The 905,106-nt window shown below is 70.6% G+C and carries 882 protein-coding genes, 16 tRNA genes, 3 rRNA genes, 1 other RNA gene, 4 pseudogenes and 1 riboswitch (1 of these 907 running past the window's edge); of the genes and pseudogenes, 437 read left to right on the top strand and 469 right to left on the bottom strand.

What is annotated here, in order from left to right; genetic code table 11:
* The first annotated feature begins 72 nt into the window (after window positions 1-72).
* Window positions 73-1,119 carry a DNA polymerase III subunit delta gene (gene holA, locus NNL39_RS12985; protein WP_407665176.1) on the top strand — a complete coding sequence of 349 codons (1,047 nt, stop codon included), beginning with the start codon at window positions 73-75 and terminating at the stop codon, window positions 1,117-1,119.
* Window positions 1,120-1,197: 78 nt separating this feature from the next.
* Here the strand turns inward: holA and rpsT are convergent, their stop codons facing one another.
* The gene (gene rpsT, locus NNL39_RS12980) at window positions 1,198-1,458 is read right to left on the bottom strand and encodes a 30S ribosomal protein S20 (protein ID WP_255159687.1); all 261 of its coding nucleotides are present in this window, start codon (window positions 1,456-1,458) and stop codon (window positions 1,198-1,200) included.
* Window positions 1,459-1,674: 216 nt separating this feature from the next.
* Here rpsT and lepA point away from each other — a divergent pair, with 216 nt between their 5' ends.
* The 3 genes from lepA to NNL39_RS12965 all read left to right on the top strand — a co-directional run bounded on the left by lepA (window position 1,675) and on the right by NNL39_RS12965 (window position 6,090).
* Complete coding sequence (gene lepA, locus NNL39_RS12975; protein ID WP_255159686.1) at window positions 1,675-3,546, top strand: translation elongation factor 4; 1,872 nt, start codon at window positions 1,675-1,677, stop codon at window positions 3,544-3,546.
* A complete protein-coding gene (locus NNL39_RS12970) occupies window positions 3,543-5,156 on the top strand; it encodes a recombinase family protein (RefSeq protein WP_255159685.1) in 1,614 nt (537 codons plus the stop codon). Before lepA ends, NNL39_RS12970 begins: the two co-directional genes overlap by 4 nt.
* 589 nt (window positions 5,157-5,745) lie before the next feature.
* Window positions 5,746-6,090 carry a histone-like nucleoid-structuring protein Lsr2 gene (locus NNL39_RS12965; protein WP_255159684.1) on the top strand — a complete coding sequence of 115 codons (345 nt, stop codon included), beginning with the start codon at window positions 5,746-5,748 and terminating at the stop codon, window positions 6,088-6,090.
* Between the two features lie 65 nt (window positions 6,091-6,155).
* Here NNL39_RS12965 and NNL39_RS12960 read toward each other — a convergent pair whose 3' ends face one another.
* On the bottom strand, window positions 6,156-8,162 hold the full coding sequence (locus NNL39_RS12960; RefSeq protein WP_255159688.1) for an AAA family ATPase: 2,007 nt from the start codon (window positions 8,160-8,162) through the stop codon (window positions 6,156-6,158).
* Between the two features lie 872 nt (window positions 8,163-9,034).
* Here NNL39_RS12960 and NNL39_RS12955 point away from each other — a divergent pair.
* The gene (locus NNL39_RS12955) at window positions 9,035-9,646 is read left to right on the top strand and encodes a vWA domain-containing protein (protein WP_255159683.1); all 612 of its coding nucleotides are present in this window, start codon (window positions 9,035-9,037) and stop codon (window positions 9,644-9,646) included.
* 143 nt (window positions 9,647-9,789) lie between these two features.
* On the opposite strand, the gene NNL39_RS12950 is transcribed toward NNL39_RS12955, so the two are convergent.
* From NNL39_RS12950 to NNL39_RS12940, 3 genes are all read right to left on the bottom strand, one after another.
* Window positions 9,790-10,341: an AAA family ATPase gene (locus tag NNL39_RS12950; protein ID WP_255159682.1), complete on the bottom strand. Its 552-nt coding sequence runs from the start codon at window positions 10,339-10,341 to the stop codon at window positions 9,790-9,792.
* A gap of 279 nt (window positions 10,342-10,620) precedes the next feature.
* A complete protein-coding gene (locus NNL39_RS12945; protein ID WP_255159681.1) occupies window positions 10,621-11,103 on the bottom strand; it encodes a type II toxin-antitoxin system VapC family toxin in 483 nt (160 codons plus the stop codon).
* The gene (locus NNL39_RS12940) at window positions 11,093-11,899 is read right to left on the bottom strand and encodes a hypothetical protein (RefSeq protein WP_255159680.1); all 807 of its coding nucleotides are present in this window, start codon (window positions 11,897-11,899) and stop codon (window positions 11,093-11,095) included. The genes NNL39_RS12945 and NNL39_RS12940 overlap by 11 nt, the downstream gene beginning before the upstream one ends.
* A gap of 310 nt (window positions 11,900-12,209) precedes the next feature.
* Between NNL39_RS12940 and NNL39_RS12935 the strand changes: the two genes are divergently transcribed.
* On the top strand, window positions 12,210-12,752 hold the full coding sequence (locus NNL39_RS12935) for a GrpB family protein (RefSeq protein ID WP_255159679.1): 543 nt from the start codon (window positions 12,210-12,212) through the stop codon (window positions 12,750-12,752).
* Window positions 12,753-12,936: 184 nt separating this feature from the next.
* Here the strand turns inward: NNL39_RS12935 and NNL39_RS12930 are convergent, their stop codons facing one another.
* A complete protein-coding gene (locus tag NNL39_RS12930; protein WP_255159678.1) occupies window positions 12,937-13,686 on the bottom strand; it encodes an SDR family oxidoreductase in 750 nt (249 codons plus the stop codon).
* A 186-nt stretch (window positions 13,687-13,872) separates the two neighbouring features.
* Here NNL39_RS12930 and NNL39_RS12925 point away from each other — a divergent pair, with 186 nt between their 5' ends.
* Window positions 13,873-14,388 (top strand): GNAT family N-acetyltransferase, encoded by a 516-nt coding sequence (locus NNL39_RS12925; RefSeq protein ID WP_255159677.1) that lies wholly within the window; start codon window positions 13,873-13,875, stop codon window positions 14,386-14,388.
* On the top strand, window positions 14,385-15,239 hold the full coding sequence (locus NNL39_RS12920) for a PHP domain-containing protein (protein ID WP_255159676.1): 855 nt from the start codon (window positions 14,385-14,387) through the stop codon (window positions 15,237-15,239). The genes NNL39_RS12925 and NNL39_RS12920 overlap by 4 nt, the downstream gene beginning before the upstream one ends.
* Before the next feature lie 104 nt (window positions 15,240-15,343).
* On the opposite strand, the gene NNL39_RS12915 is transcribed toward NNL39_RS12920, so the two are convergent.
* The 3 genes from NNL39_RS12915 to NNL39_RS12905 all read right to left on the bottom strand — a co-directional run bounded on the left by NNL39_RS12915 (window position 15,344) and on the right by NNL39_RS12905 (window position 17,700).
* The gene (locus tag NNL39_RS12915) at window positions 15,344-16,102 is read right to left on the bottom strand and encodes a class I SAM-dependent methyltransferase (RefSeq protein ID WP_255159675.1); all 759 of its coding nucleotides are present in this window, start codon (window positions 16,100-16,102) and stop codon (window positions 15,344-15,346) included.
* Between the two features lie 227 nt (window positions 16,103-16,329).
* Window positions 16,330-17,106, bottom strand: coding sequence for an aminoglycoside 3'-phosphotransferase (locus tag NNL39_RS12910; RefSeq protein ID WP_255159674.1), 777 nt, complete (start codon window positions 17,104-17,106; stop codon window positions 16,330-16,332).
* A gap of 129 nt (window positions 17,107-17,235) precedes the next feature.
* Entirely contained in the window at window positions 17,236-17,700 is a 465-nt protein-coding gene (locus NNL39_RS12905; RefSeq protein ID WP_255160959.1) for a GNAT family N-acetyltransferase, read from the bottom strand.
* 232 nt (window positions 17,701-17,932) lie between these two features.
* Between NNL39_RS12905 and NNL39_RS12900 the strand changes: the two genes are divergently transcribed.
* From NNL39_RS12900 to NNL39_RS12880, 5 genes are all read left to right on the top strand, one after another.
* The gene (locus NNL39_RS12900) at window positions 17,933-18,496 is read left to right on the top strand and encodes a recombinase family protein (RefSeq protein ID WP_255159673.1); all 564 of its coding nucleotides are present in this window, start codon (window positions 17,933-17,935) and stop codon (window positions 18,494-18,496) included.
* Between the two features lie 94 nt (window positions 18,497-18,590).
* Window positions 18,591-19,040, top strand: a complete 450-nt coding sequence (locus NNL39_RS12895; RefSeq protein WP_255160958.1) for a T6SS immunity protein Tdi1 domain-containing protein — start codon at window positions 18,591-18,593, stop codon at window positions 19,038-19,040.
* Window positions 19,041-19,167: 127 nt separating this feature from the next.
* On the top strand, window positions 19,168-19,497 hold the full coding sequence (locus NNL39_RS12890; RefSeq protein ID WP_255159672.1) for a hypothetical protein: 330 nt from the start codon (window positions 19,168-19,170) through the stop codon (window positions 19,495-19,497).
* 69 nt (window positions 19,498-19,566) lie between these two features.
* On the top strand, window positions 19,567-20,091 hold the full coding sequence (locus NNL39_RS12885) for a DUF1990 family protein (protein ID WP_255159671.1): 525 nt from the start codon (window positions 19,567-19,569) through the stop codon (window positions 20,089-20,091).
* 4 nt (window positions 20,092-20,095) lie between these two features.
* Complete coding sequence (locus tag NNL39_RS12880) at window positions 20,096-20,596, top strand: heme-degrading domain-containing protein (protein ID WP_255159670.1); 501 nt, start codon at window positions 20,096-20,098, stop codon at window positions 20,594-20,596.
* Between the two features lie 222 nt (window positions 20,597-20,818).
* On the opposite strand, the gene NNL39_RS12875 is transcribed toward NNL39_RS12880, so the two are convergent.
* A complete protein-coding gene (locus NNL39_RS12875) occupies window positions 20,819-20,995 on the bottom strand; it encodes a hypothetical protein (protein WP_255159669.1) in 177 nt (58 codons plus the stop codon).
* Between the two features lie 80 nt (window positions 20,996-21,075).
* On the opposite strand from NNL39_RS12875, the gene NNL39_RS12870 reads away from it, so the two are divergent.
* From NNL39_RS12870 to NNL39_RS12855, 4 genes are read left to right on the top strand one after another with little or no spacing between them, the layout of a single operon-like run.
* The gene (locus tag NNL39_RS12870; protein WP_255159668.1) at window positions 21,076-21,759 is read left to right on the top strand and encodes a DUF1990 family protein; all 684 of its coding nucleotides are present in this window, start codon (window positions 21,076-21,078) and stop codon (window positions 21,757-21,759) included.
* A gap of 15 nt (window positions 21,760-21,774) precedes the next feature.
* A complete protein-coding gene (locus NNL39_RS12865; protein ID WP_255159667.1) occupies window positions 21,775-22,203 on the top strand; it encodes a hypothetical protein in 429 nt (142 codons plus the stop codon).
* Complete coding sequence (locus tag NNL39_RS12860) at window positions 22,200-23,144, top strand: bifunctional riboflavin kinase/FAD synthetase (RefSeq protein ID WP_255159666.1); 945 nt, start codon at window positions 22,200-22,202, stop codon at window positions 23,142-23,144. The genes NNL39_RS12865 and NNL39_RS12860 overlap by 4 nt, the downstream gene beginning before the upstream one ends.
* Window positions 23,141-24,520, top strand: a complete 1,380-nt coding sequence (locus tag NNL39_RS12855) for a flavin monoamine oxidase family protein (protein ID WP_255159665.1) — start codon at window positions 23,141-23,143, stop codon at window positions 24,518-24,520. Before NNL39_RS12860 ends, NNL39_RS12855 begins: the two co-directional genes overlap by 4 nt.
* Before the next feature lie 7 nt (window positions 24,521-24,527).
* On the opposite strand, the gene NNL39_RS12850 is transcribed toward NNL39_RS12855, so the two are convergent.
* Window positions 24,528-24,800, bottom strand: a complete 273-nt coding sequence (locus NNL39_RS12850; RefSeq protein WP_255159664.1) for a hypothetical protein — start codon at window positions 24,798-24,800, stop codon at window positions 24,528-24,530.
* A gap of 53 nt (window positions 24,801-24,853) precedes the next feature.
* Complete coding sequence (locus NNL39_RS12845) at window positions 24,854-25,510, bottom strand: hypothetical protein (protein WP_255159663.1); 657 nt, start codon at window positions 25,508-25,510, stop codon at window positions 24,854-24,856.
* A gap of 62 nt (window positions 25,511-25,572) precedes the next feature.
* On the opposite strand from NNL39_RS12845, the gene NNL39_RS12840 reads away from it, so the two are divergent.
* The gene (locus tag NNL39_RS12840) at window positions 25,573-26,835 is read left to right on the top strand and encodes an MFS transporter (RefSeq protein ID WP_255159662.1); all 1,263 of its coding nucleotides are present in this window, start codon (window positions 25,573-25,575) and stop codon (window positions 26,833-26,835) included.
* Here the strand turns inward: NNL39_RS12840 and NNL39_RS12835 are convergent.
* Window positions 26,832-27,761 (bottom strand): ROK family protein, encoded by a 930-nt coding sequence (locus NNL39_RS12835; RefSeq protein WP_255159661.1) that lies wholly within the window; start codon window positions 27,759-27,761, stop codon window positions 26,832-26,834. The genes NNL39_RS12840 and NNL39_RS12835 overlap by 4 nt on opposite strands.
* Before the next feature lie 206 nt (window positions 27,762-27,967).
* Between NNL39_RS12835 and NNL39_RS12830 the strand changes: the two genes are divergently transcribed.
* From NNL39_RS12830 to NNL39_RS12815, 4 genes are read left to right on the top strand one after another with little or no spacing between them, the layout of a single operon-like run.
* A complete protein-coding gene (locus NNL39_RS12830; RefSeq protein ID WP_255159660.1) occupies window positions 27,968-28,978 on the top strand; it encodes a sugar-binding transcriptional regulator in 1,011 nt (336 codons plus the stop codon).
* Window positions 28,975-29,988, top strand: a complete 1,014-nt coding sequence (gene deoC, locus NNL39_RS12825; protein WP_255159659.1) for a deoxyribose-phosphate aldolase — start codon at window positions 28,975-28,977, stop codon at window positions 29,986-29,988. The genes NNL39_RS12830 and deoC overlap by 4 nt, the downstream gene beginning before the upstream one ends.
* 3 nt (window positions 29,989-29,991) lie before the next feature.
* Complete coding sequence (locus NNL39_RS12820) at window positions 29,992-31,530, top strand: aldehyde dehydrogenase family protein (protein ID WP_255159658.1); 1,539 nt, start codon at window positions 29,992-29,994, stop codon at window positions 31,528-31,530.
* Window positions 31,527-32,408, top strand: coding sequence for an aldehyde dehydrogenase family protein (locus NNL39_RS12815; RefSeq protein ID WP_255159657.1), 882 nt, complete (start codon window positions 31,527-31,529; stop codon window positions 32,406-32,408). The genes NNL39_RS12820 and NNL39_RS12815 overlap by 4 nt, the downstream gene beginning before the upstream one ends.
* A 140-nt stretch (window positions 32,409-32,548) precedes the next feature.
* Here NNL39_RS12815 and NNL39_RS12810 read toward each other — a convergent pair whose 3' ends face one another.
* Complete coding sequence (locus tag NNL39_RS12810) at window positions 32,549-33,544, bottom strand: ketopantoate reductase family protein (RefSeq protein WP_255159656.1); 996 nt, start codon at window positions 33,542-33,544, stop codon at window positions 32,549-32,551.
* A 63-nt stretch (window positions 33,545-33,607) separates the two neighbouring features.
* Between NNL39_RS12810 and truB the strand changes: the two genes are divergently transcribed.
* The 3 genes from truB to NNL39_RS12795 are packed head-to-tail and all read left to right on the top strand — an operon-like array spanning window position 33,608 to window position 35,634.
* Window positions 33,608-34,534: a tRNA pseudouridine(55) synthase TruB gene (gene truB, locus NNL39_RS12805; RefSeq protein WP_255159655.1), complete on the top strand. Its 927-nt coding sequence runs from the start codon at window positions 33,608-33,610 to the stop codon at window positions 34,532-34,534.
* Window positions 34,531-34,911 (top strand): hypothetical protein, encoded by a 381-nt coding sequence (locus NNL39_RS12800; RefSeq protein ID WP_255159654.1) that lies wholly within the window; start codon window positions 34,531-34,533, stop codon window positions 34,909-34,911. The genes truB and NNL39_RS12800 overlap by 4 nt, the downstream gene beginning before the upstream one ends.
* A gap of 42 nt (window positions 34,912-34,953) precedes the next feature.
* Window positions 34,954-35,634: a hypothetical protein gene (locus NNL39_RS12795; protein ID WP_255159653.1), complete on the top strand. Its 681-nt coding sequence runs from the start codon at window positions 34,954-34,956 to the stop codon at window positions 35,632-35,634.
* A gap of 5 nt (window positions 35,635-35,639) precedes the next feature.
* On the opposite strand, the gene NNL39_RS12790 is transcribed toward NNL39_RS12795, so the two are convergent.
* A complete protein-coding gene (locus tag NNL39_RS12790) occupies window positions 35,640-36,311 on the bottom strand; it encodes an HAD family hydrolase (RefSeq protein ID WP_255159652.1) in 672 nt (223 codons plus the stop codon).
* A 163-nt stretch (window positions 36,312-36,474) separates the two neighbouring features.
* On the opposite strand from NNL39_RS12790, the gene hemW reads away from it, so the two are divergent.
* Window positions 36,475-37,701, top strand: coding sequence for a radical SAM family heme chaperone HemW (gene hemW / locus NNL39_RS12785; protein WP_255159651.1), 1,227 nt, complete (start codon window positions 36,475-36,477; stop codon window positions 37,699-37,701).
* A 4-nt stretch (window positions 37,702-37,705) separates the two neighbouring features.
* Here hemW and NNL39_RS12780 read toward each other — a convergent pair whose 3' ends face one another.
* Both NNL39_RS12780 and NNL39_RS12775 read right to left on the bottom strand, forming a co-directional pair.
* Window positions 37,706-38,077 carry a DUF4870 domain-containing protein gene (locus tag NNL39_RS12780; protein ID WP_255159650.1) on the bottom strand — a complete coding sequence of 124 codons (372 nt, stop codon included), beginning with the start codon at window positions 38,075-38,077 and terminating at the stop codon, window positions 37,706-37,708.
* 67 nt (window positions 38,078-38,144) lie between these two features.
* A complete protein-coding gene (locus NNL39_RS12775; protein ID WP_255159649.1) occupies window positions 38,145-38,534 on the bottom strand; it encodes a DUF4870 domain-containing protein in 390 nt (129 codons plus the stop codon).
* Window positions 38,535-38,720: 186 nt separating this feature from the next.
* On the opposite strand from NNL39_RS12775, the gene hrcA reads away from it, so the two are divergent.
* The 8 genes from hrcA (at window position 38,721) to era (ending at window position 45,877) form a co-directional block, all read left to right on the top strand.
* Window positions 38,721-39,740 (top strand): heat-inducible transcriptional repressor HrcA, encoded by a 1,020-nt coding sequence (hrcA, locus tag NNL39_RS12770; protein ID WP_255159648.1) that lies wholly within the window; start codon window positions 38,721-38,723, stop codon window positions 39,738-39,740.
* On the top strand, window positions 39,741-40,844 hold the full coding sequence (gene dnaJ / locus NNL39_RS12765) for a molecular chaperone DnaJ (protein ID WP_255159647.1): 1,104 nt from the start codon (window positions 39,741-39,743) through the stop codon (window positions 40,842-40,844).
* Between the two features lie 2 nt (window positions 40,845-40,846).
* On the top strand, window positions 40,847-41,605 hold the full coding sequence (locus NNL39_RS12760) for a 16S rRNA (uracil(1498)-N(3))-methyltransferase (protein WP_255159646.1): 759 nt from the start codon (window positions 40,847-40,849) through the stop codon (window positions 41,603-41,605).
* Window positions 41,606-41,718: 113 nt separating this feature from the next.
* On the top strand, window positions 41,719-42,072 hold the full coding sequence (locus NNL39_RS12755; protein WP_255159645.1) for a histidine triad nucleotide-binding protein: 354 nt from the start codon (window positions 41,719-41,721) through the stop codon (window positions 42,070-42,072).
* Between the two features lie 55 nt (window positions 42,073-42,127).
* Window positions 42,128-43,168, top strand: coding sequence for a PhoH family protein (locus NNL39_RS12750; RefSeq protein ID WP_255160957.1), 1,041 nt, complete (start codon window positions 42,128-42,130; stop codon window positions 43,166-43,168).
* A gap of 2 nt (window positions 43,169-43,170) precedes the next feature.
* Window positions 43,171-43,638: an rRNA maturation RNase YbeY gene (gene ybeY / locus NNL39_RS12745; RefSeq protein WP_255159644.1), complete on the top strand. Its 468-nt coding sequence runs from the start codon at window positions 43,171-43,173 to the stop codon at window positions 43,636-43,638.
* Window positions 43,635-44,948 carry a hemolysin family protein gene (locus tag NNL39_RS12740; RefSeq protein ID WP_255159643.1) on the top strand — a complete coding sequence of 438 codons (1,314 nt, stop codon included), beginning with the start codon at window positions 43,635-43,637 and terminating at the stop codon, window positions 44,946-44,948. Before ybeY ends, NNL39_RS12740 begins: the two co-directional genes overlap by 4 nt.
* The gene (era, locus tag NNL39_RS12735) at window positions 44,945-45,877 is read left to right on the top strand and encodes a GTPase Era (protein WP_255159642.1); all 933 of its coding nucleotides are present in this window, start codon (window positions 44,945-44,947) and stop codon (window positions 45,875-45,877) included. Before NNL39_RS12740 ends, era begins: the two co-directional genes overlap by 4 nt.
* 16 nt (window positions 45,878-45,893) lie before the next feature.
* Here the strand turns inward: era and NNL39_RS12730 are convergent, their stop codons facing one another.
* Both NNL39_RS12730 and NNL39_RS12725 read right to left on the bottom strand, forming a co-directional pair.
* Window positions 45,894-46,535 (bottom strand): LuxR C-terminal-related transcriptional regulator, encoded by a 642-nt coding sequence (locus tag NNL39_RS12730; RefSeq protein WP_407665175.1) that lies wholly within the window; start codon window positions 46,533-46,535, stop codon window positions 45,894-45,896.
* A 157-nt stretch (window positions 46,536-46,692) separates the two neighbouring features.
* The gene (locus NNL39_RS12725) at window positions 46,693-47,952 is read right to left on the bottom strand and encodes a sensor histidine kinase (protein ID WP_255159640.1); all 1,260 of its coding nucleotides are present in this window, start codon (window positions 47,950-47,952) and stop codon (window positions 46,693-46,695) included.
* A 261-nt stretch (window positions 47,953-48,213) separates the two neighbouring features.
* Between NNL39_RS12725 and leuA the strand changes: the two genes are divergently transcribed.
* Window positions 48,214-49,974 (top strand): 2-isopropylmalate synthase, encoded by a 1,761-nt coding sequence (gene leuA, locus NNL39_RS12720; RefSeq protein WP_255159639.1) that lies wholly within the window; start codon window positions 48,214-48,216, stop codon window positions 49,972-49,974.
* Between the two features lie 184 nt (window positions 49,975-50,158).
* On the opposite strand, the gene NNL39_RS12715 is transcribed toward leuA, so the two are convergent.
* From NNL39_RS12715 to NNL39_RS12700, 4 genes and pseudogenes are all read right to left on the bottom strand, one after another.
* A complete protein-coding gene (locus NNL39_RS12715; RefSeq protein ID WP_255159638.1) occupies window positions 50,159-51,919 on the bottom strand; it encodes a hypothetical protein in 1,761 nt (586 codons plus the stop codon).
* 66 nt (window positions 51,920-51,985) lie between these two features.
* A complete protein-coding gene (locus tag NNL39_RS12710; protein WP_255159637.1) occupies window positions 51,986-52,738 on the bottom strand; it encodes an SDR family oxidoreductase in 753 nt (250 codons plus the stop codon).
* A 35-nt stretch (window positions 52,739-52,773) separates the two neighbouring features.
* Window positions 52,774-53,670, bottom strand: a complete 897-nt coding sequence (gene sigJ, locus NNL39_RS12705) for an RNA polymerase sigma factor SigJ (RefSeq protein ID WP_255159636.1) — start codon at window positions 53,668-53,670, stop codon at window positions 52,774-52,776.
* Window positions 53,671-53,875: 205 nt separating this feature from the next.
* Window positions 53,876-54,517, bottom strand: a pseudogene (locus NNL39_RS12700) (trimeric intracellular cation channel family protein); the annotation flags it as partial.
* Between the two features lie 135 nt (window positions 54,518-54,652).
* Between NNL39_RS12700 and NNL39_RS12695 the strand changes: the two are divergent.
* The 11 genes from NNL39_RS12695 to NNL39_RS12645 all read left to right on the top strand — a co-directional run bounded on the left by NNL39_RS12695 (window position 54,653) and on the right by NNL39_RS12645 (window position 65,661).
* Window positions 54,653-55,375, top strand: a complete 723-nt coding sequence (locus NNL39_RS12695) for an NUDIX hydrolase (protein WP_255159634.1) — start codon at window positions 54,653-54,655, stop codon at window positions 55,373-55,375.
* Window positions 55,372-56,658, top strand: coding sequence for a quinolinate synthase NadA (nadA, locus tag NNL39_RS12690; protein ID WP_255159633.1), 1,287 nt, complete (start codon window positions 55,372-55,374; stop codon window positions 56,656-56,658). Before NNL39_RS12695 ends, nadA begins: the two co-directional genes overlap by 4 nt.
* A gap of 3 nt (window positions 56,659-56,661) precedes the next feature.
* Entirely contained in the window at window positions 56,662-58,320 is a 1,659-nt protein-coding gene (gene nadB, locus NNL39_RS12685) for an L-aspartate oxidase (RefSeq protein ID WP_255159632.1), read from the top strand.
* Window positions 58,317-59,237 (top strand): carboxylating nicotinate-nucleotide diphosphorylase, encoded by a 921-nt coding sequence (gene nadC, locus NNL39_RS12680; protein WP_255159631.1) that lies wholly within the window; start codon window positions 58,317-58,319, stop codon window positions 59,235-59,237. Before nadB ends, nadC begins: the two co-directional genes overlap by 4 nt.
* Before the next feature lie 9 nt (window positions 59,238-59,246).
* A complete protein-coding gene (locus NNL39_RS12675; RefSeq protein WP_255159630.1) occupies window positions 59,247-60,401 on the top strand; it encodes a cysteine desulfurase family protein in 1,155 nt (384 codons plus the stop codon).
* Between the two features lie 101 nt (window positions 60,402-60,502).
* Window positions 60,503-61,324 carry a DNA repair protein RecO gene (gene recO, locus NNL39_RS12670; RefSeq protein ID WP_255159629.1) on the top strand — a complete coding sequence of 274 codons (822 nt, stop codon included), beginning with the start codon at window positions 60,503-60,505 and terminating at the stop codon, window positions 61,322-61,324.
* The gene (locus NNL39_RS12665; protein WP_255159628.1) at window positions 61,321-62,115 is read left to right on the top strand and encodes an isoprenyl transferase; all 795 of its coding nucleotides are present in this window, start codon (window positions 61,321-61,323) and stop codon (window positions 62,113-62,115) included. The genes recO and NNL39_RS12665 overlap by 4 nt, the downstream gene beginning before the upstream one ends.
* 100 nt (window positions 62,116-62,215) lie before the next feature.
* On the top strand, window positions 62,216-63,601 hold the full coding sequence (locus NNL39_RS12660; protein WP_255159627.1) for a glycine--tRNA ligase: 1,386 nt from the start codon (window positions 62,216-62,218) through the stop codon (window positions 63,599-63,601).
* A 244-nt stretch (window positions 63,602-63,845) separates the two neighbouring features.
* Window positions 63,846-64,832, top strand: coding sequence for a hypothetical protein (locus tag NNL39_RS12655; RefSeq protein ID WP_255159626.1), 987 nt, complete (start codon window positions 63,846-63,848; stop codon window positions 64,830-64,832).
* A gap of 38 nt (window positions 64,833-64,870) precedes the next feature.
* Window positions 64,871-65,536 (top strand): DsbA family oxidoreductase, encoded by a 666-nt coding sequence (locus NNL39_RS12650; protein ID WP_255159625.1) that lies wholly within the window; start codon window positions 64,871-64,873, stop codon window positions 65,534-65,536.
* Window positions 65,533-65,661, top strand: a complete 129-nt coding sequence (locus NNL39_RS12645) for a hypothetical protein (protein WP_255159624.1) — start codon at window positions 65,533-65,535, stop codon at window positions 65,659-65,661. Before NNL39_RS12650 ends, NNL39_RS12645 begins: the two co-directional genes overlap by 4 nt.
* A gap of 91 nt (window positions 65,662-65,752) precedes the next feature.
* On the opposite strand, the gene NNL39_RS12640 is transcribed toward NNL39_RS12645, so the two are convergent.
* Complete coding sequence (locus NNL39_RS12640) at window positions 65,753-66,235, bottom strand: aminoacyl-tRNA deacylase (protein WP_255159623.1); 483 nt, start codon at window positions 66,233-66,235, stop codon at window positions 65,753-65,755.
* A gap of 31 nt (window positions 66,236-66,266) precedes the next feature.
* Here NNL39_RS12640 and NNL39_RS12635 point away from each other — a divergent pair, with 31 nt between their 5' ends.
* From NNL39_RS12635 to NNL39_RS12590, 10 genes are all read left to right on the top strand, one after another.
* The gene (locus NNL39_RS12635) at window positions 66,267-67,313 is read left to right on the top strand and encodes a Gfo/Idh/MocA family oxidoreductase (protein ID WP_255159622.1); all 1,047 of its coding nucleotides are present in this window, start codon (window positions 66,267-66,269) and stop codon (window positions 67,311-67,313) included.
* Window positions 67,314-67,370: 57 nt separating this feature from the next.
* Window positions 67,371-68,534 (top strand): tRNA dihydrouridine synthase DusB, encoded by a 1,164-nt coding sequence (dusB, locus tag NNL39_RS12630; RefSeq protein WP_255159621.1) that lies wholly within the window; start codon window positions 67,371-67,373, stop codon window positions 68,532-68,534.
* A 2-nt stretch (window positions 68,535-68,536) separates the two neighbouring features.
* Window positions 68,537-69,793 (top strand): deoxyguanosinetriphosphate triphosphohydrolase, encoded by a 1,257-nt coding sequence (locus tag NNL39_RS12625; protein WP_255159620.1) that lies wholly within the window; start codon window positions 68,537-68,539, stop codon window positions 69,791-69,793.
* A gap of 52 nt (window positions 69,794-69,845) precedes the next feature.
* Complete coding sequence (dnaG, locus tag NNL39_RS12620) at window positions 69,846-71,777, top strand: DNA primase (protein WP_255159619.1); 1,932 nt, start codon at window positions 69,846-69,848, stop codon at window positions 71,775-71,777.
* A gap of 10 nt (window positions 71,778-71,787) precedes the next feature.
* On the top strand, window positions 71,788-72,591 hold the full coding sequence (locus NNL39_RS12615; RefSeq protein ID WP_255159618.1) for an ATP-binding cassette domain-containing protein: 804 nt from the start codon (window positions 71,788-71,790) through the stop codon (window positions 72,589-72,591).
* Between the two features lie 57 nt (window positions 72,592-72,648).
* A complete protein-coding gene (locus NNL39_RS12610; RefSeq protein WP_255159617.1) occupies window positions 72,649-73,680 on the top strand; it encodes an NAD(P)-dependent oxidoreductase in 1,032 nt (343 codons plus the stop codon).
* Between the two features lie 52 nt (window positions 73,681-73,732).
* Window positions 73,733-73,808 (top strand) — tRNA-Asn (locus NNL39_RS12605).
* Window positions 73,809-73,876: 68 nt separating this feature from the next.
* Window positions 73,877-74,803 (top strand): sensor histidine kinase, encoded by a 927-nt coding sequence (locus NNL39_RS12600; protein WP_255159616.1) that lies wholly within the window; start codon window positions 73,877-73,879, stop codon window positions 74,801-74,803.
* Between the two features lie 45 nt (window positions 74,804-74,848).
* Window positions 74,849-75,553, top strand: a complete 705-nt coding sequence (locus NNL39_RS12595) for an AzlC family ABC transporter permease (RefSeq protein ID WP_255159615.1) — start codon at window positions 74,849-74,851, stop codon at window positions 75,551-75,553.
* A complete protein-coding gene (locus tag NNL39_RS12590) occupies window positions 75,550-75,861 on the top strand; it encodes an AzlD domain-containing protein (protein ID WP_255159614.1) in 312 nt (103 codons plus the stop codon). Before NNL39_RS12595 ends, NNL39_RS12590 begins: the two co-directional genes overlap by 4 nt.
* A 7-nt stretch (window positions 75,862-75,868) precedes the next feature.
* On the opposite strand, the gene def is transcribed toward NNL39_RS12590, so the two are convergent.
* The gene (gene def / locus NNL39_RS12585; RefSeq protein ID WP_255159613.1) at window positions 75,869-76,435 is read right to left on the bottom strand and encodes a peptide deformylase; all 567 of its coding nucleotides are present in this window, start codon (window positions 76,433-76,435) and stop codon (window positions 75,869-75,871) included.
* Window positions 76,436-76,475: 40 nt separating this feature from the next.
* Here def and NNL39_RS12580 point away from each other — a divergent pair, with 40 nt between their 5' ends.
* From NNL39_RS12580 to NNL39_RS12555, 6 genes are all read left to right on the top strand, one after another.
* On the top strand, window positions 76,476-77,393 hold the full coding sequence (locus NNL39_RS12580) for a DMT family transporter (RefSeq protein WP_255159612.1): 918 nt from the start codon (window positions 76,476-76,478) through the stop codon (window positions 77,391-77,393).
* 147 nt (window positions 77,394-77,540) lie between these two features.
* Window positions 77,541-78,776, top strand: a complete 1,236-nt coding sequence (locus NNL39_RS12575; RefSeq protein WP_255159611.1) for a glycosyltransferase — start codon at window positions 77,541-77,543, stop codon at window positions 78,774-78,776.
* Window positions 78,777-78,829: 53 nt separating this feature from the next.
* Window positions 78,830-78,906: transfer RNA gene (locus NNL39_RS12570), tRNA-Ile, on the top strand.
* Window positions 78,907-78,959: 53 nt separating this feature from the next.
* Window positions 78,960-79,685, top strand: coding sequence for a hypothetical protein (locus NNL39_RS12565; protein ID WP_255159610.1), 726 nt, complete (start codon window positions 78,960-78,962; stop codon window positions 79,683-79,685).
* A gap of 91 nt (window positions 79,686-79,776) precedes the next feature.
* Window positions 79,777-80,604 carry a DUF1684 domain-containing protein gene (locus tag NNL39_RS12560; RefSeq protein ID WP_255159609.1) on the top strand — a complete coding sequence of 276 codons (828 nt, stop codon included), beginning with the start codon at window positions 79,777-79,779 and terminating at the stop codon, window positions 80,602-80,604.
* A 173-nt stretch (window positions 80,605-80,777) separates the two neighbouring features.
* The gene (locus tag NNL39_RS12555; protein WP_255159608.1) at window positions 80,778-82,400 is read left to right on the top strand and encodes a bifunctional 3'-5' exonuclease/DNA polymerase; all 1,623 of its coding nucleotides are present in this window, start codon (window positions 80,778-80,780) and stop codon (window positions 82,398-82,400) included.
* A gap of 61 nt (window positions 82,401-82,461) precedes the next feature.
* Here NNL39_RS12555 and NNL39_RS12550 read toward each other — a convergent pair whose 3' ends face one another.
* Window positions 82,462-83,016 (bottom strand): PadR family transcriptional regulator, encoded by a 555-nt coding sequence (locus tag NNL39_RS12550; RefSeq protein WP_255159607.1) that lies wholly within the window; start codon window positions 83,014-83,016, stop codon window positions 82,462-82,464.
* 217 nt (window positions 83,017-83,233) lie between these two features.
* On the opposite strand from NNL39_RS12550, the gene NNL39_RS12545 reads away from it, so the two are divergent.
* Complete coding sequence (locus tag NNL39_RS12545; protein ID WP_255159606.1) at window positions 83,234-83,746, top strand: DUF3145 domain-containing protein; 513 nt, start codon at window positions 83,234-83,236, stop codon at window positions 83,744-83,746.
* Between the two features lie 134 nt (window positions 83,747-83,880).
* Here NNL39_RS12545 and NNL39_RS12540 read toward each other — a convergent pair whose 3' ends face one another.
* From NNL39_RS12540 to aceE, 6 genes are all read right to left on the bottom strand, one after another.
* Window positions 83,881-85,116 carry a beta-ketoacyl-[acyl-carrier-protein] synthase family protein gene (locus tag NNL39_RS12540; RefSeq protein WP_255159605.1) on the bottom strand — a complete coding sequence of 412 codons (1,236 nt, stop codon included), beginning with the start codon at window positions 85,114-85,116 and terminating at the stop codon, window positions 83,881-83,883.
* A 96-nt stretch (window positions 85,117-85,212) separates the two neighbouring features.
* Window positions 85,213-85,461, bottom strand: coding sequence for an acyl carrier protein (locus tag NNL39_RS12535; protein WP_255159604.1), 249 nt, complete (start codon window positions 85,459-85,461; stop codon window positions 85,213-85,215).
* Between the two features lie 88 nt (window positions 85,462-85,549).
* Window positions 85,550-86,557: a beta-ketoacyl-ACP synthase III gene (locus NNL39_RS12530; protein ID WP_255159603.1), complete on the bottom strand. Its 1,008-nt coding sequence runs from the start codon at window positions 86,555-86,557 to the stop codon at window positions 85,550-85,552.
* Window positions 86,554-87,468 carry an ACP S-malonyltransferase gene (locus NNL39_RS12525; RefSeq protein WP_255159602.1) on the bottom strand — a complete coding sequence of 305 codons (915 nt, stop codon included), beginning with the start codon at window positions 87,466-87,468 and terminating at the stop codon, window positions 86,554-86,556. The genes NNL39_RS12530 and NNL39_RS12525 overlap by 4 nt, the downstream gene beginning before the upstream one ends.
* A gap of 85 nt (window positions 87,469-87,553) precedes the next feature.
* Entirely contained in the window at window positions 87,554-88,735 is a 1,182-nt protein-coding gene (locus NNL39_RS12520; protein ID WP_255160956.1) for a PucR family transcriptional regulator, read from the bottom strand.
* Between the two features lie 69 nt (window positions 88,736-88,804).
* Entirely contained in the window at window positions 88,805-91,537 is a 2,733-nt protein-coding gene (gene aceE, locus NNL39_RS12515; protein WP_255159601.1) for a pyruvate dehydrogenase (acetyl-transferring), homodimeric type, read from the bottom strand.
* Window positions 91,538-91,684: 147 nt separating this feature from the next.
* On the opposite strand from aceE, the gene NNL39_RS12510 reads away from it, so the two are divergent.
* From NNL39_RS12510 to NNL39_RS12495, 4 genes are all read left to right on the top strand, one after another.
* Window positions 91,685-92,155, top strand: coding sequence for a peroxiredoxin (locus NNL39_RS12510; RefSeq protein ID WP_255159600.1), 471 nt, complete (start codon window positions 91,685-91,687; stop codon window positions 92,153-92,155).
* Window positions 92,156-92,183: 28 nt separating this feature from the next.
* Window positions 92,184-92,256 (top strand) — tRNA-Val (locus NNL39_RS12505).
* A gap of 42 nt (window positions 92,257-92,298) precedes the next feature.
* Entirely contained in the window at window positions 92,299-93,213 is a 915-nt protein-coding gene (locus NNL39_RS12500; protein ID WP_255159599.1) for a zinc-ribbon domain-containing protein, read from the top strand.
* A 34-nt stretch (window positions 93,214-93,247) separates the two neighbouring features.
* Window positions 93,248-93,667, top strand: coding sequence for a hypothetical protein (locus NNL39_RS12495; protein WP_255159598.1), 420 nt, complete (start codon window positions 93,248-93,250; stop codon window positions 93,665-93,667).
* 13 nt (window positions 93,668-93,680) lie between these two features.
* On the opposite strand, the gene NNL39_RS12490 is transcribed toward NNL39_RS12495, so the two are convergent.
* Window positions 93,681-94,052, bottom strand: coding sequence for a hypothetical protein (locus NNL39_RS12490; RefSeq protein WP_255159597.1), 372 nt, complete (start codon window positions 94,050-94,052; stop codon window positions 93,681-93,683).
* Between the two features lie 53 nt (window positions 94,053-94,105).
* Between NNL39_RS12490 and NNL39_RS12485 the strand changes: the two genes are divergently transcribed.
* The 5 genes from NNL39_RS12485 (at window position 94,106) to NNL39_RS12465 (ending at window position 99,898) form a co-directional block, all read left to right on the top strand.
* Window positions 94,106-94,996, top strand: coding sequence for a DMT family transporter (locus NNL39_RS12485; RefSeq protein WP_255159596.1), 891 nt, complete (start codon window positions 94,106-94,108; stop codon window positions 94,994-94,996).
* Between the two features lie 18 nt (window positions 94,997-95,014).
* On the top strand, window positions 95,015-97,864 hold the full coding sequence (locus NNL39_RS12480) for a purine-cytosine permease family protein (RefSeq protein ID WP_255159595.1): 2,850 nt from the start codon (window positions 95,015-95,017) through the stop codon (window positions 97,862-97,864).
* Complete coding sequence (locus NNL39_RS12475) at window positions 97,861-98,673, top strand: Nif3-like dinuclear metal center hexameric protein (RefSeq protein WP_255159594.1); 813 nt, start codon at window positions 97,861-97,863, stop codon at window positions 98,671-98,673. Before NNL39_RS12480 ends, NNL39_RS12475 begins: the two co-directional genes overlap by 4 nt.
* Window positions 98,674-98,738: 65 nt before the next feature.
* Complete coding sequence (locus NNL39_RS12470; protein ID WP_255159593.1) at window positions 98,739-99,479, top strand: zinc ribbon domain-containing protein; 741 nt, start codon at window positions 98,739-98,741, stop codon at window positions 99,477-99,479.
* Window positions 99,476-99,898 carry a reverse transcriptase-like protein gene (locus tag NNL39_RS12465; protein WP_255159592.1) on the top strand — a complete coding sequence of 141 codons (423 nt, stop codon included), beginning with the start codon at window positions 99,476-99,478 and terminating at the stop codon, window positions 99,896-99,898. The genes NNL39_RS12470 and NNL39_RS12465 overlap by 4 nt, the downstream gene beginning before the upstream one ends.
* An 11-nt stretch (window positions 99,899-99,909) precedes the next feature.
* On the opposite strand, the gene NNL39_RS12460 is transcribed toward NNL39_RS12465, so the two are convergent.
* Window positions 99,910-100,521 (bottom strand): GAF and ANTAR domain-containing protein, encoded by a 612-nt coding sequence (locus NNL39_RS12460; RefSeq protein ID WP_255159591.1) that lies wholly within the window; start codon window positions 100,519-100,521, stop codon window positions 99,910-99,912.
* Between the two features lie 283 nt (window positions 100,522-100,804).
* On the opposite strand from NNL39_RS12460, the gene NNL39_RS12455 reads away from it, so the two are divergent.
* The 3 genes from NNL39_RS12455 to rnpB all read left to right on the top strand — a co-directional run bounded on the left by NNL39_RS12455 (window position 100,805) and on the right by rnpB (window position 102,308).
* On the top strand, window positions 100,805-101,584 hold the full coding sequence (locus tag NNL39_RS12455) for a GAF and ANTAR domain-containing protein (protein ID WP_255159590.1): 780 nt from the start codon (window positions 100,805-100,807) through the stop codon (window positions 101,582-101,584).
* Window positions 101,585-101,683: 99 nt separating this feature from the next.
* A complete protein-coding gene (locus NNL39_RS12450) occupies window positions 101,684-101,893 on the top strand; it encodes a hypothetical protein (protein ID WP_255159589.1) in 210 nt (69 codons plus the stop codon).
* Between the two features lie 31 nt (window positions 101,894-101,924).
* Window positions 101,925-102,308, top strand: an RNA gene (gene rnpB, locus NNL39_RS12445) — RNase P RNA component class A.
* Between the two features lie 25 nt (window positions 102,309-102,333).
* On the opposite strand, the gene NNL39_RS12440 is transcribed toward rnpB, so the two are convergent.
* Window positions 102,334-103,815 (bottom strand): SDR family NAD(P)-dependent oxidoreductase, encoded by a 1,482-nt coding sequence (locus tag NNL39_RS12440; RefSeq protein ID WP_255159588.1) that lies wholly within the window; start codon window positions 103,813-103,815, stop codon window positions 102,334-102,336.
* A gap of 42 nt (window positions 103,816-103,857) precedes the next feature.
* Complete coding sequence (locus NNL39_RS12435; RefSeq protein WP_255159587.1) at window positions 103,858-104,598, bottom strand: VIT1/CCC1 transporter family protein; 741 nt, start codon at window positions 104,596-104,598, stop codon at window positions 103,858-103,860.
* Window positions 104,599-104,770: 172 nt separating this feature from the next.
* On the opposite strand from NNL39_RS12435, the gene NNL39_RS12430 reads away from it, so the two are divergent.
* Window positions 104,771-105,889, top strand: a complete 1,119-nt coding sequence (locus NNL39_RS12430) for a fatty acid desaturase family protein (RefSeq protein WP_255159586.1) — start codon at window positions 104,771-104,773, stop codon at window positions 105,887-105,889.
* Window positions 105,890-106,002: 113 nt separating this feature from the next.
* Here the strand turns inward: NNL39_RS12430 and ppgK are convergent, their stop codons facing one another.
* Both ppgK and map (NNL39_RS12420) read right to left on the bottom strand, forming a co-directional pair.
* Window positions 106,003-106,752 carry a polyphosphate--glucose phosphotransferase gene (ppgK, locus tag NNL39_RS12425; protein WP_255159585.1) on the bottom strand — a complete coding sequence of 250 codons (750 nt, stop codon included), beginning with the start codon at window positions 106,750-106,752 and terminating at the stop codon, window positions 106,003-106,005.
* Window positions 106,753-106,792: 40 nt separating this feature from the next.
* Window positions 106,793-107,659 carry a type I methionyl aminopeptidase gene (gene map / locus NNL39_RS12420; protein ID WP_255159584.1) on the bottom strand — a complete coding sequence of 289 codons (867 nt, stop codon included), beginning with the start codon at window positions 107,657-107,659 and terminating at the stop codon, window positions 106,793-106,795.
* Between the two features lie 54 nt (window positions 107,660-107,713).
* Here map (NNL39_RS12420) and NNL39_RS12415 point away from each other — a divergent pair, with 54 nt between their 5' ends.
* Entirely contained in the window at window positions 107,714-107,893 is a 180-nt protein-coding gene (locus NNL39_RS12415) for a methionine aminopeptidase (protein WP_255159583.1), read from the top strand.
* Window positions 107,894-107,895: 2 nt separating this feature from the next.
* The gene (locus NNL39_RS12410; RefSeq protein ID WP_255159582.1) at window positions 107,896-108,207 is read left to right on the top strand and encodes a hypothetical protein; all 312 of its coding nucleotides are present in this window, start codon (window positions 107,896-107,898) and stop codon (window positions 108,205-108,207) included.
* 10 nt (window positions 108,208-108,217) lie between these two features.
* Here the strand turns inward: NNL39_RS12410 and panB are convergent, their stop codons facing one another.
* From panB to NNL39_RS12395, 3 genes are read right to left on the bottom strand one after another with little or no spacing between them, the layout of a single operon-like run.
* Complete coding sequence (gene panB / locus NNL39_RS12405; RefSeq protein WP_153981214.1) at window positions 108,218-109,066, bottom strand: 3-methyl-2-oxobutanoate hydroxymethyltransferase; 849 nt, start codon at window positions 109,064-109,066, stop codon at window positions 108,218-108,220.
* A gap of 10 nt (window positions 109,067-109,076) precedes the next feature.
* Window positions 109,077-109,616 (bottom strand): hypothetical protein, encoded by a 540-nt coding sequence (locus tag NNL39_RS12400; RefSeq protein ID WP_255159581.1) that lies wholly within the window; start codon window positions 109,614-109,616, stop codon window positions 109,077-109,079.
* A gap of 13 nt (window positions 109,617-109,629) precedes the next feature.
* Window positions 109,630-111,363: an NAD+ synthase gene (locus NNL39_RS12395; protein WP_255159580.1), complete on the bottom strand. Its 1,734-nt coding sequence runs from the start codon at window positions 111,361-111,363 to the stop codon at window positions 109,630-109,632.
* Window positions 111,364-111,430: 67 nt separating this feature from the next.
* Here NNL39_RS12395 and NNL39_RS12390 point away from each other — a divergent pair, with 67 nt between their 5' ends.
* Complete coding sequence (locus tag NNL39_RS12390; protein ID WP_255160955.1) at window positions 111,431-112,768, top strand: glutamine synthetase family protein; 1,338 nt, start codon at window positions 111,431-111,433, stop codon at window positions 112,766-112,768.
* Between the two features lie 18 nt (window positions 112,769-112,786).
* A complete protein-coding gene (locus NNL39_RS12385) occupies window positions 112,787-115,714 on the top strand; it encodes a bifunctional [glutamine synthetase] adenylyltransferase/[glutamine synthetase]-adenylyl-L-tyrosine phosphorylase (RefSeq protein ID WP_255159579.1) in 2,928 nt (975 codons plus the stop codon).
* A gap of 94 nt (window positions 115,715-115,808) precedes the next feature.
* Here NNL39_RS12385 and glnA read toward each other — a convergent pair whose 3' ends face one another.
* The 3 genes from glnA to lipB form a co-directional block, all read right to left on the bottom strand.
* Entirely contained in the window at window positions 115,809-117,233 is a 1,425-nt protein-coding gene (gene glnA, locus NNL39_RS12380; protein ID WP_255159578.1) for a type I glutamate--ammonia ligase, read from the bottom strand.
* A gap of 145 nt (window positions 117,234-117,378) precedes the next feature.
* Window positions 117,379-118,383, bottom strand: a complete 1,005-nt coding sequence (gene lipA / locus NNL39_RS12375) for a lipoyl synthase (RefSeq protein ID WP_255159577.1) — start codon at window positions 118,381-118,383, stop codon at window positions 117,379-117,381.
* On the bottom strand, window positions 118,380-119,045 hold the full coding sequence (lipB, locus tag NNL39_RS12370; protein ID WP_255159576.1) for a lipoyl(octanoyl) transferase LipB: 666 nt from the start codon (window positions 119,043-119,045) through the stop codon (window positions 118,380-118,382). The genes lipA and lipB overlap by 4 nt, the downstream gene beginning before the upstream one ends.
* Before the next feature lie 41 nt (window positions 119,046-119,086).
* Between lipB and NNL39_RS12365 the strand changes: the two genes are divergently transcribed.
* Window positions 119,087-119,494, top strand: coding sequence for an RDD family protein (locus NNL39_RS12365; RefSeq protein ID WP_255159575.1), 408 nt, complete (start codon window positions 119,087-119,089; stop codon window positions 119,492-119,494).
* 13 nt (window positions 119,495-119,507) lie between these two features.
* On the opposite strand, the gene NNL39_RS12360 is transcribed toward NNL39_RS12365, so the two are convergent.
* Complete coding sequence (locus NNL39_RS12360) at window positions 119,508-120,221, bottom strand: DUF4191 domain-containing protein (RefSeq protein ID WP_255159574.1); 714 nt, start codon at window positions 120,219-120,221, stop codon at window positions 119,508-119,510.
* A gap of 115 nt (window positions 120,222-120,336) precedes the next feature.
* Between NNL39_RS12360 and NNL39_RS12355 the strand changes: the two genes are divergently transcribed.
* The gene (locus NNL39_RS12355) at window positions 120,337-121,959 is read left to right on the top strand and encodes a hypothetical protein (RefSeq protein ID WP_255159573.1); all 1,623 of its coding nucleotides are present in this window, start codon (window positions 120,337-120,339) and stop codon (window positions 121,957-121,959) included.
* Here NNL39_RS12355 and sucB read toward each other — a convergent pair.
* From sucB to NNL39_RS12340, 3 genes are all read right to left on the bottom strand, one after another.
* Window positions 121,956-123,359: a 2-oxoglutarate dehydrogenase, E2 component, dihydrolipoamide succinyltransferase gene (gene sucB / locus NNL39_RS12350; protein ID WP_255159572.1), complete on the bottom strand. Its 1,404-nt coding sequence runs from the start codon at window positions 123,357-123,359 to the stop codon at window positions 121,956-121,958. The two genes, NNL39_RS12355 and sucB, sit on opposite strands and share 4 nt — an antisense overlap.
* Before the next feature lie 62 nt (window positions 123,360-123,421).
* The gene (gene lpdA / locus NNL39_RS12345; RefSeq protein WP_255159571.1) at window positions 123,422-124,795 is read right to left on the bottom strand and encodes a dihydrolipoyl dehydrogenase; all 1,374 of its coding nucleotides are present in this window, start codon (window positions 124,793-124,795) and stop codon (window positions 123,422-123,424) included.
* Window positions 124,796-124,904: 109 nt separating this feature from the next.
* On the bottom strand, window positions 124,905-126,401 hold the full coding sequence (locus NNL39_RS12340; RefSeq protein WP_255159570.1) for a leucyl aminopeptidase: 1,497 nt from the start codon (window positions 126,399-126,401) through the stop codon (window positions 124,905-124,907).
* 129 nt (window positions 126,402-126,530) lie between these two features.
* Between NNL39_RS12340 and NNL39_RS12335 the strand changes: the two genes are divergently transcribed.
* From NNL39_RS12335 to NNL39_RS12315, 5 genes are all read left to right on the top strand, one after another.
* Entirely contained in the window at window positions 126,531-127,454 is a 924-nt protein-coding gene (locus NNL39_RS12335) for a proteasome assembly chaperone family protein (protein WP_255159569.1), read from the top strand.
* Between the two features lie 40 nt (window positions 127,455-127,494).
* Window positions 127,495-128,694: an MFS transporter gene (locus tag NNL39_RS12330; RefSeq protein WP_255159568.1), complete on the top strand. Its 1,200-nt coding sequence runs from the start codon at window positions 127,495-127,497 to the stop codon at window positions 128,692-128,694.
* A gap of 139 nt (window positions 128,695-128,833) precedes the next feature.
* Entirely contained in the window at window positions 128,834-130,306 is a 1,473-nt protein-coding gene (locus tag NNL39_RS12325) for an RNA polymerase sigma factor (protein WP_255159567.1), read from the top strand.
* Window positions 130,307-130,315: 9 nt separating this feature from the next.
* Window positions 130,316-131,596, top strand: a complete 1,281-nt coding sequence (locus NNL39_RS12320) for a MurT ligase domain-containing protein (protein WP_255159566.1) — start codon at window positions 130,316-130,318, stop codon at window positions 131,594-131,596.
* Complete coding sequence (locus tag NNL39_RS12315; RefSeq protein ID WP_255159565.1) at window positions 131,593-132,348, top strand: type 1 glutamine amidotransferase; 756 nt, start codon at window positions 131,593-131,595, stop codon at window positions 132,346-132,348. The genes NNL39_RS12320 and NNL39_RS12315 overlap by 4 nt, the downstream gene beginning before the upstream one ends.
* A 24-nt stretch (window positions 132,349-132,372) precedes the next feature.
* Here NNL39_RS12315 and NNL39_RS12310 read toward each other — a convergent pair whose 3' ends face one another.
* Genes NNL39_RS12310 through NNL39_RS12300 form a run of 3 tightly spaced genes read right to left on the bottom strand, consistent with a single transcriptional unit; the run spans window position 132,373 to window position 134,271 of the window.
* Window positions 132,373-133,416, bottom strand: coding sequence for an alanine racemase (locus NNL39_RS12310; protein ID WP_255159564.1), 1,044 nt, complete (start codon window positions 133,414-133,416; stop codon window positions 132,373-132,375).
* Window positions 133,413-134,063: an alanine racemase gene (locus tag NNL39_RS12305; RefSeq protein ID WP_255159563.1), complete on the bottom strand. Its 651-nt coding sequence runs from the start codon at window positions 134,061-134,063 to the stop codon at window positions 133,413-133,415. Before NNL39_RS12305 ends, NNL39_RS12310 begins: the two co-directional genes overlap by 4 nt.
* Window positions 134,047-134,271 (bottom strand): DUF7455 domain-containing protein, encoded by a 225-nt coding sequence (locus NNL39_RS12300; protein ID WP_255159562.1) that lies wholly within the window; start codon window positions 134,269-134,271, stop codon window positions 134,047-134,049. Before NNL39_RS12300 ends, NNL39_RS12305 begins: the two co-directional genes overlap by 17 nt.
* Before the next feature lie 195 nt (window positions 134,272-134,466).
* On the opposite strand from NNL39_RS12300, the gene NNL39_RS12295 reads away from it, so the two are divergent.
* The gene (locus NNL39_RS12295) at window positions 134,467-136,548 is read left to right on the top strand and encodes a DNA gyrase/topoisomerase IV subunit B (protein WP_255159561.1); all 2,082 of its coding nucleotides are present in this window, start codon (window positions 134,467-134,469) and stop codon (window positions 136,546-136,548) included.
* Between the two features lie 18 nt (window positions 136,549-136,566).
* Here NNL39_RS12295 and NNL39_RS12290 read toward each other — a convergent pair whose 3' ends face one another.
* On the bottom strand, window positions 136,567-139,038 hold the full coding sequence (locus NNL39_RS12290) for a DNA gyrase/topoisomerase IV subunit A (RefSeq protein ID WP_255159560.1): 2,472 nt from the start codon (window positions 139,036-139,038) through the stop codon (window positions 136,567-136,569).
* A gap of 11 nt (window positions 139,039-139,049) precedes the next feature.
* On the opposite strand from NNL39_RS12290, the gene NNL39_RS12285 reads away from it, so the two are divergent.
* Window positions 139,050-140,180, top strand: a complete 1,131-nt coding sequence (locus tag NNL39_RS12285) for an alkaline phosphatase family protein (RefSeq protein ID WP_255159559.1) — start codon at window positions 139,050-139,052, stop codon at window positions 140,178-140,180.
* Window positions 140,181-140,190: 10 nt separating this feature from the next.
* Here NNL39_RS12285 and sepH read toward each other — a convergent pair whose 3' ends face one another.
* A complete protein-coding gene (gene sepH, locus NNL39_RS12280; RefSeq protein WP_255159558.1) occupies window positions 140,191-141,258 on the bottom strand; it encodes a septation protein SepH in 1,068 nt (355 codons plus the stop codon).
* A 206-nt stretch (window positions 141,259-141,464) separates the two neighbouring features.
* Between sepH and NNL39_RS12275 the strand changes: the two genes are divergently transcribed.
* Complete coding sequence (locus NNL39_RS12275; protein ID WP_255159557.1) at window positions 141,465-141,755, top strand: DUF4193 domain-containing protein; 291 nt, start codon at window positions 141,465-141,467, stop codon at window positions 141,753-141,755.
* Here NNL39_RS12275 and NNL39_RS12270 read toward each other — a convergent pair.
* Window positions 141,752-142,198 carry a DUF3093 domain-containing protein gene (locus NNL39_RS12270; RefSeq protein WP_255159556.1) on the bottom strand — a complete coding sequence of 149 codons (447 nt, stop codon included), beginning with the start codon at window positions 142,196-142,198 and terminating at the stop codon, window positions 141,752-141,754. The two genes, NNL39_RS12275 and NNL39_RS12270, sit on opposite strands and share 4 nt — an antisense overlap.
* Window positions 142,199-142,230: 32 nt before the next feature.
* On the opposite strand from NNL39_RS12270, the gene dut reads away from it, so the two are divergent.
* The 5 genes from dut (at window position 142,231) to dxs (ending at window position 148,857) form a co-directional block, all read left to right on the top strand.
* A complete protein-coding gene (gene dut, locus NNL39_RS12265; RefSeq protein WP_255159555.1) occupies window positions 142,231-142,692 on the top strand; it encodes a dUTP diphosphatase in 462 nt (153 codons plus the stop codon).
* Complete coding sequence (locus NNL39_RS12260; protein ID WP_255159554.1) at window positions 142,689-143,324, top strand: DUF3710 domain-containing protein; 636 nt, start codon at window positions 142,689-142,691, stop codon at window positions 143,322-143,324. The genes dut and NNL39_RS12260 overlap by 4 nt, the downstream gene beginning before the upstream one ends.
* Window positions 143,321-144,031, top strand: coding sequence for a DUF3159 domain-containing protein (locus NNL39_RS12255; protein WP_255159553.1), 711 nt, complete (start codon window positions 143,321-143,323; stop codon window positions 144,029-144,031). Before NNL39_RS12260 ends, NNL39_RS12255 begins: the two co-directional genes overlap by 4 nt.
* 109 nt (window positions 144,032-144,140) lie before the next feature.
* Window positions 144,141-146,825 (top strand): aconitate hydratase AcnA, encoded by a 2,685-nt coding sequence (gene acnA / locus NNL39_RS12250; protein WP_255159552.1) that lies wholly within the window; start codon window positions 144,141-144,143, stop codon window positions 146,823-146,825.
* Between the two features lie 85 nt (window positions 146,826-146,910).
* Window positions 146,911-148,857, top strand: a complete 1,947-nt coding sequence (gene dxs, locus NNL39_RS12245; protein ID WP_255159551.1) for a 1-deoxy-D-xylulose-5-phosphate synthase — start codon at window positions 146,911-146,913, stop codon at window positions 148,855-148,857.
* Here the strand turns inward: dxs and NNL39_RS12240 are convergent.
* From NNL39_RS12240 to NNL39_RS12220, 5 genes are all read right to left on the bottom strand, one after another.
* A complete protein-coding gene (locus NNL39_RS12240; protein ID WP_255159550.1) occupies window positions 148,836-149,381 on the bottom strand; it encodes a dihydrofolate reductase family protein in 546 nt (181 codons plus the stop codon). The genes dxs and NNL39_RS12240 overlap by 22 nt on opposite strands.
* A 48-nt stretch (window positions 149,382-149,429) precedes the next feature.
* Window positions 149,430-151,595: a 3-hydroxyacyl-CoA dehydrogenase NAD-binding domain-containing protein gene (locus tag NNL39_RS12235; RefSeq protein ID WP_255159549.1), complete on the bottom strand. Its 2,166-nt coding sequence runs from the start codon at window positions 151,593-151,595 to the stop codon at window positions 149,430-149,432.
* 2 nt (window positions 151,596-151,597) lie between these two features.
* Entirely contained in the window at window positions 151,598-152,797 is a 1,200-nt protein-coding gene (locus NNL39_RS12230) for a thiolase family protein (protein ID WP_255159548.1), read from the bottom strand.
* An 80-nt stretch (window positions 152,798-152,877) separates the two neighbouring features.
* Complete coding sequence (locus NNL39_RS12225) at window positions 152,878-154,092, bottom strand: HRDC domain-containing protein (protein WP_255160954.1); 1,215 nt, start codon at window positions 154,090-154,092, stop codon at window positions 152,878-152,880.
* Window positions 154,093-154,252: 160 nt separating this feature from the next.
* On the bottom strand, window positions 154,253-154,852 hold the full coding sequence (locus NNL39_RS12220) for a DUF3000 domain-containing protein (protein WP_255159547.1): 600 nt from the start codon (window positions 154,850-154,852) through the stop codon (window positions 154,253-154,255).
* Between the two features lie 79 nt (window positions 154,853-154,931).
* Here NNL39_RS12220 and NNL39_RS12215 point away from each other — a divergent pair, with 79 nt between their 5' ends.
* The gene (locus NNL39_RS12215) at window positions 154,932-156,176 is read left to right on the top strand and encodes an alpha/beta hydrolase family protein (RefSeq protein ID WP_255159546.1); all 1,245 of its coding nucleotides are present in this window, start codon (window positions 154,932-154,934) and stop codon (window positions 156,174-156,176) included.
* Here NNL39_RS12215 and NNL39_RS12210 read toward each other — a convergent pair.
* Genes NNL39_RS12210 through NNL39_RS12200 form a run of 3 tightly spaced genes read right to left on the bottom strand, consistent with a single transcriptional unit; the run spans window position 156,100 to window position 158,156 of the window.
* Entirely contained in the window at window positions 156,100-156,816 is a 717-nt protein-coding gene (locus NNL39_RS12210) for a dihydrofolate reductase family protein (RefSeq protein ID WP_255159545.1), read from the bottom strand. The genes NNL39_RS12215 and NNL39_RS12210 overlap by 77 nt on opposite strands.
* Window positions 156,813-157,247 (bottom strand): SufE family protein, encoded by a 435-nt coding sequence (locus NNL39_RS12205; RefSeq protein WP_255159544.1) that lies wholly within the window; start codon window positions 157,245-157,247, stop codon window positions 156,813-156,815. Before NNL39_RS12205 ends, NNL39_RS12210 begins: the two co-directional genes overlap by 4 nt.
* A gap of 9 nt (window positions 157,248-157,256) precedes the next feature.
* Window positions 157,257-158,156, bottom strand: a complete 900-nt coding sequence (locus NNL39_RS12200; protein ID WP_255159543.1) for a sulfurtransferase — start codon at window positions 158,154-158,156, stop codon at window positions 157,257-157,259.
* 113 nt (window positions 158,157-158,269) lie between these two features.
* Here NNL39_RS12200 and zapE point away from each other — a divergent pair, with 113 nt between their 5' ends.
* The 4 genes from zapE to NNL39_RS12180 all read left to right on the top strand — a co-directional run bounded on the left by zapE (window position 158,270) and on the right by NNL39_RS12180 (window position 163,412).
* Window positions 158,270-159,295 (top strand): cell division protein ZapE, encoded by a 1,026-nt coding sequence (zapE, locus tag NNL39_RS12195; RefSeq protein ID WP_255159542.1) that lies wholly within the window; start codon window positions 158,270-158,272, stop codon window positions 159,293-159,295.
* Between the two features lie 95 nt (window positions 159,296-159,390).
* Window positions 159,391-160,761, top strand: a complete 1,371-nt coding sequence (nhaA, locus tag NNL39_RS12190; RefSeq protein ID WP_255159541.1) for a Na+/H+ antiporter NhaA — start codon at window positions 159,391-159,393, stop codon at window positions 160,759-160,761.
* 193 nt (window positions 160,762-160,954) lie between these two features.
* Window positions 160,955-162,223 carry an ammonium transporter gene (locus tag NNL39_RS12185; protein WP_255159540.1) on the top strand — a complete coding sequence of 423 codons (1,269 nt, stop codon included), beginning with the start codon at window positions 160,955-160,957 and terminating at the stop codon, window positions 162,221-162,223.
* Between the two features lie 97 nt (window positions 162,224-162,320).
* The gene (locus NNL39_RS12180) at window positions 162,321-163,412 is read left to right on the top strand and encodes a hypothetical protein (protein WP_255159539.1); all 1,092 of its coding nucleotides are present in this window, start codon (window positions 162,321-162,323) and stop codon (window positions 163,410-163,412) included.
* Here NNL39_RS12180 and NNL39_RS12175 read toward each other — a convergent pair.
* Window positions 163,413-163,488 (bottom strand) — tRNA-Val (locus tag NNL39_RS12175). It lies immediately after the preceding gene.
* A 140-nt stretch (window positions 163,489-163,628) separates the two neighbouring features.
* Here NNL39_RS12175 and NNL39_RS12170 point away from each other — a divergent pair.
* The 8 genes from NNL39_RS12170 to NNL39_RS12135 all read left to right on the top strand — a co-directional run bounded on the left by NNL39_RS12170 (window position 163,629) and on the right by NNL39_RS12135 (window position 170,261).
* Window positions 163,629-163,700 (top strand) — tRNA-Gly (locus NNL39_RS12170).
* A gap of 37 nt (window positions 163,701-163,737) precedes the next feature.
* Window positions 163,738-163,808, top strand: a tRNA-Cys gene (locus NNL39_RS12165).
* A 31-nt stretch (window positions 163,809-163,839) separates the two neighbouring features.
* Window positions 163,840-163,914: transfer RNA gene (locus NNL39_RS12160), tRNA-Val, on the top strand.
* Between the two features lie 113 nt (window positions 163,915-164,027).
* The gene (locus NNL39_RS12155) at window positions 164,028-164,465 is read left to right on the top strand and encodes a VanZ family protein (protein WP_255159538.1); all 438 of its coding nucleotides are present in this window, start codon (window positions 164,028-164,030) and stop codon (window positions 164,463-164,465) included.
* 63 nt (window positions 164,466-164,528) lie between these two features.
* Window positions 164,529-166,409 (top strand): glycosyltransferase family 2 protein, encoded by a 1,881-nt coding sequence (locus tag NNL39_RS12150; RefSeq protein WP_255159537.1) that lies wholly within the window; start codon window positions 164,529-164,531, stop codon window positions 166,407-166,409.
* The gene (locus tag NNL39_RS12145) at window positions 166,393-167,574 is read left to right on the top strand and encodes a hypothetical protein (RefSeq protein WP_255159536.1); all 1,182 of its coding nucleotides are present in this window, start codon (window positions 166,393-166,395) and stop codon (window positions 167,572-167,574) included. The genes NNL39_RS12150 and NNL39_RS12145 overlap by 17 nt, the downstream gene beginning before the upstream one ends.
* Before the next feature lie 197 nt (window positions 167,575-167,771).
* Window positions 167,772-169,679 carry a threonine--tRNA ligase gene (gene thrS / locus NNL39_RS12140; RefSeq protein WP_255160953.1) on the top strand — a complete coding sequence of 636 codons (1,908 nt, stop codon included), beginning with the start codon at window positions 167,772-167,774 and terminating at the stop codon, window positions 169,677-169,679.
* Window positions 169,680-169,688: 9 nt separating this feature from the next.
* On the top strand, window positions 169,689-170,261 hold the full coding sequence (locus tag NNL39_RS12135; protein ID WP_255159535.1) for an HIT family protein: 573 nt from the start codon (window positions 169,689-169,691) through the stop codon (window positions 170,259-170,261).
* 24 nt (window positions 170,262-170,285) lie between these two features.
* On the opposite strand, the gene pdxY is transcribed toward NNL39_RS12135, so the two are convergent.
* Both pdxY and NNL39_RS12125 read right to left on the bottom strand, forming a co-directional pair.
* Window positions 170,286-171,137 (bottom strand): pyridoxal kinase PdxY, encoded by an 852-nt coding sequence (gene pdxY / locus NNL39_RS12130; protein WP_255159534.1) that lies wholly within the window; start codon window positions 171,135-171,137, stop codon window positions 170,286-170,288.
* A 7-nt stretch (window positions 171,138-171,144) separates the two neighbouring features.
* Window positions 171,145-172,485, bottom strand: coding sequence for an aminotransferase class I/II-fold pyridoxal phosphate-dependent enzyme (locus tag NNL39_RS12125; protein ID WP_255159533.1), 1,341 nt, complete (start codon window positions 172,483-172,485; stop codon window positions 171,145-171,147).
* A 121-nt stretch (window positions 172,486-172,606) separates the two neighbouring features.
* On the opposite strand from NNL39_RS12125, the gene pdxS reads away from it, so the two are divergent.
* From pdxS to NNL39_RS12070, 11 genes are all read left to right on the top strand, one after another.
* Window positions 172,607-173,497 (top strand): pyridoxal 5'-phosphate synthase lyase subunit PdxS, encoded by an 891-nt coding sequence (gene pdxS / locus NNL39_RS12120; protein WP_255159532.1) that lies wholly within the window; start codon window positions 172,607-172,609, stop codon window positions 173,495-173,497.
* Window positions 173,487-174,089, top strand: a complete 603-nt coding sequence (pdxT, locus tag NNL39_RS12115; protein WP_255159531.1) for a pyridoxal 5'-phosphate synthase glutaminase subunit PdxT — start codon at window positions 173,487-173,489, stop codon at window positions 174,087-174,089. Before pdxS ends, pdxT begins: the two co-directional genes overlap by 11 nt.
* A 25-nt stretch (window positions 174,090-174,114) precedes the next feature.
* Window positions 174,115-174,726, top strand: a complete 612-nt coding sequence (locus NNL39_RS12110) for a hypothetical protein (RefSeq protein ID WP_255159530.1) — start codon at window positions 174,115-174,117, stop codon at window positions 174,724-174,726.
* Window positions 174,727-174,760: 34 nt separating this feature from the next.
* Complete coding sequence (locus tag NNL39_RS12105) at window positions 174,761-175,522, top strand: YebC/PmpR family DNA-binding transcriptional regulator (RefSeq protein ID WP_255159529.1); 762 nt, start codon at window positions 174,761-174,763, stop codon at window positions 175,520-175,522.
* A gap of 7 nt (window positions 175,523-175,529) precedes the next feature.
* Window positions 175,530-176,117: a crossover junction endodeoxyribonuclease RuvC gene (gene ruvC / locus NNL39_RS12100; RefSeq protein ID WP_255160952.1), complete on the top strand. Its 588-nt coding sequence runs from the start codon at window positions 175,530-175,532 to the stop codon at window positions 176,115-176,117.
* Complete coding sequence (gene ruvA / locus NNL39_RS12095) at window positions 176,114-176,749, top strand: Holliday junction branch migration protein RuvA (protein ID WP_255159528.1); 636 nt, start codon at window positions 176,114-176,116, stop codon at window positions 176,747-176,749. Before ruvC ends, ruvA begins: the two co-directional genes overlap by 4 nt.
* On the top strand, window positions 176,746-177,762 hold the full coding sequence (gene ruvB / locus NNL39_RS12090) for a Holliday junction branch migration DNA helicase RuvB (RefSeq protein WP_255159527.1): 1,017 nt from the start codon (window positions 176,746-176,748) through the stop codon (window positions 177,760-177,762). Before ruvA ends, ruvB begins: the two co-directional genes overlap by 4 nt.
* Window positions 177,763-177,861: 99 nt before the next feature.
* On the top strand, window positions 177,862-178,242 hold the full coding sequence (locus NNL39_RS12085; protein WP_255159526.1) for a preprotein translocase subunit YajC: 381 nt from the start codon (window positions 177,862-177,864) through the stop codon (window positions 178,240-178,242).
* Between the two features lie 74 nt (window positions 178,243-178,316).
* Window positions 178,317-180,062: a protein translocase subunit SecD gene (gene secD / locus NNL39_RS12080; protein ID WP_255159525.1), complete on the top strand. Its 1,746-nt coding sequence runs from the start codon at window positions 178,317-178,319 to the stop codon at window positions 180,060-180,062.
* Complete coding sequence (gene secF / locus NNL39_RS12075; protein WP_255159524.1) at window positions 180,059-181,069, top strand: protein translocase subunit SecF; 1,011 nt, start codon at window positions 180,059-180,061, stop codon at window positions 181,067-181,069. The genes secD and secF overlap by 4 nt, the downstream gene beginning before the upstream one ends.
* A 72-nt stretch (window positions 181,070-181,141) precedes the next feature.
* On the top strand, window positions 181,142-183,397 hold the full coding sequence (locus tag NNL39_RS12070; RefSeq protein ID WP_255159523.1) for a RelA/SpoT family protein: 2,256 nt from the start codon (window positions 181,142-181,144) through the stop codon (window positions 183,395-183,397).
* Here the strand turns inward: NNL39_RS12070 and NNL39_RS12065 are convergent.
* From NNL39_RS12065 to NNL39_RS12055, 3 genes are all read right to left on the bottom strand, one after another.
* Window positions 183,376-183,945, bottom strand: a complete 570-nt coding sequence (locus NNL39_RS12065) for a hypothetical protein (RefSeq protein ID WP_255159522.1) — start codon at window positions 183,943-183,945, stop codon at window positions 183,376-183,378. The genes NNL39_RS12070 and NNL39_RS12065 overlap by 22 nt on opposite strands.
* A gap of 198 nt (window positions 183,946-184,143) precedes the next feature.
* The gene (locus NNL39_RS12060) at window positions 184,144-185,376 is read right to left on the bottom strand and encodes a DUF349 domain-containing protein (protein WP_255159521.1); all 1,233 of its coding nucleotides are present in this window, start codon (window positions 185,374-185,376) and stop codon (window positions 184,144-184,146) included.
* Between the two features lie 112 nt (window positions 185,377-185,488).
* Window positions 185,489-186,259, bottom strand: a complete 771-nt coding sequence (locus NNL39_RS12055) for a peptidylprolyl isomerase (protein WP_255159520.1) — start codon at window positions 186,257-186,259, stop codon at window positions 185,489-185,491.
* Between the two features lie 120 nt (window positions 186,260-186,379).
* Between NNL39_RS12055 and NNL39_RS12050 the strand changes: the two genes are divergently transcribed.
* The 46 genes from NNL39_RS12050 (at window position 186,380) to pyk (ending at window position 235,605) form a co-directional block, all read left to right on the top strand.
* Window positions 186,380-187,726, top strand: a complete 1,347-nt coding sequence (locus NNL39_RS12050) for a replication-associated recombination protein A (protein WP_255159519.1) — start codon at window positions 186,380-186,382, stop codon at window positions 187,724-187,726.
* A 163-nt stretch (window positions 187,727-187,889) separates the two neighbouring features.
* Window positions 187,890-188,519, top strand: coding sequence for a 30S ribosomal protein S4 (rpsD, locus tag NNL39_RS12045; RefSeq protein WP_255159518.1), 630 nt, complete (start codon window positions 187,890-187,892; stop codon window positions 188,517-188,519).
* Between the two features lie 113 nt (window positions 188,520-188,632).
* Window positions 188,633-188,860: a hypothetical protein gene (locus NNL39_RS12040; RefSeq protein WP_255159517.1), complete on the top strand. Its 228-nt coding sequence runs from the start codon at window positions 188,633-188,635 to the stop codon at window positions 188,858-188,860.
* 53 nt (window positions 188,861-188,913) lie between these two features.
* Window positions 188,914-191,571, top strand: a complete 2,658-nt coding sequence (alaS, locus tag NNL39_RS12035) for an alanine--tRNA ligase (RefSeq protein WP_255159516.1) — start codon at window positions 188,914-188,916, stop codon at window positions 191,569-191,571.
* 2 nt (window positions 191,572-191,573) lie between these two features.
* Window positions 191,574-192,044 (top strand): Holliday junction resolvase RuvX, encoded by a 471-nt coding sequence (gene ruvX / locus NNL39_RS12030; RefSeq protein ID WP_255159515.1) that lies wholly within the window; start codon window positions 191,574-191,576, stop codon window positions 192,042-192,044.
* Complete coding sequence (mltG, locus tag NNL39_RS12025) at window positions 192,041-193,309, top strand: endolytic transglycosylase MltG (protein WP_255159514.1); 1,269 nt, start codon at window positions 192,041-192,043, stop codon at window positions 193,307-193,309. Before ruvX ends, mltG begins: the two co-directional genes overlap by 4 nt.
* Before the next feature lie 10 nt (window positions 193,310-193,319).
* A complete protein-coding gene (locus tag NNL39_RS12020) occupies window positions 193,320-194,138 on the top strand; it encodes a shikimate dehydrogenase (RefSeq protein WP_255159513.1) in 819 nt (272 codons plus the stop codon).
* 47 nt (window positions 194,139-194,185) lie between these two features.
* A complete protein-coding gene (gene aroC, locus NNL39_RS12015) occupies window positions 194,186-195,391 on the top strand; it encodes a chorismate synthase (RefSeq protein WP_255159512.1) in 1,206 nt (401 codons plus the stop codon).
* Entirely contained in the window at window positions 195,384-195,932 is a 549-nt protein-coding gene (locus tag NNL39_RS12010; RefSeq protein WP_255159511.1) for a shikimate kinase, read from the top strand. Before aroC ends, NNL39_RS12010 begins: the two co-directional genes overlap by 8 nt.
* Window positions 195,929-197,005 carry a 3-dehydroquinate synthase gene (gene aroB / locus NNL39_RS12005; RefSeq protein WP_255159510.1) on the top strand — a complete coding sequence of 359 codons (1,077 nt, stop codon included), beginning with the start codon at window positions 195,929-195,931 and terminating at the stop codon, window positions 197,003-197,005. Before NNL39_RS12010 ends, aroB begins: the two co-directional genes overlap by 4 nt.
* A gap of 25 nt (window positions 197,006-197,030) precedes the next feature.
* Window positions 197,031-197,474, top strand: a complete 444-nt coding sequence (gene aroQ, locus NNL39_RS12000; RefSeq protein WP_255159509.1) for a type II 3-dehydroquinate dehydratase — start codon at window positions 197,031-197,033, stop codon at window positions 197,472-197,474.
* 94 nt (window positions 197,475-197,568) lie between these two features.
* The gene (gene efp / locus NNL39_RS11995) at window positions 197,569-198,132 is read left to right on the top strand and encodes an elongation factor P (protein ID WP_255159508.1); all 564 of its coding nucleotides are present in this window, start codon (window positions 197,569-197,571) and stop codon (window positions 198,130-198,132) included.
* Window positions 198,132-198,548, top strand: a complete 417-nt coding sequence (gene nusB, locus NNL39_RS11990) for a transcription antitermination factor NusB (protein ID WP_255159507.1) — start codon at window positions 198,132-198,134, stop codon at window positions 198,546-198,548. Before efp ends, nusB begins: the two co-directional genes overlap by 1 nt.
* 103 nt (window positions 198,549-198,651) lie before the next feature.
* Window positions 198,652-199,467, top strand: coding sequence for an ABC transporter ATP-binding protein (locus NNL39_RS11985; protein ID WP_255159506.1), 816 nt, complete (start codon window positions 198,652-198,654; stop codon window positions 199,465-199,467).
* A 72-nt stretch (window positions 199,468-199,539) separates the two neighbouring features.
* Window positions 199,540-200,568, top strand: coding sequence for an aliphatic sulfonate ABC transporter substrate-binding protein (locus NNL39_RS11980; protein ID WP_255159505.1), 1,029 nt, complete (start codon window positions 199,540-199,542; stop codon window positions 200,566-200,568).
* A gap of 2 nt (window positions 200,569-200,570) precedes the next feature.
* Window positions 200,571-201,461 carry an ABC transporter permease gene (locus NNL39_RS11975; RefSeq protein ID WP_255159504.1) on the top strand — a complete coding sequence of 297 codons (891 nt, stop codon included), beginning with the start codon at window positions 200,571-200,573 and terminating at the stop codon, window positions 201,459-201,461.
* A gap of 67 nt (window positions 201,462-201,528) precedes the next feature.
* Window positions 201,529-202,059, top strand: a complete 531-nt coding sequence (gene pyrR / locus NNL39_RS11970; protein WP_255159503.1) for a bifunctional pyr operon transcriptional regulator/uracil phosphoribosyltransferase PyrR — start codon at window positions 201,529-201,531, stop codon at window positions 202,057-202,059.
* Entirely contained in the window at window positions 202,056-203,027 is a 972-nt protein-coding gene (locus NNL39_RS11965; RefSeq protein WP_255159502.1) for an aspartate carbamoyltransferase catalytic subunit, read from the top strand. Before pyrR ends, NNL39_RS11965 begins: the two co-directional genes overlap by 4 nt.
* Complete coding sequence (locus tag NNL39_RS11960) at window positions 203,024-204,355, top strand: dihydroorotase (protein WP_255159501.1); 1,332 nt, start codon at window positions 203,024-203,026, stop codon at window positions 204,353-204,355. Before NNL39_RS11965 ends, NNL39_RS11960 begins: the two co-directional genes overlap by 4 nt.
* Window positions 204,348-204,869, top strand: a complete 522-nt coding sequence (locus tag NNL39_RS11955) for a PH-like domain-containing protein (protein WP_255159500.1) — start codon at window positions 204,348-204,350, stop codon at window positions 204,867-204,869. Before NNL39_RS11960 ends, NNL39_RS11955 begins: the two co-directional genes overlap by 8 nt.
* Window positions 204,866-206,014, top strand: a complete 1,149-nt coding sequence (gene carA / locus NNL39_RS11950; protein WP_255159499.1) for a glutamine-hydrolyzing carbamoyl-phosphate synthase small subunit — start codon at window positions 204,866-204,868, stop codon at window positions 206,012-206,014. Before NNL39_RS11955 ends, carA begins: the two co-directional genes overlap by 4 nt.
* Window positions 206,014-209,298 carry a carbamoyl-phosphate synthase large subunit gene (gene carB / locus NNL39_RS11945; RefSeq protein WP_255159498.1) on the top strand — a complete coding sequence of 1,095 codons (3,285 nt, stop codon included), beginning with the start codon at window positions 206,014-206,016 and terminating at the stop codon, window positions 209,296-209,298. The genes carA and carB overlap by 1 nt, the downstream gene beginning before the upstream one ends.
* Complete coding sequence (gene pyrF, locus NNL39_RS11940) at window positions 209,295-210,119, top strand: orotidine-5'-phosphate decarboxylase (RefSeq protein ID WP_255159497.1); 825 nt, start codon at window positions 209,295-209,297, stop codon at window positions 210,117-210,119. The genes carB and pyrF overlap by 4 nt, the downstream gene beginning before the upstream one ends.
* An 8-nt stretch (window positions 210,120-210,127) precedes the next feature.
* The gene (gene gmk / locus NNL39_RS11935; protein ID WP_255160951.1) at window positions 210,128-211,042 is read left to right on the top strand and encodes a guanylate kinase; all 915 of its coding nucleotides are present in this window, start codon (window positions 210,128-210,130) and stop codon (window positions 211,040-211,042) included.
* Between the two features lie 62 nt (window positions 211,043-211,104).
* Window positions 211,105-211,362 (top strand): DNA-directed RNA polymerase subunit omega, encoded by a 258-nt coding sequence (gene rpoZ, locus NNL39_RS11930; protein WP_255159496.1) that lies wholly within the window; start codon window positions 211,105-211,107, stop codon window positions 211,360-211,362.
* Between the two features lie 44 nt (window positions 211,363-211,406).
* The gene (gene coaBC, locus NNL39_RS11925) at window positions 211,407-212,585 is read left to right on the top strand and encodes a bifunctional phosphopantothenoylcysteine decarboxylase/phosphopantothenate--cysteine ligase CoaBC (RefSeq protein WP_255160950.1); all 1,179 of its coding nucleotides are present in this window, start codon (window positions 211,407-211,409) and stop codon (window positions 212,583-212,585) included.
* Window positions 212,586-212,651: 66 nt separating this feature from the next.
* Window positions 212,652-213,845 (top strand): methionine adenosyltransferase, encoded by a 1,194-nt coding sequence (gene metK, locus NNL39_RS11920; RefSeq protein WP_255159495.1) that lies wholly within the window; start codon window positions 212,652-212,654, stop codon window positions 213,843-213,845.
* Between the two features lies 1 nt (window position 213,846).
* On the top strand, window positions 213,847-215,907 hold the full coding sequence (locus NNL39_RS11915) for a primosomal protein N' family DNA-binding protein (RefSeq protein WP_255159494.1): 2,061 nt from the start codon (window positions 213,847-213,849) through the stop codon (window positions 215,905-215,907).
* Window positions 215,908-215,956: 49 nt separating this feature from the next.
* The gene (gene fmt, locus NNL39_RS11910) at window positions 215,957-216,874 is read left to right on the top strand and encodes a methionyl-tRNA formyltransferase (protein ID WP_255160949.1); all 918 of its coding nucleotides are present in this window, start codon (window positions 215,957-215,959) and stop codon (window positions 216,872-216,874) included.
* Window positions 216,871-218,289, top strand: a complete 1,419-nt coding sequence (locus NNL39_RS11905) for an RsmB/NOP family class I SAM-dependent RNA methyltransferase (RefSeq protein WP_255159493.1) — start codon at window positions 216,871-216,873, stop codon at window positions 218,287-218,289. The genes fmt and NNL39_RS11905 overlap by 4 nt, the downstream gene beginning before the upstream one ends.
* Window positions 218,286-218,966 (top strand): ribulose-phosphate 3-epimerase, encoded by a 681-nt coding sequence (gene rpe / locus NNL39_RS11900; protein WP_255159492.1) that lies wholly within the window; start codon window positions 218,286-218,288, stop codon window positions 218,964-218,966. The genes NNL39_RS11905 and rpe overlap by 4 nt, the downstream gene beginning before the upstream one ends.
* A 12-nt stretch (window positions 218,967-218,978) precedes the next feature.
* Window positions 218,979-219,347, top strand: a complete 369-nt coding sequence (locus NNL39_RS11895; RefSeq protein WP_255159491.1) for an FKBP-type peptidyl-prolyl cis-trans isomerase — start codon at window positions 218,979-218,981, stop codon at window positions 219,345-219,347.
* Between the two features lie 39 nt (window positions 219,348-219,386).
* Window positions 219,387-219,650, top strand: a complete 264-nt coding sequence (locus NNL39_RS11890; RefSeq protein ID WP_255159490.1) for a phosphoribosyl-ATP diphosphatase — start codon at window positions 219,387-219,389, stop codon at window positions 219,648-219,650.
* A gap of 48 nt (window positions 219,651-219,698) precedes the next feature.
* Window positions 219,699-220,538 carry an ATP phosphoribosyltransferase gene (gene hisG, locus NNL39_RS11885; protein WP_255159489.1) on the top strand — a complete coding sequence of 280 codons (840 nt, stop codon included), beginning with the start codon at window positions 219,699-219,701 and terminating at the stop codon, window positions 220,536-220,538.
* Window positions 220,538-221,299 (top strand): imidazole glycerol phosphate synthase subunit HisF, encoded by a 762-nt coding sequence (hisF, locus tag NNL39_RS11880; protein WP_255159488.1) that lies wholly within the window; start codon window positions 220,538-220,540, stop codon window positions 221,297-221,299. Before hisG ends, hisF begins: the two co-directional genes overlap by 1 nt.
* Complete coding sequence (gene hisI, locus NNL39_RS11875) at window positions 221,296-221,658, top strand: phosphoribosyl-AMP cyclohydrolase (RefSeq protein ID WP_255159487.1); 363 nt, start codon at window positions 221,296-221,298, stop codon at window positions 221,656-221,658. The genes hisF and hisI overlap by 4 nt, the downstream gene beginning before the upstream one ends.
* Window positions 221,655-223,175, top strand: a complete 1,521-nt coding sequence (locus tag NNL39_RS11870) for an anthranilate synthase component I (protein WP_255159486.1) — start codon at window positions 221,655-221,657, stop codon at window positions 223,173-223,175. Before hisI ends, NNL39_RS11870 begins: the two co-directional genes overlap by 4 nt.
* Window positions 223,172-223,801, top strand: coding sequence for a Trp biosynthesis-associated membrane protein (locus tag NNL39_RS11865; protein ID WP_255159485.1), 630 nt, complete (start codon window positions 223,172-223,174; stop codon window positions 223,799-223,801). The genes NNL39_RS11870 and NNL39_RS11865 overlap by 4 nt, the downstream gene beginning before the upstream one ends.
* Before the next feature lie 34 nt (window positions 223,802-223,835).
* Window positions 223,836-224,069 carry a DUF6704 family protein gene (locus tag NNL39_RS11860; protein ID WP_322972917.1) on the top strand — a complete coding sequence of 78 codons (234 nt, stop codon included), beginning with the start codon at window positions 223,836-223,838 and terminating at the stop codon, window positions 224,067-224,069.
* Window positions 224,070-224,846, top strand: coding sequence for an indole-3-glycerol phosphate synthase TrpC (trpC, locus tag NNL39_RS11855; RefSeq protein WP_255159483.1), 777 nt, complete (start codon window positions 224,070-224,072; stop codon window positions 224,844-224,846).
* Entirely contained in the window at window positions 224,843-226,060 is a 1,218-nt protein-coding gene (gene trpB / locus NNL39_RS11850) for a tryptophan synthase subunit beta (RefSeq protein WP_255159482.1), read from the top strand. The genes trpC and trpB overlap by 4 nt, the downstream gene beginning before the upstream one ends.
* On the top strand, window positions 226,057-226,839 hold the full coding sequence (gene trpA / locus NNL39_RS11845; protein WP_255159481.1) for a tryptophan synthase subunit alpha: 783 nt from the start codon (window positions 226,057-226,059) through the stop codon (window positions 226,837-226,839). The genes trpB and trpA overlap by 4 nt, the downstream gene beginning before the upstream one ends.
* Window positions 226,840-226,892: 53 nt before the next feature.
* Window positions 226,893-227,909, top strand: coding sequence for a prolipoprotein diacylglyceryl transferase (gene lgt, locus NNL39_RS11840; protein WP_255159480.1), 1,017 nt, complete (start codon window positions 226,893-226,895; stop codon window positions 227,907-227,909).
* A gap of 151 nt (window positions 227,910-228,060) precedes the next feature.
* The gene (gltB, locus tag NNL39_RS11835; RefSeq protein WP_255159479.1) at window positions 228,061-232,638 is read left to right on the top strand and encodes a glutamate synthase large subunit; all 4,578 of its coding nucleotides are present in this window, start codon (window positions 228,061-228,063) and stop codon (window positions 232,636-232,638) included.
* Complete coding sequence (locus tag NNL39_RS11830; protein ID WP_255159478.1) at window positions 232,631-234,088, top strand: glutamate synthase subunit beta; 1,458 nt, start codon at window positions 232,631-232,633, stop codon at window positions 234,086-234,088. The genes gltB and NNL39_RS11830 overlap by 8 nt, the downstream gene beginning before the upstream one ends.
* A 59-nt stretch (window positions 234,089-234,147) precedes the next feature.
* Window positions 234,148-235,605 (top strand): pyruvate kinase, encoded by a 1,458-nt coding sequence (gene pyk, locus NNL39_RS11825; protein ID WP_255159477.1) that lies wholly within the window; start codon window positions 234,148-234,150, stop codon window positions 235,603-235,605.
* Between the two features lie 56 nt (window positions 235,606-235,661).
* Here pyk and NNL39_RS11820 read toward each other — a convergent pair.
* Window positions 235,662-235,744, bottom strand: a tRNA-Leu gene (locus NNL39_RS11820).
* Between the two features lie 49 nt (window positions 235,745-235,793).
* Between NNL39_RS11820 and NNL39_RS11815 the strand changes: the two genes are divergently transcribed.
* A complete protein-coding gene (locus NNL39_RS11815; RefSeq protein ID WP_255159476.1) occupies window positions 235,794-236,450 on the top strand; it encodes an ANTAR domain-containing response regulator in 657 nt (218 codons plus the stop codon).
* A gap of 22 nt (window positions 236,451-236,472) precedes the next feature.
* Here NNL39_RS11815 and NNL39_RS11810 read toward each other — a convergent pair whose 3' ends face one another.
* A complete protein-coding gene (locus tag NNL39_RS11810; RefSeq protein ID WP_255159475.1) occupies window positions 236,473-236,898 on the bottom strand; it encodes a hotdog fold thioesterase in 426 nt (141 codons plus the stop codon).
* A 68-nt stretch (window positions 236,899-236,966) separates the two neighbouring features.
* Between NNL39_RS11810 and polA the strand changes: the two genes are divergently transcribed.
* The 3 genes from polA to rpsA all read left to right on the top strand — a co-directional run bounded on the left by polA (window position 236,967) and on the right by rpsA (window position 242,913).
* A complete protein-coding gene (gene polA, locus NNL39_RS11805) occupies window positions 236,967-239,621 on the top strand; it encodes a DNA polymerase I (protein WP_255159474.1) in 2,655 nt (884 codons plus the stop codon).
* 10 nt (window positions 239,622-239,631) lie between these two features.
* The gene (locus NNL39_RS11800; RefSeq protein WP_255159473.1) at window positions 239,632-241,311 is read left to right on the top strand and encodes a DUF885 domain-containing protein; all 1,680 of its coding nucleotides are present in this window, start codon (window positions 239,632-239,634) and stop codon (window positions 241,309-241,311) included.
* 150 nt (window positions 241,312-241,461) lie between these two features.
* Entirely contained in the window at window positions 241,462-242,913 is a 1,452-nt protein-coding gene (gene rpsA / locus NNL39_RS11795; RefSeq protein WP_255159472.1) for a 30S ribosomal protein S1, read from the top strand.
* 86 nt (window positions 242,914-242,999) lie between these two features.
* Here rpsA and NNL39_RS11790 read toward each other — a convergent pair whose 3' ends face one another.
* On the bottom strand, window positions 243,000-243,596 hold the full coding sequence (locus NNL39_RS11790) for a DUF4126 domain-containing protein (RefSeq protein ID WP_255159471.1): 597 nt from the start codon (window positions 243,594-243,596) through the stop codon (window positions 243,000-243,002).
* A 73-nt stretch (window positions 243,597-243,669) separates the two neighbouring features.
* Here NNL39_RS11790 and coaE point away from each other — a divergent pair, with 73 nt between their 5' ends.
* The 12 genes from coaE (at window position 243,670) to NNL39_RS11730 (ending at window position 257,773) form a co-directional block, all read left to right on the top strand.
* Window positions 243,670-244,305 (top strand): dephospho-CoA kinase, encoded by a 636-nt coding sequence (gene coaE, locus NNL39_RS11785; protein ID WP_255159470.1) that lies wholly within the window; start codon window positions 243,670-243,672, stop codon window positions 244,303-244,305.
* Window positions 244,306-244,314: 9 nt separating this feature from the next.
* A complete protein-coding gene (gene uvrB / locus NNL39_RS11780; RefSeq protein WP_255159469.1) occupies window positions 244,315-246,396 on the top strand; it encodes an excinuclease ABC subunit UvrB in 2,082 nt (693 codons plus the stop codon).
* Window positions 246,397-246,434: 38 nt separating this feature from the next.
* On the top strand, window positions 246,435-249,353 hold the full coding sequence (uvrA, locus tag NNL39_RS11775; protein WP_255159468.1) for an excinuclease ABC subunit UvrA: 2,919 nt from the start codon (window positions 246,435-246,437) through the stop codon (window positions 249,351-249,353).
* Window position 249,354: 1 nt separating this feature from the next.
* Complete coding sequence (uvrC, locus tag NNL39_RS11770; RefSeq protein WP_255159467.1) at window positions 249,355-251,256, top strand: excinuclease ABC subunit UvrC; 1,902 nt, start codon at window positions 249,355-249,357, stop codon at window positions 251,254-251,256.
* A gap of 34 nt (window positions 251,257-251,290) precedes the next feature.
* Complete coding sequence (gene rapZ / locus NNL39_RS11765) at window positions 251,291-252,163, top strand: RNase adapter RapZ (RefSeq protein WP_255159466.1); 873 nt, start codon at window positions 251,291-251,293, stop codon at window positions 252,161-252,163.
* 49 nt (window positions 252,164-252,212) lie between these two features.
* Window positions 252,213-253,193: a DNA-binding protein WhiA gene (gene whiA / locus NNL39_RS11760; RefSeq protein WP_255159465.1), complete on the top strand. Its 981-nt coding sequence runs from the start codon at window positions 252,213-252,215 to the stop codon at window positions 253,191-253,193.
* A gap of 124 nt (window positions 253,194-253,317) precedes the next feature.
* Window positions 253,318-253,944, top strand: a complete 627-nt coding sequence (locus tag NNL39_RS11755; RefSeq protein ID WP_255159464.1) for a superoxide dismutase — start codon at window positions 253,318-253,320, stop codon at window positions 253,942-253,944.
* Between the two features lie 113 nt (window positions 253,945-254,057).
* Window positions 254,058-255,068: a type I glyceraldehyde-3-phosphate dehydrogenase gene (gap, locus tag NNL39_RS11750; protein ID WP_255159463.1), complete on the top strand. Its 1,011-nt coding sequence runs from the start codon at window positions 254,058-254,060 to the stop codon at window positions 255,066-255,068.
* 28 nt (window positions 255,069-255,096) lie between these two features.
* Complete coding sequence (locus tag NNL39_RS11745; RefSeq protein ID WP_255159462.1) at window positions 255,097-256,311, top strand: phosphoglycerate kinase; 1,215 nt, start codon at window positions 255,097-255,099, stop codon at window positions 256,309-256,311.
* A complete protein-coding gene (tpiA, locus tag NNL39_RS11740; RefSeq protein ID WP_255159461.1) occupies window positions 256,302-257,093 on the top strand; it encodes a triose-phosphate isomerase in 792 nt (263 codons plus the stop codon). Before NNL39_RS11745 ends, tpiA begins: the two co-directional genes overlap by 10 nt.
* Window positions 257,094-257,157: 64 nt before the next feature.
* Window positions 257,158-257,406: a preprotein translocase subunit SecG gene (gene secG, locus NNL39_RS11735; RefSeq protein WP_255159460.1), complete on the top strand. Its 249-nt coding sequence runs from the start codon at window positions 257,158-257,160 to the stop codon at window positions 257,404-257,406.
* 10 nt (window positions 257,407-257,416) lie between these two features.
* Window positions 257,417-257,773 carry an RNA polymerase-binding protein RbpA gene (locus NNL39_RS11730; protein WP_255159459.1) on the top strand — a complete coding sequence of 119 codons (357 nt, stop codon included), beginning with the start codon at window positions 257,417-257,419 and terminating at the stop codon, window positions 257,771-257,773.
* A 10-nt stretch (window positions 257,774-257,783) separates the two neighbouring features.
* Here the strand turns inward: NNL39_RS11730 and pgl are convergent, their stop codons facing one another.
* Genes pgl through tkt form a run of 6 tightly spaced genes read right to left on the bottom strand, consistent with a single transcriptional unit; the run spans window position 257,784 to window position 265,980 of the window.
* Complete coding sequence (gene pgl, locus NNL39_RS11725) at window positions 257,784-258,596, bottom strand: 6-phosphogluconolactonase (RefSeq protein ID WP_255159458.1); 813 nt, start codon at window positions 258,594-258,596, stop codon at window positions 257,784-257,786.
* A gap of 45 nt (window positions 258,597-258,641) precedes the next feature.
* On the bottom strand, window positions 258,642-259,568 hold the full coding sequence (locus tag NNL39_RS11720) for a glucose-6-phosphate dehydrogenase assembly protein OpcA (protein ID WP_255159457.1): 927 nt from the start codon (window positions 259,566-259,568) through the stop codon (window positions 258,642-258,644).
* Entirely contained in the window at window positions 259,565-261,106 is a 1,542-nt protein-coding gene (zwf, locus tag NNL39_RS11715; RefSeq protein ID WP_255159456.1) for a glucose-6-phosphate dehydrogenase, read from the bottom strand. Before zwf ends, NNL39_RS11720 begins: the two co-directional genes overlap by 4 nt.
* Before the next feature lie 26 nt (window positions 261,107-261,132).
* The gene (locus NNL39_RS11710) at window positions 261,133-262,728 is read right to left on the bottom strand and encodes a glucose-6-phosphate isomerase (protein WP_255159455.1); all 1,596 of its coding nucleotides are present in this window, start codon (window positions 262,726-262,728) and stop codon (window positions 261,133-261,135) included.
* Window positions 262,725-263,834 carry a transaldolase gene (gene tal, locus NNL39_RS11705; protein WP_255159454.1) on the bottom strand — a complete coding sequence of 370 codons (1,110 nt, stop codon included), beginning with the start codon at window positions 263,832-263,834 and terminating at the stop codon, window positions 262,725-262,727. Before tal ends, NNL39_RS11710 begins: the two co-directional genes overlap by 4 nt.
* 55 nt (window positions 263,835-263,889) lie before the next feature.
* The gene (gene tkt, locus NNL39_RS11700; protein WP_255159453.1) at window positions 263,890-265,980 is read right to left on the bottom strand and encodes a transketolase; all 2,091 of its coding nucleotides are present in this window, start codon (window positions 265,978-265,980) and stop codon (window positions 263,890-263,892) included.
* Window positions 265,981-266,169: 189 nt separating this feature from the next.
* On the opposite strand from tkt, the gene NNL39_RS11695 reads away from it, so the two are divergent.
* Window positions 266,170-267,090: a heme o synthase gene (locus NNL39_RS11695; RefSeq protein WP_255159452.1), complete on the top strand. Its 921-nt coding sequence runs from the start codon at window positions 266,170-266,172 to the stop codon at window positions 267,088-267,090.
* Here NNL39_RS11695 and NNL39_RS11690 read toward each other — a convergent pair.
* Window positions 267,087-268,043, bottom strand: coding sequence for a COX15/CtaA family protein (locus NNL39_RS11690; protein ID WP_407665174.1), 957 nt, complete (start codon window positions 268,041-268,043; stop codon window positions 267,087-267,089). The genes NNL39_RS11695 and NNL39_RS11690 overlap by 4 nt on opposite strands.
* A 259-nt stretch (window positions 268,044-268,302) precedes the next feature.
* Here NNL39_RS11690 and sufB point away from each other — a divergent pair, with 259 nt between their 5' ends.
* Genes sufB through NNL39_RS11665 form a run of 5 tightly spaced genes read left to right on the top strand, consistent with a single transcriptional unit; the run spans window position 268,303 to window position 272,377 of the window.
* Complete coding sequence (sufB, locus tag NNL39_RS11685; RefSeq protein WP_255159451.1) at window positions 268,303-269,721, top strand: Fe-S cluster assembly protein SufB; 1,419 nt, start codon at window positions 268,303-268,305, stop codon at window positions 269,719-269,721.
* Window positions 269,722-270,921, top strand: coding sequence for a Fe-S cluster assembly protein SufD (gene sufD / locus NNL39_RS11680; RefSeq protein ID WP_255159450.1), 1,200 nt, complete (start codon window positions 269,722-269,724; stop codon window positions 270,919-270,921). It abuts the gene before it with no gap.
* A 1-nt stretch (window position 270,922) separates the two neighbouring features.
* Window positions 270,923-271,270, top strand: a complete 348-nt coding sequence (locus tag NNL39_RS11675) for a non-heme iron oxygenase ferredoxin subunit (RefSeq protein WP_255159449.1) — start codon at window positions 270,923-270,925, stop codon at window positions 271,268-271,270.
* An 8-nt stretch (window positions 271,271-271,278) separates the two neighbouring features.
* A complete protein-coding gene (gene sufC / locus NNL39_RS11670; protein WP_255159448.1) occupies window positions 271,279-272,043 on the top strand; it encodes a Fe-S cluster assembly ATPase SufC in 765 nt (254 codons plus the stop codon).
* Between the two features lie 4 nt (window positions 272,044-272,047).
* Window positions 272,048-272,377: a metal-sulfur cluster assembly factor gene (locus tag NNL39_RS11665; RefSeq protein WP_255159447.1), complete on the top strand. Its 330-nt coding sequence runs from the start codon at window positions 272,048-272,050 to the stop codon at window positions 272,375-272,377.
* 64 nt (window positions 272,378-272,441) lie between these two features.
* Here the strand turns inward: NNL39_RS11665 and NNL39_RS11660 are convergent, their stop codons facing one another.
* Window positions 272,442-273,071 (bottom strand): biotin transporter BioY, encoded by a 630-nt coding sequence (locus NNL39_RS11660; RefSeq protein WP_255159446.1) that lies wholly within the window; start codon window positions 273,069-273,071, stop codon window positions 272,442-272,444.
* A gap of 106 nt (window positions 273,072-273,177) precedes the next feature.
* Between NNL39_RS11660 and NNL39_RS11655 the strand changes: the two genes are divergently transcribed.
* Window positions 273,178-274,776 (top strand): ABC-F family ATP-binding cassette domain-containing protein, encoded by a 1,599-nt coding sequence (locus NNL39_RS11655; protein ID WP_255159445.1) that lies wholly within the window; start codon window positions 273,178-273,180, stop codon window positions 274,774-274,776.
* Here NNL39_RS11655 and NNL39_RS11650 read toward each other — a convergent pair.
* Genes NNL39_RS11650 through NNL39_RS11640 form a run of 3 tightly spaced genes read right to left on the bottom strand, consistent with a single transcriptional unit; the run spans window position 274,749 to window position 276,202 of the window.
* Window positions 274,749-275,618, bottom strand: a complete 870-nt coding sequence (locus tag NNL39_RS11650; RefSeq protein WP_255159444.1) for an SURF1 family cytochrome oxidase biogenesis protein — start codon at window positions 275,616-275,618, stop codon at window positions 274,749-274,751. The genes NNL39_RS11655 and NNL39_RS11650 overlap by 28 nt on opposite strands.
* A 6-nt stretch (window positions 275,619-275,624) precedes the next feature.
* Complete coding sequence (locus NNL39_RS11645) at window positions 275,625-275,867, bottom strand: hypothetical protein (protein WP_255159443.1); 243 nt, start codon at window positions 275,865-275,867, stop codon at window positions 275,625-275,627.
* Window positions 275,864-276,202 (bottom strand): DUF3099 domain-containing protein, encoded by a 339-nt coding sequence (locus tag NNL39_RS11640; RefSeq protein ID WP_255159442.1) that lies wholly within the window; start codon window positions 276,200-276,202, stop codon window positions 275,864-275,866. Before NNL39_RS11640 ends, NNL39_RS11645 begins: the two co-directional genes overlap by 4 nt.
* Between NNL39_RS11640 and fabG the strand changes: the two genes are divergently transcribed.
* Window positions 276,201-276,911, top strand: coding sequence for a 3-oxoacyl-ACP reductase FabG (fabG, locus tag NNL39_RS11635; protein WP_255159441.1), 711 nt, complete (start codon window positions 276,201-276,203; stop codon window positions 276,909-276,911). The two genes, NNL39_RS11640 and fabG, sit on opposite strands and share 2 nt — an antisense overlap.
* Here fabG and serB read toward each other — a convergent pair.
* On the bottom strand, window positions 276,908-277,546 hold the full coding sequence (gene serB, locus NNL39_RS11630) for a phosphoserine phosphatase SerB (RefSeq protein WP_255159440.1): 639 nt from the start codon (window positions 277,544-277,546) through the stop codon (window positions 276,908-276,910). The genes fabG and serB overlap by 4 nt on opposite strands.
* 42 nt (window positions 277,547-277,588) lie before the next feature.
* A complete protein-coding gene (locus NNL39_RS11625; RefSeq protein ID WP_255159439.1) occupies window positions 277,589-278,824 on the bottom strand; it encodes a glucose-1-phosphate adenylyltransferase in 1,236 nt (411 codons plus the stop codon).
* Between the two features lie 63 nt (window positions 278,825-278,887).
* Between NNL39_RS11625 and glgA the strand changes: the two genes are divergently transcribed.
* The 4 genes from glgA to NNL39_RS11605 all read left to right on the top strand — a co-directional run bounded on the left by glgA (window position 278,888) and on the right by NNL39_RS11605 (window position 281,668).
* A complete protein-coding gene (gene glgA / locus NNL39_RS11620) occupies window positions 278,888-280,072 on the top strand; it encodes a glycogen synthase (RefSeq protein WP_255160947.1) in 1,185 nt (394 codons plus the stop codon).
* Window positions 280,073-280,107: 35 nt separating this feature from the next.
* Window positions 280,108-280,890, top strand: a complete 783-nt coding sequence (locus tag NNL39_RS11615) for an ABC transporter ATP-binding protein (protein ID WP_255159438.1) — start codon at window positions 280,108-280,110, stop codon at window positions 280,888-280,890.
* A gap of 107 nt (window positions 280,891-280,997) precedes the next feature.
* Entirely contained in the window at window positions 280,998-281,246 is a 249-nt protein-coding gene (locus NNL39_RS11610) for a type B 50S ribosomal protein L31 (protein WP_255159437.1), read from the top strand.
* Window positions 281,247-281,356: 110 nt separating this feature from the next.
* Entirely contained in the window at window positions 281,357-281,668 is a 312-nt protein-coding gene (locus tag NNL39_RS11605; RefSeq protein ID WP_255159436.1) for a hypothetical protein, read from the top strand.
* An 86-nt stretch (window positions 281,669-281,754) separates the two neighbouring features.
* On the opposite strand, the gene NNL39_RS11600 is transcribed toward NNL39_RS11605, so the two are convergent.
* Genes NNL39_RS11600 through treS form a run of 4 tightly spaced genes read right to left on the bottom strand, consistent with a single transcriptional unit; the run spans window position 281,755 to window position 286,020 of the window.
* Complete coding sequence (locus NNL39_RS11600) at window positions 281,755-282,633, bottom strand: ABC transporter permease (protein WP_255159435.1); 879 nt, start codon at window positions 282,631-282,633, stop codon at window positions 281,755-281,757.
* Window positions 282,633-283,562 (bottom strand): ABC transporter ATP-binding protein, encoded by a 930-nt coding sequence (locus tag NNL39_RS11595; RefSeq protein WP_255159434.1) that lies wholly within the window; start codon window positions 283,560-283,562, stop codon window positions 282,633-282,635. Before NNL39_RS11595 ends, NNL39_RS11600 begins: the two co-directional genes overlap by 1 nt.
* 33 nt (window positions 283,563-283,595) lie before the next feature.
* Window positions 283,596-284,285: a 3'-5' exonuclease gene (locus NNL39_RS11590; RefSeq protein ID WP_255159433.1), complete on the bottom strand. Its 690-nt coding sequence runs from the start codon at window positions 284,283-284,285 to the stop codon at window positions 283,596-283,598.
* 10 nt (window positions 284,286-284,295) lie between these two features.
* Complete coding sequence (gene treS / locus NNL39_RS11585; protein WP_255159432.1) at window positions 284,296-286,020, bottom strand: maltose alpha-D-glucosyltransferase; 1,725 nt, start codon at window positions 286,018-286,020, stop codon at window positions 284,296-284,298.
* Window positions 286,021-286,038: 18 nt separating this feature from the next.
* On the opposite strand from treS, the gene NNL39_RS11580 reads away from it, so the two are divergent.
* Both NNL39_RS11580 and NNL39_RS11575 read left to right on the top strand, forming a co-directional pair.
* A complete protein-coding gene (locus tag NNL39_RS11580) occupies window positions 286,039-286,923 on the top strand; it encodes an alpha/beta fold hydrolase (protein ID WP_255159431.1) in 885 nt (294 codons plus the stop codon).
* A gap of 3 nt (window positions 286,924-286,926) precedes the next feature.
* Complete coding sequence (locus NNL39_RS11575; RefSeq protein ID WP_255159430.1) at window positions 286,927-288,021, top strand: glycosyltransferase family 4 protein; 1,095 nt, start codon at window positions 286,927-286,929, stop codon at window positions 288,019-288,021.
* Window positions 288,022-288,088: 67 nt separating this feature from the next.
* On the opposite strand, the gene NNL39_RS11570 is transcribed toward NNL39_RS11575, so the two are convergent.
* The 4 genes from NNL39_RS11570 to NNL39_RS11555 form a co-directional block, all read right to left on the bottom strand.
* A complete protein-coding gene (locus tag NNL39_RS11570) occupies window positions 288,089-288,565 on the bottom strand; it encodes a YbaK/EbsC family protein (protein ID WP_255159429.1) in 477 nt (158 codons plus the stop codon).
* Complete coding sequence (locus NNL39_RS11565) at window positions 288,565-289,200, bottom strand: histidine phosphatase family protein (RefSeq protein WP_255159428.1); 636 nt, start codon at window positions 289,198-289,200, stop codon at window positions 288,565-288,567. The genes NNL39_RS11570 and NNL39_RS11565 overlap by 1 nt, the downstream gene beginning before the upstream one ends.
* A 64-nt stretch (window positions 289,201-289,264) precedes the next feature.
* On the bottom strand, window positions 289,265-289,732 hold the full coding sequence (locus tag NNL39_RS11560) for a hypothetical protein (RefSeq protein ID WP_255159427.1): 468 nt from the start codon (window positions 289,730-289,732) through the stop codon (window positions 289,265-289,267).
* Between the two features lie 36 nt (window positions 289,733-289,768).
* Entirely contained in the window at window positions 289,769-290,620 is an 852-nt protein-coding gene (locus NNL39_RS11555) for a Sir2 family NAD-dependent protein deacetylase (RefSeq protein ID WP_255159426.1), read from the bottom strand.
* Window positions 290,621-290,726: 106 nt separating this feature from the next.
* Between NNL39_RS11555 and NNL39_RS11550 the strand changes: the two genes are divergently transcribed.
* Window positions 290,727-291,533: a TrmH family RNA methyltransferase gene (locus tag NNL39_RS11550; protein WP_255159425.1), complete on the top strand. Its 807-nt coding sequence runs from the start codon at window positions 290,727-290,729 to the stop codon at window positions 291,531-291,533.
* Window positions 291,534-291,579: 46 nt separating this feature from the next.
* Here the strand turns inward: NNL39_RS11550 and NNL39_RS11545 are convergent, their stop codons facing one another.
* From NNL39_RS11545 to NNL39_RS11525, 5 genes are all read right to left on the bottom strand, one after another.
* On the bottom strand, window positions 291,580-293,661 hold the full coding sequence (locus tag NNL39_RS11545) for an alpha-galactosidase (RefSeq protein WP_255159424.1): 2,082 nt from the start codon (window positions 293,659-293,661) through the stop codon (window positions 291,580-291,582).
* Between the two features lie 41 nt (window positions 293,662-293,702).
* The gene (locus tag NNL39_RS11540; protein WP_255159423.1) at window positions 293,703-295,031 is read right to left on the bottom strand and encodes an ABC transporter substrate-binding protein; all 1,329 of its coding nucleotides are present in this window, start codon (window positions 295,029-295,031) and stop codon (window positions 293,703-293,705) included.
* Window positions 295,032-295,105: 74 nt separating this feature from the next.
* Window positions 295,106-296,014, bottom strand: coding sequence for a carbohydrate ABC transporter permease (locus tag NNL39_RS11535; RefSeq protein ID WP_255159422.1), 909 nt, complete (start codon window positions 296,012-296,014; stop codon window positions 295,106-295,108).
* Complete coding sequence (locus tag NNL39_RS11530; protein WP_407665173.1) at window positions 296,011-296,910, bottom strand: carbohydrate ABC transporter permease; 900 nt, start codon at window positions 296,908-296,910, stop codon at window positions 296,011-296,013. Before NNL39_RS11530 ends, NNL39_RS11535 begins: the two co-directional genes overlap by 4 nt.
* The gene (locus NNL39_RS11525; RefSeq protein WP_255159420.1) at window positions 296,897-298,936 is read right to left on the bottom strand and encodes a beta-galactosidase; all 2,040 of its coding nucleotides are present in this window, start codon (window positions 298,934-298,936) and stop codon (window positions 296,897-296,899) included. Before NNL39_RS11525 ends, NNL39_RS11530 begins: the two co-directional genes overlap by 14 nt.
* A 191-nt stretch (window positions 298,937-299,127) precedes the next feature.
* On the opposite strand from NNL39_RS11525, the gene NNL39_RS11520 reads away from it, so the two are divergent.
* Entirely contained in the window at window positions 299,128-300,150 is a 1,023-nt protein-coding gene (locus NNL39_RS11520; protein ID WP_255159419.1) for a LacI family DNA-binding transcriptional regulator, read from the top strand.
* A complete protein-coding gene (locus NNL39_RS11515; protein WP_255159418.1) occupies window positions 300,147-301,379 on the top strand; it encodes a D-alanyl-D-alanine carboxypeptidase family protein in 1,233 nt (410 codons plus the stop codon). The genes NNL39_RS11520 and NNL39_RS11515 overlap by 4 nt, the downstream gene beginning before the upstream one ends.
* Window positions 301,380-301,386: 7 nt before the next feature.
* Here the strand turns inward: NNL39_RS11515 and NNL39_RS11510 are convergent, their stop codons facing one another.
* Window positions 301,387-302,160, bottom strand: a complete 774-nt coding sequence (locus NNL39_RS11510) for an SGNH/GDSL hydrolase family protein (RefSeq protein ID WP_255159417.1) — start codon at window positions 302,158-302,160, stop codon at window positions 301,387-301,389.
* A gap of 170 nt (window positions 302,161-302,330) precedes the next feature.
* Here NNL39_RS11510 and NNL39_RS11505 point away from each other — a divergent pair, with 170 nt between their 5' ends.
* The 4 genes from NNL39_RS11505 (at window position 302,331) to NNL39_RS11490 (ending at window position 306,834) form a co-directional block, all read left to right on the top strand.
* Complete coding sequence (locus NNL39_RS11505) at window positions 302,331-302,588, top strand: GlsB/YeaQ/YmgE family stress response membrane protein (protein WP_255159416.1); 258 nt, start codon at window positions 302,331-302,333, stop codon at window positions 302,586-302,588.
* 83 nt (window positions 302,589-302,671) lie between these two features.
* Complete coding sequence (locus NNL39_RS11500; RefSeq protein ID WP_255159415.1) at window positions 302,672-303,922, top strand: DNA polymerase IV; 1,251 nt, start codon at window positions 302,672-302,674, stop codon at window positions 303,920-303,922.
* A gap of 36 nt (window positions 303,923-303,958) precedes the next feature.
* Window positions 303,959-305,740, top strand: coding sequence for a DEAD/DEAH box helicase (locus NNL39_RS11495; RefSeq protein ID WP_255159414.1), 1,782 nt, complete (start codon window positions 303,959-303,961; stop codon window positions 305,738-305,740).
* A 20-nt stretch (window positions 305,741-305,760) separates the two neighbouring features.
* The gene (locus NNL39_RS11490) at window positions 305,761-306,834 is read left to right on the top strand and encodes an alanine racemase (protein WP_255159413.1); all 1,074 of its coding nucleotides are present in this window, start codon (window positions 305,761-305,763) and stop codon (window positions 306,832-306,834) included.
* A gap of 6 nt (window positions 306,835-306,840) precedes the next feature.
* Here the strand turns inward: NNL39_RS11490 and NNL39_RS11485 are convergent, their stop codons facing one another.
* The 8 genes from NNL39_RS11485 to NNL39_RS11450 form a co-directional block, all read right to left on the bottom strand.
* Complete coding sequence (locus NNL39_RS11485) at window positions 306,841-307,710, bottom strand: DUF1206 domain-containing protein (protein WP_255159412.1); 870 nt, start codon at window positions 307,708-307,710, stop codon at window positions 306,841-306,843.
* A gap of 61 nt (window positions 307,711-307,771) precedes the next feature.
* A complete protein-coding gene (locus tag NNL39_RS11480; RefSeq protein ID WP_255159411.1) occupies window positions 307,772-311,323 on the bottom strand; it encodes an error-prone DNA polymerase in 3,552 nt (1,183 codons plus the stop codon).
* Window positions 311,324-311,365: 42 nt separating this feature from the next.
* Window positions 311,366-312,967 carry a DNA polymerase Y family protein gene (locus NNL39_RS11475; RefSeq protein ID WP_255159410.1) on the bottom strand — a complete coding sequence of 534 codons (1,602 nt, stop codon included), beginning with the start codon at window positions 312,965-312,967 and terminating at the stop codon, window positions 311,366-311,368.
* Entirely contained in the window at window positions 312,967-313,770 is an 804-nt protein-coding gene (locus NNL39_RS11470; RefSeq protein WP_255159409.1) for a hypothetical protein, read from the bottom strand. The genes NNL39_RS11475 and NNL39_RS11470 overlap by 1 nt, the downstream gene beginning before the upstream one ends.
* Window positions 313,771-313,968: 198 nt before the next feature.
* Entirely contained in the window at window positions 313,969-314,784 is an 816-nt protein-coding gene (locus tag NNL39_RS11465) for a hypothetical protein (RefSeq protein ID WP_255159408.1), read from the bottom strand.
* On the bottom strand, window positions 314,774-315,352 hold the full coding sequence (locus tag NNL39_RS11460; RefSeq protein ID WP_255159407.1) for an RNA polymerase sigma factor: 579 nt from the start codon (window positions 315,350-315,352) through the stop codon (window positions 314,774-314,776). The genes NNL39_RS11465 and NNL39_RS11460 overlap by 11 nt, the downstream gene beginning before the upstream one ends.
* A gap of 48 nt (window positions 315,353-315,400) precedes the next feature.
* On the bottom strand, window positions 315,401-316,225 hold the full coding sequence (locus NNL39_RS11455; protein WP_255159406.1) for a Cof-type HAD-IIB family hydrolase: 825 nt from the start codon (window positions 316,223-316,225) through the stop codon (window positions 315,401-315,403).
* Window positions 316,226-316,239: 14 nt separating this feature from the next.
* Window positions 316,240-317,514 carry a folylpolyglutamate synthase/dihydrofolate synthase family protein gene (locus NNL39_RS11450; protein ID WP_255159405.1) on the bottom strand — a complete coding sequence of 425 codons (1,275 nt, stop codon included), beginning with the start codon at window positions 317,512-317,514 and terminating at the stop codon, window positions 316,240-316,242.
* Window positions 317,515-317,523: 9 nt separating this feature from the next.
* Here NNL39_RS11450 and NNL39_RS11445 point away from each other — a divergent pair, with 9 nt between their 5' ends.
* Window positions 317,524-317,883 carry a DUF2834 domain-containing protein gene (locus tag NNL39_RS11445; protein ID WP_255159404.1) on the top strand — a complete coding sequence of 120 codons (360 nt, stop codon included), beginning with the start codon at window positions 317,524-317,526 and terminating at the stop codon, window positions 317,881-317,883.
* Window positions 317,884-317,889: 6 nt separating this feature from the next.
* Here the strand turns inward: NNL39_RS11445 and NNL39_RS11440 are convergent, their stop codons facing one another.
* Entirely contained in the window at window positions 317,890-319,170 is a 1,281-nt protein-coding gene (locus tag NNL39_RS11440; RefSeq protein ID WP_255159403.1) for a hemolysin family protein, read from the bottom strand.
* Between the two features lie 195 nt (window positions 319,171-319,365).
* Window positions 319,366-319,449, bottom strand: a tRNA-Leu gene (locus NNL39_RS11435).
* 115 nt (window positions 319,450-319,564) lie between these two features.
* Here NNL39_RS11435 and NNL39_RS11430 point away from each other — a divergent pair.
* Both NNL39_RS11430 and NNL39_RS11425 read left to right on the top strand, forming a co-directional pair.
* Window positions 319,565-320,899, top strand: coding sequence for a M20/M25/M40 family metallo-hydrolase (locus tag NNL39_RS11430; protein WP_255159402.1), 1,335 nt, complete (start codon window positions 319,565-319,567; stop codon window positions 320,897-320,899).
* Between the two features lie 11 nt (window positions 320,900-320,910).
* Entirely contained in the window at window positions 320,911-321,777 is an 867-nt protein-coding gene (locus NNL39_RS11425; protein ID WP_255159401.1) for an undecaprenyl-diphosphate phosphatase, read from the top strand.
* A gap of 264 nt (window positions 321,778-322,041) precedes the next feature.
* On the opposite strand, the gene NNL39_RS11420 is transcribed toward NNL39_RS11425, so the two are convergent.
* Entirely contained in the window at window positions 322,042-322,962 is a 921-nt protein-coding gene (locus tag NNL39_RS11420; protein ID WP_255159400.1) for a PAC2 family protein, read from the bottom strand.
* A gap of 75 nt (window positions 322,963-323,037) precedes the next feature.
* On the opposite strand from NNL39_RS11420, the gene NNL39_RS11415 reads away from it, so the two are divergent.
* From NNL39_RS11415 to NNL39_RS11370, 10 genes are read left to right on the top strand one after another with little or no spacing between them, the layout of a single operon-like run.
* Entirely contained in the window at window positions 323,038-323,718 is a 681-nt protein-coding gene (locus NNL39_RS11415; RefSeq protein WP_255159399.1) for an HAD family hydrolase, read from the top strand.
* A gap of 3 nt (window positions 323,719-323,721) precedes the next feature.
* On the top strand, window positions 323,722-324,708 hold the full coding sequence (locus NNL39_RS11410; RefSeq protein ID WP_255159398.1) for a tRNA (adenine-N1)-methyltransferase: 987 nt from the start codon (window positions 323,722-323,724) through the stop codon (window positions 324,706-324,708).
* 5 nt (window positions 324,709-324,713) lie between these two features.
* The gene (locus NNL39_RS11405; protein WP_255159397.1) at window positions 324,714-325,706 is read left to right on the top strand and encodes an FKBP-type peptidyl-prolyl cis-trans isomerase; all 993 of its coding nucleotides are present in this window, start codon (window positions 324,714-324,716) and stop codon (window positions 325,704-325,706) included.
* Between the two features lie 7 nt (window positions 325,707-325,713).
* The gene (locus NNL39_RS11400) at window positions 325,714-326,703 is read left to right on the top strand and encodes a helix-turn-helix transcriptional regulator (RefSeq protein WP_255159396.1); all 990 of its coding nucleotides are present in this window, start codon (window positions 325,714-325,716) and stop codon (window positions 326,701-326,703) included.
* A complete protein-coding gene (locus NNL39_RS11395) occupies window positions 326,696-327,697 on the top strand; it encodes a helix-turn-helix transcriptional regulator (RefSeq protein WP_255159395.1) in 1,002 nt (333 codons plus the stop codon). The genes NNL39_RS11400 and NNL39_RS11395 overlap by 8 nt, the downstream gene beginning before the upstream one ends.
* A 39-nt stretch (window positions 327,698-327,736) precedes the next feature.
* Complete coding sequence (locus NNL39_RS11390; protein WP_255159394.1) at window positions 327,737-327,958, top strand: twin-arginine translocase TatA/TatE family subunit; 222 nt, start codon at window positions 327,737-327,739, stop codon at window positions 327,956-327,958.
* Window positions 327,959-327,961: 3 nt separating this feature from the next.
* Complete coding sequence (tatC, locus tag NNL39_RS11385) at window positions 327,962-328,768, top strand: twin-arginine translocase subunit TatC (RefSeq protein WP_255159393.1); 807 nt, start codon at window positions 327,962-327,964, stop codon at window positions 328,766-328,768.
* Window positions 328,761-331,208, top strand: a complete 2,448-nt coding sequence (locus NNL39_RS11380) for a DEAD/DEAH box helicase (protein WP_255159392.1) — start codon at window positions 328,761-328,763, stop codon at window positions 331,206-331,208. The genes tatC and NNL39_RS11380 overlap by 8 nt, the downstream gene beginning before the upstream one ends.
* Before the next feature lie 37 nt (window positions 331,209-331,245).
* A complete protein-coding gene (gene lnt / locus NNL39_RS11375) occupies window positions 331,246-332,835 on the top strand; it encodes an apolipoprotein N-acyltransferase (protein ID WP_255159391.1) in 1,590 nt (529 codons plus the stop codon).
* On the top strand, window positions 332,832-333,575 hold the full coding sequence (locus NNL39_RS11370; protein ID WP_322972916.1) for a polyprenol monophosphomannose synthase: 744 nt from the start codon (window positions 332,832-332,834) through the stop codon (window positions 333,573-333,575). The genes lnt and NNL39_RS11370 overlap by 4 nt, the downstream gene beginning before the upstream one ends.
* Here the strand turns inward: NNL39_RS11370 and NNL39_RS11365 are convergent.
* The 4 genes from NNL39_RS11365 to NNL39_RS11350 all read right to left on the bottom strand — a co-directional run bounded on the left by NNL39_RS11365 (window position 333,572) and on the right by NNL39_RS11350 (window position 336,248).
* The gene (locus NNL39_RS11365) at window positions 333,572-333,940 is read right to left on the bottom strand and encodes an RNA polymerase-binding protein RbpA (protein WP_255159390.1); all 369 of its coding nucleotides are present in this window, start codon (window positions 333,938-333,940) and stop codon (window positions 333,572-333,574) included. The two genes, NNL39_RS11370 and NNL39_RS11365, sit on opposite strands and share 4 nt — an antisense overlap.
* Before the next feature lie 126 nt (window positions 333,941-334,066).
* Window positions 334,067-334,831: a glycerophosphodiester phosphodiesterase family protein gene (locus NNL39_RS11360; protein ID WP_255159389.1), complete on the bottom strand. Its 765-nt coding sequence runs from the start codon at window positions 334,829-334,831 to the stop codon at window positions 334,067-334,069.
* Between the two features lie 11 nt (window positions 334,832-334,842).
* Window positions 334,843-335,775, bottom strand: a complete 933-nt coding sequence (locus NNL39_RS11355; protein ID WP_255159388.1) for an SPFH domain-containing protein — start codon at window positions 335,773-335,775, stop codon at window positions 334,843-334,845.
* On the bottom strand, window positions 335,772-336,248 hold the full coding sequence (locus tag NNL39_RS11350) for an NfeD family protein (protein WP_255159387.1): 477 nt from the start codon (window positions 336,246-336,248) through the stop codon (window positions 335,772-335,774). The genes NNL39_RS11355 and NNL39_RS11350 overlap by 4 nt, the downstream gene beginning before the upstream one ends.
* Before the next feature lie 92 nt (window positions 336,249-336,340).
* Between NNL39_RS11350 and NNL39_RS11345 the strand changes: the two genes are divergently transcribed.
* From NNL39_RS11345 to NNL39_RS11330, 4 genes are read left to right on the top strand one after another with little or no spacing between them, the layout of a single operon-like run.
* Window positions 336,341-337,126 (top strand): SDR family oxidoreductase, encoded by a 786-nt coding sequence (locus tag NNL39_RS11345; protein ID WP_255159386.1) that lies wholly within the window; start codon window positions 336,341-336,343, stop codon window positions 337,124-337,126.
* Between the two features lie 4 nt (window positions 337,127-337,130).
* Window positions 337,131-337,589, top strand: coding sequence for an NUDIX hydrolase (locus NNL39_RS11340; protein WP_255159385.1), 459 nt, complete (start codon window positions 337,131-337,133; stop codon window positions 337,587-337,589).
* Window positions 337,590-337,601: 12 nt separating this feature from the next.
* Complete coding sequence (locus NNL39_RS11335) at window positions 337,602-337,811, top strand: PLDc N-terminal domain-containing protein (protein ID WP_255159384.1); 210 nt, start codon at window positions 337,602-337,604, stop codon at window positions 337,809-337,811.
* A complete protein-coding gene (locus tag NNL39_RS11330; RefSeq protein WP_255159383.1) occupies window positions 337,808-338,044 on the top strand; it encodes a PLDc N-terminal domain-containing protein in 237 nt (78 codons plus the stop codon). Before NNL39_RS11335 ends, NNL39_RS11330 begins: the two co-directional genes overlap by 4 nt.
* A gap of 58 nt (window positions 338,045-338,102) precedes the next feature.
* Here NNL39_RS11330 and NNL39_RS11325 read toward each other — a convergent pair whose 3' ends face one another.
* The gene (locus NNL39_RS11325) at window positions 338,103-339,212 is read right to left on the bottom strand and encodes a TerC family protein (protein WP_255159382.1); all 1,110 of its coding nucleotides are present in this window, start codon (window positions 339,210-339,212) and stop codon (window positions 338,103-338,105) included.
* 275 nt (window positions 339,213-339,487) lie between these two features.
* Window positions 339,488-340,126 (bottom strand): dihydrofolate reductase family protein, encoded by a 639-nt coding sequence (locus NNL39_RS11320; protein ID WP_322972915.1) that lies wholly within the window; start codon window positions 340,124-340,126, stop codon window positions 339,488-339,490.
* 22 nt (window positions 340,127-340,148) lie between these two features.
* On the opposite strand from NNL39_RS11320, the gene NNL39_RS11315 reads away from it, so the two are divergent.
* Window positions 340,149-340,526, top strand: a complete 378-nt coding sequence (locus NNL39_RS11315; RefSeq protein WP_255159381.1) for a nuclear transport factor 2 family protein — start codon at window positions 340,149-340,151, stop codon at window positions 340,524-340,526.
* Window positions 340,523-341,038 carry a DUF2087 domain-containing protein gene (locus NNL39_RS11310; protein WP_255159380.1) on the top strand — a complete coding sequence of 172 codons (516 nt, stop codon included), beginning with the start codon at window positions 340,523-340,525 and terminating at the stop codon, window positions 341,036-341,038. The genes NNL39_RS11315 and NNL39_RS11310 overlap by 4 nt, the downstream gene beginning before the upstream one ends.
* Here NNL39_RS11310 and NNL39_RS11305 read toward each other — a convergent pair.
* Window positions 341,027-341,362, bottom strand: coding sequence for a YciI family protein (locus tag NNL39_RS11305; RefSeq protein ID WP_255160944.1), 336 nt, complete (start codon window positions 341,360-341,362; stop codon window positions 341,027-341,029). The two genes, NNL39_RS11310 and NNL39_RS11305, sit on opposite strands and share 12 nt — an antisense overlap.
* 99 nt (window positions 341,363-341,461) lie before the next feature.
* Here NNL39_RS11305 and NNL39_RS11300 point away from each other — a divergent pair, with 99 nt between their 5' ends.
* Genes NNL39_RS11300 through NNL39_RS11290 form a run of 3 tightly spaced genes read left to right on the top strand, consistent with a single transcriptional unit; the run spans window position 341,462 to window position 342,565 of the window.
* On the top strand, window positions 341,462-341,821 hold the full coding sequence (locus NNL39_RS11300) for a bleomycin resistance protein (protein ID WP_255159379.1): 360 nt from the start codon (window positions 341,462-341,464) through the stop codon (window positions 341,819-341,821).
* A gap of 2 nt (window positions 341,822-341,823) precedes the next feature.
* Window positions 341,824-342,186, top strand: coding sequence for a DUF2200 domain-containing protein (locus tag NNL39_RS11295; RefSeq protein ID WP_255159378.1), 363 nt, complete (start codon window positions 341,824-341,826; stop codon window positions 342,184-342,186).
* Between the two features lie 4 nt (window positions 342,187-342,190).
* Window positions 342,191-342,565 carry a YchJ family protein gene (locus NNL39_RS11290; RefSeq protein ID WP_255159377.1) on the top strand — a complete coding sequence of 125 codons (375 nt, stop codon included), beginning with the start codon at window positions 342,191-342,193 and terminating at the stop codon, window positions 342,563-342,565.
* Here the strand turns inward: NNL39_RS11290 and NNL39_RS11285 are convergent.
* Window positions 342,547-343,785, bottom strand: coding sequence for a trans-sulfuration enzyme family protein (locus NNL39_RS11285; protein ID WP_255159376.1), 1,239 nt, complete (start codon window positions 343,783-343,785; stop codon window positions 342,547-342,549). The genes NNL39_RS11290 and NNL39_RS11285 overlap by 19 nt on opposite strands.
* Window positions 343,786-343,880: 95 nt before the next feature.
* Here NNL39_RS11285 and NNL39_RS11280 point away from each other — a divergent pair, with 95 nt between their 5' ends.
* Window positions 343,881-344,396 carry an Lrp/AsnC family transcriptional regulator gene (locus tag NNL39_RS11280; protein WP_255159375.1) on the top strand — a complete coding sequence of 172 codons (516 nt, stop codon included), beginning with the start codon at window positions 343,881-343,883 and terminating at the stop codon, window positions 344,394-344,396.
* Here the strand turns inward: NNL39_RS11280 and trpD are convergent.
* Entirely contained in the window at window positions 344,393-345,448 is a 1,056-nt protein-coding gene (gene trpD, locus NNL39_RS11275; protein ID WP_255159374.1) for an anthranilate phosphoribosyltransferase, read from the bottom strand. The two genes, NNL39_RS11280 and trpD, sit on opposite strands and share 4 nt — an antisense overlap.
* Before the next feature lie 78 nt (window positions 345,449-345,526).
* Between trpD and ctaE the strand changes: the two genes are divergently transcribed.
* From ctaE to qcrB, 4 genes are all read left to right on the top strand, one after another.
* Entirely contained in the window at window positions 345,527-346,156 is a 630-nt protein-coding gene (gene ctaE / locus NNL39_RS11270) for an aa3-type cytochrome oxidase subunit III (protein ID WP_255159373.1), read from the top strand.
* 26 nt (window positions 346,157-346,182) lie between these two features.
* Window positions 346,183-346,983 carry a cytochrome bc1 complex diheme cytochrome c subunit gene (gene qcrC / locus NNL39_RS11265; protein WP_255159372.1) on the top strand — a complete coding sequence of 267 codons (801 nt, stop codon included), beginning with the start codon at window positions 346,183-346,185 and terminating at the stop codon, window positions 346,981-346,983.
* A gap of 69 nt (window positions 346,984-347,052) precedes the next feature.
* Complete coding sequence (qcrA, locus tag NNL39_RS11260; RefSeq protein WP_456085691.1) at window positions 347,053-348,096, top strand: cytochrome bc1 complex Rieske iron-sulfur subunit; 1,044 nt, start codon at window positions 347,053-347,055, stop codon at window positions 348,094-348,096.
* A 53-nt stretch (window positions 348,097-348,149) separates the two neighbouring features.
* Window positions 348,150-349,715, top strand: coding sequence for a cytochrome bc1 complex cytochrome b subunit (qcrB, locus tag NNL39_RS11255; RefSeq protein WP_255160942.1), 1,566 nt, complete (start codon window positions 348,150-348,152; stop codon window positions 349,713-349,715).
* A gap of 98 nt (window positions 349,716-349,813) precedes the next feature.
* On the opposite strand, the gene NNL39_RS11250 is transcribed toward qcrB, so the two are convergent.
* The 8 genes from NNL39_RS11250 to NNL39_RS11215 all read right to left on the bottom strand — a co-directional run bounded on the left by NNL39_RS11250 (window position 349,814) and on the right by NNL39_RS11215 (window position 356,615).
* A complete protein-coding gene (locus NNL39_RS11250) occupies window positions 349,814-350,452 on the bottom strand; it encodes a formylglycine-generating enzyme family protein (protein ID WP_255159371.1) in 639 nt (212 codons plus the stop codon).
* Between the two features lie 98 nt (window positions 350,453-350,550).
* Window positions 350,551-351,105 carry a GNAT family N-acetyltransferase gene (locus tag NNL39_RS11245; RefSeq protein WP_255159370.1) on the bottom strand — a complete coding sequence of 185 codons (555 nt, stop codon included), beginning with the start codon at window positions 351,103-351,105 and terminating at the stop codon, window positions 350,551-350,553.
* A gap of 16 nt (window positions 351,106-351,121) precedes the next feature.
* Window positions 351,122-351,556, bottom strand: coding sequence for a GNAT family N-acetyltransferase (locus tag NNL39_RS11240; protein WP_255159369.1), 435 nt, complete (start codon window positions 351,554-351,556; stop codon window positions 351,122-351,124).
* A 1-nt stretch (window position 351,557) separates the two neighbouring features.
* The gene (locus NNL39_RS11235; protein ID WP_255159368.1) at window positions 351,558-351,974 is read right to left on the bottom strand and encodes a cytochrome c oxidase subunit 4; all 417 of its coding nucleotides are present in this window, start codon (window positions 351,972-351,974) and stop codon (window positions 351,558-351,560) included.
* A gap of 8 nt (window positions 351,975-351,982) precedes the next feature.
* A complete protein-coding gene (ctaD, locus tag NNL39_RS11230; protein ID WP_255159367.1) occupies window positions 351,983-353,719 on the bottom strand; it encodes an aa3-type cytochrome oxidase subunit I in 1,737 nt (578 codons plus the stop codon).
* 7 nt (window positions 353,720-353,726) lie between these two features.
* A complete protein-coding gene (ctaC, locus tag NNL39_RS11225; protein ID WP_255159366.1) occupies window positions 353,727-354,590 on the bottom strand; it encodes an aa3-type cytochrome oxidase subunit II in 864 nt (287 codons plus the stop codon).
* 191 nt (window positions 354,591-354,781) lie between these two features.
* Entirely contained in the window at window positions 354,782-355,147 is a 366-nt protein-coding gene (locus NNL39_RS11220) for a HesB/IscA family protein (RefSeq protein ID WP_255159365.1), read from the bottom strand.
* 31 nt (window positions 355,148-355,178) lie between these two features.
* The gene (locus NNL39_RS11215; protein ID WP_255159364.1) at window positions 355,179-356,615 is read right to left on the bottom strand and encodes a dipeptidase; all 1,437 of its coding nucleotides are present in this window, start codon (window positions 356,613-356,615) and stop codon (window positions 355,179-355,181) included.
* A gap of 44 nt (window positions 356,616-356,659) precedes the next feature.
* On the opposite strand from NNL39_RS11215, the gene NNL39_RS11210 reads away from it, so the two are divergent.
* Entirely contained in the window at window positions 356,660-357,259 is a 600-nt protein-coding gene (locus NNL39_RS11210) for a DUF3043 domain-containing protein (protein WP_255159363.1), read from the top strand.
* A gap of 34 nt (window positions 357,260-357,293) precedes the next feature.
* Here NNL39_RS11210 and NNL39_RS11205 read toward each other — a convergent pair whose 3' ends face one another.
* From NNL39_RS11205 to hisD, 3 genes are read right to left on the bottom strand one after another with little or no spacing between them, the layout of a single operon-like run.
* A complete protein-coding gene (locus tag NNL39_RS11205; protein ID WP_255159362.1) occupies window positions 357,294-358,325 on the bottom strand; it encodes a quinone-dependent dihydroorotate dehydrogenase in 1,032 nt (343 codons plus the stop codon).
* Window positions 358,326-358,333: 8 nt separating this feature from the next.
* On the bottom strand, window positions 358,334-358,813 hold the full coding sequence (gene nrdR, locus NNL39_RS11200; RefSeq protein WP_255159361.1) for a transcriptional regulator NrdR: 480 nt from the start codon (window positions 358,811-358,813) through the stop codon (window positions 358,334-358,336).
* A 12-nt stretch (window positions 358,814-358,825) separates the two neighbouring features.
* The gene (gene hisD, locus NNL39_RS11195) at window positions 358,826-360,130 is read right to left on the bottom strand and encodes a histidinol dehydrogenase (protein WP_255159360.1); all 1,305 of its coding nucleotides are present in this window, start codon (window positions 360,128-360,130) and stop codon (window positions 358,826-358,828) included.
* A 68-nt stretch (window positions 360,131-360,198) separates the two neighbouring features.
* On the opposite strand from hisD, the gene NNL39_RS11190 reads away from it, so the two are divergent.
* Window positions 360,199-360,699 carry a flavin reductase family protein gene (locus NNL39_RS11190; protein WP_255159359.1) on the top strand — a complete coding sequence of 167 codons (501 nt, stop codon included), beginning with the start codon at window positions 360,199-360,201 and terminating at the stop codon, window positions 360,697-360,699.
* On the opposite strand, the gene dnaE is transcribed toward NNL39_RS11190, so the two are convergent.
* The 20 genes from dnaE to NNL39_RS11090 form a co-directional block, all read right to left on the bottom strand.
* Window positions 360,696-364,157, bottom strand: coding sequence for a DNA polymerase III subunit alpha (dnaE, locus tag NNL39_RS11185; protein ID WP_407665172.1), 3,462 nt, complete (start codon window positions 364,155-364,157; stop codon window positions 360,696-360,698). The two genes, NNL39_RS11190 and dnaE, sit on opposite strands and share 4 nt — an antisense overlap.
* 130 nt (window positions 364,158-364,287) lie before the next feature.
* Window positions 364,288-365,211, bottom strand: a complete 924-nt coding sequence (locus NNL39_RS11180; protein ID WP_255159357.1) for an RluA family pseudouridine synthase — start codon at window positions 365,209-365,211, stop codon at window positions 364,288-364,290.
* A 55-nt stretch (window positions 365,212-365,266) separates the two neighbouring features.
* A complete protein-coding gene (locus NNL39_RS11175; protein ID WP_255159356.1) occupies window positions 365,267-366,079 on the bottom strand; it encodes a DivIVA domain-containing protein in 813 nt (270 codons plus the stop codon).
* A 133-nt stretch (window positions 366,080-366,212) separates the two neighbouring features.
* A complete protein-coding gene (locus tag NNL39_RS11170) occupies window positions 366,213-366,509 on the bottom strand; it encodes a YggT family protein (protein WP_255159355.1) in 297 nt (98 codons plus the stop codon).
* Window positions 366,510-366,563: 54 nt separating this feature from the next.
* Window positions 366,564-367,022, bottom strand: coding sequence for a cell division protein SepF (locus tag NNL39_RS11165; RefSeq protein ID WP_255159354.1), 459 nt, complete (start codon window positions 367,020-367,022; stop codon window positions 366,564-366,566).
* Window positions 367,023-367,057: 35 nt separating this feature from the next.
* The gene (locus NNL39_RS11160) at window positions 367,058-367,780 is read right to left on the bottom strand and encodes a YggS family pyridoxal phosphate-dependent enzyme (RefSeq protein WP_255159353.1); all 723 of its coding nucleotides are present in this window, start codon (window positions 367,778-367,780) and stop codon (window positions 367,058-367,060) included.
* Entirely contained in the window at window positions 367,740-368,897 is a 1,158-nt protein-coding gene (gene ftsZ / locus NNL39_RS11155) for a cell division protein FtsZ (protein ID WP_255159352.1), read from the bottom strand. Before ftsZ ends, NNL39_RS11160 begins: the two co-directional genes overlap by 41 nt.
* A gap of 153 nt (window positions 368,898-369,050) precedes the next feature.
* Window positions 369,051-369,761, bottom strand: a complete 711-nt coding sequence (locus tag NNL39_RS11150; protein ID WP_255159351.1) for an FtsQ-type POTRA domain-containing protein — start codon at window positions 369,759-369,761, stop codon at window positions 369,051-369,053.
* Between the two features lie 296 nt (window positions 369,762-370,057).
* Window positions 370,058-371,491, bottom strand: a complete 1,434-nt coding sequence (murC, locus tag NNL39_RS11145; protein WP_255159350.1) for a UDP-N-acetylmuramate--L-alanine ligase — start codon at window positions 371,489-371,491, stop codon at window positions 370,058-370,060.
* Window positions 371,492-371,497: 6 nt separating this feature from the next.
* The gene (gene murG, locus NNL39_RS11140) at window positions 371,498-372,586 is read right to left on the bottom strand and encodes an undecaprenyldiphospho-muramoylpentapeptide beta-N-acetylglucosaminyltransferase (protein ID WP_255159349.1); all 1,089 of its coding nucleotides are present in this window, start codon (window positions 372,584-372,586) and stop codon (window positions 371,498-371,500) included.
* On the bottom strand, window positions 372,583-373,812 hold the full coding sequence (gene ftsW / locus NNL39_RS11135) for a putative lipid II flippase FtsW (protein ID WP_255159348.1): 1,230 nt from the start codon (window positions 373,810-373,812) through the stop codon (window positions 372,583-372,585). Before ftsW ends, murG begins: the two co-directional genes overlap by 4 nt.
* Window positions 373,772-375,295: a UDP-N-acetylmuramoyl-L-alanine--D-glutamate ligase gene (murD, locus tag NNL39_RS11130; protein ID WP_255159347.1), complete on the bottom strand. Its 1,524-nt coding sequence runs from the start codon at window positions 375,293-375,295 to the stop codon at window positions 373,772-373,774. Before murD ends, ftsW begins: the two co-directional genes overlap by 41 nt.
* Before the next feature lie 2 nt (window positions 375,296-375,297).
* Window positions 375,298-376,395 carry a phospho-N-acetylmuramoyl-pentapeptide-transferase gene (mraY, locus tag NNL39_RS11125; RefSeq protein WP_255159346.1) on the bottom strand — a complete coding sequence of 366 codons (1,098 nt, stop codon included), beginning with the start codon at window positions 376,393-376,395 and terminating at the stop codon, window positions 375,298-375,300.
* Window positions 376,392-377,039 carry a UDP-N-acetylmuramoyl-tripeptide--D-alanyl-D-alanine ligase gene (locus NNL39_RS11120; RefSeq protein ID WP_255159345.1) on the bottom strand — a complete coding sequence of 216 codons (648 nt, stop codon included), beginning with the start codon at window positions 377,037-377,039 and terminating at the stop codon, window positions 376,392-376,394. Before NNL39_RS11120 ends, mraY begins: the two co-directional genes overlap by 4 nt.
* 6 nt (window positions 377,040-377,045) lie before the next feature.
* A complete protein-coding gene (locus NNL39_RS11115) occupies window positions 377,046-378,581 on the bottom strand; it encodes a Mur ligase family protein (RefSeq protein ID WP_255159344.1) in 1,536 nt (511 codons plus the stop codon).
* A 25-nt stretch (window positions 378,582-378,606) separates the two neighbouring features.
* Window positions 378,607-380,382, bottom strand: a complete 1,776-nt coding sequence (locus NNL39_RS11110) for a peptidoglycan D,D-transpeptidase FtsI family protein (RefSeq protein ID WP_255159343.1) — start codon at window positions 380,380-380,382, stop codon at window positions 378,607-378,609.
* A gap of 22 nt (window positions 380,383-380,404) precedes the next feature.
* On the bottom strand, window positions 380,405-381,007 hold the full coding sequence (locus NNL39_RS11105; protein ID WP_255159342.1) for a hypothetical protein: 603 nt from the start codon (window positions 381,005-381,007) through the stop codon (window positions 380,405-380,407).
* Window positions 381,004-381,957: a 16S rRNA (cytosine(1402)-N(4))-methyltransferase RsmH gene (gene rsmH / locus NNL39_RS11100; RefSeq protein ID WP_407665121.1), complete on the bottom strand. Its 954-nt coding sequence runs from the start codon at window positions 381,955-381,957 to the stop codon at window positions 381,004-381,006. The genes NNL39_RS11105 and rsmH overlap by 4 nt, the downstream gene beginning before the upstream one ends.
* A 104-nt stretch (window positions 381,958-382,061) precedes the next feature.
* Window positions 382,062-382,493: a division/cell wall cluster transcriptional repressor MraZ gene (mraZ, locus tag NNL39_RS11095; protein WP_255159340.1), complete on the bottom strand. Its 432-nt coding sequence runs from the start codon at window positions 382,491-382,493 to the stop codon at window positions 382,062-382,064.
* Between the two features lie 272 nt (window positions 382,494-382,765).
* Window positions 382,766-383,140 carry a DUF3040 domain-containing protein gene (locus NNL39_RS11090; protein ID WP_255159339.1) on the bottom strand — a complete coding sequence of 125 codons (375 nt, stop codon included), beginning with the start codon at window positions 383,138-383,140 and terminating at the stop codon, window positions 382,766-382,768.
* Window positions 383,141-383,220: 80 nt separating this feature from the next.
* Between NNL39_RS11090 and NNL39_RS11085 the strand changes: the two genes are divergently transcribed.
* Complete coding sequence (locus NNL39_RS11085) at window positions 383,221-384,342, top strand: polyprenyl synthetase family protein (RefSeq protein WP_255159338.1); 1,122 nt, start codon at window positions 383,221-383,223, stop codon at window positions 384,340-384,342.
* Between the two features lie 24 nt (window positions 384,343-384,366).
* Here NNL39_RS11085 and NNL39_RS11080 read toward each other — a convergent pair whose 3' ends face one another.
* Entirely contained in the window at window positions 384,367-384,705 is a 339-nt protein-coding gene (locus NNL39_RS11080) for an Rv2175c family DNA-binding protein (RefSeq protein ID WP_322972913.1), read from the bottom strand.
* Window positions 384,706-384,882: 177 nt separating this feature from the next.
* On the opposite strand from NNL39_RS11080, the gene NNL39_RS11075 reads away from it, so the two are divergent.
* A complete protein-coding gene (locus NNL39_RS11075) occupies window positions 384,883-386,283 on the top strand; it encodes a LysM peptidoglycan-binding domain-containing protein (RefSeq protein ID WP_255159337.1) in 1,401 nt (466 codons plus the stop codon).
* Between the two features lie 60 nt (window positions 386,284-386,343).
* On the top strand, window positions 386,344-388,272 hold the full coding sequence (pknB, locus tag NNL39_RS11070) for a Stk1 family PASTA domain-containing Ser/Thr kinase (protein ID WP_255159336.1): 1,929 nt from the start codon (window positions 386,344-386,346) through the stop codon (window positions 388,270-388,272).
* On the opposite strand, the gene NNL39_RS11065 is transcribed toward pknB, so the two are convergent.
* From NNL39_RS11065 to NNL39_RS11055, 3 genes are all read right to left on the bottom strand, one after another.
* Window positions 388,269-389,639, bottom strand: coding sequence for a class II 3-deoxy-7-phosphoheptulonate synthase (locus tag NNL39_RS11065; RefSeq protein WP_255159335.1), 1,371 nt, complete (start codon window positions 389,637-389,639; stop codon window positions 388,269-388,271). The two genes, pknB and NNL39_RS11065, sit on opposite strands and share 4 nt — an antisense overlap.
* Before the next feature lie 67 nt (window positions 389,640-389,706).
* Window positions 389,707-390,396 carry a lysophospholipid acyltransferase family protein gene (locus NNL39_RS11060; protein WP_255159334.1) on the bottom strand — a complete coding sequence of 230 codons (690 nt, stop codon included), beginning with the start codon at window positions 390,394-390,396 and terminating at the stop codon, window positions 389,707-389,709.
* Between the two features lie 73 nt (window positions 390,397-390,469).
* Window positions 390,470-391,423, bottom strand: coding sequence for an ROK family glucokinase (locus NNL39_RS11055; RefSeq protein WP_255159333.1), 954 nt, complete (start codon window positions 391,421-391,423; stop codon window positions 390,470-390,472).
* Between the two features lie 102 nt (window positions 391,424-391,525).
* On the opposite strand from NNL39_RS11055, the gene NNL39_RS11050 reads away from it, so the two are divergent.
* Window positions 391,526-393,349: an AMP-dependent synthetase/ligase gene (locus NNL39_RS11050; protein WP_255159332.1), complete on the top strand. Its 1,824-nt coding sequence runs from the start codon at window positions 391,526-391,528 to the stop codon at window positions 393,347-393,349.
* A gap of 118 nt (window positions 393,350-393,467) precedes the next feature.
* Here the strand turns inward: NNL39_RS11050 and NNL39_RS11045 are convergent, their stop codons facing one another.
* From NNL39_RS11045 to NNL39_RS11035, 3 genes are all read right to left on the bottom strand, one after another.
* Window positions 393,468-393,968, bottom strand: a complete 501-nt coding sequence (locus NNL39_RS11045) for a peptide deformylase (RefSeq protein WP_255159331.1) — start codon at window positions 393,966-393,968, stop codon at window positions 393,468-393,470.
* Window positions 393,969-393,975: 7 nt separating this feature from the next.
* Window positions 393,976-395,310 (bottom strand): MinD/ParA family ATP-binding protein, encoded by a 1,335-nt coding sequence (locus NNL39_RS11040; protein WP_255159330.1) that lies wholly within the window; start codon window positions 395,308-395,310, stop codon window positions 393,976-393,978.
* Between the two features lie 87 nt (window positions 395,311-395,397).
* Window positions 395,398-398,796 carry a pyruvate carboxylase gene (locus NNL39_RS11035; RefSeq protein WP_255159329.1) on the bottom strand — a complete coding sequence of 1,133 codons (3,399 nt, stop codon included), beginning with the start codon at window positions 398,794-398,796 and terminating at the stop codon, window positions 395,398-395,400.
* Between the two features lie 112 nt (window positions 398,797-398,908).
* On the opposite strand from NNL39_RS11035, the gene NNL39_RS11030 reads away from it, so the two are divergent.
* On the top strand, window positions 398,909-399,712 hold the full coding sequence (locus NNL39_RS11030) for a ParA family protein (RefSeq protein WP_255159328.1): 804 nt from the start codon (window positions 398,909-398,911) through the stop codon (window positions 399,710-399,712).
* A gap of 87 nt (window positions 399,713-399,799) precedes the next feature.
* On the opposite strand, the gene NNL39_RS11025 is transcribed toward NNL39_RS11030, so the two are convergent.
* The 4 genes from NNL39_RS11025 to NNL39_RS11010 all read right to left on the bottom strand — a co-directional run bounded on the left by NNL39_RS11025 (window position 399,800) and on the right by NNL39_RS11010 (window position 402,295).
* Window positions 399,800-400,345 carry a MerR family transcriptional regulator gene (locus NNL39_RS11025; protein WP_255159327.1) on the bottom strand — a complete coding sequence of 182 codons (546 nt, stop codon included), beginning with the start codon at window positions 400,343-400,345 and terminating at the stop codon, window positions 399,800-399,802.
* Between the two features lie 117 nt (window positions 400,346-400,462).
* Entirely contained in the window at window positions 400,463-401,170 is a 708-nt protein-coding gene (gene ftsR / locus NNL39_RS11020; protein ID WP_255159326.1) for a transcriptional regulator FtsR, read from the bottom strand.
* The gene (locus tag NNL39_RS11015; protein ID WP_255159325.1) at window positions 401,170-401,649 is read right to left on the bottom strand and encodes an FHA domain-containing protein; all 480 of its coding nucleotides are present in this window, start codon (window positions 401,647-401,649) and stop codon (window positions 401,170-401,172) included. The genes ftsR and NNL39_RS11015 overlap by 1 nt, the downstream gene beginning before the upstream one ends.
* Window positions 401,642-402,295, bottom strand: coding sequence for a CDP-alcohol phosphatidyltransferase family protein (locus NNL39_RS11010; protein WP_255159324.1), 654 nt, complete (start codon window positions 402,293-402,295; stop codon window positions 401,642-401,644). The genes NNL39_RS11015 and NNL39_RS11010 overlap by 8 nt, the downstream gene beginning before the upstream one ends.
* A 62-nt stretch (window positions 402,296-402,357) precedes the next feature.
* On the opposite strand from NNL39_RS11010, the gene NNL39_RS11005 reads away from it, so the two are divergent.
* Window positions 402,358-403,191, top strand: coding sequence for a DUF1295 domain-containing protein (locus tag NNL39_RS11005; protein ID WP_255159323.1), 834 nt, complete (start codon window positions 402,358-402,360; stop codon window positions 403,189-403,191).
* 14 nt (window positions 403,192-403,205) lie between these two features.
* Window positions 403,206-403,688 (top strand): hypothetical protein, encoded by a 483-nt coding sequence (locus tag NNL39_RS11000; RefSeq protein ID WP_255159322.1) that lies wholly within the window; start codon window positions 403,206-403,208, stop codon window positions 403,686-403,688.
* Here NNL39_RS11000 and NNL39_RS10995 read toward each other — a convergent pair.
* The gene (locus NNL39_RS10995) at window positions 403,685-404,443 is read right to left on the bottom strand and encodes an SDR family NAD(P)-dependent oxidoreductase (RefSeq protein WP_255159321.1); all 759 of its coding nucleotides are present in this window, start codon (window positions 404,441-404,443) and stop codon (window positions 403,685-403,687) included. The two genes, NNL39_RS11000 and NNL39_RS10995, sit on opposite strands and share 4 nt — an antisense overlap.
* 46 nt (window positions 404,444-404,489) lie before the next feature.
* On the opposite strand from NNL39_RS10995, the gene NNL39_RS10990 reads away from it, so the two are divergent.
* Window positions 404,490-404,894, top strand: a complete 405-nt coding sequence (locus tag NNL39_RS10990; RefSeq protein ID WP_255159320.1) for an RNA-binding S4 domain-containing protein — start codon at window positions 404,490-404,492, stop codon at window positions 404,892-404,894.
* Between the two features lie 21 nt (window positions 404,895-404,915).
* Here NNL39_RS10990 and NNL39_RS10985 read toward each other — a convergent pair whose 3' ends face one another.
* Window positions 404,916-405,872 carry an L-lactate dehydrogenase gene (locus NNL39_RS10985; protein WP_255159319.1) on the bottom strand — a complete coding sequence of 319 codons (957 nt, stop codon included), beginning with the start codon at window positions 405,870-405,872 and terminating at the stop codon, window positions 404,916-404,918.
* 160 nt (window positions 405,873-406,032) lie between these two features.
* Between NNL39_RS10985 and NNL39_RS10980 the strand changes: the two genes are divergently transcribed.
* The 4 genes from NNL39_RS10980 to NNL39_RS10965 are packed head-to-tail and all read left to right on the top strand — an operon-like array spanning window position 406,033 to window position 411,586.
* Window positions 406,033-408,537, top strand: coding sequence for an FAD-dependent oxidoreductase (locus tag NNL39_RS10980; protein WP_255159318.1), 2,505 nt, complete (start codon window positions 406,033-406,035; stop codon window positions 408,535-408,537).
* 49 nt (window positions 408,538-408,586) lie between these two features.
* Window positions 408,587-409,252: a hypothetical protein gene (locus NNL39_RS10975; protein WP_255159317.1), complete on the top strand. Its 666-nt coding sequence runs from the start codon at window positions 408,587-408,589 to the stop codon at window positions 409,250-409,252.
* The gene (locus NNL39_RS10970) at window positions 409,249-410,223 is read left to right on the top strand and encodes a nucleoside hydrolase (RefSeq protein ID WP_255159316.1); all 975 of its coding nucleotides are present in this window, start codon (window positions 409,249-409,251) and stop codon (window positions 410,221-410,223) included. Before NNL39_RS10975 ends, NNL39_RS10970 begins: the two co-directional genes overlap by 4 nt.
* A 7-nt stretch (window positions 410,224-410,230) precedes the next feature.
* Entirely contained in the window at window positions 410,231-411,586 is a 1,356-nt protein-coding gene (locus NNL39_RS10965; protein WP_255159315.1) for an FAD-binding oxidoreductase, read from the top strand.
* On the opposite strand, the gene NNL39_RS10960 is transcribed toward NNL39_RS10965, so the two are convergent.
* From NNL39_RS10960 to NNL39_RS10950, 3 genes are read right to left on the bottom strand one after another with little or no spacing between them, the layout of a single operon-like run.
* Window positions 411,583-412,302 (bottom strand): spermidine synthase, encoded by a 720-nt coding sequence (locus NNL39_RS10960; protein ID WP_255159314.1) that lies wholly within the window; start codon window positions 412,300-412,302, stop codon window positions 411,583-411,585. The two genes, NNL39_RS10965 and NNL39_RS10960, sit on opposite strands and share 4 nt — an antisense overlap.
* Entirely contained in the window at window positions 412,302-412,682 is a 381-nt protein-coding gene (locus tag NNL39_RS10955) for a cupin domain-containing protein (RefSeq protein WP_255159313.1), read from the bottom strand. Before NNL39_RS10955 ends, NNL39_RS10960 begins: the two co-directional genes overlap by 1 nt.
* Before the next feature lie 4 nt (window positions 412,683-412,686).
* A complete protein-coding gene (locus tag NNL39_RS10950) occupies window positions 412,687-414,057 on the bottom strand; it encodes an NAD-dependent succinate-semialdehyde dehydrogenase (protein ID WP_255159312.1) in 1,371 nt (456 codons plus the stop codon).
* Between the two features lie 177 nt (window positions 414,058-414,234).
* Between NNL39_RS10950 and NNL39_RS10945 the strand changes: the two genes are divergently transcribed.
* Window positions 414,235-415,062 carry an EI24 domain-containing protein gene (locus tag NNL39_RS10945; RefSeq protein ID WP_255159311.1) on the top strand — a complete coding sequence of 276 codons (828 nt, stop codon included), beginning with the start codon at window positions 414,235-414,237 and terminating at the stop codon, window positions 415,060-415,062.
* On the opposite strand, the gene NNL39_RS10940 is transcribed toward NNL39_RS10945, so the two are convergent.
* Entirely contained in the window at window positions 415,059-416,204 is a 1,146-nt protein-coding gene (locus NNL39_RS10940; RefSeq protein WP_255159310.1) for a CaiB/BaiF CoA transferase family protein, read from the bottom strand. The genes NNL39_RS10945 and NNL39_RS10940 overlap by 4 nt on opposite strands.
* A gap of 69 nt (window positions 416,205-416,273) precedes the next feature.
* On the opposite strand from NNL39_RS10940, the gene NNL39_RS10935 reads away from it, so the two are divergent.
* Window positions 416,274-417,437 (top strand): acyl-CoA dehydrogenase family protein, encoded by a 1,164-nt coding sequence (locus tag NNL39_RS10935; protein ID WP_255159309.1) that lies wholly within the window; start codon window positions 416,274-416,276, stop codon window positions 417,435-417,437.
* A 6-nt stretch (window positions 417,438-417,443) separates the two neighbouring features.
* On the opposite strand, the gene NNL39_RS10930 is transcribed toward NNL39_RS10935, so the two are convergent.
* Both NNL39_RS10930 and NNL39_RS10925 read right to left on the bottom strand, forming a co-directional pair.
* Window positions 417,444-418,892 (bottom strand): glyceraldehyde-3-phosphate dehydrogenase, encoded by a 1,449-nt coding sequence (locus NNL39_RS10930; protein ID WP_255159308.1) that lies wholly within the window; start codon window positions 418,890-418,892, stop codon window positions 417,444-417,446.
* Between the two features lie 59 nt (window positions 418,893-418,951).
* Window positions 418,952-420,487, bottom strand: coding sequence for an SPFH domain-containing protein (locus NNL39_RS10925; RefSeq protein WP_255159307.1), 1,536 nt, complete (start codon window positions 420,485-420,487; stop codon window positions 418,952-418,954).
* 91 nt (window positions 420,488-420,578) lie between these two features.
* Here NNL39_RS10925 and NNL39_RS10920 point away from each other — a divergent pair, with 91 nt between their 5' ends.
* The gene (locus NNL39_RS10920) at window positions 420,579-421,160 is read left to right on the top strand and encodes a hypothetical protein (RefSeq protein WP_255159306.1); all 582 of its coding nucleotides are present in this window, start codon (window positions 420,579-420,581) and stop codon (window positions 421,158-421,160) included.
* A gap of 3 nt (window positions 421,161-421,163) precedes the next feature.
* Here NNL39_RS10920 and rlmN read toward each other — a convergent pair whose 3' ends face one another.
* Window positions 421,164-422,420: a 23S rRNA (adenine(2503)-C(2))-methyltransferase RlmN gene (rlmN, locus tag NNL39_RS10915; protein WP_255159305.1), complete on the bottom strand. Its 1,257-nt coding sequence runs from the start codon at window positions 422,418-422,420 to the stop codon at window positions 421,164-421,166.
* Between the two features lie 124 nt (window positions 422,421-422,544).
* Between rlmN and NNL39_RS10910 the strand changes: the two genes are divergently transcribed.
* Complete coding sequence (locus tag NNL39_RS10910) at window positions 422,545-422,979, top strand: YciI family protein (protein ID WP_255159304.1); 435 nt, start codon at window positions 422,545-422,547, stop codon at window positions 422,977-422,979.
* Window positions 422,979-424,256: an RNA polymerase sigma factor gene (locus tag NNL39_RS10905; protein WP_255159303.1), complete on the top strand. Its 1,278-nt coding sequence runs from the start codon at window positions 422,979-422,981 to the stop codon at window positions 424,254-424,256. Before NNL39_RS10910 ends, NNL39_RS10905 begins: the two co-directional genes overlap by 1 nt.
* On the opposite strand, the gene NNL39_RS10900 is transcribed toward NNL39_RS10905, so the two are convergent.
* Both NNL39_RS10900 and NNL39_RS10895 read right to left on the bottom strand, forming a co-directional pair.
* On the bottom strand, window positions 424,257-424,745 hold the full coding sequence (locus NNL39_RS10900; RefSeq protein ID WP_255159302.1) for an SRPBCC family protein: 489 nt from the start codon (window positions 424,743-424,745) through the stop codon (window positions 424,257-424,259).
* Window positions 424,746-424,755: 10 nt separating this feature from the next.
* Window positions 424,756-425,103: an ArsR/SmtB family transcription factor gene (locus NNL39_RS10895; protein ID WP_255159301.1), complete on the bottom strand. Its 348-nt coding sequence runs from the start codon at window positions 425,101-425,103 to the stop codon at window positions 424,756-424,758.
* Between the two features lie 117 nt (window positions 425,104-425,220).
* On the opposite strand from NNL39_RS10895, the gene NNL39_RS10890 reads away from it, so the two are divergent.
* Window positions 425,221-426,288 (top strand): VanZ family protein, encoded by a 1,068-nt coding sequence (locus NNL39_RS10890; RefSeq protein ID WP_255159300.1) that lies wholly within the window; start codon window positions 425,221-425,223, stop codon window positions 426,286-426,288.
* Between the two features lie 46 nt (window positions 426,289-426,334).
* Here the strand turns inward: NNL39_RS10890 and NNL39_RS10885 are convergent, their stop codons facing one another.
* Window positions 426,335-427,006, bottom strand: coding sequence for a response regulator (locus NNL39_RS10885; RefSeq protein ID WP_255159299.1), 672 nt, complete (start codon window positions 427,004-427,006; stop codon window positions 426,335-426,337).
* Window positions 427,003-428,238, bottom strand: a complete 1,236-nt coding sequence (locus tag NNL39_RS10880) for a sensor histidine kinase (protein ID WP_255159298.1) — start codon at window positions 428,236-428,238, stop codon at window positions 427,003-427,005. The genes NNL39_RS10885 and NNL39_RS10880 overlap by 4 nt, the downstream gene beginning before the upstream one ends.
* A 150-nt stretch (window positions 428,239-428,388) precedes the next feature.
* Between NNL39_RS10880 and NNL39_RS10875 the strand changes: the two genes are divergently transcribed.
* Together NNL39_RS10875 and NNL39_RS10870 are read left to right on the top strand one after the other, a co-directional pair.
* Complete coding sequence (locus NNL39_RS10875) at window positions 428,389-429,186, top strand: ABC transporter ATP-binding protein (RefSeq protein ID WP_255159297.1); 798 nt, start codon at window positions 428,389-428,391, stop codon at window positions 429,184-429,186.
* Entirely contained in the window at window positions 429,183-430,571 is a 1,389-nt protein-coding gene (locus NNL39_RS10870; protein ID WP_255159296.1) for an FtsX-like permease family protein, read from the top strand. The genes NNL39_RS10875 and NNL39_RS10870 overlap by 4 nt, the downstream gene beginning before the upstream one ends.
* A 10-nt stretch (window positions 430,572-430,581) precedes the next feature.
* On the opposite strand, the gene NNL39_RS10865 is transcribed toward NNL39_RS10870, so the two are convergent.
* Window positions 430,582-431,472, bottom strand: coding sequence for an alpha/beta hydrolase (locus tag NNL39_RS10865; protein WP_255159295.1), 891 nt, complete (start codon window positions 431,470-431,472; stop codon window positions 430,582-430,584).
* Window positions 431,469-431,831, bottom strand: a complete 363-nt coding sequence (locus tag NNL39_RS10860) for a hypothetical protein (RefSeq protein ID WP_255159294.1) — start codon at window positions 431,829-431,831, stop codon at window positions 431,469-431,471. Before NNL39_RS10860 ends, NNL39_RS10865 begins: the two co-directional genes overlap by 4 nt.
* A gap of 83 nt (window positions 431,832-431,914) precedes the next feature.
* On the opposite strand from NNL39_RS10860, the gene NNL39_RS10855 reads away from it, so the two are divergent.
* Entirely contained in the window at window positions 431,915-432,439 is a 525-nt protein-coding gene (locus tag NNL39_RS10855; RefSeq protein ID WP_255159293.1) for a helix-turn-helix domain-containing protein, read from the top strand.
* A 37-nt stretch (window positions 432,440-432,476) separates the two neighbouring features.
* On the opposite strand, the gene argG is transcribed toward NNL39_RS10855, so the two are convergent.
* A complete protein-coding gene (gene argG, locus NNL39_RS10850; RefSeq protein ID WP_255159292.1) occupies window positions 432,477-433,919 on the bottom strand; it encodes an argininosuccinate synthase in 1,443 nt (480 codons plus the stop codon).
* A 53-nt stretch (window positions 433,920-433,972) separates the two neighbouring features.
* Here argG and NNL39_RS10845 point away from each other — a divergent pair, with 53 nt between their 5' ends.
* Entirely contained in the window at window positions 433,973-434,578 is a 606-nt protein-coding gene (locus NNL39_RS10845) for a GNAT family N-acetyltransferase (protein WP_255159291.1), read from the top strand.
* A gap of 11 nt (window positions 434,579-434,589) precedes the next feature.
* On the opposite strand, the gene NNL39_RS10840 is transcribed toward NNL39_RS10845, so the two are convergent.
* Window positions 434,590-435,426 carry an NADH:ubiquinone oxidoreductase subunit 4 (chain M) gene (locus NNL39_RS10840; RefSeq protein WP_255159290.1) on the bottom strand — a complete coding sequence of 279 codons (837 nt, stop codon included), beginning with the start codon at window positions 435,424-435,426 and terminating at the stop codon, window positions 434,590-434,592.
* 59 nt (window positions 435,427-435,485) lie between these two features.
* On the opposite strand from NNL39_RS10840, the gene NNL39_RS10835 reads away from it, so the two are divergent.
* Window positions 435,486-435,746 carry an AbrB/MazE/SpoVT family DNA-binding domain-containing protein gene (locus NNL39_RS10835; protein ID WP_255159289.1) on the top strand — a complete coding sequence of 87 codons (261 nt, stop codon included), beginning with the start codon at window positions 435,486-435,488 and terminating at the stop codon, window positions 435,744-435,746.
* A 2-nt stretch (window positions 435,747-435,748) separates the two neighbouring features.
* Window positions 435,749-436,105, top strand: a complete 357-nt coding sequence (locus NNL39_RS10830) for a PIN domain-containing protein (RefSeq protein ID WP_255159288.1) — start codon at window positions 435,749-435,751, stop codon at window positions 436,103-436,105.
* Here the strand turns inward: NNL39_RS10830 and NNL39_RS10825 are convergent.
* Window positions 435,989-436,447 carry an HNH endonuclease gene (locus tag NNL39_RS10825; protein WP_255159287.1) on the bottom strand — a complete coding sequence of 153 codons (459 nt, stop codon included), beginning with the start codon at window positions 436,445-436,447 and terminating at the stop codon, window positions 435,989-435,991. The genes NNL39_RS10830 and NNL39_RS10825 overlap by 117 nt on opposite strands.
* Window positions 436,448-436,515: 68 nt before the next feature.
* Between NNL39_RS10825 and NNL39_RS10820 the strand changes: the two genes are divergently transcribed.
* The 7 genes from NNL39_RS10820 to NNL39_RS10790 all read left to right on the top strand — a co-directional run bounded on the left by NNL39_RS10820 (window position 436,516) and on the right by NNL39_RS10790 (window position 440,937).
* Window positions 436,516-437,439: a DMT family transporter gene (locus NNL39_RS10820; protein ID WP_255159286.1), complete on the top strand. Its 924-nt coding sequence runs from the start codon at window positions 436,516-436,518 to the stop codon at window positions 437,437-437,439.
* A gap of 120 nt (window positions 437,440-437,559) precedes the next feature.
* Window positions 437,560-438,015 carry a peptide-methionine (R)-S-oxide reductase MsrB gene (msrB, locus tag NNL39_RS10815; RefSeq protein ID WP_255159285.1) on the top strand — a complete coding sequence of 152 codons (456 nt, stop codon included), beginning with the start codon at window positions 437,560-437,562 and terminating at the stop codon, window positions 438,013-438,015.
* Window positions 438,012-438,572, top strand: a complete 561-nt coding sequence (gene msrA / locus NNL39_RS10810; RefSeq protein ID WP_255159284.1) for a peptide-methionine (S)-S-oxide reductase MsrA — start codon at window positions 438,012-438,014, stop codon at window positions 438,570-438,572. Before msrB ends, msrA begins: the two co-directional genes overlap by 4 nt.
* Window positions 438,573-438,576: 4 nt before the next feature.
* Window positions 438,577-439,323: a CDP-alcohol phosphatidyltransferase family protein gene (locus NNL39_RS10805; RefSeq protein ID WP_255159283.1), complete on the top strand. Its 747-nt coding sequence runs from the start codon at window positions 438,577-438,579 to the stop codon at window positions 439,321-439,323.
* Window positions 439,305-440,258, top strand: a complete 954-nt coding sequence (locus tag NNL39_RS10800) for a lysylphosphatidylglycerol synthase transmembrane domain-containing protein (protein WP_255159282.1) — start codon at window positions 439,305-439,307, stop codon at window positions 440,256-440,258. The genes NNL39_RS10805 and NNL39_RS10800 overlap by 19 nt, the downstream gene beginning before the upstream one ends.
* Window positions 440,259-440,305: 47 nt before the next feature.
* On the top strand, window positions 440,306-440,536 hold the full coding sequence (vapB, locus tag NNL39_RS10795; protein ID WP_255159281.1) for a type II toxin-antitoxin system VapB family antitoxin: 231 nt from the start codon (window positions 440,306-440,308) through the stop codon (window positions 440,534-440,536).
* Window positions 440,527-440,937: a PIN domain nuclease gene (locus NNL39_RS10790; RefSeq protein ID WP_255159280.1), complete on the top strand. Its 411-nt coding sequence runs from the start codon at window positions 440,527-440,529 to the stop codon at window positions 440,935-440,937. Before vapB ends, NNL39_RS10790 begins: the two co-directional genes overlap by 10 nt.
* Before the next feature lie 53 nt (window positions 440,938-440,990).
* Here NNL39_RS10790 and NNL39_RS10785 read toward each other — a convergent pair whose 3' ends face one another.
* Window positions 440,991-442,226, bottom strand: a complete 1,236-nt coding sequence (locus tag NNL39_RS10785; RefSeq protein ID WP_255159279.1) for an amidohydrolase — start codon at window positions 442,224-442,226, stop codon at window positions 440,991-440,993.
* Window positions 442,227-442,299: 73 nt separating this feature from the next.
* Here NNL39_RS10785 and NNL39_RS10780 point away from each other — a divergent pair, with 73 nt between their 5' ends.
* Window positions 442,300-443,274, top strand: coding sequence for an FUSC family protein (locus tag NNL39_RS10780; protein WP_255159278.1), 975 nt, complete (start codon window positions 442,300-442,302; stop codon window positions 443,272-443,274).
* Here the strand turns inward: NNL39_RS10780 and NNL39_RS10775 are convergent.
* Complete coding sequence (locus tag NNL39_RS10775; protein ID WP_255159277.1) at window positions 443,271-443,732, bottom strand: DUF5997 family protein; 462 nt, start codon at window positions 443,730-443,732, stop codon at window positions 443,271-443,273. The two genes, NNL39_RS10780 and NNL39_RS10775, sit on opposite strands and share 4 nt — an antisense overlap.
* A gap of 54 nt (window positions 443,733-443,786) precedes the next feature.
* On the opposite strand from NNL39_RS10775, the gene NNL39_RS10770 reads away from it, so the two are divergent.
* On the top strand, window positions 443,787-444,353 hold the full coding sequence (locus tag NNL39_RS10770; protein ID WP_255159276.1) for a LysR substrate-binding domain-containing protein: 567 nt from the start codon (window positions 443,787-443,789) through the stop codon (window positions 444,351-444,353).
* Between the two features lie 37 nt (window positions 444,354-444,390).
* Here the strand turns inward: NNL39_RS10770 and NNL39_RS10765 are convergent, their stop codons facing one another.
* Window positions 444,391-445,044 carry a hypothetical protein gene (locus NNL39_RS10765; RefSeq protein ID WP_255159275.1) on the bottom strand — a complete coding sequence of 218 codons (654 nt, stop codon included), beginning with the start codon at window positions 445,042-445,044 and terminating at the stop codon, window positions 444,391-444,393.
* Between the two features lie 87 nt (window positions 445,045-445,131).
* Between NNL39_RS10765 and NNL39_RS10760 the strand changes: the two genes are divergently transcribed.
* Window positions 445,132-445,758, top strand: coding sequence for a TetR/AcrR family transcriptional regulator (locus tag NNL39_RS10760; protein WP_255159274.1), 627 nt, complete (start codon window positions 445,132-445,134; stop codon window positions 445,756-445,758).
* A 58-nt stretch (window positions 445,759-445,816) separates the two neighbouring features.
* On the top strand, window positions 445,817-446,497 hold the full coding sequence (locus tag NNL39_RS10755; protein WP_255159273.1) for a Type 1 glutamine amidotransferase-like domain-containing protein: 681 nt from the start codon (window positions 445,817-445,819) through the stop codon (window positions 446,495-446,497).
* A 33-nt stretch (window positions 446,498-446,530) separates the two neighbouring features.
* Here the strand turns inward: NNL39_RS10755 and NNL39_RS10750 are convergent, their stop codons facing one another.
* The 3 genes from NNL39_RS10750 to NNL39_RS10740 form a co-directional block, all read right to left on the bottom strand.
* On the bottom strand, window positions 446,531-446,788 hold the full coding sequence (locus tag NNL39_RS10750; RefSeq protein ID WP_255159272.1) for a hypothetical protein: 258 nt from the start codon (window positions 446,786-446,788) through the stop codon (window positions 446,531-446,533).
* 53 nt (window positions 446,789-446,841) lie between these two features.
* Complete coding sequence (locus NNL39_RS10745; RefSeq protein WP_255159271.1) at window positions 446,842-447,051, bottom strand: hypothetical protein; 210 nt, start codon at window positions 447,049-447,051, stop codon at window positions 446,842-446,844.
* A 304-nt stretch (window positions 447,052-447,355) separates the two neighbouring features.
* Complete coding sequence (locus NNL39_RS10740) at window positions 447,356-447,877, bottom strand: hypothetical protein (RefSeq protein ID WP_255159270.1); 522 nt, start codon at window positions 447,875-447,877, stop codon at window positions 447,356-447,358.
* Window positions 447,878-448,272: 395 nt separating this feature from the next.
* On the opposite strand from NNL39_RS10740, the gene NNL39_RS10735 reads away from it, so the two are divergent.
* From NNL39_RS10735 to NNL39_RS10725, 3 genes are all read left to right on the top strand, one after another.
* The gene (locus tag NNL39_RS10735) at window positions 448,273-448,590 is read left to right on the top strand and encodes a nucleotide pyrophosphohydrolase (RefSeq protein WP_255159269.1); all 318 of its coding nucleotides are present in this window, start codon (window positions 448,273-448,275) and stop codon (window positions 448,588-448,590) included.
* Window positions 448,577-450,343, top strand: a complete 1,767-nt coding sequence (locus NNL39_RS10730) for a DNA/RNA helicase domain-containing protein (protein WP_255159268.1) — start codon at window positions 448,577-448,579, stop codon at window positions 450,341-450,343. The genes NNL39_RS10735 and NNL39_RS10730 overlap by 14 nt, the downstream gene beginning before the upstream one ends.
* A gap of 190 nt (window positions 450,344-450,533) precedes the next feature.
* Entirely contained in the window at window positions 450,534-452,477 is a 1,944-nt protein-coding gene (locus NNL39_RS10725; RefSeq protein WP_255159267.1) for an AAA family ATPase, read from the top strand.
* Between the two features lie 216 nt (window positions 452,478-452,693).
* Here the strand turns inward: NNL39_RS10725 and NNL39_RS10720 are convergent, their stop codons facing one another.
* Genes NNL39_RS10720 through NNL39_RS10710 form a run of 3 tightly spaced genes read right to left on the bottom strand, consistent with a single transcriptional unit; the run spans window position 452,694 to window position 454,727 of the window.
* Window positions 452,694-454,007, bottom strand: coding sequence for an RNA polymerase sigma factor (locus tag NNL39_RS10720; protein ID WP_255159266.1), 1,314 nt, complete (start codon window positions 454,005-454,007; stop codon window positions 452,694-452,696).
* A 31-nt stretch (window positions 454,008-454,038) separates the two neighbouring features.
* Window positions 454,039-454,380 carry a YciI family protein gene (locus NNL39_RS10715; RefSeq protein ID WP_255159265.1) on the bottom strand — a complete coding sequence of 114 codons (342 nt, stop codon included), beginning with the start codon at window positions 454,378-454,380 and terminating at the stop codon, window positions 454,039-454,041.
* Entirely contained in the window at window positions 454,380-454,727 is a 348-nt protein-coding gene (locus tag NNL39_RS10710) for a YciI family protein (RefSeq protein WP_255160940.1), read from the bottom strand. The genes NNL39_RS10715 and NNL39_RS10710 overlap by 1 nt, the downstream gene beginning before the upstream one ends.
* 321 nt (window positions 454,728-455,048) lie before the next feature.
* Between NNL39_RS10710 and NNL39_RS10705 the strand changes: the two genes are divergently transcribed.
* Complete coding sequence (locus NNL39_RS10705; protein WP_255160939.1) at window positions 455,049-455,582, top strand: helix-turn-helix domain-containing protein; 534 nt, start codon at window positions 455,049-455,051, stop codon at window positions 455,580-455,582.
* Window positions 455,583-455,606: 24 nt separating this feature from the next.
* Window positions 455,607-456,179 (top strand): PIN domain-containing protein, encoded by a 573-nt coding sequence (locus NNL39_RS10700; RefSeq protein ID WP_255159264.1) that lies wholly within the window; start codon window positions 455,607-455,609, stop codon window positions 456,177-456,179.
* 201 nt (window positions 456,180-456,380) lie between these two features.
* Here NNL39_RS10700 and NNL39_RS10695 read toward each other — a convergent pair.
* Window positions 456,381-456,454: transfer RNA gene (locus NNL39_RS10695), tRNA-Pro, on the bottom strand.
* Between the two features lie 30 nt (window positions 456,455-456,484).
* Complete coding sequence (locus tag NNL39_RS10690; protein ID WP_255159263.1) at window positions 456,485-458,041, bottom strand: MFS transporter; 1,557 nt, start codon at window positions 458,039-458,041, stop codon at window positions 456,485-456,487.
* Window positions 458,042-458,091: 50 nt separating this feature from the next.
* Between NNL39_RS10690 and NNL39_RS10685 the strand changes: the two genes are divergently transcribed.
* From NNL39_RS10685 to NNL39_RS10655, 7 genes are all read left to right on the top strand, one after another.
* Window positions 458,092-458,472, top strand: coding sequence for a hypothetical protein (locus NNL39_RS10685; RefSeq protein ID WP_255159262.1), 381 nt, complete (start codon window positions 458,092-458,094; stop codon window positions 458,470-458,472).
* Between the two features lie 95 nt (window positions 458,473-458,567).
* Window positions 458,568-460,211, top strand: coding sequence for an HNH endonuclease signature motif containing protein (locus NNL39_RS10680; RefSeq protein ID WP_255160938.1), 1,644 nt, complete (start codon window positions 458,568-458,570; stop codon window positions 460,209-460,211).
* Between the two features lie 129 nt (window positions 460,212-460,340).
* On the top strand, window positions 460,341-461,033 hold the full coding sequence (pcp, locus tag NNL39_RS10675; RefSeq protein ID WP_255159261.1) for a pyroglutamyl-peptidase I: 693 nt from the start codon (window positions 460,341-460,343) through the stop codon (window positions 461,031-461,033).
* 63 nt (window positions 461,034-461,096) lie between these two features.
* Window positions 461,097-461,495 carry an NUDIX hydrolase gene (locus NNL39_RS10670; protein ID WP_255159260.1) on the top strand — a complete coding sequence of 133 codons (399 nt, stop codon included), beginning with the start codon at window positions 461,097-461,099 and terminating at the stop codon, window positions 461,493-461,495.
* A 78-nt stretch (window positions 461,496-461,573) separates the two neighbouring features.
* On the top strand, window positions 461,574-463,256 hold the full coding sequence (locus NNL39_RS10665) for a cation:proton antiporter (protein ID WP_255159259.1): 1,683 nt from the start codon (window positions 461,574-461,576) through the stop codon (window positions 463,254-463,256).
* 29 nt (window positions 463,257-463,285) lie between these two features.
* On the top strand, window positions 463,286-463,639 hold the full coding sequence (locus NNL39_RS10660) for a hypothetical protein (protein WP_255159258.1): 354 nt from the start codon (window positions 463,286-463,288) through the stop codon (window positions 463,637-463,639).
* A gap of 84 nt (window positions 463,640-463,723) precedes the next feature.
* Entirely contained in the window at window positions 463,724-464,113 is a 390-nt protein-coding gene (locus tag NNL39_RS10655; protein WP_255159257.1) for a hypothetical protein, read from the top strand.
* 64 nt (window positions 464,114-464,177) lie between these two features.
* Here the strand turns inward: NNL39_RS10655 and NNL39_RS10650 are convergent, their stop codons facing one another.
* A complete protein-coding gene (locus NNL39_RS10650; RefSeq protein ID WP_255159256.1) occupies window positions 464,178-464,684 on the bottom strand; it encodes an NUDIX domain-containing protein in 507 nt (168 codons plus the stop codon).
* A gap of 36 nt (window positions 464,685-464,720) precedes the next feature.
* Here NNL39_RS10650 and NNL39_RS10645 point away from each other — a divergent pair, with 36 nt between their 5' ends.
* The gene (locus NNL39_RS10645) at window positions 464,721-465,455 is read left to right on the top strand and encodes a YqjF family protein (protein ID WP_255160937.1); all 735 of its coding nucleotides are present in this window, start codon (window positions 464,721-464,723) and stop codon (window positions 465,453-465,455) included.
* 113 nt (window positions 465,456-465,568) lie between these two features.
* Here the strand turns inward: NNL39_RS10645 and der are convergent, their stop codons facing one another.
* The 8 genes from der to NNL39_RS10605 all read right to left on the bottom strand — a co-directional run bounded on the left by der (window position 465,569) and on the right by NNL39_RS10605 (window position 473,080).
* Complete coding sequence (der, locus tag NNL39_RS10640) at window positions 465,569-467,113, bottom strand: ribosome biogenesis GTPase Der (protein WP_255159255.1); 1,545 nt, start codon at window positions 467,111-467,113, stop codon at window positions 465,569-465,571.
* 61 nt (window positions 467,114-467,174) lie between these two features.
* A complete protein-coding gene (cmk, locus tag NNL39_RS10635) occupies window positions 467,175-467,837 on the bottom strand; it encodes a (d)CMP kinase (RefSeq protein ID WP_255159254.1) in 663 nt (220 codons plus the stop codon).
* Window positions 467,838-467,927: 90 nt separating this feature from the next.
* On the bottom strand, window positions 467,928-469,016 hold the full coding sequence (locus tag NNL39_RS10630; RefSeq protein WP_255159253.1) for a prephenate dehydrogenase: 1,089 nt from the start codon (window positions 469,014-469,016) through the stop codon (window positions 467,928-467,930).
* The gene (locus NNL39_RS10625; protein WP_255159252.1) at window positions 469,013-469,915 is read right to left on the bottom strand and encodes a pseudouridine synthase; all 903 of its coding nucleotides are present in this window, start codon (window positions 469,913-469,915) and stop codon (window positions 469,013-469,015) included. Before NNL39_RS10625 ends, NNL39_RS10630 begins: the two co-directional genes overlap by 4 nt.
* Entirely contained in the window at window positions 469,905-470,585 is a 681-nt protein-coding gene (gene scpB, locus NNL39_RS10620; protein ID WP_255159251.1) for an SMC-Scp complex subunit ScpB, read from the bottom strand. The genes NNL39_RS10625 and scpB overlap by 11 nt, the downstream gene beginning before the upstream one ends.
* A gap of 7 nt (window positions 470,586-470,592) precedes the next feature.
* Window positions 470,593-471,468 carry a segregation and condensation protein A gene (locus tag NNL39_RS10615; RefSeq protein ID WP_407665119.1) on the bottom strand — a complete coding sequence of 292 codons (876 nt, stop codon included), beginning with the start codon at window positions 471,466-471,468 and terminating at the stop codon, window positions 470,593-470,595.
* On the bottom strand, window positions 471,452-472,339 hold the full coding sequence (locus tag NNL39_RS10610; RefSeq protein WP_255159250.1) for a ParA family protein: 888 nt from the start codon (window positions 472,337-472,339) through the stop codon (window positions 471,452-471,454). Before NNL39_RS10610 ends, NNL39_RS10615 begins: the two co-directional genes overlap by 17 nt.
* A 78-nt stretch (window positions 472,340-472,417) precedes the next feature.
* Entirely contained in the window at window positions 472,418-473,080 is a 663-nt protein-coding gene (locus tag NNL39_RS10605; RefSeq protein WP_255159249.1) for a TetR/AcrR family transcriptional regulator, read from the bottom strand.
* A 100-nt stretch (window positions 473,081-473,180) separates the two neighbouring features.
* On the opposite strand from NNL39_RS10605, the gene NNL39_RS10600 reads away from it, so the two are divergent.
* The 4 genes from NNL39_RS10600 (at window position 473,181) to NNL39_RS10585 (ending at window position 477,850) form a co-directional block, all read left to right on the top strand.
* Entirely contained in the window at window positions 473,181-474,119 is a 939-nt protein-coding gene (locus NNL39_RS10600) for a Rossmann-fold NAD(P)-binding domain-containing protein (protein WP_255159248.1), read from the top strand.
* Between the two features lie 64 nt (window positions 474,120-474,183).
* Entirely contained in the window at window positions 474,184-475,287 is a 1,104-nt protein-coding gene (locus NNL39_RS10595) for a hypothetical protein (RefSeq protein ID WP_255159247.1), read from the top strand.
* A 40-nt stretch (window positions 475,288-475,327) separates the two neighbouring features.
* Window positions 475,328-476,572: a hypothetical protein gene (locus NNL39_RS10590; RefSeq protein WP_255159246.1), complete on the top strand. Its 1,245-nt coding sequence runs from the start codon at window positions 475,328-475,330 to the stop codon at window positions 476,570-476,572.
* A gap of 54 nt (window positions 476,573-476,626) precedes the next feature.
* Complete coding sequence (locus tag NNL39_RS10585; protein WP_255159245.1) at window positions 476,627-477,850, top strand: hypothetical protein; 1,224 nt, start codon at window positions 476,627-476,629, stop codon at window positions 477,848-477,850.
* A 16-nt stretch (window positions 477,851-477,866) separates the two neighbouring features.
* On the opposite strand, the gene xerD is transcribed toward NNL39_RS10585, so the two are convergent.
* The 3 genes from xerD to NNL39_RS10570 are packed head-to-tail and all read right to left on the bottom strand — an operon-like array spanning window position 477,867 to window position 481,201.
* On the bottom strand, window positions 477,867-478,862 hold the full coding sequence (gene xerD, locus NNL39_RS10580) for a site-specific tyrosine recombinase XerD (protein ID WP_255159244.1): 996 nt from the start codon (window positions 478,860-478,862) through the stop codon (window positions 477,867-477,869).
* Window positions 478,863-478,865: 3 nt separating this feature from the next.
* On the bottom strand, window positions 478,866-479,462 hold the full coding sequence (locus NNL39_RS10575) for an NUDIX domain-containing protein (protein ID WP_255159243.1): 597 nt from the start codon (window positions 479,460-479,462) through the stop codon (window positions 478,866-478,868).
* Window positions 479,459-481,201 (bottom strand): CTP synthase, encoded by a 1,743-nt coding sequence (locus NNL39_RS10570; protein ID WP_407665118.1) that lies wholly within the window; start codon window positions 481,199-481,201, stop codon window positions 479,459-479,461. Before NNL39_RS10570 ends, NNL39_RS10575 begins: the two co-directional genes overlap by 4 nt.
* A 74-nt stretch (window positions 481,202-481,275) precedes the next feature.
* Here NNL39_RS10570 and NNL39_RS10565 point away from each other — a divergent pair, with 74 nt between their 5' ends.
* Window positions 481,276-482,148 (top strand): hypothetical protein, encoded by an 873-nt coding sequence (locus NNL39_RS10565; protein ID WP_255159242.1) that lies wholly within the window; start codon window positions 481,276-481,278, stop codon window positions 482,146-482,148.
* An 86-nt stretch (window positions 482,149-482,234) separates the two neighbouring features.
* On the opposite strand, the gene recN is transcribed toward NNL39_RS10565, so the two are convergent.
* From recN to tyrS, 10 genes are all read right to left on the bottom strand, one after another.
* Window positions 482,235-483,932: a DNA repair protein RecN gene (recN, locus tag NNL39_RS10560; RefSeq protein WP_255159241.1), complete on the bottom strand. Its 1,698-nt coding sequence runs from the start codon at window positions 483,930-483,932 to the stop codon at window positions 482,235-482,237.
* Complete coding sequence (locus tag NNL39_RS10555) at window positions 483,929-484,849, bottom strand: NAD kinase (protein ID WP_407665117.1); 921 nt, start codon at window positions 484,847-484,849, stop codon at window positions 483,929-483,931. Before NNL39_RS10555 ends, recN begins: the two co-directional genes overlap by 4 nt.
* Window positions 484,846-485,742, bottom strand: coding sequence for a TlyA family RNA methyltransferase (locus NNL39_RS10550; RefSeq protein ID WP_255160933.1), 897 nt, complete (start codon window positions 485,740-485,742; stop codon window positions 484,846-484,848). Before NNL39_RS10550 ends, NNL39_RS10555 begins: the two co-directional genes overlap by 4 nt.
* Window positions 485,742-485,909: a hypothetical protein gene (locus tag NNL39_RS10545; protein WP_255159240.1), complete on the bottom strand. Its 168-nt coding sequence runs from the start codon at window positions 485,907-485,909 to the stop codon at window positions 485,742-485,744. The genes NNL39_RS10550 and NNL39_RS10545 overlap by 1 nt, the downstream gene beginning before the upstream one ends.
* Window positions 485,910-485,911: 2 nt before the next feature.
* Window positions 485,912-486,964: an HAD-IIA family hydrolase gene (locus NNL39_RS10540; RefSeq protein WP_407665116.1), complete on the bottom strand. Its 1,053-nt coding sequence runs from the start codon at window positions 486,962-486,964 to the stop codon at window positions 485,912-485,914.
* Window positions 486,927-487,997 carry a hypothetical protein gene (locus NNL39_RS10535; protein ID WP_255159238.1) on the bottom strand — a complete coding sequence of 357 codons (1,071 nt, stop codon included), beginning with the start codon at window positions 487,995-487,997 and terminating at the stop codon, window positions 486,927-486,929. The genes NNL39_RS10540 and NNL39_RS10535 overlap by 38 nt, the downstream gene beginning before the upstream one ends.
* 78 nt (window positions 487,998-488,075) lie before the next feature.
* Window positions 488,076-488,192, bottom strand: a 5S ribosomal RNA gene (rrf, locus tag NNL39_RS10530).
* 142 nt (window positions 488,193-488,334) lie between these two features.
* Window positions 488,335-491,448, bottom strand: a 23S ribosomal RNA gene (locus NNL39_RS10525).
* 463 nt (window positions 491,449-491,911) lie between these two features.
* A 16S ribosomal RNA gene (locus NNL39_RS10520) occupies window positions 491,912-493,432 on the bottom strand.
* Together the 16S, 23S and 5S rRNA genes form the textbook arrangement of a ribosomal RNA operon.
* A 562-nt stretch (window positions 493,433-493,994) precedes the next feature.
* Window positions 493,995-495,314: a tyrosine--tRNA ligase gene (gene tyrS / locus NNL39_RS10515; RefSeq protein ID WP_255159237.1), complete on the bottom strand. Its 1,320-nt coding sequence runs from the start codon at window positions 495,312-495,314 to the stop codon at window positions 493,995-493,997.
* A gap of 99 nt (window positions 495,315-495,413) precedes the next feature.
* Here tyrS and NNL39_RS10510 point away from each other — a divergent pair, with 99 nt between their 5' ends.
* Window positions 495,414-496,046, top strand: coding sequence for a DNA-binding protein (locus NNL39_RS10510; RefSeq protein ID WP_255159236.1), 633 nt, complete (start codon window positions 495,414-495,416; stop codon window positions 496,044-496,046).
* Complete coding sequence (locus tag NNL39_RS10505; protein ID WP_255159235.1) at window positions 496,046-496,651, top strand: hypothetical protein; 606 nt, start codon at window positions 496,046-496,048, stop codon at window positions 496,649-496,651. Before NNL39_RS10510 ends, NNL39_RS10505 begins: the two co-directional genes overlap by 1 nt.
* Here the strand turns inward: NNL39_RS10505 and NNL39_RS10500 are convergent.
* The 7 genes from NNL39_RS10500 to argC are packed head-to-tail and all read right to left on the bottom strand — an operon-like array spanning window position 496,635 to window position 503,996.
* Window positions 496,635-497,291 (bottom strand): DNA-3-methyladenine glycosylase, encoded by a 657-nt coding sequence (locus tag NNL39_RS10500; protein ID WP_255159234.1) that lies wholly within the window; start codon window positions 497,289-497,291, stop codon window positions 496,635-496,637. The genes NNL39_RS10505 and NNL39_RS10500 overlap by 17 nt on opposite strands.
* A gap of 4 nt (window positions 497,292-497,295) precedes the next feature.
* Window positions 497,296-498,699: an argininosuccinate lyase gene (gene argH / locus NNL39_RS10495; protein WP_255159233.1), complete on the bottom strand. Its 1,404-nt coding sequence runs from the start codon at window positions 498,697-498,699 to the stop codon at window positions 497,296-497,298.
* A complete protein-coding gene (argF, locus tag NNL39_RS10490; RefSeq protein ID WP_255159232.1) occupies window positions 498,696-499,649 on the bottom strand; it encodes an ornithine carbamoyltransferase in 954 nt (317 codons plus the stop codon). The genes argH and argF overlap by 4 nt, the downstream gene beginning before the upstream one ends.
* Window positions 499,646-500,872 carry an acetylornithine transaminase gene (locus NNL39_RS10485; RefSeq protein ID WP_255159231.1) on the bottom strand — a complete coding sequence of 409 codons (1,227 nt, stop codon included), beginning with the start codon at window positions 500,870-500,872 and terminating at the stop codon, window positions 499,646-499,648. The genes argF and NNL39_RS10485 overlap by 4 nt, the downstream gene beginning before the upstream one ends.
* Window positions 500,869-501,798 (bottom strand): acetylglutamate kinase, encoded by a 930-nt coding sequence (gene argB, locus NNL39_RS10480; protein ID WP_255159230.1) that lies wholly within the window; start codon window positions 501,796-501,798, stop codon window positions 500,869-500,871. The genes NNL39_RS10485 and argB overlap by 4 nt, the downstream gene beginning before the upstream one ends.
* 6 nt (window positions 501,799-501,804) lie before the next feature.
* Window positions 501,805-502,953: a bifunctional glutamate N-acetyltransferase/amino-acid acetyltransferase ArgJ gene (gene argJ, locus NNL39_RS10475; protein WP_255159229.1), complete on the bottom strand. Its 1,149-nt coding sequence runs from the start codon at window positions 502,951-502,953 to the stop codon at window positions 501,805-501,807.
* The gene (gene argC, locus NNL39_RS10470) at window positions 502,950-503,996 is read right to left on the bottom strand and encodes an N-acetyl-gamma-glutamyl-phosphate reductase (RefSeq protein WP_255159228.1); all 1,047 of its coding nucleotides are present in this window, start codon (window positions 503,994-503,996) and stop codon (window positions 502,950-502,952) included. Before argC ends, argJ begins: the two co-directional genes overlap by 4 nt.
* A gap of 82 nt (window positions 503,997-504,078) precedes the next feature.
* Here argC and NNL39_RS10465 point away from each other — a divergent pair, with 82 nt between their 5' ends.
* Window positions 504,079-504,630, top strand: a complete 552-nt coding sequence (locus tag NNL39_RS10465; protein ID WP_255159227.1) for a DUF937 domain-containing protein — start codon at window positions 504,079-504,081, stop codon at window positions 504,628-504,630.
* A gap of 28 nt (window positions 504,631-504,658) precedes the next feature.
* On the opposite strand, the gene pheT is transcribed toward NNL39_RS10465, so the two are convergent.
* From pheT to infC, 6 genes are all read right to left on the bottom strand, one after another.
* Window positions 504,659-507,151, bottom strand: coding sequence for a phenylalanine--tRNA ligase subunit beta (gene pheT, locus NNL39_RS10460; protein WP_255159226.1), 2,493 nt, complete (start codon window positions 507,149-507,151; stop codon window positions 504,659-504,661).
* Window positions 507,151-508,224 carry a phenylalanine--tRNA ligase subunit alpha gene (gene pheS / locus NNL39_RS10455; RefSeq protein WP_255159225.1) on the bottom strand — a complete coding sequence of 358 codons (1,074 nt, stop codon included), beginning with the start codon at window positions 508,222-508,224 and terminating at the stop codon, window positions 507,151-507,153. Before pheS ends, pheT begins: the two co-directional genes overlap by 1 nt.
* Before the next feature lie 11 nt (window positions 508,225-508,235).
* Window positions 508,236-509,057: a TrmH family RNA methyltransferase gene (locus tag NNL39_RS10450; protein WP_255159224.1), complete on the bottom strand. Its 822-nt coding sequence runs from the start codon at window positions 509,055-509,057 to the stop codon at window positions 508,236-508,238.
* Window positions 509,058-509,160: 103 nt separating this feature from the next.
* Window positions 509,161-509,550 carry a 50S ribosomal protein L20 gene (rplT, locus tag NNL39_RS10445; protein ID WP_255159223.1) on the bottom strand — a complete coding sequence of 130 codons (390 nt, stop codon included), beginning with the start codon at window positions 509,548-509,550 and terminating at the stop codon, window positions 509,161-509,163.
* Window positions 509,551-509,581: 31 nt separating this feature from the next.
* Window positions 509,582-509,779 carry a 50S ribosomal protein L35 gene (rpmI, locus tag NNL39_RS10440; protein WP_255159222.1) on the bottom strand — a complete coding sequence of 66 codons (198 nt, stop codon included), beginning with the start codon at window positions 509,777-509,779 and terminating at the stop codon, window positions 509,582-509,584.
* A 39-nt stretch (window positions 509,780-509,818) separates the two neighbouring features.
* On the bottom strand, window positions 509,819-510,787 hold the full coding sequence (gene infC, locus NNL39_RS10435; RefSeq protein WP_255159221.1) for a translation initiation factor IF-3: 969 nt from the start codon (window positions 510,785-510,787) through the stop codon (window positions 509,819-509,821).
* A 220-nt stretch (window positions 510,788-511,007) separates the two neighbouring features.
* Here infC and NNL39_RS10430 point away from each other — a divergent pair, with 220 nt between their 5' ends.
* A complete protein-coding gene (locus NNL39_RS10430) occupies window positions 511,008-511,349 on the top strand; it encodes a DUF1844 domain-containing protein (protein ID WP_255159220.1) in 342 nt (113 codons plus the stop codon).
* 12 nt (window positions 511,350-511,361) lie between these two features.
* Here NNL39_RS10430 and NNL39_RS10425 read toward each other — a convergent pair whose 3' ends face one another.
* The 6 genes from NNL39_RS10425 to NNL39_RS10400 all read right to left on the bottom strand — a co-directional run bounded on the left by NNL39_RS10425 (window position 511,362) and on the right by NNL39_RS10400 (window position 515,702).
* Window positions 511,362-512,138, bottom strand: a complete 777-nt coding sequence (locus NNL39_RS10425) for an SseB family protein (RefSeq protein ID WP_255159219.1) — start codon at window positions 512,136-512,138, stop codon at window positions 511,362-511,364.
* Window positions 512,122-512,871 carry a bifunctional 1-(5-phosphoribosyl)-5-((5-phosphoribosylamino)methylideneamino)imidazole-4-carboxamide isomerase/phosphoribosylanthranilate isomerase PriA gene (gene priA / locus NNL39_RS10420; protein WP_255159218.1) on the bottom strand — a complete coding sequence of 250 codons (750 nt, stop codon included), beginning with the start codon at window positions 512,869-512,871 and terminating at the stop codon, window positions 512,122-512,124. The genes NNL39_RS10425 and priA overlap by 17 nt, the downstream gene beginning before the upstream one ends.
* A gap of 100 nt (window positions 512,872-512,971) precedes the next feature.
* Window positions 512,972-513,604: an imidazole glycerol phosphate synthase subunit HisH gene (gene hisH / locus NNL39_RS10415; protein ID WP_255159217.1), complete on the bottom strand. Its 633-nt coding sequence runs from the start codon at window positions 513,602-513,604 to the stop codon at window positions 512,972-512,974.
* Between the two features lie 2 nt (window positions 513,605-513,606).
* Window positions 513,607-514,212 (bottom strand): imidazoleglycerol-phosphate dehydratase HisB, encoded by a 606-nt coding sequence (gene hisB / locus NNL39_RS10410; RefSeq protein WP_255159216.1) that lies wholly within the window; start codon window positions 514,210-514,212, stop codon window positions 513,607-513,609.
* Window positions 514,209-515,306 carry a histidinol-phosphate transaminase gene (locus NNL39_RS10405; protein WP_255159215.1) on the bottom strand — a complete coding sequence of 366 codons (1,098 nt, stop codon included), beginning with the start codon at window positions 515,304-515,306 and terminating at the stop codon, window positions 514,209-514,211. The genes hisB and NNL39_RS10405 overlap by 4 nt, the downstream gene beginning before the upstream one ends.
* A 42-nt stretch (window positions 515,307-515,348) precedes the next feature.
* Window positions 515,349-515,702: a LysM peptidoglycan-binding domain-containing protein gene (locus NNL39_RS10400; protein WP_255159214.1), complete on the bottom strand. Its 354-nt coding sequence runs from the start codon at window positions 515,700-515,702 to the stop codon at window positions 515,349-515,351.
* Between the two features lie 292 nt (window positions 515,703-515,994).
* Here NNL39_RS10400 and lexA point away from each other — a divergent pair, with 292 nt between their 5' ends.
* Window positions 515,995-516,708 (top strand): transcriptional repressor LexA, encoded by a 714-nt coding sequence (lexA, locus tag NNL39_RS10395; protein WP_255159213.1) that lies wholly within the window; start codon window positions 515,995-515,997, stop codon window positions 516,706-516,708.
* A gap of 42 nt (window positions 516,709-516,750) precedes the next feature.
* Here the strand turns inward: lexA and hflX are convergent, their stop codons facing one another.
* Window positions 516,751-518,301, bottom strand: coding sequence for a GTPase HflX (gene hflX, locus NNL39_RS10390; RefSeq protein WP_255159212.1), 1,551 nt, complete (start codon window positions 518,299-518,301; stop codon window positions 516,751-516,753).
* 43 nt (window positions 518,302-518,344) lie between these two features.
* Here hflX and NNL39_RS10385 point away from each other — a divergent pair, with 43 nt between their 5' ends.
* Window positions 518,345-518,998: a class I SAM-dependent methyltransferase gene (locus NNL39_RS10385; RefSeq protein WP_255159211.1), complete on the top strand. Its 654-nt coding sequence runs from the start codon at window positions 518,345-518,347 to the stop codon at window positions 518,996-518,998.
* On the opposite strand, the gene dapF is transcribed toward NNL39_RS10385, so the two are convergent.
* The 15 genes from dapF to thyX form a co-directional block, all read right to left on the bottom strand.
* On the bottom strand, window positions 518,995-519,870 hold the full coding sequence (dapF, locus tag NNL39_RS10380; RefSeq protein WP_255159210.1) for a diaminopimelate epimerase: 876 nt from the start codon (window positions 519,868-519,870) through the stop codon (window positions 518,995-518,997). The two genes, NNL39_RS10385 and dapF, sit on opposite strands and share 4 nt — an antisense overlap.
* Entirely contained in the window at window positions 519,867-520,802 is a 936-nt protein-coding gene (miaA, locus tag NNL39_RS10375; RefSeq protein WP_255159209.1) for a tRNA (adenosine(37)-N6)-dimethylallyltransferase MiaA, read from the bottom strand. The genes dapF and miaA overlap by 4 nt, the downstream gene beginning before the upstream one ends.
* Before the next feature lie 34 nt (window positions 520,803-520,836).
* Window positions 520,837-522,381, bottom strand: coding sequence for a tRNA (N6-isopentenyl adenosine(37)-C2)-methylthiotransferase MiaB (gene miaB / locus NNL39_RS10370; RefSeq protein WP_255159208.1), 1,545 nt, complete (start codon window positions 522,379-522,381; stop codon window positions 520,837-520,839).
* Between the two features lie 58 nt (window positions 522,382-522,439).
* Window positions 522,440-523,129: a regulatory protein RecX gene (locus NNL39_RS10365; RefSeq protein ID WP_255159207.1), complete on the bottom strand. Its 690-nt coding sequence runs from the start codon at window positions 523,127-523,129 to the stop codon at window positions 522,440-522,442.
* Window positions 523,129-524,268, bottom strand: a complete 1,140-nt coding sequence (recA, locus tag NNL39_RS10360) for a recombinase RecA (RefSeq protein ID WP_255159206.1) — start codon at window positions 524,266-524,268, stop codon at window positions 523,129-523,131. Before recA ends, NNL39_RS10365 begins: the two co-directional genes overlap by 1 nt.
* 255 nt (window positions 524,269-524,523) lie before the next feature.
* Window positions 524,524-524,751 carry a DUF3046 domain-containing protein gene (locus tag NNL39_RS10355; protein ID WP_255159205.1) on the bottom strand — a complete coding sequence of 76 codons (228 nt, stop codon included), beginning with the start codon at window positions 524,749-524,751 and terminating at the stop codon, window positions 524,524-524,526.
* A gap of 31 nt (window positions 524,752-524,782) precedes the next feature.
* On the bottom strand, window positions 524,783-525,091 hold the full coding sequence (locus NNL39_RS10350) for a helix-turn-helix domain-containing protein (protein WP_255159204.1): 309 nt from the start codon (window positions 525,089-525,091) through the stop codon (window positions 524,783-524,785).
* Between the two features lie 157 nt (window positions 525,092-525,248).
* Window positions 525,249-525,746 carry a CinA family protein gene (locus tag NNL39_RS10345; protein WP_255159203.1) on the bottom strand — a complete coding sequence of 166 codons (498 nt, stop codon included), beginning with the start codon at window positions 525,744-525,746 and terminating at the stop codon, window positions 525,249-525,251.
* Complete coding sequence (pgsA, locus tag NNL39_RS10340) at window positions 525,743-526,378, bottom strand: CDP-diacylglycerol--glycerol-3-phosphate 3-phosphatidyltransferase (RefSeq protein WP_407665114.1); 636 nt, start codon at window positions 526,376-526,378, stop codon at window positions 525,743-525,745. Before pgsA ends, NNL39_RS10345 begins: the two co-directional genes overlap by 4 nt.
* A gap of 43 nt (window positions 526,379-526,421) precedes the next feature.
* Window positions 526,422-529,094 (bottom strand): DNA translocase FtsK, encoded by a 2,673-nt coding sequence (locus NNL39_RS10335; protein ID WP_255159202.1) that lies wholly within the window; start codon window positions 529,092-529,094, stop codon window positions 526,422-526,424.
* 69 nt (window positions 529,095-529,163) lie between these two features.
* Window positions 529,164-529,865 carry a hypothetical protein gene (locus NNL39_RS10330; RefSeq protein WP_255159201.1) on the bottom strand — a complete coding sequence of 234 codons (702 nt, stop codon included), beginning with the start codon at window positions 529,863-529,865 and terminating at the stop codon, window positions 529,164-529,166.
* 110 nt (window positions 529,866-529,975) lie between these two features.
* Window positions 529,976-531,652, bottom strand: coding sequence for a ribonuclease J (locus NNL39_RS10325; protein WP_255159200.1), 1,677 nt, complete (start codon window positions 531,650-531,652; stop codon window positions 529,976-529,978).
* A 54-nt stretch (window positions 531,653-531,706) separates the two neighbouring features.
* Complete coding sequence (dapA, locus tag NNL39_RS10320; RefSeq protein WP_255159199.1) at window positions 531,707-532,681, bottom strand: 4-hydroxy-tetrahydrodipicolinate synthase; 975 nt, start codon at window positions 532,679-532,681, stop codon at window positions 531,707-531,709.
* A gap of 165 nt (window positions 532,682-532,846) precedes the next feature.
* Window positions 532,847-533,719 carry a type IV toxin-antitoxin system AbiEi family antitoxin domain-containing protein gene (locus tag NNL39_RS10315; RefSeq protein ID WP_255159198.1) on the bottom strand — a complete coding sequence of 291 codons (873 nt, stop codon included), beginning with the start codon at window positions 533,717-533,719 and terminating at the stop codon, window positions 532,847-532,849.
* Between the two features lie 285 nt (window positions 533,720-534,004).
* On the bottom strand, window positions 534,005-534,739 hold the full coding sequence (gene thyX, locus NNL39_RS10310) for an FAD-dependent thymidylate synthase (RefSeq protein WP_255159197.1): 735 nt from the start codon (window positions 534,737-534,739) through the stop codon (window positions 534,005-534,007).
* Between the two features lie 84 nt (window positions 534,740-534,823).
* Between thyX and NNL39_RS10305 the strand changes: the two genes are divergently transcribed.
* Genes NNL39_RS10305 through NNL39_RS10290 form a run of 4 tightly spaced genes read left to right on the top strand, consistent with a single transcriptional unit; the run spans window position 534,824 to window position 537,161 of the window.
* Window positions 534,824-535,246, top strand: a complete 423-nt coding sequence (locus NNL39_RS10305; RefSeq protein WP_255159196.1) for a thioredoxin family protein — start codon at window positions 534,824-534,826, stop codon at window positions 535,244-535,246.
* The gene (locus tag NNL39_RS10300) at window positions 535,243-535,764 is read left to right on the top strand and encodes a DUF4395 domain-containing protein (protein ID WP_255159195.1); all 522 of its coding nucleotides are present in this window, start codon (window positions 535,243-535,245) and stop codon (window positions 535,762-535,764) included. The genes NNL39_RS10305 and NNL39_RS10300 overlap by 4 nt, the downstream gene beginning before the upstream one ends.
* Before the next feature lie 42 nt (window positions 535,765-535,806).
* Entirely contained in the window at window positions 535,807-536,232 is a 426-nt protein-coding gene (locus NNL39_RS10295) for an OsmC family peroxiredoxin (protein ID WP_255159194.1), read from the top strand.
* On the top strand, window positions 536,232-537,161 hold the full coding sequence (locus tag NNL39_RS10290) for a TIGR01777 family oxidoreductase (RefSeq protein ID WP_322972912.1): 930 nt from the start codon (window positions 536,232-536,234) through the stop codon (window positions 537,159-537,161). Before NNL39_RS10295 ends, NNL39_RS10290 begins: the two co-directional genes overlap by 1 nt.
* On the opposite strand, the gene NNL39_RS10285 is transcribed toward NNL39_RS10290, so the two are convergent.
* Window positions 537,158-537,634 (bottom strand): hypothetical protein, encoded by a 477-nt coding sequence (locus tag NNL39_RS10285; protein WP_255159193.1) that lies wholly within the window; start codon window positions 537,632-537,634, stop codon window positions 537,158-537,160. The genes NNL39_RS10290 and NNL39_RS10285 overlap by 4 nt on opposite strands.
* Window positions 537,631-538,440 carry a 4-hydroxy-tetrahydrodipicolinate reductase gene (gene dapB / locus NNL39_RS10280; RefSeq protein WP_255159192.1) on the bottom strand — a complete coding sequence of 270 codons (810 nt, stop codon included), beginning with the start codon at window positions 538,438-538,440 and terminating at the stop codon, window positions 537,631-537,633. The genes NNL39_RS10285 and dapB overlap by 4 nt, the downstream gene beginning before the upstream one ends.
* A gap of 44 nt (window positions 538,441-538,484) precedes the next feature.
* Here dapB and NNL39_RS10275 point away from each other — a divergent pair, with 44 nt between their 5' ends.
* Window positions 538,485-538,970: a GNAT family N-acetyltransferase gene (locus NNL39_RS10275; protein WP_255159191.1), complete on the top strand. Its 486-nt coding sequence runs from the start codon at window positions 538,485-538,487 to the stop codon at window positions 538,968-538,970.
* A gap of 10 nt (window positions 538,971-538,980) precedes the next feature.
* Here the strand turns inward: NNL39_RS10275 and NNL39_RS10270 are convergent, their stop codons facing one another.
* From NNL39_RS10270 to NNL39_RS10255, 4 genes are read right to left on the bottom strand one after another with little or no spacing between them, the layout of a single operon-like run.
* Complete coding sequence (locus NNL39_RS10270; protein ID WP_255159190.1) at window positions 538,981-539,316, bottom strand: hypothetical protein; 336 nt, start codon at window positions 539,314-539,316, stop codon at window positions 538,981-538,983.
* A gap of 50 nt (window positions 539,317-539,366) precedes the next feature.
* A complete protein-coding gene (locus tag NNL39_RS10265) occupies window positions 539,367-539,636 on the bottom strand; it encodes a metal-sensitive transcriptional regulator (protein WP_255159189.1) in 270 nt (89 codons plus the stop codon).
* On the bottom strand, window positions 539,633-539,950 hold the full coding sequence (locus NNL39_RS10260; RefSeq protein ID WP_255159188.1) for a rhodanese-like domain-containing protein: 318 nt from the start codon (window positions 539,948-539,950) through the stop codon (window positions 539,633-539,635). Before NNL39_RS10260 ends, NNL39_RS10265 begins: the two co-directional genes overlap by 4 nt.
* Window positions 539,951-539,982: 32 nt before the next feature.
* On the bottom strand, window positions 539,983-541,632 hold the full coding sequence (locus tag NNL39_RS10255; protein ID WP_255159187.1) for an FAD-dependent oxidoreductase: 1,650 nt from the start codon (window positions 541,630-541,632) through the stop codon (window positions 539,983-539,985).
* Window positions 541,633-541,721: 89 nt separating this feature from the next.
* Here NNL39_RS10255 and NNL39_RS10250 point away from each other — a divergent pair, with 89 nt between their 5' ends.
* The gene (locus NNL39_RS10250) at window positions 541,722-542,630 is read left to right on the top strand and encodes an oxygenase MpaB family protein (RefSeq protein ID WP_255159186.1); all 909 of its coding nucleotides are present in this window, start codon (window positions 541,722-541,724) and stop codon (window positions 542,628-542,630) included.
* Here NNL39_RS10250 and NNL39_RS10245 read toward each other — a convergent pair.
* Window positions 542,627-543,229 (bottom strand): histidine phosphatase family protein, encoded by a 603-nt coding sequence (locus NNL39_RS10245; protein ID WP_255159185.1) that lies wholly within the window; start codon window positions 543,227-543,229, stop codon window positions 542,627-542,629. The two genes, NNL39_RS10250 and NNL39_RS10245, sit on opposite strands and share 4 nt — an antisense overlap.
* 174 nt (window positions 543,230-543,403) lie before the next feature.
* Between NNL39_RS10245 and NNL39_RS10240 the strand changes: the two genes are divergently transcribed.
* Window positions 543,404-544,003 carry a TetR/AcrR family transcriptional regulator gene (locus NNL39_RS10240; RefSeq protein WP_255159184.1) on the top strand — a complete coding sequence of 200 codons (600 nt, stop codon included), beginning with the start codon at window positions 543,404-543,406 and terminating at the stop codon, window positions 544,001-544,003.
* 27 nt (window positions 544,004-544,030) lie between these two features.
* Here the strand turns inward: NNL39_RS10240 and NNL39_RS10235 are convergent, their stop codons facing one another.
* Both NNL39_RS10235 and NNL39_RS10230 read right to left on the bottom strand, forming a co-directional pair.
* Window positions 544,031-545,029 carry an aldo/keto reductase gene (locus NNL39_RS10235; protein WP_255159183.1) on the bottom strand — a complete coding sequence of 333 codons (999 nt, stop codon included), beginning with the start codon at window positions 545,027-545,029 and terminating at the stop codon, window positions 544,031-544,033.
* 207 nt (window positions 545,030-545,236) lie between these two features.
* A complete protein-coding gene (locus NNL39_RS10230) occupies window positions 545,237-546,262 on the bottom strand; it encodes a bacteriorhodopsin (protein ID WP_322972911.1) in 1,026 nt (341 codons plus the stop codon).
* Here NNL39_RS10230 and NNL39_RS10225 point away from each other — a divergent pair.
* From NNL39_RS10225 to NNL39_RS10215, 3 genes are read left to right on the top strand one after another with little or no spacing between them, the layout of a single operon-like run.
* Window positions 546,222-546,950, top strand: a complete 729-nt coding sequence (locus NNL39_RS10225; protein ID WP_255159181.1) for a TetR/AcrR family transcriptional regulator — start codon at window positions 546,222-546,224, stop codon at window positions 546,948-546,950. The two genes, NNL39_RS10230 and NNL39_RS10225, sit on opposite strands and share 41 nt — an antisense overlap.
* A gap of 41 nt (window positions 546,951-546,991) precedes the next feature.
* A complete protein-coding gene (locus NNL39_RS10220) occupies window positions 546,992-547,933 on the top strand; it encodes an ABC transporter ATP-binding protein (protein WP_255159180.1) in 942 nt (313 codons plus the stop codon).
* On the top strand, window positions 547,930-548,757 hold the full coding sequence (locus NNL39_RS10215) for an ABC transporter permease subunit (RefSeq protein WP_255159179.1): 828 nt from the start codon (window positions 547,930-547,932) through the stop codon (window positions 548,755-548,757). Before NNL39_RS10220 ends, NNL39_RS10215 begins: the two co-directional genes overlap by 4 nt.
* 94 nt (window positions 548,758-548,851) lie before the next feature.
* Here the strand turns inward: NNL39_RS10215 and NNL39_RS10210 are convergent, their stop codons facing one another.
* The 8 genes from NNL39_RS10210 to NNL39_RS10175 form a co-directional block, all read right to left on the bottom strand.
* The gene (locus tag NNL39_RS10210; protein WP_255159178.1) at window positions 548,852-551,119 is read right to left on the bottom strand and encodes a polyribonucleotide nucleotidyltransferase; all 2,268 of its coding nucleotides are present in this window, start codon (window positions 551,117-551,119) and stop codon (window positions 548,852-548,854) included.
* A 270-nt stretch (window positions 551,120-551,389) separates the two neighbouring features.
* Window positions 551,390-551,899 carry a hypothetical protein gene (locus NNL39_RS10205; protein ID WP_255159177.1) on the bottom strand — a complete coding sequence of 170 codons (510 nt, stop codon included), beginning with the start codon at window positions 551,897-551,899 and terminating at the stop codon, window positions 551,390-551,392.
* Window positions 551,896-552,594 carry a hypothetical protein gene (locus NNL39_RS10200; protein WP_255159176.1) on the bottom strand — a complete coding sequence of 233 codons (699 nt, stop codon included), beginning with the start codon at window positions 552,592-552,594 and terminating at the stop codon, window positions 551,896-551,898. Before NNL39_RS10200 ends, NNL39_RS10205 begins: the two co-directional genes overlap by 4 nt.
* Window positions 552,591-553,343, bottom strand: a complete 753-nt coding sequence (locus tag NNL39_RS10195) for a hypothetical protein (protein WP_255159175.1) — start codon at window positions 553,341-553,343, stop codon at window positions 552,591-552,593. The genes NNL39_RS10200 and NNL39_RS10195 overlap by 4 nt, the downstream gene beginning before the upstream one ends.
* Window positions 553,340-554,077 (bottom strand): hypothetical protein, encoded by a 738-nt coding sequence (locus NNL39_RS10190; RefSeq protein ID WP_255159174.1) that lies wholly within the window; start codon window positions 554,075-554,077, stop codon window positions 553,340-553,342. Before NNL39_RS10190 ends, NNL39_RS10195 begins: the two co-directional genes overlap by 4 nt.
* Window positions 554,074-554,760: a hypothetical protein gene (locus NNL39_RS10185; protein ID WP_255159173.1), complete on the bottom strand. Its 687-nt coding sequence runs from the start codon at window positions 554,758-554,760 to the stop codon at window positions 554,074-554,076. The genes NNL39_RS10190 and NNL39_RS10185 overlap by 4 nt, the downstream gene beginning before the upstream one ends.
* A 141-nt stretch (window positions 554,761-554,901) precedes the next feature.
* Window positions 554,902-555,171 carry a 30S ribosomal protein S15 gene (gene rpsO / locus NNL39_RS10180; protein ID WP_255159172.1) on the bottom strand — a complete coding sequence of 90 codons (270 nt, stop codon included), beginning with the start codon at window positions 555,169-555,171 and terminating at the stop codon, window positions 554,902-554,904.
* 86 nt (window positions 555,172-555,257) lie between these two features.
* Window positions 555,258-555,977 carry a lysoplasmalogenase gene (locus tag NNL39_RS10175; protein ID WP_255159171.1) on the bottom strand — a complete coding sequence of 240 codons (720 nt, stop codon included), beginning with the start codon at window positions 555,975-555,977 and terminating at the stop codon, window positions 555,258-555,260.
* An 89-nt stretch (window positions 555,978-556,066) separates the two neighbouring features.
* On the opposite strand from NNL39_RS10175, the gene NNL39_RS10170 reads away from it, so the two are divergent.
* A complete protein-coding gene (locus NNL39_RS10170) occupies window positions 556,067-556,459 on the top strand; it encodes an HsmA family protein (RefSeq protein ID WP_255159170.1) in 393 nt (130 codons plus the stop codon).
* Entirely contained in the window at window positions 556,456-556,884 is a 429-nt protein-coding gene (locus NNL39_RS10165) for an OsmC family protein (protein WP_255159169.1), read from the top strand. The genes NNL39_RS10170 and NNL39_RS10165 overlap by 4 nt, the downstream gene beginning before the upstream one ends.
* On the opposite strand, the gene NNL39_RS10160 is transcribed toward NNL39_RS10165, so the two are convergent.
* Window positions 556,885-557,808, bottom strand: coding sequence for an NADP-dependent oxidoreductase (locus NNL39_RS10160; protein WP_255159168.1), 924 nt, complete (start codon window positions 557,806-557,808; stop codon window positions 556,885-556,887).
* A gap of 86 nt (window positions 557,809-557,894) precedes the next feature.
* Between NNL39_RS10160 and NNL39_RS10155 the strand changes: the two genes are divergently transcribed.
* Both NNL39_RS10155 and NNL39_RS10150 read left to right on the top strand, forming a co-directional pair.
* A complete protein-coding gene (locus NNL39_RS10155; RefSeq protein WP_255159167.1) occupies window positions 557,895-558,320 on the top strand; it encodes a pyridoxamine 5'-phosphate oxidase family protein in 426 nt (141 codons plus the stop codon).
* A 60-nt stretch (window positions 558,321-558,380) separates the two neighbouring features.
* The gene (locus tag NNL39_RS10150) at window positions 558,381-558,962 is read left to right on the top strand and encodes an HdeD family acid-resistance protein (protein ID WP_255159166.1); all 582 of its coding nucleotides are present in this window, start codon (window positions 558,381-558,383) and stop codon (window positions 558,960-558,962) included.
* Window positions 558,963-558,977: 15 nt separating this feature from the next.
* Here the strand turns inward: NNL39_RS10150 and NNL39_RS10145 are convergent, their stop codons facing one another.
* The 5 genes from NNL39_RS10145 to NNL39_RS10125 all read right to left on the bottom strand — a co-directional run bounded on the left by NNL39_RS10145 (window position 558,978) and on the right by NNL39_RS10125 (window position 562,705).
* Window positions 558,978-559,769 carry an anti-sigma factor gene (locus NNL39_RS10145; RefSeq protein WP_255159165.1) on the bottom strand — a complete coding sequence of 264 codons (792 nt, stop codon included), beginning with the start codon at window positions 559,767-559,769 and terminating at the stop codon, window positions 558,978-558,980.
* Window positions 559,756-560,313: an RNA polymerase sigma factor gene (locus tag NNL39_RS10140; RefSeq protein WP_255159164.1), complete on the bottom strand. Its 558-nt coding sequence runs from the start codon at window positions 560,311-560,313 to the stop codon at window positions 559,756-559,758. Before NNL39_RS10140 ends, NNL39_RS10145 begins: the two co-directional genes overlap by 14 nt.
* Window positions 560,314-560,390: 77 nt before the next feature.
* Window positions 560,391-561,038 (bottom strand): class F sortase, encoded by a 648-nt coding sequence (locus NNL39_RS10135; RefSeq protein ID WP_255159163.1) that lies wholly within the window; start codon window positions 561,036-561,038, stop codon window positions 560,391-560,393.
* Between the two features lie 22 nt (window positions 561,039-561,060).
* On the bottom strand, window positions 561,061-561,918 hold the full coding sequence (locus NNL39_RS10130) for a DUF4397 domain-containing protein (protein ID WP_255159162.1): 858 nt from the start codon (window positions 561,916-561,918) through the stop codon (window positions 561,061-561,063).
* 157 nt (window positions 561,919-562,075) lie between these two features.
* Window positions 562,076-562,705 (bottom strand): zinc-ribbon domain-containing protein, encoded by a 630-nt coding sequence (locus tag NNL39_RS10125; RefSeq protein WP_255159161.1) that lies wholly within the window; start codon window positions 562,703-562,705, stop codon window positions 562,076-562,078.
* A gap of 230 nt (window positions 562,706-562,935) precedes the next feature.
* Between NNL39_RS10125 and NNL39_RS10120 the strand changes: the two genes are divergently transcribed.
* On the top strand, window positions 562,936-564,000 hold the full coding sequence (locus NNL39_RS10120; protein WP_255159160.1) for a hypothetical protein: 1,065 nt from the start codon (window positions 562,936-562,938) through the stop codon (window positions 563,998-564,000).
* Window positions 564,001-564,009: 9 nt separating this feature from the next.
* Here NNL39_RS10120 and NNL39_RS10115 read toward each other — a convergent pair whose 3' ends face one another.
* A complete protein-coding gene (locus tag NNL39_RS10115) occupies window positions 564,010-565,266 on the bottom strand; it encodes a PrsW family intramembrane metalloprotease (protein WP_255159159.1) in 1,257 nt (418 codons plus the stop codon).
* Window positions 565,267-565,363: 97 nt separating this feature from the next.
* Here NNL39_RS10115 and NNL39_RS10110 point away from each other — a divergent pair, with 97 nt between their 5' ends.
* Window positions 565,364-566,935, top strand: coding sequence for a DNA-3-methyladenine glycosylase 2 family protein (locus NNL39_RS10110; RefSeq protein ID WP_255159158.1), 1,572 nt, complete (start codon window positions 565,364-565,366; stop codon window positions 566,933-566,935).
* Window positions 566,936-566,939: 4 nt separating this feature from the next.
* Here NNL39_RS10110 and NNL39_RS10105 read toward each other — a convergent pair whose 3' ends face one another.
* The 5 genes from NNL39_RS10105 to NNL39_RS10085 form a co-directional block, all read right to left on the bottom strand.
* On the bottom strand, window positions 566,940-568,370 hold the full coding sequence (locus NNL39_RS10105) for an aspartate ammonia-lyase (protein ID WP_255160930.1): 1,431 nt from the start codon (window positions 568,368-568,370) through the stop codon (window positions 566,940-566,942).
* Window positions 568,371-568,526: 156 nt separating this feature from the next.
* Entirely contained in the window at window positions 568,527-570,185 is a 1,659-nt protein-coding gene (gene cydC, locus NNL39_RS10100; RefSeq protein WP_255159157.1) for a thiol reductant ABC exporter subunit CydC, read from the bottom strand.
* Window positions 570,182-571,792, bottom strand: a complete 1,611-nt coding sequence (gene cydD, locus NNL39_RS10095) for a thiol reductant ABC exporter subunit CydD (protein ID WP_255160929.1) — start codon at window positions 571,790-571,792, stop codon at window positions 570,182-570,184. The genes cydC and cydD overlap by 4 nt, the downstream gene beginning before the upstream one ends.
* 50 nt (window positions 571,793-571,842) lie before the next feature.
* Window positions 571,843-572,859, bottom strand: coding sequence for a cytochrome d ubiquinol oxidase subunit II (gene cydB, locus NNL39_RS10090; RefSeq protein ID WP_255159156.1), 1,017 nt, complete (start codon window positions 572,857-572,859; stop codon window positions 571,843-571,845).
* A gap of 21 nt (window positions 572,860-572,880) precedes the next feature.
* Window positions 572,881-574,311 (bottom strand): cytochrome ubiquinol oxidase subunit I, encoded by a 1,431-nt coding sequence (locus tag NNL39_RS10085; protein WP_255159155.1) that lies wholly within the window; start codon window positions 574,309-574,311, stop codon window positions 572,881-572,883.
* Between the two features lie 145 nt (window positions 574,312-574,456).
* On the opposite strand from NNL39_RS10085, the gene NNL39_RS10080 reads away from it, so the two are divergent.
* Window positions 574,457-575,128: a DedA family protein gene (locus NNL39_RS10080; protein WP_255159154.1), complete on the top strand. Its 672-nt coding sequence runs from the start codon at window positions 574,457-574,459 to the stop codon at window positions 575,126-575,128.
* Window positions 575,129-575,206: 78 nt separating this feature from the next.
* Here the strand turns inward: NNL39_RS10080 and NNL39_RS10075 are convergent, their stop codons facing one another.
* The 5 genes from NNL39_RS10075 to NNL39_RS10055 all read right to left on the bottom strand — a co-directional run bounded on the left by NNL39_RS10075 (window position 575,207) and on the right by NNL39_RS10055 (window position 579,215).
* A complete protein-coding gene (locus tag NNL39_RS10075; RefSeq protein ID WP_255159153.1) occupies window positions 575,207-576,118 on the bottom strand; it encodes an ABC transporter substrate-binding protein in 912 nt (303 codons plus the stop codon).
* Between the two features lie 17 nt (window positions 576,119-576,135).
* Window positions 576,136-576,873, bottom strand: a complete 738-nt coding sequence (locus NNL39_RS10070; RefSeq protein WP_255159152.1) for an ABC transporter permease — start codon at window positions 576,871-576,873, stop codon at window positions 576,136-576,138.
* Window positions 576,870-577,616: an ABC transporter permease gene (locus NNL39_RS10065; RefSeq protein WP_255159151.1), complete on the bottom strand. Its 747-nt coding sequence runs from the start codon at window positions 577,614-577,616 to the stop codon at window positions 576,870-576,872. The genes NNL39_RS10070 and NNL39_RS10065 overlap by 4 nt, the downstream gene beginning before the upstream one ends.
* Window positions 577,613-578,437, bottom strand: coding sequence for an ABC transporter ATP-binding protein (locus NNL39_RS10060; protein ID WP_255159150.1), 825 nt, complete (start codon window positions 578,435-578,437; stop codon window positions 577,613-577,615). The genes NNL39_RS10065 and NNL39_RS10060 overlap by 4 nt, the downstream gene beginning before the upstream one ends.
* A 136-nt stretch (window positions 578,438-578,573) precedes the next feature.
* The gene (locus tag NNL39_RS10055) at window positions 578,574-579,215 is read right to left on the bottom strand and encodes a TetR/AcrR family transcriptional regulator (protein WP_255159149.1); all 642 of its coding nucleotides are present in this window, start codon (window positions 579,213-579,215) and stop codon (window positions 578,574-578,576) included.
* 310 nt (window positions 579,216-579,525) lie between these two features.
* Here NNL39_RS10055 and NNL39_RS10050 point away from each other — a divergent pair, with 310 nt between their 5' ends.
* The 4 genes from NNL39_RS10050 to NNL39_RS10035 all read left to right on the top strand — a co-directional run bounded on the left by NNL39_RS10050 (window position 579,526) and on the right by NNL39_RS10035 (window position 583,271).
* Complete coding sequence (locus NNL39_RS10050) at window positions 579,526-580,518, top strand: App1 family protein (RefSeq protein WP_255159148.1); 993 nt, start codon at window positions 579,526-579,528, stop codon at window positions 580,516-580,518.
* A 90-nt stretch (window positions 580,519-580,608) separates the two neighbouring features.
* A complete protein-coding gene (locus tag NNL39_RS10045; RefSeq protein WP_255159147.1) occupies window positions 580,609-581,052 on the top strand; it encodes a hypothetical protein in 444 nt (147 codons plus the stop codon).
* Between the two features lie 51 nt (window positions 581,053-581,103).
* Entirely contained in the window at window positions 581,104-582,612 is a 1,509-nt protein-coding gene (locus NNL39_RS10040; protein ID WP_255159146.1) for a sensor histidine kinase, read from the top strand.
* Window positions 582,609-583,271 (top strand): response regulator transcription factor, encoded by a 663-nt coding sequence (locus tag NNL39_RS10035; protein WP_255159145.1) that lies wholly within the window; start codon window positions 582,609-582,611, stop codon window positions 583,269-583,271. Before NNL39_RS10040 ends, NNL39_RS10035 begins: the two co-directional genes overlap by 4 nt.
* Before the next feature lie 52 nt (window positions 583,272-583,323).
* Here NNL39_RS10035 and NNL39_RS10030 read toward each other — a convergent pair whose 3' ends face one another.
* The 3 genes from NNL39_RS10030 to NNL39_RS10020 form a co-directional block, all read right to left on the bottom strand.
* Window positions 583,324-583,692, bottom strand: a complete 369-nt coding sequence (locus tag NNL39_RS10030; RefSeq protein ID WP_255159144.1) for a hypothetical protein — start codon at window positions 583,690-583,692, stop codon at window positions 583,324-583,326.
* Between the two features lie 134 nt (window positions 583,693-583,826).
* Window positions 583,827-584,249, bottom strand: a complete 423-nt coding sequence (locus NNL39_RS10025; protein ID WP_255159143.1) for a hypothetical protein — start codon at window positions 584,247-584,249, stop codon at window positions 583,827-583,829.
* Window positions 584,250-584,317: 68 nt separating this feature from the next.
* Window positions 584,318-585,550 carry a phosphotransferase family protein gene (locus NNL39_RS10020; protein WP_255159142.1) on the bottom strand — a complete coding sequence of 411 codons (1,233 nt, stop codon included), beginning with the start codon at window positions 585,548-585,550 and terminating at the stop codon, window positions 584,318-584,320.
* Window positions 585,551-585,829: 279 nt separating this feature from the next.
* Here NNL39_RS10020 and NNL39_RS10015 point away from each other — a divergent pair, with 279 nt between their 5' ends.
* On the top strand, window positions 585,830-586,081 hold the full coding sequence (locus tag NNL39_RS10015) for a hypothetical protein (RefSeq protein ID WP_255159141.1): 252 nt from the start codon (window positions 585,830-585,832) through the stop codon (window positions 586,079-586,081).
* Here the strand turns inward: NNL39_RS10015 and NNL39_RS10010 are convergent.
* Window positions 586,078-587,334, bottom strand: coding sequence for a glycoside hydrolase family 3 N-terminal domain-containing protein (locus NNL39_RS10010; protein ID WP_255159140.1), 1,257 nt, complete (start codon window positions 587,332-587,334; stop codon window positions 586,078-586,080). The genes NNL39_RS10015 and NNL39_RS10010 overlap by 4 nt on opposite strands.
* A 47-nt stretch (window positions 587,335-587,381) precedes the next feature.
* Here NNL39_RS10010 and NNL39_RS10005 point away from each other — a divergent pair, with 47 nt between their 5' ends.
* The gene (locus NNL39_RS10005) at window positions 587,382-588,212 is read left to right on the top strand and encodes a UbiA family prenyltransferase (RefSeq protein ID WP_255159139.1); all 831 of its coding nucleotides are present in this window, start codon (window positions 587,382-587,384) and stop codon (window positions 588,210-588,212) included.
* On the opposite strand, the gene NNL39_RS10000 is transcribed toward NNL39_RS10005, so the two are convergent.
* The gene (locus tag NNL39_RS10000; protein WP_255159138.1) at window positions 588,209-589,585 is read right to left on the bottom strand and encodes a DHA2 family efflux MFS transporter permease subunit; all 1,377 of its coding nucleotides are present in this window, start codon (window positions 589,583-589,585) and stop codon (window positions 588,209-588,211) included. The two genes, NNL39_RS10005 and NNL39_RS10000, sit on opposite strands and share 4 nt — an antisense overlap.
* Before the next feature lie 101 nt (window positions 589,586-589,686).
* Here NNL39_RS10000 and NNL39_RS09995 point away from each other — a divergent pair, with 101 nt between their 5' ends.
* Window positions 589,687-590,055 (top strand): rhodanese-like domain-containing protein, encoded by a 369-nt coding sequence (locus NNL39_RS09995; protein WP_255159137.1) that lies wholly within the window; start codon window positions 589,687-589,689, stop codon window positions 590,053-590,055.
* Between the two features lie 25 nt (window positions 590,056-590,080).
* Here NNL39_RS09995 and NNL39_RS09990 read toward each other — a convergent pair whose 3' ends face one another.
* The 16 genes from NNL39_RS09990 to rplU form a co-directional block, all read right to left on the bottom strand.
* Complete coding sequence (locus NNL39_RS09990) at window positions 590,081-591,142, bottom strand: LLM class flavin-dependent oxidoreductase (RefSeq protein ID WP_407665171.1); 1,062 nt, start codon at window positions 591,140-591,142, stop codon at window positions 590,081-590,083.
* 80 nt (window positions 591,143-591,222) lie between these two features.
* On the bottom strand, window positions 591,223-591,894 hold the full coding sequence (gene pdxH / locus NNL39_RS09985; RefSeq protein WP_255159135.1) for a pyridoxamine 5'-phosphate oxidase: 672 nt from the start codon (window positions 591,892-591,894) through the stop codon (window positions 591,223-591,225).
* Window positions 591,891-593,732 carry a hypothetical protein gene (locus NNL39_RS09980; protein ID WP_255159134.1) on the bottom strand — a complete coding sequence of 614 codons (1,842 nt, stop codon included), beginning with the start codon at window positions 593,730-593,732 and terminating at the stop codon, window positions 591,891-591,893. The genes pdxH and NNL39_RS09980 overlap by 4 nt, the downstream gene beginning before the upstream one ends.
* Window positions 593,729-595,639, bottom strand: a complete 1,911-nt coding sequence (locus tag NNL39_RS09975) for an outer membrane protein assembly factor BamB family protein (RefSeq protein WP_255159133.1) — start codon at window positions 595,637-595,639, stop codon at window positions 593,729-593,731. Before NNL39_RS09975 ends, NNL39_RS09980 begins: the two co-directional genes overlap by 4 nt.
* Before the next feature lie 28 nt (window positions 595,640-595,667).
* On the bottom strand, window positions 595,668-597,071 hold the full coding sequence (locus tag NNL39_RS09970; protein WP_255159132.1) for a pyridoxal phosphate-dependent decarboxylase family protein: 1,404 nt from the start codon (window positions 597,069-597,071) through the stop codon (window positions 595,668-595,670).
* 125 nt (window positions 597,072-597,196) lie between these two features.
* A tRNA-Ala gene (locus NNL39_RS09965) sits at window positions 597,197-597,269 on the bottom strand.
* Between the two features lie 89 nt (window positions 597,270-597,358).
* Window positions 597,359-597,718 (bottom strand): TFIIB-type zinc ribbon-containing protein, encoded by a 360-nt coding sequence (locus NNL39_RS09960; RefSeq protein ID WP_255159131.1) that lies wholly within the window; start codon window positions 597,716-597,718, stop codon window positions 597,359-597,361.
* A 24-nt stretch (window positions 597,719-597,742) separates the two neighbouring features.
* Window positions 597,743-598,120 (bottom strand): ribosome silencing factor, encoded by a 378-nt coding sequence (rsfS, locus tag NNL39_RS09955; RefSeq protein ID WP_255159130.1) that lies wholly within the window; start codon window positions 598,118-598,120, stop codon window positions 597,743-597,745.
* 35 nt (window positions 598,121-598,155) lie between these two features.
* The gene (locus tag NNL39_RS09950; protein ID WP_255159129.1) at window positions 598,156-599,478 is read right to left on the bottom strand and encodes a hypothetical protein; all 1,323 of its coding nucleotides are present in this window, start codon (window positions 599,476-599,478) and stop codon (window positions 598,156-598,158) included.
* Window positions 599,475-600,095 carry a nicotinate-nucleotide adenylyltransferase gene (nadD, locus tag NNL39_RS09945; protein ID WP_255160928.1) on the bottom strand — a complete coding sequence of 207 codons (621 nt, stop codon included), beginning with the start codon at window positions 600,093-600,095 and terminating at the stop codon, window positions 599,475-599,477. The genes NNL39_RS09950 and nadD overlap by 4 nt, the downstream gene beginning before the upstream one ends.
* A 23-nt stretch (window positions 600,096-600,118) precedes the next feature.
* On the bottom strand, window positions 600,119-600,319 hold the full coding sequence (locus NNL39_RS09940) for a hypothetical protein (protein ID WP_255159128.1): 201 nt from the start codon (window positions 600,317-600,319) through the stop codon (window positions 600,119-600,121).
* A gap of 65 nt (window positions 600,320-600,384) precedes the next feature.
* Window positions 600,385-601,671, bottom strand: coding sequence for a glutamate-5-semialdehyde dehydrogenase (locus NNL39_RS09935; protein ID WP_255159127.1), 1,287 nt, complete (start codon window positions 601,669-601,671; stop codon window positions 600,385-600,387).
* A gap of 4 nt (window positions 601,672-601,675) precedes the next feature.
* Entirely contained in the window at window positions 601,676-602,464 is a 789-nt protein-coding gene (gene proB, locus NNL39_RS09930) for a glutamate 5-kinase (protein ID WP_255159126.1), read from the bottom strand.
* The gene (gene obgE / locus NNL39_RS09925; RefSeq protein ID WP_255159125.1) at window positions 602,457-603,983 is read right to left on the bottom strand and encodes a GTPase ObgE; all 1,527 of its coding nucleotides are present in this window, start codon (window positions 603,981-603,983) and stop codon (window positions 602,457-602,459) included. Before obgE ends, proB begins: the two co-directional genes overlap by 8 nt.
* Before the next feature lie 130 nt (window positions 603,984-604,113).
* Entirely contained in the window at window positions 604,114-604,365 is a 252-nt protein-coding gene (gene rpmA, locus NNL39_RS09920) for a 50S ribosomal protein L27 (RefSeq protein ID WP_255159124.1), read from the bottom strand.
* Window positions 604,366-604,380: 15 nt separating this feature from the next.
* Entirely contained in the window at window positions 604,381-604,689 is a 309-nt protein-coding gene (gene rplU, locus NNL39_RS09915; RefSeq protein ID WP_255159123.1) for a 50S ribosomal protein L21, read from the bottom strand.
* Between the two features lie 190 nt (window positions 604,690-604,879).
* On the opposite strand from rplU, the gene NNL39_RS09910 reads away from it, so the two are divergent.
* Window positions 604,880-605,152, top strand: a complete 273-nt coding sequence (locus NNL39_RS09910; RefSeq protein WP_255159122.1) for a DUF4031 domain-containing protein — start codon at window positions 604,880-604,882, stop codon at window positions 605,150-605,152.
* A 48-nt stretch (window positions 605,153-605,200) separates the two neighbouring features.
* Here NNL39_RS09910 and NNL39_RS09905 read toward each other — a convergent pair whose 3' ends face one another.
* Genes NNL39_RS09905 through NNL39_RS09890 form a run of 4 tightly spaced genes read right to left on the bottom strand, consistent with a single transcriptional unit; the run spans window position 605,201 to window position 611,066 of the window.
* Entirely contained in the window at window positions 605,201-606,676 is a 1,476-nt protein-coding gene (locus NNL39_RS09905; RefSeq protein WP_255159121.1) for a hypothetical protein, read from the bottom strand.
* A complete protein-coding gene (locus NNL39_RS09900; RefSeq protein ID WP_255159120.1) occupies window positions 606,657-607,433 on the bottom strand; it encodes a TIGR03943 family putative permease subunit in 777 nt (258 codons plus the stop codon). Before NNL39_RS09900 ends, NNL39_RS09905 begins: the two co-directional genes overlap by 20 nt.
* A complete protein-coding gene (locus tag NNL39_RS09895) occupies window positions 607,426-608,481 on the bottom strand; it encodes a permease (RefSeq protein ID WP_407665113.1) in 1,056 nt (351 codons plus the stop codon). The genes NNL39_RS09900 and NNL39_RS09895 overlap by 8 nt, the downstream gene beginning before the upstream one ends.
* A 35-nt stretch (window positions 608,482-608,516) precedes the next feature.
* Window positions 608,517-611,066, bottom strand: a complete 2,550-nt coding sequence (locus NNL39_RS09890) for an Rne/Rng family ribonuclease (RefSeq protein WP_255159119.1) — start codon at window positions 611,064-611,066, stop codon at window positions 608,517-608,519.
* A 385-nt stretch (window positions 611,067-611,451) separates the two neighbouring features.
* Between NNL39_RS09890 and NNL39_RS09885 the strand changes: the two genes are divergently transcribed.
* Entirely contained in the window at window positions 611,452-612,084 is a 633-nt protein-coding gene (locus NNL39_RS09885) for a vitamin K epoxide reductase family protein (RefSeq protein ID WP_255159118.1), read from the top strand.
* Window positions 612,085-612,102: 18 nt separating this feature from the next.
* On the opposite strand, the gene NNL39_RS09880 is transcribed toward NNL39_RS09885, so the two are convergent.
* The 7 genes from NNL39_RS09880 to ileS are packed head-to-tail and all read right to left on the bottom strand — an operon-like array spanning window position 612,103 to window position 620,174.
* Window positions 612,103-612,528 carry a hypothetical protein gene (locus NNL39_RS09880; protein ID WP_255159117.1) on the bottom strand — a complete coding sequence of 142 codons (426 nt, stop codon included), beginning with the start codon at window positions 612,526-612,528 and terminating at the stop codon, window positions 612,103-612,105.
* A 23-nt stretch (window positions 612,529-612,551) separates the two neighbouring features.
* The gene (locus NNL39_RS09875) at window positions 612,552-613,451 is read right to left on the bottom strand and encodes a glycosyltransferase family protein (RefSeq protein WP_255159116.1); all 900 of its coding nucleotides are present in this window, start codon (window positions 613,449-613,451) and stop codon (window positions 612,552-612,554) included.
* 7 nt (window positions 613,452-613,458) lie between these two features.
* Window positions 613,459-614,721, bottom strand: coding sequence for an NDP-hexose 2,3-dehydratase family protein (locus NNL39_RS09870; RefSeq protein ID WP_255159115.1), 1,263 nt, complete (start codon window positions 614,719-614,721; stop codon window positions 613,459-613,461).
* A 13-nt stretch (window positions 614,722-614,734) separates the two neighbouring features.
* Entirely contained in the window at window positions 614,735-615,157 is a 423-nt protein-coding gene (ndk, locus tag NNL39_RS09865) for a nucleoside-diphosphate kinase (RefSeq protein ID WP_255159114.1), read from the bottom strand.
* Between the two features lie 39 nt (window positions 615,158-615,196).
* On the bottom strand, window positions 615,197-615,583 hold the full coding sequence (locus NNL39_RS09860) for a DUF4233 domain-containing protein (protein ID WP_255159113.1): 387 nt from the start codon (window positions 615,581-615,583) through the stop codon (window positions 615,197-615,199).
* A complete protein-coding gene (locus tag NNL39_RS09855) occupies window positions 615,580-616,959 on the bottom strand; it encodes a bifunctional folylpolyglutamate synthase/dihydrofolate synthase (protein WP_255159112.1) in 1,380 nt (459 codons plus the stop codon). The genes NNL39_RS09860 and NNL39_RS09855 overlap by 4 nt, the downstream gene beginning before the upstream one ends.
* Window positions 616,956-620,174 (bottom strand): isoleucine--tRNA ligase, encoded by a 3,219-nt coding sequence (gene ileS, locus NNL39_RS09850; RefSeq protein ID WP_255159111.1) that lies wholly within the window; start codon window positions 620,172-620,174, stop codon window positions 616,956-616,958. The genes NNL39_RS09855 and ileS overlap by 4 nt, the downstream gene beginning before the upstream one ends.
* Window positions 620,175-620,463: 289 nt before the next feature.
* On the opposite strand from ileS, the gene NNL39_RS09845 reads away from it, so the two are divergent.
* Both NNL39_RS09845 and NNL39_RS09840 read left to right on the top strand, forming a co-directional pair.
* Entirely contained in the window at window positions 620,464-621,801 is a 1,338-nt protein-coding gene (locus NNL39_RS09845) for an MFS transporter (protein WP_255159110.1), read from the top strand.
* 60 nt (window positions 621,802-621,861) lie between these two features.
* On the top strand, window positions 621,862-622,488 hold the full coding sequence (locus NNL39_RS09840; protein ID WP_255159109.1) for a hypothetical protein: 627 nt from the start codon (window positions 621,862-621,864) through the stop codon (window positions 622,486-622,488).
* Window positions 622,489-622,506: 18 nt separating this feature from the next.
* On the opposite strand, the gene NNL39_RS09835 is transcribed toward NNL39_RS09840, so the two are convergent.
* Together NNL39_RS09835 and NNL39_RS09830 are read right to left on the bottom strand one after the other, a co-directional pair.
* On the bottom strand, window positions 622,507-624,342 hold the full coding sequence (locus tag NNL39_RS09835) for a fibronectin type III domain-containing protein (protein WP_255159108.1): 1,836 nt from the start codon (window positions 624,340-624,342) through the stop codon (window positions 622,507-622,509).
* Complete coding sequence (locus tag NNL39_RS09830) at window positions 624,342-627,755, bottom strand: fibronectin type III domain-containing protein (RefSeq protein ID WP_255159107.1); 3,414 nt, start codon at window positions 627,753-627,755, stop codon at window positions 624,342-624,344. Before NNL39_RS09830 ends, NNL39_RS09835 begins: the two co-directional genes overlap by 1 nt.
* Before the next feature lie 199 nt (window positions 627,756-627,954).
* On the opposite strand from NNL39_RS09830, the gene valS reads away from it, so the two are divergent.
* Both valS and NNL39_RS09820 read left to right on the top strand, forming a co-directional pair.
* Complete coding sequence (valS, locus tag NNL39_RS09825) at window positions 627,955-630,543, top strand: valine--tRNA ligase (protein ID WP_255159106.1); 2,589 nt, start codon at window positions 627,955-627,957, stop codon at window positions 630,541-630,543.
* Between the two features lie 2 nt (window positions 630,544-630,545).
* Complete coding sequence (locus NNL39_RS09820; protein ID WP_255159105.1) at window positions 630,546-631,007, top strand: GNAT family N-acetyltransferase; 462 nt, start codon at window positions 630,546-630,548, stop codon at window positions 631,005-631,007.
* On the opposite strand, the gene NNL39_RS09815 is transcribed toward NNL39_RS09820, so the two are convergent.
* Complete coding sequence (locus NNL39_RS09815) at window positions 630,974-631,630, bottom strand: NAD(P)H-dependent oxidoreductase (protein ID WP_255159104.1); 657 nt, start codon at window positions 631,628-631,630, stop codon at window positions 630,974-630,976. The genes NNL39_RS09820 and NNL39_RS09815 overlap by 34 nt on opposite strands.
* A 105-nt stretch (window positions 631,631-631,735) precedes the next feature.
* On the opposite strand from NNL39_RS09815, the gene NNL39_RS09810 reads away from it, so the two are divergent.
* The gene (locus NNL39_RS09810; RefSeq protein ID WP_255159103.1) at window positions 631,736-632,167 is read left to right on the top strand and encodes a MarR family winged helix-turn-helix transcriptional regulator; all 432 of its coding nucleotides are present in this window, start codon (window positions 631,736-631,738) and stop codon (window positions 632,165-632,167) included.
* Window positions 632,168-632,226: 59 nt separating this feature from the next.
* Window positions 632,227-632,463, top strand: a complete 237-nt coding sequence (locus NNL39_RS09805; RefSeq protein WP_255159102.1) for a hypothetical protein — start codon at window positions 632,227-632,229, stop codon at window positions 632,461-632,463.
* A 112-nt stretch (window positions 632,464-632,575) separates the two neighbouring features.
* On the opposite strand, the gene NNL39_RS09800 is transcribed toward NNL39_RS09805, so the two are convergent.
* Both NNL39_RS09800 and NNL39_RS09795 read right to left on the bottom strand, forming a co-directional pair.
* Window positions 632,576-632,785: a hypothetical protein gene (locus NNL39_RS09800; protein ID WP_255159101.1), complete on the bottom strand. Its 210-nt coding sequence runs from the start codon at window positions 632,783-632,785 to the stop codon at window positions 632,576-632,578.
* Window positions 632,782-633,429, bottom strand: a complete 648-nt coding sequence (locus NNL39_RS09795; protein ID WP_255159100.1) for a winged helix-turn-helix domain-containing protein — start codon at window positions 633,427-633,429, stop codon at window positions 632,782-632,784. The genes NNL39_RS09800 and NNL39_RS09795 overlap by 4 nt, the downstream gene beginning before the upstream one ends.
* Before the next feature lie 98 nt (window positions 633,430-633,527).
* On the opposite strand from NNL39_RS09795, the gene NNL39_RS09790 reads away from it, so the two are divergent.
* The gene (locus NNL39_RS09790; RefSeq protein ID WP_255159099.1) at window positions 633,528-635,558 is read left to right on the top strand and encodes a M3 family metallopeptidase; all 2,031 of its coding nucleotides are present in this window, start codon (window positions 633,528-633,530) and stop codon (window positions 635,556-635,558) included.
* A gap of 37 nt (window positions 635,559-635,595) precedes the next feature.
* Here NNL39_RS09790 and NNL39_RS09785 read toward each other — a convergent pair whose 3' ends face one another.
* On the bottom strand, window positions 635,596-636,177 hold the full coding sequence (locus NNL39_RS09785; RefSeq protein WP_255159098.1) for a dihydrofolate reductase family protein: 582 nt from the start codon (window positions 636,175-636,177) through the stop codon (window positions 635,596-635,598).
* A 70-nt stretch (window positions 636,178-636,247) separates the two neighbouring features.
* Between NNL39_RS09785 and NNL39_RS09780 the strand changes: the two genes are divergently transcribed.
* Window positions 636,248-636,826, top strand: a complete 579-nt coding sequence (locus NNL39_RS09780; protein WP_255159097.1) for a TetR/AcrR family transcriptional regulator — start codon at window positions 636,248-636,250, stop codon at window positions 636,824-636,826.
* Here NNL39_RS09780 and NNL39_RS09775 read toward each other — a convergent pair.
* From NNL39_RS09775 to clpX, 12 genes are all read right to left on the bottom strand, one after another.
* On the bottom strand, window positions 636,823-638,160 hold the full coding sequence (locus tag NNL39_RS09775) for a GNAT family N-acetyltransferase (RefSeq protein WP_255159096.1): 1,338 nt from the start codon (window positions 638,158-638,160) through the stop codon (window positions 636,823-636,825). The two genes, NNL39_RS09780 and NNL39_RS09775, sit on opposite strands and share 4 nt — an antisense overlap.
* Before the next feature lie 22 nt (window positions 638,161-638,182).
* Window positions 638,183-639,007, bottom strand: a complete 825-nt coding sequence (locus NNL39_RS09770; RefSeq protein WP_255159095.1) for a hypothetical protein — start codon at window positions 639,005-639,007, stop codon at window positions 638,183-638,185.
* Window positions 639,008-639,038: 31 nt separating this feature from the next.
* Window positions 639,039-640,226, bottom strand: coding sequence for a benzoate/H(+) symporter BenE family transporter (locus NNL39_RS09765; RefSeq protein ID WP_255159094.1), 1,188 nt, complete (start codon window positions 640,224-640,226; stop codon window positions 639,039-639,041).
* Between the two features lie 9 nt (window positions 640,227-640,235).
* Window positions 640,236-642,482 carry a glycoside hydrolase family 31 protein gene (locus NNL39_RS09760; RefSeq protein WP_255159093.1) on the bottom strand — a complete coding sequence of 749 codons (2,247 nt, stop codon included), beginning with the start codon at window positions 642,480-642,482 and terminating at the stop codon, window positions 640,236-640,238.
* The gene (locus NNL39_RS09755; protein ID WP_255159092.1) at window positions 642,479-643,609 is read right to left on the bottom strand and encodes a glycoside hydrolase family 15 protein; all 1,131 of its coding nucleotides are present in this window, start codon (window positions 643,607-643,609) and stop codon (window positions 642,479-642,481) included. Before NNL39_RS09755 ends, NNL39_RS09760 begins: the two co-directional genes overlap by 4 nt.
* An 84-nt stretch (window positions 643,610-643,693) precedes the next feature.
* Complete coding sequence (locus NNL39_RS09750) at window positions 643,694-644,938, bottom strand: ABC transporter substrate-binding protein (protein ID WP_255159091.1); 1,245 nt, start codon at window positions 644,936-644,938, stop codon at window positions 643,694-643,696.
* Window positions 644,939-645,006: 68 nt separating this feature from the next.
* A complete protein-coding gene (locus NNL39_RS09745) occupies window positions 645,007-645,834 on the bottom strand; it encodes a carbohydrate ABC transporter permease (RefSeq protein WP_255159090.1) in 828 nt (275 codons plus the stop codon).
* Window positions 645,827-646,780 carry a carbohydrate ABC transporter permease gene (locus NNL39_RS09740; RefSeq protein WP_255159089.1) on the bottom strand — a complete coding sequence of 318 codons (954 nt, stop codon included), beginning with the start codon at window positions 646,778-646,780 and terminating at the stop codon, window positions 645,827-645,829. The genes NNL39_RS09745 and NNL39_RS09740 overlap by 8 nt, the downstream gene beginning before the upstream one ends.
* Window positions 646,777-647,997 carry an ROK family transcriptional regulator gene (locus tag NNL39_RS09735; RefSeq protein ID WP_255159088.1) on the bottom strand — a complete coding sequence of 407 codons (1,221 nt, stop codon included), beginning with the start codon at window positions 647,995-647,997 and terminating at the stop codon, window positions 646,777-646,779. Before NNL39_RS09735 ends, NNL39_RS09740 begins: the two co-directional genes overlap by 4 nt.
* Window positions 647,998-648,266: 269 nt before the next feature.
* Complete coding sequence (locus NNL39_RS09730) at window positions 648,267-648,791, bottom strand: pyridoxamine 5'-phosphate oxidase family protein (protein WP_255159087.1); 525 nt, start codon at window positions 648,789-648,791, stop codon at window positions 648,267-648,269.
* Between the two features lie 18 nt (window positions 648,792-648,809).
* Entirely contained in the window at window positions 648,810-649,892 is a 1,083-nt protein-coding gene (locus NNL39_RS09725) for an ATP-binding protein (RefSeq protein ID WP_255159086.1), read from the bottom strand.
* Window positions 649,893-649,902: 10 nt separating this feature from the next.
* Entirely contained in the window at window positions 649,903-651,183 is a 1,281-nt protein-coding gene (gene clpX, locus NNL39_RS09720; RefSeq protein ID WP_255159085.1) for an ATP-dependent Clp protease ATP-binding subunit ClpX, read from the bottom strand.
* Between the two features lie 185 nt (window positions 651,184-651,368).
* On the opposite strand from clpX, the gene NNL39_RS09715 reads away from it, so the two are divergent.
* The 3 genes from NNL39_RS09715 to NNL39_RS09705 all read left to right on the top strand — a co-directional run bounded on the left by NNL39_RS09715 (window position 651,369) and on the right by NNL39_RS09705 (window position 653,510).
* The gene (locus NNL39_RS09715; protein ID WP_255159084.1) at window positions 651,369-652,001 is read left to right on the top strand and encodes a hypothetical protein; all 633 of its coding nucleotides are present in this window, start codon (window positions 651,369-651,371) and stop codon (window positions 651,999-652,001) included.
* A 120-nt stretch (window positions 652,002-652,121) separates the two neighbouring features.
* On the top strand, window positions 652,122-652,817 hold the full coding sequence (locus NNL39_RS09710; RefSeq protein WP_255159083.1) for a YcnI family copper-binding membrane protein: 696 nt from the start codon (window positions 652,122-652,124) through the stop codon (window positions 652,815-652,817).
* Window positions 652,818-652,829: 12 nt separating this feature from the next.
* Window positions 652,830-653,510, top strand: a complete 681-nt coding sequence (locus tag NNL39_RS09705; RefSeq protein WP_255159082.1) for a copper resistance CopC family protein — start codon at window positions 652,830-652,832, stop codon at window positions 653,508-653,510.
* 75 nt (window positions 653,511-653,585) lie between these two features.
* On the opposite strand, the gene NNL39_RS09700 is transcribed toward NNL39_RS09705, so the two are convergent.
* From NNL39_RS09700 to NNL39_RS09690, 3 genes are all read right to left on the bottom strand, one after another.
* On the bottom strand, window positions 653,586-654,248 hold the full coding sequence (locus tag NNL39_RS09700; protein WP_255159081.1) for an ATP-dependent Clp protease proteolytic subunit: 663 nt from the start codon (window positions 654,246-654,248) through the stop codon (window positions 653,586-653,588).
* A 27-nt stretch (window positions 654,249-654,275) separates the two neighbouring features.
* Window positions 654,276-654,863: an ATP-dependent Clp protease proteolytic subunit gene (locus NNL39_RS09695; protein ID WP_255159080.1), complete on the bottom strand. Its 588-nt coding sequence runs from the start codon at window positions 654,861-654,863 to the stop codon at window positions 654,276-654,278.
* A 120-nt stretch (window positions 654,864-654,983) separates the two neighbouring features.
* Window positions 654,984-655,565, bottom strand: coding sequence for a hypothetical protein (locus tag NNL39_RS09690; RefSeq protein WP_255159079.1), 582 nt, complete (start codon window positions 655,563-655,565; stop codon window positions 654,984-654,986).
* A 68-nt stretch (window positions 655,566-655,633) separates the two neighbouring features.
* Here NNL39_RS09690 and NNL39_RS09685 point away from each other — a divergent pair, with 68 nt between their 5' ends.
* Window positions 655,634-656,233 carry a GNAT family N-acetyltransferase gene (locus NNL39_RS09685; RefSeq protein ID WP_255159078.1) on the top strand — a complete coding sequence of 200 codons (600 nt, stop codon included), beginning with the start codon at window positions 655,634-655,636 and terminating at the stop codon, window positions 656,231-656,233.
* 57 nt (window positions 656,234-656,290) lie between these two features.
* On the opposite strand, the gene tig is transcribed toward NNL39_RS09685, so the two are convergent.
* Together tig and NNL39_RS09675 are read right to left on the bottom strand one after the other, a co-directional pair.
* Window positions 656,291-657,664, bottom strand: coding sequence for a trigger factor (gene tig, locus NNL39_RS09680; protein WP_322972910.1), 1,374 nt, complete (start codon window positions 657,662-657,664; stop codon window positions 656,291-656,293).
* Between the two features lie 45 nt (window positions 657,665-657,709).
* Window positions 657,710-657,786 (bottom strand) — tRNA-Pro (locus tag NNL39_RS09675).
* A 149-nt stretch (window positions 657,787-657,935) separates the two neighbouring features.
* Between NNL39_RS09675 and NNL39_RS09670 the strand changes: the two genes are divergently transcribed.
* Window positions 657,936-658,009, top strand: a tRNA-Gly gene (locus NNL39_RS09670).
* Between the two features lie 193 nt (window positions 658,010-658,202).
* On the opposite strand, the gene NNL39_RS09665 is transcribed toward NNL39_RS09670, so the two are convergent.
* The 3 genes from NNL39_RS09665 to NNL39_RS09655 all read right to left on the bottom strand — a co-directional run bounded on the left by NNL39_RS09665 (window position 658,203) and on the right by NNL39_RS09655 (window position 660,883).
* Window positions 658,203-658,586: a ribonuclease E inhibitor RraB gene (locus NNL39_RS09665; protein ID WP_255159077.1), complete on the bottom strand. Its 384-nt coding sequence runs from the start codon at window positions 658,584-658,586 to the stop codon at window positions 658,203-658,205.
* 277 nt (window positions 658,587-658,863) lie between these two features.
* Complete coding sequence (locus NNL39_RS09660; protein WP_255159076.1) at window positions 658,864-660,354, bottom strand: hypothetical protein; 1,491 nt, start codon at window positions 660,352-660,354, stop codon at window positions 658,864-658,866.
* Between the two features lie 7 nt (window positions 660,355-660,361).
* On the bottom strand, window positions 660,362-660,883 hold the full coding sequence (locus NNL39_RS09655) for an RNA polymerase sigma factor (RefSeq protein WP_255159075.1): 522 nt from the start codon (window positions 660,881-660,883) through the stop codon (window positions 660,362-660,364).
* A gap of 82 nt (window positions 660,884-660,965) precedes the next feature.
* Between NNL39_RS09655 and NNL39_RS09650 the strand changes: the two genes are divergently transcribed.
* Both NNL39_RS09650 and NNL39_RS09645 read left to right on the top strand, forming a co-directional pair.
* Window positions 660,966-664,592 (top strand): SCO7613 C-terminal domain-containing membrane protein, encoded by a 3,627-nt coding sequence (locus NNL39_RS09650; RefSeq protein ID WP_255159074.1) that lies wholly within the window; start codon window positions 660,966-660,968, stop codon window positions 664,590-664,592.
* Window positions 664,593-664,673: 81 nt separating this feature from the next.
* Window positions 664,674-665,159, top strand: coding sequence for a Dps family protein (locus tag NNL39_RS09645; RefSeq protein WP_255159073.1), 486 nt, complete (start codon window positions 664,674-664,676; stop codon window positions 665,157-665,159).
* Between the two features lie 56 nt (window positions 665,160-665,215).
* On the opposite strand, the gene NNL39_RS09640 is transcribed toward NNL39_RS09645, so the two are convergent.
* Genes NNL39_RS09640 through NNL39_RS09625 form a run of 4 tightly spaced genes read right to left on the bottom strand, consistent with a single transcriptional unit; the run spans window position 665,216 to window position 668,837 of the window.
* Window positions 665,216-666,706 (bottom strand): amidohydrolase, encoded by a 1,491-nt coding sequence (locus NNL39_RS09640; RefSeq protein WP_255159072.1) that lies wholly within the window; start codon window positions 666,704-666,706, stop codon window positions 665,216-665,218.
* Window positions 666,687-667,322 (bottom strand): FMN-binding negative transcriptional regulator, encoded by a 636-nt coding sequence (locus NNL39_RS09635; protein WP_255159071.1) that lies wholly within the window; start codon window positions 667,320-667,322, stop codon window positions 666,687-666,689. The genes NNL39_RS09640 and NNL39_RS09635 overlap by 20 nt, the downstream gene beginning before the upstream one ends.
* Window positions 667,323-667,335: 13 nt before the next feature.
* Window positions 667,336-668,349 (bottom strand): Fpg/Nei family DNA glycosylase, encoded by a 1,014-nt coding sequence (locus tag NNL39_RS09630; RefSeq protein WP_255159070.1) that lies wholly within the window; start codon window positions 668,347-668,349, stop codon window positions 667,336-667,338.
* Window positions 668,350-668,351: 2 nt separating this feature from the next.
* On the bottom strand, window positions 668,352-668,837 hold the full coding sequence (locus NNL39_RS09625) for a ribose-5-phosphate isomerase (protein ID WP_255159069.1): 486 nt from the start codon (window positions 668,835-668,837) through the stop codon (window positions 668,352-668,354).
* A 91-nt stretch (window positions 668,838-668,928) separates the two neighbouring features.
* On the opposite strand from NNL39_RS09625, the gene NNL39_RS09620 reads away from it, so the two are divergent.
* A complete protein-coding gene (locus NNL39_RS09620) occupies window positions 668,929-669,705 on the top strand; it encodes an SDR family oxidoreductase (RefSeq protein ID WP_255159068.1) in 777 nt (258 codons plus the stop codon).
* A gap of 3 nt (window positions 669,706-669,708) precedes the next feature.
* On the opposite strand, the gene NNL39_RS09615 is transcribed toward NNL39_RS09620, so the two are convergent.
* Both NNL39_RS09615 and NNL39_RS09610 read right to left on the bottom strand, forming a co-directional pair.
* Window positions 669,709-670,053, bottom strand: coding sequence for a cupin domain-containing protein (locus tag NNL39_RS09615; RefSeq protein ID WP_255159067.1), 345 nt, complete (start codon window positions 670,051-670,053; stop codon window positions 669,709-669,711).
* On the bottom strand, window positions 670,050-671,471 hold the full coding sequence (locus NNL39_RS09610) for an NAD(P)/FAD-dependent oxidoreductase (protein ID WP_255159066.1): 1,422 nt from the start codon (window positions 671,469-671,471) through the stop codon (window positions 670,050-670,052). The genes NNL39_RS09615 and NNL39_RS09610 overlap by 4 nt, the downstream gene beginning before the upstream one ends.
* Window positions 671,472-671,583: 112 nt before the next feature.
* On the opposite strand from NNL39_RS09610, the gene NNL39_RS09605 reads away from it, so the two are divergent.
* From NNL39_RS09605 to pepN, 4 genes are all read left to right on the top strand, one after another.
* Window positions 671,584-673,488, top strand: coding sequence for an alpha-amylase family protein (locus NNL39_RS09605; RefSeq protein ID WP_255160926.1), 1,905 nt, complete (start codon window positions 671,584-671,586; stop codon window positions 673,486-673,488).
* Window positions 673,489-673,607: 119 nt separating this feature from the next.
* Window positions 673,608-673,958, top strand: a complete 351-nt coding sequence (locus NNL39_RS09600) for a hypothetical protein (RefSeq protein ID WP_255159065.1) — start codon at window positions 673,608-673,610, stop codon at window positions 673,956-673,958.
* Window positions 673,945-676,728: a glycosyltransferase gene (locus tag NNL39_RS09595; RefSeq protein ID WP_255159064.1), complete on the top strand. Its 2,784-nt coding sequence runs from the start codon at window positions 673,945-673,947 to the stop codon at window positions 676,726-676,728. Before NNL39_RS09600 ends, NNL39_RS09595 begins: the two co-directional genes overlap by 14 nt.
* Window positions 676,729-676,845: 117 nt before the next feature.
* Window positions 676,846-679,389 (top strand): aminopeptidase N, encoded by a 2,544-nt coding sequence (gene pepN / locus NNL39_RS09590; RefSeq protein WP_255159063.1) that lies wholly within the window; start codon window positions 676,846-676,848, stop codon window positions 679,387-679,389.
* A gap of 28 nt (window positions 679,390-679,417) precedes the next feature.
* Here pepN and NNL39_RS09585 read toward each other — a convergent pair whose 3' ends face one another.
* The gene (locus tag NNL39_RS09585) at window positions 679,418-680,197 is read right to left on the bottom strand and encodes a hypothetical protein (RefSeq protein ID WP_255159062.1); all 780 of its coding nucleotides are present in this window, start codon (window positions 680,195-680,197) and stop codon (window positions 679,418-679,420) included.
* 104 nt (window positions 680,198-680,301) lie between these two features.
* Between NNL39_RS09585 and NNL39_RS09580 the strand changes: the two genes are divergently transcribed.
* The 3 genes from NNL39_RS09580 to NNL39_RS09570 are packed head-to-tail and all read left to right on the top strand — an operon-like array spanning window position 680,302 to window position 682,312.
* Window positions 680,302-681,282, top strand: coding sequence for a mechanosensitive ion channel family protein (locus NNL39_RS09580; RefSeq protein ID WP_255159061.1), 981 nt, complete (start codon window positions 680,302-680,304; stop codon window positions 681,280-681,282).
* Entirely contained in the window at window positions 681,279-681,683 is a 405-nt protein-coding gene (locus NNL39_RS09575; protein WP_255159060.1) for a globin, read from the top strand. The genes NNL39_RS09580 and NNL39_RS09575 overlap by 4 nt, the downstream gene beginning before the upstream one ends.
* Complete coding sequence (locus NNL39_RS09570) at window positions 681,680-682,312, top strand: DUF2510 domain-containing protein (RefSeq protein WP_255159059.1); 633 nt, start codon at window positions 681,680-681,682, stop codon at window positions 682,310-682,312. Before NNL39_RS09575 ends, NNL39_RS09570 begins: the two co-directional genes overlap by 4 nt.
* Before the next feature lie 16 nt (window positions 682,313-682,328).
* Here NNL39_RS09570 and NNL39_RS09565 read toward each other — a convergent pair whose 3' ends face one another.
* Window positions 682,329-683,189 (bottom strand): SDR family oxidoreductase, encoded by an 861-nt coding sequence (locus tag NNL39_RS09565; protein ID WP_255159058.1) that lies wholly within the window; start codon window positions 683,187-683,189, stop codon window positions 682,329-682,331.
* Between the two features lie 126 nt (window positions 683,190-683,315).
* On the opposite strand from NNL39_RS09565, the gene NNL39_RS09560 reads away from it, so the two are divergent.
* The 3 genes from NNL39_RS09560 (at window position 683,316) to NNL39_RS09550 (ending at window position 685,992) form a co-directional block, all read left to right on the top strand.
* Window positions 683,316-683,684, top strand: coding sequence for a winged helix-turn-helix transcriptional regulator (locus NNL39_RS09560; protein WP_255159057.1), 369 nt, complete (start codon window positions 683,316-683,318; stop codon window positions 683,682-683,684).
* Between the two features lie 93 nt (window positions 683,685-683,777).
* Window positions 683,778-684,332 (top strand): hypothetical protein, encoded by a 555-nt coding sequence (locus NNL39_RS09555; protein WP_255159056.1) that lies wholly within the window; start codon window positions 683,778-683,780, stop codon window positions 684,330-684,332.
* A gap of 4 nt (window positions 684,333-684,336) precedes the next feature.
* Window positions 684,337-685,992 (top strand): FAD-binding dehydrogenase, encoded by a 1,656-nt coding sequence (locus tag NNL39_RS09550; protein ID WP_255159055.1) that lies wholly within the window; start codon window positions 684,337-684,339, stop codon window positions 685,990-685,992.
* Here the strand turns inward: NNL39_RS09550 and NNL39_RS09545 are convergent.
* Window positions 685,989-686,672, bottom strand: coding sequence for a hypothetical protein (locus NNL39_RS09545; RefSeq protein WP_255159054.1), 684 nt, complete (start codon window positions 686,670-686,672; stop codon window positions 685,989-685,991). The two genes, NNL39_RS09550 and NNL39_RS09545, sit on opposite strands and share 4 nt — an antisense overlap.
* Window positions 686,673-686,724: 52 nt before the next feature.
* Here NNL39_RS09545 and NNL39_RS09540 point away from each other — a divergent pair, with 52 nt between their 5' ends.
* Complete coding sequence (locus tag NNL39_RS09540; RefSeq protein WP_255160925.1) at window positions 686,725-687,573, top strand: acyl-CoA thioesterase; 849 nt, start codon at window positions 686,725-686,727, stop codon at window positions 687,571-687,573.
* 32 nt (window positions 687,574-687,605) lie between these two features.
* Window positions 687,606-688,415, top strand: a complete 810-nt coding sequence (locus NNL39_RS09535) for a glycoside hydrolase family 16 protein (RefSeq protein ID WP_255159053.1) — start codon at window positions 687,606-687,608, stop codon at window positions 688,413-688,415.
* Here NNL39_RS09535 and NNL39_RS09530 read toward each other — a convergent pair whose 3' ends face one another.
* The 3 genes from NNL39_RS09530 to NNL39_RS09520 are packed head-to-tail and all read right to left on the bottom strand — an operon-like array spanning window position 688,416 to window position 691,073.
* Entirely contained in the window at window positions 688,416-688,880 is a 465-nt protein-coding gene (locus NNL39_RS09530; protein WP_255159052.1) for an acyl-CoA thioesterase, read from the bottom strand. It abuts the gene before it with no gap.
* A 16-nt stretch (window positions 688,881-688,896) separates the two neighbouring features.
* A complete protein-coding gene (gene ettA / locus NNL39_RS09525; protein ID WP_255159051.1) occupies window positions 688,897-690,579 on the bottom strand; it encodes an energy-dependent translational throttle protein EttA in 1,683 nt (560 codons plus the stop codon).
* Between the two features lie 5 nt (window positions 690,580-690,584).
* Window positions 690,585-691,073 (bottom strand): DUF6993 domain-containing protein, encoded by a 489-nt coding sequence (locus tag NNL39_RS09520; protein ID WP_255159050.1) that lies wholly within the window; start codon window positions 691,071-691,073, stop codon window positions 690,585-690,587.
* Between the two features lie 366 nt (window positions 691,074-691,439).
* Between NNL39_RS09520 and NNL39_RS09515 the strand changes: the two genes are divergently transcribed.
* From NNL39_RS09515 to NNL39_RS09500, 4 genes are all read left to right on the top strand, one after another.
* Window positions 691,440-692,819, top strand: a complete 1,380-nt coding sequence (locus NNL39_RS09515; RefSeq protein ID WP_255159049.1) for a hypothetical protein — start codon at window positions 691,440-691,442, stop codon at window positions 692,817-692,819.
* A 63-nt stretch (window positions 692,820-692,882) separates the two neighbouring features.
* Window positions 692,883-693,269 (top strand): response regulator, encoded by a 387-nt coding sequence (locus tag NNL39_RS09510; protein ID WP_255159048.1) that lies wholly within the window; start codon window positions 692,883-692,885, stop codon window positions 693,267-693,269.
* The gene (locus tag NNL39_RS09505) at window positions 693,266-695,944 is read left to right on the top strand and encodes a PAS domain-containing protein (protein WP_255159047.1); all 2,679 of its coding nucleotides are present in this window, start codon (window positions 693,266-693,268) and stop codon (window positions 695,942-695,944) included. Before NNL39_RS09510 ends, NNL39_RS09505 begins: the two co-directional genes overlap by 4 nt.
* Window positions 695,941-696,600, top strand: a complete 660-nt coding sequence (locus NNL39_RS09500; protein WP_255159046.1) for a response regulator — start codon at window positions 695,941-695,943, stop codon at window positions 696,598-696,600. The genes NNL39_RS09505 and NNL39_RS09500 overlap by 4 nt, the downstream gene beginning before the upstream one ends.
* 27 nt (window positions 696,601-696,627) lie before the next feature.
* Here the strand turns inward: NNL39_RS09500 and NNL39_RS09495 are convergent, their stop codons facing one another.
* Both NNL39_RS09495 and NNL39_RS09490 read right to left on the bottom strand, forming a co-directional pair.
* Complete coding sequence (locus NNL39_RS09495) at window positions 696,628-697,131, bottom strand: single-stranded DNA-binding protein (protein ID WP_255159045.1); 504 nt, start codon at window positions 697,129-697,131, stop codon at window positions 696,628-696,630.
* A 180-nt stretch (window positions 697,132-697,311) separates the two neighbouring features.
* Complete coding sequence (locus NNL39_RS09490) at window positions 697,312-698,043, bottom strand: TetR/AcrR family transcriptional regulator (RefSeq protein WP_255159044.1); 732 nt, start codon at window positions 698,041-698,043, stop codon at window positions 697,312-697,314.
* A gap of 82 nt (window positions 698,044-698,125) precedes the next feature.
* Here NNL39_RS09490 and NNL39_RS09485 point away from each other — a divergent pair, with 82 nt between their 5' ends.
* From NNL39_RS09485 to NNL39_RS09470, 4 genes are all read left to right on the top strand, one after another.
* A complete protein-coding gene (locus tag NNL39_RS09485) occupies window positions 698,126-698,794 on the top strand; it encodes a DUF4386 domain-containing protein (protein ID WP_255159043.1) in 669 nt (222 codons plus the stop codon).
* A 101-nt stretch (window positions 698,795-698,895) separates the two neighbouring features.
* Window positions 698,896-699,918 carry an aldo/keto reductase gene (locus NNL39_RS09480; protein ID WP_255159042.1) on the top strand — a complete coding sequence of 341 codons (1,023 nt, stop codon included), beginning with the start codon at window positions 698,896-698,898 and terminating at the stop codon, window positions 699,916-699,918.
* A 10-nt stretch (window positions 699,919-699,928) separates the two neighbouring features.
* Window positions 699,929-700,903: an EamA family transporter gene (locus tag NNL39_RS09475; RefSeq protein WP_255159041.1), complete on the top strand. Its 975-nt coding sequence runs from the start codon at window positions 699,929-699,931 to the stop codon at window positions 700,901-700,903.
* A gap of 87 nt (window positions 700,904-700,990) precedes the next feature.
* A complete protein-coding gene (locus tag NNL39_RS09470) occupies window positions 700,991-701,644 on the top strand; it encodes a hypothetical protein (RefSeq protein WP_255159040.1) in 654 nt (217 codons plus the stop codon).
* Window positions 701,645-701,652: 8 nt separating this feature from the next.
* Here the strand turns inward: NNL39_RS09470 and NNL39_RS09465 are convergent, their stop codons facing one another.
* From NNL39_RS09465 to NNL39_RS09455, 3 genes are all read right to left on the bottom strand, one after another.
* Entirely contained in the window at window positions 701,653-703,047 is a 1,395-nt protein-coding gene (locus NNL39_RS09465; RefSeq protein ID WP_255159039.1) for a pyridoxal phosphate-dependent decarboxylase family protein, read from the bottom strand.
* Window positions 703,048-703,082: 35 nt separating this feature from the next.
* Complete coding sequence (locus tag NNL39_RS09460) at window positions 703,083-703,580, bottom strand: YqhA family protein (protein ID WP_255159038.1); 498 nt, start codon at window positions 703,578-703,580, stop codon at window positions 703,083-703,085.
* Between the two features lie 195 nt (window positions 703,581-703,775).
* Window positions 703,776-703,848, bottom strand: a tRNA-Arg gene (locus NNL39_RS09455).
* A 51-nt stretch (window positions 703,849-703,899) separates the two neighbouring features.
* Between NNL39_RS09455 and NNL39_RS09450 the strand changes: the two genes are divergently transcribed.
* Window positions 703,900-705,114, top strand: coding sequence for a PLP-dependent transferase (locus tag NNL39_RS09450; RefSeq protein ID WP_255159037.1), 1,215 nt, complete (start codon window positions 703,900-703,902; stop codon window positions 705,112-705,114).
* A gap of 40 nt (window positions 705,115-705,154) precedes the next feature.
* The gene (locus NNL39_RS09445) at window positions 705,155-706,591 is read left to right on the top strand and encodes a rhodanese-like domain-containing protein (protein ID WP_255159036.1); all 1,437 of its coding nucleotides are present in this window, start codon (window positions 705,155-705,157) and stop codon (window positions 706,589-706,591) included.
* On the opposite strand, the gene NNL39_RS09440 is transcribed toward NNL39_RS09445, so the two are convergent.
* Complete coding sequence (locus NNL39_RS09440; RefSeq protein ID WP_255159035.1) at window positions 706,588-706,851, bottom strand: thioredoxin family protein; 264 nt, start codon at window positions 706,849-706,851, stop codon at window positions 706,588-706,590. The genes NNL39_RS09445 and NNL39_RS09440 overlap by 4 nt on opposite strands.
* A gap of 65 nt (window positions 706,852-706,916) precedes the next feature.
* Here NNL39_RS09440 and orn point away from each other — a divergent pair, with 65 nt between their 5' ends.
* From orn to NNL39_RS09405, 7 genes are all read left to right on the top strand, one after another.
* Window positions 706,917-707,537: an oligoribonuclease gene (orn, locus tag NNL39_RS09435; RefSeq protein ID WP_255159034.1), complete on the top strand. Its 621-nt coding sequence runs from the start codon at window positions 706,917-706,919 to the stop codon at window positions 707,535-707,537.
* A gap of 38 nt (window positions 707,538-707,575) precedes the next feature.
* A tRNA-His gene (locus NNL39_RS09430) sits at window positions 707,576-707,651 on the top strand.
* Window positions 707,652-707,738: 87 nt separating this feature from the next.
* Window positions 707,739-708,149, top strand: a complete 411-nt coding sequence (locus tag NNL39_RS09425) for an SHOCT domain-containing protein (RefSeq protein ID WP_255159033.1) — start codon at window positions 707,739-707,741, stop codon at window positions 708,147-708,149.
* A gap of 59 nt (window positions 708,150-708,208) precedes the next feature.
* Window positions 708,209-708,526 (top strand): ATP-dependent Clp protease adapter ClpS, encoded by a 318-nt coding sequence (gene clpS / locus NNL39_RS09420; RefSeq protein ID WP_255159032.1) that lies wholly within the window; start codon window positions 708,209-708,211, stop codon window positions 708,524-708,526.
* Window positions 708,527-708,539: 13 nt separating this feature from the next.
* Window positions 708,540-709,076: a DUF2017 family protein gene (locus tag NNL39_RS09415; RefSeq protein WP_255159031.1), complete on the top strand. Its 537-nt coding sequence runs from the start codon at window positions 708,540-708,542 to the stop codon at window positions 709,074-709,076.
* Between the two features lie 89 nt (window positions 709,077-709,165).
* Window positions 709,166-709,450, top strand: a complete 285-nt coding sequence (locus NNL39_RS09410) for a metallopeptidase family protein (RefSeq protein WP_322972931.1) — start codon at window positions 709,166-709,168, stop codon at window positions 709,448-709,450.
* Window positions 709,447-710,661 carry a D-alanyl-D-alanine carboxypeptidase family protein gene (locus NNL39_RS09405; protein ID WP_255159029.1) on the top strand — a complete coding sequence of 405 codons (1,215 nt, stop codon included), beginning with the start codon at window positions 709,447-709,449 and terminating at the stop codon, window positions 710,659-710,661. The genes NNL39_RS09410 and NNL39_RS09405 overlap by 4 nt, the downstream gene beginning before the upstream one ends.
* Here the strand turns inward: NNL39_RS09405 and NNL39_RS09400 are convergent.
* The 3 genes from NNL39_RS09400 to NNL39_RS09385 are packed head-to-tail and all read right to left on the bottom strand — an operon-like array spanning window position 710,633 to window position 714,151.
* Window positions 710,633-711,163, bottom strand: coding sequence for a nucleoside/nucleotide kinase family protein (locus NNL39_RS09400; protein ID WP_255159028.1), 531 nt, complete (start codon window positions 711,161-711,163; stop codon window positions 710,633-710,635). The genes NNL39_RS09405 and NNL39_RS09400 overlap by 29 nt on opposite strands.
* Window positions 711,150-713,462, bottom strand: coding sequence for an ATP-binding cassette domain-containing protein (locus tag NNL39_RS13020; RefSeq protein WP_322972909.1), 2,313 nt, complete (start codon window positions 713,460-713,462; stop codon window positions 711,150-711,152). The genes NNL39_RS09400 and NNL39_RS13020 overlap by 14 nt, the downstream gene beginning before the upstream one ends.
* Window positions 713,459-714,151, bottom strand: a complete 693-nt coding sequence (locus tag NNL39_RS09385; protein ID WP_255159027.1) for an ECF transporter S component — start codon at window positions 714,149-714,151, stop codon at window positions 713,459-713,461. Before NNL39_RS09385 ends, NNL39_RS13020 begins: the two co-directional genes overlap by 4 nt.
* Before the next feature lie 57 nt (window positions 714,152-714,208).
* Window positions 714,209-714,319: riboswitch (TPP riboswitch) on the bottom strand.
* Between the two features lie 34 nt (window positions 714,320-714,353).
* Here NNL39_RS09385 and NNL39_RS09380 point away from each other — a divergent pair.
* From NNL39_RS09380 to NNL39_RS09365, 4 genes are read left to right on the top strand one after another with little or no spacing between them, the layout of a single operon-like run.
* Window positions 714,354-715,166: a nucleotidyltransferase domain-containing protein gene (locus tag NNL39_RS09380; protein ID WP_255159026.1), complete on the top strand. Its 813-nt coding sequence runs from the start codon at window positions 714,354-714,356 to the stop codon at window positions 715,164-715,166.
* A 9-nt stretch (window positions 715,167-715,175) separates the two neighbouring features.
* The gene (locus tag NNL39_RS09375; RefSeq protein WP_255159025.1) at window positions 715,176-716,030 is read left to right on the top strand and encodes a TerC family protein; all 855 of its coding nucleotides are present in this window, start codon (window positions 715,176-715,178) and stop codon (window positions 716,028-716,030) included.
* Entirely contained in the window at window positions 716,027-717,481 is a 1,455-nt protein-coding gene (locus NNL39_RS09370) for a GAF domain-containing sensor histidine kinase (protein WP_255159024.1), read from the top strand. The genes NNL39_RS09375 and NNL39_RS09370 overlap by 4 nt, the downstream gene beginning before the upstream one ends.
* The gene (locus NNL39_RS09365) at window positions 717,478-718,131 is read left to right on the top strand and encodes a LuxR C-terminal-related transcriptional regulator (RefSeq protein WP_255159023.1); all 654 of its coding nucleotides are present in this window, start codon (window positions 717,478-717,480) and stop codon (window positions 718,129-718,131) included. The genes NNL39_RS09370 and NNL39_RS09365 overlap by 4 nt, the downstream gene beginning before the upstream one ends.
* A 9-nt stretch (window positions 718,132-718,140) precedes the next feature.
* Here the strand turns inward: NNL39_RS09365 and NNL39_RS09360 are convergent, their stop codons facing one another.
* Complete coding sequence (locus tag NNL39_RS09360; RefSeq protein ID WP_255159022.1) at window positions 718,141-718,983, bottom strand: glycosyltransferase; 843 nt, start codon at window positions 718,981-718,983, stop codon at window positions 718,141-718,143.
* Window positions 718,980-720,161: a GNAT family N-acetyltransferase gene (locus NNL39_RS09355; RefSeq protein WP_255159021.1), complete on the bottom strand. Its 1,182-nt coding sequence runs from the start codon at window positions 720,159-720,161 to the stop codon at window positions 718,980-718,982. Before NNL39_RS09355 ends, NNL39_RS09360 begins: the two co-directional genes overlap by 4 nt.
* A 102-nt stretch (window positions 720,162-720,263) precedes the next feature.
* Between NNL39_RS09355 and NNL39_RS09350 the strand changes: the two genes are divergently transcribed.
* Complete coding sequence (locus tag NNL39_RS09350; RefSeq protein WP_255159020.1) at window positions 720,264-721,730, top strand: dihydrolipoyl dehydrogenase family protein; 1,467 nt, start codon at window positions 720,264-720,266, stop codon at window positions 721,728-721,730.
* Between the two features lie 10 nt (window positions 721,731-721,740).
* Here NNL39_RS09350 and NNL39_RS09345 read toward each other — a convergent pair whose 3' ends face one another.
* Both NNL39_RS09345 and NNL39_RS09340 read right to left on the bottom strand, forming a co-directional pair.
* Entirely contained in the window at window positions 721,741-722,373 is a 633-nt protein-coding gene (locus NNL39_RS09345) for a CDP-alcohol phosphatidyltransferase family protein (RefSeq protein ID WP_255159019.1), read from the bottom strand.
* Window positions 722,373-723,092: a TVP38/TMEM64 family protein gene (locus NNL39_RS09340; RefSeq protein WP_255159018.1), complete on the bottom strand. Its 720-nt coding sequence runs from the start codon at window positions 723,090-723,092 to the stop codon at window positions 722,373-722,375. Before NNL39_RS09340 ends, NNL39_RS09345 begins: the two co-directional genes overlap by 1 nt.
* Window positions 723,093-723,170: 78 nt before the next feature.
* Between NNL39_RS09340 and NNL39_RS09335 the strand changes: the two genes are divergently transcribed.
* The 4 genes from NNL39_RS09335 (at window position 723,171) to NNL39_RS09320 (ending at window position 727,309) form a co-directional block, all read left to right on the top strand.
* Window positions 723,171-724,415 carry an ABC transporter substrate-binding protein gene (locus NNL39_RS09335; RefSeq protein ID WP_255159017.1) on the top strand — a complete coding sequence of 415 codons (1,245 nt, stop codon included), beginning with the start codon at window positions 723,171-723,173 and terminating at the stop codon, window positions 724,413-724,415.
* Between the two features lie 83 nt (window positions 724,416-724,498).
* Window positions 724,499-725,308, top strand: coding sequence for an ABC transporter permease (locus NNL39_RS09330; protein ID WP_255159016.1), 810 nt, complete (start codon window positions 724,499-724,501; stop codon window positions 725,306-725,308).
* Between the two features lie 7 nt (window positions 725,309-725,315).
* Window positions 725,316-726,224, top strand: coding sequence for an ABC transporter permease (locus NNL39_RS09325; RefSeq protein ID WP_255159015.1), 909 nt, complete (start codon window positions 725,316-725,318; stop codon window positions 726,222-726,224).
* Window positions 726,221-727,309, top strand: coding sequence for an ABC transporter ATP-binding protein (locus tag NNL39_RS09320; RefSeq protein WP_255159014.1), 1,089 nt, complete (start codon window positions 726,221-726,223; stop codon window positions 727,307-727,309). Before NNL39_RS09325 ends, NNL39_RS09320 begins: the two co-directional genes overlap by 4 nt.
* An 18-nt stretch (window positions 727,310-727,327) precedes the next feature.
* Here the strand turns inward: NNL39_RS09320 and NNL39_RS09315 are convergent, their stop codons facing one another.
* From NNL39_RS09315 to NNL39_RS09295, 5 genes are all read right to left on the bottom strand, one after another.
* Entirely contained in the window at window positions 727,328-728,794 is a 1,467-nt protein-coding gene (locus tag NNL39_RS09315) for a hypothetical protein (protein ID WP_255159013.1), read from the bottom strand.
* A gap of 128 nt (window positions 728,795-728,922) precedes the next feature.
* Window positions 728,923-729,717: a M23 family metallopeptidase gene (locus NNL39_RS09310; RefSeq protein WP_255159012.1), complete on the bottom strand. Its 795-nt coding sequence runs from the start codon at window positions 729,715-729,717 to the stop codon at window positions 728,923-728,925.
* Between the two features lie 233 nt (window positions 729,718-729,950).
* Window positions 729,951-731,033, bottom strand: a complete 1,083-nt coding sequence (locus NNL39_RS09305) for a VIT1/CCC1 transporter family protein (protein WP_255159011.1) — start codon at window positions 731,031-731,033, stop codon at window positions 729,951-729,953.
* A gap of 87 nt (window positions 731,034-731,120) precedes the next feature.
* Window positions 731,121-731,618, bottom strand: a complete 498-nt coding sequence (locus NNL39_RS09300) for a DUF427 domain-containing protein (RefSeq protein ID WP_255159010.1) — start codon at window positions 731,616-731,618, stop codon at window positions 731,121-731,123.
* Window positions 731,619-731,627: 9 nt separating this feature from the next.
* Window positions 731,628-732,200 carry a hypothetical protein gene (locus NNL39_RS09295; RefSeq protein WP_255159009.1) on the bottom strand — a complete coding sequence of 191 codons (573 nt, stop codon included), beginning with the start codon at window positions 732,198-732,200 and terminating at the stop codon, window positions 731,628-731,630.
* A 257-nt stretch (window positions 732,201-732,457) separates the two neighbouring features.
* On the opposite strand from NNL39_RS09295, the gene cspE reads away from it, so the two are divergent.
* Window positions 732,458-732,661 (top strand): transcription antiterminator/RNA stability regulator CspE, encoded by a 204-nt coding sequence (gene cspE, locus NNL39_RS09290; RefSeq protein ID WP_055860048.1) that lies wholly within the window; start codon window positions 732,458-732,460, stop codon window positions 732,659-732,661.
* A gap of 90 nt (window positions 732,662-732,751) precedes the next feature.
* Here the strand turns inward: cspE and NNL39_RS09285 are convergent, their stop codons facing one another.
* Window positions 732,752-733,609 carry a DUF3097 family protein gene (locus NNL39_RS09285; RefSeq protein ID WP_255159008.1) on the bottom strand — a complete coding sequence of 286 codons (858 nt, stop codon included), beginning with the start codon at window positions 733,607-733,609 and terminating at the stop codon, window positions 732,752-732,754.
* 65 nt (window positions 733,610-733,674) lie between these two features.
* On the opposite strand from NNL39_RS09285, the gene NNL39_RS09280 reads away from it, so the two are divergent.
* The 4 genes from NNL39_RS09280 to NNL39_RS09265 all read left to right on the top strand — a co-directional run bounded on the left by NNL39_RS09280 (window position 733,675) and on the right by NNL39_RS09265 (window position 736,639).
* Entirely contained in the window at window positions 733,675-734,511 is an 837-nt protein-coding gene (locus tag NNL39_RS09280) for a hypothetical protein (RefSeq protein WP_255159007.1), read from the top strand.
* A gap of 120 nt (window positions 734,512-734,631) precedes the next feature.
* Window positions 734,632-734,985, top strand: a complete 354-nt coding sequence (locus NNL39_RS09275; protein ID WP_255159006.1) for a GntR family transcriptional regulator — start codon at window positions 734,632-734,634, stop codon at window positions 734,983-734,985.
* Window positions 734,982-735,875 (top strand): ABC transporter ATP-binding protein, encoded by an 894-nt coding sequence (locus NNL39_RS09270; RefSeq protein WP_255159005.1) that lies wholly within the window; start codon window positions 734,982-734,984, stop codon window positions 735,873-735,875. Before NNL39_RS09275 ends, NNL39_RS09270 begins: the two co-directional genes overlap by 4 nt.
* On the top strand, window positions 735,872-736,639 hold the full coding sequence (locus NNL39_RS09265; protein WP_255159004.1) for a hypothetical protein: 768 nt from the start codon (window positions 735,872-735,874) through the stop codon (window positions 736,637-736,639). The genes NNL39_RS09270 and NNL39_RS09265 overlap by 4 nt, the downstream gene beginning before the upstream one ends.
* Here the strand turns inward: NNL39_RS09265 and NNL39_RS09260 are convergent.
* Window positions 736,605-738,215, bottom strand: a complete 1,611-nt coding sequence (locus NNL39_RS09260; protein WP_407665111.1) for a DUF7059 domain-containing protein — start codon at window positions 738,213-738,215, stop codon at window positions 736,605-736,607. The two genes, NNL39_RS09265 and NNL39_RS09260, sit on opposite strands and share 35 nt — an antisense overlap.
* Window positions 738,216-738,321: 106 nt before the next feature.
* Between NNL39_RS09260 and NNL39_RS09255 the strand changes: the two genes are divergently transcribed.
* Window positions 738,322-738,885: a YceI family protein gene (locus NNL39_RS09255; protein WP_255159002.1), complete on the top strand. Its 564-nt coding sequence runs from the start codon at window positions 738,322-738,324 to the stop codon at window positions 738,883-738,885.
* A 112-nt stretch (window positions 738,886-738,997) separates the two neighbouring features.
* On the opposite strand, the gene NNL39_RS09250 is transcribed toward NNL39_RS09255, so the two are convergent.
* On the bottom strand, window positions 738,998-739,396 hold the full coding sequence (locus NNL39_RS09250) for a fasciclin domain-containing protein (protein ID WP_255159001.1): 399 nt from the start codon (window positions 739,394-739,396) through the stop codon (window positions 738,998-739,000).
* A gap of 179 nt (window positions 739,397-739,575) precedes the next feature.
* Entirely contained in the window at window positions 739,576-740,970 is a 1,395-nt protein-coding gene (locus tag NNL39_RS09245; RefSeq protein ID WP_255159000.1) for an MFS transporter, read from the bottom strand.
* Window positions 740,971-741,022: 52 nt separating this feature from the next.
* Here NNL39_RS09245 and NNL39_RS09240 point away from each other — a divergent pair, with 52 nt between their 5' ends.
* Window positions 741,023-741,517, top strand: coding sequence for an FBP domain-containing protein (locus NNL39_RS09240; RefSeq protein ID WP_255158999.1), 495 nt, complete (start codon window positions 741,023-741,025; stop codon window positions 741,515-741,517).
* Window positions 741,518-741,559: 42 nt separating this feature from the next.
* On the opposite strand, the gene NNL39_RS09235 is transcribed toward NNL39_RS09240, so the two are convergent.
* A complete protein-coding gene (locus tag NNL39_RS09235) occupies window positions 741,560-741,736 on the bottom strand; it encodes a hypothetical protein (protein ID WP_255158998.1) in 177 nt (58 codons plus the stop codon).
* Window positions 741,737-741,776: 40 nt separating this feature from the next.
* Between NNL39_RS09235 and NNL39_RS09230 the strand changes: the two genes are divergently transcribed.
* Window positions 741,777-742,565: an alpha/beta hydrolase gene (locus NNL39_RS09230; protein WP_255158997.1), complete on the top strand. Its 789-nt coding sequence runs from the start codon at window positions 741,777-741,779 to the stop codon at window positions 742,563-742,565.
* Here NNL39_RS09230 and NNL39_RS09225 read toward each other — a convergent pair.
* Complete coding sequence (locus NNL39_RS09225) at window positions 742,562-743,161, bottom strand: hypothetical protein (protein WP_255158996.1); 600 nt, start codon at window positions 743,159-743,161, stop codon at window positions 742,562-742,564. The genes NNL39_RS09230 and NNL39_RS09225 overlap by 4 nt on opposite strands.
* Before the next feature lie 52 nt (window positions 743,162-743,213).
* Here NNL39_RS09225 and NNL39_RS09220 point away from each other — a divergent pair, with 52 nt between their 5' ends.
* Window positions 743,214-744,248 carry an NAD-dependent epimerase/dehydratase family protein gene (locus NNL39_RS09220; RefSeq protein WP_255158995.1) on the top strand — a complete coding sequence of 345 codons (1,035 nt, stop codon included), beginning with the start codon at window positions 743,214-743,216 and terminating at the stop codon, window positions 744,246-744,248.
* Here NNL39_RS09220 and NNL39_RS09215 read toward each other — a convergent pair.
* Complete coding sequence (locus NNL39_RS09215) at window positions 744,215-744,916, bottom strand: potassium channel family protein (RefSeq protein WP_255158994.1); 702 nt, start codon at window positions 744,914-744,916, stop codon at window positions 744,215-744,217. The two genes, NNL39_RS09220 and NNL39_RS09215, sit on opposite strands and share 34 nt — an antisense overlap.
* Before the next feature lie 89 nt (window positions 744,917-745,005).
* Here NNL39_RS09215 and NNL39_RS09210 point away from each other — a divergent pair, with 89 nt between their 5' ends.
* From NNL39_RS09210 to NNL39_RS09190, 5 genes are all read left to right on the top strand, one after another.
* Window positions 745,006-745,953, top strand: a complete 948-nt coding sequence (locus tag NNL39_RS09210; RefSeq protein WP_255158993.1) for an SDR family oxidoreductase — start codon at window positions 745,006-745,008, stop codon at window positions 745,951-745,953.
* A gap of 28 nt (window positions 745,954-745,981) precedes the next feature.
* The gene (locus tag NNL39_RS09205) at window positions 745,982-747,295 is read left to right on the top strand and encodes an MFS transporter (protein WP_255158992.1); all 1,314 of its coding nucleotides are present in this window, start codon (window positions 745,982-745,984) and stop codon (window positions 747,293-747,295) included.
* A 68-nt stretch (window positions 747,296-747,363) separates the two neighbouring features.
* A complete protein-coding gene (locus NNL39_RS09200) occupies window positions 747,364-748,356 on the top strand; it encodes an NYN domain-containing protein (protein WP_255158991.1) in 993 nt (330 codons plus the stop codon).
* A gap of 89 nt (window positions 748,357-748,445) precedes the next feature.
* Window positions 748,446-749,402, top strand: coding sequence for a homocysteine S-methyltransferase family protein (locus NNL39_RS09195; protein ID WP_255158990.1), 957 nt, complete (start codon window positions 748,446-748,448; stop codon window positions 749,400-749,402).
* 50 nt (window positions 749,403-749,452) lie between these two features.
* Window positions 749,453-750,076 (top strand): hypothetical protein, encoded by a 624-nt coding sequence (locus NNL39_RS09190; RefSeq protein ID WP_255158989.1) that lies wholly within the window; start codon window positions 749,453-749,455, stop codon window positions 750,074-750,076.
* A gap of 70 nt (window positions 750,077-750,146) precedes the next feature.
* Here NNL39_RS09190 and NNL39_RS09185 read toward each other — a convergent pair whose 3' ends face one another.
* The 4 genes and pseudogenes from NNL39_RS09185 to NNL39_RS09170 form a co-directional block, all read right to left on the bottom strand.
* Entirely contained in the window at window positions 750,147-751,328 is a 1,182-nt protein-coding gene (locus NNL39_RS09185) for an RtcB family protein (protein ID WP_255158988.1), read from the bottom strand.
* A 396-nt stretch (window positions 751,329-751,724) separates the two neighbouring features.
* Complete coding sequence (locus NNL39_RS09180; RefSeq protein ID WP_255158987.1) at window positions 751,725-752,264, bottom strand: DUF1697 domain-containing protein; 540 nt, start codon at window positions 752,262-752,264, stop codon at window positions 751,725-751,727.
* Window positions 752,261-752,584, bottom strand: coding sequence for a DUF1905 domain-containing protein (locus NNL39_RS09175; RefSeq protein WP_255158986.1), 324 nt, complete (start codon window positions 752,582-752,584; stop codon window positions 752,261-752,263). Before NNL39_RS09175 ends, NNL39_RS09180 begins: the two co-directional genes overlap by 4 nt.
* An 87-nt stretch (window positions 752,585-752,671) precedes the next feature.
* Window positions 752,672-752,974: pseudogene (locus tag NNL39_RS09170) on the bottom strand (Asp-tRNA(Asn)/Glu-tRNA(Gln) amidotransferase subunit GatB); the annotation flags it as partial.
* A gap of 134 nt (window positions 752,975-753,108) precedes the next feature.
* Between NNL39_RS09170 and NNL39_RS09165 the strand changes: the two are divergent.
* Window positions 753,109-753,447, top strand: coding sequence for a hypothetical protein (locus NNL39_RS09165; protein WP_255158985.1), 339 nt, complete (start codon window positions 753,109-753,111; stop codon window positions 753,445-753,447).
* A gap of 30 nt (window positions 753,448-753,477) precedes the next feature.
* On the opposite strand, the gene NNL39_RS09160 is transcribed toward NNL39_RS09165, so the two are convergent.
* From NNL39_RS09160 to NNL39_RS09145, 4 genes are read right to left on the bottom strand one after another with little or no spacing between them, the layout of a single operon-like run.
* Window positions 753,478-754,149: a hypothetical protein gene (locus NNL39_RS09160; protein ID WP_255158984.1), complete on the bottom strand. Its 672-nt coding sequence runs from the start codon at window positions 754,147-754,149 to the stop codon at window positions 753,478-753,480.
* On the bottom strand, window positions 754,139-754,579 hold the full coding sequence (locus NNL39_RS09155; protein WP_255158983.1) for a DUF4279 domain-containing protein: 441 nt from the start codon (window positions 754,577-754,579) through the stop codon (window positions 754,139-754,141). Before NNL39_RS09155 ends, NNL39_RS09160 begins: the two co-directional genes overlap by 11 nt.
* A gap of 8 nt (window positions 754,580-754,587) precedes the next feature.
* Window positions 754,588-756,102, bottom strand: coding sequence for an Asp-tRNA(Asn)/Glu-tRNA(Gln) amidotransferase subunit GatB (gene gatB, locus NNL39_RS09150; protein ID WP_255158982.1), 1,515 nt, complete (start codon window positions 756,100-756,102; stop codon window positions 754,588-754,590).
* 30 nt (window positions 756,103-756,132) lie between these two features.
* The gene (locus NNL39_RS09145; RefSeq protein ID WP_255158981.1) at window positions 756,133-756,768 is read right to left on the bottom strand and encodes a DUF6498-containing protein; all 636 of its coding nucleotides are present in this window, start codon (window positions 756,766-756,768) and stop codon (window positions 756,133-756,135) included.
* 440 nt (window positions 756,769-757,208) lie between these two features.
* Between NNL39_RS09145 and NNL39_RS09140 the strand changes: the two genes are divergently transcribed.
* The gene (locus NNL39_RS09140; protein WP_255158980.1) at window positions 757,209-758,648 is read left to right on the top strand and encodes an HNH endonuclease signature motif containing protein; all 1,440 of its coding nucleotides are present in this window, start codon (window positions 757,209-757,211) and stop codon (window positions 758,646-758,648) included.
* Between the two features lie 89 nt (window positions 758,649-758,737).
* Here NNL39_RS09140 and gatA read toward each other — a convergent pair whose 3' ends face one another.
* A complete protein-coding gene (gene gatA, locus NNL39_RS09135) occupies window positions 758,738-760,285 on the bottom strand; it encodes an Asp-tRNA(Asn)/Glu-tRNA(Gln) amidotransferase subunit GatA (RefSeq protein ID WP_255158979.1) in 1,548 nt (515 codons plus the stop codon).
* A complete protein-coding gene (gene gatC / locus NNL39_RS09130) occupies window positions 760,282-760,581 on the bottom strand; it encodes an Asp-tRNA(Asn)/Glu-tRNA(Gln) amidotransferase subunit GatC (protein ID WP_255158978.1) in 300 nt (99 codons plus the stop codon). The genes gatA and gatC overlap by 4 nt, the downstream gene beginning before the upstream one ends.
* Before the next feature lie 143 nt (window positions 760,582-760,724).
* Between gatC and NNL39_RS09125 the strand changes: the two genes are divergently transcribed.
* The gene (locus tag NNL39_RS09125; RefSeq protein ID WP_255158977.1) at window positions 760,725-761,297 is read left to right on the top strand and encodes an META domain-containing protein; all 573 of its coding nucleotides are present in this window, start codon (window positions 760,725-760,727) and stop codon (window positions 761,295-761,297) included.
* 96 nt (window positions 761,298-761,393) lie between these two features.
* Here the strand turns inward: NNL39_RS09125 and NNL39_RS09120 are convergent, their stop codons facing one another.
* The 7 genes from NNL39_RS09120 to NNL39_RS09090 form a co-directional block, all read right to left on the bottom strand.
* Window positions 761,394-761,834: a hypothetical protein gene (locus tag NNL39_RS09120; protein WP_255158976.1), complete on the bottom strand. Its 441-nt coding sequence runs from the start codon at window positions 761,832-761,834 to the stop codon at window positions 761,394-761,396.
* 141 nt (window positions 761,835-761,975) lie between these two features.
* Window positions 761,976-763,355 carry an alpha/beta hydrolase gene (locus NNL39_RS09115; protein ID WP_255158975.1) on the bottom strand — a complete coding sequence of 460 codons (1,380 nt, stop codon included), beginning with the start codon at window positions 763,353-763,355 and terminating at the stop codon, window positions 761,976-761,978.
* A gap of 255 nt (window positions 763,356-763,610) precedes the next feature.
* On the bottom strand, window positions 763,611-765,887 hold the full coding sequence (gene ligA / locus NNL39_RS09110) for an NAD-dependent DNA ligase LigA (protein ID WP_407665170.1): 2,277 nt from the start codon (window positions 765,885-765,887) through the stop codon (window positions 763,611-763,613).
* Between the two features lie 73 nt (window positions 765,888-765,960).
* On the bottom strand, window positions 765,961-767,310 hold the full coding sequence (locus NNL39_RS09105) for a D-arabinono-1,4-lactone oxidase (RefSeq protein WP_255160922.1): 1,350 nt from the start codon (window positions 767,308-767,310) through the stop codon (window positions 765,961-765,963).
* Window positions 767,311-767,330: 20 nt separating this feature from the next.
* Window positions 767,331-768,605 (bottom strand): alanine racemase, encoded by a 1,275-nt coding sequence (locus tag NNL39_RS09100; RefSeq protein ID WP_255158974.1) that lies wholly within the window; start codon window positions 768,603-768,605, stop codon window positions 767,331-767,333.
* A gap of 9 nt (window positions 768,606-768,614) precedes the next feature.
* The gene (gene mnmA / locus NNL39_RS09095; protein WP_255158973.1) at window positions 768,615-769,829 is read right to left on the bottom strand and encodes a tRNA 2-thiouridine(34) synthase MnmA; all 1,215 of its coding nucleotides are present in this window, start codon (window positions 769,827-769,829) and stop codon (window positions 768,615-768,617) included.
* A 106-nt stretch (window positions 769,830-769,935) separates the two neighbouring features.
* On the bottom strand, window positions 769,936-771,177 hold the full coding sequence (locus NNL39_RS09090) for a cysteine desulfurase family protein (RefSeq protein WP_255158972.1): 1,242 nt from the start codon (window positions 771,175-771,177) through the stop codon (window positions 769,936-769,938).
* Window positions 771,178-771,254: 77 nt separating this feature from the next.
* On the opposite strand from NNL39_RS09090, the gene glgX reads away from it, so the two are divergent.
* Together glgX and ybaK are read left to right on the top strand one after the other, a co-directional pair.
* On the top strand, window positions 771,255-773,303 hold the full coding sequence (gene glgX, locus NNL39_RS09085; protein ID WP_255158971.1) for a glycogen debranching protein GlgX: 2,049 nt from the start codon (window positions 771,255-771,257) through the stop codon (window positions 773,301-773,303).
* A 15-nt stretch (window positions 773,304-773,318) separates the two neighbouring features.
* Window positions 773,319-773,825, top strand: coding sequence for a Cys-tRNA(Pro) deacylase (gene ybaK, locus NNL39_RS09080; RefSeq protein WP_255158970.1), 507 nt, complete (start codon window positions 773,319-773,321; stop codon window positions 773,823-773,825).
* Window positions 773,826-773,879: 54 nt separating this feature from the next.
* Here the strand turns inward: ybaK and glgP are convergent, their stop codons facing one another.
* Window positions 773,880-776,432 (bottom strand): alpha-glucan family phosphorylase, encoded by a 2,553-nt coding sequence (glgP, locus tag NNL39_RS09075; protein WP_255158969.1) that lies wholly within the window; start codon window positions 776,430-776,432, stop codon window positions 773,880-773,882.
* A 446-nt stretch (window positions 776,433-776,878) separates the two neighbouring features.
* Between glgP and NNL39_RS09070 the strand changes: the two genes are divergently transcribed.
* Both NNL39_RS09070 and glgB read left to right on the top strand, forming a co-directional pair.
* Window positions 776,879-778,900, top strand: coding sequence for an alpha-1,4-glucan--maltose-1-phosphate maltosyltransferase (locus NNL39_RS09070; protein ID WP_407665110.1), 2,022 nt, complete (start codon window positions 776,879-776,881; stop codon window positions 778,898-778,900).
* A complete protein-coding gene (gene glgB, locus NNL39_RS09065; protein WP_407665108.1) occupies window positions 778,900-781,083 on the top strand; it encodes a 1,4-alpha-glucan branching protein GlgB in 2,184 nt (727 codons plus the stop codon). Before NNL39_RS09070 ends, glgB begins: the two co-directional genes overlap by 1 nt.
* 10 nt (window positions 781,084-781,093) lie before the next feature.
* Here glgB and NNL39_RS09060 read toward each other — a convergent pair whose 3' ends face one another.
* Together NNL39_RS09060 and NNL39_RS09055 are read right to left on the bottom strand one after the other, a co-directional pair.
* Window positions 781,094-782,005 carry a tetratricopeptide repeat protein gene (locus NNL39_RS09060; protein ID WP_255158967.1) on the bottom strand — a complete coding sequence of 304 codons (912 nt, stop codon included), beginning with the start codon at window positions 782,003-782,005 and terminating at the stop codon, window positions 781,094-781,096.
* Window positions 782,002-783,870: a hypothetical protein gene (locus NNL39_RS09055; protein WP_255158966.1), complete on the bottom strand. Its 1,869-nt coding sequence runs from the start codon at window positions 783,868-783,870 to the stop codon at window positions 782,002-782,004. Before NNL39_RS09055 ends, NNL39_RS09060 begins: the two co-directional genes overlap by 4 nt.
* Window positions 783,871-784,172: 302 nt before the next feature.
* On the opposite strand from NNL39_RS09055, the gene NNL39_RS09050 reads away from it, so the two are divergent.
* A complete protein-coding gene (locus tag NNL39_RS09050; RefSeq protein WP_255158965.1) occupies window positions 784,173-785,831 on the top strand; it encodes a coiled-coil domain-containing protein in 1,659 nt (552 codons plus the stop codon).
* A 29-nt stretch (window positions 785,832-785,860) separates the two neighbouring features.
* A complete protein-coding gene (locus NNL39_RS09045; RefSeq protein ID WP_255158964.1) occupies window positions 785,861-786,922 on the top strand; it encodes an AI-2E family transporter in 1,062 nt (353 codons plus the stop codon).
* Window positions 786,923-786,959: 37 nt separating this feature from the next.
* On the opposite strand, the gene NNL39_RS09040 is transcribed toward NNL39_RS09045, so the two are convergent.
* The 9 genes from NNL39_RS09040 to pyrH form a co-directional block, all read right to left on the bottom strand.
* A complete protein-coding gene (locus NNL39_RS09040; protein WP_255158963.1) occupies window positions 786,960-787,673 on the bottom strand; it encodes an alpha/beta hydrolase in 714 nt (237 codons plus the stop codon).
* Entirely contained in the window at window positions 787,670-787,972 is a 303-nt protein-coding gene (locus tag NNL39_RS09035) for a hypothetical protein (RefSeq protein ID WP_255158962.1), read from the bottom strand. The genes NNL39_RS09040 and NNL39_RS09035 overlap by 4 nt, the downstream gene beginning before the upstream one ends.
* Before the next feature lie 12 nt (window positions 787,973-787,984).
* Entirely contained in the window at window positions 787,985-788,623 is a 639-nt protein-coding gene (locus tag NNL39_RS09030) for an aggregation-promoting factor C-terminal-like domain-containing protein (RefSeq protein ID WP_255158961.1), read from the bottom strand.
* Between the two features lie 35 nt (window positions 788,624-788,658).
* Entirely contained in the window at window positions 788,659-789,213 is a 555-nt protein-coding gene (locus NNL39_RS09025; protein ID WP_255158960.1) for a DivIVA domain-containing protein, read from the bottom strand.
* A 59-nt stretch (window positions 789,214-789,272) separates the two neighbouring features.
* Window positions 789,273-790,286: a phosphatidate cytidylyltransferase gene (locus NNL39_RS09020; protein ID WP_255158959.1), complete on the bottom strand. Its 1,014-nt coding sequence runs from the start codon at window positions 790,284-790,286 to the stop codon at window positions 789,273-789,275.
* Window positions 790,287-790,841: a ribosome recycling factor gene (gene frr, locus NNL39_RS09015; protein ID WP_255158958.1), complete on the bottom strand. Its 555-nt coding sequence runs from the start codon at window positions 790,839-790,841 to the stop codon at window positions 790,287-790,289.
* Window positions 790,842-790,900: 59 nt separating this feature from the next.
* On the bottom strand, window positions 790,901-791,773 hold the full coding sequence (locus NNL39_RS09010; protein ID WP_255158957.1) for a DMT family transporter: 873 nt from the start codon (window positions 791,771-791,773) through the stop codon (window positions 790,901-790,903).
* Between the two features lie 74 nt (window positions 791,774-791,847).
* Window positions 791,848-793,104, bottom strand: coding sequence for a hypothetical protein (locus tag NNL39_RS09005; protein ID WP_255158956.1), 1,257 nt, complete (start codon window positions 793,102-793,104; stop codon window positions 791,848-791,850).
* A gap of 77 nt (window positions 793,105-793,181) precedes the next feature.
* The gene (pyrH, locus tag NNL39_RS09000; RefSeq protein WP_255158955.1) at window positions 793,182-793,892 is read right to left on the bottom strand and encodes a UMP kinase; all 711 of its coding nucleotides are present in this window, start codon (window positions 793,890-793,892) and stop codon (window positions 793,182-793,184) included.
* 115 nt (window positions 793,893-794,007) lie between these two features.
* Between pyrH and NNL39_RS08995 the strand changes: the two genes are divergently transcribed.
* Both NNL39_RS08995 and NNL39_RS08990 read left to right on the top strand, forming a co-directional pair.
* On the top strand, window positions 794,008-794,223 hold the full coding sequence (locus NNL39_RS08995) for an RNA polymerase subunit sigma-70 (protein ID WP_255158954.1): 216 nt from the start codon (window positions 794,008-794,010) through the stop codon (window positions 794,221-794,223).
* Window positions 794,224-794,329: 106 nt separating this feature from the next.
* Window positions 794,330-794,815 (top strand): Clp protease N-terminal domain-containing protein, encoded by a 486-nt coding sequence (locus NNL39_RS08990; RefSeq protein WP_255158953.1) that lies wholly within the window; start codon window positions 794,330-794,332, stop codon window positions 794,813-794,815.
* Window positions 794,816-795,030: 215 nt separating this feature from the next.
* Here the strand turns inward: NNL39_RS08990 and tsf are convergent, their stop codons facing one another.
* On the bottom strand, window positions 795,031-795,858 hold the full coding sequence (gene tsf / locus NNL39_RS08985) for a translation elongation factor Ts (protein WP_255158952.1): 828 nt from the start codon (window positions 795,856-795,858) through the stop codon (window positions 795,031-795,033).
* Window positions 795,859-795,868: 10 nt separating this feature from the next.
* Window positions 795,869-796,921 (bottom strand): 30S ribosomal protein S2, encoded by a 1,053-nt coding sequence (gene rpsB / locus NNL39_RS08980; RefSeq protein WP_255158951.1) that lies wholly within the window; start codon window positions 796,919-796,921, stop codon window positions 795,869-795,871.
* Window positions 796,922-797,238: 317 nt separating this feature from the next.
* Between rpsB and NNL39_RS08975 the strand changes: the two genes are divergently transcribed.
* Window positions 797,239-797,748, top strand: coding sequence for a peptidoglycan DD-metalloendopeptidase family protein (locus tag NNL39_RS08975; protein ID WP_255158950.1), 510 nt, complete (start codon window positions 797,239-797,241; stop codon window positions 797,746-797,748).
* 8 nt (window positions 797,749-797,756) lie between these two features.
* Here the strand turns inward: NNL39_RS08975 and NNL39_RS08970 are convergent, their stop codons facing one another.
* Together NNL39_RS08970 and NNL39_RS08965 are read right to left on the bottom strand one after the other, a co-directional pair.
* The gene (locus NNL39_RS08970) at window positions 797,757-798,680 is read right to left on the bottom strand and encodes a tyrosine recombinase XerC (protein WP_255158949.1); all 924 of its coding nucleotides are present in this window, start codon (window positions 798,678-798,680) and stop codon (window positions 797,757-797,759) included.
* A 104-nt stretch (window positions 798,681-798,784) separates the two neighbouring features.
* Window positions 798,785-800,896, bottom strand: a complete 2,112-nt coding sequence (locus NNL39_RS08965) for an MMPL family transporter (RefSeq protein ID WP_255158948.1) — start codon at window positions 800,894-800,896, stop codon at window positions 798,785-798,787.
* Between the two features lie 140 nt (window positions 800,897-801,036).
* Here NNL39_RS08965 and NNL39_RS08960 point away from each other — a divergent pair, with 140 nt between their 5' ends.
* Complete coding sequence (locus NNL39_RS08960; RefSeq protein ID WP_255158947.1) at window positions 801,037-801,543, top strand: MarR family winged helix-turn-helix transcriptional regulator; 507 nt, start codon at window positions 801,037-801,039, stop codon at window positions 801,541-801,543.
* Here the strand turns inward: NNL39_RS08960 and NNL39_RS08955 are convergent.
* From NNL39_RS08955 to rplS, 10 genes are all read right to left on the bottom strand, one after another.
* Window positions 801,540-802,475 carry a phosphodiesterase gene (locus NNL39_RS08955; RefSeq protein WP_322972907.1) on the bottom strand — a complete coding sequence of 312 codons (936 nt, stop codon included), beginning with the start codon at window positions 802,473-802,475 and terminating at the stop codon, window positions 801,540-801,542. The two genes, NNL39_RS08960 and NNL39_RS08955, sit on opposite strands and share 4 nt — an antisense overlap.
* A gap of 32 nt (window positions 802,476-802,507) precedes the next feature.
* Window positions 802,508-803,734 (bottom strand): DNA-processing protein DprA, encoded by a 1,227-nt coding sequence (dprA, locus tag NNL39_RS08950; RefSeq protein ID WP_255158946.1) that lies wholly within the window; start codon window positions 803,732-803,734, stop codon window positions 802,508-802,510.
* Between the two features lie 24 nt (window positions 803,735-803,758).
* Window positions 803,759-803,998 carry a hypothetical protein gene (locus NNL39_RS08945; protein ID WP_255158945.1) on the bottom strand — a complete coding sequence of 80 codons (240 nt, stop codon included), beginning with the start codon at window positions 803,996-803,998 and terminating at the stop codon, window positions 803,759-803,761.
* Window positions 803,999-805,519, bottom strand: coding sequence for a YifB family Mg chelatase-like AAA ATPase (locus NNL39_RS08940; protein WP_255158944.1), 1,521 nt, complete (start codon window positions 805,517-805,519; stop codon window positions 803,999-804,001).
* A complete protein-coding gene (locus NNL39_RS08935) occupies window positions 805,519-805,872 on the bottom strand; it encodes a YraN family protein (protein WP_255158943.1) in 354 nt (117 codons plus the stop codon). The genes NNL39_RS08940 and NNL39_RS08935 overlap by 1 nt, the downstream gene beginning before the upstream one ends.
* Before the next feature lie 105 nt (window positions 805,873-805,977).
* Entirely contained in the window at window positions 805,978-808,701 is a 2,724-nt protein-coding gene (locus NNL39_RS08930; RefSeq protein ID WP_255158942.1) for a hypothetical protein, read from the bottom strand.
* Between the two features lie 97 nt (window positions 808,702-808,798).
* A complete protein-coding gene (locus NNL39_RS08925) occupies window positions 808,799-809,122 on the bottom strand; it encodes a DUF2469 domain-containing protein (RefSeq protein WP_255158941.1) in 324 nt (107 codons plus the stop codon).
* Window positions 809,123-809,134: 12 nt separating this feature from the next.
* Complete coding sequence (locus tag NNL39_RS08920; RefSeq protein WP_255158940.1) at window positions 809,135-809,815, bottom strand: ribonuclease HII; 681 nt, start codon at window positions 809,813-809,815, stop codon at window positions 809,135-809,137.
* Window positions 809,816-809,839: 24 nt separating this feature from the next.
* Window positions 809,840-810,580 carry a signal peptidase I gene (lepB, locus tag NNL39_RS08915; protein ID WP_255158939.1) on the bottom strand — a complete coding sequence of 247 codons (741 nt, stop codon included), beginning with the start codon at window positions 810,578-810,580 and terminating at the stop codon, window positions 809,840-809,842.
* A 121-nt stretch (window positions 810,581-810,701) separates the two neighbouring features.
* Entirely contained in the window at window positions 810,702-811,049 is a 348-nt protein-coding gene (gene rplS / locus NNL39_RS08910; RefSeq protein WP_255158938.1) for a 50S ribosomal protein L19, read from the bottom strand.
* A gap of 252 nt (window positions 811,050-811,301) precedes the next feature.
* Between rplS and NNL39_RS08905 the strand changes: the two genes are divergently transcribed.
* Entirely contained in the window at window positions 811,302-811,907 is a 606-nt protein-coding gene (locus NNL39_RS08905; RefSeq protein ID WP_255158937.1) for a TetR family transcriptional regulator, read from the top strand.
* Window positions 811,908-812,675: a type I methionyl aminopeptidase gene (gene map, locus NNL39_RS08900; RefSeq protein WP_255158936.1), complete on the top strand. Its 768-nt coding sequence runs from the start codon at window positions 811,908-811,910 to the stop codon at window positions 812,673-812,675.
* On the opposite strand, the gene NNL39_RS08895 is transcribed toward map (NNL39_RS08900), so the two are convergent.
* From NNL39_RS08895 to ffh, 9 genes and pseudogenes are all read right to left on the bottom strand, one after another.
* The gene (locus NNL39_RS08895) at window positions 812,672-813,310 is read right to left on the bottom strand and encodes a hypothetical protein (protein WP_255158935.1); all 639 of its coding nucleotides are present in this window, start codon (window positions 813,308-813,310) and stop codon (window positions 812,672-812,674) included. The two genes, map (NNL39_RS08900) and NNL39_RS08895, sit on opposite strands and share 4 nt — an antisense overlap.
* A complete protein-coding gene (locus NNL39_RS08890) occupies window positions 813,276-813,728 on the bottom strand; it encodes a hypothetical protein (RefSeq protein ID WP_255158934.1) in 453 nt (150 codons plus the stop codon). Before NNL39_RS08890 ends, NNL39_RS08895 begins: the two co-directional genes overlap by 35 nt.
* On the bottom strand, window positions 813,725-814,408 hold the full coding sequence (trmD, locus tag NNL39_RS08885) for a tRNA (guanosine(37)-N1)-methyltransferase TrmD (protein WP_255158933.1): 684 nt from the start codon (window positions 814,406-814,408) through the stop codon (window positions 813,725-813,727). Before trmD ends, NNL39_RS08890 begins: the two co-directional genes overlap by 4 nt.
* A 10-nt stretch (window positions 814,409-814,418) precedes the next feature.
* Window positions 814,419-815,021 (bottom strand): ribosome maturation factor RimM, encoded by a 603-nt coding sequence (gene rimM / locus NNL39_RS08880; RefSeq protein WP_255158932.1) that lies wholly within the window; start codon window positions 815,019-815,021, stop codon window positions 814,419-814,421.
* The gene (locus NNL39_RS08875; RefSeq protein WP_255158931.1) at window positions 815,018-815,257 is read right to left on the bottom strand and encodes an RNA-binding protein; all 240 of its coding nucleotides are present in this window, start codon (window positions 815,255-815,257) and stop codon (window positions 815,018-815,020) included. Before NNL39_RS08875 ends, rimM begins: the two co-directional genes overlap by 4 nt.
* A gap of 143 nt (window positions 815,258-815,400) precedes the next feature.
* A pseudogene (gene rpsP, locus NNL39_RS08870) lies at window positions 815,401-815,811 on the bottom strand (30S ribosomal protein S16); the annotation flags it as partial.
* A 175-nt stretch (window positions 815,812-815,986) separates the two neighbouring features.
* Window positions 815,987-816,775, bottom strand: a complete 789-nt coding sequence (locus NNL39_RS08865; RefSeq protein WP_255158929.1) for an LLM class F420-dependent oxidoreductase — start codon at window positions 816,773-816,775, stop codon at window positions 815,987-815,989.
* A gap of 5 nt (window positions 816,776-816,780) precedes the next feature.
* Window positions 816,781-818,178: an amidase gene (locus NNL39_RS08860; RefSeq protein ID WP_255158928.1), complete on the bottom strand. Its 1,398-nt coding sequence runs from the start codon at window positions 818,176-818,178 to the stop codon at window positions 816,781-816,783.
* Window positions 818,179-818,216: 38 nt separating this feature from the next.
* Window positions 818,217-819,806 carry a signal recognition particle protein gene (gene ffh / locus NNL39_RS08855; RefSeq protein WP_255158927.1) on the bottom strand — a complete coding sequence of 530 codons (1,590 nt, stop codon included), beginning with the start codon at window positions 819,804-819,806 and terminating at the stop codon, window positions 818,217-818,219.
* 62 nt (window positions 819,807-819,868) lie between these two features.
* On the opposite strand from ffh, the gene NNL39_RS08850 reads away from it, so the two are divergent.
* Window positions 819,869-820,381: a gamma carbonic anhydrase family protein gene (locus tag NNL39_RS08850; RefSeq protein ID WP_255158926.1), complete on the top strand. Its 513-nt coding sequence runs from the start codon at window positions 819,869-819,871 to the stop codon at window positions 820,379-820,381.
* Here the strand turns inward: NNL39_RS08850 and ftsY are convergent.
* From ftsY to NNL39_RS08830, 4 genes are all read right to left on the bottom strand, one after another.
* A complete protein-coding gene (gene ftsY, locus NNL39_RS08845) occupies window positions 820,378-821,250 on the bottom strand; it encodes a signal recognition particle-docking protein FtsY (protein ID WP_255158925.1) in 873 nt (290 codons plus the stop codon). The genes NNL39_RS08850 and ftsY overlap by 4 nt on opposite strands.
* On the bottom strand, window positions 821,251-821,529 hold the full coding sequence (locus tag NNL39_RS08840; protein ID WP_255158924.1) for a DUF3039 domain-containing protein: 279 nt from the start codon (window positions 821,527-821,529) through the stop codon (window positions 821,251-821,253). It lies immediately after the preceding gene.
* A 67-nt stretch (window positions 821,530-821,596) separates the two neighbouring features.
* A complete protein-coding gene (locus NNL39_RS08835) occupies window positions 821,597-823,144 on the bottom strand; it encodes an ABC transporter permease (protein WP_255158923.1) in 1,548 nt (515 codons plus the stop codon).
* Window positions 823,120-823,902, bottom strand: a complete 783-nt coding sequence (locus NNL39_RS08830) for an ABC transporter ATP-binding protein (RefSeq protein ID WP_255158922.1) — start codon at window positions 823,900-823,902, stop codon at window positions 823,120-823,122. Before NNL39_RS08830 ends, NNL39_RS08835 begins: the two co-directional genes overlap by 25 nt.
* A gap of 279 nt (window positions 823,903-824,181) precedes the next feature.
* Here NNL39_RS08830 and NNL39_RS08825 point away from each other — a divergent pair, with 279 nt between their 5' ends.
* The 4 genes from NNL39_RS08825 to NNL39_RS08810 all read left to right on the top strand — a co-directional run bounded on the left by NNL39_RS08825 (window position 824,182) and on the right by NNL39_RS08810 (window position 827,421).
* Window positions 824,182-824,874, top strand: coding sequence for a phosphocholine cytidylyltransferase family protein (locus NNL39_RS08825; protein WP_255158921.1), 693 nt, complete (start codon window positions 824,182-824,184; stop codon window positions 824,872-824,874).
* A gap of 73 nt (window positions 824,875-824,947) precedes the next feature.
* Complete coding sequence (locus NNL39_RS08820) at window positions 824,948-825,745, top strand: ABC transporter permease (RefSeq protein WP_255158920.1); 798 nt, start codon at window positions 824,948-824,950, stop codon at window positions 825,743-825,745.
* Window positions 825,745-826,494: an ABC transporter ATP-binding protein gene (locus NNL39_RS08815; RefSeq protein WP_255158919.1), complete on the top strand. Its 750-nt coding sequence runs from the start codon at window positions 825,745-825,747 to the stop codon at window positions 826,492-826,494. The genes NNL39_RS08820 and NNL39_RS08815 overlap by 1 nt, the downstream gene beginning before the upstream one ends.
* Window positions 826,495-826,569: 75 nt before the next feature.
* On the top strand, window positions 826,570-827,421 hold the full coding sequence (locus NNL39_RS08810; RefSeq protein ID WP_255158918.1) for a hypothetical protein: 852 nt from the start codon (window positions 826,570-826,572) through the stop codon (window positions 827,419-827,421).
* Here NNL39_RS08810 and NNL39_RS08805 read toward each other — a convergent pair.
* Window positions 827,357-828,655 carry a CDP-glycerol glycerophosphotransferase family protein gene (locus NNL39_RS08805; protein WP_255158917.1) on the bottom strand — a complete coding sequence of 433 codons (1,299 nt, stop codon included), beginning with the start codon at window positions 828,653-828,655 and terminating at the stop codon, window positions 827,357-827,359. The genes NNL39_RS08810 and NNL39_RS08805 overlap by 65 nt on opposite strands.
* A 101-nt stretch (window positions 828,656-828,756) precedes the next feature.
* Between NNL39_RS08805 and NNL39_RS08800 the strand changes: the two genes are divergently transcribed.
* Window positions 828,757-831,579, top strand: coding sequence for a CDP-glycerol glycerophosphotransferase family protein (locus NNL39_RS08800; RefSeq protein ID WP_255158916.1), 2,823 nt, complete (start codon window positions 828,757-828,759; stop codon window positions 831,577-831,579).
* Window positions 831,580-831,585: 6 nt separating this feature from the next.
* Here NNL39_RS08800 and NNL39_RS08795 read toward each other — a convergent pair whose 3' ends face one another.
* From NNL39_RS08795 to NNL39_RS08780, 4 genes are all read right to left on the bottom strand, one after another.
* Window positions 831,586-832,635: a glycosyltransferase family 2 protein gene (locus NNL39_RS08795; protein WP_255158915.1), complete on the bottom strand. Its 1,050-nt coding sequence runs from the start codon at window positions 832,633-832,635 to the stop codon at window positions 831,586-831,588.
* 70 nt (window positions 832,636-832,705) lie between these two features.
* Window positions 832,706-834,097 (bottom strand): S1C family serine protease, encoded by a 1,392-nt coding sequence (locus tag NNL39_RS08790; protein ID WP_255158914.1) that lies wholly within the window; start codon window positions 834,095-834,097, stop codon window positions 832,706-832,708.
* A gap of 121 nt (window positions 834,098-834,218) precedes the next feature.
* Window positions 834,219-835,022, bottom strand: a complete 804-nt coding sequence (locus tag NNL39_RS08785) for a PKD domain-containing protein (RefSeq protein ID WP_255158913.1) — start codon at window positions 835,020-835,022, stop codon at window positions 834,219-834,221.
* Window positions 835,016-835,564 carry a hypothetical protein gene (locus NNL39_RS08780; protein ID WP_255158912.1) on the bottom strand — a complete coding sequence of 183 codons (549 nt, stop codon included), beginning with the start codon at window positions 835,562-835,564 and terminating at the stop codon, window positions 835,016-835,018. The genes NNL39_RS08785 and NNL39_RS08780 overlap by 7 nt, the downstream gene beginning before the upstream one ends.
* A gap of 151 nt (window positions 835,565-835,715) precedes the next feature.
* On the opposite strand from NNL39_RS08780, the gene NNL39_RS08775 reads away from it, so the two are divergent.
* Entirely contained in the window at window positions 835,716-836,363 is a 648-nt protein-coding gene (locus NNL39_RS08775; RefSeq protein WP_255158911.1) for a TetR/AcrR family transcriptional regulator, read from the top strand.
* A gap of 29 nt (window positions 836,364-836,392) precedes the next feature.
* Here the strand turns inward: NNL39_RS08775 and NNL39_RS08770 are convergent, their stop codons facing one another.
* Window positions 836,393-836,782 (bottom strand): response regulator, encoded by a 390-nt coding sequence (locus tag NNL39_RS08770; protein ID WP_255158910.1) that lies wholly within the window; start codon window positions 836,780-836,782, stop codon window positions 836,393-836,395.
* A 74-nt stretch (window positions 836,783-836,856) separates the two neighbouring features.
* Here NNL39_RS08770 and NNL39_RS08765 point away from each other — a divergent pair, with 74 nt between their 5' ends.
* Window positions 836,857-838,110, top strand: coding sequence for an aminotransferase class I/II-fold pyridoxal phosphate-dependent enzyme (locus NNL39_RS08765; RefSeq protein WP_407665107.1), 1,254 nt, complete (start codon window positions 836,857-836,859; stop codon window positions 838,108-838,110).
* Here NNL39_RS08765 and NNL39_RS08760 read toward each other — a convergent pair.
* Both NNL39_RS08760 and NNL39_RS08755 read right to left on the bottom strand, forming a co-directional pair.
* On the bottom strand, window positions 838,107-838,922 hold the full coding sequence (locus tag NNL39_RS08760) for a carbon-nitrogen hydrolase family protein (RefSeq protein ID WP_322972906.1): 816 nt from the start codon (window positions 838,920-838,922) through the stop codon (window positions 838,107-838,109). The genes NNL39_RS08765 and NNL39_RS08760 overlap by 4 nt on opposite strands.
* A 66-nt stretch (window positions 838,923-838,988) precedes the next feature.
* On the bottom strand, window positions 838,989-839,459 hold the full coding sequence (locus tag NNL39_RS08755) for a hypothetical protein (RefSeq protein ID WP_255158908.1): 471 nt from the start codon (window positions 839,457-839,459) through the stop codon (window positions 838,989-838,991).
* 151 nt (window positions 839,460-839,610) lie between these two features.
* Here NNL39_RS08755 and NNL39_RS08750 point away from each other — a divergent pair, with 151 nt between their 5' ends.
* Window positions 839,611-840,087, top strand: a complete 477-nt coding sequence (locus NNL39_RS08750; RefSeq protein WP_255158907.1) for a DoxX family protein — start codon at window positions 839,611-839,613, stop codon at window positions 840,085-840,087.
* On the top strand, window positions 840,084-840,977 hold the full coding sequence (locus NNL39_RS08745; RefSeq protein WP_255158906.1) for a ribokinase: 894 nt from the start codon (window positions 840,084-840,086) through the stop codon (window positions 840,975-840,977). The genes NNL39_RS08750 and NNL39_RS08745 overlap by 4 nt, the downstream gene beginning before the upstream one ends.
* On the opposite strand, the gene NNL39_RS08740 is transcribed toward NNL39_RS08745, so the two are convergent.
* A complete protein-coding gene (locus tag NNL39_RS08740; RefSeq protein ID WP_255158905.1) occupies window positions 840,974-841,594 on the bottom strand; it encodes a DUF998 domain-containing protein in 621 nt (206 codons plus the stop codon). The two genes, NNL39_RS08745 and NNL39_RS08740, sit on opposite strands and share 4 nt — an antisense overlap.
* A gap of 37 nt (window positions 841,595-841,631) precedes the next feature.
* On the opposite strand from NNL39_RS08740, the gene heR reads away from it, so the two are divergent.
* Complete coding sequence (heR, locus tag NNL39_RS08735) at window positions 841,632-842,471, top strand: heliorhodopsin HeR (RefSeq protein ID WP_255158904.1); 840 nt, start codon at window positions 841,632-841,634, stop codon at window positions 842,469-842,471.
* Window positions 842,472-842,763: 292 nt separating this feature from the next.
* Here heR and NNL39_RS08730 read toward each other — a convergent pair.
* The 5 genes from NNL39_RS08730 to NNL39_RS08710 form a co-directional block, all read right to left on the bottom strand.
* Window positions 842,764-842,840 (bottom strand) — tRNA-Met (locus tag NNL39_RS08730).
* A gap of 77 nt (window positions 842,841-842,917) precedes the next feature.
* Window positions 842,918-844,303 (bottom strand): GAF domain-containing protein, encoded by a 1,386-nt coding sequence (locus NNL39_RS08725; RefSeq protein WP_255158903.1) that lies wholly within the window; start codon window positions 844,301-844,303, stop codon window positions 842,918-842,920.
* Window positions 844,304-844,429: 126 nt separating this feature from the next.
* Window positions 844,430-845,314 (bottom strand): class I SAM-dependent methyltransferase, encoded by an 885-nt coding sequence (locus NNL39_RS08720; protein WP_255158902.1) that lies wholly within the window; start codon window positions 845,312-845,314, stop codon window positions 844,430-844,432.
* Window positions 845,315-845,318: 4 nt separating this feature from the next.
* The gene (locus tag NNL39_RS08715) at window positions 845,319-848,213 is read right to left on the bottom strand and encodes a UPF0182 family membrane protein (protein WP_255158901.1); all 2,895 of its coding nucleotides are present in this window, start codon (window positions 848,211-848,213) and stop codon (window positions 845,319-845,321) included.
* 86 nt (window positions 848,214-848,299) lie between these two features.
* Entirely contained in the window at window positions 848,300-849,439 is a 1,140-nt protein-coding gene (locus NNL39_RS08710; RefSeq protein WP_255158900.1) for a YlbL family protein, read from the bottom strand.
* A gap of 133 nt (window positions 849,440-849,572) precedes the next feature.
* On the opposite strand from NNL39_RS08710, the gene NNL39_RS08705 reads away from it, so the two are divergent.
* Both NNL39_RS08705 and NNL39_RS08700 read left to right on the top strand, forming a co-directional pair.
* Window positions 849,573-850,976, top strand: coding sequence for a zinc-dependent metalloprotease (locus tag NNL39_RS08705; RefSeq protein ID WP_255158899.1), 1,404 nt, complete (start codon window positions 849,573-849,575; stop codon window positions 850,974-850,976).
* 78 nt (window positions 850,977-851,054) lie between these two features.
* A complete protein-coding gene (locus tag NNL39_RS08700; RefSeq protein WP_255158898.1) occupies window positions 851,055-851,954 on the top strand; it encodes a hypothetical protein in 900 nt (299 codons plus the stop codon).
* Here NNL39_RS08700 and NNL39_RS08695 read toward each other — a convergent pair.
* Both NNL39_RS08695 and nudC read right to left on the bottom strand, forming a co-directional pair.
* Entirely contained in the window at window positions 851,839-853,551 is a 1,713-nt protein-coding gene (locus tag NNL39_RS08695) for an ATP-dependent helicase (RefSeq protein ID WP_255158897.1), read from the bottom strand. The two genes, NNL39_RS08700 and NNL39_RS08695, sit on opposite strands and share 116 nt — an antisense overlap.
* A complete protein-coding gene (nudC, locus tag NNL39_RS08690; protein WP_255158895.1) occupies window positions 853,548-854,501 on the bottom strand; it encodes an NAD(+) diphosphatase in 954 nt (317 codons plus the stop codon). The genes NNL39_RS08695 and nudC overlap by 4 nt, the downstream gene beginning before the upstream one ends.
* Window positions 854,502-854,599: 98 nt before the next feature.
* On the opposite strand from nudC, the gene NNL39_RS08685 reads away from it, so the two are divergent.
* Complete coding sequence (locus tag NNL39_RS08685) at window positions 854,600-855,607, top strand: phosphotransferase (RefSeq protein WP_255158893.1); 1,008 nt, start codon at window positions 854,600-854,602, stop codon at window positions 855,605-855,607.
* On the opposite strand, the gene NNL39_RS08680 is transcribed toward NNL39_RS08685, so the two are convergent.
* The 3 genes from NNL39_RS08680 to NNL39_RS08670 form a co-directional block, all read right to left on the bottom strand.
* Entirely contained in the window at window positions 855,604-856,308 is a 705-nt protein-coding gene (locus NNL39_RS08680) for a gamma-glutamyl-gamma-aminobutyrate hydrolase family protein (RefSeq protein WP_255158891.1), read from the bottom strand. The genes NNL39_RS08685 and NNL39_RS08680 overlap by 4 nt on opposite strands.
* Complete coding sequence (locus NNL39_RS08675) at window positions 856,305-856,586, bottom strand: hypothetical protein (protein WP_255158890.1); 282 nt, start codon at window positions 856,584-856,586, stop codon at window positions 856,305-856,307. The genes NNL39_RS08680 and NNL39_RS08675 overlap by 4 nt, the downstream gene beginning before the upstream one ends.
* Before the next feature lie 76 nt (window positions 856,587-856,662).
* Window positions 856,663-858,165 carry an APC family permease gene (locus NNL39_RS08670; RefSeq protein WP_255158888.1) on the bottom strand — a complete coding sequence of 501 codons (1,503 nt, stop codon included), beginning with the start codon at window positions 858,163-858,165 and terminating at the stop codon, window positions 856,663-856,665.
* A 195-nt stretch (window positions 858,166-858,360) separates the two neighbouring features.
* Between NNL39_RS08670 and NNL39_RS08665 the strand changes: the two genes are divergently transcribed.
* The gene (locus NNL39_RS08665; RefSeq protein ID WP_255158886.1) at window positions 858,361-859,173 is read left to right on the top strand and encodes an acetoacetate decarboxylase family protein; all 813 of its coding nucleotides are present in this window, start codon (window positions 858,361-858,363) and stop codon (window positions 859,171-859,173) included.
* A 101-nt stretch (window positions 859,174-859,274) separates the two neighbouring features.
* Here NNL39_RS08665 and NNL39_RS08660 read toward each other — a convergent pair whose 3' ends face one another.
* Window positions 859,275-860,624 (bottom strand): glutamine synthetase family protein, encoded by a 1,350-nt coding sequence (locus tag NNL39_RS08660; RefSeq protein ID WP_255158885.1) that lies wholly within the window; start codon window positions 860,622-860,624, stop codon window positions 859,275-859,277.
* Between the two features lie 95 nt (window positions 860,625-860,719).
* Between NNL39_RS08660 and NNL39_RS08655 the strand changes: the two genes are divergently transcribed.
* Entirely contained in the window at window positions 860,720-861,436 is a 717-nt protein-coding gene (locus tag NNL39_RS08655; protein WP_255158883.1) for a type 1 glutamine amidotransferase, read from the top strand.
* 119 nt (window positions 861,437-861,555) lie between these two features.
* On the opposite strand, the gene NNL39_RS08650 is transcribed toward NNL39_RS08655, so the two are convergent.
* A complete protein-coding gene (locus tag NNL39_RS08650; protein WP_255158881.1) occupies window positions 861,556-862,797 on the bottom strand; it encodes a cytochrome P450 in 1,242 nt (413 codons plus the stop codon).
* Between the two features lie 134 nt (window positions 862,798-862,931).
* On the opposite strand from NNL39_RS08650, the gene NNL39_RS08645 reads away from it, so the two are divergent.
* The 6 genes from NNL39_RS08645 (at window position 862,932) to NNL39_RS08620 (ending at window position 868,248) form a co-directional block, all read left to right on the top strand.
* Window positions 862,932-863,432 (top strand): MarR family winged helix-turn-helix transcriptional regulator, encoded by a 501-nt coding sequence (locus tag NNL39_RS08645; RefSeq protein ID WP_255158879.1) that lies wholly within the window; start codon window positions 862,932-862,934, stop codon window positions 863,430-863,432.
* A 90-nt stretch (window positions 863,433-863,522) separates the two neighbouring features.
* Window positions 863,523-864,986, top strand: a complete 1,464-nt coding sequence (locus NNL39_RS08640; protein WP_255158877.1) for an aldehyde dehydrogenase — start codon at window positions 863,523-863,525, stop codon at window positions 864,984-864,986.
* Between the two features lie 3 nt (window positions 864,987-864,989).
* Window positions 864,990-865,940: a DODA-type extradiol aromatic ring-opening family dioxygenase gene (locus NNL39_RS08635; protein WP_255158876.1), complete on the top strand. Its 951-nt coding sequence runs from the start codon at window positions 864,990-864,992 to the stop codon at window positions 865,938-865,940.
* Window positions 865,937-866,809 carry a fumarylacetoacetate hydrolase family protein gene (locus NNL39_RS08630; protein WP_255158874.1) on the top strand — a complete coding sequence of 291 codons (873 nt, stop codon included), beginning with the start codon at window positions 865,937-865,939 and terminating at the stop codon, window positions 866,807-866,809. The genes NNL39_RS08635 and NNL39_RS08630 overlap by 4 nt, the downstream gene beginning before the upstream one ends.
* Window positions 866,810-866,819: 10 nt before the next feature.
* Window positions 866,820-867,014, top strand: coding sequence for a ferredoxin (locus NNL39_RS08625; protein WP_255158873.1), 195 nt, complete (start codon window positions 866,820-866,822; stop codon window positions 867,012-867,014).
* A gap of 4 nt (window positions 867,015-867,018) precedes the next feature.
* Window positions 867,019-868,248, top strand: a complete 1,230-nt coding sequence (locus tag NNL39_RS08620) for an NAD(P)/FAD-dependent oxidoreductase (RefSeq protein ID WP_255158872.1) — start codon at window positions 867,019-867,021, stop codon at window positions 868,246-868,248.
* A 314-nt stretch (window positions 868,249-868,562) separates the two neighbouring features.
* Here NNL39_RS08620 and NNL39_RS08615 read toward each other — a convergent pair whose 3' ends face one another.
* Both NNL39_RS08615 and NNL39_RS08610 read right to left on the bottom strand, forming a co-directional pair.
* On the bottom strand, window positions 868,563-871,901 hold the full coding sequence (locus NNL39_RS08615) for an ATP-dependent DNA helicase (protein ID WP_255158870.1): 3,339 nt from the start codon (window positions 871,899-871,901) through the stop codon (window positions 868,563-868,565).
* Between the two features lie 4 nt (window positions 871,902-871,905).
* Window positions 871,906-875,226, bottom strand: coding sequence for a UrvD/REP family ATP-dependent DNA helicase (locus NNL39_RS08610; protein ID WP_255158868.1), 3,321 nt, complete (start codon window positions 875,224-875,226; stop codon window positions 871,906-871,908).
* A gap of 113 nt (window positions 875,227-875,339) precedes the next feature.
* Here NNL39_RS08610 and NNL39_RS08605 point away from each other — a divergent pair, with 113 nt between their 5' ends.
* A complete protein-coding gene (locus NNL39_RS08605; protein WP_255158866.1) occupies window positions 875,340-875,564 on the top strand; it encodes a DUF3107 domain-containing protein in 225 nt (74 codons plus the stop codon).
* Window positions 875,565-875,599: 35 nt separating this feature from the next.
* Window positions 875,600-875,908 (top strand): hypothetical protein, encoded by a 309-nt coding sequence (locus tag NNL39_RS08600; protein WP_255158864.1) that lies wholly within the window; start codon window positions 875,600-875,602, stop codon window positions 875,906-875,908.
* Between the two features lie 23 nt (window positions 875,909-875,931).
* On the opposite strand, the gene NNL39_RS08595 is transcribed toward NNL39_RS08600, so the two are convergent.
* Both NNL39_RS08595 and NNL39_RS08590 read right to left on the bottom strand, forming a co-directional pair.
* Window positions 875,932-876,249, bottom strand: coding sequence for a hypothetical protein (locus NNL39_RS08595; RefSeq protein ID WP_255158862.1), 318 nt, complete (start codon window positions 876,247-876,249; stop codon window positions 875,932-875,934).
* 8 nt (window positions 876,250-876,257) lie between these two features.
* On the bottom strand, window positions 876,258-876,974 hold the full coding sequence (locus NNL39_RS08590) for a ferritin-like fold-containing protein (protein ID WP_255158861.1): 717 nt from the start codon (window positions 876,972-876,974) through the stop codon (window positions 876,258-876,260).
* An 88-nt stretch (window positions 876,975-877,062) separates the two neighbouring features.
* Here NNL39_RS08590 and NNL39_RS08585 point away from each other — a divergent pair, with 88 nt between their 5' ends.
* The 4 genes from NNL39_RS08585 to NNL39_RS08570 all read left to right on the top strand — a co-directional run bounded on the left by NNL39_RS08585 (window position 877,063) and on the right by NNL39_RS08570 (window position 882,016).
* Window positions 877,063-878,631: a DEAD/DEAH box helicase gene (locus tag NNL39_RS08585; protein ID WP_255158859.1), complete on the top strand. Its 1,569-nt coding sequence runs from the start codon at window positions 877,063-877,065 to the stop codon at window positions 878,629-878,631.
* An 88-nt stretch (window positions 878,632-878,719) separates the two neighbouring features.
* Complete coding sequence (locus NNL39_RS08580; protein WP_255158857.1) at window positions 878,720-879,325, top strand: hypothetical protein; 606 nt, start codon at window positions 878,720-878,722, stop codon at window positions 879,323-879,325.
* A 56-nt stretch (window positions 879,326-879,381) separates the two neighbouring features.
* Window positions 879,382-880,875: a DHA2 family efflux MFS transporter permease subunit gene (locus tag NNL39_RS08575; protein ID WP_255158855.1), complete on the top strand. Its 1,494-nt coding sequence runs from the start codon at window positions 879,382-879,384 to the stop codon at window positions 880,873-880,875.
* 4 nt (window positions 880,876-880,879) lie between these two features.
* Window positions 880,880-882,016, top strand: coding sequence for a serine hydrolase domain-containing protein (locus NNL39_RS08570; RefSeq protein ID WP_255158853.1), 1,137 nt, complete (start codon window positions 880,880-880,882; stop codon window positions 882,014-882,016).
* Here NNL39_RS08570 and NNL39_RS08565 read toward each other — a convergent pair.
* Entirely contained in the window at window positions 882,013-882,864 is an 852-nt protein-coding gene (locus NNL39_RS08565) for a PHP domain-containing protein (protein WP_255158852.1), read from the bottom strand. The genes NNL39_RS08570 and NNL39_RS08565 overlap by 4 nt on opposite strands.
* A gap of 102 nt (window positions 882,865-882,966) precedes the next feature.
* Here NNL39_RS08565 and NNL39_RS08560 point away from each other — a divergent pair, with 102 nt between their 5' ends.
* The 3 genes and pseudogenes from NNL39_RS08560 to NNL39_RS08550 form a co-directional block, all read left to right on the top strand.
* Window positions 882,967-883,986: an endonuclease/exonuclease/phosphatase family protein gene (locus NNL39_RS08560; protein WP_255158851.1), complete on the top strand. Its 1,020-nt coding sequence runs from the start codon at window positions 882,967-882,969 to the stop codon at window positions 883,984-883,986.
* Window positions 883,987-884,023: 37 nt separating this feature from the next.
* Window positions 884,024-885,511: an aminopeptidase P family protein gene (locus NNL39_RS08555; RefSeq protein ID WP_255158849.1), complete on the top strand. Its 1,488-nt coding sequence runs from the start codon at window positions 884,024-884,026 to the stop codon at window positions 885,509-885,511.
* Window positions 885,512-885,763: 252 nt separating this feature from the next.
* Window positions 885,764-887,047: pseudogene (locus NNL39_RS08550) on the top strand (DUF222 domain-containing protein); the annotation flags it as partial.
* Here the strand turns inward: NNL39_RS08550 and NNL39_RS08545 are convergent.
* Complete coding sequence (locus NNL39_RS08545) at window positions 887,044-887,676, bottom strand: general stress protein (RefSeq protein ID WP_255158847.1); 633 nt, start codon at window positions 887,674-887,676, stop codon at window positions 887,044-887,046. The pseudogene NNL39_RS08550 and the gene NNL39_RS08545 overlap by 4 nt on opposite strands.
* A gap of 36 nt (window positions 887,677-887,712) precedes the next feature.
* Here NNL39_RS08545 and NNL39_RS08540 point away from each other — a divergent pair, with 36 nt between their 5' ends.
* The 4 genes from NNL39_RS08540 to NNL39_RS08525 all read left to right on the top strand — a co-directional run bounded on the left by NNL39_RS08540 (window position 887,713) and on the right by NNL39_RS08525 (window position 892,102).
* The gene (locus NNL39_RS08540) at window positions 887,713-889,035 is read left to right on the top strand and encodes a magnesium transporter MgtE N-terminal domain-containing protein (RefSeq protein ID WP_255158845.1); all 1,323 of its coding nucleotides are present in this window, start codon (window positions 887,713-887,715) and stop codon (window positions 889,033-889,035) included.
* On the top strand, window positions 889,022-889,606 hold the full coding sequence (locus tag NNL39_RS08535) for a DUF1003 domain-containing protein (RefSeq protein WP_255158843.1): 585 nt from the start codon (window positions 889,022-889,024) through the stop codon (window positions 889,604-889,606). Before NNL39_RS08540 ends, NNL39_RS08535 begins: the two co-directional genes overlap by 14 nt.
* Before the next feature lie 149 nt (window positions 889,607-889,755).
* Window positions 889,756-890,832 (top strand): Mrp/NBP35 family ATP-binding protein, encoded by a 1,077-nt coding sequence (locus NNL39_RS08530; RefSeq protein WP_255160919.1) that lies wholly within the window; start codon window positions 889,756-889,758, stop codon window positions 890,830-890,832.
* Between the two features lie 343 nt (window positions 890,833-891,175).
* Window positions 891,176-892,102: a LysR family transcriptional regulator gene (locus tag NNL39_RS08525; protein ID WP_255158841.1), complete on the top strand. Its 927-nt coding sequence runs from the start codon at window positions 891,176-891,178 to the stop codon at window positions 892,100-892,102.
* Window positions 892,103-892,240: 138 nt separating this feature from the next.
* On the opposite strand, the gene NNL39_RS08520 is transcribed toward NNL39_RS08525, so the two are convergent.
* Complete coding sequence (locus NNL39_RS08520) at window positions 892,241-892,630, bottom strand: twin-arginine translocase TatA/TatE family subunit (protein ID WP_255158840.1); 390 nt, start codon at window positions 892,628-892,630, stop codon at window positions 892,241-892,243.
* A gap of 62 nt (window positions 892,631-892,692) precedes the next feature.
* On the opposite strand from NNL39_RS08520, the gene NNL39_RS08515 reads away from it, so the two are divergent.
* Window positions 892,693-893,322: an O-methyltransferase gene (locus tag NNL39_RS08515; protein ID WP_255158839.1), complete on the top strand. Its 630-nt coding sequence runs from the start codon at window positions 892,693-892,695 to the stop codon at window positions 893,320-893,322.
* A gap of 55 nt (window positions 893,323-893,377) precedes the next feature.
* Here the strand turns inward: NNL39_RS08515 and NNL39_RS08510 are convergent, their stop codons facing one another.
* The 3 genes from NNL39_RS08510 to dapE all read right to left on the bottom strand — a co-directional run bounded on the left by NNL39_RS08510 (window position 893,378) and on the right by dapE (window position 896,069).
* Entirely contained in the window at window positions 893,378-893,545 is a 168-nt protein-coding gene (locus NNL39_RS08510) for a DUF3117 domain-containing protein (protein WP_255158837.1), read from the bottom strand.
* Window positions 893,546-893,655: 110 nt separating this feature from the next.
* Complete coding sequence (locus NNL39_RS08505; protein WP_255158835.1) at window positions 893,656-895,044, bottom strand: hypothetical protein; 1,389 nt, start codon at window positions 895,042-895,044, stop codon at window positions 893,656-893,658.
* Window positions 895,026-896,069 carry a succinyl-diaminopimelate desuccinylase gene (gene dapE / locus NNL39_RS08500; protein WP_255160918.1) on the bottom strand — a complete coding sequence of 348 codons (1,044 nt, stop codon included), beginning with the start codon at window positions 896,067-896,069 and terminating at the stop codon, window positions 895,026-895,028. The genes NNL39_RS08505 and dapE overlap by 19 nt, the downstream gene beginning before the upstream one ends.
* A 117-nt stretch (window positions 896,070-896,186) precedes the next feature.
* On the opposite strand from dapE, the gene dapD reads away from it, so the two are divergent.
* On the top strand, window positions 896,187-897,200 hold the full coding sequence (gene dapD, locus NNL39_RS08495) for a 2,3,4,5-tetrahydropyridine-2,6-dicarboxylate N-succinyltransferase (RefSeq protein ID WP_255158833.1): 1,014 nt from the start codon (window positions 896,187-896,189) through the stop codon (window positions 897,198-897,200).
* A 66-nt stretch (window positions 897,201-897,266) separates the two neighbouring features.
* On the opposite strand, the gene NNL39_RS08490 is transcribed toward dapD, so the two are convergent.
* The 6 genes from NNL39_RS08490 to NNL39_RS08465 form a co-directional block, all read right to left on the bottom strand.
* A complete protein-coding gene (locus NNL39_RS08490) occupies window positions 897,267-898,583 on the bottom strand; it encodes a citrate synthase (RefSeq protein WP_255160917.1) in 1,317 nt (438 codons plus the stop codon).
* Window positions 898,584-898,749: 166 nt separating this feature from the next.
* Complete coding sequence (dapC, locus tag NNL39_RS08485) at window positions 898,750-899,922, bottom strand: succinyldiaminopimelate transaminase (protein ID WP_255158832.1); 1,173 nt, start codon at window positions 899,920-899,922, stop codon at window positions 898,750-898,752.
* A 10-nt stretch (window positions 899,923-899,932) separates the two neighbouring features.
* Window positions 899,933-900,250, bottom strand: coding sequence for a ferredoxin (fdxA, locus tag NNL39_RS08480; protein ID WP_255158831.1), 318 nt, complete (start codon window positions 900,248-900,250; stop codon window positions 899,933-899,935).
* On the bottom strand, window positions 900,247-900,702 hold the full coding sequence (locus NNL39_RS08475; RefSeq protein ID WP_255158830.1) for a hypothetical protein: 456 nt from the start codon (window positions 900,700-900,702) through the stop codon (window positions 900,247-900,249). The genes fdxA and NNL39_RS08475 overlap by 4 nt, the downstream gene beginning before the upstream one ends.
* Before the next feature lie 19 nt (window positions 900,703-900,721).
* Entirely contained in the window at window positions 900,722-901,834 is a 1,113-nt protein-coding gene (locus NNL39_RS08470) for a branched-chain amino acid aminotransferase (protein ID WP_255158829.1), read from the bottom strand.
* A 170-nt stretch (window positions 901,835-902,004) separates the two neighbouring features.
* A complete protein-coding gene (locus NNL39_RS08465) occupies window positions 902,005-903,051 on the bottom strand; it encodes a 3-isopropylmalate dehydrogenase (protein ID WP_255158828.1) in 1,047 nt (348 codons plus the stop codon).
* Between the two features lie 151 nt (window positions 903,052-903,202).
* On the opposite strand from NNL39_RS08465, the gene NNL39_RS08460 reads away from it, so the two are divergent.
* Window positions 903,203-903,469: a DUF6458 family protein gene (locus NNL39_RS08460; RefSeq protein ID WP_255158827.1), complete on the top strand. Its 267-nt coding sequence runs from the start codon at window positions 903,203-903,205 to the stop codon at window positions 903,467-903,469.
* A 114-nt stretch (window positions 903,470-903,583) separates the two neighbouring features.
* On the opposite strand, the gene serA is transcribed toward NNL39_RS08460, so the two are convergent.
* A protein-coding gene (gene serA / locus NNL39_RS08455) for a phosphoglycerate dehydrogenase (protein ID WP_255158826.1) crosses the window boundary here: on the bottom strand, window positions 903,584-905,106 show its 3' portion. The gene runs 70 nt beyond the window's last position; 1,523 of the gene's 1,593 nt are visible here — the last part of the coding sequence; its start codon lies off the right edge, out of view; it ends in the stop codon at window positions 903,584-903,586.

The following is a 905,106-nucleotide window of genomic DNA, read 5'->3' as shown; positions in this document are numbered from 1 at the left end:
GCTGCGGCTCTGGGTGGAACGGGGCGCGGTCGAGAGGGGCGCACTCGAGGGCGGCGACGTCGGCCCGCCTCGATAGGGGCTGGCGGGCATGGCCGCGCGAAGAAACCCGCCGGATCCGCGCGGGTCGCGGCGAGCATCCCGCAGCTCGCGTGGCACCAGATCCGCGCGGCGCCGGTGATCCTCGTGAGCGGCCCGGAAGACTTCCTCGCCGAGCGCGCCAGCCGTCAGTTGCGGGATGCCCTGCGCGAGCAGGACCCGAGCCTCGAGGTGCACGACCTGCGAGCCGACGCCTACGCTCCCGGCGAGCTCATCACCCTCGCGAGCCCGTCGCTCTTCGGCGAACCGCGGCTGATCCGCGTCGACGCGGCCGCGACCATGAACGACGCCTTCCTCGAGGAGGCCCTCGAGTACATCGCCGCGCCCGCCGACGAGGTCGTCGTGCTCATTCGCCACGGCGGGGGAGTGCGCGGCAAGAAGCTGCTCGACGCCATCCGGCAGGGCACGGGCGGCGGTATCGAGGTCGTGTGCGCCGCGCTCACGCGCGACAACGACCGCGCCGACTTCGCGGCCGCCGAGTTTCGGCACGCCGGCCGCCCGATCGCTCCCGGAGCGCTGCGTTCTCTCGTGAGCGCCTTCACCGACGACCTCGCCGAGCTCGCCGGCGCATGCCAGCAGCTGCTCGCCGACACCGACGGCGAGATCACCGAGCAGACGGTCGAGAAGTACTACGGCGGTCGCGTCGAGGTCAACGCGTTCGCCGTCGCCGATGCCGCCATCGCGGGCCGGCATGGCGAGGCTCTGGGGCTGCTGCGGCACGCGCTCGCGACCGGCGCCGACCCCGTGCCGATGGTCGCCGCCTTCGCGATGAAGCTGCGCACCATGGCGAAGGTCGGCGGCACACGCGGCTCGGGCGGCCAGGTGGCCTCGCAGCTCGGACTCGCGCCCTGGCAGGTCGATCGTGCTCGGCGCGACTTGCAGGGCTGGACGGAGGAGGGGCTCGGCCGCGCGATTCTCATGGCGGCCGAGACCGATGCCGCCGTCAAGGGCGCGGGGCGCGATCCGGTTTACGCGGTCGAGTCGCTCGTGCGCGTCGTGGCCGACCGCGGCCTCGAGCTGTAACGCGCCGTCGTTCGGCCCCGCACAGCACGACACCCCCGCCGGCGAACCGGCGAGGGCGTCGAGAAGTGCGGGGTGGGGCTAGAGCGCCGCGACCTTCTTCGAGATCGACGACTTGCGGTTCGCCGCCTGGTTCTCGTGGATGACGCCCTTGCTCACGGCCTTGTCGAGCTTCTTGGTCGCCGTCTTGAGGGCGGCCTCGGCGGCGGCCTTGTCGCCCGAGGCGACAGCCTCGTTGGTGCGACGGATGGCGGTCTTGAGCTCGCTCTTGACGGCCTTGTTGCGCTCCTGCGCCTTGAGGTTGGTCTTGATGCGCTTGATCTGCGACTTGATGTTTGCCACGTGGGTGCTTTCTTCGAGATGAACGGTGTGTTTGTGCGGCCGGGGTGGGGTGCCGGTGCGATGCGAGCATCGCGGCGAAATTCCCAGCCGCATTCCGTGTCGAAAGAGAGAGGGCTTTCTGACACGCAAGCCAACCGCTTACGTTACCAGGTGCTCTGCGCTGTCGGCCACTCGACTGTCTGCCAGCCGCCCAGCCTCATGGGAGAATGGCACCAAATGTCTCCTCGCGCCCTCACGCCGCTCGCCCCTGCCGCGACCGACCCGACGCTGATCCGCAACTTCTGCATCATCGCGCACATCGACCACGGCAAGTCGACCCTCGCCGACCGCATGCTCGGCATCACGGGTGTCGTCAGCGACCGCGATATGCGCGCGCAGTACCTCGACCGCATGGATATCGAGCGCGAGCGCGGCATCACGATCAAGAGCCAGGCGGTGCGCATGCCCTGGGCGCTTGCTCCCGCCGAGGGTGGCAAGCCCGTCACGTACGCGCTCAACATGATCGACACCCCTGGGCACGTCGACTTCACCTACGAGGTGAGCCGCTCGCTCGCCGCGTGCGAGGGCGCCATCCTGCTCGTCGATGCGGCGCAGGGCATCGAGGCCCAGACGCTGGCGAACCTCTACCTGGCGCTTGAGAATGATCTGACGATCATCCCGGTGCTCAACAAGATCGACCTGCCGGCGGCCGACCCCGACAAGTACGCGAAAGAGCTCGCGGGGCTCATCGGCGGCGACCCCGATCAGGTGCTGCGTGTGAGCGGCAAGACCGGCATGGGCGTCGAGGGGCTGCTCGACGAGGTTGTGCGGCAGATTCCTGCACCGACGGGCGACCCGAATGCCCCCGCCCGCGCAATGATCTTCGATTCGGTGTACGACTCGTACCGCGGCGTCGTCACCTATGTGCGCATGGTGGATGGCCGGCTGAGCCCGCGGGAACGCATCCAGATGATGTCAACGCGGGCAACGCATGAGCTGCTCGAAATCGGCGTCAGCGCGCCCGAGCCGACCCCCAGCAAGGGACTCGGCGTCGGCGAGGTCGGCTACTTGATCACGGGCGTGAAGGATGTGCGCCAGTCGAAGGTCGGCGACACCGTCACGAACGCGCAGAAGCCGGCGGCGACGGCGCTCGCGGGCTACACCGACCCGAAGCCCATGGTCTTCTCGGGGCTGTATCCGATCGACGGCAGCGACTACCCGGTGCTGCGCGAGGCGCTCGACAAGCTCAAGCTCTCGGACGCCTCGCTCAACTACGAGCCCGAGACCTCGGTCGCGCTGGGCTTCGGCTTCCGCTGCGGGTTCTTGGGGCTGCTGCACCTCGAGATCGTGACCGAGCGCCTCGAGCGCGAGTTCGGCCTCGACCTGATCTCGACGGCGCCGAGCGTGACCTACGAGGTGACGACCGACGACAAGAAGCAGTTCACGGTCACGAACCCGAGCGAGTTCCCGACCGGCGCGAAGATCGCCGCGGTGAGCGAGCCCATGGTGCGCGCGGCGATTCTGGCCCCGAAAGACTATGTCGGCACGATCATGGAGTTGTGCCAGAGCCGCCGCGGCTCGCTCATCGGCATGGACTACCTCGGTGAGGATCGCGTCGAGATCAAGTACACGATGCCCCTCGGTGAGATCGTGTTCGACTTCTTCGATCAGCTGAAGAGCAAGACGGCCGGCTACGCGAGCCTCGACTACGAGCCCGCGGGCGATCAGGAGGCCGACCTCGTCAAGGTCGACATTCTGCTGCAGGGCGAGGCGGTCGACGCGTTCAGCGCGATCGTGCACCGCGAGAAGGCGTACGCCTACGGCGTGCTCATGACGGAGCGCCTCAAGAAGCTCATCCCGCGCCAGCAGTTCGAGGTGCCGATTCAGGCCGCCATCGGGGCCCGCATCATCGCGCGCGAGTCGATCAGCGCGATGCGCAAAGACGTTCTGGCCAAGTGCTATGGCGGTGACATCACCCGCAAGCGCAAGCTGCTCGAGAAGCAGAAAGAGGGCAAGAAGCGCATGAAGATGGTGGGCCGCGTCGAGGTGCCGCAAGAGGCGTTCATCGCGGCGCTCTCGGGCGATGTCGAGACTAAAAAGGGGCAATGAAAACACCTCGTGCTGCCCTGTACGCGCGTATCTCCCAAGAGGACGCAAACATTCCGTCTGTCGAGAATCAGCTAGAGAACCTGCGGGCTCTCGCTGCCAAGCTTGGCGCTGAAATCGTTGCTGAGCACTCAGACAACGACATATCTGGCTACTCCGGAAAACAACGCCCCGGCTTTCGTGACCTGCTGCTGACCATCGAAGACGGACGCACAGACCTTGTGCTTGCAGTAGCTGTGGACCGACTCGCACGCAACGACGTGGAAAGCTTCGCAATCCGCCGCGCAAGCATCCAAGCCAAGGTCCGCTGGCACACCCTGGCCACCGGAGAAATCGACCCGACCACTGCAACCGGCGCATTCAACGCAGCTCTGTTCGCAGCCCTTGCAGAGCTGGAGTCCGGTCTGAAGGCTGAGCGCGCTCGACGCAGCGTCAACGACCGACTCAACCTGGGTCTGCCGCTCGTAGGCAACCGCGTCTTTGGCTTCGAGACCGACAGGCTCACGCTCCGCACAGACGAAGCTGAGCTAATCAGAACCGCCTACAGCCGCATGCTCGACGCACCCGACACCCTGTCACCGGAAGACCGTCAGCAGGCCCCCTGGACGCTCTACAAGGTTGCTCGGGACTGGAACGCACGCGGGCACAAAACGACGGACGCAGGCCGCTCCAGCAAGAAGCGGGGGACCGGTGGCCGGGAACGAGTCGAACATGACGGCATGTTCACCACAGAAGCAATCAAGCGCATCCTCACCAACCCCCGCATGGCTGGCATCCTCACGCACAAAGGTGAAGAGCTTGCCTCCGATGGACTCCCCGCAATCGTCAGCCGTGAACGGCTCGACGCAATGGAGGCATTCCTAGCGAACCCTGCCCGGAAGCAGAAGCCCGGACAGAAAGCCACCAACCTTCTCTCCGGTGTCATGCTCTGCCCCTGCGGGAACCCGCTGAGCGCGGGCTCTGTCGGTGCCAAGAGCACGGTCAAGGGGAAGGTCTACAAGTACAGCTACCACGTCTACCGGTGCCGCAAATCGAACACCCCCGGCAACACCAGCGGGCACGCTACGGTGCGCGTCACAGAGGCAGACGAATGGGTGACCAACGAAGCCCTGAAAGCCATTGCAGAAGAGCGCGTGACCGTATCCGGTGGCGGGTACGACCGGGAAAGAATCACCGCAATCTACGCAGCCCTGGGAGAGAAGTTCCGTCAGATTGAGCATGTTCAGGCACTGCTTGCAGACCCTGACTTAGTGGACGAGCAGACCGCTTTCAAAGCTCGGCTGAAGGTCTTGAAGGGGGAGCGGGAAGCGCTCGAAATCGAACGAGACCGACTCACCGCGCTCAGTGCTGAGGGTGGTGCGCTCTCTGAATTCCTGGCCTACATGCAGGGTCTGCCGAACTACGACGACATCGAAGCCTCCATTGCTGAGGGATCCACGGCTGAGCAGCGGGCTGCTTTCTGGAAGCCCGCTATTGGGTGGGCAAAGGGTTACGAAGCTTGGGAAGGAACTCCCGTTGAGAAGAGGCGGGAGATTCTCCGTGGCTCGTTCATCGTGAAGCTGTCAACGGGACGCGGGGCAATCGACACCCGCATTTCGGTCGAAGCTCGGTAGCTGGGAACGGAGAGGCCCCCGGTCAGTTTCAACCGGGGGCTTCCGTTCGCCGCTAGGCCGCTGTCAGCCTTTCGAGCTGCCAGCATGACCCTTCAATGGCGCGGGGCAGGGGCTCGAAACGGGACAGCTTGACCGACAGGTCAAGCAGCTCACCGTTCTCAGTGACCGCCCGGTAGACCCCGGTGAAAGGGGCAGGAGTGCCTTCAACCAACTTCATCTTTTTGCTCCGTTGCTCGAAGACGACTGGTGCTAAATCCAGGATGCCGCGCTAGTGTTGTCTGGTTCCGCCAAGAACGTGACCCCGCTAGACCGCACCCCGGTCAGCGGGGTCGTCTTGTTTTGCACCCGAACCGTGTGGCCCGAATCTCCTTCGAAATTCGAAGACAGCACCATTCTAGGCGGGGCCCCTGACGCAACTGAGCCTAGACAAATCGGTCTGCCCTTTGCCCACACGCGCTTGTTTCCGCCCATTTCCGCCCATTTAAGGGTGTGTAATCCGGTTCATCCACAAGGTTCAACCTAGTTATCCCCATATTTTCCACAGGGCGTTAGCATGGCGCGTTTCGATTGGCGTGGATATTGTGAGTTCATGGCGAAGAAGAAGATTGAAACCACCCTCATCACCGATGACTTCACTGGAGAGGAAATCTCTGGCGGAGCCGTAGAGGTCTCACTCAGCTACAAGGGGAAGACCTACAACCTCGACCTGTCTGAGAAGAGCGCAACGGCTCTTGATGACGCAATCACCCCGTTTATTGCGAACGCGGAACCTGAGCCCGCCAAAGGCACGACGGCGCCTATCCGCTCTGCCTCTGACTTGGATGCCGCAGCAGTGCGGGAATGGGCACGAATCAACAACATCCCTGCCAATCCACGCGGAAGACTTTCCAAATCTCTCACGAACGCCTACAGAATGGCTCCAGAGAACCGTTAACCAGCAATGCAAAGACCCCCGGACCTAGGTAAGTAGGCCGGGGGTCTTCTCTTTGCATTGGACAACTAGCCTGCTTCGTCGTTTTTGGGCACAGGCACTGAAGCGACCAGCGCAAGGTGGTTGCCTACTGGACGCTTCACCATGAAGGTGGCTGGCTTACGACCCTCCCGCTCGCTCGAGACCTCCAGCACTCCAGCTTCTACCGCCTCCTCAATATCAAGACGCGCACTTTCTTCACTAAGACCTGTTTCGTCACGGTATTCAGCCCGAGTCATCACACCGGAAAGCTTCTCCCGCACACGACGCACACGCTTAGAAAGTCCTTCACCGGCAACCTGACGCATCACCGCATTCTCTGAAACCTCATTCAAGTAGAGACCTCTGATGGTCTCCGTGCGGGCGGAACGGTTCTTGCCCGCGTGGTCTTCCTCAGTGGAGACCGCTAGCCACTCCTGCTTTGAACCGCTGGTAGGACTGAAGCTCTTGTCTCGGTACATAGTGAGCACAACGTCCGCTCTACCATCGAGCGCTCCCGAGCCTCTGGCAATTGGAGCATCTGTGTCCTGGTCACTCCTACGCGGGTGGTGAATGAACCAAGTGGTGGCCTCAGCACGAATCGCAACAGCCGCCTCCAACGTCATGCTGTTCAAGGCAGCGTCATTCTCGTCAGTCCCACCGCTCGTGTTGGCGAACGTGTCAAAGATGATGAGACCCACCTCTTCAGCGTTGGCCTTCTCACGCAGAAGCTCAAGAGACGTCTCGTTATTCAGATTCGCTCCGCGTACCGGAATGACCCACTTCTTCAGCTCTTCGAAGTCCTCCCCGTGAGCTTCACACCACGCCTTCAGACGGTCAACGTAGCCGTTGAATCCCTCACCGATGACCACCATGGTTTTGGTCTGCTTGGTCTCTTTACCCAGCCAGCGCATCCCGAAAGCCATGGAGCAAATAGCGTCAATGTAGAGGAACGTCTTTCCAATGTTGCGCTTGGCAATGAGGAAGACCATGCCCTGTTCAGGCACGAGGTCCTCAATGAGGAAGGTCTGAGAAGCAGCTTCCATCTCTTCCCAGCTCGGGAATTCGGTACCGGTGAAATTCTCGGAAGCAAGCCGACGCTTAGCCTTCTGTTGAGCCTTGAGCTTTATGTAGTAGTCGTTAGCCAACTCGTCAGTCATGGCCTCAACAACCTCAGGAGAGTCAGGCTCACCAGTTCCCCCGAATTTGCGCACGGCTCCAGCTAGAGACCGGTCAAAGTCATCCGCATACTCAGGCGTATTGAACTCACCCTGAAGCCAACGGGCACGCAACAGGTCCAAAGCCCCAGCTACTCCACCCTTCCCCTCAGCAGCGAGACGCACCAACTCAGCCTGACGCTGAATCATCTCGTCATGACCGAACTCTCCCCTAGGGAATCGAACCTTGGCAGCACTGACCTCGTATGAAGTGACGGGACGCAGAGTCCTAACCCAGTCGGCAATAGAGCCGTGGAAGGGAGACTCAGACATCGAGCTTGACGGCACGCACAACCACTCTGGAGCTGGAGCCAGCTCGTCTAGTGATGTCGGCACCGAGTCACCCCAGGCAATGAAGTAAGAACGTCCCGCTCGACGGTCCACGTCCGTCAACACCTCACCAGTAGAGATGACCACAGGAGCCGCAGGACCCAACTCCACATCGTGAGGGTGACGGTAAACGTGATGCTCACCGCCTGAGCTGGTCTTGTAGCTGAAAGTGTCGGGCAACTCAGACAGGTCCGCCTCAACCAGGCTGTTCCATCCGTCCTTGCCCTTTTCAGCGTTCATGTCGATATCGAGGACACAGACGGTGCTGTCAGCTACGACGCCCACTAGAGCGTCAGGCTGTGCCGCCCACCAAGCCCGGATGCCTTCCGGGTTCGTGATGGCATCCGTCAGACCCCGAGTCAGATACGGAGTCTTTCGCTCGAAGAGCTTGTCTCCGCTCCACGAGTCCTTCTCTCGGACAGGGTGTACCCGCAATCCGAGTGCAGCCCAAGCAAGGGCTTTGTCTACTCCCTGGAGGTGCTCTCCAGGGCTATCTAGTCGGTCCGACATTTGTTTCTCCAACGAGTAAACCCCCCTGAACGTGTGACCTTGCAAGCCACGTTCAGAGGGGAACTTTTGATAATCAATAATGATTGCAAGGTCATCTGAAGTCAATTATGACATATTACTGAGAAGTGCTCTCTTTGTAGCATATTATTGGTTTTGTCCATGTTTGACGGCCTCAACCCCAACGAATCTCAACCCCAATTGGGCTTGAACGAAAAGTGGGGTTTAGATGGGCCGAAAACCCGCATAACTACGCGGAATCTCAAGCTCAATCCCAATTCCCCAATAACTTATAGTCTCATAAGAGACGGGAAAACTAAGGGTTGTGCTGAGATAAATAGCCCCGAAACTGGGGAAGGTTCCCAGTGCATGAAGCCCGGCGCAGCCAAAAAGAATGCGAGCTGTAAGCCAGTCGGATGAATCGAAACGATGTGGCTACGCTTGCTAGCTCTCTGGCCGGATCGAAGGAATAGCGCGCTTAGTCGGGCAAATTCTCAAGACGAAGAAGGACCCCCACGCAACCATCATTCCACCCAGTCAAGACCACTATTCGAACAGAGACTGACGTCTGACAGTCCGCCCCATAATGCAAACCCAGCAAGCCCGCGGGTTTCCAGGGGACACGTTGAGCTCCGAAAAGTGATTCGATTTTTGGACCCCCTGAGCAGCACTACGAGGCCAGACAGTCGATCGTGAAATTCCGGCCGGCATCTATCGGGACATGGAAACATTTGGGGGTCTTTTTCCATGTACAGAAATGGGCTCTCAGCCGTCAAGTGGTCCTAGAGGTCAAAGTCCGAATCAGGTGGCCAATGTACGAAAGACAGGTGTCGCTGTTAAAATTGACCCCTTAACCATTGAAGCGAGGTCTAGTTTTGAGCGACCAGAAATACACAGCCCTTCTTCTCGTGATCGATCGATCCGGGTCCATGGCACCGATCGCTGAAGCGATGAGTGACGCAGTCTCGAAGCTACTGAGGGAACAAGCACACCTTCCCGGGCTGAGCACTGTAGACGTGGTGCTGTTTGACCATGAAGCAAAGCGCACACATCATCTGGCAGATCCGGCGCAGGTGCAGCTCAAGCTTGAGCCGCGAGGAGGCACCGCGCTGTTCGATACCCTCGGCGCAGCACTATTTGACTTCCATCGGCATCTTCAGTCGCAGCCTGAGCATGCGCGGCCGGCTGTCGTTCAGGTCGTGATCGTCACTGACGGGCAGGATACTTCCAGCTCCGAGTACACCGCGAGTGCGATTCGCCAGATCGTTCGAGCTCGCGAGGCGGATGGTTGGCAGTTCACGTTCCTCGGCGGTGAGATCGACGCAGAAAACGCCGCCGAGCAGGTCGGCATCTCACGCTCGGACGCAATTCGATTCGAGCGCAACCACGAGTCGGTGCGTCTCTCCATGCAGCGATCGAGTCAACGAATGGCGCAAGGTCGCTCCCCGAGGGCAGACAATTCGGGGGCTTCGAGTACAGGGAGGTAACGCTCAAACTGGTCCTGACGAGGGGAAGCCTGAGTAGCCGATCTGTCTGTCGAGCCTGAACTTGGACCTGGAAGTTGTGTCGCCGCGCACTGCCAGGCAGGCGCGCTCGACCCGTCCGTGAAAATTCGACCCCACCGACCCGATCAAAGTCGGGTGTGTGCTTCGCTGATGATTCGCTCGGCCGTCTCCGAGGGGCCAAGTTGTGCCGTGTCAAACCACCATGCGGAGTCGCGAAAGTTATCGAGCATCTCCGCTTCGAGTGCTTCATAGCCATCGAACTCCCACCGTTGATCGTTCGCGCGAGTGGCGTTCCTGGCTCGACAAACTTCGATTCCAGGCGAGAGAACAATCAGCAGGACGTCACAGGCCAGCGATGAGGTAAGGGCGTCAAACTCGGCGCGATCCGGAAGCACAGTCTCAATTACAGCCGTGAATCCCGCCTCGGTCGCGTTCCTGGCGAGCGCTGCCAAGTTCCTGTTGATCAACTCGATTTGGGCCAAAGCTTCGTGACGAGGCGAGCCGAGCGCCCACACTCGACCACCCACGATCATGGCCGCAACAGCGTCACCGCTGAGCATCATCGACCTCGGCAGGCCCATGGCAACAAGTTCGGCGACCGTCGACTTACCGGCGCCAGGCATGCCCGTGATCACGATACATACCGGCCCCAACTCAGCCAGAGACTTGCTTGCCATTAGTCGAGTATGGCGCGTCAGGTTTGTTGACCGCGATGCCCACTGAGGTTCTCTTCATTCCACGCCCGCTACAGCAGGACGAGGCCAATTACGCGCGTGAACCCGACCAGGCCGCCGCCGCGACCGCAGGGAGGCTGCCGGACTTCGACCACACACCTCACCCTCGCGAAGCCGCAGAGGGTGGCTGCGAAGTCAAGTCGCCCCGTACTCGAGTTCGCCCATCGACACCGGACCGTCAAATCGGCATCGTCGGCCGATGATGCCCCCATACGCTACGCGCTACGCGACCAGCCCATCTTCGAGTGTGGGCTGCCATACGACCGCGGGCCGAAGCACTGTCGTTCGGCCGATGGTGGTACCGAAAGGGAACTTCTCGTCGTAAGACATGAAGTAGTTCACGTTTCGTCGCAGTGCGGTTGCTAGATGAACTGCGTCGCTTGATCGGAGTTTGTAGTCCCAGGCGAGCTGCTGCGCTTCACGAGCCGTTATGAGATCAAGTTCGACCCACTCGGTGTCGACAAGGTCGAGGTAGTCCGCTATCAGCGCGTTGGCTCGTTCAATGCCCGGGCGTTCAGAACTGTCGGCGAGGTACCCGTGACCGCCTACTTCGACCATCAGAAGCCGCGAAGCCACGAGGCGGATGTCCTTACGCTTGGCCGCCTCGAGGACAGCGGCGCAAATGTCAGCATGCTCCTGGTTGAGCAACACGTGCAGGAAAACGTCGGCATCGGCGTATACGCGCGGAGTGTTATCAACGGCCACGTTGCCACTCCAAGTACTCCGCAACGCTCATGCCCGACGGATTCGGGAGCGCACCTCGAAGGGCCTCTACGTCAACGCTGCTCGGCAGCTGTTGCAGTTCGAGCGAATCCGCCTCTATGCGGATGATCTGCCCACTGACGTTCCGCTTCAGAATTCCTGCGACGAGAACTTTGCTGTTGAACAGATGCAAGTAAACCTCGGGGTCAATCTTGTCGACCATGCATGTGACCGGTGGCCCGTAGCCCGTCACAAGCCCGATACGCGTCCTGGCGGTGCGGGCACTGATCACGTCGAGTTTGCCCACAACGGAGCCATACGCCAGGGACGCTTGCGCGACGGCAAGTTTGGCGTTGTTGTCAACACGCTCATCGATTCGAGTAGAAGTGTTGTCGTGGTCGAGTTCGGCGACCTCGATCGTCTGAATGCCGGAAGCATGTCGATGTGTCAGCGCACCAACCTCCGCCATTCGCTTGACGGTGCGCTCGCTGAAGTCGTCGGGGATCTTCGGTGAGGTATGCAGGCTCGTGATCCCGGCGAGTAACGCGCGACCCGGACGGTAAAGGTCTTCCGTGGAGCGATGCGCTCCCTGCAAATCAGGCCTTAGCTGGATCGTCGGTCCGCTTTCGTACCAATCGGTCCGCTCAACGAACCAAGCGACTCGAGACTTCGGGTCCGGCTCCACGACACGATCGAGCTCTTCCAGACTCAGGGTGATCTCGTTGACGGCAGACGTGTAGGCGCGAGGTGCCAACGCGCCTCGCGTGACGCCTAAACGCAGTTCCAGCACGCCGGGCATGGGCACAGCTTAGCCACCCTCAATTCTCGAAGGCTGCCCCAATTTGGGGCCACAATGCTCACAGCCATGCGAAGCGCTGGATGATCGTGAATCCCTTGTGATCCGTATCGTTGCGGCGATCATGCGCCGCGCCCCATCACGGCCATCCACCCCACGACCCGCACCTCCCCAAGTGCCACCGAGGGCAGAGGCTTGACCGGCGGCGTCGTTCTCGGGATGCAGTGCGTCGTCACTACCCTTCAAAGCATCTGGCGAGCATTTGAGCTCGTCTGTCCACGCTGACTGACCCTCGTTGTGCAACAATTCCGCCGTGTCGGTTGACGTCGTGCCCTACTCCGTGGATTGGCCCGCCCAGTTCGGGGCCGTTGCAAACGAACTGCAACGAGCCCTCGAAGCGGTTCCCTTTTTGTCGATCGAACACGTGGGCTCCACAGCTGTACCCGGGCTAGCGGCAAAGCCCGTCCTCGACATCGATATCGTCGTGGAGCGGCAACACGTTGGCCTGGCGATCGCAGCACTCGCTCAAGCCGGCTACGTGCACCGTGGCGACCTGGGCATTACAGATCGAGAAGCAATGGATGCGCCCGACAGCCAACCGCGTCGAAACGTCTATATCTGCGTGGAGGGAACACTGCATCTCCGGAACCACTTGGCAGTCCGGGAAGTGCTCCGCCAGCGATCCGATCTGCGCGACAGGTACGGCGCGGTGAAAACAGCGTTGTCCCGCGTCCCCGATATGGACATCACGACCTATATCGCCGGGAAGTCGGGGGTGCTACAAGACGTGCTCGCACTGTCTGATCTGACCGAGAACGAGAAGGCGCTGATCCTTCAGTTGAACACTCAACCCTGAGTGGTCGTGCTCCGCGGCCCAAGTTCTCGAACAAAGGCGTTGCGAGGGCAGTGATCGAACCAGTGAGGAACCAGACACAACGATGCGCGTGCTCGCCCTTGCAAGGCCAGAGCCTTCCAGCGTGTGACGTGCGCTCGAGCCCGGGGTTCCGCGAACCTACTACTCTCTCGCAGGGTCGTCGCAGTCAAATTGAGAAGCCGCCATCGCTCTTTAGCAGTTGCCCTGTCACCCAGCCGCCTTCGTCGGAGAGCAGGAATCGGACGAGGTTGGCGGTGTCGGCCGGGCTGCCAAGGCGGCCCGTGGGCTGCCGATCCGTCAAGGCAGCACGGATGTCGTCTGTCATCCAGCCCGTGTCGATCGGGCCCGGATTGATGAGATTGGCAGTGATTCCCTGTGAACCGAGCTCTCCGGCAGCCGCGAGAATAATGCGGTCCAAAGCACCTTTGCTCGCGCCGTAGGGAACGTTGTGAACCACGGCATCGCTTGTGAGAGCGACAATGCGCCCCCACTCTTGCCCGAGTTCTGCGAAAGCTTTGATGAGCAACCATGCTGCGCGAGAGTTGACGGCGAAGTGTCTATCAAAGCTTTCCAGACTGGTATCGAGGATTGATGAGTCCACGCTGTGGGAGTGGGAGAGGACGAGGGCGTCTAGACCGTCGAGGGCTCGGGCGGCGCGGGCAACAACTTCCGCCGGTGCCGCCGGGTCGCTGAGGTCCGCTTCAATGCGCACGACGAGTGCGCCCGCTCTAGTCAGGCTCGCTTCGAGCTCGTCGACGTCGCTCGCGCCGCCACCGAAGTCCGCTCCGAGGTCATACGGCGACCAGGTGGTGAGAGCAAGATTCCAACCGTCGTCGGCGAGCGTCTTCGCGATTCCATGGGCGATGCTCGACGCTCGCCCCGCACCGGTAAGTAGTGCCGATTTTCGACGGGTCACTCCAGAATGCTAGCGACACAGGCAAACAGGCCGATGTGGTCTTTGTGATGGCAGGAACAACTACGTCGAGGAGCTGACGGGTGCAACCCAGCTCGCCCAGATGGGAGAACCGGCATGACACGACGCCACACGCCCAGCGGGACAGATATCCGATCCCGCAGCAAACACGCCCAGTAGCCTCGTGTGATGGGTAGCGTGAATAGCCACCGGGTGCGCGACGCGGTGGCTTCTGATGCCGAGAAAATTGCTCGGGTGCACGTCGACGCATGGCGGGAGACCTACTCGGGCGTGCTCGAAGCTCGTCAGTTCTCTGAGGAAGTTTTTCGCAAACGTGAGCAGTTTTGGACTAGTTACCTATCCATTGATCCGCGTCCGGGGCGCATGGTGGTCGCGGAACATGCTGGAGTTCTGGTGGGCTTCGCGAACTCTGGCGAGGCGCGCGGACCTGACGCCGAGCATGGGTTCCCACCCGTTCGATCGCTGCACTTGTTCTCGATCTACATGCTGGTAGGTGCCCACGGCAGCGGCCTCGGTCAATTGATGCTCGACGCGGTACTCGGCGACCATCCGGCGCAACTTTGGGTCCTTCGTGGCAATCATCGAGCGATCGCGTTTTACCAGCGCAACGGGTTCGTGGTCGATGGCACGGAGTTCATCGATCCATCGGAACCGAACCTCGTTGAACTACGGATGGTGCGATGACCACGCTCACGGCCGACGCTCACGTCCACAGCGAGTGGTCGTGGGACTACGCATCGGATCCGGCGTCGCAAGGCTCGATGGCTCGAACCTGTGAACGGGCGATTCGGATTGGACTGCCGGCGATCGTGTTCACTGAGCACCTTGACTTCGCGGACGACTGGCGGGTCGGTGAAGGCGACATCGGGGAGCACGCGCAGAAGTACGTGGATTCCACCGGCCGCGTGATACTTCCGCCCTTCGATGCCGACGGGTACCTCGAAGCGATTGACCGGTGCCGTCACGACTACCCTGAACTTCGCATACTCACCGGTGTCGAGTTCGGGCAGCCGCACCTGTGGGACGCGCGAGCTGCCTCATTGCTATCCAGTGGCGCGATCGACCGCGTCAACGGATCGCTCCACATGCTCCCGTTCGAAGACGGCGAGTGCACGGAGCCAACGACGTTGTACCGCTACCGGCCAGCGGATGAGGTCATGTGGGCGTATCTGGAGGAGATCCCGCGAATGGTCGCGGAGTCGGACACGTTCGAGGTGTTCACCCACATCGACTATGCCGTGCGCTCGTGGCCGATCGCCGTCGCCGGGCCCTTCAACCCCCGCCAGTTCGAGGAAGGCTTTAGGGCGGCGATGCGAGCGATCGCGCGCTCCGGGCGCGCGTTGGAGATGAACACTCGGCGCCTGGAGGCGTGGATTCCGCAGTGGTGGGCGGAGGAGGGCGGGCGCGCGGTGTCCTTCGGTAGCGATGCCCACGGACCGGACGCGCTCGCCGCGAACTTTCCTAACGCGATTGCGATGGCCGAGTCCTTCGGCTTCGGTCCGGGATCTCGGCCTGAAGACCTGTGGTCCCGTTGAACTCAGCGGCGAGACCCCTTTTCGTGGCACTGTCCGTGCTTTGAGCAACACCAGCTGGTAAGCACCGCTGACCGTTTTCGCCCTAGACGGCGGGTTGAACGCACTTATCGGGCGACGGAGAGCTCCACAAACAAGGAGTGCTGCTCGAAGCTGCGGGTTTCGCTGATGAGTTCGCCAAGGGTGCGCTCTACGGCGCGACGCACTTCCGGGCTGGCATCGTTCAGCGCGGTCCGACCGAATGGTGCGATCTGGTTCACCATCTCCGCCGCGTCGGGCGCCTGCGCCAGATAACTCCATCGGTTGCAGCGAAGAATTCGCAGGTCGGCACCTTTAGCGATGCCCTCGAGCTCGGCCAGGGAGCCGGTCGCCGCGTTTGGATCTTGAAGTGCGATTCCATGCTCTTGGGCGGCTGTGCGCAGGAGCACGGCGGAGGGAATGCCGTCCGTCTCCCAGGCAGTGATCACGATCCGACCCGCGGGACGGATCAACCGCCGCCACTCCGCGAAGGATGCGAGCGGGTCCAAGTAGGGCATCGCCGAGACGCACGTCACGAGGTCGAAGCTCGCATCCGCAAAGGGCAACTGCGACGCTTCTGCGCGGCGGAAGCTCGCGGCCGGTAGGTGAGCCACCGCTTCGTCGAGCATTCGTTGGGATATGTCGGTGCCACTAAACCGGAGCCCGTCAGGAGGAAGAGCACGAAGGAGTAAGCCTGTACCGGTCGCGACGTCGAGGACGTCGCGGACGCCATCTAGGTCCACGAAGGAAGCAACCGACTCGGCTAGTCGTCGATGCATTTCGCCCAAGTCGTACGTGTGCGCACGACCGTCAAACGCCCGCTCGACCACGGCGCGATCGATGACCATATTGGCGATCGTAGCGATTAGATGTGTCGTACCCGATTACGCACTATGTGCGAGAACTGCGGTCAGAGCGACCATTGAGGGGGAAGCGCCTTACCTTTTCGGCGGAATGTCCACTCTTCAAAGCCGTCACAATCCAGGCAGACACTTCAGGCTGCTACAGCGATTTCAGGCGAGCTCGCTGCTGTACGGCAAGTGCCTGAGGAGAGCGCTGCTGCCAGGGCCGGAATTCATCCCCAGCTCATCGCATCCAGGAGAAGGTAGAACACGAGCCGCTCGTCATCGGCGTCGTCTAGCCCATACATCGTCAGGAAACTGACTGAACTGGGCGACCATCCATGGTTGACGACCTGCGCCGCGGTCAGCGCCAGGTCGGAGTATCGATCTGCTACGCCGAGGTGCCCCACGTCAACGGCACCGGTGAACGCCAACGTTTGAGGATCGAACAGAAAGTTCGCCAGAGTGGCATCACCATGGCACACCACGAGGTCTTGAACGGCAGGCACCGAGGTTTGCAGACGTGACAGCAGCTCCGCCGGTGGTACCTGTTGCCATTCGAGGCTGAGGAAGTCGGGGTTTACTGCTCCGCGCCGGACAACGTCCTCTACCTGTCCGAGGACATCCTCCAGTCGGCGTTCGAAGGGACATCCCTCGACGGGCAGCTCGTGAAACGAGCGAAGCGCAGCGGCTAGATTCCCCATCAGCGTCGGAGAGCAGGGGAGCTGCCAACCCGGAACTCCAGACACAGCCGAGGTCACCAGGACGGCGCCATGTTGGCTGTCTATCCAATCGAGGACCCTGGCGCCCGGGAAGTCCGTTTCAGCAAGCCATCGGACCCGGTCGCGCTCTTCCGCCAGGCCCACCGTCCCATCGGCGGCACACACCTTCGCGTACACAGCGTCGCGTCGATAGACGTCGGTGTCAGATTCCCCGGACGCAACCTTTTCCCACCCGCTCCCCGGGAGCAACCGAGCCGCATCCTCAGGATTCTTCCGCGTCGGTGCCACAGTTCAGCTTAACGAAGGAGACTACGCAAAGTAGGGGTAACGGTCTGGGTCTGATGACCGCAGAAATACCGCCTGGGTTTCGGGAGTGCTCCTTAGTGACAGACTCGACCAGGCAGCGTGGTGGATTCTTTAGCGAAGCAGACTACGTTCCATCAAGAGCACGCTGGGGCGCTCTGGATCGGGCAAGCCAGTTGCGAAACCTGCGCGAAGATACGTGCGGATTGCCGGTTCGTTCGTCGCAATGACACGCAGTCGAACAGCGTCTGCGCCCAGCTCTTGGGCCTGCACGAGAGCGGCATTGACCACTTCGATCGCCAGTCCGCGGCCCTGGAATTCCGGCTTCACTGCAACCCTGCCCAACCAAGCCACTCGCTCATCCACTCTGAGATCAAAATGCCCGACGAGCCGGTCTGCTGAGCCGACGACAACGAAAGGAGAGAGCCCTTCCGTGTGCGTCAAGTTCTCCAGCTGAATGGACGTGAGCGGCCACTGCAGACGCGCACCGGAGAAAGAGTAGAGAACCTTTGCACTTGCGATCCAACTGACCACCTCAAGCACATCAGCAGGCCTACGGGGCCTAACCACCAAACTCATATCAGTCTCCATGAGCCGAGGGTAACCGCGCTGCTAGCTCCACGATCACCCAACTAGACGCAGGAACTCATCCCTAACCTCTCCGGAGCGACGGAGAACCTCGAGGCAGATGTCTCGAAAAGGATGGTCCAGTGAGAGACACGCGACTCAAGACATCAGATACCGAAAGGACTCTCAAAACTATATCGCAATTCCCCTCGATATGAGAGTTGAGTTATGCGATACTAGAGCGATGACAACCTTCGCGTACATCCGCACCAGCACCAACGACCAGAATGCGGCCCTTCAGCGTGATGCGCTCGCCGCTGCTGGCATTGCTGAGAAGTACGTTTATGCCGATGAAGGTGTTTCTGGCACTCTCGCCAGCCGCCCGCGTCTGGACGCTCTCCTCGACCGTCTGGACGAGGGCGACGAAGTCGTGGTCTGGAAGCTCGATCGACTCGGGCGCAACACTCGCAACGTGCTCGATCTCATCGCCACCATCAAGGCGAAAGGCGCAACCTTTCGAAGCCTCACCGAGGGCATCAGCACCTCCGGTCCCATGGGCGAGGCAATGTTGACCATCATGACCGCCTTCGCCCAACTTGAGCGCGACACAATTGTGGAGCGCACTCGCGCTGGCCTCCTTGCTGCGAAAGCCAAGGGCAGGGTCGGCGGTCGACCTTCGAAGATCGATGACAAGACACAGGAGCGCATACGTAAGCTGGTAGCCAGTGGTGACTACACGCGCGCCGAGGTCGCTGAGATGGTGAAGGTCAGCCCGGCGACGCTGTACCGAGCGCTCCAGAGGCTTTGACCACTACACCTCGTTCATTGCCCCATTTGACTCTCAGGGGACACGGAGTCCGCAAAAAAGGATAAGAAGTAAGTATCCTCAACTCGTGGAGTTGATGCGACGGTTCACCGGGGAGCAGTACGCACGTGCGCTCGAATCATGGGCGTTTCTCGACCTGGCGGGGAAGAAGCCTTCCTTGAGTTCTCCGTTTGGTGACATCTTCTTTGAGTCAGAGGACGGATGGTGGTTCCTCGACATTGTGGGCGGGAACCTTACTCGCGACTGGTCCTCAGGTGCGGAGCTTCAGGCCGCCCTCAACACTCGGGATGGACAAGACAATTACTTGATGGTTGAGCTGGCCACCGCCGCAACCGGTCTCAACCTCCATCCCGGTGAAGACGAGATTCTGTCTTTCACTGTGCCGCCAATGCTCGGGGGCCCGCTTTCCGCTGACAACGTGGAGGTGTCCGACATGGTTGTGTCAGTGAACCTCTACGGACAAATTCACGAGCAGACCCGGAATCTGCCGCCCGGCACGCCGATTGCTGGAATCAACATCACATGACGGGTTGTCGCGACTTTCATAGCCTCAATTTGACTTCAGGCGACACGGAGTCGGCCAAGAAGGACAAAAAGTAGCGCTGCTGGTATCTGGCATGCTCTGCCCTATGTGGATTTCGTCAGACGGAGTTGTGCATACCGTGTCGGTGCCGCCTGATTCAATTCCCGGGCTTGAGTCTGCTGTCGCGTTCATGGAACAGTGCTCGCCTGCAGAGCAAGAACTGTGGATAGAGGCCCTTCGCCAGGTCGAAGACGCAGAGTTTGAGCGCATCACCTCGCGAGACCCGGACATTGACGTGGAGCGGGAGTTCGAGGGACTTGGTCTTCCCAGCGATGTCTTGAGCAGCCTCGACTGGCCCTCGTTGCTCGACCCGTCAACGGTCGGGCAAACCCTCAATCTGATTGACGAACGATGGCGGATGGACGTGTGGTTCCTGCTCGATGAACATGTCGCGCCGTGACTGTTCATAGCCTCAACTTGACTTCAGGCGACGTCGAGAAGTCGAAAGAGAAGAAGTAGGGCCGAGGCGGTGGATGCTGTGGCGCGACCCGCGCTGACCTACGCGCCGCACGGCGGCAGCCTGAACCTCGAGCCGCACCGTGTGCCCGCGGGGTTCCGAGTGTTTCGACACGAGGCCGTGATCGGCGCGGGAGCCGAGCGGTGGGCGTCGGCCTCGGCCGAGGTGCTCGAGTGGGGGATGCAGCGCGGGGCGGGCATCCGTGTCAACACGCCGCGGGTTGTTGTCGGCGATGACGTGACGCTGACGATTCCGCTGCTCGGCATCGTGCCGGTGACGGCGCGCACGCGCGTTCTCGCGATCGTCGACGAGCCGTCGCGGCGGGGGTTCGTCTACGGAACCCTGCCCGGGCATCCGGAGCGCGGAGAAGAAGCGTTTCTCGTGACGATCGACAACGCCGGCGTGGTGCGCGCCGCGGTGCACGGTTTTTCGAGGCCGGCTCCCGGCATCTGGATGCTCGGGGCACCGGTGCTGCGCCTCGTGCAGGCGATCTACACGCGCCGGTACCTGCGCGCCCTCGCGCGTGGGGCACACTGAGCGCATGACGACAGACCTCTCGCCCGCCGACCGTGCCGCGCTCGACGCCCTCATCGCCGAGGTCGTCGCGCAGGAGGAGCGCCTGCAGTTCACCGAGTTCACGCACGAGCACGCGTGGATGCTCGGCGCACGCCTGCGCGAGCGCGCCCTCGAGCGGGGCCAGGCGATCACGATCGACATCGCGCTGGGCGAGCAGCGGCTGTTCCACTGCGCCCTGCCCGGCACCTCGGCGCACAACGACGTGTGGATCGAGCGCAAGAAGCGCACGGTGCGGGAGTTCGGTGCGTCGAGCTACCTCGTCGGCCTCCGCTTTCCCATTCTCGACAACCACACGCTTGAGGCGGCCCCCTGGATGGACCCGATGCAGTTCTCCGGACACGGCGGCGGGTTCCCGCTCGCCATCCGCGGCGTCGGCGTCGTCGGCACGATCGCCGTGTCGGGCCTGCCGCACGAGATCGACCACGCGCTCATCGTCGAAGCGCTGAGCGAGCACCTCGGCGTCTAGCGGGCGACAGCTCGACGCTGCGCTCGTGAGTCGCCGCTCGACGGCACCGTACAGCGCCATCCCGGGCGGCAATCGAGGGGTGCTTCGCCCGAAACGTTCCCGAAGTGAAGGAGTTCCGGTCGACTCTGCTCCTCACCTTCCTTCCATTCGGGAGTCGGGGGGCGGTGGTCCCGCTCGGCACGGCGAATTCCTCGATGGGTCGACGGTGACGTCAGCCGCGGATCATGGTTCGCGGGTGCTCGCCACGGGCTCGGCGGTCATCACCCAGCCGGAGATCTCAGCCAGGCCTGGGGGGAAGAAGGCCAACCGGCCCTGCGACACGCAGTCGAGCTCGGTCAGGCGTCCGTTTCGCACGCTCAGCACGGCGGAGAGCAGACGATGTGGCTCGCGAGCGACCATGTCGACATCGTCGACGTCAGCGCTACGGGGCTGATGTCTCGGGGCATTTCCCCACGGTACTGCGCCGTACGCTGGGATGCGTGACCGCCGACTCCTCTCGCGACCGCGACCGCCAGCAGCAGCCGGTGACGTACGCGGCCGTCGGGGCGACGCAGGCGCCTGACCTGCTGCAGTACCCGCCGCAGGGGTACCGCCCGCTCGAGCAGCGCGGCCGCATCGGCCACGGCGACGAGCGCTGGCACTACGCGGTCGACGAGCTGCTCACCGGTGGGGTCTACCGCGGCGCCGGCATGGGCGTGCGCATCACCCCCGTGACGGCAGGGGATGCGGAGCTCACCTACCACCACGTCGAGTACGACACGGCGGGCGAACCGGTCGAGGCCGCGCAGGTGGGGGCAGCTGACGAGGTCTACACCTCCAGCGGCGCGCGGCACCTGCGCCCCGGAGACATCGTCGTCGTGGGGCTCGAGGTCGGCGAGTCCCTGTGGCTGCCGTTGCCCTGTCGCGTCGTGCTGCTCGAGCAGGCCGCGCAGCGCGTCATGTACGCGGTCGGCACCCTGCCCGGGCATCCGTTCTCGGGCGAAGAGGCGTTCACGCTCGAGCAGACGGACGACGGCTCCGTGTGGCTCACGGTGCGCAGCTTCGCGCGGCCCGCCGCCTGGTGGGGATGGCCCCTGCTGCCCGGGCTGCTGCTTGCGCGCATCCTCATCGCCCGCCGGTTTCTGCGCGCCCTCATGGGCGCGATTCCCACCCAGCAAGCCTGACTTAGGCTGAGCACGATGAGCGACGAACCCCGCCCGACGAGTGCCGGCATCGGCCGCGTGCTGATCGCCGTGTACGGCATTCTTGCCCTGGCCGCGATCGGCCGATCGGCGTACCAGATCGCCACCAAGTTCGACGAGGCCCCCGTTGCGTATGCGCTCTCGGCGATCGCCGCGGCCGTCTACGTGCTCGCGACTGTCGCGCTCGTCGCCCGCGGAGCCGTGTGGTTCCGCGTCGCCGTCATCGCCATCGCCTTCGAGCTCGCGGGTGTACTCATCGTCGGCACCCTCAGCATCATCGACCCCGCCCTGTTCCCCGACGACACCGTCTGGAGCCAGTTCGGCCGCGGCTACGCCTTCATCCCCCTCGTGCTTCCCGTGCTCGGGCTGCTGTGGCTGCGCCGCGTCAGCCAGGCACGGTCTGCAGCGCCGGAGGTGCTCGCGTGACCGGCTCCGTCGTACACGGCCTCGAGAACCTGCCGCACGATGCACGGCCGAGCGCCGTCACGATCGGCAAGTTCGACGGCGTGCACCGCGGCCATCGGGCCGTGCTCGAGCAGCTCACCGCCGAGGCGGAGGGCCGCCGCACCGTCGTCGTGACCTTCGACCGGCACCCGGCCGCCGTGCTGCACCCGGAGAGTGCGCCCGAAACGCTGCTGAGCGTCGCCCAGAAGACCGAAGCCCTTGTCGACGCCGGGGTCGACCTCGTCGTCGTGCTGCCCTTCACGCCCGACTTCGCCGCCCTCACCGCCGACGAGTTCGTCGACCGAGTGCTCGTGCGCGGCCTGCACGCCGAGCGCGTACTCGTCGGCAGCGACTTCCGCTACGGCGCGCGCGGTGCCGGCACGGTCGAGAGCCTGCGGGCCGCGGGTGAGCGCGCGGGCTTCGGCGTCGCGCTCGTCGACGATGTCTGCGAGCAGGACGGCACGCGCGTGTCGTCCACGGGCATCCGCACCCTGCTCGAGACCGGCCGCCTCGACGAGGCGACCGAGGCGCTCGGCCGGCCGCACCGCATCCGCTCGCTCGTTGTTCCCGGCCACCAGCGCGGCCGCGAGCTCGGCTACCCGACCGCGAACCTCGCGCGCGACGCCGAAGGATGCATCCCCGCCGACGGCGTCTACGCCTGCTGGCTGCACGTCGACGGCCAGCGTTACGGCGCCGCCGTCTCGATCGGCAACAACCCGACGTTCGGCGACGTGCCCGAGAAGACCGTCGAGGCCCACGCGATCGACGTGCACCTCGACCTCTACGGAAAGACCGTCGAGCTCGAGTTCGTCGCCTACATCCGCTCGATGCACAAGTTCGCGTCGGCGGATGCCCTGGCCGAGCAGATGGGCCGCGACGAGCTGCGCATCCGCGAGATTCTGGGCCTGCCCGCACCGGTGTGAGCGGACTCACTCGCCGTCAGTTCGGGGCCGTGGCCGTGGGTTCGACCGCCGCGGCCGCTCTCGCCGCGTGCACGCCGTTCGGCGGGGCGTCGAGCACCCGCGGCGAGGGCCTCACCGTCGTCGTGGTGGGGGCGGGCGTGGCGGGGCTCGCGGCCGCCCGGGATCTGCACCGCGCGGGCGCCGAGGTCATCGTGCTCGACGCGCGCGACCGTATTGGCGGCCGGACCGCCACACTCGTGCGCGAGGGTTTCGCGCTCGACCTCGGAGCCTCCTGGATCCACGGCGTCGACGGCAACCCCGTCGCCGAGCTCGTCGACGAGGCGGGTCTGGGGCTCATCGAGACCGACGTCGCCTCGTCGATCGGGTTCGATGCCGCGACCGCGAGCGGGCTCGTCGACGACGCCGCGCTCTCGCGCGCCGGGGCACGGCTCGATGCCGCCGTCGAGGCGGGCTATGACGCCGACGTGGACCAGCCGCTGCGGCTCGTCGTCGACGATGCCGTGCGCGGAGCGGCCGCGGACGAGGCCCGGCTCATTCGCTATCTCGCCGCGAGCGCGATCGAGAACGAGTACGCGGGGTCGATCGATCAGCTGTCGGCGTGGTGGTTCGACGACGCCGGAGAGTACGGCGGAGGCGACGTCATGATCGAGGGCGGCTACGCGCAGGTGCCCGAACTGCTCGCCGACGGTCTCGATGTTCGGCTGAGCACCGTCGTCACGGCCGTGAGGTGGGGCGCCGACGGGGTTGCCGTCGAGACCACCGCCGAGACGGTCGAGGCCGACGCGGTCGTCATCACCGTGCCGCTCGGCGTGCTGCAGGCGGGCGCGATCGTCGTCGACCCGCCCCTGCCCGAATCTCACCAGACTGCGATCGACGCCCTCGGCATGGGCGTGCTCAACAAGGTCTTTCTCCAGTTCGACGAGGTGTTCTGGGACGACTCGGTCGACTGGATCGGCATCGTGCCGCCCGAGGGCGCCGACCCGTGGGTCGACTGGGTCACGGTCGGCCGTGCCGGGGGCGTGCCCGTGCTGCTCGGCTTCGCGGCAGGCGATCTGGGTCGGCGCGTCGACGTGATGACGGACGAGCAGGCCCTGGCGAGCGCCCTCCGCACCCTGCGCAGCGCCTACCCGGGCGCGCCCGACCCCGTCGATGCGCTCGTCACGCGCTGGGGGGCGGACGAGTTCGCGCGCGGCTCCTACTCGTTCGCCGCGGTGGGCTCCGACCCGGCGATGCGCGATGACCTCGCGGCACCCGTCGGCGGCCGCCTGCACCTTGCGGGCGAGGCGACCTCGCGTGAGCATCCGTCGACGGTGCACGGTGCCCTCTTGTCGGGCCGCCGGGCCGCCGAGAACGTTCTCGGCGACCTCGGCGCCTGACCGCGCCTCAGCCCTGCAGCAGGTTCTTGAGCGGCACCTTGGCGCCGTCCTTGAGGTCGTCGATCGTCGAGTCGGGAATGTCTTTGATGAGCGGAAGGTCGAGGTCTTTCGCCCAGCCGCCGACGGTGTCGAGAATCTGATCGGTGTCGAGACCCTTCAGGGTCGGCTGAATCTGCTCCCAGAGGGGCTGCAGCGCGGCGAGGTCGAAGCCCTTGCCGCTGATCAGGTCGCCGACCACGTCACCGATGTCGCCGAGATCGAAACCGTCGTTCTGCGCCATGCGCGCTCTCCCTTGACTCTGCCGCCGGGCCGTGTGCCCGCGATGTGCTCAGCCTAGGTCGACGAATCGTCGAGCGGCAGAGCCGGCGTCGACTCGGGCGGCACATCCGCGCGCCCGGCGAGGAAGAGCACGATCGCCGCGCCCGGAGCCGGCAGCTCGGGCCCGCGACCGACGCGCCAATCGGCGTCGGTCGCGACGAGCGAGCGGGCCGTGACGACCGCCCGCTCGGGCAGCCGCGAGCGCAGGGCGAGGTCGAGCGCGACGGCGCCGCACAGCAACGGGTCGACGACGATCGCGGCACCGTGCGCGGCGTTCAGCTCGAGGGCGAGCACGACAGCGGTGCGCAGATCGTGGATGCTCGCCCGGCGCTCGGGCCCCGCCAGGTCCGCCGCCCGCGTGCGCAGAACGCTCACGAGGGCTCCGCTTGCGAGCGCCGCGACCTCGGGGCGGGGCGACTCGAGCGCACCGACTCCTCGAGCCCAGCGGCGCCACCACGGCGCGCCGAGCTCGCTCAGCAGCTCGCGCACGGCCGCCTCGACCGTGACCTCGGGGCGCAGTGTGGGGGCGGTGAGCAGCTCGGGTCGGGCATCCAGCACCGCGGCGATCGCCGTGAGCAGGCCCGCCACAGCGGGGGAGCGGTCGCGGCTGACGCCCGCATCGTCGGCGCGGTCGCGGCTGCTCAACGGCAGGAAGCGGGCCCAGTCGGTCACGGGGTCAGCCTAGGTCGCCGCGCGCCGGCTGTCAGCGCGCGGGTGCGACCTAGGATGGCCGAGTGACCGACGACCCCTCGAGACGCCGATCGCAGCTCGTGCTCGGGGTCGTCGCCATCGTGCTGATCGCCGCCACGATGCGCCTACCGGTCGCCGCGCTCTCGCCGCTCGCGGGGCGCATCGACGTCGACATTCCGCTCAGTGCGCTCGCGCTCGGCGCCCTCGGAACGGCTCCGCCCATCGCGTTCGCCCTCGCGGGCGTGCTCGCGCCCCGGCTCGCCCGCCGACTGCAACTCGAGCCGACGCTGCTGCTCGCGATGATCGCCATGATCGCCGGGCACCTCGTGCGTGCTGCGGCCGTCGACTACACGATGCTGCTCATCGGCACGCTCGTGCTGCTGCTCGGCGCCGGGTTCGGCAACGTGCTGCTGCCCGCCGCCGTGAAGAAGGTCACGCCGAACCGCATCGGAACCATGACCGCGGCCTACGCGATGATCATGTCGATCGGTGCCGCCGTGCCGCCCCTCGTCGCCGTGCCGCTCGCCGAGCTCGGCGACTGGCGGCTCTCGCTCGCCATCTGGGCGGCGTTCGTCGGCATCGCCGTGCTGCCGTGGATCGCGCTGGCGGTCGGCGCAGTACGCGCGCGCCGAGCGGCGATCGCCCGCGACGACGGCATTCCGGTGCCGACCGCCCGCGTGTCTCGAACCGCTCTGCTGCGGTCGCCGACGGTGTGGGGCATCGCCATCCCGTTCACGATCTCGAGCATCTCGGCCTACGCCGGGTACGCCCTGCTGCCCCCGATGCTGCGCGAGATCGCGGGGGTCGGCGAGGCGGAGGCGGGCGCCCTGCTCGCCCTGCTCGGATTCCTCGGCCTGCCACTCGCGGCACTCGGGCCGGTGCTCGTCGCGCGCCTGCGCACGCCGACGCCGCTGCTCGTCGCCTCGACGGCGCTCTTCGGCACGGCCTACGCGGGCCTGCTGCTGGCTCCGCAGTCGGCGACGCTGTTCTGGATGATCGCGCTCGGCCTCGGCTACATCACGTTCCCGATGTGCCTGGCGCTGTTCGCGCTGCGCACGCGCACGCCCGCGATGGCCAGCACGGTCAGCGGTGCGGTGCAGACGGTCGGTTATGCGATCGCCGCGATCGCCCCCCTGCTGCTCGGCGCCCTGCGCGATACGACGGGCTCGTGGACGCTCGCGCTCGCGGTGCTGCTCGTGCTCGCGTTCGGCAACCTCGTCGCCGTGCCGCTGCTCGGCCGCCGCGGCATGGTCGACGACGAACTGGGTCGTGAGCCTGCCTCGGTCGTCGGGCGAGCAGAGCCCTAGCCGAGCAGCTCGGCGCGGTGCACGAGCGCGGCGGCCCCGACGAGCGGGCCCTCGCCGCTGAGCCCCGAGGCGACGACGCGCGTCTTCGTGACGAAGCCGAAGTCGCTGTGGCCCGCGACCGCCGCCCCGACGAGGGCGATGTAGTCGTCGCTCACGTGGCTGAAGCCGCCGCCGATCGCGACGACATCGAGGTCGACGAGCGCGCTCGCGCTCGCGATAGCCCGGCCGACCGCGGTGGCGGAGCGCTCGATCGCCGCGCGCGCGGTAGCGTCGCCCCCCGCGGCGGCCGCGGCGAGCTGCTCGCCGGTCTCGCCCCCGAAGCCGTGGTCGCGCGCCCAGGCGACCGTGCGCGGGCCCGAGGCGATCGCTTCGAGGCAGCCGCGCGCCCCGCATGCGCAGGGGTCGTCGAACCCGGCGACGGCGACGTGGCCGATGTGCCCGGCGTTGCCGGAGGGGCCCGCGATGACGCGGCCCCCGAGAATGAGACCGCCGCCGACACCCGTCGACACGATCATGCCCATGACGTTGCTCTCGCCCTGGGCGGCGCCCAGCCACACCTCGGCGAGGGCGATGCAGATGCCGTCCATGCGCAGGGTGACGGGCAGGTCGGGCACCTGCTGCCCCACGAGATCGCCGAGGGGGTAGTTGCGCCAGGCTCCGAGGTTCAGGGGCGAGACGTCGCCCGTCGTACCCGCGATCGGGCCCGCGCTGCCGATGCCCGCGCCGAGCAGGGTCGCGCCCTCGGGGAGCGCCGCGAGGGCATCCTGCACCGCTGCGGTCACGGCGGCGGCGAGCTGCTCGCTCGTCGACGATGCACCGGTGGGGCGGCGGTGGCGCGAGCCGTCGAGCAGCGTGCCGCTCGAATCGACGAGGGCCGCTTCGACCTTGGTGCCGCCGAGGTCGACGGCGAGGGCGTAGTCGGTCACGGGAGTCCTTCCGCGAGAAGCCGGCGGAGCCGGAGCGTGGTGGGCGACCGCTCGGCGGTCATGCCCAGCGTACCCACGCGCGCGAGCAGCATCCTGCCGCGCTGTGCTCATGTGAGCAGATGCGCCAACAAATGTTGGTGAGTGCGCGCCCACGCGCCTAGCCTGGGGGCAGCAGCCCTGCACGCCGACCCGGAAGGACGAGCCCCATGGCGCCCGCCGATACCGCCGCAGCCACCGAGCTGCTCGCCGTGCGCGCCGCCGAGCTCTACTACGAAGAGAACAAGACGCAAGACGAGATCGGCGCGATCCTGCGCGTCACGCGCTGGAAAGTCGGCCGGCTGCTCGCCCAGGCCCGCGAGCGGGGCATCATCCGCATCGAGATCGTGCACCCGCGCGCTCGTCGCCTCGCCCTGGAGCGCGACCTGACCGCCCGCTTCGGCCTCAAAGACGCCGTCGTCGTGCCCGCTCCGGGCGATGACGCCGAGCTGCAGGCGCGCGTGAGCGAGGCCGCCGCCGACTACCTCGTGAGCCATCGCCCGGTGCCGCGCCTGCTCGGCGTCAGCTGGGGTCGCACGCTGCACCAGGTCGCCGAAGCCCTGCCCGCCGGCTGGGCCACCGCGGTGAACGTCGTGCAGATCAATGGCGGCGTCAGCCTCAGCAAGCGCCCCGGCACGGCCGCCGCGACCGCCGTCATGATCGCCCAGAAGGCGGGCGGCCAGGCGACGCTGCTGCCGAGCCCGGCGATTCTCGAGCGCCTCGAGACCAAGAAGGCCATCGAGGGCGACCGCACGGTCGGCGGCGTGCTCGGCATGGCACGCGGCGCCTCGGCCTACCTCTACAGCGCGGGAGTCGCCGACACGAGCTCGGTGCACGTCGACAGCGGCTACCTCACCTCGACCGACATCGCCGGGCTCGTCGAGCGCGGTGCCGTGGGCGATGTGATCGGCCGGTACATCACGGCCGACGGCACGATCGCCGACCCTGAACTGGATGCTCGCACGCTCGGCCTCGGACTCGAAGAGCTGCGCGCCGCGACCACGAGCATTCTCGTCATCGGCGGTGAGCCCAAGCACGCCGTCGCCCGCGCCATCGTCACCCACGGACTCTGCTCGGTGCTCGTCACCGACGAGCACACGGCGCGCGCCCTGCTCGCCGAGCTCGACCACGACCACGACCTCGATTCCGCCACCACAGCATCCCGAGAGGACGCCTCATGACCATCACCCATCCCGTCGGCATCGCGCCGGCGGAGCGCGCCGTGCGCCTGCTCGGCGGCGACCTCACCGAGACGGCTCTGCGTCTGCACCTCGACGGGCTCACGGGGGTCGACGCCGTCGGTCTCGAGCAGCGCGCTGCGGGCCTGAGCACCCGTTCGATCAAGACGAGCTCGAAGGCCTGGGCGCTCGACACCATCATCCGCACGTGCGACCTGACGACGCTCGAGGGCGCCGACACTCCCGGCAAGGTGCGCTCGCTCGTCGCGAAGGCGATCACGCCCGACGCGAGCGACCCGACGACGCCGAGCGTCGCCGCCGTCTGCGTCTACGGCGACATGGTGCCCTACGCGGTCGAGGCGCTCGGCAGCCGGCACGCCGCGGGCGGCACCGAGGGCATCCAGGTCGCCGCGGTCGCGACGGCCTTCCCCTCGGGGCGCGCGAGCCTCGCCATCAAGCTCGCCGACACGCGCGAGGCGGTCGCGGCGGGCGCCGACGAGATCGACATGGTCATCGACCGCGGGGCGTTCCTCAGCGGGCAGTACGGGGTCGTCTTCGACCAGATCGTCGCCGTGCGCGAGGCCTGCATCCGCCCCGACGGCAGCCACGCGCACCTCAAGGTGATCCTCGAGACGGGCGAGCTGCAGACGTACGACAACGTCAAGCGCGCCTCCTGGCTCGCGATTCTCGCCGGAGCCGACTTCATCAAGACCTCGACGGGCAAGGTGAGCCCCGCGGCCACGCTGCCCGTCACCCTGCTCATGCTCGAGGTCATCCGCGACTGGCACCGCCTGACCGGCGAGAAGATCGGCATGAAGCCCGCCGGCGGCATCCGCGCCTCGAAGGACGCCGTGCGCTACCTCGTCACGGTCGCCGAGACCGTGGGCGAAGAGTGGCTCACCCCCCAGCTGTGGCGCTTCGGCGCCTCGAGCCTCGTCAACGACGTGCTGCTGCAGCGCCAGAAGATGCGAACCGGTCACTACAGTGGCCCCGACTACGTGACGGTGGACTAGATCATGGCCTTTCTCGAATACGCAGCGGCGCCGGAGTCGGCGTCGATCCTGAACCTCAAGGCCCAGTACGGCCTCTTCATCGATGGCGAGTTCGTCGACGGGCACGGCGACGTGTTCGACACGATCTCGCCCGCGACGGAGGAGGTTATCGCGAGCATCGCGCAGGCCACCGCCGGTGATGTGGATGTCGCGGTCGCGGCGGCGCGTCGCGCCTACGACCGCGTGTGGTCGCGCATGTCGGGCAGCGACCGCGGCAAGTACCTGTTCCGCATCGCGCGGCTCGTGCAGGAGCGCTCGCGCGAGCTCGCCGTGGCCGAGAGCCTCGACAACGGCAAGCCGATTCGCGAGACGCGCGATGTCGACGTGCCGCTCGTCGCCGCGTGGTTCTTCTACTACGCCGGCTGGGCCGACAAGCTCGAGCACGCCGGCCTCGGTCCGAACCCGCGCGCGCTTGGTGTGGCCGCGCAGGTGATTCCGTGGAACTTCCCGCTGCTCATGCTCGCGTGGAAGATCGCCCCGGCATTGGCCGCCGGCAACACCGTCGTCATCAAGCCCGCCGAGACCACGTCGCTCACGGCCATGCTGTTCGCCGAGATCCTGCAGCAGGCCGACCTGCCCGCGGGCGTCGTCAACATCGTCACGGGCCCCGGCCCGACCGGCCAGGCGCTCGTGACGCACGCCGACGTCAACAAGGTCGCCTTCACGGGCTCGACGAACGTCGGCCGCATGATCGCGCGCCAAGTCGCCGGAACCCAGAAGCGCCTCACGCTCGAGCTCGGCGGCAAGGCCGCCAACATCGTCTTCGACGATGCGCCGATGGATCAGGCGATCGAAGGCATCGTCAACGGCATCTTCTTCAACCAGGGCCACGTGTGCTGCGCGGGCTCGCGCCTGCTCGTGCAGGAGAACGTGCACGACGAGGTCATCGATCGCCTCAAGCAGCGGCTCTCGACGCTGCGCATGGGCGACCCGCTCGACAAGAACACCGACATCGGAGCGATCAACTCGGCCGCGCAGCTCGAACGCATCCGCACGCTCAGCGACACGGGCGAGAACGAGGGCGCCGAGCGCTGGACGGCCGACTGCCGCATCCCCGACAAGGGCTTCTGGTTCGCGCCGACGATCTTCACCAAGGTGAGCGCCGCGCACGCGATCGCGCGGGAAGAGATCTTCGGCCCCGTGCTCTCGGTGCTGACGTTCCGCACGCCCGCCGAGGCGATCACGAAGGCGAACAACACGCCCTACGGCCTCTCGGCCGGAATCTGGACCGAGAAGGGCAGCCGCATGCTCGCCCTCGTCGACCAGCTGCGCGCGGGCGTCGTGTGGGCGAACACGTTCAACCGCTTCGACCCCGCGTCGCCGTTCGGCGGCTACAAGGAGTCGGGCTACGGCCGCGAGGGCGGCCGCCACGGGCTCGCCGCCTACCTCGAGGCGAGCGGGTGGGATGCTCCGGCATCGTTGAGCGCAGCATCCAGTGCCCCGACCGACGGCGCGCGCGCCGCCCGAAAGCCCGCGAAGACCCGGAAGGCGGTCGCGAAGTGAGCCGGCTCACCGTGCCCAAGACGTACAAGCTCTACATCGGCGGCACGTTTCCGCGCAGCGAGAGCGGCCGCACCTACGAGGTCGTCGCGGCCGATGGGGCGTTCCTCGCGAACGCCGCGCAGGCCTCGCGCAAGGACGCCCGCGATGCCGTAGTCGCCGCGCGCGCCGCGGTCGGCGGCTGGGTCGGCGCCACGGCCTACAACCGCGGCCAGGTGATCTACCGCATCGCCGAGCTGCTCGAGGGGCGTCGCGCGCAGTTCGTCGACGAGATCCAGTCGTCGGAGGGTGTCACCGCCGCCGAGGCGGGCGCGCAGGTCGATCTCGCGATCGACGTGTGGGTCTGGTACGCGGGCTGGGCCGACAAGTACGCGCAGGTGGCCGGCAACGCCAACCCGGTGTCGGGCCCCTACTTCAACCTCTCGGTGCCCGAGCCGACGGGCGTTGTCGCCGCGGTCGCGCCGCAGGGCGTGACGGGCGGCTCGCTGCTCGGCCTCGTGTCGGTGCTCGCGCCGATCGTCGTGAGCGGCAACACCGTCGTGGTCGTGGCCGACGAGCGCGCGCCGCTCTCGGCGATCTCGCTCAGCGAGGTGCTCGCGACCTCGGACGTGCCCGGGGGCGTTATCAACATGCTCACCGGCTCGCCGGCGGAGATCATGCCGTGGCTGGCATCGCACGCCGACGTCAACGCGCTCGACCTCACCGGGGCCGGCTCGATCGACGGGGCGAAGGGCGAGACTTGGGTCGACCTGCAGCTGGCGGCGGCCGAGACGCTCAAGCGCGTCGTGGCACCCGTGGCGGGCATCCCGCGCCCGGCGCTCGAGCGCATCACGGCCTTCGTCGAGACGAAGACGGTCTGGCACACCAAGTCGATGCTCTAGCCGCTCGACACTCAGCCGCCCCGCCGCCCCGCGCCGTCGGTCTCCACAATTCAGGAGATCGCGACGCGGGGCGCGGTCGTGGAGCGCTCCCACGGCGTGTCGGGGGGCTGTTCGCGTTCGCGACTCCTGAATTGTGGAGATCAGGAGGGCGCCGGGATGCGCGCGAGCGCTTGGGCGGGCGTCAGCGGTGGATCTCCCGACTGCGCCTTGCGCACGAGACCCACGAGGGCGGCGTTGACCGGTGCGGCCACGCCGAGCGAGGTGCCGTAGTCGACGACGACGCCGTTGATCGCGTCGACCTCGGTCATGCGTCCGCGGCGGATGCTCTGCAGCATCGACGCGGGGTTGGGCACGTCGCCCATTCCGGCGGCGAGGTGCTCGGCGAGCTCGGCGGCCGCCGCCGCTCCACCGGCGCGCACGCGAGCGATGGCCTCGGCATCCACCGCCCCGATGCGGCCCCAGCGGGCGCCGACCGCGGTGCCGACCGCCACGGTTTCGACCATGGCGCGGGCGATCACGCCGCGCAGTCCGGGGTGTGCGATCGTCTGCTGCACGCTGAGGCCCGTAATGGCGGGCAGGGCGTTGACCTGATTGATGAGCAGCTTCGTCCACTGGGCGCCGCGGATGTTCTCGGCCAGCACGATGTCGGCCGGGAGAGCTTCGCGCAACAGGGGCTCGGCGACCGCGACCGCGGCGGAGTCGCCGCCGAGAGTGAGGCCGTTGGGGCCCGTGACGGTGATGTGGCCGGGGCCCGTGAGGCTCACGGCGAAGAGCGCGAGGCCGATCGCGATGGGGGAGCGCGGCAGGGCATCCCGTACCGCATCCTCGCCGCCGAGGCCGTTCTGCAGCACGAGCACGGGGGTGCCGTCGTGGGTCGCCCAGGGGGCGATCGCCTGGGCCGAGTCGTGCGCCTTCGTTGCCAGAATGAGCAGATCGATGGGGCGGTTCGGGATGCTCTCGACGAGCTCGACCGCGGCCACCCACTCGCCCCAGCCGCCGTCGACGAGCAGCCCCGCCGCAGCGATCGAGGCAGCATGCTCGCCGCGCGCGGTCACGAGCACCTCGTGCCCCGCACGCGCGGCCAGTGCGGCCACGAGGCCGCCGACCGCGCCCGCTCCGATGACCGCGATGCGCATGCCCGCCAGCCTAAGCCGGGCAGCCGCACGACCGCCGCCGCGCGCGCCCGCTACCGTGGAGTCGTGCCCACCGGACTCCTGCTCGTTGACAAGCCGCAGGGTCTCACGAGCCACGACGTCGTCGCCCGTGCGCGCCGCGCCCTCGGCACCCGCAAGGTCGGTCATGCCGGCACCCTCGACCCGATGGCGACGGGCCTGCTCACGCTGGGAGCCGGCCCGGCCACGCGCCTGCTCACCTACCTGGTGGGCCTCGACAAGACCTACGAGACGACCATGCGGCTCGGTGCCGCGACGACCACGGACGACGCCGAGGGCGAGGTCGTCAGCACGGCCGATGTCGCGGCGATCGCGGCGGTGACCGACGAACACCTGGGGGAGGGCATCCGCGCCCTCACGGGCGAGATCGACCAGCGGCCGAGCTCGGTGAGCGCGATCAAGGTCGACGGCAAACGCGCCTACGATCGCGTGCGCGCGGGTGAAGCGGTCGAGCTCGCGTCGCGCCGCGTCACGATCAGCGCCTTCGAGGTACTGGCGGTTCGGCGAACACCCGACGCGATCGAGGTGGATGCCCGCATCGACTGCAGCTCGGGCACCTACATCCGCGCGCTCGCGCGCGACCTCGGCTCGGCCCTCGGTGTCGGCGGGCACCTCACGGCACTGCGGCGCACGCGCGTGGGCCCGTTCGACGTGGCCGACGCCGTGAGCCTCGAGGCGCTGGCCGAGGGCGGCGTGAGCCTGCTCGCGAGCCCGGCGGAGGTCGCCGCGCGGCTCTTCGTCGCGCTCGAGGTCGACCCCGCGCAGTCGCGCGACCTCGGGCACGGCAAGCTGCTCGCCCTGCCGCAGCACCCCGACGCCGAGCCGGTCGCCGCGATCGAGCGGGGAACAGGCGGCGAGCATCCCGACCGCCTCGTCGCTCTCATCAGCGTGCGTCAGGGGCGCGGCCGTACGCTGGTCGGGTTCCCGATCGAGCAGCAGGAGGCAGCAGAGTGATCGAGTGGTTCACCACGATCGCCATCATCGTGAGCGTCGTCGCGGGACTGGCCGCCCTCGTGCTCGGCGGCATCGGCCGGAAGCCCGACGACTACAGCGTGCTGCCCACGGCGGCCGTGGCGCTCGTGCTGCTCGTGCAGATCGTGATCGGCATCGTGGCGCCCTTCGTCGGCAACGAGCCGACCGGCGACATCGTCGAGTGGTGGATCTACCTCGTCGTCGCCCTCGTGCTGCCCGTCGCGGCGATCGTGTGGGCGCTCGTCGACCGCACGCGCTGGGCGACCGTCGTCATGGGCGTGGCGAGCCTCGCGGTCGCGGTCATGGTGTTCCGCATGCACCAGATCTGGTTCGTGCAGGGTGTCGCGCTCGTCAGCTAGAGCGTGTAGGCACGGATGTTCGGACCGCGATAGCTTGCGTGCATGCCCCTGACGATCGAGCGCGACGGCGTCTTCCTTGGGCGCCGCGACAACCATCAGGCCTGGTACATCGTCGACCCGTCACTGGGCGGCAGCGTCGAAGAGGTAGTGCTTGCCTGGCGCACTCATTACGCCCCGACGAACAGGCCCGCGTGGCAACGCGCTCTGCGTGGCGTCATCTTCTTCGTCACATGGGGCGTGGTCACGGTCGCGGCCGCAGCCGGCGTGCCACTGATCCCGGTCTTGAGCACTGTTGCTCAGGTCTCCGCGGTCGTCGGTATCTCAATCGCCGGGTTGGTGCTGGCTGGCGTCCTGCTGCTGTGGGTCTTGCCGTATCGAGCGGTGAAGCCGCTCGGAGACCTGTCCGTGGTCGGTGTTCCGTCGCCCGTTGTTGAGTGGGCGGATGACAACACCCCTGTCGATGATCTCTGGAGACTCGTCACTGCTTGCCGCGACGTCGAGGATGTCCAGGCACTGATTGATCTGATCGGTGTCGAGTGGTGGCTTGCCACGGGAATGCCACGACCAGACACTGCGATCGAAAAGCTGATTGAACCGATCCTTCGCGAGGAGTGGGAGAAGCGCCGGCGTCACCTGATGGAGGTTGGGGCCGAACTCGGTTTTGAACCCCCGGCAGACATGCTTGCGGACCCCCGGCCGATGATCGAGAACAGAGAGAGCTAGAGGGTCTAGCGCAGGCCCTCGATCGTCGCGAGCACCTCGTCGAGCGACCCGGCGAGATCGGCCACGACGAGCACCGCGCCCGTCTCGCGCAGATCCTCGACCGTGAACACGCCCGTCGCGACGCCGATGAACGGCATGCCCGCGGCCGCCGCGGCCTCGTCGTCGCGCGGGGTATCGCCGATGATCACGAGGGTCTCGCCCGGCAGCGCCTCGCGCGCCGCGCGGGTGATCTCGCTGCGCTCGCGCGCCGTCGCGCCGAAGAATGAGCGGTCCCAGTCGAACCACTCCGGCCCGAGCCCGGCACCCTCGAGCTTGACGCGGGCGCGCACGAGCGAGTTGCCCGTCAGCAGCGCGTTGTGCCAGCCGCGGGCGGCGACCGCGGTGAGAGCATCCACGACACCGGGGGCGGGCTCGCGCCGATCACCCGCCTGCGCGCGCTCGATCGAGAGCTCGTCGAGCACGGCGCGGGCACGCTCGTGCCAGCTGTCGTCGAAGCCGAAGTGGGCGAGGATCTCGCTGAGGATGAGCCCGTCGGGCTTGCCGTGCGTGCGCGGCATCGGCGGGTGCAGCTCGCGGCCCACGGTGCGCTCGACGGCTGTGTGGTACAGCTCGCCGCCCCCGCCGAACGAGTTGAGCAGCAGGGTTCCGTCGACGTCCCAGAGGATGGTGGTGGTCACTCGACAACCCTGCCAGACACCGAGCGGCCCGGCCGCCGGCGCGTCTCCACAATTCAGGAGTTCGGGATGCTGAGCCCTCGCGACACGCCCGGCAGAGCATCCACAGCCCCCGTCGTCGGGCCCGACTCCTGAATTGTGGAGACGCGGCTGGGAGGATGGGGGCGTGCCTAGCGCCCTGCCCCTCGCCGATCCGGCCCCCGACGACGGGATGCTGCCGCCGAGCGTGCTCGCCGGCGCCGAGCAGCGCGACCTGGGTGTGTACCTGCACGTGCCGTTCTGCCGCGTGCGCTGCGGGTACTGCGACTTCAACACCTACACGGCCGACGAGGTGCGCGGGGTCAAGCAGAGCGACTTCGCCGACCAGGCGATCGCCGAGGTCGAGTTCGCCGCGTGCGTGCTGCGCGAGAGCGGCCTGCCGCCGCGCCCCGCCCGCACCGTGTTCTTCGGGGGCGGCACGCCGACCCTGCTGCCCGCCGGCGACCTGGCGCGCATGCTCGACGCCGTGCGCGAGCGCATCGGCGTGGCCGACGACGCCGAGATCACGACCGAGGCGAACCCCGACTCGATCGACGCCGCGGGGCTCGAGCGCCTCGCCGCCGCGGGTTTCACGCGCGTGAGCGTCGGCATGCAGTCGGCGGTGCCGCACGTGCTCGCGGTGCTCGAGCGCACGCACGACCCCGAGAACGTGCCGCGCGTCGTCGCCGCCGCGAAGGCCTCCGGTCTCGCCGTGAGCCTCGACCTCATCTACGGCACGCCGGGTGAGACCGAGGCCGACTGGCAGCGCAGCCTCGACGCCGCCCTCGCGGCCGAGCCCGACCACTTGAGCGCGTACGCCCTCATCGTCGAGCCGGGCACGAAGCTCGCCCGTCAGGTGCTGCACGGGCAGGTGCCGCCCGTGGACGACGACCTGCACGCGGTCTTCTACGAGGCGCTGGATGCCCGGCTCGCCGACGCTGGCTACGACTGGTACGAGGTCAGCAACTGGGCGCGCACCCCCGACCAGCGCTCCCGCCACAACCGCGCCTACTGGACGGGGCAGGACTGGTGGGGCGTCGGCCCCGGCGCGCACAGCCACGTCGGCGGCGTGCGCTGGTGGAACGTCAAGCACCCCGCTGCCTACGCCGACCGACTGGCGCACGGGCTGAGCCCGGCGGCGGGTCGCGAGACTCTCGATGCCGAGACGCGGCGCGTCGAGCGCGTGCTGCTCGAGGTTCGCCTGCGCGAGGGCCTGTCGACGGATGCTCTCACCCCGCTCGGCCGCCGTGCGGTCGCCGGGCTCATCGCCGACGAGCTCGTCGAGCCGGGGCCCGCGCTGCGCGGCACGATCGTGCTCACGCTGCGCGGGCGCCTGCTCGCCGACGGCGTCGTGCGCCGCCTGCTGCCCGACTGACGCCCTACGAGATGAAGGGGATCGTCAGCGGGTAGGTGTAGGCCTCGCCGCGGTTGGCCGCGAGGGCCGCGATGATCGAGAAGACCAGGATGAGCACGCTCACCGCGATGAGCACGAAGATGCCGATGATGAGCCACGAGGTGATCGCGCCGATCGCGCCCGCGATGATCATCGTCAGCTGGAAGTTCAGCGCCGTGGCGGTGTGGCCGCGCACGAAGGGCCCGCGGTTGCCGAGCACGAGGAACCCGATGAGCGCCGGTACGAAGCCGAAGAAGATGCCGCCGACGTGCACGAGGGTCGCCCACAGTTTCTCGTCGGCGGGGCTCATGGGCTGGGGAGTGGTCGCGTACGGGTTCACGGGGGGCTGATCAGTCATGGCGACATTAAACACCCGCGGGCCCCGACCGCATCGGTCGGGGCCCGCAGAGGCAGCAGTCGCGGGACTACTTGATGAGGCGCACCGCGAAGGGGTAGCGGTAGGCGATGCCGTCCTTCGCCTTCGTGAAGCCGATGATCGAGAAGATCACGCCGGCGAGCCACGCGGCCCAGGCGACCAAGTAGAACAGGAAGCCGATGAGGATCACGGCGAGGATCGAGCCCACGATGTAGGCGATGATCTGCAGGCCGACGATCGTGATCTGGAAGTTCAGCGCCTCCTTGGACTCTTCCCGCGTGAACGCTCCGCGGTCCTTGAAGACCAGGAAGATGATGAGCGAGGGGAGGAGGCCGATGATGCCGCCCAGGTGGGCGAACGACGCCCACTGGCGGTCCTCCGCCTCCGAGAGCGGGGCGGCGGGCTGCGGAGCGGCGGGGGGAGGGGTCTGGTCGGTCATGGGTACTGCCTTTCGATGATCCTGCGGCGAACATGGGTCCCGGGGTGGAGCACGAGGCAAACCTAGCGCCCGCGCATCCGCCAGGCAATGATGCGACGCCCGCGTGGCGGGGTAGAATTGGCAGTCCGCGGGAGCGAGTGCCAGGCACTCGAGACCCGCGAGAGATGTCGGAGGGGGAGGAGCGCCATGGTTTCGGAGCGCGCCCTGCACGTGCTGCGCGCGATCGTGCACGACTACGTCGCCTCACGCGAGCCCGTCGGTTCGAAGGCGATCGTCGACCGACACCAGTTCGGGGTCTCAGCAGCGACCATCCGCAACGACATGGCGCTGCTGGAGGAGGAGGAGCTCATCGCGGCCCCGCACACCTCCTCGGGACGCGTGCCCACGGACAAGGGCTACCGCGTCTTCGTCGACCAGTTCGCCGACCTGCGCCCGCTGAGTGCCGCGCAGCGCCAGGCCATCTCAGCCTTCCTCGACCAGTCGGTCGACCTCGACGACGTGTTCGCGCGCACCGTGCGGCTGCTCTCGCACCTCACCAATCAGGTGGCGCTCGTGCAGTATCCGACCCTGGGCAACGCGCGAGTTCGTCATGTCGAGCTCGTGCCGATGAGCGCGACGCGGCTCATGACGGTCTTTATCACCGACGGCGGCCGCGTCGACCAGCGCATCATCGAGCTGCCCGCCGAGGCTGACGAGGCCTTCGTGGGCGAACTGCGCGCCAAGCTCAACGCGGCGCTCGCCGACCAACCGCTCAACGATGTGGCGAGCGTGGCTGCCTCGCTGCCCGAGCGCTTCGCGCCCGATCGTCGCGCCGCCGTCGGCGTCGTCGCCGAGGCCCTCCTGGGCCACGTGGATGCGCACCGCACCGACCGGCTCGTCATGGCGGGCGCGGCGAACCTCGTGCGCACCGAGGGCGACTTCGCGGGCAGCGTGTATCCCGTGCTCGAGGCCCTGGAGGAGCAGGTCACGCTGCTCAAGCTCTTCAGCGAGATGCAGGTCGACGAGAACGGCGTGACGGCCCGCATCGGCCGCGAGAACGCCGAAGCTCTCAAGGAGACGGCGGTCGTGACGAGCGCGTACCGGGTCGGCTCGGACAGCTCGGCCAAGCTCGGGGTGCTCGGCCCCACTCGCATGGACTACTCGAACAACATGGCAGCAGTGCGCGCCGTAGCACGCTACGTCTCGCGACTGCTCGGTGAGGAATAAGTGGCAGACCACTACGAGGTGCTCGGCATCGACCGACAGGCAAGCGCCGACGACATCAAGAAGGCCTACCGCCGCCTGGCGCGCGAACTGCATCCGGACGTGAATCCGAGTGCGGACGCCGCAGAGCGGTTCAAGCAGGTCACGCACGCCTACGACGTGCTGAGCGACCCGCAGCAGCGGCAGCAGTACGACCTCGGTGGGTCGGGTGGCTTCGGCGGCGCATCCGGATTCGGGGGCTTCGGCGACATCTTCGAGACCTTCTTCGGCGGGGGCCAGCAGCAGCGCGGGCCCCGCAGTCGGCGCGAGCGCGGGCAGGACGCCCTGCTGCGCGTCGAGGTCGAGCTCGATGAGATCGTGTTCGGCACGACGCGCCAGCTCGAGGTCGACACCGCGATTCTGTGCTCGACGTGCGAGGGCAGCTGCTGCTCGCCCGGCACGAGCCCGCAGACCTGCGACATCTGCCGCGGCTCCGGTCAGATCCAGCGCACCGTGCGCAGCCTGCTCGGCAACGTGCTCACCTCGAGCCCCTGCGGCACCTGCCGCGGCTACGGCACCGTCATCCCCAGCCCGTGCCCGACCTGCGCGGGACAGGGCCGCGTGCGCGCCCGCCGCGCGATCCCCGTCGACATCCCGGCCGGCGTCGACACGGGCGTGCGCATCCAGCTCACCGGGCAGGGCGAGGTCGGCCCCGCCGGCGGCCCCAACGGCGACCTCTACCTCGAGATCAAGGTCAAGACGCACGAGACGTTCAGCCGCAACGGCGACGACCTCCTGGCGACCGTCGAAGTGCAGATGACCGACGCCATTCTCGGCACGATGGTGACCCTGCCCGGCCTCGACGGCGACGTCATGGTCGAGATCAAGCCCGGCACGCAGAGCGCTGAGATCATCACCGTGAAAGAGCGCGGCATCACGCGCCTGCGCGGCTCGGGCCGCGGCGACCTCAAACTCGGGGTGCAGGTCGTCACGCCCGTGCGCCTCAACAGCAAAGAGACCGAGCTGATCCGGCAGTTCGCCTCGAGCCGCCGTCCTGTGCCGCCGCAGTTCGCGACCTTCCAGCAGGGCATCTTCGCCAAGCTGCGCGACCGCTTCCTCAACCTGTAGCTGTGGCCCACTTCTACCTCGACGACTCGCTCGCCGCCCAGGTCGAGAGCGTCGACGGCGGGGAGGGTGCCGCGGTCGTGCACCTGCGCGGCGCCGACGCGCGGCATGCCGCGACCGTGTCGCGCGTGCGCGTCGGCGAGCAGCTGCGGCTGGGCGACGGCGCGGGGCTCGTCGTGCACGGGGTCGTCGCCGCGGTCGAGCCGGGTGACGTCGCGCTCGAGGTCGACCGGGTCGAACGGTACGAGCGGGCGGTGCCGGGCATCCATCTCGTGCAGGCGCTCGCGAAGGGCGACCGCGACGAGCTCGCCGTGCAGGCCGCGACCGAGCTCGGCGTCGACGGCGTCATCCCGTGGCAGGCCGCCCGCAGCGTCTCGCGCTGGGATTCCGCGAAGGCGGTCAAGAACCGGGAGCGCTGGCAGACGATCGCGCGCGAGGCCACGAAGCAATCGATGCGAGCCTGGATGCCCGTGGTCGAGCCCGTCGCCACGACCGAGCAGCTCGCGGCGCGCGCGAGCGGGTCGACCGTGCTCGTGCTCGATCCCACGGGTGACCACGCCCTCACGACGCTGACGCCGAACGACCTCGGTCACCGCGACATCCTCATCGTCGTCGGCCCGGAGGGCGGGATCGCCCCGGAGGAGAGGGATGCCCTGGTCGCCGCGGGCGCGCGCTGCGTGCGCCTCGGCGCGAGCGTGCTGCGCACCTCGACCGCGGGCCCCGCCGCGATCGCCGTGCTCTCGGCGACGCTCGGACGCTGGTGAGGGCTGCGGTGCGACGCGGGCACAGCCTCAGGGCTGCGTCAGCACCCCGGCGCAGCCTCACGGCCGCGTCAGCACCCCGGCGCAGCCTCAGGGCTGCGCTCTAGACTGGGCGCATGAGCAGCGCGCAGCCGACGATCTTCGAGCGCATCATCGCGCGCGAGATTCCCGCCGACATCGTGCACGAGACCGACACGGTCATCGCGTTCCGCGACATCGCGCCGAAGGCTCCCGTGCACCTGCTCGTCGTGCCCAAGACGCCGCGCTACCGCGACGTCGCGGAGCTTGCCGCGGGTGACCCCGCGCTACTCGCCGAGGTCGTCGCAACGGCCCACCTGCTCGCGAACGAGCACGCCGACGGGCACTTCCGGCTCGTCTTCAACACCGGCGCGAACGCCGGGCAGACCGTCTTCCACGTGCACGCCCATGTGCTCGCGGGGGGCCTGACCGAGGGATCCCTTGCCCACTGACGATTCCGCGCGCGATGAGCGCGCCCGCGAGCAGCTCGACGTCGACGGCGTCGCCATGGTGCGGCTGCTCGGCCCCCAGGACCGCCTGCTGTCGACGGTCGAGAAGCAGTACCCGCTCGTCGACGTGCACGTGCGCGGCAACCAGATCACCCTCGAGGGCGACCCCGCCCAGGTGGCGGCAGCGCGTCGACTCGTCGACGAGCTGCTCGTCATGGTGCGCGGTGGCCACGAGCTCGGCGAGGTCGAGGTCGCGAGCTCGGCGCGCATCCTCGAACAGGGCGCCGGCAGCCCCGCCGAGGTGCTCAGCCAGGCGATCCTGACGAGCCGCGGCAAGAGCATCCGTCCGAAGACGCTCGGGCAGAAGGCCTATGTCGACGCGATCGACCAGCACACGATCGTGTTCGGCATCGGCCCCGCCGGCACGGGCAAGACCTACCTCGCCATGGCGAAGGCCGTGCAGGCGCTCACGCGCAAAGAGGTCGACCGCATCATCCTCACGCGGCCGGCGGTCGAGGCGGGCGAGCGCCTGGGCTTCCTGCCCGGCACCCTCACCGACAAGATCGACCCGTACCTGCGCCCGCTCTACGACGCGCTCAACGAGATGATGGACCCGGAGCTCGTGCCGAAGCTGCTCGCGAGCGGCGTCGTCGAGGTCGCCCCGCTGGCCTACATGCGCGGCCGCACGCTCAACAACGCGTTCATCGTGCTCGATGAGGCGCAGAACACGAGCCCCGAGCAGATGAAGATGTTCCTCACGCGTCTCGGCTTCGGCTCGAAGATCGTCGTCACGGGCGACATCACGCAGATCGACCTGCCGACCGGCGCGAGCGGACTGCAGCTCGTCACGCGCGTGCTCGATGACATCGACGACATCCACTTCGCGCGTCTCACGTCGGAGGACGTCGTGCGGCACTCGCTCGTCGGGCGCATCGTGGATGCGTACACGAAGTACGACGCCGAGAAGCAGGCGCGGCAGTACGCGCGCGAGAACGGCCTGCCCGACCCCGTCGAGGGTGCCAACCGCGAGGAGCGTCGCCGCGGGCTGCCGCGCGACCGAGCGACCCGTCGCCCGCGACCCGGAGCGGGAGGCCGCTGAGCATGGCCGTCGAGATCAACAACGAGTCGGGCATCCCCGTCGAGGAGGACTCGCTGCAGCGCCTCGCGCTGCACGCCTTCGAGTTCCTCAACGTGCACCGCGACGCCGAGCTCGCGATCGTGCTCGTCGACGAGGCCGCGATCGAGCAGCTGCATGTGCAGTGGATGGACGAGCCCGGCCCCACCGACGTGCTGAGCTTCCCGATGGACGAGCTGCGGCCGGGCAGCGACGACGAGCCGACGCCCCCCGGGCTGCTCGGCGACATCGTGCTGTGCCCCCAGGTGGCGATTCAGCAGGCCGAGGCCGCCGGGCACTCCACGCAGGACGAGCTGCTGCTCCTGACCACTCACGGAATCCTGCACCTGCTGGGCTTCGACCACGCCGAGCCGGAGGAGGAGAAGGAGATGTTCGGCATCCAGCGCGACATCCTCGTGAGCTTCACCCTGGCCGAGCGGGGTCGTCGCCGATGACCGCGACGCTGCTGTTCTTCGTCGCCGCCGGCCTGCTCGTCGCGATCGGCGGCCTGCTCGCCTCGATCGACGCGGCGCTCGGTGTCGTCAGCCGGATCGAGCTCGTCGACATCGCCTCCGATCGCGCTCGGCCCGCGCGCCTGCACGCCGTCGCCGCCGATGTCGGCGCGCACGTCAACGCCCTCAACTTCCTCCGCATCGTCGCCGAGACGATCGCCGCCGTGCTCGTCACGATCGGCTTCGCCACGCTCATCGACGAGTGGTGGTGGGTGCTGCTCATCAGCGCCGGCATCATGATCGGCGTCTCGTTCATCCTCGTCGGGTCGAGCCCGCGCTCGGTCGGCCGCGCGCACCCGCGCGCGATGCTCGGCACCTTCGACTGGCTCATCCGCGGCGTGCGCCTGCTCACGGGCCCGCTCGCCGACGCGCTCGTCGTGCTCGGCAACCGCGTCACGCCCGGGCGCCCGTCGAGCGCGAGCTTCTCGAGCGAGGAGCAGCTGCTCAACATGGTCGACGAGGCCACCGAGCTCGACGTGCTCGAAGAGGAGGATCGCGAGCTCATCCACTCGATCTTCGAGTTCAACGACACGATCGTGCGCGAGGTCATGGTGCCGCGCACCGACATGATCGTGCTCGAGCAGGGCGCCACCGTCGCCGAGGCGATGTCCTTGTTCCTCAGCCGCGGCGTCTCGCGCGTGCCCGTCGTCGGCGAGAGCGCCGATGAGGTGCTGGGCGTGGTGTACCTGCGCGACGCATCCCGCCTCACGTTCGAAAAGCCGAAGCAGGCGGCCACCGCGCTCGTCGACGAGCTCGTGAAGCCCGCCCTGTTCCTGCCAGAGTCGAAGAAGGCCGACGACGCCCTGCGGCAGCTGCAGCTGGAGTCGAACCACCTCGCGCTCGTCGTCGACGAGTACGGCGGTATCGCGGGTCTCGTCACCATGGAGGACCTCATCGAGGAGCTCGTGGGCGAGATCGTCGACGAGTACGACCGTGAATCGGCCGACAGCGAGCGGCTGGGCGAGAACCAGTTCCGGGTGAGCGCGCGCATGCCCATCGACGAGCTCGGCGACCTGTTCGGCATCGAGCTCGACGACGACGAGGTCGACTCGGTCGGCGGCCTGCTCGCGAAGCACCTCGGGCGCCTGCCCGTCGCCGGGTCGACCGTCACGATCGACGGTCTGCACCTCACCGCCGAGCGCACCGAGGGCCGTCGTAAGCGCGTCGTCACGGTGCTCGTCGAGGCCGATCAGGCGCTCCTGGATGCCCGCATCGCCTTCGCGGGCGACCGCGACCGGGAGGAGGCCGAGTGAGCGCCCGCAAGCCCCGCGGGGGCACGGCCGCGTCGCCCGAGCCCACGTTCCGGGCCGGATTCGTCACCTTCGTCGGCCGCCCCAACGTCGGCAAGTCGACTCTCACGAACGCGCTCGTCGGCGAGAAGGTCGCCATCACCAGCTCGAAGCCGCAGACCACGCGGCGGGCGATCCGCGGCATCGTGCACCGCGCATCCGGGCAGTTGATCGTCGTCGACACGCCCGGCATGCACCGCCCGCGCACCCTGCTCGGCGAGCGCCTCAACGCGGTCGTGCAGGACACCCTCGGCGACGTCGACGTGATCGGCTTCTGCGTGCCCGCCAACGAGCCGATCGGGCCGGGCGACAAGTTCATCAACGAGCAGCTCGAGAGCTTCCCGCGCACGCGCAAGGTCGCGATCGTCACGAAGACCGACGCCGCGGGTGGCACCCGTGTCGCCGAGCAGCTGCTCGCGGTGTCGCAGCTGCGCGAGTGGGACCTCATCATCCCGCTCTCGGCCGTCACGGGAGACCAGGTCAACTTGCTCGCCGAGCAGCTCATCGCCCTCATGCCCGAGTCGCCCGCGCTCTACGACGACGATGCCGTGACCGACGAGTCGACCGATGACCGTGTCGCCGAGCTCATCCGCGAGGCAGCGCTCGAAGGTGTGAGCGACGAGCTGCCGCACTCGCTCGCCGTCACGGTCGACGAGATGACCGAGCGGTCGCCCGGCGGCGTGCTCGACATCTTCGCCAACGTCTGGGTCGAGCGCGACAGCCAGAAGGGCATCATCATCGGGCACAAGGGGTCGCGCCTGACCGAGGTCGGCACACGCGCGCGCCTCGAGATCGAGCAGCTCATGGGCCGCCGCGTCTTCCTCAAGCTGCACGTCAAGGTTGCGAAAGAGTGGCAGCGCGACCCCAAGCAGCTCGGCAAGCTCGGGTTCTAGGGCCGCGCAGCGCAGCTCAGCGGCGCGGTAGCAGCCCGTGGTCGTGGGCGTAGAGCACCACCTGCACGCGGTCGCGCAGGCCGAGCTTGGCGAGAATCCTGCCGACGTGCGACTTCACGGTCGCCTCGGCCACGAACTCGCGCGCCGCGATCTCGGCATTGCTGAGGCCCTCGGCGACGGCGGTGAAGATCTCGCGCTCGCGCTTGCTGAGCGAGGGCAGCGCCGCGTCGTGCGCCGCGGAGAGGTCGGCGGGTGACTGCGTGCGGAGAGCATCCGGAGCGGTACCGACGTGCGCGAGCAGGTCGCTGATCGCGCCGGGCGCGACGACGGCGTGGCCACCGTGCACCGCGCGGATGGCGGCGAGCAGGAACTCGGGCTCGGCGTCCTTCAGCAGGAAGCCGCTCGCGCCCGCGCGGATCGCCCGCAGCGCCGCGTCGTCGAGGTCGAAGGTCGTGAGCACGATGATGCGCGGCGGTGTGCGCCCCGCCTCGGTGGCTGATCGCAGGATGCCCGCCGTGCCCGCGATGCCGTCGGCGCGCGGCATCCGGATGTCCATGAGCACGACGTCGGGCAGCGCCTCGCCGGCGGCGACGACGGCCTCGCCGCCGTCGCCGGCCTCGCCGACGACGGCGAGGTCGGGCTGCGAGTCGATGAGCATGCGCACCCCGCGCCGGAACAGCGGCTGGTCGTCGACGAGCAGCACGCGGATCGGGCTCACGGCGTGCCCCACGGCAGCGCGGCGGGGTCGAGCGGCCGGCGCGGCACCGTGACGAGGCTCACGAGCACGACCAGCGGCGGGGGAGCGGCGGGCGCGGTCACGCCGGGACTCCCGCGTTGATGAGCTCCTCGGTCGGCGCGGGCTCAGCCGGCACCTCCGTGCGCGCCTCGAGCGGCAGGCGCGCCCGCACGCGGAACACCGCGCCCTCGTGCACGCTCAGCTCGCCACCGGCGAGGGATGCGCGCTCGCGCATCCCGTCGATGCCGTGCCCGCGATCGCTCTCGGTAGCCGCACCACTCGCGGTGTTCGTCACCACGAGGTCGACGGCCTGTTCACCCCACTCGAGCTCGAGGGTCGCGGCCCCGTCGCCATGCCGCAGCGCGTTCGTGAGCGACTCCTGCACGATGCGGTAGAGCGCGAGCTCGCGCGACTCGGTCAGGCGCCCGCGGTCGCCGAACTCCCGCACCTCGAGTGCGAGGCCGGAGTCGCGCATCGCGCCGAGCAGCGCGTCGAGGTCGGCGAGCCCCGGCTGCGGCCCGGCCTCCTGCGTGTGCCGCAGCTCGGTGAGCAGCACGCGCACGTCGGCGAGGGCATCCCGCGCGGTCTGCGCGATCGTCTCGAAGGCGTCGGCCGCCGCGGGGGAGTCGCCCGCCGTCGCGTACCGTGCCCCATCGGCCTGCGCGATGACGACCGTGAGCGAGTGGGCGACGATGTCGTGCACGTCGCGCGCGACCCGCGTGCGCTCGGCCTCGAGGTCGGCGCGCGTGAGGGCCGCGTCGCGCTGCGTGCTGACGGTCGCGACGGTCGCGCTCAGCTGGCGCCGATTCCGGATGCTGCGCACGAGCTCGCCGAGCACCCACGGCAGCAGCGCAACTAGCGCCGACGCTAGAAGCCACAGTCCCTGGTTCACCACGAACCCGATTCCAGCCGTGTAGTTGGCTCCGACGAAAGCGACGATCGTTACGACGACTGTCGCAGCTGCAAATGCGGAGAGTGCCAGGCCGACCAGCCGAATTGCCGGGGAACCGTAGGCAGCGGTGCCGAAGAGAACGAGAGCCGCCGCGAGGAATGCGAAGCCATTGTTCGGTCCTGCGCCGACCAGGAACGTCAAAACGAACGCAAGGCCTCCCGTGACGAGCGCGATGACCGCCAGCGCTGGGCGCACCCTGTGCGTGATCACCGCAAAGCCAAAAGCGGCCGCAAGGATCGCGTTGAGCGTGCCCAGCACCACCCCGCCCCACCACTGCTGATTGAGCAGAATGGCGAGCGCGAGCCACGCGCCGAGCGCTATCTCGACGGGAAAGAGGATGCGCGCACGGCGCTCGGGCGTGAACCACGTGATGAGTCGATCGAACATGTCCGCCACGGTACGGGCCGCGCGGCCCGCATCCGAGCGAAACTCGCGCGGCTCACCCGAGCGGATGACCCTTTTCATCCGAAAGGCTGACGGCACAGCATCCCGAACCGCATTCGCGTGTGCGCAGAACGCGGGTGTACCCTGAAAGCGTGTTCGGCCAGCTCCTTCTTCGCTGCCGCGACGAGGCTTAGACCCGTAGCCTTCCTCGTCGCGGAGTTCGTCGTCGGCTGACAACCCCACAACGACCAGCAGGAGCACCTCATGCAGAACCGTCAGCAGCCCTCGGGCATGCCGATCCACAAGTACCAGCCGTACCACGAGCAGCTCGCGATCGATCTGCCCGACCGCACCTGGCCCGCGCAGCGCATCACGCAGGCGCCCCGCTGGTGCGCGGTCGACCTGCGCGACGGCAACCAGGCCCTCATCGACCCGATGAGCCCTGAGCGCAAGCGCATCATGTTCGACCTGCTCGTGCGCATGGGCTTCAAGGAGATCGAGGTCGGGTTCCCGAGCGCGAGCCAGACCGACTTCGACTTCGTGCGCAGCCTCATCGAGCAGGACCTGATTCCCGACGACGTCACCATCCAGGTGCTGACGCAGGCGCGCGAGCACCTCATCGCCCGCACCTACGAATCCATCAAGGGCGCCAAGCGCGCGATCGTGCACTTCTACAACTCGACGAGCGTGCTGCAGCGCGAGGTCGTGTTTCGCACCGACGTCGAGGGTGTGAAGGAGATCGCGCTGCAGGGCGCGCGCTGGTGCCAGCAGTACGAGGCGACCGTGCCGGGCACCGAGATCTTCTACGAGTACAGCCCCGAGAGCTACACGGGCACCGAGCTCGAGACGGCGCTCGACATCTGCAACGCGGTCATCGAGCAGATCGCGCCGACGCCCGACCGCAAGATCATCATCAACCTGCCGGCCACGGTCGAGATGGCCTCGCCCAACGTGTACGCCGACTCGATCGAGTGGATGCACCGTCACCTCGCCCGACGCGACTCGGTCATCCTGAGCCTGCACCCGCACAACGACCGCGGCACGGCCGTCGCCGCCGCCGAGCTCGGCTACATGGCGGGCGCCGACCGCATCGAGGGCTGCCTTTTCGGCAACGGCGAGCGCACCGGCAACGTCGACCTCGTCGCGCTCGGCATCAACCTGTTCACGCAGGGCATCGACCCGCACCTCGACTTCAGCGACCTCGACGAGATCAAGCGCACCGCCGAGTACTGCAACCAGTTGAAGGTGCACGAGCGCAGCCCCTGGGCCGGCGACCTCGTCTACACGGCCTTCAGCGGCAGCCACCAGGACGCCATCAAGAAGGGCTTCGAGGCGATGGATGCCCGGGCCGCTGCTTCTGGCGTGAGCGTCGACGACCTCGTCTGGGGGGTTCCGTACCTGCCCGTCGACCCGAAAGACCTCGGCCGCACGTACGAGGCCGTCATCCGCGTCAACTCGCAGTCGGGCAAGGGCGGAGTCGCCTACCTGCTCAAGACCGACCACGCGCTCGACCTTCCGCGCAAGCTGCAGATCGAGTTCAGCGGCGTCGTGCAGGCCAAGACCGACGCCGAGGGCGGCGAGGTGACGAGCGAGCAGATCTGGGAGATCTTCCAGGACGAGTACCTGCCCTCGCCCGACCCCGACGCCAAGTGGGGCCGCTTCGAGCTGCTCTCGACGCGCACCGCGAGCGACATGACGGGAACGGTGTCGCTGAGCGCGACCCTGCGCGACGGAGACGAGATCTCCGCCGTCGAGTCGACCGGCAACGGTCCGGTCGCAGCGTTCCTCAGCATGATGGAGCGCCAGGGCATCGCGATCCGGCTCTTCGACTACGTCGAGCACGCCCTCAGTGCCGGTGGTGACGCCCACGCGGCGGCCTACGTCGAGCTCGAGGTCAACGGCCGCACGCTCTGGGGTGTCGGCATCGACCCCGACATCTCGACCGCGTCGCTCAAGGCCGTCGTCTCTGCGGTCAACCGGGCGATCCGGCTCGAGACCCCCGACCGCGAGCTCGTCAGCGCGTAGGGCCGGAGCCGCACGGCGGGCACCCGAGGTGCCCGCCGCATCCGTCGCGATCTCCACAATTCAGGAGACTCGGCATCAAGAAAAAGCCCTGCGCCCGTGTTCAGGCGTGTCGCGGCTCCTTCCTGTCGCGATCTCCTGAATTGTGGAGACGCCGATGGTGGGCGTGGGCTACGGGTAGCGCGCTCTACTCGACGAGCTCGGCTGCGGGGGATTCGGCGGGGGCGAGCGGCTGCGGCTCAGTATCCCGTTTCCAGGGTTGCGTGACTGCGAGCCAGAGCGCGACCGCGACGCCCGCGTAGATCAGGTAGCCGGTGACCCAGGTGGCGAGCGCGGCTTCGACGCCCGCCCACGCGAACGGCATCGGCATGAGCACCAGGAAGAACGACAGCAGACCGACGGCGTAGAGGCCCGCCCACAGAGGCTTCGACCACAGCCAGACCTCATGGCCCGTGAGCCCGCGCGCGGGCACGAGCGCGACCGGCAAGGCCGCGATGCCTGCCATCGTCATGGCCGCCAGAGCTTCGCGCAGCAGCACGAGGCCGAGCGGGGGAAGCCCGTCGGTGCTCGCTGCAGCGGCATCGAGCACGGCGGGCTCGAGGGCCGCGTAGGTGACCCACGCGAGGAGGGCGAGGCCGTAGCCCCAGCCGAGGCTTGCGAGCGCGACTCGCACGCGCGCGGCGGTCGCGAGGGTTGCGCCGACCGCGACTCCGGCGACGAGGCCGAACACGATGCCGGGCTCGAACCCGGTGAGGCGGGTGACGATCACGGCACCGAGCACGATCAGCAGCGTCGCGGGGCGAACGTCGAGGCGAGCATCCACGCCGGCGATGAGGCGTGGCAGCAGGACCAGCATCGCGACCCAGCCGAGCAGCACCTCGAGGGTGAAGCCCAGCACGATCGACAGCAGCACGCGTGGAGTGCTCGCACCAGCGCCGAAGTCGGGATCGACGAATCCGCTCATGATGGCGGCGACCAGCAGGGTCGCGACGGCGAGCGGCAGTCCGCGCTTCGCCGTGGATGCTCGAGCCCACCACGCACGCGCCTTCTCGCCGGTCTGGCGCAGGCCAGTGGGCAGTCCGCTGCCGAGCGCCGCGCGCCGGGCAGCGATGCTTGCACGCCACGCCGCAACCTTCCCGGCGCCGGTGCTCGACGCGCTGTTGAGCAGCGCAGTCGGCAGCGCGAGCAGAATCACGAGCACGAGAGTCAGCAGCACTGCGGTGATGACCTGCTGCGGCGCGAGGGTGTCGGCGGGCGTGTGTAGCTCGCTGAACACGCTGGGCGTGCTCGGTGCGACCGGGGCGTCGACCGGAATGGCGACGTCGACAGCTCGCGACTCGGGGCACACCGCCTCGTCGAGCACGCACGGGTCGCCGCTCACGCGGGTGGCGTCGAGCACCAGGTCGCTGCCCCAGCGCGTCACGCGTCGAGTATCGCTGCACTCGATCCAGTCGCTCGGTGCTTCTCGCCCGGTGGCGGTCAGTGCTTCGGCGGTGAGCGTCGCGATCCCCTCGGTCTGGTTCTCGTAGTAGTCGGGCGAGTCGTCCGCAGCGCACGGAGTGCCTGATGCGGGCTGCGACCAGGAGACGACGATCGCCGAGTCGACGATCGTGCCCTCGGTGACGAGTCGAAGCCAGTAGGGAACGCCCTCGAACGTGCACGCGAAGTCGACACAGGTGACGGTGATGGTCACCGAGTCGGTGAGCGAGTCTTGCGTCTCACCATCGATCGAGAAGGAATCGCGCGCCGATGTGCCCTCGAAGACGAGTTGCCCGGTTCCGTGCACCGAGGACCCGGCCTCGGAGGGCTCTGCCGGGTCGGGGTCGAGCCCCGATGCGAGCGCCCACGCCGACGGAACCATCAGGCCGGCACCGATCATCGACGTCCCGAGCACGCTCAGCGCGACCCGCAGGGCGGCGCGACGACGAAACTCTGCCCGTTGGCGCACGGTGCCTCCTTGAGCGGATTTCGGGTCTCCGCTGCGCTGATGGTAGCCCTGGCGCCAGCATCGGGGCTACTGTCGGGCGGTCGTCACGGCCCAGTCGGCGAAGCGGATGCCCGGCCCGGGCACCCCGGTCGTGTGCAGCCCTGCACGGTAGGCGCCGACGAGCTTGCCGGGCGCGTGCCACTCGACGACCCGTGGCTCGGCGGCCTCGGGTGCCGAGCCACGCGCCACGAGCCATTGCCGGGCGAGCTCGGCCATCGGCAGCACCGCACGCCCGCCGAGGTCGTCGACGCGCCCGTCCGCCGGCGCCGCGCCGACGAGCGACACGAGCCGGTCGGCGACCGCCGCGGTGCTGATCGGCTGGAACGGCACGTCGAGCGCGATGACCCGGGGCAGCCGTCGCTGCGCGCGAAAGGCCCCCGCCACGAAGTCGTGGAACTGCGTCGCGCGCAGGATCGTGAACGGCACGCCCGACCCGGCGACGAGCTCTTCGCACGCGAGCTTCGAGCGGTAGTACCCGAGCGGCACGGCGTCGACGCCGACGATCGACAGGTACACGAGGTGCTGCACGCCCGCGGAACGGGCGGCCTGCAGGAGGTGCTGGGTTGCGCGAGCATCCGACCGCCGGTTGGTCGCGAGGTGCAGCACGGTGTCGACGCCCGCGAGCGCCTCGGGTACGCCGGCACCCGACTGGAGGTCGGCGACGACGTGGGCGGGGCCTGGGCGGCGGCTCAGGATGCGCGGCTCGATCCCGCCCGCGCGCAGCGCCTCGACGGTGGGGCGGCCCAGGGTTCCGGTGCCGCCGGTGATCAGCAGGGTCATGGTGCTCCTCTCGTGGGCGCGCGCATCGCGCCCTCTCAGAGTCGACCGGGCGGGCCGTCGATCTGTGACAGAGCGGCGGCTGCGAAGCGCGCGAGCTTGTCGGGCGCCCGCACGATGAGCACCCCGCGCACCCCCTCGTCGCCGATGTCGAGCGCCCACAGCGCGACGGGCTCGACGCCCTCCGGCCCCTCCGCGATGGCGAGGAAGGCGGTCTCGCCGTTCGCCTGCACCGGGATGCTGCGCACACCCTGCCCGAACTTCTCGAGCACGCCCAGCACGAAGCGCGCGACCTGCTCGGCGCCGTGCACGGGCCGGCGCGCGGCGCTCACGACTCCACCGCCGTCGCTGATCGCCACGGCGTCGTCGACGAGCACGGCTTCGAGCGCGGCCAGGTCGCCGCCTTGGGCGGCCGCGACAAAGGCCGCGAGCAGCTGGCCCCGCTGGGCCTCATCGACCCGTTGCCGCCGCTGGCCCTCGAGGGCCCGGCGCCCGCGCGAGACGAGCTGCCGCGCGGCGGCCTCGCTCGTGCCGAGCACCTCGGCGAGGCACGCGTAGTCGTACGCGAACGCCTCGCGCAGCACGAGCGCGGCGCGCTCGGGCCCGCTCAGCCGCTCGAGCAGCAGCAGGGTCGCGAGGTCGAGGTCCTCGGCCGTCTCGGCACCGAGAGCGGGGTCGGCCCGCGTGTCGACGGGTTCGGGCAGCCACGGGCCGACGTACTGCTCGCGGCGCACGCGCGCCGAGTCGAGCGCGGTGAGGGCGAGCCGGGTGACCATGGTGGTCAAGTAGGCATCCGGGTTGGCGATGCCCGGTCCCGCGACGGCCGCCCACTTCGGCCACGCATCCTGAACGACGTCCTCCGCCTCGGCCCAGGATCCGAGCAGCCGGTAGGCGAGGCCGGTCAGCCGGGGCCGCGCCGCCTCGAACGCGGACACCGCCGTCGCCGTCACTGTCTCACCCGCGCCGCTGGCTCGCGCCGGGGATGGGGGAGCGGCGACGCGCCCGCGGCTCGGAGCCGACGATGGGGATTGACGAGGTCGTCGGGTGCAGGTGGATCACCCCGGTGGCCGTCGTCACCGTGCGCCCGCGCTCAGCCGCGGCATCCTCGTCGCGCCGGGCGCGCTTCGGCAGGGCGGGCAACTTCGGCAGGCGAGTGATCGCGCGCTGCTCGGGCAGGCTCCAGCCGAACAGCACGGAGGCGACGCGCACCCCGAACGTGATCGCGACCCCGATGGCGCCGGCGAGCAGCACGTCGACGTCGAGCGCGAGCAGCACGGCGATCGTGCCCGAGCCGGCGGCCGCGGCGACGGCGTAGAGCGACCCGACGTGCATGAGGGCGATCGGCAGGTTCAGCAGCAGGTCGCGCAAGATCGACCCGCCGACGGCGGCGAGCACGCCGACGAACACGGCCGCGACCTCCGGCAGGCCGAGCGCGAGCGCCTTGGTCGTGCCGATCGCGCCGAAGAGGCCGATCGTGAGGGCATCCAGCACGGTGATGAAGCGATTGAGGCGCCGGAACACCCGCTCGAGCAGCATGCCGAGCAGGGCCGCGCCCGTGGCGACGACGACGTACCAGTTCGACTGCAGGGGCGCGAGCGGCACATCGAGCAGCAGGTCGCGCAGCAGACCGCCGCCGAAGCCGACGACGATGCCGATGATCGCGACGCCGAGCCAGTCGAGCCGGCGGTCGCGGAACTGCGCCGCGAAGAGCGCGCCCTGCAGTGCGCCGATGCCGACGGCGAGCAGGTCGACCCAGAGGGGGATCACGAAGAGGTCGTCCACAGGCCCATTCTGGTGGGTGGATGCTCGGCTCGCGCGCCGCGGAACCCTCGTGTTCGTGTCACGCACACCCGAAGTGCTAGACTCTGTTCAGGTCAGCATGACTGTTACACGGGGTTGCGAGCGGAAGGAGCATCCATGACCACGACGATCGGCCTGGGGCTCGCCGTCTCGACCGTCATCTTCGCGCTGCGGGCCGACGCGACCGGCGCGCCGAGCGTCTGGCTGCCGCTCGTGCGCCGCACGCGCGACCCCTACCTCGACCGCTGGGCGCTGCCCGGCGGCATGGTGCGCGTCGACGAGAGCCTCGAGGGCGCGGCGCGCCGCAACCTCGGCGAGACGACGCGCCTCGAGCCCACCTACCTCGAGCAGCTCTACGCCTTCGGCGACGTCGACCGCTCGCCCGACCAGCGCTTGGTCTCGATCGTCTACTGGGCGCTCGTGCGTCCCGACGAGGCCGAGCGGGTAACCCTCGGCGAGAACGTGCGGTGGTTCGCCGCCGACGAGCTGCCCGACCTCGCCTTCGACCACAACCTCATCGTCGACTACGCCCTCTGGCGCCTGCGCACGAAGATGGAGTACTCCCGCATCGCCCACGCCTTCCTCGGCCCGCGGTTCACCCTCGCCGAGCTGCGCGAGGTGTATGAGGCCGTGCTGCGCAAGCCTCTCGATCCCGCGAACTTCCGGCGCCAGATGGAGACGAGCGGCGTCATCGAGCCCACGGGCGAGGTCGTCACGGGCGGCCGCCACCGCCCTCCGCGCCTCTACCGCTACACCGGCGCCGTCGACCTGGTCGACGCCGGCCCCCTGAGCCGCCGCGCCACGGGCGCGGTCCGGCCCGACCTGAGGAACTCCGCATGACCGCCATCGACGCCTCCGTCGCCACGACCATCCGCCTGATCACGAACGGCCAGGCGCCGGGCGAGACCTGCACCCCCGAGCTCGACCAGGGCCCGTGGGCCTTCGACTCCGTGCCCGGCTACGGCCCCGGCTCGTCGATGCACGACGTCATCCCCACCGGGTCACCGCGCCAGGGCGCCCTGCCGCGGGAGTACCAAGACGCCTCGAACGACGAGCTGCACGCGCGCATCCGTGCCGCGAAAGAGGCGCTCGGCGACCGCCTCGTGATCCTCGGCCACTTCTACCAGCGCGACGAGGTCGTGCAGCACGCCGACTTCCTCGGCGACTCGTTCCAGCTCGCCAACGCCGCCCTCACGAAGCCCGACGCCGAGTACATCGTGTTCTGCGGCGTGCATTTCATGGCCGAGACGGCCGACATCCTTGCGCGCGATTCGCAGCGCGTCATCCTGCCGAATCTGGCCGCGGGATGCTCGATGGCCGATATGGCCGACATCGACTCGGTGCAAGCGGCGTGGGACGAGCTGCTCTCGGTCTACGGTTCGGAGCCCGACGCCGAGGGCCGCGCGCCGATCATCCCCGTGACGTACATGAACTCCTCCGCCGCGCTCAAGGCGTTCTGCGGCGCGAACGGCGGCATCGTGTGCACGTCCTCGAACGCCAAGACCGTGCTCGAGTGGGCCTTCGAGCGCGGGCAGCGCGTGCTGTTCTTCCCCGACCAGCACCTCGGTCGCAACACCGCCAAGGCCATGGGCGTGCCGCTCGAGCAGATGCCCATGTGGAACCCGCGCAAGCCGCTCGGCGGCTCGACCGCTCAGCAGTTGCTCGACGCCCGCGTCGTGCTGTGGCACGGCTTCTGCAGCGTGCACAAGCGCTTCACGGTCGGGCAGGTCGAGAAGGCGCGCGCAGAGCACCCCGGCGTGCGGGTCGTCGTGCACCCGGAATGCCCCATGGAGGTCGTGGATGCGGCCGACGAGGCGGGCTCGACCGATTACATCCGGCGCGCCGTCGCGGGCGCCACGTCGCCGACCACGTTCGCCATCGGCACCGAGGTCAACATGGTCAACCGGCTCGCGGCCGAATACCCGCAGCACACGATCTTCTGCCTCGACCCCGTCATCTGCCCGTGCTCGACGATGTACCGCATCCACCCCGGCTACCTCGCCTGGGTGCTCGAGGAGCTCGTGGCCGGCCGCGTCGTCAACGAGATCGTCGTCGACGCGGGCGTGCAAGCCGACGCCAAGCTCGCCCTCGAGCGCATGCTCGCCGCGAAGCCGCGGGACTGAGCCATGGCCCACATCCTCGTCATCGGCAGCGGCATGGCCGGCCTCGTGGCCGCGCTGCGCGCCGCGCGCCGACACGACGTCACGATCGTCACGAAAGACGTGCTCACGGCCGGCTCGACCGCCTGGGCGCAGGGCGGCATCGCGGCCGCCGTGTTCCCCGACGACTCGGCCGCGCTGCACGCGCACGACACGCTCATCGCCGGGGCCGGGCTGAGCGATCCCGCGGCCGTCGATATCCTCTGCACCGAGGGGCCCGCCCGGGTGCACGACCTCGTCGCCCTCGGGGTGGCCTTCGACCCGGCGGCGGGCGCCGTTGCGCCCTTCGACGACGTGAGCGGCTGGGCCCGCGGGCTCGAGGCCGCCCACTCCGTTGCGCGCGTGCTGCACGCGGGCGGAGATGCCACCGGGCGCGTGATCGAGACGGCTCTGGCCGCCGCGGTGCGCGAGGGGCGCATCCGGGCTCGAGAATTCGCTCGCGCGACCTCGCTCATCGTGCGCGACGGGGCGATCGCCGGGGCGGTCGTAGAGGGGCCTGATGGGGTCGAGCACGTCGCGGCCGATGCCGTCGTGCTCGCGACGGGCGGCAACGGGCGGCTCTACCGGCACACGACCAACCCGCCCGTGTCGACCGGTGATGGCGTGATCCTCGCCTACGCGGCGGGCGCGGCGATCGCCGACCTCGAGTTCGTGCAGTTCCACCCGACCGTGCTGGCCGGGGGAGGCCTCGTCTCCGAAGCCGTGCGCGGCGAGGGCGCGACGCTGCTCGACGCCGAGGGCCGCCGCTTCATGCTCGAGGTCGACCCGCGAGCCGAGCTCGCGCCGCGCGACATCGTGGCGCGCGCGATCGCCCGCCAGATGCGGGCGCAGGATGGCCAGCCGGTGCTGCTCGACGCGACGATGCTCGGCGCCGCCGTGCTCGCCGAGCGCTTCCCGACGATCGACGCGCTCGTGCGCGCGACCGGCGTCGACTGGGCGCGTCAGCCCGTGCCCGTCACGCCCGCCGCGCACTACGCGATGGGCGGCGCGCTCACCGACATGGATGGCCGCACGACGGTTCCCGGCCTGTTCGCTGTGGGCGAAACCGGGTCGACGGGCGTGCACGGTGCCAACCGCCTCGCCTCCAACTCGCTGCTCGAGGCCCTCGTCGTCGGGTGGCGCGCGGGTGACGCCGTCGGCCCCGCGGGCTCGGTGCCGGCGCTGCCCCTGCCCGCCCTCGCGGCCGCGCCGCCCGCCCCGGCCGCCGCGCGCGTCTCCACAATTCAGGAGTCGTTGCCGACCGATCAGCTCGACACCCCGGTGCCGGTGAGCCGTGCGATGGCACCCGATGCCCTGCTCGCCGGAGGAGTCCCTTGGACGGCCGACCGCATCCGCGACCGCGCTTGGCAGGCCCTCGGTCTCGAGCGCACGGGCGACGAAATGGCCGATTTTGCCCGAGAACTCGGGGATGCCCGGCCCGCCGACGACGAGGCCCGCTCGCTGCTGCCGCTCGCGCGCCTGACCGCCGCGGCCGCGCTCGCGCGCACCGAATCGCGCGGCGCCCACTGGCGCCACGACTTCCCGTCGACCGACCCCGCGCAGCGCGTGCGGCGTGTCGTCGTGCGCCCCGATGCCGATTCTCCTGAATTGTGGAGATCGGATGCTCGCACGGAGGTGCCGGCATGAGCGACGAGCTCAGCGGCGCGACCCTCGCGGCCGTCACGGCGATCGTCGATCGCGCGCTCGACGAGGATGCGCCCTGGGGCGACGCCACGAGCGAGGCCGCGATCCCCGCGGGCGCGACGGCCACCGCGCGCATCGTCAGCCGCGTCGACGGCGTGCTCGCCGGCGGCCTGGCGCTCGAACTCGCGTTCACGCGCGTCGATCCGACCCTTGTCGTCGAGCGGCACCTCGCCGACGGCGACCCGCTGACGCCGGGCGCGGTTGTTGCCACGATCACGGGCCCCGCGCGGGGAATCCTGCGCGGTGAGCGGGTCGCCCTCAACCTCGCGCAACGGCTGAGCGGCGTCGCGACCCTCACGCGCCGCTACGTCGACGCGGTCGCGGGCGCGGCCTCCGCATCCGGCGAACCGGTGCGCCTCGTCGACACGCGCAAGACCACGCCGGGGCTTCGCGTGCTCGAGAAGGCGGCCGTGCGCGCCGGCGGCGGCCACAACCACCGCTTCTCGCTGAGCGACGCCGTGATGCTAAAAGACAACCACCTCGCCGTGCTGATGGCGGAGGGACTCGATCTCACTCAAGCGATCCGCGCCGTGCGCTCGCGCATCCCGCACACCATGCACCTCGAGGTCGAGGTCGATCGGCTCGATCAGCTGCCCGCCGTGATCGCGGCCGACCCCGACACGATCATGCTCGACAACTTCGCGCTCGACGACCTGCGCGCGGGTGTCGCGCTCATCGCGGGCCGCGCGATCGTCGAGGCGAGCGGCGGCGTGAGCCTCGACAGCGTGCGCGCGATCGCCGAGACGGGTGTCGACGTCATCTCGGTCGGCGCGCTCACGCACAGCGCCCCGGCGCTCGACCTGGGGCTCGACATCGAGATCACTCCCGGATCGGGTGGCGATGCGGGCGGCGCGCGCTAGCGAGCATCCATGACCCTCATCGATCTCGACCAGGCGGCGACGACCGCGACCCGCCGCGAGGTGCTCGAGGCGATGTGGCCGTGGCTCACGGGGGATCACGGCAACCCCTCGTCGACGCACGCGCTCGGCCGCCGCGCCGCCGACGCCCTCGCGGATGCCCGCTCGCGCATCGCCCGACTCGCCGGCGTGCGCCCGGCGCAGGTCGTCTTCACGAGCGGCGGCACCGAATCCGACAACCTCGCCGTCATCGGCCTCACGCTCGCGGCCATCGCGCGCGGACGCGACCGGCACGTGCTCGTCAGCGCGATCGAGCACGAGGCCGTGCTCGAGTCGGCGGCGTACCTCGAGCGGTGGCACGGCGTGGAGGTCGGGCGCATCCCGGTTGACGCCGACGGCGTCGTGGATGCTGATGCCGCGATCGCCGCCCTCCGACCCGGCACGGCGCTCGTGAGCGTGCAGGCCGCCAACAACGAGGTGGGAACCCTCCAGCCGCTCGACGCGGTGCTCGCGGCCGCGCGCGCCGTGGGCGCCCTCGTGCACACCGACGCCGTGCAGTACGCCGGCTGGTATCCGCTGGCCGGGCTCGCCGCGCTCGACGCCGTCACGATCTCGGGGCACAAGCTCGGCGCCCCGAAGGGGGTCGGCGCGCTGCTGCTGCCGACGGGCGCGGCGATCGAGCCGCTCATCCACGGCGGGGGGCAGGAGCGCGACCGCCGCTCGGGCACGGAGAACGTGGCCGGAGCCGTGGGACTCGCCGTCGCGCTGGAACTCGCGGAGGCCGAGCGCGAGGCGCATCCGCTCGCCGCCCTCGAGGCGCGGCGCGACGCCTTCATCGCGCAGGTGCTCGCGACCGTGCCGGGCGCGCGCCTCACCGGCCACCCGTCCCGCCGCCTGCCATGCCACGCCTCGTTCGTCGTGCCGGGCATCGGCGGCGAGCCGCTGCTCATCGCGCTCGACGACCGCGGCATCCTCGCCTCGAGCGGCTCGGCGTGCGCGGCCGGCCGCGACGAGCCCTCACCCGTGCTGCTCGCGATGGACTACGACCCCGACACCGCCCGCACCGCGGTGCGCTTCAGCTGGGGCTTCTCCACAATTCAGGAGTCGCTCGACACCGCGGTGCGTGAGCTCGCCGAATCAGCGGCCTCGTTGCGCGGGTTGGGCTGAGCATCCGCCGATTCTCCTGAATTGTGGAGAAGAGCGCGCGAATCGCGGATGCCCGCCGCGCCGTCGGGCCCGTTCGCACCCGCGCGCGGGATACTGGAGCGGTGCCGACCTACCGTGACGAGATCGTCGTGCTGCGTACCCACAAGCTGGGCGAAGCCGACCGCATCGTCACGATGCTCAGCCGCAATCACGGCAAGATCCGCGCGGTGGCCAAAGGGGTGCGGCGCACGGCGAGCAAGTTCGGCGCGCGCCTCGAGCCGTTCATGGTCGCCGACGTGCAGCTCTACGCCGGCCGCAGCCTCGACATCGTGCAGCAGGCCGAGAGCCTCGGGTCATATGGCGCCGAGATTTCGGCCGACTACGGCAGCTACACGGCCGCCAACGTCATGGTCGAGACGGCCGACCGCGTCACGGGCGACGACGGCGGGGGAGTGCAGCAGTACCTGCTGCTGGTCGGCGCGCTGCGGTCGCTGGCCCGAGGCGATCATCCGCCCGGCCTGACGCTCGACAGCTACCTGCTGCGGTCGCTGTCGATCGCGGGATGGGCGCCGACCTTCGGCGACTGCGCCGTCACCGGCGCGCCCGGCCCCCACAGCGCATTCGTAGTGCAGCTGGGAGGCATGGTGGCCGACGAGGTCGCCCCGCCCGGCGCCCCAAGACTCAGCACCGAGACGCGCGAGCTGCTCGCCGCCCTGCTCACGGGTGACTGGGCCACCGCGGAGGCTGCCTCCGAGCGCGCGCGGGCCCAGGCCAACGGCATCGTCGCGGCCTACGCGCAGTTCCACCTCGAGCGCGGGTTGCGGTCGCTGCCGCACGTCGACCGCCACGACGCGCGGTACGACGCGCGCGAGGCGGAGCGCGAGGCCGACCGCGACCTGGCCCACGCCGCCGCGGCGGCCTCCACAATTCAGGAGTCGGCGTGAGCAGGGAGCCGCGACACGCCGAACCGCTGCGCCCGATTGACTGGACGGGCGAGCAGCCTCCTGAATTGCGGAGAGAACTCGTGCCGCAGCACGTCGCCATCGTCATGGACGGCAACGGCCGCTGGGCCAACCGCCAGGGCCTCACGCGCGTCGAGGGCCATCGCGCGGGCGAGGCGAGCCTGCTCGATGTCGTTGCCGGTGCCGTGCAGATCGGCGTGCAGCACCTGAGCGTCTACGCCTTCAGCACTGAGAATTGGAGCCGCAGCCCCGACGAGGTGCGCTTCCTCATGGGCTTCAACCGCGAGGTGCTGCGCCGCCGCCGTGACCAGCTTGATGCCTGGAACGTGCGCATCCGCTGGGCCGGCCGCCGCCCGCGCCTGTGGCGCAGCGTCATCAGCGAGCTCGAAGAGGCCCAGGCCCGCACGGCTGGCAACACGGGCCTCACCCTGACGATGTGCGTTAACTACGGCGGCCGCATCGAACTCGTGGATGCCGTACGCGCCCTCGCCGCCGACGTCACGGCCGGTCGCATCGACCCCGCGCGCATCACCGAGCGCTCGATCGCGAAGCACCTCTACGAGCCCGACCAGCCGGACGTCGACCTCTTCGTGCGATCCAGCGGCGAGCAGCGCACGAGCAACTTCATGCTCTGGCAGAGCGCCTACGCCGAGATGGTCTTCCTCAACACGCTCTGGCCCGACTTCCGGCGGCGGCACCTGTGGGATGCCATCGAGGACTACGCGCGCCGCGACCGCCGCTTCGGCGGGGCGGTGGATGCTCCTTCCGCGTAGCCCGCGAGCGCGCGGCTACACGACCCGTGATCAGTAGACTTCTCGGCATTGCGTTACTCGGCGCCGGGCATCCAGCTCGGCCGGAATTGGAGACCTCCCCGTGGCTGCCCCCTCTCGGCTCGACAACGTCATCGCGCTCGCCAAGCGGCGCGGCTTCGTCTTCCAGGCCGGTGAGATCTACGGCGGTTCGCGCTCGGCGTGGGACTACGGGCCCCTCGGCGTCGAGCTGAAGGAGAACATCAAGCGCCAGTGGTGGCGCGCGATGGTGACGCGCCGCGACGACGTGGTCGGGCTCGACTCGAGCGTCATCCTGCCCCGCCGTGTGTGGGAGGCCTCCGGCCACGTCGAGGTCTTCAGCGACCCGCTCGTCGAGTGCCTCAGCTGCCACAAGCGCTACCGGGCTGATCACCTCGAGGAGGAGTACGAGGAGAAGAAGGGCCGCGCGCCTGAGAACGGCCTGGCCGACATCGTCTGCGTCAACTGCGGCACGCGCGGCCAGTGGACCGAGCCCAAGGAGTTCTCGGGGCTGCTCAAGACGTACCTCGGCCCGGTCGAAGAAGAATCCGGGATGCACTACCTGCGCCCCGAGACCGCCCAGGGCATCTTCGTCAACTTCGTCAACGTGCTCAACGCGGCCCGCATGAAGCCCCCGTTCGGCATCGGCCAGATCGGAAAGTCGTTCCGCAACGAGATCACGCCCGGCAACTTCATCTTCCGCACGCGCGAGTTCGAGCAGATGGAGATGGAGTTCTTCGTCGAGCCCGGCACCGACGAGGAATGGCACCAGTACTGGATCGACACCCGCCTCGCCTGGTACACCGATCTCGGCATCAAGCCGGAGAACCTGCGGCTGTACGAGCACGCGCAGGAGAAGCTCTCGCACTACTCGAAGCGCACGGTCGACATCGAGTACCGCTTCGGCTTCACGGGCTCGGAGTTCGGCGAGCTCGAGGGCATCGCCAACCGCACCGACTTCGACCTGAAGACCCACAGCGAGCACTCCGGGGTCGACCTCTCGTACTTCGACCAGAGCAAGGAAGAGCGCTGGGTGCCGTACGTCATCGAACCCGCGGCGGGGCTCACGCGCTCGCTCATGGCCTTCCTCGTCGACGCCTACTCCGAAGACGAAGCGCCCAACACGAAGGGCGGTGTCGACAAGCGCACGGTGCTGCGCCTCGACCGACGCCTCGCGCCCATCAAGGCGGCGGTGCTGCCGCTGTCGCGCAACGAGCAGCTCTCGCCCGTCGCGCGCGAGCTCGCCGACCGCCTGCGCCAGCACTGGAACGTCGACTTCGACGACGCGGGCGCGATCGGCCGCCGCTACCGCCGGCAGGACGAGATCGGCACGCCGTTCTGTGTCACGGTCGACTTCGACACCCTCGACGACCAGGCCGTCACGGTGCGCGAGCGCGACACCATGGCGCAAGAGCGCATCCCGCTCGAGAAGCTCGAGGCGTACCTGGCCGGCGAGCTGCTCGGCTCTTAACCCGCGCGGCCTGCGCCGCCCGACCCCCGACCCGCGCCGGTCTCCACAATTCAGGAGTCGCGGCGCTCGGGAGGGCATCCGCGGGCCCTGGTCGGCGTGTCGGGCGCACTCACCGTCGCCGTCTCCTGAATTGTGGAAGCGCACCGGGGTCGGGGCGTCCCTCACACGGGGCGGGTCGCGCTGCCGCACGTGCGGGAGCAGAGCTGGCGGTCGGCAGGGTGCGCGCGCCGGGCATCCTGCGGCCATGGATGCTGCGCACCTCGTCGCCCGCCACGGCGGCGCTCTCGACCGACGCCGGCTGCACGAGCTCGGCGCTACCGACCACGATCTGCGCCGAGCGCTGAGGGCCGGATCGCTCAACCGCCCCCGTCGGGGCTGGTACTCCAGCTGGGGTGAGCGCGATCCGCGTTTCCGGGCCATGCGTGTCGGCGGGCGTCTCACGGGCATGAGCGCGGTGGCCGCGCTCGGCGGCTGGGTGCTCGGCCGCCGCCCGCTGCACGTCGCCGTGCCCGTCAACGCCGCACGGCTGCGCAGCCAGTGGCGCCGCGACATCCGGCGGGCGGATGCTCACGACGACGGTGCCGTCGTGCACTGGGTGGCGCCGGTGCACGATCGGGGTTCCACGACCGGCATCGTCGACCTCCCCGAGGCGATCGAGCTCGTCTGCCGCACCGAGCCCGCCGACCAGGCGATCGCCGTGCTCGACTGGGCGCGCCGCACCGGCCGGCTTGATCGCATCGAGCTCGCCGCACTGCGCGAACGGCTGGGGCCTCTTCGGTGGCTCGTTGACGCGAGCGTCGAGAACTGCGACTCGTTGCCCGAGAGCCTGGCGCGCACGCGACTGCGCGCCGCGGGCGTGCAGGTCAGCACGCAGGTCGGGTTCACCGACGGGCTCGAGACGATCGATCTCGTGCTCGAGGGCACGGTCGCCGTCGAGGTCGATGGCGAGGAGCATCACCGCGATCGGTTCGAAGACGATCGTGCGCGCGACCTCGCCATCACGCAGGTCGGGCTGCACGCGGTGCGGCCGAGCGCCCGGCAGGTCTTCACCCGCTGGCCCGAGGTGCAGGCGGCTCTCGTGCGCGCGCTGCGCGAGCGCGGCATCCTCGTCGATCTCCACAATTCAGGACTCGCGCAGGTCGGGAGGCCCGCGACACGCCGTGAGAGCGCTCCGCCGGGGCTGCACCCGCGCGTGACTCCTGAATTGTGGAGACCCGCCCGCGCGGGGTGAGGTGGGAATACCCCCGGGCGGGCCGCGTTGACCTCAGCATGAGCAACCCCATCGACGTGCAGATCTGGTCCGACGTGCAGTGCCCCTGGTGCTACATCGGCAAGCGCAAGTTCGAGGCCGCCGTCGAGCAGTTCGAGGGCGACGTCACGGTCACGTACCGCAGCTTCGAGCTCGCGCCCGATACGCCGGTCGACTTCGAGGGCTCGCCCGTCGACTACCTCAGTCAGCGCAAGGGCATCAGCCCCGAGCAAGCGCAGCAGATGGTCGACCGCGTGAGCGGCATCGCCGAGTCGGTGGGCCTCGACTACCACTACGACCGCATCCACCAGACCAACACGGTGCTCGCGCACGAGTTGCTGCACTTCGCCAAGGCGCACGGCAAGCAGGTCGAGCTGAAGGAGCGCCTGCTGCGCGCCTACTTCACCGAGGGCGGTCACATCGGTCGCGCCGCTGACTTGGCCGAGTTCGCCGCCGAGGTGGGGCTCGACCGCGATGCCGCAGCAACCGCGCTCGCCGAGCACACCTACCTGCCCGATGTGAAGGCCGACATGGCGCAGGCGGTGGCGTACGGCATCCAGGGCGTGCCGTTCTTCGTCATCGACGAGAAGTACGGCATCTCGGGTGCCCAGGAGAGCGCGACCTTCTTGGCCGCGCTGCAGAAGGCCGCGGCCGAGCGCGAGTCGACCCCCGTCGAGGCATCATGACGATGGATGCTGCGCCGAAGCCCTTCGCCATGCTCGGCGACCCCGCCGCCGAGGCCTGCGAGGGCGACGCCTGCCTGCTCCCCGCACCCCAGGCGCCCTCGGGCGTCTCCACAATTCAGGAGTAGCAGCAGCCCCAGCCGCCCGACACGCCGTGCGAGGGCTCCCACGCGGCAGTTCGCGCGTCCGTCTCCTGAATTGTGGAGACGAGCGCGGAACTCAGCGGGGCGCGAGCGGCTCGCTGATGTCGGCGACGACGGCACCGAGGGCGACGAGCAGCTCGTCGGCCTCGACGAAGAGCGAGTAGCCGTGCTCGCCCGCGCCCATCGACACACGCCGCCCCACCATGCCGGCATCGGCATACACCGGCCAGGCGGTCGTCGAACCGAGTGGCGTGATCGTGCCGCGCTCGTACCCCGTCGCTGACAGCGCGAGCTCCGGCGAGGGCAGTTGCAGCTTGTTGACGCCCACGGTGGCCCGCAGCTTCGGCCACGAGATCTGGCGGTCGCCGGGGATCAGCGCGAAGAGGGACGTGCCGTCGCTGCGCTTCACGACGAGCGATTTGACGATGTCGGCCGGGGTGATGCCGAGCAACGACGCGGCCTCCTCGAGCGACGAGGCCCGCATCCGCTCGATGAATTCGACCGTCAGCCCGCGCGCCGCCGCGTCGGCCGCCACGCGCTCGCGTCCGCCCACTGTCATCGTCCCGCCTCCCGCGTTCTAGGCTGAGCCCATGAGCAACGGCGCACCCCTGAGAGCGGGCATCATCGGCTTCGGACTCGCGGGTCGAGTCTTCCACGCCCCCTTCCTCGCTACGAATCCGGCGTTCACGATCGCGGCCATCGCGACGAGCGACGAAGACCGGGCGGCGCAGGCGCGCACCGCGCATCCGGGCGCGCAGATCATGTCGACGGATGCCCTGCTCGCGCAGGCCGCCGACCTCGACCTCGTCGTGCTCGCCTCGCCGCCGCACGTGCACCGCGAGCAGGCCGTCGCCGCCCTCGAGGCCGGGGCGGCCGTCGTCATCGACAAGCCCTTCGTGCCGACCGTCGCCGACGCGGAGGCGATCATCGCCGCAGCGGAGACGGCCGGGCGCCCGCTCACGGTGTTCCAGAACCGGCGGTGGGACGGCGACTTCCGCACCGTCACCAAGTTGGTGAACACCGGCGCCCTCGGCACCGTGCACCGCTTCGAGTCGACGTTCGAGCGCTTCGGCGCGCCCAAGCGCGACCAGTGGCAGGGTCAGATCAGCCCGGCGCAGGGCGGCGGAATCCTCTTCGACCTCGGCAGCCACCTCATCGATCAGGCGCTCACGCTCTTCGGCCCCGCGACACTCGAGGTCGCCGAGCTGCGCGCGGTGCGCGAGGGCCTCGGCAGTGAAGACGACGCGTTCGTCTCGCTCCGCCACGACAGCGGCGTGCGCAGCCACCTCACGATGAGCCGGGTCGCGGCGCAGAGCGGGCCGCGGTTCCGCGTGCTCGGCGACACGAGCGGCTACAGCGTCTACGGCCTCGACGGGCAGGAGCCCGACCTCAAGGTCGGCCGCTGGCCCGGCAGCGAGGGTTACGGCGAGACCCCGAAGGCCGAGTGGGGGCTGCTCGGCATCGACAACGGCGAGCAGCCGCTCGTCGCCGTGCCCACCGAGGCCGGCGGCTACCCCGACTTCTACGCGCAGGTGGCGGCGAGCATCCGCGACGGCGCCCCGGTGCCGGTGGATGCTCGCCACGCCCTCGAGACCGTGCGCATCATCGAGCAGGCCCACGCGATGGCGGCCCGCTGACGTCGGTTTGCCGCCCTGACCGCGCATCCCGGCGCGACCTGGGAGAATAGAACCCTCATGTCCACCGCCACTCTGCCCGCGCCCGCCGCGAAGCCGCTCAGCATCGGCCCGATCCCGCTGAGCGTGCCCGTCGTGCTCGCGCCCATGGCGGGCATCACGAACACGGCGTTCCGGCGGCTGTGCCGCGAGTACGGCGCGGGGCTGTACGTGAGCGAGATGATCACGAGCCGCGCGCTCGTCGAGCGCACGCCCGAGAGCCTGCGCCTGATCACGCACCACGAAAGCGAGACGGTGCGCAGCATCCAGCTCTACAGCGTCGACCCGACGACGGCGGGCGAGGCGGCTGCGTTTCTCGCGGGCGAGGGGCTCGCCGACCACATCGACATGAATTTTGGATGCCCTGTTCCCAAGGTCACCAAGAAGGGCGGGGGAGCCGCCCTGCCCTGGAAGCTGAACCACTTCCGTCGCATCGTCGAGGCGACCGTCAAGGCCGCGGGCGACATCCCCGTCACGGTGAAGATGCGCAAGGGCATCGACGCCGACCACCTCACCTACCTCGAGGCCGCGAAGGCCGCCGAGGGGGCGGGGGTCGCCGCCGTCGCTCTGCACGCGCGCACGGCCGCCGACTTCTACTCCGGCAACGCCGACTGGGACGCCATCGGCACGCTCAAGGAGACCATCACGAGCATTCCCGTGCTCGGCAACGGCGACATCTGGTCGGCGCAGGATGCCCTGCGCATGGTCGAGCAGTCGGGCTGCGACGGCATCGTGGTCGGGCGCGGCTGCCTGGGGCGTCCGTGGCTCTTCGGCGACCTCTCGGCGGCGTTCCGCGGCGAGGAGCACAAGGCCATGCCGGGTCTCGGCGAGGTCGCCGACGCCTTCCGTCGCCACGCCGAGCTGCTCGTCGAGTTCTTCGACGACGAGGCCAAGGCCTGCCGCGACATCCGCAAGCACGTGGCCTGGTACTTCAAGGGCTACGCGGTCGGCGGCGAGCTGCGCGCGCGCCTCGCCGCGGTCGAGAGCCTGCAGCACATGGACGACCTGCTCGGCGAGCTCGACCGCGACGCGCCCTACCCGGGCGAGGCCGCCGAGGGCCAGCGCGGCCGCGCCGGCACCCCGAAGAAGCCCGCCCTGCCCGATCGCTGGCTCGAGAGCCGCGAGCTCACGGGCGCGAGCCGTGCCGAGGTCACCGCCGCCGAGCTGCACCACTCGGGCGGCTGAGCGTGCACGACGACCTCACGCCGGGCTACGGCCCGGCCGACGCCGAGCGCTGGCTGCCGGAAGAGCACGGCGGAAGTCGCCGCAGCGACTTCGCGCGCGACCGCGGCCGCCTGCTGCACTCGAGCGCCCTGCGCCGCCTGGCCGCGAAGACCCAGGTGCTGAGCCCCACGGCGGGCCTCGACTTCGCGCGCAACCGACTGACGCACTCGCTCGAGGTCGCCCAGGTCGGCCGCGAGCTCGCGACGAGCCTCGGTCTCGACCCGGATGTCGTCGACACGGCGTGCCTCGCCCACGACCTCGGGCATCCGCCCTTCGGGCACAACGGCGAGCGCGCCCTCAACGACTGGGCGGCCGACTTCGGCGGCTTCGAGGGCAACGCGCAGACCCTGCGCCTGCTCACGCGCATCGAGCCGAAGGTGCTCGGGCCCGACGGCCGCAGCTACGGACTCAACCTCACGCGCGCGAGCCTCGACGCGAGCACGAAGTACCCGTGGCCCCAGTCGCAGGGAATCCCCGACCCGAGCGGTCGCAGCAAGTTCGGCTTCTACGACGACGACGCGGCCGCCTTCGAGTGGATGCGCGGCGGCTCGCCCGACCGCGTGCGCTGCATCGAGGCGCAGGTCATGGACTTGAGCGACGACATCGCCTACAGCGTGCACGACTTCGAAGACGCCATCGTGAGCGGGTACCTCGATGTGCCCGCGCTCAGCGCTCGCGTCGACCACGACGCCCTCGTCGACGCGATGTTCGAGTGGATCGGCGGCGAGATCAGCCACGACGAGCTCATCGCGGCCTTCGACCGGCTCGACCACCTCGACGCGTGGATCGAGACGTGGGACGGCTCCCGTCGCGACCTCGCCCGCCTCAAGAACCTCACGAGCCAGCTGATCGGGCGGTTCGCGCACGAGGCCGTGCACGCGACGCGCGAGGCACATCCTCAGGGCGCGCTCGCCCGATTCGGCGCCGACGTCGTGGTGCCGCGCGAGACGCAGGCCGAGATCGCCGTGCTCAAGGGCATCGTCGCCGCCAACGTCATGTCGACGAACGCCCGCCAGCCCATCTACGCCCGCCAGCGCGCGCTGCTCGTCGAGCTCGCCGACGCCCTCTGGGCGGCGGGTCCGGATGCGCTCGATCGCGCGTTCGCCGACGACTTCCGGGCGGCCGGCGATGACGACGCCCGCCGCCGCGTCATCGTCGACCAGGTCGCCTCGCTCACCGACCAGAGCGCGATGAGCTGGCACGAGCGGCTCGTTCCCTGAGCCTGTCGGCGGCCGGAACGGCGCTCAGCACCCCGGGCCTAGAATCGGCGCTGTGGCAGGCCTGATCCGACGCAGCGATATCGACGAGGTCCGGTCGCGCACGAATCTGGCCGACATCGTCGGCGACTACGTCACCCTCAAGAGCGCGGGCGTCGGCTCGATGAAGGGCCTGTGCCCCTTCCACGACGAGCGCAGCCCGAGCTTCCACGTGCGCCCGCAGGTCGGCTTCTACCACTGCTTCGGCTGCGGCGAGGGCGGCGATGTCTTCACCTTCCTGCAGAAGATGGACCACGTCACCTTCAGTGAGGCCGTCGAGCGCCTCGCCGGACGCCTCGGCTACGCGCTGCACTACGAAGACGGCGGCCCCGCAGCCGACCAGGGCAACCGCAGCCGACTGCTGTCCGCGAACGCGGCCGCCGAGCAGTTCTTCCGCGACCAGCTCGGCACGCCCGCGGCCGAGCCCGCTCGGCGCTTCCTCGGTGAGCGGGGCTTCGACGCGATCGCCGCCGAGCGCTTCTCGATCGGCTTCGCCCCGAACTCGTACGAGGCCCTCGGCGACCACCTGCGCGGCCTCGGTTTCACGGCGGAGGAGCTGCTGGCCTCGGGCCTGCAGGGCCAGGGCGACCGCAAGCCCTACGACCGGTTCCGCGGTCGGCTCATCTGGCCGATCAAAGACGTCACGGGGCAGACGCTCGGCTTCGGCGCCCGCAAGCTGCTCGACACCGACAACGGCCCCAAGTACCTCAACACGCCCGAGACGCCGGTGTACAGCAAGTCGAAGGTGCTCTACGGGCTCGACCTTGCCAAGCGCGACATTGCGCGCGGCAAGCAGGTCGTCGTCGTCGAGGGCTACACCGACGTCATGGCGTGCCACCTCGCGGGCATCACCACGGCGGTCGCCACGTGCGGCACCGCCTTCGGCAGCGACCACATCACGATCATCCGTCGCGTGATGGGCGACGTCGACAACCGCGACGCGCACGGCCTCGGCGAGGTCGTGTTCACGTTCGACCCCGATGAAGCGGGTCAGAAGGCCGCGAGCCGCGCGTTCGCCGACGAACAGCGGTTCGCGGCCCAGACCTATGTCGCAGTCGCGCCCGACGGGCTCGACCCGTGCGATCTGCGGCTGCAGCGGGGCGACGACGCCGTTCGGCTGCTCATCCAGGGCCGCAAGCCCATGTACGAGTTCATGGTGCGGCGGCAGCTCGACTCGTACGACCTCGAGACCGTCGAGGGCCGCGTCGCGGCGCTGCGGGCGACCGCACCGATCGTGGCGGGTATTCGCGACGAGTCGCTGTCGGTGGGCTACACCCGCACGCTCGCGGGATGGATCGGCATGGATCCGACCGAGGTCGCGCAGGCCGTGCGCGCGGCGCGACGCGCCCCGGCCCGCACCGCGCCGAGCCGCGCCGGCACCGCGGCGGGGCCGGGCACCTCGGGGGCGGCGGAGCCCGCAGCGCGCATCCCGGTCGGCGATGCCGCCGCCGCGATGGCCGACGCCATCGCGCCGACGATCGGGATCGCCCAGCTGCCGACCGACCCGGTCACGCGGCTCGAGCGCGAGCTGCTCATGGCGCTGCTGCAGCATCCCGACGAGATCCCGCTCGAGACCGCGCGGCGCGCGCTGCACACGACGTTCAGCCAGCCCGCGCTCGCGACGGTGCGCGACGCGCTGCTCGCCGCGATCGACGCCTACGGCACGAGCGAGTGGGCGCGCCGGGTCGCCGACGAGTCTCCCCAGGCGTTCAGCCCGCTCGTCACCCAGCTCGCGATCGCCCCGCTCCCCATTCGCGAGGGGTTCGCGGCCGAGTACTGCCGAGGCGTCACGACGTCGCTCATCGAGCGCGACCTGTTGCGGCGCAAGACCGAGCTGCTCGGGGCCCTGCAGCGCACCGATGCGACCGCCGAGCCCGAGCGGCACCGCGCCCTCCAGCGCGAGCTCGTCGAGCTCGAGGCCGAACGTCGCCGCGTGCGCGGAGACTAGGATCGCTCGCGTGACAGAACCCGCCGTGCGCGCCCGCGACCTCACCCTGCGCTATCGCTCTGGGGTCGCACGACGGCCGGTCGCCGCCGTCACCGGCCTGAGCCTCGACATCGCCCCGGGCGAGACCCTCGCGGTCATCGGCGATGCCGGCAGCGGCAAGAGCACGCTCGCGCGCGCGATCGCCGGCTACACCTCGCGCAGCGTCGACCGCGGCGTCGAGATCGCGGGCGGATCGCTCGAGGTGCTCGGCATCGACGTGCGCCGGCTGCGCCGCCACGGCGACGACGAACTGGCCCTGCGCGTCGGCTATGTGCCGCAAGACGCGGGCACCGTGCTCGATCCGCACCTCACGGTCGGCGAGAACGTCGCCGTGCCGCTCTTCCAGCGCGACAAGGCCTTCCCCAAGAAGCGCGCGGGCGGCATCGTCGCCGAGGCGATCGACGCGATGCACCTGACGCTCGCAACGATCCCGAAATACCCGCACGAGCTCAGCCGCGGTCAGCGGCAGCGCGTCGCGATCGCCCGGGCGCTCGTGCTCGATCCCGACCTGCTCGTGGCGGACGAGGCCACGGCGGGCATCGACGCGACGGTGCGCGGCACCATCCTCAGCCACCTCGCCGAAGTGCAGCGGCGCCGCGGCTTCGCCGCGTTCATCGTGAGCAGCGAGATCGGCGAGGTGCGTCGGCTCTCGCGCCGCCTCGCCGTGCTGCACCGCGGCACGATCGTGGGCATGGGGAGCATCGACGACGTGCTCGACGACCCCTCCCACCCGTATGTTGACCGCCTCGCCCAGCTCGCGCGCGCTCGAGCGTGACGCGCAGTGCTGGGCCGAGCAGGAGAGGCGCGATGCCCCGTGACCCCGAGTGACCGCATGACCGCCTCGGCCACGTTCGCCGCCGACGCCGCCTTCCTGCTCACCGAGCAGCACCGCGACCCCGTGGCCGGGCAGGGGCGCGTGCCCGAGCGGCTTCCGGTCGCGGGCGAGATCGCCGTGCTGCCCCACGCCTCCGAGTTCTTCGCCGAGGCCGTGCTCGCGGGGGGCGGTGCGATCGGCGAGCTGTCGTCCGCCACGCGGGGGCTCGTCTGGCTGAGCGAGCAGCGGGCGGAGGAGCTCACCGAGATTCTGCAGGCGCATCCAGGAATCGGCTGGGTGCAGCTGCCGTGGGCGGGTGTCGACGGCTTCGCGGCGGTGCTCGCGCGCTACGCCGACGGCTCCGGCCCGCTCTTCACGAGCGCGAAGGGCGCGTACTCCGAGCCCGTTGCTGAGCACGCTGTGGCCCTCGCGCACGCGGTGCTGCGCGAGTTCGCCCCGAAGGCGCGGGTCGCCCAGTGGGCTCCCGTGCGCACCGGGCTCTCGCTCTACGGCCGGCACGTCGTCATCGTTGGCGCGGGCGGCATCGCGACCGAGATCATCCGGTTGCTGCAGCCCTATCGCGTGCGCATCACGGTCGTGCGTCGCACCGCGAGCCCGATGCCGGGGGCCGACCGCACCGTCACGACAGACTCCCTGCACGAGGTGCTGCCGAGCGCCGAGGTGCTCATCCTCGCCGCGGCCGCGACCGACGAGACCCGTGCGCTCATCGGCGCCGCAGAGCTCGCGCTGCTCGCCCCGACGACCGCCCTCGTCAACATCGCGCGCGGGGCTCTCATCGACCAGGATGCGGTGGCCGAAGCCCTGCGCGAGAAGCGCCTGCTCGGCGCCGGCCTCGACGTCACGACGCCCGAGCCTCTGCCTGCCGAGCACGCGCTCTGGTCGCAACCGCGCTGCCTCATCACCTCGCACTCCGCCGACACCCCGGAGATGACGGCACCGCTGCTCGCGCGCCGCATCACCGAGAACGTGCGGGCGTTCCTCGGCGACAGCCGCTTCGTCGGCATCGTCGACCCGGCCGCGGGGTACTGAGCGCACAACGGGCCCTCGTGATTCTGCTAGATTGGCAGGGCTGTTTCAGCGATCCTCGATAGCTCAATTGGCAGAGCAGCCGGCTGTTAACCGGCAGGTTCTTGGTTCGAGTCCAAGTCGGGGAGCCACGTCTCCTCATCCACGCACCACGGCGTTATCGTGGTGAAGCACCGTCTTCCGTTCGAAGGAGCCCGCGATGCTCGCGACGACGCCCCTCGACGCGGTGGCGACCGACGCGACGATGCTCGCGATGGTGCTCACGGCATCCACCGCCCTGCTGCTCGTGCTCGGCATCGTGCTGCTCGTCGCATGGCTGCGGGCCCGCGGTCGTGCCCGGCGCACCGCGTTCGACCGCGCGGCTGCCGAGCGCCAGCGCATCGACCTCGAACTCGGTCTGGCCGAGCAGACCGGGCGGTTGCGCATCATCCGCGAAGTGCACGAGGTCTCGGTGCTCGCCCTCACGGGCATCATCAGCCAGGCCGACGGGGCCCGCTACGCCGCGAGCGCCGATCCGTCGGCCGCCGCGCGGGCCGCAGAGTCGATCGGCGAGGCCGCGCGCACGACGCTCGGCGACCTGCGCCGCGTGATCGGCCTCGCGAGCGAGGGAGAGGCGAGCGCGGCGCCGCAGCCGCGGCTCACCTCGACGAGCGAGCTCTTCGACGCCATGCGCGAGAGCGGTCTCGAGGTCGTCTTCGAGGAGTCGGGCGAACCCTTCGACCTGCAGCCGGGGGCCGAGCTCGCGATCTACCGCATCCTGCAGGAGGCGCTCGCCAACGCCCTGAGCTACGGCGGGCCGGGCACGGCGGCGCGCGTGAGCTTCACGTGGGGCACCGAGGGCCTGCACGTGAAGGTCGACGACGACGGCATCCGGTCCTCGGCGCGCCGTGCGGGACTCGACCCCAACGACGCGAGCGCGGTCGGGTACACGATCGACGACGACCTCAAGGCGCTGACCGACGAGCCGAGCGGGCGCGGAATCCACGAGATGCGTTCGCGCGCCGAGCTCTACGGCGGCATCCTCACGGCGTCCACTGTTCCCGGTGTCGGCTTCTCACTGTCCGTCGTCTTCCCCGCCCTCCGCTTCCACAACGGCGTGCACGGGGTGAAGCTGGACCGCTCGTGACGACTCGCGCCACCGGCTCGCGGGGTGCCGAGGCACTCGCGGCCGATGTCCGCCGCGACTGAGCGCCGGGCCGCCTGGCGCGCATCCCTCGCGGTCGGCCTCGCGGTCTCGGCGTACGGCGTCTCGTTCGGTGCGCTCGCGGTCGCGTCGGGACTCGACATCTGGCAGGCCTGCGTGCTGAGCCTCGTCATGTTCTCGGGCGGTTCGCAGTTCGCCCTCATCGGAGTGCTGGCCTCGGGCGGCACCGCGGCCGGCCCCGCCGCGATCGCGGGCGCCACCCTGCTCGGCTTGCGCAACGGTCTGTACGCCATCCGGGTCTCGCCGATCATCGGCCCGGGCTGGGCCAAGCGCCTGCTCGCCGGCCACCTCACGATCGACGAGTCGACGGCGGTCGCCACGGCGCAGCCGACGCTCGAGAGCCAGCGCATCGGGTTCTGGGCGACCGGGGCCATCATCTACGTCGGGTGGAACCTCATGACGCTCCTCGGCGCCGTGCTGGGCGACCTGCTCGGCGATGTGCGCCAGTTCGGGCTGGATGCGGCCGCCGGGGCGGCCTTCCTCGGCCTCGTGTGGCCCCGCCTGACAGCGCTGCAGCCCCTCGTCGTGGCCGGAGGAGCCGCCGTCGTCGCCGCCGTGCTGCTGCCCGCGCTGCCGCAGGGCGTGCCGGTGCTCGTCGCCGCCCTCGTGGCGGTCGCGGTCGGCGTGCCCAACCTGTTCGCTCGCCGGGCCGAGACGGGGGAGGGCGCATGACGGTCTGGCAGATCATCCTGCTCGCGTCGATCCTCGTGCTCGCGACGAAGCTTCTGGGCTCGCTCGTGCCGCCCCGCGTGCTCGCGGCGCCGACGGCGGCGCGCACGGCCGATCTCACGACCGTCGCGCTGCTCTCGGCGCTCATCGTCGTGCAGACGATCGGGGCGGGGCAGGGCATCGCGATCGACGCCCGCCTGCCCGCCCTCGCGGTCGCGGCGGGCCTCTTCGCGCTGCGCGTGCCGTTCATCGTCGTGATCGTCGCGGCGGCGGCGACGGCAGCGGGGCTGCGCGCGCTCGGCTGGGGCTAGGCGCCCCTCAGTCCTCGAGGTGGTCGCGGCCCGGCAGCCAGTTCTGCCCGGGTGACCCCCACGAGCGCTTGCGGATGGCCTTCGCGGCCGCGCGGTCGTAGGGGTGAGCGAGCCGGTCGACGTACAGCACACCGTCGAGGTGGTCGTACTCGTGCTGGAAGATGCGGGCGAGCCAGCCCGTCGCGTCGATCTCGTAGGGCTCGCCGTCGAGGTCGATCGCGCGCAGCAGCGCCCGCTCCGAGCGCAGCAGCGGGAACCGCTCGCCGGGCACCGAGAGGCAGCCCTCCGAGTCGGATTCCTCGTCGGCCTCGCCGACCGGGGCGGGGCTCACGAGCAGCTCGGGGTTGATGGCGACACCGCGCCACCGCACGGCGTCGTCGTCGGTCCAGTCGAAGACGAAGAGGCGAGCATCCACGCCCACCTGCGGAGCCGCGAGACCGACGCCGGGCGCCGCCTCCATCGTCGCGAACATGTCGGCGACGAGCTCGCGCAGGGCGTCGTCGATCACCTCGACCTCGGCGGCGACGGAATGGAGCACCGGTTCGCCGGTGATGCAGATCGGAAGCGCGGCCATTCCTCCAGAATATCGGCGGCCTGACCGGTAGATTGACCGGGTGCCGCCCGAGCTGAGTGACCTGACCGAGCAGATCACCCTCACCCCGTACCAGTCGATCGGCATCCCGATCGCGCTCGTCGGCGCCGTCTTCCTGTCGCTCGGGGCGCAGTTCCAGCACCGGGGTGTCACGCGGGTCGAGGAGAGCCACGGCGACGGGGCCAAGGCGGGCCTCAGCATCCGGCAGCTCATGCACCTGCTCGCCCGGCCGTCATGGGTCATCGGCACCCTCATGCTGGGCCTCGCCATCCTGTTCCAGCTCACGAGCCTCGGCTTCGCGCCCCTCATCGTCGTGCAGCCGCTCGGCGTTGTCGCCCTCGTCATCACCGCGGTGCTCAACGCGCGAGTGTCGAAGATCAAGCTCGACCGGAACGCCATCCGGGCCATCGCCATGTGCGTCAGCGGCGTCGGCATCTTCGTCGCCATCGCGGCGGTGTACGCGATCGAGAACGAGATCACCGAGGTGCAACTGCTCATCGTGCTCGGAATCCTCGGCCTCGTGCTCGCGGCGTTCGGTGCCGCCTTCGCCTTCGCGCGACGCAGCGTCGGCGCGATGTTCTACATCGTCGGGGCGGGGGTGCTGTTCGGCTTCGTGGCGACGCTCGCGAAGGTCGTCATCAACCGCATCCTCAACAACAACTTCGAGTGGCTCACGGTGCTCGCGATCGTCGCCCTGCTGGCGTCGGCGGCACTCGGCAGCTACTTCGTGCAGACCGCGTACTCGGTCGGCTCTCCCGACCTCGTCATCGCGGGGCTCACGGTCGTCGACCCGCTCGTCGCGGTGCTCATCGGCGTCGTCGTGCTCGGTGAGGCCGCGCTCATCCCGCCCGCCTTCGCGATCGTCGCTGTCGTCGCGGGAGCGGTCGCCATCTTCGGCGTGCTGCAGCTCGCGAAGCACCACCCGCAGACCCACCGCTGAACCGTCGTCGATCCGGGGGGATGCCCTCCCGCGCGGGCAGGGCGCCCTGCGGTAGCGTAGGGCGACGGTTCTCCTCTTGTCCCCGGCGCTCGCTCGCGTACGCGTTCGAGCGGCGCCCACCACCGAGAAGCAAGGATCACCACCACTGTGCCTGATGTTCCGCATGACGGCGGCTCTGCGAACCGCCCCCTCCGCGTACTGATCGGCGGCGACACCTTCGGCCCCGATGTCAACGGCGCCGCGAAGTTCGCCGAGCGCCTCGCCGCCGGCCTGGTCGAGCGCGGCCACGAGGTGCACATCGTCGCGCCCGGTGCCGAGGGCGGCCCCAACGTGACCCGCACCGAGGTGCACGAAGACCAGCCCATGACGGTGCACCGGCTGCGCTCCTGGCGCTGGTACCCGCACCCCTGGCTCCGGTACGCACTGCCCTGGCGCATCGAGCAGAACGCCGCGCGCATCCTCGACACCGTCAAGCCCGACGTCGTGCACTTCCAGTCGCACATCGTCGTCGGCCGGGGTCTCGCGCGCGAGGCCGTCAAGCGCGGCATCCGCGTCATCGGCACGAACCACTTCATGCCCGAGAACGGCCTGCAGTTCACCCCCTTCGTCGGCGCCCTACGCGAACCCGCCATCCGCGCGGCCTGGAAGGCCGCGGGCCGCACTTTCGGGCTCGCCGAGGCCGTCACGACACCGACCCGCAAAGCCGCCGACTACCTCGAGAAGTACACCGAGCTCACCGAGGTGCACCCGATCAGCTGCGGACTGCACATCGACCACTACACGCCGAATCTCGAGCCGCGCACCGAGAACGTCGTGCTGTTCCTCGGCCGCGTCGAGGCCGAGAAGCACATCGAAGAGCTGCTGCGCGCCGCCGCGAAGCTCGACCCCGCGCTCGACGTGAAGGTCGAGATCATCGGCGACGGCGAGCAGCGTCCGGCGCTCGAACGGCTCGCCGCGCAACTCGGCATCTCGCACCGCGTGCACTTCGCGGGCCACGCGCCCGAGTCGTACCTGCGCCAGCAGCTCACCCGGGCATCCGTCTTCGCGATGCCCTCGCGCGCCGAGCTGCAGTCGATCGCGACGATGGAGGCCATGGCCTCGGGCCTGCCGGTCATCGGGGCGAACGCGATGGCGCTGCCCCACCTCATCCACGACGGGGAGAACGGGTTCCTCTACGAGCCCGGTGATGTCGACCAGTTCGCCGCGCTGCTGACGAAGGTCTTCACGATGCCGCACGCCGAGCTGCTCGAACTCAAGCGCGAAAGTCTGCGCATCGTGCAGGGCCACGACATCAACCGCACCCTCGACACCTTCGAGGCGCTCTACCGTGGCGAGCCCGTCGTCGACCCGGTGGCCGACGACCTCGACGCCGTCGCTCCCTGAACCCGGCGGTCCCGCTCGGTAGAGTGGGCGTGCGCCGCCCGCACGCGGTGCGCGGGGCGGTAGCTCAGCTGGTCAGAGCAGTGGACTCATAATCCATCGGTCACGGGTTCAAGTCCCGTCCGCCCTACCACCGCCGTTGGGCCGCCGGAAGGAGCCTCCGTGTCATCGAGTCGGACCGTGGTCATGATCAGCTCCCGAACGCTGCACGCGGTGTCGGCCGCGGCGCATCTCCTCGTGGCGATCGCCCTCGGGGCCCTGGCGGCCGCGCAGGCCTCGATCCTGCTGCCCGTCGCCCTGTCGGTGCCGGCTGCCGCCAGCATCGGGGTGTTCGCCTCCGTCGACTTCGCCGCAGCTGCGGCGATCGTCCTGCTCATCGGCGCGGCAGTGCACGCGGTGCTCGCTCTCGGGCTCGGGCTCGTGCGCGATAGCGGTGGTCGGGCGCCGCGGTCGCTGCAGCTCGTGGCGTTCGCCCAGTCGTCGGGCATCACGCTCTTCCTCGTCGCGCAGCTCAACGGCGTGACGGAGGTGGGAGCGTTGATTCTCGTGTACGCCTTCGGCGGGGGAGCAGCGGGGCTGCTCTGGTTGCAGGCCCGCGAGTCCGACGATCGGCTGCGGGCCCGGTGGCCGTTCAGTTTCGGCGCCGGCCTCGCCGTGGTGCCGTGGGGCATCGTCGCGCTCTACCAGGTCGTCGGTCTCGTCGCGGGAGACCCCCCGGCGCCGATCGTGCGCGTGCTGACCGTGCTCATCCTGATCGTCGTGGCGCTCGCCTGGTGGACCGAGCGGCGATGGCAGCTCGGGCTCACGACCGCGCATCGCGCGTCGGTGCTGCATGCCGCCCTCTCGCTGGCCAACGGCGTGGCGCTGCTCGTGCTCGCGGTCGGGCTCGCGCGCCCGTCGGCGCTGCTGTAGCGATGCGCCGAGCGTCGCGCCGGGCATCCCGCATAGGGAATCGCCGCGTCTGCGCCCCGGTTGCACCGAACAGACCGACAGGATGGACACCATGACCGACGCCGCCCCCGCCACGCCCGCCGAGCGGTACGCCGTCTTCCGCGAGCGCCGCGCCCTCGCCGCCGTGCAGCCGCAGGGGCCGCTTGCGCTGACCAACACGCAGTGGATCGCCGAGGAGCAGACGGTGTGGGGCGTGCCCGGCCGCTGGGCCCCGGCGCCCGCGGGACAGGGCGGCCTCGTCGTGACGGCGGACGCTGCGGCGGGCATCCATGTCGATGGTGTTCTCGTCGACGGCACCGTGCACGCGCGGGGCAAGGACGACGCGAACCCGAGCGCGATCGAGTTCGACGATCACACGACGGGCTTCGTGATCGCGGGCGACGACGGCCTCTACGCCCTGCGGGTGTGGGACGCGCAGAGCGAGGGCATTCAGAACTTCGGTGGCATCGACGCGTTCGACTACGCGCCCGAGTGGGTCGTGACGGGCACCTTCCGCGAGATCGAGGGGGGCACGGTCGTCGGCTTCGAGCATCTCAAGGACGACGGCAAGACCCGCGGCGAGGTCGTGCCCGGCGAGATCCGCTTCACGCACGACGGGGTCGAGTACGACATCGCCGCCTTCAAGTCGGGGCGCGCGCTGCAGCTCGTCTTCGCCGACGCGACGAACGGCGACGACACCTACAGCGTCGGACGCTTCCTCTTCCTCGCCCCGAACCCGGACGGCACGATCACGCTCGACTTCAACACGGCGATCCTGCCGCCGTGCGCGTTCAGCTACGCCTTCAACTGCCCGCTGCCGCCGAAGCAGAACCGGTTCCCCTTCCGCGTCGAGGCCGGCGAGAAGAACGTGCTCGCCGCCGACGGCTCGCTCCTGCACTGACCCGGCACGCGCGCCCGCCCACCCGCGCGCGCGTCTCCACAATTCAGGAGTCGGCGGTGTGCAGTTCGCCGTTAGACCCTGTCGTCGGCGTGTCGGCCGCTCCAGCGCGCAACGGCTCCTGAATTGTGGAGGCCGCGGGGGGCGGTGTCGTCGCGCGGCGGCAGACTGGGGGCATGCACATCGTCGTCGACCGGCGCCCCGAGGGGGTCGCGCTCATCGACGACGACGGCGCCACGGCGCTCGTGCCGGAGCCGCAGTTCGCTGCGGCGGTGGCCGAGCGCGAGGCGGAGCATCCACGGTGGGTCTGGACGGACACCGCGCAGTGGTACCCGCCGCTGCTCGCGGCGGGCGTGCGCGTGGAACGCTGCCACGATCTGCGACTCGTCGACGCGATCATCGCGGGCATCGCCGGCCGACCCGCTCGGCGATCGTGGGGGAGCGCCCCCGAGCCCGCGCGCGCCGACACGCTGTTCGACCTCGATGGGGCGACGGATGCGGCGCCCGCGATCGCGGCGCCGCTCGCCTGGCAGCAGCAGCGCGCCGCGATCGCCGCGCACGCTGATCCCGCCCGACTGACCCTGCTCGCCGCAGCCGAGTCGGCTGGCGCCCTCGCCGCGGCCGAGATGCAGCACACGGGCCTGCCCTGGAGCGCTGCCGCGCACGACGCACTGCTCGCCGAGGCGCTGGGGCCGCGACCGGCGCCGGGTCGCCGCCCCGCGCGGCTCGACGAGCTCGCGACGCAGGTCGAGGCGCTGCTCGGGGTCGGCCCGGTGCCGATCGACTCGCCGCCCGAGCTCGTGAAGGCGCTGCGGCGCGCCGGGCTCGACGTCGCGACGACGCGCTCGGCCGAGCTCACGCGGCTCGATCACCCGGCGATCGCCCCGCTGCTGCAGTACAAGACGCTCAGCCGCCTGCACACCGCGAACGGCTGGAACTGGCTCGACGAGTGGGTGCACGACGGGCGGTTCCGCCCCACGTTCGTGCCCGGCGGTGTCGTCACCGGTCGCTGGGCATCCGACGGCGGGGGCGCGCTGCAGTTGCCCAAGCAGGTGCGCGGCGCCGTGCAGGCCGATGCGGGCTGGGCGCTCGTCGTGGCCGACGCGGCGCAGCTCGAGCCCCGCATCCTCGCCGCCCTCTCGGGCGACGCCGCGATGGCGCGGGCTGGCGCGGGGGTCGACCTCTACGCGGGCATCGTCGCGAGCGGCGCGGTCGCCTCGCGCGAGCACGCGAAGGTCGGCATGCTCGGGGCGATGTACGGCGGGACGACGGGCGTGAGCGCCCAGGTGCTGCCGCGGCTCGCGCGCTCGTTCCCGCAGGCCATCGGCTACGTCGAAGCGGCGGCACGGGCGGGGGAACGCGGCGAACGAGTGACGACGCGGCTCGGGCGCACGTCGCCCGCGCCGTCCGCGGCGTGGCGCGAGCGCCAGGGCGCCGCGGGCGCGGAGGGCGCCGACGAGTCGGCGGGCCGCGCCGCCCGCTCGGCCGCCCGCTCGTGGGGACGATTCACCCGCAACTTCGTGGTGCAGGGCACCGCGGCGGAGTGGGCGCTCGCGTGGATGGCGGGTGTGCGTCGACGCCTGTGGACCACGGGGGCGGGGCCGCTCGCGACGCAGCCGCACCTCGTGTTCTTCGTGCACGACGAGCTCATCGTGCACAGCCCGCTCGATCGGGTCGCCGAGGTCGAACAGGTGCTGCGGGAGGCCGCGGTCGAGGCCGGGCGCATCGTATTCGGGGCGACTCCCGTGAGCTTTCCGGTGACGGTGGCCGCCGTGCAGCGCTACAGCGACGCCAAGTAGTCGCGATCCGGGCGCGGCGCGCTGTGGGAGGCGTGGCGCGGCGTCGCCGCGAATGAGATCGTCAGGCGGGCGGATGCACGGCTTCGGCCGCGCGCCGGCCGCGTCGGCGCCGATCGGTGCGCAGGCCCCACGGCTCGACCTCGGGCAACGAATCGAGCCACGCGAGCGCCGAGGCCTGCAGCAGGCGCGCCGCGTGCTGGGCGGCGGCCTGTGCGGCCCCGCCCGTGGGGTCGGCGACTTCGTCGCTCGCCCCGCGCCGCGGCGCCCAGAGCCGGCGGTAGTTGCGCACGAGCACCTCGACGTGATCGCCCGGCAGCGAGAGCGCGAGCAGCACCCGCTCCACCATCTCGTGCCAATCGGCAAGATCGGGCTCGGTCAGGTGCATGCGCGCCTCGATGGCGCCCGCGTCGGTGAGCGCGTAGAGCGGCAGGTTGTCGGGAGTGTTGCCCGCATCCTCGATCAGTCCGTCGCGCCGTAACCGATCGAGGGTCGAGTAGACCTGCCCGACATTGAGCGGGGCATCACGTCGCGTGCGCTCCACGACCTCCGCGTGCAACTGGTAGCCGTAGGCCGGCCCGAGGGTCAGGACCGCGAGGAGGGAGTGCCGCAGCGTCATAGCCCAACACTATTCGGCGTATGCATGCGGAGTGACTATCGATCCACAATTCGTGCGCGACGCATCCCGAGAATCACAGGCCTGTGATTCCAGCCTTGTCATTCCGTCGACTTCTGCGTCATACTGCTGGCAGGCGGGAAACCGTCACAACTGAACACCACGCACTCCGTGCACCAGGTCGATGGGGAAGTCGCACCTGAACGAAACGGAGTGAACAGTGGCTGACAACACCGTGGCAACGGCCCGCGGAGTGCTCTACGTGCACTCCGCTCCTCGTGCGCTCTGCCCGCACATCGAGTGGGCGGCCGGGCGCGCCATCGATCGCGCCGTGAACTTCGACTGGGTCGACCAGCCCGTGCTCAAGGGCACCCAGCGGGCCGAGTTCGTCTGGGAGGGCGAGCGCGGCACGGGCGCCAAGATCGCGAGCGCCCTGCGCGGCTGGGAGCACCTTCGGTACGAGGTGACCGAGGACGCCGGCCTCGGTACCGACGGCGGTCGCTGGATGCACACGCCTGACCTGGGCATCTTCTACGCGCAGACCGACACGGCGGGAAACACGGTCGTGCCCGAGGACCGCATCCGCTACGCGATCGAGGTCGCCGGTTCGAACACGCTCGAGCTGCATCGCGAACTGCGCCTCGCGCTCGGACAGGCTTGGGATGACGAGCTCGAGCCGTTCCGGCACGCCGGCGATGGCGCGCGCGTGGTCTGGCTGCACCGCGCGGGCTGAGCCCGCATCCACCTCGCACCCGCCGCTCGTCTCCACAATTCAGGAGCCGCCGGCGCCACCCGGCACGAAACAGCCCCGCGACGGCGTGTCGCGGGGCTGTTCGCGTCGGAACTCCTGAGTTGTGGAGGCGCGCGCTAGTCGACCGTGCGGAAGGCGACGACCGAGTTGTGGCCGCCGAAGCCGAACGAGTTCGAGATGGCGAGCAGCGGTCCGTCGCCGAGCGGCCGTGGCGAGGTGACGACGTCGAGCGGAATCGCCTCGTCCTGGTTGTCGAGGTTGATCGTCGGCGGTGCCGTGCGCTCGTGCAGCGCGAGGATCGTGAAGACGGCCTCGAGCGCGCCCGTGCCACCGAGCAGGTGGCCGGTCGACGCCTTCGTGGCCGACACCGGGATGCTCTTCACCCGCTCGCCGAAGACCCGGTAGAGCGCGTTGTACTCGGCGATGTCGCCGACCGGGGTCGAGGTCGCGTGCGCGTTGATGTGCGAGACCTCGTCGGGGGTCGCGCCGGCCTGCGCGAGCGCCGCGAGCACGGCGCGCGCGGCCCCCGAGCCCTCGGGGTCGGGAGCGGTGATGTGGTACGAGTCGCTCGTGACCGATCCGCCCGCGAGCTCGGCGTAGATGCGGGCACCGCGTGCGAGCGCGTGCTCCTTGGTCTCGAGCACGATCGCTGCCGCGCCCTCGCCGAGCACGAAGCCGTCGCGGTCGACGTCGTAGGGCCGCGAGGCGGCGGCGGGGTCGTCGTTGCGCTTCGAGAGCGCCTGCATCGAAGCGAAGGCGGCGATGGGCAGCGGATGCACGACCGCCTCGGTGCCGCCGGCGACGACGATGTCGGCAAGGCCCAGCTGCAAGTGCTCGTAGGCGTTGGCGATGGCCTCGGTGCCCGAGGCGCAGGCGGAGACGACGGTGCGGGCACCGGCGCGGGCGCCGAGTCCCATGCTGATGGCGGCCGCCGCGGCGTTGGGCATGAGCATGGGGATCGTCATCGGGAGGACGCGACGCGGGCCCTTCTCCTTGAGCACGTCCCACGCGTCGAGGAGGGTCCAGAGGCCGCCGATGCCCGTGGCGTAGTCGACGAGGATGCGCTCGGGAGCAATGTCGGGCGAGCCGGCGTCGGCCCAGGCCTCGCGGGCGGCGATGAGGGCGAACTGCGCCGAGGGGTCGAGGCGCTTGATCTCCTGGCGCTCGAGCACCTCCTCGGGCCGCACCTTGGCTTCAGCGGCGAACGTGACGGGCAGCTCGTGCTGGGCGACCCAGTCGTGGGTCAGCGAGCGCGTGCCCGACTCGCCCCGCAGCAGAGCATCCCAGCTCTCGCGTGCGGTTCCGCCGATGGGGGAGGTGGCACCGATTCCGGTGACGACGATGGTGGTCATAACGTCAACTCTCTGCAGGGGTGGTGGTTCGACCGCTCAGCGCCGGGACCGGTCGGTTGACCGGTCCCGGCCGCTGCGCGGCATCGTGCGGCGGCTCTACGCCGCGGCGTTCACGATGAAGGTGACGGCGTCGCCGACGGTGGTGAGGTTCTTGACCTCGTCGTCGGGGATCTTCACGTCGAACTTCTCCTCGGCGTTGACGACGATCGTCATCATCGAGATCGAGTCGATGTCGAGGTCGTCGGTGAACGACTTGTCGAGCGCGACCGAGTCGGTGGCGATGCCCGTCTCGTCGTTGATGAGCTCGGCGAGGCCGGCGAGAACTTCTTCGGTGGACAGTGCCATGTGTTTTCTCCTTGGGGTGTCGTATGACCGTCCCCAATCCTAGAGCGGCGGTGCGCCGTGCGGGGGAGGCCACGAGGGAACGGGCGGTCTAGGGCAGGCGCACCACCTGGGCGCCGAAGACGAGCCCGGCACCGAAGCCGATCTGCAGAGCGAGGCCGCCGCTCAGCTCGGGGTGCTCCTCGAGCAGCCGGTGCGTCGCGAGCGGGATCGATGCTGCCGAGGTGTTGCCCGTCGTCGCGATGTCGCGGGCGATCACGACGCTCTCGGGCAGCTTCAGTTGCTTCGCGAACTCGTCGATGATCCGCATGTTCGCCTGGTGCGGGATGAACGCCGCGAGCTGGTCGGAGGTCACGCCCGCGGCATCCAGAGCCTGCTGCGCGACCTTCGCCATCTCCCACACGGCCCAGCGGAAGACCGTCTGGCCCTCCTGCCGCAACGTGGGGAAGCCGCCCTCGGGGTCGTCGAAGGCCTCTTTCAGGGGGCGGTCCATGCCGACGGCGTCCCACTTCGAGCCGTCGGAGCCCCAGACGGTCGCGGCGATGCCGGGCGTGTCGCTCGGGCCGACGATTGCCGCGCCCGCGCCGTCACCGAGCAGGAACGAGATGGTGCGGTCAGTGGGATTGGCGAAGTCGCTGAGCTTCTCAGCGCCCACGACGAGCACGTAGGTCGCGAGGCCCGCCCGCACGAAGGCGTCGGCCTGCGCGATGCCGTAGGTGTAGCCCGCGCATGCCGCCGACACGTCGTAGGCGGGCGCGGGTGTCGCACCGATGCGGTCGGCGAGCAGCGCCGCGAGCGAGGGGGTCTGCACGCTGTTGCTGATGGTCGAGACGATGACGGCGCCGATCTGGTCGGGCGTGATGCCCGCTTTCGCGATCGCTTCGCGTGAGGCTGCCTCGGCGAGGTCGATCGCGTTCACCTCGCTCGAGGCGCGTCTGCGGGTGATGACCCCCGTGCGCTGCCGGATCCACTCGTCGCTCGAGTCGATCGGCCCGGCGATGTCGTCGTTCGTCACGGTGAGGTCGCCGCGCGCGGCGCCGACGGCGTAGATGCGCGTGAACGGCACGCCGACGGACTGGTGCAGGGTGGGCTCGGTCATGCGCTCTCCAGAAGGTCGACGGCGGCCGCGAGGTCGTCGGGGGTCTTGACGGCCACGGTGGGCACGCCCTTGAGGGCGCGCTTGGCGAGGCCCACGAGGGCTCCCGCCGGAAGCAGCTCGATGATGCCCGTGACGCCGTCGGCCGCGAACGACTGCATGCAGAGATCCCACCGCACGGGCGATGAGACCTGGCCGACGAGCAGCTCGACGGCCGTCGCGCCCGACGTCACGGCGGTGCCGTCGCGGTTCGTGTACAGCCGGATGCTCGGATCGTGGGCGTCGACGCCCGCCACCGCGCTGCGCAGCCGCTCGACCGCCGGGCTCATGTACGCCGTGTGGAACGCGCCCGCGACCTGCAAGGGGATGACCCGGGAGCCGGCCACCGGCTCGGCCGCGAGCGCTGCGAGCGCGGGCAGCTCGCCGGCGACGACGGTCTGCCCGCCGCCGTTCATGTTGGCGGGCGAGAGGCCGAGCTCAGCGAGGCGAGCCATCAGGGCATCCTCATCGCCGCCGAGCACCGCGCTCATGCCGGTAGGCACGGCCGCGGCGGCCTCGGCCATCGCGAGGCCGCGCTCGCGCACGAGGCGCAGGGCGTCGTCGTCGCTCAGCACGCCGGCGATCGCGGCGGCGGCGAACTCGCCGACCGAGTGCCCGGCGACGGCTCCGACGCGGTCACGTCGGCCGTCGAGCAGGGCGGCAGCGCTCAGCAGCGAGGCGGCGACGATGAGCGGCTGGGCGACGGCGGTGTCCCGAATGGTGTCGGCGTCCGACACCGTGCCGTGCGCGACGAGATCAAGCCCCGCTGCCTGCGAGTAGCGCTCGAGGCGCTCGCGGTGCGCGGGTTCCGCGATCCACGGCTCGAGGAAGCCGGGGGACTGCGACCCTTGGCCGGGGGCGACGACGACGATCATGAATTTCATCCTCCCAAGGGGTGGTGCGGGGTGGCGGTGGGGATGTCGTGCACAAACGTACAACGACCTTGTCGTGGTTCTACAGTCAGCGGCGGGCTGGGCTCTCGGGTTCGGCGATCGACCCGACGATGAGGGCGCACTGCAGGATGAGCGCCTCGCGCGCCCCGGTCGCGTCCCAGCCGATCACTTCGCTGATCCGCTTGAGGCGGTAGCGCACGGTGTTCGGATGCACGAAGAGTTCGCGCGCCGTGGCTTCGAGGCTTCGGCCGTTGTCGAGGTAGGCCCACAGCGTGAGCAGCAGCTCGGGGTTGTGGGCTTTCAGCGGCCGGTAGATGCGGTTGATGAGCGTGCCGCGCGCGATCGGGTCGCCCGCGAGCGAGCGCTCGGGCAGCAGGTCGTCGGCGAGTGTCGGCCGCGGGGCGTTGCGCCACGAGCGGGCGACCGCGAAGCCCGCGAGCGCGGCCTTGGCGCTCTTACCGGCCTCGACCACGTCGGGCACCTCGGGACCGAGCACAAGATTTCCCGCGCCGAAGCTCGGCTCGAGGGCCTCGGCGATCTGCGGGAACGTGTGGCTCGGTTCGGGCTGCGGCGTCTCGTCGTCGGTGCGCGGGGTCGCGCGCCCGATCACGACCACGAGGCGGTTGCCCTGCACGCCGATGAGCACGTCGGCCTCGACGTGGCGCGCCGTGCGGCGGATCTGGTCGACGTCGACGATGCGCGGCGTCGTGCCGACGAGCACGCACACTTCGCCGTGGCCGTTCCAGCCGAGGGCTGCGATGCGGCTCGGCAGCTCGTTGTCGTACTCGCCGCTGAGGATGCTGTCGACGACGAGGGCCTCGAGGCGAGCATCCCAGAGCCCTCGGGCTTCGGCGGCGCGCGCGTAGACATCGGCGGCCGCGAAGGCGATCTCGCGGCTGTAGAGCAGAATCCCGTGCCGCAGGTTCTCATCGCGGTCTTTCACGCGATCCTCGACGACCTCCACGACGACGCGGATGAGCTGCAGGGTCTGCTGCAGGCTCACCGAGCGCAGCAACTCACGCGGAGCCGCACCGAACACGTCGGCCGCGATCCACGGCTGCGAGGTGGGGTCGTCGTACCAGCTGATGAACGAGGTGATGCCCGCCTGCGCCACGAGCCCGACGGCCGAGCGACGGCTCGGCGGCATCGTGCCGTACCAGGGCAGGGTGTCGTCGAGCCGCTTGAGGGTCGCCGTCGCCAACTCGCCCGAGATGTTGCGCAGCCATTGCAGCGTCTGCGCCTTCGTCAGCTCTGCCACCGTGCTCCTTCGGTGAAGCAAGGGGGCGGCACCTGTCGGCGCGCGCCCCCTCCTCCGGTGCTAGGACTCGCCGCCGGCCGAGCCGGTGGTGCCGGCCGTCACGTCGTAGAGCCGGTACTTCTCGATCGCGGCGGGCACCGCGCTGGGGTCGACCGCGCCGCGGCGCGCGAGCTGCTGCAGCGTGCGCACGACGATCGACGGGCCGTCGATCGTGAAGAAGCGCCGAGCCGCCGGTCGCGTGTCGCTGAATCCGAAGCCGTCAGCGCCGAGCGTGGCGTAGTCGCCGGGCACGAACGGCCGGATCTGGTCGGGCACCGCGTGCATGAAGTCGGTGACGCCGATGAACGGCCCCTCCGCACCCTCGAGCTTGCGCGTCACGTAGGGGATCTTCGGCTCTTCGGTCGGTCGCAGGAAGTTGTGCTCGTCGACGGCGAGCCCGTCGCGGCGCAGCTCGTTCCACGACGTGACGCTCCACACGTCGGCCGAGACGTTCCAGTCGTCCGCGAGCAGCTGCTGCGCCTCGAGCGCCCACGGCACCGCGACGCCCGACGAGAGGATCTGCGCCTTCGGGCCGAGCGTGCTGCCCGCCTTGAGCAAGTAGATGCCCCGCAGCAGGCCCTCGACGTCGAGGTTCTCGGGCTCGGCGGGCTGCACGTGCGGCTCGTTGTAGACCGTGATGTAGTACATGACGTTGGGGTCGGGATGCGCCCCGCCGTACATGCGCTCGAGTCCGGCGCGCATGATGTGGCCGATCTCGTAGCCGAACGCCGGGTCGTATGTGACGACCGCGGGGTTCGTGCTCGCGAGCAGCGGCGAGTGGCCGTCGGCGTGCTGCAGGCCCTCGCCCGTGAGCGTCGTGCGGCCCGCCGTCGCACCGATGATGAAGCCGCGGGTCATCTGGTCGCCCGCAGCCCAGAATGCGTCGCCCGTGCGCTGGAACCCGAACATCGAGTAGAAGACGTAGACGGGGATGAGCGGTTCGCCGTGCGTGGCATAGCTGGATCCGACCGCCGTGAAGGCCGCCACCGCGCCCGCCTCGTTGATGCCCGTGTGGATGATCTGACCCTGCGGGCTCTCCTTGTAGGCGAGCAGCAGTTCGCGGTCGACGCTCGTGTAGTGCTGACCGTTGGGGTTGTAGATCTTCGACGTCGGGAAGTAGGCGTCCATGCCGAAGGTGCGCGCCTCATCCGGGATGATCGGCACGATGCGGTGCCCGAAGTCCTTCGAGCGCAGCAGGTCCTTCAGCAGGCGCGCGAAGGCCATCGTCGTGGCGACCTCCTGCTTGCCCGAGCCCTTCTTCGCGATGTCGTAGGTCGCGGCATCGGGCAGCGAGACCTGCGTGTACTTCGACCGGCGCTCGGGCACATAGCCGCCGAGCTCGCGCCGGCGCTCCTGCAGGTACTGGATCGCCGGGTCGTTCTCGCCCGGGTGGTAGTAGGGCGGCTGGTACGGGTCGGCCTCGAGCTGAGCATCCGTGATCGGGATGCGCATCTCATCGCGGAACTGCTTGAGGTTGTCGAGCGTGAGCTTCTTCATCTGGTGGGTCGCATTGCGGCCCTCGAAGCTCGGGCCGAGGCCGTAGCCCTTGACCGTCTTGGCGAGGATGACCGTCGGCTGGCCGGTGTGCTCGCTCGCGGCCTTGAACGCCGCGTAGACCTTGCGGTAGTCGTGGCCGCCGCGCTTGAGGCCCCAGATCTGGTCGTCGGTGTAGTCGGCGACCATCGCGGCCGTGCGCGGGTCGCGGCCGAAGAAGTGCTCGCGGATGAACGCGCCCGACTCGGCCTTGTAGGTCTGGTAGTCGCCGTCGGGAGTGCGGTTCATGAGGTCGCGCAGGGCGCCCTCGTGGTCCTGCTCGAGCAGGGCATCCCACTCGCGGCCCCAGATGACCTTGATGACGTTCCAGCCCGCGCCGCGGAAGAAGCTCTCGAGCTCCTGGATGATCTTGCCGTTGCCGCGCACCGGGCCGTCGAGCCGCTGCAGGTTGCAGTTGATGACGAAGTTGAGGTTGTCGAGTCCGTCGTTGGCGGCGAGCTGCAGCGCGCCGCGGCTCTCGACCTCGTCCATCTCGCCGTCGCCGAGGAACGCCCACACCTGGGTGTCGTCGGCCTGCGCGATGCCGCGGTTGCTCACGTACTTGTTGAGCTGCGCCTGGTAGATCGCGTTGATCGGTCCGAGGCCCATCGAGACGGTGGGGAACTGCCAGAAGTCGGGCATGAGCCGCGGGTGCGGGTAGCTCGAGAGGCCGCCGCCGGCGCCGGCGTGCGACTTCTCCTGCCGGAAGCCGTCGAGCTGATCGGTCGTCAGTCGGCCCTCGAGGTAGGCGCGGGCGTACATGCCGGGGGAGGCGTGGCCCTGGTAGAAGATCTGGTCGCCGCCGGTCGGGTGGTCGGCGCCGCGGAAGAAGTGGTTGTGGCCGACCTCGTAGAGCGCGGCGCTCGAGGCGTAGGTCGAGATGTGGCCGCCGACGGCGATGCCGGGGCGCTGCGCGCGGTGCACCGTGATCGCGGCGTTCCAGCGGATCCACGCGCGGTAGCGGCGCTCGATCTCCTCATCGCCGGGGAACGCGGGCTCGTTCTCGGGCGCGATCGTGTTGAGGTAGTCGGTCGTCGGCACCATCGGCACGCCGAGGTGCAGCTCTTTCGAGCGCTTCAGCAGGCTGAGCATGATGTCGCGGCCGCGCTCCGCTCCCCGCTCGTGCACGACCGCGTCGAGAGACGCGTTCCATTCGGCGGTCTCCTCCGGGTCGGAGTCCACGTGGCTGACCGAATACGGATCCTGGTCGTTGACCGTCACCCTTGACCTCTTCCTGGTGGTAGACAGAGTGTGTCGGCACGAACGCCCGCGCCGGGTCACGGCGCAGTGCATCGCACGAGCGCTGTCGAGTCTAGTCACCCGCTCCGCACCGCTCGGTGCGAGCCCGATGAGCGCGAGGAGCCGTCTGTGCCGCATCCCGCCCTTCCCCCCGTCGGCAGCATCGCGCCCGACTTCTCGCTGCGCGACCAGTTCGGCCAGACGGTCACCCTGAGCGGGTTCCGCGGCGGCTCTGCCGTGGCGCTCGTGTTCTTCCCGCTCGCGTTCACGGGCACCTGCACGGGCGAGCTGTGCGAGCTGCGCGACAACATCGCGATGTTCCGCTCGGCGGGCGTGCAGCTGCTCGGCATCTCCGTCGACTCCACGGCGACGCTGCGCGAGTTCGCCGAGCGCGAGAGCTACGACTTCCCGCTGCTGGCCGACTTCTGGCCCCACGGCGAGGTGGCCCGCCGGTACGGCGCCTTCCTCGACGACAAGGGCTACGCCACCCGCGTGACCGTGCTCGTGGATGCGGAGGGCATCGTGCGGGCATCCTTCGCCGTCGGCCCGAGCGAGGCGCGACCGCTCGCCGCCTACCGCGAGGCGATCGCCGCGCTCTGACGGCGAGCGCGGGTAGCCTGGGGGGCACGGGCTCTTAGCTCAGCTGGTAGAGCGCCTCGTTTACACCGAGGATGTCGGGGGTTCGAGTCCCTCAGGGCCCACTCATCGTGCAGCGTGTCGGCGGTCGTGTCTAGCGTCGAGTCGTGCCGTGGAGCGTCGAACAGTGGTGGCGCCGTCGCCAGCGCATCACGGGGCTCGCGGTTCCGAGCCCCATCGGCCGGTACCGCGATGCCTGGGCGCCGTTCACGGCACTCGTCGAGCAGTACCGGCCCGAGCGCAACCACGACCTCGTGCTCTCGCAGATTCCGCCGGCCGCCGACGTGTACCTCGTGTGGGTGTGCACGGTCGGCCATGAGTTCGTCGCGACTCCCGCCGAGCAACGCGCCCGCCCCGGCCGCACGCGATCGTCGCGCTCGTGGTGCCCCGTCTGCTCGACCCCGTCGCTGCTGCCGGCCACGCCCCGCTGGCCGCGTCTCCACAATTCAGGAGACGCGGTGGTCGATGGCGCTGTTCGGATGCCCGCCCGGCGTGTTGCGCCCCGCCACAGTCCGCCGACTCCTGAATTGCGGAGATCAGCGGCCGAGGTGCAGCCGGGGGAGGCGTTTCGCAGCGAGCGGGCGCCGCGAGCGACCTCCGCGGCGGAGGGACGGCTGCGCGCGCTGCTCGCCGAGCGGCTCGACGTCGACCTCGGCATGACGGCCGTGCGGGTGCGCACGCCCTTCTTCGGACGCCTCGAGGTGTGGCCCGACGTGATCGTGCCGGAGCTCGCGATCGCCGTCGAACTCGACACCGTGGGGCGCAACGGCGACGAGCACGTGGGTCGCCGCGAGCGCGCCGATCGGCGCAAAGACCAGGTGCTCACGGAGGTCGGCTGGCACGTCGTGCGCCTGCGGTGCCGCCCGTTGCGCGCGCTCGGCGCCGATGACCTCGTCGTTGCGGGCGTCTCGCAGTCGGCGGTCGATGCGCTCGTCGAGCGCATGGGAGAGGTGCGTGGCCACCTCCTGGTGCAGGCGTACGCACGCGCGACACAGCTCGGGCGTGTCGGTGGTCGCGCGTAGCGTCAGACGCACCGGGGTCGAGAGGAGCAAGCGCATGCCGACCGTATCCGTGAGCCGCTCGACGGTTCCGGCCGACCTCGAGTACACGGCGGATGCGCTCGTCGGCGCCTACGCTCCCGTGCGCTCGTGGGCGCACCTCGACGCGCTCGCGGGCCGGGTCGATTCGCTCGACTGGCGGTGGGTCGTGGTGCAGCGGCGTGATGACCTCGGCCAACGCTTCGCGCAGTGCCTGCGGGCCGGTGAAGGGTTCATCGTCGAAGTCGGAGCGCTCGCGCCCTCGCGGGGCCGGCACACCGTCTGGCGCCTGCACGCTGGCGCCGCCGGGCGCGCACCCGCTCCCGCGCAGTTCCTCGACATCGCGCTTGACTGGCTCGTGCTCGGGGTCGTACCCGGCTACGCCGCGACGACCCTGCCGCTCGACGGCGGCGACGCCGGCTTCGCCGAGCCGTTCTGATCAGCCGCGGGCGCTACAGGTACAGCGCCCACAGCAGAGCGGCGAAGGTCGCCACGAAGATCGCGGGGCCGACGAACCGCACGATGTCGACACCGCGGGCGCTCGCGATGATGCGGCGTCCGATCGCGGAGACACCGGGCACCGTCTTCAGCTCTTCGATGACGGCAAGCCCCTCCTGAGCGGCGGCGAACTGCGCGGCCGCACCGAGCACGCCCGACGCCAGCAGAATGCCGGTCGCGGCGAGCCGCACGGGCAGCGCGGTCTCGGCGAGGCCCTCGACGAGCATCCACACGGTCACGGCCAACAGGAAGGTCGGTGCCAATTGCGACACAATGATGTGCCAGCGCGCGCGGGTCCAGAGGGCGATCAACTCGTTCTCGGTCATGCGCACCACTGTACGTCGCCGCATCGCGACGTGCCCGTCCACCGGAGAACCGTATGACCCCTGCCGTCTGGGCGCTCGTCGCCTCGTGTGTGCTGTGGGGCACGACGGGCACGGCGGCCTCGTTCCTGCCCGAAGCGGTGAGCCCGCTCGCCGTCGGTGCGAGCACGATGACGCTCGGTGGGGCCCTGCTGTTCGCGGTCAGCCACCGGGCGGCGCTCGGGGTCATCCGCGATCGAGCGGTTCGCGGGTGGCTCATCGCGGCGGCACTCGGCATGGTGGCGTACCCGCTGTCGTTCTACGCCTCGATGGATCTCGCGGGCGTCGCGATCGGCAACGTCGTCTCGCTCGGCTCAGGCCCGCTCTTCGCAGCGCTGCTCGAATGGCGGGTTTCCGGCAGCCGCCTGACGCGGCGGTGGATGCTGAGCGCGGGAATCGCCCTCACCGGCATGACCCTGCTCGTCGTGGGCGGGCACGGCGATGATTCGCCCGTCGATGCGGCGAGCATCCCCGCCGGTGTCGCCCTCGGCCTCGTCGCGGGAGCCGGGTACGCGCTCTTCACCTTCGCGTCGGGCATTGTGATCCGACGCGGCCACTCCGGCCGCGGCACGATGGGGGCGGCGTTCGGTCTCGCGGCGCTGCCGCTCGCGCTCGTGCTGATCGTGGTGGGGGCGCCGTTGCTCGCGAGTGCCAGCAGCGTCGCCATCGCCGTGTATCTGGCCGTCGGGCCGATGTTCCTCGCGTACCTGTTCTTCGCGGTCGGCGTGCGCGCCCTCGCCTCGAGCACTGTCACCGTCATCACGCTGCTCGAGCCCCTCGTCGCGACGCTCCTGGCCGTGCTCATCGTCGGCGAGCGACTGGAGCCTCTCGGCTGGATCGGGCTCGTGCTCATCCTCGCCGGCGTCACCGTGCTTTCCTCGGCTCGGCAACCGCGTTCGCGCGCCTGACCGTCCTATCATCGGGGCATGGTCGACGACGCAGTGCCGCCGAACGAGGAAGCCGACCCGGTGATGCCGCCCGGGCCCCGCCGCTCGACGTACACGCCGCCCCCCGCGGGCGCAGCAGGCCGGCTGCTCGGTGGCGCCGACGACGGCTCCACCGATGACGACGCGCTCGCGGGCGCGCTCGCCCAGGAGTACCAGCGCTGGGCACCGCCCACGTCGCCCATCCGCGTGCCGGTCGCGGAACCGGTCGCCGTGCCGGTCGCGGAACCGGCCGCCGTGCCGGTCGCGGAACCGGCCGCGGAGCCGGCCGCGCTGCCGGACCCCGCACCCATGCCGATGCCCGAGCCCATGCCGGCTCCCATGCCGCAGCCGATGCCGCAGCCCGTGCCGCCGCCCGTGCCGCAGCCGGTGCCGAACGAGGTCGGCACGCCCGCCGAGGCGGTGGCGCCCACCGTCCCGCCCACCGTGCCGGTATCCCGCGCCGAGCCCGCGCCACCTGCCGAGGCGGCGTCCGTCGCCGAGTCGCCGATTCCGGGCGCGATCCCGCCGCCCCCGCAGCGCATCTCGCTGACCGACGCCGAGCTTCTCGCGGCGGCCGACCTCGACGCGCCTGATCACGACACCGCGGCGCTGCTCGACCTCGTCGAGCGCGAGCTCGACCTGCGCCGCGCCGAGGCTCGCCGCGTGCAGGAGTGGGAGGCCGTGGTGCGGGCGGCCGCCGTTCCGCAGGCCGACGACCTCGTCTCCCAGGTGCGCGCGCAGTTCTCCGACGTCGTGCCCGTCGCCGCCCCCCTTGGGTCGCCGGATTCGTCGTCCCCCGACTCCGAGAGCGCGCCGAGCCCGTCGAGCCCGGACAGCCCGTCGAGCCCGGACAGCCCGGACAGTCCGCCGAGCCCGCCCGCCCCGCGCCTCGATCTCGCGCTTGCCGATGCGCCCCCGCCGTACGGATTGGTGCCCTCGGCGGTCGCCCCGCCGCCGTCGGCGCCCGACCTCGCGGACTTCGCGCCGCCGCCGGTGGCGCCGCAGCCGCTCGTCGAGCCGAGCATCCCGCCCCCCGTCTCGTCGCCGACCGTGCCACCCCTCACGGGGCCGACCTCGATCGAGCAGCTGCTCGGCGCTCCGACGCCGGGCGACCCTTCCGATGGGGACCCGGCCGCCAGCGTCGTCCCCGCGGCTGCCGCCGCACCCGCAGCGGTGTCGGTCTTCGACGATCTGCTGCGCGAACCTGAGTCGCAGCCCGAACTGCAGCCCGAACCGCAGCCCGACTCGCAGCTCGAACCGCACCGTGCTGCTGCCGATGTGCCGAGCGACACCCGTGCGACGGAGGCGGTGACCGCCGACGCCGTGGCGACGGTCGTCGTTCCGAGCGCGGGTCGCATCGAGGTCAGCGCCCTCGAGCCCACGCCGGCCGAGCAGCGCGCCGGCCGTTCGGTGCGACTGTTCTGGCTGTGGTTCGCCGTCAACGCCTCGGTGGTCAGCCTCGCCCTCGGCGCCGTCATCCTCGGACTCGGGGTCAGTCTGCGCCAGGCGGTGCTCGCGGCGCTCATCGGTGTCGCGGTCTCGTTCCTGCCCCTCGGCCTCGGCACGCTCGCGGGCAAGTGGAGCGGGCAGCCGACCATGGTCGTCTCGCGCGCCACGTTCGGCACCGCCGGCAATCTGCTGCCGTCGTTGCTCGCGGTCGTCACACGAGTCGCGTGGGCTGCGGCGCTGCTCTGGACGCTGGGCACGGGCGTCGCCGTGGTGCTCGTCGGCTCCGGCCTCGTGTCGGGCGTCGGGCGGCTCGAGCTCGGCATCGCGGTCGCCGCTGCGGCTCTCGTACTCGCGGCGGTCATCGCCGGGTTCGGCTTCGCGATGATCGCGGTCGTGAGCGCAGTCGTCAGCGTGCTCTCGGCCGTGCTCGTGGTCGGCCTCATCGTGCTGACACTCCCGGCGGTCGACCTCGCCGTGGCACTCTCGGTGCCTGACGGCGATTGGATGCTGCTGCTGAGCGGTGCCGTGCTCGTCTTCAGCGTCGTGGGTCTTGCCTGGGCGAACAGCAGCGGCGACATCGCGCGCTACCAGGCCAAGGGCACCTACGGTTCGTCGGCGGTGCTGTGGACGGCGTTCGGGGCCACGATCCCGGCCTTCCTGCTCATCAGCTGGGGTGCCGTGCTCGCCGCCTCGAATCCCGTCATCAGCGACGGGCTGCAGTCGAACCCCGTCGACCTCATCTCGCGCCTGCTGCCGCTGTGGTACCCGGCGCCGCTCATCGCCGGGGTCGCCCTGAGCCTCCTGTGCGCCGCCGCGCTCGCGCTCTACTCGGGCGGGTTCGCGGTGCTCGCGAGCGGGCTGCGGGCTCCGCGCACGGGCAGCGTGCTCATCGCCGCCGTGCTCACGGGAGCCGTGCTGGCCGTGCTGCTGGTGCTCGTGCCCGACGTGGCGGCTCTGTTCCGCGACGTCGTGACGACGCTCGCCGTGCCCGTCGCGGCCTGGGCCGGCATCTTCGGCGCCGAGACCATGATCCGCACGCGTCGCGTGCACTCGCCGTCGCTGCTGCGCTCGGGCGGCGTCTACCCGGCCGTTCGCTGGGTCAACCTCGTGATGCTCATCCTCATCACCGCGCTCGGGTGGGGATTCAGCACGGCGTCCCTCGCGGGGCTGCAGTGGCAGGGCTACCTGTTCGCCCTGCTCGGCGTCGATGCCTCGGCGTCGCTCGCGCAGAGCGACCCGGGGGTGCTGCTCGCGATGCTGCTCGGTCTGCTCGTGCCGCTCGTCGCGGGCATCCCGGCGCTGCGCCGACTGCAGGCGGCCGAGCGCGCCGCGACGGAGGCGGAGGGGAGCCCGGTGAAGCTGGCCGAGGAACCAGCACCTCTCGGCGCGGTCGCCCCGTGACGACACTGGCCGAGGTCGCGGTCGTCGTCGAGCGACTCTGGCCGCGCGCGGGGGCCGAGTCGTGGGATGCTCCCGGCCTGCTGAGCGGCGACCCCGCTGCCGCTGTCGGGCGCGTGGTGCTCGCCGTTGATGCCGTGGCCGCGACCGTCGACGAGGCCATCGAGCTCGACGCCGACCTGCTGCTCGTGCACCACCCTCTGCTGCTGCGCGGCGTCACGACGGTGGCCGAGTCGACCGCGAAGGGTGCGCTGCTCGCGCGGCTCATCCGCGGCCGGTGCGCGCTCATCGCGGCCCACACGAACGCCGACATCGTCGCGACCGGAACGAGCGCCCGGCTCGCCGACCTCCTGGGGCTGCAGGATGCGGTGCCCATTGTGGAGACCGCGCCCGGGCTCGGCCTGGGCCGGGTCGGCGCGCTGCCCGTGCCGACCACGCTCGGAGCCCTCGCGCGGCGGCTCGCGAGCATCCTGCCCGCCACGGCAACCGGCGTGCGCGTGGCCGGAGAATTCGACCGGCCCGTGCAGACGATCGCCGTCTGCGGGGGAGCGGGCGACTCGCTGCTCAGCGAGCCGGCGGTGCTCGGCGCCGACGTCTACGTGACCGCCGACCTGCGCCACCACCCCGCGAGCGAGTCTGTCGAATCGGCGCGCGTCGCGGGCGGACCGGCCCTCATCGACGTCTCACACTGGGCGAGCGAGTGGCTGTGGCTCGAGACCGCCGCCGGCGAACTGCGCGCGGCGCTGCCGGGCGTGGAGGTCGTCGTGAGCGAGCTGCGCACCGACCCGTGGGACTTCGTGGTCGTACAGTAGGGGCGCACCCACCGGCGATCCCGCCCCCGAACCGCAGCGACCTCGAGAGACCAGGTGAGCCCCGCATGGCCCTGACCGCCAGCCCCGACGCCCAGCGCATCCTGCTCGACGTGCAGGCGCTCGACACGACCCTGCAGCAGCTCGCCCACCGCGAGCGCTCGCTGCCCGAGCGCGCGGTGGTCGACGCGCTCACCGCCGAGGCCGACGTCATGCGCGAGTTCGTCATCCAGCGGCGCGGCGAACTCGAGGATGCGCGCATCGAGCTCGGACGCGTCGAGAGCGATGTTGCCATCGTCGAGGCGCGGATCGCGCGCGACGGCGACCGCCTGCAGGCGAGCTCGTCGGTCAAGGACATCGCCGGGCTCGAGCACGAGCTCGAGTCGCTGCGCGGTCGACTGGGCGATCTCGAAGAGATCGAGCTGTCGGTCATGGAGAAGGTCGAGGCGCTCGAGTCCGAGCTCGCGTCGGCGACGGCCTCGCTCGAGGCGCACCAGCAGCAGCTCGCCGATGCCGAGGCCGCGCGTGATGCCGGCCTCGCCTCGATCGCGGCCGAGGTCGCGGCGGCGCGCTCGCAGCGTGCCGCGATCGTCGCGACGGTGCCCGACGACCTCCTGGCGCTCTACGAGAAGCAGCGCGAGCGCTACGGCGTCGGCGCATCGCACTTGCGCGCCCGGGTGTCGAGCGCGAGCGGCGTCGAGCTCACCGGCAGCGATCTCGCCGTCGTGCGCGCCGCGGCACCCGACGCGGTGCTGCTGTGCCCCGATTCCAATGCGATCCTCGTGCGCACCGACGAGAGCGGCCTGTGAGCCGCGAGCTGCTCGTGGAGGCCGACGGCGGGTCGCGGGGCAACCCCGGGCCGGCGGCCGGCGGCGCGGTCGTCATCGATCCGGCCTCGGGCGAGGTGCTCGCCGAGGTGGGTGTGTGGGTCGGCACCGCGACGAACAACGTCGCCGAGTACAGCGGCATGCTCGCGGGCGTTCGGCGTGCGCTCGAGCTCGATCCCGACGCCCACCTCACGATCCGCATGGATTCGAAGCTCGTGGTCGAGCAGATGATGGGCCGCTGGAAGATCAAGCACCCGGCCATGGCCGAGCTCGCTGCCGAGGCGCGCCAGGTGCTGACCGGCACACCCGTGCGGTTCGAGTGGGTGCCACGGTTGCAGAACTCGCGCGCCGACAAGTGCGCGAACGACGCGATGGATGCCCGCGCCTCGTTCTCGCGCTAGCCCGAACGCGCTCAGTCGAGATCGAGGAAGTCGATCGTGCGCGCGACGACGTCGAACGACACCGCCGTGATCGAACGGTCCATGGCGATCGCGTAGGCGCGGAGCCGGGCGAACGCCTCGGTCGTCGAGACGTCGAGCTGCGCGCTGATCATGCCCGTGGCCTGGTGCACCTCGCGTCGAATCCCGGGGCCGGTGTCAGCGGGATCCGCGGTGCCCTCCGCGGCCGCCATCGCGAGCGCAGCGCGCACCGCGGGAATCGTGACCGAGCGCGCGAGACCGAGGGCCGTGCCGACCGCGGTCGCCGTCAGCGGGCCGGGAGTGGAGCGATACAGCCCCGCGACGCCCACGATGGCCGCGCCCATGACGAGCGGGAAGGTGAACGCAGCGCGGACGCCCAGCTGCTCGAGGTGCGCGCCGATGACCGGGTTGATGGCGCTCGTTGACACGTCCGGAATGAGCTGGGGGGCGCTGTCACGAGCTGCATCCCGCAGCGGGCCCGCGCCGAGCTCGAGCTCGAGCTCGTCCCACCGCGCGGCGACCGGGTCGGTCGCCGTGACCGTGGCGCGGTGACCGTGCCGGTCGACGATCGAGAGGAGGGCGCCCGAGATGGGCAACTGGTGCATGAATGCGGCGCAGAGACCCCACGGATCGGGTCGTCGATAATGAGCGCCGGTGGGCGGATGCCGCTCGTCCATGGGGCTCCCGCCTCGGTCGGCCGTCGGAACGCCACCAGGAGAGGGAGTGAGAGCGTCGGTGGGCACAGTGTAGGCCCCGAGGCCGAGGATCCGGCCGAGGGGCGTAGACTCTGCCGTGTCGGTCCCGGCTCCCGAGCGCGGAGCGGCACCCGTGCTCTGATCGTCGCCTGGCCCAGGCGGGGCTGTGCATCCTTCATTCATAGGAAGTCGCATGATCGAGAAGTCCCGGGATCAGCGCGTGGCCGATGCCTTCGTCGCCGTCGCCGATACGCTCATCGCCGACTTCGACATCATCGACCTGCTGCACACGCTCATCAACGAGTGCGTCGAGCTGCTCGATGTCGATGCGGGTGGGCTCGTGCTCGCCGACGAGCAGGGCGACCTGCAGCTTGTCGCCTCCAGCAGCGAGCAAGCCCACCTCGTCGAGATCATGCAGTTGAATGCTGGCGCCGGTCCGTGCGTGGACGCCTTCACGAAAGGCCACGCGGTCACGGTCGGCGACATCGAGCTCGACGGCGACACCTGGCCCGCTTTTCAGGCTGCGGCCCTGGCGCAGGGCTTCCACGCCGTCTTCGCCACCCCGATGCGCCTCCGTGGCCAGGTGCTCGGCGCCCTCAACCTGTTCAGCACCGCCCCCGGAGGTCCGACGGAGCAGGATGCGGTGATCGCCCAGGCGCTCGCGGACATCGCGACGATCGGCATCCTGCAAGAGCGCAGCATCCGCGAGAGCCACATTCTCAACGAGCAACTGCAGCGCGCGCTCGAGAGCCGCGTGCTCATCGAGCAGGCGAAGGGTGTGCTCGCCGCCGTGCATGAGCTCGACATGGATCAGGCTTTCCGCGCGCTGCGCGACTACGCGCGGGCGAATCGCCTGACGCTTCGCACCGTGGCCGAGCAGGTCGCCGAGCGGTCGGTCGAGGGGTTGCTCGATGCCGTGCTCGCGGCCTCCCGCACCCCCTCGGAGCGCGTGCGATCGACACCCGGATCGTGACCTGAGTGCCGGTGCTCGGCCCTCAGCGAGGTGTGCCGTGAGCATGACGCCCGAGTCCCCGGCGGATCAGAGATCCGATACGGGAGGGGTCGTTCCACCATGTCGATGCCCCTCGACGATGCCGCAGAGCCACCACCCGTCGCGGCCTTCGCGACCGACCAGTACGACGTGGCGCGCGATCAGTTCGACGGCGTCATGCGGCAGTGGCTCTCGAGTATCCGGCCCACCTATCGGCGCGCGGTGCGCGGCCGAACGGAGCGGGCCGACGCCGTGCTGGGGTTGATGCGGGGCCGTCACCGGGCGACGTGAGCCGGCCCGGGGCGTATCCTGTGAGGGCAAGTGGGCCGGCCAGACGGTCGCGTCGAGCGCACGCCCCGCAAGGGGGACGGCCTCGCCGAGGAACGTCCGGGCTCCGCAGAGCAGGGCGGTGGGTAACACCCACCCGGAGAAATCCGCGAGAACAGTGCAACAGAGAGCAGACCGCCTCCGGCATCACGCCGGCGGTAAGGGTGAAACGGTGGTGTAAGAGACCACCAGGGGCCCGAGTGATCGGGCTCGCTGGGTAAACCTCGCCCGGAGCAAGGTCAGACAGACACCGTTGACGCGGCTCGCCGAGGTGTCGGGTAGACCGCTAGAGGGCGGCGGCAACGTCGTCCCGAGAGAGATGGCCGTCGAAGGGAAGCGATTCCTGGAACAGAACCCGGCGTATCGGCCGACCCACTTGCCTCACTCGGTTCGGGATGTCGGGCTCACCACTGCGACGGCCGGTAGTCCTTCAAGAACACACCGAACAGCTCGTCGCCCGCCTCGCCGCGCACGATCGGGTCGTACACGCGCGCGGCCCCGTCGACGAGATCGAGCGGGGCGTGGAAGCCCTCCTCGGCGAGCCGCAGCTTCGTGGGGTGCGGGCGCTCGTCGGTGATCCAGCCGGTGTCGACGCTCGTCATGAGGATGCCGTCGGTCTCGAACATCTCGCGCGCGCTCGTGCGCGTGAGCATGTTCATCGCCGCCTTGGCCATGTTCGTGTGCGGATGCCCGGGGCCCTTGTAGCCCCGCCCGAAGACGCCTTCCATCGCGCTCACGTTGACGACGTAGGTGCGCGCGAACGACGAGGCCGCGAGCGACGGTCGCAACCGGTCGACGAGGATGAACGGCGCGACCGAGTTCGCGAGCTGCACCTCGAGCATCTCGAGGGGCTCGACGTCGCCGACGGCCTGCGTCCAGCTATTGACGTCGTGCAGGTCAGGCACGAGCCCGCCGGCATCGATCGCGGTGCCGTCGCGGTGCTTGGCGAGGGATGCGCTGCCGGCCGTCATGGCCGCCTGCGTCAGCTGCTCGGCCTTCGCGGCGGCCGCCGAGAGAATCGGGTGGGCGGCGACCGACTCGGCCAAGGCCAAGGGGTGCGGATCCATCGTGTGGCCGAACGTCACCAACTCCGGAAGCGGCCCGTCGGGCAGGGGGGCGAGCTCCGCCTCGATGAGCGGCTGGTAGGCGCCGGGGGAGCGCCGCACGGTCTGCGCGGCGTTGTTGATGATGATGTCGAGGGGGCCGGCCGCCGCGACGGACTCGGCGAGGCCGATGACCTGGGCCGGGTCGCGCAGGTCGATGCCGACGATGCGCAGCCGGTCGATCCAGTCGGCCGCGTCGGGGAGGGCGGAGAAGCGGCGCACGGCATCCCGCGGAAACCGCGTCGTGATGGTCGTGTGGGCGCCGTCGCGCAGGAGGCGCAGGGCGATGTACATGCCGATCTTGGCGCGGCCGCCGGTGAGCAGGGCGCGGCGTCCGGTGAGGTCGGTGCGGGCATCCCGTTTCGCATGATTGAGGCGCGCGCAGTCGGGGCACAGCTGGTGGTAGAAGGCGTCGACGAGGGTGTACGGCTGCTTGCAGATGTAGCACGACTGCGGGCGCGTGAGCTCGCCCGCGAAGGGCGCCTCGGTCGACGAGCTGATGTCGACGCCGCGGGTCTCGTCGTCGATGCGATCGGGTGAACCCGTCGCGGTGGCTTCGATGACGGCCTTGTCGGCGGCGAGCACCTCGGCGCGCTTCGTCAGGCGCCGATGCACTTTGACGGCGCGGAACATGTGCGCGGTCGCGTGGCGCACCGCGATGAAGTCGGGATGCTCGTGGTCGAGCTCGTGCAGCGTGCTCAGCACCCGCAGCGTCGTCGCCAGGTCGTCGGGGTCGATGCCCGCGGGGCGATCGTCGGGCAGCTCGGGGTGGTCGGAAGGCACACGCCAGGATACCGGCCGGTTCGGCCGGGGCGCCGCCGGGGGCTAGGCGATCTGAGTGCCGAGCAGCGCGCCGATTCCGAACGTGACCGCGAGCGCCAGCGCGCCCCCGACGAGCACCCGCACCGTCGGCCGCAGCCACGGGCTCTTGCCGAGCACGGCTCCGAGGGCGCCCGTGATGCCGAGCGCGGCGAGGGTCGCGATGAAGGTGATGGGGATGCGCAGCTCGGGCGGGGGCAGCAGGATGGCGAGCATCGGCAGCACGGCGCCCGCGAGGAAGGCGAGCCCCGAGGCCACCGCGGCTTGCCACGGCTTGAGCACCTCGTGCTCGTCGATGTGCAGCTCGGCCTCGAGGTGCGCGCCGAGAGCGTCGTGCGCGGTGAGCTCCTCCGCGACGCGCTGCGCGGTCTCGGGCGTAAGCCCCTTGGCCTGGTAGATGCTCGCGAGCTCGGCGAGCTCCTGCTCGGGCATCTCGGCGAGTTCGCGCTTCTCCTTGGCGATGAGCGCCGTCTGGCTGTCGCGCGCGCTCGCGACCGACACGTACTCGCCGAGCGCCATCGAGATCGCACCACCGACGACCGCCGCCGCGCCCGCCGTGAGGATCGGCGCGAGCGCGCTCGTCGCGCCCGCGACGCCGACGACGACCGCGGCGACCGAGACGATGCCGTCGTTGGCGCCGAGCACGCCCGCGCGCAGCTTGTTGAGGCCATCGCTGAACGCTCCGCGGTCGTGGGGCTCGGCATCGTGCGGCGTGTGCTCGGCCGCGTCGTTCTGCTGCTCGCTCATGCCCCCAGTCAACTCCCTGCGTCCTCCACCATCAAGCAAGGCGAGCCTGCGCTATGAATCGGCCTGTCATTCCGCGTTCGGCATACACAGGTGCGTAGAGTCGGAATATCTCGCAGGCAACGGCCTGCACCTCGCGCCGGCTGGGAAGTCGCATTCCGACCCCGAAGGCCTCATGACCTCTCTCGCCTCCTCCGGTGCCGACTCCGGCACGCTCGGTGCCCTTCGCACGACGACGCCGCGCGACCCGAATGCTGTTCCCCTCACCGCGTCGTACTCCGCGCTCATGCGCACGGTGCGCGACGGCGGTCTGCTCCGTCGCCGTGAAGGCTTCTACTACGCCGTGTTCGCGGGCCTCGCCGTCGCGCTCGGCGGCGTCATCACCGGCATGGTGCTCCTGGGCGACAGCTGGTTCCAACTGCTCATGGCCGGTGCGCTCGGCATCGTGCTCACGCAGATCGCCTTCGTCACGCACGAGGCCTCGCACCGCCAGATCTTCGCCTCGGGCAAGGTCAACGACTGGGTCGGTCGCATCCTCGCGACCGCCGTCGTCGGCATCAGCTACCACTGGTGGATGCACAAGCACTCGCGTCACCACGCGAAGCCGAACCAGAAGGGCGCCGACCCCGATATCGAACAGGACACGATCGCGTTCCTGCCCGAAGACGCCGCGAAGTCGCGCGGGGCCTTCGCGCTCATCACGCGCAACCAGGGCTGGCTGTTCTTCCCGCTTCTGACGCTGGAAGGCATCAACCTGCACTTCCGCTCGATCCTGAGCCTGTTCGACAAGGGCCGCGTCGAGCACCGCTACCTCGAGCTCACGCTCATCGCCCTGCGGCTCTCGCTCTACGTCGCCGTGCTGTTCTGGTTCCTGCCCCTGGGCATGGCCTTCGCCTTCCTGGGCGTGCAGCTCGCGGTCTTCGGGGTCTACATGGGAGCATCCTTCGCCCCCAACCACAAGGGCATGCCCATCCTCGAGAACGACACCTCGCTCGACTTCCTGCACCGCCAGATCCTGACCTCGCGCAACCTCAAGGGCGGCTGGTGGGCGACCGTCATGTTCGGCGGGCTCAACCACCAGGTCGAGCACCACCTCTTCCCGAACATGCCGCGCCCCGCGCTCGGCAAGGCGCGCGAGATCGTTCGGGAGTACGCACAGTCCACGGGCATCGCGTACACCGAGACAGGCGTGTTCCGCTCGTACGGCATCGTCATCGACTACCTGAACCGCGTCGGCCTCTCGGCCCGCGACCCCTTCGACTGCCCGCTCGTCAACCAGTTCCGCCGCAGCTAAGCAGCGCGCAGCTTCTCGATTCAGCCCGTTTCTCGCATGTCAGCCCGAACGTTCGGGCGATAGCGCGAGGAACGGGCTGTTTCGCGGTTGCGGCGGCGGTGCCGCGAGCGGTGTCAGCGGGCGTGGCGCGCAGCGAGCGCCGCGGCGCCCATGATGCCCGCGTTGTTGCGCAGAGCCGCGGGCACGATCGGCGTCTCGACGTCGATCATGTGCAGAAACTCGTCGTGCTGCTTCGACACCCCGCCGCCGATCACGAACAGGTCGGGCGAGAACAAGAACTCCACGTGCCGGTAGTAGCGGGTGAGCCGCTCGGCCCACTGCGCGAACGTGAGCCCCTCGCGCTCGCGCGCCGAGTTGGCCGCCCAGTGCTCCGCGTCGTCGCCGCCGAGCTCGAGATGCCCGAGCTCGGTATTGGGAATGAGCACGCCGTCGTAGATGAACGCGCTGCCGATGCCCGTGCCGAGCGTCGTCATGATCACGAGACCCTGCTGGTCGCGGGCGGCGCCCGACACGGCCTCGGCGTACCCGGCGGCATCCGCATCATTGACGAAGTGGATGTCGCGGCCGAGGGCCGCGCCGAACAGGGTGTCGGCGTCCAGGCCGATCCAGCGCTCGCTGACGTTGGCGGCCGACATGGTGCGGCCGTTGCGCACGATGGCCGGGAAGCACACGCCGATGTGCGCGACGCCGTCGGTGCCGAGCTCGTCGACGAGCTGCGCGACGGTCTCGATGATCGCCTCGGGCTCGCCGCCCTCAGGCGTGGGGTGCTTGATGCGGTCGCTGACGAGTTCGCCCGCATCCAGGTCGACGATCGCCCCCTTGATGCCGGTGCCGCCGATGTCGATGCCGATGGCGCGCGTCATGCGGTTCTCCTGTCGTCGAGGTGATGCGTTCGGGCGGTGCTCACGGAAGGGTGAGGATGTCGGCCCCGCGCTCGGTGACCACGAGCGTGTGCTCGAACTGGGCACTGAGGGTCTTGTCTTTCGTCGTGACCGTCCAGTCGTCGGCCCAGAGGTCCCACGCGATGTCGCCGAGCGTGAGCATGGGCTCGATCGTGAACACCATGCCGGGCTGCATGACCGTCGAGTAGTCGGGCGCGGCGTCGTAGTGCGGCACGATGAGGCCCGAGTGGAACGAACGCCCGACGCCGTGGCCGGTGAAGTCGCGCACGACGCCGTAGCCGAAGCGCTGCGCGTAGGCCTCGATCGCGCGGCCAATGACGTTGATCTCGCGACCGGGCGCCACGGCCTTGATGCCGCGGTTGAGAGCTTCCTGCGTGCGCTCGACGAGCAGCCGCGCCTCGTCGCTCGCCACCCCCGCGATGAAGGTCTTGTTGAGGTCGCCGTGCACGCCGTTCGCAAAAGCGGTGATGTCGATGTTGACGATGTCGCCCTCGGCGATGACGGTGTCGTCGGGGATGCCGTGGCAGATGACCTCGTTGAGGCTCGTGCAGCACGACTTGGGGTAGCCGCGGTAGCCGAGGGTCGAGGGGTAGGCGTCGTGGTCGAGCAGGAACTCGTGCGCGATGCGGTCGAGCTCGTCGGTCGTGACGCCGGGCGCGATCGCGGCGCCGACAGCCTCGACGGCCTGCGCGGCGATGCGTCCGCTGTGGCGGATGAGCTCGATCGTCTCGGCGTCGTAGACGTCGCCGCCGACGTGCGGCGCGGGCGCGGCCTTGCCCACATACTCGGGGCGCGGGATGCTCAACGGCACCGTGCGCTGCGGCGAGAGTCGCCCGGCGACGAGGTGACCGGAGGCGTCGCGAGGCATAGGGTCGAGTCTACCGAGCCGCGTGTGCGCCTCGGCGCGGGGGAGGAGCGGCTCATGGTCGATGACAGCGAGAAGCACTGGTGGTACAACCACAAGACCGGTGAGGTCGAGCACGGTGCGCAGTCGCTCGGCAGCGACCGCGACGGCCCTTACACGACCGAGGCTGAGGCGCGCCGCGCGCCCGAGATCGCCCGCGAGCGCGCTCGCGCCTGGGCGGCCGACGAAGAGGAGTAGGCGTGATCGAACGGTTTCTCGATCACTTCGAGAACATGCTGTCGCAGCAGAACGGCGACATGATCTACCACCTGGGTCCGTTCAGTCGCTGGGGCTCCGTGTTCAACGCCGTGGTCAGCGGGATCCTACTGATCGCCGGTCTCATCGGCGCCGTTACGAGTTTTCAGCCGTTCCATGTCGTGTTCATCGCTGTCGCAGCGACCCTGCACACGTTCTTTATCCTCGTCGCCGTGCGGGTGTACAACGGTCGCACCCTCTACGACCGCGAGTTGGCGGCTCAGCTCGAGGCGGAAGAGTCCGGCGCGGCCGACTAGCGGCGCCGCGCTAGTCGGTGCGGTCGCGCAGCGCCTGCTCGGCGCTCTCATCGCTGTAGCTGTGCGCCTCGTCGGGGTAGGCGCCCGACTCGACGTCGGCCTTGTACGCGAGCGCCGCATCCCGCAGCACCTGGCGCAGGTTGGCGTACTGCTTGACGAACTTCGGGATGCGCCCGCCCGTGAGCCCGGCCCAGTCGGTCCAGACGACGAGCTGGCCGTCGCAGTGCGGGCCGCCGCCGACGCTGATGGTCGGGATGCTCAGTTCGGCCGTGATGCGCTTCGCGACCTCGGCGGGGATCATCTCGAGCACGACCGCGAACGCCCCGGCCTCCTCGACCGCGTGGGCGTCGGCGAGCAGCTGCTCGGCCGCCTCACCGCGCCCCTGGATGACGTGGCCGCCGAGCCCGTGCTCGCTCTGCGGCGTGAACCCGATGTGGGCCATGACCGGGATGCCCGCCGACACGATGCGCCGGATCTGCTTGGCCGACCGCACCCCGCCCTCGAGCTTCACGGCGTGCGCCCCCGTCTCCTTCATGAACCGGAACGCCGTGTGCAGGGCCTCCTCGGGCCCCGTCTCGTACGAGCCGAAGGGCATGTCGGCGACGACGAGCGCGCGACTGACGCCGTTGACGACGCCGCGCGTAAGCGGGATGAGGTCGTCGATCGTGACGGGCAGGGTCGTGTCGTAGCCGAGCACGGTGTTGCCGGCCGAGTCGCCGACGAGCAGGAAGTCGATGCCCGCCTCGTCGAAGATCTGCGCCGTGAGCACGTCGTACGACGTGAGCCCCGTGATCTTGATGCCCTGCTCCTTCGCACGAGCGAAGTGACGGGTGCGGACGCGCTTCGGTGCCTCAGCCATGCCGACCACCCTAGCCCGGGGTCGCGGGTGGAGGCGGAGCGCTCAGGAGTTCTCCGATCACTTGACGCCAATCCGGCTCGGTCGCCCAACTGCCCCCGAAATCGGCATATTCATCGAAGGCGTCGTCAAGGAGGACGAGTTCTTCACTCCACCCCGGTCCTTCGTGGCCGATCTGCTGATGAGCCCACCGGGCCAGCTCTCGCACGCCAAGTGTGCCGGCGAGAACCTGCTTCGCATAGTGCACCGCACAGATGTACAGCGCACTCTCTCGCGTTAGCTCTTCTACTGAGCCGCCCGCGCTCGTGATCGCTCGATCGATCAAAGCGCCGAGTTCGAAGGTGTTCATGTCGGGGCGCTCACCGGCCAGTTCACGAAGAGAATCGCCGTCAATACCTTCCAGTAGAGAACGAGTTGCTGCATTGATTGCGAGCGGAGCTGCGTACTCCTGGAGAAACCAAAGTGCTCGCGCAACTTGGAGCTCGTCGAGACCCGTGGAACTCGCACCAGGGTTCGTCCGGTCTGCGAAACGCTCACCATCTCGAGGTTGCACCAGAGGTCCCTGCTTACCGGGTGGGCTTGTACGTGATCGGCATCCGCCGGTCTCGCCCGAAGGCCATGCCCGAGATCTTCGGCCCGATGGCGCCCTGGCGCCGCTTCCACTCCGAGCGGTCGACGAGCCGCGTCACGAAGTCGACCGTTTCGGCCTCGAAGCCGAGGGCCACGACATCGTCGCGCCCGAGCTCGCGGTCGACGTAGGCCTCGAGAATGGCGTCGAGCACCTCGTACGGCGGAAGCGTGTCCTGGTCGACCTGGCCGGGCCGCAGCTCGGCGCTCGGAGGCTTGGCGATCGAGTTCTCGGGGATCGGCGGGGTCTCACCCCGCGCGATCGCGGCCTCATTGCGCCAGCGCGCGAGTTCCCACACGAGCAGCTTCGGCACATCCTTGATCGGCGCGAACCCGCCGACCGAGTCGCCGTAGATCGTCGAGTAGCCCACCGAGAGCTCGGTCTTGTTGCCCGTCGTCAGAACGAGGTGCCCGTGCATGTTCGAGAGCCCCATGAGGATGATGGCCCGGATGCGCGCCTGCAGGTTCTCGGCAGCGACGCCGTCGAGCGCAAGCTGGGTCTCGACGGGCTGCACGAGGTCGGCGATGGCCTCGACGGAGTAGTTCAGCCCGATGCGCTCGGCGAGATCATCGGCGTCGCTGCGCGAGTGGTCGGAGCTGTACCGAGACGGCATCGAGACGCCGGAGACGTTCTCGGCGCCGATCGCGTCGGCGGCGATGGCCGCGCACACGGCCGAGTCGATGCCGCCCGAGAGCCCGAGCACGACGCTGCGGAACCCGTTCTTGCGCACGTAGTCGCGCGTACCGGTGACGAGCGCATTCCAGAGCTGCTCCCGGTCATCCGGCAATTCGGCCAGATCAACGTCCACCGGATGCTCGCTCGAGGCCTTGCCACCCGCAAGTTCCACCCTGCGCACCGCCGGGGGCAGCTCGGTATCGGTGGCTGCGGCCGCATCCACGTCGACGACCAGGAGGTGCTCGACGAACTGGGGGGCGCGTGCGAGGATCGTGCCCTGCCCGTCGACGACGACGCTGTCGCCGTCGAACACGAGGTCGTCCTGCCCGCCCACGATGTTGACGTAGGCGACGACCGTGTCGGTCTCGACCGCGCGGCGGGTGACGAGCGGCAGCCGCACCTCGTCTTTGTCGCGCTCGAAGGGCGAGGCGTTGATGACGAGCAGTACGCCCGCGTCCGACTCGAGCACGCGGCCGACCGGCCCGCCGTCGCGCCACAGGTCTTCGCAGATGATGAGCGCGACGTCGACGCCCTTCAGGCGCAGCACGAGCAGCTCATCGCCGGGGATGAAGATGCGGTACTCGTCGAAGACGCCGTAGTTGGGCAGGTGGTGCTTGGCGTAGCGGGCGACGACGCGCCCGCCCTGCAGCACGCTCGCGCAGTTCTGCGCGATCGCCGTGGGCGCGTTCGAGGTGCCGAGCAGGCGAGGCTCGTGCGGCCCGTCGGGGTGCCCGACGACGATGGGCAGGTGACCGAGCCCCTCGGCCTCGAGGCGGGCGGCGAGTGCCGTGACGGCGGCGCCCGCGTCGACGAGGAAGGAGGGCCGCGAAGCGAGGTCTTCGATGGGGTAGCCGGTCAGCGCCATCTCGCCGAGCGCGAGGATATCGGCGCCCTGCGCGGAGGCCGAGCGCGCGGCGGCGACGATCTGCTCGGCGTTGCCCGCGAGGTCTCCGACGAGGGGGTTCGACTGGGCGAGGGCCAAGCGGAGGCGGGGCATACCCGTTAGCCTAATGGCGGGAGTTTGTGTCGACCGAGGGAGAGATGTGAGCACCGGAATGGGCGGCATGGACAAGCAGCGCGACTTCGTTCTTCGCACGATCGAGGAGCGCGGCGTCAAGTTCGTGCGCCTCTGGTTCACCGATGTGGTGGGCACCCTCAAGATGGTCGCTGTGGCGCCTGCCGAGGTCGAGGGGGCCTTCGCCGAGGGCCTCGGGTTCGACGGCTCGGCGATCGAGGGCTTCTCGCGCGCCTACGAGGCCGACGTGCTCGCGCACCCCGACCCCACGACCTTCCAGATCCTCCCGTGGCGCGGCGAGGTCGACCCGACCGCGCGCATGTTCTGCGACATCACGACGCCCGACGGCCAGCCCGCCGCCGCCGACCCGCGGCATGTGCTGAAGCGCACGCTCGCCAAGGCGGCCGACCGCGGGTTCACGTTCTACACGCACCCCGAGATCGAGTTCTACCTGCTCAAGAGCAGCAAGTACGGTCCCAAGGGCCCCCAGCCGGTCGACGCCGCGGGGTACTTCGACAACGTGCCGGGAGGCACCGCGCACGACTTCCGCCGCCGCGCCGTGCGCATGCTCGAAGACCTCGGCATCTCGGTCGAGTTCAGCCACCACGAGGCCGGCCCGGGTCAGAACGAGATCGACCTGCGCTACGCCGACGCGCTGACGACGGCCGACAACATCATGACCTTCCGCACGGTCGTGAAGGAGGTGGCCATCGAGCAGGGCGTCTACGCCACGTTCATGCCCAAGCCTCTGGCTGCGCATCCCGGATCGGGCATGCACACGCACCTGTCGCTCTTCGAAGGCGACACGAACGCCTTCTTCGACCCGGCTGGGCAGTACCAGCTGTCGAAGATCGGCCGCCAGTTCGTCGCCGGCCTGCTCACGCACGCGCCCGAGATCACGGCCGTCACCAACCAGTTCGTCAACTCGTACAAGCGCCTCTGGACGGGTGACGAGGCCCCGAGCTACGTGACGTGGGGCCACAACAACCGCTCGGCGCTCGTGCGCGTGCCGCTCTACAAGCCCGGCAAGGGCCAGAGCGCGCGCGTCGAGTACCGCGGCATGGACTCGGCCGCGAATCCCTACCTCGCCTTCTCGCTGCTGCTCGCCGCGGGGCTCAAAGGCATCGAGGAAGGCTACGAGCTGCCGCCCGAGGCCGAGAACACGGTGTGGGAGCTCACCGAGGTCGAGCGTCGCGCGCTCGGCTACAAGCCGCTGCCGTCGAGCCTCGACCGCGCCCTCGGCCTCATGGAGGAGAGCGAGCTCGTCGCCGAGACGCTCGGCGAGCAGGTGTTCAACTACGTGCTGCTCAACAAGCGGCGCGAATGGTCCGCGTATCGCGCGCAGGTCACCCCGTACGAACTCGAGAGCAACCTCGAGATCCTCTAGCCCGGCCCCGGGCACCCCATGACGCGCTCACCGTCGACGCTCACCGAGCTCGCTCGCCTCGGCTTCGCCGAGCTGAGCGCCGCCAGGGACGCCCTCGGCGACCTCGCCGAGCACCTCGAGGCCTTCGGCTCGGCCGCCGACCCCGACCGGGCGCTCCGGCTGCTCGTGCGGTTGCAGGAGCAGCATCCGGATGCCCTCCGCCCCGTCCTCGACGACCCGGCCTGGGCGGCGCGCCTCATCCGGGTGCTCGGCGCGAGCGAGGGCCTCGGAGAGTTCGTGCGGCGCCGGCCGGCCGAGCTGCTCGCGCTGCGCGAGCCGCTGCGCACCCCGCCGACCGCGGAGCAGCTGCGCCGGTTCCTCGTCGCCGCCGTCGAGGGCGCGCCCGTGGGTACTCCGGCGGAGGTCGAGCGGGCGCGCACCGCCCTGCGTGTGCGCTACCGCCGCTGGCTGCTGCGCATCGCCGCCTGGGATCTCGAGCACGGCGACGCGCTCGAGGCCCTGCCGCGCGTCGCCGCTGCTCTCGCCGACCTCGCCGGCGCCGCGATCGATGCGAGCCTGCTGCTGGCGCGACGCACCTCGACCTTCCCCGCCGTCGATGTCGCACGCACGCGCCTGGCCGTCATCGGCATGGGCAAGGCGGGCGCGCGCGAGCTCAACTACATCAGCGACGTCGATGTCATCTACGTCGCCGACGGCGACGGTGGGCTCGACCCGGCGCGGGCCGTGGAGATCGCGACGCGACTGGCCTCGGAGACGGCCCGCGGCATCCAGGAACCGGGGGTGGAGCCGCCGCTGTGGGAGGTCGATGCCAACCTGCGGCCTGAGGGCAAGGACGGCGCGCTCGTGCGCACGATCGACTCGCACCGCGCGTACTACGAGCGCTGGGCGAAGAGCTGGGAGTTCCAGGCGCTGCTGAAGTCGCGGCCTGTGGCCGGAGACGTCGAGCTGGGGGAGCGCTACTGCGAGACGGTGCATCCGTTCGTCTGGGCCAGCTCGCAGCGCGCGGGCTTCGTCGACTCGGTGCAGCGCATGCGCGAGCGCGTCACCGAGCACATCCCTGCCGATGAGGTGGATGTTCAGCTCAAGCTCGGCCCCGGCGGCCTGCGCGACGTGGAGTTCACGATCCAGCTGCTGCAGCTCGTGCACGGCCACACCGACGACCGGGTGCGCCAGCCCGACACGCTCGGCGCCCTCGCGGCCCTCGCGCAGCATGGCTACATCGGCCGCGAGGAGGCGGCCTCGTTCGCGCGGGACTACCGGCTGCTGCGGGTCATCGAGCACCGCGTGCAGCTCGACCGCATGACCCGCACCCACCTCATGCCGCGCGACGAGGAGCGCTTGCGCGTGCTCGCGCGTGCCACGGGGCTCGCCGCTTCGGCCGCCGAGCTCACCGAGCGCTGGCAGCAGACCAAGATCGCCGTGCGCTCGCTGCACGAGAAGCTCTTCTACCGGCCGCTGCTCTCGGCCGTGGCCGCGCTGCCGGAGGAGGGCCTCGCCCTGACGAGCGGGCAGGCCGAGGCCCGGCTCTCGGCGATCGGGTTCGGCGACGCGCGCGGGGCCCTGCACCACATCGCGGCGCTCACGAGCGGCGTGTCGCGCCGCGCCCAGATCCAGCGCACCCTCCTGCCGGTCATCCTGCAGTGGCTCGCCGAGGGTGCCGACCCCGACTACGGGCTGCTCGCCTTCCGGCGGCTCAGCGACGATCTCGGCGAGACCTACTGGTTCTTGCGCATGCTGCGCGACTCGAGCGGCGCGGCGCAGCGGCTCACGAGCGTGCTCGCCTCGTCGCGCTATGTCGGCGGGCTCTTCGAGCGCATCCCCGAGGGCGCCGCCTGGCTCGAGAACGAAGAGGAGCTGCATCCGCGTCCGCTCGCGGGCCTGCTCGACGAGGCGCGCGCCACGGTCGACCGCCACGCCGGCGACATCGAGGCGGCCGCGAAGGCGCTGCGCACGGCGCGGCGACGCGAGGTGCTGCGCCTGGCCCTCGCGGGCATCCTGGATGTGATCACGGTGCAGCAGCTGGGGCGGGCGCTCAGCGACGTCACGACGACGGTACTGACCGGGGCGCTCTCGCTCGTGCATCGCTATGGCGACGGGATCGAGTTCGCGATCATCGGCATGGGTCGCTACGGCGGGGCTGAACTGGGCTTCGGCTCGGATGCCGACGTCATGTACGTCTACCGCGACGCGGGTGCGGGGGAGCACGCCCAGGCACGGGCGGAGCACATCGTGCACGAGCTCAAGCGCCTGACGGAGGACCTGCGCCTGCCGCTCGACCTCGACATCGATCTGCGTCCCGAGGGGCGCAACGGGGCCATCGCCCGCTCGCTCGACTCGTACCGGGCCTACTACGAGCGCTGGTCGCTCACGTGGGAGGCGCAGGCCCTGCTGCGGGCTCGGGCGGTCGCGGGCGACGAGCCGCTCATGGCCGACTTCACGGCTCTCGCCGATACGGTGCGGTACCCCGAATCGCTCCCCGACGCCGATGCGCGCGAGGTGCGGCGCATCAAGGCCCGCGTCGAGGCCGAGCGGCTGCCGCAGGCCGCCGACCCCGCGCGGCACCTCAAGCTCGGCCGCGGCTCGCTCAGCGACGTGGAGTGGTTCGTGCAGCTGCTGCAGCTGCAGCACGCGGCGGCGGTGCCCGCGCTCGCGACGACCTCGACGCTCGAGGCCCTCGAGGCGGCGGTGGATGCTCGGCTCGTGCCGCCCGCCGACGCCGAGCGCCTCCGCGCCGCGTGGCTCATCGCCTCGCGCGCCCGCTCGGCGCTGACGCTGTGGAGCGCGAAGACCGCCGATGTGCTGCCCATCGACCGGCCGCAGCTCGAGGGCGTTGCGCGGCTCATGGGCTACCCGGCCGGGGGAGCCTCCCAGCTCGAGGAGGAGTATCTGCGCACGACCCGCCTGGCCCGACAGGTGTTCGAGCGAGGGTTCTACGCCACGGCGTAGCGCCACCGCGAGCGCGTAGGCGTCCCGACGCACGGCAGGGGCCCCGCTCCTGACGGAACGGGGCCCCTGGTGATGCCGTGGTGGCGGTCTCGAACTAGACCGAGAAGTACAGCTCGTACTCGAACGGGTGCGGGCGCTGCGCGGCCGGGAGGATCTCCATGGTGCGCTTGTACTCGATCCAGGTCTCGATGAGGTCCTTGGTGAAGACGCCACCGGCGAGCAGGAACTCGTGGTCGTTCTCGAGGGCGACGAGCGCCTCCTCGAGCGAGCCGGGAACCTGCGGGATGCCCTTGGCCTCCTCGGGCGGCAGCTCGTAGAGGTCCTTGTCGACGGGCTCGTGCGGCTCGATCTTGTTGACGATGCCGTCGATGCCGGCCATGAGCTGCACCGCGAACGCGAGGTACGGGTTGCCCGAGGCGTCCGGCGCGCGGAACTCGATGCGCTTGGCCTTGGGGTTCGTGCCCGTGATCGGGATGCGGATGGCTGCCGAGCGGTTTCCGGCCGAGTACACCAGGTTGACCGGAGCCTCGAAGCCCTTGACCAGGCGGTGGTACGAGTTCAGCGAGGGGTTCGTGAACGCGAGGATCGCCGGGGCGTGCTTGAGGATGCCGCCGATGTACCAGCGCGCGATGTCGCTGAGCCCGCCGTAGCCCGCCTCGTCGTAGAACAGGGGCTTGCCCTCGTTCCACAGCGACTGGTGGGTGTGCATACCCGAGCCGTTGTCGCCGAAGAGGGGCTTGGGCATGAAGGTCGCGACCTTGCCCCACTCGAGCGCCGTGTTCTTGACGATGTACTTGAACTTCAGGATGTCGTCGGCGGCCGAGACCATCGTGTCGAACTTGTAGTTGATCTCGCCCTGGCCGGCGGTGCCCACCTCGTGGTGGCTGCGCTCGACCTCGAGGCCGACCTCCATGAGCTTCACGACGATGTCGTCGCGCAGGTCGGCGTGCTGGTCGACCGGGCTCACGGGGAAGTAGCCGCCCTTGAACGGGGTCTTGTTGGCGAGGTTGCCGCCCTCTTCGACGCGGCCGGTGTTCCAGGCCGCCTCGCTCGAGTCGACCGAGTAGTACGAGGTGTTCTGCTTCACCTCGTAGCGCACGTCGTCGAAGATGTAGAACTCCGCCTCGGGGGCGAAGAACGCGGTGTCGGCAATGCCGGTCGAGGCGAGGTACTTCTCGGCCTTCTTGGCCACCTGGCGCGGGTCGCGGGCGTAGATCTCGCCGTTGCGCGGGTTGTAGATGTCGAAGACCATGATGAGCGTGCGCTCGGTGCGGAAGGGGTCGACGTAGGCCGTCGACACGTCAGGGATGAGCTGCAGGTCGGACTCGTGGATCGACTGGAATCCCCGGATCGAGGAGCCGTCGAACAGCTGGCCGACCGTGAAGAAGTCCTCATCGACGGTCGAGGCGGGGATGTTGAAGTGCTGCTGGACACCGGGGAGGTCGGTGAATCGGATGTCGAGGAACTTGACGTCCGTGTCCTTGATGAACTTCAGCACCTCGGAAGAATCACTGAACATGCGACAGATCTCCTGAGCTTGGTACCGGACGACTGCAGTCGCAGCCTGGCTCCGAGACTAGGCGCAGGGCATTTCCCTGCAGTGTCCCGTGTGTTTCCGGGATGTTACGGGCGAACCGCTGTCACCTCGTCGCGGTTCCGGATGCTCAGCCGACGGCCTGCGCGAACCCTTCCGTCGTCTCGGCGAGAGCGCGCATCGACTCGGGGATCGGCCGGCCTTTGGCCACCATCGACTGCGCCCACAGGCGCCCCGCCCGGTAGCTCGAGCGCACGAGCGGGCCGGCGAGCACGCCGAGGAAGCCGATCGCCTCGGCCTCGGCCTTGAGCTCGACGAACTCCTCGGGCTTGACCCAGCGGTCGATCGGGTGGTGGCGCGAGCTGGGGCGGAGGTACTGCGTGATCGTGACGATGTCGGTTCCGGCATCGTGCAGGTCCTGCAGCGCCTGCGAGACCTCCTCGCGCGTCTCGCCCATGCCGAGGATGAGGTTCGACTTCGTGATGAGCCCGTAGTCGCGCGCCTGCGTGATGACGTCGAGCGAGCGCTCGTAGCGGAACGCCGGTCGGATGCGCTTGAAGATGCGCGGCACCGTCTCGACGTTGTGCGCGAACACCTCGGGGCGTGAGTCGAAGACGACCCGCAGCAGCTCGGGGTTGCCCGAGAAGTCGGTCGCGAGCAGCTCGACGCCCGTGCCGGGGTTGAGCTCGTGGATCATGCGCACCGTCTCGGCGTGCAGCCACGCGCCTTCGTCGGGCAGGTCGTCGCGGGCGACGCCCGTGACGGTCGCGTAGCGCAGGTTCATCTGCACGACCGATTCGGCGACCCGCCGCGGCTCGTCGCGGTCGTAGTCGGCGGGCTTGCCCGTGTCGATCTGGCAGAAGTCGCAGCGGCGCGTGCACTGGCTGCCACCGATGAGGAATGTCGCCTCCCGGTCCTCCCAGCACTCGTAGATGTTCGGGCATCCGGCCTCTTGGCACACCGTGTGCAGGTTCTGCTCGCCGACGAGCGAGCGCAGGGCCGAGTATTCGGGCCCCATCTTCGCCCGGGTCTTGATCCACTCGGGCTTCTTCTCGATGGGCGTCTGGGCGTTGCGCACTTCGAGCCGCAGCAGCTTGCGGCCGTCGGCGGGGTGCGTGGCGGGCGTCGTGGTCATGCGGGTACTCCTTCGGGAGTCGACGCAGCGACGCCGACGATGTCGTGGACGAGCGGGCCGAAGCGCTGCTCGATGAGCGGGATGACCTCCGCGGGTGTCACCGTGCGTCCGAGTTCGCGGCTCACCGAGGTGACCCCCGCGTCGGCGAGGCCGCACGCGACGATCGCGCGGTATGCCTCGAAGCTGTTCGAGCAGTTGAGGGCGAAGCCGTGCATCGTCACGCCCTGGGCCACGCGGATGCCGATCGCGGCGATCTTGTCGGTGCCGCGCATCCACACGCCGCTGCGGCCCGCGACCCGACCCGCCCCGACGACACCGAGGTCATCGAGCACGGCGATGAGCATGCCCTCGAGGTGGCGCACGTACTGCACGACGTCGACCGGATCGGCGAGGCGCATGATCGGGTAGCCGACGAGCTGGCCGGGGCCGTGCCAGGTGATCTTGCCGCCGCGGTCGACCTCGACGACGGGAGTGCCATCGGTCGGCCGCTCGTGCGGCTCGGTGCGCTTGCCTGCGGTGTAGACGCTCTCGTGCTCGAGCAGCATCAGGGTGTCTGGCGCCCGGCCCTCGGCGACGGCGGCGTGCAGGGCACGCTGCTGCTCGAGACCCGACAAATACGGCACGGAGTTGGCGCTTAGCCCCGTGACGACGGAGTCGATCACGCCTTCAGTCTACGCCCGAGCACGACTCGTAGGCTGAGGGGGTGACCGCGATCCCCGCATCGACCCCGCCCGACTGGCCCGGCCAGCGCCTCGGGCTTCCCGAGACCGGCCCGCGCTCGGTGGCTCGCCTCGGGCGCCGGTTCGGCGCCCTCGCGATCGACTGGGGCATCGCCGTAGCGCTCTCGGCCGCGTTCTTCGCGTACGACTCGCTCGTGACCCTGCTGCTCTTCGTCGGCCTGCAGGCGCTGTTCACGGTCGTGATCAACGCGAGCATCGGTCACGCGGTGCTCGGGATGCGCGTCGTGCCGATGGCGGGCGGAATGCTCGGCGTCTGGCGCCCGATCGTGCGCGCGCTCCTGATCGCGCTCGTGATCCCCGCGCTGCTGTTCGACGAGAACCAGCGCGGGCTGCACGATCGCGCCGCGGGCACGGTGCTGCTGCGCCGCTAGCGGCGCAGCAGCCTCAGCGCGGCTTGGGAGCGCGCGCCTTGAGCGGGTCGATGCCCTTGGGGATCGGGAGCGTGCTCGACTTGCTGAGCGAGGTGAGTCGATTGCTGACCGCGTAGACCTCGGCCTTCGTGATCGACCGCTTGAGCTTGTTGAGGGTGCGGGCGAGGTTCTCGAGCTTGACGCTCTCGACATCGGGGCCCACGTGCAGGAGGTGCACCGGCACGTTGGGCACAATGCGGTTCACGTTCCGGCGCTCGTCCTCCATCATGCGGCGGGTGCGCGAAGCCGGCCCCTCACCGATGATGACGACACCGGGCTTGCCGATCGCCCGGTAGACGGCATCCTGCGTCTTGGGACTCACGGTGACGGGCATCTCGCTTGCCTGCCATGCTCGCCGCAGCGACGACTTCAGCACCGCGCCGACAGCGCCGGGCTGGCCGGAGATCTGACGGTACGCCACGCGCTCAGCGCGACGCCCGAGCACGATGAGCACGAGCAGGATGCCGAGGAGCACCCCCGTGACGACCCACAGGATGCCGGCGAGCACATCGCCCGGCGTCGCGAACACCGCCAGCAGCACGGCCGCGAGGATCGGCAGCAGGAACACCAGCAGCATGATCCAGACGGCGAGCGGGTCCATCCGCCGCGTCATCTGGAACACCTGCCACATCTGCTTCATGCGACCGGGTTCTTTCGGGGGCTTTTGAGCGGAGGAGGTGCGGGCCATGCATACCAGGATAGGGCCCGCGCTCGGCTCCTCCCCGCCGTTCGCCGAGAGCCGATCGTCCCCGACGACGCCCGGCACGTCGAGGCCAGGGCGAGGCCCGGCGCATCATCGCGAGGTGCCCGCCGTTGACGCCCCCGACCCCGACTCGCCGCGCCCTGATGCGCGCGCCCACCCCGTCGCGCAGTCGGTGCCGCACGAGCTCGTCGGCTATCGCGTCGTGCGGGTGCTCAGCCGAGACGAGCGCGCGCTGACGGCGCTCGTGCACGCCGATGGCGCACCGTTCGTGGCCCGCGTGCTCGCGGCGACGACGCCCGACGAGGTGATCGACGCCGAGCTCGCGGTGCACGACGCCATCGCGGTGGGCGACCCGGCCCTGCGCGCTCACGCGGTCTCCCTGCGCGATCTCGCAACCCTGCCCGATGGGCGGTTCGTGCTGCTGCTCGAGCAGGTGCCGGGGCCACGGCTCGTCGACGTGCTCGGGGCGCGGCGCGGGGGGCTCTCGCTCGGCGAGGCCGTCACCCTGCTCGCGCCCCTCGCGACGGCCGTCGAGTGCGCGCACGGGGTCGGACTCACGGGGCTCGGTCTCGACCCCACGGCGGTGCGCCTCCGGGCGAGCGGCGCCGCGGTGATCGTTCGGGTTCAGGATGCCCGGAGCGGGCCCGCGCTGCCGGAACGGTTCCGCGCCGCCGATGCGGCGCACCTCGCCGACCGCGCGGCGCTCGAGCGGCTCGGGGCCGCCGTCGCGGCGGCGGTCGTCGAGTCGGATCGCCCGGCGCTGCTCGCCGCGCTGCGCGCGCCCGAGCGCGGCACACCGCTCGCCCACGCGCTCTTCGACCTGGCCGACCCGCAGCCCCTGCGCGCGGCGGCCGTCGACCAGGGCGCCGCGGTCGGCGATCTGCTTGCGCCCTCAGTGACGGCAGCATCCCCGGCGCTGCCCGCAGCCCCGGTCGCCGCGCCGGCGCGGTCGGCTGCCCTCGCCGGCGAGACCGTACGGCCTCGTCTGGTCGCCGTGCTGCTCAGCACGCTGCGCGAGCTCGGACTCCCGTCGACCGTCGTCGACCCCGTGGCCCGCGGTGCCGATCGCGCGCTGGCGCTCGGGAGGGCGCTGCGCGGTCGCGCGGCCGGTGTCGTCGACCGAGCACCCGTGCGCCCCCGGTTCGCGATCGCGGGCGCTGCCGGGGCCGCGGCCGTCGTGCTCGCAATCGTGGTGGGCGGGCTCGGAGGCGGGCCCTCCGGCGGGCCCGGCGACGAGCCCGGAGGCGAGGGAACGGTGGCGGAGAGTGACGCAGGGGCGATCGGTCCGACGAGCGAGCCCGTTGCCGCGCCGGCGCCCGGCGGCCCTGCGGCCCCTGTCGACCCTGCGGCTCCTGTCGACACTGCGCCCCTAGCCGACCCTGCGGTCCCTGAACTCGCACCGGACCCGGCACCGGAGGAGTGGCAGGGCATCGTCGAGGTGCTCGTCGACCGCTGGGCCGCATGCCGAGCGACCGCGTCCACGGGCGGCGCATGCGGAGCCGAGGTGGTGCACGCGGGGTCGGCAGCCGAGCTGCTCATCGCGGTCGACGACGAGCGTCACGAACTGCTGCAGCGCTGGAGCGATCGCCGGGGCGAGGTCGTCGTGGTGGAGCGCATGGGCGGCGCGGTGCTCGTCGACCTCGTTGAGGGCACGACGACGACGGCCTCGCTCCTCATCGTGAGGAGCGAGGCCGGATGGCGTCTGCGCGACGTGCGCGGTTAGATGCCGAGGTCGCCGTCGAAGTCGGCCTCCTCGAGGCGCGCCTTGACCGCGCTGAGGAAGCGCGCGGCGTCGGCGCCGTCGACAATGCGGTGGTCGTACGACAGGGCGAAGTAGACCATCGAGCGCACGGCGATGACGTCCGAGCCGTCAACCTGGATGACCGCGGGCTTCTTGCTCACGATGCCGGTGCCGAGGATGGCGACCTGCGGCAGGAAGACGACCGGCGTGTCGAAGAGAGCCCCGCGCGAGCCGGTGTTGGTGAGCGTGAAGGTGCCCCCTGCGAGCTCGTCGGGCTTGAGCTGGTTGTCGCGCGTGCGCGCGGCCAGGTCGGCGATCTCGCGGGCGAGGTCGGCGATGCTGAGGTCGCCGGCGTTGCGGATGACCGGGGTGAGCAGGCCGCGCTCAGTGTCGACCGCGATCGAGAGGTTCTCGGTGTCGGGGTAGACGATCGAGTCGCCATCGACCGTGGCATTGATGATCGGGAATGCCCGCAGCGCCTCGGTCGCGGCCTTCGCGAAGAAGGGCAGGAACGACAGCTTCGTGCCGGTCGCCTTCTCGAAGTCGGCCTTGACCGCCGTCCGCAGCGCCGCGACCTTCGTGACATCGACCTCGACGACGGTCGTGAGCTGGGCGGTCGACTGCATCGAGATGACGGCCCGCTCGGCGATGACCTTACGCAGGCGCGACATGGCTGCCGTCGTGCCGCGCAGCGGCGAGACCTCGAGCTCGGCACGAGGGGTCGACGGCGCGGCGGTTCTCGGTGCGGAACCGGCCGCGGCGATGACGTCTTGCTTTCGGATGCGACCGCCCACGCCGGTGCCCGTCACGCGAGCGAGGTCCACGCCGTGCTCGGCGGCGAGCTTGCGCACGATCGGCGTGATGTACGCGGCGGCGTTGGCCGTCGCGGCCGCAGGCGCGGCGGCGGGTGCTGGCGCGACCACCGGCGCCGGCGCAGCAGCGGGTGCCGGCGCCGCGGCCGGAGCGGGAGCGGCGACGGGCTCCGGGGCGGCAACGGGCTCCGGGGCGGCAACCGGCTCGGGCGCGGCCACGGGCTCCGGTGCAGCGACGGGCTCGGGAGCAGCAACCGGCTCGGGGGCGGCGACCGGCTCCGGCGCAGCCACGGGCTCAGCGGCGGGAGCGGCGGGGGCCGCGCCTCCGCCCGCACCGTCACCGATGCGCACGAGCGGCGTGCCGACCTCGACGGTCTCGTCCTCGGCCACGAGGATCTCCTCGACGACGCCCGCGATGGGCGAGGGGATCTCGGTGTCGACCTTGTCGGTCGAGACCTCGAGCAGCGGCTCGTCGACCTCGACCCGGTCTCCCACGTTCTTCAGCCATCGGGTGACCGTTCCCTCGGTGACGCTCTCACCGAGCGCCGGGAGGTTGACGGATTCGCTCATCAGTAGTGCTCCTTCGAAGCCTTCAATGTTTCTTCAGCCTAGTTGCGGTGGTCTGGCGGGGCTCACATCGCGTGCAGCGGCTTGCCCGCGAGCGCGAGGAAGGCCTCGCCGAGGGCCTCGTTCTGCGTCGGGTGGGCGTGCAGCAGCGGTGCCACATCTTCGGGGTGCGCATCCCAGTTCACGGCCAGCTGCGCCTCGCCGATGAGCTCGCCAACGCGGGCGCCGATCATGTGCACGCCGACCACGGGGCCGTCGACGACGCGCACGACCTTGATCGATCCGGCCGTCTCGAGAATGTGGCTCTTGCCGTTGCCGGCGAGGTTGTACTCGTAGCTCGCGACGGCCGCATCGCCGTACTGCTCTTTCGCCTTGGCCTCGCTCAGACCGACCGAGGCGACCTCGGGCTCGCTGTACGTGACCTTCGGGATGTTGACGTCGCTGATGACGATCGGGTTGAGGCCCGCGAGCTCCTCGGCGACGAAGATGCCGTGCTGGAAGCCGCGGTGCGCGAGCTGCAGGCCCGGCACGATGTCGCCGACGGCGTAGAGGCCCGGGATGCTCGTCTCGAGCCGCTCGTTCGTGAGCACGAATCCGCGATCCATCGCCACGCCGACCTCCTCGAAACCGAGTCCGGCCGTCGCGGGACCGCGGCCCACGGCGACGAGCAGAAGGTCGGCCTCGATCGTCGCGCCGTTCTCGAGCGTGACGACGACGCCCTGGTCGTTCTGGGTGACGCTCTGGAAGCGCACGCCGAGCGTGAACTCGATGCCGCGCTTGCGGTAGGCGCGCTCGAACTGCTTCGAGATCGACTCCTCCTCCATCGGCACGAGGTGGGGGAGCGCCTCGATGATGTGCACCTCGGAGCCCCACGAGCGCCAGACGCTCGAGAACTCGACGCCGATGACGCCGCCGCCGAGCACCGCGACCTTCTTCGGCACGAAGTCGAGCTGCAGCGCCTGCTCGGAGGTGATGACGCGGCCGCCGATCTCGAGGCCCGGCAGCGTGCGCGAGTACGAGCCCGTGGCGAGGATGACGTTCTTGCCGGTGATCGTGCTGTCGCCGACCTGCACGGTCGTGGGGGAGGTGAGGCGTCCTTCGCCCTCGATCATCGTGATGCCGCGCGCCTTGATGAGGCCCTGCAGGCCCTTGTACTTGCTCGCGATGATTCCCTCGCGGTACTGGATGACCGCGGGAACGTCGATTCCCTCGAGCGTCGCCTTGACGCCGAACTTCGCGGCGTCGCGTGCGGCGTCGGCGACCTCGGCGGCGTGCAGCAGCGCCTTGGTCGGGATGCAGCCGACGTGCAGGCAGGTGCCGCCCACTTTCGACTTCTCGATGAGCCCGACGCTCATTCCGAGCTGGCTGGCGCGCAGCGCAGCGGCGTAGCCGCCGCTTCCGGCACCGAGGATGACGAGGTCAAAATTCTGGTCCGACACCGGCAGAGACTCCTTTATCCGCGAAGGATTGTCGTGCGGGGGTCGACGATCGAGGTGGCGGGTCGACCCGATGTGCGGCACGACGGTCACGTGCCCGTCGTCGAGCCTACTACTTGGCCGAGAGGCGCTCGGCGAGCCGGACGAGCAGCCGCACGGTCACGCCCGACGGTCCCTTGGGGGTGTAGCCGAACGGTGCCGCGGGATTGTTGGCCGGCCCCGCGATGTCGAGGTGGGCCCACGTGATGCGCGGCGCATCGGCCTCGTCGCCGGTGCGCCCGACGAACTCGCGCAGGAACACGCCCGCCAGCAGCATTCCCGCCGCCGTGCTGCCCGGCTTGGCGTTGGCGATGTCGGCGACATCGCTCTTGAGCAGCGGACGCAGCTCGGCGGGCAGCGGCATGGGCCAGACGAGCTCGCCCGTGTCGGCGGCGGCGGCGCGCACCTGCTCGACGAGGGCGTCGTCGCCCATGAGGCCCGCATACCGCTCGCCGAGCGCGACGCGGGCCGCGCCCGTCAGGGTCGCGACGTCGACGATCGCATCGGGTCGCTCCTCGCTGGCGGCGACGAGGCCGTCCGCCATGACGAGGCGGCCCTCGGCGTCGGTGTTGAGCACCTCGACGGTCGTGCCGCCGCGGATGGTGAGCACGTCGTTGGGGCGCATGGCGGTCGACGAGGGCATGTTCTCGGCGAGGCAGAGCCATGCGGTGAGCCGCACGGGCAGCTCGAGCCGAGCGGCGGCGAGCACGGCTGCGAGCGCCGTCGCGGCTCCCGTCATGTCGTACTTCATGCCGACCATCGCGGCGGCGGGCTTGAGCGAGAGCCCACCCGAGTCGAACGTGATGCCTTTGCCGACGATCGCGAGGTGGGTGTCGTCGCTCGCTCGGCGGTAGCGCACGGCGAGCAGGCGCGGCGGACGGGACGAGCCCTGGCCGACGCCGAGGATGCCCCCGAAGCCGCCCGCGGCGAGCTCGTCGGGTCCCCACTCCTCGAACTCGACCGGCAGGTCGGCCGCGGCCTCACGGGCCCGCTCGACGAAGCTCGCCGGGTAGAGGTCGTTCGGGGGCGTGTTGACGAGATCGCGCACGAGGGCGACAGCGCTCGCGGTCGCGCTCGCGGCGATGGCAGCCGCCTCGGCGCCCGCCACGGTGGTCGCGAGCTCGATTGCGGTCGTGCCCGCGCTCGACTCCGTCGATCGGTACGCCGTGAAGCGGTAGCCGCCCATCGCGGCGCCCTCGAGCACCGCCTGCACGTCGGCGGGCGAGCTCGTCGGCAGGGCGAACGCGATGCGGGCGGCCGAGCCGAGCGAGCGCGCGGCGGTGCCCGCCGCGCTGCGCAGGCTCTCGGGCGTGAGGGGAGCGCGGCCGAGTCCGATGACGAGGATGCTCGCGGCGGCGACACCCTCGGGCGCGGGGATGCGGGCCGTCTCGTCGATGGCGCCCGTGAGCCCGAGCATCCGGAGCCCCCCGGCGAGCGTCGCGAGCGGACCGGACTCGATGCCGACGACCGCGATGCCGTCCTCGGCCGCCGGGGCGATGCCGACAACGAGCGCGTCGCCGTCCAGCTCGGTGGGCGGGCGGGTCGACACGGAGAGCGCGGGGGAGGCCATGCGGTCCAGGCTAGCCGCGCCGCCGGGCTGCTCCGCACGGGCCGCCCCAGGGCGGATCGGGGGCGCTGTTCGCTCTCAGCGCGCCCCGCGCGGCCGGGTCGCGGGGTCGCCGCGACCTACCATGGAGGTATGCGGAATCCGGCTGATCTCTACTCCGTCGTGCTGACGGAGGACGAGGTGCCGCGCGATCTGCCGCTCGTCGTCGGCCTCACCGGATTCGTCGACTCGGGCGGGGCCGTCGCCCAGGTCTCCGAGTACCTGCTCGACGAGCTCGAGCACCGCGACGTCATCGTCTTCGACAACGACGAACTGCTCGACTATCGCGCCCGACGCCCGATCATGGTCTTCGAGGAGACCCGCATCACGGCCTACCGGCGCCCGCAGCTCGCCCTGCGGCTCGCGCAGGACGACCTCGGCGCGCCGTTCCTCCTGCTCACGGGCTACGAGCCCGACTTCCAGTGGGAGCGCTTCGTCGACGCCGTGATCGGCATCATCGGGCGCTACAGCGTCGCGAGCACCACGTGGGTGCACGCCATCCCAATGCCGGTTCCACACACCCGGCCGATCGGCGTCACCGTGAGCGGCACGCGCGAGGACCTGATCGAGTCGCTCTCGGTGTGGCGCCCGACCACGCAGGTGCCCGGCAACGTGCTGCACCTGCTCGAGTACCGACTCACCGAATCGGAGCACCCGATCGCGGGCTTCGTGCTGCTCGTGCCGCATTACCTGGCCGACACCGAGTTCCCGTCCGCCGCGGTCACCGCCCTCGAGAGCATCACCGCGGCGACCGGGCTGCTGTTCCCCACCGACCGGCTGCGGTCGGACGGGCGCGAGTTCCTCGCGAAGATCGAGGGCCAGGTCGAGGGCAACAGCGAGCTCGCCCGCCTCGTGGGAACGCTCGAAGAGCGCCACGACAGCTATATGGAGGACAACCCGCTGCGCTCGCCGCTGACCGATGAGGACGGCGAGCTGCCGAGCGCCGACTCGATCGCGGCCGAGCTCGAGAAGTTCCTCGCCTTCCGGCAGGCCACCGACGACGACGACCCGCGCTAGGCCGGTCAGGCGGGCGCACCGCGCGACCTAGGCTGGCGGCGTGGATTCGCGTCGCGCCTGGGCCGTGCTGCTCGTGGCGATGCTGGCCTACATCATCGGCGTCCTGCAGCGATCGAGCATGGGCGTGGCGGGTGTCGCGGCCACGGAGCGCTTCCTCGTCGACGCGACCGCGCTCTCGAGCCTCGCTGTGCTGCAGCTGCTCGTCTACGCGCTGCTGCAGATTCCCGTCGGCGTGCTCGTCGACCGCTTCGGCCCGCGCGTGCTCATCCTCACGGGCGCCCTCACGATGGCGGCAGGGCAGCTCGCGGTCGCGGTCGCCGACGACCTCGTCATCGCGATCATCGGGCGCGTGCTCGTCGGTGCCGGCGATGCCATGACCTTCATCTCGGTGCTGCGCTTGCTGGGCGCGTGGTTCTCGCCTGGCCGCCTGCCGCAGCTCTCGCAGTGGGTCGGCACGCTCGGGCAGAGCGGGCAGTTGCTCTCGGCCATCCCCTTCGCGGCCGTGCTGCAGCTGAGCGGCTGGACGGCGGCCTTCGCCTCCGCGGCCTCGCTCTCGGTCGTCGTCGCGGCGGCGGTGCTCGTCACCGTGCGGGATGCTCCGGCCGGAGCACCGCCCGACCGTTCGGCCTCGCTCGCATCGGCGCTCAGCAGCCTGCGGGCGAGCATCCGCCACCCGGGCACACGCCTCGGATTCTGGGCGCACGCCGCGACGCAGTCGAGCGGAGCGATGCTCGCACTGCTGTGGGGGTTCCCGATGCTGTCGATTGGCCTCGGCTACGGGCCCGCGGTGGCCGCCGGCATGATCGGCTTCATGGTCGTGGTGGCCGCGATCGCGGGGCCGATCATCGGCCTGCTGTCGGCGCGCTTCCCCTTCCGGCGTTCGAACCTCGTGCTCGGCATCGTCGGCACCATGGCCCTCGCCTGGACGATCGTGCTGCTGTGGCCGGGCATCCCGCCGTTCTGGATGATCGTGGTGCTGCTCGTCGGCGTGCTGCTCGACCTGCAGAGCCCGGGCGCGTCGACCGAGCAGCTCTACGCCTGGGAGCGCTGGCGACTCGCGCTCGCCGTGCAGGGCCCGGTCGTGGGCCTCGTCGTCGGCCTCATGCTCATCGCGCGACGCCGCACCCGCCGTCGGCTGCAGGAGGAGGAGGGCATCGCCGTCGGTCCGCTCTGGCTCGCGATCGTGCGACGGTGGCGCGGGCGCCGCGAGGGACGGGGCGACGTCGAGCATTGGTCGTGACCCCCGGCCCGGTGTGCGATAATGAAGGTTCACGACCCGGTCGGACGCCGGGCGCGCACTCCGCTTCCGCGGGTCGGCGCGCCGCAGCGACTTGACATGGGTCGTTGTACTGCCCGCAGAACGCGAAAAGAGGGGCCCCATGGCTGCCCGAGCGACCACCAGCACGACCGCCGAGCCCGCGGCGACGACCGCCGGCGCGACGGCCCCGGCGTCGAAGACCACGACCGCGAAGACTGCAGCCGCCAAGACCACGGCCGCCAAGACCACGGCCACGAAGGCAGCGCCCGCCAAGACCACGACCGCGAAGACTGCGGCCGCGAAGGCTCCCGCAGCGAAGGCCGCGCCCGCGAAGGCGGCCGCGAAGGCTCCTGCCGCCGCAGCTCCCGCTGCCACCAAGCGCGCGGCGGCGAAGAAGGCGGCCTCACCCGCGGGTGCCGCGGCCGAGGGTGATGATGAGGTCGAGGTCGACCTCGATGCCGTCGAGCCCGATGTCGAGGCCGTCGTCGCCGAGGGCGAGATCGACCCCGAGGTCGTGGTGGTGGTCGAGGACGCTGATGCCGACGCCGACGACACCGGCGATGATGACGACGACGAGAAGGACACGGGATCGGCGGGCGACCTGCCGACGGGCGCGATCGTCATCTCGAACACCGATGACGACGACGAGGTTCCCGTCTACTCCTCGACCATCACGGGCGCGACGGCTGACCCGGTCAAGGACTACCTGAAGCAGATCGGCAAGGTCCCGCTGCTCAACGCCGCGGAGGAGGTCGAGCTCGCCATGCGCATCGAGGCGGGCCTCTTCGCCGAGGAGAAGCTCTCGACGATGACCGAGAAGGAGAAGCGCTCGGCCCTCGGTCGTGACCTCTCCTGGGTCGCCCGCGACGGCCAGCGCGCGAAGAACCACCTGCTCGGCGCCAACCTGCGTCTCGTGGTCTCGCTCGCCAAGCGCTACACCGGCCGCGGCATGCAGTTCCTCGACCTGATTCAAGAGGGCAACCTCGGTCTCATCCGCGCGGTCGAGAAGTTCGACTACACCAAGGGCTTCAAGTTCTCGACGTATGCCACGTGGTGGATCCGTCAGGCGATCACGCGCGCCATGGCCGACCAGGCCCGCACCATCCGCATTCCCGTGCACATGGTCGAGGTCATCAACAAGCTCGCCCGCGTGCAGCGTCAGATGCTGCAGGACCTCGGGCGCGAGCCCACGCCGGAAGAGCTGAGCCGCGAGCTCGACATGACCCCCGAGAAGGTCATCGAGGTGCAGAAGTACGGCCGCGAGCCGATTTCGCTGCACACGCCGCTCGGCGAAGACGGTGACAGCGAGTTCGGCGACCTCATCGAAGACACCGAGGCCGTCGTTCCGGCCGACGCCGTGGGCTTCACGATGCTGCAGAAGCAGCTCGAGAGCCTGCTCGATTCGCTCTCCGAGCGCGAGGCCGGCGTCATCCGCATGCGCTTCGGCCTCGGCGACGGCATGCCGAAGACGCTCGATCAGATCGGCGACACCTTCGGGGTCACGCGCGAGCGCATCCGCCAGATCGAGTCGAAGACGATGGCCAAGCTGCGGCACCCCTCGCGCTCGCAGGCGCTGCGCGACTACCTCGAGTAGGCCGACCCCGTGCGCATCCGGCTGGCAGTGCTCGTCGGGCGGGCCGTGCGCGTCGTCGCCCGCCTGCGCGGCGGCGGCTCGGCGATCCCGGGCAACATCGCCCTGCGCATCGCCCCGCGATTCCTCGAGCACGCGCTCGGCGGGCTGCCGCTCGGCGTCGTCTTCGTCACGGGCTCGAACGGCAAGTCGACGACGACGAACATGCTCGTCGGCGTGCTGCGCGCCCACGGCATGCGGGTCTTCACCAACCCGAGCGGGGCCAATCTGCCGCAGGGCATCGCGTCGGCTCTGCTCGCCTCGGTGCCGCTCGACGGGCGGGTGCGCGACGACATCGCCGTCCTCGAGGTCGATGAGGCGTACGGGGTGGGCCTCGCCGACCGCCTCGCGCCCACCGACCTCCTGCTGCTCAACCTGCAGATCGACCAGCTCAACCGGTTCCACGAGCCCGACCGGGTGTACGGCATGCTCGAGCGCATCCGCGACGCCGCGCGTCGTCGCGTCATCGTGAACGCGGCCGACCTCAACACGGCCGCGCTCGGGCGCGAGTCGCGCGCCGACCAAGAGGTCGTCGTCTTCGACGTCGCGCCCGAGGCGCTCGCAGCGAGTCCCCACGGCGTCGCCGCGGCACCGCGCGCGACCCCGACGGGCGCGAGCCCCGAACGGCCGGCGCTGCCCGAGGCCTCGGTCGTCGTGCTGCAGGTGGAGGGCACGATGGCGTCGATCGCGGTCGGGGGCGAGCGCGCATCCATCGCCCTGCCTGCTCGCGGACTGCACTACGCCGTCGACGCCGCGGCTGCGCTCGCGACCGCCCGCAGCCTCCTCGGCGCCCAATTCGACCGCGCGACCGCCGAATCGGCCTTCGCGGGCCTCGACACGGTCTACGGGCGCGGCGAAATCCTCGACGCTCGAGGGCAGCAGATCGAGCTCGTGATGATGAAGAACCCGCCGAGCCTGCAGCTCAACCTCGACGCGCTCGGCCGCGTGCCGCAGCGCGTCATGGTCGCCGTCGACGAGGGCACGCCCGACCCCTCGTGGATCTACGACACCGACCTCTCGACGCTCGACCACGTCGACATCGTGACGGGGACGAAGGCCTGGCAGTGGGCCACGCGGCTCGCCTACGAGGGCATCGAGGTGGGGGCGGTCATCGAAGAGTTCCCTGCCGCGGTCGACGCCTTCCTCGCCCTTCCCGAGCCGAGCGACGGCCCCAAGGTCGCCGTCATCAACTACGAGCTCATGATGGAGCTGCGCCTGCGCATGGGCTACCTCGACCTGGAGGGCGGCGCATGACCGAGCTGCGCATCGTGCACCTCTACCCGACCGAGCTCGGGCTCAACGGCGACCGCGGCAACGTGCTCGCTCTGCGTCGTCGACTCGAATGGCGCGGGGTGTCGGTCACGATCGTCGACGTCGCGCCCGGAGATTCCCTGCCCGACTCTGCCGATCTCGTGCACGTGGGCAGCGGCGCGCGTTCGGCGCGTGATGCCGTGCTGCCCGACGCTCGCGAGCACGGACCGCTGCTGCGCGAGTGGGCGGCAACCGGCGTGCCGATGATCGCCATCGGAGCGGGCATGCACCTGTTCGCGCAGCGCATCGTCGATCTTGAGGGTCGCCCGCACGAGGGGCTCGGCCTGCTGCCGATCACGGTGCGGGATGCCCGCTCGCGGGCGGTCGGTGAAGCGCTCGGCGTTCCGCGGGCCGACGGCCGGCTCGCGGGCTTCGTCAACCACGGGGTGTCGGTCGACGTGCACGACGCGGATCCGCTCACGGTGCTCGATCGCGGCCCGGGTAACACCGGCACGGCCGATGGCGCCGACCGCGGTGAGGGCGTGCGGCTCGGCGCCCTCATCGGCACCCACCTCGGCGGGCCCGTACTGCCCATGAACCCGTTCCTCGCCGACGAGCTGCTCGTCGCCGCGCTGGCCCGCCACGGGCGGGGACTGCCCGAGGCCGACGATCGCATCGCCCAAGTCGACGAGCGTGCTCGTCGCGCCCGCGCGGCGATCGCCGAGCGCCTCGGCCGCCCCGGCGTCGCCGTCTAGCCCGACCGCGCTCGCTCGTCCGCGCTAGCCGACCGCGCTGCGCGGTACCCGGGCAGGAACTCCGGTGAGGATCTCATCGCCGATCGTGCGGCTCCAGCGCGCCCAATCCTCGGCGCTCGGCACGCCCGCCGCCGGTTCGCCGAAGACGGTGACGACAGCGCCGGGTTCGACCGAGGGGGGCGAGACGACGAGCGTGCGATCCACCTCGACGGCCTCGACCGCGCACCGATGGCCGTCGATCGACACCTCGGCCCCCTGCGCCGCCGCCGGCACGCCGTCGGCGTAGCCCGCCGCGATCCAGGACCGCCCGCTCGGCGCGGCGGCATCCATCACCGTCGTGCGCAGGGTCATGACGGCCTCGAGGCCGAGATCGAGCCCCGAACGGTCGTCGAAGGGCGAGACGCCGTAGGCGGCGATGCCGAAGCGCACGAGATCGAACCGCGCGCGCGGCTCGCGCCAGCCCGCCGAGCTCGCGGCGAGGTGCCGGAGGGGCGGCGAGACGCCGAGCGCCTCGGCGGTCGCGATGGCGGCCTCGAACACGGCGATCGCGGCGTCGTCGGCCTCGACCGAGGCGTCGGCGAGGTGTGACCAGATGCCGTCGATGACGATGCGGCCGGTCTCGGCGAGTTCGCGAGCCTGCCGCACGAGCGCGGGCCACTGCTCGGGCAGCGCGCCGTTGCGCCGCAGCCCGGTGTCGATCTTGAGGTGCACGCGGGCGGGACGTGCCGTGCTGGCGGCCGAGGCGATGGCGTCGAGCTGCCACGGCGCCGAGACACCGAGGTCGATGCCCGCGGCGATCGCCGCGGCGAAGTCGCTGCCCGTGCCATGCAGCCAGGCGAAGAGTCGGCAGTCGATACCGGCCTCGCGCAACGCGAGCGCGGCCGGGATCTCGAGCACGGCGAGCGAGCGGGCACCGGCGGCGAGCGCGACGGGGGCGAGGTCGAGCATGCCGTGCCCATAGGCGTCGGCCTTGATCGCGAGCATGACCTCGGCGGGTGCGGCGCGCTCGACGAGACGCCGCACATTGCGGGCGAACGCCGCGCGGTCGATGACGGCGACGGCGGTCATGCCTCGACCCATTGCCGGCGAATGCGGCGCCCGAGCCCGGCGAGCAGCGCCTCGGCCGGGCGCTCGGTCGCCGTGCTCCAGGCCGCGAGCGACGCGGCGTCGTGCCACAGCACGGCCGTGTCGCCGACCGCGGCCGCTTCCGGCCCCAGATCGACGACGAGCTGATCCATCGCGATGCGGCCGGCGACGATACCGGTCGTGTCGCCGACACGCACGGGCGCGCGGCTCGAGGCGAGGCGCGGCACGCCGTCGGCATAGCCGAGGCCGACGAGCGCGAGCGTCGCCTCCGTGCTCGTGCGGTACTGGTAGCCGTACGAGACCGCGGTGCCCGCGGGCACGTGCTTCACGGCCACGACCTCGCCCTCAAGCCTCAGCACGGGCTGCTGGTGCGGATGCAGCCCGTAGGCCAGCATCCGGTGATCGTTCGCGCCGTCGGGGGAGCCGTCATCGCCATCGCGCACGAAGCGGTCAATCCCGCGCGCGCGGGCGCGTCGCTCGATCTCGTCGGCGCCGTGGCCGTAGCCGTCGGCCCGCAGGTCGACGATCGCGTCGTCGGTCGCGAGCAGCGCGGTCAGCGCATCGTCGAGGGCGCGGGCCGAGAGGCGCGCGATACGACGAACGCCGGGCGGCTCAGGCGCCGCGCTCATCGAGCAGGCGGCTCGATTCGTCGTGCCAGGCCAGGGCCGTGCTCGCGAGGCTCTCCTTGAAGCGCGCCGCGTGGTGGGCGCAGAACAGCAGTTCGCCGGTCGCAAGGGTCGCCCGAACGTAGGCCTGGGCGCCGCAGCTGTCGCAGCGGTCGAGGGCGGTGAGCGGCGCGGTCGCGACGGTCGGGTTCTCGGTGGTGATCTGCGTCATGGGGTGCCCCTCACTCTCCGGTGGCGTCGCGAATCTCTCAGTGCCCTTATTGCACCACACGCATGCGACGGTCTCGTGTCAATACGCCCCGATTTCGCTGAACGCGTAGGCCGAGGTCGTACCGGTTGTTCGGAGCCGGCCGTCCCGCGGAGTGGGAACCCGGCAGCGTCGGCGAGCCCGCTTACGATGAATGCCGTGCCCAGCTCCGACTACTCCGCCCGCCATCTCTCCGTCCTCGAGGGCCTCGAAGCGGTGCGCAAGCGCCCCGGCATGTACATCGGCTCGACCGATTCGCGCGGCCTCATGCACTGCCTGTGGGAGATCATCGACAACTCGGTCGATGAGGCGCTCGGTGGCCACGGCACCCAGATCGACCTGCGGCTGCACCCCGATGGCAGCGTCGAGGTGCGCGACCGCGCGCGCGGAATCCCCGTCGACATCGAGCCCAAGACGGGGCTGAGCGGCGTCGAGGTCGTGTTCACCAAGCTGCACGCCGGCGGCAAGTTCGGCGGTGGGTCCTACGCCGCGTCGGGCGGCCTGCACGGCGTCGGTGCCTCCGTCGTGAACGCGCTCAGCGCGCGTCTCGATGTCGAGGTCGACCGCGATGGCGCGACGTGGGCGATGTCGTTCCACCGCGGTGAGCCCGGCGTGTTCGCCGATGGCCCCGAAGGCCCCAGCCCCGACGCGCCGTTCACACCGTTCGTCTCGGGCAGCGAGTTGCGCACGATCGGGAAGGTGGCCAAGGGCGTCACGGGCACGCGCATCCGCTACTGGGCCGACCCGCAGATCTTCACGAAGGGCGCGAGCTTCCTCACCGACGAGCTCATCGGCCGGCTGCGGCAGACGGCCTTCCTCGTGCCGGGAATCACGCTCGAGCTCACCGACGAGCGCGGCGAGGCACCGGTCACCGAGGCCTTCCGGTTCGACGGCGGCATCAGCGAGTACGCCGAGTTCCTGGCGCCGGATGCCCCGCTCACCGACACCTGGCGCATCACGGGCAGCGGCACCTTCACCGAGACCGTTCCCGTGCTGCAGGCGAACGGACACATGGTGCCGACCGAGGTCGAGCGCGAGTGCGTCGTCGACATCGCGTTGCGCTGGGGGACCGGGTACGACACGACCTTCCGCTCGTACGTCAACATCATCGCGACGCCCAAGGGCGGCAGCCACCAGCTCGGCTTCGAGCAGGGCCTGCTCAAGTTCCTGCGCGCCGAGGTCGAGAAGAACGCGCGCCGCCTGAAGGCCGGCACCGACAAGCTCGAGAAGGACGACGTGCTCGCGGGTCTCACCGCCGTGCTCACGGTGCGCCTGCCCGAGCCGCAGTTCGAGGGGCAGACGAAGGAGATCCTCGGCACGCCGGCCGTGCGCGCGATCGCTGCGAACGTCATCGCCCGCGGCCTCGCCGAGCGCTTCGCCTCGAGCAAGCGCGACGACAAGGCGCAGACGGCGCTCGTGCTCGACAAGGTCGTCGCCGAGATGAAGAGCCGCATCTCGGCGCGCGCCCACAAAGAGACTCAGCGGCGCAAGAACGCACTCGAGAGCTCGGCGCTGCCGGCGAAGCTCGTCGACTGCCGGTCGAACGACGTCGCGAGCAGCGAGCTGTTCATCGTCGAGGGCGACAGCGCCCTCGGCACCGCGAAGCTCGCCCGCGACAGCGAGTTCCAGGCCCTGCTGCCCATCCGCGGCAAAATCCTCAACGTGCAGAAGGCCTCGGTGAGCGACATGCTCAGCAACGCCGAGTGCGCCTCGATCATCCAAGTCATCGGCGCGGGCTCGGGGCGCAGCTTCGACCTCGAGCAGGCGCGCTACGGCAAGGTCATCATCATGAGCGACGCCGACGTCGATGGCGCGCACATCCGCACCCTGCTGCTCACGCTGTTCTTCCGCTACATGAGGCCCATGATCGACGAGGGCCGGGTGTTCGCCGCCGTGCCGCCGCTGCACCGCGTCGTCGTCATGAACCCCGGCTCGAAGCCCAACGAGACCATCTACACCTACAGCGAGAACGAGCTGCAGGGCGTGCTCGCGGCGCTCAAGAAGGCGGGAAAGCGCTACCAGGATCCGATCCAGCGCTACAAGGGCCTCGGCGAGATGGATGCCGATCAGCTCGCCGACACGACCATGAGCCGGGCCCACCGCACCCTCCGGCGCGTGCGCGTGAGCGACGCCGAGGCGTCATCGCGCATGTTCGAGCTGCTCATGGGCAACGAGGTCGCCCCCCGCAAAGACTTCATCATCGCCGGGCAGGGCCTCGACCGCGACCGCATCGACGTCTAGGTCGTGCGGCACGCTCGCTCAGGCGATGGGCGTGCCGACCGAGCCGAGGGGGGAGTCGAGAAGCGTGCCCGAGGCGTCGCGCTTCGCTCCGCTGGCCGGCAGGGTGCGGGCTGAGCCGTCGGCGCCGACCGCGAGCGGAGCCGTGCCGACCCAGGCGAGCTGCAGCACGTCTTCGCCCTTGAGGAACGCGTGGCACCGCACGCCACCCGTCGCGCGCCCCTTGCCCGGGAACTGCTCGAACGCCGAGAGCTTGCCGCGGCCGGGGTCGGCGCCCGCGATGGTCTGCGTCGAGCTCGAGACCGTGAGAACCTCGGCGGTCGCCGGATCCACGGCGCCGAAGAACACCGCGCGCGCGCCGGCGCCGAGCTTGATGCCCGCCATGCCGCCTGCCGCGAGGCCCTGGGGGCGCACCTGGTCGGCCGCGAAGTGCAGCAGCTGGGCATCCGAGGTCACGAAGACCAACTCGGCCGCCTCGTCGGCGGGAGCCGCCCCGATGACCTCATCGCCCGCCTTGAGGGCGATGACGTCGCCGTCGGGACGGGCAGGCCACCCGCCCGGCGCCACGCGCTTGACGGTGCCCTCACGCGTGCCGAGGGCGAGCGGCACCGTGCTGGCGGGGTCGACGATCGCGAGCACGCGCTCCTTCGCATCGGTCAGCCCGAGGTAGTCGCGCAGCTTCGCCCCGGCGGCGAGCTGCACCGAGTTCGCGGGCACGCTCGGCAGATCGACGGGTGTGAACCGCACGAAGCGCCCGCGCGAGGTGATGGCGACGAGCTCGCCGCGCGTCGTCGAGTCGACGGCGCCGAGGAGGGCGTCGTGCTTGCTGCGACGCGCCGGCGTGACGATCGTTGCGCCCTCGGGCAGTTCGACGCGCACGGCGCGACCCGTCGTCGACACGAGCACGCGGCAGGGCGCGTCGGCGATCTCGAGCGACACGGGGGCGGCGCCCCGGCTGCGCGGGGCCGCGATCGAGGCGCTCGCCTCGGTCAGCAGGGTGCGACGCGGCGTGCCGAAGCGGTCGGCGGTCGCCTCGAGCTCATCGCCGACGACGCCGCGCACGCGGGCCGGATCGGCGAGCAGGGTCTCGAGCTCGGCGATCTCAGCCCGCAACTGATCGCGCTCGGTCTCGAGCTCGATGCGGCTGAACTTCGTGAGGCGGCGCAGACGCAGTTCGAGGATGTACTCGCTCTGCAGTTGGCTGAGGTCGAAGACCTCCATGAGGCGCGTGCGCGCCGTGTCGGCGTCGTCGGAGGTGCGGATGACCTGGATGACCTCGTCGATGTCGAGGATGGCGACGAGCAGTCCCTCGACGAGGTGCAGCCGCTCACGGCGTCGTGCGAGGCGGTAGCTGCTGCGCCGGGTGACGACCTGGATGCGGTGGTCGAGGTAGACCTGCAGCAGCTCTTTCAGTCCGAGCGTCTGGGGCGTGCCGTCGACCAGGGCCACAGCGTTGATCGAGAATCCGTCTTCGAGCGGGGTGTAGCGGTACAGCTGCTCGAGCACGGCCTCGGGGCTGAACCCCGTCTTGATGCCGATGACCAGGCGTAGCCCGTTGCGGCGGTCGGTGAGGTCGGTGACATCGCTGATGCCCGCGAGCTTCTTCGACTGCACGCCGTCTTTGATCTTCTCGATGACCTTCTCGGGCCCGACGAGGTAGGGCAGCTCGGTGATGACGATGCCCGTCTTGCGCGCGGTGATGGGTTCGATCGACACCTTGGCGCGGGTCTTGAACGACCCCCGCCCCGTCGCGTAGGCCTCGCGGATGCCCTCGAGGCCGATGATCGTGCCGCCCGTGGGCAGGTCGGGGCCGGGCACGTAGGCCATGAGCTCGTCGAGCGATGCCGAAGGATCGTCGAGCAGGTGGCGAGCGGCCGCGGCGACCTCGATGAGGTTGTGCGGTGCCATGTTGGTGGCCATGCCCACGGCGATGCCGCTCGCGCCGTTGACGAGCAGGTTGGGGAAGGCCGCGGGCAGCACCGAGGGTTGCGTCAGCTGGTTGTCGTAGTTCGGCACGAAATCGACGACGTCCTCATCGAGGTCGTCGACCATCGCCATCGCCTCGGCGCGCAGCCGGGCCTCGGTGTAGCGCGCGGCGGCGGGTCCGTCGTCGAGCGAGCCGAAGTTGCCGTGGCCGTCGATGAGCGGCACGCGCAGCGTGAAGTCCTGCGAGAGGCGCACCAGGGCGTCGTAGATCGCCGAGTCGCCGTGCGGGTGCAGCTTCCCCATGACCTCGCCGACGACGCGCGCCGACTTCACGTGGCCGCGATCGGGCCGCAGGCCCATCTCGCTCATCATGTACAGGATGCGCCGCTGCACGGGCTTGAGGCCGTCGCGGGCGTCGGGCAGCGCGCGCGAGTAGATGACGGAATAGGCGTACTCGAGGAACGAGCCCTGCATCTCGTCGGCGAGGTCGACGTCGTCGATGCGTTCGCCGACGGGCGCGTCGGCGGGGTCGGAGCCCCGGGATCGGGAGGCGGGAGGGGGAGTCATAGGCTGGAGCCATGCTACCGGCGCCCCGTGGCGACACCCCGTCACTCGCCGACGTGTTGACCAGTTCGGCGGCGGCGATGCGGGCCGAGCCGAACCCCCTGGGGCTGCCCGCCGTGCGCAGTGCCGCCGTGCTGCTCGTCGATGGCCTCGGCATGACCGCGCTCCAGCAGCGCGCGGGTCACGCCCGTCGGCTTCTGGCCGCCATCCCGTCCGCCGGAGGGGTCATCGAGTCCGGATTCCCGACCACGACCGCCTCTGCGCTTGCGACCCTCACGACGGGGCGATCATCCGGCGAGCACGGCCTCGTCGGCTACAGCGCGATCGACCGGGCCGGTGATCGCGTCGTCAACCAGTTGACGGGCTGGGACGAGGGCATGCGGCCGCGCGACTGGCAGCCCCTGCCGACGGTGTTCGAGCGCGTCGCCGCCGAGGGCATCGACGCCGTCGTCGTCGGGGCCGAGCGGTACCGCGACACCGGCTTCACCGACGCCGTGCTGCGCGGTGCGCGCTTCGAGGCGCGGCGCTCGATCGCGGAGCGCATCGCCCGCGGAGTCGAGCTGCTGGCCGGGAGCGAGCGTCGCCTCGTCTACGTCTACGTTCCGGAGCTCGACATGGCCGGGCACGCCGACGGTGTGCAGTCGCCCCTGTGGACGACACGGCTCGACGAGCTCGACGCCGCGCTCCGACCGCTCGACGGGGCGGTGCCCGCGGATGCGGGAGTGCTGCTCACCGCCGACCACGGCATGCTCGACGTGGCGCCGCACCGGCGGCTCGTGCTCGGCGCCGACGATCCGCTGTGGCAGGGCATCCGGCATGTCGCGGGCGAGCCGCGCTGCCTGCACCTGGGGCTTGAGGATCCCGCGGATGCGGAACTCGTGCGCGACCGCTGGCTCGAGGCAGAGGCCGCTCGGTCGTGGGTGGTGACGCGCGACGAGGCGGTCGCCGCGGGGTGGTTCGGCCCGGTCGGTACCGCTGCGCTCTCGAGGATCGGCGACGTCATCGTCGCGGCACGCGCCCAGGTGGCCTATTACGACGCACGGATGGCCACCGAGCGATCGCTCGCCATGGTCGGGCAGCACGGCTCGTTCTCACCCGACGAGCTGCGGGTGCCGCTCGCGCGCTGGGGTGCCTTCGCCCGCTAGGACGGAACCGTCACGCACCCTCGTCGTCGGGGCGCGCGCCGAAGACGATCTCGTCCCAGCTCGGCATCGCGGCCCGGCCACGGCGGTTGGCGGGCTTCGCGGGGGGAGCGCCGGCGGGGGAGTCGTCGACCTCGAGATCGTCGCCGATCAGGGCCGTGTCGTCGAACGCCGCGTCTGCCGCGGCGTTCGACTCGGCCGCGTCGTCGAGCAGCGCCGGGTCGATGGGCACCTCGACGATGCGGATCGACCCGGTCGAGGGATGCGCGGCGCGCGCGGACTCCCAGTCGTCGCTCGGCGCGGCCTCGCGCTCACCGCGGCGTCGGCGCAGGGCTTCGAGCAGATCGGCGGTCTGGCCGACCTCCTGCGTGTCGCTCGTGTCGGCCTCGGCGATGCGCGCGATCGGCCGCTCGACGGGTTGCGAGGCGCGGGGCTGCTCGCCCGTCGGCAGGAAGGCGCCGCTATCGAAGCGCCCGCTCGTGGGGGTGTCGACGGGCACGGCCCGCAGCCGGGGGATGATCGGGGCCGGGGCGTCGCCCTGCTGCGACAGCGACTGGGCTTCGTGGTTGGCCGGGGCGAGCGTCGACTTCTTGGGGTCGAAGCTCCAGGATGCGATGCGCGCGACGTCGCCGTCGAGGAAGCTCACCGAGACGATCCAGTGCGACTCGTGCTTGCGGCTCTCCCAGCGCACGTCGCGCGCGCCGATGCCCGTCAGCCGGTAGTCGATGGCCGAGCCGAAGGTGCCCGTCGTCCCCGCATCGGGGTCGGACGCGACGGCGACCGGCACGGTGCGCGCCGCGGTCACGACGTACTCGCGCTCGGCGAGCACCGGGCCTTCGAAGCGCTGGATGTACTCGAGCGGCTCGCCCGTCTGCGCGGCCACCTCGGCCGCGGTGAGGCCCTGCCGGATGAGCGCCTGCACCTCGCGCGGTCCGACCCGGTGCGGTGCCGGTGCGGCGGGTCGGTTCTGACGGATGGCCGTGTGCAGCGCCTCGGTGATCGGAACGCGGAACCGGGTTCCGTCGGCGGCGACGACGACGAGCGCACCGTTCTCGGCACCGATCACTGTGAGCTCGTCCATGGCTCTCACCCTCTCGTCGTGGGCTGGGTGGCCACAGCATCCCACGAGCGCGCGCGAGAGCGCGGGAATAGCGCGGGCGTGCCGGAAGTTGGCGCGGATGGCAGGTCGGAACACCGGCGGACGAGCGCGTTTGCGTTTCCCCCTCCCTTCCTGCAAACTATGCGCGCCGAACGCGGCCGACGACTGATGATGAGAAGTGGACTGGCATGGCTACGGACTACGACGCCCCCCGCAAGACGGACGAGGACACCGACTCGATCCAGGCTCTGCAGGAGCGCGTTCCCGACAAGTTGTCGGGTGTCGTCGACGTCGATGACGCCGACAATCCGGGCTTCGAGCTCGCGGGGCAAGATCTTGCCGACCTCGACCTCGACGTCGTCGTGCTGCCTCCGCAGGCTGACGAGTTCACGTGCATCAGCTGCTTCCTCGTGAAGCACCGCTCGCAGCTCGACCACGAGGAGAAGCTCGGCTCGGTCTGCCGGGAGTGCGCCGCCTAGGCGGTTTCCGTCGTGCCGCGGATCGCCGCGGCGAGCTGCTCGGGACGACGCGTCGAGAGGACCCAGTAGGGCACGGGGTCGTCGGGATCGACGAGGTCGACCCGCAGGACGGGGTCGACATCGGGCCGCAGCACGAGGAACGCGCGGGCATCGAGTTCCGGTCCGCGCATGCGTCGCGCCTCGGCGCCTCGGGCGACTGCCGTGCCGCCGATGAGCGACAGGGGCACGCGCGCCGAGCCCGCGCGCAGCATCCCGTCTGCGACGACGATGGTCGGGGCGCTCAGCACGGCCGCGAGCATGACACCCGCCGCGAGCACTCCGCCGACGACCCCGCCCGCGACGATGCTGACCGGCGCGAAGGTCAGCAGACTCGCGGGAACCGCCAACAGCGCGATGACCGCGATCCAGGGTGCCGGCCACACGCGCTCGCGATACGTCTCCATTGCTCCATTCGACCATGCATTAGCCTCGACGGGTGCTGCGAACCATCGACGTGCTGCTGACCGGCACCACCGTTCCCGCGTACGCCCACCCGGGTGACGCGGGTGCCGACCTGTGCGCCGCCGAGAGTCTCGTGCTGGCGCCCGGTGAGCGGGCGACCGTCGGAACGGGAACCGCGATCGCCCTGCCCGACGGCTACGCGGCCTTCGTCGTGCCCCGCAGCGGACTCGCGGCGCGCCACGGCATCACGATCGTCAACGCCCCGGGAACTGTCGACGCCGGCTATCGGGGCGAGATCCGCGTGACCCTGTTGAACACGGATGCGCGCGAGCCGTTCGCCATCGACGCGGGCGACCGCATCGCGCAGCTCATCGTGTGGCCGGTCGCGCGCGCCCGCTTCGTTCCCGTGGAGGAGCTTCCCGGCTCGCACCGCGGGGAGCGCGGGTTCGGGTCGACCGGCTACCGTGGGGTGCCGACCGAAGGAGATTCAGCGTGACCGATCCGTCCCCCGGCGCTGCGGTGCCCCCCGACGACGCGAAATCCGCGCCGATCGATCGCGCCGAGAATGGCCCCCTCGACGAGAGCGAGGCGAACGCCGTGCGGCCCTACGTCGACCTCGGCGCGGTCAAGCTCGTGCCCCGTGAGGGTCTGCAGCTGCGGCTGGAGATCGAAGAGGGCACGAAGCGCGTCGTTGCCGTGGGCATCGACTACGCCGGTTCGACGCTGCAGGTGCAGCCGTTCGCCGCGCCGCGCTCGAGCGGGCTGTGGCACGAGATCCGCGCGCAGATCGTCGAGCAGGTGCGCTCGCAGGGCGGCGAGACGCAAGAGCGCGCGGGGGCGTTCGGTCCCGAGCTCGTCGCGCGCATCCCCGTCACGGGTGGCGAGCCCGGAGCGACGCGCATCGCGCGATTCGTCGGCGTCGACGGGCCTCGCTGGTTCCTGCGCGGCGTCATCGCGGGTCGCGGAGCGATCGAGGCGGATGCCGCGGCGGCGATCGACGACGTGTTCCGCAGCGTCGTGGTCGTGCGCGGCTCGACGCCGATGCCGCCGCGCGATCTCATCCCGCTGCAGGTGCCGCAGGGTGCCGCTCAGGCGGCGGGCGCCGTCGTGCCCCCTGCCACGGCATGACCACCGAGACGCCCTCCTCGAACGAGGAGGACCCGCGCGCCGAATTGCGCGAGGCCTTCGCGGCCGCGGCGCGACGATCGGGCTTCGCGCGCGTCGAACCGGGGGAGCGTCCGACCGCCCACGCCCTCTGGGCCGCTGTCGGCGGCGTGCGGGGGCTCGTCGAGTCGCTGCTGCCCGGCTTCCTGTTCCTCGTCGTCTTCACGATCACCGGTGACGTCGCGCCCTCCGTGCTGATCCCGGTGGGCATCGCGGTGCTCTTCGTTCTCGTTCGGGCCGTGACGCGCTCGCCCATCGTGCCGGCGGTCGTCGGCCTCGTCGGCATCGCCCTCTCCGCCGGCCTCGCCCTGTGGACGGGTCGGGCCGAGGAGAACTTCCTGCTGGGCTTCGTCATCAACGGGGTGTGGCTCGTCGCCCTGCTCGTGAGCCTCGCCGTGCGTCGGCCGCTCATCGGGGTCATCACTGCGCTGCTCACGGGCGATCACGAGTGGCGGGCCGATGCGGCCAAGCGCACGGTGCTGACCGTCACGACCTGGCTGTGGGTCGCGCTCTTCACGCTGCGCCTCGGCGTGCAGGTGCCGCTGTACCTCGCCGAGCAGGCCGCCGCGCTCGCGGCGACGAAGCTGCTCATGGGGCTGCCGCTCTACGCCGCGGTGCTCTGGGTGACCTGGCTGATGGTTCGCGCCATCTACACCCGCCGCGCTGCGTGAGTGCTAGCATTATTTATCTCGATATCAAGATAGTTTTCGGCCAGTAGGCTGGTCGAGTCCGATGCGGGGCGGCGGATGCGCCTGCCCCGGTGCACAATGAGGAGCCACCGTGTCCGCAGTCAACAGCTTCGATTCCCTCGACACCCTCTCGGTTGCCGGGTCGGACTATCAGGTCTTCCGCATTGACGCGGTGGAGGGCTACGAGACCCTGCCGTTCAGCCTCAAGGTGCTGCTCGAGAACCTGCTGCGCACCGAGGACGGCGCGAACGTCACCGCCGATCAGATCCGTGCTCTCGGTTCGTGGGATCCCGCGGCCGAGCCCGACACCGAGATCCAGTTCACGCCCGCCCGCGTCGTCATGCAGGACTTCACGGGTGTGCCGTGCATCGTCGACCTCGCCACCATGCGCGAGGCGGTCGCCGCTCTCGGTGGCGACCCCAACAAGATCAACCCGCTCGCCCCCGCCGAGCTCGTCATCGACCACTCCGTCATCGCCGACCTCTTCGGCACCGCCGACGCGCTCGAGCGCAACGTCGAGATCGAGTACGAGCGCAACGGTGAGCGCTACCAGTTCCTGCGCTGGGGCCAGACTGCGTTCGACGACTTCAAGGTCGTGCCCCCGGGCACGGGCATCGTGCACCAGGTCAACATCGAGCACCTCGCGAAGGTCACCTACACCCGCGAGGTGGGCGGCGTGCTGCGTGCCTACCCCGACACCTGCGTCGGCACCGACTCGCACACGACGATGGTCAACGGCCTCGGCGTGCTCGGCTGGGGCGTCGGCGGCATCGAGGCCGAGGCCGCGATGCTCGGCCAGCCGGTGTCGATGCTCATCCCCAAGGTCGTGGGCTTCAAGCTCACGGGCTCCATCCCGACGGGGGTGACGGCGACCGACGTCGTGCTGACGATCACCGAGATGCTGCGCAAGCACGGCGTCGTCGGCAAGTTCGTCGAGTTCTACGGTGCTGGCGTTGCGGCCGTGCCGCTCGCCAACCGCGCGACGATCGGCAACATGAGCCCCGAGTTCGGCTCGACCGCGGCGATGTTCCCGATCGACGACGTCACCCTCGACTACCTGCGCCTCACGGGCCGCAGCGAGGCCCAGGTCGCGCTCGTCGAGGCCTACAGCAAGCTGCAGTCGCTCTGGCACGACCCGAGCGTCGAGCCGCGATTCAGCGAATACCTCGAGCTCGACCTCTCGACGGTCGTCCCGTCGATCGCGGGTCCGAAGCGTCCGCAGGACCGCATCGAGCTCTCAGTCGCGAAGTCGGCCTTCGAGGCGGCGCTGCCGGCCTACGCGACGACGGCCTCGACGCCCGTCCCGGTCACGGTCGGCGGCGAGCAGTTCACGCTCGACAACGGCGCGGTCACGATCGCCGCGATCACCTCGTGCACCAACACCTCGAACCCCTCGGTCATGCTCGCCGCGGGTCTGCTCGCCCGCAACGCGGCGCAGAAGGGCCTGAAGGCGAAGCCGTGGGTCAAGACCACGCTCGCGCCGGGCTCGAAGGTCGTCACCGACTACTACGAGAAGGCCGGCCTCACCGACGACCTCGAGGCCCTCGGCTTCTACACCGTCGGCTACGGCTGCACGACCTGCATCGGCAACTCGGGCCCTCTGGCCGACGAGATCTCGACGGCCATCAACGAGCACGACCTCGCCGTGACGGCCGTGCTCTCGGGCAACCGCAACTTCGAGGGCCGCATCAACCCCGACGTCAAGATGAACTACCTCGCGAGCCCGCCGCTCGTCATCGCCTACGCCCTCGCCGGGTCGATGAACTTCGACTTCGAGGCGGATGCCCTCGGCACCGACCGCGACGGCAACGACGTCTACCTGCGCGACATCTGGCCCGACGCGGCTGAGGTGCAGGCGACGATCGACTCGTCGATCGACACGGGTATGTTCGACCACCAGTACGCATCGGTGTTCGAGGGCGACGAGCGCTGGCGCTCGCTGCCGACGCCCGACGGCGCGACCTTCGAGTGGGACTCGGAGTCGACCTACGTGCGCAAGCCCCCGTACTTCGACGGCATGACGCTCGAGACGACCCCGGTGAGCGACATCGCGGGCGCTCGCGTGCTCGCGAAGCTCGGCGACTCCGTGACGACCGACCACATCAGCCCGGCCGGTTCGATCAAGGCCGACTCGCCCGCGGGCCAGTACCTCACCGAGCACGGCGTCGACCGGAAGGACTTCAACTCCTACGGATCGCGCCGCGGCAACCACGAGGTCATGATCCGCGGCACCTTCGCGAACATCCGCCTCAAGAACCAGCTGCTCGACAACGTCGAGGGCGGCTTCACCCGCGACTTCACGCAGCCGGATGCTCCGCAGGCGTTCATCTACGACGCGAGCGAGCGCTACCAGGCCGCGGGAGTGCCCCTCGTCATCTTCGCGGGCAAGGAGTACGGTTCCGGCTCGAGTCGCGACTGGGCGGCCAAGGGCACGAGCCTGCTGGGCGTGAAGGCCGTCATCGCCGAGAGCTTCGAGCGCATCCACCGCTCGAACCTCATCGGTATGGGCGTCATCCCCCTGCAGTTCCCGGCCGGCGAGACCGCCGACAGCCTCGGTCTCGACGGCACCGAGGAGGTCTCGATCTCCGGCATCACCGCGCTCAACGAGGGCACGACGCCGCGCACCGTGCGTGTCACGGCCTCACCGAGCGCCCACTCCGCCGCGGGCAAGGCCGTCGTCGAGTTCGATGCCGTCGTGCGCATCGACACCCCCGGTGAGGCGGACTACTACCGCAACGGCGGCATTCTGCAGTACGTGCTGCGCAGCCTCGTCTAGTCGTTCAGCGAACCGTCGGCGAACGCCCAGCAACAGGCGTTCGTCGACGGGCCGCCTCTCCACCGCGCTCCCGTAGACTCGGTGAATGGCACTGCTCGACGCGATCCGCACCCCCCGTGACCTCGATCGGCTCTCTGAGTCGCAGATGGTCGAACTGGCGGAGGAGATCCGCCGTTTCCTGGTGACGGAGGTCTCGAAGACCGGAGGGCACCTGGGGCCCAACCTCGGCGTCGTCGAGTTGACGCTGGGCATCCACCGGGTCTTCGATTCGCCGCGCGACGCGATCGTGTGGGACACCGGGCATCAGTCGTACGTGCACAAGCTGCTGACGGGCCGGCAAGACTTCTCGCTGCTGCGGCAGAAGGGCGGCCTGGCGGGCTACCCGCAGCGCTCGGAGAGCGAGCACGACATCGTCGAGAGCTCGCACGCGTCGAGCTCGCTCAGCTGGGCCGACGGAATCTCGCGCGCGTTCGAGATGACGGGCCAGGACGACCGCCACGTCATCGCCGTCGTCGGTGATGGCGCGCTCACGGGCGGCATGACCTGGGAGGCGCTCAACAACATCAGCGATGACAACAGCCGCAATCTGGTGATCGTCGTCAATGACAACGGGCGCTCCTATGCTCCGACGATCGGCGGCATGGCCCGGTTCCTCTCGACGGTGCGGACGCGCCGCTCGTACTACCGGTTCCGTCGGGGGACGGAGCGGGCGTTCGGCTTCTTCGGGGCTCCTGGTCGTGCGGTCTACCGCGGCGTTCGCGGCGGGTTGCACGGGTTCTTGTCGCGGTTCACCAACAACGAGGCGCTGTACTCGAACCTCGACATCAAGTACATCGGCCCGATCGACGGGCACGACTTGAAAGACGTCGAGCGCGCGCTGCGGCAGGCGAAGGAGTACAGCGCGCCCGTCATCGTGCACGCGATCACCCAGAAGGGCAAGGGCTACGAGCCCGCGCTGGCCGACGTCGCCGACCAGTTCCACGCCGTCGGGCAGATCGACCCCGAGACGGGCGAGTCGATCGAGCAGGCGAGCCGTCCGTCATGGACCTCGGTCTTCGCCGACGAGATCGTGGCGCTGGCCGACAAGGACCGCCGCATCGTGGGCATCACCGCCGCCATGCTGCGCCCGACGGGGTTGCACAAACTCGCCGAGAAGCACCCCGATCGCATCATCGATGTGGGCATTGCCGAGCAGCATGCCGTGACCTCGGCCGCCGGCCTCGCCTTCGGCGGCATGCATCCGGTCGTGGCGGTCTACGCGACGTTCATCAACCGCGCGTTCGACCAGGTGCTCATGGATGTCGCGCTGCACAAGGCCGGCGTGACCTTCGTGCTCGATCGCGCGGGTGTCACGGGGCCCGACGGCGCCAGCCACCACGGCATGTGGGACCTCTCGATCCTCCAGGTCGTGCCGAACATCCGTCTCGCTGCGCCGCGCGACGCGACGCGCCTGCGGGAAGAGCTCGCCGAGGCGGTGGCCGTCGACGATGCGCCGACCGTCGTGCGCTTCTCGAAGGGCTCGGTGGGCACCGAGTTCGACGCGGTGCGCCGCACCGACGACGGTGTCGACGTGCTGCGCGAGGCGCCGCACAAGGACGTTCTCATCGTCACGGTCGGCCCGATGGCGAAGATCGGCCTCGAGGTCGCGGATCGGCTCGCCGCCCAGGGCATCGGGGCGACGGTCGTCGACCCGCGCTGGGTCGTGCCCGTGCCCTCGAGCGTTATCGAGCTGGCTCGCGACCACCGCATCCTCGTGAGCATCGAAGACGGCGTGCGCGTGGGCGGCATCGGCACGCGCATCCGTCAGGATCTCCGCGCGGCGGGTGTCGACACGGCCGTTGATGAGCTCGGACTCCCCGACGAGTTCTTGGAGCACGCGACGCGCGAGGAGATTCTCGAGCGGGTCGGCCTCACGTCGCAGGCGATCGCGCGCGACCTCGTGGCGCAGGTGCTCGGCACGCGCATCCCCGTCGCCCGGCCGCTGCCCGACGAGCACGGCGCGAGCGTGGATCAGGACGAACGCACCCGATAACGCAGCTCCACGGCGCCCGCAGAACCGATCGGCTGCGCCGATTCGAGCTGCCAGGGGATGCTCGCCGCGGCGTGCGGCAGCACCCGGGTTCCGGCGCCGATCGTCACCGGCATCACGGTGAGGTGCAGGCGGTCGAGCAGACCCGCGTCGACGAGGGAGCCCGCGAGCCCGCCGCCGCCCACGACCCACACGTCGCGCCCCGCGGCCGCCGCGCGCGCCGCCGTCACCGCCGCGACGGGGTCGGCGACCCGCTCGTAGGAGGCGCCGACGATCGCGGGCAGGGACTCGGAGCTGCTCACCACCCACGTGGGTGTGCCCGTGTAGCCCCACGGCTCGCCCTCGGCCGCGAGCCAGCGCAGGGTGCCGGCCCCCATAACGATCGCGCCGACGCCGCCGATGAAGGCGTCGTACTGCTGTTGGAAGTCGTCGAAGCCGAAGGCGAGCAGCCAGTCGAGGGCCTCATCGCGGTCGGCGATGAAGCCGTCGAGGCTCTGGGCGACGTAGTAGACGGTCGAACCACTCATGCCCTGAGGGTAGCGGCGGCCTCCGACACGGGAGGCCGCCGCGGAGCCTCAGCGGATGCCGCGGATGCGCGGCTCGTGGAACGTGCCGCCGAACACGCGCTCGGAGGCGCCGACCCGGTCGAGGAACGGCGTCACGCCGCCCATCTGGAACGGCCAGCCCGCGCCGAGGATCATGCAGAGGTCGATGTCCTCGGCAGCCTCGACGACCCCGTCCTCGAGCATGCGGTGGATCTCGTCGGCCAGGCCGTCCTCGAGCCGCGCCGTGAGCTGCTCGACCGTGTAGGGCTGCGCGCCCTGCGGCCGGTGCTTCGCGACGATCGCGATGGCCTTCTTGTCGATGCCCTTCGACTGGCCCTTCGCGTCCTTCTCGAGGAGCACCCCCGCTTCCGCGAGCTCGTGGAGAGCGCGCGACTCGAAGAAGCGGTCGGGGAAGGCCGCGTGGTGCGTGTCGAGCACGTGCGCGCCGACCTTGAGACCGACGAGGTCGAGCAGCACGAACGGGTCCATCGGCAGGCCGAAGTGGCGTTGCGCCTCGACGACGGTCTCGAACGGGGTGCCGAGTTCGACGGCGTGCATCGCCTCGCCGAGCACCTTCGCGAGGATCCGGTTGACGACGAAGCCCGGAGTGTCGGCCGTGATGACCGCGTTCTTGCGCAGGGCGTGCGCCGTGGCCATGGCCGTGGCGAGCGTCGCCTCATCGGTCGCCGGGGTGTTGACGACCTCGATGAGCGGCATGACGGCGACGGGGTTGAAGAAGTGGAACCCGACGACGCGCTCGGGGTTCTTCAGCTTCGCGCCGATCTGCTCGACCGAGAGCGAGGAGGTGTTGGTGGCGAGCACGGCCTCGGGCGAGATGTGCTGCTCGATTTCGGCGAAGACATCCTGCTTGATCGAGAGCTCTTCGAAGACCGCCTCGATGACCCAGTCGCAATCGGCGAAGTCGGCCTTGTCGGTCGTGCCGGTGAGGAGGGCGTTGAGCCGGTTGGCCTCATCGGCATCGATGCGGCCCTTCTGCAGCAGGCCATCGATCTCGCCGCGGATGTAGTCGAGCCCCTTGTCGACGCGCGCCTGATCGAGGTCGGTGATGATCACCGGCACCTGCAGGCGGCGCAGGAAGAGCAGGGCGAACTGGCTCGCCATGAGCCCGGCGCCGAGCACGCCCACCTTCGTGACCTTCTTCGCGAGCGCCTTGTCGGGGGCGCCGGCGGGCTTCTTGGCCCGCTTCTGCACCAGATTGAAGGCGTAGATGGATGCGCGGAACTGGTCGCCCGCGACGAGGTCGGCCAGGGCTTTGTCCTCCGCTGCGAAGCCCTCGGCCTTGGTCGAGCTCTTGGCCGCGGCGAGCAGCTCGAGCGCCGCGTACGGCGACTTCGCGACCGTGCCGAGGCGCTTCTCGAGGGTCTTGCGCGCGATGCCGATCGCGACATCCCACTTCACGGCCCGCTCGAGCTTGCCGGGCTCGTTCGGGCGCTTGACCTTCGTCGCGCCCGTGAGCACGCCGTCGGCCCAGCGGATCGAGTCCTCGAGGAAGTTGGCCGGCGACAGCAGCACGTCGGCCATGCCGAGCTCGAACGCCTCGGCGGGCTTGAGCATGCGGTTGTTCTTGAGCGGGTTCTCAACGACGACCTTGAGCGCGTTCTCGATGCCGATGAGGTTGGGCAGCAGCCAGGCGCCGCCCCAGCCGGGGATGATGCCGAGGAACACTTCGGGCAGCGCGAGCGCCGCGGCGCTCGAGTCGAGCGTGCGGTAGTCGCAGTTGAGGGCGACCTCGACCCCGCCGCCGAGCGCAAGACCGTTGATGAAGCAGAACGACGGCACGCCGAGCTCACCGAGCTTGCCGAGCGCGTAGTGCCCGAGCTGGGCCATCTGCAAGCCCGCCTCATAGCTCGGGATGTCGCCGACCTTCGAGAGGTCGGCGCCCGCGGCGAGGATGAACGGCTTGCCCGTGATCGCGAGGGCGCGGATCTCGCCCGCGGCGGCGCGCGCCTTCTGCGCGTCGAGGACGCTCGCGAGCTGCATGAGACCCTCGGGGCCGAGCGTGCTCGGCCGCGTGTGGTCGCGCCCGTTGTCGAGCGTGACGAGGGCCAGCATCCCACCGCTCGGCAGCGGCACGTCGCGCACGTAGCTGTGCGTGACGACCTCGTCATCGCTCAGCGAGCGCAGCTCGGCGAACTGGTCGGGGGAGTACTGCGCGGTCGCGCTCGTGGTCGCCACGGTCAGGCCTTCTTTCCGGTGTAGTGCGGGTTCTCCCAGATGACGCTGCCGCCCTGACCGAGGCCGACGCACATGGCCGTAAGGCCGTAGCGCACATCGGGACGCTCTTCGAACTGCCGGGCGAGCTGGATCATGAGACGCACGCCCGAGCTCGCGAGCGGGTGGCCGAGCGCGATCGCGCCGCCCCAGGGGTTGACGCGGTCATCGTCGTCGTCGATGCCGAAGTGGTCGAGCAGGCTCAGCACCTGCACGGCGAAGGCCTCGTTGAGCTCGAAGAGGCCGATGTCGTCGATCGAGAGCCCGGCATTCTTCAGTGCCTTCTCGGTCGAGGGGATCGGGCCGATGCCCATGACCTCGGGGGCGACCCCGGCGTAGGCGAAGCTCACGAGGCGCATCTTCGTCGTGAGGCCAAGCTCTTTCGCCGCGTCGGCGCTCGCGAGCAGGCTCACGGTCGCGCCATCGGTGAGGGGGGATGCATTGCCGGCGGTCACGCGACCGTGCGGGCGGAACGGCGTCTTCAGCCCGGCGAGGCCCTCCATGGTCGTCTCCGGCCGAAGTCCCTCGTCGGTGGTCGCGAGCCCGAAACCGGTCTCGCTGCGCAACGCGACGGGCACGAGGTCGGGCTGGATCTTGCCCGCGGCGTAGGCGGCGGCGACCTTCTGCTGGCTGCGCATGCCGAAGCGGTCGGCGCGCTCCTTGGTGAGCGCCGGGAACCGGTCGTGCAGGCGCTCGGCGGTGAGGCCCATGTTGAGCGCGTCGCCGCTCACGAGCTTCTCGGCGACGAAGCGGGGGTTCGGGTCGGCCCCGAATCCCATGGGGTGGCGTCCCATGTGCTCGACGCCGCCCGCGATGGCGATGTCATAGGCGCCGAAGGCGATGCCGCCGGCCGTCGTGGTCACCGAGGTCATGGCGCCCGCGCACATGCGGTCGATCGCGTAGCCGGGAACGCTGAGCGGCAGGCCGGCGAGGATCGCGGCGGTGCGCCCGAGCGTCAGGCCCTGGTCGCCGACCTGGGTCGTCGCGGCGATCGCGACCTCGTCGACCCGCTCCTTCGGCAGCGAGGGGTTGCGCTCGAGCAGCCCGATCATCGCCTTCACGATCAGATCGTCGGCACGGGTGTTCCAGTACATGCCCTTCTCGCCCGCACGCCCGAACGGGGTTCGGACTCCGTCCACGAATACGACGTCGGCTCGTTCAGCCACGATGGTGCCTCCCAGGGGTTGATGGTCTGGCGCTCAGCCTAGGGAGGCCGCCGGGAGGGGGTGCGAAGCCCTGCGTGTTCCTACGAACCGGACTCGGAGGCCTCGACCGGCTCTTGGAGCGCCTCGACAAAGGCTTCGGCGATCGCCTGTGCGGTTGCGTCAATCTGCCAGGGGCGCGCGCCGAGCCCGGAGAGGGTCTCGCCGATGCTCTGAAGGGTGATCTCGGCCGGAGGCGCCCAGCAGATGCGGCGCACGTGCTCGGGCGTCAGCAGGTTCTCGACCGGCAGGTCGATCCCCTCGGCGATGGCCTGCAGGCGCGGACGCACGCCCCGATAGCGGCGGTCGGCTTCCGGGCTGCGATCAGCCCACGAGCGCGGGGGCGGGATGCTCTCCTCCGAGCTGCGGTGGGCAGGCAGGTCGTCGGTCGCGAGTCCGGCCTCGATCGCAGCCCACCACCGGTCGATCTGGGCCCGGCTGGCCCTCCCCATGAAGGTCTTGAGGGCTGCCAGGTCGCGCTTCGAGGCGAGCGGTGCGCGCGCGGCAGCCACGATGGACGCATCGGGGAGGAGGCGACCGGGAGACGTATCGACCTCCTGGGCGTAGTCGTCGCGCGCCCGCCACAGCTCGCGCGCCACGGCGAGCGCTCGCTGACCCCGCACGGTCGAGATGCCCGACAGGCGGCGCCAGGGCTCGGCCTTGGGCTCTGCTGCGGGCTTCGCGAGCACCGCCGCGAACTCCTGCGCCGCGATCGTGCTCTTGCCGGCCTCCTCCAGGCGCTCGGCGATGCGGTCGCGCACGTCGAGCAGCAGCTCGACGTCAAGAGCCGCATAGGTGAGCCACGAGTCCGGCAGCGGGCGCGTCGACCAGTCGGCGGCCGAGTGCTCCTTCGCGAGGTGCAGTCCCAAGGTCTCCTCGACGACGGCGCCGAGACCCACCCGCGGCATGCCCGCGAGGCGGGCGCCCAGCTCGGTGTCGAACAGCAGCACCGGGTCGAGGCCGACCTCCCGCAGGCACGAGAGGTCTTGGCTCGCCGCGTGCAGCACCCACTCCACCTCGCCGATCGCGGCCTGCAGCTCGGCGAAGGCGCCGATCGCGGGGGGATCGAACAGGAACGTGCCGGCACCGCGCCGGAAGACTTGGATGAGGTAGGCCCGCTGCGAGTAGCGGAACCCGCTCGCCCGCTCGGCATCCACCGCGACCGGGCCGCTCGCGGCGGCGAGCTCGGCCACCGCCGCGAGGTACTCCTCGCGGGAGTCGATGACGTGCGGCGTGCGCGCGAGCCGCGCGGTCGGCAGTGCCGGGGAAGCTTCGGGCGTCGGCGACTCGGGAGGCGACGGCTGGGCATCCGGCACAGACTGCCCGGTGCGCCGCGACGGCGCGATCGACGGCGCGGTCGACCGCGCGCGCGGCGGAATCGGCGGCGGCACGGCGAACGGATCGGTGACGGGGGGACGCTCAGCCACGCGACCCCCGCCGCGGCGGCAGCACCGCCACGCCCTCGGCCGTCGGTGGGTACCCCGCGACCATGCAGAGCAGTTCGGCCCAGCCTTCGACGTGCGCGGCGAGATCGTCGTCGAGCGGCGTCCACGAGGCGCGGAGCTCGATCTGCGCGCCGCTGCCCTGGGCGGCGAGCTCGCCGTAGCCCGTGGAGAGCACTTTCGTCGCGGTGCCGCTCGCGGCCGTGTAGTCGGCGCCACGGGCGGAGAGCGCGTCGACGAGCCACGACCAGGCCACGTCGGCCACGAACGGGTCGAGGCCGATCTCGGTCTCGAGCGGTGCTTGCGCGTAGCAGATGACCCGCACCGGGCCGCCCCAGCCCTCGGGCGCTTCGGGGTCGAAGAGGATGATGAGCCGCCCCGTGCCGAGGTCGGAGTCGTCAGCGTGCCGGGCGGGATTCACATCGGCGGCGAGCGCATAGGAGAAGGGTGCGAGACCTCCGGGGGCCGGGATGGTCGAGACCTCGAGTTCCTCCCGCAGCCGTGCGCGGCCGACCGAGGCGATGAGCCCGTCGAAGACGGCCTGCGGCGTCGGCTCTGCGGCCGTGGCGGGGGACACGTGTGCAGACTAGGCCGTCTTGCTACCGTCGAGGCGTGAGACTCGCCGTTCCGTACCCGCACCGCCCGTCGGGGCGCCCGTGAGGGGGCGACGCCGCATCGCGGTGCGCGCCGCCGCCGTCATGCTCGTCGCGACGGCCGCCGGCCTGCTCGGAGCAGGACTCGTGGCTCTGCGCGTCGCTCGCGACGTTGTGACGCCGCCGCGCCGCCGGCGGCAGGATGTCGACATCGTCGCCGTCGACCTCGCGGCCTCGACCGTGCGGCTGGGGCGCTCGCCCGACACGGTCGTGCCGGGTCGGTACAGCCTCTGGTTCGATCACGATCGGGGGCATGCGCGCGTCGCGGACGTGCTCGAGCAGGACGACCGCACGGTGCTGCGCCGCCTGGAGGGGGTGCAGCGCGGCGACCTCGAGCGGGCATCCCACGGCCGGTGGGCGGGGTGGTGGTACCTGACGCCTGCCGACCTCGGGCTCCCGTTCCGCGAGGTCGGAATCCCCACGCCGGTCGGCATCGCCCCCGCCTGGCAGATCGAGCCGGCGGAGCCGAGCGCCTCTTGGGCGATCCTCGTGCACGGTCGGGGCGTCACGCGCGCCGAAGGGTTGCGCGCGGTCGCCGTCCTGCGCGCGGCGGGCTACCGCTGCCTGCTCATCAGCTACCGCAACGACGGGGATGCCCCGCCGAGCCACGACGGACGCTACGCCCTCGGCGACGAGGAATGGCGCGACGTCGAGGCCGCCATCACCGTCGCCCGGCACGAGGGCGCACGTCGGATCGTGCTCATGGGCTGGTCGATGGGGGGCGCCACGGTGCTGCAGTGCATCACGCGCTCGCCGCTCGCCGAGCACATCGACGGCGTCGTGCTCGAGTCGCCCGTCGTCGACTGGCTCTCGGTGCTGCGGTTCCAGGCCGAGGCCGCGCGACTGCCCGCGCCCGTGCGCGACGCGGCGCTCGCGATGCTCGGGTCCGACCGGGCCTCGCAGTGGGTGGGGCTCGCCGAACCCATCGACTTCGAGCGGCTCGACGTGCTCGCGCGCGCGGCGTCGCTGCGCATCCCGATGCTGCTGCTGCACAGCGACGACGACGGATACGTGCCGATCGACGGCAGCGCCGCCCTCGCCGCGGCGCGGCCGGATGTCGTGCGGCTCGAGCGCTTCGCGGTCGCCCGCCACACGAAGCTCTGGAACTTCGACGCCGAGCGGTGGGAGCGCGCGATCCGCGTCTGGCTGACCGACACGGGGCTTGCCGGGGCTACGGCTCCAGCCGCCAGCGACCGTACTGCGCGCCCTCGTCGTCCACGAGCAGCTGAACCGCCGTCAGCCGACTGACTTCGGCGTCACCATCGCCGAGCAGGGGAATCATCGGCCCGCCGAGGCGAGGCATGACCGTCAGGCACAGCTCGTCGACGAGACCGGCGGCACGCAGCTGCCCCGCGAGAGCGGGTCCGCCTTCCGCGGCGATGCCGGCCAACCCCCGTGACCGCAGCACGTCGACGATCGTCGTGATCGGGAGGCGACCGTCGGGCCCGGTCGCGAGCGGGATGACGGTCGCGTCGGGCACAGCGTCGGCGGCACGCGCGGCAGCGGCCTCGGTCGTCAGCACGATGACCGGTGCCGTGCGGTCGTCGGCGTCGAGCCGATGACCGCGGAGGTCGCCGCTCGCCGACACGATCGCGAGCGCTGCTCGCCGCGGTCGGCGCAGGCCTTCGCGGCGCACCGTCGCGGCGCCGACGAGGACGACGTCGGCGTGCTCGCGGATCACCCCGAGGATCATGCGATCGGTGCGCGACGTGAGCGACTCCGACGTGCCGTCGGTGCCGGCAGCCCGACCGTCGAGCGTGGTCACGAAGGAGAGCCGCACGTGCTCGGGGGAGTGCGGGGCGTACCAATCGAGCAGGGTGCGGCGGGCATCCGGATGCTCGACATCGAGTGCGCTGCCCTCGACCGGCACGACCCGCCGCAGCATCATGCGGCCGACTTCTCGCCGACCTGCCGCTTGATGCGCCAGAGCATGCCCGACATGCCGTTGAGCCGCAGCGGGCTCACGGCCGCCGTGAGGCCGAGCTGCAGGGGGAAGTCGTCGGGCACGGCGAGCACCGCGGCCGAGTCGAGACCGCTGAGCCCCTGCGCGAGGATCGACGCGAAGCCGCGCGTCGTCGGCGCCTCGGCAGGCGCGGTCGCGTGCACGTCGACGCGGCCCTCAGGCGACACCTCGACGAAGAGGTAGACGGGCGACTGGCACTCTTCGACGCGTTCGAGCAGCTCGGGGTGCTCGCGGTAGCGCTCGGGCAGGGCGGGCAGCTCGTTCGAGAACTCGAGCAGCAGTTGGAGGCGATCCTTCTCGCTGAACGAGAGGAAGTCGTCGCGGATCTCGGCGAGCGCAGCGGGCAGGACGGTCACGCGTTCAGGCTATCGGCCGGGTGCCGAGCCGGGTTCGGCACCCACGGCGATCGGCACGCGCACGGCGCTGCCCCACTCGGTCCACGATCCGTCGTAGTTGCGCACGCGCGGCACCCCCAGCAAGTGCGCGAGCACGAACCAGGTGTGGCTCGACCGTTCGCCGATGCGGCAGTAGGTGATGACGTCGTCGGCGTCGTCGATGCCGGCCTCGACGCGGTAGATCGCGGTGAGCTCGCCGGCCGAACGGAACGTGCCGTCGTCGTTCGCGGCGCGCGACCACGGCACACTCGCTGCCGTCGGGATGTGCCCGCCGCGCAGCGCGCCCTCCTGGGGATACGACGGCATGTGCGTGCGCTCGCCCGTGTACTCCTCGAGCGAGCGAACGTCGATGAGCGGCTTGCCGACGTGGTCCAGCACGTCCTCCTTGAACGCGCGAACGCCCGAGTCGTCGCGCTTGACGACCGGGTAGTCGACGGGTGTCGGGGACGGTGCCTCGGTCGTCAGCGGGCGGCCCTCGGCCACCCAGCGGTCGCGGCCGCCGTCGAGCAGCCGCACGTCGGCGTGGCCGAACAGCGTGAACACCCAGAGCGCGTACGACGCCCACCAGTTGCTGCGGTCGCCGTAGATGACGACGGTGGCGTCACGGGCGATGCCCTTGGCGCTCATGAGGCGTGCGAAGCCGGCTCCGTCGACGTAGTCGCGCACGACGGGGTCGTTGAGCTCGGTGTGCCAGTCGACCTTGACGGCGCCGGGGATGTGCCCGGTCTCGTAGAGCAGCACGTCTTCATCGCTCTCGACGACGATGAGCCCCGGGGCGCCGAGGTGCGCCTCGAGCCAGGCCGTCGAGACGAGCCGCTCGGGGTGCGCGTAGGCCTGGAACTTCTCGGACGGGTCGAATGCGACGGTCATGGGGGCCTCTCTTCACGGCGGTAAACTGGGGAACACCGCCCGCTGAGAAATCTACGCACTCCGGCTGGGCGCCGACCTCACGTGACGGAGTGCGACGAGCCCGAGGGCGAACGATGACGGTGGAACCCACGACGACCGCGGCGCGACTGATCGACCGTCAGCCCGGGATGACCGCCGCCGAGCTCGTCGGCCACCTGAGCCCGCCCCCGCAGTTCGCGGGTGCGAGCCTCGAGAACTACGTTCCTGACGAGCGCTACCCCTCGCAGGCCGCCGCGGTCGAGGCGATGCGCACCTTCTCGAGCGAGGTCGCCGCGCCCGTGCGCGGGCTCTTCTCCCGCAGGGCCGCCGCGCCGGTCGCCAAGCCCGGCGTCTACCTCGACGGCGGCTTCGGCGTCGGCAAGACCCACTTGCTCGCGGCCCTCTGGCACCGCACGCGCGGCCGCAAGTACTTCGGCACCTTCATCGAGTACACCGCGATCGTCGGCGCGCTCGGCTACCGCGAGGCGGTCGCGCACTTCCGCGGCGCCGCCCTGATCGCGATCGACGAGTTCGAGCTCGACGACCCCGGCGACACGATGGTGATGTCCCGGCTGCTGGGCGAGCTGGTCGCGAGTGGTTCGCGCATCGCCGCAACCTCGAACACTCCGCCGCACGCGCTCGGTGAGGGCCGCTTCGCTGCGCAAGACTTCCTGCGCGAGATCAATGCGCTCGCCGATCGGTTCACGACCGTGCGCATCGACGGCGAGGACTACCGCAAACGCGACATCGAGGGACACGCCGTCGCGCTCACTGACGAGGAGTTCGCGGCGCGCATCGCCGCCGAGACGGGCGGCGTCACGGTCGATCCGTTCCGCGACGTGCTGCGGCATCTCGCCACCGTGCACCCGAGCCGCTACGTCGGCCTCATCAGCGGCCTCGACGCGATCGGGCTCACCGACGTCGAGGTGCTGTCGAACCAGACGGATGCGCTGCGCCTCGTCGCCCTCGTCGACCGGCTGTATGACGCGCAAGTGCGCATCCACGCCACGGGGGTGCCGCTCGACCAGGTGTTTCCCGACGAGATGCTGGCGGGTGGATACCGCAAGAAGTACCTGCGGGCGACCTCCCGCATGATCGCCCTCACAACGGCCGCGAACTGACCACCGCCTAGACTGGGTACCGGAGCGCCGGGAAGCCTGGTCGGCCTCCCGGTAGTCATCGGGAGCATCCTGATCATCGACCCCCGGAAGGCCGCATGACCGCCGAGAGCGCCCCCATCGAGCAGAACCCCACCGCACCCCTGAGCGGGCCGGAGCGTCGCTACCGCGAGTCGCTGTGGATCGAGCGCATCCTTCGCCGAGAGACGGTCGGCGGTTTCCTGCTGCTGGCCGCGACCGTGCTCGCGCTCATCGTCGCGAACTCCGCGTGGGGCGAGGGCTACTTCGAGCTGCGCGCGACCTACCTGCAGATCACCTTCGGCGACCTGTTCTGGGAGATCTCGGTCGGAAAATTCGCGGCGGATGCCCTGCTCGCGATCTTCTTCTTCCTCGCGGGCCTCGAGCTCAAGCGCGAGTTCGTCGCGGGCGAGCTGCGCGACCCCCGCAAGGCGCTCGTGCCCGTGGTGGCGGCGATCGGCGGCGTCATCGTGCCCGCGATCATCTACGTCGCGATCGTGCTCGACGACGGCCCCGAGGCGCTACGCGGCTGGGCGATCCCCGTCGCAACCGACATCGCCTTCGCGCTCGCCGTGCTCGCCGTCGTCGGCACGGCGCTGCCGCTCGCCTTGCGCACCTTCCTGCTGACGCTCGCGGTCGTCGACGACCTGATCGCGATCACGATCATCGCCTTCTTCTACACGACCGACCTCGAGCCGCTGTTCCTGCTGGCATCGTTCATCGGCCTCGCCGTGTACGGGCTGCTCGCGCAGCGCTACCAGGAGTTCTTCCGCGTGCGCGAGACCGCCGCCTGGGCGATCCTGCTGCCCATCGGCATCGTCGTGTGGTTCTTCATGTTCGAGTCGGGCGTGCACGCGACGGTCGCCGGAGTGCTGCTCGCCTTCACCGTGCCGGTGCGGGCGAAGGGCGGCGACGACGACGGCCTCGGGCCGCGCATGGGTCTCGCCGAGATCTTCGAGCATCGCTACCGCCCGCTCAGCGCCGGTGTCGCTGTTCCTGTGTTCGCCTTCTTCTCGGCGGGCGTCGCGGTCGGGGGCTGGGATGGCCTCGTCGACGCGGTGTCGAGCCCCATCGCTCTCGGCATCATGGCGGGGCTCGTCGTCGGCAAGACCGTCGGCATCACCGTCGCGACGTGGCTCGTGACCCGACTGCCGGGTGTCTCTCTGCCGCGCGGTGTCAAGTGGGTCGACCTCATCGGCCTCGCGCTGCTCGCCGGCATGGGCTTCACGGTCTCGCTGCTCATCAGCGAACTGAGCTTCGGCCAGGGCACCGCTCTCGACGACATCGGCAAGGTCGGCATTCTGCTCGGCTCGCTCATCGCCGCGGTGCTGGCCGTCATCCTCTTGGGCGCGCGCAACCGCCAGTACAAGCGACAACTGGCTGACGAGCAGGTCGATGCCGACGGTGACGGCATCCCTGATGTCTACGGCGACGACAGGGTGAGCTCCTAGCGCGTTCGAGCATCCGCGAAACGCGATGTTTACCTGTGGGGGATTCGTGTAACACCCGGGAAACATCGCGACACTCCTACCGAAACCTCCTCACTCGACACTGTGCATGTGCCCGGACTCGCCGGGGGAGTCTCGTCCCGAACCTGAGTCCTCGAGTCGGGCGCTCCCTTTGCCACGGTAAGAGAGGTTTGACATGGATCAGGGCAACACTGCCTTCCTCCTCATCTGCGCAGCGCTCGTGCTGCTGATGACTCCCGGACTCGCGTTCTTCTACGGAGGACTCGTCAAGGCCAAGAGCGTCATCAGCATGATGATGATGAGCTTCGGCGCGATCGGTCTCATTGGAGTCTTGTGGGTGCTGTACGGGTACGCGGTCGCATTCTCGGGTAGCGACGGGGTGAACCTTCCGTTCAACCTCGACGCGACCAACCTGGGACTCGACGCAGTCTTCCAAGAGGCCTCTGAGCCGGCGGGCGCATTCCCGCTCATCGCGTTCGCGGCCTTCCAGGCGACGTTCGCCATCATCACCGTCGCGCTCATCTCCGGCTCGATCGCGGACCGCGCGAAGTTCGGCTCGTGGATGATCTTCGCGGGACTGTGGGCGACGATCGTCTACTTCCCGGTCGCGAGCTGGGTCTTCAACTTCACCCTCGCCGACGACGGTTCGTTCGCCGACGGCGGGTGGATCACCTACGGTCTGCAGGAGTGGATCGGCGCGGGTGCCATCGACTTCGCCGGCGGTACCGCGGTGCACATCAACGCCGGTGCTGCGGCTCTGGCGCTTGCGCTCGTACTCGGCAAGCGTGTCGGCTTCGCCAAGGGCGCCCACGTTCCGCACAACCCGCCGTTCGTGCTGCTCGGCGCGGGTCTGCTGTGGTTCGGCTGGTTCGGCTTCAACGCCGGCTCGGAGCTCGCCGCTGACGGCGTTGCGGCCATCGCCTTCATGAACACGATCGCGGCCCCCGCTGCGGCGCTGCTCGCCTGGCTCATCGTCGAGAAGATCAAGGACGGCAAGCCGACCTCGATCGGCGCCGCCTCCGGTGCCGTCGCGGGTCTCGTGGCCATCACGCCGGCCTGTGCATCCCTGACGCCGTTCTGGGCGATCGTGCTCGGACTTCTCGCTGGTGCGCTCTGCGCCCTCGCTGTCGACCTGAAGTTCAAGCTCGGCTTCGACGACTCGCTCGACGTCGTGGGCATCCACCTCGTCGGCGGACTCATCGGAACGCTGTACCTCGGCTTCTTCGCCAACGGCTCGGGCCTCATCTACAGCGGATCGCTCACGCAGCTCGCTGCGCAGGCCATCGCAGCCTTCGCCGTGATGATCTACTCGTTCGTCGTCGCCTACATCATCGGCTTCGCGATCGAGAAGACCATCGGCTTCCGCGTCACCGAGGAAGACGAGATCGCGGGCATCGACCCGATCGTGCACGGCGAAGCCGGGTACGTGCTCGACGCCAAGTAAGCACCCTGAAACACCCTCCCGCCTGCGGGAGACCGGGGCGCTACTCTCGCAAGGGAGTAGCGCCCCTCGGCGTTCGCACGGGAAGGACGGTGCCGTTGTGGGAGCGAGCGACCCCGTGCTGCAAGCCGTATGCGCGGTGCTCGTGCTCGCGGTGCCCGTGGCCCTGCTCATGGGGCTCCGGCCGCCGGGCGAGCGACGCACCCTCGCGGTGACCGTCGCCGGCCTCGTCGCCGCCGCGGGAGTGATCATCGGGGCCGCGATCCGCGGCGGTTCGGTCGACCCGGCGAGCATCGTGCTCGATGCCGCCCTTGCCGCGGCGATCACCGGGTCGGTCGCCGTGCTCGCCGCGACCCGCCTCGGAGCGCTCGGCGGAGGCGTGTTCGCTGCGGTGTGGGGGGTCATCGTGCTGCCCCCGGTGTTCGCCGCGGTCGTGGGCACGGTTCCCTCGCTCGTGCAGACCGTATTCGGGGCCGTGGACTATGCGGGGGTGCTCGCCACGCATGTCGCGCCCGCGGCATCCCTGTTCGCCCTCTCCCTGCTTCCCGCGCGCCCGCGGGCCGCGAAGCCGTCGGAACCGGCCAGGCTGTCGCGGGCGATCGTCGCAACCGTGCTGCTGGCTGTCGGGGCGACCGCCTGGATGGTGGGAGTCGAGCGCGTCGTCAATGCCGCGACGGGACGCACCCTCGGCAATGCGGTCGTCGGTGTGCTGCTCGGGGCACTCGTCTGGGCGCTCGTGGCGCGCATCGCCGGGCGCCCCGGCAGCCCGACCGGGCTCGTCGCGGGTGCTGTGCTCGGCTGGGCCGCGATCGGCGCGGGGGTCGCGTTCCTGTCACCCGTCGGTCTCGCCACCGCGGTCGTGATCGGCACGGCGAGCGGCACGGCCGTGATCGTGCGCGCCCCCGCGGCGGCCGACCCCGTGCGTCGAGTCGCCGTCGGGGTCATCGTCGCGGCCTCGGTCGGTGGCGTCGTGCTCGCGCTGCTCGCCGACGGGTTCGGGCTCGCGGCCACAGGGGCCGTCGCGCCCGTCCTGGGCCAGCTGGGCGCGGTGCTCGCGATTGCGCTCGGATCGGCCGCCTCGGGGCTGCTCTGCGGGGCCCTCGCGATCGGAGCGATCATCCTGCTCGAGCGGGGACCGCGGGGCCGTGCCGCAGGCGATGCCGTGACCCGGGATCCTGCGGGAGGAGACTGATGGTGGGCGATACCAGACTCGAACTGATGACCTCTTCCGTGTGAAGGAAGCGCGCTACCAACTGCGCCAATCGCCCGTGCGCGTCCATCTTGCCACAAACGCGAGAGCTCGTTGCGACGCCCACGGAGCAGGGGACACGCCCGCACCGGTCGGTTTGGCCCAGACCGGAATGGTGGGCTAGAGTTTCGATGCGCCCCCGGGAACGGGGGAGCGAATGCGGATGTGGCGCAGTGGTAGCGCATCACCTTGCCAAGGTGAGGGTCGCGAGTTCGAATCTCGTCATCCGCTCGAGTAATGGCCCTCTGTGAGGTGGGCTATTGCCCACGGTGGCGTGGCCGAGAGGCGAGGCAGCGGCCTGCAAAGCCGTGCACACGGGTTCGAATCCCGTCGCCACCTCACAGCACCACCCGAAACACCCCATGCGAATGGGCGATTGGCGCAGCGGTAGCGCGCTTCCCTGACACGGAAGAGGTCACTGGTTCGATCCCAGTATCGCCCACCAACACTTCCCTCGAACCAGTGCCCTTGCAGACGCTGTCGCCTCTGCGCTGGGTCGATCCCCGTATCGCCCACCACACTCAGCGGCGTCATCGTCGGGGGTGCGATCATCGAATGATGAGCCGCCGCACTCCCGCCATCATCGTGGGTCTCGCCTACACGGCTCTCGTGCTGCTCGTGACCCTCGGTCCTGTGCCTCAGCGTCTCGTGGGATCCCAGTCGGCGAGGGGTGTCCTCGCGTGGCGCGAGTGGTTCGACCCAGCCACCTGGACGACCGGGTCGGTGCTCGAGTTCGCCGCGAATGTGCTGCTCTTCGCGCCATGGGGCGCGCTCGCACTGCTCGTCGTGGGCGCGCGCCGGTGGTGGCTCGCGATCCTCGCGGGCCTCGCGCTGACGACGCTGATCGAGATCGCGCAGATCCCGACGGCTCGCATTTCCGATCCGCGCGACCTGGTCGCCAATCTCGCCGGCACGATGCTGGGGGTGCTGCTGGCTCTCGTCGTCGAGGGGATCCGGGCACGGACCCGCGCGTTCGACCCAGCGCCCGTGGCCTAGCACGAGGGATGGCACCCCGTTCTGGGGCGGGCATTCGAGCGGGTGACGGCCTAGGCTAGAGGCATGGCTCCGGGGGGAGAGGCTCCAGCGACGCGCGTCGCCGACAGTGAGGCGTTCGCCGATCTCCTGCTGCAAAGCGGTCTCGTCTCGTCAGAGAACCTCGCGTTCGCGCGGCTCGTTAAAGAGCGCACGGGTGCCCACATCGACCAGGTGCTCATCAGCGAGGGCCTGCTCGATTCCGAATCGCTGCTGCTCGCCGAGGCGGCATCGTGGGGTATCCACCCGATTGACCTCGAAGCGGTGAAGTTCGACGACGAGCTCGTGCGCAGCGGTTCCGGTCAGCGCTATCTGGCCGAGAACTGGTTGCCGATCCGGCGCAACGACGCGGGCATCGTCTTCGTGGCGACCGCACGCGGTGTCGCTCCCGAGCGTGTGGCGAGCATCCGTGAGGCACTCGGCGGTGCGGAGGTGCAGTTCGTCGCCACCACGTCGTGGGACATCAAGAACGCGTGCCTCAAGCTGTTTCGCTCCGAGATCGCCGATGAGGCCGCGAACGAACTGTGGCGTCAGAACCCCGCCATGTCGGCGCGCATCACCTTCAGCCGCGGTCAGAAGGTGATCGGGGCCGTTGGCGCCCTCGTGCTCGTCGCTGCGGCGGTGCTGCGGCCCGTCGAGACCGTGATCGTGTTGATGACCGTCACGAGTCTGGTGTTCCTGGCGGGCACGAGCTTCAAGTTCATCGTCGCCATGCGCGGGGCCCGCTACGACGTCGTCGAGCGCATCACGAAGGCGCAGATCCACGCGCTCGACGAGCGCGAGCTGCCCCGGTACACGGTGCTCGTGCCGGTCTTCCGCGAGGCGAACATCGTCGGCCAGCTCATCCGCAACCTCGGCGGTCTCGACTACCCGACCGAGAAGCTCGAGGTGCTCATCTTGATCGAGGAGGAAGACCACGAGACGCGGGATGCGGTGCTCACCTCGAATCCGCCGCCCCACTTCCGAATCGTCACGATCCCGAAGGGCCAGCCGCAGACGAAGCCGCGGGCATGCAACGTCGGGCTGTACTTCGCGACGGGCGATCTGCTCGTCATCTACGACGCCGAAGACACGCCCGACCCTGACCAGCTCAAGAAGGCCGTCGTCGCCTTCCGTCGTGGGGGCGACGAGACGGTCTGCGTGCAGGCCTCGCTGAACTACTTCAACGACCGCGAGAACGCGCTCACCCGCATGTTCACGCTCGAGTACAGCTACTGGTTCGACTACATGCTCGCCGGCCTCGACCTCGGCGACCTGCCCATTCCGCTCGGCGGCACGTCGAACCACTTCCGCACGTCCGCGCTCATCGAGCTCGGCGGGTGGGACCCGTACAACGTCACGGAAGACGCCGACCTCGGAATCCGTGCGAGCGCGCTCGGCTACCGGGTCGGGGTCATCAATTCGACGACGATGGAGGAGGCCAACACCTCCATCCCCAACTTCATCCGTCAGCGCTCGCGGTGGATCAAGGGCTACATGCAGACGACGCTCGTGCACGCGCGCCAGCCGCTCGCCCTCGTGCGCCAGATCGGGCTCCGGCGGTTCCTGAGCTTCGTGCTCCTCATCGCGGGCACGCCAGCCACGTTCCTCGGGGTGATCCCGTTCTACGTGATCACGGCGTTCACGATCGTGCTGCCGGTCGATGCTCTCGCACAGCTCTTCCCGATCTGGCTGCTCTGGCTGACCCTGCTCAATTTCGTCATCGGCAACGTCATCATGATCTACCTGTCGATGATGGGGCCGTACAAGCGCGGCACGTTCCACCTCGTGCTGTGGGCGCTGCTGAATCCGCTGTACTGGCTGCTGCACTCGATCGCGGCTTACAAGGGCCTCTGGCAGCTCATCACCAAGCCGCACTATTGGGAGAAGACCGAGCACGGTCTGACGACGCATGTCCAGCACGACTGAGGCCCCCATGGTGCGTGACCGATCAAGCCGCCGCGCTCCGCGCACGCGTCACGACCCCTTCCCCCGATTCCCGGTGCAACGCTGGATGCTGCGCCTCGGCCTCATGGCCCCGCTCATCGCGATCGCGCTCCTGCTCGAACTCGTGCCGTACCCCGAGTCGGCGCCCAACGCCGATCTGCTCGTCGATGTGGCGGCGATCGACTGGACGCGGGGCGACGCCGAGTGGCTCGCGCTGCTGTACCCGCACACGTCGATTCTGATCGCCGCGAGCAACCCCTTCGGCCGACTCGGACTCAGCATCATCGGGGCGATCGCCGCGGGTTTCCTGCTGCAGAAGGTCGCGGAGATCATCGCGCAGAGAGCGATCCCGCGGTCGACGGGCATCATCCTCATCATCGCGCTCGCGGCGAACCCGCTCTTCGCCTACTTCGCGCTCGAGAACCTGCCGGGCTTCCTCGCGATCACGTTCTTCGGCCTTGCCCTCGCCGACCTCGTGCGGTTCGTCAACTGGGGCAGCACCGAGTCGGGGTTCCGGGCAGGCATCCTGCTCATGATCGCGGCGCTCAGCGACCCCTCGGGCATCCTCTACGCGCTCGTCGCCGTGCTCGCGTCGCCCTTCCTGCGCCACGGCCGGCCGTCGGCGCCGGGGCTGCGCGCGGCGAACATGCTCGTCATCGGCTTCCCCACCCTCGGCGCGTTCGCGACGATCATCTTCCTCAACATGCTGTTCTTCGGCACCCCGTGGCCGCAAGAGGATGTCGCCAGCATCATCGCGAGCATCCCGGCTGGTCTCGCGGGGCTGCAAGCGCTCTACTCGACGCCGACCGGCTGGCTCATCGCCGCTCCCGTCCTGAGCTCGTGGCTGGTCGCGGCGATCGTGCGACGTCCCGCCGCCATCCCGGTCTCGACGATCGTGTTCCTGCTGCTCAACGTCGCCTTCCTGCTCGGCGCTTTCCACCCCGGTGCCGCCGGCGTGACCTTCACGCTGCTGACGCTGCTCGCGATCACCCTCATCCCGGGCGCGCGCACGCCGGTCACGAACGCCCTCGTCGACCTCGTCGCCGTGCTGCAGATCGCGATCGCGTGGGCGGCGGCCCTCGATCGCGAGATCGTGCTCGCTTGGATGCAGTCGGTCGCCGACGCCTGGGTCGTGTTCGTCGGCTGATCGGCGCGGCCGAGCGGGCGGATGCGCGCCGGTAGAGTTGGTCGCGCCCATCGCCCCAGCAATCCGCCCCACGAGGAGCCTGCGTGTCCGACCCCGTCGCGCCCGAGTCCGCCGCCGTCCCGACCGCTCCCGAGCCGGTCGCGGTCACGCAGGCGACCGACGGTTTCGGCATCTTCACCGACCGCTCGGTCGTGGCCATGCGGGTGGCCGGCGAACTCCGCGATCTGGCGCACCGGCTGCACCCGGGCGATGTCGCCGAGCCGGTGACGATCGGCAGTCCCGACGGCCTGGCGATTCTGCGGCACTCGGCCGCGCACGTGCTCGCACAGGCCGTGCAGTCGATCAACCCCGAGGCGAAGCTCGGCATCGGTCCGCCGATCACCGACGGCTTCTACTACGACTTCGATGTCTCGACCCCGTTCACGACCGACGACCTCTCGGCGTTGAGCAAGGCGATGGACCGGATCATCCGCCAGGGCCAGCGCTTCGTCCGCCGGGTCGTCACCGAGGATGAGGCGCGGGCCGAGCTCGCGGCCGAGCCCTACAAGCTCGAGCTCATCGGGCTCAAGGGTGCGGCAGCCGACGGTGCGGACGGCGAGAGCGTCGAGGTCGGCGGGGGAGAGCTCACGATCTACGACAACGTCGACGGCAAGACCGGTGAGGTCTACTGGAAAGACCTGTGTCGCGGCCCGCACCTGCCCAACACGCGCATGATCGGCAACGGCTGGTCGCTCATGCGAGTGGCCGCCGCCTACTGGCGCGGCAGCGAGAAGAACCCGCAGCTGCAGCGCATCTACGGCACAGCCTGGCCGTCGAAGGATGCCCTCCGCGAGCACCTCGGCCGCCTCGAGGAGGCCGCCAAGCGCGACCACCGCAAGCTCGGCGTCGAACTCGACCTGTTCAGCTTCCCCGATGAGATCGGATCAGGGCTCGCGGTCTTCCACCCCAAGGGCGGCATCATCCGCGCCGAGATCGAGGACTTCATGCGCGAGCGCCTGCTCGCGAACGGCTACGAGCTCGTGTACTCGCCGCACATCACGAAGGGCGCCCTCTTCGAGACCAGTGGGCACCTGCAGTGGTACGAGGAGGGTATGTTCCCCGCCATGCACCTCGATGAGGAGCGCGACGCCGAGGGAAACATCACCAAGCAGGGGCAGAACTACTACCTCAAGCCCATGAACTGCCCGTTCCACAACCTGATCTTCCGGGCCCGCGGGCGCTCGTACCGCGAGCTGCCGTTGCGCCTGGCGGAGTTCGGCACGGTGTACCGCTATGAGAAGAGCGGCACGCTCTCGGGCTTGACGCGCGTGCGCGGCCTCACGCAGGACGACGCGCACATCTACGTGACGCCCGACCAGGTGAAGGCCGAGGTCGCGAGCCAGTTGCAGTTCGTGCTCGAGACCTTGCGCGGCTACGGCCTCGACGACTTCTACCTCGAGCTGTCGACCCGCAACCCCGAGAAGTCGGTCGGCAGCGACGAGCTGTGGGAGCAGGCGACGGAGACGCTGCGCGAGGTCGCCGTCGAGTCGGGGCTCGAGCTCGTGCCCGACCCGGGTGGAGCCGCGTTCTACGGCCCCAAGATCTCGGTGCAGGCGCGCGACGCGATCGGCCGCACGTGGCAGCTCTCGACGGTGCAGCTCGATTTCAACCAGCCCGAGCGCTTCGAGCTCGAGTACACCGCGTCCGACGGCACGCGCCAGCAGCCGATCATGATCCACCGCGCGCTGCTCGGGTCGATCGAGCGCTTCTTCGCGATCCTGCTCGAGCACTACGCGGGGGCCTTCCCGGCCTGGCTCTCGCCCGAGCAGGTCGTCGGCATCCCCGTCGCGGAGTACTACGCCGAGTATCTCGAGGGGGTCATCGGGAAGCTCCGGGCCACCGGTGTGCGGGCCCATGTCGACCACTCCGACGACCGCATGCAGAAGAAGATCCGCACCCACACGACCGGCAAGGTGCCCTACCTCCTCATCGCGGGCGCCGAGGATGTCGCCAACGGCGCGGTGAGCTTCCGGTTCCGCGACGGCTCGCAGGTCAACGGCGTGCCCGTCGAGCAGGCGATCGCGCGCATCACCACGGCGATCTCGACGCGTTCGGCCGAACTGTAGCGAGCATCCATGACCGATCAGGATGCGGAGCGGCCGTCGCTGGCGGGCGTCGAGGCGGAGCCGGCCTCGCAGTTCGTGGGTGTGCCCGACAGCTACGAGCGGCTCTGGACGCCGCACCGGATGGCGTACATCCAGTCGCATCACCGGCAGGAGAGCGACGACGCGTGCCCGTTCTGCCGCGCTCCAGCGCTCTCCGACGAGCAGTCGCTGATCGTCGCACGCGGTGAGTTCTCGTTCGTCGTGCTGAATCTGTACCCGTACAACAGCGGACACCTGCTCGTGTGCCCGTACCGTCATGTGGGGCTCTACGACGAGGCGACGGACGCGGAGACGGCAGAGATCGCGACGCTCACGCAGACCGCCATGCGGGTGCTGCGGGACACCATGCGCTGCGAGGGGTTCAACATAGGCATGAACCAGGGCCGTCTGGCCGGCGCCGGCATCGCGAGCCACCTCCATCAGCACATCGTGCCGCGCTGGAGCGCGGACGCGAACTTCATGCCGATCATCGCGGGCACAAAGGCGATGCCGCGGTTGCTCGACGAGGTGCGGGTCCAGATCGCGGCGGCCTGGCCGCGCTGATCCCGCCGTCGCCGACGGGGTGGCTCAGCGCACCTGGCGCACCGCGAACTGCATCTGCGGGTGGGCGTATGCCTCCTGCGATTCGATGAGCTGCAGCTCCCGCTCGCCCGAGTTCAACGTGTTCTCCAGCAGGTCGAACACGCTCGAGGCCGTGCGTGCGAGGGCGTCGGCGGCGTCACCGGTGCGGCGGTAGTGCGCGGTGAAGAGCGCGGCGGTGACATCGCCCGAGCCGTTGGCCTTCAGGGGCAGCCGTGGCGTGGTGACGATCCACGCTCCGGTGTCGGTGACGGCGAGCATCTCGAGAGTGCCGTCGTCGCGATCGGGGCGCTCGACGCTCGTCACGAGAACCACGCGCGGGCCGGACTCCCGCACGCGGTCGACTGAAGCGAGAGTCGATTCGAGGGTGTCAGGCTCGGTTCCGGTGAGGTAGCCGAGCTCGAACTGGTTCGGGGTGATCAGGTCGGCGGCGGGCACGACGCGCTCCCGCAGGAGCACCGGAATCGCGGGCGCCACGAAGCACCCGCTCGTCGCATTGCCCATGACGGGGTCGCAGGCGTAGATCGCGTCGGGGTTCGCCGCCTTGATGCGGGCGACCGCCTCGAGGATGACATCGGCGATGCCCTCCGAGCCCTGATAGCCGGAGAGAATCACGTCGATCGTCGGGAACGCGCCACGCTCCTCGATTCCCACGATGACATCCCTCACGTCATCCGGACTGATGAGCGGGCCTCGCCACGCTCCGTATCCCGTGTGGTTGGAGAAGTTGACCGTGTAGACCGGCATGACCTCGACGCCGATGCGCTGCAGGGGGAACACGGCGGCGGAGTTGCCGACGTGCCCGTAGGCCACGGCGGACTGGATGGACAGGACCTTCATTCCTCGATCATTCCACCTGGGTCGGGCGCAGCCGTCCGCCAGCGGCCCTCACGGCTGCCGCGATGTCGGCGGCGAGACGCCCGGCGTCGGCGTCGTCGAGATCGTGCACCGTGAGACGCAGCCGGCGCGTGCTGGGTACGGAGCCCAGAGAGAACTCGTCACCCGTTCGTGCCAGCCACCCGCGGCGCATGAGCAGCTCGGAGACCTCGCGCGCTGCGACGGGCAGTGCCACCCAGAGGTTGAGGCCGTCACCGGCGTACGTCGGGATGCCGAGCGCCGTGAGTCGAGCCGCGAACGCGGCATTGCGGTCGGCGTAGTGGTCGCCGGCGTGAGCAATGCCGGCGGCGACAGCAGGGTCGGACACGAGGGCGAGGGTCAGCCGCTGCAGCAAGTGGCTCACCCAGGTGGTGCCCGGGGTGAGCCGCATCGCGAGCCGATCGGCGGTGTCGGGGTCGGACGCCGTCACGGCGAGGCACATGTCCGGACCGAGAAACTTGGAGACCGAGCGCACGAGTGCCCAGCGCTTATGGTCGGGTCCGATGAGTGAGCGGAACGGCGAGCGCGACAGCATCGAGAAGTGATCGTCCTCGATGACCAGCACGTACGGGTGCTCACTGAGCGCCGCGCGCAGCTCGACGGCACGCCGCTCGCTCAGACTCACCCCCGTGGGGTTCTGTGCACGGGGAGTGCAGACGACGGCACGAACGCCCTGCTCGAGTGCCGCCCGGAGCCCGGCAACGGTCATCCCCTCCTCATCGACCGGCACCGGCACTGGACGATAGCCGCCCACGCGAACCGTATGGATGCTGGTGAGGAAGCACGGATCCTCGAGCGCGACAGCGTCGTCGCGGACGAGTGCCTGGGAGAGCAGCCGCTCGACTGCATCGGCTGCGCCGCTCGTGACCGTCAGTCGCACGTCGGCGGGTGCGAGGTCGGCGCGCATCCACCCGGTGGCCCAGCGTTCGAGGTCGCGATCGATCACGGGCTCGCCGTAGAGCACTCGATGGCCGGCCATGCCGGCGAGCGCCCGCGACTGATCGGGGATGAGCGCCGGGTCGGGATTCCCCGTCGCGACGTCGCGCAGCACGCTGTCGGCAGCAAAGCCCTCCTGGGCGACGGCCGCGAGATCGGCGACGCGGGTGCCGGCCCGGCCGCGCGTGACGACGAGGCCCGCTTGCGTGAGCTGGCGGTACGCAGCCGTGGCGGTGTTGCGGTTGACACCGAGGTCGTCCGCGAGGTCGCGGACCGGAGGGAGGGCATCACCCGGAATCAGCGTGCCGCGCTCGATCAGTCCGCGCACGCTGGCGGCGATCTCTGCGGCCGAACGGCCGGTGATCTCGAGGGTCATGTGGCGGTCCATCGCTCGGGGTGTCTGCCGGATAGGCCATGGTATCTTTTGGCCTAGGTCATTGTGATCCGTGGCCTCAAGCATACGCGCGCCAGCGCGCCATCCGTCGAAGGGAACCCTGATGAGCACTACCGAGACCGGCTCGAGCCGCGTCAAGCGCGGACTCGCCGAGATGCTCAAGGGCGGCGTCATCATGGACGTCATCAACGCCGAGCAGGCGCGCATCGCTGAAGACGCGGGCGCCGTCGCCGTCATGGCGCTCGAGCGCGTGCCCGCCGATATCCGCGCTCAGGGCGGCGTCGCGCGAATGAGCGACCCCGACCTGATCGACGAGATCATCGCGACCGTCTCGATCCCCGTCATGGCGAAGGCCCGTATCGGCCACTTCGTCGAGGCGCAGGTGCTGCAGTCGCTCGGCGTCGACTACATCGACGAGTCGGAAGTGCTGAGTCCCGCCGACTATGTGAACCACATCGACAAGTGGCCCTTCACGGTGCCGTTCGTGTGCGGAGCGACCAACCTGGGCGAGGCGCTGCGGCGCATCACCGAGGGTGCCGCCATGATCCGCTCGAAGGGCGAGGCCGGCACGGGCGATGTCTCCGAGGCCACCAAGCACATCCGCACGATCCTCGGCGAGATCCGGGCCCTGTCGGCGAAGACCCCTGACGAGTGGTACGTGGCCGCGAAGGAGCTGCAGGCGCCGTACGAGCTCGTCGCCGAGGTCGCGCAGACCGGCAAGCTGCCCGTCGTGCTCTTCACCGCGGGCGGGGTTGCCACGCCGGCCGATGCCGCGCTCATGATGCAGCTCGGCGCCGACGGCGTGTTCGTCGGCTCGGGCGTCTTCAAGTCGGGCAACCCCGTGGCGCGCGCTGCCGCGATCGTCAAGGCGACGGCGGGCTACAGCGACCCCGCGATCGTCGCCGAGGCCTCGCGCGGTCTCGGTGAGGCCATGGTCGGCATCAACGTCGCCGACCTGCCCGCGCCGCACCGCCTCGCCGAGCGTGGCTGGTAGGTCGCTCCCGCCCGTCGGTGTCTTCGCGCTGCAGGGCGACGTGCGCGAGCACGTCGCGGTGCTGGCGCAGCTGGGCGCCGACGTGCGCGAGGTGCGCACGCCGGCGCAGCTCGCCGAGGTGGGCGGTCTCGTCATCCCGGGCGGAGAGTCGAGCGTCATGGACAAGCTCAGCCGGCTGTTCGGGCTGCGGGATCCGCTGCGGGACCGCATTGCGACCGGCATGCCCGTCTACGGCACGTGCGCCGGGCTCATCATGCTCGCCGACCGCCTGCACGACGCCATCGAGGGCCAGCTGTCGTTGGGCGGGTTGGATGTCGCCGTGCGCCGCAACGCGTTCGGAACCCAGCTCGACTCCTTCGAGACCGACCTCGCGGTGCCGGCGCTCGGCGAGCCGCCCGTGCATGCCGTGTTCATCCGCGCGCCGGTTGTCGACGAGGTCGGTGCCGGGGTCGAGGTGCTCGCGTCTCTCGATGACGGGCGCGTCGTCGCCGTCGAGCAGGGGCGCCTGATGGGTACCTCCTTCCACCCGGAGGTTGCCGGGGAGACGCGCTTTCACGCGCGGTTCCTCGATCACGTCGCCGCGGCCTCCTGAGCGCCGCACCTGACACGATGGGGGCATGAGCCTCTACTCGGACTACCCGGCCGCCCGGACACGGCAGATCATCGCCGACATCGTCGGACTCGTGCTCGTGATCGTCGTCGTGAGCACGGCGGCTGCGGTCACTGCGACGATCCGCGCCCTTGGTGCCTTCGGACGTGATCTCGAGCAGGCCGGCCTCGACTTCGAGACGGGGCTCGCTGACGCCGCCGAGACGCTCGGCGAGGTGCCGCTCATCGGCGACGGTATCCGTGGCCCCTTCGATGCGGCGGCGGGCGCGGGCGCCTCCGTTGCCGAGGCTGGCCGTGCGCAGCAGGCCTTCGTCGAGGCGGTCGCGCTCGGCGTCGGCTGGTCGGTCGCGGTCGTCCCGCTCGTGCTGCTCGCGCTCGTCTGGGTGCTGCCGCGCGTGCGATTCGCCCTGCGCTCGAGCCGGCTGCGGTCGATGATCGCCCGCGGCATGACCGCCGACACGCTCGCCGCGCGGGCCGTGGCCCGGGCGCCGCTGCACGAGCTCGCCGCCGTGCATCCCGACCCCGCCGCGGCGTGGCGCGCGAACGATCCCGCCGCGATCCGTGCGCTCGCCGGGCTCGAACTGCGCCGCGCCGGAATCCGGGCAGACGCCCTGCCCTAAACTGGCACTGATCTTCAGACCTGCAAGGAGCCCCATGTCCGGCCATTCCAAGTGGGCGACGACGAAGCACAAGAAGGCGATCATCGACAGTCGCCGGGCCAAGTCGTTCGCCAAGCTCATCAAGAACATCGAGGTCGCCGCCAAGATCGGTGGTGCCGACCTGAGCGGTAATCCGACCCTCGTCGACGCGGTGCAGAAGGCCAAGAAGACCTCGGTGCCCAACGACAACATCGATCGCGCCATCAAGCGCGGTGCGGGGCTCACCGGCGAGTCCGTCGACTATCAGACGATCATGTACGAGGGCTACGGCCCCGGCGGCCTGGCCCTGCTCATCGAGTGCCTCACCGACAACAAGAACCGCGCCGCGGCCGAGGTGCGCACGGCCATGTCGCGCAACGGCGGCACGATGGCCGACCCCGGCAGCGTCGCCTACAACTTCAGCCGCAAGGGCGTCATCTCGATCACCAAGACCGACGGTGTGACCGAGGACGACATCCTGCTCGCGGTGCTCGACGCGGGAGCGGAAGAGGTCATCGATCAGGGCGGCGGCTTCGAAGTCATCACCGACCCCTCGCAGCTCGTCGCCGCGCGCACGGCGCTGCAGGAGGCCGGTATCGAGTACGACTCGGCCGAGGCTGAGTTCGTCGCGAACCTGCAGATCGAGGCCGACGCCGACACCGCGCGCAAGCTGTTCAAGCTCGTCGATGCGATGGACGACCTCGATGACGTGCAGAACGTCTTCACGAATGTCTCGCTGAGCGCTGAGGTGCGCGCCGAGCTCGACGACGACGAGTAGCCGCGTGCTGCGGGTGCTCGGCGTCGACCCCGGTCTGACCCGCTGCGGGGTCGGCATCGTCGACATCGAGCCGAATCGCCGCGCCACCCTCGTGGCCGTCACGGTCATTCGCACGCCACCCGAGCTCGCGCTCGAACGCCGGCTTCTGGCCATCGGCGACGAGCTCGCGGCACTGCTCGACGAGCACCGTCCACACGCGGTGGCCCTCGAGCGCGTCTTCGCGCAGCACAACGTGAGCACCGTCATGGGCACGGCGCAAGCGAGCGGCGTCGTGCTGCACGCCGCCGCCGCCCGCGGTCTCGCCGTCACCTTGCACACGCCGACCGAAGTCAAGGCCGCCGTCACGGGCCACGGCGGCGCCGACAAGAAGCAGGTCACGGCGATGGTGCAGCGCATTCTGCGACTGGATGCTCCGCCGACGCCTGCGGACGCCGCTGATGCCCTGGCGCTCGCGATCTGCCACGGCTGGCGCGGCGGCGCGAGCCCGGCCGCGCGGGTCGCGGGGGAGGCGCCGACCGGCGCCGCGCCGACCCCCGCGCAGCAGGCGTGGCGCGCGGCCGAGAAGGCGACGCGCGCCCGTAGGCTCGACGGGTGATCGCCAGCCTGCGGGGAACCCTCATCGTCCTCGCGGGAACGCGCGTCGTGATCGACGTCGCCGGGGTCGGATACGCCGTCGCGGTGACTGAGCGCCACGCACGCGAGCTGCGCGTCGGCGACAGCGTTCGCCTGCACACTGCCCTCGTCGTGCGCGAGGACGACATGAGCCTCTACGGCTTCGCCGATGAGATCGAGCTGGGCCTTTTCGAACTGCTGCGCACGGTCTCGGGCGTCGGCCCCAAGTCGGCCCTGGGCGTTCTCGGCGAGATGACACCCGACGCGATCGCCCGTGCCATCGCCGCCGACGACGACGCGCCGTTCCGCGCGGTGAGCGGCATCGGGCCGAAGACCGCGAAGCTCATCGTGGTCTCGCTCGCGGGCAAGCTCCTGGCGCCCGTCGGCACCGCCCCCGTCGGGAGCCCCGCCGCGCCGGCCGCCGTCACCGCCTCGCTCGCCGCGGCGCTCACGGGGCTCGGCTGGCCCGAGCGCACCGCGCTCGACGCCGCCGCGCAGGTCGTCGAGGCCGACCCCGATGCCGCGACGACCGGGCTCGCGGTGCTGCTGCGGCGCGCGCTGAGCATCCTGGGACCCGCTCGCGGGCGGTCTGACGGAGCCGGAGGGGGCTCATGACCGACGAGGTGCTGCGCCCGACCCCCGAATCGGATGCCGAGCTCGCCTTCGAGGGCGCGTTGCGGCCGCAGAGCCTCGCCGAGTTCGTCGGTCAGCAGAAGGTGCGCCGCCAGTTGCAGCTGCTGCTCGAGGCCGCGGGCCTGCAGAACCGCACGCCCGATCACATCCTGCTCGCCGGCCCTCCCGGGCTCGGCAAGACGACCCTGGCCATGATCGTCGCGCACGAGGGCCGTCGCCCGCTGCGCATGACGAGCGGGCCCGCGATCCAGCACGCGGGCGATCTCGCGGCCGTGCTGTCGTCGCTCGTGCCGGGCGAGGTGCTGTTCATCGACGAGATCCACCGCATGGCGCGATCGGCGGAGGAGATGCTCTACCTCGCCATGGAGGACTTCCGTGTCGACATCATGGTGGGCAAGGGGGCGGGGGCCACGAGCATCCCCCTCGAGCTCGCTCCGTTCACGCTCGTCGGCGCCACGACCCGCTCGGGGCTGCTGCCGAATCCGCTGCGCGACCGCTTCGGATTCACCGCCCACCTCGAGTTCTACGAGCCGGAGGAGCTGCACCAGGTGCTCGTGCGCGCCGCACGCCTGCTGACGCTGGCGATCGACGAGGATGCGCTGGCCGAGATCGCGCGCCGCTCGCGCGGCACGCCCCGCATCGCCAACCGGCTGCTGCGCCGGGTGCGCGACTACGCTCTCGTGCACGGCGGAGCGGCGGACCGCACCGCGGTGCGCGCCGCCCTCGAGCTGTACGACGTCGACGAGCAAGGACTCGATCGTCTCGACCGCGCCGTGCTCGCGGCGATCGTGGAACGTTTCGACGGTGGGCCCGTCGGGCTCTCGACCCTCGCCGTGTCGGTGGGGGAGGAGGCCGAGACGATCGAGGCGGTCGTCGAGCCGTTCCTCGTGCGCACGGGCCTGCTCTCGCGCACGCCCCGCGGTCGCGTCGCCACAGCCCGAGCCTGGGCCCACCTCGGCCACCCGCCACGGCCGACCGGGGCCGATGACCTATAGTTATCGCTGGCCCTCGACCGAGCATCCGCTCGTTGACCGGCCCCGGCGCCCCGGCGCAGATCGCTGAGATCTCCCGAACTCCTGAAAGGCAGTCCCCTCATGGACCCGTTGACCATCGTCATGCTGGGCGTGCTCGCCCTGCTGATCTTCTTCATGTTCCGCAACTCCCGCAAGCGCAAGCAAGACCTGGAGCTGCTGCAGGAGAAGATGGTGCCCGGCGCCGAGGTGATGACCAACTTCGGTCTCTTCGGCACGCTCGTCAGCATCGACGAGGAGGCCAACGTCGCCACCATCGAGACGAGCCCCGGCAGCACCGTGCGCGTGCACCGCCAGACCCTCGCCCGCGTCATCGAAGACGATGTCGCGCTCGAGGAGGAGGCTTCGGAGGAGATGGTCGCCGAGGGCGCCCCCGTTCTCAACGAGTCGAGCCTCGACGCTCCGGCCGAGAAGCCCAAGCGCACCAAGAAGACCGAGAGCTAGACCCCACCGCTTCCCGCGCGCTGCGCGCCGCTCTGCGGCGTGCCCGCCCTCCCCGGCAGAAATGAGTACCTGAGGTGGCCAGAACTACCACCGAGCGCAAGGCCATCCGTTCCCTCGTGTGGCTGCTCGTCATCATCATCGCCCTCATCGCGGCGAACGGGGCGAGCGTGCTCTTCAACAACGGCCAGTGGACTCCGAAGCTCGCTCTCGACCTCGAGGGCGGCACGCAGATCACGCTCAGCCCGCAGCTGTCGAGCGGCGAGGCGGTGACGGCGGAGCAGCTCGAGCGCGCCGTCGCCATCATCCGCCAGCGCGTCGACGCGAGTGGCGTCAGCGAAGCCGAGATCAACACGCAGGGAAACCAGAACATCGTCGTGTCGATCCCGGGCGAGCCCGACGACGAGACGCGCGAGCGCATCTCGAGCTCGGCGAAGCTCGAGTTCCGCCCGGTGCTGGTCGCCGATCTGCCCTCGAACTCGACGATCGGCGAGGAGGGCGCGGAGGATCCGACGACCGACCCCTCGGCCTCGCCCAGTGCCGAACCCAGTGCCGAACCCAGTGCCGACCCGACTGCCGAGCCCACGCCGAGCGCGAGCCCGACCGATGCGAGCGATCTGGCCTGGATCACGCCGGAGCTGCAGGAGCAGTTCGACACCTTCGACTGCGCGACTGTCAACGCGATCGGCGCCAACGTCGCCCCCGCTGATGAGCCGCTCATCACGTGCGAGCAAGACGGCTCGATCAAGTACATCCTCGGTCCCGTCGAGGTGGCGGGCGAGCGCATCGCGGATGCGCGGGCTGGCCTCATCTCGTCGCAGACGGGCGTCACCACGAACGAGTGGGGCGTGTTCATGGAATTCGACGCCGAGGGCACCGCGCAGTTCCGCGCCGTGACCGAGCGGCTCGTCGCCCTCGTCGGCGTGCAGAACCAGTTCGCGATCGTGCTCGACGGCAGCGTCATCAGCGCTCCGCGCACGATCAGCGCGATCACCGACGGCCGGCCGCAGATCAGCGGCAACTTCACGGAGGAGAGCGCGCTGACGCTCGCCGACCAGCTGAAGTTCGGCGCTCTGCCGATCGGCTTCGAGATCCAGTCGAGCGAGAACATCAGTGCGACGCTCGGCGTCTCGCAGCTGCAGAGCGGCATCATCGCCGGCATCGTCGGCTTGATCCTCGTGGCGTTCTACGCCTTCTTCCAGTACCGCGCGCTCGGCGGCGTCGTGCTCGCCTCACTCATCGTGGCCGGCATCGTGACGTACCTCATCATCACGTACCTCTCGAACCAGCAGGGTTTCCGTCTGTCGCTCGCCGGCGTCGCCGGTCTCGTGATCTCGATCGGCGTCATCGCCGACTCCTTCATCGTGTACTTCGAGCGCATCCGCGACGAACTGCGCGACGGGCGCAGCGTCGACGGGGCGGTCGAGGCGGGCTGGAAGCGCGCCTGGCGGACGATCCTCATCAGTGACGTCATCAACTTCCTCGCGGCAGCCGTGCTGTTCGTGCTCGCGGTCGGCAACGTTCGCGGCTTCGCCTTCACGCTCGGCATCACGACGATCGTCGACCTCATCGTGGTGGCGTTGTTCACGCACCCGCTCATGCAGCTGCTCGCCCGTACGCGGTTCTTCGGCAGCGGTCACCCGCTCAGCGGGCTCGACCCGCAAGCGCTCGGAGCCGTGTACCGCGGTCGCGCACAGTTCCGCGCCCCGGTGGGTGTCACGAGCACCAAGGTCGCGAGCAGCAGTCGCGAGGCGCAGAAGCGGCAGACCATCGCCGAGCGAAAGGCCGCCGAGTCGAGCGGCGAAGGGAAGGGTTCGCGATGAGCAAGCTCACGCAGTTCGGCAACGACCTCTACACCGGGCAGCGCTCGTTCGACTTCGTCGGGCGCCGGAACACCTGGTACATCATCGCGGCCGTCTTCGTCCTCCTCGCGATCGGCTTGACGGCCCTCCGCGGCGGATTCGTGTTCGGCATCGAGTTCCGCGGCGGTTCGGAGTTCCGCGTGCAGAGCACCTCTGTGGTCGAGCAGGGAACCGCATCCGCGACCGCGATCGCCGACGAGGCGGTCGCCTCGGTCGTTCCGGGCGCGAACCCCCGCGCCTCGATCGTCGGGGGCGACTCGGTGCGCGTGCAGACCGAGCAGCTCACCCCCGCTCAGACGGAGGAGGTGCGCGCCGCCCTCGCAGAGGCCTACGGTGTCGCCGAGTCCGACGTCAGCTCCTCGTTCATCGGTGCCACCTGGGGTGCCGACATCACGCGCCAGGCGATCATCGCCCTCGTGGTGTTCCTGCTGCTCGCGAGCCTCGTGCTTGCGGTGTACTTCCGCACCTGGAAGATGTCACTCGCCGCGATCATCGCCCTCTTCCACGACCTCATCATCACCGCTGGTGTGTACGGAGTCTTCGGGCTCGAGATCACGCCCGCGGCCGTCATCGGCTTCCTCACGATCCTCGGCTACTCGCTCTACGACACGGTCGTCGTCTTCGACAAGGTGCGCGAGAACACGAGCGAAGACGGCGTGGAGTCGCGCCGCACGTTCGCGCAGTCGGTGAACCTCGCGGTCAACCAAACCCTGGTGCGCTCGATCAACACGTCGATCGTCGCGGTGCTGCCGACGGCGTCGATCCTGTTCATCGGCTCATTGCTGCTCGGCGCGGGAACCCTGCGCGACATCGCGCTCGCGCTCACGGTCGGCACGATCGTCGGCACCTACTCGTCGATCTTCCTCGCGGCCCCGCTCTACGTGCACCTGCGTCAGAACGAGCCGGAGCTCAAGAAGCAGGGCACGCGTCCGCGCGTCGCGCGCACCGAGTCGGGCGCGGTTCGCTGAGTCGCGGCTCCCGCATCCCCTCGTCGGCCGGCCGGACCGCCACGCCGTAGAATCGACGTGGAGGGCGCGCGGATGACCGACACGACGCAGCAGAGCAGTGCGTCCCTGCGCGCGCTGCTGCCGCGCATCTTCTCGCGCTCGCAGTCGGGGGGAGCGCTCGAGAAGCTCGTCCGCACGGTGCGGGCGCAGCACCCCAAGGCCGATCTCGCGCTCATCGAGCGCGCGTACCAGGTCGCCGAACGCGCCCACGAGGGCCAGACGCGCAAGAGCGGCGAGCCGTACATCACGCACCCGCTCGCGGTCGCTCAGATCCTCGCCGATCTCGGCATCGGCGCGAAGACGATCGCGGCCGCCCTCCTCCACGACACCGTGGAGGACACGGGCTACAGCCTCGACGAGCTGCGGCGCGACTTCGGCGACGAGATCGCCATGCTCGTCGATGGCGTGACGAAGCTCGACAAGCTCAAGTACGGCGACAGCGCGCAGTCCGAAACGGTGCGCAAGATGATCGTCGCGATGTCGAAAGACATCCGTGTGCTCATCGTCAAGCTCGCCGACCGCTTGCACAATGCCCGCACGTGGGGCTTCGTCGAGAGCGCCTCGGCCCAGCGCAAGGCGCAAGAGACCCTCGACATCTACGCGCCGCTCGCGCACCGACTCGGCATCCAGACGATCAAGTGGGAGCTCGAAGACCTGTCGTTCGCCGTGCTGCAGCCGAAGATCTACGTCGAGATCGAGAGCCTCGTGCGCAACCGCACGCCCGAACGCGAGGCCTTCGTGCAGCAGGTCATCGACGCGGTGAAGGACGATCTCCGGCAGTCGAAGATCAAGGCCGACGTCAAGGGGCGACCCAAGCAGTACTACTCGATCTATCAGAAGATGGTGCACCGCGGCCGCGATTTCGACGAGATCTACGACCTCACGGGCGTGCGCATCCTCGTCAACTCGATCCGCGACTGCTACGCCGTGCTCGGTGCCGTGCACGCGCGCTGGAACCCGATGCCGGGCCGCTTCAAGGACTACATCGCGACGCCCAAATTCAACCTGTACCAGTCGCTGCACACGACCGTCTTCGGCCCGGGCGGGCGCCCTGTCGAGCTGCAGATCCGCACGCACGAGATGCACCAGCGCGCCGAGTTCGGTGTCGCCGCGCACTGGAAGTACAAGGAGCGCATGGCGGGCTCGAGCCGCGGCGAGGCCGGCACCGAGCGCTCCGACACCGACATGGCGTGGCTGGCCCACATCTCCGACTGGCAGGCCGAGACGAGCGACCCGACCGAGTTCCTCGACAACCTGCGCTACGAGATCGGCGCGAAGGAGGTCTACGTCTTCACCCCGCAGGGCAAGGTCATCGGCCTGCCCGCGGGCGCGACGCCGGTCGACTTCGCCTACGCCGTGCACACCGAGGTCGGGCACCGCACGATGGGGGCGAAGGTCAACGGGCGGCTCGTGCCGCTCGAGACCGTGCTCAACAGCGGCGACTCGGTCGAGGTCTTCACGTCGAAGAATCCGGATGCGGGCCCGAGCCAGGACTGGCTGAACTTCGTCACGAGCACGCGCGCGCGGTCGAAGATCCGCCAGTGGTTCACGAAGGAGCGCCGCGACGAGGCCGTCGAGCAGGGCAAGGACGCGATCGCGCGCGCCATGCGCAAGCAGAACCTGCCCCTGCAGCGCCTCATGTCGCAAGACGCGGTCGCGCACGTCGCCTCGCAGCTGCGCTACGAGACGGTCGAGTCGCTCTATGCCGCCGTCGGCGAAGGCCACGTGTCGACCCAGTCGGTCATCGAGAAGATCCTCGCCGCGCTGCACGTCGAGGCCGAGAGCGACGACGAGCCCTTCAGCGTGCCGACGCGCGGTCGCACGCCCGTGCGCACGAGCGACTCCGGCGTCCTCGTGCGCGGGGCCCCCGATATTCTCGTCAAGCTCGCCAAGTGCTGCACACCCGTTCCCGGTGACGGCATCGTCGGTTTCGTCACGCGCGGCCAGGGCGTGAGCGTGCACCGCGCCGACTGCAGCAACGTGCAGTCGTTGTTCACCGAGCCCGACCGCATGATCGAGGTCGAGTGGGCACCGACCGCGAAGAGTGTCTTCCTCGTGCAGATCCAGGTCGAGGCCCTCGACCGCAGCGGGCTGCTGAGCGACGTGACGCGCGTGCTCTCCGAGCACCACGTCAACATCCTCTCGGCGAGCGTCAGCACCTCGAAAGACCGACTGGCCCTCAGCCGCTTCGTCTTCGAGATGGGCGATGTCACGCACCTCGACCGCGTGCTCAATGCCGTTCGGCGCATCGACGCCGTCTACGACGTCTACCGCGTCAGCAACGGGTGATCGGTCGCCGCGGCGAGGGCGGCCAGCAGTCGCGCCCGCGCGGGGCGCACGAACGACAGACTCGGGCGGCGCGCGAGCGCGGCGTCGAGCTGAGCTCTCGTGACTCCGTGCGCGCGCAGACCTGCCGCGAGCAGGGCGACGATGTGCGCATCGTGGTCGTGCCGAGCCAGGTCGAGCAGAGTGCGCAGGGGCGCGGTCACGGGCACCGCGCCGAGCATCCGCAGCTCATCGGCCTCGATGACGACCTCGCGGGCCCGCAGCCGCCGCCGATCGGGCGAGGGGATGCGCGCCTGGATCGAGACGCACGTGGACACGACCGGCGGCGGGGGCGCCCACCCCCACACCCAGGCGGCACTGCGGTCGGCGATGACCACACGGTCGTCGATGAGGGCCGGGGCGAGCGACGCGGCGCGCTCGCGGGCGGTCAACGGCGCATCGATCGGCAGGAACCCATCGCCGAGCGCGACGAGCTCGCCGTCGAGCACCGCGCAGCGCCACTCGCTCGCGCTCACGAGCGGTCCGGGGAGGATGAGAGAGGCAGGCACCATGCGGGGGAGTGTGCACCCTCGCGGTCGTTCGTGGGCGCCCAGCGCGGTTGCTGTGGAGAACCCGCGGGCGACCACGACCGCAGAGCCTATCGCCGGCCTGCAGTCGGCCGCGCTCAGCCCCCGGCCGCGCTCCGCCGTCACCAGCGCTCAGGCGTCAGCAGCGCTCAGGCGTCAGCAGCGCACAGGCGTGAGTAGCGCTCAGCGGTCGACAGCGCTCAGCCAGGCGCGGCGCGCCTCGAGAGCTTCGGTGACCTCGGCGATGCGCTTGGAGTCCTTCGCCGCCGTCGCCGCGGCGAGATCGGCCTCGAGCCCGGCGATCGCCTGCTCGAGCTGCGCGGCGAGCCCCTCCGAGCGCGCCTTCTTCTCGGGGTCTGAGCGATTCCAGTGCTCCTCTTCGAGCTTCTTCACCGCGAGCTCGATCTGGCGCATGCGGTCTTCGACCACCTTCACCTGGTCGCGCGGCACCTTGCCCGCGGCGTCCCACTTGCGCTGGATGTTCGACAGCGTCGCGCGCGCCTGCACCCGGTCGGTCGCGGTGAGCAGGGGAGCGGCTTCGTCGAGCAGGGCCAGCTTGACAGCGAGGTTGCCCGCGAACTCCTCGTTCTCACGCGCGTCAACCTCGGCCTTGGCGGCGTAGAGGGCGTCGCCTGCGGCCTTGAACTGGGCCCACAGCGCGTCGTCGACCTTCTTGCCGGCGCGCCCGGCGAGCTTCCACTCGTCGAGCAGGCGGCGGTAGGCGGGAATGCCGCCGGTGCCCTGCGAGGCGAGGGCGACGGCCTTGTCGATGAGCGCCTGCTTGCGGGCGCGCACCTCCTTGTGCTCGGAGTCGAGCCCGGCGAAGAAGGCGCGGCGGTGGGTCTCGACCGTCGTGCGCGCGGCACGGAACCGCTTCCAGAGGTCGTCGGCCTGCTTCTTGGGCAGTCGCGGTCCGTTCGCCTGGTGGTCCTTCCAGCGCGAGAACAGGGCGTCGAGCTCGCTCGAGGCCTGCTTCCACTGCACCGACTGCGGGTCTTTCGCGGCGAGTGCCTCGGCCGCTTCGACGATCGCGGTGCGCTCGGCGACCGCGGCCTCGGTTGCGGCGGCGGCCTCGGCCTTCTGCTCCTCGGTGAGCTTCTCGACGGTCTCGGTGAGCGCCCCCACCCGGGCTCGCAGCGCCGCGATGTCGCCGACGGCGGCCGGGGCCTCGAGCGCGGCGGTCAGGGTCGCGACGGTCTTGGCGACGTCGGCGGCGGGAGCGCCGGCCTTCGCCCGCTGCTCGAGGAGGCGCACCTGGCCCTCGAGCTCGACGTACTTGCGGGTGAAGTACGTGAGCGCCTCGTCGGGCGTCCCGTCGGGGTACTGCCCGACCGCGCGCTCGACACCCGCGTCGGTGACGTACACGGTGCCGGTCTCATCGACCCGGCCCCAGGGGCTCTTCTCGTTCGCTGACACGTCTGCTTCATCCTCATCGAGTGCGCACGCGCGCGGCAGTGTCCGCGCGGTTTTTCAGCATATGGCACGGTCGGCGGCACGGCTCGGGCCGGGGCCCTGCCGCCGCTGATCGCTATTGGATCGTGATGCCCGAGATGACCGTCGGCACGGCCGGTGCGCCGTCGGGCGCACCACCCTCGACGCCCGCGGCCACGACGTCGGCGATCAGGGCATCCAGGCCGCTCGTGATGCGGCCCATGATCGTGTACCCGCCCGCGGCGTCGGCCGGGATCGTCGACTCGTCGTAGACGATGAAGAACTGGCTGCCCATGCTCGCGCCGTCGCCACCCTGGCGGGCCATCGCGATGACGCCCGTCGTGTAGACGTCGTCGAGCGGCGGGTTCTCGATGGGGCCGAAGCGGTACTCGGGGCCGCCGGTGCCGTCGCCGTTGGGGTCGCCGCACTGCAGCACGAAGATGCCCTGGGTCGTGAGGCGGTGGCAGCTGAGACCGTCGTAGAAGCCGCTCTGCACGAGGCTCGCGAACGAGGCGACGGCCTGCGGTGCCGCGAGCCCGTCGAGTTCGTATTCCAGCTCGATTCCCTCGTTGAGGGTCATGGTGCCGGTCCACGTGCGGAACTCGCTGAGCGCGGGGTCGGGGGCGACCGCTGCGGGGTCGGTCGGCGCGGGACTGGCGCTCGCGACGGGCTCCGGCGTGCCCGGTCCGGCCGTGAAGTAGACGATCTGTGCGGTCGCGGCCAGGGCTCCGACGACGACGATCGCGAGCACCCCGACGAGGTTGTCGCGCTTGCGGCGAGCGGTCTTGGTCTCGTGCACGGTCTGACGCGCCTGGTAGCGGCGCAGGCGGTCCTGCGTCTCGCGGTTGTTGGCCGATGCGGCTGCCACTGCTCCTCCATCCGACGGCGGACGCCGTTCGTGCGGCCGCGCCGCAGTGAACTCTAGTCGAGCACTCCCGCCCGGTGCGCGCGCCCGGGTCGGGTCGGGGCGGGCCAGTAGCCTGGGGGCATGGATGCTCAGCCGGGCCTCGGCAGCGCCGCGGTTCCCCTCGCCGTGCGCATGCGGCCGACGCGCCTCGACGAGGTCGCCGGTCAGCGGCATCTGCTGGGGGCCGGATCCCCGCTCGTGAGCCTCGCGAGCGACGATCCCGGCCGTGCCCCGAGCGCGGTCTCCGTCATCCTCTGGGGCCCGCCCGGCACGGGGAAGACGACGCTCGCGCAGGCGATCGCGCGCTCGAGCGGCCGGCGGTTCGTCGAGCTGTCGGCAGTGACGGCCGGGGTCAAGGACGTGCGCGAGGTCATGGAGCGCGCTCTCGCCGACCGCGATCTGTACGGCACGTCGACCGTGTTGTTCCTCGACGAGATCCACCGATTCACGAAGGCGCAGCAGGACGCGCTGCTGCCGGGCGTGGAGAACGGCTGGGTGATCCTCATCGCGGCAACGACCGAGAACCCCTCGTTCTCGGTCATCGCGCCGCTGCTGAGCCGCAGTCTGCTGCTGACGCTCGAGGCGCTCAGCGATGACGACCTCGGTGTGCTCGTCGACCGCGCGGTCATCGATCCGCGCGGCCTCGCCGGTCGGGTCGAGCTCGAGCCAGCGGCGCGCGAGGCCATCGTGCGGCTCGCCTCGGGCGACGCGCGGCGGGCGCTGACCGCGCTCGAGGCCGGGGCCCAGTCGGCTGCGGCGGGCGGGGAGACCCGCGAGGGGCATCCCGTCATCTCGGCGGAGATCGTCGCTGCGGCCGTCGATCGGGCGCTGCTGCGGTACGACAAGCAGGGCGACGAGCACTACGACGTCATCAGCGCCTTCATCAAGTCGATCCGGGGGAGCGATCCCGATGCCGCCTTGCACTACCTGGCCCGCATGATCGAAGCGGGGGAGGACCCGCGGTTCATCGCCCGCCGCGTCATCATCTCGGCGGCAGAAGACATCGGCACGGCCGACCCGCAGGCCCTGCCCATCGCCGTCGCCGCGGCGCAGGCCGTCCAGCTGATCGGCATGCCCGAGGGGCGCATCCCGCTCGCGGAGGCGGTCGTCTACCTGGCGACGGCACCGAAGTCGAACGCCGCCTACGTCGGCATCGACGCCGCGATCGCCGATGTGCGCGCGGGCCGGCTGGGCCGCGTGCCGAAACCGCTGCGCGACGCCCACTACCCGGGCGCGAAGCGGCTCGGGCACGGCAAGGGATACGTGTACCCGCACGACGAGCCCGTCGGGGTGGCCGAGCAGCAGTACCTGCCCGATCCGCTCGTCGGCACCGAGTACTACCAGCCGACCGAGCGCGGGCACGAGCGCGAGATCGCCGCCCGCCTTGCGAAGCTGCGCGCGATCACCCGCGGGGATGCGGCCGACTGACGAGCGCGCGCCCCGGCTCTGGTAGGCTTGCTCGGCCCGTCAGATATGGGCACACCCTCCCTCGAAGCTTCCACCGAAGCGCCTCGGCGTGCGTTCGGACCGGACGGAGCGGTGTACGCCCGTGAGCCGCTGAAATTCTCGGCCACGCCCATGGAAGGAAACCGTGTCTACCAAGTCACGCACTCGCAGCAAGACCCGCCTCTCCCGCGCGCTCGGCATCGCCCTCACCCCGAAGGCCGCCAAGTACCTCGAGAAGCGCCCCTACGCTCCCGGTGAGCACGGCCGCACCAAGCGCAAGGCCGACAGCGACTACGCCGTTCGTCTGCGCGAGAAGCAGCGTCTCCGCGCCCAGTACGGCATCCGCGAGGCCCAGCTCAAGATCGCGTTCAACGAGGCCCGCCGCTCGGCCGGCCTGACGGGTGAGAACCTCGTCGAGCTGCTCGAGATGCGTCTCGACGCCCTCGTGCTGCGCTCGGGCTTCGCCCGCACCACGGCGCAGGCGCGCCAGATGGTCGTGCACCGTCACATCATGGTCGACGGCCAGCTCGTCGACCGCCCCTCGTTCCGCGTCAAGCCGGGTCAGCTGATCCACGTCAAGCCGCGCTCCGAGGGCACCGAGCCGTTCCAGGTCGCGGCCGCCGGCGGTCACGTCGACGTGCTGCCCAAGGTTCCGGCCTACCTCGAGGTCGAGCTCGACAAGCTGCAGTCGCGCCTCGTGCGCCGCCCCAAGCGCGCCGAGGTCCCCGTGACCTGCGAAGTGCAGCTCGTCGTCGAGTACTACGCCGCGCGCTAGTCGCTCGCATCACGCTCCGTCGAACGGGGGTCCGGCCAGTGGCCGGGCCCCCGTTCGCGTTCGGCCGCTAGGCTGGGAGCCCACCACATCCGACTTCTCACGAGGGAGCACCCATGAAGAACGCCGCCTGGCTCATCGTCGGCATTGCGCTCGGCTTCGTCGCCGCCCACCAGGTCTCGAAGACCCCGCAGGGCAAGCAGTTCTTCGACGACGTCGACGCCAAGGCCCGCGAGTTCGGCTCGGCCGTCGTCGACGGCTACAAGCAGCGCGAGGCCGAGTTGCGTGCCGCCGTCGCCGAGGCCGAAGACACCATCGCCGACCTCACCAGCCGCCTCAAGTAGCCGGCGGGGCTCCGCGCCCCGCCCCTTTTCGACTCAGGACGCCACAGCCCCTCATGCAGACCGCCGACATCCAGCGCCGGTGGCTCGAGTTCTTCGGAACCCGCGGTCACACGGTCGTGCCCTCCGCCTCCCTCGTCAGCGACGACCCGACGCTGCTCTTCACGGTCGCCGGCATGGTGCCGTTCGTGCCCTACCTCACGGGCGTCGTGCCCGCGCCCTACCCGCGCGCGACGAGCGTGCAGAAGTGCATCCGCACGAACGACATCGAAGAGGTCGGCAAGACGCCGCGCCACGGCACGTTCTTCCAGATGAACGGCAACTTCTCGTTCGGCGACTACTTCAAGGAAGGCGCGATCGGGTACGCCTGGGAGCTGCTGACGACGTCGCAGAGCGACGGCGGCCTCGGCTTCGACGAGAAGGACCTCTGGGTCACCGTCTACAAGGACGATGACGAGGCCATCGCGCTCTGGAAGAAGATCGCGGGCCTGCCCGACGACCGCATTCAGCGCCTCGACATGGACACCAACTACTGGTCGACCGGCCAGCCCGGCCCCGCTGGCCCCTGCTCGGAGATCTTCTTCGACCGCGGGCCCGCGTACGGCGTCGACGGCGGTCCCGCGACGGATGACGACCGCTACGTCGAGATCTGGAACCTCGTCTTCATGCAGTACCTGCGCGGCGAGGGCACGGGCAAGAACGACTTCGAGATCCTCGGCGAGCTGCCGAACAAGAACATCGACACCGGCATGGGCATGGAGCGCGTCGCGTTCCTCACGCAGGGCGTCGAGAACATGTACGAGATCGACCAAGTGCGTCCGGTGCTGGATGCCGCGGCCGAGCTCTCCGGGCGCCGCTACGGCGCCGACCACGGCGACGACGTGCGCATGCGCGTCATCGCCGACCACGTGCGCTCGTCCCTCATGCTCATGACGGATGGCGTCGCACCGGGCAACGAGGGCCGGGGCTACATCTTGCGCCGCCTGCTGCGGCGGAGCATCCGCGCCATGCGGTTGCTCGGGGTCGACGCGCCGAGCTTCGACGTGCTCTTCGCCGCCTCGCGCGACGCGATGAGCGCCGCCTACCCCGAGATCACCGAGCACTACGACCGCGTCTCGCGGCTCGCACTCGGTGAGGAGGAGGCGTTCCTGCGTACGCTCGCGGCCGGCACCACGATCCTCGACCTCGCCGTGGCCGAGACGACCGCGTCGGGCGCGTCGACCCTGCCGGGAGACACGGTCTTCCAGCTACACGACACCTTCGGCTTCCCGCTCGACCTCACGCTCGAGATGGCCGAGGAGAACGGCCTCACGGTCGACCGCGCCGAGTTCGACCGCCTCATGGCCGAGCAGCGCACGCGCGCGAAGGCCGACGCGAAGTCGAAGAAGGGTGCGCTGGCCGACCTCGGCGTGTACGGCGAGTTCCGCGCCGCGGGCGAGACCGCGTTCCTCGGCTACGACGAGCTGCAGGCCGAGACGACGGTGCTCGGCATCCTCGTCGGCGGCCAGAGCGTGCCGGTCGCGCAGGCCGGCGACATCGCCGAGGTGATCCTCGCCGAGACGACGCTCTACGCGGAGTCGGGCGGTCAGGACAGCGATGAGGGCGCGATCGTCGGCACCGGCTTCGACCTCGAGGTGCTCGACGTGCAGAAGCCCGTCAAGGGGCTCATCAGTCACACCGTTCAGGTGCGCTCGGGCGAGGTGCACGTCGGCGATGCCGCGACGACGCAGGTCGACCCGGTCTACCGCCGCTCGGCCACGCAGGCGCACTCGGCGACCCACGTGATCCACGCGGCGCTGCGGCAGACGCTCGGCAGCGATGCGCACCAGTCGGGCTCGTACAACAAGGCCGGCTACATGCGCCTCGACTTCAGCTGGAACCAGGCGCTCAGCCCGGCGACCCGCAGCGAGATCGAAGAGATCAGCAACATCGCCGTGCGCGACAACCTGCCCGTCTCGACGCGCGTGATGGCGCTCGACGAGGCCAAGTCGCTCGGCGCGATGGCGCTGTTCGGCGAGAAGTACGGCGACACCGTGCGCGTCGTCGATATCGGCGGCCCGTGGTCGCGCGAGCTCTGCGCGGGAACCCACGTGGCAGCCTCGGCCGAGATCGGCATGATCAGCCTCGTCAGCGAATCGTCGGTCGGCTCGACCAACCGCCGCGTCGAGGCGCTCGTCGGCCTCGAGGCCTTCCGCGAGTTCGCCGCCGAGCGCGCGCTCGTGCAGCAGCTCACGAGTTCGCTCAAGACGCCGCGCGACCAACTCGCCGACCGCATCGCCGACCTGAGCGCACAGCTCAAGGCGGCCGAGAAGACGATCGCGCAGTACGAGTCGGCGCGCCTGACCGAACGCGTACCCGCGCTTGTCGCTGCGGCGACGACGCTCGGCGGCTACACGGTCGTGGCCGAGAACCTCGGCGCGCTGGGGTCAGCCGACGATGTGCGGATGCTCGCCACGAGCGTGCGCGGCCGCCTGAACGACGGCCCCACGGTCGTCGTGCTCGCCGCCGAGGTCGCGGGCAAGGCCACGGTCATCGTCGCGACGACGCCGGCGGCGCGCGACGCCGGCGCGAAGGCCGGGGCGCTCGCGCGCACCGCCTCGGGCGTGCTCGGCGGCGGCGGCGGCGGCAAGGACGACCTCGCCCAGGGCGGGGGCGTCGACCCCTCGGCGATCCCCGCGGCGATCGAAGCCGTGCTGGCCGAGCTGCGGCACTGATCGTGCGCACGGGCGTGCGGCTCGGCATCGACGTGGGCCGTGCCCGCGTCGGCGTCGCGCGCAGCGACCCGCACGGCATGCTCGCGACGCCGGTGGAGACGCTCGCCCGGCGCGAGGAGCCCGTGGGCAGCATCCGGAGTCTCGTCATGGAGCACGAGGCGATCGAGGTGATCGTGGGCGTCCCGCTGTCGCTCAGCGGCGCCGAGACGGCGTCGACGGCCGACTCGCGCGACATCGCCGAGCAGCTCGCCGCGGTTCTGCCGGTGCCCGTGCGCCTCGTCGATGAGCGGTTGACGACCGTGAGCGCCGCGCGCGGATTGCGCGAGGCGGGGCGAACGGCGAAGAACTCGCGCTCCGTGGTCGACCAGGCCGCCGCTGTTATCCTGCTCCAGCACGCCCTCGACCTCGAGCGCTCGACCGGGAACCCGCCCGGCGCGCTCGTCGAGCCGCACGAAGGACGACCGACCGCGTGACCGATAACGATCCCTGGGACGCCATCTTCCGCTCGCAGCCGAGCGAGCCGGGCGCCGCGCCGAGCGCGCCCGCGACGACGGCGACGGCGCCGAGCGACGGCGAGGCCCCGGCCAGCCGTCGGGCCGCGCGCGAGAGCGAATCGCGTCGGGGCGGCGGGCGCGGTCGCGGCACGGCGGGTGGCGCGCCGCGCCGACGTCGGCGGTGGCCCTGGGTCGTGCTCGGCATCCTCTCGTTGCTCGCCGGCATCGCCGCGGCCGGGGCGTGGTACGTCTGGACGAACTACGAGGAGCAAGTGCGCGAGGTGCTCGGCTGGGAACTGCCGAACGACTACGCGGGCACCGGGAACGGCACGGAGGTGCTCGTGACCATCTACTCGGGAGAGATCGGCGCCGATGTCGCGACGTCGCTCGTCGAGCAGGGCGTGACCATGACCTTCGATGCGTTCTACGATCTGCTGCTCGCGGACGACTCCATCGCGTTCATCCCGGGCACCTACCGCCTGCAGGAGGAGATGTCGGCGCAGTCGGCGCTGGATGCGCTGCTCGACCCGGCCAACAAGGTGGAGCTGAGCGCCACCGTGCGCGAGGGTCTGCGCGCGGGTGAGGTCATCGAGGCGCTCTCGGCGGGCACCGGCCTGCCGCTCGCGGACTACGAGGCGGCCATCGCCGATCCCTCGATCTACGGCATCCCCGACGTCGCCCCGAACATCGAGGGCTACCTGTTCCCCGCGACCTACACCTTCGAGCCGAACACGACCGCCGAAGACCACATCCGCACGCTCGTCGACGAGATGTTCTCGCGCCTCGATGCGGCAGGGGTCGCGGTCGAGGATCGCCACACGGTGCTGACGAAGGCCTCGCTCATCCAGCGCGAAGCCCGACTGGCCGACGACTTCTACCGGGTGTCGCGCGTGATCGAGAACCGGCTCGCCGACGGCTGGCGGCTCGAGTTCGATTCGTCGACGCAGTACGGCGCGGGGGAGACGGGCTCGGTGTGGTCGAGCGGCGACGCCCTCGATGCCGACAACCCGTACAACACCTACGTCATCGAGGGGCTGCCGATCGGGCCGATCGCGGCACCGGGCGACGTCGCGATCGACGCGGTGCTCAACCCCGCCGACGGTCCCTGGTTCTTCTTCGTGACGGTCAACCTCGCGACGGGCGAGACGAAGTTCTCCGAGACGATCGGGCAGCACGAGGAGGGCGTGGCGCAGCTGCGCGCCTGGTGCCGGGCGAGTGAGGAGAATGCGGCCTACTGTGCCTAGGCGTCTCGGGGTGCTCGGGCACCCCGTCGAGCACTCGCTCTCGCCCGTGCTGCACACGGCCGCCTACCGGCAGCTCGGCCTCGACTGGCGGTACGACCGGCACGAGGTGCGCGAGCATGAGCTGCGCGGCTTCGTCGACGGTCTCGACCGCAGCTGGCGGGGGCTGTCGGCGACGATGCCGCTCAAGGAGGAGCTGTACCGTCTCGCCGACGAATGGGACGACGCCGTCTCGCTGACCGGCGCCGCGAACACCCTCCTGCTGGCCGACGACGGACGCCGCATCGTGCGCAACACCGATGTCGCTGGCATCGAGCGGTCGCTGCTCGATGCCGGGCTCGAGAACGCACGGCACGCCGTCGTCGCGGGAGCGGGAGCCACGGCCCGCTCGGTGCTCGTGGCGCTCGACGGCCTCGGGGTGCGCAGCGCAACCGTCGCCGTGCGCGAACCCGCCCGCACCGCAGCGCTCGCGCAGCTTGCCGACGATCTGGGGCTCGAGCTCGACGTGGTGCGGCTCGGCGATCTCGAGCACGTCGTCGAAGGTGCCGACGTGGTCGCGTGGACGCTTCCGAACGGCGTCGGTCTGCGCCAGCAGTTGCCGTTCGACGCCCGCACCACGGCGGTCGCGCTCGACGTGACCTACCACCCCTGGCCGGGACCGCTCGCCGCCCAGTGGCTCGAGGTCGGTGGGCGCGTGGCCTCGGGGCGCGACATGCTGCTGCACCAGGCCGTGCGCCAGGTGCGGTTCTTCGTCTCGGGCCAGACCGATTCGCCGCTCGGCGATGAGGCGGGTGTCGAGGCCGCGATGCGCGCGGCGCTCGACGCCGTCTGAGGCGGCTCGCGGCATCCTGCCTCCATCGATCATGGGAGGATGGGGGCATGCTGCGCTGGTTGACCGCCGGGGAATCCCACGGCCCTGAATTGATCGCCGTGCTCGAGGGGATGCCCGCGGGCGTGCCCGTGCTGCGCGAGGCCATCCAGGCCGACATGCAGCGCCGCAAGCTCGGCTACGGGCGCGGTGCCCGCATGAAGTTCGAGCAGGACGAGCTGACGATCTCGGGTGGCGTGCGCCACGGGCGGAGCATGGGCAGCCCCATCGCCCTACGCATCGGCAACACCGAGTGGCCCAAGTGGACGACCATCATGAGCGCCGACCCGGTCGACCCGGCCGAGCTGACCGGCGCGCGCGGTGCGCCGCTCACGCGGCCGCGCCCCGGCCACGCCGACCTCGTCGGCATGCAGAAGTACGGATTCGACGAGTCGCGCCCCGTGCTCGAGCGCGCGAGTGCGCGAGAGACGGCGGCGCGCGTCGCGCTCGGCGCGGTCGCGCGATCGTTCCTCGGCGAGCTCGGCATCCGCCTCGTCGCCCACACGCTCGCGATCGGGCCGGTACGCGTGCCCGATGACGCGCCCCTGCCGCTGCCCGACGACGTCGATCGCCTCGACGCCGATCCGCTGCGGTGCCTGCACCCCGAGACGAGCGCGGCCATGGTCGCGGAAGTCGACGCGGCCCACAAGGAGGGCGACACCCTGGGCGGCGTCGTCGAGGTGCTCGCCTATGGCGTGCCGCCGGGGCTCGGCTCCTACGTGCACTGGGACCGCCGTCTCGACGCCAAGCTCGCCGCTGCGCTCATGGGCATCCAGGCCATCAAGGGTGTCGAGGTCGGCGACGGCTTCGAGACCACGCGCCGCCGTGGCTCGGCCGCGCACGACGAGCTCGTCGTCGACGACGGCCGCATTGAGCGGCTGAGCGATCGCGCGGGCGGCACCGAGGGCGGCATGAGCACGGGAACCGTGCTGCGCGTGCGTGCGGGCATGAAGCCCATCGCGACCGTGCCGCACGCACTGCGCACCGTCGACACCTCGACGGGCGAGGCCGCCCCCGCTCACCACCAGCGCTCCGACGTGTGCGCCGTGCCCGCCGCGGGCGTCGTCGCCGAGGCCATGGTCGCGCTCGTGCTCGCCGAGGCCGTGCTCGAGAAGTTCGGGGGCGACTCGATCGCCGAGACCCGCCGCAACTTCGAGGGCTACCTCGCGGCGATGCCCGCGACCCTCACGACGGCGGTCTCCGACGGTCGTGGCTGACGCCGTCGAACCCGGGCCCGTTCGCGGCCCGCTCGTCGTGCTCATCGGCCCTCCGGCCGCCGGGAAGTCGCGCGTCGGCAAGCGCCTGGGGCGCATCCTCGAAGCACCGTTCATCGACACCGACAAGCAGATCGTCGCCGCAAACGGCCCGATCCCCGAGATCTTCGCGACGCGGGGGGAGGCCGCGTTCCGCGCCCTCGAGGCCGACGCGGTCGCGGAAGCGCTGCGGCAGCCCGGCGCGGTCGTCTCGCTCGGCGGGGGCGCCGTCATGACGCCGAGCATCGCCGAGGCCGTGGATGGCCTGCCGGTCGTGCTGCTCACGATCAGCCCCGAGGCGGCCGCCGAGCGGCTCGACCCCGAGACCCGTCCGCTCGTGCGCGACGGCATCGGCGCCTGGGTCGACCTTGTCGCGAGCCGGATGCCGACCTACACCGCCCTCGCCGTCGCCACGTGGGACACCTCGTCGCGCCCCATCGACCACATCGCCGAAGAGATTGCCGAGTGGGCGTGCGACCGCGCCGCCGCGGCCGGAGGATCATGACCGACATCACCGTCATCCCCGTCACGGGAGCCTCGTCCTACGACGTCCGCGTCGGCCGCGGACTGGTCGCCGACCTGGCCGCCGTGCTGCCGCCCGCGGCCGCGAAGGTGCTCGTCATCCATGCTCCGCCGCTCGCCGCGCAGGCCGAGGCGCTGCGCGAGCAGCTCGCGGGCCGCGTCGAGGTGCTGCTCGCCGAGGTGCCCGATGCTGAGGGCGCGAAGCGCATCGAGGTCGCCGCCTTCTGCTGGCAGATCATGGGCCAGACCGATTTCACGCGCACGGATGCCGTGGTCGGCCTGGGCGGGGGAGCCACGACCGATCTCGCCGGCTTCGTCGCCGCCACCTGGCTGCGCGGCGTCGCGGTCGTGCAGGTTCCGACGACCGTGCTCGGCATGGTCGACGCCGCCGTGGGCGGAAAAACCGGCATCAACACGGCGGAGGGCAAGAACCTCGTCGGTGCGTTCTGGGCGCCCTCCGCGGTGATCGTCGATCTCGACCTGCTCGCCGAGCTGCCGCAGAACGAGATCCTCGCGGGGTTCGCCGAGGTCGTGAAGTGCGGTTTCATCGCCGACCCGGTCATCCTCGAGCTGCTCGAGGCCGATGTGAGCGTCGCGACCGACCGCGAGAGCCCGATCTTCCGCGAGCTCATTGAGCGCAGCATCCGGGTCAAGGCCGCCGTCGTGAGCGACGACTTCACCGAGCAGGGCCAGCGCGAGATCCTGAACTACGGGCACACGCTCGGCCACGCGATCGAGCACGCCGAGCGCTACCGCTGGCGGCACGGCGCGGCGATCGCGATCGGCATGGTCTTCGCCGCCGAGCTCTCGCACCTCGCCGGCTCGCTGCCGGCCGAGCAGGTCGACCGCACGCGCCGCATCCTCGCCTCGTTGACGCTGCCGACCGGCTATCCGCTGGGCCGCTGGAAGACCCTGCTCGCCACGATGCAGCGCGACAAGAAGACCCGCGCCGGCATGCTGCGCTTCATCGTGCTCGACGACGTCGCCCGCCCGCGCGTGCTCAACGGCACCGACGAGTCGATGCTCTTCGCCGCCTACCAGGAGGTGGGGGAGTGAGCTCGCGCGCCGGTAGGGTGACGCCATGACCGCCGTCACCCGCGTGCTCGTGCTCAACGGGCCCAACCTCAACCGTCTCGGCACGCGCGAGCCCGCAATCTACGGCACGGCGACGCTCGACGAGCTGCGCTCCGAGCTCGGCGCCGCGGCCGAGGGGGTCGAGATCGACCTGCGACAGTCCAACGATGAGGCCGAGCTCATCGGCTGGCTGCATGAGGCGGTGGATGCTCGCACGCCGGTCATCCTGAACCCTGCGGCCTTCACGCACTACAGCTACGCACTGCGGGACGCGGTCGCCCTCGTGACCGAGGCGGGCATCCCGGTGATCGAAGTGCACCTGTCGAACCCGCACGCGCGCGAGGAGTTCCGGCACACGAGCGTCATCTCGGGGGTTGCGACGGGGGTCATCGCGGGCTTCGGGTTCGGCTCGTACCGCCTCGCGCTCGACCACCTGCTGCGCCTGCCGTAAGGGCAGTCGCGCGCCCGTCGACTAGACTTTCGCGGCGGCGCGCTCGCGCGTGCCCGACCCCACTGCTTCTCACCGGAACGGAACTCTCGAACTCATGGCGACCACGAACGACATCAAGAACGGCAGCGTGCTCAACCTCGACGGGCAGCTGTGGAACGTCATCGAGTTCCAGCACGTCAAGCCGGGCAAGGGCGGCGCCTTCGTGCGCACGAAGATGCGCAACGTCATGAGCGGCAAGGTCGTCGACAAGACGTTCAACGCGGGCACCAAGGTCGAGTTCGCAACGGTCGACCGCCGCGACTACCAGTACCTGTACCAGGACGGCGCCGACTACGTGTTCATGGACACGACCGACTACGAGCAGGTCACCGTGCCGGCCTCGGTCGTCGGCGATGCCGCGAACTTCATGCTCGAGAACCAGATCGTGACGATCGCCATGAACGAGGGTGCCGCGCTCTACCTCGACCTGCCGGCCTCGGTCGTGCTCGAGGTCACCTACACCGAGCCGGGCCTGCAGGGCGACCGCTCGACGGGCGGCACGAAGCCCGCGACGCTCGAGACGGGGTACGAGATCCAGGTGCCGCTGTTCCTCGAGACGGGCACGAAGGTCAAGGTCGACACCCGGTCGGGTGACTACCTGGGCCGCGTCAGCGAGTAGTGAGCGCCCGCAGCAAGGCCCGCAAGCGGGCTCTCGACATGCTCTACATCGCCGATGTGCGGCAGGTGCCGATCGCCGAGGTTCTCGGCGATGAGGCTCGCCGGGCAGCCGCGGCGCCGCAGCGCGCCTCGAGCTGGCCGTACGCCGAGCAGATCGTGCGCGGTGTCGACGAGGCGCGCCACGAGATCGACGCCCTTATCGAGCAGCACGCCGTGGGATGGACCCTCGCGCGCATGCCCGTCGTCGACCGCGCCATCCTGCGCATGGCCACCTGGGAGCTGCGCGACAACCCCGAGATCCCCACGGCCGTGGCGATCGCCGAGGCCATGGAGCTCGCGAGCGTGCTCTCGACCGACGACAGCGCCCCCTTCGTGAACGGCGTGCTCGGCTCGATCGCCGACGACGTCCGCGCCTGAGCCGGGGGCGTCTGTGACGCCTGTGTGACGTTGTGTTGCACTCCGTGTCGTCGCGTGTCGAGCCGGTTTGCCGCGGCGCGAACACCGCTCGTACGGTGGCGTCATGTCGTCCCCCTCGCGCACGTCCGTCGCAGCATCCCCGGCTCTGCCGGTCTCGCTGCGCGGCATCGGCCGCACCTTCCCCGCGGCACGCGGTGGCGAGGCTCGCACGGTGCTGCGTGACGTGCAGCTGGAGATCGCCCCGGGCGAGATCGTCGCCCTGCTCGGCCCCTCGGGCTGCGGCAAGTCGACCCTGCTGCGCCAGATCAGCGGGCTCGACCGTCCGACCGCCGGCACGCTGACGATCGATCGCACTCCCGTGACGCCCGCCGACCAGCGGTCGGCTGTCGCCTTCCAAGAGCCGCGCCTGCTGCCCTGGCGCACGGTGGCGCGCAACGTCGAGCTCGGCCTGCCGCGCGGCGTCGACCGCCCTCAGGGGGCCGCGCGTGTCGCCGAACTGCTCGAACTCGTGCAGCTGAGCCACGCGGCGAGCCTGAAGCCGCGGGAGATCTCGGGCGGCATGGCCCAGCGCGTTTCGCTCGCCCGGGCTCTCGCGCGCGGTCCGGGCGTCCTGCTGCTCGACGAGCCCTTCGGGGCGCTGGATGCTCTGACCCGGTTGACGATGCAGGATCTGCTCGTCGACATCCACCGGGCCGAGCCGGCGACGATCGTGCTCGTCACGCACGATGTCGACGAGGCCCTGGCCCTCGCCGATCGGGTCGTGCTGCTCGGGACCCGCCACGACCGGCCCGGCGCCACGATCAGCATGATCCTCGACGTGCCGGGTGCGCGACCGCGCGACCGCGCGTCGGTCGTGCTCACGCGCCTCCGGGCGAAGCTCCTCGATGCGCTCGGCGTGCCGAGCCATCACGGCGGCTAGCCGCCCCTCGACCGCACCACCCGCACCTCCACCCCACCACCCGGTCATCCGACCGATCACCGAAAGGCCATCATGAGCACCCGCACCCGTCTGACCCTGCTGACCGCGACCGTCGCCGTGTCCGCCATGGCCATGACCGGCTGCGTCGCCGGTGAGGGCGCCTCGACCGGCACACCCGCCGAGGGTTCGGAGTGGTCGGACACGACGCTGACCCTCGACTTCGCGACGTACAACCCCTTGAGCCTCATCATCAAGGACCAGGGGTGGCTCGAAGCCGAGCTCGGCGATGACGTGACGGTCGAGTGGGTGCAGTCGGCCGGCTCGAACAAGGCCAACGAGGCCCTGCGCGCCGGCGCCATCGACGTGGGCTCGACGGCGGGCTCCGCCGCGCTGCTCGCGCGGTCGAACGGAAGCCCCATTCAGGCGATCAGCATCTACACGCAGCCGAATTGGGCGGCGATCGCCGTGCCGACCGGCAGTGACATCACCGAGGTCGCCGACCTCGTGGGGCGCACGGTCGCCGCGACGAAGGGCACCGACCCGTACTTCTTCCTGCTGCAGGCGCTGGCCGAGGCGGGGCTCTCGCTCTCCGACATCAGCCTGCAGAACCTGCAGCACGCCGATGGCAAGACCGCGCTCGAGACCGGGGCGGTCGACGCGTGGTCGGGGCTCGACCCGCTCCTCTCGACGTCGGTCTACAACGGCGCCGCCGAGATCATCTACGACAACGTCGACTTCAACTCCTACGGCTTCCTCAACGCGACGGAGGAGTTCATCGCCGCGAACCCCGACCTCGCGCAGCTCGTCGTCAACGCCTACGAGAAGGCGCGCGCGTGGGCGCTCGAGAACCCGGAGGAGACCGCGGCGATCCTCGCCGAGGTCGCGGGCATCGATATCGCGATCGCCGAGGCGACGATCGCCCGCACGGTCATCGACATCGACAACGTGCCCGGTCAGACGCAGCGCGATGTGCTCGCGATCATCGGCCCGATCTTCGTCGAGAGCGGCGATGTACCGAACCAGCAGCTCATCGACGACGCGCTCGACGCCCTGTTCAACGACACCTTCGCCGTGGCCGCCGATCCGGATGCGATCGGCTAAGCATGAGCTTCGACGAACGCGGCGGCGTTCCCGTCCGGCGCCCCTCCACCGAGGGGCGCCGTTCGGCGTCGCTCTTCCAGTTCGTGAGCAGCTTCGGCTACTCCGCCGCGGGAACCGCGATCTCCGAGAGCTCGCGGTCGCGGGCGACGATCGGAACCGTTCTGCTCGGGCTCGTCGTCCCCGTTCTGATCCTCGCGACCTGGTGGATCGCGGCCGAGTCGCCGAGCGTGCCCGACTACCTGCTGCCCTCGCCGCCTCAAGTGGTGCTGGCGGGTGTCGAGCTCGCCGAGTCCGGGCTGCTCGGCACATACATCCTGATCTCGCTGCAGCGCGTGCTGATCGGCTTCGCGATCGGCGCATCAATCGGACTCGCGATCGGCGCGCTCGTCGGCCTGTCGCCGCTCGCCTCGAAGCTGCTCAACCCGACGCTCGGCGCGTTGCGCGCGGTGCCCTCACTCGCCTGGTTGCCGCTGCTCGTCATCCTCATGGGCATCTTCGAGCCTCCGAAGATCACCCTCATCGCGATCGGAGCCGCCTTCCCGGTGTTCACGACCGTGGCGGGAGCCCTGCGACACGTTGATCCCCACCTCGTCGAGGCGGGTCGCGCCTTCGGACTCACGCGGTTTCGGCTGCTGACCGCCGTGCAGCTTCCGGCCGTCGTGCCCTCGGTCGTCTCGGGCCTGCGGCTCGCGCTCGTGCAGTCATGGCTGTTCCTCGTGGCGGCCGAGCTTGCGGGCTCGTCGATGGGGCTCGGGTTCCTGCTCATCGACTCGCAGAACAACGGGCGGATCGACCGCCTGTTCCTCGCGATCATCCTGCTCGGCGTCCTGGGCAAGACCACCGACGCGATCGTCGGCATCGGAGAGCGCGCCCTGCTCAAGCGCTGGGGCTGATCGGGCTAGACTGAGCGCGTTCGACGTCCTTTAACCACCGTCCTGTGAGGCGGGAAAGGAGGTCAGAGTGGTCGCACGCACCGTGCTGCACGACGCTGACATCACGCGCGCTCTGCGCCGCATCGCCCACGAGGTTCTCGAGAGCCGGCGCGGCGACGGCCGCCTCGTGTTCCTCGGCATCCCGACCCGCGGGGCCACGCTCGCCGACCGCATTCAGCGCATCGTTGAGGAGATCGAGCCGGGCGTCTCGACCGCCGGAGCACTCGACATCACGCTCTACCGCGACGACCTTGCCCGCACTCCGACGCGCACTCCCGCGCCGACGCGCATTCCCGCCGACGGCATCGACGACGCGATCGTCGTCCTCGTCGACGACGTGCTGTACTCGGGCCGCACTATCCGCGCCGCGCTCGACGCGCTGGTCGACCACGGGCGGCCCCGCGTCGTGCGCCTCGCGGTGCTCGTCGATCGCGGGCACCGCGAGCTGCCCATCCGCGCCGATTTCGTCGGCAAGAACCTGCCGTCGGCCACGAGCGAGCGGGTCTCGGTGCACCTCGTCGAGATCGACGGGGTCGATGAGGTGACGATCAAGCCATGAAGCATCTGCTGAGCACGCGTGACCTCGATCGTGAGACCGCCATCCGCATCCTCGATGTCGCGGAGGACATGGCGCAGACCGCCGACCGGGAGGTGCGCAAGCTTCCGCCGCTGCGCGGCAAGACGGTCGTCAACCTGTTCTTCGAAGACTCGACGCGCACGCGCCTCTCGTTCGAGTCGGCTGCCAAGCGCTTGAGCGCCGACGTCATCACCTTCAGCGCGAAGGGTTCGAGCGTCTCGAAGGGCGAGAGCCTGAAGGACACCGCCCAGACGCTCGCGGCGATGGGTGCCGATGCGATCGTCGTGCGGCACCACGACTCCGGTGCCGCGCATCAGCTCGCCCACGCCGGCTGGATCGACGCCGCCATCATCAACGCCGGCGATGGCACGCACGAGCACCCGACCCAGGCGCTGCTCGACGCCTACACAATCCGTGCCCGACGGTTCGGGGCTGAGGCCCGCGGGCGCGATCTTGCGGGCCTGCGCGTCGCGATCGTCGGGGACATCCTGCACTCGCGCGTCGCCCGCTCGAACGTCTGGCTGCTCACGACGCTCGGCGCCGACGTGCACCTCGTCGCCCCGCGGACCCTGCAGCCGCACGGCGTCGCGCAGTGGCCCGTCACGGTGCACGAGCACCTCGACGACGCGCTCGCGAGCGCTCCCGACGCGGTCATGATGCTGCGCATCCAGAGCGAGCGCATGCGCGACGCGTACTTCCCCTCCGCCCGCGAGTACGCGCGCGTCTGGGGACTCACCGCTGAGCGGCTCGCACTCCTCGGCCCCGATACGATGGTCATGCACCCCGGCCCGATGAATCGGGGACTGGAGATCTCGTCCGCCGCTGCCGACTCCGAGAGGTCGACGGTGCTCGCTCAAGTCACGAACGGGGTGTCGATCCGCATGGCCGTGCTCTACCTGCTCGTCGCCGGCTCCACCGGCACCGCCGAGCCGACGGGGGGCGAGGGATGACCGGCCTCCTCATTCGGGGTGCCGCGATGCTCGGCGCGCACGCAGAAGACCTCCGTGTGCGCGACGGACTCATCGCCGCTCGCGGATCGCTCTCGCCCGAGTCGGACGAGCACGTGATCGACGCCCGAGGGCTCGTCGCCCTCCCCGGACTCGTCGACCTGCACACGCACCTGCGCGAGCCCGGGGGAGAAGCGAGCGAGACGGTGCTCACCGGCACGCGCGCGGCCGCCGCGGGCGGCTTCACGGCCGTGCACGCGATGGCCAATACCTCGCCCGTCGCCGACACCGCGGGCGTCGTCGAGCAGGTGCAGCGGCTCGGGCAGCGCCACGGTTACGCCGACGTGCGGCCCGTCGGAGCGGTGACGGTCGGTCTCGCAGGCGAGCAGCTCGCTGAGATCGGCGCCATGGCGCGGTCGGAGGCGCGCGTGCGCGTGTTCAGCGACGACGGGATGTGCGTGCATGACCCCTTGCTCATGCGCCGCGCGCTCGAGTACGTCGCGACGTTCGACGGCGTCGTCGCCCAGCACGCGCAAGAGCCCCGACTGACGGCGGGCGCCCAGATGAACGAGGGCGTGCTGTCGGGCGAGCTCGGCCTCGCCGGCTGGCCCGCCGTGGCCGAGGAGTCGATCATCGCCCGCGATGTGTTGCTCGCCGAGCACGTCGGCGCGCGCCTGCACGTGTGCCATCTCTCCACCGCCGGCTCGGTCGACGTCGTGCGCTGGGCGAAGGCCCGCGGCATCGCCGTGACGGCCGAGGTCACTCCCCACCACCTGCTGCTGACCGAGGATCTCGCGCGCGGATACGACGCGCGCTTCAAGGTCAACCCGCCGCTGCGCCGCGACGAGGATGTGCTCGCCCTGCGCGCCGCTCTCGCCGACGGCACGATCGACATCGTCGCGACCGACCACGCCCCGCACCCCGTCGAGGCAAAGGAGTGCACGTGGGCCGAGGCGGCCTTCGGCATGGTCGGCCTCGAGTCGGCGCTCAGCGTGGTGCAGCAGGCCGTCGTCGATACGGGGATGCTCAGCTGGGCCGATGTCGCCCGCGTGCTCTCGAGCGCGCCGGCACGCATCGGGCGGCTCGAGGGCTACGCGCATCCGCTCGAGATCGGCTCGCCCGCCAACATCACCCTCCTGGACCCGTCGCACGCGCGCGAGTGGAGCACGGCCGACCTGCGGGGCCGCAGCACCAATACCCCGTACACCGGGCGGCAGCTTCCCGGCCGCGTCGTGCACACGGTGCACCGCGGCGTGCTGACCGTCGACGACGGAGCCCTCGTCGAACCCGAGGCCGTCGCGGCCGCTCACCAGGAGGTCGCCCGTGGATAGGCTGCTGCCCACGCTCATCATCGCCGCCGTCATCCTCGGCGTCTTCGTGCTCATGCTGCTCGGCTGGCGCGCCCGCATGCGTCGCCAGGCCGGGCTGCCGCGCCCGACGCCCGCTCCCGCGACACTCGCGCCCGCATCCATCGTCGCCGACGGCTGGTACGTCGCGACGACGGCCGCCGACGAGCCCCTGGAGCGCGTCGCGGTGCACGGGCTCGGGTTCCGCGCGCGGGCGACCGCGAGCGTGCATCCCGAGGGCCTCGTGCTGACCGTGCGCGGTCAGCAGGCGATCCTCATCGAGCCCGCCGCGCTGCGCGGGGCCGGTCGCGCCACCTGGGCGATCGACCGCGTCGTCGAGCGAGACGGCCTCGTGCTCATCGGGTGGATGCTCGGCGCGACCCCCGTCGACAGCTACTTGCGCATCCCCGAGGCGGCCGACGCGGCCGCCCTTGTCGCCGCCCTGCAGGCACTGACTCCCGCTCCCGCCACCGACCCCGCAGAAGGAATCGCATCGTGACCAGTTCCCCGGCCGTGCTCGTGCTCGAAGACGGCACCCGTTACGTCGGCCGCCGCTACGGCGCCGAGGGTCGCACCGTCGGGGAGGCGGTCTTCGCCACCGGCATGAGCGGCTACCAAGAGACGCTCACCGACCCGAGCTACGCGGGCCAGATCGTCGTCATGACGGCGCCGCACATCGGCAACACCGGCATGAACGACGACGACCCCGAGTCGCGGCGCATCTGGGTCGAGGGGTTCGTCGTGCGCGACCCCGCCCGCCGCGTCTCGAACCACCGCGCGACGCGCAGCCTCGACGACGACCTCGAGGGCCAGAGCATCGTCGGCATCAGCGGCATCGACACGCGCGCGCTCACGCGCCGCATCCGCGAGAGCGGGGCGATGCGCGCCGGCATCTTCTCGGGCGTCGACGCCGCCCTGAGCGACGACGAGCAGCTCGCGATCGTGCGGTCGTCGGCCGAGATGACGGGCCGCAACCTGTCGGCCGAGGTCTCGGTCGAGTCGGCCACCGTCATCCCCGCCGACGGGCCGTCGATCGGCCGCCTGGCTGTGCTCGACCTCGGCGTGAAGGAGTCGACGCTGCGCCAGCTGGCTCAGCGCGGCTTCGAGGTGCACGTACTGCCGCAGTCGGTGACGCTCGACGAGCTGCGGGCGATCGAGCCGGTCGCCGTCTTCTACTCGAACGGCCCCGGCGACCCCGCGGCGAGCGCCGCCCACGTCGAACTGCTGCAGGGAGTGCTGCGCGAGGGCCTGCCCTTCTTCGGCATCTGCTTCGGCAACCAGCTGCTCGGCCGCGCGCTCGGCTTCGGCACCTACAAGCTGCCCTACGGGCACCGCGGCATCAACCAGCCCGTGCTCGACAAGGCGACCGGCCGCATTGAGATCACCGCCCACAACCACGGCTTCGCGGTGGATGCCCCGCTCGAGGGGGTGGTGGTCAGCCCGGCGGGCTTCGGTCGCGTCGAGGTGAGCCACATCGGGCTCAACGACCAGGTCGTCGAGGGCCTCCGCGCGCTCGACATCCCCGCCTTCTCGGTGCAGTACCACCCCGAGGCGGCGGCCGGCCCGCACGACTCCACGTATCTGTTCGACCGGTTCCGCGAGCTCGTCGTGGCCCACACCTCGACCCCGAAGGCCAGCAACTGATGCCCAAGCGCGACGACATCAACAGTGTCCTGGTGATCGGCTCCGGCCCGATCGTCATCGGCCAGGCGGCCGAGTTCGACTACTCGGGTACTCAGGCCTGCCGTGTACTGCGCGCGGAGGGCATCCGCGTCATTCTCGTCAACTCCAACCCGGCGACGATCATGACGGACCCCGACTTCGCCGATGCGACCTACATCGAGCCGATCACTCCCGAGGTGATCGAGGCGATCATCGCGAAAGAGAAGCCGGATGCGGTGCTCCCGACCCTCGGCGGCCAGACGGCCCTCAACGCGGCCATCGCGCTGCACGAGCGGGGCATCCTCGCGAAATACGACGTCGAGCTGATCGGGGCCTCGTTCGAGGCGATCCACAAGGCGGAGGACCGTCAGCTGTTCAAGCAGCTCGTGCTCGACGCGGGTGCCGACGTGGCGCGCAGTCACATCGCCCACACGGTCGACGAGGCTGTCGCGTTCGCCGACGACCTCGGTTACCCCCTCGTCATCCGGCCGTCGTTCACGATGGGCGGCCTCGGTTCGGGCTTCGCGCAGAACCGTGAGCAGCTCGTCCGGATGGTGACCGACGGCCTCCACCAGTCGCCGACGACCGAAGTGCTGCTCGAGGAGTCGATCCTGGGCTGGAAGGAGTACGAGCTCGAGCTCATGCGCGACAACGCCGACAACACGGTCGTCGTGTGCTCGATCGAGAACGTCGACCCCGTCGGCGTGCACACGGGCGACTCGATCACGGTCGCGCCCGCACTCACGCTCACCGACCGCGAGTATCAGAACCTGCGCGACATCGGCATCCGCATCATCCGCGACGTGGGCGTCGACACGGGCGGCTGCAACGTGCAGTTCGCGGTCGACCCGGCGACGGGCCGGGTGATCGTCATCGAGATGAACCCGCGCGTCTCGCGCTCGAGCGCGCTGGCCTCGAAGGCCACGGGCTTCCCGATCGCGAAGATCGCCGCGAAGCTCGCGATCGGGTACCGGCTCGACGAGATCCCCAACGACATCACGAAGGTCACGCCCGCGAGCTTCGAGCCGACGCTCGACTACGTCGTCGTGAAGGTTCCGCGGTTCGCATTCGAGAAGTTCCCGGGCGCCGATGTCGAGCTCACGACGACCATGAAGTCGGTCGGCGAGGCGATGGCGATCGGCCGCAACTACTCCACCGCCCTGCAGAAGGCACTGCGCAGCCTCGAGAAACGCGGCAGCAGCTTCCACTGGACCGGCGAGCCCGGCGACAAGGATGCTCTGATCGCCGCCGCCCGCATCCCCACCGACGGCCGCATCGTCACCGTGCAACAGGCGATGCGCGCGGGCGCGAGCATCGACGAGCTCTTCACCGCCACCGGGATCGACCCGTGGTTCCTCGATCAGATGGTGCTCATCAACGAGGTCGCTGACGAGATCGCCGCCGCCCCTGCCCTGACCGGTGACGTCATCCGTCACGCGAAGGATCACGGGTTCAGCGACGCGCAGATCGCCGAGCTGCGCGGGCTCGACGAGGCCGCTGTGCGGGAGGCGCGCTGGGCGGCGGGGGTGCGGCCCGTCTTCAAGACCGTCGACACGTGCGCGGGCGAGTTCCCGGCGCTCACGCCGTACCACTACTCGAGCTACGACGACGAGACGGAGGTCGCCCCGAGCGACGCCCGCAAGGTCGTGATCCTGGGCTCGGGCCCGAACCGCATCGGCCAGGGCATCGAGTTCGACTACAGCTGCGTGCACGCGAGCTTCGCGCTGCGCGACGCCGGGTTCGAGACGATCATGATCAACTGCAACCCCGAGACGGTCTCGACCGACTACGACACGAGCGACCGCCTCTACTTCGAGCCGCTCACGCTCGAAGACGTGCTCGAGGTGATCCACGCCGAATCGGCGACCGGCGAGCTCGTGGGCGTCGTGGTGCAGCTCGGCGGCCAGACCGCCCTCGGCCTCGCGCACGGGCTCGAGCGCGCGGGCATCCCGATCCTCGGCACGAGCCCCGACGCGATCGACCTGGCGGAGGAGCGGGGGGCGTTCTCGCGCATCCTCGACGAGGCCGGCCTCACCTCTCCGCGCAACGGCACGGCGACGGACGTCGACAGCGCTGTCTCGATCGCCGAGGGCATCGGCTACCCCGTGCTCGTGCGCCCGAGCTTCGTGCTCGGCGGGCGCGGCATGGAGATCGTGTACGACAGCGCGAGCCTCGTCGACTACTTCGACCGGGTGAAGGATCAGGCGATCATCGGGCCCGAGCAGCCGCTGCTCGTCGACCGGTTCCTCGACGACGCCGTCGAGATCGACGTCGACGCGCTCTACGACGGCGATGAGCTCTACATCGGCGGCATCATGGAGCACATCGAGGAGGCCGGCGTGCACTCGGGCGACTCGGCCTGCACCTTGCCGCCCGTGACGCTCGGCGCCTCGGTCATCGACCGCGTGCGCGAGGCGACCCGGGGCATCGCCGCGGGCATCGGCGTGCGGGGCCTCATCAACGTGCAGTTCGCGATCGGGGCGGGAGTGCTGTACGTGCTCGAGGCCAACCCGCGCGCCTCGCGCACGGTGCCGTTCGTGTCGAAGGCGCTCGGCATCCCGCTCGCGAAAGCGGCCTCGCTCGTGATGACGGGCCGCAGCATCCGCTCGCTCGTCGCCGACGGCCTGCTGCCGGCCGGCGACGGCTCGAGCGTGCCGCTCGACGCGCCGGTTGCGGTCAAGGAAGCGGTGCTGCCGTTCAAGCGGTTCCGCACGCGCGAGGGCGTCATCGTCGACTCGGTGCTCGGGCCCGAGATGCGCTCGACCGGCGAGGTCATGGGCATCGACCGCGACTTCCCGCGCGCCTTCGCCAAGAGCCAGGACGCCGCCTACGGCGGGCTGCCGAAGCACGGCGTCGTGTTCGTCTCGGTCGCCGACCGCGACAAGCGCGCGGTCGTGCTGCCCGCGCTGCGTCTGCACCAGCTCGGTTTCGAGCTGTGGGCGACCGAGGGCACGAACGAGGTGCTGGCGCGCTACGGCATCGCCGCGCGCGTCGTGCGCAAGCACAGCGGGGCGGCCGACGGCGAGCCCTCGATCGTCGATCTCATCAACGCGGGCGAGGTCGACATCGTCATCAACACGCCCTCGGGCCGATCGGCGCGCGCCGACGGCATCGAGATCCGCACGGCGACCGTCGCGGCCGACAAGCCGCTGTTCACGACGATCGCGACGGTCGGTGCCGCGGTCGCCTCGCTCGAGACCGCCACCGAGCCGGTGACGGTGACGAGCCTGCAGGACTACGCGATCGCCCGGGCGGCGCGCGCATGATGCCCTTCGGCGAGCGGTTGCAATCGGTCGTGGATGCTCACGGTCGGTTGTGCTTGGGGCTCGACCCGCACGCCTCGCTGCTCGAGCAGTGGGGCCTCGCCGACGACGCTCAGGGTGCGCGCTCGCTCGCGATGACCGCGATCGACGCGGCGCACGGCCGGGTCGGGATCGTCAAACCGCAGGCCGCATTCTTCGAGCGCTTTGGCGCGGCGGGCTACGCCGTGCTCGAGGAGGTCATTCGCACCGCGCGCGACGCGGGGTTCCTCGTGATCGCCGATGTCAAGCGCGGCGACATCGGCTCGACGGCGGCCGCCTACGGCGAGGCGTGGCTCGCGCCCGGATCGCCGCTCGAGTCCGACGCGATGACCGCCGTCGCCTATCAGGGCCTGGGGTCGCTCGACCCCGTCATCGACCTCGCACATCAGCACGGGAAGGGCGTCTTCGTGCTCACGGCGACCTCCAACCCCGAAGGGCGCGGGGTTCAGCAGTCGGTGAGCGGCAGCGGCCGGTCCGTTGCCGGGCAGCTCGCCCGGGACGTGGCCGTGCGCAACGCGTCGGCGCGCGGGTGGGGGTCGATCGGCGTCGTCATCGGCGCGACCGAACCCATTACCGCGAGCGGCATCGACCCCGTGCTGCTGCAGCACACGCCCGTGCTCGGCCCGGGCTTCGGCTACCAGGGCTCACGACTGGGCGACCTCGCGAGCGTTTACGGCGTCGCCGCCGGCTCCGTCATCCCGACGGTGACCCGCAGCGTGCTCTCGGCCGGACCCGACGGCCTCGCGGCGGCCCTCGACGCCCACCGGGCGGAGCTCGCCGCGTGACCACCCCCATGCCCGAGGTCGACCGTGCCGCCGCGTCGCGTGCGGCCGTGGCCGCCCGGCGGGCACGAGCGGCCGTCAAAGAGGCCGTGCGCGCGGGGGAGCGCACCGCGATCGACGTCGCGGAAGCGGCGTGGGCGGCGCCGGAGGGCCCCGAGGCGGGGATGCGCGTCGCCGAGTTGCTGGGAACGTTGCGGGGGCTCGGTCCGAAGCGCGTCGATGACGCACTCGAGATGCTGCGGATCTCGCCCGTCAAGCGGCTCGGCGGCCTCGGCCACCTGCAGCGGGACCGCCTGCGATCGTGGCTGCGCGCGCGCGAGGGCGTCGCGGGCCGCGGCCGCCTCGTCGTGCTCGCCGGCCCCACGGCGGTCGGCAAGGGCACGGTGGCCGGATACATCCGCGAGCACCACCCCGACGTGCTGCTGAGCGTCTCGGCCACGACGCGCGCGCCTCGACCGGGCGAGCGCGACGGCGTGCACTACTACTTCGTCGACGACGCGGGCTTCGACGCGCTCATCGACCGCGGCGACCTGCTCGAATGGGCGACGGTGCACAACGCCTCGCGCTACGGCACACCGCGGCCTCCCGTCGAGGCCGCTCTCGCGGCCGGGCGCAGCGTGTTGCTCGAGATCGATCTGCAGGGCGCCCGTCAGGTGCGTGCCTCGATGCCCGAGGCGCTGCTGGTGTTCCTGCAACCGCCCAGTTGGGAGGAGCTCGTGCGTCGGCTCGTGGGCCGGGGAACCGAGTCGGCCGAGGAGCAGGCGCGTCGGCTCGAGACCGCGCGGGTCGAGCTCGCGGCGCAAGACGAGTTCGACGAGCTCGTCGTCAACGACGATGTGCGCCGTGCGGCGCAGGAGGTCGTAGACTTGCTCACAGTGCCCAGCGGCGCAGCGCGACCGTCCGGTCGCGCCGGCTCGGCACGCTGACGAGACTGCGATACCGAGACCCGGGGCCATCGAGCGCCGGGCGGAACGAGAGCGAGAGACCCATGGCTGACAAGAACTCGGGCATTATCGAGCCCCCCATCGACGATCTGCTGTCGAAGGTCGACTCGAAGTACCAGCTGGTCATCTTCGCCTCGAAGCGCGCGCGCCAGATCAACGACTACTACGCCGACCTGCACGAGGGCAGCCTGTTCGACAACGTCGGCCCGCTCGTCGACTCGACCGTCGACGACAAGCCGCTCTCGGTCGCGCTGCACGAGATCAACGAGGACAAGCTCGTCCTGACCCGCCTCACGGACTAGGTCCGATCCGCATGGCCGCTGCGACGACGGATGCTCCGCGTCGACTGACGGTCGTGCTCGGCATCACGGGCGGCATCGCGGCGTACAAGGCCGTCGGTGTCGCCCGTGAGTTCGTCGTGGCCGGCCACGACGTGCACATCGTCGCGACGGAGGGCGCACTGCGCTTCGTCGGGCGTCCGACGCTCGAGGCGATCAGTCGCAATCCCGTGCACACCGACCTCTACGAGGGCGTCGCCGAGGTGCGCCACGTGGCACTCGGGCAGCGCGCCGACCTCATCGTGATCGCGCCCGCGACGGCCCACACGATCGCCTCGCTCGCGGCGGGGCTCGCGGGCGACCTGCTCGGCACGACGGTGTTGGCGAGCGCCGCACCCCTCGTGATCGCGCCCGCCATGCACACCGAGATGTGGGAGCACGCGGCAACGGTGGCCAATATCGCGACGCTGCGGGCGCGCGGGGTGACTATCGTCGGTCCCGACTCCGGGCGACTGACGGGCACCGACGTCGGCGCGGGGCGTATGACCGAGCCCGCCGCGATCGCGGCCGCCGCACTGGCGGTCGTCGGACCGCGAGATCTCGCCGGCCGCCGCATCCTGATCTCGGCCGGGGGCACGCGCGAGCCGCTCGACCCCGTGCGCTTTCTCGGCAACCGCTCGAGCGGCCGGCAGGGTGTCGCCCTCGCGGCCGCCGCCCTCGCGCGCGGCGCTGACGTGACGCTCGTCGCCGCCCATCTCGATGTCGCCCCTCCCTCCGGGGCGACCCTCGTCGAGGTCGGCACGGCCGCCGAGCTCGAGGCGGCCATGCGCGAGGGCGCCGCGCACGCCGACACCGTGATCATGAGCGCCGCAGTCGCCGACTTCCGACCAACCGTCGTCGCCGAGGGCAAGATCAAGAAGGATGCCGTGGGCGAGACCCTGCGCCTCGAACTGGAGCGCACTCCCGATGTGCTCGCGGGGCTCGCCGCCGCGCGGCGCCCCGGGCAGCGCATTGTGGGGTTCGCCGCCGAGACGGAGGCCGACGAGCAGCAGTTGCTGCGCATCGCGGCCGAGAAAGCCGCGCGCAAAGGCGTCGATCTGCTCGTCGTCAACAGGGTGGGCTGGAACGAAGGGTTCGGCGCTCCGACCAATGCCGTCATCATGCTCGACGGCGGCGGTAGCGTGGTGGCACGGGCCGAGGGCGAGAAGGCGACCGTCGCGCACCGTATCCTCGACCTGCTCGTCTAGCCGCGCATCCCGCCGCCCGCTGCACGCCGTCCACCCGCACGCCCGCACGATCACGACAGGAACCCCATGACCGCGCTGCGACTGTTCACCTCCGAGTCGGTCACCGAAGGTCACCCCGACAAGATCTGCGACCAGATCTCCGACAGCATCCTCGACGCACTGCTGGCTGCTGACCCGCACAGCCGCGTCGCCGTCGAGACCCTCGTCACGACGGGCCTCGTGCACGTCGCGGGCGAGGTCACGACGAGTGGCTACGTCGACATCCCGGGCATCGTGCGCAAGCGGGTGACCGACATCGGCTACACCTCGAGCGACGTCTGGTTCGATGGCCGCTCGTGCGGCGTCTCGGTGTCGATCGGCGAGCAGTCGCCCGACATCGCCCAGGGCGTCGACGCGGCCTTCGAGTCGCGAGAGGGCACGAGCACCGACGCCGGCGACGTTCAAGGTGCGGGCGACCAGGGCATCATGTTCGGCTACGCCACGACCGAGACCCCGCAGCTCATGCCGCTGCCCATTTGGCTCGCGCACCGCCTGGCCGAGCGGCTGGCCGAGGTGCGCAAGCAGGGCGTGCTCGACTACCTCGCGCCCGACGGCAAGACGCAGGTGACGATCGGCTACGAGGGCGCCGTGCCCCGCACGGTCGAGACCGTCGTGCTTTCGACCCAGCACCTGCCCTCGGTCTCGACCGAGCAGCTGCGCGAGGAGGTGCGGCGCGCCGTCATCGACCCCGTGCTCGAGGCGGCCGGGTTCGCCGCCGCTGCGCCGCGCGTGCTCATCAATCCGACCGGGCGGTTCGAGATCGGCGGGCCGCAGGGCGACGCCGGGCTCACCGGCCGCAAGATCATCGTCGACACCTACGGCGGGGCGTCGCGCCACGGCGGCGGCGCCTTCAGCGGCAAGGACCCGTCGAAGGTCGACCGCTCCGCCGCCTACGCCATGCGCTGGGTCGCGAAGAATGCCGTCGCGGCGGGGCTCGCCGATCGGCTCGAGGTGCAAGTGGCCTACGCGATCGGCACCGCCGCCCCCGTCGGCCTGTACGTCGAGACCTTCGGCACGGCGCACGTCGACGAGTCCCGCATCATCGAGGCGATCCGCACGGTGTTCGACTTGCGGCCGGGCGCGATCATCCGCGACCTCGACCTCCTGCGTCCCATCTACGCCCAGACGAGCACCTACGGCCACTTCGGCCGTGAGCTTCCCGGCTTCACCTGGGAGCGCCTCGACCGCGTCGACGCGCTGCGCGCGGAGGCCGGTCTTTAGCGTGTCCTCGGCATCCATCGCCCGGGTGCTGCTCGATTCGCCCCTGCCGCAGCTCGACCGGCTGTTCGACTACCGCATCCCCGACCGCTGGAGAGAGCTCGCGCAGCCGGGCGTGCGCGTGCTCGTGCCGTTGCGATCCGCCGGGCGACAGGCGAAGGGCTACATCGTCGAGCTCGCCGACGAGGTCGGCTACGAGGGAGTGCTGAGCGAGCTCGACGAGGTCGTCTCGCCCGCGCCCGTGCTCGACGCCGTGGTGTGGCGGCTCGTGCGGCGCGCCGCCGATCGTGCGGCGGGCGTCGCGAGCGACCTCGTTCGACTCGCGGTGCCGCCGCGGCAGGTGCGGGTCGAGAAGGCCTGGCTCGCGCGCCGTGCCGAGTCGGCCGCCGCAACCGCCGCCCGCGAGACCACGCGCCCCTCGGCGCCCGCCGTGACCGGCTATGCCGCCGAGTCCCTCGCCGCGGTCCTGCCCGGCGCGGGCGACCCGCTCGTCGCCGTCGGTACCGACGAGTCCGAGGCGCGCCGCCGCGTCGCCCTCACCGCCATCCCCACCCCGGTCGAGCTCGCCGATGGCTCGTGGGTGCCGGCCGCCCTGCGCACCCTCGCCGAACTCGCCGCGGCGAGCCTCGCCGCGGGCCGCAGCGCGATCATCAGTGTTCCCGACTACCGCGACCTCGACCACCTCTCGAGCTGCCTCGCCGCGCTCGCGCCCGCAGAGGACGTCGCCCGCATCGATGCCGTGCAGCCCGCGGCCGACCGCTACCGGGCATTCCTGCGCACGCTCGAGCCGCGACCAGTCATCGTCATCGGCAACCGGTCGGCGTTGCTCGCGCCCGCCCCCGCCCTCGGGCTCATCGCCGTCTGGGATGACGGTGACGGCCTGCACGTCGAGCCGCATGCGCCGGGCATCCACAGTCGCGATCTGGCGCTCCTGCGGCAGGAGGATGCAGGATGCGCACTCGTGCTCGCCGCCCACGCACGCAGCACCGACGTGCAGCGCCTGGTCGAGCTCGGGTGGATGTCCGCGGTCGAGCCGAGCGGCCGCTGGCGGCGCCGCATCACGCCGACGGCCCACCAGACGGCGCCCGACGCGGCCGCGGCGCGGGCCCGCATCCCGTCGAGTGCGTGGCGCGCCGTCGCTGACGCCCTGCAGCGCGGTCCGGTGCTCGTGCAGGTGGCTCGGCCCGGCTACGCGCCGCGCCTGGCGTGCGTCGACTGCGGCGAGACCGCCCGCTGCACGACCTGCCGCGGTCCGCTCGGCATCCCGCGCGCGGGTGCCGCGGCCTCGTGTCGCTGGTGCGGCGCGCTCGCGGTCGGGTGGCGCTGCGCGACGTGCGAGGGGGAGCGTTGGCGCACGGTGGGGCAGGGGTCTGTGCGCACGGCCGACGAGCTCGGTCGAGCCTTCCCTGGCGCCCGCGTCGTGGTCTCCGACGGCGCGACTCCGCTGCAATCGGCACCGGCCGGTCGCACGCTCGTCGTCGCGACGCGCGGCGCTGAGCCGCTCGTTCCGGGCGGCTACCGCGCGGTGCTGCTGCTCGACGGCGAGGGGATGCTCGCGCGCGAGAGCCTGCGCGTTGTCGAAGACTGCGTGCGCTCGTGGTGCAACGCGGCCGCCCTGGCAGCCCCCGACGCGCCCGTACTGCTCGTCGGCGTCGGTGGGCCTGTCGCGACCGCGCTGGCGACGGGCAGCCCCGAGCGCATCGCCGCGAGCGAGCTCGCCGACCGCCGCACGCTCCGCTTCCCGCCCGCCGTGAGGGTGGCGGCGCTCGCGGGCACACCGGAGGCCGTCGCGCGCGCGACCGCACTGCTCGACGACCTCGACGGCGTCGACGTGCTCGGCCCCATCGAGCTCGACGAGGGCCGCGTTCGGGCCATCGTGCGCCTCGACTACGGCCGTGGCGCCGAGGTCGCCGGGCTGCTCAAGGCCGAGCTCGTTCGCGGTGCGACCGCCCGCGCCCCGCGGGTGCCGGGAGCGCCGCCGCGGCGCCGCGTGCCGGCGCTGCGCGTGCGGTTCGACGACACCGAGCCGTTCGACGACCCGACGGGACGCCCGCCGGGTCCCTGAGGCGGTCGAGCCGCGTGCGGGCATCCGGTTGAATGGGGGCATGCCCGCGCTGCGTCTCGTCGTCGCCGGCAGCCCCGAGGCTGCCGTTCCCTCCGTGACGACCCTCGCGGCGAGCGAGCACGAGGTCGTGCGGGTCATCACCCGCCCGCCCACGCCGCAGGGTCGCCGACGGGTGCTGTCGCCGACCCCCGTGGCGGTCGAAGCGCAGCGACTCGGCCTGCCCGTGCTCGAGGCGCGGCGCCTCGGCGAGATCGAGTCCGAGCTGCTGCCGCTGGCCGTCGATCTCGGCGTCATCGTCGCCTATGGGGCCCTCGTGCGCCCACCGCTGCTCACGTGGCCCCGCCTCGGCTGGATCAACCTGCACTTCTCGCTGCTGCCGCGCTGGCGCGGCGCGGCCCCCGTGCAGCACGCGATCATCGCCGGCGACGCCGAGACCGGGGCGACGGTGTTCCAGTTGACCGAGGGCCTCGACGAGGGCGAGTGGTTCGCGCGCCTGACGACACCGATCGGCGCACAGCGCACGGCCGGCTCGCTCCTCGACGAGCTCAGTCGGTCGGGAGCCGATCTCGTGCTCGAGGTCGTCGATGCCCTCGCGGCGGGAACGGCCGTCGCGCGGGCGCAAGAGGGCGAGGTGACGCTCGCGCCCAAGCTCGAGCGCGACGATGCCGAGCTGCACTGGGCTGAACCCGCGGAGGCCGTGCACGCGCGGCTGCGGGGCGTCACGCCCGAGCCGGGCGCCTTCACCCGCTGGGCGGAGCAGATCATCAAGATCCACGAGGCGGCGATCGCGCGGGATGCTGCGCCCCTCCCGCCGGGACGGGTGCGTCGCACGGGCGGTCGCGTGCTGGTCGGCACCGCGACGCACCCCCTCGAGCTGCTGCGGGTGCAGCCCGCGGGCAAGCAGTCCATGCCCGCAGCGGACTGGGCCCGAGGGCTGCCCGCCGACCGCGAGCCGGTGTTCACGTGACCGACCGGCCGCAGTCGGAGGGGTCGCGAGCCCGGGCGCGCACCACGGCGACGCCGCGCCAGGTGGCCTTCGACGTGCTGCGTGCGGTCGCCGACGACGATGCCTATGCCAATCTCCTGCTGCCGCCGCGCCTGCGCCGTGCGCGGTTGACGGGAGCCGACGCGGCCTTCGCGACCGAGCTGACCTACGGCACGCTGCGTCGTCGGGGCCATTACGACCGGGTCATCGCTCTCGCCGCGAGTCGGGAGATCGGCGCGATCGATCCCGTCGCGCTCGACGTGCTGCGGCTCGGGGCGCACCAGCTGCTCGGCATGAGCACGCCCGCCCACGCTGCCGTCGGCGAGACGGTCGAGCTGACGCGCCGGGCACGCGCCGCCCGAACGACCGGGTTCGTCAACGCTGTGCTGCGCACCATTTCGCGCGACGACGACGCGACCTGGACCGGGCGCCTGCTCGAGGGGGTCACCGACTCCGATGAGCGCGCCGGCGTCGCGCACGCCCATCCTCCGTGGCTCGTGGGGGCGCTGCGCACAGCCCTCGAGCGGGAGGGTCGGGGCGCCGAGCTCGAGGCGCTGCTCGTGGCCGACAATCTGCCGCCCCGCGTGACGCTGGCGTCGCTTCCGGGGCTGAGCGGCCCCGAGACGCTCGGCGAGCGCACGTCCTACTCGCCGGTCGGCGCCCGATCGGCGGCGGGCGACCCCGCCGCGCACCCCGCCGTCGCCGCGGGCTCCGCCCGGGTGCAGGACGAGGGTTCGCAGCTCGCGGCGCTCGCGCTGTCCCGCGCGCACCCGGTAGGAGCGGGGGAGCGCTGGCTCGACCTGTGCGCCGGTCCGGGCGGCAAGGCCGCGCTGCTCGCCGCCGAAGCCCGCGCGGCCGGCGCCGACCTCGTCGCGAACGAGGTCGTGCCCGCGCGCGCCGAGCTCGTCCGCCGGGCGCTGCACGCGGTCGATCCCGGCGTCGAGGTGCGCGTCGGAGACGGCCGCGCGATCGGCGCGAGCGAACCGCGCGCCTTCGACCGCATCCTGCTCGACGCCCCCTGCACGGGACTCGGGGCCCTGCGCCGCCGACCCGAGGCCCGCTGGCGCAAGACCGAGGCCGATGTCGCCCCGCTCGCCGCGCTGCAGGGCGAGCTGCTGCGCAGCGCGCTCGCGGCGCTGCGGCCCGGGGGAGTGCTCGCCTATGTGACGTGCTCGCCGCACCCCGACGAGACGACCGCGATCGTGGATGCCCTCCTCACCGAGCGCCCCGACGAGGTCGCCCCGCTCGACGCACGGGCCGTGCTCGCGGGGCTCACGCTCACCCCGCTCGATCTCGGCGAGCTGCCGCATGGAGCCGCGCAGCTCTGGCCGCACCGGCACGGAACCGATGCGATGTTCATCCAGCTGCTGACGCGCCTCGCTACGCTGGCGACGTGACCGTGCGCATCAATCCGAGCATCCTGTCGGCGGACTTCGTGAACCTGCAGCGCGATGTCGAGCGCATCGCGAGCGCCGATCTCGTGCACGTCGACGTCATGGACAACCACTTCGTGCCGAACCTCACCTTCGGTCCGCAGATGGTCGGTCGGCTGCAGGCGATCGCGCCGATTCCGCTCGACGTGCATCTCATGATCAGCGATGCCGACCGGTGGGCACCCGGCTACGCCGAGCTCGGGGCGTTCTCGGTCACCTTTCACGCCGAAGCCGCGAGCGATGTCGTCGAGACGGCGCGCGCGCTGCGCGAACGCGGCAGCCGCGCCGGACTCGCGGTCAAGCCCGGCACCGCGATCGAGCCGTACCTCGAGCTGCTGCCCGAGTTCGATCAGGTGCTCGTCATGACAGTCGAGCCCGGTTTCAGCGGGCAGTCGTTCATGGCCGAGACGATGCCGAAGCTGCGCACGCTGCGGCAGGCCGTCGAGCGCCACGGGCTCGACGTGTGGCTGCAGGTCGACGGTGGCATCGCGCTCGACACGATCGGCATCGCGGCCGAGGCGGGCGCCGACACCTTCGTCGCCGGGTCGGCCGTGTACGGCCGCGACAGCGTCGAGGCCGCCATCGCCGAGCTGCGCTCGGCCGCGGAGGCGCACTCGCACGGAACGCCCGGCCGGGTCTGATTGGATGGACGTATGAGCCAGAACACGAAGCCCGAGATCGACTTCTTCGAGGGACCCGCGCCCACCGACCTCGTCATCACCGACCTCGTCGTCGGCACTGGCGCCGAGGCGGCCCCCGGGTCGACGGTCGACGTGCACTACGTCGGCGTCGAGTTCGAGACGGGCGAGGAGTTCGACGCCTCGTGGAACCGCGGATCGTCGATCAACTTCCCGCTCGGCAGCCTCATCGCCGGCTGGCAGAAGGGCATCCCCGGCATGAAGGTCGGCGGTCGCCGCCAGCTCGTCTGCCCGCCGCACCTCGCCTACGGTCCCGCCGGCGGCGGTCATCGTCTGTCGGGCAAGACGCTCGTCTTCGTCATCGACCTGCTCGGCGTCTCCTAACCGCGCGAACGCACGGCACCGGCCCGGTAGCCTGGGCCGGTGAAGACTTTCGACGCGCTGTTCGCCGAGCTGAGCGAGAAGGCGCGCGTGCGCCCCGAGGGCTCGGGAACCGTCGCGCAACTCGATGCGGGCATCCATGCGATCGGCAAGAAGATCGTCGAGGAGGCCGCCGAGGTGTGGATGGCCGCCGAGTTCCAGACCGACGAGCAGACGGCCGAAGAGGTCTCGCAGCTGCTGTACCACCTGCAGGTGCTGCTGCTGGCGAAGGGCCTCACGCTCGACGACGTCTACAAGCACCTCTAGACCACTTGCGGCCCGGCACGGGCGCGCCAACACCGAAGAGACCAGACCATGCTGAGAATCGCGGTACCCAACAAGGGTTCGCTCTCCGAGACCGCCGTCGAGATGCTCGTCGAGGCGGGCTATGCGGGGCGCCGCGACCCGCGCGCGCTCACGGTCGCCGACCCGCGCAACGGCGTCGAGTTCTTCTACCTGCGCCCGCGCGACATCGCGACCTACGTCGGCTCGGGCGCGCTCGATGTGGGCATCACGGGCCGCGACCTGCTGCTCGACTCCGGCTCGGCCGCCGTCGAGATCCAGCCGCTCGACTTCGGCGGCTCGACCTTCCGCTTCGCCGCCCCTCCCGGCACCGTGTCGACGCTCGCCGATCTCGCGGGCGTGCGCGTCGCGACGAGCTACCCGGGGCTCGTGGGCGGCTTCCTCGCCCAGCACGGCATCACTGCTCAGCTCATCCGCCTCGACGGCGCCGTCGAATCGGCGGTGCGCCTCGGGGTGGCGGATGCGGTGGCCGACGTCGTCTCGACCGGCTCGACCCTACGCGCGCAGGGCCTCGAGATCGTCGGCCCCGTCATCCTCGAGTCGACGGCCGTGCTCATCAGCGCGCAACCCGACCGGGCCGGCATCGCGACGCTGCAACGGCGACTGCAGGGCGTGCTCGTCGCGCGGCAGTACGTGCTCATAGACTACGACCTGCCCCGCGAACTCCTCGAGCGGGCGCAGGCCATCACGCCGGGCCTCGAGTCGCCCACTGTCTCGCCCCTCGCCGACGGCTCGTGGGTCGCCGTGCGGGCCATGGTGCCGCGCGACGAGACCAATCACGTCATGGACGCGCTCTACGAGCTCGGTGCCCGGGCGATCCTCGTCAGCTCGATCCACGCCGCCCGCATCTGATGGCCGTCTCCGTCCGGGTCATCCCCTGCCTCGACGTCGCCGCGGGCCGCGTGGTCAAGGGGGTCAACTTCCTCGATCTGCGCGACGCGGGCGACCCCATCGAACTCGCGCGCACCTACTACGAGCAGGGTGCCGACGAGATCACGTTCCTCGACGTGAAGGCCACGGTCGACAACCGCGAGACGATGTTCGACCTCGTCCGGGCGACGGCCGAGCAGGTGTTCATCCCGCTCACGGTCGGGGGCGGCGTGCGCGCGGTCGACGACGTCGCTCGACTGCTCGCCCACGGGGCCGACAAGATCGGCGTCAACAGCGCCGCCATCGCACGCCCCGCGCTCATCGATGAGATCGCCGACCGATTCGGTGCCCAGGTCTGCGTGCTCTCGCTCGACGTCACGCGCGATGCCGCGGCACCGAGCGGCTTCGTCGTCACGACCCATGGCGGTCGAGAGCGCACGAGCATCGACGCCGTCGCGTGGGCGCGCGAGTCGATCGAGCGCGGCGCCGGCGAGCTGCTCGTCAACTCGATCGACGCCGACGGCACGAAGAACGGATTCGATCTCGAGCTCATCGAGGCGATCGCCGAGATCTCGAGCGTGCCCGTGATCGCCTCGGGTGGCGCAGGAGCGCTGCAGCACTTCGCCCCCGCGGTGGCGGCCGGTGCCCACGCCGTGCTCGCGGCGAGCGTCTTTCACAACGCGGAGCTCACGGTCGGCCAGGTCAAGGATGCGCTGCGCGCAGAGGGGATGAGCGTGCGATGAGCGAGCTCGACATCGATGCGGTGCTCGACCGCGTGCGGTTCGATGCGGCCGGGCTGCTGCCGGCCGTCATCCAGCAGCACGACACGCGCGAGGTGCTCATGGTCGGCTGGATGGACGCCGAGGCGCTGCGCCGCACGCTCACCGAGGGCCGTGTGACGTTCTGGAGCCGCTCGCGGCAGGAGTACTGGCGCAAGGGCGACACGAGCGGCCACGCGCAGCACGTGCGCGGCGCCGCGCTTGACTGCGACGGAGACACCTTGCTCGTGCAGATCGACCAGGTAGGCGTGGCGTGCCACACGGGCGCGCGCTCCTGCTTCGACGTCGACCCGCTCGAGCCCGTTGTGGGAGCCCGCTCGTGAGCACGACGACGCGCGAGGAGTTCGCCCGGCAGCTGGCCACCGCGCGGGTCGTGCCGGTCATCCGCACCCTCTTCGCCGACGCGCTCACGCCGGTCGGCCTCTACCGTTCCCTCGCCGAGGGCCGCACGGGCGGCTTCCTGCTCGAATCCGCCGAGCAGGGCGGCATCTGGTCGCGCTATTCCTTCGTCGGCGTGCGCTCGTTCGGGGTGCTGACCGAGCACCAGGGCGCCGCTGTCTGGCTCGCCGATTCGCTGGATGCCGAGCGCGCGTTCGGCGGCCCCATGCCCTCCACGACCCTCGCGGCCCTCGACGCTCTCTACGCGCGCTGGCGCTCGCCCGACGTGCCCGGCAATCCGCCGTTGACGGGCGGGCTCGTCGGGTTCATCGGCTGGGACGCCGTGCGGCAGGTCGAGCACCTGCCGGATGCGCCGCCCAGCGACTTCCCCTGCCCCGAGCTGGCGATGGCCTTCGTGAGCGAGCTCATCGTCATGGACCACCGACAGGGCACCGTCTCGCTCATCGCGAGCGCGCTCGGCGACGGTGTCGACGACGAGCAGGCGCTGTGGTCGGATGCCCAGCAGCGGCTCGACGCGCTCGAAGCCTCCCTCGCCGCCCCGGCCGAGCCCGGCATCGCGCGGATCGACCTCGACACCGCACCGCGACCGCATCACCGCTCGACCCCCGCCGAGTTCCTCGCAGCGGTCGAGCGCTCGAAGCAGTTCATCCGCGATGGCGACGTGTTCCAGGTCGTGGTCGGGCAGCGTTTCGACCACGAGCTCACGGCGAGCCCCCTCGACGTCTACCGCGTGCTGCGCGCACTCAACCCCTCGCCCTACATGTACGCGCTCGCCCTCGAGACCGCCGAGGGCGCGCCGTACGCGATCGTCGGGTCGTCACCCGAGGCACTCGTGAAGGTGACCGACGGGCGCGTCTACACGCACCCGATCGCGGGCTCCCGGCCGCGCGGCGACACCCCGGAGCGCGACGGAGAGCTCGCCGACGAACTGCTCGCCGACCGCAAAGAGCAGGCGGAGCACCTCATGCTCGTCGACCTGGGCCGCAACGACCTGTCGAAGGTCTGCCGGGCCGGTTCGGTCGAGGTGACCGAGTTCATGCAGGTCGAGCGCTTCAGCCACATCATGCACCTCGTCTCGAGCGTCGAGGGCGACCTGCGATCCGACGTCACGCCCATCGACGTGTTCCGGGCCACCTTTCCCGCCGGCACCCTGAGCGGAGCGCCGAAGCCGCGGGCGCTGCAGATCATCGACGAGCTCGAGCCCGCCCGCCGCGGTGTCTACGGGGGAGTCGTCGGGTACTTCGGCTTCTCCGGCGATCTCGATCTCGCGATCGCGATCCGCACGGCCTTCCTCGCCGACGGTGTGGCTCGCGTGCAGGCCGGCGCGGGGCTCGTCGCCGACTCGGTGCCGGAGACCGAGTTCCAGGAGACCCTCTCGAAGGCCGCCGCTCCGCTGCGCGCTGTCGCGATCGCCAACGCCCTCCACCGGGGCACACCATGACCGACAGCGTCGAGTCAGCGACGACCCCCGAGGGCCCTCCCGCGGGGTCGCGCCGGGTGCGGTTGCTCGCCCTGCTGCTGCCCGTCCTGGTCGGGGCGACCGCGTTCCTTGCGTGGTCGCAGCCCTGGGTGATCGTGACGTTGGCGGATGAGCGCGTGGTGATCGCTGCGGGGGATGCCGCCGCGCCCGCCGTGCCGCCCCTCGCACTCGCGGCGCTCGCGCTCGTCGGCGCTCTCGCTCTCGCCGGTCCGGTCTTCCGGGTGCTGCTCGGGCTCCTGCAGTCCTTGCTCGGTCTTGGCATCGCCGTCTCCGGCGTGCTCGCGGTCGGCGATCCGGTCGCCTCCGCGGCCGCCCGCATCACCGAGACGACCGGTATCGCGGGCGACGCGGCCCTCCGGGCTCTCGTCTCCGACGCCGCCCTCACCCCCTGGCCCGGGGTCGCGATCGCGGCGGGTGCCGCCGGCGTCGCCATCGGCCTGTTCATCGCCGCCACAGCATCCCGCTGGCCCCCGCGCACGCGACGCTACGACGCCGTTCGGCTCGCGCCGGCGGAGGGCTCAGGCCATAGCGCTCGGCTCGACGCCTGGGATGCGCTGAGCGACGGCGACGACCCGACGGCACGATAGACTCGCACCCAACCGACCGATCCCCACAGGAGTGATGATGAACGCGCAGAACGACCCCGGCCACGGACACTCGCCCGCCGCCTGGACCGCCGTGACCATCATGCTCGTCGGTTTCACGATCGGCACGGTCGCCTTCTTCTTCGAGCTCGCCTGGCTGGTCTGGGCGAGTGCGGCCCTCGTGCTCGTGGGCTGGATCATCGGCGGGCTGCTCGCCAAGGCCGGCTACGGCGTGCGCGGGCCGAAGTACTTCCCGAAGGTGCACTCCTAAGTGCTCGACGGCCTCGTCGCCGGGGCGCTCGACGACGCGGCGCAGCGCCGCGCACTGCGCCCTCTCGCCCAGGTCGAGCGCGAGGCGCTCGCCCAGGCGCCCGCGCTCGACGCGCGCGCTGCTCTGCAGCGCGGCGACCGCATCAAGGTGATCGCCGAGGTCAAGCGCGCGAGCCCGTCGCGCGGTGCTCTGGCGAGCATCCCCGATCCGGCCCTGCTCGCCCGTCAGTACGCCGAGGGCGGCGCCTCGGCCATCAGCGTGCTGACGGAGGGGCGCCGGTTCGGCGGTAGCCTGGCCGACCTCGACGCCGTGCGCGCCGCCGTGAGCGTCCCGGTGCTGCGGAAGGACTTCATCGCCGAGCCGTACCAGGTGCTCGAGGCGCGGGCCGCGCGAGCCGACCTCGTGCTGCTTATCGTCGCGGCGCTCGACGACCCGACGCTGCACGCGTTGCACGCGCTCATCCTCGAGCTCGGCATGACGCCGCTCGTCGAGACGCACGACGCCGACGAGGTGCGCCGAGCGGTCGACCTGGGCGCGAGCGTGATCGGCGTCAACGCGCGCGACCTCAGCACCTTCGAGCTCGATCGCGATCTGTTCGGTCGACTGGCGCCGAGCATCCCCGACGGCACGGTGCGCATCGCGGAGTCGGCAGTCAGCGGAGTCGCAGACGTCGAGCACTACCGTCGAGCAGGAGCCGATGTGGTGCTGGTCGGCGAAGCCCTGGTCACCGGCGGCGACCCTGTCGCCGCCCTCAACGAGTTCTTGGCGGTCTCATGAATCTGCGCGAACAGGTCGGCCCGTACTTCGGCGAGTTCGGCGGGCGCTTCGTGCCCGAGTCGCTCATCGCCGCGCTTGACGAGCTCGACGCCGCTTACCAGGCGGCGAAAGCCGACCCGGCATTCGCGGCCGAGCTCGCCGAGCTGCACCGCACCTACACGGGGCGGCCGTCGATCATCACCGAGGCGAAGCGGTTCGCCGAGCACGCCGGTGGCGCGCGCATCATCCTCAAGCGCGAAGACCTGAACCACACCGGCAGCCACAAGATCAACAACGTGCTCGGGCAGGCCCTGCTCGCCAAGCGCCTCGGCAAGTCCCGCATCATCGCCGAGACCGGGGCGGGTCAGCACGGCGTCGCGAGCGCGACGGCCGCCGCGCTCTTCGGCCTCGAGTGCGTCGTCTACATGGGCGAGGTCGACACCGAGCGCCAGGCCCTCAACGTCGCCCGCATGAAGCTGCTGGGCGCCGAGGTCGTGCCCGTCACGGTCGGCTCGCGCACGCTGAAAGACGCGATCAACGAAGCACTGCGCGACTGGGTCGCCAACGTCGAGAACACGCACTACCTGCTCGGCACGGTCGCCGGCCCGCACCCCTTCCCGACGATGGTGCGCGACTTCCACTCGGTCATCGGCACCGAGGCCCGCGAGCAGGTGCTGGCCCTGACCGGTCGACTGCCGGACGCCGTGGTCGCGTGCGTGGGCGGCGGCAGCAACGCCATGGGCATCTTCCATGCCTTCCTCGACGACGAGAGCGTGCGCCTGGTCGGCAATGAGGCGGCGGGCGATGGCGTCGACACGATGTTCCACGCCGCGACGATCTCGAAGGGCCGCCCCGGCGTTCTGCACGGCGCCCGCAGCCTCATGCTGCAGGACGAGGACGGGCAGACGATGGAGTCCCACTCCATCTCCGCCGGCCTCGACTACCCGGGCGTCGGCCCCGAGCACGCGTGGCTCGACTCGATCGGGCGCGCCGAGTACCGCCCCGTCACCGATGCCCAGGCGATGGATGCCCTGCGCCTGCTGAGCCGCACCGAGGGCATCATCCCTGCCATCGAGACGGCGCATGCCCTGCACGGTGCGATCGAGCTCGGCCGCGAGCTGGGGCCGGAGGGCATCGTGCTCGTCTCCCTGAGCGGCCGCGGCGACAAGGACATGGAGACGGCGGCCCGCTACTTCGGACTGCTCGACGCCGCAGCGGCGGAGGCCTCGGCATGAGCACTGTCGCCGACACCATCCGCACCCGCAATGACGAAGCCTCGGGCGCGCTCATCGGCTACCTGCCCGTGGGCTTCCCGAGCCTCGATGCGAGCGTCGATGCCGCCGTGGCGCTCGTCGAGAACGGCGTCGACATCGTCGAGCTCGGGCTGCCCTACAGCGACCCCGTCATGGACGGGCTCACGATCCAGCGGGCGACGCAGACGGCGCTGCGGAACGGGTTCCGCCTGCGCCACGGCTTCGAGGCGGTCGAACGCATCCGCGCGCGCGTCGACGCCTCGCTGCTCGTCATGACCTACTGGAACCCGGTCGTGCAGTACGGGGTCGAGCGCTTCGCGACCGACCTGCAGAACGCCGGGGGAGCGGGGCTCATCACCCCCGACCTCATCCCCGACGAGGCCGCGGAGTGGATGACCGCGTCGACCGAGCACGACCTCGACCGCGTCTTCCTCGCCGCGCCTTCGTCGAGCGACGCGCGCATGAGGCAAGCGGTCGACGCGAGTCGCGGCTTCGTCTACGCGGTGTCGACGATGGGCATCACCGGAGCGCGCGACGACGTCGACAAGGCCGCGCGCGGCGTGGTCTCCCGGCTGCGCGAGGCCGGGTCGACGAGCGCCTGCGTCGGCCTCGGCATCTCGACCGCCGAGCAGGTCGCTGACGTGCTGAGCTACGCCGACGGTGCGATCGTCGGCTCGCGACTCGTCGCGGCTCTCGAGCAGGGCGGTGTGGCCGAGGTGGCGAAGGTCGCCGGCGAGCTCGCGGCCGGAACCCGCCGCTAGGCTGTCTGCGGCCCCCCCACCATGCCTGACCGCCCGCGAAAGGTTCTGACGACGTGATCCAGCCCCTCAGCATCCCGAGCCCGCCTCCCGAGTGGCAGGTCTTCAACCTCGGTCAGTGGCTGCGTGACATCGGGCTCACCTGGTTCGGCTTCGACGTCAACATCTACGCCTACGCGCTGTGCATCCTCGCGGGCATCGTGGTGGCCGTGATGCTCACGAACCGCCGTCTCTCGTCACGTGGGGCCGAGCCGTGGATCACGCTCGACATCGCGCTCTTCGCGGTGCCCTTCGGCATCATCGGCGGTCGCATCTACCACGTGCTGACCCACCCCGACGACTACTTCTTCGAGGGTGCCGACCTGCTCAAGACGCTCTACATCTGGGAGGGCGGCATGGCGATCTTCGGCGCCCTGATCGGCGGCGCCCTCGGCGTGTGGATCGGGTGCCGGGTCACGGGCATCCGATTCTGGAGTTTCGCCGACGCGCTCGCGCCGGGCCTGCTGCTCGCCCAGGCGTTCGGCCGTCTCGGCAACTGGTTCAATCAAGAGCTCTTCGGCCTGCCGACCGACCTGCCGTGGGGCCTCGAGATCGATCGCCCCAACGACGCCATCCCCGTCGGTCTGCCCGAGGACGTGCTCTTCCACCCCACGTTCCTCTACGAGATCCTCTGGAACGTGACGGGTGCGATCGTCATCCTGCTGCTCGCGCGCCGCTTCGTGCTGCAGTGGGGCAAGCAGCTCGGCATCTACCTGATCTGGTACGGCACCGGTCGCAGCGTCTTCGAGACCATCCGCCTCGACCCGAGCGAGCTCTTCCTCGGTATCCGCGTGAACGTCTGGGGCGCGTGGGCCGCGGTGCTCATCGGCCTCATCATCATCATCGTGCAGTCGCGCCGGCACACGGGCCTCGAGCCCTCGCCCTACGTGGCGGGTCGGGAGTGGTCGCCCGAGGCTGGGGTAGACTCCGAAGACGTCTACACCGACTCCGACGACGAGGGCAATGAGGCTCTCGCCGCCGCCGGTGCAACCGGTTCGACCGACGCCACAAGCGGGTCCGCCGCGAAGCCGTGACACCATCCATGACGCTCACCGAGCGCCGCGGGAGGTGAACAGGATCGCCACCACACTCGATCCGGCATCTGCGGCGCAGTCTGCGCGCGCTTCCACCCTCCGGGCCAGCGACGTCCCACACGGTTTCCGCAACAACGTGAGGACGGTTCTGATGGAACTCACATCGCCGATGCAGCGCTTCTCGACGGTGCCCGCTGCCCAGGGCATGTACGACCCGGCGCGCGAGCACGACGCGTGCGGCCTGGCCATGGTCGCGACCCTCCGTGGCACCGCCGGCCACGACATCATCCAGGCCGCCCTCGACGCGCTGCGCAACCTCGAGCACCGAGGTGCCGTCGGTTCCGATGCGGGCACGGGCGACGGCGCGGGCATCATCACCCAGATCCCGGATGCGTTCCTGCGGGCTGTTCTGCCCTTCGAGCTTCCCCCGGTGGGCCAGTACGCCATCGGCACCGCCTTCCTGCCGACCGACGACGACGAGCGCGCTCGTGAGAAGGCGGGCATCGAGGCGATCATCGCTTCCGAGGGTCTCGAGCTCATCGGCTGGCGCGTCGTGCCCACCGACCCGGGACTCATCGGCAACCTCGCGCGGGAGGCCATGCCGGCCTTCGAGCAGCTCGTCGTGCGCTCGAGCCGAACCGACGAGCACGGCCAGCCCCTCGCCGGCATCGCCCTCGACCGCCAGACCTTCCGGGCGCGCAAGCGGGCCGAGCGCGAGCTCGGCTCGTACTTCCCCTCGCTGTCGTGCCGCACGCTCGTCTACAAGGGCATGGTCACGACTCTGCAGCTCGAGCCGTTCTACCCCGACCTGAGCGACGAGCGCTTCACCTCGAAGCTCGCCCTCGTGCACTCGCGCTACTCGACGAACACCTTCCCGTCGTGGCCTCTCGCCCAGCCGTTCCGCTCGATCGCCCACAACGGCGAGATCAACACGGTGCAGGGCAACCGCAACTGGATGCGCGCCCGCCAGTCGCAGCTGCAGAGCGACCTGTTCGGCGACCTGCGCGATGTGTTCCCCATCGTCACGCCCGGTGCGAGCGACTCGGCCTCGTTCGACGAGGTCGTCGAGCTGCTCACCCTCGGCGGCCGTTCACTGCCGCACGCGATCATGATGATGGTGCCCGAGGCCTGGGAGAACCAGACCGACATCGACCCGGGGCTGCGCGACTTCTACGAGTACCACGGCATGCTCATGGAGCCGTGGGACGGCCCCGCCGCCCTTGTGTTCACCGACGGCTCGCTCGTCGGCGCGACCCTCGACCGCAACGGCCTGCGGCCCGGCCGGTTCATCGTCACCGACGACGGCCTCGTGGTGCTCGCGAGCGAGATCGGCGTGCTCGACATCGAGCCCAGCCGCATCGTGCGCAAGGGCCGCCTTCGCCCGGGCAAGATGTTCCTCGTCGACACCGCCGACGGGCGCCTGATCGAAGACGACGAGATCAAGGCGCAGCTCGCCGGGCTCGAGCCCTGGGGCGAGTGGCTCGAGGGCCAGCGCATCCACCTCAAAGACCTGCCGGAGCGCGAGCACATCGTGCACACCCCGGCCTCGATCGTGCGCCGCCAGCGCACCTTCGGCTACACCGAGGAGGAGGTGCGCATCCTGCTCGCCCCCATGGCGAAGGCGGGCGCCGAGCCGCTCGGTGCGATGGGCTCGGACACGCCTATCGCCGTGCTCTCCGACCGCGCGCGCCTGCTGTTCGACTACTTCACCCAGCAGTTCGCCCAGGTCACCAACCCGCCCCTCGACTCGATCCGCGAGGAGGTCGTCACCTCGATGCGGCTCGGCCTCGGGCCCGAGCGCAACCTGCTCGAGGCCACGCCTCGTCACGCGCGCCAGGTGATCCTCGACTTCCCGATCATCGACAACGACGAGCTCGCGAAGATCCAGCACATCGACCCGCGCCCCGGAAGCTCGCTCACGACGACGATCAAGGGCCTGTACCGCGTCGACAAGGGGCCGAAGGCGCTCGAGAAGCGCATCGCGGCCATGTGCGCCGAGGTCGATGACGCCATCGCCGACGGCGCCGAGTTCATCGTGCTGAGCGACCGCGACTCGACGGCCGACCTCGCCCCCGTGCCGTCGCTGCTCATGCTCGCCGCGGTGCACCATCACCTCATCCGCACCGAGAAGCGCATGCAGGTGGGCCTCATCGTCGAGGCGGGCGATGTGCGCGAGGTGCACCACTGCGCCGTGCTCATCGGCTACGGCGCCTCGGCGATCAACCCGTACCTCGCCATGGAGACCGTCGAGAACCTCGTGCGCTCGGGCATGATCGTGGGGCTGACTCCCGAGAAGGCCGTGCGCAACGTCATCAAGGCGCTCGGCAAGGGCGTGCTCAAGATCATGTCGAAGATGGGAATCTCGACCGTCGGCTCCTACGCCGGTGCGCAGGCCTTCGAGGCGGTCGGCCTCAGCCAAGAGTTCGTCGACCGCTACTTCACCGGAACCTCGAGCGTCCTCGGCGGTGTCGGCATCGACACGATCGCGGCCGAGAACGCCGCCCGCCACGCGCTGGCCTATCCGGCGAGCGCACCCGTCAACCCGCATGAGCGGCTGCAGACTGGAGGCGAGTACCAGTGGCGCCGCGAGGGGCCGCCGCACCTCTTCAACCCGGAGACGGTGTTCCGCCTGCAGCACGCGACGCGGTCGAAGCGGTACGACATCTTCCGCGAGTACACGAAGGCCGTCGACGACCAGGCCGAGAACCTCATGACCCTGCGCGGGCTGTTCCGCTTCAAGACCGAAGGCCGCACGCCCGTGCCGCTCGACGAGGTCGAGTCGGTCGAGTCGATCATCCGTCGCTTCACGACCGGCGCGATGAGCATGGGCGCCATCAGCCCCGAGATGCACGAGACCCTCGCGATCGCCATGAACCGCATCGGCGGCCGCAGCAACACGGGGGAGGGCGGCGAGAGCCCCGAGCGCCTGTTGGACCCCGAGAAGCGCAGCGCCATCAAGCAGGTCGCGTCGGGCCGGTTCGGCGTCACGAGCCTCTACCTCACGCACGCCGACGACATCCAGATCAAGATGGCCCAGGGCGCCAAGCCCGGGGAGGGCGGCCAGTTGCCGGCCAACAAGGTCTACCCCTGGATCGCGCGCCTGCGGCACGGTACGGCGGGAGTCGGGCTCATCTCGCCGCCGCCCCACCACGACATTTACTCGATCGAAGACCTCAAGCAGCTCATCTTCGACCTGAAGCGCGCGAACCCCGGTGCCCGTGTGCACGTCAAGCTCGTGAGCCAGTCGGGCATCGGCGCGGTGGCCGCGGGCGTCGCGAAGGCCAAGGCCGATGTCGTGCTCATCTCGGGCCACGACGGCGGAACCGGCGCGAGCCCGCTCAACTCGCTCAAGCACGCGGGAACGCCCTGGGAGCTCGGTCTCGCCGAGGCCCAGCAGACGCTCATGCTCAACAACATGCGCGGGCGGGTCACGGTGCAGGCCGACGGCCAGATGAAGACCGGCCGCGACGTCATCATCGCCGCCCTGCTCGGCGCCGAGGAGTACGGCTTCGCCACTGCTCCGATGGTCGTCTCGGGCTGCATCCTCATGCGGGTCTGCCACCTCGACACCTGCCCCGTCGGTGTCGCGACGCAGAACCCCGAGCTGCGCAAGCGCTTCACGGGCACCCCCGAGTTCGTCATCACGTTCATGGAGTTCCTCGCGCAGGAGGTGCGCGAGTACCTTGCAGAGCTCGGCTTCCGCTCGCTCGAGGAGGCGATCGGCCGGGCCGATCTGCTCGACGTCGACCGCGCCGTGCGGCACTGGAAGGCCGACGGTCTCGACCTCTCGCCGATCCTTGCCGGACCGGAGTTCGACGAGAGCGCCCCGCGCACCAAGCGCGAGGAGCAGGACCACGAGCTCGAGGAGCACTTCGACAACGAGCTCATCCGACTGAGCGTCGACGCCCTGCAGCACGGGTCTCCCGTGCGCATCGATCTGCCGATCCGCAACACCGAGCGCGCCGTCGGAACGATGCTCGGCCACCAGGTCACGACGCTGCACGGCGAGCACGGCCTGGCTCCCGACACGATCGATGTCACGCTCACGGGATCGGCCGGGCAGAGCCTCGGCGCGTTCATGCCGCGCGGCATCACCCTGCGCCTCTACGGCGACAGCAACGACTACGTCGGCAAGGGGCTCTCGGGCGGCCGCGTCATCGTTCGGCCGACGCGCGACGCCGTGTTCCACGCCGAGCGCAACGTGATCGCTGGCAACGTCATCGGCTACGGTGCCACGAGCGGCGAGATGTTCATCCGCGGCATCGTGGGCGAGCGCTTCCTCGTGCGCAATTCGGGCGCGACGGCCGTCGTCGAGGGTGTGGGCGACCACGCGCTCGAGTACATGACGGGCGGCACGGCGGTCATCCTCGGCGCCACGGGCCGCAACCTCGGCGCCGGCATGTCGGGCGGCACCGCCTACGTCTACGACCTGCGTCGCGAACGCGTCAACAGCGATGCGCTCGCGACCGGCGAGCTCGAGCTGACGGCGCTCGACGCCGACGACCGCGCGATCGTGACCGACCTGTTGCGCCAGCACGTCGACGAGACGGAGTCGGCGCTCGCGAGCCGTCTGCTCGCCGACGGCGCGTCCGCTCTCGACCGGTTCGTCAAGGTGCTGCCGCGCGACTACGCGGCCGTGCTGGCGACGCGCCAGACCGCGCTCGACGAAGGCCTCGACCCCGACGGGGACGTCGTGTGGGGCCGCATCCTGGAGGTGACTGGTGGCTGATCCCCGCGGATTCATCACTGTTCCCGAGCGCGAGCTGCCGCCGCGCCGGCCCGTTCCGCTCCGCCTGATGGACTGGAAAGAGGTCTACGAGCAGGGCGACTCCGGTGTGCTGCGCCGACAGGCCGGTCGCTGCATGGACTGCGGCATCCCGTTCTGCCACCAGGGATGCCCGCTCGGCAACCTCATTCCCGAGTGGAACGACTTGACGTGGCGCGGCGAGGGCCGTCAGGCGATCGAGCGACTGCACGCGACGAACAACTTCCCCGAGTTCACGGGCAAGCTGTGCCCCGCACCGTGCGAATCGTCGTGCGTGCTCGCGATCAACCAGCCCGCGGTCACGATCAAGCAGGTCGAGGCGTCGATCATCGAGCAGGCGTGGAACAACGGGTGGGTGCAGCCCGTGCCCCCCGAGCGGCTCACGGGCAAGACCGTGGCCGTCGTCGGGTCCGGTCCGGCCGGTCTCGCCGCGGCGCAGCAGCTGACCCGCGTCGGGCACACGGTCGCGGTCTTCGAGAAGGACGACCGCATCGGCGGGCTGCTGCGGTACGGCATCCCCGATTTCAAGATGGAGAAGCGGCACCTGGATGCCCGGCTCACGCAGATGCAGGCGGAAGGCACCCGTTTCCGCGCGGGTGTCGAGATCGGCGTCGACATCACGTGGGACGAGCTGCGCACCCGATACGACGCTGTCGTGATCGCGACCGGAGCGCCCGAGCCGCGCGACCTGCCCATTCCGGGGCGCGATGCTCTGGGCATCCACTTCGCCATGGAGTACCTGACGCAGTCGAACCGGGTGCAGGCGGGCGACGTCGTCGACGGCCAGATCACCGCCGAGGGCAAGCACGTCGTCGTGCTCGGCGGCGGCGACACGGGCGCCGACTGCATCGGCACCGCTCACCGGCAGGGCGCGCTGAGCGTCACCAACCTCGCGATCGGCAAGCAGCCGCCGCACGAGCGCCCCGAGACGCAGCCGTGGCCCCTGCAGCCGACGCTGTTCGAGGTGCAGAGCGCCCACGAGGAGGGCGGCGAGCGCATGTACCTGGCCTCGACCGTCGAGTTCCTCACGACCGAGGCGGGCGAGGTGCGCGCGCTGCGCGTCGCCGAGACCGAGTACCTCGACGGACGGCGGGTGCCGAAGGCGGGCACCGAGCGCGAGATCCCCGCCGACCTCGTCCTGCTCTCGCTCGGCTTCACCGGTGCCGCCCGCGGCACGCTGAACGACCAGCTCGGGCTGCCCTTCGAGGGCTCGGGTGCGATCGCGCGGCAGGCCGACTACACGACGGGCGAGACCGGGGTGTTCGTTGCCGGAGACGCCGGCCGTGGCGCCTCGCTCATCGTCTGGGCCATCGCCGAGGGCCGCGCCGTCGCGGCCGCCGTCGACACCTACCTGCAGGGCGAGAGCGACCTGCCCTCGCCCGTGCGGGCGACGGACCGCCCGCTCACCGTCTGAGCGCGCAGGGTCGCACCATCAGCACCACCCCTACCACCACCACCCCACTGAAGGACACCATGAGACGCGCAAAGATCGTCGCCACCCTCGGGCCGGCGACATCCAGCTACGAGAACATCCGGGCCATCATCGAGGCCGGCGTCAACGTCGCCCGCATGAACCTGAGCCACGGCACCTACGAGGTGCACGAGGAGGTCTACCGCAACGTGCGAAAGGCCGCGGCCGACGCGGGCAGCGCGGTGGCGGTGCTCGTCGACCTGCAGGGCCCGAAGATCCGCCTCGGCAAGTTCGAGAACGGGCCTCACGAGCTCGCCGAAGGCGACATCTTCACGATCACCACCGAAGACATCCTCGGCACGAAAGAGATCTGCAGCACGACCTTCAAGGGTCTGCCTGCGGACGTCAACCCGGGCGACTTCCTGCTCATCGATGACGGCAAGGTCAAGGTGCGCGTTCTCGACACCGACGGCATCCGCGTGCGTACCGAGGTCGTCGTCGCCGGACCCGTCTCGAACAACAAGGGCATCAACCTGCCCGGGGTCGCGGTCAACGTTCCCGCCCTCTCCGAGAAGGATGAGGACGACCTGCGCTGGGGCCTGAAGCTCGGAGCCGACTACATCGCACTCTCGTTCGTGCGCAACGCCTCCGATGTCAACCGCGTGCACCAGATCATGCGCGAGGAAGGCCGCACGATTCCGGTCATCGCGAAGATCGAGAAGCCTCAGGCGGTGGATGCTCTCGAAGAGATCATCGAAGCCTTCGACGGCATCATGGTCGCGCGCGGCGACCTCGGTGTCGAGCTGCCCCTCGAAGCGGTGCCCATCGTGCAGAAGCGCGCGGTCGAGCTCGCCCGCCGTATGGCGAAGCCCGTCATCGTGGCCACGCAGATGCTCGAGTCGATGATCAGCAATCCGATTCCGACGCGCGCCGAGACCTCGGATGTCGCGAACGCGGTGCTCGATGGTGCTGACGCCGTGATGTTGAGCGGCGAGACGAGCGTGGGCGAGTTCCCCGTCATCACCGTCTCGACCATGGCTCGCATCGTCGCGTCGACTGAGGAGCACGGCCTCGAGCGCATTCCGCCGCTCGGCACGAAGCCGCGCACCCAGGGCGGAGCGATCACGCTCGCCGCCGCCGAGGTCGCCGACTTCGTCGAGGCCAAGTACGTGTGCGTGTTCACCGAGTCGGGTGACTCGGCGCGCCGCATGTCTCGCCTGCGCTTCCGCGTGCCCATGAAGGCCTTCACGCCGCTCGAGTCCATCCAGCGTCGCATGTCGCTCACGTGGGGCATCGAGACCTTCCTCGTCGACCGCGTGACGCACACCGACGCCATGTACCGCCAGGTCGATGAGGTGCTGCTGCGCGAGGGCCTGGCCGATGTCGGCGACAAGGTCGTCGTCATCTCCGGCTCGCCTCCCGGAATCTCCGGGTCGACGAACGACCTGCGCGTGCACGTCGTCGGCGATGCCATCAACGCCGCCGCACCCGTCTGGGAGAGCGGCGACCACGCCGACTGACGCCGGTTGCACGAAAGGCCGCGCCCTGAGGGGCGCGGCCTTTCGCATCTCTGCGGTACCGGCTGTGGGGCTCGAACCCACACGTCCTCTCGGACAACGCATTTTGAGTGCGCCGCGTCTACCATTCCGCCAAGCCGGCTCGGGCCATCTCGACCCTCGGGCCTCGACGATACCGTAGGCTCTGACGCGTGAGTGACCAGGATCAGACTGCCGCCCCCCGCCGTGTCGTCGTCGCCGAGGACGAGTCCCTCATCCGCATGGACATTGTCGAGATCCTGCGCGACAACGGTTTCGATGTGGTCGGCGAGGCCGGCGACGGCGAGACCGCGGTCGCCCTCGCGACCGAGCTTCGGCCCGACCTCGTCATCATGGACATCCGCATGCCCCAGCTCGACGGCATCGAGGCCGCCAAGCGGCTCAGCGAGAACCACATCGCCCCCGTCGTACTGCTGACGGCCTTCAGCCAGAAGGAACTCGTCGAGCAGGCGGTCGAGGCCGGAGCGCTCGCCTACGTCGTCAAGCCGTTCACCCCGAACGACCTGCTGCCCGCGATCGAGGTGGCGCTCAGCCGCTACCAGCAGATCCTGACCCTCGAGGCCGAGGTCGCCGACCTCGTCGAGCGCTTCGAGACCCGCAAGCTCGTCGACCGGGCGAAGGGGCTGCTCAACGAGCGCATGGGGCTGACCGAGCCGGAGGCCTTCCGGTGGATCCAGAAGGCGTCGATGGACCGCCGCACGACCATGCAGGCCGTGGCGCAGGCGATCATCGACCAGCTCGGCTCCAAGAAGGACGCGCCGAAGAAGGCGCCGTCCGACGCCGCTGAGGCGGGCGACGCAGGGGAGTAGCCCCGCGCATCCCGCGACCTCGTCAGCGGTCGCGCAGCATGTTCGTCATGCGGACGGTCGAGAGCCGGCGGCCGGCCTCGTCGGTCATGACGATCTCATGGGTCGCGAGCGTGCGCCCGAGAACGAGCGCCGTGCACGTTCCCGTGACGATGCCCTCGGTGATCGAGCGGCTGTGCGTCGCGTTGATCTCGATGCCGACCGCGTAGCGGCCGGGCCCTGCGTGGATCGCCGCCGAGATCGACCCCAGGCTCTCACCGAGCACGACGTGCGCGCCGCCGTGCAGCAGGCCGATGACCTGCGTGTTGCCCTCCACGGGCATGGTGGCGACCGAGCGCTCGGCCGAGAGCTCGAGGAACTCGATTCCCATCTTCCGGCACAGGGCACCACCGCCGGTGCCGACGAGACGATCGACGAGCTCGGGATCGAGGTCGGGGGGCAGCAGGGTCATGGCATCCTCGGCGGGGCCGGGCGGGCTGCGCCCGGGAGCGGGTCGGGGCGCCTCGCTAGGCTGGCCCCGTGACGGACTCCGCAAAGCCTACCCTTCTGCTCATCGACGGCCACTCGCTGGCATTCCGGGCGTTCTACGCCCTGCCGGTCGACAGCTTCGTCACGCGCGACGGGCAGCACACGAACGCGATCCACGGATTCCTGTCGATGTTCCTGAGCCTGCTCGCGAAAGAGAAGCCCACCCACGTCGGAGTCGCCTTCGACATCTCGCGGTTCTCCTTCCGCACGCGCGAGTACCCCGAGTACAAGGGCACGCGGGGCGAGACGCCGCCCGAGTTCATGGGGCAGGTGCCGCTGCTGCAGGAGGCTCTCGCGGCCATGAGCATCCCCACGATCACGAAAGAGGACTACGAGGCCGACGATATCCTCGCGACCCTCGCCACCCAGGCGGCGGCGGAGGGCTTCCGGGTGCTCGTGGTCTCGGGCGATCGCGACACGATCCAGCTCGTCACCGACGACGTCACCCTGCTGTACCCCAACGCGCGCGGGGTCTCCGAGCTCAAGCGGTACGACCCCGACGCCGTGCGCGAGCGCTACGGCATCAATCCCGAGCAGTACCCCGAGATCGCGGCGCTCGTCGGCGAGACGAGCGACAACCTACCCGGCATCGACAAGGTCGGCGAGAAGACCGCGGTCAAGTGGATCACGCAGTACGGCTCGCTCGACGGCATCTGGGAGCACATCGACGAGATCGGCGGTGTGGTCGGCGCGAACCTCCGCGAGCAGCGCGAGCGCGCCGAGCGCAACCGTCGCCTCAACCGGCTCGTCACCGACCTCGAGCTGCCGGTGCGCGCCCACGACCTCGATCGCCGGCCCATGGACGTGCCCGCGGTCAAGCAGGTGTTCGAGCGTCTGCAGTTCCGTTCGCTCACCGAGCGCGTGCTGAAGATCGCCGAGGCCGAGGGCGCCGACATGGGCACGGCCGACGAGGCCGCCCCGCGCACCGACCTGCCGACGGTGCGCACGCTCGTCGATGAAGAGCTCGCCCTGTGGCTCGCCTCGACGGCCGGGGCCGAGGTGGCGGTCATCGTGGATGCTCCGCACGGCCAGCTCGCCGCCTTGGGGCTCGCGACCGCGACCGAGACGGTGCAGGTCAACTGGGCCGCGCACCGCCCCGACTACGCCGCGCTCGAGGCCTGGCTGTCGAGCGACGCCCCCAAGCTGCTCGCCGATGCCAAGGCGGCCTCCGGCGTGCTCGCGGGCCTCGACATCGCTCTCGCCGGGGTGGTCTGGGATTCCCGCCTCGCGGCGTGGCTCGAGCGCCCGGGCGCGAAGTCCTACGACCTCGCCGACCTCGTGCACGACGTGCTCGGCGAAGCGATGCCGCAGGCCGACCCGAACCAGCTCGTGCCCGACACCGAGAGCATCAGCCCCGCGACGGTCGCGTGGTTCCTGCACCGGCTCGTCGCCGAGCAGCGGAACTCGTTGCCCGCGACGAGCGAGCGCGTGCTCGCCGAGATCGATCTGCCGAGCGCTCCCGTGCTCGCGCTCATGCAGGCGACGGGCATCACGGTCGATCGCTCGGCACTCGACGCGCTCAACACCGAGCTCGGCGAGACGACCGCGCAGCTCGCCGAGGAGGCCTTCGCCGAAATCGGGCGCGAGGTCAACCTCGGTTCGCCCAAGCAGCTGCAGGAGGTGCTCTTCGACGAGCTGGGCATGCCGAAGACGCGCGCGACGAAGACGGGCTACTCGACCGACGCGGCAGCGCTTGCCGATCTCCAGGAGGCGCATCCGCACCCGTTCCTTGGGCTGCTGCTGCAGCATCGCGACGCCACGAAGCTGCGACAGATCGTCGAGACCCTGACGACGGCCATCGCCGCTGACGGCCGCATCCACACGACCTACGATCAGACGGGCACGACGACGGGCCGCATCTCCTCGACCGACCCGAACCTGCAGAACATCCCCGTGCGCACCGAGGTGGGGCACCGCATCCGCGCCGCGTTCACGGCCGGCGAGGGCTTCGAGAGCCTGCTCACTGCCGACTACTCGCAGATCGAGATGCGCATCATGGCGCACCTCTCGGGCGACGAGGGCCTCATCGAGGCGTTCCGATCGGGGGAGGACCTGCACCGATTCGTCGGCGCCCGCATCTTCGGGGTCGACCCCGCCGATGTCACGAGCGACATGCGCACGAAGGTGAAGGCGATGAGCTACGGGCTCGCCTACGGTCTCAGCGCATTCGGTCTCAGCAAGCAGCTGCGCATCGACACGAGCGAGGCGAAGCAGCTGATGGCCGACTACTTCGCCCGGTTCGGCGCGGTGCGCGACTACCTGCGCAGTGTCGTCGAGCAGGCGCGCGCCGACGGCTACACCGAGACGATCTTCGGTCGCCGCCGGCCGTTCCCCGACCTCAAGAGCCCGAACCGGGTGCTGCGCGAGAACGCCGAGCGCCAGGCCCTCAACGCCCCGATCCAGGGCTCTGCGGCCGACATCATGAAGATCGCCATGAACGGGGTTGCGGCCGACATGGCGCAGGATGCCCTGCGCTCGCGCATGCTGCTGCAGGTGCACGACGAGCTCGTCTTCGAGGTGGCCCCCGGCGAGCGAGAGGCGCTCGAGGAGATCGTGCGCGCGCGCATGGGCTCGGCCGCTGACCTTGCCGTGCCGCTCGATGTGCAGGTCGGCGTGGGCCGCGACTGGAACGAGGCGGCGCACTAGGCTCGTCGGCATGTCTGACAGCGCAGCCGACCGCACGCCCACTCCCGTTGATGCCATCGCCGAGCAGTGGGTCGCCACGCTCGTCGAGTTGAGCCCCGACACCGCGACCTACATCGGCGCGGCAGGGAAGCTCGACGAGTACCAGGACTTCTCGCCCGCTGGACGGGCCCGGTACGAGGAGGCCGCCCGCGCCGCGCTGTCGCAGCTCGAGGCGGCGACCCCGGTCGACGACACCGATCGCGTCACGATCACCGATCTGTCGGCAGAGCTGCGGCTCGACCTCGAGCTCGCCGAGGCTGGCTGGGATCAGCGCGACATCAACGTGCTCGCCTCGCCCGCGCAGGGCATCCGCGAGATCTTCGACCTCATGCCGACCGCCACGGAAGAGGACTGGGGCATCATCGCCCGCAAGATGGGCAACGTCGCGACCGCGCTCGAGGGGTACACCGAGACGCTGCGCGAGGGCATCGCTGCGGGCAACACCCCCGCGCGGCGGCAGGTGCTCGAGGTGCTCGAGCAGGCGAAACGGAACGCGGCGGCCGACGGCTTCTTCCCCGAATTCGCGCTGGGCGCGCAGGTCGACAGCGCCGGGCTGCCCGGTTCGCTGCATGACGACCTCACCCGCAATGCGCAGTCCGCCGCCGACGCCTACGGCGCGTTCGCGACGTTCCTGGAGTCGGAGCTCGCGCCCGCCGCGCGCGAGCACGACGCCGTCGGCCGTGAGCTCTACGGCCTCATGTCGCGGCGCTTCCTCGGGGCCACGATCGATCTCGACGAGACCTACGAGTGGGGCATCGAGGAGCTCGCCCGCATGGTCGAGGAGCAGACCCGCATCGCGGGCGAGATCCTGCCGGGGGCGAGCGTCGAGGAGGCGATCGCGCACCTCGAGAAGGATCCGGCGCGCAAGCTGCACGGCCGCGACGCCCTCAAGGCCTGGATGCAGAACCTCAGCGACACGGCGATCGCCGAGCTCTCGCGCACGCACTTCGAGATCCCGGAGCCCGTGAAGGAGCTCGAGTGCATGATCGCACCGACGCCCGGGGGAGCGATCTACTACACCGGTCCGACCGACGACTTCTCGCGACCGGGCCGCATGTGGTGGAGCATCCCCGAGGGTGTCGACGAGTTCGACACTTGGCGCGAGACGACGACGGTGTACCACGAGGGCGTTCCCGGCCACCACCTGCAGATCGGTCAGGCCGTCTACAACCGCGCGCAGCTCAACTCGTGGCGGCGCCTGCTGGCCGGCACGAGCGGGCACGCGGAGGGCTGGGCGCTCTACGCCGAACGGCTCATGGAAGAGCTCGGCTACCTCGACGACCCGGCCGATCGCCTCGGAATGCTCGACGGCCAGCGCATGCGCGCGGCGCGCGTCGTGCTCGACATCGGCGTGCACCTCGGCAAGATCCACCCCGAGACGGGGGCGGTGTGGACGAGCGATGACGCGTTCGCGTTCCTGCGCAAGAACGTCAACATGAACGACGGCTTCGTGACCTTCGAGGTCAACCGCTACCTCGGCTGGCCCGGCCAAGCGCCGTCGTACAAGGTCGGCCAGCGCATCTGGGAGCAGATCCGCGACGCCTACAAGGCCAAAGAGGGCGCGTCGTTCTCGAACAAGGTCTTCCACAAGAACGCGCTCGACCTCGGCGGTGTCGGACTCGACACGCTCCGCAGCGCTCTGCTGGGCTGAGGCCGTCTCCGCGTCGTGTTGCCGCCGCCCGGGCGCGCGGGATAAGCTGGAGAGTCGTCGATTTGACGGCAATCCTGTCCGCATGCCCGGGCGACACTCCGCATCGCGTCGTCCTGGCCTAATTCCTGTCCGCATCGGAGCACCCACTACATGACCCCCGCAACGACCCAGGCCCCCAAGCAGATCGCCATCAACGACATCGGCTCTGCTGAAGACTTCCTGGCCGCGGTCGAACTGACCCTCAAGTTCTTCAACGACGGCGACCTCATCGAAGGAACCGTCGTCAAGATCGACCGCGACGAGGTCCTCCTCGACGTCGGCTACAAGACCGAGGGCGTCATCCCCTCGCGCGAGCTGTCGATCAAGCACGATGTCAACCCCGAAGAGGTCGTCGCCGTCGGCGACACCGTCGAGGCTCTCGTTCTCCAGAAGGAGGACAAGGAAGGCCGACTGATCCTCTCCAAGAAGCGCGCTCAGTACGAGCGTGCGTGGGGCGATGTCGAGAAGATCAAGGACGCCGACGGCGTCGTCACCGGCACCGTCATCGAGGTCGTCAAGGGCGGTCTGATCGTCGACATCGGCCTCCGCGGCTTCCTCCCGGCCTCGCTCATCGAGCTGCGCCGCGTGCGCGACCTCACCCCGTACCTGGGTCAGGAGATCGAGGCGAAGATCCTCGAGCTCGACAAGAACCGCAACAACGTGGTGCTCTCGCGCCGCGCGCTGCTCGAGCAGACGCAGTCCGAGAGCCGCTCGACGTTCCTCAACAACCTCGCCAAGGGCCAGGTGCGCAAGGGCGTCGTGTCGTCGATCGTCAACTTCGGCGCGTTCGTCGACCTCGGCGGCGTCGACGGCCTCGTCCACGTCTCCGAGCTCAGCTGGAAGCACATCGAGCACGCCAGCGAGGTCGTCGAGGTGGGCCAGGAGGTCACGGTCGAGATCCTCGAGGTCGACCTCGAGCGCGAGCGCGTGTCGCTGTCGCTCAAGGCGACGCAGGAGGACCCGTGGCAGGTCTTCGCCCGCACCCACGCGATCGGCCAGGTCGCCCCGGGCAAGGTCACGAAGCTCGTTCCCTTCGGTGCGTTCGTGCGCGTCGCCGACGGCATCGAGGGCCTCGTGCACATCTCGGAGCTCTCGGCCAAGCACGTCGAGCTCGCCGAGCAGATCGTGTCGGTCGGTGACGAGGTCTTCGTCAAGGTCATCGACATCGACCTCGAGCGCCGTCGCATCTCGCTGAGCCTCAAGCAGGCCAACGAGGGCGTCGACCCCGAGGGCACCGAGTTCGACCCGGCCGTCTACGGCATGCCGACCGAGTACGACGAGGCGGGCAACTACAAGTACCCCGAGGGCTTCGACCCCGAGTCGGGCGAGTGGAAGGACGGCTTCGACGAGCAGCGCGCCAAGTGGGAGCAGGACTACGCTGCCGCCCAGGCTCGCTGGGAGTCGCACAAGAAGCAGGTCGCCGCGGCCCTCGTCGACGAGGAGACCCTCGAGCTGCCGGCCGCCGGCGGGTCGAGCTTCTCGTCCGACGCGAGCGCCGGTGGCACCCTCGCCGACGACGAGTCGCTCGCCGCCCTGCGCGAGAAGCTCTCGAGCAACAGCTGATCATCGTGACGCGCTGAGTCATCAGCGTCCGATACGAACGGGCCGCCCCCACCAGGGGGCGGCCCGTTCGTCGTTCGGGATGCGCGCTACGCGGGCGCGACCGAGCGGCGCTGGCGTCGCAGCCGACGGAAGATGGAGAAGACGAGCACGACGAGCCCGATGATCGCGACGACGACGAGGATCGGGATGAGGATCGCGAACAGGCTGAGCATGACCGCGCCGATGTCTTCGCCCGTCGAGAGGACGGGCGCCGCGGCGCCCGCCGTGAGCGCGTTGGCTGCGGGGCGCACGAACATCTTCGCGCCGTGCACCACGAGCGCGATGACGACGCCCGTCACGACGGGCACCCACGCACTCGACTCGAAGAAGGCGGCCGGATCGGTCACCGCGGCGGTCTGCGTCGACGCCCCGGTGCCGAACACGATGCCGCCCGCGGCGGGGCGGATGATCGACTGGATCCAGTCGTTGATCGAGTCGACCGCGGGGATCTTGTCGGCGACGATCTCGATCACGAGGAGCACGCCGAGGATGAGGAGCACCCACTCGTTCTCGAGCCACGACCAGGCGGCGGGAAGCTGCACGAAGTCGAGGAACCGCCCGGCGAGCCCGAGGACGAGCATCGGCACATAGGCGTTGAGGCCCGCGGCCACGGCGAGCCCGGTACCGGTGAGCAGTTCGAGCACGGGAGACCTCCATCGGGGCGCGTGCGAGTCATGCTACCTGCTCGCCATCGAGGCGACGGGGTAGGGTCGGCGAGTGGATGTGATCGGGCTCACGGGCGGCATCGCGGCCGGCAAGTCGGTGGTCTCCGCGCGCCTCGCGCAGCTCGGAGCCGCCGTGATCGACGCCGACGTGCTCGCGCGCGAGGCCGTCGCTCCCGGCACCCCGGGGCTCGAGGCGGTGCGCCGCCGCTTCGGCGACGACGTACTCGCACCCGATGGCTCGCTCGACCGCGCCGCGCTCGGGGCGCTGGTCTTCGCCGACCCGCGGGCTCGCACCGACCTCAACGCCATCGTGCATCCCGAGGTGCACCGGCTCTACCGAGAGCGCCTGCAGTCTCTCGAGGCCTCCGACCCGCGCGCGATCGTGGTCTACGACGTGCCGCTGCTCGTCGAAGCCCGGTCGGCCGACGAGTTCGCCGCGGTCGTCGTCGTGCACGCACCCGCCGATCTCCGGGTCGAGCGGCTCGTCGCGCTGCGCGGCATGGAGCGCGCATCCGCGCTCGATCGCGTGGCCGCGCAGGCGAGCGACGACGAGCGCCTCGCCGTGGCCGACGTCGTCATCGACACGAGCGGCACGCTCGCGCACACGATCGAGCAGGTGGATGCTCTCTGGGAGCGCCTCGTCGCGGAGCGGGCCCGGCACACCGGAGTGTCAGACCCCCTCTCGTAGGCTGAGAGCATGGAACCCACGCGCTCGGTGCGGCCCTTCGAGGTCGTCAGCGACTACCGCCCGAGCGGCGACCAGCCGCAGGCGATCGCGGAGCTCGCCGCTCGCATCAACGCCGGCGAGACCGACATCGTGCTGCTCGGCGCCACGGGCACCGGCAAGTCGGCGACTACGGCGTGGCTCATCGAGCAGGTGCAGCGACCCACGCTCGTGCTCGCGCACAACAAGACGCTCGCGGCGCAGCTCGCCACCGAGTTCCGCGACCTCATGCCGCACAACGCCATCGAGTACTTCGTCTCGTACTACGACTACTACCAACCCGAGGCCTACGTGCCGCAGACCGACACCTTCATCGAGAAAGACAGTTCGGTGAACGCCGAGGTCGAGCGGTTGCGGCACTCGACCACGAACTCGCTGCTGAGCCGTCGCGACGTCGTCGTGGTGTCGACCGTGTCCTGCATCTACGGTCTCGGGGCGGCGGAGGAGTACCTCGAGGCGATGGTGGCCCTGCAGGTCGGCCAGAGCATCCCGCGCGACGCGCTCATCCGCAAGTTCGTCGGCATGCAGTACCAGCGCAACGACGTCGACTTCTCGCGCGGCAAGTTCCGGGTGCGCGGCGACACGATCGAGATCATCCCGATGTACGAAGAGCTCGCCATCCGCATCGAGATGTTCGGCGACGAGGTCGAGGCGCTCTATGCGCTGCATCCGTTGACGGGGGATGTCGTGCGCGCGCTCGACGCCGTCTCGGTCTTCCCGGCCACGCACTACGCGGCCTCGCCCGACACCATGCAGCGCGCGATCGTCACGATCAAGGAGGAGCTCGAGCTCCGTCTCGCCGAGCTCGAGCGCCAGGGGAAGCTGCTCGAAGCGCAGCGTCTGCGCATGCGCACGACCTTCGACATCGAGATGATGGAGCAGATCGGGTTCTGCAACGGCATCGAGAACTACTCCCGGCACATCGACGGCCGCGCGCCCGGCGAGCCGCCCAACTGCCTGCTCGACTACTTCCCCGAGGACTTCCTCGTCGTGATCGACGAGAGCCACGTGACGGTGCCGCAGATCGGCGCGATGTACGAGGGTGACGCCTCGCGCAAGCGCACGCTCGTCGAGCACGGCTTCCGCCTGCCGAGCGCGCTCGACAACCGCCCGTTGCGCTGGGAGGAGTTCCTCGACCGCACGGGCCAGAAGGTCTACCTCTCGGCGACGCCCGGCAAGTACGAGCTCGGCATCACCGACTCGGTCGTCGAGCAGATCATCCGCCCGACGGGTCTCGTCGACCCGGGCATCGTCGTCAAGCCGAGCAAGGGGCAGATCGACGATCTGCTCGAGCAGATCCGTCAGCGCACCGAGCGCGACGAGCGCGTGCTCGTCACGACGCTCACGAAGAAGATGGCGGAAGAGCTCACCGAGTTCCTCACCGAAGCGGGCGTGCGGGTGCGGTACCTGCACTCGGACGTCGATACGCTGCGCCGCGTCGAACTGCTGAGCGAGCTGCGCCAGGGCGTCTACGACGTCCTCGTCGGCATCAACCTGCTGCGAGAGGGCCTCGACCTGCCCGAGGTCTCGCTCGTCGCGATCCTCGACGCCGACAAGGAGGGGTTCCTGCGGTCGGCGACGTCGCTCATCCAGACGATCGGGCGCGCCGCACGCAACGTATCGGGCGAGGTGCACATGTACGCCGACGTCGTCACCCCCTCGATGGCGCAGGCGATCGACGAGACGACGCGCCGACGCGATCGTCAGATCGCCTACAACGCCGAGCACGGCATCGATCCGACTCCACTGCGCAAGAAGATCGCCGACATCACCGATCAGCTCGTGCGCGAGGGCGCCGACACGGCCGAGCTGCTCGAGAGCCGGCGCAGCGGCAGGGCAGACGGGGGCAAGCGTGCCGCCACTCCCGCCCTGCGTCGCGAGGGCCGCGGTGCCGAGGGCGCCGCCGAGCTCGAGTCGATCATCGCCGACCTCACGGCCCAGATGCTGACGGCCGCCGAAGAGCTCAAGTTCGAGCTGGCCGCGCGGTTGCGCGACGAGGTGCAAGACCTCAAGAAAGACCTGCGCGGCATGGTCGACGCGGGCCACGTGCGCTGAGGCCGGCACTCAGGCCGCTGTCGGAGCGCGCACCTAGAATGGCCAGAGTGTCGGCGACCCCCCTTGAGAGTGCTCCCCATCTGAGCGTGCGCGGTGCGCGCGTGCACAATCTGCGCGATGTCGATCTGGTGATCCCCCGCGACGCGCTCGTGGTCTTCACCGGACTGTCGGGCTCGGGCAAGAGCTCGCTCGCGTTCGACACGATCTTCGCCGAGGGGCAGCGGCGCTACGTCGAGTCGCTCTCGGCCTACGCGCGCCAGTTCCTCGGGCAGGTCGACCGCCCCGATGTCGACTTCATCGAGGGCCTGAGCCCGGCGGTCTCGATCGACCAGAAGTCGACCAACCGCAACCCGCGATCGACGGTCGGCACGATCACCGAGATCTACGACTACATGCGCCTGCTGTGGGCGCGCGTCGGCATCCCGCACTGCCCCGAGTGCGGCGAGCGCATCCAGCGGCAGACCGTGCAGCAGATCGCCGACGAGCTCATGACCCTCGAGACGGGCACCCGGTTCCAGGTGCTCGCACCGGTCGTCAGCCAGAAGAAGGGCGAGTTCGTCGACCTGTTCCGCGAGCTGGCGGCATCCGGTTACGCTCGGGCCGTCGTCGATGGCGAGCTCGTGCAGCTGAGCGATCCGCCCGTGCTCAAGAAGCAGATCAAGCACGACATCGCTGTCGTCGTCGACCGCCTCGTGGCGAACGACGACGCGCTCACCCGGTTGACCGATTCGCTCGAGACGGCCCTCGGGCTCACCGAGGGTCTCGTCGTCATCGACTTCGTCGACCGCGAGAATGAGGCCCCCGACCGCACGCGCACCTTCAGCGAGCGTCTCAGCTGTCCCAACCGGCACCCCCTGCAGCTCACCGAGATCGAGCCGCGAACGTTCTCGTTCAACGCGCCGTTCGGGGCCTGCCCCGTCTGCTCGGGGCTCGGCACCCGCATGGCAGTCGACGTCGACCTGCTCATCGGTGATCCCTCGCTGAGTCTCAACGACGGGGTCATCCTGCCCTGGAACCAGCAGGGCAAAGGCCTGTACAGCTACTTCCAGAAGCTGCTCGCCGGGCTGGGACGCGACCTGGGCTTCTCGCTCGACACGCCCTGGGGCGAGCTCGAGCAGAGCACGCAGGAGGCGATCCTCAACGGCAACGACTTCGACGTCCGCGTGAAGTGGCGCAACCGCTATGGCCGCGACGTCACGTACTCCACAGGTTTCGAGGGCGTCATTCCGTACATCGAGCGCAAGTACGCCGAGGCCGAGAGCGACTGGTCGCAGCAGCGGTTCGCCGAGTACCTGCGCGAGGTGCCCTGCTCCGAGTGCGACGGCGCGCGGCTCAAGCCCGAGGTGCTCGCCGTGACCGTCGACGGCCGCAGCATCTCGGCGGTCGCCGAGCTCAGCCTGCTCGACGCGTACGCCTTCATGCAGACGATCACGCTCACCGAGCGCGAGGCGGCGATCGCCGCCGCGGTGCTGCGCGAGATCCGCGCGCGGCTCGAGTTCTTGCTCGAGGTCGGCCTCGGGTACCTCAGCATGGCGCGCGCCGCGGGCACGCTCTCGGGCGGCGAGGCGCAGCGCATCCGGCTGGCGACGCAGATCGGATCGGGACTCACGGGCGTGCTGTACGTGCTCGACGAGCCGTCGATCGGTCTGCACCAGCGCGACAACCGTCGCCTGATCGACACGCTCGTCAAACTCAAGAGCCTCGGCAACACCCTCATCGTCGTCGAGCACGACGAAGACACCATTCGCACGGCCGACTGGATCGTCGACATCGGCCCGGGCGCGGGGGAGCACGGCGGTCGTGTCGTGCACTCCGGTTCGTACGCCGAGCTCATCGCCAACCCCGACTCCATCACGGGCGACTACCTCGCGGGCCGCCGACAGGTGGTCGATCAGGTGGCGCGCCGCCCGATCGACCCGGCCCGCATGCTCACGGTCGAAGGCGCGAAAGCCAACAACCTGCGCGATGTCACGGTCGACTTCCCGCTCGGCGCCTTTGTGGCGGTCACCGGCGTGAGCGGCTCGGGCAAGTCGTCACTCGTCAACGACATCCTCTACAAGGTGCTCGCGAACAAGCTCAACGGCGCGCGCCAAGTGCCCGGCAAGCACGTGCGCGTGCGCGGCCTCGAGCACCTCGACAAGGTCGTCCACGTCGACCAGGCGCCGATCGGCCGCACGCCGCGATCGAATCCGGCCACCTACACGGGCGTCTTCGACCGCATCCGCGCCCTCTTCGCCGAGACCACCGAGGCGAAGGCCCGCGGCTACCTCCAGGGCCGGTTCAGCTTCAACGTCAAGGGCGGCCGCTGCGAGAACTGCGCGGGCGACGGCACGATCAAGATCGAGATGAACTTCCTGCCCGACGTCTACGTCGCGTGCGAGGTCTGCAACGGCGCCCGCTACAACCGCGACACCCTCACGGTGCACTACAAGGGCAAGAACATCGCCGAGGTGCTCGACATGCCGATCGAGGAGGCTGCGGCGTTCTTCGAGCCCATCTCGGCCATCCACCGCTTCTTGAAGACGCTTGTCGACGTGGGGCTCGGCTATGTCCGCCTCGGCCAGAGCGCCACGACCCTCTCCGGTGGCGAGGCGCAGCGCGTCAAGCTCGCGACCGAGCTGCAGAAGCGCTCGAACGGCCGCAGCGTCTACGTGCTCGACGAGCCCACCACGGGCCTGCACTTCGAAGACGTGCGCAAGCTGCTGCTCGTGCTCAACGGCCTCGTCGACAAGGGCAACGCCGTCATCGTGATCGAGCACAACCTCGACGTCATCCGCGCGGCCGATTGGCTCATCGACCTCGGCCCCGAGGGCGGTGCCGGGGGAGGGCAGGTGCTCGCGACGGGCACGCCCGAGCATCTGGCGACCGTGCCCGAGAGCCACACAGGGTTCTTCCTCCGCGAGCTGCTCGACGGCGAGCCTGTCGCCGCGACGACCGCGGGTCGCGCGAAGCGCTGACATGAGCGCGCGCGAGCACTGGCGCCCGAAGCGGGGGGAGATCCCCACCGAACCGGGCGTGTACCGGTTCACCGATGCCGCGGGGCGCGTGTTGTATGTCGGCAAGGCGAAGAACCTGCGGAGTCGGCTGAGCAACTACTTCCAGCCGCTGCACAGCCTGCACGAGCGCACCCGCCGCATGGTGACCACCGCGCAGGGCGTGGAGTGGACCGTCGTGGGCAGCGAGCTCGAGGCGCTGTCGCTCGAGTACACCTGGATCAAGGAGTTCGCGCCGCCGTTCAACGTCAAGTTCCGTGATGACAAGACGTACCCGTATGTGGCGATCACCCTCGCCGAGCGGGTGCCGCGCGTCATGGTCACGCGCACCCGCGGCATCCCGGGCGCGCGCTACTTCGGGCCCTACACGAAGGTCTGGGCGGTGCGCGAGACGGTCGACCTCATGCTCAAGGCGTTCCCCATGCGCTCATGCTCCGACACGACCTACAAGCGCGCCCAGGCGACGAATCGGCCCTGCCTGCTCGGCGATATCGGCAAGTGCGCCGCGCCCTGTGTCGGCCGCGTCACCCCTGAGCAGCACCGCGGCATCGCGCTCGACTTCGCGTCGTTCATGGCCGGCAACGACGAGGGCTACGTGCGCGGGCTCAAAACGGCCATGGCCGAGGCGGCGCGCGAGCTCGACTACGAGGGGGCGGCGCGCATCCGCGACCAGATCGGCGCGCTCGAGACGGCGCTCGCGAAGAGCGCGGTCGTGCTCGACGACCGCACCGACGCCGACGTCTTCGGCATCGCGTACGACGAGCTCGCCGCGGCGGTGCAGCTGTTCATCGTGCGGGGCGGGCGCATCCGGGGTGTCCGGGGCTGGGTCGTCGACACCGAGCTCGACGTCACGATGGCCGAGCTCGTCGACACGGTGCTGCAGAACGCCTACGACGGCACGGCCGCGCCGGCGCGCGAGATCATCGTGCCGGCGGTTCCCGAGGACGCCCAGGCCCTGCAGACCGTGCTGACCGAGCGGCGACGGGATGCGGGGGAGCGCGGTGCCGTCGTCGTCAAGATCGCCCAGCGCGGCGAGAAGGCCGCCCTGGCCGAGACGGTCGCGACGAACGCGCTCGGCGCGCTCGTGCAGTACAAGACGCGGCGCAGCGGGGACTTCACCGCGCGCTCGCAGGCCCTCGCCGACATCCAGGAAGCCCTGGGCCTGGCCGAAGCGCCCCTGCGGCTCGAGTGCTTCGACGTCTCGCACTTCGGCGGCAGCAATCCCGTTGCCTCGATGGTCGTGTTCGAAGACGGCTTGCCGCGCAAAGACCAGTACCGCAAGTTCGCGATCGCGGATGCCCGTGACGACACCGACGCGGTGTACCAGGTGCTGCGCCGCCGCCTGGCGTACCTGCACGATGAGGCCGCGGCACCGAGCGCACTGATCGATCCCGAGTCGGGGCAGCCCGCCGCGGCGCGCAAGTCGTTCCACTACCGGCCGGGGCTCCTCGTGATCGACGGCGGGCAGCCGCAGGTGGCCGCGGCAGCGCGGGCGCTGCGCGATGAGGGGCTCGACGACATCGCCGTGTGCGGCATCGCCAAGCGGCTCGAGGAGGTCTGGCTTCCCGACAGCGACTACCCCGTCATCCTGCCTCGCTCGTCGGATGCGCTGTTCCTGCTGCAACGGCTGCGCGACGAGGCGCACCGCTTCGCGCTGCGGTACCAGCGCACCACCCGGTCGCGCGATATCCGCTCGCGGTTGTCGAGCATCCCCGGCCTCGGTCCGACTCGCACGACCGAGCTGCTCAAGCATTTCGGCTCGGTCGCACGACTGCGCGCGGCGAGCATCGACGAGCTCACCGCGGTCGACGGAATCGGTCCCGCGACCGCGCGGCTCGTCCATCGGGCCCTGCGCGACGACGGGTAGTCTGGAACCCCGCCCCGAACCGACCTGAGGACCGATGCCTGACACCGCGCCGCACGACGTGCTGATCGTCACCGGCATGTCTGGCGCCGGCCGATCGACCGTCGCGAACGCCCTCGAAGACCTGGGCTGGTACGTCGTCGACAACCTCCCGCCGCAGATGCTGCGTCCGCTCGTGGATCTCGCGGTCCACCCGGGCAGTGCGCTGCCGCGCATCGCCGCGGTCGTCGACGTGCGCGGTGGCAAGCTGTTCGCCGACCTCGCCGCCATCGTCGCCGAGCTTCGGGCGCGCGACACCGTGCGCGTGCTGTTCCTCGAGGCGACCGATGCGGCGCTCGTGCGACGGTTCGAGCAGGTGCGTCGCCCGCATCCCCTGCAACAGGACGGCACGCTGCTCGACGGCATCGCGCGCGAACGCGAGCGCATGCTCGAGGTGCGCGAGCTCGCCGACATCATCATCGACACGACCGAGTTCAACATCCACCAGCTCGCCACGACCGTCACCGAGATCTTCTCGGCGCAGGGCAGCCCGGGAGTGAAGGTGACGCTCGAGAGCTTCGGCTTCAAGTACGGAATCCCGACCGACGCCGATGTGGTCGCCGATGCGCGCTTCCTGCCGAACCCTTTCTGGCAGCCCGAACTGCGCTCTGCCACGGGCCTCGACGCGGCAGTCAGCGACTACGTGCTCGCGCAAGAGGGCGCGCGCGAGTTCCTCGACGCCTTCGAGGCGATGCTGGCCCCCGTTCTCGCCGGGTACGCTCGCGAGAACAAGCGGCATGCAACGATCGCGATCGGCTGCACGGGCGGCAAGCACCGCTCGGTCGCCCTCGTGCAGCAGCTCGCGGAGCGCCTGCGCGTGCTGCCGAGCGTGGGCATCACCGTGAAGCATCGCGACCTGGGACGCGAGTAAGGTCGATTGCCGTACCCCCTGACCCACCCCCCTCGAGAGGACGACCGCTGTGGCGTTGACCGCTGACGTGAAGCACGAGCTCTCGCAGCTGGTGATCACGAAGACCACGGTGCGCGCGGCCGAGCTGGCCACGGTGCTGCGCTTCGCCGGCGGCCTGCACCTCATCTCGGGCCGCGTGGCCGTCGAGGTCGAACTGGATACGCCGGCCATCGCGCGCCGCGTGCGCAAAGACCTGGTCGAGCTCTACGGCATGCGCAGCGACGCCGCGATGCTCTCGCCCGGCGGCATCCGCAAGACCCCTGCCTACGTCGTGCGCGTGCTCGAGGGCGGCGAGACGCTCGCCCGGCAGACGGGCCTGCTGGATGCCCGACGCCGACCGGTCCGCGGCCTCCCGAATCGTCTCACCACCGGATCACGCGAGGAGCTCGCGGCCGTGTGGCGCGGAGCGTTCCTCGCCCACGGGTCGCTCACCGATCCCGGCCGCTCGGCTGCGCTCGAGATCACCTGCCCGGGCAACGAGTCCGCCATGGCCCTTGTCGGCGCCGCAGGGCGCCTCGGCATCGCCGCGAAGGCCCGCGAGGTGCGCGGGGTGCATCGCGTGGTCATCCGTGACGGCGACAAGATCAGTCAGATGCTGCGCCTCATGGGCGCCGAGACCACGGTGGCCGACTGGGAGGCTCTGCGCGCCCGGCGCGAAGTGCGGGCGACGGCGAACCGGCTGGTGAACTTCGACGACGCGAACCTGCGCCGATCGGCGCAAGCCGCGGTCGCCGCCTGTGCGCGGGTCGAGCGGGCCCTCGAGATCCTCGGCGACGACCTGCCCGAGCACCTCCGGTACGCCGGCCAGCTGCGACTCGACCACCGCGACTCGAGCCTCGATGAGCTCGGCCACCACGCCGACCCGCCGATGACGAAGGATGCGGTGGCCGGCCGAATCCGACGCCTCCTGGCGATGGCCGACAAGCGGGCCGAGACCCTCGGCATCCCGGGCACCGACGCCAACCTTCCCCCCGACATCGATCTCGACTGATCCACCCCGGCGCGGGAACACCCCGGGGTGCCGCGCGGTTGCCATCAGTAGACTGGCCCCACGTCAGCGCGGTCGTCGGCAGCCCGGCGGTCGGACGCCCTATCTGGAGGAGAGAAAAGCTCCCATGTCTGTGTACACGCTCCCTGAGCTCACCTACGACTACGCGGCGCTCGAGCCGCACATCAGTGCCCGCATCATGGAACTGCATCACTCGAAGCACCACGCGGCCTACGTCGCGGGCGCCAATGGCGCGCTCGAGGCGATGGCGGAGGCGCGGGAGACCGGCGCGTTCGCAAACATCAACCGCCTCGAGAAAGACCTCGCGTTCCACCTCGGCGGCCACATCAACCACTCGATCTTCTGGACGAACCTGTCGCCCGACGGGGGCAACAAGCCCGAGGGCGAGCTCGCCGCCGCGATCGACGAGTTCTTCGGCTCCTTCGACCAGTTCGTCGCTCACTTCACCGCCGCGTCCATGGGCATCCAGGGCTCGGGCTGGGGCGTGCTGTCGTGGGATCCGATCGGGCGCCGCCTGATCATCCAGCAGCTGTTCGACCAGCAGGGCAACACGGCGCAGGCCACGGTGCCGCTGCTGCAGCTCGACATGTGGGAGCACGCCTTCTACCTCGACTACGTCAACGTGAAGGCCGACTACGTCAAGGCGTTCTGGAACATCGTCAACTGGCAGAACGTCGCCGACCGCTTCGCGGCGGCGCGCTCGCACAGCGACGGGCTCCTGCTACTGTCGTAACAGGCGTCGTGGCCGGGGCTGATGCCCCGGCCTTCGTCTTTTCCCCCCTGCACCACACCACCACCTCTACCACCACCAATGGCGCCGTGGGCGCCTGAGCAACAGGAGATCCCGTGAGCGTGAAAGTCGGCATCAACGGATTCGGCCGCATCGGCCGCAACTACCTGCGGGCGGCCCTCGCCCAGGGCAGCGACCTCGAGATCGTCGCGGTCAACGACCTCACCGACAACGCCGCGCTCGCGCACCTGCTGAAGTACGACTCCGTGGGCGGCGTGCTCGCTCACGACGTCTCGCACGACGGCGATTCGATCACGGTCGGTGGCCGTCGCATCCGCGTCTTCGAGGAGCGCGACCCGGCTGCCCTGCCGTGGGGCGACCTCGGCGTCGACATCGTCATCGAGTCGACGGGCCGCTTCACCAAGGCGGAGGACGCCAAGAAGCACATCGCCGGTGGCGCCAAGAAGGTGCTCATCTCCGCCCCGGCCACGGGCGACGACGCCACGATCGTCATGGGCGTCAACGAGGAGACCTACGACCCGGCGACCGACGTCATCATCTCCAATGCCTCGTGCACGACCAACTGCCTCGCCCCGCTCGCGAAGGTCTTCAACGACGCCTTCGGCATCGAGCGCGGCTTCATGATGACGGCGCACGCGTACACGGCCGACCAGAACCTGCAGGACGGCCCGCACAACGACCTGCGCCGCGCGCGCGGTGCCGCCATCAACATCGTTCCCGCCTCGACCGGAGCAGCCAAGGCCATCGGCCTCGTGCTGCCCGAGCTGCAGGGCAAGCTCAGCGGCTCGTCGTATCGCGTGCCGGTGCCCACCGGGTCGATCGTCGATCTCACGATCGTCACCCCCACCGAGGGCCTCACGGTCGAGCAGATCAACGCCGCGTACAAGGTGGCCGCGGCCGAGGGACGCCTCAAGGGCTACCTCGAGTACACCGAGGACCCGATCGTGTCGAGCGACATCCAGCTCAACCCGCACTCGTCGATCTTCGATGCCGAGCTCACCAACGTGAGCGGCACGCTCGTGAAGGTCTCGGCCTGGTACGACAACGAGTGGGGCTACTCGAACCGCCTCGTCGACCTGACCGAGTTCGTGGGCGCCCGCCTCTAGGCGGTCGCTGCGACAAGGACGGTCCTCCGTGGCCCTGCGTACGATCGAGTCCCTCGGCGACCTCTCGGGTCGGCGTGTCATCGTGCGGTGCGATCTCAACGTGCCGCTCACCGACGGCGTCGTGACCGATGACGGTCGCATCCGTGCCTCGCTGCCGACGCTCAACGCCCTGCTGCATCGCGGTGCGAAGGTCGTCGTGATCTCGCACCTCGGGCGCCCCGAGGGTGCTCCTGACGAGCGCTACAGCTTGCGCCCCGTCGCGCAGCGCTTGAGCGAGCTGCTGGGAGCGCCGGTGGCCTTCGCGAGCGACACCGTCGGCGCATCGGCGGCGGATGCCGTGCGCGGACTCGCCGACGGCGGCATCGCCGTGCTCGAGAACCTGCGCTTCAACCCCGGCGAGACGTCGAAAGACGCCGCGGAGCGGCAGGCATTCGCCGACGCGCTCGCGACCTTCGGCGATGCCATGGTCTCCGACGGCTTCGGCGTCGTGCACCGGAAGCAGGCGAGCGTCTACGAACTCGCGCAGACGCTTCCGAGCGCGGCCGGTTCGCTCATCTCGGCCGAGACCGATGTGCTCGACCGTCTCACGGAGCGCCCTGAGCGGCCGTACACGGTCGTGCTGGGCGGCTCGAAGGTGAGCGACAAGCTCGGCGTCATCGCGCACCTGCTGCCGCGCGTCGACCGCCTGCTCATCGGCGGCGGCATGCTCTTCACCTTCCTGGCCGCGCAGGGCCACAAGGTGGGCGCGAGCCTGCTGGAAGCCGATCAGCTCGACACCGTGCGGGGCTACCTCGCCGAGGCCGAGCAGCGCGGTGTGCAGATCGTGCTGCCGACCGACGTGGTCGTCGCCGAGCGCTTCGCCGCCGACGCCCCCCACTCGGTGCAGCGTGCCGACGCGCTCGAAGAGGGTCCGGCAGGAGCATCCGGTCTCGGGCTCGACATCGGGCCCGAGACGGCCGCCCGTTTCGCCGAGCTCGTGGCGTCGTCGACCACGGTGTTCTGGAACGGGCCCATGGGCGTGTTCGAGTTCCCCGCCTTCGCCGGCGGGACGCGCGCGGTCGCCGAAGCGCTCACGCGCGTGTCGGGGCTCGGCGTCGTGGGGGGCGGCGATTCCGCCGCCGCGGTGCGTGCGCTGGGATTCACCGATGATGATTTCGGCCACGTCTCCACCGGAGGCGGCGCCAGCCTCGAGTTCCTCGAGGGCAAGAAGCTCCCCGGCCTGGAGGTCCTCGGATGGCAGTAGCACGCACCCCGCTCATCGCGGGCAACTGGAAGATGAACCTCGACCACCTGCAGTCGATCGCTTTCGTGCAGAAGCTCGCGTGGAGCCTGCGCGACGCCAAGCACGACTACGGCCAGGTCGAGGTCGCCGTGTTCCCACCGTTCACCGACCTGCGCAGCGTGCAGACGCTCGTGACGGCCGACAAGCTCGAGCTGCGCTACGGCGGGCAAGACCTGTCGGTGCACGACAGCGGCGCCTACACGGGCGAGACCTCGGGCGCCTTCCTCGCCGCTCTCGACTGCCGGTACGTCATCATCGGGCACAGTGAGCGCCGGCAGTACCACGCCGAGACCGACCAGGTGGTGGCCGACAAGACGGTCGCCGCCCTGCGGCACGGCCTCGTGCCCGTGATCTGCGTGGGGGAGACGGCTGACGACCTCGAGCAGCACGGCCCCTCGGCAGTGCCGGTGGCGCAGCTGCGGGTCGTGCTCGAGGCGCTCGCCTCCGACGCCGACATCGTGGTGGCGTACGAGCCGGTCTGGGCCATCGGCTCGGGTCAGGCAGCGACGCCCGAGCAGGCCCAGCAGGTGTGCTCAGCGCTGCGGCAGTCGCTCGACGAGGCTCTCGGCGACGAGGCCGCGCAGCGCACGCGCATCCTTTACGGCGGATCGGTCAAGGCCGCCAACATCGCGGGCTTCATGGCCCACAAGGATGTCGACGGCGCTCTGGTGGGCGGCGCGAGCCTCGATGTTGACGAGTTCTCCAGCATCGCCCGGTTCCCGAAGCACGTCGGCACCGTCTGATCCCCGCTCCGCCCTGCGTCCGGTAGGGTAGGAGACTGTCCGAATCGCGCGAGAGGTCCGATCCGTGGAAATCCTTCAGGTCGTGCTCCAGGTCATCCTGGGGATCACGAGCCTTCTGCTCACTCTGATGATCCTGCTGCACCGCGGCCGCGGTGGCGGCCTCTCCGACATGTTCGGCGGCGGCGTCACCTCGAACCTCGGCGCCTCGGGCGTCGCAGAGCGCAACCTCAACCGCATCACGATCATCCTCGCCCTCGTCTGGGTGAGCTCGATCATCGTGCTCGGTCTCATCACGCGCTTCGACGCGGTCTAAGGAGCACATCATGGTCTCAGGCGGCAGCGCCATCCGCGGGTCGCGCGTGGGCTCCGGCCCCATGGGCGAGCAGGACCGCGGCATCCACGCCGAGCGCATCTCGATCTCCTACTGGGACGCCATGGGCAACGAGACCGTGCGGCACTTCGCGGCCAACCTCCCCGAAGAGGAGATCCCCGACGTCATCGACTCGCCGTCGACGGGACTGCCCGCGGGGCGGGACAAGAACAACCCGCCGCAGGTCGCCAAGAACGAGCCGTACAAGACGCACCTGGCCTACGTGAAAGAGCGCCGCACCGACGAAGAGGCCGCGCAGATTCTCGACGAGGCCCTGCTCAAGCTGCGTCAGCGCCGCGGCACGGTCTGACGTCCGCGGTCTAGTCCTCGCCGACCGTCCACTCGGCCTGGTCCATCGCGCCCGTCCAGTAGCTCGTCGGGGCGATGAGCGACTCCGGCACTTCCGACGACGCCTCGTCATCGATGAAGAACACCGTGCGCTTCGTGCCGAGCACGCCGCCCACGGGCACATCGGCGACTGCCGCGCCCGCGAGTGCAAGGCCCAGGGCAGCGGCCTTGTCAGCGCCGGCGAGCACGAGCCAGATCCGCTCTGACTGGTTGATGAGGGGCAGCGTCAGGGTCAACCGCCCGGGCGGCGGTTTGGGGGAGTCGTGCACGGCGATGACGCCGGGCTCGGCGACCCGGGGGCCGTCGCGCTCCGGAAAGAGCGAGGCGATGTGCCCGTCGGGGCCGACGCCGAGGAACGTGATCGCGAAGGTCGGGAAGTCGCCGCCGCCCGCCGCGAGCAACTCTTCCCGGTAGCGCTGCGCGGCCGCCTCGAGGTCGAGGCCCTCGTCCGAGGCGGGGAAGGGGTGGATGTTCGACGCGGGCATGGCGATGCGGTCGAGCAGCGCATCCCGAGCCTGATGCTCATTGCGGTCGGCGTGACCGGTGGGCACCCAGCGCTCGTCGCCCCACCAGGCATGCACGCGGCTCCAGTCGATCTGATCGCGGGCGGGGAGCGCGGCGATCGCGGCGAGCACCTCGATGCCGACGCTGCCGCCCGTGAGCACGATGTGCGCTTCGTCCTGCTCGTCGAGCAGGTCGATCATCTTGGTGAGGAATCGGGCGGCGACCGAGCCCGCGAGCGCGGCACGGTCGGCGTGCACGAGCACGCGGCGTTCGGTGGTCACAGTGGTGGAGCCTCTCTGCGGAGCGGGGCGCGCGGGGCGCCGACGTTAGGCGGCGGTCGAGCTGCCGAACCCGCTCTCGAGTACGGCGCCGAACTCGTCGTCAGGGTCGAGCCTACGCAGTTCTTCGGCGAGGCACTCGCGCAGGCCGCGGCGTGGCAACGAGAGTTCGTGCATCGGCTGTCCGGGCTGGTGCAGCTCGACGATGCCAGTGCGCGTGCGCTCGAGACTGATCTCGCCACTGGCGCGGTGCAGCACGACGCGGTGGATGCCCGACGACGGGTTGCCGTCGGCCACATCGATCTCGACCGGCACCTGCAGCCGCAGGCCGAGCCAGGCCGCGAGCAGGGCCGTCGAGGGGCTATCAGGGGCTCCGGCGACCTGCACCCGCGTGATGGGCTCGTAGGGCGGTTGGTCGAGCGCGGCGGCCAATTGGGCGCGCCACAGGGTGAGGCGCGTCCAGGCGAAGTCGGTGTCGCCGGGCCGATAGCCCGAGGCGATGCGGGCGAGGGTCGACCGAGGGTCGGACGTGGCCGCAGAGTCGGTGATGCGGCGCTGAGCGAGACGCCCGAGCGGCGTGTCGCAGACCGCGTCAGGGCACTCTCCGGGCCACCACGACACAACAGGGGCGTCGGGCAGCAGCAGGCCCGTGACGAGGCCTCGGAGGTCGGTGGCGGTCTCGCCGTGCGCCCGCAGCACGATGACTTCGCTCGCTCCCGCGTCTCCGCCCACCCGGATCTCGGCGTCGAGACGCGCGGTCGCGCCGGCGCTGTCGGTCGAGACGACGATGATGCGCATGGGATGCTCGCGCGAGGCCTCATTGGCCGCCGCGATGACGTCCTCCTCCTCGCCGATCTCGCTCGTGATGATGAGGGTCAGCACGCGGCCGAGTGCCACGGCTCCCGCTTCGTCGCGGATGCGGACGAGGGTCTTCGACACCTGGCTCGCCGTGGTGTCGGGCAGGTCGATGATCACGGGCGCCTCCACACTCGTCCGTCGCGCGCGAGCAGATCGTCCGCGGACTGCGGACCCCAGGTTCCGGGCGCGTACTGCTCGGGCGCACCCTGCGTGGCCCAGAACTCCTCGATGGGGTCGAGGATCTTCCAGCTGAGCTCGACCTCCTCGTGCCGCGGGAACAGCGGCGGGTCACCGAGCAGCACGTCGAGGATGAGCCGCTCGTACGCCTCGGGGCTCGCTTCGGTGAAGGCGTGGCCGTAGCCGAAGTCCATCGTCACGTCGCGCACCTGCATACCGGCGCCGGGCACCTTCGAGCCGAACCGGATGGTGACACCCTCGTCGGGCTGAACCCGGATCACGAGAGCGTTCTGACCCAGGGCGGAGGTCTGCGCCTCGGCGAAGAGGTATTGCGGAGCGCGCTTGAACACGACCGCGATCTCGGTCACGCGGCGGCCGAGGCGCTTGCCGGCGCGCAGGTAGAACGGCACCCCGGCCCAGCGACGGGTATTGATGTCGAGGCGCATGGCGGCGTAGGTCTCGGTCACCGAGGCGGGGTTCATCCCGTCCTCTTCGAGGAACCCCGCAACCCACTCGCCGCCCTGCCAGCCGCTCGCGTACTGCCCGCGCGCCGTACCCGTGGCGAGGTCTTTCGGCAGGCGCACCGCCGAGAGCACCTTCTCCTTCTCGGCGCGCAGGTCGGCCGCGTCGAACGACACGGGCTCTTCCATCGCCGTGAGAGCGAGCAGCTGCAGGAGGTGGTTCTGGATGACGTCGCGCGCGGCTCCGATCCCGTCGTAGTAGCCCGCGCGCCCGCCGACACCGATGTCTTCGGCCATGGTGATCTGCACGTGATCGACGTAGTTCGCATTCCAGATCGGCTCGTACATCATGTTCGCGAACCGCAGGGCGAGGATGTTCTGGACCGTCTCCTTGCCCAGGTAGTGATCGATGCGGAACACGGAGTCGGGCGGGAATACGGATTCGACGACATCGTTGAGCTCGCGCGCGGACGTGAGGTCGCTGCCGAAGGGCTTCTCGATCACGACGCGCCGCCACTCGCCGGCCTGCGCCTCGGCGAGCCCGCTGCGCCGCAACTGCTCGGTGACCAGCGGGAACGACTTGGGCGGGATCGACAGGTAAAACGCGTGATTGCCCATCGTTCCGCGTTCCCGATCCAGTTCCGCGAGCGTCTCCGTCAGGCGAGCGAATGCGTCGTCGTCGTCGAAGTCGCCCGAGACGAATCGGATGCCCGATGCCAGCTGCTTCCAGACGTCCTCCTGGAAGGGCGTCCGCGCGTACTGCTTGACGGCGTCGTGCACGACCTGTTCGAAGTCCTGCGTCTCCCAGTCGCGCCGGGCGAACCCGACGAGGGCGAAGCCGGGCGGCAGCAGCCCGCGGTTGGCGAGGTCGTAGACCGCCGGCATGAGCTTCTTGCGCGAGAGGTCTCCCGTGACACCGAAGATGATGAGTCCGCTGGGACCGGCGATGCGGTTGAGCCGACGATCATCGGGGGAGCGCAGCGGGTTGCTGTCGCGGGCGATGGCGACCGGGGCCATGGTTCTCCTCGTGGTGGCGGAGCGGGTCAGGAGAGCGCGGCGATGATCGCGGCGATGCCGTCGGCGTCGCGCACGCGCAGGGTGACGACGGGCATCCCCTTCTCGGCGAGCACGGCGGCATCTCCCGCTGCCTGGGCGGCGATGAGCTGACCATAGGTGAAGGGGCGATCGGGGATCGCCAGGTCATCGGCGAGCGTTCCGGTGACCTGCAGGAACACCCCGCGCGCGGGGCCGCCCTTGTGGTACTGGCCCGTCGAATGCAGGAAGCGCGGCCCCCACCCGAAGGTCACCGGGCGTCCCGTGCGGGCGGCGATGAGGTGCCGCACGGCCTCGAGCTCGGGGTGGGCGATACGGTCGAGGTAGGCCTGCACGGCCACGTACCCGCCGTCGGGCAGCGCCGCTTCGAGGGCACGGACGGCATCGGCGACGGTGGATGCTCCACCGAGCAGCGACGCGGGCCCGACGACCTCGATGCCGCCGTCGGCGAACTGCGCCGCGAGCGGTTCGGGCCGGGCGTCGAGCAGTCCGCGCGCGGCGACCTTGGCCGACTCCACATCGGGTTGATCGAAGGGGTTGATGCCGAGCAGCACGCCGGCGACCGCCGTGGCGTACTGCCAGGTCAGCAGGTGCGCCCCGAGCGAGCCGGAGAGCTCGATCTCGCCGTCGGCGACCTCGCGCGTCGCGCGCGCGTCCGCGACGAGGCGCACGACCTGCACATCCGCAGCGCCGCTCGTGAGCTCGGGCGCATCGATGCCGACGACGACGGGCAGAACTCCGCGACCGTCCTTGCCGGTCGATTCGGCGATGAGCTGCTCGACCCAGTCGCCGAGGCCGACGATGTGGGTGCCGTCGGCAACGATCACGAGCTTGTCGCGCAGCGGTACGGTGCCGGCGATCGCGGCACCCAGCTGCAGGCCCGGGTTCGAGGCGCTGTCGACGGCGAGCGGAAGGCTCGCCGCCTCGGCCTCGTCGAGCAGGGCATCCAGATCGACGCCCGCGAGTCCGGAGGGTACGAGACCGAAGGCCGTGAGCGCCGAGTAGCGGCCCCCCACGGTCGGGTCGGCGGTGAACACGCGGTAGCCCGCCGCGAGCGACGCCTGCTCGAGGGGCGAGCCGGGGTCGGTGACGATGACGATGCGCTCCGCCGGGTCGATGCCCGCGTCGCGGAACGCGGCCTCGAAGCTGCGCTTCTGGCTGTCGGTCTCGACGGTCGAGCCCGACTTGGACGAGACGACGACGGCCGTGTGGCCGAGGTGCTCGCCCAGGGCGGTCGCGACCTGGCCCGGGTCGGTCGAGTCGAGCACGACGAGCGGCACCCCCGCCGTGCGGGTGATGACCTCGGGGGCCAGCGACGAGCCGCCCATGCCGCACAGCACGATGCGGGAGATGCCGCGCTCGACGAGCTGCTCGCGCAGAGCGACAATCTCCGCCACAAGGGGGCGCGACACCGAGACAGCCTGGGTCCAGCCGAGGCGAATGCTGGCCTCGGCTTCGGCGGCCGGGCCCCAGAGCGTGCTGTCGCCCGCCGTGATGCGGCTCGCCACGAGGTGCTCGACGAGCGCGGGAACCTGCGCGTCGATGGCACGCTGCGCGTCGCCGCGCGCCGCGACCGTGAGAGTCATCGTGCAGCCTCGAGAGCGGCGCTGACGGTGTCGAGCAGCTCGTTCCAGCTGACGATGAACTTCTCGACGCCCTCCTTCTCGAGCAGCGCGGTCACCTCGTCGTACGAGATGCCGAGTGCATCGAGCGCGGCGAGCACGCCGCGCGCCTCGTCGTAGCTGCCCGTGACGGCGTCGCCCGCGATGATGCCGTGGTCGAAGGTCGCCTGCAGGGTCTTCTCGGGCATGGTGTTGACCGTGCGGCCGACGGCGAGCTCGGTGACGTAGAGGGTGTCGGGAAGGCTCGGGTCCTTGACCCCCGTCGAGGCCCAGAGCGGGCGCTGCGCGTTCGCGCCGGCAGCCAGCAGCGCCGCGGCGCGCTCGGTTGCGAAGGCCTGCTCGAAGACCTCGTAGGCGAGGCGTGCGTTCGCGATGCCGGCTTTGCTCTTGAGGGCGAGCGCCTCGGGAGTGCCGATCTCGACGAGCCGCTTGTCGATCTCGGTGTCGACGCGCGAGACAAAGAACGATGCGACCGAGTGGATCGTCGAGAGGTCGATGCCGGCGGCGTGCGCCTTCTCGAGCCCGGCGAGGTAGGCGTCGATGACGGCGCGGTGGCGGTCGAGGCTGAAGATCAGCGTCACATTGACGCTGATGCCCGCGGCGATCGTCTCGGTGATGGCCTCGAGGCCCTCGACCGTCGCCGGAATCTTGATCATCGCGTTGGGGCGGCCGACCTTCTTCCAGAGCTGCTGCGCCTGGGCGATCGTGCCCGCGGCATCGTGAGCCAGACCCGGCTCGACCTCGATCGAGACGCGGCCGTCCTGGCCGCCGGTCGAACCGTAGACCGAGGCGAAGATGTCGCTCGCGGCAGCCACGTCGTCCGTCGTGATCTCAAAGACGGCACGCGTGACATCGACACCCGCGGCCGCGAGCTCGCGCACCTGGTCGTCGTAGGTCGTGCCCGTCGCGAGCGCGGCGGCGAAGATCGTGGGGTTCGTCGTGACGCCGACGACGTCTCGCTCGGTGATGAGGGCGGCGAGACCGCCCGACGTGATGCGATCGCGCGACAGGTCGTCGAGCCAGATGCTGACGCCGAGGTCGCTCAGCTGGGCGGTGGGGGTGGCACTCATGGTGTCCTCAATCGTGGGTGGTGGAGTGGTGGCGGACGGAGAGGGGAGGGGCCGGTCAGTGGGCTGCGATGCTCTCGCGCGCGGCGGCGACGACGGCCTCGGGAGTGATGCCGAACTCGCGGAACAGCGTCTGGTAGTCGGCCGAGGCACCGAAGTGCTCGATCGACACCGAGCGGCCGCGGTCGCCGACGTAGCGGTGCCAGCTCAGGGCGAGGCCGGCCTCGACCGAGACGCGCGCCGTCACCGATGACGGCAGCACCGACTCGCGGTACTCGGCGCTCTGCTCGTCGAACCACTCGAGGCACGGGGCCGACACGACGCGGGCGTGGATGCCGTGCTCCGCGAGCTGCGTGCGCGCATCCATCGCCACCGCGACCTCGGAGCCCGTCGCGATGAGGATCACGTCGGGAGAGCCGTTGGCCGCCTCGGCGAGCACGTAGGCGCCCTTCGCGACGTGGTGCGCCGCCGCGAGCTCGTCGCCCGAGGCGATGCCGGTGCCGCGCTCGAACACGGGGATGTTCTGGCGCGTGAGAGCGATCCCCGCGGGGGAGCGGCGCTCGAGCACCGCCTTCCACGCGTGCGCGGTCTCGTTGGCGTCGGCCGGGCGCACGATCGCGAGACCCGGGATCGCGCGCAGCGACGCGAGCTGCTCGATCGGCTGGTGCGTCGGTCCGTCCTCGCCGAGGGCGACCGAGTCGTGGGTCCAGACGTAGGTGACCGGCACGTTCATGAGCGCGGCGAGGCGCACGGCGGGGCGCATGTAGTCGCTGAAGATCAGGAAGGTGCCGCCGAAGACGCGGGTGCGACCGTGCAGCGCGATGCCGTTGAGGATCGCGCCCATGGCGTGCTCGCGGATGCCGAAGTGCAGCACGCGCCCGTAGGGGTTCGCCGACCACTCGTGCGTCGAGTGCTCGCTCGGGGCGAAGGAGCCGCCGCCCGCGATCGTCGTGAGGTTCGACTCGGCGAGGTCGGCCGACCCGCCCCAGAACTCGGGCAGCACGCCCGCGATCGCGTTGATGACCTTGCCGCTGGCAGCGCGGGTCGACACGCTCGTGCCGCCCTCGAACACCGGCAGCGCGGCCTCGAGGTCGGCGGGGAGCTCGCGCGCGAGCATCCGGTCCAGCAACGCCTTCTTGTCGGGGTTCGCGGCGGACCACGCGTCGAAACGAGAATCCCACGCCGCGCGACGCTCACGCCCGCGCTCGACGGCGAGGCGCGTGTGCGCAATCACCTCGTCGGCGACGGCGAAGTGCTCGTCGGGGTCGAAGCCCATGACGCGCTTGGTCGCGGTGAGCTCGTCGCCGCCGAGTGCCGAACCGTGGATCTTGCCGGTGTTCTGCTTCGTCGGGGCGGGCCAGCCGATGATCGTCTTGACGATCACGAGGCTCGGGCGCGAGGTCTCTGCCTTCGCCGCCTCGAGCGCGGCGTGCAGGGCCTGCACGTCTTCGACGTACTCGCCGGTCTTCTTCCAGTCGACGGTCTGCACGTGCCAGCCGTAGGCGGCGTAGCGCGCGGCGACGTCTTCGGTGAAGGCGATGTTCGTGTCGTCTTCGATCGAGATCTGGTTCGAGTCGTAGATCGCGATGAGGTTGCCGAGCTGCTGGTGGCCGGCGAGCGAGCCCGCTTCGCTCGTCACACCCTCCTGAATGTCGCCGTCACCGGCGATGACGTACACGTGGTGGTCGAAGACGCTCTCGCCCGCGGGTGTCTGCGGGTCGAGCAGGCCGCGCTCGAAGCGCGCGGCGTAGGCGAAGCCGACCGCCGATGCCAGTCCCTGGCCGAGCGGACCGGTCGTGATCTCCACGCCGTCGGTGTGGCCGAACTCCGGGTGGCCGGGGGTCTTCGAGCCCCAGGTGCGCAGCGCCTTGAGGTCGTCGAGCTCGAGCCCGTATCCACCCAGGTACAGCTGCACGTACTGCGTGAGCGAGCTGTGGCCCGCCGAGAGGATGAAGCGGTCGCGACCGAGCCAGTGCGGGTCGCTCGGGTCGTGCTGCATCACCTTCTGGTGCAAGAGGTACGCGACGGGGGCCAGCGACATCGCGGTGCCGGGGTGGCCGTTGCCGACCTTCTCGACAGCATCGGCGGCGAGCAGTCGGGCGGTGTCGACGGCGCGGCGGTCCAGGTCGTCCCAGGTCAGGTCGGTCATGGCGTCGGTACTGCCCTTTCTTCAGACGGATGCGGGCCTCGCCCGGTCCTGCACGAACGTCTGCGTGCAGGGCGTCGTCGGCCCTCGCCAGTATAGAGAGGGTCGTATGCCCCGGCGGGTGCGCACGGGCTCGCTCTCACCAACCCTCCCGTAGACTGACCGCATTCCCGCGCCACGAATGAAGGAGCTATGGATACCGCTCTCGATCACGCCGTCACGACGCGACCGCGAAGCATCCGACGCACCCTCTCGGCCTACATCGCCCTGACCAAGCCGCGGGTCATCGAGCTGCTGCTCGTCACGACCGCGCCCGTCATGATCCTCGCGGCCGACGGTCTTCCGAGCATCTGGCTCGTGCTCGCCACCCTCGTGGGCGGTGCGCTCTCGGCCGGATCGGCCGGCGCCTTCAACATGTACATCGACCGCGATATCGATCGCGTCATGAACCGCACCAAGAACCGCCCGCTCGTCACCGGCGAGGTCTCCGACCGTGCGGCGCTCGTGTTCGCCTACACGATCGGCGTGATCTCGATCGTCTGGCTCGGGCTCACGACGAACTGGCTCGCCGCCGCGCTCTCGCTCGGTGCGATCGTCTTCTACGTCGTGATCTACACGCTCGTGCTCAAACGCCGCACGGAGCAGAACATCATCTGGGGCGGCATTGCCGGATGCTTCCCCGTGCTCATCGGCTGGACGGCGGTGACCGGCTCGCTCGACTGGCCGCCGGTCATCCTCTTCCTCGTCGTGTTCCTATGGACCCCGCCGCACTACTGGCCGCTGTCGATGAAGTACCGCGAAGACTACGCGGCGGCCGACGTGCCCATGCTCGCGGTCATGCGGGATCGGGCGACGGTCGGCGTCCAGGTCATCCTGTACGCGTGGGCGACGGTCGCGGCATCCCTGCTGCTCATCCCGATCGCGCCGATGGGCGCGCTGTACACCGCGGTCGCGCTCATCGCGGGCGGATGGTTCATCGTCGAGAGCCACCGTCTGCACAGTCGAGCGGTGCGGGGGCTCGAAGCGGCTCCGATGCGGGTGTTCCACGCGAGCATCACGTACCTCACACTGCTCTTCGTGGCCGTGGGCATCGACCCACTGCTGCCGTTCTAGCGCGCAGCTCCCGCGAGTTCCGGCTGCGACCGGTCGTTCGTCAGCTCGCTTTCGCTGCGCCGCAGCGTCAGCAGGGCGAGCGTCATGACCGCGATGAGCACACAGGCGAGCACCATGTGGATGCCCACGAGCAGTTCGGGAAGCCCCAGCCGCGCCTGCGCGATCCCCACCGCGATCTGCACGGCCTCGACCGCGAGCAGTGCCACGACGGCACGGACGAGGGGCCGGCGACCGACCTGGATCGCCGCGATGAGCAGCAGCACACTGAGCCCCGCGGTGATGTAGGCGGGCCAGGAGTGCACGTGCTGCAGCAGCTCGCTGTCCAGGCCGTTGCGCGCCGCGCCACCATCGCCCGCGTGCGGACCCGAACCGGTCACGACGATGCCGACGAGCACGGTCACCCAGGCGCCCACGGCGGTCGCGAGTGCAAGCGCCCGAACGGGCGCCGGCACAACGAGTTCGCCGGTCGTGCGCCCCCGGTAGACCCGGTGCACGAACACGACCGCGAGGGCGACGAGCACGGCAGAGACGACGAAGTGGAACCCGACCACCCAGGGGTTGAGCTGGGTGAGCACGGTGATGCCGCCGATCACTGCCTGGGCGGGAATACCCAGCCCGAGCGCGACCGTGAGGCGCAGCAGCTCGGGGCGCTCGCGCCGCATCCGCACGACGAAGAGGAACGCGATGATCGCGATGATGACGAGCACGAAGGTGAGCAGGCGGTTGCCGAACTCGACGATGCCGTGGATGCCCATCTCCGGCGTCGCGATGAACGAGTCCTCGGTGCAGCGCGGCCAGGTCGGGCAGCCGAGTCCTGATCCGGTGAGGCGCACGGCGCCGCCGGTGCCCACGATGAGCGTCTGACTCACGAGCGAGGCCCAGGCGATGACACGAACGCGCCTGTCCGCCGTGGTCGGCAGCCACTCAACGAACCGACGGCCCACTCCGACCAGCGCCTGCCACAGCCGATTCACGGTCCGCTTCCTCCTCTTTCAGGCTGCGCACGATAGAATCGGCGAAGCTCATCAGTCAGTGTCGACCGCGGGCCACGCATCGTTGGGGTTGCTGGGCGGCTCAAGCGCACGACATCTCGTTCGGCCTCAGTGTATGGGCGCTCGATGAGCGTCTGCCGAAGGCCACCGCGCAACTGGATGTCCACGGAATGTCCCCGTCCCGATCGAGGTTGGGTTCGGTAGAGAGAAGAGGAAACGCATGTCTGACGTGCTCATCGACCGTCCCGAGCTCGAGGGCCTCGGCCAGTACGAGTTCGGCTGGTCCGACTCCGACACCGCGGGCGCGACCGCGCGCCGCGGCATCGACGACAGCGTCGTGCGCAACATCTCGGCCCTGAAAGACGAACCGCAGTGGATGCTCGACCTGCGCCTGAAGGGCCTCAAGCTCTTCGGCCAGAAGCCCATGCCGCTCTGGGGCGCCGACCTGTCGGGCATCGACTTCGACAACATCAAGTACTTCGTGCGCTCCACCGAGAAGCAGGCCACCACCTGGGAGGAGCTGCCGGAGGAGATCAAGAACACCTACGAGAAGCTCGGAATCCCCGAGGCCGAGCGCCAGCGCCTCGTCGCCGGCGTCGCCGCCCAGTACGAGTCCGAGGTGGTCTACCACCAGATCCGCGAAGACCTCGAGGCCCAGGGCGTCATCTTCATGGACACCGACACGGCCCTGCGCGAGCACCCCGAGTTCTTCACCGAGTACTTCGGCACGGTCATCCCGGCCGGCGACAACAAGTTCGCGGCCCTCAACACGGCCGTGTGGTCGGGCGGATCGTTCGTCTACGTTCCCCCGGGCGTGCACGTCGAGATTCCGCTGCAGGCCTACTTCCGCATCAACACCGAGAACATGGGCCAGTTCGAGCGCACGCTCATCATCGCTGATGAGGGCTCCTACGTGCACTACATCGAGGGCTGCACGGCCCCGATCTACAAGAGCGACTCGCTGCACTCGGCCGTCGTCGAGATCATCGTGAAGAAGAACGCCCGTGTTCGGTACACGACGATTCAGAACTGGTCGAGCAACGTCTACAACCTCGTGACCAAGCGCGCGGTCGCCCACGAGGGCGCCACGATGGAGTGGATCGACGGCAACATCGGCTCGAAGGTGACGATGAAGTACCCGTCGATCTTCCTCATGGGTGAGCACGCCAAGGGCGAGACGCTCTCGGTCGCCTTCGCGGGCCCCGGCCAGCACCAGGACGCCGGCGCGAAGATGATCCACATGGCGCCGTACACGACGTCGTCGATCGTCTCGAAGTCGATCGCGCGCGGTGGCGGCCGCGCGGGCTACCGCGGCGAGGTGCGGGTCGACGCGAACGCGCACCACTCGGCCAATACCGTGCGCTGCGACGCCCTGCTCGTCGACACGATCTCGCGCTCCGACACCTACCCGGCGATCGACATCCGCGTCGACGACGTGCAGCTCGGCCACGAGGCGACGGTCTCGCGCGTGAGCGAGGAGCAGCTGTTCTATCTGCAGTCCCGCGGACTGCCCGAAGACGAGGCCATGGCCATGATCGTGCGCGGGTTCATCGAGCCCATCGCGCGCGAGCTGCCCATGGAGTACGCCCTTGAGCTGAACAAGCTCATCGAGATGAGCATGGAAGGCAGCGTCGGCTAGATGAGCTCCGCCCCCGCACGCAGTATCCCCGCAACACATGCACCGACGATCGAGACCCAGCAGCACGCGCACGGCCCGGGTTCTCCTGTGCCCGTGCAAACCCGCAACGAGCGTTTCGCGTCCGCTGCGCACGCCGACTTCCCGGCCGTCACCGGCCGCGAGCTCGAGTGGAAGCTGACGCCGGTCGACAAGATCCGCGACCTCATCGACGGCGAGCTCGACGGCACGGCGTTCCCCGCCGAGGTGTCGAGCGCGCCCGGAGTGTCCGTCGAGTGGATCCCGATGGATGACGCGCGCGTGGGCTCGGCGGGCCTGGCCGAGGAGCGCGCCGCCGCGAACGCGTGGTCGAGCACCGAGCGGGCACTCGCGGTGACGCTCTCGAGCGAGGAGGCCGTGGCGGTCACGATCGACCGCACGGGCACCGACCGCGCGCCGCGCGCCGCGCACACCGTTATCACCGCCGCGCCGAACGCGCGAGGGCTCGTCGTAATCGACAACCGGGGGAGTGCCCGGCTCAGCGAGAACGTCGAGATCGTCGCGGGCGCGGGGAGCGAGCTCACGGTCGTCAGCCTGCAGGAGTGGGACGACGAGTCGGTGCACCTGTCGAGCCAGTTCGCGCGCGTCGACAAAGATGCGCAGCTCAAGCACGTCGTCGTCTCGCTCGGCGGCGCCATCGTTCGGGTCAACCCCTCGGTGCACCTCGCCGGCTCGGGAGCCGACGGGCAGCTTCTGGGCCTGTACTTCGCCGACGCGGGCCAGCACCTCGAGCAGCGCGTGTACGTGCACCACATCGCGCCTCAGACGATCAGCCGCGTGACGTACAAGGGCGCGCTCAACGGCTCCGGTGCCCGCACGGTCTGGGTGGGCGACGTGCTCATCGGCCGCGACGCGACGGGCACCGACTCCTACGAGCAGAATCGCAATCTCGTGCTGAGCGACGGCACGCGCGCGGACTCGATCCCCAATCTCGAGATCGAGACGGGGGACATCGCCGGGGCCGGTCACGCGAGCGCGACCGGTCGCTTCGACGACGAGCAGCTGTTCTACCTGCGCTCGCGCGGCATCGACGAGCAGGAGGCCCGCCGCCTCGTCGTGCTCGGGTTCCTCATCGACGTCGTGCAGAAGATCGGCGCGCCCGAACTGCAGACCCGTCTCGTCGCCGCGATCGAGGCCGAACTCGACGCCGTGGAGGTGGTGTGAGATGACCGCGACCCGCGTCTGCGCGCTCGACGAACTGAGCCCCGCCTCGGCGAAGAAGGTCGTCGTCGACGGCACCCCCGTCGCGGTCGTCATGGACTCCGCGGGCGCTGTCCACGCTCTCGGCGACACCTGCACGCACGGAGAGATCTCGCTCAGCGAAGGCTTCGTCGAGGACGACGCCATCGAGTGCTGGGCGCACGGCTCGAAGTTCTCGCTCGACACCGGCAAGCCCCGCAACTTCCCGGCCTACGAGCCGGTCCCTGTCTACGCCGTGACGATCGAGGGCACCGACGTGCTCGTCGACGTCACCGCGAACATCGCCGCTCCGGCCAACACCCCCGAAGGATGACCCACGACATGTCCACTCTTGAGATTCGCGACCTGCACGTCAGCATCGAGACCGATCAGGGTACGAAAGAGATCCTGCGCGGGGTCAACCTGATCATCAACTCGGGGGAGACCCACGCCATCATGGGCCCCAACGGCTCGGGCAAGTCGACGCTCGCGTACACGATCGCCGGGCATCCCCGCTACACCGTCGACAGCGGATCGATCACGCTCGACGGCGCTGACGTGCTCGAGATGAGCATCGATGAGCGCGCGCGCGCCGGACTCTTCCTCGCCATGCAGTACCCCGTCGAGATCCCGGGGGTGACGGTCTCCAACTTCCTGCGCACCGCGAAGACCGCGCTCGACGGCGAGGCGCCCGCGCTTCGCTCGTGGATCAAGGACCTGCGCGGCTCGATGGAGGCCCTGCGCATGGACACCTCGTTCGCCGAGCGCAATGTCAACGAGGGCTTCTCGGGCGGCGAGAAGAAGCGCCACGAGATCGTGCAACTCGAGCTGCTCAAGCCGAAGATCGCGGTGCTCGACGAGACCGACTCGGGCCTCGACGTCGACGCGCTCAAGATCGTCTCGGAGGGTGTCAACCGCGTCAAGGAGAACACCGGCCTCGGGGTGCTGCTCATCACGCACTACACGCGCATCCTGCGGTACATCACCCCCGACTTCGTGCACGTGTTCGTCGATGGCCGCGTTGTTGAAGAGGGCGGGCCCGAGCTGGCCGAACGCCTTGAGAACGAGGGCTACGACCGCTACCTGACCGGCTCGACCGTAGGCTAGACGCATGCCCACCGCACTCGAGCCGAAGCTCTTCGACCAGGTCGAGGAGGGACTGAAGGACGTCGTCGACCCCGAGCTCGGCGTCAACATCGTCGATCTGGGCCTCGTCTACGACCTGGCCTGGGACGAGGAGAGCGACGCCCTCATCATCTCGATGACCTTGACCTCGGCGGGATGCCCGCTCACAGACGTCATCGAGGAGTCGATTGCGAACTCCCTCGACGGCATCGTCGCGCAGTTCCGCATCAACTGGGTGTGGATGCCGCCGTGGGGCCCCGAACGCATCACCGACGACGGCCGCGACATGATGCGCGCGCTTGGCTTCAGCATCTGACCGCAGCGCTCCACGCGAAAGGCCCCTCCCGGTCTCGGGAGGGGCCTTCGTCGTCGCGGGTGCGCTACGCGTCGGAGCGATCGCGGCGCTCGGCGGCCGCCCACAGCGCCGGCAGGAGCGCCGCGGCGATGGCGGCCTTGATGACTCCGCCGATGATGAACGGGTAGAAGCCGGCCACGAGCACCGACTGCAGGTCGTTCGGCACGCCAAGCTGGCCGAGCGAGACCGCGAGCCACGGGAGACCGAACGCGAAGACGACGAGCGAGCCGCCGATGAACGTGATGATCGGCTTGTACCAGCCGCGGTCCCACGAGCGCTCGGCGGCCCAGCCAACGATCGCGGCGGAGGCGATGAAGCCGACGATATAGCCGAAGCTCGGGGCGCTCAGCGCGGCGAGGCCGGTGAGGTGTGACCCGTCTTCCTGCGGCGCGAAGATGGGGAGGCCGACCAGCCCGAGAATTGCGTAAAGGCCCAGCGACGACGCGCCGCGCACTGCACCGAGGCCCGCGCCGACCAGCAATACTGCGAGAGTTTGCCCGGTAACGGGCACCGGCCACAAGGGGATAGAAACCTGAGCGAGCACGGCGACGAGCGCGGTGCCCGCGATGACGAGGGCGATGTCGCTCGCCCACGAGCGCGTCACGACGCGGTCGACGAGCGTGGGGCGAACGAGGGCGGTGGTGGCAGTCGACACGGGGGCTTCCTTACGAGAAGTCGGGTGCGGGGGACAGGGTTAGACTATCGGGCTGGCCCCCTGTCGTCGGGGTGGTCGAATCCCACCAAAGAAACGGACATTCGCTGTGCTCGCTGTGCAAGACCTCGAGATCCGCGTCGGGGCGCGCCTGCTCATGGAGAACGTGACGTTCCGCGTCGACAAGGGCGACAAAGTGGGGCTCGTGGGACGCAACGGCGCCGGCAAGACCACGATGACCCGGGCTCTCGCCGGTGAGGGCGAGCCCACGGGCGGCACCATCACGCGCACGGGCGAGATCGGCTACCTTCCGCAGGATCCGCGCGCCGGCGACCCGGAGCAGCTCGCCCGCACCCGCATCCTCGATGCTCGCGGCCTCGGTCAGATCGTGATCGACATGGAGCGCGCGTCGATCGACATGGGCAGCACCGATCCGGCGGTGTCCGAGAAGGCGATGGCGGCGTACGGGCGGCTCACCGACCGATTCCACGCCCTCGGCGGGTACGCCGCTGAAGCGGAGGCGGCGGCCATCGCGAGCAACCTGAGTCTCCCCGACCGCATCCTCAGCCAGCCGCTCAGCACGCTGTCGGGCGGCCAGCGGCGCCGCATCGAGCTCGCCCGCATCCTGTTCAGCGATGCCGAGACGATGATCCTCGACGAGCCCACCAACCACCTCGATGCCGACTCGGTCGTGTGGCTGCGCGAGTTCCTCAAGCAGTACCAGGGCGGCTTCATCGTCATCAGCCACGATGTGCAGCTCGTCGAAGAGACCGTCAACCGCGTCTTCTACCTCGATGCCAACCGTACGGTCATCGACATCTACAACATGGGCTGGAAGCACTACTTGCGGCAACGCGAGGCCGACGAGGAGCGCCGCAAGAAGGAGCGCGTCAACGTCGAGAAGAAGGCCACGTCACTGCAGCTGCAGGCGGCGCGATTCGGCGCGAAGGCCTCGAAGGCCGCCGCCGCCCACCAGATGGTCGCGCGCGCCGAGAAGATGCTCTCGGGGCTCGAGGAGGTGCGGGCGGTCGACCGGGTCGCGAAGCTCCGGTTCCCCGAACCGGCCCCGGTCGGCAAGACGCCACTGCAGGCGCACAACCTCTCGAAGAGCTACGGCTCGCTCGAGATCTTCACGGCCGTCGACCTTGCGGTCGACCGTGGTTCGCGCGTCGTCATCCTGGGACTCAACGGCGCCGGCAAGACGACGCTGCTCCGTATCCTGGCCGGGGTCGACGCCCCCGATACGGGCGTCATCGAGCCCGGGCACGGGTTGCGGGTCGGTTACTACGCGCAAGAGCACGAGACGCTCGACGTCACGCGCTCGGTGCTCGAGAACATGATGAGCGCGAGCGAGGCCATCACCGAGCGCGAGGCGCGCAGCGTGCTGGGCTCGTTCCTGTTCATCGGCGATGACGTGCAGAAGCCCGCCGGCGTCCTCTCCGGCGGCGAGAAGACCCGCCTGTCGCTCGCGACGCTCGTGGTGTCGAAGGCCAACTTGCTGCTGCTCGACGAGCCCACGAACAACCTCGACCCCGCGAGCCGTGAGGAGATCCTCGGCGCGCTCGCGAACTACTCGGGCGCCGTCATCCTCGTCAGCCACGACGAGGGCGCCGTGGAGGCGCTCAACCCCGAGCGAGTGCTCATCATGCCCGACGGCGTCGAAGACCTCTGGACGGCCGACTACGCCGAGCTGATCTCGCTCGCCTGACGCCCGGCCGCCTGACGCTCGACGATCGCGTCCTCGACCTCGTCGTCGCTGGGTCCGGAGCGGCGGGGTCGACGCGGAGGCGGCGGAGGCGTGTCGGCATCGGCGGCGCGCAGCCCGCGGTGCTCCTGCCGCAGCGCCCAGCCGTAGCCGACGAAGCCGAGCAGCGCGAATAGGTACCACTGGAACGTGTAGCTGAGGTGCGGACCCTCGTCGGCGACGGGGCGCAGTACGGCGGCGGGGCGCTCGGCGGTCGTGGGCGATTCGCGGTCCATGAGCCCATAGGCACCCGTGATGACGCGTCCACCGTCGACGAGTTCGGCGATCTGGGGCAGGTTGATGGTCGCGACCTGGCCCTCGGGCGCCCCGCGACCAGCGATCGTCGGCTCACCTGGTTTGAGGCGCACGAGCACCTCGACCGTGCCCGCCGGGGGAGCGGGCACCGCGTCGGGCTGGTCTTGCGCGTCACCCGTCGGCACCCAGCCGCGATCGACGACGAGCACCTCGCCGGTCTCGAGCAGCAGCGGCGTCAGCACGGCAAAGCCGGGACGGCCCCCGAAGGGCCGATTGCGCGCCAGCAGCTGCTCGTCGACGAGGTACTCACCCTCGACCACGACCGGAGTCCACTCCGCCGCCGGGTCGAGCTGCTCGCCCGCGGGCAAGGCCTGGCGTAGCGCGACGGGGGCCGCATCCCAGTTCTGGGCGACGACGCGGATCTCGGCCACCGCCTCCAGGCGACGCGCCCACTGCCACTGCGCGAGGCCGACGCAGACAATCGCGAACACGGTCGTGAACGCCAGCCAGCCGAGCCAGCGGCGCGTCAAGGCCAGCGAGAGGATGCTCACGACCAGCTATTCTCCCGGTTCGGGAACCCGCTCGACGACCACACCGGCCGGCGTGATCGTCACCGGGAACCCCCGGGCGTCGACGTAGTCGTAGAGGTAGTCGCGATGCTCGTCGCACGCGAGCCACACCTTGACGCGATCGGGGGTGTGGATGCGGGGGTTGCGCCAGTTGACGGCCCACGTGGCCGCCGCGCGGCAGCCCGCGCGCGAGCACCGCGTACTCGAGATCGAGCCCGGCAGATCGATCACGCGCGACCGTTCGACAACGGGTCGTCGTGGAAGGGCAGCAGGGCGCCCGGGCGCTCGACCGCCGTGCGGCCGGTGTTGACGACCGTGTTGGCGGCGATGACGGCGAAGTACGGCAGCACGATGGCACCGAGGGCGGGAACGAGCAACCACCAGCCCGGCGTGAAGAAGCACGCGCCGATACAGATCATGCGCACGCCCATCGCCGCCGCGTACTTGATCATGCGAGCACGGCGCTCGTCGTCGGGAGACGTCGGGAGGCTCGTGATGGCGCTCGTCTGCGGCTTCGGCACACCGCGATGGTAGCCCGCGACGTTGCGCATATGCTGGGGAGCCATGACCCCCCAGCGCACTGTTCTCATCACCGGCGGCAATCGCGGCATCGGCTTCTCGATCGCCGAGGAGTTCGTCGCTCAGGGCCATCGCGTGGCTGTCACCGCCCGCTCCGGATCGGGGCCCGCGGGCGCACTCACGGTCATCGCCGACGTCACCGACGCGGCATCGCTCGACGCCGCCTTCACCACGGTCGAGGCCGAACTCGGCCCCGTCGAGGTCGTCGTCGCGAACGCCGGCATCACGCGCGACACCCTGCTGCTGCGCATGTCGGAGGACGACTTCACCGACGTGATCGACACCAATCTGACCGGCGCCTTCCGCACGGTCAAGCGGGCGTCGAAGGGCATGCTCAAGGCACGGTTCGGCCGCATCATCCTCATCTCGAGCGTCGTGGGCCTCTACGGCTCGGCCGGTCAGGTCAACTACAGCGCCTCGAAGTCAGCGCTCGTCGGCATGGCGCGCTCGCTCACGCGCGAGCTGGGTGGGCGGGGCATCACTGCGAACGTCGTCGCGCCCGGCTTCATCGAAACCGACATGACGGCGGCACTGCCGGAGGACCAGCAAAAGGCCTACCAGCAGTCGATCCCCGCCGGCCGCTTCGCGACGCCCCTCGAGGTCGCCCGCGTCGTGACCTGGTTGGCGAGCGACGACGCCGGATACATCAGCGGGGCCGTCATCCCGGTCGACGGCGGCCTCGGCATGGGGCACTAACTCCGCAGGCCCAGCACCGACAGCACGGCCGAGAGGTCGCGCTCCGGCAGGCTCACGTGCGCCGCCGTGCGCACGACGGGTTTGGCGTCGAAGGCGATCGAGAGTCCGGCCGCGGCCATCATGGCGAGATCGTTCGCACCGTCGCCCACGGCCACGGTGCGATGCAGGGGCACGTCGAATCGCCGCGCCCACTCGCGCAGGGCATCCGCCTTCGCCGCCGCATCGATGACGGGCCCGGTCGTCACTCCGGTGAATCGCTCGTCGGCCGTTGCGAGGCGGTTCGCTCGGTGGGCGTCGAGCGCCAAATCGGCAGCGATCGGGTCCAGCAGCTCGTGGAAGCCGCCCGAGACGACGGCAACGCGACCGCCCGCGGCGTGGATGCCCGTCACGAGTTCACGCGCGCCGTGCGTGAGCACGATGCGCGGGCCGACACGGTGCACCGCCCCCGTGTCGAGACCGGCGAGGGTGGCCACCCGTTCGGCGAGGGAGGCGGCGAAGTCGAGCTCACCCGCCATCGCCCTGGCCGTGATCTCCGCAACTCGCTCGCCGGAACCCGCTTCATCCGCGAGCAGCTCGATGGCCTCCTGCTCGATGAGGGTCGAGTCGACGTCGAGCACGACAAGCACGGTGGCCATGGCGGTGGATGCTCCTGCGCGGCTCGGGCGGCCGCAGCCGCGCTACTCGATGCGGACGCCCTTGCCGGCGACCACGATGCCCGTCTCGGTGACCGTGAGGCCACGAGCACGGTCGGCGTCGTGGTCGACACCCACCTGGGCGCCGGGGGCCACGACGACCTCCTTGTCGAGAATAGCCCGCCGCACGACGGCGCCCGCGCCGATCGTGGTGCGCTCGAACACGACGGTGTCGGTGACCGTCGCCGACTCGATCGTCACCCACGGCCCGAGCACGCTGCGCTCGATGTGCGAACCCGAGATGACGGTGCCGAGCGAGACGATCGAATCGATAACGTTGCCGGTCACCCCTGCCGCGTCGCGGACGAACTTGGCCGGCGGCGAGTTGAGCTGCTGCGAGTAGATCGGCCACTCCGTGTTGTAGAGGTTGAACACCGGCAGGGCCGAGATGAGGTCTTGGTGAGCGTCGAAGAACGACTCGATCGTGCCCACGTCGCGCCAGTAAAAGCGGTCGCGCTCGGTGGATCCGGGAACTTCGTTGAGGTTCAGGTCGTAGACGAAGGCCTTGCCTTCGCGCACGAATGCCGGAACGATGTCGCCGCCCATGTCGTGGTCGCTCTCCGCGTCCTCTCCATCGCGCGTCACCGCGTCGACGAGCACGTCGGCATCGAACACGTAGTTGCCCATCGAGGCGAGCACCTCGTGCGGAGCATCCGCGAGGCCGATCGCGTTCTTCGGCTTCTCGTGGAACGCGGCGATGCGCTGCGGGTTGGCGGGATCGGTCTCGATGACGCCGAACTGGTCGGCGAGCCCGATCGGCTGACGAATGCCCGCGACCGTGACGCCCGCGCCATTGGCGATGTGGGCGTCGATCATCTGCCGGAAGTCCATGCGGTACACGTGGTCGGCACCGACGACGACGACGATGTCGGGCTTCTCGTCGCGGATGAGGTTGAGGCTCTGCAGGATCGCGTCGGCCGAGCCCGAGAACCAGCGTTTGCCGAGGCGCTGCTGCGCGGGCACGGAGGCGACGTAGGCGTTGAGCATGCCGCTCAGGCGCCAGGTCTGCGAGACATGACGGTCGAGCGAATGGCTCTTGTACTGCGTGAGCACGACGAGCTGCCGCAAGCCGGAGTTGATGAGGTTCGACAGCGCGAAGTCGATCAACCGGTAGCCGCCCGCGAAGGGCACAGCGGGCTTCGCCCGGTCGACGGTGAGGGGCATGAGCCGCTTGCCCTCACCGCCGGCGAGCACGATTCCGAAGATCTTGGGAGTCGACATGGCCCCACACTAGGCGAGCGGCCGGTGGCGTCATAGAGGCTCGCCTGTACTAGCGTCATGCCCATGCGCGTCGACGTGATCAGCCGTGAGTACCCGCCCGAGGTCTACGGGGGAGCAGGCGTGCATGTCGCCGAGCTCGTGCGTGCGCTGCGCGACGAGCACGATGTGCGGGTGCGCTGCTTCGGCGCGCCGCGCAACGAGGCCAACACCCACGCGTACCTCGTTCCCGGCACCCTGAGCTCGGCCAACCCGGCCCTCGCGACCCTCGGCGTCGACCTCGCGATCGCCGACGACGTCGACGGCGCCGACATCGTGCACTCGCACACCTGGTACGCGAACGCCGCAGGACACCTCGCCCAGCTGCTGCACGGTATTCCGCATGTCGTGACGGCGCACAGCCTCGAGCCGTTGCGGCCGTGGAAGGCGGAGCAGCTCGGCGGCGGCTACCGTGTCTCGCGCTGGATCGAGAAGACCGCGTTCGAATCGGCGGATGCGGTGATCGCCGTGAGCGACGGCATGCGCCGCGACATCCTGCGCTGCTATCCCGAGATCGACGAGTCGCGCGTGAGCGTCATCCACAACGGCATCGACCTCGAGCGCTGGCAGCGCACGATCGATCACGACGCCGTGCGGGCACTGGGCATCGACCCCGACCGGCCTTCCGTCGTCTTCGTGGGCCGCATCACGCGGCAGAAGGGCTTGCCCTACCTGTTGCAAGCGGCGCGCCGCCTGCCCCCCGAGGTGCAGCTCGTGCTGTGCGCGGGCGCTCCCGACACGCCCGAGATCCTGCGCGAGGTTCAGCACGGCGTGGCCGCCCTGCAGACCGAGCGCACGGGAGTCGTCTGGATCGAGCGCATGCTCTCACCGCTTGAGCTGTCGGCCGTACTCTCGTCCGCCACGACCTTCGTGTGTCCGAGCGTCTACGAACCGCTCGGCATCGTCAACCTCGAAGCCATGGCGTGCGGGGTCGCCGTCGTCGGCACGAACACGGGCGGAATTCCCGAGGTGGTAGAAGACGGGGTGACCGGTCGGCTGGTGCCGATCGACCAGGTGCACGACGGCTCAGGAACCCCGCTCGACCCCGAGCGCTTCATCGCCGACCTCGCCGCGATCCTGACCGAGGTGGTGAGCGACCCGAGCACGGCGCACGCCATGGGCGCCGCGGGACGTCAGCGCGCCGAGCACATGTTCTCGTGGGACCGGATCGCCGCGCGAACGACCGAGCTGTACCGCGGACTGCTGCTCTGATCGGCACCCCGCCGGTGCTCTAGGCTGGAAGTACCATGGCCAGTGTTCTCGAGTTCGACGATGTCTCTCTGACCCGCGATGGCTCGGCCATCCTCAGCCATGTTTCGTGGCAGGTGAACTCCGACGAGCGCTGGGTGGTGCTCGGCCCGAACGGTGCCGGCAAGACGACGATGCTGCAGGTCGCCGCCTCGCTGCTGCATCCGAGCTCGGGCCGCGCGGTCGTGCTCGACGAGACCCTCGGAACGACCGACGTCTTCGAGCTGCGACCCCGAATCGGCTTCGCCTCGACCGCGCTTGCGCGCCGCATCCCGGGCAATGAGCGCGTGCTCGACGTCGTCATGACGGCCTCGTACTCGGTGACCGGTCGCTGGAACGAGCAGTACGACGAGGTGGATGTTCGGCGCGCCGAGCGCGTGCTGCGCGAGTGGCACCTCGACGGGTTCGCCGACCGGCTGTTCGGCACGCTGAGCGATGGCGAGCAGAAGCGCGTGCAGATCGCGCGTGCGATCATGACCGATCCCGAGCTGCTGCTGCTCGACGAGCCTGCTGCCAGCCTCGACCTCGGCGCTCGGGAAGAGCTGCTGCAGCTGCTCGGTGCCTACGCCAGCGAGCCGAGCTCGCCCGCCATGGTCATGGTGACCCACCACGTCGAGGAGATCCCCTCTGGCTTCACACACGCGCTGCTGCTGCGCGGAGGCGAGATCGCTGCGGCGGGCCCGCTCGGCGAGGTCATCACGAGCGAGCACCTCACCGACGCCTTCGGTCTCGGTCTCTCGGTGTCGCGCGACGGCGACCGCTTCACCGCGCGGGCCGCCTGAGCCGCTCGATCGCGCTCGGCCTCTGCTATTCTTGACCGCTGGGCCTCGTGGCCCTTCGTCGCGCACGCGTGACGTGCGCCCATCACGAACTTTCAAGGAATCCGCTCATGAAGACTGACATCCACCCCGAGTACGCCGCCGTCGTGTTCCGCGACCTGGCCTCGGGCGAGACCTTCCTCACCCGCTCGACCGTCACGAGCGAAAAGACCATCGAGCTCGACGGTGAGACCTACCCGGTCATCGACGTGGAGATCTCGTCGGCCTCGCACCCGTTCTACACGGGCAAGCAGCGCATCATGGACTCGGCCGGTCGCGTCGAGAAGTTCAACCAGCGCTTCAAGAACTTCGGCCAGTAAGCCACTGACCACGATGAAGGGCCCCGCCGATCCGGCGGGGCCCTTCGGTGTTCCCGAGACAGATGCTGTGCCGCGGAGCGAATCATCGCGCCAAGCGCTACTGTTCGAGCATGACGGGCACGGATGTTTCCTCACCTCGCACCTACCCCGGCATCGTGCTGGCCGCCGTCACCGTTGGCGTGACGGGCGCGATCGCCGCACTGCCTGCGCCCGCTCTTGGTCTGCTCCTCGCCGTCGCGGGAGTCTGGCTCTCGCTCCGCAGCCGTGCCGAACTGCGCGCGCACCCGGAGCTCAGCGGGTGGGGGCTGTCGCTCGCCGCAATGATCGTCTCGTCAGTCACACTCGCAGCGACCCTCGTGCCGTTTCTCGCCCCATTGTTGCTCTCGCTGGCGTTTCTCATCACCGGGGGCGCGGCCGGCTAACGCCGATCCGTCGATCATGAGCGCGACGGCCGCAACCGCCGAACGGGCCCCGCTGATCAGCGGGGCCCGTCGTCGTTCGCGACGCGCTATTCCAGTCGCGAACGGATGCGCCAGGCCGCGAGTGCAGTGAACGCGAGCGCATACGCGAGCAGGAGCGCGACGACGAGGGGCACGGGAACGACAGCGCCTCCGACGACGGCGGTGATGCCGTAGAACTCGCTGAGCGGTGCGATGGCCTCGGGCTGATCGCCCACGAGGGCACGAAGGCTCTCTTCCGTGAACTGCTGCCGCATGAGCATCGCGGACTGCGCGAACGGCAACGCATTGACGATGTCGCGAACGCCCGCGGGGAACAGACCGATGGCGATGAAGGCGCCCGCGAGGAAGCCGATGATCGTGCCAACGACGGTCGCGAGCGCCGAGAACGCGGCCGTGCTGCGGAGGAATGAGACCACGAACGCCCACAGGGCGGCGAACGCGACGCAGGAGAGAACGATCCAGAACATGGTGAGGGCGAGCGGGAACACTCCGATCGTCACCCCATCGATCAGGAACAGGTACGCGATACTAGCCCCGAGAACCACCGTCGTCATCACGAGTGCGACCACGACGGTGGCCAGCAGGTAGCCGAGCACGAGCTGCCACCGGCGGATCGGCGACACCATGAAGTCGCGGAATCGCCCGGACGCGACATCCTCCACGAACACCGCTAGCGCTCCGAGAGACGTCGTGATCGATGTCATCGCGATGATGCCCGCGAACATCCAGGTGTCGACGAAGGCGCGCACGTCGGAGGCATCGGCGTCGGGGAAGGACGCCGCGATCGAGCGCACCTGCAGGTCGGAGAGGAACAGCGCGTAGAGAAGGAAGACGATGAGCGCGCCCATCAGCGAGAAGACGACTCCGGCCCGGTCACGGAAGAACAGACGTAGATTGCGGGCCGTGATCGTGAGCACGAGGCGCATCAGCCGTTGCCTCGATCGGGTTCGCGCCCCGTCAGCGCGATGAAGACGTCGTCCATCGATCCATGTCGGAACTCGAAGTCGAGCAGGTCGTCGGCGTGGTCGACGATCAGGCCCCGGGCGGCCGCAGCGTCAGGCACCCGCACCTCGAGCGGCTCGCCGCGCTCACGCACCTCGAACCCGCGCGTCGAGGCCAGGGCTGCGAACGCCGCCCGATCGCGCGTGATGACCGAGAGCACGCTCGAGCTGTGCCGCGCCCGCAACTGCGCGGGGGAGCCGTGCGCGATGACGCGACCGCGCTCGATGATGCTCACCTGGTCGGCGTTCTCGGTCTCCTCCATGTAGTGCGTGGTGAGGAACACCGTCAAGCCGTGCGCGTCGCGCAGGTCATTGATCGTCGACCACACGATCGCCCGGCTCGCGGGATCGAGACCCGCCGTCGGTTCGTCGAGGAAGAGGATCGAGGGCGAGTGGAGGAGAGCACGCGCGATGTCGACCCGTCGGCGCTGACCGCCGGAGAGGGATCCGTACCGGCGGTCGAGAAAGTCGTCGAGGCCGATGAGGGCGGACAGCTCGGCGACGCGAGCCGCGATCTGCGAACGATCGGCGCTGTAGAAGCGGGCCCGGGTGGCGAGGTTCTCGCGAGCCGTCAGTGGTGCGTCGAGCATCGACTCTTGAAAGACCACGCCGATCTGCTCACGCACAGAGCCGGGGTCTCGCCGTGCGTCGTAGCCGTCGACGATGATCACTCCGGCGTCGTAGGACAGCACCGTGGTGATGCACCCGATGGTCGTCGACTTGCCCGCTCCGTTCGTGCCGAGAAACGCGAACACGCTGCCGGCCTGAACATCGAACGACACCTCGTCGACGGCGAGAAGGTCGCCGTAGCGCTTCGTGAGCCCACTCACCGAGATGGATGCCGTGGCTGTCATGCAGGCAGTGTGGCAGACCTCGAGGTCGTTGCGTCAGTGCCGAACGGGCCAGCCGCGGTCCGCCGTGAAGTGCTGGTCGCGCTGGGTGCGCATGTAGTCCTCGAAGCTGCTGGCCTGCTGCTCGTGCCACGCGGCCTGCTGGGTGTGCAGCTCGTCGAGGGTGTCGGGCACCTTGGCGGCGTGCGCCGCGACGATCGCGCGGGCCACATGGCCCGCAGCGATCGCGTCGACCCCGGCGTCGTGGGCGCCGTCGAGGGCGACGCCGTAGTGGGCCGCGGCGGCCTCGAGCGTGCGCTTGCCCTTGCGGTAGCGGTCGACGGCCTTGTCGATGACGAGCGGGTCGACGACGGGAGCCGGGTCGACGAGAGGCGCGACACCGTGCCGCTCTGCCTCGAACCGCAGCAGCGACAGGTCGTAGGGGGCGTTGTAGACGACGAGGGGCAGCCCCGCGCTCAACCGGGCGTGCAACTCGGCGACGATCTCGGCCACGACCTCGGCGGCCGGGCGGCCCTCGGCCCGCGCGCGTTCCGTCGTGATGCCGTGGATCGCCGCGGCACCCTCCGGGATCTCGACCCCGGGGTCGGCGAGCCAGTCACGCCGCGAGACGACGGTGCCGGAGGCGTCGAGCACGGCGATGCAGGCGGTGACGATGCGCGCGGTGCGAACATCCACCCCCGTCGTTTCGAGATCGAAGACGGCGAGGTCGCGCTGCAGCAGGGTCACGCGGCTCAGCCTAGGCCGATGCCCCGACGCCGGTGGAATCTCCGACGTGCAGCCAGTAGAAGCTCTGCGTGCCCATGGTGAGCGTGACCGCGCCGTCAGCGCCGACCGCAGGGAACGGTGCGCCACCGAACAGGTCGCTCAGCTCGGCGCCCTCGAGCCCCGGCGCGATGATGCGCGCCGCGACGGGGTTGTGAGCGAACGAGAACACGCACAGGATGCGCTCGGGCGCGTCGCCCAGATGGGTGCCGGTGCCCTCGTACTCGCGCACGAAGGCGAGCACCGACTCGTTGTCGGTCTCGAGCACGCGCATCGTGCCGAGGCCGAAGGTCGGGTGCGCCTTGCGCACGTGGATGACGTTGCGGATCCAGTGCAGCAGCGAACGCGACTGCGCCAGCTGGCTCTCGACGTTGATCTGGTTGTAGTGGTAGACGAGCGACTGCACGACCGGCAGGTAGAGCTTGCCCGGGTCGGCGTGCGAGAAGCCCGCGTTGCGGTCGGGCGTCCACTGCATGGGTGTGCGCGAGCTGTCGCGGTCGGGCAGCCAGATGTTGTCGCCCATGCCGATCTCGTCGCCGTAGTACAGGAACGGGCTGCCCGGAAGGCTGAACAGCAGCGCGTGGGCGAGCTCGAGCTCTGCCCGCGAATTGTCGAGCAGCGGAGCGAGACGGCGGCGGATGCCGATGTTGGCGCGCATGCGCGGGTCGTAGGCGTACCAGCCGTACATCGCCTGCCGGTACTCCTCGCTCACCATCTCGAGCGTGAGCTCGTCATGGTTGCGCAGGAACACGCCCCACGCGCTGCCCTCGGGGGCCGCGACTTCCTCGCTCAGCTGGCGCTGCAGCTCGGTCGCCTGCTGCGAGCGGAGGGCGTAGAAGATGCGTGGCATGACGGGGAAGTCGAAGGCCATGTGGCACTCGGGCTGCTCGTCGGTGCCGAAGAACTCGGCCACCTCGTTGGGCCACTGATTCGCCTCGGCGATGAGCACGCGGCCGGGGTACTCGCGGTCCATCATCGCCCGCAGCTTCGCGATGAAGTGGTGCGTCGGGGGCTCGCTCTCGCCCGAGCCGCCGTCGGACTCGTACAGGTAGGGGATCGCGTCGAGCCGGAAGCCGTCGACGCCCAGGTCGGCCCAGAACCGCACGACGTCGAAGATCTCGTCGTGCACCTTCGGGTTCTCGAAGTTGAGGTCGGGCTGGTGTGAGAAGAAGCGGTGCCAGTAGAACTGGCGGCGCACCGGGTCGAAGGCCCAGTTCGACTCCTCCGTGTCGACGAAGATGATGCGCACGTTCTCGTACTTCTCGTCGGTGTCACTCCAGACGTAGTAGTCGCCGTAGGGCCCCTCGGGGTCTTCACGCGAGGCCTGGAACCAGGGGTGCTGATCGCTCGTGTGGTTGATGACGAGGTCGATGACGATGCGCATGTTGCGCTCGTGCGCCTTCGTCACGAGTTCGCGGAACTGCTCGACCGTGCCGAACTCGGGCAGCACGGCCGTGTAGTCGGCGACGTCGTACCCGCCGTCGCGCAGCGGGCTCTGGAAGAACGGCGGCAGCCAGAGGGCGTCGACGCCGAGCCACTGCAGGTAGTCGAGCTTGCTGATGAGGCCGGCGAGGTCGCCGATGCCGTCGCCGTTGGAATCCATGAACGAGCGCACCATGACCTCGTAGAAGACGCTGCGGCGATGCCACTGCGGGTCGAGGGCGAGTCCGGGCAGGGTGATGGGGGCGGTGAACGACACCTGCCTAGACTAATCACGATGAGCGCCCCCTCTCCGTACGCCGATGCCCTCGCGCGCATCCCCGCCCGCGATCGCACGCTCGAGGTGCTCGGAGTCTCGACCCACCTGGTCGAGTACGGGCCGCTCGACGCCGATCGCACGGTCGTGCTCGTGCACGGCTTCCGCGGCGATCACCACGGGCTCGGGCCGGTCGTGGCGCAGTTGCCGGGCATCCGCTTTCTCGCTCCCGACCTGCCCGGATTCGGCACGAGCGAGCCGCTCGCCGACCGTGCGCACGACATCGAGGGGTACGTCGCCTGGCTCGACGCCTTCCTGCACGCGGCGGGCGTGCACGGCACCGCGGTGCTGCTGGGCCACTCCTTCGGTTCGATCGTCGTCTCGGCGGCGGTGGCGAGCGGGGTTCCGACGCCGCGCGTCGTGCTCGTGAACCCCATCGGCCAGAATGCCCTCGCGGGGCCGCGCGGCGTGCTCACGCGCCTCGCCGTCGGCTTCTACCGCGCGGGCGCCGCACTGCCCGAGGCGCTCGGCTTCGCGGTGCTGCGCAGCCGCCTCGTCACGCGCATCATGAGCGTGACCATGGCGAAGACCGACGACAAGGCTCTGCTGCGCTGGATTCACGAAGAGCATGACCGCTACTTCTCGGCCTTCGCGAATCGCGACAGCCTGCTCGAGGCGTTCCGGGCATCCGTCTCGCACGACGTCTCGGAGTACGCGGCCCGCGTGTCGCCCAGCACGCTGCTGATCGTCGCCGACGAAGACGACATCACGCCGCTGGAGGCCCAGCGCCACCTCGTGACGCTGTTCCCGGATGCCCGACTCGAGATCATCGAGGGCGTCGGCCACCTCGTGCACTACGAGAAGCCGGTCGAGGCGGCCGCGGCCATCCGAGAGTTCCTGGCCTAGATCGTGAAGATCGTCGTCGACTGCCGCTATGTGCGGTTTCCGCGCCACGACGGCATCAGCCGGTTCACGGCGGGTCTCGTGGATGCCCTGCTCCCGCTGCTCGCTGACGGTGAGTCGCTCGAGCTGTTGATCAGCGACGAGCGCCAGCTCCCCATGCTGCCCGAGGGACTGCCTTGGCACCTCGTCAGCGGCCCCACGAGCCCGCGTGAGCCCGTTGTAGCACGCCAGGTCAATCGTGTGCGCCCGGACGTCGTCTTCAGTCCCATGCAGACCATGGGGGCGCTCGGGCGGCGCTACCCGCTCGTGCTAACGCTGCACGATCTGATCTACTACGCGCATCCGACGCCGCCGCGCGACCTCCCGTGGCCGGTGCGCCTCGGCTGGCGGCTGTACCACCTGGCGTGGTGGCCGCAGCGGCTCCTGCTGAACCGGGCCGACGCGGTCGTGACCGTGAGTGAGACGACGCGCGCGCTCATGCGGCAACACCGGCTCACGCGGCGCTCGATCACCGTCGTGCCGAACGCCGCCGACCGGCCGGTCTCCGTCGCCCCGCGGGTGCGCCCTGAGGGCGTCGAGCTCGTCTACATGGGCTCGTTCATGCCCTACAAGGGCGTCGACACCCTCGTCGCGGCCCTGCATCACCTGCCCGGCGCTCGGCTGCACCTGCTGAGCCGTATCCGGCCTGCCGATCGCGTCCGGTTCGAAGCCGCCGCGCCCGCGGGCTCGCTCGTCGTGCACGACGGCGTGAGCGACGAGGAGTACGCGCAGCTGCTCGACTCGGCAACGGCGCTCGTGACGGCGTCGCGCGACGAGGGCTTCGGCATCCCGCTCGTCGAGGCCATGGGACGCGGCACCCCCGTCGTCGTGAGCGACATCCCGATCTTCCGCGAGATCGGGGGAGAGACGGCGCTCTATGCGGCGACCGGGGATGCGGAGGCCTTCGCCGCGCGCATCACCGAGCTGCTGGCCGCGGGGGAGTGGGAGCGCCGCTCGGCCGCCGCCCCCGCTGAGGCGGCGCGCTTCGACTGGAGCCGGTCGGCCGCGGTGCTGCTCGAGCTGCTGCGCGAGCAGGCCGCGCTCGGGCGCTCGCGTCGCTAGTCCCGCGAGCCTGCGGGCCGGGTTCGGAGACTCCCGAATTGTAGGAAGTCGGAACGACTTCTCCGTGTCAGCGGTTGCCGATGTCGGCGAGCTCGCCGCCCGTCCAGTCGACGAGCTGCTGCGGGGTGGCCGGGAAGACGTCGTAGGCGCTGCCCGCCGCTGACCAGACCGTCCCGAAGCGCAGCAGGTCGCGATCGACGACTGTGCGTACGGGGGCGGGATGCCCGAGCGGAGGAACACCGCCGATCGAGTACCCGGTGGTCTCCTTGACGGTCTTCGCGTCGGCCTTCTCGACCCGGGCACCGAGCACGCCGGCCAGGGCGTCGAGGTCGGCGCGGTTGTCGCCGCACACGAGCGCGAGCACGGGCTCTCTCGAGTCATCGGGGTGCACCGCGACGAAGACGAGCGACTTCACGATCGCCCCGACCGCGCAGCCGACGGCGGCCGCGGCTTCGGCGGCGGTGTGGGTGGAATCGGGCATCCGTTGCGGGGTGATCGGCAGGTGCGCCGTTGCGGCCAGAAAGCGCTCGGGACCGCTCGCCATCAGCGGCCTTCGCGCTCGCGCTCGGCGAGTCGGTTCTGCTGCTCGAAGTCGTCGGCGAGCGGGAAGATCGACTGCTCGTCGATCGGGTCGTCGAAGGCAACGAGCTCGATCTCCCCGTCAGCGTGGCGGAAGGAGTGCACGGAGCCGTTCGTGATCGGCTCGCGGTGCCGGCCGGGCGCGACCGTCTCGAGCACGCTGCGGATGACGCCGCCGTGCGCGACGACGATGACGGCCTCGCCCGGGTGCCGCGCGGCGAGATCGTGCAGGGCGGCAACAGCACGCTCCGCGACGGCCTCGCGCGGCTCGCGACCGGGCACGTCGGCCCCGTCGGGAAACTTCGCGTCGATCTCGGGGCCCGTGAGCCCCTCTGCCTCGCCGTAGTCGCGCTCGGCGAGGCGTCGCTCGAGCTCGGGGTCGCCGAGACCGACGTGCTCGCCGATGATGCGGGCGGTCTCGGCGGCGCGTGAGAGAGGCGAGGCGACGAGGGCCGTCCAGCGGCGGCTCGCGAGCAGTTCCCCGGTCGCGCGGGCCTGCTCACGCCCGGTCGCGTTGAGCGGGATGTCGGTAGAGCCCTGGATGCGCCGCTCGCGGTTCCAGTCGGTCTCGCCGTGGCGCACGAGTGCGAACACCGTCATGAAGAATCCCTTTCGTCGGCCCCGACAATCGTAGGGCGCGCGACGACGACCACGACCCGCGCGCTCAGCCGCCCATCTCGGGGAGGGCGCTCACGATCGTGATCGAGCCGGCGGCGTCGCACGCCGACACGAGCTGCTGGGTCGCGACGGAGAAATCGGGGTTCTCCGGGCCGATGCCCTGAGCGGCTTCGGTCATCGCTGCCCGCAGCGCCGCGGTGACATCGGACTCGCCCGTGGGGAGGGAGGTCCACGAGTCCACGAGCGCGGCCGCGCGCGCGTCAAAAGCCGCCTGGTCGATCACCCCGTTCGCGAGTTCCCACTCGGTGCGGAACTGGATGCCCATGAGCGCGCTGGCGTGACCGCACTCCCAGTCGGCGTCGCCCGCGGGAACCGAGGTCAGCGGCTCGGTCGCCGCCTCAGGCGCCGCGACCGAGCTCGTCGGCTCGGCAGCGGGAGCGGAGGCGCTGCAGCCGGAGACGGCGAGGAGCAGCGCGGGGATGGCGGCCAGCGTGAGGAAGGTCGATCGCGTCATGCGTTGATCATCCCTCATGAACGGGTGATCCGTCGACTACCGCAGCAGGGCCTCACGGAACGCAGCCAGCGTCTCCGTGGTGCCCGCGTCGATCTTGAGCGCGGCGCGGGCGTCGGCCTTCGTCTCACCGCGGTTGACGATGATCGTCGGGATGCGCTTCTTCGCGGCGAGCCCGACGAGACGGATGCCCGAGTTGACGACGAGGGAGGAGCCGAGCACGAGCAGGGCATCCGAGCGCGCCACGATGCCGCGCGCCTCTTCGAACTTGACGGGCGGCACGAACTCGCCGAAGAACACGATGTCGGGCTTAAGGGTGCCGCCGCACACCGAGCACTCGGGCACCTGGAACCGCGAGACGTCCGCCACCTCGGCGTCACCATCCGGGTTCATCGTCGCGTCGGCGTCGCTCAGCCAGGGGTTGAGGCGCGCGATGCGCTCGGCGATCGCGCCGCGGTCGAAGGTCTGGCCGCAGTGCAGGCACGTGACGCGGTCCATGCTGCCGTGCAGGTCGACGACGCGGCGGCTGCCGGCGCGCACGTGCAGACCGTCGACGTTCTGCGTGACGACGCCCGTCACGACGCCGCCGTGCTCGAGGTCGGCGAGCGTGCGGTGGCCCGCATTGGGGCCCGCGGCAGCGAAGCGCTCCCACCCGAGGTGGCTCCCCGCCCAGTAGCGCTTGCGGTACGGCTCGTCGGCGAGGAACTGGCTGTAGGTCATGGGCGTGCGCACGGGGGCGCCGACGCCGCGGTAGTCGGGGATTCCCGAGTCGGTGCTCACCCCGGCCCCCGTCAGCACGGCGACCCGCCGGCCGCGCAGCAACTCGATCGCCTGCTCGACGGCGGCGCGCGCGGCCGCATCGAGCTCGACGAGCGGTGCGGCGATCGACATGGGGCCTCCGGTGTTTCCTGCTCGAAGATTAGAACGCTCGGGTTTCGGATATGTTTCCGGAGGCTGGCAGGGCGACTCGCGTCCACCGGGCGGAAGGCGGGCATCCATGCGCATCGAGCACATCACGACGCTCGACGAGCCCGCCCTCGCCGACTACGCGCGCCTCACCGACGTCGCGCTGCGCGTCGCGACCGAGCCACAGGGCGGGCTGTACATCGCCGAGTCGATCACGGTCATCGGCCGCGCGCTGCGGGCGGGCCACAAGCCGCGGTCCGTGCTCACGAGCGAGAAGTGGCTGCCCGATCTCGCGGCGCTGCTGGGCGACCGCGACGTCACCGTGCACGTCGGCGAGGCCGGTGTGCTCGAAGCGCTCACAGGTTTTCACCTGCACCGCGGTGCGCTCGCGAGCATGCATCGGCCCGCGCTGCCGACCGTGATCGACGTGCTGCGGGATGCCCGCCGCGTCGTCATCGTCGAGGACGTCGTCGACCACACCAACGTGGGGGCGATCTTCCGCTCCGTGGCGGGCCTCGGGGCGGATGCCGTGCTCATCACCCCGCGCTGCGCCGACCCGCTCTATCGCCGCAGCGTGCGCGTCTCGATGGGAACGGTGCTACAGGTGCCGTGGACGCGGCTGCCCGAGTGGAGCGAGGCCGTGCCGCAGCTGCACGCGGCGGGCTTCACGATCGCGGCGCTCGCGCTGGCGGACGACGCGGTGGGCCTGCGCGAATTCGCTGCGGCGGCTCCCGAGCGCGTCGCGATCGTCGTCGGCACGGAGGGCGACGGCCTGAGCCGCGCGGCGCTCGAGGCCGCTGATGTCGTCGTGACGATCCCGATGGCGCACGGGGTCGACTCGCTCAATGTCGCGGCCGCGAGCGCCGTGGCGTTGTACGCGCTGCAAGCGCGACCATAGGCGCAGTGCGCTGCAAGCGCGACCATAGGCGCAGTGCGCTGCAGCGCTAGTCGAGCGCGACCGCGCGCAGCAGCAGCGCCTGCTCCGGCGCGAGCAGCGGAACGGGCAGCCCGAGGTCGGCGAGCAGCCGGCCCGTGACCGTGATGTCGCCCTCGGCGAGCCACGCCGGGGGAGCATCCTGCACCGCATGCGGCGTCCCGCCCACGGTGAGCGGCTCGATGCGGTATCGCCGGTCGGGGTCGAGGCCGGGAAACCGCAGGGGCGGCGGCACGGCGACCGCCGCGGTCGCGAGCGTGACGAGCGCGATGAGCGCTTGGCTGCCGTCGGGCGCGACGAGGCCGTGTACATACCGGTCGTCGACGGGCTCGTCGGTGCGCACCGTGCGGCCGCTCGTCAGCAGCGGCCGCACGAGCTTGACGGTCGCGACCCAGTCGCGCAGCGCGTCGAGCTGGGCGGGGTCGGCGGTCGTGACGTTCCACTCGATGCCCGCGCTGCCGAACAGCGCCGTCGCGAGCCGGAACGACAGGTCGTGCGTGCGGCCCGTGATGTGGGCGCGCGGGGCGCCCACGTGACCGCCGAGCAGCTCGGGCGGCATGAGCAGCCCGCTGTAGCGCTGGATGCGCTGCCGATCGAGGGCGTCGTTCGTGTCGCTCGTCCAGAAGCGGTGCACGCGCGCGGCCATGCCGAGGTCGACCCGCGCGCCGCCCGAGGCGCAGCTCTCGATCGCGACGTGCGGGAACCGCGCGCGCAGATCGTCGATGAGCGCGTACACGGCACGGGTGTGCGCCGCCGCGGTACCGGCGTGCTGGTCGCGGTTGTGATCCCACTTGAGGAAGGCGATGGGGTACTCGGCGAGCAGCGCGCTCAGCGTCTCGAGCAGGTGCGCGCGAGCCCCGTCGACCGTGAGGTCGAGCGTGTGCTGGAAGCGCCAGGTGGGGGGATGCTGGCGGTCGGGTGCGGCTTCGGCCAGCATCCATTCGGGATGCTCGCGCGCGAGCCGCGAGTCGGGGCTGACCATTTCGGGCTCGACCCACAGGCCGAACTCCATGCCGCGGGCCACGACAGCGTCGGCGAGCGGATGCAGGCCGGAGGGCCACCGTTCGGGATCGACCGTCCAATCGCCGAGAGCACGGCGGTCGTCGGTGCGGCCCTCGAACCACCCGTCGTCGAGCACGAAGCGCTCGATGCCGAGCTGCGCCGCCGCGTCGACGAGCGGCAGGAGCGATTCGAGGGCGTGGTCGAAGTACACGGCCTCCCACGTGTTGAGCACGACGGGCCGGTGCGTCGGGGGAGTCAGCGCGCGCACGAAAGGGTGCAGGCGGTCGCTCAGGCCGTCGAGGCCCGTGTTCGACCAGGCGAGCACGGTTTCGGGAGCCGTGTAGGTGTCGCCGGGGGCGAGCACGACTTCGGCCGGGTCGAGCAATTCGGCGGCGAGCAGACGGCGGTGGCCCGTCGGCAGCGACTCGACGCCGGTCGTGCTGTTGCCGCTCCAGGCGTGATGCAGGGCCCAGACCTCGCCCGTGCGGAAGCCAAAGCCCGGTGTGCCGAGCACGGTCAGGAAGGGGGCGTCGTGGCCGGGGCGGCCGCGACGCTGGTCGCGGAGGTGCAGGCCGTCGCGCACGGTGCCGCGCTGCGGCCTCCGCTCGCCGGCCCAGAGCCCGCTGAAGTCGAGCAGGTCGCTCGCCCGGGCGGGAACCGGCAGGGTCGCGGCGAGACGGTGCAGGTCGACGCCTTCGGGCGCCTCGGCGCGGGCATCCATCGCGATCACGACGACGCCATCCGGCGAGAGCCGCACGGTCCAGCCCACCGTCAGCAGCGGGCCGTGATCGTCGTGCACGAGCAGCTCGACCGCGATCGAGCGGTCGTCGGCCGTCAGACCGGTGCGATGGATGCGCATCGGCAGGCGCGCAGGGCCGGCCCCGACGCGGTGGGCGATGAGCGCGGGGAACCCGCTCCACCCCTCCGCCGGGCCCGCGAGGATCGAGGGCACGAGCGGCAGGTCAGGCGAGCTGGGGGCGACCGCGGGCAGTGCGGCCGCCACCAGCTCGAGCATGGTCGGCTCGATCTCACCGAGGTCGTGACCCCAGTGCGCGAGCCGTGGCACGGCCGTGCCGCGGGCGTCGAGCACGAAGCTGACACCCGCGGCACGGAGGTGGAGAAGCGAGATACCTACTCCTTGACAGGAATCGAGGCCGCCTTGAGGGCTGCGATCGTGGCGTCCTGACCAGCGGTCAGAGCATCCAGAAGCGTACCGCTGCCCGAGACGGCACCGGAGAAGCCGTCAGCGACATCGTTGTAGACCTGCGTCATGGTCGGGCCCCAGGTGAAGTTGGGGTCGACGTTGTTGCCGGCCTCGGCGAAGACCTCGTAGATCTTCTGTCCGCCGTAGAACTCCACACCCTCACCGAAGACCGGAAGGTTCGCACCCTCGATCGTGGCGGGGTAGATGTTCGCGGTGCGGTTCATCGCGGTCAGCGCGTCGGCATCCGTGTTGAGCCACAGAGCGAACTGCGCGGCCTCGTACGGGTGGTCCGAGCCCTTGAGCACCGCGGTGGTCGAGCCACCCCAGTTGCCCGCGGCGCTGGCGCCGGCCTCCCACTGCGGCATCGGGGCGACAGCCCAGTTGCCGGCGGTGTCAGGCGCACCGCTCGCGATGGTGTTGGCACCCCAGACGGCGGAGACCCACGTCCACAGCTCGCTCGAGTTGTAGGCGGCGTTCCACTCGTCGGTCCACGGCGGGTAGACAGCGACGAGGTCGTTGTCGATGAGGCCCTGCCAGTACTCGGCCACCTGCGTGGTCTCGGCACCGGTCAGATCGACCGTCCAGCCGTCGGCGTCGTTCGAGAACCACTCGCCGCCCGCCTGCCACACCAGGCCCGCGAAGGCGTTGATGTCGCTCTGCGAGAAGTTGTTGATGTAGCCGCCCTGCTCGCGGATCTGCACCGCGGCAGCCTCGTACTCCTCCCACGTGGTGGGAACGGGGATGCCCGCCTCCTCGAAGAGGTCGGCACGGTAGAACATGGCCATGGGGCCGGTGTCCTGCGGGATCGCGTAGACCGCGTCCTCTTCGCCGAAGGTGACCTGGCTCCAGGTCCACGGCACGAACTGGTCCTCGGCCGCGAGGATGCCCTCGCACGCCGCGATGTTCTCGAGGCCGTCCTGCACGCGGAAGTTCGGCATCGCGTCGAACTCGATCTGACCGAGGTCGGGCGCGTTGCCGGCCGCGAGCTGGTTGAAGAAGTTCTGGTAGGTGCCGCCGTTGCCGTTCGGGCCCGTCTGAACCTCGACCTGGACGTCGGGGTTCTCCTCGTTCCAGATCGCCACGGCCTCCTCGACGCCGGGGAGCCAGCTCGTGAAGGTGAGGGTGACGGGGCCGTCGGAGGGAGCGCAGTCGCCGCTCGCACCGGGGGCGTCAGTGCCGCCGGTCGAGCAGGCCGTCAGCGCAAGTGCGGAGATGGCCGCAATGGCCCCCGCACGTGCGACGAGAGAGATCGCCATGCTGTGTTCCTTTCGATTGGTGGTGGTGCTGCTCCGCTCGGCCGTCGTGCGGCCGAGGGACTGTCGGCGGATGCTCACTTGAGCCCGCCGTTCGCCAACCCCGACTGCCAGAAGCGCTGCAGTGCGAGGAAGGTGACGATGAGGGGGATGATCGACAGCAGCGACCCGATGACGACGAGGGCGCGGATGTCGGGGATCTGGCTCACCTGCGTGTTCCAGACGTAGAGGCCGAGCGTGACGGGGAAGAGCGACTCGTCCCGCAGCATGATGAGCGGCAGGAAGAAGTTGTTCCAGATCGCCACGAACTGGAAGAGGAAGATCGTCACGAGCGCGGGCGCCATGAGGCGCGTCGCCACCGTGAAGAACGTGCGCACCTCTCCCGCGCCATCGATGCGCGCGGCCTCGATGATCTCGTCGGGCACGCTCGCCGCGGCGTAGATGCGCGAGAGGTACACGCCGAAGGGGCTCACGAGGCTCGGAAGCAGCACGGCCCAGATCGTGTTGGTCGCCCCCGCCTGGCTGAAGAGGAGGAAGAGCGGCAGGGCGAGCGCCGTAGCCGGCACGAGCACCCCACCGAGGATGACGTTGAAGAGCGTCTCGCGCCCGCGGAAGGTGTACTTCGCGATCGCATAGCCGGCCATGGCCGCGATGAGGGTGGCGAGCAGCGCTCCGACGCCGGCGTAGAGCGCGCTGTTGCCGAGCCACTGCAGGAAGACGCCGTCGCGGTAGGTGACGAGCGCCGCGATGTTGTCGAACAGCGCGAAGTCGGCGAACCACAGGGGGTTGGTCGTCGTGAAGTCCTCGCGCGTCTTCGTCGACGCGACGAGCAGCCACCACAGCGGGGTGAGGAAGTACAGCGTCGCGACGATCATGACCGCCATGGCGACGGTGCGGGACACGGCGCTCTCGCGGATGCCGCCGTCGCGGGCGGGCTTCTTCAGCCCCTGCGTGCGCAGCGCGCGGGTTTCAGTCGAGACGGTCATTGCGCGGTCCTCCGCTGCGTGAGCTTGAGCACGGTGAACGAGAGCACGAAGGTCGCCAGGGCGAGCACGACCGACATGGCCGCGGCGAGGCTGATGTTCGGCACCGACGCGGTGGAGTAGATGGTGAGGTTCGGGGTGAAGGTGCTGGTGACGGCGTTCGAGAAGCTCTGGAACACCTGCGGCTCGGCGAGCAGCTGCAGCGTTCCGATGATCGAGAAGATGCCCGTGAGCACGAGCGCCGGCACGACGAGCGGGATCTTGATCGCGAAGGCGATGCGGAACTGACCAGCGCCGTCGAGCCGGGCGGCCTCGTAGATCTCCTGCGGGATCGACAGCAGCGCCGAGTAGATGATGAGCATGTTGTAGCCCACGTAGACCCACGTGACGACGTTGGCGATTGACCAGAGAACCGTCTCGGCCGAAAGCAGGTCGACGCTCGAGGTCACGGCCGTGAAGGGCGAGAGGTTCGGCGAGTACAGGAAGCCCCACATGATCGCGGCGATGACGCTCGGCACCGCGTAGGGCGCGAAGAAGGCGAGGCGGAAGAACTTCGAGCCCCGCACGAGCGGCGAGTCGAGCAGCAGGGCGAGCACGAGCGCGACACCGAGCATGATCGGCACCTGGACGACGCCGAACAGCAGCACGCGCCCGATCGACGCCCAGAACGGCTCGTTCTGGAAGACCGCGATGTACTGGGTGAGCCCGCCGAACACCTGGACGGCAGGGCCGAATGTACCCTCGCGCTCGACCGTCAGCAGCGACTGGTAGATCGCGTAGAGGATCGGCACGAGGTAGAACAGCACGAACAGCGACCCGAAGGGGATGAGGAAGAACGCGAGCGCCTTCCGATGGCTGACGGCTCTCGAGGCTTTGACGGCTGTGTCACGCGCCACGATCGCTCCTCTCTGACATGACGACGCGCACGGCGCCCGCGGGGAGCGGAGTGGCGTCGGTGACGGGCTCGCCCGAGACCAGGTCGAGTCCAGCGAACGGTACCGCGATGGGCTGCGCCCGGTGATTGATGATGAACGTGATCTCGTCGGTCTCCGTGCGACGCGTGACGACGTCGACGTCGACGCCGACCTCGACGACGGGCACGCCCGCCTCGGAGCAGAGCGTCCGGACGAGGTCGAGCAGACCATCGTCGTCGAGCACCGTTGCGATGTACCAGGCAGCACCCTCTCCCACCGCGCGCCGCGTGAGGGCGGGGGATGCCGCGGCCGGGCCGTCGGCGAAGCTCGCGATGATCTCGGCATCGACGACGCGCACCGATTCGCTCCAGATCGTGCCCCGGGCGCCCGAGGTGAGCGCGACCGCCGCCTCGGCTGCGAGAGGGCGGAACTCGTCGACGGTGAGGCCGAGCAGCTCGCGGAAGGCTCCGGGGTAGCCGCCGGGACGGATGGCGTCGTGCTCATCGACGATGCCGCTGAACGGCGTGATGAGCACCGTCGCGCCCGACAGGGCGGCCCGCGCGATCGACGCGGCCGCCGCATCCGTCAGCGTGTAGAGCGTCGGGACGACCACGAGGTCGTACGCGCTCAGGTCGGCATCGGGGGAGACGACGTCGACCGTGACGCCGAGGGCGCGAAGCGCGCGGTGGTAGCGGTGCGCCTCGGGCAGGTAGCGCAGCAGGCTGCTCGGCTGGGTGTCGCCCTCGGCGGCCCACCAGGCCTCCCAGGAGAAGACGAGCGCTGCGCGGGCGTGCACCCGCGAGCCGACGACGGGGGAGAGCCGGTCGAGCAGGGCGGAGAGCTCGAGGCTCTGCGCCCAGCCCTCGCCCGCCGTGCCGCCGTGCGGCAGCAGCGCCGAGTGGAACTTCTCCGCGCCGCTGCGGGAGGCGCGCCACTGGAAGAAGCACACCGAATCAGCACCGCGAGCAACGTGGCCGAGCACCGTCCGCACGAGCTCGCCCTCGCGCTTGGCGTGATTGACGGGCTGCCAGCTGACGGCGCTCGTGGAGGTCTCCATGAGCATCCACGGGGCGCCGGCCGCGACGCCGCGCGTGAGGTCGGCGCTGAACGCCAGCTCGGCGAGCGGGTCGGCCAGACGGTGGTCGAGGTAGTGGTCATTGGCGATGAGGTCGAGCTCGGACGCCCAGCGGAAGTAGTCCTGGGTCTGAATGTGCGCCGTGACCATGAGGTTGGTCGTCACGGGAGCGCTCGAGCGCTCGCGCAGCACCGCGGTCTCGGCCCGGTAGTAGTCGAGCAGCGCGTCGGAGGAGAACCGCTTGAAGTCGAGCAGCTGCGCGGGATTGCCGGCCGACCGCGTCGTCCGCGGCGGCAGCACGTCGTCCCAGTGGCCGTAGCGCTGGCTCCAGAAGGCGGTGCCCCAGGCGGCGTTGAGGGCGTCGAGCGTCGCGTAGCGGTCGCGCAGCCAGGTGCGGAAGGCGCGGGCCGAGGCGTCGCAGTAACACAGGGCGTTGTGGCACCCGAGCTCGTTCGAGACGTGCCAGAGCGCGATCGCGGGGTGCGAGCCGTAGCGGTCGGCCATGGCCGTGACGAGCTCGAGGGCCTTCTGCCGGAAGACCGCCGAGCTGGGGCACCAGGCCTGCCGCCCGCCGGGCCACGCGATGGTGCCGTCGGCGGCCTGCGGCAGCGTCTCGGGATGCACGCGCGCGAGCCACGGGGGCGGCGACGACGTGCCCGTGCCGAGGTTCACACGGATTCCCGCCGCGTGCAGCAGCTCGAGGATGCGGTCGAGCCGACTGAAGTCGAAGGGCCCGGGCTGCGGCTGCAGCTGCGCCCAGCCGAAGATGTTGATCGCGACGAGGTCGACGCCGAGTTCGCGCATGAGGGCGATGTCGTCGTGCCATACCGACTCGTCCCACTGCTCGGGGTTGTAGTCGCAGCCGAGGGTGATCGTGCCCGTGGCCCAGCCCGGCACGAGCGGCTGCTCGTGGCTGAGGGTCAGGGGAGTGGTCACAGGCCGTCCTTTCGCAGGCGGGGTCAACATCGTCGTCGCTCCGTCCACCGACCCCTGTGAGCGTGCACAGATGACTGTGACCTGTTCGGGGGGACGATTTTCTGTGAGCGCTCACAGAGTACGCACGCCGCGTCCGCCGTGTCAACACCCTGTCCGCCGATTCGGCACCCCCGCGTGGCTACACTGAGCGCGTGTCCGAATCGACGACCCGTCTCAAGCGCGCCACGATCTTCGATGTGGCGGCCGAAGCGGGCGTCTCGCGCGGCACCGTCTCGCGCGTGCTCAACGGTGAGCCCTACGTCTCAGCGGCCGCTCGCGAAGCCATCGAGGCCGCGATCGCCAAGGTCGGCTACGTGCGCAACACGGCGGCCCGCAATCTTGCGAAGCAGTCCTCGGGCGCGATCGCGCTCATCGTGCACGAGCCCGACTCGGTGTTCATCGACGACCCCAATATCGGGGCGATCCTGCTCGGGGCCAACGCCGCGCTCTCGGCCGCCGACTATCAGCTCGTCTCCCTCATCATCGACACCGAGCGCGACTCGCACCGGGTCACCGGCTACCTCGGCGGCGGCTTCGTCGATGGCGCCATCATCGTCTCCGCGCGCGAGGACGACCCCATCTCGCAAGCGATCGCCGATCTGCGGCTGCCCGCCGTCATGGTCGGACGACCGGACAACCAGCCCCAACTGCCGTGGGTCGGCATCGACAACCGCGGAGCAGCCCGTCAGATCACCGAGCGGCTGCGGGGCACCGGTCGGAACCGCGTCGGGATGATCGCGGCGGGTCTCGACCGCGACTCCGGCCGCGACCGTCTCGCCGGCTTCCGCGAAGCGATGGGCGAGGCATTCGACGACACCCTCGTCGCCAGGCAGCGCTTCTACACGTACGCGGCCGGCGTGGCCGGCATGGCGGAACTGCTGCGCATCGACCCCGACATCGACGGGGTCTTCGCGGCCTCCGACGCGATCGCCGCGGGCGCGCTCGAGACGCTGCGCAACGCCGGGCGCGCGGTGCCGCGCGACGTCGGCATCGTCGGCTTCGACGACAGTTCGTGGGCGCTGCGTGCGCAGCCGGCGCTCTCGACCGTGCGGCAGCCCGCGGGTCAGCTCGGCGCCCGGGCGGCCGAGCTCGTGCTCGAGCAGGTTCGCACGGGGTCGCTGGCCTCCAACGGTGCGCTGCTGAGCACCGAGGTCGTCTGGCGCGATTCGGCGTGAGCCCGAGTCGAACGGCGCGGCGCGTACGCGCGACGGGCATGGTCGCGCTGCTTGCGCTCGTGGCGTCGAGCATCGGGTACACCGCGTACGCCGCGCTCGCCCCGCTGCCGGCGGTCGCTCCCGTCGTGCTGCCGCTCGAGCAGGTCTCGACCCCCGCGCCGACGGTCACCCTGCCGGCCTACGGCGCGTCGGCCATCGCGGCTGCCGAGGGCGAGCAGATCTACGCCGGGCGCGACCTCGACACGCCGCGCCCCATCGCCTCGATCGCGAAGGTCGTCACGGCGCTCGTGGTGCTGGCCGAGCATCCCATCGAGGGCGACGGCCCCGGCGCCGCGATCACCCTGACGGCCGCTGACAGCCGGCTGCCCGCACGATACGCGGCCATCAACGGCACGGTTGCGCCCGCTCCCGCGGGCGCCGTCGTCACCCAGCGGCAGATGATCGAGCTCATGATGGTGCACTCGGCGAACAACTATGCCGAGTCGCTCGCGGTGTGGGGCTTCGGCTCGGTCGACGCCTACCTCGCGGCCGCACGGCGGTGGCTCGAGGCGCGAGGACTCGAGGGCATCCGCATCGCCGACACCACCGGATTCTCCGCCGACAACCGCGCCACACCGCGCGACCTCGTGAGCCTTGCGCGCATCGCCGCGGCCGACCCCGTCGTGGCCACCGCCTCCGCGCGGCGCACGCTCACGGTCGCGGGCATCGGCACGTACGAGAACCGCAACCTCGCGCTCGGCACCGCCGGCATCACCGGGCTCAAGACGGGCACGCTGCGCGTGGTCGGCTCGAACCTGCTGTTCTCGGGCACCGTCACGGCGGGAGAGACCCCCGTCGACGTCGTCGGTGTCGTCATCGGGGCGCCCGACCAGGCGACGATCGCGCGCGATCTGCGGCGGCTCATCGCGAGCGTCGTCGACGACTACCACTCCATCTCGATCGGTGAACCCGGGGCCGTCGTCGCGGAGTACACGGCACCCTGGGGTGACACCGCTCAGCTCGTGGTCGACGAGACCGTCGACGATCTGGTCTGGGGCGAGGTGCGGTCGGTCGCCTTCACGAGCGCGCCGGAGGTGCGCCCCGGGCTCGACGCCGGCGCGGCGCCGACACTCATCGTGCGATACGGCGATCGCGACGTGCGCCTCGACCTCCGCTGGGTCGGGTCGATCGACGAGCCCCCTCTCACGTGGCGGCTCGCTCAGCCGATCGCCGAGCTGACCGGGGGCTGACGGCCGATCAGGAGTGCGGCGGCAGGGTCGGACGCTTGGGCCGCACCGTGTCGCCCGATGACTGGTGCCGGATACGGCGGACCACCCACGGCACGAGGTACTCGCGAGCCCAGCCCATGTCGTCCGCGCGCGCGGCGCGCCACGAACGCGCCGGCAGCGGTTCGGGATGCTGCGGCTCGAGTTCGTGGTCGATGCCGAGCGCGTCCAGCACCGCGATCGCGATCGTGTGGTGCCCGAGGGGCGAGAAGTGCAGCCGATCAGGCGCCCACATCTGCGGGTTCTGCAGCTGACGCAGCGCCCACATGTCGGCGACGATCGCGTCGTGCTTGGCGGCGACGAAGCGCAGGTTCTCGTTGTAGATCGCGACCTTGCCGCGCACGCGACGCAGCACGGGGGTCATGCCGATGTCGGGACCGTTGAACATGACGACCGTGGCGCCGTTGGCCCGCAGGCGGCGGATCGTGTCGTCGAAGAGCTCGGCGACGCGATCGGGATCGGTGCCGGGGCGGATGATGTCGTTCCCGCCGCCCGAGATCGTGATGAGATCGGGGCGCAGCGCGAGCGCAGCATCCACCTGCTCGTCGGCGATCTGCTGCAGCAGCCTGCCGCGAATGGCGAGGTTGGCGTAGGCGAAGTCGTCGGTGCGCTCGGCGAGCACCTCGGCCACGCGGTCCGCCCATCCGCGGTGACCGCCGGGGCTCTGCGGCTCGGGGTCGCCGATGCCCTCCGTGAACGAGTCGCCGATCGCGACGTAGCGCGACCAGGGGTGCAACTGAGGCATGCTCCCAGAGTGGCAGACCGGGGGCCATCGGCGCACCCTGGCAAACCGCCGAGAACCTTCGCCCCCCGAACGGGGGACATCTGGTTGACTGTTGGCCGAGCATTTCCACAGAACTGCTCGAACTTCGGCGGCGTGCTTCCTGCGCGTTCGCCACAACGAAAGGAGAAGCCATGGGCTTCCTCGCATTCCTTCTTCTCGGCCTCATCGCCGGCGCGATCGCCAAGGCGATCCTGCCCGGCAAGCAGGGCGGCGGCTGGCTCGCGACGCTCATCCTCGGCGTCGTCGGCGCACTCCTCGGCGGCTGGATCGGTAGCCTGCTGGGCCTCGGCTCGGTCGACTCGTTCTTCAGCATCGGCACCTGGCTGCTCGCGATCGGCGGCTCGATCCTCGTGATCCTGCTCTGGGGCCTCATCACCCGTAAGCGCTAGCCGCTCCCGCACCACCGAGCGCCCCACGCGCATCCCGCCACCGTCACCGCACGGTGGCAGGATGCTCGCGTGGGGCGTTCGTCATGAGCAAGCAAGACGGCAGTGGTCGGCTGGTCACGTCAGCCCCGACCGCTGACCTCAGCGCGCCCATCCTGCACCTCGACATGGACGCCTTCTTCGCCTCGGTCGAGCTGCTCGACCGCCCCGAGCTGCGCGGCAAGCCCGTGATCGTCGGCCATCGCGGCGCGCGCTCCGTCGTGACCGCGGCGACGTACGAGGCCCGGCGATACGGCGTGAACTCGGCCATGCCCATGGCCGTCGCCCTGCGCCGCTGCCCGCAGGCGATCGTGCTCGAGCCGCACTACGAGCGTTACCAGGCCGCCTCGCGCGAGGTCATGCGCATCCTCGCCGACGTCACGCCGCTCGTCGAGCCGCTCAGCATCGACGAGGCCTTCCTCGACGTCGCAGGAGCGACCGCGCTCTTCGGACCGCCGTTCGCGATTGGCACGGCGCTGCGGGCGCGCATCCGGGAGGAGACAGGGCTCGTCGCCTCGGTGGGCGCGGCCGCGACGAAGTTCGTGGCGAAGCTCGCCTCGGGCCGCGCCAAGCCCGACGGGCTGCTCGTCGTGCCCGAGGCCGAGACCCTCGCGTTCCTGCATCCCCAGCCGATCACGGCGCTGTGGGGCGTCGGCGCGGCCTCGGCCCAGCGGCTGGAGCGTCTCGGACTGCGCACGATCGGCGACGTCGCGGATGCGCCGCTCGACGCCCTCGCACGCGCACTCGGCCCGGCCGCTGCGGGGCACCTGCACGAACTCGCGCACGGCCGCGACCCCCGCACCGTGTCGCCCGAGCGCGCCGAGAAAACCATCGGGCACGAGGTGACCTTCGAGCGCGACATCGCCGATGCCCGCGTCATCGAGCGCGAGCTGCTGCGACTCGCCGACCGCGTCGCCGAGCGGCTGCGCGCGGGCGGCTGGGTGGCCCGAACACTCGCGATCAAGCTCCGGTTCGGCGACTTCGAGACCATCACGCGGTCGCAGACCCTGCCCGAGCCGACCGACGTCGCCCAGCGCATCGCGACGGAGGCTCGCGCGCTGTATGCGGCCTCGCCCGTCGTCGGCCGCGGTCTGCGGCTCATCGGCGTGCGCGCCTCGGGGCTGCTGCCGACCGGAACGGTGGCGAGAGGGCTGTGGGACGACGACGAACCCTGGCGCGAGGCAGAAGGGGCGATCGACGCCCTGACGGAGCGGTTCGGGCGCGGGGCGGTGCAGCGGGCATCCCTGCTGCGCGGGGCCCCGCCGCGCCGTGGGAGTGTGCCCGACGCGGGCGAGTGACTGCCCGTCGGTGCGCTCGACTAGCATCGAGGTCTCGTGAGTCCGACCTACCGCCGTGCCCCCCACGTGGGCACCTTCGCTGCGGAGCACCTCTCACCCTCGTACCCCGAGCGGGCCGCGCGCGGCACCGCCGACCGGCTGCGGGCCTGGCAGGCCGAGGCCCTCGACCGCTACTTCGAGACCGAGCCGCGTGACTTCCTCGCGGCCGCCACCCCCGGAGCCGGCAAGACGACGTTCGCCCTGCGTCTCGCCGCCGAGCTGCTCGCGCGCCGCACGGTCGAACGCGTCATCGTCGTGGCACCGACCGAGCACCTCAAGCGGCAGTGGGCTGACGCCGCGCATCGCGTCGGCATCCGCCTCGATCCCGCCTTCCGCAACGCCGGCCGTGTCGTCGGCCGCGCCTTCCACGGCGCCGCCGTCACCTACGCGCAGGTCGCCGCGCAGCCCTTCGTGCACCGCGGGCTCGTCGAGCAGGCCTCGACCCTTGTCATCCTCGACGAAGTGCACCACGGCGGCGATGCGCTCAGCTGGGGCGATGCGATCCGCGAGGCCTACGAGGGCGCGACGCGGCGGCTCTCCCTCACCGGCACCCCCTTCCGCAGCGACACCGCGCCCATCCCGTTCGTGACCTACGTGCCCGACGCCGAGGGTATCCGCATCTCGCAGACCGACTACCAGTACGGCTACGGTCGCGCGCTCACCGACGGTGTCGTGCGCCCGGTGCTGTTCCTCTCGTACGCGGGTCGGATGCGCTGGCGCACGACCTCCGGCGACGAGATGGAGGCGGTGCTCGGGCAGGCGGACACCGCCGACATCACGGCGCAGGCCTGGCGCACGGCGCTCGACCCGGGCGGCGAGTGGATGAGCGGCGTGCTGCGCGCCGCCGACACGCGCCTCACCGAAGTGCGGCACGCGATCCCGGATGCGGGGGGACTCGTCATCGCGACGGATCAGGCGACCGCGCGCGCGTACGCGGGTCTGCTGACGTCGATCTCGGGGGAGGAGCCCACCGTCGTGCTGAGCGACGAGGCCGGGGCCTCCGACCGCATCGCTGCGTTCGCCGAGTCGGAGTCGCGCTGGCTCGTCGCCGTGCGCATGGTCTCCGAAGGCGTCGACGTGCCGCGCCTCGCGGTCGGGGTCTACGCGACGAGCGCATCCACCCCGCTGTTCTTCGCGCAGGCGATCGGGCGCTTCGTGCGCGCGCGCCGCCGCGGCGAGACCGCGTCGATCTTCATCCCGAGCGTTCCTGCCATCCAGCGGCTGGCGAGCGAGCTCGAGCGCGAGCGCGACCACGCGCTCGACCGCGCGAGCGACGAGCTGCTCGATGACGCGCTGCTCGCCGCTGCCGAGCGGGAGGAGAAGGCCAGCGACAGCGAACTCGCCGAGTACACGTACCTCGCCCTCGAATCGAGCGCGACCTTCGAGAAGGTGCTGTACGACGGGGACGAGTTCGGCGCGCTTTCACCCGTCGGCAGCCTGGAGGAGCTCGACTTCCTCGGACTCCCCGGAATCCTCGAACCCGACCAGGTGCGCGAGGTGCTCAAAGCCCGCCACCAGCGGCAGCAGCGGCGTGCCGCCGACCGCCCCGCGGGCGCGGCGCCGGTGCCGCAGCCCCTCTACCGCTCGCTGAAAGAGCAGCGCACGCTGCTCAACAGCCTCGTCGGGCTCCGGGCGAAACTCACCGGGCAGCCGCATGGGCACATCCACGCCGAGCTGCGGCGCCTGTGCGGCGGTCCGGCCGTCGGCCAGGCCACGGTGGCGCAGCTGCAGCTGCGCATCGAGCTGCTGCGCAAGCAGATGGCGGCCGGAACCTCCTGACCACGGGGCATGATGGGGGCGTGCGCGATACCCCCTACCTCGTCGTCGACGAGCACCGGCTCGAGGCCAACCTCGCTGCCATGGCCGAGCACGCGCGCGCGCTCGGGGTCGCGCTGCGTCCGCACGCCAAGACGCACAAGACACCCGAGATCGCGCGTCGGCAGTGCGAGCACGGGGCCATCGGTCTCACGGTGGCCACGGTGGGCGAGGCCGAGGTCTTCGCCGACGCTGGCATCGACGATCTGTTCATCGCCTATCCGCTGTGGGCGACGGGACCCCGTGCAGCCCGGCTGCGCTCGCTCGCCGGCCGCGCTCGCCTGCGCGTCGGAGCCGACTCGATCGAGGGCGTGCGGATGCTGGCCGACGCCGTGCACGCCGGTCGCCCCGGCGCTGTGCCCCTCGCGATCGCGGTCGAGGTCGACAGCGGCCACCACCGCAGCGGCGTCGCTCCCGAGCGTGCCGCGGCGGTTGCTGCCGCGGCGCTCGAGGCGGGACTCCACGTCGACGGTGTCTTCACCTTCCCCGGGCACTCGTACGGCTCGGGCGCGGCGGCACCCGCGGCGGGCGACGAGGCCGCGGCCCTCGCGACCGCGCGCGATGCGCTCGTCGCGGCGGGCATCCCGTGCCCCGTGGTGAGCGGCGGGTCGACGCCGAGCGCGCGTGCGGCCGACGGCGGCGTGCTCACCGAGCTGCGGCCCGGCGTGTACCTGTTCGGCGACGCGCAGCAGTGGGAGCTCGGCACGATCGAGCCCGCGGCGATCGCGCTGAGCGCGCGAGCGACCGTCGTGAGCCGGCGCGATCATGTGGCGGTCGTGGATGCCGGCAGCAAGATCCTGGGCGCCGACCGCGCCGCCTATGCGAGCGGCTACGGCCGGCTGCTCGACCACCCGGATGCCCGCATCACGGCGCTCTCGGAGCACCACGCGACCGTCACGTTCCCGCCGGACGCCGTCGTGCCGCCGCTCGGCACGGTGCTGCGGGTCGTGCCCAACCACGTCTGCACCGCCGTGAACCTCGTCGACGAGCTCGTCGTCGAGCCCGAGGGGGACGAGGTCGCCGTGTGGCACGTCGCGGCGCGCGGCCGCAACGCTTAAGCGCCGCTAGAGCTGGGCTCGCTTCGCCCGCACGACGCAGTAGAGGCCGTAGGCGATGAGTCCGAGCGCGATCACGACGAGCAGCGGGGCGCCGAACGGCAGCTGCACGACGGCGCGCAGGGCCTCGTCGAGACCGCCCGCTTCCGCCGGATCGACCGTGACGGCCGTGGAGATGAGCAGTGCGCCGACCGCCGCGAGCGCGACGCCTTTGGCGATGTATCCGACTGTTCCGAGCACCGTCACCGCGGTGCCGGCGGCACCGTTGGGGGTGTCGATGTCGTCGAGGAAGCCCCGCCGCGCGCCCTTCACGACGAAGTATCCGCCGATCGCGATGACCGCCGCGCCGCAGAGGCCGAGCAGCACGATGCCGACGGGCGTCTGCACGAGGAACGCGCTGACCTCGCGCACATCGCTGTCGGCGTCGACGCTGCCGCCGAGGCCGATCGTGACGGCGGGCACCGCGAGAGCGCCGTACGCCACGGCTTTGGCGAGCACGACGATGCCACGCTTCCACTCGCGCCGCAGCAGGTGGGCGATGACCGCCTCGAGCAGCAGCCAGAGCGCGAGTGCCGCAAGCCCGATGGCGAGCACCCAGACGAGCACGAGTCCGCCTGGTGTGTCGGCGACGGTGCGCAGTGCTCCGGCGGGGTCGGCCTCGTCGCCCGCGCCGGCTGCTCCCGTGGCGACCGAGATGGCGAGCAGTCCCATGAGCACGTGCAGGAGGCCGTTCACGGCGAAGCCGGCGCGCGCGGTGCGCTCGAAGACCGTGCTGCCGTGGACCTGCTTGGCCACGGAGAGGGCTCCGTCGGCGCCGGCTTTCGCCGCGTCGAGCGCGGCCTTCGCGGCGTGGGCGGCCGTGTTCGACGCATCGTTCATGGCCTCAGGGTACGGCGGTCGCGCGCGAGCGCCCACGGGTTGACGCCTTCGGGGTCAAGGACTAGCGGAAGTCGCGGCTCGGCATCGTGACGCGCAAAGGCAGCGACTCGACGCGGTCGGCGACGATGTTGATGACGCCCTCGGCAGAGCGCTCGAGCGTGCCCCGCACGATGAGGGCGCGGCTCTCGCGCACCGTGCGGCGATAGCGGCCCCACAGCCCGACCGAGCAGATGACGTTCACGAGGCCCGTCTCGTCTTCCAGGTTGAGGAAGGTGATGCCGCTCGCGGTCGCGGGTCGCTGACGGTGGGTGACGACCCCCGCGACCTCGACGCGGCGCCCCGGATCGGCCCTGCGCAGCTCGCGCGCGCTCAGCACGCCGCGCTCGCGCAGCAGCCCGCGCACGAAGCGCACGGGGTGGTCGCCGGGAGCGATGCCCGTCGACACGAGGTTGGCGACCATGAGCTCGTACTCGTCGAGGTCGGTGAACAGCGGCGGCTGCACCGCCGTGACGACCCCCGGCAGGTACTCGGGCCGGGCCTGCGCCGCCGCACCCGCCGCCCACAGCGCCTCGCGCCGCGACATGCCGAGCACGTCGAAGGCGCCGGCGGTCGCCAGGGCCTCGACCTGGGCGGCCGTGAGCCCCGTGCGGTAGACGAGCTCGGTGAGGTCGCGGTACGGGCCGCCCCGCTCGCGCTCGGCGACGATGCGCTGGGCCGTCGGCCGACCGATCCCGCCGACCTCGGCAAGCCCGAGCCGCACCGCGAGCTCGCCGTCGCGGCGGTGCAGCGCGCAGTCGGCGAGGTCGCCGTTCGTCGACGCGGGCTCGAACTCGGGTACGGGCGGCTGCTGGCGGTGGATGCACTGCTCGAGCCCCGTGGGGTGCGCGCGGCGGGCATCCGGAGCCACGGGTTCGTGCGCTGACGCGACCACCAGATCGAGGCGCTCGAGCCCCGCCTCGACCCCCGACCGCAGGATGCACGGCGTGCGCACCTCCACACCGTGGCGTTCGGCATCGGCCGTTAGGCTCGCAGGCGCGTAGAAGCCCATCGGCTGCGCGCGCAAGAGCGAGGCGAGGAAGACGCCGGGGTAGTGCAGCTTGATCCACGAGCTCGCGTAGACGAGCAGCGCGAAGCTGATCGAGTGGCTCTCGGCGAAGCCGAAGTTGGCGAAGGCCTGGATGCGGCCGTAGATCTCGTCGGCGAGCTGACCGGTGATGCCGTTGCCCGCCATGCCGGCGTAGAGCGTCTCGCGCAGCGACTCGATGCGCTCGAGGCCGCGCTTGCTGCCCATGGCGCGGCGCAGCAGGTCGGCATCGTCACCCGTGCAGCCGCCGACCGCCATCGCGACCTGCATGAGCTGCTCTTGGAAGATCGGGATGCCGAGCGTGCGCTCGAGCGGAGCCTTGAGCTTCGGATGGTCGTAGGTGATCGGCTCGTGCCCGAGTTTGCGCCGCACGAAGGGGTGCACGGCCCCGCCCTGAATGGGCCCGGGCCGCACGAGCGCGATCTGCACGACGAGGTCGTAGAACTTGCGCGGCTGCAGCCGCGGCAGCAGGCCCATCTGGGCGCGGCTCTCGACCTGGAACACGCCGATCGAGTCGGCGCGGCACAGCATGTCGTAGGTCGCTTGCTCCTCCTTCGGCAGGGTCGCGAGCTCCCACCGCTCACCGAGGTGCTCGTCCATGAGGTCGAACGAGTACTGCAGGGCGGCGAGCATGCCGAGGCCGAGCAGGTCGAACTTGACGAGGCCCATCCAGGCGCAGTCGTCTTTGTCCCACTGCAGCACCGTGCGGTTCTCCATGCGCGCGTGCTCGATGGGCACGATCTCGCCGACGGGCCGATCGGTGAGCACCATGCCGCCCGAGTGGATGCCCAAGTGCCGCGGGTAGGTGAGCACCTGCTGCGCAAGGTCGACGACGGGTTCGGGAATGTCGTGGTCGTCGCTCGAGAGCACGGCGCCCCAGCGCTCGACCTGCTTGCTCCAGGCATCCTGCTGTCCGGTGGAGTAGCCGAGCGCCCGCGCCATGTCGCGCACGGCGTTCTTCGGCCGGTAGCTGATGACGTTCGCCACCTGGGCGGCATTGCGGCGACCGTACTTCTCGAAGACGTACTGGATGACCTCTTCCCGCCGATCGGAGTCGAAGTCGACGTCGATGTCGGGCTCTTCGTCTCTGAGCGACGACAGGAAGCGCTCGAAGGGCAGCTGGTAGCCGATCGAGTCGACCGCGGTGATGTCGAGCAGGTAGCAGACGGCCGAGTTGGCGGCCGAGCCCCGGCCCTGACAGAGGATGCCGCGGCTTCGGGCGTACTGCACGATGTCGTGCACGATGAGGAAGTAGCCGGGAAAGTCTTTGGCCTCGATGACGTCGAGCTCGCGCGCGATGCGGGCGCGGTCGGCCTCGCTCGCGTCGGGGTACTTGCGCGGCACGGCCGCCCAGACGAGCTCGCGCAGCCAGCTCATCGGCGTGTGGCCTTCTGGTACCTCCTGCCGGGGAAGATTCGGTTTGGCCTGCCGCAGGCTGAAGCCGAGCTCGGTCGCCAGCTCGACGCTGCGCGCCACCGTCCCCGGGTACCGCGCGAACAGGCGCTGCATCTCGGCACCGCTCCGCAAGTGCGAGGTGCCGGCCGCGGGCAGCCAGCCCTGCATGTCGTCGAGGCTGCGGCGCGCGCGCAGGGCGGCGAACGCGGTGGCGAGCGGGTACCGCGCGGGGGTCGCGTAGTGCACGGCGCCCGTCGCGACGAGCGGCAGCCCGCGCTCAGCGGCGAGTGCGGCGAGCACGTCGTTGTGCACGGTGTCGAGCGGCCGGCCGTGATCGAAGAGCTCGATGCAGACATTGGATGCTCCGAACCGGTCGACGAGCGCGTCGAGCTCGGCGCCCGCCGCCGCGATGTGGGCGCGCGTCGGCCGCGCGCGGGCGACGCCATCCGAGGCCGCACCGTCGTTACCGGCGCGTCTGGTGTCGCGCCCCTCGAGCGCCGAGCGCACGGCGCCCTTGCGGCACCCGGTGAGGATCATCCAGTGGTCGCCGCTCGTCGAATCGCCCCCGCGGCCGGCGTGTTCGGCGAGCACGTCGAGGTCGTACACCGGACGGCCCTTCTCGGCGCCCGCGAGCTGCGCGTCGGTGATGGCGGCGGCGAGCCGGTGGTAGCCGGCCTGCCCGCGCGCGAGCACGAGCAGGTGCGTGCCCTCGGGGTCGGGCACGCCCTGCTGCGGACCCGTGAGGTCGAGCGAGAGCTCGGCGCCGAACACCGTCGTGATGCCGTACGGCTCGGCCGCCTCGGCCATGCGCACGACGCCGTAGAAGCCGTCGTGGTCGGTCATCGCGAGGCCCATCAGCCCGAGACGCGCGGCCTCTTCGAGCAGCTCTTCGGGGCTCGAGGCGCCGTCGAGGAAGCTGAAGCTCGAGTGCGCGTGCAGCTCGGCGTAGGGCACGACCGTGGCGGGGTCGGGCTGCTCGAGACCGCGCCGCTGGTACGGCGCACGCTTCTGCGACCAGGCGGGGGAGTCTCCCGCATCACCGCCGAGCGGCGGGCTCGAGCCGGGGCGGCTGCCCTCACGCAGATTCCGTTCGAACTCGCTCCACGGAATGGGCGGGTTGTGCCAGCCGGCCATCAGCGCGGCCCCGCGGCGATCACGCGCTCAGTCGGCACGCGCTCAGTCATAGCGCGCCTCGGCCCACCAGCTGCTGCCCTCGAGCACGAGCAGCCAGGCGACGCCGGCCGCGTCGACGACCTGCAGGCGGTGCAGTCGCCGGCGACGGATGCTCCACCACTGCTCGTCGAGCGGCCACGGGCCCGCCCACGAGGTCACGGGCCGCGTCGCGCCGCCCGCGGCCGGGGCGAACCCGGCGGGGGGCGCGGAGAGCCGCATCCGGTCATCGATGCCGACCGGAGCACCCAGCTCGTCGACGACCGTGACCGCATGCCGCGAGGGGAATACGGTGGCCGGCGCGGGCTGCGGCAGGGCTCCCGGCCAGGGTCGTTCGACCGGTCGGGTGATGACGGCGCGGTCGCCCCACGGCACGAGCACGGATCGTTCGGCGAGCGTGCGGCCGCCCGTGCGCTGTGCGGTGAGCACGGCCTCGTGGCCGAGCAGGCTCTGCACGCGCGAGAGGGCGTGGTGCACGCGCTCGTCGGGCGCGCTGCCCCACAGCCCGGGCTCGTGGTGGGCGAGGTCGTCGACGCTCTCGGGCACGATGCGCACGCGCGTGATGGCCGAGCGCAGGCCCGGCCCGCGGTCGGCGTCGGCGCGCGCCCCCGCCGTGCGCGTCTCGCCGCTGAGCTGCCAGCGCACGCGGTCGACGATCTCGCTCGCGCGGAACGATCGCGGGTGCAGCCAGGCCCGCTCGGTCTCGGTGCCGTGCTCGTCGCGGAAGCCGATGCGGATGGCCGTGGCGACGAGCAGCCGCCCGGTGAGGGTCTCGACGAGCTCGTCGGCGAGCTGCCGCACGGCGAAGGCGAGCTGGTCGACGCGGTCGAGCGGTGGCTCGAGCTCCAGTACGCGTTCGAGGTCGGGCGGGGGAGTGCGCGGTACGAGCGGCGTGGCGTCGGAGGCTCCGGCGAGGGCGTGCCGATGGGCTCCGGCCGCGCCGAAGCGGTCGCGCACGGCCTCGGCGGGCAGCGCGGCGAAGTCGCCGAGCGTGCGCACTCCGAGCCGCCCGAGCAGCGTCGCGAGGTCGGGGTCGCCGAGCGTCGTCACGGCGAAGGGGGCGAGGAAAGGGCCGGATGCTCCGCTCGGCACGATCTGCACCGACTGCTCGGCAGCCACCGTGCGCGCGGCGAGCTCGGCCGCGAAGGGGCCGTCGGCCACGCCGATGCGCACATCGGCCAGCCCACCCCCGAGGGGGTTGCCGGATGCTGCGCCCACCCCTTCGGCGAGCACGGCGCCGCGCAGCGCGAGCGCGGCAGCTTTCTCGCCGCCGTAGTAGCGGGCCGGCCCGCGCGCGGCGAGCGCGAGCAGGCCGGGCCGCACGACCTGCACGCCCGCGACGAGCCCGTCGACGACGTCGATGAGCGGAGCGAACAGCCGGTGATCCCGCCCCTCGTCGAATGGTACGACGACGAGGCTCGTGCACAGCGACTGGGCCTCGCGCCGCCGCTGACCCGCCCGCACGCCTTCGGCGCGGGCGGCGGGGGAGCACGCGACGACCCGGTTGGCCGCCATGACGGCGATCGGCGCGCCTGCGACGGCCAGCCCCTCGCGCACGGCCGCGATGACGGGCCAGTCGGGCACCCACAGCACGAGCGTGCGCTGCATCAGCCGACCCGCCTCGCCGTGAGGGGAGCGGTGTCGTGCCAGCGCTCCCGCGCGCGGTCGGCCGCAACACCGCGATCGAGGCGGCGGATGCCCAGCTCGGCATCCGGCATCATCACGCGCCCGCTGCGGGGCCGGCCGCCGCGCTTCGCGCTCACGGTGATCGTCACCTCGCGCTCGCTCAGGTAGCCGTGGCCGTCGCCGAGGCCCGACCAGCGGCTCTCGGTGAGGCTGATCATGGCCTCGGCCTGGGGCCACGGGCCGAGCACGAGCAGGGTCGAGCCGCGCTCGCGCAGCCGCCCGGCGAGCTTGGCGATCGCCCCGTCGCTCGCCGCCCGCCCGGGGCGCACGACGACGATGCCGAGCGCATCCGCGATCGACGCCGTGACAGTGAGCCACGCGTCGCCCGGGTGCGGCACGAGCACGAGCCGGTCGAGGTCGATGCCGATGCCCTCGGCGGCCTCGACGCCGAACTCGGGCATGCCGACGACGCCGCACCACGAGCCCGCCTGGGAGGGGCCGACGAGTAGCGCCATGACGAGGGCGCTCGAGGGGCTCAGGGCGTAGGTCGCGCCCTCGCGCAGCCCGCCGTCGGGCAGCAGGTCGGCGAGGGCTTCGTGCGTGGGCATGAGTCGCGAGTCGAGCCGCGTGCGCTGCAGCGCGTCGATACGGGCCTGCAGCGCCTGCACAGTGTCAACCGACTCGATCTGCGAGGTCGGGGTGCGCTGGGCCCGCGTGGTCGCGGCGCGCTCACCCACTGCGGCGCCGACAGGGTCGGCGACGGGGGAGAGCGCAAGAGCAGGCATCTCTCCATGATCGAACATACGTTCGAATATGGCAACCTGCACCGACATTCACCCGGCGTGTCGCGAACACCCCAGGCAGACGTCAACGGATGCGGAAAAATGCGAATCCGCATCGCGATGTTCCGCATCCGTTGAAGTGCACGGACAGGCGTGCCGCCGATAGTCCGCGAGCACTCAGCGCAGGGCTCGAGCCCCGCACTACTCCTCCCGCGACACCTGCCAGCCCATGTCGAGCTCGTAGAACTCGGCGGCGTAGCAGCGGGCGTCGTCGTCGCCGGAGATCGCCTCGATGCTGTACTCGATGACCTCAGCCTCGCGGTCGACCACTCCGACCGACCAGCCGCTCGCTTCCATGCAAGCGATGTAACGATCGAGACCCGCGACATACTCCTCGCGCGTGACGACACCGTCGGCGAGAGCCGCGGCCTGCGCTTCCGACGGCTCGATCGCCGCGGGCGTCACCGCCCACGACACCCAGATGACATAGCGATCGCCGCCCTGCCCGCGGACCGTCACGGACTGCGGGTCCTCGACGGTCAGGTCCGTGAGCTGACTGAAGCCGCCGGGCGAGAACACGCCGTCGTCGCCCGCGTCGCACTCAATCCAGCCATCAGGAAGATCGTCGATCGCAATGTCGTAGCGGCCCGGGTCGAGGCACTGCACACGCAAAGCCAGGCCGGTGGCATCTTCGGGACGGTCATCGAGCCGGACGACCGTCTCGCCGGAGCCGGTCACGAGCAGGGGAGTGCCGAGTAGCTCTGCGCCGGGGAACGAGATCACCCGCAGCTCCTCCAACGAGAGTTCAACGCTCGAGGTCGGCGTGAGCATCCCGGTCGCCGCGACGGCGCCGCCGGTGGCGGCACCGGCGAGCGCGAACGCGAGTACGGCGGTGACCGCGACGCGGCCCGTCGTGAGCGTGCGGGGTCGCGGCACCGACTCGGCGACCTGCGCGACGAGCTCCGCGCGCAACACTGCCGAGCGCGAGGGGGTGCGGGGAGAGGCGCTAGGCATCATGAGCGGCTTCATCCAATCGAGTCATCGGTGCGGAGTGCGGGTCGATGCGGTCGGCGAGACGGCGCTTGGCGCGTGAGAGCCGAGATTTGACCGTGCCGACCGGGAGGTCGAGTACGATCGCGGCTTCGCGATCGGTGAGGCCTTCGAGTACGCAGAGGGTGATGATGTGGCGATCGGACAACGGCAAGTCACGCAACGCGGCGCTGGCCGGCCCGTCCTCGAGGTGCTCAGCGTGATCGAGCGCGTGATCCTCCGGCGGCAGCTTGGCGAGGAGAGCGCGATGACGACGGGCGCTGCGGTTGAGGTTCTGCGTCACCTTCGTCGCCGTCACGAGCAGCCACGGCAGCAGCGAACCGTCGACCAGTCGAGCGTCATCGCGCCGCCGCCAGGCCTCGAAGAAGACGATGGCGACAGCATCATCGGCGTCGGCGGGCAAGGGCACGAGGCGCAGCACGTGCCGGTACACACGATCGCGATGCCGGTCGAAGATGCGCCCGAACCCTTCGCCGATGCCGCGCTGGGCCTGCGACCAGTCGTCGCGGTCGTCACCGGCTGGAGGGATGCTCATGCTCTGTAGTGTCCGGCATGGCCCGATCGGTTCCCGGGAGGCGACAACTCAGTCGAGCTCGGCGACCCTCCGCCGCAGGAACGCCGCGCCCGCGGCATCGTGGATGAGGTCGCTCTCGACTACGACGTCGTAGGGCCGATCAAGCATGCCGTCGCCGGGCCGCACGTCAACGTGCGCGACCGGGATGCCCCGCGCGTGCACCGCGTCGGCCATCAGGTAGTCCGACCGCGAGTCGCCGACCGACCACCACCGCTCGGCCGACACACCGCGCGCGGCGAACCAGTCGAGGGCGCGCGCGGCGCCGAGGTCTTTGTCGAGCAGCACCGACTCGACGTCGATCGAGATGATCGTGGGGTCGATGCGGAACCCCGGGCCCACCGCGAGCTCGGCCATGATCCGCTCGACCTCCACGATGAAGCGCAGCTGCGCGTCGCGATAGACCGCCGAGGTCACGTCAGTGCGCTGCTCGATCGAGATCATCACGTGCTTGCCGTCGTCGACGAACATGGTGTCGGCGTAGTGCTCACGCGCGAGCGACTCGACGGCCGTCTTGAGGGCAACGGGCACCGCGACGACGGTGTCGATCTCGAGCACGTCGAGGCCCTGCGGGGTAACCGGCGCCCAGCAGCCGCCCTTCTCGAAGACGCCGAAGACGTGCGCCCCCGCATCCAGACCGCCGGCCACGAGAGGCGCCACGACCTGCTCGCGCATGAAGGCGTCGCTGCGGCCCGTGATGAAGGCGATCGGGATGCCCGCCGCGGCGAGCGTCAGCAGGTCGTCCACGATCGAGTCGATCACGATGCGCCGCTCGATCGGGCTCGCGATGGGGCCGTCGACGTCGAGCAGCAGGCCGAAGGGGGCGGGGGAGGGCATTGGGGGCTCCAGTCTCAGAAGACGCGGTCGGTGTCGACGCCGCAGTGCCGCAGCACCTCGGATGAGAAGCTCGCGGTGCCGATCGCGAGCACGACGGGCGCGCTGCGCAGCAGGGCGGGCAGCTCGGCGGCGGTCGCCCACTCGCCGGGCCACTCGTCGCGCTCGGGGTAGTGCAGGTGCACGCGCTCGAGGGCGACGAAGACGACGCGGCGAGGCGTTGCCGCAGCGGCCAGCCCCGCGGCCACTGCACGGAACCCGGCCAGATCCTTCTCGCGCGGCACCGACACGAGCGTGAGAGCGGGCAGCGCGCCCGTCTCGCGCTCGACGTGCGCGAGGGCGTTCTCGAAGCCGTCGCGGCTGACAGCCGAGTCGACGAAAACTGTCGAGCCGTCGCGCTCGTGCCGCGACAGCCGCCCGGGGTAGTGCACGCGCGCCGCCGCGGCGCGCACCTGCTCGTCAGTCGCATCCGGCCGACCGAGCTCGGTCAGCAGCCTCCGCGCAGCGATCATGCCGTGCGCGGCATTCATGCCCGTGAGCCCCTCGACGACCGCGCCCGCGTACGGTGCGCGGGCGGTCGCGTCGACGCGCATCCGCTCAGCGCCGATGTCGTCGGTGTGCTGACGGATGACCGCCTCGGCCTCCTCGCTCTGCGCGAGGTGGCTCACGAAGCGGATGCCGGGCCGCGCGGCCCCGACCTTGTCGGCGGCGATCGCGGCGATCGTCGGCCCGAGCAGGTCGGTGTGCTCGAGAAAGACCTGCGCCATCGCCAGGCCCGTGAGCCCGACACGCCCGAGGTCGTCGCGCCGGCCGCCGATGCCGGCCTCGAGCACGAGCGCCTCGCACCCCGCGGCGGCGAAGTGCGCGAGCCCCGCGGCGAGGAAGAACCCGCTCGGCCCGATGTAGCCCGCGTCGGGCGCCGGCAGCGTGCGCAGCGCCGCGTCGACCCGCTCGAGCAGCGCGATGTAGTCGCCGAGCGGCAGCACGGCACCGTTGACCCGCAGCCGATCGCGATTGCTCACGAGCCCCGGGCTGAAGACCGTGCCGACCCGCAGCCCCGTCTGGGCCACGAGCGCCGAGGCGTAGGCGACGGTGGTGCCCTTGCCCTTCGACCCGACAACCCCGAGGGCGGGGGCGGGATGCTCGACGTCGAGCCCGAGGGCCGCGACGAGCATCCCGAACCGACGGGGGTCGGCCCGCTGCCCGGGAGACCGCGCGCTCCACTCCCGAAACGCCGTGCGGGATTCCAGCGCGTCGAGGTCGACGGCACGCGAGTCAGCCGCCGCAGGCACAATGGCGTCATGACCCGTCACTGGAATCGCACCGCCATCGTGTTCCTCGTCCTCGCCATCGCTGGCCTCATCGGCACCTGGACCTACAACGTCATCGCCATCATCGAGCGTCGCGACTTTTTCGGCGACTGGTTCGGCAGCGGCCCGGCCGTCGGCTCGCTCACGATGGACCTGCTCATCATGGCAGTCGCCGCGTGCGCCCTCATCGTCATCGAGGGCCGCCGCCTCGGCATGAAGCACCTGTGGGCGTACATCGTGTTCTCGGGGCTCACGGCGATCGCGTTCACGTTCCCGCTCTTCCTCGCCAACCGCGAGCGGCGGCTGCAGCAGCTCGCGACCGAGAAGGCCGAGCCGACCGCCGCGATGTAGGCGCGATCAGTCGATCGCCGGTTCGAGCCGCTCGACCTCGACCTGCACGATGCGTCGTCGCTCGACCCCGCGCACGACCAGCCGCGCCTCCGCGGTCTCGACCGCATCGCCGTCATTCGGAATGCGCCCCAGCCGGTCGACCACGTATCCCGCGATGGTCTCGTACGGTCCGTCGTCGACGACGACGCCCGTACGGTCAGCGAACTCCTCGATCGTGAGCGACCCGGCCACGAGCACGGTCGCGTCGATGGCTCCGTCGGTGAGCGCGTCGGTCTCGTCGTATTCGTCGTAGACCTCGCCGATGAGCTCTTCGACGATGTCTTCGAGCGTCACGATGCCATCGACGCCGCCGTACTCGTCAACGACGAGTGCGATGTGGTCGCCGTCGCGGCGCATGCGCGTGAGCGTCGGCAGGATGCGCGCGGTCGACGGAAGCGCTGCGAGCGGGCGCTCGATGCTCGCGAGGTCGGCGCCCTCCGGCGCCCACGCGAGGTCGCGCACGTGCACGAAGGTCGTGATCCCGTCGAACCCGCCGTGCAGCACGGGGTAGCGCGAATACGGCTGCTCGCGCGCCCACTGCCGGGCCTCGTCGAGCGTGAGATCGCCGCGCACCGCGACCATGTCGGCGCGATGGCGCATGACCTCGGCGAGCGTGCGGTCGGCGGCGTGCAGCACGTCGCCGACGATCTCGCGCTCTTCGTCCCCGAGCCCGTCGTGGGCGTCGACGAGCTCACGCAGCTCGTCGTCGCTCATCTGCTCGGCCCGCTGATGCGGGTCGCCGCCGAAGAGGCGCACGACGAGGTTGCTCGACGCGGCGAGCAGCCACACCAGCGGCTTGACCGCGACCGCGAATCCGGCCAGCACGGGCGCGACGATGAGGGCGAACGACTCAGCGCGCTGCAGGGCGAGCCGCTTCGGCGCCAGCTCGCCGAAGACCAGCGAGGCATAGGCCACGATGAGCGTCATCGTGATGATCGAGATCGCGGCGGCCACCGGCTCAGCGATGCCGCCCGCCACCAGCGTCGGCGTCAGGTAGGGCGCGAGCGCCGTGGCGCCGTACGCCGCGGAGAGGAAGCCGGAGAGGGTCACGCCAATCTGGACCGCAGCCAAGAAGGTGTTGGGGTCGCGCGCGAGGGCGGCGACGCGCGCCCCGCGGGCGCTGCGCTTCTCGAGCGTGACCAGTTGCGATTCGCGGAGCGAGACGAGAGCGATCTCGGCTGCGGCGAACACGCCGCCGATCGCGATGAACAGGGCGATGAGCCCGATGGTGAGCGCGATATCGCCCATCAACGGCTCGTATGGTGACAGTCGTCCATGATCTCAACAGTGTCGGCAATCGCTAAGTGCAAGCTGTGCGTCGGCCGCACGACTGCCGAAACGACGAACGACCCCGGGCTCTCGCCTCGGGGCCGTTCACGGCACACGTGCCGCACTGTCTCAACCAGTTCTTCGCCACACACCTGCCCACAAGCATGTGATCCGTGCGCGAGGGGGGACTTGAACCCCCACGCCCTTTCGGGCACTAGCACCTCAAGCTAGCGCGTCTGCCATTTCCGCCACCCGCGCTGGTTGTGGTTGCTCCGCCCGGAGGCGTCGCGACCGGAGACGACATTAGCACGGATGCCGCGTGCCCTTTCGCGCACCGCCTCACGGGCGCGGTAGGCCCGGTAGCGTTGAGGACATGCCCCAGGATGCTGCGCTCGACCGACTCGGCAGCACCGCCCGCATCGCCCGCGACCTCATCCGCTTCGACACCACCAACTACGGCGAGGGCCGCAGCAACGGCGAGGCCGAGGCCGCCCACTACGTCGAGGCCGAGTTGCGCGACATGGGACTCGAGCCCCTGCTCGTCGACGCCGCCCCCGGGCGCACGAGCGTGATCGCCCGGGTCGACGGCCGGTACGAGCATCCCGTCGATCGCAGCCGCGGCGAGCGCCCCGCGCTCGTCGTGCACGGCCATCTCGACGTCGTGCCCGCCGACCCGGCGAACTGGAGCGTCGATCCCTTCGCGGGCGAGATCCGCGACGGGATGCTGTGGGGGCGCGGCGCCGTCGACATGAAGAACATGGACGCCATGATGCTGACCGCGCTGCGGCTGACGATCGAGACCGGCGGGCCGAATCGCGACCTCGTCGTGGCGTTCTTCTCCGACGAGGAGAACGGGGGAGTGTTCGGGTCGCACCACGTCGTGACCGAGCATCCGCAGCTCTTCGCCGGCGCGACCGAGGCGATCAGCGAGGTCGGAGGGTACTCGGTCGAGCTCGCCGGGCGGCGCGCCTACCTGCTGCAGACGGGCGAGAAGGCGCTCGTCTGGATCAAGCTCGTCGCGCGCGGCACGGCGGCACACGGCTCGCGCGTCATCACGAACAACGCCGTCACGAAGCTCGCCGAGGCCGTGGTCACGCTCGGCCGGCAGCAGTGGCCGCTGCACCTCACCGACACGACGCGGCAGCTGCTCGCCGAGCTCGCGCGCCTGCTGGATGCGGACCCCGAGCAGGTCGGACCAGACGAGCTGCTGCTGCGCTCGGGCACCGCCGCGGGCTTCCTCACGGCGACCGTACGCACGACGACGAACCCGACCGTGCTGCAAGCGGGCTACAAGCACAACGTGATTCCCGACCGGGCCGAAGCCCTCATCGACATCCGCACGCTGCCGGGCCAGGAGGATGCCGTGCTCGCCGAGGTGCAGCACCTCGTCGGCGATGACATCGAGGTCATCGTGATGCACCGCGATCTCGGGCTCGAGAACCCGTTCAGCGGCCCGCTCGTCGACGAGATGGTCGCAACGCTCCAGCGGCACGATCCCGGCGCCGAGGTGCTGCCGTACCTGCTGAGCGGGGGCACCGACAACAAGGCGCTGAGCCTGCTGGGCATCACGGGCTACGGCTTCGCCCCCCTCAAGCTGACGCCCGAGCTCGACTTCCCCGCGATGTTCCACGGCGTCGACGAGCGCGTGCCGCTCGACGCGCTCGAGTTCGGCCACGCCGCCCTCACCGACCTGCTCACCCGCTACTAGAACGGCCCCGCGTGTCCCTCCTCGAAGCGCTTTTCCTCGGCCTCATCCAGGGTCTCACCGAGTTCCTGCCGATCTCGTCGAGCGCGCACCTGCGCATCGTCGGCGAGTTCCTGCCGAGCGCGACCGACCCGGGCGCGACCTTCACGGCGATCACGCAGATCGGCACCGAGCTCGCCGTGCTGCTCTACTTCTGGAAAGACATCACGCGCATCATCGGCAAGTGGTTCCGCTCGTTCGGGCCGCGCGGCGGGTCCCACTCCGAGGGAGGGGAGCGGGGCATCCCGCGCGACGACCCCGATGTGCGCATGGGCTGGCTCATCATCATCGGCACCGTGCCGATCGTGCTCGTGGGCTATTTCGCGCAGGAGTACATCCGCTCGAGCTTCCGCTCGCTCTGGATCGTCGCGATCGTGCTCATCGTCTTCGGCATCCTGCTCGGCCTCGCCGACTGGCTCGGCAAGCGCACGCGCGAGCTCACCGACCTCACCTACCCGCACGGCCTCGCGTACGGCGCGGCGCAGATGCTCGCGCTCATCCCCGGGGTCTCGCGCTCGGGAGCCACGACGACGATGGGCCTCGCGCTCGGCTACACCCGGCCGGCCGCCGCGCGCTACGCCTTCCTGCTCGCGGTGCCCGCGGTCTTCGGCAGCGGGCTCTACGAGCTCGTCACGGCCATCCGCGAGCCCGGGTCGAGTCCGTTCTCGGGCCTCGAGATCGCGGCCGCCACGGTCGTCGCCTTCGGCGTCGGCCTCGCGGTCATCGCCGGGCTCATGGCTTACATCTCGAAGCGCTCGTTCCTGCCCTTCGTGATCTACCGGCTGCTGCTCGGCGGCACCCTCATCGTGCTGCTCTCGACGGGCGTGCTCGACCCGCTCTAGCGCGGCTCGCGCCCGCGCGCGACCCCGCGCGAGCATCCGCACATCTCCACAATTCAGGAGATGGCGCGCGCCGATGCGGCTTCAGGATGCTCCACCGGCGTGTCGCGGACCGTGGAGTCACGCGACACCTGAGTTGTGGAGATCGGCGCGGCTCGGCGACGTGTCGCTCAGACCGGAAGTTCAGGGCGACGCGCCGGGCGGAGCGGGCGACACGACGAGAATCTCGTCAGAACACCGGGCCCCGCGGACAGTCGAACAGTCTCCTCAGCCGGCGCCGGGCCCGTCGGCCGGCGGCTCGTCGTCGCGCTTGCGGAGGTAGCGCTCGAACTCCTGCGCGATGGCCTCGCCGCTCGCCTCGGGCGCCTCGACGGCGTCACGCGCGCGCTCGAGCTGATCGATGTACGAGCGCATCTCGTCGTCGTCGTTCGCGAGGGCGTCGATGCCCTCCTCCCACTCGCGCGCCTCATCGAGCAGGTCGCCGCGCGGAATGACGACGTCGACGAGCTCCTCCAGCTTGTCGAGCAGGGCGAGCGTCGCCTTGGGCGAGGGCGCGTTGTGCACGTAGTGCGGCACGGATGCCCACAGCGACACCGTCGGAATCCCGGCCTCCTCCGCCATCGTCGCGATCACGCTGAGAATGCCGACGGGCCCCTCGTAGCTGCTGCGCTCGACGCCGAGCTCGTCGCGCACGTCGGGGTTCTCGCTCGAGCTGTGGATCGCGATGGGGCGCGTGTGCGGCACGTCGGCGAGCAGGGCCCCGAGCAGGATCACGCCCGTGATGTCGGCCGTGAGCGCCTGGTCGATGGTCTCGGTCGCGAAGGTCTTCCAGCCGCGCGAGGGCTCGGTGCCCAGCAGGAGGTAGATGTTCTCGTGGTTCGTCCCGCTCACGCCGATGGGGTCGTCGCCCGCCGAGCGCGTGCGGGGCATCCCGTCATCGCCCGCGGGACCGTAGAGCGTGACGCCCGGCCAGCGCAGGCGCCGCTTGCCGTCGTCGTCGAACTCGACGTGGGGTCGGTTGAGCTGGAAGTCGTAGTAGTCCTCGGGGTCGATGTCAGCGATGGGCACGACGTCGAGCACCTCTTTGAGCGCGCGCACGGCGCCGCTCGCGGCCTCGCCGGCGTCGTTCCAGCCCTCGAAGGCGACCACGAGCAGCCGCCCGCTGCGGAACAGATCGCTCTGCGTCACCGATGCACCCTCCTGACGCCCGCGGCCGGTGCCGAGGGGTCGCCCCAGGATAGAACGCAACTAGACTCGTGCGTCGTGACCGCTCCGACTCCTGCCGCCGTTCTCTGGGACATGGACGGCACCATCGTCGACACCGAGCCCTATTGGATGCGCGCCGAGACCGAGCTGGTCGGCGAGCACGGCGGCACCTGGAGCGAGGCCCAGGGCATGCAGCTCGTCGGTTCCGGCCTCGTGCAGTCGGCCCGCATCCTGCAGCAGGCGGGCGTCGCCCTCGAGGTCGACGAGATCATCAGCACCCTCACCGACCGGGTCATGCTGCAGGTCGAGACGGACGTGCCGTGGCGACCGGGCGCACTGGAGCTCATCACCGAGCTGCGCGCGGCGGGCATCCCGATCGCCCTCGTCACAATGTCGATCCGTCGCATGGCGCTGCAGATCGCGGGCGCGATCGGCGACGACGTCTTCGATGTCGTGATCGCGGGCGATGATGTCGAGCACCCCAAGCCGCACCCGCAGCCGTACCTGCTCGCCGCCGAACGGCTCGGCGTGGCCATTCACGACTGCGTCGCGATCGAAGACAGCGAGTTCGGGCTCGTCTCGGCCGTCGCGTCGGGTGCCGCCGCGATCGGCGTGCCCCTGCACCTCACGCTGCACGAGGGCCCCACCCACGAGCTGTGGCCGACGCTCGCCGGGCGCACGGTCGCCGACCTCGCCGGCGCGCTCGCGCGTCACCACCACCGAGCGACAGGGGCCTGAGCCATGACCACCCGCCGACAGAGCGGCCCCTTCGTCGAGGGCGACCAGGTGCAGCTGACCGACCCCAAGGGGCGGCTCAACACGATCACGCTCGAGGCGGGCAACGCCTTCCACAGCCACCGCGGCGTGCTGCAGCACGAGGTGCTCATCGGACTGCCCGACGGCAGCGTCGTCGAGAACTCGCAGGGCGTCGCCTACCTCGCGCTGCGCCCGCTGCTGACCGACTTCGTCATGTCGATGCCGCGCGGCGCCGCCATCATCTACCCGAAAGACGCCGCGCAGATCCTCGCGCAGGCCGACATCTTCCCGGGTGCGCGCGTCGTCGAGGCCGGCGTCGGCTCGGGCGCGCTGAGCATGTGGCTGCTGCGCGCCATCGGCGAGCGCGGCCACCTCTTCTCGTTCGAGCGGCGCGAGGAGTTCGCGCAGATCGCCGAGGGCAACGTGAGCGCCTACGTCGGCGCGCGGCCCGAGAACTGGACGATCACGATGGGCGATCTGCAGGATGCCCTGCCGCAGGCCGTGCCCGACGGCACCGCCGACCGCGCCGTGCTCGACATGCTCGCGCCCTGGGAGTGCCTCGACGCCGTCGCCGCGGCGCTCACGCCCGGGGGAGTGCTGCTCGTGTATGTCGCGACCGCCACGCAGCTCTCGCGGGTGGCCGAGGCGATCCGCCTCACCGAGACCTTCACCGAGCCCGTGTCGACCGAGACGATGGTGCGCGGCTGGAACGTCGACGGATTGTCGGTGCGTCCCGACCACCGCATGGTCGCGCACACGGGGTTCCTGCTCACCGCACGACGGCTCGCCGATGGCGCGGGGCGCTTCGTGAAGGCCAAGCGCGGCTCGAAGACCGAGTACGGCGACGTCGACCTCGAGCTGTGGACTCCGGGGGCCGTCGGCGACCGGCAGGCGAGCGACAAGCGCCTGCGCAAGGCCGCCCGTGAGGCTCAGGCCCTCGCCGAGAAGTCGGCGCGCCGCCCGATAGAGTGACAGGTGTGACTGCGACCCCCCGACGCTCTGTGCGCACCGCTTCCGCCCTCGTCCTGACCAGCGCCCTCATCGGCTCGCTCGTCGCGTGCACCGGCCCCGCCGCCTCGGGCGCATGCACCCCCGTCGTGCCGACAGGGGATGCGCCCGGCTACGTCGAGGCCTCCGGCGCGTTCGGCAGCGCCCCCGAGGTCGAGTTCCCGACGCCGCTCACGACCGATGGCACGCAGCAGGCCGTGATCGACGCGGGCGAGGGCGACCGCATCGCCGCCGGCCAGATCGTCGACTTCCAGGTCAGCCTGTTCAACGGCGAGGACGGCGAGCTCATCACCGCGAGCGCCTACTCCGACGAGGAGGCGCCGCTGCGCCGCACCGCCGGCAGCGAGATCGACCTGCTCGCCGAGGCCGTGCAGTGCGCCCAGGTCGGCTCGCGCATCGCCGTGACGGGCACGATCGAAGACGTCTTCGGCGCTGACACGCTCGACCCCGGTCTCGGGCTCGCCAACGACGACGCGATCGTCATGGTGCTCGATGTGCAGGCCGCCTACCTCGGCCGGGCGACCGGTCTTCCCCAGCTCGGCGCGGCGGGCATCCCCGCCGTCGTGACGGCACCCAACGGCACGCCCGGCGTGACGATCCCCGATGAGGCGCCGCCGACCGAGCTTCGCTCGCACACGCTCGTGCTCGGCCAGGGTGCGGCGATCGAGGAGGGCGACCGTGCCGTGCTGCACTACACGGGGCTGCTCTGGAGCACGAAGACGATCTTCGACTCGAGCTGGGAGCGCGGCGCCCCGGCGACGTTCACGATCACGAGCTTCGAGAACGACCCGAACGGCATCGTCACCGGACTCGCCGACGGGCTCGTCGGCCGCACGGTCGGCTCGCAGGTGATCGTCGTGATCCCGCCGGAGTTCGGCTACCCCGCCGGTCAGGCCCCCGCCACGATCCCCGATGGGTCGACGATGGTGTTCGTCGTCGACATCCTCGGCATCGAGGGCTAAGGCCCCCATGCCCTCGTCGTCACGGCGGGTACCGGTCGAAGAGCGCCTGTTCAGCCTCGTGCTGGCGCTCCTCGCGACCGAGCAAGGGCTCACGAAGGCCGAGATCCTCTCGACCGTCACTGGCTACGCCGCGCGCTACGACGTCGCGGCCGACCGCGCGAACCTCGAGCGGCAGTTCGAGCGCGACAAGGAGGAGCTGCGCGAGCTCGGCGTGCCCCTCGAGACCGTCGACGCGCCCGGCGCCGACGGCGACACGAAGCTGCAGCGCTACCGCATCCCGCCCTCGCGGTACCAGCTACCCGACGACATCGTGTTCAGCCCCGAGGAGTACGCGATGCTCACGCTCGCGGCCCAGGTCTGGCGCGAGGGGTCGCTCTCGACCGACTCGCGGCGCGCGCTCACCAAGCTGCAGTCGCTCGGCGTGCGCATCGACGACGCCGTCATCGGCTTCGCCCCGAGCATCCGCACGCGTGACGCCGCGCACGAGCCCCTCACGGCCGCGATCGATCGCGGCCAGCAGGTGACCTTCCCGTACCTGAAGCCGGGCCAGGCCGCCGCCGAGCACCGCACGGTGTCGCCGCTCGCCCTCGTCTTCCACGAGGGGCGCTGGCATCTGCACGCCTTCGACGACGGGGTGGATGCTCGGCGCACCTTCCTGCTGCGCCGCATCGTCGGCCCCGTCGTGCTCGCGGGCGCGCCCGCCACGGTGCGCCCGTCGGCCGACGAGCCGGCGCGCGTGCTCGACGAGCTCGCCGCGCTCTGGCGGTCGACGGTGGCGACCGTGCGCGTGCGCCCGGGCAGCGAGGCCGAGGTCGTCATGCGCAACCGCCCGGGCACGGAGGAGGCCGCGCGGGGCCTGCAGGTGCACGCCACCGACCTCGACATCCTCGCCGACGAGCTCGCCGCGTTCGGCGCCGACGTGCAGGTCGTCGAGCCCGCGGCGCTGCGCGACGCGGTGCGCGCGCGCTGGCACAAGGTGGTGCAGACGCATGGCTGAGCGCCCCGCCCCGCCGAAGGCGCAGGACAAGCTCGCCTTCCTGCTGGCCCTCGTGCCGTACCTCATCGACCAGGTGCGCGTGACGGTCGACGAGGCTGCCGCGCACTTCCGCACGACTCCTGACGAGATGCGCAAGGCCGTCATGCTCATCGCGATGAGCGGCACGCCCGGCGCCGACGGCACCTACACGCACGAGACCCTGTTCGACATCGACTGGGACGACTTCGACGAGCGCGGCATCATCCGGTTCCGCGCCGCGCCCATGGAGGACAAGCCCCGGTTCTCGTCGCGCGAGGCCGCCGCGCTGCTCGCCGGTCTGCAGCGCGTCGCCGCCCTGCCCGAGTTCGCGGCCCGCGTCGACATCGTCGAGCTCATGGCCAAGCTCGCGCGCGGTGCCACGGGGGCACCCGCACCGCTCGCGGTGCGCGCGGGCGAGCTCGCCGCCATCCAGGCGACGCTCGCCGAGGCGGTCTCGACCGGGCGGCGCGTGCGCATCGACTACGTGACGACGCGCGGCGTGCGCGAGGTGCGCGAGGTCGACCCGATCAGCTTCGACGGCGTCGACGACGCCTGGTACCTGCGCGGATGGTGCCTCACGCGCGACGCCGAGCGCACCTTCCTGCTCGACCGCATGGCGAGCGCCGAGCTGCTCGGCGAGGCCGAGGCGCACGAGGCCGCGACCCCGGGCGACGAGCTCTTCCAGGGCGCATCCACGGACGAGCGGGTCACCCTGCGCCTGCCCGCGGCGGCCCTGCCGCTCATCGCGGACTACCGCGGGCCGGAGGACCCGGTGCGGATCGAGGGGGAGAGCGCGACCGTGACGCTGCGCATCGCGCACGTCGGCATCCTGGGGCGCATCGCCGCCCGGCTCGCCGGCGGCGTCGAGATCCTGGAGCCCTCGGTCGCGCGCGCGGCGGTCGCCGACTGGGCGCGGTCCGCGCTCGCGGCCGACGACGGCGGGTCCGCGCAGGAGACTCCGAGCGCCGACCGCTAGACTCCGACACATCGCATCCGTGAACGTAAGGACGACCCCATGTTCGGTGGAAACCTCGGTGGCTGGACCGGCCTCATCCTGCTCCTCGTGGTCATCCTGCTCTTCGCCGCCCCGAAGCTGCCGCAGCTCGCGCGCAGCCTCGGCCAGTCGATGACGATCTTCAAGAAGGAGATCAAGAACAAGGACATCGACGGCGAGTCGGGGACCGACGCGGGCACCGCGCCGAAGGCCGACAGCACCGACACCTCCTCGTCGAAGTAGTCCGTGGCCGGCCGCGAACCGCGGCCCCGGAATCCCGAGGGCCGCATGTCCCTCGGGCAGCACCTCGTCGAGTTGCGCAAGCGCATCTCGATCTCGGCTGTCGCGATCATCCTGTTCTCGATCCCGGCCTGGTGGGCCGTCGACTTCGTCTGGGCCGCCCTCAGCGCCCCCGTGCTGGCCGTCGCCGAGGCGCAGGACCGCGATGCGACCCTCGCCTACACGACGATCGGCGAGGCCTTCGACACCCGCCTGCTCATCATGTTCTTGGTCGGCATCGTGGCGTCGTCACCCATCTGGCTCTACCAGCTGTGGGCGTTCATCGTGCCGGCCCTGCATCAGCGTGAGAAGCGCTTCGCGATCGGCTTCATCGCCGCCTCGGTGCCGCTCTTCGTGGGCGGTTGCCTCGCGGCGTGGTTCGTGTTCCCCAACATCGTCATCCTGCTGACGAGCTTCGCCTTCGGCGAGTCGGCGACGCTGCTGAGCGCGCGCATCTACCTCGACTTCGCGATCAAGTTCATTCTTGCGATCGGGGCGGGGTTCCTCTTCCCGGTCGTGCTCGTGGCGCTCAACCTCGCCCGCGTGATCACGGGCACGGGCATCCTGAAGGCCTGGCGATGGGCGATCCTCGGCATCACGGCGTTCACGGCGATCGCGACGCCCGCCGCCGACGTGCTGTCGATGGTGCTCCTCGCCATCCCGATGGTGGGGCTCTACTTCGCGGCCGCGGGCATCGCCTCGATCAACGACAAGCGGGTCGCCAAGCGCGAGGCGGCGCTCAACGCCGAGTACGGCATCCGCGTCGATGAGTGACGCCGCACGCGACACCGACGCACCGAGCCCTGCCGAACGCTACGCGGCCCAGCGCGAATTGCGGGCGCTGCCGCGCCTGCGCGCCTTCCGCGACGGGCTGACGATCGAGCTCGACCCCTTCCAGCATGCCGCCTGTGCGGCACTCGAGCAGGGCCGCAGTGTTCTCGTCGCCGCGCCCACCGGCGCTGGCAAGACGATCGTCGCCGAGTTCGCCGTGTTCCTGGCGATGTTCGAGCCGAGCGCCAAGATCTTCTACACCGCCCCGATGAAGGCGCTGAGCAACCAGAAGTACACCGAGCTCGTCGCCCAGTACGGCCACAGCGAGGTGGGTCTGCTGACGGGCGATACCAACATCAACGCCCGTGCGCGCATCGTGGTCATGACCACCGAGGTGCTGCGCAACATGCTGTACGCCGACTCCGACCTGCTCACCGACCTCGCCTTCGTCGTCATGGATGAAGTGCACTACCTCGCCGACCGGTTCCGCGGGGCCGTGTGGGAGGAGGTCATCATCCACCTGCCGGCGCACGTGCGCATGATCTCGCTCAGCGCGACGGTCTCGAACGCTGAAGAGTTCGGCGACTGGCTGCAGGCCGTGCGCGGCGACACCGACGTCATCGTGAGCGAGACCCGCCCCGTTCCGCTCGAGCAGCACGTGCTCGTGCGCTCGAAGCTGCTCGACCTCTTCGACTCCTCGGGCAAGGCCGCCACGAACCGCGTCAACCCTGAGCTCGTGCAGCTCGCGAAGGCCGGCGGCCACACCCCGCACCGCGGCCGCCAGCACCATCCGAGACGCTGGGAGAAGCGGCCGGCGGGGGAGGGGCGCGCCGATCGCGCCGAGATCGTCGGGATGCTCGGGGCCCGCAATCTGTTGCCCGCGATCTTCTTCATCTTCAGCAGAGCGGGTTGCGATCAAGCGGTGAAGCAGCTCGTGCGCTCGGGCATTCGACTCACCGATGCCGCCGAGCGTGAAGAGATCCGGCTCATCGTCGAAGAGCGCTGCCGCACGCTGCGCGACGACGACCTCGCCGTGCTCGGCTACTGGGAGTGGCTCGACGGGCTGCAGCGCGGTGTCGCCGCGCACCACGCCGGCCTCCTGCCGGCCTTCAAGGAGGTCGTCGAGGAGCTGTTCCAGAAGAAGCTGCTGCGCGTCGTGTTCGCGACGGAGACGCTCGCCCTCGGCATCAACATGCCCGCGCGCACCGTCGTGCTCGAGAAGCTCGAGAAGTTCAACGGCGAGGCGCGCGTGCCCATCACGCCCGGTGAGTACACCCAGCTCACGGGCCGAGCCGGGCGGCGGGGGATCGACACCGAGGGCCACTCGGTCATCCAGTGGACGGGCGGGCTCGACCCGCAGGCGGTCGCGTCGCTCGCATCGCGTCGCACCTACCCGCTCAACTCGAGCTTCCGCCCCACGTACAACATGGCCGTCAACCTCATCGAGCAGTTCGGTCGCGAGCGCACGCGCGAGGTGCTCGAATCGAGCTTCGCGCAGTTCCAGGCCGACCGCGCCGTCGTCGATCTCGCTCGCACGGTGCGCAAGAACCAGGAGGCACTGGAGGGCTACGCGCGCGCGATGACCTGCCACCTCGGCGACTACACCGAGTACGCGGCGCTGCGGCGCGAGCTCAGCGACCTCGAGCGCGGCACACGACGCGTCGGCGAGCCGGGTGAGAAAGCCGACAAGCTGCGCCGGCAGAAGCAGATCGAGGGCGTGCGCACGCGCATGCGCAAGCACCCGTGCCACGGGTGCGCCGAGCGTGAGGCGCACGCGCGCTGGGCCGAGCGCTGGTGGCGCCTGAGCCGCGAGACCGAGAAGGTCAGCCGGCAGATCACGGGTCGCACGGGCGCGGTGGCCGCCGTCTTCGACCGCATCACCGACATTCTCGCCGAGCTCGGCTACCTCGAGACCGACGAGCACGGCCGCCTGGGTCTGACGACCCACGGCCGCTCGCTGCGCCGCATCTACGGCGAGCGCGATCTGCTCGTGGCCGAGAGCCTGCGTCGCGGGCTCTGGCGCGACCTCGACGTGCCCTCGCTCGGGGCGATGGCCAGCGCCATCGTGTATGCCGCGCGCCGCGATGACGGGCAGGCACCCGAGTACGCGCTGCCGCGCGGCGCCTTCCGGCCGGCGCTCGAGCGCACGCAAGAGCTCTGGGCCTCGCTCGACGATCTCGAGCACGAGCATCGGCTGCCGGGCAGCGAGCCCCTCGCCACGACGCTGGCCCTGCCCATGCACCGCTGGGCCGCCGGGGCGTCGCTCGACGCAGTGCTGCGCGATGCTGACCTCGCGGCAGGCGACTTCGTGCGCTGGACCAAGCAGACCATCGACCTCCTCGATCAGATCTCGATCGTCGCCGATGGACCGGTCGGGCGCACGGCGCGCAGCGCGCTCGACGCGATCCGCCGCGGCATCGTCGCCTACAGCTCGGTCGCCTGAGCCGGGCACCGTGCCCGGTCGCCTAGGATTCTGCCTCGTGACCTCGACGATCCCGGCCGATGCGGGCCGTGCCACCGCACGACCGCTCTCGCTCGATCTCGCACTGCTCGCGGCCATCGTGGGCGGGTGGTTCATGGATCTCGGGTACCCCGACATCGCCTGGTGGCCGTTCACGATCGTCGGCACCGCGCTCGTGCTCGCAAGTCTGCGCGGCCGCAGTATCGGTGGTGCGCTGCTCGTCGGCGCCGTGAGCGGCTTCGCCTACTACGGCATCCTCATCGAGTGGCTGACGGTGTATCTCGGCATCGTGCCGTGGCTGGCCCTGACGCTCGCGCAGGTGTTCTTCACGGCGCTCGGCGGCGTGCTCATCATGCTCGCGTGGCGCTGGGTGCCCCGCGCCTGGCCCGGCGTCGCCGGTCGCCTCATCCTCACGCCCGCCGTGGTGGCGGCGGCGTGGACGGCGCGCGAGGCGGTCGCGAGCGTGTTCCCCTTCGGTGGCTTCGCGTGGGGCCGGCTGGCGCACAGTCAGGCGGAAGGTCCTCTCAATCACTGGGCAGCCTGGGTCGGGTTCTCCGGACTCACCTTCCTGCTCGCATGGTTCTCGGCGATGCTCGTCGCCGTCGTCATCGAACGTCGGGTCGGGATGCTGCGCCGCGGCATCCTCGTCGCCGGAGCATTCACCGCCCTGCTCGTCTGGCCGGCCGTGCCGATCGCCACGACGGGCACCATCTCGGTCGCCGCCGTGCAGGGCGACTCCGACTCGGGGCTCTTCGCCGAGTACGAGCAGGGGCAGATTCTGCAGGACCACTACGACGCGACGCGCACGCTCTTCGATCAGGGCCTCGACCTCGACGTCGTCGTGTGGCCCGAGAACGCGAGCGACCTCGACCCCCTGCGCAGCGAGTACGCCGCTTCGGTGCTCGACCTCGTGAGCGACCGGCTCGAGGCGCCCGTGGTCGTCGGCACGATCACCGTGGAGGGCGACGAGACGTTCAACTCCGTGCTGCTCTGGCGCGCGGGGGAGGGCTCGGTCGACCAGTACGACAAAGTGCATCCGGTGCCCTTCGCCGAGTATCTGCCCGCGCGCGACTTCTTCTACCCGCTCGCCCCGAGCCTGTTCGATCTCGTGCCGCGCGACTACTCGTTCGGCCAGCGCGACACCGTGGTCGATCTCGACGGCGTCATCGCGGGCATCTCGATCTGCTACGACATCGTCGATGACGACCTGTTGGCCCGGCAGATCGACGAGGGCGCCCAGGTGCTGCTCGCGCCCACGAACAACGCCGACTTCGGGGTGAGCGACCAGAGCGTGCAGCAGCTCGCGATCGCCCGCCTGCGCGCGATCGAGTCGGGCCGGGCGCTCGTCAACGCCTCGACGGTCGGCGCGAGCGCGATCGTGCTGCCCGACGGCTCGACGCTCGATAGCCTCCCGCTCTTCGAGCCCGGCACCATGGTGCAGCAGGTGCCCCTGAGCGACACCGTCACGCCCGCGCACGCGCTCGGCCGCACCCTCGAGTGGGGCGTGATCCTGTTCGGCCTGCTGACGATCACGCTCGCCGGGCTGCTGATCGGCCGAGGCGGGCGAGCTCGCGCGCGGGTGCACGAGGAGCCGGACGGGCCCCGATGATGCGCACGCTCGTGGTCGTGCCCACGTACAACGAGGCCGAGAGCATCCGGTCGATCATCGCCCGAATCCGCGCAGCCGTCCCCAGCGCCGATGTGCTCATCGTCGACGACGGGTCGCCCGACGGGACGGGCGGCATCGCCGACGCGCTCGCCTCAGCCGATACCCACGTCTCGGTGCTGCACCGTGCGCGCAAGGAGGGCCTCGGCGCAGCCTACCTGCAGGGTTTCGCGCGGGCGATCGACCAGGGCTACGCCGCGGTCGTCGAGATCGACGCCGACGGTTCGCACGATCCCGCCGAGCTGCCGGCCATGCTCACGCTGCTCGAGAGCGGCCCGGCCGACCTCGTGATCGGCTCGCGATGGGTCGACGGGGGCTCGGTAGTCAACTGGCCCGGGCCACGACGCGCGATCTCGCGGTCGGGCAACCGCTATGCGCGGTGGATGCTGCGCTCCCGCATCCACGACCTGACAGCCGGTTACCGCGCCTACCGCACGAGTGCGCTGCGCGGGCTCGACCGCGCGGTGGTCTCCTCGCAGGGCTACTGCTTCCAGGTGGAGCTCGCCTGGCGGGTCGAGGCCGCAGGCGGTGTGGTGCTCGAGCATCCGATCGCGTTCGTGGAGCGCGAGACGGGACGCTCGAAGATGCACGCGGGGATCGTCACCGAGGCGCTCGCGCGCGTGACGTGGTGGGGCGTGTCGGCCCGACTCGGGCGCGGGCCGGTCCGCTCGACCGCGCGCTAGGCGCCGATGCGCTCGCCCCCGCCGCGGCGGGCGCGCAGCAGCTCGAGGCGCTCCTGCAGCAGTTCTTCGAGCTCGTCGCGCGTGCGGCGCTCGAGCAGCATGTCCCAGTGCGTGCGAGGGGCTTTCGTCTCGCCGACCTCGATGTCGATGGGGGTGCCGTCGGGCGCGAGCAGCACTCCTTCGTGGCCGCTCTTGGGCGACTCCCACGTGTCGGGCAGTTCGGCGTCGGCGGCGAAGATGACATCGAACGTCTCGCCACCGGCCGTGCGGTACTGAGCGCGCTGGCGGTCGGCGAATTCGACGCCTTCTTCGCTCTGCATGCTCTGCGAGCCGAGTCTCATGCCCCGCAGCGTGCGCTCCGCCATGCCCGTTCCTCTCAAGTGACCGACATCGCCCGCCCCGGAAGGGCGCGAGCAAGTTCATGTATAGGTATAGACCCGTTCACTGGGACGGACCGTGCGACGAGGACGCTTCCCAGGGCATTGACAGCGTCACTCCAGCGTCGCGACGACCTCGAGCGCGCGGTCGGCGCGGTCGGTGACGATGCCGTCGACGCCGAGGGCGAGCAGGCGCGTCATCTCGGCTGACTCATTGATCGTCCACACGTGCACCTCGACCCCCGCAGCGTGGAAGGCCCGGATGCGCGCGGGGGAGACCGTGTCGAGCCCGAGCGCGCGCACGGGGATCTGCACCGCGTGCAGCCCGCGCAGCGCCGCCCGCACGAGCGGCCCGCCGCGCACCACGGAGGACAGCAGTGCCGCGGCGAACCGCGGGCCCGAGGCACTTGTCGCCACCTGGGGCAGCAGGGCGAGCGCGGCCCGACGACGGCGTTCGCTGAACGACGTCAGCAGCACGCGGTGCTCAGCGCGCGCGGAGCGGATGGCGTCCACGGTCGGCTGCACGGCCTGCGCGCTCTTGAGGTCGATGTTGAAGCGCGCCTCCGGAAACGCATCGAGGGCTTCGGCGAGCGTCGGCAGGTGCTGGCCCTCGCCCAGATCGAGGGCGGCGAGCTCGGCGACCATGAGCGCGTCGACGCGGTCGGGGCGTCCGGCGACACGCGTCAGGTCGGTGTCATGGGCGATCACCGCGATGCCGTCGGCGCTCGCGTGCACATCGGTCTCGATGTGCGTCACCCCGAGCGCCAGAGCGTGCGCGAACGCGAGCAAGGAGTTCTCCGGTGCCTCGAGCGCGAGCCCGCGATGCGCGAGCACGCGCGGCACCGCCGGCTCGAAGTAGGCGAGCCCGGCGGTGCTCATCGCTGTCGGCATCAGGCCTTGGGTGCGCGGGGCGGCGCCGAGTCGGCCCCTCCGGCGAAGAAGCCCTGGCCGATGCCCCTGAGCGCCTCGGTGAGTTCGCTCGGCACGATCCACAGCTTGTTCGCGTCGCCCTCGGCGAGCTTCGGCAGCGTCTGCAGGTACTGGTAGGCCAGCAGCTTCGCATCGGGGTTGCCCTGGTGGATGGCCTCGAACACCGTGAGGATCGCCTTCGCCTCGGCCTCGGCCTTGAGGATCTGCGCCTGCGCCTCACCCTCGGCCTTGAGGATCGCCGACTGACGAGCACCCTCTGCTTCGAGAATCTGCGACTGCTTCGAGCCCTCAGACGTCAGGATGACGGCGCGGCGGTCGCGCTCGGCGCGCATCTGCTTCTCCATCGAGTCCTGGATGCTGAGGGGCGGGTCGATCGCCTTGAGCTCGACGCGGTTGACGCGCAGGCCCCACTTGCCGGTCGCCTCGTCGAGCACCACGCGCAGCTGGCCATTGATGTTGTCGCGGCTCGTCAGCGCCTCCTCGAGGTTGAGACCACCGACCACGTTTCGCAGCGTCGTGACGGTCAACTGCTCGACACCGGCGAGGTAGTTCGCGATCTCGTAGGTCGCCGCGCGCGCATCCGTCACCTGGAAGTAGATGACGGTGTCGATCGACACCACGAGGTTGTCCTCGGTGATGACCGGTTGCGGCGGGAACGAGACGACCTGCTCGCGCATGTCGACGAGGGGCCGCATGCGGTCGATGAAGGGCACGAGGATGTTGAGCCCCGGCTGGAGGGTCTTGCGGTATCGGCCGAGCCGCTCCACGACACCGGCGTAGGCCTGCGGCACGATGCGGATCGAGCGGATGAGCACGACGACGACGAAGATCGCGACGACGACGACGAGCGCCGTCACGAAGATCTGGCCGATGAAGGCGGCGGTGGTGATCATGGTGCTTCGCTCCGTTCTGCAGGGGCGACCTCGGCGGTCGCTCCGTCGATGCGCGTGACGACCACGCGGTCGCCCTCGGCGAGGGCCAAGGTCTCGTGCTGCGGCGCGAGCCGCGCCGTCCAGGTCTCGCCGTTGGCGAGCTTGACGTAGCCGGCGCCGTCAGCGAAGGCGGCCGTGACGCGGGCCGTCATGCCCATGAGGGCGTCGACGTTGGTGCGCGCGGGCTCAACACCGCGATCGAGCGTCTTCAGCAGCAGCGGCCGGATGGTGAAGAGCAGCAGCCCCGAGATCACGGCGGCGGCGAGAATCTGCACCCACCACTCGGCGCCCAGCAGGTTGGCGCCGAGGCCTCCGATGAGCGAGCCGGCCGCGACCATCATGAACGTGAACTCGAGGGTCAGCACCTCGATGATCACGCAGACCACCACGAACACGAGCCAGATGATCCAGAGGTACTGCGTCAGATCGACCATGGTCGCACCTCTCGTCATCGCTGCGGTTCCCTCACGCTATCACCGGCGCCTGACGGCCCATCCGGCCCGCTCGGGCGATAGGGTCGAGAACCGTGAACACCCCTCTGCAGCCCGGCTCGCTCGCCGGCACAACCGCTCTCGTCACCGGATCGTCGCGCGGCATCGGCGCCGACACCGTTAAGTACTTCGCCGCCGCGGGCGCGAACGTCGTCATCAACTATCGCGCCAAGGCGCCGCGTGCCGAGAAGCTCGTCGCCGAGATCGAGGCGGCGGGCGGCCAGGCGTTGGCCGTGGGTGCCGACCTCACCGACCCGGCCTCGGTGACGGTGATGATGGATGCCGTGCGCGAGCGCTTCGGCTCCCTCGACATTCTCGTGCTCAACGCCTCCGGCGGCATGGAGTCGGGCATGGGCGAGGATTACGCGCTGAAGCTCAATCGGGACGCGCAGGTGAACGTCTTGACGCAGGGCGCCGAGCTCATGGGCCCGGGCGGCCGCGTCGTCTTCGTCACGAGCCACCAGGCGCACTTCATTCGCACGGTGCCGACCATGCCCGAGTACGAGGCCGTCGCCCTCTCGAAGCGCGCGGGCGAGGACGCCTTGCGGGCGCTCATCCCCACGCTCGAGGCCAAGGGCATCGGCTTCACGGTTGTGTCGGGCGACATGATCGAGGGCACGATCACGGCGACCCTGCTCGAGCGCGCCGCGCCGGGCGCGATCGACGCGCGGAAGGAGGCGGCGGGCAAGCTCTACAACGTGAGCGAGTTCGCGGCCGAGGTCGCGCAGGCCGCGGTCGATCCGGTTCCGGCCGACAACACGCGGCTCGTGGGCGATGTGAGCTACTTCACCGCGTTCGGCGCCGACGCCGCGGGGGAGTAGCGGCGTGGCCCCGACGCCGGGCCTGCGCCGGACATCCCGAATCATTCTCATGGATGAGGACGGAGCGGCGCTGCTGTTCATGACAGCCGCGCCCGATTCCACGCGGTTCGCGCGCTGGATCACGCCCGGCGGGGGAGTCGACCCGGGGGAGACCCACGAGCAAGCGGCGATCCGCGAGCTGTTCGAAGAGACCGGACTCGTCGTCGACAGTGTGGGGGAGCCCGTGTGGCGCCTCGACTTCGACATCGCGTGGGACGACGCGGATCACGACCGCGGCCACGCGGAGTACTACGTCGTTCGATGCGAGCGCTTCGAACCGGCGTCGACGAACTGGACCGAGGACGAGCACATCGACGTGACGGCGCACGGCTGGTTCACCGCCGCCGAGCTGCTGCGGTCGGGCCAGCCGTTCGAGCCCTATGACTTGCCGCGGCTGCTGCGAGAGGTCGCCAGGGGAGTCTGAGAGACTCTCGACATGGATCTCACGGCTCTCATCGTCCTGCCGGTCATGATCGGCCTTGCCGCCCTCTGGGTCAGCGCTCTCATCTCGATCTTCCGCCGCTCGGCAGCGATGTCAGGTCTCGAGGTGCTCGGATGGTGCGCCCTCGTCGTGTTCGCCCAGTTCATCGGCCCGCTCATCTGGTTCTTCGTCGGCCGTGAGCGCTACACCGCTCCGATCCGGTGATTCTCGACTCGGTCATCGACCCCGTCACTCCCGCGTGGTTCGACCTCGTCTTCTCGATCGTGCCGCTCGTGCTGGTGATCATCGCGATCACGGGTCTCGTGTCGATCATCCGCCGATATCGCTCCATGTCGGTTCTGGAGTCGGCGGGGTGGACAGCCGTGGTCGTCTTCGCCCCGGTGCTGGGCACTCTCGTCTGGTTCGGCGTCGGACGAGGTCGGTACGCGCTGGAATGAGACGGGGGGGCGAGCTGCTCTCAATCGAGAAGCTCGCCCCCGGTCTACCCGTCGAGCCCTACGACTCGATGCGGTTGCCGCGCTCGGTCGCAGCACCCTGATCGGAGGGCCCGTCACCCTGCACAGGGGACGAGGAGGAGTCGGCGATCACCGCCGCGCGACGCGAGGCCCGGCGCCACACCGGCTCGGCCTCGGCCAGCTCGGCCTCGGTCGCGATGCGGAACGGGGGAGCGTTCTCGACCTCGACCGCGTGGCGCCCTTCGCCGCGCGTGGCGCGCAGGCTCGTGACGATCGAGATCGTGATGATGAGCGCCACGACGCCGAGGGAGACGCTCGTGGGGATCTTGTACACGTCGAGCAGCAGCATCTTGATGCCGACCCAGATGAGCACGAACGCCAGGCCGAGCTTCAGGTAGATGAAGCGGTGCATGAGGTCGGCGAGCAGGAAGTACATCGCACGGAGGCCGAGGATGGCGAAGGCGTTCGCCGTGAAGACGATGAACGGCTCGCTCGTCACGCCGAAGATGGCGGGGATCGAGTCGACGGCGAAGATGATGTCGGTCACCTCGACGAGCACGAGCACCGCGAGCAGGGGAGTCGCCACGATGATGCCCGCCTTGCGGATGAGGAACTTCTGGCCGTGGTACGCGTCGGTCATGGGCACGAAGCGCCGGAAGAGCTTCAGCACCTTCGAGTTCTCCACGTCCATGTGCTCATTGCGCTTCCGGATCATGACGTAGCCCGTGTAAAGCAGGAACGCCGCGAAGATGTAGAGGATCCAGGAGAACTGGTCGATGAGCACGGCGCCGAGCGCGATGAAGATCGCCCGGAAGACCAGGGCGCCGATCACCCCGAGGAACAGCACGCGGTGCTGCAGCTCGCGGGGCACGCCGAAGAAGGCGAAGATGATCGCCCACACGAAGACGTTATCGACGGCGAGCGACTTCTCGATGAGATAGCCGGCGTAGTACTGCTGGCCGAGCTCGGCGCCGTACTCCCACCAGATGTAGCCACCGAAGGCGACGCCGAGGCTCACCCAGATGATCGACCACACGGCGGCCTCGCGCACGCCGATGACGTGGGCCTTCCGGTGGGCGAAGAGGTCGATCGCGAGCATGGCGATGATGACGCCGAGCACGGCGAACCAGAGCCAGAGGGGCACGTCCATGAAGAAACTCCTGAATGGTCGATGAGGCGATTCAGGAGGTCTTTCCCGGCCGAATAGGTCTGAGGTCGGCCCGTGGCGCCGGATCCGTGCGGACGGATCGGAGTGACGACGCGACGCGGGTCGGGGATACTCCCCTCCGAAAACAAGTGAATCAGATTGCACGTATTGAGTCACGCTGGTGGGGCCCACTCCCAGCGACCTCAAAGAATCTCGGGTCGATCAGTATCCGATAATCCACATTATGTCAGTACGAACAGAATCTCACGCTGGGGCCGTTACTCCCCGCGCACCGGCACGTAACGTTCGGCTCGCGTGCCCGACGCGAACTCGGTGACATCGACGAGCCGAAGGTCGAGCGGAACGGCAAGCCCGTCGAACAGCCGTGGCCCGCGGCCGATCACCATCGGATACACGACGAATTCGTATTCGTCGATGAGGCCCGCGTTCGCGAGTGCCAATGGCAGCGTCACGCCCCCGACATACAGTCCCTCTCCTGGCTGCTCCTTCAGTCTCCGCACCGCCTCGACCGGATCACCCTCGAGTGCTTCGGTGTTCCATCCGTCCGGCTCGCGCGTGCTCGACACGAGGTACTTCTTCGCCGCGGTGATCGACTCCTGAAACGGGAGCGTCCAATCGGGCAAGTCGGTCGCAGTTCGCCAGAACTCCATCAGCTCGTACGTCGTGCGGCCGAGGATGATCGCGTCGGCACGCGCGATCGTCTGCGCGGCGTGCTGGTGCGTCTCCTCGTCGGGGCGACCGGCGAGATGGTCGACGCAGCCGTCGAGCGAGACGTTGATGGAGTACCGCAGAGGTCGCACCTGCCCAGGCTGGCACGTCACCGTCCCCGGCGCCAGAACGACCCGATGGCGGCGTATGTTCGCCCTGAGCGTGCCGCAGAGACCCTCGTCGAGCATCCCCCGTCGATAGGTTCGAGGCATGCCGACCCTCGATGCCCATGGCCGCTCGATCGACGAGGCCGAAACCCTACTGCTGAACGCGATGCGCGTGAGCGATCTCGAGGCGCTCGACGCCCTCATCGCGGACGAGCTGACCTTCACGCTTCCCGATGGCACCACCATCGGCAAGCAGGACGACCTGGAATCGCACCGGACCAGGGCGACGCGGTTCGAGCGCCTCATCGAGCTCTCCCGCAGCTCCAGCGAGCACGACGACGGAGGAACGACCGAGACCGCCGTCGACGCGGTCATCCGGTGGAACGGCGACCGTATCGAGGCCGCGCTGACCTACACGCGCTCGTGGCGCATCATCGACGGCCGTTGGCAGGTCGTGAGCGGCTCCGCTCGGGCGTCATGACGGACGAGAAGAACGCATGGCGGGGCGTCATCGCCGCGCTCGCCAACCCCGAGAGTCGACGTGTGCTCGGGCTGCTGCTCTCGGAGCAGGATGCCTCAGCCCACCTGGCGTCGCTCCCCCTGAAGCGACGTGAGCGCGTGCTCCGGGTGCTGGCGGATGCCGGGCTGCTCGATCCGAGCAGCGACCGCCCTCGCCTGCGCCCCGAGCGCTTCGCCGAGCTGCTCGACGCGGCTCCCGTCGCGCGCCCGACGGGCATCGACCGCTTCATCGTCGACGGTCGCCTCGACCACTACCCCGCGCGCTCCGACGACCGCGCGGCCGTGCTGCAGTACCTGGTCCACCGCGCGATGCCCGATGCGACCGAGCTCGTCGACGAGCGCACGCTCACCGAACGACTCGCGGCCCTGTCCGACGACCCCGTCACGATGCGCCGCTACCTCGTCGACGCGGGCCTGCTCGTGCGCGAGCCCGACGGTTCCGCGTATCGCCACGCGGCGCCGTCAGAACGCTGAGGCCTCTCCCCCGAAGAACGGCCGGAGCTCGACGACGCGGTTGCAGGCGCGCGAGCCCTCGGCAGCGAGCGCGAGCGCAGCATCCCGATCGGCCGCCTCGATGATCCAGAACCCCGAGACGTATTGCTCGGTGTCGTGCAGCGGGCCCGGTGTGACGAGCCCCGCTCCCCCGCGGTTGTCGATGACGGTGGATGCCCGGGGCGACGCCAGGCCCTCCGCCATGATCAGCTGGCCGGCGTTCTGTAGCCGCTCGTTGAACGCGTCGATCGCCGCCATCTCGTCGCCCGATCCCGAGCCGGTTTCACTATCAATCACGCTGATCATGAACTTCACCAGTCACCCCTGCTTCCGACGTTGCGCCAGACGGTATCGCACGCCCGCTCGGGTCGACAGCCCGACAACCTCGTTGGCTAGTCTTGACCGATGGCCGATCACGCGGTTCCGACGCTGCCCTCCCGCGACCTCGACGCGACCGCTGCGTTCTACAAGAAGCTCGGGTTCGTCGAGCAGTACCGCGACGCGGGTTGGCTCATCATGAGCCGAGGCGACCTCACGCTCGAGTTCTTTCCGCACCCCGACCTCGATCCGTCGACGAGCGACCACCAGGCGAACCTGCGCGTCGACGACCTGGATGCCCTGCACGCGGCGTTCGCCGAATCAGGCGTCCCGCTCGCGACCATCGGTATCCCGCGATTGACGCCCATCGAGACGCAGCAGTGGGGGGCCCGCGCGGCCTTCCTCATCGACCTCGACGGCACGATGCTGCGCCTCATCGAGAACTGATCATGGCGACGGCACCGGCAACCCTCGAGCGCGTCGCGCGCATGTCGTTCGGCCAGGTGTACCCGCTGTACGTCACCAAGCTCGAGCGCAAGGGGCGCACCAAGGCCGAACTCGATGAGGTCATCACCTGGCTGACCGGATTCGACGCCGAGGCGATCGCCCGGCACGTCGCCGATCAGACGACCTTCGCCGAGTTCTTCGAGCGCTCGACCCTCCACGCGAACGCCTCGCTCATCACGGGCGTCATCTGCGGCGTGCGGGTCGAAGAGATCGAGGAACCGTTGATGCAGCAGGTGCGCTACCTCGACAAGCTCGTCGACGAGCTCGCCAAAGGTCGGGCGATGGAGAAGGTGCTGCGGGGCTGACCTGGTGACGACCCGCTGCCCCTGCCTGAGCGGGCTCCCCTACACCGAGTGCTGCGAACCGGTGCACCGCGGCGAGAGCGTCGCACCGACGGCCGAGGCGCTCATGCGCTCGCGCTTCAGCGCCTTCGCGGTCGGCGACGCCGACTACCTGCTGGCGTCGTGGCACCCCTCGACCCGGCCCGCGACGCTCGAGCTCGACCCCGAACTGCGGTGGTACCGCCTCGACATCCTCGACCGCGCCGCCGGCGGACCGCTCGACACGCGCGGCGAGGTCGCGTTCGAGGCGTTCTGGCGCTCCGCCGAGGCTCGCGGCTCGCAGCGCGAGCGCAGCAGCTTCGTGCGCGAGGGCGGGCGCTGGTACTACGTCGCCGAGGCCTGAGCCAGCGGTCGCTGGATCTCGGTGCCGTCGAGAACCGCGTCGAGCGCGGCCTCGAGGTCGCGCCACAGGTCGGCCCCCGACTCGAGACCGATTGAGAGGCGCACGATGCCAGCCCCGGGGCGGGCATCCGGCGCCACCGGGCGGTGCGTGAGCGATGCCGGATGCTGCACCAGCGAGTCGACGCCCCCGAGCGACACCGCGTGGGTGAAGAGTCGCAGCAATCCGGTGAGCGCCTGCGCGGCCGCGTATCCCCCGATCAGATCGAGGGCCAGCATCGCCCCGGGTCCGCGCAGCTGCGTGCCGAGCAGCCCTCGCGGGTCGGATCCGGGCAGGCCCGGGTAGTGCACGCGCGCGACGGCGGGGTGCTGGGTCAGCAGCAGTGCCAGCTCCCCCGCCGTCGCCTGCTGGGCCCGCACCCGCAGCGCGAGCGTCGGCAGGCCGCGGTGCAGCAGGTAGGCGCCGAGCGGGTGCAGCAGCCCGCCCGTGATCGCACGCACGGGCCGGATCGCCGTCGCCCACTCGGCGCTCGTCGCGACCACTCCCCCCATGGCGTCGCCGTGGCCGCCGAGGTACTTCGTGGCGCTGTGCAGCACCAAGGCCGCACCGTGTGCGAGCGGGTTCTGCAGCATGGGCGTGGCGAACGTGCTGTCGACCATCACGGGCACGTCGCCCGCTGCCGCCACGACCGCCGCGATGTCGACGAGCTCGAGCGTGGGGTTGCACGGCGTCTCCATGACGACGAGGCAGGTGTCGGCGCGTACGGCGTCGCCGACCTCGTCGGGGGCGCAGAACGTCGTCTCGGCACCGAGCAGCCCCGAGGAGAGCAGGTGGTCGGTGCCGCCGTAGAGCGGCCGCACGGCCACCACGTGCCGGCCCCGGCCGCGGTTCATCGCGGCGAGCAGCGTCGCCGAGAAGGCCGCCATCCCCGAGGCGAATGCCACGGACTCGGCTGCCCCCTCGAGGGTCGCGAGCGCCTCCTCGAAGCGTGCGACCGTCGGGTTCCAGAGCCGCGCGTAGACGTTGCCGCCCTCGGTCGGATGCCCGCCCGTCGCGATCGCCTCGTACGAGGCTCCCCCGGCGTCGATGTCGGGCAGCGGGTTCGTCGTCGACAGGTCGATCGGCAGCGCGTGCACGCCCAGCGCGGTCAGGTCGTCGCGCCCCGCACGCACCGCGATGGTCTCGAAGGCGTCGTGCAGACTCGAAGCGTCAGTGCTCGTCATGCCTCGATTCTGGCGCTCCCTGCGGCCTAAACCACAGAAGTCCGCAGTTTCCGCGTAGATTGACGCTGTGCGCGCGCATGCTTCATGCTGACGGGATGCCCGACTCACCTGCGGCGCAGAACGCGCGCCCCGCATCCCTCGATGCGATCGACCTCGCGATGCTCGCCGAGCTCGAACGCAACGGGCGCCTCACCAATGCCGCACTCGCGGCCCGCGTCGGCATCGCCGAGTCGACGTGCACGCAGCGGCTGCGCTCGCTGCGCGAGCGCGGGATCATCCGTCGGTTCCGCGCCGACATCGACCCGGCCGCGCTCGGCCTCACGCTGCAGGCGCTCATCACCGTGCGCCTCGGCACCCACGGGCGCGAGCAGATCCGCGGCTTCGAGCAGCGGGTGCGCACGCTGCCGAGCGTGCTCACGGCCTTCCACGTCGCGGGAGCCGACGACTACCTGCTGCACGTCGCCGTCGAGTCGGCCGCGGCGCTGCGCGAGCTCGTGCTCGAGCACCTCACGACGCACCCGCACGTGCGGCACGTCGAGACGCAGCTCGTGTTCGAAGTGCTCGAGGGCGCCGGCATGGTGCCGAGTGGGGCGCGTTCCTCCTCCGACTAGCGCTGCGTGGCCGCGGCCCAGGCCTCGAGCTTGGCCGCGGCGGCTCCAGAGTCGATCGCGGCCGCGGCGACCTCGAGCTGCTCGGCGAGGCGCTCGAGTAGGGGTCGGCGCAGCTGCTCCGGGTCCTGCGCGAGCCGGAACGACACGAGCCCCGCCGCGGCGTTGAGCAGCACGATGTCGCGCACCGGCCCGGCGTCACCCGCGAGCACCGCGCGCGCGAGGCCCGCGTTGTGCTCGGGCGTCGAGCCGAGGATGTCATCGATCGACGCCGTCGGAATACCCAGCTCCCGCGGGTCGAGGTCGTGCTCGGTCACGAATCCGCGCGACACCTCCCAGATGTGGCTGTGGCCCGTCGTCGTGATCTTGTCGATGCCGTCGTCGCCGCGGTAGACGAGCGCCGTCGCCCCGCGCGTGCGGAACACGCCCACCATGAGCGGCACGCGGTCGAGGCTCGCGACGCCGACCGCCGAAGCCTCGGGCCGCGCGGGGTTGCACAGCGGTCCGAGGATGTTGAAGACGGTCGAGATTCCGAGCTGGCGCCGGGGCGGGCCCGCGTGGCGGAACCCCGGGTGGAAGACCGCCGCGTTGAGGTAGGTCAGACCGACCTCGCCGAACACCTCGGCCACGCGCTCGGGCTCGAGCTCGATGTTCACGCCGAGTACGCCGAGCACATCCGACGCGCCCGAGGCCGAGCTCGCGCCCCGGTTGCCGTGCTTGGCGACCGGCACGCCCGCCGCAGCGACGACGATGGATGCGATGGACGACACGTTCACCACGGCGCCGTAGGGATCTCCCCCGGTTCCGACAATGTCGAGCACCATGGAGTCGATCTCGAGCGATCGAGCGTGCCGAAGCGCAGCATCCCGGAAGCCCACGATCTCGTCAACCGTCTCGCCCTTGGCCCGCAGTGCCACCAGGAAGCCGCCCAGCTGGGCCTCGGTCGCCTCACCCGAGACCACCTGCTCCATGGCCCACGAGGCCTCGGCGATCGACAGATCGTCGCCATCGAGCATGCGGGTGAGGATGCGGGGCCACGTGGGGAGCGTCGACATGCCTTGATGCTACTTTCTCGCTCGAAACCGGGGTGTCGCCCGGCTCGAACCTCCAGTTTCATCGGTCATAATGAGTGGGTGACCAGTACCTCGCTTTCGAGCTCGCTCAGCGCGCCCACGATCAACCGACCGAACGTCGTCGCCGTGGGCACGATCGTCTGGCTGGGAAGCGAGGTGATGTTCTTCGCTGGCCTGTTCGCCATCTACTTCACCCTGCGGTCCACGTCTCCGCAGCTCTGGGAGCAGGGCACCGAGCTCTTCAACATCCCGCTCGCGACCGTGAACACGATCATCCTCGTGCTCTCGAGCGTCACGTGCCAGTTCGGCGTCTTCGCCGCCGAGCGCCTGCAGGCGCGACGGACCGGCTGGAGTCCCGTCAAGTGGGGCATGATCGAGTGGTTCTTCCTCACCTACGCGATGGGCGCTGTCTTCGTCATCGGCCAGATCTACGAGTACGCCATCCTCGTGAGCGAGTACGTCACCCTCGACTCCGACGCCTTCGGCTCGGCCTTCTACCTCACGACCGGCTTCCACGGCCTGCACGTGACGGGCGGTCTCATCGCCTTCCTCCTGGTGATCGGCCGCGCATATGCCGTGAAGACCTTCACGCATCGCGATGCCACGAGCGCCATCGTGGTCTCCTATTACTGGCACTTCGTTGACGTGGTCTGGATCGGCCTCTTCCTCGTCATCTACGTCCTTCAATAACCCGCAGAATCGAGACGCTCCACACCATGGCACCCACCGCTCCTGCATCCGCCCGTCGCGCCGGCCGTCGCCACCCGCTCGCGACCACTGCGCTGCTCGTCGTCGGCCTCCTGGCCACCGGCGGCGCCTACGCGCTCGCGACGGCCACGGCCACGGCCGAGACGACCGCCGCCAGCGCGCAGCTCATCGACGAGGGCGGCAAGCTCTTCGCCGCGAACTGCGCCAGCTGTCACGGCCTCAACGCTGAAGGCACCGCTGCCGGCCCGACCCTGATCGGCGCGGGCGCGCTCGCCGTCGACTTCCAGGTCGGCACGGGCCGTATGCCCATGGCCGCCTCGGGCCCGCAGGCCGAGGTGAAGCCGGTGCAGTTCACGCAAGAGCAGATCGACGCCATGGCCGCGTGGGTCGCCGACCTGGCTCCCGGACCGGCTGTTCCGGCGGACCGCTACATCGCGGGCGACGGCGACGCCGCCAACGGAGCCGAGCTGTTCCGCATCAACTGCGCGATGTGCCACAACGTCGCCGGCGCCGGCGGCGCGCTCACGGAAGGCAAGTGGGCTCCCGGCCTCGCGGGCGTCGACCCCGTGCACATCTACGGCGCGATGGTCACCGGGCCCCAGAACATGCCCGTGTTCAGCGACCTGAACCTCACCCCCGAAGAGAAGAACGACATCATCACCTACCTGCTCTACGTGCAGGAGAACCCTTCTGTCGGCGGCTGGGACCTCGGTTCGCTCGGCCCCGTCTCCGAGGGCCTCTTCATCTGGATCTTCGGCCTCGGCGCTCTCGTCGGTGTGACCATCTGGCTCACCGCGAAGTCGAACTAGGCCCGCACGCACTCGAGGAAAGGACGACCATTGGCTGAGGCACACGACGGCACCCCCAACGGCGAGACCGTGGGCAACGCTGTCGCCCAGCAGGCGGATCACGCGGCGCCCGCGCCCGCCGTCGCGGTGGTGCGCACCGACCGCATCCCGAACCCCGGATTCCCGCCCGAGCGGCTGCGCGTCACCGATCTCGACCCGAAGAAGGAGAAGCAGGCCGAGCGCACGATCAGCGCGCTGTTCTTCCTCTCGATCGTCGGCAGCGTGCTCGCCGTCGCGGCGTACATCCTGTTCCCGATCGACGAACTCGACCCGGGCAGCATCCGCCTGAACAACATGTTCCTCGGCATCGGCATCACGCTCGGTCTGCTCGGCGTCGGCATCGGTGCGGTGCACTGGTCGAAGGCGCTCATGCACGGCCACGAGCTCGTCGAGCAGCGGCACCCCACTCGCGGCAGCGACGAGTCGCGCGAGCGCGCCGTCGAGATCTTCAGCGAGGCGAACGCCGAGTCGGGCTTCACGCGGCGCACGCTCGTGCGCAACTCGCTCATCGGCGCGGTCGTGGCCACGCCCATCCCGGCAATCGCGCTCTTCCGTGACCTCGCTCCGGCCGAAGACCCGGTGGCACTGCTCAAGCACACGATGTGGGAGGCCGGCACGCGCCTCGCGCGCGACCCTTCGGGCACGCCCATCAAGGCCTCCGAGGTGACCATCGGGTCGGCGTTCCACGTCATTCCCGAGGGCCTCGCCGAGCTCGAGTCGCACCGCCTCGAGGAGAAGGCCAAGGCGGCCGTGCTCCTCATGCGCCTCCCCGTCGACGAGCTCAATGAAGACCCGGCGAAGGCCGACTGGTCGTACGACGGCATCGTCGCCTACTCCAAGATCTGTACGCACGTCGGATGCCCCGTCGCGCTGTACGAGCAGCAGACGCACCACCTGCTGTGCCCCTGCCACCAGTCCCAGTTCGACGTCGCGAACCACTGCGAGGTCATCTTCGGACCGGCGGCCCGTCCCCTTCCCCAGCTCCCGATCACTGTGGATGAAGAGGGTTACCTCGTCGCGCAGAGCGACTTCACCGAACCTGTGGGTCCGAGCTTCTGGGAGCGTGCACTGTGAGTACCACTGTGACCCCGCCGGCACCGTCGGCCGAGACCGCGCCCGGGCGCGGCATGCGGTTCACGGGCTGGGCGGCCAACTACGTCGATGAGCGCACGAGCGCCTCGACCGCCGTCAAGGCCCTTGGGCGCAAGATCTTCCCCGACCACTGGTCGTTCATGCTCGGTGAGGTCGCGCTCTACAGCTTCATCGTGATCCTGCTCAGCGGCACGTTCCTGACCTTCTTCTTCGACCCGTCGATGACCGAGGTCGAGTACGAGGGCTCCTACGTGCCCCTGCAAGGCATCCCGATGTCGGTCGCGTACCACTCGGCCCTCGACATCTCGTTCGAGATTCGCGGTGGCCTGCTCATGCGCCAGGTGCACCACTGGGCGGCCCTGCTCTTTGTGGCGGCGATCGGCCTGCACATGCTCCGCGTGTTCTTCACCGGCGCATTCCGCAAGCCGCGCGAGTTCAACTGGGTCATCGGCTTCCTGCTGTTCGTCATGGCGATGGCGCTGGGCTTCACCGGCTACTCGCTGCCCGACGACCTGCTCTCGGGCAACGGTCTGCGCATTATCGACGGCATGATCAAGGCGGTTCCGGTCGCCGGCGCCTGGATCTCGTACCTCCTGTTCGGCGACGAGTTCCCGGGCACCGACATCATCCCGAGGCTCTACGTCCTGCACATCATGCTGCTGCCGGCGATCACGATCGCCCTCATCGGCATCCACATGGTGCTCCTGATCGTCAACAAGCACACGCAGTTCGCCGCTCCCGGCCGCACCAACGACAACGTCGTGGGCGCCCCGGTGCTGCCGGCGTTCGCGGCGAAGGCCGGTGGGTTCTTCTTCATCGTCTTCGGTGTCATCGTGCTGATCGCCTCGTTCTTCACGATCAACCCGATCTGGAACTACGGACCGTACGACCCCTCACCGGTGTCGGCCGGAACGCAGCCCGACTGGTACATCGGCTTCGCCGACGGCGCTCTGCGTCTAATCCCGCCGAACCTCGATGTCGTCGACCCGTTCGGGTACACGTGGGCGTTCGGCGTGCTGATCCCGCTCGTCGGTCTCCTGGTGTTCATGGCCGCCGTGGCGCTCTACCCGTTCTTCGAGGCCTGGGTCACGGGCGACCGTCGCGAGCACCACATCGCGGAGCGCCCGCGCAACGCGCCGGTGCGCACGGCGATCGGCGCTGCGGGCGTCACGTTCTACGCGGCCCTGTGGGCAGCGGCGAGTTCCGACCTCATCGCGACGCACTTCCGCCTGACGATCGAAGGCGTCATCCACGCCCTCCAGTTCGCCACCGTGGTCGGCCCCTTCATCGCCTTCTTCATCACGAAGCGCGTGTGCCTCGCCCTGCAGCGCAAGGATCGCGAGATCGCGCTGCACGGCTTCGAGTCGGGTCGCGTCGTGCGCCTGCCTGGCGGCGAGTACATCGAGGTGCACGAGCAGCTCGACGACTTCGAGCGGTGGCGCCTCGTGAGCTTCGACGAGTACCAGCCGCTCATGATCCGCCCGAACGACGACGGCAAGATCACGGTCACGCAGCGCGTGCGCGCCGGGCTCTCGCGGTGGTTCTTCGAAGACCGCATCGCGCCGGTCACGATGAACGAGCTGGAGTCGCAGAAGCACTAACAGCACGATCCCCCGTCGGCCCCGCCCTCCTCCGAGAGCGGGGCCGACGTCGTTCGCGGGCGTGCCGCGGAGGACGATCGCGGGGCCTTTCGGCGTCGTCAACGCAGGGTGCGCTCGAGCGGCGTCCAGCCGACCGGCCGGGGCCCCGTGACCGACGCACGGCGGGCATCCTCGATGCGCGACCACCCCTGCAGCTCATCGATCCCACGAGCCGTGACGGCGCCCCGCGCGACTCGGAAGCCCACGTCCTCGATCGTCGCGTCCGGCGCGCTCCCCCGGCGCACAGATGCCCGCACGCTCCAAGGGCGGTCGGCCCATCCCCCTCCGCGCAGCACGCGGTAGTCGCCGTATCGCGCGGTGTCGGCGTGATCCCAGACCCACTCCCAGAGGTTGCCGAGCATGTCGTGGAGCCCGGCGCCGTTCGCCCGCTTGCGTCCCACCGGCTGCGGGGCGTCGACGTCGTCGATCGCCGTCCAGGCGATCTCGGCGAGCTCGCCGTACCGGGGCCCCGTCGTCCCCGCGCGGCAGGCGTGTTCCCACTCGGCCTCGGTCGGCAGGCGGAAGCCCGAGGCAGCCGCATCCCACTCGACGCGCTCCCCGTCGAGACGGTAGGCGGGCACGAGGCCCTCGAGCTCGGACGCCGCATTGCACCACCGCACCGCTGTTCGCCAGGAGACGCCGTGCACCGGGATCTCGGATGCACGGAGGACGGGCGGGGCCTCCCTGCCGCGGGGCACCGTGGAAGGCTAGCGGCCAGCGAGGCGAGCGCGGGGATTGTGACGCACGAGGCCGCCCATGGCCCTGCGCACGACCGGCGCCGTCCCTCGCGCAGGGTTCAGCGGGCAGCCCACTCGCGCCCAAGCAGGGCGAAGCGCTCGAGCGTCGTCCACTCGCCCTTGAACCAGTCGCCGTCGAGCACCGTGCCTTCATGCCGTAGCCCCAGGCGGCGCATGAGCGCAAGCACCGCCGCGTTGCGGGCATCGCCCTGCATCACGACGCGGTGCGCCCCCTGATCGACCATGAGCCAGTGGATGACCGCCTCGAGCGCCTCCCCGGCGTAGCCGCGCCCCTGATGTCTCGGGTCGAGCGTCACGCCGAGTTCGTAGGTGTCGGGCTGCTCGGCGTCCGCCCCCACGGCGACATCGCCCACGAGAGCCCCCTGGCGGCTATCGCGGAGCAGCAGGCCCAGCTGCACCCACTCCCCCGGGTTCGGGATGCCCTGCGCCGGCTGGGCGGTGATGAGGGACTCGGCATCGGCGAGCGAGTAGTCGGTGCCCCAGGTCTGAAACTGCGCGACCTCGGGCAGCCGCCGATACGACGCGAACGCCTCAGCGTCGGCGGGGCCGAGCGGCTCGATCACGAGACGCTCGGTGGTGAGAACAACGGTCATGCCTAGCGACCTCGGGTCAGAACACCCGACGCATGTACTCGGCGTTCTGCGAATAGCCCAGGCGGTCGTAGAACCCGCCCGCGCGGCGAGCAGCGACCGTGAGCTGTCGCACTCCTCGGCGGATGCACTCCGCCTCCACCTCGTGCACGAGAGCCGTGCCGAGGTCGAGCCCGCGGGCCTCCTCATCCACCGCAATCTCCTGCAGCTGGGCCGACAGACCGTTGGTCGAGAGCAGACGCGCGATCGTCGTTAGGGCGTAACCCTGCACGACGCCGTCGGCATTCTCGGCCACGAGCAGCAGCACGTCGGCACCGTCATCCGACGCCCCGACGATGGCCGCGAAGCTCTCGTCGAACGCCGATCGCACGGGCACGAAGGCCGCGCCGAGCTGCCGTACGAGGTCGAAGACGGCATCGGCATCCGTCGCCGTCGCCCGGCGCACGCCGCTCATGTCAGCGACCGAAATTGCCGCGGTAGTACTCGTAGACCCAGCCGACGAGCGCGAGCAACGCGATCGGCACCGCGTAGGCGACGATCCAGAACGAGATCGACAGGCCGAGGAAGACCAGCGCGGCGCCGGCGGCGAGGAACACCGGCCACCAGCTCCACGGCGAGAAGAAGCCCTGCTCCGCCTCGCCATCGTCGATGTCGGCGTCGAGGCGGTCCTCCGCCAGCTCGCCGCCCTGGTTGCGGTAGACGAGTCGGAGGTAGACCGCGATGAACGCCGACAGGATGGCGCAGAGGCCGATGGCCACCGCACCGACCCACTCGACCTGACCGGTGTCGATAATCGCCCACACGACGTAGACCACCGTGAGCAACGTGAAGAATCCGAGAAGGACCCAGAAGAGGTTGATCGTCGTCTTCATGGCCTGCCCTACTTGATCTTGTCGTCGTCGATGTCGAGCACGGGAGCGTCAGGTGCGTCCTTGAACGGTCCGATACCGAGCGGGATGCTCGCCTCGGGGTGGTTCAGGTCGAACGCCGGCGACTCCGAGCGGATGCGCGGGATCGAGGTGAAGTTGTGGCGCGGCGGCGGGCACGAGGTCGCCCACTCGAGCGAGCGGCCGTAGCCCCACGGGTCGTTCACCGTGACGAGCGGGGCGGTGCGCGCCGTGATGTACACGTTGAGCAGGAACGGGATCATCGAGGCGGCGAGCAGGATCGAGCCGAAGGTCGACAGCTGGTTCATCCACGTGAAGCCGTCTTCGACGAGATACGTGGCGTAGCGCCGCGGCATGCCCACGACACCGAGCCAGTGCTGCACGAGGAAGGTGGCGTGGAAGCCGATGAAGAGGGTCCAGAAGTGGATCATGCCGAGACGCTCGTTGAGCATCTTGCCCGTCCACTTCGGCCACCAGAAGTAGAAGCCGGCGAACATCGCGAAGACGACGGTGCCGAAGACCACGTAGTGGAAGTGGGCGACGACGAAGTACGAGTCGGAGACCGCGAAGTCGAGCGGCGGCGACGCCAGGATGACGCCCGTGAGGCCGCCGAAGACGAAGGTGATGAGGAAGCCGAGGGTGAAGACCATCGGCGTCTCGAAGGTCACCGAGCCGCGCCACATCGTGCCGATCCAGTTGAAGATCTTCACGCCTGTCGGCACCGCGATGAGCATCGTCATGAGGGCGAAGAACGGCAGCAGCACCGAGCCGGTGACGTACATGTGGTGCGCCCAGACGGTCATCGACAGCGCCGCGATCGCGATCGTCGCGTAGACGAGCGTCTTGTAGCCGAAGATCGGCTTGCGGCTGAACACCGGGATGATCTCGGACACGATGCCGAAGAACGGCAGGGCCAGGATGTACACCTCGGGGTGCCCGAAGAACCAGAACAGGTGCTGCCAGAGGATCGCTCCACCCGTGGCCGCGTCGAAGACGTGCGAGCCGAACATGCGGTCGGAGCCGAGCGCGAACAGCGAGGCAGCGAGCACCGGGAAGGCCATGAGCACGAGGAGCGACGTCACGAGGGTGTTCCACGTGAAGATCGGCATGCGCCACATCGTCATGCCGGGAGCACGCATGGTGATGATCGTGGTGATGAAGTTCACGGCGCCGAGGATGGTCCCGAATCCGCTCAGCGTGAGGCCGAAGACCCACATATTGCCGCCGAGCCCTGGTGTGAACGTCTGACTCGACAGTGGTGCATAGGCGAACCAGCCGAACGAGGCCGCCCCCTGGGGCGTGAGGAAGCCGGCGACCGCGATGAGCGAGCCGAAGGAGTACAGCCAGTACGCGAAGGCGTTGAGGCGCGGGAACGCCACGTCGGGCGCACCGATCTGCAGCGGCATGAGCACGTTGGCGAAGCCGGCGAAGAGCGGCGTCGCGAACATGAGCAGCATGATCGTGCCGTGCATCGTGAACAGCTGGTTGTACTGCTCTTTCGTCGCCACGATCTCGAGGCCCGGCGCGAACAGCTGGGCGCGGATCACGAGCGCCATGACGCCGCCGATGAGGAAGTACACGAACGACGTGATCAGGTACATGTACCCGATGGTCTTGTGGTCGGTGGTGGTGATCCAGCCGACGAACACGTTGCCCTTGCGGCGGACGGTCGGTGAGACGTGCTCCGGCGCGGGGCCGGAGACACTCGGACGAGGTGCGGTCGTGGTCATGAGCCGCTTACTCCTCTTCGGTCGCGCCGGTGGTGCCCGGCAGGTTCGTGTTCGTGTTGAACTCGGGGCCGAGTCGGCCGACGTTGCCCTCGGCGCGCAACGACTCGATGTAGGCGTCGTACTCGGCCTGCGAGACGACCTCGACGTTGAAGAGCATGAGCGAGTGGTACTCGCCGCACAGCTCGGCGCACTTGCCGGTGTACGTGCCCTCCTTCTCGGGGATGAAGTACCAGTAGTTGGTCTTCGCCGGGATCATGTCCTTCTTGTAGAGGAAGTCGACGATCCAGAACGAGTGGATGACGTCGCGAGACTCGATGCGAATCTCGACCTTCTGGCCGACCGGCAGGTAGAGCGTCGGCAGCGAGTCCGCGTCGATCGTGTTGTTCGGGCCGGTCTCCTGGGCCTGGATGCCTGCGTAGTAGACGTCTTCGGTGATGTAGTTGAAGTCCCACGCCCAGCGCTTGCCGTACACCTCGATCACCGTGTCGGGGTCGGCGAGCGGCGCCTCGATCTCGGCCTGGTCGCGGGCCGTGAAGGCGAAGAATCCGAGCACGAGGATGAGCGGCACGACCGTGTAGAACGCCTCGATCGGCATGTTGTAGCGCAGCTGGGCCGGGAGACCGGTCTGGCCCTTGCGACGGCGGTAGACGATCGCGGCCCAGATGATGAGCCCCCAGGTGATCACACCGACGACGAGCAGCACGATCCACGACGTGACCCAGAGACCGATGACGCGGTCGACCTGGTTCGTGGTGCCCGGCTCGGTCGGAAGCCAGCCGAGCTGCATCTGGGTCGTGCAGCCCGCGAGGGCGATCGTGGTGACGAGGGCGAGCGGGATCGCCGTCAATCGAAGACGTCGGTTGGAACGCACCGGAGACCTCTCGTGGCGGGGGCGGGGAACACTCGTCAGTCTACGTCACGGGCGAGGGGCCGACTGCCTCGCGACGCTCCGAAAGCACTGCCAATCGTGACGAATTCCGCGGCGTGACGACGCGCGACGGCGCGAAAAAGGGGCCCGCCGTCGAGCGGGCCCCTCATGCTCGGCCAGCAGGCCGATAGAGCTCAGTGGAAGCTGTCTCCGCACGCGCAGCTGCCGCCCGCGTTCGGGTTGTCGATCGTGAAACCCTGCTTCTGGATCGTGTCTTCGAAGTCGATCGAGGCGCCGTCGAGGTAGGGGACGCTCATCTTGTCGACGACGACCTCGACGCCGTCGAAGTCGCGCAGGGCGTCGCCGTCGAGCACGCGCTCGTCGAAGTAGAGCTGGTAGATGAGGCCCGAGCATCCGCCCGGCTGCACCGCGAGGCGGAGACGCAGGTCGTCGCGGCCCTCCTGCTCGAGCAGCGAGCGCACCTTCGCGGCGGCCGCGTCGGTGAGGCTGACGCCGTGAGCGGTGTCGCTGCCGGTCGTGGTGAGTGCGGTGTCGGTCATGGTGACTCCTCGAGTGGGTCGATATCTGGTGTCAGTGTACGTCGTCTGCCTGGATGCGCCCGTGAGCCTGGATGCGCGTCAGCAGCACGGCCTCGGTGAGGATCGCGCGCTGGAAGACGCCGAGATGCAGAGACTCGTCGGGGCTGTGCGCGCGCGTGTGCGGGTCTTCCACCCCCGTGACGAGCACCTGCGCCGCCGGGAACGTCTCGGCGAGCTGCGCGATGAACGGGATGGATCCGCCGACCCCCACCTGCTGGGGCTCGGCGCCCCACGCCTCCGCCATGGCCGCGAGCGCCTCGTCGACGGCCCACCCGCTCGTGTCGACGAGGAACGGCGCGCCGAGGTCGACGCTCGCGAACGCGAGGTGGGCACCGAACGGCGCGTGCGCCCGCAGATGGCGCTCGATGGCCGCGAAGGCCTCGTCGGGCGACTGCCCGGGCGCGATGCGAGCGCTGATCTTGACGGTGACCGAGGGGGCGAGGGTGTTCGAGGCGTTCTGCACGCTCGGCGCGTCGATGCCCGTCGCCGTGATGGCGGGCTGCGCCCACAGCCGGTGCAGCAGCTCGCCGCGCCCGATCGTCGTGACGCCGTCGAGCAAGCCGGCCTCATCGCGCAGGCGCTGCTCCGGGATGCTCGGCACGGGTTGCTCGTGCGACCGCAGTCCGTCGACCGCGACAGCGCCGTCGGCGTCGTGCAGGGTCGCGAGCAGGGCGATCGTCGCGAGCATCGCATCCGGAACCGCGCCGCCCAGCATGCCCGAGTGCGAGGCGTGCTCGAGCGTGGAGACGGTCAGGCTGAAGGTCGCGTTGCCGCGCAGACCCACGGTGAGCGACGGCGTGTCGATGCTCCAGTTGTCCGAGTCGGCGACGACGATGACGTCCGCCGCCAGCAGATCGCGGTGGCGCTCGAGGAGCGCGCCGAACGAGCGCGAGCCGAACTCCTCCTCGCCCTCGATGAACACGACGATGCCGAGTCCGGGCTCGCCCGCCGTCTCGACGAGGGCGCGGATCGCCGCGACGTGCGCCATCACGCCGGCCTTGTCGTCGGCGACGCCGCGCCCGTAGAGGCGGTCGCCGCGCAGCGTCGGCTCGAACGGGGGCGAACTCCAGTCGGACTCGGCGCCGGGGGGCTGCACGTCGTGGTGCGCGTAGAGCAGCACCGTGGGCCGGCCGGCCTCGGGTGCGCGGCGTGCCAGCACGGCCGGCTGCCCGAGCGCGCCGTCCGGGCCGGGGGCCCGATCGACGAGCACCTCGTCGAAAACGCCGAGCTCGCGCAGCAGCTCTGCCGTGCGCTCGGCCGAAGCCTGCACGTGCGCGGGATCGAAGCCGTCCCACGAGACCGAGGGGATGCGGACGAGCTCGCTGAGCTCGGCGATCGCCCGGGGCAGGCCGTGCTGCACGCTCGCGCGCAGCGCCTCGAGGGTGCCGTCGGGCAGCGGCGAGGGTGCGGAGCGTTCTGCAGGCGTCATGCCGGTAATCTTAAGGCTCTGCTTCAACGGAAGGATGTGCCGCCGTGGCCGCCCGCGACAACGCCAACCCCGCCCCCAGCGCCGCCGAGCAGGCGAACGCCGAAGCGATCGCCACTGCCGAGGCCATCGCGGCCGGCAAGGGCCGCCCGACGCCGACCCGTAAAGAGCGTGAGGCCGCGCGCAAGCGCCCGCTCGTGCCCAACGACCGCAAGCAGGCGGCGAAGGAGCACCGCGAGAAGATGAATGCCGCCCGTGAGCGGGCGCGCATCGGCATGGCGAACGGCGAGGAGAAGTACCTGCCGCAGCGTGACCGCGGGCCGCAGAAGAAGTGGGTGCGCGACTACGTCGACGCCCGCATCAGCATCGGCGAGTTCCTCATCCCGGTGATGTTCGTCGTCATCATCCTGACCTTCATCCCCTCGGTCGAGGCGCAGACCATCTCGATCCTCGCGCTGTGGGCCTTCTTCCTCGTCGCCGTGCTCGATTCGACGCTGCTGGGCTTCATCGTGCACCGCAAGCTCGTCAAGAAGCACGGCGCCGACAAGGTCGAGAAGGTGCGCTGGTACGCCGCGATGCGCTCGCTGCAGCTGCGCATCCTGCGTCTGCCGAAGCCGCAGGTGAAGCGCGGCCAGTTCCCCGACTGATCGGGAACGTCACCGCTCGGCGCCCGAACGGTGCTCAGGCCCGCCGGATGCGCGCGAGCCCGCGCGTGACCTGGCGCGCCCACAGCGGGCCGCGGTACAGGAACGCGGTGTAGCCCTGCACGAGGGTGGCCCCCGCATCGAGGCGCTCGGCGGCATCGGCGGCGGTGTCGATGCCCCCGACGGCGATGACGCAGAAGTCGGCCGGCACGGCGGCACGCACGCGGCGCAGCACCTCGAGGGCACGGGCACGCAGGGGCGCACCGCTCAGCCCGCCCGCTCCCGCCGCCTCGACGGCGGCCGGGTCGCTCGTGAGGCCCTCGCGGCTGATCGTGGTGTTCGTCGCGATGATGCCGGCGAGCCCGTGGCGCAGGGCGAGCGCGCACACCGCGTCGATCGCCGCGTCATCGAGATCGGGCGCGATCTTGACGAGCACGGGTGTCGAGCCCGCCTCCTCCAGCACCGCGACGATGAGCGGGCGCAGCAAGGCTTCGTCTTGGAGGCCCCGGAGCCCCGGAGTGTTGGGCGAGCTCACGTTGATGGCGAGGTAGTCGGCGACCGGGGCGAGCAGGCGAGCTGATTCGCGGTAGTCGGCCACCGCATCCTCGACCGCGACGACGCGACTCTTGCCGATGTTGGCGCCGATGATCGGACGCGCGCGGGAGCGCCGCTGGCGCGCGACGCGCTCGGCCGCCACGGCCGCTCCCCCGTTGTTGAAGCCCATGCGGTTGATGACCGCGCGATCGTCGACGAGGCGGAACAAGCGCGGCTTCGGGTTGCCGTCCTGCGCGATCGCGGTGACCGTGCCGATCTCGATGTGACCGAATCCGAGCACCCACAGGCCGCGGATGCTCCGCGCATCCTTGTCGAAGCCGGCCGCCATGCCGAAGGGCGACTCGAACCGCAGGCCGAGCGTCTCGACCGCGAGGGCGGGATCGGGCCGGGTGACCGCGCGCACGAGCCCGGTGAGCCCGAGCGCGGGGATGGCGCGGATGACCGCGACCGCCAAGTGGTGCGCGCGTTCCGGGTCGAGGCGCCGCAGCACGGTGCGGAACAGCAGCTCGTACACGGGGCCGCTCAGTCGGCGTCGGGAGCCGCGGAGGCGAGCTGCTCGCGCTCGATGCGCAGCTGCTCGATCGCCGACTCGAAGTCATCGAGGTTCTCGAAGGCCTGGTAGACGCTCGCGAAGCGCAGGAAGGCCACCTCGTCGAGCTGCCGCAGCTCGGGCAGGATCGCGAGGCCGATGTCATTGGCGTCGAGCTGCGAGGCGCCCGTCGCTCGCAGGTTCTCTTCGACCTTCTGAGCGAGCTGGGCGAGGTCGGCGTCGGTCACCGGGCGGCCCTGGCAGGCCTTGCGCACGCCGAGCACGATCTTCTCGCGCGAGAACGGCTCGACGACGCCGCTGCGCTTGATCACCATGAGGCTCGCGGTCTCGGTCGTGCTGAAGCGGCGACCGCACTCGGGGCACTGCCGACGGCGTCGGATCGAGAGCCCGTCATCGCTCGTGCGCGAATCGATGACGCGGCTGTCGGGGTACCGGCAGAAGGGGCAGTGCATGGTGCGCCCAGCCTAGAGGAACCGGGCGCGCACGGCGTCGCCGTGGGCGGGCAGCTGCTCGGCGTCGCTGAGGGCGCCCACGTGGGCGGCGACCGCGGCGAGAGCATCCCGGTCGTACTCCACGATCTGCTGCGGGCGCAGGAACGTGTACGCCCCGAGCCCCGAGGCGAAGCGCGCCTGCCCGCCCGTGGGCAGCACGTGGTTCGAGCCGGCGATGTAGTCGCCGAGGCTCACGGGGGTGTGGTCACCCACGAAGATCGCGCCGGCGCTCTCGAGCGACGGCAGCAGAGCCTGCGGGTCGGCCACCTGCACCTCGAGGTGCTCGGGGCCGTAGGCATTGCTGAACCGCACCGCTTGGGCGAGGTCGTCGACGAGCACAACGGCCGACTGCGGGCCGTCGAGCGCCGTCGTGACGCGCTCGCGGTGGTGGGTCGCGGCGACCGCCGCGGGCAGGGCCGCCTGCACGGCGTCGGCCAGCGCGGGGTCGTCGGTCACGAGCACGCTGCCGGCGAGCTCGTCGTGCTCAGCCTGGCTGATGAGATCGGCCACGACGTAGTCGGGGCGCGCGGTCGCGTCGGCGATGATGAGGATCTCGGTCGGGCCGGCCTCGCTGTCGATGCCGACGACGCCCTTCACAGCCCGCTTCGCGGTCGCCACGAAGAGGTTTCCCGGGCCCGTGATCACCTGCACGGGGTCCAGGTGCAGGTCGGGCACGCCGTACGCGAGCGCGCCGATCGCGCCCGCACCGCCCATCGCGTAGACCTCGTCGACCCCGAGCAGAGCGGCCGCCGCAAGGATGGTCGGGTGCACCGAGCCGTCGAACGCGGCCTGCGGCGGCGAGGCGAGCGCGATCGAGCCGACGCCCGCGACCTGTGCGGCGACGACGTTCATCACGACGCTCGAGGGGTACACCGCCTTGCCGCCCGGCACGTACAGGCCGACGCGCGCGACAGGCTGCCAGCGCTGCACGATGCGCGCGCCGGGGGCGACCTCGGTGGTCTGCGGCGCCGGCACCTGGGCAGCGGTCGTGCGCCGCACGCGGTCGATGGCCTCCTCGAGCGCCGCGCGCACCGCGGGATCGAGCCCGGCTTCGGCGGCGCGCAACTGCTCGGCCGTCACGCGCACCGCGGCTGGTCGCACGCGATCGAAGCGCTCCGCCTGATCGAGCAAGGCGGCGCTGCCGCGGTCGCGGACATCCTGGATCAGTGCGTCGACGGCGTCGACGGCGGAGCCGACATCGCTTGCAGCGCGCGGGACGAGGGCGAGCAGGTCAGCGGCGGAGAGGGCGCGGCCGCGCAGGTCGAGGGTTCGCATCATGGCCTGTTCAGCCTAATCGCGGCCAGCCTCGGGAATACCCGGGCGTGGATGCGGTTGCATAGACCGTGATGACCACTGCTCCCGACGCCACCGGTTTCGACGCCTTCGCCCAGGCCTTCCGCCGTCATGCCGCGGGGGTCGCCGTGATCACGGCGCGCACGCCCGACGGTCGCCCCGTCGGCTTCACCGCCACCTCGCTCGCGTCGCTCGCCGCCGTCCCGCCGCTCGCGACCTTCAACATGGCCCGCACCGCGAGCTCGTGGCCGGCGATCGAGCAGACCGATCGCGTGGCGATCCACATGCTCGGCCAGGAGGACTTCGCCGTCGCGAAGATCATGGCGGGTGACAACGCGCATCGCTTCGACGGCGACCACTGGGAGCCGGGACCCCACGACCTCCCCATCCTCAGGAATGTGACGGCCTGGATGGTCGGCACGATCGTGGCCCGCACCTTCGTGGCCGAGAACGTGATGATCGCCGTGCAGATCGATGAGGGAGCGCTCGGCGAGCCCGACGAGCCGCTGCTCTACCACGAGCGGGCCTTCCGGGCGCTCGGCGCCGAGCTCTAGAGCAGCGCGCGCGGTCCAAGCAGGCTCTTCACCTCGCCGAAGAACCCGGCGGAGGGCTCGACGCGGTGCGGCAGCTCGAAGACGCGCGCCGAATCGTCGCGCACGAGCCGAAGGCGCACCTCGGTCGACCCGCGGTGGCGGGAGAGCACCGAGTCGAGCTCGCTCACGACGTCGACGGTCGCGCGCTGCTCGCGCACCGAGAGTGTGAGCGGGCCCGTCTCAGCGCTCACTCCCAGCTCGGGCTGCTGCAGCACCATCGCCTGCAGGGTGATGCCGTCGTCGCGGTGGTTCACGCGGCCGCGCACGACCACGATGCTGTCGGCGACGAGTTTGGCGCCGAACTCGAGGTAGCTCTTGCCGAGGAACATGATGCTGATCTCGCCACCGAAGTCTTCGAGCGTGATCATGCCGTAGGGGTTGCCCGACTGGCGTGCCACGCGGTGCTGCACGCTCGTGATGAGGCCCGCGACCGTCACTTGCTCACCATCGGCGGGCGGATTGTCGTTGAGCTCGGCGATGCCCGTGCCAGCGTGCTGCGCGAGCGCGCGCTCGAGCCCGGCGAGGGGGTGATCGGAGACATAGAGCCCGAGCATCTCGCGCTCGAACGCGAGCTTGTCCTTCTTCGCCCACTCGGGCCGGTCGGGAACGTGCTCGGTGCTCTGCTCGGCATCCTCGAAGAGGCTGTCGAAGTCGAAGCCGACGTCGCCGACCTCCTCCGCCCGTTTCTCCTTGACCGCGGCCTCGACGGCGCCCTCGTGTATCTCCATGAGCGCCCGCCGGGTCGCGCCGAGCGAATCGAAGGCCCCGGCCTTGATGAGCGACTCGATTGCGCGCTTGTTCGCGACGGGCGACGGCACCTTCTTGAGGAAGTCGAAGAAGCCCGTGAAGCGGCCCTTCTCCTCGCGTGCCGCGCGGATGTGCTCCACGACCGCGAAGCCGACGTTGCGCACCGCGCCGAGGCCGAACCGGATGTCGTCGCCGACGGCCGCGAAGAATCCGATGGACTCGTTGACATCGGGCGGCAGCACCGTGATGCCCATGCGGCGGCACTCGTTGAGGTAGACCGCCATCTTGTCTTTCGAATCGCCCACGCTCGTCAGCAGGGCCGCCATGTACTCGGCCGGGTAGTGCGCCTTGAGGTACGCGGTCCAGTACGAGACGACGCCGTACGCCGCCGAGTGGGCCTTGTTGAAGGCGTAGTCGGAGAAGGGCACGAGGATGTCCCACAGCGTCTTGACGGCGGCCTCGGAGTACCCGTTGGCCGCCATGCCGGCGCGGAAGTTCTCGTACTGCTTGTCGAGCTCCTCTTTCTTCTTCTTGCCCATCGCCCGCCGCAGCAGGTCGGCCTGCGCGAGCGTGTAGCCCGCGAGCTTCTGCGCGATCTCCATGACCTGCTCCTGGTACACGATGAGGCCGTAGGTCCCGCCCAGCACCTCTTCAAGCGGCTCGGCGAGCTCGGGGTGGATCGGCGTGATCTCCTGCCGGCCGTTCTTGCGCAGCGCGTAGTTGGTGTGCGAATCAGCACCCATCGGCCCCGGACGGTAGAGCGCGAGCACAGCAGAGATGTCTTCGAAGTTGTCGGGCTTCATCATGCGCAGCAGCGAGCGCATGGGTCCGCCGTCGAGCTGGAAGACGCCGAGCGTGTCGCCGCGCGCCAGCAGCTCGTAGGCCGCCGGATCGTCGAGCGTGAGGTCTTCGAGCACGAGCCGCGTGCCGCGGTTGGCCTCGATGTTGTCCAGAGCGTCGTCGATGATCGTGAGGTTGCGCAGGCCGAGGAAGTCCATCTTCACGAGCCCGAGGGCCTCGGAGGCCGGGAAGTCGAACTGCGTGACGATCTGGCCGTCCTGCTCGCGCTTCATGATCGGGATGATGTCGATGAGCGGTTCGCTCGACATGATCACGCCCGCCGCGTGCACGCCCCACTGGCGCTTGAGGTTCTCGAGGCCGAGCGCGGTGTCGAAGACCGTGCGCGCCTCGGCGTCGACCTCGATGATGGCGCGGAAGTCGGCGGCCTCCTTGTAGCGCTCGTGCGTGCGGTCGAGGATGCCCGCGAGGGGCATGTCCTTGCCCATGATGGCGGGCGGCATGGCCTTGGTGAGCTTCTCGCCCATCCCGAAGGGGAACCCGAGCACGCGCGAGCTGTCCTTCAGCGCCTGCTTCGCCTTGATGGTGCCGTAGGTGACGATCTGGGCGACGCGCTCGTCGCCGTACTTCTCGGTGACGTAGCGGATCACCTCACCGCGGCGGCGGTCGTCGAAGTCGACGTCGAAGTCGGGCATCGAGACGCGGTCGGGGTTGAGGAAGCGCTCGAAGATGAGGCCGTGCTCGAGGGGGTCGAGGTCGGTGATGCGCATGGCGTAGGCGGCCATCGATCCGGCCCCCGAGCCGCGGCCCGGGCCGACGCGGATGCCGTTGCGCTTCGACCAGTTGATGAAGTCCGCGACGACGAGGAAGTACCCCGAGAAGCCCATCTGCGTGATGACGCCGATCTCGTACTCGGCGCGCGCGCGCACCGCATCCGGAACCCCGCCCGGATACCGCACCGCCAGCCCGCGCTCGACCTCCTGGATGAACCAGCTGTTCTCGGTCTCCCCCTCGGGAACCGGGTACCGCGGCATGTAGTTGGCCGAGGTGTTGAAGGCGACGTCGGCGCGCTCCGCGATCAGCAGCGTGTTGTCGCAGGCCTCGGGATAGTCGCGGAACAGCTCGCGCATCTGCGCGGGCGTCTTGAGGTAGAACTCGTCGGCATCGAACTTGAAGCGATTCGGATCGTCGAGCGTGCTGCCCGACTGCACGCAGAGGAGCGCCGCGTGCGAACCGGCATCACCCGCGTGCGTGTAGTGCAGGTCGTTCGTGGCGACGAGCGGCAGGCCGAGGTCTTTCGCGAGTCGGATGAGCTCGGTCATCGTGCGCCGCTCGATCGGCAGACCGTGGTCCATGATCTCGACGAAGTAGTTCTCGGCGCCGAAGATGTCGCGGAACTCGGCGGCGGCCTCGCGGGCCTTGTCGTACTCCCCCAGCCGCAGGCGGGTCTGCACCTCGCCGCTCACGCAGCCCGTCGTCGCGATGACGCCCTCGGCGTACCGGCTCAGCAGCTCGCGGTCCATGCGGGGCTTGAAGTAGTAGCCCTCAATCGAGGCCAGCGACGACATGCGGAACAGGTTGTGCATGCCCGTCGTCGAGGCCGCGAGCATCGTGAGGTGCGTGTAGGCGCCCGCGCCCGACACGTCGTCCTCTCCCCCGACGCCCCACTTGACGCGCGTCTTGTCGGTGCGGTGGGTTCCCGGCGTGAGGTACGCCTCGATGCCGATGATGGGCTTGATGCCCGCGTCGGTCGCGGTCTTCCAGAAGTCGAAGGCGCCGAACATGTTGCCGTGGTCGGTGACCGCGATCGCGGGCATGCCCTGCTCGACCGCTTCGGCGATGAGCGGCTTAACGCGCGCGGCGCCGTCGAGCATGGAGTACTCGCTGTGCACATGGAGGTGGACGAACGAGTCTGCTCGAGTGGTCACGGGGCCTCCGACGGGTCGATCTGGACCCTCAGTCTAGGTCGTGCCGCAGACCCGGCCGGGCGTGTCGGCGGGCGCGTCAGGAGCCGCGAAGCACGTCGAGGGCGTGCTGCAGATCGGCCGGGTAGCGCGACGAGAATTCGCTCCATTCGCCGGTCGCGGGATGCCGGAAGGCGAGCCGCATGGCGTGCAGCCACTGCCGCTCGAGGCCGAGACGTGCGCTCAGACTCGGGTCTGCGCCGTACATCGCGTCGCCCGCGCACGGGTGCCGCTGCGCCGCCATGTGCACGCGGATCTGGTGCGTGCGGCCCGTCTCGAGGTGGATCTCGAGCAGCGAGGCCGCCGGGAACGCCTCGATCGTGTCGTAGTGCGTCACCGAGGGCTTGCCGCCCGCGACGACCGCGAACTTCCAGGCGCTGCCCGGGTGCCGACCGATCGGCGCATCGATCGTGCCCGAGAGCGGGTCGGGATGCCCCTGCACGATCGCGTGATAGATCTTCTCGACCTCGCGGTCGTGGAACTGGCGCTTGAGCTCGCGATAGGCGTGCTCGGACTTCGCCACGACCATGAGACCGCTCGTGCCGGCGTCGAGCCGGTGCACGACGCCCGCACGCTCCGCGGGCCCCGAGGTGGCGATGCGGTAGCCCGCGGCCGCCAGGGCGCCGATGACGGTCGGCCCCTCCCACCCCACCGACGGGTGAGCGGCGACGCCGACGGGTTTGTCGACCACGACGAGGTCGTCGTCGTCATGGATGATCCCGAGGTCGTCCACGGGGATCGGCTCGATGCGCGCCTCGCGGCGGGGCTGCCACGTCACCTCGAGCCACGCGTCGGCGGCGACCCGGTCTGACTTGCCGACAACGCGCCCGTCGAGGGTCACGCCTCCGGCGTCGGCGATCTCGGCCGCCTGCGTGCGCGAGAATCCGAGCAGCGTCGCGAGCGCGACATCCACCCGTTCACCGGCCCGCCCGGGAGGCACAGGCAGGGAGCGCGACTCGGTCACCGTCGCGCTCCCGTGTTGACCCTGCCGACCGTTCGGTCGTGGCTGCTGCTGCGGCTCAGGAACCGTAGCCCGGGAACTGGCCGGGCGGCGGCGACTGCGGAGCCGGGTATCCCGTGGCCGGCGAGGCCGGCGCGGGGTACGAGGGCGCGGAGCCCGGGAAGGGCTGGTCGGAACCGAACGCCGGCGCCGAGCCGTAGACCGGAGCCGAGCCCACTGTGGAGGCGGCCGCCGGGGCCGAGCCAGCGGTCGAGGCCGACGGCGCTGCCGCCGGCTGCGCCGTGCCCTCGAGCTCGGCGAGCTGGGTCTGGATGTAGGTGCGCAGCTGCTGGCGGTACTCGCGCTCGAAGGTGCGCAGCTCATCGACACGCTGCTGCAGCATCGATCGCTCTTGCTCGAGCGCCTGCAACTGGCCCTGCTGCGCGTTCGTGACCTCGGCCACGATGCGAGCGGCCTCGGCCTGGCCCTCGGCGATGAGCTGCTCCTTCTTGGCGACGCCCTCGCGCACGTGCTCCTCGTGGAGGCGCCGCGCGAGCTGCAGCAGGTTGTTGGTGTCGGCAGACGGCTCGGACGCGCTCGCCACGGGCGCTTCGACGACCGGGGCCGGCACCGGCGCGGGAGGAGCGGCGACGATGGCCGGCGCGGGGGCCTCCATGGGAGCGGCGGCGACGGATCCCCCGCGGCCGAGCTCGGCGATGCGAGCATCGGCGGCGACGAGTCGCTGGCGCAGCTCGTCGTTCTCCTGGTTCAGGCGGCGCAGTTCGACGACGATCTCGTCGAGGAAGTCGTCCACCTCGTCCTGGTCGTATCCCTCGCGGAACTTGGTGGACTGGAAGCGCTTGTTGACGACATCTTCAGGCGTCAGGGCCATGTGCGTCACCTCGAGACTTTCTGGAGCGGTTGAATAACGATGGGGTAACGCTAGCAACACCGGGTCACATCCGTCACATCCGTGTCGGTCAGCGTACCGCGCCGACCCGCACGAACGGGAGGATTCCCGCCGATCAGCGTCCGCTCACGAGCGACATGAGGATCAGCAGCACGATCAGCACGATCGTCCAGGCCAGGTCGAGGCGAATCGACCCGAGCTGCAGCGGCGGGATCACGCGACGGACCGCCTTGAGAGGCGGATCGGTGATGGTGTAGCTCGACTCGGCGATGAGCACCACAACCCCCCGCGGGCGGAACCCCGGGTTGAGCACCTGCACCCAGTCGAACACGAAGCGCACCCACATCGCGATGAACACGATGAGCAGCGCGATGTAGATGACGGAGAGCAGGATCGAGAAGACGAGCGTCACGGTGCAAGTCTCGCAGGTTCTGCTGGGAGTCGGCGCGCGAGACCGGAGCCCGCGCTAGTCGCGGGCGAGGAAGGACGCGTCGACGTCGGGCTCGATGTCGGCGGCATCGCCGCTCGTCGCGACGTGCGCGGGCGAGAGCAGGAAGACCTTGCTCGTCACGCGCTCGATGCGACCGTAGAGACCCTGCGAGAGCCCGCTGGCGAAGTCGACGAGGCGTCGCGCCTCGCTCTCGGTCATCTGCGAGAGGTTGATGATGACGGGGATGCCCTCGCGAAAGCTCTCGGCGATCATCTGGGCGTCCTTGTACGCCCGCGGGTGCACCGTGAGGATCTCGTTCATGTCGCTCGCAGCGGCCGGCCGGGTGGCGGCGGGACGGCGCAGCGGGGTCACCGGCGCACGCTGGGCGGCGACGGCCGCGGGAGCGGCGGGCGCGGCAGCGGCGGGGTGGTCGTACTCGACCTCTTCGTCGGCGAGGCCGAGGTACACCATGGTCTTGCGCAGCGGATTGCTCATGAGGTTCGTCCTTACCGGTCGTGGCACTCGCCAGATTAAGGGCGCTCGGGCCGTTTTCCCGTGATTGCCGTGCCGATGCGCAGGTGTGTCGCGCCTTCTGCGATCGCCTCCGCGTAGTCGTTCGACATGCCGGCGGAGATCGCGGTCGCCGTCGGAGCGAGCGCGCGCACGCGGTCGGAGAGCTCGCGGAGGCGCGCGAACGCCGAGCGCGCATCCTCATCGATGGGGGCGACGGCCATGACGCCGCGCAGATCGAGGGTCGGATGCTCGAGCACGCGTTCGGCGAGCGGGAGCAGCTGCGACGGCTCGACCCCTCCCCGGCCGGGATCGTCGGTGAGGTTGACCTCGAGGAACACCTCGAGCGGCCGTTCGGTGCGCGCAAGTGCCGCGACGAGCGACTCGCGGTCGACCGAGTGGATGACGCGCGCGTACTCGGCGACCGCGCGCGCCTTGTTCGACTGCAGCTGACCGACGAAGTGCCACGTGAGCGGCAGGTCGTGCAGCGCGGCCGCTTTCGGCGCCGCGTCCTGATGCCGGTTCTCGCCGACGTCGCGCACGCCGAGCTCGACGAGGTCGCGCACGAGCTCGGCGGGGTGGAACTTGGTCACCACGATGAGGGTGACCTCCTCGCGCGTCCGGTCGGCGGCGCGACAGGCGTCGACGATGCCCTGGTCGATGCGGGCGTAGCGCTCACGGAGCTCGGCGCTGGCGGCCACGTCAGCGCAGGAAGTCGGGGATGTCGAGATCGTCGTCGTCATCGACCTCGAGCGGGTCGATCGGCGCCGTCGCCGCGAGGCCGCCGTCGTCGCCCCAACTCCGGTCGGAGAGACCGGGCTCGGCGGTCGCGGTGGCGACAGCGACGGGAGCCGCCGCCGTGCCCTCCGCGGCCTGGTAGCTCGCGCGGCGATCGCGGTGCACGACCGTCGGCTCGCCGCCGTCGAAGCCCGCGGCGATGACCGTCACGCGCACCTCGTCGCCGAGGGTGTCGTCGATGACGGCGCCGAAGATGATGTTGGCCTCGGGGTGCACGGCCTCCTGCACGAGCTTGGCGGCGTCGTTGATCTCGAAGATGCCGAGGTTGGATCCACCCTGGATCGACAGCAGAACGCCGTGAGCGCCGTCGATGCTCGCCTCGAGCAGGGGGCTCGCCACGGCGAGCTCGGCGGCCTTGATGGCGCGGTCGGCGCCGCGCGCCGAGCCGATGCCCATGAGCGCCGATCCGGCACCCTGCATCACGCTCTTGACGTCGGCGAAGTCGAGGTTGATGAGCCCAGGGGTCGTGATGAGGTCGGTGATGCCCTGCACGCCCGCGAGCAGCACCTGATCGGCGGTCGCGAAGGCTTCGAGCATCGAGATCCCGCGGTCGCTGATCTCGAGCAGGCGGTCGTTGGGCACGACGATGAGCGTGTCGACCTCGTTCTTCAGCTGCGAGACGCCGAGATCGGCCTGCGCCTGCCGGCGCTTCCCCTCGAACCCGAAGGGCTTGGTGACGACACCGATCGTGAGCGCGCCGATCGACTTGGCGATCCGCGCGACGACGGGAGCACCGCCCGTGCCGGTTCCGCCGCCCTCGCCCGCCGTGACGAAGACCATGTCGGCACCAGCGAGCGCCTCTTCGATCTCCTCCGCGTGGTCTTCGGCCGCGCGGCGCCCCACCTCGGGGTCGGCGCCGGCGCCGAGCCCCCGTGTGAGCTCGCGGCCCACGTCGAGCTTGACGTCGGCGTCGCTCATGAGCAGGGCCTGGGCGTCGGTGTTGATGGCGATGAACTCGACACCGCGCAGCCCGAGCTCGATCATGCGGTTGACGGCGTTGACGCCGCCACCGCCGATGCCGACCACCTTGATCACGGCGAGGTAGTTCTGGTTCGAGGTCACGTCGATGCCTTCCGCTCAACCTTCACCCTCAGGTTGAGGGCTAAAGTTATGCTCAGTATGTACTGCTGGGCTCGACGGTAGGCCCGCGGGGCGCGCGCGGCCTCGAAGCGCGCCGCGTGTCGCGAATGTGCGCGGCGCAGGCGACCGGCGGGGTCAGAGCCGACGGACGACGAGGCTCTCGGGCGCCGACACGTCGTACTCGCGCGGCGAGGACTGGTTGGTCGCCGCGAGTGCCGCCGCGAGCACGCGGGCCTTGAAGTCAGAGCGCTCAGCGCTGCCCCACACCACCCGGTGCCCGACCCCCGTCATCGAGAAGACGACGTCGTCGCGCGTGGATGCCCTGATCACGTCGACCCGGGATCGCAGCTCGGCGGGCAGCGCCGTGAGCACGGCCGCCACGCTGCGGAAGGCGAGCGAGGTCGGGTCGGCGCTCTCCGCGGCGATGAGCGGGATGCCCTCCGGACGTTGCGGCGCCGACGACACCACGACCCCCGCGGCGTCGACGAGATCGACGGCCGCGCCCCGCTCGATCGCGGCGACGGGGGCCCGCTCGACGATGCGCACGACGAGCGTGTGCGGCGGGATCACCTCGGTCGAGTACGAGCGGATGAGGGGGAACACGGCGAGATCAGCACGGATCGCCTCCTCGTCGAGCAGCGCGAGGGGTGTTCCGAGGTGGTCGTCGAGCGCCGCGGCGACGACCTCGGCGTCGAGGCGCTCGGCGCCCGCGACCTCGATCGTGTCGAGCGCCATGAGCGGCGAGAGGGTCACGAGGGCAACGCCGCCGACGAGGGCCAGCAGAGTCGCCGCCGCGCCCGTCGCGATGAGGCGACGACGGCGCGAGCGCCGCGTGAAGCGGCGCACCTCGGCGCGCTCCTCGCGTCGACGGGCGCGCGCCGACCGCCGCTGCTCGGCGGCACCGTCGAGTCCCCGCGCTGCACGAGCGCCCTCGGCGGTCGACGCGGCACCGACCGGGGCTCGCCCATCTCGCGCGGGGCGCGGGGGCCGGGCCGCGGGCTCACGCGGAGCACGAGCGTCGCGCGGAACGGCGTGGTCACGAGGGGCACGGGGCTCGCGCGGCGCGCGCGGGACGCGGACCGGGCGCTCCCCGCCCGGCGTGGCCGACGGCGGAGGCGGCGCGCCGATCCCCTCGGGCCTCTTCACGGGCTCGCGGCTCCCCCGCCCGGCGTGCCGCGGCGCTCGAGCGCCCCGCGCACCTGCGGAATGATCCGGTAGACGTCGCCGCAGCTGAGCGTCATGACGATGTCACCGGGCCGGGCGATCTCGGCGACGCGATCGGCGGCATCCTGCCAATCGGGGCGGTAGTCGACGCGGGCAGGGTCGCTGAAGCGGTCGACGACGAGCGCGCCGGTGACGCCCGGGATCGGATCCTCCCGCGCGCCGTAGACGTCGAGCACGACCGTGTGGTCGGCACCGTGCTCGTAGACCTCGGCGAACTCGCCCGCCATCGCCTGCGTGCGGCTGTAGAGGTGCGGCTGGTGGATGGCGATCACGCGCCCCTCCCCCACGACCGACCGGGCGGTCTGCAGCGCGGCCGCGACCTCGGTCGGATGGTGGGCGTAGTCGTCGTAGAGCCGCACGCCATCGGCGAGCCCGTGGGCTTCGAACCGGCGCTGCGTGCCCGCGAAGCCGTCGAGCGCGAGCACAGCATCCCGCGCATCGACGCCGAGCCCCACGAGCACGGCGACGACGCCCGCCGCGTTGAGGGCATTGTGTCGACCCGGGATGGCGAGCTCGCCCTCGTGCTCGTCGCCGCCGACCGCCACCCGGTAGCGGATCGGGCCCGTGTCGGAGATCGCGACGAGCCGCACATCGGCGTCGGCCGACTCGCCGAAGGTCAGCACGGGGAGCGCTCCGCCCGCCGCCCGAAGCCTCGCGGCCAGGCGTCGCGTGGCCGGGTCGTCGGCCGAGACCACGAGCAGCTCGCTGGCTGCCGTCGCGAAGGTGTCGAACGCGGCCTCGAGCGCCCCCTCGTCGCCGTAGTGGTCGAGATGGTCGGTATCGATGTTGGTGATGAGCGCGACCGCCACGTCGTAGAGCAGGAACGAGCCGTCGGATTCGTCCGCCTCGACGACGAAGAGGTCGCCCTCGCCCCAGGCCGCGCTCGTACCCGCACCCTGGATGACCGCGCCATTGACGAAGGAGGGATCGCGCTCGAGGGCGCGCAGGGCCGTGACGAGCATCCCGGTCGACGTCGACTTGCCGTGGGCGCCCGCGACCGCGACGAGGCGCTCGCCCCGCACGAGCCACGCGAGAGCCTGCGAGCGGTGCAGCACGGGCAGCCCGCGGCGCAGGGCCTCCTGGTACTCGGGATTGTCGAGCCACAGCGCGCCCGTCACGACGAGAGTGTCGGCGTCGGCGACGTGCGCCGCGTCGTGTCCGATGCTGACGGGGATGCCGAGCTCACGCAGCGACTGCACGGTCGCCGAATCGGACCGATCGCTGCCCGTGACGACGTACCCCCGGTCGTGGAACAGGCGAGCAATGCCGCTCATGCCGCTGCCGCCGATGCCGACGAAGTGCAGGCGGCCGAGCGAGTCAGGAAGGACGAGGTCGGGGTCGGGCTTGATCATCGCCCATCACCCTACGCGGCCCGGCGCGGCGATCGCCTCGTGCACGAGGGCGAGCAGGTCTGCCGCGCCGTCGCGCCGTCCCACCTGCTGCGCCGCAGCAGCCATGCGGGCGATCTCGGCGCGACGGCCGAGCAGCGGAACGAGCTCGCGCGCGACCCACTCCGGGCTCAGCTCGGAATCGGCGACGATGATCGCGGCGCCCGCATCGACGAGCTCGCGGGCGTTGAGCCGCTGCTCGCCGTTGCCGACGGCGTAGGGCACGAACACCGCGGGCAGGCCGATCGCGGCGAGCTCGCTGACCGTTGCCGAGCCCGAACGGCAGAGCACCAGATCGGCGGCCGCGAAGGCGAGGTCCATGCGATCGCAGTACGCCATCGTGCGGTAGCCCTCGAGCCCGGGGTCGTCGCCGCCCCGGCCGGTGCCGGTCAGGTGCACGACCTGCCACCCGGCGCCGACGAGCCGCGCGGCCGAGGCCGTCATCGACTCGTTGATGCGCTTCGCGCCCGTCGAGCCGCCCGTGACGAGCAGCACCGGCCGAGCCGGGTCGAGGCCGAAGAAGGCGAGCGCCTCGCCGCGCAGGGCCGCGCGGTCGAGCCCGGCGATCTCGGGCCGCAGCGGCATGCCGACGAGCCGAGCGCCGCGCAGCCGGGTGCCCGCGAACGTGATGCCGACGCGCCCGCCGAGCCACACGGCGAGACGATTGGCGATGCCCGGGCGCGCGTTCGCCTCGTGGGCGACGATCGGGATGCGCTCGAGCCGGGCGGCGACGTAGGCGGGAGCCGCGGCGTACCCGCCGAAGCCGACGACGACCTGCACGCCCCGATCGCGGATGATCGCCCGCGTACGGCGCACGGCGTCGCGGAAGCGGCCGGGGAAGCGCACGGCGGCACCGTCGGGTCGTCTCGGGAACGGCACGCGCGGAATCGTGAGCAGCTCGAAGCCGCGCGCGGGCACGAGCCGCGCCTCGAGCCCCTCGGCAGTGCCGAGCACGAGCAGCTCGGCGGCCGGATCGGTCGCGCGCCAGTGGTCGGCGAGAGCGAGCAGCGGGTTCACGTGGCCGGCGGTTCCCCCGCCGGCGAGCAGCGCCGTCGTCATCGGGCGACCGGCGCTGCGGTGCGAGCGGGCAGCGGCAGATCGCGGGCGAGCGAGAGCACGACCCCGATCGCGAGCAACGACGAGACGAGCGCGGTGCCGCCCGCGGAGATGAAGGGCAGCGGCACCCCGAGTACCGGCAGCATTCCGAGCACGACGGCGATGTTGACGAGCGACTGCCCGATGATCCAGACCATAATCGCGCCCGTCGCGATGCGGTGGAAGGGCTTCTCGTGGGCGCGCACGAGGCGCACGAGGCCGACCGCGAGCACGGCGAGCAGCACGAGCACGACGATCGCGCCGATGAGCCCGAGCTCTTCGCCGATGATCGCGAAGATGAAGTCGCTCTCGGCGTGCGGCAGCCAGCGCCACTTCGTCGCCGAGTTGCCGAGGCCCACGCCCCACACGCCGCCCGAGCCGAGAGCCCACAGGGCGTGCACCGACTGCCAGCACGTGAACTCGTAGTCCTCGGGAGCGCAGCCGTTGAGCCACACGTCGATACGGCTCGACCGCGAGCTCGAGGTGAGGGCGAAGACCACCGCTCCGAGCGCGACCGCGCCCACGAGTCCCGCGAGGTACCGCAGCGGCGCCCCCGCGAAGTACAGGGCGGCGAGCACGATCGCGATCATGATGGATGCCGTGCCGAGGTCTTGCCCCAGCAGCACCATGCCGATCGCGACCCCCGAGATCGGCACGGCCGGGATCGCCACGCTGCGCCAGTCGGTGAAGGCATTGGCGCGGTCGGCGAGCACCGTGGCGAGCCAGACGACGAGGGCGAGCTTGAGGAATTCCGACGGCTGGGCGGTGAGACCGCCGATCGAGATCCAGTTCTGGTTGCCGCCGTAGCCGTAGCCGAGGCCCGTGAAGACGAGCAACTGCAGCCCGAGGCCCACCATGACGGCAACCCGCGCCCAGCGCCGCCAGAACACGGCGGGCAGCCGAGCGATCATGAGCATGAGCGGGATGCCGATGAGGGCGAAGAGGCCCTGCCGCAGGAACACCGCGAAGAAGTCGCCCTCGTTGTTCTGCGCCGAGGTCACGGCCGACGACGAGAGCACCATGACGAGCCCGAACAGCACCAGGAAGATGACCGTGCCCACGACGATCATCGCGTCGGGGTGCTCGACCCCGAACAGGCGGCGCACGACGACGCGCGCGGTCGCGGGAGACCGCGGAACCGGGCCGGGCTCAGGCGTCGGGCGACCCCGCGGAGGACGGACCGTTGTCATGGGCCTCCCCCTCCAGGTGCTGCCGTACGGCGGCGGCGAAGCGGTTGCCGCGGTCGGCGTAGTCGATGAACTGGTCCATGGATGCCGCGGCCGGCGCGAGCAGCACGGTGTCGCCACCCTGCGCCACGTCGGCCGCCAACCGCACGGCGGTCGGCATCACCCGCTCAGTCTCGTGCGCCTCGACCTCGAACAGCGGCAGGGCGGGCGCGTGTCGCGCGAACACCGCCCGCACGGCCTCGCGGTCGACGCCGATGATGATGGCCGCGCGCAAGCGCCCGGCATGCGCCTCGACGAGGGGCGACAGGTCGACGCCCTTGAGCAGACCGCCCACGATCCAGACCACCGAGCGGTAGGCGCTCAATGCCGAGGCCGCGGCGTGCGGATTCGTCGCTTTGGAGTCGTCGACCCAGGCGATGTCGGCCGTGATGGCGATGAGCTCGGTGCGGTGCGCGTCGACGCGGAACCGGCGGAGGGCATCCCGAATCGATGACGGAGCCGCTCCCGCCGCCCGCGCGAGGGCCGCGGCCGCGAGGGCGTTCGCGAGCCCGTGCGGCGTCGCGAGCCCCGCGGCGGCGACATCGGCGAGCTCAGCGAGCTCGAGAGCGCTCGTGCGCCGTTCGTCGAGGAACGCGCGGTCGACGAGCAGGTCGTCGACGACGCCGACGTCGCTCGGTCCGGGCACGGTCGCCCCGAAACCGATCGCCCGGCAGCCCTCCTGCACCTCGGCCTCTTCGACCATGCGCATCGTCGCCGGGTCGCCGAGGTTGTAGACGCACGCGACGCGCGTGTTGGCGTAGATCTTGGCTTTCGCGGCGGCGTAGGCCTCAGCGCTGCCGTGCCAGTCGTAGTGGTCTTCGGCGATGTTGAGGCACGCGCTCGCGAGCGGTGTGACCGCGCCGGGTCCCGCCGTGGGCATCCAGTGCAGCTGGAAGCTCGAGAGCTCGACGACGAGCGCATCGAACCCCGCGGGGTCGCGGATGGCATCGAGCACGGGAACGCCGATGTTGCCGCACGGAGCGACGCGGCGGCCGTCCTGCTGCAGCATGGTCGCCGCCAACTGGGTCGTCGTGGTCTTGCCATTGGTGCCCGTGATGAGCAGCCACTCTGCCGGCGGGCCGACCTTGTCGCGCACGCGCCAGGCGAGCTCGACATCACCCCACAGCGCCACGCCGCGATCGCGCGCCCAGACCACGTGGGGGTGCTCGGGCAGGTACCCGGGCGACACGACGACGAGTTCGGGGTCGAGCTCGGCGAAACGCGGCGGCACGCTGTCGCCGGAATCGAGCTCGACGAGCTCGACCCCGATCACGGGCAGGATGCGCGCGCGGTCATCATCGGGACGGTGCGCCGCAACGGCGACGCGGCAGCCGAGCTCGGCAAGGGTATCGGCGACGGAGAAGCCCGTGACACCGAGGCCGAGCACGAGGACGCGCAGGCCCGACCAGTCGTCGTGCCAGCTCTGGAGGTCGTGAGGGCGCTGCACGGCTACTGGCTGACCCACTCGAGGTAGAAGAGCCCCACCCCGAGCGCCACGAAGAATCCGCCGATGAGCCAGAAGCGCACGACGACCGTCACCTCGGCCCAGCCCTTCAGCTCGAAGTGGTGGTGCAGCGGGCTCATGAGGAAGATGCGCTTGCCCTTCGTGATCTTGAAGTAGGCGCGCTGGAGGATCACCGACCCCGTCACGATGAGGAACAGGCCACCGATGAGCACGAGCAGCAGTTCGGTGCGCGTGAGGATCGCGAGGGCCGCGAGCGCGCCGCCGATGGCGAGTGATCCCGTGTCGCCCATGAAGATCTGGGCGGGAGAGGTGTTCCACCACAGGAAGCCGATGAGGCTCGCCGCGATCGCGGCCGACACGATCGCGAGGTCGAGGGAGTCGCGCACCTCGTAGCAGCGGCCGATGTTGGCGGGGTCGAGCGCGTCGCTGCCGCACGACTGGTTGAACTGCCAAAAGGCGATGAAGATGTAGGCCGAGATCGAGAGGATCGAGGCCCCGGTCGCCAGGCCGTCGAGGCCGTCGGCCACGTTGACCGCGTTCGACGTGCTGACGACGATGATGTTGACCCACACGGCGAAGGCGACGACCGCGCCGACCGAACCGAGCACGGCCAGATCGAGCCAGTGGATGTCGCGCACGGCGGAGATGGCCGTGGAGGCGGGCGTGAGGCCGTTCTCGTCGGGGAACGAGAGGGCGAGCACGGCGAACACCGTCGCCACGATCGCCTGCCCGGCGATCTTCGCCCAGCCGCCGAGACCGAGGCTGCGCTGCTTGCGGGTCTTCGTGAAGTCGTCGATGAAGCCCACGACCCCGAGGCCGATCATGAGCAGCAGCACGAGCAGGGCGCTCGCCGTGATGCGCTCCCCCGCCACCAGATGGCCGAAGAAGTAGCCGAGCACCGAGCCGAGGATGAAGACGATGCCGCCCATGGTCGGCGTGCCGCGCTTGGTGTGGTGCGACTGCGGGCCATCGTCTCGGATGAACTGACCCCAGCCGATTCGCTCGAACAGGCGGATGAAGAGCGGGGTCATGAACAGGGTGAACCCGAGCGAGAACGCGCCGGCCGTCAGCAGGGCGATCACGGACGGTCTCCGCTCAGCCGGTCGACGAGGTCGCCGAGGTCGAGGTCCGCTCCTCCAGAGATGAGGATCACCGCGTCTGCTCCGCTCGTCGCACGCACGAAATCGTACGCGCTGCCGAGGTCGTCCATGAGCACAGACTCGCCGTCCCACGACCCCTCGAGCCCCGCGGCCATGTGCAGGTGACGGGCGCCGTGGCCGATCACGACGAGTTGGCGCACGTCGAGGCGCACGATGATGCGGCCCAGCGCGTCGTGCACCTCGAAGCGATCGGGCTCGTCGACGGCGAGCGGCCCGATGACGGCGATCGTTCGCAGCCCCGAGCGCCCGAGGTCGGCGAGCACGCGCAGCGAGGCCCGCACGTCGTCGACGTGGGTCGAGCCCGTGTCGTCGAGCAGCAGCGCGCCGTCGGCCGCACGGAGGGGAGCGGTGCGGCGCGCGACCTGCTCGACCGCCAGGCCCCCGATGGCCTCGTCGATCGACTCGCCGCGCGCCAGCGCGGCCTCGAGGGCGGCCACCGCGCGGTCGATCGAGGCGGGGCCGAGCGCGCCCACGCGCACCGTGCGCCGCTCCCCGCCGACGCGCACGTCGATCGTCGAGCCCTCGGAGTCGTGGCGGGCATCGTCGAGCAGCACGGAACCGGTCATCGCGGCCTACCAGCCCGCATCGCGCAGCGCCGCGCGCGCGAGGTCGCGGGCGAAGAAGGGCACCTTCGTCCCCCCGACGTCGCGATAGTCGAGGTGGCCAGGACCGGCCCACAGGATCGTGTCGCCCTCGCGGGCGATCGTGACCGCATGCCGGATGGCCTGCTCGGGCACGGCGATCTCGATCACCTCGGCGGCCGACTCGGCTGCGGCCGCCCCCTCGAGCAGTGCGGCGCGGATCGCGGCCGGATCTTCAAGCCGCGGGTGGTGATCGGTCACGATTACGATGTCGCTGCCCTCGGCGGCGACGCGGCCCATCTCGAAGCGCTTCGTGGCATCGCGATTGCCGTTCGCCGCGCACAGGATGATGAGGCGGCCCTCGGTGAAGCGGCGCAGGGCGGCGAGGGTCGTCGCGTAGGCGTCGGCGCTGTGCCCGAAGTCGACGTACACACTCGGCCCGCGGTCGCCCGACACGCGCTCGGCACGGCCCGGCAGGTAGACGTCGATGGGCTCGCCGCCGAGCGCCGCCGCGATGTCGTCGAGCGCGTGCCCCGCCCGCACGAGCATGACGATCGCGAGACCCGCGTTCGCTGCCATGTGGGTGCCGATGACCGGGACGGCCGACTCGAGCGACTGCCCGTCGGGCGCGGTCAGCCGGAAGTCGGTGCGCTCGGGCAGCTCGCGCGTCACCGCGACGCGCCAGTCGGCCTGCACGTCGGCGCGCGAGGTGATGGTCGTCACCGCCACCTCCGCGAGCTCGACGACGCGCGCACCGTACGACGAATCGAGCGAGACGACCCCCGTGCCGGCGCGCTCGGCGGCGAACAGCTGCGCCTTGGCGGCGAGGTAGGCCTTCATCGTGCCGTAGTCGTCGAGGTGGTCGTGGCTGAGGTTGGTGAATCCGACGACGCCGAACCGCACGCCGTCGACACGGTGCCGGGTGAGCGCCTGCGCGCTCACCTCGAGCGTCGCGGCGTCGATGCCGCGCTCGCGCATGAGGGCGATCATCGCGTGCACCTCGGGCGCCTCGGGCGTCGTGAGGCGGCTCGCCGAGCGCTCGCCGTCGATGACGCGCTCGGCCGTCGTGCTGAGTCCCGTGCGCTTGCCCAGCTGCCGCAGCACGGCGTCGAGCAGGTAGGCCGTCGAGGTCTTGCCGTTCGTACCCGTCACCCCGTAGAGCTCGAGCGGAGCATCCACCGTGCCGTAGACCCAGGCCGAGAGCGCCCCGAGCAGGGCGCGCGGCTGCGCGGCGACGAGCACCGGCAGCCCGGCCTCGGCGGCCAGGTCGCGCCCCGCGGCATCCGTCAGCAGCGCGACCGCGCCGTGCGCGCGCGCCTCGGCCGCGAACGCCGCTCCGTGCGCGTGCGCACCCTGCATGCCGACATACAGATCGCCCGGATGCACGTGCGAGGCCGCGACCGCGATGCCCGTGACCGCCGCCGACGCCGGCCCGAGCAGCGTCAGCGCGAACGCGTCAGCGAGCTCGGCGATCGCGCGGGGCGGGAGGTGCTCCGGTCGCAGCACGACGGGGGCAGGACCGGACAACGCAACCTCGATTCGTGGGCGGCGCCTACCAGGTGGTCGGAAGGCGGGGCGCCGGCTCACTCGAGGGCGCAACCCGGAAGGTCGTGAGCACCTGGGTCATGATCGACCGGAAGGTGGGCGCCGCGGTAGCCGACGTCTTCATCGTATCGGGCTTGCCGTAGGTCACGACAACGACGAACTCGGGGTCGTCGGCGGGCGCGATGCCGGCGACCGAGATGATGCGCTCGTCGGTGTAGCGGCCGTTGCGGGCGACCTCGGCCGTGCCCGTCTTCGCCGCGACGCGGTAGCCGGGGATGTCGATGAGGCTCGCAATGGCGCTGTCGGTCGCGACGCTCTGCATCATCGCGAGCGTCTGGTCGGCGGCCGACTCCGACACGGCGCGCACGCCCTCGGTCGGCGGCGTGTGGGTGACGGTGCCGTCGGCGTGCTCGCACCCGGCCACGAGCGTGAGCGGCAGGCGCACGCCCCCGTTGCCGAGGGCCTGGTAGGCGCTCGCGATCTGCGCGCTCGTCGCCGACATGCCCTGACCGAACATCTGGGTGAGCGCGCCGTGGCCGTCGATGGTCTCGGGATCGCCCAGCCGCCCGCTCGACTCGCCGAGGAAGTCGACCGCGGTCTCCTCGCCGATGCCGAACTTGGCGAGGTAGTCGTGGCGCTGCTGCACCGTGAGGCGCGAGCTCAGCACGGAGGTTCCCGTGTTGGACGAGCGCATGAGCACGCCCGTCGTGGTGAGCCGCAGGTCGTCGTGTGCCCAGGCGTCGGTGATCGAGTAGTTGGCGATCGTCGGCAGGCGACCCGGGGCGATGACCTGCTCGCGGGGCGTCGTGAGGCCCGCGTCGATGAGCGCCGCGAAAGTGAGCGACTTGATGACCGAGCCGGGCTCGAAAGGCGAGCTGAAGCTGCGGGAGCCGAGATTGTCGACCGAGGTGCCATCGACATCGTTCGGGTCGACCGTCGGCCAGTCGGCCGCCGCGATGACATGCCCATCGTCGACGCGCACCACCCAGGCGGTCGCCCAGTCGGCGCCGATCGCGATGGCCTGCTCGGCGATCGTCTGCTGCGCGAACCACTGCACGTCGGCATCGATCGTGAGCCGCAGCGTGCCGCCGTCAACGGCCTCCTGCTGCACGACCGTCGTGCCGGGCAAGCGCACGCCGTCGGCGCCGCGCTCGTAGGTCGACGTGCCGTGGGTGGCCGCGAGGCACTCGTCGAGGCGCCGCTCGAGCCCGGTCTGCGGACCGTCGGTGCCGAGGAACCCGACGAGATTCCCCGCGATCTGCCCGTTCGGGTAGGTGCGGCTCGGCAGGCGCTCCCAGTACACCCATGGGATGCGCAGCTCGCGCACGGCCTGGAACTGCTCGGTCGTGACCCGGCGGGCGAGGTAGGCGTGGTCGTCGGCCGGATCAGCCGCGAGCTGGCTCTGAATCTCGGCGAGCATCGCCGCGGGGTCACCCCCGACGATCCCCGCGACGGCCGCGAGCGCCTCCGCGACCGTGTGCTCCGACTTCTCGCCCGACTCGGGATCCGTGAGCCGGTAGTCCTTGACGAACCGCGGAGAGATCGTGATGTCGTAGCGGTAGACCGAGTCGGCGAGCACGACACCGGTCGCATCGACGATGTCGCCGCGCGCCCCGTAGATCGTGAGCGGGATCGACCGGCGGGCCTCCGACTCGTCGGCCAGCTCTTGCGCGCGCACGACCTGGATATCGACGAGGCGCACGATGAACGACGACAGGATGATCGCGAGCACGAGCATCCAGGCGGCGAGTCGGCGGCGTGTGCGCCGAGCGGCGGTCACCATGCGGGGATCCCCTTCTCGTCGATCAGCGCGTCACAGGCGAGGGCAGAGCCCCCGCAGGAGCGGGTGCGCTCGGGGCCGAGGCTAGCGACCCCGGCGACGACGGCGCCGGAGACTCGCCCGAAGCGAGGGCCGGTGCACCCCCCGTCGTCGTCGGGGTCACGAGGGGCACGTCGGTCAGCAGCACATTGCCGACGAGATCGCCCCGACCGTCGAGCACACCCGAGCCGGCCCCCGCCGGTTGGGGGGAGCCCTGCACGGTGCCATCGGAGAGGAGCAGGAAGGCGGGACTCACCGTGCTCACGACCATGCCGAGCGACTCGGCGTTGGCCGCGACGTGCTGCGCGGAGTCCAGGACGTTGAGGTCTTCGGTGAGCATCTGGGCCGTGCGGTCGAGCTCGATGCGCTGAGCCTCGAGCGCCGTGATGCGATACGCGCCGTCCGACAGCACGATGCTCAGCATGAGCTGGGTCAGCAGGATCGCGAAGACACCCGCGACCGTCACGATCGCGTAGACGGCCCGCGGTCGGGATCGCCGCTGCGGACGCGTCGCGACGACCTCGAGGGGTGCGACGGCGGGCGCGCTGCGGCGGGGGCGGGGCGCGGTCGTCAGCGGGACGGCGCTCATGCCGCGTCTCGCAGCCGCTCGGCGGCACGCAGGCGCACCGGGATGGCTCGCGGGTTGCGCGCGCGCTCGGCCTCGTCGGCCTGCTCGGCCCCGCGCACGAGCAGCGAGAACTCGGGACGGTGCTCGGGCAGCTCGATGGGCAGTCCGGCGGGCGCCGTCGACCGTGAGCGGGCGGCGAGCTCGCGCTTCACGATGCGGTCTTCGAGCGACTGGTAGGCGAGCACGACGATGCGCCCCCCGACCGCGAGCGCGTCGAGCGCCGCCGGCAGGGCGGCTTCGAGCGCGGCGAGCTCGGCATTGACCTCGATACGCAGCGCCTGGAACACGCGCTTGGCCGGGTGGCCCGCGCGCTGCACGGCCCGCGGCGTCGCGTCGATGATGAGCTGCACGAGCTGCGACGAGCGCTCGAGGGGATGCTCCGCACGCGCCTGCACGATGCTGCGGGCGTACCGCGGCGCGAGCTTCTCCTCGCCGTACGCGTAGAAGATGCGACGCAGCTCGGCCTCGGGGTACTCGGCCAGGATCGTGGCCGCGGTGATGCCCGTCGTGCGGTCCATGCGCATGTCGAGCGGGGCATCCTGCGCATAGGCGAAGCCGCGCTCGGCCTCGTCGAGCTGCATCGACGAGACGCCGAGGTCGAAGAGCACCGCCGTCGCGCGGTCGATGCCGAGACCGTCGAGGGCCTCGCGCACGCCGCTGTACACGGTGTGGACGAGGTGCACGCGGTCGCCGAAGGGGGCCAGCCGAGCACCGGCCTTCGCGAGCGCATCGGTGTCGCGGTCGAGACCGACGAGGGTGAGGCCGGGATGCCGCTCGAGGGCCGCCTCGGCGTGGCCGCCGAGTCCGAGCGTGGCGTCGACGAGCACCGCACCCTCGACGCGCAGGGCGGGATCGAGGAGCTCGAGGGTGCGGTCGAGCATGACGGGGATGTGGCGGAGGCGGTCGGTCATCATCGTGTCCGGATCGAGCGCGGGGCCCCGATCCCCATCCGTGCGACCTGGCACCGGGGAAGGTGCGCCAGGGCGACTCACGGCTGGGAGTCGGGGTCACGCGATCAGAAGAGTCCGGGGATCACCTCCTCCTCGGTGTTGGCGAACGCGTCCTCGCGCTCGGCGTAGTAGGCGTTCCAGGCCTCGGTCGACCAGATCTCGGCGCGGTCGCCGGCGCCGATGACGGTGAGCTCGCGGTCGAGGCCGGCGTAGTCGCGCAGGACGGTGGGGATCGTCAGGCGGTGCTGCGAGTCGGGCTCCTGCTCGCTCGCGCCCGAGAGGAAGAGCCGCTGGAACTCACGGCCCTGCTTGCTCGTGAGCGGCGCGGTACGCAGCTTGTCGAGCTGCTCCTGGAACATCGCCGCGCTGAAGACGTAGATGCAGTGCTCCTGACCGCGAGTGAGCACCACTCCCCCGGCGAGCTCGCTGCGGAACTTGGCCGGAAGGATGATGCGCCCTTTGTCGTCGAGCTTGGGGGTGTGCGTGCCGAGAAGCATCGTCCTGGCCCCCCTCTCATCTCCGGCCCGAGATCAGGTGATGACCTCCACTTTACTCCACTTTCCTCCACCAAGTAAAGGATCCTGGGCACTGTATCGCGCACTCGCCTCCACTTCGACCCCGGAGGCCCGTGATTCCGGGCTAGTCAGCGCGGCCAGACGGTGGAGTGCCGGTGGAGGGAATTCGGGCGGAACGGGCCCGGGCGCACGAAAAACGGGGCCGACCAGACGGTCGACCCCGTGAAGGAGAGGGTGGTGGAGGAGGGTGGAGGCTACTCGCCGCGCTCGTCCTGGCGGCGCTCCCAGCGGTCGGTCATCGTCGACATCCAGGAGGTGCGAGGCGTGCGCGCACGGCCCGTTGCGGTGGGCGCGGCCGTGGATGCGTCGCCGCGGCCCGGGCTGATGACGAGCAGAACGCCGCCGAGCATGAGGGCGAAGCCGGCAACACCGATGATCGGCTGCCGAACGATGACGCCCGCGACGAGGGCGCCGACACCCGCGACGGCCAGGAGCGCGCCGATGACGATCAAGCGGTAGTTGGGCTTGCCGCGCCGACCGGAGACGGTCGCCACGAAGTCGGCGTCGTTCTGGTAGAGATTGCGCTCCATCTCTTCGAGGAGGCGCTGCTCGTGCTCAGACAGCGGCATGATGAACCCTTCAGCGGCAAGCGGATCGGATACGCTCCGCTCGATCATTCTAGGCTCGCGGTGCTGGATAGGCTAGGCGAGTGCCTGAGAGATTGCGGTTAGTCGACCTTGTCAACGCCCGGCTCGAGCAGTTCCTCGACGAGCGCGCGACCCAGCTCGGCTCGATCGCCGACGACCTCGCGGTCTTCACCGACGCCAGCCGCGACCTCCTGAGCGGCGGCAAGCGCTTCCGCGCGCTCTTCTGCTACTGGGGGTGGCACGCCGTCGCGGGCACCGTGCGACCGGAGGATCTGCTCGCCGAGCTCGACGAGCACCCCGATCTCTCGAGCATCATCGACGCGGCCGCCGCCCTCGAGCTCTTCCACGCCGCCGCCCTCGTGCATGACGACATCATGGACAACTCCGACACACGCCGCGGCATGCCGGCCGCGCACCGCCGGTTCGAAGCCGACCACGCGCGCCGCGAGTGGGTCGGCAGCGCGGCGACCTACGGCACCTCCACCGCCCTGCTGCTCGGTGATCTGCTGCTCGGCTGGAGCGACGAGCTGCTCGACAGCGGCCTCGAGCGGCTCGCCGAGCCGCGGAGCGCCCGTGCCGCTCGCGGCGAGTTCCAGACCATGCGCACCGAGGTCATGGTGGGGCAGTACCTCGACATTCGCGAGGAGGTCGCATGGCGCGACGCCGCGGAGGCCGACCTGCTGCCGCGCGCGCACCGCGTCGTGACCTACAAGTCGGCGAAGTACTCGATCGAGGCGCCGCTCGCGCTCGGCGGCCTCATGGCGGGCGGCACGCTCGAGCAGGTCGCGGCGCTGCGCGCGTTCGGCCTGCCGCTCGGCGTCGCCTTCCAGCTGCGCGATGACCTGCTCGGCGTGTTCGGCGACCCGGCGGTCACCGGCAAGCCCGCCGGTGACGACCTGCGCGAGGGCAAGCGCACCGTCATCATCGCGCTCGCGCGTGCCGCGTTGCCCGCGGGGGCCGTGCGGCTCATCGACGAGCTGCTCGGTGATCCCACGCTGAGCGAGCACCAGATCGCGACCCTGCAGGCCACGATCCGTGACAGCGGCGCTGTCGAGACGACCGAGCGCATCATCGCCCGCTCGGTCGCCGAGGCGGTTGCCGCGCTCGAGGATGCTCCGCTCAGCCGCTCGGCGCGCGCCGAGCTCATCGGCCTGAGCGACCTCGTGACGCGCCGGGCGCACTGAGCGCCGGGGCGACGGGGCCCCGGACTAGAACGCGAGCGCCTGCGCCACGCGACGCACTTCGGCCTTGCGGCCCGCGCGCAGAGCCGCGATGGGGGCGACACCGAGGAGCTCGTTCGGGCTCAGCATCCACTCCATGGCCTCGTCGTCGGTGAAGCCGTCGTCGGCCAGCAGCACAAGCGTGCCCCGCAGATCCTTGAGCGGCTCGCCGTCGAGCACGAACTCCTCGGGCACGACGAGCACTCGCTCGCGCCGCACAGCGAGCAGGTGGCGGTCCTCGAGCAGGCGGTGCACCTTGCCGGGACTCATGCCCAGCATCTCGACGAGATCAGGAACGGTCAACCAACGAGCGGATTCAGCGGGCACGGTCTAAGCGTGCCATGTCTGCCGCGCCTCGCGCGCCCCGCCTGAATGTTACGAACATGTAAACTCGCACCACATCTTCCCCATTGGTATACGGGGGTTGTACCCTGTCACAGCGGCTGGGGGGCATCCGCGCGCGCTCGACCGAGCGCACCGAGGCACTGCGAAGGGCCGGAGACGATGATCGAGAGCGACCGTACGACGGGGATCGCGAACGGCGGCCGGGGGGCCGCCGACATCGATGACCGAGCGCGGGCCGTGTTCGGGGGGCTCGCGCCGCGGGTGGCTGCCCCGGCGCCGATGGCGCCGAGCGCCGCGCACAGCGACCTCGCCCGTCGCGCCCGATCGACCGCGTTCACGACCGTGCCCGTCATGCTTACCGGGGCCATCGCTCTCAGCCTCGGCCTCACGGGCCCCATCGAGCCCGCCCACGCGCGCAAGCCGTTGCCGCCCAAGCCCGAGCAGTCGCCGACGCCCCTCGGGCTGCGATCGGCCCTGACCCAGATCGGCGCCGCGCTCGTGCCGGGAGCGCTCGCCGCGCAGACCGCGTCGACCAGCGCCGCCCCGGCCGTCTACACGGTCGCCGCGGGCGACACAGTCAGCAGCATCGCGCAGCGCTTCGGCATCTCGACAGCCTCCGTGCTCGCCCTCAACGGCCTGTCGTGGAAGTCGACGATCTTCCCCGGACAGGTGCTCGCCCTGACTGCCGCCCCCGTCAAGACGACGGGCAGCGGCCCGGCGACGACGCGCGGGGGGCGCTACACGATCGTCAAGGGAGACACGCTCTCGGCGATCGCGGCCCGCTTCGGCATCGCGACGCAGTCGCTGCTCGACGCCAACGGACTCGTGTGGTCGAGCATCGTCTACCCGGGCCAGACCATCGTCATCCCGGGCCGCGTGCCCGCCCCCGCCCCCGCCCCGGCTCCCGCCGTGGGCCTCGCCGCCGACATCGCGGTCGCCATGCCCGGCACCGGAACGATGTCGAGCGACGCGCCGCTCGCGACCGCCGACACGATCGAGGGAGACCCGCAGGCCGAGGCGCCTCGGGCACCCGCCGTGGCCGCCATGTCGGTCGCGGCCCGTCCCGTGCTGCCGGTCGAGCCCCGTCGCGTTCCCGCACCGCGCCCGCCCGGCGGCTCGAGCTCAACCCCGCCCGCCGTGCCCCCGGCCGGGGGCACGGTGACGCCGCTGACGGGCGAGATGCGCACCCATGCCGCCACGATCGTCCAGGTGGGGCGTCAGCTCGGGGTGCCCGAGTACGGCATCGTGATCGCCCTGGCGACGGCGATGCAGGAATCCTCCCTGCGCAACCTGTCGTGGGGTGATCGCGACTCGGTCGGGCTCTTCCAGCAGCGGCCCAGCTCGGGCTGGGGCACATCCGCCGACCTCCAGGTGCCGAGCCACGCGGCCAAGCTGTTCTATGTGGGCCGCTCGGGGTACACGCGCGGACTGCTCGACATCCCCGGATGGCAGAGCATGACGCTCACGCGCGCCGCGCAGGCCGTTCAGATCTCCGCCTACCCGACCGCGTACGCCAAGTGGGAGGCCAGCGCGTGGGCCTGGTACTTCGAGCTCACGTGACCCCGCGCTCGTGGGTGCGCCTGCGCGGTCACGCGGGCCTCGCGACCTAGACTCGCTCGAGTGAGCTCCTCGACGACCGATCCCCTCATCGGCCGCCTGATCGACGGCCGATATCAGGTGCGCTCACGCATCGCTCGCGGCGGCATGGCGACCGTGTATCTCGCCACCGACCAGCGCCTCGATCGTCTCGTCGCGGTCAAGATCATGCACGGGCATCTCGCCGATGACAGTCAGTTCAAGGAGCGCTTCATTCAGGAGGCGCGATCGGCCGCCCGCCTCGCCCACCCCAACGTCGTCAACGTCTTCGATCAGGGCCAGGATGCCGAATCGGCCTACCTCGTCATGGAGTACCTGCCGGGCATCACGTTGCGCGAACTGCTGCAGGAGTACGGCGCTCTCACGCCCGAGCAGACCATGGACATCACGGAGGCCGTGCTCGCCGGTCTCGCGGCCGCGCACAAGGCCGGCATCGTCCACCGCGATCTCAAGCCCGAGAACGTGCTGCTCGCCGACGACGGGCGCATCAAGATCGGCGACTTCGGCCTTGCTCGGGCCGCCAGTGCGAACACCGCGACGGGCAAGGCGCTGCTGGGCACGATCGCCTACCTCTCCCCCGAGCTCGTGACGCGCGGCATCGCCGACACCCGCAGCGACATCTACGCCGTCGGCATCATGATGTTCGAGATGCTCACGGGCGAGCAGCCGTACAAGGGCGAGCAGCCCATGCAGATCGCGTACCAGCACGCCAACGACTCGGTGCCCGCGCCGAGCACGCTCAACCCGCGTGTGCCCGCCGAGTGGGACGAGATCGTGCTCTGGGCGACGGCGCGCGATCCGCACGACCGCCCGGCCGACGCGCGCGCCCTTCTCGACCAGCTCGCGGAGACCGGGCGCGCCCTGCAGACCGCCCTGCCGGCCGAGGCGACCCAGCGCACGATGCTCCTCACCTCCCCCATCCCGACGCTCCCCGCCACCGGCGAGACGCAGGTGCTCGGCACGCGGGCGTCGAGCGGCGATGCGGCCGAGCCCTCCGCGACGGCGGAACTCACTCGCCGCGGGGCGACGAGCCGACGGCGCGGCTGGCTGCTCTTCGCAGCCGTGCTCGCCCTCGCGGGACTCGCGGGCGGAGTCGGGTGGTGGTTCGCCGCGGGGCCCGGTGCGCTCGTGGCCATCGCGGATGTGCGCGGCGACTCGGTCGAGGCCGCACGCCTCGTGCTGGAGGAGCAGGGGGTCTCGGTCGCCGACGACGTCGCCCGAGAGTTCGACCTCGAGATCGCCGAGGGCCTCGTCGCGGCCACCGATCCCCCGGCGGGCGAGGTGATCGACCGCGACACCGTCGTGACGCTCGTCGTCTCACGCGGACCGGAGCCGACCACCGTGCCCGATGTGCTCGGTCAGCCGGAGGCCGACGCGCGCACGGCGCTCGTCGGCGCGGGCTTCGACGTCGGCGAGAGCATCCCCCAATTCGACCGCGAGGTGCCGGACGGCTCGGTGATCGCGGTCGTCGGCGAGGGTGAGGAGACCCTCGGCGCCGGCGACGACTCGTTCAAGGGCACCCCCGTTCAGCTCATCGTGTCGGTCGGGGCGATCCCCTCGGTGCGCGGGCTCACGGTGGAGGCGGCGCAAGCGGCGCTCAGCGCGCGCGACCTCACGGGCATCGTCGGCGGCGAGTCGGAGTTCGACAACGATGTGCCGCTCGGCGACGTATTGCGTGTCGAGCGCACGAGCGAGGCCCCCGTTCGCCCGGGCAGCACGCTCACCATCATCGTCTCGCGCGGGCCGGACCTCGTCGACGTGCCGAACGTCGTCGGTCGTCCGATCAATGAGGCGGTCGACATCCTGGAAGAAGCGGGCTTCGAGGTCGTGCTCGACACGAACGTACCGCCCGGCCTGCGCGACTCGCCGCTCGCTCCGGTGCAGTCGACCAACCCCGCCGCGGGTGAGCGGGTGCTGCGCAACAGTCCCGTCACGGTCGTCGCGAACTACTAGCTGCGGCCGAGCTCCTCGGCGACGAGGAAGGCGAGTTCGAGCGACTGCATGTGGTTGAGGCGCGGGTCGCACAGCGACTCGTAGCGCGTCGCAAGGGTCTCCTCATCGATGTGCTCCGAGCCGCCGAGGCACTCGGTGACGTCGTCGCCGGTGAGCTCGACGTGGATGCCACCGGGATGCGTGCCGACCGCGCGGTGGGCCTCGAAGAAGCCCTTCACCTCGTCGACGACGTCGTCGAAGCGACGCGTCTTGTAGCCGTTCGGCGTCGTCATGCCGTTGCCGTGCATGGGGTCGCTGACCCACAGCGGCGTCGCGTCCATGCCGCGGATCGCCTCCAGCAGCGGCGGCAGCGCGTCACGGATGACGCCGGCGCCCATGCGCGTGATGAAGGTGAGTCGACCGGGCTCGCGCTCGGGGTCGAGCACGTCGATGAGCCGCTCCATCGTCTCGGGCGTCGTCGAGGGGCCGAGCTTGACCCCGATGGGGTTGCGGATGCGCTTGAAGAAGTCGACGTGGGCGCCGTCGAGCTCGCGCGTGCGCTCGCCGATCCAGAGGAAGTGCGCGCTCGTGTTGTACGGCGTGCCCGTGCGCGAGTCGATGCGCGTCATGGGTCGCTCGTAGTCCATGAGCAGACCCTCGTGGCTCGAGTAGAACTCGACGCGCTTGAGCTCGTCGAAGTCGGCCCCGGCCGCCTCCATGAACTTCACCGCGCGGTCGATCTCTTTCGCGAGGCCCTCGTAGCGCTGGTTCGCGGGGTTGGCGGCGAAGCCCTTGTTCCAGCTGTGCACCATGCGCAGGTCGGCGAACCCACCCTGGGTGAAGGCGCGGATGAGGTTCAGGGTCGAGGCGCTCGTGTGGTAGCCCTTGACGAGGCGCGCGGGATCGGCCTGGCGCGACTCGGGCGTGAAGTCGTAGCCGTTCACGATGTCGCCCCGGTAGGCCGGCAGCGTGACGTCGCCGCGGGTCTCGGTGTCGCTTGAGCGCGGCTTCGCGAACTGGCCCGCCATGCGGCCCATCTTGATGACGGGCATCGAGGCGCCGTAGGTGAGCACGACGGCCATCTGCAGGATGGTCTTGACGCGGTTGCGGATCTGGTCGGCCGTCGCGCCCGCGAAGGTCTCGGCGCAGTCGCCGCCCTGCAGCAGGAACGCCTCACCGCGCGCAGCGCGCGCGAGGCGGTCGCGCAGCATGTCGACCTCACCCGCGAAGACGAGCGGGGGCAGGGTCGCGAGCTCGGCAGACGCCGCAGCAACGGCCGTCGAGTCGGGCCACGTGGGCTGCTGCTTGATCGGCAGGGTGCGCCAGTGATCGAGTCCGGCAATGACCTCGGGGTCAGCGTGCACAACGGTTTCGAAGGGGTCGACCACGGGCGTTACGTCCTCACAGGGCGGCTCGAGCGGGATGCACGGCGCATCGACGCCGCGACTGTCCAGCCTATCGGGCGTTGGCGGGCCGCTTGTCCTTGACCGTGGTCGCGTAGACGTCGCGATACTCCTGGCCGCTCAGGCGGCCGAGTTCGTACATGATCTCGTCGGTGATCGACCGCAGCACGAAGCGGTCGCCCTCGAGCCCCTGGAAGCGGCTGAAGTCGAGCGGCTCGCCGAACACGACACCCGGGCGCACGACTTTCGGCAGCTTCGCGCCGATCGGCATGACCTTCTCGGTGTCGATCATGGCCACGGGCACGACGGGCGCCCCCGACTCGAGGATCATGCGGGCCACGCCCGTGCGTCCCCGGTACATGATGCCGTCGGGGCTGCGGGTGCCCTCCGGGTAGATGCCGAGCGCGAAGCCCTCGGCGAGCACCTTGAGTCCGGTGTTGAGCGACGCCTCGCTCGCCTTGCCGCCCGAGCGGTCGATCGGCAGCTGGCCGCTCGCTTCGAAGAACATCTTGATGAGCCAGCCCTTGATTCCGCGCCCCGTGAAGTAGTCGCTCTTGGCGAGGAACACCACGCGCCGATCGAGCACGAGCGGCAGGAAGACCGAGTCCGTGAACGACAAGTGGTTGCTCGCCAGGATCACCGCGCCCGTGCGCGGGACGTTCTCGACACCGCGCACCCACGGACGGAAGGCCGTGAGCAGGATCGGCCCGATCACCAGGTTCTTCATGAGCCAGTAGAACACCGGGGAGTCCCTTCGTCGACGGCGGAGGCCAGCCTAACCCCTGCGCGCGCCGCCCGTACGGCCGCGACGATGATCACGCGCCCGAGGCGGTGGCGTGGATGCGCGCCAGGTCGGCCGCCCCGACGACACCGGCGTCGTTGACGAGCTCGGCCACGACGAACCGGGGCTCGGGGTGGTAGCCCCGTGCCGGCAGATGAGCGAGGTACGACTCGCGCACGGGATCGAGCAGCAGGTCGCCGGCGATCGAGACGCCGCCCCCGAAGACGAAGAGCTCGGGGTCGAGCACCGCGCTGAGGCTCGCGCAGGCCTGGCCGAGCCAGGTGCCGAGCTGGCGCAGTGCGTGCAGGGCGCCGGCGTCGTGGTCGACAAGCAGTCGGGCGAGGATGTCGCCCGTGAGCCCGCCCGCGCGCTCGCGCTCGGCCGCGAGCTGCAGGCCGATGCCGCCCGCGTCGGCGATCTCGTTCGCCATGCGCAGCAGCGCACGACCCGAGCCGTACTGCTCGATGCAGCCGCGCGCGCCGCAGCCGCACGGCAGACCGTCGGGAACGACCCGCAGGTGACCGAGCTCGCCTGCCGTGCCGAAGCCGCCGCGCAGCAGGCGGTCTCCTGCGACGATCGCGCCGCCGACGCCCGTGCCGATCGTCAGCATCGTCATGTCGTGCGCATCCCGTGCCGCCCCGAAGCGGAATTCGGCCCAGCCGGCCGCGTTCGCATCGTTGTCGATCGTCACGTCGAGATCGAGCCGCTCGCGCAGTCGGTCGCGGAAGGGCTCGTGCCGCCAGTTGATGTTCGGCGCGTAGTAGACGGTCGACTGCGCGGCGTCGATGAATCCCGCGGCCGCGACTCCCGCGGCGATGACCTGCTGGCCATCGCGCAACTGCTCGACCATGCGCACGACGAGCTCGGTGATGGCGGCGGGGTCGCCCGCGGGGGTGGGCTCGCGCAGCTCGGCGAGGATCTCGCCGTCGTCGCTCACGAGGGCTCCGGCGATCTTCGTCCCGCCGATGTCGATTCCGATGGAGTGCACGAGTGTCGAGTCTAGTGAGCGGGCGAGGGCTCCGAGGGGGTACCCCGGTCTGCCGACTAGAGTGAGGGAACCATCTGCCCGTCCGGTACCAAAGGAGTTGCCGTGAAAGAGTTCTTCGTCCCGGCCGTCGTCACCCCCGACCCCGACGCGAACGCCACCGACCTGCTCGTCGACCGCGTTCGCCAGACCCCGAACGGCGCTCTGTTCGCCCTGCCGACGGCGGATGGCGGCTGGTCGGATGTCACGGCCGCCGAGTTCCACCGTCAGGTGAAGGCGCTCGCGAAGGGCTTCATCGCCGCCGGCATCAAGCCCGGCGACAAGATCGGGTTCATGTGCAAGACGCGCTACGAGTGGACGCTCGTCGACTTCGCGACGTGGTTCGCCGGAGCCGCCCTCGTGCCCATCTACGAGACGAGCTCGCCGAGCCAGGTGCAGTACATCCTCGACGACTCCGAAGCGCACCACATGATCGTCGAGACCGCCGAGCACTTCTCGCGCTACGACGAGGTGGCCGGCGACCTGCCGAACATCGGGCACGTCTGGCAGATGCACCTCGGCGACCTCGAGAAGCTCGCCTCGACGGGTGAGGGCGTGAGCGATGACGAGCTCGAGGCCCGTCGGTCGGCCGCGGTCGGCAGCGACCTCGCGACCCTCATCTACACCTCGGGATCGACGGGCGTTCCCAAGGGCTGCATCCTGACCCACTCGAACTTCGTCGAGCTGTGCCGCAACGCCACCGTCTCGATGAGCCAGATCGTCAACCCGCAGTCCTCGACGCTGCTCTTCATCACGACGGCGCACGTCTTCGCGCGCTTCATCTCGGTGCTCGGCGTGCACGGCGGCGTGAAGATCGGCCACCAGGCCGACACCAAGCAGCTGCTGAGCGCGCTCGGTTCGTTCAAGCCGACCTTCCTGCTCGCGGTGCCTCGCGTGTTCGAGAAGGTCTACAACTCGGCCGAGCAGAAGGCCGAGGCCGGCGGCAAGGGCAAGATCTTCCGCGCCGCCGCCGATGTCGCGATCGCGCACTCCAAGGCTCTCGACGCCGGTCACGTGCCGCTCGGCCTCAAGCTGCGGTTCGCGCTCTTCGACAAGCTCGTCTACGGCAAGCTGCGCGCGGCCATGGGCGGGCGCGTGCAGTACGCCGTCTCGGGTTCCGCTCCCCTGGGCCTGCGCCTGGCGCACTTCTTCCGCAGCCTCGACATCCGCATCCTCGAGGGCTACGGCCTCACCGAGACGACGGCGCCCGCGACGATCAACCTCGTCGACAAGTTCAAGATCGGCACCACCGGTCCGGCACTGCCGGGCGTGGGCCTCAAGATCGCGGAGGACGGCGAGATCCTCGTCAAGGGCATCAACGTCTTCGCCGGCTACTGGAAGAAGCCCGAGGCGACCGCCGAGGTCATGGAGGGCGAGTGGTTCCGCACGGGCGACATCGGCGCGCTCGACGACGACGGCTTCCTCACGATCACCGGTCGCAAGAAGGAGATCATCGTCACGGCGGGCGGCAAGAACGTGGCCCCCGCGGCGCTCGAGGACCCGATCCGGGCGAACCCGATCATCGGCCAGGTCGTCGTCGTCGGCGACAAGAAGCCCTTCGTCTCCGCCCTCGTGACGCTCGACTCCGAGATGCTGCCCGTGTGGCTCAACAACAACGAGCTCGACGCGCAGATGTCGCTCACCGAGGCGGCACAGCACCCCACGGTGCTGGCCGAGGTGCAGCGCGCGATCGACAGCGCCAACAGCCGCGTCTCACGCGCCGAGTCGATCCGCAAGTTCACGGTGCTCGCCACCGAGTTCACCGAGGCGAGCGGTCACCTCACGCCGAAGATGAGCATCAAGCGCCATGTCATCACGACCGACTTCGCCGATGTCATCGAGGGCATGTACAGCGGTGCCCCCGAGACGCAGGGCATCTCGCTGCAGTAGTCGCCGAACGCCCGACGGGCGCCGACGGTCGCGCCGATGGTCGCGCAGACCGGCGGCGCCCGTCGGCATTCCGGGTGTCGCCGCGCGCGCGTGCGCGACCGCGATTCGGGATGCTGCGCTACGGCCGCGCGAACCAGTCGGCCTGGCGCACCGCGCGCATGGCCTCGCGCTTGATCTCGGGCTCGAGCCCCTCGATGTACAGTCGCCCGTCGAGGTGGTCGCACTCGTGCTGCAGCGCCTGCGCGAGCAGGCCGTCGCCGCTGAGGTCGACCGCGGACCCGTCGAGATCGATGCCGACCACGCGGGCCCAGGGGTGGCGGCGGCGCGGGAACCCGAACCCGGGCACGCTCAAGCACCCCTCATCGACGGGTTGCGCCTCGCCGCGAACCTCGACGAGCTCGGGGTTGAGCACGTAGCCGACGTCACCGTCGATGTTGTAGCTGAACGCGCGCAGCATGACGCCGATCTGAGGCGCGGCGACGCCCGCACGGCCCGGTACCTTCACGGTGTCGATCAGATCGGTCACGAGGGCCCGCACCGCGTCGTCGATGCGCACGATCGGGTCGGCGGCGCTGCGCAGCACGGGGTCGCCGAAGAGACGGATGGGGCGGACGGCCATGGACCGGTCAGACTCCCCGGCGCACAGGCATGCCCTGAGCGACGAGCGCCGCGAGCTCGCGCGCCGCCTGCCGCGTGAGCGGGCGCAGGTCGCGCCACGAGATCACAGAACCCGCGGCGAGCTGCTCGTCGTAGGGGATGCGCACGATCTGCCGCACGCGGGAGGCGAAGTGCGCCTCGATCTCTTCGAGCTTGACGAGATTGGTGCCCTGGGTGGCCGTGTTGATCGCGACGATCGCCTCACGCACGAGCTCGCCGTAGCCGTTCGCCTCGAGCCAGGTGAGGGTCTCCGAGGCGAGCCGTGCTTCGTCGACGCTGCCGCCCGAGACGATGACGAGCGCATCGGCCCGCTGCAGGGTCGCGCGCATGACCGAGTGCACGATGCCCGTACCGCAGTCGGTGAGCACGATCGAGTAGTAGCGGGCAGCGAGGTCGGCGACGACGTTGTAGTCGTTCTCGTCGAAGGCCTCGGAGAGCATGGGGTCGGTATCGGAGGCGAGGATGTCGAGACGAGTCTCATCGCGCGAGACGAGCGTCGAGAAGTCCGTGAATCCCTGGATGCTCGGCGCGCGATTGACGACGTCGCGCACGGTCGCGCGGGTCTGCCGCGCGACGCGTTCTGACAGGGTGCCGCGATCGGGGTTCGCGTCGATGGCGATGACGCGGTCATCCCGCACCGAGGCGAGAGCCATGCCCAGCAGGGTCGTGATCGTCGTCTTGCCGACACCGCCCTTGCGCGTGAGCACGGGCACGAAGCGCGCCCCGCCCTCGAACGCCGTGGCGATCTTGGCGTCGAGCTCTTTGCGCTCGCGAACGCGGCGCGAGTCGCCGATGTTGACGAGGTGGAAGGTGACCGCGTAGACGAAAGCGGGCCAGCGACCCTCGGGCGCCGTTCGATTGCGCCGCCTCGGCTCGATGAGCCGATCGGCGGTGAGCATGGCTGCCGACTCCGGACCCTGGTGCACCCCGTCGAGCATGTCGCGGCGCGAGTAGACACCGTCGGTCTGCGGCAGCGGCGGGATCTCGACATCGGCGTCGGGATCGTCGCCGGTCGGCGGCGTCGTGACGACGGCGTGCAGCTCGTCGTGGGCGAGCTCGATGACGGTGGTGCCCGTCTCGACCGTGCCGACGACGGCGCCGACGATCGCCGGGTCGACGCCGCTGTCGAGCAGGGCGACAGCCTGCTCGTCGGCCGGGCGCTCGTGCACGGGTGCGGGCAGCTCGACGTCGATCGTGAGGCTCTCCGGCAGCGCCGCGGCAAGGTCGGCGTCGCCGACGGGCTCGACCCCCTCGGCGACGGTCGTCACCGCTTCGGTCTTGGTTCTGCCACGCTTCTCGGCCACAGTCGTAACTCTCCCTGGTATCAGACGACTGCTCAGTCTAGCCGCCCGCTCCTCCGCTCACCGGGAGAGCGCCGAGACCGGGGGTGCTCAGGCGATGACGACGATGAGGTCGCCGGCCTCGCACTGCTGCGTCGTGGGAATGGCCCGGCGCTGCACGACCCCCGCCACCGGCGTCGTGATCGCGGCCTCCATCTTCATCGCCTCGATCGTCGCGACGGCCTGGCCGGCCTCCACGCGATCCCCTTCCGCGACGGAGACGGTCACCACGCCCATGAACGGCGCGGCGATTTGACCGGGCTGCACGGCATCGGCCTTCTCGGCTGTCGCCGCGTCGACCGCGATACTGCGATCACGCACCGTGATGGGCCGCAGCTGACCATTGAGCGTCGCCATGACGCTGCGCATGCCCTTCTCGTCGGGCTCGCCGATGGCCTCGAGACTCACGAGCAGGCTCACGCCCTGCTCGATCTGGATCGAGTGCTCGACGCCCGCGCGCAGGCCGTAGAGGTAGTCGGGAGTCGCGAGCACCGAGAGATCGCCGTACTGCTCGCGCACCTGCAGGAACTGCTGCGTCGGCTGCGGGAACAGCAGCTGGTTGAGCATGAGCCGGCGCTCGTCGGTGCTGCCGGCGAGCTTCGCCCGCTGCTCGTCGGTCAGGGGCGTCGTGCCGATCTTGACCGTGCGACCGGCGAGCACCTTGCTGCGGAACGGTTCGGGCCAGCCGCCCGGGAGGTCGCCGAGCTCGCCCGCCATGAAGCCGATCACGGAGTCGGGAATGTCGTAGTTCTGCGGGTTGGCCTCGAAGTCGGCCGGGTCCGCTCCGGCGGCCGCCATCTGCAGCGCGAGGTCGCCGACGACCTTCGACGACGGCGTGACCTTCGTGGGCCGGCCGAGAATGCGGTTCGCTGCGGCATACCAGTCTTCGATGACCTCGAAGCGGTCGCCGAGCCCGAGCGCGATCGCCTGCTGACGCAGGTTCGAGAGCTGACCGCCCGGGATCTCGTGGGTGTAGACGCGGCCCGTCGGACCCGGCAGGCCCGACTCGAAGGGCGCGTACGCGCGGCGCACGGCCTCCCAGTACGGCTCGAGGTCGGCGACGGGGCGGAGCCCGAGCCCCGTGTCGCGCTCGGTGTGCTCGAGCGCGGCGACGAGAGCCGAGAGCGAGGGCTGCGAGGTCGTGCCGGCCATCGGCGCGCTCGCGGCGTCGACGGCGTCGGCACCAGCGCGAGCGGCCGCGAGCAGCGTCGCGAGCTGCCCGCCCGCCGTGTCGTGCGTGTGCACGTGCACGGGCAGGTCGAACCGTTCGCGCAGCGCCGCCACGAGGGTCTCGGCCGCGCTCGCACGCAGCAGACCGGCCATGTCCTTGATCGCCAAGATGTGCGCACCCGACTCGACGATCTGCTCGGCGAGCCGCAGGTAGTAGTCGAGCGTATAGAGGTTCTCCGCGGGGTCGAGCAGGTCGCCCGAGTAGCACATGCCGACCTCGGCAACCGTCATGCCGGTGCCGAGCACCGCGTCGATCGCCGGCCGCATCTGGTCGACGTCGTTGAGCGCGTCGAAGATGCGGAAGATGTCGATGCCCGTCGCAGCGGCCTCGGCCACGAACGCATCGGTCACCTCGACCGGGTACGGCGTGTACCCGACAGTGTTGCGACCCCGCAGCAGCATCTGGATGGCCACGTTGGGCAGGGCCTCGCGCATCGCCGCGAGGCGCTGCCACGGGTCCTCCCCGAGGAAGCGCAGGGCGACATCGTAGGTCGCCCCGCCCCAGGCCTCGACGCTGAGGAGCCCCGGGGTCAGCCGGGCGACGTGCGGCATGACCTGAACGAGATCGGCCGTGCGCACGCGGGTGGCGAGCAGCGACTGGTGCGCATCCCGGAACGTCGTATCGGTGACCGCGAGGGCCGTCTGCTGCCGCAGTGCGCTCGCGAAGCCCTGCGGACCCAGCGCGAGCAGCCGCTGACGCGAGCCCTCGGGAGCCGCGGCCTCGAGGTCGACGACGGGCAGCTTGAGCGCGGGGTCGATGACGCCCTCCCCCGCCCCGTTCGGCTGGTTCACCGTGACGTCGGCGAGCCAGTTGAGCATCTTGGTGCCGCGATCCTTCGAAGGGCTCGTGCGCACGAGGTGCGGCCGCTCGTCGATGAACGCGGTGCTGAGGTCTCCCGCTTGGAACGCCGGGTCATCGAGCACGGCCTGCAGGAACGGGATGTTCGTCGTCACGCCCCGGATGCGGAACTCGGCGAGCCCGCGGCGCGCACGCGAGACGGCCGAGGCGAAGTCGCGCCCCCGGCACGTCATCTTCGCGAGCATCGAGTCGAAGTGCGGCGAGATCTGCGCGCCCGAGGCGACCGTGCCGCCGTCGAGCCGCACCCCGGCGCCGCCCGGAGAGCGGTAGGTCGTGATCTTGCCGGTGTCGGGGCGGAACCCGCTCGCGGGGTCTTCCGTGGTGATGCGGCACTGGAGGGCCGCGCCGCGCAGGTGGATCTGGTGCTGCTGCAGCCCGAGCTCGGCGAGCGTCTGGCCGTAGGCGATGCGCATCTGCGACTGCACGAGGTCGACGTCGGTGACCTCCTCGGTCACGGTGTGCTCGACCTGGATGCGGGGGTTCATCTCGATGAACACGTGCTCGCCCGCGCGCTCCCCCGCCGTGTCGAGCAGGAACTCGACCGTGCCCGCGTTCACGTAGCCGATCGACTTCGCGAACGCGACCGCGTCACGGTACATCTGCTGTCGAGTGCCCTCATCGAGATTCGGGGCCGGCGCGATCTCGACGACCTTCTGGTGGCGCCGCTGCACCGAGCAGTCGCGCTCGAACAGGTGCACGGTCTCGCCGGTCGCGTCGGCCAGAATCTGCACCTCGATGTGCCGGGGCCGCACGACGGCCTGCTCGACGAACATCGTGGGGTCGCCGAACGCGCTGTCGGCCTCGCGCATGGCGGCTTCGAGGGCGCCGCGCAGCTCGTCGCGGTGCTCGACGCGCCGCATGCCGCGCCCGCCGCCGCCCGCGACGGCCTTCGCGAAGATGGGGAACCCGATCTCGTCGGCAGCATCGAGCAGCACCTGGATGTCGGTCGTCGCGGGGCTCGATCGCAGCACGGGAACGCCCGCAGCGATCGCCTTCTCCTTCGCGGTGACCTTGTTGCCGGCCATCTCGAGCACCGAGCGCGGTGGGCCGATGAACGCGATGCCGGCGTCGGCGGCGGCCTGGGCGAGGTCGGGGTTCTCGCTGAGGAACCCGTAGCCGGGGTAGATGGCGTCGGCGCCCGCGAGCTTCGCGACGCGGATGATCTCGGCGACATCGAGGTACGCGCGCACCGGATGCCCGGGCTCACCGATCTGGTAGGCCTCGTCGGCCTTCAGGCGGTGCATGGAGTTGCGGTCCTCGTACGGGAACACCGCCACGGTCTTCGCGCCCAGCTCGTAGGCGGCGCGGAAGGCGCGGATGGCGATCTCTCCGCGGTTGGCGACAAGGATCTTCCGAAACATCGTGTCCTCTCGGAATCGGCCCGGGTGGGGGTCGACAAGGCTCCGGTGGTGGCGGGCCGAGGTCGGTGCGCATGCGCGCTTCTCCACACTAGTGAAGGTAGGGTCGTTACTCGTGCACGTACTGAGCGTCAGCTCCCTCAAGGGGGGCGTGGGGAAGACGACGGTCACGCTGGGTCTGGCGTCGGCCGCCTTCTCGCGCGGCCTGCGCACGCTCGTGGTCGATCTCGACCCGCAGTCGGACGCCTCGACCGGCATGGACATCCAGGTCGCCGGGCACCTCACGGTGGCCGATGTGCTCGCCGCTCCGAAGGAGCGCACGGTGCGCCAGGCCATCGCGAAGAGCGGCTGGACCCGTGGCCGCCCCGGCACGGTCGACGTCATGATCGGCAGCCCGAGCGCGATCAACTTCGACGGGCCGCACCCGAGCATCCGTGAGATCTGGAAGCTCGAAGAGGCGCTCGCCCACGTCGAGGCCGACTACGACCTCGTGCTCGTCGACTGCGCGCCCTCGCTCAACGCCCTCACCCGCACGGCGTGGGCCGCGAGCGACCGCGTCGTCGTCGTGACCGAGCCCGGCCTGTTCTCGGTCGCCGCGGCCGATCGCGCACTGCGCGCGATCGAAGAGATCCGACGCGGTCTCTCGCCGCGCCTGCAGCCGCTCGGCATCATCGTCAACCGTGCGCGGGTCCAGTCGCTCGAGCACCAGTTCCGCATCAAGGAGCTGCGCGACATGTTCGGACCGCTCGTGCTCGCGCCGCAACTGCCCGAGCGCACCTCGCTGCAGCAGGCGCAGGGCGCCGCGAAGCCCCTGCACGTCTGGCCCGGCGACTCGGCGCAGGAGATGGCGCGCAACTTCGACCAGCTGCTCGACCGCATCATGCGGACGGCGAAGATGGGCGAGTATGCGGGCCTCTAGGCCTGCATACCCCCGAGGCACAGTGCACAGCGTGCGAGGGAATCGGCGCCGCGAAGCGACGCCTCGCGGTTCGATCGAAACTCGACGCTAGGAAGCCCGCGTCGCCCGTCGCGCCGCGAGCTCGTCGCTCGGGTCGGCGGCCGGCGTCGAGTCGAGCTCGACGAGCGAGCTCTCGACCTCGCGCAGCACCTTGCCGACGGCGATGCCGAAGACTCCCTGGCCGCGGCTGACGAGGTCGATGACCTCGTCGTCGCTCGTGCAGAGGTAGACGCTCGCGCCGTCGCTCATGAGGGTCGTCTGAGCGAGGTCGCTCACGCCCGCCTCGCGCAGCTGGTTGACGGCGGTGCGGATCTGCTGCAGCGAGATGCCCGTATCGAGCAGCCGCTTGACGAGCTTGAGAACGAGGATGTCGCGGAAGCCGTAGAGCCGCTGCGTGCCCGACCCGGCCGCGCCGCGCACGGTGGGTTCGACGAGCTCGGTGCGGGCCCAGTAGTCGAGCTGGCGGTAGGAGATGCCGGCAGCGCGGGCGGCGACGGCACCGCGGTAGCCCGCCTGGTCGTCGAGCTCGGGAAGCCCGTCGGTGAAGAGGAGCCCGAGGTCGTACCGCTCGTCGCGGTTGTCAGCGTCGGTCATGACCCCTACCTAACCTTCATCGTTAACGTGACAGTTGGTGCCACGCCGTTCAGAGTAGCGAGCCGCCTCACGCCGACGGGAGACATCCGCTCGAACACCTCGGCGTGTCGGGCCCGACTACGACTGTAGCTTGCCCAGCGCCGAACGGATGAGACTCGAGCGCACCACTTCGAGCTGCCCCGCGATCTCGCGGGCGAGCTCGGCAGCCTTCGCGCGGCTCGACGGGTCGTTGCGGCGCGAGACGGGAATGAGCGCGCTCTCGATGAGGCCCAGCTCGCGCTCGGCGGCCGCACGGAACCCCCGAAGGTGACGCGGCTCGATGCCCGAGCGCTGCAGCTCGACGAGGGCGCGCAGCACCTGCAGGGCCTCGTCGCCGTAGGTGTCGGCCGGGGCGACGAGCGAGGCGGAGATGGCGTCAGAGAGCAGGGCGGGGCTTGCCCCGGCCTCGCGCGCCAGCTCGGCGCGGGTGTAGCGGCGCTCGGTCACGAGGATCGTGCTCGGGACCGCACCGGTCGCCAGCAGCGCGGGAGTGCGGCCGGCCTCGATGTCGTCGAGATAGCCGCGGATGACTTTCAGTCGCAGGAAGTGGTCGCGCTGCATCGTGAGGATGAACCGCAGGCGATCGACATCGGCGGCCGAGAACTTGCGGTAGCCCGACTCGGTGCGCGACGGCGAGACGAGCTGCTGCTCTTCCAGGAAGCGCAGCTTCGAGGGGGTGAGGTCGGGGAACTCAGGGCTGAGCTTGGCGAGCACCTGGCCGATGCTGAGCAGGCCACCGGCCGTCGACGGACGGGACGCGGCGGCGGCGGCGGACCGCGCCGCCATCAGGCGCTCGCGGCGAGATCGACGCGCGACGCGTAGAAGGTGAGGTGGAACTTGCCGACCTGCACCTCGCATCCATCGATGAGCACGACCGTGTCGTCGATGCGGTCGCCGCCCATGAAGGTGCCGTTGAGCGAGCCGAGGTCGCGCACCGAGAACCGTGTGCCCTGCCGCAGGAAGGCGGCGTGCTTGCGCGACACGGTCACGTCGTCGAGGAAGATGTCGGCCTCGGGATGCCGGCCCGCGACCGTCACGTCGGCGTCGAGCAGGAAGCGCGCGCCCGCGGTCGGCCCGCGGCGCACGATGAGCAGGGCCGAGCCCGACGGCAGAGCGCCGATGACCTCGTGCTCCTCGGTGTTGACCCCGGCCTCGAGGGCGGCGAGTTGCGCCGCGAACTCGGGCCCGTAGTGCACCGTCGTCTCGTGCGGGCGGTACTCGCCCGGGGTCGCGCCGTCGCGCGCGTCGGGCGGGGTGTCAGCCATCCGTCGACCTCCTTCGATCGCCCAGCGTATCCGATGCGGGGGCGCCTCTCGGCGGGCCCGCAGTGAGTTCCAGGGTCTCACGCAGGTAGAGGATGCCCGCCCACCAGTACAGGAGCGCGCCCCACAGCGTGAAGGCCCAGCCGATCGGGTCGCTCACGGCCTGCACCGCCGGGAAGGCCAGCCCGAGCACGAGAATCGGCAGCGCGTAGAACAGCGCGAAGGTCGCGAGCTTGCCCAGATGATGCACGGGAAGCGGGCCGTAGCCGTGCTGGGCCAGCACGAGCCCGAGCACGGCGAGAAACACGTCGCGCCCGACGATGACGCCCACGACCCACCAGGGCACGACCTCGCGAACGGCGAGTGCGATGACGGCCGCGAAGATGAACAGCCGGTCGGCGGCCGGGTCGAGCAGTTGGCCGAGCTTCGTGATCTGCGAGAACCGGCGCGCGATGATGCCATCGAGGAAGTCGCTCAGGCTCGAGATGATGATGACGATGAGCGCCGCGAGGTCGAGCTCGAGCAGCACGAGCACGAGGAACACGGGCACGAGCAGGATGCGCAGGGCGCTGAGCGCGTTCGGCACCGTGAGCACGCGATCGCTGACGACCGGGGCTGCGGGGCGGGACGTGCTCAGGGGCTCCGACACGGGGCAAGTCTAGTGAGACTCCGGCACCCGCGAGCGGGGCATCCGGCACTAGCCTGATCGCCATGGACACCGTCGTCATCGTCCTCGGCATCGCGGCCGGGGTCAGCCTGTTCACCTGGGTCGCTTCGCTGCTGACGGGCGACCATTCGTGGGTCGATCGTCTCTGGTCGATCGTTCCGGTCGTGTATGTCGCGGTATTCTGGGCGTCGACGGGGTTCACGGATGCCCGGCTGGCGATCATGACGGTGCTCGTCACCCTCTGGGGGGCGCGGCTGACCTTCAACTTCGCGCGCAAGGGCGGCTACAGCGGAGTGGAGGACTACCGCTGGCCGATCCTGCGCGCGCGAATGAGCGCAGGCCAGTTCCAGGTCTTCAACCTGCTCTTCATCGTGCTCTTCCAGAACGCGCTGCTGCTGCTCATCGCCCTGCCCGCTCTCGTCGCCGCCGAGAATCAGGCGACACCGGTGAGCGCCCTCGACCTGGGGCTCGCCGCCCTGTTCCTCGTGCTGCTCATCGGCGAGTTCGTCGCCGACCAGCAGCAGTGGACCTTCCACCAGGCGAAGAAGGCCGCGATCGATGCGGGGCGCGAGCCCGAGCAGCGCTTCGTGACGACGGGGCTGTGGCGGTTCAGCCGGCACCCGAACTTCTTCTTCGAGCAGGCGCAGTGGTGGGTCTTCTATGCCATGGGCGCCGCGGCTCTCGGCTCGACCGTGCACTGGACCGTCGTCGGGCCGCTGCTGCTGACAGCGCTGTTCATCGGGTCGACGGTCTTCACCGAGTCGATCACGGCGAGCAAGTACCCCGAGTACGCCGAGTACCAGCGGCGCACCTCGATGCTCATCCCGTGGATTCCCCGAGAGCCTCGTGGCGCTGCCGCGGATGCGCCCGCCGCCTGATTACCCTCTCGACCATGTCGTGCATCCGGTTCAACACCCCCGCCCAACGCCGCCAGCTCGCCGCCGATGCGCCGGCGATGCTGACCTCCGACGACCCCGTCGCACAGTTCCTCTCCCCCGCCGTGACCGCCTCGAAGGTCGCGCGCATCCGTCGGCTCGCCGCCGACCCGAACCCGAAGATTCGCGAGGCGGCTGCGCTGTCGTACCACGCGCCCGTCGAGATCTACGAGGCCCTGTCGCGTGACCCCGACGCGGGCGTGCGGGCGTGCATCGCGAAGAACGAGCACGTTCCCTGCGACATCCTGCGGCGGCTCGCCGACGACCCCGATGAGCGGGTGCGCGGATTCGTGGCGATCAACTACTTCGTGCCCGCCGATGCGATGCAGACGCTTGCCGAGGACCCGAGCGAGGTCGTGCGCGGCCTCGTCGACTGGAAGGCGTCACTCGCGGCCGACGAGGGCCTCGCGGCCGTCGAACTGGTCGGCGGCAGCCGCTAGTCGCGCGAGCGGAACTGCCCGGACGCGCCGACGCGATCGGGCAGCACGCGGGCGAGCGCGGCGACGAGGCGGTACCGCACCGTGGGGATGACGACCGATCGGCCGCGGTCGATGCCGCGCAGAGCCAGCCGGACGAGCTGCGGGGCCTGGAGCCAGAGGAACGACGGGATGCCGGCGGTGCTGACCTTCATGCGGTCATGGAACTCGGTGCGGACGAAGCCGGGGCACACCGCGGTGACCGTGACCCCGCGCGGGCGATACACCAGGTTCGCACTGCGCGCGAACATCACCGCCCACGCCTTCGCCGCCGAGTAGGTGCCGCGCGGGGTGAAAGCCGCGACGCTCGCGATGAGCACGATGCGGCCTCTGCCGCGCGCGAGCATGCCGCGCAGCGCCGTCTGCGTCAGCTGCAGCGGCACCGTCACGTGGATGTCGAGGTGCCGCTTCTCGACCTCGAACGCGTTCTCGTCGAGCTCTCCCCGGATGCCGTACCCGGCGTTGTTCACGAGCAGGTCGATCGGCCGCCGGTCGTCGGCTAGACGCCGGTCGACGGCGGCGAGTCCGTCGGCCGCGAGCAGGTCGGCCGGGAGCGCCTCGACCCGCACGCCGAACTCGTGCTGCAGCGCCGCTGCCGTCGCGGCGAGCCGTTCGGCGTCGCGGGCGACGATGACAAGATCACTGCCGCGCGCGGCGAGCTGGCGGGCGAACTCGGCGCCGATGCCGGCGGTCGCTCCGGTGATGAGGGCGGTGGGCATGCCTCCACGCTAACCCGGCGCGGCCCCGGCCTCGTACGCTGAGCGCATGAGCTCAGCGAGCGGTACCACGGGCGTGCGCGTCGACGCCTACACGTGGGCGATCCGGCTCTACGCCACTCGCTCGGCGGCGACGGCGGCGTGCAAGGCGGGGCACATCAAGGTCAACGACGCCTCCGCCAAGCCGGCGCAGGTCGTGCGCATCGGCGATCGCGTGCGGGCGCTCACGCCCGGGGGCGAGCGGATCGTCATCGTCACGGGCCTCATCACGAAGCGCACGAGCGCCCCCCTCGCGGCCCTCAACTACGACGACCTGACTCCCCCGCCACCGCCCAAGGAGGAGCGACCGGCCACGGTGCTGCGCGAGCGCGGAGCGGGACGCCCGACGAAACGCGACCGGCGGCTCATCGAGCGGCTGCGCGGCCGCGACGGGGTGCCGGGCGACGGCGACTGAGCGAGCGCCCGGCGAGCATCCTCAGGCCAGATCGAGCGCCGCGAGCGAGGCCCGGATCGTCTCGGCCGAGGCGTGCAGCGCCCGCTCTTCGTCAGCCGAGAAGGGCACGTCGATGACCCGCGAGACTCCCGCGGCGTCGACGATGCTCGGCACCGAGAGCGCCACACCGCTCACGCCGCGGTAGTCGTCGAGCACCGAGCTGACGGGCAGCACGGCGCCCTCGTCGTTGAGCACGGCCTCGACGATGCGCGCGCCCGACAGGCCGATCGCGTAGTTCGTGGCGCCCTTGCCCTCGATGACCTTGTAGGCGGCCGTCTTGACCTCGAAGGCGATCTGATCGAGCTCCTCCACGGTCATCGTCTCACCAGCATCGTCGAGCCACTCGCGAATCGGGATCGGGCCGATTCGGCTCTGCGACCACAGCGGGAACTCGCTGTCGCCGTGCTCGCCGACGATCATGGCGTGGATGCTCGACGGGGCCAGCCCCATGCGCTCGGCCAGGCGCCACCGCAGCCGCGAGCTGTCGAGCACCGTGCCGCTCGAGAACACGCGCCCGACGGGCAGTCCGCTGAAGCGCTGCGCGGCGACGGCGAGAACATCGCACGGATTCGTCACGAGCACGTAGACAGCGTCGGGCGCGCGCTCGACGAGCTGGGGCATGAGTGAGCGCAGGATGCCCACGTTGACCCCCGCGAGGTCGAGGCGGCTCTGCCCGGGGTGCTGCTTGGCCCCCGCGGTGACGACGACGACGTTCGCGCCCGCGACGACGTCGAGATCGGCGCCACCCGTGATGGTGCTGGACCCCGTGAACGGCGTGCCGTGGGCGAGGTCGAGCACCTCGGCCTCGACGCGCGGCGCGTCGATGTCGTAGAGCACGACCTCGCGGGCGGAGCCGCGAATGAGGGAGGCGTAGGCGAGCGAGGAGCCGACGGCTCCGGCACCGATGATGGCAAGACGGGAGTTCTCGATGACAGGCATGGGCCCAGCCTGTCGGAGTCATCCTCATCGCGCCAGGGCCGTTCGACCCCCGCGCTCCTCGATCGGGCCATTGGCCGATCGAATCCGGGTCCAACGGCACTGTTCGACGATCCGTGCCGCTCTCTAGCCTGAGGCCACCAGCGCTCGTCAGAGGAGAATCGTGAAGCTCGTCATCATCGGCGGAGTCGCCGCCGGAGCATCCATCGCCGCCCGCGCCCGTCGTCTCGACGAGTTCGCCGAGATCATCGTGCTCGAGCGCGGCCACCACGTCTCGTTCGCCAACTGCGGCCTGCCGTACCACATCGGCGGGGTCATCACCGATCGCAGCCGACTGCTCGTGCAAACCCCCGAGAGCCTGCGCGACGCGCTCGATCTCGACGTGCGCATCGGGCAGGAAGTGGTCTCGATCGATCGCGCGGCGAAGACCGTGACGGTGCGGCGGGTCGACGACGGCACCGAGTACACCGAGTCGTACGACGCGCTCGCCCTCACACCCGGCGCCGAGGCGATCCGCCCGCCGATCCCGGGCATCGAGCTGCCGGGCGTGCACGTGCTGCGCCGCATGGGCGACATGGACCAGATCAAGGCACGACTGGATGCTCTGCTCACCGAGGCGGCCGCCGGCCGCCGCGGCCCCGTGCGCGCCGTCGTGATCGGCGCGGGCTACATCGGCCTCGAGATGGCCGAGAACCTGCGGCATCGCGGGGCCGAGGTCGATGTCGTGGAGCTCGCCGACCAGATCCTCCCCCCGCTCGATCACGAGCTCTCGGTGCCCGTCGAGGCGCACCTGCGCAGCCGCGGCGTCGCCGTGCACCTCGAGACCGGCGCAGCCGCGCTGCGCGAGGCGGCGAGCGGTCTCGACGTCGAACTCACGAACCACACCGTGCTGCACGCCGACCTCGTGATCCTCTCGGCGGGCGTGCGCCCGAATACCGACCTGGCCCGTGCCGCGGGGCTCGAGCTCGGCCCGCACGGCGGCATCGCCGTCGACACGCACATGCGCACCTCCGACCCCCACATCTGGGCCGCTGGCGATTCGGTCGAGACGCCCGGCACCGTGCTGCCCGGCACGGCGCTCGCCCCGCTCGCGGGCCCGGCCAACCGCCAGGCGCGCGTCGCGGCGGAGAACATCTGCGGGCGCGACACCGAGTACCGCTCGACCCAGGGCACGTCGATCGTGAAGGTCTTCGACATGGTTGCGGGCGGAACGGGAGCGACCCAGCGCCAGCTGCGCACCGCCGGCATCGCGCACCGCGCCGTGCACGTGCACCCGTCCGGGCATGCCGGCTACTACCCCGGCACGGCGATGATGCACCTCAAGGTCGTGTTCGACCCCGAGACCGGGCGCCTGCTCGGCAGCCAGGTCGCGGGCTTCGACGGCGTCGACAAGCGCCTCGATGTGCTCGCCACCGCCGTGCGCATGGGCATGACCGTGTTCGACCTCGAAGAGCTGGAGCTCGCCTACGCTCCCCCGTTCGGTTCGGCGAAGGACCCGATCAACATGGCGGGGTTCGTGGCGAGCAACGTCGTGCGGGGTGATCTCGACCTCTGGTACGCCGAGGACTACCCCGCCGCCGTCGAGGGCGCACGCGTGATCGATGTGCGCACCCCCGAGGAGTTCAGCATCTGGCACCTGCCCGGCGCCGAGAACGTGCCGCTCGACACGCTGCGCGCGGTCTGCGGCGACTGGGATACGAGCACCCCGATCCGGCTCTACTGCGCGGTCGGCTTCCGCTCCTACCTGGCCTACCGTGCGCTCCGGCAGCGCGGCTTCACCGACCTGAAGACCCTCTCAGGCGGCTCGACCACGTTCCGCTCGTGGCACGAGCTCGACGAGGCCGATGCCCCGGTGCGGCGCGAACCGATGGAGAACTACGCCGAGGCGCACTCGCTGTTCGCGCTCGCCCCCACCGGAATCGGTGCATCCATCGACCTCGACTGCACGGGGCTCGCCTGCCCCGGCCCGATCATGAAGCTCGCGGAGGCTGCGAATGCCGCGGATGCCGGCGATGAGATCACGGTGCACGTGAGCGACCCCGGCTTCGCGGCGGATGCTCCCGCCTGGGTGAAGCGCAACGGCCACGAGCTCGTCTCGATCGAGCCGGAGGGCCCCGGCTACGTCGCCGTCATCCGCAAGGGCGGCGCGGGGGCGATGGCCTCGGCGCGTCCCACGGGCGGCGCGACGGTCAGCGGACCGGGCAAGACCTCGTTCGTCGTCTTCTCGGGCGACATGGACAAGGTGCTCGCCTCGTTCATCATCGCCAACGGCGCGCTCGCGATGGGCGAGGAGGTGTCGATGTTCTTCACCTTCTGGGGGCTCAACGCGCTGCGGCGCGAGCAGCCGCCGAAGCGCCAGAAGAAGCTGATGGACCGCATGTTCGGCATGATGATGCCCTCCGGCGCGAACGACCTGCCGCTCTCGACCATGAACATGGCGGGCATGGGCCCGCTCATGATCAAGAACGTCATGACGCAGCACAACGTGCCATCGCTGCCCGAGCTCATCGCCTCGGCGCAGGCCGGCGGCGCTCGACTCATCGGCTGCACGATGACGATGGACCTGCTGGGAATCGCCCCGAGCGACCTGCTCGACGGGGTCGAGCTGGGTGGCGTCGCGACGTTCCTCGGCGAAGCCTCCGAGTCGACCACGACGCTGTTCATCTGAGCGGGCGCGCGCGGGGCGCTCGTCGCGCGTCGTGACCTAGCATCGGGTCATGAGCGACGACGCCCTGCCCCCCGTCATCCCCGTCGGCGGCATGCCGACCCGCTCGGGCTCGGTCGCCCGCGTGCTGCTGCTGAGCGCCCTCGTCGGCCTGGCGATCGTCGGCCTCGCCTTCCAGCTCGGCATCGGCGACGCGGTTTTCGCCCGACCTGGCGAGCTGCTGCTGCTGTACATCGACGTCGCTCCCGTGCTGTGGTTCGCCGGGGCCGCTGTGCTGCTGTCGGCCCTGCGCTGGCAGTCGATCGATCAACGGTTCCGCTGGGCGGCGCTCGCGGCCGTCGTGGCCGTCGTCGTGTCGATCATCGTTCGACTGACCTTGCTGCAGCAGTCGCTGCTCGTGGCACTGCTCGAGCCCTTCACGCTCGGGTTCCTCGCCGTCGTCGGCGCCGCGATCGCCTTCACCCGCACCCGTGTGCGGCGCCTCGCGCGGGGCACCGACGCGGGCATCACGCTCACCGGCATCGGGCTCGGCTTCGCACTCGTCGGCGTGGGCCTCGCCATCGGCGCCCTGCGTGTCGCCCTCACCGGGCCCCCCGTACCGCCCGGCGCGGTGTCGCGCTACATCGAGACCTCGCCGACGACAGGGCTCCTCGTCGCCGCGACCATGCTCATGATCGCCGGGCTGTTCTGGCTCACCGACCGCACCCGCAACCAATGACCGCGGTGCGCCCCGTCATCCTCGACGTCGACACCGGGGTCGACGATGCCCTGGCGATCCTGCTCGCCGTGCGGCATCCGGCCCTCGACGTTCGGGCGATCACCTGCACGGGCGGCAACGCCCCCCTCGCCCAGGTGGTGACGAACACGCTCCGGGTGCTGGATGCGGCCGGTGCCGGCAGCATCCCGGTTGCCGCCGGAGCGCACCGTCCTCTGCTCGAAGCGCCGCAGCATGCGGCCGCCATCCACGGCGCCGACGGCCTGGCCGACCTCGGGCTGCCCGACTCGGCCCGTGCCCCCGAGCCGGTGCACGCGGTCGAACTGCTGCGCCGCAGCCTGGCGGAGTCGGAGACGCCCCTCACGATCATCAGCCTCGCGCCCCTGACGAACATCGCGCTGCTGGTGCGCATGCACCCCGAGGTGCTGCCGCGCATCGAGCGCGTCGTCATGATGGGAGGCGCCGTCGGCACGGGCAATGCCACGGCCGCCGCCGAGTTCAACGTGTGGCACGACCCCGAAGCCGCCGCGATCGTGCTCGGGTCGGGCCTCGAGGTGCTCATGTACGGGCTCGAGCCCTTCTACCGGGTGGCCGTCTCGCACGACGATGCCGCTGTGCTCGCCGCCTCCACCGACGCGGGGGCGCGCTTGGCCGGAGCGCTGCTGACGCACCTCATCGGCATCGATGCGACCGAGGAGCGCGTCGCCGACGACCGCGTGGCGATCGGCGACGCGGGCGCGGTGTGCGCCGCGATCGACCCGAGCCCGCTCGTGACGCGTCGTGCCCCGGTCGAGGTCGCCCTCGCCCCGGGGGCGACGCGAGGGCAGACGGTCGTCGACCTGCGCACGATGGTCGGCGCCGACATCTCGCCGACGCGCGACGTGCCGCTCGCGACCGTCGTGACCGACGTCGACCCGGCGCCGTACCGAGCGCTCTTCCTCGACGCCCTGCTCGGCGCGGAACCCGCGTCGTGAGCGGCCCGTGACCGACGTCGTCGACCTGCTGCGCGCAGCCCTCGGCGATGCGGTGTCAACCGAGGCCGACGCCCTCGAGGCCGCGCGCGCCGACAAGTCGGGCCAGCGCAGCGCCGGGGCCCCGCTCGCCGTGATCACGGCCCGCACGGTCGAGCACGTGCAGGCCGTGCTGCGCAGTGCGCACGAGCACGGCATCGCCGTCGTGCCCCGAGGCGCGGGCACGGGGCTCACGGGCGCAGCCATGGCCGGCCCGGGCGAGCTCGTGCTCTCGACGGCGGCGATGACCCGAATCCTCGAGATCGACGAGGCCGATCAGGTGGCGGTGGTCGAGCCGGGCATCCGCAACGCCGACCTCAACCGCGCCCTCGAACCGCACGGACTGCGCTGGGCGCCCGACCCGGCGAGCCGCGAGATCTCGAGCGTCGGCGGCAACATCGCGACCAATGCCGGCGGGCTGCTGTGCGCGAAGTACGGCGTGACGCGCGAGGCGGTGCTCGGGCTCGACGTCGTGCTCGCCGACGGCACGCTGATGCGCCTCGGGCACCGCACCGTCAAGGGCGTGACGGGTCTCGATCTCACGGCGCTGCTCATCGGCTCGGAGGGCACGCTCGGCATCATCGTCGGGGCGACCCTGAAGCTCACCCCGATTCCGACGGGCGCCGTCGCCACGATCGGCGCCACCTTCCCGACGATCGAGGATGCCGCAGCGGCCTCGGCGGCGATCACCGCGGCGCGCATCCGCCCCGCCGCCATGGAGCTGATCGATCCCGTGGCCCTCGCCGCCATCCTGCGGCACCTCGGACTGCCCGACCGCGCGCCCGGCACGGCGCACCTGCTCGTGCAGACCGACGGCGAGGCCGCCGAGAGTGAGGCACGGGCCGCCCTCGCGATCATCACGGCGCTCGGCGGCACGGCGCGCATGACGACCGACCAGGAGGAGGGCGAACGGATGCTCGCCGTCCGCCGCGCGATGCACCCCGCCATGGAATCCCTCGGTCAGGTGCTCATCGAGGATGTCGCCGTGCCGCGATCACAGCTGCCCGCGATGTTCGCCGCGATCCGGACGATCGCGGAGCGGCACGGCATCCTCATCCCCACCGTCGCGCACGCGGGCGACGGCAACCTGCACCCGAACCTCGTCTACGAGGGCGACGAGGTGCCCGACGTGATCTGGAGGGCGGCAGGCGAGCTCTTCGAGGCGGCCCTCGCGCTCGGCGGCACGCTCACGGGCGAGCACGGCATCGGAACCCTCAAGCGGCGCTGGCTCGTCGACGAGCTCGGAGACGAGCAGCTTGCCCTGCAGCGCCGCATCAAGCAGGCGTTCGACCCGCGCGGCATCCTCAACCCCGAGAAGGTGTTCTAGCCCGCTCGTACCGCGACGTACACGCCGTTGCGCGACGTGCCGCCCGTGATCGGGTTGTCGAAGGCGACGGTGTGCCCCTCGACGCGAGTGAAGACCTGTCGCAGCGTGGCGAGGAAGGACTCCTCGGGCTGGTCGTCCGACCACAGGGCGAAGACCCCGCCGGGTCGCAGATGCGCCGCGAGGCGGCGTAGCCCGTCGACCGTGTAGAGGTCGGCGTGAGACGGATCGAGCGTGAACGTCGGCGAGTGGTCGACGTCGAGCAGAATGGCGTCGAGCGGGGTCGGCAGTCGCGCATCGGCGCCGGGAGCCCCGCGCACGAGGGCGAAGAAGTCGGTGTGCACGAGCCGCGTGCGGGCATCCTGCACCAGGGTCGACGAGACCGGCAGCAGTCGCCGCTCATGCCAGGCGATCACGGCGGGCAGGGCATCCACGACCGTCATCGTCGCGACGCGCGCGTCGCGCAGGGCCGCGACCGCGGTGTAGCCGAGCCCCAGGCCACCGACCACGACATCGAGCCCCTCTCGGTCGGCCGCGACGGCGGCGAGCCCGAGGTCGCTCAGCGCCTCCTCCGCCACGGTGAACAGGCTCGACATGAGGTACTCGTCGCCGAGCTTGACCTCGAAGACATCGGCGTCGACAGCGGAATCGTAGCGGCGGCGCAGGGTGAGCTCGCCCATCGGCGTCTGCTCGAACGCGAGCTCCTCGAAGCGCCGCATCAGGCGCCGACGGGCGGCGCGACCGGCACGACGACGAAGACCTTGCGCACGCGCTCGTGCACGTGCCAGGTGCCGCTCCAGCCCGCGGGCGTGACGAACAGATCGCCCGCGGTCAGCTCGAGGGGCTGCTCGCCGTCCTCCGTGAGCGTGACGCGCCCGCTCAGCAGGTAGCAGATCTCGTGGTAGCCGTCGCGCGTGGCGGTGAACGTGCCCGGATCGGCTTCCCAGATGCCAGTCTCGACCGGCCCCCCGGCCACCCCCGGCGCAGTCCAGACGTCGAGGACGCCTTCGGACTGACCGGGGGTGAGCGAGGTCGGTTTCGGAGCGAACGCACCGATCGCGTGGATGGGAGCGTTGCGCAGCAGAACCGTGGTGGGCATCGGATCAGGCGATGCGGATCATCTTCTTGTTGACGAACTCGTCGATGCCGAGCGTGCCGAGCTCACGACCCGAGCCGGAGCGCTTGATGCCGCCGAAGGGCAGCTCGGGGCTGTCGGCGAGCACGCAGTTGACGTAGACCATGCCCGCGTCGATCTTGTCGGCGACGCGCGCCGCCTGCGCCTCGTCGGTCGTGAACAGGTACGAGCCGAGTCCGAACGGGGTGTCGTTCGCGAGCTGCACCGCCTCGTCCTCGTTCGCGACCTTGAAGACCTGCGCGACGGGGCCGAAGAACTCCTCGTAGTACGCGTCGTTGCCGGGCTTGACGTCGGCGAGCACGGTCGAGGTGAAGAAGTTGCCCTCGCGCGTTCCGCCCGTGAGCACCGTCGCGCCGCCCGCCACGGCGCGCGTGACCTGGTCCTCCAGGCCTTCGGCCGCGGTGCTCGACGAGAGCGGCCCGTAGGCGCCCCCCTCGACCATGGGGTCGCTCGCCTGCGTGCTCGACATCGCCGCGACGAACTTCTCGACGAAGGCGTCATACAGGTCTTCGACCACGATGAAGCGCTTGGCGCCGTTGCACGACTGCCCGCTGTTGTCGAGTCGCGCGTTGGTCGCCATCTCGACCGTGGCATCGAGGTCGTCGGTGCTCAGCACGATGAAGGGGTCGCTGCCGCCGAGCTCGAGCACGACCTTCTTGAGGTGACGCCCGGCCTGCTCGGCGACCGCTGCGCCGGCGCGCTCCGAGCCCGTGAGCGAGACACCCTGCACGCGCGGGTCGGCGATGATCGTCGAGACCTGATCGGTCGTCGCGTAGAGGTTCGTGTACGCCCCGACGGGGAACCCGGCGTCGGCGAAGATCTGGTGAATCGCCTCGGCCGACTCGGGGCACTGCGCGGCGTGCTTGAGCAGGATCGTGTTGCCGAGGATGAGGTTGGGGCCGGCGAAGCGGGCCACCTGGTAGTACGGGAAGTTCCACGGCATGATGCCGAGCAGCACGCCCATCGCGCTCTTGCGGATGAAGGCGGAGCCTTCGCTGCCCTCGGCGAGCGTGATCGGCTCGTCCTTCAGCAGCTCGGGGCCGTTGTCGGCGTAGTACTGGTAGATGTCGGCCGAGAAGTCGACCTCGCCGAGGGCGTCGCCGATCGGCTTGCCCATCTCGCGCACGATGATCTCGGCGAGGTGCTGGCGGCGCTCGCGGTGCAGGTCGGCGACCTTCGCGACGAGGGCGGCGCGCTCCTCGACGGTCGTCGAGCGCGACCAGCCGCGGTAGGCGTTGAACGCACCGTCGATCGCGGTCGCGACCTCGGCATCGGTCGCGGTCGGGTACGACCGGAGCATCTCGCCGGTGGCCGGGTTGATGACTGCGTACTTGCTCATGGGGCTCCTCGTTGACTCGATTTGCGCGCGGCGCTCACCTGCTCGAGGTGGCCGCGGTGCACACGTGCGCCCAGCCTAGGGTCACGCGCGGGCCCCTCGCATCGACACGGTGGAGATTCCCGGCGCATTCTTCGCCAGAACGTACAGCGCATCGCCACGGCGTCTACAGTGGCCGACATGAAGCGCATCCGCGGCATCGTGCGAGAACTCCTCGCGGGAGCGGCCCTCGTGCCGCGCGGCTTCGCGTTCTGGCGGCGACGACCCGGCGTCATGGCGCTCGGCATGGTGCCCGCCATCATCGCGGGCGCTCTCGTGGGTGCCGTGCTCATCGCGCTCGGCCTCAACGTCGAGGCCCTGGCCCAGGCCATCACGCCCTTCGCCGACGGCTGGGCCGAGCGGGATCGTGGGGTGCTGCGCACGCTGCTGGCCCTGGTCATCGTCGCGGGCGCCATCATCGGCACGGTCTACACGTTCACGACGCTCACTCTGCTCATCGGCGATCCGTTCTACGAGCGCATCTGGCGTGCCGCCGAAGCCGAGCTCGGCGACTTCTCGCCCTCTCCCCTGCGGTTCTGGCGCTCGTTCGGCGACGGACTGCTGCTCGTGCTGCGCGCGATGGGCTATGCGCTCATCACCTGGCTCGTCGGGCTCATCCCCGTCGTGGGGTCGGTGACCGCCGCCGTTCTCGGCCCCGTGCTCGCCGGGCACCTCATCGCGCGCGAACTCACCACCCGACCGTTCGAAGCGCGCGGCATCACGGCGTCGGAACGTGCTCGCCTGCTGCGGGGCTCGCGAGCCCGCGAACTCGGATTCGGCATCGCCACCCAGCTGTTCATCTTCATTCCCGGCGGCGCGATCGCCGTCATGCCCGCAGCAGTCGTCGGCGCCGCACGCCTCGCGCGATCGGTTCTCGAGCGGGCCGAGCAGGATCGCGCCGCGCTGGAGCGCGCCGAGCACGATCGCGCCGCGCTGGAGCGCGTCGCCGACGACCGGCCGCCGATCTAGTCGCGGGGCGCGGCGAGCCACGCCCGCACCGCGGCCCCGTGCTCGTCGAGCGCCGGTGGCGCCGTCGCCGGCGCGGGGGCGAAAGCCGAGTAGCGAACGGGGTGGGCGAGCTGCTCCGGATGATCCGGCCCCACCCCCACGGTCGGCGCGAGCCCGAGCCGCCGCGCGAGCGCGAGCGCCTCGTCGATGCCGTTCACGGTGCCGGCGGGCACCCCGGCCCCGAGCATCCTGGCTGCCCAGACCGCGGCATCGTCGGCGGCCAGCAGCACCTCGAGCGTGCCCTGCAGGTCGTCGCGGTGCCCGACCCGCGCGGGGTTGGTCGCGAAGCGCGGGTCGCTCGCGAGCCCGGGATCGCCCAGCACCGCGCACAGGGCCGCGAACTGCGCGTCGTTGCCGACGGCCACGGCGATGAGGTCGTCGCGGCAGCGGAGGGTCTCGTAGGGGGCGATCGAGGGGTGCCGGTTGCCGAGGGCGCGAGGTGCGGTGCCCGTGGCGAGGTACGATCCGGCCTGATTGGCGAGCGAGGCGATGAGGCTCGACAGCAGGGCGACCTCGACGTGCTGACCGGCGCCCGAGCGCTCGCGGTGCAGCAGCGCCGCGAGCACGCCCATGACGGCGTGGTTGGCGGCGAGCAGATCGACCATGGCCACCCCGACCTTGCGCGGCTCGCCACCGGGGTCGCCCGTGATGCTCATGAGCCCGCCGAGCGCCTGCACGAGGAAGTCGTAGCCGGGCATGGCCGCGCCCTCCCCCGTCGAACCGAACCCCGTGATCGAGCAGTAGACGGCCCGCGGGTTGCGGGCGAGCACGCTCGCCGCGTCGAGGCCGAAGCGCTCGAGGGCGCCGGTGCGGTAGTTCTCGAGCACGATGTCGGCGCGGTCGACGAGCGCGTGCGCGAGCGCGAGGTCGGCGGTGTCACCGAAGTCGAGCGCGATCGACTGCTTCGAGCGGTTGGCGGCCTCGAAGTAGGCGCTCGACGAACCAGCCCACGGCGGTCCCCACGCGCGCGTCTCGTCGCCCGCGCCGGGGCGCTCGACCTTGATGACGCGCGCACCGAGGTCGGCGAGCATGACGGCGGCGGTCGGGCCCGCGAGCACGCGGCTGAGGTCGGCCACGAGCATCCCGTCGAGGGGTCGGATCATGCGCCTACTGTACAAGTGGACAAAAAGCCGGGCGCGCGGCACGATGAGCATGCTCCCGGAAGGACCCCCATGACCGACTCCCCCCTCGACCTCATCGGCTTCGACGCCCTGCTCAGCGACGAGGAGCGTGCGACGCGCGACCGCGTGCGCGCCTACGTCGACGCCGAGCTGCGCCCGCACATCGCCGAGTGGTACGACGCCGGGGTGTTTCCGACCGAGATCATCAAGCCCATGGGCGCCCTCGGGTTGCTCGGCATGCACCTGCAGGGCTACGGCTGCGGCGGGCGCTCGGCCGTCGAGTACGGCCTCGCCGCCGCCGAGCTGGAGGCCGGCGACTCGGGGCTGCGCACCTTCGTCTCGGTGCAGGGCTCGCTCGCGATGACGGCCATCCACACCTTCGGCTCGGAGGAGCAGAAGCAGGAATGGCTGCCGCGCATGGCCGCGGGCGAGGCGATCGGATGCTTCGGCCTCACCGAACCCAATGCCGGCAGCGACCCGGCCTCGATGCAGACGTCCGCGCGCCGCGACGGCGACGACTGGGTCATCACGGGGTCGAAGCGCTGGATCGGCCTCGCGTCGATCGCCGACATCGCCGTCATCTGGGCTCAGACCGAGCACGGCATCCGCGGCTTCCTCGTGCCGACCGAGACGCCCGGCTTCACGGCCACACCCATCGGGCAGAAGCTGTCGATGCGCGCCTCCATTCAGTGCGACATCGCGCTCGATGAGGTGCGCGTGCCCGCGAGCGCGCAGCTGCCCGGCGCCGAGGGCCTGCGGGGGCCGTTCACGTGCCTCAATCAGGCTCGCTACGGCATCGTCTGGGGCGTCATGGGCGCCGCGCTCGACAGCTATCGCGCCGCTCTCGCCTATGTGCAGGAGCGCGAGGTCTTCGGCAAGCCCGTCGCGGCGTACCAGCTCACGCAGCAGAAGCTCGTCGACATGGCGCTCGAGATCGACAAGGGCTTCCTCCTCGCCCTGCAGCTCGGCCGGCTGAAGGACGCCGGCCAGCTGCAGCCGCACCAGATCTCGGTCGGCAAGCTCAACAACGCCCGCGAGGCGATCGCGATCGCGCGCGAGGCCCGCGCGATGCTCGGCGGCAACGGGGTCACGCTCGAGCACTCGCCGCTGCGCCACGCCAACAACCTCGAGTCGGTGCGCACCTACGAGGGCACCGACGACGTGCACACCCTCATTCTCGGCAACGCCATCACGGGCATCCCCGCGTTCCGCTGAGCGCCGCTAGGCCTGGGCGCGCTCGGGCACCACGGTGGGGTGGCTGCCCGCCATCGTCTCGAGCACGCGCACGACCTGCGAGCTGTACCCGAACTCGTTGTCGTACCAGACGTAGACGATCAGGTTCTCCTCCGTGCAGATCGTGGCGAGGCCGTCGACGATGCCCGCCCGGTGCGAGCCGATGAAGTCGGTCGACACGACCTCGGGCGACTCGATGTAGTCGATCTGCTGGCGCAGGGTCGAGTGCAGCGAGGTCTCACGCAGGAAGCGGTTGACCTCGTCGCGGGTCGTCGGCCGCGAGAGCCGGAGGTTGAGGATCGCCATCGACACGTCCGGCGTCGGCACCCGGATGGCGTTGCCCGTCAGCCTCCCCTCGAGCACCGGCAGCGCCTTGGCGACGGCCTTGGCCGCTCCCGTCTCGGTGATGACCATGTTGAGCGCGGCCGAGCGCCCTCGGCGGTCGCCCTTGTGGAAGTTGTCGATGAGGTTCTGATCGTTCGTGAACGAGTGCACGGTCTCGACGTGGCCGTGCACGACGCCGTACTCGTCGTTGAGCACCTTGAGCACGGGCGTGATGGCGTTGGTCGTGCACGACGCCGCCGTGACGATGCGCTGCTCGGGCGTGATCGACTCGTGGTTGATGCCGTGCACGACGTTCGGCAGCGAGCCCTTGCCCGGCGCCGTCAGCAGCACGCGTGCGACGCCCGTCGAGCGGAGGTGCTGCGACAGCCCCTCCTCATCGCGCCAGCGCCCGGTGTTGTCGACGACGATCGCATCGCGGATGCCGTAGGCGGTGTAGTCGATCGCCGCCGGGTCGTCGGCGTAGATGACCTGGATGAGCGTGCCGTTGGCGAGGATCGTGTTCGCCTCCTCGTCGACCGTGATCGTGCCCTCGAAGGGTCCGTGCACCGAGTCGCGGCGCAGCAGGCTCGCGCGCTTGACGAGGTCGTTCGTGCCACCGCGCCGCACGACGATCGCGCGCAGGTGCAGTCCGGCACCGTGGCCGCCATGGGCGATCAGGATGCGCGCGAGCAGCCGCCCGATGCGGCCGAAGCCGTACAGCACCACATCGGTGCCGCCCGGCGCGGGGGTCGCGCGGTGGGTGGCGGCGAGCACCTCGCCGAGGTACGCGGCGAGCGAGCGCCCGGCTCCGTGCCGCTCGAAGTCGCTCAGCAGCCGCGCGATGTCGAGCGATGCCGGGCCGGGGTCGAGCGTGAGCAGCGCATCCAGCACCTGCTTCGTCTGCTCGAGCGGCAGCACCGAGCCCGTGACGTGGTGCGCGTAGCGGTGCGCCTTGATGACGCCGATGGGTGACTGGTTGATGAGGCGGCGGCCGTGGATGGAGGTCACCACCCCGTGCTCGCGGTAGAGGCGGCCGATGAGCGGGATGAACTGCTCGGCGAGGGATTCGCGGGCCTTCCAGGCCTCGCGCTGGGCGACTGCGGCGTCGGTCATGACGACAACGCTAGCGACCGTGCGGGCCTCGTCCGGGCCCGCACGGTCGGTTCAGCGCGTCAAGATTCGGGGTTCTTGCGCCGCGGTGAAGGCGCGGTCGCTGCGCCCTTCGCGACGGCGGCCCCCGTGGCCTCCCCGACGACCTTGCCGTTGATGAGGTCGGCGATATCGATGCCCACGAGATCCTTGATGATCTTCGTCGAGGTCGCGAGCTGGCCGGCCACGTTCTCGCCCAGCTGGTTGGTGCCGCTGCCGTCGGAGGAGATCACCGTCATGTTCTGGATCGCCCCGAGCGGCTCGGCCGCCGCGCGCACGATCTCGGGCAGCTGGTCGATGATGCGCTGCTTCAGGAGGGCCTCGGCACGCTCGGCGAGTGCCTCGGCCTGCGCGCGCGTCGAGTCGGCCTCGGCCGTACCCTTCGAGCGGATCGCCGATGCCTCAGCCTCACCCTCGGCCGCGAGAGCCTCGGCCGCGGCGATACGGCGGGCGCGCTCGGCGATACCTTCCGCCTCGACGGCCTCGGCTGCGCTCTTGCGGCGGTTGCGCTCGGCGACACCCTCCGCCTCGATGGCCTCGGCGGCGGCCTTGCGGGAGTCACGCTCGGCGTTGGCGCCGGCGACCGAGGCGAGGGCTGCCGCGTTGGCCTCCTTCTCGATCGCGTAGGCCTGGGCGTCGGCGACCGCGCGCACCTCGGCGTCGAGCTCCTGCTTGCGCAGGCCGACGCGCTTCTGGGCGGTGACCTCCTGCTGGCTGACGACCTCCTGTTGCGCGATCGCCTCGGCGAGCGGAGCGGCGGCAGCGGCTTCGGCGCGGGCCTTGTCGGTCTCCTTCTGAATCTCGGCGTTGCGCAGGTCGAGGGCGCGCTGGCTCTCGGCGATCTTCTGGGCGGCCGCGATGCGGGCCTCCTCCGAGGCCTGCTGCGCCTGCGCCTCAGCGATCTCGGCGACCTGCTTCACGCGGGCGGCCTCCGCGCGACCGAGGTCGCGGATGTAGCCGTTCTCGTCGTCAATCTCCTTGATCTGCAGCGTGTCGATCTGCAGACCCTGGATGTCGAGGGCCTCGCGCACCGCTTCGAGCACCTGCTCCTGCAGCGCCGAGCGGTTCGTGATGATCTCGGTCACCGTGAGCTGGCCGACGATCGAGCGCACCGAGCCGCTCAGCACCTCTTCGGTCGACGACTCGATCTGGTCTTGCTGGTTCAGGAAGCGTTGGGCGGCGGCGCGCACCATGGCTTCCGAGCCGCCGACCTTGACGACCGCGACGGCGTTGACCTTGATGGTGATGGCGTCGCGTGTCTGCGCGGTGGCCTGCACGTTGAGCTGGCGGGAGCGCAGGCTCAGCTTGAAGTAGGCCTCGACGATGGGCTTGACGAAGACGCGCGAGCCGAACACGACGCGCTGGCCGACGTTCTCCATCTCGGCGTTCTGCAGCCGCTCCCTCGGCGTGCGCTGCCGCGAGGTGACGATGATCGCCTCGTCGGGCTTCGCCACCTTGATGCCGCGCAGCAGCACGATGATGACGATGATCGCGATGACGACGGCGACGCTGATGCCGACGATCTGCGTGAAGAACTCGTTGATCTGATCCAGGAGCATGGCCCCAGTATGTCGGATGCCGGGGCCGGGTCGGAGGGAACCTCGATTCTGCACCTTCCGCCGCGCCGCGCTCGGCTCTAGCATCGCGATCATGAGCGCTTCCCGCCCCCTCGCCGTGCTCCTCATCGCCGTGAGCCTCGCGCTCGCGGGATGCAGTGCCGGCGGTGCCGAACCGGAGCCCGCGCTTCCGCCCGCCCCCGAGACGGAGGAGACTCCGATCGCGAGCCCGATCCCCGAGGAGGAGGGCGCATTCGTGCCGGTCGACCCCGCCGAGTTCGCCAGCAGCGCCGTCGACGGCGGCTACGACTTCGTCTCGGCCGCGGGCGACATCGCCTGCGGCATCCACGATCTCGGCGATGACTGGCCGGTGACCTACGGCTGCGTCATGCTCGGCCCGTACTCCTTCGCCGACCCCCCGGCGCCCACGGAGGAGATCGCGTGCGGTGGCGGCTTCCAGGCCGAGGTCGGTGCGCCCGCGGCGACGATCTGCCGCGGGGGCGTCGTCTACGCCGGCGAGGATCCGTCGTTCGCCGTCGCGACGCTGCCGGAGCAGCGGTACCTCGCCGTGCTGGGGGTCACCTGCGTCGCCGAGGGTGCGTCGATCGGGTGCACCGACGACGAGACGGGTTACGGGTTCCGTCTCTCCGCCGAGACGTACGAACTCTTCGAGTAGCGGCTAGGCCGTCGCGGTCTCGTCGGCAGCGGCGAGCTGCCCGCAGGCTCCGTCGATCTCTTTGCCGCGCGTGTCGCGCAGCGTCGTGGGAATGCCCGAATCCTCGAGCCGGCGCACGAACTCGCGCATGACCGCGGGCTCCGAGCTCGTCCAGATCGACCCGGGTGTCGGATTGAGCGGAATCGGGTTGACGTGCACCCAGCCGCGCCCCCGCTCGTTGAGCTTCTGCGCCAGCAGGTCGGCCCGCCAGGCGTGGTCGTTCATGTCTTTGATGAGCGCGTACTCGATCGACACGCGACGGCCGGTCGCGTCGAAGTACGCCCGCGCGGCGTCGAGCGCCTCATCGACCTTCCACCGCGAGTTGACGGGGATCAGCTCGTCCCGCAGCTGGTCGTCGGGCGCGTGCAGGCTGAGCGCGAACGTCACCGGGATCTTCTCCTCGGCGAGCTTCAGGATGGCCGGCACGAGCCCGACCGTCGAGACCGTGATGTGCCGAGCGCTCATGCCGAGGCCGTGCGGCTGGGGCTCGACCATCGTGCGCACCGCATCCATGACCCGGTTGTAGTTCGCGAGCGGCTCGCCCATGCCCATGAACACGATGTTGCTGACGCGCTCGGGCGTGGTCTCGCCGCGCTTCTTGCCCCCGAGCTCGCCCGCCGCGATCGCCGCGTTGGCCTGCACCACCTGGTCGATGATCTCGGCGGTCGACATATTGCGCGTGAGCCCCGCCTGACCGGTGGCGCAGAACGGGCAGTTCATGCCGCACCCGGCCTGCGAGCTCACGCACAGCGTGATGCGGCCCGGGTAGCGCATGAGCACGCTCTCGACGAGGGCGCCGTCATGCAGCTTCCAGAGGAACTTGATGGTGTCGCCGTTGTCGGTGCGCAGGCGCCGCACCTCCGTGAGCAGCGGCGGCAGCATTCCCGCGACGAGCTCATCGCGCTGGGCGGCGGGCAGGTCGGTCATCGCGGCAGGATCGGTCGTGTAGTGCGTGAAGTAGTGGGTGCTGAGCTGCTTCGCGCGGAACCCGGGCAGGCCGAGCTCGATGACGCGCGCCGTGCGCTGCTCGGGCGTGAGGTCGGCGAGGTGCACGGGCGGCTTGCCGCGCTTCGGTTCGGCGAACTGCAGCACCGGGCGCCCGTCGGGACCCATCTTCTGCTGCCAGCCCTCGGTCGTCGGGCGCACCTGGGGGCGAGCATCCACCGCCGATCGCGGGGTCGCGGCCGCGCCGTTGTTGCGGATTCCGCGCTCGCCTGCCATGCCTTCCAGGGTACGCGGTCGCGGCCATCGCAGATTTCTCTCACCCGATGTCGATTCCGTCGCGCCTCGTTCGACGCCATAGTGAGAGGACCGCACCGGGCGATCCCCGAAGGAAGGAACCACCATGCCGACGTACATGCTCATCATGCGGGCAACGGAAGCCGCGCTCGCCGCGAGCAAGGAGCAGGACTTCGAGGCCATCATCAACGCGATGGGCGCCTACAACGAGTCGATGATGGAAGCCGGCGTCATGGTCGGCGGTGACGGACTGAGCGACCCGAGCGAGGGATTCGTCGTCGACTTCTCGACCCCCGACAAGGTGGTGACCGATGGCCCCTACGGCGAGGTGCACGAACTGTTCAACGGCTTCTGGCTCATCTCGGTGGCCGACCGCGACGAGGCCATCGAGTGGGCGCGACGCTGCCCCATGGGCCCGGGCACCAAGCTCGAGGTGCGGCGCGTGACCGACGAGAGCGACTTCGCCGACTTCGCCGACAACGAGTTCATCCAGAAGGAAGCCGGCTGGCGCGAGGAGCTCGAGCGCACGCACGAGGGCTGATGGCTGACGGGCCCGCCCCCGTGCCGGTGGGCGACGACATCGCCCGCCGGCTCGGGGCCGTCTGGCGCATCGAGGGCGCCCGCGTGATCGCGACCCTCACCGCGCTCACCCGCGATGTCGCGCTCGCTGAAGACCTCGCCCACGACGCCTGTGCCGAGGCGCTGCGATCGTGGCCGCGCGATGGCGTGCCCGCGAACCCCGGGGCGTGGCTCACGGCGGTCGCGAAACGCCGGGCGATCGATGCGTGGCGGCGGCAGGATGCTCTCGCCGAGCGCTACGCGCGCATCGGGTCGACCCTGCGCGAGTCGGGCGACGACGAGCTCGAGCCGATCGGCGACTCGGTGCTGCGCCTGCTCTTCATCGCGTGTCATCCGGTGCTCTCGACCCCGGCCCAGTGCGCGCTCGCGCTGACCCTCGTCGGCGGACTCTCGACCGAGCAGGTCGCCCGGTTGTTCCTCGTTCCGGTGACGACCATGCAGCAGCGCATCGTGCGGGCCAAGCGCGCCCTCTCGGCCGCCGCCGTGCCGTTCGAGGCCCCCGACCCGCACGAGTGGCACGATCGCGTGTCGGGCGTGCTGCGCGTCGTCTATCTCATCTTCACCGAGGGCTATGCGCCCGCGAGCGGCGCGACCCCCGTACACCGCGAGCTCGCCGACGAGGCGCTGCGGCTCGGTCGCCGGCTCGTGGCGATGCTGCCGCGCGAGCCCGAGGCCCACGGCCTGCTGTCGCTCATGCTGCTGCAGTCGTCGCGGTTCTCGGCCCGGGTCGCCTCCGACGGCTCGCCCGTGCTGCTCGCAGACCAGGATCGGGCTCGATGGGATCGGCAAGCGATCCTGCGGGGTCGTGCAGCGCTCCGTCGGGTCGACGCGCTCGGCAAGGGTCGAGGTCCCTACGCCGTGCAGGCGGCGATCGCCGAGCAGCACGCGATCGCTCCGAGCGTCGACGCGACCGATTGGGAGCGCATCGTGCTGCTCTACGAGGTGCTCGGCCGCCTCGCGCCGAGCCCGATCGTCGACCTCAATCGTGCGGTCGCGCTGTCGATGGCCGAGGGGCCGGCCGAGGCGCTCGACCTCGTGGATCGCCTCACCGACGAGGGCGCGCTCGCGCACTCGCCCCTGCTGCCGAGCGTGCGCGGAGAACTGCTCGCGCGGCTCGGACGGCCCGACGAGGCGCGGGCCGAGTTCGCTCGGGCCATCCCGCTCGTCGGCAACGCAGCGCAGCGCACGGTGCTCGACGGCAAGCTGCGCGCGCTCGATCCGCGGCATCCCGAGGGCTGATCAGCCCGCGAGCACCGCCTCGATCTGGCCGGCCGCCGAGGTGAAGCCCTCGATCATGCCCATACCGGTCACGAGCTCGAGGTCGGCGACCGAGGCGTACGAGAACACCACGGTCATGCGCGTGCGACCGCCGTCGAGGGCCTCGAGGCACACGTCGCACTCCCCCGCCGGCATCGCGGGGTTCTCGGTGCCATCCTCGTGACTGAACCCCTCATCGACGCGCAGGTGCCCGGGGGCATCGATCTCGGTGACGCGCATCCAGGCGGCGGCGACCTCCCCCTCCGGGCCCGTCATGTGGTACCTCACGCGACCGCCGACCGTGAGGTCGTGCTCGGTGACGGTGGCGGGCCACCCGGGCGGGCCCCACCAGCGCTCGAGCTGGCGCGGGTCGGCCCACAGCTGCCAGACGCGCTCGATCGAGGCGTCGTGCTCGGTGATGAACGTGAGGCTGAGCGCCTCGAGGTCGGTGATGGCGTCGATGACGGGCATCGGGGTCTCCCTACTGGTCCGGATCCTCGGCGAGGATCGCGTCGATTCGAGCCGCCCGGTGCCGCCACAGGGTCTCGTACTGCTCGAGCAGCACCCGAACGCGGGCGATCGCGGCGGGGTCGGCCCGCACGATCTGCTCGCGGCCCTGCCGCGACTTCGCGACGAGGGATGCCCGCTCGAGCACGGCCACGTGCTTCTGCACGGCGGCGAAGCTCATGGCGTAGCCCGCCGCGAGGCTCGAGACCGACTGCTCGCGCTCGATGACGCGGGCGACGATGTCGCGCCGCGTGGCATCGGCGAGGGCGTGGAAGACCGCGTCGACCTCGGCGTCGCTCAGGAGCTGAATTTGTACAACCATGTGGTTGCACGTTAGGCGACCGCGGTCGAGCCGTCAACCACTAGCGTGGGATTCCGTCGACGGGCACGGCACGGCCGCCTGCCCGAGCTCACCTCCTCTCCCCCTTGGAGCACCGTCGTGGACCGCATCACCCCGGGAATCATCGCGATCATCATCGGAGCGATCGTCGCCGTGCTGCTTTTCGTCCCCTTCGTCGCGGCGAGCTATCGACTGCGCGGCAGGATGACGGTCTCGCGCACGATCGGCTGGGCGGCCCTGCTCGTGTCGTTCCTCGCGATCTGGACGTACACGATCCTGCCCGCACCGGCCATCACCGACGACTACCGGTGCTCGACACCGAACCTCGACCTGCTGACCGACCTTCGCGACATCCTGCTCATCCAGCAGTCGGGCACAAGCCTCATCGCCAACGCCGCCCTGCAGGTGGTCGTGCTCAACATCATCTTCTTCATGCCCCTGGGGTTCCTCGTGCGATTCCTGTTCCGCTGGGGCATCGCCCGTGCCGCCCTCAGCGGCCTCGTCGTGTCGCTCGCGGTCGAGACCACCCAGCTCACCGGCATCTGGGGCCTCTACCCCTGCTCGTACCGGCTGTTCTCGGTCACCGACCTCCTGCACAACACGCTCGGCGCGGTCATCGGGTCGCTCATCGCGCTCGCGCTGCTGCGCCGGCGCGCATCCCTGGCGCCTGCGGTCGCGGTCCCGCACGCGGTGACCGCGGGCCGTCGGCTGCTCGGGATGCTCTGCGACCTGCTCGTCTTCAGCCTCGTGTCGCTCATCACCGGCATCATCGTGTCGCTGCTGCGGGTGCTCGTGATCGCTCCCGGCTCATCGACGGTCACCGACCCGATCGAGACCGCGCTCGGGATCGCAATCGGTCTGGCCGTCTACCTCGTGCCCGTGCTCATCACGGGAACGACGATCGGTGAGGCCGCCGTGCTGCTGCGCGCGACCGGGGGCTGGCAGCCGCTCGCGCTCGCCCGGACCGTGCGCGCGGCTCTCGGACTCGGCGGAGTGGTCGTGCTGAGCGAACTCGTGCCCGTGGTCGGCGACGCACTCGCCCTCGTGCTGGCGCTCGCCCTGGTCGTGACGGTGCTCGTCGACCGCGATCGGCGCGGGCTCGCGGCACGGGCCGCCGGACAGCACCTCGTCGATGCCCGAGCGATCCCGAGCGCAACGCCCGACTGAGTCGAGCCTCCGCGGCGGCTCGTCACCGTGCCTCGAGCCGGCGGCGTCAGCCCCCGAGGCCGTGCCGGTGCGCAAGCACGACGAGCTGGACCCGGTCGCGCACTCCTAGCTTGGCGAGCACGGTGCTGACGTGCGTCTTCACCGTCGACTCGCTGAGGAACAGGCGCGCGGCGATCTCGGCGTTGCTGAGACCCTCGACCGCGGCGTCGAATACGTTCCGCTCGCGTTCGCTCAGCGTCGCGAGCGCCGCGGGAGGCGCGGGAAGCGCGTCCAGCACGGGAGTCGCGCCCACGAGCGCCGCGAGGTCGCCGGCGGCAGCGACCGCCGATCCGGCGTGCACGGCACGGATCGCGGCGACGAGAAACTCGGGGCTCGCATCCTTCAGCAGAAAGCCCGAGGCGCCCACATCGATCGCCGCGCGGGCTCGCTCGTCGAGGCCGAAGGTCGTGAGCACGATGATGCGCAGCGGCCGCGGGCGGCGCGCGGCGCGCTCGGGGCTCAGCAGCCGACGGGCCGCCTCGGCGCCGTCGACGTCGGGCATGCGGATGTCGAGCAGCACGACGTCGGCCTCGATGCGGTCGAGCAGCGCGATCGCCTCCGCCCCCGTGCCCGCCTCGCCGACCACGCGCAGGTCAGCCTGTGCATCGACGACCGCCCCGACCCCGGCCCGGAACAGCGGCTGATCGTCGACGAGCACGACGCGGATCGGATCGCTCACTGCTCCCCCTCTCCCGACGGCACCGTCGCGCGCGCAACGAAGCGCCCCTCGACCTCGGCGGCGTCGAGCCCACCGCCGACGGCGGCGAGCCGCGCACGCGCACCGTCGAGACCCGTGCCGGTGCGCGCGGCGTCGAGCTCACGGTCGGCCGCATCGGCGGGCCCGCGGTCGTTCTCGACCTGCACCGTGGTCATCGGCGCCGATCGATCGACCGCGATGCGCAGCGGTGCCGCGGGGTCGCCGTGGCGCAGGGCGTTCGTCAACAGCTCCTGGGTCGCGCGGTACAGCGCAACGGCGGCCGCGCCCTGGGGCGCCGGTCCGGAGCCGGTGCGCGCCATCAGCGTGCCCGGCCGGGAGTCGGCGACCTCGGCGATCAGGCGGTCGAGGTCGACGACGGGAGCCGACGAGGCGGCACGAGCCGCGTCGGTCGACTCGAGCACGTGGCGCACCTCGCCGAGCGCCCGTCGCGCCGTGTCGGCGATCGTCGCGACAGCCGAGCGCATGGCCTCGACCTCCGCATCGTCGCGGAAGCGCACCGACTCGGCCTGCGCGACGATCACGGCGAGCGAGTGCCCGACGATGTCATGCACGTCGCGCGTGAGCTGCGTGCGGGCCGACTGCAGCTCGGCGAGCTCGCGCGAGCGACGCGCCTCGGCCTCCGCCTCGGCGGCGCGCTGGCGGCCCTCGCGTCCGAGCCGCATCGTGCGGGCGAGCAGCCCCACGAGCCAGGGAACGGCGAGCACGAGTGCGATGAGCGCGGCGAGCACGCCCACGGGCAGCCACAGCGGCAGCAGCGACGTCGACGAGAACAGGCGCACGAGCCACGAATCGATGAGCAGCAGGTACGCGAGCGCGATGACCGCTCCGACGGGAACCGAGGCGCCGCTCAGCCGCAGCACCGCGGGCGAGCCGTAGTGCGCGGCGCTCGCGAGCACGACGAGGATGCCGAGCTGGGTCACACCCGCATCCAGGCCGGTGATCATGTGCGCGAGCGAACTCGCCCACGCGAGCGCGAGGGCCCATCCCGGGTGCAGCCGCCGGACCGCCACGGCGGCGGCCATGATCACGGCGGAGACGACGAGCGCGGCGAACGCTTCGGGGCCGGCCGCGGCATCCCCCGACCCGAACGACGGACCGAGCAGCACGACGGCCACGAGCAGCGCGAGGCCGCCGAGCCCATCGGCAACGAGCACGCCGGTGCGCGATCGCACGAGGGCGGGGTGCAGGGTCATGGGTCCATCCTGGCGGCTCGCCTCTTCGGGGTCATCCCTCGCAGGGCTGCGCGACCGGTACTGCAGTACCGGATGCGCGGCACCCGCGGCCACCCGGTTGCGCCCTGCGGCCGATGCGGCACGGGTGGTGCGGTTCGTAGCGTCGAGCACATGACCACACACACCGCACCCCGTCCCGACGAGATCGTCGCGCGCTGCAGCGACCTCACCCGGCTGTTCGGCGCCGACGGCGCCACCATCGCCGCCGTCAACCGCATCACCACCGAGTTCCGGCGTGGCGAGCTCACGGCCGTCGTCGGTCCGAGCGGCTCGGGCAAGTCGACGCTCATGTACCTCCTCGCCGGTCTCGATGCACCCACGTGGGGCGAGGTCGAGCTCGACGGCTACCGACTGACCGACTTCGACGAGCCCGAGCTCGCCGCCCTGCGTCACGAGCGCATGGGCTTCATCTTCCAGTCGTTCAACCTGCTGCCGGGGCTCACGGCGATCGCGAACATCCGGTTGCCCGAATCGCTCGGGCGGCACCGTCGGCCGATCGACGAGGCCTGGCTGCAGCAGCTGATCGAGCGCCTCGGCCTCGCGGCGCTGCTCGAGCGGCTGCCGCACGAGCTCTCGGGCGGGCAGCAGCAGCGCGTCGCGATCGCCCGGGCCCTCGCCCACCGGCCCGCCGTCATCTTCGCCGACGAGCCCACCGGCAACCTCGACCTCGCGACCGGCGGCGATGTGCTGCGCCTGCTCACGGAGCTCGCGCATGAGAGCGGCTGCGGCATCATCATGGTCACCCACGACCCTCGGGCCGCGAGCGCCGCCGACCGCGTGCTCTCGATCCGCGACGGTCACCTCGTCGCCGAGCTGGGTCGCGCGAGCGCCGCCGAGATCTCGGCGCTCATGCTCGCTGATGCGATCGATGCGGATGCACGCGATGCCGATGCGGCGGCCACCCGATGAGCGGCCGCGGCGGAACCCTCGCGGCCATCACCACGGTCGCCCTCAGCGCGATGTACATCGTGCTGCTCACCTCGGTCATGGCCCTGCTGCGCACGGGGCTCGTGCAGACGCCCTTCGGGCAGGGCGAGACGGCCGACCTCGTGCTCGGTGTGCTCGGCCTCGCCTTCCTCATCGTGTCGCTCATCGTCGCGACGGTCGTCGTGACCAATGCCTTCGCGCTCGTCACGGCCTCGCGCATCCGCGAGATCGCCCTACGGCGCCTGCTCGGTGCCTCGGCAGCGCAGGAGCGGCGCCGCATCGCCCTCGACGGGCTGCGGCTGTCGCTCGGCGCGACCGCGCTCGGCACCGCGCTCGCGGCCGGCGCCGCCCTCGGCGTGCTCGCGCTCACCACGCAGGGCGACGGGATGCTCGCCGGCGCCGAGCCCGCCGACCTCGTCGACCCGCTCGTCGTCGTGCCGCTACTCGCGCTGCAGGTGTGCACGGTCGTCGCGGCCTGGCGCGGCTCGGCGGCGGTGCTCGCGGCCGAGCCGGTGCAGGCGCTGGGGCTCGCCGGCACGCGCGAGGCCGGAGGCGACGACCGCGTTCGCCTCGGCCGGGGTGCGGCCGCTGCCCTGCTCACGGGCCTCGCCCTCCTGGCCCTCACCGCCGTCGCCGGGGCGGTGACGCCGTTCGCCGCGTTCCTCGGCATCATCGCGGGCACCGTGCTCGTGATCGGAGTGCTCGCGGGCGCGAACGGGCTGCTGCCCCGCGTCATGGCGCTGCTCGGTGCCGTGCTGCCGCGCACGGGGCCCGCCGCGATCGCGCGGCGCACCCTCGCCGAGCATCCCGCTCGCACCGCGCGCGCCGCGCTCGGCGTGCTCATCGGCGTGGCGGTGGTGTCGATGTTCGTCGTCGCCACCGCGAGCGCGAACCTGTCGCTCGCGCTCGAGTACCGCGACACCGAGTTCCAGGCGCAGGCCGACGAGGTGCTGCTCGGCGTGCTCGCGATCATCGGCGGGCTCATCGGCTTCGTCGTGCTCATCGCCGCGGTGGGGCTCGCGACCACCGTCGCGCTCAATACGCGGCTGCGAGCGCGCGAGATCGCGGTCACGCGCATCCTCGGTCAGTCTCGGCGTGATGCGGGCGCGGCGATCATCATCGAGTCGGCCGTGCTGAGCCTTGCCGCAGCGCTCTCGGGGCTCGCGCTCGGCGCGCTGCTCGGCTGGGTCGGCGCGCAGAGCGTCATCGGGGTCGCGCTCACCTCGCGCGTCGTGACTCCGGCGGTGCCCCTGCCGCTCATCGGCCTGGTGCTCGTGACCGCCCTCGTGCTCACGGTGCTCGCCGCGGTCGCGCCGACGCGCTTCGTGCTCGCCGACTCGCCCGTGCGGGCCTTCGCCCGGGCCTGATCGACCGCCGTCACCCGTCGAGCAGGGTGTTCACCCACTGCGCGATGATCGGCACCACGCACTCGTCGATCGGGCGTCGCACGTCGGCGCGATAGGAGCGCAGCGTCGGCGACGGCTGAGTGCGCAGGATGTGGCTGAGAGCGCTGAGGGTCACCGTGCGGGTCGGCGCGGCGCGCAGCGCAGCGATGCGAGCCGCGTCGTCGGGCGGTGACTGCAGGTCGAACGCCGCCGCCACCGCGAGCACGGGCTGCGGGGCGAGGGCGAGGTCGACGGCGGGGTCGTAGGCCATGAACTCGCGGAACCAGCGCGCATTGACGCGCACGCCGCCGATGCGCTCGACGTCGCCCGTCGTCGCGAGCAGGCGCTGCCGAGACGTCTCGGACTGCCGCTCGAGATCGGTGCGCATGAGTCGCAGCACGAACCGGGCGAAGGCGGGAAGGTCGTCGCCGAGAGCGCGCGCCTGCCAGCGCAGCACCTCGAGCCCGCTGCGCGCGTAGGGCGACAGCAGCACGGCACCGCGCACGACTGCGGGGCGCTCGGCGAGCACGCGCGCGGCGATCGCCGAGCCCTCGCTGTGACCGACCAGCACGATCGGCAGCCCGAGGGTCGCCGTGTCATCGACGACCGCGAGGGCGTCGTCGACCAGGTCGTGGAAGCCCGTCGAGAGGAAGTCGCCGGCCGACTCGCCGACGCCGCGCTTGTCCCAGCGCACGCTCGCGATGCCGTGCACCGCGAGCCCCTCGGCGAGCTGGCGCTGGATGCCGAGAGGCAGGCGCCGGGCATCCCCGTGACGGTCGACGGGCCCGCTGCCCGGGATCAGGATGGCGACGGCGCGGGCATCCGACGGGATGGTCGATTCGACGACGAGGTCGACCGCGGCGGTGATCGTGCGCACGGTCACTGCCCGACCCCCGTGCGCGCGGCCGTGATCTGCGCGGCCAGCTCGGCGGCGTGCGGCGTCGAGACGAGCACGTCGCGCGCGCGACCGGTCGTCGAGCGGATGCGCAGGGCGGGGCCGCGGCCGCGCACGAGCACGACGGTGGTGCCCTGGCGGCGACGCCACGTTCCGAACTTGGTGCGCCCGGGCACGGAGAGCCCCGGCGCGCGGAGCCCCGTCACGGCGGCGAGGCCGTCGGGCACGCTCTCGGCCGAGGCGATGTGCCGCAGGGGCAGGCTCAGGTTGCCGCGCACGGCGAACAGGCGCTCGAGGGGTCCGAGGCGGATCGTGAGGGTGTCGTGCTCGAGGGAGATGGTCACCACGAGGAGTCCTTTCAGTCGAGGGGATGACTCATTGATATCATTGTTGAGAACATTCGCGCAACTGGGATTGGTAGGGTGTGCCCATGACGAGCGCCGAACTGCTGCTGCACCCCGTGCGCCTGCGCGTCGTGCAGGCCATGATGGGCCGCACCGAGCTGACCACGAAAGACCTCGCGGCCCGCCTGCCCGACGTCGCGCCGGCGACCCTCTACCGGCACGTCGGCACGCTCGTCGATGGCGGCGTGCTCGAGGTCGTCAGCGAGCGGCGCGTGCGGGGATCGACCGAGCGGTCGCTGCGGCTGCGCGAGGAACGCGCCTCGGTCGACCCCGAGGCGCTCGCGCACGACGATGACGCACTGCGGGCGGGATTCCTCGCCTATCTCGCGAGCCTCGCCGCGATGCTCGACGACTACCTCGCGGCGCCGCACGGCAGCCTGCAGGACGATCTCGTGAGCTTCCGGCAGCTCGCCGTGCAGGCCACCGACGAGGAGTGGCTGGCGGTGCTGCACGGCATCCGCGCGGCGATCGAGCCGCTCGCGACGCGCGCGGACGCCCCCGAGGGCGCGCGCCGCCGCGTGCTCGCGACCGTGAGCCTGCCGGTCGACTGATCCTGCGTCGCGACTGATCCTGCGCCGAGACCGAGACTCAGTCGGTGCCGAAGTCGAACGCCGCGCTCTCGCCAGCGGCATCGATCGCCTCAGCGAGGGCCTCGCGCTCGGCGCTCATCGGCACCGCGTGCTCGACGACCTCGTCCGACTCCCCCGCCGTGATGCGGCCGACGAGCGCGGCGGTCGCCCCGCCGATGATGCCTTGCGCGGCATACTGCTCGAGCCGGGCGCGCGAGTCGGCGATGTCGAGGTTGCGCATCGTGAGCTGGCCGATGCGGTCGGTCGGGCCGAAGGCGGCGTCGCCGACGCGCTCCATCGAGAGCTTCTCGGGCGAGTACGACAGGCCGGGGCCCGTCGTGTCGAGGATCGTGTAGTCGTCGCCGCGGCGCAGCCGCAGCGTCACGGTGCCCGTCACGGCCGATCCCACCCACTTCTGAATGCTCTCGCGCAGCATGAGCGACTGCGGGTCGAGCCACCGGCCCTCGTACATGAGGCGGCCGAGGCGGCGCCCCTCGGCATGGTAGTTGGCGATCGTGTCCTCGTTGTGCACGCCGTTGAGCAGTCGCTCGTAGGCGATGTGCAGCAGGGCCATGCCCGGAGCCTCGTAGATGCCGCGGCTCTTCGCCTCGATGATGCGATTCTCGATCTGGTCGCTCATGCCCAGCCCGTGGCGGCCGCCGATGCGGTTGGCCTCGAGCACGAGCTGCACCGCATCCGCGAATTCGATGCCGTTGAGCGCCGTCGGCCGACCCTCGACGAACGTGACCGTGACGTCTTCCGTCGCGATCTCGACCGCAGCATCCCAGAATCGAACGCCCATGATCGGCTCGACCGTCTCGAGCGAGACGTCGAGGTGCTCGAGCGTCTTCGCCTCGTGCGTCGCGCCCCAGATGTTGGCGTCGGTCGAGTAGGCCTTCTCGGCCGAGTCGCGGTAGGGGAACCCGTGGGCGACGAGCCACTCGCTCATCTCCTGCCGGCCGCCGAGCTCGGTCACGAAGTCCGCGTCGAGCCAGGGCTTGTAGATGCGCAGGCGCGGGTTCGCAAGCAGGCCGTATCGGTAGAAGCGCTCGATGTCGTTGCCCTTGTAGGTGCTGCCGTCGCCCCAGATCTCGACGCCGTCGTCTTTCATCGCGCGCACGAGCAGCGTGCCGGTGACCGCGCGGCCCAGCGGCGTGGTGTTGAAGTAGGTCTTGCCGCCGCTGCGGATGTGGAACGCGCCGCACGCAAGGGCGACGAGGCCCTCCTCAACGAGGGCGGCCTTCGCGTCGACGAGGCGGCTGATCTCGGCGCCGTAGTCCTTCGCGCGGTCGGGCACCGCCGACACATCGGGCTCATCGGGCTGGCCCAGATCGCCCGTGTAGGTGCAGGGAATCGCACCCTTGTCGCGCATCCAGGCGACGGCGACGGAGGTGTCGAGGCCTCCGGAGAAGGCGATGCCGACGCGCTCGCCGACGGGCAGGGAGGTCAAGACTTTAGACACGGCTCCAGCCTATCGGCGGTCGACCCGACGGCCCCGCGCGCTAGCGTGAGCCCGTGGCCGAGCCGAGCATCACCATCGTCGCCGCCAATGAGGCGAACTGGGACGACCTGCAGGCGATCCTGACGGGCACCGCCGGCCGCTGCCAGTGCACGCGCCAGCGGCTCGGCGACCGCGCCTGGTACGCCCTGCCGGTCGAGCAGCGCGCGGCCGTGCTGCGGGAGGCCGTCGGCTGCGACGAGCCCGTCGACCGCGACCCCTCCCGCACCGCCGGGCTGGTCGCCTTCGTCGACGGCGAACCGGCCGCCTGGGCGGCGGTGGATGCCCGCACCGCGTTCCGCCGCCTGCGCGGCTCCCCCGTGCCCTGGGCCGGTCGGCTCGAGTCGAAGGACGACCCCACGGTCTGGGCCATCGCCTGCCTCGTCGTGCGCCGCGGATTCCGCGGCCGCGGGCTCACCTACGCGCTCGTCGCCGCCGCGGTCGACCACGCGCGCGAGCGCGGCGCGCGTGCGATCGAGGGCTACCCCATGCTGACGGGCGGCGCCGAGATCACGTGGGACGAGCTGAGCGTCGGGCCGGTCGGGCCGTTCGTGGCGGCCGGGTTCGCCGAGGTCACCCATCCGACCACGCGCCGCCTGGTGATGCGGCGCGAGCTCGGCTGAGCATCCCGCGGCTAAAGACCCAGCTCGACGGCCGCGGCCTCGCGCATCTGCTCGCGCAGGTCGACGAGCTCGGGGTAGTCGGTGAAGAACGCGAGCTTCGCGCCCGTCGTGCTGTCGGCCGACCAGTCATCTTCGAGCACGAAGGTCATGAAGCTCTCGGCGAAGTCCTCGCCGATGTTGGTGGCCGCGTAGTCGCTCACGAAGTCCTCATCGTTCGCGAGATAGAACTCGTAGGCGATGTCGGCGTCGACGTTCTCGAGGTCGGGGTGCTCGTCGTAGCCCGACCAGAAGGCGTCGTAGAACGCCCACAGGTACGAGTCGGGCTCGGCGCAGCCCTCGACGACCTCGAAGGTGTCGCACGACACGGCCTTCGCGTCGAACTCGCCCGGCCCGAACGAGAACACATGCGCGTACTCGTGCACGAGCGTCGCCACCATGAGCTGCTCGTCGTCGGCGGTGGCGAGGTTCACCGCGAGGGTGAAGACCTGCGGGTTGTCGCCCTGATAGACGTAGGCGAGCGTGTCGCTCTCGTCAGAGTCGCCCACGCGAAACTGGCTGATCGACTCGGCGGCGACCTCGGCGCCGACGAGCCGCACCCAGAGGTCCCACACGGCCGCGGTTGCGGCGTCGGGCTCGGGGTCGAGCGAGGCATCGGCGAGCACATCGTGCACGACGACCTCGCCGAAGTCCTCATCCTCCTCGACGTACTCGAGCGTCGCATCGGTGACGCGGTCGTTGTAGGCGTCGACCTCGTCCACAAGGCCGCCCCCGAGGACGGCGGCGCCGACCGCCCAGAACAGGCCCACGAGGGCGAGCGCGATGAGCAGCGGGGGCAGGAAGCGGCGCACGCGATCACGCTAACACCCCGCGATCCCGCCGCCGTGACGGCTGGTGGTACCGTGGCTCTATGAGTGACACTCTTGCTGTTCAGGTGGGAAACAAGGGTCGTGTCGTCGTTCCGGCGAGCATCCGCGCCCGCCACGCCTGGGTGGAGGGGTCGACCCTCGTCGCCCTCGACACCGAGCTCGGAGTGCTGCTCGCCGACCAGGGCGCGGTCGAACGCCTCGTGCGCGCGCGTCTCTCGGGGCACGACCTGCTCGCCGAACTGCTCGACGACCGGCGGCGCGAGGCCGCCCGCGACAACGAGACCCAGCCCGGCACTCGATGATCGTGGTCGACGCCTCTGCCGTGCTCGCCTACCTGCAGGGCGAGCCGGGTGCCGACGTCGTCCGCGAGCACCTCGTCGCCGGCGCCGTCATCAGCGCAGCGAACTGGTCGGAGGTCGCGCAGAAGGTTCGCCGCGCCGACTCGTGGGAGGTCGCCCGAGCCCTATTGCTCAGCTACCCCCTGCAGGTGGCATCCGTCGAGATCGACGATGCCGAGGCCGCCGCGGCGATGTGGATGCCCGGCTCATCGCTCTCGCTCGCCGACCGCCTCTGCCTCGCGCTCGCCGGCCGGCTGCAGCTCGAGGTGCTCAGCGCCGATCGCGCCTGGTTCGACCTCGACGGAGTGGTCCCGGTGCGCTGACGCCGCGGCGAGCGCCGCCCGCACCCGCACGAGCCGCTCGAGGAAGGCGCGCTCGTCGCGGCGGGTGCGGCGCATCCAGCTCGTGACCTCGTCGTTGCTCTTGCTCGCGTTGCACGAGCCGCAGGCCGGCACGATGTTGTCGAGCGTGTAGCGGCCTCCGCGCGCGATGGGCTGCACGCAATCGCGCTGCAGGGGCCGGTCGGTCTCGCCGCAGTAGGCGCATCCGCCCCAGAGCCGCCGCACCTCGGCCCACTGGGCCGGCGTCAAGTCGTTGTCGGCGGCCGCCACGCGCTTGCGGCGGCGCCGCGCCGCCTTCGCCTGACGGGAGTTCGGGTGCACCACGGCGCCAGGCTACGCCCGCGCTCACGTGCGCGGCATCCAGCGCGCCGCGCCTGCGCGATGATGGAGGTATGACCCGCCGCGGCCTCATCCTCTTCGCCGCTCTCGGCCTCATCTGGGGCATCCCGTACCTGTTCATCAAGATCGCGGTCGCCGAGCTCACCCCCGAATTCCTCGTGCTCGCGCGCTGCGTCATCGCGGCCGCACTGCTGCTGCCCATCGCCGCCGGGCAGCGTGCGCTCGTCCCCGTGTTGCGCCGCTGGAGGCCGCTGCTCGCGTTCGCCGTCGTCGAGATCGTGCTCCCCTGGTACGCGCTAAACGCCGCCGAGGTGAGCCTGCCGAGCTCGACGACTGGGCTGCTGCTCGCCAGCATCCCCCTCGTCGCGATCGGCGTCGCCTTCCTCATGGGGCGCCGCCACCGCGTGACCGCGCTCACCGTGCTCGGGCTCATCACGGGGACGGCGGGCGTCGTCGCGGTCGTCGGCCTCGACCTCGGCGGCGGCGACCTCGGGGCGGTCGCGCTCATCGGCGTCGCCGTGGTCGGCTACGCGGTCGGCCCCGCCATTCTGGCCAAGTGGATGCACGACCTCCCGGGCCTCGGCGTCATGGCCGCCGCGCTCACGATCGCGGGTCTCATCTACCTGCCCATCGTCGCGATCACCGGCGGGTGGCCCACCGAGGTTCCGTCGCCGCCCGTCATCACGTCAGTGCTCGTGCTCGCCGTGCTCTGCAGCGCCGTGGCCTTCCTGCTGATGTTCGCGCTCATCGCCGAGATCGGCCCCGTGCGCATGACGGCGATCACCTACGTCAACCCGGCCGTCGCCGTCGTCGCCGGGGCGCTCGTGCTCGGCGAGGCGGTGACCGTCTACACGGGGCTCGGCTTCGCACTCATCCTCATCGGATGCTGGCTCGTGACGCTGCCCGACAAACGGGCCGCCGAGTCGACCGCAGACCCGGAACCCTCGACCGCGACGCAGCCGACCCCCGCCGTCTGACCGCAGCGGGGACGGACCGTAACTCCCAGCCGGCTCCCAGCCCCACGGGAACCGATTCGCACGCGAGACTGTTCTTGTTCAGTGACGCCGCATCCAGCGCCGTCGCCTGAGGAGGACGACATGACCACCGAGTACCGCGCGACGCCCGAAGCGCTCGCCCGCCTGACCCCGATGCAGCGCAAAGTGACGCAGAACGACGGCACCGAGCCCGCATTCCGCAACGAGTACCACGACAACAAGGCCGCCGGCATCTACGTCGACATCGTCTCGGGGCAGCCCCTGTTCTCGTCGCTCGACAAGTACGACAGCGGCACGGGATGGCCCAGCTTCACCAAGCCCATCGAGGCGAGTGCCGTCACCACGAAGACCGACCGCGGCTTCTTCATGACCCGCACCGAGGTGCGGTCATCCGGAGCCGACAGCCACTTGGGCCACGTGTTCGACGACGGGCCCCGCGATGCGGGAGGCTTGCGCTACTGCATGAACTCGGCCGCGATGCGCTTCATCCCGGTCGACCAGCTCGAGGCCGAAGGCTACGGCCAGTTCACCGCTCTCTTCACGAAGGACGCATCATGACCGACTCTGTCGACATCAGCACGGGTGCCATCACCCGCACCCCCGGAACCGAGACCGCGGTGCTCGCGGGCGGCTGCTTCTGGGGCATGGAAGATCTCATCCGCCGCCAGCCGGGCGTCATCAGCACGCGCGTCGGCTACACCGGCGGCGCGAACGCCCACGCGACCTACCGCAACCACCCGGGTCACGCCGAAGCGGTCGAGATCGTCTTCGACCCGACGGCCACGACCTACCGCGACATCCTGGCGTTCTTCTTCCAGATCCACGACCCGTCGACGCTCAACCGGCAGGGCAACGATGTCGGCACGAGCTACCGTTCGGCGATCTTCCCGCTCAGTCCCGAGCAGGAGCAGGTCGCGCGCGACACGATCGCCGACGTCGACGCCTCGCACCTGTGGCCCGCCAAGGCGGTCACCACGATCGAGCCCGTGGGCCCGTTCTGGCAGGCCGAGGAAGAGCACCAGGACTACCTGCTGAAGTACCCGAACGGCTACACCTGCCACTACCCGCGCAAAGACTGGGTGCTGCCCAAGCGTGACCAGGTCGCGGCCGGCTGACAGCGTGACCGCGCTCGACGCCGCGCCTCGCAGCGGCCGCTTCTTCCCCCTGCGCCCGACCGACCCGCCCGTGCGCCGCTTCGCGGTGCTCGCGCCGGTCGGGCTCGGGGTGGTCGCGGCGCTCGGGGCGGGGTTCTTCGGGTCGGCGGGGGCGCTCGCGATCATCCTGGGTCTGGCGATCTTCACCGTGAGTGCGGGCGTCGCGGCGTGGCAGCTGCGGCGGCGGCACCCGCACGCCCGGCTCGGCCTCGCCAACGCCGTCACCCTTCTGCGGCTCGCGCTCGTCTCCGCGCTCATCATCCCGCTCGTCGGCGGCGCGCATGAGCCCGTCGCGATCATGGCGATCGCGACCGTCTCGCTGAGCCTCGACGGCGTCGACGGCTGGCTCGCCCGCCGCCAGGGGCTCTCCTCCGACTTCGGCGGCAGCTTCGACATGGAGGTCGACTCCGTATTCGCCCTCGTGCTCGCGCTGCTCGCCGCCCTCGGCGGGGCGCCGTGGTTCGTCATCCTGCTCGGCCTGCCCCGCTATCTGTTCTGGGTCGCCGGCGCGATCTGGCCGTGGCTCTACGACCCGCTGCCGCCGCGCTACAGCGGCAAGGTCGTGTGCGTCATCCAGCTCATCGTGCTCATCGTGCTGCAGTCGCCGTGGGTGCCCGCGCCGTTGGCCGTCGTGCTCATCGTCGGCACCCTGGCTGCGCTCGGCTGGTCGTTCGGCCGCGACATCGTGTGGCTGTGGCGCCGCAAGGCCTAGGGCGCCGCGCGCTCGTCGTCGCCGCGCAAGCGCTCGTCACGATCGGCCTGCTCGCCCTGCTCTGGCAGGTGGCCGACGGCGCCGACGCGCTCGCCGTGCTGCTGTCGGTCAACCCATGGTGGATCGCCGCCGCCCTCGCGGCCCTCACGCTGCACACCGTGCTCGCCGCCGAGCGCTGGCGCCTCACCGCGGGCGCACTCGGCCTGCCGCTCGCCCGCGGGCACGCGCTGCGCGAGTACTACTTGGCCCAGCTCGTCAACTCGACCGTGCCCGGCGGCGTCGTCGGAGACGCGGGCCGCGCCGTGCGCAGCCGCGAGCAGGCCGGACTCGCCGTCGCCGCCCAGGCCGTCGTCGTCGAGCGCTTCGCCGGCCAGGTCGCCTTGCTCGCCACCATGGCCCTCGCGGTGACGATCACCACGCTCGTTCCCGGCGGCCTCGAATGGCCCCTGTGGATGCTCGGCCTCGCCGCCGCCCTGACCCTCGGCTCGCTCGCCCTCGTCGGAGTGCTGCTCGCCGCCCGGTGGCTGCCGGGACGCGTCGGCCCGCGCGTCGCCGAGCTCTCGCGCACGGCGGCGGTCGCCCTTGTCGGCCGCCGCTCCCTGCCGCCGCAGCTCGCACTCAGCGCGGGCACGACCGCGTGCATCCTGCTCGCCTTCTGGTTCTGCACGATCGCCGTGGGGCTGAGCCTGCCGTTCGGGGCGATCGTCACGCTCGTGCCGCTCATCCTGCTCACGATGCTCGTGCCGATCACGATCAGCGGGTGGGGCTTGCGCGAGGGGGCCGCGGCCGCGCTGCTGCCCCTGGCCGGCGCGACCGCGAGCGCCAGCCTCGCCGCGAGCGTCGTGTTCGGGTTGGTCGGGCTCGTCGCCGTACTGCCGGGGTTGCTCGGGGTGTGGGCGCGGCCGCGCGGCGGTGCGGAACGCTCGACCCCGTAGGCGATATCGCGATATCATCGGGCTCAGGATCGACGAGGGAGCAGCCGATGACCGACATCCTCATCCGCGGCATGAGCGACGAGTCGGTCGCGCGCATCGAAGAGCAGGCGTCGAGACTCGGGCTCTCGCGCAACGAATACCTGCGGCGGCAGCTCGATGCGCTGGCCGACGTCCAGCGCGAGGCCCCCGCCGAGATCTCCCTCGACGACTTGCGCCGCGCATCCCACGCCGCCCGCGACCTCGACGACCCCGACGTGATGGCCGCCGCGTGGCGGTGACGCCCTGGCTGATCGACAAGTCGGCCTACGTGCGGCTCGCCGACAGTCCCGACGCCGAGCTCTGGCTCACCCGCATCGCCCGCGGCCTCGTGCGCATCACCGGCATCACGCAGCTCGAGATCGGGTACTCGATGCGATCAGCCGAGCAGTCCCGCCTCGAGTTCGCGTCTCCCCCGCTCTCGCTCCTGCCCGTCGAGCACCTGACACCCGGCATCGAACGCCGCGCCCTCGAGGTGCAGCAGCTGCTCGGCGACCGTGGTCAGCATCGCGCCCCGTCGATCCCCGACCTGCTCATCGCGGCGACGGCCGAACTCACGGGCTGCACCGTGCTCGCCGTCGACAAAGACTTCGACCTGGTCGCCGAGGTCACCGGTCAAGCAATCGAACGCCTCGCGCTCTGATCACCGCAGTGTCTCCCCGCCCACCGGTGACCCGTCTGAACCGGTTTATCGCGTCAGGCGCGCAACCAGGCTCGAGCAGCAGCCACCAGGGCTGACACCCCGACCCCGATGGTCGGCTCGATGACGGGCGCGAACTGCGGCGAGTGGTTCGACGGCAGCGAGGCCACCGTCGCGGTGATCTCATCGAGCGACGTCAGGCCCGCGAAGTGCGCGGGGTCGGCACCGCCGAGCAGCCAGTAGACGCACGGCGCCCCCGCCTCGACGGCGAGGATGCCGACGTCTTCGCTGCCGGTCACCACTCCCGGGTCGACGACCATGACGGCGGGCATGGCCTCGGCGAATGCGGTGCGCACCCGGTCGGCCGCCACGGCGTCGTTGACGACGGCCGGGAAGGAGTACTCGGTCTCGATGACCGGCTCACGGTCCGCGCCCGCCGCCAGCGCCTCCGCCCGCACGATGCGCTCGATCGCGGCGAGCACCCGCTGCCGCACGTCGGGGTCGAAGGTGCGGATGCTGAGCCGCAGCTCCGCGGAGTCGGGGATGATGTTCGCCGCCGTGCCCGCGTGCACAGCGCCCACCGTCACCACGGCGGTCTCGGTCGCGGCGATCTCGCGCGACACCACCGTCTGCAGGCGCAGGATCGTCGCGGCCGCGAGCACCACCGGGTCGACGGTGGCCTCCGGCCGCGAGCCGTGGCCGCCGCGGCCGAACAGGGTGATGCGCAGGGCATCCGAGGCCGCGAACGCCGCACCGGTGCGCACACCGAGCGCGCCCGCCGGCAGTGGCGCGACGTGCTGCCCGATGACGATGTCGGGCGTGCCGAACCGCGAGAACAGCCCGTCGTCGATCATCGCGCGGGCGCCCGAGCCTTTCTCCTCGGCGGGCTGGAAGACCGCGAGCACGCGCCCCTGCCAGTCGTCCGCGGCGGCGAGAACCCCGAGGGCACCGAGCAGCGCCGTGACGTGCATGTCGTGCCCGCACGCGTGCATGACGGGCACCTCGGCACCGTCGGGGCCGACCGAGGTCACCGTGCTCGCGTAGGGCAGCCCGGTCTCTTCGCGCACCGGCAGAGCATCCATGTCCGCGCGCATCAGGACGGTCGGACCGGTGCCACGCTCCAGAACGCCCACCACGCCCGTGCCCCCCACGTCCGTCGTCACCGCGAAATCGAGGGCGCGCAGCCGCTCGGCGACGATCGCCGCGGTGCGCGTCTCGGCGAAGCTCAACTCCGGGTGTGCGTGCAGGTCGCGATACAGCTCTGCCAGGTCGGTCATGGTGTGATGGGTCATCGGCTCATCCTTCGCACGGGAGGGGTGCCGATACCTTAACGCGGCACCCTGACCAGCACGTGGAGAACCAGGCATGACCATCACGGCCCCGAGACTCGACCCTCGGCTCAGTCGCAGCTCGATCATCTCGGCCCTCGTGCTCGTCGCGTCGGTCTCGGCGATCCTGGGCCTCACCGCCGTCATCATCGGCCCGAACACCGCGCAGGCGGCGTTCCTCTCGATCATGCTGCTGCTGTCGCCCGTGCGCGCGGCCCAATCGTCGACGCGGGGTGCCGCAGCGCTGCTGGCCGTACTCGTCGCGATCGGCGGCTTCCTGCTGGGGCCGCTCGGGCTCAACGCGGTGCTCGCCGGGGTCGTTCTCGTGAGCATCGCCCAGGCGTTCTTCCGTCTCGGTGACGTGGCCACGATGACGCGCGCCCCCGTCAACCTGCTCGCGTTCGCGGGGCTCGCGACGACGGGCGCCGAACTGTGGCAGGTGGTGCTGGGCACCGTCGTCGGAGCGGCGTTCACGCTCGTGCTCGCCCGACTGCTGCCGCCGAGCGAGACCCCGCCCACCGTCGGGTCGCTGCGCGACCGGCTCGATGACGGCATCGCCCTCGCCCTCGGGGCCGTGCTGATCGTCGTACTCGCCGAGTGGGCCGACTTCCCCTTCGCCGGGTGGGCGCTGCTCTCGCTGTGCATGATCGTGACCGTCGGCGGCGAGGCGCGCACGTCGCGCTCCGTCGAGCGCGTCGTCGGCACCATCCTCGGCGCCGTGCTCGCCACCCTCGTCTCGTTCGCGCCGGCGCCGTGGCCGCTCGTCGCCGCCCTGCTCTGCGGAGTGCTCGCCGTCGCCTACCTCCGACAGGGCACCTACGCGATGTTCGCCATGTTCTTGACCCCGGCCGTGCTGCTCACCAGCACGACGGACCTCACGGCGGTGCAGCTCGGCATCCGCCGCATCGAAGCGGTTCTGGCCGCGGCCGTCATCGCAATGGTGTTGACGACGATCGTCGGGGCGCTGCAGCGCCGACGCTCAGCGGCGGCTCGCGACGCCGCCGCCGACTAGACCGTCTCGCCGTCGAACTCGTCGTCGTCGGTCGCCGCGACCTCGGCGCGGGCGGGCCGCTCGCCGACCGCCGTACCCGGAATGATGCCGGTGCCGGGCGCGTGCTTCTCGCGCTCCACCACGAGCCACTCGGGCCGGTTGTCGAGCAGCGCGCGAACCTCGGCCGTCGTCATGTGGTCGCTCACGCCCGCACGGGCGAGCGCCGAATTCGACACGCCCAGCCGGCGCGACACCTCGTCGCGCGGGTGCGGGCCCTCCTTGCGCAGCGTCGTCAGCCACGCGGGCGGGCTGTCGTTCAGCGCCTGCAGCTGCGTGCGCGTGATCGGCGTCGCCTGAAACTCTTCCGGCGTCGCGGGCAGGTACAGCCCGAGCTTCTTCGCCGCCGTCGCGGGGCTCAGCAGCTGCTCCTTCTTCGGCTTCGGCTGCTGGCGGCGGTCTTCGCGCGGGGTGTCGGTCATGGTGTCGAGCGTACTGCCGGGCGGCCCGCCGGGCCGCGCCGGTAGCCTGAGCGCATGGCCGCCCCCTACGCCGACCCGCTGCGCGTCGCCTTCGTACCCGGCGTGACCCCGGGCAAATGGGAACGCGTCTGGCGCGACCGCCGCCCGCGCGGCCGCCTCGACCTGATCCCGATGAATCAGGATGCTGCGCTCACGGCGCTCACGGAGGGCGCCGCCCACATGGCGCTGCTGCGTGACGTGGCGGCCGACGAGACCTGGCACGCCATCCCGCTCTACCGCGAAGCGCCCGTCGTCGTCGCCCCGAAAGGATCGCTCGTCGCCGGACTCGACAGCGTGACCCTCGCCGAGCTGGGCGGGCTCGACGACGTGGTTGTGCTGACCGTCGACCTGCACGGCGGCAGCGGATCCGACGCCGTCGAACTCGTCGCCGCGAACGTCGGTGTCGCCGTCATGCCCCAGTCGGTGGCCCGCGCGCACTCGCGCAAAGACGTCGTCGCACGGCCCGTGACCGACGGGGTCGAGACGAGCATCTCGCTCGTGTGGCCGGCCGCGGGCGCGCATCCGATGGTCGATGAGTTCATCGGCATCGTGCGGGGCCGCACGGCGAACAGCTCGCGCTAGCGCCTCGCGTGTCTCGTGCTGGCAGGACGCCCGAGCGTCAGGTGGCCAGCTCGTCGACCCACGTCGCCCGCAGCCGCAGCGCCCGCTCCGAGCTCGCCACAATGGCCGCGAGGGTCACCACGACGTTCTGCAGCGGCGAGAGACGGATCGGCGAGGTGAACTGCCCCAGGCTCTCGGCGATCGCCGGGGCCGCGCTGATGACCTCGACGAGCTGCGGCACGGTGACGGCGAGTGCGCCGAAAACGATGAGGGCGCTCACCGCTCCGATCACTCGACTCGCGACGGGGTGGCGCCGATCGAACCGGGCGCGACGACCGTGCGCCGATCGCGGGTGCGGGTCGAGCCGCCGCTCGGTGCCGTGATCGGGCACGAAGTGGCAGCGCTTCACGCCGAACGTGCCCGCGCGCACGTCGATGGCCCCTCCCGGCACCCGGAACATCGCCGGCAGCCGTGACCAGGCGGTCTGCCTGCCGTTCGCGTAGAGCCGCGCGCGCACCTCGCCGTCGGAGCGGTCGCCGAGCGTGCGGATGTCGACCGCGTAGGTGGTGGTGCCGCCCTGGCCGTCGGCCAGTGTCAGCGTCATCAGCGTGCGGACGGGGGTGTGCCACCACCGGTAGGGCGGCAGTTCGCTGCCGTCGCCCGGCTTTACCCGGCTCGCGAACACACCCCGCCGCCACGTCGACCCCGCCATGCGTGTTCATCCCCTCGCTTAGTAGTACAGTGTGCTAGTAGCAAGCGAGAGTAGCACACTGTACTAATACAGACGGAGGTGGCCACCGTGCCTGAGCGCCAGACCCCGGGTTCGACGCGCGACCGCATCCTGTCGGCCGCCGCTGCGATGCTCGCCGACGACCCCGCCGCAACCCTCAGCGTGCGCGCGGTCGCGCAGCGGGCGGGCGTCAGCATGGGCTCACTGCGGCACTTCTTCCCCACCCAACGAGACCTCATCGACGCGGTCGTGGCAGCGATCGCCGCCATCCAGCCCACCGACGAGCTCGAGAGCGCGCTGCACGACACCACTCGGCCCGCCGTCGATCGCCTCGTCGACCTCCTGCGCGGCACCCTCCGCGATGCGCTCGCCGACGAGTCGGCGCGCGCCCGGCTACGCTCCGCCCTGGCCGCGCCCTCGTCCATCCCCACCGACGAACAGGCCGCGCCTACCCTCGCCCTCGAACGGCTTGCGCTTCGCCAGATCGCCGGCTGGGTGACGACGCTGCACGCCGAGACCGACGACGACGACGCGAGCACTCTGCTGTTCGACGCCGACGCGGGCGCGCGGTTCCTCGGCACCGTGCTCACCGGCCTCGTCACCGAGCAGGCACTGCCCGGCGCACTCTCGCGGGCCGCCTTCCATGACGGCACTCTCCGCATCGCCGCCACAGCCGTTCTCTCGACCCGGGGGTGACGGCGCTCGATACGCTGACGTCGCGACGTCGACCATCGCCCACCGCCGAGGAGGCGCCATGAAACTGCTGCTCACGTCGGGCGGAGTCACCAACCCCACGATCCGCCGATCGCTCGACGACATGCTCGGCAAGCCCGTGAGCGAGAGCACGGCGCTCTGCATTCCGACCGCGATGTACGGGCATCCGTGGGTCGGGCCCGGCGTGAAGGCCTGGGAGTTCATCAGCGGCCGCGCCGAGAACCCGATGGTCGACCTGGGCTGGAAGTCGGTCGGCGTGCTCGAGCTCACCGCCCTGCCCAGCATCGACGATGAGCGCTGGAAGCCCCTCGTGCTCGAGACCGACGTGCTGCTCGTCGCCGGCGGCGACGCCCTCTACCTCGCCCACTGGGTGCGCGAGTCGGGGCTCGACACGCTCTTCCCGCAGCTCGCGAACACCGTGTGGGTGGGCATGAGCGCGGGCAGCATGGTCATGACGCCGCGGATCGGCCGCGAGTTCGTCGGGTGGCGGCCGGCGGGCGACGGCGAGGTTGACGACACCGCGCTCGGACTCGTCGACTTCTCGATCTGCCCCCACCTCGCCCCCGACGGCGAGCCCGGCAACTCGCGCGCCGCCTCCGAAGGCTGGGCGGCCAAGCTCGACACCCCCGCCTACGCGATCGACGACCAGACGGCCATCAGCGTCGTCGACGGCGAGGTGCAGGTCGTCAGCGAAGGCGAATGGATGCCCTTCCCGCGCTGAGCGGAACACGGCGCCCAACCGCCCGGGCGGGCCTCAGCGCCACGGGCGGTAGAAGCCCCACACCCCGTTCGACAGCTCGCCGGCCGCAAAGCGGATAGTGCGACCTTCCACCCACATGTCGTAGACCGACATGTCGTGCACCTGCGTCGGGTACGAGGGATGCCGCACGTACGCGATTTCGCCGGTCGAGATCCACGACTGCTCCCACGGGTTCACCCCGTCGATCTCGATGGGGTCGCGCTCGAACACGACGCCGACGGGCGTCCAGTCGTCGGTCGGGTCGGCGGGCATGTCGTGACCCTAACGGCCGCGGGGTACCGGAGGCACCCCGCGGCTCGAGGGTGCTACCAGAAATGGACCCCGTCAGGCGCGAGGGCTCCGCCCATGCCATCCATCGGGCGCTGCGTGATGTTCCTCAGCTGCCGGTAGTTGACGAGCCAGATCGGCGCGTCAGGCGGGCAGTCCTGCAAGAACTCGATGACCTCCGCCACGTCGAAGAAGACGAACTCCTTCGGCACCGGGCGGTAAAGCGGCCACATCAGATCGTGCTCCATGGTGATTCCTTCCGAGACAACACCCGCCCGGTGGGCGGGGTGGGCTCGAAGGAGGAGTCATGCCGACACGATAGCTCGCAGGCCCGACACGCCGCTTCGTGTTGATCGCCCACTCCCCGACGAGCGTCACCACAACGTGATCGATGTTGGCTTTCGACCGCGGAATGCGGGGATCATGGATCACTGGGATGCTCTCCGACGCCACCCCGTCGAACCGAGCCCCCACCGCCGCCTCGCCGCTAGCCTCAAACCATCAACCCGTCAGGTTCACTCGGGGCGAGCTCGCTAGTTGTTTGTGCCAGCGTCAGCCGCGCGGAGCAATCCCCGTCCTTGGCTCGCGATGGACTTGACCGTCGATCGGCAGCCCGCGTAGCCGCCGATACCTAACTGACCAGCGGGCAAGCTTCTCGAAATCTCGAGCAAATCCTGGAGCCCCGAGCCTCGTTCTTTCGTCGACTACGAAAAGTTCAAGTGCACGCCACGAGTTAATGATGAGCACGCTATACATCTGAAGAATGAGTCGACGCCTTAGGAGTCGATGCCTGACTACGAAACCAAGTTGCTGGAACAGCTCAACTTCCTGCTCCGCCGCCTGGATGTCTTCCGCATCCCAGTTGGAGTGATGTCGCTGAAGCCCCAGCACCCTCTGTGAACTTGCTTTGTGGGTCGGATCCAGCATCCCAGCGAATACCCCTTGTAGTGCCTGCAGTTCTCTCGCCCTGCTGCCTTGTAGCACTTGCTGGAAACCGAAGACGATGGCGAATACCACGAAGCCGGCCTGAATCACCGCTGACCACTGAACTGCCAGATCAAGGACGTCGTCCACTGCACTCCTATCAGAATCGAACTTGTGCCGAGATTCGGCTTCGCGTTCTGAAACTGCGACCAAGGCGAATGACGCGGGCTCAAGTTTCAACCTCGTGACTGCCACCAAAGCTCGAATACCTTTCAAGGAGTAGTCAAAGCTCACGGAGTCGGTTCGGGCAAGTTGGGGACCAGAACACTTGGATCTGATCCCCGCAAGTACCTTTCAGCCAACGCCTAGTTGGTCCGATCGCTCTGTTTGCATCAGGACGACAGGTACGCACGCTAATCGGAAGTCGGGAAAGTACGCTTGCCGCAATCGCTTCCTCTAGCGCAAGGTACGCCGATCGAACTCATTGAGGCTGCTCTTGGAATCACGTGACGAAGGGGAAACGCTCCCCGACTACGCTGAGCCTCATGATCGACGCCGCCCGCGACGCCCTCCGCGCGTTCGTGGCCGAGCGGGACTGGGCGCAGTTCCACTCTCCCGAGAACCTCGCCAAGAGCATCTCGATCGAGGCCGCCGAACTGCTCGAGCTGTTCCAGTGGAATGCCGACGCCGACCCGCAACGACTGCGCGACGAGCTGGCCGACGTACTCACGTACTGCATCCTGCTCGCCGACCAGATCGGCGCCGACCCGCAGCAGCTCGTACTCGACAAACTCGAGCAGACCCGGGCGAAATACCCCGCCGAGAAGGCCCGCGGACGCAGCGAGAAGTATGACCAGCTTTGAGATTCAGCGCGTGCCGTTCGACAAGCACGCGGTGCGCACCTGGGCGAAGGGCGACCCCCGCCACCGCAACTGGCCCGTCGTCTACCTGCTCGACGGCGGCCGCGGTGGCCGGCCGAGCGGCGGGCTCGACGACGTCTACGTCGGCGAGACGCTCAACGCCGAAGCACGCATGCTGCAGCACCTCGACAACGACGAGAAGCGGCAGGCGCTCTCCGAGATCCGCGTCGTGCTCGACGACCGCTACAACAAGTCCGTCTGCCTCGACCTCGAATCGCACCTGATCCGACTGCTCGCTGGTGACGGCGCGTACCGGGTGCTCAACCGCAACGACGGCATCACCGACTCGGCGTACTACGACCGCGAGCTGTACCGCGAGTCGTTCCGGCAGGTGTTCGAGCAGCTGCGCGCCGAGGGTGTCTTCACGCGCAGCATCCCCGAGATCGAGAACAGCGACCTCTTCAAGCTCTCCCCCTACAAGGCACTCACCACCGACCAGGCGATTGCCGTCGAAGACATCGTCGAAGGCCTGCTCGACGACCTCAGAGCCGACACCGGCGAGCTGCTCATCGTGCAGGGCGAACCCGGAACGGGCAAGACCGTCGTCGCGATCTACCTCATGAAGCTGCTCGCCGACATCGCCGCGTCGAAGCCCGACGACGAGCCCGATGCCGACTCGATCTTCTCCGACTTCTTCACCGAAGGGCACCGCGAGCTGCTCACCGACTTCCGGGTCGGGCTCGTCGTGCCGCAGCAGTCGCTGCGCAAGAGCATCCAGCGTGTGTTCAAGCGCACGCCCGGACTGAGCCCCAGCCAGGTGCTCACTCCGTTCGACGTCGGCGCCGACGACCAGCCGTGGGATCTGCTCATCGTCGACGAAGCCCACCGCCTCAACCAGCGCGCCAACCAGCCGTCGGGCGTGCAGAACCGCAAGTTCATCGACATCACCACCAAGCTCTTCGGCGTCGACGACATCACCAAGACGCAGCTCGACTGGATTTGCGCGCGCAGCCGCCACCAGATCCTCATGGTCGACCCCGAGCAGAGCGTGCGCCCGGCCGACCTGCCGCCCGAACTGCTGCGCTCGCTCGTCGACGAGGCCAAAGGCGAGCGGCGGCACTACCCGCTCACCTCGCAATTGCGGGTCAAAGCCGGCGAAGACTACATCGGGTGGGTACGCAGCATCCTGCGCCCGGGCCCGCCCGATCCGGATGCTCCGCCTCCCGCACTCCGCACCTTCGAGGGCTACGACCTGCGGTTCTTCGACGACCTCGGCGAGATGCACGACGCCATTCGCGAGCGCGACGCCGAGCACGGGCTCGCGCGCCTCGTCGCCGGATACGCGTGGGAGTGGAAGAGCCGCAACGACCCCACCGCCTACGACATAGAGCTCGACGGCCGCCAGCTGCGCTGGAACACCACCGCCACCGACTGGATCGCGTCGAAGACTTCGATCGACGAAGTCGGCTCGATCCACACCGTTCAGGGCTACGACCTCAACTACGCCGGCGTCATCATCGGCAACGACCTGCAATGGGACGAGGATGCTCAGCGCCTGATCGTCGACCGCGACAGCTACTTCGACAAGAAGGGCAAGGAAAACAACCCGACGCTGGGCAAGACGTACAGCGATGAGGATCTGCTGCGGTACATCTGCAATGTGTATGCGGTGCTGATGACTCGCGGGATTCGGGGGACGTACGTTTACGTACGCGACCGAGGGCTTGAAGCTCAACTAGCCAAGTATTTTGTCTGAAAGTTCCGCTGCGTGCGAGTCGGCGTGAAGCATCTGGGCCAGCGCGAGGTGCCCGGCGTGGCTAGTAATCAGCGTCACTTCACCGTGACACCATGAGAATACGTCCGGTTAGGCGCAAGGAGCGAAGCAATTGCAGCTTTCAACGATTGAGTTCAATGGATACAAGCGGCTTCATCGGGCTTCATGCAACGTGGACGGCCACACGATTGCCTTTATCGGACCAAACGAATCCGGAAAGAGCAGCGTCCTCCGCGGGTTGTCATGGCTTACGGAGGACGGCGATTCGCCGCTCCCGTTGCGTGATCAGAATCGACGAGAGCGGCCGCGAGAGGACGCCCTGATCGTGCTAGCTCGGTACCGACTCGAAGCAGAAGATCTGGAAGCTCTGCGAGAACTCGATATCGACCCAAGCTCGCCGATTGACGCCAGCAACGTCAAGGAGTTCCGTTTGTCCCGCCGACTTGACGGTGGTCATGTCACTGGTCTTGTTACCAGCCTTACTAGGAATCGAGCTCCTTTCGAGAGGGCAATCCAGTGGCTGGACAAGGTGGAATCTGCCTTGTCAGGCGCAGTCGACTTACTCACAGAACACAAGGTCGACGACTTCGCAACTGCCCTGAGGGATGCGAGGACGCTACTCGATCCGGACGACGAGGACTGGGGCAAGGAGCGAGTCGACCATTGCAGATCGGTCATCACGGAACTCGACGCAGCGATTTCGCAAGTTGAACGGATTGGAGTGCGATCTGCCAAGCTGACGAAACTTCGTGACTCTCTCAAGAAGTTTCTTCCCGCTCTCCAGCAGGCGGCCGCCTCAGGAGCACTACCTGACCCTGAAGCGAGCATGCGAGCTCTACTCGCAACGCGTGTTCCGAGGTTCGTGCTATTCACAGACGATGACCGTGATCTGGCTGAAAGCTATAACCTGAGCGACGATAGACTTCGGGCCCGATTGCCCGCGCCGCTCAGGAATCTGCTAACGGTCGCAGGAACCACGGCTGAGGATGTCTGGAGCGCGACGGCGGGCGATGACGCTGCGACCATGCGAACTCTAGAACGTCGGATGAATGAGACTCTCAAGACCCGACTGCAGCCCATGTGGACTCAATCGAAGTTAACCGTTGAGCTCGCTTTGAACGTAGGCGGTCTTCTGGAAGTCAACATCCAGGAACTAGATAGCCCAGACTTCACGGTCACGCCGATTGCTGAACGAAGCGACGGCCTACGCGCGTTCCTCGGACTTGTTTGCTTCTTGATAGCCACTGAGTTGAAGATTCCACCAGTCCTTATGATCGACGAGGCAGAGCGCAATCTGCACTACGACGCACAAGCAGACCTCATTCGCGTCCTAACTCGGGAACTGAAGGTTCACAAGGTAATTTACACAACGCACTCACCGGGATGTTTGCCTCTAGACCTGGGAACGGGAATTCGTGTGGTCGCTCGTATTCCGGACGATCCTGGAATCAGCACCCTGCAGAACAATTTTTGGACGAGCGACGAACCGGGCTTCTCACACCTGCTTTTTGCGATGGGCGCCGAGGCTGCTGCATTCTCGGCTTTCAGACGCGCCGTGTTGGCAGAAGGCGTCAGCGAAATGATCCTCCTGCCGACGCTGCTACGAAATGCTACCGACGGCTCACAACTTGACTTCCAAGTCGCCTTCGGACTTTCGAATCTCTCAGCGCCACGCGCAATAAGCTCCGTAGCGCTGATCACCACATTCCTTGTCGACGGAGATGATTCTGGTGACCTCAAGAGAGCTCAGCTGATTCAAGCTGGCGTGCCCACAGCGCATGTATTCCAGTTACCACGTGGCAAGGCAATCGAAGACCTCATCGATCGAGCTGTCTACCTAGAGACGGTCAACACTTTTCTTGCAGAAATGGGCAAGAGTCTTCCGGGCAATGCCCTGGACCGAAGCGTGACTATCGCCAGGGCTGTCGATGACTATGCCAAAACGGAACTAGGAATACCCGGAGGCGTGAGTCACAAGATCATTGCCGCTCGACTTGCTCTAATTGGAGACGAACTGCCCCTGAACGCTGCAGGACGGCGATTTCTGTCGGACCTGCGACCAAAGTTAGAACGCGCCTTCGAAGAGCCGTATGTTCTTCGACAGTCGGACTCCTAGAGCTCATTCAGGGCGAAAAAGGTTTACTCCGGGCAAGGACCGAAAATGATGCCGATCAAAAAGGACCGATTGTGTGAGCCGACCACGCCATTTCCCGCAGTTTCTCCATGGTGGCCACTCAATCATGCGCAATTGGTCGGCTCTCTTCGCGCAGACTAATCGCGGGGGCTTGTCTGAGTCTCCACAACATGTTGGCGGAACCTTCGCCGTCGACCTTCATTGAATGGCAGAACCCTGGTGTAGCTTGCCGTCGTCTGTGAGCCGTCCTTTCAGGTAGCGCCGCTCGGGGTCGCTCGGGGCGAGCTCGAGGGCTCGACGGTAGTGCGGCAGAGCATCCGCGGGGCGGCCCGCGCGGCGGAGCAGGTCGGCGCGGGTGGCGTGGAGGAGGTGGTACTCCCCCAGCTGCGCGTCGAGGTTGAGGGCGTCGAGGAGGGTGAGGCCAGCATCCGGGCCGTCGGAAAAGGCCACGGCGATCGCTCGGTTGAGATCGACGATGGGCGATGGGGACGCCTGGCTGAGGTGGGCGTAGAGGGTGGCGATGCGGGCGAAGTTCGTCGCCGCGGCCGTCGGGGCCGTCGCGTGCTCGGCGGCGATCTTGGCCTGCAGCAGGTAGGGGCCGGGCGGGGCGCCGAGATGGTGGAGGGTGCGCTCGACTGAGGCGAGCATCCGGGAGCCTTCGTTGATCGCGGCGGCGTTCCACTGGGAGCGGTCTTGGTCTTCGAGGAGGACGAGGTCTCCGGCGGCGTCGAGGCGCGTGGCCGCACGCGAGTGCTGGAAGAGCTCGAGGGCGAGCAGGGCCAGCACCTCGGGCTGCTGCGGCATGAGCTGCGCCACGAGACGCGTGAGGCGGATCGCCTCGTCGGCGAGGGCGGGGCGGATGAGGTCTGATCCGCTGCCGGACGAGTAGCCCTCGGTGAAGAGCAGGTAGAGCACGGCCAGCACGCCCGCGGTGCGCTCGGGCAGCAGGTGCGGCGGCGGCACGCGGTATGGGATGTTCGCGCTGCGGATCTTCGCGCGCGTGCGCACCAGGCGCTTCTGCAGGGTCTGCTCGCTCACCAGGAAGACGTGCGCGGTCTCGGCGACGCTCAGGCCCAGCACGGTGCGGAGGGTGAGGGCGACGCGGCTCTCCATCGCGAGGGCGGGGTGGCAGCAGGTGAAGATGAGGCGGAGGCGGTCGTCGTCGATCGTGGTGTCGGGCATCGTCTCCTCCTCGGGGGTGTCGGTGAGTTCGTGCGCGTGGCGCTCGGTGGCTTTGCGCTCGGTCGTGGCTTTGCGGATGGCGTCGATCGCCGCGTTCTTCGCGACCGTCGTGAGCCAGGCGCCCGGGTTGTCGGGGATTCCGCGCTCGGGCCAGGTCGTCAGCGCGCGGGTAACGGCGTCGTGGAAGGAGTCCTCGGCGAGATCCCAGTCGCCGGTCGTGCGGATGAGGGTGGCGACGATGCGCAGGCGCTCCGAAGCGACGACCTCGGCGAGCGTGGTGCTCACCTTGGTCGTCGCGGTCGGAGCCTTCTCAGGGCCGGGTGCGGGCATCCATCGCCTGATCGTTTCGGTGCTGCTCTGCCTAGGCGCCCAGTTCGAGCGGCCAGAGCGGGCGCACCTCGACGAGGCCGAAGCGGGCCATGGGGTGCGCGGCCGCGAGCTCGATCGCCTCGTCGAGGTTGTCGACCTCGATGAGGTCGAAGCCGGCGATCCACTCCTTCGACTCAGTGAAAGGGCCGTCGGTGAGGATCGTCTTGCCGTCGCGCACCGTCACCGTCGTGGCGTCGGAAGGCGGGCGCAGGCGGTCGCCGACGATGGCGGCTCCGCGGCGCTCGAGGTCGGCCACCCACTCCTCGATGTTGTCTTCTTCGGGCACGTAGGCGGGGGCGGCGGGGTCGCTCACGATGAGCAGGAGGTAGCGCATCAGCTTGCCTGTTCCGTGTGCATCAGGCGGCGGACCTCGATCGGCGAATGCTTCGCCTCGGCGAAACGGCCGGCGATCTCGACCGCGCGCTCGTGGCTCGCGACGTCGACGATGTAGTAGCCGCCGACGAACTCCGTGCCCTCGGTGAACGGGCCGCGCGTCGTGATGGGCTGGCCGTTGTGGTGGCCGATCACCGTGACGTTCTCGGTGTCGAGCTCGTTGGTGTCGACGAACTCCTCCTTCGCGATGAGCTCTTCGATGATCGCATCGTGAGTGTCGTAGAGGGACTGCTGGAGTCCGTCGGCCCAAGCCGCCTCGGCGGTCTCGTTCGAGTGGATGAGGATCATGTAGCGCACTGGTTGACCTGCCTTCGGTTGGGGGTCATTACATCAGGGCGACGAAGGCGGGGGTAGAGGGAGGACAGGGGCGCGGACTGTTTTTTGGTTGGAGCTGTCTTCGGTCCCGCCCTTGGCAGCAGGTCGGCACACGTGGCGTGCAGCTAGTGATGCGCCCCCAGGTGAGCGTCGAGGCAGGCGAGATGGGGACCAAGGCGTGCTGAGCGATGATCTGGGCTGCATGTCGGAGGCGACTCTTACCGTAGAGTGTGCAGTAAACGCAAAAAACGTAACAATGTGCGAAGATAGCGTCTAGGATAGGAAGTGATCGTGATGTCTGCAAACACACTAGATAGCACTACGTACGAGCCCACGAACAGTGAGCAACTCGCCCGAGTACACGATTTCATCGCTGCGCATGAGGCGGCGGGCCGAGGGGCGGTCGCTCGCCGATTCCTTCTGGCCGGGCCCGATGCAGGCGAGCAGATCGAGTTGCCCGAAGAGATGTACCGCCTGTTGGTGCATGTTACCGACGCGATGAGTCGCGGCATGGCAGTGACGATCGCGCCCCGGTCGACCACGCTAACGACGAGCCAGGCCGCCGAACTGCTCGGGATCAGCCGCCCCACGCTCATTAAGTTTCTCGATGAAGGGCGCATCTCGTTCACAAAAGTGAACTCTCACCGTCGACTCTCACTGCACGACGTATTGGAGTTTCAGAAGGCTCGACGCGACGAGCAATACGCGGCACTCGAGGCGATGCGCGTCGACGTTGACGACGATGCGCCGATTGAGGAAGTACTCGCGCAACTTCGAGAAACACGGCGTGCGATTGCCAAGCGACGAGCGGACAAAGGCTCGATCTGACATTCTGAGCAAGTGTTTGTTGCGTTGCTCGACACCAATGTGGTGTGGCCAAGCTTGCAGCGCGACTTCTTGCTCTCGCTACACATCCAGGGTGCATACCGAGCTGTGTGGAGCGAGGCGATTCTTGAAGAACTCGAGTATCACGAGGCATTGAAGCTCATGAAGCGCGGTGTCGACGAACGCGAAGCTGAACAACGTGCTCACGCACTCATTGCACAGATGCGCGAGCACTTCTCTGACTCGGTCATTCTCGGTTGGGAAGGTCTCGACGGCACGTTTGGTCTGCCTGACCCCGACGACGAGCACGTCGTCGCGGCGGCCGTCGTTGGCGGCGCCGAAGTGATCGTCACCGAGAATCTCCGGCACTTTCCTGCCGAGCTCTTGCCAGCCGGGATCGAAGTTCTAGGGGCTGCAGAGTTCGCGCGCAACACCGTCGATCTCAGCCCACGCGGGGCCATCGCCGCAGTGGATGAGATCGTGGCCCGATCGGGGCGGTTGGGGCCGCAGCTGACACGCGAAGGGACGCTTGATGTTCTCGAGACTCGGTACGGCATGGTCGAAGCAGTTCGCGCGATGCGGGAGTATCTCGGCTCGTAGCTCTGCTCGCGGCGCCGAGCGGTGCTCGGCGCCGGTTCCGCGTGGCAGGTTGGGATTTGTCCCTGGTGCTCCCCCAGACGCGGCGGAGCCGCGACTGGGGCCCCTCGCGCCGGGGGCCCACCTGCTCGCAGGTGCTCACCCGATTCACGCCCGGGGAAACGAAAAAAGAGGGAGCCAAAGGCTCCCTCTTTTTTCGTTTCGTCGGGCTGACAGGATTTGAACCTGCGACCCCTTGACCCCCAGTCAAGTGCGCTACCAAGCTGCGCCACAGCCCGTGGCTGTGCCCGTGGGCACGAAGAGAGAGTCTAGCGCGTTGGGGGCGGGGGCGTGACACTCGCGGGAGGGGGCGGCGGGGCATCCGGAGACGGGCGACGCGGACCAAAAGTCGCCGTCAGCAGCGCCGTTACGGTGAGCACGCACGCCGCCGTCAGGAGGGCCGTTGTCACGCCGGAGAGGAAGGACTCTTTCGCGGCGGCGATGATGGGGGTGGCGGCGGCTCCGAAGTCGGCGACCCGCGGGGATTGGGTGAAGGCGATCGAGGATTCGATGGCCGAGGCGATCGTGGGCGGGAGGCCCGCGATCGCATCCTGCACGCCGGATTTGTAGGTGGCCGTGAGGATGCTGCCGAGCACGGCGATGCCGAGAGCGCTGCCGAACTCGCGGGCGGTGTCGTTGACCGCAGAGGCTACGCCCTGCTTCGAAGCGGGCAGGGACTGGGTGATCGCGGTCGTCGACGGAGCGCCCGAGAGGGCCATGCCGATGGCGAAGAGCACGATGCCGGTGCCGAAGACGGCGTAGTTCAGCTCGACCTCGAGTTGGGCGAAGACGACGAACGCGGCGGCGATGAGGAGGAGGCCGACGGGGGCCACGCGGCGGTATCCGAAGCGCTCGGCCAGGCGCGGCGAGACGCGCGCGAGCGGGATGAGGATGAACGGCATCGGCAGCAGGCACGCCGCCGCCCACAGCGGGCTCAGTCCGGCCACGAACTGCAGGTACTGCAGGGCCGCGAAGAAGAAGCCGAACGCGGCGAAGAACTGCACCGAGAGCGACAGGCTGCCCATGCTGAACCCGCGCACGCGGAACAGCCGCGGGTCGAGCAGCGGGGCCGGCGAGCGCCACTCCCACAGCACGAACGCCACGAGCGCGGCCAGCCCGACGGCGAGGGCACCGAGCGCGAGCGGGTCATCCCAGCCCCGTTCTGGGATCTCGATGATGCCGAACACGATGCCGCCGACCGCGAGCAGGCTCAGCACCGCGCCCAGGCCGTCGAAGCGGGGTGGATGCTCGTCTCGCCCCTGGGGAACCACCAGCGCTGTGCCCACGAAGCCGATGGCCGCGAGGCTCACGTTGAGCCAGAAGAACGACGGCCACTCGAACCACTGCAGCAGCACGGCGGCGACGAAAACACCGATCGCGGCTCCCCCGCCGGCGACGCCGACCCACACGCCCACGGCTTTGCCGCGCTCGCTCTCGGGGAATGTGGTCGTGATGACCGAGAGCGTCGTCGGCATGATCGCGGCGGCGCCGATGCCCATGACGGCGCGCAGGGCGATGAGGGTCTCGGGGTCCTCGGCGAAGGCGGCGGCGCCCGCCGCGACGCCGAAGATCGCGAGGCCCACCAAGAGGACGCCCTTGCGGCCCACCCGGTCGCCGATCGCCCCCGAGGCGAGCAGCAGGCCGGCGAAGATGACGGTGTAGGCGTCGACGATCCAGGTGAGCTCGGTCTGGCTCGCGCCCGTCGCGCGGGCGAGGCTCGGCAGGGCGACGTTGAGTCCGCTCACGGCCGAGACGACCGTCATGAGCGAGAGGCTCACGACCAGCAGCACGAGGCGGGTGCGGCGCGGGGTGAGGGTCTCGGTCATGGGCGTGATGCTACGCCCGCCGTGCCGGGGCAGTGGATATCGTGGGGAGCGTGAGTGAGCATCCCCCGTCGGAATCGACGCCCGACCGCAGCGGATCGGCGGGCGCGCGCGGAGCCTGGATGGCCACCGGCATCACCTTCTTCGCCGTCGGCGTCGTGTTCACGATCGTCATGCCCGACAACATCGCGCTCGGCATCACGTTCTTGGGCGTCGGGGTCGTGTTCTTCTCGCTCGCCGGGTCGCAGCGGGCGCCGGGTGACGGGCCGGGGGTGCCTCCTGCTGGGCCGGGTGCGGCCGACGCTGCTGCGGCCGACGCCGCTGCTGCCGCGCCGCCTGCCCCTGACGTCGCGTCGCCGCCTTCGTCGCCCGATGTCGCGTCGCCGCCTTCGTCGCCGGATGTTGCGTCGCCGCCGGAGCCACCCCGCGCCTGATTCTTCCCCTGTGGATGCTCCGCCCCCGATGTCGGTCGTCGAATGTATGTTCGAACCATCCAGATCGAGCCGAGCGGCGGAAGGGGTGGCGCGTGATGACGATGCTCGTGACGCCACTCGACGTCGCGGACGCCCCGCACGATGCCGCCCCGCACGATGCCGCCGGGCACGACGCTGCAGGGCATGACGCAGCAGGGCACGACACTGCCGGGCACGACGCCGCAGGGCACGCAGTCGGCGGGGCGCTGTCCGCGGCGGTGGATGCTCTCACGCGCGTCCCCCGCGAGCTCGACCTCTATCGTTCCCTGGGCGACGACGCGTTGCTCGCGCTCACGCGCGTCGCGGCTGACGAGGTGCGCCTCGCGCAACTGCACGTGTCGCTGCTGGCGGGAGAGATCGCGCGCCGATCGGCTCCCGAGCTGGGGTCGGAGGGGCTCGCGCAGCGCACGGGTCATCGCACCCCCGACGAACTCGTGCGCGTCACGACCGGCACGCGCGTCGCGGATGCCCGAGCAGCGGTGCGGGTCGGGGCGGCGATGGCGGGGGCCGATGCCGGCCCTCTCGGGGTTGACGGTGAAGCGCAGCCTGGTTCGACAGTCGGTTCGGCCGGCGGTTCGGCAGGCGGTTCGACACCCACTTCGGCGCTCGGCATCGCCGTACTCGAGGGTCGAGTGAGCGTGGCCGTCGCCGACGCGGTGCGCCTCGGACTGGGCTCGCCCTCCCCCGCGCTGACGGCCGAGATGCTCGACGCCGCGGCCGAGCAGTTGCTGCCTCGCGTGGCCGAGCTCGACGCCGACCGCGCCGCGCGCGAAGCACGGGCGATGCGCGACGACCTCGACCTGCTCGGCCTGCCCGAGCGCGAGGAGGCTCGGCGGGCGCAGCGCTCGTTCCGGCTCGGGCGTCGTGCTGACGGCATGGGCTACGCGCACTGGGTGCTCGATCCCGAGACCTTCGCGATCGTGAGCGACGTCTACGACCGCGTCACCTCGCCGAAGCGTTCGATGCCGAGCTTCGACGACGGCGCCCCATCGGCCGCGCCGTCCCCGTCCGCTGCCGACACCTCCACCGGCGCCGGCGCGTCCGACCTCGACGACGACCGCACCCCCGAGCAGCGGGCGAGCGACACGATCGCCGAGCTGCTCCGGCAGGGCGTCGCCGCCGATACCTCGCAGCTGCTCGGCGACGCACCCATCGGCGTGCGCGTCATCGTCGCGGCGCGGGCGCTCGACGCCCGGCAGGGCCGCGGATTCCTCGAGGGCCAGCCTGACGCCGTCTCCATCGCCACAGTCGAGCGCCTCGCGTGCAGCACCGGCACGGTCACACTCACCGTCGACGGCCACCCCGACAACGCCGGCCAGCCCCTCAACCTGGGGCGCGAGCGGCGCCTGTTCAGCCGGGCGCAGCGCGTCGCGCTCGCCGCCCGCGACGGCGGATGCCGGTGGCCCGGCTGCGAACGACCACCCTCCTGGTGCGAAGCCCACCACATCGAGCACTGGCAGCGCGACGGCGGGCGCACCGACGTCGCCGACGGAATCCTGCTCTGCCGACATCACCACCTGCTCGCGCACAACAACGGCTGGGAGATCCGCCGCGACGGCCCGCGCTACCTGCTCGTGCCGCCCGACGACGGGCGCGGCCCTGAGATCGAGCGCGTGCGCGACCGGCGCAGCGACGAGATCGAGCGCGTGCGCGAGATGCCGACGCGCAGTCGGGCGCTACTCGACGCCCTGAACGCCTGAGAACCTGCGCGCCTGCGCGCCTGGGGGCCTGCGTGAGCGCGTGAGCGCGTGAGCGCGTCTGGCGCGCGTGAACACACGGCGCGCGGGCTCGATGCCCGACACCCCAAGCAGGCGTGACAGGCTGGACGCATGACGCCGTCGACCCCTCCCACCGTGCTCGTCACCGGGTTCGAACCGTTCGCCGGAGCGCCCGTCAACCCGAGCGGCGACGTCGTCCGCCGACTGACCGAGCTCGGGCATCCCGACTGCCGGCTCGTCGGCGAGGTGCTGCCCGTGTCGTTCGCGCGCGCCGCTCCCCTGATGGCCGCCGCCATCGACGCCCACCACCCCGACATCGTCATCGCCCTCGGACTCGCCGAAACACGCCACGCCATCACTCCCGAGCGCATCGCCATCAACCTCGCCGACGCCCGCATCCCCGACAACGACGGCGCCGAGCCGCGCGACGCCGAGATCGAGCACGGCGGCCCGACCGCACGCGTCACCGGCTTGCCCGTGAAAGCGATCGCCCATGCGCTGGATGCTGCCGGCATCCCCAGCGACGTCTCCCTGACCGCGGGCAGCTACGTCTGCAACCACGTGTTCTACGAGCTCATGGGCATCGCCGCCACACGACCGGGCATGCGGGCTGGATTCATCCACGTGCCCGCCACGCCCCAGCTCGGCGGCGGCCCGCAGTTCACGCTCGACGAGCTCGAGCGGGGCATCCGCATCGCCATCACCACCACGCTGTCGCACCATCACGCCGCAGCACCCCGCACAGCCGCACCCCGCACTGCGGCGCCCCACGACGCCGACCTTCCCGGCGGGAGCACCCACTAGATGGGCGAGGCGCCCGAGCCCCGTGGGGGCGCTGGTGCGGCCCCGAAGTCTGACGAGTCGTCGGTGATCCGCGTGGCGGCGGCCCTCATCGTCGACGACGACGGCCGGCTGCTGCTCGTGCGCAAGGCCGGAACGACCGTGTTCATGCAACCCGGCGGCAAGTACGAGCTCGGCGAAACGGGGGCGCAGACCCTCGCACGCGAACTGCACGAAGAGCTCGGCCTCGAAATCGCACTGGATGCTCTCCACCCGCTCGGCACCTTCCTCGCCCCCGCCGCCAACGAGGCGGGCATGCTCGTCGAGGCCGAAGTGTTCCGGGTGCCGGTGCTCGAGCGTGCAACTGCCGAGGCGATCAGGGCGGGTGCCGAGATCGCCGAACTGCGCTGGGTGCATCCCGACGACTTCACGGGCATCGCGATCGCGCCCCTCGTCACCGAACGCATGCTCGACCTTCTGGGCTGACTGGCGGAGGCCCCCGCAGCCGGCCATTGAGCACCGGTACCGCCCGACTCTGATGCCCGCTCGCGATACCGTGGGGCCATGGCGATCGAGCTCGACACTTTCGGCATCACGGGGCTCATCCTCGTGCTCGCCGCGGCCGTCGCGTTCCTCGCCCACCGCGCCCGCCAACCACTGATCATCGCGTTCATCGTCGTCGGCATCATCGTCGGCCCGAGCGCGCTCGACTGGGTGCACGAAGCCGAAGCGCTCGAGCTCTTCGCCGAGATCGGCATCGCCATCCTGCTGTTCCTCGTCGGCCTCAAGCTCGACGTGACCCTCGTGCGGTCCGTCGGCACCGTCGCCCTCGCGACCGGACTCGGCCAGATCGCCGTCACCGCCGTCGTCGGGTTCGGCATCGCCCTGCTGTTCGGGCTCGACCTCGTCGCCGCAGCGGTCGTCGGCGTCGCGATCACATTCTCGTCGACCATCATCGTCGTCAAGCTGCTGAGCGATCAGCGGCAACTCGACGAGCTACACGGCCGCGTCGCCCTCGGCCTGCTCATCGTGCAAGACATCGTCGTCATCGTCGTCATGATCGTGCTCACGAGCCTCGGCTCGGGCGCGGCCGACGGCGCAACGCTCGACGTCGGTGCGGAAGCGCTGCGCATCCTGCTCGGCGGCGGCGGCCTGCTCGTCGGCATCGGCATCGCGATGCGGTGGGTGCTGCCCTGGCTGCTCGACCGCGTCGCGACGAGCCAAGAGCTGCTCATCGTGTGGAGTGTCGCGTGGGCGATCGGCATCGCCGCCCTCACCGACGTGCTCGGATTCTCGATCGAGGTCGGCGCCTTCCTCGCCGGGTTCGCCCTCGCCTCCACGCGCTACCGCGAGCAGGTGCACGCCTCGCTCAGCGGGCTGCGCGACTTCCTGCTGCTGTTCTTCTTCATCGTGCTCGGCGCCGAGCTCGACTTCGGCGCGATCGGCGCGCAAGTGCCGCTCGCCATCGCGCTGTCGATCTTCGTGCTCGTCGGCAGCCCGATCATCATGATCGGCATCATGAGCCTCATGGGCTACCCCGCCCGCGTCGGCTTCCTCGCCGGCCTCGCGATCGCCCAGATCAGCGAATTCAGCCTCATCCTCATCGCCCTCACACGCGACATCGGGCTCGTCGACGACGAGATCGTCGGCCTCATCACGCTCGTCGCCCTCATCACGATCGCGGGCTCGAGCTACCTCATCCCCCACTCCGAAGCCATCGCGAGCCGCCTGGAACCGTGGCTCGATCGGCTGCAGCGGCGAGTGACCCGCACCGAGGCGCCCGCGAGCGGCGAGCACTACGACGCGATCGTGTTCGGGCACGGGCGCTTCGGCAGCCAGCTCATCCGGGAGCTCGTCGGCGAAGGATGCCGCGTGCTGCTCGTCGAGTGGGATCCGTTCGCCGAGGTGCGGTTGCAGGATGCTCAGCTCGCCGATCGCGTCGACGTCGTGTTCGGCGATGCCCGCAGCCCGGAGTTCCCGGAAACCCTGCCCCTGCACGGCGTGCGCTTCATCATCTCGACCGTGCCCGACGTCGACACGAACCTCGTACTGACCGGCGCTCTGCGCCGAGCGGGAGCAACGTGCCCGATCGCCGTCACCGTGCACACCGACGGGCAAGCGCACCTCTACCGGCAGGCGCTCATCGACGGCACCGTCTCGACCGTGCTGCACCCGTTCCGCGATGCGGCCGACGACGCACTCGAAACGCTCAAGCGGCTTGAAGCGGCCGAGCCCGACACCCCCTGAACCGCGGCCTGATGCGAGGATCGGTCGACATGTGGTTCGATGGCGCCATGAACCAGGGGACTCGACACACCGCGCGAGCGACGGTCGGTGCGAACACTGACCGCATTCTGCTCATCATCGGCGCGATCGCGATCGTCGTCGGCATCGCTCTGCTGCCTGAAGCCGAGCTCGTCATCGGGTCGGGAGTGCTCATCTCGGTCGGAGTCGCGGCGGTCGTCATCGGCCTCGTGCTGCGCCGGCGGCGCCCGCCCGAGCGGCACCGCCCGCTCGATGCCCACCCCGGGGTCGACAACCCGGCGATCATCGTGCACCACGACTACGGCGACATCGGCGCCGGTGCCGGTGGCGACGGCGGAGGTGGCGGCGGCGGCGGAGGCGACTGAGCACTGACGCCTCCCCCGACCGGCGGAGAACGGATCGTTCCTGCGAGGGATGCCCTCCCGATGCTGACGGAGTTAGCTCAGACCATGACCGAACCGACGCCGCCTCCCGCCTCGAACCCCCACCGGGTCTTCATCCCCGTTGGCCTGCTCTTCATCGTGCTCGGCACGGCGTTCCTCTTCATCGACGAGATGACGGTCGTCGGCTTCACCTTCATCCCCGCGGGGGTCGTCTTCTTGTCGATCGGCATTCCGACGCGGCGCTCGAACGCCGCGCCCGCTCGAACGAAGCGTGACGGCGGCGATGGGGGACTGATCGCGAGCGACACGCGGTCGAGCGAGTCGCGCGAAACCGAGTCGGGTGGGCCCGGCGATGGGCAGACCGGACTCGGCGGCGGGTTCGACGGCGGCGGTTCAAGCGGCGGTTCGGGTGGCGGTTCAAGCGGGGATGGCGGCGGAGGCGGGGGCGGCGACTAGCCGGTGAGGCGCGCCCGGGGTCGAGCGATCGGGCTCGAGCGGAGGCGACGAGCGCAGCGTCGGGCTAGCGCTCGGGCAGCTGCGCGCGGAGGGCCGGCCAGCTCGCGGCGAATCCGGGGTGCAGGGGCAGCGCATCCACCTCGTCGATCGCAACCCAGCGCAGGGCGACGCTCTCGGCATCCGCGACGATCGGGGCGAACAGCCGCACGACGCGCACCGCGACGGTCGTGTACGACCAGTAGCCGAGGTCGAACAGGCTCTCGAACAGCGGCTCTACGGCGTCGGCCGGCACCCCGGCCTCTTCGCCCGCCTCGCGCACCGCGGCATCCACCGCCGACTCGCCCTGCTTGCGCGCCCCGCCCGGAAGCCCCCACGTGCCGCCATGGTGCGACCACACGGCACGGTGCTGCAGCAGGATGCCCGCCTCGGGGTGCCACGCCAGCAGGCCCGCCGCGCCGAAGCGGCCCCAGTAGCGCTGCCCGTTGTCGCCCTCGACCCAGGCGTCGCCAGGGTCGCGCGCGGCGCCCGTCGGCAGGGGCGGCGGCGTGCTCGAGAGCGGATCGTGCGTCATGGTGGGTTCAGGCTAAGCGAGGATGATGGGAACGTGATGATGAGCGCGGTCGCCCCGCCCCTGCCGGGTCGTGCGGTCATCCGCCAGCGCTGGAGCGACTTCGTCTTCCTGCACTGGCGCGTCTCCCCCGACGCGGTCGCGCCGTTCCTGCCCGCGGAAACGCGGCCCGATGTCGATGAGAACGGCGATGCGTGGGTGGGGCTGATCCCCTTCGTGCTGAGCGACCACGCGTTCCTGCCGCTGCCGCCCGTGCCGGGCCTCGGAACCTTCATCGAGATCAACGTGCGCACCTACTCGATCGACGACGCCGGCAATCGCGGGGTCGTGTTCCGCTCGCTCGACGCCGAGCAGCTGCCCTCGGTGCTCGCCGCTCGCGCGCTCTTCGGGTTGCCGTATCAATGGATGCACGCCGAACGACGCCTCGACGACACCACGATCGAGTACCGGGGGCGCCGTCGTACGGGCGCGCGCCCGACGACGCGCATTCATGCCCGGCCGGGCACGACCCCGGTGGACACGGAACTGAGCCGCTTCCTCACCGCGCGCTGGGGGTTCCACGAACGCCACCTCGGGCGCACCATCCACGCACGCAACACGCACGAGCCGTGGCCGCTCGTCGACGCCGAGCTGCTGCACCTCGACGATCAGCTGCTCGCCGCCGCCGGGTTTCCCGACCTCGCCGCGCGCGAACCCGACTCGGTGCTCGCGACGCCGCTGGGGCATCCTGGAGTCGTGACCGAGTTCTCGGCGGCGCGAAGAGTCGTGGAGTGACCCGCGGCCCGGGACGGGCCGCGGCGTGTTCGCCGACTTTTCTCCCGCCCGCGGCCCGGGACGGGCCGCGGCGAGTCAGGGGCAGAGGCCAGAAATGGCCTCTGCGGGCAGCGCTAGCGCTGCCTCTTCTCCCTGACTCGCATATTGACCTGGATGGGGGTGCCCTCGAAACCCCAGACCTCGCGCAGCCGCCGCGTAATGAAGCGGCGGTACTGCGGGTCGAGGAATCCGGTGGTGAAGAGCACGAACGTCGGCGGACGCGTCGAGGCCTGCGTCGCGAACAGGATGCGCGGCTGCTTGCCCCCACGCACGGGGTGCGGATGCGCAGCCGTCAGCTCGGCGACGAACGCGTTGAGCTTGCCGGTCGCGATGCGCGTATCCCACGACTCGAGCGCGACCTCGAGGGCCGGCACGAGCTTCTCGAGGTGACGACCCGTGCGCGCCGAGATGTTGACGCGCGGCGCCCACGCCACGTGGTGCAGGTCTTGCTCGATCTCGCGCTCGAGGTAACGGCGGCGCTCGTCGTCGAGCAGGTCCCACTTGTTGAAGGCGAGCACGAGCGCGCGACCCGATTCGAGCACGAGGTCGATGATGCGCACGTCCTGCTCGCTGAGCGGCTCGGTCACGTCGATGAGCACGACGGCGACCTCCGCCTTCTCGAGCGCCGCGGCCGTGCGCAGCGACGCGTAGAAGTCGGCACCCTGCTGCAGGTGCACGCGACGACGGATTCCGGCCGTGTCGACGAAGCGCCACACCTTGCCGCCGAGCTCGATCTGCTCGTCGATGGGGTCGCGTGTCGTGCCGGCGAGCTCGTTGACGACGACACGCTCTTCGCGCGCCGCCTTGTTGAGCAGGCTCGACTTGCCGACGTTCGGGCGACCGAGCAGGGCGACGCGACGAGGCCCGCCGAACTCCTGCTTCGCCACGGCCGAGACCTCGGGCAGCACGGTGAGCACGTGGTCGAGCAGGTCGGCGACACCACGGCCGTGCAGGGCCGAGACGGGCCACGGCTGACCGAGGCCGAGACCCCACAGCGCGGCGGCCTCGGGCTCCTGGCGCGCGTCATCCACCTTGTTGCCGGCGAGGATGACGGGCTTCTTCGAGCGGCGCAGCATCTTGACGACGAACTCGTCAGTCGCGGTCGGGCCGGTCATGGCGTCGACGACGAAGAGCACCGCATCCGCGAGGTCGACGGCCACTTCGGCCTGCGCGGCGACGGAGGCGTTGATGCCCGAGGCGTCGGGCTCCCAGCCGCCGGTGTCGACGAGGGTGAACTTGCGGTCGTTCCACTCGGCCTTGTACGTGACGCGGTCGCGGGTGACGCCGGGGGTGTCCTCCACGACGGCCTCGCGGCGGCCGATGATGCGGTTGACGAGCGCGCTCTTGCCGACGTTGGGGCGGCCGACGATCGCGAGCACGGGCAGGGCCGGCATCGTGATGATGCCGTATTCGCCCAGCTCGGCGCCCTCGAGCAGCTCGAGGTCGTCGTCATCGAGGTCGTAGGCGGCGAGGCCCGCGATGAGGGCGTCGGCGCGCTTGTCGGCGAGGTCGTCGTCGAGTTCGGCGAGCCGCGCCGCGACGGCTTCGGCCGCCTCGGCGTTCGCGAACTCGGCGTCGTCGTCGCCAGACAGCTCAGGGTTGACAGGGTTCTCGGTCATGGGATCCTCCCACTTGTTCCGCCGCCCGCGGGCGGCGTGTGTTTCGCCCGAGAGCCCTGGTTCAGGCCCCCGCGCGCACGATGTCGATGAGCGCCTGCACCGTGTGCTCGAAGTCGAGATCGGTGGAGTCGAGAGTGGTGACGCCGTCAGCGGCGTTCATGAAGTCGACCACACGGGAATCTTGGGCATCCCGCGAGGCCAGCTGCTGCGCGGTCGCCTCGGCCGACACAGCGCTCAACTCTGCCGACCTTCTCGCCATTCTAGCCTCTGGCGAGGCGGTCAGCAGAACCCGCACCGCAGCATCCGGCGCGACGACGGTGGTGATGTCGCGCCCTTCGACGATGACGCCCGGTTCGGAGGCCTCGGCGATGAGCCGCCGGAACAGCGCCGTGAGCCCCGCGCGCACCTCGGGCACACGGGCGACGGCACTCACGACAGCCGTGACGCGCGGCTCGCGGATGTCAGGCGTGATGTCCTCTCCCCCGACGCGCACGAAGTAGTGGTCGGGCTGCATGCCGATGGCGTAGTCGAACGCGGCGACCCGCTCAGCGACCTCCGTGGCGTCCTCGACATCGACGCCCTCGTCGAGGCAGTGCCAGGCGAGCGCACGGTAGGCCGCACCGGTATCGAGGTACGCGAAGCCCAGTCGCCGGGCCGCCTCGCGGCTCACGCTCGACTTGCCACTGCCGGCGGGGCCGTCGACGGCCACGACGATGTCGCTCATGGGGGTCCTTCCGGGGTGTGGGATCAGGTCAGGGGTGGGGGCGGGTTCGGGCGGGTCGGCGGCAGCGGGCGGCGCGCCGGGGGTGGATGCTCAGCTCGCGCCCGCGATGCGCCAGCCGCGCGCCGAGAGCTCATCGATGAGGCGCTGCTCGACCTCGGGCAGCACCGAGACTTCGGCGAAGCCGATGGGCGCGCCGGGCGAGTGCTCGAGCCGGAGGTCTTCCATGTTGATGTCGAGCTCGCCGATCTCGGTCAGCAGCCGGGCGAGCTGGCCGGGGGTGTCGTCGATCATGACGACGAGCTGCGCGAAGCGGCGGTCGTCGCCGTGCTTGCCCGGAATGCGGGCGACTCCCGCGTTGCCGGCGGCAATGAGCTCGGCGAGGGCGCGGCGCGAGCCGGGCGCCTCGGGGTCGGCGAGGGCGGCGAGCAGGGCATCCACGTCGTCGCGCACGCCGCGCAGAATCTCGGCGACGGGCGCCGCGTTCGCGGAGAGGATCTGCACCCACAGCCCGGGGTCGCTCGACGCGATGCGCGTGACGTCGCGCACGCCCTGCCCGGCGAGGCCGACGGCGCCGTTCGAGGCCGTGCGCAGCCGGGCGGCCATGGCGCTCGCGACGAGTTGCGGAACATGGCTGACCATCGCAACCGAGCGGTCGTGCTCGTCGACGCTCATCTCGATCGGCACGGCGCCGACGTCGAGGATGAGGTCTTCGATCGCACCCGCGCGGCGGTAGCTGATGCCGTCGTGCCCGGCGAGCACCCACGGCCGGCCGAGGAAGAGGTCGGCGCGTGCCGAGATGGGCCCGCCGCGCTCGCGCCCGGCCATGGGGTGGGTGCCGAGGTAGCGGCTGACGTCGGCACCCAGCGCGCGCAGCTCGGCGAGCACGCTGCCTTTGACGCTCGCGACATCGGTGACGAGGGCCTCGGGATGCTCGGCCAGCGCGCGCGCGACCGTCGCGGCCGTGACATCCGGCGGCACCGCGACCACGACGAGGCCGGGTCGGTCGTCGGCGCGCGGAGCGCGGCCCGCGCCGTAGTCCACCGCGAGCCGCACGGCCGTCGGCGAGGTGTCGGCGAGCGTGACGTCGACGCCCCTCTCCGAGAGCGCGAGCCCGATGCTCGTGCCGAGCAGCCCGGCGCCGATGATGTGCACCTGCTCCTGCAGGCGGCGGTCGGTCATCCGTCGCCCTCCCCGGATGGCGTGGTGCCCGAGGACGCGGGCGCAGGGCCAGCCTGCTCGTGCTCCCGGGCGATCGTGAGCAGGGCGCCGCGTTCGGCATCCGTCAGCTCACGCGTCTGTCCCGAGGCGAGCGTGCCGAGGTGCAGGGGTCCGAACTGCCGGCGCACGAGCTCGACGACGGGGTGCCCGACCGCCGCCATCATGCGCCGCACGATGCGGTTGCGGCCCGAGTGCAGGGTGAGTTCGACCATCGAGTGGCCCTTGCTGGGCGCGCCGAGCACGCGCGCGGCGTCGACCGCGATGGGGCCGTCGTCGAGCTCGATGCCCTCTTTGAGCTTCCGCAGCGTCGAGGCCTGAACCGAGCCGGTGACCTTGGCGATGTAGGTCTTCTCGACGCCGTAGCGCGGGTGCGCGAGCACGTTGGCGAGCGGGCCGTCGTTGGTGAGCAGGAGGAGCCCGCTCGTCTCGCCGTCGAGGCGGCCGACGTTGAACAGGCGCTCGTCGTACTCGCGCGTGAACTCGCGCAGGTCGCGGCGGCCGTTCTCGTCGGCCATCGAGCTGACCACTCCGGTCGGCTTGTTGAGCATGATGTAGCGCTTGGTCGTGTCGAGCTGGATGGCGACGCCGTCGACCGCGACGAGATCGGTCGCGGGCTCGACGCGCGAGCCCAACTCGGTGACGACCTCGCCGTTGACGGTCACGCGACCGGCGACGATGAGGTTCTCGCACACGCGCCGGCTCGCGACGCCCGCCGCCGCGAGCACCTTCTGCAGGCGCTCGCTCGTGGCGGAGTCGCCCGCGCGCTGATTGCTGGAGGCGTCGCCGCTGGACCAGTCGATGACCACGTCGGGCACGAGGTCGCGGTCGGCGCGTTTGTCGGCACGGTGCCTATCGGACATCGTCGAACCCTTCGCTGCCGTCGTCGAGCAACGGGGAGATCTTCGGCAGCTCGTCGAGCGAGTTGATGCCGAGCTGCACGAGCAGCAGATCGGTGGTCTCGTAGTGGATCGCGCCCGTCTCGCTGTCGGTGAACGCCTCGGTAATGAGTCCGCGGCCGAGCAGCGTGCGCACGACCGAGTCGACGTTGACGGCACGGATCGACGCGATCGCGCCGCGGCTGATGGGCTGCTTGTAGGCGATGACCGCGAGGGTCTCGAGCGCCGCCTGCGAGAGCTTCGAGGGGTTCTGCGTGTGCACGAAGTCGCGCACGACCTCGTCGAGCTCGCTGCGCACGTAGATGCGCCAGCCGCCGCCGACTTCGCGCAGCTCGAAGCCGCGCCGCGGCCCTGCCGGCCGTCCGTCGAGGCTCAGCCCGTCGTAGTCGGCCACGAGCTCGGCGATCGCCGCCCGCACCTCCTTCACGGGCCGCCCGACGGCGCTCGCGAGACCCACGACGCTCTGCGGCTCGTCGACGACCATGAAGATCGCTTCGAGCGCGCGGGCGACGTCGACCCCGTTCGGGATGCCCCGCGCGGGTGCTTCGTCGGCCGCCACCACGCCTGCACCCGGCTCCGCGTCCGTCACCTGCTCATCGGTCGCGTGCTCATCGGTCGCGTGCTCGTCCGTCATCGGGGCCTCACTGGCCATAGTCGTTCCCCAGGTTCACGAGGTTCTCGTCCGTCCAGTTCTCGGCCGTCCACCGCACCGTCAGCTCGCCGAGCGGTTCGAGCTGCTCGAAACCGACGGCCGCGTGCCGGTACAGCTCGAGCAGGGCGAGGAAGCGCGCGACGATGACGCCCTTCGCATCGGCACCGGCGATGAGCTGGCGGAAGGTCACGGTTTCTTCCCGCCGCAGCAGGGCGACGACGTGCGCGGCCTGCTCGCGGATCGACACGAGCGGCGCGTGCAGGTGGTCGAGCCCGACGACCGGGATCTCTTTCGGCGTGAGCGCGAGCAGCGCAAGGGCCGCGAAGTCGTCGAGGCTCAGCGTCCACTTCAGCTCCGGCGTCGTCTCGCGGTACTGGTCTTCGAGGCGCACCGAGCGCACGTGCCGATCGCCCTCCTCCGCCATGCTTCGCGCGAACCAGGCCGAGACCTCCTTGAACGCGCGGTACTGCAGCAGGCGAGCGAAGAGCAGGTCGCGGGCTTCGAGCAGCGCGACGTCTTCCGCGTCGACAAGCTCGCCCTGCGGCAGCAGGCTCGCGATCTTCAGATCGAGCAGCGTGACGGCGACGACGAGGAACTCGCTCGCCTGGTCGAGGGCGTCGACCGTGCCGTCGTTCTCCATCGCCCGCAAGTACGACAGGAACTCGTCGGTCACGACCGAGAGGCTCACCTCGGTGATGTCGAGCTCGCGCTTGGTGATGAGGCTCAGCAGCAGATCGAAGGGGCCGTCGAAGTCGTCGAGGGTGACGCGGAAACCGGCGGCAGGAGCATCCGCCTCGATCGTCGCCGCGCCCGCAGCGCCCGCCGCCCCCGCCGAACCGGCCGCCGACTCAGGCGACCTGGCCACGCGCGATCAGCTCTCGGGCCAGCTGGCGATAGGCGGCCGCGGCGGGGTGGTCGGGCGCGAAGCTCGTGATGGGCGCACCGGCGACCGAGGCGTCGGGGAACTTGACCGTGCGACCGATGACCGTCTCGAGCACCTTCTCGCCGAAGACCTCGACGACGCGCTCGAGCACCTCGCGGCTGTGCAGGGTGCGGGCGTCGTACATGGTCGCGAGGATGCCGTCGAGCTGCACGGCGGGGTTCAGGCGGTCGCGCACCTTGTCGATCGTCTCGACGAGCAGGGCGACGCCGCGGAGCGCGAAGTACTCGCACTCGAGCGGAATCAGCACGCCGTGCGCCGCGGTGAGCGCGTTGACGGTCAGCAGGCCGAGGCTCGGCTGGCAGTCGATGAGGATGACGTCGTAGTCGTCGCGGATGGGGGCGAGCACGCGGGCGAGGATCTGCTCGCGCGCGACCTCGTTGACGAGGTGCACCTCGGCCGCGCTCAGGTCGATGTTCGCGGGAATGAGGTGCAGGTTCTTCGTCGCGGTGGCCTGCACGGCCTTCCGCGCATCCTTCTCGCGCCCCAGCAGCAAGTCGTAGACGGTCGGCACATCGTGGCTCTGCATGCCGAGTCCCGCCGAGAGCGCGCCCTGGGGATCGAAGTCGATGACGAGCACTTTGCGGCCGTAGTCGGCGAGCGCCGCCCCGAGGCTGATCGTGGTCGTCGTCTTGCCGACGCCACCCTTCTGGTTGCACAGGGCGATGATGCGGGCCGGGCCGTGGCTGCTCAGCTTCGTCGGCTCGGGAAAATCGCGCAGCGGTCGACCGGTCGGGCCGGGCATGAGCTCGTCGAAGCCCGCGAGCTCCGCTCCGCTGTCGTTGTCGCCGCTCATAACGGTCCAGTCTAGTGACCGGGCGGGCTCGCGCCGGGCGGCGCTCCGAGCGCGAGCGGGCACGAGCGCCCGCGCGGGTCAGCCCGCGACGAGCATCCCGTCAACGAGCCGTCGCACGCTCCAGCGGAACTGGGCCGTCGTGTTGTAGCGCGCGACGATGTCGGCCGTCTGCGCGGTGAGGGGCACGCCGCTCGCGTCGACACGCTCGAGCGCGGCACGGCGCTCGATGGCGAGCGCCTCTTCGCGCGCGGGGTCGCCGTCTCCGCCGTCGGCGGCTTCGAGCATGACGGTACCGAGCACGTGCACCTGCAGCGCGTACGCACCGCGCGCGGCGTCGTCGAGCGTCAGCCCGGTCTCGGTGAGCGTGCGCAGCAGCGCCTCGTTGAGCAGCAAGGCGTGGGGCCCATCGATAGGGCCGGTCATGATGAGGGCGGCGCCTCCCGGATGCCCGAGCAGCGTGCGCCGCATGGCGACCGCGAACTCCACGAGGCGCTCCGCGGGCGAGAGCGTGGCGATCGCCAGGGTGCCGAGATCGACAGCACTCATGACTCGCTCGACCATGCCGCGCAGCAGTCCCGCACGATCAGGCACGTAGGTGTACAGCGCGTTGGGCGTGACGCCGAGCACCGCCGCGACGCGGCGGATCGACAGAGCCGTGAAGCCGTGATCGCGCACCACCCCGAAGGCCGCATCGAGCACGATGCGCTCGCTGAGCCGACGAGCGGGGCCGGGTGCCGCCATGGGCTCCTCCTAGTTCGGCGTGCTTGAGATCGATTACTGCACACTGTACAGTATCGACTGTTCGCAACTCTGTACGCCGTACAACGATAGGGACTCCCCCATGACCGACCTCCACGTCATCTTCGGAACCGGACCGGTCGCGCGCGCGACCATGGAATCCCTGCGCCGCCGAGACCTGCCGGTGCGCATGGTCAACCGCTCGGGCCGGTATCCCGGTGGCGAGGCCCCCGCTGGAGTCGAGGTGCTCGCGGGCGATGCGCGCGACGCCGCGTTCGCTCGCCAGGCCGCGGCCGGAGCATCCGTCGTCTACCAGTGCCTCAACCCCGAGTACCACGAGTGGATCGAGCTCTTCCCGGCCCTGCAGAACGGCGTGCTCGCGGCCGCGGAGGCGAACGAGGCACTGCTCGTGAGCATGGAGAACGTGTACGGCTACGGCCGGCCCGATGGCGCACCGCTCACCGAGCAGTCGCCGCTCAACGCCCACACCCGCAAGGGGCGCCTGCGCAACGGCATGGCCGAGCAGTTGCGGCTCGCGCACGAGAGCGGACGCGTGCGCGTGACGACCGGGCGCGCCTCGGACTACTACGGCCCCGGGGGCGGCATGGCCTCGCCGATGGGCGACCTCGTCTTTCCCGCGGTGCTCGCGGGCGGCACGGCGCGACTCTACGGCTCGCCCGATCGCGTGCACTCGTACACGTTCATCCCCGACATCGGCGAAGGTCTTGCCGTGCTCGGCACCGACCCGCGCGCGATCGGGCGCATCTGGCACCTACCCAACGACCCGCAGCCGCAGACCTCGCGGCAGATGGTGCACACGGCCTTCCGCCTGGCGGGGACGACCGGCAAGATCGCGGGTACGCCGACCTGGATCTTCCGCCTGCTCGGCCTGCGCGACCGCACCATTCGCGAGGTCGTCGAGATGGCCTACGAGTTCGAGGAGGATTTCGTCGTCGACAGCAGCGCGATCAGCACCGAGCTCGGCGTTCGCGCCACCCCGATCGACGAGGCCATCGCGATCACGCTCGACTCGTACCGCTGAGTCGGAAACGGCTGAGTAGGGTGCTCGCGCCGCACTCCCACCGCGGCGTGCTTGACTCGAGGCCATGATCGACGGTGCGCAGCCGGGCGCCTCGCGCGAGCCGGCGCTTGGGCTCGAGCGCGAGCTCAGCGACGCCGAACTCGCGCGGCGTGCCTACGGCCGCACCGGGACGCCGCTCGACGAGCTGCGCGCCGCGGCGGCGGCCGATGAGCTCGCACGACGACGCGCGGCCGAGGCCGCCGCGCTCGAACGGCGACGCAACGCAGCACACGACGCAGCACGCGGCGCAGCGAGCGACACAGCCGACGGTTCCCCGACCGCCTCCGCCTCGACGGGCGACGCGCCGAGCCGCGTGCGCCCGTGGTATCGCCGCCCGATCGCGGCCGTCGCCGCCCTCCTCGTGCTCGTGGCTGGCGGAGCAGCCGTCGACTCGATCGTGCGGGCGCCGGGCGGTGAGCCCGCCGCCCTCACCCTGCTCGAGCAGGCGCCGAGCGCGCTCGAGCAGCAGCACACGATCGATCTCGTGCGCGCCTCGTTCCGCACCCCCAGCGGAGCCCGCATCATCGATCGCTTCGACCCCCTCGACGTCGTGGGCTTCACGTCGGAGAGCCCCTCCTTCGACGGCGCGACCGTCATCGCGAGCGTCTGCACCGCCATCATTCGCGAGCGGGTCGTGCTCGACTGGCTGTGCGTCGACGCCGAGCAGTTTGCCGACTCCGGGCTGCGTGCCACGTTCGCGACCCTCGACGGGGTCGTGCAGGTGCGGTGGCCGCCCGATACCGAACCCGCCGCCTCCCTCGACGCGCCCGAGGCGGCCGCACCGAGCATCCTGGATCTCATCGTCACCGAGCAGCTCGTGCGCCGCATCGTCGTGTTCGAGGAGATCGCGCAGACGGGTGACGAGCTCACGGCGGGCCCCGTCGTCGTCGGCGAGACCACGACGACGCGCGTGCTGATGTACCAGGCGACCGCGGCCGACATCGACGACGGCCAGCGCCTGTGCCTCATGGCCGAGCGCGAAGAGCCACCCTTCGACGCCGTGTGCGCGCCGCAATCGTTCGCCGAGCGCGACGGACTGCAATTGAGCTTCGTCGACGGCGACCAGATCGTCGATGTGCGAGTGAGCGCCGAAGGAATCGTGCGGCTCGTGGCACGCGACGCCGGCTGACTCCCTCGCATGTGAGCGACGGCGGGTGTTGACTGGGCCCGTGCCGACCTCGCCCGACGACGATGCCGCGCACGACCGCGCCGCCGTCGACCGCGCCGCGCTCGACCATGCCGCCATCGACCGCGCCGCGCTCGACCCTGCCGCCATCGACCGCGCCGCGCTCGACCCTGTCGCCGTCGACCGCGCCGCGCTCGACCACGTCGTTCGCAATCTCTTCGACGGCGAGCTCGAGCGCTTGGCGTTCGCGCGAGCCGACTCCCCCGCCGAGCAGGCGCGCGCCGCGGCCGCGGCCGCCGAGCTCGCCCGTCGCACGGCCGACCTGCCGACGCGCAGTGGCGACGTGAGTCCGGATGCTCCGCTGCTGCAGCGCGGAGACCGAGCACCCGGCGCCCCCGCACCGGTCGCGCCCGGGACGCTCGGCCGTCGGCGACCCCGTGCGGCCCTCGTCGTGAGCGGGATCGCCGCCCTCGTCATCGCGGCCACGAGCGTCGCACCCCTGCTCGCGAGCGACCCCGACACGGCCTCGTCGCTCGACGTCTTCGCCCGCGCTGCGACGCCCGCGGAGGTCGCCCTCGGTGAGCAGTTGCGGCGTGAGGGCCTGCGGCTCAGCGTCGACCCGCGCGTGATCGCCGAGCGGGACGGCGCCGCCGTCATCGCCTACCGCTTCATCGTCGGCTCGGGCGCCGAGCAGCCCCGCAATGAGGTGTGCGTGCTGCTGGACGATGCGCACGCCCTCGGGCCACCACGGTGCGTCGAGCGCGACGACTTCGCGCGTGAGGGGGTGCTCGCCCCCCTCGACGGTGCGCTGCGCACGATCGTGGTGCGCTGGGGCCCGAGCGGACCGCCCGACCTGTCGGTGCTGCCCGCGCGCAGCGACGCTGTCGACCCACCGCGCTCCGCCGCCGCGGCGCGACTGCTGAACGGTGACCCCGGCGCCGACGCGAGCGCCGACCCGAGCGCCGACGATCGCGAGTACGCCGCGCTGCTGCGGGCGCAGTACCCGGACGACCGGCTCGTCCTGCGCCTGCTCGCCCGCACCGACCGCTGGGACGCCGTCGGGGCGCTCGTCGCCGCCGCGGGCTCGGGCCGCTGGACCTACTGCGTGCATCTCGTCGCGCGCGGCGGCATCGACAGCGCAGCGACCGACGGCAGCGTGACGTGCGCGGTGGCCGAGGCCTTCGAGCGCGAGGGGCTCATTGCGCAAGCCCGCACGGCCGGCAGCACGGTGCTCGTCGAGTGGAGCCCGAGCGATGCCGTGCGCATCGAGGAGACCCCCGACTCGTGACATCGCGGGTCGAGGAGTCCCCCGGTTCGTGACCCCGCGTGGTTGACTGACGACATGAGCGAGGATCTCTCGACCGTCGACGACGCCCAGCTCGCCCGCTGGGCCTACGGGCGCCTGGGCGACGCGAGCGAGACCGAGCGGGCGCGGCGGGCGGCGGCAGAGCTCGACCGGCGTACTGCCGGCCTCCGTGCGGCCTCATCGCCCGAGGTGGTCACGCCGCTCGTCACGCGTCCCCTCGACACGCGTCCGCTCGACACCGACCGGCGTTCCGCGGCGGCTGCAGGCCCGGTCGTCGATGGTCAGGCCCCGGAGGCCGAGCAGCAGGTGTCGGACGACGCTCCCCGCACACCCCGACGCCTCCTCGTCGTCGCCGCAGCCGGTCTGCTCGGCCTCGCGCTCGTCGCGGGCATCGCGCTGCCTCCCCTGCTCGCCCCCGCACTGACGACTTCGAGCTCGCTCGCGGTCTTCGAGCGCGAGGACTCGACCGAAGAGCGCGAGTACCTGACGCTGCTGCTGCGGCAAGGCCAGAGCGTCTCGGCCGGCCCTCGCGTGCTCGGAACGATCGAGTACGGCACCGTGCTCGCGTACGGCTCGATGCGGGATGACCCCGGGCAGCCCGAGCGCGATCAGATCTGCCTCGCGATCGCCGAGTTCGACCGCGCGGCCCAGTCGCCGGTCATCGCCGACCGGCAGTGCCTCGATCGCGGCGAGTTCGACGCCGCCGGTGCCTCGATGACGCTCTACGGGATCGGGGGCCAATACGACGTCGACCGGGGTCCGCGCGGCCGCGCGCAGCTCGACGTGCTCATCACCGAAGCGCAGCGGCGTGCCATGGATCCGGGAATCGAGGGCGTCTTCCTCGACCTTCCCGAGACCGCTGACGACCTGCGCTACCTCACCGAGCAACTGCTCGTCGAGCAGACGGGCCTGGCCGTCGAGCAGCTGCGCCACATCTTTCCGGTGCCGACGCTGGTGAATGACACGTCCGAGGTCGGCGGGCCCACGGTGACGTCGCAGACCGAGTGGGTCGCCGCCTACACCGCGGTGCCCATGCGCCCCCTCGAGCAGGGCGAGAGTGGTGGGGCTCCCGATGCGCTCGAGCGCGTCGCCTGCCTCGCCGTCGTCGCCGACGGCGTGCAGCGCGAGAGCCGCTGCGTCGCGTTCGCCGACATCGGCAGCCGCGGCATGCTGCTCGAGTTCGAGCGCGAGGGCCGCACGATTCTCATCTCCTGGTCCCCGACGGGTGAGATCTCGGCGCAGACGGCGACGGCCGAGTGATCCGCGCCGTCCCGCGTCAGAGCGCGCGGGGGTGGGCGGTCGCCCAGGCCTCGCGCACGGCATCCGCCGTCACGAGCGTGTAGAGCTGGGTCGTCGCGACGCTCGCGTGGCCCAGCAACTCTTGCACGACGCGCACGTCGGCGCCGCCTTCGAGCAGGTGGGTCGCGAACGAGTGCCGCAGGGTGTGCGGTGAGAGGTCGGCGGTGAGGGATGCGCGCGCGGCGGCATCCCGAATGATCAGCCAGACGCTCTGCCGCGAGAGCCGCGCCCCGCGGGCCCCGAGGAAGAGCGCGGGTGTCGCGGCACCCTGGGTCGCGAGCATCGGCCGAGCCCGGACGAGGTAGGCCTCGAGCGCTTCGCGCGCGAACCGCCCGAGCGGCACGATGCGCTGCTTGCGGCCCTTGCCGAACAGCCGCACGGCGTCGCCGACCCGCACGCTCGCGGTGTCGCCCGCGGCCGCGCCGTCGCCGCTCATGACATCGTCAACGGCCAGATCGACGGCCTCGCTCACCCGCGCGCCCGTGGCGTAGAGCAGCTCGAGCAGGGCTCGATCGCGCAGCGCGATCGGGTCGTCACCGGCGCACGCGTCGAGCAGGCGCTCGACCTCGTCGATCGTGATCGCCTTCGGCAGGCGCTTCGGCTGCTTCGGCGGGCGCTGCTGCGCGGCGACGTCGCGGTCGACGATCCCCTCCTCGGCGAGGAACCGGTGCCACCCGCGCACGCTCGACAGCATGCGCGCGGCGCTCGAGGCGCTCACTCCGGTGGCGCGCTCTCCTTCGACCGACGGCCCGGGCTCGCGCACAGCGGCGACGAACGCCGCCACGTCGGCCTCCCCGATCGCCTGCACCTCCTCGATGCCGCGCGCGGCGAGATGATCGAGGTACCGCGCGAGGTCGCGGCGATAGGCAGCGACCGTGTTGACCGAGCGACCGCGCTCGAGCGCGATGTGCCGGAGGTACCGGTCGACCTCGCGCTCGAGCACCGTGGGCGCTGCGCGCTCGAGTGCCGCCACGGCTCAGCCCCGCGAGCGCCGCGCGTGCTCGGCCAGCACGGCGGCCATGAAGATGCCGTTGTGCACGCGACCGGCGAGCACGGCATCCACCGCCTCGTCGAGCGCGACCCAGCGCAGCACGATGTCGGCCTCCTCCGCCCCGCGGTCGAAGGGCGCGGGCGACGCCGACAGCCCCGTCGCGCGGAAGACGTGGATCACCTCATCCGACCCGCCCGGCGAGGTGTGCAGGGTGATGAGCGGCTGCCAGTCGGCGGCGACGAGGTCGGCCTCTTCGGCCAGCTCGCGCTGGGCGGCCTCGAGCGGCGGCTCGCCCTCGACGTCGAGCAGGCCCGCGGGCAGCTCCCAGTTGCGCATCTGGATGGGGTGCCGGTACTGCTGGATGCTGAGCACACGATCATCGGCGTCCACGGCCAGCACGGCCACCGCACCGGGGTGCTCCATGAACTCGCGCGTGAGGGCGCTCTCGCCGTAGGCGAAGCGCTCGCGCCGGATGTCCCACACGACGCCCGCAAAGGCCACGTCGCTCTGCAGCACCTCGACCCCGAAGGCCTCGTCGGCGAGACGGTCAGCGTCGTCGAGCCCCGCAGCCGCCTCGCTCACTCGGGCGAGCCCGCCTCAGTGCCGGAAACCGCAGCGGCGACCATCTCGACCTCGCCGGTCTCGTCGTCGAACAGCTTCGAGGCGCGCTGGCGCTCGATCGCCGCATCCACGAGCCCGCGGAACAGCGGGTGCGCGTTCGTCGGCCGCGACCGCAGCTCGGGGTGCGCCTGCGTGGCCACGTAGAACGGGTGCACGTCGCGCGGCAGCTCGACGTATTCGACGAGCGTGCCGTCGGGGCTCGTGCCCGAGAAGACGAGGCCGGCCGCCGCGATCTGCTCGCGGTAGGCGTTGTTCACCTCGTACCGGTGTCGGTGGCGCTCGTGCGAGACGGGCGCGCCGTAGAGCTCTTCGACGATCGATCCGGGCGCGAGCGACGCTTCGTACAGCCCGAGGCGCATCGTGCCGCCGAGGTCGCCCCCGGCGATGATGTCGACCTGCTCGGCCATCGTCGCGATGACGGGGAACTCGGTCTCCGGGTCGAACTCGGTGCTGGATGCTGTGGGCAGGCCCGCGACGTCGCGCGCGTACTCGATGACCATGCACTGCAGCCCGAGGCACAGGCCGAGCACGGGGATGCGGTTCTCGCGCGCGAAGCGCAGAGCGCCGAGCTTGCCCTCGATACCGCGCACGCCGAAGCCGCCCGGCACGCAGATGCCGTCGAGGTCGGCCAGGTTCTTGGCCGCGCCCTCGGGCGTCTCGCACTCGTCGCTCGCGATCCAGCGGATGAGCACCTTCGCCTGGTGGGCGAAGCCGCCGGCGCGCAGGGCCTCGGTCACGCTCAGGTAGGCGTCGGGCAGGTCGATGTACTTGCCCACGAGGCCGATCGTGACCTCGCGCTTGGGCTCGTGCACGGCCGTGAGCAGGTCTTTCCAACGATCCCACTGCACCTCGCCGGCGTGCAGGTCGAGCTGGTCCATGATGTAGCTGTCGAGGCCCTGGCTGTGCAGCATCGAGGGGATGTCGTAGATCGAGGGAACATCCACCGCGTTGACGACGGCGGCCTCGTCGACGTCGCACATGAGCGCGATCTTGCGGCGGTTAGCGCTCGAGACGGGCCGGTCGCTGCGCAGCACGAGGGCGTCGGGCTGAATACCGATCGACCGCAGCGCCGCGACCGAGTGCTGCGTCGGCTTGGTCTTCTGCTCGCCGCTCGCGCCCATGAACGGCACGAGGCTCACGTGCACGAAGAAGACGTTGCGGCGGCTGAGCTCGTGGCGCACCTGGCGCGCGGCCTCGATGAACGGCTGCGACTCGATGTCGCCGACCGTGCCGCCGATCTCGGTGATGATCACGTCGGGCTGCTGCTCGTCTTGCGCCTGCAGCCGCATGCGGCGCTTGATCTCGTCAGTGATGTGCGGAATCACCTGCACGGTGTCGCCGAGGTACTCGCCGCGGCGCTCGCGCGCGATCACCTGCGAGTAGATCTGTCCGGTCGTGACGTTGGCGGCCTGGTCGAGGTTGATGTCGAGAAAGCGCTCGTAGTGCCCGATGTCGAGGTCGGTCTCGGCGCCGTCGTCGGTCACGAAGACCTCGCCGTGCTGGAACGGGTTCATGGTGCCCGGGTCGACGTTGAGGTACGGGTCGAGCTTCTGCATGACGACGCGCAACCCGCGCGCGGTCAGCAGGTTGCCGAGGCTCGCGGCGGTGAGGCCCTTGCCCAGAGACGAGACGACACCTCCGGTCACGAAGATGTGCTTGGTGATACGACCGGTTGAACCAGAATCTGAAGTGTCCGCCACGGGGTTCTATCGTATCCGACGCGAGGCCCGCTCGGTCTCGACGCGCGCAACGCCGTGAGCGTACAGTGGCGGCCATGAGCGTGCGCGCGCCCCGATCGGGTCTGAGGATGCTGCGCCGGGCATCCGGCATCGCCGCGGTCGCGATCGTGGCCGTCGTGCTGGGTGGATGCGCGGGCCTCAGCGGCGCGCCCGTCTCGGTTGCGCTCACCGAGCAGCAGGGGTTCCCCGCCGATGCGCCGATCGCCGAGCCTTTCTGGGACGAGGGATGGCGCGGCGAGCCGATCGGCTGGCTCGCCGACGATCGCGCGACGATCACGATCGTGAGCTACGGCAGCTCGGCGTGCCCCTTCATCGCCACCGCGGTCACGGTGCTCGACGACGCAACCGTCGGTATCGAGCTGCGGCAAGGAGCCGCGTATGCCTGCACCGACGACCTCGCGCCGCGTACCCACATGCTCCCCACCCCCGAGGGGTGGGGGCAGGGTGATGGCCCGTACACCGCTGAGATCACGCGTTTTCTCGACGCCTTCGGCGCCGCCGACCCCACCCTGAGCACGGCAGAGCTCTGGCCCTGGACTGAACCGGCGACGATCGCCGTGCAGACGCTGCGCGGTGCGCCGGATGACATCACGCTGCCGCCCGACGCGCTCGAGAGCGGCGAGCCGCTCGCGTTCTGGGGGCCCGAGCGGCAATCGTTGCGGGTCATCACGTGGGGAAGCTCGAGCTGCCCGCCGCCGGCCACCTCCCTCACCCTCGTCGATGAGGCCCAGCTGTCGCTCGTCTTCGGGCCGCTGCCGGCCGGGCGGGTGTGCACCGCCGACTTCGGACCCACGACGCACGTGCTCGGCGTGCCCGACGGCGTCGGCTCGGGGGCGGTGACCCTGGCGGTGCGGTTCGAGGAGCGCGACGGCTCCGCGCAGCAGACCAGCATCCCGATCGGCGACTGAGCGCCCCGGCGACGAGCCTCAGGCACGCGTCGCCGACGCGGCGCTCGTCCGCGGTCGCCTCAGCCGATCGGGGCGCGCGTTCCCGGTCAGCCGACGAGCTCGCGCGCCGTCTCGATGAGCTCGCGCGCGTGCGTCAGGCCCGACTCGCTGTCGGGCAGGCCGCTCAGCAGCCGCGCCATCTCGGCGATGCGCTCATCGCCCTGCAGCTGCTGCACGCTCGATGCGGTCACGTGCCCGTCGCTGTCTTTCACGACGCGCAAGTGGTTCGTCGCGAACGCGGCGACCTGCGCGAGGTGCGTGACGACGATGACCTGAGCGGTCTGCGCGAGGCGCGCCAGGCGCCGCCCGATCTCGATGGCGCTCGCACCGCCGACGCCGGCATCCACCTCGTCGAAGATGAACGTCGGCACGGGGTCGGTCGCCGCGATGACGACCTCGAGCGCGAGCATGACCCGCGAGAGCTCGCCGCCCGACGCACCACGGCCGAGCGGGCGCGGCTCGGCGCCCGGGTGCGGCTGCAGCAGGATGGCGACGACATCACGGCCGCTCGCCGTGTACTCCTCGCGATGGGTGACCTCGACCGTGATGCGCGCCGAGCCCATCGCGAGCGCGGCGAGCTCGCCCGTCACGCGCTCCGACAGACGGATGCCCGCCACGCGCCGCAGGTCGCTCAGCCGGTCGGCGAGCATCATGACGCGGGCTCGATCGGCGTCGACCTCAGCGCGCAGCGACTCGATGCGGTCGGTGTCGTGGTCGAGCTCCATGAGCCGACCGCTGCCCGAGTCGAGGTAGTCGATGACCTCGTCGAGCGAGGGGCCGTACTTGCGCATGAGCACGGCGAGCTCGGCCCGCCGCTCTTGCACGGTCTCGAGCTCGCGCCCACCGTCGCTGTCGAGCGAGGCGAGGTAGGACGAGAGCTGCGTGGCGAGCTCGCCCACGACGAAACCCGCATTGGCGATGGCCTCGGCGATCGGCACGAGCTCGGGGTCGTGCCCCGACACGCGGTCGATCGTGCGTCGCGCGCTGTCGAGCAGCGAGAGGGCATCCCGCGCCTCATCGAGGCTCTCGCTCGAGATGAGTTCATGGGCCTGTGCGGCGGCGAGCCGCAGGTCTTCGATGTTGGTGAGGCGGTCGGCGCGCTCGGCGAGCTCGACGTCCTCCCCCCGACGCGGGGCGGCAGCCTCGATCTCGGTCATCGCGAGGCGCAAGTCCTCCGCCTCACGCGCGCGGCGGTCGCGCTCGGCGACGAGCACGTCGAGCTCGGCCTGGGCGTCGTTCCAGCGCCGGAAGACCTCCTGGTAGTCGCCGAGCACGCTCGCGAGCTCGGGGCCGGCGAAGCGGTCGAGCGCCTCGCGCTGCGCCGTCGCCGACTTGAGGCGGATCTGGTCGCTCTGCCCGTGCACAACGACGAGCTGCTGGCCGATCTCGTTGAGCACGCCGACGGGCGTCGAACGCCCGCCGACGACCGCGCGCGAGCGGCCCTCCTGCGAAATCGAGCGGCTGAGGATGAGCGCACCGCCATCGAGGTCTCCTCCGGCGTCGCGCACGCGCTCGGCCACCGCGCCGTGCTCGTCGACGTGCCAGTGGCCTTCGACGAGCGCCTGGCCCGAGCCCGAGCGGATCGCCCCGGTGTCGGCGCGGTCGCCGAGCAGCAGGCCGAGCGCCGTGACGACCATGGTCTTGCCCGCGCCCGTCTCACCCGTGAGCGCGGTGAAGCCCGGCCCGAGCGGCAGGCGCGCCTCGCCGATGACCCCGAGATGACGGATGGAGATCTCCTCGATCACGCGCCGCGGCCCTCCTCGTCGATGGGGCCCCGCCAGCCGTGCACCGGCAGGGCGAACTTGTTGACCAGCCGGTCGGTGAACGGGCCGGGATGCAGGCGGGCGAGCCGCACGGGCGTCGGCGATCGGCGCGCGACGACGCGTGCACCGCGCGGCAGGTCGACGGCGCGACGGCCGTCGCACCACAGCACGCCGACACCCTGCGTGCGGTCGAGCACCTCGACCGCGAGCGAGCTGTTGGGGCCGACGACGAGCGGGCGCGCGAAGAGGGCGTGCGCGCTGAGCGGCACGAGCAGCAGAGCGTCGAGGCTCGGCCACACGATCGGGCCGCCCGCCGAGAAGGCGTAGGCGGTCGATCCGGTCGGTGTCGACATGACGACGCCGTCGCAGCCGAAGCTCGACAGCGGGCGGCCGTCGACCTCGATCACGACCTCGAGCATGCGCTCGCGGCTCGCCTTCTCGACCGTCGCCTCGTTGAGCGCCCACGTCTCGTAGATGACCTCGGCGCCGAGCTTGACCCGCACGGCGAGGGTCATGCGCTCTTCGACGAGGTAGTCGCGCTCGAGGGCCCGGCCGACCGCCGAGGCGAGGTCGTCGCGCTCGCTCTCGGCGAGGAAGCCCACGTGCCCGAGATTGATGCCGAGCAGGGGCGCCGACCCGCCACGGGCGAGCTCGGCCGCGCGCAGAATGGTGCCGTCGCCGCCGAGCACGATCACGAGCTCGAGCTCACCCACCTCGGCGGTCTGCCCGAGCACGAGCAGCTCGCCCTCGCCGGTCGCCTCGACAAGGTCGTCGCGCGACTCGGCGTCGACCACGGGCAGCACCCCCGCCGACCGCAGCAAGCGCACGACATCGACGGCGGCGCTCAACGACTCGGGCCGCCCGGTGTGGGCGACCACGAGAATGCGGCGGTCGGTCACGATGACCCCTTCTGCCTGCTGTCGGGAACGTGCGCGAGCGCCAGCTCGGCGGCGCGCGCCCTCCATTCTGTCGGATGCACCCCGACACCCGGCCGGAAGACGACGAGATACTCGTGGTTGCCCCCCGTGCCCACGATCGGGGAGGAGAGCAGATCGCTCGCGTGCAGCCCGACATCGCCCGCCGCCCACAGCACCGCCATGATCGCGTCCTCGCGCACGGCGGCATCGCGCACGATGCCTTCGCGGATACCCTGCCGACCCGCCTCGAACTGCGGCTTGATCAGCAGCACGACCGGCACCCCGGCGCCGACGGTGGCCACGATCGCCGGCAGCACGAGCGTGAGGGAGATGAAGCTGAGGTCACCCACGACGAGGTCGGGGCGCTCGGCAATCCCGCTGACGGCGCTGAGCCGCTCGGCGCTGAGCGTGCGCGCGTTCTCGCCTTCGACGACCACCACGCGGGGATCGGCGCGCAGCTCGGGCGCGAGCTGTCCGTGCCCGACATCGAGCGCGATGACCTGCCGGGCGCCGCGCTCGAGCAGCACCTGGGTGAAGCCGCCCGTCGAGGCGCCGAGATCGAGCGCGAGCATCCCCCGCGCATCGATGCCGCTCGCGTCGAGGGCGGCGACGAGCTTGAGCGCCGCGCGGCTGACGTAGCGGTCGTCGCCGTCGACATCGATCGCCGCGGTCTCGGCCACGGGATGCGCGGGCTTCACGATCGCGCGCCCCCCGACACTCACGCGCCCGGCCTCGATGGCCGCGCGGGCTGCGGTGCGCGAGCGTGCAAGGCCGCGCTCCACGAGCTCGAGGTCGAGGCGCCGCAGCGGCGCAGCACCCGCGCGCTCCTCCCGCGCGCTCGGCGCGGGATTCCCCGGCTCGGGCGCGAGCGGCATCACGCGGGGCGGGCGCTGTCGCCGTCGGCGGCCTCGAGCTGCTGCCGCAGCTCGTCGTGCAGCTGCCGGTAGGCCGCGGCGCGGCTCTCGAGCGGACGCTCGTCGATGAGCGCGAGCCGCGAGAGCAGCGCCTCGTCGGGCTCGGGAGCGAACTCGCCGTCGGTCATGCTCACGACGATACCGCGAGCTGCATGAGCTGCTCGTCGACATCGAGGCCGTAGATCTGCAGCCCCGAGGCGTAGATCACCGCGGCCGCCGCGCGCAGCAGGTCGAGCGGATCGGCGCCCGCGCGCGCGACGCGCACAACATGCTGCTTCATGCGCACGACCGCCTGCCCGACTTCTGCCGTGCGCACGCCGTCGGCATCCGTCTCGATCGTGATGGTCGGGTACGGCTCGAAGAGCTCGCGCAGGTCGCCGAGGATGTAGTCGGGCTGCATCGTGGGCGGCGCGGCGAGCACCTGCTTGGCTCGGTCGATGCCCGTCAGCACGAGCGCCGTCGCGAGCCCCGCGCGCTTGCCGCCCATGATGTCGGTGTCGAGGCGATCGCCGACCACGAGGGGGTTCTCGGCGCCGAAGCGCTCGCGCGCCACCTCGAAGATCGCCGTCTCGGGTTTGCCGGCGAAGACCGGCAGGCGGCCGACGGCGAGATGCACGGCCGAGACGAGCGTGCCGTTGCCGGGCGCGATGCCGCGCGCGACCGGGATCGTCCAGTCGGTGTTCGTCGCGACCCACGGAATACCCGTGTGCAGCGCGAACGACGCTTCAGCCAGGTGCTCCCACCCGACATGCGGGGCGAATCCCTGGATGACCGCCGCGGGCTGGTCCTCCGCCGAGCGCGTCACGCGGAAGCCGGCTGCCTCGACCTCGCTCACGAGCCCGTCACCGCCCACGACGAGCACGAGCGCGCCGGGGTCGACGAGCGTCGCCAGGATGCGGACCGCGGCCTGCGGGCTCGTGACGACGTCGGCGGCCTCCACCGCGAGACCGAACTCGCGCAGGTGCGCCGCGACCGACTCGTCGGTGCGCGACGCGTTGTTGGTGATGTAGCCGACGCGCAGCGCGCGAGCTGCTCGCGTGATGCTCTCGACGGCGTGCGGGATCGCGCCCGGTCCGGCGTAGACGACGCCGTCGAGGTCGAGCAGCAGCGCATCACGCCCCGTGAGGGGGGTCGGGTTCGACGAGCTATCGACCACTGTCGCCGCCCGCGTTGCCGTCCTCATCGTCGAGTTCGATGATCTCGATCGTCTCGTCGCCGTCGTCAGCTCCGGCCGAGGCGAGCGCCTCGGCCGCCACGTCGGCACGACGCGCCCAGGTCTCGGCATCGTCGGTGCGCCCGAGCTCGTCGAGCACGATGGCGTAGGCATCGAAGAGCGCGGGGCTGTAGCTGAACGCCGTCGAGGGGTCGAGCTGCGGGATCTCGAGCTCGGTGAGCGCCGCCTCGGTCTGCCCGAGGTCGAGCCGCGCGCCCGACATCGCGATCGCGAGCTCGACGCGCGTCGGCACGCTCAACGTGCGGCGGTCGACCGAGCGTCCGAGCTCGAGGGCCTTCTCGGGTCGCCCGAGTCCGCGCTCGCAGTCGACCATGAGGGGCAGCTGCTCGTTGGAGCCCGAGATTCGGCGGTAGGTGCGCAGCTCACGCAGGGCGAGTGCGAAGTCTCCGGTCGCATACGCCGTGATCGCGAGCGTCTCGCGCGTGAGGGCGATGCGCCCCGCACGACGAGCAGCGGCCTGCGCGTGCCGGTGTGCGAGCGCGGGATCCTCGTCGATGAGCGTGCCCGCCATCACGAGATGCTGCGCCACCCGATCGGCGTTCTCCTTCGCGAGTGTCTTCAACTCGTTGCGGGCGATGCGGTCGAGCTCGGCGCCCGTCACGGTCTCCGGGATGACCGGGTCATCGTGGCGCGGACGATCGTTGTCGCCCTCGGGCCGGTTGGGTCGCTCGGGGCGACCCGCGCCGTCGGGGCGGGGACCGCGGTACCCCGTGCCCTCGCGCTTCGCGCCGCCGTCACGCTTCGGCGCACCGTCACGCCGGGGAGCACCATCCCGCTTCGGCGCACCATCACGCTTCGGCGCACCATCACGCTTCGGCGCACCATCCCGCTTCGGAGCACCATCCCGCCGAGGCGCACCATCACGCTTCGGCGCACCATCCCGCTTCGGAGCACCATCCCGGCGGGGCGCGCCGTCGCGCTGCGACCCTCCGCTGCGCGGGGCGCGGTCGTCGCGCGGGGGGCGATCGGGCCGTTCGGCCATGGTGACTCCTCGTGCTCAAGAAAGTACTGCGTTAACGCGAAATGGCCACCCATTGCTGGGTGGCCATCTCACAAAGAAGTCCGGCGGTGTCCTACTCTCCCACGAGGTCGCCCTCGCAGTACCATCGGCGCAGAAGGTCTTAGCTTCCGGGTTCGGAATGTAACCGGGCGTTTCCCCTTCGCTATGGCCGCCGAAACACTATTGATTTATCAATCGTTTACGGACAGACAAGCCAAGCACTGTTCTCACAGTGTTGAGTCTGTGCGTAGTTCTCGACCGTAAATCGAGAACCACAAAGTGGACGCGAGCAACACAAATCTCATTCCTCAGAAGAGGTGTTGTCAAGTTATCGGCTTATTAGTACAGGTCAGCTGCAAGGGTCTTTAGTCCCCTCTTCCACATCCTGCCTATCAACCCAGTAATCTGGCTGGGAGCCTCTCGCCCGAAGGCATGGAAGTCTCATCTTGAGGCCGGCTTCCCGCTTAGATGCTTTCAGCGGTTATCCATCCCGAACGTAGCTAATCAGCGGTGCTCCTGGCGGAACAACTGACACACCAGAGGTTCGTCCAACCCGGTCCTCTCGTACTAGGGTCAGATCCTCTCAAACTTCCTACGCGCGCAGCGGATAGGGACCGAACTGTCTCACGACGTTCTAAACCCAGCTCGCGTACCGCTTTAATGGGCGAACAGCCCAACCCTTGGGACCTACTCCAGCCCCAGGATGCGACGAGCCGACATCGAGGTGCCAAACCATGCCGTCGATATGGACTCTTGGGCAAGATCAGCCTGTTATCCCCGAGGTACCTTTTATCCGTTGAGCGACAGCGCTTCCACAAGCCACTGCCGGATCACTAGTCCCGACTTTCGTCCCTGCTCGACCTGTCAGTCTCACAGTCAAGCTCCCTTGTGCACTTACACTCGACACCTGATTGCCAACCAGGTTGAGGGAACCTTTGGGCGCCTCCGTTACTTTTTGGGAGGCAACCGCCCCAGTTAAACTACCCACCAGGCACTGTCCCTGAACCGGATTACGGTCCGAAGTTAGATATCCAGAGTGACCAGAGTGGTATTTCAACAACGACTCCACCGACACTAGCGTGCCAGCTTCACAGTCTCCCACCTATCCTACACAAGCCACACCGAACACCAATACCAAGCTGTAGTAAAGGTCACGGGGTCTTTCCGTCCTGCTGCGCGTAACGAGCATCTTTACTCGTAGTGCAATTTCGCCGAGTTCGCGGTTGAGACAGCTGGGAAGTCGTTACGCCATTCGTGCAGGTCGGAACTTACCCGACAAGGAATTTCGCTACCTTAGGATGGTTATAGTTACCACCGCCGTTTACTGGGGCTTAAATTCGCAGCTTCGCTTGCGCTAACCGCTCCTCTTAACCTTCCAGCACCGGGCAGGCGTCAGTCCGTATACATCGTCTTGCGACTTAGCACGGACCTGTGTTTTTAGTAAACAGTCGCTTCCCACTGGTCTCTGCGGCCTTCAATGCTCCGGGAGCAAGTCCCTTCACACATCCGGCCCCCCTTCTCCCGAAGTTACGGGGGCATTTTGCCGAGTTCCTTAACCACGATTCTCTCGATCTCCTTGGTATTCTCTACCTGACCACCTGAGTCGGTTTGGGGTACGGGTGACTAAAACCTCGCGTCGATGCTTTTCTCGGCAGCATAGGATCACTGATTTCCCCCGTGAGGGGTACGCATCGGATCTCAGGCTATGTGAGAGACGGATTTGCCTATCTCTCGCCCTACGTCCTTACACCGGGACTACCATCGCCCGGCTCAGCTACCTTCCTGCGTCACACCTGTTAATACGCTAGCCGCACCAGCATAGGGTCGAGTGCTAGCCCCGGAGCTCCTCCCCGAAGGGATCGGTCACCGGTATTCGGACTCTTAGCATTACTGGATTGACTTGGGCGGTTTTTCGTCAGTACGGGAATATCAACCCGTTGTCCATCGACTACGCCTGTCGGCCTCGCCTTAGGTCCCGACTTACCCAGGGCGGATTAACCTGGCCCTGGAACCCTTGGTCTTTCGGAGGACGGGTTTCTCACCCGTCTTTCGCTACTCATGCCTGCATTCTCACTCGTGTGGCCTCCACGGCTGGTTCACACCGCCGCTTCGCTGGCCACACGACGCTCTCCTACCGATCCGCACGGCTGGACCACGAAGGCCTACCAAATATGCGAATCCTACGACTTCGGTGGTGTGCTTGAGCCCCGTTACATTGTCGGCGCGGAATCACTTGACCAGTGAGCTATTACGCACTCTTTCAAGGGTGGCTGCTTCTAAGCCAACCTCCTGGTTGTCTGTGCAACTCCACATCCTTTCCCACTTAGCACACGCTTAGGGACCTTAGTCGGTAGTCTGGGTTGTTTCCCTCTCGACGATGAAGCTTATCCCCCACCGTCTCACTGCTGCGCTCTCACTTACCGGCATTCGGAGTTTGGCTGACGTCAGTAACCTTTTGGGGCCCATCGGCCATCCAGTAGCTCTACCTCCGGCAAGAAACACGCAACGCTGCACCTAAATGCATTTCGGAGAGAACCAGCTATCACGAAGTTTGATTGGCCTTTCACCCCTATCCACAGCTCATCCCCTCAGTTTTCAACCTAAGTGGGTTCGGTCCTCCACGACGTCTTACCGTCGCTTCAACCTGGCCATGGATAGATCACTTCGCTTCGGGTCTAGGACATGCGACTGAATCGCCCTATTCAGACTCGCTTTCGCTACGGCTACCCCTCTCGGGTTAACCTCGCCACATATCGCTAACTCGCAGGCTCATTCTTCAAAAGGCACGCCGTCACAGCTACTAGGGCTGCTCCGACGGTTTGTAAGCAAACGGTTTCAGGTACTATTTCACTCCCCTCCCGGGGTACTTTTCACCTTTCCCTCACGGTACTTGTCCGCTATCGGTCATCTGGGAGTATTTAGGCTTATCAGGTGGTCCTGACAGATTCACACGGGATTTCTCGGGCCCCGTGCTACTTGGGATACTCTCCGGGCCATTACGACATTTCGACTACGGGGTTGGCACCCTCTGTGACTGGCCTTTCAAGACCATTCGTCTATATCGCGCTGTAACCCTTGCAGATCGGCAGATCTGCTGGTGAGTCCCGCAACCCCGAACATGCAACGCCTGCCGGCTATCACACATGCTCGGTTTAGCCTCTTCCGGTTTCGCTCGCCACTACTAACGGAATCACGGTTGTTTTCTCTTCCTGTGGGTACTGAGATGTTTCACTTCCCCACGTTCCCTCTACCCGCCCTATATATTCAGGCGGGAGTCACTAGGTCGCACAAGTACGCCCAGCGGGGTTTCCCCATTCGGAAATCCTCGGCTCAAAGCTCGCTTATCAGCTCCCCGAGGCTTATCGCAGATTGCTACGTCCTTCTTCGGCTCCAGATGCCAAGGCATCCACCGTTTGCTCTTAGAAACTTGACTACATGAGTTTGAATCGATCGGCAGCGCCGAGCTCGAAAGCCCTTCGCTGCGACCAATGATCTATGTCTCTTTCGAGACTTTTGATCGTAGATCCGAGGTCTTGCGACCTCAGTTCTAAGATGCTCGCGTCCACTGTGTAGTTCTCAACATACGGTCGGTACCGCTCCTGCCGACGGCCCCTGCTCTGTCTCCAGAGCGCGGGCGCTTTCTAGTCGGTCAGACCGCGGTCCGAGGAATCGTTTCCCGAGTCCTTCGACTCGAGGCCCGGTCCCTCAGGACCCAACAGCGTGCATGTGGCCGGCTCCTGTCGGCAGCGTTTCCATCCCCGAGGGGAGTACTGAGCCGCCGGCGTTCGCCGACCACCAAAGTCAATGTTCCACCCATGAGCTACCAGCTGAGAACAGGCGTCTCAGATCTGGCTTCTGGCTGCACTCGCCGGAGCGAGACAGCAGATGCTCCTTAGAAAGGAGGTGATCCAGCCGCACCTTCCGGTACGGCTACCTTGTTACGACTTAGTCCTAATCACCGATCCCACCTTCGACAGCTCCCTCCTTGCGGTTGGGCCACTGGCTTCGGGTGTTACCGACTTTCATGACTTGACGGGCGGTGTGTACAAGGCCCGGGAACGTATTCACCGTGGCGTTGCTGATCCACGATTACTAGCGACTCCAACTTCATGAGGTCGAGTTGCAGACCTCAATCCGAACTGAGACCGGCTTTTTGGGATTCGCTCCACCTTACGGTATTGCAGCCCTTTGTACCGGCCATTGTAGCATGCGTGAAGCCCAAGACATAAGGGGCATGATGATTTGACGTCATCCCCACCTTCCTCCGAGTTGACCCCGGCAGTCTCCCATGAGTTCCCACCATTACGTGCTGGCAACATAGGACGAGGGTTGCGCTCGTTGCGGGACTTAACCCAACATCTCACGACACGAGCTGACGACAACCATGCACCACCTGTATAGAGACCTTGCGGGGCGACTGTTTCCAGCCGTTTCCTCTATATGTCAAGCCTTGGTAAGGTTCTTCGCGTTGCATCGAATTAATCCGCATGCTCCGCCGCTTGTGCGGGCCCCCGTCAATTCCTTTGAGTTTTAGTCTTGCGACCGTACTCCCCAGGCGGGGAACTTAATGCGTTAGCTGCGACACAGAAACCGTGGAATGGTCCCTACATCTAGTTCCCAACGTTTACGGCGTGGACTACCAGGGTATCTAATCCTGTTCGCTCCCCACGCTTTCGCTCCTCAGCGTCAGTTACGGCCCAGAGATCTGCCTTCGCCATCGGTGTTCCTCCTGATATCTGCGCATTCCACCGCTACACCAGGAATTCCAATCTCCCCTACCGCACTCTAGTCTGCCCGTACCCACTGCAGGCCCGAGGTTGAGCCTCGGGTTTTCACAGCAGACGCGACAAACCGCCTACGAGCTCTTTACGCCCAATAATTCCGGACAACGCTTGCACCCTACGTATTACCGCGGCTGCTGGCACGTAGTTAGCCGGTGCTTTTTCTGCAGGTACCGTCACTTTCGCTTCTTCCCTGCTAAAAGAGGTTTACAACCCGAAGGCCGTCGTCCCTCACGCGGCGTTGCTGCATCAGGCTTGCGCCCATTGTGCAATATTCCCCACTGCTGCCTCCCGTAGGAGTCTGGGCCGTGTCTCAGTCCCAGTGTGGCCGGTCACCCTCTCAGGCCGGCTACCCGTCGTCGTCTTGGTGAGCCGTTACCTCACCAACTAACTGATAGGCCGCGAGTCCATCCTTGACCGAAGTTCTTTCCAGCTGGTGACCATGCGGTCCCAGCTCGTATCCGGTATTAGACGTCGTTTCCAACGCTTATCCCAGAGTCAAGGGCAGGTTACTCACGTGTTACTCACCCGTTCGCCACTAATCCACCAGAGCAAGCTCCGGCTTCATCGTTCGACTTGCATGTGTTAAGCACGCCGCCAGCGTTCGTCCTGAGCCAGGATCAAACTCTCCGTAAATGTTTGATTGCACGGCTGCCCGAGGGCTGCCGGCACATCTAGTGTCACCACCGGACCGAGGTCTGAGCGGTGACGAGTTTGTCTGACTGAAGTTCGAATATCTACTGACATTCTTGTTTCAATCCAAAGGAATCTCTGACGACTGACCGAGGTCAGCCGACGAGGTTATTTGGCATTGACTTAGTGCACGCTGTTGAGTTCTCAAGGATCGGACGCTCCAGACCTCCAGCCTCTCGGCTGTCGCAACTGGGCAACTTCCCTAATGTATCCGCCCCGGCTTCCCGGCGCAAATCGGCGATCTCGGCGAACCGAGTCCGACTGCCCGTGGCCTGATCCGAAGGATCGTGCCGGGCGGATTCGCAATCCTACTTGGCGATGAGCGCACCAGCAAGTGGCTGCTCTGTCTTGGAGGATCTGGTCCCGCTTGAGGCCGGCTCGCTCTTCGGCTTGCCGCACCTTTGGGGTGACGAGTTAGAAGATTACGGTTCGTACGGGTGCGGGGCAAATTTGGGCGAATCCCGGGCGTGTCGCGCTCGTTTCCGGGCATCCGGGCCGCCGCCCATCAGCGCAGAACGAGCCCCGCGAGCGTCTTCTTGCCACGTCGCAGCACGGCCGCGCCGCCCGCGAGCGCGGCGCCGGCGAGGGTCGCCTCGTCGCTCGACACCTTGACGTTGTTGAGGGCGACACCGCCCTGCGCGATCGCGCGTCGGGCCTCGCTGGCGCTCGAGCACAGCCCCGTGGCGACCAGGGCATGCACCACCGTGTCGGACTCCCCCAGTTCGGCGGAGGGCAGCTCGGCGATCACGGCGGCAAGCGTCGGAGCATCCAGTGCCGACAGGTCACCCTCGCCGAAGAGCGCCGCGGACGCCGCGATCGCCGCCGCGACCGCGTCGGCACCGTGCACGATGCCCGTCACCTCGAGAGCGAGCCGCTTCTGCGCCGCTCGGCGGAACGGCTCGTCGCGCACGAGTTCGGCGTACTGCTCGATCTCGGCCCGCCCGAGGAACGTGAAGACCTTGAGGCGATCGATGACGTCGCCATCGTCGGTGTTGAGCCAGAACTGGTACATCGCGTAGGGGCTGCACATCTCGGCATCGAGCCAGATCGCGTTGCCCTCGCTCTTGCCGAACTTCGTCCCGTCGCTGTTGGCGATGAGCGGGGTGCCGATGGCGTGCACGCTCCGGCCCTCGACCCGGTGGATGAGATCGGTGCCGCTCGTGAGATTGCCCCACTGGTCGCTGCCGCCGGTCTGCAGGACGCACCCGTGCTGCCGGTGCAGTTCGAGGAAGTCGTAGCCCTGCAGGATCTGGTAGCTGAACTCGGTGTACGAGATGCCGGCCTCCGAGTTGAGACGTGAGGCCACCGCGTCTTTCTTGAGCATCGTGCCGACGCGGTAGTGCTTGCCGATCTCGCGCAGGAAGTCGATGGCGCTCAGGCCCGCTGTCCAGTCGAGGTTGTTGACGAGCGTGACGCCGTTCGGCCCCTCGGCGCTCAGGAACCGGCTGACCTGGCTCTGCAGGCGCCCCACCCACTCGGCGACCGTCTCGCGATCGTTGAGCGTGCGCTCGGCGGACGGGCGGGGGTCGCCGATGAGCCCCGTCGAGCCGCCCACGAGCGCGAGCGGTCGGTGGCCGGCGAGCTGCAGGCGCCGCATGAGCAACAGCTGCACGAGGTTGCCGAGGTGCAGACTCGCTGCGGTCGGGTCGAAGCCGCAGTAGTAGGTGATCGACTCGCCCCCGAGCGCGGTGCGCAGGGAGTCGGGGTCGGTCGAGACGTGCACGAGACCGCGCCAGACGATCTCGTCCCACACAGTCTCGAAACTCGGATCGTTCTGCGGTGGCGTGAGAGTCACGGTGCGGTCGGGGTCGGGGGCGGCGGTCACCGCGTCAGCGTATCAGCGGCAGGAGGTGGATTCCGGAAGAATCACCCCTGTAGGCTTGATGCTGAGGGAATCACCCCTCGGAGGTTGCGAGGAGGCTCCGTGTTCGTGATCATCGCCGACCAGATCGGCAGCAGCGGCGACGCGGATCGCGTCGCGGGCGCGCTCGTCGAGCTCGTCGACCGTTTCGGCGACCACTATCCGCTCCTCCCCGAGCGCACCGCGGGCGACGAGCTGCAAGCACTGACCAGCGACGCCGCGGTCGCCTTGGAGACCGCCCTGCATCTGCTGCGCTCCCCGCACTGGCGGGTCGGCCTGGGCATCGGCGCCGTGCGGATGCCCCTGCCCACGAGCGTGCGCGAAGCGAGTGGACCGGCCTTCGCCTCGGCCCGAGCGGGGATCGAGCAGGCCTCGCGCCGGCCCGGGCGCTTCGCAGCGGTCGGCGCCGGGGGCGCGGGAGCCCGCGCCGAGCACCTCGGGGCGCTCATCGACCTGCTGCTGACGCACCGAGCGCGCTGGAGTCCCGCCGGCTGGCAACTGCACGATCTCATCGAGACGGGGCTCACCCAGGCCGAGGCGGCCGAACGACTCGGCGTGACGCCGCAGGCGACGAGCAAGCGAGCCCGAGCCGCCGGACTGCGGGTCGATGGGGAGGCCCGCCGTGCACTCGTCGCACTGCTCGCCGACCTCGGCGCTACCGTGGAGGCCATGACCCCCGAAGGAGCACCCGCCTGATGCCGTTCGCCCCCTCGATCGTCTCCGTCATCACCGCCCCCGGGTGGATCGGGGTCGCCCTGCTTCTCGTGCTCGTGACCGCCCTCGCGCTGCTCGCGCCCGCGACGGGACGTCCGCGGCTGGTCGTGCCCGCGATCATCGTCGTGGGCGTCGGGGCCCTCGCGCTCGCGCTCGGCTTCGATGCACGGCCCGTGGGGCTCGCGGCGAGCATCCTGCCCCTCTGCCTCGTCGCTGTCGCGATCATCGCGGGCGGGCCGGTCGTCACCCTCGTGCTCGCCGCGGCGACGCGGGACGGCGCCCCCTCGGGCGAGCACGGCGGCATCATCGTGCCCGTCGCGGGCGCCGCGCCCGCCACCGCGCGCACCACGCAGCCGACGCGGGAGGTGCTGCGCGGCGGCACGACGATCGGCTACCTCGAGCGCGCCGTGGTCGTCGCTGCCGTGCTGCTCGGCCGCTGGGAGCTCGTCGGCGCGCTCATAGCCATCAAGGGCCTCGGCCGGTTCCGCGACCTCGACGCCGGTGCGGCGACCGAGCGATTCATCATCGGCACGCTAGTGAGCACGCTCTGGGCGGGCGTGTGCGCCGCGCTCATCGTGCTGGCGTAGTCGTGCCTCCGCGGGCCGCCGGGCGGTAGACCGACACCGTGGGATCCCCCGCGAGCCAGAATCGCCAGGGGAACTCGACGGTGCCGCCGAGACCGCTCACCCCCACGCGGGGGCCCGTGGCGATGCGCTCGGGCGGCAGCGGCGGGCCGGGCTCGAGGGCGAAGCCCTCGGGGGGCGGCGGGCCTGCGGCGAGCATCCCGCCGCCGTCGGACAGCTCGACTCCGAGCGCCGTCGCCAGGCGCGCCGGCCCCCGGGCGAGGTCGCGGGGCGCGATGATGCGGGATGCGCAGGCGCCCGCGCGGCGGGGTGCCGCGGCCGCACGGCGCCGGGCGGCGAGCTCGGCACCCGCGACGACCTCGCCCGCGCGCAGCAGCACCGCGCCGGCCTCGCCGGCGGCACCGCACACGAGGTTGAGGCAGCGGTGCAGCCCAAAGCTGAGGTACACATAGACCGTGCCCGCGGGGCCGAACATGGGCTCGGTGCGCGGGGTCGGGCCGCGGAAGGCGTGCGAGCCGGGGTCGGCGCCGACCCCGCGGTACGCCTCGACCTCGGTGAGCCGCACGCTCACATCGCGGCCGTGCAGCACCGCCCCGAGCAGGAGCGGCGCAACCGCGACTGGGTCGTCGTCGAGCAGGCGCACGGCGCTACGCGAGGGCGGCGAGCCGCTCGGCGAGGTGGACGCGCTGGGCCGCGACCGCCGACGGCGCTGTGCCGCCCGCACCCGAGCGCGACGCGATCGAGCCCTCGACCGTCAGCACGGTGCGCACGTCGCCCGTGAGGCGCGCGTCGATCGCCGCGCACTCGTCGTCGCTCGGCTCGTGCAGCTCGAGGCCGTGCCGCTCGCAGTGCGCGACGAGCGCGCCCGAGATCTCGTGCGCCTCGCGGAACGGCACGCCCTGCCGCACGAGCCAGTCGGCGACATCGGTCGCGAGCGAGAAGCCCTGCGGCGCGAGGGCCGCCATGCGCTCGGTGTCGAAGCGCAGGGTCGCCACCATGCCCGTGAACGCCGGCAGCAGCACCTCGAGCGTCTCCACCGCGTCGAAGACCGGCTCTTTGTCCTCCTGCAGGTCGCGGTTGTAGGCGAGCGGCAGGCCCTTGAGAGTCGACAGCAGCCCGGTGAGGTCGCCGATGAGCCGGCCGGCCTTGCCGCGCGCGAGCTCGGCGATGTCGGGGTTCTTCTTCTGCGGCATGATCGACGATCCCGTCGAGTAGCCGTCGTGCAGCGTCACGTAGCCGAACTCGCGCGTATTCCAGAGGATGATCTCCTCCGCCAGTCGCGACAGGTCGACGCCGAGCTGCGCCGCGATGTAGGCGAACTCGGCGACGAGGTCGCGGCTCGCCGTCGCGTCGATCGAGTTCTCGGTCGGCCCGCTGAAGCCGAGCTCGGCCGCCACGAGGGCGGGGTCGAGGCCCAGGCTCGATCCGGCGAGCGCGCCGGCGCCGTAGGGCGAGCGATCGGAGCGGGCTGCCCAGTCGCGCAGGCGCTCGAGGTCGCGCACGAGCGGCCAGGCGTGCGCCAGCAGGTGGTGCGCCAGCAGCACCGGCTGCGCGTGCTGCAGGTGCGTGCGGCCGGGCATGACGGCATCGGGATGCGCGTCCGCCTGCGCGGCGAGCGCCTCGATGAGCGACCGCACCTCGCGCGCGATCACGGCACCGTGGTCGCGCAGGTACAGCCTGATCAGGGTCGCGATCTGGTCGTTGCGGCTGCGGCCCGCGCGCAGGCGGCCGCCCAGCTCGGCGCCGACCGCGTCCACGAGGGCCGCTTCGAGGGCACCGTGCACGTCCTCATCCTCCGGCCGGGGCTGCAGGCGACCGTCTGCCCAGCGGGCCTCGATGTCGTCGAGTCCTTCGAGCATCCGCACCAGCTCGTCGTCGGTGAGGTAGCCAGCCGCGGCGAGAGCGCGAGCGTGCGCACGCGAACCCCGGATGTCGTAGCCGCCGAGCTGCCAGTCGAACTGGGTCGAGCGGCTCAGCCGCTGCAGCTCGGGCGACGGGCCGTCGCTGAAGCGGCCGCCCCAGAGCGAGCCCTCGTTCGTGGCGCCGCTCATCGCGCGCCGCCGGACTGCTCGAGCAGCCACACGAGCAGGGCCTTCTGCGCGTGCAGGCGGTTCTCGGCCTCGTCCCAGATGACGGATTGCGGACCGTCGATGACGTCGGCCGTCACCTCGTAGCCCCGATCGGCCGGCAGGCAGTGCAGGAAGAGCGCGTCGGGCGTCGCGTGCGCCATCATCGCGGGGTCGACCCGGTAGGCGCCGAAGGTCGCGACGCGGTGCGCCTTCTCGTCCTCCTTGCCCATCGAGACCCACGTGTCGGTGACGACGACGTCGGCACCCGTCACGGCGGCGACCGGGTCGGTCGTGACCATGATCGAGCCGCCGGTCTCGGCCGCGCGGCGCTCGGCATCGGCGACGACCGCGGCGGTCGGGGCGAACGACGCGGGAGCGGCCACGCGCACGTGCATGCCCGCGGTCGCGCCCGCGAGCAGGTACGACTGCGCCATGTTGCTCGCCCCGTCGCCGAGGAACGCGACCGTGAGCCCCGCGAGCTCGCCGCGGTGCTCGCGGATCGTCAGGAGGTCGGCGAGCAGCTGGCAGGGGTGGAAGTCGTCGCTGAGCGCGTTGACGACGGGCACCGTCGTGCCGGCCGCCATCTCCTCGAGCCCTGCCTGCGCGTAGGTGCGCCAGACGATCGCGGCGACCATGCGCTCGAGCACGCGGGCGGTGTCGCTCGGGGTCTCCTTCCCGCCGAGCTGGCTGCTCGCCGTGGAGATGATGAGCGGCACCCCGCCGAGGTCGGCGATACCGACCGCGAAGCTCACGCGCGTGCGGGTCGACGACTTGTCGAAGATGACGGCGACCGTCTGCGGGCCGGCGAGCGGCGTGCGCGCCCAGCGGTCGGCCTTGATCTGCGCGGCGAGATCGAGGATCTGCGCCTGCTCGGCGGGCGTGATGTCGTCGTCGCGCAGGAAGTGGCGGGCGGCGGGGGCGTGTGCGGTCATGGGGAGACGACTTCCAGCTGGGCGGCCGTGAGGCTCGCAGCGAACAGGGTCAGGAACCGGTCGATCTCAGCATCGCCGATGATGAGCGGCGGCGCGAGGCGGATGCTCTCGTCGTTCGCCGCGTTGATGATGAGCCCGCGGTGGAGGGCCTCGGCGACGACGCGCGGGGCGACCGGGGCGGTGAGCCCGACGCCGAGCAGCAGCCCGCGGCCGCGCACCTCGGCGACGAGCGGCGAGCCCAGGCTCAGGATGCCCGCTCTGAGCCGCTCGCCGCGCCGAGCCGCGTTACCGACGAGGTCACTCCGCTCGATCTCGGCGAGCACAGCATCGGCGACCCCCGTCGCGAGCGGATTGCCGCCGAAGGTCGAGCCGTGCTGGCCGAGCGTGAACAGCTCGCTCGCGGCGCCGCGCGTGACGAGCGCCCCCACGGGCACTCCCCCGCCGATGCCCTTCGCGACGACGACAGCGTCGGGCAGATCGTCGCCCGAGAGCTCGTGCTGGAACGCGAACCAGTCGCCCGTGCGGCCCGCTCCGGTCTGGATCTCGTCGACGATGAGCAGGGTTCCGCTCGCCCGCGTGAGCCGCCGGGCCTCGGCGAGGAACCCCGGCGGCAGGGGCACGACGCCGGCCTCGCCCTTGATGGGTTCGAGCACGAGCGCCGCGACATCCGGCCCCATCGCCGCCTCGAGCGCGGCGAGGTCGGTGGGCAGGTGCTCGACGCCCGGCACCATGGGCTCGAAGGGAGTGCGCAGCGCCGGCTTTCCCGTGAGGGCGAGGGCGCCCATCGTGCGGCCGTGGAAGCCCTGCTCGAAGGCGAGGATGCGCGGCCGCGCCGTGCGGCGCGCGAGCTTGAGCGCCGCCTCGATCGCCTCGGCGCCCGAGTTGGCGGGATACACCCGCCCGGTCGCTCCGAACCCCGTGAGGCGGACGAGCCGTTCGGCGAAGGCGACGGCCTGCGGCGTCGTGAAGTAGTTGCTGACGTGCACGAGGCGCCCTGCCTGGGCGGCGAGCGCCTCGACGATCACGGGGTGCGCATGGCCGAGGGAGTTGACCGCGATGCCGGCGAGGAAGTCGAGGTACTCCCGCCCGTCGACATCCCATACGAGCGCCCCGCGCCCGTGATCGAACACGGCCATCGGGGCCGGGGCCGAGCGCATGGCGACGTGCGCGAACCGCGCGCGCACGGCATCCGTCTCCGTTCCTGACACCAGCGGACCCGTCATCGTGCGGCGCCGTCCGCGGCGGTGACCTCGGTGCCGATGCCGTCTTGCGTGAAGATCTCGAGCAGGATCGAGTGCGGCACGCGCCCGTCGATGATCGCCGCCTTGCCGACACCGCCGTCGACGGCCTCGAGGCACGCGGCCATCTTCGGGATCATGCCCGACTCGAGGCGCGGCAGCAGCGCCCGCAGCTCGTCGGCGTCGATCGACGAGACGAGCGAGGAGGTGTCGGGCCAGTCGCGGTAGAGCCCCGCGACATCGGTGAGGATGACGAGCTTCTCGGCGGCGAGCGCGACGGCGAGCGCCGCGGCGGCCGAGTCGGCATTGACGTTGAGGCTCTGACCCGGCGTGTCGCCGTCGGGCGCGATCGACGAGACGACGGGGATGCGCCCCGCGTCGAGCTGCGCGAGCACCGCGGCGGGGTCGACCCCCACGACATCGCCCACGAGCCCGAGGTCGACCTCGACCCCGTCGACCACGACGCCGCGGCGGCGGCCGCGGAAGAGCCCCGCGTCCTCCCCCGAGATCGCAGCGGCGAACGGCCCGTGCTCGTTGATGAGGCTGACGAGCGAGCGGCTGATCTGGCCCGTGAGCACCATGCGCACGACCTCCATGGCCTCGGGGCTCGTCACCCGGTAGCCGCCGCGGAACTCGCTCTCGATGCCGAACTTCTCGAGCATCGCCGAGATCTGCGGGCCGCCGCCGTGCACGACGACGGGTCGCAGGCCGACCGTGCGCAGGTAGACCATGTCTTGCGCGAAGGCGCGCTGCAGCTCGTCGCTCACCATGGCGTTGCCGCCGAACTTGATGACGACGATGCGGTCGCGGAACCGCTGCAGCCACGGCAGCGACTCGATGAGGGTGGCCGCCTTGACCGCCGCCTGGGCGTGGTCGTCGGCGACGGTCGCGGGGTCTCTCAGCTCGCTCATCGTGCCCTAGCTCGCGTAGGCGCTGTTCTCGTGCACGTAGTCGTGCGTGAGGTCGTTGGTCAGGATCATGGCCGCGGCATCACCCGCGTGCAGCTCGACCTCGAGGGTGAGCAGGCGAGGGCTCAGGTCGACCTCGTCGCGCGGCCGATCGGGCGCGCCGGCGTGGCACACGCGCACGCCGTTCATCGTGACGTCGACCGCGTAGGGGTCGAAGGGAGCGCTCGTCGTGCCGATCGCGGCGAGGACGCGGCCCCAGTTGGGGTCGTTGCCGAACACCGCGGCCTTGAACAGGTTGTTGCGGGCGATCGAGCGGCCGACCTCGACCGCGTCGTCCTCCGTCGCGGCGCCACGCACGTGGATCTGGATGTCGTGGCTCGCCCCCTCGGCGTCGGCCTGCAGCTGCAGGGCGAGCGCCATGCACGCGTCGATGAGCAGCAGGGTGAAGGCCTCGAGATCGGGGGTGACGCCGGATGCTCCGCTCGCCATGAGCGTCACCTGATCGTTGGTCGACATGCAGCCGTCGGAGTCGAGCCGGTCGAAGCTCACGCGCGTGGCGGCGCGGAGCGCCCGGTCGAGCTCGGCGGCGGGCAGGTCGGCGTCGGTGGTGAGCACCACGAGCATCGTGGCGAGACCCGGAGCGAGCATCCCGGCGCCCTTCGCCATGCCGCCGATGGAGTAGCCGGGGCCCTCGATCACAACCGTCTTCGGCACCGAGTCGGTGGTCATGATGGCGCGGGCCGCGGCGTCGCCGTGCGCGCCGAGGCCGGCGGCCGCGGCGGTCACGCCCGCGAGCAGCGCGTCGCGGTCGAGCTGCACGCCGATGAGGCCGGTCGAGCACACGAGCACGTCGCCTGCGCTCACCTGCAGGGCCTCGGCGACGGCCTCCGCGGTCGCGTGCGTGGTCTGGAAGCCCTCGGCCCCCGTGAAGCAGTTCGCTCCCCCGGAGTTGAGCACGATCGCGGCGACCTCGCCGTCGGCGATCACCTGCTGCGACCACAGGATGGGGTTGGCCTTCGCGCGATTGCTCGTGAACACCGCAGCGGCCGCGCGGCGCGGGCCGCGGTTCACGACGAGGGCGAGATCGGCGGCTCCGCTCGCTTTGAGCCCGGCGGCGACTCCGGCCGCGTCGAAGCCGGCGGGAGCGGTGACGGTCACGGGGCGACTCCGTTCACGGGAAGGCCGAGCGTCTCGGGCACGCCGAGCGCGAGGTTGAGCGACTGGATGGCGGCGCCCGCGGTGCCCTTGACGAGGTTGTCGAGCGCGACGACCGCCACGACGCGCTGCGCGTCGTCGTCGACCGCGAGCCCCATGAGGGCCGTGTTCGCCCCGACTGTCGACGCGGTGGCCGGGAAGCGGCCCGCGGGCAGCACGTGCACGAAGGGTTCGGCGGCGTACGCCGACTCCCACGCCTCGCGCGCGCTCGCGGCATCCGCGCCCGGGGCGAGCCGCGCCGTGACGGTGGCGAGGATGCCACGGGCCATCGGCACGAGCACGGGCGTGAACGAGATGGTCGGATCGGCGGCGCCCGCGACGCGGAGGTTCTGCAGGATCTCGGGGATGTGCCGGTGCACTCCCCCGACGCCGTACGCGGACGCCGAGCCGAGCAGCTCGCTCGCGAGCAGATCGGTGCGCAGGGAGCGGCCCGCGCCGCTCGGGCCGACGGCGAGCACGGCCGAGACGTCGTGCGCCTCGATGACGCCGCTGCGGATGCCCGGCGCGAGCCCGAGGGTCACCGCGGTGACATTGCACCCGGGCACCGCGATGCGCCGCGCGCCTGCCAGCACCTCGCGCTGCCGCGCGCCGTCGGCGTGGATCAGCTCGGGCAGCCCGTAGGCCCACGCGCCGTGGTGCTCGCCGCCGTAGTACCGCGCCCAGTCGGCCGCGCTCGTCAGCCGGTGGTCGGCGCCGCAGTCGAGCACGAGCGTCTCGGGCGGCAGCTCGGCGGCGATGGCACCCGAGGCGCCGTGCGGCAGGGCGAGCACGACGACGTCGTGGCCCGCGAGGCGCTCTGGCGTCGTCTCGACAAACTCCAGGTGCGCGAGCGAGCGCAGGTGCGGGTGCACGTCGATGAGCGGCTGCCCCGCATTGCTGTGGGCCGTGACCGTGCGAACCTCGAGCTCGGGGTGCTGGGCCATGAGGCGCAGCACCTCGCCGCCCGCGTACCCGCTGGCTCCGGCGACCGCCACGGAATAGGTCATGCCCTTCACTCTTCCAGACAATACGATGAGCCAGCGACGCGACGGATCGCGTGCGCGCGTACCCGGCATCGAAGGAGCAGGAATGGACGACCTCAGCGGCCTCATCAGCATGATCCCCGTCGGCGATATCGCCGAGAAGCTCGGCGTCGACCGCAGCATCGCCGAGGCCGCCGTGGCCGTGGCCGTGCCCGCGATCGTGGGCGGGCTCGCCGCGAACGCGAAGGACGAGGGCGGCGCGAAGTCGATCGAGAAGGCCCTCGGCAAGCACAAGGGCAAGGCTCCGCGCTCGCTCGCCGATGTCGATGAGGCCGACGGCGAGAAGATCGTGGCGAACGTCTTCGGCGCGAAGAAGGCCGATGTGGCCGTCGCCGCGGCGAAGAAGGCGCCGGCCAAGGCCGACGGCGTCGACATCGGCGCGATCGTGGCGCAGGTGCTGCCGATCGTTGCCCCCATCGTGCTGGCGTTCGTGGCCAACCAGTTCGCGAGCAAGCAGGAGCAGCCCGCCGCGAAGGCCGAGCCCGAGGCCCCCGCGAACCCGCTGGGCGACCTGCTCGGCGGCCTCATCGCGAGCCCCCAGGGTCAGGACCTCATCGCGGGCGCGCTCGGCGGTCTGCTCGGCGGCGGCCGCAAGTAGCCGACGCCCCGCTCGGTGAGCGAGCGGCTCAGGCGCGCAGCGTGGCGCCGAGCCGCTCGCTCGCGAGCGCGAGGCCGGCCAGCTTCGCCTCGGTCGCCTCGGCGGCCGTGAGCGTGCGATCGGCGGCGCGGAAGCGCAGCGCGAGGGTCACCGACTTCGTGCCCGCCTCGAGCCCCGTGCCGCGGTAGTCGTCGACGAGCGTCGCCGACTCGAGCAGGGGTCCCGCGCCCTCGATGACCGCGGCGCGCACGGCGCCCGCGGGCACCGACTCGGCGACGACGACCGAGAGGTCTTGCGTCGCGGCCGGGTAGGCGGCGATCGTGCCCGCCTCGACCTGGCTCGAGCCGAGGGCGATGAGCGCCTCGAGGTCGAGCTCGAGCACCCCGACGCGGCGCGGCAGGTCGCGCTCGAGTGCCGCGGCGGGCAGCAGCTCGCCCGCGTGCCCGACGAGGGTTTCGCCGACGAGCAGCGCGGCCGTGCGCCCGGGGTGCAGCGCGGGGTGCGCGCCGGTCTCGACGCGCAGCACGGCGCCCGCGACGGCGGCGACCGCGTGCGCCGCATCCAGTGCGTCGGCGATGCCGGCCGCTTCGGCGGCCTGGCCGATGCCGCGGCCGCGACGATCGCCCACGAACAGGGCGGCGAGGTGCCAGGGCTGGGGCGGGATGCTGTGCTCGAGCGCGTCGAGCACCGGGCCCTCCGGCCGCTGCTGGATGCCCGGCACCGCGTCGACCCCGTACTGCGCACCCGCCGCAGGCAGGTACACCGCGCCGATCTCGAACAGCGCGAGGTCGGTGAGCCCCCGCGCGATGTTGCGGTGCGCGATGCGCGCAAGCCCCGGGATGAGGCTGCGCCGCAGACGGCCCGTGTCGCTGTCGAAGGGGTTGGCGAGCTGGACGCTCGGCGCATCCCCGTCGGTCAGGGCGATGTCGTCGGCCGAGACGAAGGGGTAGGCGAGCACCTCGGTGAGGCCCGCGGCCGCGAGCGCGTTCGCGGTGGCACGACGCACGCGCTGCGAGCGCGTGAGTCCGCGCCCGGGCGGAGCGACCGGCAACACCGCCGGGATGCGGTCGTAGCCGACGATGCGCGCGACCTCTTCCGCCAGCGACGGGGCATCGATGAGGTCGGGGCGCCAGCTCGGCCGGGTGACCTGCCAGCCATCGGTCTGCACCTCGAGCGAGCATCCGATCGCCGTCAGCGAGTCGGTGATCTCGTCGAGCGAGAAGTCGACGCCGATGAGGGCGTCGACGAAGCCCTCGGCGAGGTGGATGGGCGCCGGAGCGGCAGCGTCGATCCAGCGCGAGCCGAGGGCATCGGCGGTGCCGCCGGCGAGCTCGACGAGCAGGTCGACGACGCGCTGCGCGGCGGGCTCGGCGACGAGCGGGTCGACGCCGCGGGCGAAGCGGCGGGAGGCCTCGCTCGGCAGCTTGTGACGACGAGCCGTGCGCGCGATCGAGACGGCCTCGAAGTGGGCGGCCTCGACGAGGACGTCGACGGTGGCGTCACCGATCTCGGTGGTCGCCCCGCCCATGACGCCCGCAAGGCCGATGGCGCCGGAGTCGTCGGTGATGAGCAGGTCCTCCGGGTGCAGCGTGCGGGTCTGGCCGTCGAGCGTCGTGAGCGTCTCACCCGCGACGGCGCGGCGCACGATGATGCCGCCGCGCAAGGCGGCGAAGTCGTAGGCGTGGATCGGCTGGCCGAGCTCGAGCATGACGTAGTTGGTGATGTCGACGACGAGCGAGATCGAGCGGATGCCGGCGAGCTCGAGGCGCGAGACCATCCACGCGGGCGTCGGACGCGATCGATCGATGCCGCGCACGACGCGCGTGACGAAGACATCGCAGCCGCGGCGACCGCGGATCGGCTCGCGGTCGTCGATGGCGACGCGGAAGCCCTCCGCGGGTGCCGGGTCGAGCGCCGTCGCGGGGTCGCGGAACGCCGCCCCCGTCGAGTGCGCGTACTCGCGGGCGATGCCGCGGATCGACAGCGCGTAGCCGCGGTCGGGCGTGACGTTGACCTCGACGGCGAGGTCATCGAGGCCGAGCAGGGCGATCGCGTCGGTGCCGACCTCGGGGTCGAGGCCGAGCGTCGCGAGGCGCAGGATGCCGTCGTGCTCATCGCCGAGGCCCAGCTCGCGGGCGCTCGCGATCATGCCGTCCGAGACATGCCCGTAGGTCTTCCGTGCCGCGATCGGGAACGGTCCGGGCAGCACGGCCCCCGGAAGCGTCACGACGACCTTGTCGCCGACCGCGAAGTTGCGGGCGCCGCACACAATGCCCCGGGTCTCCCCCGGGCCTGTGAGCACCTGGCACCAGCGGATGGTCTTGCCGTTCGCCTGCGGCTCCTCGACGAACTCGAGCACCTGGCCGACGACGATCGGGCCGGTGAGGGCGACCCCGTGGATCGTCTCCTCCTCGAGGCCGACCTTGACGAGGGCGGCGTGCAGCGCCTCGGCGTCGGCCATGGCATCGCCCGTGGCGGGCAGGTCGACGTGCTCGCGAAGCCACGAGAGCGGGATGCGCATCAGACCACCATTCCGAACTGCTGCGAGAAGCGAACATCGCCCTCGACCATGTCGCGCATGTCGCTCACGCCGTTGCGGAACATGAGCGTGCGCTCGATACCCATGCCGAAGGCGAAGCCCTGGTAGACCTCGGGATCGATGCCGGCGGCGCGCAGCACGTTGGGGTTGACCATGCCGCATCCGCCCCATTCGATCCAGCGCGGCCCCTCCTTGAAGGTGGGGTGCCACACGTCGAGCTCGGCGCTCGGCTCGGTGAACGGGAAGTAGTTGGGGCGCAAGCGAATGCGCGCGCCCTCGCCGATGACCGCACGGGCGAGGTGCTCGAGCGTGCCGCGCAGGTGCGCCATCGTGAGGCCCTTGTCGATGGCGATGCCCTCGAGCTGGTGGAAGACGGGCGTGTGCGTCGCGTCGAGCTCGTCCTTGCGGAACACGCGGCCGGGCGAGACGACGTAGAGCGGCACGCCACGGTCGAGCAGCGAGCGCACCTGCACGGGGCTCGTCTGCGTGCGCAGCAGCAGGTGGCGGTCCTCCGGCTCGATGAAGAAGGTGTCTTGCGTGCCGCGGGCCGGGTGGTCGGCGTCCATGTTGAGGGCGTCGAAGTTGAACCACTCGTTCTCGAGCTCCGGGCCCTCGGCGACCTCCCATCCCATGGCGATGAAGATGTCGCTCATCTGCTCCATGAGCGTCGTGAGCGGATGGCGAGCGCCCGTGAGCCCGAGCGGCGCGATCGCCGTCACGTCGATCGCCTCCGCGGCGAGCCGCGCCTGCTCTTCGGCCACCGCGAGCTCGGCCTCACGGGCCGCGACGGCCTGACCGACGCGCGCGCGGGCCTGCCCGACGAGCTTGCCGAGCGCGGCCTTCTGGTCGGCCGGAACATCGCGCAGCAGAGCGTTGAGCCCTGCGAGCGGCGAGGCCTCGCCAGCGTGGGCGGTCTTGGCGGCCTTGAGCGCAGCGGTATCGGCGGCGGCGGCGATCGCCGCAAGCGCGGCATCGACGGCGGACTCGACCGCGGTCTCGGTGATCGCGGCGGCAGTGTTCGCGGCGGAGTCGGGGCTTTCAGGGCTGGACGGCACGAGACACGAGTTTAGTGCGGGTGCGCGGCCGCGCTCGCGCGCTGCGCGAAGGCGCTCTCGTAGAGGCAGACCGCGGCGGCCGTCGCGAGGTTGAGGGATTCGGCCCGGCCGTAGATCGGCACGATCACGGCACGGTCGGCGAGCGCGAGCTGCTCGTCGGTGAGCCCGCGGGCCTCGTTGCCGAAGAGCCACGCCGTGGGCCCGTCGAGGTGGCCGTCGGAGCGCACGTCGAGCAGGTCGTCGCCCGAGACGTCGGCGGCGAGGATGCGCGTGCCGAGGCCGCGCAGGCGCTCGAGGGTCGCGGCGAGCGGTACGCCGACCACGACGGGCAGGTGGAAGAGCGACCCCGTCGTGGCCCGCACGACCTTGGGGTTGAAGACGTCGACGCTCGAGCCGGTGAGGATGACCGCGTCGGCTCCCGCGGCATCGGCGACGCGGATGATCGTGCCCGCGTTGCCCGGATCCCGCACCTCCTCGAGCACGGCCACGAGGCGCGGCCGCGCGGCGAGCAGCTCGTCGAGCGCCATCGGGAACTGTCGGCACACGGCCACGACCCCCTGCGGGGTCACGGTGTCGGCGATCGTCTCGAGCACGGCATCCGTCACCGTCTCGATGCGCAGGCCCGCCGCCGTCGCCGCGCGGGCGATCGCCGGATGCCGATCGAGGGCCGCAGCGGTCGCGAAGACCTCGGTGACGAGGTCGGGGCGGAACTGCAGGGCCTCGGCGACCGCTTGCGGGCCCTCGATGAGGAACAGCCCGGTCTCAGCGCGCTGGTTCTTCTTCGCGAGCTTCGCCGCCGCGCGCACGCGGGGCGAGCGCGGGTTGTCGATCACAGGCGTCATGCTAGCGAGACCGGGCTTAACACCGGGTGAACGCGCAGACGCGGCGCGCCCCCAGAGGAGCGCGCCGCGTCGACGGTGCTGCGAGTGGCGCGGATCAGGCCGCGTCGGCCTTGGGCGCCGAGGTGTCGGCCGGGAGGGCCTCCTTGGCGACCTTCACGAGGGCCGTGAACGCGGCGGGCTCGTTGACGGCCAGCTCGGCGAGCATGCGACGGTCGACCTCGACGCCGGCCAGGCCGAGGCCCTGGATGAGGCGGTTGTAGGTCATGCCGTTGGCACGCGCGGCGGCGTTGATGCGCTGGATCCAGAGGCGGCGGAACTCGCCCTTCTTCGCCCGGCGGTCGCGGTACGCGTAGACGAGGGAGTGGGTGACCTGCTCCTTGGCCTTGCGGTAGAGACGCGACCGCTGGCCGCGGTAGCCCTCGGCCCGCTCGAGGATGACCCGACGCTTCTTGTGGGCGTTGACGGCCCGCTTGACTCTTGCCATTTCGTTAGTCCTTCAGATCGTTTCTCGGGTCTTACTTCTTGCCGATGAGCTTCTTGATCACCTTGGCGTCCTGCGGCGCGAGGACGACCTCGCGGTTGAGGCGACGGGTGGTCTCGCTGGACTTCTTCTCCAGGTTGTGGCGCATGCCTGCACCCTGCTTCATGACCTTGCCGGTGCCGGTCAGCTTGAAGCGCTTCTTGGCACCGGAGTGCGTCTTCTGCTTGGGCATTGCTTCCTCGTTTCTTCTCGGTTGGATGCGCGGCGCGGGTTACGCGGACGCGGCGGGCTTGGGCGCGGCAGCGGGCTTCGCGGCGGCGGGCTTGGCGGCGGCGGGCTTGGCAGCCGCGGCCGGCTTGGCGGCAGCGGCGGCCGGCTTCGCAGCGGCGGCCGGCTTGGCGGCAGCGGCGGGCTTGGCGGCAGCGGCAGGCTTGGCTGAAGCAGCGGCAGGCTTGGCGGCAACCGGCTTCTTGGCGGCAGCGGGCTTCTCCGCCCCAGCGGGTGCCTCCTCCGGCGCCTCAGCAGCAGACGCGGCAACCGCCTCGACAACGGTCTCGACAACGGTCTCGACCGGGGCGACGGGCGCCTCGGCGGCCGGAGCCGCGACGGGCTCGCGCTCGGCAGGCGCGTCGGCCTTCGGAGCCGCCTCACCCTCCTTGCGCGCCGCCTTCGAGGCCGCGCGCTGCGCGAGCTGCTCCGCCTTCGCATCGGCCTTGTTGCGCAGCGGGCCGATGATCATGACCATGTTGCGGCCGTCGATCATGGGCGTCGACTCGACAGTGCCGAACTCGGCGACGTCTTCGGCGAAACGCTGCAGCAGGCGGACGCCCTGCTCGGGGCGCGACTGCTCGCGCCCGCGGAACAGGATCATGGCCTTGACCTTGTCGCCGGCCTGCAGGAAGCCTTCGGCGCGCTTGCGCTTGGTCTCGTAGTCGTGCTTGTCGATCTTCAGGCGGAAGCGCACCTCCTTGAGGATGGTGTTCGCCTGGTTGCGACGGGCCTCCTTGGCCTTCTGCGCCGCCTCGTACTTGAACTTGCCGTAGTCCATGATCTTGACCACGGGCGGCTTCGAGTTGGGGGCGACCTCGACGAGATCGAGGTCGGCCTCCTGCGCCAGGCGCAGGGCAACCTCGATCTTGACGACTCCGACCTGCTCACCAGCGGGGCCCACAAGACGGACCTCGGGGACGCGGATACGGTCGTTCGTTCTCGGTTCGCTGATGCGATTCTCCTCTGTCATGATCCGGACGGATCAGTGGTGATTCTTCACGGAAGAGGAGAGAGCATCCCTGGCGCACGGCCAGCACCACCCACGGACTTCGCGCGGCTTCGCAGCCGTCGAACGGGGTGATTCGACCCGGTAACCTGGTAGTCGGTCAAGCGCGGGTGGGAGGATTCTCCACTTTCGTACCGGGGATCTGGCCCCGGAGCCCGCATAACGATAGCAGGTGAAAGGTCTCATGAGCGAGAACCCCACCGACACCGAGCCCTCGCGCGACATCGCCGAGGTTCCGGCCGTCGAGATCATCAACACCGTCGCCGTGCACTTGCTGAGCGCCGCGGCGGTCAAGTGCGGCCTGTCGGAGCACGGCGAGGAGGAGATCGACCTCGCTGAGGCGCGCAAGCTCATCACGGCTCTCGCGGGACTCATCACGGCCGCCGCTCCCGAGCTCGGCGACCACCACGCTCGAGTGCTGCGCGACGGCCTGCGCTCGGTGCAGCTCGCCTTCCGCGAGGCCTCGCCGTTCCCGGACGCGCCCGGTCAGGGCCCGGGCGAGAAGCTCACCGGGCCGGTCAACTAGCCAGTCCGGGGTCTAGACCGACTCCGGGCGCGCAGCCGCGACCGGCTGGACCGAGAGCGAGTCGATGCGCTCAGCGACGGTCGCATCCTGCGCCCACTGCGCGCTGAGTGCCGCGATGACCTCCCGCACCCGCTCCGGCGTCGCACTCTGCTCGACGCCCAGGCGCACGACCACTTCGGCCGCCTCTCCTCGCCCCTGCGGGTCGCCCGCCACGAGTGAGACCGCCCAGATCTCGGGATGCTGCGCCGCGGGCCGCGCGACCGCCTCGAGCACCGCGGGGTCGTCGACGGCGGGCAGCCACGGCACGCCCTGCGCGATCGCCCACACGGCCGGCCGCGGCACCACGAGGAGCGACTCGGTCGAGCGCGCGTCGATCACGATGCGATCGGTGCGCTCCGAGGCTGCGGCCAGGGCGACGCGCACGGCGTCGGCGGGCACGGGACGCGCATCCGGTCGCCAGTGGCGCATGGCGTCGACGGAGGAGAAGACGGGCAGCACGGGGCGGCCATCGGGACCGGCGACCGTGATGATCGACAGCTCCTGCGTCTTGTCGACGAGCAGGCCGTCGTCGGTCAGGCCCGTCTCGCCCGCCACGGCGACGAGCGGAATGAGGAATCGGCAGCCGCGCACGACGTCGACGACCTCGACGAGCGAGCACTCCCCCGCGCGCAATCGCGCGATCGCCTCGAGATAGGCGGCGGGAGCGGAGCCGTCGTCGGCCGCGCTGGGGTTCGGCGCGAAGTGCCGCCCCTCCCAAGGCTGGCCGGCCGAGTCAGCGGCCCGCGACATCCAGTGCTTCGGGCAGGGTGAACGCGCCCGCGTAGAGCGCCTTGCCCACGATGGCACCCTCGAGGCCGAGCGGGACGAGCTCGCGCAGCGCGGCGATATCGTCGAGGCTCGAGACACCGCCCGAGGCGATGACCGGACGGTGGGTGCGCTCCATGACCGAGCGCAGCAGGTCGAGGTTCGGGCCCTTCAGCGTGCCGTCTTTCGTGACGTCGGTAACGACGTAGCGCGCGCAGCCCGCCGCCTCGAGCCGCTCGAGCACGGCCCACAGGTCGCCGCCCTCCTCCGTCCAGCCACGAGCCGCGAGGGTCGTGCCGCGCACGTCGAGCCCGACCGCGATCGCCTCGCCGTACTCGGCGATGACGTGGGCCGCCCACTCGGGGTTCTCGAGCGCGGCGGTGCCGAGGTTGATGCGCTTGGCGCCCGTCGCGAGCGCGGCCTCGAGGGTCGCGTCGTCGCGGATGCCGCCCGAGAGCTCGATGTTGACGTTGCGCGGGGTCGTCTTGACGACCTTCTTGATGATCGAGCGGTTGCTGCCGCGGCCGAACGCCGCGTCGAGGTCGACGAGGTGGATCCACTCCGCACCCTGGTCGGCCCACTCGTGCGCCGCGTCGATCGGGTCGCCGTAGCTCGTCTCGGTGCCGGCCTCGCCCTGCGTCAGACGCACGGCCTTGCCTCCGGCGACATCCACCGCCGGCAGCAGCGTGAGGGCGGGGATTGTCGAGAACTCGCTCATCGAAGGCTTTCTGATCGGGTCAGGGGGCGGCAGCGCGTGCGGCGCGGCCAAACACAGAATCGTACTCCGTTCTGCGGGCACCCTCGCCCTCAGCCGGTTCTCAGAGCGTTCGAAGCCAGTTGGCCAGCAGCCGCAGCCCGGCCGCTCCCGACTTCTCGGGGTGGAACTGCGTCGCCGTCAAGGGGCCGTTCTCGACCGCGGCGATGAAGCGCTCACCGTGCTCGGCCCAGGTCACCATCGGGGCCGGGATGGCCGGGTGCGGGTCGAGCGTCCACTCGTGCGCGGCGTAGGAGTGCACGAAGTAGAAGCGCTCGTCGTGCAGGCCGTCGAAGAGCCGGGAGCCCTCGGGCGCGTCGACCGTGTTCCAGCCCATGTGGGGCACCGTCGGCGCCCGCAGTGCCGACACGGTGCCGGGCCACTGCGCAAGCCCCTCGGTCACGACCCCGCGCTCGTCTCCGCGCTCGAACATGACCTGCTGCCCGACGCAGATGCCGAGCACCGGACGCCCGCCCGCGAGCCGGCGATCGATGAGTTCGTCGCCGCGGACGGCGCGCAGAGCATCCATCACCGCGCTGAAAGCGCCCACGCCGGGCACGAGGAGCCCGTCGGCGGCCATCACGCGCTCACGATCGGCCGTCAGCTCGACGCGCGCGCCCGCGGCCTCGACGGCCTTGGCCGCCGAGTGCACATTGCCCGAGCCGTAGTCGAGCACGACCACGAGGGGAGCGCTCATGCTCAGAGCGCGCCCTTCGTCGAGGGCACGCCGTGCACGCGCGGATCCGGCTGCACGGCGGTGCGGAATGCGCGTGCGAAGGCCTTGAACTCGGCTTCGGCGATGTGGTGCGGGTCGCGACCGGCAAGCACCGTGAGGTGCACGGTGAGGCCCGCGTGCATCGTGATGGCCTCGAAGACGTGGCGCACCATCGATCCGGTGAAGTGGCCGCCGATGAGGTGGTGCTCGAAACCGGCGGGCTCGCCCGAGTGCACGAGGTAGGGCCGGCCGCTCACGTCGACGACGGCTTGAGCGAGCGCCTCGTCGAGCGGCACGAGGGCGTCACCGAATCGCGCGATGCCAGCCTTGTCGCCGAGCGCGCGCGCGATCGCCGTGCCGAGGACGATGCCCGTGTCCTCCACCGTGTGGTGCACGTCGATGTCGGTGTCGCCGCTCGCCGCGATGTCGAGGTCGACGAGGGCGTGCTTGGCGAAGGCCGTGAGCATGTGGTCGAAGAACGGCACGGTCGTCGAGATCGATGAACGTCCCGTGCCGTCGAGGTCGAGGCGCAACTCGATCGACGACTCGCTGGTCTCGCGCCGGAGCTCGGCGATGCGGGGGGTGCTCACTGGTTCATCCTAGCGAGCACGTCGAGGAACTCCGTGGTCTCAGCGGGGGTGCCCGCCGTCACCCGCAAGTGGTTCGGCAGCCCCACGTCGCGGATGAGGATGTCATGCGCGAGCAGGTGCTCGAATGTCGCGTGCGGGTCGGCCACACCGCCGAAGAGCACGAAGTTCGCCCAACTGTCGTGCGGGTCGTACCCGAGTCGGGTGAGCTCGACGAGCAGTCGATCACGCTGCTCGCGGATCGCGCCGACCGTGCGCAGCATCGTCGGCGCGTGCTCGAGCGCCGCGACCGCGGCGGCCTGCGTGAGACCCGAGAGGTGGTAGGGCAGGCGCACGAGCCGCAGCGCGTCGATGACAGCAGGGTCGGCGGCGAGGTAGCCCAGACGGGCGCCCGCGAACGCGAAGGCCTTGCTCATCGTTCGCGAGACGACGAGGCGCTCGCGGCCGGGCAGCAGGCTCAGCGCGTCGGGCTGCCCCTCCGGCATGAACTCGGCGTAGGCCTCGTCGACCATGACGATGCCGCGACTCGCTTCGTAGACCGCCGCGATCGTGTCGAGCCCGAGCGGGGTGCCCGTGGGATTGTTGGGCGCGCACAGGAAGACGATGTCGGGGTCGGTTCGCCGCACGGCCGCGACCGCGGTCTCGGGGCTGAGGGCGAAGCCGGCGTCGCGGTCGCCCGCGACCCACTCGGTTCCCGTGCTGGCCGCGATGATCGAGTGCATCGAGTAGGTCGGCGGGAACCCGAGCACGCGGCGACCCGGCCCGCCGAAGGCCTGCAGGATGTGCTGGATGACCTCGTTCGAGCCGTTCGCGGCCCACACCTGCTCGGGCAGCACGGGGGCGGCCGCGCCTCCACCACTGCTGCTCAGATAGGCGGCGAGGTGCTCGCGCAGCAGCGTGAACTCGCGGTCGGGGTACCGGTTGACCGCGTGGAGCTCTCGCTCGACCGCGGCCGCGACGTGCGCGATGATCTCGACCGGAACCGGGTGGGTGTTCTCGTTGACGTTGAGCGCGATGCGCACCGCCTTCTGCGGCGCGCCATACGGTGTCTGGCCCCGCAAGTCGTCACGGATCGGCAGGTCGGCGAGGCTCGTCACCCGCTCATCGTAGTCGCCGCCGGGGCGGCCATCCTGGGCCGCTCAGTCGGCGTAGCGCGCAGGCACGATGAGCACCTGGCCGGGCAGCAGCTCGGCGCTCGACAGGTCGTTCACGGCGATCAGGTCGGCGACGACGTCGGCCGTCGAAGCCTCGGGCGCGATCGCGGCAGCGACCGACCAGAGCGACTCGCCCGCCTCGACCGTGACGGTCGCGACGACGACGTCGCCCGAGGTCGCCGTGGCGCCCCCGCCGTTGAGGGTCATCGAGACGAGGGCGATCACGAGCGGCAGCGAGACGAGCGCCGCGATGACCGCACGACCGCGACGCGTGAGCCGCAGGCGGGTCGTGACGACGGGAGCGGTGCGGACGGCGGTGCCGTAGGTGATGGCGCTCATGGTGTCGACCCTTCTCGAGGTGGGGCTGCGGTGCTGGTGGTACAGGTCCCCCCGGCGCCGGGGGGCCGCCGGGGGGGATGCATCCGATTCTCGGCCGGGAGAATCGGATGCGAACCTGTGTTCCGAACATACCTTCGATCGAACACAGTTTCAAGCCCTCGAACCGATTTCCGCTCCAGAACCGCGACACACTCGAACAGATGTTTGAAATGGGCCTCGCTCGTGGATAGAGTTTCGAGGGTTCGGGAGTACTCCACACCCGACCACCGACATTGGTCAGAACGGAGCCGACATGGCTGAGGATCAGAAGGACTCGCCGATCGAGGGCGCGCCCGAGGCCGTGGGCGGCACTCGCCGGCGCACGACCCTGAGTGACAAGCAGCGCGAGATCCTCGGCGTGATCCAGGCCTCGGTCGCCCGGCGCGGGTATCCGCCGAGCATGCGGGAGATCGCGGAGGCCGTCGGCCTCGCCTCCCTCTCGAGCGTCTCGCACCAGCTCGGGCAGCTCGAGTTGAGCGGCTACCTGCGTCGCGACCCGAACCGGCCGCGGGCCCTCGAAGTGCTCATCGACCTCGAGCCCGACCCGGCGCACGCGGTCGACTCCGACGCGCTGCCCGGCCCCTCGGTCGGCGACGCCGCCATGGTGCCGCTCGTCGGGCGGATCGCCGCGGGCATCCCGATCACCGCCGATCAGATGGTCGAAGAGGTCGTGCCGCTCCCCCGGCAGCTCGTCGGGAAGGGCGAGCTCTTCATGTTGACGGTCGTCGGCGACTCGATGATCGACGCCGCGATCTGCGACGGCGACTGGGTCGTCGTGCGGCAGCAGAACACGGCGGAGAACGGCGAGATCGTCGCCGCCATGCTCGACAACGAGGCGACCGTCAAGGTCTTCAAGCAGCGCGACGGCCACACCTGGCTGCTGCCGCAGAACTCGGCCTACGAGCCGATCCTCGGCGACCACGCCACCGTGCTCGGCAAGGTCGTGGCGGTGCTGCGCTCGGTCTGAGGCCGCCCATCCTGTCGCGAGCGCCCCGTGGACGCCGGCCGGTTACAGCGCTTCGGCGACCGCGAACGGCTCGACGAGCGTCGCGACCTCGGGCGTCGCGAACGCGTGCACGCGCGTCCCCGACTCGACGTAGCTCGTCTCGATGATGCGCCCGCGCTCGTGCAGCAGTGACACGAGGTCGCCGCGGTCGTACGGCAGGATGACGGTCAGCTCGACCTCGGGGTTCGGCAGCAGCTCGGCGATGCGCCGCTGCAGCTCGTCGATGCCCTCGCCCGTCTTCGCCGAGACGAACACGGCATCGGGCACGAGCCCGCGCAGCAGCAGCCGCGCGTCGTCACCGAGCAGATCGCTCTTGTTGACGGCGATGAGCTCGGGCAGCTCGCGCGCCCCGACGTCGCCGATGACGTCGCGGACGGTCGCCAACTGCGCCGCAGGGTCGGGATGCGCGCCATCGACGACGTGCAGGATCACGTCGGACTCGGCGACCTCCTCGAGCGTCGATCGGAAGGCTTCGACGAGCTGGTGCGGCAGGTTGCGCACGAAGCCCACGGTGTCGGCGATCGTGTACGGACGGCCGTCCGGCGTCGTCGACTTGCGCACGGTCGGGTCGAGCGTGGCGAACAGCGCGTTCTCGACGAGCACGCCCGCGCGCGTGATGCGGTTGAGCAGGCTCGACTTGCCTGCGTTGGTGTAGCCGGCGATCGCGACACTCGGCACGGCGTAACGGTCGCGGTTGGCGCGCTTCGCGGCCCGCGCGGGCGCGAAGCCCTTGATCTGGCGCCGCAACTTCGCCATGCGCGTGTTGATGCGGCGGCGGTCGAGCTCGATCTTCGTCTCACCCGGTCCGCGGCTTCCCATGCCCGCACCTCCCGCGCCCACCTGGCCACCGGCCTGGCGCGACATCGATTCGCCCCAGCCGCGCAGCCGCGGCAGCAGGTACTCGAGCTGCGCGAGCTCGACCTGCGCCTTGCCCTCGCGGCTCTTGGCGTGCTGGCTGAAGATGTCGAGGATGACCGCAGTGCGGTCGATGACCTTCACCTTGACGACGTCTTCGAGCGCTCGGCGCTGGCTCGGCGCGAGCTCGGTGTCGGCGATGACGGTGTCGGCCCCGAGCTCCTTCACGACGAGGGCGAGCTCGGCGGCCTTGCCCTTGCCGAGGAACGTGCTGGGGTCGGGATGCGGGCGCCGCTGCAGCAGCCCGTCGAGCACCACGGCTCCCGCCGTCTCGGCGAGGGCCGCGAGCTCGCGCAGCGAGTTCTCGGCGTCGTCGAGGTCACCCTGCGCGTAGATGCCGATGAGCACGACGTTCTCGAGCCGCAGCTGGCGGTACTCGACCTCGGTGACGTCCTCGAGCTCGGTCGAGAGACCCCGCACACGGCGCAGCGCGGCGCGGTCTTCCCGGTCGAACTGCTCGCCGTCGCGATCGGAGGAGTAGCTCGCGTCCTCCTGCAGGGCCGCCGCGCCGTGCAGCGTCACCGAGCGCGCGCGCGACTCGGCGTTCGCGAGGACGCGCGCCACCGCATCCGCCCCCGCATCGGGGCCGGCACCATCGCTCGGAGCGTCGATCGGGTCGAGAGGGTCGTGGTCGGTCATAGGAGGTTCACTGTACTCCGCCCGACTTCGGTAGATTCTGCGCATGGCCGCCGACCACTACTTCACCGCCCAGCCGAGCGGGGCGTTCGTGGCCAAGCCGCTCACGGTCACCCTCGCGGGGCGCCCGGTCGAGCTGCAGACGGCGGGGGGCGTGTTCAGCCCGGGCGGGCTCGATGTCGGAACCCAGGTGCTGCTCTCGCACGTTCCCCCTCCCCCGCCGAGCGGCGACCTGCTCGATCTCGGATGCGGGTGGGGGCCGATCGCGCTCACGCTCGCGCTGGAGTCGCCGCACGCGACCGTCTGGGCCGTCGATGTCAACGAGCGCGCGCTCGAGCTGACGCGCCGCAATGCCGCCGCGCTCGGGCTCGACAACGTACGGGCGGCGACGCCGGACGAGGTTCCCGACGACGTGCGGTTCATGACGATCTGGTCGAACCCGCCCATCAGGGTCGGCAAGAACGAGCTGCACGGCATGCTCGACCGCTGGCTGCCGCGGCTGCGCGAGAGCGCCGATGCCTGGCTCGTCGTGGCGCGCAACCTCGGCAGCGATTCGCTGCAGCGCTGGATGGAGGCGCGCTACCAGGGCGAGCTCGCCGTGTCGCGCGCGGCCACCAACAAGGGGTTTCGCGTGCTGCGCGTGCGCAACCGCTCGGGACTGACCGGGCCGATCACGACGGTCGGAGCGCCGCGGGTCTAGAGCGTGAGCTCACCCTCGAAGACGAGCTCAGCGGGGCCGGAGAGCGCGACGCGCTCGCCGTCTTCTGCCGCGAACATGCGCACTCCGAGCACGCCGCCCGGCACCGTCACGCGCCATTCGTTCGGGGCCGCGGAACCCGCCCAATAGCGCACGGCGAGTGCCGCGGCGACTGCTCCCGTGCCGCACGAGAGCGTCTCGCCGCTCCCCCGCTCGTGCACCCGCATCCTGATGCGCCCGATGCCGTCCACGACGAGCGGATCGGCGGGGACGACGAACTCGACGTTGGCCCCCGCGGCGGGCGGCGGATCGAGCACGGGCGCGGTCGAGAGGTCGAGCGCCTCGAGCTCGTCGTCACTCGCGAGCGCGACGACGACGTGCGGGTTGCCGACGTTGATGCCGAGACCGGGGCGGGCGACGGGAAGGTCGCGCGCCCGCACGAGCGGCTCGCCGCCGTCGAGGCGCCACCGGCCCAGGTCGGCCGCGAATCCCTCGGCGATGCGGTGCACGTCGATCACACCCGCCCGTGTGCCGATCGCGACCGATGCTCCAGGCGCGAGCTCGATGTGGCCCTGCTCGACGAGGAATCGCACGAACACGCGGATGCCGTTGCCGCACATCTCGGAAAGGCTGCCGTCGGCGTTCGAGTAGTCCATGAACCACTCGGCATCCGGCGCGTCCTCCAGCAGCTCTCGCCCCTCCGGGATGCGGTGCGAGCGCACGGCGCGAATGACACCGTCTCCCCCGACGCCGAACCGGCGGTCGGCGAGGCCCGCCCGCTGCACCGGCGAGAGATCGATCTCGCCCTCGGGGTCGGAGACCAGCACGAAGTCGTTGCCGGTGCCGTGGCCCTTGGTGAATCGCAGCGTCGTCACCCGCCCATGCTAGCCGCGAGCAGATCGGCGACCCGGTGGTCGACCTGGGCCGCGAGATCGTCGGCAGCGGCATCCAGGGTCTCGATCGAGGCGTCGCGACGGAACCAGCCGACCTGCCGGCGGGCGTAGCGGCGCGTGAGCGACTGCGTCTGCGCGATCGCCTCGGCCTCGTCGAGCTCGCCGTGCAGCTGCGCGATCGCCTGCGCGTAGCCGATGGCACGGCTCGCCGTGACGCCGCGCTCGAGCCCGAGCGGCAGGAGCCCCCGCACCTCGTCGAGCAGTCCGTCGCGCCACATGCCGCGCACGCGCTCGTCGAGCCGGGCGACGAGGGTCGCGCGGTCGAGGTCGAGCCCGAACTGGCGGTAGGGGCGCCAGGGCCGCTCGCGCGCGGCGAGGCCCGCGCTGAACGGCTCTCCGGTGAGGTCGCCGACCTCGAGCGCCCGCACGATGCGGCGGCCGTTGTGCGGCCCAATGGCGGCAGCCGCCACGGGATCGCGCTCGACCAGCACCGCATGGAGCGCACCGGGCCCCCGCTGCGCGAGCTCGGACTCCCAGTGCGCGCGCCGCTCCGGGTCGGTGCCGGGGAACCGGAAGTCGGTGAGCACGGCCGCCAGGTACAGTCCCGAACCCCCGACGAGGATCGGCACCGCTCCGCGGGCGAGAATGCCCTCGATCGCCGCGCGCGCATCGTGCTGGTAGCGGGCGACGCTCGCCTCGTCCGTCACGTCGAGCACGTCGATGAGGTGGTGCGGCACTGCCGTGCGCTCGGCGGCGGGCAGCTTCGCGGTGCCGATGTCCATCCCGCGGTAGAGCTGCATCGCGTCAGCGTTGACGACCTCGGCGGCGATCCCCCGCGCGGCCCAGTGCTGCGCGAGCGCGAGCGAGAGCGCGCTCTTGCCGGTGCCGGTCGCGCCGACGAGCGCGACGATCACGGCGAGGTCGCGGTCATGGTCGGGATGCCCGACGTCACCGAGCCGCGGGCGCGCCCTCGGCGGCCCGCGTGCGCAAGGTCGGGAGGCCGAGCAAGACCGCCCGCCCGCCGTCCGCCGCCGCCGGAGCGGGCACCGCGCAGCTCTCCGCCTGCGCACGGTCCCACGCATCGCCCGCCCGAGTGCGACGGATACGGAGCGGTGCATCGTGGTCGGCGATGAGGTGAAACGACGCCGCGTGCGTGATGGTCGTCGTCACGATGTCGCCCGGGCGCGGCCGCTCGCTGCCGTCGGGCACGGCGAGGTGCACGAGCCTGCTGTCGGCGGCACGACCCGAGATGCGCTCGGTCTCCGCATCTTTCTTGCCCTCGCCCGCGGTGATGAGCACCTCGACCTCGCGCCCGACCTGGCGCTGGTTCTCGGCCGCGCTGATGGCGTCTTGAAGGGCGGTGAGCCGCTCGTATCGTTCTTGCACGATGGCCTTCGGAACCTGGTCGGACATGGTCGCCGCGGGCGTGCCGGGGCGGATCGAGTACTGGAACGTGAACGCGCTCGCGAACCGCGCCTGCTCGACGACGCGAAGCGTGTCGGCGAAGTCCTCCTCGGTCTCGCCGGGGAAGCCGACGATGATGTCGGTCGAGATGGCGGCGTGCGGGATGCGGTCGCGCACGCGATCGAGGATGCCCAGGAAGCGGTCGCTGCGGTACGAGCGCCGCATGGCCTTGAGGATGCGGTCGGAGCCCGACTGCAAGGGCATGTGCAGCTGCGGCATGACGGCGGGGGTTTCGGCCATCGCATCGATGACATCGTCGGTGAACGCTGCGGGATGCGGACTCGTGAACCGCAGGCGCTCGAGCCCCTCGATGCGTCCTGCAGCCCTCAGCAGCTTGCCGAAGGCGAGGCGGTCGCCGAACTCGACGCCGTAGGAGTTGACGTTCTGCCCCAGCAGCGTGACCTCGATGGCGCCGTCGTCGACGAGCGCCTGGATCTCGGCGAGGATGTCGCCCGGGCGGCGATCCTTCTCCTTGCCGCGCAGGGCGGGCACGATGCAGAACGTGCAGGTGTTGTTGCATCCGACCGAGATGCTCACCCACCCGCTCGATGTCGACTCGCGCCGGGTCGGGAGGGTGGAGGGGAACACCTCGAGCGATTCGAGGATCTCGAGCTGGGCCTCGCCGTTGTGGCGAGCGCGCTCGAGCAGCACGGGGAGGGAGCCCATGTTGTGCGTGCCGAAGACGACATCGACGTAGGGCGCCCGCTCGAGGATGGTCGTGGTGTCTTTCTGCGCGAGGCACCCTCCGACGGCGATCTGCAGGTCGCCGCCGCGCTCGCGCTTGATGCTCGCCAGGTGGCCGAGCGTGCCGTAGAGCTTGTTGTCGGCATTCTCGCGCACAGCGCAGGTGTTGATGACGACGATGTCGGCCTGGCCGCTCTGGGCGCGCACGTAGCCCGCGGCCTCGAGCGAACCGCTCAAGCGCTCGGAGTCGTGCACGTTCATCTGGCAGCCGAAGGTGCGCACCTCGTAGGTACGCCGTCGGTCGGCGGTCGAGGGCGCGAGAGGCTCGGTGACGGCGGTGCTCATGGTCGTCTCAGTCTACGGCGCGCGACGGACCAGGCCCCGGCTCGGTGCGCGGTGGCTGCTAGCGGAACTCGACGCGGTGCACGGTGGCGAGCCGCGCGGGGGCCCCACTCGCGTCGCCCGCGAGCTCGTCGTCGCGGTCGTCGAGGGCTCGCCGAGCGGCTTCGCGCACCGCGCTGCCCGAATGGCCTTTGCGGGCGAGGAAGTCGACGAGCCGCCGCTCGGCGGTGGATCGATCGAGACCGCCCAGCCGCCGCGCCCGATCACGAGCGAGCTCGAACACGAGGTCGTCGTTCGCGTCGTCGTCTACACCACCGGCGAGAGCCTCGTCGATCGCCGAGCGGTCGAGCTTGCGTCGCATGAGCTCGGACCGCAGGGCCGAGTCGCCGAGCTTCTTGCGCGTGCGCAAGCGGTCGACGAGATCGGCCGCCAGCGCCCGGTCGTCGATGAGACCGACGGATTCGAGCCGGTCGAGCTCGGCTTCCGCAACATGCGGATCGATCTCGCGTCGACGCAACAGGTCGGCCACCTCGGCGCGCGACTGCCCGCGACGGGTGAGCGCGTGCATGGTGACGTTCTCGGCGCGACGAGCGTCGGCCTCGTGACTCGCGGCCGACTCCGCGGCGTCGGCCGCATCACGCTCGGCCTGGGCTTCGCGCGCCCCGGGCAGGAACGTGACCGGGGCGATCGCACCGCTCTGCGGCTCGTCGACGCCGTCAGCGCTCTGCCCGGGGCCGCGCGAAGCGGGCATCAGGCGCCCGCCGCCGCGCGCAGCTCGGGCTGCTCGGTGCTCGGTGCGGCAGGAGCGGCAGCGGTGGCCACGGAGGCGGCCTTGGCCGATGCCTTGCTGGGCGCCTTCTCGACCGGAGCAACCGGCTCGACCGCGGCGAGCTTCGCGCCGATGCCGAGCTTGGCGAGGATCTTCGCCTCGATCTCGGCCGCCATAGCCGGGTTCTCGAGCAGGAAGTTGCGAGCGTTCTCTTTGCCCTGGCCGAGCTGGTCGCCCTCGTAGGTGTACCAGGCGCCCGACTTGCGCACGATCTCGTGCTCGACGCCGAAGTCGATGAGGCTGCCCTCGCGCGAGATGCCGACGCCGTAGAGGATGTCGAACTCGGCCTGCTTGAACGGCGGGGCCATCTTGTTCTTCACGACCTTGACGCGCGTGCGGTTGCCGACCGCCTCGGTGCCGTCTTTCAAGGTCTCGATGCGGCGGATATCGAGGCGCACCGAGGCATAGAACTTGAGGGCCTTGCCACCTGCGGTGGTCTCGGGGCTGCCGAAGAACACGCCGATCTTCTCGCGCAGCTGGTTGATGAAGATCATCGAGGTCTGCGTGCTGTTGAGCCCGCCCGTGAGCTTGCGGAGCGCCTGCGACATGAGGCGCGCCTGCAGACCGACGTGGCTGTCGCCCATCTCGCCCTCGATCTCGGCGCGCGGCACGAGCGCCGCGACCGAGTCGATGACGACGAGGTCGATCGAGCCCGAGCGCACGAGCATGTCGGCGATCTCGAGCGCCTGCTCACCCGTGTCGGGCTGGGAGACGAGCAACTGGTCGATGTCCACGCCGAGCTTCTGCGCGTAGTCGGGGTCGAGGGCGTGCTCGGCGTCGATGAAGGCCGCGATGCCGCCGGCCTTCTGGACGTTCGCGATGGCGTGGAGCGTGAGCGTCGTCTTGCCCGAGGACTCGGGGCCGTAGATCTCGATGATGCGGCCGCGCGGGAGCCCGCCGATGCCGAGAGCGACGTCGAGGGCGATCGAGCCGGTCGGGATCACCGCCACGGGAGCGCGGTCGTCGGAGCCCAGGCGCATGACGCTGCCCTTGCCGAACTGTCGGTCGATCTGGGCGAGGGCCGTCTCGAGGGCTTTCTCGCGGTCTGCTGCAGAGGGCATTGCGACTCCTTCAATCTCGTGCGCGGTGTGCCTGTCTTCTGTCGCTCCTCGTCCGGCCGATGGAGCAGGGCCGGACGGATCACGACAAGGCGTGACGGCTGTCGCCGACGAGACCGACGGTACGCCCCAGACCCGACATCGCCGGGTTCGACGCGCAACACGTGCAGTGACTCGTGTTCGAGTGCCGCTGGGGAGGAGTCTATGCGAGAAGCGAACAGATGTTCGAACGACGCCGCGCGGCGTGTCGCGGTGCGGCTAGCCGCGCTTGGGCTCGGGGCGCCCCGCGCCGTACCAGCGCTCGCGCGGAACATCCATCGCCGCGCACAACGCCAGCCAGACCTCACGCGGCGCGACGCCCGCCGTCAGCGCCTCATCGGCCGTGCGCTCGCCGAGCGGCGACAGCACGAGATCGCGCACCAGGCTGCGACCGTAGGCATCGCCGAACTCGTCAGCGATGGCACGCAGAAACTCGCTGCGGGTCACCGTGACAGCCGGGTCGATCGACGCGCAGGCGTCAGCGCATCGCCAGGTCGGCGTCGAACTGCGCGACGAGCTCGTCGGGCAGCGTGTCGGGAACGGTGCTGAGACCCTCGATCACGGCAAGGCGGTCGCCCACCTCGCGCATGATGACCGAGATCGGGGTGTCGAGGGCTTCGGCGACCGAGGCGAGAATCTCGCTCGACGCCTCCTTCTGCCCCCGCTCGACCTCGCTCAGGTACCCGAGCGCCACACTCGCGCGGCTCGCCACCTGTCGCAACGTGCGGCCCTTCTGCAGACGCACGTCGCGGAGGACCTCACCGATTTCCTGTCGAACCAGAACCATGGGGACCTCCTTTTCACTCGCCTCACGGCCAGCATCACGCCGGGCCGGTAACACTACCGGAACCGGATTGCTTCACTGTAACCGCCGCCACCTGAGCAGGGGTTGTCAGTCTGCTGTCTGTAACACGACTGTCACCCCAGTCATTCCCGACAGCGCCTCACGCACGCTCGGCGAGCACCTCGGCGAGCAGGTCGAGCGCCGCATCGCAGGCCTGAGCCCGGATCGCGGCGCGGCCGCCCGCAAAGCGGTGCTCGCGCACCGTCGTGCCCGCCGCATCCGCGACCGCGACATAGACCAGGCCCACCGGGGCTGCTCCTTGCGGGTCCGGTCCGGCGACGCCCGTCGTCGCCACCCCGAAATCGGCGGGATGCCCCCCGACCGCCGCGGCACCGCGAACCCCCTCGGCCATGGCCGCCGCGACCTCGGGATGCACGGGTCCGTGCTGAGCGAGCAGCCCGGCCGGAACGCCGAGCAGGCTGGCCTTGAGCGCCGTGTCGTAGGCGACGATGCCGCCGCGCACGACGAGCGACGCGCCCGGCACTCCCACGAGCGCGGCCACCACGGCACCGCCGGTCAGCGACTCGGCGACCGCGACCGACCGCCCGACCGTCGTGAGCCGGTCGACGAGCCCGGCCGCACGGTCGGCAGCGGTCACGACGCGGCGGCCCGGTTCTGGCGCCACGCCTGCACGAGGTAGTCGATGCCGGTGACGACCGTGAGCACGAACGCCGCCGACATGAGCACGGTGTTGACGACGTGCACCCACTCGCCGAAGAGGTTCCAGAGCGGCAGCAGTGCTGACGAGATGGCGACCGACTGCACGACGGTCTTGAGCTTGCCGCCCCGCGAGGCAGGAATCACGCGGTCGCGCAGCATGAGGAACCGGAACAGCGTGATGCCCCACTCGCGCACGAGGATCACGACGACGACCCAGACCGGCAGCTCGGCGAGCACCGCGAGCATGACGAGGGCCGCGCCCGTGAGCAGCTTGTCGGCGATGGGGTCGAGCAGGATGCCGAGGTCGGTCACGAGATTGCGTCGGCGGGCCAGCATGCCGTCAACGCCGTCGGTCGCGATGGCGACGATGAACAGCAGAGCCGCGGCGATGCGCAGCGGGCCGTCGGCCCCGCCGTCGAGCACGAGCAGCACGACGAAGACGGGGGCGAGCAGGATGCGCACCACCGTGATGATGTTCGCCAGGTTGCCGCTGCTCGCCGGCGACTCGCCAGCGCGCACGACCCGCCCGCGGAGGGAGTAGGACCGGGCGCTCGCCTCGGACTCGGTCACGCGGGCCTCCCGGCTGATGGTCGCGGTGCGGGCCTGAGCGGCGTCACTCGCGGTCGGTCAACTGCCAGGCGTCCTCATCAGAGCCGCCCTCGACCTCAGGATACCCCTCCGTCATGCGCGGGACGGGGTCGTCCGCGACGCGCGACGCGGGCGCAGCATCCTCGCCCCGAAGCCGCGCGAGCACCTCGGGAAGCTGGTCGGGGCTCACGAGCACGTCGCGCGCCTTCGAGCCTTCGGAGGGGCCGACGATCTCGCGCGATTCGAGCAGATCCATGAGCCGGCCGGCCTTCGCGAAGCCGACGCGCAGCTTGCGCTGCAGCATCGAGGTCGAGCCGAACTGGGTGCTGATGACGAGCTCGGCGGCGGCGAGCAGCACCTCGAGGTCGTCGCCGATGTCGGCGTCGATCTCGCGCTTGGTCGCCTCGGCCGCGACGTCGTCGCGGTACTCGGGCAGCGCCTGCTTCTTCACGTGCTCGACGACCGCCGCGATCTCGTGCTCGGTGACCCACGCGCCCTGCACGCGCACGGCCTTCGAGGCGCCCATCGGCAGGAAGAGCGCGTCGCCCTGGCCGATGAGCTTGTCGGCGCCCGGCTGGTCGAGGATGACGCGGCTGTCGGTCATGCTCGACACCGCGAACGCGAGCCGGCTCGGCACGTTGGCCTTGATGAGGCCCGTGACGACGTCGACACTCGGACGCTGGGTGGCAAGCACGAGGTGGATGCCGGACGCGCGGGCAAGCTGCGTGATGCGCACGATCGAGTCTTCGACATCGCGCGGGGCGACCATCATGAGGTCCGCGAGCTCGTCGACCACCACGAGCAGGTACGGGTAGGGCTGCAGCTGACGCTTGCTGCCCTCGGGAAGCTCGATCTCGTTCGCGAGCACCGCGCGGTTGAAGTCGTCGATGTGGCGGAACCCGAACGACGCGAGGTCGTCGTACCGCATGTCCATCTCCTTGACGACCCACTGCAGCGCCTCGGCCGCCTTCTTGGGGTTCGTGATGATGGGGGTGATGAGGTGCGGCACGCCCTGGTAGGCGGCGAGCTCGACGCGCTTCGGGTCGACGAGCACCATGCGCACCTCGGCGGGCTTCGCCCGCATGAGCACGCTCGTGATCATCGAGTTGACGAAGCTCGACTTGCCCGAGCCCGTCGAACCGGCGACGAGCAGGTGGGGCATCTTCGCGAGGTTGGCGACGACGTAGCCGCCCTCGACGTCCTTGCCCACCCCGATCGTCATGGGGTGCAGGGCCTTGGAGGCCGCGCTCGAGCGCAGCACATCGCCGAGGCTGACGATCTCGCGGTCGACGTTGGGGATCTCGACGCCGATCGCGCTCTTGCCGGGAATCGGCGACAGGATGTTGACCTCGTTGCTCGCGACGGCGTACGAGATGTTCTTGGTGAGCGCCGTAAAGCGCTCGACCTTGACGCCCGGGCCGAGCTCGACCTCGTAGCGCGTGACGCTCGGACCGCGGCTGAAGCCCGTGACGCGCGCGTCGACCTGGAACTGCGCGAGCACCTCGGTGATCGCCGCGACGACCGAGTCGTTGGCCGCCGACTTCGACTTCGGCGGATCGCCCGGAGCGAGCAGCGAGGCCGCCGGCAGCCGGTACGGCGTCCCGGTGCGCGACCGTGCCGGAGGGGCGAACTCCCCCGCTGCGCCCTTCTCGCTTGCGCTCGTGGCGAAGCCCGGGAGGACGGCGGGCGCGACCTGCTCGCGAGCCGCGGGCGCGGCATCCACCTCGCCCGTGAACCGGCGCACGGCGCGCTCGGCGGCCGTCAGCACGTCGTCGAGGCTCTCGGTGACAGCAGCGCGCTGCGCCGCGTCGATGACCTCGGTGGCCTGCTCGCGCTCGACGGGGCTGTCGAACGCCGCCGACTCGCGCGTCGACTTGCCCTTGCGCCACCAGGGCATCGAGCTCGTGTCGTCCATGTCGAGGCCGAGATCGGTGAGCGACCCGAACTCGACGCTCTCGGTCTCGGCCTTCGCCTTCGGCTCGCGCGGCGCGAGCTCGGCGCCGAACAGGTAGCTGTAGAGCTCGCGCAGGCGATCGCCGATGCGGTTCGGCGGGGTCTTCGTCATGATGAGCACCGAGAGGGCGGCGAGCACCACGAGGGCCGGCACGGCGACGTAGACGGTCGCGAGCAGCAGCACCCCGCCGAGGATCCAGCCCAGGATGCCGCCGGCCTGGGCGAGCGCGAGCGGGGGCAGCGCGGGCTGCGGGGCCCCGAGTGCGATGTGGCAGAGCGCGCTGACGCTCGCGATGAGCAAGCCCAGGCCGATGCCGATGCGCGTGTTGTCGTGCACGCTCGCCGGGTGCCGGAAGAGCCAGCCGGCGAACACGAGCATGATGACGGGCAGCGCGAACGAGACGCGGCCGACGAGGCCGCCGAAGGTCCAGGCATTGAGGGCGACGGCCACGGGGTCGGTGGCGAAGAACCATTCGACGACGGCACCTGCGATCGCGAGCACGACGATGAAGAACGGCACGCCGTCGCGCCGCTCCTCTTTCGCGAGCGTCTCGCGGCCGAGCACGCGGAACGTCGCGCCCGTCATGTGGGCGAGGCCCATCCAGAGACGAGTCAGGATGCCCTGCTCGGGCTCAGGGGCGGCCGGCAGCTTCTTCGTGGGCTGCGTGCGCGAGCGGCTCGATGCGCCACCCGAGCGCGCTGATGCGGCGCGCGGGCGCGACGACGACCGGGTGCTCGATGCCATGCGCCTACGGTACCCGCGCCGTGCGACCGCGGCCGGGGGCGACACGCGCCGACGCCGGGCGCGCCGGGCTCAGACGCCGCAGTAGCCCACGCCGCCGTCGGTCGCCCAGACTGCGAACGGAGCGACCGAGGTGGGGTGCGTCGTCATGACGACGACGCGGTCGAGCTCGTCGGGCAGCCAGTAGGGCTCGAACGCGCTGTCGTTCCACGAGACCTCGAAGACCAGGCGGCCGGCACCCTCGTCGACGACGTAGAGCCTACTCACGACCGCGTCGATCGGACCGGTGATCGTCGGGTAGGCGGCCAGCAGCTCGGTGACCGTCGAACCGATGACGATGCCCTCGGTCGTCGGCACGGTCGACGGACCGATCACCTGGATGGCGCCGACCTCGCCCGACTCTCCCACGGCGACGCCGAAGAGCCCGGCGCCATCCGAGCCCGCGTAGTCGGGCACCGCTCGCCACAGCCCGGCCGCGGGATCACCCGGCGCGATCCCGAAATCGGGATCCACGCACGCTTCCGGGTCGAACACGATCATCGCCCTCGGATCGTCGGGGGCCGGAGCCGGCTGCCCGATCACGAGCAGGTTGAGGGACCCGGGCGCGAGCGCGAGCTCGTCAGCGGATGGCCGCGTGGGGTCGGGGCTGGGCTCAGTGGGTGCGCTCGAACTCGAGCTCTCGCTCGGGCCGGGCTCGGCGCTCGGGAACTCAGGAGCACACGCCGCAAGGGCGAGCAGGAGCCCCGCCGAGGGAACCGCCCAGTAGGCCTTCATGGGCACAGCATAGAGAGGCTGTGCGCTGGAGGCTACGCCCTCGACGCTAGGCCTCGGCCCGCGCCGCCGCGCGGCGCGGCAATCCAGCACCGATTGGGTGATCGAGGCGGCTAGGCCTCGATCACCACGGGAACGATCATCGGACGCCGGCGGTGCTGCGTGTTGACCCAGCGGCCGACGACGCGGCGCACAACCTGGCTGAACGCGTGCGTGTCGCGGGTGCCGTTGGAGGCGGCATCCACCAACGCCTTGATGATCTGCGGCTTGACGTCGTCGAAGATCGCCTCGTCGGGAGCGAACCCGCGCGCGTGGATCTCAGGGCCGACGACGACCTTGCCGGTCTGAGCATCCATGGCCACGAAGATCGAGATGAAGCCCTCTTCAGCGAGGATGCGGCGGTCTTTCAGATCGGCGTCGGTGATCTCGCCGACCGTCGAACCGTCGACGTACACGAAGCCGATGTCGAGCTGGCCCGTCACGCGCGCGACACCGCCGCGCAGATCGACGACCGTGCCGTTCTCGCCCACGATGACGTTCTTCTCGGGCACGCCCGTCGCGATCGCGAGTTCGGCGTTCGCGACCAGGTGGCGCTGCTCGCCGTGCACGGGCATGACGTTCGTCGGGTGCAGCACGTTGTAGAAGTAGAGCAGCTCGCCCGCCGAGGCGTGACCCGAGACGTGAACGCGAGACGTGCCCTTGTGCACGACCTTGGCTCCGAGCTTCATGAGGCCGTTGATGACGCGGTAGACAGCGTTCTCGTTGCCCGGGATGAGGCTCGAGGCGAGGATGACGGTGTCGCCCGAGCCGATCTCGATCTGGTGCTCGAGGTTGGCCATGCGCGCGAGCACCGCCATGGGCTCGCCCTGACTGCCGGTCGACATGTAGACGATCTGGTCGTCGGGCAGGTTCGCGGCCTTCTTGTGGTCGATGAGGATGTCGTCGGGCACCTTCAAGAAGCCGAGATCGGCCGCGATCGTCATGTTGCGCACCATGCTGCGGCCCATGAGCGCGACCTTGCGCCCGTTCGCGTGCGCGGCATCGAGCACCTGCTGCACGCGGTGCACGTGGCTCGAGAAGCTCGCGACGATGACGCGGCGCGGGGCGCGCGCGATCACGCTCTCGAGCACCGGCCCGATGTCGCGCTCGAGCGCCGTGAACCCGGGAACATCGGCGTTCGTCGAGTCGCTCAGCACGAGGTCGACGCCCTGCTCGCCCCAGCGGGCGATCGCACGCAGGTCGGTGATGCGGTCATCCAAGGGCAACTGGTCCATCTTGAAGTCACCCGTGTGCAGCACCGTGCCGCCCGCGGTCTGCACGACGATGGCGAGGGCATCCGGAATCGAGTGGTTGACGGCGATGAATTCGAGGGTGAACGGTCCGAGCTTCTCGACCTGCCCCTCCCGCACCATGTGGGTGTAGGGCTCAATGCGGTGCTCCTTGAGCTTCGCCTCGATGAAGGCGAGCGTGAGCTTCGAGCCGAGGATCGGGATGTCCTGCCGCATGCGCAGCAGGTAGGGCACGGCGCCGATGTGGTCTTCGTGACCGTGCGTCAACACGACGGCGATGATGTCGTCGAGACGATCGCGGATGGGCTCGAAGTCGGGGAGGATCAGGTCGACGCCGGGCTGGGTCTCTTCGGGGAAGAGCACGCCGCAGTCGATGATGAGCAGCTTTCCGTCGATCTCGAAGACGGTCATGTTGCGGCCGATCTCGCCGATGCCACCGAGCGGGATGATGCGCAGCGTGCCGGGATCGAGAACGGGCGGGCGGAAGAGTTCGGTGGGCATGTGTCGCCTCTGCTTCTGGTGGTGCGCGGTGGGGCGCGAGCCCCCTGATTCGGTCTAGCGGGTGGTGCCGGCCACCTTGGGCAAGGCACCGCCGGCCGCGGCGTTGCGGTCGGGTCGGAAGTTGTGGAAGTCGACGCCCGCCACGCTCTGCACGAGGTCGAGCTCGTCTTCGATGACGGCGGCCTCGTGCTCTTCGGGGCCGACGAGCGGCAAGCGCACGCGCGGGGTGCCGATGCGGCCGAGGCCGTGCAGCACGTACTTGGTCGCGACGGTGCCCGGAACGTGGGTCATGATCGCGCGTACGAGGGGCTCGAGGTGCTGGTGCTCGGCCGTCGCCGTCGCCAGGTCGTTGGCGTTCACGGCGTCGACGATCGTGCGATACGACCCCGGGGCGACGTTGGCCGTGACGCCGATGAGCCCCGTGCCGCCGATCGCGAGCGTCGGCAGCACGTTGGCGTCGTCGCCCGCGAAGTACATGAGGTCGGTCTGGTTGAGCACGCGGCTGACCTCGCTCAGGTCGCCCTTTGCGTCTTTGACGGCGAGGATGTTCGGGTGCTTCGCGGCGCGCAGGATCGTCTCGTACATGATCGGGATGCCCGCGCGACCCGGGATGTCGTAGAGGATCACCGGCAGGTCGGTCGCGTCGGCGACCATGCGGAAGTGCGTGAGCACACCTGCCTGCGTCGGCTTGTTGTAGTACGGCGTGACGATCATGACGCCGTCGGCGCCGGCCTTCGCGCTCGCCTTGTAGAGCTCGATCGCGTGCGCGGTCTCGTTCGAGCCGCCGCCCGTGATGATGGATGCCCGGCCCGCGCTCACCGACTTGCCGACCTCGACCAGCCGGATCTTCTCGGCGTCGGTCAGGGTGCTCGTCTCCCCCGTCGTGCCCGTCACGACGATGCCGTCGGCGCCCGCACCGATCACGTCGTCGATGTGCTTCTCGACCCCGGCCCAGTCGACTTCGCCGTCCGCCAGCATGGGCGTGACGAGCGCGACGAGCACTTGACCGAAGGGGTTGTTCGCAGACACGTGCTTCAGGGTATCGCGCTCACGCGCGGCCCGGCTCGCGGTCGCTCTCTCTGACGTATCCCCGCCCGATACCTGCCACCGGGGGGTGTGGGCGGGCGAGTGTCCGCTCGCCCCGGCGAATCGTGCGACTTGCCGGCTGCAAGGTGCGACTCACTGTGGTCGGCCTCACACTCCGGGGCGAGCGGACAGGTGGTCTCCCCGGGCAACGATGGCCGCAACGGTCGCGACGATCCCCGCTGGGTCGTCGAACACCTGGCGGTAGTCGGGTCGCAGAACGATGAAGCCGAGGGCCATAAGCGACTCATCCCGCCGGAGATCTGCCCGCCGGTTCGCCGGCTCGGCGTGGTGAGCCTCGCTGTCGCACTCGATGAGGAGGCGATCGCCGACGAGCAGATCGGCGCGCGCGAAGTCGCCGATCGGAAGCGAAGCCTGCGGCGTCGCTTGGATTCCCGCCTCGCGCAGCAGCACTCGCAGCACGCTCTCCGTGCCCGACTCAGAGCGCTCATCGGCGAGCGCCGCGGCGGCCCTCGCCTGCGGCCGCCAGCCCGCTGCCAGAAACTGAAGCTCGACCGGGGTCAGCGGGGCGGCTCGAAGCGCAGAGTCGAGCACCGCCACCGCAAACGGGAGTGGGAGGTCGTTCGCGGCTCGCGCGAGTGCCGCCTCGAGCGGTGCGACGCCGAAGCGGGGTCGAGAACCGGCAGGAAGCCAGTGGATGAGCACGGTCCTGCCCTGGGCCTCTGCCGGTCGTTCCTGGACGTCGTCCGCGACTTCGACGTGCAAGGGTGATCTCGCGCCGGGCGGCGCCCACAGACCGTGGTGCCGAAGAGCCGACACGCCCGCGATGCGCCCGCCGACCGCTGCCGCGAGACGAATGTCTGCGTCGAGTTCAGGCAACGCGTACACCCCCCGACGCAGCCGACTCAGCTCACCTCGAGAGTGAGCGCGTCGCAACGCGCGTTGGCCAGACTGATCATGGGCGAGGTCAGCGGCTCGCGCGACTCCGCCGTGTGCTCGCAGTGCCGCGGTGAACGAGTGCATGCGACGAGCATCCGTCAGCCGGGCGCAACGCGAGAGGGAACGCGACCATATGTGCACGTAACCCCGCGTCGAGGAGAGTTGGGGTGGAGCGCGTGGAGGTCCGTTCAATCCGGAGTCTGTCGCGACTCACCGTCGTGCGAATCAGACACGCCACGCACACTGCGAGTCACCGGGGTGAGCGGACACGACAGGGGCACCGGGACGGGGCCACCGGTCACGGCTGGTCAGGTCGCGCGCTTGGATAACTCGCCCGGCTGGGCAGGTCGCCGCGGTGCGGGCGCGCGGCTAGGGCGCGACGCGGCCGTTGGCGTTGAAGGCCTCGAAGGTGAGGGGCATGAGCTCGGCGAAGTGGTGCTCCATGAGCTCGGCCACCATCTCGATCTCGCGCTGCGGGAACGACGGGAAGTGCGTGCCCTCGCGCTTGGTGCGCAGCGAGAGGAAGTTCATGAGCGAGCGAGCGTTCATCGTGACGTACATCGAGCTGTAGATCGTCACGGGGAGGACCGCGCGGGCCACTTCGCGTGCGATACCTGCGGCGAGCATCCGCTGGTAGGAGGCGTAGGCCGCCTCGCACACGGCGCGCACCTCCGCGTCGACGAGGGCGGTCTGCTCGGGGGTGCCGGGCAGGAACTCGTAGGCGCCGGGCTTGCCCACCTGCACGAGGTTGCGCTCGGGGCCGGGCACGTAGAACACCGGGTTGAGCTCGCGGTAGCGACCGCTCTCCTCGTTGTATGAGGCGATGCGGTGCCGCATGAACTCGCGGAAGACGAAGATGGGCGCCTGCACGTAGAACGTCATCGAGTTGTGCTCGAACGGCGAGCCGTGGCGGTCGCGCATGAGGTAGTTGATGAGTCCGCGATCGCGCGCCGTCGCCTCGTCGCCCGCCGCCGCGGCCTCGAGCGTCTGCTCGCCCTGCGTCGACACGCGGGCGGCGAAGAGCACGTCGCTGTCGTGGGCGCTGGCCCGCACGAGCTCGACGGTCACATCGGAGCGGAACTGGATCTCGGCAGGCTCGGTCACGTTCGTCACCCTACCGGGGGCCCGCCGTCGTCTCGCGGCGTCACACACGGGAATGCATGAAGCAGGTTTCGTATTGTGGTGATCATGGATGCTCTTCCCGCCCTCGTCGTGATCGTGGCGCTCGTCGCCCTTGCGACGGCGCTCGGCCTCGTGCTGCGGTCCCGCAGCGTTCGCGTGGCGAAGGGCTGCGGCGGAGACGAGCACGAGCTGGTCGTTCCGGGCGCCGAGGTGACCCTCGTGCAGCTGTCGAGCCCGGTCTGCTCGGCGTGCGCGGCGATGCGTCGGGTGGCCGGCGAGCTCGTGGCGAGCGACAGCACCGTCGCGCACCGCGAGGTCGACGTGCTCGACGATCCGGAGATCGCGCGCCGGCACTCGGTGTTCTCGACGCCGACGACGCTCGTGCTCGACCACGAGGGCCACGTGCGCGCGCGCCTGATCGGCGCCGTGCCACCCGCCGACGTGCGCGCCGCGGTCGAGGCCGCGCGGTCGCGGCTGGTGGCCGCGTGAGCGGGGCATCGCCGGCACCGACCGGCGCCGAGCGGCCGTTCGGCATCGACCCGCGCGGTCCGCGCTTCGGGGCCGCGATCACCTCGGTGCTGCTGCTCGTCGTCGTGCTGCTCGGGCTCACCGCGCCGCTCGGGGCCGACCTCGCCGCCCGCGCCCTGCAGCCCGCCGCGCTGCTGCTGACCGTGCTCGTCGGGCTGTTCGCGTGGGGAGCCTTCGCGGGCATCCAGAAGCATCCCTACGGCCTGCTCTACCGCCGTCTGATCGCCCCGCGCCTTGCGCCGCCGACCGAGCGCGAGCACCCCGCTCCGCCGACCTTCGCGCAGCTCGTCGGGCTGCTCGTGACGGCGACGGGGCTCGTGCTGCACCTGCTCGGCGTTCCCGGCGCCCTCGTGGTCGCGGCGAGCGCCGCTTTCCTCGCGGCGTTCCTCAACGCCGTCTTCGCCTACTGCTTGGGCTGCCAGTTCTACGTGCTGCTCGTGCGCGCCGGAATCATCCGCCGCTCGGCATCACCCGCGTAGGCTGAAGGCCCGCAGCCCGCACGAGTCGTCAGGAGCACTGCCATGGCCGTCACCAGCGAAGCAACCACTCTGTGGTTCGGATCCCTGCTCGAAGGCTCGGGAACGACCTCTCTCGACTCGTCGGATGCGGGCGAGTTCCCCGTCACGTGGGCCGCGCGCTCGGAGGGCGTCGCGGGGCGCACGAACCCCGAAGAGCTGCTGGGCGCGGCGCACTCCGCCTGCTACTCGATGGCGCTCTCGAACGCGCTCAGCAAGGCCGGACACGCCCCCGAGAGCCTGCAGGTCACCGCCGCCGTCACGTTCGTGCCCGGTGAGGGCATCACGGGCAGTCACCTGCTCGTGAGCGCGAAGGTTCCGGGCCTCACGGCCGAGCAGTTCCAGGGCTTCGCCGAGGACGCCAAGACCGGCTGCCCGGTGTCGCAGGCGCTCGCGGGCGTCGCCATCACGCTCGAAGCATCGCTCGCCTAGTGGCCGCCCCGGCACCGATGCGCGTGCTCATCGCCGGCGCTTCCGGCATGATCGGCACCGAACTGCAGCGTCAACTGCGCGCCGACGGGCACACCGTGCTCACGCTCGTGCGGCGAGCGCCGCGCTCCGAGACCGAGTTCGCGTGGGCCCCTGACGCCCGCGTGCTCGACTTCCGGGTGTTCGAGCAGGCGGACGCCGTGGTGAACCTCTCCGGGGCCTCCATCTCGCGGATCCCGTGGACGCGCCGCTATCAGAAGCAGATTCTCGACTCGCGCGTTCGCGCGACGCGCGCGCTCGCCGAGGGCATGACGATGGCGAGCACTCCCCCGCGGGTGTTCCTGAGCGGGTCGGCCGTCGGCTATTACGGCGACCGCCCCGCGGTGCGCTTGACCGAGGATGCGAGCAAGGGCGAGGGCTTCCTGAGCGACGTCGTCGCCGCCTGGGAGGAGGCCGCGGGCCTCGCGCCCGAGGCGACGCGCACGGTGCTGCTGCGAACGGGCCTCGTGGTCGGCCGCGGGGGCGCGATGACTCCCTTGCGCCTGCTCACCGCGCTCGGTGCGGCGGCGCGCATCGGTTCGGGCGGCCAGCATTGGCCGTGGATCAGCCTTTATGACGAGGCGGCGGCGATCCGCCACCTGCTCACGTCGAACCTGCGCGGACCGGTCAACCTCGCTGGCCCCACCCCCGCGACGAGCGACCGCATCACGCGCGCCCTCGCCGCGGCGATGCACCGCTGGCACCTGTTCACCCTGCCCGAAGGCCTCATCAGCCTCATGATGGGCGAAGCCGGTCGCGAGCTGCTGCTCGCGAGCCAGAAGCAGATCCCGTCGAAGCTGCTCGCCGACGGCTTCTCGTTCCGTCACGAGACGGTCGAGCAGGCCATCGACGAGCTCGTGCGGCCGACCCCGGTCGAGGTCGCGAGCGTCTAGCGCGCAGACGCCCCTGGCGGGATGGCGGGCGGCGCAGCACGCTCGAGACGCATCGCCTCGCGCATGGCCCACCGCGCCCGGCGCCGATCGCGGCTGCCGTCGTAGGCGAGCGCAAGGCGGAACCAGCGCTGCCACGATTCGGGATGCTGCTGCACCTCGAGCGCGTACCGCGCGAAGATCGCGTCGGCCGCTTCGCGCTCGACCCGGCCGCTCACGCGCGCGGGCAGCTCGTCGTCGGGTAGCCCGCCCTCCGCCTCCAGCCGGCGCGCGAGCGCTTCGGCGCGGAAGCCGAACCGCAGCTCGACGACGAGGGCCCAGAACCCCAGCAGCGGGAAGACGACGAGCGCCCACCCCATGCCCTGCACGATCGGCAGCGGATCGCCGATGAGCCGCAGCGCATAGCCGAGCACCACGACGAGGTAGAGGCCGAGCAAAGCGGCCATGCCGAAGACGGCCCAGCGGGCGCGGGTCATTCGGCGTCGGCCCCGGCCGGATCAGCAGCTGCAGCGTCGGCGGCAGCGGCGGCGGCCGCAGGGCTGGCCCCCGACCCACTCAGCCCGATGAGGGCGTCGAGGCCGACGACGAGCCCCGTGATCTCGAGCGCCGCCCGCAGACCGAGCAGGATGCCGGCCTCGTACGAGCTCGGCGAGAGCGTCTCGTGCGTGATCGTCAGCACCTCGCCCGTGCCGCCGAAGTGCACGTCCTGCCGCGCGACGGCGCCCTGCAGGCGCAGCGAGTGGATGGGCACGCTCGCGACCTGCTGCCCGCGGGCCCGCTGGTCGGTGTGCGGGGCGACGACGGGGCCCAGCTCGGCACGAGCGTGCCCGATGAGCTCGGCGGTGCGCACGGCCGTGCCCGAGGGCGAGTCGACTTTGGCGGCGTGGTGGGTCTCGACGATCTCGATCGACTCGAAGTAGCGGGCGGCGATGGTCGAGAGGTGCGTCGCGAGTACGCTGCCGACCGAGAAGTTCGGGATCACGATGACCCCCGCATCCGGATGCGACTGCAGCAGGGTGCGCAGGGTGCGCAGGCGGTCCTCGCTCCAGCCGCTCGTGCCGACGAGCACCTTGAGGCCGGCGCGCACGGCGTGGTCGACGACCGTCGGCGAGACGCCAGGGGCCGTGACATCGAGCACGACATCGGCCCCGAGCATCTCGCCGAGGTCGGAGCGCGAGTCGAGCCGCGCGACGAGCGCGAGATCAGACTGCTGCTCGATGAGCGTGCACGCGAGCGACCCGAGTCGTCCGCTCGCACCGACGACGGCGACCCGAGTGACCATGGCGCCCAGTCTACGGCGGGCGAGCCCTCGCCTAGGCTGAGCCCATGGTCACCTGGCGCACCGCCCTGCCGAGCGATGAGCCCGCTCGAATCCTGCTCGACCAGTACTTCGCCGCGCGGGCGCACGGCTTCCCTGCCGGGCCGGACGCGTACCGCCGCACCGTGCCCGACGACACCGAGTTCACGCCGCCCGCGGGCGTGTTCCTGCTCGTCGAGGGCGAGAACCTCTCGGGCGAGCCGGCCGATGTGGGCTGCGGCGGGGTGCGGCGCATCGCCGACGGGGCGCTCGGTCCGCGCTTCGAGGTCAAGCACCTCTGGGTGCAGCCGCACACTCGCCGATTGGGATACGGGCGCGCGCTCATGGACGAGCTCAGCCGACGGGCCCGCGAGCTGGGCGCCGCTGAGCTCGTGCTCGACACCAACGAGAGCCTCGACGCCGCGTCAGCGCTGTACCGCTCCCTCGGCTTCGCGCCGATCGCGCCGTACAACGACAACCCGAACGCGACGACCTGGCTGGGCCGCGTGCTCTGACCGCGTCCTGTCAGCCGGTTGTCACCTGGCCGACACTCATGACGAAGGCCAACCCGGCGAGCAGCACGGAGAAGGCGACGAGAACCCACCGCCGCGCAACCCACCCGAGCACGATCGTCAGAATGGCCGCGACGAGGGTGATGCGCGCATCGCGCGACCACTCGGCGGCCTCGCCGATACTCACCGCTCCCGCGCCGAGCGCCGAGCCGACGCCCCAGGCGACGGCCGTGAGAACCAGTTGCAGTGCCACCAACAGAGCGATGACGAAGATCAGCCACCCGAGAATCGCGCAGAGCCGCTGCCACTCCGGAGCCGATGCATCCTGCCCAACCGGTGCATTGCTCACGTTCAGAGCCTAGCACCCTGGTGTGAGACCGCTGCTCGTCGGGTTCGTCGTCAGGCGAGGCTGAGGAAGAGCTTCTCGAGGTCGGCGACCTCGACGGGGTCGCCGCCGTTCTCGCCGTCGCGCAGGCACTCCTTGAGCGCCGAGGCGATGATGGCGAATCCGGCGCGATCAATGGCGCTGGATGCTGCGCTCAACTGCGTGACGATGTCACGGCAGTCCCGGCCGTCCTCGATCATCGTGAGCACCGCGCCGAGCTGCCCCTGAGCACGGCGCAGCCGGTTCGCGATTTTCTTGGCCTCGTCGGCGGGAATCGTCGTCATCGGTCGTCTCCTGTCGCGTAATCGAGGCCGCGCTGCACCCACGCCGAGGTGCCGCCCGCCACCGAGACGGCGTCGAAGCCCTGGGCGTTGAGGAAGTCGGCGGCGCGCAGGCTGCGTGCCCCGGAGTGGCAGATGATGTAGACGGTCTCATCGCGCGGCAGGGCATCCAGCGCATCGGGGATCGTGCCGAGGGGGACGAGACGCACACCGGGAACGTGGGCGGCGATGTACTCGTCGACCTCGCGCACGTCGATGACGGTCGCACCGCGCTCGCGCTCGAGCACGAGCTGGTCGACGGTGATCTCGTCAGCCATGGGGACTCCTTCGGATCGGGTGGTGCGGGTGGTCACGCGGCGACGAGGGTCGGCGCGAGGGCCGCGGTTCCGGCCCACCACGTCGTGTAGCCGCCGTCGAGATTGGCCACCGTCACACCGTACTGCCGCAGGAGCGCCGCGGCGGTGTGCCCGCGCTGGCCCACCTTGCAGGTGACGATGACGCGTTCGCCGCGCAGCCGTTCTGCGTGGTCGCGCAGCTCGTCGAGCGTGATGAGCTCGCTGCCGGGGATCGCGCCGAGAGCGTTCTCGCCCGGCGTGCGCACGTCGATCAGTCGCCACCCCTCGGCCTGCTTGCCGGCGACCTCGTGCCACTGCACTGTCAGCTCCCCCTCGATGAGATTGTCATCGACGTAGCCGAGCATGTTGACGGGGTCTTTCGCCGAGCCGAACTGGGGCGCGTACGCGAGCTCGAGGTCGGCGAGACCCCGGGCCGGAATACCACCGGCCATCGCCGTGGCGATGACGTCGATGCGCTTCTCGGCGCCGCCCCCGATGGCTTGGGCGCCGAGGATGGCGTCGGTATCGGCGTCGACCACGAGCTTGAGGGCGAGCTGCTCGGCACCCGGGTAGTAGCCGGCGTGGTTCGTGGGGTGCGTGTGGATGACGCGGATCGCCCGCCCCTCCTCGCGCAGCTCCCGCTCGGTGCGGCCGACGGCCGCGGCGGTCAGGCCGAACACGCCGATGACCGCGGTGCCGAGTGCGGGCACGGCGGCATGCGGACGACCGGCGATGACATCGGCCGCGAGCCGCCCATGCCGGTTCGCGAGGCCCGCGAGCCAGACCGGCGAGGGGTCGCCGTCGAAGCGGTGCTTCACGACGGCGTCGCCGACGGCGAAGATCGCGGGGTCGGAGGTGCGCTGCTCGTCGTCGACGACGATGGAGCCGCTCGCGTCGAGCTCGAGGCCCGCATGGCGGGCGAGGCCGCTCTCGGGGCGCACCCCGACCGAGAGCACGACGAGGTCGGCCGGAAGGGTCGCGGCACCGCCGTCGAGCACGACGTGATCGTTCGCGATGCCGGTCAGGGTCGTGCCCAGGTGCAGCTCGACGCCGTTCGCGCGCAGGCGCTGCGCCACGATGTGCGCCATCTCGACGTCGAAGGGACGCAGCACGTGCGGCATCGATTGCACGACCGCGACGTCGAGGCCGCGGTGGCGCAGGTTCTCGGCGAGTTCGAGGCCGATGAAGCCCGCCCCCGCGATGACCGCACGGCGCGCGTGCTGAGCCGCTGCGATGATGCGATCCATGTCGGCGATGTCGCGCAGCACGAGGCCGAGGTCAACCCCGGGGATATCAGGGCGCACGGGTGCCGCGCCGGGGCTGAGGATGAGGGCGTCGTACCCGATCGACTGCTCGGCGCCCGTCGTGAGGTCGCGCGCGAGCACGGTGCGGGCATCCCGATCGATCGCGACCGCCTCGGTGCGCACGCGCACGTCGAGGGCGAATCGGGCACCGAGCGATGCCGGAGTCTGCAGGATGAGCGACTCGCGATCGGCGATGACGCCGCCCACGTGATAGGGCAGGCCGCAGTTGGCGAACGAGACGTGCTCGCCGCGCTCGAGCACGATGATGCGGGCGCGCTCGTCGAGGCGGCGCAGGCGCGTGGCCGCCGACATGCCGCCAGCGACACCGCCGACGATGACGAAGGTTCGAGGGGAGGTCATGCCCTCATTGTATACCCCCTGGGGTATTTGGGCGACCGCTCCCAGCGGTCTCCCGAATCGCGCACAGCGCCGTGTGCGACAGTCGCATCATGCAGCGACCCGCCCTTCTCTCGCGCGCCCGGGCGCGGATCCTCGTGATGTTCTCGGGCGACCCTGACGGCACCCCCGCGTGGGTGCGCGCGCTCGAGACGGGCGACGACGAGGGGTACTTCGGGCCGGGCTCCGCGGTGTGGGAGGTGCACAGCGGGATCCCGACGGTCGTGGCGGGCATCCGGGCGCTGCTCATGCAGACGCTGCACCCCGGCGCCATGGCCGGCGTGCACGACCACTCGCGCTATCGGGAGGACCCGCTCGGCCGGCTCTCGGGCACCGTGCGCTGGGTGCTCACCACGACCTTCGCCGACCGCGCCCAGGCGGCCGCCGGATGCGCCTGGGTGGCGCGCTTGCACGACAGCGTGCGGGGCGACTACGCCGACGCAGACGGCACCATGCGGCCGTACACCGCGGGCGATGCCGATCTCGTCGGCTGGGTGCACTGCGTCTTCGCCGACGCGTTCATCGGCAGTCACGAGACGTGGGGCGGGCCCGTGCCGGGAGGCTCCGACCAGTACGTGCGCGAGTGGGCGACGGCGGGCGAGCTCATGGGCATGGTCGATCCGCCGCGCAGCCGCGCCGAGCTCGACGCGGCGATCGCCTCGTACCTGCCCGTGCTGCGGCGCGATGCCCGCGTCGACGAGGCCGTGCGCTGGCTGCGCCGCCCTCCCCTGGGGCGCGGAGTGGGCCCGGCCTATCGCGTGCTGTTCGCGGGAGCCGTCGCCTCGCTGCCCGACCAGTACCGCGAGCTGCTCGGGCTTCGACGCCCGCGGTGGCCCGCCATCGCCCTCACCGGGCTGGCCCTGCGATGGATGCGCCTGCTGCTGGGCTCGGAATCATCGAGCCTGCACTTCACGCGCCGTCGGCTCGAGCGACTCGCGACCGACCGGCAGCCCTCCGTCTAGAAGGGCTGGTCGACCGGGAGCCCCGTGCGCAGCTCGGCCGGCAGATGCCCGAGGTCGTTGTGGGTGACGAGCACGGGTGGCTTCGCCGTGCGCACGCGGATGATGGTCAGCCCGCAATTGGCCTGATTGACGCCCATCCATCGCCATGCCGGCGCCCCGAACACTTCGCGCACGAACCAGGCGATCACGAAGTTGTGCGTGATGAGCAGGTCGTGGCGGTCGTCGCGCGACGGCGAGAGCCATTCGGCCGTGGCGTCGGCCATCTGCGCCTCCCCCGCCGAGATCTCCTCGGGAGTGATGCCCCCGAAGAACGGCTCGAACGCGTGCGGCATCTCGGGCGAGGGGCCGGCGGGGATGCAGTCCATGAGCAGGGCCGACAGCTCGGGCTCGACGGCCGGCATGCGCTCGGTCATGAGGCGGGCGGTCTCGACGGCGCGCTGCAGCGGCGAGGTGTGCACGCTCGCGAAGGGCACCCCGCTCAGGCGCTCGGCGATGGCGCGGGCTTGCCGCTGACCACGGCCGCTCAACGGGCCATCGGGGAGGCCGTGCTCCGCATCCTGCTGCTCGCCATGACGGACGAGATAGACGTACCGCGACACGACACCACTCCCCTTGCTCGACCCGCATGAGCCTAGGCCATGGGGACGACGCGCCCCGGATGGGGGACAGACGGAAGGACAGACAGGGCTGTCTGTCCCCTGGTAGAGTGGCCCCACCGGATGCAGAGCACGTCGCCCGACGACCGCCGAGCACCGCATCGAGCAGGAGCAGCAGTGCCGGTTGCACCCCCCGTCGATACGCGTCGCCGCATGCCGCCCGCGAAGCTGCGCATTCTCGAAGCCGCGACCCAGCTCTTCTCGAGCGAGGGAATCCGGGCAGTCGGCGTCGATCGGCTGATCCAGCAGTCGTCGGTCACCAAAGCGACCTTCTACAAGCACTTCGGATCGAAGGAGCGCCTCATCCGCGACTACCTGACGACCGCCTCCGAGCACGAGCTCGCCCAGCTCGACCAGCTCATCCGGACGCAGGAGTCGCCGCACGCGGCCCTGCTCGCCATCGCCGATGCCGTGCACGCCGTTCTGCACGCCGAGACGTTCCAGGGCTCGCTGTTCATCAAGGCCGCCGCGGAGTTTCCCGACCAGCGCGACGCCGTGCGCTCGATCATCGCCGAGCACCACGAGGCCATCGCGAGCCGCATCACCGACCTGCTGCACCATGTCGGGCACCCCCTGCCGGGCGAGGCCGCCGACCAGCTCATGGTGGCCTACGTCGGAGCGCTGTCGTGGGGCCACGTCGGCGACCCGGTGGGCGCCTCGGTGGCGTTCCGCCGCACCGTCGAGCGCGTGCTCGCCGAACTGCCCATCGCCGCCTGAGCCGCCGCGACGGGACTCAGTCGCGCGTCACTCGCTGACGCGGTCGAGCTCGGTGAGCTGGTGCCGCGAGAGCGCCGTGCGCGGCGCGGCCATGATCGCCTCGAGCTGATCAGGGTTGCTCACCGAGACCACCGGGGCGATCACCCGCGGTCGACTCAGCAACCAGGAGAGCGCGACCGTCGCGACGCTCGTGCCCGTCTCCTCCGCGACCCGGTCGAGCGCACCGACGATGCGCAGCCCGCGCCGGTTCAGGTAGCGCGAGGCCTCGGCGCCGCGGCGCTCGCGCTCGAGATCGGCACGCGAGCGGTACTTGCCCGTGAGGAACCCCGCCGCGAGCGCGAACCGCGGCAGCACGCCGAGGTCGAGCTGCCCGGCGACGCGCGCAAGATCACCCTCGTACTCGTCGCGGTGCACGAGGTTGTAGTGCTTCTGCAGGGCCACCATGTGGGCGACCCCGAGCTGGCCCGAGGCGATGCGCGCCTCGAGCAGACGATCGCCCGTGTGGTCGCTGCCGCCGAAGTACCGAACGTGACCCGCGCGGATGAGCTCGTCGACCGCGAGCAGGGTCTCGTCGAACGAGACCGTCGTGTCATCGATGTGCAGGAAGAGCACGTCGATGTGATCGACACGCAGCCGTCGCATCGAGGCCTCGACCGAGGCGCGCACGGCGGGGGCCGAGAGCCCCGGGTGATCGGGACTCTTGCCGACCTTGGTCGCGATCGTCACGGCGTCGCGATTGCGCCGCTCGCGCATCCAGTTGCCGATCATGATCTCGCTGCGCCCACCGGCGTACGAGTCGGCGGTGTCGATGAAGGTGCCGTCGAGCTCGACGAATCGGTCGAGGATGCGCGTCGTGGTCGGACCATCGGCCGTCCATCCGAAGACGGTGCCGCTGAGGGCGATCGGAAAGACCCGCAGGTCGCTCGTGCCGATTCGGCGCGGTACCGCGACGGGTGCCGTCACGAGCGCCGTGTCGCCCGCGCTGGCTGCACGAGCCTCAGCGCTGCGGGTCGCGGGGTCGTTCACGGGCGGGGTCTTCTCTCTGGGGCGACCGCTGGCGCGGGCGAGGGTGTGTGGGGCGAGCGTACTGCGTGAGCGCCGCTCAATCACGCTGCGGCGCGCGATCGTTATCGGGCCGTGTCACGGGCGCTGGTGCGCAGCGGCTGCCGAAACGACCGCGGCGCGGCCGCGCCCGCGAGGGGGCACGACCGCGCCGGGTCGAGAACGCTGGTGCTAGCTGCTCTGCTTGGCGGCACGCACCGCGATGAGGCCGAAGCCCACCTTGTTGAGCACGTCGGCGATGACGTAGATGATCGCCGCGATGCCGATGGCGAGGGCCGCGTCGCTGCCGCTGAGCTCGAGGAACTCCTGCGTCGCGGTGCCGATCGGGTAGATCGCCCAGCCGGCGATGACGAACCACTTCATCGTCGAGACGGCACGCTGCACGTGAGCGGGCGCGTCGGCACCGAGCTTGAGCGTGTAGACGACGTAGACGATGTAGAGCCACGCGGCCGACGAGATGACGAAGAAGACGATGTTGCCGATCGATCCCGGCACGCCGATCTCACCGAGGTAGCCGGTGACGATCATGACGATGTCGGCGATGATGAGCTTCGTCAGCAGGCCCTTCTTGAGCGCGCCGGCGATCGCCACGATGAGCGCGAACTCGACGAGCAGCAGGGGCGTCGTGAGCAGCCAGTCGATGTACCGCAGCGGCAGGGTCGCGTCGACATCGGCCGCCGTGATCTCGCCGCCGGGGAACTTGACGACGTCTTTCATGACGTAGTACATGATCGCGGCGATGAACGTGATGACCGCGGCGTAGGTCGCCACCGAGCGCAGCTCGGGCTTCAGGTCATTCCGTTCGAGGTAGAACCACAGGGTGCCGGCCGCCATGGCGACGAAACCGAGCATGAAAAACGCTTGGACGATCTGGAAGTCCACAATTCTCCTTCGAACCGTGTCAGGTCGGCAGCTGGTGGCCGCCGACGAGGGGGGTGAGTGGTAGTCGATTCGCAACTCTTCGCAAGAACCGGGGATCGGGACCCTGCACCGTCGAATTAAGCCTGACTGTACGCCCCTTGCCCGGTACCAGCCGCCGATACGGCCAAGATTCGCTGTGTGCTCGCTGATGAAACGCCGGGAATGCGAGCGGCGCTCGCGGAACGCCGCCGTTCCACGTTGACCGAATACTGAACGATCGTTTAGTCTGATGGTCGTGAGCAGCCTGCGCAGCGACGGCACAACGCGCGATCGCATCCGGGATGCCGCACTCGCCCTCTTCGGCACCCACGGCTTCGACGGCGCCTCGGTGCGCGACATCGCCGCTCGCGCGGGAGTCAGCCCCGCCCTCGTCATGCACCACTTCGGCTCGAAGGAAGCGCTGCGCACCGAGTGCGACGCGCACATCGTGGAGGAGGTGCTCGGCCGGAAGGAGGGCCTGCACGAAGCCGACCCCGGCGACCTCGCGTCGACGATGCAGCGCTGGCTCGCTGACGTCGACGCCCACCGTGCGAGCCTCGACTACCTCGCGCGGATGATCACCGACGGCTCCCCCGCGGGCGATCGGCTCTTCGACGACCTCGTGGCGCGCACGCGCACGATGCTCGCCCAGGGCGCCGCGAGCGGCATCATGCACGAGAGCGCCGACCCGCAGATGACAGCCGTCATCGTCGCGTCGCACGGGCTCATGCCGCTGCTGCTCGAACACCACCTCGGTCGCGCCATGGGCGAGACGGGCCTCAGCGCCGCGCTCGTGCGGCGCATGACCCTGCCGACCCTGGAGCTCTACACCCACGGTCTCTACCGCACCACGGCCATCCTCGACGCAGCCGAAGCCGCCTTGGCCGGCACGCTCGACACGAGCCGCGGCCCGCGCTCGGACAAGGGCGCGGGAGACCCGAATCAGGATCCGGACCCGCCGGCGACCCCGGCATCCGACCCCTGATCGGCGCCGCAGGGCGCCCCCTCCAACGAAAGGACCCGGGGATGAGATCCCTCGCCATCGAAACACGCGCGCTCACGAAGCGCTACGGCCGCCGCACGGCGCTGCACGGGATCGACCTCGCGGTCGAGCCCGGCCGCGTCGTCGGCGTCATCGGCCCCAACGGGGCGGGCAAGACCACGACCATGCGCGTGCTGCTCGACATCATCCGCCCGACGAGCGGTGAGGTGCGCGTGCTCGGGCTCGACCCGCGCACGGCGGGCCCCGCGCTGCGGCGACGCATCGGCTACCTGCCGGGCGAGCTCGCGCTCGAGGGCCGCGCGACAGCGCGCAGCCTGCTGCGGCACTACGCCGAGCTCAACGGCGGCGCCCCGCACGCGCGCATCGACGACCTCGCCGAGCGGCTGGGGCTCGAGCTGAGCCGACCGGTGCGGTCGCTCAGCAAGGGCAACAAGCAGAAGGTCGGCCTCGTGCAGGCCTTCGTGCACCGCCCCGACCTGCTCGTGCTCGACGAGCCGACGAGCGGGCTCGACCCGCTCGTGCAGCAGGAGTTCCTGGCCCTGGTGCGCGAAGCCCGCGACGCGGGGCAGACCGTGCTGCTGAGCTCGCACGTCATCAGCGAGGTGCAGCAGGCCGCCGACGACGTCGCCGTGCTGCGCGCCGGGCGCATCGTCGATGTGAGCACGGTCGACCGGTTGCGCGCGGCGGCACGCCGCTCGGTGCGCATCACCGTGCGGCCCGCCGATCGCAAGCGCCTGCTCGCCCGACTCGGCGAGGTGCCACGACTCGACGATCTCGTCGTCACCGAGGTCGACGGCACGACGGTCGTGCACGGCATGCTCGGCGACGGCGTCGCCGCCTTCGTCGCGGCGATCGCGGCGAGCGACCCGCTCGACCTCGTCGTGCAAGAGCCCGACCTCGAGAGCGCGGTGCTCGGCTTCTACGGCCCGGGTCGCGCCGAACCGGGCGAGGAGGCAGGACGATGAGCGCGGCGACGACCACGCGCGCGACGACACCGCGCCCGCTCCCGCTGCTGCGCCGCACCCTGGCCGACGGTTGGCGCGGCCTCCTCGGCTGGAGCCTCGGGCTCGCCGGCGTCGTCGGCATGTACCTGCCGCTCTACTCGACGATCGGCGGCAACCCCGAGTTTCTGGCCATCATCGAGAGCCTGCCGCCGGAGCTCGTCGCGGCCCTCAGCTACGACCAGATCACGACGGGCGCCGGCTACACCCAGGGCACGGTGCATGGCCTCATCGGGTTCGTGCTCGTCACGATCGCGGCCGTGTCCTGGGGTGCCGCGATCATCGCCGGCGACGAGGAGCGCGGCACACTCGAGATCGTGCTCGCGCACGGGGTCGGGCGCACGCAGCTCGTGCTCGAGCGCTTCGCCGCGATCGCCATGAAGCTCGTCGCACTCGCCGTGCTGCTCGCCCTCATGGTGCTCGCCCTCAACGATCCCGCCGCGCTCGAGCTCACGCTCGAGGGCATCGTGGCGGGATCGGTGGCGCTGCTGGGCCTCGGCCTCCTGACCGCGGCCGTCGGCACGATGACGGGTGCCCTCGTGGGGCGGAGGTCGATCGCCGTCGGCGCCGCCGCGGGAGTGGCCGTGCTCGGCTACGCGCTCAATGCGCTCGGCAACCAGAACCCCGACCTCGAGTGGCTGCACGCGCTCTCGCCGTACCACTGGGCGTTCGGGGCCGAACCCCTCGCGAACGGGCTCGACGCGACCCTCGGCCTTCTGTACGGGGTCGCCGCGGCCGCCGTGATCGTGGCGGTGCTGGCGTTCCGCCGGCGCGACGTCGCCGTCTGACGACAGGTAACGTCACCACCCGGCGCTGAACGACGGATGCCCGCCCTCCGAGTGGAGGGCGGGCATCAGGTCGTTCCGGCGGAAGGGGGAAGGACTAGCCGTCTTCGCCCTCGGCGGGAGCGTCGCCGCCCTCGCCCTCCGCGAGCACCGGGGCGAGCGAGAGCTTGCCGCGGTCGTCGGTCTTCGTGATCTCGACGAGGATCTTCTGACCCACCGAGAGCACGTCCTCGACGTTGTCGACGCGCTTGCCGCCGGCGAGCTTGCGCACCTCGCTGATGTGCAGCAGACCGTCTTTACCCGGCATGAGCGAGACGAAGGCGCCGAACGCGGCGAGCTTCACGACCGTGCCCAGGTACTGCTCGCCGACCTCGGGGTTGATCGGGTTCGCGATGGCGTTGACCTGCAGGCGAGCAGCCTCGGCCGAGGCGCCGTCGACGGCGCCGATGTAGACCGTGCCGTCCTCCTCGATCGAGATCTGCGCACCGGTCTCGTCCTGGATCGCGTTGATCGTCTTGCCCTTCGGGCCGATCAGCTCGCCGATCTTGTCGACGGGGATCTGCACGCTGATGACGCGCGGCGCGGTGGGCGCCATCTCGTCGGGCGCGTCGATCGCCTGGTTCATGACCGCGAGGATCGCCATGCGGGCGTCCTTCGCCTGGCCGAGCGCCTGCTGCAGCACCGACGAGGGGATGCCGTCGAGCTTCGTGTCGAGCTGGATGGCCGTGACGAACTCGCTCGTGCCGGCGACCTTGAAGTCCATGTCGCCGAGGGCATCTTCCGCACCGAGGATGTCGGTGAGGGCCGCGTAGCGGGTCTCACCATCCACCTGGTCGCTGATGAGGCCCATCGCGATGCCCGCGACGGGGGCCTTGAGGGGCACACCGGCGTTGAGCAGCGAGAGGGTCGACGCGCAGACCGAACCCATCGAGGTGGAGCCGTTCGAGCTCATGGCCTCGCTGACCTGGCGGATCGCGTAGGGGAACTCCTCGCGGCTCGGCAGCACCGGCACGAGGGCGCGCTCGGCGAGGAAGCCGTGCCCGATCTCGCGACGCTTGGGGCTGCCGACGCGGCCGGTCTCACCGGTCGAGTAGGGCGGGAAGTTGTAGTGGTGCAGGTAGCGCTTGCTCGTGACGGGGTTCAGCGAGTCGATCTGCTGCTCCATCTTGAGCATGTTGAGGGTCGTGACGCCGAGGATCTGCGTCTCGCCGCGCTGGAAGATGGCCGAGCCGTGCACGCGCGGGATGACCTGCACCTCGGCATCGAGCGCACGGATGTCGGCCAGACCGCGGCCGTCGATGCGAACGCCCTCGGTGAGCACGCGCGTGCGCATGATCTTCTTCGAGACCGACTTGTAGGCGGCACCGAAGTCCTTGAGCGCCTCCTCGGGCAGCGAGCCGTCGGCAACCTTCGCCTCGATGGCCGCCTTCGTGCGGGCCTTGAGGGCGTCGTCGGCCGTCTGACGCTCGACCTTGTCGGCGATCTGGTAGACCGCCGCGAGCTCGGCGTGCGCGATCTCGTCGACGGCGCTGTAGAGCTCGGGGCTGTAGGAGAGGAATACCGGGTAGTCCTGGATCTCCTTCGCCGACTGCGCGGCGAGCTCGAGCTGCGCCTTGGCGAGCTGCATGATGAAGGGCTTCGAGGCTTCGAGGCCCTGGGCCACGATCTCTTCGCTCGGCTTGACGGCGCCGCCCTGGATGAGGTTCCAGCTGCCCTCGGTGGCCTCGGCCTCGACCATGGTGATGGCCACGTCTTCCGCGCCATCCGCATTCGTGACGACACGGCCGGCGACGATGATGTCGAAGACCGCCTCGGCGAGCTGGCTGTGCTTCGGGAAGGCGACCCACTGGCCGCCACCGTTGTTGTCGGGCATGAGCGCGAGTCGCACCGAGGCGATCGGGCCACTGAACGGCAGGCCCGAGATCTGAGTCGAGGCGCTCGCCGCGTTGATGGCGAGGGCGTCGTAGAACTCGTCGGGCGCGATGCTCAGCACCGTGATGACGATCTGCACCTCGTTGCGCAGTCCCTCGATGAAGGTCGGGCGCAGCGGGCGGTCGATGAGGCGGCACACGAGGATGGCCTCGGTCGAGGGGCGGCCCTCGCGGCGGAAGAACGAGCCGGGGATCTTGCCCGCGGCGTACGCGCGCTCTTCGACGTCGACCGTCAGGGGGAAGAAGTCGAAGCCCTCGCGGGGGTGCTTGCCGGCGCTCGTCGCGCTCAGCAGCATCGTCTCTTCGTCGAGGTAGGCAGCGACGGCGCCCTGCGCCTGCTGCGCGAGACGGCCGGTCTCGAATCGGATGGTGCGCTTGCCGTACTTGCCGTTGTCGAGAACCGTCTCGGCGAACTTGATTTCAGGACCTTCCATTGAGGTCTGTCTCCTTACACGTCTGTGTTAACACATCTCTGCGCACGGCATCCCGAATGGATGCGCAGCGCAGCGCGCGGAGCAGGAGCGGGCAGGAAGGGACGTCGGCGATGTGCCGCCGGGTCTGCTCTGGCCAACAGTAGACATCCACCGTGTCGTCGACGCGTGCGCTGCGAGACGGGAGATCACCACCGGTGACCAGCTTCGAGCCGGCCTGCTCCGTGCGGTATTCACTTGAATGGCGCGAGGAATCGCGCCGTGCCAAGACTATCAGTCCGGCGTGTCGCGGCCTAGTGATCCGCCCGCTCGCGGCGCGCCGTCGCGGTCGACGACCGCGAGCCCGACCCGGTGCGCGAAGGCCTCGAGGTCGACGGGGTCGAGGTCGGGGCTCACCGGCACCGCGGGCCGATCGCCGTCGAGCAGCCAGTGCACGGGCCGGTCGCGGTCGTCGAGCCAGCGACCGAGCGCGAGTCCCTCGCGGCGCGGCACGACGCGCGCGCCGAGCGGATCGCGCACCACGATCGCCTCGCCGTCCGAGCGCAGCGAGGTGCGCCAGCGCATCGTGATCGCCGACACGCTCGTGGCGACGACCCCGAAGGCGGCGAGCACGAGCAGGCTGACGACGATGCGCGGGATGCCCGTGCCGACGGCATCGGCGAGCAGGCTCCACGCGCCGACGATCACCGCGGCGCTGCCGAGCACGAGGCGCCGCATCCAGCGCCCCGCCCGCGCGCGCACGACCCCCACCGGCCACGCGCCCGCGCCGGGCTCGGCGGTCATCGCGGGGCTCCGTCGATCGCGCGCTCGATGCGCTCGATGCGCTCGATGCGCTCGTCGACGAGCACCGAGCTCGGTGGGCAGAGGGCGGCGGCCTGCACGAGTGCGGAGGGGTCCAGGCCAAGCATCGCGTAGGGGCTCCACTCGCGACCCGTGCCGAGGTGCTCGATGTAGGCGACGCGGCTCGGCGGGCTCGGCACGGTGGCGCCGAGCCCCCGCAGGCATGGCAGCACCCGCTGCGTCGCATCCTGGTACCGCCACGCCGCTTCGACGACGCCCGCCGTCGTCTCTGCGCGCAGATCGGCGACGCCGTACTGGGCGTTGCAGCTCTCGATGGTCCAGCGGATGCGCTCGTACGATTCGCCGACGACGCCGAAGTAGTTGACCGAGAAACCGCCCTCGAGCCGCGTCACATCGACCTCGGGGTCGAGCCGCTCGATGCATCCCGTGACGACCGAGTCCCACTCGTCGAGCGCGACGACGCCCTGGAACTGCGGCAGGGGAAGCCCGAGCTCGTCGAGCCGCCCGCCCGATTCGGCCAGGAACGAGTCGAACCGCTCGCGCTCGACCGACTCGATCGCGGCCACGCGCTCGGCGACGACGTCGTCGACCGTGAGCGGCGCCGCGGGGGCGGTCGCGCACCCCGCGAGGGCGCCGATCGCGAGCACCAGGCTCGGGATGCCCGCACGCCGCCTCACGGCAGACCCCCTGTCTCATCCGCGCCCGTCAGGCCGCCTCCCGAGGGCCCGAACTCGATCGGGCGGATCTCGGCGGGCCCGAGCTGCACGAGCGTGCGGCCCGGGTCGGGGCACGCGAGCCGGATCTGCCGCGCGGTTCCCGGATCGACGTTGCGCAGCTCGGCCGCGAGCCACACGCTCTGGGTCGGACTGACCGAGCGACCGGCGGAGGTCGGGTAGATCGACGCATCGACAGCGGCGTCGAGGTCGGCGATGACGACCTCGGCCCCCCAGCGCCGGGCGCACTGCGGCAGGGCCACGGTGAGCTGGTGCCGCACCCACTCCTGCTCGATGGGCCCGCCGAAGGGGTAGAGGCCCGTCCACGGCACGAGCTGCACCGAGCAGCGCAACTGCGCCACCGGCAGCGCCCACGTGGGCTCCTTCGTCGGCCGCGGGGCGAGCGTGTAGATGCCGCTCTCCGAGATGGCGCCTGCCGTGCGGCCGAGGATGCCGTCCATGCAGGCCGCCACCTCGGCGAGCGCGCGGTCCTGCTCGACCCAGCGCTCGAACTCCAGCGGCGGGTACACGGCCTCGGGCCAGTCGCGTTCGATGTACTCCTCCGTCGCCGCCGCGGCGCGCAGCCAGGCCGAGGTCACCGTCACCGAGCGCTCGTCGCGCACGGCGTCGAGGCTCGGCACCGCCGGGGGCTCGGCGCAGCCGCTGAGCGCGAGCACGGCGAGCGCGGCGACGGCCGCGAGCGCGCGCCTCACGAGCCGTCCTCGGCGGAGGGTTCGCCACCCGGTTCGCCAATCGGTTCGCCAACCGGTTCGCCAATCGGTTCGCCAACCGGTTCGCCAACGGGCGAGATCGTCGAGAGCAGCACCGACGGGTGCGGGCAGAGCGCCTGCAGGCGGCGCAGGGCGGGCGCGTCGCCGCGCGCGGCCCGATAGGGATCCCACCCCGGGGTTGCGCCCCCCGAGAGGATGGCGAAGGGATCGTCGGGCAGGGGCTCGGCCGCGACGCCCTCGCGGCGCAAGCACGTCGGCAGGGCATCCCGCGCATAGGCCGTCACCCACGCGATCTCGATCGGTCCGGGATCACTGGCGCCGAGCCCGGGCGGGGGCAGGCGGCCCTGGCAGAGGTAGATGGCCGTCTCGACGTCGCGCAGCTCACCGGCTGTGCGCGGGGGCGGGCTCGACGTGATGCCCGCGTCGACGTCGACGACGACGTCGCGGCCCGCGGCTTCGCTCGCGCAGTTCTGGAAGGCCGTGGTCCAGACGCCCGGACCCAGCCACGCTTCGACGGTCGTCTCGGGCAGCAGAATGCCGGGCCAGCGATCGGTGAGGTATTCGGCATACGACGCGAGCAGGGCCTCGACGCGGGCCTCGGCGCGGTCGGCGCGCTCGGCGGCGACGGCGTCAAGGCCGAGCGATCCCCCGATCGGCGCGCAGCCGGTGAGCACGAGCCCGGTCGCGAGCGCGGCGGCGAGGATGCCCGGCCTCACGGCGCACCGTCCAGCACGGTCTCGGCCGCCGGGCAGAGCGCCTCGGCGCGCGTGCGGGCACCCGGGCCTTCACCGACGAGTGCGAAGGGGTCGTAGGCCGCCTCGGTGCGCCACCCGGCACGGAACCCCTCGCCGGTCGGCACGGGCGGCACCTCGTGCCCGCTCGCGAGCAGGCACGGTACGACGACGGCACGCGTGTAGTCGAGCGCCCAGGGCGCTTCGATGTCGCGCACCTCGTCGTCGAACCACGCCCGTACGGGGTAGAGCGACTGGCAGCGGTAGACGGCCACGTCGATCTCGAAGAGCTCGCGCGGGCCCGACACGCGCACGCCGCTGAAGTCGATCCGTTCGCCGCCGTCGGCGGGCTGCGCGCCCGGGAAGCCCTCCTCGCTCAGGCAGCGCGCCATCGTCGGCCCCCACGAGCTCGCGGCGACCCAGCGCTCGATGGCTTCCTCGGGCAAGGCGACGGGCCCCCACTTCTCGCGCAAGAACACCGCCGATCGTTCGAGCGTCTGGGCGTGCGCGGCGGCCGCAGCGGCATCGCGGTCGGCGAGCGTCTGCGCGAGCGCCGGGGCCGTCGGGGACGGCGCGGTGGAGCAGGCGGCAAGCAGCGCGGCGGCCGTGACTGCGAGGGCGAGCGCGACCGCGACCCGACCCGGGCGCGCGGCGTCGCGATCTCGCATGCCCACAGGGTGCCACGTCTGATGCCGCTTCGGCTGACAGCCGGCTTACAGCTGGAGGCGGCAGCGAAACCACGAAGGCCGCCCACCGATTGCTCGGGGGCGGCCTTCGCAGAAGAAGATCGCGGTGTTATCGACGCGGTGTTATCGACGCAGACCCAGGCGCTCGATCAGCGAGCGGTAGCGCTCGATGTCGACGTCGGCCAGGTAGCCCAGCAGACGACGGCGCTGACCGACGAGCAGAAGCAGGCCACGACGCGAGTGGTGGTCGTGCTTGTGCTCCTTCAGGTGCTCCGTGAGGTCTTTGATGCGACGCGTGAGCATCGCCACCTGAACCTCAGGGGATCCGGTGTCACCGGGGTGGGTTGCGTATTCGTCGATGATCGCCTTCTTGACGTCTGATTCCAGTGCCATAGAGGGACCCCCTTCTCTGCTCGTTGCGCGGCGCCCGGAGCAGGATGCTCGAGCTCTCTTTATCCGCGGCCGTTGGACGGCAACCTTCAGATACTACCAGGCTCTCCGCTCGCGCTCTGAGCGGGCACCAGCTGCCCCGCGTTCGCGAAACCCGCCGCCCGCCGAGCGACCGTGACGACCCCCGCGACGATGAGCCCCTGCCCAAGGCAGTACGCAAGCATGATGGCGAGGTCGAGGTCGAGCACCGAGAAGCCGGGCAGGAAGCGGTCGAGGGCGAGCAGCGTGTCGCTGACCAGGAAGACCACGGCGCCGACGGCCACGAGCGGGCGCGTGGCGAGCGCGCAGACGGCCGCGGCCCCGAGAACGAGGCCGTAGAGCGCAACCGGCACGAGCAGCCCGCCCAGCCAGAAGGCGAGCACGGCCACCATCGTGCTCCACCAGACGACCCCCAGGGAGACCGCCCAGCCCGGCACCCGGCGCGTGCGCAGCGGGCCGAGGTAGAGCGCGATGTACGCGAGGTGCGCAAGGCCGAAGGCGCCCATGCCGAGCAGGAACCCGATGTCGCCCGGGTTCTGCAGCAGCACGTCGCCGAGCCATGAGAACACGAGAGCGAGCCCACCCCAGAGCAGCAGCGGCGAGCGCCGCACCGGCAGGGCGAGCACGAGCGCCACGAGCAGCGCCGGCATGAGCAGGGGTTTCGTCGCGGCGACGAGCCCGGGTGGGCCTGCGGCGATCGCCACGAGGTGCACGACCGTGACGACGAGGTAGGGGGTGAACGCGGGCAGCGGGCGGAAGGTCGGGCGCACGAGGCACAGGCTACGCCGCGACGGGACGTTCGTCCTGACCTGGGCCACGGCTCTCGCCTTCGCCGACCTCGCACCGGCAGACTGGCCCCATGCTGCTGCCTGCCATCATCCTCATCACCCTCGCCCTCGTCTTCTACACGATCGGCGTGTGGGCCGAACGCGCCCAGAAGGTGCTGAAACCTTGGCACACCGCGTTCTTCGGGCTGGGGCTCGCGGCCGACGCGAGCGGCACCTACCTCATGAGCCTCATCGCCGAGCAGAACCGGGTCGACGGGGTCGAGCCCAGCATCCTGAACCAGGTCATGGCGGTGAGCGGCGTGATCGCCCTCGTGCTCATGGCCGTGCACCTGCTGTGGGCCGTCGTCGTGCTCGTGCGCGGGCGCGACACCGAACTGCGCCGCTTCCACCGCTTCTCGGTGGTCGTGTGGGCGATCTGGCTCGTGCCGTACGTGACCGGCGCACTCGGATCCAGCCTGTCGTGACCGCCGCACCCCTCACGTACTCGGTCTCCGCACGCGCGGACTCCGACGGCGCCACGATGCTCGCCGCGGGCGACGACCTCCCGCTCGAGACCCGCTGGCAACCGGATGCTCCCTCGACGCACCCCGGCCCAGCCGAGCTGCTCGCCGGAGCCTTCGCCGCCTGCCTGCTCAAGAACGTCGCGCGCTCGAGCGCGATGCTGCCGTTCGCCTACGACAGCGTGCGCGTCGACGTGACGATGCACCGACAGGATGCTCCCCCGCGGTTCACCGCCATCGAGTACACCCTGCACCTCGTCACGGCCGAACCCGCGCACCGCGTCGAGCTGCTGCACCGCAACCTGCAGAAGTTCGGAACGGTCTACAACACCCTCGCCGCCGTGTGCGAGGTTTCGGGCACGGTCACGAGCACCCCACCCGAAGGCTGATCAGTCGGCGACGAGCACGACCTTGCCGCGCAGGTGCCCGGTCTCGAGTCGTTCGAAGGCCGCGCGCACCTCGCTGATCGGGTAGGCGGCCGCGACGGGCACGTCGAGCGTGCCGTCGGCGACGAGAGCGGCGAGGGCGGCGAGCGTCGGCGGGTGCACGGCTCCGCGGCCGACGTTGCGCACACCGTAGGCATTCGCGTCCGCCGCGATCGTGTTGATGCGCTCCGGCGGCACCCCCAGGGCGAGGGCCGTCTCGATCGTCTCGGCGCCGGCCTGGTCGAAGACGGCCGTGACGCCGTCGGGCGCAGCGTGCTCGAGCCGCTCACGCAGGCCTTCGCCGTAGAGCACCGGCTCGATCCCGCGTGACCGCAGCCACGCGTGGTTGCCCGCACTCGCGGTGCCGATGACGCGGATGCCGCGGGCGACGGCCAGCTGGCCGAGCATGCCGCCGACCCCGCCCGCCGCGGCGCTCACGAGGATGACGTCGCCGGGTTCGAGCCCCTGCGACTCGAGGGCGTCCCAGGCCGTCTGGCCCGCGAGGGCGATGCCGGCCGCGACCTCGAGCGGCACCCCCTCGGGCACCCGGGCGACGACGGATGCGGGGGCGACGATGACGTCGGCGAACGCGCCCTGCGGAATGGAGCCGAAGACGGCATCCCCCACCACCAGTTCGTCGACGCCGGGCCCGACCGCCTCGACGGTGCCCGAGAATTCGCGGCCCACCGCGACCGGCAGGGGCAACTGGATGCGGGAGCGCCCGGAGCGGATCTTCCCGTCGACCGGGTTGAGCCCGCCGGCCGCGAACCGCACGCGCACCTCCCCCTCGCCCGGGCTCGGCACGTCGAACGCATCGATGCACAGCACCTCGGGACCACCGAACTCGTGGTAGCGGACGACTCGGGAGGACAACGACGACGCGGTCATGCTCTCAGCCTAGGCATCGGGACCTTCGGCCCTAACGCCAGCGCGGGGCGAAGCGCTGAAATGGGGTGATCGAGGGGAGCGCTGCCATGGTCATGGGATTCGGGGGAATCACCGAGCTGACAGCCGACCAGTGCTGGCAGCTGCTCCGCTCGCACGAGCTCGGCCGCATCGCCGCGAGCGCCGTGGGCACCGTCGACATCTTCCCCATCAACTACGCCGTCGATGCCGCGCCCGCCATCTACTTCCGCACGGCGCCGGGCACGAAGCTGCTCGAACTCGCCATCAATGACCGCGTCGCCTTCGAGATCGACGGCCACGACGAGCACGAGGCGTGGAGCGTCGTCGTCAAGGGGCACGCGGAGCGCGTCGAGCGGCAGAGCGAGATGGATGCCGCGGAACTGCTCGGCCTGAGCCCGTGGATCCCGACGCTGAAGTACCGGTGGGTGCGCATCCGGCCGACCGAGATCGCAGGGCGCCGATTTTCTCTCGGCCCCGAGCCTGCACGGCTCTAGGCTGGCACCGACGCGGGAGCATCCGCTGCCGTGACCGCCTCTCCGAAAGCAGGAACCTCCATGGCCGCGACCACTGCTGCCCCCTCACCCGTCGTGCTCGAGCGCGGCTTCGTCATCGCCTCGGCGATCTCGGCGATCGCGCTCGGCATCGCCGCGCTCGTCTGGCCCGGCGCCACGCTCATCACCGTCGCCCTGCTGTTCGGCGCCTACCTCGTCGTGAGCGGCATCTTCCGCCTGGTGATCGCGTTCACGAGCGACAGCCTCAGCACGGGCGTGCGGTGGCTCGTCGGCATCCTCGGCGTGTTCATCATCATCGCGGGCATCATCGCGCTGAACAACCTTGCGCAGTCGCTGCTCGTGCTCGCCTTCGTGATCGGCTTCGGCTGGATCTTCGACGGGGTCGCCGCCATCGCGGCGGGCATCACGGGTCGCTCGGCCCTGCCGCGCTGGCTCGCGATCGTGTCGGGCGTCATCTCGATCATCGGTGGCATCGTGGTCTTCACGCTGCCCGGCGTCGCGATCGTCACCTTCGTGCTCTTCGGCGGCTGGATCCTCATCGCCATCGGCATCGCGACGCTGTTCTCGCTGCCGCCCAAGAAGGGTGCCGAGACCGCGGCCCCCGCGGAGACCGCCGCCGCCTAGCGCGCTCGCCGCACCTCAGACGTCGAGGGCCCCGCGCACGATGGAATCTCCGGAGTGCGTGGGGTCACCGTCCAGCGGCTCGGCGCTGACGTCGACCACCGAGAACTCGGCGAGATCGACCGATGCCGGCACCACGAACTCCCCCGAAGCACCCGTGAGGTAGCCGAGGCTGATGAGCCCGTCGATGTTCTCGGTCAGCAGCCAGACCTCGCGCACGACTCCCTCGCCGACCTCGGCATCGAGCGACACGCGCACGACCCGCTCGCCGTCGGCGCGCTCGGCCACGGTCGCCTCGCCGGCGGCGCCGATCCACGCGGGCAGCGCATCCAGCTGCGCCGAGGCGATCAGTTGGCCGCCGTCGCGCGGCGCTGCGGCACCCCAGACGAGCACCCCGCCGGCCACGATCGCGGCGGCGGCCGCCGATGCAGCCACGGTCAGAACCAGGCGCCGGATGCCCGCGCGGCGCTCGCGGGCGGCATCGAGCGCCACCACCTCACGAGGCGAGCCTGCCGGGGTGACGTCGCTCAGAACGCCGGGGTTGGCCGCACCGGGAACCGTCGCGGGCATGACCGGCTCGAGGTCGGATGAGAGGCCGAGCTGAGCGCGCACGCCCTGCCACACGCGAGCCGGAGGTGCCTGCAGCGCCGTCTCGCCGACGGTCGAACGGGCGACCGTCACGGTCGAGCGCAGCGCCTCGACCTCGTGCTGGCATGACTCGCAGGCCGCGAGGTGCTCGGGCACGGTGGGGTCGGTGAGCGGCTCACCGAGGGCGACGAGCGCCAGCGCGTCGGGATCAGCGTGCTCCATGACTCACCTCCAGGCGTCCGCGCAGCTTGCTGAGGCTGCGTCTGATGTGTGATTTGACGGTTCCCACCGGAATGCCGAGGCGCTCGGCGATCTGCAGGTGGGTCAGGTCGTCGAAGAATGCGAGCCGCACGACGGCGCGCGGCAGGGGTTCGAGCCGCGCCATCTCGTCGGCGATGAGCAGACGGTCGGCCAAGTCGGCCTCGGGCGCGGGCGCGAGGTCATCGCCCGTGATGGCGGCGACCTGCTCGGTGATCGAACGCTCGCGCGTGCGCGCTTGATGCGTGTCGGCGACCGTGTGACGGGTGATGCCGACGAGCCACGCGGAGAGCGAGGCCCGCTCGGGGTCGAAGCGCTCGCGGCCCTGCCACGCGGCGACGAAGACCTTCTGCGTCACGTCCTCCGCGTCGGCTGCATCGCCGAGCGAACGAAGGGCGAGGGAGTACACGAGTGACGACCACTGACCGTAGATCTCGGCGAGGGCCCGCTCGTCTCCGCGGGCGAACCGCAGAGCGACGTCGTTGGCGCCATCGAGAGCAGTCGACATGACGGCAGACCTCCCTCGACGCGCTGATGTGCGGATGCTCAGGGCATCCCTCGCGGTCATGGTAGCCGGTGCGCCTGTCATGACACCTTCTCGGCGGTCACGATGTAGTTGTCTTTGTAGGAATCGGCCTGGCGGTCGAACTCGCCGCCGCACGTCACGAGCACGACGACCGGCTCGCCATCCTTGCGGAACACGCGGTCGAGGGGAACCTCGGCCTTCGAGATGCGCTCGACCGACACCACGCGGTACTCGTGGCGCACCCCCGCGGCGTCGACGACCGAGACCGCAGCCCCCACCTCGGCGCGACGCAGTTGGGCGAACGGCCCGACGCCCTCGGCCAGCGAATCGACGTGCGCGGCGATGACCGTGGCACCCTCATCGCTCGCCGGACCGGGCGAGAACTTGTACCAACCGGCGCGGAACGGACTCACCGGCAGCGACATGAGCTGCTCGGCGTCGAGCCCGTGCGGTTCGACCGGCATGTCGATGCCGAGCGAGGGCATCAGCACGCGGGTCGCCCCCGGAGCTGGTGGTGCATTGAGCTCGGCGAGCGAGATCGCGGCGTTCTGCACTTCAGTGTTTGCCTTCGGCAAGGTTGCGCGATCATCGAGGCCCCGCCCCCCGCCGCTCTCGGCGGCGGGGGCGGAGCAGGCGGAGAGGACGAGCAAGAGCAGGCCGACCATGGCCGTCGTGATCGGGGCCGTCGACCTGCTCTTGCTCGTCATGATGCGTTCTCTCCTCGGTGGATCAGCGCTCGGCCGTGACGGCGTTGCGACGGACGGCGATGACGCCGCCGGCGATCAGCAGCATGAGCGCAGCAGCGCCCGCGAGACCGAACGCGATTCCGTTGGTGCCCTCGTCGACGAGACCGGCGGTGCCGCCGGGGATGCCGCCGGGGGTCGAGTGCAGGCCCTCGATGTCGAAGATCACGGCGCCGAAGTCGCCACCGTCAGGGCCGAAGGCGTGCACGAAGATGTGCTGACCCTCTGCCAGGGTGACGTCACCGAGCTCGATGGCGCGCGTGTCCGTGCCCGCGACCGCGGCGTTGACGTCAGAGACGACACCGGCCGGCAGCGTCAGCGTACCCTCGTTGGGGTTGGCCAGCCCGCCAGCGACGACGGCCGAACCCGAGCGGATGTCGACCGCGCCGACGCCCGCCGTGTGGCGAACGGTGATCTTGCCCTCGCCCGCGGCGATCGTGCTGAGGTCGTTCTCGAAGATCGAAACGGTGAAGCCGTTCACTTCGTCGTCACCGTCGATCGACGGGTGCGCCACGGCGGTGTACGAGACGCCGGCCTCGAGCGTGACGTCGGCGTTGAAGAGCTCGGTGCTGTCGCTCTCACGCGTGATCGTCACGTTGTAGGTGTTGGGGTCGAGGTCGACCTGGGGAGCAACGGTCTCGGGCGTGACGCCATCGAGCACGATCGCGCCGTTGCCGATGTCGATCGTGACCGTCGACGACTCGCCGTCGCCGAGGGCGTCGTCGGGGAAGGCGTGCACGAGCCACAGGTCGGCCGTGGTGTCGCTGACAGCGTTCGCCGGGGCGGCGAAGCCGACGGTGGCGAGGGCGACAACGCCCAGCCCCGCGAGAATTCGATTGCGCATGGTTCCTCCTTGGTAGGTCCCCCGAGGGGGTGATCCCCTCTCGGGGCGTCAGGCGGAAGTGCCTTCACCTACTACTTCCCGCGCAGGGGCCCTGGCGGATGCGCCTGGACCTGGCAGTCGGCTGGGAGGATGCCCGGTCTGCGCTGGGACGGGTGGCTCAGACGAGCACGGCGTTGAGGCTGCTGACGCTCACGATGAGCCCGGCGACCCACAGCACGAGGTTCACGGCGCCGAGGGCGAGACCCGCCACCGCGAGCCCTCGGCCGCGCGTGATTCCGTTGCCCGTCTCGCGCAGCGCTCGGCCGCCCGTGATCGTGCAGATGGTCAGCAGCCCGGCGTTCACGACGAATACAAGGGCGAGCGTCACGAGCACGGGAGCCCACGCGCCCTGCACGTCGCCGGCCGAGATCTGCTCGGCGGCTATGCGGCTCAGCTGCGCCGCCACGACGTTGCCGACGACCGAGACGAGCAGCGGTGCGGCCCCCGTCACAAGCGCCCAGGTCGCCGCCCGGCTGCGGACGGGCGGGGGCGTCATGCGCCCGCGCGACGGGATGCGCGCCGGGATCTCCCCCGCCGCCGGCTCAGACTCAACCGGCTCGGACTCGACCGGCGCAGGCTCGATCGGCGCAGGCACCACCGGCGCCATCACGACCGGCTCCAGCGCTGCGGGACGCGACGGCACGGGCGCGGGCAGCGGCGTGGGCGCCGCGTGCACCGGGGCGCCGCACTGCGTGCAGAATCGCGCACCCGCGCGCAACGGCGCGGAGCACACGGCACAGTTCTGCATCGAGCGTCACTCCTCGTACCCTCGTCCGCGGCGCGCGGCTCGGTGCTCGTCAGGCTAGCAAGGCCGCATCGGTGCTGGCCTCCCCCCATTGACGGGCGGCGAGCACCGGAGCACACTGGAAGCAGAACAACTCGCCGCCCAGGTGCGCCGGAGGCATCGCCCCGCCACTGGGCGGCGAGTCTGTGTCGGGGCCGCTACCGCCCGCGGGCGCGGCATGCCAGCATGACGCTGTGGACCGCACGATCGACTACTCGCCCCTCTTCACCACGCCCCAGCCGGACGAGGTGGCCGAATACCGCCGCGCGACGCTCGCCGCCCGGCCGAGCGGGGCGGCCGAGCAGCTCGTGCGCGTCGCGACCTGGGTGATCGGCGGACTCATGGCCGTCACGATCGGCGTCACGATCATCGTGCCCACGCTCGTGCTCGCCGTGTCGGCGGCGAGCGGCGAGGTCGACCCGATGCAGCTCGTCGGCCTCGTGCCGACGATCGCCATTGTCGGCGTGGCCGTGCTGATCATCAGCCGCGGTGTGCTCTCGCGGCGGCACGACTGGCAGAAGCGCCTGCGCATGGCACGCTTCGCCGAGGCGAACGGCCTGCGTTATGAACCGACCAGCGAGGGGCCCTCGTACCCCGGTGCGATTTTCGGCATCGGCTCGTCGCGCCAGGTCACCGACCACTTTCGCACGACCGACGACCGGTTCCTCGACTTCGGTAACTACCGCTACGTCACGGGCAGCGGCAAGAACCGCTCGACGCACCACTGGGGGTTCCTCGCGCTGCACCTGGATCGTGCGCTGCCGCACATGCTGCTCGATTCGCGGGCCAACAACGGTCTGCTCGGTGCGACGAACCTGCCCGCCGTGTTCTCGCGCGATCAGGTGCTCTCGCTCGAAGGCGACTTCGACCGGCACTTCACGCTCTACTGCCCGGCCGAGTACGAGCGCGACGCCCTCTACGTCTTCACCCCCGACCTCATGGCGCTGCTGATCGACGAGGCGGCTCCCTACGACGTCGAGATCATCGATCGGTGGATGCTCGTCTACAGCGCCCGTCCGTTCCCGCTCGCCGACCCGGCCACGTACCAGCGCCTGCTCACCATCGTGTCGACCGTCGGGGCGAAGACGCTCACGCAGACCGACCGCTACGTCGACGAGCGCGTCGGCGAGTTCACGGCTAATGTCGTGGCGCCGCAGGGTCAGCGCCTGCGGCGCGGGGTCTCGTGGGCCACGATCGCCGTCATCGGCGTCTTCTTGTTCTTCTGGCTCGGCGGCATCCTGCTCAGCTCGGTCGGCTGAGCGGGCCCGTCAGGCGGTCGCCGTGGGAGCGGCGCCCCGCAGGGCGTGCCGCGAGGCCGCGACGCGCTGCAGCAGTTCGGCCTCATCGGCCTGCGCGCCGATGGTGTCGCGGTCGCCGAGAATGCGCTGGCGCGCGTAGGCGAGTCGCGTCGAGTCGCGGATGAAGGCCTTCATGAGGGGTGCGAGCCCGTGCGAGCGCGCCCACGCCATGGCGCTGCGCCGGCCTCCGGGGCTCGAGAGCATCGTGACCTCCTCGGGGTGGAACCAGCCGACGGCCGCGTACTCGCTGAGGCGCTCGAACGTGATGCGGCGCTCCTGGCGGCGCAGCAGCGTGACGAGCCAGACGGCGACGAGGAACATCGGCACCTGCACGAGCAGGTAGTAGCCGTAGAAGTCGCTGATGAAGAACAGCACGCCGTTCCAGAAGGCGTGCAGCAGGATCGCCGGGACGAGGCCGATAAGAAAGGCGACGATGCCGCGGAACCACCCAGGGCGCTGCGCGGCGTAGCCGATCGCCGCACCGATGAAGGCCGTGAACATGACGTGCGCGAACGGCGACATGATGCCCCGGATGAAGAAGACCTCGACCGGAGCGCCCCCCGCGACGAGCTCGCTGCCGAAGTAGAGGATGTTCTCGGTGAACGCGAACCCGCCCGCGACCCACGCGCTGTAGACGATGCCGTCGACCGGCCCGTCGAAGTGGCGACGCACGGCGAAGAACAGCAGCAGGACCCCGAGGCCCTTGCCGACCTCCTCGACGATGGGCGCCTGGATGGCCGCGCCGAAGAACTCGGCCCCGAACTCGCCGAGCCCGGCCGCGGCGATGACGTTCTGGATCTCGGCGTCGACGATGAGCGCGATGAGCACGCTCACGCCCGCTCCCCAGAGGAACGCGAACACGAGGGCCCCGCGCGGCTCGGGCTCCCAGCGATCGATCCAGCGGATGCCCCAGAACACGATCGTGAGGGGCACGAGCGCCATGATGCCGCCGATGATGACACCCGCGGGGCCGAGCCCCACGAACAGGTAGGCGAGCACGAACAGCATGACGAGCGCGAGCACGATGAAGCCGATGACGGCCGCCACGATGAGGCCTGCGCGCGAGCGCGGAGCCGGTGCCGCGAGTCCCGGTTGCACGACCTGGGTCGTCTCGAGCCGCACGTCCTCCGGTGCGGCGGCGGGCGAGGGCGCGGTGGCGAGCCCCGTCGCGGTGGCGCTGTAGTCGGGGGTGGCGTGCGCGGGCCGGGGGGCGCTCGGGTCGGTCATGAGGGCAACTGTAGTGGCGAGCGGCCGCGCGGTGGCAGTGCCCGGTGATGTCCGATTCCCGCTGGTGCACGCATCCCGCACCTGCGACGCTGGAGCCATGACGCTGTTCGACCACGACCGCTGCTACCGGGCTCTCGCCTCGCGCGACGCGCGGTTCGACGGCCAGTTCATCGCGGGTGTGCACAGCACGGGCATCTACTGCCGACCCAGTTGCCCCGCGGCGACGCCGCGCCCGCGCAACGTGCGCTTCTACGCGACGGCCGCGGCTGCGCACGAGGCGGGCCTGCGCGCCTGCAAGCGGTGCCAGCCCGACGCCGTGCCCGGCAACCCCGAGTGGAACCTGCGCGACGATCTCGCCGGGCGCGCGATGCGGCTCATCCTCGACGGCACCGTCGAACGCGAGGGCGTGCCGGGGCTCGCCGACCGCCTCGGCTACAGCCCGCGCCACCTCGCGCGCGTGCTCGTCGCCGAGCTCGGGGCCGGTCCGCTCGCCCTCGCGCGCGCGCATCGCGCCGAGACCGCGCGTGCCCTGCTCGCCGGCACCGAGCTGCCCGCTTCGCAGGTCGCGTTCGCGGCGGGGTTCGCGAGCATCCGCCAGTTCAACGACACCGTGCGCGAGGTCTACGGGCTCACTCCGCTCGCGCTGCGCGCTCTCGCGCGACGGGGCCGGCACGGCCACGGCGATCCCACATCCTCCCCTGCCTTCGTCGAGCGGGTCACCAAGCGCGCCGACGACCGGGGCGTCGACGAGTCCGAGGCCAGCACGTCGGGCACCCCCGTCACGCTGCGACTCGCGGCACGCGAGCCCTTCGACGGCCGTGGGGTGCTGCAGTACATCGCCGATCACGCGGTGACAGGCGTGGAGCGCATGGTCGTCGACACCGAGGGTCGGGCGACGGGCATCGAGCGCTGGATCGACCTGCCGCACGGCCCCGCGTTCGTGCGCGTCGATCTCGACGAGGCGCGGGCGGGCGTCCGCGTGTCGGCGACGCTCGCCGCACTCGGCGATGTGGCGCCGCTCACAGCGCGCATCCGCCGCTGGTTCGACCTCGACGCCGACGCGGTCGCGATCGATGCGGCTCTCGGCGGCGATCCCCTGCTCGGCCCGCTCGTGGCGGCACTGCCGGGCATCCGCATCCCCGGCTCGGTCGACCCCGCCGAGACGCTGCTGCGCACGATCGTCGGCCAGCAGATCTCCCTGCCCGCGGCCCGCACCGTGCTCGGGCGGCTCGCCGCCGACCTCGGCGACGCGGTCGAGCCGGGAGCCCTCCGCCGGTTCCCCTCGGCGGCGCTCATCGCCGAGCACGGGGCGAGAGTGCTGCGCGGCCCCGCGCGGCGTGTGCGCACGATCGTCGAGACGGCCGAGGCGCTCGCGAGCGGCGCCCTCGCGCTCGACGTGGGGCTCACGACGAGCGAGCTGCGCGAACGCCTGCTCCGGATGCCCGGCATCGGCCCGTGGACGGCCGACTACGTGGCGCTGCGCGTGCTGGGCTCGCCCGACCTGCTGCTCGACACCGATCTCGTGCTGTTGCGCACGCTGCGCACGAGCGGAGCGGCCTCGACGTCGCGCGAGGCCGCCCGGCTCGGAGAGCGCTGGGCGCCGTGGCGCTCGTACGCGACCCTGCACCTCTGGCGCGCGGCGCCGCCCGCGCAGCGCCGCGCGCCCTGAGGGATCAGTTCTCGGGTGCCACCATCGGCAGGGGGATGGCGCCCGTCGCGGGCACGACCCCGCTCAGCCGCTCGGGCGAGAGCACTTTGCCGATCTCGTCGGCGGTCATGAGCCCCCGCTCGATGACGAGCTGGCGGATGGGCACCTTCGACGAGAGCGCCTCGTAGGCGAGCGCCGCCGACTCCTGATAGCCGATGTACGGCGTGAGCGCCGTCACGACGCCGACGCTCGCCTCGACCATGTCGTGCAAGCGCTCCTCATTGGCGGTGATGCCGTCGATGCAGTTGAGACGCAGGGTGCGGCACGCGTTCGACATCCACGCGAGCGACTGCATGATGCTCGTCGCGATGACGGGCTCGAAGGCGTTGAGCTGCAGCTGCCCTCCCTCGACCGCGGCGGTGACCGTGGCGTCCGCTCCGATGATCGAGAATGCCACCTGGTTGACGACCTCGGGAATGACGGGGTTGACCTTGCCCGGCATGATCGAGCTGCCCGCCTGGCGCGGCGGCAGGTTGATCTCGCCGAACCCGGCCTGCGGGCCGCTCGAGAGCAGCCGCAGGTCGTTGCAGATCTTCGAGAGCTTGACGGCGGCGCGCTTGAGCGTGCCCGACACGGTCATGAAGATGCCCGTGTCGCTCGTGGCCTCGATGAGGTCGGGCGAGGTGACCATGGTGTAGCCCGAGATGACGCTCAAGTGCCGGCGCACGGCCTCGGCGTAGCGGGGGTCGGCGGTGATGCCCGTGCCGATCGCCGTCGCCCCCATGTTGATCTCGTTGAGCCACGGGATGATCTCGCTCAAGCGCTCCTGGTCTTCGCCGAGCGTCGTCGCGAAGCCGCGGAACTCCTGCCCGAGGGTCATCGGCACCGCGTCCTGCATCTGCGTGCGGCCGACCTTCAAGATCTGCGCGAACTCCTGGCCCTTCGCCGCGAACGAGTCGATCAGCAGGCGGTGCTCGTCGAGCAGGCTCTTGAGCGAGAACACCATCGCCAGCTTGATGGCCGTCGGGTAGACGTCGTTCGTCGACTGGCTGCGGTTGACGTGGTCGATGGGGTGGAAGTTCGCGTAATCGCCCTTCTCATGGCCCATGAGCTCGAGGCAGCGGTTGGCGATGATCTCGTTCGCGCACATGTTGGTGCTCGTGCCCGCGCCGCCCTGCAGCACCCCCAGCACGAACTCGTCGTGCAGGTGGCCCTCGATGATCTCTTGGCACACGCGATCGATGAGGTCGGCCCGCTCGGCGCGCAGCACCCCGATCTCCTTGTTCGCGCGCGCAGCCGCCTGCTTCACCATCGCGAGCGCGATGATGAGGTTCGGGTGGTTCGAGAGGGCGCGGCGCGTGATCGGGAAGTTCACGAGCGCGCGCGCGGTGTGGATGCCCCAGTAGGCGTCGGCCGGGATCGGCATCTCGCCGAGCGAGTCGCGCTCTTGGCGCATCGCGCGCGGAGCATCCTGGTCGTCGTCGAGACCGGGGCGGTAGATCGGGATCCCGTCGTCACTCGTGGTGAAACTGGGGCCAGGGCCGGTGGTGCGCACCATGTTCAGATGCCTCTTCCTTGAGGGGTCGGACAGCGTTGCGGTGGCGCAGCAAGCCTAGCGGGCGACGCCCAGGTGCAGGCGCGCCGTGACGAGCCGATCGGGCACGGGCGTGTGCGAGATGACGAGTACGGCACGGTCGGGGCTCGCGGCGGCACCGAGCAGCTGCTCGAGCAGGCTCTCTGCCCGGTCGGGGTCGACGTTCGCCGTCGGCTCATCGAGCACGAGCACCGGCGCCTCGGTGAGCAGGGCGCGCGCGAGCGCGATGCGCTGCGCCTCCCCGCCGCTCACGAGGCGGCCTCGCTCGCCAACCGGCGCATCCAGCCCCCCGCGCTCGTGGCACCACTCCCCCAGTCCGACGCGGTCGAGCACCGCGAGCAGCTCGGCGTCGCTCGCCGTGTCGCGCGCGAAGAGCAGGTTCTGGCGGATGCTCGCATCGAACAGATGCGGGCTCTGCTCGCACAGCACGACGTGGCGGCGCACCTCGTCCGGATCCAGGGCCCGCACATCGACCCCGCCGAGGGTGTAGGAGCCCTCGTGGTCGAGAAATCGCACGAGCACGTGGGCGAGCGTCGTCTTGCCCGCCCCGCTCGAGCCTTCGACGACGAGCCGATCGCCCGGCGCCAGGTCGAGGTCGACGCCGACCAGGGCCGGCGCCGGGGCCTCCGGCCAGCGAGCGCTCACGCCGCGCAGCCGCAGCGCGAGCGGCCCGTCGGGCAGCGACTGGGGGGCCTGGGGTGCAACCGGCAGGACGCTCGGCACGACCGCGGGCACAATGTGCGCGATGCGATCGGCGCTCGCCCGCACGCGCCACCACGCCGAGAGCGCGCCGGGCAGCGCAGCGACGACCTCGAGCACGGCGAGCGGCACGAGCACGAGCATGACGAGCTGGGGGCCCGTGACGCCGCCGGCGACGAGCGTCGGCTCGGTGACGATCAGCGTGGCCAGCACCGTGAGCCCGGCGCCGAGCGTGAAGAGGGCCGCGACGCTGCCGGCCGCGGCCGACTGCCGCGACTGGGCTCGACGCAGCTGGGCGTCGAGGTCGATGACCCGCGCGCGGCGGGCCTCGTCGGCGCCGTAGGCCCGCAGCGTCTCCCAGCGCGTGAGGTACTCGAGCACCGCGTCGGCGAGGGCGGCCCGCAGCGGCGCGATGCGCTCATCGGCATCGCGACTGAGCCCGCGCAGCACGGCCGCGGCGATCGCACTCGTCACGCCGAGGCCGACGAGCAGCACGAGGGCCGCCGCGGGTGAGACGGTCGCGACCCCGACGACGCTGAGCCCCGCGATCACCGCGGCGGTGATGAGCGGCTGCAGCACGCGTAGGGGAAGATCCTGCAGCGCATCGACGTCGCGCACGAGGGCGGTGAGCAGATCGCCGCGCCGCACGCCGCGCAGGCCATCGGGCGCCACGGGCAGCAGGCGCCGGAAGACGTTCACGCGCAGCGTGCTGAGCGCGCGGAACGCGGCATCGTGGGCGATGAGCCGTTCGAGGTAGCGGAACGCGGCGCGACCCAGCGCGAAGGCGCGCACGCCCACGATCGCGAAGCCGAGGAAGAGGATGGGGGGCTGCTCGGCCGATCGGGCGATGAGCCACGCGCTCGTCGCGAGCAGCGCGACGGCCGAGCCGCTCGCGAGCACGCCGAGGGCGAGCGCGGGGGCGAAGGCGCGCAGCGGCGGCAGGGATGCGCGCAGCACGGTGCGTCGGACTCCGCTCATGCGACGACCCCCGCCCGTGCCGGTTCGATCGCGAGCACGGCGTCGGCGGCGGCCATGACGGCACGCCGGTGGGTCACCACGATCACGAGGCGCCCCTCGTTCGCGAGGTCGCGCAGGCCCGCGACGACGCGCTGCTCGCTCGCCGCGTCGAGCGCCGAGGTCGGCTCGTCGACGAGCACCACCCGGCAGTCGCGGTCACGCGCACGGTAGTGCGCGCGGGCGAGGGCGACGCGCTGCGCCTGGCCGCCCGAGAGGCCGTCGCCCGCAGCACCGAGCACCGTGTCGCGCGGCACGTCGTCGGCGCCCGCCCAATACAGCGATGCCGACACGCGCCCGGCGTCGACGGTCGGTGCGCCGAGCGCCACGACCTCGTCGAGCGTGCCGCCCGTCAGCTCGGGCCGCTGGCCGGCCCACGCCAGTCGCTCCATGCGGGCGGCGGGAGGCACGGGGAGTCCGTCGAGTTCGACCACGCCCTCGTGCTCGATGAGGCCCAGCAGCGCGCCGAGCACCGAGCTCTTGCCGGCGCCGCTCGGGCCGGTGATGGCGAGCACCGTGCCGGGCATCCACTCGCCCGTCAGCCCGTCGATGACGAGGCGGTCGCCGCGCCGCACCGTCAGCCCGCGCACCGCGAGCGCGGGCCGGGCGGGCTGCGTGCTCGCCGCCGCCATCGGTTCGCGTGCCGGCACCGCGGCGGGGGCGGGGGCGCCGGCCGCACCCTCGAGCAGCTCGAGCACGTCGTCGGCCGCCGCGATGCCCTCGCTCGCCGCGTGGAACTGGGCGCCGACCTGCCGGATCGGCAGGTAGGCCTCGGGCACGAGCACGAGCACGAAGAGACCGAGGGCGAGGGCGATGTCGCCATCGATGAGCCGGATGCCGATCGACACGGCCACGAGCGCCACCGAGAGACTGGCGGCGAGTTCGAGCGCGAAGCCCGAGAGGAACGACAGCCGCAGCACGCGCATCGTGCGCCGCCGGTACTCGTCGGTGACGGCCGCGATGCGCTCGACCTGCCGGTGCTGCCGGCCGAAGACCATCAGTGTCGACAGGCCCTGCACGACCTCGAGGAAGCCCTGCGCGAGGGCGCCGAGCTGCTGCCACTGGTCGCGCTGAACCGCGCGAGTCGAGAGCCCGATGAGCACCATGAACACCGGGATGATCGGCAGAGTGAGGATCACGGTGATGCCCGTCGCGACATCGGCCAGCAGCAGCACGCCGACGATGATCGGCGTCGCGACCGCCGTGAGGATCAGTTGCGGCAGGTACTTCCCGATGTAGCCGTCGAGCGCGTCGAGGCCGTGCCCGAGCAGCGTCGCGACGCGCGCGCTCGAGGTCGAGCCGAGCAGCTGCGTCCCTCCCGCATCGACGGCGGCGACGACCCGCGCACGCAGCTGGCTCTTGACGCGGGCGGCGCCGTGCACGGCGAGAGCATCCAGCAGCGCTTGCGTGAAGGCGCGCACCAGGATGCTGACGGCCGTCGCGATGATCGGTCCGCCCAGCTGCGCCACCGGCACGCCGTCGATCACGCCCGCGATCGACTGCGCCGCGAACCAGCAGAACGCGATGATGCTCGCGGTGTGCGCGACGGCGACGACCGCGCCGGCCGCCAGCAGGGTGCGGGCGGCCGACGCGGTGCGCAGCAGGCGCGGGTCGAGCGGCTTCAGTGCGCGGCCACGGGGATTGACGCGCGCGTGATCCGCTTGCGGAACACCCAGTACGTGAACCCCTGGTAGGCGAGCACGAGCGGCATCATGACCACGGCGACCCAGGTCATGACCTGCAGCGTGTAGTCAGAGCTCGACGCGTTCTCGATCGTGAGGCTGAAGGCCGGGTCGGTCGTCGAGGGCATCACGTTCGGATACAGGGCGGCCAGGATGCTCGCGACCGCGAGCGCGATCGTCGCGGCCATGAGCCCGAAGGCGGCCTTCTCCGCGCCAGCCCGGTTGGCGACCCACGATCCGATGAGCGCCACGGCGGCCGCGGCGGCGAGCCCCACGAGCACCGGCAGGTGCGCGATGTCGAGGTGCTGCAGCACGGTCCAGACCAGGAAGGCCGCGGCGACGACGATCGTGAGGATGCCCGAGCGCACGGCGAGCGCCCGCGCCCGCAGCCGCAGGTCGCCGTCGGTCTTGAGGGCGAGGAACTGCACACCGTGCGTGAAGAACAGCAGCAGCGTGGTGAGTCCGCCGAGCAGGCCGTAGGGGTTGAGCAGGTCGAAGAGCGTGCCCGTGTAGGTGCCCGACTCGTCGATCGCGACGCCCTGCACGATGTTGGCGAAGGCGACGCCCCACAGGAGTGCCGGAACCGCCGACCCGACCACGATCATCCAGTCGAACCACGACTTCCACTGGTCGGACCTGCCCAGGCGGCGGTACTCGAACGAGACGCCGCGCGCGATGAGCGCGACGAGGATGAGCAGCAGCGCGAGGTAGAAGCCGTCGAAGAGCGTGGCGTACCAGTACGGGAAGGCCGCGAACAGCGAGGCTCCCGCCACGATGAGCCAGGTCTCGTTGAGATCCCAGACCGGGCCGATCGTGTTGATCATGACGCGCTTGTCGGTGTCGTCTTTGCCGAGGAAGGGCATCGCCATGCCGACCCCGAAGTCGAAGCCGTCGAGCACGAAGTAGCCGATGAACAGGAATCCGACGATTCCGAACCAGAGGTATGCGAGGTCCATGATGCGTTTCTCTCCGGATTCCTAGTAGACGGTCGCGAGCTTGGTGGGGTCGACGCTGGCCGTGCCGCCGTCGCCGTCGGCACCGTCGCTGTACTTCGCCCAGTCCTTCGGACCGTCGATGGCGGCGCGCTTGATGAGGCCGAACTCGACGACGGCGAGCGCGCCGTAGACGACCGTGAAGGCGATGAGCGAGATGAGCACTTCCAGGCCCGTGACGCCGGGTGAGACGCCGTCCTCGGTGCGCATGAGTCCGAAGACGATCCACGGCTGCCGGCCCATCTCGGTGAAGATCCAGCCGACGAGGCTCGCGACGAGCGGCACCGGCGCCGACCAGATGGCCACCTTCCAGACCCAGGTCTTCTCGGGCAGGCGTCCGCCTCGGGTCAGCCACAGGCCGACCGCCGAGATGAGGGCCGCGAGCGCGCCGAGACCGATCATCCAGCGGAAGCTCCAGTAGGTGATCCAGATGATGGGCGTGTAGTCGCCGGGGCCGAACTCGGTCTGGTACTGCGCCTGGAGGTCGTTGATGCCCTCGACGGTGCCGCCGAAGTCGTGGGTCGAGAGGAACGAGAGCACGTAGGGGATGCGGATCGAGAACAGCTCGCTCGAGCCGTCGGGCGTGCCCCACGTGAAGATGGAGAAGGATGCGCCCGCCGTGGTCTCGTAGAGCGCCTCCGCGGCGGCCATCTTCATGGGCTGGGTCGCGACCATCACGAGGCCGAGCTGGTCGCCCGACAGGGCCACGCCGACGAAGGCCACGATGTTGATGACGAGGCCGAAGCGCAGCGCCGTGCGCATCTCGTCGAGGTACTGGTTCTTCGAGAGGTGGTAGGCGGCCACGGCGACGACCACGACGGCCGCGAACATGAGCGACGCGAAGATCGTGTGCGGGAACTGCGCGAGCGCGACGGGGTTGGTGAGCACCGCGCCGATGTCGGTCAGCTCAGCGCGCCCGAGTTCTTCGTTGATCTCGAACCCGACGGGGTTCTGCATGAAGGCGTTCGCCGCGAGGATGAAGTACGCCGAGAGCGTCGTCGAGAGCGCGAGCAGCCAGATGACGGCGAGGTGCAGCTTCTGCGGCAGCTTGTCCCAGCCGAAGATCCAGAGGCCGATCATGCTCGCCTCGAGGAAGAACGCGAGCAGGCCCTCCATCGCGAGCGGGGCGCCGAAGACGTCGCCGACGAAGCGCGAGTAGTCGCTCCAATTCATGCCGAACTGGAACTCCTGCACGATGCCCGTCACGACGCCCATGGCGAAGTTGATGAGGAAGATCTTGCCGAACAGGCGCGTGAGGTGCAGGTACTTGAGCTTGCCCGTGCGCACCCACGCGGTCTGCAGGATCGCGACGAGCACGACCATGCCGATCGTCAGGGGGACGAAGAGGAAGTGGTACAGGGTCGTGAGACCGAACTGCCACCGAGCGAGGAGAAGGGGATCGAGCCATTCGACCACGAGCGGGTCACCTGCCTTGCGAGAGGGGATGGAGGGGGGACGCGGCGACGCTGCCGGTTCGAGCCTAGGAACCGGGTGCGGGCCGCACACGGGCCGAAGGTCCTGAATCGGCATCGTCATCAGGCCCGGTCGCTAGGCTCGCGGCGTGAATGAGCTGCTCGATGCGATCCTCGACCTGGTTCAGGGCGTCGACCCCGTGCTGCGCACGGCGCTCGCCGGGCTGTTCATCATGCTCGAGACGACGATCCTGCTCGGCCTCGTCGTGCCGGGCGATACGGTCGTGCTCGTCGCGAGCACTGCCGTCGACTCGCCCGCCGAGTACTGGGCGCTCACGATCACGGTCATCGTCGGCGCGCTCACGGGCGCCTCGCTCGGCTTCGCGATCGGGCGGTTCTTCGGGCCGCGCCTGCGGGCATCTCGTCTCGGTCGTCGCATCGGCGAGAAGAACTGGCGACGCGCCGAGAGCTTCCTCGACCACCGCGGCGGCATCGCCGTGTTCATCTCACGTTTCGTGCCCGTGCTGCACTCGCTCACCCCGCTCGTCGTGGGCATGAGCGGCCTGCGCTACCGCACCTTCATGCTGTGGCTCACCCCCGCGTGCATTCTGTGGGCCTTCGCCTACGTCACGGTCGGCTCCGCCGCCGCCGAGGGCTACCGCAGCATCGCCGAGCAGCTCGACTACGCGGCCCTCATCTTCGTCGGGGTCATCGCGGGGTTCTGGTTGCTCGTCTTCGCCGTGAAGAAGCTGCTCGACCGCTACGTCGGCCGCTTCGCCGACCAGCCGGGCGACGGCGACGCGGCAACGCGCGAGGACTGAGCGCCGGCGCGCGACCATGCGAAAGGGGCGGGCACCGGTCGGTGCCCGCCCCTCACGGCATGGGGATGCTGCGACCGGCTAGTCGATGAAGCCGTTCTCGGTCAGCCACTGGGTCGCGATCTCGGCGAAGCCCAGCTGGTCGACCGTGCTCTGCACGTTGAGAGCCACGAGGCCCTCGGGCGTCAGCGCGGCGCTCACCGCGTTGACGATGTCGACCGCCTCCTGCGGCAGATCGGCCGAGGCGATCGGCACGACGTTCGAGGCCAGGAACAGGCCCTCGGGGTCGGCGAGCGTCACGAGGCCGTTCTGGCCGATGCGCGGGTCGGCGCTGTAGACGTTGGCGACATTGACGATGCCCTCAAGCAGCGACTCGACCGTCGTGTCACCCGTGGCCTGGAAGGCGACCGTGACGCCGTAGACCGACTCGAGGCCGGAGGGGCCGTAGGGGCGCTCCTCGAGCTCGGGGGCTCCGCCGAGGATGAGGCCCTCGACGCCCGCGAGGTCAGCGATCGACGCGAGGCCGTTCGCCTCGGCGAACTCGGCCGTCACGTTGTAGCTGTCCTGGTCGGTCGCCGACGACTGGTCGAGCACCTGCAGGCCGTCCGGCACGGCGGTCTGCAGCTCGGCGAAGACGTCGTCCGACGACGTGGCCGTGGTGTCCGGGTTCCAGAACTGCAGCAGGTTGCCCGTGTACTCGGGGAACAGGTCGACCTCGCCGGCCTCGAGGGCCGGGATGTAGGCGTCGCGCTGCCCGATCTGGTAGTTGCGCTCGACCTCGAAGCCGCCGGCCTCGAGCGCCTGGGCGTAGAGCTCAGCGATGATCTCGTTCGAGTAGTACGCCTGCGAACCGATGACGATCGTCTCCGCAGGAGCGTCCGTATCCGGCTCGGGCGCCAGCGGGTCGCCCGATGCACACCCTGCCAGGGCCAATGATGCCCCGACCACGGCCGCCGTCATAGCGAACCGGCCCTTGTTCCTTGCTGTGAACATCAGTTCTTCTCTTCTCTTCAGGTGGTGGCGGAGGAGTCCGCCGTCGCGCGTCGCCCGGATGGCGTCGTGCGAACGTCTGTGGCGCGGCCGGCGCGCACGCCGCGCGGCACCGCGTAGCGCTCGAGCACCGCGAAGAGGGCGTCGAGCAGGAGGGCGAGCACGATGATGAGGATCGCGCTGCCGAGCATCTGGTCGAACTGCCGCAAGGCGATGCCCTGCACGATGTCGTAGCCGAGGCCGCCCAGTCCGATGTACGAGATGAGCACCGTCGTGGCCACGACCTGCAGCACGCCGCTGCGCAGCCCGCCGAACAGCAGGGGCAGTCCGAGCGGCACTTCGACCTTCCACACGATCTGCCACTCCGTCATGCCCATCGAGCGCGCCGCGTCGATGATGCGACGATCGATGACCTCGAAACCCGCGTACGCGCCGGCGAGCACGGGCGGGATCGCGAGCAGCATGAGCACGATCACGGCGGCGGGCTCGCGCTGCGAGACCCCGGCGACCATCACGAACAGGAAGATGAGGCCGAACGAGGGCAGGGCGCGTGCTGCACCCGTGAGCCCCACGACGAGCTCCTTGCCCTTCCCGGTGTGCCCGATCCACCAGCCGAGAGGCACGGCGATGATCACGGCGACGAGCACCGCGACCGCGGTGTAGGCGAGGTGCTCCGCGACCCGTTGCGGGATCGAGCCCGCGCCCTGCCAGTTGACGGGGTCGGCGAGCCAGGCGAAGGCGTCGAGGAAGAGGTTCACGGTGCGCTCCCCTGCTGCACACCGCGGCCGACCGCCAGAACGGGCGTCTCGATCTGCTGCTCGAGCGCGGCGCGATCATCGCCGCCTCCCGCGCGCCGCGCTGTGCGGCGGTCGGCGCGCGTCCACGGCATGAGCACGCGGCCCAGCAGCACCAGCAGCCGGTCGAAGAGCAGAGCGACCACGACCGTCATGACGACGCCCGTGAGCACCGAGGCGAGAATCTGGCGCTGATACCCGTTCGTGAACAGATAGCCGAGACTCTGCACGCCGACGACGATGCCGACCGTCAGCAGGCTCACCGTGCTGACCGCGACGACGCGCAACCCCGCGAGCAGCACGGGACCGGCGAGGGGGAAGTCGACCGTCCAGAACCGGCTCCACGACGAGTAGCCCACGGCCGTCGCCGCCTGACGGATATCGGGATCCACGCTCGCGAGAGCATCCGCCACCGATCGCGACATGATCGCCACGGCGTAGATCGTGAGGGCGATGAGCACATTGGCCTCGCTCAAGAATCCGATACCGAGCAGCGGCGGCAGAATGACGAAGAGCGCGAGCGACGGGACCGTGTACAGCAGGCCGACGAGGGTGAGGATGAGCCCGCGGGTCAGCCGGTAGCGGTAGGCGAGCCAGCCGAGCGGGATCGCGATGACGAACCCGAGCACGATCGGCAGGATGCTCAGCCTGATGTGCTCGAGCGTGAGCTCGAGGATCAGGTCGAGGTTGTTGAGCACCCAGGTCACGCCGGGCCCGCCTCCACGAGACGCCCGGCGAGGTTGCCGTCGCCGTCGACGAGCACCTGCGCGCCGTCGATGGTCTGGATGCTGAGCGCGCGCTTGCCGCGTTCGGCGCCGATGAAGCTCGCGACGAAGTCGCTCGCGGGGTTCGCGAGAATCTCGGCGGGCGTGCCCTTCTGCGCGATGCGGCCGCCCTTCTCGAGGATGACGACCTGGTCGCCCAGGAGGAAGGCCTCGTCGATGTCGTGCGTGACGAAGACGACGGTCTTGTCGAGCTCGCGCTGGAGGCGCAGCAGCTCTTGCTGCAGGTCGGCGCGCACGATCGGGTCGACGGCCCCGAACGGCTCGTCCATGAGCAGGATGTTCGGGTCGACCGCGAGGCCCCGCGCCACGCCCACGCGCTGCTGCTGGCCGCCCGACAGCTGCGCGGGGTACCGCTCGGCCATGTCGCGGTCGAGGCCGACGGTGTCCATGAGCTCGAGGGCTCGAGCGTGGGCCTGCTTCTTCGGCACGCCGTTGAGCCGCGGCACGGTCGCGATGTTGTCGATCACACGGCGGTGCGGCAACAGGCCGGAATTCTGCATGACGTAGCCGATGCGGCGGCGCAACTGCACGGGTTCGATGGTCGAGACGTTCTCGCCGTCGATCTCGAGCTCACCGCTCGTCGCGTCGACCATGCGGTTGATCATGCGCAGCAGGGTCGTCTTGCCGGATCCGCTTGAGCCGACGAGCACCGTCGTCTGCCGGCTCGGCATGATGAGGCTGAAGTCGTCGACCGCGAGCGTGCCGTCGTCGAAGCGTTTGGAGATGGAGCGGAATTCGATCACGATGCTCTCTTCTCGTCGCCATCGGTGCTGAGCGCGCGCCCAGCGCTCACTCAGTCAAACAGCATTCGCCGCAGAGAGTCGTGCGGATTGCCCAGATTCTGGGCAGTTCTCCAGAAGGGGGCCTCGCGGCCCGCCGTCAGAGGCGGTCGGCGAGCACCGCGCGAACCGCGCGCTCGGCCTCGGCCAGCAGCGCGGGATCGCCCGGGGTGCTGCGGGCGAAGGCCCGCGCCACGAGCGCGTCGGCGATCTCGATGGCGGTGCCCACGGCGCGACGCACCTCGGCGCTGTCGGTCACGCCGTAGCCGGCCACGAGCGCATCGGTCACGACATCGGCGACCGCGGCGTTGGCGGTCGATTCCGTCATCGGCGGCAGCAGATCGAGCACGTCACCGACGCGCACCGAGCGGTAGCCCGGCTCGGTGCGGAACAGGTCGGCGGTGATCGCCAGCACGGCGAGCACAGCATCCATCGCCGAAGCGTGGCGGCCAGGGCTCAGCTCGGCCGCGACACGACCGAGCAGGCGCTCGGAGTTGCGGGCGGCGAGGCTCTGCAGCACCGCGATGCGATCGGGGAAGTAGCGGTAGACCGTGCCGATCGAGGCCCCGGCGCGCTCGGCGACCATAGCGGTCGTCAGTCGCTCATAGCCGATCTCATCGATGACGGCGGCAGCCGAGTCGAGCAGCGTGGCCAGTCGGGCCGTGCTGCGCGCCTGGACCGGCTCGTTGCGGATGGGAGCGGCGCTGCTCAGCAGCGAGGAGCTGGACTCGGTGATGTTCACGATCGACCCTTTCGACGCCGTAAGCGTACTCCTCGAGGTGAGCGAATCACGCTTTGACGCGATGTTAATTATGGCTGGACATTCGGGAGGCGAATACCGCCGGGAGCGGACCGTTCTGTTCACTGCGGCTCGACAGTCCCCCTCGATGTCGCCTACACCGTGCCGCGGCGGGGCGCCCGCCTGGGCCCGTCGCGAACGACGGAGCATCTGACAGACTGGGCAGGTGACGGCCGAGAGTGACGCTCCCCCTCCGGCCTCGCGCTCCCCCTGGGTGCGGCGGGCCGTAGCGCTCGAAGACCGCTTCCATCGCATGCGCGAACGCAATGGCCGGCGGCGCGGGCTGCAACCGGTCGTCATCCCGTACAGCGGCTACGGCGGCCCCGGCTGGATCCGCGTGCTGTGCCGCGTCGTGCTCACACGCACCGATTCCCGTCGCGCGACGCCCGCGAGCATCCGGGGATGGCGCAGCTTCGTGAGCATCCCCGTCGCCGACAGCGTCGTCACCGTCACGATCGGCGGGCAGGAGTTCACGATGCAGGCCGACCGCGGCGGCGTCGTCGACGCCGATGCGACGATCGACCTCGAACCCGGCGTGCGCACGATCACGCTGCAGGTCGAAGGCTCCGACCCGGTCACGGCCCGCATCTTCGTCGTCGACCCGGATGCTCGCCTCGGCATCGTCAGCGACATCGACGACACGGTCATGGTCACGGCGCTCCCCCGCCCCTTCCTCGCCGCCTGGAACACCTTCGTGCTCGACGAGCACGCCCGCCGTCCCGTTCCCGGAATGGCCGTGCTGCTCGAGCGGCTCACGCGCGAGCACGAGGGCGCGCCCGTCATCTACCTCTCGACGGGGGCGTGGAATGTCGCTCCGACCCTCGACCGGTTCATGAGCCGCCACCTCTACCCCGCCGGCACGATGCTGCTCACCGACTGGGGGCCGACGCACGACCGGCTGTTCCGCAGCGGACGCGACCACAAGCGTGCGAGCCTCGCCCGGTTGGCGCGCGAGTTCCCCTCCATCCGCTGGGTGCTCATCGGCGACGACGGCCAGCACGACGAGGCCATCTATCGCGAGTTCGCCGCCGAGCATCCCGAGAATGTCGCGGGCGTCGCCATCCGTCAGCTCTCGACCCCCGAGGCCGTGCTCGCCGGTGGGCGCAGCCATCTCGACGAGGCCGAGCGGCCGAGCGGCGGCATCCCGTGGGTCTGGGCGCCCGACGGCGCGGGACTCGCCGAGCAGCTCATCGAGGCGGGGCTGCTGAGCCCGCCCGACGACGGCGAGACCGGGGCGCGGGAGTGACCGCTCGAGCCTGACGATGGTGCGCGTCATTCGAACACACGTTCGATAGACTGCGTTCGTTCCATCGAGCGGATGCGCAGGAGGTCGAGCATGCCCCGCCGCCTCTCGCGTCGCGCCGGCCCCGAGCATCCCGTGCTCTTCGTCGATGCCGACGACTTCCCCCCGCCGCCGCCCATGCCGCCACGACCGCGGGCCGCCGACGCGCTCGCCCCGTTTCGCGCGCTGCTCGCCGCGGCCGAGACCGCACGCCTCGACGAGCTCGACGTCCGCCGGGTCGGCGGGGCCGTGCTCGTCGCCGGCGAGCGTCGCCCCGCGGAGGCGCTGCTCGGCGGAGACGCCCTGCTCGACGACGGCACGGCGGTGGTGCCGATCATCGTGCCCGCCCGCGCGTCGCGCGTGCTGCGCGCGGCGCTCACGGCCCGGTTCGTGCTCATCTCGGGCACGCTCCGGAGCACCGAGGGCGTGCTCGCGATCGAACCCGACGAGTGCGCCGACCTGCGAGCGCTCGCGCGCGAGTGGCGCGGCAGGGGGTGAGAGTGTTCTCATCTGGGCTTCTGGGCATCGACGGCCGCTGATAATGGGGGAATGTCGCGAACGCCGCTCCCCCGGTTCTCGGTGCGGTCGCGCATCCTTGCCGTGATCCTCGTCGTCACCGCCCTCGGCATGTCGGTCTCGGGCTTCACGGCCTACCTCGTGCAGCGCGACCGCGTGCTCGAAGGGCTCGACACCGACCTGCTCGCCTCGGTCGAAGCCGCGCGCGGCATTGTCACGGGCGCCTCGACGTCGTCCGCCGATGAGAACGCCCCCGAGGCGGCGGCGCTGCCGACGACCGCCGTCGACGCCTTGAGCGACATCCTGCAGCGGCTCGTGCCTGGCCGGCACGAGAGCAGCGTCGGCATCATCGATGGCGAGGTGCGCTGGCTTCCGTTCGTCGAGACGGCGTTCGATCTGGAAGACGACCCCGCGTTCATCGCACGCGCCTGGCAGGAGGCCTCGTCGGGCGAAGTGACGCTCGGCACCGCCATCACGAGCGTCGGCACGCTGCGCTACGTGAGCGTGCCCGTGATCATCGAGGGCGACGAGCAGCTCGGCGTGTTCGTCACGGCGGTGGATGCGCAGCGCGCGGTCGACGAGGTCGGCGGCGCCTTCCTCACCTACGCGGGCCTCGCCCTGCTCTCGCTCGCCGCGATCGGCGTCATCGGCTGGTTCGTCGCGGGGCGCTTGCTCGCCCCCATCCGCACGCTCTCCGAGACGGCCTCGCGCATCACCGCGGCAGACGTCAGCGAGCGCATCCCCGTCATCGGCCGCGACGACGTCTCGGCGCTCACCGAGACGGTCAACGCCATGCTCGACCGCATCGACGAGGCGCTGACGAGCCAGCGGCAGCTGCTCGACGACGTGCGGCACGAGCTCAAGACGCCCATCACGATCGTGCGCGGGCACCTCGAGCTGCTCGATGAGAGCAAGCCCGACGATGTGCGCGCCGTGCGCGACATCGCCATCGACGAGCTCGACCGCATGGCCGAGCTCGTCAACGACATCGACGCGCTCGCGCGGGTCGAGCGCAGCGAGGTGCTCGCCGAGCCCACCGACATCGCCGACTTCACGGCGCTCGTCTTCAGCAAGATGCAGGCGATCCCCGGGCACGACTGGGTGCTCGTCGAATCCGCCGACGTCGTCGCGCCGCTCTCGCCCTCGCGCATCACGCAAGCCTGGGTGCAGCTCGCCGACAACGCGGCGAAGTACTCGCCCGAGGGCACTCCGATCCGCGTCGGCAGCACCTCGTACGCGGGCACGGTCGAGTTCTGGGTGGCCGATGCCGGACCGGGGATTCCCGCCGGCGCCGAGAAGCGCATCTTCGAGCGGTTCGGGCGGGCCGACACGGGCCGCGGTATCGCGGGGTCGGGCCTCGGCCTGCCCATCGTCGCCGCGATCGCCCGCGCGCACGGGGGCTACGTCAGCCTCGACAGCTCCTCGAGCGGCTCGCGCTTCGGCATCGTCGTGCCCACCATCGAGCGGGGTGCCGCGCCGCCGCCGCCCGCCGCCGGATTCATCGAGCCCGAGACCGTCGACCCCGCGAGGAGCCCCGCATGAGCAGCATCCTGATCGTCGAGGACGAGAAGCGCATCTCCTCCTTCGTCGAGAAGGGGCTCGCGGCCGCGGGCTACACGCCGACCGTCGTCGACAACGGGCTCGACGCGCTCGACTACCTCGCGACGGGCTCGTTCGACCTCGTACTGCTCGACGTGGGCCTGCCCGGCATCGACGGGTTCGAGGTGCTCTCGCGCCTACGCGCGCGCGGCGAGACCGTGCCGGTCATCATGCTCACGGCGCGCACGAGCGTCGACGACACCGTCGCGGGCCTCGACGGAGGCGCCAACGACTACCTGCCGAAGCCCTTCAAGTTCGACGAGCTCGTGGCCCGCATCCGGCTGCGCCTGCGCGAATCGGGCCAGCAAGCGGCTGTCGAGACGGTGCTGCGGCACGGCGACGTGGCCCTCGACCTCAAGACCCGCCGCGTCTCCGTCGGCGACCGCGCGATGGATCTCTCGGCACGCGAGTTCGCGCTCGCCGAGCAGTTTCTGCGGCACCCCGAGCAGGTGCTCTCGCGCGAGCAGCTGCTGAGCCGCGTGTGGGGGTTCGACTTCGATCCGGGGTCGAACGTCGTCGACGTGTACGTGCGCTACCTGCGCGGCAAGATCGGCGCCGAGCACATCGAGACGGTGCGCGGCATGGGATACCGGCTCGTCTGAGGCGTCAGGCCCGGACGAGGGCCGGCCGTCATCAGACGGCCGTCACACGGCGTCAGTTGTCGATGCTCGCGGGGCTCGCGGGGCTCGCCGGAGAGGCGGCGGAGGTGTCGGAGGTCGCCGCGGGTCGCGGTGCGACGGGCTGCGGTGCGGGGGCCGGCGCCCGCTCGACCGTCGGCGACGACGCGGGCCCGCCGGTCGACGCGGGCGCGGGCGAACTCGTCGGCACGGGGAAGGTGACGTCGCCGCCACCGATGGTTCCCTTGCCGTCGAGGGGCGCGGTCGAGATCGGGGGCACCTCAGCGCTCGTCGAGGTGTCGACGAGGGGCATCGCGTTCGCGACGCCGATCGCGCTCGTCGCGAGCATGCCCACGCCGAGGGCGGTGGCGGCGGAGATGGTGATCCAGTGCGGGGTCGCGGCCATGTTCATCCCTCCTCGTCGGGTGTCGGTGCGGGGGCGCTGCTGCGATTCTCGCGGCCGCGCATGAGAAAACCGGCGGCCCCCGATGAGAGAACTCTCATCGGGGGCCGCCGGACGACGATCAGCGTGCCGATCGATCAGTCAACCGAGTCGACGCTCGCGGGCGAGTTGACCGAGGCCGGGCTCGCGGGCGACGCGGGGCTGGCCGGGCTCGCGGGCGAGGCCGGGCTCGCCGGGCTCGGCGGGGTGTCGACCGAGGCGGGGCTCACGGGCGAGGCCGGGCTGTCGACCGAGGCCGGCGAGACCGGCGAGTTCGTCGAGGCCGGCGACGGGGGCGACGTCGTCGAGGCGGGCGACACGATGCTGTCGCTCTCGACACGGAAGTCGAGGTCGCCCGAAGTCGTGCCGTCGTCGTCGGTCGTCGAGATGCCGGGAACCGAGAGGCCCGTGGCGTTCTCGATGAGGGGCATCGCGTTGGCGACGCTCGCGGCGCCTCCGGCGATGACGCCCAGGCTCAGGGCCGAGGCCGCTCCGACGGCGATCCAGTTCTTGGTGTCCATGATGGTCCTCCCTCTGCGGGCCGTGCGGCTCGCTGTTGATGAGGCAACTCTCGCCCGCGGGCATGAGATCACCAGGAGGAGGTGGTGAGAGGCCTCTCATCCGCATTGACCACGCGATGTGCGCGTTCGATGAGCTCGGTCGCGCCCGCCGAGCCGGCCGCCGAGCGCGAGAGCGCATGGCCGAGAAGCTGGGTCGCGGCGATCGCGTGCGCCCGGTCGACGAAGCCCGTCTCAGCCGAGCGGAACCAGCGTCGCCGCCAGCCGTCGGCGAGCACCGACGAACGGCGTGCGCGCACAGTGGCCCGGCTGCCGCCGTCGTGCACGACGGTGGCGATGAGGTGGGCGTACAGCGCGGCGGCATCGTCGGCCGGATCGCCCCAGCCCGAGGTGTCGATATCGAGCACGCCCGTCACGCGCGTCGGCGCCGCCGGATCGACGAGCAGCTGAGCCAGGTGCAGGTCGCCGTGCACGGTGCGCGAGGGGGGCGGCGTCCCTCCGGCGCGGAACCGCTGCGTGATCGTGCGGGCCGTGCGCTCGATGAGGCCGTCGTGCGCCGGCAGCTGCTCGATGAGTCGCTCCTCGTACCAGTCCACGCGCCGCACGAGCGAGGCACGGGCGGTGGACGTGGAGGGCACGCGCGCGATCGCGCTGACGACCGCCTCGATCTCGTCGAGCAGCGCATCCGGTGCGGGGATGCGGTCGAGCACGGCGATGAGCTCGGAGCCGTCGAGGGCCTCGAGCGCGACGAGCCCCTCCTCGCTCCAGCCGAGCACGGCGGGCACGGGGATACCGGCCTCGCGCCACAGCGTGTGCCGAGCCTGAAGCGGTTCGGCCGCGGGGGGCCGCACGACCTTCAGGAAGTACGCGGTGCTCGCCGTGTCGACACGCACGACGGCGCGCTTGCCCGGCCGGTAGGCCGCGAGGCTCACCCGCAGGTTGTCGACCGGCAGCCCGAGTCGCGCGAGCACGACGCCCGCGGCTTCGGCGTAGACGGCCGTGCGCAGCGCGGGCAGCGCGGGGTCGGCCGGGTACACCCACACGTCGACCCGCTCGCCCGTCGTCGGGTTGCTGAGAGCCAGCACGCCGGGGCGCGTCGCCTCGGGCGGTGAGGTCTCGACGAAGACCGTGTGGTCGGCGGTCGAGCCCGCCGCATCGCGCAACGTGACGCGGTAGCCGTGCGTGAAGCCGTTGCCCGTGGGCTCGACCTGCAGCGCGTGCGCCTCGACGAGCGCGGAGTCGAGCGACGCCGCGACGGCATCGAGCACGTCGCGATGGAGAAGACGATCGCTCGATTCAGGCACGAGACCATTCTGTCCGGTCACGCTGGATGCGGGCGCTGTGGGGCGGCGCGTCGCCCCGCTCGCCGCGTTCCCGATCACGGCGCAGTGCTTTGCGATCGGGACCTTCGGCCCCTGCGCACCCCTCCGTTGGGGGGTCGTGACACCCGGTGCGGCGGTTGCCAGCCGCGTCACGACAGGCGTACCCTTGACCCAGGCCCCTCCCCCAGGGACCGACACCCGAATACGGTCCGTTACCCGCGGATCCGCGTTCCTCGATACCCGACGGGAACGGTGAGAATCATGATCGCGCTTGTGATCACTGCAGCAACCCTGATGCTGGTGGGCGCCATCGTCATCAGCCTCGAGCGTCACCGGCGACTCACGCCGCTGACCGCCATCGTCACCGGCCTCGGCACCCTCGCCGTCGTGCTCGGCGCCATCACGGCCACGGTCGCGACAATCGATCCGGCGACGGCCGACATCGTACCGCGCGGCGTCACGATCAACCAGCTGCCCGAGCGCGTCACCGACGTCGAGCTGCCCACCCTCTAGCCGGTCGGCGGCACGTCCGCGAGCGCGAGCGACCGGGGCGACTCTCCCCAGCATTTCGGCCCGCAGTCGACGTACGGCTCGACGAGGCCGCTTGCCGCTCGCCGCAGGCTCAGCACGCGATGCAGCGAGGCGTCGATGCGCGCTTCGACGAGGCGGCCGTCGCCGACCGCGCGCTCGAGCGCATCGAGCAGGCCGGTGAGATCGACGCCGACGCTCCCGGGGTCGGCCGGCAGCACGAAGAGCACGATGTCGTTGCCCGCCGCGAGCGCGCGGATCGCGTTGCGCAGCGGGTTCTCGTACTCGGGCAGGCCCGAGCGCTGCAGCATGAGCAGGTCGTCGGTGACGATGACGCCGTCGAAGCCGAGCTGCTGGCGCAGGATCGTGACCCACGTGGGCGAGAGCGATGCCGGCAGGGGGCTGATGCGGTCGAACTGCAGGTGCCCCATCATGACGAGCGGCGCGCCCGCCTCGATGCCCGCGCGGAACGGCACCGCATGGGTGGCGCGCCAGGCGCGCATGCCGATCGACGATCGCGGGATGCTGATGTGCGAGTCATCGGGGCTCGCACCGTGCCCGGGGAAGTGCTTGAGCGTCGAGAGCACCGTGCCGAGCTCACCCCGCACCGCGGCCGCGACGCGCTCGGCGGCCGCGGAGGGCGACTCGCCGAGCGTGCGGCTGCGGATGAACGACGAGCTGTCGGGCGTGACGTCGGCCACGATCCCGAAGTTGATGAGCACCCCCGCCTCGGCGACGAGCGCCGCGCGGGTGCGGAAGGCCTGCTCGGCCGCCGACGCGGGCAGCCCGCGCAGCTCGCGCGCGGCCGCGGCGTCGTCCTCCCGCAGGCGGCGCACGATGCCGCCCTCCTGGTCGATCGCGGTGAGCACGGGCAGCCCGGCCTCGCTGCTGAGGGCCCCCGTGAGCCCGGCGACGGTGCGCGCGGGCCCGCCGACGTTGTCGCCCATGATGATGACGCCGCCGAAGCCGTAGCGGTCGAGCACCGAGCGGATGCGCGCGGCATCGGTGCCCGGCACGTGCACCATGACGAGCGCGGCGAGCTTCTCGCGCAGCGTCATCGCCGCGATGCGCTGCTGCAGGTAGACCTCGGTGACGTCGAGCGGCGCCGGGGCGCCGACCAGGCGGCCAGGCTGCGGCTCAGGCGGCGGGGGCTCGGCCGTGCATCCGGTGACGACGATGACGGCCGCGAGGGCGAGCGCCGCCGCGCGCCCGAGTCGGGTGGGGCCGCGTCGTCGCATGAGTAGATGGTATCCGCGCGCCCATGGCGCCCGCCTACGATGGGCGCATGACGGCAGGGGTGCGGGCGATTGTGAGCGCGGCGCACGCCGGGCCGACCGTGCTCGTGACGCTCGTGACGGTGCTGCTGGCCGCGGTGAGCGGCCTCGGACCGGGGCGCATCGCGCTGCTCGGCGCCATGATGCTCGCGAACCAGCTCTCGATCGGCTGGTCGAACGATGCGATCGACGCCGCGCGCGACCGCGATGCCGCCCGCGCCGACAAGCCCGTCGTGCGCGGCGAGGTGTCGGCGCGCACGCTCATGACGCTCGCCCTCTCGGCGGCAGCCGCGGCAGTGCTCGTCTCGCTCGCCTTCGGCCTCTGGCTCGTGCTCGTGCATCTCGTGGCGCTCGGCTCGGGCTGGGCCTACAACGCGGGCCTCAAGCGCACCGTGCTCGCGACCGCCTGCTATGTCGTGGCGTTCGCGCTCCTGCCGATGCTCGTGACGCTCGCGCGCGAGGAGCCCCGGCCCGCGGCATGGTGGGCGATCGCGATGGGCGGGATGCTCGGCCTCGCCGCGCACTTCGCGAACGTGCTGCCCGATCTCGAGGCCGATGAGCGGCACGGCATCCGCGCTCTGCCGCACCGGCTCGGTGCGCGCGCCGCGGGAGCCGTCGCGCTCGCGGCGCTCGCGGCGGCGGGCGTGCTCGGCGTGCTGGGACCGGGCGCGGCGACGCCCGTGACCGCTGTGGGCGCGGCCGCCACCGTGCTGCTGCTCGTCGCCGGACTCGTCGTGCTCGCCCGCTCCCCCGGCTCGCGCGCGCTATTTCGCATCATCATGCTCGCGGCTCTCGCCGCGGTGCTCACCCTCGCCGGAGCGGCAGGCGCGCTCGTCGCCTAGCCGGCTTCGGTCGCCGCGGCGGGCTCACGGGCAGGGTTCTGGATGCCGATCGCCGACACCACCGCACCCACGAGCATGAGCCCCGCGCACAGCAGCAGTCCGGCGTCGAGCCACGCGTCGTCGACCGTCGTGCCGATGACGGCACCGAGCAGGGCGATCGCGATGAGCCCGGCGATGCGCGCCACGGCGTTGTTGACGGCCGAGGCGATGCCCGAGCGCTCGGGCTCGATGGCCCCGAGAATCGCCGAGGTGAGCGGGGCGACGGTGATGGCGACGCCGAGCCCGTAGAGCAGCACGCCCAGCAGCGCTTGCGAGACGAAGTCGAAGGGCGTCTCGATGGCCCGCAGCAGCAGGAAGCCGACCGCGGCGAGCGCGGGGCCGCCCGCCATGAACCAGCGCGGGCCGATGCGGCCGGCGAGCGCGCCGAAGCGCGCGGAAAGCACGATGAGCATGATCGTCAGCGGCAGCATGACGAGCCCCGACACGGTGGCGCTGAGACCCGCGACCTGCTGCAGGTAGACGACGATGACGAGGCCCGAGACCGAGAGCGCGGCGTAGACGGCGACGGTCGCGAGGTTGCCGACCGCGAAGTTGCGGTTGCGGAACAGCGAGAGCGGCATCATGGGGTGCTGCGCGGTCGCCTGGCGCACGATGAAGGCGATGAGGCACAGGATGCCCACCGCGAGCGGTCCCCAGACGACCGGCGATGCCCAGCCGTAGTTGGCCTGCTCGATGAGGGCGAAGACCAGGCCGCCGAGGCCGAGCGCCCCGAGCACGGCGCCCGCGATGTCGATGGGGGTGCGCACGGCGGCCGGCTCGTTGCGCATGCGCGCCATGAGCACGAGCGTCAGGGCGATGGGCACGACGTTGATGACGAACACCCATCGCCAGCTCGCGAGATCGGTGAGCACGCCGCCCAGAAGCGGGCCGACGATGAAGGCAGCGGAGGTCCAGGCCGTCCAGAGCCCGATGGCGCGAGCCTGGCTCGCTCCCCGGTGGGCGCCCATGATGAGCGCGAGCGAGCTCGGCACGAGCAGCGCCCCCGCGACCCCCTGAGCCGCGCGCGCGACGATGAGCAGCTCGGCAGTAGGCGCGAGCCCGCAGGCGAGCGACGTCACACCGAAGCCGACGAGCCCGATGCGCAGGATGGCGACGCGGCCGAGCAGGTCGCTGAGCGAGCCGGCGAGCAGGATGAGGGCTCCGAGGGTGATGAGATACGCATCCACGACCCACTGCTGCACCGGCAGGCCACCCCCGAGCTCGGCGGAGATCGCGGGCAGGGCGACCGTGACGATCGATCCGTCGAGGAAGGCGACGAAGGCCGCGAGGATGGCGACGATGAGCACGCGGCGGTCGAGCGCAGGAGAGACCATGGGGCCAGTCAAGCACCGCGGGCGCGTCCGGCGCCTGCGAGTCCTCTCAATACCCCCGGGGGTATACTGTGGAGCGACATCCCATCGACCCCGGAGGACCCATGCGCCGCATCCTGCTCTCGATCACCCTCGCCCTCGGACTCGCGCTCGGCGCAACCGCCTGCGCGAGCCCCACCGAGCCCGTCGCCCTCGATGCCGACACCGTCGTCATCGACGTGCGCACACCGGCCGAGTTCGCCAGCGGCCACCTCGAGGGCGCGGTGAACATCGACGTGCAGTCGCCCGACTTCGAGGCGCTCGTGAGCCAGCTCGACCCCACGGGCAGCTACTACGTCTACTGCCGCAGCGGCAACCGCTCGGGGCAGGCCATCGACCGCATGACGGCCCTCGGCTTCGCCGACCTCACGAACGGCGGCAGCGTCGCGAGCGCGTCGAGCAGCACGGGCATCCCGGTCGTCACCGGACCGTAGCCCGGCACTCGTGGCGGTCGGTGCCTCAGGCGCCGGCCGGCACGAGCTTCTCGGCGAGCAGCTCGCGCACGCGCGGAATGACCTGCGTGCCGTACAGCTCGATCGCGCGCATGAGCTTCTCGTGCTGCAGCGGGCCGGTGCTGTACTTCAGATCGAAGCGCTGGATGCCGAGGGTCGAGACCGTGGCCGCGATCTTGCGGGCGACCGTCTCGGGCGAGCCCACATAGAGCGAGCCGTGCTCGACCTCCTGCTGGAAGTGCGCATAGGTCGTCGGGCCCCAGCCCCGCTCGCGGCCGATGCGGCCGAACATCTGCTCGTAGGCCGGCCACAACTCTTCCATCGCCTGCTCGTCGGTCTCGGCGATGTAGCCCGGCGAGTGCACGCCGACCGGCTGCCACGGCTGCTCGAGCTGCGTGAGGGCGCGGTGGTAGAGCTCGACGAACGGCGCGAAGCGCTCGGCCGGCCCACCGATGATGGCGAGCATGAGCGGGAACCCGTAGTTCGCCGCGCGCACGACCGACTCGGGGCTGCCGCCCACGCCGACCCACGTGCGCAGTGCGCCGCTCTCGGTCGTCGGGTACACCATCTGGTTCTGCAGCGGGGCGCGCGTCGAGCCCTGCCACGTGACCGGCTGCTCTTTGTGCACCTCGGCGTAGAGGTTGAGCTTCTCCTCGAAGAGCCGCTGGTAGTCCTGCAGCTCGTAGCCGAAGAGCGGGAACGACTCGGTGAACGACCCGCGGCCCATGATGACGTCGGCGCGGCCGTTCGAGATCGCATCGATCGTGGCGAAGCGCTGGAACACGCGGATGGGGTCGTCAGAGCTCAGCACCGTCACGCCGCTGCCGATGCGGATGCGCTCGGTGCGGGCGGCGATCGCGGTGAGGACGATGTCGGGCGCCGAGACGGCGAAGTCATCGCGGTGGTGCTCGCCGACGGTGATCGCGTCGACGCCGACCTGGTCGGCCAGGACGCCCTCCTCGACGACGTTGCGGATCACCTGGGCGTAGGGCAGCGGCTGCCCGTCCGCGGCAACGGTGACATCACCGAAGGTGTCGATGCCCAGCTCGAGGTCGTTCGCGTCGGCAATGGCCACTGGTCTCCCCTATCTATGCGTACGTATCGACGGGGTCAACCGTCTCACGAACCGCCCTATTCCCGCGACCGCGATCAGGGCTGCAGGCGCTCGATCCGCCAGTCCGAGCCCTCGCGGTGGAACAGCAGGCGGTCGTGCAGGCGGGAGGTGCGCCCCTGCCAGAACTCCACGCGGTCGGGAACGATGCGGAACCCGCCCCATCGCTCGGGCCGGGGAACCTCGGGCGCATCCACGAACCGCTCCTCGGCGTCGTGCACCTTCTGCTCGAGCGCCTCGCGCGAGGCGATGGGCTGCGACTGGTCGCTCGACCACGCCGCGACCTGCGCCCCGCGCGGACGGTTGGCGAAGTAGGCGTCGCTGTCGGCCGCCTCGACGGGATGCGCGTGCCCGAAGATCTTGACCTGCCGGTGCAGCGTGTACCAGGGGAACACCACGGCGACCGCAGGGTTCGCGAGCAGGGCACGGCCCTTGCGCGAGGTGTAGTCGGTGTAGAACGCGAAGCCGCGCTCGTCAACGCCGCGCAGCAGCACGGTGCGGATCGAGGGCGCGCCGTCGGGGTCAATCGTGCCGAGCACCATCGCGTTCGGCTCGTAGACGCCGCGCTCGGCCGCCTCGGCGAGCCAGGCCGTGAACTGGGCGAACGGGTCGGCCGCGAGGTCGGCCTCTTCGAGCTTCTCGACGCCGTAGTCGGTGTGCGTGCGCAGCGCGCTCTCGAGGGTCGGGTCGGTGCCGGCGGGATCGGTCATGCAGCCACGGTAGGGGCTTCGGGCCGGGAATCGGCCGAGTCGCGTGCGGTGGCCGTCGCCCACACGGCCATCACGGCGGCCAGGATGAGCGCGGTACCGAGCAGCTCATCGCCGAATTGAGCGAAGGCGTCGAGATCGATCGCGGCGCCCAGGTCGCGCGCGAGGGTTCCGAAGGCCAGCACGGTCACGCCGAACACGGCGTTCGCGAGGAAGAGCATGACGCGCGCCGGCCGCGGGTAGGCGGCACTCTCGCCGTGGGTGATGTCGGCGTCGGTCACGAACCCCCAGACGAAGCCGAACAGCACGAGGGCGATGCCGCTGGCCCCGATGACGGCGCTCAGCGGGTCGGCGAGCACATCGCGCCACGCCGCCGCGGCCGAGAGCAGCAGCGCCACCGTGAGCAGGGCGATGCGGCGAGCGTCGAGCCGTCGGCGCACCGCCAGCACGACCGCGAGCGTCAGCGTGCCGAGCGCGATGACGACGGCGAGCGCCGGCGACGACCACGTCAGGGGTGCGCTGACCAGCGCCGGCAGCACGCTCAGCAGCGCGAACAGCCCGATCGCGGCGAGCAGCTCGGGCAGGCCGCGCGCGCCGCGCCGTGCCAGCACGAACGCAATGACGATGAGGGCGATGCCGACCGCGCCCCGCACGATCGTGAGGGCGACCGTGCCGCGCAGCGCATCGGCGATGACGAAGACGACGCCCACGGCGGCGCCGTCAGCGCCCCACGCGGTGACGACCTGCGCCGCGAGCAGCAGCACCACGACCGGTGCGAGGGTGATCGACAGGGCGGCGGCCACCGGCAGCCCGGCGTCGTCGAGGCGGCTCATGACGTCGTCGATGCGGGTCGCCGACGACCGGCGCGCCCGTGCGATGCCCCACCACAACCCCGCGATCGCGAGCACGATGCCGATCGACAGCGGCAGATCGCGCACCTCGACGACGACCCCGCTGCCGGTGGCGAGCCCCAGCGCCAGCTCGATGACCCGCCACAGCGCGACCAGGACGAACGCGATGATGAGCACGAGCGAGACCGAGCGCAGCACTCCGCGCCGACGGGCGTTCTCGAGAGGCCGATGCACGGCGGCGACGGCCGTCGTCGACGCCCCGATCGCGAACTCCGCGACGGCGACTCCTGCGGCGAGAGCCGCCGGAACGGCCAGCTGCCCGAGCGACGACATGACGAGCGAGGCGGTCGTCGGCCCGAAGTCGAGCCCGAACGGAGCCGCCTGCGCCGCGCTGCGCCCGAGCGAGACCACCGTCGAGAGCCCGGTGATCGCGAGCACGAGCGGAAACTCCCACCAGGCGAACACCGACCGGCGCCGCAGCACGACGAGCAGGATGATGCCAACGACCGCGAGCATCGACACGATCTTGCCCGGCGTGATCGAGACGCCGCCGGCGCCGTCGGCCCCGAGGTCGAGCGAGCCGATGAAGAGCAGCACGAGCGAGGTCATGATCGTCAGCACGACCGTCGTGCGCCGCCGCGTGTGCAGCGCCGCCGTCTGCATGAGGGCGAGCGACAGGATGACGAGCCAGAAGATCGTCGGCAGCAGCAGCCGCGGCAGCGAGAGCACGATCGAGCCCACGCTCACCGTCAGCGGCGAGATCGACCGCACGAGCGGGGCACCCAGGATCAGCGCGACCGCCAGGCAGAACGCCACCACCCCGACCACCACGATGGGGCCGAGCCCGCGCGGCGAGTCGGTATCGCGCAGGCGCCCACGCCGGATCGGGTCGACGATGATGCCGCGCCACAGCGTGCGGGCGCCCGTGGCGATGCGCGACATCGTGCGCGAGCGCGGCGGCGACAGTGCCGTCATCCCCTCCGCGCTCATCGCAGCTCCCAGCGCCGCAGCACGCCATCGCTCTCGAGCACGACGAGCGCGGCGCCGACCGCGAGCACCGACCGGCTCGCCGAGATCGACCCCTCGTCGATGGGGTGCGCGTCGATGACGGCGCCATCGACGGTGGCCCGCAACTCGACGTCGGCGGCCCGCACGATCGTGACGACGCTCGACGTGCTCTCGCCCACCAGGGCCTGCCCGCCCGCTCCGCGCCACCGCACCTCGCCGCTCTCGGCCTCGATGGCCACAACGGCCTCGTCGGTGAGGGCGACCACGGCGTCGTCGACGACCAGCACGCCGCGCGCGAGACCCGTGTACCCCGTGCTCCAGCGCTCGTCGCCCGAGACCCGCTCGAGGGCGACGATCTCGCCCGACTCGAGCATCGCCACGACCAGCCCCGACGTGCCGCCCGCGGCCGCGAGCTCGACGACGAGCCCGGGCTCGTCGCGCCAGACGACGGCACCCGTGGCGGCGTCGAGCGCCGTGAGCCGCTCCCGCTCATCGGCCACCAGCACGAGATCGTCGACGACGACGACCTCGGCGCGGGCGTCGGCGCCGAGCGACTGCGACCAGCGGGGAGTGCCGGTGCGGGCATCCAATCGCGTCACGGTGCCGCTGCGGGCGGCGACCACGATGTCGTCGGTTCCGGAGTCGCCGGCGGGAACGGCGACCGGTGCGGCGAGCACGAGCTCGTCGGCCGCCCAGTTCCAGAGCCGGCGCCCGGTCGCGTCGTAGGCGACGACCTGCCGCCGCGCCGTCGTCGCCACCACGAGATCGCCGGCCGTGCCGACGGCCACGACCGTGCCGCCCGGGTGCCCGAACCACGCGAGCCGCGCCTGCGCGCGCCCGAGGGCGAGCACCTGCACATCGTCGCCGCGATCGTTGACCACGACGAGTCGACCGTCGGCGGTGGCCGCGGGCGCGACGGGGTACTGGCCGGTCACGTCGGAGGCGCCGAAGAAGGGATCGGTGATGGCGATCGGCAGGGTGCGGCCGGGCAGGAGGCGCGAGGACGGGTCGAGCAGGGCGCCGAAGGATGCCGCGACGGTCGCGGGCCCGCCGAGCGGTGCGAGAGCGCCCGGACGCAGCTCAGCGCGGCCCGCGGGCCGATCGTCGATCGTGCCGCTGCTCCACACGGCTCCGCGCCCCGGGCACCACACCGTCGACTCCTCGAGGGTCGTGGAGAGGCCCCCATCGACATCCTCGATGCGCACGGTGCTCTCGACGCCGATGCAGCCGCCCGTCAGGGGAATCTCGCGGCCCTCGTCGAAGTCGGTGAACGGGCCATCGGCGCGCAGCGCGGCGAATTCGGCCGTGTAGACGAGCACACCGCCGGGCAGTGCCGAGCCGGTCGAGCTCCAGGTGTCTCCCGGCTGCACCTCGGGCGGCAGCAGCACGATCGCGGGCTCGAACACGAAACCGATCGGCCCGCCCCACGAGGCGACCTGGGTGACGCCGTCGCTCGACAGCCGGAACAGGTCGGCGCCGCGCTCACCGCGATCGTTCACCGTCGATGCCCGCCACCACTGCGCCTCGCGCACCTCGGTCTCGCCGAGCGAGCCGAGCACGCTCGCGGCGATCGTCGAAGGCGCCGCGAAGATGCCCTCCATGCCGATCGAGCGCGTGTGCTCGGTGACGATCTGGATGCCCGCGGCGTCGGTCGCGACCGAGCGCTGGCCATCCGGCGGCACGAACCGGGCGGCCGCGCCACCCGACACCTCGGGCGCCACGAGGTCGACGGCGTCGAGCGCCGCCCCGAGCATCAGCACGACGAGCGGCGTCACGACCCACGGCACCCAGCCGGGCGTCCTCGCGCGCACGGCGTCATCAGCGCCCGGCGGCGCGGGCGGCGGCGCGGGCGACGGCTCAGGCGACGACTCCGGGGCGCCGATGGTCACGAGCGCCAGTGTACGGCCGCCCCCGCGCTCACTGCATCGAGTCGAGAATGCCGATCAGGTCGTCGAGCGTCGTGCGCGGGTTGACGATCGCGAACCGCGCGTTCGTGCGGCCCGCGTGCGAGCTCGGCACGACGAACGCGTGCTGGTCGTCAAGCAGGCGGTTCGACCAGTGGGCGTAGTCGCCCGGGCTCCAGCCGACACGCTCGAAGACGACGACCGAGAGCTGCGGCTCACGCACGAGCGCGAGGTAGTCGCGCGCGGCGATCTCGCTGGCCACGGCATGGGCGAGCTCGATCGAGACGCCGATCGCATCGCGGTACGCCTGCGCCCCGAAGGTCGCGAGCGAGAACCACAGGGGCAGCCCGCGGGCGCGCCGGGTCAGCTGCACCGAGTAGTCGGAGGGGTTGTATTCGGTCGACTCGGTGAGGGCATCCAGGTATTCGGCGTGCTGCGTGTGCGCGAGTCGCGCGATCTCGGGGTCGCGGTAGAGCAGGGCGCACGAGTCGAACGGCGTGAAGAGCCACTTGTGCGGGTCGACGATGAGCGAGTCGGCGCGCTCGATGCCCGCGAATCGCGGCCGAGCGAGCGCACTGAGCGCCGCGGCGAGGCCGTAGGCGCCGTCGATGTGCAGCCAGAAGTCGTGCTCGTCCTTGAGCGCGGCGATCGAGGCGATGTCGTCGACGATGCCGAAGTTCGTCGAGCCGCCCGTCGCGACCACCGCGATGACGGCCTCGCCGTGCTCGACGAGCGCGGGGCGCACGGCGTCACCGTGCAGCATGCCGCTCTCCCCCACGGGCACCGCGACGACATCGATGTCCATGACCTTCGCGGCGCTCGCGATCGACGAGTGCGCCTCGGCGCTCGCGATGACCACCCAGCGCTCCGGCCGCGGGCGCCCGGCCTCGCGACGGAGGCGATCGGCGTGATCGCGCGCGGCGACGAGGGCCGAGAGGTTGCCGATCGTGCCGCCCTGCACGAAGACGCCGCCCGCCGTCTCGGGCAGCCCGAACTCGTGCGCGAGCCAGGCGAGAACATCGTTCTCGGCGTAGACGGCGCCCGAGCCCTCGAGCCAGGAACCGCCGTAGACGGCCGTCGCCGAGACGATGAGGTCGAACGCGGTGGCCGCCTTGGAGGGCGCCGAGGGGATGAATGACAGGTACTGCGGGTGCTCGGTCGTGATGCACGAGGGCGCGAGCACATTCTCGAACAGGGCGAGGGCGCGGCGCGCCCCCATTCCCTCCTCGCTGATGGTGCGGCCGGCGAGGCGCCGCAGCTCGGCGGGCGTGAACGGCTTGTCGAGCGGGGTGTCGTCGCTCAGGATGCGGCGGCGCGCGTACTCGAGGACCATGTCGACGATGGCGGTCGTCTCGTCGGTGATCGCGTGCATGCGCGTTGCGGAGGCGGACGGGGATGCGGCCAGATCGCGGCTCACGGCGGGTCCTCTCGAACCGGATCGACGCGCCCGGCGCGTGATCCCCCGGCGCGCCGCCCCGCCACTCGGGTCAGCAGGCGCCGGATACGACGAATCCCGGCCGAGACCGGGATATCGTTCGTGCGTGGACCTGAGGGGACTCGAACCCCTGACCCCCTGCATGCCATGCAGGTGCGCTACCAGCTGCGCCACAGGCCCGTGGCTGCCGGCCTCTCGGCCGGTGACAACTCGACAAGACTAGTACACGCCGAGGCCGCCGACCAATTCGGCGGCGGCGCCACCGCGCCTCAGTCGAAGAGCTCGCTCAACCAGTTCTTGGGGCGCTTGTACGACCCGCCCGGGTGGCCGTAGCCGCCGCCGTAGCGGGGCGCCGAACCGGGCGAGTTCGAGCCCCAGCGCTGCGGGTAACCCGGCTGCGCATAGCCGCCCGGCGGGTAGCCGCCCGCGGGGCGAGCGGGTGCTTCGCGCGGCAGCTCGACGCGCGGCGCGGGAGCCGGCGCGGGGCCGGGTGCGCTCGAGGCGCGATCGATGATCTTGTCGAGCTCGCCACGGTCGAGCCAGACCCCCCGGCACTGCGGGCAGTAGTCGATCTCGATGCCGTTGCGGTCGCTCATCACGAGCAGGGTGTCGTCGGTGGGGCACTTCATGCCCCCCAGTCTGCCCGTGGTCGGCTATGCGTCGACTGGATGCTCGCCGAGCGTCAGCGGAATAGTCGGGCAGTCCTTCCAGAGGCGCTCGAGCGAGTAGAACAGGCGCTCCTCCTCGTGGAACACGTGCACGACGATGTCGCCGAAGTCGAGCAGGATCCAGCGGCCCTCGGCGCGGCCCTCGCGGCGCAGCGGCTTCGCCCCCGCCTCGATCATGCGGTCTTCGATCTCGGCGGCGATGGCCTGCACGTTGCGCTCGTTGCGCCCGGTGACGAGCAGGAACACGTCGGTGAGCGGCAGCGGCCCCGACACGTCGAGAGCGACCAGGTCGTCGCCCTGCTTATCGTCGGCGGCGCGGGCCGCGACCTGGGTGAGGGCGATGGCGCGTTCGGTGGCGGTCACGGGTTCCTTCGACGAGAGGCGGGAGGGCAAAGCATTCAGAATAGCCCGTTGACCGCGGCGAGCACGAACAGGCCGATCGCGACGACGGCCATGACGACCGTCGAGGCCACGAGCACGGTCGTGACGGTGTTGCTCGCGGGGCCCTTGCCGGTCGCCATGATCGGCGCTGCACCGGTGTGGCTGCTGACGGCCCGCAGGGCGCTCACGGGAGCGGAATCGGGGTGCGCCACCTCGAACTCACCGGGCTCGAGCAGGTCGTCGACGTCAGGGCTCTCGTGCACCTGGGGCACCGCTCCCGTCGACGACACGACGCGGGGCAGATCGATCATGCCGGTGATGATGATCTCGCCCGTCCCTGCGACCGGGCCGGCGATGCTCACCGACGGCATCTCGGGCAGCACGAGCGCGTTCGTGTTCGTGAGACTCGCCGTCGACCCGACCTCGCGGCTGAAGGTGTTCTCGAACGGGTCGTCGTCATCGTGGATGCCGACCGACCAGTGCGACCCCGTCGGGGCCGACCCCGCCGAAGGATACGGCTCGGGAGCGGGCTCGGCGAGCGGCACCGGCGGAGGTGCCACGAACTGCGGAGCGAGCGGCACGGGCTCGGCCACGACCGCGGCCGGCGCCGGCGCCGGTGCCGGCTCGGCAGACAGTGCGGCGGGCGGCGCGGGAGCTGGCTCGGCGACCGGCGCGGCAGACGGCGCGGCGGCCGGCGCGGGCGGAGCAACGAGCGGGGTGGGAGCCTCGGCGACGGGCTCGCGCAGGGCGCGCAGCTCGCGGCGGGAGAGGGTCTGCTCGAACGCGGACGGCGAGGCGGCGATGCCCTGAGCCTCGGCGGAAGGCGCGAGGTCGCCGCCCTGTGGCATCGGAGCGATGACGTGCGGCGCGGGTGCGGGCGCCGGGACGGCGGGCTGCTCGGGCCGGGGGGTCAATTGGGTGTGGTACTCGAGCGAGGTGTCGAACTCGGCGGTCGGGGGCGCGAACGGCTGCTCGGTCGGTGGCCGGAAGTCGCGGCGGCGCACCTGCTGCGCGGGCGGCGGGGCGACCGGCGGAGCCACCGGGGGCGCGAGCGGAGCACCGTGCTCGCTCGAGGGCGCGGGCGACTCGGCGGTGCCGTGATCCCCCGGCGTGATGACCGTGTGGGTCGGCGGGGCCGCGTCGTAGTGAGGCACGCGCGGCCGCACCTGCGTTCGGTACGCCACATCGCTGGGGGCCGACGACGGCACCGAGACCGGGGTGCCCCCGCGCACGCGCCGGGTCACGGGCTGCGCGAAACCCTCCGGCGGAGCATCCTGCGCCGACAGCTCGGCCTGCCGCGCGGCGCGGCGGCTGAGGGGCGGGTCGGTGGGATTGCTCATGATGTCGGGCTCCGATAGAGCTGGTGCTTCGAGATGTACTGCACGACGCCGTCGGGCACGAGGTACCAGACCGGAGAGCCGTGCTCGACGCGCTCGCGGCAGTCGGTCGACGAGATGGCCAGCGCGGGAATCTCGAGCAAGCTTACGTCGCCCTCCGGTAATCCGCGAACGCTGAGGTCGTGGCCGGGGCGGCTGACGGCGATGAAGTGCGCGAGCCGCCAGAGCTCAGCGGCGTCTTTCCACTCGAGGATCTGCGCGATCGCATCGGCGCCCGAGATGAAGAACAGGTCGGCATCAGGATGCTGCGCCCGCATGTCGCGCAGCGTGTCGATCGTGTAGGTGGGCCCGTCACGATCGATGTCGACACGGCTCACCCGGAAGCTCGGGTTGGCCGCCGTCGCGATCACCGTCATGAGGTAGCGGTGCTCGCTCTCGGTGACCCGCTGCTTCTGGTACGGCTCACCCGTCGGCACGAAGACGACCTCATCGAGCTCGAAGGCGTGCGCCACTTCGCTCGCGGCCACGAGGTGGCCGTGGTGAATCGGGTCGAAGGTTCCGCCCATGATGCCGATCCGCGCGCGAGGCGCAGCGGGCGGGGAAGCGGTTGTGGTGGCGATGGGTATCGCGTCGGCAGCCCGGCTCAGTGGCCGGCGTCGTGCCCGCTCGGCTTGTTCGCGGTCTTGTGGCTGTGGCGGTTCGCGACATCGCGGTAGGCGAAGGTCACGAGGCCGAGCATGAGGAAGACGAGCGCGGCGGCACCGGCGATCACCTCGGGCGGGGCGATGAGCGGAGCAAGCTCCTCCTCCGAGGCGAGGATCGCAGTGGCCAGCGTCGTCAGCATTCGGGGCTCCCGTGGTCGTGGGCGGTGATGCGCGGCAAGCTACCGCGCGTTGAGTCTACCGACTGTCACCCGCGAACCTGCCCGGCGCCGCGCACGATCCACTTCGTGCTCGTCAGCTCGGGCAGCCCCATCGGGCCGCGGGCGTGCAGCTTCTGGGTCGAGATGCCGACCTCGGCGCCGAAGCCGAACTCGCCGCCGTCGCTGAAGCGCGTGGAGGCGTTGACCATGACGACGGCCGAATCCACTTCGGCGAGGAACCGCTCAGCGTTGGCCATATCGCGCGTGATGATCGACTCGGTGTGCTGGGTCGAGAACCGGCGGATGTGGGCGAGCGCGGCATCCAGATCGTCGACGACCGCGACGCTCAACTCGAGGGCCATGTGCTCGGTCGCGAAGTCGTCGTCGGTCGCGAGCGGTAGGTCGGGGTCGAGGGCGCGAGCGCGCTCATCGCCGCGCACGATGACCCCGGATGCCCGCAGCGCCTCGAGCACGGGCGGCAGCAGGCGCGCGGCGGCATCGCGATGCACGAGCACCGTCTCGACGGCGTTGCACACGCTCGGCCGCTGCACCTTGGCGTTGTGGACGATGTCGACGGCGAGCTGCTCGTCGGCGGTGGCGTCGAGCACGATATGCACGACGCCCGCACCCGTCTCGATGACCGGCACGGTCGACTCGCGCACGACGGTCTGGATGAGGTCGGCACTGCCGCGGGGAATGAGCACGTCGACGAAGCCGCGTGCGCGCATGAGCGCCGTGGCCCCGGCTCGACCGTGGGCGTCGATGGTCTGCACGGCCTCGGGCGGCAGTCCCGTCGAGCGCAGCGCCTGCTGCAGCGTCGCGACGAGCACGCGGTTCGAGCTCTCAGCGGCGCTGCCTCCGCGAAGCAGCACGGCGTTGCCGCTCTTGAGGGCGAGCGCGGCGATATCGACGGTCACGTTCGGGCGCGCCTCGTAGATGGCGCCGACGACGCCGAAGGGCACGCGCACCTCGCTGAGCTGGATGCCGTTGGGCAGCCGCGACCCGCGCACGACGGTGCCGACCGGGTCGGGCAGGGCGATGACGTCGCGCACGGCCGCTGCAAGGGCGCCCACGCGGGCCTCATCGAGGCGCAAACGGTCGAGCAGGCCGTCGGAGAGCCCCGTCGCGCGCCCGCGCTCGAGGTCGTCGGCATTGGCCGCGATGATCTCGGTCGACGCGGCCTCGAGTCCGTCGGCGATCGCGGCGAGGGCGGCGTTCTTGCGCGCCGTCGTCATGGTCGCGAGCAGGCGCGAGGCCTCCTTCGCGGCCGTCAACTCGGCGTCGATGAGCGCCGCGGGCGGAGTGGTCACCACGTCGGTGACGAGGGTCGACATGCCCTCAGTCTACCGGGGCTGCCTCGAACCAGGTTCCGACGACGTCGCCCGCGAGGGCCTGTGCGACGCGGTCGGTCGACGTGAGCACGACGGGAATCCCCTGGCCGACGGCGAGCTTCGCGGCGGCGATCTTGGTGCCCGCTCCCCCGGTGCCGACCCCGGCCGCGCCGATGTCGCCGAGCTCGACGCTCGCGAGGTCGTCGTCGTGAGCGACGCGTTCGATGCGCTCGGCGCCCGGCTCGTGGGGCGGGCGCGTGTAGAGCGCGTCGACGTCGCTCAGCAGCACGAGCAGGTCGGCGTGCACGAGCTCGCTCACGAGCGCCGCGAGGCGGTCGTTGTCGCCGAACCGGATCTCCTGCGTCGCCACCGTGTCGTTCTCGTTGACGATGACGAGGATGCGCAGGCCGAGCAGGCGCTCCATGGCGCGCTGCGCGTTGCTGCGGGGCGTGGCGTTCTCGAGGTCGCCCGCGGTCAGCAGCACCTGCCCGGCGACGATGCCGTAGCGGTCGAGGCTCTCTTGATACCGGAAGATGAGCACGTTCTGGCCGACGGCGGCCGCCGCCTGCTGCGTGGCGAGGTCGGTCGGGCGCGCGTCGAGCTTGAGGTACGGGATGCCCGTGGCGATGGCCCCCGACGACACGAGCACGACCTCCACACCGCGGGCGTGGGCGGCTGCGAGCGCGTCGACGAGCGGGCCGATCTGCCCGACGTTGGGGCCGCTGATCGACGACGACCCCACCTTCACCACGATGCGCTTCGCCGCCGTGACGGCGGCGCGCTGCTGCTCAGTCATCGCCCTCCTCGTCGTTCCACCTGCTCGCATCCCGCTCAGCAATGCGCTCGGCCTCGAGCTCGGCTCGAGCCGCGGTCTTGGCGTCCATGCGCTCGTAGTAGCTCTGGCGACGCTGGCTCGTCGACGGCCGGTTGAGCGCATCGAGGCGCGGGTCGGTGCCGCGCGGGGCCGTCATGAGCTCGGCCGCGCTCGTGAGCGTCGGCTCCCAGTCGAAGACGACGCCGTCGCCAGGCCCGATGACGACGGTGGCGCCGGCAACGGCACCGGCCGTGAAGAGCTTGTCTTCGATGCCCAGCTTGGCAAGCCGGTCGGCGAGGTAGCCGACGGCCTCGTCGTTGCGGAAGTCGGTCTGCTGCACCCAGCGCTCGGGCTTGGCGCCGAGGATGCGGTAGAGGTTGCCGTCGCTGCCGCCCTCGACGACGATGCGGAAGTCTTCGGTGTTGACCGCGCGCGGACGCAGCACGATGCGCTCGCGCGTCACCGCCTCGGCGGCCTTCGCTGTGCGATCGGCCTCGACGAGCTCGGCGAGTGCGAACGTGAGCGGACGCAGGCCCTCACGGCTGACGGCGCTGATCTCGAAGACGCGGTAGCCGCGCGCTTCGAGCTCGGGGCGCACGAGCTCGGCGAGGTCGCGCCCCTCGGGCACGTCGACCTTGTTGAGCGCCACGAGCTGGGGGCGCTCGAGCAGGGGCGTCTGACCTTCGGGGACGGGATACGCGGCGAGCTCGGTGAGGATGATCTCGAGGTCGCTGATGGGGTCGCGGCCCGGCTCGAGCGTGGCGCAGTCGAGCACGTGCAGCAGCGCGCTGCAGCGCTCGACGTGGCGCAGGAATTCGAGGCCCAGCCCCTTGCCTTCGCTCGCGCCCTCGATGAGGCCGGGAACATCGGCGACGGTGAAGCGGCTTTCGCCCGACTCGACGACGCCCAGGTTGGGGTGCAGGGTCGTGAAGGGGTAGTCGGCGATCTTGGGCTTGGCCGCGGAGATGGCCGCGATGAGGCTCGACTTACCGGCGCTCGGGTAGCCGACGAGCGCGACGTCGGCGACCGTCTTGAGCTCGAGGACGATGTCGCCCTCCCAGCCCTCGGTGCCGAGCAGCGCGAAACCGGGCGCCTTGCGCTTCGTGGTGGCGAGCGCCGCGTTGCCGAGGCCGCCTTGGCCGCCGGGAGCGACGACGATGCGCATGCCGGGCTCGGTCAGGTCGGCGAGCTCGGTGCCGTCGGCGTCGCGCACGACCGTGCCGATGGGCACAGGCAGTTCGAGGTCTGTGCCCGTGAAGCCCGAGCGGTTGTCGCCCATGCCGGGGCCGCCGTTGTCGCTCGAGCGGTGCGGCCGGCGGTGGTAGCCGAGCAGGGTGGTCTCGATGGCGGCCGCGACGAGCACGATGTCGCCGCCGTCGCCGCCGTTGCCGCCATCGGGGCCCGCGAGGGGCTTGAACTTCTCACGCCGCACCGAGACGCAGCCGTGGCCGCCGTTTCCCGCGCGCAGGTGAAGGGTCACACGGTCGACGAACGTCGCCATGGTGGTGCCTCCTCGTACTGCTCTGCCGCGGCGCCGATGTGCCCGTGACTGCTGTCGTGCTGTGCTGCTGTGGAACGGCAGAAGGGGCGGGCCGAAGCCCGCCCCCTCGCGTGTGGATCTGTGGTCGTGGCTAGACGCTCACGACGTTGACGACCTTGCGGCCGCCCTTCTGGCCGAACTGCACCGCACCCGCCTCGAGCGCGAAGAGGGTGTCGTCACCGCCACGGCCGACGTTGGCGCCGGGGTGGAAGTGGGTGCCGCGCTGGCGGACGAGGATCTCGCCGGCCTTGACGACCTGGCCGCCGAAGCGCTTCACACCCAGGTACTGGGGGTTGGAGTCGCGACCGTTGCGGGTGGACGATGCGCCCTTTTTGTGTGCCATTGTTCGCGCCCCTTCTTACTTGATGCCGGTGATCTTGACGCGGGTCAGGTCGGCGCGGAAACCCTGGCGCTTCTTGTACCCGGTCTTGTTCTTGAACTTCTGGATGACGATCTTGGGGCCGCGCAGGTCGCCCAGCACCTCGGCCGTCACGGTGATCTTCGCGAGCTTCTTCGCGTCGGTGGTGACCGTGTCACCGTCGACGTGCAGAACCGGGGTCAGCTGGATGGTGCCATCCTCGCTCGCCTTGATGCGGTCGAGAACGACAACCGTGCCGACCTCCACCTTCTCCTGCCGCCCACCGGCGCGCACAACTGCGTAGACCACGTTTCACCTTTGCTCTGTTGACAGAATCCTGCTCGTGCGCATCGAAGGCGACGCGTCGAGACGTGCTGGGGGGTGTCGGCGCGGGCATAGCCCAGCGCGCACCAACGGTCAAGAATAGCCGACCGCGGGATGCCCGGTCAAACGCGCCCGATCGGCGCGCTCCCGGCGCCCTCAGCCTACAATCGCGACCATGGCCGTGCTGATCGATGAGCCCATCTGGCCGGCCCACGGCCGCCTCTGGGGGCACCTCGTGAGCGATACCTCGCTCGACGAGCTGCACGCCTTCGCGGCGGCCGCGGGAATCCCCGACCGGGGCTTCGATCACGACCACTACGACTACCCCGACGAGCGTCGCGAAGCCCTCATCGCGCAGGGCGCCGTGCCCGTGACGGGCAAAGAGCTCGTCGCCCGCCTCACCGCCGCGGGGCTGCGGGTGAGCCAGCGCGAGAAGCGCGGGCTCTAGTCAGCGCTGAGCCAGCGCGAGAAGCGCGGGCTCTCGGCCCACCACTGGTCACCAGATCGGCGAGAACCCCTCGAGCGTGCGCACGACGGCGCCCGACTCGATGTCGACGATGACCGTCGTGACCGAGGTGGGGCGGCCGTTGACGACGCGGGCGTCGGGCACCGCATCCGCCACCGAGGGTGTCACTTCGACCGCGACGTACTGGTCGTTCGTCGAGAGCACGAAGTCACCGATGCTGCCGCGGTCGTCGATCGTGCGGAACAGCACGCGCGCCGCGCCCGTGCCGTCGTCGGCGACGAGCAGCGTCGTGACCCCGCCCGTAGCATCGTCGGGCACGGCGACCTTCTGCACGCGCAGCTCGGTGCGGGTCAGCAGTGCTTGACCCCCGAAAGCGAAGGCACCGTCGACGGGCGAGGGGTCGAGCCGCGACTCGCGGCCCGTCGCGAGGTCGAGCACGATGCCGCCGAACGCGTCCGCCCCCGTGAGGCGCGTCGCGTCGGTCGAGAGGCCGTAGGCGGTCGGCATCTGCCCGATCGGCAGGGCGACCGGCTCGCCGACGAGCTCGACGCGCAGCACCTCTTGCTCGACGGTGTGCACGATCATCGTGGCGCCGTCGGGCAGGAACTGTGCGACGCGCGCCGTCACGGCTGTGCCGTCGAGCGCGCGCACGATCGTGGTGGGCCCGTCGGCGCCCAGATCGATGACGGCGAGCGCGCGCGTCAACGGATCCTGCTCGGGGGCTCCCTCGGGGGGCGTGCCGACGCTCGAGATCACGAGGCCGAGCAGCGTGCCGACGGGCGGCACGATGAGCTTGTCGACGCGCACCCCCTCCGGCAGGCGCAGCTGCTGCACGCCGCCGTCGCTCGACACGGCCTCGAGCACACTCGTGCCGCCGGGCGCGTCGCGCGCGACCACGAGCACGTTCTCGATCGGGGCGATGTGCTGGATGCCCGGCGCAGCATGCACGACCTCGCCGCGACCCGTGCCGTCGAGGGGCGCGCGCAGCACCTCGTCCTGCGATTCCCCGCGGTCGAGGTACAGCACCTCGCCCTGCGCGGTCGTGAAGCGGTGGGTGAACGTCGCCGTGGCCTCGCGGCTCGTCGCGGGCACGTCGACGATCTCGACTGTGTAGTCGGTGCCGTAGCGCAGGCGCTGCTCGAACTGCACGATGAGCAGGTCGTCTTGCACGCTCACCGAGACCTCGGCCGCCGGGCTCACCGACACCTGTGCGGCCGTCACTTCGCCGAGGGGCTGGTTGGCGAACAGGCGCAGCTGCTGGCCGGGCTGCTCGGTGACCCGCTGGGGGTCGACGATGGCCGAGCTGAGCTTGGGGCCCTGCAGGCTGCCGAGCACGAGGAAGACGGCGGAGACGACCGAGAGGGTCGCGACGAGCATCCAGAACGTGCGCGAGAAGCGGCGCCGCTCGCGCTGCTCGCGCAGGCGCTGCGAGGCGGCCGCCACCCGACGCGCGGCGGGCAGCCCGGCGTCGGGCCGCGACTCGGCGTCAGAAGAGGTAGGGCTCACTCGGCTGATCCACCACCTCGACGACGGTGGGCACGAGCACGACCGGCTGCGTGCCCGTGCGCGAGGGGTTGCTCTCGAACGCGCCCGAGACCTGCACCCACGTGTCGGGCGGGTACTGCTCGGCCCAGCCCGGCAGGTGCACGGGAACGCCGAGCGGCTGCGCGTCGACGGCGCAGCACGTGACGGCGAAGCGCGAGACGTAGAACGTGTTCTCGGGGTCGTCGGCGTCAGCGGTGACGAAGCCCAGGAGGGCCGTCACGGGCTTGTCGTCGAAGAACGCGAGGTCGCTCGTCTGGCGCAGCACCGTCGACCACTCGCGCACGGTGAACGCGGCGACGGTCTCGGCGTCGGCGACCGAGGCGGCCGCCAGGGTCTCGGCGTCGTCGCTCGCGGTGGCATTGATCTCGCGCTGCTCGGCCGTGGCCGTGCTGAGCGTCGCGGGCGGGATGAGCACCATGCCGACCGTGAACGCCACGGCGAGGCCCGCGGCCGCGAGGCTCACGGCGCGCGACCGTCGGCTCGGCGGCGCCACGGCCTCGTCGTCGTGCTGCCGCGGCGAGGCGAGGGCGAGCACGGCGGCCGCGACGGCGATCGCCGACATGATGACGGTGAACAGGATGTAGCGCGGGTGGATGTAGAGCACGAGCTGCCCCACGGCCGCGAGCCAGAGCGTGATGGCGCCCATGACGCCGATGATGACGACGCCGCGCCAGCGCTGCACGTGGCGCCACAGGGTGGCGCGCTGCTGATCAGGCAAGGTAGTTCACCACCAGTCCGAGGGCGAGGCTCAGCAGCGCGACGATCGTCGTCAGCTGCACGAGCGTGCGGGTCGAGTAGGTCGTGCGCATGAGCGCGAGCATCTTGATGTCGACGATGGGGCCGAAGACGAGGAAGGTCACGATCGAGCCGGGCAGGAAGGTCGAGGCGAAGGGCAGGATGAAGAAGGCGTCGACGTTCGAGCACACCGAGATGATGAACGCGAGCACCATCATCGCGAGCACGCTGTAGAGGGGGTCGCTGCCGAGGGCGACGAGCACGTCGCGCGGCACGATGACCTGGATCGCGCCGGCGATGAGCGAGCCGATGACGAGCGCCGGCATCAGGATGCTCGACTCGCGCACGAACAGGTCGAGACTCTGCTCGCGCCGGGTGCGGTCGTGCCCGTGGCCGTCGTCGAGGCGGCACTCTTCGGCGAACCGCCCGCTCAGCAGGCTCATGGGCTGCGGGTGCTTGCTGAACAGCCACCCGAGGATGTTGGCGATGGCGAAGCCGCCGAGCAGTCGCGCGATGAGGATGCCGTCGTCGAACCCGAACGCCTGGTGCGTCGTGATGATGGTCACCGGATTGAGGATGGGGGCGGCGATGAGGAACGTCATCGACTCGGGCACCGTGAACCCGCGCCGCACGAGCCCGCGCGCGAGCGGCACGTTGCCGCACTCGCACACGGGCAGGAACATGCCGAAGAGCGAGATGACCGCGCGCCGACCCCACGGGTTGCGCGGCAGGATGCGCAGCAGCCAGCTCTCGGGGATCCACACCTGCACGAGCACCGAGAGCACGATGCCGAGCATGATGAACGGCAGCGACTCGATGATGACGCTCGTCGAGAGCGTCAGCAGGTCTTGCACCGGGTTCGGGATGCCCCAGGGTCCGGTCTCGGCCGTGACGGCACGCACGGCCACGAGCGCGACGAGCACCACGGTCGCCCCGACGGCCCACGCGACGTGCACGCCGCGAGCTCGGCGCCGCACGGGCGCCGAGCCGTGGTCGTGGCCGGCGTGCTGCTCGGCGGTGGTCTGCGTCACATCCAGCATCCTAGGGAGCGCCCCTCAGAGCGCCCTCACGACGCGTCGGGCGCGCCCTGGGTCGTGATGGTGCCGCTCGAGACCCGTCGCGAGGCGCGCTTGCGCGTGCCGGGGGCCGGGGGCTCGGGCAGCGACTCGAGCACCGAGCCGAGCAGCTGGTCGGCCGTCGTCGCGTCGATCGGCGCGCGGCCGCGTGCCGGCTTCTTCGTGACGGGGATGTCGAGGATCTCGACCGTCGCGGCCTCAGCCGGGGCGGTGGATGCGGCGGTCGCGGTCTCGACGACCGTCTCGGCCGCCGAGTCGGTCGCGGTGCCGCTCGCCAGCACGGGCAGCTCGATCGCGCCCGTCGCGGGCGCGTCGTGGTGCACGGTCTTCGCGGCGATCGCGGCGACCGCGCGGCTCACGTCGTCGGTGATGGCGTGCGCCGCGGCCGGCGTGCCGGAGCGGCCGGAGCCGCCGCGGTTCGAGCCGTTCTGCCCGCCGCCGTTGCCGCCGTTACCGTTGCCCGATCCACCGCGTCGGCGACCGCTCGAGCCGCCGATGCCGCCGCCGTTGGCTGCGGTGTCCGAGCCCTGGCGGTGCCGCACGACGGGCTCGTGGTGCACGATGAGGCCGCGACCGGCGCAGACCTCGCACGACTCGCTGAAGGTCTCGAGCAGGCCGAGGCCGAGGCGCTTGCGGGTCATCTGCACGAGGCCGAGGCTCGTGACCTCGGCGACCTGGTGCTTCGTGCGGTCGCGGCTCAGGCACTCCATGAGGCGGCGCAGCACGAGGTCGCGGTTCGACTCGAGCACCATGTCGATGAAGTCGACGACGATGATGCCGCCGATGTCGCGCAGGCGCAGCTGGCGCACGAGCTCTTCGGCCGCTTCGAGGTTGTTCTTCGTGACGGTCTCTTCGAGGTTGCCGCCCGAGCCGACGAACTTGCCGGTGTTGACGTCGACGACCGTCATGGCCTCGGTGCGGTCGATGATGAGCGAGCCGCCCGAGGGAAGCCAGACCTTGCGGTCGAGGGCCTTCTCGATCTGCTCCGAGATGCGGTACTCGTCGAAGGGGTCGCGGTCTCCCTCGTGCTTCTGCACGCGGTCGAGCAGATCGGGAGCGACGCCACGCAGGTAGGCCTCGATCGTCTGCTGCGCATCCGCCCCGCTGATGACGAGCGAGCGGAAGTCTTCGTTGAAGACGTCGCGGATGATCTTGATGAGCAGGTCGGGCTCGCTGTGCAGCATGGCCGGAGCCGGGGTCGTCGAGAGCTGCTTGCTGATCTCGGCCCACTGGCTCGTGAGGCGCTGCACGTCGAGCGTCAACTGCTCTTCCGTCGCGCCTTCGGCCGCCGTGCGCACGATGACGCCGACGTTCTCGGGCAGCACCTCTTTGAGAATCTTCTTGAGGCGGGCGCGCTCGGTGTCGGGCAGCTTGCGGCTGATGCCGCTCATCGAGCCGTTCGGCACGTAGACGAGGTAGCGGCCGGGCAGGCTCACCTGACTCGTCAGGCGGGCGCCCTTGTGGCCGATGGGGTCTTTCGTGACCTGCACGAGCACCTTGTCGCCGGGCTTGAGCGCGAGCTCAATGCGGCGCGGCTGGGTCTTGCCGTCGCTGTCGAGCGCGGCCGAATCCCAGTCGACCTCGCCCGAGTAGAGCACGGCGTTGCGGCCGCGCCCGATGTCGACGAAGGCGGCCTCCATGCTCGGCAGCACGTTCTGCACCTTGCCGAGGTAGACGTTGCCGATGAGGCTCGACTCTTGCGAGCGAGCCACGTAGTGCTCAACGAGCACACCGTCTTCGAGCACGCCGATCTGGATGCGCCCGTCTTTCGAGCGCACGATCATCTGGCGGTCGACGCTCTCGCGGCGAGCGAGGAACTCGGCCTCGGTCACGACCGGGCGGCGACGACCGGCGTCGCGGCCGTCGCGGCGGCGCTGCTTCTTGGCTTCGAGGCGCGTCGAGCCCTTGATGCGCTGGGGCTCGGTGATGAGCTCGGCGGGTCGCCTTCCGGCGCGCGAGCGCGTGCTCGGCTCGTCGTCGCGCGGGCTCTCGGTGCGACCGGTGTCGCCCTCGGCCCCGCCGCGGGTGCGGCGCGAGCGCGAGCGGCGGCGGCTCGTGACCGTGCCCTCCTCGTCGTCGAGGTCGAGGGGCGCGCGGCTCGATCGGCCGTCGACGGCACCGCCGCGCGGCGCAACGGCCTCGACGGGCGGCGCGAAGAACAGCAGCGAGGTGGTCGACTCCGGCTTGAGCTCGGGGAACACGGGCGCGGCCTTCGCGGCGGCGGGCGCGGTCTCGGTCGCGGCCTCAGGCTCAGTCGCGGCCTCCGGCTCGGACCCGGTCTCAGCCTCGGGCTCGGGCGCGGCGTCAGGCTCGGCGGCAGCGACGTCGGCGGGAGCGGCCTCGGCCGCATCCATCACCGCATCGGGCGCCGTGTCGATCGCTGCGGGAGTCGCCGACGCGTCGTCGACCGGCTCGGCGAGCGGGCCGCCGTCGAAGCCCGGCTCGCTCTGCGCGGCGTGCTCGCTGACCTTCTTCGGCGCGCGGCTCGCGAACAGTCGCGTGCGCTTCTTGGTCGTCTTCTCGTTGTCGTCACTCACCATCGCTGGTGCACTCCTCGACCGCTCGGGCCGCGCCCGTACGGGAAATCTCGGGTGATGGGCCGTGCCCCCACCGAACTCTTCTGTTGTGGCTGGCCGGGCCCCCGTGTCGAGTGCTGCGCCGGCCGGCGCTGGCGATGCCGACCCTGTCACGGTTGCGGCACTGCCGCCCCACGCGCCCTGTCACGACGGTGCGGCTGAGGAAACTGGCTATTCCCCGCGGTCGCGGCAATCGGTGCCGCAATACTGGTCTGGTAACGCCCAGAAAGCTCTTTTGTTCGTCATCGCGAGCGCGGCTGGCGACGACTGCTCCTCATTATCGCACGGACTCGCGAACTCGGGACGTTCGACCCCCGCGCCGGCTCGGCGCGCCGACGATAATCGAGGGGTGACCGACCTCCATGCCGCCGACACGACCGCGCCCGCCGAGGACCGCCGCCCGATCGGGCTGGCCCTCTTCCTCATCATCACCGGCGCGGTGGGGTGGCTTGGGGCGATGGCGCTCATCACCGAGCGCGTCAAGCTGCTGCTCGACCCCGAGTACACGCTCAACTGCGACATCAATCCGCTCATCTCGTGCGGCAATGTCATGGCGTCGTGGCAGGCCTCGCTGCTGGGCTTCCCCAACCCGCTGCTCGGCGTGGCCGGACTCGTCGCCCCGATCGCAGTGGGCGTGGCCCTGCTCGCCGGCGCGCGCTTCGATCGCTGGTTCTGGTGGGCGTTCCTCACGGGCGTCACGGGCGCCTTCGTGTTCGTGCACTGGCTCTTCGACCAGGCCGTCTACCAGATCGGCGCGCTGTGCCCGTGGTGCATGCTCGTCTGGCTCATGGTCATCCCGATGTTCTGGGTGCTGCTGGTGTGGTGCCTCAAGGGCGACGTACTCACCAGCAATGCCGCCGTTCAGCGCCTCGCCGGCGCGGTCTGGCCGTTCACCTGGGTGATCGTGGTGGCGAACCTCGTCGCGATCGCCGTCGCGATCCTCGTGCAGTTCCCCACCCTCATCGGGCTGCTGCTCGGGTAGCCGTTCAGCGCGACCGAATCAGCGGGGAACGAGAGGCACGATCAGCACGGGCTTTCCCGAGAATGCCGCATTGTTCGCCGCCCGCGACAGCAGCAGTATCGACGACGCAATCAGCCCGACGATTCCGCGACGTCGCAGCAAGCGGCGCGTTCCGCGCGCCTCGGCCCGGAGGTGGCGCGGGGTCGAGAGCACGCGCGGCACGGGTCTGCCCTGCGACTCGACGATGATGCGCTCAACGCCGAGCACGGGAACCCAACAGGCGGGCACCCGCAATCGCGGCACCGCGGCACGCATCGACTCGAGGGCGTCGGCGATGAGCACGTCGCCGGGGCGCAGGGTGAGCATCCATTCGGCGGGCCCGTCGTCGGCCGGCTGCGTCTGCGCGGCGAGCGAGACCGCCGTGTCTGCCGCTCCGGCGTCCGACGCCCCTCGCGACGTCCGCATGCGGACCGCGATGCCGGGGCGCGTCACGACAGCCCCCCGAACGGCACCTCGCGAAGACCCTGCTCGATGAGTGCCGAGCGGCGGGGCGTGCGGATGCGCCCCGAGGCCACCCGCGCGTCGAACTCGCTCAGCGCCTCGGTGTACGCAGGGTTCTCGAGCGCCGGAATGCCGGATCGCAGCGTCTCAACGGCCTCGGTGCGAGCCCACACGTGCATGACCGTCAACCAGCCGAGCATCGCGGCTCGCTGGGTCGCCGGGCTCTCAACGAAACGGCCGTTCTCGTCGGGCCGCTTGTCGTTGAAGACGACGGCGTGCGGAGCCACCCTCAGCTCCCAGCCGGCGTCGCGCAGGCGCCAGCTCAGGTCGACATCGTTGTGGTACAGGAAGAACGAGGCGGCGTCGTAGCCACCGACGGAATCCCAGGCGGTGCCGCGCACGAGACTGCTCGCCCCCGTGATCCACGACACGGGCGCGCCGTAGGGTTCGGGCCGCGGCTGCTCGAGCGAGGGTACTTGGCGGGCCTCGACTCCCCCGACCGTCGGCTCGTCGAGCACGGCCATGAGCTCGCCGATCGACTCGGGTGCGAGCACGAGATCAGGAGCCATGAGCAGAAGGGCATCGGCCGGGCCGACCTCGGCCCACAGCCGGTTGTGGCCGCCCGAGGGCCCGAGGTTCTCACCGAACGTGCGGTGGTCGAGCCGCACGCCGACCGCGCCGAGCGACGCCGCCAGCGCATCGACGGCCGCCGAGTCGAGCACCGGCTCGGGCGAGCAGTCCCCGATGCGCCACTCGATCGACGCGAGGTCGGGCCGCGACCGGCGCACCGCTCTCGCGGCGCCGACGACACTCGCCGCTGCCCGATCGATGCCATCGCGAGGGGTCGCGAAATGGATCGACTGGATCGCGAGGGATCGCAGGGTCATCGGCGTCTCACAGCCACGGCAGCAGCAGCGACAGGGCGCTGCGGGCTTCGTTCGTCGTCCACTCGCCCTCGCGCATGAGCACGACGAGCTGCGCGAGCGAGAGCCACAGCGTGCCCTCCGGCGCCGAGCTGGGGTCATCGACGCGCACGAGCGCGTAGCGGGAGCGGTCGTGCAAGAACCGACCGCCTTCGTCGGACTGATGCACGGCGGCGATCACTTCGCCCGCCGTCGGCGCCTCGCGTGACCGCTCGCCCGGTGCGCGCACCCGCGTAGCCGTCAGCTCGACACGGTGCAGCAGCCCCGGCTCGGTCACGGGCGTCAACCCGAACAGGGGATGCGGCCCGCGGTCATCGACCCACACTTCGACGAGCCCGTCGTCGACGCTGTCGATGATCGGCTGATCCCAGCGCTCGACTTCGCGACCCCAGCACCGCACGGCGATGTGCCGCACGTGGAACGGCCCGGACGCGAGCGGAGTGATCCCGATGTCGTCGAGCCGCCAGCCGTCGAGCGCGTCGACGGCGATCCACTGGGGCGCCGCCGCCGCGCGGCGGGCCGCGAGCAGGGACTCGGTGACCGCGTGCACGTCATCGGTGGCGCGCAGCGAGGCGGCGAGGCGCGCACTCCACGCATCGCGATGCCGCGTGAACGGTTCGCGGCCCAGCAGCGCAGGCCAGCTCGCCGTCACGAGCACCGAGCGAGCATCCGTGTTGACGAGCCAGTCGTGGGCGAGCAGATCGAGAATCTCGTCGACGGGCATCCAGCGGTGGGCGGCACCGTGGTCGAGCACTGCGACGGCTTCGGCGATGACGTTGGCGTTGAGCTTGCCGGCAAAGCGCGTTCCCTGCTCGCTGCCGAGCACCCGCGAGCGCAGCCGCACGGCGTCCGACGCGAACTCCCGGCTGAACGGCGGTGCGGCTCCGCCGTGCACGCGATCGGCGTTGCTCGCGGTGGCCTGCACGGTCGGGGCCAGTTGCGCGCCGCCGACATTGCCGGGCTCGACCTTGGCGTGCACGAGCACCTCACGCCGGGCATCTCCCCGGCACAGAAAGCCCAGCGTGCCGATCTCGCGCTGCTCGAGCAGCGGCTGATCACCCTGCGCGGTGCGCACGCCAACCACCCGGAAGAAGCGGTCGCTGCGGTGCCGAATGGCGCCGTCGCGCACGGCCCAGTCGGTCGAGTCGCTCAGACGGGCAGGGGTGACCTCCAGCTCGGCGCTATCAGCGACCGTCGCGAGCCAGTCGCTGACTCGCGCTCGCTCGGTCGTCATGGCCGGTGTGTGCTCAGGCGAACCAGAGGGCGAGCTCGCGCGCGGCGCTCTCGGGCGAGTCGCTGCCGTGCACGAGGTTCTGCTGCACGCGCAGGCCCCAGTCGCGGCCGAGGTCGCCGCGGATGGTGCCGGGAGCGGCGGTCGTGGGGTCGGTCGTGCCGGCGAGCGAGCGGAAGCCTTCGATGACGCGATTGCCGGCGACACGCGCGGCCACCACGGGGCCCGACTCCATGAACTCGATGAGCGGCTCGTAGAAGGGCTTGCCCTCGTGCTCGGCGTAGTGGGCGGAGAGCAGGTCGCGATCGGGCTGCACCATGCGAAGGTCGACGAGCTGGTAGCCCTTCGCCTCGATGCGGCGCAGAATCTCGCCGGTCAGGCCGCGGGCGACGCCATCGGGCTTGATCAGCACAAGGGTCTCTTCGACGGTGGTGGTCATGGGGGGCTCCTCTGGTGGCGGGCGGATGCTCGGGCGGGGTCAGGCGGAGGCTGCGCGCTTCGCGGCGTCGAGCTGGGTGCCCTTGACGAAGCAGTAGATCCAGAATCCCACGAAGATCGCGGCGGTGACGGCCGCGAGCACTTCGATGAATCCGGTCGAGAGCAGCACGAGCTGCAGCGCGTGGCCGAACCACACGCCCCAGCGGTAGCGCACGACGCGCGTGGCGATGAGCAGCAGCAGCACGAGCACGCCGCCGAGGCCGAACACGAGCCCGGGCGGGGCGATGTCGAGGCCGTTGATGGCGAGGGTGCCGAAGATGACGGCGAGCACCTCCATGCCGAGCGTCACGGTCAGCAGCGACTCGAGGGCGCCGCGTTCGCGCTTCGGTCGGCGGGCGGGCTGTTCTGCAGCGGTGGTGTCGGTCACAGCGCCCAATTCTGCTCGCGCGCGATGAGCATCGCCTGACCGACAAGAGTGATCGAGCCCGTCACGAGCACGGCGTCGTTCGGTCCGGCCTCGTCGCGCGCCTCGTCGAGCGCGACGGCGAGGTCGGGCTCGATGCGCACGCGGTCGGGGCCGGCGACCGCAGTGACGATCTCGGCGAGCTCGTCGGCGTCGACGGCGCGCGGCGAGTCGCTGCGCGTGACGATGAAGCGGTCGACGATCGGGTCGAGCGCCTCGATGATGCCGCGCTCGTCCTTCTCGGCGAGCACGCCGATGATGGCGGTGATCGAGTCGAAGGCGAACGAGCCCATGAGCGCGCGGGCGAGCGCTTCAGCACCGTGCGGGTTGTGGGCCGCGTCGACGAGCACGCTTGGCTCGATGCCGATGAGCTGCAAGCGCCCGGGGCTCGTGACCGTGGCGAAGCCCTCGGTGAGCACGTCGTCGGCGAGCGGCTGCGTGCCGTCGCCGAGGAACGATTCGACGGCCGCGATGGCCACGGCGGCGTTGTGCGCCTGATGCTCGCCGAAGAGGGGCAGGAAGAGCTCGCGGTACTCCCCCGCCCGGCCGCGCACGTCGATGAGCTGTCCGCCGACCGCGAGGCGGGCATCCAGCAGCGCGAAGCCGACCCCTTCGGCGACGACCTCGGCCTCGTTGTGGGCGGCGGCGCTGACGATCTCATCCATGGCCTCGGTCGCCTGCAGCGCGGTGACGACGGTGGCCGCGGGCTTGATGATGCCCGCCTTGGTGCGCGCGATCTCGGCGACCGTGCTGCCGAGGTGGCGGGTGTGGTCGAGCGCGACCGGGGTGAGCACGGCCACGTCGCCGTCGGCCACGTTGGTCGAATCCCACTCGCCGCCCATGCCCACCTCGATGACGGCCACGTCGACGGGCGCGTCGGCGAAGCTCGCGTAGGCGAGCGCCGTGAGCGCCTCGAAGTTGGTGAGCGCGGGCTCGCCGCTCGCCGCGAGCTCGGCGTCGACCATGAGCAGGTAGGGCGCGACGTCGGCCCAGTTGTCGGCGAGCGCCCGGTCGGCGATGGGCTCACCGTCGATGACGATGCGCTCGTTGATGCGCAGCAGGTGCGGACTCGTGAGCAGGCCCGTGCGCAGGCCGTAGGCGCGCAGGATGCTCTCGATCATGCGCGCCGTCGAGGTCTTGCCGTTCGTGCCGGTGATGTGCACGATCGCGAAGCTGCGCTGCGGGTCGCCGAGCAGCTCGACCGCCCGGCGGGCGGCGTCGAGGCGCGGCTGCGGGCTGCCCTCGCTGCCGCGCGCGAGCAGTTCGGCGTGCACGGTCTCGGCCGCGGCGCGGTCGGCCGCGGCCTGCGCGGCATCGCGCTCGCGCTCGTCGCCGCTCATGCGCGCACCACCGACACGGTCACGGATGCTCCCTCGCCCACCGCGGTCGCGGTGCCCTCGCCAGCCTGGCCGACCTCGAGGGTGGTGGCAAGCGTCTCGGCGCTGATGAGCTGCCGGTGCGCGTCGATCGCGGCGCGGGCCGCGTCGTCGTCCGACCCGAGCGTCAGCGCAATGCGGTCGCTGACGTCGAGGCCGGCGTCTTTGCGCGCCTGCTGCACGGCGCGGATGACGTCGCGTGCGAGGCCCTCGGCGGCGAGCTCGGGCGTGACGCGCGTGTCGAGCAGCACGAAGCCGGCGCCGGGCAGGAACTGCACGGCGGCGGCGGGGTCGTCGAGCTCGAGTTCGAGGGTGTACTCCCCTGGCTCGAGCGGCACACCGCCGACGACGACACGGGGCTCATCAGAGCCTCCGCCATCGAGCATCCAGTCGCCGGCCTTCGCGGCGGCGATGACCTGCTGCACCTGCTGGCCGATGCGGGGGCCGGCGGCGCGCGCGTTGACGGCGAGGCGGCGCGCGATGCCGTACTCGTCGACGAGGCTCTCGTCGAACTCGACGAGCGTCACGGTCTTGACGTTGAGCTCGTCGCGCACGATGTCGCTGAAGTCGGCGAGCGCCGCGGCGCCGGGCGTGACGACCGTGAGGCTCTGCAGCGGCAGGCGCACGCGCAGGCCCTGCGCCTTGCGCAGCGCGAGGCCCGAGCTCGCGATGGCGCGCACGCGGTCCATGGCGGCGACGAGGGCCTCGTCGGCCGGGAACTCCTCGGCGTGCGGCCAATCGGTGAGGTGCACGCTCTCGCCGCCCGTGAGGCCGCGCCAGACCTCGTCGGCGACGAGCGGCGCGAGCGGGGCCGACAGGCGGGCGAGGGTCTCGAGCACGGTGAAGAGCGTGTCGTGAGCATCCCGATCATCGCCCGCCCAGAAGCGGTCGCGCGAGCGGCGCACGTACCAGTTGGTGAGCACGTCGGCGAAGTCGCGCAGCGCGGCGGCGGCGAGCGGCGCGTCGAGGGCCTCGAGCTGCGTCGTCACCTCGACGACGAGGTCGCGCGTCTTGGCGAGCAGGTAGCGGTCGAGCACGTTGCCCGAGTCGGTGCGGCGCTCGGCCGCGCCGAGCGCGCCCGCGTTGGCGTAGAGGGTGAAGAAGTAGTAGGTGCTCCACAGCGGCAGCAGGAACTGGCGCACGCCCTCACGGATTCCCTCTTCGGTGACGACGAGGTTGCCGCCGCGAATGACCGAGCTCGACATGAGGAACCAGCGCATGGCGTCGGCGCCGTCGCGCTCGAACACCTCGCCCACGTCCGGGTAGTTGCGCAGGCTCTTCGACATCTTCTGGCCGTCGTTGCCGAGCACGATGCCGTGGCTGATGACGTTCGAGAACCCGGGGCGGTCGAACAGCGCCGTCGCGAGCACGTGCATCGTGTAGAACCAGCCGCGGGTCTGCCCGATGTACTCGACGATGAAGTCGGCCGGGTTGTGCGAGTCGAACCAGTCGGCGTTCTCGAAGGGGTAGTGCACCTGGGCGAACGGCATCGAGCCCGAGTCGAACCACACGTCGAAGACATCCTCGATGCGCCGCATCGTCGACTGCCCCGTGGGGTCGTCGGGGTTCGGGCGCGTGAGCTCGTCGATGAAGGGGCGGTGCAGGTCGACCTCGCCGTCGGCGTTGCGCGGCAGGGTGCCGAAGTCGGCTTCAAGCTCGGCGAGCGAGCCGTACACGTCGACGCGCGGGTGGTTGGGGTCGTCGCTCTTCCAGACGGGAATCGGGCTGCCCCAGTAGCGGTTGCGGCTGATCGACCAGTCGCGCGCACCCTCGAGCCACTTGCCGAACTGGCCGTGCTTGACGTTCTCGGGCACCCAGGTGATCTGCTCGTTGAGCTCAAGCATGCGGTCGCGCAGCTGCGTGACGCGCACGAACCAGCTCGACACGGCCTTGTAGATGAGCGGGTTGCGGCACCGCCAGCAGTGCGGGTAGCTGTGCTCGTAGCTGCGCACCTGGAACAGCCGGCCGGCCTCGCGCAGCATCGCCGTGAGCGGCTTGTTCGCCTCGAACACCTGCTGGCCCGCGACCTCGGGCACGGTGGTGAGGAACCGGCCCCCGTCGTCGACCGAGATGATGATCGGGATGCCCGCGGCAGCACACGTCGCCTGGTCGTCTTCGCCGTACGCGGGTGCCTGGTGCACGATGCCCGTGCCCTCACCCGTGGCGACATAGTCGGCGACGAGGATCTGCCACGCGTTCTGCGTGCCCCACACCTCGACGTCGGCGTAGTAGTCCCACAGCCGGTCGTACTGCACGCCGCCGAGCTCGGCTCCGCGCATCGTGCGCGACACGGCCGCGCGCGCCTCCTCGAAGGAGGTGAAGCCCAGCTCTTTCACGTACGCGCCGATGGTGTCGGCGGCCAGCAGGAACGACTCGGCCCCCGCATCCACGATCGCGTACTCGATCTCGGGGCCGACGGCGAGCGCGAGGTTCGTCGGCAGGGTCCACGGAGTCGTCGTCCACGCGAGCGCCTTCACGCCCGTGAGGCCGAGCGCCTCGGCCTTCTCGCCGACGAGGGGGAAGGTGACCGTGACCGACTGGTCTTGCCGCATCTTGTAGACGTCGTCGTCCATGCGCAGCTCGTGGTTCGACAGCGGCGTCTCGTCGCGCCAGCAGTAGGGCAGCACGCGGTAGCCCTCGTAGGCGAGGCCCTTCTCGTGCAGGGTCTTGAAGGCCCACAGCACGCTCTCCATGAACGTGATGTCGAGCGTCTTGTAGTCGTTGTCGAAGTCGACCCAGCGCGCCTGGCGCGTCACATAGGTCTGCCACTCGTCGGTGTAGCGCAGCACCGACTCGCGCGCCTTGGCATTGAAGGCCTCGATGCCCATGTCTTCGATCTGGGACTTCTCGGTGATGCCCAGCTGCTTCATGGCCTCGAGCTCGGCCGGCAGCCCGTGGGTGTCCCACCCGAAGCGGCGGTGCACCTGCTTGCCGCGCATGGTCTGGAAGCGCGGGAAGACGTCTTTCGCATAGCCAGTGAGCAGGTGGCCGTAGTGCGGCAGGCCGTTGGCGAACGGCGGGCCGTCGTAGAAGACCCACTCGTCGCAGCCCTCGCGCTGGGCGATCGAGCGCCGGAAGGTGTCGTGCGCGGCCCAGTGCGCGAGCACCTCGTGCTCGAGGGCCGGAAAGCTCGGCGAGGCGACGACCGAGGTGTCGTCGCGGTGCAGGGGGTAGGTCATGGGCGGTACTCCTGGAATCAACGGTGTCGACTGCTGCGCTCACCGCGAGGACGACTGCGCTGTCGGCGCTGCCGCGGTACCACCCCGCTTGCGGGCTCCCCCCATCGCTGGTGGATGCTCGCCTCTCTGCATCGGCTGTGACGGGCCTGCCCCGCTCGGGTCTAGTGGTCGCTCGAGAGCGACGTTCTTCCGAGGACTCCCCGGTGATGGCCGGATCGATGTCTGTGGGTCCATGGTATCCGCCCGACCGCCCGGGAATGAACCGAGGGGCGACTACGCTGAGGGACTTGTGACCGCCCTGACCGCTCCCGCCCCCATCGCACCCTCCGACCCGCGCATCGCGCGCCGCGCCCGCTGGGCCTCGCTCGTCGGAACCTCACTCGAGTCGTACGACTTCTACCTCTTCGCCTACTTCTCGGCGTTCTTCGCCGGCCCGCTCTTCTTCGAGCCGCTCGGCGCGGTGGGCGCGAACCTCGCCGCGCTCGCGACGATCGGCGTCGCCTTCGTCATCCGCCCGCTCGGCGCCATCATCTTCGGCCACCTCGGCGACCGCATCGGCCGCCGCACGGTGCTCATCGTGACGATCACGATGATGGGCATCGCGACGGGCCTCATCGGCGTGCTGCCCACCTTCGAGCAGGCTGGCTGGTTCGGCGCCGTGCTGCTCGTGCTGCTGCGCGTGGTGCAGGGAATCTCGCTCGGCGGCGAGTGGGGCGGCGCGGTGCTCATCGCGACCGAGCACGAGACCCGCGCCAAGCGCGCCTTCGCCGCGGCCATGCCGCAGCTTGGCTCGCCCATCGGCTCGATCCTGGCGGCCGTCGCCTTCCTGTGGCTGACGCTCACGCTGTCGAGCGCCGAGATCAGCGAGTGGGCGTGGCGCGTGCCGTTCCTCACGGCCATCCCGCTGCTGGCCATCTCGCTCTACCTGCGGCTGGCCATCACCGAGACGCCGGTGTTCACGGCGGTGAAGGATGCGGGGCGCGCGCCGCGCATCCCCCTCGCCGCCCTGCTGCGCGCCCAGCCCGCCACGATCGTCGTCGCCGTGGGCGTCGCGCTGCTCGGCATCGGTTCGTACTCGCTCATGAACACCTACACGATCAACTACGGCGCGGCCGTGCTCGGCTACGACTACTCGCAGTTGCTCATCGCCACGACGATCGGCGGGCTGCTGCAGCTCGTGACGATCCCGCTGTTCGGCGCGTGGGCGACGCGCATCGGCTCGGGCCTCGTCGTCGCGATCGGCGCGCTGGGCACGCTGCTCGTATCGTTCCCGATCTACTTCTTCCTGCAAGACGCGAGCTTCGGCTTCCTCGTCGGCATGATGATCATCGGCGGCATCCTGCCGACCATGAGCTGGGCGGCGCTCGGCGGCATCTTCACCGAGCTCTTCGACGAGCGCTACCGCTACTCGGCGCTCGGCTTCTCATACGCCCTCGCCGCCGTCGTGGCCGGATTCGTGCCCGCGCTCACGGGCGCGCTCGGCGCGGCGACCGGCAACGCGTGGTGGCACCCCGCCATCGTGCTCGCCGGCATGTCGGTCATCACACTCGTGGCCTCGCTCGTCGCCATCCGCATCCGGGTCGACCGCGACGACGCACCTCTGGCCGAGGCGGGCGCCGCGCTCTAGGCTGAGCGCGACCGGCGCGGCGACGGCGTCGGCACGCCGCCGAGACCTCCGGGAGCTGCGATGAGCGACGAGACCCCCACCGAGCGGTTCGAGCCGCCCACCGCACCGCTGCCGCAGGGCGCCTGGCGCGAGGCCTCCGCGGTGACGACCGAGACCGAGGGCCCCGATCGGCGCATGCTCATCGCGCTCATCGCCATCGCGGCGGCGATTCTCATCGCCCTCGTCGTGCTCATCGTCGTGCTCGTGGGCAACGCCGGGTCGAACACGGCGCAGCCCGGGCCCGAGATCACGGCGAGCGAGAGCGAGAGCCCCGAGCCGACGCCCACCGAGACCGAGTCGCCCGAGCCGAGCGTCGAGCCCAGCACCGAGCCGAGCGCGACCACGGCCCCGCCGCCTCCCGCGCAGAGCCCGAGCTTCGCGACCTTCACCGGGCCCGACCGCGCCACGTGCCCCGACACGTCGAGCGCCGTCGCCATCACGTGGAGCTGGAGCAGCACGAACGCCGTGAACGCGTGGTTCGGTATCGGCACGAACAACGCCAAGGCCGAGCCGTTCGAGTCGGTGCCGACGACGGCGACCTACACGTTCAACTACCAGTGCAGCGAGGCGAGCCAGCGCTACACGGTCACGCTCGAAGACTCCGCCGGGCGCCTGACGCACAAGACCGTGGAGATCGTGCGGCAGTAGCGCGGCGCAGCAGCCAGGCTACGGCGCGGGGAAAATGAGCCGGGTGGGGCCGTACGGTCCGGCGCCCTGGGCCGAGAAGGCGCGAGCGCGAACCTCGTAGGTGCCCGACGGGGTGAGCCCGTCGATGGTGACCGTGTCGCCGGGGCCGAGCTCGGTGAGGGTGAGCGTGGTCCACGAGGCCGCTCCGAGGACGCGGTAATCGATTTCGTAGGACGTGATCGGATACGCGGGGTCAGCCGTCACACGCACAGGGTTCGTCGAACTGGTGGACATCCGCGAACTGCTCGAGAGCACGGTCACAGCGCCCGGCACGCCGCTGAGCGTCGTTGTGCGGGTGATCGGCGATGCTCCGCCCGCGCCGATGGCGCTGACGGCGTACGACGAGAACTCGTAGGGGGCCAGCCGGTTGAGGCCCGTGACCGTGATCCACGGATTGGCCGAGACACCGTCCGGGAACACCGTCCAGGTCGCCGAGCCGACCGGACGGTAGCGCACGACGTAGTCGATGATGGGGCTGCCGTTGTTCCACGGTGTCGCCGATTTCACCAGCACGGTATGCGCGCTCGGCTCCAGTGTTAGGGCGGTGATCGCCGATGGCACACCGCTCTGGGTCTGCACGGTCACGAGCGTCGAAGGGCCTCGACCGTACACGGTCGTCGCGTAGAGCGCGAGCTCGAGCTTCGCGCCCCGCGCGAGACCGGTCACCATGCCGCGCCCCGTACCCGTCGAGACGAAGGTCGCCTCACGCCACGTCGTCGTGCCGACAGGTCGAACGAGAACGCGGTAGCCGGAAATGGGGGTGATGTTGTCCCCCGTTGTCGGCACTCCGAAGTCGAGCGAGACGCTCGACAGGGTCGGATCCCACCACGTCACGTTCCGGGGCGCCGTCGGCAACCCCGAGTGCACGGTGAAGCGGGCTGTCTGCGGTGAGCCCGACCCGAATACCGACTTCGCCCAGACCCGGGTCTCGTAGGTGACGCCTCGCTTCAGGCCGGTGATCTCGACGCGCGATGCCGTCGGCGAGATGCCGTCGGCGACGGTTCGCCACGTCGTGTAGCCGGCCTGCCGGTACTGCACCACGTAGTCGATCACCGGTGAGCCGATCGGCGTCGCGTCGCTCCAGGAGACGGCGTGCGAGCTGACCGATCGCGCGGAGGCCCACACGTTCGGCCGCCCCGGGATGCCGTGCAGGGTGTACGCATCGATGATTCTCGACGGCCCGCGCCCGTACGAGGTCAGGGCGTAGACCGCGATCTCGTAGTCACGGCTGCGCAGCAGCCCCGTGATGACCGTCGACCGCTCGGTGCTCACCCCGTCGGCGAGGGTGCGCCAGGTCGTCGTGCCGTGCAGGCGGTGCAGCACGACGTAGTCGACGACGTCGCCACCACCGTTGGTGGTTGTCACTGCGTTCCACGAGACCTCGATCGTGCTCGTGCCGACCGGGTAGAAGTAGACCTGGGCGGGCGCCGACGGCAGGCCCGTGAGCGTCTTCACCAGCACCGCGCTCGAGAATGCGCCCCGCCCCGACTCGGTGACCGCGGCCACTTTGACGTAGTACGACGAGCCGCGCTTGAGACCGGCCAGCACCGCCGACAGGTCGGTCGACACGCCATCGTTCGCCGTGGAGTAGGTGCTCGTCGTCGTGAGGCGGAACTGCACGACGTAGTCGCTCACGGTGCCCGACGGTGTCGACGGAGCGCCCCACGTGAGCTGCACCGTTCCGACCCCCGCAGTGGCGGCCACGCCCGTGGGGGCTGTCGACAGCGCGGCGGGGGCGACGGCGGAGGCAGCCGCGGGCACCCCTGACACCACGGTCACGAGAGCGAGACCGAGGGTCAGGAGGGCACGCAGCATTACGGTCCGCTGGAGGCGACGCCGTCCACGATCGGCGTGCTGTAGGCGCTCGTGCCTGCACTGCTCGTCGCCGAAGCCCGGAACTGGTAGACCGCGTCGATGATCAGGTTGGGGATGGTGACCTCTCCCCCGTTACCGGTGAGGGACTCGACGACCGTGATCCACGTGCCCGTCGAACCCGTTCCCAGTTTGTACTGCACCGTGTAGCCCGTGATCGGGTAGAACGGGTCAGAGCTCGAGGCGACGCTCAGCGTCAACTCGCCCTCGAACTCGGAGGTCTGCGCGGCACTCTCCGACGTGACAGCCGGAATGCTCGGCACACCCGAGGCGGTCGTGACGCGCTTGGTGGTGCTCGAGCCCGAGAGCACGGTGGCGCCCGCCTGCGTGCGCGCGAAGACGTTCACGTCGTACGCCTTGTTGCGCGTCAGGCCCGTGATCGTGGCCGTCGTGCCGGTGCCCACGCCATCGGCGAAGGTGATCCACGTGGTGGCACCCGCCGCGCGGTAGCGGATCACGTAGTCGGTGATCGTGCCGCCGTTGCTCGCCGGTGCCGTCCAGCTGAGGTCGACGGTCTGCGAGGTGGCCGTGGTCGCCAGACCCGTGGGGGCCGAGGCCGTGCCGCTCAGCGTCGACTTCTTGATGAGCACCGAGGCACCCGTGCCGATCACCGTCTTGGCGTTGACCACGAACTCGTACGACTTGTTGCGCGTCAGCCCCGAGATCGTGTGCGTCGTCGCCGTGCTGACGCTGTCGTTCACCGTGATCCACGTCGTCGCACCGGTGGCCCGGTAGCGGATGACGTAGTCGGTGATGTCGCCGCCGTCGTTCGTGGTCGACGGCGCGACCCAGTCGAGCTGCATCGACGAGATGGTCGCGGTGCCCGTCAGCGCCGTGGGCGCTGAGGGCAGGCCGGTCATGGTCGTGCGCTTGACGATCGCCGACGGCGCGGTGCCGAACTGCGTTTTCGCCGCGACCGCGAACTCGTATGAGACGCCGCGCGTCAGGCCCGAGATGGTGGCACCGGTTGCCGAGGTCTCACCGTCGTTGAAGACGACCCACGTCGTGCCCCCCGTACGCCGGTACTTGATGACGTAGTCGATAAGGTTGCCGCCGTTGGTCGTGCTCGGTGCGTTCCACGCAAGCCCCATCGTCGTGCGCGTCGGCGTAGCGACGAGCGAGGTCGGCAGCGAGGCCAGCCCCGAGAGGGTCGAGCGCTTCGTCACGGCCGAGGTGCCCACACCGAACTGCGTCTTCGCCTGGATGGCGAACTCGTAGCTGCGGCTGCCCGAGAGGCCCGTGACGGTGGCAGTGGTCGCCGTGCTCACGCCGTCGGTGAACGTCTTCCACGTCGTGGTGCCCGTGACGCGGTAGCGGATGACGTAGTCGCTGATCGTGCCGCCGTTCAGGGTCGCCGGCGCGGTCCAGTCGAGCTGGATGCTGCGGGGCGCCGGCGTGGAGATCACGCCGGTCGGGGCGGTCGGCAAGCCCGTGAGGGTCTTGACGAGCACGGCGGGCGTGAACGTGCCCGTACCGAACTCCGTCTTCGCGGCCACCTTCACGTAGTACGAGGTGCCGAACTTGAGTCCCGTGATCTCGGTGTCGTAGTACGTGGCGCCCACACCGTCGTTGAACGTCAGGTACGTCGATGACGTCGTCGGCCGGTACTGGATGACAAAGTCGCTGATCGTGCCGCCGATCTGCGTCGGGTCGGCCCACTCGAGACCGATTCGGCCGGGCAGCGCCTGCGTGTTGAGGTAGGCGGGTGCGCTCAGCGCGGGCTTCGTGACGGTGGCCGTTGCGGCGCTCGTCTTCGAGAGCGAGGCGTAGCCCTCGGCGTACGCCGTGACGGTCACCGTGATGGTCTTGCCGACGTCGGCAGGAGTCAGCTCGTAGTCGAGGTCGGTCGCGCCGGGAATCGCGACACCCGATCGCTTCCACTGCACGCGAATGTCGGGGTCGACGTCCGGCTCGGGCCCGGTCTGCACCCACGAGCCGGCGTTGGCCGTGAGGTTGCCCAGTCCTACGGGCGAACCCAGGATCGTCGGCGTCGGCGCAGTCGTGAGGGTCTGCAGCCGCGAGGCGAAGACCATGATCTCCGGGTCGCCGCCCCAATTGCAGACGTAGTACTCCCAGCCATAGGTGTTGCAGAAGCTACCAAGCGACTCGTTGAGTTTCGGATCAAAGGCGCTCGCCTCGGCCTCGATTTTCGCCCACACTTGCGCGGGCGTGAGGGTCGGGTAGTGGCTGAGAATACGTGCGGCAACTCCAGCGACGTGCGGCGCGGCCATTGAGGTACCGCTGAGAATCGCGGTGTCGGTGTTGCTGTCGGAGTCGGCCGACTTTACCTCGCTACCGGGCGCGTAGATGTCGCTGCAGCTGCCGAAGTTCGAGTAGCTGGCATCGTCATTGCCCTTTGTCGAAGCGTTGACGGTGATCGCGTTCGGTGCGCTAGCCGGGCTGTAGTCACAAGTGAGCGGGGAGTACTGCGACGAGTTTCCGAAGTTTCCCGACGACACCACCACGGTAATGCCGTCGTTGATGACGGCCTGCACCTTGTTGTTGAGAACGACGTCGTACGGACCGCCCAGGCTCATGTTGACGACAGCGGGCTCGCCCGGCTGGTGGTCGGCGATGACCCAGTCGAGCGCGAGGTTGATATCGGCGGTGGTCGCCTCGTCCGTGTCTGAGCACCCGAAAACCCGTACCGGCACGAGCGTCACCTTCTTGGCGACGCCATACGTCGTGCCGCCGACAGTGCCCGCGACGTGCGTGCCGTGGCCGTTGCAGTCCCCCGAACTAGTAAAGCGCGAAGAGAAGTAACCCGACTCGAGACGCCCGGTGAACTGCGTGTGGGTGGAGCGGATGCCCGAGTCGACGATGTAGGCCGTGACGCCCTCGCCCGTGGTGTCGTAGGTGTACTTGTAGTCGAGCGTTCCCGTGGTCTGATCGATGCGGCCGAGGCCCCACGGAGTCGAGGTCTGGGTCGTGACGAACGAGTCGGGCTGGGGGCCCACCCCGGTCGTCTCGATCGTCTCGCTCGGCCGGTAGATGAAGTTGGGGTACGCCTCGAGCACGAGCGGCGACTGCTCGAGCTGCGCGGCGGCCTCCCGAGCCGCATCGGCCGACTGCACCTCGTCGAACTCGACCGTGCGAAGGCCGCGACCGATGTTGTCGCCCGCGCTCACCTGCAGCTCGAGCGCCTCGGCCCCCGTCACCTCCCCGCCCTGCGTGGGCAGCGTGCCCGGCTTGTAGCGCACGATGAGGCCCGCGGCCTCGCCGGCGGGACGCTCGGAGTCGGAGCCCTTGGGCGGCTCGGGCGCAGCATCCGGAGCCGCGAACGCGGCCAAGGGCGCTGAAGAGATCGCGATCGCGACGCCGAGCAGGAGGGACAGGGTGGAATGGCGACGGCGCACGGGGATCCCTAGGGGTGAAAGAGGCGAGATATGGTCACGCTACGGTATCGAGGGCAATTCGCAAACAGATTTCGCCCCCGCGAACGGGGGGTGACGAAACCGGGCAGGTTCTGCAGGGCCGGTACGATGGCAGCACCTCCCACACTCAGGCACCTCACCCTTCTGACACGGTGCCGCACATAGCGAAGCGAGACCTGCGATGAGCAACGCCAGCCTGCCCGAGAAGCCCGCCCTCGAAGGTCTAGAGAGCAAGTGGGCTCCGGCCTGGGAAGAGCAGGGCACGTACGCCTTCGACCGTCAGGCGGCCGTGGATGCGGGGCCCGACTCGGTCTACGCGATCGACACTCCCCCGCCGACCGCCTCGGGCTCGCTGCACATCGGCCACGTCTTCAGCTACACACACATGGACCTCGCCGCGCGGTTCCAGCGTATGCGGGGCAAGAACCTCTTCTACCCGATGGGCTGGGACGACAACGGACTGCCCACCGAGCGCCGGGTGCAGAATTACTTCGGCGTGCGCTGCGACCCGACGCTGCCCTACGACCCCGACTTCACTCCGCCGCTCGAGGGCGGCGACAACGCCAGTTCGAAGTCGGCCGACCAGGTGCCCGTCAGCCGCCGCAACTTCATCGAGCTGTGCGAGCGCCTGACCGTCGAAGACGAGAAGCAGTTCGAAGACCTGTGGCGCACGCTCGGCCTCAGCGTCGACTGGAGCCAGACCTACCGCACCATCGGCGACGAGGCGCAGCGCGTGGCCCAGCGGGCCTTCCTGCGCAACCTCGCGCGCGGCGAGGCGTACCGGGCGGATGCTCCCACGCTGTGGGATGTCACCTTCCGCACCGCCGTCGCGCAGGCCGAGCTGGAAGACAAGGAGATGCCCGGCGCGTTCCACCGGGTGTCGTTCCACGCTCCCGACGGCTCGACCGTCGACATCGAGACGACCCGCCCCGAACTGATCCCCGCCTGCGTGGCGCTCGTCGCGCATCCCGATGACCCCCGGTACCAGGCGCTCTTCGGCACCACGGTGCGCACGCCGCTGTTCGGCGTCGAGGTGCCCGTCGTGGCGCACCACCTGGCGCAGCAAGACAAGGGCTCGGGCATCGCCATGGTCTGCACCTTCGGTGATGTGACCGACGTCGTGTGGTGGCGCGAGCTCGACCTGCCGTTGCGGCCCATGCTCGGCAAAGACGGGCGCGTGCTCGCCGAGGCGCCCTCGGGCATCGAGGGCGCGGGCGCCGAGGTGTACGCCGAGCTCGCCGGCAAGACCGTGTTCAGCGCCAAGGCGCGCATCGTCGAACTGCTGCGTGAATCGGGCGACCTCATCGGCGAACCACGGCCCATCACGCACCCCGTGAAGTTCTTCGAGAAGGGCGACAAGCCGCTCGAGATCGTCACGACGCGCCAGTGGTACATCGCCAACGGCGCGCGCGACGAGGCACTCAACGCGCGCCTGCTCGAGCGCGGGCGCGAGATCGCCTTCCACCCCGACTTCATGCGCGTGCGCTACGAGAACTGGGTCGGCGGCCTCTCGGGCGACTGGCTCATCTCGCGCCAGCGCTTCTTCGGCGTGCCGATTCCCGTCTGGTACCGCCTCGACGAGCACGGCGAGCAGACCGGCGAGCCCATCGTGCCGTCGGAGGACCAGCTGCCCGTCGACCCCGCCTCGATGCCCGCCCCCGGGTTCAACGAGGCGCAGCGCGGCCAGCCGAACGGCTTCATCGGCGAGGTCGACATCATGGACACCTGGGCGACCTCGTCGCTCACCCCGCAGATCGCGGCGAAGTGGGAGGACGACCCCGAGCTCTTCGGGCTCGTGTTCCCCTACGACCTGCGCAGCCAGGGGCAGGACATCATTCGCACCTGGCTGTTCTCGACCGTGCTGCGCGCCGAGCTCGAGCACGGCACCCTGCCGTGGAAGCACGCGGGCATCTCGGGATTCATCGTCGACCCCGACCGCAAGAAGATGTCGAAGTCGAAAGGCAATGTCGTGACCCCGGCGGCGATGCTCGACGAGCACGGCAGCGACGCGGTGCGCTACTGGGCGGCCTCGTCGCGCCTCGGCACCGACGCGGCCTTCGACCCGCAGAACCCGAAGCAGATGAAGATCGGGCGCCGCCTCGCCATCAAGGTGCTGAACGCGGCCAAGTTCGTCTACTCGTTCGAGGCCCCCGCGGGTGCTGTGACGGGCCCGGATGCGGTGACCGAGCCCCTCGACATCGACATGCTCGCGACCCTCGGCGAGGTGGTCTCCACCGCGACCCGCGCCTATGAGGAGTACGACCACGCGCGCGCGCTCGAAGTGGCGGAGCAGTTCTTCTGGACCTTCACCGACGACTACCTCGAGCTCGTGAAAGAGCGCGCCTACGGCTCGCAGGGCGAGGCCGGCCAGGCGAGCGCCGTCACGGCCCTGCAGCTCGCGATCGACGTCTTCCTGCGCCTGTTCGCCCCGGTCATCCCGTTCGCGACCGAGGAGGTCTGGAGCTGGACGCACGAGGGATCCGTGCACCGCGCGCCCTGGCCGACCGTCGACGAACTGGGCGTGGATGCCCAGCACGGCGGCCTGCTGCCCCTCGTGTCGGAGGCGCTCATCGGCATCCGCCGCGCGAAGACCGACGCGAAGGCCTCGCAGAAGACGCCCGTCTCGAGCGCGGTCATCGCCGGCCCGTCGCTGCTCGAACTCGCGGCCGCCGACCTCGCCGCCGTCGGGCGCATCGCGTCGCTGACCTTCGAGCCCGCCGACGAGGTCTCGGTCGTGTCGATCGAGCTGGCCGAGCTGCCGGAGGCCTGAGCATGGGCGACGTGACGGTGCGGCGCCTCGAGGCGCGCGACGCTGAGCGCTGGCGCGAGCTGTTCACGGCCTACGGCGTCTTCTACGAGACCGACTTCGACGACGCCGTGCTCGACGGCGTGTGGGCGTGGCTCATGGATGCGGAGCACCCGCTGTTCTGCCTCGTCGCCGAGCACGCCGGCCGGGTCGTGGGCTTCGCGCACGTGCGCGAGCAGCCCGACACCTTCACGGCCGGCCCCGGATGGTTCCTCGACGACCTGTACACCGAGCCCGAGGTGCGCGGCTCGGGCGCCGGCACGGCGCTGCTCGCGGCCATCGAGCAGCACGCCCGCGCGCACGGCGGTGGCACGATCCGCTGGATCACCGCGGCCGACAACGAGCGCGCACAGCGCGTCTACGATCGCGTCGCGACCCGCGCGACCTGGGTCACCTACGAGCTCGAGACGACCGCCGACGCCGACTGACGGGTGAGGGGCCGCAGGGCCGCGAACCGCCGTCGCACCCGCTCGAGGGCGCGCTGCCGCGACGCCGCGCCGCGCTGCGCGGAGCGGTCGATCGCGATCCAGCGCACGCGGGGGATGCCGATGAGGCGGAACGTGCCGCGGTCGAGAATGCGCCGGGCCGGGGCGCCGAACCAGGCCGTGTAGAGCCACGACGGCGTCGTCATCGCCACGAGCGCGGTGACGCCCTGCAAGCGGTGCAGGCGGCGGTGCAGCCGCCCGCCCGGCACGGGCTCGTCGAACGCGAACCCGGGCGTGAGCACGCGGTCGAGGAAGCCTTTCGTGCGGGCCGGCATCGACATCCACCACACCGGGAACGCGAGCACGAGGTGGTCGGCGCCCGCGAGCCGCTGCTGCAGCGCCGCGACGTCGGCCCGGGGCTCGGTCTGCCGGCGCCACGCGACGAGGTCGTCGTCGGTCATGGCGGGGTCGAGGTCGGCGAGGTCGATCGTCTCGTGCGTGTGCCCGGCGCGCTCGAGCCCGTCGCGCGCGGCGTCGAGCATGGCCACCACGAGGCTGCGGCGGTGCGGCACGTCGCCACCTGCACCGACGCCGTAGGGATGGTCGAGAACGAGAAGCACGTGCATGAGGCTCCGAAGGGGTCGAGGGATGCGAACCGCACTATCGTTGCATGAGCAACTGTTTCTTGTCCAACTGTTGTCTGTCCAACTGATGACTGCCACGATGGAGTCGTGCCCCCCGAAGACGACCACGGCGTCGAGGCGCTCGAGCTGTGGCTCGCGGCGCGGGCCCTCAGCTCGCGCCTCGAGAGTCGACTCGACGCCCAGCTGCGCGCCCACTCGGGCTTCTCGGCCGCTACCTACGCCGTGCTCTGCGCACTGCGTCGCCCCGACGACGCCATCAGCCAGCAAGCCGTCGCCGACGGTCTGGGGCTCGACAAGAGCAGCGTCAGCCGCCGCATCAAGGAAGCCGCCGCGCTCGGACTCGTGACCGTCGAGCCGTCGACGAGCTCGCGTCGCGAGAACGCCGTGTCGATCACCGCGGCCGGCATCGCCGCCATCGACCTCGGCGATCGACTGCTGGCCGAACTCGCCCGCGGCATCGACGCCGCCGAGGCGCGCGGGCTCGCCGCGGCCCTGCACCGCCAATTCGTCGACCCCTGACCCTCGGCCGCCGCGCGCGGCCGCCCTCTCCCCCACCCCCCTCGATCGAAGGAGCACGCATGCAACTCGGAACCCGCTGGACCGTGGGCGGCGAACCGCCCGCCCGCCTGAGCCCCGAGGTGCGCGCGGCGGTCCGCGCCGTCGAGGGCGAGCTGCTGGGACGCGACACGACGCTGTGGCGCTGGACGCTCACGTGGCTCGAGAACCGCCCGGTCGTCGAGCTCGACGATGGCACGGTCATCCGCGTCGCGCACGATGGCACGGTCGTGACGGAAGACGGCGACACCCCGCGCTGAGCGACGGGAGGTGCGGGGCGTATCTCCCGCCCGATGCGGATGCTCGGATCATCCGGAGGTGCATCGGTGCTGCGCGTCGCTGAACGCGGGGTGTCAGTTCGGGGGCGCGGGACTACCGCACGAAGCCGTAGCGCGCGGCGCCATCGCGCTGCTGCGCGACGGCCTGCTGGGCGGCGAGGCGCAGGGCCCGCTGCTCGTGCGTGGGCGGCAGCGGGCGGCGGTGCGCCCAGCGCACGAGCGCGACGCCCGCACTGAGGGCAATCCGGCGCAGCGTCGACTCGCGGGGAGTCGCGTCGCACACGGTGAGCGAGATCGTGGTCATGATCGGCTCTCTTTCTGAAGAGTGGTGGCGGGGGTGGATGCGTCGGCAGGGATCTCGACGCCGTCGAGAACCGGGAAGGCGTAGTACTGCAGGTGCACCGGCCGTGAGCCGGGGGTGCGCTGGCCGCGGTGATCGCGAGCGAAGTCGACGATGAGGTCGACGATTCGATGGTTCAGCTCATCGAGCTGCTCGGCGGTGACATGCACGCTCGCGGACTGAAGGGCCAGCGCTTCTCGCCACGCGGGGCTGAGCACCTCGTGCCCGCGCTCGATGACGTCGCGCAGGCCCGCCTCGCGGTGGTGCAGCCACTCGCGCATGATCACGCGCGACGCCGCGCGGCCCGCCTCGGTCTCGTCGAGCTCGGCGCTGCCGAGGTGGATGGGGCCGGGAACCCGCTCCCACCACCGCTCGCGACCGGTGCCGCGCCCTTCGACCTCGCGCACATAGCCGTGCTTCTCGAGCTGGCGCAGGTGGTAACTGGTGGCACCGCTCGACTCGCCGAGCCGGTCGGCGAGGCCGCTCGCCGTGTCTTCGCCGTAGGTCGACAGCGCTTCGATCAACTGCACCCGCAGCGGATGCGCGAGCGCCTTGAGGCCGTCGAGGTCGGCCGTGCGCCCTTCGGTGTCGCTGCTGTCGTGTCCCATGATCACGACGATAGCAATGCAAAGACTTCTTTGCAAGAGTTTCTTTGCAAGCATCTATTTGCAGAGAGATCTTTGCACCGCGGGCCTAGGGTGGAGGCATGTCGAACCCGTTCCTCGCCCCGAGCACCCTGCCCTACCAGCTGCCGCCCTTCGCCGAGATCAGCGATGAGCACTACGCCCCCGCGATCGAGCAGGGCATGACCGAGCAGCTCGCCGAGATTCAGAACATCACCCGGCGTCGCGACATGCCGACCTTCGAGAACACGATGGTGCCGCTCGAGTCGAGCGGGCAGCTGCTGACGCGCGTGCTGCGCGTGTTCTACAACAAGGCCTCGGCCGACTCGAACGATGTCACGAACGCGCTCGAAGAAGAGCTCGCACCGAAGCTCGCCGCGCACGAAGACGCCATCAAGCTCGATTCGGCGCTCTACTGGCGCATCGCGCAGCTGCACGAGCAGCTCGACGCGCTCGGGCTCACCGATGAGCAGCGCTACCTCGTCGAGCGGCACTACACCGAGATGACCCTCGCGGGCGCGGGCCTCGACGACGGGCAAAAAGCGCGCCTGAGCGAGCTCAACGCGCGCATCTCCACTCTCGAAACCCGGTTCGAGAAGAACCTGCTCGCCGACACCAACGACCTCGCTCTCGTCATCGACGACCCCGCCGAGCTCGACGGTCTCACCCCCGGCGAGATCAGCGCCGCCGCGCAGGCCGCCGCCGACCGCGGCCTCGACGGCAAGTACCTCGTCACCCTCGTGCTGCCGACGGGCCACCCGTGGCTCGAGAGCCTGACGAACCGCGAGGTTCGGGAGCGCATCATGACCGCCTCGCGCGCCCGCGGGTCACGCGACAGCGAGCACGACAACCGCCCCGTGCTGCTCGAGATCGTGCGCCTGCGCGCCGAGCGCGCCGCCCTGCTCGGCTTCGACAGCCACGCCGCCTTCGTCACGGCCGACCAGACCGCGCAGACTCCCGACCGCGTCGCCGAGATGCTCGAGCGGCTCGCCCCCGCGGCCGCACGCAACGCCGCCGCCGAGCAGGCCAAGCTCGAGGCCCTCGCCGGCCACCCCATCGCGGCGCACGACTGGGCGCACTACAGCGAGAAGGTGCGCAAGGCCGAGTACGACATCGACCTCGGCGAACTGCGCCCCTACTTCGAGGCCGAGCGCGTGCTGCAGCAGGGCGTGTTCGCCGCCGCGACGAAGGTCTACGGCATCACCTTCACCGAGCGAAGCGACCTGCAGGGCTACCACCCGGAGGTGCGGGTGTTCGAGGTGCGCAACGAGGATGGATCCGACCTCGGGCTCTACCTGCTCGACCTCTACACCCGCGACAGCAAGCGCGGCGGAGCGTGGATGAACGAGCTCATCGGGCAGAACTCGCTGCTCGGGCATCCCACGATCGTCGTCAACAATCTCAACGTGCCCAAGCCCGCCGCGGGCGAGCCGACGCTGCTGACCTACGACGAGGTCAACACGTTCTTCCACGAGTTCGGGCACGCGCTGCACGGGCTCTTCGCGCACGTCACCTACCCGCGGTTCACCGGCACGAACGTGTACCGCGACTTCGTCGAGTTCCCCAGCCAGGTCAACGAGATGTGGATGCTCTGGCCCGAGATCGTCAACGACTACGCGGTGCACCACGTCACGGGCGAGCCGATTCCGGCCGACGTGCTCGACCGCGTGCGCGCCGCGCAGCTGTGGGGCGAGGGCTTCGCGACGAGCGAGTACCTCGCCGCAGCGCTGCTCGACCAGGCCTGGCACACGCTCAGCGCCGAGGAGGCCGCCGCCGTGACGGATGTCGCCGCCTTCGAAGCCGCCGCCCTCGCGCGCGTGGGCCTCGACAACTCCGCCGTGCCCACGCGCTACAGCTCGACGTACTTCGCCCACACGTTCTCGGGCGGCTACGACGCCGGCTACTACAGCTACATCTGGAGTGAGGTGCTCGACGCCGACACCGTGCAGTGGTTCGAGCAGAACGGCGGGCTCACGCGCGCCAACGGCGACCGGTTCCGGCAGTACGTGCTCGGCGTCGGCGGCACGCGCGACCCGCTCGCGGCGTACCGCGACTTCCGCGGGCGCGACGCCGTCATCGAGCCGCTGCTGCAGCGGCGCGGCCTCGCCGCGTAGCTCGACAGCACAGCGGCGCGGGCTCGCCTCCTGATCGTCAGGCGGCCTCGCGCTCGTACTCGAGCACCACGATTCCGGCGGGGAGCGCGTGCGTGCCCACGAGCGCCCACGCTGATCCGGTGATCGGTCCTGCGAACAGTGGCCGTCCGACACCGGCGACGAAAGGATTCACCTTCACGATCAGTCGGTCGATCTCGTCGCCCAGCACGTGCGCAAGGCGTCCGCCGCCGCACAGCCAAATGTCGCCAGGCGCGATCGCCTTGAGCTCACGCACGGCGGCGACCGGGTCCTCGTTGATGAGCGTGACCTCCGGCTCGATCTCCCGCCCCAATGTCGTCGAGACGACGTACTGATTGAGGTGGGCGTAGGGAGACCGCATGCCCGCTCGTCGTGCGGGCTCGAACGTCTCGCGGCCCATGATCACCGTGCTCCATGGCGACGATCGCGCGGCCTCGGTGATGCCGAGCTGCTCGTGGAACGCCGTCGGGAACGACTGCGGATACCGTTCGGCGAGCGCGGCCAGGGCGCTCGGGTCGCTGGTAAAGCGCTCGGTCGAACCATCGACCTCCGCGATCATGCCGTCGATGCTCGTGGCGATGTAGTAGATGAGCTGGCGCATGGCGCCTCCTTTCACGACATTTGTCGTGGTTAACGTACTACACGCGTTGTGGTAGTTCTAGACTGGAAGCATGGTCGCCAACCCGCTCCGCCGCGCGCAGCTCAGCGACGCCGCGCTGGCCGTGCTCGCGAGGTCGGGCCTGCGCGGCGTCACCCACCGTGCGGTCGATGCCGAGGCCGGGGTGCCCGCGGGAACCACGTCGAACTACTTCGCCGATCGGGCCCGGTTGCTCAGCGCGCTCACCGAGCGCGTCTACGAACGATTGCAGCCCGATGCCGCGGTGCTGCAGCGCCTCGAGTCGCAGCCGCGCACCCGCGAGACCTTCGCCGACTACATGCGCGACATCGTGCGGCGCGCCACGAACGAACCGACCCTGATCCTGGCGCTGTGGGAACTGCGCATCGAGTCGACTCGCAATCCCGACGTCGCTGAGCTCGTCGGGGCTACCGTGCGGCGCGCCTTCGACTTCGATGTGCAGTACCACCGGGCCTCCGGCCTGCCCGGGGACGAGGTCGAGGTGTCGCTGCTGCACTGGGCGATCGACGGACTGCTCATGGACACGCTCGGCCCCGCGATGGGGTCATCGCTCGACACCGACGCGGCGGTCGACCTGCTCGTGGAGCGGCTCGTGCCGACTGCTCGCGCCTAGAACCAGGTGCTGAGGTGCGGCGCGCGCGTCGGCCGCAGCACCGCCGCGAGGCGCTCGGCCGAGCCCGGCGCGCCCTCGACGAGCCGCCCGGCGACGCGCAACGCCTCGACGGGAGTGCCGCCGAGCAGCAGCGCGCCGAGCGCCTCGACGCCGAGGTCGATGATCGCCACGGCACGGTCGACGGCGCCGTGCGGCTCGCCCGCGTGCGCCGTGACCGTGGCGGTGCCGTTGGTGCTCGTCGTGAGCATCCACTCGCCCTCGGCGAAGCCCAGCGAGTCGGTAACCCGCAGCAGTACTGAATCGGCGGCGGCGTAGCGGCGCGCGCTCAGGGCGACGGGCACGTCGAGCACGCGCAACCACAGGTGCTCGCGGCGCGCGACCGTCTGCACCGCGCGCGGGTTCGACACCAGCCACGGCAGCGGCTCGTCGACCGGGCGCAGGGCGGCCTGCACGGTACCGACCAGGTCCTGGTCGAGCACGTAGCGCCAGAGGGCGACGAGCGCATCGTCGGTGGCGGCGCACAGGTGCTCGACCGTCAGGGTGTGGGCGCTGAAGTCGTCCGGGTGCTCGGCGACCGAGTAGAGCACGAAGCCCTGCGGCTCGCCGCTCGCGTCGTCGAAGCGTGCGGCGCGCAGCTGCGGGGCGCGGGATGCCGTGCGGGCGGCGAGGGCGAAGGCGCGGTCCCAGTGCAGCGCGTCGCTCGGCACCTCTCCCCCGACGCGCTCGTGCGCGCGGGCCGCGATCACGGGGGCCAGAGGGCGCAGGGATGCGGCGTCGACACGGTGGACGCGCCCGCCGACCGCCGCGGCGGTGACCCGCAACCCCGCCGTAGCGATGCGGTAGTCGGCGCAGTACGCGGCAGGGCCGAAGCCCCAGCGCCCGTAGATGGTCGCCTCCGAGACGGTGAGCATCGCGATCGGGATGCCCGCCGCATGCGCCGCGCGCAGCTCGCCCTCGAGCAGCGCCCGCGCGATACCGCGGCGGCGGTGGGTCGCGGCGACGTGCACGAGGCTGATCGCCCAGGCCTCGACGCTGCGCGCATCACCGAGGCTCAGGGGCGAGCGCCACGAGGCGACCGTCGCCACCGGCGTCGACGCATCGGCACCGGTCTCATCCCAGACCCCGATCGACCGGGCGTAGCCGAAGCCCGTGCGGTAGTCCGCGAGCTCGTCGGGCGTGAACGCCGCGAAGTGCAGGCCTCGGTAGGCCGCCTGCAGCCAGCGGTCGTGCGCAGCCGTGTCGGCGGTGTCGAGCTGCGCGTAGCGCAATCCCTCAGCGGCGAGCGCCGCGCGCGAAGTCTCATCGAGCGGCAGGGCGTTGACGGCGTCGGTCATGCGCCCAGGCTATCGAGCCGGGCTACTGCAGGCCGCGGCGCAGGGCATCGAGCGCGGCGGTGGTGGCATCCACCCCATCGGCTGCGGCGCGCTGCTCGACGGCACGCGCGAGGTCGGCCGGCAGCGTGAGCGCGAGGTGGTCGGCCGTGACGGGGGCGACGGCATGGGCATCCGCCCCCATCGCATCGGCGACAGCCACCGCCGGCGCGTCTTTCACGAAGATCGCGAGCACGGGCACGACGACCGTGCCGAGCACATCGAGAATGCCGACGACGCCGAAGAGCCGGGTGTACCACTCCTCGTTGCCGGGGCCCGGGATATCGCCGTTGCTGAGGATCGGCAGGATGAACATGATCGCGACGGCCGCGATCATCACGAGCGTGAGCATGAGGCCGTAGCGGATGACCGCACGCCGTCGCCCGGCGAGCAGCAGCAGCAGGTTCGCATGCGCGAAGCTCACCGCCAGGATGCCCGCGGTCGCGAAGGCCTTGAACCACTCGTCGAATCCGGGCGAATTCCAGTCGCGCCAGATGAGCACGAGACCCGTGATGAGCGTGATCGCGCTCGCCGCGAGCCCCACGAAACCGACGATGCGCATCGCGCGGTCGGCGATCGCCAGGTGGCAGAGCGCCGTGATGCTCGTCGCGCCCAGCAGCAGCGTCATGAGGATGATGCGACCCTGCGTCTCGCCGAAGTCGCCGCTGAGCAGGGCGATGATGCCGACAATCGCGGCGAGCGAGAACGACACGATGATGCCGTAGATGGCGCCCTTGCGGGCGGCGCCGATGGCCGAATCGCGGCGGTGCTCGGCCGCGGCATTGCGCGTCGGAGTGGGGGTGGTCGTCATCGCGGGCTCCTTTGCTCGGGCGCCCCCGACCCTACTCCTCGACGGGTGACGCCGGGGCAGGGCTCGCGGTGGCCGGGCGCGGCCGAGTGACGAGCATCACGAGCGCCCCGACGAGCAGCCCCCAGAACGCGCTGCCGATGCCGAAGACGACGACCCCCGAGGCGACGACGATAAGGGTCACGGCCGCCGTCAGCCGGGTCTCGGGCGCCTCGAACGCGCTCACGAGCCCCGTCGCGAAGGCGCTCAACAGCGCGAGCCCCGCCACGGCGATGATCAGGATGGGCGGAGCCGCGGCCACGAGAGCTGTCGCGACCCCGGCGCCCAGACCGAGCAGCACGTAGGTGACGCCGCCCGCGACCGGCGCGACCCAGCGACGAGCGGGATCGGGGTGCGAGTCGGGGCCGGCCATGAGCGCGGCCGTGATGGCCGCGAGGTTGAGCGCGTAGCCGCCGAACGGCGCCGTGAGGGCCGTCGCCGCGCCGCTCGCCGCGAGCATCGTGCGCGCCGGCACCTCGCGGTAGCCGAGCGTGCTGAGCACGGCGAATCCCGGCACGTTCTGGCCCGCCATCGTGACGATGTAGAGCGGCAGCCCGAGCGACACGATGACGAGCGGGTCGAGGGCCGGCATTGTGAGGGTCAGCGCGGGCGCGAGGCTCGCGCCGGTCATCCAGTCGTCGCCCGCGCTCACGACCACGCCGATGATGGCGACGAGCATCGCAGCCGGCACTGCCCACCGCGGCAGCCAGCGCACGAGCAGCAGCCACACGACGATGACGGGCGCCGCGAGCAGCGGCTGCTCGATGACGGCCGTGACGGGCGCGATGCAGATGGGGAAGAGGATGCCGGCGAGCATCGCGCCCGCGAGCGGCATCGGGATGCGCGTCATCGTGCGGCCCAGCCACGGCCACAGCCCGCTCACGAGAATGAGCAGCCCGCACACGATGAACGCGCCGATCGCCGCACCGTACGAGCCCGTCGTGCCCTCGGCCGCGACGAGCAGCGCGGCACCCGGTGTCGACCACGCGAAGCTCAGCGGCAGGCGGAACCGCCACGACAGCAGCCCCGCGAGCAGCGCCTGGCCGATGCACAGGGCCAGCAGACCGCTCGCCGCCTCGGCCGGACTCGCCCCCACCGCGAGCAGGCCCGCGATGACGAGGGCGAACGAACTCGCGAAGCCCGTGAGGGCGCCGATGACCCCGGCGATGATCGGCTGCAGCACCCTGCCAGCCTAGGGCTGGAACACCTCCCGCAGCGCGGGCCAGTCGGCCGCGCGCACGTAGACCGGCGCCTCGTCCCACGGCACCTCGGTCGTGTGCGTGCCGCCGCCCGCGACCTGCTCGCCGCTGAACGCGTGCACCCACTCCCCCGCGGGCAGCGTCGCGGTGTGCGACGTCGCCCCCTCGGTCGTGACCGGTGAGATCAGGATGCTGCGGCCGAGCATCCACTGCAGCGGGTGGTTCCACAGCCGCTCGTCGTCGGGCCAGTTGAAGAACAGGGGTCGCATGAGCGAGGTGCCCTGCTCGATGGCCCATGCGCTCTCGGCCGACAGGTGCGGAACAAGGCGCTCGCGCAGCTGCACGAGGCGGCGCACGCCCGACAGGACGCGCGCGTCGCCCGTGCGCTCGGCGATGTTCCACGGTGTGCGGTCGCGACTCGGGGTGCGGTGGTGGTTGAACTCGGAGTGGTACTGCATGATCGGCACGAACGCCGCGGCCGCCATCGAGCGCAGGTAGAGCTCGGCCGTGGGGATCTCGCCGCTGAAGCCCGCGATGTCCCACCCCCAGTAGAAGATGCCGCTCGCGGTGGCGCTGAGGCCCGCGAAGAGCGACCAGCGGAACGCCTCCCACGTGGAGTTCTCATCGCCCGCCCAGAACGCGCCGTGCGCCTGCGAGCCCGTGAACCCCGCGCGCGAGAACGTGACGGGCGCCTTGCCGGCCCGCCGCAGCAGGTCGCCGTACGCCTTCGCGTACGCGACGGGGAACGTGTTGTTGCCCTCATCGCCGCGGCGCCCGTCGAGGTACTGCAGCTCGCGGCCCCAGGCGTGCTCTCCGCCGTCGGTCTTGAAACCGTCGATGCCGAGCTCGTCGACGAGGTAGCGGCGCTTCTCGGTCCACCACTGCGCCGCGCGCTCGTCGGTGAGGTCGGGCATGAGCCCGAGCGGGAACCACCAGCCGCGGTTGCGGTACGGCCGCAGCCGGCCGTCGGGGCCGGGCTCGCGGATGAGCACGCCCTCGCGGATCGCCGCGTCGGCGTCGAGCCGGGTCTGCCCGCGCGGGTGCGGGCGCAGCTTGATGAGCGGGATCTGCCACAGCAGCAGCGCGATGTCGCGCGCGTGCAGCTCGTCGACCATGCCCTTGGGGTCGGGCCAGGCGCCCTCGGCCGGGAACGTGAAGTCGGCGAGACGCATCGGCCCGCCGTCGGTGCGCGGGGTGTACTGCGCGTCGCGCCAGATGTGGAACGTGCTCTCGTCGCTCCACGCCTCGATCACGATGCTGCCGACCGGAATGCCGTGCTCGCGGTGGGCGTCGGCCTGCCGCATGACCTCGGCCTGCGTGTTCCACTCGTTGCCGCTCGCCCACAGCCGCAGCACCCAGTCGGGCAGCTGCTCGGGGCGCCCGACCTCGGCGAGGAAGGCGTCGAGCACCTCGTGCGGAGAACCCGTGTAGGCCGCCACCTCGACGACGCCGGATGCGTCGCTCGCGCTGTCGACCTCGGCCTCGATCACGAGGCGGTCGCGGGCGCTCTCGCCGATGTCGAACCACACACGGCGGCTCGTGCGCACGTGGAAGCCCCAGCCGCGGCCGCCCACGACATGCGCGAACGGCATCGGCAGGTAGGTCTTGCGCTCGGCGCCCTGCGACTTGTACTGCTCGAAGACCATCGAATCGAGGGATGCCCCGCGGTGGTCGAGCGCATCGAAGCGCTCGCCGAACCCCGCCACGTGCTCGCCCGGGGCGAGCGCCAGCGCGAACCGCACGCGGCGCACGCGCTCGCCGTCGTCGAGCACCTCGACGCTGCCGGGCAGGAGGCCCGCGCCGGAGCCGGCCGCGACCGCGTCGTCGGGCGCGGCGTGCCAGCCCGCGACGCGCACGGGGAACCAGCGCGTGCGCTGGCCGTTCGGCGCCGCGGCCGGGCCGCCGACGAAGCGGTAGCGGGCGGCGGAGCCGGCCGTGAGCCGTGGGTCGCCTGCCGGCAGCGTCACCGCGAAGCCGCGCGCGGCCCGCGCCAGCCGTGCCTGCGCGCTCGCCAGGTGGCCGCCGTCGACCGCCTGCCCGCGCGACCGGCGCTCGGTGCGATCGAGGGCCAGCTCGGTGATCGTCGCGCCGTCGTCCCACTGCAGGGTCACGGCATCCACCTCGGGCGTGACGCGCACGCCGAGGGTCAGCGGTTCGCCCGCGACCGGGTCGACCGGGCTGCGCTGCTCGGTGTCGACCGAGTAGGGGTGGCCCGAACCGAAGGGGCGGTGGCGGATCACGCGCGGGCTCCCGCCGGCTGCAGCACCTCGAGCTCGACCGCGAGGCGCACGAGCATGGCGTGGCTCCACAGCAGCGGGGTCGCGACGGGACCCCAGCGGTCGAGCCACTCCTGCCGTCGCTCGGGCGCGAGCAGATGGTCGTCGACCTGCTCGGGCAGCAGCCCCTCGCTCGTCACGGTGCCGGCGGCCCAGTGCAGGAGGCGCACGGCGCTCGCGCGGTCGCCCGACGCGTGGTGCGCGAGGCCGAGGAAGCACGTCAGCAGCGGCCACTGGCCTCCGCCGTAGAAGGTGTCGAGCAGGTAGCGGTGCACGCCGCCGTCGACGCTCAGCGTCGACTCGACGGCCGCGATCGTCGCGCGGCCGAGCGGGCTCGTCGCCTCGATCACCCCGAGCGGGGCGATCACCGCCGCGAGCGAGCCGTCGACCTCGGTCGAGCCGAGCCACTTCGCGAGGTGGCCGTCGTGCACCCCGCGCTCCGTGATGAGCGCGCGCGCCTCGAGAGCGGCGGCGCGCGCGGCGTCGGCGACAGCCGGCTCGAGCGCGTCGGCATCGGCGGCCGCTTCGAGCCCGGCGATGACGCAGCCCAGGGTCGACACGTGCACCTCGGTGCGGTGCTCCTCCCACCAGTCGTAGCAGGGGCGGCGCCACGTGGCGAGCAGGTAGTCGACGCTGAGGCGGATGCCCTGCTGCCAGCGCGCGATGCTCAACCCGTGCCGGCGCGCGTGCGTCACCGCTGCCCACACCCAGGTGCCGTAGCCGTCGGTCTGAAAATCCCACCAGTCGTCGGAGCCCTCGACTCCGTCGAGGGTGAAGCGGGTGGCGAGCATGGCGTCGTCGGGCAACGGAGTGCCGGCGGCCTCAGCGGCGACGATCTCGGCGATCTGCTCGCGGCGCTCGGCGAGCATCCGGTCGCACCAATCGAAGAAGCGCGATGCGCTGTCGACGGCGCTCGCCGCCGACATGCCGTCGGCGATGAAGGCTCCGTCGCGGAACCAGCTGTAGCCCTGGTAGGCCGAGAAGGTGGGGCTCGCGGGGTATGCCCCCGAGGAGTGCTGAAGGCTCTCGATGAGCGTGACGCTGCGGGCCGCGAGGGCCGCGACGGCGTCGAGGTCGGTGGTGGTGTTCATGCGGATGGCCCTCCGGGGCGTGCCGAGGGAGGGGGTTCCGGCGGCCATAGCGCGCCGGAACCCCGCTCCGGGTGAAGGGCTGGACTAGCCGCCGATGACGGCGTTGATGCGCTCTTCGGCGCTCGCCAGGGCGTCGGCGACCGACTTGCGGCCGGCCTGCGCCTCGATGAGCTCTTCATTCATGATGTCCTGCATCTCCTGCTGGCCCGTCGCCACGATCGGCTGGATCGCGATGCCGTCGAGCGAGTCGAAGACCGCCTGGCGGTTGGCCGGGTTGTCTTTCGTCAGGTAGACCGCGAGCTGCGATTCGTCGCTGATCGGCGGAAGCTCCCACCCCGACTCGAGACGCACGTCGACCATCGTCTGCGACGACGTCAGGAACTCGGCGAAGAGCGTGGCCGCCTCGACGTTCTCCGACGTGGCCGAGACCCCGACCGCGTTCGAGAAGACACCACTGGCCTGCTGCGTGTTGCCGGGCTCGACGGCGATGTCCCACGTGAACGGCACATCGGCGACGGCGCCGAACACCCAGATGCCGGTGTGCAGCATGCCGAGCTTGCCCTCGACGAACAGGTTGGTGTCGAAGTCGGGCGTGCCCTGACCCTGCTCGATCGTCGGCATGACCGTGCCGCTCTTGTTCACGAGCCACTCGGCCGCCTCGATGCCGCCCGGCGTGTTGAACGCCACCGCGGTGCGGTCGTCGTTGAGGAACGACTCGCCGTTCTGCGCGAGCACCTTGTAGTACTCGAAGAACGACACCGGCTGGTGGCTGCCCCAGATGCCGTCGCCGAGCGCGGTGATCGCCTCAGCGGCGGCCTGCTCGTCCTCCCACGTCCAGTCGGCGGTCGGGTACTCGAGACCGGCCTGGTCGAACAGGTCGGCGTTGTAGTAGAGCACCACGGCCGAGAACGAGCTCGGCAGGCCGTAGCTCACGCCGTCGCGCGAGTACGCGTCGACGAGCGACTCGCGGTAGGCCTCGGGGTTGGCGATCTCGAGCGGCGCGAGAGCGCCCGAGTCGGCGAGGGTCTGGAAGAACCCGAAGTCGGTGTCGACGACGTCGGCGATCGTGCCGGCCGCGAGGTCGGTCTGCAGCGCCGTGAAGTAGTCGCCGTAGGGCAGCGTCTCGACCTCGACCGTGATGTTCGGGTTCTCGGCTTCGAAGGCCTCGACGATGGCCGCGAGGTTCTCCTCGTTGCCTCCCGCCGAGATGAAGTTGCTGTAGGTGATGGTGACGGGGCCCTCGGGCTCGGCCGGCTGCGCGGCGCAACCGCCGAGCACCAGGGCCGAGGCGGCGGCGATGCCGGCCGCGGCGATGAGTGAACGCTTCATGTGAGTGCTATCTCCTTTGATATTCGGTACCGGTGGTGCGGATCATTCGGATGGGTGGTTCTCGGGGACTACTTGAGCCCCGAGCTGGCGACGCCCTGGATGATGTACTTCTGGGCGAAGATGTAGAGCGCGAGCATCGGCAGGATGCTCACGACCGAGCCGGCCATGACGACGTCCCACGCCGTCGTGTACTGGCCCTGCAGTCCGGCGAGCGCGATCGGCAGCGTCTGTAGCTCGGGGTCGCGCAGCACGATGAGCGGCCACAGGAAGCTGTTCCAGCTGCCCATGAAGGCGAAGATCGTGAGCGTCGCGAGCGCCGGCTTGATGTTCGGCAGCACGATGGAGAAGAAGATGCGGAAGTGGCCGGCGCCGTCAAGCGTCGCCGCCTCGTCGAGCTCGCGCGGCACCTGGTTGATGGCCTGCCGCAGCAGGAAGATGCCGAAGGCGCTCGCGAAGGTCGGCAGCAGGGCGCCGAGGTAGGTGTTGAGCAGACCGAAGGCCTTGAGCTCGGCGAACAGCGGCACGACGAGCACCTGCAGCGGCACCATCATCGTCGCGAGGTAGACCGCGAACACGATCCCCCGCCCGCGGAACGGCAGCCGACTGAAGGCGTACGCCGCCGTCGCACTCGTGAACAGCTGCACGAGCGTCGTGATGACGGCGAGCATGAGGCTGTTGAGCACGACGCGCCCGAAGGGCCGCTCGGTGAAGAGCGTGGCGTAGGCCTCGAACGAGGGGTTCTCGGGCCAGAGCTGGGGCGTGATCGAGAAGCCCGCTCCCGGCGTGATCGAGGTGACGAACGTCCACAGGAACGGGAAGAACATCGCCAGCGCGCCGAGGATGATCGCGATGTGCAGCACGACCCAGCTCGTGCGGCTCGTGGTGCGCTCACGCATAGTGCACCCACCGCTTCTGGCCGATGATCTGCACGACGGTGACGGCGAGGATGACGGCGAAGAGCATCCATGACAGGGCCGCCGCCTCGCCGGCCGCGCCGTAGCGGAACGTGAGGTCGTAGATCTGCTGCACGACGACCTGGCTCGAGCCCGCCGGGCCGCCGCCCGTCATCGCATAGACCTGGTCGAAGACCTGGAAGCCGTTGATGAGTGAAATCACGACGACGAAGAACGTGCTCGGGCTCAGCATCGGCAGCGTCACGCTGCGGAAGCGCTGCCACGCGTTCGCACCGTCGACCTTCGCCGCGTCGTAGAGTTCGGGGTTGATGGCCTGCAGGCCCGCGAGCAGGATGACCATGACGAAGCCGAGGTCCTTCCACGCGCTCGCGAGGATGATCGAGGGCATCGACCACGCGGGCTCGGTCCACCAGCCGGGGCCGTCGATGCCGACCCAGCCGAGCACCGTGTTGACCACGCCGTTGCTCGGGTTGAGGAGCCAGCGCCACACGATCGCCACGGCGATCCAGCTCGTGACCACGGGCAAGAAGTAGATGCCGCGCCAGAACGCCCGGCCCTTGAGCGTGCGGTTGAGCCCGAGCGCCAGCAGCAGGCCGCCGACGTAGACCAGCGGCAGGTAGCCGAGGATGTAGTACAGGGTGTTGCCGAAGACGCTCGCCGTGGCGGGGTCGTTCAGCAGCTGCACGAAGTTGTCGATGCCGACGAACTGCATCGGCGTGATGAGGTTCCAGTCGTTGAGGCTGATCCACGCGGCCGCGACCATCGGCACGAGCACGAACAGCAGCAGCGGCACGGCGCTCGGCAGCAGGAACGCCGCGACCGTGAGGCCGTAGCGCCAGCCCCGCTTCTTCCGCGGACGCACGGGGGCGCTGACCGGCGCGACCGGGGCGCGGTCGACGAGGCTCGTCTGCAGGGTCGACACGCTCACGAGGGCTCCCCCTGCGGCGCCGCCTGCTCGACCAGGCGCTGACGCACGAGGTCGCCCTGCTCGCCCGCGACGCCGTCGGCGTCGAACGGCGTCGCCAGCACGAGCGTCGCCGCGCCCTGGGCCCAGCTGTCGTCCTGCCAGCTCTCGACCGCCACCGCCACGCCGCGACGCGACGGCATGAGCGCGGCGCGGAACGCGGGCTCGAAGCCGAACGACCAGTGCGCCCAATCGGTCGTGCCCTCGCCGAGCAGGATGATGACCTCGGGATCGAGCGCGTGCACGAGACCCGCGAGCGTGCGGCCGAGCAGGTGCCCCGCCTCGCTGAAGACCGTCGTCGCGGCCGCGTCGCCCGCGGCAGCAGCGTCGCGCAGCGCGCCGATGCCGGCATCGGTCGCGATGATGCCGCGCTCACGGGCGATGCGCACGAGCGCACCCTCACTGATGAAGGTCTCGAGGCAGCCGCGGTTGCCGCAGCTGCAGCGCGGGCCCTCTTCGCGCACCGGGATGTGGCCGATCTCACCGGCTCCGCCGCGCGTACCGCGCACGATCGCACCGTCGATCACGATCGCCGCACCGACGCCGGTGCCGATCGTCACGACGAGGAAGTGGGCGTGGCGTCGGCCGAGGCCGTAGAGCCGCTCGGCCATGGCCACGGCGTTCACGTTGTTCTCGACCAGCACGGGCAGCCCCAGCTCGCGGCGCAGGCTCGAGCCGATCGGCGCGTTGGTCCAGCCGAGTTGGGTGGAGTTGACGATGCCGGTGCCCTGCGCATCCACGTCGCCCGGAACCCCGACGCCGATGCCCAGCAGCGGGGTGTCGGCGCCGCCTGCGATGAAGCGGCGCAGGCGGTCGGCGAGAACGGCGAGCATCGTGCTCGCGGCGGCGTCGAAGGGCTCGCTCGCAGTGCGGCCGACTGTGCCGTCGATGCCGACCTCGACGAAGGCGAGGTGGTCGGCAGCGACCTTGACCCCGACGGCCCGACCGGCGCTCGCGACGAGCCCGAGCATGCGCGCGGGGCGCCCGCCCTGGCTGGCCTGGTGGGCGAGCTCGCGGATGAGCCCGTCGGAGATGAGATCTTTCGAGAGCTGCGTCATGAGGGCCGGCGAGAGCGACAGCGAGCGGGCGAGCTCGGCGCGCGAGGCGGGACCGTGCGCCCCCAGGTGCGCGAGGATCGCGGACCGGTTGACGTCGGTGCGTGCCATCGGGCGAAGCGCCATTGCTGATCCCTATCGTGAGTGCCGTTCTTACTTCAGAACTAAACAAACCATAGAATGAAGTTCGGAAGCATGTCAACACCCCGCGTCGGCGATCTCCACAACTCAGGAACACGCGGCAGGAAACACCCGCGACACGCCGGCGGACGGCCGGCGGGCGCGACGAGCGCGACGCGACTCCTGAATTGTGGAGGCGCGGGATGGCGGACGCCCGCGGGATGGTGGAGTCGCGCGGGGCGCGGGATCGTGGACGCGCGCGGGGGTGCCGGGGGCTAGTGCGCCGTGCGGTACCAGTGCCGAACGTGCTGGCGGTCGTGCCGCGCCTGCCAGAACTCGACCTCGGTGGGCGTCAGCGCCCACGCCGCCCAGTCGGGGTTGTGCGGCTCGGTCACCGCCGGGCGCGCGGCCCAGTCGGCCGCGGCGACCGCGCTCGGCAACTCTTCGACCTCGCCCGTGATGCGTACCTGCCGCCCCACCTCGGGCCAGTAGAAAGTGAGGGCCGCACTGGGGTTCGCGGCGAGGTCGATGCCCTTGCGGGTCGAACGCGCCCCCGCGAACACCCACTGGCCGTCGACGAGATCTTTCAGGATGAGCGTGCGCGCCGTCACGTGCCCCGTCGGTCCCGCTGTCGACAGCGTGCAGGCGTGCGGCTGCGCGACCCCGCGGGCCAGCGCATCGTCGAGCCACTGCAGAAACAGCTCGTGCGCCGTCGCCGGGGCGACCGCGGGGTCGAACTCAGGCAGCTCGTCGGGGAAGGCGGGCAGCGCCCGCAACCGGTCGCGCAGAGACTCGCTCATGCCGCCAGGGTAGCCCGCTCAGCCGCGAACGGGCACGCGCACATCGGCGCCGCCCTCGTGCGTGTATCTGGCGCGCATGCGCACAACCCCGTCGGCGGGCGCGAACCCTCCGGCGAGCAGCGCCTGCCCCTGCTCGAAGACGGCCGCGCGGGCCATGAGCTCGCTCGGCACGAAGCCGAAGACTGAACCGAGCTCAGCCAGATCGGCCGGCGAGCTCATCTTCATCAGTCCGAGGTTGTCGCACTGCGAGATGACACCCGGGTGCACCTTTGAGGGGCGCTGCGTCGACAGCAGCATCCACAGCCCGTACTTGCGCCCTTCGGCGGCGATCTGGATGATGCGCTCGCGCACCGCCACCGCGAGCGGCCCCGACAGCTCGGGCGAGCACACATTGTGCGCCTCATCGATGACGATGAGCACGGGTCGGCGCTGCTCGCGCTTCTGCCACAGGTCGTCGAGCACCGACAGCACGACGGTGAGCGCCTCATCGGGATGCGCGAACCCGCCGACATCGAGCACAGTCGCATCGGGCCGCTCGTCGATGAGCTCTGACGCTGCCGCGTGCTTCCCCGCCCACATCTGCCAGTCGAGCACCCCGAGGTTCTCGATGCGCTGGGCGATGGCCCGCTGACCCGGGTCGCTCGAGTCGAGCAGCTGTTGCATGAGCGCCGTCGCCTCGGCCGCAGCGCCGACGGCGCTGAGATGCAGGAACGCGTTGTACTCGGCTCGATCGACGATGGGGTCGAGCCGCAGCACGGCCGCCTTCGACTGCGGCAGCATCGACGAGAACCGCGCTCGCAGGTCGTCGCCGGGCAACGATGCGGGGCGCAGCACGCGGATGTCGCGGGCCGACAGTGCCGCCGCGATCTCCGCATCCACCCCCTCGCGCACCTCGCCGAGCCGCACGAAGTCGGCGTTCGGGTCGACGATCACGAGCGGCAGCTCGGTGCGCAGCAGCAGCTCTTCGAGCACGACGCCGAGCGCGTAGGTCTTGCCCGATCCGCTCTGCCCGCACCAGAACGTGTGCCGGTTGAACTTCGCGGCCAGCAGCGCGGCGGGCGCGGTCGCGCCGTCGACGGTGCCGACGGCGAGCTCGGTCATGAGCGTGCGGCTAGGCCGACTTCTCGCGCCGGGGGGCGATGCTGCGGGGCACGATCGTGGGCGCCGCGTTCTCCATGACGGCGTCGCGCGTGACGACGATGCGTTCGACGTCGTCGTGCGACGGCACCTCGAACATGATCGGCCCGAGCACCTCTTCGAGGATCGCCCGCAGGCCGCGCGCGCCCGTCTGCCGCAGCACGGCGAGGTCGGCGATCGCGTCGAGCGCGTCTTGCTCGAACTCGAGCTCGACGCCGTCGATCTCGAACATGCGCTGGTACTGCCGCACGAGCGCGTTCTTCGGCGTCGTGAGAATCTCGATGAGGGCGGTGCGGTCGAGCGGCGTCACGGTCGTGACGACGGGCAGGCGCCCGATGAACTCGGGGATGAGCCCGAACTTGTGCAGGTCTTCGGGCAGCACCTCGCTGAAGAGGTTCTTCTCGAGCGACTTGTCGTGCAGCGGGGCGCCGAAACCGATGCCGCGCTTGCCGGCGCGCTGGCTGATGATGTCTTCGAGCCCCGCGAAGGCGCCCGCCACGATGAAGAGCACGTTCGTCGTGTCGATCTGGATGAACTCCTGATGCGGGTGCTTGCGCCCGCCCTGCGGCGGAACGCTCGCGACCGTGCCCTCGAGGATCTTCAGCAGGGCCTGCTGCACGCCCTCGCCCGACACGTCGCGCGTGATCGACGGGTTCTCGGCCTTGCGCGCGATCTTGTCGACCTCGTCGATGTAGATGATGCCGGTCTCGGCCCGCTTGACGTCGAAGTCGGCGGCCTGCAGAAGCTTGAGCAGGATGTTCTCGACATCTTCACCGACATAGCCCGCCTCGGTGAGGGCCGTCGCGTCGGCGACCGCGAAGGGCACGTTGAGGCGCTTCGCGAGCGTCTGCGCCAGGTAGGTCTTGCCACAGCCCGTGGGGCCGATGAGCAGGATGTTGCTCTTGGCGATCTCGACGTCGTCGGCGAGCTGGTCGGCCGCCGTGATGGTCTGGCGGGCCCGGATGCGCTTGTAGTGGTTGTAGACGGCGACCGAGAGCGACTTCTTCGCCGCGTCCTGCCCGATCACGTACTCCTCGAGGAAGGCGTAGATCTCTTTCGGCTTCGGCAGGTCGAACTCGGCCGACTCGGCCTCGCCCGATTCGGCCAGTCGCTCTTCGATGATCTCGTTGCACAGCTCGACACACTCGTCGCAGATGTACACGCCGGGGCCGGCGATGAGCTGCTGCACCTGCTTCTGGCTCTTCCCGCAGAACGAGCACTTGAGCAGGTCGGCGGTCTCTCCGATGCGAGCCATGGCCTCACCCCTCATTCAGGCAGCGGATCGACAGCGAGCCGACCCTGCAGCGAGCCTAACGCGGCGCGACGACGTTCGTCGTGCACCGTGCCCCTCCCGGGTGTCGCGTGGAAAGCAGACCGGTCGGCCGAGCTCTCCGAATACTCTGCGAGCCCTCATCCGACGGGCCCTAGGCTGGAGAGACCATGGTGACATCCGACCGCTTGAGATCGCGTCGATCGCGACTCGCGTCGGCGTGGATCGTCGCGACGGTGTCGACGGTCGTGGCCGCCACGGGGCACGCCCTCGCCGGCGGGGGCACCCCCTCGCTCGTCGCACTCGTGCTCGCGCTCTTCGCGTCCGCTCTGCTCGGCACAGCGGTCGTCGGCTCGCGACTGTCGCGCCGCGGCACCGTCGCCGGCGTGGTGCTCGATCAGGTCATCTTCCACACCTTCTTCTCGTTCTTCGGCGCGTCCACCGCCTCCAGCTCGACGACCGCACCCCTCGGTTCCGGGGCGCACCATGCACAACACACCGCACTGCTCACCGTCGCGAATGACGCAAGCGCCGAATCAGCGCTGACATCGGCGATGGTTCTCAGCCACCTGGCAGCGGCAGTGCTGGCCTACGCCATGCTCCGCGGCGGCGTCGCAGCGATCGCGAAGGCCCTGGCGACGATCGGATCCGAGCTCCGACGATCTTTCGATGTCGGCACCGCTCCGACTCCCATCTCACGACCGAGGCTGCTGGCCGACTGGGCACGAGCCACCATGCGTGTCGCGGCACGTCACCTCGACCTGCCCGAGCGGCGCGGTCCACCCGCCGTCGCGGCGGCCTGATCGACGCTGAACCGCACCCCACACTTCTCCCCTTTTGTGCGTGCCCTGCACGCTCGCCGCTCCGTGCCCACCGGGCATGGCCGAGCGTTGCCGCACGCCCCACACAGGAAACGGAACCTCATGAACAACCGCACCCGCATCACCGCCGCTCTGCTCGCCGGCAGCGCACTCGCGCTCGCCGTGCCCACGAGCGCGCTCGCTCACGTCTCAGCGACCGCGTCCAGCACGGCCGCCGGCTCGTACACGGTCGTGACCTTCGCTGTTCCTCATGGCTGCGACGGCTCGCCCACCCAGGTCGTGACGATCGATCTACCCGAAACGATCGTGAGCGTGACACCGACCGTCAACCCCTCCTGGAGCGTCGAGACCGCACGTGTGCCCCTGGCAGAACCGATCGAGTCGGTGCACGGTGGCGACCCGATCACCGATCGTGTCGGGCAGGTCGTGTACACCTCGACCACCGGTGGCCTGACTGACGGTCTGCGAGACACCTTCGCCCTGTCGCTGCAGTTGCCCGCGGGAGAGGTCGGCGATGTCGTCGAGTTCCCCGTGACGCAGACGTGCACCGAGGGGTCGGTCACATGGACCGGTGACGACGTACCGTCGGTCACGCTCACGGCGGCCGTCGACGAGACCCACGGAGGAGTCTCCCACTCAGACAGCACCCCCGCTGATGTGGCGGCCGCCTCCGCAGCCGTCGGGGCGACGAACGTCGATCTCGTGGCTCGCACGCTCGGCATTCTCGGAATCGTCGTTGGCATCATCGGCGTGACCGCCGCCATCATCTCTCGCCGCTCGGCCCGAGCGCGCTCCTAGAAGGGAAAAACCATGCACACCATCGCACGCATCGTGGGCGTCGGCGTGATCGCGGCCGGCCTCAGCCTCGCTGCGGTCTCGCCGGCCGCCGCACACAACTACGTCGTGTCATCGACTCCTGCCGAGGGCGAGGTGCTGACGTCGATTCCGGAGTTCTTCGTGGTGACGGTCAACGACAGCATGCTCGACCTGGGCGGCGAAGGGGCGGGGTTCGCGATCCAAGTCACCGACGACAACGGGCTCTTCTACGGAGACGGCTGCGTCACCGTGCAAGGGCCATCGATGTCGACTCCGGGTGCGCTCGGCGGCGCTGGCACGTACACCATGACGTTCCAGTACATCTCCGCCGATGGACACACGCTCTCTGACCAGCTGACCTTCCGATTCGATCCCGCCGCCGATGCCGTCGGTTCGCCGGGCCGCACGGAGGCTCCGGTGTGCGGCGAGCCGCTCGAAACGGTGCAGCCGACGCCGACCGCCGAGCCGAGCGAGACAGCCGTGGCACAGCCCGAGTCGAGCGAACCTGCCGCGCCCGCGGTTCCCGACGAGTCGGGAACCGTCATCGGCGTTGTGCTCGCGATCGTCGGCGTGCTGGTGGTGGCGGGAGTGGTCGCCGGCGTCGTGCTCTGGCGCCGCAACCGTGCACTCGACGAATCCGAGGCCGCGGCGCCCGACGCGCCCGAGGAGGAATAGACCCTCACCCGGCGATCGACGAGAGCCCCGCATCCTGAATCGGATGCGGGGCTCTCGTCGTGAACGGACGGTGCGTTACGAGGCGATGGCCGCCGGCAGCGTCTTGCGGCTCGTGAGCACCTGGTCGATGAGGCCGTACTCGAGGGCCTCGTCGGCGATGAGGATCTTGTCGCGGTCGATGTCTTTGTTGACCTGCTCGACCGTGCGGTTCGAGTGCTTCGAGAGCGTGTGCTCGAGCCACTCGCGCAGGCGCGCGATCTCTTTCGCCTGGATCTCGATGTCGCTCGCCTGACCGCGGCCGGCATCGCCCGTCGCGGGCTGGTGGATGAGCACGCGCGCGTTCGGCAGCGCGAGGCGCTTGCCCGGCGAGCCCGCCGCGAGCAGCACGGCCGCGGCCGAGGCCGCCTGGCCGAGCACGACCGTCTGGATCTGCGGACGGATGTACTGCATCGTGTCGTAGATCGCCGTCATGGCCGTGAACGAGCCGCCGGGGCTGTTGATGTACATGACGATGTCGCGGTCGGGGTCTTGCGACTCGAGCACGAGCAGCTGCGCCATGACGTCGTCGGCCGAGGCGTCGTCGACCTGCACGCCGAGGAAGATGATGCGGTCTTCGAACAGCTTCGCGTAGGGGTCTTGCCGCTTGTAGCCGTAGGCGGTGCGCTCCTCGAAGCTCGGCAGGATGTAACGGCTGCTGGGCATGCCGGGGTTCGCGGCGCCGTAGGTGGGGAATTCCATGAGTGTCGTCCTTCGTCTCTCGGCGCGTTACTTGTCAGCCGTGCCGCCGCCGCCGACGATGTCGGCAGCCGAGGCGCGGATGTGGTCGACGAAGCCGTAGGCCAAGGCCTCCTCCGCCGTGAACCAGCGGTCGCGGTCGCCGTCGGCATTGACCTGCTCGACCGACTTGCCCGTCTGGGCCGCCGTGATCTCGGCGAGGCGGTGCTTCATGTCGGTGATGAGCTGCGCCTGCGTCTGAATGTCGCTCGCCGTGCCGCCGAAGCCGCCGTGCGGCTGGTGCAGCAGCACGCGCGCGTTCGGCGTGATGTAGCGCTTGCCCTTCGTGCCCGCCGTCAGCAGCAGCTGGCCCATCGAGGCCGCCATGCCGATGCCGACCGTGACGATGTCGTTGGGCACGAACTGCATCGTGTCGTAGATCGCCATGCCGGCCGTGATCGAGCCACCGGGCGAGTTGATGTAGAGGTAGATGTCTTTCTCAGAGTCCTCCGCCGCGAGCAGCAGCAGCTTGGCCGCGATCTCGTTGGCGTTCTCATCGCGCACCTCCGACCCCAGCCAGATGATGCGGTCTTTCAGCAGTCGGTCGAAAACACTGTTCGGCATTGCCGGTTCAGCCATGGAAGGAGCTCCTGTTCGTCTCGTGCTTCGAATCTACAGAAGCGCACGAGCGCGAACGGCCGTGTTCGCCGTGGGCAGAGCCGTGCTCGGCGAACTCGCGGGGAGGGCCCTGCCCCGCGGCTACTCTTCGACGACCGAGATCTCGTAGAACGAGCCGTCGAACGACGTGACCGTCGCCACGACGAAGCCGCTCGCCGACGAGGTCTCGTAGGCGCAGCGCACGTCCTGGCCTTCGAAGATCTCGATGTCGTCGGTGCCGCAGTCGACGAACGGGGCCTCACCGAGCGAGTCGGTGATGGCCTGCGCGGTGAGGTCGGCGAACGCCTGCGCGCTCTCGAGCGCCGACTCGGGCGCGGGCTGAGGCGTCGCCTCCGAGCCCACGACCTCGATCTCGTAGTCGGTGCCGTCGACCGCCGTGATCGTCACGACGTAGCCGCCCGTCGACTCGGTCGCCGGGTCGAACGCCGAGCACTCGACCGAAGCCCCGACCTCGAGCGGCACGTCTGCCGAACCGCAGTCGATCTCGACCGTGAAGCCCTGCTCGAGCACGACGCCCTCCGCCGCGAGGGCGAGATCCGAGGCGGGCACCGTGACGGCGCCGTCGACGCGCTCGGCATTCGAGGTGTCGATGGGCGCGGCACAGCCGGCAAGCAGCAGCAGGGCGGCCGCTGCACCCGCGGCGAGAGGAAGAAGACGACTCATGCGGTGACGCTACTCCCGCGGCATGTCGGGGGCAATGAGCAAAAAGTACCCGCCTCTACAGTGGCTGCATGCCCCTGCTGCGCCCCGCCACCCTCGACGATCTGCCCGCCGTCATGCGCATCTGCACACTCACGGGTGACGACGGCCGCGACGCGAGCGGACAGTACGACGCCCCGGAGCTGCTCGCCCACCACTGGGCCGCTCCGCACCTCGTCGCCGACCCCGGTCTCGCCACGATCGTCGTCGACGACGACGGCCCCACCGGCTACCTCGTCGCGACCGCCGACACCGTCACGTTCGAGGCATGGTGCGAACGGATGTGGTGGCCGGCGCTGCGCGACCGGTACCCCCTGCAGGCCCCGCGCCGCGATCGCGACCAGGAGCTCGTCGCGCTGCTGCACGCTCCCGAGGGGACCCCCGCATCCATCACCGGTGCGTACCCGGCGCACCTGCACATCAACCTGCTGCCGCGCGCGCAAGGCCTCGGGCTCGGCCGCGCGCTCATCGAGCGCCTGCTCGGTCAGCTGCGCGAGCGCGAGGTGCCGGGCGTGCACCTCGGCGTCTCGGGCACGAACGCCCGCGCGATCGCGTTCTACGAGCACCTGGGGTTCGTGCGGCTCGCCATAGAGGACGACGGCGGCATCATCATGGGGATGCGCCTGGCTTAGCGGGAACGACGAAGGGCCCGGCGCCGCAGCGCCGAGCCCCTCGTGACGGTCGGCGACCTAGTGGTCGTGGCCGCTGTGCTCGTCAGAACCGTGGTCATCGTGATCGTGACCCTCGAGGTCGTCGGTGTCGATCGCCTCGGCGACCGGCGCGACGGCAGCGGCCGTGAACGCGGTGAGGTCGACGGCCTTGCCCTTCGAGTCGACGACCTTCGCCTTGCTGAGGGCGACCGAGAGCGCCTTCGAACGGGCGACCTCGCCGACCATGCCGGGGATCTGGCCGTTCTGGTCGAGGATCTTGATGAACTCGCCCGGCTCCATGCCGTACTGAGCGGCGCCCTGGATGAGGTACTGCGTCAGCTCGTCCTGGCTGACCTTCACCTCCTCCTTCTCGGCGAGCGCGTCGAGGAAGATCTGCGTGCGGAACGTCGTCGTGCTCGACTCGGTCACTTCGGCGCGGTGCTCGTCGTCCTCCAGGCGGCCCTCGTTCTCGAGGTGGCGGTGCACCTCGTTCTCGACGAGCGCGTCAGGCACCGGGATCTCGACCTTCTCGAGCAGTGCCGCGAGCAGCTTGTCGCGCGCCTGCGCGCCCTGGCCGAACGACTTCTGCTTGAGCAGCTGCTCGCGCACGTCGGCCCGCAGCTCGCCGATCGTGTCGAACTGGCTGGCGATCTGCGCGAAGTCGTCGTCGGCCTCCGGAAGCTCGCGCTCCTTGACCGAGATGACGGTGACCTCGATCTGGGCCATCTCGCCCTCGTGGTCGCCGCCGAGCAGCTTCGACTCGAACGTCATGGTCTCGCCCGCCGTGAGGGTCTCGACGGCGTCGTCGATGCCGTCGATGAGCTCGCCCGAGCCGAGCTCGTACGAGATCGAGTTGGCGGTGTCGACCGTCGTGCCGCCGACCGTGGCGATGAGGTCGAGCTGCACGAAGTCGCCCTTGGCGGCGGGACGGTCGACCGTCACGAGCGTGCCGAAGCGGCTGCGCAGGTTCTCGAGCTCGGCCTCGACCTCGTCGGGGGTCACATCGGTGGCGTCGACCTCGATCTTCAGGCCGTCGTACTTGGGGATCTCGAACTCGGGACGAACATCCACCTCGACCGTGACCAGCAGGTCGCCCGAGAAGTCCTTCTCGCTCGGCCACTCGGCGATGTCGGCCTGAGGACGACCGAGGGCACGCAGGCCCTGCTCCTGCACGGCGGCGCGGTAGAAGCCGTCGAGGCCCTCGCTCACCGCGTGGTTGAGCACCTCGGCGCGGCCCACGCGCTGATCGATGATGGGCGGCGGCACCTTGCCCTTGCGGAAGCCCGGAATGTTCACCGTCTCGGCGATGTGCTTGTAGGCGTGCTGGATGCTCGGCTTGAGCTCATCGGGCGTGACGGTGATCGCGATCTTGACGCGCGTCGGGCTGAGCTTCTCGACCGTGGACTGGACCAAAGGGGTTCTCCTGAATATGTGTGCTGAGTTCGTGGGCGAGGGTGCTGGTCGGGGCGACAGGATTTGAACCTGCGGCCTCCCGCTCCCAAAGCGGGCGCTCTACCAAGCTGAGCTACGCCCCGAAACCGTGACCGTGGACCACGTCAGCGTCACGACGCGGCGTCGCTTCGAAAAATGGCCTCGGCAAGTCTAGCCGAGTCGCCGGGCCCCTCCACTGGGTGCCCGCTCCGATGCGTTACCCTAGAGGTTGCGCGGGTTTCGAGCCCGATGCGGGGCTGTAGCTTAGTGGTAAAGCCTTAGTCTTCCAAACTAATGATGCGGGTTCGATTCCCGTCAGCCCCTCCATCGCCGGGACGGCTGGCCCCTCAGGGGCCAGGCGGCTCGGCGATCGTTTTGTCGTGAATCGAACCCTCGGGTGGGCCCACGCCGCCGGAGGCTCCGCGCGCCGCGCAGCGGCGTGTGGAGGGGCGGTGGGGACGATTCCCGTCAGCCCCTCCACCTTCCCGAACACGACCGGCTCGCCGGTCTCCGTCGAGGCTCAGAGACTCGCTTCCCAACCGTCGTAGTCGGCACCCGGATGCGCCGCCACGATCGACTCGAAGGAGATCCTGGCCTCCATCACCGCGTCGGGCGATACGACGGCGTCGTGGCGTTCAGCGATGACGATCCAATCGCCGTTATCTGTCGCTGCTGGTTGCACGGCCTGAAGCGCCCACCCGGCTTCCTCGACCGACGCCGCGGCCGTCCGAGCGCTCGACTCGTCGGGGAAGTAGAGGAAGTGAACCCAATGGCGAGGGCTCGCGAGATCACTGCGCTCGCTGAGGATTTCCAGGAGCTGATCGTCGCCTGCGTGGCCAGTTGAGAACGCGCTCCGTGACGGTGGCTTCTGTCGTCGAGTCGGCGACCGGGGCGAAGTCCCCATGGCCAGCAGGGGGTGGCCACCTCATTGGCTTCCACGGATGCGGAACTTCGTGAACTTGATTCGCGAACTTCCGCATCCGTGGAAGTCACGGGAAGTGCGACCCCGACCCGTTGCCGGAGGATCTCCCGCCAGCGACGGACCGCGGCCGAGGTCTGGGCCTGGGTCTGGGGCTGGATCTGGGGCTGGATCCGGGAGGAACGGCCCGCGTCCGCCGGGCACGCGCGCACGACGACGCCCCCGCAGCCCAACCTGCGGGGGCGCCGTCTTCACGGGAGGTTCAGTCTTCGAGGAACGGGGTGATCTCGCCCTCGAAGGGTGCGGGCAGCTCGATGACACCGTCGACGAGCGAGACGATCGTGTTGAAGAAACCGTCCGGGTGCTGCATCGCGAAGCCCGGCACGAGCCAAGCGTTGCCGTCGGCGTCCCACATGAGCAGCAGCGTCGCCTCGGCCGAGTCGACCGTCACCGTCACCTGCTCGGGCTCGGGCAGCGGCGCCGGCTCCGTCGTGGGCTCCACGATCGGCTCCTCGCCGGGCTCCGTCGGCTCGACCGGCTCGGTGGGCTCCGTCGGCTCGGTCGGCTCCGTCGGCTCCACGGGCTCGGTCGGCTCGGTGGGCTCCGTCGGCTCGACGGGCTCCTCCCCAGACGTACCCGGCTCGGTCGGCTCCTCGGCCGGGGACGAGACCGACGTGTCCCCTCCCGCGGTCGCCGGCACCGCATCCCGCGCCAGACCCGACTCGGCGGCGAGGATGTTCATGCCGCCCTGGTACTCGGGGCCAGCGGCGCCGTACCAGCGGCCGTCGTCGAGGCGCTCGACCGCAGCGGTCGCCGAGATCGTGCCGAAGTCGCCGCGGTCGACAACCTCGATCGAGTGACCGTAGGCCCAGGCGATCTCGCCGAGCGGGCTCCACGCCACGCTGTAGTCGATCGCCGTGTCGACGCCGTCGACGCGCAAGCTCGCGGTCGCCATCGTCTGCCACACGTCAGAGAACACCCGCACGTCACCGGGCGCCACGTCGATGCCCATCGACGCGAAGAGCTCGGCGGCCTGGGCGCGGGCCTCGGCGTCGCTCGGGGCGAGCGACTCGCTCGCGGGGATCTCCGGTGCGATGCACTCCTCGAACTCCTCGGTGCCGTTCTCGGTCTCGTACTCGACGAGCTCGCACACCGGCTCGGGGTAAGCGCCGGGGTTGTTGTACCACCAGTTGCCCGTGCCGCTCCAGGTCACCATGATCGACGGACCCGAGCCGTCCTCCGGGCCGACGACGTAGCTCGGCCACGCGGGGTCGAAGTACTCCGACTCGACAGCCTCACCGTCGACGCCGAACCGCTCAGCGAAGTCGGCGAGCACCTGCTCGGGGCTGCCGACGCGACGCAACTGGTACACCCCGCCGCTGCCACCCTCGGTGCCGAGGCCGGGGCCGGCCACGTAGTCGTAGTCGATCCACATGGCGATGCGGGCCTCATCGGCGAGCGCCGACGTCTCGGCGCTCTGCGCGTTCGCCGGCCCGCTGCCCGCCGCGGCCGCCGTGAACAGCGGCGCCTGCGGAGCGAAGGGGTTGGTGACCACGAGCGAGCCGACCGCGACAGCAGCGACCGCGGCGAGCGAGGCGCTCGCGAAGCGGGTCGTTCGCCCGTGGTTCACGAGGCGGGGAGCGCGACGGCCGGGGGCCGACGCGACGAGCTCGGGCGACAGTGCCGGAGCGGGAGCATCCGTGCCAGCGGAACGCCGCAGGCGATCGGTCAGGGGGTCGGTGTTGTCACTCATACCCGGTTTATGTCGCGGGGGCGGGCGATCTTTCAGAACTCGTCGAACCCGGTTCCTCGAGCGCCGCGGCGAGCGCCTTCTTCGCGCGGTGCAGCCGGATGCTCACCGCATTCGCGCTGACCCCCAGCGCGAGCGCCGCATCGCCCACCGACAGGTCGTCCAGCACGACGAGGCCGAGCACCTCGCGGTCGCGCGGGCCGATGGCGGCCCACGCCCGGGCGAGCTCCGCATCCGCCGTCACCAGGGATTCCGCCGAGGGCGCCGAGTCGGGCACCGACAGCAGCCCGAGCACCGAGGCCCGCGCGGCGAGCCGGCGGCGGTGATTCGCCACCTGGAATGCGGCGATGCGATACAGCCACGGCAGCTCCTCCCCCGGCGTCACCGAGTCCCGCTTGCGCCAGGCGATCGCGAACACGTCAGCGGCGAGGTCGTCGACGTCGGAGCGGTCGACGCGGCGGGCGAGATACCGGCTCACGGCGGGCAGGTGCTGGGTGTAGACGGCCACGAACGGCTCGATCGACTCGGGCATGCTGACAGTCTGGCGGCCCGGACCCTGCACAGGCACCCCAACGTTTCCGGCGCGTCGAACGTCACGGCGATAGCGTGAGCGCATGAGCGATACCACCCCTGATCGCGCCTGGGCCGGTCGCGTGCTCTTTCCCCGCTCCGCCGCGGAACTGCGCTCGACGACCATCTGCCCCGCCTGCTTCACGCCGCTGACGTCGACCGTGTGCCGCAGCTGCGGGCTCGATCTGGGCCACGCCGCGGCCGCCGACCTCGCCGCGTCGTCGACAGCGATCGCCGACGCGCTGGATGCCCGCCTCGACCTCATCGGACGCATCCGCCGCGAGACCGCCGCCGCCGCACTCGCGGCTCCCGCCGCGCCCCCCGTGCCGGCCGCGGCCGCGCAGGCCGCAGCGGTGGATTCCGCCCTCGTCGCGCCGCCCGCGAGCACCCCGGCCGTGCCGCCCGCCACCCCCGCCGCGCCGACCGGGGTCGACGGGCCGCGGCGCTCGGGCATCCAGATCGCCCTCATCGTCGTCGGCATCAGCCTGCTCTCGGTGTTCGCCGTCTTCGGCCTCGTCTACGCCTTCGTGACCTACGGCAGCGAGGTGCGCATGGCGATCATCATCGGCGGCACGCTCGCCACAATGGTCGCCGCGGGCGTGCTCGCGCGCCGGGGACTCGGCTCGACCGCGGAAGGGGTGGCGGCGCTCGGCACCGTCATGCTCGTGCTCGACGCCTGGGCGCTGCGCCTCAACGACCCCGCCGGGCTGGGATCAACGCCCGAAGCGCTCTACTGGGGCACCGCCCTGCTCATCGTCGGCGCGACGGCGGCCCTGTGGTCGCGCACCAACCGCCTCGCGACGCCCGGCGTCGTCGGTGCGGGACTGCTGCCGATCGGCGCCGCCCTTGTGACGCTGCACGCCGTGCGCGAGCTGCTGCCCGCGATCGGCGCGGCACCCGAGACCGCTGCGGCACTCGCAGCGCTCATCGTCGCCGCTGGCGCGTGGGCGATCGTTCCGAGCTCGCGCCCGATCGCGCGGCGCGCGGCGCGCACGGTCGCCCTCATCGTCGGCGCGGTGGCCGCCACCGCCGCCCTGCCGCTGCTCATCGAGCTCGACCCGGGGGCGCGGTACTCCCCCGTCGTCGCCGGGCTCGTCCTCGCCGCGGGCGCGCTGCTGCACGTCGTGACGCTCGCGCCTGAGCTGCGCGCCGCCGCGGCGAGCGCGGGCACGACCCTCGTGCTGAGCGCCCTCGGAGGCGGCGCGGCGCTCGCCGCCGTCGTGGGCGCCGTCGTCTCGGCCGCACGCTTCGAGCAAGACCGCGTGATCGTCAGTGCTCCGCTCATCGCCGCCGTCATCATCGGCGTGCTGGCCGAGCAGGGCTGGCGGCGGTCTGCGGCCGGCTCGCCCTGGCGCACAGCGCTCGCGGCCGCGACGCTCACCGCCACGGCGCTCACGGCCGTCGCGGGCGGTCTCGCCGCGATCGTGGCGAGCGCCGCCTTCGTCGAGGCGGGTACGCAGGGCCTCGAAGTGATTCCGCTCGGCGTCGGCGCCCCCGTCGCCTCAGGAGATCCGGCCACAGTCGCCGCGCTCGGCGCGCTCGCCCTGAGCCTCGGCCTCATCGCCGCGAGCTGGGCGAGCCTCGGCGTGCTCGAACGCCGTGCCCGCGCACTCACGCTCATCGCTGCGATCGTGCTCGTGGCGACCGTGCCGCTGTTGCCCGCGTGGTGGGCGGTGATGGCCGCGAACGCCGTGCTCGCCCTCGGCGGCGCCGCGGCCCTGCATGCCGCGAACCGCATCGAGGCGCGGGATGCCCGCCGCGCCCTCATCGCCCTGTGCATCCCGCTCAGCACGGGTGCGGCGCTCGGCGCCTTCGTCACGGCATGGGCGGTGCCCCGAGGCTGGGTCGTCGGCCTGCTGATCGCCCTCCTCGCGATCGGCATCGCGCGGCCGACGACCACCGTCATCGGTCTGCGCGCCGTGTTCGTCGGCACCGCCGCCGCCCTCGTCCTCGGGTCGATGCCCGAGCTGGCCGGCGACCTCGCCCGCGCCGTCCCCGCGCTGCAGCTGAGCCCCGGCAGCGCCGTCATCGCCGGCGCCGCCGTCATCATCGCGAGCAGCCAGCTCGGGCGACTCGCCGCGCTCGAGCAGCGCGTCGTCGGCATCATCGCGGTGCTCGCCGCGATCGGGGCGAGCACGAGCGTGACCCTTCCCGCGGCCGACGAGGCCGTGACCGCGGGCCTGCTCACCGCCGCGCTCGCTCTCGTCGCGCTGCGCGCCCACCGCATCGAGCGCCTCGTCGCCCTCGCGCTGCTGCCGTTCGTCGTGGCGCGCGGCGTCGTGCTCGCGGTCGACGGCGGCGGGATCGAGCCGGCGCTCGTCGCCGCGATCGCGCTCGGCGCTCTCGTCATCATCGCGGTCGTCGCGCTGCTCGTCGCCCCGCGCACGCCCGAGAGCTCGCTCGACGCCCGCGCGCGGTCGGCCCGGTCCGCCCTCGCGGGGCCGGGGGTCGAGCGCATCGTGGGCGATGCCGCGGGGGCCCTGACGGGGCTCGTGATCGTCGCCGACGCCGCCACCCGCTCGGCCGATCCGGGGCTGCTGTTCGTGCCCGTGCTCGTACTCGCGGTGCTCGCGCTCGTCACGGCGATCAGCCGCGACGGCCTCATCGGCTCGACCTCGCCCCGCCGCTTCGTCGGCTGGGTGGCGCTCGGGCTCGCCACGATCGCGCTGTGGATGCGCCTCGCCGACGCCGGCGAGAGGGCCTCCGAGCCCTACGTGCTGCCGCTCGCCGGCGCGATGCTGCTCATCGTCGCCGCGGGAGCCCTGCTCGGTCGTCGCCGCGGCGCGGCTCCCTCGCGCACGGCCGCGCCCCTCACGGCGGCAGCACTGCTCGTGGCGCTGGTGCCCTCGGCCGCGCAGAGCGCCGACGGCACGGATGCGCGGGGCATCGTCGTCGCGCTCGTCGCCGTCGCGCTCGCCATCGTGCCCCTGCTGGCCGAGCGGCGCATCGACGAGCGACTTCCGGGCATGAGCGGCGCCCTCGTCGGGACCGGTCTCACGGCACTCGGACTGCTCGCCCTCGCGCACGCCCTCGACCTGCTCCTCACCGCGAACGGCAGCGCGCTGACGGGCGCCGCCCTGCTGCGCGCTGCGCTCGTCGTGCTCGTGCCGAGCGCCGTCGCCGTCGCCGCCCGCGTGCTGGCCGAGGGCCGGCTGCGCGACATCGCGACGATCGCCGCCCTCGGCACGGCCGCCCTCAGCGCCGGCGCGCTCGGTCTCACCGGGGCCGTCGAGCCGGTGGAGCTCGTGAGCCTGCCCCTCGCGCTCGCCGCGATCGCGATCGGCACGATGCATCTCGACGCTGTGCCCGCTGCGCGCAGTTGGCCATGGCTCGGGCCCGGTATGGCAGTGCTGCTCGTGCCCTCGCTGCTGGCGATCGACGCCGCGGGAGAGCCGCTGTGGCGGGCCGTCGCGCTCGGCGTCGCCGCAGCATCCGTCTTCGCCGGCGGCCTGTGGCGACGCCTGCAGGCGCCCTTCGTGATCGGTGGCACCGTGCTGCTCGTGCACCTGCTCGTGCAGAGCTGGCCGCTGCTCGACCTTGTCGGTCGTTCGGTCGAGTGGTGGCTGTGGCTCGGTCTGGCGGGCGTGCTCATCATCGTGATCGCCGCACGCTTCGAGCGCCGGGTGCAGAACGTTCGCGACACCGCGACGCGCATCGCCCAGCTGCGCTGAGCCCTGTCAACCCCCAGCGGGCGGCAGAACGGCTGTTCTACGGTGGACGGACCTCATCCCCACGAAGGAAGGACGATCCCCATGGCCACCGTCACCGCCGCCCCCCAGGGTGCCAAGACTGCCGAGCTCACGAAAGGCGTCGCCGCGCACCTCACGCCCGTCGTCATCGACCTCATGGCGCTCGCCGTCGAAGGCAAGCAGGCGCACTGGCACGTGCGCGGCGTCAACTTCATGCCCGTGCACGAACTGCTCGACGCGCTCGTCGACCACGCTCGCGAGTTCAGCGATCTCGCGGCCGAGCGCATCGTCACCCTCGGGCAGCCGCTCGACGCGCGCGTCGCCACGATCGGCGCCACCACGACGGTGCCCGCCGTGAGCGAGGGCTTCCAATCGACGGATGCGCTCGTCGCCGAGGTCATCGCCGGCATCGACGCGACGCTCGTCACGCTGCGCTCGGCCATCGACGAGCTCGATGAGATCGACCCCGTGAGCCAGGACCTCGCGATCGCGATCACCGCCGCGCTCGAGAAGGACCGCTGGTTCCTCTTCGCCCACATCGCGGCGTAGCCGCCGCAGGGGCGGCGCCCGGTGAGCGCTCGGGCCCGCCCGCGGGCGGCGCCGAGCTAGACCTCGAGCGCCGCCCCCGCGCGCAGGGCCGCGTCGGCGTGCGTCGCCCGCCCGGCCAGCATCGTCAGCGCCACCGGCATCGTGCGCAGGGTCTCAGGGGCGACCGCGAGCGGGTCGACGTCGAGCGCCACGAGGTCGGCCGGTTCGCCGAGCCCCACGAGCGAGCGGGTCGACGCGGCGAGCGCCTCGACGACCGTGATCGACTGCTCGGCGTGGAAGGCCGGGCGGCCGTCGCGTGTGCGGCTCGTCGCCGCCGCGATCGCGACCCACGGGTCAAGCGGCGCGACCGGAGCGTCAGAGCCCAGCACGATGCGCGCACCCGCGTCGAGGAACGAGCGCAGCGCGAACGCGCGGCGCGTGCGCCCGGGCCAGTACCGCTCGGCCACGTCGCGGTCGTCGACGGCATGCTCGGGCTGCACGCTCGCCGTCACGCCGAGCGCCGCGAAGCGGGCGAAGTCGCTGTCGTGCACGAGCTGCGCGTGCTCGATGCGTCCCCCGCGCCCCAGCTTGGCGAACACGTCGAGAGCCAGACGGTTGGCGCCGTCACCGATCGCGTGCACGGCGAGCTCGAAGCCCGCCTCGCTGCCCCGGGCGAGCAGCGGGTGCAGCTCGCAGGGGGGCACGTTGAGGCGGCCGTAGGCCTCGGCGGGAGCATCCGGATACGGGTCGCAGCAGTAGGCCGTGCGCGTGTTCAGTGAGCCGTCGGTGATGACCTTGAGGGGGCCCACACTCACGGTGCCGGCGAGCGGCTGGCCCGAGCGCAGCCCGAGCTCGATCGCGCGGTCGAGGTGCTGGGGGTAGACGCCGAACTCGACGCGCAGGGCGTCGAAGCCCGCGGCGACGCGGCGTGCCCAGTCGTCGCGGTTCCAGCGCATCTCGAGATCGACCACGCCAACCACGCCGCGCGCGGCCGCCTCGGCCGCCGCTTCGGCCACCCAGCGGTCGAGCTCGGCGTCGGGCGCGCTGTCGAGGCGCGCCGTGATGGCGAACGCCGCGTCTTCGCGCAGCACGCCGTCGCCGTCGGCGCCCGAGGGCGAGTCCACTCCGAAGTGCACCAGCGCGGCGCTGTTGAGCCAGACGCAGTGCACGTCGGCGCTCACGAGCACGATCGGACGGTCGGGCGCGACCGAGTCGAGCAGGGCGGCGTTGGGCGCATCCGGCCACAGACCATCGCGGAACCCGACCCCGACGACGACCGCGTCGGTCGCGGCGCCGCGCGAGAGAGATGACCGCACGATCGCGGCGGCCTCGGCCGCGCTCTCGGCGGGGGCGAGGTCGATGCGGCGCCGGTGCTGCGCCCACTGCGTGAGGTGAACGTGCTCGTCCCACAGCCCCGGCATGATGAAGCGGCCCTCGAGGTCGAGATCGTCGGAGGCCGCGGCCTCGATGCCCGCGGGCAGAATGCCGACGATCACACCGTCGTCGATGAGCAGGTCGATCGGGTCGTGCCCGCCGAGCGGTCGCGCATTACGAATCGCGCGCGTCATGGTGTCTCCTCATCTCGCGGGCCAGCCCGGGGTGGTTGTAGGGCCCGTCGCCCTCGAGTTCGTCGATGATGCGCTCGACGACCTCGGGCGCCTTGTTCTGGCTGAGCTTGGCGCGAGCGTCGAACCGCGTCACTCGCACCCGCACCCCGACCGTGCCGAGGGCTACTCGTCGAGAATACTCCGGGTCGAGGTGCAGCCCCCGGGGGTTGACGACGTGCTGTTCGAAGTGATCGGTGAGCTCGGCGAGCGCCTTCAGGTTCTGCTCGTCGGTCAGGATCTCGGGGGTGCCGTAGAGGTGCGCCGTCACGTGGTTCCAGGTGGGGATGATGTCGCCCTCGGCGTACCAGCTCGGGGAAATGTAGCCGTGGGCGCCCTGCACGATCAGCAGCACCTCATGCCGCCCCAGCTCATGCGCCTGCTCGTCGGGGCGGCCGACGTGGCCGACGAGCACGATCTCATCGCCGGTCGAGGCGGCCTCGTCGAGCAGGAAGGCGTAGTGCGAGGCGACGATGCCGCGATCGGCCGTGTGCGAGACGATCGTCACCCACGGGTTCTCGCGCACCAGGCGGCGAATCTCATCGTGGTCGTGCAGCAGGTAGTGCGGCGTGTGCCTCATCGCTCGGCCTCTCTCATGACTGGCAGCTCGGGCACCAGTACAGCTTGCGCCCCGCCGCGATCTCGAGGGCGATGTTCGTGCGGCAGATGCGGCACGGCAGCCCCTCGCGCTTGTAGACCCAGTGCCGGTCGGCGCGATTGCGCAGGGCGGCCCGCTGGCCCTCTTCGTCGAGGCCGTCCATCGTCAGCATCTGGCCCGTCTCGACGCCCACGCCCAGCAGGTAGCGCCAGTCGCGCCACAGGTCGCGGATGACGTCGTCGGGCAGCGCCGCCCCCGTGACGTGCGGGTCGAGTCGGGCGCGGAACAGGATCTCGGCGCGATAGACGTTGCCGATGCCGCTCACGACCGACTGGTCCATGAGCAACAGGCCGATCGGCACCCGGCGGCCCCGGATGCGCGCGAGCATGCGCTCCTCCCCCGCGTCGGCGTCGTCGACGAGCGGATCGGGGCCGAGTGCGTCGATGACGCGCTGCACGCCGGCCGCGTCGAGCACCTCGCACGCGGTCGGCCCGCGCAGGTCGGCGACCGCGCGGTCGGTCAGCAGGCGCACGCGCACCTGACCGACGGGCTCGGGCGGGAAGGCGGCGAGCGCCGCATCATCGAGCGCACTCTCCTTCTCGGCCTCGGCCATGCGCAGGCGCGTGCGGCGAGGAGCCCCGATCGAGGAGAGGGATGCCTCGTACTCGCCGACGACCGTCGTGCGAGCATCCGGTGCATCGGGGTCGGTACCGCGCTGGTTCGTCTGACCCATGCGACCGCCCGCCGAGCGCTGCGTGGCGTCCTGAGTGATCGAGCCACTGAAATCCCAGGCGCCGTAGATGCCGAGGTGCACCCGAAGCCACAGGGCGTCATCGAACTCGAGGAACATCTGCTTGCCGACGGCCTTCGAGTCGGTCATCGTGCGCCCGTCGATGAGCGCCGCGCCGTCGGCGAAGCGCCCCTGCGGCGAGCTGACCCGAACCGGGTCACCGACGAAGTGCCGCGCGAACTGCCGCGCGATGCGATGAACGGAGTGGCCCTCGGGCACCGCTAGACGATCTCGTGCCCGGCGATCGCGCCGGTGGTCTCGTACTCCGCGAGCTGGGCGATGCGGCGCGCGTGGCGCTCCTCGCCCGGGAAGGGCGTGCTGATGAAGAGGTCGATGAAGCGCAGCGCCTCGTCGACCGTGTGTTGGCGCGCCCCGATCGCGATGACGTTGGCGTCGTTGTGCTCGCGGGCGAGCTGCGCCGTCGCGTCGCTCCAGACGAGGGCGGCGCGGATGCCCTGCACCTTGTTCGCCGCGATCTGCTCGCCATTACCCGAGCCGCCGAAGACGATGCCGAGCGCCTCGACGCCCGCTGCCTGATCACGCGCGACGGCGCGCGCGGCGTTGATGCAGAAGCTCGGGTAGTCGTCGAGCGCGTCGTAGTGCTGCGGCCCGTGGTCGTGCACCTCGTGGCCCTGGGCGGCGACGTGCTCGCGCACCGTCTGGCTGAACTCGAGGCCGGCGTGATCGGTCGCGACGTGGATGCGCATGGCTCGATTCTACGAGGGCGGGACGTTCGCCCCTGTCGTCGAGAGAGCCTCAGTGCCACGCTGAAGACACCACCGATCGGAAGGAGTCATCATGACTCGCACCTACGTCATCACCGGCGCGGCGAGCGGCATCGGAGCCGCCACCGCCGCGCTGCTCGCCGGCCAGGGCCACCGCGTCATCGGGGTCGATCTGCACGACGCCGACATCACGGCCGACCTCACCACGCACGAGGGCCGCGCCGCGCTCGTGAGCCACGTCACCGAGCTCAGCGGCGGCCGCATCGACGCGGTCGTCGCCAACGCGGGGCTCGCGACCGAATCCACCGCCACCGTCGCGGTGAACTACTTCGGCGCGCTCGCGACGCTCGAGGGTCTTCGGCCGCTGCTGTCGGGGTCGGATGCTCCGCGCGCGGTGGCCACGGCATCCATGGCCTCGCTCTTCCCGGTCGACGACGAGCTCGTCGATGCTTGCCTCGCGCACGACGAACCGGCCGCGCTGCACCGCGCGCAGCAGTTGATCGACGCCGGCCAGGGCGGGCTCATCTACGGCTCGACGAAGCGCGCGCTCGTGCGCTGGATCCGCCGCAACGCTGCGACGCCCGAGTGGGCCGGCGCGGGGATTCCGCTCAACGCGGTCGCGCCCGGCATCATCCGCACGCCCATGACCGACTCGTTCACCGCCACGGAGGAGTCGTCGAAGGCGATTCTGGAGATGGTGCCGATGCCGCTCAACGGCATCGCCGAGCCCGCCGTCGTGGCGAACCTGCTCGGCTACCTCACGAGCGTCGAGAACTCGCACCTGTGCGGGCAGATCGTGTTCGTCGACGGCGGCAGCGACGTCGTCATCCGGGGCGACAGCACCTTCTAGGCGCTACGCGATGTAGATCTTGCGCAGCGTCTCGAGCACGCGCCACTCGGTCTCTTCGCCGTCGTCGAGACGGCCGACCGAGCCGGCGCGCAGCTCGACCTCGGAGCCGTCGCCGCGGCGCAGGATGGCGTGCCCGCGAAGCACGATGAACACTTCCTCGACCTCAACGTCGGTGACGGTGCCGGGCGTGATCTCCCACACCCCGACCTCCCAGTCGTCAAGCTCGGTGAGGGCGGCGATGCCCGTGGTGGGCGCACCCTCGACGACCTGGTCGTCGTCGACGGGCTCGTGCTCGAGTTCGAGCTCGAGGGCCTGCAGCACGGTGGCTGCGTCGAGGGGAAGGCTCACGAATCGAACCCTAGACCCACGGCGTCGAGCGTGCGCAGGAACGCATTTCTCTTTCCCGAATTGTGATCTGCGCGGTCGAGCGCCCAGCGCACCGACTGCACGGCCGGATACGTCGCCGGCTCGGGCGGGAAGGGCAACGGCATGCTGCGCACCATGTCGAGCGCAGTGCGCTCCGTCGTCTCGCCGGCCAGCTGGTCGAGCATGACGTTCGCCGCGAACCGCGTGGCCGCGACCCCGAGCCCCGTGAAGCCGGCCGAGTAGGCGACGCGCCCCTGGTGGGCGGTGGCATGGAAGGCGCAGAAGCGGCTGCACGTGTCGATGACGCCCGCCCAGCGGTGGCTGAACCGCACGCCCTCCAGTTGCGGGAAGGTCGTGAAGAAGTGGCTCGCGAGGGTCTCGAACGACTCGCGACGGTCGTCGTACTCCGGACGGATGCGCCCGCCGAAGTGGTAGATCGCGTCGTATCCACCCCACAGGATGCGGTTGTCGGCACTGAGGCGGTAGTAGTGGAACTGGTTGGCGCTGTCGGCCACGCCCTGGCGACCCTGCCACCCGATCGACGCGAGCTGCGCATCCGTCAGCGGTTCGGTCATGAGCACGTAGTCGTAGACCGGCACGGTGTGCAGGCGGTAGCGCTTGAGCAGGGAGGGGAAGGCGTTGGTCGCGAGCGCCACGCGCGCGGCCCTGAGGGTGCCGCCGCCGCGCACGCTCAGCGTGACGGCGTCGCGCTCCGTGCTGAGGTCGCTGACCGGGCTCGACTCGAAGATCTCGACGCCCGCATCGAGGCACGCGCGCATGAGGGCGATCGCAAGCTTGCCGGGATGCACGAGCGCCGTATCCCGCGTCGACCACAGCCCGCCCTCGTAGGTCGGCGAGGCGATCTGCGCGCGCATCGCGGCAGCGTCGAAGAACAGCTCGTGCTCGCCGTCGTGCGCGGCCTTGAGCTCGGCTACCTGGTACGCCTCGGTGGCGACGGCGATGGAGCCGACGCGCTCGAAGTCGACGGCCCAGCCCTCGGCCTCGACCGTGGCCTCGATCTCGTCGAGGTTCTGCATGCCGAGTCGATCGAGCGTCGCGAGCTCGTCAGGGAACCGGGTCTCGCCGTTCTTCGCGCCGTGGGTGAGCGTCGCCTCGACGAAACCGCCGTTGCGACCGCTCGCGGCCCAGCCGATGCGCTTGCCCTCGAGCAGCACGACGCGGGCGTCGGGGTCGCGCTGCTTCGCGAGCAGCGCCGTCCACAGCCCCGTGTAGCCGCCACCCACGACGGCGAGGTCGGCCGTCTCGCGCCCCGTCAGCGCGGGCCGCACGGGCCGCTCGGGCAGGTCGTCGAGCCAGAACGGCTGCAGCCGCGACCCCTCGAGGCTGTCGGCGATGAGGCGGGCGTCGGGGCGGCTGCGCTCGAACACGGTGGTGTGCATGGGCTCATCGTCTCACGAGTTGTCCACCTGGACAATACTGGGTCGACGGGCCCGGCACCGACCTAGACTGGCGATCGTGCCGCACACGGACCAAGCAAACACAGAGCAGTGGATGCGGGCGCTCGCCGATGCGCGCCGCCCCGAGACCGACCCCGCCGAGTGGGCGCGGTTCTCGGCCCGCGTCGAGGCCGAGGCGCCCCGGCTGATGAGCCTGCTCACTCGCATCTACGGCGCCGGCCTGCACCTCGACACCGAGCTCGCCGCGCTCATCGACCTGCTCGCGACCTCGTGGCAGCAGCGCCCCGCCGAGCTGCGCGCGCTCGACGACGCGCGCCTCGCCGACCCCGACTGGTTCCAGTCGAATCAGATGCTCGGCGGCGTCTGCTACGTCGATCGCTACGCGACCGACCTCGAGGGCGTGCGGGCGCGCATCCCGTACTTCAGAGAACTGGGCCTGACCTACCTGCACCTCATGCCGCTCTTCGCGGCGCCGGAGGAGAACAGCGACGGCGGCTATGCCGTGTCGAGCTACCGCGCGGTGAACCCGGCCCTCGGCGACATGGTGCAGCTGCAGAGCCTCGCTGCCGAGCTGCGGGCCAACGGCATCGTGCTCGTGCTCGACTTCATCTTCAACCACACCTCGAACGAGCACGAGTGGGCTCAGCGCGCCATCGCGGGCGAGCGCGAGTTCGAGAACTACTACTGGGTCTTCGACGGCCGCGAGCAGCCCGACGCCTTCGAAGCCACAGTGCGCGAGATCTTCCCCGACGACCACCCGGGCAGCTTCGTGCCCTTCCCCCGCCGCGACGGCAGCGTGCCGAGCCGGGCCGAGGCCGAGCGGTGGATCTGGGCGACCTTCCACACCTTCCAGTGGGATCTCAACTACTCCAACCCCGCCGTACTGCGCGCGATGGCGGGCGAGATGCTCTTCCTTGCCAACCAGGGCGTCGACATCCTGCGCATGGACGCGGTCGCGTTCATCTGGAAGCAACTCGGCACCTCCTGCGAGAACCTGCCCGAAGCGCACCTGCTTATCCAGGCCTTCACGGCCGCCCTCCGCATCGCGGCGCCCGCCGTCATGTTCAAGAGCGAGGCGATCGTGCACCCTGACCAGGTCGTCGAGTACATCTCGGTCGACGAGTGCCGCATCAGCTATAACCCGCTGCAGATGGCGCTCATCTGGAACTCCCTCGCAACACGGGATGCCCGGCTATTGCAGCAGGCCCTCGACCGCCGCCACAATCTGCCGCCGGGCACCGCGTGGGTCAACTACGTGCGCAGCCACGACGACATCGGCTGGACCTTCGCCGACGAAGACGCCGCCGAGCTCGGCATCGACGGCTTCGAGCACCGGCGGTTCTTGAACAGCTTCTTCGTCAACCGGTTCCCCGGCAGCTTCGCCCGCGGCATCCCCTTCCAAGACAACCCGAAGACGGGCGACTGCCGCATCTCGGGCACGACCGCCTCGCTCGCGGGCCTCGAGGCGGGCGACGCCGGAGCGATCGGCCGCATCCTGCTCGCCCACTCGATCGTGCTCTCGACAGGCGGAATCCCCCTGCTGTACCTCGGCGACGAGGTCGGCCAGCTCAACGACCCGGGGTGGGCCGACGAGCCGGGCCACGCCGACGACAGCCGCTGGGCGCACCGGCCCGCCTACCCTGCCGAGCGCTACGCGCAGCGCACCGACGCCTCCACCGACGCGGGCCGCATCTTCTCGGGCCTGCAGCACCTGATCGCCGTGCGCCGGTCGACCCCGGAGTTCAGCGGCGGCACCCTCATCGGCTTCGACACGAAGAACCTGCACGTGCTCGGCTACCAGCGGCCGGGCCCCAAGGGGCCGGTGGTCTGCTTCGCCAACGTCGCCGACGAGCCGCAGACCATCGCCGCGCTGACCCTCTCGGGCCTGCCCGCCACCATGACCGACCTGCTGACGGATGCCCGCCACGACCTGCGCGCCGCCCTCACCCTGCCCGCCCACGGCGTGGTCTGGCTGCGCGGCTCAGAGAGCGAACAGTAGACGGCAGCAACCGGCCATGACTGATCTTCACGTGTGAGTTTTCCGTGAGATAAGTGAACATTAAACAGGTACTACAGTGAAGATTTATCCCTTACCCACTTCGCTGTAGGAGTTGCGCGTTGAACGATGAGTTTCAGCAGACGTACGCATCGGTCGTGCAGTACGTCTCTGATCGACTTCGGGTCATCGAGCCGATCCGGTTGGCCACCCCCTTCGCCGAGCCGCCAGAGTCTGTAGAGCACTCGCTGGTCGAGTTGCCTCGTGAGTCTCTCCTCTCGATCGCGAACGACTCGGACTTCGTCGTCGGCGTGTACTGCGCGGTGGTGAACAGACTTCCTTACGACGACGAGCTTGAGGGTCACACCAACAACATTCGGACAATGGCGATGTCGAGGGCTGACCTGATTCAGAGGCTTGCCCTGGCCGTGCGGTACCAGTCACGGGGAGTTCGCATCAATGTCGTCGCGTAGAGCGGTCATCAACGTCGACGTCACCGACATCATTGCGGTCCCGTACACGACAGGAATCCAGCGCGTCACTCGCGAGCTTCTCATCCGCCTCGTTCGCGACGAGCGGCTCCAGATCCGCTTGCTGGCGTTCGATCTGGTCAATCACGATTACGCCGTCATCGACCCGTCGTGGCTTTCCACCGAACCGGATCGTTCTGGCGGCCGAGATGCCGTCGGAATCGTGGGACGCCTGCCGCTGAGCTCCCTCGGTGCGGACGACGTGTTCTTCGACGTCGACTCTGTATGGAGCGCCTATCTCGGCCGCCCGTACCTGTACAAGCGACTGAAGCGTCAGGGCGTCACCATCGTGACGACGATCTACGACTTTGTGCCGATGAAGTACCCGCACCACACTCACCAACAGACGATCCGCAACTGGATGGCATTCATCAGCGCCGTCTTCACCTACAGCGATCTGGTGCTTCCTATCTCGCGATCGGCCGAGAAAGACTTCACGGAGATCCGCGAGACGCTTGGCATTCAGCGCCAGATCCCGAGTCTCGTGACGCGATTGGGGGGCGACTTCAAGCCGAAAGACAGTCCAACAGCGCAAGAACTGGACGACATCAGTTCATTCATCAACAAGGACTATCTCCTCTTTGTCGGCACCGTTGAACCTCGGAAACGACAGCTCGTTGCGCTGCAGGCGTTTCAAGAACTCGCTCGGGAAAACCCCCACCTCCACATGGTTTTTGTCGGCAGGAAGGGATGGCACTCCGACGACACAGCCGATGCCATTACCGACCATCCGCTCTACGGGTCGCGTGTGCACTGGCTCACGCAAGCCTCCGATCGGCTCACGGACTACCTGCAGCGCGGCGCCTTTGCCGGTGTCTACTTGTCTGACTACGAAGGCTACGGACTGCCGGTGGCGGAGTCGCTGGCGCGCGGGGTCATCACGGTGACATCGGCCAACAGCTCGATGTTCGAAGTGGGCGGACCCTTTGCCGAGTACTCGATGTACAACAGTGCGCGTGAGGTCGCGGGACTGTTGCGCCCCTACCTCAACGATCACGCACTGACCGCTGCCCGGCGCAACCAGATCGCCCGAGAGTTCCGAGCGACCACCTGGGACACCGTTACGGAGAGAGTCGCGGATTCTCTCGCGACGGTGAGCGGGGGCACTGCGGGGGCCGCGAGCATTCCCTCGGATTTTCCCTATGTCCTTATCAGCAACAACCTCGCGAAGCTCGAGTCGACCATTCGTGCGCACAACCTCTTCGCATCGTGCGTCTCCGAATACGTCGTCGTGTGTCCGACCACGATGGTCGAGGCTGTCGAAGCGATTACCTCTTCTCACCCCGTCAGGGCGATCGACGAAGAGGTGCTCCTCGGTGACGACCTCCCGGAGTTCTCCAACGCTGACCACCAGCGCAAGAACTGGATGCTTCGGTCGCGCATTCCGGCAATCGCTGGCCTCGGCAAGGTCTTCATCATGCTCGATGACGACAGCAGGCCGATTCGTCCGTACGATCGCTCCACATTCGTCAACGACGACGGCTCTCACAATGCCTTCTACTGCCGGGAACTGCCCCGCTGGCCCCACCGCGAGAGCAGCTACGACATGGGGCAGGCGAACACGAACGACATCTGCCTCGAACTCGGACTCGAGCAGCTGTCGTATTCAGCGCATCAGCCCCAGATCATCGATCGCGACCTGTTTGCGGATGCGGTCCGCCTTTTCGAGGCGCACGCCAACGGCCGGTCGGTCGACGAGTGGAGCGCGTACTTCAACTTCGCTATTGCCAAGGCCCCGCATCGCTTTCGCAAGCGCATCTTCGAAACCCTGGCGTGGCCCGCCGAACCCACGGATTGGAGCCGGGAGTACATTCCCTCTCGGTACACGTTCCACAATGCTGTCGACGTCGAATTCGTGCAGTCGGAAGAAGAGGGTCACGACCTTGCCGCGAGCACTATGGCTCGGTTTGAGCCTTACGATCGCAGCCAGTCGGCCCTCGACAGCTTGTCGGCGGTGATCAGCGAGAACATGCTGGCACCCGGCGCGAGCGTCTTCCGCGGCCCCGATGGGACGACCGTCGTTGTGCAGGGTCTCGTGGACGTCTTCCCTGTGAGCTCGGGAGCGCTCGTCAGGCTCCCGGTGCAGGTCGTGGCACTCACCTCAGACGACAGTCCGACGATCGAGATCGGCTACCGCTCGGATTCCGTTGCCTCCCACTTCACCACTGTTCGCTGGAATCCGGTCTCGGGATCGGTGTGGTCGGGGCTTGCTTCTGTGCCAGTCTTCGCCGGTGAGCCGGGCGTCAACACGCTCACGTGGGTCGTTCGCCTCAACGGGGTCGAATACGCCGAGCGCACTCGCGCACGGCAAGTCGTCTTCAGCGACGACGACGACCTGCAGACGCTGGTCCTTGCAGTTCTGGGCTCCCTCTCGACGAAGCGCGAGGGGCTCGACCGCATCGTGCGGGCCGAGAGGAAGAGGCCCGGCTGGCGGCTGCGTCGCGCGGGCAAGAACGTCGTGAAGTTCCTCGTTCCGGCACTCGTCGAGGAACGGTCGCGTTTTCACGCGGTCAGCACGCAGGTCGCGAGTATCGATCGGCGCCTTGGCCTGATCGAAGCGATGCTCGCCGACCTGGTCTCGCGCGAGGGGCTGGCGAAGCAGGCGAGCGAGATCGCTTCGGAGACAGCCGCCGTGCGCATCGCCAACGCCGCGCTGGGCGACGATCTCCGCATGGATCAGCAGGTCGCGCCTCGCGACGCCGAAAAGCCATAGCGCCCTGCCCGCCCACGGCGCGGTCTGGCTGCGCGGCTAGGCTGAATGGGCGCGGCCACGAGCCGCGCATCCCGATTCCCGTGCTCATCAGCACACTGCCCCAAGGAGGCCGCCGCCGTGCCCGCAGAGAACCTGACCCGCGTCGAAGCGCACGAGCGCAAGGCCATCGTCGAGACCGAGAGCTACGACATCTCGCTCGACCTGACCACGGGCGACGAGGTGTTCCGGTCGACGTCGACCGTGACCTTCTCGGCCGAGGCCGGCGCGAGCACCTTCATCGACGCGATCACCCGCACGGTGCACAGCGTCACGCTCAACGGCGTCGAGCTCGACGCGGCCGCCGTGGCCGACGGCACGCGCATCCAGCTCGACGGGCTCGCCGAGCACAACGTGCTCACGGTCGTCGCCGACCACGAGTACACGAACTCGGGCGAGGGCCTGCACCGCTTCGTCGACCCCGTCGATGGCGAGGTATACCTCTACTCGCAGTTCGAGGTGCCCGACAGCCGCCGCGTGTTCGCGGTGTTCGAGCAGCCCGACCTCAAGGCGACGTTCCGCTTCACCGTGACCGCCCCCGCCAGCTGGGTCGTCGTGTCGAACTCCCCCGTCGAGTCGCGCACCGAGAATGGTGACTCCGCCACCACAGTGTTCGCGACGACGAAGCGCATCTCGAGCTACATCACCGCGATCATCGCGGGCCCCTACCAGAGCGTGCACAGCGAGCTCACGAGCAGCGACGGCCGCAGCATCCCGCTCGGCATCTACGCCCGCGCGAGCCTCTTCGAGTACCTCGATGCCGACTACATCTTCGACATCACGCGCAAGGGCTTCGCCTACTTCGAGTCGAAGTTCGGCGTCGCCTACCCGTTCGAGAAGTACGACCAGCTCTTCGTGCCCGAGTTCAATGCGGGCGCCATGGAGAACGCGGGCGCCGTGACCTTCACCGAGGTCTACGTGTTCCGCAGCAAGGTGACCGACGCCGTCAAGGAGCGCCGCGTCGTCACGATCCTGCACGAGCTCGCCCACATGTGGTTCGGCGACCTCGTCACCATGAAGTGGTGGAACGACCTGTGGCTCAACGAGTCGTTCGCCGAGTGGGCGTCGACGATCGCCACGGCCGAGGCCACCGAGTGGCACGAGGCGTGGACGACCTTCCAGGCGATGGAGAAGAGCTGGGCCTACCGGCAAGACCAGCTGCCGAGCACCCACCCCGTCGTCGCGACCATCAACGACCTCGAAGACGTGCAGGTCAACTTCGACGGCATCACCTACGCCAAGGGCGGCAGCGTGCTCAAGCAGCTCGTCGCGTGGGTGGGGCAGGACGCCTTCTTCGCGGGCGTCGGCCAGTACTTCCAGAAGCACGCCTGGGGCAACACCGAGCTCACCGACCTGCTGAGCGAGCTCGAGGCCACGAGCGGACGCGAGCTGTCGACGTGGTCGCAGCTGTGGCTCGAGACGGCGGGCGTCAACACCCTGCGCCCCGAGCTGACGGTCGACGAGGCCGGCGTCATCACGAGCTTCGCGGTGCTGCAGAGCGCGCACCCCGACTACCCGACGATCCGCCCGCACCGCATGGCCGTCGGCTTCTATGACCTCGTGGATGGTGCGCTCACGCGCACGCACCGCCTCGAGCTCGACGTCGATGGCCCCCGCACCGACGTGCCCGAGCTGGTCGGTATGGATCGGCCGTCGCTCATCCTGCTCAACGACGACGACCTCGCCTACGCGAAGATCCGCCTCGATGACGACTCGCTGGCCGTGGCCATCGAGCACCTGTCGAAGATCGAGAACCCCCTCGCTCGCTCGCTCGTCTGGGGCTCGGCGTGGGATTCGACGCGCGACGCCGAGACCGCGCCGCGTGACTACGTGCGGCTCGTGCTCGGCAACATCGCGACCGAGACCGAGTCGACCACCGTGCGCACGACGCTCATGCAGCTGCTCACCGTGGCCCGCATGTACGTCGAGCCCTCGGCGCGGCCGGGCATCATCGCCGAGATCGGCGACGCCCTGTGGTCGCTCGCGCAGAGCGCCGAGGCGGGCAGCGACAGCCAGTTCCAGTTCGTGAAGTTCTTCGCCAACGTCGCCAGCACGCCCGCGCACGTCGAGACGCTGCGCGGCCTGCGCGACGGCTCGATCACGCTGCCCGGCGTCGAGATCGACACCGACCTCGAGTGGGAGCTGCTCGAGGGCCTGGCGCTCAACGGCGCCGCATCCCGCAGCGAGATCGATGCCGCGCTGGAACGCGACAACACCTCGAACGGCCAGCAGGCGGCCGCCCGCAGCGCCGCCGCACTGCCGAGCGCCGACGACAAGCGGGCCGCCTTCGACTCGCTCGTCGCGCGCGACGAGCTGCCGAACGTCGTCGTGCGCATGACGACCATGGGCTACACGCACGTCAACGACCCGGCCTCGCTCGAGGGGCTCGTGCAGCCGTACTTCGACGCCCTGACCGACGTGTGGTCGAGCCGCACGCACGCGATCGCGGAGTACATCGTGCTGGGTCTGTACCCGGCGCCGCTGGCCTCGCAAGAGCTCGTGGATGCCACGCGCGCGTGGCTCGACGCCAACACCGACGCGGCCCCCGCGCTGCGGCGCCTCGTCACCGAGAACCTCGCGGGCGTCGAGCGCGCGCTCGCCGCGCAGGCGCGCGACCGGGTGTAGCAGCCGCGGCGCGGTCGCTGCCCTCTTTCTAGTAGAGGGCGGCGACCGCGACCACGAGAAGAGCCGCGGCGACGGCCGGGGCGATCGAGATCAGTCGGTGACGCTGTGTGGTGAGTGCTGCCACGTCGGCCAGGTCGGCCAGCAGGCGCACAAGCGCCGCGAGCAGGCCGACAATCGGTGAGAACGCCATGAGCGCCGCACAACTGATCACGACGACTGCTCGGCTGAGACCTGCAAGGGCCTCTCGTGTCGGACTGAGACCCAGTACCGTCGCGTGACCGCCCAGCCCGAGTTCAGCACGCTGCGCGGCCAGCATGGCGAGACCGCGGCGCGGGAAGGTGGGTGTGCGAAGCGCGGAGAACACGACCGAGTGCTGCCAAGCACCCTCAACAAGAGCCCAGGCGGTGAGCCCGAGCGCGACGCTGATGAGCCAGGGCGATCCGCCCAGAGCCTGCGCCCCACTCATCGCCCCGTACCCGACCACGACGATCGACGTGACGACGACCGACTGCTGCACCATCGGGCGGGCCAGCGCGAGACGCGAACTGATCAGCAGCGACAGGCTCACGCTTGCTGCGGCCCCGACCACCACGCCGATGCCGAGCCCCGCGAGCATGAGCGGAAGCGGGATGCTTTCGGCGGGAGCCAGCACCTCGAGGCCGACCAGGACGACCACCGTGATGCTCGCGAGGGCGACGAACGCGAGCGCCGCCAGCACCACCATCGTGCGCCGCATGGCTCTCAGGTCCAGGCCGAGAAACGAGGCGCGTTGCTCTGCAGTCCAACCTTCGTCGATCTGCGTCGACAACTGCGCGATCACGCGAGCCTCCACCGGCACCGTCCCTTCCCCCCGACTTGTCGTGAGTCTAGGCAGAGACTGCTCGGCGGGGCGGTCGCTAAGCTGACATCACGATGGGCGACTTCGATTGGGCGACATTCTGGGCGGGCATCGGCAGCTTTCTGACGACCTACGAGGCGCCGTTCCGCATCATCGGCGTCATCATCGGCGCCGTCATTCTGCGCTGGGTGCTCATCGCGATCATCCACCGCGTCGTCGATCGGGTCGTGTCGGGCGTCAAGAAGGCGCAGAACGTCGACGACACGGTCGAGCTCAGTGCCTCGCCGCTGCACGCCGTGCGCGTCGTGCAGCGCACGCGCACGATGGGCACGGTGCTCAACAACCTCGTCACCTGGGCGATCGTCGCGGTCGCGATCGTGCTCGTGCTCGGCGAGCTGGACTTCTCGGTCACGGCGCTCATCGCCTCGGCGGGCATCCTCGGTGCAGCCCTCGGTTTCGGCGCCCAGAACGTCGTGAAAGACATGCTCAACGGCCTCTTCATGGTGTTCGAAGACCAGCTCGGCGTCGGCGACATCGTCGAGCTGCAGTCGACCCAGGGGCCGGTCAGCGGCGTCGTCGAAATCGTCGGCGTGCGCGTGACGCAGATTCGCGACGTCAACGGGGTGCTCTGGTACGTGCGCAACGGCGAGATCATCAACGTCGGCAACAAGTCGCAGGGCTGGGCACGCGTCATCATCGACCTGCCCGCGCCCTACACCTCGAACGTCGACGAGGTGCAAGAGGTCATGCTCGCCACCGCGAACGCCATGGCCGCCGAGCCGGAGTACAAGCGCAAAGTGCTCGAACCGCCCGAGATCTGGGGCATCGAGTCGATTTCGGCTGAGGCCCTCGTCATCCGTCTCGTCATGAAGGTGCGCTCGGGCGACCAGTTCGACATGGCGCGCGCCCTGCGGCTGCGCCTCAAGCTCGCCCTCGACGAGCTGGGCGTGGCGGTGCCCTCGCTCAACCGCATCGTCATGGACGGCATCGACGCACGGGAGCACGAGCGCGGCAGCCGCCGACCCGTCACCCCGCCGGAAGACAGCGACCTGTGACCGCGACCGACGGCCCCGCGCCGACGTTCTACGAGCAGGTGGGCGGCCACGAGACCTTCGAGCGGCTCGTGCGACGGTTCTACGAGGGGGTCGCGGCCGACCCCGTGCTCACTCCGATGTATCCCGAGGACGACATGGAGGGCGCCATCTGGCGCCTCACCGCATTCCTCGAGCAGTACTGGGGCGGCCCGGGCACGTACAGCGAGCAGCGCGGGCACCCGCGGCTGCGCATGCGCCACAACCCTTTCCACATCAATCCGGATGCCCGAGACCGCTGGCTGGGCCACATGCGCGCCGCCGTGCAGAGCTTGGCGCTGCCCCCTCTGCTCGAGGCCACACTGTGGGATTACCTGGAGCGAGCCGCCTTCGCGATGGTCAACACGTTCGAGGAGACCCCATGACTGATCCTGCCGTTCCGTCGACGCCCGCCGGCTGGTATGCCGATCCGGCAGGCGGCACGCAGCGCCGCTGGTGGGATGGCGCACGGTGGACCGATCACCTCGAGACGCCCTACTCGACCACCGCCGCCGCGATGCCCGAGCGGGCCCCCGAGGGCACCGACCCCTCCACGACATGGATCTGGCCGCTCGTGGTCATTCCCGTGCTGCAGCTGCTCTCGGTCTTCTGGATCGACTGGGAGACGTTCATCGTCACGTCGCTCACCGATACGAGTGTCGCTGGCCAAGCGGCGCTGTTCTCGACCCCCGGCTACGTCGCCGTGACGGCGCTGGGCTGGATCACCAACATCCTCTTCGTGCTCTTCGCGTTCCTCGACTGGCGCGAACTGCGCCGCCGCGGGGTTCCGCAACCCTTCCACTGGGCGTGGTCGTTCTTGGTGCTCGCGAGCGCGTGGCCCGTCTACCCCATCGGCCGTGCCATTGTGGCGCGCCGCCGCACGGGGCGAGGCATGGCGTCGCTGTGGATCACGATCGCCACGATCGTGCTCGGCATCATCGTGACGATCGGGCTCGCGATCTTCATCGTGCAGTTCGCGTTCACGAACGTCGACCTCACCAACCTCGCCCCTTAGGAGGGGCGCCGCGGGGCTAGGCGGTGTGAATCGCGCGCACGGCGTCAACCAGCGTCATCGTCGGGCGACCGATGAGGCGCGCGAGGTCGCCGCTCGTGGCATCGAGCAGTCCCGCGCGAATGTCACCGTCGAGCGCAACGAGGAAACCCGTCGTGGCCGCGTTGAGACCGGCGGCACTCAGCGCTGCGGCGTGATCCTCCGCGCTCACCGAGAAGAGCTCCACAGCAGTGCCGGCGACCTCAGCAATCGCGCCGGCAAGCTCGGCAAAGCTCCACGCCGTGTCTCCCGAGAGCTCGTAGACGCGTCCGTCGTGGCCCTCGCTCGTCAGCACCGCCGCAATGGCCTCGGCATACTCGGCCCGCAGGGCGCTCGACACGCGCCCCTCGCCCGCGCTCGTGAGCACAGTGCCGGTGGCGGCGGCCTGGGTGATCGTCGCCGCGTAGTTCTCGGTGTACCAGCCGTTGCGCAGAAACGTGAACGGAATGCCGGAGGCGCGAATCGCCTGCTCGGTGGCCTTGTGCTCGGGGGCGAGAATCAACGCGGTGTCTTCCGCGTCGAGCACGCTCGTATAGACGAGGTGCTGCACTCCCGCGCGAACGGCGGCATCGATGACGGCTTGATGCTGGGTGGCACGCTGGCCGACCTCAGAGCTCGAGACGAGCACAAGGCGATCCACGCCGGCGAACGCCGCATCCAACGACGACGCATCCGTGTAGTCGGCCGCGACAATGCGCACGCCGCGCGCCGCCAGGTCGGCGGCCTTCTCGACCGACCGGCCGCTGCCCACGATGGTCGCCGGGTCAACACCGCGGTCGAGCAGGGCCTCGATCGCGAGTCGGCCGAGGTGTCCGGTGGCGCCGGTAATGAGCGTGGTCATGGGGGTTCCTTTCGTGGATGCTGCGCCAGAGATCACCGGCACTCTCGCGTCAACCCGTCCGAAGCCCGATAGCTTCCCCATCGACAGTACCCACTTTTTGGTTAGTGCCTCTGCTACCGTGTGGGCATGGTCGACCTGAGCAGTGTTCCCGGCGTCACGCGCGGAATCCTGCCCGCGCAGTGCAACAGCCGCCTCGTGCTCGACCACGTCACGAGCACGTGGGGCGTGCTCGTACTGCTCGCTCTGAGCGCGGGCGATCACCGTTGGAGCGAGTTGCGCCGCGTCGTCGAGGGCGTGAGCGAGAAGATGCTGGCGCAGACCCTGCGCACGCTCGTGGCCGACGGCTTCGTCGACCGCGAGGCCGAGCCGGTCATCCCGCCGCGCGTCACGTACCGCCTCACCGAGCGGGGTCGCGAACTCACCGCGCACCTGCTGCCCCTCATGGGCTGGATCGCTCAGCACGCCGACGAGATCGTGAGCACGCCCGCGCGCTGACGCGTGCACGGCAGAACCCCCGACGGGCGCGGCGCTGTGGGATTATCTGGAGCGAGCCGCCTTCGCCATGGTCAACACGTTCGAGGAGACCCCATGACCGACCCCGCCCCGTCCGCGCAGCCCGACCCGTACGCGCGCGCCACACCCGCCGCCGAGCTGACGGCCCCGCCGGGCACCGACCCGAGCACGCCGTGGATCTGGGCGATCCTGGTCATCCCGATCGTGCAGTTCCTGCCGATCTTCCTCATCGACTGGAACGCGTTCATCGTCGCGAGCATCACCGACACGACGGGGCTCGGCGCCACCGCCGCACTCTTCTCCCCCGGCTACGTCGTGCTCATCGCCGTCGGCTGGATCGGCACGGCGCTGCTGATCTGGTTCGCCTACCTCGACTGGAAAGAGCTGAAGCGGCGCGGCGTGCCGCAGCCGTTCCACTGGGCCTGGATGTTCCTCGTGCTCGCCGTGAGCTACGCGGTCTACCCCATCGGCCGCGCCGTCGTCGCGAAGCGACGCACGGGCCGCGGGCTCGAGGTCATGTGGATCACGATCGCCACGCTCGTCGCCGGCCTCGTCGCCGGGGTCGTGCTCAGCATCGTGCTCGTGCAGCTCGTCATCGCGAACCTCGACCTGGTGACGTTCGGGCCGTAACCCGATGGGCACCGAACGCAGCGACGCCATCATCGTCGGCGCGGGCCTCGCCGGGCTCGTCGCCGCCGCCGAACTGGTGGATGCGGGCAGGCACGTCACGATCGTCGACCAAGAACCCGAGGCCACGTTCGGCGGTCAGGCGTGGTGGTCGTTCGGCGGGCTGTTCCTGGTCGACAGCCCCGAGCAGCGCCGGATGGGCATCCGCGATTCGATCGAGCTCGCCCGGCAGGACTGGGCCGGGACCGCCGGATTCGACCGGCCGGAAGACGACCACGCGCGCGCGTGGGCTGACGCGTACCTCGAGTGGGCCGCGGGCGAGAAGCGCGCCTGGCTGCAGCAGAAGGGCATCGGGCTCTTCCCCGTCGTCGGGTGGGCCGAGCGCGGCGGCGACACGGCGACGCGGCACGGCAACTCGGTGCCGCGCTTCCACATCGTGTGGGGCACCGGCCCCGCGATTCTCGAGCCCTTCATCGCGACGGTGCGCCGGGGGGTGGATGCCGGTCTCGTCACCCTGCTCTTCCGTCACCGCCTCGACGCCCTCACCGTCACCGACGGTCGCGTCGTCGGCGTGCGTGGCAGCCTGCTCGCCCCCGACGACGCGGAGCGGGGCGCGCCCTCGACCCGCGATGTGGTCGGAGAGTTCGCCCTCGAGGCGAGCGCGGTCGTCATGGCGACGGGCGGCATCGGCGGCAACCACGACCTCGTGCGGGCCGCCTGGCCCGAGCGGCTCGGCACGCCCCCGCACCACATGGTGAGCGGCGTGCCCGCGCACGTCGACGGCCGCGGGCTCGGCATCGCCGAAGCCGCCGGCGCGCGGCTGATCAACGGCGACCGCATGTGGCACTACGTCGAGGGCATCCAGAACCACTCCCCCGTGTGGGAGAAGCACGGCATCCGCATCCTGCCCGGGCCCTCGAGTCTGTGGCTCGACGCAACCGGCCGCCGCCTGCCGACGCCACTGTTCCCGGGCTTCGACACCCTCGGCACGCTCGCGCACCTGCGCGCGACGGGCTACGACCACAGCTGGTTCGTGACGACGCAGTCGATCATCGAGAAGGAGTTCGCGCTCAGCGGCAGCGAGCAGAATCCCGACCTCACGGGCCGGAGCGTGCGCGAGCTGCTGCGGCAGCGGCTCGGCAAAGGCGCGACCGGCCCGGTCGAGGCGTTCAAGGAGAAGGGAGCCGACTTCATCGTCGCGAGCACGGTCGACGACCTCGTGGCCCGCATGGCGGCGCTCGAACCGGATGCCCCGCTCGACGTCGCCCGCGTGCGCGACGAGATCGCCGCGCGCGACCGCATGCTCGACAACGAGTTCGGCAAGGACGCCCAGCTCACGGCCATCCGCGGCGCACGGAAGTACCGCGGTGACAAGCTCATCCGCGTCGCGCCGCCGCACCGGTTGACCGACCCGAAGCACGGCCCGCTCATCGCCGTGCGGCTGCACGTCCTCACGCGCAAGAGCCTCGGCGGCATCCAGACCGACCTCGACTGCCGGGCGCTCGACGCCAGCGGCACGGTCGTCCCCGGGCTGTACGCCGTCGGCGAGGCCGCCGGCTTCGGGGGCGGCGGCGTGCACGGCTACCGGTCGCTCGAGGGCACCTTCCTCGGCGGCTGCCTGCACACCGGCCTGCGCGCGGGACGCGCGATCGCGCGCGGCTAACCGCCGAGCGACCAGGCGCTCTGCTTGACGAGCACGTGCCCGCGGGCTGTGCTCAGGCGAATCCACGGGCCGGTCGCGAACTGCTGCACGAGGTCGTCCCCGAGAAAGCCGAGGCTCTCGAGCGCGAACGCGGTGCCGGCCGGCAGGTGCTCGGCCTCCGGCAGGGGGCGGCCCCAGACCTCACTGCGCACGCGGTGCACGATCTGCTCGCCCGTGCCCGCAGGAATTGCCGTCGCAACCTCCTCGATGCCCGCGCGGGCCGCGGCCGCGAAAGCCGTCGGCACGAGCGGCGACATGCGCTGCCAGCCGCCGCGCGGGGGCGAGATGCCCGCCCACACGATCGTGCTCACGGCTGCCGGCAGGCCGATCGTGACCGGGATCGCCGGGTCGGCGCCCTCCGCGACGGCCGCGAGCGCAGCATCCACCCGCACCTGCAGCGAACGGATGGGCACCACGACGTCGAACGAGCCCTCGGCCAGCGCGAGCGTGCGCAACCCGAGCACGGTCGGCCCGCGGTCGAGCAGACCCTTCGGCGTGATGACCGCGACATAGACGGCGAGCACGCCGCTGTCGGCGATGAGCCGCACGGCCCCCGCCTCGTCGAGGCGCACGGCACGGCCCAGCAGCACCGAGAGATCCTGCGCGGCGGGGTGGGAGGAGAGGGTGAACGACGCGTTCATCACTGCCTAGACTACGCGGGTGACCGAAGCCCCTCGTGACCCCGTTCTCGACATGCTGGCCGCCTTGACGCTCACCGACACCGAAGCGCGCACGCGGGAAGACATCTTCACCGCGCCCAGCCTGTGGACCCCGCAGCGCCGCGTCTTCGGCGGCCAGGTCGCCGCGCAGGCGGTGCTCGCGGCGATGCGCACGGTCGACGCCGACCGTTTTATCCACTCGATGCACGGGTACTTCCTGCGGCCCGGCGACGACGAGCAGCCCATCACCTTCTCGGTCGACCGCATCCACGACGGCCGCTCGTTCTCGACGCGCCGCACGCAGGCGTACCAGAACGGCCAGCCGATCCTCTCGATGATCGCGAGCTTCCAAGACGTCGACCCCGGGCTCGAGCACCAGACGACGATGCCCGCCGGCATCCCCGACCCCGACGAGCTGCCGAGCGCGCGCGAGATCCTCGGCCCCATCGACCACCCCGTCGCGCAGTACTGGGCGCACAGCCGACCGTTCGACCTGCGGCACGTCGAAGACCCGATCTACTTCGCGCCCGGCCCCGAGGCGGTCGCGCACCAGGCGGTGTGGTTCCGCACGACGGCGCCGCTGCCCGACGACGAGAACCTGCACCGCGCCGCGCTCGCCTACGCGAGCGACTACACGATCCTCGAACCCATCCTGCGGCGGCACGGTGCCACGTGGGCGACGCCCGGTCTCAAGATGGCGAGCCTCGACCACGCCATGTGGTGGCACCGCTTCGCGCGCGTCGACGACTGGCTGCTCTACGTGCAGGAGTCCCCGACCGCGCAAGGCGGCCGAGGCCTCTCGCAGGGGCGCATCTTCACGCGCGACGGCATGCTCGTCGCGAGTGTCGCGCAAGAGGGCATGGTGCGCATTCCCGAGGCGTGAGCCTCGACGCCCCACGCCGCTAGCATCGTCGCGTGCGCCTCGCCCCCGACCTCCCCGCCGAGCGGCTCGACCGCTCCGGCTACGAGCTGGTTGTCGACGAACACTTCGCCGGACCAACCCTCGACACCGCGCGCTGGCTCCCCCACTACCTGCCCCAGTGGAGCACCCCCGATCGCTCGGCCGCGCGGTACGCGCTCGGCCCCGAAGGGCTCACGCTGCGCATCGACCACGACCAGCCCGCGTGGAGCCCGGAGTACGACGGCGAGCTGCGCGTGTCGAACCTGCAGACCGGCGGTCGATCGGGGCCGGTGGGCAGCGGCAGCGGTCAGCATCCGTTTCGCGAGGCGCTCGTCGTGCGCACCGCGCAGCCCGAACGCCGACTGTGGCTGCCGCACCACGGGCTCATCGAGGTGCGCCTGCGGGCGTCGCCGCACCCGCGGGCGCTCACGGCGCTGTGGCTCATCGGGTTCGAGCACGAGCCCGAGCAGTCGGGCGAGCTGTGCCTCGTCGAGATCTTCGGCCGCGACATCCACCCCGACGGCTCAGCGCGCGTCGGGCTGGGCATTCACCCCTTCGGCGACCCCGCACTGCGTGACGACTTCGTGCAGGTGCCTCTCGCGGGCGACGCGCTCGACTGGCACACGTACTCCGTCGAATGGATGCCCGGCTCCGCCCGGTTCTTCATCGACGACGTGCTCGTGGCCGAAGCCGACCAGTCGCCCGCCTACCCGCTGCAGCTCATGCTCAACCTCTACGAGCTGCCCGACGGCCGCCCGCGCGATCCGGCGGAGTACCCGCTCGAGGCGGGGGTGCAGTGGGTGCGCGAGTCGCGCCTGCGCTGACTACTGCTGCCGGAATTCCAGCGGTTCATCGATGAACGGCAGCCACACTGCACGCTCCTCATCGCTGATCCGCCGCGGAGCACCCGACTCGCGATCGGCCAGCACGATCGTCGTGGCGGCGCGCACGTACAGCGTGCGCGGGTCGTGCCCGGCGGGGCTGTAGACCTCGTAGCAGACCTGCAGGCTCGCACCGCCGAGCTTGCCGATCCACAGCTCGACGTCGAGCGGCTCGCGGTGGAACGGGATCTGCGCGCGGTACTCGATCTGCTGGCCGGCGATCAAGGTGATCGAGTCGGCGCCCGGCCCCGTCGACAGCACCGCGGTCGGGGCGCCGTTCGTGCCGCCGCCCCAGAAGGCCGCGATACGGGCCTCCTCGAGCAGCGTGAACATGCGCGCGTTGTTGACGTGCGCGTAGGCGTCGAGGTCGCTCCAGCGCAGCGGGATCGCGACGTGCAGTCGAGTCATCGGTGAGCGGCCGACGTCAGTCGCGCGTGAGCTTGCGGTACGCCGAGCGGTGCGGCTTCGCCGCCTCCGGGCCGAGTCGCTCGATCTTGTTCGCCTCGTAGGCCTCGAAGTTGCCCTCGAACCAGTGCCAGTACGAGGGGTTCGCCTCGGTGCCCTCGTACGCCAGGATGTGCGTGGCGATACGGTCGAGGAACCACCGGTCGTGCGTGATGACCACGGCGCAGCCGGGGTACTCGAGCAGCGCGTTCTCGAGGCTGCCGAGCGTCTCGACATCGAGGTCGTTCGTCGGCTCGTCGAGCAGCAGCAGGTTGCCGCCCTGCTTGAGGGTCAGCGCGAGGTTGAGGCGGTTGCGCTCACCACCCGAGAGCACGCCGGCCTTCTTCTGCTGGTCGGGGCCCTTGAAGCCGAACTGCGAGACGTATGCCCGCGACGGAATCTCGGTCTTGCCGACCTGGATGTAGTCGAGGCCGTCGCTCACGACCTCCCACAGCGTCTTGTTCGGATCGATGCCCCCGCGGCTCTGGTCGACGTACGAGATGTCGACCGTCTCGCCGATCTTGAGCGTGCCGCCATCGAGCTCTTCGAGCCCCACGATCGTCTTGAACAGCGTGGTCTTGCCGACGCCGTTGGGGCCGATGATGCCCACGATGCCGTTGCGGGGCAACGTGAACGACAGGCCGTCGATGAGCACGCGGTCGCCGAAGCCCTTCTTCAGCTTCGTCGCCTCGATCACCTGCGAACCCAGGCGCGGGCCGACCGGGATGACGATCTCCTCGAAGTCGAGCTTGCGCGTCTTCTCCGCTTCCGAGGCCATCTCCTCGTAGCGCGCGAGACGGGCCTTCGACTTGGCCTGGCGGCCCTTGGCGTTCGAGCGCACCCACTCGAGCTCGCTCTCGAGGCGCTTGGCGAGCTTGGCGTCCTTCTTGCCCTGCACCTCGAGACGGGCGGCCTTCTTCTCGAGGTAGGTCGAGTAGTTGCCCTCGTAGGGGTAGAGACGGCCGCGGTCGACCTCGGCGATCCACTCGGCGACGTGGTCGAGGAAGTACCGGTCGTGCGTGATGGCGATGACGGCGCCGGGGTACTTCTGCAGGTGCTGCTCGAGCCACAGCACGCTCTCGGCGTCGAGGTGGTTGGTGGGCTCGTCGAGCAGCAGCAGGTCGGGCTTCTCGAGCAGCAGCTTGCAGAGCGCGACGCGGCGCTTCTCACCGCCCGAGAGGTGGGTCACCATCTCGTCTCCGGGCGGGCACCGCAGGGCATCCATCGCCTGCTCCAGCTGCGAATCGAGATCCCAGCCGTTCTGCGCGTCGAGTTCTTCCTGCAGCGTGCCCATCTCGGCCAGCAGCGCGTCGAAGTCGGCGTCGGGGTCGGCCATGGCCAGCGAGATCTCGTTGAAGCGGTGCAGCTTGTCGGCGAGCTCGCGCACGCCGTCCTGCACGTTCTCGAGCACGGTCTTCGTCTCGTCGAGCTCGGGCTCCTGCATGAGGATGCCGACGGTGTAGCCGGGGCTCAGCCGCGCCTCACCGTTCGAGGGCGTGTCGAGGCCCGCCATGATCTTGATGATCGTCGACTTTCCGGCACCGTTCGGGCCGACCATGCCGATCTTCGCGCCCGGGAAGAACGACATCGTGACGTCATCGAGGATGAGCTTGTCGCCGACCGCCTTGCGGGCGCGGACCATGGTGTAGATGAACTCTGCCATGCCCCTCAGTCTAGAGAGGCGGTGCGGCCCACCAGGCACGCGCCCGAGCCGAGCACGTCGGTCAGCTCGGTGACGAGGCCGCCGTTCGCGGTCTGGCCGACGAGGCACTGATCGCCGATGCGCACCGACACCAGGATCGAGTCGGCGCGCGCGCCCGTCGGCGTCGTGTCCGCCGTCGCCTGCATCGCCGCCCGATCGAAGCCGGCCGTCACGAGGGTCGCGACGAGCGCCTGCGTCGAGGGCTGCGGGGTCTCGTCGAGCAGCGTGCGCAGCACGAACTCGAAGAACGGCCGGTTCTGGCCGGCCGTGCCGCCCTCGACGAGCTCCGGATCGGGCGTCGGCGTGGGAGTCGGCTCCGCGGTGTCGACGGGCGTCGCCGTGGGAATCGGCTGCACGTCTTGGGGCGCGCATCCGGCCAGCAGCACGGCGGCGATGACCGCGCCGGTCGCGGCCGCAACCGCGCGTCGCCGGGGGCCGAAGGATGCCCGAGTCACCACCCGCACGTCAGCCGCCCTCTCCCGGCCGCCGCATGGGGCCTCGCGTCGATTCTAGGCGCGGCGCGCTCGGCACCGGGCTCGTTCGCAATGCGAACATGCCGCGGTTCGACTGCTTGCAAGCGGTTGCCAGCGGGCGCATGATTCAGAGACGGAACATGCGAGGGGTGATCGGGGGATCACCGGGGGCTCGCGAACAATCCGGTGGTTCAGAATCGTTCGGGTCGATGCTGAACTCCTGCGATGAGCGGTCGTTCCTGGTCCCTTCGGGTGGGACCAGGAACGACCGTCGCGCGTTAAGCCACAATGAAGGCACCACCCGGGCTGCACGTCCCGCTCGGCACACGCGAAGGCGGAAACCCGGCGATGACCGTTCGTGAGGCGCTCGGCGGCCCATGGGCAGCCCATTGGATGCTCCTCATCGCCTTCCTGCCGCCCAGCACGTTGCTCGTGCTCTTGCGCGAGACCGTCACACCGTTCCCCGAGTGGTGGTGGCCCCTCGTCTCCGCGCTCGTGCAGCACGTCGTCACGGGTGTCGTGATCATGCTCGGTGGCGCGATCGCTCGACGTGTTCACGCGATCATCCCCGTCGCCACGATCCTCGCGATCTGGGCGCTCGGCGCCGGGCTGCGCGGGATCGTGGCCGGCGCGATCGCGCACGAGGTGGCGGGCGTCGACCCGGAGTTCCTCACGCGCGCGGCCGTGTGGAGCATCGTGAGCCTGGTGTGGGTGCCCCCGCTCGTCTACGCGATCGCGCAGTTCGAGCGGCGCCGTCTCGTCATCGGGGCACTCGATGTTGCCGAGTTCGAGGTGAACCGCGAGCGGCCGCTCGCCGATTCGAGCGCGACCAAGGTGCAGCAGCAGCTGCGCCATGCCATCGCCGCTTCGCTGCTTCCCGCGCTCGACGATCTGCAGTCCAGCCTCGACGCCAGCCGGTCGGCGCTCGATCGCGCCTCGGTGGCCGAGCTGAGCCTCCGCCTGTCGCAGCTGCATGACGACACTGCTGATCTGCTCGACTCGGCCCACTCCCCCGCCACTCCGCCACCGCCGTCGCGCGCCACGCTGCGCCGTGCCCTCGAGGTGCCGCCCCGCCGTCCCTGGCTGACCGCTCTGCTCGTGGGCGTCGCGACGACCGTGCTCGTGGTGTTCGACGCGTGGCGAATCTTCGGGCCGCTCGCGGCCATCGAAGTGATCGTCTCGACGGTGGCGGCCTCGCTCATCATCGGTGTCGTGCCCGCGACCGTGGCCGTCATCCGCCCGGACGTCCTCGAGAAGCAAGGGCAGCGCACGACGGGAATCGCGGCCCTGCTCGGCATCTTCGTGGCGACCTTCCTCATGCTCAACAGCGGCATCGATCCGATCACCTGGCATGGACTCCTCCTCGTTCCCCTGCTCGCCATCGGGCTCACGATCGCGAGCGGAACCTACCTCTCCGCGATCGTGCTCGCCGATGCGAACGTCGAGGCCGATGCGCGCCTGGCCGCCATGCTCGAAGAGCTCGAAGAGCTGCGATCACACAACGCGCGCGTGATCGACCGCGAGCGCCGTCGGCTCTCCGACCTCATGCACGGGCCCGTGCAGGGTCGCATCGCGGCGTGCATCATGGCGCTGAACTTTCACGCGTCGGGCGACCATGACCAGCAACAGGCGCAGTCGCTGACCGACTCGGTGCTCGACCACCTGCGCGCCGTCTCGCGAGACCTGAGCCAGATCGCCGCGGGAGTCGGCCGGCCGACGTCCCCCTAACGGGGGACCCATTCGTGCCCCTCGACCCTGTGCCGCTCGCGAGCGCGCCCCTACACTTCTGGCATGACCACGCCCGAAGGGTCGCCGGCATCAGTGCTGATCGCCGATGACGACTCTCTCGTGCGCGCCGTCCTGCGCATGGCGCTCTCCCGCGCCGGCTACGTCGTGTTCGAGGCGCAGGATGCCGTCGAGGTCATCGCCGCGGCCGCCGAGCATGCTCCCGACCTCGTTGTGCTCGACATCAACATGCCCGGTGGAACGGTGCGCGACACCCTGGGATCGATGCGGGAGCGCGAACCCGAGCTTCCCGTGCTCGTCCTCAGTGGTGAACTGCGTCCCCCTGACGATCTGACCGGTCCGGCGAGCGACTTCGCTCGGAAGCCCATCGACCTCGATGACTTCCTCGATCGCGTGCGCCGTCTTCTCGAGAATCCGGGCGGCGCGCCGTGATTCCCGACCCGGTCGCGTCGCGGCTCGATGAGATCGTGCGAGCGCTGCGCATCACCCTGCGGGAGAGCCCCGACGCGGCCTTCGTGCTCGATCTCGAGGGTCTGGTTCTGATGGCGAATCGCACCCTGTGCGCGTCCCTGGGCCTCGAGGAGCGCGAGCTCCTCGGTCGGAGGTATGAGCTCGCAGCGCGGTCGACCGACCCTGAACGGATCGTGGCGCACTTCCAGGCGGCGCTGAGCGGCTCACCGTCCCGGTACCGCGGATCGGGAACGCGCTCGAACGGTGAGCCCTTCGTCGCGGAGATCACCCTGCTGCCGATCCGGGTCGACGGCGTCGTCCTCGCTGTGCTCGGCACCGCCGTCGACCTCACCGAGGCCGACCGGCACGATGTCGAAATCCGGCGCGGGGAGGAGCTCGTCCGCCTCGCCGGGCGGATCGCCCAGTTCGGCGGCTGGTCGATCGACGCCGAGACCCGGAAGGTCGTCCTGTCGGAGGGAGCGCGCCGCATGCTCGGTCTTGCCGACGACGATCACGACCTCACTGCTGACGCCTGGGCCCTGCACCCGGATGAGTCGCGCGAGGGCGTCAGCGATCTGCTCGAACGCTGCCTGAGCGACGGCGAGCCGTTCGACCTCGAGACGGTCATGGTGACGGCCGCCGGCGAGCGGCTGACCGTGCGCACGCTCGGCGAGGCCGACGTGCTGGACGACGGAACGATCGTCGGAGCCCACGGCGCCATCTGGAACGTGTCGGACACGGCGGCTGCGCGAGAGCGGGAGCGGGAGCTCGAGTCGCGCTTGAGCGCCACGCTCACGTCGATCTCTGACGGGGTCTACTTCCTCGACAGCGAGGACCGGCTCTCGTACGCGAACCCGCGGGCGCGCGAGCTGCTGCGGTTCGACGAGGAGCAATTGCGCAGCATGCCCCTCTGGGAGCTCTTCCCGGACGCGGTGGACGCCGGCTATCGCGACGCCTTCGACCGTGCTCGCGCCTCGGGTGAACGGGTGACGCATCGCGCCTACTACGAACCGTTCGATCGATGGTTCGAGACCACGGCGTATCCGGCCGATGGCGGCCTCGCCGTCTACGTGCGCGACGTGACCGACGACGAGCGCTCGCGCGAGACCGTGCGACGCACGCAGAAGCAGCTCGCGCAGCAGGCGGCGCTGCTCGATCGGGCGAGCGACGCGATGCTCGTGCGAGAGCTCGATGGAACAGTGACCTACTGGAACGCCGCGGCCGCCGCTCTCTATGGCTGGACGGCCGAGGAGGCCGTCGGGCGCAGCGCGTTCGAGCTCATCGGGGTCGAGGCCGAGGCCCGCACGGCGGCGCTCGAGGAGCTGATGCGCAACGGCACCTTTGCCGGAGAGCTCGAGCAGCACACTCGCGATGGTCGGACGGTGATCGTCGACTGCCGCTGGCAGCTGCTCTACGACGACAACGGCGAACCGCAGTCGATCTTCGCCGTCAACACCGACATCACCGAGTATCGACGCGAGCAGGATGCCCGGAGCCGGGCGCAGCGGCTCGAGAGCCTCGGCACCCTCGCGGGCGGCATCGCCCACGACCTCAACAACATGCTGACTCCGGTGCTGATGTCGGTGCAGCTGCTCGAGCTCGACGAGCAGGACCCGTTCCGCCGTGAACTGCTGTCGACCATGGAGACCTCGGTCAAGCGAGGTGCCGAGATGATCAAGCAAGTGCTGTCGTTCGCTCGAGGCGTCGATGGTCAGCGGATCGCGGTGGACATCGATGCGCTCCTCGACGAACTCGTGGCCTTCGCCCGTGACGTGCTGCCGAAGTCGGTGACAGTGGAGATCGAGCGCGCGGCCGAGCTGCCGGCGACGATCGGCGACCCGACCCAGCTTCTGCAGGTTCTCGTCAACCTCGTCACGAATGCGAAAGACGCGATGAACGGCGCGGGACGACTGCGCATCTCGGCCTGCACCCTCGAGGTCGACGACGACTACATCTCGGTCAGTCACGCCCCGGCTCGCGGCCGCTACATCACGATCGCTGTCGAGGACGACGGGCACGGCATGGCCCCCGCGGTCATCGAGAAGATCTTCGAGCCGTTCTACACGACCAAGATGCAGGGCAAGGGCACGGGTCTCGGTCTGGCGACATCGCTCGCGATCGTGCGCAGCCACGGTGGCTTCATGCAGGTCTACAGCGAACCGGATCGAGGCACTCGATTCATCGTCGGCCTCCCCGAGTCGCGCGTCGAGACCGATGAGACCGAGATCGCGCCGGCCGGTGGCGCCACGATTCCCCGCGGGCAGAACGAGCTGGTGCTCGTCGTCGACGATGAGGAGTCAATCCGCCGGGTGACGACCCGCACCCTCGAATCACACGGCTACCGCACGATCGCCGCGGCCGACGGTCGAGCGGCCATCGATCTCGTCGAGAACGGCGGGGAGCCGGTGGATCTGGTGCTCACCGACATGATGATGCCGGTGATGGACGGCGCCGCGACGAGCGCGTACCTCGAAGAGCATCACCCGGGCATCCCGATCATCGCATCGAGCGGACTCACCTCGGGAAGCAGCGAGTCGCGCGCCGTGGGCATGGGGATCGCCCGGTTCCTCGCGAAGCCGTACACGACAGGCCAGCTGCTGCGGGCCGTTCACGATACCCTCCGCGAATACCGATCGAACGACGAGGAGACCGAGTGACCGAGCCGGACACCCGCCAACTGCGTGTCGTGATCGCCGACGACGACGCCTTCACCCTCTCGCTCGTCAGTGGCGGGCTGGAGGCGAAGGGCTTCGCCGTGACCGCCGCGACCTCGGTCGCGCAGGCGCTCGAGGCGGTGCGCGCGGTCGATCCGCACGCCGTCGTGAGCGACCTGAACTTCGGCACGGTCGAAACGGGGTCTGAGCTGCTGCAGCAGGTCGCCGAGGAGTTCCCCTGGGTGGGACTCGTGGTGCTCACGTCGCACCGCTCCCCCGAGCTGGCGGTGTCGAACCCGGAGAAGATCCCGGCCGGGGCCGTGTACCTCGTGAAGTCGCAGCTGGGGCGCATCGACGACCTCGCCGACGCGGTTCACCGGGCGATCTCCGGGCAGGCGAATGACGACACCCTCCCCGATGACGAGCGACCCGATGACGGCGTTCCGACCGTGACGGCGGCGCAGGCCGACGTGCTGCGCATGCTCGCGGAGGGCGCTTCGACCCGCGCGCTCGCCGAAGCCCGCGGCACGACGGTGCGCGCGGTGGAGACGATGCTGAACCGCCTCTTCGTGGCGCTCGGACTCGACACGGGGGAGAACGCGAACCCCCGCGTCGCAGCCGTGACGATGTGGCAGCGCGGGGGGATTCGCGTTCGATAGCGGCATGCGAGCAGCTCGCCCCGCCGATCAGAACGGGGTGGATGCTCCGCTCCTGGCGAGCGCCGGCTGCGGCTCGTCGGCCGACGCCGACTCGCGCTCGTCAGCGGGACCGGCGTCACCGTGGTCGAACGAGTCGGTTCCCGCCTCCGCGGTCGGTGCCTCGCTCTTCGCGGCGATCACGCTGCGGGTGAAGGTCGCGCGGCCCCACGAGAGGTCGTGACCCACCGCTTCGGCGTCGATCTCGATCGTCGTGCCCGACTTCTCGCCGCTCTCCCAATCGCGGATGCGCACGCGACCGGTCACGATCACGCGCTGACCCTTCTCGACCGAGGTCGCCACGTGCGTGCCGAGCTGGCGAAAGCACGTGATCGTGTACCAGTTGGTGTCGCCATCGACCCACGCGTTCTGGGTGCGGTCGAATCGCCGCTGGTTCGACGCGAGGCGAAACGAGGTGATCGTGAGGCCTTCGCTCGTGACGATGTGGCGCGGGTTCGTGGCCACGAGGCCGGTGAGGGTGATGAGGTCGGTCATGGCGTGCTCCTGAGAATTCGGTGACGACGCCGGGACCGGCGCCGGGTGGGCGCCGGCGGTTCGTGCCGGAGAACGCCGGCGCCCGACCCGAGGATGCGCAATGTCGTCGGCGCGGAGGAGAGCATCCACCCCGACGGGGAGACCAGTCGGAACTCGCCCCACTGGGGAGGAGGCTCTCGCTCAGCGCGAGGCCCAGCCCGTGGCGTGCAGTCGGGCGATGGATTCGAGCAGGAGGTCGAGCGTGAACTCGAACTCGAACTGCTCGTCGCACGCCCCCATCGGATGACGGGCGACGGTGTCGATCGCGATCGCCGCGATGTGCGGGAAGCGCGCGGCCATCGCGGTCATCATCGCCTCCTGCTCCGCACTCGACGGCGCGGGGCCCGGCGAGGCGCTCGGCGGCACCGGGCTCGAGAAGGCCTCCGGGCTGAACCCCCAGATGCGATGACCGAGGGCGTGCATGGCGTGGTGCACGAGGTCGTACGAGAGCCCGCCGGCCGCGAGCTCACCCGCCACGGCGTCCATGTGCGCGAGCACTGCCGGGGTGCGCTCGGTGGCGGCTTCGATCGCCGGTCGCAGCCAGGGATGCTCGAGCAGGGCATCCCGCGCCGCCAGCACACGCCGGCGCACGCCGTCGCGCCACTCGAGGCCGGGTGGGGGCGCCGCATAGCCCGCGACGACGAGGTCGATCATGCCGGCCACGAGGTCGTGCTTGTCGGCGACGTGCTTGTAGAGGGCCATGGGCACGACGCCGAGCTCGGCCGAGAGGTGCCGCATGCTCAGGCCGCCGAGGCCCTCGCGATCGGCGAGCGCCACGCCCGCGGCGAGCACCTGGGCGCGCGTGAGCGGGGGGCCCGAGCGCGCGCCGCGACGAGCGGAGGCGGGTGCGGCCGGACCGTCTGCGCTTGACATGGTGTACAGCGTACGCCTACAGTGGCGCACGGCCAATGTGTACGCCGTACACCACTCGTGCCGAGCATCCCGAAAGGACACCATGACCACCGACCGCCGCCTCGCCCTCTGGGCAGGAATCTTCTATCTCGGCACCTTCATCACGTCGTTCCCCGCCCTCGCGCTCAAGACCCCCCTGCTCGCCGGCGAGGCCGAGCCCGCCCTCGCCCAATGGGGCCTCGTGTTCGAGATCACGCTGGCCTTCACGTGCGTCGGCACGGCTGTGGCGATCCTGCCCATCGCGCGCCGTGTCAGCGAGACGCTCGCGGTCGGCTTCGTCACCTCGCGGGTCGTCGAGGCCGGCGTCATCCTCTCGGGCGCGCTCGCGGTGCTCGCCCTCATCGAGGTCGGCGGCGACTCGGCCGCCGCCCCCGCGCTCGTCGAGCTGCACGACGCGGCGTTCCTGCTCGGGCCCGCGTTCATGTCATCGATCAACGCCTTCCTGCTCGGCACGATCATGCTGCGCGGCCGGCTCGTGCCCCGCGTCATCCCGATCATCGGGCTCATCGGCGCTCCCCTCCTGCTGCTGTCGTCGTACGGCGTGGTGCTCGGCGCCTGGGAGCAGACCGGCCCCGTGGGCTCGATCGCGGCCGTGCCGATCGCGCTCTGGGAGTTCTCGCTCGGCGTGTGGCTCATCGTCAAGGGCGTTCGCCTCCCGGAGCCCTCGACCGACGCCGCTCTCGTTCCGGCCACCGCCGCAGCCAGCCGCTGACGACGACCCGACGAGGGCCTCGCGGGCGCTTCCGGACGGCGCCCCGAGGCCCTCGTCCTCCCCTGCACGTCGGCCCCGCGCGGCGGTCGTACGCTTGACGCATGGCCGACACCAATGACGCGTACCTCGCCGCCTCGAATCGATACGAGCTTCTCGAGTACGCCCGGGTCGGGCGCAGCGGGCTGCGGCTGCCGCGCATCTCGCTCGGCCTGTGGAACAACTTCGGCGACGACCGCCCGATCGAGACCCAGCGCGCCATCCTGCGTCGAGCGTTCGACCGCGGGGTCACCCACTTTGACCTCGCCAACAACTACGGCCCGCCCGCCGGCAGCGCCGAGCAGAACTTCGGCACGATCTTCCACCAGGACTTCGCCCGCTACCGCGACGAGCTCATCATCTCGACCAAGGCGGGCTACTACATGTGGCCCGGCCCCTACGGCGAGTGGGGCTCGCGCAAGAACCTGCTGAGCTCGCTCGACGCGAGCCTGGGGCGCATGCGCCTCGACTATGTCGACATCTTCTACAGCCACCGGCCCGACCCCGAGACGCCGCTCGAAGAGACGATGGGAGCCCTCGCAACCGCCGTCACGAGCGGCAAGGCGCTCTACGCCGGCATCTCGAACTACGACGCGCAGCAGACGCGCGAGGCCCACCGCATCCTCGGCGAGATGGGCATCCCGCTGCTCATCCACCAGCCCCGCTACAACATGTTCGATCGGCGCATGGAGAACGGCCTGCTGGATGCTCTCGCCGAGCTCGAGCTGGGCAGCATCGTCTTCTCCCCGCTCGCGCAAGGGCTGCTCACCGCCCGGTATCTCGACGGCATCCCCGCCGACTCGCGCGCGGCCGAGGGTCGCTGGATCAGTGGCGACAACATCGACGAGGCCTACCTTGGCCGGGCGCGCGCGCTCAACGCCATCGCCGAGGCGCGCGGACAGTCGCTCGCGCAGCTCGCCCTGCTGTGGGTGCTGCGCCACCCCCAGGTGACGAGCGCGCTCATCGGCGCGAGCAGCGTGCGGCAGCTCGACAACAGCCTCGACGCCCTCCACGGCCCCGCGTTGACCGCCGACGAGCTCGACGCGATCGAGCCCCACGCGGTGCACGGCACCGGCACCAAGCAGTAGCCGGCACACCGTGGGATACCTGTACGCCCTGCTCGCCGCCGTGCTCTTCGGGGCCAACGGCAGTGTCACGAAGGTCACCATGGAGGCCGGCCTGACGCCGGCGCAGGTCACCGAGTTCCGCCTCGTCGGAACCGCGATCATCGCGGGCCTCGTGCTGCTCGTGATCGACCGATCCGCCTTCCGCCTGCCCCGCAGCCAGTGGCCGGTCATGCTCGTGCTCGGCGTCGTCGGCGTCGCGCTGCTGCAGGCCACCTACGCGGCCGCCGTGCTCATCCTGCCCGTCGGCATCGCGCTGCTGCTCGAGTACACGGCCGTGCTCATGGTCGCGCTCGTCGCCTACTTCGTACTCAAGGAGCCCGTGAAGGCGCGCCTCTGGGTGGCGATCGGCTTCGTGCTCATCGGGCTCGCCGTCGTCGCGCAGGTGTGGGCGAGCACGCTCGACGTGCTCGGGGTCGTGCTCGCCCTCGCGGCCGCGGTGTGCCTCGCCGTGTACTTCCTCGTCGGCGAGCGGCAGGTGGCGCGCATCTCGCCGCTCGCGGTCTCGTTCTGGACGATGACGATCGCGGCCGTCTTCTGGAGCTTCGTGAGCGGGTGGTGGGAGCTGTCACCGAGCATCCTGAGCACCCCCGTCGACATCGGCGGAGCCGCGGGCGTCGTCGAGGTGCCGATGGCGCTGCCGCTCGCCTGGAACGTGCTCCTGGGCTCGTTTGCGCCGTTCCTGCTGAGCCTCGCGGCCCTGCGGCACCTGCCCGCGACCGCGGCGGGCATCGTGGCCTCGAGCGAGGTCATCTTCGCCTTCGCCGTGGCCTGGCTGTGGCTCGGCGAGACCCTCGACGCGGTGCAGATCATCGGCGCAGCGATCGTGCTCGGGGGCATCATCCTGGCGCAGACGGCCCGCGTCGGGAAGGTCGTGGATGCCGACCTCGCCCTTGCGACAGGACCCATCGCGACGGTGGCCCCAGCAGAGAAATCCTCGCGAGAGTAGCCGTGTCCCCCGTTCGGGGGTAGTCTGCCCCGCATGGACTGGGGGAACAGTTTTCTGCAATGGCTGGCATCCGACGAGGGGTGGCGGGTGCTATCGGGCGCCATCATCCCCGCGACGGCGATCGTGGTCGCGGGGGCGATCGCGGGGCTCATCGGGCGCGCCTCGACGCGACGGCTCATCACGATGCATCAGCGGGATGCCCTGACCGCGGCGATCAGCGGGTTCCTGCTCGCCGGCCGGCGCGCGGCAGCGTGGAACGCGCTCGGCGACGTCGAACGCGCGCAGCTCGACCATCTCATCGCCGAGAGCGAGACCCGCATCCGCCTGCTGCCGATCGCAGGCTCGGGACTCGCGGCGACGTGGGCGGCCCACGAGCTCGCCGCGATGAAGCGCGACTCGGCGGGGTTCCAGTTCCAGGCGCAGCAGACGCTCGCGGAGTACCGCGACCGGCTCGTCGCCTGGAGCGAGAAACCGCGCTCGGCCAAGAAGCTCTTCGGCACCGACCTCGAGCGCTGGCAGTTCGAGGGCGAACAGCCGACCACGAGCACCGATGTGGCGCCCGCGCCCGATGAGCCCGTGCTCTCGTGGGTCGCGACGAATGACAGCCTCGAGCGCTCGCCGCTGACCCCCGAACCGCCGACCGCGGTCGCGACGGCGACCGGCAGCATGCCGCTCATCATCACGACGCCCATGCCGGCGAGCGCCGTGCGCGAGCGCGTGCTTCCCGCCTCCGGCGGCTGACCGCCCGGCTAGTGGGTCGCGGCGTAGGCCCGGCGCGACCACATCGAGACGTGGTGATGCATCTCGGGGATGAGCGGCTCGTGCTCGGGCTTCATGAGCACGCTGCGCATGATGCGCGCGCGCTCGGCATCCTGCTCGAGCTCGATGCCGCGCGCCCGCAACTGCGTAGGCGTCACGACGTAGGTCGCCAGGTGCGTCTGCTGCGGGCGGGTCGTGTCGGCGGCCATCTCGAAGATCGCGTGGCTCACCCGGTCGAGCTCGGCCATCGTGCGCACCCGCGGCAGGTAGGTGATGATGTCGAGCTCGGGGCGCTGGTACGGCTGCAGGATGTCGCTCTCGGCGATGAGCCCGTGCCAGGTCTGCGCCGCGCGGTAGCCCGGCAGCACGATCGCGCCGAGCCCCTGCATCGTGAGCGGAAACACCTTGAGCGTGGCCCACAGGGCCGCGGCGCTCGCCCCCGCGCGTGAGCATTCGAGCTGGATCTCGCCGAAGTGCCGCTCGGTGCTCGCGAAGTAGGTGTACGGCGACTCGTGGTGGTAGAACCGCAGCATCGACTGGTCGTTGAACAGCACGGCACCGCAGCCGTAGGGCTGCAGCCCGTGCTTGTGCGGGTCGACGACGACCGAGTCGGCCTGCGCGATCGCCCGGAAGTGCCGCGCCGTCTCGGGCTCGAGCTCGTCGGCGATGATGGCGAAGAACCCCCCGTAGGCGGTGTCGACGTGCACGCGAGCGCCGTGCGCCCGGGCGAGCGGGATGATGTCGGCGAGCGGGTCGACCGCGCCGAGCCCCGTGGTGCCGAGGGTCGCGACGACGACGCCGATTCGGCCGGTGGCGAGCTCGCGCTCGAGGGCGTCGAGGCTCATGCGCCCGTCGGCCTCGGTCGGGATACCCACGGTGTCGATGCCGAGCACCTCGCCCATGCGCGCGTGCGTGTAGTGCGCATCCGATGAGTGAGCGATCGCCTTGCCGGGCGCGATCTCGCGGCTCACCCAGAGCGCCTCGAGGTTGGCGGTCGTGCCGCTCCACGTGAGGTGGCCCATGTAGTCGTCGGGATACCCGAACATGGCGGCAAGCTGGTCGAGCACCTCGTGCTCCATGGTGGTCGTGGCGCGACTGGCGTCGATCGAGTGGTTGTTGGGGTTGAGCTGCATGGTCGCGAGGTACGCGGCGACGGCGACGGGATGCGGCGGCTTGAGCATCTGCCCCGCGTACTGCGGGTGGAAGTAGGGGAAGTTGTCGTCGAGGCGCTCGACGAGCTCGCCGAGCACGGCCTGCACCTGGTCGGGATCGACGTGCTGGCTGGGATGGACATCCCACTCGCCGTAGGTGTCTTTCAGGGTCTGGATGCCCTGGATCGGCTGCGGGAGCAGCTCGGCCAGGGTGACGGCACGCTTGTGGCCCACGCCGCACTCCTTCGTGTCGGGGATGTGCGGCGAGTCTATCCCTCGGTCGTTCGGGTGCGTACGACCTCGGCGTCCTTCTGCTCCTTGCGCGTCGCGTACGAGAACAGGGCGAGGCCGGCGACGATCGCGCCCGCGCCGATGCCGTACGACATGACATCGACGGCCCGGTTCGCGTCGACGAGCACGCCGACGAAGATGACGGCGATGATCGCGACGACGACGCCGATGAGCTTCGACTTGAGGTCGTCGAGGGTGGTGACCCGCAGCCAGGCGGGCACCGGCAGATCGGCGTCGACGAAGAGCTCGTAGAGGCCGTAGCCGATGACGAGCAGCACCGTGCCGAGCAGGATGGCGTCGATCGCGGTGAGCACATCGACGGTCGTCGTCTTGAGGTCGGCCCCGAACCACACGGTGTCGATGATCACCACGACTGTGGCGACCGAGCCCTGCAGCATGAGCAGGATTCCGCCGAGGATCGCGGCCACGGCGGGAAGCGCCACGACGAAGCGGGTGGCACCGAGAATGCGTCGCATGCGCTGATGCTAACCCCGCCTTCGCGCCGCCACCCTGTGCACTTCCCCCACGAAAGCGCCCGAAAATCGCATAAGCGGTGAGACGTTTCGCAACCTATGCGACTTTCGGCCGCTTTCGCGCAGTAGCTCGACCGCGCTCGCACCGCGGAAGCGGACGCTGCGCCGCAGAAGCGGCGGCGCAGCCAATAGACACAGCGCCCCCGGCAGGAATCGAACCTGCGGCCAAGAGATTAGAAGGCTCCTGCTCTATCCGCTGAGCTACGGGGGCTCGCCTTCCAGGCTACCGGAGGGGGTTCGCGCGGCCCGCTAGCGTCGTGGCATGAGCCGGTACACCGTGAGCGACGCCCTGACCGTCGTGCAGAGCAGGGCGGCGCTGGCCGCCGCGAATCCGTCGGCGCCGGGCGAGCACGGCTTCCCCCTCGTCTCGGGCATGCAGCCGTCGTCGGCCCACCACTTCCTCGATTCGGCCGCGCTCGCCGCGTATCACGCGGCGAAGCTCGATTCGGTGCGGTACGCCCGCGACGCGTCGGCGAACACGATCGAGCTCGAGCGCATCGTCGAGCAGCTGCATCCGGGCTTCCGCGCGTTCGCGTTCAGTTCGGGCATGAGCGCGATCGCGTCGGTGCTCGACGCGGTGCGACCGGGCTTGCAGCGTCTGCACCTTCCCAATGAGGTGTACCGCAAGACGGTCGCGCTCGGGCAGCAGCTGGCGGCCACGTCGCCCGTCGAGGTCGTCACGTACCCGACGGCGGCGGTCGCTGCGCAGCTCTCGGGGCAGCCGGAGGAGGGCGAGGTGTGGTTCGTCGAGGCGCCGAGCAATCCGCACCTGCGGGTCGTCGATCTGCGCGGGGTCGACCGCGGCCCGACGCGCACAGGCGTCGTCGTGCTCGACGCGACGCTCGCGGGCCTCGGCGATCTGCCGCCGGCCCTGCTCGAGATCGTCGACGTGATCGTCTACTCGTGCACGAAGTACATCGGCGGTCACAACGATGTCATCGGCGGGCTGGCTCTGGTTCGGGATGCCCTGCGCGCGCCGCTCTGGGAGGCCCGCTCGCGCCTCGGCACGATCATGCCGCCGCACGACGCTCATCTCGTGGTGCGCAGTCTGCGCACCTTCGACGCGCGGCTGGATCGGCAGGAGGAGGGCGCCCGCCACGTGCTGCGCCACCTCGCGCAGCGGGCCGACGAGGGGCTCGTGCAGAGCATCCACTACCCCGGGGAGTTCGCGAACGCCCACGAGGCCGACGCGGTCGCCTTCGCGCTCGGCGGGCCGCGCGGTTCGCTCGTGTCGTTCGTGCCGAACCGGTCGCGGGAGGAACTGGCCGAGCGCATCGGCACGCTGCGCACGGCGCGCATGGCGCCGTCGTTCGGCTCGGTCGATTCGCTCGTCGAGATCCCGTCGTACATGAGCCATGCGGCGGCGAGCCTCGACGACCTCGCGACGATGGGGCTCGAGCCGAACCTCGTGCGGTTCTCGGTGGGGGCGGAGAACCCCGCGCTGCTGGCCGAGGACATCGATCGGCTGGTTTGTTAGGTTCGGTGCGACGGGTGCCCACCACCCCGCAGGAGGCCTGATGCTCGACACCACCGTCACCGCGACCGAGCTCGCACCGGGGATCGTGCTGCACACGATCGAGACGCCGAGCATCGGCAACCGCTCGTACCTGGTCGAGCAGGAGGGCTGGGCGGTCGCGATCGATGTGGAGCGCGACGTGCAGCGCTTCGCCGACATCGTCGAGCAGCGCGGGCTGCACCTCGGCGCGGTCGCCGAGACGCACCTGCACAACGACTACCTCAGCGGTGGCTGGGCGCTCGCGCGACGGGTGGGCGGCGAGTACCTCGTGCCCTCGGGGCCCGCGTACTCGATGCCGGCGCGCGCGACGCGCGACACGGAGACCGTCGAGGCCGGGCCGATCCGCGTGCTCGTGCTCGAGACCCCCGGGCACACTGACGCGCACCAGACCCTCGTCGTGCTCGATGCGCGCGGCGAGCCGGTCGGCGCGTTCACGGGTGGCTCGTGGCTCATCGGGGGCGCGGGGCGCACCGACCTCATGGGCGAGCAGAACATCGTGCCGCTCACGCGCGCGCAGTACCGCTCGATCCGGCGACTCGGCGGCGAGCTGCCCGACGCGACGCGCGTGCTGCCGACGCACGGCTTCGGCAGCTCGTGCCTCGCCGGACCGCTCGAACTGAGCTCGGGCGACACGGTCGGCGACCAGAAGGCGTCGAGCATGGTGTTCCGCGTGAGCGAGGAGGAGTACCTCGAGGCCTTCGTGCGCGGGTCCGGCCCGATCCCGCCCTACTACCCGTCGATGGCGCCGCGCAATGTGCACGGTCCCGACGCCTGGGCGCCGCCGACGGCCCCCGCCCTCTCCCCCACCGCCGCGACGGCTTCGGGGGCGACGATCATCGACGTGCGGCCGTGGGGCGCCTTCGAGCGCGGCCACCTGCCCGGCAGCATCGCGATGCCCGCGACGGGCGCCGTCGCCCGCTGGGCCGGCTGGCAGCTGCCGGTCGGCACGCCGTACGTGCTGGTCGCCGACAGCGAGCAGGTCGCCGAGGACGCGCACCGCGACCTGGCGCGCATCGGCTTCGATGAGGTGCAGGGCATCGTGATCGCCGACGAGCTCGACGCCGAGACCGTCGCGGTCGACAGTGCGCCGTTCTCGGCCCTCGCGCAGCGGCAGCGGGCCGGCACCGCCCCCGTCGTGCTCGACGTGCGTGCCGACGACGAGTGGCGCCTGGGGCACGTCGTGGGCGCCGTGCACCGCCCCGCTCAGACGATCGAGCCCGACGCGCAGCTCGCCGATGAGCCCGTGTGGGTGTACTGCGCGAGCGGCTATCGGGCGGGTCTCGTCGGGTCGCTGGTGGCTCGCGAGGGCGGCGCCGTGACCGTGATCGCCGAGGCGGTGGATGCCGCGCCCGGGTCGGGCGTCGACTGGTGCTTCGCGGCCGACTGCCCCGACGATCGCTGCACGGCGTCGGCGACCGAGCCGACGGTCAGCCGCTAGGGCAGCGCCTCGGCGAGCGCCGTGAGCAGGCGCGGCAGCGTTGGAACCCCTTCGGCGCGCAACAGTTCGCCGCCGTCGCGGTCGTAGATGATCGTCGTCGGCGTGCTGCGGATGCCGAGCTCGGCGGCACGATCCTGATGCGCCGCGACATCCCGTTCATCGACCTGGAGGGCCGGCACGAGCCGCTGCGCCTCGGCGATCACCTCACGCGCCCGATGACACGGGTCGCAGAAGGCGGAGGTGAAGAGCTCGAGGCGCACTCCCCCAGCGTACGCGCGGCGGCTGGGCGCCGGAGCCGGTCGGGCCGCGCCGGTAGACTGCCCCGGTGAGTTCAACGACCGATCGCCTCGTCTGGATCGACTGCGAGATGACGGGGCTCGATCTGGCGGTCGACGACCTCATCGAGGTGGCGGTCGTCATCACCGACTACGAGCTCGAGCCCGTGCATCCCGGCTTCTCGATCGTCATCGCGCCCACCGAGGCGGGCCTCGCGAACATGGGCGAGTTCGTGCGCGAGATGCACGCGACGAGCGGCCTGCTCGACGAGCTCGAGGCGGGCGTACCGCTCGAGACGGCCGAGCAGCAGGTGCTCGCCTACATCACCGAGCACGTTCCGGCGGCGGGCCAGGCGCCGCTCGCGGGCAACACGATCGGCACTGACCGCGCCTTCATCGCCCGATCGATGCCGAGCGTCGACGCGCACCTGCACTACCGCTCGGTCGACGTCTCGAGCATCAAAGAACTCGTGCGCCGGTGGTTCCCCCGCGTCTACTTCAATGCCCCCGCGAAGAACGGCGGGCACCGGGCGCTCGCCGACATCCTCGAGTCGATCCGCGAGCTCGAGTACTACCGCCGGGCGGGCTTCGTGGGCGAGCCCGGGCCGACGTCCGACGAGGCGCAGGCCGCCGCGGCAGAGGTCGTGCAGAAGTGGGCGCCCCGCCTGTAATAGACTGTCGTGTCGGCCGTCGCGAGACGGTCAGCATGGTGGGTATAGCTCAGCTGGCAGAGCGCCTGGTTGTGGTCCAGGAGGTCGCGGGTTCAAGCCCCGTTACTCACCCCAAGTTGTGTTCCTCGCTCTCGAGGCGTCCCGCGCGTCTAGAGTGATCCTCACCCCGGCGTTCGCGCCGGGATCGAGGAGGAGTGCGCCATGACCGATGCCCTGCTGACGGGCCGCGTGCTCGACTCGTTCGTGCCGCTCGACCCGGGCAATCCGGTTGATCTCGTGCCGGGGGGCGGCGCCTTCGTCGGCCTCTTCGCGCTGCTGTTCTTCGCGGCGATCGGGTTCGGCATCTGGCGCATGACGGTGGTCAACTCGGCCTCGAAGCAGCTCGGGCTCTCCGACGAGCAGCGGCTGCTCGCCGTGACCGACGAGCAGGCCGGCGCCGCCATCGTGACGGGGGCCATCATCTCCGATGCGATCGCGGGTCGCCCGGGCGCCGACGGCGCGGTGCCCGATCTTCCGACGCGGCTGGCGTCGCTGCAGTCGGCGCTCGACAAGGGCCTCATCACGCAGGAGGAGTTCGCGAGCACGCGCCAGCGCATGCTCGACGAGGCCTGAGGCTCCCCTCGCCGGTCGGCCTCTCGGCGTCCTCCCGGTCGACGCGCGACAATAGAGGCATGACCTCGATCGCCCCGGCCCGCGCGCGCACCGACGGTGCGACGCGCGAGCAGGTGATCGAGCGGCCCCTGCACGCCGCCGAGGTGCCGTGGACGATCGTGGTCTGGAACGACCCCGTCAACCTCATGAGCTACGTCTCGTGGGTGTTCCGCCGCCATTTCGGGGTGGATGCGCAGACCGCCGATGAGCTCATGATACAGGTGCACACCGCGGGCCGGGCGACGCTCGCCCACGGCAACCGCGAGCACATGGAGCGCCACGCCGAGGCCATGCACGAGTACGGCCTGTGGGCCACCGTCGAGCGGGCACCCCGATGACGGCGGTGCGCTCGTGAGGATCACCGTGCCGACCGACGACCCCGCGCTCGTCGGCCTCGTGCACGTCGAACCCGAGGAGGCGCGCATTCTCGTCTCGCTCGCCGACCAGTTGCAGGCACTGCTCGCCGACGCGCTCGAGTCGCCGGTCGACGACGACTCGGCCGTGCGCCGCGTGCTGCCCGATGCCTACCGGCACGAGCCCGAGCTCGCCGACGAGTGGCGGCGCCTCAGCCGGCGCGGCCTCGTCGACCGCAAGATCGGCTTCGCGCGCACGCTGTCGACCGCGCTCGCGCCGGTCGCCGACGAGGGGATCGCGCGCACCGTGCCGTTGACGATGGATGCCGCCCTCGACTGGGTGCGCGGCATCGGCGACCTGCGCCTCGTCATCGCCGACCGCATGGGCATCATCGTCGACGGCGACGAGGGCGCGTTCGCCGAGCCCGGCCTGCGCGACGTGTACGACTGGCTCGCCTGGATGCAAGACGGAATCGTGCAGGTGCTCGAGGTGCGCGAACCGGATGCGCACCCCGCCGCGGGGGGTCCGTCGTGACCGACGACCGCGCATCCGACGCCCTCGAGCTCGACGCGGCCGCGTTCGAGGCCCTCGTCATCGATGAGCTCGACCAGCTGCCCGATGAGATGGTCGAGGGGCTCGAGAACGTGATCTTCGTGACGGAGGACCGCCCCGCTGACGGCTCGCTCGATCTGCTCGGGCTCTACGAGGGCACCGCCCTCACCGACCGCGGGCAGTACGGCTTCGGCGAGCTGCCCGACCGCATCGTCCTCTATCGCGAGCCGCTGCTCGCGGCGGCGGAGGGGGATCTCGAGGTGCTGCGCGACGAGATCCACGTCACGCTCGTGCACGAGATCGCGCACTACTTCGGCATCGACGACGACGAGCTGCACCGATTGGGCTGGGCGTGAGCGGGGCGCGCCGCGTGCGCCGGGTGCTGAGCGGCGTCGTGGCCCTCGCCGTCGTGCTCGGCGTCGTCTACGGCGCTGCGGCGCTGCTGACTCCCGTGCCGCGGCTGCACATCGAGCAGACCCTGTCGGCGGCCGTCGACGGCGGCTGGGACGACACGCTCGCGCTGCCCGCCGCGGGGTCGACGGCCCTGCTCGCCGGCAGCGGCTCGATCGTCGAGGCCGGCGATGCCGAGCCGCGGCCCATCGCGGGCATGGCCAAGCTCGTGCTCGCCCACGTCGTGCTCGACGCCGAGCCGCTCGGGGCGGGCGGCACCGGGGAGGCCATCACGATCGACCAGCAGCACATCGAGCGGTACCGCGAGCTCGACGCCGCGGGCGCCCGCACGGTCGCCGTGCGCTTCGGCCAGACCTGGACGCGCCGCGACCTGCTCGCCGCCACGGTCATCGGCTCGGGCAACAACACCGCCGAGCTGCTCGTCGACGAGGTGTTCGGCGGGCTCGACGCCTACCTCGCCGCCGCGCGCGCGTGGCTCGATGAGAACGGGCTCTCGAGCACGACCGTCGTCGACGGCACAGGACTCGACCCGGCCTCGCTCTCGACCGCCGCCGACCTCGCCCGGCTCGGCGCGCTCAGCCTCGAGAACCCCGCGCTCGCCGCGCTGCTCGAATCGCGACCCCGCACGACGCAGGGTGGCGCGGCCTTCGCCGACGAGGCCGCCTTCCTGCGCGAGCTCGGCACCACGGGCCTCGTGCGCACGTACACCGACGCGGCGGGGGTGTGCGTGCTGCTCGCGATCACGGTCGACGACGAGACGATCATCGTCGCCGCCCTCGGCCAGCCGGGCTACCCCGCCGCCGAGGATGCGGTGGGGGCGCTGCTCGAGAGTGTGCGCACGAGCGTTCGACCCGTCGAGGTCGTGGCCGCCGGGCAGGTCGTCGCCATTGCGCGCTCGGCCTGGGGGCAGGAGACCGAGCTCGTGGCGACCGAGGGCGTGTCGGTCAGCTCGACCGAGCTCGACGGGCTCGGGCTGCGGCTCGAGGCCGCCTCGCGGTCGACCATCGTGCGGGGCGCGGATGCGGGCAGCCTCGTCGTCGAGACGGGTGAGGCCGAGCAGGTCGTGCGGCTCGAGTCGACGAGTGCAATCACGGAACCCGGTGTCGCGTGGCGCTTCGCCGACCCGATCACGGTGTTCGAGCGCTGGGCGGGCTGAGCGGCTCGACGATCTCGTCTGCCGTCTCTCGAGGCGCGTGGAGCGCGGCGTGCGCGTCCTCCTGCTGCGCCCAGCGCGTCCAGTTGCGGGCGAAGACCTCGCCGTCGCGCGCGATCGCGCGTCGGCGCCGCTCGGCATCGTCGGCCAGCTCGACCCACACGGCGTGGTGCGCGAGCGAGCGGGCGGCGGGGCTGATGGCACCGCATCCTTCGATCACGAGGTCGCGTGCGGGGTCGAGGGCGTGCCAGGCACCGGGCTCCTCGTCGACCCAGTTCCACGAGCGCCAGCGCGGCGGCCGACCCTCGGCGATCGCGCGCAGCACGTGCTCGAGCACGTGCGCCTCGGCCGCCTCGAGGCCGTCCCACCCCGGGTAGACGTCGTCGAGGCTCAGCAGCTGGGCACCCGTGCGTCGCGCGAGCGCGGTGGCCCAGGTGGTCTTGCCCGCTCCCGAGCGGCCGTCGACGAGGGTGATGCGCGGCGGGGCGCCGTCAGCCGATGACACTCGTGAACTCCCCCGTGAGCACGGCCGCGACGACGGCGACGGTCGAGATGGCGATACCGACCGCGACGACCGCGGTGTCGGATGCGCGCCACGGCGAGGGCCGGGTCCAGGTGCGCGGGCCGGGGGCGCCGACGCCGCGCGCCTCCATGCCGATCGCGAGCGCCGACCCGCGGCGGATCGACAGCACGAGCAGCGCGAAGACGAGCCCGAGCGCACGGCGCACCCGGCCGCGGTCGCCGATGCCGCGCGCGCGCCGGGCCCGCTCGAGCAGGCGGGCGTCGTCGCGCAGCACGGTCAGCAGGCGCAGCGCGGCGACGCCGCCCAGCACGAAGCGACTGGGCAGGCGGAGGTTCTGGCCGAGAGCATCCCCCAGCCGCGTCGCATCGGGGCGCGCGAACAGGGCGATCGCGGGGATGCCGATGGCGAGGATGCGCAGGAGGGTCGCGAGGGCGAGCTCGAGGGATCCGTCGCTGATGCGCACGAGCAGGAACTCGGCGTAGACCGTGCCCGACTCGCGGCCGTAGAGCACGACCGTGGCGGCGGCGAGCGGGGCCGCAATGAGCACGGGAGCGGTGCGCCGCAGCAGGGTGCGGAACGGGATGCCCAGGAACGGGATGAGCAGCAGCTGCAGCGTGAGGGCGACAGCGGCCGAGACGACGTCGAGCGTCGTGACGAGCAGCAGGGCGGGCACGAGCGAGGCCGCGATCGCGGCGACGGGGTTGAGCCGCTCGCCGAGCGGCGCGCGACCCACCGCACCCGAGCCGGCGACGCTCCCCTCAGCGGGGCTCGCCTCGCTCGACGCTGTCCGCCTGCCCCGGTCTTTGGGCGCTCTGCCCGGCGTGTCGCCGACGACACGCTGATCCGGCAGCGATTCACCGGAGGGAACGGACACGGCCGGGAGTGCGACCTCGCGCGCGTCGAGTGCCGCGACGAGCTCGCGGTCGTGCGTCGCCATGATGACGGCTCCCCCGGCGTCGCGGTGGGCCGCGAGGAGCGCGGCGAGCTCGGCCCACGTGCGGGCGTCCTGCCCGAAGGTCGGCTCGTCGAGCAGCAGCACGCGCGGCTCGGTCGCGAGCGCGGTGGCGACCGACAGCCGGCGCTGCTCGCCGCCGCTCAGCAGGAAGGGGCTCGACGCGGCGAGGTGCGGCAGCCGCAGCCGCTCGAGCAGGGCGTCAACGCGCTCAGGATCGGCGCCGCCGACGGCGAGCTCATCGCGCACCGTCGCGGCCACGAACTGGTGCTCGGGGTTCTGGAAGACGACGCCGAACCGCTCGGCGAGCTCGGCCGAGGTCCATCGCGCGGGGTCCCCGGCGCCGAGGGCCTCGATCGTGCCGGCGGCAGGCGGGAGCAGGCCCGCGAGCGTGAGCAGCAGCGTGCTCTTGCCCGCGCCGTTGGGCCCCGTGAGGGCGACGACCTCGCCCGCGCGCACGGTGAGGTCGAGGCCGCTCGCGAACCCGATGACGTCTCCCCCGGCGGGCTGCACGGCGAGGCCTGTCGCGCGCAGCAGCTCGTCTCCCGACGCCGCGATCGGGGCGGCCGGATGCTCGGGTCCGCGCCCGGGAACCCACACACCGCGCCGCGCCAGCCGCGCCCCCTGCTCGAGCAGCACCTCGGCGACGGGGCCGTCGGCCACGATCCGCCCGCCGTCGAGCACGATGACGCGGTCGACGAGCGGGGCCCAGACGTCGACGCGGTGTTCGACGACGACGAGCGTCAGCCCGCGGTCGGCGACGAGCGCGGCGACGGCCGCGGCGACCTCGCGCACGCCGGCGGGGTCGAGCTGAGCCGTGGGCTCGTCGAGCAGGAGGGCCGCGGGGCGCATCGCGAGCACGCCCGCGAGGGCGAGACGCTGCTGCTGCCCGCCCGAGAGCCGTCGGGTGTCGGCGTCGGCGAGCGCCGAGAGCCCGACGGCGTCGAGCGCGCGCGGCACGCCCGCGAGGATCTCGTCGACCGGCTCGCCGAGGTTCTCGGGCCCGAAGGCCACGTCGTCGCCGGCGCGCGCGAGCACGAGCTGCGCATCCGGATCCTGCAGCAGCAGGCCGACCCGCCCGCGACGCGCGCCGACCTCGAGGCCGTCGACGGTCAGCTGTCCCTGCTGCTCGCCCTCGTCGGCCCCGCCGAGCACGCCCGCCCATGCCTGCAGCAGCGTCGACTTGCCACTGCCGGAGGCGCCGAGCAGCAGCACGCGCTCACCCGGCTCGATGCGCACGTCGAGCGCATCGAGCACGGGGGCCGAGCGCCCGGCGGGAGTCCAGCTCCAGCCCTGGGCCCCGAGGGCGGCCGCGCGAGCCGCGGTCACGAGCCCGATCGCGCGTCCTCTGCCGAGGCCGAGGCGGCGGCCGATGCGGCGGCCACGGGCTCGCTCGCCGTCGACCGGGCCGCGAGCTCCCGTCCGGCGGCGAAGCGCGCCAACGCACCCGTTCGAGCGAGCCCCCGCACGAGCAGCCAGCTGCCGAGCCCGGCGATGACGGCGCCCGACACGATCGCGCTCGCCGCGTAGACGACCATGAACTCGGGTCGCGCGCCGGCGTAGTAGAAGGTCAGGTCCATGATCGACATGCCGACGCCCGCGCCCATGCCGGCGAGGATGGCGGGCAGAAGGCCCCACGCACGGTAGAGCAGGATGGCGAAGACGATCTCGGCGCCGAGGCCCTGCACGAGGCCCCAGGCGATCGCCGTCCAGCCCCACATGCCGCCGAGCAGCGCCGAGACCGACGCGGCGACCAGCTCGCCGTAGAGCGCCGCACCGGGCTTGCGCACGACGAGACCGACGAGCACGGCCGGGAACAGCCAGACGGCGTACATGAGCGCCTGCAGCCCCGGCAGGGCGACCTCGAGGGGTGCCGTGACGGGCGAGTAGACGAGGTTCCACAGCGTCATGACGAGGCCGCCGGCGACGCCGAGCACGCTCGCGACGACGATGTCGACGACGCGCCACTGCAGGGCGGGTCGAGGGCGGGTGGAGGGGGTTGGTGCGGTCGTGACCATGAGTCGTGCCTTTCGCTCTGCGCGAGCGCGACCATCGCGCCCGCGTATCGGGTCGGCACGGGTGCGAGAAGTCCTCCCTGCGCCGGCATGATCCGGATCAGGTTCGACGGTCGAAGCGTGAGTGCGCTTCCTCTCAGCCCGGTTCACCGGACTCCCGTGTACGAGCACGAGTGTACGCCCGTCGCCCGCTAGGGTCGTGCGCATGACGAATGCAAGCGCTTACAGGATCGCCTTCGACGCATACCTCGCCCGCCTCGTCGCGGGGCTCGAGGCACGCGACGACGTCACGGGCCTCGTGCTCGCCGGGTCCACCGCCGACCGCGGCCGCGTCGACGAGTGGAGCGACCACGACTTCCTCGTCGTAGCCGACAGCGAGGCGAACGCCGAGCGCATGCGCCGCGAGCTCGACTGGCTGCCCGACGCCGAGCGCATCGTGCTGCGCCCGCGCGAGGGCGTGCACGGCCTCAAGGTCGTCTACGACGACGGCCACGTGCTCGAGTTCGCCGTCTTCGCCCCCGGCGAGCTCTCGCTCGCCATCGCCAACGCCTACGAGGTCGCGATCGATCGCGGCGGCATCACCGAGACGATGCGGGATGCCGCGCGAAAGCCGCGCCCCGGCCACGAGGCCACCGTCCGCGACCGCGCGGAACTCTTCCTCGCCCTGCTGCTCATCGGCGTCGGTCGGCACCGCCGCGGCGAGGTGCTCACCGCGGGTCAGTTCGTGCGATCCCACGCCCTCGCGCACCTCATCGCGCTGCATCGGGCCGTGTCGGCCGAGCGGCCCGAGCAGACGGCCCGGCTCGACGACCTCGACGGGTACCGGCGGCTCGAGCTCGTGCATCCGCAGTTCGCCGCCGCGGCGGCCGCCGCGATCGAGACCGACCCCGAATCGGCCGCGCGCGCCCTGCTCGCCCTCGCCGAATCGGGGCCGGTGGGGGCGGATGCGCGCTGGCCGCACGAGGGAGCCCGCACCGTGCGCACGCGGCTCGGCTGGAATGCGGTCGACGCTCACTAGGATTCGGGCATGGAACTCGCCTTCTCCCCCGAGCTGCTGATCGCTTTCGCCACGCTGCTCGTGCTCGAGATCATCCTCGGCATCGACAACGTCATCTTCATCTCGATCCTCGCGGCGAAACTGCCCCCCGAGCAGCAGAACAAGGCGCGCGTCCTGGGCCTCTCGCTCGCGATGATCATGCGCATCTTGCTGCTGTTCGCGGCGAGCTGGATCATCAGCCTCACCAACGACCTCTTCGAGCTCTTCGGCATGGGCTTCTCGGGGCGCGATCTCATCCTCATCCTCGGCGGGCTCTTCCTCGTCTACAAGGCCGTCGTCGAGATCCACGAGAAGCTCGAGGGTGCCGAGGGCCACCAGCAGTCCACCGCCAAGAGCGTGACCTTCGCGGGCATCATCGTGCAGATCCTGCTCATCGACATCGTGTTCTCGCTCGACTCGGTCATCACCGCGGTCGGCATGGTCGACGAGCTGTGGATCATGATCGCCGCCGTCGTCATCGCGATCACGCTCATGCTCTTCACGGCGAAGGCGATCAGCGACTTCGTGAACCGCCACCCCACCGTCAAGATGCTCGCCCTCGCGTTCCTCGTGCTCATCGGCACGACGCTCATCGCCGAAGGCTTCGACGTCAAGATCGACAAGGCCCTCATCTACGGCCCCATCGCGTTCGCGATCATCGTCGAGGTGCTCAACCTCGTCTACCGCGGCCGCCAGGCGAAGCGTCGCAACGAGAGCGTCGAGCCCGTCGAGCTGCGACCGTTCCTCGTGAAGGATGAAGCGCCCGACGACGTGACCCCCGTGCACCTGGGCGGAGCCCGGCGCCGCACCGTCGACGAGCAGAACCACCCCGACGGCGCGCCGTGACCGCGGGCGGCGAGAGCGTCGACGCGCTCGTCGAGCGCATCATGCAGCGCGCCGCCGGTCTCGACGAGGGCTACCGACGCGTGGGCCTGCTCGTCTCGGCCGCGCAGACCGTGACCGAGAGCCTCGACCTGACGACGCAGCTGCAGCGCATCGTGGGGGTCGGGCGCGAGCTCGTCGGCGCGCAGTACGGAGCCCTCGGGGTGCTCTCCCCCGATGGCGGGCTCGAGAGCTTCCTGCACGCCGGCTTCACCGACGAGCAAGTGCGGCAGCTGGGCGCGCCGCCGAGCGGGCGCGGAATCCTCGGCGCCGTCATCACCGAGGGACGCAGCATCCGGCTCGAGCACCTCTCGCACGATCCGCGATCGGTCGGGTTCCCGGCGCACCACCCGCCCATGGACTCGTTCCTCGGCGTGCCGATCCACGTCGAGGGCACCGTCTTCGGCAACCTCTACCTTACCGAGCACCGCGAGGGGCCGTTCGACGACATCGATGAGGCGATCATCGCCGCCCTCGCCGCGATGGCGGGCACGGCCATCGCGAACGCGCGCCTCTACGAGCAATCGCAGGATGACCGCCGCTGGCTCGCCGCCTCCGAGCGCCTCACCCAGCGTCTGCTCTCGGGCGAGGTCGGGCCCGACGACCTCGAGGCCATCACGACCTCGGTCTGGGAGCTCATGGGCGACCACGAGACGCAGGTCACCGAGACCGCCGATGGCGAACTCGTCATCACCCCGCCCGCGGGAGGGCATCCCCTGACCGACGCGCAACGCGAGACGGTCGCACGATTCGGCCGATCGGTCGCGATCGCGCGCGAACTCGCGCGCTCGCGCCTCGACGAGCAGTGGATCGCCCTCACCGACGAGCGCGACCGCATCGCGCGCGACCTGCACGACCACGTCATCCAGAGCCTGTTCGCCGTCGGGTTGTCGCTGCAGAGCGTCGTCGGCGACCCCTCGTCGCCGACGGGCGCGCGCATCGCGACCCAGGTCGACGCGATCGACTCGACCATCCGGCAGATCCGGCAGGCGATCTACCGGCTCTCGGCGCCGCCGAGCGCAGGCACCTACAGCCTGCGCGCCCGCATCAACCAGCTCGTGCGCGAGACCCTCGAGGGCGAGTCGCTCGACTCGCGCCTGGCGTTCAGCGGCCCCGTCGATACGCTCGTCGACCTCGGCCTCGGTGACGAGGTGACCGCCGTCATGCGCGAAGCGCTCTCGAACGCCGTGCGGCACGCGAGCGCGAGCCTCGTCGAGGCGAGCGTGGCCGTGCGCGGCGCGCAGGTCGTCGTCATCGTGCGCGACGACGGCGTGGGCATGCCCGAGACCGAACGCCGCAGCGGCCTCGCGAACCTCGCCGCGCGAGCGCGCGAGCGCGGCGGCAACTTCGCGATCGAGACCGTTCAGCCGCACGGCACCGAGGTGCGATGGAGCGTACCCTGGGAGTCACGATGACTCCTCCCGTTCGCGTCTTCCTCCTCGACGATCACGAGATCGTGCGCCGGGGCATCGCCGACCTGCTCGAGCAGGAGGACGGCATCACCGTCGTGGGCGAAGCGGGGCTCGCGACGGGCGCTGCCGGTGCCATCCTCGGCTCGACCGCGACCGTGGCGGTGCTCGACGGCCGCCTGCCCGACGGCAGCGGCATCGACGTGTGCCGCGACGTGAAGTCGGCCCGCCCCGAGATCGGCTGCCTCATCCTCACCTCCTACGACGACGACGAGGCCGTGCTCGCGGCCGTGCTCGCGGGAGCCGACGGCTACCTGCTGAAAGAGGTGCGCGCGACCGGCATCGTCGATGCCATCCGCCGCGTCTCGGCGGGCGAGTCGCTGCTCGACCCCACGCTCGCGGAAGGCGTCATGAGCCGCATCGGCGCCGCCGCGCCGGCCTCGCCGCTCGACGCGCTGACCCCGCGCGAGACCGAGATCCTCGCGCTCATCGCGAAGGGACTGTCGAACCGCGAGATCGGCAGCGCACTCTTCCTCGCCGAGAAGACCGTCAAGAACTACGTCAGCGGCATCCTCGCCAAGCTGGGCATGCAGCGGCGCACCCAGGCGGCCGTGCTCGCCGCCGAGTGGATGCCCAAGGGCACTACCCGCCGCTGACGCGGGAGCTCAGTCGGCCGCGGCGTCCGCCCGTCGGGCGGCCAGCTCCTGGTGCCCCCACCGCAGACCCTTCGCGATCGGGTAGACGGCGAGGAACACCCACGCCGGCGCCCGCAGTGCGCGGTTGCGCACGTCGTGGTGCGTGTAGGTGCGGTCGAAGCGCCCGACGTACGAGACGTAGTCGCGCGGGCTCTCCTCCACCCGACGCGCCGACATTCCCGTGACCATCGTCGGCACGTACACGGCCTTCAGGCCGGCGTCGTAAAGGTGCACCGAGATGTCGATGTCCTCGTGGAAAAGGTCCTCCTCATCACGGCACACCTCGTCGCGAATGGCCTGCCAGGCCGTCGCACGCAGGGCCATGTTGCTGCCGAACACGAAGTGGTACTCGCGCGCCAGGCGCAGCATCGCGCGACGCAGGGTGTCGTCGGCGCGCAGCCCGAAACGGCGCAGCGGCATGTCGTAGTAGAGCACCGGACCGGTCGCGGCGGCCACCGTGGGGTCGACGAAAGCCTTCTGCACTTCGGCGACCCAGGTGGGCTCGAGCACCGAGTCGGCGTCGATCCGACCGATGACCTCGCCCGTGGCGCTGTCGAGGCCGAGGTTGCGCGTCGGCACGAGGCCCTGCTCGTCGAATTGGCGTAGCAACCGCAGCGGAGCATCCGGATTCGACGTCTGCAGCTCGCGGACGATCTCGGCCGTGCGGTCGGTCGATCGGTTGTCGACGACGATGACCTCGTGGGCGGCCACGGTCTGCGCGAGCGCCGCCTCGACGCACGAGCGGATGGTCTGCTCCTCGTTGTAGGCGGGCACGACGATCGAGACGGTCGGCAGCGTCGGGGCGGCCGTCATGATGTGGCTCCGCCGTCGAGGGATGCCGCGGTCGCGCCCGGAACGGCGGCTGCCAGCAGCGAGACCGTGACGGTGCCGCCCTTCGTGGCCTGGGTTCCGACCGAGCGGAAGCCGAGCCGCTCGTGGAAGGCGAGGCTTCCGGGGTTGGGCGGATCGAGGTTGACCTCGCACGTCACCTCGCGTCGCCCTTCGGCGCCCGCTGCCGCGAAGACCGCGTCGTAGAGCACCGCACCGAGACCGGCGCCGCGCTCGCTCGCCGCGATGACGATGCGGTCGACGTAGAGGTGGTCGACGCCCCGCGCTTCGAAGAAGGCGTAGTTCTCGCTCGCGTAGTCGGCTCCGGGACGCATGGCGATGACGAAGCCGACGAGCCGCCCCGCGCGCTCGAGGCCGAGGGCGAGACCCGCGATGCCGACGAGCTCGGCGAGGTCGGCGGGCGGGGTGACGGGTACGGCGGGCGCGGCGGCATCATTGAGCACGGCGAGCTGATCGGCGTCGGCGGGCACGAGCGGGCGCAGCGTGACACCGTCGGGCAGGGCGAGGGTCATGGGCAGTGCTCCTGTTCTCACCTGAATGTGGTCGCCGCGCAGCGAGCGGCCGCGCACGCCGACGGCGGTGCGGTCGAGCAGGCGCCACGGGTGCGCATCGAGGTCGGCACCGCCGAATCCCGCGAAGGCGCGCGCGAGCGGCGCGACGAGGCGGGCGGCACCGGTGGGGGGCTGCATGTCGACGATCGCGACACGGGCGCCCGGCCGCGCGGCGGCGATCGCGCGCTGCCACGCCTGCGCGGGGTCGGCCATGATCGAGAGCGTATAGGTCGCGATGACGATGTCGGCCGGGCCGCCGAGCTCCGCGACCACGCGCTGCGCATCCAGCTCGAGGGCGTCGCTCTCGAGCAGCCGCACGCTGTCGAGCCCGCGCCGCTCGGCACGACGGCGCGCGACGGCGAGCATCTCGGTGCTGCGGTCCACTCCGAGCACGCGGCCGTGCGGCGCGACCGCCGCGTGCAGCAGCGGGTGGTTGAGCCCCGTGCCGCAGCCGAGATCGAGCACGCGCTCGCCGGGCTGCGGGTCGAGCATCCGGATCGCCTCGATGCGGCCGATGCGGTAGACCGGCCATTCGGCTGAGAGCGCGTCGTACAGGCGCGCCCCCGAGCGGTAGCGCTCGCGTGACCCCATGAGTCTGCTCCTCGTCATCGAGTCCCGTGCGCCGTCGCGAGAGGAGTCGCGACCCGGTACCGGCACCAGGGTAACAAGCCGCGGCGGCGATACGCTCGGCGCATGACCGCAGCCCTCTCGCCCGAACTCGACGTCGACCTGCTCGTGATCGGCGGCGGCACAGCGGGACTCGTCGCCGCGAAGACCGCGGCGCGCTTCGGCACGAGCACGCTGCTCGTCGAGGCGCACCGCATGGGGGGCGACTGCCTCTGGACCGGCTGCGTGCCCTCGAAGTCGCTGATCGCGGCCGCCGACACCGCCGCCCGAGCGCGCTCGGGTGCCCAGCTCGGCGTGCACGCCGACGACGTGCGCGTCGACTTCGCCGCCGTCATGCGGCACGTGCACGCGGCCATCCACGAGATCGAGCCCGCCGACTCCGCCGAGGTCGTCGAGGCGACGGGTGCGCGCGTCATCATGGGCCGGGCGCGCTTCACGAGCGCGCGCACCGCCGTCATCGAACCGGTCGACGGCACCGCGACGGTCGCGGTGCGGTTTCGCCAGGCGATCATCGCCACGGGGTCGGCCCCCGAGGTGCCCGCGCTGCCCGGCATCGACGGCGTCGAGGTGCTCACGAGCGACGACGTGTGGCAGCTCACCGAGCAGCCCGAGCGGCTCGCCGTGCTCGGCGCCGGCGCGATCGGGAGCGAGCTGAGCCAGGCGTTCGCGCGCTTGGGCACGCACGTGACGCTCGTGCAGCGCAACGCGCGCGTGCTGCCGAAAGAGGATCCGGACGCCTCCACCCTCGTCGCCGCGGCGCTCACCCGCGACGGCGTCGACGTGCGGGTCGGCACGACGGTCGAGCGGGTCGAGGCCGGGACCGACGGGCGGTCGGGCACGCTGCATCTCTCCGACGGCACCGCGGTGGCCTTCGACCGCGTGCTCGTCGCCCTCGGGCGCCGCCCGAGGATCGAGGGGCTCGGACTCGAGGCGACCGGTGTGCGCCTCGACGACCGCGGCTACGTGGCGGTCGACACCTCGCTGCGCACGAGCGACCGGCGCATCTGGTCGGCGGGCGACGTGAGCGGACTGCCGCAGTTCACCCACATCGCCGGGGTCAACGGCAGCCTCGCGGCCACCAACGCCGCGCTCGGTCTGCGACGGCGCGTGGATGCTGATGCCGTGCCGCGCGTCACCTTCACGCACCCCGAGGTCGCGGCCGTGGGGCTCGCGCCCGCGGACGCCGCGGCGGCCGGCTGCGCCGTGCGCGAGGTGCTGCACGAGCACACCGACCGCGCGATCGCCGAGGACGAGATGGCGGGCTTCACGCGCATCGTCGTCGACACGAAGGGGCGCGTGCGCGGCGCGGTCATCGTGGGCCCTCGAGCCGGCGAGTCGATCGGCGAGGCCGCGCTCGCCGTGCGGCAGGGCATCACGACGAGCGCCATCGCGAGCACGACCCACCCCTACCCGACCTACAGCGACGCATTCTGGAACGCCGCCATCGCCGACGTGCGCGTGCGGCTCGAGCGCGGCGCGGTCGCGCGCGCCATCAGGATGCTCGCCCGCTGGCGCCGGTTCACCACCCGGTAGCAGGCCGGTCTCAGCGCAGGGCGCGATAGCCCGCGACGATGCGCTGCACCGCGCTCACGCCGACGAGGGCGGCCCAGCCGATCGCGATCGGGGCCGCCCAGAACGGCAGGATCAGCCAGAGCGCGTGCACGACGATCGTCTCCGTGCCCTCGGCGATGCGGCCGAGGAACGACAGCGAGCGGCCGTCGTCGAGCTGCCGCCCGGTGCGCTCGGCGATCGACGAGAAGGCCAGGAACGCCGCCCCGTTGATGTAGTAGGCCAGCAGCACCAGAAGGAACGGCCACCACGGCGCGTCGAACCCCGTGGTCGCTCCGACCGCGACGCCGACCACTGTCGCGCCGTAGACGACGAAGTCGGCCGTGATGTCGAGGAAGCCGCCGGCCTCGCTGTGCGTCGAACCCTCGGGGGCGGCCGTGCGACGGCGGCGCGCGAGGGCGCCGTCGAGCCCGTCGACGACGCGCGAGAGCAGCCAGAGCACGAGCGCCGCTCCCCACCACTGCACCCCGGCCGCCACCGCCGAGCCCAGGCCGATCGCGAGCCCCGCCAGGGTGAGGCCGTCGGGCGTGATGCCCGGGCGGTCGAGGGCGCGCGCGAGAGCATCCGTCGGCCGCGCGATGAGCGCGCGCATCGATCGATCGAGCATCAGGCCTCCGTCTCGGGCGCGAGTGCCGCGCGGTCACGACGTATTCGGCGCCCTCGGTCTGCCCAGATCGCTCCGCCGACCGTGAGCGCGCCGAGCACGCCGATCGCGACCCACGCGGGCCAGCCGAACTCGAGGCCGAAGGCGCCGAGGGCGACGTACGCGATCGTTCCGGGAATGATGCCGAGCGCCGTGCCGAGCGCGTAGTCGCGACGGCGCACGGCGGTCAGACCTGCTCCGTAGTTGATGGCGGTGAACGGGATGACCGGGATCAGCCGCACGCCGATGACCGCCGCGAGCCCGCGACGGCGCACGAGATCATCGAGCCGGGCGACGCGCGAGCCCGTGAAGCGCTCGACGGCGTCGCGCCCGAGCCATCGGCCGAGCGCGAAGGCGGCGGCCGCCCCGAGCAGGGCGCCCGCATAGACGAGCGCGAGCGCGAGTCCGAACCCGAAGACCAGTCCCGCCGCGACCGACAGCACATTCTTCGGGGCTGGCGTCAGCGTGATCGCGGCGTACAGCAGCGTGAACACGACCCCGCCCACCCATCCGAGGTCGGCGACTGCCGTGCGAATCTCGTCCAGAGAGGGAAGGGGCACGAGCAGCCCAACCGCTACGGCGAGGGCGACGAATACTGCAAGGGCGATCGCGCGAGCCACGACTGACGACCGCGAGCCCGCCGTGAGCGCTGGGTCCGTGTCGGAATCGGCCGTTTCGCTCATGGTGGGTAAGTCTAAGAGTCAGCCCAATCGTCGCGACCGCCCCGAGACGAACGCCCCTACCCCTACCAAGGAGTCACGATGTCACGACAGCACGCCATTCGCCGCAGGGGGGTCGCCGCTGCGATCGCCCTCGGCCTCGTCATCCCGCTCGCCGCCTGCTCGGCACCCGCCGCCGGCGACGACCAGCAGTACGACACCTGGGATGAGGTCGTGGCGGCCGCACAGGGCCAGACCGTCAAGCTCTGGATGTACGGCGGCGACGAGCAGGGGAACGCTTACGTCAACGACGTGCTCGTGCCCGCCGCCGCCGAGCTCGGCGTCACGCTCGAGCAGGTGCCGATCGCCGACACCCCGGATGCCCTCAACCGCATTCTCAGCGAGGTACAGGCAGGCACGACCGACGGCGAGGTCGACCTCGTCTGGGTCAACGGCAACAACTTCGGCACCGGCAAGGAGGCGGGCGCCTGGGAGTGCGGCTGGACCGACCTGCTGCCCAACATGGCCCTCACCGACCCCGCCGACCCGCTGCTGCTCGACGACTTCGGCACGCCCGTCGACGGCTGCGAGGCACCGTGGCACAAGGCGCAGTTCACCTTCGTCTACAACAGCGACACCGTCACCGACGTGCCGACCACGCTCGACGAGCTGCTCGACTGGGCGCGCGCCAACCCGGGACGCTTCACCTACCCCGCCCCGCCGGACTTCACCGGTTCGGTCTTCGTGCGTGAGGTGCTCTACAGCGTGAGCGGCGGCTACGAGAACGTGCCGCTCGGCTTCGACCAGGCGGCCTTCGACGAGCTCACGCCCGCCCTCTACGCCGAGCTGCAGGACCTCGAACCGAGCCTGTGGCGCGACGGTGAGACCTACCCGCAGGACTCGAACGAGCTCAACCAGCTCTTCGCCGACGGGGAGGTCGACTTCACGATGACCTACGGCCCCGCGACGCTCACCCAGCTCGTGGCCGACGGCACCTACCCCGCCGGCACCAAGGTGCTCACGCTCGACGAGGGCACGGTCGGCAACGCCAGCTTCTTGGGCCTCGCCTCGACCTCGGGCAGCAAGGCCGGCGCGATGGTCGTCGCGAACCTGTCGCTCTCGGCCGAGCAGCAGGCGGCCAAGGCCGAGCCCGACGTGTGGGGTCAGTTCACCGTGCTCGACCTCGACCAGCTGAGCGACGAGCAGCGTGCGCTGTTCGAGGCGCTGCCGTCGTCGCCCGTCGTGCCGAGCTACGACGTGCTGAGCGAGAACGCCAACCCCGAGCTCGCCGCCGCGTGGGTCACGCCGATCGACGAGGGCTGGCGCCAGCTCGTGCTCGCACAGTAGGGCCGCACACCATCGTCGCCATCGATTCCCTGACGCCGGGCACCCGAACCACGGGTGCCCGGCGCTGGGCGTCGGTGGCGCTCGTGGCTCCAGCCGTCGCGATCGCCGCGTTCGTCGTCATCGGCGGCATCGGCATGTCCCTCGTGCAGAGCCTGGGACTGCTGCCCCTCGTGGGCGAGCCGCGCTTCAGCCTCGACGCCTACCTGGCGAACGGCGACGAGCTGCTGACGGGCCTGGGACTCTCGCTGGGCATCGCCACCGCATCCACGGTGCTCTCGTGCATCATCGGACTCACCGCCGCCGTCGTCATCACTCAGGGCCGCGTCACCGGACGGCTCGTCGCCGCACTCAGCGCGCTCACCATCCCCGTGCCGCACCTCATCGGTGCGGCCGCAGTCGGCCTGCTCATCTCAGACTCGGGCGTGCTGCCGCGGATGCTCGGCATCGACGGCGCCGACTGGCCCGACCTCGTCGGCGGACCGTGGTGGGTCGCTGTCGTGCTGGAGTACACCTGGAAGGAGTCGGCGTTCGTCGCCCTGGTCGTCGCCGGCGTGCTCGCCTCACGCGTCGCCCGCTACGACGAGACTGCCGCGCTTCTGGGCGCCTCTCGCGCTCGCCGGCTCCGTCACGTCGTCATCCCGCTCGCCACGCCCGCCGTCATCGTGAGCGCCATCATCATCTTCGTCTACACCTTCGGCTCGTACGAGGTGGCCTGGTTGCTCGGGCGCCCCTACCCCGAACCGCTGCCGGTGCTCGCCTTCCGGCTGTTCGACGCCATCTCGCTGACCTCACGACCCGAAGCCGCCGCCGTCGCCGTCATCACGACGGCCATCTCGCTCGTCGTCGTGGCCGCGGGCATGGCCCTGCTGCGACGCACGCCGCTGTGGAGGTGAGACGCCGATGGCCATGATGATCCCCTACGGCGAGCGCGTCACGCCCGACGACCGCACCGTCGCCGCGCGCCCGCTCATGCGCCCGCGGCCCGCCGGCCGCACCCTGCGCATCGTCGTCGCGAGCCTGCTCGCCGTGTGGTTCGCCCTGCCGCTCGTGCCCCTGCTGCTGTGGTCGGTCGCCAACCGGTGGTCGGCACCCGCGGCGCTGCCGACCGAGTGGGGGCTCGACGGCCTCGCCTCGGCCGTGACGGCGGGGGCGGTGCCGGCCTTCGGCCGATCCCTGCTGCTGGGCCTCGTGGTCGCGGCCATCGCCACGCCGCTCGGAGCCATGGCCGCCCGGGCTCTCGCCCGAGGAGCGGTGCCGGCGCCGCGGCTCGTGAGCGGCATCCTGCTCGCCCCCCTGGCGCTGCCCGCCTTCGTGGCCGTCATGGGGCTCACGGTTGTGCTGCTGCGCGCACGCGTGCCGGGGCTCATCGGCGTCGTGATCCTGCTCGTCGCGGCCGCCCTGCCGTACACCGTCTACACGATGCGGGTCGCCTACGCGGCGCACGACCTCGCCTACGAGGAGGAGGCCCGCACGCTCGGCGCCTCGCGCGCGCACGTGCTGTGGCGCGTGCACCTGCCCCTCGTCGCACCCGGACTCGCACGCGCGGCGTTCCTCGCCTTCCTCGTGGGGTGGAGCGACTACGTCGTCACCGTGCTCGTCGGCGGCGGCACGATCGTGACGCTGCCGCTGCTCGTCGCCTCGTTCGCCGGCGGCGTGGGCAACGACGCCGTCGTGGCGGTGCTCTCGCTCAGCGCCATCGTGCCTCCGCTCGTGCTGCTGCTCGGCCTCGGTCGATTCGGCCGCCGCTACCCCACCGCCCGCTATCTCACCGGCCCGACGGCCAGTCGCTCTCCGAAAGGTGCCCCGTGAGCGCCACCCTCACCCTCGACGCACTGACCAAGGTCTTCGACGGAGCGCGATCGCCCGCGCTCGATGGCGTGGCGCTCGGCGTCGACGCCGGAGAGTGCCTCGCCATCCTCGGCCCCTCGGGGTCGGGCAAGAGCACGGTGCTGCGGGCGATCGCGGGGCTCGACGCCCCGACCTCAGGACGCATCCTCGTCGACGGCACGGATGTCGCCGGCGTCGCACCCGAACGCCGCGGCATGGCCATGGTGTTCCAGCGACCCCTGCTCTTCCCGCACCTGAGCGTGCTCGACAACGTGGCGTTCGCGGCCACCGTCGCGGGTCAGCCGCGGCGCGAGGCGCGCGCCGACGCCCGGCAGTTCCTCGAGCTCGTGCAGCTCGAGGGCTTCGGCGACCGGCCCATCACCGCGCTCTCGGGCGGGCAAGAGCAGCGCGTCGCGCTCGCTCGCGCCCTCGCCGCCCGCCCGCGCGTGCTGCTGCTCGACGAGCCGTTCAGCGCGCTCGACCCCGAGCTGCGCGGCGACATGCACACCCTGCTCGGGCAGATCCGGCAGCAGCTCTCGCCCACCATCGTCATGGTCACCCACGATCGCGACGAGGCGGCTGTCGTGGCCGACCGCGTCGCACTGCTGAGCGCGGGCCACCTGCTGCAGCACGACACCGTCGAGCGCCTCTACACGCGTCCCGCCTCGCTCGAGGTGTCGCGGCTCATGGGCGGCCGCATCGAGCTCGTGGGCGAGGTGCGCGACGGCACTCACCACTCCGCGATCGGCGCGGTGCCGGCCCCCGAGGGCGAGACCTGGGCCGATGGCCGCGGGATGCTCGTCGTGCGGCACGAGGCCGTCCACGTCTCGACGCTCCCCGCCGAGGCGCCGCCCGGCATGGTGGGAGTCGACGCAGTGGTCGCCGATCGGCGACCGCGCGGGCCCCGTGCCGAGATTACGCTCGCGTGCGGCGACGCCCTGCTCGAGGCGGAGGTGCCGGCGAGCCGGCCGCTCGTCGTCGGACAGCGCGCGAGCGCCCACATCCCGCGCTCGGCATGCTCGGTCGTCGCGCTCGACGATCGGCAGGGCATCCGGCGCCCCGCGTGACCCGCGGCGGGTGACCGGCTACCAGCGCGACGCGCCCTCGGCGACCAGATCGTCGGCGCGGCCGTTCGTGATGCCCGTCGTGCGCTCACCCTTTGGCTCGAGCGGCAGCAGTTTCCGCAGCCCGATGTTCTCGATGGGGTCGAGCACCGAGTGCTGCACGCACGCCGGCACGATCTCGCCGGTCTCGGGGTGCGCCATGGCGTACATGCACGAGCCGAGCCGCTCTTGCGTCTCTTTGATCTTCGGGTCGTCGGCCACCACACCCTGTTGCATGAGCTGCCAGGCGGGCTTCACCTGCTCGGCGTCCATGAAGTTGTGCACGACGAAGGTCTTGAAGCTCACCTTGCCGCGGCGCGCGGCGCGAATGACGGCGCGCAGACCGCCACCCCGCTTGAGGATGCGGTTGACGAGACCGACCATCGGCGGAATGTCTTGGGGGTGGCTCAGCACCGCGCGCATGACCTTGATCGTGAGTGCCCAGGTCGGAATGTCACCGAAGATCATGCCGCCGTAGTGCTTCAGGAAGCGGTCGCGCGCAGCGATGTCTTTCGGCTCGTCGGCGTCGAGCACCGAGGCGAAGCGCCCGTCGACGAGCACGCCGACCGTGTGCCGGTTGCAGCGCGGGTCGCCGAACTGCACGGCCTTGTGCGGCAGCTTCTGCCCCGCGCCGGCCTCGATGCGCTCCCAGACCGCATCGATCGTGACCTCTTCGAAGTTCTCCTTCCAGCGGCGGTCATCGCCGATGAAGGCGGCCGGCTGGAACGACATCATGTCGTAGTTCATCTCGAGCACATCGCGCGTGACCTGCTCGACCTCGTCGAGGTTCGTCGGGGTCACGGTCATGTTGTGGGCGAGGTACGAATCGACCTTGTGCTCTTTCTTGAGCGTGGCGAACATCTCGGCGAACTCTTCGCGGAAAGGCGTGAGCTCGGCCTCGCTCTTGGGCCGCACAGCACCCCGGCGCCCGCGCATGAGCGAGTCGAAGTGCGCCGCGAACGACACCTTCTTGAAGGCGGGCTTGCCGGTCTCGTCGAGCACGACATCGAGCAGGTACTCGTAGTCGAAGTCGCCGTGCGTCATCGACATCGGCTCGCGGCCGACGGCGCGCATGGCGAGCAGGGTCTCGCGGTGGGCCTTGGCCGGCAGCAGGCTGACCTCGCCGCCGATGAGCTGCGCGTGGGCGCGCGGGCCGCGGATCTGCCGCAGCAGCCCCATCTGCTTGGTCACCTCGGTGACGGTGTGATCGCCGTCGATGCGCACCTTGTTCGCGTCGGCCGAGTGGTAGCAGGGCGAGCACGTGAGGTTGCACTTCGGGAAGACCCCGTGGGTGCCCTCGCAGCCGACCGCGCACTTGCCGAGCAGCTGCTCGGGCGTCTTCGCATGCTCCGGCAGATCGGCCCAGCGCTTGTCGAGCGCGCGGCGCGTGTCGGGATGGATGGGCCGCGTCTGCAGCTCGAAGTCGCGAAGGGCGGTGGCGATCGACATGGGTCTCCTCGTGCGGGTCATCCGACGACGACTCCCTCGAGGGTCATCGGTCGTCATTCTAAGCACGAGGTATTCGGAACCGAGCACTCATCGGTTCGGTTGTCGGCGCGGCGCGCGCGAAATGGTCGCTACTGCGCGCCGTTGGCTGCCAGCCACGGCAGCGGGTTGATGGCACTGCCGCCGATGCGCAGCTCGAAGTGCAGGTGCGGAGCCGTGGTGACACCCGTGCTGCCGACCCTGCCGACCTGGTCTCCGACACGCACCTCGTCGCCGACCCGCAGGGTCAGCGAGCCGTTCTCCATGTGGCCGTACACGCTCGAGATCGCCTGGCCGTTCACGACGTGGTCGATGATGAGGTACACGCCGAGCGTGCTGCCCGAGGTGACGACCTTGCTGACGACGCCGTCGGCCATCGCGACGATGGGAGTGCCGCGGCCCGGGTTCCAGTCGACCCCCTGGTGCTGCGTCGAGCAGGCGCCGCAGGCCCGGTCGCGCGGACCGAAGGGGCTGCCGACCGGGGCGCCCGAACCGACCGGGTACATGACGGGCGGCCGCACGTCGATCGTGAACTCCGGTCGCGCCGAGGGCGCTGCCGCGTCGAGCGCGTCCGCCTCGGCCGCGGGGGTCTCATCGGCAGGGACCTCACCGGTGGCGCCATCGGTCGCGGCGCTGAGCGACGCGGCGGCCGCGGGGGCGACGGCCTCAGCGACGGCGCCCTCGGGCGCGGTCACGAAGAGCTGAGGGGCCGGTTGCGACGACTCCTCCGCCTGCTCAGCAGCGACGGCGAGAGCGGTCGAGACCCCGTTGCCGAGCAGGAGCGTGAGCGTGATGACCGATGCCGCCGCGACGAGCACGTGGTGTCGAACACGATAGGGATCGAGGGCCGCGGCGCGCGGAAGAGACGGGTGCAGAAGATGGAGCATGAGAGGAGAAACACTTCCTGGTGGCGGCCGGCAGGCCGTGGACACGGTGAGTGCACGTCATTGCGCAGTTCGACCTCGCGGCACCCGGTCGGGCACTCGGCACAAGGTCAGGAGGTCGTCGCACCAGGTCCGGCGGAATCGTTCGCACCGGCGGCACTCGCCCCTGTCGGCAACGCAGCCAACACTCCAGCCTGACCGAGAAACCTGTGAAAGTGCTGTTCGTGGCCGAACGATCAGGCGATCGTCGTGCCGAACGCGAGGCCGAGCAGGTACGTGGCGGCCGCTGCGCCGTAGCCGATCGCCAGCTGCCGCAGCGCCCGCTTGACCGGCGAGGCCCCCGAGAGCACGCCGACGATCGCTCCCGTCACGAGCAGGGCGATGCCGACGAGCACGGCCGAGATGACGACCGCCACGAGTCCCTCGAGGCCCAGCAGGTAGGGCACGACGGGAATGATCGCGCCCGAGGCGAAGAACGCGAAGCTCGACAGGGCGGCGCCCCACGCCGAGCCGATGGCCTCGTGCTGCTCGGCCTCGGCCTCGGCGGCGCGCGCCGCGGCGGCCACGGGGTCGTAATCGGCGAGGATGCCGCGCGCATGCTCGACCGCCGCCACCTCGTCCATTCCGCGCGCCCGGTAGACGAGCGCGAGCTCGTTGGCGTCGACGTCGAGGTGCGGCAGCGCGGTGTGCGCCTCGGGGTCGGGGGTGGAGGCGTCGAGCAGTTCACGCTGCGAGCGCACCGAGACGTATTCGCCCGCCCCCATCGAGAGGGCGCCAGCGAGCAGGCCCGCGAGCCCCGTGAGCAGAACAGCGCCGGGGCCGAGGCCCGCGGCACCGATGCCCATGACGAGGGCGAGGTTGCTGACGAGGCCGTCGTTGGCGCCGAACACCGCGGCGCGGAACGTGCCGGAGAGTCGTTGGCGGCCGCGGGCGGCGAGCCCCCGCACGACCTCGCCGTGGATGCGCTCGTCGGCGGCCATCGCGGCCGTCGCGTGGGCATCGTCGGCGTAGGGCGATCGCGACTCGGCCCGCTGCGCCAGGGCGAGCACGAACACGCTGCCGAAGCGCCGCGCGAAGAATCCGAGCACGCGCGTGCGCAGCGAGACCGCCGGCACGCGGTCGGCGTGCGGGCCGAGCAGCGTCACCCAGTGTTGCTCGTGCCGCGACTCAGCCTCAGCGAGGGCGAGCAGGATGGCGCGTTCTTCTCCCGTGCGGCGTGCCGCGAGATCGCGGTAGACGGCGGCCTCGGCACGCTCGTCGGCGAGGTACCGCCGCCAGCGGCGGATCTCGGCGGGGTTCGGCTCGGGCGCGACGGTCACGCGCCCATGATGACAGCGGGGCACGGCCGGGCGCAGTTCGGTGCTCCGAAACAGGCGAGACCGAGCATCCGCCGAATCAGCGCGCGGTCACCAGCCCCAGGTGCCCGCGCCGCCCTTGAAGGGGCCGACGATGTTCGCGGTGATCCAGCCGCCGTAGAAGCCGCCCTCCTGCGGGGTGACGGTCTCGCCGTCGACGGTGCAGCGGTCCATGCGGCCGGGGTAGACGGAGACGAAGCCGGCGATGCTCTCGAATCCGCGGCTGGGCGCTGGGTAGTACCATCCCGCGCGGTCGGCGACCACGCCGCCGCCGACGATGTCGTAGTACGCGGCGCGGCCTTTGAACTCGCAGAACGACGAGCCCTCACCGGGAATGAGCGCGCCGTCGACGAAGTCTTCCGGCGGCAGGTAGTAGGCGGGTGGATGACTCGTCTCGAGCACGCGCACCGCTCGCGTGGTGTCGGCGATGAGCCGACCGCCCAGCTCGATCGTGACGCGGGCATGCACGGGCTCGACCCGCGGGGGCCGCGGATAATCCCAGACCGACTCCTGGCCCGGTCCCGGCTCGATGCGCTTCGGCCGCGCCATGATCGCGGCCTAGAACCCGAAGTCGCCGAAGTCGCCGAACCCGCCGGCGTCGAAGCCGCCCGCGTCCGCGCCACCATCGAAACCGCCGGCGTCGGCACCGGCTTCGGCGCCGCCCGCGTCCGCGGCCCCGGCATCGGTCGCCCCGGCATCGGTGGCCCCGGCATCCAGCGGCGGCAGGAACGCGCTCGCGAGCGCCGAGCCGATGACGTAGCCCGCCACGGTGCCGAGCAGCGAGGCGCCGACCATCTGGCCGAACGAGGGGCCGGCGAGCGAGCGCTCCATGGTGCCGGGCTGGCGCAGCTCTGACCGCGTCGCCGCACGAGCGAGCGTGCCGGGCTCGTCGTCAGCGGGGGCCTCGCCCGCGGGCGCGGTGCGGGCCAGCTCGTCGAACACGAGGCGCCGCTGCTCGGGGCTGAGCTTCGCGAAGGCCTCGGCGTGCACCTGCTCGATGGTCTCGGGCGGCGCGGTCTGCAGCAGGTAGCGGTAGCGCTCGACGGCGCGATCGTCGTCGCTGCGCACGCCGGCGCGGCGCGCCTCCGGCTCGGGAGTGGGGGTGCCGAACAGGCGGTCGAAGAAGCTCATGCGGTGTCTCCTGGGGGTCGGATCCCCCACATTAAGGCCCGTCGTTCGGTGCAGGCTGTGCAGAACTCGTGTAACAACTCGGTGAAGGATGCCCCTGCAGCGCTCGCCGTGCACTACTGTCAGGAGCGAAGTTGATACGCCTCGGCGATCCGAACGTGCGGTGCAAGCAGTACGTGCTCTCGTATAGAGCAGGATTCACGAGTGGTTCGACTGGTGGTTTCGACAGTCGAAACTCCGTGAGTAACAAGGAGTCAGCAATGACGACAGGCACTGTTAAGTGGTTCAACGCCGAAAAGGGTTTCGGTTTCATCACCCCCGATGACGGAAGCGCCGACGTGTTCGCGCACTTCTCCGCCATCCAGTCGAACGGGTACCGCTCGCTCGACGAGAACCAGAAGGTCGAATTCGACGTCGCGCAGGGCCCCAAGGGTCTGCAGGCTGAGAACATCCGCCCGCTCTAGTTCCCTCCCGTCTTCTCGAGTCCGCTCGAGCTGAGACACACGAGAGCCGCCCCCCGATGACGTGGGGCGGCTTTCGTCATTCCTGCGCCGCTACTCGGCGGTGACGAAGTCGATGAGCTGCTCCACCCGGCCCAGCAGCGCGGGGTCGAGGTCGGCGTAGCCGCGCACGCTGCCCCGGATGCGGCGCCAGGCCGCGGCGCGGTCCGCCGCCGTCTCGTGCGGCCAGCCCAGCGCGCGGCACGTGCCCGTCTTCCAGTCCTGCCCGCGCGGAACGTCGGGCCACGCCGCGATGCCGACCGCCGCCGGGCGCACCGCCTGCCAGATGTCGATGAACGGATGCCCGATCGCGAGCACGTGGCGGGCATCCACCCGCGCGATCGCCTGCTCGACGAGTCGCACCTCCTTCGATCCGGGAACCCAGTGGTCGACGAGCACGCCGACCCGGCGCCCGGGCGACGGCGCGAAGTCGACGAGCAGCTCGGCGAGGTGGTCGACGCCCTCGAGCTGCTCGACCACGACGCCCTCGATGCGCAGGTCGTCGCCCCACACCTGCTCGACGAGCTCGGCGTCGTGCTTTCCCTCGACCCAGATGCGGCTCGCACGGGCCACGCGTGCTCGAGCATCCGCCACCGCGAACGATCCGCTCGCGGTGCGCGCGCGGCCGGTCGACGCGACGGGAGCGCTCGGCGCGATGAGGCGCACGGGCCGCCCCTCGACGAGGAACCCCGCGCCGAGCGGGAAGACCCGCACGCGCCCGTGGCGGTCTTCGAGGTGAACGTTGCCGGCGTCGACGTGCACCACTGCGCCGACGAAGCCCGCGGCGTTATCGGCGGAGTCCCCGCCGGGCAGCTCGACGACGAGGTCGATGACCGCGTGCACATCGGCCGAGACCGTGCGCCCCGCCGCACGCCAATCGCCGGAGAGCACGTCATCGCTATAGTCGCGCACCCCGCGAGGCTACGGCGTGTCGGCTACCCTGGCCGCATCACGACACGCGATACAAGGGAGATGCCGTGCGCTCGACCGGTCAACTGTTCCGCTGGGGGCTCACGTGCCTGCTGCTGGCTCCCGTCGCGGGGTTCGGCTGGTTCGCGGCCGGCGGCGCCGTCGGATTCCTGTGGCTCGCCCTCGCGCTCGTGCTGCTCGGCGGCGGTCTCAACGCCGCCGCGATCGTGCGCGGAGTCCGTCGGGTCGGCTCGGGTGCGCTCATGACGAGCCTCGACGGCATGACCCCCGCCGACCGCGCGGGCGAGTTCCTCGATGAGCCGCTCGTGCCCCGGCAGCGCGTCATCCTCGTCGATGGCACGGTCGTGGGCGAGGGCGGGGTCGGTCCCGGGTCGTCGCCGGGCCCCGAATCGCGCGGTCTGCGCCGCCGCGTCGGCCTCGCGGCGGCCGCTGCGCTGCTCGGCCTCGTCGCGTTCGGCGCGTACGCCCTCGCGATCGAGCAGCCGCTCGCGATCGCGCAGGGCCAGCTGACGCTCGACGAGGTCTATGCCGTCTGGAACACGGCCTCGCGCGTCGGGTTCACGATCTCGATGACCATCTGGGTGGCGCTCTCGCTCGCCGTCGTGCTCGGTGTCGCGGTGCTCGCACTGCTGCCGGCGATCGCCGCCGACCGCATCCTGACGCCGCGACGCATGCTCGCCGCGGCCTGCATCGCGGGCAGCGCGATCGTCGTCGCCGCGTGGTTCCCGTACCTCGGCATCGGCATCAGCCTGCCCGACGACCTGCCATTCATGGCGAGCGGCGTGCAGAGCCCCGCGAGCCTCGCGTTCGGGCTCACGGGCGTGGCGCTCAGCGCGATCGCCATCCTGATCACGGTTCCCGACTGGCGGCGTTCGGCGCGCTAGCCGACGCTCGCGCTGGGCCCCGCCATCGTGCGAGGCCGGCTTCGCCGTGCCCCGCTTGACACGCGTCCGGTTCTCTGGTTAGTTACTTGACTAAGTAACCGACACAGAAGGGAGGCTCGCGTGGACGACGGTCGACCGATCTTCCTCCAGATCGCCGAGCTGATCGAGAACCAGGTGATCGACGGCTCGCTCGCCGAGGGCGCCCAGGTGCCCTCGATCAATGAGGTCGCGGCGTTCCATCGCATCAATCCCGCGACGGCACTCAAAGGCATCAGCCTGCTCGTCGACGCGGGGGTGCTCTACAAGCGCCGCGGCATCGGCATGTTCGTCGCCGACGGCGCGCGCGATCGGCTGCTGGCCGATCGTCGCGAACGCTTCGCCGCCGAGTACGTGCACCCGCTCGTCATCGAGGCGCGGGCGCTGGGCCTCACCACCGACCACCTGATCGAGATGATCCGAAAGGGCACCCCATGACCACCATCGTCGAGGCGCGCGGCCTCACGAAGCGCTATCGCGGCATCACGGCCGTCGACGGCGTCGACTTCCAGTTGGCACGCAACACCATCACCGGTCTCCTCGGACGCAACGGCGCCGGCAAGACCACCCTCATGCACCTGCTCACGGGGCAGGAGTTCGCGACCGCCGGCAGCATCACGATCGCCGGCGAGTCGCCCGTCGAGAATCCGCGCGTGCTGCAGCACACGTGCTTCATCAAAGAGAGCCAGCGCTACCCCGACGACTTCAAGCCGAAGCACGTCTTCGCGGCCGCCCCCGGGTTCTTCCCGAACTGGGACGCCGAGTTCGCACGCGACCTGGCCACCGAGTTCCGGCTGCCGGTCGACCGCCGTATCAAGAAGCTCTCGCGCGGTCAGCTGTCGAGCGTCGGCATCATCGTCGGCCTCGCCTCGCGCGCGCCCCTCACGATCTTCGACGAGCCCTACCTCGGGCTCGACGCGATCGCGCGCCAGGCGTTCTACGACCGACTGCTCGCCGACTACGCCGAGCACCCCCGAACGGTCATCCTCTCGACGCACCTCATCGACGAGGTCGCCGATCTGCTCGAACACGCGCTCGTGATCGACAATGGCCGCATCCTCATCGATTCGCCCGTGGATGCCCTCCGCGCCCACGCCGCCACCCTCGCCGGCCCGGCCGAGGCCGTCGAGCAGGCGGTCGCGGGCCTCGAGGTGATCCACCGCGAGCGCTTGGGCGGATTCGTCAGCGCGACCGTCGCGGGCATCACCGAGCAGGCCGCGGGCGCGGCGCGAGCCGCCGGCCTCGAGGTCGGGCCCGTCTCGCTGCAGCAGCTCATCATCCGTCAGACCGGGGGCACCCCCACCGAGCACGAGGAGGTCACGCGATGACCACGACCACCGCCCCCGCCCCGCTGGCACTCGAGCCGCGACCGCTGGTCACGCGCGTCGCCACGATCGTGCGCCTGCTGTTCGCGAACCCGTGGACGGCGATCTACACTCCGCTGCTCATTCTCGGCGTCGTGTTCCTCATGAACATGGCCATCTGGGGGATCGTGCGCGCGAGCATCCCGGCGGATGGCGAGATGGACTCCTCCATCAACGGCGGAGTGCTCTTCCTGTTCATCTACATGCTCGTCGTCGCCGTGCAGAGCGTGAACCAGGCCTTCCCCCTCGCTCTCGGCTACGGCAGCACGCGCCGCGACTTCGTTCTCGGCTTCGGAGTCTTCGCGATCGTGCTCTCGCTCGGCTACTCGGCGATGCTGATCGTGGCCTCGCTCGTCGAGCGCGCGACGGGCGGATGGGGCGTCGGGCACAGCTTCTTCACGACCGACGAGCTCTGGCGAGCCGAGTGGTGGGAGGGACTGGCCCTCAGCCTGCTCGCCTTCCTGCTTTTCTTCTCGATCGGTGCCGCCACCGCGTCGGTCTACGTGCGCTGGAAGGCCCTGGGCATGTACGCCTTCTGGGGAGGGCTGGTCTTCCTCGGCATCGGCGGCGCTGCGCTCGCCACCTGGCTCGACGCATGGCCGCAGGTGGGCGCGTTCTTCGCCGCCGCGGGCGTGCTCGGCTCGGCGGCGTGGAGCCTCATCATCACCGCGTTTTGCGCGCTCGCGGCCTGGCTCATCCTGCGGCGGGCGACCCCGTCGCAGGGCTGAGCAGCCCCGTCACCACGAGCTCGCGCACCTGCGGCAGCAGTTGCGCGCGCAGGGCGCCCTCGTCGACCTCGAGCAGGTCGGCGAGGGCGCCGACGATCTCTCCGACCGTGAGGTCGCCGTCGCTCGCACCGACGAGGCCGGCGAGCGCGGCATCCGCGTCGATCGTGCGCGCGAAGCCGCCGCCCTGCCGCAGGCGGATCACCGTGGGGTTCTCCTCCCCCGGCCAGTAGTGGCGCTCCTCGGTCACGTCGGGCGCGACCTCGAGCCGCAGCGTCTCGAGCTCTGCGTCGTCGAGCGCCGCGATGCGGTCGTGCGCGCGCAGGCCCGCGAGCAGGTGGTCGCCGATGCCCGTGGGCGTGCCGCCGAGCGGGGAGCCGAGCACTTCGGTGCGCAGCAGGCGCACCGCATCCGGGCCCACGGGTCGACGCAGCACGACGTAGCCGAAGCCGACGGCCGTCACGCCGCGGGCCGCGAAGTCGTCGAGCCACTCGGCCGCGAGTTGCTCGTACTCGGGGCTGCCGACGCGCGTGCCGCCGTCGCGGATCCAGGTGGCCGCGTACTCGGCCGGGCTCTGCCGCTCGCGCTCGACGACCCAGCCGTCGAGACCCGCCTCGTCGATCCAGCGGCGCACGCGGGCCAGGCCGTCGCCGCCCATCGCGTCGTGGTACTCCCAGTTGCCGAGCAGGTGCGCCGTGCCGCCGGGGGTCAGGTGCTCGGCCGCGCCGCGCACGACCTGCTCGACGATCGCGTCGCCGACGCGGCCGCCGTCGCGGTACTCGTACACGGGAACGCCCGCGCGCCGCGGCGTGATGACGAACGGCGGATTGCTGACGATGCGGTCGAAGCGCTCCCCCGCGACGGGCGCGAACAGGTCGCCCTGCCGCAGCTCGACCGCGTCGACGGCGTTGAGCGCGAGCGTCAACGCCGCGCGCTCGAGAGCGCGCGCCGAGATGTCGGTGGCCACGACGCGACGCGCGTGCCGGGCGGCGTGCAGCGACTGGATGCCGCAGCCGGTGCCGAGGTCGAGCACCGAGTCGACCGGCTCGGTCGGGATGAGCGCCGCGAGCGTCAGCGAGGCCCCGCCGACGCCGAGCACGTGGTCGGGCGGCAGCGCGCCGCCGAGGGCGAGCTCACCGAGGTCGGAGGCGACGAGCCACTGCACGGCTCCCCCGGCGTCGATGGCCGTGTAGGGCCGGAGGTCGAGCAGCGCTCGGCCGCCCGCGTCGACGAGCCCGAGCGCGCGGGCCCCCGCCGTGCCGAGGGCGGGCAAGGCCCGCGCGAGCGCCGTGTCATCCACGGTCTCGCCGAGCACGAAGAGCCGGGCGAGCGTCGCCGCGGGCGACTCGTCGATCGCCCGGAGTGCCCGACCCGCCGGCACGCGGTCGCCGCGCGCGAGGGCCGCGTCGGCCTCGTCGCCCCACAGCTGCCGCAGCCGGTCGACCGTGTACCCGGCGGCGAGCAGGTCGGCGCGCAGGAGGGCGGTGAGCTCGGCATCCACCCCTCTAGTCAACCCCACGCCGGGACGGACGGAATGTGCGGTGGTGGGGAATAGATGGTCGACGCGGTCGCGTTGCATCAGGAGTCGCCGCGCATCGATGCGTTCGCATCGAATTGCTGCGCACCGACTCGCGACGTCGAGAGCCGACCGGCTCGACATCGCCACCGACGAAGGAGAACCCCTCGTGACCACTCTCACCGCCGACACGATCCCCGGCTACCGCACCGGAACCTGGACCGTCGACCACGCCCACACCGAGATCGGCTTCAGCGTGCGCCACCTCGCCATCAGCAAGGTCAAGGGCGTCTTCGAGTCGTTCGACGCGACCGTCATCGCCGCCGAGAACCCGCTCGAGTCGAGCGTGACCGTGACGGTCGACATGGCCTCGATCAACACCAAGAACGCCGACCGCGACGCGCACCTGCGCACCAACGACTTCTTCGCCATCGACGAGTACCCCACCCTGACCTTCGTGTCGACGGGCCTGCGGGTCGAGGGCGACGCCCTCCTGCTCGACGGCGAGCTCACCCTGCGCGGCGTCACCAAGCCCGTCACCCTCACGGGCGAGTTCGGCGGCATCGCGACCGACCCCTACGGCAACGTCAAGGCGGCCGCGAGCGGCAGTACCGTCATCAGCCGCAGCGAGTTCGGCGTCAACTGGAACGCCGCACTCGAGACCGGCGGCTTCCTGCTCGGTGACGACGTGACGATCACGATCGACGCGCAGTTCGCGCTGCAGGCCGACTAGGCGGCAGCGCTGGATGCGGGGCGCTGCGCGCCCCGACCCCTCCCACGCAGAACGGGGCGGCCCCGAAAGGGACCGCCCCGTTCTGCCGTCCGCCCGAGGGCGGACAACACTGCTACGGCAGGAGCACCGCGTCGATGACGTGGATGACGCCGTTGTCGCAGACGATGTCGGCCGTGACGACGGTGGCGCCGTTGACCTTCACGCCGTCGGTCAGGTCGAAGGTGAGCTCGGCGCCGTTGACCGTGGCGGCCTTGAGGCCGTCGGTCAGGTCGGCGGCGTGCACGGCACCCGGCACGACGTGGAACGTCAGGATCGACGTGAGGGTCGGGATGTCGGCGAGCAGGCCCTCGACGGTGCCCTCGGGCAGCGCGGCGAACGCCTCGTCGGTGGGGGCGAAGACCGTGAAGGGGCCCTCTCCGTTGAGCGTGTCGACGAGGCCGGCAGCACCGACGGCGGCGACGAGAGTGGTGAACGATCCGGCGCTGACGGCGGTTTCGACGATGGTGGCCATGGGGATCTCATCTCTGATGACGTGCGTGAGGGCGACGGAGGCGCCCGCCCGAGCGGTGTCGATCGGGTGTTCCCCACTTTGGCCCCCCGCACCCGCCCAGCGCCCGTGCGCGGGCAGTGCATCGCCCCCATGCCAGCCGACCATCCCCTGTACGTCGTGAACGGCGGATGGCCGGGCGGTTACTCCGCGGAACTCGGAGCGGAGCTCGGAGCGGGGCCGGGTGCGGGGTTCTGCTCGTCGACGGGGCGCTGGCGGCCGCTCGCCGCCCCCGGTCCGGTGACGATCGGTCCCGTGTCGGTCGAGACGACGACCTCGGCATCCGTGAGCGGGTGCGCGAGCTCATCCGGGCCGAGCCGCGCGATGAGGAGCGTCAGGGCCGCGAGCACGACGGGGATGATGCCCGCGGCGAGGAATGCCACGGGGATGCCGATGAGCTCGCCGACCGGTCCGGCGATCGCCATCGAGATGGGCATGAAGGCGAGCGAGACGAAGAAGTCGAGGCTCGACACGCGACCGAGCATCTCGGGCGGCACGCGGCGCTGCAGCAGGGTGCCCCACACCACCGTGGCGCCGGAGAACAGCACACCGCACACGAAGAGCGCGATGACCATGACCCAGAGCTGATCGGTCAGGCCGATGACGACGAGCGGCGCGCAGCCGAGCCCCCACGCCGCGATCATGAGGGTGAGGTAGCGGCGCGGCAGCCGCATCGACGCGACGACGATCGAGCCGAGCGCTCCGCCGATGCCGAAGGCCGCGAGGGCGAGCGCGAAGGCGCCGGCGCCGCCGCCGGTCTGATCGCGCACCGCGAAGGGCAGCAGCACCTCGATCGGCCCCATGATGACGAGCACGAGCAGCGCCGAGTACAGCAGCGTCGCCAGCAGCCAGCGCGTGCGCAGCATGTACCGAACGCCGTCGCGCACGTCGACCCACACGGCCCGCAGCGCGTGCACGGGCTCGGCGTCGGCCTCGCGCCGCACGGGCGTCGTGCGCATGGCCACGAGCAGCACGGCCGCGGCACCCTGGGTGACAGCGACGGTCGCGAACCCGAGCCCGGGAGACAGGATGGCGATGGCGGCACTCGCCGCGGCGGGGCCTGCCGCCTGCATGAGCGTGGGCCGCAGCACGCCTTCGATGCCGTTGGCGGCCAGCAGGTCGTCGGCCGGCAGGAGCGCGGGCAGCCACGCCGAGTACGCGGGGTAGAAGAAGCCGTCGGCGACGCCGAGCAGCAGCGAGACGACGGCGAGATGCCAGACCTCGAGCGAGTCTGTGAGCGCGAGGACGGCGATCGCCGCCGCCGACGCGGCCTTGACCGTCTCGACCGCCGCGAGGATGCGCTTCTGCGGGATGCGGTCGGCGGCGACCCCGCCGAACAGCACGGCGAGCACCAGGCCGATGCTGCCGCCCGTCGCGACGATCGACAGGTCGACGGGCGTGCCGTCGAGCTCGATGACCTGCCAGACCACGGCGACGATCCACACGCCCGTGCCGAACAGCGAGAGCACGAGGGCGATGGCGAGCAGGCGGTACTGTGCGACCGCGAACGGTCGCAGCGCCCGGGGAAGCGACGGCATGACGCACACCCTATCGGCCGCGCTCAGCGGGCGTGACGTACGCTGAGAGGCGATGAGAGAGCTCACCGCCGACCAGATCCGCGCCAGCATGGTCAACGCCAGCGAGGCCGAGATCGAGCGGATGCCCCTGCCGGGCCTGCACGAGACCGTGTGGGCCGACCGGGAGTACCTGGGCTGGCGCGATCCGGCCGGTTCTCCCCGCGGCTACATCGTGCACTGGGTCGACGACCGCCCCGTCGGAATCCTCGTGCGGGCCGCGAGCACGGCGCTGCGCCCCGGCATCGGCGCGATGTGCTCGCTGTGCCACACCCCGCAGCCCTCGACCCAGGTGGTCATGTTCAGCGCGCCGCGCGGCGGCGAGGCCGGCCGTGACGGCAACTCGATCGGCACCTACATCTGCGCCGATCTGGCGTGCTCGATCATGATCCGCATCGTGCCGGGCACGAGCGAGCTGACCCTGATGCGCGACGAGCTCATCGCGCGCCGCAGCGCGGGCCTGCAGCAGCGCCTCGAGAACTTCACGGCGAACATCCTCAAGACCGCCTAAAGGGCGGCCAGACCCTGATGACCGCCTGACAGGCGGCGGCGACTAGGAGTCGCGGCGACCCATGAGGTGGAACGGAATGGCGAGCGAGAGCGACGCCGACATGATGCCCGTGAAGAACACGATCGCGGCGAACTCTTCGGGCACCGCGTAGGCGTACGCGAACAGCACGAACGACGACACGAAGAGGAAGATCGACACGGCCACGGCGAGAATGTTCATGATGGCTCCATTGTGCCAGGTCTGCTCGGGATAATGGCGCATGACCTCCACCGCCACTGGTTCTGCCCGCCACCGCCCCGCCGGGCGCATCCGCCGCCGTGTGCGGGCGATCGGTCTGGGCGCGCTGTCGGCCCTCGCCCTCGTCGTGCTCGGCTTCCTCATCTGGGCGAACACGCCGTACCGCGCTGAGCGCGCTCCCGTCATCGAGGTGTGGGCGAACGGGAGCGTCGAGGTGCAGTACCTCGAGGAGGGCATTCTCATGACCCCGGTCGGCGACGCGGTCGACCTGCCCGCGAACTCGACGGGGCTCGTCTTCGTGCCGGGGGCGCGCGTCGAAGCGCACGCCTACATGTTCCAGCTCAGCGGCGCGGTCGAGCAGCACGGCATGACGGTGCTCATCACCGAGCCGACCCTCAACCTGGCGTTCTTCGACACGCGGTCGCTCGCGCAGTTCACGACCGCGGCGCCCGAGATCGATCGCTGGTTCGTGGGCGGGCACTCGCTCGGAGGCGTGCGGGCGTGCCTCATGACGCCGGGCTCCGATGCCGCCGGGCTCGTGCTCTTCGGCAGCTACTGCGCGAACGACCTGAGCGGCTCGGGCCTCGAGGTGCTGAGCATCGCGGGCGAGAACGACGCGCTGTCGACCCCCGCGATCATCGAGCAGAACGCCGGGATGCTGCCGTCCGACACCCGCTTCGTCACGATCGCGGGCGCGAACCATGCGAGCTTCGGCGACTACGGCCCGCAGTCAGGCGACGGCGAGCGCACGATCACGAGCGAGCAGATGCGCGCCGAGCTGACCGCCCTCCTCGGCGAGCTGCTCGACTAGACGGGTTCGTCGGTCGCGACGACCGCCGGGGCCTCGTCCACGGCGGGAATCTTCTCGCGTCGCGTGAGAGACACGAGCCACCAGATGAGCGCGCCGACGAGGATTCCCCCGATGAGGGCGATGACCGGCGTGAGCAGCACGGGGCCGGCGAGGCGGCTCTCGGTCAGCAGGTTGGCGAGGCCGACGTAGACCCAGAAGAGCGCGATGTCGACGAGCGCGGCGATGCCGACGGCCGCCATCGTGACCTTCCAGGGGGCGCGCAGGCCTGCGGCCGAGAGCATCCACCCGCTCACCAGGATGGCGAGGCCGATGAGGATGAGGCTGCCGATCAGGAAGGAGATCACGACCCAGAACAGCAGGTCAGAGCCGCCGTCGAGCGCTCGCAGCACGGCGTTGGGGTCGTCGCCGCCGAGCCCGCGCGTGATGGTCGCGACGATGTTGCCGAACAGCGCGGTGGCGACGAGTGCCGCGAGCGACATGCCGAAGGCGAACCAGCCCGTCTGGAAGATCGTGTGCGCGACGGCGCCCGCGATGAGGGCGCTCTGCGTCTGGTTGCGACTGAGCGGTTTCGTGGTGCTGGGCTGGGTGGTCGCCATGGGGCTCCTCGGCTCGAGTGGACCCTGCGAATCTAGCGCCTAGAGTGTCGGCATGCAGAAGAATGCTCTGCTCGTCGGGGGCTCGGGTCAGATCGGTTCAGCGGCCGCTCACGCGCTGCTGCACGCGGGCTGGAGCGTCACGATCGCCCACCGCGGCACCCGACCGCTGCCGGCGGGGCTGGCCGAGAACGCGGCGTCGCTGCCCCTCGATCGCGCGGATGCGGATGCCCTGACCGCCGCCGCGCGCGGCCACGATCTCGTGCTCGACTGCGTCGCCTTCACCCCCGGCGATGTCGCGCCCTACGCGGCTCTCGCCGGCGAGGTGGGATCGCTCGTCGTCATCTCGACGGCCTCGGTGTACCTCGGCACGAACGGCACGTGGATGGACGCGGCGACGGGCGACGACGACTTCCCGCGCTTCCCTGTGCCGGTCACCGAGCAGCATCCGATCGTGACCGCCGAGGTCGAGGGCTACTCGCCCCAGAAGGCGGCCATGGAGCGCGCGCTGCTCGCCGTCGAGGGCCTCCCCGTGACGATCCTGCGGCCGGGCGCCATCCACGGCCCCGGTTCGCCCGCCCTCCGCGAGTGGTACTTCATCAAGCGCGCCCTCGACGGCCGCCGCCGGGTGCCGCTCATCGATCGAGGCGAGAGCCGGTTCGCGACCTCGGCGACGGCCGTGATCGCCGAGCTCGTGCGGCTCGCGGGAGAGCATCCGGGCCGCCGCGTTCTCAACGCCGTCGACGAACCGGCCCCGACGGTGCTCGAGATCGGGCAGGCAGTCTTCGCGCACCTGGGCCACAGCGCCGAGTTCGACCTGCTGCCGCGCGGCGCGGGCGGGCCCGACAGCAGTGTCGGGCAGACGCCGTGGTCGGTGCCCGTGCCCGTCGTGCTGAGCATGCAGGCGGCCCGCGAGCAGCTCGGCTATGTGCCGCTCGGCAGCCACCGCGCGACGATCGGCCCTGCGATCGACGGGATGCTCGCGGCCGTCGCCGACACCGACTGGCGCGAGCGGTTCCCCGGCCTCACCCGCTACGGCGCCGAAGCCTGGTTCGACTACGCGGCCGAGGACGCGCTGCTCGACGGCTGAGCCTCGCTCCCGCCCGTTGCCGCCGCCCGCTGGTTTCCGACCCGCTCGGTGATGTACGAGACGACGATGGCCGAGGCGGTGCCGACGATGACGATGCCGCCGCCCATGAGCAGCACGGCGAGGAAACGCCCCGGCCCGGTCACCGGGTAGGTGTCGCCGTAGCCGACGGTCGCGAGCGTCACGACCGCCCACCACACGGCGTCGGCGAAGGTGGTGATGGTGGCGTCGGGGGCGTCGCGCTCGACCTGCAGGGTCGCGAGCGCGATGACGTAGACGTACACGACCGCGTAGACGAGCGCGTGGGCGACGACCGAGCCGCGCACGGCCGCGCCCGAGCGGCCGCGCAGCATGGGGATGTACCGCAGCAGGCCGGCGACGCGCAGCGCGCGGAAGAGAGGCACGAAGAGCGCGAGCACGTCGAGCGGGTGGGTTAGTAGAAAGCGCACGCGCCGCCCGCGGTCGCTCAGCGCCGTGCGCGCGACCATGTCGACGGCGAACGCCACCCAGCTGACGAGGCCGACGAGCAGGATCGCCGCGAAGAGCAGATCAGACGGTTCGACGACGAGAACGTAGACCGAGTACGCGATGAGGAAGAGCACGCCGAGCACGGCGAGGGTCGACGAGGTGCGGGCCTCCCAGGCCAGGCGGCGGTGATCGATCGCGGTCATGGGCACATTCTGGCCGACGCGACCGCTCCCAGGTCGGACCGGGCTCCGAATGGTGTGATGTCAGTACTCATCACGACGACGGAGACTCCATGCCCCGCACCGCCCTCGACACGACCGTTCCGAACCTGACGGGCCGCCTGGCCGTCGTCACGGGCGCCAACAGCGGCCTCGGTTTCGGACTCACCGGCCGCCTCGCCGCCGCGGGAGCCGAGGTCGTCATGGCCGTGCGCAACCGTGAGAAGGGGCAGCGGGCCCTCGATGAGCTGCAGGCGCAGCATCCGGATGCGCACCTGCGCCTGCTCGACCTCGACCTCGCCTCGCTCGCGAGCGTGCGCTCGGCCGCGCAGAGCCTGCTCGATGAGGATCGCGCGGTGGACATCCTGATCAACAACGCCGGCATCATGGCCGTGCCCGACCGCCGCGAGACGGCCGACGGCTTCGAGCTGCAGTTCGGCAGCAACCACCTCGGGCCGTTCGCGCTCACCGGCCTGCTGCTGCCGGCGCTGCAGCGCTCCGAGGCGCCGCGCGTCGTCTCGACGAGCAGCATCGCGGCGAACGCCGGCCGCTGGCAGTGGGACAACCTGCAGGCCGAGAAGAGCTACAGCGCCTGGGGTGCCTACGGGCTGTCGAAGCTCGCGAACCTCGTGTTCGCGCGCGAGCTGCAGCGCCTGAGCACGCTCAACGGCTGGGGCGTGACGAGCATCGCCGCGCATCCGGGCGGCACCGCAACGAACCTGCAGACCACCGGCCCGCGCGACGGCCGGCCGCCGAGCCCCGCGCAGCAGCGCCGCACGGCGCGCTTCATGCAGGGCGTCAACCAGGGGATCCTGCCCTCGCTCTACGCCGCGACGAGCCCCTCGGCCACGCCCGGCGGCTACTACGGACCGAACGGTCTGTTCGAAGTGCGCGGCCTGCCGGCGCCCGCGCGCCTGCCGCGCGCGGCGCGTGACGCGACCGCCGCGGTGCTGCTCTGGGACGCGTCGGAGCGGCTTACGGGTGTTCGGTATGCCGAAATTGCTGAGACAGTGTCTCGATAGGGAGAAAAGCGCGTAGCCTAGAGCTACTGTGACTGCTCCTGCCGCCGCGCGCCGCGGCCACCTCGTCGACCTGCGCCCGCTGCGCGAGAGCCCCGCCTTCGCCCGCATGTGGGCGGGAGCGGCGATCACGGGCATCGGCAGCCAGATGACGATCGTTGCCGTCGGCCTCGACATCTACGACCGCACCGCGTCGACCCTCGCCGTCTCGCTCGTCGCGGCCTTCGCGCTCGGGCCGATGATCATCTTCGGGCTCTACGGGGGCGCGCTCGCCGACCGCTTCGACCGGCGCCGCGTTGCCCTCATCGCGGCGATCGCAGCCTGGGGGTCGACCGCGGCCATCGCCGTGTACAGCTGGCTCGGCGTGCCCGACATCTGGCCGCTCTACGCCTTCATCACGGTCAACTCGGTCGCCGCCGTCATGGTGCAGATCGCCCGGCAGGCGATGATCCCCCGCCTCGTGCGCATCGAGCTGCTGCCCGCCGCGGGCGCGCTCGGCGGCATCAGCGCGGGCGTGCAGCTCACCGTCGGGCCCGCGCTCGCTGGGCTCGCCGTGGCCTACCTCGGCTTCAGCGTCACCTACACGGTCGACGTCGTGCTCTTCCTCGCCGCGTTCTACGGGCTCTACACGCTGCCCGCGATGATTCCCGACGGCGAGCGCCGCCGGGCCGACCTGCGCTCGATCGTCGAAGGATGGCGGTTCTTGCGGGTCGCGCCGAACATCCGCGCATCGTTCGTGCTCGACATCGTCGCCATGACCTTCGGCAACCCGCGCGTGCTCTTCCCCGCCATCGGCGCCCTCCTCATCGGCGGTGGCGCCGTCACCGTGGGCATCCTCTCGTCGGCCGGTGCGGTCGGGATGCTCGTGCTCGGTCTGCTGTCGGGCCGCGTCGCCGCCGTGCGCGCCCACGGCAAGGGCATGGTGATCGCGGTCGCGGCCTACGGCGCGAGCATCCTGCTGTTCGGGCTGCTGCTGCTCGTGACCGCGGTGCTGCCCATCGACGTGGGCACCGACATCAGCGAGGCCAACATTCCCGCCCTCATCGTGGCCTCGGTGCTGCTCGCGCTCTCGGGCGCGGCCGACTCGGTGAGCATGATCTACCGCACCACGATGATCCAGGCGGCCGTGCCCGACGTCATGCGCGGGCGGCTGCAGGGCCTCTTCACCGTCGTCGTCAACGGCGGGCCGCGCGTCGGCGACCTCTACGTCGGCGCGCTCAGCCTCACCCTGCTGCTGTGGTTCCCGCCCCTGCTCGGCGGGCTCATCATCATCGTCGTGTGCGCGGTCTTCCTGCGGGTGTACCGCAGCCTGCGCGACTACGACGCGCTCGACCCGCAGCCCTGAACGCCGCCGCGCCGTCGCGGCCTGACAGGATGGGGTCGACCGGGTCCCGACCCAGAAGGAGGCGACCCATGGCCGAATCGGCCGAGAACCGCGTGGCGGTCTACATCGACTTCGACAACATCGTCATCTCGCGCTACGACCAGGTGCACGGCCGCAGCGCCTGGCGCAAAGACAACGTCTACAAGCTCGCGCCCGGACTCGCCGACGCGAGCCCCGAGCAGAAAGACAAGGTTCGGCACGCGACCGTCGACATCAGCGCCATCCTCGACTTCGCCTCGGCCTTCGGCACGATCGTGCTGTCGCGCGCCTACGCCGACTGGTCGGTGGGCGTCAACGCCACCTACCAGGGGCAGCTCATGGAGCGCGCGGTCGACCTCACCCAGCTGTTCCCCGCCACGCAGCAGATGAAGAACGGCGCCGACATCCGCCTCTCGGTCGATGTGGTCGAAGACCTCTTCCGGCTGCCCGACATCACGCACGTCGTCATCGCCGCAGGCGACAGCGACTACATCGCCCTCGCGCAGCGGGCCAAGCGCCTCGGCCGCTACATCGTCGGCATCGGGGTCGCCGGCGGCACGAGCAAGTCGCTCGCCGCGGCGTGCAACGAGTACGCCGACTACGACTCGCTGCCGGGCATCCGGCCCGCCGCCCACATCGCGGCGGCGCTCGTGGTCGCTCCGGATGCCGTGAGCACCGACGAGACCGCCCCGCCCGCGAAGCGGTCGCGCCGCGCATCGACGGCCGGGGCGATCGCCGACACCGCGAGCGGTGCCGAGCCACTCGCCGGTCAGACCGCGGCGACCGCAGCCTCGGTCGAATCGGCGACGTCGAAGCGCGCCGCGACGGCGCTCATCGTGCGCGCCCTGCGGCTCGTGCACGAAGCCGACGACGCCGACTGGGCGCACGCCTCGGCGCTCAAGCAGCAGATGAAGCGCCTCGACCCCGCCTTCAACGAGAAGGCGCTCGGCTACAGCTCGTTCACGAGCTTCCTGAAGTCGCGCGCCAACATCGTCGAGCTCGACGAGTCGACGCAGACGCGCTTGGTGCGCCTGCGCGAGTAGCGGGCTTGCACGCGGGCACTCCTCGGCCCACACTGAAGGCCAGCACTCGTTCACCCCCGAGCGTCGACCCGACCGAACGAGGAGTTTCTGTGCCCGACAATGCCGTGCTGCCCCAGCTCAGCCCCGACCTCTTCCTCACCGACGGGGGCCTCGAGACGACGCTCATCTTCCACGACGGGCTCGACCTGCCCGACTTCGCCGCCTTCCCGCTGCTCGACACCGCGGAGGGCCGCGCCGCCCTCGAGCGCTACTTCCTCGCCTACCTCGCCATCGCGCGAGCGCACGGCACGGGGCTCGTGCTCGAGACCGCCACCTGGCGCGCGAGCAGCGACTGGGGCAAGCGCCTCGGCTACAGTTCGGCCGCGCTGCGCGCCGTCAACATCGCGGCGGTCGAGCACCTGCGCACGCTGCGCACCGCCCACGGTCAGGGGCAGCCGCCCATCGTCATCAGCGGCAACATCGGCCCGCGCGGCGACGGCTACTCGCCGTCGACCGTCATGACCCCGACCGAGTCGGCGGCGTACCACAGCGAGCAGATCCGGGCCCTCGCCGACGGCGGTGCCGACCTCATCACGGCCCTCACCCTCACGCACGTCGATGAGGCGATCGGCATCGTGCGTGCGGCCGTCGAGCACAGCATGCCCGTCGTCATCTCGTTCACCGTGGAGCTCGATGGCCTCCTGCCGAGCGGCCAACGGCTCGATGAGGCCATCGCCGAACTCGACGCGGCGACCGCCGCCGCGGCCGCGTACGTCATGGTCAACTGCGCGCATCCGACCCACCTCATGCCCGCCCTCGAAGCGGGGTCGCCGGCGCTCGCACGCATCCGCGGCGTACGCGCCAACGCCTCGACCCTCAGCCACGCCGAGCTCGACGAGGCCGACGAGCTCGACGCCGGCGATCCGGTCGCGCTCGCCGCGCTCTATCGCGATCTCACCGAGCTGCTGCCGAACCTGACCGTCATGGGGGGATGCTGCGGCACCGACGACCGCCACGTCGACGCGATCGCAGCCGCGTGCGCCCCGATCTTCTCGGCGACGGAATAGGCAGAATCCTCCCTATCGCGGCGGCGCACCCGGGGGCTAGAGTGCCCCGCATGACTGTGCGCACCGCATCCACCGGGCTGATCGCCGCCCTGCTGCTCGCCCTCGCCGGTTGCGCGACTCCCGCGCCGCCCGCCGCCGAGACCCCGGTGCCGACCGTGACCGTGACGGTCACGCCGAGCCCCGAGCCCGAGCTGGCCGACTACGGCTTCACCTACTTTCGCGGCGGGCAGCTGAGCGCCGCCGACTTCGCCGAGTTCAGCACGCAGTTCGGCTCCACCGTCACCGGTCTGGCCGAGTGCCCCTGGTACGCCGAGGTCGAGACGCACGGCGCCGACGCGGCCACCTACGCCTTCACCGACCCCGAGGGCGTCGACCCGGGAATCCTGTTCTTCTACACGCAGGCCTTCGGCGAGGCGATGGGCGACCTGCCCCGCAACGCGGAGGGGGTCGGCGTCGGCTCGACACAGGCCGAGGTGCTCGCCGCCTACCCCTCGGCGGTCGTCGACGCCTTCGACGACGTCAGCGTGGGGCCCGTGACGCGGATCACCGTCGATGACCCCGACAGCGACGCGAGCTACGTCTTCGGGATCACGGACGGCTCGCCCGTCGTAAACCTGCTGCAGTGGGGAACCGCCGCGGGCGGGCAGTGGGCGCACCTCTGCCTGCCGCTGTAGCACGACGACGCCGGCCGCCCCGCTGCCGAAGCAGCGAGACGACCGGCGCGGTGCTGAGTCGCCCTGTCACTCAGTCGCCCTTCACGTTGACGAGCTGCCGCAGCGTGTGCTTGATCGTGACCAGGTCGGCCGCATCGGCCATCACCTCGTCGATCGGCTTGTACGCGTGCGGAATCTCGTCGATGAAAGCATCGGTGTCGCGGAACTCGATGCCCACCATGGCCTCCCGCAGCTGATCCTGCGTGAAGGTCTTCCGGGCCGCCGACCGCGAGTAGAGCCGTCCGGCTCCGTGCGGCGACGACTCGAGCGCCATGGCATTGCCCGTGCCCTCCACGACGTACGACGCGGTGCCCATCGAGCCGGGGATCAACCCCAGCTCTCCGGCCTTCGCCGAGATCGCGCCCTTCCGCGAGACCCACACCTCTTTCCCGAAGTGGGTCTCTTTCTGCGTGAAGTTGTGGTGGCAGTTGATCCGCTCAAGCTGCGTCACGCTGTTGCCAGAGCCGTCGCCGCCCACCCACTCGGTGAACTGCCGCACGACCCGATCCATCATCTCCTCCCGGTTGAGCAGCGCGTAGTGCTGCGCCCACCGAAGCTCGGCGATGTACCGGCTGAACTCCGGGGTGCCCTCCACGAGGTACGCGAGGTCGGCATCCGGCAGTGAGATGAACCACTGCGCGGCGAGCTTCTTCGCGATGTCGATGTAGGTCTGGGCGATCTTGTTGCCCACACCCCGGCTGCCCGAGTGCAAGAACAGCCACACCCGGTCGAGCTCGTCGGCCGACACCTCGATGAAGTGGTTGCCGCTGCCGAGCGTGCCGAGCTGCTCCCGCCACCGCCCCAGCCGCTGCGCCGGGTCGAACCCGGCCGTCTCGGCCATGGCCTCGAGCTCGGCCACCCGCGGCTGGGCCGTTGCGACGATGCGGTTGTTCGCCGCACCCGCGCTCAGGGGGATGGCCCGCTCGATGGCAAGCCGCAACGGCGTGCGGTCATCCGGCAACTGGTCGACCGTTGTGTCGGTTAGCACCGCGATCATTCCGCACCCGATGTCGACCCCGACGGCCGCCGGCATGACTGCCCGCAGGGTCGGGATGACCGAGCCGACCGTCGCGCCCAACCCCAGGTGGGCGTCGGGCATGAGGGCCAGGTGCGGGTAGATGAACGGCATGGTCGCGGTCGTGCGCGCCTGCTCGAGCGTCTTCTCGTCGAGGATGCTCGCCCAGCTGGCGAGGGTCTTCGAGATCTTCTGCATGATCCTTTCGATTCTCTTCGGTGTTCGTTTCTGTCGTGGGTCGGCGAGTGGATGCTCGACCGACCGGTCCCGAAGAGTCGCGCTCTGCTCCCCCGCGGTGGGAGCCGTGCTCATGGCGAGCACAGAAGAACGACGCCCCGGGCCTCATGGCACGGAGCGTCGCTGGATGTGACGGACCGCCCCTAGATGAGGTCGGGAAGGAAGCGCTCGAGGCGCTGCGCGAGCTGTTCGCGAATCGGCGAATAGGCGAATAGGCCATATTCATGCTCGTGCTCCTTCCGTGGGCGTTGTTCTGGCGCCGGCAGAGTGCAGACGCTCGTGTTTCGCCGCCTGCCGTGTGCAGGCGCGAATCACGACACTAGCTCATGCATCCCGGGCGTGTCGCGCTGGCGGGGGTCACGGTTCTGTCACGGGTTGGCGGTCGAGCAGGGCGAGCAGCGCGTCGACCGTGCGCAGGTTGCGCGCCGTGCCGACGACGCCGAGGGCGCGCAGCAGGCGGGCGAGGTCGAGCTCGGCGCGGCCCGCGCCGTGGGCGTAGCGCACGTGGAGGTCGGAGCCGACGAGCGCCCAATCGTCGTCTCCGCTCGGCACCTCCGCCGCGGCGGTGGGGTCGACGTGGGCGCTGGCCAGCGGCACCAGGTACGAGAAGGCCGGGTCGACGATGACGAAGGGATGCGCATCCCGCGCCGCACGCAACGCCGCCGCATCACGCACGATGACCTCGCGACGGAACCCGAAGCGGGTCTCGACCTGATTCTCGAGGTCGCGCGCGAATGCGAGCGGGTCGCCCGGCGGCGCGGCGATGAGGTTGCCCGAGGCGATGTAGGTCTGCACGTCGGTGGCTCCGAGCTCGGTGGCGAGCGCCCGCAGCTCGGCCATGGGCAGCTTGGCGGTGCCGCCGACGTTGACGGCGCGGAAGAGGAAGACGTGGGTCACGAGACGTCGACCAGTTCGATGTGCACACGTGCCTCATCGCCGGCGATCAGCGCCTCGGCCTGCCGCACGGCCTTCTTCACCGGCAGGACGTAGGCCTGCAGTTTCGCGTCGGGGAACAGGCTCGTCGCCCATTCGCTGCCACCGATGCGCACGCGCACCCGCACGCTGCCGAACCCGTTCGTGAGGCCGTAGGTGCGCGCGTCGATCTCGTCGCTGATGGCGACGGGCACGGTGACGAAGTGCCAGGCGGCGGGGCCGGTCCACTCGTAGAGCTCTGCCGTGAAGTCGTAGGTGATGGTGTCGTCTGCGGATGCTCGCACCGGGTCAGTCTGCCGCAGAGGGGTGACGGTGCTCCCGGTCAAGGGCGCCGTCGATGGCACATGCCGCGAGCGGCACACAGCCTCAGGCTAGGCCTGCGCCCGCTCCAAGACCAACTCGCGCACGCGAGCCGCATCGGCCTTGCCGCCCATCGACTTCATGACGGCACCGATCACGGCTCCGGCCGCCTGCACTTTGCCGTCGCGGATCTTCTCGAGAACATCCGGCTGCGCCGCGAGCGCCGCAATGATCGCCGCGATCAGGGCGCCGTCGTCGGAGAAGACCTGCAGGCCGCGCGACTCGACGACCTGAGCAGGGGTGCCCTCCCCCGCGATGACGCCCTCGACGACCTGACGCGCAAGACGGTCGGTCAGGGCACCGGAGTCGACGAGGGCGACTGCACTAACGTGAGGCCATGTCCGAGAAAGTTGTTGCCGTCGACCTCGGCGTTGTGTGGGATCCGAACGACCCGGACGCGGTGCTCGTCGCAGACGACAGGGGCGCAGCGCTTGCACTGAGACCCCGAGTGGACGACACCGACCAACGCACGGTCATGCTGGTCTGGACCGGGACTCACTACAGCTCGATAGGCGGCCCGAACGACGAAGCAATCTCGGGGCATCGCTTGTATGGCAAGGGCCTTGAGGACGTCGTGTGGATTGGTGAGGTGAGCAACAGCGAGCTGGTCGCGATGCTCGAGAAGCAGAACAGCGTGCACCCGCAGCACGACTCACGCCGGTTCGCTGACCTCGTGCATCACGTTGTTCTCGCCAAGGAACAGGTCATCGAGGTCGTCGCTCGCGACTTAGAGGTTCGGCGCATCGAGGGGTCACGGCAGGAAGCCGCTGTTAGGGCGTTGTTCTAGCGACTAAGTGCGCGACATCCATTGACGGGACTAGGCCGGAGGCTCAGCGCTTCTGGCCCCAAGCACGGCGGTTAGCTGGGTGACGAGCTCGGCCACCTCGTTGACGTCGCGCACTGACTTTCCGCGGCTGGGGCTCACGAGCCTGTCCCAGGTGATCGTGAGGGTGCCCGACGGTCTCACGATGCGCATGAGTAGTTGGGGGGTCACTTCATTTCGCCAGGCAAGGGGGCCTCCTCCTGGACCGCCAACCTCGACCGTTACCTCATCGCTGACATCGGACACCACGACACACCGCGGAACATTGCCGGGGCGGCCGATTGCGACGCCACGGGGGCCAACCGCGCACCGCCAGATGGAGCGGCGGCCATTCCTGATCGTTGCGATCTCCGGCGCAACATCGAGGCCGTCGAAACTCGTAGTGCCGACGAACAGCTGGACGGGCTCACCAACCAGCCGCGAGAGTTCTTGGTCGAGCGCCGCAAGTCGTCCTAGGTACCAGCTTCCAGGCCGAAGGAGCCACACCGCGACCACGACCACAACAACACCGACTGATGCGACAAGCAGTGCGATGGAGAAACGCGACTCGTAGACCCGTGACCCTGGCGGCGCGATGAGGAAGAGAGAAGCCAAGCCCCCGAACACAAGTACAGCGAGCCCAGCCACCAAGAGGGGCGAGCGCCAACCACGCTTCTCAGAGCTCACCAGCGGACTCGCCTTCACTCAGATACGCAGTGCCGTGCAGGTCGCACCCGAGCGCGCCGAGTTCATCGAGCAGTGCGGCCGGGAACACAAACCCGCCTTGGTCGCTATCGCTGAAGCCGCCCCAGATGATGGTCGTGGTGCACATCGGTCTGAGCGACGCGAGGTTGTCGCGCTTGTCACGCAGAAGATCGACCAGCGCGACCAGGCTGCTAGACGAGTCGGTGTCACGACCCTCGCCGGAGTCGAGCCGCCAGAAGGTCTCGCGTGCCGTGCGCTGGACGACGACTCCGCTCGCCTCTGGCCGGCGCGCACCGTGTGGGTCACCAGTATTGCGACTGGCCGCCGGCTCGATGCCCAGCTTCTCCGTGATCTGCTCGACTGTCATTGTCGAACTCGTAATGACGAGCGACGCTGAGCTCTCGACGATCACGGTCGGCGTCAGGCCTGCGCCCGCTCCAGCACCAACTCGCGCACGCGCGCCGCATCGGCCTTGCCGCCCATGGACTTCATGACGGCACCGATCACGGCCCCGGCCGCTTGCACTTTGCCCTCGCGGATCTTCTCGAGAACATCCGGCTGCGCCGCGAGCGCCGCGTCGATCGCCGCGATGAGCGCGCCGTCATCCGAGACAACCTGCAGGCCGCGCGACTCGACGACCTCGGCCGGCGTGCCCTCGCCCGCGATGACACCTTCGACGACCTGACGCGCCAGACGGTCGGTCAGGGCACCGGAGTCGACGAGGGCGACGATGGCCGCGACATCCGCCGGCGTGATCAGGGCGGCGGGCTCGGCGTTCTGGGCGTTGGCGATGCGGGCGATTTCGCCCGTCCACCACTTGCGGGCCTGCTGGGGGGCAGCTCCGGCGGCGACCGTCTCGTCGACCTCGACCAAGAGGCCTGAGTTGACGACGTCGCGGAACTCGAGGTCGCTGAAACCCCACTCTTCCTTCAGGCGGCGTCGGCGGGTGGCCGGGGCCTCCGGGAGAGCATCCCGCAGCTGCTGAATGAGCGCCGGGGCAGGAACCACCGGCAGCAGGTCGGGCTCGGGAAAGTAGCGGTAGTCGTCGGCGTCGCTCTTGACGCGTCCGGGTGAGGTCGTGCCGGTGTCTTCGTGCCAGTGACGGGTCTCTTGCTGGACCTCGCCGCCGGCCGCGAGAATCGCCGCCTGCCGCTGGATCTCGTAGCGGATGGCGCGCTCGACGCTTCTGAACGAGTTCACGTTCTTGGTCTCTGTGCGGGTACCGAGCTTCTCCTGCCCGCGCGGACGCAGCGAGACGTTGGCGTCGCAGCGCAGGTTGCCGCGCTCCATGCGGGCCTCGCTGATGCCGAGGGCGCGCGCGATGTCGCGGATGAGCGAGACGTACGCCGCCCCCAGCGCGGGCGCGTCGGCCTCGGCGCCGATGATGGGCTTCGTCACGATCTCGACGAGCGGAACGCCCGCGCGGTTGTAGTCGACGAGCGAGAACTCGGCGCCCTGGATGCGGCCCGTCGACCCGCCGACGTGCGTCAGCTTGCCGGCGTCTTCCTCCATGTGGGCGCGCTCGATGGGCACCGTGAACAGGCGGCCATCGGGCAGCTCGACCTCGACCTCGCCCTCGAACGCGATCGGCTCGTCGTACTGGCTGATCTGGTAGTTCTTCGGGGTGTCGGGGTAGAAGTAGTTCTTGCGGCTGAACGTGCTGCTCTCGGCGATCTGGCAGCCGAGCGCGAGGCCCAGCGAGATGGCGTAGCTCACCGCCTGCTCGTTGACCACCGGCAGGCTGCCCGGCAGGCCGAGGCAGACCGGGGTGATCGCCGTGTTCGGCTCGGTCACGGCGTTGCCGCTGAAAGCCGGGTTCGGGGCGTCGCTGAACATCTTCGTCTTCGTGCTCAGCTCGACGTGCACCTCGAAGCCGAGCACGGGCTCGAAGAGTTCCAGTGCCTTGTCGAAGTCCATGAGTTCCGCGCGCGCCATGCGTCAATCCTACGGGCGTTGACGGTGGGGTCAGGATGCTCGCGCTCGGTCGCGGCGGGCGGAGAGCATCCACCCCGCACCGTCGACGAGCGCGTGCAGGCCGATGAGAAGCACAGCCGCGGCGGCGGGCCAATCGAACGTGGCGATGAGCACGATGCCCACGATGACGCTCACGTGCAGCACGATCATGCGGGGGTAGGCGCTGAGCATGAGGCGCTGCCCGCGCTGCTCGGGCAGGGGGCCGAAACGGGCGGCGAGCACCTGGGCGGTGCCGCCGATGATCCAGACGAGCAGGGCGGTGAGCCAGTTGACGGGGCTCTGCCCGGCGGCCGTTGGCAGGAAGACGCCGGCCACGAGCAGCAGCACGAAGACGCCGTGCACGAGCGTGAAGATTCCGTAGTGCAGGGCGAAAAAGCTCGCGAGCTCTCGCCCGGCGCCGGGGCCGCGCACGAGCCGGCCATTGACGCGCAGCTCGCCGATGTGCGCGGGGTCGTCGCCGCCCGGCGCATCCGCCGACCGGATCATCGTGATCACCATCGCCACCCCGCGACTGATGTTCTCGAGCCAGTACAACAGGATGATCTCGCGCCAATCCCAGCCCAGCAGCAGCACGCCGGCGAGCGGTAGCGCGGTGTACGCGGCGAGGGTGATCAGGCGGGTCGGCATCGAGAGCGATTCTTGCAGGGGGGTGGATGCTCTGTCTCGGGTGTTCTCGCGGGTTCTCGGGTCGGCTGCCCCTCCGCGGGTGCTGCGCGTCCGCGGGCCTGTGGAGTTTGCCCTACCGCCGCTGGCGCCTGCACGAGAGCGACCGCCGGCCGCCGCCCGCCCGCCGGTTCCTCCTTCCCGCCCGATCGCTGACGCCGTCCGCGCCTCCGGGCGCCCACCCGCCGTTCCCGGCAGCCAACGCACGCCGCCTCTGGGCGCCCTGCCGACGTTCCCGGCAGCCAATGCACGCCGCCTCCGGGCGCCCTGCCGTCCGTTGCCTCGCGCGCTTTCCCCGGCTGCCAGCGAACCCCGCCCCTCCTCCACAAGCCGCCCCAGAACTTCTTATCCACGAGTTTCACTCACGCTCTGTACACCAGTTCTACCCTGCGAGAGAATGAAGCATGCCTCATTCGAACACCGCGACGATCACCCCTCCGGGTGCTGACGCGATGTTCGACGTGCCGGCGCTCGGGCTCTACGCGGGGGCACTCGTGGGCCAGTTGGCTGATGAGGCGTTGCTCGATCTGCAGTCCCGTCTGGCCGAACTGCGGCGTCGCACCGACACTAACCTCGCGGTCGTCGCCGACGAGATCGCCCGGCGCTCGCACCACTCGCTCGGTCATGACGGTCTCGCTCAACGGCTCGGCAGCCGCACTCCGCAGGCTCTCGTTCAGCATCTGACCGGAACGAGCGCGCGCGACGCCGCCGCCCTCGTGCGCGTGGGGTCGATGCTGGGGGCGACTGACAGTGAGCCTGCCGCCCCCGCACGCCCGTGGCTCGAGCCGATCGCCGCAGCCGTCTCCGAAGCGCGAGTGAGCGTCGAGGCGGGCGACACGATCGCTCGGTCGCTCGGCGAGCCTGATGACCACGTCACCGCAGCGCAGCTCGCATCCGCCGCGACCCAGCTCGTCGCCGAAGCAGCCCTGCTCACGCTCGAGCAGTTGGCGGTGCGCGCGCGCAACGCCCGCGCACTGCTCGACCTCGACGGCCAGCCCGAACTCGTCGCCGAACGGGAGCAGTCGCTGCGTGATCGGCGCTACCTCTTCCTCAGCCGCCAAGCCGACGGCATGACCCGCCTGAGCGGACTGCTCGACCCCGAGTCGGCGGCCCTCGTGCGCGACGCCGTCGACGGCGCGACCTCGCCCCGCCGCGGCGGCCCACGTTTTGTGAGCCCCGGCGAGGTGGAGCGCGCTGAGCGCATCACGCGCGACGCGCGCACGACCGAGCAGCTCGCGCTCGATGCGCTCGTCGAGCTCGTGCGCATCGGCGGCGACGTCGCCCCGACCGAAGTGATCGGCACGCGCTCCCCCGCCGTGCAGGTCATCGTCGCCGAACGCGACGTGCGCGCCCGCCGCGGCCTCGCGCGCATCGACGGCCAGACCGAGCCCGTGAGCATCGACACCGCTGACCGGCACGGATGCTCCTCCGGGGTCGTCCCCATCGTCATCGACGCGCGGGGTGACGTCGTGGCGCTCGGCCGCGAGACGCGGCTCTACACCCGACGGCAGCGGCTCGCCCTCGCCGCGCGCGACGGCGGATGCCGGTTCCCCGGCTGCGAACGCCCGCCATCGTGGACAGAAGCGCACCACATCGTCCCCTGGTCCGAGGGCGGAGCGACCGACCTCGCCGACGGAGTGCTGCTCTGCCGGCACCATCACCTGCTGCTGCACAACAACGGCTGGCGATTCGAACGACGCCGGGAATCTGTGGGACGCACGGGGATGGCCGGTGACCTGGTGCTGATCCCGCCGAGATCGATCGACCCCGAGCAGAGACCGATCCCCGCCCCCAGCAAGAGCCCCATCATCGAACGCGAGCGCGCCCTCGCGGGCGCGAGCTAAAGGCGCCCACCCTGGCGCAGATGCGCGGGCGCGAGAACTCGGGGGCGCAAGTGCGGCTCAGGCGGAATCCCGAACGGCGCCCGTGCCTACTAGGCCTGACGCAGCTCCGGAGCCTTCGCCCAGAGCGGCCCGCCCCACTGCGCTTCGAGCAGCTGCTCGATCGCCGCACCCGCCGTGTACAGCCGCGCATCCTCACGCGCCGGCGCCATCAGCTGCAGCCCCACCGGCAGACCATCCTCCGGCGCAAGCCCCATCGGCAGCCCCATGCCGGGCACTCCCGCCAGGTTCGCCGGAATCGTCGTCACATCGTTGAGGTACATCGCCAGCGGATCCGCCAGCTTCTCACCGAACCGGAACGCCGTCGTCGGCGCACTCGGCGACACCAGGATGTCGGCCTGCTCGAAACACGCCGCGAAATCACGCTGAATGAGGGTGCGCACCTTCTGCGCACTGCCGTAGTAGGCGTCGTAGTAGCCCGCCGACAGCGCATACGTGCCGAGGATGATCCGTCGCTTCACCTCAGGCCCGAACCCGGCCTCGCGCGTCGCCCCCATCACGTCCTCGACCGTCCCACCCGGCACCTCGGCCCGCAGCCCGAACCGCACCGAGTCGAACTTCGCCAGGTTGCTCGACGCCTCCGCCGGCAGAATCAGGTAGTACGCGGCGACTGCATATTCGAAGTGCGGCGCACTGACCTCGACGATCTCGGCACCCGCCGCCGCCATCAGCTCGAGCGTCTCGTGGTAGACCGACTTGACGCCCGCCTGGAATCCCTCGCCCTCGAGCTGCTTCACGACACCGACACGCACGCCCTTCAGGGCGTCACCCGACTGGCCGGCCCGCGCGGCCGCCGCCATCGAGGGCCACGCGTCGGGGATGCTCGTGGCATCGCGCGGATCATGCCCGCCGATGACGTCGTGCACGAGCGCAGCATCCAGCACCGAACGGGACACCGGCCCGACCTGGTCGAGCGACGAGGCGAGCGCGATCGCGCCGTACCGGCTCACACCGCCATAGGTGGGCTTCACGCCGACCGACCCGGTGACCGCGGCCGGCTGACGGATGCTGCCGCCGGTGTCACTCCCGAGCGCGACCGGCGCCTCGAAGGCCGACACCGCCGCGGCTGAACCGCCACCGGAACCGCCGGGGATTCGCGTGAGATCCCACGGGTTCTTCGTCGGACCGTACGCCGAGTGCTCGGTGCTCGACCCCATGGCGAACTCGTCCATGTTGGTCTTGCCCAGCGGGATCATGCGCGCGGCGCGGAGACGGGCGACGACCGTCGCGTCGTAGGGCGGAATCCAGCCCTCGAGAATCTTCGAACCCGAGGTCGACGGCATGTCGAGCGTGCACAACACGTCTTTGATCGCGATCGGCACCCCCGCGAGCGCGGGCAGCGCGACCCCGGCCGCGCGATCGGCGTCGACCTGCGCAGCCGTCTCGAGCGCCGCAGCATTGATGTGCAGGAAGGCGTGCACGTCGCCATCGACGGCGCCGATGCGGTCGAGATGCGCCTGGGTCACCTCGACGCTCGAGATCTCGCCCGCGGCGAGGTGCGCGGCGAGGTCGGCGGCCGAGGTGCGCGTGAGGTCCGTGGAGGAGCCTGCGCCGGCTCCCGAGGATGCCGCGGTGCTCACTGCTCCTCCCCCAGGATCGCGGTGACACGGAAACGGCTGCCGTCGTGGTCGGGCGCCCCGGCGAGCGCCTGCTCGGTCGAGAGCGTCTGCCCCGGCTCATCGACCCGCAGCCCGCCCGTCAGCGGAATCGGGTGGCTCGTCGCCGGCACCTCGGGTGTCGCGACCTCCTGCACCTTCGCGACCGAGTCGACGATGGCTCCGAGCTCGCCCGTCAGCTGCTCGATCTCGTCGGGCGTCAGCGCGATGCGCGCGAGCGACGCCAGGTGCGCCACGCGCTCGGGGGTGATCTCAGACATGGTGCCTCTCAGACATGGGGCTGCCAGGGTGACCTTCGGCGGGGATGCTCCAGTCTACTGAGCGCACCCCAACGGTTCGGCCGTGCCGGTCGTCTGAAAGAGTAGAGACGGCGCACGCCGCCCACCCGTCGACGGGAGGCATCATGACCAGCACCAGCACCAGCAGCGGCCGCACGGGCAGCAGCGGCAGCACCGGCAGCGGCAGCGGCGGCAGCAGCAGCAGCAGCAGCACGATCCGCACAACCACCGGCACCGCCCGCCGCACCGCCCGCCGCGGCACCGCGCTCGCAGCCGTCGCGCTCACGCTGTCGGCCGCGACGCTGCTCGCCGGATGCTCCGCTCTCGGCATCGGATCGGGCGCGGGCCTCGGCGGCGACTGGGGACTCGTCTCGGGCGAGGACACCGCGGGCGACTTCGACCTCGCGGTCGGCGGCATCACCATGATCGTGCAGGGGGATGCGATCTCCGGCGTCGCCGCCTGCAACACCTACGGCGGCACGGTCGTCGGCACCGTCGCCGAGGTCGAGCAGCCGTTGCGGGTCGAGCAGCTGTTCCAGACCGAGATGGCGTGCCTCGACGAGGGCGTCATGGAGCTCGAACAGCGGTACCTGGATGCTCTCGCCGGCGTGACGAGCGCCCGACGCCTCGACTCCGACACCGTCGAGCTCATCGGCCCGAGCGTGCGCCTCGAGTTCGACCTGCTCGTGGAGGGGTGAGGTCGCGACACGCATCGCACACGGCTGAGGTCGCGGCACGCCTCGCACACGGCTGAGGTCGCGAGGCCCCTCGTGGAGGGGTGAGACGGGCGCGGCTCAGACCGGCCGGCACTCGCTCTCGCCGAGCAGCGTGCTCGCGCTCTCGCTGACGCGCAGCACCACAAGCTCCCCGTCGGCACTCTCGCCCTTGACTTCGACGACATCGCCGATGGCCGTGCGCGTCACCCGCATACCGGCATCGGTCCACGCGTCCTCGACTCGAGCGGCCGCCGCCTCCACCGACCGCGGCGCCTCACCCACCCGCAGCGCGGGGTAGCGCTCACCCGCCACCCAGAGGGGGATGACGCATGCGCGCGGCGTCGGATCATCCATGGTCTGCCAGTCGCCGCCGATGAGCTGCTGCGCCTCGTCGAGCACCGCGAGGAAGCGTTCTCGGGCTTCGAGGTCGGTGACCGGCGTCGACGACTGCACCGCGCATCCGGTGAGCCCCAGAGCGACGACCGCGACCGCGAGAGTCGTCACGAAGCGTCGGCGCATGGGCCCAGGGTAGTCGCCGCGCCTCCCGCGCGACCGGGTCGTGGCCGCGACTCGCACGAGCGCCCGCACGAGCGGCACCGCGAGCGACACCTCGATCGGCACCGCGGCGATCGGGGGCGCGGCCGCCCCGCGCCGAGGCACCTAGAGCAGCAGGGCGAGCGTGCGCCCGGCATCGCGCTGCGAGCCATCGGTCACGAGCTCGCCCTTGTCGATGCCGATGAGCGCAAGATTGCGCATCGACTCGGTGCCCACACCCCAGTAGTAGTTGTGGCCGATGGATGCGGTGAGCACGCGGTTCGTGATGACGTCGACGGTGCCGGCCACACTCATGATGCGGGCACCGAATTCGGTCGAGCCCGGGTCGGATCCGAAGAACGAGCTGTTCGGGATGGGATCCCACGCCGCCTCACCGACGAAGACGTCGCCGCGCACGTTGAGGTCGTCGACGCCCGTGACGGGGGCTCCGGGCGAGCCGATCATCGCGAGAGCGTCGACCGAGGTGCTGCCGCTCAGTGCGAGCATCGCCGCGGTGGACCCGTAGGAGTGCGCAAGCAGCGAGATGAAGGGCTGGTCGGTGCCGCGCAGGGTCTGCAGCCCGTCGATGGCGCTCGCGATCGCATCCCGACCCTCGTAGGCGAGGTCGAGGCTGCCGACGTTCAGCAGGTGGGGGGTCTGGTAGCCGATCCAGGCGACGGTCGCCACGGTCTCGGCCTCGTCGCTCGCGCCCGCCTCGGCGAGCAGCGAGAGCCACGAGACCTGCTCCTCGTAGAGCCGGGCGGCCGTCTCCGTCCATTCGACGACGTTGCCGCCGACGGTGATGAACATGCCGGGCATGAGGTAGCTGACGTAGTCGGCGGTGTCGAGATCGCCGAGCACGATCGCCACCTTGCCGGCGTCGTGGGTGTCGAGCTGCAGCAGCGACCGGGGCGGGTTGGCGGAGGCGGGCCCGAGGGCGTCGGCGATCGCGTAGAGCATCTGGAGGCGCTGCAGGTTCTGCGTCGCGAGCGCGCGCCCCGCATCCGCCCCGCCCAGTTCCAGCTCACGGATGGTCGACCGCAGCACATCGCGGTTGACGTCGTTGCGCACGGCGACGGGGATGCCGTCGAGGTTGCCGATGAGCTCGGGCGCGGCGGTGGCGAGCGCGCGCTGCGCCGTGCGATCGAGACCTGCCCACCAGCCGGCCACCTGCGGGGCGCCGGGGGGCGCCGCGAGCAGGTCGTGGAGGCGTCGGGGGTTCGCCTCCACATAGTCGCTCACCGCGGTGGGGGGCATCGCGGTGAGGGCCTGCAGCAGGGAGGCACCGGTGAGGTTCGCGATGCTCGTCGCCGACCGGGGGGTGGCGGGAGCCGAGGCGCTAACGCTCTGCTGCTGACTGGTGGGCAGGTCGATCTCCCGCACTTCTGCGGGGGTCGTGATGCTGATGGGCGGGCTCGAGGGGACGGTTGCGTGCACGACGGGGTTCCCCGCCACCGTGGCCACGGTGAGCGAGGCGATCAACACTGCCGTCGCGTCGAACAGCACGCCCGTTTCCCCTTTTGCGCGATGGTCCGGGCATCCCCCGAGACGGTCCCATCAGCGTTTTTCCATGGTATGCGAAGAATGTCCCCTTTTGGGGGGGTGTACTGAACATTCTTCTCAACCGACATCCAGCCGTTACACGGGCGTCATCAGGGCGTCGGGCGCGGCCCAGGACGTCGCACCCTCATCGCGACCCAGAGCATCGGGCGCGGTTCAGGACGGCGCACCCTCATCGAGACGCAGGGCGTCGGGCGCTGCTCAGGACGTCGCGCCCTCGTCAAGACCCAGGGCATCGGGCCCCTCGCGCACGAGTACCGCGAACTGCGCGGCATCGATGATGCGCACACCGAGCTCTTCGGCCTTCGCGAGCTTCGAGCCGGCTCCGGGCCCCGCGGCGACGAAGTCGGTCTTCTTCGAGACGCTGCTGGCCGCCTTGCCGCCCGCCGCGATGATGGCCTCCTGGGCTCCCTCGCGCGTGAAGCCCTCGAGTGATCCGGTGGCGACGACGGTGAGCCCCGCGAGCACTCCCCCGGCCGCGGCGGCCGCACCGGGCCCGGCGTGGCCGGGCGTCGTGAACTGCACGCCGGCGGCAGCCCAGCGCTCGACGATCTCGACGTGCCAGTCGACCGCGAACCACTCCTGCACCGCCTCGGCGATGATCGCACCCACGCCGTCGACCGCCGCGAGCTCGTCAAGGCTCGCCGCGCGAATCGCCTCCAGCGACCCGAACCAGTCGGCAAGCGCACGGGCCGCGACCGGCCCGACATGACGGATGTTGAGCGACACGAGGAGCCGCCACAGGGGCTTCGTCTTCGCCTTCTCGAGCTCGTCGAGCAGCTGCGTCGCGAGCGCGCTCGGCACAGTGACCGCCTGCTTGCGGATGCCGCGCGCGCGCAGCTCGCCGGCGTCGAGCCCGGCGGCCTCGGGTCCGTAGCGTTGTTCGACCCGCCGGAACGGCGACCGACGCTTGGCCTCGCCGTCGTCGTCGAGCTTCGGCAGCCCGGTCTCGGCGTCGCGCACGATGACCTCGATGGGGAGCAGCTGCTCGACGGTGAGGTCGAAGAGTGCGGCTTCGGTGACGAGGGGCGGAGCATCCGGAACCAGCGGCTGCGTGAGCGCTGCCGCGCTGATCTCGCCGAGCCCTTCGATGTCGAGGGCCCCGCGGCTGCCGATGTGCTCGACGCGACCGCGCACCTGGGCGGGGCAGCTGCGCGCGTTGGGGCAGCGCAGGTCGATGTCGCCCTCTTTCGCGGGCCGCAGCTCGGTGCCGCACTCGGGGCAGTTCGTCGGCATGACGAACTCGCGTTCGGTGCCGTCGCGCAGCTCGACGACCGGCCCGAGCACTTCGGGGATCACATCGCCGGCCTTGCGCAGCACGACGGTGTCACCGATGAGCACGCCCTTCGCCTTGACGACGTCTTGATTGTGCAGCGTGGCCTGCCGCACCTCGCTGCCGGCGACGCGCACCTTCTCCATCACGGCGAAGGGAGTGGCGCGACCCGTGCGGCCGACGCTCACGACGATGTCGAGCAGTGTCGTGTTGACCTGCTCGGGCGGGTACTTGTAGGCGATCGCCCAGCGCGGGGCGCGGCTCGTCGCGCCGAGCTCGCCGTGCAGGGCCAGCTCGTCGACCTTCACGACGACGCCGTCGATCTCGTGCTCGACGGCATGGCGGTGCTCGCCGTGGAAGGCGATGTACTCGGCGGCGTCGGTGGCGCTGTCGTGCACGCGGAAGTGGCTGCTGATCGGCAGACCCCAGCGCTCGAGCAGGCCGTAGACCTCGCTCTGCGCGGTGACGGGCGGGTTCGGCCAGGCGCCGATGCCGTGCACGAGCATCCGGAGTCGGCTGAGGCGATCGCGCATGCGCGCGAGCTGCTCGTCGTTCTTGCCCTCCGCCTTCTGGCGCAGGCTGCCGCTCGCCGCGTTGCGCGGGTTGGCGAACTCGCGCTCGCCCGCCTCGCGCTGCAGGGCGTTGAGCTCGTCGAACGCCGCCTTCGGAATGAAGACCTCGCCGCGCACTTCGACGAGGTCGGGCAGCTCGTCGGGGTCGCCCGCGAGCCGAGTCGGGATGCCCGCCACACGCAGCACGTTCTGCGTGACGTCTTCGCCCACGCGTCCGTCGCCGCGCGTGGCGGCCGTGACGAGCTGCCCGCGCTCGTAGCGCAGGTTGAGGGCCAGGCCGTCGATCTTGAGCTCGCACAGCCACCGCACCGACCGGCCGGCGTCGCGCTCGACCTTCGCGGCCCACTCGGCGAACTCCTCGGCGCTGAACACGTTGTCGAGGCTCAGCATGCGTTCGGCGTGCTCGACCGGGGCGAAGAGGGTCGTCTCGGCGACGCCGCCGACGGTCTGCGTCGGGCTGTCCTGGCTCTGCAGCTCGGGGAACGCGTGCTCGATGAGCTCGAGCCGCCGCACGAGGGCGTCGTAGGTGGCGTCGTCCTCCAGCACGGTGTCGCGCGCGTAGTAGGCGTCGCGCAGCTCGAGGATGCGGCTCGTGAGCGCCTCGACCTCGGTGCGGGCCTCGTCGCGCGTCAGGTCATCAACACCGCGGGCATCCACATCGATCTCGGGGGTCTCAGCCACGCGCACAGTCTAGGAGCGACCCCTGTCAGGAACCCAGGACGCGGTCGAGGTAGTCGTTGGTGAAGACCCGATCAGGGTCGAGCCGGTCGCGCACGGCGAGGAAGTCGTCGAAGCGCGGGTACGCGGGCCGCAGGTCGGCGGCGGCGCGGGTGTGCAGCTTGCCCCAGTGCGGGCGTCCGTCGTGCGCGCGCAGGATCGCTTCGGCGGCCGTGAAGTAGTCATGAGCATCCTCGCGGTGGTAGCGATGCACGGCGATGTAGCTGCTCTCGCGGCCGTGCGCGGTCGAGAGCCACACGTCGTCGGCGGCCGTCGCCCGCACCTCGATGGGGAACGAGATGCGCCAGCTATTCTGCTCGATGACCCGGTCGAGCTCGCGCAGGATGGGGGCGACGGCGTCGAGCGGCACCGAGTACTCCATCTCGCGGAACCGAACCTTTCGCTCGCTCGCGAACACGCGGTGCGAGTAGTCGGCGACCTGCCGGTTGAAGGCGACCCCGCTCGCGAGCCGGTTGAACGCCGGGATCGTGCCCGGAGCGATCGAGCCGATGCGGCAGAGCACCTCGTAGAGCCCGTTGCCGAGCAGGTCGTCGTCGACCCAGCGTTTGACGCGGCCGACCGGCTGCCGCGAGGCGTCGGCGGGCAGCCGCGTGTTGCTGCGCGTGAGCGCGAGCCGGGTGTGCGGAAACCAGTAGAACTCGACGTGGTCGGCCTGCGCAGAGCGGGTCGGCCAGTCGTCGAGCACGGCATCGAGGGGCTCCGGATGCTCGTCCGCCGCGAGCACGAACGTCGGCACGGTCTGCACGGTGAGGTCGACGAGCACCCCGAGGGCGCCGAGCCCGAGGCGCGCGGCCGGCCACAGCTCGGCGTTCTCGGTGGGGCTGACGGGCAGCAGGCGGCCGTCGGCGGTCGCGAGCGTCACGCTCCGAAGTTGCGTGGCGAGGCCGCCGAAGGCTCGACCGGTGCCGTGCGTGCCCGTGCTCAGCGCGCCCGAGATCGACTGCACGTCGATGTCGCCGAGGTTCTCGAAGGCGAGACCGTGCTCGTGCAGCATGGCGGAGGCGGCGTGCAACTTCGTGCCCGCGGCGAGCGTCACGAGGCCGGTGGTGGCGTCGATGCGGGTGATGCCCGCGAGGTCGGTCAGGTCGAGCTGCACGCCCGGGGCGACGGCGATGCCCGTAAATGAGTGGCCGGAGCCGATCGCCTTGACGGGCAGTCCGTCGGCGCGAGCACGGGCGATCGCCGCGACGACCTCGTCGCCGCTCGCGGGCCGCTCGACGCGCACGGGCGTGACCTGCTCGGTGCGGGTCCAGTTGCGCCACGGGCGCGGGGCGTGTGCGCGCCTCGCGCGGGGTTCGGTCGCCGGTGCGGCGGCCATCTCGGTCGCGCGGGTCTCGCTCACAAAAACACCTTCCCTTCGCCGCGGTACGTCGGCAGCTCGCCCGTCGCCCGCTCGCCGTCGACGACGACGTAGGCATCGAGGTGCTCGGCGAGCTCTCCGGCTTTCGTGTGGCGCAGCCAGACCCGGTCGCCGACGGGCAGCGTGCGGGCGGCCGGCCCGCGCAGCGGAGTCTGCACCTCGCCGGCACCCTCGGCGCCGAGCATCCGGAACCCCTCGGGCCAGACCACCTGCGGCAGACGGTCGGCGGCGGGTGGCCCGCTCGCGATCCAGCCGCCGCCGAGCAGCGTGACGATGCCGTCGGTCGGGCGCCGCACGACGGGCAGCGCGAAGGCCGCCGCCGGCGCGGGCGTGAAGCCGCGATAGGTGTCGAACAGGTGCGGGCCGAGGAGGCCGCTGCCGGCGGCGAGCTCGGTGACGCTCGGGTCGGCGGCGGTCGACTCGAGCGACCCGGTGCCGCCGCCGTTGACGAACTGCAGGGGCGTGCCGGCCTCCTCGGCGACGGCGCGCACCGCCGCGATCGCGCGCCCGCGACGCTCGGCGAGCTCGGCGCGCGATCGGCGCTGGATGCCGCGCACGAGCGCGCCGCGCAGGGGGCGGCCCGGAGGCGCGTCGCCGAGTCCCGCGATCTGCGCCTCGTAGGCCATGACGCCGACGAGCGTGAAGCCGGGGCGCTCGGTGACCGCACGGGCGAGGGCGGCGAGCTGCGCCGGCTCGTGCAGCGGGCTGCGGCGCACGCCGAGGTGGCCGAGCGGGCCGCGCCAGCTCGCATCGAGCTCGAGGGCGATGCGGATGCTCGGCCGCGCCCCCGGCGCGACGACCGCGTCGACCAGGTCGAGGTGGGCGACGTCGTCGATCATGAGCGTCACGCGCGCGGCGAGCTGCTCGTCGGCGGCGAGCCGCGCGAGGGCCGCGCGATCGGTTGTGGGGTATCCGAGCACGACGTCGTCGATGCCGCCGCCGGGCTGGCTGGGGTCGGCGAGCCACAGCGCCTCGGGCAGCGTGTAGGCGAGCACTCCCGCGAAGCCGGGGCGCGCGAGCACGGCATCGAGCACGCCGCGCACGCGGATCGACTTGCTCGCCACCCGGATCGGTACTCCCCCGGCACGACGCACGAGGTCGGCGGCGTTGTACGCGAGGGCCGCGCGATCGATGACGCCGAGCGGCGGGTCGAGGTGCGCCGTCGCCGCGGTGAGCCGCGGCCAGAAGGCGGCGGGGTCAGCGCCCGGGCGCTCGCGCGGGACATCGCTCAGGCGCAGCAGCTCGGCGGTCACGGCGCCAGTCTAGAGAGCGGCAGACCCCACCGGCACAGCGCTGACCGTGCGGTCGATCGTGCACTGGCCGAGCACGCGCGTCCCCACGTAGATCACGGCCGTCTGCCCCGGCGCGACGCCGAGCAGCGGCTCGTGCACCTCGACGACGAGCTCGCGGCTCGCGGGCGCATCCGGCTCGTCGGCCTCGGCGGGTACCACGATCACGCGGGCGACCGCGGGCACGGGGTCGGCGTGAGCCCGCACCTGCACGTGGCAGTCGAACGGGAGGAGGGCATCCGGAGCATCGGGGTCGGGGGCGGGATCAGCAGCAAGATCAGCGCTCGTGATGCCGCTCGCGATCGGGTCGAGCCCCGCCCACGTGAAGCGGCGCCCGGCGAGCTCGCGGATCGCGAGCGCCTCGCGCGGCCCGACGACGACCTCGTTCGTGCGCGGGCGCACCTCGAGCACGAAGCGCGGACGACCATCGGGCGCAGGTACGCCGAGGTTGAGTCCGCGCCGCTGACCGACGGTGAAGCTCGTCGCCCCATCGTGCGCACCGACGATGGCCCCGGACCGGTCGACGATCGCGCCCTCGACGGGCTCGATGCGGTCGGCGAGCCAGCCGCGCGTATCGCCGTCCGGGATGAAGCAGATGTCGTGACTGTCGGGCTTCTGCGCGACCGTGAGCCCGCGCGCGGCCGCCTCGGCGCGCACGACGGCCTTCGACGGCGTCGTGCCGAGCGGGAACATCGCGTGCGCGAGCTGCTCGGTCGTCAGCACGCCGAGCACGTACGACTGGTCTTTCGCCTCATCGGAAGCGCGGTGCAGCTCGCGGTTGCCAGCCTCGTCGGTGACGATGTGGGCGTAGTGCCCGGTCGCGACCGCGTCGAATCCAAGGGCGAGCGCCTTCTCGAGCACCGCGGCGAACTTGATGCGCTCGTTGCAGCGCATGCAGGGGTTGGGGGTGCGGCCCGCGGCGTACTCGGCGATGAAGTCGTCGACGACGTCGGCCCGGAAGCGCTCGCTGAAGTCCCAGACGTAGAACGGGATGCCCAGCAGTTCGGCCGCGCGACGCGCATCGAGGCTGTCTTCGATCGTGCAGCAGCCACGGCTGCCGGTGCGCAGCGTGCCGGGCATGCGGCTGAGCGCGAGGTGCACGCCGACGACGTCGTGGCCCGCGTCGACGGCGCGCGCAGCCGCGACGGCGCTATCGACGCCGCCGCTCATCGCTGCCAGAACCCGCATGCCTCCAGGGTACGCGGCGCCGCCGGGTGGATGCTCGGCGCACGGTCGGCGAGACCGCGCTCACCGCCCGAGGCGCGACGCTCTCGGCGGCGGAGGCGCAGCGACTTTAGCGCCCGAGGCGCGGCTGCTGCCCTGCGAGCCCCGCTGCCTGCGCACGCTCGACCGCCTCGGGCAGCGCGGCGAGCAGGGCGTCGATCTCGTCGACCGTCGTCGCCGGGCCGATCGTGATGCGCAGCGCGCCGCGAGCATCCGCCTCGCTGAGACCCATCGCGAGCAGCACGTGGCTGGGTTCGGGCACCCCGGCCTGGCAGGCCGAGCCGGTCGAGACGGCGATGCCGCGCGCGTCGAGCAACATGAGCAGCGAGTCGCCCTCGGCGCCGGGCACCGTCAGGTGCAGCGTGCCGGGCAGAGCGAGCGCGTCGAGCTCTGCGGCTCGCACGGGGTCGGGCTCGGCGGCCGCGGTGCCGGCAGCCGCGGTGCCGGCGGCACCATGCAGCACGGCCTGCGGCACCGCGCTCCGGATGCCCGCCGCAAGCCGCTCCCGCAGCGCACGCTTGTGCGCGGCCCGCTCGGCGAGCTCGGCGTGCGCGAGCTCGGCCGCGACGGCGAAAGCCACAGCGCCCGCGGCGTCCATGGTTCCCGATCGCCCGCGCTGCTGCCCGCCGCCGTGCTGCAGCGGCACGACCTCGGCACCACGGCGCAGCACGAGCGCCCCGACCCCGACCGGGCCGCCGATCTTGTGCGCCGAGATCGAGAGCGCCGAGACCCCCGGCGGCAGCGGATCGAGCTGCACCTGCCCGTAGGCCGCGATCGCGTCGACGTGCACGGGCACGGCGACGGCCGCGGCGAGCGCGGCGGCCTCGGCCACCGGCTGCAGCGTGCCCACCTCGTTGTTGGCGTGCAGCATCGTGAGCAGGGCGACATCGGATCCGTCGCCGAGCGCCTCCGAAAAGCCGTCGAGCAGCAGCCGACCGAGCGCGTCGACCTCGAGCCACGTGAGCTCGGCCCCCTCGTGCGCGGCGAGCCATTCGACGGCGTCGAGCGCCGCGTGGTGCTCGGTGCGCGGCACGAGGATGCGTCGTCGGGAGGCGCTCGCGTTGCGCGCCCAGAACATCCCCTTGATGGCGAGGTTGACCGCCTCGGTGCCTCCACCCGTGAGCGTGAGCTCGATCGCGTCGACTCCGAGCGTGGAGGCGATGCGGGCCCGCGCGTCGTCGACCGCGGCGCGCGCACGCTGGCCCGCCCCATGGATCGACGAAGGGTTGCCGACGAGCTGCAGCGCCTCGACGTAGGCGTCGCGAACGGCGGCCGGCATGGGTGAGGTGGCGGCATGGTCGAGGTAGATCACGCGGGCCTCCTCTCGGCGCACGGTCGATGCGGCGGCGGTGAACAGCGCTCGTCTCGCGTTGACCTAGCCTAAGACGCATGGCCTCGAACGACCCCCTCGGGCATCTCGGCGTGCGGCAGACCGCCCGCGGCGGCGAGTTGCGGGTGTTCAGCGCTCACGCGACCGCCGTCGAGCTGTGCATCTTCGCGCCCGACGACCCGACGTGGATCGCCGAGACCCACGACCTGCACCGCATGAAATCGGGCATCTGGCACATCACGACCCGGTCGCTCGCCCCGGGTGTGCGCTACGGCCTTCGCGTCGACGGCCCCACGGGGCCGACCCACGCCTTCGACCCCGAGCGCGTGCTGCTCGACCCCTACGCGCGCGGTCTCGCGCGCACGCCCGATGGCGACTGGCGCGGCTACGTGCAGGATGACGCCTTCGACTGGGCGGGCGTGCAGAAGCCGCGCATCCCCCTCGATCACACGGTGCTCTACGAGGCGCACGTCAAGGGCCTCACGAAGCTCGCCCCCGAGCTGCCCGACGAGCTGCGTGGCACCTACGCCGGGCTCGCCCACCCCGCGACGATCGGCTACCTGAAAGAGCTCGGCATCACGACCATCGAGCTGCTGCCGGTGCACCAGTTCGTGAGCGAGCAGCGACTGCAAGGCCAGGGGCTCGTCAACTACTGGGGCTACAACACGCTCAACTTCTTCACGCCGCACGCGGCGTACGCCACCCGCTCGGCGCAGTTCGGCGGCACGGGCGCGGTGCTGCGCGAGTTCAAGGGCATGGTCAAGCTGCTGCACGAGGCGGGTCTCGAGGTCGTGCTCGACGTCGTCTACAACCACACCTCGGAGGAAGGACCGGAGGGTCCGACGACGAGCTTCCGCGGCATCGATGCCGCGAGCTACTACCGGCAGACCCCCGAGGGCGCCTACATCGATACGACGGGCTGCGGCAACACGATCGACTTCTCGCTCCCGGCCGCGCAGCGCCTCGTGCTCGACTCGCTGCGCTACTGGGCGAACGAGGTGCAGGTCGACGGCTTCCGCTTCGACCTCATGGCCACTCTGGGACGCGGGGCGAACGCCGAGTTCGACCCCGAGCATCCCCTGCTGCGGGCGATCCTCGACGACCCGGCGCTGCAGGGCGTCAAGATGATCTCCGAGCCCTGGGATGTCGGCATGGGCGGCTGGCAGGTCGGCCACTTCCCGCACGGCTACCACGAGTGGAACGACGGGTTCCGCGATCGCGCGCGCGCCTTCTGGCTGACGGATGCCGGCGCAGCTCGGGAGCACGGCACGGCGCCCGAAGGCATCGGGTCGCTCGCACGGCGCATCACCGGCAGCGCCCACGTCTTCGCCCACGAGCGCGGGCCGCTCGCGAGCGTCAACTTCATCACGGCGCACGACGGCTTCACCGTGGCCGATCTGACCGCCTACAACGTCAAGCACAACATCGGCAACGGCGAAGACAACCGCGACGGCACCGACAACAACCGCTCCTACAACTTCGGAGTGGAAGGACTCACCGACGACCCGGCCATCACGACGGCGCGGCGCAAGGCCATGCGCAACCTCATGGCGACCCTGCTGCTGAGCGCCGGCATGCCCATGATCACGGCGGGCGATGAGGTGGGCCGCAGCCAGCGGGGCAACAACAACGCCTACTGCCACGACAGCGAGCTCACCTGGCTCGACTGGAATCACGAGGGCTGGCAGCAGGACCTGTACCGCGTCGTGCAGCGCCTGCTGCGGCTTCGCCGCGAGAACCCCGCCCTGCGCCCCGTGCGCTACGGCCGCTGGGGCGAGACGGTGCCGAACGCGACCCAGATGGACTGGTACAACAAAGAGGGCCTCGCGATGACGATGGAGGACTGGGACTCCCCCGCCGAGCGCACCCTGCAGTACCTCGCCGCCTCGACGCCCGAGTTCGAAGAGTTCAACCGCATCCTGCTCATCGTGCACGGCATCGAGGAGCCCGTGGAGGTCACGCTTCCCGCGCACGAGGGCGTCGACGGCTACACGCTGCTGTGGGACAGCTCGCACGACGACATCAGCGAGCTCGTCTCCGAGCACGCCCCGGGCGAGACCCTCGCGGTCGGCCCCGCGTCGATGCTGCTGTTCCGCGCGCACGGCTGAGTGCACGGTCGGGGCATGGTCAAGCAGGCGGGCGCGCGGCCCGGGGCGAGCGGGCCGGGCACGCCCGCGACGGTGGCGCTCGTCGCGGCGGGCATCCCGTTCACCGCGCACACGTACGCGCACGACCCCGCCACCACGAACTACGGCCTCGAGGCCGCGCACGCGCTGGGGCTCGACCCCGACCGCGTGTTCAAGACGCTGCTCGCCGAGGCGGACGGCCGACTCGTCGTCGGCATCGTGCCGGTCACGGGGATGCTCGACCTCAAGTCGCTCGCCGCGGCCGTCGGAGCCAAACGCGCCGTCATGGCCGACCCCTCCGTGGCCGAGCGCAAGACCGGATACGTCGTGGGCGGCATCTCGCCCATCGGTCAGAAGGCCGCCCTGCCGACGGTGCTCGACGAGACGGCCGCGCTGTGGGAGACCGTCTACGTCTCGGGCGGCCGGCGCGGTTTCGACATCGAGCTCGCGCCCGACGACCTGCTGCGCGTCACGAGCGGTCAGCTGGCTGATATCGCCCGCTGATCCGCGGCGGCGGCACAGACGGCGGGGCGCCCGCGAGCGCCCCGCCGCCAGCGATCAGTGCGCGACGGCGACGAGGCCGAGCTCGGCCGGGTTCGCGAGCAGCGCGTGCTTCGGGGTGACCCGCACGTTGTAGCCGAACGATCCCGAGCGTGCGAGCGGCACCATGCCGACGAACGTCGCGGGCTGGCCCAGCTCGTGCTCGGCGAGTTCGAGCGGCTGACGCCGAACATCCACGAGGTCGTCGCCGTTGCGGGCGCGCCCGAAGGCGACCTCGACGAGCACGTCGTCGGGCGAGAGGCCCGCGAGCTGCACGTGCGCGCGCACCTTGAGCTCGTCGCCGACCTGCGGCGACTGCACCCCGCCCGACTCGACGTGCGTGACCGACACGTGCGGCCACTCGGCGGCGACGCGCGCCTTCCAGGCCGCGAGCTCGCGCGCCGGCCGGTGGTCATCGGCCGTGATGGCGCGCTCGGCGTGCGCGGCGGGCACGTAGAGCCGCTCGACGTACTCGCGCACCATGCGGTCGGCCGAGAGCTCGGGCGAGAGCGTCGCGAGCGTGTGCCGGATGCTCTGCAGCCAGCGGCGCGGCAGACCCTCGGCGTCGCGGTCGTAGTAGCGCGGCGCGATCTGGTGCTCGATGAGGTCGTACATGGCCTCGGCCTCGAGCTTGTCGCGCTCGGCGCCGTCGCCCGCGGCGTCGGCCGTGGGGATGGCCCAGCCGTTCTCGGCGTCGTAGTACTCGTTCCACCAGCCGTCGAGGATCGACAGGTTCAGCGATCCGTTGAGGGCCGCCTTCATGCCGGATGTTCCGCACGCCTCGAGCGGACGCAGCGGGTTGTTCAGCCAGATGTCGGTGCCCGGGTAGAGCAGCCGCGCCATGCCGATGTCGTAGTTCGGCAGGAAGACGATGCGGCGGCGCAGCTCGGGATCGGCCGCGAACTGCACGAGCTTCTGGATGAGCGCCTTGCCGCTGTCGTCGGCGGGGTGCGACTTGCCCGCGATGACGAGCTGCACGGGGCGCTCGGGGTGCGTGAGCAGCGCGCGCAGGCGATCGGGGTCGTGCAGCATGAGGGTCAGGCGCTTATAGGTGGGCACGCGGCGCGCGAAGCCGATCGTCAGCACGTCGGGGTCGAGCAGCTCGCCCATCCAGCTCGGCGCGGCGACGCCCGGGTTCTGCTCGGCCCAGGCCGCCGTGACACGCTCGCGCGCGTCGGTCACGAGCTGCTCGCGCATGGCGCGCCGCACGGCCCACAGGTCGGCGTCGGTGACGGCCTCAGAGCGCCAGTCGCACGACGAGGTCTCGTAGGTGCCGAGCTTCTCCTTCGCGAGCGCGACCATGCGCGGATCGGTCCACGTGGGGGCGTGCACGCCGTTCGTCACCGAGGTGATCGGCACGTCATCCTGATCGAAGCCCTCCCAGAGGGCGCCGAACATGCCGCGCGAGACGTCGCCGTGCAGCTTGCTCACGCCGTTCGCGCGCTGGGCGAGGCGCAGGCCCATGACCGCCATGTTGAAGACGGCGGGGTCGCCGCCCTCGTAGTCCTCGGTGCCGAGCGCGAGCACGTCGGGCGCGCTCACGGCGGGCAGCAGATCGGTCGAGAAGTAGCGCTCGATGAGCTCGCCGTCGAAGCGGTCGATGCCGGCGGGAACCGGCGTGTGGGTGGTGAACAGCGTGCCGGCGCGCACGACCTGGAGGGCCTCGGTGAACGAGAGGCCTTCGGCGATGAGGTCGCTAATGCGCTCGAGGCCGAGGAAGCCGGCGTGGCCCTCGTTGGTGTGGAACACCTCGGGGGCGGGAGTGCCGGTGACGTCGACGTAGCGCTTGATCGCGCGCACGCCGCCGATGCCGAGCAGCAGCTCCTGCAGCAGTCGGTGCTCGCCGCCGCCGCCGTAGAGCCGATCGGTCACGCCGCGCAGCTCGTCGCTGTTGTCGTGGATGTCGGTGTCGAGCAGCAGCAGCACGACGCGGCCGACCTGCATCTGCCAGACGCGCGCGTGCAGGGCGTCGCCGCCGGGCAGGCGCAGCGAGATGCGCACGGCGCTGCCGTCGTGCTCGCGCAGCATCTGCATCGGGAGTCCATCGGGGTCGATGAGCGGGTAGCTCTCCTTCTGCCAGCCGTCGCGGTCGATCGCCTGGCGGAAGTAGCCGGCGCGGTAGAAGAGGCCGACGCCGATGAGCGGCAGGCCCAGGTCGCTCGCGCTCTTGAGGTGGTCGCCGGCGAGGATGCCGAGACCGCCCGAGTACTGCGGAATCGCCGAGGCGATGCCGAACTCGGGCGAGAAGTAGGCGATGCGCTGCGGGGCGTCGGGCAGCGACTGGTACCAGCGCGGCTGCTCGAGGTAGGCGGTGAGGTCGGCGCGCAGCGCCTCGGCCTCGGCCATGAACGCGCTGTCGGCGGCGAGCTCGTCGAGGCGGGCGGGGTCGACGGCGCCGAGCAGTGCCACGGGGTCGTGGTCCAGGTCTTCCCAGCGCTGCGGGTCGATGCGCGCGAACAGCGCCTTGGTGGGCTCGTGCCACGACCAGCGCAGGTTGGCGGCGAGCGCCGCGACGGCGGCGAGCGACTCGGGCAGGACGGTACGGACGGTGAAGCGGCGGATCGCCTTCACGCTCATCACTCCTCGGCACGGGGCGTGGTGGGGGCACCCCGCGTTTCACTCTAGGCGAGTGCGCGGGCGATCGGGAACCGGTTCCAGCCCGGCGGGCGGCACGAGAGGAGCTCGCGCGAAGCTCGCACGGCGCTCGGGGGCCGTTAACGACGAACAGGACCGGTACTCGCGATTGGGGGGAATCGAGTCTCGGTCCTGCACCACGGGGCGATTCGGGTTGCTCCGTGCTAGTCGGGGAACGCTCGGGCCGTTTCGGGTATGCGGCCGGTTCGTTTTCCGAACATCACTGTACGACGCAGGGGCACCGCGCTCCAGGTCTTGACGAAGATTCGTGTACCCCAGTCGGGGTACATTTAGTCCCCCCTTGTGCCGACACGGCCCGCGAGGCTGGCGTCCGGGCCCGCGCGACCCGCGCATCCACCCCGCCCCCGGCGTAGGGTCAAGGGGTGGCAACGACGCAGACACCGCCCTTCACCCACCGCATCGGGCGCATCCCGATCCGTCACTTGAGCCCCCAGCAGCCCGAGAACCGCTGGCCGAGCAAAGCCTTCGCCGGCGAGGTCGTGCCCTTCGCCGCCACGGTGTTCCGCGAGGGCCACGACATCCTCGGCGCCGAGGTCGTGCTCACGGCCCCCGACGGCACGGTCGAGCGCCACCCCCTCGAGCAGCGAGTCGCCGGCACCGACCGCTGGCAGACCGAGGTGCCGCTCGAGCAGACGGGCACCTGGCGCTGGCACGTCGAGGCCTGGGCCGACGACTGGGCGACCTGGCTGCACGCCGCCACCGTCAAGATCGCGGCGGGCGTCGACGTCGAGCTCATGCTGCTCGAGGGCGCCCAACTGCTCGAGCGGGCGGCGACCCACGCGGCGGGCGACCCGGCGGCCTCGGTGCTGACGGATGCGCGCACCGCCATGTCGACGACCACGCTGACCCCGGCGGCGCGCCTCGCCGTCGCGACCGACGCTCGCGTCGTCGCCGCCGTCGGCCGGCACCCGCTGCAGAGCCTCCGCACGGCGAGCGAGTGGCTCGCCCTGCACGTCGAGCGCACGCGCGCCGCCGTCGGCAGCTGGTACGAGTTCTTCCCCCGCTCAGAAGGCGCCAAGCGCCGCAAAGACGGCTCGTGGCAGAGCGGCACCTTCGCGACCGCGACCAAGCGCCTGCCGGCCGTGGCGAGCATGGGCTTCGACGTGCTCTACCTGCCGCCCATCCATCCGATCGGCCGCCTCAACCGCAAAGGCCCCAACAACACGCTCACACCCGGACCCCACGACCCCGGCAGCCCCTGGGCCATCGGCTCGAGCGAGGGCGGCCACGACGCCGTGCACCCCGACCTCGGCACGGTCGCCGACTTCGAGGCCTTCGTCGCGGCCGCGGCCAAGAACGGCATCGAGGTGGCCATCGACCTGGCCCTGCAGTGCGCGCCCGACCACCCGTGGGTGAGCGAGCATCCCGAATGGTTCACGACGCTGCCCGACGGCACGATCCGCTACGCCGAGAACCCGCCGAAGAAGTACCAGGACATCTACCCCCTCAACTTCGACAACGACTTCGAGGGACTCAGCCGTGAGGTGCTGCGCATCGTGCTGCTGTGGATCGAGCGGGGGGTGCGCATCTTCCGCGTCGACAACCCGCACACCAAGCCGCTGCACTTCTGGGAGTGGCTGCTGCACGAGGTGCGCTCCGCCCACCCCGACATCGTCTTCCTCGCCGAGGCCTTCACGCGGCCGCCCATGATGCAGGCCCTCGCCGGAGCCGGATTCCAGCAGTCGTACACCTACTTCACGTGGCGCAACACGAAGGTCGAGCTCGAGACCTACCTCGCCGAGCTCAGCCGCGAGACGAGCGCCTTCCTGCGGCCCAACCTCTTCGTCAACACGCCCGACATCCTCACCGAGTACCTGCAGTTCGGGGGTGTTCCCGCCTACAAGGTGCGCGCGGCGATCGCCGCCACCGCGAGCCCCACGTGGGGCGTCTACGCCGGGTACGAGCTCATCGAGAACGTCGCGCGGCCGGGCAGCGAAGAGAACATCGACAACGAGAAGTACGAGTACAAGCCGCGCGACTGGGCGGCTGCCGAGAAGGCCGGGGCATCGATCGCGCCGTACCTGACGACGCTCAACCGCATCCGCAACGAGCACCCCGCGCTGCGCCAGCTGCGCAACCTGAGCGTGCACTGGAGCGACGACGAGGCGATCCTCGTCTACGCGAAGGTGCTTCCCGGTCGCTTCGTGCGCAGTGGGCGCAGCGACGGCATCATCGTCGTCGCGAACGTCGACCCGCACTCTGCCCGCCAGACGACCGTGCACCTCGACCTCGCGGCGCTCGGGCTCGAGCCCGGATCGACCTTCGACGTGAAAGACCTCATCACGGGCGAGAAGTTCCGGTGGGGCGCCGACAACTTCGTGCGGCTCGACGCCTTCGTCGAGCCCGTGCACATTCTGCGTATCGAGTACCCGAAGGGCACGTGATGGTTGCGAAGAAGAAGGACGGTCCGCCGCCGCTGCACCCCGACCACCGTCGCGCGCTCGTCGACGGCCGGCACCCGCGCCCGCACGACGCGCTCGGTCAGCGGCACGTCGACGGCGGCTGGCTCGTGCGCGTCGTGCGTCCGCTCGCTGCGAGCGTCACGATCGTGCGCGCCGACGGCACCGAGCACGCGCTCGCCCACGACGCCGATGGGCTCTGGCACGGGCTGCTGCCCGGCGGGCTCGACGAGGGCCAGGCCTACACCGTGCGCACCGCCTACGACGGCGGCCCCGACTGGCACGCCGACGACCCCTACCGCTTCGTGCCGAGCGTCGGCGAGGTCGACCTCTACCTGTGGGCCGAAGGGCGCCACGAGCAGCTCTGGCAGGTGCTCGGCGCCCACCACCGCCCGCACGAAGACGTCGACGGCACGAGCTTCAGCGTCTGGGCGCCGCACGCGCAGGCCGTGCGCGTGGTCGGCGACTTCAACAGCTGGAACGGCCTCGGCCACGCCATGCGCCGCCTCGACGACAACGGCGTCTGGGAGCTCTTCGTGCCCGGGCTCGGGGCCGGCTCCACCTACAAGTTCGAGCTGCTCACGGCCGAGGGCACGTGGGTGACCCGCGCTGATCCGATGGCGCGCTACACCGAGACGCCCCCGGCCACCGCATCCGTCGTCGGCGACTCGCAGTACGCCTGGGGCGACGGCGAGTGGATGGCGAGCCGTGCGGCTCGCAACCCGCACGACGCCCCCATGAGCGTCTACGAGATGCACCTCGGCTCGTGGCGGCCCGGGCTCGGGTATCGCGAGATCGCCGACCCGCTCATCGAGTACGTCACGCAGCTCGGCTTCACGCACATCGAGTTCATGCCGCTCGCCGAGCACCCCTACGGCCCCTCGTGGGGCTACCAGGTGACGGGCTACTTCGCCCCGACGTCACGATTCGGGCACCCGGATGACCTCCGGTACCTCATCGACCGCCTCCACCAGGCCGGCATCGGCGTGATCATGGACTGGGTTCCCGCGCACTTCCCGAAGGACGAGTGGGCGCTCGGCCGGTTCGACGGGGCGGCCCTGTACGAGCATCCCGACCCCCGACGGGGTGAGCACCCCGACTGGGGCACCTACATCTTCGACCTCGGCCGCAGCCAGGTGCGCAACTTCCTCGTCGCCAACGCGCTCTATTGGCTCGAGGAATTCCACATCGACGGTCTGCGGGTCGACGCCGTCGCGAGCATGCTCTACCTCGACTACTCGCGCAGCGACGGGCAGTGGCTGCCCAACGTGCTCGGCGGGCGCGAGAACCTCGAAGCCATCGCGTTCTTGCAGGAGGCGACCGCGACCGCGTACAAGCGCGTGCCCGGCATCGTCATGATCGCCGAAGAGTCGACCTCGTGGCCGGGTGTGACGAAGGCCACGAGCGAGGGCGGCCTCGGCTTCGGCATGAAGTGGAACATGGGCTGGATGCACGACACCCTCAGCTACTTCGCGCGCAACCCGATGTGGCGCTCGCACCACCACAACGAGATCACCTTCAGCTTCCTCTACGCGTTCAGCGAGAACTTCATGCTGCCGATCAGCCACGACGAGGTCGTGCACGGCAAGGGCTCGCTGCTCGCCAAGATGCCGGGCGACCAGTGGCAGAAGCTCGCCAACGTGCGCGCCTACCTCTCGTTCATGTGGGCGCACCCCGGCAAGCAGCTGCTGTTCATGGGCCAGGAGTTCGGGCAGCCGAGCGAGTGGAGCGAAGAGCGCGGACTCGACTGGTGGATTCTCGACCAGCCCGTGCACCGCGGCCTGCACCACCTCGTGAGCCAGCTCAACCGCGTGTACCGCGAGACGCCCGCGCTGTGGGAGCTCGACAACTCCCCCGAGGGCTTCTCGTGGCTCGAAGGAGGCGACGCCGGCAACAACGTCATCGCGTTCGAGCGCCGTGACGCCCACGGGGCACCGCTGGTGGGCGTGTTCAACTTCAGCGGCAACCCGGTGGGGCCCTACCGGCTGCCGCTGCCCGCGGCGGGCACCTGGCGCGAGGTCATCAACACCGATGCGGAAGAGTTCGGCGGCTCGGGCGTCGGCAACTTCGGCAGCGTGCACGCGACCGACACCCCGTGGGGCGGCCGACCGGCGTCGGTCGAGCTCACGCTGCCGCCGCTCGCGGGCCTGTACCTGCAGCGCGAGTGAGGAGCGCGCGTCAGTACAGCAGGTTTGTGAGCGCGCGGCGCCCCGCGATCGTGCGCGGGTCGTCGGCCCCCACGATCTCGAAGTAGTCGAGAAACCGGGCACGGATCGTCGCCTTCGCCTCGGCCTGCTGGCCGGGGAAGACGCGCAGCAGGCGCGCGAACGCGTCGTCGACATGGCCCCCGCTGAGGTCGAGGTCGGCGACCGCGAGCTGCGCATCCGCGTCATCGGGAGCGGCGGCGGCCGCAGCGCGCACGTCGGCCGCGACGAGCCCCTCGAGCCGCTGCAGCAGCGAGACCTGGGCGAGCCCGGCCACGGCGAGCTGGTCGCGGGGGTTCTGGGCGATGGCCGTGCGGTAGGCAGTCGCCGCCGCGGCGTAGTCGCCGGCACTGATGGCGTCGTAGGCCTCCTGGTGCAGGGGCGGCAGGGGCGGCTCGACGGGCTCGGCGCCCTCCTCGTCGCCATCGACGGGGATGCTGCCCGTGACGCCGTTCTGCGCGGCGAGCTCGAGCACCTGGTCGAGCACCTGGCGCACCTCGGGTTCGCTCGGCATGCCGACGAAGAGCGGCAGCGGTCGACCGCCGACGAGCGCCACCACCGCGGGAACCTGCTGGATCTGGAAGGCCTGCGCGACCTGGGGGCTGCGGTTGCCGTCGACCGTCGCGAGCGCGAGCCGGCCACCATAGGAAGCGATGATCGGGCCGAGAACGGGCGCGATGCCGTCGGCGTAGAACTCGACGACGACGGGAACGGTGCGCGACTGCTCGACCACCTCGCCGAACGACACGTCGTCGACGTCACGCATGAGGCCCGTCGGTGCGGGTGCCGCTCCCGCCGCTGGTGCGGGAGCCTGCGCGGCCCGCACGAGGCCCGAGAGGTCGACGGCACCGCGCAGGGTGCCGCCCGAGAGTCGAGCGTCGGTCATCGGATCTCCCTCGCGGCGATGAGGCCCTGGGTGTAGCCCAGCAGCACGACCTGCTCCTCGCTGCCGACGGGCGGCACCGAGAACAGCACCTGGATGCCGTAGGTCGCGACGATGCCGCGTGTGCTCTGCGAGCGTCCTGCGAGCGCCGCGACCGCGGCAGGGGCGTTGACGGCGGCCCCGGCCTGCGTCGGCTTCACGCTCTCCGACTCGGTCAGGTAGAGCATGACGAGTGCGCCGCCGTCGTTCGTAACGAAGGAGAAGATCTCGGCCTCGCCGACGGTGTTCGAGAAGCCGATGGCCGCCGTGTCCGGCAGGTCGGCCTTGCGCTCGGCCTTGGCGGCGGCGCCGATCTGCTCGACGAGCGTGTCGCCCTCGGCTTGGAAGAGCGGGAACGATTCGCTCTCCTCGCCCGTGAGCAGCACGTCGGCGTAGCCGGCCGCCACATCCGCCGGGCTCACGGCCAAGAGGGGCGTGTCCCGCGGAAGCAGCGGCGCCCCGAGCTCGGCCGGAGCCACTTCGGGCCGCTCGGCGCCCTCGGGCAGCGTCACGGTGATCGCGTAGTGCACTTTGTACTGGCTGCGCGGGTCGTCCTGCACGAGCAGAAGCGCGAGCGGAGGAGTCTGCTGCTCCTCGCCCTCGTCATTGACGGTCGCCGGCTCCCGCACGATCGCGAGCACGGACCGGGGCCAGGTGTCGCCCTCGTCGGGAAGCCGCTGGGGCAGCGTGAGCTGCACATCGCCCGCAGGGATCGTCGGCACGATCGCGAAGTCGTCCTCGTCGTCGCGGATCGTGTAGCTGGCCTCGCGCAGCTCGAGCGCGGGCCCGGCCAGTCGCGTGGCGGCGAGCTCGTCGTCGAGCTCGTCGTCGGCCTGCTGGATCGTCAGGGCGACGCGCGAGACGATGCGCTCCAGCTGATTCTCGGTGACCGCGACCGCGGGGGTCTCGGCGACCTCGGTGGCCTCGGGCGTGGGAGTCGCGACGACTCCCGCTCCCCCCGTGGTGCAGGCCGCGAGCAGCACCGAGCCGATCAGCAGGCCCGGCACGAGCGCCACCCGTTGCGCGGCGCGACGGCCCTTCGGCCGGCCCAGCAGCGCCCGGCTCGAGGTCGGGCGGTACCGCGAGGGCTTGGGCACCTTCGGCATCTTCGGCGTCTTGCGGCGCGGACCGCGCTGGCGGCGCATGTGCAGCAGCGCCCACAGTAGGAAGAGCAGTCCGACGACGAGCGAGCCGACGCCGCCGAGGATGAGCATCGTCGAGAACGGCGTGCTGTTGTCGAGCGGCCACGTGACCGAGAGCTGCTGCGGCGCGGGCAGCGTGCCGTCAGAGACGACGAGCAGCGAGATGTCGTCGGGCACGTTGATCGTCAGGCCCAGCTCGCCCTCGCCCTCGAAGTCGCCGTACCAGAGGTCGCCGCCGTACGGGTTCGGCACGGTGCTCTCGGTGCCGACGACCGTCTCGGTGACGAAGGTGCCGTTCTCCGCATCCCAGGTCACCCGGTTGTAGCTCGCGGCGCCGACCCAGGCCATCACGTCGGCGGTGCGCCCGTAGGCCGCGGTGATCGCCTCGGTCTCGGTGGCAGCGTCGGGGTCGGGGCTCGCGGCGGGCGTCTCACCGACGGCGGGAACCTCGGAGGGCTCGGGCTCGGGCACCGACGGGGCGACCACGCCGCCCTCGATGGTCACCGTCTGGCGGCCCTCATAGGCGTTGAGCGCGCTGCCGTCGACGACCGTCACCGATACGGGGCTGTCGAGCGAGAGATCGGCCGTCACCCGGTCGGGCGGGGCCCACACGGTGCGCTGGGCGACTCCCAGTCCGACTCCGACGACGGCGATGACGAAGAACACGATCGCTGCGATGAATCGCACGGGTCTACTCCTCTCGTGCTGGCGCTTGCGATCGAGGTCGATCGCGGCCCATGAACGTCCGGCGGTGGAGCGAACTCTCGACGCGGTTCGCGTCGATCCACCTGCGCTCGACATCGGGCTCTCCCACCACGGAAGGCGGGCGTCCAGCAGAACAAAGACGTTCCAGAATAGCGGATGCGCGGCCGAGCGCCCATTCGAGGCCCGCGTGCGGCCTCGTCGGCGAGACCCCGGCAGGCCGCGAGAGCCTCGCCGCCGACTACACTCGAACCGGTTAACCCCCTTATTCCCCCGGGAGACGGCACGTGGCAGACACTGAGTACGACTTCGGATCCGAGATGCGCGGCTACAAGCGCGAAGACGTCGACCGGGCGCTGCAGGAGATCCGCCGCGAGCTGATCAAGGCGAACACCGATCGGGCGGAGGCGGCCAAGGAGGTCGGGCGGCTGCAAGCAGTCATCGACGACCTGCAGGCCGAGCTCGACGAGGTCGGCCGCCCGACGTATGCGGGGCTCGGCACGAAGCTCGAGCAGACGCTGCGGGTCGCCGAAGAGCAGTCGACGCGCCTCATCAGCCAGGCCGACATCGACGCCGAGAAGCTGCGCGCGAGCGCGCAGACCGAGGCGCAGCGCCTGCAGGCGGAGACCGCCGAGCGCACCGAGCGCATGGTGACCGAGGCCGCCACGCGCGCCACCCAGATCACCGAGTCGGCCGTGCGCGAGGCGGAGGAGACCGTCGCCCGCGCCCGCACCGAAGCCGATGCGCTCGTGCAGGAGGCCACGCGCGAGGCGGCCGCCATTCGCGGCGCCGTCGCGACCGAGGCGGCCGAAGCGCGCGCCACGGCCAAGCGCGAGGCGGCCGCCCTGCGGGCCGAGACCGAGCGCGAACTCGCCGAGCTGCGCGTCGTCGCCGACCGCGAGGTCGCTGAGGCCCGCGAGGCTGCGGGCGCTCTCGCCCGCGACACCGAGCGCGCGCGGGCCGCCTTCGAGAGCGACGACGCCACGCGCCGCGCCCAGCTCGACGACGACCTGCGCAATGCACGCGCCGACCTCGAGGCCGAGCTCGCCGCCGCTCGCGAGTCGGTGGAGGGCGAGCTCACGCGCCGCCAGGCCGAGTGGGAGGCCGAGGAGTCGCGCCGCCGCACCGAGGTCGAGCAGCTCGAGACCCGCAGCCGCACCGCGCTCGAGCAGCACATCAGCGCCGGTCGCGCCGCCCTCGAGCTCGAGCTGGAGTCCGCCCGCACGGCCCTCGCCGAAGAGGTCGCGAGCACCCGGTCCGCCCTCGCTCACGAGGTCGCCGATGCCCGCGCGGCCGCCGAGCGCGAGATTGCGGAGGCACGTGCCGCCGTCGAGCGCGAGGTCGCCGAGCAGCGCGCAGCGCACGCCGCCGCCGCCGCTGAGCAGACCACGGCCCTCGAGCGCGCGGTCGAGCAGCAGCGCCGCCAGCTCGCCGACGCGGCCGAGCAGCAGCGCGCTCAGCTGCAGCACGACGCCGATGCGCACCGCGCGCGCCTCACCCGCGAGGCGGAGCAGGCCCGCATCGACCTCGACGTCGAGCTGACCGCTCGTCGCGAGGAAGCCGAGCGCGAGTACCTGACCCGCCAGCAGGATGCCGTGGCGCAGACCCAGCGCTACCTCGACGAAGCGACCGCGCAGCTCACCGCCGCACAGGAGCGCGCGGCGGCCGTGCGCACCGAAGCCGAGTCGCTCGAGCGGTCTGCGCGCGACGAGGCCGAGGCCCTGCGGGCATCGGCCGACTCGACGGCCCGGGACGTGCTCGAGAACGCCGAGCGCCGCGCCGCCGACCTGCTGCGCGATGCTGAGGAGCGCACTGCCGCGATGGTCGCCGACGCGGAGGAGCGCATGGCTCGCATCCGTGTCGAGCGCGACGCCGTGGCGGGCTACTTCGAGGGACTGCGCGGGGTACTGTCGCAGGCAGAGGCGCTCTCCACCCGCGACGAGTAGTCCTCGTCGACCACGACCGGAGGACATCCGTGAAGATCCAGAACGCGTTCCGCCTCGGCATCTTCGGCGGGCTCGGCGTGCTCATCGCCCTGCTCATCGGGGGCGCCTTCGCCTCGCTCGCGACGATCCTCACCTACATCGGTGCGGCGATCTTCATCGCGCTCGGGCTCGACCCGCTCATCTCGTGGCTCGAGTCGCGCAAGTGGCCCCGCTGGGCCGCGATCCTGACGGTGCTCCTCGGCGTGCTCGGGCTCTTCGCCGGCCTCGTCTTCGCGATCATCCCCGTCGTGGTCGAGCAGTCGAGCAAGCTCATCACCCAGATCACGGAGTACGTCACCAACCCTGCCTCGCTCGACGAGCTGCTGTCGCAGGTGCAGAGCATCATCCCGATCGAGATCCTCGACGTGCGGGCTGCGGCGCAGGATGCGCTCGTCTACCTCACCGACCCCGACAACCTCGCCCAGATCGGCGGTGGCGTGCTGTCGGTGAGCGTCTCGATCGCGACGGGCGTCTTCGGCGCCCTCATCATCCTCATCCTCACCCTGTACTTCACGGCCTCGCTGAGCTCGATCAAGAAGGCCCTGTACCGCCTCGTGCCGCGCTCGCGCCGCGAGCAGTTCGTCGACATCTCCGAGCAGGTGGCGCAGGCCGTCGGCCGCTACGTCGTCGGGCAGGTGACGCTCGCCTTCATCAACGGCGTGCTGAGCTTCATCTTCCTCAGCATCATCGGCGCCGCGTATCCGGCGCTGTTCGCCTTCATCGCCTTCCTGTTCTCGCTCGTGCCGCTCGTCGGAACGCTCTCGGGCTCGATCCTCATCGTGGCCACCCAGCTGCTCGTCAACCCCGACTCGCTGATCACCGTGATCGTCGCGGCGGTCTGGTACCTCGTCTACATGCAGATCGAGGCCTACGTCTTCAGCCCCAACATCATGAACCGCGCCGTCAAGGTGCCGGGCGTCGTCGTGGTCATCGCGGCCCTCATCGGCGGCACGCTGCTCGGCATCCTCGGCGCCCTCATCGCGATTCCGGTCGCGGCGTCGATCCTCATCATCATCGACCAGGTGGTCGTGCCGAAGCTCGAAGAGAAGTAGCGGCGCGGCTGCGCTCAGGCGCGCAGCGCTCGCGAGGTCACGGCCACTCGGTCGGCAGCGGCAGCACCGCGGGGTTGAGCCGCGCCACGATCTCGGTCAGCACGCGCGCGGTCTGGTTCTCGCCGACCCACAAGTGCTTGCCGCCCTCGACCGCGACGAACTCGCGCTCGGGCACGCTCGCGAAGCGCTCGAGCGCCTCGGCCGGCCGCAGGTAGTCGTCGAGCTCGGGGACGACCACGACGAGTCGCTTGCCGCTGCCCGCCCACGCGGCGACCTCGTCGGCGCTCGTGCGGTGCAGAGGCGGCGAGAGCAGGATCGCCCCCACGACGGCGTGCTCGAGGCCGTGCTTGAGGGCCACCTCCGTGCCGAACGACCAGCCGAGCAGCCAGGGGTCGGGAAGACCGCGCTCGGCGACGAACGCCATCGCCGCATCCAGATCGAATCGCTCATCGTCGCCGTGGCCGAACGATCCCTCGCTCGTGCCCCGCGGCGAGCTGACGCCGCGGAAGTTGAAGCGCAGCACGGCGATATCGGCGAGCGCGGGCAGGCGCGCGGCGGCCTTGCGGATGATGTGCGAGTCCATGTAGCCGCCCGCCGTCGGCAGCGGGTGCAGGCACACGAGCGTCGCGACGGGGTCGTGACTCTCGGGCAGCGAGAGCTCGCCGACGAGCGTGAGGCCATCGGGCGTGCGCAGTTCGATGTCGGTGCGGTGGGCGGGCAGCACGGTCGCGCTGCGGATCGGCTCGCTCATGGTTCCATCCTCCAGCAGTGGGAGTGCCAGTGCCGGCGGTCGGCCAGGTCGGCCTGCTCGCCCATGAGCCCGTCGGCGCGCCAGGCCACGATGTGCGCCTGGCCGACCGGCACGTCGAGGCGGCAGCCCGGACACAGGTACACCTTCTGCGCGGAGGCGGCCGAGACGCTTTGCACGTTCCAGGTGCCCGAGCGCTTGACCTCCGTGCGACGCAGGCCCGCGCTCAGGCGGTCGAGATCGAACGGCTCGACAGGCTCGTCACCGCGGCGCCTGCTGCGCGGCCGATTGCTGCGGGGCATGGATGCGCGGGCCTAGTACCAGCCGACGCGCTGGCTGTGCCCCCAGGCGCCGCACGGGTCGCCGTAGCGGCCCTGGATGTAGCCGAGGCCCCACGTGATCTGCGTGCGCGGATTCGTCGCCCAGTCCGCCCCCGCCGAGGCCATCTTGGTGCCCGGCAGCGCCTGCGGAATCCCATAGGCGCCCGAGCTCTTGTTGTGGGCGTAGACGTTCCAGCCCGACTCCTTGTTCCAGAGCGCGACGAGGCAGTTGTACTGGTTCGCCGACCAGCCGCGTGCTGTCACCATCTCGAGCGCGATCGCCTTCGCCGAACCGGGATCAGGCGTGCCGGCGGCCGGAGCGGTGCCGTAGGTGACGACCTGCGAGGTCTTCCACTGCGTGCGCTCGATGCTGCTGACGTAGTCGTCGGAGGCCGCGACGACCTGCGTCTGCTGCGGCGAGGCCGGGGCGGTGACCTCGAGCGCCATCGCCGGCGAGTGGTCGGTGATCGACACGAGCACGAACGCGAGCGACACGACCGAGGCGAAGACGGGCAGCGACCACGGCGTGCGCACATGCCGCTCGATCGAGGCCGGAAGGGGTCGCCGATCAGCGCGCATCCACCGCTCGGTCACCGCAGTGGGGCGCGTCGGCGTCGAAGCATGCTTTCCCACAGTGCCCCGATTCTACCCGACGGGCGCCGCGGGGCTCAGCGAACGGCCAGCATGAGCCCGATCACGGTGTCGAGCAGCAGGTCGACCTGGGCCTCGTCGTAGCCGCGGTAGCGGGGTCGGAACGCGATCGTGCGCACCGTCTCGACGGGCAGCGCCTGGCCGTTCTCGAAGTACGCCGAGATGCGCACGGCGAAGGCGTCGACGTCGGCGGGGTGGTATCCGCGCGTGAGCGGGCTGAGACGACGGAACTTCTTGCCCGCCGGTCGAGCGAGGCGATCGATGATCTCTTGGGCCGTCGCGCGGGCCTGCGCGTAGTAGGCCTCGGCCCCCAGGCTCGCGATGCCCTGTTCGCGCTCGCGACCCGCGAAGGCCTCCTCGAGTCGCTCGAGAGCGGCATCGACGTGCCGGGCCGAGTAGCCGTCCTTGCGCACGACCCGGAACGCCGTGTGCCGGATCTCGTCGCTCGTCAAGGTCGCGCCGTCGCCGAGCGGCGCCGAGAATGCCTCGCGGGCCCGCTCGAGAAACGCATCGACCTCCTCGGCGTCGTAGCCGGGCTTGCCCGATCGGGCGAGGGGGAAGGTCGAAGTCACCGCACCATTCTGCCGCAGTCGCGCCGCCACCCGTGCCACGCGGCGCCGAGGCGCCCGCCTCAGCCCAGCAGCGTGAAGATGACGTACGCGGCGATCGTCGACGGCAGCATCGAGTCGAGCCGGTCGAGGAACCCGCCGTGGCCCGGCAGCCAGGTCGAGATGTCTTTGATGCCGAGGTCGCGCTTGATGAGCGACTCGGTGAGGTCGCCGAGCGTCGCGACGCCGACGAGCGTCAGGGCCAGGATGAGGCCGACCCACCACTCGGTGCCGATCATGAGCACGGCGAGCAGGATGCCTGCGAGGGTCGCGGCGACGACCGAGCCCGCGAAACCCTCCCAGGTCTTCTTCGGGCTGATGCGCGGCGCCATGGGGTGCTTGCCGAACAGCACGCCCGAGGCGTAGGCGCCCGTGTCGATCGCGATGACCACGATGAGGTACGCGAGCACCCACCATTCGCCGCCCGGCTGCGCCGTCATGACGACCGCGAAGCCCGCGAGCAGGGGCACGTAGCTGAGCACGAAGACGCCCGCCGCGAGGTCGGTGCGCAGGGAGACGCCCGGCTGACGCATGGCGGGACGCGCGGTCTCGACGATGCGCCACAGGCTCACGAACGCGACGCCCGCGAGGAACGCCCACCACAGCCCCGGCGCACCGAGGTAGAACGCGGGCGGCACGACGCCGATCGCGGCGATCACGAGGGGGATGCGCGGGATATCGCGCCCCGCGAAGCGCAGCGCGCTCGCGAGCTCGTAGACGGTGAAGGCCACGAGCGCGGCGACGAAGATCATGAAGAGCTGCTTGAGAACGATGAGGCTGAACAGCAGCGCCAGGCCGAGAACCAGACCGAAGAAGATGGCCTTGGTCAGGCTGCGACCGGCGCGGGCCTCGATGCGGGCATCCATCTCGCGCGCTTTCGCCTCGAGATTGTGCACCGTGTTCTCGATGTCGTGGATGGCCGCCTCGACCTCGCCACGCGCCGAGCCGGCACGGCCGCGAGCGGGCCGCCGCGCGGTGCGCGGAGCCTCGTGCTCGGGGGCCGCTGCGGGCGGCGCGGATTCGGGCGTCTCGGGCATCTAGACCTCGAGCAGCTCGGCTTCCTTCTTCTTGAGCGCGTCCTCCGCGGCGTCGGTCGCCCGCTTCGTGATCGCCTCGAGCTCCTTCTCGGCGCGCGCGACCTCGTCGTCGCCGACCTCGCTCTTGAGGGCGTCGAGGTCGTCTTTCGCCTTGCGGCGGATGTTGCGGATCGAGACCTTGCAGTCCTCCGCCTTCTGCTTGACGATCTTCACGTACTCCTTGCGACGGTCCTCCGTCAGCTCGGGCATCGTGACGCGGATGATCTCGCCGTCGTTGTTGGGGCTCGCCCCGAGGTTCGGGAAGTTGACGATCGCCTTCTCGATCTCCTTCAGCGCGCTCTTGTCGTAGGGCGTGATGAGGATCGTGCGCGCTTCGGGGTTCTGCAGGCTCGCGAGCTGGGCGAGCGGCGTCGGGGTGCCGTAGTACTCGACGAGGATCTTCTGGAACAGCTGCGGGTTGGCCCGGCCCGTGCGCACGGTCGCGAAGTCTTCTTTCGCGACCTCGACGGCCTTGGTCATCTTCTCGGTGGCTTCGGCCAGAACATCGGCGATCACGGCGGCTCCTTCGGTGGGTCGACCCCGAGTCTAGTGGTCGAGCCAGCACCGGAGGGGCATCAGCCGAGGCCCAGCAGCGCGATGCCCGCGAGCACGATGACGCTGCCGAGCAGGCGCCGCACCGGGTGCGGCTCGCGCAGCAGCAGCCAGCCGGCAAGGGCGATGAGCACGACGCTCACCTCGCGGGCCGGGGCCACGATCGACACGGGCGCGAGCGTGTAGGCGACGAGCACCGCGACGTAGGCGAGCGGTGAGAGCGCGCCGACGAGCCCGATCGCGACGGGGTGCTCGCGCACGGTTCGCGCGAGCGCCCCGCGCTCGCGCAGCGCGAGGGGCAGCAGCACGCCCAACTGCACGACCATGCTCGCCCAGTAGTAGCCGACGGGCTCGAGATCGGCGCGCGTGACGGCGGCCGCATCCCACAGCGTGTAGGCGGCGATGACGACGCCGACCGCCGCCCCGTAGCGGATGCCCCGCCAGCGCCGCGCGGTCGAATCCCGCTCGCCGATCGGTGCGCGCGCGGCCGCCGTGCCGATGACGACGACCCCGGCAACGACGAGCGCCGCACCCGCGAGCGCGACGAGGCCGGGCCGCTCGCCGAGCAGGAGCACCGCTCCGATGACGCTCAGCAGCGGCCCGGTGCCGCGCGCCACCGGGTACACGACGCCGACGTCGGCGAGCCGGTAGGCGCGCTGCAGCAGCAGGAAGTAGGCGAGCTGCAGCCCAGCGCTGCCGAGCACGAGCGGCACGACGGCGGAGGTCGTCGGCGGTGCGGCGATGAGCGCCGAGACGCCGAACGGCGCGAAGATCACGACGCCGACCACGAGCGTCGCGGCGATGAACGGCGTGCCGCTCGTGCCCGCGCGCTTCATCGCGATGTTCCACGTCGCGTGAGCGATCGCGGCGCCGGCGATGAGCAGGGCGGCGATCACCCGATCAGCCTAGGCGCGCGGTGGCGCACCCGGGCGCGCGCGGTGGCGCACCGCGGGCACGCGCGTGACGCGCGTCACTCGCGCACGAACTCCACGCGGTAGTCGCTGATGTACACGTGCTCATCGCCCGCCATGTCTTTGAAGAACAGCCGCGCCTCGCGGCCGAGACGCAGGCACGTGCGCTTCGCCGCGAGATCCTCCGGCGAGTCGGTGGGCTGCAGCGAGGGGTACCAGAGCGTGTGGCCGGGGCGGTGCACGATGCGCACGGGTGTCGACCACTGCTGCGCGTTGTCGCCCTCGCCGAGGTCGCGGTGCGGGTTGATCGACACGAACAGGCTGTCGCCCACCCAGAAGCTGCCGTCGACGCGCCCGAGCAGCATGACCCAGGCCTCGAGGTGCTCGTTCCAGCTGACCGAGGGGCCCCAGTAGTAGAGCTCGTCGCCCTGCGAGACGGCGCCGCCGCCCTCCGATGCCGGGATGCGCAGGCTCGCGATCGGCTGCCCGACGCCGTCCCACGGCGCATCGAAGGCGGTGCCGCTCCAGCGCCGCGCGGCGCCCGTGGGCTCGTCGAGCGCGGCGAGCGGCACGCGAGCCACACTCACGCACTGCGCCGCGGCCTCGGTCTCGCGTGACCAGGTGCGGGCATCCCACGCCTCGGGGTAGGCGTACTCGCCGTAGAACACGTAGAGGTGATCGCCCGACGCGACGGCGCTCGGGTCGCCGACCCCGCCGGGAAAGCAGTTGTTGCGGTTGACGGGCAGGCGGATCATGCGGTCATCGCGGTCTTCCAGCAGGATGCCGTGGTTGGCCCAGCTCTCTCCGCCGTCCGTCGACTTCATGATGCCGATGCGGGGCACGGCCTGCACCGACTCGGGGCCGGTCAGCCCGGGCGGCCAGTCGTCGGCGCGTAGCCCCTCCCCCGTCGCCGGGTCGTAGGGCAGCGTCTCGGGGTAGTTCTCGTTGTGGTACAGCGCGTAGAGGGTGCGGCCGGTGGGGTCGGAGGGCTCTTGGTAGACCGTCTCGAACCACACCGCGCCGTGCAGGCCGGGCTCGCCCGGCGGGGTGTTCGGCGGCATGACGGGCTCGACGAACTCTTCCGGACGCCGCGAGAACGCCTCGGCCACGGTCGCACCGTCGGCGTGCTTGAGCTCGTTCGCCTGCCCCCAGACGGGGTCCTCCCCGTACTTGCCCGGGAAGATGCGGAACCGGTCACCGACCCACGCCGTCGCCATGTTGCAGTCGACGAAGCTTCCGAAGGTGAAACGCTCGGTCGGCGTCAGCCGCACGCTGATGCCGGGCACTCCCGTGGCGATGGTGACGGCGTCGGTCATGGATGCTCTCCCGGCAGGTCGTCGGCGGGCGACGCGGTCGCGTCCCTTAGATCATACCTAACCGGCCGAGCACTCGCTCAGTTCGAGACGCGCGTGCCGATGCGCTCGCCGCGGATGGCCCGCGCGATGTTGCCGCCCGGCTCCATGCCGAAGACGACCATCGGCATGCCGTTGTCCATGCACAGCGAGAACGCCGTCGAGTCGACGACCTTGAGGCCCTTCACGAGCGCCTCTTGATAGGTGATGCTGTCAAGCTTTCGGGCGTCGGGGTTGCGCCGCGGGTCGTCGCTGTAGACGCCGTCGACGCCGTTCTTCGCCACGAGCACTTCGACCGCACCGATCTCGAGCGCGCGCTGCGCCGCGACCGTGTCGGTCGAGAAGTACGGGAGCCCCGCGCCAGCGCCGAAGATGACGACGCGGCCCTTCTCCAGGTGGCGCTCGGCGCGCAGCGGAATGTAGGGCTCGGCGACCTGGGTCATCTGGATGGCGGACTGCACGCGCACCTGGGCGCCCGCCTGCTCGAGGAAGTCTTGCAAGGCCAGGGCGTTCATGACCGTGCCGAGCATGCCCATGTAGTCGGCGCGACCGCGGTCCATACCGCGCTGGCTGAGCTCGGCGCCGCGGAAGAAGTTGCCGCCACCCACGACGATCGCGACCTCGACGTCTGTCGCCGCATCGGCGATCTCGCGCGCGATGCCGCTCACGATGTCGGGGTTCACCCCGAGCGAGCCGCCTCCGAAGGCCTCCCCCGAGAGCTTCAGCAGAACGCGTCGTTTCTTGTCGGCCACAGTGAACTCCTCCAGGTCAAGCGGTGCCTCCAGCGTAGGGCGTTCGGCGCCGGAGGTGCGGCGAGATGCATCAACCGGAGTTGACAGCTGCGCGCCGTCAACCTAGGTTGATGTCATGCCCGAGAGCATCCGCATCCCCTCGCCCGACGACCCCGCCGAGGCGCTCGCCGCCGTCGTCGCCCTGCGCCGGCTCGCCGCCGCCCTCGAACGCGACGCTGTCGACAGCGCTCTCGCCGCGCACTGGACCTGGGCCGAGATCGGCCAGGCGCTCGGGATGACCGCGCAGGCCGCGCACAAGCGACTCGCGCCCGCCCGCCGCACCGCTCGCTGACCGCCACGCCGATCGACCGCTGACCGCCCCGCCGACTGCCTCGCCGACTGCCTCACTGACCGCCTCACTGACCGACCGCCCCGCGCACCCCCGGAAAGGATCCACTGTGCCCCTCACGACAGCCCGCCACGACCTGCGGCTCATCGCCGACCTGCTCACGACCGCCGAGCGGGAGGCCCGCGCCCTCGGCGACCCCGAACCGGGCGCCGAGCACCTGCTGCTGGCCGCGCTGCTGCTCGACGACGACTCTGCGCGCCGGGCGGTGCCGACCGATGCGGAGACCGTGCGCGCCGGCATCGCCGCCGTGCACGCCGCGGCCCTCGCTGCCGTGGGCGTCGAGGCGCCGCCGAACGCCGCCGCACTGCCGGCCGCCTCGGGGGCGTACCGCGCCGACGTCAGCGCGCAGCAGGTCTTCCAGCGGGCGCGAGAGCTCGCCCGACGCTCCCCCACCGGCCTGCGTGCGGCGCACGTGCTCATCGCCGTCGCCGAACGGGAGCACGGCACCGTGGCGCGCGTGCTGCAGCAGCTCGGGCACGACCGGGCCGCCGTGATCGCCGCGGCTGAGCGAGCGCTCGGGGTCTCCGCGAGCTGAGCAGCGGGTCGGGCCGGGCCAGCGGATGAACCGGGTCACCGCGCTACCGCGTCACCGCGTCACCGCGCGAGTCGGGTCATTGGGCGAACCGCGCCACCGCGTCACCGCGCTATGGGGCGAACCAGGTCACTGGGCGGTCTGCACCGGGCGAGCCGCCGCCCGACGACGAACGCCCCGGGTCTGAACCAGACCCGGGGCGTTCGATCGTGTGCGAGCTAGGCGCCGACCTTGAAACGGGCGAAGCCCGTGACGGTCAGACCGGCATCCTTCAGCACCGTCGACACGGTGAGCTTGTTGTCGCGCGCGTAGTCCTGCTCGAGCAGGGCCACCTGCTTGAAGAAGGCGCCGACGCGACCCTCGACGATCTTCGGCAGCGCGGCCTCGGGCTTGCCCTCGTTGCGCGAGATCTCCTCGACGATGCGGCGCTCGGTCTCGACCGCCTCGGTCGGAACCTCGTCGCGCGTCAGGTACTGCGGGTCGGCGAACGAGATGTGCTGCGCGATGCTGCGCGCCGTCTCGGCGTCCGACCCCTCGTACGCCACGACCACGCCGACCTGCGGCGGCAGGTCTTTGTTAGTGCGGTGCAGGTAGATCGCGAACTGCGAGCCCTCGAGGCGCGCCACGCGGCGCAGCTCGAACTTCTCGCCGATGATGGCGGCCTCTTCGTCGATGATCGCGGCGACGGTCGAGCCGTCGACCGGAGCGGCAAGAGCCGCCTCGACCGTCGCGGCACCGGCGGCGACGACCGCGGCGAGCACGCGCTCACCGAGGGCGACGAACTTCTCGCCCTTGGCGACGAAGTCGGTCTCGCACGCGAGCTCGATCATCGTGGTCGCACCGGCACCCTCGTGGGCGGCGATGAGGCCCTCGCTCGTGGAGCGGTCAGCACGCTTCGCGTTGCCCTTCGCACCCTTGAGCCGCAGGATCTCGGTCGCCTTCTCGAGGTCGCCCTCGGCCTCGACGAGAGCGTTCTTCGTGTCGACCATGCCGGTGCCGAGGCGCTCGCGCAGGGTCTTGATGTCTTCCAGGCTGACGTTCGCCATAGAGGGGTCCTTACTCGGTCTCGGCAGCCGGGGCGTCAGCCTCGGCGGCGGGCTTCTTCTTGGCAGGGGCCTTCTTCGCCGGCTTCTCAGCGGCGGGCTCCTCGGCAGCGGGCTCCTCGGCAGCGGGCTCCTCGGCAGCGACCTCAGCCTCGGCGACAGGCGCCTCAGCGACGACCTCAGCCTCGGCGACAGGCGCCTCAGCGACGACCTCAGCCTCGGCCACAGGCGCCTCAGCGACGACCTCAGCCTCGGCAGCAGCCGCAGGGGCGTCCGCGGCGGGCGCCTCAGCAGCGGCAGCACCCTGCTCGAGCAGTTCGCGCTCCCACTCGGCGAGGGGCTCGACGGCCGAGACGTTGCCCTCGGCTTCGGGCTTCTGGTGCTTGCGGATCAGACCCTCGGCAGCAGCATCCGCGATGATGCGCGTCAGCAGCGCCACCGAGCGGATCGCGTCGTCGTTGCCCGGAATCGGGTAGGCCAGCTCATCGGGGTCGGCGTTCGTGTCGAGAATGCCGATGACCGGGATGCCCAGCTTCTTGGCCTCGTCGATCGCGAGGTGCTCGCGCTTGGGGTCGACGACCCACATGGCGCTCGGGGTCTTCGTGAGGTTGCGGATACCGCCGAGCGACTTGTGCAGCTTGTCGAGCTCGCGCTTCTTGATCAGCAGCTCTTTCTTGGTGAAGCCCTTGGTGGTGTCGTCGAAGTCGAGCTCTTCGAGCTCCTTCATGCGCGCGAGGCGCTTCGACACGGTCTGGAAGTTGGTGAGCAGACCACCGAGCCAGCGCTGGTTGACGTAGGGCTGGCCGACGCGCGTGGCCTGCTCGGCGATCGACTCCTGCGCCTGCTTCTTGGTGCCGACGAAGAGGATGGTGCCGCCGTGGGCGACCGTCTCGGTGACGAAGTCGTAGGCCTTGTCGATGTAGGCGAGCGACTGCTGCAGGTCGATGATGTGGATGCCGCTGCGCTCGGTCAGGATGAAGCGCTTGACTTTCGGGTTCCACCGGCGGGTCTGGTGCCCGAAGTGCACGCCGCTGTCGAGCAGCTGGCGAATAGTGACGACGGCCATGGCCGTGCTCCTTTGTTCTCAGTTGTCGCCCCGCCCGACGGGAGGGGCCCTGGTGCCCGGCGCTGCCCCCGACCCGCACGGTTCAGCCCCCGATTGCTCGGGGACCGGCGGGACTGATGGGAGTGTGCGCCACGAAATGGACACGCGAAGTCAGCCGCGACAGGCGCGACTGCATCTGCCAGCATATCACCGCTCCCCCACGCGCTCCGCGGCGCTTCCCTGGTGCAGGCTCCTCCCCGCGGGCCGCGTGATCCCGGGCTTCCTCCCCAGGGCCGCCATGGCCCCATGGATGCCGCGCGCGCGCCGATCATGTCGGCATGCGCCACGCTCTGCTCGCCCTCGTCCTGCTGCCTCTGCTCGTGCTCGGCCCGCCCGGGACTGGTGCCGCGCTCGCCGCGCCGGGTGCGGTGGATCCTGCGGCACCGGGCTGGGTGTGGCCCGTCGATGGCCCGCGCATCATCGTGCGGCCCTACCTCGCGCCCGCGACCCCCTACGCGGCCGGCCACCGGGGGGTCGACCTCGGCGCCTCCGGCTCGGGGGCCGAGGTGGTCGCCGTGACGAGCGGCATCGTGCACTTCGCCGGGGTCGTCGTCGACCGACCGGTCATCACGGTGCGGCAGGGCCAGGTGCTCGCGACCGTCGAACCCGTCACCCCGCTCGTGGCGGCGGGCGACCGCGTCGAGGTCGGGCAGGTGATCGGCCTGCTCGAGCCGGGTCACTGCGCGCGACCCTGCGTGCACCTCGGCGTTCGCGTGGCCGGTGAGTACGTCTCGCCGCTGCTCTACCTGGGCGGGCTGCAGCGCGCCGTGCTGCTGCCGCTCGACTGATGCGCCGCTCAGGCGCGCGGGTGGGCCGTGCGGTAGACCGACGCGAGGCGCTCGGCGCTCACGTGCGTGTAGATCTGGGTCGTACCGAGGCTCGCGTGGCCGAGGATCTCCTGCACCGCGCGCAGGTCGGCGCCGCCGTCGAGCAAGTGCGTGGCGGCGGAATGGCGGAAGGTGTGAGGACCCGACGGGCCGCTGCCGGGATGGTCGGCGAGCAGGCCCGCCACGAGGGCGTACACGGCGCGGGTCGACTCACGCGCCCCGCGTGCGCCCAGGAAGAGCGCCGGGCCCAACTTCTCGCCGAGCAGCGCGGGCCGCCCGTGCTCGAGGTATCCCGCGAGGGCACGAGCAGCCGGCAGCCCGAACGGCACCACGCGCTCCTTCGCCCCCTTGCCGAGCACCCTCACGACACGGCGCGCGGCGTCGACGTCGCCGAGATCGAGCCCGACGAGCTCGCTCACGCGCAGAGCGCTCGCGTAGAGCAGCTCGATCATCGCGAGGTCGCGCAGCGCCAGAGGCTCGAGCGTCGCGGCGCGAGCGGCGAGACCGTCGAGGAGGGCATCCACCTGCGATCGCGACAGCACGCGGGGCAGGTGCCGGTCGGGGCGGGGCGCGCGCAGTCGTGCCGCCGCATCCGCCGGAGTGCGCCCCGTGCGTGCGAGCCAGGCGGTGAAGCCGCGCAACGTCGACGCGCGACGCGCGAGGGTTGACGCGGCGAGCCCCGCGTCGTTCTGGCTCCACACCCACTCGCGCAGCAGCTCGAGGTCGATGAGGGCAGGATCGGGCTGGGCTCCGCGCTGCTCGACGAACCCCGCGAAGGTCTCGAGGTCACCCGCGTAGGCGCGCACCGTGTGCAAGCTCGCACCGCGCTCGAGCTCGACGGCGCGCAGGTAAAGCGCGATGGCCTCGCGCAGCGCGGTGGTCGGCTCGTGCACGACTCCAGCATGCGCCCTCACGACCGCGCCCGCCGCGGCGACAAGCCGGGCGGGCGCGGGGAGGACGAGCGGCGCGACGGGATTCCTCCCGGCGTCGCGACGGCTCAGGCGGTGAGCGCCGGCTCGGGCATCCGCTCGGCCTGACCGTCGGCACCGCGCTGGGCGGCCTCAGCGTCGGTGAGCTCGGGGCGGCGCGGCCACCAGAAGCGATCCTTCGCGATGAAGGTCATGGCGGGCACGATGATCGTGCGCACGAGCAGCGTGTCGATGAGCACGCCGATGCAGACGATCACTCCGACCTGCGTCAGCGTGATGAGCGGCAGCACGCCGAGCACCGCGAACACCGCGGCGAGCAGGATGCCCGCGCTCGTGATCACGCCACCCGTCGCGGCGAGCGCGCGGATCATGCCTTCCGAGGTGCCGAGCATCGGCACCTCCTCCTTCGCTCGGGTCACGAGGAAGATCGAGTAGTCGACGCCCAGTGCCACCAGGAAGAGGAAGCTGAACAGCAGCACGTTCGTGTCGACGCCGGGGAACCCGAAGACGGTCGCGAAGAGCACCGATCCGATCCCGACCGCGCTGAAGAAGCTGGCCACGACCGCGACGAGCAGCAGCAGCGGGGCGAGCAGCGACCGCAGCAGGATGATGAGCACCGCGAGCACGAGCACGAGGATGAGCGGGATGACCAGGTTCTGATCCCGCTGCTGCGCGTCGCGCAGGTCGAGGCCCTCGGCGTCGATGCCGCCGACGAGTCCCGAGCCGTCGCCGAGGTCGTCGAGCGCGAGCCGCAGCTCGCCGATGATCGCGAACGACTCGGCGCTCTCGGGATCGGCGTCGAGCACCACGTCGATCTGGGCGATGTCATCGTTGAATGGTCCGGGCCGAGCCTCGACGACGCCGTCGACATCGAGGACACCCTCGAGCACCTCCTCGGCGTCGCCCGCGGGCACGATCACGACTGCGGGAGCCGTGCTGCCCGCGGCGAAGGCCTCCGCAATGCGCTCCTGGCCGAGCACCGCCTCGGGCTTGACGATGAAGCGATCGTTCTGCGCGAGTCCGATGTTCAGCGTGCTCAATCCCGCCGCGAAGACGCCCAGCAGGGCGAAGCCCGCGACCGCAACGACCACCGGCCGACGGCTCACCGAGCGACCGAGTCGGCCCCAAGGGCTCTTCGAGATGACGTCGGGCGAACCGTAGCGCGGCACGAGGGGCCAGAACAGCCAGCGGCCGAAGACCACGAGCGCGGCAGGGAGCACGATGAGCGCGTAGGCCATCGCGACGAGGATGCCGACCGCGCCGGCGAGTCCGAGCGAGCGGTTGCCCGAGAGCTCGCCGAACAGCAGGGTTGCGAGCGCGAGCGCGACGGTCGAGCCGCTCGCGATGATCGCGGGCCCGGCGCCCCGCAGAGCGATCGCCATCGCCTCGCGGCGGTCGGTGATCAGGCGAAGCTCATCGCGGTACCGCGCGATCAGCAGCAGGGCGTAGTTCGTTCCGGCACCGAAGACGAGCACCGACAGGATGCCGGTCACGGAGCCGTCGAGGGTGATGCCCGCCGCATCGGCCACGAGTCGCGCCACGATGCCGGCGATGAAGTCGGCGACGCCGACGACGGCGAGCGGCACGATCCAGAGGATCGGGCTGCGGTACGTGACGATGAGCAGCACGGCGACGACGAGCGCCGTGATGCCCAGCAGCACGAAGTTGGCGCCCTCGAACACGGCGGAGATGTCGACGAGGAAGCCCTCGGCTCCCGTGAACCACACGATGATGCCGTCGGGCAGTCCGTCGGCCGCGACGGTGCGGATCTCGTCGGCGCGCTCGGCCTGCGCCGAGACGCTGTCCTCGATCGAGAGGGGCACGACCACGAGCGCGGTCGTGCCGTCGTCGGAGACCGTCGGCGGCGGCACGAAGCCATCGAGAGCGATGTCGCCCAGCTCGACGGTGCGCTCGGTGATCGCGGCGAGGTCGTCGTCGCTGAGCTCACCGCTCTCGCGGCCAAAGACCAGGATGCCGCTCGTCGCGTCATCGTCGGCGAACTGCTCCTGCAGTGCTGCCGCCTTGACCGATTCCGCGGAGTCGGGCAGCCCCACCGGCGGGGCGGAGTCGGCGCTCTGATAGCCCGCCGCGACGAACAAGGCGGCGGTGGCGGCGATGCCGACGACGAGGACGATCCACGACGTCCGGGCCGCGGTGATGAAGCGCGTGATCGCGATCAAGGGAGTTCTCCTGAAGGGTGCGGGGCGGGGTGAGGGGCAGGATGGCGCGCAGCGCCGAGTATCGATCGGCGACCAAGCCACAGTTTACCTTGACCATCGAGATATTCGACCTTCGAAGAAGCTAGCGGTAGACTCATGCGGTGAGCCAATCGGATCAGCAGACTCCCAGCTTCGGCGAATCGCACGCCGCCACGCTGCTGCTGCGCGAGTTTCTCGACGTGACGAGCGACTTCGAGCGCTCCCTGGGGGACGAGCTCGCCGTGAACCCCACCGACCTCACCGCGATGCAGCACCTCATCGCGGCAGGGCCGCTGAGCCCCACCGCCCTTGCCGAGCGTCTCGAGCTCTCGTCGGGCGCGGTAACGACGGTGATCGATCGGCTCGAGTCGCTCGGGCACGTGCATCGCACCCCCAACCCCGACGATCGTCGGGGCACGATCATCGTGCCGACACCCGCGTCGGTCGGGCGTGCCATGGGTCGCATCATCCCGATGGTCACCGAGGTCGACAGCGCCATCCACGACTTCGACGAGCAGGAGCGTGCCGTCATCACGCGCTACCTGCAGCGCGTGGTCGACGCCTACCGCGACCACGCGGGGCCCGCGGAGCGTCCGCGTGGCTGGCGGGCCGACGCGACTCCGCGCTAGACGTCGCTCGCCGCAGCCTCGTTGAGGTTGAGGTGCGAGGTCTTGCTCGAGAGCTGCTCGAGCCGAACATCCGCCGGCATGGCGTCGATCATGGGCCGGTACTCGACCGAGAATCCCGTGACCTCGGGGAATGCCTCGAGCGGGATGGTCGACGTGACCACCTGATCGTCGTAGACGTGCACGAGGTCGAACGACTGGCCACCGTCGACGCCGCTGAGCAGGCGCGCCGCGTCGGCTCCCAGGTCGAGCGTGTAACAGGTGGCGGCCGCAACCGAGACGGGGATGCCTGCGAACGTGCCGTGGGTCGAGTAGTGCAGGTGACCGCCGAGGATGAGCCGCACGTCGGTGCCGCGCAGCACTGCGGCGAGCGCGGGCTGATCGTGCAGCTCGAGCACCGCCATGACCTCGAGCGGGGTGGGCACAGGGGGATGGTGAACGGCGAGCACCGAACCGTGCGGAGCGGGCTCGGAGAGCACTCCCGCGAGCCACTCGAGCTGCTCCGCTGAGATTTCACCGTGGTGGTAGCCGGGCACCGTCGTGTCGAGCGAGATGACGCGCAGGCCCCGGATGTCGTGCACGCGATCCTGGGGCGCATCCGTCTCGGGCTCATCGAACAAGAGCGAGGCGTACGGGGCGCGCTCGTCGTGGTTGCCCATGACCCAGATCACCTCGGCACCCAGTCGCTCGGCGACGGGATCGACGGCCGCGCGCAGGCGGATGTAGGCGTCGGGCTCACCGAGGTCGGCCAGATCGCCGGTGAAGACGAGCGCATCGGGACGTACCGGTCCGGTCTCGAGTCGGTGCAGCGCCGCGGCGAGGCGCTCCTCGACAGGAACCTTGCCGTAGAGCGCGCGACCGCCTCCGAGCAGATGCGTATCGGAGATGTGCACGAGGACGTGCCCGGCCGGTGGATACTGCCCCATCTGCGTCATGCGCCCAGGCTACCCGTGCTGATGAAGCCGCGTCAGGATCGGGCGCCCGCTCCGCCTGCCGCAGCCCGCTCGCGCGCAGCCGGTGTGCGGCGCCAATGACCGTCGGCCCCGAGCGTCGCCCGACCCTCGAGCTCGAGCACGCCGAGCGCCGCACGGATGCGGTCGGTGCTCTCGCCGACCGCTCGGGCGATCTCGCTCGGGTCGAGGCCCCGTCGCGGTCGGAGCGCATCGAGCACCCGGACATGCATCGGATCCTCCCTCGTCGCGCTCGGGTGGTGTGCGTCGCGACGATCGCCGCCCTCAGCCGCGGCGGTTGCCGGGACCGGCTCGGGCACATCGAGCACCCCATCGAGACCGAAGGCGAGCTGCATGATCTCGGCGACGCTCGTGACGCAGGTCGACGGCTCGGAGCGGAGGAACGCGAGGCACCCGGCGCTCGCGGCGCTCGTGATCGGGCCGGGGACGATGCCGACGGGCACCCCGAGCTCGAGCGCGTGGTTCGCGGTGTTGAGCGCGCCCGACCGCCGGCCCGCCTCGACGACGACCGTTGCCGCGGAGAGTGCGGCGATCAGGCGATTGCGCTGCAGGAAGCGCCACTTCGTCGGCGGGGTGCCGCACGGCACCTCCGAGAGCAGCAGCCCGTGCTCGGCGACCCTCGTGAGCAAGGCCTCGTGCCCGCTCGGATAGAAGCGGTCGATGCCGCCCGCGAGCACCGCGATCGTGGCTCCGCCGCTGGCGAGCGCCGCGCGGTGCGCCATGCCGTCGATGCCGTAGGCGCCACCCGAGACCACGACGACGTCGCGGGCGCTGAGCCCCGCCGAGAGCTCCATGGCGACATGCTCGCCGTACCCCGTCGCGGCTCGCGCCCCGACGATCGCGACGCCGGGCCGGCGCAGCAGCTCGACGTCGCCGCGCGCCCAGAGCAGCACCGGGGCGCTGTGCCCGAGCCCCGCGAGGGGCTCGGGCCAGTGAGCGTCATCAGGCACGAGCATGCGGGCACCGCACCGGGCGGCGCTCTCGAGACTGCGCATGACGTCCGAGGCGCGAAGCCGTTCGGTCCATCGCCGCAGCCCCTCGCTCGCCCGATCGATCTCGATCTCACCGCGGCTCGCATCGGCGATCGTCTGCGGTGCGACGCGGTCGATGACCAGGCGCGCGGCCGTGACGGGCCCGACCGCGTCGATGAGCGCGCCCGCGACCTTGTCACCTGGCTCGATGAGCACGCTCCAGATCGCGCGAGCGAACAGCGCGTCGAGCACGGTCGGCTCGTCGGGCGCGTCCGGCTAAGCAAGCGCGTCAGGCTCAGCAAGCGCGTCAGGCTCAGCAAGCGCGTCCGGCTCAGCGAGCGCGTCGAGAGCCTCGGCATCCTGCCACGCGGCGCCGCTCCCCTCGGCGTCGCCTTTCTCGGCATCGCTCCCCTCGGCGCGGCCTCGCTCGGCCTCGCTCCACTCGGCGTCGCCGCCCGGCCGCACGGCCGCGATCGCCGCCGCGATGCGATGCGTGTCGATGCCCCACATGCTCATTCAGATCCCCTTTCGCAGGTAGAGCGCTCGCCCGAGGTGGTCGGCGCTCGGTCGGTCAGCCCCGTCGAGATCGGCGAGGGTCCAGGCGACGCGCAGCACGCGGTCGTAGCCGCGCATCGTCAGTGCGCCTCGCTCGAGCGCTCGATCGAGTGCGGCGCGGTCAGCGGCGGCGAGCCGCCAGCGCGGCGAGCGCAGCGCCGGGCCCGGCACGTGGGCCGTCAGCGACCAGCCCTGATCACCCCAGCGCTCGCGCGCACGACGGCGGGCTTCCACGACTCGGGCCCGGGCTTCAGAGGTCGTGATGCCGCCGGCCCCTCCCTCCGTCATCTGGGCGACCGACACGCGACGCACGGTGAGGTGCAGATCGATGCGGTCGAGCAGCGGCCCCGAGAGCCGACCGAGGTAGCGGCGGCGCATGATCGGGGTGCACGTGCACTCGTCACCGCCGCCGTGACCGCACGGGCAGGGGTTCGCGGCGAGCACGAGTTGGAACCGCGCGGGGAACCGTGCGACCGTGCGCGCCCGATGAATGGTGATCTCACCGGTCTCGAGCGGCTGGCGCAACGCGTCGAGCACGGCGCCCGCGAACTCGGGCGCTTCATCGAGAAACAGCACGCCGTGGGCCGCTCGCGAGATGGCCCCCGGTCGCACGAGTCCGCTGCCGCCGCCGACGAGCGCGGCCATCGTCGCGCTGTGGTGCGGTGCTTCGAGAGGAGGCCGGGTCACGAGCGCGGAACCGAGAGGCAGCCCCGCGAGCGAGCGAATCGATGACACCTCGACCGCGGCATCGGGATCGAGATCGGGCAGTAGCCCGGGGAGGCGCGACGCGAGCAGCGTCTTGCCGGCACCCGGCGGGCCGAGCATGAGCATGTGGTGGCCGCCCGCGGCGGCGACCTGCAGGCCTTCGACGGCTTCGGGATGCCCGACGACGTCGGCGAGGTCACCCGGCTCGGCCGGCGGGGCAGGCGTCTCGGGCCCCGCCAGGGGCTCGACGGGCACCGGATCGAGCGTCGCTCCGTGCGCGATGAGCACGTCGCGCAACGACGCCGCCCCGATGACCCGGATGCCCGCCACGAGCCCTGCTTCGTCGGCATTGCCGCGCGGCACCACGACCGCCCTGGCCCCCGCCCGGCGCGCGGCGAGCACAGCGGGCAGCACGCCCGCCACCGGACGCAGCCGACCATCGAGCGAGAGCTCGCCCAGATGCACGATCTCGGCGATCGCCGCCGGGCTCACGCCGCCGGTCGTGGCGAGGGCTGCCACGGCGATGCCGAGGTCGAAGCCCGATCCGTGCTTGGGCAGCGAGGCGGGCGAGAGGTTGACGGTGAGCTTGCGCGTCGGCAGGTCGCAGCCCGAGTTCGCCGCGGCCGAGCGCACCCGGTCTTTCGCCTCACCGAGCGAGGTGTCGGGAAGCCCGATGATCGAGAAGGCGGGCAGCCCATTGGCGAGGTCGGCCTCGATCTCGACGAGAGCGCCGTCGACGCCGTGCAGGGCGACCGCGAGCGTGCGCGCGACAGGCATCAGCCGGCCTGCCGCACGTGGTCGATGACGACGCCATCACGCGAGGCGATGACGCCGATCACGTCGATGCGCAGCGCCGAAGCACCCCGCCCCGTGGCCGCGCACCACGCCCCCGCGAGGCGGCGCAGGCGCGCGAGCTTGCGCGGGGTGACGGCGTCGAGCGGATGCCCGAACCCGACGCCCGACCGCGTCTTCACCTCCACGACGACCGTCGTGGGGCCGTGCTGCGCGATGACGTCGATCTCGCCGATCGCACAGCGCCAGTTGCGATCGAGGATCTCGTACCCCTCGCGTTCCAGGTGCTCGACTGCGAGCTGCTCGCCCGTGCGGCCGAGCTCGTCTTTGCGTGCCATGTCGCCTCCCGCCGGGGAGCATGGCGGAGGGCGCGCCGAACCCGGGGCCCCGCTCGCGGGACCAGGCGGTCGGCGCGGGCGGAGCCCGGGTGTGAGGGAGCGGCGCTAGCGCCCGGCGGCCACCGGCTCGTCGACGAGCGCGTCGTGCTCGTCGTCACCGCGGCCGGTGAACTGCAGCACCGCCCACAGTGTGAGGGTGGCGACGGCGAAGATCACCATGACGAGCATCCAGAAGCCGACATCGGCGACCTCGCCCTCGGTGCTCGACGCCGTCGGCAGCACCACGAGCGCGAACAGCGTGGCGACGACGACGAAGGTCGCCGCCCACAGCCCCTTCGAGCGACGGAAGATCTCGTGGCCCTGCAGGAAGCCGAGCGGCAGGAGCGACGCGAGCGAGGCCGTGAGGCCTTCGGCCGCGGTCGCCACGAGCGCGTCGCTCACGAGCAGGTCGAGCACGGTCGGCTCGCCGCTCGCCACGGCCGCGAGGATCGAATACCCGACCCAGCCCAGCAGCGCGAGACCCACCGTCACGCCGACGCTCGTGAGCGTGGCGCGCACGCGGTACTGCGCGCCGACCCGCGTGAGCAGGTCGAGCCCGATCACGAGGCCGATGAGGAAGCCGGGCGAGAACTCGAGCAGGCGCGCGACCACGACACCGATGACGGCGAACAGCAGCGCGGCGGGCTGCAGGCTCACGCGGGTCGGGATGCTCCACACGCGCCGGATGATCGCCCCGCTGATCCACGCGGAGACGTAGGTGATGATGAAGAGCCCGATCGCGAGCGAGACCGTCATGCGCAGCGAGACGGGATCGAAGCCGTAGTCGGGATCGACGAATCCGAAGATGAGCGCCGTCAGCACGACGAGCACGGCGGCGGCGAGCGCGCGCGTGCGCGTGACCGCGGCGAACCACTCGGTCGCACGCTCCACGCGATCCTCGATGGCCGCGTACCAGCGTCCGAGGCGGCGCGTGTTCGACGCGAGCGTGCTGTTCAGCAGCTCGGCGGGAAACGCGACGAGCAGGAGGATCGCGAGGGCGAGCCCGCCCGCCGTGATCGCGAAGAGGGGGGTGCGCACGATGCGATCGATCGTCGGGATGCTGTCGCTGATCGCCGAGGGCGCCGCCGGGTCGCTGCGGTCCACGCCGTCCGACGACCCGCTCTCGCCCGCCGCCGCGGCGGCTTCGGTCTTCTCGGGAGCGCTGGACGGCGCGGTCTCCTTCGCAGGGTCGATCGCGGGGGCCGCGACGACCGACACCGGGATCGCCACGGGCGAGGCGACGCCGTCGGGGGGCGTGGCGATCGCGACGAGCGTGTGCTCACCGGGTTCGAGGTCCGTCGGCACCACGACATCCAGGGCGAAGGAGCCCGTGTCGCCGACGAGGGTCGATCCGAGCACTTGCGGGGTGGAGCGGATCTCGACGACGACCTCGGTGCCGGCGGGCAGCCCCGAGGCCGTCAGGGTCAACTGCTGGCCGGGCGTGAGCGGACCACCGTCGTAGCCCTCGAGCACCCAGGGCAGCGGGGTGGGCTCGACCGCCGGAGCCACCGGCGGCGCGGGCGCAGTGACCGTCACCGTGCGCGCCGCGGTGTAGGCCGAGAAGCCGTCGAGCGAGCGATCCGAGCTGACGAAGAAGTCGGCGGTGTCGAACCCGACCGACTGCTGCAGTGCCCGATAGCTCTCGGTTCCGATCGGGCGAGGGACGACGCACTGCCACGCACCACTCGGGCTCACGGTCGCGGAGCACACCCCGTCGCCGTCGGCATCGCGCACGATGGCCCGGAAGCCCGGCTGGCCCTGGCCCGAGAAGCGCACCTGCTGGTCGGCGAGCACGGTCGCGGCGAAGCTGGTCGGCGTCGCCGGGATGCGGACGTACTCATCGAGGGTCGAGAAGTACCGCTCCTCGAAGTCCTGCACCGTGTAGAAGTTCCAGATTCCCGCGGGCAGCGCGCTGACCGCGCAGTCGACGACGGGCGGGTCGCCGTCGGCCATGCACTCTTCACGCAGCGTGAAGCTCGAGCCCTCACCGTTGAGCACGGCCCGGTAGACCCGTGTCTGGAAGAAGGTGTCGGCGGCGCCCTGGGCGGTGAGCGTCACGCGCGCCGGACCCAGCGTGATGCCGCTCGTCGGCGGAGGCGGCACGAGCTCGCCGACGATCTGGTCGTCGGCCGTCGACCCTCCGGTGACGTCGTAGCCGTACGCCCGGAACTCCACGTCGCCCCAGGTCCAGAAGGGGTTCACGGTCGACGAGCACGACCAGTCCCCGGATGCGGACACCTCCGCCACGCAGTAGGTCGCCGAGCCTTCTCCCGCGAGGATCTCGACCTCGACCGTGCCGAAGGCCGGGCCGGTGCCCGAGAGCCCCGGCGACACGGTGGACCACTCGGTGCCCGACTCCGAGTATCCGAGCAGCGCCGGAGCGGTGCCCCCGACCGTCACGGTGACGGCATTGCTCACGGGACTCGGGATCTGGTCGACGTCGGCGGCGTCGTACGAGGTCGCGGTGAGCTCATACCGGCCGGGGCCCGCCACGGTGATGTCGCAGCTGTACGTGGTGTCGAAGTACGCCACGAGCACGCTGCATCCCGCGGAGTACGCGCCGTTGATACGGGCCTCGACCGTCACGACCTGCTCGATGCTCTCGGCCAGATCTCCCGAGACGGTGAAGGTCGTGGCGACGGTCTCGAACCCATCGGTGGGAGCGGTGATCGACGGCGCGCCCGGCGCGGCGTTCGCGACGGTCACGCCAGCGATCACCGAGGCACCGGCGAGAAGGGACACGGCCGTGGCCGTGGCGAGTCGACGAACGAACGAGCGTGAACGCAGCACGGGATTCCTGCCTCGGGTGTCAAGCTTCGGCGCGCGGGGGGACGGCCGTCGTCAGAATAACCCGAGAACGTTTCGAACGTATGACGAATTCGCGCGACTACTCGTCGAGCGCGAGCTCCTTCGGCAGCTTGAGCTCCTTCTTGCCGAGCTCTTCGACGTTGACGTCTTTGAAGGTCAGCACCTTGACGCTCTTGACGAAGCGGTCGGCGCGGTAGACGTCCCACACCCACACGTCGGTGAGCGTGAGCTCGAAGTAGAAGTCGCCGCCCATGTCGCGCACGACCTGCTCGACCTCGTTCGCGAGGTAGAAGCGGCGCTCGGTCTCGACCACGTACGAGAACTGCGAGACGACATCGCGGTACTCGCGGTACAGGGCGAGTTCGACCTCGCGGTCGTAATCGTCGAATTCTTCGTCGTCCATGGCGAGTCGAGTCTAGACCGTCGCGCCGGGGGCGGGGTCGAGACCGTCGAGGAGCGACGGCGCGCGCAGCCAGGTCACGCGATGGCGCGGCGATGCCCCGTGCGCAGCGACCGCCGCCAGGTGGTCGGGGCTGCCGTAGCCCTTGTTGCCGCTCCAGCCGTAGACCGGCCAGCGTTCGTGATCGGCCACCATGAGCGCGTCGCGGTGCTGCTTCGCCACGACCGATGCCCCTGCCACCGAGGCGCAGTCGCGGTCGGCCTTGACGCGGGTCAGGATGCGCAGCGGCGAGCTGAGCGCCGGCGTTAGCCAATCGTGGCTGCCGTCGAGCAGCACCGTCGACGCACCGACATCGATGCCCGCCTCGTGGAGGGCGATGAGCCCGCGACGGGCGGCCATGCCGAGCGCGGCGACGATGCCGTGCTCGTCGATCTCGGCGGGCTCCGCCTCCCCCACCGCCACAGCGGCCGCCCAGGCGTGCACAAGAGGCTCGACCTCGGCCCGCCGCGCGGGGCTGAGCAGCTTGCTGTCGCGCAGGCGGGCGGGCGGAGCATCCACCCCCGGAAGGATCGCGCACACGCCCACCGCGACGACGCCCGCGATCGCTCCGCGACCCACCTCGTCGACCCCGATGACGACGGGCGCGCCGGCGGCGAAGAAGCCCTGCTCGACCTCGAGGGTGGGCGCCGCGCTCACGTCGAGCCGATCATGCTGCGCCGGTCACTCGGCGCGCTCGACCCCGTCGAACACGATCGGGTAGCTGTCGATCCACTGCCAGCGGTCGATGGGCCAGCTGATGACGAAGGCGCGCCCGACGACATCGGCGATCGGCACGACGCCGTTGAAGCGCGAGTCGGCCGAGTCGTAGCGGTTGTCGCCCATGACCCAGAGCGTGCCCTCCGGAACGTCCTCCTGGAAGTCTTGCCCGCTCACGTCGGTCGTGCCGCCCGGCAGCGTCACGTAGGGCTCGTCGAGCGGCACGCCGTTGATGCTCAGCTGCCCGAGGTCGTTGCAGCACGTGATGCGGTCGCCCGGCAGCCCGATGACGCGCTTCACGAGGTGCTCGTCGCTGTCGGAGGTGCTGAGCCCGATGAGGGAGAGCACCCAGTCGCCCGCCGCGGCGAGCGGGGCCTGCGGCGTCTCGGGGGTCGCGGGGAGCCAGCCGCCCGGGTCGCGGAACACGACGACGTCACCGCGCTGGATCGGCACGACGTCGGGCACGAGCTGGTTGACGATGATGCGGTCGTTCACGAGCAGGGTGTCTTGCATCGACTCGGAGGGGATGTAGAACGAGCGGATCAAGAACGTCTTGATGAGGAACGAGATGACGAGCGCGGCGACGACGATCACCAGCACGTCGCGCAGGAACAGCAGAACGCTGCGGCCCCGGGTCGTCGTCGCGCGGTGCGACGGCGCCGCGGTGGATGCTGTGCCCGCGGCGGGCGGATTCTGCTCTGTCATGACTCCCCAGGTGCTCCCCGCCAGTCTAGGCGGCTACCGGCACGCAGCTTCAGAGGACACGAACGACCGAGGGCCTCGCCGACGAATCGACGAGGCCCTCGAGAGTGGCGCGGAACGCGGATTACGCGTCGCGCTTCTCCTTGATCTTGGCCTTCTTGCCGCGCAGGTTGCGCAGGTAGTAGAGCTTGGCGCGGCGCACGTCGCCGCGCGTGACGATCTCGATGTGGTCGATCACGGGAGAGTGCACCGGGAAGGTGCGCTCGACGCCGACCTGGAAGCTCACCTTGCGCACCGTGAAGGTCTCGCGGATGCCCTCGTTCGAACGGCCGATGACGACACCCTGGAACACCTGGATGCGCGAGCGGCTGCCTTCGACGATGTTGACGTGCACCTTGACGGTGTCGCCGGGGCGGAAGTCGGGGATGTCGGTGCGCAGCGAGGCGGCGTCGACGTGGTCGAGGATGTGCATGGTGATTCGCTCTCTGCAACCGCCACAGGTCGATCGCGGTTCCGGGGAAATTCGAAGAATCGCACGGCACTCGCAGATCCACGGCTCCCCTGTGGCAGAGCCGTGCCGAGGCACAAAGAGAAATGATGCCACATCGCGCGCCCCGCGCCCAATCAGTGAAAGGATGTTCGCACAGGCAAGAAGGACGTCGGGGGACGATCCAGGGGGTACACCATGAATGCACAACCGGCACTGGCGACCGACAAAGTCGTCATGCGCACCGAGCCCATCCAGCAGCGCAGTGCAGAACGCATCACGCTGCTGCTCGATGCGGCAGCCACGCTCATCGACGACGCGGGCATCGACGGCGTCACGACGAGCGCGGTGGCGAAGCGATCGACATCGTCGGTCGGCGTCGTCTACCGATACTTCCCGAACATCCAATCGCTGCTGCGGGCGCTCGCCGCGCGCAACATGGAGCGCTACCTCGAACGCGTCTGGCAGGGCGTCGAGAACTCCCCGCCCGAGCCGTGGTCATCGTTCGACGCGACGCTCGACGCCTTCATCGACATGACGCGCCATGAGCCGGGCTTTCGCGCGCTGCGCTTCGGTGACGTCATCGACCAGCGCTTCATCAGCCCCGAGCTGAGCAACAACGCGATCCTCGCGCGCGAGTTCGCCTCCCAGGTCGGCCGCACCTACGACTTCGAGCCCGACGACGACATCGTCTTCCACCTCGAGGTGGCGATCGAGATCGCGAGCGGGCTGCTCACGCGGGCCTTCCAGCTCGACAAGAATGGGGATGCGCGCTTCATCGAGGCGACGCGCGACCTGTGCGGCACGTACTTGCGCACCCACATCCCCCTGCCGAGGACGTAGATGATCGAACTGCTCACGCCCGCCGAGATCGACGAGATGCGACCGGCGGGCCGCTTCGTCGCGAGCGTGCTCACGGCCACGAGCGCGGCGGCCGACGTGGGCGTCAACCTGCTCGACCTCGATGCCCTCGCGCACGAGATGATTCGCGCGGAAGGCGCCGACAGCTGCTACATCGACTACCACCCCTCCTTCGGCGGGTCGCCCTTCGGCAAGGTCATCTGCACCTCGGTCAACGACGCGGCCCTGCACGGGCTCCCGCACGACTACCGGCTGAACGACGGCGACGTGCTCTCCCTCGACTTCGCGGCCTCGGTCAACGGCTGGGTGTGCGACTCGGCGCTCACGATCGTCGTCGGCACGCCGCGACCGGAGGACCTCGCGATGATCAGCACGGTCGAGCGCGCGCTCGCGGCGGGCATCCAGCAGGCGCGCCCCGGCCAGCGCATGGGCGACATCTCGGCGGCGATCGGCGACGTGGCGGCTGACGCCGGCTACCCCGTCAACCTCGACTTCGGCGGCCACGGCGTCGGGCGCACGATGCACGGCGACCCGCACGTTCCCAACGACGGCCGCCCTGGCCGCGGCCTCAAGCTGCGTGCGGGTCTCGTCATCGCGATCGAGCCCTGGTTCATCCCCGACACGGATGAGATCTACACGGATGCCGACGGCTGGACCTTGCGCAGCAGCACGGGCAGCCGCGCCGCGCACGCCGAGCACACTGTCGCGATCACGGCCGACGGCCCGATCGTGCTGACCGCGCGCGACTAGCCGGCAGCGGTCGGAGGCGGAACCGGGCCCGCCGCCCAGTCCACGACGATGTCGCCGGGCCCTTCGCCCCTGCGTGCGCGCAGTCGCGAGCCAGGATAGAGCACGGGGAGGGACGAGGCGGGAACGCCGTTGCCGACCTGCGTCTGATAGGGGGTCTCCGCGCCGTCGATGACCGTCAGCGTGAGCGCGTAGACCGGGTCGCCGGAGGGCGCCGTCATGCCGAGCGGCTGCGCCTGCACGAGCACGACCTCGACCGGCCGACCGGTCTCGAGAATCGACGCCGCGGTCGTGTCCCCGTCTCCCGCCTCCACGCGAACCTCGGGGGGCTCGGTCGCGAAGTCGAGAGCGATGCGGGCAGGGTTCGCGGCGTCGACGCGCACCGCAACCCACGCGCGGCCGGAGGCGAGCTGCGGGATGTACACCTCTTGCACCCGCTGCACCGCGGTGGCGGTGTAGGGCTCGTGACCGTCGCGGTAGACCTGAACCGTGAAGGTGCACTTGCGCTCGGGAAGCGCGTTCATGACGCTCATGCTGAGGCTCGAGGACGAGAGCGCGAGGATGTGGCCGCGGGCCAACTCGCCCGCGGTCAGCAGGCTGCCGTCAGGCGACCCCAGAAGATTCGAGAGCCAGTTCATCGGAGGGTCCTCCGTCGGAGTTCGGGCGGCGCGATCGGATCGTCGTCGAGACCATCGAGGCGAATGCGGTCGCGGCCGCAGCGATCAGCAAGGGCCAGAGCAGATAGCCGAGGAAGAGCAGGTCGGGGCTGGGCGAGATGGCGAGGATCGCCACGACGAGCGCGAACTCGACGATGAGCAGCAGCTTCTCGCCCACCGTGAGCATGGGCGGGCGCCGCAGCATGACCGCCACATGGTTGATCGTGAGCGAGAGCGCGATCCCGGGAAGCACGAACGAGCCCGTGATGAGCGCCTGCAGCGTCGGGAGCGCACTGAGGTCGCCCGTGAACTGCAGGTACCACGCCGCCACGCCCGCAACGCCGGCGAGCACCGCCACGAGCGGCTGCGACCACAGCCACATCCGCTCGCCCGCCGTCATGGCTTCTCGATCAGGTCGGGGCGGATCGCCCGCGTGCGCGCGAGCTGCTGCTCACGGCGCCAGTCGGCGACCGCGCCGTGGTTGCCACTCAGCAGCACGGGCGGCACCTCGAGCCCGCGCCAGGATGCGGGCTTGGTGTAGCTCGGGTACTCGAGCAGGCCGTCTTCGTGGCTCTCCTCGGTCAGGCTCTCGGGGTTGCCCACGACACCGGGCACCAGCCGCGCGATCGCCTCGATCATCGCCATCGTCGCCACCTCCCCGCCGTTGAGCACGTAGTCGCCGATGCTGAGCACGCGAACCTCCGTGCGCTCAGAGTAGTGGTCGACGACGCGCTGGTCGATGCCCTCGTAGCGACCACACGCGAACACGAGGTGCTCGCGCACGGCGAGCTCGCGAGCCTGCCGCTGCGTGAACGGATGCCCGGCGGGGCTGGGCACGATGAGCACGCTGCGCGGGGTGAGCAGCGCATCCAGCGCCTCGCCCCACGGCTCGGGCTTCATGACCATGCCTGCTCCGCCCCCGTAGGGCGTGTCGTCGACGGTGCGGTGGCGATCGTGGGTGTGGTCGCGCAGGTCGTGCACGCCGACCTCGATCACTCCCGCGGCGCGCGCGCGCCCGAGCAGCGAGACATCGAGCACCCCGAAGAACTCGGGGAAAATCGTGACGATGTCGAGGCGCACGCTCTGCAGTCTAGGCAGAGGGGGCGACGTCGGCCTCGGGCTCGGCCCGCGCCGGGTCGTCGCTCGTCGCCTCGTCGTCGGGCAGCTCTTCGAAGAGGCCCACGGGCGGCGTGATCGTGACGGTGCCGGCGGCGATGTCGACCGCGGGCACGATGGCGCTCACGAAGGGCACGAGCACGTCGCGCTCACCCGACCGCACGACGAGCAGGTCTTGCGCCGGGAAGTGCTCGACGCGGGCGACGGTGCCGACCTCGACGCCGTCGCGCAGCGCGCGCAGGCCCACGAGCTGGAAGTCGTACCAGGCGTCGGGCTCGTCGGGCTCGTCGGCGTCCTGATCGATCCAGAGGATGGCCTTGACGAGGCTCTCGGCCCCGGTGCGGTCAGCGACACCCTCGAAGAAGCCGACCGGTTGGCCGTTGTACCAGCGCAACTCGGCGAGCGTGAGCGTCTTGCCGTGCCACGGCGAGCTCGTCGGCACCTGCAGGGTGAAGACGGCCCCGGGCGTGAAGCGCTTGTCGGGGTCGTCCGTGAAGAGCTCGAGCTTGAGTGCGCCCTTGAGCCCGTGAGCCTTGGTGAGGCGACCGACCCGCAGCTGCTGCGCGGGGGCGCTCAAAGCTGATCGGTGTCGACGACGTCGACGCGCACGCGTCGCCCGTCGGCGAGCGACGAGATGACCGTGCGGAGAGCCTTGGCGGTGCGGCCACCACGGCCGATCACGCGGCCGAGGTCCTCGGGGTGCACGCGCACCTCGAGGACCTCGCCGCGAGCAGAGCTCTGCGCGACGACGGCGACATCGTCGGGGTGATCCACGATCCCCTTGACGAGATGTTCGAGCGTGTCAGCGAGCACGTGCGTCAGGCCTTCTCAGCCTCGGCGTCGTCGGCGGGAGCCTCAGCAGCAGCCTCCTCGACGGGGGCCTCCTCCGCGGCGGCCTCGGCCGGGGCCTCGACGGGGGCCTCAGCGGCCTCCTCGACGACCTCGGCGGCGGGGGCCTCCGCGGCCTCGTCAGCGGCGGGCGCCTCGGCGACCGGAGCCTTCTCGGCGACGGGCTTCTCGGCCTTGGGCTTGAGCACCGGCTTCTTCTTCTCGTCCATGACGAACGCGGCCTTGGGCTCGGCGAACTTGACGGTGCTCTTGGCACCCTTCTCGCCCTTGAACATGCCCCAGTCGCCCGTGAGCTTGAGCAGCGCGAGCACCTGCGGGCTCGGCTGGGCGCCGACGCTCAGCCAGTACTGGGCGCGCTCGGAGTTGACCTCGATGACCGAGGGCTCCTCCGTGGGGTGGTACTTGCCGATCTCCTCGATCGCGCGACCGTCGCGCTTGGTGCGCGAGTCGGCGACGACGATGCGGTAGTACGGTGCACGGATCTTGCCCATGCGCTTGAGGCGAATCTTGACAGCCACGTTTCTCCGAAATGTGTGAAGGGATGAGTTGCGACCGGCTGCGTGGGGCACACTCGGCGCGAAAGCTCGTGATGGATGCTCGCGCTGCCTGATTAGAGGGTCGGGCGCGCGAGCACTCGACCCCCTATTCTGGCAGATTTTCGGCGACGCCGCCGCCGAGGGTGGTGCGCCCCGCTCAGCGGTGCCCGTCGCGCCAGCTCAGCCACTCGCGCACGGGTGCCATGTCGAACTCGGGGCCATCGAGCCCGAGCGTGAAGAGCGTCGCCCCGACGGCGTGCAGCTCGTCGGCCTGCTGCATCGTGCGCTCGCGGATCTCGACCGAGATCTCGACCTCGCGCACGTCGCGCCCGACCGCCTCCCCGTGCGCCGCGAGCACGCCGAGCTTGTGCTCGAGCGTCGGCACATCGGCGAAGGAGTGCCAGATGTCAGCGTGCTGGGCAACGATGCGCAGTGTCTTCTTCTCGCCGCCGCCGCCGATGAGGATGGGGATGTCGCGGGTGGGGGCGGGATTGAGGCGCGACCAGCGATCACGGATGATCGGCAGGGCGTCGGCCAGCGCATCCAGTCGGCCCCCGACGGTGCCGAACTCGTAGCCGTACTCGTCGTAGTCGCGCTCGAACCAGCCGGAACCGGTGCCGAAGATGAACCGGCCCGTTCCGCCCTTGGCGCTGATGTGGTCGATCGTGCGGGCCATGTCGGCCTGCAGGTTGGCGTTGCGGTAGCTGTTGCAGTTGACGAGCGCGCCAAGCTCGGCGTGCGTCGTCTGCTCGGCGATCGCGGCGAGCATCGTCCACGACTCGAAGTGCAGGCCATCAGGCTCGCCGTACAGCGGGAAGAAGTGGTCCCAGTTGAAGATCACATCGACCCCGAGGGCGTCGAGCTCGGCGGCCGCGTCGCGGATGCGCTCGTAGGAGGTGTGCTGGGGCCGCAGCTGCACGCCGAGGCGCACGGGTCGAGAAGTCATGCCTCTCAGCCTACGGTCGCGCCCGCAGGCGCGGTGCGCACCCAGGGGTTCGCCGCCTCGAGCTGCCCGGCGACGCTCAACAGAAGCGCCTCTCCCGCGCCGTCGGCAGCGGGATGCGCCACCAGCTGCACGCTCAGCGGCACCTGCGCGCCCTCATGCCACCCGGCGGGCACGGCGGCGGCCGGCCACCCGAGCAGGTTCCACAGGGCCGCGTAGGGTGCGTAGCCGATGTTGGCGCGCAGGTTCGCGACCCAGCCGCGCCGGTGCCAGCCCTCGGCGACCGGGCCGGGCTGCGCGAGGCCCGGCGTGAGGATGACATCGACGTTGGCCGTCGCGGCCTCGACACGCGCCCGCAGGCGGTCGACGGGGCCGGCGCGCAGGCCGCCGAGCCGCCGCAGCACGCGGCCCGCGCGCACGTGGGCGCGCACGCGCGGCTCGAGGCGGCGCACGTCGAGCCCCTCATGGGCGGCATCATCGGCCGCGCCGGCGAACCAGCGCGCGAGCACGGGCAGGGGGTCGGACGGGTAGGGGATCGTCAGTTCGACGACCTCGTGCCCGGCGGCCCGCAGGGTCGCGGCGGCGCGCTCGGCGGCCGCCTTCCATTCGGGGTCGAGTGTCGCGAGCGGGGTCGGGATGCCCGTCGCGAGCCCGATGCGCAGCGGGCGCGGGGCCGCCATCTCGGCGAGCGCCGGGCGGCCCGCCATGACGGAGAGCATGAGCGCGGCATCCTGCACGGTCGTCGCGAGCGGACCGTTCTCGCTCATGCCGAACCAGCTGTGCGCGCCCATGTCGGCGGGCACGAGGCCCGAGCCGGGCTTGAGGCCGACGAGCCCGCAGTTGGCGGCGGGGATGCGGATGGATCCCATGCCGTCGGCGGCGTGCGCGACGGCGACCATGCCGCTCGCCACCGCGGCGGCCGATCCGCCCGACGAGCCGCCCGAGGTGCGCTCGGGGTTGTGCGGGTTGCGGGTGGTTCCGTAGACCGAGTCGGTCGTGCCGAACACGCAGAGCTCGGGCACGCGCGTGATGCCGACGACGATGGCTCCCGCGGCCCGCAGGCGGACGACGACCTCGTGGTCGGCGGGTCGGGGCTCCGCGCTCGTGGCCGCGCTGCCCTCGCGCATCGGCTCGCCGGCGACGGGGATGTTGTCCTTGATGGCGATCGGCACGCCCGCGAGCGGCAGCGCCTCGCCCGCGGCGACCCGCGCATCCACGTCGGCGGCCTCGGCCAGCGCCTGCTCAGCGCGCACCACCTGGAAGGCCCCGAGGGCGGGGTCGAGCGCGGCGATGCGGGCGAGCGCGGCGCGAGTCTCGGCGACGGCGGTCGTGGTGCCGGCGCGCACGGCGGCGGCGGTGTCGACAGCGGTCAGAGCGGGTGCGGGCACGGCGTCGGGCGAGCTCATGGCATCACCCTACGTCGCGCGCCCGGGCCGCTCGACCCTCAGCGGCCGAGCAGCTTCTGGATGGTCGCGAGATCCTCCGCGCTCGGCTGCGCGCCAGCGGGTGCGCCCCCGCCGAGTCCGAATCCGGCTCCGGATGCGCCCGCCGCCGTACCGGGCTTGAGCCCTTGCGCGCGAGCGGCTTCCTCGGCCGCGCGCTTCGCCGGGTTGCCCGACTTCGACGCGCCCTTGCCCTTCTTCTTCGCCGCGGCCTTGCGGGCCGTCGCCGCTCCCCCGCCGCCGCCCATGCCGGGCATCGGGCCCATGCCGGGAATCTGCGGCATGCCGCCCTTCGCGACGGTCTTCATCATCTTCGCCGCCTGCTCGAAGCGTGTGACGAGCGAGTTGACCTCGGTGACGGTCGTGCCCGACCCGCGGGCGATGCGCAGGCGACGTGAGCCGTTGAGCAGCTTGGGCACGCGTCGCTCGGCGGGCGTCATCGACTGGATGATCGCCTCGGTGCGCACGAGCTCGCGCTCGTCGAAGTTGTCGAGCTGCTCGCGCATGCCGCGCGCGCCCGGCAGCATGCCCAGCATGCCCTTGATCGAGCCCATGTTCTTGAGCTGCTGCATCTGAGCGAGGAAGTCTTCGAGCGTGAAGCTGTCGGTCGCGAACTTCTCGGCCGTCTTGCGCGCGTCTTCTTCATCGAAGGCCTTCTGGGCCTGCTCGATGAGGGTCAGGATGTCGCCGAGGTCGAGAATGCGGCTCGCCATGCGGTCGGGGTAGAAGGGCTCGAAGTCGTCGAGGCCCTCGCCCGTCGAGGCGAACATGATCGGTCGGCCCGTGATGCTCGCGACGCTGAGCGCGGCACCGCCGCGCGCGTCGCCATCCAGCTTCGACAGCACGACGCCCGTGAAGTCGACGCCGTCTTGGAAGGCCTTCGCGGTCGTGACCGCGTCTTGACCGATCATCGCGTCGATGACGAAGAGCACCTCGTCGGGGTCGACAGCCTTGCGGATGTCGGCGGCCTGCTTCATGAGCTCGGCATCGACGCCGAGTCGGCCCGCCGTGTCGACGATGACGACGTCGTGCAGCGAGGTCTTCGCGTGCTTCAGCGCGTCGGTCGCGACCCTGACGGGGTTGCCGACACCGTTGCCGGGCTCGGGCGCGAACACCGCGACCCCGGCCTGCTCGGCCACCACCTGCAGCTGCTGCACGGCGTTGGGTCGCTGCAGGTCGGCCGCGACGAGCAACGGCGTGTGGCCATCCGCCTTCAGCCACTTCGCGAGCTTGCCGGCGAGCGTCGTCTTGCCGGCACCCTGGAGGCCCGCGAGCATGATGACCGTCGGCGGGTTCTTCGCGAACTCGAGTCGACGCTGCTGACCGCCCAGAATGGCGATGAGCTCGTCGTTGACGATCTGCACGACCTGCTGCGCCGGGTTGAGCGCCTTGTTGACCTCGTCGCCGAGCGCCCGCTCGCGCACCGCCGCAGTGAAGTCCTTGACGACCGGCAGGGCCACGTCGGCGTCGAGCAGCGCGCGGCGGATCTCGCGCACCGTGCCGTCGACATCGGCGGGGCTGAGCTTGCCCTTCGTGCGCAGCGCCGTGAAGGTCGCGGTGAGCCGGTCGGAGAGAGTGCCGAAAGTCGCCATAGTGGCCCCATTCTAGGCGGCGGGCTCTGGTTGACTGTGGGCACCGACCCTCAGGAGGCACCATGCGACGCGCGATCTTCGGTCACGACCCCCAGGTGGATGCCACGGCGTGGGTCGCCCCGACCGCGACGCTCATCGGCCAGGTGCGCATCCACCCGCGCGCCTCGGTGTTCTACGGTGCCGTGCTGCGCGCCGATCGCGACGCCATCGAACTCGGCGAGGGCTCGAACCTGCAGGACAACGTGACCGTGCACGGCGACCCCGGCAAGCCGACGATCGTCGGCCGCGGCGTGAGCGTCGGCCACAACGCGATGCTGCACGGCTGCACGATCGAGGACGACTGCCTCATCGGCATGAGTGCCACGGTGCTCAACGGCGCGGTCATCGGGCGCGAGTCGCTCGTCGCCGCCGGCGCCGTCGTGCTCGAGGGCACGTTCGTGCCGCCGCGGTCGCTTGTGGCAGGCGTGCCCGCGAAGGTGCGGCGCGAGCTGACCGACGACGAGGTGGCGGGCATCCGGCGCAACGCCGAGACGTACCTCATGCTCTCGGCCGAGCACGCCGCGCTCGAGCGCTAAGGCACCAGGCTCGCGGCGAAGACGTGGGGCGTGAAGCCCGTCAGGTCGCCGATGCCCTCCCCCTGACCGATGAGCTTGATCGGGATGCCCGTCTGCTGCTGCACACGCAGCACGAAGCCGCCCTTGGCCGAGCCGTCGAGCTTCGTGACGACGAGCCCCGTCACCCCCGCGCTCTCGATGAACGCCTCGGCCTGCGCGAGGCCGTTCTGTCCGGTCGTACCGTCGAGCACGAGCAGCACCTCGGCGATCGGCGCGAGCTTCTCGATGACGCGGGTGACCTTGCCCAGTTCATCCATGAGGCCCGCCTTGGTCTGCAGCCGGCCAGCCGTGTCGATGATCGCGATCTCGACACCGTTGTCGATCGCGAACTGCACCGTCTGATAGGCGACGCTCGCCGGGTCCTGCCCCGCGTGCTGCGGCCGCACGACCTGCGCTCCCGCGCGCTCGGCCCAGGTCGCGAGCTGGTCGACCGCCGCCGCCCGGAACGTGTCGGCCGCGCCGACGACGACCGTGCGCCCGTATCCGGTCAGGAATTTCGCGAACTTGCCGATCGTCGTGGTCTTGCCCACACCGTTGACCCCGACCACGAGAACGACCGCAGGGCGGTTGCTGAGCGTCAGCGTCGGGTCGTGCGCGGCGAGACGCTCTTCAAGGGCCTCGCGCAGCATGCGCTTGAGATCGCGCGGATCGGTGGTCTTGTACTTCGCGACGTTCGCGCGCAGCTCGTCGAGGATCTCGTCGGCCAGGTCGGGCCCGAAGTCGGCGCCGATCAACGCGGACTCGAGGTCGTCCCACGTGTCGTCGTCGATCGTCGGGTTCGTGAAGAGGCCCTTGAGGGCGCCGCCGAGGCTCCAGGTGCGGTCGGCCACCTACTCGTCGCGCATCTTCTCGTAGATCTTCTGGCAGTCGGGGCAGATGGGGAACTTCTCGGGGTCGCGCCCCGGCGTCCACTTCTTGCCGCACAGAGCCCGCACGGGCTTGCCGGTCAGCGCCGACTCGATGATCTTGTTCTTGGGCACGTAGTGCGAGAAGCGCTCGTGGTCGCCGTCCTCCAGCTGCTCCTCGTTCAGCAGCTTCTCGAGCTCGCGGTCGAGCACATCGGTGCCGCCGCCCTGGCCTGCTCCGCCCGGTTCGTCCAGTGTCGCCATGCCCTCAGTCTACGACGGGGCCGGATGCTCGCGCCGGGCGATCCGCCCGCCGCGCCGCGCGGCGCTGCTAGGTGCGCATCACGAGATCGAGCAGCTCGGGCGCCCGGCGCCGGAACGCCCGCCCGCCGACGACGATGCCCAGCAGCAGCATCCCGAGCCCCGTCGCCGCACCGGCGAGGCCGGCGACGGCGAACCAGGAGGGATCAGCGAAGCCCCAGCCGGCCACGAGCACGGACGGGGCCATGAACGCGAGGATCGCGAGCAGCGCGAGCGACTGCGACCACCCGGCGCGCGCGCCCAGCGTCGGCGGCTGGTCGAAGGGCCCGGCCCCCGGACGCGCGGCGGGGTACGCGCCGATGACCGAGCTGACGCTCGAAACCCCGAGCCCGGTGAGCAGCAGGCCGATGCTGATGCCGAGGAGCGCGGGCAGCACGCCGTCGACCCCCGACCACAGTGCGAAGAGCGGCGAGAGGACGAGCACGATCGGCACGCCGAGCACGAGCGGAGGGACGCAGCGGCCCCAGCGGTCGGCGGCCCCGGGCACGGGGGCGGCCACGTGCATCCAGACGGCGGTGTGGTCGTAGGCGACGTCGTTGTGGCTGAACCAGCCAAGGAAGAGCGCGAGCACGGGTAGGGGCACGAGCCACAGCGGCGGCAGCGGCGCCCCGGCCACGGCGAAGGCCAGCATCATGACCACGGGTGCGACGGGCAGAGCGAGGATCACCGCACGGTACCGCGAGTCGCGCGTCCAGTAGAGCAGGCTGCGCGCCGCGATGACTCCCGCCGGCGTCGCGGGAACGAGGTCGAACCAGCCGAGACCCGAGAGCGAGGCCGATTCGCGCGTGCGCTGCGGCGCCTCGAGCAGTCGCGCGACGACCCAGCCCCAGCCGAGGGCGAGCACCGCGAGCATGATGGCGCCGCCCAGCAGGCGGGCGAGCAGGGGGCCCGTGTCGCTCGCGGGCGCCGCCCAGAGCATGCCGACCGGGGTGTTGCCGAGCGTTCGCGCGACCGCGATGAGCGCGTCGTCATCGCCGCCGCCGCGCACGACGAGCACGGTCGTGGCCGCCGCGGCGATCGCGATGACGATCACGGTGCGCGCGATGGCCGTGACGAGGCGCCGCGCCGCGGGCGACACCGCGAGCTGGGCGCCGATCGCGACGAGGTACTGCGTCATGAGGATGATCGCGGCAGCCGCGAGCACGCCCGCGACGATTGCCGCACCGGCCGTGCCGGTGCCCGCCCAGGCGAGTTCGAGACCCACTCCGAGGACGGCCGCGAGCACGCCCGGCAGGCCGACGGCCGCCGCCGCCGCGAGGGTGACCGCGAGCCGGCGGGGCTCGATCGGGTACGAGGCGAACCGGCGGGGCTCGAGGGCCGATCCGAGGCCCGCGCTGAGCGGGGCAACGGCGATCGCGACCGAGAGCGCGCTCGCGACGATCACGAGGCCCGCGCGGTGGCTCGCGAGGCGCACGTCGACCTCGAGGGCGAGCAGGATGACCGCCGCACCGATCGCGAGCCCGAGCACCACGACTGCGAGCGTGCGCGCGAGCGTCGCTCCGGGACGGAACGCCGACCCGAGCAGAGCGAGCTTCAGTCGGAGAACGTGGTCAACCACTCCAGGCCCTCCACCGCGACGCGTCCGCCCGCGAGCTCGACGAAGCGCTCCTCCAGGCTCTCGCCCGCGCGCACCTCGTCGAGGGTGCCCGCGGCGAGGATGCGCCCTTCGACGATGACGGCGACGCTGTCGCACACGCGCTCGACCAGATCCATGTTGTGGCTCGAGAGCACGACCGTGCCGCCCGCGGCGGCGAAGCGCTGCAGGAGGTCGACGGCCTGCGCGGTCGAGACCGGGTCGACCGACTCGAAGGGCTCGTCGAGCACGAGCACCGAGGGTGAGTGGATGAGCGCGGCGGCGAGGGAGATCTTCTTCACCATGCCCACGGAGTAGTCGCGTACCGGGCGGTCGAGCGAGCCGTCGAGGCCGAGCGCGAGCGCCAGGTCGTCACTGCGCGACCGTGCGGCGGAACGGTCGAGCCCGTGCAGCACGGCGGCGTAGTAGAGCATCTGGGCTCCCGTGAGCCGGTCGAACAGCCGCATGCGGTCGGGCAGAACGCCGATCTTGCGTTTCGCGGTCGTGGGTGCCGCCCAGACGTCGGTGCCACCGACGACCACGGTGCCCGCATCCGGTCGCAGCAGCCCCGTCACCATCGAGAGCGTCGTGGTCTTGCCCGCGCCGTTCGGCCCGACGAAGCCGAAGATCGAGCCACGACGCACGGTCAAGCTCACGTCATCGACGGCGGTGGAGGTACCGAACCGCTTGCGCAACCCCGAGACCTCGAGCACCACGGGCGCGAGCGGCTTCGGCCGCGGCACGGCGGGCTTGGCCGTGGACCGGGCCCCCGGCTTCGACGGCCGCGCTGGCCGGACGGGCTTCCCCGTTCGCTTCGGAGACGCTGACGAGGATTCCACGACGTCCACGCTACCAACCCTCGTGAGCACCCCTCGACCCGCGCGCGGAAGGCCTGGCGCCCGGGTCACAGTTCGGAAACAATGGGTGAACAGCGGATGACGGCGCGGAAACCTCCCGGGTACCCTGGGAGAGCACAACGATGTGTCCCTCTGACCTTCATCCGACACATCAGGAGCCATCACATGACCACTCAGGTCGTCATTCTCGCCGCAGGCATGGGCAGCCGTCTCGGCCGCGAGCTGCCGAAGCCGCTGACCGAACTCAGCGACGGGCGCACCATCATGCGCCAGCAGCACGACAACATCGCCGCCGCGTTCGGCACCGACGTGACCATCACGACCGTCGTGGGCTACAAGCTCGAGCACATCATCGACGCGTTCCCCGAGGTCGAGTACGTCTATAACGAGCAGTACGACCAGACCAACACCTCGAAGAGCCTGCTGCGCGCCCTCAAAGCCACCGGCAAGCACGGTGTGCTCTGGATGAACGGCGACGTCGTCTTCGACCCGCAGGTTCTCGTGCGGGTCGCGAGCCTCGTGCACGCCGACCGCTCGTTCGTGAGCGTCAACACCTCGACGGTCAGCGACGAAGAGGTCAAGTACACCGTCGACGCCGAGGGCTTCATCCAGAAGCTGTCGAAGACCGTCGCCGAGGGGCTCGGCGAGGCCGTCGGCATCAACTACATCTCGAGCCGCGACAAGGCCGTGCTCATGCACCACCTCGCACGCTGCGCCGACCAGGACTACTTCGAGCGCGGCATCGAGCTCGCGATCGAGCACGACGGCATCACCGTCGAGCCCGTCGACATCAGCGACCTCTACGCCGTCGAGATCGACTTCGCCGAAGACCTCGAGCGCGCCAACCTGCACGTCTGAGCCGTCGGCTCGCGCACGCCGTGAGCCCTGATTCGCGGGCAGAGCGGCGCGCGTGGCGCTAGCGTTGTCGTTCGTGACCTCCGCCCTGCCGCCGCGCCCCGCGCGCACCCCCGCGCAGGTGTACCGCCAGTCGCTCTGGCTGCTGACGAGCCGCGACCTCAAGGTCCGCTACTCGACGTCGGTGCTCGGCTACCTCTGGTCGGTGCTCGACCCGCTCGTCATGGCGGTCATCTACTGGTTCGTCTTCACGCAGATCGTCGACCGCGCGATCGGCAACGAGCCGTACATCGTGTTCCTGCTCGCGGGCCTGCTGCCGTGGATGTGGTTCAACGGCGCCGTCGGCGACGCGACGCGGGCGTTCATCAAAGACGCGAAGCTCGTGCGCTCCACGCGCATCCCCCGCACCGTCTGGGTGAACCGCATCGTGCTCTCGAAGGGCATCGAGTTCATCGCGGCGCTGCCCGTCATCGCGGTGTTCGCCATCATCTTCGGGGCACCACTCACCGCGGGCGTGCTCTGGCTGCCCCTCGCGATCGCCCTGCAGGCCGTGCTGACAGTGGGTCTCGGGCTCATCATCGCGCCGTTGGTCGTCTTCTTCCGCGACCTCGAGCGCGCCGTGAAGCTCATCCTGCGCTTCCTGTTCTATGCATCGCCCATCATCTACGGGCTCGGCGACCTGCCCGACGGGCTCGACCTGTGGGCGTCGTTCAACCCGCTCGCCGGCATCATCTCGCTGTACCGGGCGAGCTTCTTCCCCGATCAATTGGATGCTCGAGCCGTGCTCATCGCGGCCGCCATGAGCCTCGTCATCCTCGGCGTCGGCATGCTCGTGTTCCGGCGCATGGTGCCCGCCGTGCTGAAGGAGGTCTGATGGAGGCCGAGACGGTCATCCGGGTCGCGGGCGCCGGCATCCGGTTCCGCCGCAATCGACGCGGCCGCCGCTCGTTCAAAGACCTCTTCGCGGGCTCGAAGCGCCGCTCGCGCCCCGACGAGTTCTGGGCGCTGCGCGGCGTCGATGTCGAGGTGCGCGCGGGCGAGGCGATCGGCGTCGTCGGCCGCAACGGCCAGGGGAAGTCGACCCTGCTCAAGCTCGTCGCGGGGGTCATGCTGCCCGACGAAGGCACGGTCGAGGTGCACGGCGGGGTCGCCCCGCTCATCGAGATCACGGGCGGATTCGTCGACGATCTCACGGTGCGCGAGAACCTGTACCTCACGGCCGGGCTCCACGGCATGACGAAGGCCGAGATCGACGCGCGCTACGACGAGATCATCGATTTCGCCGAGCTGCGCGACTTCGTCGGCACGCCCTACAAGCACCTCTCGAGCGGCATGAAGGTGCGACTCGCGTTCTCGGTCATCTCGCGCCTCGAAGAGCCGATTCTGCTCGTCGACGAGGTGCTCGCCGTGGGTGACAAGGCGTTCCGCGACAAGTGCTACCAGCGCATCGACGAACTGCTCGCGGGCGGTCGCACGCTGTTCTTCGTCTCGCACAACGAACGCGACCTCAAGCGCTTCTGCACGCGCGGGCTCTACCTCGACAAGGGCAGCCTGGTGCTCGATGCCTCGATCGGCAAGGTGCTCGCGGCCTACAACCGCGACTACGGCAGCACCGCGGTCTGATCCGCACCCGACTGCCGCACCCGATCACCGCCCAGCGGCTGCTCGTAGACTGGAAGCGACATCAGGAGGACCGCGGTGACCCTCATCCCGAGCGAGAACGAGCCTGCTGGCGCGCGCGAACCGCTGCGGGGCATCCCGATCGATGATGCGCTCGAGACCGCGCCGCAGCCGGTCGCCGCCCCCGCCGTCGACCCGCTCCTCGTGCGCGGCTTGCGCGCGGCCATGTCGGCGCAGCGGCCCGCGGTGCTGCTGCACATCCGCTCGATCCGGCGGCAGTACCCCGCGGCGACGCCCGAGCAGGTCATCATGATCCTCGAGCGGCGGTTTCTCAACAGTGTCACGCTCACGGGCGCGGGCAGCGGCGCGGCCGCGCTCATCCCCGGCGTCGGCACCGCCGTCGGACTCACCGTCATCGGCGTCGAGACCGTGGCGTTCTTCGAGATGACCGCCCTCTTCGCGCAGTCGGTGGCCGAGATTCACGGCATCGTCGTCGACGACGAAGAGCGCGCCCACAACCTCGTCATGGCCCTCATGCTCGGCGGGCCGGGCAAAGACCTCGTGCAGCAGTTCGTCGGGCAGGCCACGGGAGCGGGGCCCGACCGCACGCAGTACTGGGGCGAGTCGATCACGGCCGGCATGCCGAAAGCTCTCGTCGGGCTGCTCAACAAGCGCTTGCGCGACGAGCTCGTCAAGAACATGGCCGTCAAGCAGGGCGGCAGCATGGCCGGTCGGCTCGTGCCGTTCGGCATCGGCGCCGTCATCGGCGGCGCGGGCAACCGCATCATCGGCGGCAAGGTCGTGCGCACGGCGCAGCAGGCCTTCGGCCCGGCCCCCGCACGGTGGCCCGCCGAACTCGATGCCGTCAGTCCCCCGAAGGAGCCTCGTCCTCGTCGTCTTCGTCGTCGAAAGGGTTCGACTCCGACGTGATCGGATCGAGCGCGTGGATGGCCGCCACGCGCTCCCACTCGGCGTAGAGCGCGTCGACCGCGGCGTGGAACCGAGCCGTCGCCGCCCCCGGAGTCGTGTCGCCGAAGTAGCGCGTCACCCAGTGCGTGAGCGTCTTGTGCGCCTCGGTGCTCGTGAGAACGCGGTCGACGAGCGGCACGACATCGGGGGCCTCCTCGGCCCGCAGCCACTCGCAGGCGCTCAGATAGCCCGTGTCGTCGATCTCGGCCTCGGGCGACGCCGGCCGCGCGATGATGAGGGGCCGACCGGTCGCGAGCCGGTCGTAGACCATCGCCGAGATGTCGGTGATCGCGACGTCGGCGGCGGCGAGCTGCCAGCCGAGCGCCGACCCCGTGTCGTGCACGTGCTGGGCTGAGGGGTCGGCGGCGTTGGCGCGCTCCAGAGCCGCGATGATGCGCCGATTGGCGTCGCGGTACTCACGGCTCACGACCCCGCTGCGCGGGTGCGGGCGGTAGACGATGCGGTGGCGGCCGGTCGCGAGCAGGGCATCCACGAGGGCCTCGCCATGGCTCGCGATCGAGCCGTACGCCGCCGCCGGCCGGTCGCCCTCCCACGTGGGCGCGTACAGCACGACGGTGCGATCGTCGGGCGTGTAGGGCGTCTCGCCGGCGAAGTGGTCGGCCTGCGGACGCCCGATCTGCAGTGTCTTGCGATCGAGGTCGTAGTCCCAGAGCTTGCGCGCGAGGCGTTCGCGGGCGGCATCGCCCGCGATGAACGCGTAGTCGTAGGCCTTGTACTGGTTGGTGGTCATGTACATCTTGTCGGACTCGCCGTGGTTGATGAACACGTGCCACATGCGGCCGTAGCGGAACATCTGGAAGTTCTTGGTGTTCTGGTTGACGTAGAACACGATGCGCAGCGGCTGCTCGGCCACGAAGCGCTCGAGGTCGGTGACCTTGCGCAGGTAGACGGCGGGCACGGGGGCCTCGTCGAGCAGGGTCATCATCGTTCCGGGGCTGCGGCTGATGATGGCGACGGGATGCTCGCGCGCGAGCTCGGCGAGGGGCGCGTACCACTGCCGGATCTGGTACAGGTTCACGCGCGTGTCGGCGAAGTACACGGCGATCTCGATCGTGCCGGCAGCCGGAGGCGTCTCGGTCTCGAGCCGCACGGCGAGCGCGTTGCGGTTGCGGCGCGAGCGCAGCAGGTCGCGCACGATGCGGCGTGCCGTCTTGAACTGCCCGACGATCTTCACGCCCACGATTCTCTCAGCGAGCGCCGTGCCCATTCGGCCAAACCACCACACCGTTACCCACTTGTTCGCATTGTGTTGGCGAGGTGACAGAATCGGGCGCGATGGCCCGCTTCACGTTCAGCGCCGGCAACGCGCGCGTTCTCGCTCGCGCCCCGCTCTACGCGCTCGGGGCGCTCGCCGCCGTGCTCGTGCCGCGCAGCCCCCGCCGCTGGGTCTTCGCCTCGGGCATCGGGCTCGGCGAAGGTGCGCTGGCCCTGCTCGCGCTGACCGCCGAGCGCGAGCCCGAGCGTCACCTCACGTGGCTCGCCTCCGACCGCGCGGAGCTCGCGGCGGCGCGGGCGCGCGGCCTGCGGGCACTGCCGAAGCGCGGGCCGCGCGGACTCTGGGCCACGCTGCGCGCGGGCGTCGTCGTCGTGACGCACGGCTTCGGCGACGTGAACCGCTTCGGTGTGAGCGGCGCGCGCGTCGTGCAGCTGTGGCACGGCATCCCGCTCAAGCGCCTGCACCTCGACACGGGTGCGGCGCTGCGTCTGCCCCTCATCGGCTCGCTGCCGGGCGTCGGTCGGCTCATGGCGGCGCTCTACCGCCGAGCGGGCGCGCAGATCGCCCTGTTCCCCGTGTCGTCCGAGCTCGTGGCCGCGCGCATCCGCTCCGCGTTCGGTCTGCCGGCCTCGCGCGTGATCGTGACGGGCGACCCGCGCGACGACGTGCTGCTCGCGGGCACGCCCGAGGCCCGGCGCTCGACGGCGCGCGCGCTCGTATCGGCGGCACTCGTCACGGCCGGCGGCGCTCCGCTTCCGGATGCCAGTCCGGTCGTGCTCTACGCCCCCACCTGGCGCGACGGGGCGGTGGATGCCGCGATCCCGACCCCCGCGGAGTGGTCGCAGATCGCCGCCTGGGCCGACCGCACGGGCGCGACCCTGCTCATCCGCTCGCACCCGCTCGGCGCGGGCTCGTATGCGGAGGGCGCCGCGGGCTCGCCGCGCATCCGCCTGCTCGGCCGCGATGCCCTCACCGATGTGACCCCGGCGCTGCCGGCGCTCGACGCCCTCGTCACCGACTACAGCTCGATCGCCTTCGACGCCGCCATCGCGGGCGTGCCGAGCGTGTTCTTCGCCCCCGATCTCGCCTCGTACCTGGCGACGCGCGGGCTGTACCAGCCCTACCGCGAGTTCAGCGGCGGCGAACCCGCGACGACGTGGGTCGAGACCCTCGAGCGGCTCGAGGCCGTGCTCGGGGGCGGCCCCGCCCGCGACGACGCCCTCCGGCACGCGGCGTGGTTGCGTGACGAAGTCGTCGACCACCTCGACGGGCGGGCGACCGAGCGCGTTCTCGAGGCGATCCTCGGCCTGCTCGGCGACCCCGTGGCGACCGCGCCCGCGGTTCCCGCTCCCCCGGCCAGCCGGCGGCGACTCGTCATCACCGACGCCGAGCTCGATGATCACGCCGTGAGCCTGCGCGGCACGACGCCCGGGGTGATCGCGCGTCTCGCGCTCGTCGGCCCCCGGCAGACGATCGAGCTCGCCGTGTCGCAGGTGCGCGACGAGTTCACCGCGGGCGCGCCGCTGTTCGACGAGCGCTGGGGGGCCGAGGGGTTGCCGCCGCGCAGCGACGACTACCGGCTCGAGGTGACCCTCGAGGGCGATGTGCACGCGAGCGCGCGGGCCGCGGTGGCGACCGAGCTCGACCCCGGGTTCCGCTCGCCGCTGCTGCGGGCCGAACTGCGGGCCGACGCCGGAACCCTCGTGCTGCGCGTCGCGGCGCCGCTGGCCGATGACGAGCGCGGCGCATCCGCCCAGAAGCGCCTCGAAGCGCAGTACCGCCGCCGCACCGCGATCCCCGAGAACGCCGTGTTCTTCGAGAGCTTCTACAGTCAGACGGCCGCCTGCAACCCCCTGGCGATCGACCGCGAGCTCGCGCGCGTGCGCCCCGACGTCACCCGCTACTGGTCGGTCGTCGATCGCTCGATCGCGGTACCCGAGGGAGCGGTCGCGATCGTCGAGGGCTCGGCCGAGTGGTGGCGCGTGCGGGCCGATGCGCGCCTGCTCGTCGTGAACGACTGGCTGCGCAAGCGGTGGATGCCAAGGCCGCACCAGTCGGTGCTGCAGACCTGGCACGGCACGATGCTGAAGCGGCTCGCGCTCGACCGCGAGGGCGTGGGGCTGCGGACGCGCATCGCCGTGCGCCGCGAGAGCCGCCGGTGGACGGTGCTGATGGCGCAGAACGACTACGCGGCGACGATTCTGCGCCGCGCCTACGCGTTCCGGGGTCCGCTGTGGGTGGAGGGCTACCCGCGCAACGACGTGCTGGTCTGGGCAGACCCGGCGATGCGCCGGGCGGTGCGCGCGCGCCTGGGGCTGCGGCCCGAGCAGCGCGCCGTGCTCTACGCGCCGACGTGGCGCGACGATGCCCGCGAGATCGTCGACTACCTCGACCTGCCGAGCCTGCCGAGCGCGCTCGCCGCACTGCCCGGCGAGCACGTCGTGCTCGTGCGCGGGCACAGCCGCACGCTGCGGCACGGTCGCGACCTCGCCGTCGACGGCCTCATCGACGTGACGACCTACCCCGACATGGCCGAACTGCTGCTCGCGGCCGACGTCGTCGTCACCGACTACAGCTCGCTCATGTTCGACATCACCGCGACCGACACCCCGCTCGTACTCTTCGCCCCCGACCGCGAGCACTACGAGCGCGAGCTGCGCGGCTTCTACTTCGACCTGCTGGCCGAGGCGCCCGTGCCGGTGACCGACAGTCGCGCGGGGCTCATCGCCGAACTCGCTCGGCGTGCCGCCGCGCCGGGCCCAGCAGCGGAGTCGCCCGCGCTCTCGGCCTGGCGGCAGCGCTTCACGGCGCTCGACGACGGTCGCGCGGCAGAGCGCGTCGTGGCGCGCATCATCGCCGAGCGGATGCTCGAGCGGGGCTGACCCGCCCTACGACTCGATGCGCGAGGTGTCGACGGCGTCGCGCGCGCCGAGCACGAAGCCGCGCACGAACCCGGCACCCCAGCTGACGTGCATGACGGCGATCACCCGCGCGAAGGTGAACCGGTCGGCGAACCGCGGCCCGCTCGACGGCACGACGAGCAGGGCCAGCAGCACGAGCAGGTACAGCGCGGGGCCGAGGTGCACGACCGACAGCAGCAGGCTCGGCAGGCCCGCGACCACGCCGGTCAGCTGCAGCACGAGCAGCACAGCGCTGAGCGCGAGCGACACGACGAGGGCCGGCGGAGCGAAGTAGCGCAGCGGGTTGCGGCCGCCGAGGCGCCGCACGAGCTCGCCGCGCCAGATGCCGGTGGCGTGGAACTGCCGCGCGAGCTTCGCCCACGTCGACCGCGGCCAGTAGGTCACGCGCAGCGCCGGGTCGAGCCACACCAGGTGGCCGGCGTCGCGCAGACGCAGGTTGAGCTCCCAGTCTTCGCCGCGCTTGAGCCCCTCGTCGTAGAGCCCCACGGCCACGAGTGCCTCGCGCCGCATGATGCCCAGGTACGCGCTCTCGGCGGGGCCCTCGGATGCGGCGCCGTGGTACGCACCGCCTCCCAGCCCGAGGCGGTGGTTGTAGGCCCGCGCGACCGCCGACTGCAGCCGCCCTCGACCGGTGGCGACCATGAGGCCGCCGACGCTCGCCGCCCCCGTGCGCTGCAGGGTGGCGACGCCGATCGCCGTGTAGTCGGGCTCGATCTCGGTGTGGGCGTCGACGCGCACGATCACCTCGTGGGCGGCGGCACGGATGCCGAGATTGAGACCCAGCGGGATCGACAGCTGCGGGTTCTCGACGATGCGGATGCGGGCATCCGCGGCGGCACGGGACTGCACTTTCTCGGTCGTCCCGTCGGTGGAGGGGCCCAGCACGACGACGAGCTCACGCTCACCGGGGTACTGCTGCGCGAGCACGCTCTCGATGGCGTCGTCGATGTAGGCGGCCTCGTTGTAGACGGGCATGACGAAGCTGACGCCGGGGTGCGTCGTCGCGGGCTGGCCCATAGCGTCGAGGCTACTGCCTCACCACGGCCAGCAGCGCGGGGGCCGCCTCGCTGAGACGGCCCCCGCCGCACTACTGCAGCTCGCCGAGCGTGACGGTGACTTCTTGCGCCTCGCCGCCGCGCACGTAGGTGAGGGTCGCGCTCGCACCCGCCGGCAGCACGCGCACCTGCGCGGTGAGGTCGACGCTGCCCGCGATCGGCACGCCGTTGAAGATCGTGATGACGTCGCCCGAGCGGAGGCCGCCCTGTTCGGCCGCGCCGCCGGGCACGACGCTGTCGATGAGGGCGCCGACGACGGTGCTCTCGGCGTCGTTGATCGAGTCGGTGACGGTCGCTCCGAGCAGGCCGTGCGTCGCCGTGCCGTTCTCGATGAGCTCGGTCGCGACGCGCTGGGCGAAGTTCGAGGGGATCGAGAAGCCGACGCCGATGCTGCCGGACTGGCCGCCGCTGCCGCCCGCCGTGGCGATGGCCACGACGATGCCGATGAGTCGGCCTTCGTCGTCGAGCAAGGCGCCGCCCGAGTTACCGGGGTTGATCGCGGCGTCGGTCTGGATCACCGGCAGCGAGACGGTGCCGCTCGAGACGGGGCGCGGGTCGGTGCCCTCGGTGCCGGGAACATCGAAGTCCCAGAAGTCGAAGGGAGCATCCGTGCTGTCGTCGGGCTGCTGCTCGACCTGCTGGTCGGGCACCGCGGAGGAGCGCACGGTGATCGAGCGGTTGAGCGCCGAGACGATGCCGTTCGAGACGGAGCCGGCAAGACCGAGCGGTGCGCCGATGACGACCGTGCGGTCGCCGACGTTGAGCGCGTCGGAGTCAGCGAACTCGATGGTCGGAAGGCCTTCGGCACCCTCGAGTTTGACGACGGCGAGGTCGGCGATGGGGTCGCTGCCGACGAGTTCCGCGTCGAAGATGCGGCCGTCGGAGAGGGTGACGCGGATGCTCGGGCTGCTGGTGGCGCCTTCGAGGGTCGCGACGTGGTTGTTGGTGAGCACGTATCCGTCGTCGCTGAGGATGACGCCGGATCCGTTGCCCGAGGAACCACCGCCGGCGACCGTCAGGGTGACGACGGCGGGCATCGCCTTTGCCACGACACCCGTGACGAGGGTGGCGTCGTCGGGGTCGTTGACGGTGATCGACGTCGGAGCGGCGGGCGTGCCGACGACGGGGGCACCGTCGCTCGCGAGCACGGCCGCGACGACGCCGCCGCCGGCCACACCGCCGATGAGAGCACCGACCGTCAGCATTCCGAGAAGCGGACCCATCGAGCTCTTCGCCTTCGGCGCTGCGCTCGGCGCTGCGCCTGCCATCGCCGGCGCGGCATGGGCCTGCGCAGGGGCCTGCGCAGGCGACGCGGTCGGGGGTGCGACCGTCTCGTGATCTGCGGTCACCGGGCTGCCGGTGTCGTGGGTGGCGTGGTTCTCGTGGTTCTCGGGGGCCTCGTGGTTCTCAGGCGTGGCGGTCATGGGGAGGTGCTCCTTTCGGCGCTGTCAGCGTCCTCCGCAAACCTGTGCATTCTATTTGCCCCGCCTGAGCGCGGCCCGACGCTTCGCCCAAGCCTGTCTCGGTCGACAGGATGCGGCGGTGTCAGCAACCGGGACCGACGGAGCCTTCGCGGCAGTCGCGGTCGACGAGCACGGTCACGGCGTCTCCGGCCGTGGCGACGAGGTCGTTGGCGGGCACGACGATGATGCCAGCGAGCGACCGCCACGTGCTGCCCGCGAACCGGTATTCGGCGGCGAACTCGACGTCGAGCTCGATCACGTAGGTGCCCGGCGCCGTGTAGACGTGGCTCGTCGGGGTGGCGTCGAACTCGCGCAGACCGAGCGACTGCCAGCTCGACCCCGGCGTGGTGCGGCGCTGGGCCGAGCCGTCTCCGTAGCGCCATCGCCAGCCGACCGGCGTGAAGCGCACGTCGGCGGGGGCGCCGAGCAGCGTGCCCGACACGATGTGCGCCTCGGTGCGGGCGACGAAGTTGGTCGGCAGCCCCACGACCATCCACCCGTCGGGCTGCATGTACTGCGTCGGCACCCGCGGGCGGAAGACGGCGAGGTCGTTCCATGTGACCGCGGGCTCGCCCGGTTCGGCGTCGATCGGTTTCGGCTGCCCCTCGCCGTAGCAGTAGCCCGCGAAGACCTCTTCGCAGGGCATGGGCATCTCGACCGATCCGGGCGGTCCGGATGCCCCGCCTCCGCCGCCCCCGCTGCCCGAGCCCGGGCCGCCGCCGTTCGTGAGCTCGCCGTCGATAATCGCGGCCCCGTCGCCGATCTCGCCGCGCACGTCGGGGCAGCCGCTTCCGAACTGTCCTGCGTCGGAGCAACCAGAAGCCATGCCGACGCCGAGTGCTCCAGAGAGCGTGATGACCGCGACAAGACCAATAGTGGTCAGCATGACGTCTCGTTGCTCCAGAACTCCCGTTCGATAACTAGGGCACTACTTCCAGTGAAGCGAATGGTGGCCTCGAAGAGAGTGAAGTCGGGTCTGTCTTCGGTGGAAATCGACTGACCGTTTCGATCGAGCAGAACCACCGAGCTGATGTCCTCACAAAAGTATGCAGTCACCTCCGCCGCCTCGACAGAGTCCGAGTACTGCTGAAGGTCTGCTCCTCCAAGACGCCGAGGGCCGGACAGTGCATATCCCTGACTGAGGAAGTCCGCAACGCTTGCGACTGCGGCGTCCAGGGCAGCACCTTCGGCGACATCATTGAACTCGGCGGTGACTTCACGCGGGTCTTGAAGGAGCCCATCCAAGACCACCAGGTACTCCTCGTACGCCGCCGTCGCCGCCTCGAGGGCTTCCTCATCCGTCGCGAAGAGCGGCGCGACCTCGGCGGTCGGTTCGGCGGGCGGGATGCGCGTCGACTCCGTGCAGGCGCTCAGTGCGCCGGCGAGGAGGGCGAGCGGGAGGGCGACGAGCGCGAGACGTCGGATCATGCCCGTCACGGTAGGCATGCGCACCGCATCCCGCGCCGTTTCTCCACATGACGCATCCCGTGGCTAGGCCCCAAAGGGGGTACACAGATTCGTCTGTCCGCCATTTAGAATGAGGGCGAGACCGACAAACCACCGATCCGAGGGCTCTCGAATGACGCAGTCCCCTGTGACCGATGTGACGGCCATCCTCGATGCCGCCGGCGACATCATCATGAACGACGGCTATGCGGCCGTGACGCTCGCCTCCATCGCTTCGCGCTGCGGCGCGACGGTCGACGAGGTCAGCGACATGTTTCCGACCGCCAACGACGCCATGGTCGCGATGCTCAATCGCGAGTTCCACGGCATGTACGGGCTCATCGTGCAGAACATCGAGCGCGACCCGCGCGGCGGGCTGCTCTCGCGCATGTACACGTACATTCTCAGCGCCGTCTACGAGCGTCCGCTCGCGAAGACGCTGTTCGTGATCGATCGCGAGGCCCTCAACGCGATCATGCGCAACTCGCACAGCTACGCGTACACCCCCACGATCGGCATTCGCGGCGAGCTCATCGAGAGCCTGCAGGCGGTCGGCATGGTGCGCACTGATCTGGATGCCCGCACGGTGTCGAGCGTGCTCTCGGCCTGCTCGGCCGGCCTCGCCCTGACGGCGCCGCACGACGACCTGGGGCTCATCATCGACGGGCTCGCGACGCTGTTGGCGCGCGGGGTCGACGCCGATGTCGAGGACACGTCGCCGGGCAAGGTCGTGTTCTACGACTGGGCGACGAAGCTCGCCGTGCCGCGCGAGGGCGACTGAGCAGGCGACGGCGCCCCGTCTCGCTGCGGTCAGGCCGCGACGCCCCCGCTGACGACAGTGGCGACAACGGCGAGAACGGTCGAACGCGAGTACGGCTTCTCGAGGAACCCGCGGATGCGGTTGGCCGTCGAGGGCGGAATCGTGTCGCGCCGATGCAGTCCGCTCGCGAGGATGATCGGCAGGGTCGGGTGCGAGGCCTCCAGCCGGTCGACGAGGGCGAGCCCATCCATGCGCGGCATCGTGATGTCGCTCAGCACGGCCGAGACGCGCTGCGGTGCGTTCTCGAGAATGGCGAACGCCTCGACCCCGTTCGCGGCTTCGAGCACCGTGTAGTCGGCGGCTTCGAGGGTGTGGCGCAGGATGACGCGCAGAATCGGCTCGTCGTCGACGATGAGCACAACATCTCGTTGGGGCGCCACCACACCGTCAGTCTTGCGGATGCGGCGACGCCTGCCCAGAGCCTGCTCGGCGCGGTGTTCGCACATCGAACATCATGCGTTCGCATTCATTTTTCGGTCCCCGCTACGCTGACCCCGTGAGCATCGATGCCCCGTGGATGCGCGCCTCGCGCGCGGCAGGCCTGATCGGTTCTGACGGCACCGCGCGGCCCACGATCTTCGCCGAGATGTCGGCGCTCGCCCTCGAGCACGACGCCGTCAACCTCGGCCAGGGATTCCCCGACGACGACGGACCCGCCCCGGTGCTCGAGGCCGCGGTGGAGGCGATCCGCGCCGGTGTGAACCAGTACCCGCCGGGGCGCGGCGTGGCCGAACTGCGCCAGGCGATCGCCGAGCACCAGCAGCGCTTCTACGGCCTGAGCGTCGACCCCGCGAGGGAGGTGCTCGTGACGGCGGGCGCGACCGAGGCGATCGCTGCGAGCCTGCTCGCGCTCGCGGGCCCAGGCGATGACGTCGTGACAGTCGAGCCCTACTACGACGCCTACGCCGCCGTCATCGGGCTGAGCGGGGCCCGGCACATCACCATCCCGCTCTCCGAGCCGGGCTTCCAGCCGAGCCCCGACGCGATCGACGCCGCGATCACGAACCGCACGGCCGTGATCGTGCTCAACTCTCCACACAACCCGACCGGCTCGATCCTCGCCCCCGAGCACGTCGAGCGCATCGTCGCGGCGGCCGCTCGCCACGACGCCGTCATCGTGAGTGATGAGGTCTACGAGCATCTCGTCTTCGACGGCGCGCGTCATCGACCCACGGCCTCGTACGCCGGGGCGGCGGAGCGCACACTGACCGTGTCGAGCGCCGCCAAGACGTTCAACGTCACGGGCTGGAAGATCGGCTGGGTGACCGGTCCCGCCGAACTCGTCGACGCCGTCCTGGGCGTCAAGCAGTGGCTCACCTACGTCAACGGCGCCCCCTTCCAGGGCGCGGTCGCCCGCGGGCTGCAGCTCGACGACGGCTTCTACGACGGCCTGCGCGCCACCCTGCAGCGCCGTCGCGACCTGCTCGCAACCGGGCTCGTCGACGCCGGCTTCACGATCGCGCCGACCGCCGGCTCGTACTTCATCGTCGCCGATGGGTCGCCCCTCGGGCTCACGGATGCGGCGGCGAGCGCCCGAGCCCTCGCCGTCGATCCCGGCGTCGTCGCGATCCCGCTGAGTGCCTTCGGGCTAGCGGACGCCGCGGGCGGCGCATCGGTCGTCAGCGCGAGCGCGCTGCGCTTCGCCTTCTGCAAGCCCGACCACGTCATCGCCGAGGGCGTGCGCCGCCTGCAGAGCCTGCGCCGCTAGAGGGGCACGACCCCGAACCGGCGCAACCGCAGGGCGGGATTGAGGCGGCGCACCTCGTCGAGGTGATCGCGCGAGACCGGGGCGACCACCGCATCCGTCGCCGTCTCGATCGAGGCGAGCAGCTCGCCGCGCGCGTCGACGATCATGCTGTGCCCGACTCCGACGGGCGGGATGTGGTCGGCGGCCGCGACGTAGACCGTGTTCTCGATGGCGCGTGCGGTCACGAGCGTGGTCAAGGCGTGCACCTTGCCGGGGCCGGCGACCCACTCGCTCGGCACGAGCACGAGCTCGGCTCCCGCGTCGACGAGGCGGCGCGTCACTTCGGGGAACCGCAGGTCGTAGCAGGTCTGGATGCCCACGCGCAGCCCGATCGCATCGAACAGTTGCGGCGGCTCGATCGCGCCGGGCTCGGCCCAGGCCGACTCGGTCGCGCCGAAGGCGTCGTAGAGGTGCAGCTTGCGCGAGACGGCGAGCAGCGCACCGCCGGGCGCGACGGCGACGACCGTGTTGCGGAAGCGGTCGTCGCGCGTGCCCGACTCGATGAGCCCGGCGACGATGATCGCGCCCGTCTCGCTCGCGAGATCGCCGAGGCCCTCGACGAAGGAGCCGTCGAGCGGTTCGGCGGCGGCGAGCCAGTCGGGGCCCATGACGGGCGAGAAGTAGGACGAGTACTCGGGGAAGACGACGAGCCCCGCCCCCTGCTCGACCGCATGCATCGCCAGGCTGCGCATCGCGGCGAGGTTGGCGTCGCGGTCGGCAACAGGGCCGAACTGGGCGACGGCCACGACAGCGCTGACGGATGCGGTGCTCACGATTCCCAGCCTATGCGTCGAGGTTTCGTGGCTGTTCATTCCTTCGTCGCCAGGCAATCTGGACCGTCAGTTCTCCCTGATTAGCGTGATGAGGTCTTGGGCGGTCCTGTCTGGCGGCAACACGACGTGAACAGTGGCGTCGGTCAACGGTTCAATCACACGCGCGGCAGTGAGTATCTCGTCACCAATCGCTATGACCAAACGAGCGGTGTCTGCGGCTTCGGCGGCCTGCTCGGTGAGGGTGCGCAAGACCTCCGCACCGTCGGCATTGAGCGTTAAGGCGATGGCGTTCTGTCCATCGATAGCTACGGCATCGTCGACACCCGCTCGCTCAAAGGCAGAAGGAAACACCACGCTCTCTCCGTTGACCGAAATGCACTGCGGATCAGACTCGTCACTACAGGTCTCTGACACTGCTAGCTCGATCGCTCCTCCGGCAGTCGGTCGCAGTTGGTCTTCGCCAGTGGTCGTCGAGCACGCGCTCAGCGCAACGCAGATCACGCCCAGGAGAGACAATATGTTCGTTCGAGAGGTCATCACGATGCCTTTCCATGAGGCGGGGGACGAGCTGAGAGCGCGGCGACCGGGAAACACGGCTTGAGAATTGCGCACCTTTTGACACGTCACGCTAGTCGATCTCGCGCGTAGCTACCAGGACCGCATTCGCCCCGCGCGGCATACTCGCCGTATGACAACCGACACGCGCGCTCGCGGAACGAGTTGGCCGCAGCGGATCGCCCGCTGGCTGCTCGGCGCGGCCCTGGTCTTCGCGGGCACCGGCCACCTCACCTTCGGGCGCGAGGAGTTCCTGGCCCAGGTGCCGCCATGGCTGCCGATCGAGCCCGACCTCATCGTGCTCGGTTCGGGCGTCGCTGAGATCGCGCTCGGGATCGCGCTCCTCCTGGCGCGCGGGCGCTGGCGGGTGTGGACCGGGTGGGCCACGGCCCTGTTCTTCCTCGCGATCTTCCCCGGCAACATCGCGCAGTTCACCGAGGGCCGCGACGGCTTCGGCCTCGACACCGACCTCGCGCGGGGCATCCGGCTGCTGTTCCAACCGGTTCTCGTGGTGTGGGCGCTGTGGTCGACGGGCGCCTGGCGGGCGTGGCGCGAGCACCGGGCCGCACGCTCCGCTGTCGGCGAGCGCTCTGCCACGATGGAGCCATGACCGCCTCGCTCATCGTTCTCGGCTCGGCCAACACCGACTACACCGTGCTGGTCGACCGGCACCCCCTGCCGGGCGAGACGCTGCTCGGCGACGAGCTCGTGATCGCGACCGGCGGCAAGGGCGCGAACCAGGCGCTCGCGGCCGCCCGGTCGGGAGCGATGCCGGTGTTCCTCGGGGCAGTGGGCGATGACGGCAACGGCCGCCAGATGCTCGACGCCCTCGGCGCTGGCGGCGTCGATGTCTCGAGCGTCGCGGTCGTCGACGACGCCCCCACGGGCATCGCGCTCATCACCGTGTCACGCGACGGCGAGAACACGATCGTCGTGGCGGCCGGGGCCAACGCCCGCGTGAACGCGCACGAGGTCGAAGCGGGCATCCGCGCGATCGCCGGGCGCAGAACGGTGCTGCTGGCCCAGCTCGAGATCCCCCTCGCGGCGGTTCTCACGGCCGCCGAGACGATCGACGAGCTCGGGGGGCGAACGGTGCTCAACCTCTCCCCCAGCCGTGAGGTTCCGGATGCTCTGCTCGCGCTCTGCGATCCGCTCATCGTCAACGAGGCCGAGGCGCACGACCTGACCGGCCTCACGATCGGCACGCCCGACGAGGCCGCCGCAGCGGCCGGGGCGTTGCTCGATCGCTGCCGCAGCGTCGTCATCACGCTCGGCGGCGACGGCGCGGTCTTCGCCGCGCCGGGCGCGAGCGGCCATCTGCCGGCGCCGCGCGTCACCGTGGTCGACACGACGGGGGCCGGAGACGCCTTCGCGGGCGCGGTCGCGGCGGAGCTCGCGGAGAGCGGCGCGAGCGCCGAACTGCGCACGGCCGTCGAGCGGGGCGTCGCCGCGGGTGCCGCGGCCGTGCAGTGGCTCGGCGCCCAGCCCCCGCGCGACTAGGGCTGCGGCACCCGCGCGCGGCGCTGCCGCAGGGCGAGCGCCGCGACGATGACGAGCGGCCAGAGCGACTCAAGGTTCGCGGCCGCGCGCTCGCTCACGCCGAGCAGGGAATTGTCGGGCGAGGTCCACACGCTCAAGAACCACAGGCACAGCCCGCCGAGCAGGAGGGTGCCGAGCACGGCGCCGCCGGGGCGGATGAGCCAGGGGTAGTCGCGCGAGCTCCGCATGCCCAGAACGGGCCACACAGCGAGCAGCACGAACCCCGCCAGCGCCGCGAGCGTGTGCGCCGTCGAGCTCGAGGCGATCGTCGGCAGGGGGAAGGCCGCGACCCCGATCGTCGCAAGCCCGGCGAGCCCGAGCGCGATGCGACCGGGGCGCCCGATGCCGACCGCGTACACGCTCGTGACGAGGTGGCTGACGCCGGTGAGGGCGAACATGATCGTCATGAACACCCGCGTGGGGGCATCCCCCGCCGCCAGCTCGCTGATGGTCTGCGTGACCGGGTCAAACCCGGGCCAGAGCGCCTCGGCCACGAGCGTGCCACCGATGAAGAAGACGGGTGCGAGGGCCGCCGAGACGATCGCGGGCCGGCGGACGAGACGAGGGGGGCTCTGCACCCCATCACCGTAGCCCCGCGGTGCTAGCGTCAACGCCATGCGCGACGGAGCGCATCCCCCGAAGGAGCCCTACATGGCCAAGAAGATCTACACCCCCGAGCAGCAGATCGATCGCCTGCGCGTCTACAACATCGTCGCGGGCAGCCTGCACCTCGTGCAGGCCATCGGCTTCGCGGTCGTGCTGTCGATGCTCAGCACCCAGGTGCTGTTCGCTGTCACCGCCGACTACCTCTCCGGCCCTCCCGGCGTGCCGATCCCGCCCGAGCGCGTCACGCTCTTCGAGGTCAACATCGGCATCGGCGTCGTCGCCTTCCTCGCCCTCAGCGCGTTCTTCCACTTCCTGATCTCGAGCCCGTGGTTCTTCGGCCGCTACAAGAACGGCCTGCTGCAGAACCGCAACTACTTCCGCTGGACGGAGTACTCGCTGAGCTCGTCGATCATGATCTGGCTCATTCTTGCGATCAACGGCGTCACCGACATCGCCGCGCTGTTCTCGATCTTCGCGGTCAACGCCGCGATGATCCTGTTCGGCGCCCTGCAGGAGAAGTACGAGCAGCCGGGCTCGGGCGGCCTGCTGCCGTTCATCTTCGGCTCGATGGTCGGCATCGTGCCCTGGATCCTGATCCTCATCTACTTCCTGCGCCCCGGCAGCGAGAGCGAAGCGGCGCCGCCCGAGTTCGTCGTCGGCATCGTCATCTCGCTCTTCGTGTTCTTCAACACCTTCGCCATCAACCAGTGGCTGCAGTACAAGCAGGTCGGCAAGTGGAAGAGCTACCTGCAGGGCGAGCGCAGCTACATCACGCTGAGCCTCGTCGCGAAGACCGCGCTCGCGTGGCAGGTGTTCTCGGGCGCCATCATCCCGGCGCTCACCAGCTGATCCGCGGCCCACTGGCGATCGGCACCGGCTCCTCAAAGGGGGAGTCGGTGCCCTGAGCCAACCCGAATGGCTCGGGGCACCGACGGTGCCGGGCGGCGTGCAGTCACGAACCTGAAGGGGGGCGATCGCACGCCGGGGCGGGTCCCCAAACCCGGCAGGTCCATGCTCTCGGGATGCGCGGGGCCGTGCAATCCAGCCCGCCGCGCGCGGTTCGCATATCGAACATGCCCCCGGCATGCGAGAAGGCCCGGTCGAAAACGACCGGGCCTTCTCGGGCCGCGACTCGCGGCACTGGTTGCGGGGGCAGGATTTGAACCTACGACCTCTGGGTTATGAGCCCAGCGAGCTACCGAGCTGCTCCACCCCGCGGCGTGCTTCCAGGGTAGCAGTCAGCGCTGGCCGGGTCGAATCGACCCCGGGCCTCGGCCCGATGCACCGGCGACGCCTCAGCCGACAGCGGCGACGAGCGTGGCGGGGCGATACCGCGGAACGGCAGCCACCTGCACTCTCGCGTTGCCCGGCAGCGTCTCGACGCGCCCGCCCACGTCGACGTGCTCGGGCAGCACCCGCGAGTGCGGCGGCTCCTCGCCGCGCGCGGTGCGCTGAGCGCGCTCGACACTCGCCCAGACGATGCGCTGCACCTTCTCGGCGAGGCTCCGCAGCATGCTCAGGTCGGCATCCGTCGTGACGTTGCGCGGCTTGGTGTCGACGACGCAGAGCGCGCCGATGCGGCGCCCTTGGGGGTCTTCGATCGGCACACCCACGTAGTAGCGCACCTGGGCCGCGCCCGTCACGAGAGGATTGCGGGCGAAACGGGGGTCGTGCGTCGCATCGGGCACGACCATGCCGTCATCGGTGCGCACCGCGACTGCGCAGAACGACTGCTCGATGGGCAGCGACTCGAGATCGATGCCGAACCGCGAGACGTGCCACTGCGTGTCGGGGCCGAGCACCGTCACGAGCGCAGTCGGGGTATGGAAGGCCGCGGCGGCGATCGTGACGATGCGCTCGAGGCTCGTCGCGTCGTCGCTCAGCAGTTCGGCGATGCGGTCGGCATCGTCGACGCCCGTCGTCATGCGCTCAGCGATCTCGGCGGTGCGATCGAGGTCTCCCGCAAGCTCATCGAGGTGCTCCACGAGCTCGGCGGCGAGCTGCGCCGCCCAGAACTCGTACCCCTCGGGGGTGAAGCGGCCGAGGGCGTCGCAGGCCCCGCCGGCGGGTGCGGGCAACAGGGTCGTGCGGACCGTGGGGTGCTGCTCGACGATCTCGTCGGTCACGCGGTTCAGCACGAGCGAGAGCCGGTCGACCGAGCGAGCGGCCACGCCCGTGAAGGTCGGCAGCAGCCGCAGGGGGATGATGCCCACCATGAGCAGCGTCGTGCCGCCGCGCGCACGCGAGCTCCACAGGTCGAGAGCCCGCGCGATCCGCCGTCGCCACTCGAGCGGGGTCGTGAAGTGCAGCGCGTCGTTCGTGCCCACCGTCGTGACGACGGCGTCGTAGCGGTCGAGGCGCGTGCCCACGAGCACGCCCGCGAGGTTGGCCGCGGTCATCTGCGGGTCGGCGATCACGTCGACGATCGCTCCGCGGCCCGTCGTGGCCCGGAGTGCACGAGCGAGTGCGCCGGGAAGAGCCAGGTCGTGCGAAGCGACCCCCCAGCCCACCGCCGGGCCCGATCCGATGAGCAGGATGCGGTCGGCCGACGGTCCGTCGGCGACCGCGCGCGGCAGCCCGCTCGGTCGCGGCATCGACGACAGTTCGTCGTCGCGCCACGCGGCCCAGGCCGACATGAAAGGACGAGCGATGTGCAGTGCAGCGGCAGTCAGAGCCGACACGAGGCTTCCTTCCAAGCCCCCCTTCGCGCACCAGGCTAGGGGCGCCCGGCGTGCGGGGTCATCCCCAGAGCGGGGAACTCCCGAATGAGGGACAGAACGAGCGGTACACCCCTGATGACGGCGGGCTCACTCGGCGCGACGAGTGGCCCCGAGGCTCATGCCGAGCGGCAGCCAGGCCGTGCCGGGCCACGCCCACAGACCGTCGCCGCGCGGCTCGAGCACCGAGAACATCTGCCACGGCACGGCGTCGTGCTCGTGCACGAAGTCGAGAGCGAGGCCCGCATCGACGAGCGCCGTGAGCGTCTGGCCGAGCGGATGCATCCACTCGACGGTGCGCGAGTGCTCGAGCTCCGCATCCGGATCGGCGTAATCGCCCGCCTCGTCGAGATCGAGGGGGCGCGCCTCGAAGTAGGAGAAGCGCGGCGTCGGGAACGCGGCAGGGCCGCCGTCGAGCAGCGCCGTCGGAGCCCCGGGCTGGGGGTCGTCGAACACGAATGCGCTGGGATGCCCGTCGGCGAAATAGAACCGACCGCCGGGCTTGAGGAACCAGGAGACGATGCGCGCCCACTCGACGATGTCGGGCAGCCAGCCGATGGTGCCCCACGTCGTGTAGACGACGTCGAATCCCTCGGGCTCGGGCAGGGCGTGCCGGGCATCGTAGAGGTCGGCGCACACGAATCGGCTGCGGTCGTCCAGGCCGAGCTCGGTGGCGAGGGCTCGCGCCTGCTTCACGGCCGGCATCGAGAAGTCGAGCCCCACGACCTCGGCCCCGCGCTGGGCGAGCACGAGCGTGTCGGCCCCGAAGTGGCACTGCAGGTGCAGGACCCGCAGCCCCGCCCAGCCGTTCGGCGCGATGCGCGGCAGCTCGGCTTCCTCGACGGGATACAGGCGCCCCTCCCCCGCCCGCAACGGTGCGAGGTCGTAGAACTCGCTCGCGACGTGCACGGGCACCGTCGAATCCCAGTGGGCCCGGTTGAGCCGGGCCCACTCGGGAGTCTCGGACTGCCCCATCGCGCTAGTCGCTCAGCGCGAGTGCGCGCTCGATCGCCTCCTGCAGGCGCTCATCGGCCTCAGCCGCGCCGACGAGGTCGTTGGCCGCGTAGGCCGCCTCGCGATCGAGCAGCGCCTGACGGGCATCCTGCAGGGCCTGCGCGAGCTCGGCCGAGATCTCGACGCCCGTGCCGGGGTCGGTCGGGTCGGTCGGCTCCGTCGGGTCGGTCGGGTCGGTCGGATCCGTGGGATCGACCGGATCGACGTCGCCGTCGCCCGCCGCAGCACCCGAGTCGCCGCCGAACAGCGAGTCGAGCGCTTCGTCGAGCGTGTCTTCGAAGGCGATCGAGTCGCCGAAGGCCACGAGCACCTTGCGCAGCAGCGGGAAGCTCGTCTCACCCGTCGACTGCACGTAGACAGGCTGCACGTAGAGGAAGCCGCCGCCGATCGGCAGGGTCAGCAGATTGCCGCGCAGCACCTCGGTCTCACCGCGCTGCAGCAGGGCCAGGTCATTCGCCACGATCGGGTCGGAGTTGAACTGGTTCTGCACCTGGCCCGGGCCGGGAATCGTCTGCGAGGGCAGCGTGAGCAGCGTGAGCTTGCCGTAGTCCTCACCGGGGTCGGCGTTCGCCGCGAGATAGCCCGTGAGCACGTTGCGCTCGTTCTCGCTCGCGGTACGCGGAATGAAGGTGGAGTACAGCGTGAAGCCCGGCGCATCCGCCCCCGGCACCTGCATCGTCAGGTAGTAGGGCGGCTGCAGGGTCGGGGCCGCGGCGAGCGACGTCGGGTCGTTCGGCGTGCGCCACTCGTCATCGGTCGAGAAGAACGAACCCGGATCGGTCACGTGGTACGCGCCGAGGATGTTGCGCTGAACCTTGAAGAGGTCAGCCGGGTAGCGCACGTGCGACAGCAGCGCCTCGCTCATCTCGTCTGCGTCGACGAGGGTGTTCGGGAACACCTTCTGCCACGTCTGCAGGATCGGGTCCTCGGTGTCCCACGCGTAGAGCGTGACGGAGCCGTCGTACGCGTCGACCGTCGCCTTGACCGAGTTGCGGATGTAGTTGATCTGGTCGAGCGGGAAGGCGGGAGCCGGCGTGTAGGTGTCGGCGATCGCCTCGCTGAGCGCCACGGTCGTCGAGTAGGGGTAGCTCGCCGAGGTCGTGTAGCCATCGACGATCCAGACGATGCGGCCGTCGACGATCGCCGGATACGGGTCGGAGTCAAGCGTCAGGTACGGCGCCGCCTTCTGCACGCGCTCGACCGGGTTGCGCTCGTAGAGGATCTGCGAGTCGTCGGTGACGGCCTCCGAGAGGAAGATCTGCTCCGACTGAAACTTGATCGAGTAGAGCAGCCGCTTGAACACGTTGTCGAGCGTCGGTCCGCCGTCACCCGTGAAGGTGTAGGTGGCGTTGCCGGCCTGATCCTCGTTGCCCTCCGAGGGGAAGTCGAGCTCGAGGTTGTCACCGCCGCCGACGATCGAGTAGGTCGGCGAGAACTCGCCGAAGTACACGCGCGGCTCGTACTCGCCCAGCTCGCTCGTGAGCGAACCGCTCGCGGGAATCCCGCCCTCGAGGAACTGCGGGCGGCCGTCGTCGGTGCGCTGGTTGCCGTAGGCGGCCACCACGCCGTAGCCGTGGGTGAAGACGATCGTGTTGTTGTACCAGTTCTGCGACGTCTGGCCGTCGGGGTTGAGCTCGCGCAGCGAGATGACGGTGTCTTGCGTGCGACCGTCGATCTCGTAGCGGTCGACGTCGAGGAACTCGGGGAACTGGTAGTACTGCCGGAACTGCTCGAGCTGGGCGAAGGCCTCGGTCACGAGCGCCGGGTCGATGATGCGGATGTTCGCCGTGGTCTCGGCGTCCTCCCGCAGCGCGCCCTGCTCGGCGTCGGTGACGGCGTCGTACGAGATCTCTTCGATGCCCGACACGTTGTAGGCGTCGCGCGTGGCCTCGATGTTGCGCTCGATGAACGGCGCCTCGAACTCACGCGCGTTGGGCTCGACCTGGAACCGCTGCACGATCCACGGGTAGACGCTGCCGATGAGCAGACCGCTGACGAGGAGCAGCGCCGTGCCGACGATCGGCAGGCGCCAGCGCCCGATGACGGCCGTGATGACGAAGAGCGCGGCGACGAGCAGCGCGATGCCGGCGAGAATGCCGCGGCTCGGAATGGTCGAGTTCACCTCGGTGAAGCCGGCACCGATGGCGAGGAAGCCGTCGCTCGGCTGGATGACGGTCGCGTACTGGTCGAACCAGATGCTGACGCCCTGCAGGGCGATGTAGATCGCGGCCGTGAGAGCGAGCTGGATGCGGGCGGTGCGCGAGATGCGGATCTCGCGACCGTTGACGCTGATGGCTCCGTACAGGTAGCTCGTGGCCACGGCGGCGATGCCGGCGAGCAGCACGACGGCGGATGCGAACGCGATGACGCCGCGCCAGAACGGCAGCTCGTAGACGAAGAACGAGATGTCGAGCCCGAACTGCGGGTCGACCTGGCCGAACGGCGTGCGGTTCCACCACTGCAGCACCATCTGCCACTGGCCCGCGGCCGTGACGCCCGCGAAGAGGCCGAGCACGGCGGGGATGCCGAGCATGGCGACGCGGCGCAGGGGCTCGACGACCTCCTGGTAGCGATCGAGCTGCGAGTTGAGCTTGGCGTACACCGGCCGCGCGCGGTACGCGATCTGCAGGCTCGCCCACACGGGCAGGAACATGCCGACGAACCCGACGAGGAACATGCCGCCGGTCGCGAACCACTGCGTCGTCAGAACGTTGAGGAACCCGAGCTGGTCGAACCAGAGGATGTCGGTGTACACGTTCGCGAAGACGAAGAACAGCACGACCAGCGCGCCGACGATGGCGGCACTGATCGCGAGAGTCGCGCGGGAACGGTTGGCGGGCGGCGTTGCGGTGGACGTCACGAGGCTGCTCCCAGAGTCGGCGGGCGTACCGCTTCAGACTACTGGCGCGAGTCTTGGAAGTGGCCGGGGTGGGGGGATGTTCGCCGCTAGCGTTCGCAGCGCGCGAGCTCGTCGATTCCCTCGTCGTCGGCGATCGCCTGCAGAACCCCGATGGCGTCGTTGAGCGTCGCCACCGCGAACACCTCGAGGTCTCCCGGCACATTGCCGACGACCTCACCGCAGTTCTCGATCGGGGCGAGGAACCAGTCGGCGCCCGCGCCGACCGCGCCATGCATCTTCTGCACGATGCCGCCGATCGGGCCGACCGTGCCATCGGCGCCGATCGTGCCGGTGCCGGCCACCTCCGCACCGCCCGCGAGCGAGTCGGGGGTGAGCTTGTCGATGATGCCGAGCGCGAACATCATGCCCGCGCTCGGGCCGCCGACGTTCTCGAGCTCGATGTTCACATCGAAGGGGAACACGTACTCGCCCGCGATGAGCACGCCGATCACGGGGACGGGCTCGTCGCCCTCGCTCAGCACCGGCGTGACCTCGAGGGTGCGCTCCGAGCCCGCGCGCAGGATGTCGATCGACACCGGCTGCGTGATGCCGTTGGCGGCGATCGCGGCGCGCAGCGCCGTGACATCCCGAATGGGCTCGCCCGCGACCGCGGTGATGATGTCGTCGCCGCGCAGGATTCCCTCGGCGGGGCTCTCCTCGAGCGTCTCGACGACGCGCAACTGGCTCTCGTACGGCTCGCCGATGGCACGCAGCGCCGCCGCGACCGCCTCCTGCTGCGAGTTCTCCATGTCGATGCGACTCTGCTCGCGGCGGTCTTCCGTGCTGAGCCCGGGCGGGAACACCGCCTCGACGGGCACGACCGACTGGCTCGGATCGAGCCAGGCTCGGATGACCTCGAACCACGAGGGCGGCTGATCGCGGTTGCCGTAGACGTTGACGGTGAGCAGGCTCAGCGAGCCCTCGGTGTCGTAGGTCGGCTCGGTCGGGATCTCGATGAGCGGCACCTCGTCACCGTCGACCGTCACCGTACCGAGGGTGTCGAACACGGGACCCGGACGCTCGATGACGTAGGGCGAGGGCAGCACGGCCAGCCCGAAGACCCCGAACAGCGTCAGGGCGAGCAGCAGCCAGCCGACGCGGCGGCCGCGCACGCGCGCGTCGGCGACGGCGGGATCGTGCGCGTCGTCGATCGTGCCGCCGCGCTCTTCAGCGGTGAACAGGCTCACCGGGCTCCTCTCGAGGGTGCGCTGCCGAGCCGGTCGGGCCTCGGGCAGGTGTTCGCCCACGGCGCAGAGCCGCGGGCGTCAGCCTAGGCGAAAACCCATCGGCCGCCGAGGCACGCGCACTAGCGTAGGAACCATGGCTGAGGATCCCCTAGGCGGGGCTGACGACGAGTTCCGCGAAATGCTGCGCCGCTTCCTGGCCGGCGAGGGTGATCTCGACCCGGCCAAGCTTGCGGGCGCCGCGGGGCTGCCGACCGATCCGCTCATGGTGGCGCGCCTCATGGGGCAGCTGCAGAAAGCCATGAACGCGAACGCCGATGGCGTCGACTGGCAGCTCGCGAAAGACGAGTCGGGGCGCATCGCCGCCCAGGGCTCGATTCGCTCGAGCGCTGCCGAGCTCGAGCAGCTGCGCCAGGCGCTCAACGTCGCCGCGCTGTGGCTCGACGAGGCCACCTCGATCACGCAGCTCACCTCCGAGCCGACGCTGCTGACGCGCGCCGACTGGGCGCGCTTGACGCTGCCGGTGTGGACCCAGCTCGCCGAACCCGTGGCGACCTCGATCTCGGATTCACTCACCGAGGTGCTCGACCAGCAGGTGCCCGACGAGCTCAAGAGCATGGTCGCCAACGCCGGCCAGATGATGCGCTCGCTCGGCGGCACCCTCTTCTCGCTGCAGCTCGGGCACGTCGTCGGGCAGCTCGCGGCCGAAGTCGTGTCGGGGGGCGACATCGGAATCCCGCTGCTGCCGGGCCGCGACGACACCGACGTGCAGGCCGCCCTGCTGCCCCAGAACATGACCGACTTCGGTACGGGCCTCGATATCCCGGCCGACCAGGTGCAGCTGTACCTGGCGGTGCGCGAACTGGCCCACGCGCGGCTCTTCCGGCACGCCCGCTGGCTGCGGCAGCACCTCATCAGCGCCATCACCGAGTACGCCCGCGGCATCCGCATCGACACCGACCGCATCGAGTCGCTCGCGGCCGAGTTCGACCCGGCGAACCCCGAGAGCCTGCGCGAGGCGCTCACGAGCGGTGCGCTCATCCCGCCGAAGACCGAGGCGCAGCTCGCGGCGCTCGGCCGGCTCGAGACCACCCTCGCCCTCATCGAGGGCTGGGTCGATGTCGTCACGGCGCAGGCGACGAGCCGCCTTCCGAAGGCGGATGCCGTGGCCGAGACCGTGCGCCGCCGGCGCGCCGCAGGGGGTCCGGCCGAGAGCGCCTTCGCCACGCTCGTCGGACTCGAGCTGCGGCCGCGACGCCTGCGCGAGGCGGCCGAGTTCTGGCAGCGCATCACCGACGCCGTCGGAGCCGATGCGCGCGACGGTCTGTGGGCGCACCCCGATCTGCTGCCCGGCGCCGACGACATCGACGACCCGAGCCGCGTCATCGCGACGCTGCAGGGCGGCGGCACGGTCGAGCCCGACGCGCTCGATCAGGCCCTCAGCGACCTGCTCGCCGACGAGAGCGGCGATCGACCCATCGAGGGCGCGCCGGGCGAAGCGCCCGACGAGCCGAACCGGCCGGACGAGCCGACCGCATAGCACCGGATCTCGACCGCCGTTGCTGCGGGCTGTGGATGCGCGGCGCGCGCCCGCGGCACCGCCCGCATCATGTGCGCCATGATCCTGCGCCTCGACCCCCGCCGCCCTCTCGTCTGGCGAACGCCGCACAGCCTGCAGATCGGGGTGGACCCGGTGCTCGCACAGCTCGACGACGTGAGCGAGGGCGATGCCCGGCTCGTCGACGCGCTCACCGTCGGTGTCACGCGCGACGGTCTGGCGATGCTCGCCGACCGGGCCATCGTGCCCGAGGACCGCGTCGAGGCGATCATCAGGGCGCTCGCCCCGGCGCTGGTCGAGGCGAACATCGCGCCTGCGCCGTCGAGCGCGATCGCGGTCATCGGCTCGGGGCTCGGCGCTCGCCGCATCGCGGCCGTGCTGCTCGAGGCGGGGCACGCCGTGACGCTCACCCCGAGCATGACCGCACGCCCGCGCTGCGCCCGACCCGCGATCGTCGTGCTCGTGAGCACGCACGTCGTCGACCCGATCGAGCACCAGCGCTGGCTGCGGCGCGACATTCCGCACCTGCCGATGGTCTTCGGCGAGGCGGCCGTGACCGTGGGGCCGCTCGTGCTGCCGGGCGAATCCGGTTGCTTGGCCTGCGTCGAGCAGCGGCGCACGCTCGACGACCCGGCGCGGCCGGCCATCGCCGCGCAGCTCTGGGGCACGGCGGCCGCGGCCGAGACGGCGCCGCTCGCGACGGAGGCGGCGGTCGAAGCGCTGCGCCTGCTGCGCGCGGGCATCCCGACCCCGCCCCTGTCGACGAGCGTGCGGCTCGACGCCGAGAGCGGCGTGCGCACCGTGCGGCAGTGGCGCCCGAGCCCGCAGTGCGGTTGCCGCGGGATCAGCCCGTGGCCGGAGCCCGCACCTCGTCGAGGAACCGGCTCGGTGCGCGTTCGGCGCGGGCCGAGGTCGCCCGTTGCGCCCACGACAGCTCGAGCACCTTTCGCGCACGCGTGATGCCGACGTAGAACAGCCGACGCTCCTCGTCGATCGCCTCGAGGCCCTGGGCGAACGTGATCGGCACGAGCCCCTCGCTGAGGCCCGCGATGTAGACGCAGTCCCACTCGAGGCCCTTCGCCGCGTGCAGCGTCGACAGCGTCACGGCCGAGCGCGTCGGCGCGTGCTGCTGCTGCTGGCGCCGCTGCAGCTCGCGCACGAAGTCGGCGAGCGTCGTGCCCTTCGGCGACTCCTCCGCCAGGCCGAGCAGCGCGTTCATGCTCTCCCACTTCGCCCGCTCGGCGCCGCCGCCCTCGGGCGGGTCCTGTCGCCAGCCGAGCCCGCGCAGCACGTCGCTCACGCTCTTGAAGAGCGGCTCGTCGGTGATCGAGATCGACGCGCCGCGCAGCAGCATGATCGCCTGCTTGACCTCGATCTGGTCGAAGAACCGGCTGTCGGCGCGCGACTGCACCGGCACGCCGAAGCGGCCGAGCGCCGACTCGAGCGCGATCGACTGCGTGTTGATGCGGTAGAGCACGGCGATCGATTCGGGCGGCGTGCCGTCGGCGATGCGGCGCGCGATCGACTGCGCGATGGATGCCGCTTCCGCGGCATCGTCGACGTGCTTGCTCACCGAGGGGGCCGCGCCCCGCTCACTGCCCTCGCTCGCGGCGTGCAGCGTCAGCGCGCCCGGCCGCCCGCGCATGAGCCGGTTGGCGAGCGTCACGATCGCGGTCGTCGAGCGGTAGTTGTCTTCGAGCCGCACGACGCGCGCCTCGGGGTACTCGCTGCCGAAGCGCACCAGGTAGTCGCTCGTCGCACCCGCGAACGAGTAGATCGTCTGCGAGGCGTCGCCGACGACGCAGAGCTCGCGCCGTCCGCCGAGCCACAGGGTGAGCAGGTCGTGCTGCAGCGGCGAGACGTCCTGATACTCGTCGACGACGAAGAAGCGGTACTGCGCGCGCACCTGCTCGGCGACGCGCGGCTCGTTCTCGATCATGCCCGCCGTCGCGAGCAGCACGTCTTCGAAGTCGATCTGCTTGCGCTCGTCTTTGATGCGCTCGTAGGTCTGCTGCAACGCCACCATGGCATCCACGCTCAGGCGGGCGGGAAGGGTGCGGCTGTGGGCGGCGCGGGCGTAGTCGTCGATCGAGAGCCGACTGACTTTGCGCCACTCGATCTCGGCAGCGGCATCCCGAAGCCCCGCGGTATCGAGGCTGAGCTTGAGCACGCCCGCGGCCTGGCCCAGCAGCGGGCCCTTGCCCTCGAGCACGCGCGGGGGCGTGCCGCCGACGACGATGGGCCAGAAGTAATGCAGCTGCCGCAGCGCCGCCGAGTGGAAGGTGCGCGCCGCGACGCCCTCCGCGCCGAGCGCGCGCAACCGGCCGAGCAGCTCGCCCGCCGCGCGCGTCGTGAAGGTCAGCGCCATGACGCGCTGCGGGTCGTAGGCGCCCGTCGCGACCCCGTAGGCGATGCGGTGCGTGATGGCACGCGTCTTGCCCGTGCCGGCGCCCGCGAGCACGCACACCGGGCCGAGCAGCGCCTCTGCCACCTGGCGCTGGTGGTCGTCGAGGGCGGCCAGCAGCCGGTCGGGGCTGACGACGGGCTCAGCGGTCATGGAGCATCCAGCGACCCGCCGAACCAGTCCTCGATGATGGCGCGGGCGATCGAGGTGCGGCCGGGCAGCAGGATCTCGCCGAGGCTCGCGGCGAGCTCGTCGCGGCTGAACCAGCGCAGATCGAGGATCTCGGCGCCGTCGGGCCGCAGGTCGTTCGCGTGCGCGGGATCGAGGCGCGCGCGGAACCCCAGCATGAGGGAGGCGGGGAACGGCCAAGGCTGCGAGCCGACGTACTCGGCGTCGATGACGCGCAGGCCCGACTCCTCGAAGACCTCGCGCACGACGGCGGCCTCGAGCGACTCCCCCGGCTCGACGAAGCCCGCGAGCAGCGAGAAGCGGTTCGACTCCCACAGCGCGTTGCTGCCGAGCACGAGGCGGTCGTCGGCATCGGTGATGCCGACGATGACGGCCGCGTCGGTGCGGGGGAAGAGCTCGGCCCCCGTCTCGACATCGACGCGCACCCAGCCGGCCTTCGCGGCGACCGTCGGGTTGCCCGTGCGCGGCGAGAAGCGGTGCGTGTCGTGCCAGTTGGCCAGGCCGAGGGCCTCGATGGCAAGGCCCGCGTCGCGGTCGCCCAGCCGGTGGCCGAGCGTGCGCGGCGAGGCCCAGCGCGTCACATCGGCTTCGAGCGCGGGGCCCGACTCGTCGTCCAGCACGACCGCCGTGATCGCTGCTCCGGCCGGCACCCCGCCCTCGGCCTCGAGCGTGCGGCCGAGGTAGATGCGCAGCGCCTCGGCGGGGGCGGATGCCCACGGCAGCAGCGCGAGCGCGGGAGCGGTGGCCGCATCCCGCGCCGTCGTCAGCAGCACCTCGCCGCGCCACAGCGCCACGATGCGTGCGTCGGGATCGGCCGCGAGCTCGTCGAACAGCTGGGGGCGGTCGCGCGCGGCGTGATCGCGGTCGATGCGGTACCGGGAGAGCGGCAGGTGCTGCGTCAGCGAACGGGGCATCGAAACCTCTCAGCGTCACGCACGGCAGCGGTGGTCACATCGGCGCCCCGGCGCGTGGCGCGGGGCCCCGGCGGGCCCGGGCAACCTACCCTGTCGGTATGTCCCGCCGATCGCCTCTCACTCTAGCCGCGCTCGCCACCTCGGCCGTCGCCGGTCTCGACGTGACGCACGCGGCCCCGCTCGGCGGCACGGGGGGCGAGGTCGACTCGGCACTGCTGAGCACCCGCGACGGCCGCACCCTCGTCATCCGCGTGCCCCGCACGGCCGCCGCCGAGAGCGAGCAGTCGGCCGATCTCGTCGCCGTGCGCGCGCTCAGCGACGGCGTGCGCGCCCGGCTGCCGTTCGGCGTGCCGCGCATGCTCGGCCAAGCGCCCATCGACGGCACGCGCGCGATCGTCTCCGAGTTCGTCGACGGCGCTCCGGTGCGGCTCGACGCGATCACGCCCGGCACCGCGGCGTCGATCGGGCGGGCGATCGCCGCGATCCACGCTCTGCCGACGAGCGTCGTCGCCGACGTCGGCCTGCCGCAGTTGCGCGCGATCGACGTCATGCGCGAGGCCGTGACGACGCTCGACCGGGCGGCCGCGACGGGCCTCGTGCCCGCCGCCCTGCTGCGGCGCTGGGAACTCGCGGCCGAAGACTCGGCCCTCTGGCAGTTCACGCCCACCGTCATCAACGGCTCGCTCAGCGCCGCCTCGTTCCTCGTGGTCGGCGACTCGGTCACGGGCCTGCTCGGCTGGGCGCGCCTGCAGGTGGGCGACCCCGCGCGCGATCTGTTCTGGATGCTCGGCTCGAGCAACCCGGATGTTCCCGAGACCGCCTTCGACGCCTACCACCAAGCGCGCGGCGTGCACGATCGCGAGGTCGGCCGGCGCGCGGTGTTCGCGGCCGAGCTGGAGCTCGCCCGCTGGCTGCTGCACGGCACCGAGCGGCGCTCGACCGAGATCGTCGACGACGCCGTGGGCATGCTGCACGCCCTGCTCGATCGCGTGAGCGGCGACCTCACCAACCCCCTGGCCGCCGAGCCCACCGCCTCGCTCGGGCTCGACGAGGTCGACGAACTGCTCGAGCGCGGCACACCGCGCTCCCCCGGTTCGGCGTACTAGCGCTGCGCGGCCTCGACGAGCGCGGTGAAGAGCCGCAGGTCGTCGGGCGACTCCTCGGGGTGCCACTGCACCGCGACGCCGAACGACAGCGCGTCGATGTCGACCGCCTGGATGATGCCGTCATCACCGCGGGCGCTCACGGTGAGCCCCGGGGCGAGGTGGTTGATGGCCTGGTGGTGGTAGCTCTTGACGGTGAGGCTCGCGCCGAGCATCCCGCCGATGCGCGTGCCCGGCTCGGTGAGCACCGGGTTGTCGGCGAAGGTCGCGTTGCCGTAGCTGTAGCGGGTCGAGCCGATCACGTCGGGCAGGTGCTGCACGAGCGTGCCGCCGAGGGCCACGTTGAGCACCTGCAGGCCGCGGCAGATGCCGAGCACGGGCAGGTCGCGCGCGATCGCGGCGTGCACGAGCGCGATCTCCCAGGCGTCGCGGTCGGGGCGCGGGGCGTCGTTCTCGGGATGCGCACGCTCGCCGTACAGCGCCGCATCGACGTCTTTCCCGCCCGTGAGGATGAGGCCGTCGATGCCCTCGAGCACGCGCTCGACGGCGTCGGGGTGCGGGGGCTGCGGGGGCAGCCCGACGACCGCTCCCCCGGCGGCGATCACGCAGTCGGTGTAGACGCGCGGCAGCACGGCCGCCGGGCGGTCCCACAGGCCCATGACCGTCTGCTCCATGTAGGTGGTCAGGCCGATGAGCGCGGTCACGCGGTGTCGCCCTCCGGCGGGCCCGCGAGGCGGCGGGCGATGATGCCGCGCGCGCGGCGCAGGGCGCGCACGAGCTCCGGCTGACGGATGCCGAGCTCTTGGCTCACATCGCTGTAGGTGCGACGCTGCACGAGCACTCCGGTCGCGGCGGCCTGCAGGTCGTGCGGCAGGCGGGCGATCCCGGCCTCGAGCTCGGCGGGGGTGAGGCTGGCGACGACGCGCTCGAGGCGGGCATCCTCAGGATCGACCACATCGAGGTCGAAGTCGTCGTCGCGCATGGGTGTCTCCATTCCGTTGGTGCGGGGTGATGCTCGGGAGCGGCCGGATCGGCGACCGCTCCCGAGCGTCGACGAACTAGCTGGCGAAGTCCTTCACGAGCTGCTCGTTCTCCTTCTTGTTGATGAGCGCCGCCACGTAGCCGATCACGAGGAAGATGAACGGCAGCAGCACGAGGAACCAGCCGAGCGGGTTCAGCAGCCACGCGCTCTCGGGCAGCGAGGGGTCGACGCCGTCGGGCACGGTGCCGGCCAGCAGGTTGAAGCGCGACATCACCAGGTAGAGCCCGATCGCGAGCAGCACGATCGACACCGCCGGGGCGATGACGGTCTTCCAGAGGTTTCCGCCACCGACGCGGCGGAAGTACACGATCACCGCGATCGAGACGAGGATCTCGACGACGATGACCGAGATGGCCGTGATCGAGCTCATCCAGAAGAACAGGTTGCCGATCGGGTCGAGGCCGGCCACCGCGAAGATGATCATGACGAGGGCGGCGAGCGCCGACGTGATGACCACGCCGCCGACGGGGGCACCGGCCTTGTTGGTCACGGCCGCCCGCGCCGGGAACACGCCGCCGCGCCCGAGGGCGAAGAAGTAGCGCGCTGCGGCGTTCTGGAAGGCCAGCAGTCCGGCGAAGAGGCTCGTGATGACGAGGATCGTCATGATCGTGACGAGCCACGGGCCGACGTACTGCTCGGTGAGGCTGAAGAGCACCCCGGCCGGGTTCGCGAGCACGTTGCCGTCGGCATCCATCGAGCGCGTGACGACCTCGTCGATGATGCCGCTCGCGCCCATTCCGGTCACCATGCCGAACGAGACGATCGCGAACAGGATGCTGATGGTCGAGATGGCGATGTAGGTGGCCAGCGGCACGGTGCGCTTGGGGTCTTTCGACTCCTCGCCATAGATGGCCGTGGCCTCGAAGCCGATGAAGCTCGCGAGGGCGAAGGCCAGGGCGATGCCGGCACCGCCCGCGAAGCCGCCCGCGAAGATGTTCTCCGGGCTGAACGAGGCCGCGAGGTTCCAGCCCTCCGGGCCGCCGTTGGCGAGCATGGCGACTGCGGCGACGAGCAGCGAGGTGATCTCGAGCACGAGCAGCACCCCGAGCACCTTCGCCCCGACGTCGACGCTCAGCAGCGAGAGGCCGGTGACGAGCGCCCAGGCGATGAAGGCCCAGATGTACCAGGGCAGGCTCACGCCGAGCTCAGCCATGGTGCCCTCGACGAGCCCGCCGAAGAAGCCGTAGATGGCGAGCTGGATGGTGACGTAGGTGAGGATCGACACGAACGCCGAGGCGACGCCGGCGTTGACGCCGAGGCCCTTGCCGACGTAGGCGAAGAAGGCGCCCGAGTTGGTGACGCGCTGGCTCATGGCGGCGTAGCCGACGCTGAACAGCAGCAGGGTCAGGCCGACCACGAGGTAGGCACCGGGGGCACCGGCTCCGTTGCCGACGAGCATGGCGACGGGCACGGCACCGGTGATGCCGACGAGCGGGGCGGAGGCCGCCACCACGAAGAAGACGACGCCGATGACGCCGAGACGACCCTTGCGCAGGGTCGATTGGGGGGTGTCAGTCATGGATCCAGAACTCCTCATTGAGTTGGGGTGGATCGTTCGTGTCGAAACGACCTGGCGCCATAGTGGTGCACGGGTGGGCGCGCGTCAAGCAGAATCACGGGTCTGCCCGTGTCGCGCGTGCTTGCGCGCGGGTGCGGAACGGGCATCCGGAATTGCCTATCGTTAGTTCACGAATGATTCGGTAGCCTGACCCTCATGGCCTCGCTCAATGGATTCCTCGCCCCGAAGACCCCGAGCGGCGCGAGCGCGCTCGTTCCCGACATGCCCTGGTTCTACTCGGGCACGCTGCTCACCGCCGAGTACCGCACCGACCCCGCGAACGTCGCCGCCCTGCTGCCCGAGGGCCTCGAGCTCGCCGACGACGACCCCGGAGCGGTGGCGCTCATCTGGGCCGACTGGCAGTCGTGCTCGACCGGCGGCGCCGAGCTGCTCGACCCCATGCGCTCGCAGTACCTCGAGACCTTCGCCGTCGTGCGCGTGAAGCATGACGGCAAGACGTACACGCGCTGCGTCGCCATCTGGGTGACGAAAGACTTCGCGATCGGCCGCGGCTGGTTCCAGGGCTACCCGAAGAAGCTCGGCTCGATGGCGGTCACGCGCGTCTTCAATGTCGGCAAGGCCTCACCGCGCCTCGCACCGGGCGCGAAGCTCGGCGCCTCGCTCGCGGCGTACGACCACCGCCTCGCCTCACTCGTCGTGACGCTGCGTGAGCCCAGCGAGTCGAACGGCTTCGTGAACGGCCACCCCATGCTGCATTCACGATGGATGCCCTCCATCACCCCCGGCGCCGGCAACAGCCTCGACCAGCTCATCACCATGAGCACGACCGACGCCGAGATCGGCGAAACCTGGGTGGGCGACTTCGAGCTCGAGCTGCACGACTCCCCCTGGGACGAACTCGCGTCGATCCTGCCCGTGCAGGAGAAGATTGCGGCGTACTACCGCGAGGTCGGCGTGACGTTCAACGGGGGGTCGCTCGTCGCCGATCGGTCCAACCCCGCCGTCTAGATCAAGAGTGGGAACGAGAAAGGCCCAGGAGCGTTGCTCCCGGGCCCTTCTCGTCTGATTCCTGCGAGATCCAAGAATCTGTGTTTGCTGACTTCCTGGACCTACAGGTCCAGGAAGTACTCCCGCACCTCCCACGCGGTCACGTCGCGCGTCGACGGGTCGGGCACGTCGGCGGTGTAGCGCTCGATCTCGTCGCGCTTCATGACTTCGAAGACGTCGACCAGCTCGCCGCCGAGCATCTCGATGAGGGCGCTGTCGGCGCGCAGAGCATCCAGAGCATCGCCCAGGGTCATCGGCAGGATCGCCTGCGACTCGTCTTCGTAGCTGTAGCCGACGGCGGCCGGCGGGGCGGCCAGCTCGCGGCGGATGCCGTCGAGGCCAGCCGCGAGCAGGGCCGCGGTCATGAGGTACGCGTTGGCGGCGCCGTCGCCCAAGCGCATCTCGAGGCGGGTTCCGCCGCCGCGCTCCGGCGGCACGCGCAGCATGGCGCTGCGGTTGTCGTAGCCCCAGTTGGCGCGGTAGGGCGCGAGGGTGTCGGGGCCGAGGCGCTTGAAGGCGTTGATCGTGGGGTTGCAGAACGCGGTGAGCGCCGCGGCGTGCTCGACGATGCCCGCGATCATGTGCTGCGCGAGCGGGCTGAGGCCATCGCCCTCGTGCATGAGGTTCTCGCCCTGCGCGTCGACGAGCGACATGTGCAAGTGGAAGCCGCTGCCGCCCTCGTCGCTCCACGGCTTGCCCGCGAAGGTGGCCGCCTGGCCGACGCGCGCGATGACGTCTTTCACACCCGCCTTGAGCATGAACGCGCGGTCGCACGCGTCGAGCGCCTCGCCGTGCCAGATGTTGATCTCGTACTGGCTGGGGCTGAACTCGTGGTTGCCGGCGAATACGCCGATGCGCAGCTGGTCGAGCATGCGCAGCAGGTGCAGGAAGGTGCCCTTGGGGTCGACCGTCGCACCGCTCGTGTACACGCGGCCGGGCTGCGTAAGGGCGCGCGTGAAGCCGCCCTCGGGGTTGCGGTCGGCGATGTAGAACTCGAGTTCGGGGCCGACGAGCGGCGTGAGGCCGAGCTTCGCGTACTCGCCGACGATGCGCTCGAGCAGCACGCGCGGCGAGAGCGGGCTCGGCGTGCCGTCGGGGTTGTTCGCGCCGGCGACGACGAAGGCCACGCCGGGCTCCCACGGCAGGGCGCGCCAGCTGCCCGGAACGATCTGGCTGATGAAGTCTTCGAGCCCGTTGCTGAGCACGTCAGCACCGTCGAGCACACCGCCCTGCGTCGTCGTCACCCACACGCCCCGGCAGAACGCCGGCCCGCCGTGGCTGATCTTGTCGAGCTCGCTCACGAGCAGGTCTTTCGACCGCACGGTGCCGATGATGTCGGCGTAGATGACGCGCAGCACGTCGATCTTGGCCGAGAGCAGCTCGCTCTGCAGGGCGGACAGGCTGTGGCTCATGTGCGACTCCTTCGTGGCACTCGGGCGGCTCGAACGAAAATCGTTCGGACTCAAACGAGATAGTAGACTACCCACCGACTCGATGGGGAGGTCTGATGCGCGTTCTGTTCATCCAGCACGATCACGTGAGCCCGCTGGGCCCGGTCGGCGAGCGCTTCGCGCACCACGGATTCGCCATCGACACGCATCTCGTCGTCGCGGAGAGCGACTTCGCAGCGCCCAACATCGAGACCGCATTCCCCGCCGTCGCCGACTACGACGTGCTCGTACCGCTCGGCGCCCCCTGGGGCGCGTGGGACGACGCCTGCATCGGCCGCTGGCTCCTCCCCGAGATCGCGTGGCTGCGCGCCGCCGTCGATTCCGGGATGCCCGTGCTGGGCATCTGCTTCGGCGGCCAGTTGCTCGCCCGCGCCCTCGGCGGCTCGGTGGCGCCCGCCCCCCGCGGGGAGATCGGCTGGACCTCGGTGTGGAGCGACGACCCGACCCTCGTCGGCGAGGGGCCGTGGTTCCAGTTCCACTACGACCGCTGGACCGTGCCACCCGGCGCCGTCGAGATCGCGCGCACGCCCGCGGCCTCGCAGGCCTTCGTCGTGGGGCGGTCGCTCGCCGTGCAGTTCCACCCCGAGCTCGATGCCGCAGGGCTGCAGGGGTGGCTCGACTGGGGCGGAGCATCCAAGGTTCAGGAGAACGGCGACGACCCCGCGATCATGCTCGCGCAGACGCGCGCGGTTGAAGCCGCCGCGCGCGAGCGCACCTTCGCGCTCGTCGACGCGTTCCTCACCGACGTCGCGGGGCTGCTCCCCCGCGCGTAGCCGACCGACCATCACGTCGGTGCGGGCCTCCATCGGTCCCGAATTGGCTCAGCGATCGCATCCGCCGGAAATACGGGACCGATCGACGGCCGTCGTAACCGCAGCCGCGGCCCTCGCCGCTAGGCCACGCGCACCGGCATGCGCTTGATGCCGTGCACGAAGTTGCTGCGCAGGTAGTCGAGGTCGCCTGCGCGCTCGAGCGTGACGTCGCGCGTCAGCAGGTCTTCGAACATGATGCGCAGCTCGATGCGGGCGAGCGCGTTGCCGAGGCACATGTGCGGGCCGCCGCGGCCGAACGACATGTGCTCGTTGGGGTTGCGCGTCACGTCGAAGCGGTACGGGTCGTCGAAGATGGCCGAGTCGCGGTTGCCCGAGGCGAACCACACGACGACCTTCTCGCCCTCGCTGATCTGCGTGTCGGAGAACTCGACATCCTTCGTGGCCGTACGGCGGAAGTGGTAGACCGGCGAGGCGTAGCGCAGGAACTCCTCGACCGCCCACGGGATGAGCGAGGGGTCGTTGCGCAGGATCTCGAGCTGCGACGGGTTGTCGAGCAGGTTCTTCATCGAGTGCGTGATCGTGTGCCGGGTCGTCTCATTGCCGGCGACGACGAGCAGCAGGAAGTTGGTGTTGAACTCGTGCTCGCTGAGCGGCTGCCCGTCACTCGGCACACCGTCGGCGAGCAGCGTGATGAGGTCGGTGCCGCCCTTGCCTCGGCGCTCAGCCGCGAGGTGCTTGCCGTACTCGTAGACCTCGATCGCGGCGGGCGAGCGGAACGGCACGTGCTTGTACTCGTCGCTGTCGGCCGAGCCGATGAGCACATCGGCGTGCTCCGGGTCGGTGTTGCCGACCATGCGGTTGCCCCACTCGATGAGCTGGCCCGTGTCACTGTCGGGCACGCCCAGCAGTCGCGCGAGCACGCGGATCGGGAAGTCGGCGCTGACCTCCTCGACGAAGTCGAACTCCTTCTTCGCGAGCGCAGCATCCAACGTCTTCGCGGTGATGCCGCGCAGGAAGGTCTCGTACTTGGCGACGGCCTGGGGCGTGAACTCGCCCTGCAGCATGCGGCGCAGCGCGCGGTGGCGCAGACCGTCGGTCTCGAGCAGCGACCGGCGCTGGTCTTGCATGGCCGGGTCGACCTCTTCGAGGTTGGTGAACTTGGTCGACGTGAACGTCTCGGTGTCGCGCAGGATGCGCACGATGTCGTGGTACCGCGTCGCCGACCAGAAGCCGCTGTTGGGCGCCTCTTCGGTCGAGTAGTGCAGGCCGGGCGTGGCTCGCAGCTCGTCGAAGACGCCCCACGGGGCGCCGCCCGCGAAGAGATCGAGGTCAGCGAGGGTGAGGTCTGTCGTCGTCGACATGGTGCTCCTGCTCTCATGGGAAGCGATTTGTTCGGATGCTAACGAACTTCGGCGCGCGAGTCGAGCCTCAAGGTGGTTTCGATGCGAATGAGTGAGGATGGAGGTCGCGCGAACCGCGCGCAAGAGAGGGAACCATGCCGAGTCCGCACACCCTGGCCGAGACCGAAGAGCGCGTCGCCGGCAAGCTCGGCACCCTGCCCCTCGACTTCGAGGCGATGGCCGTGGTCTCGAACCTCTTCCGCGCCGCCAACGCCACCCGCAACTACCTCGAGCGCAGCGTGCTCGCCGCGACGGGCCTGTCGTGGACAGCGTTCGTCGTGCTCTGGGTCACCTGGATCTGGGAGCCCATCGAAACCCGGCAGATCGCCGAGGAGGGCGGGTTCTCGAAGGCGACCCTCACGGGGGTGCTCGGAACCCTCGAGTCGAAGGGCTATCTGCTGCGCGAGCGCAGCGACAAAGACGGCCGGCTCGTCAACGTGTCGATGACGCCCGCGGGCCGCGAGCTCATGTCCACGCTCTTCCCGACCTTCAACGACCACGAGCGCACGATCACCTCGAGCCTCGACCCCGCCCGGCGAAGCGAACTCGCCGACATGCTGCGCGCGATCACCCAGGTGACGGAGGGGCAGCGGTAAGGCATCCCCTCTTGCGCGACGGTCCTCCTCGGCTAGACTCCTGCCAAACGTTCGTATCCGAACGAATAGCGATCGCAAGGGAGCAACCGCGTGCATCAGGTTGAGCTGGCCGGACTGACCGTCGACACGCGGCACTCCATCGGCGGGCAGCGCGTCGCCTCGGCCGAGACCTTCGAGAGCATCTCGCCCATCGACGGCACCGTGCTCGCGCATATCGCCCGTGGCGGGGCCGCCGAGGCCGATGCCGCCGTGCAGGCCGCGCGCACCGCGTTCCCGGGCTGGCGCGACCTCGGGCCCACCGGCCGCGGCGAGATCCTGCACCGCCTCGCCGACCTGATCGAGGCGAACGTCGAAGCGCTCTCGCAGCTCGAGACCCTCGACAACGGCTCGCTGCTGCGCAGCCACCGGCGGGGCGTCATGCCGCGCGTCGCCATGAACATCCGGTTCTTCGCCGACTGGGCTCTCAACGAGCTGTCGCACCCCGTCTGGCAGACCCGCGGGCACGACAACGTGGTCAGCTGGGATCCGTCGGGCGTCGCCGCGATCATCACGCCCTGGAACGCTCCGCTCATGCTCGCCACGTGGCGCATCGGCCCGGCCCTCGCCGCGGGCGACACCGTCGTGCTCAAGCCTGCGGAATGGACGCCGCTCACGGCGAGCGTCTTCGCCGACCTGTGCGAGCAGGCGGGGATGCCCGCCGGAGTCTTCAACGTCGTGCAGGGCTACGGCGCCGAGGTGGGCGCGGCCCTCGTCGCGCATCCCGGAATCGCCCGCATCGCCTTCACCGGCTCGGTGCCGACGGCGAAGGCCATCGCGCGCGCCGCGGCCGAGAACCTCACGCCTGTGAGCTTCGAGCTCGGCGGCAAGAGCCCGCTCATCATCACCGACGACGCCGACCTCGACCTCGCGGTCGAGATCGCCGTCGAGCAGTACGACAACGCCGGGCAGGTGTGCCTCTCGGGCACGCGGCTGCTCGTGCACGAGAGCATCGCCGACGAGTTCGCTGAGCGCTTCGCGGCGAAAGCGGCCCAGATCGTTCAGGGCGACCCGCGCGACGAGGCCACCCAGATCGGCCCGCAGATCCACCGCGTGCACCTCGACCGCGTGGCCGGCTTCGTCGAGCGCGCGCAGGCCGCGGGCGCGCAGGTCGCCTTCGGTGGCGGCCCCAACAACGACTTGGGCGGCCTCTACTACCGGCCCACGCTCATCACGGGGGCGACCCCCGGCAGCGAGATCCTGACTGCGGAGGTGTTCGGCCCCGTGCTCGCGATGCAGACGTTCTCGACCGATGAGGAGGCCGTGCAGCTCGCCAATGCGACCGAGTATGGGCTCGCCGCCGTCGTCGTGTGCGGCGACCGCGACCGCGCCGAGCGCCTGACGAAGAACCTCGTCGCCGGCACCATCTGGGTCAACTGCTTCTTCGTTCGCGATCTGGCCGCGCCCTTCGGCGGCAGCAAGAAGAGCGGCATCGGCCGTGAAGGCGGCGTGTGGTCGTTCGACTTCTACGCCGACGTCAAGAACACCGTCTACGCACCCTCTGGGTGGAAGGAGTAACTCATGGGAAAGGTCGTCGGCGCCGCGATGCTCGCGCACGTGCCCACCATCATGCTGCCGCAGGACGTGCGGTACGACCTCAACGGAGGCAAGGAGATCAGCCTTGTTCCGGGCCTGAAGCGCTTCCGCTCCGAAGTTATGGAAGTGCTCGACTACGACACCGTCGTCGTGCTCGACTCGCACTGGGCCACCACGGTCGAGTTCGTCATCTCAGCTCAGGCAGAGCGCTCGGGGCTCTTCACGAGTGAAGAGCTGCCGCGCGGCATGTCGCAGATCCCCTACGCCTTCAAGGGCGACCCCGAGCTCGCGAACGCGGTCGCCGACTACGACGAGAAGAACGGCACCTGGGTCACGCCCATCAGCGACCCGCATCTGCCGATCTTCTACGCCACGGTCAACCTGTGGCACTACCTCGGCCGCGGTCTCGACAAGCGCTGGGTGAGCCTCTCGGTCTGCCAGACCGCGCAGACCGACGACTTCTTGCGCGCGGGTCGCGCGCTCGGCGAGGCCATTCGCGACAGCGACCGCAAGGTGCTGCTGCTCGCCTCGGGCGCTCTCTCACACACGTTCTACAAGCTGCGCGACCTGCGCAAGCACGAGGCGAGCGACCCCTCGCACATCTACAGCGAGGGCGCCCTGCAGGCCGACCTCGAGCGCATCGAGTGGATGAAGCAGGGCGACCACAAGCGCATTCTCGAGACGATGCCCGAGTTCAAGCAGTTCAAGCCCGAGGCCAACTTCAGCCACTGGCTGCAGATGGCGGGCGCGACGGGCGAAGAGGCCAACACCGCGAAAGGCGTCATGTACTCGGAGTACGAGAACTCGATCGGCACGGGCCAGGTGCACATCTACTTCCCCGAGCCCGAGGGCGGATTCCCGCTGCCGAAAGACGTCACCCTCTCGCGCGAAGACCCGACCGGCGACGTCGCCGCCACCCGTGGGAGCGTCGCATGACCGAGTACCGGCGCATCCTGCTCGACGGTTTCCCCGTGCAGGTGGTGCGGCACGGCGACGAGCTGAGAGCATCCGACGGCCGCACGGTCGGCGTCGACGAGGCGGTGCACCTGCCGCCCAGCGAGCCGACCAAGATCATCGCCGTGCACTTGAACTACCCGAGCCGCAGCGATGAGTTCATGACGAAGCTGCCGCCCGCGCCGACCTACTTCCACAAGCCGATCACGGCGCTCAACAGCCACAAGGGTGCTGTCGTGCGGCCGGCCGGCTGCCAGTGGCTCAACTACGAGGGCGAGATCGTCATCGTCATCGGCCGCACGTGCCGCAACGTCTCGCCGGCCGAGGCGGGCGACTACATCGCCGGCTACTCGGTGGGCAACGACTACGGGCTGCACGACTTCCGCGACACGGATGCGGGCTCGATGCTGCGCGTCAAGGGCAGCGATACGCTCGCGCCCGTGGGGCCCGGCCTCGTGACCGACTGGGACTTCAGCGGCAAGACGATCCGCACCCTCGTGAACGGCGCCGTCGTGCAGGAGGACTCGACCGACACGATGGAGTGGGACATGCACTACCTCGTGGCCGACCTCGCGCGCACCATCACGCTCGTGCCGGGCGACATGATCTACTCGGGAACCCCCGCGAACTCGCGGCCCGTGCAGCCCGGCGATGTCGTGGAGGTCGAGGTCGATGGCCTCGGCCGCCTGACGAACCACATCGTCGAGGGGCCCGAGCCGATCCGCACCGACGTGGGCGCCCAGCCGACCTCGAGCGAAGAGGTCGTCTCGACCGCGCTCGGCGGCGACTGGGAGTTCCGCGGCATCCGCACCCCCTCCAACGATCTGTACCCCTCCCGCCTCGAGAAGTAAGGACCATCGCATGATTCGCATCGACGTCGACATGGACAAGTGCCAGCACTACGGCCAGTGCGTGTTCGAGGCCCCCGAGGTGTTCCAGCTCAACGCCGACGACAAGCTCGAATACGTGGCCGAGGCCCCCGACGAGATGCTCGCCGACCTCGAGGCCGCGGCCGACGTCTGCCCCATGCAGGCGATCCTCATCACCCGGGCCTGATCCGATGGATGCTCCGCTCATGATCGTCGGAGCCTCCATGGCCGGCCTCCGCACCGCCGAGGGCGCGCGGCGCGCCGGCTACGCGGGGCCCATCGAGTTCCTCGGTGCCGAGGCGCACGCGCCGTACAACCGCCCGCCCCTCTCGAAGGAGCTGCTGCAGACCGAGGGGCACGGGCACGCGGAGGTCGCGTTCCCCATCCGCTCAGCGCTCGAGGAGGGGGTCTCGTGGGTGCTCGGGCGCGCGGCGGTGTCGCTCGATGCCGTGCGGCGGGTGGTCGTCGACGATGCCGGGGATGAGCATCCCTACAGCGCGCTCGTGATCGCGACCGGGCTGCGCCCCAAGGGGCTGCCGATCGACGACCACGGGCTCGGCGGCATCCACGTGCTGCGCACGCTTGACGACGCCGTCGCGCTACGCGACGTGCTGCGGCCGGGCGCGAACGTCGTCATTCTCGGCTCGGGGTTCGTCGGCTGTGAGATCGCGGCGACGGCGGCCAAGAACGGTGCGACCGTGTCGATCGTGACGCAGAGCCGCGTGCCGCTCGAGCGGGCGCTCGGCCCGCTGCTCGGCGCGGAGATGCGCCGTCGCCACGAGGAGCACGGGGTGCGGTTCTTCACGGGCGAGTCGCTGTTCGGGCTCGTCGGCGACCCCTCGGTCGAGCGCGTCATCCTCACGAGCGGGGTCATGCTCGAGTGCGACGTGCTCATCGTCGCGGTCGGCAGCGACCCCAACACCGAGTGGCTCGAGGGCTCGGGCCTCGACGTGTCGAACGGGGTGCTCGTCGACGGCGGGCTGCGCGCGGTCGGCGCCGACGGCACGGTGCACCCCGAGATCTTCGCGGTGGGCGACGTGGCCCGCTATGCCAACCCGCTTTTCGACGACGTGCCGCGTCGGGTCGAGCACTGGAACCTGCCGACCGAGACCGGCAAGCGGGCCGGCCAGCTCATCGCCGCGCAGCTCGCGGGCGACGACTGCGAGCCCCTCGCGGCCGCGGGCTTCGCCCCGCTGCCCTCGTTCTGGAGCGACCAGTACGACGCGCACCTGCTCGCCTTCGGCATGACCTACCTCGCCGATCGCAGCGAGCTCGTCGCAGGGCGGGTCGACGACGAGTGCGTGGTCGAGTACTTCCGCGGCGAGGAGCTCGTCGGCGTGTGCGGCATCGGGATGCGCAGCGCCGTGCAGGCGTACCGCACGCGCTTCGTGCTCCCGGCCCAGGCTGGTCCGCCCGCGTAGCTCGGCAGTCGTCCGTCACTGCCGCCCCTCGACCCTGGTCCGTCGCGCGCGTCGCACTGCTTCCGACACATCGCACGGAACGCACCGTGCGAGGTGTCCGAATCAGTGAGCGATGAGGCAGGAGGAACCGCTCGGGCTGTGTGCCGTTCGCGGCACATGCCACGGGAGGCACATTGCGTGAACAGGGAGCCAGCTATCGCGGAGCGACACGGGCGGGGCGAGCGCGCGGCGGGGGCTGGCCGCGGCTTCGCAGGACGAGAGCGGGGCAGGCACGCTGCGCGGCCGGGCCGCACCGGCGCAGGGTGCGAGCGCGGTCAGCCGACGGCGGCCCGCCAGAGCGCGCGCAGCTCGTCCTCGTCGAGCAACGACTCGGGGCGCAGCTCGGCGTCGTCGACGACGAAGTAGAAGGCGGCCGTCACCGCCTCGAGGGGCAGCCCCGCCCAGCGCGCGTAGGCGAGCCGGTAGAGCGCGAGCTGCAGCTCTTTCGCCGCGCGGTCGGCGTCGTCGCGCGGCGCCTTGCCGGTCTTCCAGTCGACGATCTCGACGCTGCGGGGGCGACGCGTCGAGCCCGGGCCGCCCGACCCGTCGCGCACGGGGTCGAAGTCGGGGTCGGTCGAGTAGACGGCGTCGATCTTGCAGATCAGGATGCGCCCCTCGAAGGGCAGGTGCAGCTCGCGCTCCACATCGATCGGGGTGCGCGTGGCCCAGGCCGAGCGCTCGAAGGTCGCCTGCAGGGCGAGCAGCGCATCCGGATCGATGCCGTCGACCGCTCCCCCGCGCGCGACGGCACCGGATGCCGCTCCCGCGAGCCCACCCGCCGCGACGTCGAACTCGGCATCGAGGCCGTCGACGGCGTCGGGCATCGCCCCCAGGCCGTAGCGCTGCTCGACCCAGCGGTGAAACACCGTGCCGAGCCTCGTCGCGCGGTACGGCCGCTGCGGCATCGGGCGGCGCAGTCGCTCGGCGACCTCGGCCGGAGCGGTGATGAAGTCTTTGAACGACGAGGCGGGCACCCGCAGCGGAACCGTTACACGGCCGCTCGCGGCGAGGCGCTCGGCGCGCTCGGCCAGCAGCAGGTCGATCTCGCGCTGCCAGCCCCGGCGATCGTCTCCGCGCACCGCCGGATCGGCCGCGCGCACCCGCTCGGCCGCCGCCACCACCCGCTCGCGTCGCGCCCCGAACGGGTCGAGCGGCCACCACGGCTCGTCGCCGCTGTCGTCGACGGTCGGGTTCTCCTCATGCTGCGGCGCCTCGGGCAGCGGGCCGATGATGCCGCGCTGCTCGAGCGCGCGCAGGTACGGGCTCGGACCGCGGGCAGCCTTCTGCGACGCCCAGAACGAGCCCGTCAGCAGCAATCGGTGCCGCGCGCGCGTCACCGCGACGTAGGCGAGGCGGCGCTCTTCGCGCTCGAGGTGCTCGCCCACCGCCGCGCTGAAGGCCTCGCGGCGCTGCAGCAGCTCCTTGCGGGACTCGGCTGAGCGCCAGTCGAATACCGGCAGCTCGGGGGCATCGCCGCGCAACTCGTAGGGCAGCACGCCGAGGCGCAGCCAGCCGACCGTGCCGTCGCGCGGCGTGCTCGGCAGCTCACCGTCGACGAGTCGCGGCACGACGACGTGATCCCACTCGAGCCCCTTCGAGCCGTGGATGGTGAGCACCTGCACCGTGCCGGGCTCCGGATCCTCCGAGCGCGGCGAGAGGTTGTCGCGCCACTCGGCCTCGCGCAGCCAGCCGAGGAACCCGCCGAGGGTCGCGTGGTCGGCGAGCGCCAGATAGCCGTCGAGCGCCTCGTGGAACGCCTCGCGCGGCGCCTCGCCGAGCGAGCGCGCGGGGTTCGCCGCGACCTCGATGTCGAGCATGAGGTCGTGCTCGACCGCCACCACGAGGTCGGGCAGATCGAGGGCCGTGCGGGTGCGCAGGGTCGCGAACAGGCGGCCAGCATCCTGTAGCCGTTCGAGACCGGCGGGGCTCAGGGCGGCCAGCTGCGAATGGCCATCGGACGCTGTCGCCACGAAGTCGAGGGCGTCGACGAGCGACACCCCGTCGGTGCGGGCGACGGATGCGCGCAGCCGGGCCTTCACCTCGTCGCTGAAGGCGCGCTGCGCGAGGTCGCGGTCTCGCAGCCACGAGGCGATGCGGCTGAGCGCGTGCAGGTCGGCGACGCCGATGCGCCAGCGCGGGCCCGCAAGAAGGCGCACGAGCTCGGTGCCCGCGGAAGGGTCGTCGATGACCGCGAGCGCGCTCACGAGGTCGGCGATCTCGGGCTGCTCGAGCAGGCCGCCGATGCCGAGCACGTGCACGGGCACCTTCGCCTCGCGCAGGGCGGCGAGGAAGACGGGCTGCGTCGTGCGGTTGCGCATGAGCAGCGCGGCGCTCGCCCGCAGCGGGCGCCCCTCGGCGTCGACGGCGTCAGGAGCGCTGCCCGGTGGCGGCTCGGCGACACGCTCGGCGAGCCAGGCAGCGACCGCGCGCGCTTCATCGTGCAGGGTCTCGTCGAATGCGACCTCGATCGGGCATGCGCTCGCGACGCGCGAGGGCGTGAGCGTCTCGACCGCGACTCCCCCGCGGGCGCTGAGCGGTTCGACTAAGGCGTTCGCGGCCTGCAGGATCGCGGTGCCGTTGCGCCACGAGGTGCTGAGCGAGTAGCGCCCGACCGTGTCGCCCGCGCCGCTCACGAACCGCCCGGCGAAGTCGTCGAGGTTCGAGGCGCTCGCGCCGCGCCAGCCGTAGATCGACTGGTGCGGGTCGCCGACCGCCATGACCGGAGTGCCCCCGAACAGCTCGCCGAGCAGCCAGGTCTGCGCCACGTTCGTGTCCTGGTACTCGTCGAGCAGCACGACACGGTAGCGCTCGCGCAACTGCTCGCCCACGCCCGCATGCCGCCGCACGATCGAGAGCGCGAGACTCACCTGGTCGGCGAACTCGACGTAGCCGTCGCGCTGCTTCACCTGCTGCAGTTTCTCGACGAGGTCGACGATGGGCAGCGTCGCGCCGAGCGCCATGAGCTTCTCGAACTCGGCGCGCCGTTCGAAGCGGTCGCCGAGCGGCAGTTCCGCCACGCCGAGGAACTCGGTGATGACGCGGCGCACGTCGGCGATGTCGGCGTCGTGCTCGGCGACGGCGTGCGCCAGCTGCAGCGTCGCGGCCGTGAGCTTGTCGACACTGAGGTCGAGGTCGGCGAGCCGCTCATCGCGCGCGGTCGTCACGAGTTCGCGCGCGAGCTGCCACGCGCTCGCCTCGCGCAGCACGACGCCGTCGGGGTCGCGCCCGATGAGCACGGCGTGGTCGCGGTAGAGGCTCGAGGCGAACGAGTTGTAGGTGGCCACGGTCGGTTGCGTGAAGGCGTCGATGACGACGCCCGACGCGTCGAGCAGCCCCGAGGCCTCGAGCTGCACGAGCCGCCGCCGGATGCGCGCAGCGAGCTCGCCCGCCGCCTTGCGCGTGAACGTCAGGCCGAGCACGTGCTCGGGGGCGACGAGGCCGTTGGCCACGAGCCACAGCACGCGCGCCGCCATCGTCTCCGTCTTGCCCGAGCCGGCCCCGGCGACGACGAGCGCCGGCGCGAGCGGCGCCTCGATCACAGCCTGCTGCTCGTCGGTCGGCTCGGGCTGCTGCAGCTCGCGCGCGATATCGAGCGCGCTGAACCTCGGGCGCATCCGCTCACTCATCGCCCGTCACCGCCCCGACGCGGTGGATGCGGTGGGCCGCAGCCGAGAAATCGAACCGGTCGATCGTGCGCACGCCCGTGAGCCGCGCGACCGCGATGGCCGCGACGGCCTGGCGCAGCCGCTCGCGGAACCCCTCGAGCTGCTCGGCGTCGAGCGGCGCCTGCACGGCCTCGCGGTAGTCGCTGCCCTTCGTGCCCTCGCGCACGTAGAGCAGCCGCGCCCCGCCCGCCCGGTGCGGCAGCCCCTCGAGCACGGCGTCGAGCACCTCGTCGAAGGCGCCGTCGGCGTAGGCGAGCTGGTAGGCGCCGAGCTGCGCATGCTCGTCGATGTCGGCCTGCTTCGTGAGCGGGCGGCCCGTCTTGAGGTCGATGATGCGCACACCGCCGTCGGCATCCACCTCGAGGCGGTCGACGATGCCCGAGACGCGCGCACGGTCGACGACAGCCTCGAAGCGCTGCTCGGCGGCGACGAGTCCGCGACCTTCTGCCTCAGCGTCGCGCAGGTACGCCGCGACGCCGAGCGCATACCGCCGAGCCAGGCGGCGCTGCTGCTCGGCAAGCCAGGGCGACTCGAACACGAGCTCGCTCCACCGGCTCTCGATCGCGGCCCAGATGGCATCGACTTCGGGCTCGCGCGCGGTCTCCATGGCCCAGTGCACGATCGTGCCGATGCCCATGGCGGGGCCCGTCTCGCCGGGCGCGACCGTGTCGAGGAACCAGTCGAGCGGCGAGCGCTCGATGGCCTCGAGCTTCGAGGGCGAGAGCGGCACCGTCTCGGCCTCGGCGAACAGCGGCGCTTCGGTCGAGGGTGCGAGCAGCCCCCACCAGGCCTCGGGGCTCGCCCCCGGCACGCGCTCGGCCGCGAGCCGCGCGAGCGCAAGGGCGGCCTCGGCCCGGTCGCGGTCGCGCGCGAGGCGGTCGTCGTCGACGAGCTCGCGCCGCAGGCGCCCGACGAGGCGGCGCAGCGAGCGCGCCCGCACCGGGCGGGCTCCGGATGCCGCGATCGCCGCATCGAGGGCGGCGACGGCTTCCGGCCTCGTCGCCGACGCGTCGTGCCCGAGCGCCTCGGCGCGCTCGCGCCGCGCGTGCTCGCGCACGAGCGCGAAGAGCGCGCTCGGCTGCTCGTCGTCACCCGCCGTCGCGGTGACGACGAGCTGCCGCCGCGCGCGCGTGGCGGCGAGGGCGAACATGCGCAACTCGTCGTCGAGCACGATGCGGCGCTCGTCGAGGTCGTCGACGGGCAGACCGCGCGCGATGCGGCTGATGAGCGGAGCGCCGAGCAGCGTGCCGCGAATGCGCGTGTTGGGCCACACGCCCTCGGTGAGGCCGGCGATCACGACGACGTCGGCCTCGAGCCCGGTCACGGCGGAGGGCGTCGCGACGAGCACGGCGTCGTCGCCGCGGAGGGGTGCGAGCAGGTCGTCGCCGACATCGCTGTCGAGCACGCGCGCGAGGAACGACTCGACCGTCGCGTCGGGCACGGTGTCGACGATCGTCGCCGCGGCGGTGAACAGGGCGACGACGGCGTCGAGCGCGCGGTTCGCCTCGGCCGCCGCGACCCCGAACCCGGCCGCCTCGCGGCGCCAGGTCTCGGCGACGTGCGACTCGCTCCACGCGAGCCAGAGCAACTCGTCGACCGTGGCTCCGGCCGCGTGCCGCTCGCCGATCGACTGCAGCGTGCGGGCCAGCCGCGCCGCGCGGCGGGCGATGCGGTGGTCGATCGTGGCGAGGCGGTCGGGCGCGGTGAGGGCATCCACCAGCAGCTCGTCGGCAGGGCGGTCGCCCTCGCCCGCGAGTTCTTCGGCGCGCAGCGCCCGACGCAGGCGCCGCAGGCCGACGCGGTCGAGGCCGCCGAGCGGGCCGAGCAGCAGCTCGGTGGCCGCTGCGGCGTCGAGCGGCGCGCGCCCGACCCCGACATCGACGTGGCGAATGAGGGCACGGGCCGCCGGATGTTCACGCAGCGGCCGTCCGGCAGCCGTCGACTGCACGGGCACCTCGGCCTGGCCGAGCGCGCGCACGATGCCCGGAACCATCGTGCCGCTGCGCACGATCACGGCCATGCGGCCGTAGGGCACGCCGTCGAGCAGGTGCCGCTCGCGCAGCAGGTCGGCGACGAGCGCGCGCTCCCGCGTGGGATTGGGCGCCTCGAGGGCCACAAGCGGGCCGCCCCAGTTGGCGGGGATCGCGCGCGGGTCGGCGTCGTCGTCGGCGCGGACCTCGACCGCGACGGCCTTGCGCTGCATGCCTGCGGCGGCCGCGCCGATGCGCTGCGTGACGTCGGCCGCGAGCCCGCGCAGCGCCGAGCCGTGCCGGTGCACGAGCGGCAGCACGATCGGCCGGCTGTCGCGCCAGCCGAGCGCCGCCGGCAGGTGCGCGAGCGCCTCGGGCTCGGCGCCGCGGAACGTGTTGGCGGCGAGGTCGGGGTCGCCGAGCGCGATCACCGTTGCCCCCTGCGCCGCAAGTGCGGCCACGAGGTCGATGCCGCTCGGGGTCGCGTCGTGGGCGTCGTCGAGCACGACGAGCTGCGGCGCGGGCGGCATGCCGTGCACCGGGTCGCGCACGAGCCCGACGGCGGCCCGCACGAGCTCGGCCGGATCGAGCTGCCCCGGCCGAGACGCGCCGAGGATGCTGCGGTACTCGTCGACGAAATCGGCGATCGCGACCCACGCGGGCAGCGCGCGCTCCTGCGCCGCGGCGCGCAGTCGATCGGTGCTCCAGCCGTGCTCGCTCAGCCGCGCGATGGCGTCGCGCAGCTCGGTGCGGAAGGCGGGCAGCCGACGCACCTCGGGCCCCAGGTGCTCGGGCCAGGCCGGGCCGGGCGCCGCGTCGGGGCCGAGGATCGCCTCGAGCTCGCTGCGGTCGAGCAGCTCGGCGAGGTCGGAATCCTGGTCGGCCCCGCTCAGCAGGCGAGGCTCGGCGAGCCCGCCGAGACGATGGGATGCCGTGACGACCGAGAAGGCGTACGCCGCGATCGAGCGGGCGAGCGGGCCGGGCAGCGCACGATGCGCGATCGCATCGTGCGAATCGTCACGTGAGCTGTCGGCGGGAGCGGCGAGCCGCAACGCGAGCCGGTCGCGCAGCGCCGTCGCGGTGCGGCGCGACGGCGTCAGCACGAGCACGCGCGCGGGGTCGACGCCGTCGTCGAGCACGGCGGCCGCCACCAGCTCGACCACGGCCGTGGTCTTGCCCGACCCCGGCGCGCCGAGCACGATCGCGCCGGGCGTGCGCCGCGCATCCACCACCCGCTGCTGCTCGGCATCGAGCAGCACCGCCCCGACCGTGACCGGGGGCGGCGCGGCGTCGAAGGTGGTCACGGGGCCACGCTACCGGCGCGCGCCGACAGCGCGGCAGGGCGGTGCCGCGCCGCCCGGTGCGCCCTCAGTGAACACGGCGGAACGCCCCGGGAGCGCCGGGTACGCTGACGACCGTGGACATTCGCATCGGTATTCTCAACAGCCCCCGCGAGCTCGCCTTCGAGACCTCGGAGTCGGCCGCCGACATCACGGCCGCCATCACGGCCGCCATGGAGAAGGGCGCCCCCGTCGTGAGCCTCACCGACAGCAAGGGCAAGCAGTACCTCGTGCCGACCGCCGCGATCGGCTACGTCGAGATCGGCAGCGACTCGGCTCGTCGCGTCGGCTTCGTCGGCTAGCACCCCCGCCCCGCGCAGCCGGTACGCTCGCAGGCATGGAACTGCTCTTCGTCACGGTCATCGGCGCCGCGCTCTCGCTCGGCGTGCGCTACCTCGCGCCCGGCCGCCAGGCGCACGGCCTGCTGCTCGTGCCGCTCGTCGGTGCCGCCGCGACCGCGGCGATCTGGGCGATCTGCGTGTGGATCGGTCTGCCCTTCGACGGCGGCTGGATCTGGGTCATCGCCCTCGTCGGCGGCCCGCTCGTCGCCCTCGCCCTCGCCCTGACGCTGCCCAAGCGCCGTGAGCAGGCCGACGCCGAGCTGCTCGAGCGCCTCATGAAGCCGAGCGCGGCCGCCAAGGCCTGAGCCCCGGTTCCGGATGCGGGGCGCTAGCCCGCGAACGCGCGCACGGCGACGCCGCCGAGGCTGATGAGCACGACGGCCGCGAGCGCGATCATCATGATCGAGTAGTCGCGGCGCAGCACGACGGCGAGCGCCGAGACGAGCACCCCGGCGACCATGACGAGCACGAACACGAGCACAGGAACCCGCACGGCCGCATCGAGCCCCCACGCGCTACTCGCCCACACGAGGCCGCTCTGCACGAGCTGCAGGGCCGCGCTCGCGCCGAGCATCCCGAAGCCCCACCAGCCCAGGCGGGTGCGGGGCAGAGTGCGGAAGGCGCCAGTCGGCTGCGTCGTCGACATGGATGCGCCTACGCCGTGAGTCCGAGGCGGTCCATGCGGCGGGTGTGCTCCGCGATGAGCTCAGTGAAGACGGGCTCGATCTGCGCCTCGTCTTTCGAACGATCGCCGTGCAGCACGAGCGCCGACCGGGCCTGCAGCATCGTGTCGCCCACGAGCCGGCGGCACCACAGCGCCAGGCGCGAGGCGAGCGTGGGGTTGGCGGCGATCGCCCGTTCGAGGATGCGGTGCATCGGGCCGTCGATGTCGCCTCCCGTGAGCGCCGCCGTCACACGACCGCGCAGTTCGCCCGGCAGACCGGCGGCGAGGCGGATCCAAAAGTCGGTGAGGAACCCGATCGCGACATGGGCGCTCGCGACCTGCTCGTGCCATTCACCGCCCTGCGTGCGGCGCTTGAACTCCTCGACGCTGTCGAGGTGCGGCGTCATGACATCGGTCTTGTCGAGCTGCAGTCGCTCGAGCTCGGCGGTGAACCCGCGGTAGCGCTCGAACACGACGCCGGCGACGCGAGCGAGCGCATCCTTATCGGCGACGCGCGGGGCGTTCGCCATGGCCGCGGTCAGCTGCTCGATGAACACCAGGTGCAGCGCGGCGCACTGACCGAGGAACGAATCGGGCGCGGGGGCGAGCTCGGCGAGGTCGACGCGCAGAGCGCCCGCCGCGGTGTCGCGCGGGGTCAGCGTCGGCGCCTCGACACGAGGGCGCTGCCGTCGGAACCACGAAGCCACGCGCTCAGCCTAGGCGATGGCCCCGCCGCCGAGCGCCCGGCGGCTAAACTGACTTCCTCATCTATATAACGACAGGCGACACACCACCGTGACTTTCACTGACTTGGGCATTGAGCCCGACATGGTCGACGCCCTGGCGGCCAAGGGCATCATCGAGCCCTTCCCCATCCAGGAGCAGACCATTCCCCTGGCCCTCAGTGGCCAAGACATCATCGGCCAGGCCAAGACCGGCACGGGCAAGACCTTCGGATTCGGGCTCCCGCTCATCCAGCGCCTGGGACTGCACCCCGAGCCGGGCGTCAAGGCGCTCGTCGTCGTGCCGACGCGCGAGCTGTGCGTGCAGGTCACCGAAGACCTCGAGACGGCCGCCGTCAACCGCGACGTGAAGATCGTGTCGATCTACGGCGGCAAGGCCTACGAGGGCCAGATCGAGCAGCTGAAGGCCGGCGCGCAGATCGTCATCGGCACGCCCGGTCGCCTGCTCGACCTCGCCAGCCAGCGCCTGCTGAGCCTCGCCAACGTCGAGGTCATGGTGCTCGACGAGGCCGACAAGATGCTCGACCTCGGCTTCTTGAGCGACATCGAGAAGCTCTTCGCGCAGACCAAGCCCACCCGCCACACCATGCTGTTCTCGGCGACCATGCCCGGCCCGATCGTGGCCCTGGCGCGCCGCTTCATGTCGAAGCCCATCCACATCCGCGCGACCGACCCCGACGAAGGCCTCACGCAGGCCAACATCAAGCACGTCGTCTACCGCGCGCACGCGCTCGACAAAGACGAGGTCGTCGGGCGCATCCTCATGGCCGAGGGCCGCGGCAAGACCGTCATCTTCACGCGCACGAAGCGCGCCGCCGCGAAGCTCGTCGAAGAGCTCAACGACCGCGGCTTCAACGCCGCCGCCGTGCACGGCGACCTCAACCAAGAGCAGCGTGAGCGCGCCATGGCCGCGTTCAAGGCGGGCAAGAAGGACATCCTCATCGCGACCGACGTCGCGGCACGCGGCATCGACGTCAACGACGTCACGCACGTCATCAACCACACGGTGCCGGATGACCACGACACGTACCTCCACCGTGCCGGCCGCACGGGCCGCGCCGGCAAGACCGGCATCGCGGTCACGTTCGTCGACTGGGCCGACATGCACAAGTGGGCGCTCATCAACCGCGCCCTCGAGATGAACCAGCCCGAGCCGGTCGAGACCTACTCCTCGTCGCCGCACCTGTACAGCGACCTCGACATCCCCACCGACGCCAAGGGCCGCCTCAAGGCGACCCCCATCCCGCGCGTCGAACGCGAGGCCTCGCACCCGCCGCGCGAGCGCAGCCGCTCGGGGGGGCAGGGCTCCGGCGGGCTGGGTTCCGGCGGGCAGGGTTCCGGCGGCCGCAGCGGATCGCGCTCGGGTTCCGGCTCCGGCTCCGGCTCCGGCTCCGGCTCCGGCTCCGGCTCCGGCTCCGGCTCCGGCTCCGGCTCCGGCTCCGGCTCCGGCTCCGGCTCCGGCTCCGGCTCCGGCGAGCGTCGACCCGCGGGCGAGACCGCCGCGTCGGGCGAGGCTCGCGCCGAGGGCTCGGGCACGCCGCGCCGCCGTCGCCGTCGCCGCACGGGCGGCGCGGGCGGGGCATCCGGAGCCGCGGGAGCCGCGGGCACCTCGACCAGCTAGCGTCCCTCTCGCGCTGTGCGCCCCGGAGGGGCAGACTGGAGCGATCGGCCGCGCAGCCGCTCGACCGAGTCCGCGATCGGAGGTCGCCATGGCCCGTTCCGCCGCACCGTCGTCCGCCCTCCTGCTCGTCGCCTCGACGATCCTGCTCGCCGCCTGCACCGTCGGCGGCGGCTCCGGCGCGCCGCAAGAACCCGCCGCGCCCGAGGAGTCGGAACCGCAGCAGCCTGTCGACGGCCTCGGCGACACCGACTGCGTCGTCGGCACCTGGGCGCTCGACATCGTCGACTATCGGCTGCAGGCCGAGAACTACCTGCTCGGTCTCGGCGTTCCGATCACCGAGTTCGACCTGCTCGGCGGGCAGACACTCACCATCACGCAAGACGGCGGGCTCGGCGTCGAGACCAATCTGAGAACCAGCGGGGTCATCGTGGCCGGCGACTCCGCGGTGCCCGTGAGCGTGACGACCGTCGAGTCGGCGTCGGCCGAGTGGGGGTGGGACGCCACGAGTCCGAGCGGCGGCCTGCTCGAGGTCGTCGACTGGCGAGTAATCGACTCAGAGAGCGTGGGCGACGGGCTCGATGTCGCACCGCCGCGCTTCGAGGGGCAGGACGCCTTCCTGCTCGTCGACTGCGACGCCGAGACGATGCTGCTGCAGGGCGGGGGGCCGCTCACGGCCCTCTTCCAGCGCGTCTGACCGCGGGGTGCAGCTCGACCGGGAATGACGCCGCGCGAGAGTAAGTTAGGTTCCCTATGCCTGCCACCGCTTCCGAACCTCCCGCAGCCCCCGCGTCGACCCTGCCCGCCGCACAGCCCGTCACCGACGCGCAGCGGCGCGTCGTGCTCGGCGTGCTCATCGGATCGGCGTTCGTCGTCATCCTCAACGAGACGCTCATGGGCGTCGCGATCCCCCGCTTCATCGAGGTCTTCGGCATCACGGCGACCGCAGCCCAGTGGCTGACGACCGCGTTCATGTTGACGCTCGCCGTCGTCATCCCGATTACCGGGTGGCTGCTGCAGCGCTTCAGCACCCGCGCGCTCTTCGTGACGGCGATGTCGTTGTTCACGGCCGGCACGCTGCTCGGGGCGGTCGCGCCGGTGTTCGAGCTGCTGATCGTGGCTCGCGTGGTGCAGGCGAGCGGCACGGCGATCGTGATGCCGATGCTCTTCACCACGGTGTTCGCGCTCGTCGCGCCCGAGCGTCGCGGGCAGGTCATCGGCACCGTGTCGACGGTCATCGCGGTCGCACCAGCCGTCGGCCCGAGCCTGTCGGGCTTCATTCTCAGCATCGCCGACTGGCACTGGCTGTTCATCACGATGCTGCCCCTCACGACGACGGCGCTCATCATCGGCGCGGTGCGCATGGTCGACGTCGGCGAGCGCCGCGGATCGCGGCTGGATGTTCTCAGCGTGCTGCTCTCGATCCCCGGTTTCGGCGGCCTCGTGTACGGTCTCGCGCAGCTCGGCGAAGCTGGTCGCACCGAGCCGGGGTCGGGGCCGGACCCGGTGGTCACGGGCCTCATCGCCCTCGGTGTGGGTGTGGTGGCGCTCGGGCTGTTCGGGGCCCGCCAGGTGCGCCTGCAGCGCACCGATGACGCGCTGCTCGACCTGCGCACGTTCGGCGAGCGACAGTTCGCGCTCTCGATCGGCATCATCACGGTCGCGTCGATGGCGCTGTTCGGGGCCATCATCGTCGTCCCGCTCTACGTGCAGGAAGTGCTCGGCGCCTCGCCGCTCGTCTCGGGCCTCATCATCCTGCCGGGCGCGCTGCTGCAGGGCCTGCTCGCCCCCGTGATCGGGCGGCGGTACGACCGCGTCGGGCCGCGATCGCTCGTCGTGCCGGGCATCGTGCTCATGGCGGCGACGCTGTGGGTCATGGCCATGTTCTCGGCGACCACGCCGATCTGGTTCGTCGCCGTGGCGAACATCGGCGTGAGCCTCGGCCTCGCGCTGCTGTTCACCCCTCTCCTGACCAACGGTCTCGCGGCGCTGCGTCCCCAGCTGAACCCCTACGGCTCGGCGATCGTCGGCACCGTGCAGCAGGTCGCCGGCGCCGCGGGCATCGCGCTGTTCCTCTCGGTCGCGGCCTTCATCTCGCCCCCGACCGGTGACGCTTCGATCACCGCCGACGGCGCGCGCGCCGCCTTCACGGTCGCGGCCGTGCTCGCGACGGCGGTCATCCCGTTCGTGCTGCTCGTGCGCTGGGAGCGCGGCACGGCCCCCACCGGTCCGGGCGGCGCCCACTAGCCCCATGGCGACGCCGCGCGCCCTCGCCCTCACGGTGCTGCTCGCCGCGCTGCTGGCGGGGTGCGGGGCCTCGCCCGCGGGCGGGGAGCGCGCCGGCGGCGGCGCGGATGCGCAGAGCATCCAGCACCACGCGATGCGCTCGGCCGCGAGCGACGCGGTGCTCGTCGCGACGCTGGCCGATGATGCCCCCGGATGCTCCGCCGCAGTCGGCCGCGACGCAACGGTGCTCTGGGCCGGGGCGCGCGGGCTCGCCGACCTGACCGCGGGCACGCCGCTGACGACCGGCACGAGGTTCGAGGTGGCGTCGGTCTCGAAGCAGTTCACCGCAGCCCTCGTGCTGTCGCTCGCGCGCGACGGACTGCTGCGCCTCGACGACCCCGTGAGCACCCACGTGTCGGGGCTGCCCGCCTGGGGCCGCACCGTGACGCTCGAGCAGCTGCTGCACCACACGGCGCGGCTGCCCGACTTCTGGATCGAGCTCGAGGCGGTGGGAATCGGCTTCAGCGACCCGGCCGACCAGCAGACGGTGCTCGCCGCGATCCGGCGCGTCGACGCGCCGCTCGACGGCACGGGCTACGCGTACGCGAACAGCCACTACGTGCTGCTCGCCGCCGCCGCCGAGAGCGTCACGGGCGAGCCGTTCGCAACGGCCCTCGCGACCCGCGTCCTGCAGCCCCTCGGCATCGAGGCGACGGTCGAGCCGGCACTCGCGGCGGCCGACATCGCCGTGGGCCACGGGGTCGACAGCGTGCCGGTCACCGCGGCCTGGGCGGTCGCCGGACCGGTCGGCATCGTCACGACGCCGAGCGAGCTCGTGCGGTGGGCCGCACAGTTCGCGCCGGGCGGGCTGCTCGCCGTCGCCGACGCCGGCGCCGTCGACTCGTCGGCGGGCGCCACCGACGCGCCCGATGACGACCGGCCGGGCGAGCGCTACGGCGCGGGGATCCGCATCGCCGCCGATGGCACGCTCTTCCACGCGGGCCGCTGGGGCGGCTCGGTGAGCGTCGTCCGGGTCAGCGCCGACCGCGAGCTCGCGATCGCGGTGACCTGCAATCAGCGGGATGCTCCGCGCATGGAGCTCGCGGACACCCTCACCGAGCTCTGGGTCGGCGCCGGCCACACACCGGGCAGCGCGCCCTAGGCGCGAACGGGCGGAACACCCCGCGTCGCGGCGACGAGGCGCTCGAGCGCCTCGGGGGTCGTCGTGTTCTCGGCGAGCCGATTGGGCTTGCCCTCGCCGTGGTAGTCGCTCGAACCGGTCACGACCAGGTCGTACTGCGCTGCGAGCTCGAGCAGGCGCGCCTGCCCGTCGGGCGTGTTCTCGCGGTGGCCGACCTCGAGGCCCACGAGTCCGGCCTCGACCAGGCGGGCGAGCGACTCGCCATCGACGACGGCCTCGCGGCCGCGGGTCGCGGGATGAGCGAGCACGGGGGCACCGCCGGCCTCGGCGATCATCCTGACCCCATCGAGCACCGTGGGGGCCTCGTGAGGCAGGTAGTAGCCCCCCGAGAAGTGCAGGATCGACTCGAAGGCCGCGCTGCGGTTCGGCACGATGCCCCGCGCCACGAGCGCGTCGGCAATGTGCGGGCGGCCGATCGAGACGCCGCCGCTCTGAGCAAGAACGTCGTCCCACGTCACGTCGTAGTCCTCGGACAGCCGGGCGACCATGCGCTCGGCGCGGTTGAGCCGGTCGTCGCGCGTGCGCGCCGTCTCGCGCACGATCGCCGTGTCGTTCGGGTCGAAGAGGTAGCCGAGCACGTGCACGCTGCGCCACTCGTGGCGCGTGCTCAGCTCGATGCCGCGGATCACCTGCAGCCCGCTGCCCGCGGCCGCCGTGAGCGCCTCGTCCCAGCCCGCAGTCGAATCGTGGTCGGTGATCGCGACGGTGTCGAGCCCCGCCTCGATCGCCGCGCGGATCAGCTGCGTCGGCGTCTCGGTGCCGTCGCTCACGCTGCTGTGCGTGTGCAGATCGATCGGGCCGCGGGTCATACCGCCATGCTACGGGCGGGATGCTGGGCGGGCGGGCGCACGGGCGGCGAGCATCCCGCGCTCAGATTCTGCTTCGGAGGCGGCCGGTAGGCTCGACGCACCATGATCCGACGCATCCTCGCCGCCGTCATCATCGTCGGAGTCGCCGCGGCGATGCTCGTGATCGCCTGGCCCGGGCTGTTCGGCGTCGCCGACGCACCGCTCATCGCGCAGCTCGTCTCGGTGCGCGCGCTCAGCTCGGCGCTCGCCATCGGGGCGGCCGTCACCCTCGCGCTGCTCGCGATGCTGTGGGCGGCCGCGCGGCGCTTCCTCGCGGCGCTCGCCCTGCTCGCGGTGCTCTTCGCGGGCATCAACGTGGCCGTGCTGTCGACGCGCGGGTTCGGCAACGAATCGTTTCCGACGCGCGCCCCCGCCGAACTCGCCGTGCTCACCTGGAACACCCTCGGCGACGCGCCCGGCGCCGAGCGCATCGCCGACCTCGTCATCGCCGAGCAGGCCGACATCGTCGTGCTGCCCGAGACGAGTCAAGACACGGCCGTCGCGATCGCCGAACTCACGCGCACTCAGGGCCGGCCGATGTGGGTGTACTCGATCGCCTTCGACTACGTCGCCAAGGCCCGGTCGACGAGCGTGCTCGTCTCGGTTGACCTCGGCGAGCACGTCGTCGACGATTCGCTCGGCAACACCTCGGTGCTGCCGAGCATCGTGCTGCGGCCGATCGACGGCACCGGGCCGACGATCATCGGCGTGCACCCCGTGGCCCCCCTCCCCGGCGAACTCGACAACTGGCGCGCCGACCTGCGCTGGGTCGAGTCGGTGTGCCGCGGCGAGGAGGTCATCCTCGCCGGCGACCTCAACGCGACCGCCGACCACTTCCGCGTCGTCGACCCCGAGGCGGGCGTCGCCGGTCTCGGCTTCGGCGACTGCCGCAACGCCGGCCTCCTGACGGGCAACGGCGCGGTCGGCACCTGGCCCACGCGTCTGCCGCCGCTGCTCGGCGCCCCGATCGACCACGTGTTCGTGACACCCGACATCACCGTGACGGGCATGCGCGTCATCACGACCGAAGACGGCAGCGGTAGCGACCACCGACCCGTGATGGCGCGGCTCATCCTCGACTGACGACGGGCGAGCATCCGGCCGGTGCCAGAATGAAGGCATGACCGACGGCAAGGATGCTCCGCGCGCGACCGAGAACCGCTCGACCACCCCGGCGAGCGACGTGTTCCGCACCTACATCTCGAGCGGCTGGGCCGAGCGACCCGCCCCGGCGACCTCGGAGCGCCCCGTTGCCGCGCGTGCCGCCGAGCGCCGCGGCCGCCTGTCGGCGCTCTACCCCGGCGTGCGCCTCGTGCTGCCCGCCGGCCCCGCCAAGCAGCGCACGAACGACACCGACTACCCGTACCGTGCGCACTCGGCCTTCGCGCACCTGACGGGCTGGGGCGCCGACACGGTGCCCGGCAGCGTGCTCGTGCTCGAGCCGGCCGCCGACGCGCATGTCGCGACGCTGTACTTCCGCGAGGGGGCCGGCCGCGACTCGGACGAGTTCTACGCCAACCCCGAGATCGGCGAGTTCTGGACGGGGCCGCGCCCCTCGCTCGGCTCGGTTGCCGCCGATCTGGGGCTCGCGACGGCCGGGCTCGACGCGGTCGACGCCGTGTTCGCGGCGCTCGAGGCCGACGGCACGGTCGAGACCCTCATCGTGCGCGAGGCCGACCGCGCCCTGACCGATCGGCTCGACGGCATCCGCCTGCTCGCGGGGCCGAACGAGGACGTCGACCCGGCGCGCGACGAGCAGCTCGCGCGCGACCTCAGCGAGCTGCGGCTCGTGAAGGATACGTGGGAGATCGCCGAGATGCGCCGCGCCGTCGCCGCCACGCAGCAGGGCTTCGACGACGTCATCGGCGACCTGCCCGCGATCGTCGCGCACCCGCGCGGCGAGCGGCTCGTCGAAGGCACCTTCAACCGCCGCGCGCGCGCCGAGGGCAACACGGTCGGCTACGACACGATCGCCGCGAGCGGGCCCCACGCGTGCATCCTGCACTGGACCCGCAACGACGGGCCCGTCGTGCCCGGCGACCTCATCCTCATCGACGCGGGCGTCGAGCTCGACAGCTACTACACCGCCGACATCACCCGCACCCTTCCGGTGTCGGGTGTCTTCACCGACGTGCAGCGCCGGGTGTACGAGGCCGTGCGCGAGGCGGCCGACGCGGCGTTCGCGATCGTGCGGCCGGGCATCCGGTTCAGAGAGATTCACGCGGCGGCGATGCAGGTGATCGCGCAGAAGACGGCGGAGTGGGGCTTGCTGCCCGTCTCGGCGGAGGAGAGCCTCGCGCCCGACGCCGGCTACCACCGCCGCTACATGGTGCACGGAACCTCGCACCACCTCGGCCTCGACGTGCACGACTGCGGGCAGGCGCGGCGCGAGATGTACATGGACGGTGTCGTCGCCGCTGGAATGGTCTTCACGATCGAGCCGGGGCTGTACTTCCAGCCCGACGACCTCACCGTGCCCGCGGAGTACCGCGGCATCGGTGTGCGCATCGAAGACAACATCCTCGTGACCGCCGACGGGGCCGAGAACCTGTCGGCCGGCATTCCGCGCACCGCCGATGCGGTCGAAGAATGGATGCGGGGGCGCTAGCCGTCGTCGCGCGGGGCTCGGCGGCTCCTCCACAGGGCCGCCTAGGCACGACTTCTCCCAAGATTGCCCGCACCCTCTTGATCGAACATATGTTCGATGAAACCATGGACGCATGGCATCACCCCCGCCCCTCGAGCACCTCGCCACGGTCGTGGCCGCGCTCGAGCGTGAGCCGCTCAACGCCGAGGCGCTGCGCGAACTGGGCGATGCCGACCTGCTCTCGCTGACCGATCTCGGCGCCAGCGCGCGTCGGCTGCTCGACGCTCGCACCGCGCTCATCGCCGGCGAACTCGCCCGACGCTCGCGCCCCGAGCTCGCGCACGACGGCCTCGCCCAGCGGCTCGGGCATCGCACGGCCGAAGATCTCGTCCGGGTGACGACGGGCGAGTCCCACGCGACGCCGCCACCGCGGTCAACGCCGGGCGGCTCCTCGCCGCCGCGAGCGGTGAGCCCGGCCGGCTCGCCGATCCCGACGACCTGCCGCCCGCGCCCGAGCACCTCCGGCCGGCGATCGCCGCGGCGCGCAGCGGCGTCGTGGGCGCCGCGGCGCTCGACGCCATCCGGTCGGGGCTCGGGGACCCGAACCCCGTCGTCTCCTCTGCATCACTCCGCGCTGCGTGCGAGCGCCTCGTCGAGGCGGCCGCATCGCTCGACGTCGATCGACTGCACCGACTCGCGCGGCAGCTGCGCGAGGGCCTCGACAGCGAGGCGATCGTCGATCGCGAGCGAGCGCAGCGCGATGCTCGCTCCTTCCGTATCACGACCCTGCCCGACGGCATGTCCCGTGCGACATGGATGCTCGATCCCGAGTCGGCCATCCTGGTTCGCGAGCTCGTCGATCGCGCTGTCTCGCCGAAGCGGCGCACGGTGCAGTTCACCGACCCCGACGACATCGAGAAGGCCGCGCGCATCGCCGATGACGACCGCACGCCCGAGCAGTACGCGTCGGATGCCCTGCTCCACCTCCTCCTCGCCGGAGCCGATGCCGACTCGAGCATGATGCTCGGCACCGGTGCTCCGGGCGTGCGGGTTCTCGTGACCGCGCGCGACCTGCGGCTCGACACCGGTTCCGCGTCGTTCGAGGCCTCCGCCGGCCAGCCCGACGGAACCGTCATCGCGCTGCCGACGGTGCGGCGGCTGCTGTGCGCGGGCACCCAGACGCCCATCCTCGTCGGCTCGACGGGTCAGCCGCTCGATGTGGGTCGGTCGCAACGGCTCTTCACCGCACGCCAGCGCCTCGCCCTCGCGGCCCGCGACGGAGGGTGCCGATGGCCCGGGTGCGAACGACCACCCAGCTGGTGCGAAGCGCACCACATCGACCAGTGGATGCGCGATGACGGTGAGACGAACGTCGAGGCGGGCGTCCTGCTCTGCCGACATCACCACCTCCTGCTGCACGACCAGGGGTGGAGCATCCAGCGCGCCGAGCGGTCACCTGACTACGAGCTCGTGCCTCCGGCGAGCGTCGACGCGCAGCAGCGCCCTCGCCGAATGCCCAGCCGTAGCCGGGAGTGGCAGCGCGCGATAGCGAGCTAGCGCTTCGTTGCAGACTCGTCAGCCGCGGGACCAGCAGCAGAGTCAGCGTCGGCTTCAGTACCTCCGGCCGGAGGCGCGTCGAGCGGCCGCGCGGCGGACGTGGGCGCGTCCGAAGGAGCGGTCTCGGGAAGCGGCGGCGGCCAGGTCGACCCTCCGGCAAGAGCCTGCCGCGCGCGAGCCGTCTGACTCGGATCGATGATGATCTGGTAGCTGCTCGCGAGCACCTGGTGGGTCGATCCGAAGTCGCGACGACGACGGTTGATCGCGTAGGTCGTGATGCCGAAGATCATGCCGAACCCCGAGCCGATGAAGGCCGCGGCGAGGATGAACGACAGTTGAGGTTCCGGCGAGAACAGGAAGAGCAGCATCCCGAAGAACAGGCCCAGCCAGGCCCCGCTCGCGGCCCCCGAGAGCGCTGCCCGCCCGTAGCTCAAGCGGCCGGTGATGCGCTCCACCGTCTTCAGATCGCTGCCCACGATCGCGATGCCCTTGACCGGAAACTCGGCCTTGGCGAGCCGATCGACGACCTTCTGGGCCTCGGGATACGTCTCGTACTCGCCCAGCACGTCGCCACGCGGCACAGTCAGCGATGCTGAGGAGCGGCGCGCGAAGGGGCTCGAATTGCTCACCCCGTCATTCTGACAGCCCGGGGATATGGTTGAGCCGTGAGCACCGCCCGAGTCTTCGTCGCGCGCCTGTCGGGGTGCGCCGTCTTCGACCCCGCGGGCGACCGCGTGGGTCGCGTGCGCGATGTGCTCGTCGTCTACCGGCGTAACGATCCGCCGCGGGTCGTAGGCCTCGTCGTCGAGGTTCCTGGGCGGCGCCGCGTCTTCCTGTCGATCGGCCGCGTCACGAGCATGAGCGGCGGGCAGGTCATCACCACCGGGCTCATCAACCTGCGTCGCTTCGCGCAGCGCGGCGGCGAGGTGCGCGTGCTCGCCGAGCTCGTCGGCCGCTCGGTGACGCTCCGCGAGGGCGGCACCTCGGCGACGATCGAAGACGTCGCGATTCTCGAGTCCGGCCCGGGTGAGTGGGCCGTCGACCAGCTCTTCGTGCGCAAGCCGCGCGCCGTGCCCACCCCGTTCTCGAAAGGCAGCACCCTCTTCGTTCGGTGGAGCGACGTCGCCGAGGACGCCGCAGCGGGCCAGCCGCAGAGCGCCGAGCAGCTCGTCGCCGCCTACAACGAGCTGCTGCCTGCCGACCTCGCCACCTCGTTGCTCGAACTGCCCGAGTCGCGCCGCATCGAAGTCGCCGAAGAGCTCTCCGACGAACGACTCGCCGACGCCCTCGAAGAGATGCCCGAGACCGAGCAGGTGCAGATCATCTCGCAGCTCGACGACGAGCGCGCCGCCGATGTGCTCGACCAGATGGAGCCCGACGACGCCGCCGACCTCATCGCCCAACTGCCGGTGCTGCGGGGTGAGGCCCTGCTCGACCTCATGGAGCCGGAAGAGGCCGACGACGTCCGCTTCCTGCTGAGCTACGACGCCGACACCGCGGGCGGACTCATGACGACCGAGCCCATCATCGTCTCGGCCGATGCGACGGTCGCCGAAGGGCTCGCCCTCATCCGTCGTCACGAGCTCGCCCCCGCGATCGGGGCTGCGATCTGCGTCACCCTGCCCCCGTACGAGCCGCCCACCGGCCGCTTCCTCGGCATGGTCCACTTCCAGAGGATGCTCCGCTACCCGCCGCACGAACGGCTCGGCACGATCCTCGACCGCAGCGTCGAGCCGGTCAGCCCCGAGACGTCAGCCGCCGAAGTCTCACGGCGCCTCGCGAGCTACGACCTCGTGTCGTTGCCCGTCGTCGACGAGCACCACCGGCTGGTGGGCGTCGTGACGATCGACGACGTGCTCGACTACCTCCTGCCCGACGACTGGCGCAGCGCCGATCACGAGGGGACGCCCCCCGCGGGAAGCCCCGCCGCGGCCTCACGCCGTCGCGGCACCGTTGCCGCACGAAGGGCCGGTCATGGCACGGCGTGAGGGCGATCGCCGTCGGGGCTCGCGCCGCCCCGAGGTGCGCCTCGACTCACCCAAGGGCATGCGCACGCCGTTCGTGCCGCGGTTCTCGAGCGGCAACGACCGCATGGGGCGGTTCTCGGAGGCGTTCGCGCGCGGCATGGGAACGCCGTGGTTCCTCGTCGGCATGTCGGTGTTCGTCGTCGTCTGGCTCGTCTACAACTCCGTCGCGCCGGTCGACGCGCAGTTCGACCCGCGCGCCCTCAACTTCACGCTGCTCACGCTCATCCTCTCGCTGCAGGCTTCGTACGCCGCGCCGATGATCCTGCTCGCGCAGAACCGGCAGGACGACCGCGACCGCGTGCAGATCGAGCAGGACCGCCAGCGCGCCGAGCGCAACCTCGCCGACACCGAGTACCTCGCGCGCGAGGTCGTCGCGCTGCGCCTGGCGATGAAGGACGTCGCGACGAAAGAGTTCCTGCGCTCTGAGCTGCGCGCCCTGCTCGACGAGCTCGAGCGTCGCGACGACGAGAACGACGCCCAGGCCGAGGCCGCCGCCGAAGACGACCTGGCCCGCAACGCCCGCGACCGATGACGCCCAGCACTCCCCCGCCGCCGCCGCCCAGCGACGAGCAGCACCCGGTGCGCGGCGCACGCGCCGACGCGAGGGCACACGCCGACGCGACGGCACACACCGACGCGACGCCCCCCGCCAGCGACGAGCAGCACCCGCTCGCGCTCGCCGTGCGGCAGGCGCTCGCGCGGGTCATCGACCCCGAGATCCGGCGCCCCATCACGGAGCTCGACATGGTGCCGCGCGTGCGCGCGCAGGGCGACCGCGTCGACATCGATCTGCGGCTGACGATCGTCGGCTGCCCCGCGGCGAGCGCGATCGAGCGCGATGTGCGGGCGGCCGCATCCGGGGTCGACGGGGTCGGCGAGGTGGCGGTCGACGTCGGGGTCATGGATGCCGCGACGCGCGATGCCCTCATCGCGCGCCTGCGCGGCGACCGGCCGACCGGTCACCCGTTCACGGCCGACTCGCTCACGCGCATCATCGCCGTCACGAGCGGCAAGGGCGGCGTCGGCAAGTCGACGCTCACGGCGAACCTCGCGGTCGCCCTGGCCGGGCGAGGGCTGCGCGTGGGGCTCATCGATGCCGACGTGTTCGGCTTCTCGATCCCGGGCCTGCTCGGCATCGCCGACGCCAAGCCGACCCAGGTCGGCGGGCTCATCATGCCGCCGCGCGCGCACGGCGTGGCCGTGATCTCGATCGGCATGTTCGTGGATGCCCGCACCGCGGTCTCGTGGCGGGGGCCCATGCTGCACCGCACCGTGCAGCAGTTCCTCACCGACGTGCACTTCGGCGACCTCGACGTGCTGCTGCTCGACATGCCTCCCGGCACGGGCGACGTGGCGATCTCGGCCGGGCAGCTGCTGCCGCACGCCGAGGTGCTCGTCGTGACGACGCCGCAGCAGGCCGCGGCCGATGTCGCCGAGCGCTCAGGACTCGTCGCCCGCCAGACGGGGCAGACCGTCATCGGCGTCGTCGAGAACATGGCGGGGCTCGCGCAGCCCGATGGCAGCGTGCTCGAGCTCTTCGGCTCGGGCGGCGGTGCGGAGACGGCGGCGCGCCTCGAGGTGCCGCTGCTCGCGCAGATCCCGCTGAGCATCGCCCTGCGCGAGGGCGGCGACGCCGGTGAGCCGATCGTGCTGCGTCCGGGCGACGCGGCGGGCGACGCGATCACGCGGCTGGCGGGCGAGCTGGCCGCGCGCGGTCGAGGACTCGCGGGCCGCAAGCTCGGCCTCAGCCCGCGCTGACCAGAAGGGGCGGCCGCGATTCGCGTCGCGCCAACGACGACGGCCGCCGGATCCCGCGCCCGCCCCTGGAAAGGCGAGCACGAGGTCCGACGGCCGTCGCGGGAGCGCCCGAGGGCGCCGGGCTCAGCGCTGGATCGCAGGAACGCGACGGTAGCCGTCGCGAGCAGCGGTCACGATCGTCGCGGCAACAGCGGCGACAGCGAGAAGGGCGATGGTGATGAGCACGGCGGTCATGTCGGGGGTCTCCTTGGTTTCCTGAACAGGTCTATTCCACCGCGCGTCAGTGTTTAGCACAATCGATACTTTCTGAACTAATACTTCAGTTTGTCTTTAGTATTGGAGTATGGACATCCGCCGCCTCCAGCTGCTGCGCGAGCTCGCCGACCGAGGCAGCATCACCGCCGTCGCCACGGCAACCCACCGCACCGCATCCGCCGTCTCGCAACAGCTCAAGGTGCTCGAGGCCGAGGTCGGCGTTCCCCTCACCGAACGCCACGGGCGCGGGATCGTGCTCACCGGAGCGGGCCTCGCGCTCGCCGACACCGCCCGCCGCATCGCCGTGGCGATCGAATCGGCTGAAGCGCTCTGGCTCGAGTTCACGCAGAGCCCCCAGGGCTCGGTCTCGGTCAGCGCGTTCCCGACGGCCGGGCAGATGCTGCTGCCGGGTGTGCTGCGCGCGATCGCCAGCGAGCCGGGCCTCGAGGTCGTCATCACCGACCACGACATGCCGTTGCCCGACTTCGCGCAGCTGACGCCCGACTACGACATCGTCATCGCCGATTCGCAGGGCATCCCCGCCCATTGGCGCGAGAACGGGCTGCGCGTCGTGCCGCTCATGACCGAACCGTTCGACGTCGCGCTGCCCGCCGGCCACCCGCTCGTCGAGAAGAGCGTCGTGCGGCTCACCGACCTCGTCGACGAACCGTGGATCGGCGCTCCGACGGGCTACCCCTACGACCGCGTGCTCGAGCGCCTGGGGGCGGCCGTCGGGCGCGAGCCCCGCATCGTGCAGCGCGTCATGGACAACCTCATCGTCGAGCGACTCGTCGCCGCGGGCATCGGCATCGCCATCCTGCCGCGGTTCACGACCCGCAGCCACGGCAACGGCATCGTCACCCGCCCCATCACGGGGTTGCCCGCCGAGCGGCAGATCTCGGCGCTCATGCGTGCCGACCGGGCCGAGCGACCGAGCGTGCGCCGCGTGCTCGAGCTGCTCCAGGCCGAGGCGACGCGGGTCGTCGAGGGCTACCGCACGGTCGGCGAGCGCTGAGCGGGCGACTCCCCCCACGAGCAGCGGGGCACGAGCCCCGCGAGAACGCTGAGCGGGTGACTCACACCCCGAACAGCGGGGCACGAGCTCCGGGCGAGCTCCGCGCGAGCCTTGGCCGGGCATCCCGCCAGACGAGACCTAGGTCGCCTCGGAGTCGAACGGCGCGGGCCTGCCCTCGCGGATCAACCGCTGCCGCTGCGCGTACGCCGACTCGCGCACCGGCGCCGCAGCACCGGCCCCCGCGGCCTGACCCGGGCGGGTCGCCGGCGCGGGCTCGTCCGTGAGCGCCTCGCGGATGATGCGGCGCGGGTCGTACTGGCGCGGGTCGAGCTTCTTCCAGTCGACGTCGTCGTAGTCGGGACCCATCTCGTCGCGCATGCGCTCTTTGGCACCGTTGGCCATGTCGCGCAGAGAGCGGATGAGCCGCCCGAACTGCGCGGCGTAGCCCGGCAGGCGGTCGGGGCCGATGAGGATGACCGCGATCAGCCCGATGAGCAGCAGCTTCTCGAACGTCAGACCCCAGGACACCCCTCGAGAATAGCCCGGTCGGCTGAGGTCTTCGCCCTAGGCTGGGGCGGAGAAGGAGCACCGTGGCCAGCAAAGACCTGTCGTGGAAGTACGTCGAAGACCAGACGGTCGAACCCGACGTCGTCCGCGGCGCGCGCGCGCAGTCGCTCGAGCTCGGCGTCGAGGCCGTGAGCCCCGCCACGGGAGCCCAGCTCGCCGTCATCGCCGCCGCCCTCGCGGCCGAATCGATCATCGAGATCGGCACCGGCATCGGCGTCTCGGGCCTCTGGCTGCTGCAGGGGGCTCCGGATGCGCAGCTCACCTCGATCGACGTCGAAGCCGACCACCACGAAGCCGCCCGCCGGCACTTCACGGAGGCCGGGCACGCACCCGCACGCGTGCGCCTCATCACGGGACGCGCAGCCGACGTGCTCCCGCGCATGAACGAGCACGACTACGACGTCGTGCTGATCGACGCCGACGCGGCATCGCTGCTCGAGTACGTCGAGCACGCACTGCGCCTCGTGCGCGCGGGCGGTGCCGTGCTGGTTCCGCACGCGCTGTGGCGCGACACCGTGGCCGACCCCGCCAAACGCGACGGCGTGACGGCCGACCTGCGCGGGCTGATCGCCGAGCTGCGCGAATCGCCGGCTGTGCACGTGGCGATCTCGCCCGTCGGCGATGGACTGCTGCAACTGATCACCGCGCGCTGAGTGCGGCGCAGTGGTGCGACCGCGCCGAGGGCGCGGCGAGCGACGTCGGGGTGCGCTAGCCGATCGCGGCCGCGAGCGCGTCGTGCAGCTCTTTGGCCTCGTCGTCGTTGACCGACACCACGAGGCGTCCGCCACCCTCGAGCGGCACGCGCACGATGATGAGGCGACCCTCCTTGACAGCCTCCATCGGGCCGTCGCCGGTCCTGGGCTTCATGGCTGCCATGTGGTCTCCCCTTTCGCTGAACAGTGCCTTTTATTATCCCTCACAGTCGCCCAACGGCTAAATCGAGCGGGCCCGCACAGCACCGGGTTCAGCGGCTGTTCACCCGCCGATCAGGGCGGGGTCCAGTCGTAGCCGTCGACCCACCAGCCGATATGCACCCACGCGATCTGGCCGAGCACCCCGAGCACGATCGCGAGCACGGCGAGGCCGACCCGCAGCCCGCGCGCCGCTGCGGGCGACCATCCCCCGGCGATGCGGCCGGTGCCGACGCTCACGATGCCGAGCGCGAGCGCTCCGAGCACGGGAGCGAGCGGCACGAGCAGCCGGAACGTGCTCGACTGCGGGAAGAACACCGCGAGCAGGTAGAGCGCATAGGCGACGATCCAGAACCGCAGCTCGATCGGCATGCGGCGCATCGCGGGCAGGGCGAACGCCGCTGCCGCGAGGGCCAGCACCGCGATCAGGATGACCGGCCCGAGCACCTCCCCCGCCGACCACGGCAGCCCCGGCAGCGCGGGGCCCGGCCACCACTGCTGGCCCGCCCACCACTGCGCCCCCTGCCACCACGGCGTGAACGGCAGCAGGTCGACGTCGCCGATGTACGGCCGGCGCCAGGCGAGCTCGGTCTCGAGGTACCCGCGCAGCTCGCCCGTCGAGAGCGCGACGATGCCCGGCCAGGCGAGGCCGGCGAAGCCGGCGACGACGGCCGCCGCACCGAGCCGCACCCGCTCGCGGGTCTCGAAGGGCTCGTCGCGGCGGCGCATCCACCGCCAGCCCCACACCAGCACGAGCAGCAGGGCGAAGGCGAGCCCGCTCGGCCGCGTGAGCGCCATGACGGTGACGACGACGGGCAGCAGCACCCAGCGCCGATCGAGCACGAGGATGAGCGCACCGAACAGCAGCGCGAGGTGCAGCGACTCCGCGTAGCCGACCTGCATGATGGGCGAGAGCGGGGCGACGCAGAAGAGCGCGGTGGCGAGCATCGCGGTGCCCGCGGTGAGCCAGCGCCGGGCGAGCACGAAGAACAGCAGCGCGGCCGCAAGGCTCGCGAGCACCGAGATCGTCACCGCGACCGCCGCGAATCCCTGCGCCGAGAAGTCGCCGGTCAGGGCCATGCCGATGCGCACGAGCCCCGGGTACACGGGCATGAAGGCCCACGCGCTCTCCCCCGCGAGTCCCTTCTCGTCGCGCGGAATCTCATCGGGGTACCCGACCGCGGCGATGATGTAGTACCAGTGGGCATCCCACAGCCGGGAGAAGTCGAGGTAGCCGGGGGTCGCGCCCGTCCACGCGTTCTCGCCCTGCCGCGACGCGAACGACAGCAGGATGCTCGTGGTGATGACCCGCGAGGCACCCCAGATGCCCAGCACGCCGACCCACCAGGGCAGGCGGCGCAGGCGATCGAGCGCGGCACCACCCCGGCTCGCGGGTGCCCCCGCGCGGGCGCGCAGGTCGGCGAACGCCGTCGGCCGCTGCGCGCTCACGCCCCGCTCAACCACGCCCGCAGCCCGCGCTCGCAGGCGATGATCTGCTCGACCGGCACGCGCTCATCGTCGGTGTGCGCGAGCGAGGGGTCGCCGGGGCCGTAGTTGACGGCGGGGATGCCGAGCTCGGCGAACCGGGCGACGTCGGTCCAGCCGTACTTGGGCGCCGGGGTGCCGCCGACCGCGGCCATGAAGTGCTGCGCGAGCGGCGCATCCAGCCCCGGGCGCGCCCCGCCGGCCGCGTCGGTAACGGTCAGGCGCAGTTCGGGGGCCGCGGCGCTGAACAGCTCGCGCAGGTACTGCTCGGCCTCGGCGACGCTCTTGTCGGGGGCGAAACGGTAGTTGACGGTCAGCACGGCGTCGTCGGGGATGACGTTGCCCGCGACTCCCCCGCTGACGGCCACCGCGTTGAGGCCCTCGCGGTAGACGAGTCCGTCGACCTCGATCGCGCGCGGCTCGTAGGCGGCGAGCGCCGCGAGGGCGGTTGCGAGGGCGTGGATGGCGTTCTCGCCCATCCAGGCGCGGGCCGAATGCGCGCGACGCCCGGTCGCCCGCAGCTCGACGCGCATCGTGCCGTTGCAGCCGCCTTCGACGACGGCGTTCGACGGCTCGCCGAGAATCGCGAAGTCGGCCGCGAGCAGCTCGGGCCGCGTGCGCGCGAGCCGGCCGAGGCCGTTGAGGCTCGCCTCGACCTCCTCGTGGTCGTACCAGACCCACGTCACGTCGTAGGCGGGCGCCTCGAGTGCGACCGCGAGCGCGAGCATGACCGCGCAGCCGCCTTTCATGTCGACCGTGCCGCGGCCGTGCAGCGTGCCGGTGAGGGCGTCGCCCTCGAGGCGGCTGGGCAGGTTGTCGTTGACTGGCACCGTATCGATGTGGCCCGCGATCACGACCCGCTGCGCCCGGCCGAGGCGCGTGCGGGCGACGATCGCGTCGCCGTCGCGCAGCACCTCGAGGTGCGGGGCGTGGATGCTCAGCGCGCGCTCGATCGCGTCGGCGAGCATCCGCTCATCGCCTGAGACGCTCGCGATGTCGACCATCGCCGCCGTCAGCGCCACGACGCCCTCGTGAACCGGCAGCTCGGCGGGCGCTGCGGTCGGCGCTACGGTCTGCTCGGTCACGACTCCAGGGTAATGCGGCGCCGGTAGCCTGGAGGCATGTCGAGCCCCGCCGCCCCGTCCGCCCGCGAGACCCCCGTCGCCACCGATTCCGAGCGCGCCACGCGCCACGCCTGGGGCTATGGCCTCGTCACGTTGCGCATCGCCGACGGCGCCGAGCTCGACACCTGGTATCCGCACCCCGCCCTGGGCACGCTGCCGCACGGGCGCGACCCGTACATCGTGCCCGCCGAGATCGAGCACCTGCAGGGCGAGGACGCGCGGCGGGGCGTGCGCCGCGAGGCCCGCACGATCTCGATCGACCTCGATGCGCCGCCGGCATCCACCCCCGATGCCTACCTGCGCCTACACCTGCTGAGCCACCGCCTCGTCGCGCCCAACACGCTGAACCTTGACGGCGTGTTCGGCCACCTGCCGATCGTCATGTGGACGACCGCCGGACCCATGCACCCCGACGACTTCGACGCGCGCCGCCCCGCGCTGCAGCAGGCGGGCATCTCGGCGCTCGGCATCGACAAGTTCCCGCGCCTGCTCGACTACGTCACGCCGCCGCGCGTGCGCATCGCCGACGCCTCGCGCGTGCGCCTCGGCGCCTACGTCTCGCCCGGCACGACCGTCATGCACGAGGGCTTCATCAACTTCAACGCCGGCACGCTCGGCGCGTCGATGGTCGAGGGCCGCATCAGCCAGGGCGTCGTGGTCGGCGACGGCAGCGACATCGGCGGCGGCGCCTCGATCATGGGCACGCTCTCGGGCGGCGGCACGCATCGCATCGCGATCGGCGAACGCGCGCTGCTCGGCGCCAACAGCGGCATCGGCATCTCGATCGGCGACGACTCGGTCGTCGAGGCGGGCCTCTACGTGACGGCCGGCCAAAAGGTCGTCGTCGTCGACGGCACCGTCGGCGCCGACGGGCAGCCGCGCACCGTCAAGGCCGCTGAGCTCTCGGGCGCGCCGGGGCTGCTGTTCCGCCGCAGCTCGCTCACGGGCGCCGTCGAGGTGCTGCCCCGCACGGGCGCGGGCGTGCAGCTCAACGAGGCCCTGCACGCGTAGGCCGAGCCGGTTCGGGATGCTCGGCGCGAGCATCCCGCGTCGGCGACGGCCCCGGGGCCGGGTCGGCTAGCGCTGCGGCCAGTCGCGCGCGCCCGAACCCGTGTAGAGCTGCTGCGGACGCCCGATCTTCGTCTGGGGGTCGTCGTTCATCTCGCGCCAGTGGGCGATCCAGCCCGGCAGGCGGCCGATGGCGAAGAGCACCGTGAACATGCGCGTCGGGAAGCCCATGGCCTTGTAGATGACACCCGTGTAGAAGTCGACGTTCGGGTAGAGCTTGCGCTCGATGAAGTAATCGTCGGCGAGCGCGATGGCCTCGAGCTCGCGCGCGATCTGCAGCAGCGGGTCGGAGACGCCGAGGTCGGCGAGCACCGCATCCACGCTCTCCTTGACCAACTTGGCGCGCGGGTCGTAGCTCTTGTAGACCCGGTGGCCGAAGCCCATGAGCTTGATGCCGTCTTCCTTGTTCTTGACCCGCTCGACGAAGCGCTCGACGCTCTCGCCGGAATCGCGGATGCGCGCGAGCATGTCGAGCACAGCCTCGTTGGCGCCGCCGTGCAGCGGACCCGAGAGGGCGTTGATGCCCGCCGAGATCGAGGCGAAGAGGTTCGCGCCCGTCGAACCGACGAGACGGACGGTCGAGGTCGACGCGTTCTGCTCGTGGTCTTCGTGCAGGATCAGCAGGCGGTCGAGCGCCTTCACGAGCACGGGGTTCACCGCGTAGGGCTCGGCCATGATGCCGAAGTTGAGGCGCAAGAAGTTCTCGACGAAGCCGAGCGAGTTGTCGGGGTACAGGAAGGCCTGCCCGATCGCCTTCTTGTGGGCGTAGGCGGCGATGACCGGCAGCTTGGCGAGCAGGCGGATGGTCGAGATCTCGACCTGCTCGGGGTCGTGCGGGTCGAGCGAGTCGCCGTAGTAGGTCGACAGGGCGCTCACGGCGCTCGAGAGCACCGACATGGGGTGCGCCTGGTGCGGCAGCGAGTCGAAGAAACGCTTGAGGTCTTCGTGCAGAAGGGTGTGGCGGCGCACGCGCGAGTCGAAGTCGGCGAGCTCGCTCGGCGTCGGCAGCTCGCCGTAGATGAGCAGCCAGGCCACCTCGAGGAACGTCGAGTTGGCGGCGACGTCGTCGATCGCGTAGCCGCGGTAGCGCAGGATGCCCTGCTCACCGTCGATGTAGGTGATCGCGCTCTTCGTCGACGCGGTGTTGACGAAGCCGTAGTCGAGCGCGGTGAGCCCGGTCTGGCGCGTGAGCGACGAGAGGTCGATGCTCGCGGCACCCGCGACACTCGGCAGGATCGGGAACTCGGCCGTGCCGCCCGGGAACTGCAGCGTCGCCTTCTGGCCCGTGCCGGTCGATGCGCCGTTGGTCGGTACGCCGTCGTTCAGTGCGCCGTCGCTCACTGCGCCTCCTCGCGGGATGTGATCGGGGTGTGATCGGTCTGTGGGGGCGGGGTCCCGAGAACGAGCCATGGTGGTGGTGGCGGCTCGGGAGTGACCCGCTTACAGCCTATGCGCAAAGGCGCACCAGTCACGCACCGCCCAACAGGGGGGCTCAGGCCTTGGAGAGATGCGCCAAACGCGCGGCGGCGGCGGCGTTGCGCTCGTCGGTCGCCGTGAGCGCGAGCCGCACGTGCTGCGAGGCCTCGCCCTCGTAGAACGTGCCGGGTGCGGCGAGGATGCCGTGCTCGGCGAGCAGCGCGATCGTCGCGAGCGCCGGCTCGCCGCGCGTGCACCACAGGTAGAGGCCCGCTTCCGAGTGGTCGACGCGGAAACCCGCACCCTCGAGGGCGGGGGCGAGCACGGCCCGCCGCCCGCGGTAGCGCTCACGCTGCTCGGCGACGTGCGCCTCGTCGCCGAGGGCCGCGACCATGGCCGCCTGCACGGGCGCGGGCGGGATGAGCCCGGCGTGCTTGCGCACCTCGAGCACCTGCCGCACGATCGCCTCGTCGCCCGCGAGGAACGCGGCGCGGTAGCCCGCGAGATTCGACTGCTTGCTGAGCGAGTACACGCTCAGCAGGCCCGTGCGGTCGCCGTCGGTGACGCGGGGGTCGAGGATGCTCGGCACGCGCTCGGCAGCGGCCCACTCCTCCGCGCCCGACCCTTCCGCGCCCGACCCTGCCCCGGCTGTCGCACCCCAGGCCTCGGGCCGCCAGCCCAGCTCGGCATAGCACTCGTCGTTGACGAGCACGGCCCCGAGCTCGCGGGCGCGCGCGACCGCGGCGCGCAGCGCGGGCACGCCGAGCACGGCTCCCGTCGGGTTGCCCGGACTGTTGAGCCAGACCAGGCGGGTGGATGCGGGCCACTCGGCGGGGTCGTCGGTCGCGAGGCCGGACGCGCGGGCGAGCACGGATCCGACGGCGTAGGTCGGGTAGGCCGTGCGCGGATAGACGACGGTGTCGCCCGGACCGAGGCCGAGCAGCAGCGGCAGGAGGCCGACGAGCTCTTTGCTGCCGATCGTCGGGAGCACGGCATCCGGAACCAGCCCCGTCACGCCACGGCGGCGGGCGTACCAGTCGACGATCGCGTCGCGCAGGGCGGGCGTGCCCATCGTCTGCGGGTAGGCGTGCGCATCGGTCGCGGCCACGAGGGCGTCGCGCACGACCGCGGGCGTGGCGTCGACGGGCGAGCCGACCGAGAGGTCGACGATGCCGTCGGCGTGCTCACGCGCTCGGGCGGCGTACGGTGCGAGCGAGTCCCAGGGGAAGTCGGGTAAAGCGATACCCACGATGGTGCGGCTACGCCTGCGGCGGAACCGCGGCGACGATCGGGTGGTCGCCGGGCAGCACGCCGACCTTGGCGGCTCCGCCGGGCGAACCGATCTCGCTGAAGAACTCGACGTTCGCGGTGTAGTAGTCCGCCCACTGCTCGGGCACGTCGTCTTCGTAGTAGATCGCCTCGACGGGGCACACGGGCTCGCACGCACCGCAGTCGACGCACTCGTCGGGGTGGATGTAGAGCATCCGGTCGCCCTCGTAGATGCAGTCGACGGGGCACTCGTCGATGCAGGCGCGGTCTTTGACGTCGACGCAGGGCAGGGCGATCACGTAGGTCACGGCAGTGGTCGTTCCTTCACTTCGGGATGCGCTGTCGAGGTGGCAGTCGCGGACCCCTCCATCGTATCGGCACGCGACTGGGGAGCCCGCTGGATGTGCGGCCAGGCGAGCGCGAGGAACGCGATCGCCGTGATGCCGACCAGCCAGGCATAGCCGACCGTGTTGGCGGGCACGAGCACCGAACCGCCCGTCGCCGTCGCGAGTAGAGCGCTGACGCCGCCGACACCCAGGGCACCCGCCGCCGCAGGGGTGCGCACGCCGCCCCAGGCCCGCAGGCCGACGATGTAGAGGGCGACCGTGATGAGCGCGATCCCCACCCCGATGGGCGGCAGCGACTGGTGCGCGAAAGTGCCGATGAGCCCGAGCACGACGCCGCCGCCGAGGCACAGCGCGGCGACGCCCGCGCGCTCGAGCGCGCTCATGCGAGCGAAGTCGGGATCGATGGCGAGCACGGGTGATCGACCGTCGTGATCAGGCGTCGAGCCGCAGCATCCACCCGTGCGGGTCGGGGCGGCGGCCGTACTGGATGTCGGTGAGCTCGGCACGCAGCGACATCGTCAGCTCGCCCGCCTCGGCGTCGGCGCTGCCGATCTCGAAGTCGGCGGCCTTGATGAGCGCGATTGGCGTGACGACCGCGGCGGTGCCGCACGCGAACGCCTCGACGATGTCACCGGATGCCGCGCCCTCGCGCCACTCGTCGATGCTGACACGGCGCCGCTCGACGGTGTGGCCGCGGTCTTCGGCGAGCTGCAGGATCGAGTCGCGCGTGATGCCCTCGAGGATCGAGTCGCTCTGCGGCGTCACGAGCGTGCCGTCTTTGTAGACGAGCACGATGTTCATGCCGCCGAGCTCCTCGAGCCACTTCCCCTCGACCGAGTCGAGGAACAGCACCTGGGCGCAGCCGTGCTCCGCCGCCTCCGCCTGTGCGACGAGCGAGGCCGCGTAGTTGCCGCCCGTCTTCGCGGCGCCCGTGCCGCCCTTGCCGGCGCGCGAATACTGGGTCGAGAGCCAGATCGACACGGGCTTCACGCCGCCGTGGAAGTAGGCGCCGGCGGGCGAGGCGATGACGTAGAACGCCACCTTGTGGGCGGGGCGCACGCCGAGGAAGGCCTCCTTGGCGAACATGAAGGGCCGCAGGTACAGGCTCGTCTCGGGTGCGCTCGGCACCCAGTCGCCGTCGATCGCGATGAGCTGCCGCAGCGCCTCGATGAAGTACTGCTCGGGCAGCTCGGGCAGGGCGAGGCGCTTCGCCGAGCGCTGCAGGCGACGCGCGTTCGCGTCGGGGCGGAACGACCAGATCGATCCGTCGGCGTGGCGGTAGGCCTTGAGTCCTTCGAAGATCTCCTGCCCGTAGTGCAGCACCGAGGCGGCCGGGTCGAGCGCGATGGGGCCGTAGGGCTGCACGCGCGGGCGGTGCCAGCCGCCCATCTCGCTCCAGCAGATGTCGACCATGTGGTCGGTGAAATGCTTGCCGAAACCCGGGTCGGCGAGGATCGCCGCGCGCTCGTCGACGGGTCGCGCGGTCTCGTTGGGGGTCACGGCCCACGTGAGCTCGCGGGTGGCCATCGGCAGCAGGTTCGTCATGGGGATCCTCGAGGGTCGCCGGCGCCCGAAGGCCCCGGAAGAGCGTGGATACAGCGTACTCTGCGGGGGCTCGCGCGGCCGGGCGGCAGGGACGCCCGAGGAGTAACGCAGCCGGGCGGCAGGGACGCCCGAGAGGTCAACGCGGCCGGGCGGCGGGGACGCCCGAGGGGTCACCGCAGCCGGGCGACGATGGCGTCTCCGACCTCGCTCGTGCGGCGGGGTGACTGGCCCCGCTCGGCGAGGTCGGCGAGCACCGCGGTGCGCACGCGCGCCGCGGCATCCGGAAGCCCCTGCTGCTCGAGCAGGATCGCGACCGACAGGATCGCGGCGGTCGGATCGGCCTTCTGCTGGCCCGCGATGTCGGGGGCGGAGCCGTGCACGGGCTCGACCATGCTCGGGAACGCGCCGTCGGGGTTGAGGTTGCCCGAGGCCGCGAGCCCGATGCCGCCGCCGATCGCCGCCGCGAGGTCGGTGAGAATGTCGCCGAACAGGTTGTCGGTGACGATCACGTCGAAGCGCGACGGGTCGGTCGCGAGGAAGATCGTCGCGGCGTCGACGTGCAGGTAGTCGACGGCGACGGAGGCGAACTCGGGCGCCACGCGGTCGACGGTGCTCTGCCACAGCGCGCCAGCGTGCACGAGCACGTTGGTCTTGTGCACGAGCGTGAGCTTCTGGCGGCGCGCGGCGGCCTGAGCGAAGGCGAAGCGCACGACGCGCTCGACGCCGTACGCCGTGTTGATCGACACCTCGGTCGCGACCTCGTGCGGGGTGCCCTGGCGGAATCGGCCGCCGTTGCCGACGTAGGGGCCTTCGGTTCCTTCGCGCACGACGACGAAGTCGACCGCGCCCGGGTCGCGCAGCGGCGACGCGATGCCGGGGGCGAGCAGCGTCGGCCGCAGGTTGACGTAGTGGTCGAAGGCGAAGCGCAGCTTGAGCAGCAGCCCGCGCTCGATGATGCCGCCCGCGAGGCGGGGGTCGCGCGGGTCGCCACCGACCGCGCCGAACAGGATCGCGTCATGGCGCGCGAGGGCGGCGAGGGTGTCGTCGGAGAGAATCTCGCCCGTCGCGAGGTAGTGCTCGGCACCGAGCGCGTACGCCGTCTCGGTCAGGGCGACGTCGTCGCCGACGGCCGCGCGCAGGGCCTTGAGCGCCTCGGCGGTGACTTCGGGACCGATGCCGTCGCCGCCGATGACGGCGAGGTCGAGCGTTCGCTTCACAGTTCTCTCCCCGGTGTGCACATGCCGCCGGAAAGCTCGGCGGACGACAGTGCTTCCAGGCTAGTGGGGATGTCAGAGCCGCTTGTCAAGGGGGTGCGCGCCTGCACGGCCGACCCATAGAGTCCTCACCGAATCGAAAGGAGCTCCCACAATGAGCATTGGATTCGGAATCTTCCTCTTCGCCGTCGGCGCCATCCTGGCCTTCGCGGTGAACGTCACGCTCGACTGGATCGCGCTGTCGACCGTGGGGTATATCCTCATGGCCGCCGGTGTCGTGATGATCCTCATGGGCGCCGTGCTGATGGCGCGCAAGCGCTCGTCGGTCACGACGCAGCACACGCATGTCGACCCCGCGAGCGGCGAGGCCGTCACGCGCCGCGAGTCGATCGCCTCCGACCCGGTCGACGACCGCGTCTAGACCGGTCACGACCGGTCACGACCACGAAGAGCGCCCGTCGACGACGGGCGCTCTTCTGCGTGCGGGTGCCGACCGCTCGACGGACTCCTGCGCGACGGGCTCCTGCTCGACGGGCTACTGCTCGACGATCGTGATCTCCCGCATGACGGTCGCGTCGATCGCCGTGCGCACGCGCTCAAGCAGTTCATCGGGCACGCGCGAGTCGACCGTGAGCACGCTCAGCGCCTGGCCGCCGGCCGTGCGCCGAGCGATCTGCATGCCGGCGATGTTGATCGAGGCCTCGCCGAACTCCTTGCCGTAGATCGCCACGATGCCGGGCCGGTCGGTGTAGATCATGACGATGAAGTGCTGCGCCATCGGCACCTCGACGTCGTACCCGTTGATCTCGACGATCTTCTCGACCTGCTTGGCGCCGACGAGCGTGCCGCTCACCGAGAGCTGCGTGCCGTCGCTCAGCGAGCCGCGGATGGTCAGCAGGTTGCGGTACTCCTCGCTCGTTGCCTCGGTGAGCAGGCGCACGGCCACGCCGCGCTGCTCGGCGAGCAACGGTGCGTTGACGTAGCTGACCTGCTCGCTCGAGATGCGGCTGAAGATGCCCTTGAGCGCGGCGAGCTTGAGCACGTTGACGTCATGCGCGACGATCTCGCCGCGCACCTCGACGTCGATGCTCGCGAACGAGGCGTCGGCGAGAGCCGCGAACACCTGGCCGAGCTTCTCCATGAGCGGGATGCCCGGCCGCACGGTCGGGTCGATGACGCCGCCCGCCACGTTGACGGCGTCGGGCACGAGCTCGCCGTCGAGCGCGAGGCGCACCGACTTGGCGACCGAGACGCCCGCTTTCTCCTGGGCCTCATCCGTCGAGGCGCCGAGGTGCGGCGTGAGCTGGATGGTGGGCAGGTCGAGCAGGGGCGAGCCGACGGGCGGCTCGTGCACGAACACGTCGAGGCCGGCGCCGGCGATCTGGCCGGTGGCGAGCGCCTCCCGGAGGGCATCCTCGTCGATGATGCCGCCGCGGCTCGCGTTGACGATGCGCAGGGTCGGCTTCGCCATCGCGAACTGCGCCGCGCCGATGAGGTTCGTCGTCTCGGGCGTCTTGGGAATGTGGATCGTGATGAAGTCGCTGCGCTGCATGAGCTCGTCGAGCGTCACGAGCGTCACGCCGAGCTGCTGCGCGCGCGCGGGCGGCACGTAGGGGTCGTAGGCGATGAGCTCGACGCCGAACGCGGCGAGGCGCTGGGCGACGAGGACGCCGATGCGGCCGAGGCCGACGACGCCCACCGTCTTCTCGTAGAGCTCGACGCCCGTGAACTTCGAGCGCTTCCACTCGCCCGCCTTCATCGAGGCGTTCGCGTCGGGCACGTGGCGCGCGAGCGAGAGCAGGTGCGCGATCGCGAGTTCGGCGGCGCTGATGACGTTGCTCGTCGGAGCGTTGACGACCATGACACCCGCAGTCGTCGCGGCGGGAACGTCGACGTTGTCGAGACCCACGCCCGCGCGCGCGATGACCTTGAGCGCGGTTCCCGCGGCGATGGCCTCCGCATCCATCTGCGTGGCCGACCGGATGAGCACCGCCGAGGCGTCGGCGAGCGCGGCGAGCAGTGCCGCACGATCGGTGCCGTCGACCTGGCGGATGTCGA

The organism is Microcella humidisoli, from assembly GCF_024362325.1.
Taxonomy (GTDB): domain Bacteria; phylum Actinomycetota; class Actinomycetes; order Actinomycetales; family Microbacteriaceae; genus Microcella; species Microcella humidisoli.
This window is presented reverse-complemented; position numbering and strand designations above follow the sequence as displayed.

Coding starts and splice junctions, on each gene's coding strand:
- argB (WP_255159230.1), bottom strand. CDS start 501,798: ATGAGCGAGCTGAGAGACCCCGCGACCGTCGCCGACGACCACGCCCAG.
- NNL39_RS08630 (WP_255158874.1), top strand. CDS start 865,937: ATGACCGAGTACCGGCGCATCCTGCTCGACGGTTTCCCCGTGCAGGTG.
- NNL39_RS12415 (WP_255159583.1), top strand. CDS start 107,714: ATGGTCGATGACAGCGAGAAGCACTGGTGGTACAACCACAAGACCGGT.
- NNL39_RS10750 (WP_255159272.1), bottom strand. CDS start 446,788: ATGCCCGCCGACCCGACCGACGACTGGACGCCCGTCGGCGTCGTGTTC.
- NNL39_RS10995 (WP_255159321.1), bottom strand. CDS start 404,443: ATGCCCACCGCCCTCATCACCGGAGCGACCGCCGGCATCGGCGCCGAG.
- NNL39_RS08660 (WP_255158885.1), bottom strand. CDS start 860,624: ATGAGCCACAGCCTGTCCGCCCTGCAGAGCGAGCTGCTCTCGGCCAAG.
- NNL39_RS09940 (WP_255159128.1), bottom strand. CDS start 600,319: ATGCTGACGACGCTGGCCACTGCGATCCTCGCCTCGGAGGAGGAGCTT.
- NNL39_RS10335 (WP_255159202.1), bottom strand. CDS start 529,094: ATGGCATCGAGCACCCGGTCGTCGTCGCGCCCGCGCGCCGCATCAGCG.
- NNL39_RS08850 (WP_255158926.1), top strand. CDS start 819,869: ATGCGACGCGCGATCTTCGGTCACGACCCCCAGGTGGATGCCACGGCG.
- NNL39_RS12565 (WP_255159610.1), top strand. CDS start 78,960: ATGATCAGCTCCCGAACGCTGCACGCGGTGTCGGCCGCGGCGCATCTC.
- NNL39_RS09835 (WP_255159108.1), bottom strand. CDS start 624,342: ATGCTGCGTGCCCTCCTGACCCTCGGTCTCGCTCTCGTGACCGTGGTG.
- NNL39_RS12905 (WP_255160959.1), bottom strand. CDS start 17,700: ATGAGTTTGGTGGTTAGGCCCCGTAGGCCTGCTGATGTGCTTGAGGTG.
- NNL39_RS10385 (WP_255159211.1), top strand. CDS start 518,345: ATGGCCGCCGACCACTACTTCACCGCCCAGCCGAGCGGGGCGTTCGTG.
- pyrF (WP_255159497.1), top strand. CDS start 209,295: ATGATGCCCTTCGGCGAGCGGTTGCAATCGGTCGTGGATGCTCACGGT.
- NNL39_RS09580 (WP_255159061.1), top strand. CDS start 680,302: ATGGGCGACTTCGATTGGGCGACATTCTGGGCGGGCATCGGCAGCTTT.
- NNL39_RS09300 (WP_255159010.1), bottom strand. CDS start 731,618: ATGGCGCGGCCGAAGCGCATCGAGCCGGGACCGGGCCAGGAGTCGGTC.
- NNL39_RS10880 (WP_255159298.1), bottom strand. CDS start 428,238: ATGACCCTGCACCCCGCCCTCGTGCGATCGCGCACCGGCGTGCTCGTT.
- NNL39_RS08565 (WP_255158852.1), bottom strand. CDS start 882,864: ATGACCCGCGGCCCGATCGATCTGCACACGCACAGCAGCGTGAGCGAC.
- NNL39_RS10960 (WP_255159314.1), bottom strand. CDS start 412,302: ATGCGGCGCTTCGAGGAGCTCGCGTTCGAGCAGACGCCGATGGGCGAG.
- NNL39_RS09295 (WP_255159009.1), bottom strand. CDS start 732,200: ATGAGCTTCTTCGACCGCCTGTTCGGCACCCCCACTCCCGAGCCGGAG.
- pyk (WP_255159477.1), top strand. CDS start 234,148: ATGAGACGCGCAAAGATCGTCGCCACCCTCGGGCCGGCGACATCCAGC.
- NNL39_RS10045 (WP_255159147.1), top strand. CDS start 580,609: ATGCCCCGCCGCCTCTCGCGTCGCGCCGGCCCCGAGCATCCCGTGCTC.
- hisG (WP_255159489.1), top strand. CDS start 219,699: ATGCTGAGAATCGCGGTACCCAACAAGGGTTCGCTCTCCGAGACCGCC.
- NNL39_RS10205 (WP_255159177.1), bottom strand. CDS start 551,899: ATGACCGCCGAGCCCGGCGCGGGCGCGTGGCCGGTGGGGGTCGTGCGC.
- NNL39_RS10035 (WP_255159145.1), top strand. CDS start 582,609: ATGAGCAGCATCCTGATCGTCGAGGACGAGAAGCGCATCTCCTCCTTC.
- NNL39_RS11000 (WP_255159322.1), top strand. CDS start 403,206: ATGTCGTGCATCCGGTTCAACACCCCCGCCCAACGCCGCCAGCTCGCC.
- NNL39_RS10540 (WP_407665116.1), bottom strand. CDS start 486,964: ATGAGGACGGCAACGCGGGCGGCGACAGTGGTCGATAGCTCGTCGAAC.
- hisI (WP_255159487.1), top strand. CDS start 221,296: ATGAGCGAGCTCGACATCGATGCGGTGCTCGACCGCGTGCGGTTCGAT.
- pdxY (WP_255159534.1), bottom strand. CDS start 171,137: ATGAAGGTCCTGTCCATCCAGTCCGCCGTGGCCTACGGGCACGTCGGC.
- NNL39_RS08940 (WP_255158944.1), bottom strand. CDS start 805,519: ATGCCTGTCGCGCGCACGCTCGCGGTCGCCCTGCACGGCGTCGACGGC.
- NNL39_RS11470 (WP_255159409.1), bottom strand. CDS start 313,770: ATGCCTGCTCTTGCGCTCTCCCCCGTCGCCGACCCTGTCGGCGCCGCA.
- NNL39_RS11565 (WP_255159428.1), bottom strand. CDS start 289,200: ATGACGGTGTTCGCACTCGTGCGCCACGGCGAGACCGACTGGAACCGC.
- NNL39_RS10025 (WP_255159143.1), bottom strand. CDS start 584,249: ATGGACACCAAGAACTGGATCGCCGTCGGAGCGGCCTCGGCCCTGAGC.
- NNL39_RS09140 (WP_255158980.1), top strand. CDS start 757,209: ATGCCTCATTCGAACACCGCGACGATCACCCCTCCGGGTGCTGACGCG.
- NNL39_RS12480 (WP_255159595.1), top strand. CDS start 95,015: ATGGTCGACGACGCAGTGCCGCCGAACGAGGAAGCCGACCCGGTGATG.
- NNL39_RS09700 (WP_255159081.1), bottom strand. CDS start 654,248: ATGGAATTCCCCACCTACGGCGCCGCGAACCCCGGCATGCCCAGCAGC.
- NNL39_RS11165 (WP_255159354.1), bottom strand. CDS start 367,022: ATGAGCAATCCGCTGCGCAAGACCATGGTGTACCTCGGCCTCGCCGAC.
- NNL39_RS12635 (WP_255159622.1), top strand. CDS start 66,267: ATGAGCAACGGCGCACCCCTGAGAGCGGGCATCATCGGCTTCGGACTC.
- NNL39_RS12795 (WP_255159653.1), top strand. CDS start 34,954: ATGCCCCTGACGATCGAGCGCGACGGCGTCTTCCTTGGGCGCCGCGAC.
- ruvB (WP_255159527.1), top strand. CDS start 176,746: ATGACCGACGAGGTGCTGCGCCCGACCCCCGAATCGGATGCCGAGCTC.
- pdxH (WP_255159135.1), bottom strand. CDS start 591,894: ATGACCGATCCCGCCGGCACCGACCCGACCCTCGAGAGCGCGCTGCGC.
- clpX (WP_255159085.1), bottom strand. CDS start 651,183: ATGGCTCGCATCGGAGAGACCGCCGACCTGCTCAAGTGCTCGTTCTGC.
- ftsW (WP_255159348.1), bottom strand. CDS start 373,812: ATGACAACGGTCCGTCCTCCGCGGGGTCGCCCGACGCCTGAGCCCGGC.
- dxs (WP_255159551.1), top strand. CDS start 146,911: ATGGCACTGCTCGACGCGATCCGCACCCCCCGTGACCTCGATCGGCTC.
- NNL39_RS09105 (WP_255160922.1), bottom strand. CDS start 767,310: ATGGCCGCCGCACCGGCGACCGAACCCCGCGCGAGGCGCGCACACGCC.
- NNL39_RS10485 (WP_255159231.1), bottom strand. CDS start 500,872: ATGACGGGTCCGCTGGTGTCAGGAACGGAGACGGATGCCGTGCGCGCG.
- NNL39_RS08665 (WP_255158886.1), top strand. CDS start 858,361: ATGGCCTCGCTCAATGGATTCCTCGCCCCGAAGACCCCGAGCGGCGCG.
- rpsB (WP_255158951.1), bottom strand. CDS start 796,921: ATGGCCGTCGTCACTATTCGCCAGCTGCTCGACAGCGGCGTGCACTTC.
- NNL39_RS08560 (WP_255158851.1), top strand. CDS start 882,967: ATGATCCGACGCATCCTCGCCGCCGTCATCATCGTCGGAGTCGCCGCG.
- NNL39_RS11240 (WP_255159369.1), bottom strand. CDS start 351,556: ATGAGCGGCGTGCGCCGGGCGACGGCGACGGATGCCGATGCCGTCTTC.
- NNL39_RS10610 (WP_255159250.1), bottom strand. CDS start 472,339: ATGAGCGGCGACAACGACAGCGGAGCGGAGCTCGCGGGCTTCGACGAG.
- NNL39_RS11215 (WP_255159364.1), bottom strand. CDS start 356,615: ATGACGCCTGCAGAACGCTCCGCACCCTCGCCGCTGCCCGACGGCACC.
- NNL39_RS08705 (WP_255158899.1), top strand. CDS start 849,573: ATGGCTGAGGATCCCCTAGGCGGGGCTGACGACGAGTTCCGCGAAATG.
- NNL39_RS10630 (WP_255159253.1), bottom strand. CDS start 469,016: ATGACCGACCGCCGCCTGCAGGAGCAGGTGCACATCATCGGCGCCGGG.
- NNL39_RS10895 (WP_255159301.1), bottom strand. CDS start 425,103: ATGGTTGTACAAATTCAGCTCCTGAGCGACGCCGAGGTCGACGCGGTC.
- NNL39_RS12755 (WP_255159645.1), top strand. CDS start 41,719: ATGAGCAGCGCGCAGCCGACGATCTTCGAGCGCATCATCGCGCGCGAG.
- aroQ (WP_255159509.1), top strand. CDS start 197,031: ATGACCGCCGTCACCCGCGTGCTCGTGCTCAACGGGCCCAACCTCAAC.
- thrS (WP_255160953.1), top strand. CDS start 167,772: ATGCGGGTGGCCGGCGAACTCCGCGATCTGGCGCACCGGCTGCACCCG.
- ybaK (WP_255158970.1), top strand. CDS start 773,319: ATGGTCAAGCAGGCGGGCGCGCGGCCCGGGGCGAGCGGGCCGGGCACG.
- NNL39_RS12105 (WP_255159529.1), top strand. CDS start 174,761: ATGTCCGGCCATTCCAAGTGGGCGACGACGAAGCACAAGAAGGCGATC.
- NNL39_RS11975 (WP_255159504.1), top strand. CDS start 200,571: ATGAGCTTCGACGAACGCGGCGGCGTTCCCGTCCGGCGCCCCTCCACC.
- trpA (WP_255159481.1), top strand. CDS start 226,057: ATGAGCACTGTCGCCGACACCATCCGCACCCGCAATGACGAAGCCTCG.
- NNL39_RS12920 (WP_255159676.1), top strand. CDS start 14,385: ATGACCACGCTCACGGCCGACGCTCACGTCCACAGCGAGTGGTCGTGG.
- NNL39_RS11335 (WP_255159384.1), top strand. CDS start 337,602: ATGGATCTCACGGCTCTCATCGTCCTGCCGGTCATGATCGGCCTTGCC.
- NNL39_RS12065 (WP_255159522.1), bottom strand. CDS start 183,945: ATGGTGCCTGCCTCTCTCATCCTCCCCGGACCGCTCGTGAGCGCGAGC.
- pcp (WP_255159261.1), top strand. CDS start 460,341: ATGACGCCGTCGACCCCTCCCACCGTGCTCGTCACCGGGTTCGAACCG.
- NNL39_RS09240 (WP_255158999.1), top strand. CDS start 741,023: ATGAGAGAGCTCACCGCCGACCAGATCCGCGCCAGCATGGTCAACGCC.
- NNL39_RS10985 (WP_255159319.1), bottom strand. CDS start 405,872: ATGCCTGTCATCGAGAACTCCCGTCTTGCCATCATCGGTGCCGGAGCC.
- NNL39_RS09225 (WP_255158996.1), bottom strand. CDS start 743,161: ATGGCGACCACCCAGCCCAGCACCACGAAACCGCTCAGTCGCAACCAG.
- NNL39_RS08670 (WP_255158888.1), bottom strand. CDS start 858,165: ATGACTGACACCCCCCAATCGACCCTGCGCAAGGGTCGTCTCGGCGTC.
- sepH (WP_255159558.1), bottom strand. CDS start 141,258: ATGGACGAGCTCACAGTGATCGGTGCCGAGAACGGTGCGCTCGTCGTC.
- NNL39_RS08600 (WP_255158864.1), top strand. CDS start 875,600: ATGGAACTGCTCTTCGTCACGGTCATCGGCGCCGCGCTCTCGCTCGGC.
- NNL39_RS10050 (WP_255159148.1), top strand. CDS start 579,526: ATGCGCGAACGCAATGGCCGGCGGCGCGGGCTGCAACCGGTCGTCATC.
- NNL39_RS09665 (WP_255159077.1), bottom strand. CDS start 658,586: ATGGGGACTTCGCCCCGGTCGCCGACTCGACGACAGAAGCCACCGTCA.
- ppgK (WP_255159585.1), bottom strand. CDS start 106,752: ATGACGCGCGCCATCGGCATCGACATCGGCGGCACCGGCATCAAGGGG.
- NNL39_RS08720 (WP_255158902.1), bottom strand. CDS start 845,314: ATGGGGCAGTCCGAGACTCCCGAGTGGGCCCGGCTCAACCGGGCCCAC.
- NNL39_RS11400 (WP_255159396.1), top strand. CDS start 325,714: ATGCCCTCGTCGTCACGGCGGGTACCGGTCGAAGAGCGCCTGTTCAGC.
- NNL39_RS09640 (WP_255159072.1), bottom strand. CDS start 666,706: ATGACGCGCGCGATTCGTAATGCGCGACCGCTCGGCGGGCACGACCCG.
- recA (WP_255159206.1), bottom strand. CDS start 524,268: ATGCCCTCTGCAGCAGACCGCGAGAAAGCCCTCGAGACGGCCCTCGCC.
- NNL39_RS09555 (WP_255159056.1), top strand. CDS start 683,778: ATGACCGACCCCGCCCCGTCCGCGCAGCCCGACCCGTACGCGCGCGCC.
- NNL39_RS11190 (WP_255159359.1), top strand. CDS start 360,199: ATGACCACTGCTCCCGACGCCACCGGTTTCGACGCCTTCGCCCAGGCC.
- NNL39_RS09795 (WP_255159100.1), bottom strand. CDS start 633,429: ATGGGACACGACAGCAGCGACACCGAAGGGCGCACGGCCGACCTCGAC.
- NNL39_RS10875 (WP_255159297.1), top strand. CDS start 428,389: ATGACCACACACACCGCACCCCGTCCCGACGAGATCGTCGCGCGCTGC.
- NNL39_RS09650 (WP_255159074.1), top strand. CDS start 660,966: ATGAGCGATACCACCCCTGATCGCGCCTGGGCCGGTCGCGTGCTCTTT.
- NNL39_RS10545 (WP_255159240.1), bottom strand. CDS start 485,909: ATGACCGACGGCGAGTTCGCTCCCGAGCCCGACGAGGCGCTGCTCTCG.
- argC (WP_255159228.1), bottom strand. CDS start 503,996: ATGACCTATTCCGTGGCGGTCGCCGGAGCCAGCGGGTACGCGGGCGGC.
- NNL39_RS08750 (WP_255158907.1), top strand. CDS start 839,611: ATGACAACCGACACGCGCGCTCGCGGAACGAGTTGGCCGCAGCGGATC.
- NNL39_RS11730 (WP_255159459.1), top strand. CDS start 257,417: ATGGTCTCAGGCGGCAGCGCCATCCGCGGGTCGCGCGTGGGCTCCGGC.
- NNL39_RS10755 (WP_255159273.1), top strand. CDS start 445,817: ATGAAACTGCTGCTCACGTCGGGCGGAGTCACCAACCCCACGATCCGC.
- clpS (WP_255159032.1), top strand. CDS start 708,209: ATGACCTCGATCGCCCCGGCCCGCGCGCGCACCGACGGTGCGACGCGC.
- NNL39_RS11985 (WP_255159506.1), top strand. CDS start 198,652: ATGTCGTCCCCCTCGCGCACGTCCGTCGCAGCATCCCCGGCTCTGCCG.
- NNL39_RS11695 (WP_255159452.1), top strand. CDS start 266,170: ATGGATACCGCTCTCGATCACGCCGTCACGACGCGACCGCGAAGCATC.
- fabG (WP_255159441.1), top strand. CDS start 276,201: ATGACCCCCCAGCGCACTGTTCTCATCACCGGCGGCAATCGCGGCATC.
- NNL39_RS10690 (WP_255159263.1), bottom strand. CDS start 458,041: ATGACCGAGACCCTCACCCCGCGCCGCACCCGCCTCGTGCTGCTGGTC.
- NNL39_RS11235 (WP_255159368.1), bottom strand. CDS start 351,974: ATGAAGACGACGATCAACCTCTTCTGGGTCCTTCTCGGATTCTTCACG.
- NNL39_RS12550 (WP_255159607.1), bottom strand. CDS start 83,016: ATGACGCTGCGGCACTCCCTCCTCGCGGTCCTGACCCTCGGGCCGGCC.
- NNL39_RS12535 (WP_255159604.1), bottom strand. CDS start 85,461: ATGGCACTGTCCACCGAAGAAGTTCTCGCCGGCCTCGCCGAGCTCATC.
- NNL39_RS09425 (WP_255159033.1), top strand. CDS start 707,739: ATGACCGATGCCCTGCTGACGGGCCGCGTGCTCGACTCGTTCGTGCCG.
- NNL39_RS11305 (WP_255160944.1), bottom strand. CDS start 341,362: ATGATCAGCGTGATTGATAGTGAAACCGGCTCGGGATCGGGCGACGAG.
- NNL39_RS11310 (WP_255159380.1), top strand. CDS start 340,523: ATGACGGACGAGAAGAACGCATGGCGGGGCGTCATCGCCGCGCTCGCC.
- NNL39_RS11895 (WP_255159491.1), top strand. CDS start 218,979: ATGAGCCAGAACACGAAGCCCGAGATCGACTTCTTCGAGGGACCCGCG.
- NNL39_RS12335 (WP_255159569.1), top strand. CDS start 126,531: ATGCGGAATCCGGCTGATCTCTACTCCGTCGTGCTGACGGAGGACGAG.
- NNL39_RS11595 (WP_255159434.1), bottom strand. CDS start 283,562: ATGACAGCCACGGCATCCATCTCGGTGAGTGGGCTCACGAAGCGCTAC.
- NNL39_RS10185 (WP_255159173.1), bottom strand. CDS start 554,760: ATGCGAGATCGCGACGCCGCGCGCCCGGGTCGGGTCGCGGTCGCGCTC.
- NNL39_RS11315 (WP_255159381.1), top strand. CDS start 340,149: ATGCCGACCCTCGATGCCCATGGCCGCTCGATCGACGAGGCCGAAACC.
- NNL39_RS11600 (WP_255159435.1), bottom strand. CDS start 282,633: ATGCGCCTCGTGCTCACGATCACGGCCCGCAATCTACGTCTGTTCTTC.
- NNL39_RS09735 (WP_255159088.1), bottom strand. CDS start 647,997: ATGGCGCTTCGCCCGATGGCACGCACCGACGTCAACCGGTCCGCGATC.
- dapD (WP_255158833.1), top strand. CDS start 896,187: ATGTCGAGCCCCGCCGCCCCGTCCGCCCGCGAGACCCCCGTCGCCACC.
- NNL39_RS12525 (WP_255159602.1), bottom strand. CDS start 87,468: ATGATCGTCGTCGTCGCCCCCGGCCAAGGGTCGCAGTCCCCCGGCTTC.
- der (WP_255159255.1), bottom strand. CDS start 467,113: ATGACCGAGAACCCTGTCAACCCTGAGCTGTCTGGCGACGACGACGCC.
- NNL39_RS08780 (WP_255158912.1), bottom strand. CDS start 835,564: ATGATCCGACGTCTCGCGCTCGTCGCCCTCCCGCTCGCCCTCCTCGCC.
- trpB (WP_255159482.1), top strand. CDS start 224,843: ATGAATCTGCGCGAACAGGTCGGCCCGTACTTCGGCGAGTTCGGCGGG.
- NNL39_RS10930 (WP_255159308.1), bottom strand. CDS start 418,892: ATGACCGACGCCGCAGTCGCCCAGCGCGAGGCCTGGAAGGCCCGCGAA.
- NNL39_RS11555 (WP_255159426.1), bottom strand. CDS start 290,620: ATGTCGATCGCCGCACCGCTCGTCGAGCTCGATGCGGCCGCGCGCGCC.
- NNL39_RS10820 (WP_255159286.1), top strand. CDS start 436,516: ATGACCCGCCGCGGCCTCATCCTCTTCGCCGCTCTCGGCCTCATCTGG.
- NNL39_RS10170 (WP_255159170.1), top strand. CDS start 556,067: ATGCTGCTGCCTGCCATCATCCTCATCACCCTCGCCCTCGTCTTCTAC.
- NNL39_RS11510 (WP_255159417.1), bottom strand. CDS start 302,160: ATGCCTCAGTTGCACCCCTGGTCGCGCTACGTCGCGATCGGCGACTCG.
- NNL39_RS10910 (WP_255159304.1), top strand. CDS start 422,545: ATGCCGACGTACATGCTCATCATGCGGGCAACGGAAGCCGCGCTCGCC.
- NNL39_RS12675 (WP_255159630.1), top strand. CDS start 59,247: ATGACCCTCATCGATCTCGACCAGGCGGCGACGACCGCGACCCGCCGC.
- NNL39_RS08625 (WP_255158873.1), top strand. CDS start 866,820: ATGATTCGCATCGACGTCGACATGGACAAGTGCCAGCACTACGGCCAG.
- NNL39_RS12315 (WP_255159565.1), top strand. CDS start 131,593: ATGACCGAGCTGCGCATCGTGCACCTCTACCCGACCGAGCTCGGGCTC.
- NNL39_RS09710 (WP_255159083.1), top strand. CDS start 652,122: ATGAACAACCGCACCCGCATCACCGCCGCTCTGCTCGCCGGCAGCGCA.
- NNL39_RS09950 (WP_255159129.1), bottom strand. CDS start 599,478: ATGAGCAATCCCACCGACCCGCCCCTCAGCCGCCGCGCCGCGCGGCAG.
- hflX (WP_255159212.1), bottom strand. CDS start 518,301: ATGACCGACCACGACCCTCTCGACCCGATCGACGCTCCGAGCGATGGT.
- NNL39_RS10905 (WP_255159303.1), top strand. CDS start 422,979: ATGGCTGACGGGCCCGCCCCCGTGCCGGTGGGCGACGACATCGCCCGC.
- ftsR (WP_255159326.1), bottom strand. CDS start 401,170: ATGGCGGCGCGGTCCGCCGCCGCCGCCGCGTCCCGTCCGTCGACGGCC.
- NNL39_RS12650 (WP_255159625.1), top strand. CDS start 64,871: ATGAGCAACCCCATCGACGTGCAGATCTGGTCCGACGTGCAGTGCCCC.
- NNL39_RS12820 (WP_255159658.1), top strand. CDS start 29,992: ATGGCCTTTCTCGAATACGCAGCGGCGCCGGAGTCGGCGTCGATCCTG.
- NNL39_RS10775 (WP_255159277.1), bottom strand. CDS start 443,732: ATGACCGACACCCCGCGCGAAGACCGCCGCCAGCAGCCGAAGCCGAAG.
- NNL39_RS10900 (WP_255159302.1), bottom strand. CDS start 424,745: ATGCCCGTCATCGACGCCATCACCGACCTCGAGGCGCTCAGCCTCACG.
- tkt (WP_255159453.1), bottom strand. CDS start 265,980: ATGACCGACCTGACCTGGGACGACCTGGACCGCCGCGCCGTCGACACC.
- NNL39_RS11505 (WP_255159416.1), top strand. CDS start 302,331: ATGGGCTTCCTCGCATTCCTTCTTCTCGGCCTCATCGCCGGCGCGATC.
- NNL39_RS12485 (WP_255159596.1), top strand. CDS start 94,106: ATGACCCCTGCCGTCTGGGCGCTCGTCGCCTCGTGTGTGCTGTGGGGC.
- map (WP_255158936.1), top strand. CDS start 811,908: ATGATCGAACTGCTCACGCCCGCCGAGATCGACGAGATGCGACCGGCG.
- gltB (WP_255159479.1), top strand. CDS start 228,061: ATGGAACTCACATCGCCGATGCAGCGCTTCTCGACGGTGCCCGCTGCC.
- NNL39_RS09620 (WP_255159068.1), top strand. CDS start 668,929: ATGACTCGCACCTACGTCATCACCGGCGCGGCGAGCGGCATCGGAGCC.
- NNL39_RS12135 (WP_255159535.1), top strand. CDS start 169,689: ATGACCGATCAGGATGCGGAGCGGCCGTCGCTGGCGGGCGTCGAGGCG.
- NNL39_RS11355 (WP_255159388.1), bottom strand. CDS start 335,775: ATGATCACCACCGCCGCCTTCATCGGCCAGATCTTCGTGACGGCGCTC.
- NNL39_RS11320 (WP_322972915.1), bottom strand. CDS start 340,126: ATGCTCGACGAGGGTCTCTGCGGCACGCTCAGGGCGAACATACGCCGC.
- NNL39_RS12435 (WP_255159587.1), bottom strand. CDS start 104,598: ATGAGCGAGCAGCAGAACGACGCGGCCGAGCACACGCCGCACGATGCC.
- hrcA (WP_255159648.1), top strand. CDS start 38,721: ATGGTTTCGGAGCGCGCCCTGCACGTGCTGCGCGCGATCGTGCACGAC.
- NNL39_RS09250 (WP_255159001.1), bottom strand. CDS start 739,396: ATGGCCACCATCGTCGAAACCGCCGTCAGCGCCGGATCGTTCACCACT.
- rapZ (WP_255159466.1), top strand. CDS start 251,291: ATGCCTGACACCGCGCCGCACGACGTGCTGATCGTCACCGGCATGTCT.
- NNL39_RS09685 (WP_255159078.1), top strand. CDS start 655,634: ATGCCCCTGCTGCGCCCCGCCACCCTCGACGATCTGCCCGCCGTCATG.
- NNL39_RS12150 (WP_255159537.1), top strand. CDS start 164,529: ATGGCTCCGGGGGGAGAGGCTCCAGCGACGCGCGTCGCCGACAGTGAG.
- NNL39_RS08615 (WP_255158870.1), bottom strand. CDS start 871,901: ATGCGCCCGAGGTTCAGCGCGCTCGATATCGCGCGCGAGCTGCAGCAG.
- deoC (WP_255159659.1), top strand. CDS start 28,975: ATGACCATCACCCATCCCGTCGGCATCGCGCCGGCGGAGCGCGCCGTG.
- NNL39_RS10705 (WP_255160939.1), top strand. CDS start 455,049: ATGTCTGCAAACACACTAGATAGCACTACGTACGAGCCCACGAACAGT.
- glnA (WP_255159578.1), bottom strand. CDS start 117,233: ATGTTCAGTGATTCTTCCGAGGTGCTGAAGTTCATCAAGGACACGGAC.
- mnmA (WP_255158973.1), bottom strand. CDS start 769,829: ATGCGGGTTCTGGCAGCGATGAGCGGCGGCGTCGATAGCGCCGTCGCG.
- NNL39_RS10430 (WP_255159220.1), top strand. CDS start 511,008: ATGAGCGAGAACCCCACCGACACCGAGCCCTCGCGCGACATCGCCGAG.
- NNL39_RS09785 (WP_255159098.1), bottom strand. CDS start 636,177: ATGCGCCAGCTCATCTACTACATCGCCACGAGCATCGACGGCATGATC.
- NNL39_RS11550 (WP_255159425.1), top strand. CDS start 290,727: ATGCGCATCGAGCACATCACGACGCTCGACGAGCCCGCCCTCGCCGAC.
- NNL39_RS09745 (WP_255159090.1), bottom strand. CDS start 645,834: ATGCGTGAGCGCACCACGAGCCGCACGAGCTGGGTCGTGCTGCACATC.
- NNL39_RS09270 (WP_255159005.1), top strand. CDS start 734,982: ATGACCACCATCGTCGAGGCGCGCGGCCTCACGAAGCGCTATCGCGGC.
- cydB (WP_255159156.1), bottom strand. CDS start 572,859: ATGGACCTCGCATACCTCTGGTTCGGAATCGTCGGATTCCTGTTCATC.
- NNL39_RS10535 (WP_255159238.1), bottom strand. CDS start 487,997: ATGGCCGAACGGCCCGATCGCCCCCCGCGCGACGACCGCGCCCCGCGC.
- NNL39_RS09460 (WP_255159038.1), bottom strand. CDS start 703,580: ATGCGACGCATTCTCGGTGCCACCCGCTTCGTCGTGGCGCTTCCCGCC.
- NNL39_RS11025 (WP_255159327.1), bottom strand. CDS start 400,345: ATGACCGACGCTGACAACCGCGACGAGCGGTACGACCTCGGGCTCCTC.
- NNL39_RS11535 (WP_255159422.1), bottom strand. CDS start 296,014: ATGACCGTCTCGACTGAAACCCGCGCGCTGCGCACGCAGGGGCTGAAG.
- NNL39_RS09490 (WP_255159044.1), bottom strand. CDS start 698,043: ATGTCAAGCGCAGACGGTCCGGCCGCACCCGCCTCCGCTCGTCGCGGC.
- NNL39_RS09595 (WP_255159064.1), top strand. CDS start 673,945: ATGTCGTCGCGTAGAGCGGTCATCAACGTCGACGTCACCGACATCATT.
- NNL39_RS10945 (WP_255159311.1), top strand. CDS start 414,235: ATGAAGCGCATCCGCGGCATCGTGCGAGAACTCCTCGCGGGAGCGGCC.
- scpB (WP_255159251.1), bottom strand. CDS start 470,585: ATGACGGACGAGCACGCGACCGATGAGCACGCGACCGATGAGCAGGTG.
- NNL39_RS08790 (WP_255158914.1), bottom strand. CDS start 834,097: ATGACCGCCACGCCTGAGAACCACGAGGCCCCCGAGAACCACGAGAAC.
- NNL39_RS11365 (WP_255159390.1), bottom strand. CDS start 333,940: ATGGCGGAGCGCACGCTGCGGGGCATGAGACTCGGCTCGCAGAGCATG.
- NNL39_RS09805 (WP_255159102.1), top strand. CDS start 632,227: ATGCAACTCGGAACCCGCTGGACCGTGGGCGGCGAACCGCCCGCCCGC.
- NNL39_RS10015 (WP_255159141.1), top strand. CDS start 585,830: ATGATCGCGCTTGTGATCACTGCAGCAACCCTGATGCTGGTGGGCGCC.
- pheT (WP_255159226.1), bottom strand. CDS start 507,151: ATGCGCATCCCGCTCTCGTGGCTTCGCGAGCACGTCGACCTGCCCGCC.
- glgX (WP_255158971.1), top strand. CDS start 771,255: ATGGCCTCGAACGACCCCCTCGGGCATCTCGGCGTGCGGCAGACCGCC.
- NNL39_RS11430 (WP_255159402.1), top strand. CDS start 319,565: ATGCCCCAGGATGCTGCGCTCGACCGACTCGGCAGCACCGCCCGCATC.
- NNL39_RS09265 (WP_255159004.1), top strand. CDS start 735,872: ATGACCACGACCACCGCCCCCGCCCCGCTGGCACTCGAGCCGCGACCG.
- NNL39_RS11675 (WP_255159449.1), top strand. CDS start 270,923: ATGACCGCGACCCGCGTCTGCGCGCTCGACGAACTGAGCCCCGCCTCG.
- NNL39_RS09550 (WP_255159055.1), top strand. CDS start 684,337: ATGGGCACCGAACGCAGCGACGCCATCATCGTCGGCGCGGGCCTCGCC.
- NNL39_RS11480 (WP_255159411.1), bottom strand. CDS start 311,323: ATGGCCGGCTGGCACAACCCGCCCATTCCGTGGAGCGAGTTCGAACGG.
- NNL39_RS10655 (WP_255159257.1), top strand. CDS start 463,724: ATGACCGAACCGACGCCGCCTCCCGCCTCGAACCCCCACCGGGTCTTC.
- NNL39_RS09445 (WP_255159036.1), top strand. CDS start 705,155: ATGCTCGACACCACCGTCACCGCGACCGAGCTCGCACCGGGGATCGTG.
- NNL39_RS12730 (WP_407665175.1), bottom strand. CDS start 46,535: ATGCTCATCGACTCGCAGCCCGACCTCGCCGTCGTCGGCGAGGCCGGC.
- gatB (WP_255158982.1), bottom strand. CDS start 756,102: ATGGCGCGCGCGGAACTCATGGACTTCGACAAGGCACTGGAACTCTTC.
- NNL39_RS09235 (WP_255158998.1), bottom strand. CDS start 741,736: ATGAACATTCTCGCCGTGGCCGTGTCGATCTTCCTCTTCGTGTCGTCG.
- NNL39_RS11865 (WP_255159485.1), top strand. CDS start 223,172: ATGACCGACAGCGTCGAGTCAGCGACGACCCCCGAGGGCCCTCCCGCG.
- hisF (WP_255159488.1), top strand. CDS start 220,538: ATGGCCGTCTCCGTCCGGGTCATCCCCTGCCTCGACGTCGCCGCGGGC.
- NNL39_RS10160 (WP_255159168.1), bottom strand. CDS start 557,808: ATGACCGCGTCGTCGTTGTCCTCCCGAGTCGTCCGCTACCACGAGTTC.
- NNL39_RS09840 (WP_255159109.1), top strand. CDS start 621,862: ATGAGCGACGAGACCCCCACCGAGCGGTTCGAGCCGCCCACCGCACCG.
- NNL39_RS10210 (WP_255159178.1), bottom strand. CDS start 551,119: ATGGAAGGTCCTGAAATCAAGTTCGCCGAGACGGTTCTCGACAACGGC.
- NNL39_RS10465 (WP_255159227.1), top strand. CDS start 504,079: ATGGACGACCTCAGCGGCCTCATCAGCATGATCCCCGTCGGCGATATC.
- nadC (WP_255159631.1), top strand. CDS start 58,317: ATGAGCGACGAGCTCAGCGGCGCGACCCTCGCGGCCGTCACGGCGATC.
- NNL39_RS09450 (WP_255159037.1), top strand. CDS start 703,900: ATGAGCCGGTACACCGTGAGCGACGCCCTGACCGTCGTGCAGAGCAGG.
- NNL39_RS09345 (WP_255159019.1), bottom strand. CDS start 722,373: ATGCTCGATCGATCGATGCGCGCGCTCATCGCGCGGCCGACGGATGCT.
- NNL39_RS11395 (WP_255159395.1), top strand. CDS start 326,696: ATGGCTGAGCGCCCCGCCCCGCCGAAGGCGCAGGACAAGCTCGCCTTC.
- NNL39_RS12300 (WP_255159562.1), bottom strand. CDS start 134,271: ATGACGCAGATCACCACCGAGAACCCGACCGTCGCGACCGCGCCGCTC.
- pdxS (WP_255159532.1), top strand. CDS start 172,607: ATGAGCACTACCGAGACCGGCTCGAGCCGCGTCAAGCGCGGACTCGCC.
- panB (WP_153981214.1), bottom strand. CDS start 109,066: ATGGCTGAGGCACCGAAGCGCGTCCGCACCCGTCACTTCGCTCGTGCG.
- NNL39_RS09220 (WP_255158995.1), top strand. CDS start 743,214: ATGCAGAAGAATGCTCTGCTCGTCGGGGGCTCGGGTCAGATCGGTTCA.
- NNL39_RS09365 (WP_255159023.1), top strand. CDS start 717,478: ATGACTCCTCCCGTTCGCGTCTTCCTCCTCGACGATCACGAGATCGTG.
- dapE (WP_255160918.1), bottom strand. CDS start 896,069: ATGGTCGACATCGCGAGCGTCTCAGGCGATGAGCGGATGCTCGCCGAC.
- ffh (WP_255158927.1), bottom strand. CDS start 819,806: ATGGCGACTTTCGGCACTCTCTCCGACCGGCTCACCGCGACCTTCACG.
- NNL39_RS09695 (WP_255159080.1), bottom strand. CDS start 654,863: ATGGCTGAACCGGCAATGCCGAACAGTGTTTTCGACCGACTGCTGAAA.
- NNL39_RS09120 (WP_255158976.1), bottom strand. CDS start 761,834: ATGCGCCGACGCTTCGTGACGACTCTCGCGGTCGCGGTCGTCGCTCTG.
- lexA (WP_255159213.1), top strand. CDS start 515,995: ATGGCTGAGGATCAGAAGGACTCGCCGATCGAGGGCGCGCCCGAGGCC.
- NNL39_RS10745 (WP_255159271.1), bottom strand. CDS start 447,051: ATGGAGCACGATCTGATGTGGCCGCTTTACCGCCCGGTGCCGAAGGAG.
- lipA (WP_255159577.1), bottom strand. CDS start 118,383: ATGACCACGACGCCCGCCACGCACCCCGCCGACGGCCGCAAGCTGCTG.
- NNL39_RS09910 (WP_255159122.1), top strand. CDS start 604,880: ATGGCCGTGCTGATCGATGAGCCCATCTGGCCGGCCCACGGCCGCCTC.
- sucB (WP_255159572.1), bottom strand. CDS start 123,359: ATGAGCGAATCCGTCAACCTCCCGGCGCTCGGTGAGAGCGTCACCGAG.
- NNL39_RS09790 (WP_255159099.1), top strand. CDS start 633,528: ATGTCGAACCCGTTCCTCGCCCCGAGCACCCTGCCCTACCAGCTGCCG.
- NNL39_RS08775 (WP_255158911.1), top strand. CDS start 835,716: ATGACGCAGTCCCCTGTGACCGATGTGACGGCCATCCTCGATGCCGCC.
- NNL39_RS10585 (WP_255159245.1), top strand. CDS start 476,627: ATGAGCGAGGATCTCTCGACCGTCGACGACGCCCAGCTCGCCCGCTGG.
- NNL39_RS11045 (WP_255159331.1), bottom strand. CDS start 393,968: ATGGCCGTCCGCCCCATCCGTCTCTTCGGCGACCCCGTGCTGCGCAGC.
- NNL39_RS12155 (WP_255159538.1), top strand. CDS start 164,028: ATGAGCCGCCGCACTCCCGCCATCATCGTGGGTCTCGCCTACACGGCT.
- NNL39_RS09820 (WP_255159105.1), top strand. CDS start 630,546: ATGGGCGACGTGACGGTGCGGCGCCTCGAGGCGCGCGACGCTGAGCGC.
- NNL39_RS12450 (WP_255159589.1), top strand. CDS start 101,684: ATGTCGATGCCCCTCGACGATGCCGCAGAGCCACCACCCGTCGCGGCC.
- glgB (WP_407665108.1), top strand. CDS start 778,900: ATGGTTGCGAAGAAGAAGGACGGTCCGCCGCCGCTGCACCCCGACCAC.
- NNL39_RS09410 (WP_322972931.1), top strand. CDS start 709,166: ATGGTCGAGGGGCTCGAGAACGTGATCTTCGTGACGGAGGACCGCCCC.
- NNL39_RS09485 (WP_255159043.1), top strand. CDS start 698,126: ATGACCACCGACCGCCGCCTCGCCCTCTGGGCAGGAATCTTCTATCTC.
- NNL39_RS09935 (WP_255159127.1), bottom strand. CDS start 601,671: ATGTCGACCCTCGTCACCGACGTGGTGACCACTCCGCCCGCGGCGCTC.
- NNL39_RS08535 (WP_255158843.1), top strand. CDS start 889,022: ATGGCACGGCGTGAGGGCGATCGCCGTCGGGGCTCGCGCCGCCCCGAG.
- NNL39_RS09960 (WP_255159131.1), bottom strand. CDS start 597,718: ATGAAGTGCCCCACCGACGACACCCTGCTCGTGATGAGCGACCGCAAC.
- NNL39_RS08815 (WP_255158919.1), top strand. CDS start 825,745: ATGGAGGCCGAGACGGTCATCCGGGTCGCGGGCGCCGGCATCCGGTTC.
- NNL39_RS10920 (WP_255159306.1), top strand. CDS start 420,579: ATGAGCGCTTCCCGCCCCCTCGCCGTGCTCCTCATCGCCGTGAGCCTC.
- NNL39_RS09875 (WP_255159116.1), bottom strand. CDS start 613,451: ATGACCCTGCGATCCCTCGCGATCCAGTCGATCCATTTCGCGACCCCT.
- argH (WP_255159233.1), bottom strand. CDS start 498,699: ATGAGCGGCGCCACGAACGAGGGCTCGCTCTGGGGCGGCCGCTTCAGC.
- NNL39_RS09515 (WP_255159049.1), top strand. CDS start 691,440: ATGACCGTTCGTGAGGCGCTCGGCGGCCCATGGGCAGCCCATTGGATG.
- NNL39_RS11120 (WP_255159345.1), bottom strand. CDS start 377,039: ATGACCGGTTCCGTGCTGCTCGACGATGCCCGCCACGACTCCGAGGGC.
- NNL39_RS09355 (WP_255159021.1), bottom strand. CDS start 720,161: ATGGGGTCACGCGAGCGCTACCGCTCGGGGGCGCGCCTGTACGACGCG.
- NNL39_RS12200 (WP_255159543.1), bottom strand. CDS start 158,156: ATGACCGTCGCATTCGACCCGTCCGAGAAGTTCCAGGCCTACGCGCAC.
- NNL39_RS12050 (WP_255159519.1), top strand. CDS start 186,380: ATGGATGCTCAGCCGGGCCTCGGCAGCGCCGCGGTTCCCCTCGCCGTG.
- NNL39_RS12925 (WP_255159677.1), top strand. CDS start 13,873: ATGGGTAGCGTGAATAGCCACCGGGTGCGCGACGCGGTGGCTTCTGAT.
- NNL39_RS09625 (WP_255159069.1), bottom strand. CDS start 668,837: ATGCGCATCCACGTCGCGACCGATCACGCCGGCCTCGAGTTCAGCCAG.
- NNL39_RS10325 (WP_255159200.1), bottom strand. CDS start 531,652: ATGCCCACCGAACTCTTCCGCCCGCCCGTTCTCGATCCCGGCACGCTG.
- NNL39_RS11625 (WP_255159439.1), bottom strand. CDS start 278,824: ATGTCGACTCCCAAGATCTTCGGAATCGTGCTCGCCGGCGGTGAGGGC.
- NNL39_RS09005 (WP_255158956.1), bottom strand. CDS start 793,104: ATGACCGACGCCGTCACCATCGCCACGGGAGTGCCCGGCATCAGCGTG.
- NNL39_RS11220 (WP_255159365.1), bottom strand. CDS start 355,147: ATGACCGACACCGCACTCACCACGACCGGCAGCGACACCGCTCACGGC.
- NNL39_RS12640 (WP_255159623.1), bottom strand. CDS start 66,235: ATGACAGTGGGCGGACGCGAGCGCGTGGCGGCCGACGCGGCGGCGCGC.
- NNL39_RS09730 (WP_255159087.1), bottom strand. CDS start 648,791: ATGAGCGAGTCTCTGCGCGACCGGTTGCGGGCGCTGCCCGCCTTCCCC.
- NNL39_RS10780 (WP_255159278.1), top strand. CDS start 442,300: ATGACCATCACGGCCCCGAGACTCGACCCTCGGCTCAGTCGCAGCTCG.
- dapB (WP_255159192.1), bottom strand. CDS start 538,440: ATGGTCACTCGGGTCGCCGTCGTCGGTGCGAGCGGACGACTCGGGTCG.
- NNL39_RS10720 (WP_255159266.1), bottom strand. CDS start 454,007: ATGCCCGCACCCGGCCCTGAGAAGGCTCCGACCGCGACGACCAAGGTG.
- NNL39_RS08575 (WP_255158855.1), top strand. CDS start 879,382: ATGCCTGCCACCGCTTCCGAACCTCCCGCAGCCCCCGCGTCGACCCTG.
- NNL39_RS10400 (WP_255159214.1), bottom strand. CDS start 515,702: ATGAGCGCCATCACCTACGGCACCGCCGTCCGCACCGCTCCCGTCGTC.
- NNL39_RS12915 (WP_255159675.1), bottom strand. CDS start 16,102: ATGGTCATCGATCGCGCCGTGGTCGAGCGGGCGTTTGACGGTCGTGCG.
- NNL39_RS11005 (WP_255159323.1), top strand. CDS start 402,358: ATGGACACCGTCGTCATCGTCCTCGGCATCGCGGCCGGGGTCAGCCTG.
- NNL39_RS12085 (WP_255159526.1), top strand. CDS start 177,862: ATGGACCCGTTGACCATCGTCATGCTGGGCGTGCTCGCCCTGCTGATC.
- murG (WP_255159349.1), bottom strand. CDS start 372,586: ATGACGACGGCGCTGCTCGCCGGCGGGGGAACCGCCGGCCACGTGAAC.
- NNL39_RS09660 (WP_255159076.1), bottom strand. CDS start 660,354: ATGAGTGACAACACCGACCCCCTGACCGATCGCCTGCGGCGTTCCGCT.
- NNL39_RS12965 (WP_255159684.1), top strand. CDS start 5,746: ATGGCGAAGAAGAAGATTGAAACCACCCTCATCACCGATGACTTCACT.
- NNL39_RS09125 (WP_255158977.1), top strand. CDS start 760,725: ATGACCAGCACCAGCACCAGCAGCGGCCGCACGGGCAGCAGCGGCAGC.
- msrB (WP_255159285.1), top strand. CDS start 437,560: ATGACCACCGAGTACCGCGCGACGCCCGAAGCGCTCGCCCGCCTGACC.
- NNL39_RS08595 (WP_255158862.1), bottom strand. CDS start 876,249: ATGTCGACGACGCAGCCGACTGGCGCCTTCCGCACTCTGCCCCGCACC.
- NNL39_RS09705 (WP_255159082.1), top strand. CDS start 652,830: ATGCACACCATCGCACGCATCGTGGGCGTCGGCGTGATCGCGGCCGGC.
- NNL39_RS08555 (WP_255158849.1), top strand. CDS start 884,024: ATGACCGACGGCAAGGATGCTCCGCGCGCGACCGAGAACCGCTCGACC.
- NNL39_RS11105 (WP_255159342.1), bottom strand. CDS start 381,007: ATGAGCGCCGTCCCGCTGACGACCGCGCCCCGCCCCCGCCGCAGCGCG.
- NNL39_RS11370 (WP_322972916.1), top strand. CDS start 332,832: ATGATGCGCACGCTCGTGGTCGTGCCCACGTACAACGAGGCCGAGAGC.
- aroC (WP_255159512.1), top strand. CDS start 194,186: ATGCTGCGCTGGTTGACCGCCGGGGAATCCCACGGCCCTGAATTGATC.
- zapE (WP_255159542.1), top strand. CDS start 158,270: ATGACGGTGGAACCCACGACGACCGCGGCGCGACTGATCGACCGTCAG.
- NNL39_RS09815 (WP_255159104.1), bottom strand. CDS start 631,630: ATGCACGTGCTTCTCGTTCTCGACCATCCCTACGGCGTCGGTGCAGGT.
- NNL39_RS12290 (WP_255159560.1), bottom strand. CDS start 139,038: ATGACTCCCCCTCCCGCCTCCCGATCCCGGGGCTCCGACCCCGCCGAC.
- zwf (WP_255159456.1), bottom strand. CDS start 261,106: ATGGCCCCGGTCGCCATCGCCCGCGACAGCAACCCGCTGCGCTCCCCC.
- NNL39_RS12390 (WP_255160955.1), top strand. CDS start 111,431: ATGGACAAGCAGCGCGACTTCGTTCTTCGCACGATCGAGGAGCGCGGC.
- NNL39_RS10735 (WP_255159269.1), top strand. CDS start 448,273: ATGATCGACGCCGCCCGCGACGCCCTCCGCGCGTTCGTGGCCGAGCGG.
- NNL39_RS09510 (WP_255159048.1), top strand. CDS start 692,883: ATGACCACGCCCGAAGGGTCGCCGGCATCAGTGCTGATCGCCGATGAC.
- NNL39_RS10250 (WP_255159186.1), top strand. CDS start 541,722: ATGCAGCGACCCGCCCTTCTCTCGCGCGCCCGGGCGCGGATCCTCGTG.
- NNL39_RS11035 (WP_255159329.1), bottom strand. CDS start 398,796: ATGTTTCGGAAGATCCTTGTCGCCAACCGCGGAGAGATCGCCATCCGC.
- tal (WP_255159454.1), bottom strand. CDS start 263,834: ATGAGTGCCACCCCCACCGCCCAGCTGAGCGACCTCGGCGTCAGCATC.
- map (WP_255159584.1), bottom strand. CDS start 107,659: ATGCCTCGCGACGCCTCCGGTCACCTCGTCGCCGGGCGACTCTCGCCG.
- NNL39_RS12590 (WP_255159614.1), top strand. CDS start 75,550: ATGACGGTCTGGCAGATCATCCTGCTCGCGTCGATCCTCGTGCTCGCG.
- NNL39_RS08580 (WP_255158857.1), top strand. CDS start 878,720: ATGGCCCGTTCCGCCGCACCGTCGTCCGCCCTCCTGCTCGTCGCCTCG.
- NNL39_RS10990 (WP_255159320.1), top strand. CDS start 404,490: ATGAGCTCAGCGAGCGGTACCACGGGCGTGCGCGTCGACGCCTACACG.
- NNL39_RS12830 (WP_255159660.1), top strand. CDS start 27,968: ATGGCGCCCGCCGATACCGCCGCAGCCACCGAGCTGCTCGCCGTGCGC.
- NNL39_RS09210 (WP_255158993.1), top strand. CDS start 745,006: ATGCCCCGCACCGCCCTCGACACGACCGTTCCGAACCTGACGGGCCGC.
- tsf (WP_255158952.1), bottom strand. CDS start 795,858: ATGGCGAACGTCAGCCTGGAAGACATCAAGACCCTGCGCGAGCGCCTC.
- NNL39_RS11500 (WP_255159415.1), top strand. CDS start 302,672: ATGAGCAAGCAAGACGGCAGTGGTCGGCTGGTCACGTCAGCCCCGACC.
- NNL39_RS12865 (WP_255159667.1), top strand. CDS start 21,775: ATGAGCGACGAACCCCGCCCGACGAGTGCCGGCATCGGCCGCGTGCTG.
- obgE (WP_255159125.1), bottom strand. CDS start 603,983: ATGGCGACGTTCGTCGACCGTGTGACCCTTCACCTGCGCGCGGGAAAC.
- NNL39_RS09565 (WP_255159058.1), bottom strand. CDS start 683,189: ATGACCACGCTCATTACCGGCGCCACCGGACACCTCGGCCGACTCGCG.
- NNL39_RS10010 (WP_255159140.1), bottom strand. CDS start 587,334: ATGCGACGACGCGGCCCCACCCGACTCGGGCGCGCGGCGGCGCTCGCC.
- NNL39_RS12960 (WP_255159688.1), bottom strand. CDS start 8,162: ATGTCGGACCGACTAGATAGCCCTGGAGAGCACCTCCAGGGAGTAGAC.
- NNL39_RS12275 (WP_255159557.1), top strand. CDS start 141,465: ATGGCTACGGACTACGACGCCCCCCGCAAGACGGACGAGGACACCGAC.
- tpiA (WP_255159461.1), top strand. CDS start 256,302: ATGGCAGTAGCACGCACCCCGCTCATCGCGGGCAACTGGAAGATGAAC.
- NNL39_RS09980 (WP_255159134.1), bottom strand. CDS start 593,732: ATGAGCGCGGAGGGGATGACGGCACTGTCGCCGCCGCGCTCGCGCACG.
- NNL39_RS09880 (WP_255159117.1), bottom strand. CDS start 612,528: ATGCGGACGTCGCGAGGGGCGTCGGACGCCGGAGCGGCAGACACGGCG.
- qcrB (WP_255160942.1), top strand. CDS start 348,150: ATGCGGTTCACGGGCTGGGCGGCCAACTACGTCGATGAGCGCACGAGC.
- NNL39_RS12470 (WP_255159593.1), top strand. CDS start 98,739: ATGGCCCTGACCGCCAGCCCCGACGCCCAGCGCATCCTGCTCGACGTG.
- lepB (WP_255158939.1), bottom strand. CDS start 810,580: ATGACAGAGCAGAATCCGCCCGCCGCGGGCACAGCATCCACCGCGGCG.
- qcrC (WP_255159372.1), top strand. CDS start 346,183: ATGGCACCCACCGCTCCTGCATCCGCCCGTCGCGCCGGCCGTCGCCAC.
- trpD (WP_255159374.1), bottom strand. CDS start 345,448: ATGTCGACGCTCCCCACGTGGCCCCGCATCCTCACCCGCATGCTCGAT.
- NNL39_RS10130 (WP_255159162.1), bottom strand. CDS start 561,918: ATGCGCAATCGAATTCTCGCGGGGCTGGGCGTTGTCGCCCTCGCCACC.
- NNL39_RS09335 (WP_255159017.1), top strand. CDS start 723,171: ATGTCACGACAGCACGCCATTCGCCGCAGGGGGGTCGCCGCTGCGATC.
- proB (WP_255159126.1), bottom strand. CDS start 602,464: ATGACTGAGCAGCAGCGCGCCGCCGTCACGGCGGCGAAGCGCATCGTG.
- NNL39_RS09190 (WP_255158989.1), top strand. CDS start 749,453: ATGACTGTGCGCACCGCATCCACCGGGCTGATCGCCGCCCTGCTGCTC.
- NNL39_RS10770 (WP_255159276.1), top strand. CDS start 443,787: ATGGCCGCCCCCTACGCCGACCCGCTGCGCGTCGCCTTCGTACCCGGC.
- infC (WP_255159221.1), bottom strand. CDS start 510,787: ATGACAGAGGAGAATCGCATCAGCGAACCGAGAACGAACGACCGTATC.
- metK (WP_255159495.1), top strand. CDS start 212,652: ATGACCGCGCTGCGACTGTTCACCTCCGAGTCGGTCACCGAAGGTCAC.
- sufD (WP_255159450.1), top strand. CDS start 269,722: ATGAGCTCCGCCCCCGCACGCAGTATCCCCGCAACACATGCACCGACG.
- nhaA (WP_255159541.1), top strand. CDS start 159,391: ATGACCGCCGAGAGCGCCCCCATCGAGCAGAACCCCACCGCACCCCTG.
- serB (WP_255159440.1), bottom strand. CDS start 277,546: ATGGCCACCGTGCTTGTCGTGCTCGACGTCGACTCGACCCTCATCGAG.
- NNL39_RS11605 (WP_255159436.1), top strand. CDS start 281,357: ATGACGGGCACGGATGTTTCCTCACCTCGCACCTACCCCGGCATCGTG.
- NNL39_RS12900 (WP_255159673.1), top strand. CDS start 17,933: ATGACAACCTTCGCGTACATCCGCACCAGCACCAACGACCAGAATGCG.
- NNL39_RS09060 (WP_255158967.1), bottom strand. CDS start 782,005: ATGACCGACGCTCGACTCTCGGGCGGCACCCTGCGCGGTGCCGTCGAC.
- NNL39_RS12305 (WP_255159563.1), bottom strand. CDS start 134,063: ATGAGCGCGGCGCCTGAGCCGCCCGGCGTTCGTCGTATCGCGCGCCTC.
- NNL39_RS12850 (WP_255159664.1), bottom strand. CDS start 24,800: ATGGCGCAGAACGACGGTTTCGATCTCGGCGACATCGGTGACGTGGTC.
- NNL39_RS09605 (WP_255160926.1), top strand. CDS start 671,584: ATGCGGGCGCTCGCCGATGCGCGCCGCCCCGAGACCGACCCCGCCGAG.
- NNL39_RS11445 (WP_255159404.1), top strand. CDS start 317,524: ATGACCCGTCACTGGAATCGCACCGCCATCGTGTTCCTCGTCCTCGCC.
- NNL39_RS09725 (WP_255159086.1), bottom strand. CDS start 649,892: ATGACCGAGCTCGCCGTCGGCACCGTCGACGGCGCGACCGCGCCCGCC.
- NNL39_RS08785 (WP_255158913.1), bottom strand. CDS start 835,022: ATGCTGACCACTATTGGTCTTGTCGCGGTCATCACGCTCTCTGGAGCA.
- NNL39_RS10730 (WP_255159268.1), top strand. CDS start 448,577: ATGACCAGCTTTGAGATTCAGCGCGTGCCGTTCGACAAGCACGCGGTG.
- NNL39_RS12530 (WP_255159603.1), bottom strand. CDS start 86,557: ATGACCGAGCCCACCCTGCACCAGTCCGTCGGCGTGCCGTTCACGCGC.
- NNL39_RS10660 (WP_255159258.1), top strand. CDS start 463,286: ATGTGGTTCGATGGCGCCATGAACCAGGGGACTCGACACACCGCGCGA.
- NNL39_RS11280 (WP_255159375.1), top strand. CDS start 343,881: ATGCCCGACTCACCTGCGGCGCAGAACGCGCGCCCCGCATCCCTCGAT.
- NNL39_RS11350 (WP_255159387.1), bottom strand. CDS start 336,248: ATGGTCGATCTGACGCAGTACCTCTGGATCATCTGGCTCGTGTTCGTG.
- cmk (WP_255159254.1), bottom strand. CDS start 467,837: ATGAGCGACATCGTCGTGGCCGTCGACGGCCCCGCCGGCAGTGGCAAG.
- NNL39_RS08860 (WP_255158928.1), bottom strand. CDS start 818,178: ATGAGCTCGCCCGACGCCGTGCCCGCACCCGCTCTGACCGCTGTCGAC.
- rpsO (WP_255159172.1), bottom strand. CDS start 555,171: ATGGCACTGGAATCAGACGTCAAGAAGGCGATCATCGACGAATACGCA.
- dnaE (WP_407665172.1), bottom strand. CDS start 364,157: ATGCTCGACGGCGCCGCGCGCGTTAAGCCGCTCATCGCCGAAGCGGTC.
- NNL39_RS09870 (WP_255159115.1), bottom strand. CDS start 614,721: ATGACGACCGAGCGAGCGCGAGTCAGCGACTGGCTCGCGACGGTCGCT.
- msrA (WP_255159284.1), top strand. CDS start 438,012: ATGACCGACTCTGTCGACATCAGCACGGGTGCCATCACCCGCACCCCC.
- NNL39_RS09145 (WP_255158981.1), bottom strand. CDS start 756,768: ATGCCGACCCGCCTGATCACCCTCGCCGCGTACACCGCGCTACCGCTC.
- NNL39_RS12810 (WP_255159656.1), bottom strand. CDS start 33,544: ATGCGCATCGCGGTCATCGGAGCGGGCGCGGTCGGCGGCCTCGTGGCC.
- NNL39_RS08905 (WP_255158937.1), top strand. CDS start 811,302: ATGCGCACCGAGCCCATCCAGCAGCGCAGTGCAGAACGCATCACGCTG.
- NNL39_RS10145 (WP_255159165.1), bottom strand. CDS start 559,769: ATGGAGCACGCTGATCCCGACGCGCTGGCGCTCGTCGCCCTCGGTGAG.
- NNL39_RS10350 (WP_255159204.1), bottom strand. CDS start 525,091: ATGGTTCTGGTTCGACAGGAAATCGGTGAGGTCCTCCGCGACGTGCGT.
- NNL39_RS11560 (WP_255159427.1), bottom strand. CDS start 289,732: ATGACGCGATCGACCTTCCTCACGCTGGCCGCCATCCCCGCGCTGCTC.
- NNL39_RS12490 (WP_255159597.1), bottom strand. CDS start 94,052: ATGACCGAGAACGAGTTGATCGCCCTCTGGACCCGCGCGCGCTGGCAC.
- NNL39_RS10650 (WP_255159256.1), bottom strand. CDS start 464,684: ATGACGCACGATCCGCTCTCGAGCACGCCGCCGCCCCTGCCGACGGGC.
- NNL39_RS09715 (WP_255159084.1), top strand. CDS start 651,369: ATGGTGACATCCGACCGCTTGAGATCGCGTCGATCGCGACTCGCGTCG.
- NNL39_RS09040 (WP_255158963.1), bottom strand. CDS start 787,673: ATGAGCGAGCCGATCCGCAGCGCGACCGTGCTGCCCGCCCACCGCACC.
- cspE (WP_055860048.1), top strand. CDS start 732,458: ATGACGACAGGCACTGTTAAGTGGTTCAACGCCGAAAAGGGTTTCGGT.
- NNL39_RS08765 (WP_407665107.1), top strand. CDS start 836,857: ATGCGTTCGCATTCATTTTTCGGTCCCCGCTACGCTGACCCCGTGAGC.
- NNL39_RS11300 (WP_255159379.1), top strand. CDS start 341,462: ATGGCCGATCACGCGGTTCCGACGCTGCCCTCCCGCGACCTCGACGCG.
- murC (WP_255159350.1), bottom strand. CDS start 371,491: ATGATCAAGCCCGACCCCGACCTCGTCCTTCCTGACTCGCTCGGCCGC.
- NNL39_RS10605 (WP_255159249.1), bottom strand. CDS start 473,080: ATGGCGGCACCCGGCCCCGCTCGTCGGCTCAGCGAGCGCATCGTGCTC.
- NNL39_RS09570 (WP_255159059.1), top strand. CDS start 681,680: ATGACTGATCCTGCCGTTCCGTCGACGCCCGCCGGCTGGTATGCCGAT.
- NNL39_RS08745 (WP_255158906.1), top strand. CDS start 840,084: ATGACCGCCTCGCTCATCGTTCTCGGCTCGGCCAACACCGACTACACC.
- NNL39_RS10305 (WP_255159196.1), top strand. CDS start 534,824: ATGGATGCTCTTCCCGCCCTCGTCGTGATCGTGGCGCTCGTCGCCCTT.
- NNL39_RS09750 (WP_255159091.1), bottom strand. CDS start 644,938: ATGAAGCGTTCACTCATCGCCGCGGCCGGCATCGCCGCCGCCTCGGCC.
- NNL39_RS10710 (WP_255160940.1), bottom strand. CDS start 454,727: ATGATCCTCATCCACTCGAACGAGACCGCCGAGGCGGCTTGGGCCGAC.
- NNL39_RS10855 (WP_255159293.1), top strand. CDS start 431,915: ATGACGAGCGCCGAACTGCTGCTGCACCCCGTGCGCCTGCGCGTCGTG.
- NNL39_RS10785 (WP_255159279.1), bottom strand. CDS start 442,226: ATGACCCATCACACCATGACCGACCTGGCAGAGCTGTATCGCGACCTG.
- NNL39_RS11245 (WP_255159370.1), bottom strand. CDS start 351,105: ATGACCGTTGTTCTCACCACCGAGCGTCTCGTGATCGAGCCGCTCGGC.
- NNL39_RS12385 (WP_255159579.1), top strand. CDS start 112,787: ATGACGCGCTCACCGTCGACGCTCACCGAGCTCGCTCGCCTCGGCTTC.
- rsmH (WP_407665121.1), bottom strand. CDS start 381,957: ATGACCGACCGCCTCCGCCACATCCCCGTCATGCTCGACCGCACCCTC.
- NNL39_RS10870 (WP_255159296.1), top strand. CDS start 429,183: ATGAGCGGCCGCGGCGGAACCCTCGCGGCCATCACCACGGTCGCCCTC.
- NNL39_RS11175 (WP_255159356.1), bottom strand. CDS start 366,079: ATGGCCCTGACGCCTGAAGATGTCGTCAACAAGCGCTTCCAGTCCACC.
- NNL39_RS10625 (WP_255159252.1), bottom strand. CDS start 469,915: ATGTCCGATAGGCACCGTGCCGACAAACGCGCCGACCGCGACCTCGTG.
- NNL39_RS08955 (WP_322972907.1), bottom strand. CDS start 802,475: ATGACGCAGATGGGGCAGTATCCACCGGCCGGGCACGTCCTCGTGCAC.
- alaS (WP_255159516.1), top strand. CDS start 188,914: ATGCAGACCGCCGACATCCAGCGCCGGTGGCTCGAGTTCTTCGGAACC.
- NNL39_RS11390 (WP_255159394.1), top strand. CDS start 327,737: ATGTTCGGTGGAAACCTCGGTGGCTGGACCGGCCTCATCCTGCTCCTC.
- NNL39_RS11860 (WP_322972917.1), top strand. CDS start 223,836: ATGATGAACGCGCAGAACGACCCCGGCCACGGACACTCGCCCGCCGCC.
- NNL39_RS11610 (WP_255159437.1), top strand. CDS start 280,998: ATGAAGACTGACATCCACCCCGAGTACGCCGCCGTCGTGTTCCGCGAC.
- NNL39_RS12655 (WP_255159626.1), top strand. CDS start 63,846: ATGGATGCTGCGCACCTCGTCGCCCGCCACGGCGGCGCTCTCGACCGA.
- NNL39_RS12970 (WP_255159685.1), top strand. CDS start 3,543: ATGAAAACACCTCGTGCTGCCCTGTACGCGCGTATCTCCCAAGAGGAC.
- NNL39_RS11615 (WP_255159438.1), top strand. CDS start 280,108: ATGGCCAGTGTTCTCGAGTTCGACGATGTCTCTCTGACCCGCGATGGC.
- NNL39_RS09545 (WP_255159054.1), bottom strand. CDS start 686,672: ATGAACGCGTCGTTCACCCTCTCCTCCCACCCCGCCGCGCAGGATCTC.
- NNL39_RS08995 (WP_255158954.1), top strand. CDS start 794,008: ATGCCCGAGAGCATCCGCATCCCCTCGCCCGACGACCCCGCCGAGGCG.
- NNL39_RS09645 (WP_255159073.1), top strand. CDS start 664,674: ATGGCCACCGTCACCGCCGCCCCCCAGGGTGCCAAGACTGCCGAGCTC.
- NNL39_RS10115 (WP_255159159.1), bottom strand. CDS start 565,266: ATGACCGACCCGAGCGCCCCCCGGCCCGCGCACGCCACCCCCGACTAC.
- NNL39_RS12695 (WP_255159634.1), top strand. CDS start 54,653: ATGACCACGACGATCGGCCTGGGGCTCGCCGTCTCGACCGTCATCTTC.
- NNL39_RS10595 (WP_255159247.1), top strand. CDS start 474,184: ATGATCGACGGTGCGCAGCCGGGCGCCTCGCGCGAGCCGGCGCTTGGG.
- NNL39_RS10315 (WP_255159198.1), bottom strand. CDS start 533,719: ATGCACTCGTTCACCGCGGCACTGCGAGCACACGGCGGAGTCGCGCGA.
- NNL39_RS11665 (WP_255159447.1), top strand. CDS start 272,048: ATGCCCACCGCACTCGAGCCGAAGCTCTTCGACCAGGTCGAGGAGGGA.
- NNL39_RS09185 (WP_255158988.1), bottom strand. CDS start 751,328: ATGCAGAAGATCTCGAAGACCCTCGCCAGCTGGGCGAGCATCCTCGAC.
- NNL39_RS11160 (WP_255159353.1), bottom strand. CDS start 367,780: ATGACGACGACGATCTCGACATCCCCGACTTCCTGCGCTGACGTGGCC.
- leuA (WP_255159639.1), top strand. CDS start 48,214: ATGCAGAACCGTCAGCAGCCCTCGGGCATGCCGATCCACAAGTACCAG.
- rlmN (WP_255159305.1), bottom strand. CDS start 422,420: ATGGCAGGCGAGCGCGGAATCCGCAACAACGGCGCGGCCGCGACCCCG.
- gatC (WP_255158978.1), bottom strand. CDS start 760,581: ATGTCTGAGATCACCCCCGAGCGCGTGGCGCACCTGGCGTCGCTCGCG.
- NNL39_RS09560 (WP_255159057.1), top strand. CDS start 683,316: ATGGTCGACCTGAGCAGTGTTCCCGGCGTCACGCGCGGAATCCTGCCC.
- rpmA (WP_255159124.1), bottom strand. CDS start 604,365: ATGGCACACAAAAAGGGCGCATCGTCCACCCGCAACGGTCGCGACTCC.
- NNL39_RS12125 (WP_255159533.1), bottom strand. CDS start 172,485: ATGACCCTCGAGATCACCGGCCGTTCGGCCGCAGAGATCGCCGCCAGC.
- NNL39_RS09380 (WP_255159026.1), top strand. CDS start 714,354: ATGACGAATGCAAGCGCTTACAGGATCGCCTTCGACGCATACCTCGCC.
- NNL39_RS08795 (WP_255158915.1), bottom strand. CDS start 832,635: ATGGGCCAGCCCGCGACGACGCACCCCGGCGTCAGCTTCGTCATGCCC.
- NNL39_RS12325 (WP_255159567.1), top strand. CDS start 128,834: ATGGCTGCCCGAGCGACCACCAGCACGACCGCCGAGCCCGCGGCGACG.
- carB (WP_255159498.1), top strand. CDS start 206,014: ATGCCCAAGCGCGACGACATCAACAGTGTCCTGGTGATCGGCTCCGGC.
- NNL39_RS09310 (WP_255159012.1), bottom strand. CDS start 729,717: ATGCTCCATCTTCTGCACCCGTCTCTTCCGCGCGCCGCGGCCCTCGAT.
- NNL39_RS11455 (WP_255159406.1), bottom strand. CDS start 316,225: ATGCCCTCCCCCGCCCCCTTCGGCCTGCTGCTCGACGTCGACGGCCCC.
- NNL39_RS11800 (WP_255159473.1), top strand. CDS start 239,632: ATGTCTGACAGCGCAGCCGACCGCACGCCCACTCCCGTTGATGCCATC.
- rpoZ (WP_255159496.1), top strand. CDS start 211,105: ATGGCTGACAAGAACTCGGGCATTATCGAGCCCCCCATCGACGATCTG.
- NNL39_RS10645 (WP_255160937.1), top strand. CDS start 464,721: ATGATGAGCGCGGTCGCCCCGCCCCTGCCGGGTCGTGCGGTCATCCGC.
- NNL39_RS11810 (WP_255159475.1), bottom strand. CDS start 236,898: ATGACCCTGCTGCCCCCCGACCTCGATCCCGAGCTCGTCGATCGTCTC.
- NNL39_RS09480 (WP_255159042.1), top strand. CDS start 698,896: ATGGCCGACACCAATGACGCGTACCTCGCCGCCTCGAATCGATACGAG.
- NNL39_RS08675 (WP_255158890.1), bottom strand. CDS start 856,586: ATGCGCGACGACGACTTCGACCTCGATGTGGTCGATCCTGAGGATGCC.
- NNL39_RS08635 (WP_255158876.1), top strand. CDS start 864,990: ATGGGAAAGGTCGTCGGCGCCGCGATGCTCGCGCACGTGCCCACCATC.
- NNL39_RS08570 (WP_255158853.1), top strand. CDS start 880,880: ATGGCGACGCCGCGCGCCCTCGCCCTCACGGTGCTGCTCGCCGCGCTG.
- NNL39_RS11475 (WP_255159410.1), bottom strand. CDS start 312,967: ATGCAGCGCACGCTCGTGCTGTGGGTGCCCGACTGGCCCGTCATCGCG.
- nadB (WP_255159632.1), top strand. CDS start 56,662: ATGGCCCACATCCTCGTCATCGGCAGCGGCATGGCCGGCCTCGTGGCC.
- heR (WP_255158904.1), top strand. CDS start 841,632: ATGCGCGACGGAGCGCATCCCCCGAAGGAGCCCTACATGGCCAAGAAG.
- NNL39_RS10550 (WP_255160933.1), bottom strand. CDS start 485,742: ATGCCGCTCGCGCCCGAGCCGGGGAATCCCGCGCCGAGCGCGCGGGAG.
- NNL39_RS12455 (WP_255159590.1), top strand. CDS start 100,805: ATGATCGAGAAGTCCCGGGATCAGCGCGTGGCCGATGCCTTCGTCGCC.
- lepA (WP_255159686.1), top strand. CDS start 1,675: ATGTCTCCTCGCGCCCTCACGCCGCTCGCCCCTGCCGCGACCGACCCG.
- NNL39_RS10260 (WP_255159188.1), bottom strand. CDS start 539,950: ATGGCTGACGAGATCACCGTCGACCAGCTCGTGCTCGAGCGCGAGCGC.
- NNL39_RS10565 (WP_255159242.1), top strand. CDS start 481,276: ATGAGCGTGCGCGCGCCCCGATCGGGTCTGAGGATGCTGCGCCGGGCA.
- def (WP_255159613.1), bottom strand. CDS start 76,435: ATGGCCGCGCTTCCGATCTGCATCACCGGCGAACCGGTGCTCCATTCC.
- NNL39_RS10715 (WP_255159265.1), bottom strand. CDS start 454,380: ATGCGCTACCTCCTGCTCATCGTGAGCGACCCCGCCGCCCCCGCCTAC.
- NNL39_RS12600 (WP_255159616.1), top strand. CDS start 73,877: ATGCTCGCGACGACGCCCCTCGACGCGGTGGCGACCGACGCGACGATG.
- NNL39_RS12950 (WP_255159682.1), bottom strand. CDS start 10,341: ATGGCAAGCAAGTCTCTGGCTGAGTTGGGGCCGGTATGTATCGTGATC.
- sufC (WP_255159448.1), top strand. CDS start 271,279: ATGTCCACTCTTGAGATTCGCGACCTGCACGTCAGCATCGAGACCGAT.
- uvrB (WP_255159469.1), top strand. CDS start 244,315: ATGGAACCCACGCGCTCGGTGCGGCCCTTCGAGGTCGTCAGCGACTAC.
- NNL39_RS08800 (WP_255158916.1), top strand. CDS start 828,757: ATGGCCCGCTTCACGTTCAGCGCCGGCAACGCGCGCGTTCTCGCTCGC.
- NNL39_RS09495 (WP_255159045.1), bottom strand. CDS start 697,131: ATGACCGACCTCATCACCCTCACCGGCCTCGTGGCCACGAACCCGCGC.
- NNL39_RS08695 (WP_255158897.1), bottom strand. CDS start 853,551: ATGACCGCTGAGCCCGTCGTCAGCCCCGACCGGCTGCTGGCCGCCCTC.
- NNL39_RS11325 (WP_255159382.1), bottom strand. CDS start 339,212: ATGGACGTGCCCCTCTGGCTCTGGTTCGCCGTGCTCGGCGTCATCATC.
- NNL39_RS11540 (WP_255159423.1), bottom strand. CDS start 295,031: ATGGCGATCTCTCTCGTCGCACGTGCGGGGGCCATTGCGGCCATCTCC.
- NNL39_RS12360 (WP_255159574.1), bottom strand. CDS start 120,221: ATGGCCCGCACCTCCTCCGCTCAAAAGCCCCCGAAAGAACCCGGTCGC.
- NNL39_RS12070 (WP_255159523.1), top strand. CDS start 181,142: ATGACCGACACGACGCAGCAGAGCAGTGCGTCCCTGCGCGCGCTGCTG.
- rpmI (WP_255159222.1), bottom strand. CDS start 509,779: ATGCCCAAGCAGAAGACGCACTCCGGTGCCAAGAAGCGCTTCAAGCTG.
- NNL39_RS09775 (WP_255159096.1), bottom strand. CDS start 638,160: ATGACCGACGCCGTCAACGCCCTGCCGCTCGATGAGACTTCGCGCGCG.
- NNL39_RS11465 (WP_255159408.1), bottom strand. CDS start 314,784: ATGATGCCTAGCGCCTCTCCCCGCACCCCCTCGCGCTCGGCAGTGTTG.
- NNL39_RS12040 (WP_255159517.1), top strand. CDS start 188,633: ATGAAGAACGCCGCCTGGCTCATCGTCGGCATTGCGCTCGGCTTCGTC.
- NNL39_RS11980 (WP_255159505.1), top strand. CDS start 199,540: ATGAGCACCCGCACCCGTCTGACCCTGCTGACCGCGACCGTCGCCGTG.
- NNL39_RS09690 (WP_255159079.1), bottom strand. CDS start 655,565: ATGAGTCGTCTTCTTCCTCTCGCCGCGGGTGCAGCGGCCGCCCTGCTG.
- NNL39_RS08620 (WP_255158872.1), top strand. CDS start 867,019: ATGGATGCTCCGCTCATGATCGTCGGAGCCTCCATGGCCGGCCTCCGC.
- NNL39_RS11640 (WP_255159442.1), bottom strand. CDS start 276,202: ATGGCTCCCCAGCATATGCGCAACGTCGCGGGCTACCATCGCGGTGTG.
- ybeY (WP_255159644.1), top strand. CDS start 43,171: ATGGCCGTCGAGATCAACAACGAGTCGGGCATCCCCGTCGAGGAGGAC.
- NNL39_RS12725 (WP_255159640.1), bottom strand. CDS start 47,952: ATGTTCGATCGACTCATCACGTGGTTCACGCCCGAGCGCCGTGCGCGC.
- NNL39_RS09035 (WP_255158962.1), bottom strand. CDS start 787,972: ATGCCCCGCAGCAATCGGCCGCGCAGCAGGCGCCGCGGTGACGAGCCT.
- rplT (WP_255159223.1), bottom strand. CDS start 509,550: ATGGCAAGAGTCAAGCGGGCCGTCAACGCCCACAAGAAGCGTCGGGTC.
- NNL39_RS10955 (WP_255159313.1), bottom strand. CDS start 412,682: ATGCCCACCACGGTTCTGCTGCGCAACGCTCCCATCCACGCGATCGGT.
- NNL39_RS11960 (WP_255159501.1), top strand. CDS start 203,024: ATGACCGGCCTCCTCATTCGGGGTGCCGCGATGCTCGGCGCGCACGCA.
- NNL39_RS10030 (WP_255159144.1), bottom strand. CDS start 583,692: ATGGCCGCGACCCCGCACTGGATCACCATCTCCGCCGCCACCGCCCTC.
- secF (WP_255159524.1), top strand. CDS start 180,059: ATGAGCAAGCTCACGCAGTTCGGCAACGACCTCTACACCGGGCAGCGC.
- priA (WP_255159218.1), bottom strand. CDS start 512,871: ATGAGCGAGTTCTCGACAATCCCCGCCCTCACGCTGCTGCCGGCGGTG.
- NNL39_RS10135 (WP_255159163.1), bottom strand. CDS start 561,038: ATGACGAGCAAGAGCAGGTCGACGGCCCCGATCACGACGGCCATGGTC.
- NNL39_RS08655 (WP_255158883.1), top strand. CDS start 860,720: ATGCGCGTTCTGTTCATCCAGCACGATCACGTGAGCCCGCTGGGCCCG.
- NNL39_RS10765 (WP_255159275.1), bottom strand. CDS start 445,044: ATGGCGGGGTCGACGTGGCGGCGGGGTGTGTTCGCGAGCCGGGTAAAG.
- NNL39_RS08470 (WP_255158829.1), bottom strand. CDS start 901,834: ATGACGAACCTGCTGCCGATGGCCACCCGCGAGCTCACGTGGGCCGTG.
- NNL39_RS12185 (WP_255159540.1), top strand. CDS start 160,955: ATGGATCAGGGCAACACTGCCTTCCTCCTCATCTGCGCAGCGCTCGTG.
- NNL39_RS11485 (WP_255159412.1), bottom strand. CDS start 307,710: ATGAACGATGCGTCGAACACGGCCGCCCACGCCGCGAAGGCCGCGCTC.
- NNL39_RS12880 (WP_255159670.1), top strand. CDS start 20,096: ATGACGACAGACCTCTCGCCCGCCGACCGTGCCGCGCTCGACGCCCTC.
- dusB (WP_255159621.1), top strand. CDS start 67,371: ATGTCCACCGCCACTCTGCCCGCGCCCGCCGCGAAGCCGCTCAGCATC.
- mraZ (WP_255159340.1), bottom strand. CDS start 382,493: ATGCTTCTCGGCACGCACACCCCCAAGCTCGACGACAAAGGGCGCATC.
- NNL39_RS12210 (WP_255159545.1), bottom strand. CDS start 156,816: ATGATGCTGCGGCGGGTCGTGCCGGTCGAGGGCAGCGCACTCGATGTC.
- NNL39_RS08925 (WP_255158941.1), bottom strand. CDS start 809,122: ATGGACGACGAAGAATTCGACGATTACGACCGCGAGGTCGAACTCGCC.
- NNL39_RS09770 (WP_255159095.1), bottom strand. CDS start 639,007: ATGACGACCACCCCCACTCCGACGCGCAATGCCGCGGCCGAGCACCGC.
- NNL39_RS11075 (WP_255159337.1), top strand. CDS start 384,883: ATGATCGAGAGCGACCGTACGACGGGGATCGCGAACGGCGGCCGGGGG.
- NNL39_RS10935 (WP_255159309.1), top strand. CDS start 416,274: ATGACCGACTCCCCCCTCGACCTCATCGGCTTCGACGCCCTGCTCAGC.
- NNL39_RS12430 (WP_255159586.1), top strand. CDS start 104,771: ATGACCTCTCTCGCCTCCTCCGGTGCCGACTCCGGCACGCTCGGTGCC.
- NNL39_RS10040 (WP_255159146.1), top strand. CDS start 581,104: ATGTCGCGAACGCCGCTCCCCCGGTTCTCGGTGCGGTCGCGCATCCTT.
- NNL39_RS12940 (WP_255159680.1), bottom strand. CDS start 11,899: ATGCCCGGCGTGCTGGAACTGCGTTTAGGCGTCACGCGAGGCGCGTTG.
- argF (WP_255159232.1), bottom strand. CDS start 499,649: ATGACCGCACACGCCCCCGCCGCCCGCCACTTCCTGCGCGACGACGAC.
- NNL39_RS08840 (WP_255158924.1), bottom strand. CDS start 821,529: ATGGCGACACTGGACGAACCGGGCGGAGCAGGCCAGGGCGGCGGCACC.
- hisH (WP_255159217.1), bottom strand. CDS start 513,604: ATGAGCGCTCCCCTCGTGGTCGTGCTCGACTACGGCTCGGGCAATGTG.
- NNL39_RS09540 (WP_255160925.1), top strand. CDS start 686,725: ATGCTGGCCGCCTTGACGCTCACCGACACCGAAGCGCGCACGCGGGAA.
- NNL39_RS10150 (WP_255159166.1), top strand. CDS start 558,381: ATGGCCGCGACCACTGCTGCCCCCTCACCCGTCGTGCTCGAGCGCGGC.
- NNL39_RS09995 (WP_255159137.1), top strand. CDS start 589,687: ATGCGCCGCATCCTGCTCTCGATCACCCTCGCCCTCGGACTCGCGCTC.
- NNL39_RS12740 (WP_255159643.1), top strand. CDS start 43,635: ATGACCGCGACGCTGCTGTTCTTCGTCGCCGCCGGCCTGCTCGTCGCG.
- NNL39_RS08935 (WP_255158943.1), bottom strand. CDS start 805,872: ATGGCACGCAAAGACGAGCTCGGCCGCACGGGCGAGCAGCTCGCAGTC.
- rplS (WP_255158938.1), bottom strand. CDS start 811,049: ATGCACATCCTCGACCACGTCGACGCCGCCTCGCTGCGCACCGACATC.
- NNL39_RS12775 (WP_255159649.1), bottom strand. CDS start 38,534: ATGACCGACCAGACCCCTCCCCCCGCCGCTCCGCAGCCCGCCGCCCCG.
- NNL39_RS09340 (WP_255159018.1), bottom strand. CDS start 723,092: ATGAGCGAAACGGCCGATTCCGACACGGACCCAGCGCTCACGGCGGGC.
- gmk (WP_255160951.1), top strand. CDS start 210,128: ATGCCCGAGGTCGACCGTGCCGCCGCGTCGCGTGCGGCCGTGGCCGCC.
- NNL39_RS09890 (WP_255159119.1), bottom strand. CDS start 611,066: ATGGTGAGTGACGACAACGAGAAGACGACCAAGAAGCGCACGCGACTG.
- NNL39_RS10950 (WP_255159312.1), bottom strand. CDS start 414,057: ATGAGCAAGTACGCAGTCATCAACCCGGCCACCGGCGAGATGCTCCGG.
- NNL39_RS09780 (WP_255159097.1), top strand. CDS start 636,248: ATGGTCGCCAACCCGCTCCGCCGCGCGCAGCTCAGCGACGCCGCGCTG.
- NNL39_RS08525 (WP_255158841.1), top strand. CDS start 891,176: ATGGACATCCGCCGCCTCCAGCTGCTGCGCGAGCTCGCCGACCGAGGC.
- NNL39_RS09755 (WP_255159092.1), bottom strand. CDS start 643,609: ATGAACACCACCACCGACCTCGACGCCGTCGCGGCCCTCGCGGCCCGC.
- NNL39_RS08460 (WP_255158827.1), top strand. CDS start 903,203: ATGAGCATTGGATTCGGAATCTTCCTCTTCGCCGTCGGCGCCATCCTG.
- NNL39_RS10275 (WP_255159191.1), top strand. CDS start 538,485: ATGGTCACCTGGCGCACCGCCCTGCCGAGCGATGAGCCCGCTCGAATC.
- NNL39_RS12340 (WP_255159570.1), bottom strand. CDS start 126,401: ATGGCCTCCCCCGCGCTCTCCGTGTCGACCCGCCCGCCCACCGAGCTG.
- NNL39_RS09215 (WP_255158994.1), bottom strand. CDS start 744,916: ATGACCGCGATCGATCACCGCCGCCTGGCCTGGGAGGCCCGCACCTCG.
- NNL39_RS09655 (WP_255159075.1), bottom strand. CDS start 660,883: ATGCCCGAGTCGATCGAGCCGTTCGTGGCCGTCTACACCCAGCACCTG.
- NNL39_RS11380 (WP_255159392.1), top strand. CDS start 328,761: ATGAGTGACGCCGCACGCGACACCGACGCACCGAGCCCTGCCGAACGC.
- NNL39_RS10925 (WP_255159307.1), bottom strand. CDS start 420,487: ATGCTCCTGGATCAGATCAACGAGTTCTTCACGCAGATCGTCGGCATC.
- NNL39_RS10505 (WP_255159235.1), top strand. CDS start 496,046: ATGCCGTTCGCCCCCTCGATCGTCTCCGTCATCACCGCCCCCGGGTGG.
- NNL39_RS12145 (WP_255159536.1), top strand. CDS start 166,393: ATGTCCAGCACGACTGAGGCCCCCATGGTGCGTGACCGATCAAGCCGC.
- sufB (WP_255159451.1), top strand. CDS start 268,303: ATGTCTGACGTGCTCATCGACCGTCCCGAGCTCGAGGGCCTCGGCCAG.
- NNL39_RS10600 (WP_255159248.1), top strand. CDS start 473,181: ATGACCGACCTCCACGTCATCTTCGGAACCGGACCGGTCGCGCGCGCG.
- ndk (WP_255159114.1), bottom strand. CDS start 615,157: ATGACCACCACCGTCGAAGAGACCCTTGTGCTGATCAAGCCCGATGGC.
- NNL39_RS10665 (WP_255159259.1), top strand. CDS start 461,574: ATGGCGATCGAGCTCGACACTTTCGGCATCACGGGGCTCATCCTCGTG.
- NNL39_RS12110 (WP_255159530.1), top strand. CDS start 174,115: ATGAGCCTCTACTCGGACTACCCGGCCGCCCGGACACGGCAGATCATC.
- NNL39_RS10680 (WP_255160938.1), top strand. CDS start 458,568: ATGACGATGCTCGTGACGCCACTCGACGTCGCGGACGCCCCGCACGAT.
- ctaD (WP_255159367.1), bottom strand. CDS start 353,719: ATGACCACGACCGCACCTCGTCCGAGTGTCTCCGGCCCCGCGCCGGAG.
- NNL39_RS11090 (WP_255159339.1), bottom strand. CDS start 383,140: ATGCCGCTGTCTGAGCACGAGCAGCGCCTCCTCGAAGAGATGGAGCGC.
- NNL39_RS09200 (WP_255158991.1), top strand. CDS start 747,364: ATGGCCGAATCGGCCGAGAACCGCGTGGCGGTCTACATCGACTTCGAC.
- NNL39_RS12560 (WP_255159609.1), top strand. CDS start 79,777: ATGACCGACGCCGCCCCCGCCACGCCCGCCGAGCGGTACGCCGTCTTC.
- NNL39_RS09020 (WP_255158959.1), bottom strand. CDS start 790,286: ATGCCCGAGACGCCCGAATCCGCGCCGCCCGCAGCGGCCCCCGAGCAC.
- NNL39_RS12395 (WP_255159580.1), bottom strand. CDS start 111,363: ATGCCCCGCCTCCGCTTGGCCCTCGCCCAGTCGAACCCCCTCGTCGGA.
- NNL39_RS10005 (WP_255159139.1), top strand. CDS start 587,382: ATGACGGCAGGGGTGCGGGCGATTGTGAGCGCGGCGCACGCCGGGCCG.
- NNL39_RS08890 (WP_255158934.1), bottom strand. CDS start 813,728: ATGACGGCGGGCGAGCGGATGTGGCTGTGGTCGCAGCCGCTCGTGGCG.
- NNL39_RS09375 (WP_255159025.1), top strand. CDS start 715,176: ATGGAACTCGCCTTCTCCCCCGAGCTGCTGATCGCTTTCGCCACGCTG.
- NNL39_RS11965 (WP_255159502.1), top strand. CDS start 202,056: ATGAAGCATCTGCTGAGCACGCGTGACCTCGATCGTGAGACCGCCATC.
- NNL39_RS11295 (WP_255159378.1), top strand. CDS start 341,824: ATGGCGACGGCACCGGCAACCCTCGAGCGCGTCGCGCGCATGTCGTTC.
- NNL39_RS12750 (WP_255160957.1), top strand. CDS start 42,128: ATGGTGCGGCTGCTCGGCCCCCAGGACCGCCTGCTGTCGACGGTCGAG.
- NNL39_RS11410 (WP_255159398.1), top strand. CDS start 323,722: ATGACCACCCGCCGACAGAGCGGCCCCTTCGTCGAGGGCGACCAGGTG.
- NNL39_RS09260 (WP_407665111.1), bottom strand. CDS start 738,215: ATGCAACGCGACCGCGTCGACCATCTATTCCCCACCACCGCACATTCC.
- NNL39_RS11110 (WP_255159343.1), bottom strand. CDS start 380,382: ATGGTGACCGCCGCTCGGCGCACACGCCGCCGACTCGCCGCCTGGATG.
- NNL39_RS12540 (WP_255159605.1), bottom strand. CDS start 85,116: ATGACCACCATCGTCGTCACCGGAATCGGTGCCACCTCCCCCATCGGC.
- NNL39_RS09800 (WP_255159101.1), bottom strand. CDS start 632,785: ATGACCACGATCTCGCTCACCGTGTGCGACGCGACTCCCCGCGAGTCG.
- NNL39_RS09855 (WP_255159112.1), bottom strand. CDS start 616,959: ATGAGCGGCGACGAGCGCGAGCGCGATGCCGCGCAGGCCGCGGCCGAC.
- NNL39_RS11710 (WP_255159455.1), bottom strand. CDS start 262,728: ATGACTCTCACGGTCGCGGCGCGCGGCGACGCGCAGCGTGCCATCGAC.
- ettA (WP_255159051.1), bottom strand. CDS start 690,579: ATGGCAGAGTTCATCTACACCATGGTCCGCGCCCGCAAGGCGGTCGGC.
- NNL39_RS09325 (WP_255159015.1), top strand. CDS start 725,316: ATGGCCATGATGATCCCCTACGGCGAGCGCGTCACGCCCGACGACCGC.
- NNL39_RS09530 (WP_255159052.1), bottom strand. CDS start 688,880: ATGACTCGACTGCACGTCGCGATCCCGCTGCGCTGGAGCGACCTCGAC.
- uvrA (WP_255159468.1), top strand. CDS start 246,435: ATGGCCAGAGTGTCGGCGACCCCCCTTGAGAGTGCTCCCCATCTGAGC.
- NNL39_RS09315 (WP_255159013.1), bottom strand. CDS start 728,794: ATGTCGATCGCCACCGCCCTTCGCGACTTCGAGCTGCAGACGCGGCCC.
- NNL39_RS12875 (WP_255159669.1), bottom strand. CDS start 20,995: ATGGTCGCTCGCGAGCCACATCGTCTGCTCTCCGCCGTGCTGAGCGTG.
- NNL39_RS12255 (WP_255159553.1), top strand. CDS start 143,321: ATGACCACCGAGACGCCCTCCTCGAACGAGGAGGACCCGCGCGCCGAA.
- NNL39_RS11015 (WP_255159325.1), bottom strand. CDS start 401,649: ATGGCTGACACCCCGCCCGACGCGCGCGACGGCGCGACCCCGGGCGAG.
- NNL39_RS12240 (WP_255159550.1), bottom strand. CDS start 149,381: ATGAGTGGTTCGACCGTCTACTACGTCGCCCAGAGCCTCGACGGCTTC.
- NNL39_RS12270 (WP_255159556.1), bottom strand. CDS start 142,198: ATGGAGACGTATCGCGAGCGCGTGTGGCCGGCACCCTGGATCGCGGTC.
- NNL39_RS12645 (WP_255159624.1), top strand. CDS start 65,533: ATGACGATGGATGCTGCGCCGAAGCCCTTCGCCATGCTCGGCGACCCC.
- NNL39_RS09245 (WP_255159000.1), bottom strand. CDS start 740,970: ATGCCGTCGCTTCCCCGGGCGCTGCGACCGTTCGCGGTCGCACAGTAC.
- NNL39_RS10000 (WP_255159138.1), bottom strand. CDS start 589,585: ATGGTCTCTCCTGCGCTCGACCGCCGCGTGCTCATCGTCGCCATCCTC.
- NNL39_RS08825 (WP_255158921.1), top strand. CDS start 824,182: ATGACCACTCAGGTCGTCATTCTCGCCGCAGGCATGGGCAGCCGTCTC.
- NNL39_RS10215 (WP_255159179.1), top strand. CDS start 547,930: ATGAGCGCGGCGACGACCACGCGCGCGACGACACCGCGCCCGCTCCCG.
- NNL39_RS12460 (WP_255159591.1), bottom strand. CDS start 100,521: ATGCACCAGTTGCCCATCTCGGGCGCCCTCCTCTCGATCGTCGACCGG.
- NNL39_RS12595 (WP_255159615.1), top strand. CDS start 74,849: ATGTCCGCCGCGACTGAGCGCCGGGCCGCCTGGCGCGCATCCCTCGCG.
- NNL39_RS09230 (WP_255158997.1), top strand. CDS start 741,777: ATGACCTCCACCGCCACTGGTTCTGCCCGCCACCGCCCCGCCGGGCGC.
- miaB (WP_255159208.1), bottom strand. CDS start 522,381: ATGAGCACCGCCGTCACCGAGCCTCTCGCGCCCTCGACCGCCGACCGA.
- NNL39_RS09610 (WP_255159066.1), bottom strand. CDS start 671,471: ATGCACACCACCGTGTTCGAGCGCAGCCGCCCCGACGCCCGCCTCATC.
- rpsA (WP_255159472.1), top strand. CDS start 241,462: ATGACCCCCGCAACGACCCAGGCCCCCAAGCAGATCGCCATCAACGAC.
- NNL39_RS08645 (WP_255158879.1), top strand. CDS start 862,932: ATGCCGAGTCCGCACACCCTGGCCGAGACCGAAGAGCGCGTCGCCGGC.
- NNL39_RS11460 (WP_255159407.1), bottom strand. CDS start 315,352: ATGAGCATCCCTCCAGCCGGTGACGACCGCGACGACTGGTCGCAGGCC.
- NNL39_RS10365 (WP_255159207.1), bottom strand. CDS start 523,129: ATGCCCGCTTCGCGCGGCCCCGGGCAGAGCGCTGACGGCGTCGACGAG.
- NNL39_RS10285 (WP_255159193.1), bottom strand. CDS start 537,634: ATGACCCGCGCCCGCTGGGCCGTCTTCGGCATGGCCGCTTTGCTCGGC.
- NNL39_RS12780 (WP_255159650.1), bottom strand. CDS start 38,077: ATGACTGATCAGCCCCCCGTGAACCCGTACGCGACCACTCCCCAGCCC.
- NNL39_RS08685 (WP_255158893.1), top strand. CDS start 854,600: ATGTCCCGCCGATCGCCTCTCACTCTAGCCGCGCTCGCCACCTCGGCC.
- cydC (WP_255159157.1), bottom strand. CDS start 570,185: ATGAGCGGAGTCCGACGCACCGTGCTGCGCGCATCCCTGCCGCCGCTG.
- hisD (WP_255159360.1), bottom strand. CDS start 360,130: ATGATGCGAACCCTCGACCTGCGCGGCCGCGCCCTCTCCGCCGCTGAC.
- NNL39_RS12555 (WP_255159608.1), top strand. CDS start 80,778: ATGCACATCGTCGTCGACCGGCGCCCCGAGGGGGTCGCGCTCATCGAC.
- NNL39_RS12495 (WP_255159598.1), top strand. CDS start 93,248: ATGCCGACCGTATCCGTGAGCCGCTCGACGGTTCCGGCCGACCTCGAG.
- NNL39_RS10220 (WP_255159180.1), top strand. CDS start 546,992: ATGAGATCCCTCGCCATCGAAACACGCGCGCTCACGAAGCGCTACGGC.
- NNL39_RS12895 (WP_255160958.1), top strand. CDS start 18,591: ATGCGACGGTTCACCGGGGAGCAGTACGCACGTGCGCTCGAATCATGG.
- NNL39_RS10265 (WP_255159189.1), bottom strand. CDS start 539,636: ATGACGACGATTCCCGCCGACGAGGCCAAGAAAATCGCGAACCGGCTG.
- NNL39_RS10425 (WP_255159219.1), bottom strand. CDS start 512,138: ATGTCGCGGGCCGCTGACTCGGCCGGCCAGCCTTGGGAGGGGCGGCAC.
- NNL39_RS10255 (WP_255159187.1), bottom strand. CDS start 541,632: ATGACCTCCCCTCGAACCTTCGTCATCGTCGGCGGTGTCGCTGGCGGC.
- NNL39_RS10975 (WP_255159317.1), top strand. CDS start 408,587: ATGAGCGACGACGCCCTGCCCCCCGTCATCCCCGTCGGCGGCATGCCG.
- NNL39_RS11570 (WP_255159429.1), bottom strand. CDS start 288,565: ATGGCGAGCGGTCCCGAGCGCTTTCTGGCCGCAACGGCGCACCTGCCG.
- NNL39_RS11440 (WP_255159403.1), bottom strand. CDS start 319,170: ATGGGCGATATCGCGCTCACCATCGGGCTCATCGCCCTGTTCATCGCG.
- NNL39_RS10140 (WP_255159164.1), bottom strand. CDS start 560,313: ATGTCGACTGCTCTCGATGGCGCCAACGACGTCGCTCTGCGGTTCGCC.
- NNL39_RS09385 (WP_255159027.1), bottom strand. CDS start 714,151: ATGGTCACGACCGCACCAACCCCCTCCACCCGCCCTCGACCCGCCCTG.
- NNL39_RS10835 (WP_255159289.1), top strand. CDS start 435,486: ATGAGTGACACTCTTGCTGTTCAGGTGGGAAACAAGGGTCGTGTCGTC.
- NNL39_RS10940 (WP_255159310.1), bottom strand. CDS start 416,204: ATGATCCGACCCCTCGACGGGATGCTCGTGGCCGACCTCAGCCGCGTG.
- NNL39_RS08865 (WP_255158929.1), bottom strand. CDS start 816,775: ATGACTTCTCGACCCGTGCGCCTCGGCGTGCAGCTGCGGCCCCAGCAC.
- NNL39_RS10105 (WP_255160930.1), bottom strand. CDS start 568,370: ATGCGCCAAGAGCGCGACTCGCTCGGCGAGATGCCGATCCCGGCCGAC.
- NNL39_RS10125 (WP_255159161.1), bottom strand. CDS start 562,705: ATGCAGAACTGTGCCGTGTGCTCCGCGCCGTTGCGCGCGGGTGCGCGA.
- NNL39_RS10970 (WP_255159316.1), top strand. CDS start 409,249: ATGACCGCGGTGCGCCCCGTCATCCTCGACGTCGACACCGGGGTCGAC.
- NNL39_RS10155 (WP_255159167.1), top strand. CDS start 557,895: ATGGTCATGGGATTCGGGGGAATCACCGAGCTGACAGCCGACCAGTGC.
- glgA (WP_255160947.1), top strand. CDS start 278,888: ATGCGCGTCGACGTGATCAGCCGTGAGTACCCGCCCGAGGTCTACGGG.
- NNL39_RS11285 (WP_255159376.1), bottom strand. CDS start 343,785: ATGACGAGCACTGACGCTTCGAGTCTGCACGACGCCTTCGAGACCATC.
- nudC (WP_255158895.1), bottom strand. CDS start 854,501: ATGCCCCGTTCGCTGACGCAGCACCTGCCGCTCTCCCGGTACCGCATC.
- NNL39_RS09360 (WP_255159022.1), bottom strand. CDS start 718,983: ATGACGGCCGCCCCGACGCTGCCGACCGTCTCGATCGTCGTGCCCGCC.
- nadA (WP_255159633.1), top strand. CDS start 55,372: ATGACCGCCATCGACGCCTCCGTCGCCACGACCATCCGCCTGATCACG.
- NNL39_RS10330 (WP_255159201.1), bottom strand. CDS start 529,865: ATGAAGGCCTACTGGGCGGTTCCCTCGGCGGGGCTCCTGCTCGCCCTT.
- NNL39_RS08895 (WP_255158935.1), bottom strand. CDS start 813,310: ATGAACTGGCTCTCGAATCTTCTGGGGTCGCCTGACGGCAGCCTGCTG.
- NNL39_RS08755 (WP_255158908.1), bottom strand. CDS start 839,459: ATGACCTCTCGAACGAACATATTGTCTCTCCTGGGCGTGATCTGCGTT.
- NNL39_RS11580 (WP_255159431.1), top strand. CDS start 286,039: ATGAGCGCCCCCTCTCCGTACGCCGATGCCCTCGCGCGCATCCCCGCC.
- NNL39_RS09350 (WP_255159020.1), top strand. CDS start 720,264: ATGACCGCAGCCCTCTCGCCCGAACTCGACGTCGACCTGCTCGTGATC.
- NNL39_RS12710 (WP_255159637.1), bottom strand. CDS start 52,738: ATGACCCTGCTGATCACCGGCGGCACCGGAACCCTGGGCCGCCCCACC.
- NNL39_RS12310 (WP_255159564.1), bottom strand. CDS start 133,416: ATGACCGCCGTCGCCGTCATCGACCGCGCGGCGTTCGCCCGCAATGTG.
- NNL39_RS11755 (WP_255159464.1), top strand. CDS start 253,318: ATGTCTGTGTACACGCTCCCTGAGCTCACCTACGACTACGCGGCGCTC.
- NNL39_RS09635 (WP_255159071.1), bottom strand. CDS start 667,322: ATGAGGCACACGCCGCACTACCTGCTGCACGACCACGATGAGATTCGC.
- NNL39_RS12610 (WP_255159617.1), top strand. CDS start 72,649: ATGACCGCCTCGGCCACGTTCGCCGCCGACGCCGCCTTCCTGCTCACC.
- NNL39_RS11360 (WP_255159389.1), bottom strand. CDS start 334,831: ATGAGCACCGCCGGGCTCGCCTACTTCGAGCCGGCGGTGCCGCGCGTG.
- NNL39_RS10295 (WP_255159194.1), top strand. CDS start 535,807: ATGGCCGTCACCAGCGAAGCAACCACTCTGTGGTTCGGATCCCTGCTC.
- NNL39_RS08700 (WP_255158898.1), top strand. CDS start 851,055: ATGATCCTGCGCCTCGACCCCCGCCGCCCTCTCGTCTGGCGAACGCCG.
- uvrC (WP_255159467.1), top strand. CDS start 249,355: ATGAGCGCGCGCGAGCACTGGCGCCCGAAGCGGGGGGAGATCCCCACC.
- nrdR (WP_255159361.1), bottom strand. CDS start 358,813: ATGCACTGCCCCTTCTGCCGGTACCCCGACAGCCGCGTCATCGATTCG.
- valS (WP_255159106.1), top strand. CDS start 627,955: ATGAGCAACGCCAGCCTGCCCGAGAAGCCCGCCCTCGAAGGTCTAGAG.
- NNL39_RS08650 (WP_255158881.1), bottom strand. CDS start 862,797: ATGTCGACGACGACAGACCTCACCCTCGCTGACCTCGATCTCTTCGCG.
- vapB (WP_255159281.1), top strand. CDS start 440,306: ATGACCGACATCCTCATCCGCGGCATGAGCGACGAGTCGGTCGCGCGC.
- NNL39_RS10230 (WP_322972911.1), bottom strand. CDS start 546,262: ATGCGATCGCGCGTTGTGCCGTCGCTGCGCAGGCTGCTCACGACCATC.
- ileS (WP_255159111.1), bottom strand. CDS start 620,174: ATGACCTACCCCCTGCACCGCGACGACACCTCGGTCGTCGCCTCGCCG.
- NNL39_RS08510 (WP_255158837.1), bottom strand. CDS start 893,545: ATGGCAGCCATGAAGCCCAGGACCGGCGACGGCCCGATGGAGGCTGTC.
- NNL39_RS10075 (WP_255159153.1), bottom strand. CDS start 576,118: ATGTTCACAGCAAGGAACAAGGGCCGGTTCGCTATGACGGCGGCCGTG.
- NNL39_RS10110 (WP_255159158.1), top strand. CDS start 565,364: ATGACGCTGTTCGACCACGACCGCTGCTACCGGGCTCTCGCCTCGCGC.
- efp (WP_255159508.1), top strand. CDS start 197,569: ATGGCGACCACGAACGACATCAAGAACGGCAGCGTGCTCAACCTCGAC.
- NNL39_RS08945 (WP_255158945.1), bottom strand. CDS start 803,998: ATGAGCATGTGGGGCATCGACACGCATCGCATCGCGGCGGCGATCGCG.
- aroB (WP_255159510.1), top strand. CDS start 195,929: ATGACCGACATCACCGTCATCCCCGTCACGGGAGCCTCGTCCTACGAC.
- NNL39_RS12285 (WP_255159559.1), top strand. CDS start 139,050: ATGCTACCGGCGCCCCGTGGCGACACCCCGTCACTCGCCGACGTGTTG.
- NNL39_RS08975 (WP_255158950.1), top strand. CDS start 797,239: ATGCGCCACGCTCTGCTCGCCCTCGTCCTGCTGCCTCTGCTCGTGCTC.